Annotated in this window: 784 protein-coding genes, 9 tRNA genes and 1 riboswitch (1 of these 794 cut by a window edge); of the genes, 308 read left to right on the top strand and 485 right to left on the bottom strand. The window is 41.1% G+C overall.

Going from position 1 to position 922,746, the window contains the following annotated elements:
- The first annotated feature begins 160 nt into the window (after positions 1-160).
- Entirely contained in the window at positions 161-874 is a 714-nt protein-coding gene (locus tag ATK78_RS12335; protein WP_133576371.1) for a head GIN domain-containing protein, read from the top strand.
- A gap of 71 nt (positions 875-945) precedes the next feature.
- On the opposite strand, the gene ATK78_RS12330 is transcribed toward ATK78_RS12335, so the two are convergent.
- From ATK78_RS12330 to kbl, 7 genes are all read right to left on the bottom strand, one after another.
- Complete coding sequence (locus ATK78_RS12330; RefSeq protein WP_133576370.1) at positions 946-1,350, bottom strand: hypothetical protein; 405 nt, start codon at positions 1,348-1,350, stop codon at positions 946-948.
- Positions 1,351-1,352: 2 nt separating this feature from the next.
- Positions 1,353-2,879 (bottom strand): 23S rRNA (uracil(1939)-C(5))-methyltransferase RlmD, encoded by a 1,527-nt coding sequence (gene rlmD / locus ATK78_RS12325; RefSeq protein WP_133576369.1) that lies wholly within the window; start codon positions 2,877-2,879, stop codon positions 1,353-1,355.
- A 96-nt stretch (positions 2,880-2,975) separates the two neighbouring features.
- Positions 2,976-3,086: a phenylalanyl-tRNA synthetase subunit alpha gene (locus ATK78_RS22895; RefSeq protein ID WP_133576368.1), complete on the bottom strand. Its 111-nt coding sequence runs from the start codon at positions 3,084-3,086 to the stop codon at positions 2,976-2,978.
- 81 nt (positions 3,087-3,167) lie between these two features.
- A complete protein-coding gene (locus ATK78_RS12315) occupies positions 3,168-3,743 on the bottom strand; it encodes a TetR/AcrR family transcriptional regulator (RefSeq protein WP_133576367.1) in 576 nt (191 codons plus the stop codon).
- A complete protein-coding gene (locus tag ATK78_RS12310) occupies positions 3,743-4,159 on the bottom strand; it encodes a Rieske (2Fe-2S) protein (protein ID WP_133576366.1) in 417 nt (138 codons plus the stop codon). The genes ATK78_RS12315 and ATK78_RS12310 overlap by 1 nt, the downstream gene beginning before the upstream one ends.
- Positions 4,159-5,196: a phenylalanine--tRNA ligase subunit alpha gene (pheS, locus tag ATK78_RS12305; protein WP_133576365.1), complete on the bottom strand. Its 1,038-nt coding sequence runs from the start codon at positions 5,194-5,196 to the stop codon at positions 4,159-4,161. Before pheS ends, ATK78_RS12310 begins: the two co-directional genes overlap by 1 nt.
- A gap of 122 nt (positions 5,197-5,318) precedes the next feature.
- Positions 5,319-6,506 carry a glycine C-acetyltransferase gene (gene kbl, locus ATK78_RS12300; RefSeq protein WP_133576364.1) on the bottom strand — a complete coding sequence of 396 codons (1,188 nt, stop codon included), beginning with the start codon at positions 6,504-6,506 and terminating at the stop codon, positions 5,319-5,321.
- A 142-nt stretch (positions 6,507-6,648) separates the two neighbouring features.
- On the opposite strand from kbl, the gene ATK78_RS12295 reads away from it, so the two are divergent.
- The 3 genes from ATK78_RS12295 (at position 6,649) to ATK78_RS12285 (ending at position 10,499) form a co-directional block, all read left to right on the top strand.
- Entirely contained in the window at positions 6,649-9,096 is a 2,448-nt protein-coding gene (locus ATK78_RS12295) for a DUF5686 and carboxypeptidase regulatory-like domain-containing protein (RefSeq protein WP_133576363.1), read from the top strand.
- Between the two features lie 190 nt (positions 9,097-9,286).
- Positions 9,287-9,664 (top strand): VOC family protein, encoded by a 378-nt coding sequence (locus ATK78_RS12290; protein ID WP_133576362.1) that lies wholly within the window; start codon positions 9,287-9,289, stop codon positions 9,662-9,664.
- Between the two features lie 16 nt (positions 9,665-9,680).
- Complete coding sequence (locus ATK78_RS12285; protein WP_133576361.1) at positions 9,681-10,499, top strand: helix-turn-helix domain-containing protein; 819 nt, start codon at positions 9,681-9,683, stop codon at positions 10,497-10,499.
- A 36-nt stretch (positions 10,500-10,535) separates the two neighbouring features.
- Here the strand turns inward: ATK78_RS12285 and ATK78_RS12280 are convergent, their stop codons facing one another.
- Together ATK78_RS12280 and ATK78_RS12275 are read right to left on the bottom strand one after the other, a co-directional pair.
- Complete coding sequence (locus ATK78_RS12280) at positions 10,536-11,729, bottom strand: C1 family peptidase (protein ID WP_133576360.1); 1,194 nt, start codon at positions 11,727-11,729, stop codon at positions 10,536-10,538.
- A gap of 99 nt (positions 11,730-11,828) precedes the next feature.
- Positions 11,829-12,902 carry a cellulase family glycosylhydrolase gene (locus tag ATK78_RS12275; RefSeq protein ID WP_133576359.1) on the bottom strand — a complete coding sequence of 358 codons (1,074 nt, stop codon included), beginning with the start codon at positions 12,900-12,902 and terminating at the stop codon, positions 11,829-11,831.
- Between the two features lie 365 nt (positions 12,903-13,267).
- On the opposite strand from ATK78_RS12275, the gene trhO reads away from it, so the two are divergent.
- The 10 genes from trhO to ATK78_RS12225 all read left to right on the top strand — a co-directional run bounded on the left by trhO (position 13,268) and on the right by ATK78_RS12225 (position 29,975).
- Positions 13,268-14,200 carry an oxygen-dependent tRNA uridine(34) hydroxylase TrhO gene (trhO, locus tag ATK78_RS12270; RefSeq protein WP_133576460.1) on the top strand — a complete coding sequence of 311 codons (933 nt, stop codon included), beginning with the start codon at positions 13,268-13,270 and terminating at the stop codon, positions 14,198-14,200.
- A 16-nt stretch (positions 14,201-14,216) separates the two neighbouring features.
- On the top strand, positions 14,217-17,111 hold the full coding sequence (locus tag ATK78_RS12265; RefSeq protein WP_133576358.1) for a triple tyrosine motif-containing protein: 2,895 nt from the start codon (positions 14,217-14,219) through the stop codon (positions 17,109-17,111).
- Between the two features lie 245 nt (positions 17,112-17,356).
- Positions 17,357-20,386 (top strand): SusC/RagA family TonB-linked outer membrane protein, encoded by a 3,030-nt coding sequence (locus ATK78_RS12260; RefSeq protein WP_133576357.1) that lies wholly within the window; start codon positions 17,357-17,359, stop codon positions 20,384-20,386.
- 11 nt (positions 20,387-20,397) lie between these two features.
- Positions 20,398-21,888, top strand: a complete 1,491-nt coding sequence (locus ATK78_RS12255) for a RagB/SusD family nutrient uptake outer membrane protein (RefSeq protein ID WP_133576356.1) — start codon at positions 20,398-20,400, stop codon at positions 21,886-21,888.
- A 12-nt stretch (positions 21,889-21,900) separates the two neighbouring features.
- The gene (locus ATK78_RS12250; RefSeq protein ID WP_133576355.1) at positions 21,901-22,776 is read left to right on the top strand and encodes a LamG domain-containing protein; all 876 of its coding nucleotides are present in this window, start codon (positions 21,901-21,903) and stop codon (positions 22,774-22,776) included.
- A 25-nt stretch (positions 22,777-22,801) separates the two neighbouring features.
- Positions 22,802-24,487: a glucoamylase family protein gene (locus ATK78_RS12245; RefSeq protein WP_243732512.1), complete on the top strand. Its 1,686-nt coding sequence runs from the start codon at positions 22,802-22,804 to the stop codon at positions 24,485-24,487.
- 9 nt (positions 24,488-24,496) lie between these two features.
- A complete protein-coding gene (locus ATK78_RS12240) occupies positions 24,497-25,879 on the top strand; it encodes a glucoamylase family protein (protein ID WP_243732511.1) in 1,383 nt (460 codons plus the stop codon).
- A 27-nt stretch (positions 25,880-25,906) separates the two neighbouring features.
- Positions 25,907-26,560 carry a GDSL-type esterase/lipase family protein gene (locus tag ATK78_RS12235; protein ID WP_133576354.1) on the top strand — a complete coding sequence of 218 codons (654 nt, stop codon included), beginning with the start codon at positions 25,907-25,909 and terminating at the stop codon, positions 26,558-26,560.
- Positions 26,561-26,567: 7 nt separating this feature from the next.
- Entirely contained in the window at positions 26,568-28,868 is a 2,301-nt protein-coding gene (gene bglX / locus ATK78_RS12230; RefSeq protein ID WP_133576353.1) for a beta-glucosidase BglX, read from the top strand.
- Between the two features lie 324 nt (positions 28,869-29,192).
- On the top strand, positions 29,193-29,975 hold the full coding sequence (locus ATK78_RS12225) for a carboxylesterase family protein (protein WP_133576352.1): 783 nt from the start codon (positions 29,193-29,195) through the stop codon (positions 29,973-29,975).
- A 3-nt stretch (positions 29,976-29,978) separates the two neighbouring features.
- Here the strand turns inward: ATK78_RS12225 and ATK78_RS12220 are convergent, their stop codons facing one another.
- Together ATK78_RS12220 and ATK78_RS12215 are read right to left on the bottom strand one after the other, a co-directional pair.
- Entirely contained in the window at positions 29,979-30,704 is a 726-nt protein-coding gene (locus tag ATK78_RS12220) for a YebC/PmpR family DNA-binding transcriptional regulator (RefSeq protein WP_133576351.1), read from the bottom strand.
- Between the two features lie 20 nt (positions 30,705-30,724).
- Positions 30,725-31,672: an NAD-dependent epimerase/dehydratase family protein gene (locus ATK78_RS12215; protein ID WP_133576350.1), complete on the bottom strand. Its 948-nt coding sequence runs from the start codon at positions 31,670-31,672 to the stop codon at positions 30,725-30,727.
- Between the two features lie 617 nt (positions 31,673-32,289).
- Here ATK78_RS12215 and ATK78_RS12210 point away from each other — a divergent pair.
- The 15 genes from ATK78_RS12210 (at position 32,290) to ATK78_RS12140 (ending at position 50,203) form a co-directional block, all read left to right on the top strand.
- Positions 32,290-32,958, top strand: a complete 669-nt coding sequence (locus ATK78_RS12210; RefSeq protein ID WP_133576349.1) for a gluconate 2-dehydrogenase subunit 3 family protein — start codon at positions 32,290-32,292, stop codon at positions 32,956-32,958.
- Between the two features lie 18 nt (positions 32,959-32,976).
- Complete coding sequence (locus ATK78_RS12205; protein WP_133576348.1) at positions 32,977-34,683, top strand: GMC oxidoreductase; 1,707 nt, start codon at positions 32,977-32,979, stop codon at positions 34,681-34,683.
- 199 nt (positions 34,684-34,882) lie between these two features.
- Positions 34,883-36,040, top strand: coding sequence for a Gfo/Idh/MocA family protein (locus tag ATK78_RS12200; protein ID WP_133576347.1), 1,158 nt, complete (start codon positions 34,883-34,885; stop codon positions 36,038-36,040).
- A 5-nt stretch (positions 36,041-36,045) separates the two neighbouring features.
- On the top strand, positions 36,046-37,098 hold the full coding sequence (locus ATK78_RS12195) for a sugar phosphate isomerase/epimerase family protein (protein ID WP_133576346.1): 1,053 nt from the start codon (positions 36,046-36,048) through the stop codon (positions 37,096-37,098).
- Positions 37,099-37,161: 63 nt separating this feature from the next.
- A complete protein-coding gene (locus ATK78_RS12190) occupies positions 37,162-38,619 on the top strand; it encodes a Gfo/Idh/MocA family protein (RefSeq protein WP_133576345.1) in 1,458 nt (485 codons plus the stop codon).
- A gap of 30 nt (positions 38,620-38,649) precedes the next feature.
- The gene (locus ATK78_RS12185) at positions 38,650-39,348 is read left to right on the top strand and encodes a 3-keto-disaccharide hydrolase (protein ID WP_133576344.1); all 699 of its coding nucleotides are present in this window, start codon (positions 38,650-38,652) and stop codon (positions 39,346-39,348) included.
- Positions 39,349-39,377: 29 nt separating this feature from the next.
- Complete coding sequence (locus tag ATK78_RS12180) at positions 39,378-40,613, top strand: MFS transporter (protein ID WP_133576343.1); 1,236 nt, start codon at positions 39,378-39,380, stop codon at positions 40,611-40,613.
- Between the two features lie 2 nt (positions 40,614-40,615).
- Positions 40,616-41,497, top strand: a complete 882-nt coding sequence (locus ATK78_RS12175; RefSeq protein ID WP_133576342.1) for a hydroxypyruvate isomerase family protein — start codon at positions 40,616-40,618, stop codon at positions 41,495-41,497.
- A gap of 10 nt (positions 41,498-41,507) precedes the next feature.
- Positions 41,508-42,386: a sugar phosphate isomerase/epimerase family protein gene (locus ATK78_RS12170; protein WP_317126206.1), complete on the top strand. Its 879-nt coding sequence runs from the start codon at positions 41,508-41,510 to the stop codon at positions 42,384-42,386.
- A 157-nt stretch (positions 42,387-42,543) separates the two neighbouring features.
- On the top strand, positions 42,544-43,536 hold the full coding sequence (locus ATK78_RS12165) for an aspartate-semialdehyde dehydrogenase (RefSeq protein ID WP_133576341.1): 993 nt from the start codon (positions 42,544-42,546) through the stop codon (positions 43,534-43,536).
- Between the two features lie 77 nt (positions 43,537-43,613).
- On the top strand, positions 43,614-45,020 hold the full coding sequence (dacB, locus tag ATK78_RS12160) for a D-alanyl-D-alanine carboxypeptidase/D-alanyl-D-alanine endopeptidase (RefSeq protein ID WP_133576340.1): 1,407 nt from the start codon (positions 43,614-43,616) through the stop codon (positions 45,018-45,020).
- A 72-nt stretch (positions 45,021-45,092) separates the two neighbouring features.
- Positions 45,093-47,054, top strand: a complete 1,962-nt coding sequence (locus ATK78_RS12155; RefSeq protein WP_243732510.1) for a beta-N-acetylhexosaminidase — start codon at positions 45,093-45,095, stop codon at positions 47,052-47,054.
- The gene (locus tag ATK78_RS12150) at positions 47,055-47,864 is read left to right on the top strand and encodes a tRNA pseudouridine synthase A (RefSeq protein ID WP_133576339.1); all 810 of its coding nucleotides are present in this window, start codon (positions 47,055-47,057) and stop codon (positions 47,862-47,864) included.
- 85 nt (positions 47,865-47,949) lie between these two features.
- Positions 47,950-48,414 (top strand): DoxX family protein, encoded by a 465-nt coding sequence (locus ATK78_RS12145; RefSeq protein ID WP_133576338.1) that lies wholly within the window; start codon positions 47,950-47,952, stop codon positions 48,412-48,414.
- Between the two features lie 58 nt (positions 48,415-48,472).
- Complete coding sequence (locus tag ATK78_RS12140; RefSeq protein ID WP_133576337.1) at positions 48,473-50,203, top strand: M28 family peptidase; 1,731 nt, start codon at positions 48,473-48,475, stop codon at positions 50,201-50,203.
- Here the strand turns inward: ATK78_RS12140 and ATK78_RS12135 are convergent.
- The 4 genes from ATK78_RS12135 to ATK78_RS12120 are packed head-to-tail and all read right to left on the bottom strand — an operon-like array spanning position 50,195 to position 53,446.
- A complete protein-coding gene (locus tag ATK78_RS12135) occupies positions 50,195-50,692 on the bottom strand; it encodes a shikimate kinase (RefSeq protein WP_133576336.1) in 498 nt (165 codons plus the stop codon). The genes ATK78_RS12140 and ATK78_RS12135 overlap by 9 nt on opposite strands.
- Before the next feature lie 2 nt (positions 50,693-50,694).
- Entirely contained in the window at positions 50,695-51,750 is a 1,056-nt protein-coding gene (locus tag ATK78_RS12130; protein WP_133576335.1) for an ABC transporter permease, read from the bottom strand.
- Positions 51,751-51,752: 2 nt separating this feature from the next.
- A complete protein-coding gene (locus ATK78_RS12125) occupies positions 51,753-52,904 on the bottom strand; it encodes a BT_3928 family protein (RefSeq protein WP_208112348.1) in 1,152 nt (383 codons plus the stop codon).
- Entirely contained in the window at positions 52,904-53,446 is a 543-nt protein-coding gene (locus ATK78_RS12120; RefSeq protein ID WP_133576333.1) for a DUF1599 domain-containing protein, read from the bottom strand. The genes ATK78_RS12125 and ATK78_RS12120 overlap by 1 nt, the downstream gene beginning before the upstream one ends.
- A 94-nt stretch (positions 53,447-53,540) precedes the next feature.
- Between ATK78_RS12120 and folP the strand changes: the two genes are divergently transcribed.
- From folP to ATK78_RS12105, 3 genes are read left to right on the top strand one after another with little or no spacing between them, the layout of a single operon-like run.
- A complete protein-coding gene (folP, locus tag ATK78_RS12115; RefSeq protein WP_133576332.1) occupies positions 53,541-54,398 on the top strand; it encodes a dihydropteroate synthase in 858 nt (285 codons plus the stop codon).
- A gap of 23 nt (positions 54,399-54,421) precedes the next feature.
- The gene (cdaA, locus tag ATK78_RS12110) at positions 54,422-55,213 is read left to right on the top strand and encodes a diadenylate cyclase CdaA (protein WP_133576331.1); all 792 of its coding nucleotides are present in this window, start codon (positions 54,422-54,424) and stop codon (positions 55,211-55,213) included.
- Between the two features lie 10 nt (positions 55,214-55,223).
- On the top strand, positions 55,224-56,084 hold the full coding sequence (locus ATK78_RS12105; protein WP_208112347.1) for a hypothetical protein: 861 nt from the start codon (positions 55,224-55,226) through the stop codon (positions 56,082-56,084).
- A gap of 12 nt (positions 56,085-56,096) precedes the next feature.
- On the opposite strand, the gene ATK78_RS12100 is transcribed toward ATK78_RS12105, so the two are convergent.
- Together ATK78_RS12100 and ATK78_RS12095 are read right to left on the bottom strand one after the other, a co-directional pair.
- Positions 56,097-56,942 (bottom strand): transglutaminase-like domain-containing protein, encoded by an 846-nt coding sequence (locus ATK78_RS12100; RefSeq protein WP_133576330.1) that lies wholly within the window; start codon positions 56,940-56,942, stop codon positions 56,097-56,099.
- Positions 56,939-57,682, bottom strand: a complete 744-nt coding sequence (locus tag ATK78_RS12095; RefSeq protein ID WP_133576329.1) for a peptidase — start codon at positions 57,680-57,682, stop codon at positions 56,939-56,941. Before ATK78_RS12095 ends, ATK78_RS12100 begins: the two co-directional genes overlap by 4 nt.
- A gap of 85 nt (positions 57,683-57,767) precedes the next feature.
- Here ATK78_RS12095 and ATK78_RS12090 point away from each other — a divergent pair, with 85 nt between their 5' ends.
- Positions 57,768-59,006 (top strand): DUF4185 domain-containing protein, encoded by a 1,239-nt coding sequence (locus tag ATK78_RS12090; RefSeq protein ID WP_133576328.1) that lies wholly within the window; start codon positions 57,768-57,770, stop codon positions 59,004-59,006.
- Here ATK78_RS12090 and ATK78_RS12085 read toward each other — a convergent pair.
- Entirely contained in the window at positions 58,996-59,244 is a 249-nt protein-coding gene (locus ATK78_RS12085; protein WP_133576327.1) for a hypothetical protein, read from the bottom strand. The two genes, ATK78_RS12090 and ATK78_RS12085, sit on opposite strands and share 11 nt — an antisense overlap.
- 257 nt (positions 59,245-59,501) lie before the next feature.
- On the opposite strand from ATK78_RS12085, the gene ATK78_RS12080 reads away from it, so the two are divergent.
- Positions 59,502-60,062, top strand: coding sequence for a DUF922 domain-containing protein (locus ATK78_RS12080; RefSeq protein ID WP_133576326.1), 561 nt, complete (start codon positions 59,502-59,504; stop codon positions 60,060-60,062).
- Positions 60,063-60,129: 67 nt separating this feature from the next.
- Here ATK78_RS12080 and ATK78_RS12075 read toward each other — a convergent pair whose 3' ends face one another.
- The 7 genes from ATK78_RS12075 to ATK78_RS12045 form a co-directional block, all read right to left on the bottom strand.
- Positions 60,130-63,303 carry an efflux RND transporter permease subunit gene (locus tag ATK78_RS12075; RefSeq protein ID WP_133576325.1) on the bottom strand — a complete coding sequence of 1,058 codons (3,174 nt, stop codon included), beginning with the start codon at positions 63,301-63,303 and terminating at the stop codon, positions 60,130-60,132.
- A 24-nt stretch (positions 63,304-63,327) separates the two neighbouring features.
- A complete protein-coding gene (locus tag ATK78_RS12070) occupies positions 63,328-64,506 on the bottom strand; it encodes an efflux RND transporter periplasmic adaptor subunit (protein WP_133576324.1) in 1,179 nt (392 codons plus the stop codon).
- Positions 64,507-64,514: 8 nt separating this feature from the next.
- Positions 64,515-65,864 carry a TolC family protein gene (locus ATK78_RS12065; protein WP_133576323.1) on the bottom strand — a complete coding sequence of 450 codons (1,350 nt, stop codon included), beginning with the start codon at positions 65,862-65,864 and terminating at the stop codon, positions 64,515-64,517.
- A gap of 39 nt (positions 65,865-65,903) precedes the next feature.
- Positions 65,904-66,500 carry a TetR/AcrR family transcriptional regulator gene (locus tag ATK78_RS12060; RefSeq protein ID WP_133576322.1) on the bottom strand — a complete coding sequence of 199 codons (597 nt, stop codon included), beginning with the start codon at positions 66,498-66,500 and terminating at the stop codon, positions 65,904-65,906.
- An 89-nt stretch (positions 66,501-66,589) separates the two neighbouring features.
- Positions 66,590-68,134 carry a S10 family peptidase gene (locus tag ATK78_RS12055; RefSeq protein WP_133576321.1) on the bottom strand — a complete coding sequence of 515 codons (1,545 nt, stop codon included), beginning with the start codon at positions 68,132-68,134 and terminating at the stop codon, positions 66,590-66,592.
- 238 nt (positions 68,135-68,372) lie between these two features.
- A complete protein-coding gene (locus tag ATK78_RS12050; protein WP_133576320.1) occupies positions 68,373-68,783 on the bottom strand; it encodes a BrxA/BrxB family bacilliredoxin in 411 nt (136 codons plus the stop codon).
- Between the two features lie 386 nt (positions 68,784-69,169).
- Entirely contained in the window at positions 69,170-69,760 is a 591-nt protein-coding gene (locus tag ATK78_RS12045; RefSeq protein WP_133576319.1) for a hypothetical protein, read from the bottom strand.
- Positions 69,761-70,000: 240 nt separating this feature from the next.
- Between ATK78_RS12045 and ahcY the strand changes: the two genes are divergently transcribed.
- The 5 genes from ahcY (at position 70,001) to ATK78_RS12020 (ending at position 76,646) form a co-directional block, all read left to right on the top strand.
- Complete coding sequence (ahcY, locus tag ATK78_RS12040) at positions 70,001-71,317, top strand: adenosylhomocysteinase (RefSeq protein WP_133576318.1); 1,317 nt, start codon at positions 70,001-70,003, stop codon at positions 71,315-71,317.
- A gap of 395 nt (positions 71,318-71,712) precedes the next feature.
- Positions 71,713-72,432: a pyridoxine 5'-phosphate synthase gene (locus ATK78_RS12035; RefSeq protein WP_133576317.1), complete on the top strand. Its 720-nt coding sequence runs from the start codon at positions 71,713-71,715 to the stop codon at positions 72,430-72,432.
- Between the two features lie 129 nt (positions 72,433-72,561).
- A complete protein-coding gene (gcvP, locus tag ATK78_RS12030; protein ID WP_133576316.1) occupies positions 72,562-75,444 on the top strand; it encodes an aminomethyl-transferring glycine dehydrogenase in 2,883 nt (960 codons plus the stop codon).
- Between the two features lie 86 nt (positions 75,445-75,530).
- On the top strand, positions 75,531-76,115 hold the full coding sequence (locus ATK78_RS12025) for a YceI family protein (protein ID WP_133576315.1): 585 nt from the start codon (positions 75,531-75,533) through the stop codon (positions 76,113-76,115).
- A gap of 129 nt (positions 76,116-76,244) precedes the next feature.
- The gene (locus tag ATK78_RS12020) at positions 76,245-76,646 is read left to right on the top strand and encodes a response regulator (protein ID WP_133576314.1); all 402 of its coding nucleotides are present in this window, start codon (positions 76,245-76,247) and stop codon (positions 76,644-76,646) included.
- Here ATK78_RS12020 and ATK78_RS12015 read toward each other — a convergent pair.
- Positions 76,643-77,410, bottom strand: coding sequence for an MBL fold metallo-hydrolase (locus ATK78_RS12015; protein ID WP_133576455.1), 768 nt, complete (start codon positions 77,408-77,410; stop codon positions 76,643-76,645). The two genes, ATK78_RS12020 and ATK78_RS12015, sit on opposite strands and share 4 nt — an antisense overlap.
- Before the next feature lie 137 nt (positions 77,411-77,547).
- Between ATK78_RS12015 and recJ the strand changes: the two genes are divergently transcribed.
- The 6 genes from recJ to ATK78_RS11985 all read left to right on the top strand — a co-directional run bounded on the left by recJ (position 77,548) and on the right by ATK78_RS11985 (position 84,200).
- Entirely contained in the window at positions 77,548-79,254 is a 1,707-nt protein-coding gene (gene recJ / locus ATK78_RS12010; protein ID WP_133576313.1) for a single-stranded-DNA-specific exonuclease RecJ, read from the top strand.
- A 9-nt stretch (positions 79,255-79,263) separates the two neighbouring features.
- Positions 79,264-79,998, top strand: a complete 735-nt coding sequence (gene lptB, locus ATK78_RS12005) for an LPS export ABC transporter ATP-binding protein (RefSeq protein ID WP_133576312.1) — start codon at positions 79,264-79,266, stop codon at positions 79,996-79,998.
- A gap of 19 nt (positions 79,999-80,017) precedes the next feature.
- Complete coding sequence (locus ATK78_RS12000) at positions 80,018-81,538, top strand: GH3 auxin-responsive promoter family protein (RefSeq protein WP_133576311.1); 1,521 nt, start codon at positions 80,018-80,020, stop codon at positions 81,536-81,538.
- 83 nt (positions 81,539-81,621) lie between these two features.
- Positions 81,622-82,050, top strand: a complete 429-nt coding sequence (locus ATK78_RS11995; protein ID WP_133576310.1) for a CBS domain-containing protein — start codon at positions 81,622-81,624, stop codon at positions 82,048-82,050.
- 123 nt (positions 82,051-82,173) lie between these two features.
- Positions 82,174-83,295, top strand: a complete 1,122-nt coding sequence (locus ATK78_RS11990) for a metallophosphoesterase family protein (RefSeq protein ID WP_133576309.1) — start codon at positions 82,174-82,176, stop codon at positions 83,293-83,295.
- Between the two features lie 44 nt (positions 83,296-83,339).
- Positions 83,340-84,200 carry an alpha/beta hydrolase gene (locus ATK78_RS11985; RefSeq protein ID WP_133576308.1) on the top strand — a complete coding sequence of 287 codons (861 nt, stop codon included), beginning with the start codon at positions 83,340-83,342 and terminating at the stop codon, positions 84,198-84,200.
- 3 nt (positions 84,201-84,203) lie between these two features.
- On the opposite strand, the gene ATK78_RS11980 is transcribed toward ATK78_RS11985, so the two are convergent.
- From ATK78_RS11980 to ATK78_RS11965, 4 genes are all read right to left on the bottom strand, one after another.
- Positions 84,204-84,485 carry a GNAT family N-acetyltransferase gene (locus ATK78_RS11980; protein ID WP_133576307.1) on the bottom strand — a complete coding sequence of 94 codons (282 nt, stop codon included), beginning with the start codon at positions 84,483-84,485 and terminating at the stop codon, positions 84,204-84,206.
- Between the two features lie 5 nt (positions 84,486-84,490).
- Positions 84,491-85,384, bottom strand: a complete 894-nt coding sequence (locus ATK78_RS11975) for a pirin family protein (RefSeq protein ID WP_133576306.1) — start codon at positions 85,382-85,384, stop codon at positions 84,491-84,493.
- Positions 85,385-85,388: 4 nt separating this feature from the next.
- Entirely contained in the window at positions 85,389-85,898 is a 510-nt protein-coding gene (locus ATK78_RS11970) for a phosphoglycerate mutase family protein (RefSeq protein WP_133576305.1), read from the bottom strand.
- 160 nt (positions 85,899-86,058) lie between these two features.
- Positions 86,059-87,645, bottom strand: coding sequence for a carboxylesterase/lipase family protein (locus ATK78_RS11965; RefSeq protein ID WP_133576304.1), 1,587 nt, complete (start codon positions 87,643-87,645; stop codon positions 86,059-86,061).
- Positions 87,646-87,789: 144 nt separating this feature from the next.
- On the opposite strand from ATK78_RS11965, the gene ATK78_RS11960 reads away from it, so the two are divergent.
- On the top strand, positions 87,790-88,614 hold the full coding sequence (locus ATK78_RS11960; RefSeq protein WP_133576303.1) for an NUDIX hydrolase: 825 nt from the start codon (positions 87,790-87,792) through the stop codon (positions 88,612-88,614).
- Between the two features lie 45 nt (positions 88,615-88,659).
- Here the strand turns inward: ATK78_RS11960 and ATK78_RS11955 are convergent, their stop codons facing one another.
- From ATK78_RS11955 to ATK78_RS11930, 6 genes are all read right to left on the bottom strand, one after another.
- A complete protein-coding gene (locus ATK78_RS11955) occupies positions 88,660-88,896 on the bottom strand; it encodes a hypothetical protein (protein ID WP_133576302.1) in 237 nt (78 codons plus the stop codon).
- Entirely contained in the window at positions 88,893-90,383 is a 1,491-nt protein-coding gene (locus ATK78_RS11950) for a PepSY-associated TM helix domain-containing protein (protein WP_133576301.1), read from the bottom strand. Before ATK78_RS11950 ends, ATK78_RS11955 begins: the two co-directional genes overlap by 4 nt.
- A 12-nt stretch (positions 90,384-90,395) precedes the next feature.
- Positions 90,396-92,840: a TonB-dependent receptor gene (locus ATK78_RS11945; protein WP_133576300.1), complete on the bottom strand. Its 2,445-nt coding sequence runs from the start codon at positions 92,838-92,840 to the stop codon at positions 90,396-90,398.
- A 206-nt stretch (positions 92,841-93,046) separates the two neighbouring features.
- The gene (locus tag ATK78_RS11940) at positions 93,047-95,068 is read right to left on the bottom strand and encodes an ATP-binding protein (protein ID WP_133576299.1); all 2,022 of its coding nucleotides are present in this window, start codon (positions 95,066-95,068) and stop codon (positions 93,047-93,049) included.
- 125 nt (positions 95,069-95,193) lie between these two features.
- Positions 95,194-95,394: a helix-turn-helix transcriptional regulator gene (locus tag ATK78_RS11935; protein WP_133576298.1), complete on the bottom strand. Its 201-nt coding sequence runs from the start codon at positions 95,392-95,394 to the stop codon at positions 95,194-95,196.
- Between the two features lie 35 nt (positions 95,395-95,429).
- Positions 95,430-96,383, bottom strand: a complete 954-nt coding sequence (locus ATK78_RS11930) for a hypothetical protein (RefSeq protein WP_133576297.1) — start codon at positions 96,381-96,383, stop codon at positions 95,430-95,432.
- Positions 96,384-96,869: 486 nt separating this feature from the next.
- On the opposite strand from ATK78_RS11930, the gene ATK78_RS11925 reads away from it, so the two are divergent.
- The 6 genes from ATK78_RS11925 to ATK78_RS11900 all read left to right on the top strand — a co-directional run bounded on the left by ATK78_RS11925 (position 96,870) and on the right by ATK78_RS11900 (position 100,584).
- Entirely contained in the window at positions 96,870-97,475 is a 606-nt protein-coding gene (locus ATK78_RS11925) for a Crp/Fnr family transcriptional regulator (RefSeq protein WP_133576296.1), read from the top strand.
- A gap of 49 nt (positions 97,476-97,524) precedes the next feature.
- The gene (locus tag ATK78_RS11920) at positions 97,525-98,127 is read left to right on the top strand and encodes a Crp/Fnr family transcriptional regulator (RefSeq protein WP_133576295.1); all 603 of its coding nucleotides are present in this window, start codon (positions 97,525-97,527) and stop codon (positions 98,125-98,127) included.
- A 194-nt stretch (positions 98,128-98,321) separates the two neighbouring features.
- On the top strand, positions 98,322-98,804 hold the full coding sequence (locus tag ATK78_RS23110; protein WP_394346940.1) for a MauE/DoxX family redox-associated membrane protein: 483 nt from the start codon (positions 98,322-98,324) through the stop codon (positions 98,802-98,804).
- Between the two features lie 80 nt (positions 98,805-98,884).
- Positions 98,885-99,124 (top strand): hypothetical protein, encoded by a 240-nt coding sequence (locus tag ATK78_RS11910; protein ID WP_133576294.1) that lies wholly within the window; start codon positions 98,885-98,887, stop codon positions 99,122-99,124.
- A gap of 124 nt (positions 99,125-99,248) precedes the next feature.
- Positions 99,249-100,307: a hypothetical protein gene (locus tag ATK78_RS11905; protein ID WP_133576293.1), complete on the top strand. Its 1,059-nt coding sequence runs from the start codon at positions 99,249-99,251 to the stop codon at positions 100,305-100,307.
- Between the two features lie 37 nt (positions 100,308-100,344).
- Entirely contained in the window at positions 100,345-100,584 is a 240-nt protein-coding gene (locus tag ATK78_RS11900) for a hypothetical protein (RefSeq protein ID WP_133576292.1), read from the top strand.
- A gap of 66 nt (positions 100,585-100,650) precedes the next feature.
- Here the strand turns inward: ATK78_RS11900 and ATK78_RS11895 are convergent, their stop codons facing one another.
- From ATK78_RS11895 to ATK78_RS11875, 5 genes are all read right to left on the bottom strand, one after another.
- Entirely contained in the window at positions 100,651-102,141 is a 1,491-nt protein-coding gene (locus tag ATK78_RS11895; protein WP_166664864.1) for a TlpA family protein disulfide reductase, read from the bottom strand.
- 62 nt (positions 102,142-102,203) lie between these two features.
- Entirely contained in the window at positions 102,204-103,580 is a 1,377-nt protein-coding gene (locus ATK78_RS11890) for a RagB/SusD family nutrient uptake outer membrane protein (protein WP_133576290.1), read from the bottom strand.
- A 9-nt stretch (positions 103,581-103,589) separates the two neighbouring features.
- Positions 103,590-106,922 carry a SusC/RagA family TonB-linked outer membrane protein gene (locus ATK78_RS11885; protein WP_133576289.1) on the bottom strand — a complete coding sequence of 1,111 codons (3,333 nt, stop codon included), beginning with the start codon at positions 106,920-106,922 and terminating at the stop codon, positions 103,590-103,592.
- 429 nt (positions 106,923-107,351) lie between these two features.
- The gene (locus ATK78_RS11880; RefSeq protein WP_133576288.1) at positions 107,352-108,488 is read right to left on the bottom strand and encodes a FecR family protein; all 1,137 of its coding nucleotides are present in this window, start codon (positions 108,486-108,488) and stop codon (positions 107,352-107,354) included.
- A 166-nt stretch (positions 108,489-108,654) separates the two neighbouring features.
- Positions 108,655-109,239: an RNA polymerase sigma-70 factor gene (locus ATK78_RS11875; protein WP_133576287.1), complete on the bottom strand. Its 585-nt coding sequence runs from the start codon at positions 109,237-109,239 to the stop codon at positions 108,655-108,657.
- Between the two features lie 825 nt (positions 109,240-110,064).
- Here ATK78_RS11875 and ATK78_RS11870 point away from each other — a divergent pair.
- From ATK78_RS11870 to ATK78_RS11830, 9 genes are all read left to right on the top strand, one after another.
- Complete coding sequence (locus ATK78_RS11870; protein WP_133576286.1) at positions 110,065-112,758, top strand: alpha-L-rhamnosidase; 2,694 nt, start codon at positions 110,065-110,067, stop codon at positions 112,756-112,758.
- Positions 112,759-112,785: 27 nt separating this feature from the next.
- Entirely contained in the window at positions 112,786-116,043 is a 3,258-nt protein-coding gene (locus tag ATK78_RS11865) for a glycosyl hydrolase (protein ID WP_133576285.1), read from the top strand.
- A 338-nt stretch (positions 116,044-116,381) separates the two neighbouring features.
- Positions 116,382-116,966: an RNA polymerase sigma factor gene (locus ATK78_RS11860; RefSeq protein WP_133576284.1), complete on the top strand. Its 585-nt coding sequence runs from the start codon at positions 116,382-116,384 to the stop codon at positions 116,964-116,966.
- Between the two features lie 110 nt (positions 116,967-117,076).
- Positions 117,077-118,276, top strand: a complete 1,200-nt coding sequence (locus ATK78_RS11855) for a FecR family protein (protein WP_133576283.1) — start codon at positions 117,077-117,079, stop codon at positions 118,274-118,276.
- Between the two features lie 207 nt (positions 118,277-118,483).
- Positions 118,484-121,810, top strand: a complete 3,327-nt coding sequence (locus tag ATK78_RS11850) for a SusC/RagA family TonB-linked outer membrane protein (protein ID WP_133576282.1) — start codon at positions 118,484-118,486, stop codon at positions 121,808-121,810.
- A 17-nt stretch (positions 121,811-121,827) separates the two neighbouring features.
- Entirely contained in the window at positions 121,828-123,294 is a 1,467-nt protein-coding gene (locus ATK78_RS11845) for a RagB/SusD family nutrient uptake outer membrane protein (protein WP_133576281.1), read from the top strand.
- Positions 123,295-123,305: 11 nt separating this feature from the next.
- Complete coding sequence (locus ATK78_RS11840) at positions 123,306-124,157, top strand: DUF4843 domain-containing protein (RefSeq protein WP_133576280.1); 852 nt, start codon at positions 123,306-123,308, stop codon at positions 124,155-124,157.
- A 25-nt stretch (positions 124,158-124,182) separates the two neighbouring features.
- Positions 124,183-125,733: a PKD-like family lipoprotein gene (locus ATK78_RS11835; protein ID WP_166664863.1), complete on the top strand. Its 1,551-nt coding sequence runs from the start codon at positions 124,183-124,185 to the stop codon at positions 125,731-125,733.
- Between the two features lie 27 nt (positions 125,734-125,760).
- Positions 125,761-126,876 carry a TlpA disulfide reductase family protein gene (locus ATK78_RS11830; protein ID WP_133576278.1) on the top strand — a complete coding sequence of 372 codons (1,116 nt, stop codon included), beginning with the start codon at positions 125,761-125,763 and terminating at the stop codon, positions 126,874-126,876.
- A gap of 167 nt (positions 126,877-127,043) precedes the next feature.
- On the opposite strand, the gene ATK78_RS11825 is transcribed toward ATK78_RS11830, so the two are convergent.
- A tRNA-Asn gene (locus ATK78_RS11825) sits at positions 127,044-127,120 on the bottom strand.
- Between the two features lie 133 nt (positions 127,121-127,253).
- Between ATK78_RS11825 and ATK78_RS11820 the strand changes: the two genes are divergently transcribed.
- On the top strand, positions 127,254-128,174 hold the full coding sequence (locus ATK78_RS11820; RefSeq protein ID WP_133576277.1) for a PfkB family carbohydrate kinase: 921 nt from the start codon (positions 127,254-127,256) through the stop codon (positions 128,172-128,174).
- A gap of 165 nt (positions 128,175-128,339) precedes the next feature.
- Here ATK78_RS11820 and ATK78_RS11815 read toward each other — a convergent pair whose 3' ends face one another.
- Entirely contained in the window at positions 128,340-128,573 is a 234-nt protein-coding gene (locus ATK78_RS11815; protein WP_133576276.1) for a cytochrome b5 domain-containing protein, read from the bottom strand.
- Positions 128,573-129,250 (bottom strand): lycopene cyclase domain-containing protein, encoded by a 678-nt coding sequence (locus tag ATK78_RS11810; RefSeq protein ID WP_133576275.1) that lies wholly within the window; start codon positions 129,248-129,250, stop codon positions 128,573-128,575. Before ATK78_RS11810 ends, ATK78_RS11815 begins: the two co-directional genes overlap by 1 nt.
- A 140-nt stretch (positions 129,251-129,390) precedes the next feature.
- Between ATK78_RS11810 and ATK78_RS11805 the strand changes: the two genes are divergently transcribed.
- Positions 129,391-129,921 (top strand): SRPBCC family protein, encoded by a 531-nt coding sequence (locus ATK78_RS11805; protein ID WP_133576274.1) that lies wholly within the window; start codon positions 129,391-129,393, stop codon positions 129,919-129,921.
- 61 nt (positions 129,922-129,982) lie between these two features.
- On the opposite strand, the gene ATK78_RS11800 is transcribed toward ATK78_RS11805, so the two are convergent.
- Both ATK78_RS11800 and murB read right to left on the bottom strand, forming a co-directional pair.
- On the bottom strand, positions 129,983-130,513 hold the full coding sequence (locus ATK78_RS11800; protein WP_133576273.1) for an RNA polymerase sigma factor: 531 nt from the start codon (positions 130,511-130,513) through the stop codon (positions 129,983-129,985).
- A 180-nt stretch (positions 130,514-130,693) separates the two neighbouring features.
- Positions 130,694-131,710 (bottom strand): UDP-N-acetylmuramate dehydrogenase, encoded by a 1,017-nt coding sequence (gene murB / locus ATK78_RS11795; protein ID WP_133576453.1) that lies wholly within the window; start codon positions 131,708-131,710, stop codon positions 130,694-130,696.
- Positions 131,711-131,820: 110 nt separating this feature from the next.
- On the opposite strand from murB, the gene ATK78_RS11790 reads away from it, so the two are divergent.
- From ATK78_RS11790 to ATK78_RS11765, 6 genes are all read left to right on the top strand, one after another.
- Positions 131,821-132,438: a TetR/AcrR family transcriptional regulator gene (locus tag ATK78_RS11790; RefSeq protein WP_133576272.1), complete on the top strand. Its 618-nt coding sequence runs from the start codon at positions 131,821-131,823 to the stop codon at positions 132,436-132,438.
- A gap of 111 nt (positions 132,439-132,549) precedes the next feature.
- The gene (locus ATK78_RS11785; RefSeq protein ID WP_133576271.1) at positions 132,550-133,158 is read left to right on the top strand and encodes a TetR/AcrR family transcriptional regulator; all 609 of its coding nucleotides are present in this window, start codon (positions 132,550-132,552) and stop codon (positions 133,156-133,158) included.
- A 20-nt stretch (positions 133,159-133,178) separates the two neighbouring features.
- Positions 133,179-134,543, top strand: a complete 1,365-nt coding sequence (locus tag ATK78_RS11780) for a TolC family protein (protein ID WP_133576270.1) — start codon at positions 133,179-133,181, stop codon at positions 134,541-134,543.
- Positions 134,540-135,604 (top strand): efflux RND transporter periplasmic adaptor subunit, encoded by a 1,065-nt coding sequence (locus ATK78_RS11775; RefSeq protein ID WP_133576269.1) that lies wholly within the window; start codon positions 134,540-134,542, stop codon positions 135,602-135,604. The genes ATK78_RS11780 and ATK78_RS11775 overlap by 4 nt, the downstream gene beginning before the upstream one ends.
- 15 nt (positions 135,605-135,619) lie before the next feature.
- Positions 135,620-138,835 carry an efflux RND transporter permease subunit gene (locus ATK78_RS11770; RefSeq protein WP_133576268.1) on the top strand — a complete coding sequence of 1,072 codons (3,216 nt, stop codon included), beginning with the start codon at positions 135,620-135,622 and terminating at the stop codon, positions 138,833-138,835.
- Between the two features lie 320 nt (positions 138,836-139,155).
- Entirely contained in the window at positions 139,156-139,995 is an 840-nt protein-coding gene (locus ATK78_RS11765) for a hypothetical protein (protein ID WP_133576267.1), read from the top strand.
- A gap of 54 nt (positions 139,996-140,049) precedes the next feature.
- On the opposite strand, the gene lpdA is transcribed toward ATK78_RS11765, so the two are convergent.
- Positions 140,050-141,456 carry a dihydrolipoyl dehydrogenase gene (gene lpdA, locus ATK78_RS11760; protein ID WP_133576266.1) on the bottom strand — a complete coding sequence of 469 codons (1,407 nt, stop codon included), beginning with the start codon at positions 141,454-141,456 and terminating at the stop codon, positions 140,050-140,052.
- Positions 141,457-141,524: 68 nt separating this feature from the next.
- Entirely contained in the window at positions 141,525-143,186 is a 1,662-nt protein-coding gene (locus ATK78_RS11755; RefSeq protein WP_243732508.1) for an ArnT family glycosyltransferase, read from the bottom strand.
- A 157-nt stretch (positions 143,187-143,343) separates the two neighbouring features.
- Here ATK78_RS11755 and ATK78_RS11750 point away from each other — a divergent pair, with 157 nt between their 5' ends.
- Positions 143,344-145,215: a CocE/NonD family hydrolase gene (locus tag ATK78_RS11750; RefSeq protein ID WP_133576265.1), complete on the top strand. Its 1,872-nt coding sequence runs from the start codon at positions 143,344-143,346 to the stop codon at positions 145,213-145,215.
- A gap of 8 nt (positions 145,216-145,223) precedes the next feature.
- Positions 145,224-146,876 carry a M1 family metallopeptidase gene (locus ATK78_RS11745; RefSeq protein ID WP_133576264.1) on the top strand — a complete coding sequence of 551 codons (1,653 nt, stop codon included), beginning with the start codon at positions 145,224-145,226 and terminating at the stop codon, positions 146,874-146,876.
- Here the strand turns inward: ATK78_RS11745 and ATK78_RS11740 are convergent.
- The 5 genes from ATK78_RS11740 to ATK78_RS11720 all read right to left on the bottom strand — a co-directional run bounded on the left by ATK78_RS11740 (position 146,873) and on the right by ATK78_RS11720 (position 154,178).
- On the bottom strand, positions 146,873-147,580 hold the full coding sequence (locus ATK78_RS11740) for a DUF2490 domain-containing protein (RefSeq protein WP_133576263.1): 708 nt from the start codon (positions 147,578-147,580) through the stop codon (positions 146,873-146,875). The genes ATK78_RS11745 and ATK78_RS11740 overlap by 4 nt on opposite strands.
- A 117-nt stretch (positions 147,581-147,697) precedes the next feature.
- Positions 147,698-148,930: a 2-oxoglutarate dehydrogenase complex dihydrolipoyllysine-residue succinyltransferase gene (gene odhB / locus ATK78_RS11735; protein ID WP_133576262.1), complete on the bottom strand. Its 1,233-nt coding sequence runs from the start codon at positions 148,928-148,930 to the stop codon at positions 147,698-147,700.
- Between the two features lie 16 nt (positions 148,931-148,946).
- Positions 148,947-151,742 carry a 2-oxoglutarate dehydrogenase E1 component gene (locus ATK78_RS11730; RefSeq protein WP_133576261.1) on the bottom strand — a complete coding sequence of 932 codons (2,796 nt, stop codon included), beginning with the start codon at positions 151,740-151,742 and terminating at the stop codon, positions 148,947-148,949.
- Between the two features lie 63 nt (positions 151,743-151,805).
- A complete protein-coding gene (locus ATK78_RS11725; protein ID WP_243732507.1) occupies positions 151,806-152,684 on the bottom strand; it encodes a MerR family transcriptional regulator in 879 nt (292 codons plus the stop codon).
- Between the two features lie 147 nt (positions 152,685-152,831).
- Positions 152,832-154,178: a DASH family cryptochrome gene (locus tag ATK78_RS11720; protein ID WP_133576260.1), complete on the bottom strand. Its 1,347-nt coding sequence runs from the start codon at positions 154,176-154,178 to the stop codon at positions 152,832-152,834.
- Between the two features lie 156 nt (positions 154,179-154,334).
- Here ATK78_RS11720 and ATK78_RS11715 point away from each other — a divergent pair, with 156 nt between their 5' ends.
- Both ATK78_RS11715 and ATK78_RS11710 read left to right on the top strand, forming a co-directional pair.
- Positions 154,335-155,240 carry a TIGR01777 family oxidoreductase gene (locus tag ATK78_RS11715; RefSeq protein ID WP_133576259.1) on the top strand — a complete coding sequence of 302 codons (906 nt, stop codon included), beginning with the start codon at positions 154,335-154,337 and terminating at the stop codon, positions 155,238-155,240.
- Positions 155,237-156,541: a cryptochrome/photolyase family protein gene (locus ATK78_RS11710; protein WP_133576258.1), complete on the top strand. Its 1,305-nt coding sequence runs from the start codon at positions 155,237-155,239 to the stop codon at positions 156,539-156,541. The genes ATK78_RS11715 and ATK78_RS11710 overlap by 4 nt, the downstream gene beginning before the upstream one ends.
- 13 nt (positions 156,542-156,554) lie before the next feature.
- Here the strand turns inward: ATK78_RS11710 and ATK78_RS11705 are convergent, their stop codons facing one another.
- The 6 genes from ATK78_RS11705 to ATK78_RS11680 all read right to left on the bottom strand — a co-directional run bounded on the left by ATK78_RS11705 (position 156,555) and on the right by ATK78_RS11680 (position 163,911).
- Positions 156,555-157,460 carry an FKBP-type peptidyl-prolyl cis-trans isomerase gene (locus ATK78_RS11705; RefSeq protein ID WP_133576257.1) on the bottom strand — a complete coding sequence of 302 codons (906 nt, stop codon included), beginning with the start codon at positions 157,458-157,460 and terminating at the stop codon, positions 156,555-156,557.
- 6 nt (positions 157,461-157,466) lie between these two features.
- Complete coding sequence (locus tag ATK78_RS11700; protein WP_166664862.1) at positions 157,467-157,967, bottom strand: FKBP-type peptidyl-prolyl cis-trans isomerase; 501 nt, start codon at positions 157,965-157,967, stop codon at positions 157,467-157,469.
- Between the two features lie 141 nt (positions 157,968-158,108).
- Complete coding sequence (locus ATK78_RS11695; RefSeq protein WP_133576255.1) at positions 158,109-159,899, bottom strand: acyl-CoA dehydrogenase family protein; 1,791 nt, start codon at positions 159,897-159,899, stop codon at positions 158,109-158,111.
- A 10-nt stretch (positions 159,900-159,909) separates the two neighbouring features.
- On the bottom strand, positions 159,910-161,088 hold the full coding sequence (locus ATK78_RS11690) for an acetyl-CoA C-acyltransferase (protein WP_133576254.1): 1,179 nt from the start codon (positions 161,086-161,088) through the stop codon (positions 159,910-159,912).
- 23 nt (positions 161,089-161,111) lie between these two features.
- Positions 161,112-163,472 carry a 3-hydroxyacyl-CoA dehydrogenase/enoyl-CoA hydratase family protein gene (locus ATK78_RS11685; RefSeq protein WP_208112360.1) on the bottom strand — a complete coding sequence of 787 codons (2,361 nt, stop codon included), beginning with the start codon at positions 163,470-163,472 and terminating at the stop codon, positions 161,112-161,114.
- A complete protein-coding gene (locus ATK78_RS11680) occupies positions 163,453-163,911 on the bottom strand; it encodes a MarR family winged helix-turn-helix transcriptional regulator (RefSeq protein WP_133576252.1) in 459 nt (152 codons plus the stop codon). Before ATK78_RS11680 ends, ATK78_RS11685 begins: the two co-directional genes overlap by 20 nt.
- Before the next feature lie 711 nt (positions 163,912-164,622).
- Between ATK78_RS11680 and ATK78_RS11675 the strand changes: the two genes are divergently transcribed.
- From ATK78_RS11675 to ATK78_RS11600, 16 genes are all read left to right on the top strand, one after another.
- Positions 164,623-165,648, top strand: coding sequence for an SDR family NAD(P)-dependent oxidoreductase (locus tag ATK78_RS11675; protein WP_133576251.1), 1,026 nt, complete (start codon positions 164,623-164,625; stop codon positions 165,646-165,648).
- Between the two features lie 178 nt (positions 165,649-165,826).
- Positions 165,827-166,582, top strand: a complete 756-nt coding sequence (locus ATK78_RS11670; protein ID WP_133576250.1) for an SDR family NAD(P)-dependent oxidoreductase — start codon at positions 165,827-165,829, stop codon at positions 166,580-166,582.
- A 9-nt stretch (positions 166,583-166,591) separates the two neighbouring features.
- The gene (locus tag ATK78_RS11665; RefSeq protein WP_133576249.1) at positions 166,592-167,218 is read left to right on the top strand and encodes an NAD(P)-dependent oxidoreductase; all 627 of its coding nucleotides are present in this window, start codon (positions 166,592-166,594) and stop codon (positions 167,216-167,218) included.
- Between the two features lie 24 nt (positions 167,219-167,242).
- A complete protein-coding gene (locus ATK78_RS11660) occupies positions 167,243-167,605 on the top strand; it encodes a hypothetical protein (protein WP_133576248.1) in 363 nt (120 codons plus the stop codon).
- Positions 167,606-167,991: 386 nt separating this feature from the next.
- Entirely contained in the window at positions 167,992-168,810 is an 819-nt protein-coding gene (locus ATK78_RS11655) for a helix-turn-helix domain-containing protein (RefSeq protein WP_133576247.1), read from the top strand.
- A gap of 92 nt (positions 168,811-168,902) precedes the next feature.
- On the top strand, positions 168,903-169,970 hold the full coding sequence (locus tag ATK78_RS11650; protein WP_243732506.1) for an aldo/keto reductase: 1,068 nt from the start codon (positions 168,903-168,905) through the stop codon (positions 169,968-169,970).
- Positions 169,971-169,973: 3 nt separating this feature from the next.
- Positions 169,974-171,290 (top strand): MFS transporter, encoded by a 1,317-nt coding sequence (locus tag ATK78_RS11645; RefSeq protein ID WP_133576246.1) that lies wholly within the window; start codon positions 169,974-169,976, stop codon positions 171,288-171,290.
- 231 nt (positions 171,291-171,521) lie between these two features.
- Positions 171,522-172,445 carry a helix-turn-helix domain-containing protein gene (locus ATK78_RS11640; RefSeq protein ID WP_133576245.1) on the top strand — a complete coding sequence of 308 codons (924 nt, stop codon included), beginning with the start codon at positions 171,522-171,524 and terminating at the stop codon, positions 172,443-172,445.
- A 260-nt stretch (positions 172,446-172,705) separates the two neighbouring features.
- Positions 172,706-173,860, top strand: a complete 1,155-nt coding sequence (locus tag ATK78_RS11635) for an aldo/keto reductase (RefSeq protein WP_133576244.1) — start codon at positions 172,706-172,708, stop codon at positions 173,858-173,860.
- Positions 173,861-173,949: 89 nt separating this feature from the next.
- Positions 173,950-175,119 (top strand): SMP-30/gluconolactonase/LRE family protein, encoded by a 1,170-nt coding sequence (locus tag ATK78_RS11630; RefSeq protein ID WP_208112345.1) that lies wholly within the window; start codon positions 173,950-173,952, stop codon positions 175,117-175,119.
- A 79-nt stretch (positions 175,120-175,198) separates the two neighbouring features.
- Positions 175,199-176,230 (top strand): L-glyceraldehyde 3-phosphate reductase, encoded by a 1,032-nt coding sequence (gene mgrA, locus ATK78_RS11625; protein ID WP_133576243.1) that lies wholly within the window; start codon positions 175,199-175,201, stop codon positions 176,228-176,230.
- 215 nt (positions 176,231-176,445) lie between these two features.
- Positions 176,446-177,489: an SDR family oxidoreductase gene (locus ATK78_RS11620; protein WP_133576242.1), complete on the top strand. Its 1,044-nt coding sequence runs from the start codon at positions 176,446-176,448 to the stop codon at positions 177,487-177,489.
- The gene (locus ATK78_RS11615) at positions 177,489-178,142 is read left to right on the top strand and encodes an NAD-dependent epimerase/dehydratase family protein (RefSeq protein WP_133576241.1); all 654 of its coding nucleotides are present in this window, start codon (positions 177,489-177,491) and stop codon (positions 178,140-178,142) included. The genes ATK78_RS11620 and ATK78_RS11615 overlap by 1 nt, the downstream gene beginning before the upstream one ends.
- 83 nt (positions 178,143-178,225) lie before the next feature.
- Positions 178,226-179,269 (top strand): MBL fold metallo-hydrolase, encoded by a 1,044-nt coding sequence (locus ATK78_RS11610; protein WP_243732505.1) that lies wholly within the window; start codon positions 178,226-178,228, stop codon positions 179,267-179,269.
- 11 nt (positions 179,270-179,280) lie between these two features.
- Positions 179,281-180,075: a helix-turn-helix domain-containing protein gene (locus ATK78_RS11605; RefSeq protein ID WP_133576239.1), complete on the top strand. Its 795-nt coding sequence runs from the start codon at positions 179,281-179,283 to the stop codon at positions 180,073-180,075.
- 385 nt (positions 180,076-180,460) lie between these two features.
- Positions 180,461-181,024, top strand: a complete 564-nt coding sequence (locus ATK78_RS11600; protein ID WP_133576238.1) for a DUF2911 domain-containing protein — start codon at positions 180,461-180,463, stop codon at positions 181,022-181,024.
- A 105-nt stretch (positions 181,025-181,129) separates the two neighbouring features.
- Here ATK78_RS11600 and ATK78_RS11595 read toward each other — a convergent pair whose 3' ends face one another.
- On the bottom strand, positions 181,130-181,963 hold the full coding sequence (locus ATK78_RS11595) for an RteC domain-containing protein (RefSeq protein WP_133576237.1): 834 nt from the start codon (positions 181,961-181,963) through the stop codon (positions 181,130-181,132).
- Positions 181,964-182,343: 380 nt separating this feature from the next.
- Here ATK78_RS11595 and ATK78_RS11590 point away from each other — a divergent pair, with 380 nt between their 5' ends.
- Positions 182,344-183,189 (top strand): RteC domain-containing protein, encoded by an 846-nt coding sequence (locus ATK78_RS11590; protein ID WP_133576236.1) that lies wholly within the window; start codon positions 182,344-182,346, stop codon positions 183,187-183,189.
- On the opposite strand, the gene ATK78_RS11585 is transcribed toward ATK78_RS11590, so the two are convergent.
- The gene (locus ATK78_RS11585; RefSeq protein WP_133576235.1) at positions 183,168-183,353 is read right to left on the bottom strand and encodes a hypothetical protein; all 186 of its coding nucleotides are present in this window, start codon (positions 183,351-183,353) and stop codon (positions 183,168-183,170) included. The genes ATK78_RS11590 and ATK78_RS11585 overlap by 22 nt on opposite strands.
- Before the next feature lie 89 nt (positions 183,354-183,442).
- On the opposite strand from ATK78_RS11585, the gene ATK78_RS11580 reads away from it, so the two are divergent.
- From ATK78_RS11580 to ATK78_RS11560, 5 genes are all read left to right on the top strand, one after another.
- The gene (locus ATK78_RS11580; protein WP_133576234.1) at positions 183,443-183,796 is read left to right on the top strand and encodes a helix-turn-helix domain-containing protein; all 354 of its coding nucleotides are present in this window, start codon (positions 183,443-183,445) and stop codon (positions 183,794-183,796) included.
- 27 nt (positions 183,797-183,823) lie between these two features.
- The gene (locus ATK78_RS11575; RefSeq protein WP_133576233.1) at positions 183,824-184,132 is read left to right on the top strand and encodes a helix-turn-helix domain-containing protein; all 309 of its coding nucleotides are present in this window, start codon (positions 183,824-183,826) and stop codon (positions 184,130-184,132) included.
- Between the two features lie 84 nt (positions 184,133-184,216).
- A complete protein-coding gene (locus ATK78_RS11570; protein WP_133576232.1) occupies positions 184,217-185,680 on the top strand; it encodes a DUF3945 domain-containing protein in 1,464 nt (487 codons plus the stop codon).
- 20 nt (positions 185,681-185,700) lie between these two features.
- Positions 185,701-187,785: a type IA DNA topoisomerase gene (locus tag ATK78_RS11565; RefSeq protein ID WP_133576231.1), complete on the top strand. Its 2,085-nt coding sequence runs from the start codon at positions 185,701-185,703 to the stop codon at positions 187,783-187,785.
- Positions 187,785-188,666, top strand: coding sequence for an ORF6N domain-containing protein (locus tag ATK78_RS11560; RefSeq protein ID WP_133576230.1), 882 nt, complete (start codon positions 187,785-187,787; stop codon positions 188,664-188,666). Before ATK78_RS11565 ends, ATK78_RS11560 begins: the two co-directional genes overlap by 1 nt.
- A 6-nt stretch (positions 188,667-188,672) precedes the next feature.
- On the opposite strand, the gene ATK78_RS11555 is transcribed toward ATK78_RS11560, so the two are convergent.
- Entirely contained in the window at positions 188,673-190,010 is a 1,338-nt protein-coding gene (locus ATK78_RS11555) for a hypothetical protein (RefSeq protein WP_133576229.1), read from the bottom strand.
- Positions 190,011-190,206: 196 nt separating this feature from the next.
- Between ATK78_RS11555 and ATK78_RS11550 the strand changes: the two genes are divergently transcribed.
- Complete coding sequence (locus ATK78_RS11550) at positions 190,207-190,644, top strand: DUF1896 domain-containing protein (protein ID WP_133576228.1); 438 nt, start codon at positions 190,207-190,209, stop codon at positions 190,642-190,644.
- Positions 190,631-196,057: an N-6 DNA methylase gene (locus ATK78_RS11545; protein WP_133576227.1), complete on the top strand. Its 5,427-nt coding sequence runs from the start codon at positions 190,631-190,633 to the stop codon at positions 196,055-196,057. Before ATK78_RS11550 ends, ATK78_RS11545 begins: the two co-directional genes overlap by 14 nt.
- 72 nt (positions 196,058-196,129) lie before the next feature.
- Here ATK78_RS11545 and mobC read toward each other — a convergent pair whose 3' ends face one another.
- From mobC to mobA, 3 genes are all read right to left on the bottom strand, one after another.
- A complete protein-coding gene (gene mobC, locus ATK78_RS11540) occupies positions 196,130-198,130 on the bottom strand; it encodes a conjugal transfer protein MobC (protein ID WP_133576226.1) in 2,001 nt (666 codons plus the stop codon).
- Positions 198,131-198,230: 100 nt separating this feature from the next.
- Complete coding sequence (gene mobB / locus ATK78_RS11535) at positions 198,231-199,523, bottom strand: conjugal transfer protein MobB (protein ID WP_133576225.1); 1,293 nt, start codon at positions 199,521-199,523, stop codon at positions 198,231-198,233.
- Between the two features lie 8 nt (positions 199,524-199,531).
- Positions 199,532-199,963 carry a conjugal transfer protein MobA gene (mobA, locus tag ATK78_RS11530; protein ID WP_133576224.1) on the bottom strand — a complete coding sequence of 144 codons (432 nt, stop codon included), beginning with the start codon at positions 199,961-199,963 and terminating at the stop codon, positions 199,532-199,534.
- A 711-nt stretch (positions 199,964-200,674) separates the two neighbouring features.
- Between mobA and ATK78_RS11525 the strand changes: the two genes are divergently transcribed.
- The 22 genes from ATK78_RS11525 to ATK78_RS11420 all read left to right on the top strand — a co-directional run bounded on the left by ATK78_RS11525 (position 200,675) and on the right by ATK78_RS11420 (position 219,588).
- Positions 200,675-201,442: a ParA family protein gene (locus tag ATK78_RS11525; RefSeq protein ID WP_133576223.1), complete on the top strand. Its 768-nt coding sequence runs from the start codon at positions 200,675-200,677 to the stop codon at positions 201,440-201,442.
- A 4-nt stretch (positions 201,443-201,446) separates the two neighbouring features.
- Positions 201,447-201,887 carry a DUF3408 domain-containing protein gene (locus ATK78_RS11520; RefSeq protein ID WP_133576222.1) on the top strand — a complete coding sequence of 147 codons (441 nt, stop codon included), beginning with the start codon at positions 201,447-201,449 and terminating at the stop codon, positions 201,885-201,887.
- A gap of 3 nt (positions 201,888-201,890) precedes the next feature.
- Positions 201,891-202,526 (top strand): conjugal transfer protein TraD, encoded by a 636-nt coding sequence (locus tag ATK78_RS11515; protein WP_133576221.1) that lies wholly within the window; start codon positions 201,891-201,893, stop codon positions 202,524-202,526.
- Positions 202,527-202,656: 130 nt separating this feature from the next.
- Positions 202,657-202,860 carry a helix-turn-helix transcriptional regulator gene (locus tag ATK78_RS11510; RefSeq protein WP_133576220.1) on the top strand — a complete coding sequence of 68 codons (204 nt, stop codon included), beginning with the start codon at positions 202,657-202,659 and terminating at the stop codon, positions 202,858-202,860.
- Between the two features lie 77 nt (positions 202,861-202,937).
- On the top strand, positions 202,938-204,734 hold the full coding sequence (locus ATK78_RS11505) for a restriction endonuclease subunit S (RefSeq protein WP_133576219.1): 1,797 nt from the start codon (positions 202,938-202,940) through the stop codon (positions 204,732-204,734).
- Entirely contained in the window at positions 204,724-206,331 is a 1,608-nt protein-coding gene (locus tag ATK78_RS11500) for an AAA family ATPase (RefSeq protein WP_133576218.1), read from the top strand. Before ATK78_RS11505 ends, ATK78_RS11500 begins: the two co-directional genes overlap by 11 nt.
- Positions 206,328-207,224, top strand: a complete 897-nt coding sequence (locus tag ATK78_RS11495; RefSeq protein ID WP_133576217.1) for a hypothetical protein — start codon at positions 206,328-206,330, stop codon at positions 207,222-207,224. The genes ATK78_RS11500 and ATK78_RS11495 overlap by 4 nt, the downstream gene beginning before the upstream one ends.
- Positions 207,225-207,238: 14 nt before the next feature.
- Positions 207,239-208,690, top strand: coding sequence for a type I restriction-modification system subunit M (locus ATK78_RS11490; RefSeq protein ID WP_133576216.1), 1,452 nt, complete (start codon positions 207,239-207,241; stop codon positions 208,688-208,690).
- A gap of 203 nt (positions 208,691-208,893) precedes the next feature.
- The gene (locus ATK78_RS11485; protein ID WP_086949882.1) at positions 208,894-209,199 is read left to right on the top strand and encodes a DUF4134 domain-containing protein; all 306 of its coding nucleotides are present in this window, start codon (positions 208,894-208,896) and stop codon (positions 209,197-209,199) included.
- Positions 209,200-209,210: 11 nt separating this feature from the next.
- The gene (locus ATK78_RS11480; RefSeq protein ID WP_133576215.1) at positions 209,211-209,543 is read left to right on the top strand and encodes a DUF4133 domain-containing protein; all 333 of its coding nucleotides are present in this window, start codon (positions 209,211-209,213) and stop codon (positions 209,541-209,543) included.
- Complete coding sequence (locus tag ATK78_RS11475; RefSeq protein ID WP_133576214.1) at positions 209,540-212,050, top strand: TraG family conjugative transposon ATPase; 2,511 nt, start codon at positions 209,540-209,542, stop codon at positions 212,048-212,050. The genes ATK78_RS11480 and ATK78_RS11475 overlap by 4 nt, the downstream gene beginning before the upstream one ends.
- A 20-nt stretch (positions 212,051-212,070) precedes the next feature.
- Entirely contained in the window at positions 212,071-212,703 is a 633-nt protein-coding gene (locus ATK78_RS11470; protein ID WP_133576213.1) for a DUF4141 domain-containing protein, read from the top strand.
- 3 nt (positions 212,704-212,706) lie between these two features.
- Complete coding sequence (gene traJ, locus ATK78_RS11465; protein ID WP_133576212.1) at positions 212,707-213,702, top strand: conjugative transposon protein TraJ; 996 nt, start codon at positions 212,707-212,709, stop codon at positions 213,700-213,702.
- Between the two features lie 19 nt (positions 213,703-213,721).
- Complete coding sequence (traK, locus tag ATK78_RS11460; protein WP_133576211.1) at positions 213,722-214,345, top strand: conjugative transposon protein TraK; 624 nt, start codon at positions 213,722-213,724, stop codon at positions 214,343-214,345.
- Between the two features lie 11 nt (positions 214,346-214,356).
- Positions 214,357-214,785 (top strand): hypothetical protein, encoded by a 429-nt coding sequence (locus ATK78_RS11455; RefSeq protein ID WP_133576210.1) that lies wholly within the window; start codon positions 214,357-214,359, stop codon positions 214,783-214,785.
- Positions 214,786-214,804: 19 nt separating this feature from the next.
- The gene (locus ATK78_RS11450) at positions 214,805-215,092 is read left to right on the top strand and encodes a nitrogen regulatory IIA protein (RefSeq protein WP_133576209.1); all 288 of its coding nucleotides are present in this window, start codon (positions 214,805-214,807) and stop codon (positions 215,090-215,092) included.
- Positions 215,079-216,416, top strand: a complete 1,338-nt coding sequence (traM, locus tag ATK78_RS11445) for a conjugative transposon protein TraM (RefSeq protein WP_133576208.1) — start codon at positions 215,079-215,081, stop codon at positions 216,414-216,416. Before ATK78_RS11450 ends, traM begins: the two co-directional genes overlap by 14 nt.
- A gap of 24 nt (positions 216,417-216,440) precedes the next feature.
- On the top strand, positions 216,441-217,334 hold the full coding sequence (gene traN, locus ATK78_RS11440) for a conjugative transposon protein TraN (protein WP_133576207.1): 894 nt from the start codon (positions 216,441-216,443) through the stop codon (positions 217,332-217,334).
- 26 nt (positions 217,335-217,360) lie between these two features.
- Positions 217,361-217,921 carry a conjugal transfer protein TraO gene (locus tag ATK78_RS11435; RefSeq protein ID WP_133576206.1) on the top strand — a complete coding sequence of 187 codons (561 nt, stop codon included), beginning with the start codon at positions 217,361-217,363 and terminating at the stop codon, positions 217,919-217,921.
- A gap of 11 nt (positions 217,922-217,932) precedes the next feature.
- Positions 217,933-218,436: a DUF3872 domain-containing protein gene (locus tag ATK78_RS11430; RefSeq protein ID WP_243732504.1), complete on the top strand. Its 504-nt coding sequence runs from the start codon at positions 217,933-217,935 to the stop codon at positions 218,434-218,436.
- Between the two features lie 51 nt (positions 218,437-218,487).
- Positions 218,488-218,760: a molybdenum ABC transporter permease gene (locus ATK78_RS11425; protein WP_133576205.1), complete on the top strand. Its 273-nt coding sequence runs from the start codon at positions 218,488-218,490 to the stop codon at positions 218,758-218,760.
- A gap of 27 nt (positions 218,761-218,787) precedes the next feature.
- Positions 218,788-219,588 (top strand): TIGR02391 family protein, encoded by an 801-nt coding sequence (locus tag ATK78_RS11420; RefSeq protein WP_133576204.1) that lies wholly within the window; start codon positions 218,788-218,790, stop codon positions 219,586-219,588.
- Positions 219,589-219,631: 43 nt separating this feature from the next.
- Here the strand turns inward: ATK78_RS11420 and ATK78_RS11415 are convergent, their stop codons facing one another.
- Both ATK78_RS11415 and ATK78_RS11410 read right to left on the bottom strand, forming a co-directional pair.
- Positions 219,632-222,184, bottom strand: a complete 2,553-nt coding sequence (locus ATK78_RS11415) for a phospholipase D-like domain-containing protein (RefSeq protein ID WP_243732503.1) — start codon at positions 222,182-222,184, stop codon at positions 219,632-219,634.
- 98 nt (positions 222,185-222,282) lie between these two features.
- Positions 222,283-223,884 carry a hypothetical protein gene (locus ATK78_RS11410; protein WP_133576202.1) on the bottom strand — a complete coding sequence of 534 codons (1,602 nt, stop codon included), beginning with the start codon at positions 223,882-223,884 and terminating at the stop codon, positions 222,283-222,285.
- Positions 223,885-224,054: 170 nt separating this feature from the next.
- Between ATK78_RS11410 and ATK78_RS11405 the strand changes: the two genes are divergently transcribed.
- The 3 genes from ATK78_RS11405 (at position 224,055) to ATK78_RS11395 (ending at position 225,320) form a co-directional block, all read left to right on the top strand.
- A complete protein-coding gene (locus ATK78_RS11405; RefSeq protein WP_243732502.1) occupies positions 224,055-224,345 on the top strand; it encodes a helix-turn-helix domain-containing protein in 291 nt (96 codons plus the stop codon).
- 2 nt (positions 224,346-224,347) lie between these two features.
- On the top strand, positions 224,348-224,647 hold the full coding sequence (locus ATK78_RS11400; RefSeq protein ID WP_133576201.1) for a helix-turn-helix domain-containing protein: 300 nt from the start codon (positions 224,348-224,350) through the stop codon (positions 224,645-224,647).
- Between the two features lie 274 nt (positions 224,648-224,921).
- On the top strand, positions 224,922-225,320 hold the full coding sequence (locus tag ATK78_RS11395; RefSeq protein WP_133576200.1) for an ANTAR domain-containing protein: 399 nt from the start codon (positions 224,922-224,924) through the stop codon (positions 225,318-225,320).
- An 85-nt stretch (positions 225,321-225,405) separates the two neighbouring features.
- Here ATK78_RS11395 and ATK78_RS11390 read toward each other — a convergent pair whose 3' ends face one another.
- The 15 genes from ATK78_RS11390 to ATK78_RS11315 all read right to left on the bottom strand — a co-directional run bounded on the left by ATK78_RS11390 (position 225,406) and on the right by ATK78_RS11315 (position 243,652).
- Complete coding sequence (locus ATK78_RS11390; protein ID WP_133576199.1) at positions 225,406-228,741, bottom strand: sacsin N-terminal ATP-binding-like domain-containing protein; 3,336 nt, start codon at positions 228,739-228,741, stop codon at positions 225,406-225,408.
- A gap of 386 nt (positions 228,742-229,127) precedes the next feature.
- Complete coding sequence (locus ATK78_RS11385) at positions 229,128-229,934, bottom strand: PRTRC system ThiF family protein (protein ID WP_133576198.1); 807 nt, start codon at positions 229,932-229,934, stop codon at positions 229,128-229,130.
- Positions 229,934-230,653: a PRTRC system protein B gene (locus ATK78_RS11380; RefSeq protein ID WP_133576197.1), complete on the bottom strand. Its 720-nt coding sequence runs from the start codon at positions 230,651-230,653 to the stop codon at positions 229,934-229,936. The genes ATK78_RS11385 and ATK78_RS11380 overlap by 1 nt, the downstream gene beginning before the upstream one ends.
- The gene (locus tag ATK78_RS11375) at positions 230,650-231,816 is read right to left on the bottom strand and encodes a hypothetical protein (RefSeq protein ID WP_133576196.1); all 1,167 of its coding nucleotides are present in this window, start codon (positions 231,814-231,816) and stop codon (positions 230,650-230,652) included. Before ATK78_RS11375 ends, ATK78_RS11380 begins: the two co-directional genes overlap by 4 nt.
- A gap of 17 nt (positions 231,817-231,833) precedes the next feature.
- Entirely contained in the window at positions 231,834-232,052 is a 219-nt protein-coding gene (locus tag ATK78_RS11370) for a PRTRC system protein C (RefSeq protein WP_133576195.1), read from the bottom strand.
- A gap of 17 nt (positions 232,053-232,069) precedes the next feature.
- Positions 232,070-232,675, bottom strand: a complete 606-nt coding sequence (locus tag ATK78_RS11365) for a PRTRC system protein E (protein ID WP_133576194.1) — start codon at positions 232,673-232,675, stop codon at positions 232,070-232,072.
- Between the two features lie 210 nt (positions 232,676-232,885).
- Complete coding sequence (locus ATK78_RS11355) at positions 232,886-233,092, bottom strand: DNA-binding protein (protein WP_133576192.1); 207 nt, start codon at positions 233,090-233,092, stop codon at positions 232,886-232,888.
- Between the two features lie 54 nt (positions 233,093-233,146).
- Positions 233,147-234,220 carry a DUF932 domain-containing protein gene (locus tag ATK78_RS11350; RefSeq protein WP_133576191.1) on the bottom strand — a complete coding sequence of 358 codons (1,074 nt, stop codon included), beginning with the start codon at positions 234,218-234,220 and terminating at the stop codon, positions 233,147-233,149.
- A gap of 43 nt (positions 234,221-234,263) precedes the next feature.
- Positions 234,264-234,641 carry a single-stranded DNA-binding protein gene (locus ATK78_RS11345; protein ID WP_050378389.1) on the bottom strand — a complete coding sequence of 126 codons (378 nt, stop codon included), beginning with the start codon at positions 234,639-234,641 and terminating at the stop codon, positions 234,264-234,266.
- 676 nt (positions 234,642-235,317) lie between these two features.
- Entirely contained in the window at positions 235,318-236,331 is a 1,014-nt protein-coding gene (locus ATK78_RS11340; RefSeq protein ID WP_133576190.1) for a hypothetical protein, read from the bottom strand.
- Between the two features lie 122 nt (positions 236,332-236,453).
- Positions 236,454-237,719 (bottom strand): site-specific integrase, encoded by a 1,266-nt coding sequence (locus ATK78_RS11335; protein ID WP_133576189.1) that lies wholly within the window; start codon positions 237,717-237,719, stop codon positions 236,454-236,456.
- Between the two features lie 283 nt (positions 237,720-238,002).
- A complete protein-coding gene (locus ATK78_RS11330; protein WP_243732501.1) occupies positions 238,003-238,536 on the bottom strand; it encodes an ORF6N domain-containing protein in 534 nt (177 codons plus the stop codon).
- Between the two features lie 196 nt (positions 238,537-238,732).
- Positions 238,733-240,070 carry an OmpA family protein gene (locus ATK78_RS11325; protein ID WP_133576188.1) on the bottom strand — a complete coding sequence of 446 codons (1,338 nt, stop codon included), beginning with the start codon at positions 240,068-240,070 and terminating at the stop codon, positions 238,733-238,735.
- A gap of 116 nt (positions 240,071-240,186) precedes the next feature.
- Positions 240,187-241,902: a gamma-glutamyltransferase gene (gene ggt / locus ATK78_RS11320; RefSeq protein ID WP_133576187.1), complete on the bottom strand. Its 1,716-nt coding sequence runs from the start codon at positions 241,900-241,902 to the stop codon at positions 240,187-240,189.
- The gene (locus ATK78_RS11315; protein ID WP_133576186.1) at positions 241,880-243,652 is read right to left on the bottom strand and encodes an AMP-dependent synthetase/ligase; all 1,773 of its coding nucleotides are present in this window, start codon (positions 243,650-243,652) and stop codon (positions 241,880-241,882) included. Before ATK78_RS11315 ends, ggt begins: the two co-directional genes overlap by 23 nt.
- A 235-nt stretch (positions 243,653-243,887) precedes the next feature.
- Here ATK78_RS11315 and ATK78_RS11310 point away from each other — a divergent pair, with 235 nt between their 5' ends.
- Positions 243,888-244,355, top strand: a complete 468-nt coding sequence (locus tag ATK78_RS11310) for a hypothetical protein (protein WP_133576185.1) — start codon at positions 243,888-243,890, stop codon at positions 244,353-244,355.
- Between the two features lie 132 nt (positions 244,356-244,487).
- Here the strand turns inward: ATK78_RS11310 and ATK78_RS11305 are convergent, their stop codons facing one another.
- The gene (locus ATK78_RS11305) at positions 244,488-246,272 is read right to left on the bottom strand and encodes a M61 family metallopeptidase (protein WP_243732500.1); all 1,785 of its coding nucleotides are present in this window, start codon (positions 246,270-246,272) and stop codon (positions 244,488-244,490) included.
- Between the two features lie 169 nt (positions 246,273-246,441).
- Here ATK78_RS11305 and ATK78_RS11300 point away from each other — a divergent pair, with 169 nt between their 5' ends.
- Genes ATK78_RS11300 through ATK78_RS11285 form a run of 4 tightly spaced genes read left to right on the top strand, consistent with a single transcriptional unit; the run spans position 246,442 to position 252,843 of the window.
- Positions 246,442-247,521, top strand: a complete 1,080-nt coding sequence (locus ATK78_RS11300) for an efflux RND transporter periplasmic adaptor subunit (RefSeq protein WP_133576184.1) — start codon at positions 246,442-246,444, stop codon at positions 247,519-247,521.
- An 8-nt stretch (positions 247,522-247,529) separates the two neighbouring features.
- Positions 247,530-250,646, top strand: a complete 3,117-nt coding sequence (locus tag ATK78_RS11295; protein WP_133576183.1) for an efflux RND transporter permease subunit — start codon at positions 247,530-247,532, stop codon at positions 250,644-250,646.
- A 7-nt stretch (positions 250,647-250,653) separates the two neighbouring features.
- Entirely contained in the window at positions 250,654-251,970 is a 1,317-nt protein-coding gene (locus ATK78_RS11290; protein WP_133576182.1) for a TolC family protein, read from the top strand.
- 18 nt (positions 251,971-251,988) lie between these two features.
- Positions 251,989-252,843 (top strand): N-acetylglucosamine kinase, encoded by an 855-nt coding sequence (locus tag ATK78_RS11285; protein WP_166664861.1) that lies wholly within the window; start codon positions 251,989-251,991, stop codon positions 252,841-252,843.
- Here ATK78_RS11285 and ATK78_RS11280 read toward each other — a convergent pair.
- Positions 252,833-253,012, bottom strand: coding sequence for a PID-CTERM protein-sorting domain-containing protein (locus ATK78_RS11280; protein WP_133576181.1), 180 nt, complete (start codon positions 253,010-253,012; stop codon positions 252,833-252,835). The two genes, ATK78_RS11285 and ATK78_RS11280, sit on opposite strands and share 11 nt — an antisense overlap.
- Positions 253,013-253,139: 127 nt before the next feature.
- Between ATK78_RS11280 and ATK78_RS11275 the strand changes: the two genes are divergently transcribed.
- Complete coding sequence (locus ATK78_RS11275; protein ID WP_133576180.1) at positions 253,140-256,352, top strand: LamG-like jellyroll fold domain-containing protein; 3,213 nt, start codon at positions 253,140-253,142, stop codon at positions 256,350-256,352.
- 1 nt (position 256,353) lies between these two features.
- Here the strand turns inward: ATK78_RS11275 and ATK78_RS11270 are convergent, their stop codons facing one another.
- The 5 genes from ATK78_RS11270 to ATK78_RS11250 form a co-directional block, all read right to left on the bottom strand.
- Complete coding sequence (locus ATK78_RS11270) at positions 256,354-256,707, bottom strand: hypothetical protein (RefSeq protein WP_133576179.1); 354 nt, start codon at positions 256,705-256,707, stop codon at positions 256,354-256,356.
- A gap of 18 nt (positions 256,708-256,725) precedes the next feature.
- Positions 256,726-257,274 (bottom strand): GAF domain-containing protein, encoded by a 549-nt coding sequence (locus tag ATK78_RS11265; protein WP_133576178.1) that lies wholly within the window; start codon positions 257,272-257,274, stop codon positions 256,726-256,728.
- A 394-nt stretch (positions 257,275-257,668) separates the two neighbouring features.
- Entirely contained in the window at positions 257,669-259,666 is a 1,998-nt protein-coding gene (locus tag ATK78_RS11260) for an OmpA family protein (RefSeq protein WP_133576177.1), read from the bottom strand.
- 25 nt (positions 259,667-259,691) lie between these two features.
- Positions 259,692-260,687: a PorP/SprF family type IX secretion system membrane protein gene (locus ATK78_RS11255; protein WP_133576176.1), complete on the bottom strand. Its 996-nt coding sequence runs from the start codon at positions 260,685-260,687 to the stop codon at positions 259,692-259,694.
- A gap of 19 nt (positions 260,688-260,706) precedes the next feature.
- Positions 260,707-273,957, bottom strand: a complete 13,251-nt coding sequence (locus ATK78_RS11250) for an Ig-like domain-containing protein (protein ID WP_133576175.1) — start codon at positions 273,955-273,957, stop codon at positions 260,707-260,709.
- A gap of 308 nt (positions 273,958-274,265) precedes the next feature.
- Here ATK78_RS11250 and ATK78_RS11245 point away from each other — a divergent pair, with 308 nt between their 5' ends.
- Positions 274,266-276,767: an NACHT domain-containing protein gene (locus ATK78_RS11245; RefSeq protein WP_133576174.1), complete on the top strand. Its 2,502-nt coding sequence runs from the start codon at positions 274,266-274,268 to the stop codon at positions 276,765-276,767.
- 59 nt (positions 276,768-276,826) lie between these two features.
- On the opposite strand, the gene cobA is transcribed toward ATK78_RS11245, so the two are convergent.
- Both cobA and ATK78_RS11235 read right to left on the bottom strand, forming a co-directional pair.
- Complete coding sequence (gene cobA / locus ATK78_RS11240; protein ID WP_133576173.1) at positions 276,827-277,618, bottom strand: uroporphyrinogen-III C-methyltransferase; 792 nt, start codon at positions 277,616-277,618, stop codon at positions 276,827-276,829.
- Between the two features lie 89 nt (positions 277,619-277,707).
- The gene (locus ATK78_RS11235; protein ID WP_133576172.1) at positions 277,708-278,145 is read right to left on the bottom strand and encodes an RrF2 family transcriptional regulator; all 438 of its coding nucleotides are present in this window, start codon (positions 278,143-278,145) and stop codon (positions 277,708-277,710) included.
- Positions 278,146-278,416: 271 nt separating this feature from the next.
- Here ATK78_RS11235 and ATK78_RS11230 point away from each other — a divergent pair, with 271 nt between their 5' ends.
- On the top strand, positions 278,417-278,728 hold the full coding sequence (locus tag ATK78_RS11230; protein ID WP_133576171.1) for a hypothetical protein: 312 nt from the start codon (positions 278,417-278,419) through the stop codon (positions 278,726-278,728).
- 87 nt (positions 278,729-278,815) lie between these two features.
- A complete protein-coding gene (locus ATK78_RS11225) occupies positions 278,816-280,141 on the top strand; it encodes a sigma-54-dependent transcriptional regulator (RefSeq protein WP_133576170.1) in 1,326 nt (441 codons plus the stop codon).
- Here the strand turns inward: ATK78_RS11225 and ATK78_RS11220 are convergent.
- Together ATK78_RS11220 and ATK78_RS11215 are read right to left on the bottom strand one after the other, a co-directional pair.
- Positions 280,126-282,624, bottom strand: a complete 2,499-nt coding sequence (locus ATK78_RS11220; protein ID WP_133576169.1) for an ATP-binding protein — start codon at positions 282,622-282,624, stop codon at positions 280,126-280,128. The two genes, ATK78_RS11225 and ATK78_RS11220, sit on opposite strands and share 16 nt — an antisense overlap.
- Positions 282,625-282,695: 71 nt before the next feature.
- On the bottom strand, positions 282,696-283,073 hold the full coding sequence (locus tag ATK78_RS11215) for a response regulator (RefSeq protein ID WP_133576168.1): 378 nt from the start codon (positions 283,071-283,073) through the stop codon (positions 282,696-282,698).
- Between the two features lie 201 nt (positions 283,074-283,274).
- Here ATK78_RS11215 and ATK78_RS22755 point away from each other — a divergent pair, with 201 nt between their 5' ends.
- On the top strand, positions 283,275-283,448 hold the full coding sequence (locus ATK78_RS22755; RefSeq protein WP_166664860.1) for a hypothetical protein: 174 nt from the start codon (positions 283,275-283,277) through the stop codon (positions 283,446-283,448).
- On the opposite strand, the gene ATK78_RS11210 is transcribed toward ATK78_RS22755, so the two are convergent.
- Together ATK78_RS11210 and ATK78_RS11205 are read right to left on the bottom strand one after the other, a co-directional pair.
- Entirely contained in the window at positions 283,445-285,973 is a 2,529-nt protein-coding gene (locus ATK78_RS11210; RefSeq protein ID WP_208112343.1) for an ABC transporter permease, read from the bottom strand. The two genes, ATK78_RS22755 and ATK78_RS11210, sit on opposite strands and share 4 nt — an antisense overlap.
- A 10-nt stretch (positions 285,974-285,983) precedes the next feature.
- On the bottom strand, positions 285,984-286,670 hold the full coding sequence (locus ATK78_RS11205) for an ABC transporter ATP-binding protein (protein ID WP_133576167.1): 687 nt from the start codon (positions 286,668-286,670) through the stop codon (positions 285,984-285,986).
- Between the two features lie 132 nt (positions 286,671-286,802).
- Here ATK78_RS11205 and ATK78_RS11200 point away from each other — a divergent pair, with 132 nt between their 5' ends.
- Together ATK78_RS11200 and ATK78_RS11195 are read left to right on the top strand one after the other, a co-directional pair.
- Positions 286,803-287,501, top strand: a complete 699-nt coding sequence (locus ATK78_RS11200) for an arylesterase (RefSeq protein ID WP_133576166.1) — start codon at positions 286,803-286,805, stop codon at positions 287,499-287,501.
- Positions 287,502-287,557: 56 nt separating this feature from the next.
- Positions 287,558-288,877, top strand: a complete 1,320-nt coding sequence (locus ATK78_RS11195) for a PQQ-dependent sugar dehydrogenase (protein WP_133576165.1) — start codon at positions 287,558-287,560, stop codon at positions 288,875-288,877.
- On the opposite strand, the gene fabF (ATK78_RS11190) is transcribed toward ATK78_RS11195, so the two are convergent.
- Complete coding sequence (gene fabF, locus ATK78_RS11190; protein ID WP_133576444.1) at positions 288,870-290,114, bottom strand: beta-ketoacyl-ACP synthase II; 1,245 nt, start codon at positions 290,112-290,114, stop codon at positions 288,870-288,872. The genes ATK78_RS11195 and fabF (ATK78_RS11190) overlap by 8 nt on opposite strands.
- 133 nt (positions 290,115-290,247) lie before the next feature.
- On the opposite strand from fabF (ATK78_RS11190), the gene ATK78_RS11185 reads away from it, so the two are divergent.
- The gene (locus ATK78_RS11185; protein ID WP_243732499.1) at positions 290,248-291,792 is read left to right on the top strand and encodes a L,D-transpeptidase scaffold domain-containing protein; all 1,545 of its coding nucleotides are present in this window, start codon (positions 290,248-290,250) and stop codon (positions 291,790-291,792) included.
- 3 nt (positions 291,793-291,795) lie between these two features.
- On the opposite strand, the gene ATK78_RS11180 is transcribed toward ATK78_RS11185, so the two are convergent.
- Together ATK78_RS11180 and ATK78_RS11175 are read right to left on the bottom strand one after the other, a co-directional pair.
- Positions 291,796-292,578 (bottom strand): murein L,D-transpeptidase catalytic domain family protein, encoded by a 783-nt coding sequence (locus tag ATK78_RS11180; protein WP_133576164.1) that lies wholly within the window; start codon positions 292,576-292,578, stop codon positions 291,796-291,798.
- A 172-nt stretch (positions 292,579-292,750) separates the two neighbouring features.
- Entirely contained in the window at positions 292,751-294,010 is a 1,260-nt protein-coding gene (locus ATK78_RS11175) for a prephenate dehydrogenase (RefSeq protein ID WP_133576163.1), read from the bottom strand.
- Between the two features lie 239 nt (positions 294,011-294,249).
- Between ATK78_RS11175 and ATK78_RS11170 the strand changes: the two genes are divergently transcribed.
- Positions 294,250-294,894 (top strand): 2'-5' RNA ligase family protein, encoded by a 645-nt coding sequence (locus ATK78_RS11170; protein WP_133576162.1) that lies wholly within the window; start codon positions 294,250-294,252, stop codon positions 294,892-294,894.
- Positions 294,895-294,921: 27 nt separating this feature from the next.
- On the opposite strand, the gene ATK78_RS11165 is transcribed toward ATK78_RS11170, so the two are convergent.
- A complete protein-coding gene (locus tag ATK78_RS11165; protein WP_133576161.1) occupies positions 294,922-296,121 on the bottom strand; it encodes a glycosyltransferase WbsX family protein in 1,200 nt (399 codons plus the stop codon).
- A gap of 213 nt (positions 296,122-296,334) precedes the next feature.
- Between ATK78_RS11165 and ATK78_RS11160 the strand changes: the two genes are divergently transcribed.
- The 6 genes from ATK78_RS11160 to ATK78_RS11135 all read left to right on the top strand — a co-directional run bounded on the left by ATK78_RS11160 (position 296,335) and on the right by ATK78_RS11135 (position 303,982).
- On the top strand, positions 296,335-297,420 hold the full coding sequence (locus ATK78_RS11160; protein WP_317126201.1) for an efflux RND transporter periplasmic adaptor subunit: 1,086 nt from the start codon (positions 296,335-296,337) through the stop codon (positions 297,418-297,420).
- 24 nt (positions 297,421-297,444) lie between these two features.
- Entirely contained in the window at positions 297,445-300,612 is a 3,168-nt protein-coding gene (locus tag ATK78_RS11155) for an efflux RND transporter permease subunit (RefSeq protein ID WP_133576160.1), read from the top strand.
- Complete coding sequence (locus ATK78_RS11150; RefSeq protein ID WP_133576159.1) at positions 300,605-302,038, top strand: TolC family protein; 1,434 nt, start codon at positions 300,605-300,607, stop codon at positions 302,036-302,038. The genes ATK78_RS11155 and ATK78_RS11150 overlap by 8 nt, the downstream gene beginning before the upstream one ends.
- A 134-nt stretch (positions 302,039-302,172) precedes the next feature.
- Positions 302,173-302,865 carry a helix-turn-helix transcriptional regulator gene (locus ATK78_RS11145; RefSeq protein ID WP_133576158.1) on the top strand — a complete coding sequence of 231 codons (693 nt, stop codon included), beginning with the start codon at positions 302,173-302,175 and terminating at the stop codon, positions 302,863-302,865.
- A 77-nt stretch (positions 302,866-302,942) separates the two neighbouring features.
- The gene (locus ATK78_RS11140) at positions 302,943-303,395 is read left to right on the top strand and encodes a DUF1569 domain-containing protein (protein WP_133576157.1); all 453 of its coding nucleotides are present in this window, start codon (positions 302,943-302,945) and stop codon (positions 303,393-303,395) included.
- Positions 303,396-303,397: 2 nt separating this feature from the next.
- Complete coding sequence (locus ATK78_RS11135) at positions 303,398-303,982, top strand: YdeI/OmpD-associated family protein (protein ID WP_133576156.1); 585 nt, start codon at positions 303,398-303,400, stop codon at positions 303,980-303,982.
- Between the two features lie 875 nt (positions 303,983-304,857).
- Here the strand turns inward: ATK78_RS11135 and ATK78_RS11130 are convergent.
- Positions 304,858-305,316: an SRPBCC domain-containing protein gene (locus tag ATK78_RS11130; RefSeq protein ID WP_133576155.1), complete on the bottom strand. Its 459-nt coding sequence runs from the start codon at positions 305,314-305,316 to the stop codon at positions 304,858-304,860.
- 407 nt (positions 305,317-305,723) lie between these two features.
- Between ATK78_RS11130 and ATK78_RS11125 the strand changes: the two genes are divergently transcribed.
- From ATK78_RS11125 to ATK78_RS11115, 3 genes are all read left to right on the top strand, one after another.
- On the top strand, positions 305,724-306,473 hold the full coding sequence (locus ATK78_RS11125; RefSeq protein WP_133576154.1) for a glucose 1-dehydrogenase: 750 nt from the start codon (positions 305,724-305,726) through the stop codon (positions 306,471-306,473).
- A 65-nt stretch (positions 306,474-306,538) separates the two neighbouring features.
- A complete protein-coding gene (locus ATK78_RS11120) occupies positions 306,539-307,120 on the top strand; it encodes a TetR/AcrR family transcriptional regulator (protein ID WP_133576153.1) in 582 nt (193 codons plus the stop codon).
- A gap of 142 nt (positions 307,121-307,262) precedes the next feature.
- Entirely contained in the window at positions 307,263-307,676 is a 414-nt protein-coding gene (locus tag ATK78_RS11115; protein ID WP_133576152.1) for a VOC family protein, read from the top strand.
- A 171-nt stretch (positions 307,677-307,847) separates the two neighbouring features.
- On the opposite strand, the gene ATK78_RS11110 is transcribed toward ATK78_RS11115, so the two are convergent.
- The 5 genes from ATK78_RS11110 to ATK78_RS11090 all read right to left on the bottom strand — a co-directional run bounded on the left by ATK78_RS11110 (position 307,848) and on the right by ATK78_RS11090 (position 309,147).
- Complete coding sequence (locus ATK78_RS11110; protein WP_133576151.1) at positions 307,848-308,405, bottom strand: hypothetical protein; 558 nt, start codon at positions 308,403-308,405, stop codon at positions 307,848-307,850.
- Positions 308,406-308,689: 284 nt separating this feature from the next.
- Positions 308,690-308,761, bottom strand: a tRNA-Glu gene (locus ATK78_RS11105).
- 30 nt (positions 308,762-308,791) lie between these two features.
- Positions 308,792-308,867: transfer RNA gene (locus ATK78_RS11100), tRNA-Met, on the bottom strand.
- 91 nt (positions 308,868-308,958) lie between these two features.
- A tRNA-Glu gene (locus ATK78_RS11095) sits at positions 308,959-309,030 on the bottom strand.
- A gap of 41 nt (positions 309,031-309,071) precedes the next feature.
- Positions 309,072-309,147: transfer RNA gene (locus ATK78_RS11090), tRNA-Met, on the bottom strand.
- Positions 309,148-309,256: 109 nt separating this feature from the next.
- Here ATK78_RS11090 and era point away from each other — a divergent pair.
- Positions 309,257-310,135, top strand: a complete 879-nt coding sequence (era, locus tag ATK78_RS11085) for a GTPase Era (protein ID WP_133576150.1) — start codon at positions 309,257-309,259, stop codon at positions 310,133-310,135.
- A gap of 47 nt (positions 310,136-310,182) precedes the next feature.
- Entirely contained in the window at positions 310,183-311,484 is a 1,302-nt protein-coding gene (gene der / locus ATK78_RS11080; protein WP_133576149.1) for a ribosome biogenesis GTPase Der, read from the top strand.
- Between the two features lie 23 nt (positions 311,485-311,507).
- Here the strand turns inward: der and ATK78_RS11075 are convergent, their stop codons facing one another.
- The gene (locus ATK78_RS11075; protein WP_133576148.1) at positions 311,508-313,085 is read right to left on the bottom strand and encodes a S41 family peptidase; all 1,578 of its coding nucleotides are present in this window, start codon (positions 313,083-313,085) and stop codon (positions 311,508-311,510) included.
- A gap of 184 nt (positions 313,086-313,269) precedes the next feature.
- Here ATK78_RS11075 and murQ point away from each other — a divergent pair, with 184 nt between their 5' ends.
- From murQ to ATK78_RS11055, 4 genes are all read left to right on the top strand, one after another.
- Positions 313,270-314,094 (top strand): N-acetylmuramic acid 6-phosphate etherase, encoded by an 825-nt coding sequence (gene murQ, locus ATK78_RS11070; RefSeq protein WP_133576147.1) that lies wholly within the window; start codon positions 313,270-313,272, stop codon positions 314,092-314,094.
- Positions 314,095-314,105: 11 nt separating this feature from the next.
- Entirely contained in the window at positions 314,106-314,675 is a 570-nt protein-coding gene (locus tag ATK78_RS11065; protein WP_133576146.1) for a hypothetical protein, read from the top strand.
- A gap of 48 nt (positions 314,676-314,723) precedes the next feature.
- The gene (locus tag ATK78_RS11060) at positions 314,724-315,476 is read left to right on the top strand and encodes a Bax inhibitor-1/YccA family protein (protein ID WP_133576145.1); all 753 of its coding nucleotides are present in this window, start codon (positions 314,724-314,726) and stop codon (positions 315,474-315,476) included.
- 208 nt (positions 315,477-315,684) lie between these two features.
- Positions 315,685-315,981, top strand: a complete 297-nt coding sequence (locus ATK78_RS11055) for a DUF1016 N-terminal domain-containing protein (RefSeq protein ID WP_208112342.1) — start codon at positions 315,685-315,687, stop codon at positions 315,979-315,981.
- Here the strand turns inward: ATK78_RS11055 and ATK78_RS11050 are convergent.
- From ATK78_RS11050 to ATK78_RS11035, 4 genes are read right to left on the bottom strand one after another with little or no spacing between them, the layout of a single operon-like run.
- Entirely contained in the window at positions 315,962-316,669 is a 708-nt protein-coding gene (locus ATK78_RS11050; protein ID WP_133576143.1) for a LytR/AlgR family response regulator transcription factor, read from the bottom strand. The genes ATK78_RS11055 and ATK78_RS11050 overlap by 20 nt on opposite strands.
- Before the next feature lie 2 nt (positions 316,670-316,671).
- Complete coding sequence (locus ATK78_RS11045) at positions 316,672-317,709, bottom strand: sensor histidine kinase (protein ID WP_133576142.1); 1,038 nt, start codon at positions 317,707-317,709, stop codon at positions 316,672-316,674.
- An 11-nt stretch (positions 317,710-317,720) separates the two neighbouring features.
- The gene (locus tag ATK78_RS11040; RefSeq protein ID WP_133576141.1) at positions 317,721-318,536 is read right to left on the bottom strand and encodes a DUF4249 family protein; all 816 of its coding nucleotides are present in this window, start codon (positions 318,534-318,536) and stop codon (positions 317,721-317,723) included.
- On the bottom strand, positions 318,527-321,355 hold the full coding sequence (locus ATK78_RS11035) for a TonB-dependent receptor (RefSeq protein ID WP_133576140.1): 2,829 nt from the start codon (positions 321,353-321,355) through the stop codon (positions 318,527-318,529). The genes ATK78_RS11040 and ATK78_RS11035 overlap by 10 nt, the downstream gene beginning before the upstream one ends.
- A gap of 217 nt (positions 321,356-321,572) precedes the next feature.
- Positions 321,573-321,683, top strand: a riboswitch (SAM riboswitch).
- Positions 321,684-321,792: 109 nt separating this feature from the next.
- Here ATK78_RS11035 and metH point away from each other — a divergent pair.
- The 3 genes from metH (at position 321,793) to ATK78_RS11020 (ending at position 327,019) form a co-directional block, all read left to right on the top strand.
- The gene (metH, locus tag ATK78_RS11030) at positions 321,793-325,452 is read left to right on the top strand and encodes a methionine synthase (RefSeq protein ID WP_133576139.1); all 3,660 of its coding nucleotides are present in this window, start codon (positions 321,793-321,795) and stop codon (positions 325,450-325,452) included.
- A gap of 25 nt (positions 325,453-325,477) precedes the next feature.
- On the top strand, positions 325,478-326,434 hold the full coding sequence (gene metF / locus ATK78_RS11025; protein WP_133576138.1) for a methylenetetrahydrofolate reductase [NAD(P)H]: 957 nt from the start codon (positions 325,478-325,480) through the stop codon (positions 326,432-326,434).
- A 150-nt stretch (positions 326,435-326,584) separates the two neighbouring features.
- Positions 326,585-327,019 carry an META domain-containing protein gene (locus ATK78_RS11020; RefSeq protein WP_133576137.1) on the top strand — a complete coding sequence of 145 codons (435 nt, stop codon included), beginning with the start codon at positions 326,585-326,587 and terminating at the stop codon, positions 327,017-327,019.
- On the opposite strand, the gene thrC is transcribed toward ATK78_RS11020, so the two are convergent.
- From thrC to thrA, 3 genes are read right to left on the bottom strand one after another with little or no spacing between them, the layout of a single operon-like run.
- Positions 327,006-328,316 carry a threonine synthase gene (thrC, locus tag ATK78_RS11015; protein ID WP_133576136.1) on the bottom strand — a complete coding sequence of 437 codons (1,311 nt, stop codon included), beginning with the start codon at positions 328,314-328,316 and terminating at the stop codon, positions 327,006-327,008. The genes ATK78_RS11020 and thrC overlap by 14 nt on opposite strands.
- Before the next feature lie 7 nt (positions 328,317-328,323).
- Complete coding sequence (locus tag ATK78_RS11010) at positions 328,324-329,259, bottom strand: homoserine kinase (RefSeq protein WP_133576135.1); 936 nt, start codon at positions 329,257-329,259, stop codon at positions 328,324-328,326.
- Entirely contained in the window at positions 329,256-331,703 is a 2,448-nt protein-coding gene (gene thrA / locus ATK78_RS11005; RefSeq protein ID WP_133576134.1) for a bifunctional aspartate kinase/homoserine dehydrogenase I, read from the bottom strand. The genes ATK78_RS11010 and thrA overlap by 4 nt, the downstream gene beginning before the upstream one ends.
- Before the next feature lie 264 nt (positions 331,704-331,967).
- On the opposite strand from thrA, the gene rsgA reads away from it, so the two are divergent.
- The 3 genes from rsgA (at position 331,968) to ATK78_RS10990 (ending at position 333,881) form a co-directional block, all read left to right on the top strand.
- A complete protein-coding gene (gene rsgA, locus ATK78_RS11000) occupies positions 331,968-332,888 on the top strand; it encodes a ribosome small subunit-dependent GTPase A (protein WP_133576133.1) in 921 nt (306 codons plus the stop codon).
- 63 nt (positions 332,889-332,951) lie between these two features.
- Positions 332,952-333,404 carry a D-aminoacyl-tRNA deacylase gene (gene dtd, locus ATK78_RS10995; RefSeq protein ID WP_133576132.1) on the top strand — a complete coding sequence of 151 codons (453 nt, stop codon included), beginning with the start codon at positions 332,952-332,954 and terminating at the stop codon, positions 333,402-333,404.
- A 150-nt stretch (positions 333,405-333,554) separates the two neighbouring features.
- Positions 333,555-333,881 carry a nucleotide pyrophosphohydrolase gene (locus ATK78_RS10990; protein WP_133576131.1) on the top strand — a complete coding sequence of 109 codons (327 nt, stop codon included), beginning with the start codon at positions 333,555-333,557 and terminating at the stop codon, positions 333,879-333,881.
- 28 nt (positions 333,882-333,909) lie between these two features.
- Here the strand turns inward: ATK78_RS10990 and ATK78_RS10985 are convergent, their stop codons facing one another.
- From ATK78_RS10985 to rsmA, 4 genes are all read right to left on the bottom strand, one after another.
- Positions 333,910-334,311 (bottom strand): HIT family protein, encoded by a 402-nt coding sequence (locus ATK78_RS10985; protein WP_133576130.1) that lies wholly within the window; start codon positions 334,309-334,311, stop codon positions 333,910-333,912.
- A 3-nt stretch (positions 334,312-334,314) separates the two neighbouring features.
- Complete coding sequence (gene greA, locus ATK78_RS10980) at positions 334,315-334,788, bottom strand: transcription elongation factor GreA (protein ID WP_133576129.1); 474 nt, start codon at positions 334,786-334,788, stop codon at positions 334,315-334,317.
- A 151-nt stretch (positions 334,789-334,939) separates the two neighbouring features.
- Positions 334,940-335,866: a 2-hydroxyacid dehydrogenase gene (locus tag ATK78_RS10975; RefSeq protein WP_133576128.1), complete on the bottom strand. Its 927-nt coding sequence runs from the start codon at positions 335,864-335,866 to the stop codon at positions 334,940-334,942.
- Between the two features lie 7 nt (positions 335,867-335,873).
- Positions 335,874-336,656, bottom strand: coding sequence for a 16S rRNA (adenine(1518)-N(6)/adenine(1519)-N(6))-dimethyltransferase RsmA (gene rsmA / locus ATK78_RS10970; protein ID WP_133576127.1), 783 nt, complete (start codon positions 336,654-336,656; stop codon positions 335,874-335,876).
- Between the two features lie 100 nt (positions 336,657-336,756).
- Here rsmA and pdxA point away from each other — a divergent pair, with 100 nt between their 5' ends.
- The 13 genes from pdxA to ATK78_RS10905 all read left to right on the top strand — a co-directional run bounded on the left by pdxA (position 336,757) and on the right by ATK78_RS10905 (position 350,104).
- A complete protein-coding gene (pdxA, locus tag ATK78_RS10965) occupies positions 336,757-337,836 on the top strand; it encodes a 4-hydroxythreonine-4-phosphate dehydrogenase PdxA (RefSeq protein WP_133576126.1) in 1,080 nt (359 codons plus the stop codon).
- Positions 337,837-337,901: 65 nt separating this feature from the next.
- Entirely contained in the window at positions 337,902-338,435 is a 534-nt protein-coding gene (locus ATK78_RS10960) for a YceD family protein (RefSeq protein WP_133576125.1), read from the top strand.
- A gap of 18 nt (positions 338,436-338,453) precedes the next feature.
- Complete coding sequence (rpmF, locus tag ATK78_RS10955; protein WP_048903635.1) at positions 338,454-338,645, top strand: 50S ribosomal protein L32; 192 nt, start codon at positions 338,454-338,456, stop codon at positions 338,643-338,645.
- 99 nt (positions 338,646-338,744) lie between these two features.
- Positions 338,745-339,686, top strand: a complete 942-nt coding sequence (plsX, locus tag ATK78_RS10950; protein ID WP_133576124.1) for a phosphate acyltransferase PlsX — start codon at positions 338,745-338,747, stop codon at positions 339,684-339,686.
- Positions 339,687-339,694: 8 nt separating this feature from the next.
- Positions 339,695-340,684: a beta-ketoacyl-ACP synthase III gene (locus ATK78_RS10945; RefSeq protein WP_133576123.1), complete on the top strand. Its 990-nt coding sequence runs from the start codon at positions 339,695-339,697 to the stop codon at positions 340,682-340,684.
- 72 nt (positions 340,685-340,756) lie between these two features.
- Positions 340,757-341,227, top strand: a complete 471-nt coding sequence (accB, locus tag ATK78_RS10940; protein ID WP_133576122.1) for an acetyl-CoA carboxylase biotin carboxyl carrier protein — start codon at positions 340,757-340,759, stop codon at positions 341,225-341,227.
- A gap of 82 nt (positions 341,228-341,309) precedes the next feature.
- Positions 341,310-342,650, top strand: a complete 1,341-nt coding sequence (gene accC / locus ATK78_RS10935; RefSeq protein WP_133576121.1) for an acetyl-CoA carboxylase biotin carboxylase subunit — start codon at positions 341,310-341,312, stop codon at positions 342,648-342,650.
- Positions 342,651-342,731: 81 nt separating this feature from the next.
- Complete coding sequence (gene tatC / locus ATK78_RS10930) at positions 342,732-343,622, top strand: twin-arginine translocase subunit TatC (RefSeq protein WP_133576120.1); 891 nt, start codon at positions 342,732-342,734, stop codon at positions 343,620-343,622.
- A gap of 50 nt (positions 343,623-343,672) precedes the next feature.
- Positions 343,673-344,113, top strand: coding sequence for a ribose 5-phosphate isomerase B (gene rpiB / locus ATK78_RS10925; protein WP_133576119.1), 441 nt, complete (start codon positions 343,673-343,675; stop codon positions 344,111-344,113).
- Between the two features lie 37 nt (positions 344,114-344,150).
- Positions 344,151-345,746, top strand: coding sequence for a M28 family peptidase (locus ATK78_RS10920; RefSeq protein WP_133576118.1), 1,596 nt, complete (start codon positions 344,151-344,153; stop codon positions 345,744-345,746).
- Positions 345,747-345,873: 127 nt separating this feature from the next.
- Complete coding sequence (locus ATK78_RS10915) at positions 345,874-347,262, top strand: LutB/LldF family L-lactate oxidation iron-sulfur protein (RefSeq protein WP_133576117.1); 1,389 nt, start codon at positions 345,874-345,876, stop codon at positions 347,260-347,262.
- 6 nt (positions 347,263-347,268) lie between these two features.
- Positions 347,269-349,245 carry an alpha-ketoacid dehydrogenase subunit alpha/beta gene (locus ATK78_RS10910; protein WP_133576116.1) on the top strand — a complete coding sequence of 659 codons (1,977 nt, stop codon included), beginning with the start codon at positions 347,269-347,271 and terminating at the stop codon, positions 349,243-349,245.
- A gap of 46 nt (positions 349,246-349,291) precedes the next feature.
- A complete protein-coding gene (locus ATK78_RS10905; protein ID WP_133576115.1) occupies positions 349,292-350,104 on the top strand; it encodes a hypothetical protein in 813 nt (270 codons plus the stop codon).
- Here ATK78_RS10905 and ATK78_RS10900 read toward each other — a convergent pair.
- The 20 genes from ATK78_RS10900 to ATK78_RS10805 form a co-directional block, all read right to left on the bottom strand.
- On the bottom strand, positions 350,053-350,667 hold the full coding sequence (locus ATK78_RS10900; protein ID WP_243732498.1) for a SprT-like domain-containing protein: 615 nt from the start codon (positions 350,665-350,667) through the stop codon (positions 350,053-350,055). The two genes, ATK78_RS10905 and ATK78_RS10900, sit on opposite strands and share 52 nt — an antisense overlap.
- Before the next feature lie 19 nt (positions 350,668-350,686).
- On the bottom strand, positions 350,687-352,801 hold the full coding sequence (gene feoB, locus ATK78_RS10895; protein WP_133576114.1) for a ferrous iron transport protein B: 2,115 nt from the start codon (positions 352,799-352,801) through the stop codon (positions 350,687-350,689).
- Position 352,802: 1 nt separating this feature from the next.
- Positions 352,803-353,021 (bottom strand): FeoA family protein, encoded by a 219-nt coding sequence (locus ATK78_RS10890; RefSeq protein ID WP_133576113.1) that lies wholly within the window; start codon positions 353,019-353,021, stop codon positions 352,803-352,805.
- Positions 353,022-353,230: 209 nt separating this feature from the next.
- Positions 353,231-353,638: a VanZ family protein gene (locus tag ATK78_RS10885; protein ID WP_133576112.1), complete on the bottom strand. Its 408-nt coding sequence runs from the start codon at positions 353,636-353,638 to the stop codon at positions 353,231-353,233.
- A gap of 3 nt (positions 353,639-353,641) precedes the next feature.
- Positions 353,642-354,022 carry a glycine cleavage system protein GcvH gene (gene gcvH / locus ATK78_RS10880; protein WP_133576111.1) on the bottom strand — a complete coding sequence of 127 codons (381 nt, stop codon included), beginning with the start codon at positions 354,020-354,022 and terminating at the stop codon, positions 353,642-353,644.
- A gap of 95 nt (positions 354,023-354,117) precedes the next feature.
- Positions 354,118-361,278: a T9SS outer membrane translocon Sov/SprA gene (gene sov / locus ATK78_RS10875; RefSeq protein ID WP_133576110.1), complete on the bottom strand. Its 7,161-nt coding sequence runs from the start codon at positions 361,276-361,278 to the stop codon at positions 354,118-354,120.
- An 8-nt stretch (positions 361,279-361,286) separates the two neighbouring features.
- Positions 361,287-361,871, bottom strand: coding sequence for a Holliday junction branch migration protein RuvA (gene ruvA / locus ATK78_RS10870; RefSeq protein WP_133576109.1), 585 nt, complete (start codon positions 361,869-361,871; stop codon positions 361,287-361,289).
- A 6-nt stretch (positions 361,872-361,877) separates the two neighbouring features.
- A complete protein-coding gene (locus ATK78_RS10865; protein ID WP_133576108.1) occupies positions 361,878-364,190 on the bottom strand; it encodes an NADP-dependent malic enzyme in 2,313 nt (770 codons plus the stop codon).
- A 141-nt stretch (positions 364,191-364,331) separates the two neighbouring features.
- Positions 364,332-365,567 (bottom strand): lytic transglycosylase domain-containing protein, encoded by a 1,236-nt coding sequence (locus ATK78_RS10860; RefSeq protein WP_133576107.1) that lies wholly within the window; start codon positions 365,565-365,567, stop codon positions 364,332-364,334.
- 27 nt (positions 365,568-365,594) lie between these two features.
- Positions 365,595-367,022 carry an Asp-tRNA(Asn)/Glu-tRNA(Gln) amidotransferase subunit GatA gene (gene gatA / locus ATK78_RS10855; protein WP_133576106.1) on the bottom strand — a complete coding sequence of 476 codons (1,428 nt, stop codon included), beginning with the start codon at positions 367,020-367,022 and terminating at the stop codon, positions 365,595-365,597.
- Positions 367,023-367,063: 41 nt separating this feature from the next.
- A complete protein-coding gene (locus tag ATK78_RS10850; protein WP_133576105.1) occupies positions 367,064-367,270 on the bottom strand; it encodes a Sec-independent protein translocase subunit TatA/TatB in 207 nt (68 codons plus the stop codon).
- Between the two features lie 10 nt (positions 367,271-367,280).
- Positions 367,281-367,670 carry a twin-arginine translocase TatA/TatE family subunit gene (gene tatA, locus ATK78_RS10845; protein WP_133576104.1) on the bottom strand — a complete coding sequence of 130 codons (390 nt, stop codon included), beginning with the start codon at positions 367,668-367,670 and terminating at the stop codon, positions 367,281-367,283.
- Between the two features lie 52 nt (positions 367,671-367,722).
- Positions 367,723-368,994 carry a murein hydrolase activator EnvC family protein gene (locus ATK78_RS10840; RefSeq protein ID WP_133576103.1) on the bottom strand — a complete coding sequence of 424 codons (1,272 nt, stop codon included), beginning with the start codon at positions 368,992-368,994 and terminating at the stop codon, positions 367,723-367,725.
- A gap of 21 nt (positions 368,995-369,015) precedes the next feature.
- Complete coding sequence (locus tag ATK78_RS10835; RefSeq protein ID WP_133576102.1) at positions 369,016-369,804, bottom strand: DUF4292 domain-containing protein; 789 nt, start codon at positions 369,802-369,804, stop codon at positions 369,016-369,018.
- Complete coding sequence (locus ATK78_RS10830; RefSeq protein WP_133576101.1) at positions 369,782-371,155, bottom strand: tetratricopeptide repeat protein; 1,374 nt, start codon at positions 371,153-371,155, stop codon at positions 369,782-369,784. The genes ATK78_RS10835 and ATK78_RS10830 overlap by 23 nt, the downstream gene beginning before the upstream one ends.
- Before the next feature lie 5 nt (positions 371,156-371,160).
- Positions 371,161-371,592 carry a dUTP diphosphatase gene (gene dut / locus ATK78_RS10825; RefSeq protein ID WP_133576100.1) on the bottom strand — a complete coding sequence of 144 codons (432 nt, stop codon included), beginning with the start codon at positions 371,590-371,592 and terminating at the stop codon, positions 371,161-371,163.
- Positions 371,589-373,088 carry a lipopolysaccharide biosynthesis protein gene (locus ATK78_RS10820; RefSeq protein ID WP_133576099.1) on the bottom strand — a complete coding sequence of 500 codons (1,500 nt, stop codon included), beginning with the start codon at positions 373,086-373,088 and terminating at the stop codon, positions 371,589-371,591. The genes dut and ATK78_RS10820 overlap by 4 nt, the downstream gene beginning before the upstream one ends.
- A complete protein-coding gene (locus ATK78_RS10815; protein WP_317126199.1) occupies positions 373,089-373,367 on the bottom strand; it encodes an acylphosphatase in 279 nt (92 codons plus the stop codon).
- 22 nt (positions 373,368-373,389) lie between these two features.
- Complete coding sequence (locus ATK78_RS10810) at positions 373,390-374,334, bottom strand: NAD(P)H-dependent flavin oxidoreductase (RefSeq protein ID WP_133576098.1); 945 nt, start codon at positions 374,332-374,334, stop codon at positions 373,390-373,392.
- Between the two features lies 1 nt (position 374,335).
- Positions 374,336-375,514 (bottom strand): amidohydrolase family protein, encoded by a 1,179-nt coding sequence (locus ATK78_RS10805; RefSeq protein WP_133576097.1) that lies wholly within the window; start codon positions 375,512-375,514, stop codon positions 374,336-374,338.
- Positions 375,515-375,589: 75 nt separating this feature from the next.
- Here ATK78_RS10805 and ATK78_RS10800 point away from each other — a divergent pair, with 75 nt between their 5' ends.
- The 6 genes from ATK78_RS10800 (at position 375,590) to ATK78_RS10775 (ending at position 381,394) form a co-directional block, all read left to right on the top strand.
- Positions 375,590-376,279: a helix-turn-helix transcriptional regulator gene (locus ATK78_RS10800; protein ID WP_133576096.1), complete on the top strand. Its 690-nt coding sequence runs from the start codon at positions 375,590-375,592 to the stop codon at positions 376,277-376,279.
- A 74-nt stretch (positions 376,280-376,353) separates the two neighbouring features.
- The gene (locus ATK78_RS10795) at positions 376,354-376,851 is read left to right on the top strand and encodes a DinB family protein (protein WP_133576095.1); all 498 of its coding nucleotides are present in this window, start codon (positions 376,354-376,356) and stop codon (positions 376,849-376,851) included.
- A gap of 86 nt (positions 376,852-376,937) precedes the next feature.
- On the top strand, positions 376,938-377,993 hold the full coding sequence (gene rluF, locus ATK78_RS10790; RefSeq protein WP_133576094.1) for a 23S rRNA pseudouridine(2604) synthase RluF: 1,056 nt from the start codon (positions 376,938-376,940) through the stop codon (positions 377,991-377,993).
- A gap of 30 nt (positions 377,994-378,023) precedes the next feature.
- Positions 378,024-379,073: a 23S rRNA (adenine(2503)-C(2))-methyltransferase RlmN gene (gene rlmN, locus ATK78_RS10785; protein ID WP_133576093.1), complete on the top strand. Its 1,050-nt coding sequence runs from the start codon at positions 378,024-378,026 to the stop codon at positions 379,071-379,073.
- A 181-nt stretch (positions 379,074-379,254) separates the two neighbouring features.
- Positions 379,255-379,953 (top strand): ComF family protein, encoded by a 699-nt coding sequence (locus ATK78_RS10780; protein ID WP_133576092.1) that lies wholly within the window; start codon positions 379,255-379,257, stop codon positions 379,951-379,953.
- A gap of 28 nt (positions 379,954-379,981) precedes the next feature.
- Positions 379,982-381,394 (top strand): hypothetical protein, encoded by a 1,413-nt coding sequence (locus tag ATK78_RS10775; RefSeq protein ID WP_133576091.1) that lies wholly within the window; start codon positions 379,982-379,984, stop codon positions 381,392-381,394.
- Between the two features lie 326 nt (positions 381,395-381,720).
- Here ATK78_RS10775 and ATK78_RS10770 read toward each other — a convergent pair whose 3' ends face one another.
- Both ATK78_RS10770 and glyA read right to left on the bottom strand, forming a co-directional pair.
- Positions 381,721-384,489, bottom strand: coding sequence for a PAS domain S-box protein (locus ATK78_RS10770; protein ID WP_133576090.1), 2,769 nt, complete (start codon positions 384,487-384,489; stop codon positions 381,721-381,723).
- Positions 384,490-384,507: 18 nt separating this feature from the next.
- Positions 384,508-385,779 (bottom strand): serine hydroxymethyltransferase, encoded by a 1,272-nt coding sequence (gene glyA / locus ATK78_RS10765; RefSeq protein ID WP_133576089.1) that lies wholly within the window; start codon positions 385,777-385,779, stop codon positions 384,508-384,510.
- Between the two features lie 93 nt (positions 385,780-385,872).
- Between glyA and dxs the strand changes: the two genes are divergently transcribed.
- Positions 385,873-387,801 (top strand): 1-deoxy-D-xylulose-5-phosphate synthase, encoded by a 1,929-nt coding sequence (gene dxs, locus ATK78_RS10760; protein ID WP_133576088.1) that lies wholly within the window; start codon positions 385,873-385,875, stop codon positions 387,799-387,801.
- 105 nt (positions 387,802-387,906) lie between these two features.
- Here dxs and ATK78_RS10755 read toward each other — a convergent pair whose 3' ends face one another.
- The 5 genes from ATK78_RS10755 to ATK78_RS10735 form a co-directional block, all read right to left on the bottom strand.
- Complete coding sequence (locus ATK78_RS10755) at positions 387,907-388,866, bottom strand: basic secretory protein-like protein (protein WP_133576087.1); 960 nt, start codon at positions 388,864-388,866, stop codon at positions 387,907-387,909.
- A gap of 79 nt (positions 388,867-388,945) precedes the next feature.
- The gene (locus tag ATK78_RS10750) at positions 388,946-389,884 is read right to left on the bottom strand and encodes a hypothetical protein (protein ID WP_133576086.1); all 939 of its coding nucleotides are present in this window, start codon (positions 389,882-389,884) and stop codon (positions 388,946-388,948) included.
- 120 nt (positions 389,885-390,004) lie between these two features.
- Positions 390,005-391,834 (bottom strand): RagB/SusD family nutrient uptake outer membrane protein, encoded by a 1,830-nt coding sequence (locus ATK78_RS10745; RefSeq protein WP_133576085.1) that lies wholly within the window; start codon positions 391,832-391,834, stop codon positions 390,005-390,007.
- A gap of 5 nt (positions 391,835-391,839) precedes the next feature.
- Positions 391,840-394,962: a SusC/RagA family TonB-linked outer membrane protein gene (locus tag ATK78_RS10740; protein WP_243732497.1), complete on the bottom strand. Its 3,123-nt coding sequence runs from the start codon at positions 394,960-394,962 to the stop codon at positions 391,840-391,842.
- Between the two features lie 435 nt (positions 394,963-395,397).
- Complete coding sequence (locus tag ATK78_RS10735) at positions 395,398-396,747, bottom strand: sensor histidine kinase (protein WP_133576083.1); 1,350 nt, start codon at positions 396,745-396,747, stop codon at positions 395,398-395,400.
- Positions 396,748-396,948: 201 nt separating this feature from the next.
- On the opposite strand from ATK78_RS10735, the gene ATK78_RS10730 reads away from it, so the two are divergent.
- From ATK78_RS10730 to ATK78_RS10720, 3 genes are all read left to right on the top strand, one after another.
- Positions 396,949-398,241: a sensor histidine kinase gene (locus ATK78_RS10730; protein WP_133576082.1), complete on the top strand. Its 1,293-nt coding sequence runs from the start codon at positions 396,949-396,951 to the stop codon at positions 398,239-398,241.
- 500 nt (positions 398,242-398,741) lie between these two features.
- Entirely contained in the window at positions 398,742-401,762 is a 3,021-nt protein-coding gene (locus ATK78_RS10725; protein WP_133576081.1) for a SusC/RagA family TonB-linked outer membrane protein, read from the top strand.
- A gap of 11 nt (positions 401,763-401,773) precedes the next feature.
- A complete protein-coding gene (locus ATK78_RS10720; RefSeq protein ID WP_133576080.1) occupies positions 401,774-403,429 on the top strand; it encodes a RagB/SusD family nutrient uptake outer membrane protein in 1,656 nt (551 codons plus the stop codon).
- A 101-nt stretch (positions 403,430-403,530) separates the two neighbouring features.
- Here ATK78_RS10720 and ATK78_RS10715 read toward each other — a convergent pair whose 3' ends face one another.
- The 6 genes from ATK78_RS10715 to ATK78_RS10690 all read right to left on the bottom strand — a co-directional run bounded on the left by ATK78_RS10715 (position 403,531) and on the right by ATK78_RS10690 (position 407,591).
- Entirely contained in the window at positions 403,531-404,064 is a 534-nt protein-coding gene (locus tag ATK78_RS10715) for a hypothetical protein (protein WP_133576079.1), read from the bottom strand.
- Positions 404,061-404,567 (bottom strand): CHAP domain-containing protein, encoded by a 507-nt coding sequence (locus ATK78_RS10710; protein WP_133576078.1) that lies wholly within the window; start codon positions 404,565-404,567, stop codon positions 404,061-404,063. Before ATK78_RS10710 ends, ATK78_RS10715 begins: the two co-directional genes overlap by 4 nt.
- Positions 404,486-404,863 carry a hypothetical protein gene (locus ATK78_RS10705; RefSeq protein ID WP_133576077.1) on the bottom strand — a complete coding sequence of 126 codons (378 nt, stop codon included), beginning with the start codon at positions 404,861-404,863 and terminating at the stop codon, positions 404,486-404,488. Before ATK78_RS10705 ends, ATK78_RS10710 begins: the two co-directional genes overlap by 82 nt.
- A gap of 125 nt (positions 404,864-404,988) precedes the next feature.
- A complete protein-coding gene (locus ATK78_RS10700; protein ID WP_133576076.1) occupies positions 404,989-405,639 on the bottom strand; it encodes a DUF6266 family protein in 651 nt (216 codons plus the stop codon).
- Positions 405,640-405,864: 225 nt separating this feature from the next.
- Positions 405,865-406,581: a LytR/AlgR family response regulator transcription factor gene (locus ATK78_RS10695; RefSeq protein WP_133576075.1), complete on the bottom strand. Its 717-nt coding sequence runs from the start codon at positions 406,579-406,581 to the stop codon at positions 405,865-405,867.
- Positions 406,578-407,591, bottom strand: coding sequence for a sensor histidine kinase (locus ATK78_RS10690; protein ID WP_133576074.1), 1,014 nt, complete (start codon positions 407,589-407,591; stop codon positions 406,578-406,580). Before ATK78_RS10690 ends, ATK78_RS10695 begins: the two co-directional genes overlap by 4 nt.
- A gap of 205 nt (positions 407,592-407,796) precedes the next feature.
- Between ATK78_RS10690 and ATK78_RS10685 the strand changes: the two genes are divergently transcribed.
- Entirely contained in the window at positions 407,797-408,666 is an 870-nt protein-coding gene (locus tag ATK78_RS10685) for a DUF5694 domain-containing protein (protein WP_133576073.1), read from the top strand.
- On the top strand, positions 408,663-409,865 hold the full coding sequence (locus ATK78_RS10680; RefSeq protein WP_133576072.1) for a S41 family peptidase: 1,203 nt from the start codon (positions 408,663-408,665) through the stop codon (positions 409,863-409,865). Before ATK78_RS10685 ends, ATK78_RS10680 begins: the two co-directional genes overlap by 4 nt.
- A 62-nt stretch (positions 409,866-409,927) precedes the next feature.
- Here ATK78_RS10680 and ligD read toward each other — a convergent pair whose 3' ends face one another.
- On the bottom strand, positions 409,928-412,744 hold the full coding sequence (gene ligD / locus ATK78_RS10675; protein WP_133576071.1) for a DNA ligase D: 2,817 nt from the start codon (positions 412,742-412,744) through the stop codon (positions 409,928-409,930).
- 4 nt (positions 412,745-412,748) lie between these two features.
- Positions 412,749-412,934, bottom strand: coding sequence for a DUF3606 domain-containing protein (locus ATK78_RS10670; protein ID WP_133576070.1), 186 nt, complete (start codon positions 412,932-412,934; stop codon positions 412,749-412,751).
- A gap of 217 nt (positions 412,935-413,151) precedes the next feature.
- Here ATK78_RS10670 and ATK78_RS10665 point away from each other — a divergent pair, with 217 nt between their 5' ends.
- The 3 genes from ATK78_RS10665 to ATK78_RS10655 are packed head-to-tail and all read left to right on the top strand — an operon-like array spanning position 413,152 to position 415,130.
- Complete coding sequence (locus ATK78_RS10665; RefSeq protein ID WP_166664859.1) at positions 413,152-413,829, top strand: DUF4142 domain-containing protein; 678 nt, start codon at positions 413,152-413,154, stop codon at positions 413,827-413,829.
- A 24-nt stretch (positions 413,830-413,853) separates the two neighbouring features.
- On the top strand, positions 413,854-414,450 hold the full coding sequence (locus ATK78_RS10660; RefSeq protein WP_133576068.1) for an SDR family NAD(P)-dependent oxidoreductase: 597 nt from the start codon (positions 413,854-413,856) through the stop codon (positions 414,448-414,450).
- 50 nt (positions 414,451-414,500) lie between these two features.
- Positions 414,501-415,130: a hypothetical protein gene (locus ATK78_RS10655; protein WP_133576067.1), complete on the top strand. Its 630-nt coding sequence runs from the start codon at positions 414,501-414,503 to the stop codon at positions 415,128-415,130.
- A 16-nt stretch (positions 415,131-415,146) separates the two neighbouring features.
- Here the strand turns inward: ATK78_RS10655 and treY are convergent, their stop codons facing one another.
- The 5 genes from treY to ATK78_RS10635 are packed head-to-tail and all read right to left on the bottom strand — an operon-like array spanning position 415,147 to position 423,835.
- Positions 415,147-419,154 (bottom strand): malto-oligosyltrehalose synthase, encoded by a 4,008-nt coding sequence (gene treY / locus ATK78_RS10650; protein ID WP_133576066.1) that lies wholly within the window; start codon positions 419,152-419,154, stop codon positions 415,147-415,149.
- Positions 419,147-421,039: a malto-oligosyltrehalose trehalohydrolase gene (gene treZ, locus ATK78_RS10645; protein WP_133576065.1), complete on the bottom strand. Its 1,893-nt coding sequence runs from the start codon at positions 421,037-421,039 to the stop codon at positions 419,147-419,149. Before treZ ends, treY begins: the two co-directional genes overlap by 8 nt.
- A 2-nt stretch (positions 421,040-421,041) precedes the next feature.
- The gene (gene glgX, locus ATK78_RS10640) at positions 421,042-423,165 is read right to left on the bottom strand and encodes a glycogen debranching protein GlgX (RefSeq protein WP_133576064.1); all 2,124 of its coding nucleotides are present in this window, start codon (positions 423,163-423,165) and stop codon (positions 421,042-421,044) included.
- 11 nt (positions 423,166-423,176) lie between these two features.
- Positions 423,177-423,341, bottom strand: a complete 165-nt coding sequence (locus ATK78_RS22750; RefSeq protein WP_166664858.1) for a hypothetical protein — start codon at positions 423,339-423,341, stop codon at positions 423,177-423,179.
- A gap of 23 nt (positions 423,342-423,364) precedes the next feature.
- Positions 423,365-423,835: a ferritin-like domain-containing protein gene (locus ATK78_RS10635; protein ID WP_133576063.1), complete on the bottom strand. Its 471-nt coding sequence runs from the start codon at positions 423,833-423,835 to the stop codon at positions 423,365-423,367.
- Between the two features lie 297 nt (positions 423,836-424,132).
- Between ATK78_RS10635 and ATK78_RS10630 the strand changes: the two genes are divergently transcribed.
- From ATK78_RS10630 to ATK78_RS10620, 3 genes are all read left to right on the top strand, one after another.
- Positions 424,133-425,011, top strand: a complete 879-nt coding sequence (locus ATK78_RS10630; RefSeq protein WP_133576062.1) for an Rpn family recombination-promoting nuclease/putative transposase — start codon at positions 424,133-424,135, stop codon at positions 425,009-425,011.
- 69 nt (positions 425,012-425,080) lie between these two features.
- On the top strand, positions 425,081-425,320 hold the full coding sequence (locus ATK78_RS10625) for a hypothetical protein (RefSeq protein ID WP_133576061.1): 240 nt from the start codon (positions 425,081-425,083) through the stop codon (positions 425,318-425,320).
- Positions 425,321-425,387: 67 nt separating this feature from the next.
- Positions 425,388-425,579, top strand: a complete 192-nt coding sequence (locus ATK78_RS10620) for a hypothetical protein (protein WP_133576060.1) — start codon at positions 425,388-425,390, stop codon at positions 425,577-425,579.
- On the opposite strand, the gene ATK78_RS10615 is transcribed toward ATK78_RS10620, so the two are convergent.
- The 4 genes from ATK78_RS10615 to ATK78_RS10600 are packed head-to-tail and all read right to left on the bottom strand — an operon-like array spanning position 425,574 to position 429,971.
- Positions 425,574-426,707, bottom strand: coding sequence for a glycosyltransferase family 4 protein (locus ATK78_RS10615; protein WP_133576059.1), 1,134 nt, complete (start codon positions 426,705-426,707; stop codon positions 425,574-425,576). The genes ATK78_RS10620 and ATK78_RS10615 overlap by 6 nt on opposite strands.
- On the bottom strand, positions 426,682-427,698 hold the full coding sequence (locus ATK78_RS10610) for a lysylphosphatidylglycerol synthase transmembrane domain-containing protein (RefSeq protein ID WP_133576058.1): 1,017 nt from the start codon (positions 427,696-427,698) through the stop codon (positions 426,682-426,684). The genes ATK78_RS10615 and ATK78_RS10610 overlap by 26 nt, the downstream gene beginning before the upstream one ends.
- Positions 427,698-428,966, bottom strand: a complete 1,269-nt coding sequence (locus tag ATK78_RS10605; RefSeq protein ID WP_133576057.1) for a glycosyltransferase family 4 protein — start codon at positions 428,964-428,966, stop codon at positions 427,698-427,700. Before ATK78_RS10605 ends, ATK78_RS10610 begins: the two co-directional genes overlap by 1 nt.
- Positions 428,967-428,969: 3 nt before the next feature.
- Positions 428,970-429,971, bottom strand: coding sequence for an endonuclease/exonuclease/phosphatase family protein (locus tag ATK78_RS10600; protein WP_133576056.1), 1,002 nt, complete (start codon positions 429,969-429,971; stop codon positions 428,970-428,972).
- A 179-nt stretch (positions 429,972-430,150) separates the two neighbouring features.
- Between ATK78_RS10600 and ATK78_RS10595 the strand changes: the two genes are divergently transcribed.
- Positions 430,151-430,711: a histidine kinase dimerization/phospho-acceptor domain-containing protein gene (locus ATK78_RS10595; protein ID WP_133576055.1), complete on the top strand. Its 561-nt coding sequence runs from the start codon at positions 430,151-430,153 to the stop codon at positions 430,709-430,711.
- Between the two features lie 23 nt (positions 430,712-430,734).
- Here the strand turns inward: ATK78_RS10595 and ATK78_RS10590 are convergent, their stop codons facing one another.
- A complete protein-coding gene (locus tag ATK78_RS10590; RefSeq protein ID WP_133576054.1) occupies positions 430,735-431,022 on the bottom strand; it encodes a hypothetical protein in 288 nt (95 codons plus the stop codon).
- A gap of 170 nt (positions 431,023-431,192) precedes the next feature.
- On the opposite strand from ATK78_RS10590, the gene ATK78_RS10585 reads away from it, so the two are divergent.
- The gene (locus ATK78_RS10585) at positions 431,193-431,828 is read left to right on the top strand and encodes a DUF4142 domain-containing protein (RefSeq protein WP_133576053.1); all 636 of its coding nucleotides are present in this window, start codon (positions 431,193-431,195) and stop codon (positions 431,826-431,828) included.
- An 18-nt stretch (positions 431,829-431,846) separates the two neighbouring features.
- Positions 431,847-433,145 (top strand): hypothetical protein, encoded by a 1,299-nt coding sequence (locus ATK78_RS10580; RefSeq protein WP_133576052.1) that lies wholly within the window; start codon positions 431,847-431,849, stop codon positions 433,143-433,145.
- Here ATK78_RS10580 and ATK78_RS10575 read toward each other — a convergent pair.
- Together ATK78_RS10575 and ATK78_RS10570 are read right to left on the bottom strand one after the other, a co-directional pair.
- Positions 433,129-433,863, bottom strand: coding sequence for a DUF2931 family protein (locus tag ATK78_RS10575; RefSeq protein WP_133576051.1), 735 nt, complete (start codon positions 433,861-433,863; stop codon positions 433,129-433,131). The two genes, ATK78_RS10580 and ATK78_RS10575, sit on opposite strands and share 17 nt — an antisense overlap.
- Before the next feature lie 3 nt (positions 433,864-433,866).
- Complete coding sequence (locus tag ATK78_RS10570; protein ID WP_133576050.1) at positions 433,867-434,157, bottom strand: hypothetical protein; 291 nt, start codon at positions 434,155-434,157, stop codon at positions 433,867-433,869.
- Positions 434,158-434,778: 621 nt separating this feature from the next.
- Between ATK78_RS10570 and ATK78_RS10565 the strand changes: the two genes are divergently transcribed.
- Positions 434,779-436,200 carry an MBOAT family O-acyltransferase gene (locus tag ATK78_RS10565; protein WP_133576049.1) on the top strand — a complete coding sequence of 474 codons (1,422 nt, stop codon included), beginning with the start codon at positions 434,779-434,781 and terminating at the stop codon, positions 436,198-436,200.
- Positions 436,200-437,033: a hypothetical protein gene (locus tag ATK78_RS10560; protein WP_133576048.1), complete on the top strand. Its 834-nt coding sequence runs from the start codon at positions 436,200-436,202 to the stop codon at positions 437,031-437,033. Before ATK78_RS10565 ends, ATK78_RS10560 begins: the two co-directional genes overlap by 1 nt.
- 92 nt (positions 437,034-437,125) lie before the next feature.
- On the opposite strand, the gene ATK78_RS10555 is transcribed toward ATK78_RS10560, so the two are convergent.
- The 25 genes from ATK78_RS10555 to ATK78_RS10435 form a co-directional block, all read right to left on the bottom strand.
- Positions 437,126-438,145 (bottom strand): PorP/SprF family type IX secretion system membrane protein, encoded by a 1,020-nt coding sequence (locus ATK78_RS10555; protein ID WP_243732496.1) that lies wholly within the window; start codon positions 438,143-438,145, stop codon positions 437,126-437,128.
- Positions 438,146-438,154: 9 nt separating this feature from the next.
- Positions 438,155-442,744, bottom strand: a complete 4,590-nt coding sequence (locus ATK78_RS10550; protein WP_166664857.1) for a PKD domain-containing protein — start codon at positions 442,742-442,744, stop codon at positions 438,155-438,157.
- 630 nt (positions 442,745-443,374) lie between these two features.
- Positions 443,375-444,766 carry an undecaprenyl-phosphate glucose phosphotransferase gene (locus ATK78_RS10545; RefSeq protein WP_133576045.1) on the bottom strand — a complete coding sequence of 464 codons (1,392 nt, stop codon included), beginning with the start codon at positions 444,764-444,766 and terminating at the stop codon, positions 443,375-443,377.
- Positions 444,767-444,864: 98 nt separating this feature from the next.
- Positions 444,865-446,262 carry an undecaprenyl-phosphate glucose phosphotransferase gene (locus ATK78_RS10540; protein WP_243732495.1) on the bottom strand — a complete coding sequence of 466 codons (1,398 nt, stop codon included), beginning with the start codon at positions 446,260-446,262 and terminating at the stop codon, positions 444,865-444,867.
- 3 nt (positions 446,263-446,265) lie between these two features.
- Positions 446,266-447,375, bottom strand: a complete 1,110-nt coding sequence (locus tag ATK78_RS10535) for an acyltransferase family protein (RefSeq protein WP_133576044.1) — start codon at positions 447,373-447,375, stop codon at positions 446,266-446,268.
- Positions 447,376-447,383: 8 nt separating this feature from the next.
- A complete protein-coding gene (locus ATK78_RS10530; protein WP_133576043.1) occupies positions 447,384-448,952 on the bottom strand; it encodes a hypothetical protein in 1,569 nt (522 codons plus the stop codon).
- Between the two features lie 5 nt (positions 448,953-448,957).
- Positions 448,958-449,647, bottom strand: a complete 690-nt coding sequence (locus tag ATK78_RS10525) for a hypothetical protein (RefSeq protein ID WP_133576042.1) — start codon at positions 449,645-449,647, stop codon at positions 448,958-448,960.
- 365 nt (positions 449,648-450,012) lie between these two features.
- On the bottom strand, positions 450,013-451,287 hold the full coding sequence (locus ATK78_RS10520) for a WcaI family glycosyltransferase (protein WP_133576041.1): 1,275 nt from the start codon (positions 451,285-451,287) through the stop codon (positions 450,013-450,015).
- Positions 451,288-451,291: 4 nt separating this feature from the next.
- Positions 451,292-452,128: a glycosyltransferase family 2 protein gene (locus ATK78_RS10515; protein WP_133576040.1), complete on the bottom strand. Its 837-nt coding sequence runs from the start codon at positions 452,126-452,128 to the stop codon at positions 451,292-451,294.
- Between the two features lie 124 nt (positions 452,129-452,252).
- Positions 452,253-452,813, bottom strand: coding sequence for an LbetaH domain-containing protein (locus ATK78_RS10510; RefSeq protein WP_133576039.1), 561 nt, complete (start codon positions 452,811-452,813; stop codon positions 452,253-452,255).
- 1 nt (position 452,814) lies between these two features.
- On the bottom strand, positions 452,815-453,957 hold the full coding sequence (locus ATK78_RS10505) for an XrtY-associated glycosyltransferase XYAG1 (RefSeq protein WP_133576038.1): 1,143 nt from the start codon (positions 453,955-453,957) through the stop codon (positions 452,815-452,817).
- The gene (locus ATK78_RS10500; protein ID WP_133576037.1) at positions 453,954-455,132 is read right to left on the bottom strand and encodes a glycosyltransferase; all 1,179 of its coding nucleotides are present in this window, start codon (positions 455,130-455,132) and stop codon (positions 453,954-453,956) included. Before ATK78_RS10500 ends, ATK78_RS10505 begins: the two co-directional genes overlap by 4 nt.
- 6 nt (positions 455,133-455,138) lie before the next feature.
- Positions 455,139-456,455, bottom strand: a complete 1,317-nt coding sequence (locus ATK78_RS10495; protein ID WP_208112341.1) for a hypothetical protein — start codon at positions 456,453-456,455, stop codon at positions 455,139-455,141.
- 1 nt (position 456,456) lies between these two features.
- Entirely contained in the window at positions 456,457-457,545 is a 1,089-nt protein-coding gene (locus ATK78_RS10490) for an acyltransferase family protein (protein ID WP_133576036.1), read from the bottom strand.
- Entirely contained in the window at positions 457,542-458,792 is a 1,251-nt protein-coding gene (locus tag ATK78_RS10485) for a glycosyltransferase family 4 protein (protein WP_133576035.1), read from the bottom strand. The genes ATK78_RS10490 and ATK78_RS10485 overlap by 4 nt, the downstream gene beginning before the upstream one ends.
- A 19-nt stretch (positions 458,793-458,811) precedes the next feature.
- On the bottom strand, positions 458,812-459,876 hold the full coding sequence (locus tag ATK78_RS10480; RefSeq protein WP_133576034.1) for a glycosyltransferase family 4 protein: 1,065 nt from the start codon (positions 459,874-459,876) through the stop codon (positions 458,812-458,814).
- Entirely contained in the window at positions 459,873-460,883 is a 1,011-nt protein-coding gene (locus ATK78_RS10475; protein ID WP_133576033.1) for a polysaccharide pyruvyl transferase family protein, read from the bottom strand. Before ATK78_RS10475 ends, ATK78_RS10480 begins: the two co-directional genes overlap by 4 nt.
- A gap of 5 nt (positions 460,884-460,888) precedes the next feature.
- Entirely contained in the window at positions 460,889-461,986 is a 1,098-nt protein-coding gene (locus ATK78_RS10470; RefSeq protein WP_133576032.1) for a glycosyltransferase family protein, read from the bottom strand.
- Between the two features lie 5 nt (positions 461,987-461,991).
- Positions 461,992-462,564 carry an acyltransferase gene (locus ATK78_RS10465; RefSeq protein WP_133576031.1) on the bottom strand — a complete coding sequence of 191 codons (573 nt, stop codon included), beginning with the start codon at positions 462,562-462,564 and terminating at the stop codon, positions 461,992-461,994.
- Between the two features lie 14 nt (positions 462,565-462,578).
- Positions 462,579-463,505 carry a hypothetical protein gene (locus ATK78_RS10460; protein WP_133576030.1) on the bottom strand — a complete coding sequence of 309 codons (927 nt, stop codon included), beginning with the start codon at positions 463,503-463,505 and terminating at the stop codon, positions 462,579-462,581.
- Between the two features lie 8 nt (positions 463,506-463,513).
- Positions 463,514-464,110, bottom strand: coding sequence for an acyltransferase (locus tag ATK78_RS23010; protein WP_133576029.1), 597 nt, complete (start codon positions 464,108-464,110; stop codon positions 463,514-463,516).
- A 3-nt stretch (positions 464,111-464,113) separates the two neighbouring features.
- On the bottom strand, positions 464,114-465,400 hold the full coding sequence (locus ATK78_RS10450) for an MATE family efflux transporter (RefSeq protein ID WP_208112340.1): 1,287 nt from the start codon (positions 465,398-465,400) through the stop codon (positions 464,114-464,116).
- Between the two features lie 6 nt (positions 465,401-465,406).
- Positions 465,407-466,504: a polysaccharide pyruvyl transferase family protein gene (locus ATK78_RS10445; protein WP_166664856.1), complete on the bottom strand. Its 1,098-nt coding sequence runs from the start codon at positions 466,502-466,504 to the stop codon at positions 465,407-465,409.
- Positions 466,505-466,517: 13 nt separating this feature from the next.
- Positions 466,518-468,890, bottom strand: coding sequence for a GumC family protein (locus ATK78_RS10440; protein ID WP_133576027.1), 2,373 nt, complete (start codon positions 468,888-468,890; stop codon positions 466,518-466,520).
- A 13-nt stretch (positions 468,891-468,903) separates the two neighbouring features.
- Positions 468,904-469,584, bottom strand: a complete 681-nt coding sequence (locus tag ATK78_RS10435) for a polysaccharide biosynthesis/export family protein (protein WP_243732494.1) — start codon at positions 469,582-469,584, stop codon at positions 468,904-468,906.
- A 443-nt stretch (positions 469,585-470,027) separates the two neighbouring features.
- On the opposite strand from ATK78_RS10435, the gene ATK78_RS10430 reads away from it, so the two are divergent.
- Complete coding sequence (locus ATK78_RS10430) at positions 470,028-470,675, top strand: acyltransferase (protein ID WP_133576025.1); 648 nt, start codon at positions 470,028-470,030, stop codon at positions 470,673-470,675.
- Positions 470,676-470,702: 27 nt separating this feature from the next.
- Positions 470,703-471,590, top strand: coding sequence for a glycosyltransferase family 8 protein (locus ATK78_RS10425; RefSeq protein WP_133576024.1), 888 nt, complete (start codon positions 470,703-470,705; stop codon positions 471,588-471,590).
- Between the two features lie 146 nt (positions 471,591-471,736).
- Here the strand turns inward: ATK78_RS10425 and ATK78_RS10420 are convergent, their stop codons facing one another.
- The gene (locus ATK78_RS10420) at positions 471,737-472,939 is read right to left on the bottom strand and encodes a hypothetical protein (RefSeq protein WP_133576023.1); all 1,203 of its coding nucleotides are present in this window, start codon (positions 472,937-472,939) and stop codon (positions 471,737-471,739) included.
- Positions 472,936-473,607, bottom strand: a complete 672-nt coding sequence (locus ATK78_RS10415; RefSeq protein WP_133576022.1) for a DUF6266 family protein — start codon at positions 473,605-473,607, stop codon at positions 472,936-472,938. Before ATK78_RS10415 ends, ATK78_RS10420 begins: the two co-directional genes overlap by 4 nt.
- A gap of 585 nt (positions 473,608-474,192) precedes the next feature.
- On the opposite strand from ATK78_RS10415, the gene ATK78_RS10410 reads away from it, so the two are divergent.
- Entirely contained in the window at positions 474,193-474,393 is a 201-nt protein-coding gene (locus ATK78_RS10410; RefSeq protein WP_133576021.1) for a hypothetical protein, read from the top strand.
- Here the strand turns inward: ATK78_RS10410 and rfbD are convergent.
- The 28 genes from rfbD to ATK78_RS10270 all read right to left on the bottom strand — a co-directional run bounded on the left by rfbD (position 474,390) and on the right by ATK78_RS10270 (position 505,029).
- Positions 474,390-475,256: a dTDP-4-dehydrorhamnose reductase gene (gene rfbD / locus ATK78_RS10405; protein ID WP_133576020.1), complete on the bottom strand. Its 867-nt coding sequence runs from the start codon at positions 475,254-475,256 to the stop codon at positions 474,390-474,392. The two genes, ATK78_RS10410 and rfbD, sit on opposite strands and share 4 nt — an antisense overlap.
- A 10-nt stretch (positions 475,257-475,266) precedes the next feature.
- Positions 475,267-475,818, bottom strand: a complete 552-nt coding sequence (gene rfbC / locus ATK78_RS10400; protein WP_133576019.1) for a dTDP-4-dehydrorhamnose 3,5-epimerase — start codon at positions 475,816-475,818, stop codon at positions 475,267-475,269.
- A gap of 75 nt (positions 475,819-475,893) precedes the next feature.
- Positions 475,894-477,240: a sugar transferase gene (locus tag ATK78_RS10395; protein WP_133576018.1), complete on the bottom strand. Its 1,347-nt coding sequence runs from the start codon at positions 477,238-477,240 to the stop codon at positions 475,894-475,896.
- Between the two features lie 239 nt (positions 477,241-477,479).
- Entirely contained in the window at positions 477,480-478,451 is a 972-nt protein-coding gene (locus tag ATK78_RS10390) for an NAD-dependent epimerase/dehydratase family protein (RefSeq protein WP_133576017.1), read from the bottom strand.
- Between the two features lie 4 nt (positions 478,452-478,455).
- Entirely contained in the window at positions 478,456-479,391 is a 936-nt protein-coding gene (locus ATK78_RS10385) for a glycosyltransferase (RefSeq protein ID WP_133576016.1), read from the bottom strand.
- The gene (locus ATK78_RS10380) at positions 479,382-480,122 is read right to left on the bottom strand and encodes a glycosyltransferase family 2 protein (RefSeq protein ID WP_208112339.1); all 741 of its coding nucleotides are present in this window, start codon (positions 480,120-480,122) and stop codon (positions 479,382-479,384) included. Before ATK78_RS10380 ends, ATK78_RS10385 begins: the two co-directional genes overlap by 10 nt.
- Before the next feature lie 5 nt (positions 480,123-480,127).
- Complete coding sequence (locus ATK78_RS10375) at positions 480,128-481,162, bottom strand: acyltransferase family protein (protein WP_133576015.1); 1,035 nt, start codon at positions 481,160-481,162, stop codon at positions 480,128-480,130.
- A gap of 22 nt (positions 481,163-481,184) precedes the next feature.
- Positions 481,185-482,387: a hypothetical protein gene (locus ATK78_RS10370; protein WP_133576014.1), complete on the bottom strand. Its 1,203-nt coding sequence runs from the start codon at positions 482,385-482,387 to the stop codon at positions 481,185-481,187.
- A 1-nt stretch (position 482,388) separates the two neighbouring features.
- Positions 482,389-483,228, bottom strand: coding sequence for a glycosyltransferase (locus ATK78_RS10365; RefSeq protein ID WP_133576013.1), 840 nt, complete (start codon positions 483,226-483,228; stop codon positions 482,389-482,391).
- Positions 483,229-483,234: 6 nt separating this feature from the next.
- Positions 483,235-483,930, bottom strand: coding sequence for a glycosyltransferase (locus ATK78_RS10360; RefSeq protein WP_133576012.1), 696 nt, complete (start codon positions 483,928-483,930; stop codon positions 483,235-483,237).
- A 3-nt stretch (positions 483,931-483,933) separates the two neighbouring features.
- A complete protein-coding gene (locus tag ATK78_RS10355) occupies positions 483,934-484,929 on the bottom strand; it encodes a glycosyltransferase family 4 protein (protein ID WP_133576011.1) in 996 nt (331 codons plus the stop codon).
- The gene (locus ATK78_RS10350) at positions 484,926-486,128 is read right to left on the bottom strand and encodes a glycosyltransferase family protein (RefSeq protein ID WP_133576010.1); all 1,203 of its coding nucleotides are present in this window, start codon (positions 486,126-486,128) and stop codon (positions 484,926-484,928) included. Before ATK78_RS10350 ends, ATK78_RS10355 begins: the two co-directional genes overlap by 4 nt.
- Complete coding sequence (locus ATK78_RS10345) at positions 486,121-486,687, bottom strand: acyltransferase (RefSeq protein ID WP_133576009.1); 567 nt, start codon at positions 486,685-486,687, stop codon at positions 486,121-486,123. Before ATK78_RS10345 ends, ATK78_RS10350 begins: the two co-directional genes overlap by 8 nt.
- 45 nt (positions 486,688-486,732) lie before the next feature.
- The gene (locus ATK78_RS10340; RefSeq protein ID WP_133576008.1) at positions 486,733-487,713 is read right to left on the bottom strand and encodes a glycosyltransferase family 2 protein; all 981 of its coding nucleotides are present in this window, start codon (positions 487,711-487,713) and stop codon (positions 486,733-486,735) included.
- Positions 487,710-488,582: a glycosyltransferase gene (locus ATK78_RS10335; RefSeq protein ID WP_133576007.1), complete on the bottom strand. Its 873-nt coding sequence runs from the start codon at positions 488,580-488,582 to the stop codon at positions 487,710-487,712. The genes ATK78_RS10340 and ATK78_RS10335 overlap by 4 nt, the downstream gene beginning before the upstream one ends.
- A complete protein-coding gene (locus ATK78_RS10330; protein WP_133576006.1) occupies positions 488,582-489,973 on the bottom strand; it encodes an MATE family efflux transporter in 1,392 nt (463 codons plus the stop codon). The genes ATK78_RS10335 and ATK78_RS10330 overlap by 1 nt, the downstream gene beginning before the upstream one ends.
- Positions 489,955-490,974, bottom strand: a complete 1,020-nt coding sequence (locus ATK78_RS10325) for a GDP-mannose 4,6-dehydratase (protein WP_133576005.1) — start codon at positions 490,972-490,974, stop codon at positions 489,955-489,957. The genes ATK78_RS10330 and ATK78_RS10325 overlap by 19 nt, the downstream gene beginning before the upstream one ends.
- A gap of 5 nt (positions 490,975-490,979) precedes the next feature.
- Positions 490,980-492,257 carry a lipopolysaccharide biosynthesis protein RfbH gene (gene rfbH / locus ATK78_RS10320; protein WP_133576004.1) on the bottom strand — a complete coding sequence of 426 codons (1,278 nt, stop codon included), beginning with the start codon at positions 492,255-492,257 and terminating at the stop codon, positions 490,980-490,982.
- Positions 492,254-493,126, bottom strand: coding sequence for an NAD-dependent epimerase/dehydratase family protein (locus ATK78_RS10315; protein ID WP_133576003.1), 873 nt, complete (start codon positions 493,124-493,126; stop codon positions 492,254-492,256). Before ATK78_RS10315 ends, rfbH begins: the two co-directional genes overlap by 4 nt.
- Positions 493,123-494,268 (bottom strand): CDP-glucose 4,6-dehydratase, encoded by a 1,146-nt coding sequence (rfbG, locus tag ATK78_RS10310; protein ID WP_208112338.1) that lies wholly within the window; start codon positions 494,266-494,268, stop codon positions 493,123-493,125. Before rfbG ends, ATK78_RS10315 begins: the two co-directional genes overlap by 4 nt.
- On the bottom strand, positions 494,216-494,986 hold the full coding sequence (rfbF, locus tag ATK78_RS10305) for a glucose-1-phosphate cytidylyltransferase (protein ID WP_133576002.1): 771 nt from the start codon (positions 494,984-494,986) through the stop codon (positions 494,216-494,218). Before rfbF ends, rfbG begins: the two co-directional genes overlap by 53 nt.
- Before the next feature lie 17 nt (positions 494,987-495,003).
- Positions 495,004-496,035, bottom strand: a complete 1,032-nt coding sequence (locus tag ATK78_RS10300; RefSeq protein ID WP_133576001.1) for a ferredoxin--NADP reductase — start codon at positions 496,033-496,035, stop codon at positions 495,004-495,006.
- Between the two features lie 27 nt (positions 496,036-496,062).
- A complete protein-coding gene (gmd, locus tag ATK78_RS10295) occupies positions 496,063-497,175 on the bottom strand; it encodes a GDP-mannose 4,6-dehydratase (protein ID WP_133576000.1) in 1,113 nt (370 codons plus the stop codon).
- A 15-nt stretch (positions 497,176-497,190) separates the two neighbouring features.
- Entirely contained in the window at positions 497,191-499,548 is a 2,358-nt protein-coding gene (locus ATK78_RS10290; RefSeq protein ID WP_133575999.1) for a GumC family protein, read from the bottom strand.
- 23 nt (positions 499,549-499,571) lie between these two features.
- Positions 499,572-500,381: a polysaccharide biosynthesis/export family protein gene (locus tag ATK78_RS10285; protein ID WP_133575998.1), complete on the bottom strand. Its 810-nt coding sequence runs from the start codon at positions 500,379-500,381 to the stop codon at positions 499,572-499,574.
- 138 nt (positions 500,382-500,519) lie between these two features.
- A complete protein-coding gene (locus tag ATK78_RS10280) occupies positions 500,520-501,248 on the bottom strand; it encodes a tyrosine-protein phosphatase (protein ID WP_133575997.1) in 729 nt (242 codons plus the stop codon).
- Between the two features lie 10 nt (positions 501,249-501,258).
- Positions 501,259-503,007, bottom strand: a complete 1,749-nt coding sequence (locus ATK78_RS10275) for a capsule assembly Wzi family protein (protein ID WP_133575996.1) — start codon at positions 503,005-503,007, stop codon at positions 501,259-501,261.
- Between the two features lie 87 nt (positions 503,008-503,094).
- Positions 503,095-505,029, bottom strand: coding sequence for a nucleoside-diphosphate sugar epimerase/dehydratase (locus tag ATK78_RS10270; RefSeq protein WP_133575995.1), 1,935 nt, complete (start codon positions 505,027-505,029; stop codon positions 503,095-503,097).
- Between the two features lie 221 nt (positions 505,030-505,250).
- Between ATK78_RS10270 and ATK78_RS10265 the strand changes: the two genes are divergently transcribed.
- Genes ATK78_RS10265 through ATK78_RS10250 form a run of 4 tightly spaced genes read left to right on the top strand, consistent with a single transcriptional unit; the run spans position 505,251 to position 508,953 of the window.
- Entirely contained in the window at positions 505,251-506,561 is a 1,311-nt protein-coding gene (locus ATK78_RS10265) for a lipopolysaccharide biosynthesis protein (RefSeq protein ID WP_133575994.1), read from the top strand.
- Positions 506,562-506,566: 5 nt separating this feature from the next.
- On the top strand, positions 506,567-507,178 hold the full coding sequence (locus tag ATK78_RS10260; RefSeq protein ID WP_133575993.1) for an acyltransferase: 612 nt from the start codon (positions 506,567-506,569) through the stop codon (positions 507,176-507,178).
- Positions 507,175-508,059 (top strand): alpha-1,2-fucosyltransferase, encoded by an 885-nt coding sequence (locus tag ATK78_RS10255; protein ID WP_133575992.1) that lies wholly within the window; start codon positions 507,175-507,177, stop codon positions 508,057-508,059. The genes ATK78_RS10260 and ATK78_RS10255 overlap by 4 nt, the downstream gene beginning before the upstream one ends.
- A 12-nt stretch (positions 508,060-508,071) precedes the next feature.
- Complete coding sequence (locus tag ATK78_RS10250; RefSeq protein ID WP_133575991.1) at positions 508,072-508,953, top strand: glycosyltransferase family 2 protein; 882 nt, start codon at positions 508,072-508,074, stop codon at positions 508,951-508,953.
- Here ATK78_RS10250 and ATK78_RS10245 read toward each other — a convergent pair.
- The 4 genes from ATK78_RS10245 to ATK78_RS10230 are packed head-to-tail and all read right to left on the bottom strand — an operon-like array spanning position 508,934 to position 512,447.
- Positions 508,934-510,064 (bottom strand): aminotransferase class I/II-fold pyridoxal phosphate-dependent enzyme, encoded by a 1,131-nt coding sequence (locus ATK78_RS10245; RefSeq protein WP_133575990.1) that lies wholly within the window; start codon positions 510,062-510,064, stop codon positions 508,934-508,936. The two genes, ATK78_RS10250 and ATK78_RS10245, sit on opposite strands and share 20 nt — an antisense overlap.
- Positions 510,064-510,678 (bottom strand): acetyltransferase, encoded by a 615-nt coding sequence (locus ATK78_RS10240; RefSeq protein WP_243732493.1) that lies wholly within the window; start codon positions 510,676-510,678, stop codon positions 510,064-510,066. Before ATK78_RS10240 ends, ATK78_RS10245 begins: the two co-directional genes overlap by 1 nt.
- Positions 510,671-511,294 carry a sugar transferase gene (locus ATK78_RS10235; protein WP_133575989.1) on the bottom strand — a complete coding sequence of 208 codons (624 nt, stop codon included), beginning with the start codon at positions 511,292-511,294 and terminating at the stop codon, positions 510,671-510,673. The genes ATK78_RS10240 and ATK78_RS10235 overlap by 8 nt, the downstream gene beginning before the upstream one ends.
- A complete protein-coding gene (locus ATK78_RS10230; protein WP_133575988.1) occupies positions 511,287-512,447 on the bottom strand; it encodes a glycosyltransferase family 4 protein in 1,161 nt (386 codons plus the stop codon). Before ATK78_RS10230 ends, ATK78_RS10235 begins: the two co-directional genes overlap by 8 nt.
- A gap of 170 nt (positions 512,448-512,617) precedes the next feature.
- Between ATK78_RS10230 and ATK78_RS10225 the strand changes: the two genes are divergently transcribed.
- Complete coding sequence (locus ATK78_RS10225) at positions 512,618-513,340, top strand: copper homeostasis protein CutC (protein WP_133575987.1); 723 nt, start codon at positions 512,618-512,620, stop codon at positions 513,338-513,340.
- Here the strand turns inward: ATK78_RS10225 and ATK78_RS10220 are convergent.
- The 37 genes from ATK78_RS10220 to gmd (ATK78_RS10040) all read right to left on the bottom strand — a co-directional run bounded on the left by ATK78_RS10220 (position 513,337) and on the right by gmd (ATK78_RS10040) (position 556,937).
- Positions 513,337-514,311, bottom strand: a complete 975-nt coding sequence (locus ATK78_RS10220; RefSeq protein WP_133575986.1) for a polysaccharide deacetylase family protein — start codon at positions 514,309-514,311, stop codon at positions 513,337-513,339. The genes ATK78_RS10225 and ATK78_RS10220 overlap by 4 nt on opposite strands.
- On the bottom strand, positions 514,298-515,503 hold the full coding sequence (locus tag ATK78_RS10215) for a hypothetical protein (protein ID WP_133575985.1): 1,206 nt from the start codon (positions 515,501-515,503) through the stop codon (positions 514,298-514,300). Before ATK78_RS10215 ends, ATK78_RS10220 begins: the two co-directional genes overlap by 14 nt.
- A 14-nt stretch (positions 515,504-515,517) precedes the next feature.
- A complete protein-coding gene (locus tag ATK78_RS10210) occupies positions 515,518-516,465 on the bottom strand; it encodes a GNAT family N-acetyltransferase (RefSeq protein WP_133575984.1) in 948 nt (315 codons plus the stop codon).
- A gap of 7 nt (positions 516,466-516,472) precedes the next feature.
- A complete protein-coding gene (locus tag ATK78_RS10205; protein ID WP_133575983.1) occupies positions 516,473-517,585 on the bottom strand; it encodes a glycosyltransferase family 4 protein in 1,113 nt (370 codons plus the stop codon).
- Positions 517,578-518,672, bottom strand: a complete 1,095-nt coding sequence (locus ATK78_RS10200) for a glycosyltransferase family 4 protein (protein ID WP_133575982.1) — start codon at positions 518,670-518,672, stop codon at positions 517,578-517,580. Before ATK78_RS10200 ends, ATK78_RS10205 begins: the two co-directional genes overlap by 8 nt.
- The gene (locus tag ATK78_RS10195; RefSeq protein ID WP_133575981.1) at positions 518,669-519,904 is read right to left on the bottom strand and encodes a glycosyltransferase; all 1,236 of its coding nucleotides are present in this window, start codon (positions 519,902-519,904) and stop codon (positions 518,669-518,671) included. The genes ATK78_RS10200 and ATK78_RS10195 overlap by 4 nt, the downstream gene beginning before the upstream one ends.
- 9 nt (positions 519,905-519,913) lie before the next feature.
- Positions 519,914-520,651, bottom strand: a complete 738-nt coding sequence (locus ATK78_RS10190) for a glycosyltransferase family 29 protein (RefSeq protein WP_133575980.1) — start codon at positions 520,649-520,651, stop codon at positions 519,914-519,916.
- Entirely contained in the window at positions 520,648-521,295 is a 648-nt protein-coding gene (locus ATK78_RS10185; RefSeq protein ID WP_133575979.1) for an HAD family hydrolase, read from the bottom strand. Before ATK78_RS10185 ends, ATK78_RS10190 begins: the two co-directional genes overlap by 4 nt.
- Positions 521,273-521,971 carry an acylneuraminate cytidylyltransferase family protein gene (locus tag ATK78_RS10180; RefSeq protein ID WP_133575978.1) on the bottom strand — a complete coding sequence of 233 codons (699 nt, stop codon included), beginning with the start codon at positions 521,969-521,971 and terminating at the stop codon, positions 521,273-521,275. The genes ATK78_RS10185 and ATK78_RS10180 overlap by 23 nt, the downstream gene beginning before the upstream one ends.
- A gap of 1 nt (position 521,972) precedes the next feature.
- Complete coding sequence (locus tag ATK78_RS10175; RefSeq protein WP_133575977.1) at positions 521,973-523,514, bottom strand: aldolase catalytic domain-containing protein; 1,542 nt, start codon at positions 523,512-523,514, stop codon at positions 521,973-521,975.
- A gap of 1 nt (position 523,515) precedes the next feature.
- The gene (locus ATK78_RS10170; RefSeq protein ID WP_133575976.1) at positions 523,516-524,976 is read right to left on the bottom strand and encodes a capsular polysaccharide export protein, LipB/KpsS family; all 1,461 of its coding nucleotides are present in this window, start codon (positions 524,974-524,976) and stop codon (positions 523,516-523,518) included.
- A 1-nt stretch (position 524,977) separates the two neighbouring features.
- Entirely contained in the window at positions 524,978-526,345 is a 1,368-nt protein-coding gene (locus tag ATK78_RS10165) for a glycosyltransferase (RefSeq protein ID WP_133575975.1), read from the bottom strand.
- Positions 526,345-526,971, bottom strand: a complete 627-nt coding sequence (locus tag ATK78_RS23005) for an acyltransferase (RefSeq protein WP_133575974.1) — start codon at positions 526,969-526,971, stop codon at positions 526,345-526,347. Before ATK78_RS23005 ends, ATK78_RS10165 begins: the two co-directional genes overlap by 1 nt.
- A gap of 6 nt (positions 526,972-526,977) precedes the next feature.
- Complete coding sequence (locus tag ATK78_RS10155; RefSeq protein WP_133575973.1) at positions 526,978-527,994, bottom strand: N-acetylneuraminate synthase family protein; 1,017 nt, start codon at positions 527,992-527,994, stop codon at positions 526,978-526,980.
- Positions 527,978-528,682 (bottom strand): cytidylyltransferase domain-containing protein, encoded by a 705-nt coding sequence (locus tag ATK78_RS10150; RefSeq protein WP_133575972.1) that lies wholly within the window; start codon positions 528,680-528,682, stop codon positions 527,978-527,980. Before ATK78_RS10150 ends, ATK78_RS10155 begins: the two co-directional genes overlap by 17 nt.
- Positions 528,679-529,152 (bottom strand): acyltransferase, encoded by a 474-nt coding sequence (locus ATK78_RS10145; RefSeq protein WP_208112337.1) that lies wholly within the window; start codon positions 529,150-529,152, stop codon positions 528,679-528,681. Before ATK78_RS10145 ends, ATK78_RS10150 begins: the two co-directional genes overlap by 4 nt.
- Positions 529,153-529,223: 71 nt before the next feature.
- A complete protein-coding gene (locus tag ATK78_RS10140; RefSeq protein WP_133575970.1) occupies positions 529,224-530,288 on the bottom strand; it encodes a hypothetical protein in 1,065 nt (354 codons plus the stop codon).
- Position 530,289: 1 nt separating this feature from the next.
- Entirely contained in the window at positions 530,290-532,080 is a 1,791-nt protein-coding gene (locus ATK78_RS10135; protein WP_133575969.1) for an ABC transporter ATP-binding protein, read from the bottom strand.
- A gap of 27 nt (positions 532,081-532,107) precedes the next feature.
- Positions 532,108-533,115, bottom strand: a complete 1,008-nt coding sequence (locus ATK78_RS10130) for an SDR family oxidoreductase (RefSeq protein WP_243732492.1) — start codon at positions 533,113-533,115, stop codon at positions 532,108-532,110.
- Positions 533,102-534,412, bottom strand: a complete 1,311-nt coding sequence (locus tag ATK78_RS10125; protein WP_133575968.1) for a nucleotide sugar dehydrogenase — start codon at positions 534,410-534,412, stop codon at positions 533,102-533,104. The genes ATK78_RS10130 and ATK78_RS10125 overlap by 14 nt, the downstream gene beginning before the upstream one ends.
- A 3-nt stretch (positions 534,413-534,415) precedes the next feature.
- On the bottom strand, positions 534,416-536,824 hold the full coding sequence (locus ATK78_RS10120; RefSeq protein ID WP_133575967.1) for a GumC family protein: 2,409 nt from the start codon (positions 536,822-536,824) through the stop codon (positions 534,416-534,418).
- A 15-nt stretch (positions 536,825-536,839) separates the two neighbouring features.
- Entirely contained in the window at positions 536,840-537,616 is a 777-nt protein-coding gene (locus ATK78_RS10115) for a polysaccharide biosynthesis/export family protein (RefSeq protein WP_133575966.1), read from the bottom strand.
- Positions 537,617-537,664: 48 nt separating this feature from the next.
- Positions 537,665-539,287 carry a capsule assembly Wzi family protein gene (locus tag ATK78_RS10110; RefSeq protein WP_133575965.1) on the bottom strand — a complete coding sequence of 541 codons (1,623 nt, stop codon included), beginning with the start codon at positions 539,285-539,287 and terminating at the stop codon, positions 537,665-537,667.
- Between the two features lie 11 nt (positions 539,288-539,298).
- Entirely contained in the window at positions 539,299-540,936 is a 1,638-nt protein-coding gene (locus ATK78_RS10105) for a capsule assembly Wzi family protein (RefSeq protein WP_133575964.1), read from the bottom strand.
- Positions 540,937-540,999: 63 nt separating this feature from the next.
- A complete protein-coding gene (locus ATK78_RS10100) occupies positions 541,000-542,628 on the bottom strand; it encodes a hypothetical protein (RefSeq protein WP_133575963.1) in 1,629 nt (542 codons plus the stop codon).
- Positions 542,629-542,642: 14 nt separating this feature from the next.
- Complete coding sequence (locus tag ATK78_RS10095; protein ID WP_133575962.1) at positions 542,643-543,809, bottom strand: glycosyltransferase family 4 protein; 1,167 nt, start codon at positions 543,807-543,809, stop codon at positions 542,643-542,645.
- Positions 543,810-543,993: 184 nt separating this feature from the next.
- Positions 543,994-544,812: a glycosyltransferase family 2 protein gene (locus ATK78_RS10090; RefSeq protein ID WP_133575961.1), complete on the bottom strand. Its 819-nt coding sequence runs from the start codon at positions 544,810-544,812 to the stop codon at positions 543,994-543,996.
- A 4-nt stretch (positions 544,813-544,816) separates the two neighbouring features.
- Entirely contained in the window at positions 544,817-545,863 is a 1,047-nt protein-coding gene (locus tag ATK78_RS10085; protein ID WP_133575960.1) for a glycosyltransferase family 4 protein, read from the bottom strand.
- Entirely contained in the window at positions 545,860-546,921 is a 1,062-nt protein-coding gene (locus ATK78_RS10080; RefSeq protein ID WP_133575959.1) for an EpsG family protein, read from the bottom strand. Before ATK78_RS10080 ends, ATK78_RS10085 begins: the two co-directional genes overlap by 4 nt.
- Entirely contained in the window at positions 546,918-548,051 is a 1,134-nt protein-coding gene (locus tag ATK78_RS10075; protein ID WP_133575958.1) for a glycosyltransferase family 4 protein, read from the bottom strand. Before ATK78_RS10075 ends, ATK78_RS10080 begins: the two co-directional genes overlap by 4 nt.
- 1 nt (position 548,052) lies before the next feature.
- A complete protein-coding gene (locus ATK78_RS10070; protein WP_394346941.1) occupies positions 548,053-548,550 on the bottom strand; it encodes an acyltransferase in 498 nt (165 codons plus the stop codon).
- Positions 548,551-548,626: 76 nt separating this feature from the next.
- Entirely contained in the window at positions 548,627-549,526 is a 900-nt protein-coding gene (locus ATK78_RS10065) for a glycosyltransferase family 2 protein (protein WP_133575956.1), read from the bottom strand.
- On the bottom strand, positions 549,523-550,629 hold the full coding sequence (locus ATK78_RS10060; RefSeq protein WP_133575955.1) for a glycosyltransferase family 4 protein: 1,107 nt from the start codon (positions 550,627-550,629) through the stop codon (positions 549,523-549,525). Before ATK78_RS10060 ends, ATK78_RS10065 begins: the two co-directional genes overlap by 4 nt.
- A complete protein-coding gene (locus tag ATK78_RS10055; RefSeq protein WP_166664855.1) occupies positions 550,626-552,092 on the bottom strand; it encodes a lipid II flippase MurJ in 1,467 nt (488 codons plus the stop codon). Before ATK78_RS10055 ends, ATK78_RS10060 begins: the two co-directional genes overlap by 4 nt.
- 46 nt (positions 552,093-552,138) lie before the next feature.
- Positions 552,139-553,197 carry a GumC domain-containing protein gene (locus ATK78_RS10050; protein ID WP_133575953.1) on the bottom strand — a complete coding sequence of 353 codons (1,059 nt, stop codon included), beginning with the start codon at positions 553,195-553,197 and terminating at the stop codon, positions 552,139-552,141.
- A gap of 7 nt (positions 553,198-553,204) precedes the next feature.
- On the bottom strand, positions 553,205-555,769 hold the full coding sequence (locus ATK78_RS10045) for an SLBB domain-containing protein (protein ID WP_133575952.1): 2,565 nt from the start codon (positions 555,767-555,769) through the stop codon (positions 553,205-553,207).
- A gap of 31 nt (positions 555,770-555,800) precedes the next feature.
- Positions 555,801-556,937 (bottom strand): GDP-mannose 4,6-dehydratase, encoded by a 1,137-nt coding sequence (gene gmd / locus ATK78_RS10040; protein WP_133575951.1) that lies wholly within the window; start codon positions 556,935-556,937, stop codon positions 555,801-555,803.
- Positions 556,938-557,126: 189 nt separating this feature from the next.
- Here gmd (ATK78_RS10040) and ATK78_RS10035 point away from each other — a divergent pair, with 189 nt between their 5' ends.
- Positions 557,127-558,134 (top strand): hypothetical protein, encoded by a 1,008-nt coding sequence (locus ATK78_RS10035; protein ID WP_133575950.1) that lies wholly within the window; start codon positions 557,127-557,129, stop codon positions 558,132-558,134.
- On the opposite strand, the gene ATK78_RS10030 is transcribed toward ATK78_RS10035, so the two are convergent.
- On the bottom strand, positions 558,113-559,360 hold the full coding sequence (locus ATK78_RS10030; RefSeq protein WP_133575949.1) for a protoporphyrinogen/coproporphyrinogen oxidase: 1,248 nt from the start codon (positions 559,358-559,360) through the stop codon (positions 558,113-558,115). The two genes, ATK78_RS10035 and ATK78_RS10030, sit on opposite strands and share 22 nt — an antisense overlap.
- Before the next feature lie 66 nt (positions 559,361-559,426).
- Positions 559,427-560,113: a hypothetical protein gene (locus tag ATK78_RS10025; RefSeq protein WP_133575948.1), complete on the bottom strand. Its 687-nt coding sequence runs from the start codon at positions 560,111-560,113 to the stop codon at positions 559,427-559,429.
- Positions 560,114-560,684: 571 nt separating this feature from the next.
- On the opposite strand from ATK78_RS10025, the gene ATK78_RS10020 reads away from it, so the two are divergent.
- Complete coding sequence (locus tag ATK78_RS10020; RefSeq protein ID WP_133575947.1) at positions 560,685-561,392, top strand: class I SAM-dependent methyltransferase; 708 nt, start codon at positions 560,685-560,687, stop codon at positions 561,390-561,392.
- A 6-nt stretch (positions 561,393-561,398) separates the two neighbouring features.
- On the opposite strand, the gene ATK78_RS10015 is transcribed toward ATK78_RS10020, so the two are convergent.
- From ATK78_RS10015 to ATK78_RS22745, 9 genes are all read right to left on the bottom strand, one after another.
- A complete protein-coding gene (locus ATK78_RS10015; protein ID WP_133575946.1) occupies positions 561,399-563,111 on the bottom strand; it encodes a hypothetical protein in 1,713 nt (570 codons plus the stop codon).
- A gap of 4 nt (positions 563,112-563,115) precedes the next feature.
- A complete protein-coding gene (locus tag ATK78_RS10010) occupies positions 563,116-564,414 on the bottom strand; it encodes an MFS transporter (RefSeq protein ID WP_133575945.1) in 1,299 nt (432 codons plus the stop codon).
- Positions 564,386-565,471 (bottom strand): glycoside hydrolase family 130 protein, encoded by a 1,086-nt coding sequence (locus ATK78_RS10005; RefSeq protein ID WP_133575944.1) that lies wholly within the window; start codon positions 565,469-565,471, stop codon positions 564,386-564,388. The genes ATK78_RS10010 and ATK78_RS10005 overlap by 29 nt, the downstream gene beginning before the upstream one ends.
- Before the next feature lie 114 nt (positions 565,472-565,585).
- A complete protein-coding gene (locus ATK78_RS10000; protein ID WP_133575943.1) occupies positions 565,586-567,070 on the bottom strand; it encodes a RagB/SusD family nutrient uptake outer membrane protein in 1,485 nt (494 codons plus the stop codon).
- An 11-nt stretch (positions 567,071-567,081) separates the two neighbouring features.
- Positions 567,082-570,147, bottom strand: a complete 3,066-nt coding sequence (locus tag ATK78_RS09995; RefSeq protein WP_133575942.1) for a SusC/RagA family TonB-linked outer membrane protein — start codon at positions 570,145-570,147, stop codon at positions 567,082-567,084.
- A gap of 81 nt (positions 570,148-570,228) precedes the next feature.
- Positions 570,229-574,431, bottom strand: a complete 4,203-nt coding sequence (locus ATK78_RS09990; protein WP_133575941.1) for a hybrid sensor histidine kinase/response regulator transcription factor — start codon at positions 574,429-574,431, stop codon at positions 570,229-570,231.
- Positions 574,432-574,711: 280 nt separating this feature from the next.
- A complete protein-coding gene (locus ATK78_RS09985; RefSeq protein ID WP_133575940.1) occupies positions 574,712-575,782 on the bottom strand; it encodes a PAS domain-containing protein in 1,071 nt (356 codons plus the stop codon).
- Positions 575,776-576,588 carry an alpha/beta fold hydrolase gene (locus tag ATK78_RS09980; RefSeq protein WP_133575939.1) on the bottom strand — a complete coding sequence of 271 codons (813 nt, stop codon included), beginning with the start codon at positions 576,586-576,588 and terminating at the stop codon, positions 575,776-575,778. Before ATK78_RS09980 ends, ATK78_RS09985 begins: the two co-directional genes overlap by 7 nt.
- 91 nt (positions 576,589-576,679) lie before the next feature.
- The gene (locus tag ATK78_RS22745) at positions 576,680-576,853 is read right to left on the bottom strand and encodes a DUF6496 domain-containing protein (protein ID WP_166664854.1); all 174 of its coding nucleotides are present in this window, start codon (positions 576,851-576,853) and stop codon (positions 576,680-576,682) included.
- Between the two features lie 527 nt (positions 576,854-577,380).
- Between ATK78_RS22745 and ATK78_RS09975 the strand changes: the two genes are divergently transcribed.
- On the top strand, positions 577,381-577,857 hold the full coding sequence (locus tag ATK78_RS09975) for a hypothetical protein (RefSeq protein ID WP_133575938.1): 477 nt from the start codon (positions 577,381-577,383) through the stop codon (positions 577,855-577,857).
- Positions 577,858-577,894: 37 nt separating this feature from the next.
- The gene (locus tag ATK78_RS09970; protein ID WP_133575937.1) at positions 577,895-579,670 is read left to right on the top strand and encodes an aminopeptidase P family protein; all 1,776 of its coding nucleotides are present in this window, start codon (positions 577,895-577,897) and stop codon (positions 579,668-579,670) included.
- 142 nt (positions 579,671-579,812) lie between these two features.
- Here ATK78_RS09970 and ATK78_RS09965 read toward each other — a convergent pair whose 3' ends face one another.
- The 29 genes from ATK78_RS09965 to uvrB form a co-directional block, all read right to left on the bottom strand.
- Positions 579,813-580,595, bottom strand: coding sequence for an L-fucose dehydrogenase (locus ATK78_RS09965; protein WP_133575936.1), 783 nt, complete (start codon positions 580,593-580,595; stop codon positions 579,813-579,815).
- A 7-nt stretch (positions 580,596-580,602) separates the two neighbouring features.
- Positions 580,603-581,436, bottom strand: coding sequence for an amidohydrolase family protein (locus tag ATK78_RS09960; RefSeq protein WP_133575935.1), 834 nt, complete (start codon positions 581,434-581,436; stop codon positions 580,603-580,605).
- Entirely contained in the window at positions 581,423-582,280 is an 858-nt protein-coding gene (locus ATK78_RS09955) for a fumarylacetoacetate hydrolase family protein (RefSeq protein ID WP_133575934.1), read from the bottom strand. The genes ATK78_RS09960 and ATK78_RS09955 overlap by 14 nt, the downstream gene beginning before the upstream one ends.
- 193 nt (positions 582,281-582,473) lie before the next feature.
- A complete protein-coding gene (locus ATK78_RS09950) occupies positions 582,474-583,238 on the bottom strand; it encodes an SDR family NAD(P)-dependent oxidoreductase (protein WP_133575933.1) in 765 nt (254 codons plus the stop codon).
- Between the two features lie 39 nt (positions 583,239-583,277).
- Positions 583,278-584,936, bottom strand: coding sequence for a UxaA family hydrolase (locus ATK78_RS09945; protein WP_133575932.1), 1,659 nt, complete (start codon positions 584,934-584,936; stop codon positions 583,278-583,280).
- Entirely contained in the window at positions 584,936-585,271 is a 336-nt protein-coding gene (locus ATK78_RS09940; protein WP_133575931.1) for an L-rhamnose mutarotase, read from the bottom strand. The genes ATK78_RS09945 and ATK78_RS09940 overlap by 1 nt, the downstream gene beginning before the upstream one ends.
- Positions 585,272-585,408: 137 nt before the next feature.
- Complete coding sequence (gene fucP / locus ATK78_RS09935; protein WP_133575930.1) at positions 585,409-586,671, bottom strand: L-fucose:H+ symporter permease; 1,263 nt, start codon at positions 586,669-586,671, stop codon at positions 585,409-585,411.
- Between the two features lie 450 nt (positions 586,672-587,121).
- A complete protein-coding gene (locus ATK78_RS09930; RefSeq protein ID WP_133575929.1) occupies positions 587,122-589,263 on the bottom strand; it encodes an alpha-L-fucosidase in 2,142 nt (713 codons plus the stop codon).
- A gap of 452 nt (positions 589,264-589,715) precedes the next feature.
- Complete coding sequence (locus ATK78_RS09925) at positions 589,716-591,182, bottom strand: TlpA family protein disulfide reductase (protein WP_133575928.1); 1,467 nt, start codon at positions 591,180-591,182, stop codon at positions 589,716-589,718.
- 33 nt (positions 591,183-591,215) lie between these two features.
- A complete protein-coding gene (locus ATK78_RS09920; protein WP_133575927.1) occupies positions 591,216-591,743 on the bottom strand; it encodes a hypothetical protein in 528 nt (175 codons plus the stop codon).
- 6 nt (positions 591,744-591,749) lie between these two features.
- The gene (locus tag ATK78_RS09915) at positions 591,750-592,595 is read right to left on the bottom strand and encodes a GIN domain-containing protein (protein ID WP_133575926.1); all 846 of its coding nucleotides are present in this window, start codon (positions 592,593-592,595) and stop codon (positions 591,750-591,752) included.
- Between the two features lie 21 nt (positions 592,596-592,616).
- On the bottom strand, positions 592,617-592,994 hold the full coding sequence (locus ATK78_RS09910; protein WP_133575925.1) for a GntR family transcriptional regulator: 378 nt from the start codon (positions 592,992-592,994) through the stop codon (positions 592,617-592,619).
- Positions 592,995-593,004: 10 nt separating this feature from the next.
- Positions 593,005-593,811 carry a hypothetical protein gene (locus tag ATK78_RS09905; protein WP_133575924.1) on the bottom strand — a complete coding sequence of 269 codons (807 nt, stop codon included), beginning with the start codon at positions 593,809-593,811 and terminating at the stop codon, positions 593,005-593,007.
- Between the two features lie 6 nt (positions 593,812-593,817).
- Positions 593,818-594,645, bottom strand: a complete 828-nt coding sequence (locus tag ATK78_RS09900) for an ABC transporter ATP-binding protein (protein ID WP_133575923.1) — start codon at positions 594,643-594,645, stop codon at positions 593,818-593,820.
- Positions 594,646-594,911: 266 nt separating this feature from the next.
- On the bottom strand, positions 594,912-595,775 hold the full coding sequence (gene rfbA, locus ATK78_RS09895) for a glucose-1-phosphate thymidylyltransferase RfbA (protein ID WP_133575922.1): 864 nt from the start codon (positions 595,773-595,775) through the stop codon (positions 594,912-594,914).
- Positions 595,776-595,854: 79 nt separating this feature from the next.
- On the bottom strand, positions 595,855-596,418 hold the full coding sequence (locus ATK78_RS09890; protein ID WP_133575921.1) for a DUF3109 family protein: 564 nt from the start codon (positions 596,416-596,418) through the stop codon (positions 595,855-595,857).
- Position 596,419: 1 nt separating this feature from the next.
- Entirely contained in the window at positions 596,420-597,196 is a 777-nt protein-coding gene (locus ATK78_RS09885; RefSeq protein WP_133575920.1) for a DUF3108 domain-containing protein, read from the bottom strand.
- 29 nt (positions 597,197-597,225) lie between these two features.
- Positions 597,226-597,741 (bottom strand): DUF2480 family protein, encoded by a 516-nt coding sequence (locus tag ATK78_RS09880; RefSeq protein WP_133575919.1) that lies wholly within the window; start codon positions 597,739-597,741, stop codon positions 597,226-597,228.
- A 68-nt stretch (positions 597,742-597,809) separates the two neighbouring features.
- Positions 597,810-599,906, bottom strand: a complete 2,097-nt coding sequence (locus ATK78_RS09875) for a peptidylprolyl isomerase (RefSeq protein WP_133575918.1) — start codon at positions 599,904-599,906, stop codon at positions 597,810-597,812.
- 125 nt (positions 599,907-600,031) lie between these two features.
- Entirely contained in the window at positions 600,032-600,604 is a 573-nt protein-coding gene (lptC, locus tag ATK78_RS09870) for an LPS export ABC transporter periplasmic protein LptC (RefSeq protein ID WP_133575917.1), read from the bottom strand.
- Positions 600,604-601,926 carry a hypothetical protein gene (locus ATK78_RS09865; RefSeq protein ID WP_243732491.1) on the bottom strand — a complete coding sequence of 441 codons (1,323 nt, stop codon included), beginning with the start codon at positions 601,924-601,926 and terminating at the stop codon, positions 600,604-600,606. Before ATK78_RS09865 ends, lptC begins: the two co-directional genes overlap by 1 nt.
- Positions 601,889-602,644 carry a type III pantothenate kinase gene (locus ATK78_RS09860; RefSeq protein ID WP_133575916.1) on the bottom strand — a complete coding sequence of 252 codons (756 nt, stop codon included), beginning with the start codon at positions 602,642-602,644 and terminating at the stop codon, positions 601,889-601,891. The genes ATK78_RS09865 and ATK78_RS09860 overlap by 38 nt, the downstream gene beginning before the upstream one ends.
- Before the next feature lie 80 nt (positions 602,645-602,724).
- Positions 602,725-603,705, bottom strand: a complete 981-nt coding sequence (locus ATK78_RS09855; protein ID WP_133575915.1) for a DUF6427 family protein — start codon at positions 603,703-603,705, stop codon at positions 602,725-602,727.
- A 29-nt stretch (positions 603,706-603,734) separates the two neighbouring features.
- Positions 603,735-604,721 (bottom strand): glycosyltransferase family protein, encoded by a 987-nt coding sequence (locus tag ATK78_RS09850; RefSeq protein WP_133575914.1) that lies wholly within the window; start codon positions 604,719-604,721, stop codon positions 603,735-603,737.
- Positions 604,722-604,749: 28 nt separating this feature from the next.
- Positions 604,750-605,601 (bottom strand): UDP-2,3-diacylglucosamine diphosphatase, encoded by an 852-nt coding sequence (locus tag ATK78_RS09845; protein ID WP_133575913.1) that lies wholly within the window; start codon positions 605,599-605,601, stop codon positions 604,750-604,752.
- 237 nt (positions 605,602-605,838) lie between these two features.
- Complete coding sequence (locus ATK78_RS09840) at positions 605,839-608,304, bottom strand: glycosyltransferase family protein (RefSeq protein WP_133575912.1); 2,466 nt, start codon at positions 608,302-608,304, stop codon at positions 605,839-605,841.
- 87 nt (positions 608,305-608,391) lie between these two features.
- Positions 608,392-608,649: a DUF4834 family protein gene (locus tag ATK78_RS09835; protein WP_133575911.1), complete on the bottom strand. Its 258-nt coding sequence runs from the start codon at positions 608,647-608,649 to the stop codon at positions 608,392-608,394.
- 94 nt (positions 608,650-608,743) lie between these two features.
- Positions 608,744-608,944 (bottom strand): YwbE family protein, encoded by a 201-nt coding sequence (locus ATK78_RS09830; RefSeq protein ID WP_133575910.1) that lies wholly within the window; start codon positions 608,942-608,944, stop codon positions 608,744-608,746.
- On the bottom strand, positions 608,944-610,980 hold the full coding sequence (uvrB, locus tag ATK78_RS09825) for an excinuclease ABC subunit UvrB (protein WP_133575909.1): 2,037 nt from the start codon (positions 610,978-610,980) through the stop codon (positions 608,944-608,946). Before uvrB ends, ATK78_RS09830 begins: the two co-directional genes overlap by 1 nt.
- A 138-nt stretch (positions 610,981-611,118) precedes the next feature.
- Here uvrB and upp point away from each other — a divergent pair, with 138 nt between their 5' ends.
- From upp to ATK78_RS09780, 9 genes are all read left to right on the top strand, one after another.
- Positions 611,119-611,763: a uracil phosphoribosyltransferase gene (gene upp / locus ATK78_RS09820; RefSeq protein WP_133575908.1), complete on the top strand. Its 645-nt coding sequence runs from the start codon at positions 611,119-611,121 to the stop codon at positions 611,761-611,763.
- Positions 611,764-611,787: 24 nt separating this feature from the next.
- Positions 611,788-612,477, top strand: coding sequence for a YjjG family noncanonical pyrimidine nucleotidase (locus ATK78_RS09815; RefSeq protein ID WP_133575907.1), 690 nt, complete (start codon positions 611,788-611,790; stop codon positions 612,475-612,477).
- 9 nt (positions 612,478-612,486) lie between these two features.
- Positions 612,487-613,002: a DinB family protein gene (locus ATK78_RS09810; RefSeq protein WP_133575906.1), complete on the top strand. Its 516-nt coding sequence runs from the start codon at positions 612,487-612,489 to the stop codon at positions 613,000-613,002.
- 75 nt (positions 613,003-613,077) lie between these two features.
- Positions 613,078-613,488 (top strand): hypothetical protein, encoded by a 411-nt coding sequence (locus tag ATK78_RS09805; RefSeq protein WP_133575905.1) that lies wholly within the window; start codon positions 613,078-613,080, stop codon positions 613,486-613,488.
- Positions 613,489-613,502: 14 nt separating this feature from the next.
- Entirely contained in the window at positions 613,503-614,843 is a 1,341-nt protein-coding gene (locus tag ATK78_RS09800) for a flippase (RefSeq protein WP_133575904.1), read from the top strand.
- Between the two features lie 126 nt (positions 614,844-614,969).
- The gene (locus tag ATK78_RS09795) at positions 614,970-615,596 is read left to right on the top strand and encodes a class I SAM-dependent methyltransferase (protein WP_133575903.1); all 627 of its coding nucleotides are present in this window, start codon (positions 614,970-614,972) and stop codon (positions 615,594-615,596) included.
- A 5-nt stretch (positions 615,597-615,601) separates the two neighbouring features.
- On the top strand, positions 615,602-616,246 hold the full coding sequence (locus ATK78_RS09790) for a class I SAM-dependent methyltransferase (protein ID WP_133575902.1): 645 nt from the start codon (positions 615,602-615,604) through the stop codon (positions 616,244-616,246).
- A gap of 30 nt (positions 616,247-616,276) precedes the next feature.
- Positions 616,277-617,044: a class I SAM-dependent methyltransferase gene (locus ATK78_RS09785; RefSeq protein ID WP_133575901.1), complete on the top strand. Its 768-nt coding sequence runs from the start codon at positions 616,277-616,279 to the stop codon at positions 617,042-617,044.
- Positions 617,045-617,046: 2 nt separating this feature from the next.
- Entirely contained in the window at positions 617,047-617,946 is a 900-nt protein-coding gene (locus ATK78_RS09780; RefSeq protein ID WP_133575900.1) for a sugar transferase, read from the top strand.
- A 1-nt stretch (position 617,947) separates the two neighbouring features.
- On the opposite strand, the gene ATK78_RS09775 is transcribed toward ATK78_RS09780, so the two are convergent.
- The 3 genes from ATK78_RS09775 to ATK78_RS09765 are packed head-to-tail and all read right to left on the bottom strand — an operon-like array spanning position 617,948 to position 623,415.
- Positions 617,948-619,474: a rhomboid family intramembrane serine protease gene (locus ATK78_RS09775; RefSeq protein WP_133575899.1), complete on the bottom strand. Its 1,527-nt coding sequence runs from the start codon at positions 619,472-619,474 to the stop codon at positions 617,948-617,950.
- Position 619,475: 1 nt separating this feature from the next.
- On the bottom strand, positions 619,476-620,225 hold the full coding sequence (locus ATK78_RS09770; RefSeq protein ID WP_133575898.1) for a class I SAM-dependent methyltransferase: 750 nt from the start codon (positions 620,223-620,225) through the stop codon (positions 619,476-619,478).
- Position 620,226: 1 nt separating this feature from the next.
- A complete protein-coding gene (locus ATK78_RS09765) occupies positions 620,227-623,415 on the bottom strand; it encodes a S41 family peptidase (protein WP_133575897.1) in 3,189 nt (1,062 codons plus the stop codon).
- Between the two features lie 161 nt (positions 623,416-623,576).
- Here ATK78_RS09765 and ATK78_RS09760 point away from each other — a divergent pair, with 161 nt between their 5' ends.
- The 3 genes from ATK78_RS09760 to ATK78_RS09750 all read left to right on the top strand — a co-directional run bounded on the left by ATK78_RS09760 (position 623,577) and on the right by ATK78_RS09750 (position 626,288).
- Complete coding sequence (locus ATK78_RS09760; RefSeq protein WP_133575896.1) at positions 623,577-624,848, top strand: glycosyltransferase family 4 protein; 1,272 nt, start codon at positions 623,577-623,579, stop codon at positions 624,846-624,848.
- 10 nt (positions 624,849-624,858) lie between these two features.
- Entirely contained in the window at positions 624,859-625,608 is a 750-nt protein-coding gene (locus ATK78_RS09755; RefSeq protein WP_133575895.1) for a glycosyltransferase family 2 protein, read from the top strand.
- A gap of 116 nt (positions 625,609-625,724) precedes the next feature.
- Positions 625,725-626,288 (top strand): type 1 glutamine amidotransferase domain-containing protein, encoded by a 564-nt coding sequence (locus ATK78_RS09750; protein ID WP_133575894.1) that lies wholly within the window; start codon positions 625,725-625,727, stop codon positions 626,286-626,288.
- 83 nt (positions 626,289-626,371) lie between these two features.
- On the opposite strand, the gene ATK78_RS09745 is transcribed toward ATK78_RS09750, so the two are convergent.
- Together ATK78_RS09745 and typA are read right to left on the bottom strand one after the other, a co-directional pair.
- Positions 626,372-627,088 (bottom strand): 3-ketoacyl-ACP reductase, encoded by a 717-nt coding sequence (locus tag ATK78_RS09745; protein WP_133575893.1) that lies wholly within the window; start codon positions 627,086-627,088, stop codon positions 626,372-626,374.
- Between the two features lie 173 nt (positions 627,089-627,261).
- The gene (gene typA, locus ATK78_RS09740) at positions 627,262-629,070 is read right to left on the bottom strand and encodes a translational GTPase TypA (protein ID WP_133575892.1); all 1,809 of its coding nucleotides are present in this window, start codon (positions 629,068-629,070) and stop codon (positions 627,262-627,264) included.
- A gap of 176 nt (positions 629,071-629,246) precedes the next feature.
- Between typA and ATK78_RS09735 the strand changes: the two genes are divergently transcribed.
- From ATK78_RS09735 to ATK78_RS09725, 3 genes are read left to right on the top strand one after another with little or no spacing between them, the layout of a single operon-like run.
- Complete coding sequence (locus ATK78_RS09735; protein ID WP_133575891.1) at positions 629,247-629,459, top strand: hypothetical protein; 213 nt, start codon at positions 629,247-629,249, stop codon at positions 629,457-629,459.
- A 3-nt stretch (positions 629,460-629,462) separates the two neighbouring features.
- On the top strand, positions 629,463-629,720 hold the full coding sequence (locus ATK78_RS09730; protein ID WP_133575890.1) for a SemiSWEET transporter: 258 nt from the start codon (positions 629,463-629,465) through the stop codon (positions 629,718-629,720).
- Positions 629,721-629,759: 39 nt separating this feature from the next.
- Positions 629,760-630,416, top strand: a complete 657-nt coding sequence (locus ATK78_RS09725) for an oxidoreductase (protein ID WP_133575889.1) — start codon at positions 629,760-629,762, stop codon at positions 630,414-630,416.
- On the opposite strand, the gene ATK78_RS09720 is transcribed toward ATK78_RS09725, so the two are convergent.
- Complete coding sequence (locus tag ATK78_RS09720) at positions 630,409-631,221, bottom strand: alpha/beta hydrolase (RefSeq protein WP_133575888.1); 813 nt, start codon at positions 631,219-631,221, stop codon at positions 630,409-630,411. The two genes, ATK78_RS09725 and ATK78_RS09720, sit on opposite strands and share 8 nt — an antisense overlap.
- A gap of 139 nt (positions 631,222-631,360) precedes the next feature.
- Between ATK78_RS09720 and ATK78_RS09715 the strand changes: the two genes are divergently transcribed.
- The 9 genes from ATK78_RS09715 to ATK78_RS09675 all read left to right on the top strand — a co-directional run bounded on the left by ATK78_RS09715 (position 631,361) and on the right by ATK78_RS09675 (position 638,696).
- Complete coding sequence (locus tag ATK78_RS09715; protein ID WP_133575887.1) at positions 631,361-632,065, top strand: esterase family protein; 705 nt, start codon at positions 631,361-631,363, stop codon at positions 632,063-632,065.
- A 26-nt stretch (positions 632,066-632,091) separates the two neighbouring features.
- Positions 632,092-633,195, top strand: coding sequence for an ATP-grasp domain-containing protein (locus ATK78_RS09710; RefSeq protein WP_133575886.1), 1,104 nt, complete (start codon positions 632,092-632,094; stop codon positions 633,193-633,195).
- A 27-nt stretch (positions 633,196-633,222) separates the two neighbouring features.
- Positions 633,223-634,329: a carboxylate-amine ligase gene (locus ATK78_RS09705; RefSeq protein WP_133575885.1), complete on the top strand. Its 1,107-nt coding sequence runs from the start codon at positions 633,223-633,225 to the stop codon at positions 634,327-634,329.
- Positions 634,326-635,162 carry a type 1 glutamine amidotransferase gene (locus ATK78_RS09700; RefSeq protein WP_243732490.1) on the top strand — a complete coding sequence of 279 codons (837 nt, stop codon included), beginning with the start codon at positions 634,326-634,328 and terminating at the stop codon, positions 635,160-635,162. Before ATK78_RS09705 ends, ATK78_RS09700 begins: the two co-directional genes overlap by 4 nt.
- A complete protein-coding gene (locus tag ATK78_RS09695) occupies positions 635,159-636,346 on the top strand; it encodes a hypothetical protein (protein ID WP_133575884.1) in 1,188 nt (395 codons plus the stop codon). Before ATK78_RS09700 ends, ATK78_RS09695 begins: the two co-directional genes overlap by 4 nt.
- A 47-nt stretch (positions 636,347-636,393) precedes the next feature.
- The gene (locus ATK78_RS09690; RefSeq protein ID WP_317126197.1) at positions 636,394-636,555 is read left to right on the top strand and encodes a FeoB-associated Cys-rich membrane protein; all 162 of its coding nucleotides are present in this window, start codon (positions 636,394-636,396) and stop codon (positions 636,553-636,555) included.
- A gap of 18 nt (positions 636,556-636,573) precedes the next feature.
- Entirely contained in the window at positions 636,574-637,164 is a 591-nt protein-coding gene (locus ATK78_RS09685) for a Crp/Fnr family transcriptional regulator (RefSeq protein ID WP_133575883.1), read from the top strand.
- A gap of 88 nt (positions 637,165-637,252) precedes the next feature.
- On the top strand, positions 637,253-637,783 hold the full coding sequence (locus tag ATK78_RS09680) for a YceI family protein (protein WP_133575882.1): 531 nt from the start codon (positions 637,253-637,255) through the stop codon (positions 637,781-637,783).
- 37 nt (positions 637,784-637,820) lie between these two features.
- Positions 637,821-638,696: a pirin family protein gene (locus ATK78_RS09675; RefSeq protein WP_133575881.1), complete on the top strand. Its 876-nt coding sequence runs from the start codon at positions 637,821-637,823 to the stop codon at positions 638,694-638,696.
- Between the two features lie 54 nt (positions 638,697-638,750).
- Here the strand turns inward: ATK78_RS09675 and ispF are convergent, their stop codons facing one another.
- Positions 638,751-639,230: a 2-C-methyl-D-erythritol 2,4-cyclodiphosphate synthase gene (gene ispF / locus ATK78_RS09670; protein WP_133575880.1), complete on the bottom strand. Its 480-nt coding sequence runs from the start codon at positions 639,228-639,230 to the stop codon at positions 638,751-638,753.
- Positions 639,231-639,262: 32 nt separating this feature from the next.
- A complete protein-coding gene (gene porV / locus ATK78_RS09665) occupies positions 639,263-640,441 on the bottom strand; it encodes a type IX secretion system outer membrane channel protein PorV (protein WP_133575879.1) in 1,179 nt (392 codons plus the stop codon).
- A gap of 334 nt (positions 640,442-640,775) precedes the next feature.
- On the opposite strand from porV, the gene ATK78_RS09660 reads away from it, so the two are divergent.
- A complete protein-coding gene (locus ATK78_RS09660; RefSeq protein WP_133575878.1) occupies positions 640,776-642,407 on the top strand; it encodes an SUMF1/EgtB/PvdO family nonheme iron enzyme in 1,632 nt (543 codons plus the stop codon).
- An 89-nt stretch (positions 642,408-642,496) separates the two neighbouring features.
- Here ATK78_RS09660 and ATK78_RS09655 read toward each other — a convergent pair whose 3' ends face one another.
- From ATK78_RS09655 to ATK78_RS09510, 30 genes are all read right to left on the bottom strand, one after another.
- On the bottom strand, positions 642,497-642,994 hold the full coding sequence (locus tag ATK78_RS09655) for an acetyl-CoA carboxylase biotin carboxyl carrier protein subunit (protein WP_133575877.1): 498 nt from the start codon (positions 642,992-642,994) through the stop codon (positions 642,497-642,499).
- A gap of 2 nt (positions 642,995-642,996) precedes the next feature.
- Entirely contained in the window at positions 642,997-643,653 is a 657-nt protein-coding gene (locus ATK78_RS09650) for a DUF4159 domain-containing protein (RefSeq protein WP_133575876.1), read from the bottom strand.
- Entirely contained in the window at positions 643,650-644,354 is a 705-nt protein-coding gene (locus ATK78_RS09645) for a 16S rRNA (uracil(1498)-N(3))-methyltransferase (protein WP_133575875.1), read from the bottom strand. Before ATK78_RS09645 ends, ATK78_RS09650 begins: the two co-directional genes overlap by 4 nt.
- 11 nt (positions 644,355-644,365) lie before the next feature.
- Entirely contained in the window at positions 644,366-645,682 is a 1,317-nt protein-coding gene (locus ATK78_RS09640; protein ID WP_133575874.1) for a hemolysin family protein, read from the bottom strand.
- Positions 645,683-646,237 carry an inorganic diphosphatase gene (locus ATK78_RS09635; RefSeq protein WP_133575873.1) on the bottom strand — a complete coding sequence of 185 codons (555 nt, stop codon included), beginning with the start codon at positions 646,235-646,237 and terminating at the stop codon, positions 645,683-645,685.
- A gap of 1 nt (position 646,238) precedes the next feature.
- Positions 646,239-646,901, bottom strand: a complete 663-nt coding sequence (locus ATK78_RS09630; RefSeq protein ID WP_133575872.1) for a DedA family protein — start codon at positions 646,899-646,901, stop codon at positions 646,239-646,241.
- Positions 646,902-646,946: 45 nt separating this feature from the next.
- Positions 646,947-648,320, bottom strand: a complete 1,374-nt coding sequence (locus ATK78_RS09625; RefSeq protein WP_133575871.1) for an NADH-quinone oxidoreductase subunit N — start codon at positions 648,318-648,320, stop codon at positions 646,947-646,949.
- Positions 648,321-648,324: 4 nt separating this feature from the next.
- Positions 648,325-649,791, bottom strand: a complete 1,467-nt coding sequence (locus ATK78_RS09620; protein WP_133575870.1) for a complex I subunit 4 family protein — start codon at positions 649,789-649,791, stop codon at positions 648,325-648,327.
- Between the two features lie 21 nt (positions 649,792-649,812).
- Positions 649,813-651,705: an NADH-quinone oxidoreductase subunit L gene (gene nuoL, locus ATK78_RS09615; RefSeq protein WP_133576429.1), complete on the bottom strand. Its 1,893-nt coding sequence runs from the start codon at positions 651,703-651,705 to the stop codon at positions 649,813-649,815.
- A gap of 21 nt (positions 651,706-651,726) precedes the next feature.
- Positions 651,727-652,056, bottom strand: a complete 330-nt coding sequence (nuoK, locus tag ATK78_RS09610; protein ID WP_133575869.1) for an NADH-quinone oxidoreductase subunit NuoK — start codon at positions 652,054-652,056, stop codon at positions 651,727-651,729.
- Complete coding sequence (locus ATK78_RS09605) at positions 652,056-652,553, bottom strand: NADH-quinone oxidoreductase subunit J family protein (RefSeq protein ID WP_133575868.1); 498 nt, start codon at positions 652,551-652,553, stop codon at positions 652,056-652,058. The genes nuoK and ATK78_RS09605 overlap by 1 nt, the downstream gene beginning before the upstream one ends.
- A gap of 50 nt (positions 652,554-652,603) precedes the next feature.
- Positions 652,604-653,104, bottom strand: a complete 501-nt coding sequence (locus ATK78_RS09600; protein WP_133575867.1) for a NuoI/complex I 23 kDa subunit family protein — start codon at positions 653,102-653,104, stop codon at positions 652,604-652,606.
- Between the two features lie 34 nt (positions 653,105-653,138).
- Positions 653,139-654,176 (bottom strand): NADH-quinone oxidoreductase subunit NuoH, encoded by a 1,038-nt coding sequence (nuoH, locus tag ATK78_RS09595; protein ID WP_133575866.1) that lies wholly within the window; start codon positions 654,174-654,176, stop codon positions 653,139-653,141.
- The gene (locus ATK78_RS09590; protein WP_133575865.1) at positions 654,176-655,180 is read right to left on the bottom strand and encodes a 2Fe-2S iron-sulfur cluster-binding protein; all 1,005 of its coding nucleotides are present in this window, start codon (positions 655,178-655,180) and stop codon (positions 654,176-654,178) included. Before ATK78_RS09590 ends, nuoH begins: the two co-directional genes overlap by 1 nt.
- 5 nt (positions 655,181-655,185) lie before the next feature.
- Positions 655,186-656,553: an NADH-quinone oxidoreductase subunit NuoF gene (gene nuoF / locus ATK78_RS09585; protein ID WP_133575864.1), complete on the bottom strand. Its 1,368-nt coding sequence runs from the start codon at positions 656,551-656,553 to the stop codon at positions 655,186-655,188.
- Positions 656,553-657,065, bottom strand: coding sequence for an NADH-quinone oxidoreductase subunit NuoE family protein (locus tag ATK78_RS09580; RefSeq protein ID WP_133575863.1), 513 nt, complete (start codon positions 657,063-657,065; stop codon positions 656,553-656,555). Before ATK78_RS09580 ends, nuoF begins: the two co-directional genes overlap by 1 nt.
- Positions 657,058-658,272, bottom strand: coding sequence for an NADH-quinone oxidoreductase subunit D (locus ATK78_RS09575; protein WP_133575862.1), 1,215 nt, complete (start codon positions 658,270-658,272; stop codon positions 657,058-657,060). The genes ATK78_RS09580 and ATK78_RS09575 overlap by 8 nt, the downstream gene beginning before the upstream one ends.
- 6 nt (positions 658,273-658,278) lie before the next feature.
- Positions 658,279-658,782 carry an NADH-quinone oxidoreductase subunit C gene (locus ATK78_RS09570; protein ID WP_133575861.1) on the bottom strand — a complete coding sequence of 168 codons (504 nt, stop codon included), beginning with the start codon at positions 658,780-658,782 and terminating at the stop codon, positions 658,279-658,281.
- Positions 658,782-659,324, bottom strand: a complete 543-nt coding sequence (locus ATK78_RS09565; RefSeq protein WP_133575860.1) for an NADH-quinone oxidoreductase subunit B — start codon at positions 659,322-659,324, stop codon at positions 658,782-658,784. The genes ATK78_RS09570 and ATK78_RS09565 overlap by 1 nt, the downstream gene beginning before the upstream one ends.
- Positions 659,325-659,431: 107 nt before the next feature.
- Entirely contained in the window at positions 659,432-659,803 is a 372-nt protein-coding gene (locus tag ATK78_RS09560; protein ID WP_133575859.1) for an NADH-quinone oxidoreductase subunit A, read from the bottom strand.
- A 77-nt stretch (positions 659,804-659,880) separates the two neighbouring features.
- Positions 659,881-661,596 (bottom strand): tetratricopeptide repeat protein, encoded by a 1,716-nt coding sequence (locus ATK78_RS09555; protein WP_133575858.1) that lies wholly within the window; start codon positions 661,594-661,596, stop codon positions 659,881-659,883.
- A 148-nt stretch (positions 661,597-661,744) separates the two neighbouring features.
- A complete protein-coding gene (locus ATK78_RS09550) occupies positions 661,745-662,650 on the bottom strand; it encodes a PstS family phosphate ABC transporter substrate-binding protein (RefSeq protein ID WP_133575857.1) in 906 nt (301 codons plus the stop codon).
- A complete protein-coding gene (locus tag ATK78_RS09545) occupies positions 662,647-662,883 on the bottom strand; it encodes a hypothetical protein (RefSeq protein WP_133575856.1) in 237 nt (78 codons plus the stop codon). Before ATK78_RS09545 ends, ATK78_RS09550 begins: the two co-directional genes overlap by 4 nt.
- A 5-nt stretch (positions 662,884-662,888) precedes the next feature.
- Entirely contained in the window at positions 662,889-663,713 is an 825-nt protein-coding gene (locus tag ATK78_RS09540; protein WP_133575855.1) for an energy transducer TonB, read from the bottom strand.
- A gap of 25 nt (positions 663,714-663,738) precedes the next feature.
- Complete coding sequence (locus tag ATK78_RS09535; RefSeq protein ID WP_133575854.1) at positions 663,739-664,272, bottom strand: ExbD/TolR family protein; 534 nt, start codon at positions 664,270-664,272, stop codon at positions 663,739-663,741.
- A 6-nt stretch (positions 664,273-664,278) separates the two neighbouring features.
- On the bottom strand, positions 664,279-664,896 hold the full coding sequence (locus tag ATK78_RS09530) for an ExbD/TolR family protein (protein ID WP_133575853.1): 618 nt from the start codon (positions 664,894-664,896) through the stop codon (positions 664,279-664,281).
- Between the two features lie 86 nt (positions 664,897-664,982).
- Positions 664,983-665,825 carry a MotA/TolQ/ExbB proton channel family protein gene (locus tag ATK78_RS09525; protein WP_133575852.1) on the bottom strand — a complete coding sequence of 281 codons (843 nt, stop codon included), beginning with the start codon at positions 665,823-665,825 and terminating at the stop codon, positions 664,983-664,985.
- A gap of 287 nt (positions 665,826-666,112) precedes the next feature.
- Positions 666,113-667,717 carry a phosphoenolpyruvate carboxykinase (ATP) gene (pckA, locus tag ATK78_RS09520; RefSeq protein ID WP_133575851.1) on the bottom strand — a complete coding sequence of 535 codons (1,605 nt, stop codon included), beginning with the start codon at positions 667,715-667,717 and terminating at the stop codon, positions 666,113-666,115.
- A gap of 146 nt (positions 667,718-667,863) precedes the next feature.
- Positions 667,864-668,214, bottom strand: a complete 351-nt coding sequence (locus ATK78_RS09515; protein ID WP_133575850.1) for a translation initiation factor — start codon at positions 668,212-668,214, stop codon at positions 667,864-667,866.
- A 2-nt stretch (positions 668,215-668,216) separates the two neighbouring features.
- Positions 668,217-669,095 carry a diacylglycerol/lipid kinase family protein gene (locus ATK78_RS09510; RefSeq protein WP_133575849.1) on the bottom strand — a complete coding sequence of 293 codons (879 nt, stop codon included), beginning with the start codon at positions 669,093-669,095 and terminating at the stop codon, positions 668,217-668,219.
- A 231-nt stretch (positions 669,096-669,326) separates the two neighbouring features.
- Between ATK78_RS09510 and metK the strand changes: the two genes are divergently transcribed.
- Positions 669,327-670,577 carry a methionine adenosyltransferase gene (metK, locus tag ATK78_RS09505; protein ID WP_133575848.1) on the top strand — a complete coding sequence of 417 codons (1,251 nt, stop codon included), beginning with the start codon at positions 669,327-669,329 and terminating at the stop codon, positions 670,575-670,577.
- Between the two features lie 211 nt (positions 670,578-670,788).
- On the opposite strand, the gene ATK78_RS09500 is transcribed toward metK, so the two are convergent.
- Positions 670,789-671,322, bottom strand: a complete 534-nt coding sequence (locus ATK78_RS09500; protein ID WP_133575847.1) for an ExbD/TolR family protein — start codon at positions 671,320-671,322, stop codon at positions 670,789-670,791.
- A 201-nt stretch (positions 671,323-671,523) separates the two neighbouring features.
- Between ATK78_RS09500 and ATK78_RS09495 the strand changes: the two genes are divergently transcribed.
- Entirely contained in the window at positions 671,524-671,871 is a 348-nt protein-coding gene (locus tag ATK78_RS09495) for a hypothetical protein (RefSeq protein ID WP_133575846.1), read from the top strand.
- 119 nt (positions 671,872-671,990) lie between these two features.
- On the opposite strand, the gene ATK78_RS09490 is transcribed toward ATK78_RS09495, so the two are convergent.
- Positions 671,991-673,754 carry an arylsulfatase gene (locus ATK78_RS09490; protein ID WP_133575845.1) on the bottom strand — a complete coding sequence of 588 codons (1,764 nt, stop codon included), beginning with the start codon at positions 673,752-673,754 and terminating at the stop codon, positions 671,991-671,993.
- 59 nt (positions 673,755-673,813) lie between these two features.
- Entirely contained in the window at positions 673,814-674,173 is a 360-nt protein-coding gene (locus tag ATK78_RS09485; protein ID WP_133575844.1) for a hypothetical protein, read from the bottom strand.
- A gap of 851 nt (positions 674,174-675,024) precedes the next feature.
- On the opposite strand from ATK78_RS09485, the gene ATK78_RS09480 reads away from it, so the two are divergent.
- The gene (locus ATK78_RS09480; protein WP_133575843.1) at positions 675,025-677,583 is read left to right on the top strand and encodes an adenosylcobalamin-dependent ribonucleoside-diphosphate reductase; all 2,559 of its coding nucleotides are present in this window, start codon (positions 675,025-675,027) and stop codon (positions 677,581-677,583) included.
- An 88-nt stretch (positions 677,584-677,671) separates the two neighbouring features.
- Here ATK78_RS09480 and ATK78_RS09475 read toward each other — a convergent pair whose 3' ends face one another.
- From ATK78_RS09475 to ATK78_RS09440, 8 genes are all read right to left on the bottom strand, one after another.
- Positions 677,672-678,358, bottom strand: coding sequence for a LytR/AlgR family response regulator transcription factor (locus ATK78_RS09475; protein ID WP_133575842.1), 687 nt, complete (start codon positions 678,356-678,358; stop codon positions 677,672-677,674).
- Entirely contained in the window at positions 678,339-679,472 is a 1,134-nt protein-coding gene (locus tag ATK78_RS09470) for a sensor histidine kinase (RefSeq protein WP_133575841.1), read from the bottom strand. The genes ATK78_RS09475 and ATK78_RS09470 overlap by 20 nt, the downstream gene beginning before the upstream one ends.
- Positions 679,473-679,605: 133 nt before the next feature.
- Entirely contained in the window at positions 679,606-680,166 is a 561-nt protein-coding gene (locus ATK78_RS09465; RefSeq protein WP_133575840.1) for a biliverdin-producing heme oxygenase, read from the bottom strand.
- Positions 680,167-680,279: 113 nt separating this feature from the next.
- Positions 680,280-681,236: a hypothetical protein gene (locus tag ATK78_RS09460; RefSeq protein ID WP_133575839.1), complete on the bottom strand. Its 957-nt coding sequence runs from the start codon at positions 681,234-681,236 to the stop codon at positions 680,280-680,282.
- A gap of 2 nt (positions 681,237-681,238) precedes the next feature.
- Positions 681,239-682,198 carry a hypothetical protein gene (locus tag ATK78_RS09455; protein ID WP_133575838.1) on the bottom strand — a complete coding sequence of 320 codons (960 nt, stop codon included), beginning with the start codon at positions 682,196-682,198 and terminating at the stop codon, positions 681,239-681,241.
- 14 nt (positions 682,199-682,212) lie between these two features.
- Positions 682,213-682,980, bottom strand: a complete 768-nt coding sequence (locus ATK78_RS09450) for an HmuY family protein (RefSeq protein WP_133575837.1) — start codon at positions 682,978-682,980, stop codon at positions 682,213-682,215.
- Between the two features lie 16 nt (positions 682,981-682,996).
- Positions 682,997-683,728 carry an HmuY family protein gene (locus tag ATK78_RS09445; RefSeq protein ID WP_133575836.1) on the bottom strand — a complete coding sequence of 244 codons (732 nt, stop codon included), beginning with the start codon at positions 683,726-683,728 and terminating at the stop codon, positions 682,997-682,999.
- Between the two features lie 5 nt (positions 683,729-683,733).
- Positions 683,734-686,097, bottom strand: coding sequence for a TonB-dependent receptor (locus tag ATK78_RS09440; protein ID WP_133575835.1), 2,364 nt, complete (start codon positions 686,095-686,097; stop codon positions 683,734-683,736).
- A gap of 341 nt (positions 686,098-686,438) precedes the next feature.
- Between ATK78_RS09440 and ATK78_RS09435 the strand changes: the two genes are divergently transcribed.
- The 4 genes from ATK78_RS09435 to ATK78_RS09420 all read left to right on the top strand — a co-directional run bounded on the left by ATK78_RS09435 (position 686,439) and on the right by ATK78_RS09420 (position 690,212).
- The gene (locus ATK78_RS09435; RefSeq protein ID WP_133575834.1) at positions 686,439-687,308 is read left to right on the top strand and encodes a heme/hemin ABC transporter substrate-binding protein; all 870 of its coding nucleotides are present in this window, start codon (positions 686,439-686,441) and stop codon (positions 687,306-687,308) included.
- A gap of 10 nt (positions 687,309-687,318) precedes the next feature.
- On the top strand, positions 687,319-688,353 hold the full coding sequence (locus tag ATK78_RS09430) for a FecCD family ABC transporter permease (protein WP_133575833.1): 1,035 nt from the start codon (positions 687,319-687,321) through the stop codon (positions 688,351-688,353).
- Complete coding sequence (locus ATK78_RS09425) at positions 688,340-689,182, top strand: heme ABC transporter ATP-binding protein (RefSeq protein ID WP_133575832.1); 843 nt, start codon at positions 688,340-688,342, stop codon at positions 689,180-689,182. Before ATK78_RS09430 ends, ATK78_RS09425 begins: the two co-directional genes overlap by 14 nt.
- A gap of 64 nt (positions 689,183-689,246) precedes the next feature.
- On the top strand, positions 689,247-690,212 hold the full coding sequence (locus ATK78_RS09420; protein ID WP_133575831.1) for a helix-turn-helix transcriptional regulator: 966 nt from the start codon (positions 689,247-689,249) through the stop codon (positions 690,210-690,212).
- 61 nt (positions 690,213-690,273) lie between these two features.
- Here ATK78_RS09420 and nhaA read toward each other — a convergent pair whose 3' ends face one another.
- Entirely contained in the window at positions 690,274-691,584 is a 1,311-nt protein-coding gene (nhaA, locus tag ATK78_RS09415) for a Na+/H+ antiporter NhaA (protein ID WP_166664853.1), read from the bottom strand.
- 260 nt (positions 691,585-691,844) lie between these two features.
- Between nhaA and ATK78_RS09410 the strand changes: the two genes are divergently transcribed.
- From ATK78_RS09410 to ATK78_RS09400, 3 genes are read left to right on the top strand one after another with little or no spacing between them, the layout of a single operon-like run.
- Positions 691,845-693,368, top strand: coding sequence for an ankyrin repeat domain-containing protein (locus ATK78_RS09410; protein ID WP_133575830.1), 1,524 nt, complete (start codon positions 691,845-691,847; stop codon positions 693,366-693,368).
- Positions 693,368-693,859, top strand: a complete 492-nt coding sequence (locus ATK78_RS09405; protein WP_243732489.1) for a DUF2271 domain-containing protein — start codon at positions 693,368-693,370, stop codon at positions 693,857-693,859. Before ATK78_RS09410 ends, ATK78_RS09405 begins: the two co-directional genes overlap by 1 nt.
- 14 nt (positions 693,860-693,873) lie before the next feature.
- The gene (locus ATK78_RS09400; RefSeq protein WP_133575829.1) at positions 693,874-696,069 is read left to right on the top strand and encodes a PepSY domain-containing protein; all 2,196 of its coding nucleotides are present in this window, start codon (positions 693,874-693,876) and stop codon (positions 696,067-696,069) included.
- Between the two features lie 10 nt (positions 696,070-696,079).
- On the opposite strand, the gene ATK78_RS09395 is transcribed toward ATK78_RS09400, so the two are convergent.
- From ATK78_RS09395 to ATK78_RS09350, 10 genes are read right to left on the bottom strand one after another with little or no spacing between them, the layout of a single operon-like run.
- A complete protein-coding gene (locus ATK78_RS09395; protein WP_208112335.1) occupies positions 696,080-697,066 on the bottom strand; it encodes an FAD:protein FMN transferase in 987 nt (328 codons plus the stop codon).
- A gap of 3 nt (positions 697,067-697,069) precedes the next feature.
- Entirely contained in the window at positions 697,070-697,585 is a 516-nt protein-coding gene (locus tag ATK78_RS09390) for a hypothetical protein (protein ID WP_133575828.1), read from the bottom strand.
- A gap of 17 nt (positions 697,586-697,602) precedes the next feature.
- Positions 697,603-698,442 carry an SGNH/GDSL hydrolase family protein gene (locus ATK78_RS09385; RefSeq protein WP_243732488.1) on the bottom strand — a complete coding sequence of 280 codons (840 nt, stop codon included), beginning with the start codon at positions 698,440-698,442 and terminating at the stop codon, positions 697,603-697,605.
- Between the two features lie 49 nt (positions 698,443-698,491).
- Positions 698,492-699,805 carry a sensor histidine kinase gene (locus ATK78_RS09380; protein ID WP_133575827.1) on the bottom strand — a complete coding sequence of 438 codons (1,314 nt, stop codon included), beginning with the start codon at positions 699,803-699,805 and terminating at the stop codon, positions 698,492-698,494.
- A complete protein-coding gene (locus ATK78_RS09375) occupies positions 699,789-701,165 on the bottom strand; it encodes a sigma-54-dependent transcriptional regulator (protein ID WP_133575826.1) in 1,377 nt (458 codons plus the stop codon). Before ATK78_RS09375 ends, ATK78_RS09380 begins: the two co-directional genes overlap by 17 nt.
- Before the next feature lie 32 nt (positions 701,166-701,197).
- Positions 701,198-702,340 (bottom strand): ABC transporter permease, encoded by a 1,143-nt coding sequence (locus tag ATK78_RS09370; protein WP_133575825.1) that lies wholly within the window; start codon positions 702,338-702,340, stop codon positions 701,198-701,200.
- Positions 702,337-703,551 carry an ABC transporter permease gene (locus ATK78_RS09365; RefSeq protein ID WP_133575824.1) on the bottom strand — a complete coding sequence of 405 codons (1,215 nt, stop codon included), beginning with the start codon at positions 703,549-703,551 and terminating at the stop codon, positions 702,337-702,339. The genes ATK78_RS09370 and ATK78_RS09365 overlap by 4 nt, the downstream gene beginning before the upstream one ends.
- Before the next feature lie 5 nt (positions 703,552-703,556).
- Positions 703,557-704,225, bottom strand: a complete 669-nt coding sequence (locus ATK78_RS09360; RefSeq protein ID WP_133575823.1) for an ABC transporter ATP-binding protein — start codon at positions 704,223-704,225, stop codon at positions 703,557-703,559.
- Positions 704,226-704,231: 6 nt separating this feature from the next.
- Positions 704,232-705,719: a TolC family protein gene (locus ATK78_RS09355; protein WP_133575822.1), complete on the bottom strand. Its 1,488-nt coding sequence runs from the start codon at positions 705,717-705,719 to the stop codon at positions 704,232-704,234.
- A 7-nt stretch (positions 705,720-705,726) separates the two neighbouring features.
- Positions 705,727-706,977: an efflux RND transporter periplasmic adaptor subunit gene (locus ATK78_RS09350; RefSeq protein ID WP_133575821.1), complete on the bottom strand. Its 1,251-nt coding sequence runs from the start codon at positions 706,975-706,977 to the stop codon at positions 705,727-705,729.
- A 317-nt stretch (positions 706,978-707,294) separates the two neighbouring features.
- Here ATK78_RS09350 and ATK78_RS09345 point away from each other — a divergent pair, with 317 nt between their 5' ends.
- A complete protein-coding gene (locus ATK78_RS09345; protein ID WP_133575820.1) occupies positions 707,295-708,713 on the top strand; it encodes a TlpA family protein disulfide reductase in 1,419 nt (472 codons plus the stop codon).
- A gap of 170 nt (positions 708,714-708,883) precedes the next feature.
- Positions 708,884-709,435 carry a TlpA family protein disulfide reductase gene (locus ATK78_RS09340; RefSeq protein ID WP_133575819.1) on the top strand — a complete coding sequence of 184 codons (552 nt, stop codon included), beginning with the start codon at positions 708,884-708,886 and terminating at the stop codon, positions 709,433-709,435.
- A gap of 62 nt (positions 709,436-709,497) precedes the next feature.
- Here ATK78_RS09340 and ATK78_RS09335 read toward each other — a convergent pair whose 3' ends face one another.
- The 4 genes from ATK78_RS09335 to ATK78_RS09320 form a co-directional block, all read right to left on the bottom strand.
- Positions 709,498-710,280, bottom strand: a complete 783-nt coding sequence (locus ATK78_RS09335; protein ID WP_133575818.1) for an alpha/beta fold hydrolase — start codon at positions 710,278-710,280, stop codon at positions 709,498-709,500.
- A gap of 201 nt (positions 710,281-710,481) precedes the next feature.
- Positions 710,482-710,555, bottom strand: a tRNA-Asp gene (locus ATK78_RS09330).
- A gap of 82 nt (positions 710,556-710,637) precedes the next feature.
- Positions 710,638-711,711, bottom strand: a complete 1,074-nt coding sequence (gene prfA / locus ATK78_RS09325) for a peptide chain release factor 1 (RefSeq protein WP_133575817.1) — start codon at positions 711,709-711,711, stop codon at positions 710,638-710,640.
- Between the two features lie 109 nt (positions 711,712-711,820).
- A complete protein-coding gene (locus ATK78_RS09320) occupies positions 711,821-712,585 on the bottom strand; it encodes a UDP-2,3-diacylglucosamine diphosphatase (RefSeq protein WP_133575816.1) in 765 nt (254 codons plus the stop codon).
- Between the two features lie 130 nt (positions 712,586-712,715).
- Between ATK78_RS09320 and ATK78_RS09315 the strand changes: the two genes are divergently transcribed.
- Positions 712,716-713,726 (top strand): NAD(P)/FAD-dependent oxidoreductase, encoded by a 1,011-nt coding sequence (locus ATK78_RS09315; RefSeq protein ID WP_133575815.1) that lies wholly within the window; start codon positions 712,716-712,718, stop codon positions 713,724-713,726.
- A 3-nt stretch (positions 713,727-713,729) separates the two neighbouring features.
- The gene (locus tag ATK78_RS09310) at positions 713,730-714,059 is read left to right on the top strand and encodes a 2Fe-2S iron-sulfur cluster-binding protein (RefSeq protein WP_133575814.1); all 330 of its coding nucleotides are present in this window, start codon (positions 713,730-713,732) and stop codon (positions 714,057-714,059) included.
- Between the two features lie 70 nt (positions 714,060-714,129).
- Here the strand turns inward: ATK78_RS09310 and ATK78_RS09305 are convergent, their stop codons facing one another.
- The 8 genes from ATK78_RS09305 to ATK78_RS09270 form a co-directional block, all read right to left on the bottom strand.
- Positions 714,130-715,824, bottom strand: a complete 1,695-nt coding sequence (locus tag ATK78_RS09305) for a S41 family peptidase (protein WP_133575813.1) — start codon at positions 715,822-715,824, stop codon at positions 714,130-714,132.
- Positions 715,825-715,902: 78 nt separating this feature from the next.
- Positions 715,903-716,118, bottom strand: a complete 216-nt coding sequence (locus tag ATK78_RS09300; protein WP_133575812.1) for a hypothetical protein — start codon at positions 716,116-716,118, stop codon at positions 715,903-715,905.
- A 95-nt stretch (positions 716,119-716,213) separates the two neighbouring features.
- Positions 716,214-716,657, bottom strand: a complete 444-nt coding sequence (locus ATK78_RS09295) for a hypothetical protein (RefSeq protein ID WP_133575811.1) — start codon at positions 716,655-716,657, stop codon at positions 716,214-716,216.
- A gap of 15 nt (positions 716,658-716,672) precedes the next feature.
- Positions 716,673-718,166 (bottom strand): SusD/RagB family nutrient-binding outer membrane lipoprotein, encoded by a 1,494-nt coding sequence (locus tag ATK78_RS09290; RefSeq protein ID WP_133575810.1) that lies wholly within the window; start codon positions 718,164-718,166, stop codon positions 716,673-716,675.
- A gap of 13 nt (positions 718,167-718,179) precedes the next feature.
- Positions 718,180-721,248, bottom strand: coding sequence for a SusC/RagA family TonB-linked outer membrane protein (locus ATK78_RS09285; protein WP_133575809.1), 3,069 nt, complete (start codon positions 721,246-721,248; stop codon positions 718,180-718,182).
- A gap of 318 nt (positions 721,249-721,566) precedes the next feature.
- Entirely contained in the window at positions 721,567-722,343 is a 777-nt protein-coding gene (locus tag ATK78_RS09280; protein ID WP_133575808.1) for a DUF4397 domain-containing protein, read from the bottom strand.
- A 24-nt stretch (positions 722,344-722,367) separates the two neighbouring features.
- Positions 722,368-723,990 (bottom strand): SusD/RagB family nutrient-binding outer membrane lipoprotein, encoded by a 1,623-nt coding sequence (locus ATK78_RS09275; RefSeq protein ID WP_133575807.1) that lies wholly within the window; start codon positions 723,988-723,990, stop codon positions 722,368-722,370.
- A gap of 25 nt (positions 723,991-724,015) precedes the next feature.
- Entirely contained in the window at positions 724,016-727,117 is a 3,102-nt protein-coding gene (locus ATK78_RS09270; protein ID WP_133575806.1) for a SusC/RagA family TonB-linked outer membrane protein, read from the bottom strand.
- A 242-nt stretch (positions 727,118-727,359) separates the two neighbouring features.
- Here ATK78_RS09270 and ATK78_RS09265 point away from each other — a divergent pair, with 242 nt between their 5' ends.
- Positions 727,360-728,106 (top strand): DeoR/GlpR family DNA-binding transcription regulator, encoded by a 747-nt coding sequence (locus ATK78_RS09265; RefSeq protein ID WP_133575805.1) that lies wholly within the window; start codon positions 727,360-727,362, stop codon positions 728,104-728,106.
- On the opposite strand, the gene ATK78_RS09260 is transcribed toward ATK78_RS09265, so the two are convergent.
- Positions 728,103-729,302 (bottom strand): anhydro-N-acetylmuramic acid kinase, encoded by a 1,200-nt coding sequence (locus tag ATK78_RS09260; protein WP_133575804.1) that lies wholly within the window; start codon positions 729,300-729,302, stop codon positions 728,103-728,105. The two genes, ATK78_RS09265 and ATK78_RS09260, sit on opposite strands and share 4 nt — an antisense overlap.
- A gap of 135 nt (positions 729,303-729,437) precedes the next feature.
- Here ATK78_RS09260 and nagB point away from each other — a divergent pair, with 135 nt between their 5' ends.
- From nagB to ATK78_RS09245, 3 genes are all read left to right on the top strand, one after another.
- A complete protein-coding gene (gene nagB / locus ATK78_RS09255; protein WP_133575803.1) occupies positions 729,438-731,357 on the top strand; it encodes a glucosamine-6-phosphate deaminase in 1,920 nt (639 codons plus the stop codon).
- A 53-nt stretch (positions 731,358-731,410) separates the two neighbouring features.
- Positions 731,411-732,568: an acyltransferase family protein gene (locus tag ATK78_RS09250; RefSeq protein ID WP_133575802.1), complete on the top strand. Its 1,158-nt coding sequence runs from the start codon at positions 731,411-731,413 to the stop codon at positions 732,566-732,568.
- Between the two features lie 84 nt (positions 732,569-732,652).
- Entirely contained in the window at positions 732,653-735,520 is a 2,868-nt protein-coding gene (locus tag ATK78_RS09245; protein WP_133575801.1) for a M16 family metallopeptidase, read from the top strand.
- An 86-nt stretch (positions 735,521-735,606) separates the two neighbouring features.
- On the opposite strand, the gene ATK78_RS09240 is transcribed toward ATK78_RS09245, so the two are convergent.
- Positions 735,607-737,160, bottom strand: coding sequence for a glycoside hydrolase family 10 protein (locus ATK78_RS09240; protein ID WP_133575800.1), 1,554 nt, complete (start codon positions 737,158-737,160; stop codon positions 735,607-735,609).
- Positions 737,161-737,343: 183 nt separating this feature from the next.
- Between ATK78_RS09240 and ATK78_RS09235 the strand changes: the two genes are divergently transcribed.
- Entirely contained in the window at positions 737,344-738,252 is a 909-nt protein-coding gene (locus tag ATK78_RS09235; RefSeq protein WP_133575799.1) for a hypothetical protein, read from the top strand.
- A gap of 7 nt (positions 738,253-738,259) precedes the next feature.
- On the opposite strand, the gene ATK78_RS09230 is transcribed toward ATK78_RS09235, so the two are convergent.
- The 4 genes from ATK78_RS09230 to ATK78_RS09215 are packed head-to-tail and all read right to left on the bottom strand — an operon-like array spanning position 738,260 to position 743,974.
- Complete coding sequence (locus ATK78_RS09230; protein ID WP_243732487.1) at positions 738,260-741,985, bottom strand: HAMP domain-containing sensor histidine kinase; 3,726 nt, start codon at positions 741,983-741,985, stop codon at positions 738,260-738,262.
- A 41-nt stretch (positions 741,986-742,026) separates the two neighbouring features.
- Positions 742,027-742,908, bottom strand: a complete 882-nt coding sequence (gene fabD / locus ATK78_RS09225; RefSeq protein WP_133575798.1) for an ACP S-malonyltransferase — start codon at positions 742,906-742,908, stop codon at positions 742,027-742,029.
- 21 nt (positions 742,909-742,929) lie between these two features.
- On the bottom strand, positions 742,930-743,553 hold the full coding sequence (gene folE / locus ATK78_RS09220) for a GTP cyclohydrolase I FolE (protein ID WP_133575797.1): 624 nt from the start codon (positions 743,551-743,553) through the stop codon (positions 742,930-742,932).
- 10 nt (positions 743,554-743,563) lie between these two features.
- Positions 743,564-743,974 carry a 6-pyruvoyl trahydropterin synthase family protein gene (locus tag ATK78_RS09215; RefSeq protein ID WP_133575796.1) on the bottom strand — a complete coding sequence of 137 codons (411 nt, stop codon included), beginning with the start codon at positions 743,972-743,974 and terminating at the stop codon, positions 743,564-743,566.
- Positions 743,975-744,060: 86 nt separating this feature from the next.
- Between ATK78_RS09215 and mqnB the strand changes: the two genes are divergently transcribed.
- Positions 744,061-744,693 carry a futalosine hydrolase gene (gene mqnB / locus ATK78_RS09210; protein WP_133575795.1) on the top strand — a complete coding sequence of 211 codons (633 nt, stop codon included), beginning with the start codon at positions 744,061-744,063 and terminating at the stop codon, positions 744,691-744,693.
- A 34-nt stretch (positions 744,694-744,727) separates the two neighbouring features.
- Positions 744,728-745,573, top strand: coding sequence for a menaquinone biosynthesis family protein (locus ATK78_RS09205; RefSeq protein ID WP_133575794.1), 846 nt, complete (start codon positions 744,728-744,730; stop codon positions 745,571-745,573).
- Here ATK78_RS09205 and ATK78_RS09200 read toward each other — a convergent pair whose 3' ends face one another.
- From ATK78_RS09200 to ATK78_RS09170, 7 genes are all read right to left on the bottom strand, one after another.
- The gene (locus ATK78_RS09200; RefSeq protein ID WP_133575793.1) at positions 745,574-745,951 is read right to left on the bottom strand and encodes a hypothetical protein; all 378 of its coding nucleotides are present in this window, start codon (positions 745,949-745,951) and stop codon (positions 745,574-745,576) included.
- A 4-nt stretch (positions 745,952-745,955) separates the two neighbouring features.
- On the bottom strand, positions 745,956-747,188 hold the full coding sequence (locus ATK78_RS09195) for an ABC transporter permease (protein WP_133575792.1): 1,233 nt from the start codon (positions 747,186-747,188) through the stop codon (positions 745,956-745,958).
- A gap of 20 nt (positions 747,189-747,208) precedes the next feature.
- A complete protein-coding gene (locus ATK78_RS09190) occupies positions 747,209-747,847 on the bottom strand; it encodes an MBL fold metallo-hydrolase (RefSeq protein WP_133575791.1) in 639 nt (212 codons plus the stop codon).
- Positions 747,848-747,863: 16 nt separating this feature from the next.
- The gene (gldD, locus tag ATK78_RS09185) at positions 747,864-748,445 is read right to left on the bottom strand and encodes a gliding motility lipoprotein GldD (RefSeq protein WP_133575790.1); all 582 of its coding nucleotides are present in this window, start codon (positions 748,443-748,445) and stop codon (positions 747,864-747,866) included.
- Positions 748,446-749,189 carry a shikimate dehydrogenase family protein gene (locus ATK78_RS09180; protein ID WP_133575789.1) on the bottom strand — a complete coding sequence of 248 codons (744 nt, stop codon included), beginning with the start codon at positions 749,187-749,189 and terminating at the stop codon, positions 748,446-748,448.
- 18 nt (positions 749,190-749,207) lie between these two features.
- Positions 749,208-749,978, bottom strand: coding sequence for a phosphosulfolactate synthase (locus ATK78_RS09175; RefSeq protein ID WP_133575788.1), 771 nt, complete (start codon positions 749,976-749,978; stop codon positions 749,208-749,210).
- Positions 749,979-750,047: 69 nt separating this feature from the next.
- A complete protein-coding gene (locus ATK78_RS09170) occupies positions 750,048-751,451 on the bottom strand; it encodes a tetratricopeptide repeat protein (RefSeq protein WP_133575787.1) in 1,404 nt (467 codons plus the stop codon).
- 283 nt (positions 751,452-751,734) lie between these two features.
- On the opposite strand from ATK78_RS09170, the gene amaB reads away from it, so the two are divergent.
- Positions 751,735-753,267: an L-piperidine-6-carboxylate dehydrogenase gene (amaB, locus tag ATK78_RS09165; protein WP_133575786.1), complete on the top strand. Its 1,533-nt coding sequence runs from the start codon at positions 751,735-751,737 to the stop codon at positions 753,265-753,267.
- On the opposite strand, the gene ATK78_RS09160 is transcribed toward amaB, so the two are convergent.
- Positions 753,268-753,888 (bottom strand): GIN domain-containing protein, encoded by a 621-nt coding sequence (locus tag ATK78_RS09160; RefSeq protein ID WP_133575785.1) that lies wholly within the window; start codon positions 753,886-753,888, stop codon positions 753,268-753,270.
- Between the two features lie 242 nt (positions 753,889-754,130).
- Between ATK78_RS09160 and ATK78_RS09155 the strand changes: the two genes are divergently transcribed.
- The gene (locus ATK78_RS09155) at positions 754,131-757,025 is read left to right on the top strand and encodes a DEAD/DEAH box helicase (RefSeq protein WP_133575784.1); all 2,895 of its coding nucleotides are present in this window, start codon (positions 754,131-754,133) and stop codon (positions 757,023-757,025) included.
- Between the two features lie 108 nt (positions 757,026-757,133).
- On the opposite strand, the gene aat is transcribed toward ATK78_RS09155, so the two are convergent.
- Positions 757,134-757,766, bottom strand: coding sequence for a leucyl/phenylalanyl-tRNA--protein transferase (gene aat, locus ATK78_RS09150; protein ID WP_133575783.1), 633 nt, complete (start codon positions 757,764-757,766; stop codon positions 757,134-757,136).
- Positions 757,767-757,836: 70 nt separating this feature from the next.
- Between aat and ATK78_RS09145 the strand changes: the two genes are divergently transcribed.
- The gene (locus ATK78_RS09145; protein ID WP_133575782.1) at positions 757,837-758,205 is read left to right on the top strand and encodes a YccF domain-containing protein; all 369 of its coding nucleotides are present in this window, start codon (positions 757,837-757,839) and stop codon (positions 758,203-758,205) included.
- A gap of 18 nt (positions 758,206-758,223) precedes the next feature.
- Here the strand turns inward: ATK78_RS09145 and ATK78_RS09140 are convergent, their stop codons facing one another.
- Positions 758,224-759,201: an App1 family protein gene (locus ATK78_RS09140; protein ID WP_133575781.1), complete on the bottom strand. Its 978-nt coding sequence runs from the start codon at positions 759,199-759,201 to the stop codon at positions 758,224-758,226.
- 56 nt (positions 759,202-759,257) lie between these two features.
- Between ATK78_RS09140 and ATK78_RS09135 the strand changes: the two genes are divergently transcribed.
- A complete protein-coding gene (locus tag ATK78_RS09135) occupies positions 759,258-760,133 on the top strand; it encodes a diacylglycerol/lipid kinase family protein (protein WP_133575780.1) in 876 nt (291 codons plus the stop codon).
- Here the strand turns inward: ATK78_RS09135 and ATK78_RS09130 are convergent.
- From ATK78_RS09130 to ATK78_RS09090, 9 genes are all read right to left on the bottom strand, one after another.
- Positions 760,130-760,780, bottom strand: a complete 651-nt coding sequence (locus ATK78_RS09130) for a TonB family protein (RefSeq protein WP_133575779.1) — start codon at positions 760,778-760,780, stop codon at positions 760,130-760,132. The genes ATK78_RS09135 and ATK78_RS09130 overlap by 4 nt on opposite strands.
- A gap of 68 nt (positions 760,781-760,848) precedes the next feature.
- Positions 760,849-761,529: a peptidoglycan DD-metalloendopeptidase family protein gene (locus ATK78_RS09125; RefSeq protein ID WP_133575778.1), complete on the bottom strand. Its 681-nt coding sequence runs from the start codon at positions 761,527-761,529 to the stop codon at positions 760,849-760,851.
- Between the two features lie 21 nt (positions 761,530-761,550).
- Complete coding sequence (gene rbfA / locus ATK78_RS09120) at positions 761,551-761,928, bottom strand: 30S ribosome-binding factor RbfA (protein WP_133575777.1); 378 nt, start codon at positions 761,926-761,928, stop codon at positions 761,551-761,553.
- Between the two features lie 27 nt (positions 761,929-761,955).
- On the bottom strand, positions 761,956-763,146 hold the full coding sequence (gene hflX / locus ATK78_RS09115) for a GTPase HflX (protein WP_133575776.1): 1,191 nt from the start codon (positions 763,144-763,146) through the stop codon (positions 761,956-761,958).
- Positions 763,147-763,169: 23 nt separating this feature from the next.
- Positions 763,170-763,961 (bottom strand): indole-3-glycerol phosphate synthase TrpC, encoded by a 792-nt coding sequence (gene trpC, locus ATK78_RS09110; protein ID WP_133575775.1) that lies wholly within the window; start codon positions 763,959-763,961, stop codon positions 763,170-763,172.
- Position 763,962: 1 nt separating this feature from the next.
- Positions 763,963-764,535, bottom strand: a complete 573-nt coding sequence (locus ATK78_RS09105; RefSeq protein WP_133576423.1) for an anthranilate synthase component II — start codon at positions 764,533-764,535, stop codon at positions 763,963-763,965.
- A 20-nt stretch (positions 764,536-764,555) separates the two neighbouring features.
- Entirely contained in the window at positions 764,556-765,959 is a 1,404-nt protein-coding gene (locus tag ATK78_RS09100) for an anthranilate synthase component I family protein (protein ID WP_133575774.1), read from the bottom strand.
- Between the two features lie 203 nt (positions 765,960-766,162).
- Positions 766,163-766,606: a cytochrome B gene (locus ATK78_RS09095; RefSeq protein WP_133575773.1), complete on the bottom strand. Its 444-nt coding sequence runs from the start codon at positions 766,604-766,606 to the stop codon at positions 766,163-766,165.
- A gap of 84 nt (positions 766,607-766,690) precedes the next feature.
- Positions 766,691-767,113 (bottom strand): Dabb family protein, encoded by a 423-nt coding sequence (locus ATK78_RS09090; RefSeq protein WP_133575772.1) that lies wholly within the window; start codon positions 767,111-767,113, stop codon positions 766,691-766,693.
- Positions 767,114-767,408: 295 nt separating this feature from the next.
- Between ATK78_RS09090 and ATK78_RS09085 the strand changes: the two genes are divergently transcribed.
- The 3 genes from ATK78_RS09085 (at position 767,409) to ATK78_RS09075 (ending at position 772,708) form a co-directional block, all read left to right on the top strand.
- The gene (locus ATK78_RS09085; RefSeq protein WP_133575771.1) at positions 767,409-768,530 is read left to right on the top strand and encodes a TlpA disulfide reductase family protein; all 1,122 of its coding nucleotides are present in this window, start codon (positions 767,409-767,411) and stop codon (positions 768,528-768,530) included.
- A 106-nt stretch (positions 768,531-768,636) separates the two neighbouring features.
- A complete protein-coding gene (locus ATK78_RS09080; RefSeq protein ID WP_133575770.1) occupies positions 768,637-771,396 on the top strand; it encodes an amidohydrolase family protein in 2,760 nt (919 codons plus the stop codon).
- Positions 771,389-772,708 (top strand): amidohydrolase family protein, encoded by a 1,320-nt coding sequence (locus ATK78_RS09075; RefSeq protein WP_133575769.1) that lies wholly within the window; start codon positions 771,389-771,391, stop codon positions 772,706-772,708. Before ATK78_RS09080 ends, ATK78_RS09075 begins: the two co-directional genes overlap by 8 nt.
- A gap of 376 nt (positions 772,709-773,084) precedes the next feature.
- Here ATK78_RS09075 and ATK78_RS22740 read toward each other — a convergent pair.
- Positions 773,085-773,229, bottom strand: a tRNA-Asp gene (locus ATK78_RS22740).
- A gap of 52 nt (positions 773,230-773,281) precedes the next feature.
- Positions 773,282-773,392 (bottom strand) — tRNA-Asp (locus ATK78_RS22735).
- A gap of 152 nt (positions 773,393-773,544) precedes the next feature.
- Here ATK78_RS22735 and ATK78_RS09070 point away from each other — a divergent pair.
- Positions 773,545-774,018, top strand: a complete 474-nt coding sequence (locus ATK78_RS09070) for an Lrp/AsnC ligand binding domain-containing protein (protein ID WP_133575768.1) — start codon at positions 773,545-773,547, stop codon at positions 774,016-774,018.
- A gap of 615 nt (positions 774,019-774,633) precedes the next feature.
- Here ATK78_RS09070 and ATK78_RS09065 read toward each other — a convergent pair.
- From ATK78_RS09065 to ATK78_RS09045, 5 genes are all read right to left on the bottom strand, one after another.
- Entirely contained in the window at positions 774,634-776,673 is a 2,040-nt protein-coding gene (locus tag ATK78_RS09065; protein ID WP_208112334.1) for an outer membrane protein assembly factor BamB family protein, read from the bottom strand.
- A 337-nt stretch (positions 776,674-777,010) separates the two neighbouring features.
- Positions 777,011-779,326: a Tex family protein gene (locus ATK78_RS09060; RefSeq protein WP_133575766.1), complete on the bottom strand. Its 2,316-nt coding sequence runs from the start codon at positions 779,324-779,326 to the stop codon at positions 777,011-777,013.
- Between the two features lie 103 nt (positions 779,327-779,429).
- Entirely contained in the window at positions 779,430-780,416 is a 987-nt protein-coding gene (locus ATK78_RS09055) for a pyruvate dehydrogenase complex E1 component subunit beta (RefSeq protein WP_133575765.1), read from the bottom strand.
- A 114-nt stretch (positions 780,417-780,530) separates the two neighbouring features.
- Complete coding sequence (locus ATK78_RS09050) at positions 780,531-783,434, bottom strand: PD-(D/E)XK nuclease family protein (RefSeq protein WP_133575764.1); 2,904 nt, start codon at positions 783,432-783,434, stop codon at positions 780,531-780,533.
- A gap of 28 nt (positions 783,435-783,462) precedes the next feature.
- Complete coding sequence (locus ATK78_RS09045; protein WP_133575763.1) at positions 783,463-786,693, bottom strand: UvrD-helicase domain-containing protein; 3,231 nt, start codon at positions 786,691-786,693, stop codon at positions 783,463-783,465.
- A 128-nt stretch (positions 786,694-786,821) separates the two neighbouring features.
- Between ATK78_RS09045 and ATK78_RS09040 the strand changes: the two genes are divergently transcribed.
- Positions 786,822-787,358, top strand: a complete 537-nt coding sequence (locus ATK78_RS09040) for a thioredoxin family protein (protein ID WP_133575762.1) — start codon at positions 786,822-786,824, stop codon at positions 787,356-787,358.
- Here the strand turns inward: ATK78_RS09040 and ATK78_RS09035 are convergent.
- From ATK78_RS09035 to ATK78_RS09025, 4 genes are all read right to left on the bottom strand, one after another.
- Complete coding sequence (locus tag ATK78_RS09035; protein ID WP_133575761.1) at positions 787,337-789,118, bottom strand: glycoside hydrolase family 3 protein; 1,782 nt, start codon at positions 789,116-789,118, stop codon at positions 787,337-787,339. The genes ATK78_RS09040 and ATK78_RS09035 overlap by 22 nt on opposite strands.
- A gap of 137 nt (positions 789,119-789,255) precedes the next feature.
- The gene (locus ATK78_RS22730; RefSeq protein ID WP_166664852.1) at positions 789,256-789,432 is read right to left on the bottom strand and encodes a hypothetical protein; all 177 of its coding nucleotides are present in this window, start codon (positions 789,430-789,432) and stop codon (positions 789,256-789,258) included.
- Positions 789,433-789,648: 216 nt separating this feature from the next.
- The gene (locus tag ATK78_RS09030; protein WP_243732486.1) at positions 789,649-790,464 is read right to left on the bottom strand and encodes a porin family protein; all 816 of its coding nucleotides are present in this window, start codon (positions 790,462-790,464) and stop codon (positions 789,649-789,651) included.
- 28 nt (positions 790,465-790,492) lie between these two features.
- Positions 790,493-791,191 carry a LytR/AlgR family response regulator transcription factor gene (locus ATK78_RS09025; RefSeq protein WP_133575760.1) on the bottom strand — a complete coding sequence of 233 codons (699 nt, stop codon included), beginning with the start codon at positions 791,189-791,191 and terminating at the stop codon, positions 790,493-790,495.
- 173 nt (positions 791,192-791,364) lie between these two features.
- Between ATK78_RS09025 and ATK78_RS09020 the strand changes: the two genes are divergently transcribed.
- Together ATK78_RS09020 and ATK78_RS09015 are read left to right on the top strand one after the other, a co-directional pair.
- Positions 791,365-792,000 carry an insulinase family protein gene (locus ATK78_RS09020; protein WP_133575759.1) on the top strand — a complete coding sequence of 212 codons (636 nt, stop codon included), beginning with the start codon at positions 791,365-791,367 and terminating at the stop codon, positions 791,998-792,000.
- A gap of 143 nt (positions 792,001-792,143) precedes the next feature.
- Positions 792,144-792,620, top strand: a complete 477-nt coding sequence (locus ATK78_RS09015; RefSeq protein WP_133575758.1) for a hypothetical protein — start codon at positions 792,144-792,146, stop codon at positions 792,618-792,620.
- Positions 792,621-792,652: 32 nt separating this feature from the next.
- Here the strand turns inward: ATK78_RS09015 and ATK78_RS09010 are convergent, their stop codons facing one another.
- Positions 792,653-793,861 carry an ATP-binding protein gene (locus tag ATK78_RS09010; RefSeq protein WP_133575757.1) on the bottom strand — a complete coding sequence of 403 codons (1,209 nt, stop codon included), beginning with the start codon at positions 793,859-793,861 and terminating at the stop codon, positions 792,653-792,655.
- A gap of 381 nt (positions 793,862-794,242) precedes the next feature.
- Between ATK78_RS09010 and ATK78_RS09005 the strand changes: the two genes are divergently transcribed.
- Complete coding sequence (locus ATK78_RS09005) at positions 794,243-794,857, top strand: hypothetical protein (protein WP_133575756.1); 615 nt, start codon at positions 794,243-794,245, stop codon at positions 794,855-794,857.
- A gap of 99 nt (positions 794,858-794,956) precedes the next feature.
- Here ATK78_RS09005 and ATK78_RS09000 read toward each other — a convergent pair.
- The 3 genes from ATK78_RS09000 to ATK78_RS08990 all read right to left on the bottom strand — a co-directional run bounded on the left by ATK78_RS09000 (position 794,957) and on the right by ATK78_RS08990 (position 797,082).
- Positions 794,957-795,044, bottom strand: a tRNA-Ser gene (locus tag ATK78_RS09000).
- 49 nt (positions 795,045-795,093) lie between these two features.
- Positions 795,094-796,524, bottom strand: a complete 1,431-nt coding sequence (gene pyk / locus ATK78_RS08995) for a pyruvate kinase (protein ID WP_133575755.1) — start codon at positions 796,522-796,524, stop codon at positions 795,094-795,096.
- Between the two features lie 138 nt (positions 796,525-796,662).
- Positions 796,663-797,082: an IPExxxVDY family protein gene (locus ATK78_RS08990; protein WP_133575754.1), complete on the bottom strand. Its 420-nt coding sequence runs from the start codon at positions 797,080-797,082 to the stop codon at positions 796,663-796,665.
- Between the two features lie 158 nt (positions 797,083-797,240).
- On the opposite strand from ATK78_RS08990, the gene ATK78_RS08985 reads away from it, so the two are divergent.
- The 3 genes from ATK78_RS08985 to rnc are packed head-to-tail and all read left to right on the top strand — an operon-like array spanning position 797,241 to position 799,532.
- Complete coding sequence (locus ATK78_RS08985) at positions 797,241-797,477, top strand: acyl carrier protein (RefSeq protein ID WP_008508386.1); 237 nt, start codon at positions 797,241-797,243, stop codon at positions 797,475-797,477.
- A 27-nt stretch (positions 797,478-797,504) separates the two neighbouring features.
- Positions 797,505-798,758: a beta-ketoacyl-ACP synthase II gene (fabF, locus tag ATK78_RS08980; RefSeq protein WP_133575753.1), complete on the top strand. Its 1,254-nt coding sequence runs from the start codon at positions 797,505-797,507 to the stop codon at positions 798,756-798,758.
- A gap of 45 nt (positions 798,759-798,803) precedes the next feature.
- Positions 798,804-799,532: a ribonuclease III gene (gene rnc, locus ATK78_RS08975; protein ID WP_208112333.1), complete on the top strand. Its 729-nt coding sequence runs from the start codon at positions 798,804-798,806 to the stop codon at positions 799,530-799,532.
- Between the two features lie 194 nt (positions 799,533-799,726).
- On the opposite strand, the gene ATK78_RS08970 is transcribed toward rnc, so the two are convergent.
- Positions 799,727-800,434, bottom strand: a complete 708-nt coding sequence (locus tag ATK78_RS08970) for a hypothetical protein (protein WP_133575752.1) — start codon at positions 800,432-800,434, stop codon at positions 799,727-799,729.
- Between the two features lie 111 nt (positions 800,435-800,545).
- Here ATK78_RS08970 and ATK78_RS08965 point away from each other — a divergent pair, with 111 nt between their 5' ends.
- Genes ATK78_RS08965 through nadD form a run of 3 tightly spaced genes read left to right on the top strand, consistent with a single transcriptional unit; the run spans position 800,546 to position 802,587 of the window.
- Positions 800,546-801,409, top strand: a complete 864-nt coding sequence (locus ATK78_RS08965) for a YicC/YloC family endoribonuclease (protein WP_133576420.1) — start codon at positions 800,546-800,548, stop codon at positions 801,407-801,409.
- Between the two features lie 26 nt (positions 801,410-801,435).
- Positions 801,436-802,005 carry a guanylate kinase gene (gmk, locus tag ATK78_RS08960; RefSeq protein WP_133575751.1) on the top strand — a complete coding sequence of 190 codons (570 nt, stop codon included), beginning with the start codon at positions 801,436-801,438 and terminating at the stop codon, positions 802,003-802,005.
- Between the two features lie 9 nt (positions 802,006-802,014).
- Entirely contained in the window at positions 802,015-802,587 is a 573-nt protein-coding gene (nadD, locus tag ATK78_RS08955) for a nicotinate (nicotinamide) nucleotide adenylyltransferase (protein WP_133575750.1), read from the top strand.
- Here the strand turns inward: nadD and ATK78_RS08950 are convergent.
- A complete protein-coding gene (locus ATK78_RS08950; RefSeq protein ID WP_133575749.1) occupies positions 802,584-803,294 on the bottom strand; it encodes an SAM-dependent methyltransferase in 711 nt (236 codons plus the stop codon). The genes nadD and ATK78_RS08950 overlap by 4 nt on opposite strands.
- 298 nt (positions 803,295-803,592) lie before the next feature.
- Here ATK78_RS08950 and ATK78_RS08945 point away from each other — a divergent pair, with 298 nt between their 5' ends.
- The gene (locus ATK78_RS08945; protein ID WP_133575748.1) at positions 803,593-804,945 is read left to right on the top strand and encodes a DUF6600 domain-containing protein; all 1,353 of its coding nucleotides are present in this window, start codon (positions 803,593-803,595) and stop codon (positions 804,943-804,945) included.
- A gap of 108 nt (positions 804,946-805,053) precedes the next feature.
- Complete coding sequence (locus ATK78_RS08940) at positions 805,054-806,634, top strand: peptide chain release factor 3 (RefSeq protein ID WP_133575747.1); 1,581 nt, start codon at positions 805,054-805,056, stop codon at positions 806,632-806,634.
- 48 nt (positions 806,635-806,682) lie between these two features.
- Here the strand turns inward: ATK78_RS08940 and ATK78_RS08935 are convergent, their stop codons facing one another.
- On the bottom strand, positions 806,683-807,936 hold the full coding sequence (locus tag ATK78_RS08935; RefSeq protein WP_133575746.1) for a pyridoxal phosphate-dependent aminotransferase: 1,254 nt from the start codon (positions 807,934-807,936) through the stop codon (positions 806,683-806,685).
- A gap of 24 nt (positions 807,937-807,960) precedes the next feature.
- Positions 807,961-809,292, bottom strand: a complete 1,332-nt coding sequence (argH, locus tag ATK78_RS08930; RefSeq protein ID WP_133575745.1) for an argininosuccinate lyase — start codon at positions 809,290-809,292, stop codon at positions 807,961-807,963.
- A 169-nt stretch (positions 809,293-809,461) separates the two neighbouring features.
- Here argH and ATK78_RS08925 point away from each other — a divergent pair, with 169 nt between their 5' ends.
- Positions 809,462-812,353 carry an alpha/beta hydrolase family protein gene (locus tag ATK78_RS08925; protein WP_133575744.1) on the top strand — a complete coding sequence of 964 codons (2,892 nt, stop codon included), beginning with the start codon at positions 809,462-809,464 and terminating at the stop codon, positions 812,351-812,353.
- Between the two features lie 69 nt (positions 812,354-812,422).
- Here the strand turns inward: ATK78_RS08925 and ATK78_RS08920 are convergent, their stop codons facing one another.
- The 8 genes from ATK78_RS08920 to ATK78_RS08885 all read right to left on the bottom strand — a co-directional run bounded on the left by ATK78_RS08920 (position 812,423) and on the right by ATK78_RS08885 (position 820,217).
- Positions 812,423-813,490, bottom strand: coding sequence for a M20 family metallo-hydrolase (locus tag ATK78_RS08920; protein WP_133575743.1), 1,068 nt, complete (start codon positions 813,488-813,490; stop codon positions 812,423-812,425).
- Positions 813,491-813,496: 6 nt separating this feature from the next.
- Positions 813,497-814,312 carry a pyrroline-5-carboxylate reductase gene (gene proC, locus ATK78_RS08915; RefSeq protein ID WP_133575742.1) on the bottom strand — a complete coding sequence of 272 codons (816 nt, stop codon included), beginning with the start codon at positions 814,310-814,312 and terminating at the stop codon, positions 813,497-813,499.
- Between the two features lie 2 nt (positions 814,313-814,314).
- On the bottom strand, positions 814,315-815,103 hold the full coding sequence (argB, locus tag ATK78_RS08910) for an acetylglutamate kinase (protein WP_133575741.1): 789 nt from the start codon (positions 815,101-815,103) through the stop codon (positions 814,315-814,317).
- 67 nt (positions 815,104-815,170) lie between these two features.
- Entirely contained in the window at positions 815,171-816,136 is a 966-nt protein-coding gene (locus ATK78_RS08905; protein WP_133575740.1) for a Rossmann-fold NAD(P)-binding domain-containing protein, read from the bottom strand.
- A complete protein-coding gene (locus ATK78_RS08900) occupies positions 816,133-817,266 on the bottom strand; it encodes an aspartate aminotransferase family protein (RefSeq protein WP_133575739.1) in 1,134 nt (377 codons plus the stop codon). Before ATK78_RS08900 ends, ATK78_RS08905 begins: the two co-directional genes overlap by 4 nt.
- A 78-nt stretch (positions 817,267-817,344) precedes the next feature.
- Entirely contained in the window at positions 817,345-818,316 is a 972-nt protein-coding gene (gene argC / locus ATK78_RS08895) for an N-acetyl-gamma-glutamyl-phosphate reductase (RefSeq protein WP_133575738.1), read from the bottom strand.
- Complete coding sequence (gene argG, locus ATK78_RS08890; protein WP_133575737.1) at positions 818,306-819,499, bottom strand: argininosuccinate synthase; 1,194 nt, start codon at positions 819,497-819,499, stop codon at positions 818,306-818,308. The genes argC and argG overlap by 11 nt, the downstream gene beginning before the upstream one ends.
- 13 nt (positions 819,500-819,512) lie before the next feature.
- Entirely contained in the window at positions 819,513-820,217 is a 705-nt protein-coding gene (locus ATK78_RS08885) for a GNAT family N-acetyltransferase (protein ID WP_133575736.1), read from the bottom strand.
- A 483-nt stretch (positions 820,218-820,700) separates the two neighbouring features.
- Between ATK78_RS08885 and namA the strand changes: the two genes are divergently transcribed.
- The 4 genes from namA (at position 820,701) to ATK78_RS08865 (ending at position 826,008) form a co-directional block, all read left to right on the top strand.
- The gene (gene namA, locus ATK78_RS08880; protein ID WP_133575735.1) at positions 820,701-821,777 is read left to right on the top strand and encodes an NADPH dehydrogenase NamA; all 1,077 of its coding nucleotides are present in this window, start codon (positions 820,701-820,703) and stop codon (positions 821,775-821,777) included.
- 165 nt (positions 821,778-821,942) lie between these two features.
- A complete protein-coding gene (locus tag ATK78_RS08875; RefSeq protein ID WP_133575734.1) occupies positions 821,943-822,248 on the top strand; it encodes a YbaB/EbfC family nucleoid-associated protein in 306 nt (101 codons plus the stop codon).
- Positions 822,249-822,262: 14 nt separating this feature from the next.
- Positions 822,263-822,940: a metal-dependent hydrolase gene (locus ATK78_RS08870; RefSeq protein WP_133575733.1), complete on the top strand. Its 678-nt coding sequence runs from the start codon at positions 822,263-822,265 to the stop codon at positions 822,938-822,940.
- Positions 822,941-823,275: 335 nt separating this feature from the next.
- A complete protein-coding gene (locus ATK78_RS08865) occupies positions 823,276-826,008 on the top strand; it encodes an MGH1-like glycoside hydrolase domain-containing protein (protein WP_133575732.1) in 2,733 nt (910 codons plus the stop codon).
- Between the two features lie 89 nt (positions 826,009-826,097).
- Here ATK78_RS08865 and ATK78_RS08860 read toward each other — a convergent pair whose 3' ends face one another.
- The 5 genes from ATK78_RS08860 to polA form a co-directional block, all read right to left on the bottom strand.
- Complete coding sequence (locus ATK78_RS08860; RefSeq protein WP_133575731.1) at positions 826,098-827,951, bottom strand: RagB/SusD family nutrient uptake outer membrane protein; 1,854 nt, start codon at positions 827,949-827,951, stop codon at positions 826,098-826,100.
- A gap of 10 nt (positions 827,952-827,961) precedes the next feature.
- Entirely contained in the window at positions 827,962-831,327 is a 3,366-nt protein-coding gene (locus ATK78_RS08855; protein ID WP_133575730.1) for a SusC/RagA family TonB-linked outer membrane protein, read from the bottom strand.
- Positions 831,328-831,498: 171 nt separating this feature from the next.
- Positions 831,499-832,437: a FecR family protein gene (locus ATK78_RS08850; protein WP_133575729.1), complete on the bottom strand. Its 939-nt coding sequence runs from the start codon at positions 832,435-832,437 to the stop codon at positions 831,499-831,501.
- A gap of 78 nt (positions 832,438-832,515) precedes the next feature.
- Positions 832,516-833,106 carry an RNA polymerase sigma-70 factor gene (locus ATK78_RS08845; RefSeq protein ID WP_133575728.1) on the bottom strand — a complete coding sequence of 197 codons (591 nt, stop codon included), beginning with the start codon at positions 833,104-833,106 and terminating at the stop codon, positions 832,516-832,518.
- 329 nt (positions 833,107-833,435) lie between these two features.
- On the bottom strand, positions 833,436-836,246 hold the full coding sequence (gene polA / locus ATK78_RS08840) for a DNA polymerase I (RefSeq protein WP_133575727.1): 2,811 nt from the start codon (positions 836,244-836,246) through the stop codon (positions 833,436-833,438).
- A 120-nt stretch (positions 836,247-836,366) separates the two neighbouring features.
- Here polA and ATK78_RS08835 point away from each other — a divergent pair, with 120 nt between their 5' ends.
- The gene (locus tag ATK78_RS08835) at positions 836,367-837,056 is read left to right on the top strand and encodes a hypothetical protein (RefSeq protein WP_133575726.1); all 690 of its coding nucleotides are present in this window, start codon (positions 836,367-836,369) and stop codon (positions 837,054-837,056) included.
- A 2-nt stretch (positions 837,057-837,058) separates the two neighbouring features.
- Here ATK78_RS08835 and ATK78_RS08830 read toward each other — a convergent pair whose 3' ends face one another.
- Positions 837,059-837,385: an MGMT family protein gene (locus ATK78_RS08830; RefSeq protein ID WP_133575725.1), complete on the bottom strand. Its 327-nt coding sequence runs from the start codon at positions 837,383-837,385 to the stop codon at positions 837,059-837,061.
- The gene (gene trmB / locus ATK78_RS08825) at positions 837,385-838,032 is read right to left on the bottom strand and encodes a tRNA (guanosine(46)-N7)-methyltransferase TrmB (protein ID WP_133575724.1); all 648 of its coding nucleotides are present in this window, start codon (positions 838,030-838,032) and stop codon (positions 837,385-837,387) included. The genes ATK78_RS08830 and trmB overlap by 1 nt, the downstream gene beginning before the upstream one ends.
- Before the next feature lie 106 nt (positions 838,033-838,138).
- On the opposite strand from trmB, the gene fcl reads away from it, so the two are divergent.
- Positions 838,139-839,068, top strand: coding sequence for a GDP-L-fucose synthase (gene fcl / locus ATK78_RS08820; protein ID WP_133575723.1), 930 nt, complete (start codon positions 838,139-838,141; stop codon positions 839,066-839,068).
- 116 nt (positions 839,069-839,184) lie between these two features.
- The gene (locus tag ATK78_RS08815; RefSeq protein WP_133575722.1) at positions 839,185-840,117 is read left to right on the top strand and encodes a hydrogen peroxide-inducible genes activator; all 933 of its coding nucleotides are present in this window, start codon (positions 839,185-839,187) and stop codon (positions 840,115-840,117) included.
- Positions 840,118-840,252: 135 nt separating this feature from the next.
- Here the strand turns inward: ATK78_RS08815 and ATK78_RS08810 are convergent, their stop codons facing one another.
- The 3 genes from ATK78_RS08810 to ATK78_RS08800 all read right to left on the bottom strand — a co-directional run bounded on the left by ATK78_RS08810 (position 840,253) and on the right by ATK78_RS08800 (position 841,789).
- A complete protein-coding gene (locus ATK78_RS08810; protein ID WP_133575721.1) occupies positions 840,253-840,858 on the bottom strand; it encodes a superoxide dismutase in 606 nt (201 codons plus the stop codon).
- A gap of 98 nt (positions 840,859-840,956) precedes the next feature.
- Positions 840,957-841,430: a nucleoside deaminase gene (locus tag ATK78_RS08805; RefSeq protein ID WP_133575720.1), complete on the bottom strand. Its 474-nt coding sequence runs from the start codon at positions 841,428-841,430 to the stop codon at positions 840,957-840,959.
- Between the two features lie 23 nt (positions 841,431-841,453).
- On the bottom strand, positions 841,454-841,789 hold the full coding sequence (locus ATK78_RS08800; RefSeq protein WP_133575719.1) for a tRNA-binding protein: 336 nt from the start codon (positions 841,787-841,789) through the stop codon (positions 841,454-841,456).
- Between the two features lie 46 nt (positions 841,790-841,835).
- Between ATK78_RS08800 and ATK78_RS08795 the strand changes: the two genes are divergently transcribed.
- A complete protein-coding gene (locus tag ATK78_RS08795) occupies positions 841,836-843,020 on the top strand; it encodes a class I SAM-dependent rRNA methyltransferase (RefSeq protein ID WP_133575718.1) in 1,185 nt (394 codons plus the stop codon).
- Here the strand turns inward: ATK78_RS08795 and ATK78_RS08790 are convergent, their stop codons facing one another.
- Positions 843,021-843,263, bottom strand: a complete 243-nt coding sequence (locus ATK78_RS08790; protein ID WP_243732485.1) for a DUF6814 family protein — start codon at positions 843,261-843,263, stop codon at positions 843,021-843,023.
- 12 nt (positions 843,264-843,275) lie between these two features.
- Positions 843,276-844,811 (bottom strand): MFS transporter, encoded by a 1,536-nt coding sequence (locus tag ATK78_RS08785; RefSeq protein ID WP_133575717.1) that lies wholly within the window; start codon positions 844,809-844,811, stop codon positions 843,276-843,278.
- Between the two features lie 139 nt (positions 844,812-844,950).
- On the opposite strand from ATK78_RS08785, the gene ATK78_RS08780 reads away from it, so the two are divergent.
- Entirely contained in the window at positions 844,951-845,850 is a 900-nt protein-coding gene (locus tag ATK78_RS08780) for a bestrophin family protein (RefSeq protein WP_133575716.1), read from the top strand.
- A gap of 3 nt (positions 845,851-845,853) precedes the next feature.
- Here ATK78_RS08780 and ATK78_RS08775 read toward each other — a convergent pair whose 3' ends face one another.
- The 5 genes from ATK78_RS08775 to ATK78_RS08755 are packed head-to-tail and all read right to left on the bottom strand — an operon-like array spanning position 845,854 to position 850,125.
- The gene (locus ATK78_RS08775; protein WP_133575715.1) at positions 845,854-846,909 is read right to left on the bottom strand and encodes a nucleoid-associated protein; all 1,056 of its coding nucleotides are present in this window, start codon (positions 846,907-846,909) and stop codon (positions 845,854-845,856) included.
- An 8-nt stretch (positions 846,910-846,917) separates the two neighbouring features.
- A complete protein-coding gene (locus ATK78_RS08770; protein ID WP_133575714.1) occupies positions 846,918-847,712 on the bottom strand; it encodes a TerC family protein in 795 nt (264 codons plus the stop codon).
- A 39-nt stretch (positions 847,713-847,751) separates the two neighbouring features.
- Positions 847,752-849,053 (bottom strand): hypothetical protein, encoded by a 1,302-nt coding sequence (locus ATK78_RS08765; protein WP_133575713.1) that lies wholly within the window; start codon positions 849,051-849,053, stop codon positions 847,752-847,754.
- A complete protein-coding gene (locus tag ATK78_RS08760) occupies positions 849,050-849,580 on the bottom strand; it encodes a hypothetical protein (RefSeq protein WP_133575712.1) in 531 nt (176 codons plus the stop codon). The genes ATK78_RS08765 and ATK78_RS08760 overlap by 4 nt, the downstream gene beginning before the upstream one ends.
- Positions 849,577-850,125: an RNA polymerase sigma factor gene (locus ATK78_RS08755; RefSeq protein ID WP_133575711.1), complete on the bottom strand. Its 549-nt coding sequence runs from the start codon at positions 850,123-850,125 to the stop codon at positions 849,577-849,579. The genes ATK78_RS08760 and ATK78_RS08755 overlap by 4 nt, the downstream gene beginning before the upstream one ends.
- A 147-nt stretch (positions 850,126-850,272) precedes the next feature.
- Between ATK78_RS08755 and aspS the strand changes: the two genes are divergently transcribed.
- Positions 850,273-852,018 (top strand): aspartate--tRNA ligase, encoded by a 1,746-nt coding sequence (aspS, locus tag ATK78_RS08750; protein ID WP_133575710.1) that lies wholly within the window; start codon positions 850,273-850,275, stop codon positions 852,016-852,018.
- A gap of 36 nt (positions 852,019-852,054) precedes the next feature.
- On the opposite strand, the gene ATK78_RS08745 is transcribed toward aspS, so the two are convergent.
- The 9 genes from ATK78_RS08745 to ATK78_RS08705 form a co-directional block, all read right to left on the bottom strand.
- Positions 852,055-852,507 carry a basic helix-loop-helix domain-containing protein gene (locus ATK78_RS08745; protein WP_133575709.1) on the bottom strand — a complete coding sequence of 151 codons (453 nt, stop codon included), beginning with the start codon at positions 852,505-852,507 and terminating at the stop codon, positions 852,055-852,057.
- Positions 852,482-852,865 (bottom strand): phage holin family protein, encoded by a 384-nt coding sequence (locus tag ATK78_RS08740; RefSeq protein ID WP_133575708.1) that lies wholly within the window; start codon positions 852,863-852,865, stop codon positions 852,482-852,484. Before ATK78_RS08740 ends, ATK78_RS08745 begins: the two co-directional genes overlap by 26 nt.
- 28 nt (positions 852,866-852,893) lie before the next feature.
- Positions 852,894-853,160 (bottom strand): YtxH domain-containing protein, encoded by a 267-nt coding sequence (locus ATK78_RS08735; protein WP_133575707.1) that lies wholly within the window; start codon positions 853,158-853,160, stop codon positions 852,894-852,896.
- Positions 853,161-853,227: 67 nt separating this feature from the next.
- The gene (locus tag ATK78_RS08730; RefSeq protein ID WP_133575706.1) at positions 853,228-854,280 is read right to left on the bottom strand and encodes an AI-2E family transporter; all 1,053 of its coding nucleotides are present in this window, start codon (positions 854,278-854,280) and stop codon (positions 853,228-853,230) included.
- 10 nt (positions 854,281-854,290) lie between these two features.
- On the bottom strand, positions 854,291-855,748 hold the full coding sequence (locus ATK78_RS08725; RefSeq protein WP_133575705.1) for an ATP-binding response regulator: 1,458 nt from the start codon (positions 855,746-855,748) through the stop codon (positions 854,291-854,293).
- Positions 855,749-855,762: 14 nt separating this feature from the next.
- Complete coding sequence (locus tag ATK78_RS08720; RefSeq protein ID WP_133575704.1) at positions 855,763-857,394, bottom strand: sensor histidine kinase; 1,632 nt, start codon at positions 857,392-857,394, stop codon at positions 855,763-855,765.
- A complete protein-coding gene (locus ATK78_RS08715) occupies positions 857,395-858,798 on the bottom strand; it encodes a sigma-54-dependent transcriptional regulator (RefSeq protein ID WP_133575703.1) in 1,404 nt (467 codons plus the stop codon).
- A 168-nt stretch (positions 858,799-858,966) separates the two neighbouring features.
- Positions 858,967-859,749, bottom strand: a complete 783-nt coding sequence (locus ATK78_RS08710) for an enoyl-CoA hydratase/isomerase family protein (protein ID WP_133575702.1) — start codon at positions 859,747-859,749, stop codon at positions 858,967-858,969.
- A gap of 3 nt (positions 859,750-859,752) precedes the next feature.
- Positions 859,753-860,172 (bottom strand): cobalamin B12-binding domain-containing protein, encoded by a 420-nt coding sequence (locus ATK78_RS08705; protein ID WP_133575701.1) that lies wholly within the window; start codon positions 860,170-860,172, stop codon positions 859,753-859,755.
- A gap of 76 nt (positions 860,173-860,248) precedes the next feature.
- On the opposite strand from ATK78_RS08705, the gene ATK78_RS08700 reads away from it, so the two are divergent.
- Positions 860,249-861,910 carry a glutamine--tRNA ligase/YqeY domain fusion protein gene (locus ATK78_RS08700; RefSeq protein WP_133575700.1) on the top strand — a complete coding sequence of 554 codons (1,662 nt, stop codon included), beginning with the start codon at positions 860,249-860,251 and terminating at the stop codon, positions 861,908-861,910.
- Between the two features lie 41 nt (positions 861,911-861,951).
- Here ATK78_RS08700 and ATK78_RS08695 read toward each other — a convergent pair whose 3' ends face one another.
- On the bottom strand, positions 861,952-862,767 hold the full coding sequence (locus ATK78_RS08695) for an N-acetylmuramoyl-L-alanine amidase (RefSeq protein WP_133575699.1): 816 nt from the start codon (positions 862,765-862,767) through the stop codon (positions 861,952-861,954).
- Between the two features lie 114 nt (positions 862,768-862,881).
- Here ATK78_RS08695 and ATK78_RS08690 point away from each other — a divergent pair, with 114 nt between their 5' ends.
- Positions 862,882-864,561: a dipeptidyl-peptidase 3 family protein gene (locus tag ATK78_RS08690; protein WP_133575698.1), complete on the top strand. Its 1,680-nt coding sequence runs from the start codon at positions 862,882-862,884 to the stop codon at positions 864,559-864,561.
- A gap of 2 nt (positions 864,562-864,563) precedes the next feature.
- On the opposite strand, the gene ATK78_RS08685 is transcribed toward ATK78_RS08690, so the two are convergent.
- The 8 genes from ATK78_RS08685 to gltX all read right to left on the bottom strand — a co-directional run bounded on the left by ATK78_RS08685 (position 864,564) and on the right by gltX (position 873,996).
- Positions 864,564-864,932, bottom strand: coding sequence for a response regulator (locus tag ATK78_RS08685; RefSeq protein ID WP_133575697.1), 369 nt, complete (start codon positions 864,930-864,932; stop codon positions 864,564-864,566).
- A gap of 33 nt (positions 864,933-864,965) precedes the next feature.
- A complete protein-coding gene (locus ATK78_RS08680) occupies positions 864,966-865,535 on the bottom strand; it encodes a chemotaxis protein CheB (RefSeq protein ID WP_208112332.1) in 570 nt (189 codons plus the stop codon).
- On the bottom strand, positions 865,535-866,362 hold the full coding sequence (locus ATK78_RS08675) for a CheR family methyltransferase (RefSeq protein ID WP_133575695.1): 828 nt from the start codon (positions 866,360-866,362) through the stop codon (positions 865,535-865,537). Before ATK78_RS08675 ends, ATK78_RS08680 begins: the two co-directional genes overlap by 1 nt.
- Entirely contained in the window at positions 866,362-866,727 is a 366-nt protein-coding gene (locus ATK78_RS08670) for a response regulator (protein WP_133575694.1), read from the bottom strand. The genes ATK78_RS08675 and ATK78_RS08670 overlap by 1 nt, the downstream gene beginning before the upstream one ends.
- A 3-nt stretch (positions 866,728-866,730) precedes the next feature.
- Positions 866,731-870,309 carry a response regulator gene (locus ATK78_RS08665; protein ID WP_133575693.1) on the bottom strand — a complete coding sequence of 1,193 codons (3,579 nt, stop codon included), beginning with the start codon at positions 870,307-870,309 and terminating at the stop codon, positions 866,731-866,733.
- A gap of 16 nt (positions 870,310-870,325) precedes the next feature.
- Positions 870,326-871,450 carry a hybrid sensor histidine kinase/response regulator gene (locus tag ATK78_RS08660; RefSeq protein ID WP_133575692.1) on the bottom strand — a complete coding sequence of 375 codons (1,125 nt, stop codon included), beginning with the start codon at positions 871,448-871,450 and terminating at the stop codon, positions 870,326-870,328.
- A 129-nt stretch (positions 871,451-871,579) separates the two neighbouring features.
- On the bottom strand, positions 871,580-872,413 hold the full coding sequence (gene ypfJ, locus ATK78_RS08655) for a KPN_02809 family neutral zinc metallopeptidase (RefSeq protein ID WP_133575691.1): 834 nt from the start codon (positions 872,411-872,413) through the stop codon (positions 871,580-871,582).
- A 74-nt stretch (positions 872,414-872,487) separates the two neighbouring features.
- Positions 872,488-873,996 carry a glutamate--tRNA ligase gene (gene gltX / locus ATK78_RS08650; protein ID WP_133575690.1) on the bottom strand — a complete coding sequence of 503 codons (1,509 nt, stop codon included), beginning with the start codon at positions 873,994-873,996 and terminating at the stop codon, positions 872,488-872,490.
- An 88-nt stretch (positions 873,997-874,084) separates the two neighbouring features.
- On the opposite strand from gltX, the gene ATK78_RS08645 reads away from it, so the two are divergent.
- From ATK78_RS08645 to ATK78_RS08625, 5 genes are all read left to right on the top strand, one after another.
- Positions 874,085-875,299 carry a sensor histidine kinase gene (locus ATK78_RS08645; RefSeq protein ID WP_133575689.1) on the top strand — a complete coding sequence of 405 codons (1,215 nt, stop codon included), beginning with the start codon at positions 874,085-874,087 and terminating at the stop codon, positions 875,297-875,299.
- Complete coding sequence (locus ATK78_RS08640; protein WP_133575688.1) at positions 875,280-875,792, top strand: DinB family protein; 513 nt, start codon at positions 875,280-875,282, stop codon at positions 875,790-875,792. The genes ATK78_RS08645 and ATK78_RS08640 overlap by 20 nt, the downstream gene beginning before the upstream one ends.
- On the top strand, positions 875,789-876,211 hold the full coding sequence (locus tag ATK78_RS08635) for a hotdog fold thioesterase (RefSeq protein ID WP_133575687.1): 423 nt from the start codon (positions 875,789-875,791) through the stop codon (positions 876,209-876,211). The genes ATK78_RS08640 and ATK78_RS08635 overlap by 4 nt, the downstream gene beginning before the upstream one ends.
- A gap of 74 nt (positions 876,212-876,285) precedes the next feature.
- Positions 876,286-876,468, top strand: a complete 183-nt coding sequence (locus ATK78_RS08630; protein ID WP_133575686.1) for a hypothetical protein — start codon at positions 876,286-876,288, stop codon at positions 876,466-876,468.
- 36 nt (positions 876,469-876,504) lie between these two features.
- Positions 876,505-877,062, top strand: a complete 558-nt coding sequence (locus tag ATK78_RS08625; protein ID WP_133575685.1) for a DUF2911 domain-containing protein — start codon at positions 876,505-876,507, stop codon at positions 877,060-877,062.
- A gap of 2 nt (positions 877,063-877,064) precedes the next feature.
- On the opposite strand, the gene ATK78_RS08620 is transcribed toward ATK78_RS08625, so the two are convergent.
- The 3 genes from ATK78_RS08620 to ATK78_RS08610 are packed head-to-tail and all read right to left on the bottom strand — an operon-like array spanning position 877,065 to position 878,393.
- Complete coding sequence (locus ATK78_RS08620; protein WP_133575684.1) at positions 877,065-877,442, bottom strand: hypothetical protein; 378 nt, start codon at positions 877,440-877,442, stop codon at positions 877,065-877,067.
- Positions 877,439-878,020 (bottom strand): RNA polymerase sigma factor, encoded by a 582-nt coding sequence (locus tag ATK78_RS08615; protein ID WP_133575683.1) that lies wholly within the window; start codon positions 878,018-878,020, stop codon positions 877,439-877,441. The genes ATK78_RS08620 and ATK78_RS08615 overlap by 4 nt, the downstream gene beginning before the upstream one ends.
- A gap of 49 nt (positions 878,021-878,069) precedes the next feature.
- A complete protein-coding gene (locus ATK78_RS08610; protein WP_133575682.1) occupies positions 878,070-878,393 on the bottom strand; it encodes a DMT family transporter in 324 nt (107 codons plus the stop codon).
- A 201-nt stretch (positions 878,394-878,594) separates the two neighbouring features.
- Between ATK78_RS08610 and ATK78_RS08605 the strand changes: the two genes are divergently transcribed.
- The gene (locus ATK78_RS08605; RefSeq protein WP_133575681.1) at positions 878,595-878,978 is read left to right on the top strand and encodes a DUF6249 domain-containing protein; all 384 of its coding nucleotides are present in this window, start codon (positions 878,595-878,597) and stop codon (positions 878,976-878,978) included.
- A 245-nt stretch (positions 878,979-879,223) separates the two neighbouring features.
- On the opposite strand, the gene ATK78_RS08600 is transcribed toward ATK78_RS08605, so the two are convergent.
- Genes ATK78_RS08600 through ATK78_RS08595 form a run of 3 tightly spaced genes read right to left on the bottom strand, consistent with a single transcriptional unit; the run spans position 879,224 to position 881,186 of the window.
- Complete coding sequence (locus ATK78_RS08600) at positions 879,224-880,018, bottom strand: SDR family NAD(P)-dependent oxidoreductase (RefSeq protein ID WP_133575680.1); 795 nt, start codon at positions 880,016-880,018, stop codon at positions 879,224-879,226.
- Positions 880,019-880,029: 11 nt separating this feature from the next.
- Positions 880,030-880,320, bottom strand: coding sequence for an MDR/zinc-dependent alcohol dehydrogenase-like family protein (locus ATK78_RS23000; protein ID WP_243732484.1), 291 nt, complete (start codon positions 880,318-880,320; stop codon positions 880,030-880,032).
- A 32-nt stretch (positions 880,321-880,352) separates the two neighbouring features.
- Complete coding sequence (locus ATK78_RS08595; RefSeq protein ID WP_243732483.1) at positions 880,353-881,186, bottom strand: alcohol dehydrogenase catalytic domain-containing protein; 834 nt, start codon at positions 881,184-881,186, stop codon at positions 880,353-880,355.
- 148 nt (positions 881,187-881,334) lie between these two features.
- Between ATK78_RS08595 and ATK78_RS08590 the strand changes: the two genes are divergently transcribed.
- The 5 genes from ATK78_RS08590 to ATK78_RS08570 all read left to right on the top strand — a co-directional run bounded on the left by ATK78_RS08590 (position 881,335) and on the right by ATK78_RS08570 (position 888,711).
- Positions 881,335-881,970 carry a TetR/AcrR family transcriptional regulator gene (locus ATK78_RS08590; RefSeq protein ID WP_133575679.1) on the top strand — a complete coding sequence of 212 codons (636 nt, stop codon included), beginning with the start codon at positions 881,335-881,337 and terminating at the stop codon, positions 881,968-881,970.
- Positions 881,951-883,267, top strand: a complete 1,317-nt coding sequence (locus ATK78_RS08585) for a TolC family protein (RefSeq protein ID WP_133575678.1) — start codon at positions 881,951-881,953, stop codon at positions 883,265-883,267. Before ATK78_RS08590 ends, ATK78_RS08585 begins: the two co-directional genes overlap by 20 nt.
- Before the next feature lie 21 nt (positions 883,268-883,288).
- Entirely contained in the window at positions 883,289-884,332 is a 1,044-nt protein-coding gene (locus tag ATK78_RS08580; RefSeq protein WP_133575677.1) for an HlyD family secretion protein, read from the top strand.
- 4 nt (positions 884,333-884,336) lie between these two features.
- Entirely contained in the window at positions 884,337-885,884 is a 1,548-nt protein-coding gene (locus tag ATK78_RS08575; RefSeq protein ID WP_133575676.1) for a DHA2 family efflux MFS transporter permease subunit, read from the top strand.
- Between the two features lie 238 nt (positions 885,885-886,122).
- Positions 886,123-888,711 carry a phosphoenolpyruvate carboxylase gene (locus ATK78_RS08570; RefSeq protein WP_133575675.1) on the top strand — a complete coding sequence of 863 codons (2,589 nt, stop codon included), beginning with the start codon at positions 886,123-886,125 and terminating at the stop codon, positions 888,709-888,711.
- 126 nt (positions 888,712-888,837) lie between these two features.
- On the opposite strand, the gene ATK78_RS08565 is transcribed toward ATK78_RS08570, so the two are convergent.
- From ATK78_RS08565 to ATK78_RS08515, 11 genes are all read right to left on the bottom strand, one after another.
- Entirely contained in the window at positions 888,838-889,422 is a 585-nt protein-coding gene (locus ATK78_RS08565; protein WP_133575674.1) for a carboxymuconolactone decarboxylase family protein, read from the bottom strand.
- A 74-nt stretch (positions 889,423-889,496) separates the two neighbouring features.
- Positions 889,497-890,042: a peroxiredoxin gene (locus ATK78_RS08560; protein ID WP_133575673.1), complete on the bottom strand. Its 546-nt coding sequence runs from the start codon at positions 890,040-890,042 to the stop codon at positions 889,497-889,499.
- 137 nt (positions 890,043-890,179) lie between these two features.
- A complete protein-coding gene (locus ATK78_RS08555) occupies positions 890,180-892,570 on the bottom strand; it encodes a S9 family peptidase (RefSeq protein ID WP_133575672.1) in 2,391 nt (796 codons plus the stop codon).
- Between the two features lie 54 nt (positions 892,571-892,624).
- The gene (locus tag ATK78_RS08550; protein ID WP_133575671.1) at positions 892,625-894,358 is read right to left on the bottom strand and encodes a M14 family metallopeptidase; all 1,734 of its coding nucleotides are present in this window, start codon (positions 894,356-894,358) and stop codon (positions 892,625-892,627) included.
- Between the two features lie 13 nt (positions 894,359-894,371).
- A complete protein-coding gene (locus ATK78_RS08545; protein WP_133575670.1) occupies positions 894,372-896,015 on the bottom strand; it encodes a M14 family metallopeptidase in 1,644 nt (547 codons plus the stop codon).
- An 83-nt stretch (positions 896,016-896,098) separates the two neighbouring features.
- A complete protein-coding gene (locus ATK78_RS08540) occupies positions 896,099-897,322 on the bottom strand; it encodes a hypothetical protein (protein WP_133575669.1) in 1,224 nt (407 codons plus the stop codon).
- A 153-nt stretch (positions 897,323-897,475) separates the two neighbouring features.
- The gene (gene ygiD / locus ATK78_RS08535; protein WP_133575668.1) at positions 897,476-898,303 is read right to left on the bottom strand and encodes a 4,5-DOPA-extradiol-dioxygenase; all 828 of its coding nucleotides are present in this window, start codon (positions 898,301-898,303) and stop codon (positions 897,476-897,478) included.
- A gap of 92 nt (positions 898,304-898,395) precedes the next feature.
- Positions 898,396-898,968, bottom strand: a complete 573-nt coding sequence (locus tag ATK78_RS08530) for a YceI family protein (protein WP_133575667.1) — start codon at positions 898,966-898,968, stop codon at positions 898,396-898,398.
- An 80-nt stretch (positions 898,969-899,048) separates the two neighbouring features.
- Positions 899,049-899,855, bottom strand: coding sequence for a hypothetical protein (locus tag ATK78_RS08525; protein WP_133575666.1), 807 nt, complete (start codon positions 899,853-899,855; stop codon positions 899,049-899,051).
- A 6-nt stretch (positions 899,856-899,861) separates the two neighbouring features.
- Complete coding sequence (locus tag ATK78_RS08520) at positions 899,862-900,401, bottom strand: heavy-metal-associated domain-containing protein (RefSeq protein WP_166664851.1); 540 nt, start codon at positions 900,399-900,401, stop codon at positions 899,862-899,864.
- A gap of 81 nt (positions 900,402-900,482) precedes the next feature.
- Positions 900,483-900,881 (bottom strand): HYC_CC_PP family protein, encoded by a 399-nt coding sequence (locus ATK78_RS08515; RefSeq protein WP_133575664.1) that lies wholly within the window; start codon positions 900,879-900,881, stop codon positions 900,483-900,485.
- A 176-nt stretch (positions 900,882-901,057) separates the two neighbouring features.
- Between ATK78_RS08515 and ATK78_RS08510 the strand changes: the two genes are divergently transcribed.
- From ATK78_RS08510 to ATK78_RS08495, 4 genes are read left to right on the top strand one after another with little or no spacing between them, the layout of a single operon-like run.
- Positions 901,058-901,753 (top strand): peptidylprolyl isomerase, encoded by a 696-nt coding sequence (locus tag ATK78_RS08510; RefSeq protein WP_133575663.1) that lies wholly within the window; start codon positions 901,058-901,060, stop codon positions 901,751-901,753.
- Complete coding sequence (locus ATK78_RS08505) at positions 901,754-902,524, top strand: exodeoxyribonuclease III (RefSeq protein WP_133575662.1); 771 nt, start codon at positions 901,754-901,756, stop codon at positions 902,522-902,524.
- A 2-nt stretch (positions 902,525-902,526) separates the two neighbouring features.
- Positions 902,527-903,762, top strand: coding sequence for an imidazolonepropionase (gene hutI / locus ATK78_RS08500; RefSeq protein WP_133575661.1), 1,236 nt, complete (start codon positions 902,527-902,529; stop codon positions 903,760-903,762).
- A complete protein-coding gene (locus tag ATK78_RS08495; protein ID WP_133575660.1) occupies positions 903,762-904,760 on the top strand; it encodes a formimidoylglutamase in 999 nt (332 codons plus the stop codon). Before hutI ends, ATK78_RS08495 begins: the two co-directional genes overlap by 1 nt.
- Here ATK78_RS08495 and ATK78_RS08490 read toward each other — a convergent pair.
- From ATK78_RS08490 to ATK78_RS08460, 7 genes are all read right to left on the bottom strand, one after another.
- On the bottom strand, positions 904,738-905,316 hold the full coding sequence (locus ATK78_RS08490) for a 5-formyltetrahydrofolate cyclo-ligase (RefSeq protein WP_133575659.1): 579 nt from the start codon (positions 905,314-905,316) through the stop codon (positions 904,738-904,740). The two genes, ATK78_RS08495 and ATK78_RS08490, sit on opposite strands and share 23 nt — an antisense overlap.
- Positions 905,317-905,411: 95 nt before the next feature.
- Positions 905,412-905,972 (bottom strand): elongation factor P, encoded by a 561-nt coding sequence (efp, locus tag ATK78_RS08485; protein ID WP_133575658.1) that lies wholly within the window; start codon positions 905,970-905,972, stop codon positions 905,412-905,414.
- Between the two features lie 157 nt (positions 905,973-906,129).
- Positions 906,130-906,744 carry an ABC transporter ATP-binding protein gene (locus ATK78_RS08480; protein WP_133575657.1) on the bottom strand — a complete coding sequence of 205 codons (615 nt, stop codon included), beginning with the start codon at positions 906,742-906,744 and terminating at the stop codon, positions 906,130-906,132.
- Positions 906,745-906,754: 10 nt separating this feature from the next.
- On the bottom strand, positions 906,755-907,540 hold the full coding sequence (lpxA, locus tag ATK78_RS08475) for an acyl-ACP--UDP-N-acetylglucosamine O-acyltransferase (RefSeq protein WP_133575656.1): 786 nt from the start codon (positions 907,538-907,540) through the stop codon (positions 906,755-906,757).
- Positions 907,537-908,949: a bifunctional UDP-3-O-[3-hydroxymyristoyl] N-acetylglucosamine deacetylase/3-hydroxyacyl-ACP dehydratase gene (locus ATK78_RS08470; RefSeq protein ID WP_133575655.1), complete on the bottom strand. Its 1,413-nt coding sequence runs from the start codon at positions 908,947-908,949 to the stop codon at positions 907,537-907,539. Before ATK78_RS08470 ends, lpxA begins: the two co-directional genes overlap by 4 nt.
- Positions 908,950-908,960: 11 nt before the next feature.
- The gene (lpxD, locus tag ATK78_RS08465) at positions 908,961-910,025 is read right to left on the bottom strand and encodes a UDP-3-O-(3-hydroxymyristoyl)glucosamine N-acyltransferase (protein ID WP_133575654.1); all 1,065 of its coding nucleotides are present in this window, start codon (positions 910,023-910,025) and stop codon (positions 908,961-908,963) included.
- A gap of 118 nt (positions 910,026-910,143) precedes the next feature.
- The gene (locus ATK78_RS08460; protein WP_133575653.1) at positions 910,144-911,367 is read right to left on the bottom strand and encodes an HD domain-containing protein; all 1,224 of its coding nucleotides are present in this window, start codon (positions 911,365-911,367) and stop codon (positions 910,144-910,146) included.
- Positions 911,368-911,471: 104 nt separating this feature from the next.
- Here ATK78_RS08460 and porX point away from each other — a divergent pair, with 104 nt between their 5' ends.
- The 4 genes from porX to ATK78_RS08440 all read left to right on the top strand — a co-directional run bounded on the left by porX (position 911,472) and on the right by ATK78_RS08440 (position 915,425).
- Positions 911,472-913,025: a T9SS response regulator signal transducer PorX gene (gene porX / locus ATK78_RS08455; protein ID WP_133575652.1), complete on the top strand. Its 1,554-nt coding sequence runs from the start codon at positions 911,472-911,474 to the stop codon at positions 913,023-913,025.
- Positions 913,026-913,027: 2 nt separating this feature from the next.
- A complete protein-coding gene (gene tsaE / locus ATK78_RS08450) occupies positions 913,028-913,444 on the top strand; it encodes a tRNA (adenosine(37)-N6)-threonylcarbamoyltransferase complex ATPase subunit type 1 TsaE (RefSeq protein WP_133575651.1) in 417 nt (138 codons plus the stop codon).
- Positions 913,445-913,508: 64 nt separating this feature from the next.
- On the top strand, positions 913,509-914,735 hold the full coding sequence (locus tag ATK78_RS08445; RefSeq protein WP_133575650.1) for an alanine dehydrogenase: 1,227 nt from the start codon (positions 913,509-913,511) through the stop codon (positions 914,733-914,735).
- 3 nt (positions 914,736-914,738) lie between these two features.
- Positions 914,739-915,425, top strand: a complete 687-nt coding sequence (locus ATK78_RS08440; RefSeq protein ID WP_133575649.1) for a M15 family metallopeptidase — start codon at positions 914,739-914,741, stop codon at positions 915,423-915,425.
- Here the strand turns inward: ATK78_RS08440 and ATK78_RS08435 are convergent.
- On the bottom strand, positions 915,422-916,672 hold the full coding sequence (locus tag ATK78_RS08435) for a D-alanyl-D-alanine carboxypeptidase (protein ID WP_243732482.1): 1,251 nt from the start codon (positions 916,670-916,672) through the stop codon (positions 915,422-915,424). The two genes, ATK78_RS08440 and ATK78_RS08435, sit on opposite strands and share 4 nt — an antisense overlap.
- A gap of 104 nt (positions 916,673-916,776) precedes the next feature.
- Here ATK78_RS08435 and ATK78_RS08430 point away from each other — a divergent pair, with 104 nt between their 5' ends.
- The 4 genes from ATK78_RS08430 to ATK78_RS08415 all read left to right on the top strand — a co-directional run bounded on the left by ATK78_RS08430 (position 916,777) and on the right by ATK78_RS08415 (position 920,138).
- Positions 916,777-918,030, top strand: a complete 1,254-nt coding sequence (locus ATK78_RS08430) for an aspartyl protease family protein (RefSeq protein ID WP_133575647.1) — start codon at positions 916,777-916,779, stop codon at positions 918,028-918,030.
- A gap of 23 nt (positions 918,031-918,053) precedes the next feature.
- Positions 918,054-918,923 carry a phosphodiester glycosidase family protein gene (locus ATK78_RS08425; RefSeq protein WP_133575646.1) on the top strand — a complete coding sequence of 290 codons (870 nt, stop codon included), beginning with the start codon at positions 918,054-918,056 and terminating at the stop codon, positions 918,921-918,923.
- 1 nt (position 918,924) lies between these two features.
- Positions 918,925-919,857, top strand: a complete 933-nt coding sequence (locus ATK78_RS08420) for a hypothetical protein (RefSeq protein ID WP_133575645.1) — start codon at positions 918,925-918,927, stop codon at positions 919,855-919,857.
- 89 nt (positions 919,858-919,946) lie between these two features.
- Positions 919,947-920,138, top strand: coding sequence for a cold-shock protein (locus ATK78_RS08415; protein WP_037441187.1), 192 nt, complete (start codon positions 919,947-919,949; stop codon positions 920,136-920,138).
- A gap of 88 nt (positions 920,139-920,226) precedes the next feature.
- Here ATK78_RS08415 and ATK78_RS08410 read toward each other — a convergent pair whose 3' ends face one another.
- Entirely contained in the window at positions 920,227-921,021 is a 795-nt protein-coding gene (locus tag ATK78_RS08410) for a glycerophosphodiester phosphodiesterase (protein WP_133575644.1), read from the bottom strand.
- Positions 921,022-921,109: 88 nt separating this feature from the next.
- On the opposite strand from ATK78_RS08410, the gene ATK78_RS08405 reads away from it, so the two are divergent.
- Positions 921,110-922,746, top strand: the 5' portion of a protein-coding gene (locus tag ATK78_RS08405) for a DUF4175 family protein (protein ID WP_133575643.1). The gene runs 1,675 nt beyond the window's last position; 1,637 of the gene's 3,312 nt are visible here — the first part of the coding sequence; the start codon lies at positions 921,110-921,112; the stop codon falls past the right edge of the window.

The raw sequence follows: 922,746 nt of genomic DNA, 5'->3' as shown, positions 1-922,746 counted from the left end.
ATCAAACTTAGTACGCATTATTTTTTCAGTCCTTCTAAAATTGATGTAAAACAGGATTGTATTTATCTATTTACATACTTTTAAAAATATATTTAGAAATTAATGCAACTTTTGAAGATGTTCTGCGTCTAATATTTGAACACACCAATTAAACCTGCAAATGAGAAACCTATTTACCATTAAATCTGCAAGCCTGTTGCTTGTATTTTCAATAGCTGCGTTATCCCTAAAAGCGCAGGAAACCAAAGACTTCCAAATTAAAAACTTCACAGAAATATCAGTTGCAAGCGGAATAGATCTATATCTAACGCAGGGCAGCGCAGAACAGGTTAAGGTGGTTACCCATTCCGACCTGATGAAGAATTTGGTGATTATAAAAGAAGGAAATGCATTAAAGATCAGTTATAAGGATAACGTGAGCTGGAGCAGAATTGTAAAAGGTCAATCGATTAAGGTTTATGTGAGTTATAAAACCCTTCAGGCGCTTTCGGCAAGTGGAGGAAGTGATGTTTATACCCAAAACACACTAAAAACAGACCGTTTAGTGGTAAAGGGCTCAGGCGGATCAGACTTAAAATTAAATGTTGTTACTAAAGATATACAAATTCAAATTAGTGGAGGTTCTGATGTAGAGCTGAAAGGAACAGGCGTAAATATGGACGCAAAGGCTAGCGGCGGTAGTGATATCGATGCTTATGGCTTTGTTACAGAATATGCCAAGGTTACTGTCAGTGGCGGATCAGACGGAAATGTAAACGTAAGCAAGGCACTGGAAGCAAGTGCTACCGGAGGCAGCGATGTCAATTATAAAGGAAATCCATCCGTAAAAAAGACTTCTCTTAGCAAAAGCGGAGATGTTAACAAAATAGACTAAAATTTAGATAGTTTATTAGTTATTAGTTAGCCCTCTGTCATGGTGGATACCAACAGGGGGCTTTTTGTACCTCATCTTTTCGTTTTGTATGGGTAGTAAATAAAGTTTGCCCCTTCAGGAACAATCACAAATACGCACATAAAATCTTCCGGCCTTTTATAGCTCTTCAGGAACAGTTCCTTTTTATCCGGACTAATGATTCCTTTTTCCACAAACTCTTCAAAAGTTGAAACCTGGATGGTCCATTCGGTGTTCAGTTCTTTCCGGTCGAGGATCACTTCGCCAATGGTCACGGTATGCTGATGTGCCACAAAGATTGGATGAGCAGACAATCCTTCCACCCTGATCTCTATTGCAATTTCACGAATAGATTCTGCGTACAGTTCCAGGTCTTTCTCTAAACTAACCAGCGGACTCTTCGCTTTCTCTTCTTTATTTTCCTCAGGCTGCTGAGGCAACAACTCTTCAATATCCATAATTAATCTTCAGGCACGTGAACCGTGCGGCCAGCAAATTTTAACAACACCACATTTTCAACATGCTGTGTATGCGGAAACATATCAACAGGTTTAATGCGGACAACATCATATTTCTCTTTCAACAACGCCAGGTCTCTTGCTTGTGTCGCTGCGTTGCAGCTTACATAAACAATCTTTTCTGCTTCCATTTCCAGTAACCGCATAACTACATCTGCATGCATCCCTGCTCTTGGCGGATCCGTGATCACTACATCTGGTTTACCGTGCTCGGCTATAAATTCCCTGGTCAGAATGTCTTTCATGTCACCGGCATAGAAAATGGTGTTGTCAATTTTATTCAAAGCTGAATTAAATTTAGCATCTTCAATAGCGGTAGGCACATATTCAATCCCCACTACTTGCTTCACGCTCCCTGCAACAAAATTAGCAATGGTCCCTGCACCTGTATACAGATCATACACCAGCTCATCACCAGAAAAGCCTGCAAAATCTTTCGTGATCTTATACAGCTCATGTGCCTGGTCTGAGTTGGTCTGATAAAATGATTTAACACCAATCTTGAATTTAAGACCGTTCATTTCCTCAAAAATATGATCTCTTCCGGCGTAGGTTACCACATCCTGATCAAAGATCGTATCGTTCTTTTTCTGATTTTCAATATATAGTAAAGACGTGATCTCCGGGAAATTTAATTTTAGATGCTCCATTAATCCATTGATCTGTTCCTGTTCTGCATAAGCAAAAACAACGGCAACCATCACTTCTAAGGTTGAAGAAGTGCGGATGATCAAATTCCTTAAACTTCCTTCGTGATTGCGCAGGTCATAAAAGCTCAGCTGGTGCTCCAGGGCATAGGCACGAACACTATTGCGAATGGAATTGGAAGGTTCAGCCTGCAGGTAGCAATGCTGCACATCCAGAATTTTATCAAAACGCAAAGGAACGTGAAAACCCAGGGCATTCATTTCCAATTCCGGATTGATGTTGTTTTCCAAACGTGCTGAATGTTCTTCATGCGTTACACTTTCTGATCGCTCTCCACGTTCTCCGGAAAGATCATCAGCACGTGCAGGCATGTCCTGTTTATTCAGCCAGCGTTTATTAGAAAAAGTGTACTCTAGTTTATTCCGGTAATAGGTATTTTTAGCAGAACCCAATATCGGCTCCATGGAAGAAGTATCGATCTTTGCGAGGCGCTGTAAAGCGGCCTCTACGTTTTTATGTTTAAATGTTAACTGCGCACCGTATTGCATGTGCTGCCATTTACAGCCCCCGCAAACGCCAAAATGCTGGCAAAAGGGATCATCCCTTAATTCAGAAGCTTTGCTCAGGCTTTCAATAACGGCTTCTGCGAAATTCTTCTTTTTCTTTACTAAACGTACGTCAACTACGTCTCCCGGTACAGCTTTGTCAACAAAAATGACCAGTTCATCTGCTTTACCTACACCTTTACCCTCTTCAGCAATATCGATAATACTTAGATTGGGGATAATTGTTACGGTTCCGGATTTTCTATTTCTACTCATTATTTCGCAAATTTAGATAAAATTTAAGATTTTGGGCACAGAAATTTAGGTTAGGTGTGTGGAACGCCTATCAGGGAGAGATCAGGATATCAATTTTTACTTGCCAAAAATACTGAGGATAAAACCAAAAATGCCTTCAACTAAGTTAAACTTCATATCAAACTTCTCATCAACCATTACAGAAATTTCTAAAATCTCTTTACTCATGACCATATAAATGACTACGTAGCCAAATATACCTGTTTATATACCAAATACCAAAACGGTATAGATTAAAAAACCTAAGGATTACAAAGCAGCCTTTACGAGAAAGGGCAGCAGTTCTTTTTGAAAGCTGACGAAGTTCTTACGTACATCAGAATCACTTACCGAGGTAAAGGCGAATGAAAATACGATGCTCTTGCTGGCCTTTAACAGGAAAGCCAGTCCTTCTTTACGGGATGGATTATTTTTAAAATGGTCCAGCTCCAGGTAAGCAGAGAGCAGCAAAGATTCCAGCTGGTCAGACAGGTGTTTTAAAAACTCCTGCGAATTGGCATTTTCGCGAACAAAGTCCCATCCTATAAATTCATTACAAACGGTATAGGTGAGCCTGCAGGTCTTCATTACCAATGCTTTAAGATGCTCTTCTTCATCCGCAAACTGCGCCTTATTTTTCAGGATCTCATTGAGGTTCAGATCCAGGTAGTTCATCAGTATGGCGTCCAGGATCTGCTCCTTGCTCTCAAAATACTTATAGATAGTTGCTTTTGCTATCCTGGCTTTTTTTGCAATTTCGTTGACACTGGTCTTATGGTATCCATATTTCCTGAACAACTCTTTAGCGGCCCTAATTATACTCTCTTTGATCTTTTCTGGTTCCATTAATTAGTTACCTGTAATGAGTTTCCTGCTATAAATGTATTGTATCTCTTTAAAGATACTGCTGCAGGAGCTTTAGCAGGACTTCCATCCTCCAGCAGATATTTGGCACCCGAACATTTGTCGGTAGCGGTAAAACTTGGTTCGTCCAGATCTACAGCACATTTCTTTTCCGGGTTAACGGTACTGCAGCGGTCGTACGCCACATAGCCCCCGGATGTGGTGCGGTAGATGATGATACCAGCAACACCATGACCAGACAAGGCAACTGCCCCACCGGGACTGCTCAGCCTGATCAGTCTTGGATCTGTTAACGGCGCACTAAAATTAACAGGGACATTGGGAATCAGGTCGGTTTCTTTCCCACAGCCGGCAAGTGCCAGCAGCAACAACAGAACAACCCGGTTTCTCCTGCCCATTATATTAATGACGTTTTATATTGTTTTAAAAAGCGTGCGTCGTTTTCCGAGAACAAACGCAGATCTTTGATTTCATATTTAAGATTGGCGATGCGCTCAATTCCCATTCCAAATGCAAATCCGCTATATTTTTTACTGTCTATACCGCAGTTTTCCAATACATTCGGATCCACCATACCACAGCCTAAGATCTCTACCCATCCGCTATGCTTACACATGCCGCATCCTGCTCCTTTACAAATGGTACAGGAGATGTCCATCTCTGCAGAAGGCTCGGTAAATGGAAAATAAGATGGGCGGAAACGAACTTGTGTCCCTGCACCATATAATTCCTGTACAAAATAGAACAGGGTTTGTTTCAGGTCGGCAAAGGATACATTTTCATCCACGTACAGGCCTTCCACCTGGTGAAAGAAGCAGTGTGCCCTTGCGGAGATGGCTTCATTGCGATATACCCGGCCTGGCATGATTGCCCTGAAAGGCGGTTTCCCGGCTTCCATCATTCTTACCTGAACAGATGATGTATGTGTACGCAACGCAATATCACCGGTCTCACCACCTTTTTTAATAAAGAAGGTATCCTGCATATCACGGGCAGGGTGTTCTTCCGGAAAGTTCAATGCAGAGAAGTTATGCCAGTCGTCTTCAATTTCGGGGCCTTCGGCAACGATGAAACCTAGTTTACTAAAGATTTCCACCATTTCTCTGCGAACCAGTGCCAATGGATGACGGGCGCCGATCTCAAAACCTTCCCCTGGCAGGGTCAGGTCGGTATCTGAATCTTTGGAACTTTCAGCTTCGGTACTTCCATCCTTTAAAGTCTGGTATTTTGCTTCTGCCAACTGCTTAAACTCATTCAAAACCTTACCTAAGGTTCTTTTTTCTTCAGGAGAAACGGCTTTAAATTCGTCGAAAATATCTTTTATAATTCCTTTGGTACCCAGGAATTTGATGCGGAATTGTTCTAATTCATCTGCGTTTTGAGTGGTAAACGCATTAATCTCTGCTGTATATTGTGTTATCTTATCTTGTAACATGGGGTCAAATATACAGCTATTTATATAATATTTTTATAGTAGCTGAGTTCAAAAATCAACTTGAAGGGTATTTCCATGAAGAAAATGAACTCAGCTTAACAAAATTTATAAGGTAGCCGGCATTAGATTACGCCAAGTGCTTTACCTACTTTGGTAAATGCGGCAATTGCTTTGTCTAAATGGTGCTGTTCATGTGCTGCAGAGATCTGCACACGAATCCTCGCTTTACCTTGTCCCACTACCGGATAGTAAAACCCGATCACGTAAATTCCTTCTTCCAGCATTTTGGCAGCAAATTCTTGTGCCAGCTTAGCATCATAAAGCATTACCGGAACAATCGGGTGTACCCCTTCTTTGATATCAAAGCCTGCTTCAGTCATTTTCTGACGGAAATACATGGTACTGCTTTCCAGTTTATCTCTCAGGTCTGTGGTTTCACTTAAAAGATCCAGCACGGCTACAGAAGCACCGGTAATTGCAGGAGCCAATGTATTGGAGAACAGATACGGACGTGAGCGCTGGCGAAGCATGTCAATAATTTCTTTTTTACCAGAAGTAAAGCCACCGGAAGCGCCGCCTAATGCTTTACCTAAAGTACCGGTAATGATATCAATCCGGCCCATTACATTAAAGTGTTCGTGTGTACCTCTGCCTGTTCTACCCATAAAGCCGGTACAGTGCGATTCATCGATCATCACCAAAGCTTCGTATTTATCTGCCAGGTCGCAGATCTTATCTAAAGGAGCAACAACGCCGTCCATAGAGAATGCACCATCGGTTACAATAATCCGGTGTCTTGAATCTTTAGCTGCAATTAATTGTTGTTCCAGATCAGCCATATCGGCATTTTTATACCTGAAACGTTTGGCTTTACACAAACGCACGCCATCAATAATAGATGCATGGTTCAGTTCATCAGAAATAATGGCATCCTGATCGTTAAATAAAGGCTCAAAAACACCTCCATTGGCATCAAAAGCAGCGGCATATAAAATGGTGTCTTCAGTTCCAAGGAATGAAGAAAGCTTTGCTTCCAGTTCTTTGTGTACATCTTGTGTACCACAAATGAAACGTACAGAAGACATTCCATAACCATATTTATCGATTGCTTTTTTTGCAGCTTCGATAACTACAGGATGTGAAGAAAGGCCAAGGTAATTGTTTGCACAAAAGTTGATCACTTCCTGACCAGTACTGATTTTAATATCGGCACCTTGTGGGGTTACAATAATACGTTCGCGTTTAAATAAACCGTCTTTTTCTATTTGCTCTAATTCCTGTTGCAGAACCGGCTGTAATGTTTTGTACATATTTATAATAATTGATGCAACCAAAGTTATAAAAATATCATCTTCTATACGCAACCTATTATAAGGTTAGTTAACAAACTTTAACATAATAAATGTGTTTAGTCACATAACTTATCCGATATTTAGGTTCTTAATCTACGCTATGAAGTATATATACTCAACGATTTTCCTGGTAATCACCACACTTAGTTTGTCTGCACAACAGGTTAAACTTGGAGGTCTTATTAAAGACACCGAAGGTCAGCCTGTTCCTTTTGCATCGGTTTACATCAAAAACACGACTAAAGGAACCTCTGCTAATGTAGATGGGATCTATTCATTGTCAGTAGATAAAGGACAGGTAACTATTATTTACCGTGCCATTGGCTATAAAGCGTTAGAAAAAATCTTTACGATTGACGATAATACAACTCAAAATGTAACCCTAACACCAGAATCCTATTCGCTTGCAGGGGTCACGATTGCAGCCAATGCAGAAGATCCTGCTTATGAGATTATCCGGCAGGCCATTAAAAGACGAAAAGAACATTTAACAGAAGTTGATGCTTATACCGCCAATGTCTACATCAAAGGCGTGCAGAAGCTGGTTGGCGCACCAAAAAAATTCTTTGGACGGGACATCCAAAAGACACTTGACCTGGACACCAACAGAAAGGGCATCTTATATTTATCAGAATCTACATCTACGTTTGCATTTCAGCAGCCAGATCGTATTCATGAAGAAATGCTATCGTCAAAGACTGCCGGTAACAACAATGCATTCAGCTTTAACAAAGCATCAGACCTGATCATTAATTTTTACAACAATATCCTGCTGGAAAATACGCTAAGTACGCGTGGCTTTGTTTCTCCGATTTCTGACAATGCCATGCTCTATTACCGCTATAAATTATTGGGGACCACGAGCGAAAATGGGGAAACGATCAATAAGATCCAGGTTATTCCACGCAGAACGCACGACCCGGTATTTCGGGGAATTATTTACATCAAAGACGACAGCTTTCATTTGATCAATGCAGAAGTATTTTTAACCAAAGATGCTGGTATAAACCTGTTAGACACCCTAAATATTACGCAGCAATTTATTAAGATAGAAAACACCCACATGCCTTCCAACATCAATTTCCGGTTCAATGGAGATGTATTCGGGTTTAAATTTGAAGGTTATTATGTAGGTGTTTACAACAACTATAACATCCATCCTGAATTTCCAAAGAACTATTTTACCGGTGAGATTCTTAAAGTAACGAGGGCCGTTAACAAAAAAGATTCTTTATTCTGGTTAAATAACCGGCCCATTCCGCTTACCCGGGAAGAAAGCAGGGACTATGTGAGAAAAGACAGCATTGCAACTTTAAAAACATCAAAACACTATTTAGACTCCTTAGAAAAAAAGAACAATACCTTTAGCGTTGGAAAACTACTGTTAACCGGCTATACCATAAATAACAGGTATGAACGCAAGTCTTTCAGCTTCGATCCCATCCTGCCATCTATCTTTTATAATACCGTAGAGGGCTTTGCTGTAAAATATGGAATGAGCTATGTAAAACGTTTGGAGGACAGGAGTTATTACCGCATCTCTCCCAGTGCCAGGTATGGTTTCTCCAATAAGCTGTTTACCGGAAACCTGAGTGCCAATTATTACTACGATCCGGTTAAGCGCGCCAACATTTTCGGCAGCGTGGGTTCTGACATCATGGACCTTAACAATAATGGATCGATGACCTTACTGGGCAATACGATCAACTCCCTTCTTTTCGAAAGAAACTTTGCAAAGTTCTATAAAAAAGAGTTTGCAGATCTCGGCATCACGAGAGAGCTAGCCAATGGACTTCAGGGAACGATCAGTGCTGATTACTCCAGGAATACCAACCTGGTAAATACCAGTTCATTTAAGATCTCAGATAACAAAGAAAGAGAATTTACATCGAATAATCCGTTTTCACCATTAACGGAAACCCCATTATTCCCTAATTATACGTCCTTAAATGCGACGGCGTCGCTTACTTACACCATCGGTCAGAAGTACGTTACCCGGCCAGATGGGAAATTCTACGAACCCTCAAAATACCCAATTCTTACTTTAACATACAAGAAAGGGATCGAGGGGGCGCTTAACAGCGATGTAGATTATGATTACATTAGTTTGGGCATTCAGCAAAACAGGATCAGTGCCGGACTTTGGGGATATTCTTCCTTTTATCTGAGCGCCGGTAAGTTCCTGAATAACAAATCGCTTTATTTCCCGGAGTTTAAGCACTTCAGGGGTAACGTTACGTTACTTTCGAAACCAGACCCGAAGCGGTTCATGTTCCTTGACTTTTACTTGTTCAGCACAAACGATGAATATGCAGAAGCCCATTTCGAACATAATTTCTCTGGTTTGTTTACCAACAAGGTTCCATTGCTCCGCAAGTTAAAATTAGAAGAAGTTGTGGGTGTCAATTACTTGACACAGCCGATTAAAACAAACTATACTGAATTCTATTTTGGCTTGCAGCGGTTGATTTTCAGAGCCACTTATGGCTTTGCTTATGACGGCAATAAACGGGTAGAGCATGGGATTAGGCTTGCTTACGGCTTTTAAGCCGGATCTTATCGTGGGTAACAGTGGGTAAACACAGTAAAACAGTCACTTGCCTTTTCCGTTAAAATCAATCGCTTCGGTTGAATTTTTATCTGTTCAACAGGACTTCTCAACAAAGCAAAATAAGCCCTTAAAACAAAGCTACTGTGCATAAGTCGAACTATCTTTGAGTATACTAAAATTCAAAATTATGATTGATCACGTTATACTTACCGTAAGCAGTTTCGAGCGTTCAGTCGCTTTTTATACCCAGGCTTTCGGGCCACTTGGAATCACAATGGCCATGAATTTCGAGGGACAGGATGGCCATCCGGATCTTAAGGGTTTTGGAGATGGCAAGACCATATTCTTTTGGCTAAAAGAAGGTAAGTCTAACCCAGACGGAATGCATATTGGATTTGTAGCTGAAGACCATGGGCAAGTTGATGCATTTTACAAAGCTGCTTTGGAAGCCGGAGCCCAAATGATATATGAGCCAAGGATCTTCCCCGAATACTACCCAGGGTATTATGCCGCATGGGTTCTTGATCCTGACGGTTATGAGCTGGAACTTGTACATAAAAGCTAAGCTATCTTAAAGATCCATGGGCGGAAAAGAGCAAAACAGATATGCTGAAATCCTTTTGTCTTGTATAGAGGAGAAATATTTCAAGGACGAGATTGCCCTGGAGCACCATTCCTTTGCCAGGATCATTTCCGGGGAAATGAAGGTGGTACAGGCAGACCGCTCCTACCTGTTTGGACCTGGCGACACGATGTTGTTTCCTTGCAATCAATTGTCTACACTGATTAAAAACCCGAAAAACGGGCTACCCTACAAGGCTATCGTTATATTCTTCAGACCAGAAAGGCTGAAGGATTTTTACTCCAGAAATCCGCCTCAGTTTACACAAGTCGACAATTATCAGATCAAGACCTATAAGAAACACCCGCTCCTGGAAAGTTTCTTTGCTTCGCTGATCCCCTATTTTGACCTGGAAAGCGAACTTCCGGAAAAGATCATTTCGGTCAAGATTGAGGAAGCAATTACCATTCTTAGCGCCCTTGATCCAAACATAGATAACGTACTTGCAGATTTTTCCCAGGCCGAGAAGATCAATCTTGTCGATTTCATGGAGCGGAACTATATGTTCAACATGAATATGGAAAGATTTGGGCGCATGACCGGGCGAAGTCTGACCACATTTAAACGCGACTTCAAAAAGGCATTCAATAACACACCTCAAAAATGGCTCATCCAAAAAAGGCTGGAACTTGCCCATCACCAGTTGTCTAACGAGGGAAGAAAACCAATCGAGGTATATCTTGAAACCGGGTTTGAAAACCTTTCACATTTTTCCTTTGCATTTAAAAAGTACTTTGGGTACCCACCTACGTCGCAAAAAAAAGAGGCAGATCAATAATGAAGTGCCTCTTTTTATTAGAAATCTTTAATGCTACTAGATCTCTAATTTCTTTCTGATATCTGAAGGAATTCCTTTTTTATGCAGTAAAAATGCAGTGGTTTTAAACTTAACGAAGTTTTTGGTTACATATAAATAACCTTTATAGTCATTGCTGGCACCCCATGAATTTTTGACGATGTAATATTCTTTACCGTTCTGATCTTTGGCAACACCGGTAATCTGCATTCCGTGATCATCTGTAGTCTGGTATTCATCAAAAGCAGCCTGACGCAGATCTACTGTAATTTCTTTCTCCGGTTTCGGACCATTGAACATGCTTTTCTTCTCGTCATCTGTCATGGTTCCAAAATCTTTTGCAGGTACGTAAGCCACACCATTTTTCCAGCTAAAGCCTTTCTCACTAACATCGGTAGCCCATGCTACAGTATAGCCACCTTTAAGCGCGTTGTCAATAATCTTAGTGATATCGTCCATTTGCACATTGTACACCTGGTCGTATGACCAGTTATCAGGAACCATCAATACAGCCTTCTTATAATATGGAGAAGTATTGAAAGATGAAAGTTCTACATAATCTTCAGGATTGATTCCAACTACTTCAGAAGCAAATGTTTTTGGTGTATACTTTTTACCTTCATAGGTAAAGCTTTCCGGAACAGCACCCATACAAGAATCAATGGTACTTACATATTTTGCTTTCCAGTTTTTATCGAACTGACCGTCCGGAGCACCGATGGTTTTATCCAGAATGGCTTTGGTTACTTTGTTCATATTGTCTGACGACTTGCCATTTCCATAATCATTACCGGTGTATACATCCTGCGGCATTGCGCCGTATTTAGCAAACATATTGATTACATCGTGACAAGCACCACCATCACCAAGAGCAACGGATCCATGCATACGTACGTAGTTTACACCTTTTTCAACATACGCATTGCGTGCGGTGAACAGGTCAGCAAGATCTACAGGCTTTTTGCCCATACGGATCATTTCTGATTCTAAAAAGGAATTGGTGCTATAGCTCCAGCAGGTACCAGATGATTTCTGGTTTTTAACCGATGTTGCTTCCGCATTAATTACAGGCGTAAAAGTAAAGCCGCTTGTACTGTTTTCACTTTGATTGTTTTTAAGAGAATTTACAAGATTGTCTTGCGCAAAAACTGCGGTGGATCCAAGTAATAAGCCTGCTGCCAGCCACAATGATTTCAATGGTGTGTTAGTCATTTTTATTTTAGTATTAAATTTCAGTTGTGTTATGTTGATAACGCCGCAAACTTAATAATAATCTATTTAACACCACCGCATGACAGGAATGTTACAACCCTATTTGTTGGCCTGGCTTGTTAGTGATTTGATCAGCTCTGTTTCTTTCGGATCATAAGCAGTTCCATCTTTTCTAAAGATCTCGTGAAACCATAGCGGTGGCTCAGAACCATCTTTGATCGGTTCGTCCCAAGCATATTTGGTATTTGTCTTGCCATCAACCAGCCCCCAGTTAATCGCTCCGATCCTTTCCTTATACAAAATTGGAAGTATGGTTTGAAAGGTACTATTATTCCTTCTCGCCATATATTCGGTACAGATCAATGGTCTGCCTTTGGCTTTCAGTGAATCGATACGTTTTTGATGTGATGGGGCAGGATCATAATGGTGGTAGGTAATTACATCACTGTTTGCAAGCTGAAAGGCATCAAGTTCTTTTAAATTATCATGCCATATCCCGGCGGTTACCGGCTGTGAAGGGTTAATTTCCCTGGCCCAGCCAAATACGCTTTTAAGCAGGGGCATGCTCTTATTGCCATAACTTGAATTACCAGGCTCATTGTACAGGTCCCACAGTAAAATGCGTTTATCGTTACCAAAAGTCTTTAAGATATCCTGAACATATGCTTTTAAATAACCCCATTGTGCAGGGTCATCATGGGTTGATTTCAGCGGACTTCTCAGCCAGCCAGAATTATGAACACCGGGTTTAGGTGCAGGCTGAACGCCAATCTTTCCTTCTGCATTCCAGCAATCGTCAAAAAAGACAAACAAAGGCTTAATCTTATGCTTTTCCGCTATGGAGAGAAAGGTGTTGATATTCTTTTTAAATCCTTTGGCATCCTGTTTCCAGGCCAGATCATGAAGATACACACGCAATGTATTCATTCCTAACCCCTGTGCCCAGCCCAATTCTTTATCGATCACTGCCGGATCGAAGGTATCGTTTTGCCAAAATTCAAGCTGATTGATCGCATAAGCGGGCGTATAATTTGCACCAACCAACCAGGGCAGCTTAGCATACCAGGCATTAATTTTCTCTTCCGTCCATCGTTCCGCTTGCTTTTGTGCAGACAAACTGCCCGAAATAAAGAATAATACGACAACTGCAATCCGGATTTTATATTTGTTCATTTCAGTAAACTTTAGGATTCAAAATATAAATAAAATGAAATTTTTCGGCTATTTAAAAAATAAGTTGAAACAGATCATGCTTTTCTTAAACAATCTGTTATGTTGCCGATCCTCAGTTTCTATTTTCCGCTATCAGCAGTGCATCTCACTATTCCTGCTTAACTCTGATCTCTCTGGCTTAACAATATAGCTCTTAAATCGAATCTCATCCGGTTAACCATATAGCTTACTAACTCCCATCTTTCCTGTCAACCATGCAGTTCATTACTCCTGCTCTGCCCCTGCCTCTTACAATTAACAATTTGAATTATTTTTTTCTTAGCTTTGCGGCGCATTAAACGCCATTTGCAACGGTATCAATGAATATGAAAAAATTCCAGACTTTACTTTACTATTGCTATAGTTACATAGCAGACGCAGAACAATTTGCTGTCCAGCATCTTGCCTTCTGTAAATCCTTAAACCTTGTAGGCCGCATCATCGTGGCTGATGAAGGCCTTAACGGAACAGTTTCAGGTGCCAAAGAAGACTGCGAAGCCTATATGGCTGCCATCCATGCAGACGAACGCTTTGCAAAAACAGAATTCAAAATTGATGACGTAGAAGAACCTTCATTCATTAAAATGCACTGCCGCTATAAATCGGAAATTGTACATTCCGGATTAAGGGACCCCAACATCATCAATCCCAATGTACAGACCGGCAAACATTTAGAGCCTGCAGAATTTCAGAAGATGATCGGGCAGGAAGATGTGGTGATCCTTGATGTACGTTCCAACTATGAGCACAACCTGGGCAGGTTTAAAAATGCCGTTACCCTGGATATAGAGAACTTCAGGGATTTCCCGGAGAAGATCAATGAGCTTGCTAAATACAAAGACAAAAAGGTACTTACCTATTGTACTGGTGGTATAAAATGTGAAAAAGCCTCTGCCTTATTGCTGCACCATGGTTTTAATGATGTTTATCAGCTGCATGGCGGTATCATTAAATATGGTAAGGAAGCTGGTGGAGAAGATTTTGAAGGCAAATGTTATGTATTTGATAACCGGATCGCCGTTGATGTAAACACAGTAAATCCAACGGTTATATCTACCTGTTACAATTGCGGAAAGACTACGCCAAAAATGATCAACTGTGCCAATCCGGAGTGTAATGAACACATCACGCAATGTGACGACTGTGGCGAAACCCTACAGGGATGTTGTTCCATTGCCTGCACAACCAATCCGCGCAAACGGACATACGATGGCACCGGATATTATGTAAAGGTACCACAGCCCGTAGCTGTAAAATAAAACTAACCAACTATAAATGACCTGTATTAGGAAATGCTTTTTTCTGTATACGCTCTTTTTAATGTTCACCTTTAATGCCGCAGCGGATGACATCAAAAGCATCGGGGTTCCCTATGTTCAAAATTACCCGAAGTCAGTATACCTTTCCGGCAATCAAAACTGGTCGATAGCGAAAGACAAAAAAGGGGTCATGTATTTTGGCAATGCCCAGGGCCTGCTTACATATGATGGTAAGTACTGGCAGCAATATAAAATGCCAAACCGGCAAATTGTGCGGTCTGTAGCAACAGATGATCAGGGCATTATCTATACCGGAGGTTTTGGTGAGTTCGGGTACTGGTCTAATAAAAACCGGCGGCTAACGTATACCTCCCTAATTAATCTCATCCCAAAGCCGGGTACACTCAAAGATGAGATCTGGAAAATATATACCAGTAAAGACCGGGTAATCTTTCAATCTTTCTCTGCCATTTACATTTATGATCACAAAAAGATCAGCCTTGTTAAAGGAGAAAGTGCATTCCTTTTTCTGCACCAGGTGGGCAATAGATTTTATATTGAAACACTTGGCAAAGGCCTGTCTGAACTTTTGGGGAATAAACTGGTGCCCTTAAAAAATTCAGGAGCCATATCCCCTTCAGAAATACTATCCATTTTACCCTATAAGAACGGAAGTTTGCTCATTGGAACAAGTAAAAGCGGCCTCTTCATTTACAACGGACAGAGCTTTACGCCATTTAACACGCCTGCAAATGATTTTCTTAAAACATACCAGCTCAATAATGGCACCCGTGTGCTCAACAGGTACTATGCTTTTGGCAGCATCTTAAACGGGGTAATCATCATCGATGATGATGGGCGAATTGTGCAGCGGATCAACAAGTCGAGCGGCTTGCAGAACAATACGGTACTGAGTATCTATGCTGATGATGACCAGAACCTGTGGACTGGTCTCGACAATGGCATTGACCGTATAGAAATAAATTCCCCGCTCTATTTTTACTTCGACAAAAGCGGGCAGTTTGGAACCGTATATTCCAGCCTCATTTATAAAAACAACATTTACCTGGGTACAAACCAGGGGTTATTTTACAGCTCCTGGGCAAAAGGAAATGGAAATAACGCCTTCGGTTTTCAGCTAATTCCCGGCTCTCAGGGACAAGTGTGGGACCTGACCGAAATTGACGGGCAGTTACTTTGCGGACACAATGAGGGAACCTATCGGGTAAGCGGGAATACATTTGAGCGCATATCGACGGTAAAAGGCGGCTGGACCATTAAGAAGTTAAACTCCAATCCTGATTTCCTGATCCAGGGAACCTACACCGGATTGGTTCTTTACAAAAAGAATGCAGCCGGTCTCTGGACCTTTCACCATAAAATAGATGGCTTTTGGGAACCTTCAAGATACGTAGAACAAGATGAAAAGGGTAACATCTGGGTAAGCCATGCCTACAAGGGATTGTATAAGATCACTCTTAGTCCGGATTTAAAAAAGGCAAATACCGTTAAGGCCTATACGGAGAAGAACGGGCTTCCGGGCGACTATAACATCAACATATTTACCCTGGAAAACCGGTTGATCTTCTCTTCAGATCAGGGATTTTTATCCTATGATGAGATCAGCGACCGGTTTTCGAGTTACAAAACACTGAATGAAAAATCGGGCAGTTTTTCTACTTCAAATAAGATCATTGCAGCAGGTGCCCGAAAATACTGGTTCATCAACAACGGAAGAATGGGTCTTGCAGACCTGTCCATACCCGGAAAGATCCATATTGATTCCAACAGGTTCAGTATGCTGGATGGACGAATGGTGCAGTATTACGAAAATATCAGCCGCATCAGTGCCGGCATTTACCTGATCAGTGTTGATGATGGATTTGTGATCTATAATGCCATTAATGAACAAAATAAGTCCCAAAAGGTTAACCTTCCCAACGTACTCATCCGTAAAATTGAAGACGTTACAGATACATACAGCACCATTAGTGAGACAGGCAACAGCGGTTCTGAAATTGAAATACCTTTTAGCAGAAATAACATCCGCATCTCTTTTGCACTCCCCTATTACAGGCAGGCTAAGATCAGGTTCCAATATTACCTGGAAGGATATTCCAGGCAATGGTCAGACTGGAGCCCTGCATCACAAAAAGACTTTACCAATTTAAGCCGCGGCAGTTATGTATTTAAAGTACGGGCTAAGATCAATGAGGAACTGGTTAGTCAAATTACAGCATTTGAGTTTACCATATTACCCCCATTTTATGCGAGTAATTTCGCTTTTGTGATCTATTTCCTGCTGATCATTGCGCTATTGATTGCTTCCAAACGGCTGTATGAAAGGAGACTTGAAAAAGATCAGCAGGCCATTACAGATAAACTGCAGGAAGAAAAACAGGCATTTCTCAGTAAAGAAGCAGAAGCCACAGAAAAACAGATCATCAGGATCCAGACAGAAAAGCTGCAGGCAGAGCTGGCGGGTAAGAACAGGGAACTTGCAAACTCGGCCATGAGCCTGGTCTACAAAAATGAGCTCCTGCAGAAATTAAGTCAGGAGATGCTAAAACTAAAAGATTCCAGCGGGAAGCTTTTGGGAGAAGATCAATTGAGAAAGATCCAAAAGGTAATTGATGAAGGCATGAATGATGAACGGGACTGGAATCTTTTTGAGAGCAGTTTCAATGAGGCCCATGAAAGCTTCTTTAAAAAGTTAAAGACCAATCATCCCGACCTGGTACCGAATGACCTTAAGCTATGTGCTTACCTGCACATGAACATGAGCAGTAAAGAAATGGCTTCCCTGCTAAACATTTCGCTTAGGGGAGTAGAAATAAGACGGTACAGGCTCCGGAAAAAGTTAAACGTGCCGCATGATAAGAACCTTGTAGAGTTCTTAATGGTGCTGTAGCACTACATCATTACCTCTCATACCCCCAAAAACCAATACCACATTCCCCTTTTTACCCCCTGCATTTCTATGCCCTGCTTACCCGTCCTATGCAATAACAAAGGCGTTTTCTGAACCAATAACCATTTAGGTTTCCTTCTTTAAGCCAGTACACACTTCCCTATGTTGTATTAATGTAGAGGTACATTATTTGTTTTAGCCATTTAGTAGGCTGAGATTTACACCAACTAATATAAATAAACAGTATGAAACGAATCTTTACTAAATTTTCTGTTTTAACTTTCCTATGCTTTCTTTTAATCAATTCCGCATTCGCACAGAACATCACTGTTCGGGGTGTGGTTACGGACGATGATGACAAAACCTCTCTTCCAGGGGTGAGCATCCTGGTAAAAGGAACGCAAACAGGAACACAAACAGATGCCACAGGCAGCTATTCAATTAACGCACCAGCTAATGCTACACTGGTTTTTTCTTATATAGGCTACACTATAAAAGAAGTTGCAGTAAACAATCAAACCACCATTAATGTCGCCCTGGCGCCAAGCTCGCAAAGCCTGGAAGCAGTAGTTGTGGTCGGCTACGGAACACAGCGAAAGATCGATGTGACCGGTGCTGTTGCGAATGTAAAAGGAGAAGAGATCTCCAAACAAGCCTCTACAAATGCACTAAGCGCATTACAGGGGAAAGTAGCAGGCGTTCAGATCACCAATTCAGGATCACCAGGTTCATCACCACAGATCCGCATCCGTGGTGTCGGTTCTGTGTATGGCAGTGTAAACCCACTCTATGTAGTGGATGGTGTTTGGTATGATGACATCAGTTTCCTAAACCCAAATGATGTAGAAAGTATGTCTATCTTAAAAGATGCGTCTTCACAATCCATTTATGGCGTGCGCGCAGCAAATGGTGTGGTGCTGATCACTACCAAAAAAGGTAAAGGAAAAACAACCGTCAGCTATGATGGATATGTTGGCTACCAAAGAGCAACAAACCAGGTTGATATGGCCAATGGTACAGAATACGCCACACTGATCAACGAGCAGAACAGCGTTCAGCAAAAGCCGCTTTCTTTTTCAAATACTGCTCAATACGGTGAAGGCACCAACTGGCTGAATGTAATTTTAAGGGATGCTTTGCAAACCAATCACAACGTTACCGTTGGAGGCTCGGCAGAAAAATCCAGCTATAGCTTTTCTGCAGGTTATTTGAAACAGGAAGGGATCATTAAAACGAATGACTTTGAACGGTTTACCGGAAGGTTTACCGGAGATTTCACGCCTGTAGATTATATCAAATTGGGCTACAATGTAATCCTTCAATCGAACCAGTCGGCAGATCTGCCAGGTGGCATCGTTTACAAGGCCTATACCGCAGCCCCTGTTGTACCGCAATTCTATGCAGACGGAAGCTACGGCGATCCGAATGATTACCCGGTAGGATCACAGCCAAATAACCCAAGGGCACAACTCGACTTTTTTGACCAGAACTCTAAAAACTACCGCGTTACCGGTAATGTATTTGCTGAACTAAAGATCATCAAAGACCTAACCTTACGTACCAGCTTCGGTGGTGAATTTGGAAACGGAGAGGTAGTTGGCTATAACCCGGTCTATAAGGCCACACAGGTTCAGAGAAACGACAATAGCTTACTGAGCATTTCAAGAGCGGAGACCCGCAACTGGATCATTGAAAATACATTAACCTATAACAAGATCCTTGGTGATCACCGGTTTACCCTGCTTGCTGGTCAGACTGCACAGCGGTATAAATCATATGCCCTTACTGCTTCTGCCTATAATGTTCCGAACACCAGGGATGGCGACCGGTATTTAACATTAGGCACACCAAACGGACAGAATGCGCAGTTTCCAAGAAGCATTAACGATAGTGGCGACATGTCTACTGCAGCTTCTTATTTTGGAAGGGTAAACTACTCCTTTAAAAACCGGTATCTGTTAAATGCATCTTTGCGTGCAGATGGATCCTCTAAATTTACGGGAGATCAGCGATGGGGTTACTTCCCTTCAGTGGGTGCCGGATGGATCATCAGTGATGAAGATTTCATGAAAGACCAGAAGCTGTTCAACACCTTAAAATTCAGGGGTAGCTTTGGTATCGTCGGAAATTCAGGCGTACCTACCAACCTATCAACCATACTGGTAGATCAAAAAGGACAATTTACCGCCATTTATAACGGGCAGCCTGCACAAGGCGGAAGCATCACTTCTATTGTCCCTCCTGTTACCTACTGGGAAAAAGGACAGGGTATAGATTTGGCCGTCGAGGGTACCTCATTGAATAACCGGTTGAATTTTGAGCTGGACTTTTATGAGAAAAAGACCTTAAACGGTATTTTTGATATTCCGGTACTGGGTTCTATCGGTACTTCCGGAAGTTCCATCATTGGAAACCAGGCTTCCTTCCGCAACAGAGGGGTTGAATTAACCCTTGGCTGGAACGAAAAACTGGAGAATGGTTTCTCTTACGCACTAAATGGTAACTTCAGCATCAACAACAATACGGTATTGTCGACAGAGACCGGTGCAAACCCAATTTTTGCCGGTGGTAGTGCTGCTACCAGCGGATTGCTGAGCACACGTACCATTGTTGGACAGCCAATCGGGCAGTTCTTCGGCTTACTGGTTGATGGCATCTTCCAGAATACAGCAGAAATTGCCAATTCCGCACAAAGCGCCAGCGCCCGTCCGGGTGATTTCAAATATGCAGACATCAATGGTGACGGAATCATCAACCTGAAAGACCGGGTGTCTTTAGGCAATCCAAGCCCAAAATATACTTATGGCTTTAATACCTCATTCGCCTACAAAAACTTTGACCTGGCGGTAGACTTCCAGGGTGTTGCAGGTGTAAAAGTATACAATGCAAACAAAGGATTGAGATTTGGTGCGGAGAACTATTCAAAAGACTTCTTTGACAACCGCTGGCATGGAGAGGGTACTTCAAATTCCTACCCAAGTGCAGATATTGGCGGTGGACAAAATGCAAATCCAAACTCGTGGTACGTAGAAGATGGCAGCTACTTCAGGATCAGGAACATTCAGCTTGGGTATAATTTACCTGCCAGCTTAATGTCCAAATTAAAACTACAGCGGATCCGTGTATTTGCTGATGCACAAAATGCATTTAATTTCTTCAAATACACAGGCTTCTCGCCAGAGGTATCCGGAGGTAATCCTGTAAATGCGGGTATCGACAATAGCGTATATCCATTGTCTGCTACCTACCGTTTTGGTCTGAATGTAACTTTTTAATCCGCAGAATCATGAAATTTAATATAAAAAACAACTCCGTTTCTAAACGCCTTGCCTTCGCTGCATTAAGCGTACTGGTACTTTCGCAAGGATGTAAAAAGAGCTTTTTAGAAGTCGACCCCCAGGGGAAACCACAGGCTACAGAATTCTGGAAAAATCAGGAAGATGCATCTAAAGCTGTAAATGCGATGTATGCAAACCTACGCAGCTGGGAAAATACGGCATTTGCCCCAATTGCAATAGAGAGCATGGGATCTGATGAAGCAGAAAAAGGCAGTATTCCAAGTGATGCACCTTTCCACAATAACTTTGACAATTTTACAGCAACCTCCACAGAAGGACAATTGAAAGACTTCTGGAAAGGACAATATCAAAACATCAACCTGGCCAACCAGATCCTGGGCAATGTTCCAGGGATCAACATGGATGCCACTCTTAAAAGCAAATATCTTGCTGAGGCCAAATTTGTAAGGGCCTACTCTTACTTTAGGCTGGTAAGGGCATTTGGTGATGTCCCTTTGCGTTTAAGCCTGCCAAAAGATGCGAGCGAATACAATCTGCCGCGTACCCCTAAAGCACAGGTATGGGCAGCTATTGAAACTGATCTTTCAGAGGCCGCAGCAGTACTGCCTCCAACAAATGTAACGGCAGACATTGGCCGCATTACCAGGGGAGCGGCACTGGCCTTGCACGCCAAGGTATCGATGTACCAGCAAAAATGGGATCAGGTACTGGCACTTACCAATACCGTGATGGGTATGGGCTACAGCCTATTTCCAAGCTTTGAGGGTACGTTTAGAATTCCGAATGAAAACAACTCAGAGTCTGTATTCGAAATACAGGCCCAGCTGGTTCAGTCCATTGCCGATGCATCCAGCAGCCAGTACTCACAGGTTCAGGGTGTAGCTGGCGTTAACTGGGGCGGATGGGGTTTTAACATCCCAACACAAGCGCTTGTTGATGCGTTTGAGACCGATGACCCAAGAATGAATGCAACCATCATTTTCCGTGGAGAAACCACACCACAAGGCGATGTGATTCCAGCTACTGGTGCGAATCCGATGTACAACCAAAAATCATACGTGCCTTCCAGTTATTTCGTGAATGGATTTAACCAGGGTGCTGATCAGAATGTACGGGTAATCCGCTATGCAGAAGTCCTGCTGATGAATGCAGAGGCTGCCAATGAGCTGAATGATCCAGCAAAAGCCAAATTATCGTTAAATGCAGTCCGGTTACGCGCCAGACAAGGCAATCCGCTCATCCTGGCAGATGTAACGACAAGTGATAAAGTATTGCTTAGAACAGCCATCTGGCATGAAAGACAAGTAGAGCTGGCTATGGAATTTGACCGTTATTTTGATGTGATCCGTCAGGGACGTGCCTTAGCCATTTTCGGCCCTAAAGGCTGGAAAGCAAATAAGAATGAAGTATGGCCAATTCCTGCTGATGAGATTGATCTTAGTGCAGGAGTATTGACACAAAACCAAGGTTACAACTAAACCATCAACACCATGAAATTATTTAAAAACAACATAAGATTAACGCTGGGTAACCTGGCGTTAATCGCAACATGCTCTGTATTCTCCATCTTCGCTGGATGCCAGGAAGAGGCAAATGATTACGCCCCACAGCAGCCTGCTATCGATGGCTTCGTGTTTGCAGACGATGTAGCACCTGCTAATTTAGTGGCGCACTGGGATTTTGAGAATACCACCAAAGAGAAGAAAAGCGGAATGGAAGGCGTGGCTACAAACATCTCCTATGCCGAAGGAATTAAAGGAAATGCGTATAAAGGCAGCAGCAATGGATTTGTAACCTATGCAACTACGCCAGGCACCAACCTGAAAGACCTGAACAGCTTTACCACTACCTTATGGATCAAGACCGACCGGCATACCGGAGGTGCACAAGCTGTATTTATGCTGCCAAGAACAAGTGATTTTTGGGGCAACCTGTTCTTTACCATAGAAGGCAACAGCACTACAGATGACAAAATGCTGGTTAAAACACATTTTGGCGGTCAGTGGGCAGAATTTACAAATGACTTAAGGATCAATGGTATTTATGGAAAATGGACACATTTTGCCTTTTCGTACGATGCGGCAACCTCTAAATATACCATGTATGTAAACGGTACGGCATTAACGATCCCGGTAAGCATGTCTGACCGCAAGAACGGAACCGCTCCGCTTGGCAACATCACCATGACGGATGCATCCCGCTTTATCATTGGCGGTTTTCAGCAGCAGCTGGGTACCCCATGGGGTACTCCAGACTCCTGGATGCTCCCATATACCGGAATGCTGGATGAAATGCGTATTTACAATAAAGCCCTTGCCGCTACAGAAGTAGGTGCAATTTATAAACTGGAAGCAAAAGGCAGGTAGCCTTTTGCCCTAAACCCCATTCGTGATGATGATCCGTACCTATTGTTATGCTGCCTTTGCCGTCTTGCTGCTGCTGGTATCCTGTAAAAAAGATGAACAGGATACCGTAGTAGATCCGCCTGATCCAACTCCGGTATCATTCACTTTCACTGCATTAAAAGTAAATGAACTGAGTGCGGGTTTCAGTTACTATGGAATCATCCGCAATTCTGTATTCAAAATCTCCTTTTCTGAAGCAATCGATAAAACTACGATTGAAGGCTCAGAGGGCGGGATTACGCTGAAAGACAAGAACAATACGGCGGTGGCCCTGACTATTACGTATGCGGACGACAATAAAACCGTGATCATCACACCAAAAACACCATTACTGCCAGTAACCAAGTATTTTCTGGATGCAACAACACGGTTAAAATCGGCCAGAGGCGGCAGTCTGCTCAGCGGCATTACGGCGAATTTTGTTACCGAAGTAGATCCGGCTAATAAATTTCCGGAAATTTCTGATGAAGCCCTGCTTACGCTGGTACAGCAGCAAACCTTTAAATACTTCTGGGACTTCGGGCATCCGGTAAGCGGAATGGCCCGCGAAAGAAATACATCTGGAAATACGGTAACTACAGGCGGAACCGGATTTGGCCTGATGGCCATCATCACCGGCATCCACCGCAATTTCATCAGCAGGGCTGAAGGTTTGGCGAGGCTCCAAAAGATCATTGGCTTTCTAAAGACAGCGGATCGTTTTCATGGTGCCTATCCGCACTGGATAGACGGCAATACCGGAAAGGTCATTGCTTTCAGCACAAAGGATAACGGTGGTGATCTTGTAGAAACCTCTTTTCTGATGGAGGGACTACTTACCGTACGTCAGTATTTCAACGCTGCAGATGCTGCTGAATCTGCACTAAGAGCGGACATCAATGCACTATACGGTGCCGTAGAATGGGACTGGTACCGTAAAGACAACAGCAATACCTTATACTGGCACTGGAGCCCCAATTTTAATTGGGAAATGAATGTACCACTCCGGGGATGGAATGAAGCCCTGGTTACTTATGTTCTTGCCGCTTCGTCTACTACGCATTCCATACCTAAAGCAGTGTACGACAGCGGATGGGCCAATGGCGGTTCCATCAAAAACGGAAACAGTTATTACGGTGTACAGCTGCCCTTAGGGCCGGCAAGCGGAGGCCCCTTATTCTTTGCACACTATTCCTTTCTGGGCATCAACCCGATGGGCCTAACCGATGCCTATGCCAATTATGAAACTCAAAACAAGGCACACGCGTTGATCCATTATAATTACTCAAAAGCCAATCCTAAGAACTTTTTTGGCTATGGTGAAAATTGCTGGGGACTAACCGCCAGTGATGACATCAATGGTTACCTGGCGCATGAACCGGCGAATGACAATGGTGTCATCTCTCCTACTGCAGCCCTGGCTTCTTTTCCATATACCCCGGAAGAGTCCATGAAAGCACTGAAGTTCTTTTACTACAAGCTTGGTGACAAGATCTGGAATGAATACGGTTTTACCGATGCCTTCTCCTTACATGATACCTGGTTTGCCACCTCAACACTCGCAATAGATCAGGGACCTGTTATTGTGATGATCGAAAATCACCGCAGTGCATTGTTGTGGAACTTATTCATGAGCTGCCCTGAAGTAAAAACAGGAATGAAAAACCTTGGCTTTTCAAGTCCTAAATTATAATTTTAATAAATGACCATTGATATGAACCCGCAGCACTTCTCTTCTTTCCGAACGCAAATCTCTTTTCTTATTCTATTCCTTTTTAGTATGGGTGCATCTGCACAGAAAAAAGAAGCGGTTAAGATCCAGATCAAACCAGAACTAAAGATTCAGAAAGACCTGAGTGATGAGCAGCTGCTGGACCTGGTACAAAAGCAAACCTTCCGTTATTTCTGGGATTTTGCCCATCCGGTAAGCGGACTGGCCAGGGAAAGAAGCAATGTGGCCTTTGATTATGGGAATGAAGTGGTTACCACGGGCGGCACAGGCTTTGGCGTTATGGCTACCATTGTGGCTACAGAACGTAAATGGATTACGAGAGACAGTGCGTCCCGGTTTTTATTGAAAATGGTAAAATTCCTGTCCAAAGCAGATGCCTATCATGGTGTATTTCCGCATTGGTTAAACGGTGCTACCGGAAAAACCATTGCATTTAGCCGTAAAGATGATGGAGCGGACCTGGTAGAGTCGTCCTATCTTTTTCAGGGCCTGCTTACCGTTCGCCAATATTACAATGCCGATAACCCGGTTGAGAATGAGTTGAGAAACCGCATCAGCTGGCTTTGGGACGAGATTGAATGGGACTGGTTTACCCGGGGCGGCGAAGAGGTTCTTTACTGGCATTGGAGTCCGAATAATGGATGGGCAATGAACTTTCCCTTACGGGGCTACAATGAATGTCTGATCACTTATGTGCTGGCGGCATCTGCAAAACGTTATCCTGTACCAGCGTCGGTATATCACCGCGGCTGGGCACAAAGTAATTTCTTCCTCAACGGAAAAACCTTTTACGATCATAAACTCCCATTAGGCTTTAACTATGGAGGACCACTATTCTTTGCTCATTATTCGTTTCTGGGGCTTGATCCCCGCGGCCTTAAAGATCAATATGCCGATTACTGGGAACAGAATAAAAACCACACGCTGATCAACCGCGCCTATGTGCTGGAAAATCCTAAAAAATTTAAAGGATACGGGGCCAGTAGCTGGGGCCTAACGGCCAGCGACAGCTGGCAGGGCTATGCTGCCCATTCACCCTCAGAAGATCTGGGCGTGATTACACCAACAGCAGCCCTTTCATCATTCCCGTATACACCTGAATATTCGATGCAGGCACTGAAACATTTTTATTTCGACCTTGGCGATAAGATCTGGTCCGAGTATGGCTTTACCGATGCCTTTAGTGAAGAACACAATTGGTATGCAAAATCGCATTTGGCGATTGATCAGGGGCCTATTATCGTGATGATCGAAAACTACCGCAGCGGCTTGCTCTGGAAATTATTCATGAGTGATCCGGCCATCCAGAACGGATTACTAAAATTAGGTTTTAATACTTCTGCAATAAAATAGTATTTTGATGGCCTAATAAAAATAATCATGAAAAAGATCATTACCGCATTCGTTCTAGCCGTATTCGTTTCGCTGCAAACCACTGCACAAGACAAACCCTTTTGGAATGAGATCCAGAATTTTAAAAAGCAGGACAGCCTGTCCAGGCTTAAAAAGAACAGTATCGTTTTTATCGGCAGTTCTTCTTTCCGGATGTGGAATGATGCAGAGACCATCTTCAAAAAATACAACGTGATCAACCGCGGTTTTGGCGGCTCCGGCCTCAAAGATGCCAATGACTATATCAAAGAGCTGGTACTCGATTATAAACCGAAACAGGTTGTTATTTACAGCGGAGAAAATGACATTGCAAGTGGCGTAAGCGGAAAAGAAACTTTTGAACGCTTCAGTACTTTTTTCAACAACATCCGTACCCAGCTCCCAAAAACAAACATCGCTTACGTTTCCATGAAACTAAGCCCTTCGCGCATTCAGTTTGCCGAAGAACTTCTTAAAGCCAATGCGCTGATCGAAGAATATATAAAAACACAGAAAAACGCATCTTACATAGACATTACCAGCAAAATGCTGGACAGTGCAGGCAAATTGAGACCTGACTTATTTCTTAATGATATGCTTCACATGAACCCAAAAGGTTATGCCATCTGGCAGGAAGCCATCACACCTTACTTAATCAAATAAAAACACCATGAAACCAACCTGCTTATTTATCTTTTCGATCGTACTGAGCTGTACAGCTGCATTTGCACAACAGAAAAAAACTGTATCAGCGGCTGACCTTAAAATGAACACCTTCATTAGCGGACTGATGTCTAAAATGACACTTGATGAAAAGATAGGCCAGTTAAATTTACTGACGGGCGGCGAGGCCACTACCGGATCTGTAGTAAGCAGCGACGTGGAAAGTAAAATAAAAAAAGGTCAGGTTGGTGGAATGTTTAGTTTTACTACTCCGCAAAAGATCCGCAAGGCACAGGAAATTGCCGTTCAGCAAAGCCGGTTAAAGATCCCTATTATTTTTGGGCAGGATGTGATCCATGGTTACAAAACCACTTTCCCCATTCCATTGGCACTATCCTGCAGCTGGGATTTGGCATTAATAGAGAAAACTGCGCGGATAGCCGCTGTTGAAGCGAGTGCTGACGGGTTAAACTGGACCTTCTCTCCGATGGTTGACATTTCCAGGGACCCGCGCTGGGGAAGGATCTCTGAAGGATCAGGAGAAGATCCCTACCTGGGTTCTAAAATAGCACGCGCCATGGTAAAGGGATACCAGGGTGACGACCTTTCGAGATACAATACCATCATGGCCTGTGTAAAACACTTTGCGCTTTATGGAGCTGCAGAGGCCGGAAGGGATTACAATACAACAGACATGAGTTTGGACAGGATGTACAATGACTACCTCCCGCCCTATAAAGCAGCAATAGACGCAGGAGCAGGAAGCATCATGACTTCTTTTAACGATATTAATGGTGTACCGGCAACGGCCAACAAATGGCTGATGACAGATCTGTTACGCAAGCAGTGGGGCTTTAAAGGTTTTGTAGTTACCGATTACACGGCCGTAAATGAACTGATGGACCATGGCCTTGGTAATCTGCAAACGGTATCTGCACTTTCATTAAATGCAGGTGTGGATATGGATATGGTTGGCGAAGGATTTTTAACCACCCTAAAGAAATCCGTACAGGAAGGTAAGGTAAAGGCTGCACAGATAGACATTTCGTGCCGTCTGGTACTGGAAGCAAAATATAAACTGGGCTTATTTGCCGATCCGTTCCGCTATTGCGATGAGGAACGTGCAAAGACCGAGATCTTAAAACCGGAGCATCTGCAGTATGCCCGTCTGGCAGCAGGACAATCCTTTGTCTTATTAAAAAATGACAACCAGACCCTTCCGCTTAGAAAAACAGGAACAGTTGCCGTAATCGGTCCATTGGCAAACACAGGTACAAACATGCCGGGAACCTGGAGTGTAAACAGTGATCTTGCCAGTACTGCATCCTTAATTGACGGGATGAAAGCAACTTTGGGATCATCCGTTAAGATCCTGCACAGTGTGGGTGCCAACCTGGTTGCTGATGAGGCTTACCAGAAAAGGGCCACCATGTTTGGCCGTGATATCCCGAGGGACAACCGCCCTGAAGAAGAGATCATCAAAGAAGCGGTGGAAGTGGCTAAAAAGTCGGACGTGGTGGTTGCCGCGCTTGGCGAAGCCTCTGAAATGACCGGAGAAGCTTCCAGCCGTACCAATCTCGAAATACCAGATGTTCAAAAACGTTTGCTGCAGGCACTGCTTAAAACAGGAAAACCTGTTGTACTCGTATTGTTTACCGGTCGTCCGCTGGCCATAAAGTGGGAAGATGAAAATGTACCCGCCATCCTGAACGTTTGGTTTGGTGGTACAGAAGCCGCTGCTGCCATTACCGATGTCTTGTTTGGTGATGTAAATCCATCCGGAAAGCTAACCGCAACATTCCCTCAAAACGTAGGACAGGTGCCCTTGTATTACAGCCACAAAAATACAGGCCGCCCGTTACAAAACGGCCAGTGGTTTAGCAAGTTCAGATCCAATTACCTGGATGTAAGCAACGACCCTTTATATCCGTTTGGATATGGCCTCAGCTATACTTCTTTTGCCTATAGCCCCATTAAACTAAGCAATGAAAGCTTTAAAATGGGTGGTTCCATTACGGTAAGTGTTGCCGTAACCAATACAGGTCTAAGAGAAGGAAAAGAAGTGGTGCAGCTATATACTCAGGATCTGGTTGGCAGTTCCACCCGTCCGGTAAAAGAACTCAAGAACTTTCAGAAGATCAGCCTGTTTCCTGGCGAGACTAAAACCGTAACATTTACGATCAGCGCGGATGATTTAAAGTTCTACAATTCAAGCCTGAAATATGCCGCAGAGCCGGGCGACTTTAAAGTCTTTATCGGAACCAATTCCAGAGACGTTAAGGAAGCTAAATTTAAGCTCACACTTTAAGTTGCATTGTGCTTTAATTGTATTGTACTTTAATTGTATGGTGTTTTTAGTTGCATTGTGCTTTAATGGCATTGTACTTTAATTGTATGTTCTTCAAATCTCAAATGTTCTAAACGTTTATTATTCGGTATAACCAGAATTCAGGAATGTTGAAATATGGCAGCGATACAGGGCTCAAATCGCTCTTATCATTTTCAAATTCAGGAATATTTAATATCCTGAAATAAGTTCTGATGAGAACTGGCTCGGAAAAAGGAATTCAGGATAAATAACCATGGCGGATGAAGTTTGGTAAAAGATCAAAGAATTAACTAGATTAGTACAATGAAAACATTGAAATTAATTGCCTCAATCACATTTCTGTTTTACGGAATAGTTGTAAATGCACAAGATTTAAAGAAATATGACAGCGGGAATTACATTAATGGTAAAGACAGCATCTACTACCGGATCTTATTTCCGGAGAATTTTGATGCAAAGCAACAATATCCGATCCTTTTCTTCTTGCATGGCCGCGGGGAAAGCGGCACTGACAACCAGAAGCAACTTAACAACGGTGGTAAGTTATTCTTAGATCCGGCATTCCGCAAAAAGTTCCCAGCCATTGTGGTGTTCCCGCAATGCAGCAATCAAAGCTACTGGGCAAATGTGCAGATCAATACGCAGGGTGGTAAACGTGAGTTTAACTTCGTAAAGGGAGGTAAGCCAACGCCGCCGATGCATGCGGTATTGGGAATGATCGACAATTTTCTGGACAAGCCATTTATAGATAAAAAAAGGGTATATGTTGGCGGACTATCTATGGGAGGCATGGGAACTTATGAACTGTTAAGGCGTAAGCCTAAAACCTTTGCCGCTGCATTTGCCATCTGCGGAGGCGATCACATTGCCAATGTTCAGAAGTACAAGAAGGTGCCTTTATGGATTTTTCACGGAGAAAAAGATGATGTAGTGCCAGTCGTATTTTCAACAAAGATTGCCGATCAGCTTAAGGTATTGGGCAAAACGCCAAAGATTACGCTGTATCCAAATGCCAACCACAATAGCTGGGACTCTGCGTTTGCAGAGCCCGAACTAATGCCCTGGTTATTTGCACAGCACAACTAAAAATTAGTCGGCCATATTGTGATAAACGGCCTGAACATCATCGTCCTCTTCCAGTTTATCAATAAGTTTAAACACATCAACAGCCTGTTCTTCTGTGATTGGGGTAGTAGACAAGGAGATGCGCTCCAGCTTAGCACTTTTCATTTCAACACCCAGATCTTCCAGTGCTTTCTGCATTTTTCCAAAGTCTTCAAACGCAGTCTGTACAACCGCAATGTCATTACCTTCTTCGTCTGCTTCCAGATACAATTCTTCAAGTCCGGCGTCGATCAGTTCAAATTCCAGTTCTTCCAGGTCTTTCTCAGCCGGCAGGAACCTAAAAATAGATTTGCGGTTAAATATAAAATCAAGGGACCCGGTTTTGCCCAATGTTCCACCCGTTTTATTAAAATAGCTGCGTACATTGGCAACGGTTCTGTTGGTATTGTCAGTAGCAGTCTCAATCAGGATGGCCACACCATGCTGGGCGTATCCTTCATAAACGTGCTCTTCATATCCGTTCTCATCTTTGTTAGACGCTCTTTTAATGGCCGCATCTACGCGGTCCTTCGGCATATTTACGGCCTTGGAGTTTTGTATTGCGGTACGTAAACGGGAGTTGGTATCGGGATTCGGTCCATTGTCCTTCACCGCCATTACAATCTCCTTCCCTATCCGGGTAAATTGTACGGCCATTTTGGCCCAACGTTTAAATTTTCTTTCTTTTCGGAACTCAAATGCTCTTCCCATAAGGATATAATTTATAACACTTATTTATTTTGTAAATTCTTCAACATATCGTCAGTCATCTTCGCAAGATCAAACTCAGGTTTCCATCCCCAGTCCTTAACGGCATAACTATCGTCAATAGATCTTGGCCAGCTGTTGGCTATGGCCTGGCGCGGATCATTTTCTGTGTAAGTTAATTTAAATTCCGGAATATATTTACGGATCTCAGCGGCCAGGATCTCCGGGGTAAAGCTTACACCGGTAAAGTTATAGCTGGAACGGATAGAGATCTTACTGGCTTCAGCATCCATCAGTTCAATGGTTCCGCGAATGGCATCGTCCATATACATCATTGGCAATTCTGTAGCTGCATTTAAAAATGAAGCATAGCTGCCTGATTTTAAGGCTTCATGGAAAATGTGTATCGCATAATCCGTTGTTCCACCACCAGGGGCAGCTTTCCAGCTAATCAATCCCGGATAACGGATACTTCTAACATCCAATCCAAATTTCTGATTGTAGTACTCACACCAGCGTTCACCGGCAAGCTTACTGATTCCATAGACCGTATTCGGATCCATCACACAAAACTGAGGTGTATGGTCTTTCGGAGAATTTGGACCGAAAACGGCAATAGAGCTTGGCCAGTATACCTTTGCCGTTTTATAAGTAATAGCAAGATCAAGAATGTTCAGCAATCCGTTCATGTTCAGATCCCAGGCAAGTTTCGGGTTCTGCTCACCTGTTGCCGATAATAAAGCGGCAAGTAAATAAACCTGTGTTGGTTTATACTTCTGAAAGATAGCGTTTAAGATGTCTTTTTCAAGAACATTTACAAATTCAAAAGGGCCAGAGTTTTTGATATCATAATCAGGTCTGCGGATATCACAAGCGACAACATTGTCTTCGCCATAAGTTTTTCGTAAAGCTGTTACCAGTTCTGTGCCGATCTGACCATTTGAACCTAATACTATTATTTTTTCAGTCATGTATTTTTTGAATTTGCGCAAAGTTAAAAAAATGAAACAAACCTGTTAAAAAAGTTTTCAGCTATTGAGATCAAAAAAACACAGACTATATTATAGAAAAATACAGACCAATTATAAAAAAACCGGCAATGTGGGGCATTGCCGGTAAAACTTTAAAGTACACTAAAATCTATAGTGGCATTAGTATGTCCAATAAACCAGATCATTCATGAACAATAATTAAAGTTATGAAAAAAATTGTTTAATCCCGCGTTACCTGCTGCAAGTTGATGAATCTATTGATCAAAATTTAAATCCATCCCTAAAGACATAAAAAGGCCAGGACCGGATCACATGCCTCTGAGCAGGATGTGTTTAAAACCGGCCCGGATCCAGGCACTACCCAAAGTATGGATTATTAAAAAAAGCATAGATTATTTGAAAAAAGAACGTCTTTAGCCAGCAAACCCTCTGCTAAAGTGCCCCTGATTGTATTAGAACAGCACAAAGTAACAAAAGCATTATACTTTTACATTAATTGTGTAATCCAGACACTAACTATATATTTTTTCTTATTATTACAAATATCAAATATTAAACACACTTAGGACATTCCTAAAGAACCAAAACAGCCTAATATGGACAGAAGAGCAGCAGTGAAGAATATGGCCTTTTTAATGGGAGGCGCATTATCTGCAACTACGATCGGAGTATTCCTCGATAGTTGCAATTCACCATCTACACCAGCCAGCGGTAGCTTATTCACAGAAAATCAGCTTTTACTGATTACCGGGGTTGCAGACCTGATTATCCCAACTACAAGTACCCCTGGAGCAAAAGCCGCAGGAGTAGGACCTTTTATCGCGTTAATGATCAAAGATTGTTATCCTGCAGATGCACAAAAAGCCTTTGTAAAGGGATTGGAAGATCTGGAAAAGCAATCAAAGGATAAATTCAGCAAAGCTTTTCTTGAACTTTCCCCTGATCAGCACAAGCAGATCATGGATGAACTGCGGGAAAAAACCCTCGCTGATCTAAAAGTAGAGAATGATGACCTGGAACGCAAACGTGTAGAGCAGGAAAACGACATCAGCAAGAAATCTGAAAAAGACGGCCTTGCCAATTCCATGTCTCCAAAAGCACCGAAACAAACCCTTCCAAGGTTCTTTCCGATCATACGGGACTTAACCATCCTGGGGTACTTTACCTCAGAAATCGGTGCCACAAAAGCCATGGCTTTTGTGGAGATCCCAGGCCGTTACGACGGTTGCACAGACTTGAAACCAGGTCAAAAAGTTTGGTCATAAACCTTCTATTCAATTAAAATGAGCAATTTAAATACGAAAGCGGTAGCTAATAATACCTACGATGCTATTGTTGTAGGATCAGGAATAAGCGGCGGATGGGCTGCAAAAGAATTAACAGAAAAAGGACTCAAAGTTTTATTGCTTGAAAGAGGAAGAAACATTGAACATTTAAAAGATTATACCACGGCCATGAAAAAGCCATGGGAGTTTGAACACAGGGGCAAAATCACGGAAGCCCAGAAAGCAACCCACCCCGTTCAAATCAGGGACTATCCGTATACTGAATTTAACGAAAGCTTTTGGGTAGACGATAAAGAGTGCCCATATACCGAGGTAAAGCGTTTTGACTGGTACCGGGGTTTTCATGTAGGTGGTAAGTCACTCATGTGGGGCCGCCAGAGTTACCGGTTCAGCGACCTTAATTTTGAAGACAATGCAAAAGATGGCCATGGTGTAGACTGGCCAATTCGTTATAAGGACCTTTCAGCATGGTACGATTACGTAGAGAAGTTTGCCGGGATTAGCGGTCAGGCTGAAAACTGGCCGGCATTGCCAGACGGACAGTTCTTACCACCCATGGATATGAACTGTGTAGAGAAAGATGTTAAAAAGCGCATTGAGGATAAATGGAAAAAGGAACGGATCATGACCATTGGCCGCGTAGCCAATCTAACCGTTCCCCATGGTGGCAGGGGCCAGTGCCAATACCGGAACCTCTGCAGCAGAGGCTGTCCTTTTGGCGCCTATTTCAGTACGCAATCATCTACCCTTCCCGCTGCCGTGGCTACAGGAAACTTAACCCTTCGTCCGTATTCACTGGTTAATACGATCATTTATGATAAAGAGACCCAAAAAGCAAAAGGTGTAGTGGTGATTGATTCGGAGACTAAGGAAAGTATCGAGTACTATGCAAAGATCGTATTCGTAAACGGATCTACATTGGGTTCTACCTTCCTGTTGTTAAACTCTACATCGGAAGAATTTCCTGATGGATTGGGTAATGGAAGCGGTGAGCTGGGTCATAACCTGATGGACCACCATTTCCGTTGCGGTGCATCCGGAAGAGCAGAAGGTTTTGATGATAAATACACTTATGGTAAACGGGCCAATGGAATTTATGTTCCGAGGTACCAGAATATGGGCAACGATAAAAAACGTGATTATGTAAGGGGTTTCGGCTACCAGGGTGGTGCTAGTCGCGGTAACTGGCATTCTGAAGTTGCCGAGCTTGCTTTTGGCGGCGACTTTAAAGATCTGATGACTGTACCCGGCGCATGGACGATGGGTCTTGGAGGTTTCGGAGAATCCCTGCCATACCATGAAAACCGTGTCTATATTGATAAATCAAAGAAAGACAAATGGGGACAACCTGTACTGGCCATTGATTGTGAGTTTAAGGACAATGAACGGAAAATGCGTATAGATATGATGGATGATGCAGCAGAAATGCTGGAAGCATCAGGCATCAAAGATGTTAAAACGTACGATAACGGATCTATTCCGGGTATGGCAATCCATGAAATGGGAACTGCCCGTATGGGACTGGACCCTAAAACATCTGTACTGAACAAATGGAACCAGATGCATGAAGTTAAGAACGTTTTTGTTACAGACGGTTCCTGCATGACTTCTGCAGCCTGTCAAAATCCATCATTAACCTATATGGCTTTAACAGCCAGGGCATGTGACTTCGCTGTAAAGGAATTAAAAGCAGGTAATCTTTAGATCCAAAAAACTATAATGAGCTTATTAACTAAAAAACAATAGTTGATAAGCTCATTATAGTTTTATACATTTAAAACCTCGAAGGTTTTATGATATATAAAACCACGGAAATAAACGATTAACACACAAATAACAACAGACATCATGAGGATGCGGCAGTATTTTCTGCAGATCATGATGGGATTAAAAAATTTAAAGAATGACCAGAAAGATTAGAATGGGTATGATTGGTGGCGGTAAAGATGCATTTATCGGAGCCGTTCACCGGATTGCAGCAAATATCGACGGACAAGTAGAATTCTGCTGCGGTGCACTTAGCGTAAATCCTGAAGTAGCCAGGGAATCAGGCAAAATGCTGTTCCTTCCTGAAGACAGGACCTACGAAAATTATGAAGACATGATCCGTAAGGAAAGTGAATTGCCTGCTGATCAGCGCATCGACTTTATAACCATTGTTACCCCTAACTTTGCACACTTTGCCCCGGCAATGATGGCCCTTGATCATGGCTTTAACGTGGTCATAGAAAAACCAATCGCCTTGTCTCTTGATGAAGCCAAACAATTACAGCAAAAGGTAGAAGAAACCGGCCTGATCTTATGCTTAACACATACCTACTCCGGCTATCCGATGGTAAAACAAGCCAGGGAGATGGTCAAAGAAGGAAAATTCGGCGCCATTAGAAAGGTAATTGTCGAGTATCCGCAGGGATGGTTGAGCACCCTTACCGAGCGGGAAGGAAATGCTGGTGCTGCATGGCGCACAGATCCATCAAAAAGTGGCAAAAGCGGCTGCATGGGCGATATCGGTACACATGCTGCACAGCTGGCAGAGTACATATCCGGATTAAAGATCACTAAACTTTGTGCCGACCTGAATATTGTGGTTCCGGGAAGAGGATTGGATGACGACGGAAACGTGTTGCTGAAATTCGATAACGGTTCAAACGGTGTATTGATCGCCTCGCAGATTGCCGCAGGTGAAGAGAATGCCTTAAAAATTAAAATATACGGAGAAAAAGGCGGCTTGGAATGGCACCAGATGGAGCCAAATACCTTGCTGGTTAAATGGCTAGATGCCCCTGCACAGGTTTACCGTGCCGGACAGGCTTACCTATCCGACCTGGCAAAGCACAACACCCGTGTACCGGGAGGCCATCCGGAAGGATACCTTGAAGCATTTGCAAACATCTACCGTAACTTTACCTCCACAGTATCTGCTAAAATTGAAGGTACCACCCCTACCGAAGCCATGCTTGATTTTCCAAGAGTGGAAGATGGTGTTCGTGGAATGGCTTTTATTGAAAACGTAGTGGCTTCAAGCCAGTCGGATCAGAAATGGTTTGATTTTAACCTATAATCAGCATGACAACAATTAAAGGACCCGCAGTTTTTTTAGCCCAATTTATTGGAGACGAAGCCCCGTTTAATTCACTGGATGCCATTTGCGAATGGGCTGCAGGCCTGGGTTTCAAAGGAATCCAGATGCCTACATTAGACAACAGGTTCATTGACCTGCAAAAGGCTGCTGAAAGCAAGACCTATGCCGATGAGCTAACCGGAAAAGTGAGATCTTACGGATTAGAGATCACTGAATTGTCTACCCACTTACAAGGCCAGCTGGTTGCCGTTAACCCGGCATATGACCTGGCTTTTGACGCTTTTGCCCCGGATCAGTACAAGAACAATCCAAAGGCAAGAACAGAATGGGCCGTTCAGCAATTGAAATATGCCGCTAAGGCATCCCAGAACCTGGGCTTAAATGCACACGCTACATTTAGCGGATCATTATTATGGCACATGTTCCATCCCTGGCCGCAGCGTCCGGAGGGACTGGTAGACGCAGGCTTTACGGAACTTGCTAAACGGTGGATGCCGATATTGAATGAATTTGATGCCTGCGGCGTAGACGTTTGTTATGAGATCCATCCCGGCGAAGACCTGTTTGACGGCATCACTTATGAGATGTTCCTTGAAAAAGTGAACAACCATCCGCGTGCATGCTTATTATATGATCCATCACATTTTGTATTGCAGCAACTGGATTACATCCAGTATATTGATTTTTACCACGAACGCATCAAAGCCTTCCATGTTAAAGATTCAGAGTTTAACCCAACCGGCAGGCAGGGAACCTTTGGTGGTTACCAGAGCTGGGCAAACCGTGCCGGCAGATACCGTTCTCCGGGTGATGGCCAGGTAGATTTTAAGACCATTTTCAGCAAGCTTGCCCAATACGATTTTCAGGGATGGGCAGTAATGGAATGGGAATGCTGCATTAAGGATGCACAGGTTGGTGCCCGTGAAGGTGCAGAATTTATCAAAAAGAACATCATTGAAGTAACCTCAAAGGCATTTGATGACTTTGCCGCTTCTGGCGGAGATGACGACTTTAACAATAAGATCTTAGGATTATAATTAGAACCAGCAATATAACATACCGCTTAAAAAACAAACAATCACCTAACCACAAATTAAGCCATGGAAGAACTAAAAAAAGATCAGGATCCGACCTCAAGACGTAGTTTTTTAAAGACCACTGCCATTGCAGCCACTGCATTTATGATCGTTCCCCGGCATGTGCTGGGTGGTAAAGGATTTTTAGCCCCGAGTGACCGTCTGATCGTTGCCGGAATTGGCGCCGGCGGAAAAGGCCAGTCCGACATTAAGGCTTTTGCCGACTCCGGAAAAGCAGACATTGCCTATCTGTGCGATGTTCATGATTCCAGGGCAGCTGCCAGTGTAAAGGCATTCCCTAAAGCTAAATATTACAGGGACTGGCGTGAATTATTTGATAAAGAATCAAAGAATTTCGATGCGGTTTCCATTTCTACCCCGGATCATAACCATGCGGTACAGACCCTTGCGGCCATGCAGCTTGGCAAACACGTATACGTACAAAAGCCATTAACCCACGATATTTATGAAGCAAGGGCTTTAACAGCTGCTGCGAAAAAGTACAAGGTGGTTACCCAAATGGGAAACCAGGGTGCATCGAATGATGGGCCAAGACAGATGAAAGAATGGTACGATGCCGGATTGATTGGTGATGTACATACCGTTTATGCATGGACAGACCGTCCGGTATGGCCTCAGGGTATTCCATGGTCTGCCAATAAGGCCCAGGTTCCTGCTGATCTGGATTGGGACCTGTGGCTGGGTACTGCTCCATATAAGGACTATGTAAACAAACTGGTTCCATTTAACTGGCGCGGATGGTGGGATTATGGTACCGGCGCACTTGGCGATATGGGCTGTCACCTATTGGAGGCTCCGTTTAGTGTATTAAACTTAAAATATGCGTCAGAAGTACAGGCCAGCGTTGGCTCTGTCTATGTTGACGAATTTAAAAGAGGATACTTTCCGGACAGCTGTCCGCCATCAAGCCATGTAACCCTAAAATTCCCTAAAACCAATAAGACCAAGGGAGATGTAATCGTACACTGGATGGACGGTGGTATACAACCGGAGCGTCCGGAAGAGCTGGCTGCGAATGAAACCTTTGGCGACGGCGGAAACGGAACGCTGTTTATCGGCACCAAAGGTAAAATGATGGCCAGCACCTACAGTGCAAATCCCCGCTTATTGCCATTGAGCAAAAATAAAGACATCAAAGTACCTGAAAAATTTGCACGTGTACCGAAGGGTGCGGACGGACATTACAAACAATGGGTAGAAGCTGCAATTGCCGGTTACGGTAAACATGAGGTAAGCTCACCGTTTGAAATTGCAGGCCCGTTAACTGAAGCCCTTTTAATGGCCAACCTGGCCATCAGAGGTGTGGATGTACAGCGCAAGGCTGCAGATGGTAAGATCAGTTACCCTGGACGTAACCTGAAGTTACTATGGGATAATGACGCCATGAAAGTTACCAACCTTGATGAAGTAAACCAGTTCGTAAAACGTGAATACCGTAAAGGGTGGACATTAGGCGTATAACCTTAAAACAACACACATTAACACATAAACATGAAACAATACCTTTTCGCTGCGCTGATCGTAACCACAATTATGAGCTGCAGCAGCACAAAAAACCAGTCGGGCACTACTAAAGGCTTTACGAAATTATCTGACGGAAAAACAACAACCGGCTGGCACACTTACGGCAAAACTACTGCCGGTAATAAATGGAAAGTAGAAGATGGTGCCTTTCACCTGGACCCTACAGTAACCGGAGACGGCGGAGGCGACCTGGTAACGGATAAGGAATATACCAATTTTCATTTTAAGGCAGACTGGAAAGCATCTGCAAAGGCAAATAGCGGGATTATTTTCCTGGTACATGAAGATAAAGCTAAATATGGTGCAACATACAGCACTGGTTTAGAAATGCAGGTAATTGACAATGACGGGCACCCGGATGCTAAGTTCACCAAGCACAGAGCAGGTGATCTTTATGACATCATTAAAAGCAGTTCTGAAGTTGCAAAACCACTGGGCGAATGGAATACCGCAGAGATCATCGTAAAAAACGGCAACCTTGAATTGAAGCTAAACGGCGTTAGTATTGTAACCACCACCCTTTGGGATGAGAACTGGAAAAGCCTTTTAAACCAAAGCAAGTTTGCGAAATGGAATGGCTTTGCTACCTATAAAACTGGAAAGATTGCATTACAGGACCATGGCGATGAGGTTTGGTTCCGTAACATTATGATTAAAGAATTGTAATTATTAACTTTAAAATAAACCAACCAAATATGAATATAAATAACCGCATTAAACTCTCTGTCATGATGTTCCTGGAATTTTTTATCTGGGGATCATGGTTTGTAACACTGGGAACATTCCTGGATAAAAATCTTTCCGCAACAGGCTCTCAGTCTGCCGCCGTATTTTCCACCCAATCCTGGGGAGCAATCATTGCCCCTTTCATTATTGGTTTAATTGCAGACCGTTTCTTTAATGCAGAAAAGATCCTGGGTGTGCTGCACCTGATCGGTGCGCTTTTAATGTACCAAATGTATACCGCTACAGACGTATCTGTATTTTACCCATACGTGCTGGGCTATATGATTGTATTTATGCCAACACTTGCCCTGGTCAACTCGGTATCCTTTAACCAGATGAAAGATCCTGAAAAGGAATTCGCCAACATCCGGATCTTTGGAACAATCGGATGGATCGCTGCCGGCTTATTGATCAGTTATGTATTTATCTGGGATTCTCCGGAAGCGTTGTCATCAGGACTATTGAAAAACACGTTCTTAATGGGCGGTGCTGTTTCATTGGCTTTGGGCTTATTCAGTTTTACACTTCCTAAAACCCCGCCAAAAGGGGCAACAGGTGAAAAAGTTAAAATTGGTGAGATCCTGGGTCTGGATGCCTTAAAATTATTGAAGGACAAAAACTTTGCGGTATTCTTTGTATCAGCGATCCTGATCTGTATCCCGCTTGCTTTTTATTACCAAAACGCGCACCCTTTCCTATCCAGCATTGGTGTAGAAGAACCGACAGGTAAAATGGCCATCGGACAGGTATCTGAAGCATTGTTCCTGTTACTGATCCCGTTCTTCTTTAAGAAATACGGCTTCAAAAAAACCATCCTCGTGGGTATGCTTGCCTGGTCGGTAAGATACCTGCTGTTTGCATATGGCAACGCAGGTGAATTGAGCTTCATGATCATTATTGGTATCGCTTTACACGGGATCTGCTATGACTTCTTCTTTGTATCCGGACAAATTTATACCAACAGCAAAGCTGGTGATAAGTATAAGAGTGCGGCACAGGGCCTGATCACACTGGCTACCTATGGTGTGGGTATGCTAATTGGTTTTGAAGTTGCAGGATGGATTACAGATACCTATAAAACGGCAGACGGTGCCATAGACTGGAAAATGACCTGGATAATTCCTGCCTGCATTGCAGCAGTAGTATTCCTGATCTTTACCGTATTCTTTACAGACAAAAAAACTGAACAAGTAGATCCGGCATAACCATGGAAAAAGGACAAAGCAGAAGAACTGCACTGAAAAATATCGTTACCGGAACTGCCGCTTTAGGCGTTTCGGCAACCTTACCAGCCTTTGCATTATCAGATTATAAATCTGATGCATTGAAAGGCAACATCAACCATTCGGTTTGCCGCTGGTGTTTTGGAGGAGTAGACCTGGATACCCTGTGTATCGAGGCCAAGAAGATCGGGATCAAGGCGATTGACCTTGTTGGGCCTAACGACTGGCCTACTTTAAAAAAACATGGACTGGATTCTTCGCTTTGTAATGGCGCCGAGATCAATCTGGAAGATGGATGGAACGATACGAAGTTTCATGCCACGTTAATCAAGAACTACTCAGAGATGATCCCTAAAGTTGCAGCAGCAGGCTATAAGCAACTGATCTGCTTTAGCGGCAGTAAGCGTGGTAAAGACAATGAAACCGGCTGGAACAACTGTGTGGAAGGTTTGAAGCAAGTATTACCCATTGCAGAAAAACACAACGTAGTGCTGGTAATGGAGCTTTTAAACAGCAAAGTTAACCACAGGGATTACCAGTGCGACAATACCCCATGGGGCGTAGAATTGTGCAAAAGACTGGGTTCTGAGCACTTTAAACTGCTGTATGACATTTACCACATGCAAATTGATGAGGGTAATGTGATCAGCACCATTAAGAGCAGCTATAAATACATTTCCCATTACCACACCGCTGGTGTACCGGGAAGAGCCGAAATAGACGATACGCAGGAATTATACTACCCGGCTATCGTTAAGGCGATATTGGCTACCGGTTTTAAAGGATACCTTGCGCAGGAATTTATTCCGAAGCAGAAAGATGGTATGAAATCATTAAAAGAAGCGGTACTTATTTGTGACGTATAATAAAAACAGTATGATGAATTCAAGAAGAACATTTATAAAACAGGCCGGCTTAGCCGCTGCGGGAACAATGCTGATTCCATCTTTCGCCTGTACGCCTGCCACTGCTGCAAAAACAGTGGGTTTACAGTTGTATTCCCTTAGGGAACTGCTTCCTAAAGATGTAAAAGGAGTAATTGCACAAGTGGCAAAATCAGGATATAAAGAAGTAGAAACCTATGGATATTCTGCACAGGGCGGTTATTGGGGCCTGGACGCTAAATCTTTTCTAACACTTTTAAAAGATAACGGGCTCAAAGCACCAAGCGGACACTTCGGTATGGACGGATTTATCCGTTCTGGCAATGCCGATGAGATCAAGCCCCTTATTGAAGGAGCAGCAGCTGTGGGCATGGAATATTTTACCTGCCCTTACCTGGATGGTTCGTTAAGAAACAGCCTGGATGATTTCAAGAAGATCTCCGCACGGTTAAATGAAGCTTCGGAATTGTGTAAGAAATCAGGCTTACAACTGGCTTACCACAACCACGACTTCGAATTTAAAAAGTACGGTGAAACAACCGGATATGACATCATGCTTCAGGAGACAGACAAGAACAACGTGAAGTTTGAAATGGATATCTATTGGGTAGTGCGTTCCGGAAATGATCCGGTTGCGTTATTTGACAAACATCCCGGACGTTTTGAAATGTGGCATGTGAAAGACATGGACAAAGCAAACAACGGTCTGAACACTGAAATTGGCAGCGGAACGATCGATTATAAAAAGATCTATAAACACGCCAGGCAGGCCGGGCTTAAACATTTAATTGTTGAGCAGGAAAATTTTGCCATTGATCCTTATGTGAGCATTAAGCAAAGTTTTGACTACGTAAATCGCGAACTGGTTTAAGAAAAATAGATTCTTAACGATAGAGGGAAGTGGTTTACAAAGCCACTTCCCTTTTTTTGTATCCGTATTTCGTGAAATAATTCTCATATTTGAGGGCTTATTAAACATAAACCATTAATAATTAATTAAAAACAAGTAATAAAACAAGTAAAGAATCATGAAAATTGCAGTAGTAGGTGCCACCGGTCTGGTAGGTACCGTAATGTTAAAAGTATTAGAAGAGCGTAACTTCCCGTTGACTGAATTGATCCCTGTAGCCTCTGAAAAGAGTGTTGGTAAGGAAATCACTTTCAAGGGTAAGAAGTTTGCTGTTGTAAATATGGATACGGCAATTGGAATGAGACCCGATATTGCATTATTCTCAGCTGGCGGCAGTACCTCATTAGAAAATGCACCGCGTTTTGCAGAAGCAGGCACCACAGTAATCGACAATTCATCCGCATGGCGTATGGATCCTTCGAAAAAATTGGTTGTTCCTGAAGTAAATGCCCATGAACTATCTATTGACGATAAGATCATTGCCAACCCAAACTGTTCAACCATTCAAATGGTTGTCGCCTTAAAACCACTGCACGACAAATACAGAATTAAACGCGTGGTGGTATCTACGTACCAGTCTGTAACCGGAACTGGTGTTAAAGCCGTAGAGCAGATGATGAACGAGCGTAAAGGAATTATGGACGGCCCAATGGCATACGCCTACCCGATCGACTTAAATGTAATCCCTCAGATTGATGTATTCACTGAAAACGGATATACCAAAGAGGAAATGAAGATGATCCTGGAAACCCGTAAGATCATGGGCGATGACAGCATTAAAGTTACGGCTACAACCGTTCGGATCCCTGTAATGGGTGGTCACTCTGAGTCGGTAAACATTGAATTTGAAAGTGAATTTGATGTGGCTGAAGTGCGTGATATCCTGTCCAGGACACCCGGAATCATCGTTGTTGATGATATCGCAAACCTGAAATATCCAATGCCTATTGATGCTCATGAGAAAGATGAAGTGTTCGTTGGCCGCATCAGACGTGACGAATCCTTACCAAACACCCTGAATATGTGGATCGTAGCAGACAACCTTCGCAAAGGTGCTGCAACCAACGCTGTTCAGATCGCGGAATACCTGGTAAGAAATGAATTGATCTAAAATTTGTCAATTAATACACAAACGTGATGTAGGAATGGCTTTAACTGCTATTTTTACATCACGTTTTTTATTGATATATGGTAAAAAGACTTTCCCTGCTTGCATTACTGCTCATCCAGGGTGTTGTGTATGCACAAACACCGGTACAAAGACTTGAACAGGCCTATCAGGCCCTAATGGCAGATCCGCAAACTAAATATGCGATCACCTCTGTGTGTGTGCTCGATGCAAACACAGGCACCTTACTCTTTGGCAGAAACCAGAATGTTGGTCTTTCTACTGCATCTACGTTAAAGACCATCACCTCAGCTACCGCATTCAGCTTGCTGGGAAAGGATTTCAGATACGAAACTGCGCTTGCCTACACGGGCAATATCCAGGCGGACGGATTGCTTAAGGGAGACCTCGTCATTGTTGGCGGCGGCGACCCTACCCTGGGATCCTGGAGGTATGCACAAAGTAAAGAAGGAACGATACTGACCCAATGGGTTAAAGCAATTAAAGAGGCCGGGATCAGAAAGATTGAGGGTCACGTCATTGGTGATGATGGCCTTTGGGGTTCACAAACTACTCCAGATGGCTGGACCTGGCAGGATATGGGCAATTATTATGGGGCTGGTGCATCTGCATTGAGCTGGCGGGAAAACCAGTTTGACATTCATTTAAAGGCTTACCGTGCAGACAGTAAAGTAACCATCCTAAAAACGGTTCCTGAGATGCCCTACCTTACGCTGGTTAACGAGCTAAAACCCGGTGCCGCTGGAAGCGGCGATAATGTATATGCCTATCTGCCTGCACTTGGAACAACAGCTTACCTGAGAGGCACCTGGGCAACGGGCATTGCAAAATCAGGCATTTCAGCGGCACTCCCCGACCCTGCCTTTGATGCCGCATTCCGGTTACAGGATACCTTGCAGCACATTGGCATTCCCGTTTCTGAAGCGCCTGAAACTACCCGGCAGTTAACTGCCGGGCAAAGACCCCTGCCAAAAATAACACAGAAGATCAATACGATCAGCTCGCCATCCTTAACTGAGATCGTGTTCTGGTTTAATAAAAAAAGTGTGAACCTGTATGGGGAGCATCTTTTAAAAACATTGGCCTGGAAGGCAGGTAAAGATGCAACCACTAAAAATGGTGCTGCCACGGTAATCAATTACTGGGCATCCAAAGGGATGGATAAAGCGGCGCTGAACATCATTGATGGAAGCGGACTTTCCCCGGCAACACGCGTAACTACGTTTGCGATGGCCTCTATCCTGTTCCAGGCACAAAAAGAAAGCTGGTTTCCCGTCTTCTATGAATCCCTGCCTGAGAACAACGGTATGAAATTAAAGAGCGGCACCATCGCAGATGTTTCTGCCTATGCGGGTTATTATACCAGCAATGCCGGACAGAAATACATCATTGTGATCAACAGCAACAATTACTCCGGATCGGGGATCAGCAGGAAATTATTCCGGGTACTGGATGCTTTGAAATAAGCATTTCCACAGATATTGCTATATTTTTAATAAATTGCGGTCATATCCTATAGAGAACAACAACCGTATTTTATGAAAAGATTCTTTTCTTTGTTATGCCTTAGTATACTGTGCGCTCCCGTTTTTAGTCAGGAAATGGCGCCAGACAATTCCCCTGCTCCTGTAACTTCCGGAACGGTGAACCACACTTCGGAAATTGCGATCATTCCTGAACCGGTATCGGTAATTAAAGGTGAAGGCCATTTTGTGCTTCCTTCAAATGTAGTGATCCAGGCCCCGGCCAATATGGAGCTTACCCAAACCGTAGCCTTCCTCCAGGAAAGACTTTCTGTACCTACGGGCAGTTTTGTATCCAACGTAAGCACCACAACAGCCAGGGCTACGATAAAACTCATTCTAAATGATAAAGCAAATGCACTTTTAGGAAAGGAAGGATACCAGCTGTCCGTCAATCCAAATGCGATTACCATCCGTGCCAATAAGCCGGCTGGAATATTTTACGGTGTACAAAGCCTGATCCAGTTGTTTCCTAAAGAAATTGAAGGAAAGGAACTGATGGCCGATGTAGACTGGGAAGCACCCTGCGTAGAGATTACGGACTATCCGCGGGTAGGCTGGCGCGGACTGATGTTTGATGTTGCCCGCCATTTCTTTACCAAAGCGGAGATCAAACAATACATTGATGCCATGGTGCGCTATAAATACAACCTGCTGCACCTGCACCTTACCGATGATGAAGGATGGAGAATAGAGATCAAAGGCTTGCCGAAGCTTACAGAAGTAGGTGCCTGGCGGGTAAAAAAGGAGGGTGAATTTGGTAATTTCAGTGTACCTGGAGCCGACGAGCCACGTACCTATGGTGGATTTTATACCCAGGAAGATATTAAAGAGCTGATTGTTTATGCCAAAGAACGGTTTGTAGACATCATGCCGGAAATTGATGTACCCGGACACAGCTTAGCAGCCATTGTTTCCTATCCGGAACTTTCCTGCACACCAGGTGCAGAGAACTACCGTGTACGTTCCGGAGAGCGGATCATGGACTGGTCTAAAGGGGCGCCGCCTATTGCTTTGGTAGACAATACCCTGTGCCCTGCCAATGAAAAGGTATACACTTTTTTAGATACCGTCATTACCCAGGTTGCCAAATTATTCCCTTTTGAATACATTCACATGGGTGGTGATGAAGCACCCATCAACTACTGGATGAAAAATGACAGCATTAAAGCCCTGATGCAGCGCGAAGGACTTAAAACCATGCACCAGGTACAGGGCTATTTTGAAAAAAGGGTACAGAAGATCGTAGAATCCAAGGGCAAGAAATTTATGGGCTGGGACGAGATCCTGGACGGAGAAATGTCGCCAAGTGCAGCAGTGATGAACTGGAGAGGTACAAAATACGGCATTGATGCTACAAAAAAGAAGCATGAGGTGGTCATGAGTCCTTCTGCATATGCCTACCTGGATTACATGCAGGCCGACGTGATCACAGAACCTAAGGTATATGCATCGCTGCGGTTGAGTAAATCATATGAATTTGATCCGGTTCCCGCTGGTGCCGATCCGAAGTACATTAAAGGCGGGCAGGCCAACCTGTGGACCGAACAGGTATACAACATCCGCCAGGTAGAATATATGGTATGGCCCCGCGGTATGGCCATTGCAGAATCGGTCTGGTCGCCGGCAGAAAAGAAACACTGGCCAGGTTTCTTCAGCAAAGTGGAGCAGCATTTTAAAAGGCTGGACATTGCTGAAACCAGATATGCACCCAGTGTCTATGATCCTATATTCAAGGTAAGCAGGTCTGCAGACCGCCAGCTGATGATTGATCTGAGCACAGAAGTTGAAGGGCTGGACATCTATTACAGCTTCGATAACTCTTTCCCCGATCACTTCTATCCTAAATATACCGAAAAGATTACCCCGCCAAAAGACGCGGCCACACTTAAAGTCATTACTTATAGGGGTAAAACCCCGGTTGGCAGAATGATGGTCATGCCAATTGACGAGTTGAACAAGCGTGCAGGAAAATAAGTGAGATACTTTGTACACATAGGCTATAACGGATTGCATTACAAAGGCTGGCAGCGCCAGGCCGGTGTTTTTAATGTGCAGGGTGTTCTGGAACATGCCTTAACACAGATCCTTAAAACCCCGGTATCCATTATTGGATGCGGGCGTACCGATGCACATGTGCATGCCAGCCAGTTCTTTTTCCACATGGATATTGAAGAACCCTGGGATTTCGACCTCATGTTCCGCTTAAACAAACTCCTGCCGGGCAACATCGCTATTTTTGATATTTTACCGATGGATGCACAGCAGCATGCCCGTTTTGATGCTGTACTGCGTGCCTACGATTATTTTATACACACGTATAAAGATCCTTTCTTAAACGGACTTAGTTCCTATTACCTACTGGACGGACTAGATCTTGACCGTATGAAGCAGGCCGCCGCTTTACTACCGGACTATAAAAACTACCGCGCATTCTGTACCCACCCGGACAAATACGAGCATACCATTTGCAACGTCATGTCTGCATCGCTTTCTACAGATGCCAGCGGAGATAAATTAAGATTTCAGATCACTTCAAACCGCTTTCTGGGTAAAATGATCCGGATCATCATGGGGCAGCTGCTCAAAATTGGCAAAGGCATATTGAGCGTGGATGAATTTGAAAGTTATCTGATTGAGAACAGGACACCGCTATTGATCACGCCGGCACACCCACAGGGACTGTACCTGTCTAAAGTTACCTATCCATACTTAAACCTGCCCCCAAGAACAGAATTCTCTTCCATCCTGCAAAAGCAGGCAGACGAATACTGGAGCACACTATAAAATCCTGACTGGCAACATATTGCTATTGATAGTCATAATATATATCCGTAGCTTTAAGTAACCAATTATAAACAGGAGGTATAAAATGACCGTTATTCAAAAAATTGAGCATTGGGGCGATGTACACCATGCCAAATGGCTCGACATTATCCGCATCGTACTGGGCGTACTGATCTTTAGCAAAGGCATTGCTATTGTAAGCAACACAGCCGGACTTCAGGATCTTTTGCTGCAAAATAATGTATTTGGCTTTTCAGGAATGATGTCAAGCGTTGCCATCCACATCATTGGCTTTGTGCATTTAGTTGGGGGTATACTGATCACTATTGGCCTGGTAACCCGTTTTGCGGTAGTGATCCAGATTCCGATCGTATTATCAGCAGTACTCTTTGTGAACCTTTCCCGTGGATTTTCAGTCCTCAATTCAGAGCTTTGGCTGTCTGTGATCGTTTTACTGTTACTGGTTCTTTTCTGGATCGTTGGTTCCGGCCCCTACTCTGCCGATCAGGCCTTAAAGAAGAAATCTAAATTGAATTCGGGAGTTTCTTAGTATCTTGTTGCTAAATACCTGCTGACAGTTCCAGGCTGTCAGTATTTAATTTAAGCGAATGAGAAGACTACTTTTTGCAGGACTACTATTACTCTCCTGCCCTGCCTTTGCCCAGGATCCAACAGCTGATTATTTTAAGCTTACGCGGAAGGAATTTGACAAGAGCAACGCATTGAGCACCACTGCGTTTGTTGAGCAGCGCTGGAGGTTACCCGGAAATAAAGGGTTTAATGAAAGCATCTACTACGTAGAAGGTCTGCTTAAAAAAGCAGGGTATGTGCCGGAGCAGAAAGATGAAGCGGAAGCACCGCTAACTTACCGCATTGAAAAACGGCCGATGAAGGCCAATGCCTGGGACCCTATAAATGCATCGGTAACCATAGCTGGAGAAACAGTACCCTTGCTTGAATTTAAGACCAACCGCAATATGCTGGCCATTGGTTCCGTATCAACACCCTCTGGTGGTATAACGGCTGAAGTAGTCTATTTAAATGCAGCAGACATTGGCAAGCTAAATGATCAGGATCTTAAGGGTAAGATCTTATTTTCCGAAACCAGTTCTGCCAGGCTGTTTAACGTAGCCATCAATGCAGGTGCCATTGGCGTGTTGGGCTATGCCATGCCCGCATATACCAAACCCGAGATCCATCAAACTTCCATACAATTCTCTGGCATCAGCAACCGCGATCAGAAAGGCTGGGCAATCAACCTGTCCTACCAGGCCAAAGAACGCCTAAAAGCACTTTTGGGAAACCGCTCAAAAGAGGCCATTGAAAAAGAACCTGTTAAACTTCATATTGACATCTCTGTAAACAGCTATCCTTCAGAAGAGCTGACCATTGTGGCCAATGCCCGGGGAAACACAAAGCCCAGCGAGCGGTTTATATATAGTGCCCACGTTCAGGAACCTGGTGCAAATGACAATGCTACAGGCGTTGGCACCTTAGCCGAAATGGCCCGGGTTACTGCAGAACTGATCAAAGCAGGTAAGCTAAGCCCACAGCGCACACTCACCTTTTTATGGGGAGATGAAATCGTTTCAACGCAGCGGTACATTAAAGAAAACACTGAAAGGGCAAAGGGAATCATCTGCGGGATGAGCCTGGATATGGTTGGAGAGGACACGAAAAAAACAGGTGGTTCATTTCTGATCGAAAAGATGCCGGATCCTTCGGCCATATGGACCAGGGGCACGGACAAGCACTCCGAATGGGGTGCAGGAAATGTGACAGAGAAAGACCTGTTTCCGCATTACTACAACGATCTGGTGATGAACATTTGTAACAGCCAGGGTAAATATGCAAACTGGACGGTAAACTATAATCCGTTTGAAGGCGGAAGTGACCATACACCATTCCTTCAGAACAAGATACCGGGCTTACTGATGTGGCATTTTACCGATGTATTTTACCATACCGATAATGACCGGCTGGACAAGGTTTCTGCTGAAACAATGCAGAATGTCGGCATCAGTGCTTTAACAACTGCCTATACGCTCGTTAATGCCGATGAGAAAACCGCATTATGGACACTTAATGAAGTAAAGATTGCCGCCTTAAAAAGGTTAAAGACAGAGTTTGAACTGAGCAAAGCAGTTATTGCATCCGGTAAACCGGCAGATGAAGAAAAGAAGATCATCAGCACCTGGGGCAAGTATTATACCGAAGCACTGGCAACCACTTCGAAGATCCCGGTAAAGGCAGAGACTACCCGGGTAGGATCAGCAATTAAAGTGGCGGTGCTGGAAATAGAAAAACAGACCAACCTGTATTTGGAAGCTTTAAAATAATTGATTGAGCAGCTGCTCGGGGTTCAGATTAATACCGCTTACCGTTAAAAACGCACACTTGTAATATGGCTCCCGTTCTTCCAGCTTGCTCTTTATATAGCTGATCAGTTCTTTTTCATCCAGATCTTTGAGCAGCGGACGTTTATCTTTGCCATTCTCCAGTCTTTTGGCTAAAGCAGCAGGAGGAAGCTGAATATAGATGGTGATCCCCTTCCGGTTGATGAACTCCATGTTGTCATAATAACAGGGGGCACCACCTCCTGTGGCAACAATACAATTTTGAGGGTAATCAAACTCTTTGATCACTTTACTTTCCATCTTGCGGAAAGCATCTTCACCTTCAGCAGCGAAATAATTTCCAACAGAGGTACCAACTGCTTTTTCAAGCTGATGATCCAGATCAATAAAGGTATATCCAAGCTTTATGGCTAATTTCTTGCCCAATGTGCTTTTACCACACCCCATAAATCCAACTAAAAATATTTTCATGGTTACGCTAGTTTTACCCTTGGATCAACAAAGGCATATAATACATCTACTAAGATGTTGATAATTACAAAAACAAAGGCTATAAACAGAATAGAACCCATTACAACCGGAAAATCCGACATTTCCAATGCCGTTACCGTGGTACGTCCCAATCCATTATAGCCGAAAATATATTCTACAAAGAAAGAGCCTGCAAGTAAAGAAGCGAACCAGCCTGAGATGGCTGTAATTACAGGATTGAGCGCATTCCGTAACGCATGCTTGTAAATGATTGCATTTCGTCCCAATCCTTTCGCCCTTGCTGTGCGGATATAATCCTGGGCCAGCACATCCAGCATCGCACTTCTGGTCAGCTGAACAATGATGGCCAGCGGCCTTAACCCCAGGGTAACCATCGGCAGCCAAAGGTTTTTCCAGGTCATGATCTCTCCCTTAAAAGGATCATAACTATATAAACTGCCAGACATATTCAGCCCGGTATATTCACTCAGCACAAAGCCAAACAGCCAGGCAATGATAATACCTGCAAAAAAAGAAGGTGCAGAGATGCCAAGTATGGCAAATGCGTTTGCGGCCTTATCAATCCAGGTATCCTTATGCACAGCGGATAAAACCCCAAGAAAGACACCAATGAGGGTTGCAAAAATCATTGCGGTTAATGCCAGGATAAAGGTATTCGGCACAGTTTCCGTAAGGATGGTTGTTACATCCCGTTTTGTTTGATACGAGCGCCGCAGATATGGCCATTTAACAACCAGCACATCAGAATCAAAATGGATCAGTTTAAGGTAATGGTATTTTTCTTCAGCCTCCGGATTGTCTTCATGAAATCCAATTGGGGAAAGATCATTCAGGTATAAAAAAAACTGCACAGGTCTGGATCTGTCCAGCCCAAATTCTTTGCGTACGGCTTCCAGCGACTGCACATCGGAACGTTGGCCGAGGGTCATTCTTGCCGGATCACCGGGCAATACATTAAATAAGACGAATACAACGACCACCACACCTGCCATTACAGCAAATCCATAGATGAATTTTTTGATGGCGTAGCTGATCATGATTACTTTGCGAAGTATTTTTTAGACAATTCCCCGAAAGAAGGAACTGCATTGTAATGCCATTTATCAATGACCACCCCATTCTTCAAAAGCATTACGCCCGGATTTGCCCTGACCATACTTTTTAAAGGAACTGCATCCGCATAGAAAATCTCTGTAAACAACTTCATCTTTTTACTAAAGGCATCTGCATCCTGCGCAGAGTTTGAGGTTAATAATACAGACCTGATGTTAAACTGTTCCGTCGCATTCAATGCCAGGGCATTTATCTTAGCGATTGCATCTTCATCTGTATCATTTAAATTATATGCTACAATGATCAGGTTATAATAGGGGTTTTCGATTAGTTCTTTGGTGTAATCTGTTCCGGAAGCATCGCTAATCATCAGATCTTTGATCTTAGGCTGATAACCGGCCTTGATCAGTTTGCTTTCTGGTGTACCGACAATCTCCCAGTTCTCATCCTTCCAGATCTCTGTTTTCAGGTAATCCTTATCGCTCATCACCTTTTTCTCACCAGTGGCCTTATTGGTCAGGTTGTACATGATCTGGTATTCATCAGGTATGGCGCCTGCCGGGATCTTCATCAGTTCAGGCAAGTTGGCACCCACTTTATAGGGCAGGAAATCGAGAATAGGCAATCTGCTGTAGGTAAACTGGCTAAAGAGCAGAGAAAATGCAAGCACTGCAGAGAACAGGCCGCTTTGCCATCCCGGATGATTGGTTATCGGCTTAATGCTGTCCTTATTTTTAAAGAGAAAGACGATCAGGGCAAGTAAAATTAAGTCCTTAGAGAAGGATTGCCAGGGGGTAAGGGGAATGGCATCACCAAAACATCCGCAGGAAGTAACGACTTTAAATGCAGCAGAAACAAAGGTTAAAAACGTAAAGAAGATGATTACAACCAGCAGTCCGGTTGTAACCTGCTTGCGCCAAAAGCCAAACAAGAGCAGGGCCCCCAGTACAATTTCGAATACGCAGAGCAGGATGGCAATACCAGTAGCGATATCAGCTAAAAATGGAATATGAAATACTTCAAAGTATTCCTGCAGTTTATAGCCAAAGCCAAGGGGATCATTCGCTTTGATCAGTCCTGAAAATATAAAGAGGACGCCCACAAAGATCCGGGCGAAGTTTAGTGCTGTTTTTTTCATTATTGTACTCCTAATTTAATCAACGCAAATACGGCATAGTTCAGCATATCCTGATAATTTGCGCTTACCCCTTCAGAGGCCAGGGTATGGCCCAGGTTGTCTTCAATTTGTTTAACCCTAAAGATCTTCATTAAGATCAGATCAGTCAGCGAGCTGATGCGCATATCCCGCCAGGCTTCGCCATAGTCGTGATTCTTGGCAAACATCAGTTCTTTGGTTTCCGTTACTTTTTTATCAAAAAGCAGTTCTACGGTATTCAGTTCCAATTCATTGGGGGCATCAGCATCGAGGTCGAGCTGGATCATTGCAATGATGCAGTAATTGACAATGCCAATATATTCAGAGGTAATGTCCTCTCCTACTTTAGAAACCTTTTTTTCTTCCAGTGTGCGGATGCGCTGTGCTTTAATAAAGATCTGATCCGTAATGGAAGCAGGTCTGAGGATGCGCCATGCCGTACCATAATCATTCGTTTTCTTTAAAAAGAGCGATTTGCAGACCGCTATAACTGAATCGTATTCTTGCGAAGTATTTGTAGCCAAAACAATAAAAATATTTAGTTCAATGGGGTTTGGGTACGCTAAAATCACTTAGTAAAATAATCACACAATTTTATCTAAGTTTGTACCATTAACAATGGCTAAAGATACATTTTTATACCGAAAGACTACACTAAACCTGCAAGGTAAACTGTTCGATGCGGGTGTTCCCCGCGTAATGGGTATCCTGAATCTGACACCCGATTCATTTTATAAGAATAGCCGGAGCAGCTCTGTGGACGATGCATTGAAACGAACGGAAACCTTTCTGAATGCGGGTGCAGATTTTATTGATATCGGCGCCTACTCATCCAGACCGGGTGCTGCAGAAGTGAGCACTAATGAAGAGCTGCAGCGGATTGTACCGGTGGTAGAAGCAATTGCAAAAAACTTACCGGAAGCCATCCTGTCCATCGATACGTTCCGGGCAAAGGTAGCACAGGAAACCATCCATGCAGGCGCGCACATCATCAATGACATTGCCGCCGGAGGGATGGACGAAGCCATGTTTGACACCATCGCTCAATTGCAGGTACCTTACATCATCATGCACATGAAGGGTACGCCGGCAACCATGCAGCAATATGCCAGTTATACGGATATTGGTCTGGAAGTGGTTGATTATTTCTCAGAAAAGATCGCTGCATTGAGAAACCTGGGCGTTAAGGACATCATTATAGATCCTGGTTTTGGATTCTCTAAAACACTGGACCACAATTACCAGCTATTGCAGCAGCTGAATCATCTTGACCTGTTCAACCTGCCGGTACTGGTTGGCTTTTCCAGAAAATCAATGATCTATAAACTGCTCGACAGCAGTCCCTCAGAAGCACTAAACGGCACAACCGTGTTAAATACCATTGCGTTGTTAAAGGGCGCAAATATTTTACGCGTCCACGATGTTAAAGCCGCTGCCGAATGTATTGCTTTGGTTCAAAAGATGAAGCAACAATAAAATTTTCCTAACTTGGCTTTATAATGAAAGGTTTTGATTTTGATTTCTTAAAAATAACAGTAACCGATGTAGTAGACATTATTCTTGTCGCCCTGATCATCTATTACATTTATAACCTGATAAAAAATACGCTTGCCGTAAACCTGCTGCTTGGGATGCTGATCATTATGATCATGTGGTTTGCCGTTAAGCAGCTTCACATGAACCTGCTGACGACAATTATAGAGAAGTTTATGAGTGTGGGGATCATCGCCCTGATCGTGATCTTCCAGCCCGAGATCCGGCGATTCCTGCTGCTGATTGGAAAAAATACTTTTTTACAGCAGAATAAGGCCTGGTGGGGATATTTATTTGGCAGCAAGAGCATTGAGCGCGATAACCTGGTCCGCATTAAACCCATCATTGATGCGTGTAAAAGCATGAAGAAATCAAGAACAGGGGCTTTGATTGTTTTTGTTAAGTTCTACGACGACCAGTTGTTTGCAAACAGCTGTGAGATCATTGATTCAAAGATTTCGAAGCGTTTGCTGGAAAGCATCTTTCAAAAGTACAGTCCGCTGCACGATGGTGCAGTAGTCATTTCAGAGAACAAGATTAAAAGTGCCAGCTGCATCCTTCCGCTGACCGACAATGATAAACTTCCGCCACAGTTTGGTCTGCGCCACCGTGCAGGGATCGGGGTATCGGAAACTACAGATGCGGTAGCCGTTATTGTATCTGAAGAAACCGGAGAAATTGCCTACGCCAAACAAGGCCGTGTGCGCATGAATGTTTCTTTTGGAGAATTGGAAAAACTGCTGAACAAAGATTTCTAACTGCTTTTTAATGAGAAGATGCTGCGTCCTTATTATCCCATTTTTACTGGTTATAAAAATAGCACCTGCACAGGTCAATGCGGATTATTTGGGTCTGTATAAAGAGAACAAGGAATTATCCTATACGTCGCCCAAAGGTGAGATAGGCGCCCCTGTAAAATACATCTTAAATGGAAGGCTCACCACCAGTTATATGCTGCTGGCCACTGACCGGCTGCCTGTAGCTTTTGCACTAGTTCCCGACTTTACCGTTAAAGTGATTGATGAAAAATCTGCCGGTGTAAGAACACCCAGCTTAAAAATTGGTGGTGTTTTTTATGTGCGCCTAAATCAGGATGCCTCCCATTATCGATACGGAACACTCCGGTTTACGCACCATTCCAATGGGCAGGACAATCCGGCCATCAATGAAGACGGCAGCATCAATACCCGCACAGGAAATTTTAGCACCAATTACCTGACAGCCACCTATCACTTCGGAAAGAGAAGCACCATTAAAGAAAACAGTTACTCTTTAAATCATGATGCCGGACTGGAATGGCACAGGTGGTTTAGCTATGAAGAAGCCTTAGAAAATGATTACGGCTTTACCCGGCTGATCTATAACTTTTCCCTGCGCCGGATTAAGGACCAGAAAGAAAACTGGCGATTAAATGCCGGGTTAAATTATGCGGTAAACCAGATGTCTGCATACGACCTGGGTGCTATCCGGAAACGTCTAAATACAGAAGCTTCTTTTCACTACAGTTTTCCGTTTATGCAGAAAGCATTTATTATGGCGGCTGCCGGATATTACGGGGAAGATCCGTACAACATCTATTACCGCGACCGCTACAGTTATTTACGCTTTGGCGTATCATCAGCTTTGTAGCTGAATGACCCATTAATAATAGCTGTATCCCTGCATTAATGAACTGCCATCGGCATCTGTAAAATTCGGATCCAGTGAAACGGCATTGACTTCCATGCTCTGGAAATTTAAATTACCGAAGATACTGGCGAGTGCGGTATCAGTCGCATCAATCCCGGTAGCAATCTTTACCAGTCCGTTCAAGGGAACCAGTTTAGTAGCATCCACGATGACCCATCTGCCGCCTAAATACACTTCAAAGCAGGCATGAAAATCTGCTGGCTGCAATTTGTAGGCATAAGCGGTAAAATACCTTGCCGGGATGGTCAGGGCCCTGCACAAGGCAATTCCTAAATGTGCAAAATCCCTGCAAACGCCAATTTGCTCGGTAACGGTATCGTATGCGGAAGTCTGCGGTGTGCTGTAACCACCGCCATTGTATTCTACATTGTCATAAATCCAGTCGCGCACAGCCATCACCTTTTCATAGGCGCTATTAATTGCCCCAAATTTATGCAAGGCGAATTTATAGAACTTATCAGACTGGCAATACCGGCTTGGGTTCAGGTAATTGAGCACGTAGACCGGCATCAAACTAATGGGTACATCCTCCAGCAGGGCGGCTGACACTATTTCCAGCTGGTTCTCTACAATCCCTTTATAATTAATTTCGACCAATCCGGTTTTGGGAATTTCGATGACCTTAAATCTTTTCTCTCCGCTGCTATTGGTCCAGTCGTACATTTTGAGACCCAGGTTAGACACGAAGCTTTCTTCCACTACAAACTGTCCCCTGGATTTAAAGGGTTCGATGTTTAAGATCAGTGTAGAGGGCGAAAGGGCTTCGTAAGCTAATTTTGCGGAGACTTCAAATTTCATAGTACTTCGTGGTTAGGCAATGGTGCTTTATTAAATACTACTTCCATCCATTCTTCTGGAATTTTATCAAGGGCTGTTTTCAACTCTTCAGCCCATCTGTCGGAGATGTCCTCCAGGTCTTTTTTACCATACCGGTGTTCTATCATTCCAAAGCTGTTATTCCTGTACAGCACCACATCGATTGGAAAATCGACATCATTGGCACTTGCGCGTGTAGAATCGAAAGACAGAAAGCCGGTCTTCAGTGCCAGGTGCATATCAGAATCACTGGTTAACGTACGGTTCAGAATGGCTTTACCGTGTCCGGAATTGCCAATGACCACAAACGGTGCCCCTTCTCCAAGCTCCACCCAATTTCCTTCCGGGTACAACAGGAATAGCTTATGCTCTTCATCATCCTTTAACTGGCCGCCAATAATGGTGTGCAGGTTAAACTTGAGCCCGTTGCGCTCCAGGTCTTCTTTATCTTCATTGGCAACACGCTTTACCTGTGCTCCAAATGCATTTACAGCTTTATAGAGTTTGTTATGTGTTTCGCCTTCATCAATCAGTTCCTTAAAGTAAAGCACAGCCTTATCCCGTACTGAGCGCAAACCGCTGGTCATAATAAACAAAGAGTATTTATCCCGTTGTTCGATATATACTTTCTTTTTTTGTGTGGTATCAGAACCTGAAGTGATCCTTGTATCAGCAATCGCCACCAATCCCTCTTTCACCTTTATCGCTAAACAATACGTCATATTGGAGTTTTATAGACTCAAACTTAGATAAAACTGAGCAAGCATTTATAAAAAGAATTAAAAAAATAATACTGTAAATTTAAGCATGAATAAAACCGGAATATTTTTAGTGCTGCTGCTTAGTTTTATGCGGACGGAATTGATTGCGCAAGATCTTGAACATATTAAATTTACGGCAGAAAAGGCTACAGAATGGAACCAATTATTTACCAGGGATTCGGGATGGTACGGTGGGGACGGCATTTATTCGATTCCATTAAACGGCAAAGAACATGCAGCGACTACCAATGGCAAGACGCTGTTTATTTTTAGTGACAGTATGATTGGCAGGTTAAAGAATGGAGCGCGCGTCAAGATTCAGGATGGCAGTAAAATGATCCACAATGCGACTGCCTTGTTAACGGGGATAACTCCAGATTCATCAAAGCTGACCTTCCATTGGAACACCTCTGCTGCAGGGAATGCAGAAACTGTTTTTATCCCAAAAACCCCGATGACCGGACCCAGGGACTATTACTGGCTGGGCGATGGCTTTGTAAATCCGGAAAAGAACCATGCGATCTACCTTTTTGGCTACCGCATTAAACAAATAAGCGATGGCACCTTTGGTTTTTCAGAGATCGGAAATACCCTGATTAAAATAGAGGCAAAAGAAACACCGCCCTATAAAAATTATAAGCAGTTCGACACCCCTTTTTACATCAGCAAAGAAAGCACAAAGAACATAGAAAATGTAAAGGCCGGAGTGCAGGTTGAGAGCGGCGAAACTGGCTCATTCGGGGCAGGTATTTACGTGAATACCATACAATCGGGTGCAGCAAAGCCTGATGGTTTTATCTATGTATACGGGGTAAAAGGCAATGCAAAGAAGTTACTGGCTGCACGGGTGCGTCCAAAAGATTTTGAGGATTATACCAAGTGGAACTTTTGGAATGGCACACAATGGCAGGCGGATATGAAGCAGTCTGCAGCAATTACAGACCAGGTTTCAAATGAATTGAGTGTTACCGCACTTCCAGATGGCAGGTATGCTTTGATTTTTCAACAGGGAGGGATCGGAAGTCATGTAGGGATGCGGCTGGGGAAAACGCCTTACGGTCCGTTCGGACCGATAATAAAGATCTGGGATTGCACACCAGATCTTATTCAAAAAACTTATTTTGCCTACAATGCAAAGGCGCATCCAAGTTTGTCTCCAAAAGGAGAACTACTCATCAGCTATAACATCAATTCTTTTGATTTCCTAAAAGATCTTTCAAATGACCCTCAGTTGTACAGGCCAAGGTTCATTAGGATCAAATTTGAGGAGGCAATTAAGCAGTAACTTCAGCAACAGCTTCTGTCTGCTCTTCTTTAATTTGTGATTTACTGAACTTAATTTTCTGCGAAAGTTTCTTTGCAAGCTTAGCGGCCGACTTTTTAATTTCTTTTTTAACTGCCTTAGCCTGGTGATCAGGGCTGATGACCGCCTGGTCAATAGCAACCAACAAACTACTGTACAAATCTTTACGGGCTTCTTTTCTTGCAGCTTTAATTTTGGAACTCTTCTTCTTATTCTTCATGTATTGCGCTTGTATTTTATTTACAATTTAACATAAAATAATTGTTATTTTAATATTATCATTATGTTAATAAACGGATTACACTTAACATTAGATCTTATTTAATCAGCACACCGGAGACCTTATTTAATCTTGAACAAGTTAACCGCAAACGCTTAAAAACATCACCTTACAGACTGCCATTTTTCTGTTTAAATAAAAATTAATATTATTGTTTGAAGATGCTAAGAAGCTGATTCCGTTAACCAGATATTTTAATGAAAATAAATCCGCTGCCGCTCCTGTTGAGCATGCTGTTCCTAACACCTTTTTTAGCAAGCTCACAGCATTTAAGACCTCATGACATACCAAAGGTTACCCTGGCTGATTTTAAGGCTAGCGTTAAGCCAAATGCCCCGTATCCGGTTTACATCAATGTAAGGATCTATTACCGGATTGACTCTGTGGTTAAGCTTTCCGATCTGGCCTATAAATTAAAAGTGATCACCAAGGTTGAGCAAAATACCGGAGGCAGTTTCTTTGATCAGGTTAAAGTTCCAAGAAAAGAAGTAGACGCACTTTTAAACCATGAGCAGGGACATTTGCTTATTGGCTTTATCATTGGGAATAAAATTGAGAAGCTGATGTCTGAGTTTATTTATACAGCAGATTTTCAGGGAGAAGTCCGTTATAAATTTCAGGAGTATGAACGGCGGTTAAGCGAACTCCACAATGAATACGATACGGCAACAAATCACAGCACCTATAAAGATGCCCAGAAGGAATGGGATAAGAAACTGAAGCTGATGTTTGAACAAACCTGGCAGCCGGAAAAATAATATATATACAAAAAAAGCTGCCTTAAATGATTTTAAGACAGCTTTCTGTTTTTATTAACGGAGATGATTAATCTGCGTGTAGTGTATCTTTATGTTGTTCTGCATTGTAAGAAGCTTCCAGTTCTGCAAGTTTCTTTTTACCATAGGCCAGTTTAGTGATCAGTACAAACAGTACCGGAACAATAAATATCGCCAGAATGGTAGCAGAAAGCATCCCCGCAGCAACTGTCCATCCAATCGTTTGTCTGGAAACAGCACCTGCACCATGAGAGATGATCAATGGAATAACACCCAGGATAAAGGCCAGGGAAGTCATGACAATTGGTCTCAGACGCAGCTTAACCGCTTCAATGGTTGCAGCAATCAGCGGCATACCCCAGTCTACCCGTTCTTTAGCAAACTCAACGATCAGGATCGCATTCTTTGCAGACAGACCGATCAGCGTGATCAGACCTACCTGTGCATAAATGTTATTATCCAGCTTAGGCAGGAAAGTAAGGGCTAAAATAGCTCCAAACAACCCCAGAGGTACAGAAAGCAGGATGGAGAATGGAACCGACCAGCTTTCATATAGAGCGGCAAGTAACAGGAACACAAAAACAACGATCAGTGCGAAGATGAGCGTTGTACTGCTTCCGGCTTCTTTCTCTTCCAAACTTAATCCGGAGAAGTTATAACTGTAGTTGGCAGGTAAGGTCTGCGCAGCTACTTCTTCTAATGCGGTAAGGGCATCACCGGAACTGAATCCGGGTTTTGCTGATCCTGAAACCTCAATAGAGCGGAACAAGTCGAAGTGATTGATGATCGAAGCCTTCTCTACCATTTCATACGTAACGATAGAACTTAAAGGTACCGATGTACCTGATGCGTTCTTAACATACAGCTGTCGCAGGTTTTCAATTCCTTTTCTATAGCTGGTATCTGCCTGGGTAACCACGCGGAAGTTCCTGCCGTATTTGGTAAAGTCATTTACATAACTACTACCCATATAGGCGGAGATGGTACTGTAAACAGCACCTACGGAAACACCCATTTTCTTGGCTTGTTCACGGTCAACATGAACCTGGTAATTCGGTGTTCTTGCATTAAACAACGTATAGGCCATGGCAATTTCAGGGCGCTGGTTTGCAGCAGCAAGGAATTTACCCACGTTGGCTTCAAACATTTTAATATCGCCAGCTTGTTTTTCCTGGATCTGCAGTGCAAAACCACCACTAATACCAAGACCGGGAATTGGAGGCGGCGCCACCACAAGCACACTACCATCTTTATCGCCGGTAAACTCTTTCGTTACCTTGGCAATGGTTCCGGCAACATCACCCTCTCTGTCATCCCATCCTTTAAGCTGCACAAAGAATGTGGCGGCATTGGATTTAAATGATCTGTTCAGGATGTTGATACCACCGATAGACGTGATATTTTTAACCTCAGGATATTTCTCCTGAATGGTTTTTGTAATTCTTTCAATAAATGCATCGGTACGTGCAGCAGAAGCACCCTCAGGAAGCGTTACCCCCATCAGGAAGATCCCTGCATCCTCATTCGGAATAAACCCGCCTGGTTTTTTAACAAACAAACCAACGGTACCTACATAAAGGCATACCAGGATGATCATAACCAGCGGTGCTTTTTTCAACGCCCATTTTACACCATTTGAATATCTTGAAGTTACCTTAGCAAACCAAACGTTGAATTTAAAGAAGAACTTGTTTAAGCCTCTTGAATCTTTCGTTAAGTTCATGGGGGTTAGCAGCAATGAACATAAGGCAGGCGTAAGTGATAACGCAATAAATGCAGAGATCAATACAGAAACAGCAATGGTAATTGCGAACTGCTGATAGAGCTGCCCCACCATCCCGGGTATAAAACCAACCGGGATAAATACTGCGGCCAGGATCAGTGCAATTGCAATAACGGGAGCGGTAATGTCTTTCATCGCACGTCGTGTTGCATCGGGAGCAGAAAGTCCGTCATGATCCATATAATGCTGGACGGCCTCTACCACAACAATCGCATCATCCACCACGATACCAATGGCCAGTACAAAACCAAACATCGTTAACACGTTGATGGAGAAACCCAATAGCGTAAACAGGATAAAGGTACCGATGATAGATACCGGAATTGCGAGTACCGGGATCAGTGTTGCCCTCCAGCTTTGCAGGAAGAAGAACACCACGAGTGTAACCAGGATCAGTGCCTCCACAAGGGTGTGGATCACTTCACTGATGGAAACTTTTACAATGGAAACCGTTTCATAACCAACAGTATAATCCAGATCCTTAGGAAAGGATTTTTTCAATTCAGCCATGGTCTTATCAATACCATCGGCAGTTTCAACCGCATTACCTCCGGGAGTCTGGTTGATGGCCATCATAGATGACACCTTACCATTGATCTTGGACCGTGTGGAGTAACTGAACTCACCCAGTTCTACCCGTGCTATATCCTTTAAGTAAACTGAAGAACCATCTTCACCGGATTTTACAACAATATTCCTGAATTGTTCTTCAGTGTTCAAGTCACCATCCAAAACCACAGAGAACTCAAAGGTCTGGCTGTTGTCTTGCGGAGGTCCGCCAACGGTACCACCGGGAATACGTGAATTTTGTTCGGCAATGGCTGCAGAAACATCAGCCGGGGTTAAGTTTAACCGTGCCAGTTTATTTGCATCAAGCCAAACGCGCATACTAAAAGGCTGTCCGAATGCCTGAACATCCCCAACACCTTTAATCCTTAACAAGGCATCCTTTACGTATAAATTGACATAGTTGGAAATGAATTTCTGGTCGTACGTACCGTTTGGAGAATATAAGCCCAACACCATCAGGATGTCGTTATTTGCTTTTTTAGTGGTTACCCCTAAACGCCTAACGGCTTCGGGCAATGCAGGCTCAGCGATACCTACCCTGTTCTGAACGTCAAGGGCTGCGATATCAATGTTAGTACCTACATCAAAAGTAACGGTAATTGCAGAACGGCCATCGGAAGTACTGTTGGAGGAAAGGTATTTCATTCCGGGTGTACCATTGATCTGACTTTCTATAGGGGTAGTTACGGTTTGTTCAACGGTTTGAGCATCGGCACCGGTATAGGTACCACTTACAGTAACGGTTGGCGGCGCAATATTGGGATATTGACTGATGGGCAATGTGGTGATCACAATGGAACCGATCAGTACAATTAGGATAGAGATGACGATTGCCGTGACCGGTCTCTTTATAAATACTTCTGAGATCATATATCTGTCTGAGATTTTAAAAAACTATTTCTTAACTGGAGCTGCTGCGGGTTGTGCGGCACCTGGCTGACCAGCCGGGGCTGCTCCGGGAGCTGTAGCCTGAACTACAGAACCTGGTCTAACATTTTGTACACCGTCAACTACAATCACTTCGCCTGGTTTCAGGCCGGAACTAACTACTACGCTTTTATCAAATTGTTTGCCCAGCTTAATGATCCTGTTTTCTGCTTTACTGCTGTCGCCAACCACAAAAACATTAAACTCACCCAATTGCTCAGTTACGGCTTTAAACGGAATAACCAATTGGTGATCTTCAGCTTTGTTCAAAGCTTTTAAGTTCACAGTCATACCGGCAAACAGTCTGCCTCCTTCATTCGGATAGCTGATGCGGACCTTAATGGTCCCTGTCTGAGGATCTACAGCACGGTCAATCGCCACGATACGGCCCTGACGTTTGTAGATCGTTCCATCCTGCAGCTGAATGCTGAACAGTGAATCTTTTACCGCTGAAGTATTTTTTTGAAGCTGTGTAAATCTTGGGATCTCTGATTGGTTTACGGAAATGTCAACTGCAATCGGATCATTTGTAGAAACGGTGTTTAACAACGTTGTTCCGGGAGAAGCCAAAGCACCCAGTTTAACCTGGGAAATACCGATAGTTCCTGTTAATGGAGATACAATAATAGAGCGCTGAAGATCATTTGCAGAAGAAGACATGGCGGCTTCAGCTGCAGCAACTTGTGATTGTGCATTTGCAAGATCTGTTAATGCATAATCCACACGTTGTTTAGCCACAGCATCCTGCTCTGCCAAACGGGTATAGCGGTCTGCATCTTTCTTTGCCTTATCGCGGTTAGCCTTTGCTACAGCAACATCTGCCTTTGCAGCATTATAAGCGGCGATATATTTAGTGCGGTCAATCTCATACAGTTTCTGACCTTTAGTTACTTTCTGACCATCAGCTACATAAATAGCAGTGATGTACCCACCAACCTGCGGACGAAGTTCAACTTCATTTAAAGCCACAACAACACCAGGGTAGGTATCTGTAGTGGTTACTGATTCTTCAGCCACCGTATGTGTAGTAACCGGGGTAGCCGGAGGCGGACCTTGCTGCTGAGGGGCTTTATTGCCTCCGCAAGAAGCTAATGTGATGGAACCAAGTATAACGATGCCTAGTTTTATGTGATTAATAGTGTTCATTTGAGTGGTTATTGATTTACGGTAATTGTTCCTAATGCTTGTTGTACGTCCAGTTTCGATGAAAGCAGACTATATAATGAATTTAAGTAATTGAGTTGTGCAGTGCGCAGGTCAGTTTCTGAGGTCATCAGATCCAGGTACGTTTTAATTCCCTCATCGTATTGCAGTTTGATGGTATTATAAACCTGTCTGGAGATCTCTACATTTGAACGCGCCGTTTTCCAGTCGTTCAGATTGGCTTTATAAGTAGCCATAGACTGCTCATACTGCGTGTTGATCTGGTTTCTTGCATTTACAATATCCAGGTCGATCCTTCTTTCCTGAAGTTCCGATTTGCGGATCTCCTGGGTACGTTTGGTACCCTGAAAAATTGGAATACTCAATTTCAGCCCGATTACTGAACTTGGGAATGACTGATTGTACAGGTTACCGAAATCATTGTTCTGATAGTTCCATCCGTAATTGGCGAATCCGGAAACAGAAGGCAGGTAGCTCCATTTATTAAAGCTGGTATTTAAGTGCTGCAATTTTCTTTGGGTTTCCAGCAAGCGGTACTCGATCCGGTTCTGATAAACCTGCTGCTGGGTAGTATCCAATACAATACCCTGCTCCATATTGCTTGAACTTAGATTTAAGCTAAAGTCTCTTTCCACACCGTAGCCGATCAGCTCTTTAATATACGCATATTTATATTTAAGCAGTTCATCAGTCCTTTTTTTATCGGCCCTTGCATTGCTTAAGCTGATCTGTGCACGTTGAAAATCTGTTTTATCAACCAATCCGGCTTCATACTGGGCGCTGGCATCTTTCAGCTGCTTTTCCAGACGTGCAATATTCTCGCTAATGATGTTCAGCTGTTCTCTGCTGGTTAAGATATCGTAATAAGCTTTACTTACGTCAACAACAGTCGTAATTTTGGTATTCTCGGTACTTTGTTTGTACTGCTGTCTGTAAAACTTAGCGGCCTTAGAAGCCTGGATCAAACCTGCATTTAAAAACTGCTGATCTGCTTGTAAGGTAACTGCAGAAGTATGCTTGGTACCGAAAGTGATGAATGAAGTCTCACCATTTGTGGTTAACGCATTCACCTGCTGTTTTAAGTTGTGATTATAGGCGGCATTACCATTAACCTGGGGGAACCATCCGGAAAGGGCCGATTTGATGTCCCTTTCGCCGATCTCTTCATCGATCAGTGATTGTTTCACGCCCGGTCTGTTATTCAGTGCATAGTCAATCACTTCCTGAAGTGTAGCATTGTTAAGCGTCTTGTCGTTGCTGACCGTTTGCCCGGATACAGCCTGCGTTAATGCAAGTGGCAACCCGATTAGCAGCATTAAGATTAATTTGTATGGTTTCATATTTAAAAAAAGAAATTGCGGTGTTTACTGGGTTATTATTTATGGTGTGGTATTGTTATTTTTAATTGCATCCCAGATCATCTTCACAAGCTGGCTAATGTCTTCTTCAGAATACATCACATGCTGAGATATACGAAAATGAGCAGCAGCAACTAATGTGCCCCTTATGATCGGCCACATTAACCGGGGATCAATTTTTTTAAAGTACCCATTTTCCAAACCAAAATCAAAAAAAGGAATGATGTCTGTTTTGAAGATATCGGAGTCCTTTTCGGGATAATTTTTGGCAAATGGGGAGTTGATATATTGTTCTAAAAAAAACAGGGAAGATTCATTTTCAATGTAAAAATTGTACTGATTGGTCATATACTGAAAGAAACGCTCTTTATAAGGCCTGCTTTCATCATCTCCGGCCAGCATGGCTTTACCTAACCGGTGTTTGGTATACATATACAATTCTACCATCAGCGTTTCCTTAGAATCGAAATAGTGATATATGGTCCCTGCGGCTACATTCGCTGTTTTGGCAATCTGGCTCATGGGTGTACCATGGAACCCGTGCTCTTTAACAAGTTCCAGTGTACTGGTCAAAATTGCAGTACGTTTGCTACAGAAATCTTCTAATTGAATGTTCATTCGGTAGCAAAGGAAAGAATAAAAATCATGCTTAGTGTCAAGTATACACTTTATGACATAAACATGATTTTAGGATTTAGCGATTTTGTTTAAAACTTTGCGGGTACTCCTGCTGCTGGTAAGGATTTTAGGATGAAATCGCGGATGTCTGCATTACCTGTAGCCAGATCGTCCTTACGCAAGTACATCATGTGTCCGCTTTCGTATCCTTTAAAGCTCATCCTGCTTTTCAGCTTACCTCCCGGATCCATTTGCCACATGCTATATTTGGCATTAAAATAATCACAGGCACCGTCATAATATCCGGATTGCACCATCAGGTGCAGGTATGGATTTTGTGCCATGGCCTGACGAAGGTTCTCACCGGTGCGGTTCCCGGTATTGTCCCAGGGCGAAACCGAACCGAACATATTGTATTTCAAGTCTGTTTTATAGTTCAGTTCATTGCGGATGTACATATTGATGGCCGGGGTAAACGAATGCAGCCATGAGGTTAGCTCGGCATTATAATCGGGACTATCCCCAGCATCAGACCTGTCCAGACCGCGGTACCTGGAATCCAGTCGCCCAACGGTAAACCCTTTATCTCGCAACAGTTCTTTCCAGAAGAAATTAGTAGAGATGTCGAGGTTGTTTTGAAGGATCACCTTTTCGGAGATCCCCGAGTACCTGGCCATTTTAGCGGCAATGTCTTTACGCAGCTGGTCGCTGATCTCGCTGCCCATTGCAATGGCAGGCAGCAATTCTTTCATGGTAAATGCCTCTACTTCAGGAAGGAAATCCTGTAGTTTTTTTGCCTGCAGATCAGCTGCCAATGCTTTATGGTACCAGGCCGTGGCCGCGTAATATGGCCAGCGAAGCGCAAGCTCTACGGGACCACTGCGTTCAATGCCGAGTTCTGTTGGCGAAACCAGGATCACCCCATTCAGGTACATCCATTGGTTGCTTTGAAGCTCCAGTGCCAGTCCGGACACGCGGGTTGTACCATAGCTTTCGCCAATCAGGTATTTTGGTGATGCCCAGCGGTTGGTACGGGTTACGAATGTATTGATCCATTCAGCTAAATATTTAATATCGGCACGTACACCAAAGAACTTTGAATTCGGTACATCTTTACTGGTAGATCGGGAATATCCGGTATTTACCGGATCTATGTAAACGATATCGGCTACGTCAAGAATAGAGTTCGGATTGTCTTTATAGCCGTAAGGCTGAACGGGATAGCCCTCATCGTCAATTTTTAAAACCACCGGACCGGTATAGGCAATGTGCATCCAGACAGATGCAGAACCCGGACCTCCATTAAAAGAGATCACCAATGGCCTGCTTTCCTTATTTTGAATATCTGTACGTTCATAATAGGTATAGAATAGTCCGGCAATGGGTTTACCATCCTCATCCCAAACCGGCAACGTACCAGTTACCGCTTTATAGGGAACAGACTTGCCTTTGATGGTTACCTGGTGCTGGGTAACGACTTCACTTTCCGGAACAATAGTCCGTGATGGAGTGGCTCCTTTAACAGGTTCCGCTGATGTAGAAGGTGCTGAAGTTTGGGGTTGTGGTCTTTGCGCGTAAACGAAGTTTAAACTAAGGGCGACTGCAAATGCCAGAGCGGGTAATTTTTTAATCATGGTCATGGTTTGTTGGTGATCTAAATATCCAATTAAAACCAGTGATTCTGTATAATGCTTTAAGATTGTTACTTATGGGGGCGTATTGTCCATCATTGGGTTACGCCTTGTATGTGTTTGTGTTAACCAATATTCAGGCTATGATCCGGATTATCCCCTGCCTGATTGTTTCATAAAATTGCGGGCATAAAAAAAGGAGCTGCGGTATGGCAACTCCTTCTGTGTATTTTTTATCTGACTAGCAGTACTGGTCAAAAGCACCCATCAGGCTGTCGGCAATCATTTGTGCCGGGCGGCCTTCAATTTGATGGCGTTCGATCATGTGAACCAATTTACCATCTTTAAATAATGCCATTGAAGGAGATGACGGAGGGAAAGGCATCATATAACCTCTTGCCCTGTCTACTGCTTCTTTTTCCATACCAGCAAAAACAGTTACCAATTTATCAGGATGTTTTTCATTTGATGCAGCTAAACGTGCTGCCGGGCGTGCATTTGCTGCTGCGCAACCGCATACAGAATTTACCACTACAAATACAGTTCCTTCAGTGCTGATGGCCTGATCAACATCTTCTGCAGTTTTTAATTCTTCAAAACCTACTTTAGTAAGTTCTGCACGCATGGGTTCAACTAAATATTCTGGATACATATGCTTAAATTCTTTAATATTTCTTTTTTCAGTTTACAAATGTACAGCGTCAATAGATAGCATCAAAGCAATACAGTTGCAATGTGATAGTTTTGACCTTTAAATTACTTTGGTATCATATAGTTGGCAGTAGAATAATCTATTGATCCAAAGTGACCGATAAACTCCAATACAAGATGCCGGGTGTGAAGATACAGAATCAAATGTGCACAAAAAAAGCCCTAACGAAAGGGCTTAAGTAATATCTTTTGGTTGACCAAACTCAACTATTGAGTTTAGGAACTTATTTTACAATGATGTCCATAGTTTGGTTAATTTTTGTGTTCTTATGTTAAAGATATCATTTCTTATTTACTTATGCAACATAATTAAGTAAAATATGTTTGTTAAGGTTTTATTTCACAAGAGTTCCCGCTGTAGTAAGTGCCTGTTATGATATCGCTCACATGTTTATATTTCTTCGTGATTACTCTTGTAAATCCTGTCAACGAATGTTTAGCTAATATCTCCACTGTAATAAAATGCCCATTAGCGATCATGCCCCTAATGTCTTCAAAGGTAGAGAATTGCGCGGCATAATCCGTACGTCTTTCCAGCCTTTGATCTTTAGCTAAGAATTTTTGAAAAAAATGCCCGGCGTACAACCTGTGTATGACCCATTGAAACTGCTTCCTTATTTTTATGGGTTGATAGGAAACGTCATCTGCATTAACGGAGGGTTCTATTTTAGAAACCCAGGCACAAATGTGCAGGTCGTAAACTTTAAAAAACAAGGATTTGTTAATGACTTTAAATGAATAAAGGTGAGTTTGGCCTGCCGGGTCGTTTGGAAAAAGTTCCAAAGCTATTTTATTCCCGATCTTTAATCTCGGTTTAAGGAAGTAAAGCATTAATAAAAAAATCAATGATGTATATAGGCCGGGTATCAGGTTGTTTAAAAACTTAGATTGTTCCCACCATTCTGAAAGTTGTCGCATTAATATTTGTTTGTTGGTTCTGGTAAACTTAATTAAAATTTCACAAAACAACCATGACATCAATATTGCAGAATTTAGCCATTATAAAGACCGTCTTTTATTTCACTTTTGAATTTGGTTAAACTATTGCCTACTTTTGCAGAAGAAAATCAGAATGATTCAATGAATTGTGCCAATGGCGTAAAAGTCAATTTTAAAAGCACATAAGCAACTGAAAATAAACACTTAAAAAATAACAATATGTCATCAGTAGAGACAACTTACGTTCCTTACAAAGTTAAGGACATTTCACTGGCAGAATGGGGCCGCAAAGAGATTGGATTAGCTGAAGCAGAAATGCCGGGCTTAATGTCATTGCGTGAAGAATTCGGTCCTTCAAAACCATTAAAAGGTGCGCGTATTGCAGGCTGTCTGCATATGACCATCCAAACTGCAGTTTTAATTGAAACCTTAGTAGAGCTGGGTGCTGAAGTTACCTGGTCATCATGTAATATATTTTCAACCCAGGACCATGCTGCTGCTGCCATTGCTGCTGCAGGTATCCAGGTGTATGCCTGGAAAGGTTTAGACGAGGCTAGTTTCGACTGGTGTATTGAGCAAACTTTACACTTCGGTCCGGAGCAACAACCATTAAACATGATCCTTGATGATGGTGGTGATTTAACCAACATGGTTTTCGATAAATATCCTGAGCTGATTGCAGCGATCAAAGGTTTATCTGAAGAAACCACTACCGGTGTTCACCGTTTATATGAGCGCATGAAAAACGGCACCTTGCATTTACCTGCAATCAACGTAAACGACTCAGTTACCAAATCTAAATTTGACAACAAATACGGTTGCCGTGAATCGTTGGTTGATGCGATCCGTCGCGCTACCGACATCATGATGGCTGGTAAAGTTGCTGTTGTTGCCGGTTACGGTGATGTAGGTAAAGGCTCTGCTGAATCTTTAAGCTCACAAGGTGTACGTGTAATCGTTTCTGAAATTGATCCGATCTGTGCATTGCAGGCTGCAATGGAAGGTTATGAAGTAAAGAAATTTGCTACTGCCGTTAAAGAAGCAGATATCATTGTAACCACTACCGGTAACTGTGATATTGTTCGTGCAGAACACTTCAAATCTATGAAAGACAAAGCAATCGTTTGTAACATTGGTCACTTTGACAATGAGATCGACGTAGCCTGGTTAAATACAAACTACGGAGATACTAAAATAGAGATCAAACCTCAGGTAGATAAATATACCATTGACGGTAAAGACATCATCCTATTGGCTGAAGGCCGCCTGGTAAACTTAGGCTGTGCAACAGGACACCCAAGTTTTGTAATGTCGGCTTCTTTTACCAACCAAACTTTAGCTCAGTTAGAACTTTGGACCAACACCGATAAATACGAGAATAAAGTATATGTTCTTCCTAAATACCTGGATGAGAAAGTAGCCCGTTTACACTTAGCTAAAATTGGCGTAGAACTTGACGTTTTAGACAATCACCAGGCAGAATACATTGGTGTTCCTGTAGAAGGTCCGTTTAAACCGGAAGCCTACAGATACTAGAATAACCTACATGAGCTTTGATCATCAAGGCTTATAAATTTAAAATGAGGATATCCCCAAAGGACATCCTCATTTTTTTTGGCTTAGATCTTCTAATACCCGGCATACCAGCTCACAAACAGAAAACTACATGGCAAATTTACGGCAGGATCTTCAACCGGTTAATTACCTGTCAGTTAAATGCCTTTTAGCGCTCTATCACCGGTGGTTTAGCGGTCTATCAGAGGTCTATTTATGGTCTAAGACCACAATACCAGTGCGGAACCATCGCAGATCCATCTTCGGAAAATATCGTTTAAGTTAAGCACAAACCAGACGCGTTCCGATATAGTCCAATCATTTTTTAACACGATTTTTTGGAAAATACCGTTATAAAAAATAATTATCTTTGAGCCATGGCAAAACTTTCAGTAAACATCAATAAAATAGCGACCCTGCGCAACAGCCGTGGAGGCAACAATCCGGACCTGGTAAAAGTAGCTTTGGATTGCGAACGCTTTGGTGCGGAAGGGATCACGGTGCATCCGCGTCCCGATGAAAGGCATATCCGTTACCAGGATGTGTTTGACCTCAAAGCTATGATTGCTACAGAATTCAACATTGAAGGAAACTGCAGGGAACAGAAGTTTGTAGATCTCGTGCTTGCCAGCAAACCTGCGCAAGTTACCCTGGTACCTGATGCAGACGGGCAGATCACTTCCAACCATGGCTGGGATACCATTAAGCATAAAGATTACCTGAAAGAGATGGTAGCTCTTTTTCAGGCTGCCGGTATCCGTGTCTCTATATTTGTAGATCCCGTAGTTGAAATGGTAAAGGCCGCAGCAGAAAGCGGAACCGACCGCATAGAGCTTTATACCGAAGCTTATGCCCACAATTATTACGACAACAGGGAAAAGGCAATCGTTCCTTATGTGGCCGCAGCGCATAAAGCACATGAGATTGGACTGGGTATTAATGCAGGTCATGATCTGGACCTGCACAACCTGAAGTACTTCTCTGAAAGCATTCCGGGACTACTGGAAGTGAGCATTGGACATGCCCTGGTCAGCGATGCCCTTTACCTCGGACTCGAGAACACCATACAACGGTACCTGCACCAGTTAAAGCACTAAATAAGCGTCATAATTAGCTGAAAGATCAGCCGGTAAGATTTATTGAGGGCACTGCAAAAAACAGACGCTCCGGGGATACTAAATAAGTGTATTTTTATTACCTTTGCGCAACTTTTATACAAAGAATTCATGAGCTTAAACATTCATTACCAAGAAGACTTTAAAGACCGTCATATTGCGCCCAATACTGATGACACGAACGCGATGTTAACTACGCTTGGCGTTAGTTCTGTAGATGAGCTGATTGAACAGACTGTTCCTCAAAAGATCAGGTTAAAACAACCTTTAAACTTACCAAAGGCTAAATCTGAAACAGATTACCTGAGCAGCTTAAAACAAACTGCTTCTTTAAACAAAGTATTCAAATCTTATATCGGCCAGGGTTATTATGACACCATCACACCGGGAGTAATTCTGCGTAATGTAATGGAAAATCCAGGATGGTATACACAATATACGCCATACCAGGCAGAAATTGCCCAGGGCCGCTTACAAGCCCTGTTAAATTTCCAAACCATGGTCATTGACCTTACCGGTATGGAAATAGCAAATGCATCCCTTCTTGATGAAGGTACTGCTGCTGCTGAAGCCATGTTCATGCAGTTCAGCTTGCGCAAGAACCAGCAAGCTAAAAAATTCTTTGTATCGGAATTGCTGTTCCCGCAAACCATAGATATTTTAAAAACACGTGCAAATCCATTTGGTATTGAGCTTGTGATCGGTGACCACCAGTCGGCTGTTCTTACTGATGAGTTTTTCGGTGCCATCATCCAATACCCTGCCGGAACCGGAGAAGTATTTGATTATACCGGCTTCGCCAAAGAAGCACATGAGAAAAATGTTAAGGTAACTGTTGTTGCCGACCTGCTTAGCTTAACCTTATTAACTCCTCCGGGAGAATGGGGTGCTGACATTGTGGTGGGTACCACACAACGTTTTGGTGTTCCGATGGGATTTGGCGGGCCGCACGCAGCCTATTTTGCAACTAAAGACGAATACAAACGCTCTATTCCCGGACGGATCATTGGTGTAACCATAGACAGCAACAACAATTACGCCTTGCGTATGGCCTTGCAAACCAGGGAGCAGCACATCCGCAGGGATAAGGCAACTTCCAATATCTGTACAGCACAAGCCTTACTAGCTATTATGGCCGGTTTCTACGCCGTTTACCACGGACCGAAAGGATTAAAGTTAATTGCAGAACGTACACACGGTTTGGCGGTTACCCTTTCTAAATCTTTAGAAAAAGCAGGTTACACCCCATTGAACAGTGCATATTTTGATACCATCCGTGTAGATCTTGGCGACCTTGCCGATTCTATCCACAGGGAATGTATCGATAATGAGATTAACCTGAACTATTCAGGCAGCATAGTTACGATTGCATTAGATGAAACCACTTCATTCAATGACATTAAAACCTTAACCCGCATCTTCTCTAAAGTGAAAGCTATTGCTGCCGATGCGGTTGAACTGGCTGATGATAAAAATGTAGAAACTGTGATCCCTGCAGCATTGCAGCGTACCTCTGCTTATTTAACGCACCCGGTATTTAATGCGCACCATTCAGAGCATGAAATGCTGCGTTACATCAAATCACTGGAAGCAAAAGACCTTTCGCTTTGTCACTCAATGATTGCCCTGGGTTCATGTACCATGAAACTGAACGCAACTACAGAGATGATCCCGGTTACCTGGCCTGAGTTTGGAAAGGTACACCCCTTTGCCCCTGCTGATCAGGTTGCCGGTTACTATACCGTATTTAATGAGCTTGACCGCTGGTTGAGCGAGATCACTGGCTTTGCTGCCATGAGCTTACAGCCTAATGCTGGTGCCCAGGGTGAATATGCAGGCTTAATGGTGATCCGTGCATACCACCAGGACCGTGGCGACGATCACCGTAACATCGCTTTGATCCCTTCTTCTGCACATGGAACAAACCCTGCATCTGCTGCAATGGCAGGCATGAAGATCGTTGTGGTTAAATCATTGGAGAATGGAAATATTGATGTGGATGATTTGAAAGCTAAAGCTGAAGAACATGCAGCCAACCTTTCCTGCCTGATGGTAACCTACCCATCTACACACGGGGTATTTGAAGAAAGCATCATCGACATCTGTACCATCATTCATGAGAATGGCGGACAGGTTTATATGGATGGCGCAAACATGAACGCACAGGTTGGGTTAACCAGTCCGGCGAATATTGGTGCAGACGTTTGTCACCTTAACTTACACAAAACATTCTGTATCCCTCACGGCGGCGGTGGTCCTGGTATGGGTCCGATCGGTGTTGCCAAACACCTGGTTCCTTACCTTCCTGGTCACGCTGTGGTAGATATTAACAACGACAAGTCTATTCCTGCAGTATCTTCTGCACCATGGGGTTCTGCATCGATCCTGATCATTTCTCATGCGTACATCGCGATGATGGGTGCTGAAGGATTAACCAATGCAACCCGTTATGCGATCTTAAATGCCAATTACATGAAAGCCCGCCTGGAAGAACACTATCCTGTTCTCTATTCTGGAGTAAACGGACGCTGTGCACACGAAATGATCCTGGATTGCCGCAGCTTCAAAAACTTCGGAATTGAGGTGGTTGACATTGCCAAGCGTTTAATGGATTATGGCTTCCACGCACCTACGGTATCTTTCCCTGTTGCAGGAACCTTAATGGTTGAGCCAACGGAAAGTGAGCCTAAGCATGAGCTTGACCGTTTCTGTGATGCACTGATTGCGATTAAAAAGGAAATTACAGCCGTTGAAAATGGCGAGCTGGACAGAACAGATAACCCGTTAAAAAATGCACCGCACACGGCTGCAGTGGTTACGGGTGATGCCTGGGAACATGGATATAGCAGACAAACTGCTGCATTCCCGCTTCCTTATGTGGCTGCTTATAAATTCTGGCCATCGGTTGGAAGGGTTAATGATTCATTTGGCGACAGATCTTTGGTATGCGCCTGCCCTCCGATTGAAAGCTATATGGAAGAAGCCGTATCGTAATTATTTTTTTACTTAAACCTTTTGCTATATTTATCTTCTAAATACAGCAAAAGGTTAAATTACCGGCACTAAACAAACCACTAAAAATGAAATTAAAAATCACATCACTGGCCTTACTACTGATTGTAGCTGCCACTTCGGCTTTCAAGGCCAAACCGGTTTCTTACAAAGTAGATACTGAAAAATCAACATTAACCTGGGTAGGCAAAAAACTAACCGGAAGCCATAATGGAACGATCGACCTTCAATCCGGAGAATTGTTGTTTGATGGCAAAAAGTTAACAGGTGGCAACTTTGCCATCAACATGACTACAATCAAGGACGCTGATAAAAGCGCAAATCTGGAAAAACATTTAAAAGCTGACGATTTTTTTGGTGCTGATAAATTTGCAGCGTCTACTTTTGCAATCAGGAAAATTGTGAGCGGAAGCGGTAATATCGTAAATGTTACAGGCGATCTAACCATTAAAGGAGTAAGTAATCCAGTTACGTTCCCGGCAACAATTGTTTGGAATGCAGATGGTACAGTTACAGCAACAGCGGAAAAAGTAATCGTTGACCGTACAAAATACGGCATCAAATACAGATCTAAAGGCATGTTTCCTGATGTGGGCGACAAAATGATCTACGACGAGTTCGAATTGGCCATTAAGTTAGTAGCTAAGAAATAAATAATATTTTTATTGAGAAAGGCCATTATATTAAATAATGGCCTTTTTTTTGCACTTTATTAAACTGGGAGTTTAAACATTTATATATATTTTAATATCTTAGGCGTATAGAATATTCCTCGCTAAATTATGACAGATTCTAAAATCAACCTTCTTGTTATCGACGATGATGAAATTAACATTTTCATCATTAAAAAGATAGTAGAAAAAACTGGTTACCAGGTCAATATGATTTCTAAAAGTAATGGACAGCTTGCTGTAGATTACCTGAAACAGATTTCAGAGAACAATGAACTGTTTCCTCATCTGATGCTGATAGACATCAATATGCCTGTTCTTAATGGCTGGGAATTTTTAGAGGCCTATGATCAGCTAAATGTTACAAAGCATGCAGAGATGTATATGCTCTCTTCTTCTGTCTATGAAAATGATATAGAAAAAGCCAAAACCTTTAAAACCATTAAAGGCTTTATTTCAAAACCGCTTTCCATAGAACGGCTTTCAGAACTGCTTCGACTGATTAACGTTTAATCTGTTATTTTAAACTGTCCATCGTTTAAGGTAACGTGTCCCGTTGTTCTGCTTTTACCGTGGTAAAACAGGCAGTTCCAATTTTCGGCTGCGGCCTGCTGTCCGAATTTCTCTCTCAGTTCCATTGCTTTCCTGCCATCATAGTCGTACTTGGCAATGAACTTCTTAACCAGTTCTTCCGGTTCTGGCAAAACATCACCACCAAAGAAAATGGTATCCTTACCATCGCTCAGCAAAAATACCTGGTGAAACGGCGTGTGTGCTCCGGTCAGTTCATAGCTGATCTCAGTGGTCAGGCTGCCAGAATCTTCAATAAAACGCAGCTGCGCATTTCGCTGTAAAAAATCAAAGATCTCTGTCCGGTAAGAGGATGAGGTATTGGTGAACGCAGCTTCCCACTCTCCGCGCTGGATGACATAGGTAGCATTGGGGAAACTCAGGTCCATCTTACCATCCTGGTTGTGCACCATACCTCCTGAATGATCAAAATGTAAATGCGACATAAGTACCAGATCTACATCATCCGGATCAAACCCCGCTTTCCTTATATTTTCATGAAGGATCAGTTGCCCCTTTTCATTGCTGTACCCCAGTCCGGTATCAATCAGTACCAGCGAATCTTTTAGCTTTACCAGGAAGGGCTGAACATGAATGAATAACGATGCCGGACGGTCCTTTGGATTGTCCTTTGCGGGATCAAAAGGAACAAATTTCTTAGTGGCATCAACGGAATAGGAACCTTCAAATAATGTGAAAACTTGCAATGGCATAGTAATTAGGTGGAGAAAAAAATAATAAATGATATATTTACGATATCATTGCAAAGATATGGAACATGTGCCATATATGGAATGCGCTTTAACTCAGATCGCGTCATCAACGATAAAAACAACCAATAGAAATGAAAAAAAGATGGGTGCAGGCCGTAAAGGCAAGTGAAGAAACAGTGGGGTTGCTTGCACAACAACTAAATATAGACAACAGCCTGGCACAGATCCTGGTTCAAAGGGGCATTTCATCCTTTGACGGGGCAAAAGATTTTTTCCGCCCACAGATGACTAAGCTTCATGATCCTTTTTTAATGAAGGATATGGACAAGGCCATTGCACGGATAGAACGTGCATTAGAAAATAACGAACGGATCCTCATCTATGGCGACTATGATGTAGACGGCACCACTTCTGTGGCGCTGGTCTATAGTTTTTTTACTGAGCTGACTACAAATATAGAATACTATATTCCAGACCGGCACAAGGAAGGTTACGGAATTTCTACCGCTGGTATTGATTATGCAGGTTCTAATGGCTTTACCTTAATCATTGCACTGGATTGCGGCATTAAATCTGTCGACAAGATTGCCTATGCCAATGAGCTGGGTATTGATTTTATCATTTGCGACCACCATTTACCCGGAGAGGTACTGCCGGATGCGGTAGCCATCCTTGATCCAAAGCGTGCAGACTGCAGTTATCCGTTTAAAGAACTTGCCGGATGCGGAATTGGCTTTAAGCTGATCCAGGCATATAGCCTGACACACCAGCTGCCGGCCGAAAAATACCTGAAATACATTGACCTGGTTATGGTGAGCATTGCCGCAGATATTGTTCCTGTAGAAGATGAGAACCGCATTCTGGCCTATCATGGCCTGATTAAGCTGAATACAGATCCATGCATTGGCTTAAAAGCCCTGATGGATATTTCTGGGCGGCAGGCCAAAACGTATACCCTTACCGATGTGGTGTTCGTGCTGGCTCCCCGGATCAATGCTGCCGGACGGATGGATCACGCCAACCAGGCGGTAAAGATGCTGATCTGCACGGAAGACAACCTGGCGCAGGAACAAAGCCTATTCATCAACCTTCAAAATACGGACCGTAAGACCTCCGACCAGAACATTACCGCAGAAGCACTGGCATTAATTGATGACTGTGAAATCCTGATCAATAAGAAGACTACGGTCGTTTACCATGAAAGCTGGAATAAAGGCGTGATTGGCATTGTAGCGTCCAGACTGACAGAAAAATACTATCGGCCTACCATTGTGCTAACCGAATCCAATGGCTTGTTTACCGGCTCTGCACGTTCCGTTGCAGGCTTTGACCTGTATGAGGCTTTGCTGGGCTGTGAAGACCTGATGGTACAGTTTGGCGGCCATAAATTTGCTGCCGGCCTAACCATTAAGCCAGAGAACATAGCATTGTTCTCTGAACGTTTTGAGCACATTGTTGCGGCAACCATTACAGAAGACATGCTTTGTCCGGAGATCAAAATAGATGCTGAGATCGATTTTAACCAGATTGACGGTAAGTTTCAGCGGATCATTGCGCAGATGGCCCCATTTGGACCGCATAACGCTGCGCCCATTTTTGTAACCCATCGCGTATATTTAACAGGAACACCTTATATTGTAGGCGGAAAACATTTAAAATTAAACTTAAAGCAACAAAATTCCGTTAATTTTGAGTGCATCGGCTTTGGACTGGCAGAAGATGAAAATCTTTTACAACCAAACGGTCCCTTTTCTGTTTGTTATACAGTTGAGGAGAATGTTTGGAAAGACCAGCGTCGTTTGCAATTGAACATTAAAGCGATTAAACCTGATAATTAACAGACCTGAATGATATTAAGAGCTGAAAACCTGATTAAAAAATATAAACAGCGTACCGTAGTAAATGACGTTTCCTTTTCCGTTAGTCAGGGTGAGATTGTTGGTCTTTTAGGCCCAAATGGGGCCGGTAAAACTACTTCTTTTTATATGATCGTTGGTTTGATCAAACCTAACGAAGGCACGATCTTTTTAGATGATGAGGACATTACCAGTGACCCCATGTACCGCAGGGCAAAAAAGGGAATCGGATACCTGGCACAGGAGGCCTCAGTATTCCGCAAACTTTCTGTGGAAGACAACATCATGGCCATCCTGGAGATGACAACGATGAGTAAGGAAGAGCGGCATGAGAAACTGGAAGAACTGATCAGTGAATTCAGCTTGCATAAAGTACGCAAGAACCGCGGCGACCTGCTTTCGGGTGGTGAGCGCAGGAGAACGGAGATTGCACGGGCACTGGCGGCCAGCCCTAACTTCATTCTTTTGGATGAGCCTTTTGCCGGGGTAGACCCGATTGCAGTGGAAGAGATCCAGACGATTGTGGCTAAACTAAAACAAAAAAATATAGGTATCTTAATTACCGACCATAATGTTCAGGAAACTTTATCAATTACCGACCGTGCCTACCTTTTGTTTGAGGGAAAGATCCTTGAATCCGGAACTCCGGAAGTACTGGCCGCAAATGAAATGGTAAGAAGGGTATATCTTGGTTCTAACTTCGTGCTCCGCAGTAAAAACTTATAATCAACCTTTAGATTAACACATGGCAATTGTAAATTCAATTTTCACCTGGTATATGAAAAAGCGCGTTCACCAGATCGAGCTGTTCATGAAATATCCGCATGATGTACAGGAAGAATGGTTTCATAAACTCATTTCCAGTGCTGAAGATACAGAATGGGGAGAAAAATACGATTACAGGAGCATTGAAACCCCAAAGCAGTTTAAGGAGCGGGTTCCGATCCAAAATTATGATACCCTGAAGCCCTATATCGAGCGCATGCTTAAAGGGGAACAAAATATTCTCTGGCCATCAGAGATTAAGTGGTTTGCTAAATCATCCGGCACCACGAGCGACCGCAGTAAGTTTATTCCCGTTTCGGAAGAGTCTTTACAGGATTGCCATTTTAAAGGAGGTAAAGATCTTCTATCGATCTTTTGCAACAACCGGCCCGAAAATCAGATCATGACCGGAAAGGGATTGGTACTGGGCGGCAGTCACCAGATCAACCAACTGAATGAAGATTCTTTTTATGGCGATCTTTCTGCGGTACTGATCAAAAACCTGCCGATGTGGGCTGAATATTACCGGACGCCAAACATTTCCATTGCGCTGATGGACAATTACGAGGAAAAGATTGAACGGATGGCCGAGGCCACCATTAAAGAGAATGTGACGAGTATTGCAGGCGTACCTACCTGGACCATCGTTCTGGCCAAAAAAGTTTTGGAAATGACCGGAAAGGACAACCTGATTGAAGTTTGGCCTAACCTGGAACTGTATACCCATGGTGCGGTAAACTTTAAACCATACCGGGAGCAGTTCAAAGAACTGATTCCCTGTGACCAAATGTATTACCTGGAAACCTATAATGCTTCTGAAGGTTTTTTCGGAATTCAGGATGAGGTAAATTCTGATGAAATGCTGCTGATGCTGGATTACGGGATCTATTACGAATTCCTTCCGCTGGAACATGTGGAAGAAGAACATCCAAATACCCTGGGTCTTGATCAGGTTGAACTGAATAAGAACTATGCCATCATCATCTCTACCAATGGCGGGTTGTGGCGGTATATGATTGGAGATACCATCCAGTTTACAAGCTTATCTCCATACCGGATCAAAATTACCGGAAGAACCAAACATTTCATCAATGCATTTGGCGAAGAGGTGATCATTGACAATGCAGAGCAGGCCATTTGCAAGGCCTGTAATGAAACCGGCGCTGTATTTAAGGACTATACAGCTTGTCCGATCTATTTTAAAGGAGAGGAAGTTGGCGGTCATGAGTGGATCATTGAATTTGACCAGCAGCCGAATGATTTTGAGCGCTTTGTAGATGTGCTGGACGAAACGCTGAGGGCGGTAAATTCAGATTACGATGCCAAGCGGTTTAAAGACATGGCTTTACGGAGACCGAAAGTTCACAATGCCCCAAATAATACGTTTTACAACTGGCTCAAAGCGAAAGGCAAACTTGGTGGTCAGCATAAAGTTCCGAGGCTGGCAAACGACAGGAAGTATGTAGAAGAGATCCTGCCTTTACTTAGCGTTACTGCTTAAACAAAATAATCAGGTATTTATCTTTTGTTATTGCTGATTTGACTTTTTTTAGTTAAGTTTAACTACCTAAATATAAATCAGTTATGAATACCGTACAAAAAATACTGGATTCCAAGCCGCTTCAGGTCTTCGCGGTTGCCAAAAAATCATCTGTATTGGAAGCCTTACATTTAATGATGGAAGAGAATGTGAGTGCCTTATTAATCGTGGAGGACCATGCATTGCTGGGCATTTTCACAGAGCGGGATTATGCACGAAAGATCATTCTATACGGTAAATCTTCTGCAGATACCGTTATGGAAGAAGTGATGACGGCCGATCCGATCACGGTTACACCAAAAGACAGTATCGATCTTTGTATGCAGATCATGACCGATAAGCACATCCGGCATTTGCCTGTTGTAGTGCTGGACAGAGTTGTGGGAATGGTATCCATCGGCGATGTGGTTAAATACATCATTGCAGATCAGAAACAGACCATTTCACAACTGGAAAGTTATATCAACAGCTAAATACCCTGCTTTTTCTCCAAAAACGTTTGTTAAGTAAAGAATAAGGTTGTGTTAAAAGTTAATTATTAATGCTGAATTAATATTAGGAAGCTAATTTTAGAATAGTTAGTAAATCCGAAAATTATGATCAGTACAAAAATTCTTTACAATGCTGTATTTAAAACAGATGAGGTTAACGATATCCATAAATTTCAACCGCTTCCGCAGCCTTCCGGCAGTTATCCATACCGCCTTGAGCTTGCCAGGGAAGTTGCGCTAAAAAATCCGGAACGGATGGTTTTCCATATGGTAGGTGATACCGGTGGTTCCAAACCGGGAGACCTGCAGAGACAAGTTGCCGGAAAAATGGCAGCACAGTACCTATTGGCAACGGAAGAAAAGGACAGGCCTGCTTTTTTATACCATCTTGGAGATATTGTGTACCATTATGGAGAAGCAGAACAGTACAACGATCAATTTTTAAAACCTTTTGAAAGCTACCCCGGCCCTATTTTCGCCATTGCCGGAAATCACGATTCAGATGTTAATCCGGAGAGTGAGGCACATTACGAAAGTCTGGAAGCATTCTATACTGCATTTTGCAATACCTGTCCCAAAACAATTTATTTCGGACCGGACGGCGGCAGAAAAAGCCAGGTACAGCCACATGTATACTGGACAATGCAGGCACCATTGGCAACCGTAATTGGGTTGCATACCAATGTTCCAAAATATGGCCACATTAAAGAAGAACAGCGAAACTGGTTCATAAAAGAACTACAGCATGCAGCACGCTTTCATCCAGACAAGGCAATTATCGTTTGTATGCACCATGCCCCCTATTCAGCAGATGTAAATCATGGCTCGAGTTTACCCATGATTGAATTTTTAGATTCAGCCTATGAAGAAGCCGGCGTAAAACCGGATATCGTATTCAGCGGGCATGTACACAATTACCAGCGTTTTAACAAGCAGTACAATGACGGTAAGACTGTTCCTTATATTGTGGCCGGTGCCGGCGGATTTGATGAGCTGCATCAGCTCGCCAACCCTTATGATCCCATGTTTTGTATGGAAAGCAAATTGCTGAACCAGGTGCAGCTGGAGAACTATTGCGACAACCGTCACGGTTTTTTAAAGGTTGCTGTGGATAAAGATGCAGATGGTCTTAGAATTTCCGGAGAATATTATACGATCCCGCAGCAGAATACCATAGAGGGCCCTGTCCTGTTCGATCATTTTACTGTCAATCTAGCTGGCAGATAAGCCTGCAGATTAGGATTTTCATTCTTTAATTGTCACATTTGAGCATGAAGAACCTGAGGCAGATCGTTGAAAATATTAAGGGGCTAGGCGGAGAAAACCCGGAGGCGCTGCAGCCATTACTATGGAAGCTAATCTGTTATTCGCCAAAGATGCCCAGCCGTTTACACCAGCAGGATCTGCTGGATGCAGCGGAATATTCATCCTTTAAAGTTTACGATCAATATTTCAGCAAGTCCGAATTGCGGGTTAACTGCTTTAAATGGGGCAAGGGCCCGGTTAAAATTCTTCTTACCCATGGATGGGGCTCAAAAGCAATTGATTTCAGTGAACTGATCCATACCTTACTGCAGCATAAAGAGGTGCAGGTTATCGCATTTGATGCGCCGGGAAATGGAAGTTCTGAGGGTGCATTAAGCAACCTGATCCTGTATGTAGAATCCATCAAACAGATCCAGCTGATCCATGGCACCCCGGATGTGATGATTGGTCATTCTTTAGGCGGCATGGCGAATATCAGGGCCATTCAGCAGATGGATGAATATCCAAAGCTCCTGATCAGCATTGCCCCGCTGGTAAAGCTCAGGGAGAACTTTAAATCATCAATGGACAGCGTTTCTATTTCAGAAGAAGCCCAGCAAACCTTCTTCAGCGATTTTGAGGCTTTATATGGCATGAGTACCGATGAGTTTACGTTAGACCAGATGTTTAGCTATGAAGGCCGGGTTAGCCACCACCTGTTCTATGAAGCCAGCGATGCAATTTCTCCGGCAGCATACATTGAAAACTTTTTAGCGCAATATCCATCCACTACGGCTGTACGCTATACGGATACGACCCATGCCAGGATAATTATCGATGCACGGGTCATTTCAGAGATTGATTCTAAGGTAAAAACGCTGTTTTAATCTTTAAAACAGCACATCGTGGATGTCGGCATTTTTGTCGAATACACTTTTTGCAAATGGGCATAACGGCAGTATTTTGATCTTATGCTCCCTTGCATAGGCCACCGCTTTCATCACCAATTCCTTACCTACACCCTTACCTGAAAAGGAAGGATCAATTTCGGTGTGATCAATGATCATTTTACCGGGACCAGCCCAGACATAGGTCATCACACCGGCTTCAGCACCATTTTCAATGGCTTTAAATGCACCTTTTCGTTCGTCGTTAACTTGTTCAATATTCATAATCTTTATTTAAATTTTACACCAGGAACCTGGTTTGGAAGGGGTACAAATTCTGTTTCGCCGGGTACTTTTGGAAAGGATTGCTCCAGCCAGCGGCTCTTTGCCTCTTCGATCTTTTCTTTGCTGGAGGCTACAAAGTTCCAGTAAATGGTACGTTCTTCAGGAAAGGCCTCACCACCAAAAATATAAACAGTGGTGTTCTCCTGCATCACAAATTCACACAGCTTGCTGTCTTTGGCAACCAGGATCTGCTTAGGCCCGAAGACATGTTCTTCACTCTCAATGGCACCTTCGAGGATATACAATGCACTTTCACCAAACAGGTCTTTACCAATGGTAATGGTTTGCCGGCTTGTTGATTTGAGTTCGAGCAGATAAAGCGGACTATAGACAGGCACTGCTGATTTCTTTCCGAGCACTTCACCGGCAATCAGTTTAAAATGAACCCCATCTGCATTCCACACCGGCATTTCGTGTTCTTCAACATGAAAAAACTCGGGATCCATTTCTTCCAAAGCTTTCGGCAGGGCCACCCAGATCTGTAGTCCGTGGAGCATTTTATCGGAAGTACGCAGGTATTCCGGTGTCCGTTCAGAATGCACGATCCCTTTTCCTGCGGTCATCCAGTTTACCTGTCCGGGTTTAATTTCAATATCAGTACCGAGGCTGTCCTTATGCTGTATTGAACCTTCAAAAAGATAGGTTAATGTAGAAAGTCCGATGTGCGGATGTGGCGGAACATCCAGGTTTTCATGGTCGCTCAGGCGTACAGGCCCCATGTGGTCTATAAATGCAAAAGGGCCAACCATTCGTTTTTCACGAAACGGGAGTAATCTACCGACCATGAAGTTGCCTATGTTGTTTGGCCTTTCTTCAATAATAAGTTGAATATTCGACATATTTTTAAGGGTTAAGATCTAATTTCAGGGCCGTGCTTTTTGAGGGCGCTGCCGGATCATAGGTAATTATAAAGACTTTCCGGTATTCATCGTCGCCCAATTCTTTGATTGGATTATCCTTTATCAGGAGGTTATAAATGAGGTTCACCGTATTTGAATGTCCGGATATAACAATGGTTTTATTTCCGGATCTTTCAATTTCCCGGATCAGTTCATTACTTTTTGAGGGATCGTATGTCTTTACAGCAACCTGATTTTTAGCAGCTAACTGCGCAATGGTTTGGTTGGTACGTTTATAAGACGTTGAGTAGGCAGCATCAATCCTGACTTCAGCTAAGACGCTGGAGATCTTTTGCGCAAACTGTTTTCCCTTTTCGGAAAGAGCCGGATCTTTGGTCCCGTCATTTTCTTTTTCCGCATGGCGAAGTAAAATAATAGTCAGGGGTTTCTCCTGAGCATAGATTAAGCCAGACTGAACAACAAGGATCAGGAGGATCCCGAATAATTTTTTCATGCGTTCTAAGATTCGTATTCAAAGCAAAAGGTACAGAAAATTGTTCAAATCACAGCAAGGTGATTGTAAGGCCTCATAAATTAGACTACCAGTTAAAATTTTAAAATACCATCGAACTTGAACCTGGCCCAACGGGTAACGTTTTTTCTGGCAGGTATTCTTATTTTTTATACATCTGATCCAGAAAAAGATACCGTGCTCCATCCTTTTCTGCCTCCTGTGCAGTATTTATGCCGATATTCATCAGCTGAACGGTATTTGATAATGGCGACCACTCTGGAAGTGCAGATCCGTTGGGATTTCCTGTTTTAATGAAGTTTGCAAAATAGCTGAGCATGATGTCAGAGATCTTCCGGTCATCTGCTGTCCATGTATAGGTAGCATTGGTAGCCAGGTTTCCCATCGCATATTCGATCTCGAATGCATGAGGGGCACCGTCAAATTCAGCCGGCTGTGTGCCTGCCCCTTCTATAGGAACCACCTTTGGTCCGGGTTTAGACTTGGAAAACAGGTATCTGTATACCGGTTTTCCACTGGTTTTATGGTGTATATCGAGCCATTTCCAGGTGCTGTATACAATAAAGCGGTCGCTCGCCAATGCAGTGGCCGAAGCAATAACTTCTTCCTGTGTTTTACCCGGATATAATTTTAAAACCTGGTCTGTATGATCAGGATATAGTTGTTTAATCTTTTTGCTATAGTTTTCAGGTGTCGGTGCATCTCCCCACATCAAAGCCTGGAAAGGTACTTCAGCAGAGTTCCATCCCGCAAGAAGCGGAACCAAAGCCTGCTTGCCTTCCGTAAAGATCTCCAATGGTGTTTTAGGCAGGAAATATCCATCTACATTTGCCGCGGTACTGAACGCACCAGGCTTTGAGGCTTCTTCTAACAGCTGATCTGCCGGCAGGTTGCGTAGTGCTTCCAATGAAGCTGCACCTGCCTTACTACCAAAAGCAACCCCGTTCTTCTCGGCCTGTTCCAGCGGAATCGGGGCAAGTGTAGGATGAATCATGGCCCCGCTTTCGCCGATTGCACCGGCAATCAGATCTTTGGACAGCGGGGAAGCCATTTGGGCAGATACAGAAATGGAGCCGGCCGACTCTCCTGCGATCGTCACGCGTTTTGGGTCTCCGCCAAAACTGCTGATGTTCTCTTTTACCCATTTTAATGCGGCATTCTGATCCAGCAGGCCATAGTTTCCAGACGAATGCTGTGCAGACTCCTTACTCAGTTCCGGGTGGGCCATAAACCCGAAAACACCCAGCCGGTAATTTACGGTAAGTGTAACGATCCCCTTCTTTGCCATATTTTCTCCGTCATAACGTGCTTCAGAACCATCACCGGCAACAAAGCCTCCGCCATAAAAATAAACCAGAACTGGCAATTTCTCCTTTGCTGTTTTTGCCGGGGTCCATACGTTCAGGTACAAGCAATCTTCGCTCATCCCCGCTGAGCGGAATCCCATATCTCCAAACACCTTTTTCTGCATTGGGTTGTGCGCAAACTTGTCGGCTTTGCGGATACCCGTCCAGCTTGTTAAGGGTTGTGGCGCTTTCCACCTCAACGGGCCAACCGGTGGTTTTGCAAACGGGATGCCTTTAAAGCTTGTTATACCTGAAGCTTCAACTGTTCCTTCAATGAGACCGGCAGAGATCTTTAGCTGAGCTGGCTTTGATGCTGGATTTTGGGCAAACAGCCTGGCCGAAATGATACAGGCTATGAATACGAGTATTTGAATACGTTTCATACTATTTATATTTGGGTAAATAAAGCAATCTATGCTTACATTGCGTTTTACTGACGTAATGATAATTATATTTTTTTACATTGTGCCTTTTAGTTATAATTTTTTATTTTGGGTGTGTCCCAATCTTATTTCCTAAGTGTACCTATGAGTAACAGCCGTAACATTGAATTTAAAAAAGACATTGAGAATTATTTGCCTGCCATTTCTGTAGATCTGGTGATCTTTGGTTTTCATGATAATGACTTGAAGATTTTGCTGTTAGAGCTCAAGGATAAAGAGAACTGGGCCTTACCCGGCGGCTTTATATTTAAAGATGAATTTTTAGAAGATGCTGCCAAGCGCGTGCTGCAGGAGCGTACCGGCCTAACCGGAATTTTTTTAGAACAGTTCCACGTCTTCGGTGATCCGGAACGAACCCGCATGAACAACAGGGAGAAACAACTGGTTAAACAACTTGAGAACGTTGAGAACGTCGAGAGCGTTGAGAGCGTTGAGAATGTTGAAGATGACAAACTTTCTGCTGAAATCAGGCAGTGGCTGCTGGGCCGCTTTGTTACTGTCGGCTTTTACGCCCTGGTTGAATATACAGAAGTAAATCCCAAAAGTGATTTTTACTCGATCCAATGTACCTGGTGCGACATTAGTTCCCTCCCTCCCTTGGTTTCCGATCATCAAAAGATCATTGAAAAAGCACTGCAAACCCTACGGCTGCACCTCAACTTTCACCCTATCGGACTTAATCTATTGCCTAAAGAATTTACCATGCCGGAACTGCAGCGTTTGTATGAGACCATACTGGGTATTAAGCTCGATAGAAGGAACTTTCAGCGACGGATCATCAACTATAACATCCTTACCCGTTTGTCAAAAAAACGGACGGGCGGTGCATTTAAAGCGCCCTACTTGTATCAGTTTGATGAAGCATTATACCAGAAGGCTTTACAGAACGGACTTGATAGTCCCTGGTAATTAAGGTGTTAACGCATAAAATGCTGGTTGTTACAGATCCAATTGCTAAAGACAAATATTGCTAAGCAGAACAACCAGGTATGCACCTACTGATAAATAAATCAGGATCTTATTTTTTTTAACGATACTCCATGTCATAAAAACGGAGCAGATGGCTATCGGGATTACGAATGGTGTATAGCAATAAGCAGCCAGCAAATAAACCAGGTGGATTACACCTATATTGAGCATAAACAACGCCAGCGGGATCAGCTTATGCTGGATTAAGCGAAATTCTTTCATGCAGCCATGGGTTTTGATCTGTATTTCTTTAAAAAATACTGCAGTATAACATAAATGAGATAGCCTGTCAAAATTCCATTAACCAATATGGCGGCCAGCGTTGCGGCTTGTTTATAACCAATCAGCGTACTGATCAATGCAATAACCGTGAGCACAAGGATAATGATCAGGATATAGATGAAGGTAATCTTTAGCGGACTTAATTTGCGTTTCTCTTTTTTATCGGTCCGGTAAAAGTAAACGATGAAACCGCTGATGGACAGGAAACTCGTAATTAAGCCTAGCACGGTATAAAGTATTTTAACGGCCAAACCGCCAAAATCACCAAAGTGAAGTCCTTCCTGTACAAAATAGAATTGGTGACTAAATGGCTTCTCCCGGATGTCATACTTAAAAACTGGTTTTAAGGTAGTTTTAGACAACAGCAGGGTATTTATATTCCGTTCATAGATCAGTCCTTTGATGTTGCCGGTAATACTTATTGTCGCACTGCCATCATCAGAAGGAACGATACTGACAGGAATCAATTCCGGGAATTCACGCTTTACCGATTTAAGCACTTCAGGCCATGCTACCGCCATTTTTGCATCTGATTCCGGACTATAGATCACCTTAGGTGTAAAGTCATTTGGGTTCTCAATGTTAAACCATTTTTCGAGCTTAGGCTGTAAACCCAGCCAGGCACCGGTAGCTGCAATTACAAAATTAAAAGCAAGGGCACTAATTCCTAAGATCTTATGCCAGTCGCCCATTAAGATCCGCATTCCTTTCTTCTGCCTGATTTCCGGATACGGCTGTTTTTTCATGAAATCGGCATAAATAAAGAAGCCGGTAATGGTAACTACCAGCAGGGCAATACCGCCAATGCCCACCAGCTGCCGGCCCCAAAAGCCTTCATACAAGCGGACATGCATTTGTCTGAGGTAATTAGCTACAGAATTTAAAGGGTTCCTGCTGCCTTCCACACGATCGCGGCCAGCATCAATAAAATATGCAAAAGTTTTTTTACCGTCTTTAAAGTTAAAGACTGCCACTTGTCCGGGTTGACGAGGCAGGCTGATGGTCAGCCCGCTCATCTCCGGATATTTTTTTTGAAGTTCAGCCAAAGACCTGCTGAACTTGATATCATCAGATGGTGACGATGACAATGCTGAGGCCGTTGAGGAAGTTGGAATCGTTGAGAGCGTTGAGAGCGTTGAGGACGATGAAGCCGAATAATAGTGCTTCTGGATCAGAAAGTCAATTTCCGGAATAAATACGGCCATTGCACCTGTAAAGCAAAGTATGGCAATTAAGATCCCTGCATATAGACCTGCCAGATGGTGGATGGTCCACATCAGCTTTTTCTTTTTCTTATCTCCTGTTTCAGTGCGCTTAACGCTCTTGGCGCTCTTAACGCTCTTAAAGCTCTCAACGCTTTTGGCCTGCGCTAAGCTCACATCCGTTCCCGGCTCTCCCGGCGTTTTCAACGTTCTCAACGTTCTCATTGTTACTGGTTATTAAAAGGTATAACCCACACTCATCATAAAGTTTCTTGGTGCACCGGGATATAACCGGTTAAAGTCATAACCACCTACCCAATGCGTTTTGTTAAATACATTGTTCAGGTTGGCAGACAGTTTAAATTTATCTACGCTGTAATATAAGGCACCAGTAAACACCGTATATTCCGGCAGGGTAAGGATGGTACTTAAGGTATTGCGTTTACCGGTATAGTTGGCGCCGGCACCCAGGCCAATACCTTTCAATTCAGGAATCAGGAAGTTATACTTTGCCCACAGGCCGCCCTGAACCTTTGGTGCATTCGGCAATATTGAACCTTGCTCACCAGCAATGGTACTCTTGGTGATCTTTGCTTCGCTGTAGGAGAAGTTGGCGGTAATGCTCAGGTTGCTTAAAGCCATCCCGTTGATGTCTACTTCAATCCCTTTAGCGCGCTGTTGTCCGATCTGGCGAAGCAGATCCGGGTTAACCCCATCACCAGCATTGATCAGGGTATTGTTTTGCTCAATTCTATAGAAAGCAAGGTTTACGGACAAGCGTTTTTGAAAAAGCTCGGTCTTGGTACCCACTTCATACATGTTGCTGATCAGCGGATCAAACGGACCGCCATAAATTTCCGGGGCACCAACAGTAGTAGCACCCTGTGGCTGGTATCCTTCAGTATATGTTCCATACAAGCTCACTTCTTCCAGCGGAGAATAGACCACGCCAATCCTTGGGATCAGCGCACTTTGCTCTACCCTTTTTTCAGTTGCTTTCTTAAATGCAAGGATGTCGGTATAGTATTCCTGTCTCAACGCAAGCAGGGCTCTCCATTTTCCCCATTTAATCTGATCCTGTACATAGATGCCATTTACATAGTATTTAGCGGGTTCAGTCTGTGTGGAAACGTTGATGTATTTAGAGATCTCGGAGATGGAGTAATCCGGGTTTACAAGGTCAAAGTGCGGAACGTTAGGAACCGGCCGGCCGCCAACGATGGCATAGTTTGCCGATTTCAGCGGATCATATGAATTGATAGAACCGGTTCTGGCCGCGTTCAGGTAACCTCTTGCATTATAGCTGGAGTTACCAACCGGTGTTTGGTTCTGAAGATAATCATAGCCCGTTACGAGTTTATGTTCCAGCGGACCAGTTTTAAAGTCAGAAACCAGGTATAGGGAAATGTTATCGTTATAATTCTTTCCTTGCCTGCGGATGGTCTGCATTTCCATCAGGGTAGGAATTGATACCCCGGCCTGATCCACTGCATACCGGTTAGAAGTACGGTGTTCCAACAGATCCTCATCGTACATAAATTTCATGTAAGAAGCATTGAAGGTTACCTTATCACTGATTTTACGCTGAAAGGAGGTAGTCACATATAAGTTCAGTTCATTTAAAAAGTCATTTCTCTTACCAATGGCAAATGAGATTGGCGTAGAGAAGAGATCCGTTCCGGCGGTAGCGCCAAAGATGGGCTGTCCGCGGTCCAGGCGACTTTTTGATTTCGAATAAACCAGGTCGAAGTTAACCAAAGTCTTATCATCCGGAATAAAGGAAATGGATGGGGCGATCATAAAATCTTCGCCGCCTTGCAGTACGCGGAATGATTCTGCATTCTGATAGGCCAGGTTTAGGCGGTATAGCAAGGTTTTATTTTCATTCATCGGACCGGTAAAATCTGCACTCATGCGGTAGGTATTGAAACTTCCGGTACCAAAGCTGATGGCTTTACGGTTTTCGTCCAGCGGTTTCTTGGTCACTGTATTTACGGTACCACCCGGATCGGTATTGGCAAATAAGGCAGATGCAGGACCTTTGATCACTTCAACACGTTCAACGTTGGCCAATATTGGCTGACTCCAGCCCTCTGTTGAGGTTCTGAGGCCGTTAATTAAGGCTGTGCTGGTTCTGAAACCACGTAATGTAATGTCGTTGTTGTAGTATGAAAATGTAGATGCACCACTTACGTTTTTAATGATCTCACCAGCTCTGAAAGCCTGCTGATCATCAATTACCTCTTTGGTTACATAGCTGATCGACTGCGGAACGTATTTAAGCTGAGTCTCCGTTTTGGTACCGGAGAAAGATTTGGTGTTCTTGTAAGACTTTTCCTTACGACCAGTAATCTCTACGTCCTGCAATGCGTTTTGCTGTTCATGGAGAACTATGTTCAGTTTATTTTGAGTGCTGCTGAGGTTAAACTTCACATTCCTGGTTTCAAACCCAATGTAAGAAATGCTGAACGTATAACTTCCAGCTTTAAGATCGGCAAAACCGAAAGAGCCGTTTTGATCAGTGCTGACTGCGGTACCGGTTTCAATCAGTTTGATAGTTGCACCAGGAACCGGCTGGTTGTTGGAATCGGTAATTTTCCCGGAAAGGGATAATTGTGCAAATGCAGCTTGTGAAAAAAGGAAAAAGGCTGCAAACAAAAGAGAATTGTAGAATTTACCCATTGAATTTATTTAGATTAATTATCAATAAGGCGCAAATGTAGAAACTAAATCCAAATGAACAAGTAAAATATGGAGATATTAGAAAGAAATTAGCGTTTAAACATCTATTGGTTTAAATATGTGTTCAAAGAGTTAAAATAAGGGGATTAAAACAGGCGTTTGAATGGGAACTGATGTGATTAGCGCATGGACCCGTGCAAACCCTCTTAAAGCGGCAGCTGCAATTTGAATACCGTTCCTTTGACTTCTCCATGCTCAAACCAGATCTTGCCTTGATGGGCTTCAATGATGCGTCTGGAGATATAAAGTCCAAGGCCAAAAGTTTCTTCACCAGCAGTACCCATTCGCTGGGCTTCCGTAAAAGGTTCAAAGATCATATTCTTGATATCGTCAGGGATCCCGATTCCCTGATCGGCGACACTCACTTCAATGTAGTTCTGATATACGTCGAGGTTCACCGTTATCCTGGTTTGCTTCAAACTGAACTTAATTGCATTTACCAGCAGGTTATTGATCACCCTCCAGATCTGTTCACGATCTGCCAGAACCATTACAGGTCCCTTGTCATTCAGCAGAATGGTTTGATCTTTTTCTCCGGCTTTAAACCGCAGCAGGTTTACACTTTGCTTTAAAAGATCGTTCATATCCATCTCTTCTTTAGAGATGATCACAGCACCATCCGCATTTCTAACCAGCAGCACATCATCTATCATAGCGGTTAGGTTAATGGCAGATTCTTTGATCAGGCCAAGCATTTCCTTATCATCGTCTGTACGGTCATCATCATACAGCATGAGCAGTGCGATGGAGTTTATCGCATGAATTGGATTTTTAAGATCGTGTGCCAGGATGCTCGCCATCCTGGAGTGTTCCCGGTTGCTCTGCTCAAGGGCAAGCAGCGTAACCTGCTGATCCAGGCTGTGCTCTTTGATCTTTACGGTGTATCGCTTTGCAGTATTACTATTCCGGATGGTCAGGAAGATAATGACGATGGCCATCATCAGGAACAGGAAGAATAAGAACAGTACAATATTCTTTTGCTGGTCTTGCTTGGTTAGGGAGTTGATGTCGTACTCCTGTTGTAAAAGCTTAAATACGTCGCCCACATTAGAACCGATCAGCTTTCGCTTGTTCAATGCCTCCTGTTCCTCCAGTCTAATATACCGCTGCAGATCTGAATATGCTGCTTCAAAATTCTTTATGGCTTTGTTATAGGCTGCCCGGTTCTGATAAAAGCGGCGCAGGCTGGCTGGTTCTACCAATTCTTTGGAACTGCTCAATTCATCAAAGATCAATCCGGCTTCTTTGAGTTGTCCCCGTGCCACATGCAGGTGTGCCAATTTGAGCTGGCTAATCAGTGCATCCTGATTGTAGTATCCTTTTTGCGAGTTGATGCGGATCCCTTTCCGATAAAAAGAATCTGCCAGCAGGAAATTCTCTTTGATAAAATAGGCATCACCCATGTTTCCAAATACGACGCCTTTGGCCATGGTTATAAAATCGTGTCTATCAGAATAGTCTTTCTCTCCCCCGTTCAATAGCCGGATACATTGCGTGTAGTATTTCAATGTACTATCCGGTAAGCCCAGCTTGGTGTAGCTGAATGCGATATTGCTTAATGCGCCTTGCATTTCATAAAAGGTATCGAAGCTTTTTTTCGACAGGTGCAGGGATTGAATGGTGTTTTTATAATAATAGACGGCTTGTTTAAAGTTATCCTGTTTATAGTTGATGACTGCTAATCGGTTGTTGAACCTGGACTGAAACAAATAATTTTCCGGAGATTTGCCCTCGTATTCGGCTTTCTTTTTAGCGAGGTAATAGTATTGATAGGCATAGCTGTATAAGCCCTGATCAAACAAAATATCCCCCCTTAATAATGTGGCTTCGGCATATTTAAGGATATATCCGGTCTGTTCAGCATATGGCAGCAAAATGAATAAGGCACTGTCGGCATTGGTGGTTGCGTCTTTAAAATTTCGCTGTTCCCGGTAAAGGGTAGCTTTAAATAAATACCGTTTACAGCGGTCTGCCGGACCAGCATCCGGATATTGGGCATAGGTAGAATCCAGATATTGAATTGCTTTTCCAGGATTTTGTAACATTTTTAAATATTCTGCACGTTCGATAACCGTTCCAAAAAAAGCCTGATGATCTTTTTGAAGATTGATTTTTCCACAAGAAAAAAACAGGATGACCAGAAAGAGCGTTTTTACCCAATAATTCATAACTAAGCGTCAATGTTGCTAATTTATAAATTATTACTCAATATCCGGATGCTAAAGTTTTTATTTCCAATATCTTACACTTTTTTCAGCTAAAAAAACCTGTTATTTTTAATAATTTCAGTCATCTAATCCTCGTCTTCCAGTTCAAATATTTCTTCTACGGGTTTAGCAAATACCCTGGCAATCTTTAGCGCCAGTACGGTTGAGGGCACATATTTATTGCTTTCAATGGTGTTGATGGTCTGCCGGGATACGCCAATTAAATTAGCGAGATCGGCCTGGGTTATATTTTTAATTGCGCGTTGTATACGTATGTTATTTTTCATCTGTTTCCGTTCTTATGCTCTGTTTTAATTGTCTTTTAGTTGTTAGTGTGTTTTAACCCTATGGAAGGATCAGTTTCCAGTGCTCCGGAATCCGCAGCATCTTCAGGATATTGCTGGCGGGATAAACGAAACAGCCGGTACCGAAAGATGATGAGGAATATGAGCGGAATGGTACTGAGGTTAAAAACCTGTACAATTAAGAATTCGAAGTAAAAGAAGCTGAAGTTTGAGATGAGTAAAACGGCATAGTTTACATAAACGGCAATCTGCATGGCTTCTAAACGTAGCGAACTGATCAGTTCATCTTCAGCAGGTTCTTTCGAATAGGCCCACAATAAGAATAGAAATGGCATAAAGTAGTATAAAGAATAGAGATAATTCGCCCATTTGGGTTCATCATCAAAAAATGTATTAAATCCAAGTGTATATACGGCCATGATAACAGCGACGACTGTCCCGAGGATACATAATAAGCGAACGATTTTAGTAAAGGCCGAAATTTTTAATAAAGGCAATCTGGGTACCTCATTGCTTTGTTTATTCTTATAGAGCAGGTAATAGAACCGCAGGCAGAAGATAATTAAAGGTGTACATAAATTATATGATATAAAATCATGAACCTCTCCACCGTATGCATCCGGACTCACCATCATGCCTATGCCATCCATGATCAGGGACTTTCCATAAAACAAATAATTGATCAGTACAGCCCAGTATAATGCATTGAGGCGAAGATAAGCGGTGAGTTCATCTTCCCTTTTTACTTTAGAAAATGCGATGAATAAAAATCCAATTACGGCAAGTGTTAATGCAATTTCATTGGTGTAGTTGGCCAGCTTACCAAGCATGTGGTTTGAATCTGCACCGGAATCAAATCCTGGAATATTGTAACCATGAAATATAAACAGGTAGCCCAGAATGAGTCCGGGTATGGCTAACAGGATGCCAATTATTCTAAAATAAGGCGGGAACAAATACTTTGCTTTCATAATGTTAAGTTTATAAGACCAAATGTAAAATATACTTTACTAATTAACAAATATATTTTACATTTAAAATTAAAAACGTGCTTGATTTTGACAGGAATGTCCATTTCTTTTTCAAAAAAAAGTTCAGAACTTGTAAATTATTTGACGATAACCATTTTCATTACGAGTGCTGACCAGAATAATCCGGCAGATTTAACTTCACAAATAGCTCCTTGGCTATTTAAACAACCAGGCTTTAGCAAACGACTAAGCCCCCTATTATAAATGCGCTGCAAGGTTATTACTTGCGCTATCATCTTAACTTTATCGATTAAGATCTTAGCCCCCTTTTATTGTTATCTATCTGCTAAAGGAAGATGGGCTGCGATAAAATTTACCTTAACACTGCACGATAATTATCCGTACCCGGTTCATTACAGATGAAATTAACCGATTCATCATCTATCACTAGTCCTATAGTCGTGCTCTCAACTTTAAATCAACACTATGTTAAACGAACAAATTCTTTATGATTTTCTTTTTGCGTGCAAGAGCATTCCGGAAGAATTAAAAGACGAAAATGAACGCGAAAAATTGATCAGTTATTTTAATACCCAGGTATGCATTGCGGAATACAGCAACAACACGGTGCTCTTACAAGCCGATTATGTGCCAGACCATGTTTATTATGTACACAAAGGTATGGTTAAGGGATATACCATTGACCGGAAAAACAAGGAGAAAGTTGCGTTTCTCTGGCTTAAAAATTCGTTGGTAGCGGATGCAGAGAGCTTTATATCCCGCAGCAGAACAAATCTGAATTTACAAGTCACTGCTCCAGGAACCATACTGATTTCTATAACTTACAGAAAGCTGATCTCCTTGTTTGAACACTTCCCCTACACCCGGATATTTCTCGATGGCCTGGAGGAAAATAATTGTAAGCATTGCAATATTGATCTTTTGGAGAAATGCGTCACTGGACGGGAGCGTCTGGAAGAAATGCGCTGCATGTTTCCAAAGTTTGAGCAACATGTACCGAAAAAGCTGACCGCAGATTTTCTGCACATTACCAGACAGCGCCTAACACAGTTGTATAGCGATTACCGGTAATTATTAATGATGTAAAAAATTTTAGCGCCTCCACCTAAATTTTGAAATTATGATTAAGCAAAATGCATATCTGCATCTTTTTGGCGGCCACGTGCTTCCTATTGAGCTAAATGATCTAGCCGAGCGTGAAAAGCTTAATGATTATTTAGCTGATCAAATGAGCTATGTGAAATACGATAGCAAAATACGTCTATTCACTCCTAATGGAGTTCCCGATCGAATGTTCTTTGTGATCAAGGGTATTGTAACCGGATTCACTTTTGACATCCGCAAACAAAAGAATAAGGTCGTGTTCCTTTGGCTGGATGGCGCGATGGTTGCCGATGCCAAACATTTTATAGCGCAAACAGAATCACATCTATCTATAGAAGCCTATCCAGATACGGTCGTGGCCTCTCTATCTTTTAAACAAATTGAAGATCTGTTTGAACATTTCCCCTACACCCAGGTATTATTTAAAATTCTAAAAGAGGATAATCTATTATACAGTAACAAGGACCTTATTGCGCAAGAATTTGGCGCTCTGGAAAAGGTGGAAGAGATGAACCGAATTTATCCGGCGGAACTTTTAGAGGCCGTTCCAAAAACGTTAATTGCGGATTGGCTTCGGATGTCCATTCAGCATTATAACCGGTTATTAAAAAGCAGATGAAAAGTTCGCTGAAATATGAAATATGGCTTCAAACAGCTTCAGAGCGACAAACGCGCAATTATTAATCAAGGTTCTGAGTTTAACGAACATGTTTTCATTTTTTTTGCAAAGGAAATTCCAGTTTTTGGAAAAGGCAATTTTACAACTTTAAAGAATATTGACCTTACATTTGATTTAACAAAACGATAGAGATTATGAGTATGGTTTCGAATAGCAAAACAAATAATTTAAGATGGTATTATATAAGAAAGGAAACAATTGTATCTATTATCTCCAGCCTTTACATTTTGTTATTCTTATATGCGGCAACAAGTAAATTAGCAGATTATCAGAATTTTAAAATTCAAATTGCAAAAACTCCTATCATATCAGATTTTTCGATGGTTTTGCCTTGGCTTGTACCAACTGTAGAAATTATAATTAGCATTCTACTGATATTTTCAAGAACTGTATTAGTAGGATTATATGCTTCGTTAGCCTTGATGACAACATTCACTGTCTACATCTATTCGATCTTGCACTTTAGTGACGTAATACCCTGCAGTTGTGGAGGGGTATTACAAAAGATGAATTGGGATCAGCACCTAGTATTCAATATCTTTTTTATTCTACTAACGATAATTGGAATTTTATTACAACCCAGTACTAAACAAAATAAGGTAGTCCAAAATCCTTAATAAAATATTCATTGGCCAATTGATTCAGGGGAAACCGAAAACCTGTAATAGAGTAGGTACTTAAATCAAAATTAAATAATATGAAAAAATTAATTTTTGCCGCTGCATTAGCTATAGTAGCTGTAGGCGGAGCTCTTACTTCAGAAGCAACGGTTGTTTATCCATCTGGATCTAATACCCCTTATGATTGTGCAGCTGGTTCAACTCTTTGTTCAACAATAACTCCAACTCCACTTTACATTGTAAGCTTTGCCAGCGGAAATCAAGGTAAACCAAATACATTGGCTCCAGCAGGTACAGAAAATGCTTTATACGACTAGTATCAAAAAATTAAGGTTATCCTAAAGGATAACCTTAATTTTTTGATAAATCTTAAAATCAAAATCTATTTAAATTAGTAACTAAAACTCTTTATCAAAATTACTTATTTAACAATCATATGTTATGAAAAAACAAATATTGATTATTTTCTTTATTGTTACCGTCTGTCTAATTTCGTTTTTCATTTTCATGAAAATTAACGGGTATAAACCGAATAACGGTTTCACAAGAAAGTTGATAGATTTAAACATAGGAGAACCCAAAGCAATAGAACTGCCAGAGAGATTTTTTTATTTTGCAAAAAAACCAAATAGAGAAATAGACTTATACTCTCATCATCATCCATTAATAATTTATAAGATAGATGAGTCCAACAACCAAATTAAGTCAATACGTTTAAAAGCGGCTCCTACTTTTAATATCAAATCAAATTACATCATTATTCGATTTAGTCCATCAGAAAAATTATATTTAAGTAATTCAGAAGGGTCATTGGAAGTATTAGGTAGCAAACAGATAAGAAAATACAAAATTCCATTAATTTACACAGACAATTGTACACCAATATCAGATTCATCAGTAATAGTAAGATCAATTGAAGGTACAGGGCAAGATAAAAGTATGTCTTTAGTTAAAATTAGACTTTCGAACAAATCTATAGAAAATAAAAGATATACACTCCCTAAACATTTAGATGGATATTTTGGAAATGATGGTTTCCTTAGATATGATAAAGAAAATAGCAGATTTATATACTCTTACTTATATTCAGGAGAATTTTTATGCTTAGATACAAATTTGAATCTATTATATAAAAGCAAAACAATTGATACAGTTACCTTGCCAAAGCTTAAACTTGGTGTATTTAAAACTAAGTTGAAGAATGGTAAATATGCGAATAAAACAACGCAGATTTCACCTCCTAGCTTCATCAATTCCGATTTCGCAATTAATAACGGTTTTGTATATATTATTTCTCAATTAAAAGCAGATAATGAAAGTAGCGCTGAATTTAAGGAAAATCAACCAATAGATGTATATTCTATTAAGGATGGAAAATATCAATATTCATTTTATATACCTAAATACAATAGGTTTAAACTTAAGAGAATAGAGGTTACTTCTAATCAAATAATTGCTATTTTTGACAGATATCTTGTTAAATATAGTTATAAAAGCTAAAATTCATATTAACATTTGGATCAATAGATACAATCAAATGAAAAAGATATTTCAAAATACTCTACTAATAATAGCACCTATAATTGCATCTTTAAACAGTGATGCAATCACAGTGGTATATGGAACAAATTCACCTGGTCCAGCCCCTGTATACGAATGCGGAGGAGGAGCAGCGTTTTGTATATTTATTCAATTACCTATCTTCTCATCTCCATTGATTCAAGACGAAAGTACAATGGTCAATATACTTGAACTGGCATTTTTAAGATATGATTAGTATTAACAAAAAAATGGAGGTGAAAAATTATTTTTTAGACACTATTTCCTAATTTAACACAAATTACTACTTAATATTTTTTTCGTTAAGAGCAATATTTATAACATCAACGATTTCCTCAATTTTTTCTACTCCACTTAATTTGGTAATTAATCGACCCTCTTTATCTACTATTAACAATAAAGGCATTGCATTAGTATAATATTTAAAAAAAGGATGATTTATACCTAATTCACCAACACCAACATTTAAATACTCATTCGCACTAAATTTTCCGCTATTTAATCCCTCAATCCATCTTTCATGTGATTTATCTGCATTAATACTTAGAACTTTGAAATCAGGATTATTTTTGAAGAACGGGTGAATCCTACTCTCGAAAAGTTTATGAAATAGGGCACAGCCAGTGCAACCTACACTCCAAGCATCAATCAAGACAACTTTACCTTTCATCGACTCAATCTTAAAAGGTTTTCCGAGTAAGTCAGTAAATTCTGCATTTAAAACTTTGCTACCTTTTCTTGTTCTGCCCTTCTTTTCAATCAATTCCTTGTAATACGGATGAACCACTGAATTACTTGCGTCTACAATGATAGAATCATAAACATCTGGTTTATAAGACGTAATAAAACTCATATTTGAAGTACTAGTTAAGAACTCAACCATCAACCTTTCTCTAACAAGCCCCGTATAGTTCTCTTTTAGTCTTTTATAAAAAGATGCCAAATTGGTAGGTTCGTTATTTATCACCATTTTCACCTTCATTCTAAATAATAATCCCATGTACTGTACTGGAGCTAGAACACTTATTGAGTCAGGGGTATTAAACGAAAGTATCCCGTTGTTTAGAGCGTCTTTTACTATCTTTCTTGATGTCTCATTTGCATAATTTTTATCATACAAATAAAAATATAAAAGTATATTTGCCCAGTAAGTTTGATAGATATCAAATTCGTACCCTATTAACTTTTTCATACTTTTGTTTACACCATCATATTTGTTAATAAGACTTGATTGCTCATACATAAATCGCAAAGCCAACTTGGTATATTCATTAAGGTAAACTTGAAGATCTTTATTACTTTTAGGATTATTTAACTTTGATGTCAAATCTTTGAATTTGTTCTGCTGTTGTTTTACAGCATTAATTAAATTATACTTTTCACTTCCTTTTCCACTAAATACTAAGGAATCCCTCTCTGATACTTTAAAAAATCCAATCTTTATATCATCATCCATCTCCACATAATATTCTCCTGGAACCAGAATGTGTTTTCCAGATTTCATGAAGTTAATTTGAAGCAACTGTGGCTCTTTCAACTTATCCATTATACAGGAAAAATGATTTTTATTCTTTAAACTTACAATATAAGGTATTAACTCTCCCCACCATATATTTTCTTTCATAGTACGGAAATCAATTGCATCTAAAATTGTGTCAGTTGAATACGCAAATGTGCCTGAGAACTTGGGAGGTTTATTCTGTGCTTTCAGTTGGGTATGGAAAAAACAAGTTATGATTGTCAATGCAAAAAGCAATACTATTTTAGTCTTCATAATATATAAATATTTAGTAAAACCCATTTATAAACTGTATTGAGTAATTAAATTCATAAAATCTAATAACCAACATTTTGGGTGATATTTGAATTCAAGTCGATCTCGCGCTGAGGGATAGGATAAAAAACATCTGTAGCTTGCCACATAGGTTTTACTAAGCTTAGAACTGCAGTAGCATTTCCGCTTCTCTTGAGATCAAACCAACGATGTCCCCACTCTGAAAATAACTCAACCCTTCGCTCTTTTTGAATTAAAATCGACAAATCATTAGCACTTATGTTTGGATTTGTATTTTTAATTAGGGTAATTCCTGCACGATTCCTAATTTTATCAATATCATCAATAGCTCCACTTATATCTTTTTGTTGAACACGCGCTTCAGCCCTTATTAAAAACTGCTCAGCTAACCGCATTACCATATAATATTCAGTAACAGGACTAGCGGTTCGTGCCTTATACTTGAATGGATAATAATATGTACCAGTTGCATTTGTATAACTCCTAATCCAAGAATTTTTCCTTTCATCATTCGCTTCAAAACTATTAAGAGCAAAATCACTGTTCAATGAAAGGTTAGTTGGTGTACCCGTCAAAATTAGTAAAGTACCTTCATTAGTATTTCCACTAGCAGTCGTTGGCATTAGTTGCCAAATGGCCTCTTGGCTGTTTTTTAAAAATATCGCATCTACATTTACTAGATTATAAATGCTTGTTTTATTGATAACAAGAGTTGCATATTTCTCCGCGTTTTCCCAATCCTGAGTATACAAATATGTTCGGGCTAAAAGTGCTTGCACTGTAGATAAGTTAGGGCGAATACGTTCAGTTGTAATGTATGTATCTTTCAACAAATTTTCTGCGGTTTTTAGATCTGATATAATTTGTTTATAGATTTCTGTTACTGTTGTGCGGGATGCTATTCGTGTCACTCTATAATCTGATGTTATATGTAAAGGGACAGATCCGAACATATTTACAAGATAAAAATAAGCGAATGCTCTTATAAATAGTGCTTCTCCACGAAGTTGTGTTCTATTAGGTAATGTGATATTATTCTGCCCTTCTAAACCCTCCAGCAAAACATTTGTTGCATAAATAGTCTCATAAGGGGATGCATATAATGAACTTATATTGGTCGTAAGTGGGTTAAGCTCATTGTCATAAAACTCCTTCAACAATGTAGAATGACTACTAAATTCGTCGGCAGTAAGACCTGCCGATGAAGTAATACTCATATTATTACCGGATGCAAAACCATTATTGCTCATGCTTCGGTAGATTCCAGTCATAACAGATGTAGCTGCATCATTATTTTGAAAAATTGTTTCTTGTACCACGCTATCTTTTGGCACATCTATCTGAATTATTTTTTTGCAGGAAAACTGAAAAAAAATGATTATTAATATTAAGCTAATTTTAAATATGTTGTATTTCATATTGGTCGATTAAAAAGTAAGATTTAAACCTAAGGATAAGGCTCTTAAAGGAGGTAAGGACATCGTTCTGGTTTCTGGATCTAGTCCAACATAATTTGTTAAAGTAAAAATATTCTGTCCTTGAAGGCTTAGCTTGGCGTCAACTATTTTTAGTGATTCCAAAAATTTTCTAGGAAATTTATAAGAAAATGATAAGTTCTTCAATCTTATGTAAGATGCATCAGTGACAAATGTCCCTTGCGTATTCGCTAATGAACTATAGCTATTTAAAGAACTAACAGTTGTACTAAACTTCTGAGCACTAGTTTGATTACCAGGTTGCTGCCACCGTTCAAGAACTAAAACAGGCTGATTTACAGATGCATTAGTTGATGAATCAAAATAACCAGGATTTACTACTGAACTTTTGTAATCCAATCCAGTCTGTTTATTAAATGAAAATAAGAAATCTAATGTAAATTCTCTGTAGCGTAATGTATTTTGAAATCCACCATAATATTTTTGGCCCAAAAATTTAGCAACATAGCGATCACTTGCATTAAGTATCCCATTTCCATCAACATCTTGTATATCATATAAGCCTGTTTCTGGATTAACTCCTCTAATATTGTAAGTTATATTAATTGATAGTGGTTCACCAACTATATAAGTGCTTGCATAACCAGAATTTGCCAAGCCTCCAGGATAAGAAATCAATTTATTTTTGGGAATAGTCAAATTAATTCCTGATGTCCACTCCCACTCCGATGTGCCTAAAACCTTGAAGTTTGTGAAAAATTCCAAACCAGAATTCCGAACAGTCGCCGGTAGATTTGCTATAATAGAACCATTACCTGTACTTAAAGGTAAGGATTGAGGCACCAACTGGTTTGAAGAACGGTTCCAATAATATGAAGATTCTAAAGTGATTCGATTTTGAATAAAACCTAATTGCAGAGCTATTTCAGCCTTTTTATTTGTTTCCCAAGAAAAAGCCCGATTTGCAATCCTACTTGGCGAAAGTGTTGAAACTCCTTGATAGGAATCTTGAGAAGACCATAATTGCAAATATCCATAATCAGGAATTTGATCATTCCCAGTAATACCATAACTTACCCTTAATTTTCCCAAACTTAGAAAAGATAACCTCTGTTTAATTGTACTCTCTTCAGAAAATATCCAAGCGGCTCCAATTGCTCCAAAATTTGCAAATTGTTTACCATCCCCAAATCTGCTAGAGCCATCTCGTCTTGCTGTTAAATTTATGAGATATTTGCTCTGCAAATTGTAATTTAATCGTGCAAACACCGCCACGTAGCGATATTGTGCATAAGAAACACCATTTGCAGCTAGAGTGCTTGCAGATGCAATGTTCTCCATTAAGGCATCGCTCGTGAATCCTCTACCGCGAATATTGCTAATAGATCTATAATCTTCCTGAAAACTCCCACCAATTAAAGCATTTAATTCACCTAAGCCTAATTTCATACTATAAGTCAATTGAGGCTCTGCAATTAAAGAGCTAGTAAAGTTATTTGAGAAATCCGAAATCCTACTGTTAGCAGTTGGAGCAGTGCTTGGTGCGTAAGCAACTAACGGAATTTTTGCTAGTTCATTCCTTCTGACATTTGTATATCCTACTGACGCTTTAAAAACCAAATTATTAGCTATGCGATAATTTATATTTAGATTACCAATTATATTATCAGTTCCAGAATTATATGTTCTAAAAAGTAATGCAGCTGGATTTGTGTTAAAGGCTCCATTTGCCCAATTTACATTGCCATACTCATCAAAAAGATTGGGGGCATTTGGAGATAATAAAATTCTTCCAGTGAGATCATTACGCAATAGATTACTTTTTGTACGGCTGTAATTTGAGGTGAAACTGGCATAGAAACGATTGTTTGCAGATCCAAAGTTCAAATTAGAATGTACAGATACTCTGTTCAACCCAAAATTTCCGGGAAAAACAGTGCCTTCTCTGTAATAATTTACACCAATTATATAATTACTTTTTTGTGTGCCACCAGATATATTTAAAGTAGCATTCGAAGTATTAGCAGTTCCACCAATTATCTCCTTTTGCCAATCTGTATATTTAGTTGAATCCCATGTTCCATTAACGTCATAATCAAGGGCTCCTGGAACGAGTCCATCATTCTTAAAAGCTTCACGACGCATCTCCAAATATTGTTCTGTATTTAAAAGATCAAGGCGATGTCCTACTTTATTAAAACCTTGAGTTATGTCCATATTAATCCTTGTATCCCCACTTTTTCCTTTTTTCGTAGTAATTAAAATGACACCATTTGCTCCCCTTGAACCGTATATTGCTGTGGCATCAGCATCTTTAAGAATCTCAATACTCTCAATATCATAAGGATTGATGTTACTCAATGGATTTACTCCTATAGTATTTAAAAGGGCTGAAGATGCAGCAGGGGAAGAAATATTTGAGGAAGGATAGTTTACCCCATCAATAACGTATAATGGGTTGTTTCCAACTGCGGCAGCATTAATACTGCTTCTGCCTCGAATTTGGACATTAAAGCCACCTCCCGGAACACCTGTAGTTTGCTCAATCACAACGCCAGGAACTCTTCCTTGCAGTGCCTGTAGAGGATTGTTTATAGGTTGTTTAGCTATAGTCTCTGATGTAACTCTCGAGATGCTGCCTGTTCTTTCTCTATCGGTTACAGTGTAATAACCAGCATTAATCTCTATTTCTTTCAGATCTTCATTAACTTCGCTCAACTTCAAGTCACCCATATCTGCAGAACCAGCGATTTCAAGATTACCATATCCGATATAAGAAATTTGAAGTGTCGCTTTATCATCTACATTTGGAAGATAAAACTCTCCTTTATCATTGGTCTTCGTGCTTTTGTTCGTACCTTTAACGGTCACACTTGCACCAACCAAAGGTTCCCCCTTGTCATTTACAATTCTTCCTTTTACATCAATGGCTGCAATCCGGTCAATGATCCGGTCTATAAATGAAGGCTCTTTAACAACAATAGCGATCGTTTTAGCACCACTCATCTTGTATTCTAAAGGCAGTGATTTTAAGATAGAATTTAAGGCTGTTGAAATCGAAGCGTTATTGACACTCACATTGACCTTAACATCTTTAAGCTCATTGTAATCATATAGAAAAACAAAGCCACTTTGTTTCTTGACCTTTTCCAGGACTTCAATAATAGATTTATTATTCTCATTCAGGCTAATCTGGCTGAATGATTTGGCACTTACTTGTACCAATGAAATAATTAATATGAAAGTGGTTAGCTTCATAATTAATAATAGTTTTTTAGGCAGCCCATAAAACGGCATGCCTAGGTTAAAAGCATTTTTATACATACTTTTGGTTCGGTTTGAGTTGATAATCAATAGTTGTCCAAATTATTACCACGGTCAGATTTAAATCTGCGTGGGAGGTTAACTCAAGCTACTGCCGGATTGTGCGTCAACACTTTCCGGCTTATTTCTTTAAGCCACCTCTGCTGCTTTCAACTTATCTTTCGTAAATGTGATCCCATTTTGTTGCGATTTAGGTTTTGTTAGTTGATATATATTAATTCACGAATGATTCTCATCCCCACTGCAGGATATAATTCAGTCTTTTGGTGATCCGGTTACGATCCCAATTCCTGCAATGTTTTGCACTACTATTTTTTATTACTTTGCAGTTTAGAACTGCTTACTCCCTGCCCCTACAGGACAAATTGTACTTTACCATCATGGACGTCTAAGAGCGGTATCATCGAGGGATGATGATCAGACAGTAACCTATACTCCTTTTTTACCGATTACGGTAATTACTTTTCCTTCAATCTTAAAATTCACATTGAAGTAATTCAACAAGTTCAACGCTTGTGAAGCCGTTAGATCCCTGTAAATTTCTCCTGTAAATTCTTTCTTTGGAAGGTTGCCTTCAAAGACAACCTGCACATCGTACCAACGCGCAAGTTGTCTCATGACGGTCTTAATGTCTGCACGATAAAATTGAAAAAATCCATTTTTCCAGGCGACAATCTGTTCTGCATTTACTGCTACAGTTTTGAGAGATTGCTGATTTAATACGGACTGCTCACCAGGTTTAAGTAGTGCAGTTTTTTCTGTTTGAGAGCCGTCCAAAGCCAATACCTTAACGGATCCTTCCAGCAAAGTAGTTTTCGTATCTACTTCATCATCATACGCATTCACATCGAAATGTGTGCCCAAAACAGTCACCTCCTGGCTAGCGGTTACCACTACAAAAGGATGTGACTTGTCTTTAGTAACTTCAAAGTAGGCTTCGCCGCTCAGTTCAACTTTTCGCTGTTTTTGAGAAACATAAGTTGATGGGAGTTTTAGTGAGGAAGCGGCGTTGAGCCAAACTTTGGTGCCATCCGGCAAGACGATTTGAAATTGCCCTCCACGAGGGGTTTCAACAATATAATCTCCTGAACTTTCATCCAGGTTTGTGATTTGAAAGGTAAGCTGACCTGCATTGGTCTTAATGATCTGAACACCCGCCTGTACGGCCAGGTTTCCATTGCCTGCATTACTCAGGTTTATTTTTTTACCATTTGCCAGCGTAAGGATGGCCTGATCACTTCCCGGTTTAATGTCATTGGCATAGCTGTTGGTATCCAGGCTATGTGAATAATAAATGAACATACCCATTCCAAGCATCACCAGGATTGCCGCTGCAGCTATACTAGTGAAGCGATTGGGAAGCGCGATAATCTTTGCTTGTTTCTTAATGTGATCCAATACATTGTGATGAGATATAGCGGTATCTCTTTCTACAGTCTCTGCAGGAGTTTCATGAGTATATTTCGACAGTTCCGAATACCAGGATTCAACATACGCAACTTCCAGTGCTGTACACTGGTTATTTGCGTATCTCTCCAACAGTTCTTTTATATCGTTTGTGTTCATTTAAATAATTATAAGGGATTCATAAATACATGACGTCAAAGCCCCCCTGGCACACGCGAATAAAAATGAATTATTTTTTCGGAGGCTATTTTTATTTCAGGACTTACCTTTCAAATGAAGCAAAAAGAGTAGCGGGAACTGCAGTGCAGGTATACTGCGGATAGGTTTAATAAAATATGATAAAAATCAAATACTTGAAAAGTCCGAGGTTCTTTCTTAACATTTTCAATGCATTGGTAATGTGCCCCTCAACAGTTCTTTGCGAAATGTCAAGTTTCTCGGCAATCTCTTTATTTGACAGGTTCTGATTTCGGCTCATCTCAAATACTTGCCTCATCTTTTCCGGCATTGCCGAAAGTTCACGCTCTATGATCGACTGAAAGTTTTTAGCACGTATCAAATGATCTGTCTCTGCAACACCCGTCTTCATAAAATCCGGAAGGGTATTTAAGTACTTCACCTTCACTTTCTCATGCCGGATCAAATCAATGATCTTGTTCCGGATGCTGCTGTATAAGAACGATGCAAAATTTAAATTATAAGTAAGCACTTTATGATTGTCCCACACCCAAATGAACAACTCCTGGACAACATCCCTTGCCTGGTCTGTATCTCTTAAGATGTTGGTGGCATGATTATAAATTAACCGTTCATACCTCGTCATGAGCTCAGTAAAAGCAAGTGTATCAGATGTGCTTAACAATTCACATAACTCCGCATCGGACAAATTTTTATACTCGTTTACCTTCACAAATCTTAAGTTAGCTTTTGACGTTCCCAGCGCAATTATTTGGAAACTTACGGATTTATACTCCCTATGGTTTTATAAGTTTTTACCGCCAAAAAATAACTATAGGGTTATATTTGATAACGAAATAATCAATCAGCGAACATACATCCGTTATACATCTTTAATTTTTTAGATATTAACACAATAACATAAGCAAATTATTACAGTCATTTTAAGCCAGGTAAAAACAGCAATACTCAAGCATGTATTAATTTTTAGTTAACAAAAAAAGAGCTGTTCAATTTTACTGTATTTAGATCCCTGAAATATTGGTCATTAAATAATTACTGCGACACCTCCGTTTGATAAAAATTTATATAGGTGCCTATTTAGGCTGTGGTTTGACGGCACACGTCCCGAACATGCGTGTACATTGAATCCAAGTGTTATCCAAGTCGGTTCCATGTTGATTCCAAGTATTCCCGTAAATACTTGGAATTGACGTGGATTTAACCTATATTCTGGTTGGATCCAATGTAGCCCAATATCGAACACATATGCCTCCGATCTGCTGCCAAATAGCAATCGATATTGATGTCGCCATTTACGCTGGCCTGATCATTTCATCATTGATAAGTACTGCTTTTTTTTAAACAATAAATCGCATATTTAACTTTAAGTTTATCACAGAATTTTAGCAATTATTTGAGTATAAACGTCCATTTTAATCAATGGAAAATAGTAAGGCGATGGAATTTCAAACGGCTTTCCGGAAGCAGGACAGTTCATGATGCCAATTTGAAAATAACTACGCATATTAGGGGAATCCGAATATAACGTGCCATCATGAATAACCTAACCATCAAAAGTTTACTGCTAACTGTATTACTTGTTTCAAGCCTTACCGGCTTTACCCAGAAAATCAGCGTTAGCGACCTTAAAGTTGAACAGCTCAGCAATCCTTTGTCAGTAGATGCTCCGGCACCAAGATTAAGCTGGAAAATAAAATCGACCTTAAAGAACACCATACAAGCCAGCTATGACATCCGGGTTGGCACAAATAAAAATAACCTGGCATCCGGAAAAGGAATTGTATGGACAGGATCTGCAAAATCAGATCAGTCGGTGCTCATCCCCTATGCCGGACCAGAACTGCAGTCTAAAAAACGATACTTCTGGCAGGTAAAGGTTAAAGACAATCATGGCAATACTTCTGCATGGAGCGATGTTCAGTATTGGCAGACAGGCCTGAAAGCGGCAGACTGGACCGCTCAATGGATTTCCGTTAGTACTACCGATACCTCGGCCAGAAGCCCTTTGTTCCGGAAAGCTTTTATCCTCAAAAAGAAAATTAAATCGGCACTGGCCTACATGACCGTGAAAGGTTTGTACGAAGCGCATATCAACGGCCAGCGTGTAGGCGACAGCTACTTTGCCCCTGGATGGACCAGCTATCGGAAACATCTTCAATACCAGGTTTATGATGTTACCGCTTCTTTAAAAACCGGTACAAATGCCATCGGTGTAGTTGTAGGTGATGGCTGGTTTAAGGGAAGGATTGGTTTTGGACACCAGCGCAGGGTTTATGGCGATACCAGGGCTTTGCTGATGCAGCTGGAAATAGAATACACGGATGGAACTAAAGAATCTATCCATACCGATGAAAGCTGGAAAACTGCCTACGGGCCAATTATGGCTTCAGACATTTATGATGGTGAAACTTATGACGCCAGACAAGAGAAGTCAGGCTGGAATACAGCTGGATATACCGAAGATCAATCCTGGACAAATGTCCGCATTGTAGAAAAAGGAACAGAGCAGCTTGTAGGGATGAGCGGCCCCATGGTAAGTAAGCATGAACAATTTAAAGCCTTAAAAGTATTTAAAACGCCAAAAGGTGAAACGGTCGTTGACTTTGGACAGAACCTCGTTGGATGGGTCATGCTTAAGGCTAAAGGGCCGGCAGGTACGCGCATTACGCTGAGCCATGCCGAAGTGCTGACCAAAGCGGGCGACTTCTATACCGTAAACCTGAGAACTGCAAAAGCTCAAAATGTTTACATCCTTAAAGAAAATACGGAACAAGTGTTTGAACCTCACTTCACCTTCCAGGGATTCAGATATGTAAAGGTAGAAGGCTATCCTGGTGAACTAAAATCAGAAGACCTTACTGCCGTTGCCATTTACTCTGATATGGAAGTTACGGGTAAGTTCTCTACCTCCAACCCTTTACTTAACCAACTGCAGCACAATATTGAATGGGGACAAAAAGGAAACTTTGTCGATGTCCCTACCGATTGTCCGCAGCGTGACGAGAGATTGGGCTGGACTGGCGATGCACAGGCTTTTGCAAATACTGCGGCTTACAATATGGATGTAGCCGGCTTCTTTACCAAGTGGATGAAAGACGTACAGGCAGATCAGCAGCCCAGCGGACTGATCCCTCACGTGATCCCGAATGTGATTGGTGCCAATGACGGGGCTTCTGCCGGATGGGCGGATGTGTCTACCATCATTCCATGGGACATGTATGTGGCTTATGGCGACAAGCGCATCCTTGAGGTGCAGTATGAAAGCATGAAAAAATGGGTCGGCTATATGAGCGCAGCCGCTAAGAATAACCTTTGGAATACGGGTTCCCACTTTGGAGACTGGCTATTTTACCGTCCGGAAGATGACAATGATGGCAGAGCGGCAGTTACCGATAAATACCTGATTGCACAAACTTTCTATGCGCACTCTACTCAAATCATGATCAATGCCGCACAGGTACTGGGTAAAAAAGACGATGTAGAAAAGTATACCATATTGCTCCATGCCATTAAAGATGCCTTTATCAAAGAATACATGACAGGGAATGGCAGACTCGTATCGAGTACGCAGACGGCCTATGTTTTGGCCTTGCAATTTGACATGCTGCCCGAAGCGATGCGGAAATCGGCAGCAGACAGGCTGGTAAGAAATATACGTGACTATGGCAACCACCTCACTACCGGATTTTTAGGTACGCCATACCTGTGCCATGTGCTTACGCGCTTTGGCCATACCGATGTAGCCTACAACCTGCTGATGCAGGAAAGTTATCCTTCCTGGTTATATCCTGTAAAGATGGGTGCAACTACCATTTGGGAAAGATGGGACGGGATTAAACCCGATGGCAGCTTTCAAACGCCGGATATGAACTCATACAACCATTATGCCTACGGTGCCATTGGCGATTGGATGTACCGCAATATAGCTGGCATCAACTCTGATCCTACCGTTCCAGGCTACAAGAAGATTAGCATTAGCCCGAAACCAGGAGGCAAGCTAACCAGCGCTTCTGGCGAACTGAATACTCCTTACGGATGGGTTACTTCGACATGGAAGATAGAAAATGGCGTGTTTAAACTGGACGTGCAGGTTCCTGCAAACACCACCGCTTCGGTAACTTTGCCTGCTCCGATACTTATAGATGGCAGAGAAACCGTAAATAACACGGAAATTGGTTCTGGATCTTATCATTTTGAGTGCAATATGACATCGCCTGCGGCTAAATAAGGGCCAGACAAGGACTAACTGAACACCATGAAGCACTTACGAAATGCAGGTCTTTGTCTAATTTTATTTTGCTTCCTGGTAACCGGGGCAAAAAGTCAGCAGAAGATATCTGCCAGCGATGTACCTTATAAGTCTGAAGACTTTAAAGTCATTGAAACTGGCTTTATCACTGCTCCGGATTCGATTCAAACGAGTGTGTACTGGTATTGGTTGTCGGGGAATATTTCAAAAGCCGGCGTAATCAAGGATCTGGAAGCTATGAAAAAGGTTGGCATTAACCGGGCTTTTTTAGGTGATATCGGGTTGAATGACGTGCCAATTGGAAAAGTAAAATTCCGTTCTCCGGAATGGTGGGATATCCTGCATACCGCCCTTAAAACAGCAACGCGGTTAAACATCAGGATCGGCATATTTAATGGCCCGGGATGGAGCCAGTCTGGCGGGCCATGGGTAAAGCCAGAACAAGCCATGCGCTACCTGACATCTTCACAGACGTCTGTAAAAGGACCGCTGCGTTTTAATAGACAACTGGCTAAACCACAGGAAAATTTTCAGGATGTAAAGGTTATTGCCTACCCTGTTGCGGGCGACTATGGGATTGACATCAGTACGTTAAAGCCCGGGTTATCCTCGCAACCGGCTATGGATGGTTTAGAAAAGCTGATGGATAACAACGAGGAAACCAGCATTAGTTTTAACCGGGACCAGCGATTTTCGTTAGACATAAATACACAAAAACCATATACGGTACGCAGTGTAACCCTATCCATCGTACATCAGGCGGTTTACCTGGAAGGAGACATCCAGGCAAAAATAAACAATGCCTATGTTACGGTTAAGCATTTTACGATAGACCGCAGGGGGCCTGCACTAAACCACGGCTTTATACCCTGGGCAAAATCTGCGGTGTCGATCCCTGCTACTACATCAGACAGCTTCAGGCTGGTAATTACAAAGAGTTCTGAGCACTCTGGGATAACCGAATTAAAACTCTCCTCAACTGCTATGGTAGATAGCTATATGGAAAAGACGCTGACCAAAATGTGGCAGACGGAAGATCTGATCTGGAATGCTTATTTGTGGGAATCCCAAACTAACGAGCCTTCTGCATATGTCATTGACCCTGCAAAGGTGGTTGACATTTCAAAATTTATGACAGCAGATGGTACGTTGAACTGGAACGTGCCTGCCGGAAACTGGATCATTGAACGTACCGGCATGGTGCCTACAAACGTTCGAAATGTACCTGCAACACCAGAAGCTACGGGCCTGGAAACGGACAAGTTGAGCAAGGCGCACATCCGCGAACACTTTGACAACTATTTGGGAGAGATCATTAGACGGATTCCGGCAGAAGACCGTAAAACTTTCACGGTTGCGATAGCAGACAGCTATGAAACTGGCAGCCAGAACTGGACTGACTTATTTCTTACCGAATTTAAGAAGAAATATAAATATGATGCCCTATCTTATATTCCAGTATTACAGGGTAAAGTAGTGGGTAGTGCGGAGCATTCAGACCGCTTTCTTTGGGACTTACGGAGATTAATTGCAGATGATGTGGCTTATAATTACATCGGTGGTTTGCGGGAGATCAGTCACAAATACGGGCTGACCACCTGGCTGGAAAATTACGGGTATTTTGGATTTCCCGGGGAGTTTTTACAATACGGCGGGCAATCGGATGAGATTGCTGGCGAGTTTTGGGCCGAAGGGCATCTGGGCAGTGTAGAGAACAGGGCAGCTTCATCCGCCGCACATATTTACGGAAAGATCAAGGTGTCTTCTGAATCCTTTACTTCGGCAGGCAATCCATGGGGCCGGCATCCGGCCATGCTGAAACAACGTGCTGACCGGTTCTTTACCGACGGCGTAAACAACACCTTACTTCATGTATATATCCATCAGGCAGATGATGATCCTAAGCCCGGCTTAGGTGCCTGGTTTGGCACCGAATTTAACCGGGCGAATACCTGGTTCTTTGACATGGATGTATTCTTAAAATACATTAAACGGTGTAACCTGATGCTGCAGCAAGGACAATATGTGGCAGATGCTGCTTATTTTATTGGAGAAGATGCGCCAAAGATCATGGGCGTTACCGATCCTGAATTGCCAAAAGGCTATTCATTTGATTACATCAATGCTGAGGTGATCATGAATAGTTTGTCCGTAAAAAATGGTAAGCTTTGTTTACCCAATGGGATCAGCTATAGCATCCTGGTATTGCCTAAACTAAAAACCATGCGGCCGGAATTGTTATCAAAAATAAAAGAGCTGGTACGAAATGGTGCAGTAGTATCAGGACCAAAACCAGAAAGATCGCCAAGTTTGCAGGGCTATCCTGAATCGGATCAGCAGGTGAGATCTATGGCTGATGCATTATGGGGCAATGTTGATGGCGTTAAACATAAAGTCAACAATTATGGCAAGGGTTTGGTGATCAATGGCATGAATATGCAGGAGGCGCTGGATCTGATCAAAGTTGGGCCAGACTTTACAGCGTCACGCAATGACATCCTTTTTATTCACAGGCAACTGAAAAACGGATCAATTTATTTTGTTTCCAATCAGAAAGATGAACCCGTTTCTTTTGATGCGAAATTCCGCATTGGAGGTAAGAAGCCAGAGCTATGGGATGCGGTAACAGGAGCCATTCGCAATCTGCCTTCTTTTGTCCAAAGGGATGCTGTAACTTCAGTCCCTATGCAGCTTGCGGCTCATGGAAGTACGTTTATCGTTTTCAGAAACGATGGGACTGCTGGTGACATCACAAAACCGAATTATCCCCTGGCTATAGAAAGTATCGCGATAACAACTCCCTGGTCAGTAACTTTTGACAACCAAATGCGCGGGCCTGAAAAACCGGTGCAATTTAACACTTTAACCGACTGGTCAGTTCATCCCAGCGACAGTATCAAATACTATTCAGGCGCGGCACATTATTACAATTCCTTTAATATAAAAGAGGTACAGAATGGAATGAACTACATTATTGACCTTGGCATTGCCAAAGACATTGCAAAAGTAATGGTGAACGGTATCGAAGTAGGTGGTGTATGGACACCTCCATACCGCCTGGATATTACGAAAGTGCTTAAAACTGGTGAAAATAAGCTGGAGATTAAAGTAGTAAATACCTGGAAGAACAGATTAATGGGTGATGCGCTACTGCCGGAAAATCAACGTAAAACATCTAACCAGCTTCGTCCAGATCCAAGATCCGGACTAGAATCATCAGGATTGCTTGGTCCGGTTAAAATTGATCTGTTAAAGTACGAGTAGCTAAACTTTTTTATTTTTTATCAGCATAGTTTCTATGCCCCTCTGTGCTCACACAGATCCCGATCAACTCCCATTTACCAGAATTCTTTATAAAAGAGGCCTCCTCCACTATTCCCACCAGTACACGTATATTATAACTTCCTTAGTACTGGACTACTAAAGCATTTTTCTTTAGACCCAACTATTGAGATATCAACGTTAGGGGCATGGGATACAAACTGTTGGTCTAATAAATTCTTCTGATAATTCAATGAAATACTGGCTGTTCTGCCCGCCTACCAAAATACTGGCACATTGTCCGCTGATTTATTATATTTGACCTTCTGCATATTTCCCAAATGGCTATAAAACCCCTTCATAATGAAAAAGATCTGCTGCAAAGAATTGCAGATGGGGATGATCGTGCCTTTGCTGAATTATTCCGTGCATACCACGAGCCTCTTGCTAAATATATCTTTACCTTATTGGAATCGGTTCAAATGTGTGAAGAAATTGTGCAGGATGTTTTTGTAAAAATATGGGAAAACAGATTGGCATTGCCCATGCAAGACCGGTTTACTTCTTATATGTTCATTTTAACGAGAAATTATACCATCAACTGCATCCGAAAAATCATTAGGGACAGAAAACAAGGACAACTTTATATGGATGATGCGCTTCAGTATAACGAAGAGCAAGATGCCTTTAAATTGGATGATGAATATCAGGATGTCCTTAATCGTGCAGTTGCTCAATTGCCAACCTCGCAGCAAAAAGTATTAATGTTTAGGCAACAAGGCTTAAAAACAAGAGAGATTGCAGAAAAAATGGGAATTTCTACAGACTCCGTAAAAAAATATCAGCAATGGGCAGCCAGTTCCGTGGCTAAATTCATCAAATTACACACTACCTTAGGTGTTGTATTGATGTTTATTAAACATTAGACGGTTATTTTCATTTTTCTTCTAAAATCCATATCCCGATTTTAGACTTTCTGCGTCTTTATAATCAAAACCCATCTATATAATTTTCGTTTTCAACTAAACTTAATAAATTGAGCGACAGACTAAGCTATTTATTCGAAAAGCAACTGCTTCAGGAGAGTTCTGCAAAAGAGAAATTGGAATTGCTGACATTAATGGCTGATCAAGCCAATGAACAGCAAACAGAGAGTCTCTTAGCGGATCACTGGGATGCGTTTGACGCAGATCGTGATCAGAAAGAACCTGTATTCCAGCCTGGACAAGGTGAAGAAATATTAAACTCTATACTGACAGCACATATTTATCCCGCTCAGGCAACAGCGAAACCGGTTCGGCTCTGGCCGCGCATTTTTGTAGCCGCCGCAGTGATCCTCTTAATCTTCGGCGTATATTTTTATACGCATACCTCTTCAGTTAATGATGATTTAAAGAAAACAGCCTACACCAATGACATTGCCCCGGGAAAGAATGGTGCCACATTGACGCTGTCTAACGGGCAAAAGATCATCATTACTGATGCCCACGCCGGAAATATTGCAAAGCAATCCGGAGTTAAGATTTCTAAAACTGCAGATGGACGGATCATTTATGAACTGATTGATAAAAATTCCGGCTCTAATGAATTTAATACCCTTAGCTCAGCGCGGGGAGAACAGACACAGGTCCGTTTACCAGATGGTTCCATTGTATTTTTAAACGCAGAATCTTCTCTTAAATATCCGACAAGTTTTGCCAGATTGAAACAGAGAGCAGTTTTTTTAACCGGCGAAGGCTATTTTGAAGTAGCAAAGGATCAAGCACACCCTTTTATCGTGACCACGACAAATCAGAAAGTGGAAGTATTGGGAACTCACTTTAATATAAATGCCTATCCGGGACAAGCGTCAAGCAAAACGACCCTTATCGAAGGGAAAGTAACAGTTACCGGTAAACAAGATGTTGTGATCCTGACTCCCAACGAGCAGGCCGTTACCACTACAGGAAAAACACGTGTAAAACAGGTAAACACCAGCAATTATACCGCCTGGCTTGATGGCAAGTTTAGCTTTGATGATAAGACATTTGAAGAGACCATGAGCGAAATTGGCCGCTGGTACGATCTGGACATTGTGTATGAACATGGAATACCGGAAGAAGAACTTATAGGCGATGCCTTTCGCAATCAAAACATCAGTTTCGTTTTACGCCTGTTGGACGTAGCCGAAATTGATTACAAACTCGATGCTGCCCGTCGGAAATTAACGATTAATGGAAAAAAGAACAGAAAGTAACACCTAAACAAACTACGATATGATATAAAACTAACCAGCCTAAAAAGGACTGCTGTTAAATCAAAAAAGGAAAGGATGCCAGTCCCTTCCTTAACGGTTTGATTAGCTTCAGTCGACCAAAAAACGTACAAGCAGACATTGCACCAACCAAACCCAACGTCAAAATTAATGAATAAATTTTACTTATCACGAGTGATGAAAATCATCATGTTTTTACTTATAGCAGGATTTACGACAGTAAGTGCATCCAGCTATTCTCAACAGATTACACTCAAAGGGAAAAATATCCCCTTTTCGTCTGTGATCGATGCCATCAGAAAACAAAGCGGATATACCGTCTTTGGAACAAAAAAATTGCTTGAGTCAATCAGGCCAGTCACGGTCAATGTCAGGAATATGCCATTGACCCAGTTTCTGGAACAGGTTACCCAGGATCAACCCATAGAATATGCCATAGAAGACAAGACCATCTCGCTTTCCAGTCGCCAGCCTCCTGCCGGAACTGCTGTTGCAGCTGCCCCTGTTACCGTACAGCAGCAGGTAATTTCTGGTATAGTTCGCCATACAGAGACTAAACAACCTTTAATTGGCGTAACCGTTAAGCTAAAAGGCAGCACCTTAAGCACCATGACCAATGCCAAAGGACAATATCGCCTGACTATCCCCCTGTCTGAAAAAAAACAGGTCCTTGTATTCAGTTACGTGGGAATGAAAACACAGGAAGTTACCTACCAAAAGCAGGAAACTTTAGACCTGGAACTACAGGCAGGTGAAGAGTCCATGAATGAGATAGTGGTTACGGGAATCTATCAGCGTGACCGCAAAGATTTTACCGGTTCTTCTGCAAGGTATGAAGGTAAAGACCTGCAGATTGTGGGCAACCAGAATATCCTGCAAAGTTTGAAAACGCTGGACCCATCTTTTGCCATCAGGGACAACAACCTGTTCGGATCTGATCCCAACCGCTTGCCGGATATAGAAGTACGCGGAAAAAGCAGCGTGATCGGACTTACGGAAGAATTTAGCACCAACCCCAACCAGCCCTTGTTTATATTGGATGGTTTTGAAAGCACCCTTGCTATTATCAGCGACCTGAGCATGGACCGGGTGGAGAGCATTACGATATTAAAAGACGCATCCGCAACTGCCATTTACGGTTCAAAATCTGCCAATGGTGTAATCGTCATAGAAACTAAAAAGCCAACAGCCGGCAGCCTGCGTATTAATTATAACCTGAACTCTACCGTAAGCTTTGCTGATCTGACAGACTACAACCTCATGAATGCGGAAGAAAAACTGCAGTTTGAGTATTTGTCCGGTTTCTATGGCGCGATAAACTCAGAAGGAAATTTTACAATCAGTCCGGGTAACGAGGCTTCTCAAACCAATTATTACAACCGGCTCAAAGAAGTTAGGCGCGGTGTGGATACGTATTGGGCAAATGAACCTTTGCGCACGGCCATCACACAACGGCACACGCTTTTTGCCGAGGGCGGAGATGCCAATTTACGGTACAGTGCCTCCTTTAACTATGGGAATACCCAGGGGGTTATGGAAGGTTCGGACAGGCAAACAACCAATGGAAATGTTCGCTTAATGTACAGAAAAGGCAGTTTCTCTGTCAACAACTCCCTGAGTATAGATAACGTCCGCGCGGACCGTGAGACCCAGCCTTTCTCTAGTTTTTCCAGGGCTAACCCTTATTACCGGAAATATGACGAGTACGGCAACCCGAAGAAGGTTCTGGAAACTTATATCTACGCTGACCCCACATTTACACCCCGCACCATTACCGTGTATAGTCCGCTATTTGATCAGAGTAATTTGAACATCAACCAGGAAGCATCTCAGGGCTTTACAAATAACCTGGAAATGGACTGGCGCATTGTCGAATCGCTCAGAATACGCGGCAGATTCGGAATCCGCAGTGCAGTTACCCGCGTAGAGTTATTCCGGTCGCCCTTCAACACTGAATTCGAAGGCACCAACGTGCTGGAAAAAGGATCATATAATGAATCAAACGGCAAATCCGTAAATTACGATGGCGACCTGAGTTTAACCTATGGAAAACTGTTTGCGGAAAAGCACATGGTAAATGCAGTAGCTGGTATGCGGATGGAGCAAGCTACCAAACAAGACGGCACTTATGGAGTACGCGGATTTATTGATGATGAATTTGCAAATCCCAATTTCGCATTGGGATATCCTGCCGGACAACGGGCTGAATACGCAGAATCTGTACGTCGTGGTGCCAGTTTCTTTGTGAATATGGGCTATGCATACGATCAGCGCTTTTTAATGGATGCCACAATGCGTTCTGACGGATCTTCAGTATATGGATCTAAAAGACAATTCTCTACCATTTGGTCGGTCGGCCTGGGATGGAACATCCACAACGAAGCTTTCATTAAGGACAACGGCATTACCTGGATTGATCAGTTGCGGTTACGCGGATCTATCGGCAACCCCGGCAACCAGAATTTCAACGACTACATCTCCATGCGGATCTACCGTTACAACAACGAGAACCGGAATCCTTTTGGGGCAAGTACCATCATCAGCAACATGGGAAACAGCAACCTGAAGTGGCAAACTACACTGGACCGCAACATCGGTCTTGATTTTGTAACTTTTGACAACAGGCTGCGCATCAATGCTGATTATTTTGTAAAAAATACCGATCCCCTGCTGGTATTTGTAACGCTGCCTTCTTCAACAGGTGTATCACTGACCGCACAAAACATAGGCGAGCAGATTACACGCGGTTTTACACTCAGCGCAGATTACACCCTGATCCGAAAGAAGGACATCAATTGGCGGGTTAACCTAAACCTGCGTCAGTTAAAAGCCGAGTACGGTAAAATGGGCAATCAATTGGGCAATTTTAATGAAGCCAATAAGAAAAGCCGTAACCTGACCCGGTATTATGATGGCGGCAGTCCTTCAGACCTTTGGGCAGTACGTTCATTGGGTATAGACCCTGCAACCGGCCGTGAAGTGTTTCTGAACAAGAACAATGAGCAAACGTTTGTGTATAATTTCCAGGATGAAGTGGTGGTTGGAAACAGTGATCCCAACCTGGAAGGCGTTATTGGTACCAGCTTTTTGTACAAAGGATTTTTAGCTTCCGTAAATATGCGCTATCGCTTAGGCGGACAGGCCTTTATGCAGACCTTGTATCAAAAGGTAGAAAACATCAGTATTACGAACGTTACCCTAAACCAGGATAAACGCGCTTTATACGATCGATGGAAGAATCCCGGGGACGAGGCCCGGTTTAAATCGATTTCGAATAAGGATGAAACCCCGATCTCTTCACGTTTTGTAGAAGACAACAATATGCTGATTGGCGAATCTTTCTCCCTGGGCTACGAAACCAGCAGTGCAGGCTGGCTAAAATCCATCCGCGCGTCTTCAATTACTTTCAGGGCCTATATGAATGATATTTTCTACATCTCTACCATAAAAAATGAGCGCGGTATCGATTATCCTTTTGCGCGGTCGGTTTCATTCTCGGCAGCGGTTCGCTTTTAACTTTATAACTGTAAAACATGAAAACATTATATAAACTATTTCTCTTCATCTTTTTAAGCTCATTTATGCTCTCCTGCAGCAAATGGGTTGATGTGAAACCCACGGACAGGTTATCAGAAGACCAACTGTTTGTGAATAAGGAAGGCTATCTGAAAGCACTGAACGGCGTATATGTAGAAATGACGAACCGTGCACTATATGGGCAGGAAATGACGTCTGGAACGATAGACGTACTGGCTCAGTATTATTACATGACCGGAACTACCCATACCTATTTCGAAACAACAACCTTTGTATACACGACCGAACGCTCCAAAACGACGTTCGACAATGCCTGGCGTAAAAGCTATGAACTGGTTGCCAACTGCAATGTGATCATCGAGAAATGCGGCGATGCTCCAGGCGGTGTTTTACCTGAACCCTATTATGGACTCATTAAAGGTGAAGCCCTTGCCCTGCGTGCACTATTGCAGCTGGATATGCTTCGTTTGTTTGGACCCATATATTCAGAAGCCAATAAAACTAAACCCGCCATTCCTTATGTAACTAAAGCCAGCCTGGAGGTACAACCGATATTGACTTCTGAACAAGTCATGCAGCAGGTTACAGACGATTTGAAAATGGCCTTGTCATTGATGCAGGACACAGATCCAATCCGTACGGATGGCGTAAGGAACACGAGTAATACGCAAGGCCCAAATGATCTTTATTATCGCCAGTACAGGCTGAACTATTTTGCCACGAAAGCCCTTTTGGCACGTGCCTATTTGTGGCAGGGAAACAAGGCAGATGCCCTTATCCAGGCCGAGGCCTTGCTAAACGAAGTACAGGCACCAGCAAAAATTATATTCCCCGCTGTTACTGCTGCCAGTGCAACCAGCGCAGACAAACCTGACCGGATGTTCTCTACTGAAGTGATGTTTTCACTATATGACATCAACCGTGTGCAGATGTACAACCGGCTGTTCGATGTAAACCTTCTGCCAACATCCAAATTATCATTCAATGCCGGCAACGTAACCGAGACACGCGTGAATGAACTTTATACGGATGCCAATGACTATCGCCGCCGCATCTGGCAAAATGTATCTTCGGGCACTGTTACTGCACTAACCAACCTGAAGTATGCAGATGTGGTAGACGGGCCCGGCCGTTACATGATCCCACTGATCCGCCTTGGTGAAGTATTGCTGATTGCAGCCGAATGCAGCCCCGACCGTACCGTTGGTATCGCCTATTTAAATAAATTACGGACCAGCCGCAACTGCGTGAATGTAAATCCTGCGGATGAAGCGGCATTTAAAACGGCCATTGCCAATGAGTACAGAAGAGAACTGATTGGGGAAGGTCAGCAGTTTTTCCTTTACAAGAGGAATGCACAGCAGACTGTTCCAAACCATGCCGCATTTACCGGAACAAAGACCATGGTCATTACCAACTATACCGTTCCACTTCCAGATAGCGAAACTTCACAAAGAAATTAAAAAACAACGCCATGAACAAAAAATTACTCATCGCACTCCTCCCCCTGCTTGCCTTAGTATGGGGATGTGAAAAGGAAATTATGAAATATGAAGGTAATGAAGGCGTATACTTCGCTGTACAGCACGGCCAGCCTGCTCTAAGCATTAATTCCTGGCCATACCAGCCTTACAGCAATGTTGAGTTTGCCCGCCTCAGTCAGGATGAAGTGAGCTTTCCGGTCAAGGTGATGATTACCGGACCGGTTAAAGATTATGACCGCAACTTTCGCGTGGAAGTAAACCCGGACTCTACAACCGCTATTCTGGGTGTACATTACCTTGCTTTTCCAGAACTATGGACCATTCCTGCAAATGCGGTATCCACAACCATACAGATCCGGTTAAAGCGCAGCCCCGATTTACAGAATGTTGAAATGAAGCTGGGATTACGCCTTGTAGCCACGGAACATTTTGCCTTGTCTTTTCCGGAATGGGATGCCATTCCTTCTTTAACAGGAGGTACTGTGGTTCCTGAGTTTGATGCAAGCCTGCATACCTTACGGATCAATGATATCATGGTGAAGCCGGCTGTATGGCTCGGTTCATTACAACCCGTGAATAAGGAATCTGGGCTAATGGGCGTTTTTACCAGGAGAAAAATGGAATTTTTAACCCAGTACCTTGGCTTAAAATATGAAGACTTTGCCAGTGAGGCGACCATGCCTATGGCCCGTTCCATCCTGGTTGGCAGCGATGCAGCGGCCATTCTTATTGAACGGTATAACGCAAAAAACCCGGTACTGGAAGATGATGGCCGCCTGATGTTCATCGGTTCCGTACCCTGGACATCATACATTGGCGTACCGTACGTACCCGCTCCTTAATTGTCAACTCAAAATGAAGATCCACATGAAATTATATAAATATACTTTACTCCTGCTATCCCTTGCAGGATTGGGTTCCTGCAGCAAAGATCTGGGAAACTATGAGTACCACGACATCAATGAAGTAACCATAACTGGTGTAAACAAGACCTATACGTTGCGCCGTGGTTTTGATACCCTGCGTATTAATCCAACCATTTTAGGAACAATGGACGAGTCTGATCCATCCAGGTACCAATTCCGGTGGATCCTGCGAAATACCACCGGCTTTCTGGATACCATTGGCGAGGAGCGAAACCTGGTATATCCTATTGTATTAGAGCCCATTCCCCACGACCTTTATTACCGCGTAACGGACAAAAAAACCGGGGTAGAATGGCGGTCCAATTCTGTGCTTACGATCAGCACACCTTTTTCCCGCGGCTTACTGCTGATGGGCGAGGATGATCAGGGCTACGCTGAAGCAGAAATGCTTTCCATGTTAAGCGACACTCTGCACTTAAAGCACCTGTTATCAGAAAGCGGGCTTCCCCGCCTTCGTGAACCGGTCAGCTTTCTGCATACCGGCGGTAACCTTGACAGCTACCTGAAACTGTGGGCACTTACCAAAACAGGATCGTATTATCTGGATCGCATTACCATGAAGGCGACCACAAACAACAACTTCAGCAAGTCATTGTTTATGTCAGAACAGATAGATCCCGAAACATTACATCCCATTGCAGTTGCACCTCAAATCCGTACAGCTGCCGGTGCCATCAGCGCTACCTTTTACAGGGTCATGTTAACGAAGGCAGGGGATCTCTTTGCGTGTTTCCTGCTGATCAACGGCGGAGACTTTTACAACAATCCCATTAACAGGGTTGCCACTGCACAACAGGTAAGAATTCCGGCTGCGCCATACCTGCTGTATTCAACGGGCGATATGACTACCGTGATGTGGTACGACACGCAAAACCAGCGCTTTTTAAATTATAACGGATTCGGATCAGCAACCGCTTCTACCGTACTTGCAGATGTTGCAGGCAGTGCATTTCCATGGAACCAGGCACAATCAGGAAGAAGCCTGGTATATGCCGAAAATACACGCAATACCGATGGCGGATCTACCAATGGCAACTCTTTCGCCATTATGAAAGATGCCGGTAATGCGCATTATGTATACAAGTTCTATGCAAGCGGAGCTGCTCCTGCCAAACGGGCGGCTTATACCATATTGCCAATCGCTACCGACTTCGCTAAAGCTGATCACTATGCATTCTCATCTAACCGCAGCGTTATCTTTTATTCTGTTGGCGGCAAACTTTATGCCTATGATTATAATCCAGGAAATGAACGGTTCTATCAGTTTCCTGAAATAGGAGCCGATGAGATTACCATGCTCAAGTTCGATACACAAATTGACTATTTGGCAAACAGCTTATACATAGGAACCTATAACAGCACAACCAAGGGCACATTGCGACGCTTTACGCTGGGTACAAACCCCAATGTAGTCGACCTGCTGCCCGCAGCAAAAAGTACCTGGTCTGGCCTGGTTAAAATTAAAGACATCAACTGGCGTGCAGTTAACTAAACTTATCATTATTTAAAAAAGACATAGATGAATTTTAAACCTATCATTATACTGGGCTTGTCAATTATCCCCCTGGCAAGCTTTTCACAATCTGAAAATTTTGCCATAGCAGGCAACATCAACCGCAAATACGACGGTAAATTTATAAAGTTGTATTACAACCAGGCCCAGGTTAAAAAAGTAGATAGCACATTGGTTAAAAATGGTGCATTTAAATTGGCAGGCAATATAACCGCTCCAACTTCAGCAAAGCTGAGCATGGGCAATGAAGATAATGGCGACCGGATTGACCTCTTCTTATCTGAAGGAACCGTTCGCGTATCAGCCAAAGATTCTATTCACTATGCCAATATCAGCGGCACAAAACTGGCAGAAGAACATGAGCAGCTGGCAAAACAACTCAGACCCGCAGAGGATCAGTTATTCGGGAGTATAAACACTTTCAAGAATATGCCAGAGGGCGAAGAAAAGAAAGCTTACATTACCAAATTTCTGGCAGGGCTGGAGGAATATACCCTCCTGAAGCGGGGAATTATTCATCAATTTGTAACCAAATACCCATCCTCTTATATCTCGCTTTATTATTTAGACAAAAATGCTCCGGGAAGTCTCCTGAATTATGAAGCCACCTATCCTTTTTATGCGAAATTAAGTCCGGAATTGAAAGCTACAGTTCTTGGAAAGCAGCTGGAAGCCAGGTTACTTGCAGTAAAGGGCAAGATGACCGGCCTGGCCTACAAAGACTTTATTTCAACTACTCCGGATGGGAAAGAGCTCAGCTTGAAAGAGGTGATCAGTAAAAATAAATATACGCTGGTAGACTTCTGGGCCAGCTGGTGCGGCCCATGCAGGAAAGAAAATCCGAATGTAGTTAAAGCGTTCAATGCATTTAAAGACAAAGGATTTACCATATTGAGTGTCTCCCTTGACGAAGATGCTGCCAAATGGAAAGCAGCAATTGAAAAGGATGGAATGCCCTGGTATCATGTTTCGAGCCTGAAGGGCTGGAAGGAACCCGCTGCAGTACTTTATGAGATCCGCGCGATTCCACAAAATGTATTGGTAGACGGTCAGGGTAAAGTAGTTGCAACCAACCTTAGAGCAGAAACACTTTTCAATAAGATCAAAGAGCTTACCCAATAGTTGATCATTAAATTTTCCCCTTGTAATGTAACAAGGAATGGAAACCTCTCCAGGAAGCTGTCCCGAAACCGGGATGGCTTCTTTTTGGATCAGCCCCCCTGGGTTGGTTAAAAACCCCCTGAAAACAAGAAAACCTTACCGGACATGGTAAGGTTTTATCTTGAAATTGGCTCCCTCTGCTGGGCTCGAACCAGCGACCCTCTGATTAACAGTCAGATGCTCTAACCAGCTGAGCTAAGAAGGAGTGTACTCTGGTTACCAAAACGCCTTTCTGACTTCGTTAAGAACATAAAGTCTCGTTCGTTTTGGGAATGCAATATTAGGGCTTTTAAATTATTTATGCAATATTTGTAGCAAAAAAAATTAAAAAAATATTTATGAGCCTGATAATCATAGGAACTGTAGCGTTCGACGCTATAGAAACTCCCTTCGGAAAGACAGATAAAATAGTAGGCGGCGCGGCAACCTATGCAAGTTTAGCCGCTTCTTACTTCTATAATAAGGTAAAAATTGTTGGTGTTGTTGGTGATGACTTCCATAAAGAAGATATAGATACGTTTACCCGGCATGGTGTGGATACCGAAGGGCTTCAGATTAAAGAAGGGGAAAAATCGTTCTTCTGGTCTGGAAAGTACCACAATGACATGAATAGCCGCGATACTTTAGCAACTGAATTGAATGTTCTTGAAAATTTCGATCCCATTATCCCTGAGAGCTACCAGGACTGCGAATACCTGATGTTAGGTAACCTAACCCCAATTGTACAGCAGACTGTCATAAACCGCCTTAAAAACAGACCAAAACTAATCGTTCTGGATACCATGAACTTTTGGATGGACATTATGATGCCGGATTTGCTGGAAACCATTAAAATGGTTGATGTGCTAACCATCAATGATGCAGAAGCCCGTCAGCTTTCCGGTGAATATTCTTTAGTAAAAGCGGCTAAGAAAATTTTAACCATGGGCCCTAAATACCTGATCATAAAAAAAGGTGAGCATGGTGCCCTTTTATTCCATGAGGATAAGATCTTCTCTGCGCCAGCTTTACCTTTAGCTGATGTATTTGATCCAACTGGCGCCGGTGATACCTTTGCAGGTGGTTTTATTGGTTATATGGCCAAAGTAGGTACCATTAACTTTAACAACATGAAAAATGCAATCATTTACGGTTCTGCCCTTGCCTCGTTCTGCGTAGAGAAATTCGGAACAGAAAAGATCTTAAATCTTACGGAAGAAGAAGTTGCAGGCCGCGTTCAGGAGTTTGTAAGCCTGAGCTCATTTACCATTGAAGCTTAATTTATTATCGAACGATAATCGACAATTGAAGATTAATCAAGCTAAGCTCAATCCCGAAGTATAATCTGCGATCGAAACCCAATTGGAATCGAAGTTTAATAATACAAACAGCCCGGAAATCTCAAAGGTTCCGGGCTGTTTCCATAAGGATCAATAAGCACCTCCTTACTGCAGCCTTCCTATGGCAGTAAACTTTTCAAATACAGTTTCTGTATGCGGTGCATCTGACAGTTCATCGGTAAGGTCCTGCCCTGCCCAATGCTCGTAATGCTTACCGTTTCTCCACAACCTGCTGTCGGTAACGTCATAGATCAATCCATGGTAAGCCACCCAGATCTGGGGCTTATCCTGCCCGTTACGCAAGGCCAATTGCTGTTTGGTATAAACCGGCAGTTCCATTAGCTGTTGGCTTTACGCTGCACCCATTCAAATACATACACGGTAAGCAGCAGCATCCCCATGAAATAAAAATGAGTCTCAAATGGTATGGTCCCAATTTTTAACTTCATTAATCCAGCATCTGAATACGTAAGTACTGGCAGACTGGTCAACAGTCCGTAAACGACATAAAAAGGAATCAGGGCTACAACATATGCCCGGTAAAACCGATACATGAACCGAATCTTATTGAGATACTCAATGTACAGCAGCAGGATGAACAGCACCGAAAAAGTAACCACACTATACCACCGCGTATACGTAAAGAAAAGCATGGCCACGCAAATACCGAGGATCAGGTTACTGAGCGACAGGCTAAATTTGTCCAGCTCATTATTTGGGAAAACAACATTCAAATAGCGGTATACCGACAAGCCGGCTAAGGGTAACGTTACATAAAACAGTAGTTCTTCAACAGGCAGCTGTCCGAAGTAAATGCCCAATACCCGTTCCGGATTAAATTGCCAGATCCCGAATTGATTAAATACAAAAGAAAAGATAAAGAATAGTATGGCAGGCGCCAGTATTGCTGCTCCCGTAGCTAGCCCGCTACTGAACACAGAAACCCTGCGGTTTAAAGCCAGAAGCATTGGAATGACCAGCAATCCGAGGTTTATAAGTAAATAAGTATAGATCATGTGTAAAAATTCAGCCCAAAAATAGGCTTTTGGACCCGGTAATCAAGGTTCTTTTTTTATATGATCTATCGGATTACAACAATATCTATTTTTTGAATTAAAATTTTTTATATAATTTTAGGTAACCAAACCAAACAACTATGAAAGTACTTAAAATTTTAGGCGGCATACTCCTAACGCTGATCGTCCTGTTTTTTATCATTGGCTTTTTTCTGCCGAAATCTTACAGCGTAAGCAGAAGCATTGAGATTAATAAACCAGACAGTACGGTTTATCAAAAAGCATTAGACTTTAATGACTTTGCCAAATGGAACCCATGGATGGAAATGGAACCTTCAGCGAAGAAGACGGTAACCGGCGATGGTGTTTCTGTTGGCTCCGTCTTTAGCTGGGTTGGAAAAGAAGTGGGAACCGGGAGCATGACCATTGAAAAACTAAACCCCTACAAACAGATTGACGAACGGCTTAACTTTATTGAACCGTTTGAAAGCACAGCGCTAACGTCCTTCTATTTTGAACCCCTGCCAAACGGCAGTACCAAAGTAACCTGGGATTTTAGAGGGGAAAGCACTTCGATCATGGAAAGATGGATGTCGCTCACCTTTGAATCCATGCTTGGAAAAGATTATGAAAAGGGGCTATCTAATCTCAAAGCTCTTTCCGAAAAATAGGCAATAAAAAAGGGCACTTACGTGCCCTCTTCCTTGTTTTCAATAGGTATATTTAATATTTTTAAGCTACATCAGCTCCAAGAATTTCTTTTGAATACGTTTTCAAATATTTTTTCAGGATCTGGCGTGCTACGTGGATCCTGGTCTTAACGGTTCCAATTGGAATATTAAGCTCATCCGCAATTTCATGGTATTTAAACCCTTCAAAGTATTTAATGAAGGGAACATAATATTCTGGCTGCAGGGTAGACAATGCTTTATTGATATCGCCCAGTACAAACTTACTTTCACTGCTGTTTGTTGAAGCGCTATAATGTAAGTTGGCAGAAGAAATGTCATCTGATTTAGTGATCAGCGCATTGGTTTTTACCAACCGTCTGTAATTATTGATGAAGGTATTTTTCATAATGGTAAACAACCATCCCTTTAAATTTGTTCCTTCTTTAAATTTACTATAATAAGTCACTGCTTTCAGCATCGTATCCTGTACAAGATCGTTTGCGTCTTCAATGTCTTTAGTAAAATTTAAAGCGAATGACTGTAATGAAACCGAATGGTTGTGGAGCTGCAAGTTAAATTCGTTTTTTGTCATAGTGTTTTAAGTTTTAAAGGTTAAAAGGCAAACAAACCGTGTTTTTTATGAGTGGCGCTCATTAGTTTGTTTAATCTTATATACTTAAACGTACACAATAGGTGTACCAAAAAATGAATTCTTGTATTTTGAATTTAATTATTCATACAAATCGGCTTTTTTACCAGATAATGGGATTTGTCACAACATATTTACTTCTCTTTCGAGTTTAACGCCAAATTTGGCATCAACAGCATCAATTATCTGTTCTGAAAAACCATACACCTCCTGACCTGTTGCACCACCATGATTAACAAGTACCAGGGCCTGGTGCTTCCAGGTGCCGGTATGGCCGGAAACCATTCCTTTAAAACCACATTGCTCTATGAGCCATCCGGCGGCTAGCTTTACCTTATTATCTGGCGCAGGGTAATGTACCACATTGGGATGTTCTGAAATTACCCGGTCAAACTGTTCCTTATCGATAACCGGATTTTTAAAGAAGCTGCCGGCATTGCCGATGGTTGAAGGATCCGGGAGCTTACCCACCCGGATCTGCGAAACCACACTGGACACATCTGCCAGGGTCGGCTCCGCAATGCCCCTGTTCTTTAGCTCATCCTGTATGGCACCATACTGGGTATTTAACCGGGCCGACATACTCAATTTAAACGTTACAGAGGTGATGATGTACTTTCCTTTCAATTCATTTTTAAAAATACTGTCCCGGTAACCGAAGTGACAATCTTCATAGCTAAACGTCCGTTCTTTTGCCGTTTCAATTTCATAGGCGATGCAAGACTGAAATACATCTTTAAGCTCTGCACCATAAGCCCCTATATTTTGTATGGGTGATGCCCCTACCGTTCCCGGAATTAAACTTAAATTCTCTATACCCGCAAAGCCGCGTTCTACACAGTAATTAACGAGGTCGTTCCAAACCACACCCGCTCCTGCAGTAACCAAGATATCATCTCCCTGTACCGCTGAACGTATGCCGGGAATACTCAGTTTAATGACTAAGCCGTCAAAGTCTTTAGTGAATAGAACATTGCTTCCGCCACCAAGTACCAGCAGCTTTTGTTCCTTAACTAAATTGCCTTCCAGTAATTCAATTAAATCATCCCCGCTAAAGATCTCCGCAAAATAAGCTGCATCCACAGGAATCCCGAAAGTATTATAGGCTTTTAATGATTTATTTTGTTGAACGGTCAGCATATACATCTATATTAAGTTTACAAACTTAGATAAATTATAAAAACATTTTTATCTAAGTTTGCCTAAGATTAACGCCTGCGGGAGGGGCGTATGAACGGTACAACGTATTTATGGAAAACCAGGATAAAAAAAGAATTTTAATACTTGAAGCTGCTCTTAAAAGATTTGCTCATTATGGCCTGAATAAAACCACGATGACCGAAATTGCCAAAGACATCTCGTTCTCCAAAGCCTTACTCTATTATTACTTTCCCGATAAACTGAGCCTTTATGTAAGCACCATGGAATTCCTGATGCAAAAGGTAAGCAGGGACATCATTAAATCCATTGATAAAACATCCAGCTCTACTGAGGCTGTACTCAAATTACTGCAGAAACGTCAGGGCTACCTTCAAAAATATTACAACCTGTACGAATCAAACCAAATGATCGGTAATGACATCCCTGAAGACCTGTACCAGAAATTTAATAAAGCACGAACTTTCGAAAAGATCATCATCAGCTCCCTTTTCAGCCGGGGTGTAGCCAGCGGAGAACTGGTCATGGGAGATTCTAAATTGGTTGCAGAAATATTCATTGATGCGATATTTGGCTTACATTTTAATAAAATGTCCAGGGACAAAACCATTTTTCCTGATAAAGAACAGTTCAAAACCATCTTTATGAAAGAAAAGATCTTCGCCGACCTGTTCATGGCTGGCCTGAAAGCACCCGCAGCAACCCTCTAAAAGTCATCACTTTGTAACATTTTTATGATTTTAGCACTAAAATTCATAATCAGAAAAAAGGGCAGTACTTTTGACCATAGAAATAAAAAAGTCAGAAAGTAAAAAAGTAGAATGGTAGAAACAGATAAAAAAAGAGACGTTATTATTGAGGGTGCCGTCAAGCGCTTTATTCACTATGGAATTCAAAAAACCACAATGAATGAAATTGCTGAGGATCTTTCCGTATCCAAACCCTCTCTGTATTATTATTTCCCTGATAAGAGCAGCCTGATTGAAGGGGTCATTGAAAAGATATTTTCAGACTATTTTCATTTGGTTGAGAAAGACATTGATACGGACATCTCCTTTGAAGAACGGATGACCAACCTCGTAGAAATTGGACACCGCTTTTTTCAGAAATACTACATGCTCCATTTATCCGGAGGCAGTCCTGATCCTTCCTTCAACTCAGAGCAGCTGAAGGCGAAGTTCATGTTTATGAAACAGCGGCACACCAACTTTTTCTCAGATATCTTTAAACGGGCTGTGAAAGCTGGTGAAATATCCATTGTAGAAGACCCGGAGAAGATTGCAGAGCTTTACCTGGAAAGTCTGGCCGGCATTACTTCTCTATGCATCATGCATGGAAACCGGGAATTGTTTCCGAGCAAAAAAGAGTTGAGGGCCATTCTGGACAAACAGATCAGCCTGTCTAAAATATTTATTAAAGGACTAAAATAACAGACGATTAATAGCAATATATGAACACAATAATTAAACCGATAAGAACAATTTCATTGCTGTTGCTAGGCATTGCGTTTTCTGGCGGGGCCTATGCTCAACAAACACTGAGCTTAAAGGATGCGCTGAACTATGCAATCCAGAACAGTGTTACGGTACGTAAAGCAAAGCTTGATATTGACGGCGGGAAGTTTAAAACCCAGGAGATCAGAGCCCAGGCTTTACCCCAGATTACCGGCAACGCCAGTTTAACAGACAACCTGATCCTGCAAAGCATCGTATTGCCAGGCGAATTTCTCGGCAAACCCGGCGAAGTAGCCATCCTGCAGGCCGGCACCAAGTACAACGCCGGAGCTGGAGTCCAGTTAAACCAGCAACTCTTTAACCAAACCGTTTTTACCGGTTTGAAGGCTGCAAAATCCAGCGAACGCTATTATAGCCTGAATGCTGAGCTAACTGAAGAACAGATTATTGAGCAGGTTGCCAATAATTATTATTCGGTTTTGGTAAACAGACAGCAGCTGAACGTGTTAGATACCAACATAAAAAATGTAAAGGTGGTAGAGAACATCATTGCCAATCAATATCAAAATGGTTTGGCTAAGAAAATTGATGTAGACCGGATTAAGGTTAATTTAACCAACCTGCAAACCCAAAGGGAGCAAACGGTGAATGCCATTGTTCAGCTCGAAAACCAGCTTAAATTCTCTATGGGCATGCCTGTAGAAACGGCTATTGTGATTCCTGCTGATCAGCTGACCGAAGTACGGTCTCTTCCGGAAATGGCAAATGCCATAGACCTGGAAAACAGGACGGAATTAAAGCTGGCCAACGTTCAGAAAGACCTGTATACGCTGGATAGAAAAGCCAAGGTTTCTGAATATTACCCTACCCTTGCGTTAAACAGCAATTATAACTATACCGGGGTAAGTAATAAATTTGATCTGTTTAAAGGCGGCAACAATACCACTGCAAACTGGTACGATATGGCTGCAATTGGCATCACCTTAAAGATCCCGATCTTTGATGGTTTCGCAACCCGTTCAAGGGTGCGCCAGGCAGATGTTAACCTGAGAAAAGCTGATGAGGATATCCGTCAGACTAAAAACTCGTTAAACCTGGCCTATGAAAATGCGAAGATCGTTTTGAGAAACAACATGAACACGATCACTGCACAGCGTCAGAACGTGATCCTTGCACAGGAGATCTATCAAAGTACCCAGAACAATTACAACAATGGCCTTGCTGCGTTAACCGATCTTTTAGATACAGAGAACGCATTGACACAAGCACAAAACAGTTACAATCAGGCATTATTAAACTATAAGATTGCCGAAATACAATTAATCAAATCAAACGGAAATATAAAATCACTATTACAATGAAAAGAATAATCATAGCGGTCCTGGTAATTGCTGTTGTCGGTGGAGCCATTGCATGGGTATTAACCAACAATAAAAAGAAAAATGCCGAGAAAACTGCCGTTGTTGCAGAAGGAGGCGGCGCAGTAAGTGTGCGCGTAGCGACGATTAAGAAAGAACCTATTGATCTTGATTTTAGTACCAATGGCATCTTTACCCCAAATCAGGAGCTGAACTTCCTGTCTGAAAATGCTGGCCGCGTAAGCAAGATCTATGTTGACGAAGGCGACCGTGTAAGTAAAGGTCAGGTTTTGGCCCGTATTGATGCTGAAATTTTAAACACAGATAAAGAAACCGCTGAGGCAACCTTACAAAACGCAATCAGGGATGAAGAAAGATACAGCAGCTCTTTTAAAACGGGCGGTGTAACGCAGCAGCAGCTGGACCAGGCTAAACTTGCCGTTCAAAATGCACGTCTGCGCCTGCAAAGCTCTCAAAGAAGGGTTAGTGATGCAAACATCAAATCGCCAATTAATGGTATCGTCAATAAAAGATACATTGAAGTAGGTGCTTTTGTAACTGCACAGGGAACCCAGTTGTTTGAATTGGTTGACGTTTCTAAATTAAAGCTTCGTGTAAATGTAAATGAAGGACAGGTTGCCAATTTAAAAACAGGCGATGAGGTACAGATCAAATCTAATGTATTCCCTGCAGACAACTACTCCGGAAGAATTACTTTTATCGCTGCCAAAGCGGATAACTCGTTAAACTTCCCGGTTGACATTGAAGTAGCGAACAACAAGAAAAATGACATCAAAGCCGGTATGTACGGTACAGCTATCTTCAAATTCCCTAAACAAGCACCAGCTTTAACCATTCCACGCGGATCTTTTGTAGGCAGTGTAAGCAGCAACCAGATCTTTGTTTTGGAAGGCGGAAAAACTGCAAGGATACGTAAAGTAATTGCAGGCAGGATCCTTGGCGAGAATGTAGAAATTGTTGATGGATTAAAAGAAGGTGAAACAGTAATTACAAGCGGACAAATTAACCTGGTTGATGGCAGCGCCGTTGCTCCCATAAAATAACGAAAACCCATTCAAATGAAAATTACAGAAATTTCTATAAAGCGCCCTACCCTTGTTATCGTGGTTTTTACCGTGTTAACACTGATGGGACTGCTGAGCTATTTTGGATTGAGTTATGAGCTATTGCCCAAGTTCTCTCCAAACGTAGTTTCGATATCTACCATATACCCCGGAGCTTCTCCGGCGGAGGTTGAAAATACCGTAACTAAAAAGATAGAGGACGTCGTATCCTCTATGGAAAACATCAAGAAACTAAACGCTGTTTCTTATGAAAGTTTGTCGGTAGTAACCATCACCTTAACCGATCAGGCTGACATCGATCTTTCATTGAACGACGCCCAGCGGAAAGTAAATAGCGTTCTGGCTGATCTGCCGGAAGATGTTAAGGCACCATCATTAAGTAAGTTCTCCCTGGATGACTTACCGGTGATTACCATGTCTGCTTCTGCAAAAATGGATGATGCAACTTTTTTTGACCTGATTGATAAACGCGTCGCACCTATCCTTTCCAGGGTTTCTGGCGTTGCTCAGGTTAACCTTGTTGGCGGACAGGAACGTGAGATCGTAGTTGGCCTTGATGCCGATAAGATTCAGGGTTACGGACTTTCGCTGCCTCAAATTCAGCAAGCCATCTTAACTTCCAACCTGGATTTCCCTACCGGTAGTGTTAAAACAGAAAACCAGGACATTTTAATCCGACTTTCTGGAAAGTACAAGAACGTAGACGAGCTAAGAAACCTGGTAGTTGGTAACAGCAACGGCGGTGCACAAATTCGTTTGAGAGATGTGGCCGATGTTCAGGATGCTCAGAAAGATGTGGAGAAACTGGCACGGATTGACCGTAAAGGCGCCATTGCCATCCAGATCATTAAACAAACGGATGCCAATGCCGTTGAAGTGAGTAAGCAGATGCAGGCCGTTATTGCGAAACTCCAGGTAGATTATAAAGCCAACCAGTTAAACATTAAGATAGTAAATGACAGCTCTGTATTTACACTCGAGTCTGCCGATGCGGTAATCCACGATTTAATCCTGGCAATTATCCTTGTAGCCTTTGTGATGTTGTTCTTCCTGCACAGTATCAGGAATGCGGCCATTGTAATGGTATCGATCCCCGCGTCATTGATTGCTACCTTTATCGGAATCAGCTTGTTTGGCTATACGCTGAACCTAATGTCCTTATTGGGATTATCACTCGTAGTAGGTATCCTGGTGGATGATGCGATCGTGGTACTGGAAAACATTTACAGACACATGGAGATGGGCAAGAACCGCGTTCGTGCGGCTTACGATGCAACCAGTGAGATTGGTTTTACCGTAGTATCCATTACCCTGGTAATTGTAGTGGTGTTCTTCCCGATCACCATCAGTACCGGATTGGTATCGAATATATTAAGACAGTTCTGCGTGGTGGTGATCATTGCGACATTATTGTCGCTGGTAGCTTCATTTACCATTGTTCCGCTATTGTCTTCACGCTTTGGTAAATTAGAAAAGATTGAAGGTAAGAATGTATTTGGCCGTTTCATCCTATGGTTTGAGCGTCAGCTGCATAAATTCACCATCTGGATTACTGGTATCTTAACCTGGACCCTGCGTCATAAAGCAATCACACTGATTGGTGTATTTTTATTGCTGCTGAGTTCTTGCGGACTAACCTTCGGTGGATTTATCGGTATGGAGTTTTTCCCAAAAAGTGATAAGGGTGAATTCTTAGTGCAGATCGAACTGCCAAAAGATGCTTCTCTGGAAAAAACAAACCAGGTTACCCAACAGGCTGAAGCATTTTTACAATCAAAACCTGAAATTACACAATTGATCACTACAGTGGGACAATCAAGTGGTGACTTTGGTGGTACGCAGGCTACAGCTTACAAATCTGAGATCAATGTTAAATTGGTTGACCGTGATAAACGTACTGATGAGTCGAGTATCTACGCCACTAAAGTAAGTCGGGAACTGGCTAAACAGCTGGCGGGTGCTAAGGTTAAAACTGTTCCAATCAGTATTCTGGGTATTGCAGAAAATGCAAATATCGACATGGTAATCATGGCTTCAGATTTAGACAGCGCATTGGTTTATGCCGAACAAGCGATGAAAATATTGCAAGGTGTTCCGGGGGCTGCCGAAGTTAAGCTTTCAGTAGAGAAAGGAAGTCCGGAGATCAATGTTCAGGTAGACCGCGATAAGATGGCCGCATTGGGTCTTACCCTGCAAACGGTAGGGTTAACGATGCAAACGGCATTTAGTGGAAATACAGACGGTAAATTCCGTAAGGGTGAATACGAGTATGACATTAACATCCGCTACCAGTCCTTTAATCGTAAAAATATTGATGATGTTAGGAACCTGATCTTTGTAAATGCAAACGGACAGCAGATTAAACTGTCGCAATTTGCGGATATTAAAGAAGGTGCCGGTCCAAGTCAGCTGGAAAGAAGGGATAAAAGTACTTCTGTTTCCATCAAGGCCCAAACGATCGGAAGACCTACAGGTACAGTGGTTTCTGAGTTCCAGGCACAGCTTGATGAGCAGGAGAAAAATGGTAAACTGAGAAAACCGGTTGGCGTAAGCTACGTATGGGCTGGTGACCAGGAAAATCAAAGTGATGGTTTTGGTACTTTAGGTATCGCCCTGCTTTCATCCATTATATTGGTTTACCTGATCATGGTTGCGTTATATGATAGTTTTGTATATCCTTTTGTGGTGATGTTCTCTATCCCGCTTTCCATTATTGGCGCATTACTGGCACTGGCATTGGCTAACCAGTCGCTGGGAATCTTTACGATCCTCGGTCTGATCATGCTGATCGGGTTGGTGGCCAAGAATGCGATCATCCTGGTCGATTTTACGAACCAGATGAAGAAAGAAGGTAAAACAACCCACGATGCACTGATTCTTGCGAACCATGCACGTTTGCGTCCGATCCTGATGACAACCATTGCCATGGTTATTGGTATGATGCCAATTGCATTGGCAAGTGGTGCCGGTGCGGAATGGAAAAACGGACTTGCATGGGTAATCATTGGTGGTTTAACCAGTTCATTGTTCTTAACGCTGATCGTGGTTCCGGTAATGTACCAGGTATTTGACAGTCTCCTGAATCGTTTAGGATTTAACAAGCCTGGAAAAACGATGGAAGAACTGATGGTTGAACCCTATGACCATGTTGATGTAAAAGAATATAATGATGATGATGACCTGAAGCTTGATTCAAAAAGCGGTCATTAATTAATAAAAGGCTTTAGCTAAAAGCTGTCTGAGTTTATCTCTTCGTCATCCTGGTTGATTTCAGGATAAAATTGAGGCCTTTGCCTTAACGACGTTGAATATCTTCAGACAGCTTTTTTGCGTTAAAACAATTTGGGGCGATTTTCTGTAGTGTTTATACAAGGCATAAGGCTTTCGTTCTATGCCTGAATATTGTTTTTACAGCAGTTAGCGCTTTTAAAAGCCTTGTGATGATTTGTAGCATCTGAAGTATTTAAATTTGCCGATACCGCATATAGACTTGATGTACTGCATACATGAAAACCCATTTTTTACCACGTATGATCCCTGATTTAGCTGCATTAAAATACAAGCTTTTATTTTTGATGCTCTTTTCTTTCAGTATCCAGGTCTATGCCCAGCACCCTCCCGTCTTTGAGGGAATGACCATTGACACCACCTACATTGTATTGAATGACCTGCGTGTAAACTTAGTACGTTACGGATATGGAAAACCCAATATTAATTTCCTGGCTATTCATGACGATGAGGATACCGGCATTAAAGCTGCTTTTGAATACATCCGGTTTAATGGCGGAAAGGTCATTGATTCCCAGTATGGGGATGTCAGGAATTTTAAATTCAATTACTGGGAGAAAGAATACCAAACCGATCCAAACAGCATCTATACCCCTGCCGGGATCAAGATCGGACTGGAGAAATATGGCAACTTTAATGACGAAGTTTCCAAGCAGCTTGAAAGAGCTTCTAAGGTAATTTTAAATCTATATCATGCCCATAATAAGCCTGATTATATGTTTACGCTGCATAACAATGCAGATGGTGGCTTTGGCATATCTTCTTACCTGAAGGGATACGACCTGGAAAGTGCAGCGGATTCGGTATACATTAATTCTGAAATGGATGCAGATGATCTGGTACTGGTAACGGAGCTGGCCTTGTTTAATGGCCTTAAAGCAGAAAAGGTAAATGTGGTATTGCAGTCGCGGGAAGCACCCGATGACGGCTCACTTTCTATCTATGCCATGCACCAGAAGATTCCGTACATCAATGTAGAAGTTCAGCATGGGCACCAGGAAGAACATCTGCGGCTGATAGAGATCGCCGTAAAGGTGTTAAAAGAAACCTATCCGGATTTAAAAGGAAATGCCCCCAAATAATCTATTTGGAGGCTATTCACCACTTAGGGTCCCTTTTTAAAGGGAAGTTTCGTATTAGATGTGTATTGCTCTGTTTTCTGTTGCTGCCATTGCAGCTTCTTTTAGTGCTTCTGTATATGTTGGATGGGCATGGCAAATTCTTGCAATGTCTTCTGCAGAGGCACGGAATTCCATAGCAACTACTGCTTCTGCAATCATATCTGCTGCTCGGGGGCCGATCATATGTACCCCAAGGATCTCATCGGTACTGGCATCAGCCAATACTTTTACAAAGCCATCGGTATCCATACTTGCTTTAGCCCTGCCGCTTGCTTTAAATGGAAACGATCCTGCCTTATACTGCGTTCCTTTTTCTTTAAGCTGCTCTTCAGTGTATCCTACCGAAGCCACTTCTGGCCAGGTATACACCACACCAGGGATCAGGTTATAATTGATGTGCGGCTTTTGTCCGGCTATACGCTCTGCAACATAAACCCCTTCATCTTCTGCCTTATGGGCAAGCATTGCACCTTTAATTACATCGCCGATGGCAAAAACACCGGGAACACTGGTTTCCAGATGCTCATTAACCGGGATCTTGTTACCGCGTTCTTCGGTCGTAACGCCAATATTTTCAAGGCCTAAACCTGCAGTATAAGCAGTACGGCCAACGGCTACGATACAGTAGTCGGCCTCTAAGGTTACTTTTTCACCTTTTGCATTGTCTGCCGTTACGGTAACTTTTTTGCCTTTTGCAGTTGCACCAGTCACTTTATGACCCATGTAAAACTCCATGCCCAATGATTTTTTAAGCACACGCTGCAGTTCCTTTCCCAAACCTGCATCCATCGTTGCAATGATGGAAGGTAAGAACTCCACTACAGATACCTTAGTACCCAGACGGGCATAAACAGATCCCAGTTCAAGTCCGATTACCCCGCCGCCTATAACGATCATTTGTTTCGGGACTTCGGTAATATTTAAAGCTTCTGTTGAAGTGATGATGCGTTTTTTATCAACCGGAAGAAACGGCAATGCAGTCGGCTTAGAACCAGAAGCAATGATTACATTTTTTGCGGTAATGGTTTCAGTACTTCCATCTGCTTTGGTGATCTTGATGGTGTTTTTATCTACAAAAGATCCAACACCTTCAAAAGCATCAATTTTATTCTTTTTAAACAGGTACTGGATACCTGCAGTATTTTGATTGACAACGTCATTTTTACGCGCAATCATTTGCGGCATATCTACCTTTAAATCCTTCAGTTCAATACCATGGGTCTTGAATGTATGGGCTGCATTGTGAAAATGTTCTGAAGAGTCTAACAGTGCCTTTGATGGGATACATCCTACGTTTAAGCAGGTTCCGCCAAAGGTTTTATATTTTTCTATAACTGCTGTTTTTAAGCCTAATTGGGCGCATCTGATTGCTCCAACATAACCGCCCGGGCCCGAGCCAATTACAACTACATCGTATTGCATATAAAAGGATTTTTTTGTACAAAGTTAATAATCCCTGATACAAATAAGGTATTAGAATTCGCTTTATTCTATTTTATGAGGACAAGCTGACTTGCCCATAACACTTCTTTTCTTTTCTTATGGTTCAGGAACTTTCCATTTACCCGTGTGATCCTGAAACTATCAAAATTTCTGACGAGTTCTACCTTCACCCCTTTCTCCACCAGATGGTCTATGAACACCTTTTCGGCAAATAAAAGATAGGGCTTTGGCGGAAGCCGGTCTTCCTCTCCCTCCCGGTAATCGTGAACATCCTGATTGGAATAAAAATCTATTGCATAGAAATAGGTGTTGCAGGCTTTTACCAGCGGCAGCTGTTTTGGGTTATTGTGGTTGATCCAGAATGCAGCCTCACTATCTGCCTGGTACCGGATCAATTCCGGGTAATAGGCCAGGTTAAAATAAATATTGACGAAGAACACGACCACAACGGACATAAAAAATATACGGAACCTGTTGTTTGCCTGGTATCGGGTCAACATCCCCAAAATAAAGGTAAGTACAATACCGGCAACGGCAGCGAAGGAAAGCTGCGGACGGAAGAAATAATGGAGCACGCCAATGATCAGTGTCATCAGCACAATGATTACCCCCTGCATGATCCGGATGTTCCGGATCTCCTTTTCTGAGCTTAACTGCACGATGTACCGTGCCGTAAGGATGGCAAAAAATGGAAAGATAATGGTGAGGTAATGCGGCAGCTGGAATTTAGACGCCGAGAGCACCACGAACGTAAGTGCGGCAGCACAGATGCATAACCATTCTATTTCTGCTGCCTTTTTCTTGTTGCGGAAAAATTGGACCAGGCCAATGTAGAACAGAAATGACCAGGGTAAAAATGCCCAGAGACTGGTGTGCAGAAAGAACGATGGATCGCCGTTGGTCTTCTTGATCGGCCCGGTGTTAAAGAAGCGCCCAAACTGGCTGTCCCAGAAAAAGAATTTTAATCCGGATACGTTCGTTTGTCCGAATACTACCTTTTCCGGATGTGCATCGAACTGAACGTATAAGCTCCACAATTCAGGAACGATCAACAGGGCGACAAGAACTACCGCCAGCAACCATCTGAAGTTGAAGAGCATTTTCCAGTTTTTGGTAATGAGCAGCGTACCTGCAATGGCACCAAATACCGGGATCAACGCAAATATCCCTTTCGTCATTACCGCACAGGCGGCAAGCAGGGAACCAAAAAGCAGGTGCCAGAACCACTGTTGCTGCTGTGCCCTGTAAAAGTGGTACACGCTGCCTATAACAAGCCCCGTTAAGTAAGGCTCTGCACGAACATCAGTATTTGAAATGATAATATGCTGCGCAGTGAGCAAGATTAATGATGCCCACAATGCGGTCTCTTTGTTATAAAACAGGATGGCCAGCTTGTAGGTATATACAGCGGCCAGTACCACAAATAGAATGGCCGGTAGTTTATAGGCCCAGGTTGTAATGCCAAATAACTTAAAAGATAGTGCAGCCATCCAGAATGGAAAATGTGGTTTATCCAGCCAGTCTGTACCCTCTACAAAAAGCTCCATAAAATTATTTTTAACCGCCATCGTTTTTGCAATGGATGCGTAGAGCGCCCCATCTGGTCCAATAATGGTGACAAATAATCCGCTAAAATTAATTAAAACGGCCAGGCCCGTAAACAGGTACAGCCAGTTGATCCTTTGTTTGGAAAGCTGATCTTCCATCATATTGTATTCTTTTTAATAAAGGGTGCATCGATTACTGTCACCGCTATAAAAGTAAATAAAAAGCATTTACGGATGTAAATTTTTAAAGACATGGGCATTTCAACCGTTAAAGATTTTTTATTTTTTGTAGGTTTAAAGCTTAAATCATTATAGCATCATGGCCCGTTTTAAATTTCTATGGATAGCCGTACTCCTATGTACCGGACTTTCCTCTTTTTCTCAAACCACAGATTCAGCATTTGTACGCGAAAACTATACGAAGATTGAACGGAGCATCCCGATGCGTGATGGCGTTAAATTGTTTACCTCCATCTATATCCCTAAAGACCAAACTAAGAAATATCCGTTTTTAATAAACCGGACCCCCTATACCGTTGCCCCATATGGGGAGAACAACTTTAAGACCACGCTGGGCCCTTCCCCTTTTCTGCTTAGGGAAGGATTCATCTTTGTATACCAGGATGTGCGCGGAAGATGGATGAGTGAAGGTGAGTTTGTAGACATCCGCCCGCATGTGGACAATAAGAAAAGTAAAAAAGACATCGATGAAAGTTCAGACACCTATGATACCATAGACTGGCTGGTAAAGAACATTCCGAATAACAATGCAAAAGCAGGCATCTATGGCATTTCTTATCCTGGGTTCTATTCTACCACGTCATTACCAGGTGCCCACCCGGCATTGAAAGCTGTATCCCCACAAGCTCCGGTTACCGATTGGTTTGTTGGCGATGATTTTCACCACAATGGTGCGTTCTTTTTAGCGGATGCATTTAACTTTTTATCCAGCTTTGGTGTACCGAGACCTAAACCGATTACGCCAGATAAAGGGCCTAAACCTTTTAATTTCCCGATCACAGATAACTATCGTTTTTACCTGAGCATTGGGGCCTTAAAAAATGCCAATCTTAAATACTTTGGCGACAGCATCAAATTCTGGAATGACATGATGGCCCATGGCACAAATGATGATTTCTGGAAAGCACGCCTGATCCTTCCGCATTTAACGAACGTAAAACCTGCAGTTTTGGTTGTTGGTGGTTTCTTTGATGCAGAAGATGCGTATGGCACCTTTAAAACTTACCAGGCTATTGAAAAGCAAAATCCTGGTACAAATAACAAGCTCGTGATGGGCCCGTGGTTTCACGGCGGATGGGTTAGAAGTACAGGCGCCAGCTTTGGGGATATTGACTTTGGACAACCCAACAGCACCATTTACCAGAAAGACCTTGAGATGCCATTTTTTATGCATTACTTAAAAGATGGCCCTGACCCTAAACTTGCAGAAGCCAACATCTTCCTGACTGGAAGCAATGAGTGGAAAGGCTTTGAGACCTGGCCTCCGAAAAATACAGAAAACAAAACGTTATACTTTCAGCCAAATGGTAAGTTAAGCTTCGCGAAAGCGGCTGTTCCAGCAAGCTTTGATGAATACGAAAGCGACCCGAACAACCCGGTTCCTTACCAGGATGGTGTACAGGCCAAAAGAACCCGCGAATACATGATCGACGATCAGCGTTTTGCAGCCCGCAGGCCTGATGTTAAAGTGTACCAAACAGAAACATTAACGGAAGACATTACCCTAACGGGTCCGCTAACGGCAGATCTATTCGTGACCACCACGGGCACCGATGCCGATTATGTTGTTAAACTGATCGACGTATACCCGGAAGATGCGAAGGCCATGGAGCCTAATCCAAAAGGTATCATTATGGGTGGTTACCAGATGCTGGTACGTGGTGAGATTATGCGTGGTAAATTCAGAAACAGCATGGAAAAACCTGAACCTATTGAACCAGGAAGAGTAACGCAGGTAAAATATGAACTTCCTGATGTAGGCCACACGTTTAAAAAAGGACACAAGATCATGATCCAGGTTCAAAACTCCTGGTTCCCTTTGGCAGACCGAAACCCTCAGCAGTTTCTGGACATCTATAAGGCAAATGACAGTGATTTCCGTAAAGCAACGCACCGAATCTATCACGATCAAACCCATGCTTCTTCACTAACGGTAACGGTGTTGAAATAAATACGGTGATGAAAAGAATCTTATTCCTGCTGCTGGTTAGTATGTGCTTTGCCGGTTCATCAGAGGCACAGCTGTTAAGTGGCAAACATGTATTTTCAAAGGCTGATTCATTACGTGGCCTGCTTACACCACTTAGAACATGCTACGATATTAATTACTACCATCTGGATGTAAAGGTTGATATTGACCAGAAATTTATCAGCGGCAGTAATGAATTCCGGTTTACCGCAACCCAGAATTTCAGCAGGCTGCAGTTTGACCTGTTTAGCAACCTCAAAGTTGAAAAGGTAATGTATAATGGCGCAGAGCTTCCATTTTCAAGGGAGTTTAATGCGGTGTTTATTACGTTTCCTGCAGAGATTAAGAAAGGAAGCAAACAGAGCTTTACGGTATTCTATTCCGGCAACCCGGTCATTGCACGCAATGCACCCTGGGACGGGGGTTTTATATTTACCAAAGACAGATCTGGCAATCCATGGGTTTCTGTAGCCTGCCAGGGCTTTGGTGCCAGTTCCTGGTGGCCAACAAAAGATCACCAGAGTGATGAGGCAGACAGCATACTGATCAGTGTAAGTGTACCTAAAAATTTGCAGGAGATTTCAAATGGCCGCTTGCGCAGCATTGTTGAACGTGCCGATGGTTATGCCACGTACAATTGGTTTGTTTCCAATCCGATTAACAACTATAATGTAACCTTGTATATTGGCAAGTACGCCCATTGGGCTGACACTTACGCTGGAGAAAATGGCAAGCTGACCCTGGATTACTGGTCGTTAAAAGAAGACAGCACTGTGGCACGCCCCCATTGGGATGCCGATGTAAAGCCCATGTTAAAATCTTTTGAGCATTGGTTTGGACAGTACCCATTTTATGAAGACGGGTATAAGCTGGTACATGCACCATTTCTGGGCATGGAACACCAGAGTGCAGTGGCATACGGCAATAAGTTCAAAAAAGGATATTTAGGAAGGAGCTATACCGGATCAACCTGGGGCAATCAATTTGATTACATCACCATCCATGAAAGCGGGCATGAATGGTTCGGCAATAACATCACATCCAAAGACATTGCCGATATGTGGATCCATGAGGCTTTTACAAGTTATTCTGAAGTTTTATTTTGTGAATCCAATTATGAAAAAGAAGCCGGTTCGGATTACATCATCAGTTCCAGGAGAGCGCTGTTAAATAAAAGTCCGATCATTGGATACTACGATGTAAATACAGAAGGATCTTCGGATATGTATTACAAAGGAGCCAATATGATCCACACGATCCGCCAGCTCATAAATGACGATGAGAAATTCAGAAACCTGCTTAGGGGATTAAATAAAACCTATTACCATAAAACGGTGACCACCCGGGAGATTGAAAGCTATATTTCAAAAGTCAGCGGATTGAAACTGGATAAGTTTTTTGACCAGTACCTGCGCCATGCGAAAATTCCTGTGCTGGAATATAAAGTAGTGAATGGACTGTTGTCTTACCGGTGGATTACAGACGTAAAAGGTTTTGACATGCCCGTAAAAGTGACGGTAAAAGATGAAACCTATACCCTGATCTATCCAACCAACGACTGGAAAACCATAAAAACCAATATCAGGGAAGATGCTTTTAAGGCTGATCCCAACTTTTACATCGGTGTAAAAAAGGTGATTTAAAAGCGGGTATAAACCGCCAGCTGAATAATGTGGTTCGATGTATTGTTATTTGCCCCATTGACCGACTGGTTCATGTAACCGGCTTCCAGGTCCATCTTTTTACTAAAACGGTAGCCTCCCGCAAGGTAAACCCGGTTTTGATCAAACAGGCTGTTGTTTATTTTTTCTTTGTTCTGAACATTAAAGAAAGTTTCATTTTGAACAGCTGCGAATACACCTTCTGAGAAATTCTTTTTATCTCCGGTAAGCGGAACCAGGAAACGGATAAAGTACCTTAGTCGCTGAGAAAAGACCGGATCTGGTGCAGTGGTTTCCTGAAAGCGCTGTTCCAGCCTGAACCTGTGTGACACATTGATGCTTTTGATCTTATGGGTTAAAATATACTGCTCCCATATCCGGTGTTCAGTCCGGATATCGTCTGCCGCACCATCCAGGTGCAGATACGTATTGGTAAGCAGGTAACCGAGGGTTGCGTTTGTATTGGAACTGATGTAGTACGTTACTCCAGGACGAAACAGGAAACTGCCCACGTTTTCCCAATTGTCTCTGGATCGCAGCTGAACATCCAGGTGCATGCCCCATTTGTTGTTAAACTTAGTGCTGTTCAATAAGAACAGCCAGCCGGAATTTTGTGACACGGTCTGTGAAAAACCAGTTGAGCAAAAGATGCAGAGGGTAAAGAAAATTGCGGTTAGGTGCTTCATTGTTGTATTTGTGTTCAGCTAAAATATAAAAAGAATTACAAATGCGCATAAAAAAGGCTGCTTTCGGATTGAAAGCAGCCTGTATATTTTAAAGCCGGTTATTATGGCCCTTATTTTTTAAACGCCTAAAAGTAACCGTGCAGGATCTTCAAGCAACTGCTTAACGCGAACCAGGAAGCCTACAGATTCCCTGCCATCAATGATCCGGTGATCATAAGATAAAGCTACATACATCATCGGACGAATCACCACCTCACCTTTTTCTGCAATTGGACGCTCAATAATATTGTGCATTCCAAGAATTGCCGATTGTGGTGCGTTTATGATTGGAGTAGACATCATAGAACCAAAAACACCACCATTGGTAATGGTAAACGTTCCGCCTGTCATTTCTTCAATCGTTAATTTACTATCACGTGCTTTAGTAGCCAGTTCGATCACCGTTTTCTCAATTTGAGCAAGGCTCATGCTGTCAGCATTGCGTATAATTGGAACCACAAGACCTTTAGGTGCAGAAACGGCAATTGAAATGTCTGCAAAATCATTGTATACCACTTCTTCTCCATCAATACGTGCATTTACAGCCGGAAAGTCTTTTAAGGCCTCACATACTGCTTTGGTAAAGAAACTCATGAAGCCTAAGCCAACACCAAATTTCTCCTTAAACTGATCTTTATATTTACTACGCAGGTCCATGATCGGTTTCATGTTCACTTCGTTAAACGTAGTTAACATGGCCGTTTCATTCTTAACGGCAACCAGTCGTTTAGCAACGGTTTTACGTAACGGGGACATTTTCTGTCTGCGTTCATTTCTTGAACCAGGTACAATTGGTGCCGCAGCTGCTGGAGCCGCTTTTGCTGCAGGCGCTGCCGGAGCTTTCTCTGCTTTTAAGGCATCTTCTTTAGTAATACGTCCATCCACACCAGAACCTTTTACAGACCCTGCATCCACACCTTTCTCTGCCAATATTTTACCGGCAGAAGGTGACGGGGTACCTGTTGCATAGCTGTCGCCAGTTTTTTCAGCTACTGGTGCAGCCGATTTATCTTCAGCAACAACTGCTTTTTCTTCTTTTGGAGCAGCAGGTTCCTCTTTAGACTTAGGTGCAGCACCGCCATCTTCAATTTTACAAACTACAGCACCTATAGCAAGGGTATCCCCTTCTGCAGCTACTGTTTTTAAAGTTCCGGCCTGCTCTGCAGTCAGTTCAAAGGTTGCTTTATCAGATTCCAATTCGGCAATTACTTCATCCATTTCTACTGCATCACCATCATTTTTTACCCAACGGGATAAAACAACTTCGGTTATCGACTCGCCAACTGGCGGAACTTTTATTTCTATGCTCATAATAGTGTATTATTTTTTAATCTACATTATATACTTTACTCACTGATTTTTTAGCAATCTTTTGCTCTTTCTCAGTAACAGGCATCTCAAACGCCCTGGCCAAAATGTATGCCTGCTGATCTGCATGTTGTTTTGCAAATCCGGTAGCGGTACTGCTGCTTTCGTTCCTTGAGATAACCTCAATATCGTTAAAACTGGTTTTTCTAAGTCTGCGCAATAAATACGGCCAGGCACCCATATTTTCAGGCTCTTCCTGTACCCATACCGCTTCATTTGCATGCTTATATTTTTTATACACCGACTCCATTTGTTCTAATGGTGTTGGGTACAGCTGCTCCACACGAACAATGGCTACATCTTTGATCTGGTCCTTTTGTTGTTTTTCCAACAACTCATAATAGATCTTACCGCTGCAGAACAATACACGGGTTACGTCTGCTGCCTTTAAATTCGGATCGGCAATTACTTCCTGGAATTTACCATCGGTAAACTCTTCCAGCTTAGAAACGCACTGCGGATGGCGCAGCAGACTTTTGGGAGTAAATACCACCAAAGGCTTTCTAAAGTCGCGTTTAAATTGTCTGCGTAACGCATGGAAAAAGTTTGCAGGTGTAGTGCAATTGGTTACCTGCATGTTATAATCTGCACAAAGCTCCATAAAACGCTCAATCCGTGCAGAAGAGTGCTCAGGGCCTTGTCCTTCATAGCCGTGCGGCAATAATAGAACAAGTCCGTTTTCACGTTGCCATTTTGTTTCTGCACTGGCAATATATTGATCTACTACAATTTGTGCCCCATTGAAGAAATCTCCAAACTGAGCTTCCCAAATGGTTAATGCATTCGGGTTAGCCATGGCGTAGCCATATTCAAATCCAAGAACGCCATATTCTGACAGGTGCGAGTTGTAAATATCGAAAGGTGCCTGCTGATCAGAGATATTAGCCAATGGGATATATTCTTCTTCAGAATCTTCAAGGGTTAGAACCGCATGGCGGTGAGAGAACGTACCACGTTCAACATCTTGTCCGCTTAGGCGCACACGTTTACCTTCAGCAAGGATTGTTCCATAGGCCAGCTGCTCACCCATAGCCCAGTCAAACACATGTGTAGTGCTTGCCATTTTACTGCGTTCCTCAAAAAGCTTTTCAATCTTTTTAAAGAATTTTTTATCAGAAGGCAAGGTGCTGATTCTTTTAGCGATCTCCAGCAACGTGCTTTTCTTAACTGAAGTATCCGGTGAGTTTTCAAAGTCTTTAGGCGTGGCAATCCGCATATCTGCCCATGCACCGCCAAATTTCACATCCTGATAGGTAGATTTAATTTCTTTGGCTTCATTTAAGCGTTCCTGTAAAAGGCTGCGGAATTCTTTTTCCATTTCCTTGGCCAGGCTGGCTTCCATTTTACCTTCACCAATCAATTGCTGAATATAGATGTCACGTGGATTGGCGTGTTTTTCAATGCTTTTGTAAAGAAGCGGCTGGGTAAATTTAGGCTCATCGGCCTCATTGTGCCCAAACCTGCGGTAGCAAAGAATGTCAATGAACACATCATTTTTATATTTCTGACGGTATTCCATAGCCAGGTTAATGGCATATACCAATGCTTCAACGTCATCACCGTTTACGTGAAATACCGGCGAGAGGGTTACCTTTGCAATATCGGTACAATACGTACTCGAACGGGCATCTTTATAATTTGTGGTAAAACCGATCTGGTTATTGATCACCAGGTGGATCGTTCCCCCGGTTTTATAACCATCCAGGCTGGCCATCTGGATTACTTCATATACAATTCCCTGGCCAGCTACAGACGCATCACCATGAATTAGTATTGGTGCAATCCGGGCATTATCACCGCCATATTTAAAATCTATTTTAGAGCGCGTCATTCCTTCTACCACCCCATTTACGGTTTCGAGGTGAGAAGGATTGGGGCATAAGCTTAAGTGCACACTGTTACCGTTATTGGTGGTAACATCTGTAGAATATCCCAAGTGGTATTTAACATCACCACCAAAAGGAGATTCGGCACTATAACCTTTACCTTCAAATTCTGCAAAAATGTCTTTATAGGTCTTTTGCATGATATTGGCCAGAACATTTAAGCGTCCGCGGTGTGCCATACCAATTACAAACTCTTCAATTCCCTGTGCAGCGCCTTTTTCAATTACAGAGTCCAGTGCAGGGATCAAAGCTTCCGCACCTTCTAAGGAGAAGCGCTTCTGACCAAGAAATTTGGTACCCAGGAAATTCTCAAAGCTAACGGCTTCATTCAATTTCTTAAGGATCCTTCTTTTCTCATCGATGGAAAAGTTTGGTGTATTGCGTACGCTTTCCATCTTTCCTTCAATCCAGCGAAGTACTTCAGGAGTACGTACATATTTGTATTCTGCGCCAATAGAGCGGCAGTAAGTCTGCTTTAAAAAAGCAATGATATCACTAAGTTTAGCAGCACCGATTCCAATTTCAATTCCTGAATTGAAGATGGTATCCAGATCAGCTTTGGTTAAGCCAAAGTTTTCCAGGTCGAGGGTAGGCAAGTGTAAACGTCTTTCGCGCACAGGGTTAGTCTGCGTGAACAAATGGCCGCGCTGGCGATAACCGTTGATGAGGTTTAAAACGTTAATTTCTTTTAAAAAATGCTCAGGTGTTTCTGCACTCACTTCAGCGCCGGCAGCACCTCTTCCAAAGTCGAAGCCTTCAAAGAATTTCTGCCATCCAAATTCGACTGAATTTTGATCTTCTTTATATGACTGATATAAGGATTCTATGTATTCGGCATTTGCGCCATTGAGATAAGATAAATTATCCATTATGTTTAATTGCTATAAGTGTTGCAAAATTAGGATTTTACCTTATAAAACAGGTAAATTTCTTTATAATTCTTCAAGAAACTCAGTCATATCGCAAACATTTTTCAATGGCGTAAGCTGATCTTTTACGAGAATATCAAATTCAGAGATCAAACTTCCTGCCACCAGCAACGGAACATTCAGATTATCCATCACTTTGCCAATAACCTTATTGATATCTTTCCCCAAATTTAAGGAGGTAAGCACAATAAATGCATAATCAGGCTTGTATGATGCGACTACTTTGACCAGGTCGGGATATGGAATTTCAGATCCGAGATACAGTGTTTCATGTCCGCATTTCTTGAGTAAATAACGGGTAAACAATAGCCCGGTCTCATGCATTTCAGCTTCAGGTAAAAACAGGAGAAACCGTTTAGGATGTTTACGCTTTGGCTTTTCTACCCTATCAATCTCCACAATGATGCGGTCACGGATCAGGTTAGATGCAAAATGCTCGTGAGAGGGATCAATGGTTCCTGTTTGCCAAAGCATACCTATCTTTTTCATGAATGGAAACAGCACGAGATCCATGGTCTTTACCAGGCCCATTTCATCGATACAACCAGCGAGGGTTTCAGAAAAAACCTCTTCGTTATATTCCAGCGTTGCATTAGAAAGGTTAAGGATCTGTATAGAGTCGTTTTTCCAATCGGTTTTAAGTTGTATAACCAGGTCTGAGATTTGCTTTTGGCTCATCTTAGCAATTCTGCTAATCTTATAGCCGTTCTCATTTAAGGCAACAATATTTAAAAGGGACTTGAGATCTTCTTCCGTATAATAACGGATATTCGTAGGTGTTCGTTTTGGCGGTACAAGATTGTACCGAATTTCCCAGGCTCTAATGGTATGGGCTTTTATGCCGATTAAGGCCTCAATATCGCTAATGGAAAAATTCTTCACGTCTCTTAGTTACAACAAATGTTAAACAACTTTGTTTAAAAAACAATTTTTGTTTAGTATTTATTGCACGATTAAAATACCCGTCATAAAACAGGAATTAATATACTAAGTAATTTTTTGATTTACAATAAGTTATAAAAACAGAGATCAGGCATATGTTGGAGCGGCAGAAACGTCGACATCCAGAATTTTAATCTGTTTGTCCAAATCAAATACATTTTTAGATTTCAGGTCCAGACCGGCACCGGCTACATTTGCCCAGTTTCCCCAATTACTTGCAGGAGAATAATCCAATAGTTTCTCTTCAAAATAGGCGGCACCATAGATCCAGTGTACCCTTAAAACATGAACCAGATAAGTAGCAACAAGCAGTCTTGCTGCATGCGGAATAAATCCGGATTCATTCAGTTCTTTCATGTAGCGGTCTACCAGCACATGTCCGGTATCTGCAGATTTCCATTTCCGGATGGCCGCGTTATAGATCGTTTCTGGTTCGGCAACCCATTTTTCCAGTTCTGGTTCCTGAAAGAATTTAACACCATGCTTTTTAAACATAAAGCGGTAATAATCCCGCCAGAGCAGCCCTAAAAAGATTTGGTTAAAGTTGGTGTTGTTTCCGAATTTCCCTTCCGCAGATTTAACCATCCAGTATACTTTTCGCGGCGACAAACAACCGAGGGCCAGCCATGAGGATAGCCTTGAAGAGAATCCTGCTTTATCCGAATTGCCCTTTACGCTTTTCAGGTAAATATCAGAGCCTTCCTTAAGCAGGTGCTCCAGGTGCTCCAGTCCGGCAGCTTCTCCGCCTTTGGTATATAGATCTGGTGAGGTGTTAACTTCAAAACCTAATGCATCCAAAGTTGGCAGTTCACCCCATTCCTTGCTTTCAATGATCCCGGAATTTTGAATGCGCTCAAGGTTCTCAGCGTTCTTAACGTTCTCAATACCACCAACAAAGTTAATTACCGCAGGTTCTTCAAAGCAGGCTTTAACGATTGCATCGCGTTCGGTCTTCTTCTTAAACTGGGCAAAAATATCGGGAATGTCTTTTATAGGAAAGGGAAGATCTTCTTTATTGTAAAGCGTATGTCCGATAAAGTGCTTTAAGTTGATCTTATGTTTCCAGAGCAGATCTTCAACCTTAGCGGATACGGCAGTTTCTTCAGGCCCTACTTCACGGTGATGGTATACTTCAGAAATGTCGTATTTCTCAACGAGTTTTGCCATTTCATCTTCGGGTTTACCATTTACCAGAAGCAGGTTTCCACCTAATTTTTGAAAAGCGGCTCTTAAAGCAGAAATACTTTCCAGCAGAAATTGAACTTTGTTAATTCCTGATTTCGAAGTTTCAAAACGTGTTTCCTGAATCAGACTGGGATCAAAAAAATAAACCGGTAAAATATAGTCTGATTTGGCTATGGCCTCTACCAACATTTCATTATCATGTAAGCGGAGATCGTTCCTAAACCAAACCAATATTTTCTTAAACTTCATTAACTTGCTGATGAATTTTACATTATGGAATACAAAAATATACGATTTTATATCTAATTACGTATACATAAAGCAATATTTACATAAGCAAAACAAAAAATGGTGGACAAAACCCCATTTTGCTGAATTAAAGTACAAACATAAGGTGATTCAATTATGAAAAAACAAATCCTGATTACGGGAGCAACAGGAATGATCGGTAAAAAGCTGGTCCAGGCACTGCATAGTGCAGGGCATTCAATTGCTGTACTCTCGAGAAAATCAACCCCTATAAAAAATGCAAAAGTTTACACCTGGGATGTATATAAACAAGAAATAGATTTGAACTGCATGAATGGTGTAGATACCATTATTCACCTTGCAGGAGAGTCAGTTGCAGAAAAAAAGTGGACCAAAGAGCGCAAACAACAAATCATAGACAGCAGGGTATTGAGTACTCAATTGCTTTATAAGGCGATTAACGAAACCGCGGCACCGGTAAAAAACATGATCTCTGCATCAGCTGCCGGATACTATGGAGACCGGGAAGAAGAAATACTGATTGAAGAGGCTGCTGCCGGGACCGGCTTCCTTGCCCATTGCACTAAACTATGGGAAGAGGCTGTTGACCAGGGACGCTCAGTCGGCTTAAGGATCGTTAAGTTTAGAATTGGCTTTATTCTGGGCAAAGGAGAAGGTGCACTGGCATCACTTGATAAGCCCATCCGGTTCTTTGCAGGCGCTCCGTTAGGAAGCGGTAAGCAGTGGATTCCATGGGTACACATTGACGACATCATTGCGATGTTCCAGACTGCAGTCGAAAATCCGGTATATGAAGGCACTTATAATGCCTGCGCTCCTTTTCCGGTAACCAACAAGACATTGACCAAAGCAATAGCTGCCAGGTTAAGCCGTCCGGTATGGCCAATTCATGTGCCAGAAAAAGTACTCGAAATGATCCTTGGTAAGATGAGTGTGGTTACCCTGATGAGCACCAACACTTCGGCACAAAAACTATTGGATGCCGGCTTTACATTCAAATACACCCAACTGGATTCTGCCTTAACCGATATCTATAAATGAGCAAAGAAATAAGTGTTTGCTGGCTGAGAAGAGACCTGAGACTGGAAGATCATGCTGCATTATATGCTGCACTTAAAAGCCCCTATCCGGTTCTCCTGCTTTTTATCTTTGACAGAAACATCCTGGACCAGCTTTCTGACCGGGAAGATGCCAGGGTTACCTTTATCCACCAAACCCTGCAAAACATCCAGTCCAGGCTGACAACATATGGCTCATCTTTACTGATAAAGTACGGCACTCCGGAAACATGCTGGACAGAAGTACTGAACAGTTATACCGTTAAAGCCGTATTTACCAATCATGATTATGAGCCTTATGCTCAGGAAAGGGATGCGGCCTTAGCGGAGTATCTGGCTTCTGAGCAGATTGAATTCAAAACATTTAAAGATCAGGTTATATTTGAGAAAGCTGAAGTGGTAAAAGCAGACGGCAAGCCATATACGGTATTTACCCCTTATTTTAAGCAATGGAAACAAAAGCTTAAAGATTTTTATCTGAAGTCTTACCCTGTAGACAAGTACTTAAAAAACCTGTTCAAAACAGACCAGCTATCCTTCCCTTCACTAAAGGACATAGGCTTTAACGGATCTAAGCAGAAATTCCCGGCATTACAGCTTGAGAATAAGCTGGATGCCTATGAGGAGAAAAGGGATTTCCCAGCAGAAGATGCAACCACCCGCATCGGTGTCCATTTAAGGTTCGGAACCATCAGCATCAGAAGGGCTGCACGGCAGGCGCTGGAAGAAAATGCCGACAAATGGCTTTCAGAACTCGCATGGCGGGATTTTTACATGATGATTCTCTGGCATTTTCCACGTATCGTTACCACCGCATTTAAACCTGCTTATGACCGTATTAAATGGAGAAACGATGAAGCCGATTTTAAGGCCTGGTGTGCTGGTGCAACCGGGTATCCGCTGGTAGATGCCGGAATGCGGCAGCTAAATGAAACGGGTTATATGCACAACCGCGTTAGGATGGTCGTTGCGAGTTTTCTGACCAAGCATTTACTTATAGACTGGCGATGGGGCGAGGCCTACTTTGCAGAGAAGCTGCTGGACTATGAGATGGCAAGTAACGTTGGCGGCTGGCAGTGGTCCTGCGGATGCGGTAATGATGCTGCCCCTTACTTTAGGGTATTTAATCCGGAACTGCAGACAAAAAAGTTTGATCCGCATTATGCATACATCAATAAGTGGGTACCGGAGTATCAACAAAAAAAGCATGTCAAACCTATTGTTGATCATGCTTTTGCAAGAGAAAGAATCTTAAAAGTATTTAAGGCAGCATTAAACGAATAGTGCTGCCTTAATATTAATTTTCTACATCCAGAATATCAATTGTAAAATCCAGTGAAGCATTACCAGTGATCAAAACTGCCCCTGTGCTGGTATCTACGCGACCTGCATGGCCATAAGCCAAAACAGATGGCACAACGATGCGAACCTTCGCCCCTTTCTTAAAGTTCTTTAAAATACCCCAGCCTTCAATTAGTTGCGGCAATACATATTGTGCTTCATCTAAACTGGACTGAAACTCAACACCATCCAGCGTACGTCCGGAATAATTAAGGGTCAGTTCGGATTGAGAAGTGATCGGTTCTGTTCCGGTACCGGCTTCAAGAATCTGGTAATAAACACCGGACGGATCTTTTGTAGCTACCAATCCGGAAGTTGTTAAAAATGCAGTAATGTGCTGATCGTCAAGCACCGCTTGTTTCTCTGCATAGGTAGTAACCTTTAGTGCAATAATCTCATTAGAAGGAACATTGATCGCCTCTAAACCATTTTTACCAAAAGCCAGGTAAGATGGAAGGATGATCGTAGCTACGCCACCAGGTTTAAGTGCTTTAATGGTAGTTAGAATTGCAGGAATGGCCTTGCCGTTAAATGAAGTAGTATAACCAACCCTTGTACCTAAATTAAGATAAGATGGTGTCGAATAATATTCCGTTCCATTCAACAGGGAGCTCACCGTGATAGAATACCTTACAGAATCTGTGTTTGTATAAAGCGTGCCTGTTCCCGGAGTAGTTACCTGGTAATAAAATCCTGTTTTTTCAGGATCCTGAATGGCATTGGCCACGTTATTATTACTTAGGTATTGTTGTATTTTTTGATCGTCTATATTTTCAATGGATTCATATTCCTTCTTACAAGAATTTAAAAGAACTGCAAGACCCAGCAAAACAAAGGTATATGAAGATAATTTTTTTAACATGTTATTTTATTTAACTACTTTTTTTAAATCAATCGTAAAATCCAACACGGAGTTGGGTGGTACCCCAGTTACGGTGTAATCCTTGTAAGCAAGGGGCGATGGGATCAGTAACCGGATCTTTCCGCCTTGTTTAACCAAAGGCAATCCATACTGCCAGCCTGGCATTACATTTTTTAACCGGAACTTATAGGTTGCCGTATCTGTTGTTCTGCTAAAAGAAGAAGTGTCTGCGGTCAGACTTCCAAAACGAAGTAACCTGCCTGCGTACAAAACATTTAAACTGTCGTTTAATTCAATGGACTCAGTTCCTGTACCCGCGGCCAGGATCTGGTAATATACCCCATTATTATCCCTTAACATTGGGATCTTAGTAGAGTCTAACCATTTTTTGATCAGTTCTTCATCCTTAACAAACTGGCTGCTTTCATCATAGACTTCTGATTTTTGACACGCAGAGATCACTACGATGCTGAAAATCAGTCCCAGAAAAAGCCAACTTTTTAACATAATGCACAAAAATAGTCTTTTATTAGTCATAGAACAATTTTTAACCAATTTTAACATTATAGTCCCACAGCAAAATGTGGCAAATAAAAAACGCCCTTAACGAATTAAGGGCGCCCCAGTTTTAATTATGAATTGTTATGACTAGTAACAATATTTATTGGCAGCGATCAATTGCTGCGCTACTTTTTGACGGACATCTTTTACATTAAAAGCTTCCATCTTGGTAAATCTTCTTAAACCAACCATCATCATCTTTAATTCATCGCCATCAGCAAAAGCCCATAGTGCTTCTTTTCCGGCCTTTTGAACGCCGTCTACTGCTTCAACAAAATAAATACGCATCAAGTTAAGCTGACCTTCACATGCTTCAGCACCGCGAAGGCTTACTAATTTTTCCGTTCTTAACATTGCAGACTCCGCCACATAAACATAGCTGGCCATATTTGCAATATTCATCAGGATTTCCTGCTCTTTTGATAAGCTCATCATTAACTTTTGCACGGCAGAACCTGCGACCATTAATGTCGCTTTCTTCAAGTTCTTAATGATCTTTTTTTCCGCAGCAAACAGTGTATCATCTTCGTCACCGAAATCAGGAATGGACATCAGCTCTCCTGCTACTGCTGTAGCGGGGGTCATTAGATCCAGTTCGCCTTTCATGGCGCGTTTAAGCATCATGTCTACAGTAAGGAGCCTGTTGATCTCATTGGTACCTTCAAAGATCCGGTTGATCCGGGCATCACGGTACGCCCTGTCCATTGGTGCTTCGGCAGAGAAGCCCATACCACCATAGATCTGAACACCCTCATCCACCACATAATCCAGGGCTTCAGAACCCCAAACTTTCAGGATGGCGCATTCTACAGCAAATTGTTCAGTAGATTTTAATTTAGCTTTACTGGCTTCCATACCCTCAGCTACTAAAGCATCATAGGCATCGTCAATATTTTGTCCGGCGCGGTAGTTGGCAGAATCAACGGCATATACCTTAGCCGCCATCTCAGCAAGTTTAAACCGGATGGCACCGTATTTAGAGATCGGGCGGTCAAACTGGATCCGTTCATTGGAATAGTTAATAGCAGTATCGATCACTGATTTTGAGGCACCTATTGCTGCTGCAGCAAGCTTGATCCTTCCGATATTCAGAATATTTACAGCGATCTTAAAGCCATTCTGACGGTCAGAAAGCATATTCTCTACCGGAACATGGCAATCATTAAAGAAAACCTGACGGGTAGAAGACCCTTTAATTCCCATTTTATGCTCTTCAGGGTTCATGGTAATTCCACCAAACTCACGTTCCACAATGAAAGCAGTTAAATTGGCATCGTCATCAATCTTTGCAAATACAATGAAGACATCTGCAAAACCACCATTGGTAATCCACATTTTCTGACCATTGATCACATAATGCTTACCATCACCGGTTAATTTCGCCTTCGTTTTTCCGGAGTTTGCATCCGAGCCTGAGTTGGGTTCTGTTAAACAATAGGCAGCTTTCCACTCGCCAGTACCCAGCTTAGGAATATATTTATCTTTTTGTTCTTTATTTCCATAATATAAGATGGGCAGCGTACCAATCCCGGTATGTGCAGAAAGGGCAACGGCAAAAGAATGTCCGGCGCCAATTACATCAGCAACGAGCATGGAAGTATTGAAGTTCTTTCCAAAGCCACCGTATTCTTCAGGTATAGAAACACCTAAGATTCCAAGTTCACCGGCTTTATCCATTAGCGAAGGCATCAATCCTTCTTCCTGGGTATCAATCCGGTCCAGATGAGGGAATACTTCTGCTGCTAAGAAATCACGGCAGGTTTGCGCAATCATCTTTTGCTCTTCATCAAACTCTTCAGGAATAAATACATCCTGGTAATTGGTTTCTGTTATCAAAAACGCGCCACCTTTAATTGTTTTTTTGTCTGTAGTTTCCATATGTATAAGATTAAAGCATTTCAAAAATACCAGCTGCACCTTGTCCGCTACCTACGCACATGGTGACCATACCATATTTCTGATCTCTTCTTTTTAATTCATTAAATAACTGCACGGATAATTTAGCCCCGGTACAACCCAGCGGATGCCCCAATGCGATGGCACCACCATTTACATTCAATTTCTCTGTATTTAAACCGAGGGTCCTGATAATGGCCAGCGACTGAGAAGCAAATGCTTCATTCAGTTCAATCAAGTCTATATCTTCCAGTTTCATACCTGCCATCTGCAAGGCTTTAGGAATTGCGAATATTGGGCCTATCCCCATAATTCTTGGCGGCACACCTGCTACGCCATAGCTTACCAGGCGCGCAATGGGATCTACACCCAGTTCTTTCATTTTCTTTTCAGAAACTACCAGTACAAATGCAGCACCATCTGAAGTCTGCGATGAATTACCGGCAGTTACGCTCCCATCAGCCGCAAATACCGGTTTAAGTTTCGCCAACTTCTCTAAAGAAGTATCTGCTCTTGGCCCTTCATCGGTATCCACTACATAGGTTCTGGTATGTTTTTTCATTGCAGCATCCAGGTAGTTTTCATTCACGGTTATGGGCAGAACACCTGCTTTAAGATGACCATTTTTAATCGCTTCAACTGCTTTCATATTGGATTGAAATGCAAACTCATCCTGATCTTCCCTGCTCACTTTGTATTCATTGGCCACGGCCTCTGCTGTTAAGCCCATCCCCCAATACCAGTCTGGATTATTTTTAGCCACATCTGCATTCGGCACTACCTTCCAGCCACCAAAGGGCATTCCGGACATTACCTCTACACCACCGGCAATGATACAATCGGCCATTCCGCTTTTAATTTTAGCAACAGCCGTTGCGATGGTTTCCAATCCTGATGCACAATACCGGTTTACGGTAACACCGGGTACTTTATCCGTATCCAGTCCCATTAACGAGATCATGCGGCCAATGTTAAGGCCCTGCTCTGCTTCGGGGGTTGCATTCCCTACAATTACATCATCAATTTGTTCATTATCTAAGTTCGGAACAGATGCAACCAGGTGCCTGATTACTTCAGCGGCCAGATCATCGGCCCTTGTGAAACGAAATACACCACGCGGGGCCTTGCCCACTGCGGTACGATATCCTGCTATTATATATGCTTCCTGCATGTCAGTATCTTTTATTAGCCTAATTAATTTCTTAGAGGTTTACCTTTTGTTACAATGCTCTGGATGCGCTCCAAAGTTTTACGTTCGCCGCAAAGCGATAAAAATGCCTCCCTTTCCAGATCAAGTAAGTATTGTTCTGTCACTTCAGTTGGAGAAGAAAGGTCACCACCACACATTACCCAACCCAATTTCTCAGAGATCTTCTTATCATGCTCCGAAATATAATGACCGGAGTACATTGTATTTGCACCTGCATAAACAATTCCAAGGCCTTGTTTTCCAAGAACCCGGATATCCTTACGCGGAACAGGCCTGGTATAACCGGCTTCTGCCAGTTCAATGGCTTTAGCTTTGGCATCAGCAATTAGCCGGCTCCTGTTCATAGAAATGGAGTATTTATCTTTTTGCAGATAACCCAGTTCAAACGCCTCTACGGCAGATGTGGATACCTTAGCCATACCTATGGTTAGGAAACGGTCTTTTAATGCATTTTGAACAATCTGATCCTCTTTATATTCATCAGAGGCACGCAGTGCGAATTCTTTCGTTCCGCCACCGCCAGGAATTACCCCAACGCCAAACTCAACGAGTCCCATATAGGTTTCTGCATTCAGCTGAACATGGTCTGCATGTAAACTAAATTCACAACCACCGCCAAGGGTCAGGTTGTGAGGAGCCACAACAACCGGAATGGATGAATAGCGAATGCGCATAGACGTATTTTGGAACATCCGGATCGCCATATTCAATTCATCCCATTCTTGTTCAACAGCCATCATGAAGATCATTCCAACATTGGCACCGGCAGAAAAATTAGCACCATCATTTCCAATCACAACCCCTCTGTACTCTTTTTCTGCAAGATCAATTGCTTTATTGATTGCCTGTAAGGTATCGCCGCCAATGGTATTCATTTTAGAATGAAACTCAACGTTGATGATCCCGTCACCCAGATCAATAATAGAGGCACCAGAATTTTTCCAGATCACCTTATTGGTCCTTAGGTTATCCAGAATGATAAATTCTTCAGTTCCAGGAACGGCTTTATAAGTTTTAGAAGGAATGTCGTAATACTTTTTAGTACCATCTTCCACCTTATAGAAGGAAGTATGACCTGCTGCAAGCAGTTCATGAACCCATGGCGCGGCCTCATGTCCATATTGCTTCATTCCTTCTGCCGCATCGCTGATGCCAACGGCATCCCAAACCTCAAACGGCCCAAGGTCCCAGCCAAAACCGGCACGCATGGCATCATCAATCCGGTACAGTTCATCAGAGATCTCAGGAATCCGGTCAGAAACGTATTCGAACAAGCCATAGAATGAAGCTCTAAATAACTCACCTGCTTTATCTTTACCTGCTGCAAAAACCTTCATACGGTCTTTCACATTTTCAATAGATTTCGTCAGGTCCAGCGTAGCAGACTTTACTTTTTGCTGCGGACGGTATTCCAGTGTTTTCAGATCCAGTGTCAGGATCTCCGTTTTTCCATCAGCAGTTTTTGTCTTTTTATAGAATCCTTGTTTTGTTTTATCGCCAAGCCATTTATTGGCTTCCATTTTCTCTATATAATCCGGAAGTTTAAAAAGATCATGGGCCTTATCATCCGGGCAGTTGTCATACAAACCCTTAGAAACTTTAATCATGGTATCTAAACCCACTACATCTGTAGTCCGGAAGGTGGCTGACTTTGGCCGGCCAAGGGCAGGGCCTGTAAATTTATCAACCTCTTCAACGGTAAGATCCATCTTCTGTACCAGGTGCAGTAAAGCCATGATGGAATATACACCAATGCGGTTAGAGATAAATGCAGGCGTATCTTTACATAAAACCGTGGTTTTACCTAAAAACTTATCTCCATAATGCATTAAAAAATCAACGAGTTCCGGCTTAGTATGTGGCGTAGGAATAATTTCCAGCAGTCTTAAATAACGCGGCGGGTTAAAAAAGTGTGTTCCGCAGAAATTTGCTTTAAAATCATCACTTCTTCCTTCGGCCATCTTGTGGATCGGAATCCCGGATGTATTGGAGGTAACCAAAGTTCCGGGTTTGCGAAACTGCTCTACCTGCTCAAACACTTTTTTCTTGATGTCCAGGTTCTCTACCACAACCTCAATGATCCAGTCGTAACCGGCAATCTTAGGCATATCGTCTTCAAAATTACCGGTAGTAATTTTGCTCAGCACCTTTTTTGAATAAATTGGAGAAGGATTCGTTTTAACCGCCGTTTGTAATGCTGCATCAACAATTCCATTTTTTGCACCTTCCTTTGCAGCAATATCCAACAACAATACCTCTACTCCTATATTTGCAAAGTGACAGGCAATACGAGAACCCATAATTCCTGAGCCAAGTACGGTTACTTTATTTATCTTTTTGTTCATCATTTACATTCGTATTTGTATATGCTAAAGTGAGTTTATTCAATTTCTGCAGTGTTAACACCAGGTTATTTTTTTCCTGGCTGCTCAGATTTTCATTCAGATATTCATTAAAGGAAATCACTACTTCACGGGCCAGGTGCCGCTTTTCAACACCAAACTCTGTGAGGTAGACTTTAACCGAACGTTTATCGCCCGCAGAGGTTTCCCGGTAAATGAGACCAAGCTCTTCCATGTTATTGAGCATCCTCGATAAACTGGTTGCCTTTACACCCAGAAGACCGGCAAGCTTCGAAACGGCTGTTCCCTCTTTTTCGATATTAATGAGCACATAACCAATAGCCTGCGTTATTCCAAAGCCAGATGCAATCTGGTTATAGGTATTGGCCATGTTCTGCCAAACCACCTTTAAAAAATAATCTACGGTTTCCTGCTGTTTCATTAATTGCTATGCTTGCATAACAAAGCTATTGAATTAATTGTTTTATACCAAACAAATTTTTAACTTTTTTTATACGAAAAAAGGTTAGAAAAAGCTAAAGTAGCTTATAAAGAGTAGCTTACAAGATGAGAAGTCGTTTCCGGTAACGATTTGGTAATGGTGCTCATTGCATTCATATTTACTCAAATTCCTTGTAAATCAAGTACAAATATACAAAAACAGGAAAGATAAGCATTTTCTTTTTTCCTGTTTTTCTTATTTGTCGTTCATATTATTATGGTTACTTACCACAAGAATATATATAGATTGTCCACCAATGAAACGGTTGGAACACTGTTTCGAAATAAATTACAGTATATATCTTACTGCTTTTTACGGTCAAAAAAGGAACGAGCGTTAGGAATGCTAAAACACGAAAGAAATGCACCAGGATGGCAAGTCCGGGGAACTTTTCGGCACTTGCCATGTCTAAAGGAAGGGTAATGGTAAATGGACTGATTATGCTGGCGAATGATAATCCTGTTACTATGATATTGAATACCCGCCGGTAAATAATTCAATGCCTATATCATATCGAATGAAAACCAAAATCTTTTTTGTATTCGAAAAAAATATATCGATCATAGGTCTTTAAAACAAAGTAAAATAGGTCTTTAAAACAAAACAATAAAATCACCAGTGATTTAATTTTGTCCAATAAAATTTTTAAAAATGGAACATATTAATGAGCATTCAGTATTACAGAAACCGATAAATTCAGGTTTTAATGCAGCTTCCACATCAACAGAAGTGATTAAAGGAATTGATTTGACAGGAAAAATAGCTATTGTAACAGGCGGTTACGCAGGCTTGGGATTAGAAACGGTAAAGACATTTTCAGAAGCAGGAGCTACGGTTATCGTACCTGCAAGAGATACCGAAAAAGCAAAGAAGAATCTACAAGGAATTGCTAACGTAGAAATAAAGGAAATGGATTTAATCAATCCTGCTTCTGTTGATAATTTCGCAAGCGAATTTCTTGCAACCGAAAGACCACTTCACATTTTGGTTTTGAGTGCCGGAATTATGGCTTTGCCGGAATTGACATTGGATGACCGGGGCTACGAGTATCATTTTGCTACAAACCATTTGGGACATTTTCAATTATCCGTTCGTTTATGGGATGCATTGAAAAAAGCCAATGGAGCAAGGGTAGTTTCCGTATCAGCTTGGGCTCACCGTCAATCAGAAGTTATTTTTGATGACCCACATTTTACTAACCGCGAATATCAACCGATGTTGGGCTACGGTCAATCCAAAACAGCAAATATTCTCTTGTCAGTCGGCATTGATAAAAGAGGTAAATCAGATAATATTCGGGCATTCTCGTTACACCCCGGAAGTATTGTTTCTACTGAATTGGGACGTAATTTTTCAAAAGAACAATTACAGGCATTTGGCGTAATTGATGCGGAAGGGAATCCTGTTATCGACCCTTTTAAACAATTAAAAACCGTAGAACAAGGGGCTTCCACGCAAGTTTGGTGTGCAACAAATCCGAAGCTGAATGAAATTGGCGGTGTGTATTGCGAAAATACAGAAGTGGCAAACGTAGTAGACACCAGCAAAGGCATCAATTGGGCGAGCGATGATTCAACACGCCAGTTAGGCGTTATGCCCTACGCCATTGACCCACACAACGCTGATAGACTTTGGAATTTAAGTGAAGAACTCACAGGTGTGAAGTTTGATCTATAATAGATTTTCAAAATTATAAATCAATGAGGAATAATAAAATTGCAATCGTTCCAGAAACTTCAATAGATAAAGGTAAAGGATTGGCAAAACCTTTATTGCAACCCTAATTAAAACAACATTAACCCTAAAGAGCTTACGGTTTTTAATTATACCGTGAGCTTTTTTTTAAACTTTGAAAATGAGTACATTAAAATTAAACGAAAAAATAGCCGTGATTACGGGCGGTAGTAGCGGTATTGGATTTGCTATTGCGCAACGATTTGTCGATGAGGGAGCTTATGTTTTCATAACGGGCAGAAGTGCAAAGGATTTGGAAACTGCGAAATCTAAAATAGGGCGAAATGTAACAGCAGTTCAAGGCGACATTTCCAACCTTTCAGATCTTGACAAATTATATGAAATCATAAAACAAGAGAAAGGACACCTTGATATTATTGTCGCAAATGCTGCATTCATTGAAGAAATGACACTTGCAAATGCTACATCCGAACATTTTGACAAAACGTTCAACGTAAATGCAAAAGGTACATTTTTCACGGCTCAAAAGGCATTGCCGTTGTTGCGTGATAATGGTTCAATTGTTTTAATGAGTTCAGAAAATCGTATGATTGGTATTCCGTCATTTACAACGTATGCAGCAACAAAAGCGGCTATCCGTTCATTTGCCCGAACTTGGGGAGCAGAATTAAAAGACCGTAAAATTCGTGTAAATTCTATTACCCCTGGACCGATTGAAACGCCTGTCATAGTAGAAATGTCAGGTAGTGTTGAACGTGCTGAAGAATTGAAAAAAGCAGCAGTAACGTTAATCCCTCTCGCACGCATGGGACAACCTGAAGAGGTCGCTTCAGTTGCATTATTTCTTGCATCAGATGAAAGCAGTTACATTACAGGAAGCGATATTGTTGTGGACGGTGGACATACACAGATTTAATTGCAGGGTATGAAAAAAATAGCAGTAATAGGAGCAACGGGAAAATCAGGAAAATTGATTGTAGCAGAAGCCTTATCACGCAATTTAGATGTAACCGCTATTGTCCGAAATCCAGACCGTTTGACCACAGATATTCCTTACATTGAAAAAGATATTTTGGACATGAGCCGTGATGATATTGTACCATTTAATACGGTGGTAAATGCTTACGGTGTTCCCTTGGGAAGGGAACAAGAACATCGAAGTGTAGTTAATCATTTGGCTAAAATATTTTCCGGGTCTGGTACAAGATTAATTTGGATTGGTTCTGCGGGGCATTTTTATACGAATAATTCAAGAACCCAAAAAGTTTTTCAAACGGTGGATAGTAAATGGAATAAACCATCTCAAATATTGGAAGAAATACATCTTTCATTAAGCAAACTAAACGATGTGAATTGGACATATATAGCTCCCGCGCGTGATTATATACTCAACGGGAAAAGAACGGGCTTTTACCAATCGGGTACAGACACTATTTTATATGACAAAAATGGAGAGCCACAAATCAGTTATGCAGATTTTGCAATTGCGTTGGTAGATGAAATAGAAAACCCCCAATATATCCAACAAACATTTACAGTAGCCGCACTATAATGTGTAATTAAATCCATAAATAAAATGGAAAATATAAAACAGATAAATCAATCGGAAAAAATATCATTGATTTCGGCACTCATTTTTGTCGGTTCAATCCTCATCCAGATTATCGGAATTTCATTGTGGCCTCTTACCAATGGTTTTACATTAGTTCTACCGACAATCGCAGCCATAACAGCGCAGCTGATGGGGAATTTTATGCTATGCCGTTTGCTTTACAAAGGTGTAACATTAAGTTTCTTAATCCCGTTGAGTTCGGCTGCCATTCCACTTGTAATTAGTGCAATCGGATTTTTATACTACGGCGAAACAGTATCAACATTAAAAATTATATTGCTCATAGGTGCCTGTTCATTGATTGCACTTGCGGGACGAATGAAATAATCAAAAAACAGTTATTATGGAAAGTATATCATTGACAGTAATACTAATGTTTGTTGCCTCAATCATCATTCGGATAATCGGACAGTCATTGTGGCCTAGAACAGCAGGTTTCAGAAAACTAATTCCAACAGTAATCTCGTGTGCTTTGCAGGCAATTGGTCTAATGTTATTTGCCAGAGTACTCGTATCAGGGGTTCAGCTTAGTATGCTTGTCCCATTTGCAGGAGCAATATTCCCTTTGGTATTGGTCTTCATCGGAATTTTTATATATAGAGAAAAGGCGTCCGTTTTGAAAATAGCAATGTTGTTTGGAGCTTGTTTTTTGATTGGCGTTGCCAATTTTATGTGATTTTTTAGGGAACCAATTTTTATAAATTTTTAGCAATATGTTAAGACAGCGAGATAAAAATTCTGAAATAATGTTATCCTGCATAGAAGAAAAATATTACAAAGGAGAAGTAGTACTGGAACACCATTCTTTTGTGAGGATTATTTCAGGTGAAATGAAAATTATCCAATCTGATCAAAAAACTATAGTTGGAGTCGGTTCTACCTTGCTTATTCCTAGAAATCAATTGGCAACATTCATAAAATACCCAAAGGATGGCAAACCGTATAAATCCGTTGTTCTGACTTTTACAACTGAAAAATTGAAACATTACTATTCAAACCATTCATTTGAATTAACTAAACCGCAGCAGCATCGTTTAAAACTACTTCCTCCTCATCAACTTTTCGATAGTTATTTTGCTGCTTTTGAGTCTTATTTTGACGTAGAGGATGATTTGCCTTCTGATTTGATTGACCTAAAAATTGAAGAAGCTATGCTTATATTACGTTCAGTTGATAAGGATATTGACTATACACTTGCCGACTTTTCTGAACCAGGTAAAATAGATTTAGCTGAGTTTATGGAAAAGAACTTTATGTTCAATATGACTATGGAAAAATTCGGTTACCTCACAGGAAGAAGCCTGACGACTTTTAAAAGAGATTTTAAAAAATCTTTCAAGTCGACACCTCAACGCTGGCTGACTCAAAAACGATTGGAATTAGCGCATTATTATTTATCAAGTAAGGACAGGAAGCCTGTAGACATTTATTTGGAGGTTGGGTTTGAAAATTTATCTCACTTCTCATTTGTATTTAAAAAACAATTTGGATATGCGCCTACAGAAATAAAATTACGGGCGATTGATGAATGAAAAGGACTTTTCAGCATAGTAAAAAAGGACCCTACAGCAAAACCCTCTTAAGGATTTGCAGCTAAATTTGCTTCTATAAATTAAATAATATTATGGAAGTAAATAATCAATCAGAAATGCAGTACAAAACTTTAGGAAACACAGGACTTCTTGTTTCCAGGTTTTGTCTGGGCACGATGACCTTTCATGGAGGCAGTGCACGATTTCAGGTAATGGGACAGGTAGACCAGAATGGTGTTGACGAGCTTGTTAGCACCAGCATAGAGTCTGGGATTAACTTTTTTGATACTGCAGATGTCTATTCAGAAGGAGAAAGCGAAAGATCTTTAGGCCAATCGTTTAAAAATCTAAATGTCGCCAGAAAAGATGTTATTATAGCTACCAAAGCCTATTCAAGAATAGGAAAAGGAGTAAATGATATTGGTGCTTCAAGGTCACATATTTTAGATGCTGTTGATGGTAGTTTGAAACGATTGGGAACAGATTATATTGATCTGTATCAAATTCACGGAAATGATTCTGTTACGCCGATTGAGGAAACTTTACGGGCTTTAGATGATTTGGTTAGATCAGGAAAGGTTCGTTATATTGGGGTTTCTAACTGGCAGGCCTGGAAAATAGCTAAAGCTTTAACCATATCTGAGTTAAAGAATTACGAAAAATTTTCAACAGTACAAGCTTATTATTCTGTTGCAGGAAGAGACTTAGAACGCGAGATTGTTCCTCTTTTACAACAAGAAAAAACAGGTTTAATGGTATGGAGCCCGCTTGCGGGAGGTTTACTATCCGGCAAATTCAGTCGCAATAATCAGAAACCAGAGGGATCAAGACGTTCATCAATGGATTTGCCCTTAGTTGACAAAGAAAGAGCGTGGAATATTTTGGATGCTATTGAGCCTATGACCCAAAAATATAACTGCAGTGCCGCACAGATTTCACTTTCTTGGCTTTTATCTAAACCTGTGGTTACCTCGGTAATTATTGGCGCAAAGAAAACGGAGCAGTTGAAAGATAATATTGCTGCAATCGGGCTTAAATTAGAAGAAGAGGACCTGAATATTTTAAACGAGGTAAGCAAATTACCCGCAGAATACCCTAATTGGATTATTGAGTTTCAGGACAAAGAAAGATTGGGTAGTTTTCAGCGCCTTCAATATTAATCTATGGTACCATCGACAAAAGAAAAATCATCGATTAGCAACTTTAGGGCTTGGGCAGTTGTTTTTGTATTGCTTCTCTTAACAATAGTTGCATTTATTGATAGGGGAAGCATTTCACTGATGATTGACCCTATTAAAAAAGATCTGAATGTCAGTGATATTCAGATGAGCTGGTTGCAGGGTACTGCATTTGCTGTTTTCTTTTTACTGGGAAGCCTGCCTATGGGATGGATTGTCGATCGTTTTTCTAAACGATGGACGGTTTATATTGGCGTAACTGTCTGGTCAATAGCTACTATTGCCTGTGGCCTTTCCGGAAACTACATCGAATTGTTGATAGCACGTTGTATAGTTGGACTTGGAGAAGCAGTGTTGCAGCCAGCTGGCTGGAGTATGGTCGCGAAAATTTTTCCTAAAGAGCGGTTGTCTTCTGTTATCAGCATTCTTACTGCGGGAACACAAATTGGTGCTGCTATTTCTTTTTTGCTCGGTGGTTATCTAATATCTGAAGCCAGTCAGCTATCTGCTGAGTCAGGATCATTTCTACACAGGTTTGAACCTTGGCAATTGGTATTTTTTGCCTCTGGAATTCCTGGGGTCATTTTAGCATATTTAATTTTTTTCGCACCAAAAGAGAAAGTAAGCCTACAAAAAAAGGAAACGAATGCATCTAATGGAGGGGCATTGCAGTATCTGATAGAAAACAGAAGTTTTTTTATCTGTCATTTTCTAGGATATGGATTTTTATGTGCTATGGTTTATGGAGCTGCTTCGTGGTTACCGACTTATTTGATAAGAAGCCATCAGTTTGACGTTAAAAATGTTGGGTTGTTGATGGCAATTATGGCAGTACCTATCGGAATGTTTGGTGCTCTGGGAGCAGGCTGGTTTGTTGACCGAAGCTTTTCTAACGGGAAAAATGATGCCCACTTTTCTCATTTCGTCTATAGGACATTAATAATTGTATTTGTTGGAACTGTAGGTTTTTGTTTTAACCAGTCTGTTGCCGTAATTATCGTATGCTTTGCGATTATTCAGTTTTTACAACCTTTTGCCGGAGTAGCCGGAGCTTCTATTCAAATTGCTACACCAGAAGCATTTCGTGGCCGGATCTCAGCAATTTTTATCATGTTTTACAATGCTTTGGGAATGATCTTAGGCCCTAGTTTCGTGATTTTGGTAAATGATAACCTATTTAAATCACAGAATTTAGGAGTTTCAATCGGCCTGAATTATTTAGTACTTGGTGGTATCGCCGCTGTTTTTTTAGCAATCGGCAGAAAATATGCTGTTTTAATTGTGACAAAACAAAACTTTTAATGGAAGTAATTAGTGACTTACATAAAATAGGTTGCTTTTAACGCAAACATTTCAAAAGGTTTTTTTTTCGAGACAATATAATTCCCAGATATTCCTATCTGAAGATAAGCTGGTCTTTAAAAGGGCTGTTTCAAAAGTCATTTCTTTGGAGGCACATATAATAGCTATGAAATAATGCTCATTCGCAATAAAACGAATGAGCATTATTGTTTACCTAAACAATTATAAAAAATGGAGGACAAAAAAAAAATGAAAGGTCTGAAAATCAGATCCAATATTAGTTCCAATAAAGAGAATAGTATTCCCGAAACGTTCGCAATGTTCAAAGACAGTGATTATAATGGCATTATTTCGTCTTTTGCCAACGATCATATATATAAAATATGCCTGCTGAAGAGCGGAGAAGGAATAATTGCTTATGATGACAAGTCTATTTTGGTTAAGGGCAATAGCCTTGTTTTTACAAATCCCAGTACTGTTCATTCCTGGAAGCCACTTGATACTAATATAAAAGGGTTTACCTGCCTGTTTACGGAAGAATTTGTAAATCATCATTTAAGATCAAATAGCCTTTCAAGATCTCTTCTGTTTCAAGTGAACGGAAACCATGTTGTGACACTCGACCATAAATCCTTTGAACATATATATAGGATTCTTGAACAGATGTACAAAGAATGGCAATCCTCTTACTCCGCCAAATTTGAACTCTTAAGGAGTTATCTGCAGGTCATTATCCATGAATCCGTAAAGTTCTTGCCTATTCTTTCACATTCTCCACAAAACTATAAGGTTCGTTTAACCGACTTATTTATGGAACTTCTGGAAAATCAATTTCCTATTGATACGCCCCAACAGAGGTTAAAGCTTAAAAACGCTTATGAATTTGCCACCCGCTTAGCTATTCATACAAACCATCTTAACAGGGCTGTAAAAGAGCGAATGGGTAATACGACATCCCAAATCATATCAGAAAGGATTCTTAAAGAAGCTGAAAGTCTTTTACGTTGTACCGACTGGAATATTTCGGAAATAGCGCATGCTCTCGGATTTGGTCATACATCAAATTTTAATATATTCTTTAAAAAAAGAACAGGTCAAGCACCTACAGTTTTTCGTAAAATTGCCAATAATCCTTCATCATCTAATTATGGTTAAAGTAATCACCTAATTCAATGCGGTTGTTCAATATGTAAATTCATATCCATTTTGTGGTTTTTGGCTTAAAGACTATTGTGTAGTTTATGCGAAACAAACAAATGTTTATTAATTAGCGACATTTCGCTGTAGTAATTAAATATTTTCATTTAAGCGGTGTTATCATTTCATAGACGTGTTATCGTTAGAAGCTATTGCTAACAGTTATATCTTGCTTGCCGATAGCGCACGTAAGTAAATTTAATTTAACCTACATTATTATGAAAACAAGACGTGAATTTTTGGAAGCTGCCGGAAAAGGGGCTGTATTTGCGGGGCTGTCATCCGTATTACCCGTGATTGCTTTAGCGGAGGGTCAAACTTTAAACAATGAAACCGATATGGAAAAATCAATGAGTTATCACAAGGCCAACGACTTTATCTCTAATAAACTTCCCAGTTTTGGTATGGGTGGTGTTCCTTTAGGGAATGAATTTGTAGCAGCGACCGATGCGGACGCTTTGGAGACATTAACCGCAGCCTGGGACGCAGGTGTCAGATATTATGATGTAGCACCTTGGTATGGATTTGGACTGGCAGAACGCAGGTTCGGCTCTTTTTTACATCATCAGAAACGAGATGAATTTTTTATATCTACCAAAGTAGGGAAATTGCTAAAAGCATCAAAAAAGAACAGAGGTGCAGAGATTTTTCCAAAAGCAGGCTCTCCCAACAGCCCTGTATTTGATTATTCTGCTTCCGGTGTGAGAAGATCCATTGAGGACAGTCTGCAGCGGCTTGGAATTGATAGCATTGATATAGCTTTTGTCCATGACCTTTCACCTGATTTCAGGTATTTCGATAAAAGCTGGCTTGAACACTGGGCTATCGCCAAAAAAGGTGCTTTTCCTGAACTGAACAAAATGCGTGACGAAGGGCTGATAAAGGCGTGGGGTCTGGGTGTGAATCATCCCGAACCGATCCTGAAAGCTTTGCGTGAAACTACTCCTGATGTTTTCCTTATGGCTTCCCAATACTCCCTTATTGATCACGAAAATGCCCTTAACAATGTTTTTCCTGAAGTGCGGAAAAACAATGTTAAGCTGGTAATGGGGTCTAACCTTAATGCGGGCTTTATCTCTGGAAGCGACAGATACAATTATGATCCGACCAAACCGATCCCGGCGGATGTATTGGATAAAAGAGAAAAATTGCGTGTGGTTGCCAAAGCGCATAGTGTTGATCTACGGACAGCTGCCCTGCAATTTGCTTCTTTCCCTGACGTGGCGGTGTCCATTATACCTGGTGCCCGAACAGGTCAGCAGATCACTGAAGATGTTGAATCGATGAAGGTCCAGATACCTGCTGCGTTTTGGGAACAACTGAAAAGCGAGAAACTGATCGCTCAAAATGCCCCCGTAAAGCCTGCCAAATAGTTCACGCACGAGGAATATATTACTTCTGGCGTCGCCCGTTAGAAGGCTGTGGCTTATTGGCCGCAGCCTTTTCATTTAATTTCCTTACCATGAAGACAATATTAGTCCATAAATTCAATCACCATACATATTTGCTCATTTTGCTAGGGGTTATTGCGATGGGTTGCCGCAGTTCCCGAAATGTCCTCCAATTGGACGGCTACAGGGCAGGCCCGTTTATCTCTTTGCCGGTATCGTATAATACTATAGATGGAATGGCCATGTCACCGGACAGCACAATTATCCTTTCCGTCCCCAACTTCAATAATGAATACCTGCTACAAAAGGGAACGATCACCGCCCCTTCAGCGGCTTTTATGGCTGTGATCGGTAAAAGCGATTTGGTTAACCATTGGTACGATTTTAAGTCAGATGACCTCCATCCGGAAACAGGAAAGGTCGGGCCTATGGACTGCGACTTCGGGCCGGATGGAAATCTTTATGTTGCAGACCGGCAGTGGTTCTACAACAAAGATCATAAGTCGAGGATCGTGCGCATTAACGTCAAAGATGGCACAGCTATCAGTATGGATGTGGTCGTTGAGGGAATGGTTAGCTGCAACGGTATGTACTGGAAGGGCAATGTTCTTTTTGTTACTGAATCTGTTCTTGAAAAGAATGATTCAGCGCTTTACAGCGGGGTTTATGCTTTCAAGCTCAACGAAATGCAGCAAGGTTCTCCTTTAAAAGTACTTCCCTTTTCCAATGGCAACGGCGACAGTCATCTTTCGGTAACGTTCAGATCGTTCAACCACATGGGATCTGGAGCGGACGGGGTTACTTTTGATGGCCAGGGCAATCTCTACACAACGGTCATCGAAGAAGGGACAATATATAAATCCAAACTTGATGAAAATAATAAGGCGGTAGATACCAAAATTTTTGTAAAAGATAAGAATATCATTGGCCCCGATGGGCTCATCTATAGCTCTAAGTACAAGCTGTTCTTTCTGGCAGATTTCCTTGCCAATGCAGTACATGCCATTGACCTCAAGGGAAATGTAACAACACTACATAAAAACGGTGACACCAACGGTGTTGATGGTTCACTGGATCAGCCAGCTGAGGTCATCCTCCGGGGTGATGAGCTGCTCATCGTGAATATGGATATGGCTTGGGCCAGCAAGGAATATGGTGTTAATACTGAGGTAGACCTGGAAACCAATATCAGCCGTATCGTTTTGAAGAAAAGAAAAATTTTTGACAAACCTAAAGATTGAAAAGAAAAATAATTTAAATTAAACCGATCCTAAAAAACCAGTTTTAACGGTAAGCTATATAACATTAATAAGATTAAATATGACATGGACACCAAATCCTGATCGATATAAAAATATGGTCTATAACAAAGTTGGCAAAAGCGGACTTAAACTACCTGCAGTTTCACTAGGCTTATGGCATAACTTCGGCGATGACACGCCGCATCAAAGGAAACAAGAAATTTGTCGAACGGCCTTCGACCTGGGTATCAACCATTTCGATCTGGCCAATAATTATGGACCTCCTCCCGGGAGTGCCGAGATTGCTTTTGGACAGATATTAAAAGAGGATTTCGCTGGGCTAAGGGATGAACTTATCATTTCTTCGAAAGCAGGTTATGAGATGTGGCCCGGACCTTATGGAGAATGGGGAAGCCGGAAATATCTAATCGCAAGCTGTGACCAAAGCCTGAAAAGATTAGGCCTGGATTATGTGGATATATTTTATTCGCACCGTTTCGATCCAAATACGCCCTTGGAAGAGACAATGATGGCATTGGATCAGATCGTGCGTTCAGGGAAGGCACTGTATGTGGGACTTTCCTCTTACAATTCACAGCGAACGCTCGAAGCTGTGGCCATATTAAAAGAACTTGGAACTCCATGTCTTATCCACCAGCCCAGTTACTCGATGCTCAACAGATGGATTGAAAAAGATGGCCTACTCGATGTTTTGGATGAAATTGGAATGGGCTGCATCGTGTTTTCGCCTTTGGCGCAGGGAATGCTGACATCCAAATATTTAAAAGAGATTCCAGAGGACAGTCGGGCACGACAGCAGAAATCGATGGATATAAATTTCTTGAGTCCAGAGAATTTAGTTAACATAAAAGCGCTCAATGAAATCGCCTCGGGCCGAGGACAAACTTTAGCGCAGATGGCAATTGCCTGGACTTTGAGAAAAGGCAGGGTCTCGTCCGCCCTGATCGGTGCCAGCAGACCTGAACAGGTAATAGACTGTGTGGGCGCCATTCGAAATCTGGAGTTTTCCGAACTTGAACTAATTAAAATTGAAGATTATGCTAAAGACAGCGATATCAATCTTTGGGCTGAGTCCGCAGAACTCCCATAATGAAGTTCAATTGAACCCTGTTTTCTGGATTGGACATTGCAACGCACATTTCCACAGCGGTTTCTTTCGTTGCCATGTTTAACTTTTTTTGAAGCTGAAAGAAAAATGGTCGGCTGAATATCTAAACTGCGAACTTTTCAGCAAAGCGAAATAGAACCTTACAACAAAACACTGTATAGAGATTATATAGACATTTGTTAAAAAGATTTTATCAGATGTCTATATTAAATAAAACTGTATTGGTAACGGGTGGATCAGGTTTCGTTGCTATACACACGATAGTCCAATTATTGCAGATCGGTTACACTGTGAAGACAACCGTAAGGTCGTTAAAAAGCAAAGATAAAATTATTGCCATGCTTAAGGAAGCAGGTATCCAGGATTTTAGCAACATAGAATTGGTGGAAGCCGATCTTACCACCGATAATAACTGGACCGATGCGGTTAAAGACTGTTTGTACGTCCTGCATATTGCCTCTCCCATCTTTCTGCAATTGCCGAAAAATGAAGAAGACATGATCCGTCCTGCTGTTGATGGTACGCTCAGGGTGCTGAAAGCCGCTAAAAAAGCCGGTGTTAAACGTGTGGTGATGACTTCAAATTTTGGAGCCGTAGGCTACAGCCATAAAAATAAAGCATCTATTATTACCGAAGAAAGCTGGACAGATCCGAACGAAAAAGGACTTTCCCCATACAATAAGTCTAAAGTTCTCGCAGAGAAGACCGCATGGGATTTTATAGCGAAGGAAGGTGGCGGGATGGAATTTGCGACAGTTAACCCAATGGGTATTTTCGGACCTTCATTGGGACCGGAACTTTCCAGCGGTTTTGGTCTGTTGCAGAAAGTATTGGATGGTTCCATGAAGGCCATTCCGGATATCCGTTTGGGCATTGTGGACGTACGTGATGTAGCAGATTTGCATATCAGGGCAATGGAAAGCCCCGAAGCCAAAGGTCAGCGGTTTTTGGCTTTATCCGGAGGCACTATGTCCCTTTTGGAAATTGTCGAACTATTGAAAAAACAGATACCGGGCGTTACACGCAGAGCCACAACGACGCCTTTACCAACATGGCTATTACGTATAATAGCATTGTTTAACAAACAAGCTAAATCGCTCCTTCCTTTGTCAGGCATCTACCGCAATGCCAGTAATGAAAAAGCAATAAGAATTTTGGGATGGAAACCACGAAGTAATGAAGACGCTATTATTGCCACTGTGGAAAGCATGATAAAATGGGGCACCTTAAAAACGGAATAATGAAAGTAATTATAACGGGCGCGACAGGAATGGTTGGTGAAGGTGTACTGATGGAATGTATGGAGAACCCGAAAGTATCATCTATACTTCATGTCGGGAGAAAGCCGAGTGGAAAAATTCATTCAAAGCTTACAGAATATCAAATTGCCGATTTTTTTCATCTTAAAGAAGAAGTCCCAAAGTTATCGGGCTACGACGCCTGCTTTTATTGTGCGGGCACAAGCAGTGCTGGCATGAACGAAAAAGATTATGCATTCATCACATTGCATACGACCTTGCATTTTGCTGAAATAGTACTGGCACAAAATCCGGAGATAGTATTCGTTTTTATTTCTGGTGCACGTACGGATAGTTCAGGAAAAGGTAAAGTAATGTGGGCCCGTGTAAAAGGTAAGGCAGAAAATGCATTGATGTCTTTACCCTTTAAAGCACAATATAATTTCAGACCAGGGCTGATGAAACCAACCAAAAATCAGACGCAATTGAAAGGATTTAATAGATATGCATCCAGGCTTTATCCATTACTGAGTTTATTCTTAAAGGGATGTTCCATACAGAATATTGGCAGGGCAATGATCAATGCTGCTCTTACCGGGTACAATAAAAAAGTGCTCGAAGTTCCTGACATAATACTACTGGCAAATAGAAAATGATTAAACCAATTCGATATATAAAACGGGGAATGATTATCGTAGTGTCATTAATGTTGACCATTGCAATTTTCGTTGGTTGCTATATGCAAAAACCACAATTTGGCAAACTGCCATCAGGAAAAAGATTGGAACGGATTGAAAAGTCCCCCAATTATCATAATGGTAGGTTTCATAACAGGGTTGAAAAACCAACCATTACAGAAGGCTATAGCATGGCGGGAGAAATCTACAAGACCATATTCGGAAAAAAAACACGGCTAAAACCGGTAGACTCTTTGCCCTCAAAAAAAATAAACCTGAATAAACTAGACAGGAACGAAAATGTCTTGGTCTGGTTTGGCCACTCTTCTGTCTTCATTCAAATTGGCGGAAAGCGGTTGCTTGTCGATCCGGTCTTTAGCGGAAAAGCCTCTCCACTACCCTGGGGCATAAAAGCATATAAGGGAAGTGATGTTTATGAGATGGAAGACATTCCTGAGATAGACTATCTGTTGATCTCACATGACCATTATGACCACCTGGACTATGAAACCGTTCTTGCCTTGAAAAACAAGATAAAATACGTGGTTTGTGGATTGGGAGTTGGAGCCCACTTTGAGGATTGGGGATATGCACCGAATCAGATTTTGGAGAAAGACTGGTATGACAAAGTAGATGTTGCTGACGGTTTTATTATTCACACAGAAACTTCACAACACGATTCGGGAAGGGGTTTTAAAAGAGGTCGATCTTTGTGGTTGTCGTTCCTGATTGAAAGTCCAACGCTTAAAATCTATGTAAGCGGAGACGGAGGTTATGATCAGCGGTTTAAGGAAATTGGCAAAAAATATGGCCCGATAAATTGGGCTATTATGGAAAATGGACAATATAATAAAGCATGGCAATCGGTACATAATCTTTCTGAGCAGGTAGATAAGGCAAATCTCGAACTTAACGCGCAAAATCTCCTTACGGTACACCATTCCAAATTTACATTGGGCAGGCATCCATGGGATGAACCTTTAAGGCAAATATCTTTATTGTCTGAAAATAAACCATACCGGTTAGCGACTCCAATGATCGGCGAACTGGTGAACCTTGATAATCCCGATCAAAAATTTGAAAAATGGTGGGAGAAAATTAATTAAATTTGTTATATATGTTGACAAAGTTTGATACCATAAAATCATGTTACATCGGGCCACAGATATCACCTGAACAATTTGTTCGGGAGCATTTCTTTTTATATCTGCTCAAAGGAAATATTTCCGGTTTTGATGGACGCAAGAAATATCTGATGAGGGTTGGAGATTATTGCATCGTACGAAAAAATCATCTTGCAAAGTATAACAAGCAGAAAATTGACGGACAATTTGAAAAAGTTGTTGTCGTATTTGACGAGTTGTTTTTAGATGAATTTCAAAAAAAACACAAAATAGCTGTCACTCCACAAGATTCGTCCGATGCATTTATCATTTTGAAAAAAGAAAAGCGGGTTCCTGATTTTATAAACTCATTATTTTCTTACTACCAGGAATCAGGAGAAATTGATAACGATTTTTTAGATGTAAAGAGGGAAGAGCTATTGCTTATTTTATTGAAAAGCAATCCTCCGCTGTCTGATATTTTTTTTGACTTTGGAATACCTGAAAAAATTAACCTTGAAGAATTTATGAATCGAAATTATAAATTCAATATAAGTACTGAACGCTTCGCGTACCTGACAGGGAGAAGTATATCGGCATTTAAAAGAGATTTCAAAAAGATATTTAACGATACTCCAGGCCATTGGTTGATACAAAAACGCTTGGAAGAGGCCTATTTTCTTATTGAAAGAAAGGGCAAGAAATCTTCTGATATCTATATGGATCTTGGGTTTGAGGACCTCTCTCATTTTTCTTTTACATTCAAGAAAAAGTTTGGGTTAGTACCATCTGAGGTAAAACAGAGATAAAGTCACCACCACTTGTAGTTTGTTTTTAAAATGTCGTGTTTACCGTATCAGGTACGCTAAAGTATCATTATTTAAGAGAAATGGTTTTACAATAAGCCAATGATCAGCACCTCACATATACTATAATTGAGCACAGGTTTTCTATCCCAGAAAGGATAATGGCCTAATTAGCAAACAAAAAATAAACCTGTCAACAAAACGCGGTATCGGTTATATGTAGAAATTTGCAATAAACATATTGCAATAGAAATCGGGATGTATTATTAGGGATTTATCGAAAAGATTTATGGGATCTACATCTTTTCCTAATCTTTTTTAATGCGTGCTTTACAAAGTACCCTATTTTCAATTGCCTGGTATAGTTAGAAAAGCAAAAATTAAAGAAATGAAAAAAATTAATCTATTAGCGGTAACGGTTTTGTTTGCCATTGCTACAAAAGCACAGCAATTTAAGTTTAAACCGCTCGATGTTAGCCAAGCGGATTTTGCTTACTTCCCGGAAAGATCGGTTAAGGAATCTGTTGGGGATAAGGCCACCCCGTTAATTAAAATAGTTTATTCCAGACCATCTGCCAAAGGACGGAAGGTTTTTGGGAGTTTACAGCCTTTTGGTAAAGTTTGGCGCATTGGTGCTAATGAAAGCACAGAAATCAGATTCTTTAAAAATGTTATATTAGGTGGAAAAGAGATTCCAGCCGGCACTTACACTTTATTTGCAATTCCTGAAAAAGAAAAATGGGAAATGATCCTCAATCAGCAAACTGATACCTGGGGGCCGTATGGTTATGATGAAAGCAAAGACGTTATAAGGTTTAGCGTTCAGCCTAAGCAACTTGCAGAGTATGTTGAAACACTAAGCATTGTTTTTACGCCCCAAACTTCAGGTGCCAATTTGGTTATAGGCTGGGAAAATACCTATGTCGAGGTTCCAATAATAATAAGCAATTAGTTGAGTCTACGGGATACAGAAAAATCAAGCACAAATGGTTATCGGTAGACTTCGCAAGAATGTGCACTCTAGGGAAGTCTACCTTTATTTAATGATAAAGTTTGTTTATTGTTCATCCAGATCATCCATCTTTTTGATTAGAGAATCTCGTAAAGAATCTAAAAATTTGGTCCTATTATTCTTCCTGTTTCGGAGTTCAAGGTAAGTATGATAAAAATCGCCCAAGTCGATATCGAATAACGTTGCAAAAGCTTTTGTTATCACTTTGATATTGCTATTCCCATAATCAATAACTGCTTTTGAATGCAGGGCGTAGATTAATTCGATCAAAGCAGTCTTGCTCGCTGTCCAATTTATAACAGATGCCGATTTAGGGTTATTTCTTTTAGAGGAAAGATTTTTCTTCTGATCTTCTAGATAAAATTGGATTAAATCATTCGCTATGATTTTCGCAACTTTATAGTCATGAGAGGTTGAAAAACTGTGGTCTGATTCAAAGTAGTAAGTGTCCAGGCATAATTTGATATCATGTTTTCCCCTTACAAAATATTTGATATCAAGGTAAGTACTGTTTGTTCTGTAATATTTATAAAATTCCAGATTGCTTTCAAAAAATCTTTTCAGTTTCGATAATTCTTTGTTCAAGTATTTCTTTTTTAGTTTATCACAACCATGAGGCCTTTTGGTTTCTATTTTGTATATGGCATTATAATATATTAGTTTAGCGATAATATTTGGTTTGAGTTTTTTAAAGAAGTCTATCTCGTCTTCAATGCTAGCAAATCCTTCTTTTAAGACATGTAGTTTGAGTTTTGCAATTTCGTTTACTATAAATTCAATAAGTGACTCGGATAATAATAAAGGATTATCCAATTCAAAAGTGAGGTATGCAACATGCTGATCAATTTTTTGAATTAATTCATTATAATAAATATTCATAGTGTATCTTTCAATATTATTATGATTTAAATGACAATTTAAAACGCTAATTAAGTTTTAGACTTTTTGAGCATTAAATCATCTGGTTTTTCAAGTCTCCCACCTCGGCTTATCCATAAAGGCTAAAGTAAATGGATTTGACTTTAATTTGCTTTGTTTTGAGGTTCATTTTTGCTTTGCTGTAAGGACGCCTACTTGTAAATGATACCTACTGACCAAACAGTATTCATTAAGTCTTATGACTACTATTCGATTTTCTAATAAATCTTTCCAAAGTTGGGTTAACCTTTGGAAAATTATTCATGCGGAAATGCAAATTTTGTCATGTGCTAAAGCTTAAGGGCCAGACATAAATTTTCTTCTAACCAAAAATTACTGCTATGAAAGGTCAATTCAAGAACATAATTGTTGGAATTAAAAACAAAGAAGACAAAGTTTCAGCGACCACAGCCAATATGATCAATGAAGCCTCTGAAATGATCAGTTTTCTGCAAGAGTTGCTGATATCAGTTAAAAAGGATATTTTAGATGAAAGCTTCGACAGCAGTGCTGATGAAATTAATTTTTTCAAAAACATTAAGCCACATATACTTGGCAAACTGATTTATTATAACAAAATATACCGGATTGAAACAGCTTGTCCCGTGAGCAATGGTAAAATATACCGAACTTATTTTTTGAATCATTTACGTGAGCTGAAAGAAGAATATTGCCAGCATGTATGCAATTCCGACTTCTATAGATATTACCGTACTGGAAGAACCGACCGTGATGAAACATATTTCCAGTTGGGAAAAATTAACTATCTCGACGGCCTAAATAGTCTGGTCTTTGAGATAGACCCGCATTTTTCAACTTATTATGATTACAAGGTTGCCCGCATTTTAGCCAATGATCTGCTTTATATATATCTTCTTACCAAAATTAACGTTGAACAAAACCAGGATTTGAATCTGAAAAATTCAGAATCAAACAGGGATATTTTCTGGACGGATAGTAAAAATGCACTTGTAGAATTAATTTACGCCCTTTATGCTTCCGGAGCAATTTCTCACGGGAAGATTGGAATCAGAAAGATATGCCTGATCTTCCAGATACTATTCCGTATTCCACTGAACGATATTCATCACGCTTTCCATCGTATGAAAGAACGTACTGGATCCCGCACAGCATTTTTAGACCAACTCAAAGCTTCATTGGAGGATTACATGGATAAGAATTTATAAAACCATTGATAATTTTTTTGAGCAGTGTTTACCAACACTGCTTTTTTTTGCTCCTTGCCAAGTACTGCCCATTGGCAAAATCCTACTTCTATTAAGTCTTTTTTTGCTGCAATAAAGTAAATATCTGTTTTACAGCGAATTATCCTATTTGCTAAAATATTCAAAAAACTGCTTTTTCAATTGGTGGTACTTGGCGGACAATCTCTGCCATCATGCTCAATTTTGTACAGATAAAGATTAAAAGACTTGTGCGATGAATATAATAACAATTGAAGAAGAGGCTTGGAAGAAGTTGAGCAGCCGCATCAGTGCCATCAGTGAATACATAAAAAAAATGGAGGACACCAGCTATGACGACTTTTGGCTCAACAACCATGAGGTATGCCAATACCTCCACATCAGTGAAAAAACGCTTTGGCGAATGCGAAACAATGACGACTTGGCTTACTCCAAAATCTATGGACAATATTTCTATACCATAGGAGCCATTAAGGATATGCTGAATGCTAATGCGGTACAGACCAGTGATGAGTACGTGAAAGAGCTGATGGAAAAAGGCAAAAGCTATATAGAAAAAGGCAGAAGGCTAAAGTCCGATAAAAATTAGGTATGAACTCCGTAAAAGTATATCCGTATGAACATTGATCGAATGGAATTTATAGCGTGGATGGAGCGCATTATGGACCGCCTTGATATTCTTGGCGACCATATAGATGATTTGCAAAAGAAGCGTAACAGCATTGATGGTGAAGAATTATTGGACAACCAGGATTTGCTCCAAATGCTGAAAATAAGTAACCGATCCTTACAACGGTATCGTTCTATCGGCAAGCTACCTTACTATACTATCAGCGGCAAGCTGTACTATAAACTATCTGATGTTCACCAGTTCATAAGAGAGAGTTTTATTGCGCCCCTTCCCAAAACGAACGCCAACAATTGACAAATGCTGCCTTTGAACGCCAACTAAGGCAAAACGATGAATGCTTCTTTTACATTCGGCTTTGAATTATAAAATCTTCAGATTATGAGTGAACAAACTTTAGATAAACAGGAAACTCCCGACCAATTATCAGAAATATTATTGGTGCTTGATAAAGACAAAAAGAAAATTCAGGCAGTAAAAAGTATCGACGAAAACGGGAAAATGGAAACGGTTGATCCTACGAGGAAGAACCAGAACCAGTTTATGCGTGTGGATAAGGGTGGTGATTTCTTCTCCAATTTCTTTTCCAACTTTTTCAGCCAGTTGAAGAACCCTACCAATTTCTCCTTTTTCAAAGTACCCACACCATTAGCAATTGATACTGCAAATCAAATGCAGAAGCAGGTAAATACTCCAACTCCCGAAGGTGAGCAACTGATGAAAAAGCATGAAGTGAAAGCAGAACCACAACAGGATCAAAAACAAGTAAATCAAAATAATATGGAAACAACACAAACAAAGCCGGAAACCAGCGAATACCGCTACAAGCCGGAACAGATTGATTGGGAAACAATGAACAATCTTGGATTGAACAAAGAGAAACTCGAAAAACTGAACCTCCTTGATCCTTTACTGAAAGGCTATAAAACCAATGAACTTGTACCTGTGAGCCTTAATCTGGGAACTGCTGTTACGCGAATGGATGCCCGACTATCCCTGCAAGCCAACGATGACGGACAGGTAGTAGTTGCCATTCACGGTATCCGCAAAGAGCCTAACCTGAACTTCGAGTTTTTTGGACACAAGTTCAACCAGGAAGACAAGAACAACCTGCTCCAAACGGGCAACATGGGCCGTGTGGTAGATCTGACCAATCCAAAGACCGGTGAAACCATGCCGTCTATTATCAGCGTTGACAGACTTACCAACGAGCTGGTTGCACTACGTACCGACAGGATTAAAATTCCCGATGATATCAAAGGCGTAAAACTGGACGATGTACAAAAACAAACCTTGATAGAGGGAAAACCGCTTCGTTTGGAAGGTATGGTTTCAAAAAAGGGAACTGAGTTTGAGGCAACGGTACAGTTCAATGCAGATAAGCGTTACGTCGAGTTCCTTTTTGACAGAGGTAATTCTAATCAGCAAACGCAAAGCAACGGACAAAATAACCAGCAAAACCAGTCGCAAGAAGCTCCGAGAACATTCAGGGGAAAAGAACTGGACAATGACCAGTACAATAAATTCAAGGATGGTCAGACAGTTTATTTAAGCGGATTGGTAGATAAGAAAGGAAAAGAGTATAACGGCTATATCACGCTTAATAAGGAAACCAATAAAACAGACTTTTCATTTCAAAATCCAAACAAGCTCAAAGAGCAGGCAAAACCTACTGAAGCCCATAAAACGCAAACAGCGGTTAACTCAGAGGGCAAAACCAATGAGGCGACCAAGAATATCAAAGAGCCTTTAAAATCAGGACAAAAAAATCCCGATAGCAAAAAACAGCAGGAACAACAGGAGAAACCTCAAGCACCTGCCAAATCAAAAGGCAGAAAAATGTAATCATTAAAATAGTATGAATTATGAAAGTAGTGATTGCAGAAAAACCAAGCGTAGCAAGGGAAATAGCCAGTTTGTTGGGGGCTTCAGAGAAAAAGGATGGCTACCTGACAGGTAATGGCTATTTTGTTACGTGGGCATTCGGTCATTTAGTAGCATTGGGAATGCCCGAAGATTACGGGGTTGCGGGATTTGATAAAGCATCATTGCCAATACTCCCCAACCCCTTTTTACTGACCGTCAGGAAAGTAAAAAAAGACAAGGGCTACACCGCAGATACAGGAGCGCTAAAGCAACTGAAAGTTATTGAGCAGGTCTTTAACCGTTCGGATAGTATCATCGTGGCTACCGATGCCGGACGTGAGGGCGAACTGATCTTCCGTTACATTTATGAATACCTCAAATGTAAAAAGCCTTTTGAACGACTTTGGATCAGCTCGCTTACCGAAAAGGCAATCAAGCAAGGGTTTGATAATCTGAAACCCGGAAATGAATTTACCGGATTGTATCAGGCTGCACAAGGCAGAAGCCGTGCCGACTGGCTTGTGGGCATCAATGCTACACAGGCGTTGAGTATTGCCGCAGGAAATGGCATCTATTCGCTCGGAAGAGTGCAAACGCCTACACTGGCTTTGATATGCAGGCGTTATCTGGAAAACAAGAATTTCGCGGTACAGAAATACTGGCAGATAGAGTTGTTGCACAACAAAGAGTTCATCGACTTTAAAAGCCTTTCTAAAACCAAATGGAACGACCAAAAGGTGGCCGATGATACGCTGAAAGCCATTCAGCGAAGCGGAATGGCTACGGTTACATCCGTAGAAACAAAAAGCGTTACGGAACAACCACCTTTGCTGTTCGATCTTACCGGACTGCAAAAAGAAGCGAACAAAAAGCTAAACCTGTCTGCCGAAGAAACGTTGAACATTGCCCAAAGCCTGTACGAGAAGAAATTTATCACTTATCCCCGAACCGGAAGCAAGTATATACCCGAAGATGTATGGGCGGAAATTCCCAATCTCGTAAGAGCGTTGCAATACAGGAAAACCTGCAAGCAAGCCCTAACGAAAATGAAATGGGGACGTTTCAATAAACGCATTGTGAACGACCTCCGGGTTACGGATCATCACGGTCTGCTTATCACCGACAAAATTCCTTCAGCACTTCCAGCCAAGGAAAACGCGGTTTATGATATGATTGCGTTTCGATTACTGGAGGCCATCTCACAAGCCTGTATCAAGGAGGTAACGGATGTTGCTTTACAGACATTGCATTATGACTTTGCCCTGAAAGGCTGCAAGATTTTGGAACCAGGCTGGCGCTCCATCAAAGGCAGTTTCTCCGAAGATGATGCCGAACCCGTACAGGAGTTACCCGAACTGAAAAAGGGCGATGAACTCAAAATAAAAGAAGCCTCCGTTCTTGAAAAGAAAACCAAACCGCCACTGCTCTATACCGAAGCAGGACTTTTATCAGCAATGGAAACTGCCGGAAGGGAAATCGAAAATAACGACGAACGGAAAGCACTTCAAAACATCGGCATAGGCACTCCCGCTACAAGAGCTGCGATTATCGAAACGCTGTTTACCCGAAACTATATCCAACGGGAAAAGAAATCTTTAATTCCCACTGAAAAAGGATTGCAGGTATATGGATTGGTGAAAGACAGAAAAATTTCTGATGTGGCAATGACTGCCGAATGGGAACTCGCATTGCAGAAAATCGAAAACAACGAAGCTGATGCCGGAGCCTTTCAAAAGGAAATGGAAAGCTATGCAGTATCTATTACCACTGAACTGCTACAAACTTCCATTGCCCAAACCAACCTGCCAAAGCTTGCTTGTCCGAAATGTAAAAACCAACAATTGGTTATCAAGGATAAAATCGTGAAGTGCCCTGATGAGGCTTGCGATTGGGTACAGTTTCGTAATGTATGTGGCGTACAAATCAGTATAGCTGATATAGAAAGCCTGGTCAACAAAGGAAAAACAGCCCTTATTAAGGGGATGAAAAGCAAAGCCGCGAAGAAATTCGATGCCTATATCGTACTGGATGATAAAGCAAAAAGCTCCTTTGAATTTGAGAAAAATAAAAGCTATAAAAAATAATGGATAATAAAGCTGTCGTTAGTCCCAAAGAAATCAGAAACCTGATATATACCATCCGTGGCAAGCAAGTGATGATGGATAGCGAGCTCGCTTCCTTATATCAGGTGGAAACAAAACACCTCAACAAAGCCGTAAAAAGAAATATTGAAAGATTTCCTGTTTCTTTTTGCTTTCAACTGACCGAAGAGGAAGTTGAAAACTTGAGGTTCCAATTTGGAACCTCAAGTTTGAACTACGGCGGAAGACGTTATCTGCCGTACGTTTTTACTGAACAAGGGGTTGCAATGGCTTCTGCCATACTCCGTTCAGATATAGCGGTTAAAGCCAGTGTAGAAATTATGGAAGCCTTTGTAGCAATGCGAAGAATGCTTGTCAGCAATGCCTCACTATTTAATCGCCTGGACAAAATAGAACTAAAACAATTGAAAGCCGACCAGAAATTTGAAGAAATTTTTAAGGCGATGGAAAGCGATAAGATCCACAGTGAAAGAGGGGTTTTCTATGATGGGCAGATATTTGATGCCTATACCTTTGTTTCCGATATTATACGAAATGCACGACGATCAATTATCCTCATTGATAATTATGTGGATGATACGGTACTGACCCTGCTTGGGAAACGCGGACAGTCTGTGACTGCAACTATTTATACCAAAAGCATCAGCAGCCAATTACAGCTTGATCTGCAACGCTACAACAGCCAATATCCCTCTATTGATATCCACACATTCACCCAGGCACATGACCGTTTTCTCATCATTGACGGAACGGAATTGTATCATATCGGCGCATCATTGAAAGATCTGGGCAAGAAATGGTTTGCTTTTTCGAGAATGGATATTGAGGTTGGTAGGATGCTTCAATTTTTAAACGGTTTATAAATTCCTTTATTTATTATTCTCTTGTGGATTCTCTAAGGGATGGAAAGCCGTAACTCTACCATCTTCTAAAACATGCAAAGAATAATGATTGCCATTAAAATACAGTGATTTATCTCCGTAGATTCTGAAATCTTTTCCTTGGGATAGTCTATCGTTTATTTGTGGTAAGAGGTTCTCAATTGCAATTTTCAGAATACGCCTAATGTCTTTATAAGAATACTGAAATTTAGTTTTATTCTCAAAGTGGCCCTCTATGGATAATTCATCACAATGGCGTAAATATATATGAAGAAAACTCTCGTAGTCCCAGTAAATAGGTTTTACAACATTATGATACGCTAAAGTTTCATTGTCAAACTCGATCCTGGAAATTTCAAGAGCTTTATAAATTTCAGGGTATTCTTCTTGAAACTTTTCTAATGTTTTATTGGTTGAACGCTTAATTTCTTTCACGATAGCTTCAGACCGCACAGCTTTCCGTTCTTTTAAGAAGTCATTGAACTCTAATATTTCTTCAGCAGAAATATCTTTGGCGTATAATTTGGCTTCCAATTCAAAAAAACGTGATAAATAGGTTTTCTTTCCATCTTCCGCAAACCCCTTATTCTTTATAATATCGAAATTTACTGATTCAGGTTCTAGGTAAAACGATAATCCGCAAAACTTGGCCCATTCATCATCAGTTAACGGATATCCACTTTTAATCTTTTGTCCTAACAGCCAGTGATTTGAACGGTTGACATCAAATCCGGTGGGATCCATTTTTACCTCAATTGTATTTGGTATTTCTTTTTTACCGACTTGCCCAAAGGCTTTTTGGGTGGGAAAATTAGTGGCTAAAACCTCGTAAATATCACCGCTAATAAATCCTTCATTTTTAAGATACTCCTGTTGCTCCTTAGATAAGTTTTCATCTGTGGATTCAAATTTTACAAGCGCATTTGTTCTGGGTACATTCTCGGATTTAATGGCTTGTTCCAGAGATTCACGCTCTGCCTTTCCATACAGTATTGTGCCAGAAATATTACGACCATATTTCTGTGCAGATTCACTGAATTTATGAAACTCGATACTAATGAATTTTCTTTCGTATTGACCGTACATAGCATAAATTTCCTCAACAGAAAACTGAAACCGTTCCCTTTTCTGATCCTCAATTTCCTGTTTGAATTTTTCCAATTCGCCGCGGTATATCGAAATGGCATATTCCAGTTGAGCGATTTTTTCCTTATCCTCAGCCGGTGTAGCAGCTAACGCTTTTTCATATACATTCAACTGTTCCTCGACTATATCACTAAGTAGATATAGACCTGGATCATTTATCTTATGGTTTATTCCATACATATTTCTGCAATTTATTTGGTTATGGCTAAGCTTATTTGACCTAATGCTAAATACAAAAATAGACTTTAATTACGCATAGTAACTATGCGATATGTCAAACACTGCCTTTCAACGCCAAACCATTCCACTTCAATAAAGGCTTTTGCGACCTGCTCTAAATTTATGGTTCAGGCAAAAATTCTAAATAAAATTAAATATGGATACACAACAAAAAGACCTTTCGTATTTCAGACTACGACTGCAAGAATTACTGAATACCAGCTTCCCAGAAAAAGCACACGACCAAAAATTTATTGAACAACGTTCCTTGTGGGCTGCCAATGCTTATGAAGGTGCTTTTATGGCAGGAAACACTATTGAGCAATGCAGCGAAATAGCGAATTATATCCTGTTTGAAAACTTGCATTTCTCCAAATTCGACACCGTTTTTCAGGTAGTGTGCAATGAGTTTGATACCATAATGGCAGATGAGGAACTGCGACCATTTACCCATAAAATGTTTCCTGTTTGTGAGGCTGTTTTCTCTAGCTATGAACTAACCGATGACTTCGCATACGGTTATGAGTTTGACCTGCTCTATACCGAACTGACGGGAACGATAGCAATCTGGATAGAGGAAAATGGCCTTCAGTAAACGCCAACATCTCCAACGAAACATTGATGCCCTACGGATTGCTTTTAAACTTGAAAAGGAGAAACGGGAAGCCTCCGTGGGCGAAAGACTGCTAATGATGCAATACAGCGGATTTGGCGGTCTTAAATTCGTGTTGAACCCCATAACAAGCGAAATAGACATCAACCACTGGAGAAAGACCGAACATGAGCTTTTCCCACTTACAAAAGAACTCCACCAGCTACTGAAAGAGAATGCTGCCGATGAAAAGCAATACCGTAGCTATGTGGATAGCATGCGGAGTTCCGTTCTTACTGCCTTTTACACCCCACCTTTGGTAATAGATGCAGTTGCCAGAACACTCAAAGAAAAAGGTATTAATGTTCAGCGTTTCCTCGAACCCTCAGCTGGTATTGGTTCATTCATACACTCATTTGCCGATAAAGATGTACCACAGGTTACTGCTTATGAAAAGGACCTGCTTACCGGAAAGATTTTAAAGCACCTCTACCCAGAAAACAATATCCGCATCAGCGGTTTTGAGGAAATACCCGAAAAGGAACAAAAAACCTATGATGTTGTAGCCAGTAATATCCCTTTTGGCGATACGTCGGTTTTCGACCTTTCCTACTCCAGAAGTAAGGACACGGCAAAAATACAGGCTGCCCGAAGCATACACAATTACTTCTTCATGAAAGGGACCGACATGCTCCGTGAGGGTGGTGTGTTGGCATTTATTACCTCGCAAGGCATTCTCAACAGCCCGAAGAACGAGCCCATACGCAGGGCATTGATGCAGGATAATAATCTTGTTTCGGTTGTTCGGCTTCCAAACAATCTGTTTACCGATTATGCCGATACGGGGGTAGGAAGCGATCTGATCATTCTACAAAAGAATACCGCTAAGCAAAGCTTTACCGAAGCGGAAGGACTGTTTTGCCAAAGCAGGCTTACGGAGTTCAATACACCGGACAATGCCTTCTTCCAGGACAATAACCGCATTGTGCATACAGAGCGAAAATTAGATACCGATCCGTACGGACAACCGGCATTTATCTATACGCACAAGGACGGTGTGGAAGGCATTGCCAAAGATCTGAAACAAATGCTTTCAGAAGATTTTTCCAATCGCCTGGATGTGGGATTGTACAAAGGAGAACGGAATGATGAGCCTGTGATACAAATTCCGGTTGAACCAAAAGTTACGTCTCCGGTTATTGAACCAGTAATCATTCAGTCCGAAATAAACCCTTTATCCGTTCCGGTAATCAACGGGGAAAATCCAAAGGAATTAAAGCAATTGAGCATTTTCGACCTGTTTGAAAATGTGGATGAGCCTGTAGCGGTTCTTGCCCCGCCTAAAAGAGCAATACAAACTAAAAGGCAAAGCTTAAATAAAAGTAGAGGTGCAATTGTTCGCCAGCCCGACCTGTTCAGTAGTGCAATGCAGCAACCTTATACGCCTCCCATTACCAATAAAACTACTAACGGAAGCACATTAACTAGTGATAAAAAACAAGAAGTAATCGGCGACCTGTTTTCGGGTTTGGGAGGAAACGGCCAGGCTGAAATAGCTCCCGTAAGCAATACTATCCCCGAACCAGCTATTTACTCCAAAAAAGTACAGTCTTTTCACCGTAGCGATTGCCTTGCGATAGATAATGGCTGGGTGGGCTATCTCAAAGATTTTGACAGTGATAAGGGACAGGCAATGTTTCATCCCTTACAGTTGCCTCCGTTGCAAAAGGCAAGAGCCGAAGCCTATATTTCTGTACGTGACAACTATCTCGACCTTTACCGGAAAGAAGCGCAGCTACAAACCGAACACAAAGAAGAAAGAGAAAACCTCAATATGCTGTATAATGCCTTTGTAAAAAGGTATGGCAACCTGAACGGTGCGGATAATATCAAGCTCATCAAAACAGACAGCGGCGGAAAGGAAATTCCCTATCTGGAACGTGTTGTGGGAGGTGTAGTACATAAAGCGGATATATTCCACCGCCCTGTAAGTTTCTCTATTGCAACATTAGCTACCGATAATCCGGATGAAGCATTGGCAGCTTCACTGAACAAATATGGCAAGGTCAACCTGAGCTATATGTCTGAAATCAGCAGTATGGCTTCTGATGAATTGAAGAGTTCACTTCATGGACGGATTTTCTATAATCCGCTGGAAAAGGAATATGAAATAGCAGAACGTTGGATTGCCGGCAACGTAGTGGAGAAGGCCAAAGAAGTAAACACCTATCTCAAAAGCAATCCGAATGATGCTGAAGCCAAAGAAAGTCTTGCCGCCCTGGATGAGGCCCGGCCAAGACGTATTGAATTTGAAGAACTGGACTTTAACCTCGGTGAACGCTGGATACCCTCCGGCATTTATGCCCGCTTTGCTTCGCATATTTTCTATACGGATGTACGTGTTCATTATTCTGAAAACTCTGATGACTTTTCGCTGAAATGCGACCAAAAAAATGTGCATATCTGGGATAAATATGCTGTCAAGTCCGAAAGCCGGACGTTCGACGGTATTGCCCTGCTCAAACACGCACTCGTTAACACCACACCTGATATTACCAAGAAAATCAAGGTTGATGATAGGGAGGTCAAGGTACGCGATATGGAAGCCGTACAAATGGCGAACACCAAGATTGATGAAATCCGCACTGCCTTTATCGACTGGCTTCATGCTCAGAATGATGAATTTAAAAAACGGCTGACCGACCAGTACAACGACACTTTCAACTGTTTTGTACGGCCTCAATACGAAGGCGGCCATCAGGAATTTCCGGGACTGGATAGAAAAGGTTTGAAGATCGAAGACCTGTATTCCAGCCAAAAAGACACCGTTTGGATGATAAAGCTGAATAACGGGGCCATCTGCGACCACGAGGTCGGAGCCGGAAAAACACTGGTGATGTGTACGGCAGCACAGGAAATGAAACGTCTTGGCTTAGCCCACAAGCCAATGATTATCGGTTTGAAAAGTAACGTCCACGAAATTGCCGAAGCCTATCGCACCGCCTATCCACACGCCAAGATCCTTTACCCAGGAAAAGAGGATTTTACCCCTAAGAAACGCCTGCGCATTTTCGGGGATATTAAAAACAACGATTGGGATTGTATCATACTCACACATGACCAGTTCGGTATGATCCCTCAATCCCCCGAAATGCAGAAGGAAATCCTGCAAGTTGAACTGGACAGTGTAGAAAGAAACCTCGATGCGCTGCAGGCGCAAGGCAACGACGTTACAAGGGCAATGCTCAAAGGGGCAATTATTCAGAAAGAGAACCTGGAAGTAAGGCTTAAAACACTGGAGCATGATATTGAAAACCGAAAGGATGATGTAGTGGACTTTAAGATGATGGGCATTGACCATTTGTTTGTTGACGAAAGCCACCAATTCAAAAACCTGATGTTCAATACCCGCCATGACCGTGTTGCCGGATTGGGTAATATGGCGGGAAGCCTAAAGGCGATGAACCTGCTCTTTGCTATACGAACCATCCAGGATCGGATACAAAGCGATATGGGAGCTACTTTTCTTTCTGGAACAACCATCAGCAATTCACTTACCGAACTGTACCTGTTGTTCAAATACCTGCGCCCAAGGGCATTGGAGAAACAAGGTATCAACTGCTTTGATGCCTGGGCAGCTATCTATGCAAGGAAGACCACCGATTATGAATTTTCGGTAGCAAACAATATCGTGTCAAAAGAACGTTTCCGCTACTTTATAAAAGTGCCTGAGCTGGCACAGTTCTATTCGGAGATTACAGACTACCGTACCGCCAGGGATATTGGTATTGATCGCCCTGAGAAAAAGGAGGTTCTCTATAATATACCACCCACGCCGGATCAGGCAGTATTCATCCAAAAACTAATGGAGTTTGCCAAATCGGGTGATGCAACCTTGCTGGGACGACCGCCACTTACAGATCGGGAAGAAAAGGCTAAGATGCTAATCGCAACGGACTATGCCCGTAAGATGTCATTGGATATGCGAATGGTAAGCGGCAGGTATGATGACCATCCTGATAATAAGGCTTCACATTGTGCGGCAAATATTGCCAAATATTACAACCAATATAACGCACAGAGAGGAACCCAGTTTGTATTCTCAGATCTCGGCACATACAAGCCGGGTGAATGGAATGTTTACTCCGAAATCAAACGTAAGCTGGTAGAAGACCACGGCATCCCCTCAAACGAAGTCCGTTTTATACAGGAAGCAAAAAATGATAAGCAACGTAAGGAACTTATCAACGGCATGAACGAAGGAAAAATACGTGTGCTGTTCGGTTCTACCAGTATGTTAGGAACGGGTGTAAATGCACAGAAAAGAGCCGTTGCCGTTCACCATTTAGATACACCGTGGCGACCAAGCGACCTTGCCCAGCGAGATGGCCGGGCCGTCCGTAAGGGTAATGAAATTGCGAAGTTCTTTGCCGATAATAAAGTGGATGTGATCATCTATGCCGTAGAAAAATCATTGGACAGTTATAAGTTCAACCTGCTTTACAACAAACAGCTTTTTATTGACCAGCTGAAGAACAATAACCTCGGAAAACGCACCATTGATGAAGGAAGTATGGACGAGAAATCGGGAATGAACTTCTCTGAATACGTAGCCATCCTTTCGGGTAACACCGACCTGTTGGATAAAGCCAAAATTGAAAAGCAGATTGCCGGATTGGAAAGTGAAAAGCAGGCATTCAATCGTTCTAAATACAGTTCCAAATATAAGTTGGAAGATACTACAGCAATGCTGGAGGGTGCTCAATCCCGTCTGCAACGTATGAGCCTTGATTGGGGAAACTTACAACAACGTTTGCAAAAGCTTTCCGACGGAACTATTGCAAACCCTGTACAGCTTGACGGCTTATCAGCGAATGCCGAAGGAAAACAGATTGGCACTAAACTCAATGAGATTGCAGACAAAGCCCGCACCGGGAGCCAGTATGAGGAGATTGGCAGTTTGTACGGTTTTACCTTATTGGTCAAAACAGAAATGTCTGAAAAAGAAGGCGTGGATATAAGAGTAAACCGCTTCTTGGCACAGGGCGAAGGCAATATCAAATACACATACAATAACGGCTTAGTAGCTAAAGATCACGAAACGGCAGCTGTTAACTTTTTGAAAGCCCTGGAAAAACTGCCGGGTTATATTGACCAGGAACAAAAGAAAATTACCGAACTGCAAAAAGACCTGCCTGTTCTTCAGGAAGTGGTGAACGGTACATGGACAAAGGAAGGAAGATTGAGCGAGCTAAAAACTGAACTGGCTGCCGTTGACAGGAAGATACAATTGTCTATAACCCCCGAGCTTAGAGAAGAGCAAACCGAGCAGGTCGAAAAAAAGATCGCTCCTTCCAATAACGCCACACCAATAACGCCGGTAAAAGGTATTCATTTACCCAGAAGCGTATTGTAATTTTTTTCTATGATTGTGATAAAAGAAAAGAAGCTGGCAAATTGTAGCCAGCTTTTTTTTAAGCCTATTTAACTATCCCTGCTGTACCAAATGCTGTAAATCCGGATCATCCTTAATGCGCTCCAGCTCACTTTTAATAATATGGACAATATCCAACTTGATTTGTTTGTAATTGGCTTCTATTTCCTGTTTCATCCGGTCTTCGCCTTTTTCATCTACAAAAGATAAAATCTCCGGTATATTTTGATAAGCTTTGGTTTCGGCTGCTACCTTATCGTTATCCACTACAATTTCTGCGTGGAAGATTTTCTGCTCGATACGTTCGTCAAAATTGTCGGATACAGCACCAACAAACATGCCCTGTGTTAACGTGGAAATTTTGGAAGCTGGGATTAAGCTATCTAGTTGCGTGGATATGGAAGTAGATTTATCGTTACGGTTGATGGTAAGGCTTTGGCGTTTCTGCAACACCTTACCAAAGCGTTCGGAAAGGTTTTTGGCAGTTTCGCCAACTACTTGCCCACTGAAAATATTGCCTACCGTATTTTGTATTACTTTACTCTCTTTATCGCCATAATCACGTATTAACTGCGAGTAATCCTGGAAGCCCAAACATACTGCAACCTTATTGCTTCTGGCGGTTGCGATCAAATTATCAAGCCCCCTAAAATATATTGTGGGCAGCTCATCTATAATGACTGAACTCTTTAGTTGTCCTTTTTTATTGATGAGTTTTACAATCCTTGAATTGTATAACCCTAATGCTGCGGAATAGATATTTTGACGGTCGGGATTATTACCTACGCATAAAATCTTTGGTTCTTTGGGATTGTTGATGTCCAACGAAAAGTCATCGCCCGTCATTACCCAATAGAGCTGAGGAGAAATCATTCTTGATAGGGGAATTTTTGCGGAGGCTATTTGTCCCTGCAATTGATCTTGCGCTCCCCCTTGCCAGGCATCCATAAACGGTGAAAGATAATTCTCCAGCTCAGAATAAGAGGTCAATATTGTGAATACATCAGCATATTTTTTGTTCAGCAATTCAATAGCATGAGGAAACGTACAGTACTTACCGTTCTCGTAAATTTTGAGGAACCAGATGATAGCTGCTAAGAGAATGATTGGAGATTCTACAAAGAAATCGCCTTGTTTCTGAATCCAGCTTCTGTTAAGGTTCAGCATGATGGTATAGGCCGATTCATAGGCATCGGATATATCCGTCATAAAATCGGGGTTGATGGGATTGCATCGGTGGCTCCTACGTGGATCGTCGAAGTTGATAACATAGAACTTGGGCTTTACTTTGTACTTGTCCGTATGCTTCAACAAGTGATTATAGGCAATGGTAGAAAGATCGTCGAACTTGAAATCATAGATATACATCGAAAAACCTTTTTCAATGTGCTGTTTGATATAGTTGTTTACGACAGCATAGCTCTTGCCTGATCCAGGTGTACCCAACACAATCGTTGCCCTGAAGGGGTTAACGATATTGATCCAGCCGTTATGTTCTTTCTTGTTGTACCAGAATTTGGTGGGCAGGTTTACGGAATACTCATTTTCCATTAACGTGGTTTCCTGCATAAAGCTTTCGTTCTCGTTATTGAACACATCTTCCATCAGGTTGGTGCGGAGCAAACGACTGATCCATACACCGGCCATCATCAGGGCTACGTAACCTAATGAGGTCGTCAATATGTATAAAGAAGTGGCTAATCCAACAGAAAGTTTCAGTAAGAATGCGTTTAGAAAGAAAAGCACAAAACCGATAACCAGTGCTATGTTGATTTTTGTCCAGGTAATTTTTTCGTTCTTAACGCCCTTGGTGCCGAGGCAGCTTAGCGCCAACAGAACCAAGGCAAAAATCTTGGTATAGATAGTGTATGAAAACAGTCCAGCCGTACGATTGAAATTCCCTAATATCTTGTTGATTACCTCCAATGTCCAGCCACGATCTAAAAAGAACCCGTAGCAGAACCAGTAAAAGTGCATCAGTACCAAAAGGATACTTACTGCACGCATAAATGCCATAATCTTGGCCAGTCCTCTTAAATCGTCTTCTCCTTGCATTTTTAAATATTTAATGTTCGGGCGTGAATTTAAAAGCGGTAAAGACTGCCTTTGGAAAAGTGGCAGTCGATGGCGTTGAGTGGCGGTATTTGGCTATCGGTTACTTCTGACCTCTTTTGCGTTGCCTCTTCTTCTTCATCTTATTGGCAAAATCCTGTTCTTCGTAATCTTCTCCCTGAGCTTCGGGCAGCAGTCCACCTAATGCTTCAATTAAACCGTCTTCATGTTTTTCAGTAGTATTCAGGAAGTCGAACAAATGATGTGGTTCTTCCGCAGGTAAATACTCCGTATTGTTTGACTGTGATAGTTTGGGTTGTGGCTGGGTAGGTTCTTTGATGTCGGGCTTGATATTATTGTTCCAATAGTCATTAAAGGTATTGGCAGAAAGGTCCTTGCTTAAACGTGAACCGTTCCAGACCGTTTTAGAATTGTGGTCAATAAACGTCATTCCGTAAATACGCCCTGTATCATTTCTACGCACCACTACGTTAATACCCTGTTCGCCTAACTGTTTTTTAAAAGCCTGTTCATCACTTGTTGATTTCAGGGCAATGGTAACGGCAGCTTTAATGGTTGGCACTGTCGGGAGGTCTTTTAAAGCCTCTTTGCATTTCGCAAAATGCAATTCCAGAGCAGATAGCCCTGCACTCTTTCCGAATAAGGAAGCCTTGAACGGATGCCCGGCTCTTTCGCCTTTTTCATTTAACGGAATGTACAGTAACCCTTGCCGCATTTTCCCCTGTAATTCGCCCTCCACTTTTTCGGTGGTAACATTGAACAGGGAAAGCAAAGCATTGTATTCTCCCAAAGTTTGGTATTGATAATACTTCGGCAGGTGGCGGACTGCTGAAGCTATCTGACTTTTCACATCGCCTGCCTGATAATTTACCGGACGGAAAATCTTGTCGTTTTGCTTTTGCTCATTATCTGTTGCGGGTATCAAACCGTGTTTTCTTTCAAGTTCACGGCACACATTCATAGACCGCATTTTCTCGAACTTGTCCGAAATCTTTTTGCCCTCTTCGTCCACGCAAACCGACACAATATGGATATGGCTGCGGTCAATATCGGTATGCTTGAAGACTATAAAAGGCTGTTCGCCATAGCCCATTTCCCGCATATACTGTTCTGCCATTTCCCTGAATTTATCATCGCTCACCTTATCATTCGGATCGGGATTGAGCGAAATATGTAACGTATGTTTTTCGGTATTGCGGTTGGCTATCAGGTAAGGAGCAAAAGATTGGGCTAATTGTGCCACGGAATAATGACCGCTTGCGGTTTCAATCATCTTATTGGCAAACAAAATCTGTCCGTTTTCATGCTCCACTTTAAGTTGATTATAGGCTAATGCTCCGTATAAATTTCCACTTCTACCGATTTTTGCTATCATTTCAAACCCTATTTTTTCAGATACTTTGTTTCAAATTCTTCGGTTAGCTGTACAATCTTTTGGCATAATACCGCCATTTCAGCCGTCTGTTTTTCCAATTTGTATAGAAAAGCTGCTGCCTTTTTCTCGGAAAAGTGGCGGTACAACAGCTTTACAACCTGGTTATAGTTCACTCCAACTGAACGGAACTGGCTGTGAAAAGAGGTTAACCGCATATAAAAATCAACCGTCCCCTTATCTATTTTAACCGATTTCATCTCCTTACCAAACAGCAGGGATATAATAAATTTTGCCTTATTGCTCGATCCCGATGTTTCAAAAAGCGATAATAGTTTGGCATTTTCTTCGTCTGTCAAACGAAAAACGTGGCGGTGGACGCTCGGATCGCTCTTAGGTGTTCGTCCGCCCTTATTCTGTTTTTTGTTGCTGTCATCAGTCATCACAAATCCATTTATAATCCACACAAAAACCCTGACTTCGGAAGGTATTTTCAGCCCCCTGCAAAGGGCAAGTTGTTTTGAGGCACGAACTCGGTTTCGAGTGCCTAAAAACACAACTTGCCGTGTTCTGATGAACACAAAAATCCGCCCTGCGGGACGGATTAAATGTAATAGGGAAAAACGGCTCGATGCCGTTCCCGTTACCCTCCGATCTGTCAAAAGTCTTGTGCATAAATCCGTTAATAAAAATCATTTTACAAAGTAAAGCCCTGCCCGTAAGAGTATTGCAATGCAATACCCGGACAAACGCTGCCTTTGAACGCCAAACACTGCCACGGTAATAGATGCACCTATATATCTACATTTCTTTGTGCCTACAAACAGATAGATATAGGGGCATAGATAGGTATGCAGGTAACAATATAAGTACGCAATCAGCTATGTAAAAAAGTACCTATTGAGATATGTGATTGTGTAGTTAGGTACTGATATATTCAAGTACATACATCAACAGGTCTGTTGGTACTAACATACTTGCCTGCATACAGCTATAAGCATGTATGCAGGTAAATAGCTTGGTGCATCATTACCTGCCTAACTATCAAAGTACGTACAGAGGGACAAGCCTATATAGAGCAGTACACAGATAGGTAACTGCGGATATACGGACATAGGTAAATGGATATATAAATAATTAAAAATAGCAGCAATATGAATTCAAAACACAAAACAGTATTTATCGCCTTTTCATCTCAAAAAGGCGGTGTAGGCAAAAGCACTTTTACAACGCTTGTTGCAAGTACGATGCACTATCGATTGGGTTACAACGTAGCCGTATTTGATGCGGATTTTCCACAGCACAGTCTTATGAAAATGAAGACGAGGGACTTAGCAATGGTAATGGAAAACGAGGCTTTGAAAAAGCTGGCTTACAAACAATTTACCACCATCAACAAAAAAGCCTATCCTATTATGCAGTACAAAGCGGATAGCGTATTGGAAGCGGCTCACGAATTTGTAAACACTTCTTCCGTTCCGGTTGATGTGGTATTTTTTGACCTGCCCGGAACTGTGAATACGCCCGGCATTCTGAAAGCATTGGCAGGAATGCACCACATTTTTACGCCCATCACGGCAGACCGTGTGGTAATGGAAAGTACGCTCATCTTCACACAGCTTTTGCAGGACGTGATTATGAAAAAAGGGGAAACGTCCATAGAAACCATTAACCTGTTTTGGAACCAAGTGGATGGCAGGGAAAGCACACCTCTATATGGTGTGTATAACCAGCTTATTGCACAATTAGGGTTAAGCCTGATGGAAAGCCAAATCAAGAATAGCACCCGCTTCCGCAAAGAAAGCGAAACGGACAGCAAAACCGTTTTCCGTTCTACTATAATGCCACCTGATGAACGTTTGATGAAAGCCAGTCAGTTAGACCTGTTCATAGACGAATTTTTAAAAATCATTCAATTATAGCCCTATGGAGAAAGATAATAAAAAGAAAGTCACGCCTGATATTAACGAGGAACTAATGATGAACCTGATGGTGGACGGCGTGAAAAAAGAGGGTTTGCAGCTTCCACCTGAACCGCCTTCTGAAGAACCCGAAATAGAAGAGATTAAGCCTAAACAACTGGCACAGGAAAAACCTGCTGTTAAAGAAAAGAGCAGAACCAAAAGGGCAAATGAAGCAGACTACGAAAATATCTTTTTCAAAAAACCTGACACCAATGCCCGTGACGGGAAAACGGTTTATATCCGCCCGGATTTTCACGAAAAGATGTCACGCATTGTACAGGTTATAGGCGAAGACAAGATAACCATATACGGCTATTTGGATAATTTGTTGGATTACCATTTTCAGGAATTTGGCGAGCAGATTACCAAGAGTTTCAATGATAAATACAAACCCATTTTATAAGCTATGGAAACATTAATTGTGATATGCCTGCTCATAGTCATTGCCCTGCTGGTGCAGGACAAGATTGTCATTAAAAAAAGTTCGGAGCATAAGCAAATGCAGGAAAAAGTTAATCCTAACCTGCCCGATATTATGGGTCAGCCCAAGCCTGTAAGAAGACTATTAGTGCCAAACGCTGCCAATGAAAGCCAAATAGAGGAACAAGAGATAAACCCTGATAATTTAGACATTGAATACGACGAAAATGAAAACGTAGGTATTCAAATTCCGCAGGAAGAGCTGGACGAAATTTTCAGTAATATGCCTGATTTCGAAGAAGAGGAAGAAGAATGGAACAGGTACGGAATATCCGGTGGCGATGACAGTCTTGCCCAAGGGGTTACCTATGACGAACTAAGCTCCGTAGGGGCATTGCTCCAAAAAGAAAATTTGGAACAATCTCAAAAGGAAACAGCGGTTGCGATAGTTCAAAAATTGCAGGGAACTGAATTATTCAGCCTGCTGGAAAATTCCGTTGAGGGTGCTTCCCGAAAAATTGCCGAGCTTTTGGATAGTACTCTCTCATCTGAAACAGAAGCTGGCTCTTCCACCATGCGGAAAAGTGATTTTGGTGATTTTGACATTGGGGAGTTTGTGTGAGCAAACTCCCTTTTTTAATCTTCTCAATCTTACGACACTAAGCATCTAATTTTATAAATCTCCCCTATATACTTTGTTAATGTTATTAATAACATTAAATTCGCATAGAATGCGTATTAAATAGCGTGAAATGAAAATCAATCGACTGAAAAGTATATTAGTTGAGCAATCAAAAACAAGTAAATGGTTGGCAAAAGAATTGGGCAAAAGTGAAAGTACAGTATCTCGATGGTGTACTAATGAAATCCAGCCGTCTGTCGAAACATTAGCTCAAATAGCATTGCTTTTACAGGTGGATATTAAAGAGTTATTGAACTCCACCAAGCTAAATTAATTATTATCTCAAACAGATCTTTGAGGTATAATGCATTATGCGAATTTTAAAAGCAAATCTTTTGTAAAAGATTAAAAATGAAAGAAGAACAAGACATATATAATTTACCAAAGGGTTGGATATGGGTATCTCTAAGTGATATCGTAGTTAATTCAAAAGCAGATATCGTTGATGGTCCATTTGGTTCAAACTTAAAATCGTCTGATTATCAAGATAAAGGTATTCCTGTATTTAAAATTCAGAATATAAAAGCTGGACACTTTTTGGATAAAAATATACAATATGTTACCAGTGCAAAAAGTATCGAACTGGAAAGGCATTCTTTTAAAGAAGGTGATATTATTATTACGAAGTTAGGTGAGCCATTAGGATTAGCTTGTAAAGTACCCGCGAAATATCCTTTTGGGATTATTGTTGCCGATTTAATAAGATTGAGGCCAAGTAAAATCATCGATACAGATTACTTATTGTACCTAATCAATAGCGAGATTGTTCAGAATCAATTGAAGAATATAACGAAAGGAACTACCAGATCCAGAGTTAATTTGACCCAAGTTAGAAGTATCAAAATACCACTTACTGGCATGGGCGAACAAAAAGCAATCGTCTCGCAAATAAAATCCTTGTTCAGTAGACTTGATGAAGCTGAATCAATGCTAAACAAAGCAAGTGGACAATTAAAAATTTATAAGCAAAGCATATCAAAAAAAGCATTTGAAGGAAGGTTAACGGAGCATTGGCGGATGGAAACTAATCCAGAACCTGCAAAAAGAATTCTCGATGATATTGATGTAGAACGTCAAACAAAATTTGAGGTAGATTTAAGTGATTGGAAATCAGCAATTATAGACTGGGAAAAAGATTCAAAACAAAAAATACGTCCTTCTAGACCCAGTAAACCAATTGTGCCCGATAAGACCTCAGAAGAACATACATCTAAAATGTGGGCTATACCAAGTGGATGGGAATGGACTCAATTAGGCTTCATTACTTTTGTTACAAAGTTAGCAGGCTTTGAGTATACTAAATATGTAAAATATACCGAAAAGGGTGATCTTCCGGTAATAAAAGCAGAAAACGTTGGTGCAAAGGGATTTAAAAAGACAAAATATTCAAAGGTAGTAGCCGAATCTGTTTCGCATTTAAAAAGATCACAACTGTATGGTGGAGAACTAATAATTGTATTTGTAGGTGCTGGTACAGGAAATGTTGGAACTATTCCTCAAAATAATATTTTCTTCCTTGGACCCAACATTGGGATGGCTAGGCCATATGGCAATATAGATAGCAAATTTCTTGAATATTTTTATCAGTCTCCTCGCGGAAAAGAGCTGTTATTAGTTAGCGCAAAAGCAGTTGCTCAGCCCTCGTTATCTATGGGTAATATCCGTCAAACACCTTTTGCTATTCCGTCCAAACAAGAACAGTTAGCCATTGTACAGATGCTTGATTATCAATTTACTTTGGTTGAAAATTTAGAAAAATCAATCACAACTACTTTAGATAATATTATTATACTGAGGCACTCACTATTGAAAAGAGCATTTGAAGGAAGGATTGTTAATTACAACTCGAATGAATCTGTTTTGGATCTGCTAAAAATTCTAGATAAAGAAAGAATTGAACATTTAAAGATTCAAAAGCAAATACCTCGTGCAAAAACAAAACAAACAACACAAATGAAAGAAAAGAAATCTTTACTAGAAATATTGAAAGAATCAAAATCACCAATAACAGTTCAAGAACTTTGGGAGAATTCTTCGACTGAAGGTGATGTTGAAAGATTCTATAGTGAACTAAAAGAAATAGCTGATCAAATTGTGGAAATAAAATCAGAAACTGAATCCCTTTTATCTTTTAAAAATGAAAATTAATCAAGTTCATATTAAGGGGAGCTTCAAAAACCTTGAAAACTTTCATTTTGATTTTGGAGAAAAATCAATGGAAACGGTTCTGTTAGGTGCGAATGCTACTGGAAAATCAAATTTCATGGAAGCTATTGTAATTATTTTCCGGGATTTGGATTTAGAGAGGGCTCCCTTACTTTACAAACAAAGTCAACCTTTTGAATATAATATTAAATATACATGTAGAGAAAGGACAATTGAAGTGGACTTTTCGGTGACAGATGGATATACTTTTTTTATTGATGGAGAAAAATTGAAATCAAAGACACTTTTTTTTAAAAACAAAGATAAATATCTTCCAAGCCATGTTTTCGTTTACTACTCTGGCCTAAGTGAACGATTAAAATCTTTATATGCTGATCATAAGCTTTTGCAATTTAAAAAGATGATGAATTCAGAATCGAAATATGAAGACTTTAATGAAATGCCTCGCATTTTTTTGGTTGAGCCAATACATGCAAGTTTTGCCTTGATAGCTTTTTATCTTTTTGATGAAAGAGAGAAGGAAACCATAGATTTTTTACGTAATGAGCTGGATATTGTTGATTTTGGATCTGCCCTTTTTATGTTGAAACAACCGAATTGGTCAAAATCTAGAAAGGATTTAGATCGCTTTTGGAATGCCGATGGCCTTGTCCGAAGATTTATCGAAGATCTATGGAATTTCTCGATAGCGCCAATGTTCTACAAAGAAATTGTGAGAGGCTCCTTGAACAAAAGAGAAACCTTAAATAGACTTTTTCTTTTTCTAAAGGACAAAGAGGCCATTAGAGTATTTGTAGACATGAAGTATAAAAATAAGATAACTTTATTTAATGCTCTTTGCAGTTTGCATTACTCCGAATTAGTAGAGGATCAAGATGTTAGAATAAAGGTTCTTAAAGAACATGTACCCGGAGAACTCGCTATGGGTGAATTAAGTGAAGGGGAAAAGCAATTAATTACAGTTCTAGGACTTCTAAAATTCACAAAAGATGATGAAGCGCTTATTCTATTAGATGAGCCAGATACACATTTAAATCCATTATGGAAATGGAAATATCTTGAGTTTTTAGAAAATGTCGTGAGTAAATCTGCCAAAACTCAAATCGTTTTTTGTACGCATGACCCGTTAGTAATCGGCGGTATGGAAAAAGAACAAGTAAGAGTATTTAAAAGAGATGGGAATTATAACACTGAGGTAACAGAACCAGATATTAGTCCGAAAGGCTTGGGTGTGGCAGGGATATTAACCAGTCCTTTATTTGGCCTCCCAACTATATTGGATAAGAAGACTCAAGAAAAATTAAATCGTAAAAGATATTTGCAAGGCCGTTTAATGAGAGAGAAATTAAATGAAGTTGAATATGATGAGTATCAAAAATTAAAAGCCGAGTTAGAAGATTATGGTTTTTATGAAGAGGTTGAAGACAAGTCCTTCAAAGCTTATTTAGCTGAGATGTCAAAATTAGAAATCTTTGGCAAAACTGAATTAACAGAAACAGAAAAGCAGTTATTAGCCGAACAAAGCACTAAGGCCGCAGAACGTGTTTTAAAATTAATTCAAAAAGATGAATTAACATGAGAGTAATAAATTTATCTGATTTAAGAAATAAATTCGAGAGTCTTGATGGAAACCATCCTGGCAGCTTTGATGATTGGGTTCAACGCGCCGAACAATGTTTAAATGATATTCGTATAATGACCAAAAAGCAAAGAAGTGCCTATTGGTCTAGAAATAATATTTGGAGAGAGCTGTACCCTGCATTATCAGAATTATCTGGTCATAAATGCTGGTATTCTGAAGCTCCTGAAAGTTCTAGTGAATGGGAGATTGAACACTTCCGACCTAAAGCTGAATCTAAATCTGAAGATGGAGCTGTAATTCTTGAAGATGGTTATTGGTGGCTTTCATATAGTTGGACTAATTTTCGTTTCGCAGGTTCATTGGTTAACAAACTTAGAAAAGATAGATTTGATGCAGAAAATGAGGTTTATGGTAAAGGAAATTTCTTTCCACTAGATGGTGATGGCTTGGCTCAAACGGGAGATGAAGAATGCGATTGCGAAAGGCCTCTCCTTATTGATCCGGTAAAACCAAGAGATGTAACTTTAATATCGTTTGATCAAAATGGAGATCCTTATCCCACATATAATGAAGAAGATAATCCCTTGTATAATAAAAAAGCTACACTTTCTATAAAATTTTATGGTTTGGATCATACACCGCTACGTAGAGGAAGAAGTAAGATTTGGTCAAATTGTGAAATAGCAGTAAAAAAAGCACATAACTATATTAAAAACAATATTAATGATCCTGTAAGAAGAGATGAGAAAATAGACGAGTGTTTTCTTCTTCTTCACAACTATTCGAAATACACAGAACCATATTCAATGATTGTAAGAAACTTTGTGAAAGAAAAAATTAAAGATGACGAATATAGTTGGCTTAAAGATGTAGAACGAGTATTAGTATAATAAATTAAGAAAAAATGGCATCAACAAACATATTAGTAGCAAAAATCTGGTCATTTTGCGATACACTTCGTGATGACGGATTAGGTTATGGCGATTATCTGGAGCAGCTTACTTATTTGCTATTCCTCAAAATGGCGGATGAAAATAAAAGTCAATATCAAATTCCGGATGGTTGTGATTGGCAAGAATTAAAAGCTTCTAATCAAATAATAGAGACATACGAATCGATATTAAAAAAACTTTCCAATTCAGGCGGGATGCTTAGTAAAATATTCGCTGGAGCATTAAACAAAATACACGATTCCGTTAAGCTTAAAAGATTAATCAGTTTAATTGACGAAGAAGACTGGACGTCACAGGAAATAGACGTAAAAGGGGAAATTTACGAATCCTTATTACAAAAAAATGCAGAAAATAGCGGAGCCGGTCAATATTTTACACCTCGATCGGTAATTAACGCAATGGTTGAATGCATACAACCTAAACCAACGGAAAAAGTTGCAGATCCATCCTGTGGCACAGGTGGTTTCTTTTTGGGTGTTCTAAATCACTTAAAAAAAACTAAACTAACGAAAACACAACAAGAGTTTTTGAAATTCCATACATTCAAAGGTTGGGAAATCGAGAAAGCTACTGCTCGTCTATGTTTGATGAATCTCTTTCTTCATGGTGTAGGTGATTTAAAGGAAACTCCTGAAATAGAAGTTACGGATAGTTTAAAAAGGGCGATTGGAGAGGTATCCGAATCAGAAAAAGTTGACATAGTACTTGCAAACCCTCCGTTTGGAATAAGTAGTAGTGATGTACCAACTACGGATAAAAAACAAGCAGAAAAAGATGGTTACTTCTTAAGAAAAGATTTTTGGATAACCACAAGCAACAAACAACTTTCTTTTTTACAACATATAGTGACGATGTTGAAAGAACAAGGAAGAGCAGCTGTTGTCTTACCTGATAACGTATTATTTGAAGGAGGGGCAGGTGAAATAATCCGAAAAAAGCTCCTTGAATACACAAATTTACATACCATCCTGAGATTGCCTACCGGGATTTTTTATGCTCAAGGCGTAAAATCAAATGTCCTTTTCTTTCAAAAAAAGTCTAAATCAGATACTCCTGCAACCAAGGATGTTTGGATTTACGATTATCGAACAAACATTAGGCATACCCCCAAAAAGAATCCATTAAAACAAGAACATTTAAATGATTTTATAGAATGTTATAAAGCCGCTAATATCCCAGGAAGAATAGAAACCTGGAATGATGAAAATGAAACCGGTCGTTGGCGTAAATATTCATATGATGAAATTATCGAAAGGGATAAAACAAATCTTGATATATTTTGGCTTAAAGGTGATAATGTGGTTGACTTAGATAATCTACCCGATCCTGAAGTGCTAATTGATGACATTATTGAAAACATCGAAAGTGCTTTAGCAAATTTTAGAACGATTAGAGAATATTAGAACTTAATTTAAGTTTAATAAATCACAGTAAAAAAGAGGCTGTTTCTATTTTTAGAAACAGCCTCTTTTCGTTTTCACCGCCACTCAAAGCCAAACAATACCTCTGACTGCCACTTTGTTAGACCGCCTCACTTTCCATAACACCTTTGTCCCGAAAGCCTGCAAAGTGCGGGAAAACAGTAACAAATTAATGTGTTTCAATTATGGAAAAACAGAGAAAAAAAGTTTTGCTGGCAGCAATGGCAATGCTGTCAGGAATTGGTGCGTTCGCACAGGGAAACGGTTCGGCAGGTATCAACGAGGCTACCCAAATGGTAACAAGCTATTTCGACCCCGCAACCCAACTAATCTACGCCATCGGTGCGGTGGTTGGGCTCATCGGAGGCGTTAAGGTGTACAACAAATTCAGTTCAGGCGACCCCGACACATCGAAAACTGCGGCGAGCTGGTTCGGTGCGTGTATCTTCTTAATCGTGGCGGCTACCATCCTGCGTTCATTCTTCCTTTAATCCTTTGCTTTATGAACAGTTATAACATAAACAAAGGCATTGGAAGGACAGTAGAATTTAAAGGGTTGAAAGCACAATATCTGTTCATTTTCGCAGGTGGGCTGCTCGGTACGCTAATCCTCGTGATGATACTGTATATGGCAGGCGTAAACTCCTACATCTGCCTGTTCCTCGGAGCAGGCGGAGCTTCGCTCATTGTGTGGCAGACCTTTTCACTGAATAGGAAATATGGCGAACACGGATTGATGAAGATAGCTGCCAATAAACGGCATCCACGTTACATCATCTGTCGCAAGCCTGTACACCGCTATTTAAAATTCACTTCTAAACAGAATGCCGTATGAGAAATGTAGCAAAGACCACCACATTGGAAAGCAAGTTTCCTTTGCTGGCAGTAGAAAACAACTGCATTCTTTCCAAAGATGCAGACATTACCGCCTGTTTTGAAGTGCGTTTACCGGAACTATTTACGGTAGCTTCTGCGGAATATGAGGCCATTCATTCCGCCTGGCACAAAGCTATCAAGACTTTGCCGGATTTTACGATCATCCACAAACAGGATTGGTATATCAAAGAAAGTTACGCTCCTGATTTGGCAAAGGAAGACCAAAGTTTTTTAGCTAAGTCCTACCAACGCCATTTCAACGAGCGACCGTTCTTAAATCACTATTGCTACCTTTTCCTAACCAAGACTACTAAGGAAAGAATGCGTATGCAAAGCAACTTCAGCTCGCTTTGCAAAGGTTCATTGATACCAAAGGAAATCAGGAACAAGGAAACGATAAATCGCTTTATGGAAGCGGTAGCACAATTTGAGCGTATCGTAAACGATAGCGGTTTCATAACCCTGCAACGCCTTACCGAAGATGACATCATCGGAACAGAAGAAAAGCAGGGATTACTGGAACAGTACCTAACACTATCGAGGGATGCCGGAGCACCGATGCAGGACATCGCTCTCGGAACGGAAGAAGTCCGTATCGGGAACAAAAGGTTGAGCCTGCACACTTTGTCCGATACAGACGATTTACCCGGAACGGTATCGGCTGATACCCGTTTTGAAAAACTATCCACTGACCGAAGCGACTGCCGTTTGTCGTTCGCCGCACCTGTGGGTTTGCTGTTAAGCTGCAATCACATTTACAATCAGTATTTGTTTTTGGATAACAGCGAAGACAACCTGCAAAAGTTTGAAAAGTCCGCAAGGAATATGCACTCACTGGCAAGGTACAGCCGCGCCAACCAAATCAACAAAGAGTGGATAGAAAAGTATCTGAACGAAGCCCACAGCTTCGGGCTATCCTCCATCCGTGCGCACTTCAACATTATGGCGTGGTCGGAAGATCCAGCAGAACTGAAACAGCTTAAGAACGATTGCGGTAGTGCGTTGGCACTGATGGAATGCAAACCACGCCACAACACTACGGATGTAGCCACATTGTATTGGGCAGGAATGCCTGGCAATGCAGGCGATTTTCCGAGTGAGGAAAGTTTTTACACTTTTATTGAACCTGCTTTGTGTTTATTCACAGAAGAAACCAATTACCACAATTCGCCATCACCATTTGGCATCAAGATGGCCGACCGTTTGACCGGAAAGCCTATCCATTTAGATATTTCGGATTTACCGATGAAGCGTGGAATTATTACGAACAGGAACAAGTTCATACTTGGTCCATCGGGAAGTGGTAAATCGTTCTTCACAAACCATATGGTACGGCAGTATTACGAGCAGGGAGCTCACGTATTGCTTGTAGATACAGGTAATTCGTATCAAGGACTATGTGAACTCATAAAAGGAAAAACCAAAAGCGAAGACGGTGTTTACTTTACTTATACGGAAGACAACCCAATTGCCTTTAATCCATTTTATACTGATGATGGTGTGTTTGACATTGAAAAGAGAGAAAGTGTCAAGACTTTGATACTGACACTCTGGAAACGTGATGATGAACCGCCAACCCGTTCGGAAGAGGTTGCCCTTTCCAATGCCGTAAGCGGATATATCGAACGCATTAAAGCGGACGATGTTTATCCATCTTTCAACGGCTTCTATGAATATGTGAAGGGCGATTACCGCAAGGTACTCGAAGAAAAACAGGTAAGGGAAAAAGACTTTGACATCGCCAATTTCCTGAATGTTCTCGAACCCTACTACAAGGGTGGCGAATATGATTACCTGTTGAACTCCGATAAGCAATTAGACCTGCTTTCCAAACGCTTTATCGTGTTTGAAATTGATGCAATTAAAGACCATAAAATCCTCTTTCCCATAGTCACAATTATCATTATGGAGGTCTTCATTAACAAGATGCGGAGGCTCAAAGGTATCCGCAAACTCATCCTGATTGAAGAAGCGTGGAAAGCGATAGCGAAAGAGGGAATGGCAGAATACATTAAGTATTTGTTTAAGACCGTCCGCAAATTTTTCGGAGAAGCGATTGTCGTAACGCAAGAGGTCGATGATATTATCCAGTCACCCATTGTGAAAGAAAGTATCATCAACAATTCCGATTGTAAAATCCTATTAGACCAACGCAAGTATATGAACAAATTCGATGATATACAGGCGATGCTAGGGCTTACGGATAAAGAGAAAGGGCAAGTACTTTCTATCAATATGAACAACGATGCAAGCCGTCTGTACAAAGAGGTTTGGATTGGCTTAGGTGGTACGCACTCGGCAGTCTATGCCACCGAAGTTAGTTTGGAGGAATACCTCGCATATACGACTGAAGAAACCGAAAAAATGGAAGTAATGCAACTTGCTTCTGAATTGGACGGTAACGTTGAACTCGCCATAAAGCATATCGCAATGCAAAGGCGGGACAAAGCAATCAATAGTAATTAAAATTTTAAAATTTAAGAACAATGAAAAAAGTATTGTATCTGGTGTGTACGGCACTAATGCTCGCCGTTGCACCATCAGCGAAAGCACAATGGGTAGTAACCGACCCTACAAATCTGGCATCGGGTATTCTAAACAGTGCGAATGAAATTGTACAGACTTCCTCCACAGTATCCAATGTAATTAAAAATTTTAAGGAAGTGGAAAAGGTGTATAAACAAGGCAAGGAGTACTACGATAAGCTACAGGCCATAAACAACCTTGTGAAAGATGCCCGTAGGGTACAACAAACCGTACTGCTCGTTGGAGATGTTTCGGAAATGTATGTTACCAATTTCGGGAAGATGATGAATGACCCCAATTTTTCGCCACAGGAATTAGTCGCCATAGGTAATGGTTACTCGGCATTGCTCAATGAGAGTACAGAACTGCTGAAAGAATTGAAGCAGATTATAACTGCTTCCAGCCTTTCCCTGAACGACAAAGAACGTATGGATATTATTGACCGTGTGTACAAAGAGGTTAAGGACTACCACAGCCTTGTTCGCTACTACACCAATAAGAATATTTCTGTCAGCTACCTAAGAGCGAAAAAGAAAAACGATGCCAAAAGAGTGCTTGAACTCTACGGAACTGCTAACCAAAAATACTGGTAAACTATGGAATGGGATAATCTTCACGAACTCCTGCGTTCGCTTTACGACGATATGATGCCGCTTGCCGGAGATATGGCGGCAGTGGCTAAAGGTTTGGCGGGATTGGGTGCATTGTTCTATGTAGCATTAAAAGTTTGGCAGGCTTTAAGCCGTGCCGAACCTATTGATATGTTCCCGTTGCTTCGCCCGTTCGCCTTGGGGCTTTGCATTATGTTCTTTCCGACCATCGTTTTGGGAACAATCAATGCGGTATTGAGCCCTGTAGTGACCGGAACCCACCAAATGCTCGAAGACCAGGTACTTGACCTGAACAAGCTCCAACAGCAGAAAGACCAATTGGAATACGAGGCAATGGTACGAAATCCTGAAACCGCCTATATGGTATCTGACGAAGAGTTCGATAAGAAGCTGGACGAATTGGGCTGGTCGCCATCGGACGTTGGTACAATGGCGGGTATGTATATGGAGAGGCAAGCCTACAAGATAGAAAAAGCCATAAAGGATTGGTTTCGCAATTTGCTGGAAATACTTTTTCAGGCGGCGGCTTTGGTTATTGATACCATACGAACCTTTTTTCTAATCGTCTTGTCCATACTCGGGCCAATAGCCTTTGCGATAAGCGTGTGGGACGGTTTTCAATCCACGCTCACGCAATGGCTCACGAGGTATGTCAGCGTATATCTATGGCTTCCTGTTTCAGATTTATTCAGCTCAATGCTGGCAAGGATACAATCCCTCATATTGGAAAGGGATATAGCAATGTTGGCTGACCCGACCTACATACCTGATACCAGCAATACGGTATATATAATTTTTATGATTATCGGCATTATCGGATACTTCACAATACCGACAGTAACAGGCTGGGTAATCCAAGCCGGAGGTGCAGGAAACTTTACCCGTAACGTAAATCAAGCTGCAATGAAAACCGGAAACATTGCCGGAGCAGGTGCAGGTTCCACAGTTGGAAACATCGGCGGCAAACTGATGAATAAATAAACAATTAATCATTCAAAAAATGGAATTTAAAACGCTAAGAAATATAGAAAACAGCTTTCGGCAGATACGTTTGTATGCCATTGTGTTTGCCGTTCTCTGCATTGGCGTGGTAGGATATGCCGTATGGCATTCCTACCGCTTTGCAGAAGAACAACGCCAAAAAATCTATGTATTGGATAACGGCAAATCTTTGATGCTTGCCTTATCGCAAGATGCCAGCATCAATCGACCTGTGGAAGCAAGGGAACACGTCAGACGGTTTCACGAGCTTTTCTTTACCCTTGCTCCCGACAAGAATGCTATCGAAAGCAATATGAGCAGGGCATTCAACCTTGCCGACAAAAGTGCTTTTGATTATTACAAAGACTTGTCCGAAAAGGGTTATTACAGCAGGATCATTTCGGGAAACGTACAACAACGCATTGAGGTTGATAGTGTGGTGTGCAATTTCGACACCTATCCTTATGCGGTGCGTACCTACGCCAAACAGTTCATCATCCGTTCGAGCAATGTGACCAGGCGTAATCTGATTACCTCCTGCTATCTCGTAAACTCCGTTCGTTCCGATAACAATCCGCAGGGCTTCAATATTGAAAAATTTGCAGTGATTGAAAACAGGGATATAGAAGTCATCGAACGCTAAAAAACAATTTTATGGAAGCATTATCAGATTTAAACACGTTCGCAAAAATCCTTACCGACAAAGGATATAACGGCTATTTCCATACGCAGGGTGCGTATGCCGGAAAGTTGAAAGAAAGCATCGGGGAATACCTCGAAAACTGTCAAAAAGGTGCAGACAGTTTGCCTAAGCAGGACTTACTACTGACGGGCTACCTACAATGGTCGGGCGATGACAAGCCAAGTGTAGAATGCAGTATGTGGGTAAAGTACCTGAATGGCAAGTTCTCACTTAGCCGTATGGAAGTAGCGAAGAAAGATGGCTTTGGGCAATTACTCAAAAAATCGGAACTGACAAACCTGTCTGTAATATCCGCACCCAAAGCGTTAGAGGCAGTCGCTTTGGTCAATGATGAAGCGAAGCAAAAGGCGGTTAAAAGCCCTAAACGTTTCAAGCTATAACAATAGAAATAGTGAGGCTATGAAAAAATTAAGAGCAAATATGGACAGGTACTTTGACAAACTGGACGAACGTTGGCGGGCATTGCCCCTACAGAAACAGCACCGATATACGCTGTACTTCTTTGTGGGTTACCTGATGCTTACCGCAGGTGTCATTGGCAAAGTATGGTACGATACCTCAAAGTCCGATAACCATATGGTCATTGAGCATATAGAAAATCCTGTCCTCAAAAAAAGTGAAAGCCCTGCAAGATTGCAGGACACATTATCAACAATTCTAAAAAATCAGATTTATGAAAGAAAATGAGAACAAAAAATCGGTTGTTCGGGTGACAGAAGGTGTCCCGAACGAAACCACTGATGTACTGCAAGATGGTACACGTAATAAAACCGAAAAACTCAAAAAGCCACTCATATTTGTTTTGATGGGCGTTGTATTTCTCGGTTGTATGTATCTGATATTTAAACCGTCTTCCGATAAAAAGGAAATTGAAAATATCGGATTGAACGATGCAGTACCAGAGGCTACCGGAGCCGGAATGCCTGCCGACAAAGGCAAGGCGTATGAGCAGGAAATGCTCGAACGCAAAGAGCAGGAAAAACGCAGTGCTTTAACTACGCTTTCTGACTATTGGAATACCGAAGACAAAGAAGAATCGATTGATGAACAACTTCCTGAAGAAGGTCAAAGCAACAGTTATGGAGGTAGCAGAAGTTCGGGAAGAAACGGTAATCCTACATTGAACAGTTACCGCAATGCACAAAACACGTTAGGTTCATTTTATCAGGACAACAATTCGGAAACAACAGAACTCCGTAGGCAAATGGAAGAGATGAAAGAAAAGCTGGCTGACAAAGATGTACCTAAATCTGTAACCGTTGATGACCAGCTTGCTCTGATGGAGAAATCATACCAGATGGCGGCAAAGTATCTGCCAACGAATACAAATTCAGCGGAAGTTGCACCCGTTAAGGAGGCAAGTACGGCTACCACTGGTTCAACTCAAAAAGAACATTTTGTGGCTTTCACGCCGACAAGAAAGAACACCGTATCTGCGTTGTACCGTGAGCCTACCGATAGTGCTTTTTTAGCCAATTGGAGCGAAACAAGAAACCGAGGGTTTTATACGGCAGGTTCTACCGAGCAAGCGGTACAACCGAAAAATAGTATCAAAGCAAGTGTACACGAAACACAGACGATTATTGGCGAAACAGGTGTACGCTTGCGTTTATTAGAGCCAGCCAAAACACCTAACCGTACCATTCCGCAGGGGACGATTGTAACCGCTAATGCAAAGTTTCAGGGCGGGCGTTTGCAGCTAAAAATTATTTCCATAGAACTGGAGGGAAGCATTATTCCGGTGGATATAACCATTTATGATTTGGACGGACAGCAAGGTCTGTATGTTCCATACTCCCCGGAGATGAATGCCCTTACCGAAATGGCTGGTAATATGAGCCAGACTTCGGGAACAAGCATAATGCTTACGCAGTCTGCCGGACAGCAGGTAGCCGCAGACCTTAGCCGTGGTGCAGTACAGGGTATTTCGGGCTATTTCGCCAAAAAAATAAAAACGTCGAAGGTCTCACTCAAAGCGGGACATCAGGTCTTCCTTGTTTCCAAACAATAATATTGAACTCAAATAAATAGAACAATGAAAAATCATTTAAAAACCTTTTGGGCAATTGCCCTTATACTAGGCTTTGCCTTACAATCTTACGCACAGGACAGTGTGAGAACCAAACTTGCATTGGGCAAGATAGAACCGTATAAAATGGAAGTTACCTACGATAAAACTTCGCATCTGATTTTCCCTACCGCCATTCGTTATGTGGATTTGGGGAGTGAATACCTTATTGCCGGAAAAGCAGAAGATGCGGAAAACGTATTGCGTGTAAAAGCATCGGTAAGGGATTTTGAACCCGAAACCAATTTTTCAGTCATTACCAATGACGGGCGTTTTTATAGCTTCAATGTCTATTACAGTTCCTATCCGGAGGCAATGAGCTATGACCTGCTCACGATGCAAAAGGCAGTAGATAAAGCCAACGGTAACGATGTTCTTTTTGAAGAATTGGGCAACAATTCGCCGTCATTGGCTGGTTTGCTTTTAGAAACCATTTACAAAAAGGACAAGCGTATTGTAAAACATATTGGGGCTAAGAGTTTCGGTATTCAATTTATCCTCAAAGGTATTTACATACATAAAGACAAATACTATTTCCATACGGAATTGAGAAACCGTACCAATGTACCCTTCCAGATTGATTTTATCAATTTCAAAGTGGTAGATAAAAAAGTAGCCAAACGCACTGTGGTTCAGGAACGCCCGATGATACCACTTCGTGCTTATAAACCACTTACTGAAATTTCAGGACAAACCACCGAACAGGACGTGTTCCTGTTAGACCAGTTTACCATTGCTGATGACAAGGTACTGTTGATTGAAATTTTCGAGAAAAACGGAGGCAGGCATCAAACGCTTCAGGTTGAAAATTCGGATTTGATAAAAGCCCGATTGATTAACGATATGCACCTGAAATTTTAATAACCCTTTAAAATAATAGTAATAAAATGAAAAAGTATATATATACCGTGATACTCATATTGATAGGAATCACGACAAGCCAGGCACAACGGATGTTGCCTAAGCAAAAAGGATTGGAAGTAAATGTTGGTGCACTGTCTGATGATAAAATAGGTAATGATTATTACATCAATATCGGAATGACCGTAAACGGGAAAAATGGGAACTACCAGCTTTGGGCTTTGGAATATACACATCAATATCACGACTACAAAGACCTTCGCATTCCGCAGGAAACCTATACTGCCGAAGGCGGTTACAGCTTCTTTTTGTTGGGTGATGCCAGTAAGAACATTACGTTAAATGCCGCAATAACAGGTGTAGTTGGTTATGAAAGTATTAACCGTGGCGAAGCAATGTTGTATGACGGAGCAAGGATAGTGAGCGACGATAATTTCATCTATGGAGCTGGTGGACGACTCACATTTGAAACGTACTTGTCAGACCATTTTGTATTAGTCCTGCACGGACGTACAAAAGTCATTTGGGGTACGGACTTGAAGCAATTCCGTCCATCCGCAGGTATAGGATTAAGGTTTAATTTTTAAAACGTAAAAAGATGATAGCAATATTCAATAAATTCAGGATGGGATTACTGCCGATATATGTCTTGCTGGCAATCCTCACAGCTTCGGTAACTCTGGTATCTTGTAGCAAAGACGATGAACTCGAAGTACAGAACGATTTTCCATTCGAGGTAAACGTGATGCCAGTACCCAAAGATGTAGCCAACGGGCAAACGGTAGAAATACGCATTACCATACAGCGTACGGGTAATTACAGCAACACGCAGTATTTTCTCCGCTACTTTCAATTTGACGGACAGGGAACGCTGCGGTATTATGACGAAGCGCCGTACCTGCCGAATGATTTGTATTCATTACCAACTGAACAATTTAGGTTGTATTACACTTCAACATCTGCCGTATCACAATCTTTTGATGTTTGGATTTCAGACAGCTTCGGGAATGAAAAGCAAATAAGTTTCAGTTTAACAGTAATGATTAGTATAGTAGCAAAAAGAAGTCCTGCCGCAAAAGCAGGATTTCTTTTTTTGGAGTGATTGAAGCTAAATTTTTGTAAATTTAAAAGGTGAATTTAAAGTGTTTTTGTTATGATCGCATCATTGATAATAGGCATCATATTTTTGGTTGCAGGCTTGGGACTTCGCTACTGGATTAACCGGCGAAAGTTTTACAGGCGTGGTCCTATGGGAGCAGAAGGATTTTCATCTTATGAAAGTTCGGTTATCATTAAACTGCTTGAAAAATTTGGAAAGTGGGTAGCTTATGCACTGATTATTTTTGGGCTGTTATCGCTTTGGGGTTATTCTCGTGAAAAAAAAGATAAAGAAAAACAAAATGTGGAGATACAAAAACCAAAATAACTAATTTTAAAATAGAATAATTATTGAATGACAAAATCCTTTGATGACATAACCCTGCGAAATATATCTGATATAATTTCAAATATGCTGACCCATACCAAAATTACAGAACATTTATCTGGTGCTGGTATTTCTCAATCTCAATACGGTACAAACAAAACAGATAGACTGTTTTATGCGTTAAAAGAAAGACAAGTACAAGACAGGTGCGGAAATAATATATTGGCATTTGTTGTCAGGTTATTAAACCCAAAAAGATATAATTCAGAAGATGAATTTGAAAAAGATAGAACGACTATCAATGAGAAATTCCTTTATGAAGGGATAGAAATTGATAAAACTGGGCAAGCCCGACAAGTTGATAGGGCTAAAACCATTTCAGAAGCTAAAAGCAGGTCACTTAAAATCAAAGAAAAAGTACACGGTATTGGAATTAATTCAGAAATTTTGCCTTATTGTGAAGCTGAATGGTTAAAGGAAAATTATTTTCATGCTATACTTGAAATTACGAAAAGTGTAGCAGAAAGGCTTAGGCAAAAAAGCGGCTATACTTCAGACGGAGCAGATTTAGTTGATGATTGTTTTGCGTTGGGAAAAGACAGAAGACCTATGCTTGCTTTTAACACTCTGAATAATCAAAGCGAGGAAAGTGAACATAAGGGCTTTGGAAACTTCTGTAAAGGTTTTTTTTCTATGTACAGAAATCCAAAAGCACACAATCCAAAAATATTGGAAGATACCCAACTTTCACAAATGACAGAAGTTTTAGTTGTAGCAACAATAATCCATAATAAACTCGATAACACTTATAGGACAGGACTTAAGTAACCAAAAGGCAGATAGTCCAAAGGTAGTTCGATTTCTGCTAAACCTACAAATCAGTACATATAAAAGATGTAAGCTTTAGCGGTAAATAAATTTCGTCTGGGCTATGTTTTATGTAATCTTCCTTATAATCGTCCCACATAAACCCTGGTCTGATTAAACTGAAATCATTTGTTTTTGTTACGGTCTGAACGTAGCTATAGCCCCAAGGCGATTTGTAAATAATTTGCCCCTGAACTGCTGACGTATCGAAGTTTTTATCTTCAATCTGTTTAATTACTTTTATAAACGATGGACAAAGTTTTCTGTAAAATATCTCTAAGTTTTCTTCAAATCCTTTTGTCCTGTTTTTCAACTCAGAAATTCTAATATTAATCTTGGTTTTCAATTCCGCGAAGTTGTTATTGAAATCATTTACATTTTTGCAACCTAAATAATGAAGTGCATTTAAAACCATCGTAAAAAAGTAATGTAATTCATCATCTTTCCAGCGATTGTTTACCAAGCAAACAATTGTGCTTATGAGCGCCTCTTTTTTTAGTTCCTCAATTTTCTTTTTGGTATAGTCAAATTCATACGCTTTAAATCCGCTTCTAGCCAGCATCAAAAAGTCGCCAATTAAGTTTAAACAACAACCTTTTATATTGTTATTATCATAGTTATCTACAAAGGGCAAATAACTAAAAAAATGCTGTGCGTCTTGTTCGTCATACTTTGCAGATTTCCCCCCATATTCAGTTATCAACTCAAGGGCAATTAGATATTTAGTCAAATCTGTAAGTGTAGGCCTATATGTTTTTGGTCGATTATACCCATAAAGAATTTCTTGTTGGTAATTGTAAAGATTATTAAAGTAGTTCGTCAACTTTCTTTTTTCAGATTTAAGCATGACAAAAGAGAGGTTACGAACAGTTGCCACTTCTCCTTCCTCATTTCCATTTATGTTACCTAAATCGTCTTCTTGCTCATCAACACTTATATCTTCTTGCTTTTTCGTTGAAAGTCCATTTAAATTGATGAACTTCAAAACATCTAAAACACGTAGGGAAAGAGAAGAGAGTAGAAGGTTTTTTTCAAATCCAGAATTTTCTATTGTTTTATAGGAAGAGAGATCGTAAAGTTTTTCAGGTTCTTTGTCATCATTCAGCTTTGTAAACGTGCTTCTCCTACTATCTAAAAAGCTGACTCCTGTTTCATTTTCTGTTTCATCAAAGATTGCATAATGCAACAAGTCGAGAACTTTGCTCAGCTCTCCATTTTGGATTTCGCTATAAATTTTTTCAATTTCCTCTGTCTTTGGATTAGGATGCGTTTTTGCCAAGAGGAAATAATCTGAAATCAAAAGTTTATTAGAGATAATCTCGTCATTAATATTTGTCAATTGCACATATTGGAAAGTGCCTAATTCTAAATTGAGTTTTGTTTTTAGTTCTTTCTCATAATTTGAGAATGTTTTGGAATACAAAAATCGGTTTTGTTTATCGAAGAAGACAATCCTGAATTCATCGGTATAAGTACCACTGGAATGAAGTATAAATTCATCATAAATCAACTCTGCCGATAGCAGTTGCAGTTTGAATTGATTATTATCGACTATAGTTTCATAAATTGATTTACTTGTAGTCGTTGTAAATTCATCAAGGGTTTTACTATTGCTTATTTTCAGTTTTATGCCTAATTGATTTAACAATCCACCTTTTTCTGACTGAATAAGAAGTGAAACTTCTGCATTTGAATTTTTGCCCAATAATCCCAACCCTGCAGGTGTAATATTGGCACTGCCGAACAAGCAAAACTCTTTTCCATTTTTTGTCTTGAAATGAATGATCTTCCCGTGAAGTTTTGATTTTGAGTTTCCAGATTTTGCATATTGCACTTTGCTTACGCCGGCATCACACCAATCGTAAAATGTAAAAGCTTTGCTCACTTGCATTGTAGAAGGGATTAACCCACTTTCATCCAATATAACTTTTACTGTGGCTGAAGGAAAAAGAGAATTGAGTTCTTGTAATACTTTCCCATTCTTGTCATAATATGGAGAAATGGTAGTTATTTCTACTACTTTCTCATTGCTAAGATGTTTTAAAAGTTCGTTCCAAATAGAAGTTGTTTCAGTATTAAACAGGAAAGCAACCTTCTCTTTTTGCGACGTTTCGAAAAATTGAAATGGTTTTGTCTTTGGCAATTCATTCAGCCATTTAGAATGTTCAAGTATCCATTTTGTAGTTTTTTCATTCATCTGTCCCTTAACTGACGATGAAAGAGTTGATAGATAATCCCAAGCTGACGAAAAGATTGATGAATTTTCGGTTGAACGAATATCAAAATGAAATGCTCCCCAAATCTCATCATTGTTACCATTTCCAGAATTTGTAAGGTTTCCAGAACCAACAATAAGCAACCCTTCTTTTTCACCAAACAACATCCAAATTTTTGGATGGAATACTGACTTTTGGAAAACAGGATAAAGTGAATAACCGGCAGAAAGTTGCATTTCTTCTCCTGTAGCTTGTTGCATTAACTCTGAATAATAATGTCCGTCAATAAAAACGTTGATGTTTCTCACGCCACAAGAACGCAACCATTTCATTGCTTTCATTTCAAAAAAATAAAAGTCAAAGCTGAAAGTAGTAAGAATTGCAGAATGATATCTTCTGCTTCCTATCAATGTTAGTATGTTTTCTCTTTCTAGTATCATCAGTCAATCAAAAGTTTCTTATGTAATGGCGATAAAACCCTTTGGTCGTTGATTACCTGTAAATCAAACATTATGTTTTGCAAGGCGTTCATTCTTGGCGATGTGTTTCTTGGTGGAAATGTATCTATGAAACGGATGTATTGTTCCTCAATAAAAAATTTGTAGGTAGCCTGTGAGCCGTTGCCCATTTTTCTGAGTGCAACCATTGAGTGCCTGTAAATAATTTTGCGTAAAATAAATTGTTCAACAAAATCTTGAAGTGTATCATTTTCTGCTGTGTGAACTGTCAAGATGCCATCAACCATATTCCCATCCCTTTCTATCTTTTTTCTGCTCATAAATTCTTTCAATGGATGAAGTTGCTCTCTATTATTCTTGAATATTTGAAGCAAAAGCATAAAGCCATATTTTGCTGCCATAACAGGGTCGTTTGTTGCATCAATTTCCCTTTTGATGTTTTCTTCGTCTTCTGTATCAGTGATTAACACCAAAATTTCTGCAAGTGAACTTGTTGGCTCTATGGCTTGCTTTAGCTCTTTGCATATTTCATTTGTAATACTGCTTGAAAATTTCTTTACAAACAATGGCAGATATTGGTCTTGTTGAAAATTGTAAAGATGTTGTAATACAGCCCAAAATATTGTTCCGCAACTGTACTGCCAATACTCATTTAATTGATAGCAGTACCAACCAATATTAGTTTCCGTTTCAGGATAACTATTTGTTCCCAATTTCTTTCGGTAACTTTCCAATAGAAATCTATACCAGTCGTAATTATTTTCATTTTTAACAGCTGTATTTAAGAGTGATAAAATTGTTTCCCTTCTGTGAAAAGTAAAACGTTCTTCCATTTCTTGACTTGGTTCGTCTTTGTCCAAAAGCATTTCCACATATAGTTGCCATTCAGCATTTCCTGTTTCTATCGTCTCAATCGCAAAATATTTTATAAGTTCTGAAATATCAGATTGGTAAAGTTTTCCTTTTTTGATGTTACTGTAAAACAATTCTTTTATTTGTGGTGACAATGAAACTTCAAAAGCCTCGGCTAATTGTTTCCCAGAAACTTTTTGTCTTGGGTGTGGTTTACTAATGTTGTAAATAACATCACCATCATCATTTATTGCTGTAATAATTAAGGAAAGTGCCTGCATTGCTCCGTAATAATATTGTCCGAATGCACCAGACGGATATTTCCAATAAACATTTTTATCGGTGTTGTCTTTGTCTGCTCCTTCGGCTAAGTCAAAATAAGTTTCCTCAGCTGTATTTATTAGGTTTGAAGCAAAGTTACTTCCTGTTATCTGTTGAACTCCTTTACGCTCGCTTTGCATAATTATGGCAATCATCAATTCAGCTCTGCGGATAAAACGGTATTGTTGTTTTGAGTTTCCTTGCTTTTCATTTTTGAAATAAAAATCTAACAGCCAGCAATAAAAACCATAATAACGAAGTCGGTTTGTCAAATTAGAAATACCTGGCAACATAGTAGCATAGGTGGCCTCTGATGTTGTTTGAAGTCCTAACGGGTCAAGTCCAGTGATTAGATTTATTGATGCTCCCCAAAACGGATAATTTGAATTGCCTTTTTGTAACACTGCCATTTAAAAATTAATTTATCAGTAACCTATATTTTTCAAATTTACAAAATAAACTATCGTGAGATTTATATCGTGACGACAAATACTACCTCTCGAAGCCAAACTCTACAACAATCTCCAACACTGCATTAAGCGTCTTTAATTTAGACTTCCACAGAAAAATTGAGCAGATTATGGAAGTTATCGCAATACAAAAATCCGCATTGGACGGAATGAAAAATGAGTTGAAGGAACTTTTGGAAATGACCGAAAACGCAACGAAAAAATACACACCGATTTTCAAAGAAGAAAAGTGGCTCGATAACCAGGAAGTGTGCCTGATGATGAATATTACCAAACGGACTTTGCAGACCTATAAGGACAAAGAGCTTCTGCCATATTCCAAACTGAACCGCAAGAATTATTATAAACTTTCGGATGTGCAGGCTTTGCTCGAAGCCGGACAACCCTACAAATACCAATGACAATGGATTTACTGACGAATGAAGCTGAAGAATTAATAGAACAACAGCAAATGATAATGCAGTTGAGAAATCGAGTTGAAGAAATATTGAAAAACTATCGTCCTGTAATGAATGGAGAAATATACTTGTCGGGCGAAAATGTGTGTAGGCTGCTACATATCAGCAAAAGGACTTTACAGCAATATCGTGATGATAATATCCTGCCATTTATACAAATTGGGGGTAAGATAATTTATAAAGAAAGTGATATTCTAACCGTCTTGGAACAAAATTATGTGACTAATCATAGGCAATGCTTGTAATTAATTTTGTTTTGACTATGTTTCTATCGGAACGACTTTAGTATCTTTGCTATGTAAAATATAGAAATCTTAAAGTGTTTTTACTTTAAGTCCCACATTGAAAACTGGTAATTTTTAGACAACGGGACAATAAGGAAGAACGCTCATGCCATAGGCGTGGGCGCTCGCTTATTCGTTGTCGGGTATACCAGTACCTCAATGTGCGGTAAGTGTAGTTGCCTGCGCTTTCTTTTTTTGTGCAGGAAGCTCCATTAACTCAAAATCTGACAATATTATGGAAACTTGTACATCACAACAAAAAATCACTCTCGCATTTATCAACGATAAAAGCCCTATTTTAGATTTGATTTGCAATGACCTCATTGCTTCAGGAATTGAAGTGTTATCTCGTTTTGAAAGCATTGATGACGGACTATCGAAATTGTTTTCATTAAATGAACTTCCCGAAGCTTGCATCATTGACCTAGATTTTTACGATAACCATATCCTGAAGCAATTTCAAAAATTAAAAAGACAATATCCCACCATAAAACTGATTGCCCATAGTGATATTGATGACGAAAAAGTTGGGAAAGATCTTTTAGATATTGGTTTTTCGAGCTATTTATTGGTTGGTAGCGATGCGGATGATTTTAGAAAAGCCATTGACAAGGCTAAGGCTGCCAATGGCTGAAAAATATTTTAGTTTAAGAGCAGCAAATTCCTCATGGGTGTATATAACCAAACTCTACAGCAGGCAAGTTCTGTAAAGATTGTATTTAATTTGTTGTTCCCTTAAAAATAAGTTTAACAAAAGCTTCGATAGTGGTATGTTCTGATATCCATATTTCAGAATTGACATTAAACCGTATATTCTGATCTTCAATGTTGACCGAAATGCCATCTTTTCCACTATTGAGATTGCCTTTTCTTATTTCTACTTCATTATAGTCGGGATAAATTTTGTTTATCCTGTGGCCTATATTACTTATTACTTTGGCGTGTAGTCTTAGGTATTCAATATCGGGGTCAGTCCCATTAAGAGGAACTACGACCAATGCGTAGTTATCTTTTTCTTCTGTTGCTTTTTGTGCTTGTAAGGGTGTCATGGCTGCATGTTCTTTTCCGGTAGCTTTAAGTTCTATCAACCAATTATTGATTTTGAAACCTTCACGCTCTCTATTTGCATTGACAAGATCAGATGATTCCTCCGTAAGTATATAATCACTACCAAAAGGTCTTCGCTCTATATTTAGGGAAGCTCCCTTAGCCCGTAGATTATCTATGTACTCTTTAAAAAGTATTTCGATTAATTTGCCTATAGATTGGTTTCTACCGATGAGTTTTCTCTCATTCAGTCTTCTTTCATATTCTTTCTTTATTCCTGGATCACTAAAAATCTCCTGTACCAATTCTGGATCTGCATCACTTGTGATCATATTGGTTATGGCCTTATCCCAGCTTAATCGAAGTTCATCTGAAGGAAGAGTGTTGCGTATTAGATCAGATACACCGACACCCAATTTATTCAGAAAGCTCTGTTGTCTGGCACCACGTATAGTCTTTATCAATCCCTCATCATTCTTTAGAAGTTCGGAGAGATTTTTTGAAGAAGGGGTTTCACTGACAAATTTTGCTTCGCTTCCTTCACTTTGTGTCTTTACATTGATCCAGTTTAGATTTCGGGCACGGTATACCCAAAGACTTTGTCTCAAATAGATAGGATTCTCTAATCCTTCTAGTATGATTTCCTGTTTATCCTCATCAAACAGTCTGTCCTTGTCTACTGCTTCTGTCAGCATAAATTTAAGTCGTTCTAGACTTGACTTCTGTGTTGTGTTACGGCTATATATATGTCCATCAGATGCAGTTAGATAGGCGAAATCTAAAAAGGAAACTTCAAATTTGTATTTAAGCTGTCCGTCCGCATCCCTCAGTAAATTTAGGTCATTTTCATGGACAAGAAGATGCTCTAACAACTTAACCGTGGCATTCTCAGTTTTTATGACTATTGGAGTCAAATGTACAAACCCATTGTTGCTTAGATAAACATAATCGTGAGTTTCTAAAAAAGTATTGTATATCTCATTAAGACAATCTTTATCTCTGATGAGATTGGCATACAGTGGAAATTCGGCTTCAAAGTAAGCTTTGGGAGTCAACAAAAGATGGTCTGTCTTTGGGAAATGGTCATATCCAAAACTTTCCTCATTCTTTTTATTTGCTCCTGTCAATACTTTAAGGTCTTTAACAATATCTTTATTTTCTTTTACAATAAGCCATTTCAGGAATCTCGCACTTGCTTCTTGGTTTTTTACATGTGCTAAATCTGTTTCCGTCAAATCATTTAATTCTGATTTCAGCTCAGATATCGCATTCTGGATCGAAAATCGCTCTACACTACTGATGCTGAATTCAGTGATCTGTCTCGAAAATAAATGTCTCCCAAAGTTCAGTTCAATTAAATCAGAAATAGCAACAAGTTCGTCATCTTTAGATATATCCCAACTCATACCTTCGGCTTTTCTAAAAATATCTCTTTGGTTGAGTGATATATTGTTACCCAGTGGAAACTGTCCCTTTATTTTAACTACCAAAGGATAAAATCTGTTCAACCAAATGTGACCTTTTATATTCAACGAATCATCAAGTTCAGAAAGAGACTCTTTTTTTTCAATTGTCTCAATGAGTTCATTCATGCCCCAGACAAAATCGAGATCATAAGTATTCTCTACATTCTGCTTGATGATTGCAATTTTTTCAGCTACTCTAATCCAATCAAAAAGCTCCACGTGTAATGGAATTCGAAGGTCTTTGATTTCTGAAAGAAGGTTCCATAACTCTGTAATGTGTTCTTTTTTATCGGAGAAGGATATTGTCAGATCCTTCAGTCTGCTGTATTTTTCATCTACATCGTTATAACGTATAAACTCTTCAGACGCTAGAAGCTCGATAGCTTTGTCCTTGACAGCAGTGAACCATTCGTGATCTATCCACTTAAGGTCTTTGGAGAGATCAAAGCTGAATAACTCATATAAACCTTTTATGTTTTTGCTTTTGAAGAGATTGGCAAAGGATAGCATACTTTTGGTTAATGCTTTGTTTATGATTTCTTTATTGGAAGACTCACTTCCGTCTTCGGATATTTTTTTCAAGTAAATACCATCTCTTTCAACACGAGGGTCAAAATTAGTTGAATTGATAATGAGCGGTATTCCAATTTCTTCAGTTCCAATAAGTGGGAACGTGTAATATAATCGAGGGTAATTGGATGTTAGTGGAAAAATAAATTCTTTATTTTTCTGTAATTCTGTAATTATGCAGGCTTCAAATTTGTCATCTTTTTGAATGTACGCCTTTAAGCTGACACATTCAACACTATCCACAACAGTACTGATCTGCCATTCTACAATGCCTACTTCCTCGTGTGTATCGAGTAGAACTTTTGAGAAAGTTTTGATAGTTCCGCTCTCAATTACCGTAACAGATTCTATCTGTTCATTAAAGAGCTGTGTAATAGGGATAAGCTCATCAAGGCAAAGGAGGCCTATTTTTGCAGTTTCCTTTCCATTGGAATCTAGCTCATAAGTGAATAATGTCTGAAATTCGCCTGTGTCGAGATAGCTTTCTTCCCGGATTGAATCGTCGAACTCTTTATTTGATTCTAATTGTAATCTATAAAAATGATCGTTATCTGTAGCATCACGATTTAACAGAAAACTAAAACAACCCTGATTTTCCATAAGTTTTCCAGTGATGCGTACCCTTTTTGAGAGAAGATAAGTAGTCATAAAACCTGTTCCAAATCTACCAGTTTTACCTTCTTTATTACTCTTCGATGACCCTTGTATAATTAGACTCAGAATATCGTCAAGTTCGAATGGATTTCCAGTATGCGAAAAAGAAATCTGTTTATCAGTTATCTCTATCTTAACCCTGATACTTTGATTTTCTTCAATAGAATCTTTTGCATTTTGGAGTAGCTCCCAGAACCAGCGCTTTTCATATTCTTCTCTTTCTTCTTCCCTTGCCTGGATATCTCTATATACACTATCCGCATGTCTAATCTCTGCAATTTCTTTACGCCTTTGTTGTACAAATTCTTTTTCAATCATTTATAGTCTATTCTTAATTTGGATTATTATAATTCAGCTATTTTTTACCAATCATCAATGGCTCTTTTCGATGGATTTAAGATCGTTGACTGTTATCAAATTTAATAAAATAAAACCTTGCTTTAACAGATATTAAAACCATAACTAACAAGCGACGTTCTTTTGCTTCTTTTCTTTGGTCGCAGTCTGGAAAGAAAAGAAGTTGGTTTAAACAAAAAATGGGATAAAGAATATCCCACGCAATAATGTCGCAACCTGTTTGGTAAAATGTAAGGAAAGGGAATATGCGGGCGGTTCATTTTAGCAAAGTGGTTGCACCTTTCAAAAGCAAAAAGGCGTTTCCGACCGAAGTGAGGAATTGCATTTTTGCCCGCCGATTTCGATATTTAAGCGACTTTTATCGGTTGGGTGCGAAAATCTTTTAGATTGTGAAAAAATCCTTTGTATTCAGTCATTCCCCTGCGGAACAAGTTCCACAATAAGGAGCAACCCATTTGGGTCAATGATGAATTGATAAACAAATCCTGGTGTTCCAATGCTTCGGCAAGTGAGCAACTTGGCGTGTTGTCTTCTTGTTCGGATTGCTTCAGCAATTCGCCAAATTCATCGGTAACAAATGGCAGGCTTGCCACCGGTTCGTACTTTTCAGAATTGGGTTGCTTTATCTCTCCGATGGTTGAAAGTATCACTTGTCCTGTATCTTGGCTGTTGCCAAAGTCCAACCAATATTTTGGCTCATCTTGGTAGTGTCTGCGGTAGCTTATTTCTTTAAGGATTTCAGCAACGCCAAACCTCGCCTGTACATTATCCACGCACGTAATAGTAATGATTGCCCTTGCTTCTTCGGGCAATCTGCCGAACTTATCCTTTTCAAATTTTACTGTTTTGGCTTTCCAATTTGTACCTGCCCAACGGTTGCAACGATTGATCAAAGCAACGGATTTGTATAATCCTGTTTCACTTTCTGCAAAACGCTGTCTGCCCAAATTGGCACTCGTGATAACATCATCATCCCAAAGGCGGACTTGCAACCCTGCGTGTCCCAACGCTATCAAACTTTCGTTAATTTCCATTAAGGCAGTCAATACTTTTGAGCCTGTGCCACCTGCTCCGATAAGGTTTACCGAAATCGGATTGGTTGGATTGAGCAGATAATTATCGGTAAAATGAACTGCTGTTTTTGGTGTGTTCATCACAATAAATTTTTAAGGGTTTTGTTGTTCTTTTTTAATACTTCTTTCGGAAAGGGTTTATCCGTATTGATAAGGTCTTTCCAAAGGGTTACAATATTTTTTTTCGTTAAGTTTTCGCATAAGGAATGGCTGAAATAGGAATTGAAAAAATAATGTTCCCACGCCTGTATAAATTCCTCAACCGAAGCCGAATTTTTAATATCAATACTAACAGTACCCATACATACATTGCCTTTTTCGTAGATATTAAAGAAAGGTGCATAATGCAATGGCGTTTTCTCGGTGGGTCTTCTGTCACTTGCTAAAGCAAATACCGAAAGGCTGTTTTTATTGGCAAACCAAAGCATTGGCGGTACTTGTGCCTTGCCATTGGAAATACCTAAACTATCCACAAAATATAGCTGTCTTTGCTGTGCTTTGGTGTACCATAGTACCGTGCCTTTTTCGCTCGGATTGATATGCAGAATATTGGTTGGTAAAATCCCTTTTGGCTTTAAAAATGCTTTACTCTTTTCTTCATCGGTCTTTAAAGCCTTTGCCAATATATTGGCTTCTTTTACCGTCAATGGGTGGGCATTGATAGGTGTTCCGTTGCTGTCCATATCAAAATGCTCCACATACACATCAGTATTTGTGCCAATGGTTTCGTAAAAAACTAAAGCAGATTTCGGATGGTACAATGTGCCAAAATTTTCGGTGATGTCGTTTACGATGTTCATTTTTCTGTTGTTTTATAGTCGTCTAATATTGTGCAGAGGTCATCCAATAAGGTAAACAAGCGGTTCTCAAAATCAAGATTTGTTGTTGGTATTTCACTTACGTCAAATCGCTTGGAAATGGTTGGTTCTTCCATTGCTCCGTACTCGTTAAATTCATTGTTGATGGTATCGGAAAGGCTTCCGTATAACCAACCTTTGGTATCTGCAATAAATGAAATGTACTTTTCCATTCCGATTGCTTCGTTTTCGTAATCATCATCGTAAGGGTCTTCTTCGGATATTGGTGCGTTTCGGAAAATGCTTGCATTCGGATATTCAGTAAAAAGGGCAAATGCATTGCAAGACACCTTATGGCATTCCCTATCGAACATATCAGCACTTTTAAATCGGTTCAAACGCTGTTCAAATACCTTTAGATTGATACGGTTAAATAGCTTTTGTTCTATTTTATCGCCAATGTATTCAGCATTTCTCAACTCCCTTTTATAAGCTTCGGTTTCGTCAGTTTCCTCGTCCTGTTCTACCCAATCTTTGTGCATTTCATATTGCCAATACAGATAGCTGTCTTCTTGTCTGTAATACGGCACATCGGCAATATGGTACAGATAACTACATACTGATATTAAAAGCTGTGCAGTCCTTTTACGCTTCGGGTCTTTGAGCATTTTAAAAAGCGGTACAATAGGAATGTAATACAAGGTTGTACCTGTATTGTATCGTTCCTCACTTGTGAAGTAGGTTTTCTTACTGTCCTGTACCAATTTGAAACTATCCCAATTGATATTGGTACGTTTTACTTTGGTTTCCATATCCCACATAGCCAATGTTATATTGTATGGAAACTCAAAATCCTTGGTCTGCATTGGTTCAATGCTGTAATGCTCGGCAAGTTTGGAAAGGGACTTGTAAAAATCCCTCTCCGTTTTCTGACAAGCCTGTACGGATTGTGCTGTTTTCAGTTTTGGCAGAAACGTACACATTAGAATACCATTGGTAGCATTGCTATTGGTACGGATTTCTGCTTGTCTTTCTGCACTTGGTTTGCATCTTTTGGTCTTTGTAGCCAATTGGTGAACTCGTCCAACTGTCGGTGCAATTGCCGTTGTCGTTTCTGTTCGGGCAGTCTGATAGTTCCCGATAGGATGTTGCGTTGCATAATTCATCGTTTTATAATTTTGGTTTAACCTTTAGTGCCCATTACACTCTCAAATTTGTATTCTACTGCATTATCTTTAATTTGCGGTGCAGATGCTTTTGCTGTTGTCAAAATCGGGTACATATTGGCGTAAAAATTCATTACTGCTTCCACGCTCCAACGTGGTTCGGGGTCGGTCAGTCTGATGTCCTGTCCTTTATCTTTGAGTATAAACACTCGCTCTAATTGGGTTGCTAATAACATATTGCTCGTTTTAATTATTAATACTGTTCTTCTTCGTCCGCTTCATCAATAGGATAATCGCCAGTAACTGCTTCCTCTGGCGGTTCGGGTGTTGCTTCTTCCATTGCTCCGAAAAGGCTCGGTGTGGCAAACTTGTCGGATAATGATGTTTTGCGTTTGCGTATCTCGTCCGCTTTTTCGGGAAACTCCGTCATATCGGGTACTTTCATCCACGCTTCACGGAATTTGCCCTCTTTCTCCAACTCGTCAGCCTTTGCCATAGCATCTTTAAACTTCTTGTCTTTGGCTTCTTTTTCTTTTTTCTCTTTTTCGGTTTTTTCTTTCTCGATTGCGGACTGTTTTTTAACCTCTTCCAATTGCTTTAAGAATTTTTCCATATCCACCATTAAGCCCGATACTTTTTGTATAGGTGTTGTTATCTGTTCAAAAAATCCCTCGTCAAACTCTTGGGGGGTGGCGTTAAATGTCAATGGGGGAATACCGTTTTTGGCACTATCTCCGCATTGTTCGTTGTTAAGCAATACCGTTACAATTAGGTTGCTTTCTATTCCTTTTGAAATGTTCAGTTGTAATACTCCTGTAAAGTCCAACTGCTGTATTTGATTGAAAAAATTTGTGTTCATCGTTCTAAAATTTTAATTGTTGAAGATTGCTTTCTGATTACTGTCAGTTTCTTGTACATATCTAGCCAATAGGCTTTTTGTCTTTTGTCGAACTCCGAAAAACTTTTGTCTTCGTGGCTGTATTCTTTGTATTGCCTAGCCATTTTAATGGCTTCTTTAAGGTTTGTTATCTCAATAGGACAACCATTCAAATCTGTTACTTGCATAGCTTTATGAATGTGATTTTTCAGCGGTATAAACTCCATTTTCATAGTAACCAAATAGCTGTTCCCAAAGCCGTATCAAGCTATTTGTATCTATATAAAAAAATTCCGTTCTATTGCAGTAAATGATATATATAGCTTCGTCTTTGTATTTCGTTTCAAGGCTTTGTGATTTGGCTAAACTTTTCGCTTCCTCTATTGATTTTGCTTTCATATCTTTTGTTTTATAGTAGGCTACCACCGTTTAAGGCGATAGCCTATGGTTATTTCAATTAAAGTTTAGGATTTCCACACCGTCCAAAGCAAATGCAGTACACAATTCAAATGCTTTCTGTGATTTCAGTTGGGCAGTACCACCCAATACAATGCTCTGCAATTTGGCTTCGTCATCTTTGTAATTTCTTACGTTCTGATAGTAGCCTGTAACAGCGTTATATGCTCCGAACAACGTACCTTTGGTAGTGTCCATTTGCTGTGTATCACTTATCATAGCGTAGGCAAAAGCATCATCAACGGTGTTTTTGAACACGGTGGAAATTTCATCTTCCGCACCTTTTTTAATTAGGTCAAGCGTTTCTTTATTTGGACAAAGTGCCAACTGTATTAGCTTTCTTACCTCTCGATCTGTTACCTTTACTTTTGTCCATTCGTTAAAAATACCCTCTAACTGATTGCTTAATGTATTTGCCAATCCCATAATCTTGTGAGCGTTCTCAATACGTTGTTTTGCTCCCGAAGTGTGCTTGATGCGGACTACATTGGTCATACTCCTTAACGAAGCATTCAACGTGTTTTGACATACAATCCTGATAGGCGTAAATGCGGCTGTAATACTTCCGCTACCATCGTGCGAAGTGGTTAGGAAAATGTACTTTTCCGTAACATCATCGCCATTGCCTACACGGATATAGTCGGGCAATTTGGCTGTGATAAAAATGCGTTCTCCGTTACCTAATGCTCCTGCTGTTTCATAGAGAATGCCCTCACCACCGCCTACAATAGCATCAAAGAAATTAAATGCTTCACGGTTTTGTACTATGTGGTAATCCTTGCCGACTACTCCCAATACTGCATTGTTATCGCTACGGATATTGGCAAAATAGTTAGGTACTTCTAATTCGCTACTGCCTATCTCTATGCCATTAGCTGTTTCGATAATGCCCGAACCTTTGGTAAATAGTGGGGATTTTACGACTTCGTAATCTAACCCTGCGTGTTGAATTGCTTCCTCGCTTGTCGGGTATTGCTCCACGATTTGCCCCAAGTTGTGCCACGCTTTTTGCTGAACGCTAAAAAATGAATAACGTCCTGTTCTCTCGTTGAAATTGATATTATGTGCCATAATGCTTAAAAATTTGATATTAAAAATGATTGAATAGTTGTTGTTAAAATGGGAGGTCGTCTTCTGTTTTGTTATTTTTTGCACCTGTAGTAGCTTGTGCCGTTTCCGATTTTTTGCTACCTCCGTGTAATTTTATGTTTGATGTATGGAAATTTAGTCCTGCTCTTGCCTCTCCGTCATTGCCTGTCCACGCTCTTGTACTTACTCTTCCCGCTAGTTCCACCAATGTGCCTTTTGTAAGTAGCTTGGCTACATTCGGGGTTATCCAATAGGAGCAGTCGAAATAGGTTGTTTGCTCAATGCGTTCGCCTTGTTTGTTACGGTAGCTGTCGTTGGTCGCTACTGAAAAATTTACTACTTGTTTGTCCTGTGACGTTGTGCGTACTTCCGCATCTCTTGTCAGTCTTCCTGTAATGTTCATGATTTCTACTTTTTTGTGTTATTAATTTTGTTCTTGTTTTTTCCCTTGATTTATTCGGCAATGAGAGGAGGTGCTGAAGTTTCGTTTCACTCTTTTGCCATTTCCAATGCTGTATTTTTTCATTTCTGACATTTTTTTTATTCGTCTAAAGAGCCGGAGTATGCTTTGTTTCGTTTCACGAGCATAAAAAGGTTAGTGTTTAGCAGGAACAAGGTTTTGTCAAAAAATACGACCCGACTGGGTGGAGATTTTTTTGCAAACCAAGAGGGCACGACCTTGTTCCTGCGTTAAGAACACGGAAATACCTTTGCTCTTGAAATGGAACAAAACAGCATACCGGTTTTTGAATAAAAAATCATGTGGAAGCACGTGAAAAAGGCATTGAGGAAATGGCCTTGTGATTACAAAACCTGCAATTACATTTTGCAGAATTTATAAATATGGGTTTTTAGAATCTTAAAGTATTGTGGCTATTGTAGCCACGTAGACGATACTAAAAAATATTTGTTGAGGGATAAGATTGGGTAGTTTTTCTGGATGGTTTATTAAGACATCCTGCCAAAGCTTTTTATTGCGTTGGATTGCACTGGAGGAATAAATGTGCTTTGAAGATTAGTATAGGCTAAAAAAAACCGAGGATTATTTACCTCGGCTATCTGTATAATGATATGTGCAATTATTTGGTGACATTGAAAAGTTTAGCCATATAAGCTACGGTAAATTCAAAAACCTGCTGTTTTGAGTATTTAATTAAGTTATTGTCATCACCATTGATAAGACTCTGGATATACCTTTCTTTTTGTAGCACCGGAGCGTCGACACCAAATAGCTTTCTCCAGAACATATCAAACATATCTCGGTAGTATTGAATTGTTTTCTTAACCTTTTCATTGACGATTACCGTATTGAGAAAAACCTTTCTTTCTGCATTGTTAAATATTTTAAAAGCAAAAGATTCTTCGTTAATGTTTATAGCAGAGACAAAAGTTTCTTGTTCATTTAGTCCATGGAAAGGTAGAAATTTTATTGCTTCTTCATTCTCGTAAACCTGTATAACAAAATCATTCATGAAGACAATAAAAGGGTTTTTATCATCAGTAAATCCAATGTAGTTTTCTGTATATATCGCGTTTCCTCCAAGAGTTTGGAGATATGTCACCGAAAGGGGGATGGATGTGTCACCATTTTTTTGGAGGATACTGTGACGTAACTTCTCCTTAAACTCAGGTGAAAACGCCAAAATATCTTCACAGACTGCACTTCTGTACAACTGTATGTGAAAGAAGTTACGAATTGTAACAACATCAGCTTCGCTCACTATTTTGAGACCTGAAAGATCTGCTTGTCGGAAATGTGGTAGTATGTTTTGAATAAATGGTGTTTCAATATCTGTAAACAGGTTTTCGCAATCACTACAAAATACGTAATCCACTGAAAACGGAATGGATTTCGCATTTTCAATTTCTTCCTCCGTTGGTTTTCTTCCAATTGTAGTCTCGAGGGTCAGCTCATCAAGACGTTGGAAATTAAAGTCTATAAATGGATTGGTATTATCCAGAGCAAAATATAATCCTTTCTCGCGTTCATTACTACCTTCTAAGTTAAGACAGGTGCGGATAATTGCATCAGTAAGATAGTGAGTATTCTTTTTGTTTGCTTCGCGTTCAAGACACAGTTTACATAAAGACATAGTTTTTTTGTTTAAAGAATTGTTGTAAGTAAATTTAAAAAAAAGAATTTTATTAAAACTACCCAGCTTCTCGAAACAAACAAAGCAGGAAATCATCCTGCTTTGTTTAGTAAGCAATAATTCTAAACGAGAACTTCTTTCTCCATTTCTGCAAATGATGCTTCCATTCCAGCAAATTTATGCGATACCAAATCCATATCTTTACTTATTTTCTGGCTTGTAATTTTAGCATAAATCTGTGTGGTAGAAATATTTTTATGCCCCATCATTTTACTAAGGCTTTCAAGTGGTACGCCTTCAGTCAAAAACATTGTTCCAAATGTGTGTCTTGCGGTGTGAAAGGTTACTTTTTGTTCGGTAACAATCCCTAATTCCTGAATAAGTTTGTCTATATAACTGTTGCAAACTTTGTTAGTAGGAACGGGAAAAATAAAATCATTTCGGGTAGCACTTCTATATTTTTCAATGATTCTTTTAGGAATTTCCATCAGTCTTACATTAGAAGCAACATCAGATTTTTGTCTTCGGCTTATAATCCAGTCATGACCATCAAAAAAGGACTGTATGTTGGTGTTTTTAAGTTGTTTGATATCTATGTACGATAAGCCCGTAAAACAGCTAAATACAAAAAGATCCTTTACAAGTTCATAATAGTTTTTTGAAGGGCAATGCATTAAAAGAGCTTCGACATGTTCCTTTAGCAAGTAACTGCGATCATTTTCCTTCATGGAGATTTCATAATCTTCAAAAGGATTTTTCCTGATAAGACCGTTTTTGACAGCTATTTCCGCAACACGATAGAGTGGCATCGTATATACCCAAACAGTATTATGTGTGCACTTTTTGTCTATTCTAAGGAAGAAATCAAACTCTCTGATAAAATCACACGTCAATTCCCTGAACGCCATGTCATCACGATGATACCTGCTTTTGATAAATTCAGCAACGTGGTTATAGACAATTTTGTACTTGTAGTAGGTACTTTCGGAGCGTTCTCCTTGTATTACCATTTTCCCAAAATCGTCATTGTTCTTCTTAAAGACTTTCAGCAAGGAATCTTCCATAACACCAACACCGAGAAATGCAAGTTTCAGCTTTTGTGCCGTTACAAAACCCTCGTGTTTCAGCATATCTTCATAAAGGGTATCGATACGTGCCCGTATATTATCCAATTTTTGGTTAATACCTAGTGCTTTTGCACTCTTGCCTTCAACTCTTCCATACTTTAAATCCCAATTATTTGGGTTGATTTCTAACTTTGTTCCCAAAGTCTTAGGTGTTCCATCAATAGTAATACGTGCCATAATCGGGGCATTACCGTTCTTTTTCGGCTCGTTCTTTTTTAAGTAGAAAAGTAGCTTGAACGTGGATTTTTTTGTCTGCTCCATAACTCAAATGTTTAATGTTTAAAATTAAATTACATTGAGTTACAAGGGAATATGAAAAATAGCGCAAAACACTGAAATATAATCTGTTACATCTTTAATTACCTTTGCTAATCGGTAACGAATTAGTAACCTATCTTTGTATTTTTAAGACCAAAACCTATCGGACACCGAGTTCCAAACTAAGACTACTGTTTTATAAAGCATTGTATATAAACGGTTTTAACCATTTTGCTTATTTTTGCTTTCTACTAATCTTTTTAGTATAAAAAAAGACCTCCAACAATTATTTCCCTTTTCGCTTATACCCGATCTCCTCACGTGGTATATGCTCTTTTTCAATGAATTGCCGAAGGTGATTAAAGAGCTGTTCTATTTTCTGATCCTGGTTCATAAGCTGCTTTTCAACTTGCTCGACACGTATAAATACATCTTTATGGGCAATGAGCATTTCCCGGATCCTGGTATAGATCCGGATGATCTGAATGTTTACATGAATGGCCCTTTCGCTATTCAAAACACAAGACAGCATGGTGAGCCCCTGCTCGGTAAAGCAGAAAGGCTTATAACGCAATCCCTGTTTATCATTTTTGGAGGTCACATTCTGTGACCTCCAATCATTAAACTCTTCGCTACTCATCTCAAACATAAAATCTTCAGGAAAACGCAGACGGTTTCTTCTAACGGCCTGCTTCAGTACCTTCGTTTCAACGCCATATAATACGGCAAGATCTCTGTCTAACATTACCTTTTGATCACGGATCTTATAGATCTTGTTCATTACGATCTCATCCGGCACTGTAGTTTTTAATTGACTCATCGCTGTAAGTTTATTAAGATAATCATATACACTGGTGACTATTTATGTCTTTTTTTAAATAAACTTTAGTTCTGCTAATTATACAATTATAATTAACCAGGCAGGAAAGTAATTTCACCTTAGCATTTGGTCCCTACGCAAAGAAGCCTGCCTGTAAATAAATACAGGCAGGCTTCCAATATGAAATCCGTTTAGACTAGTATAAAGTAAATTCTACTCTTCTGTTTTTCTGACGGCCAACTGCAGTTTTGTTTGTAGCGATTGGCTGAGTTTCACCATAACCTGTTGCTTCGATACGTGAAGGATTTGCACCCTGAAAAACCAGGTATGCTTTTACAGATTCAGCTCTGTCTTTAGACAATCTCATATTCAATTCATCAGAACCGGTATCATCTGTATGACCTGCTAATTTAAGGCTGAAGTTTTTCTCTACTAAAAGCGCAGCAACACGGTTTAAAGACGCATTAGATTTAGCTCTGATGGTTGCTTTACCCAAATCAAATTCCAGGTTTTTAATCGCATCAGCAACAACTTTACGATCTGACTCTGTGATGATCACACTTTCTTTAATGATAGGAGCTGGAACCTTTAACGGACAACCTGCGCCATCTACAACAGTTCCTGCCGGAGTACCCGGGCATTTATCTAATTTATCAGCAACACCATCACCATCTGTATCTTTTAAAAGATCATTAAGTTCAGTTCTTAGTTTCGCATTATCCACTTTCTGTGCATCAAGATCACTTTGAAGTGCTTCGGCAGCGCGTTTAGCTGCTACAGCTTCATCATAGGTTAGCGCAACAGGATTATGCCATGCCAATTGTTTTTCTCCTTTACCCAAAGCGAATTCTAAACCAGCATAGCCGTAGGTATATTTATCGTTGCCATTGCGGTAAACACCATCCAGGTTATCACCATCAACAAAATTAACTGTTCCGCCAAGATCGAAGTTGATCTTATCAGAAAGTTTAAATTTAACACCTAAACCAACAGGGATGATTAATTCACTGATGCTTTTTCCGCCTGCATAATCTGTTAAAGCACCGCTTGTGCTTCCGGTTTCAACTTTATAGCCAGCTAAACCAGCACCAGCAGAGGCATAAAGCTGTACTGCATTCTCCTTTTTAAACATGTCAATATTAAACAGGTTCACTACCGCATTTAAGCTACCAGAATAAGTTAGTTGTGTTTCAAATGCATTAACCGGGCTCGATATTGTACTGCCACCATCAAACGGCTCTGAATTATCACCGCTTAGCTTACCGCCAACCGCATCTAAACGTAAGGAGAAATACGGGGTGATCTGTTTCTTGATATAAAAGCCATAACCTAAATTGGCTTTCCAGTTTGAAAAATCATTCTTACCGCCCAAAGGGGAAATTGGCGTAAGCACACCAGCATTAAGGCCAATAGACCATGTACTTAGTGAATTCGGGTTAGAGATTTTTACTGCAGTAGTGTCCTGAGCCTGAGCCGCAGCACCAACAAGAAGCGCCGCAGCAAGCGGCAGGCATTTCAATAAATTTTGTTTCATACAAATTTAAGTGTTAAAATAGAATATTCTAATTGCGTTTTCGAGAGTTGAGGCCAAATTACAGTATTTACCCTTCATCAATAATAACCGTAAACGGTTAATTTTGTTTTAAATAGTTACCAACCTAAAGCCTGATCATCGCCGCGCGGATCGGCACCGGCCTGATAATATCCCCACCTGGTTTTTAAGATCGCATCTACACGTCCAATGGACCCGCGAAATTCAACAGGATAACCTTTAGATCTTAATTTCAATACCGTCAGACTATCTATTGCCCCATCTTCTGCAAACACCACATCGGGCAGCCATTGGTGATGAAATTTCTTAGCGGTTACCGCAGCCTGCATACTCTTATCAAATTCAATGACATTTAACAGGGTTTGAAAAACAGAGGTGATGATGGTTGATCCTCCAGGTGTGCCCACAACCATAAATAGCTTACCCTCCTTTTCTACAATTGTTGGCGTCATGGAACTCAGCATTCTTTTACCAGGCACGATGGCATTCGCTTCACCACCCAACAGGCCATACATATTCGGTGATCCCGGTTTAACGGAGAAATCGTCCATTTCGTTATTCAGCAGAAACCCTGCACCCTTTACCACTACACCAGACCCATAAGAGCCGTTGAGCGTTGTGGTTAATGAAACGGCGTTGCCTGCGCGGTCAACAATAGAAAAATGAGTGGTTTCTTCATGCTCAGGTTGTAGCACTCCCTCCTTAATCCGGGCACTTGGCGTAGCTGACGCCCAGCTAAAGCTGCTCATTCTACCTTTTACATATTGGTCGTTCGTTAGCTTAGTAACCGGAACATTATAAAAATCCGGATCACCAAGATAAGCTGCCCGGTCCGCATAAACCCTCCGTTCAGCCTCTACAATTACCTGGATGGTAGAGTCGGAATTAAAGCCCCACCTTTTTAACGGAAAATCGGCTACAGATTTTAACAGCTGCAGCAGCGCAATGCCTCCGCCGGAGGGTGGCGGCATCGTAATAATATGGTATCCTTTATAATAGCCGGTAACCGGTTTACGCCAAATGGCCTGATAATCCTTTAGATCTTCTTTACTGACAATCCCTTTATGGTGTGCCATTTCTGCAACGATACGCTCTGCCACCCAGCCTTCATAAAAACCTGAGCGGCCGTTTTCTTTAATTGCTTCTAAAGTTTTAGCGAGTTCGTTCTGTACCAATAAATCTCCTGCTGCCCAGGTCTCCATTCTCAATAAAGCAGTACCCTCAGGGTTTTGTGCATTAAAGAGCGTTTTAAATTGGTTAAGCTCATCAGCCTGCCTGGCGGTAATTTTAAAACCGTTAGTCGCCAAATCAATTGCAGGCTTTAACAAATCCGCCCACTTTAAGTGTCCATATTTTTGGTGCGCTTCAGCCATCCCGGCAACAGAGCCTGGAATACCGGAAGCCAAACGGCCATATAAACTTTTATCGGTTATAGGGTTTCCTATAGAATCCAGGTACATATCACGGCTTGCCAGGGATGGTGCCTTTTCTCTAAAATCTAAGGTATTGACCTCGCCAGTGGCAGATCGATAAACCATAAAACCACCCCCACCAATATTACCGGCGTTGGGGTAAACTACCGCCAGTGCAAATTGAACAGCAACAGCTGCATCAACTGCATTACCTCCCTTTTTTAGGATCTCAAGACCTACTTTAGATGCAATTGGGCTTGCCGTAACGACCATTCCCTGACGAAATTCATTGCTGTTATTTTTACCAAGCTGCCCGCCAGCACAACCGGCTAGCATGGAACAGCCAATCATGCATACGAATAACGCTAAAGCTGACCAGTTATCCTTTATAGCTTTCGGCATCTGAATAGATTTTTTCAATAACTGCCGCATTCTTTTCGAGGATCACCTTACGTTTCAAACTTAGTTTTGGAGTAAGCTCTCCACCATCAATGCTCCATTGTTTAGGCAATAAAGCAAAGCGCTTTACCTGCTCCCATTTACCAAAATCCTTGCATGTATATTGAACGATCTGATCGAATTTTTCCAATACCTGTGGATCACTGATCATCTGATCATCCGTTGAATAACCAATCCCTTTTTTATGTGCCCAGGCTTTAAGGGCAACAAAGTTCGGAACAATCAGCGCAGCAGGGAATTTCCTGTTTTCACCAAGAACCATCACTTGTTCAACCAAAGTGGTTTCTTTGAATTTATTTTCTAAAATCTGAGGAGCTACGTATTTACCCCCAGCGGTTTTAAAGATCTCTTTCTTACGGTCGGTAATCTTCAAGAATTTTCCTTGTAAAATTTCACCAATATCACCGGTATGGAACCAACCATCCTGATCAATGGTTTCAGCAGTCAGGTCATCACGCAGATAATATCCCTTCATGATCGCATGTCCGCGTGCCAGTACCTCTCCGTCTTCCGCAATCTTAATCTCTACCCCTTCAATAGCTGTACCTACGGTCCCAAACATGGTATTTCCAAAATGGTTGACCGTAATTACCGGCGAGGTTTCTGTAAGGCCATAACCTTCAAAAACAGGCATTCCTGAAGCCCAGAATATTCTGGCCAGTCTCGGGTTGAGTGCAGCACCACCAGAGATGATCACTACAATATTTCCACCCAATGCCTCTTCCCATTTTTTGAATACCAGTTTCCTCGCAACCCCCAGTTTAAACTTATAGAACCATCCGCTTTCAATTTCAAACTTTTCGGCAAGTGCTACCGACCAGAAAAAGATGCCTCTTTTTATTCCGGTAAGGGCTTTGCCTTTTTCCATGATTTTCTCATATACCTTTTCCAGTAACCTTGGAACGGTTGAGAAAGCATTGGGTTTCACAAACTGAATATCGGCAACGATGGTATCAAGGCTCTCCGCATAGTATACCCCGGTATTACAATACATATATAAGTAAACCACCATCCGCTCAAAAATATGTGACAACGGTAAAAAGCTCAGTCCTTTACTGATCCCTTCCGGCAGCAGCACCGCTGAGTTCTCAAAATTCTTGACCAGGTTATCGTGCGTTAACATGACTCCTTTAGGTGTACCTGTAGTACCTGAAGTATAGATTAGTGTTAAAATATCTTCTTTACTTACTTTTTCCCGATATTCATTCAGGTTAATCTCCGGCTGTGCAGCTCCGGCCTGAACAAGTGTTTCCCAGTGATCAGCACCAGCCACTTCATTAAAAGTATAGATCTTCACACCCGGACGGTGTTCATCACAAACAGCTTTCAATTTCTTATAGATCGCTTCATCTGCGGCAAAGACTACAGTGATCTCCGCATTCTCCAGGATAAACTGAATATCATGTTCAGCAAGTGTTGGGTATAAAGGCACCTGGTAAGCACCCAGCTGCATGATTGCAAAATCTGAAATGTTCCATTCCGGCCTGTTGTGAGACATTACCGCAACTCTTGATCCTTTACCTACACCAATGGTAACCAATCCACGGCTTAGCGCATCAGCCGTATCGCAAATCTTTTGGGTACTGTATTTTTTCCATACCCCTTCAATTTTACCGCTTATAAATTCTTCTTTTGGAAAGTTCTCTAAATTGTATTGAAGTAAATCAAATACTCTTGTTATCGTAACAGCCATACTGTGAAGCTTATATTTAAGATTTGGTTAAACAGGCAATTACTTTAATTAAAGCTTTAGCTGCCCGTTTCTCAAACTTAAATAAAATTGTGATGATATGCAATTACACGATATGTCCTAAAATTAAATGTGTGAAAAGCCTTACAATTCTATACCAGACCAATGGCACAATAGTTGTTTGTAAGCATTTTGTAAGCCATTTGGCTTTTTTTACCCATTAAAAACAATAAACATTATGAAAAAACTACTATTTACTTTAATCGGATGTGCGGCATTATTAACAGGCTCAATCAGCACTGCCCAGGCTCAAAACTATAAGACCGCATTGGGTGTACGGATCGATGCCGGAGATGGCTCAACAGGTGTTGGATTTAACGTAAAACATTTCTTTACCCGGAATAATGCGATAGATGGTAACTTAATCTTTTTTGATGGAGATGTAGTTGGATTAGGTGCAGAATATCAGTACAATGCCCCGGTTCAAGGTGTTAGTGGTTTAGACTGGTATTTAGGTGTAGGCCCAAATTTCTTATTCCATGAACACTTTACACAAGTTCAGCTTAGACCCGTTGTTGGTTTAGACCTGAAGGTACCAAATGCACCTATCGACTTTGCTTTTGACTGGCGTCCGATGATCTCACTTAACCATGGTTCAGATGTTACTGCCGGCCGTTTTGGGATCTCTATACGTTATGCATTTTAATTAAACAGCATACAAGTCTGTGGTCTATACTGACAACAGCAGCAATAAAAACAGGGCATCAGGTTTAAACCTGATGCCCTGTTTTTATCATAAAGAATTGCTTTTATGTAAGTTTACACGATAAGGTGTCGGCTATTTTAGCCATTTATTGCGGACTTTTAACTCCGCCTCTGTAGCATCCTCTTTTAGCGTAGCCAATAATTTAATATTTGGATTCGCCTTTAATGCAATTTTAAAGTCTTTCACGATCCCATCTCTCAAAACACGCACAACTACAGATTCTCCAACTTTTTTACCCGTTACAGCTGGGTTACGTTCTAATGCAGAATCAATATAAATTTCATCAACACTCAATACCCGGTCGTTCACATTTAATCCGCCATCCCATGCCGCAGAATTTCTGGAAACGGAAGAAATCATTACTTTTCCTTCTGTAATTTTAGACGCAACACCCAGATAAGGAACACTCTTGCCTTCGTTTTCATTCTTAACCGTTACCCCGGCATAGCCGAAATATTTGGTATAGTCGATCGGGTCTGTTCCATTTACATACACTTTCCAAAACTCAGTAAAGCTGATCCCGCTGATCTTTTCAACCATGGTTTTAAATTCTGCATCTGTATAGCCTCTGCCTAGTTTCTTATAATATTCAGCATACATCGTTTTCATCACATCATCCAGGTTCTTTGCCCCTTTGGTTGCCTGAATAATTTCCAGGTCCATGAGCATGCCAACAATCTCTCCTTTACTGTAATAAGAAATGGTGGTATTGCTTGAATTCTCGTTAGGCCTGTAGCTTTTAATCCAGGCATCGTAACTGGCTTCTGCTACTGTCTGTATCTTAGCACCCGGGGTATTTACTACGCCTGCAACTGCGGTAGCCATAGACTGGATCGTTTGTGCCATCGTATTAAAGCCGGCACGGAACATCAGTTTATTCTCGAAATAGGAAGTAAATCCTTCTGCCACCCATAAATTGGTGGTATAATTTTCATTGTCATAATCAAACGGACCTAAAGCAATGGGACGTAACCGCTTTACATTCCAAAGGTGATGATACTCGTGTGCGACCAGCTCTAAAAAGCCTTTATAGGTTTTCTCATTGGTATAGCCTCTGCGGGATGCACCAAGCACTGTAGAATTCAGGTGTTCTAAACCACCGCCGCCAGTATTAAAGTTATGTACAATAAAGGTGTAGTGTTTATTTGGATTTTCACCGTAGATGGCTGTAGCTTGTTCAACTACCTTAGCCATATCAACTTTTAATCTTTCTTTATCGTAGTTGCCGCCGCCATACATGGCCACTTCATGCTTTACTCCCGATGCCATAAATTCAAAAACGTCCTGGTTGCCCACTTCAATTGGGCTGTCAAACAAGATGTCAAAGTTTGATGCCGTATAGGTGAATTTCTCTCCCGCTACCGGCTCTAAGCCAGTTGAAACCTTTCCCCATCCTTTAAATGGATTTACTTTGACCGTGCTTGGCAAATTTAGCAGACCATCCGGATACATAAAAATACCGGTACTTGATAAAAATGCATGAGACTCATCGATAAATGGCGTACGTACAGATACTTCAAAAGCATACACACGGTACCTGATCTTAATACTTTTTGCTTTGGCAGAATAAACCCGCCAGGTATTTTTTCTGATCTTTTCAACAGGTACTGTTTTGCCTCCGGCAGCAGCCGAAAACCCTTCAACACTTTTAGCAAATTCACGAACAAGATACGAACCCGGTGCCCATACCGGCATCTTTACATCTATATAATCCTTCACCAGCCCGGAGATGTTCATTTCCATCTCTGCATAATGTGCCTGCGGCTCTGTGAAACTCACTTCAAACCCTACTTTAACCTGTGATTTGGCTGATATACTCATAAATAGTATTAATAATCCTGCTGATATCCTTTTCATTCTCCTTCTATTTTAACCGCGGTAAACTTAGATAAAAAAGTTTTTACACAGAAATACCGTATGTACTTTTAACTGGCTAAAGCAGAATGAGCTGTAACATACTTAATACAACTACGCTTGGGCATCATAATTGAATATTTTTGCACGTTAACACTCATAACACAACTGTATGAAACTGAAATATATCATCTATATCCTCATCATTCTAGGGATTGCCTATTTAATTTATTATCGAATATCTGCCAATAAAAAATTGGAAAATGCTGGCGGCGGTGCCCCGAAAGGTGCTGCTGGCGGAGCCAAAGGAGGGCTTCAGGTTGACGGGATTGTAATTAAAGCCGCTGATTTTACGAACGGACTTGAAGTAACCGGAACCATTGAAGCCAATGAATCTGTTTCATTGCGTTCTGAAGTTTCCGGCCTGGTAACCAGCATTAATTTTAAGGAGGGTTCCAATGTTACCAAAGGAAGCTTACTGGTAAAGATCAACGACCGCGATATACAGGCACAGCTGCAGGATGCATTAACCCAGCAGCGTTTATCTGAGACGAATGAAAACCGTTCCAGGCAGCTGCTAGCGAAAGGTGCAATAAGCCAGGAAGAATACGATACTTCCCTGGCATCCTTCCAATCTCTAAAAGCACAGTCACAGCTGATTCGCGCACAGCTGGCCAGAACCTCTATCTATGCACCATTTAGCGGAAAAATTGGTCTTCGTTCAATCTCCGTTGGCGAATATTTAACACCGGCAACAATGATTGCCAATTTATCCAGTATCAATCCGCTGAAGCTCAGTTTCTCCGTTCCTGAAAGATATATAGGCCAGATAAAAATGGGTTCTGATATTACCTTTACTACAGATGGTTCTCCTAAAACATACAGCGGAAAAGTCTTTGCCCTTGAACCGGGTATCAATACCCAGACCCGCACCCTGCAGATCAAAGCACTGGTACCTAACCCCAATAGTGAATTACTTCCGGGCTCTTTTGCCAATATAAAACTCTCTCTAACCACGATGAAGGATGCGATATTGATCCCTAATGAAGCCATCATTCCTGTTTTGGAAGGAAAAACGGTATTCATTAGTAAAAATGGAAAAGCACAGCAAGTCCCCGTTGAAGCAGGCACACGTACAGATGCAAACATTGTAATCATCTCCGGTCTGAAAGCAGGTGATACCGTATTAACAACAGGAGCCATGTCATTAAAAAAAGATGCAGCCGTAAAAGTAACTGTGGTTAAAAACTAAACAGCATTATGAGTATTTCAACCACCAGTATAAAACGCCCTGTTCTGGCCATAGTTATGAACCTGATGATCCTGTTGTTTGGGGTTATCGGATACAACTTTCTGGGCGTAAGGGAGTTTCCGAACATTGACCCGACAGTAGTATCGGTCCGGACTTCTTATCCGGGTGCAAACTCGGACATCATAGAATCCCAGATTACCGAGCCTCTTGAAAAATCAATCAATGGAATAGACGGGATCAGAAACATATCTTCTTCCAGCAATCAGGGTACAAGTAACATTACCATTGAGTTTAACCTGGATAAGAACATTGACGATGCGGCAAATGATGTGCGCGATAAAGTATCGCAGGCAGCAAGGAGTTTACCGAAAGACATTGACGGGAATCCGGTTGTGAGTAAAGCCGATGCCAATTCTGATGCGGTAATTACAATGACCATACAAAGCGATAAACGCAATGTAATGGAGCTGAGTGATTATGCGGAAAATGTAATTGCAGAACGCCTTCAAACAATTTCAGGAGTGAGCAGCATCCAGATCCAGGGACAGCGTAAATATGCAATGCGCATCCGGATAGACCCGAACAAGATGGCCGCATATGGTTTAACGTCCCAGGATATTGTAACCGCCCTTGACCGGGAAAATGTGGAGCTTCCTTCAGGTAAAATTACCGGTGCCAATACAGAACTTATTGTTAAAACACTGGGAAAGCTAACCGATGCCACCCAATTTAACAACCTGATCCTTAAAACAGACTCTAACAATTTGGTTAGGCTGCGCGATGTTGGCTTTGCAGAACTCGGTTCGGAAAATGAAGAAACCGTTTTAAGAGAGTCCGGAAAACCCATGGTCGCTGTAGGGTTAATTCCACAACCCGGTGCAAATTACCTGGATATCTCCAAAGAGTTTGATGCGAGGTTTGAGCAGCTGCAAAAAGATATTCCGAAGGATATAAAATTAAACATATCCCTTGACACCACTAAGTTCATCAAATCATCAGTAACAGAAGTTGCAGAAACTATCATCTTATCGCTGATTCTGGTTATTTTGATCATTTACCTGTTCTTTAGAGATTGGGCAATTGCCATACGGCCATTAATTGATATTCCGGTATCGCTGATCTTTACCTTCTTTATCATGTATATTTTTGGGTTTTCCATTAATGTACTGTCGCTTTTAGCGATTGTTTTGGCCACTGGTTTAGTGGTAGATGATGGGATTGTAGTCACAGAGAATATCTTTAAAAAAGTAGAAGAAGGTTATTCTCCCTTTGAAGCCGCCATTAAAGGTTCTAATGAGATCTTTTTTGCAGTTATATCCATTTCCATCACACTGGCAGCCGTGTTTTTACCGGTAATCTTTCTCCAGGGATTTGTTGGGCGGCTCTTTAGGGAGTTTGGAATTGTAATTGGTGCAGCTGTATTGATTTCGGCATTTGTATCACTTACGTTAACACCGATGCTGAATGCCTATCTGATGAAGAAAACAGGGCACAAGAAATCAAAGTTCTACGAGATGACAGAACCTTATTTTGTTAAACTGAATGACAGCTATTCCGAAAGCCTCAATAAGTTTTTGACCAGAAAATGGCTCGCTTTTCCCATTATTGTGATCTGTATTGGCATCATCGCATTTTTCTGGACCATCATCCCGAAAGAAACGGCACCATATGACGATCGCAGTGCGATCAATATGAACGTAAGTACACCAGAAGGTTCTTCATTTGCGTATACCGACCGCTTCATTTTAAAGATCCAAAACCTCATTACAGATTCTATACCTGAAAAGAAGGTGAGCATTACCATTACCTCACCAGGTTTTGGAGGCGCGGGCTCAACGAACAGCGGCTTTGTTAGAATGGGACTAACCGATCCGGGTGACCGAGAAACCCCACAAGCAGATGTAGCAGCTAAGCTTACCAATTTAACCCGGAAATTTTCAGAAGGAAAAGTAACCGTTACCCAGCAACCTACTATATCTGTAGGCCGAAGGGGTGGATTACCGGTAAATTATATTATACAGGCTCAAAATTTCGATAAGCTAAGGGAGAAAGTTCCTTTGTTTATGGATGAAGTTGCGAAAGATCCTACGTTCACCGTGTCTGACGTGAACTTAAAATTTAACAAGCCCGAGATCAACCTGACGATAGACCGCGACAAAGCTAAAAACCTGGGCGTTTCTGCAGCAGATATTGGCTCTGCCCTGCAGCTCGGATTAAGCGGACAGCGCTTTTCTTATTTCTTTATGAATGGAAAACAATACCAGGTAATTGGACAATTTGAAGTGGCCGACCGTAAAGACCCGTTAGATTTAAGTTCCGTGTATGTTAGAAATGATAAGAACGAACTGATCCAGCTGGATAATCTGGTAACGGCAAAAGAACAAAGCAGTCCGCCTCAATTGTACAGGAACAACCGCTTTACCGCAGCAACTGTTTCTGCAGGCCTCGCACCTGGAAAAAGTATTGGAGAAGGTATTGATGCTATGGACAGGATTTCGGCCAAAGTATTGGATGAAACCTTCTCAACAGATCTTGGCGGTGAATCCAGGGACTTTAAAGAAAGTTCATCGAATACACTCTTTGCCTTTGGATTGGCTTTATTGCTGGTTTATTTAATCCTTTCTGCACAATTTGAAAGTTTCATTGATCCGATCATCATTATTATCACGGTACCAATGGCCGTTGCGGGTGCATTCCTTTCGCTATGGTTATTTGGACAAAGCTGGAATATATTTAGCCAGATCGGTACGATCATGCTGATCGGACTGGTAACCAAGAACGGGATTTTAATTGTTGAGTTTGCGAACCAGCTTAAGGAAAAGGGAGCAAACATCCACGATGCAATCCGCGAAGCTTCCGTATCCCGCCTAAGACCAATTTTAATGACCAGTCTGGCCATTGCCATCGGTGCGCTTCCAATTGCCATGGCTTTGGGTGCAGCAGCAAAAAGCAGAATGGGAATGGGTATTGTGATTGTAGGCGGAACAACATTTTCACTTATACTTACCCTGTTTGTAATTCCGGCGATCTATTCCTACTGGTCTAAAGAACATAAAGTAAATGAAGATCTGAATGAATCGTTAAAGACTGCTCTTGAGCATGAATCTAATGAAAACGCAAAATAAGCAGCACATGAAATTTAAAAAGATATTATTTTCATTGTTATTAATGTTGATCTTCCTCGCTCAGGAGTCCATAGCGCAGGGAAAATTAACCCTGCAGGAAGCTATTGCAGCAGCATTACAAAATAACTTTGATATCAAACTGGTCAATAACGATCTTCAGATTGCCAAAAATAATGCAAACCCCGGTAATGCCGGCTTTTTACCAAGCCTTGATGGTACCTTTACAGAAGGAGGCAGCCGTCAGAATACAACAAGAACGCAAAGTACCGGAGCCGAGCAAACCATAAATGGGGTACGCAATACAAACATGAGCTATGGTGTAGCACTGGACTGGACCATCTTTGATGGCCTGCAGATGTTTACAAATTACGAGCGGTTAAAAGAACTGCAGAAATTAGGAGAAGTAACGTCTAAAGCAACCATCCTAACTACCATCAGCAATGTAGTAAATGCCTATTATACGGTACTTAAACAACAGGAACTCGTAATTGCAAGAGATAGCGCTCTTGATGTTTCGCAGCTGCGCTTACGGATTGCCAACAATAAATTAGCTATTGGCCGCGGATCTAAGCTGGATGTACTTACAGCTACCGTTGATTACAATACAGACACTACGGCTTACCTGCAGGAGAAAAACCTGCTGAAAAATTCGATGGTTTCTCTAAACCAGGTCATGGCGCGGGACTTAAATCTTGAATTTACAGTAGAAGAAAAAATTGATATTGATACACAGCTAAACTATGCCACACTGGCCGGACAAATGGAGCAGTTAAATCCAGATCTGCAAAATGCGTTTATCAGTAAAAAGATAGCAGAATTAGAATTAAAGTCGGTTAAGGGACAACGTTACCCGGTAGTTGCGGTAAACGGTGGTTATGAATATCAAAGAAGCGCAAGTCCGACAGGCTTTAACACCCGGCAAAAGGCCAATGGCTTAACATATGGTTTAACAGCCAGCCTGAACCTCTTCAATGGTTTTTTACAGCGTCAAAATGAACGCAATGCAAAGGTAATGATCAACTCCTCTGAGCTGACACTGGAAAAAACCCGCCAGGATCTGCAGGCGCAACTGATCTCTGCCTATAAGAATTATACCACCAACCTGGACCTGTTAAAGATCGAGAATAACAATGTGGATGTTGCAAAGCAAAGCTTAGACATTACACTTGAAAAATATCGCCTTGGAAGTATCGCTCCACTGGAGCTGAGAGAGGCACAAAGAAATTCAATAGATGCAGTGGCCAGGTTTCTTGAAGCCCAATATCAGGCAAAACTTACAGAAATTATTCTAAAAGAGATCAGCGGTACTTTGAATGTTCAATAAGATCATTATTTTTATCAAATGATTCTAGTAGCAGACAGCGGTTCTTCTAAAACAGATTGGATGGGATATAGCCCCACTGAAACCATTAATTTCAGTACACAAGGCATAAATCCTTATTTCTTAAATGCACAGGATATTTTTAAGATCTTTTCAAAGAAGAAAGAACTGTCTGTATTTGCAGACCAGGTAAAAGAAATTTACTTCTTTGGTGCCGGATGTTCATCGCCGGATAAGGTAGAAGTGATCTCCAATGGAATCTCATCATTTTTCACCAATGCCTATGTTTCTGTAGAACATGATCTCATTGGATCTGCTTATGCTACATGCGGTGATCAGGAAGGACTGACCTGCATACTGGGTACAGGCTCTAACATATCGTATTATGACGGCAAGGAAGTAAGTGCCGGTATACATGGCCTGGGTTATATATTGGGAGATGAAGGATCGGGTACCTATTTTGGACGAAAGCTGATTACCAGCTATCTATACCATCAAATGCCAGCAGCGTTAAGTGCTGATTTTGAGGCTACGTATCAAACTGACAAAGAAACCGTAATTACCAATCTGTATCAGAAACCAGGTGCAAACATATACCTGGCTTCATTTAGCCGGTTTATGCTGAAACACCTGGAACACCCTTTTATTATCAATTTACTGGAAGAGGGCTTCCAGGAATTTATAGATACAAACATTAAGGATTATAAAAACTATAAAGATCTGGATTGTCACTTTGTAGGTTCAATAGCCTTTTATTACCAGGAGATCCTCAGGAGGACCTGCTTAAAAAACGAGGTCCGCGTTGGTAAGATCTATCAAAAACCAATTGAAGGCATCTATACCTACATCCTTAAAAAAGAAGGCCTCATGGCTTAATTTCCCTGATCTTTTTCACTCCATAGATCGCCCCTGCCAGTACCAGCAAGCCCAGGCCTCCATCGATGGGCACATCCGGATCAAGACCGGGAAATCCGGGATCATCAACTGGTTTAAGCAAAAAAATGCAGTCAAAAATACCTGCGGGGATCAGTATAAATTCTTTCATAATCCAAGATTTCTTTAATACTAAGCATTAAAGACGTGATAAACACGCCATTAACCGGATATATCCGGTTAATCTTTGGCTATTGAGCGATTTATAAAAGATTATTGTACGCACTGATCTTTAAACCATGAAAAATCCTACATCCAGCCTTCTATTTACACTCTTAATTTTCTTTTACCAGCCACAGGAAAGCAATGCCCAGGATTGGATGACTGGCTATAGTTTCCGGAAAAAGATAACGATCAATAAAAGTAAGATCACGCCACATGAATTACAGTCAGGTCCTTCAGATCTGGAAGACTTTCCAATACGGATTCAGATTGAAGATGTCAATCTGATTCATATACCCGGATCATTCAGCAACAAAATAACCAACCCACAGGGCCTGGACGTTTCCTTCGCCCTGACTACCGCAGCTAAGGTTCCAGTTAATTTTCAGCTTGAGCATTATGATCCTGCAAAAGGTATACTGATCTGCTGGATAAAGATTAAATCTCTTTCTGCCGATGGGACGCCGGCTGCCCCTACATCCTTATTTTTATATTATGGCTCTTTAATCCTTCATGATCCTGATGACCCTTCCGCTTTAAATACATGGAATGCAGGTTACTCCGCAATCTGGCACTTGAACAGGAATACCGGGCCTTTAATGAGTAAAAATGTGCGCAGCAATCTACAGGAACAAAATGCAATGGGGAACACAGGTATGAATGAACAGAATTATGCAGCAGCTAAACTGGGGGCTGGAATACACCTGAATGGCCAATCTGAATTCTTATATGCACATGCACCAGCCAGTAATGACTTCACCATCTCTGCCTGGATAAAACCAGACTCCATCGGTATGGAACAAATCATCATCTGTAATGATAGTGCACTAAACGGCGGGTACCAGTTAAAAATAATGAAAGACGGCAAGCTAGCCCTGCAAATCAGCAATGTGGGATCTGGTTCAATCCATTCGATCAGCAGCACCTCATCATTATCTGCAGGTACCTGGTATTTGGCTGCCATGACTTTAATGGGCACAGGCCTCTCCATCTTCATCAATGGAGAAATTGAAGCAGGTCGTAATAACATAAATTACCAGCCTGGCCCGGGAGGATCTATCCGCATTGGCTGCGGAAAACAAAATACCAGCTATTTTAAAGGAATTATAGATGAAGTGAGAGTCCAGAACATAGCCAGGGGCACTGAATGGATTAAAACGGAATATGTAAATCAAAACCTTCCTGCTGAGACTTTCAGTTCTGGTTTGGAAGAGTACAATGCACAGGAATTTTCCATATTTACCGGGTTAACCAGCAACTGGGATCTGAAATATAATTGGAAAGGTGATAAACTGCCTGTATCGGGTTCAAGTGTAATTATCTCATCGGGCAAAACAGTAAACTATACGGGAAGCAGTCTTATACTTAACCGGTTAATACTGGAACCTGGTGCTCATTTAATTTTAAAAAACAACCTGGAAGTAACCAATACGACAGAAATTGGAGAAAATGCATCGTTAAAACTGGATAATGCCATACAAATCAAATTTCATTCCGATGTACTCAATAATGGATCATTATCCTTAAATCAAACCACCGGAACCATCATTTTCTCCGGAAATAATATAACACAGCATCTATCCGGAACGGGTAAGGTAAAAGTACACCGTGTTGAGCTTATTCAATCCGCACCGGATCATGAACTTATTCTTAATTCCACACTTGAGATAACCGGCTTTCTTCAGCTGATCAAAGGAAGCTTAGTTACGAACAATCATTTAACTTTATTGGCTACAGCGACAACTTCAGCTGCACTACTGCCCATTGAGCATTTGTCTGAAGTGCATATAACCAGCAATATTAACGTACAAACTTACGTATCCGGAAATTACGGCAATCCGGCTCAGTCCAGGGGCTGGCGACTGATGGCATCTCCGGTATACCATACGTCTGGCGGAAATGAGTACAGCTATAACATCCTTTCATTAAAAAACAGTATGTTCATTACAGGATTGTCTGGTTTGGTCAACGGCTTTGATCGCTCTCCTAAAAATGGAGCAACAATCTATACCCACGATCAGTCATTACCAGGTACCTTGTCCGGTAAATATATTCCAATTGCCACTATCCATTCCAGCATACCCCTTGGAAAAGGGATCTACGTATTTTCAAGAGGCAGCCGATACGAAGACAATGCCTATTTAAACCAGATAGAATCTCCGTCGTCCCTAAATCCGCAAGGTTATACCATCACACATTCAGGCAGGGTTTACACCGGTAACCTAACCGTTGAATTAAGTAACCGAAATACAGCGGCTGATGGAGATGGGTTTAATTTGCTGGGCAATCCATATCCCTGCGCCCTGGAGTGGGGCAAACTGGACAAAGTAAATATAAGTCCTTTTATATGGCAGTATGACCCTTTAAATAAGGCCTACCGTGTAAGTGAAGGCACCGAAGTACTTATTCCTTCAGGATCCGCTTTTTTTGTTAAAGTAACAGGCGGTAATGCCAAAGGCACACTTACGTTTACGGAGCAATCCAAGTACACATCAGTCAACACGGCTATTAATCAGCTACTCTCGATCCCTTCAAAATCTGCATCCTCAAATATCCCGTACCAATTAGACCAGTACCCGGTAAGAGAAGCCTGGTTTAAATTAATCTTAAGCAGGAAGAATGTTAGTCAGGAATATAAGATCTTTTTTAAGCAAGGGGGATCAGATGAAATAACCGATCAGGATGCATTAAAGATAGGTGAAGGTTATGTCAGTATATCAGGCCTGCACAATACTAAAAAATTGGCGGTAGACGAGCGCGCTATGCTAACCGAAAAAAAAGAGGTCATATTTGAAATTAAAGGATGGGAAACCGGAACCTATACGCTTGAGCTGAACGGATTTGAAAACTTTAACCCCTGGGCTACCGTTCAATTGATTGATCATTATCTTAAGATCAGGAAAAGAATACAAGCTTCTGCAGACAGCTATACGTTTAAGATAGATACAAATCGTATTGAAAGTCAGGGAATCAGCCGTTTCTCTATACTTTTTGAACCGGTAAAAACAGAAGAAATTAAGCCTGAAATGAGTTCCGTTTTACTCTACCCAAATCCATTTAAAGATAAATTATACCTGGAGCGTACCTTGAAAACTTGGAGCGCAACTGGCAACACCATACTTGCAATCTACGACCTCAACGGAAGAATGCGTATACAACAATCCCTATCTCCGGAAATAAGTAAAGTAGAAATAAATGGGCATGAATTGGAAAAGGGGCTCTACCTGATCAGGATATTTAACAGCAAGACCCCCAAGACCTTTAAAAGTTTTAAAATGATAAAAGAATGAGCTAATTCTTTATCAACAGGATCTCGTACTCATTAATAACCAGGTAACCCATTTCATAACAGAAATAGCACCTGTTGAGTTTCTCATTTTCGAAGATACTGGTGAAATAGCCAAAATCAAATCCCTTTGCAAGCAATGATCCTTTTTCCACCTTAGTATCGGCTTCAATATCAAAAGATTTTAAAATACCCCTGTTCTTTTTTAAGGCACTATTGATATAACGTACCAGCGTGATCTCTTCAGCCCCGTTACGGAAATAATTGTAATTACTTCTGCAGCTATCGTCACAGAACTTCTTATCTGCCCGCCCTTTAATGATATCTCTACAATTTAAACAATGTTTCTCTGCATTCATGATATAAGTTTTGGAAACTTATATATTATCTTCCAGATCAACCAAACTATGCGCCATGTTTTTTTTTGTTAAACCTATTCTCTTGTTCATTTCTGTTCTGATCAGTGAAGCAACCCATTCCAGTTTTTTCTGCTCTTCTTCAGTAAATGTTCTTGAGGTTTTATCCACTACACAAACCACACCTACATTAAACCCTTCATTGGTGGTAATGGGTGCCGCAGCATAGAATTTAAATCCGCGTTCTCCGGCAATTAGCGGGTTTGAGATCAGGTGCATTTCTTTGCTAAGGTCTTCATAAACGGTTACCTTATCTTTTAAAATAGCCAAAGAGCACAGGCAAATGTCACGGTCCTGTTCAAAACCGGATTCACCGTTTTGATTTGCTTTAGTCCAAACCGTATACCTGTCAACAAAATTGATCATCGCAACCGGTGCATTTAACATCGTTGCCGCAATAGCTGCAATCTGGTCAAAAGCAGGTTCTGGCTTAGTATATAATATTTTATATTTCTTTAAATTCTCCACGCGCTCCTCCTCATTGAGAGGGATCATATCCATTCCAATCATAAAACTTAGTTTAATGTTACTATACTACTCCCTTAATTTCAGAATAGAATGTTCTGATAATCAAATAATATATTATGATGGAGACAATATTCATACCCCATTTCTGCATTTGTTTGCGATATTCCCAAAAGGGTTGTTAAAACATTAAGAACTACAAAAAAGATACAAAACAGCAGTTCCCTTCAAGCTGGATCTACCCAACATTCCACACAGTTGTAAGATTTTGATTGCTAGACAATTAGATAAAATCAGCTTATTGGGCAACGAGGGGCAAAGTTTTCTCAAAGTGTGAATTTTATTCTTATTTTAATTACTAAAACCATTTAATTGAATAAGCCTCCAGGAATTTAATCCTGAAGGCTTATATCAAAGAGTACTAAATTTAATCCAACCTTTATTTTTTTGTCACTTTGAATTCGGTTCTTCTGTTAAGTGCCCGGCCTTCAGGATTATCTTTTCCTTTAATCTCATTAGGGGCAATCGGTACACCTTCTCCATAACCCATACTGGTCATCCTTTCTTCAGGAATCCCTTTTGATACCAGGTAATCGACACATGATTTTGCCCTTCGGTTAGAAAGATCAAGGTTATAGATATCCACTCCTTTACTATCGGTATGGGCATTCAGCTGGATCTCGATATTCGGATTATCGATCATGATCGTATATAGATGATCAAGCTGCAGTTCAGAATCAGGCGTTAGTTCTGCACTGTTAAACTCGTAAAGGATATCTTTGAGCACAATTGGCTTATCGATCTCATAAGGAATCAGGCAAATATCGGGGCTAAACAACGTATCTTTTTTAGCCAGGTCATCGTAATTAAAACTGATCACTTTACTTAAATATTTATCCTTTTCGGCGGTGATGGTTATTTTTCGGTTTGAGCTTACTTTGAAATGGTAAGCACCAGACTGATCTGTGGTGATACTAAACTGTTCCAATGAATCTACCAGCAGAATGGTTGCATTGGTTAAGGGTTTCATTGTATTGCAATCAAACACGACACCCCTTACAGACAGGTACTCACGCTTTACATGGAACACCTCCAGACAACACAACGATTCGCGGTCAGAACTGATGTAACCTTCCGTGTCCAGGTCATCAACGGAACTAAAATAGATATCATCTTTTGAAGAGTTAAACGGATAACCCAGGTTTCTGGGTTCTGTCCAGGTTGTAAAATCTCCCTTGACCTCATAAAAATCAAACCCGCCCATACCTACTTTACCATTACTGCTGTACAGCAATTTTTCTGTTTTAGGATTATAGTACGGAGCCTGATCGTCTTCATCGGTATTGATGCTTTTACCCATATTTATGGCTTGCCCTACAGACCCATCGGTTCTTAGCGGACAATACCACAGATCATACTTACCGATACCGCCAGGTCTGTTTGAGGAGAAGATCAGGTACTTCCCGTCTTTACTCACAAAAGGCTGTATGGCGTTAAATCCTTTAACATTAACCTGGGCACCTAATTCTGCCGGCTCAGACCAGCTTTTACCCCCATCAACAGCATTGAGCCGATAGATCTTTTTATCGCCATTTGCGGTCCAGCTGGTGATGTACATCACCTGGCCATTTGGGTGGAAAGCAGGTGCAGCAGATTCTTTGCCCTTACCCCCGGTACCGATCCTTTTAACAGAGATACTTTCTGTTAGCGGGCTTCCAGACACTTCATATACGGCGTTTAAGTAAGGACTTTCTTTCTTGGTCACTTTTGTGGTTTTGTCGCGGTCAGAAAGCACTTCCTTTCTGCCTAAAGAGCTAACCGGTCTCGATGAAGTAAAGTAAAAGTCATCACCATTTAGCGTTGGGGTATAGTTAGATCCCTTATTGTTGATGTTATTCTGCAGCCTGCTCATCTTAAACAATCTCGGATATCGAAATTCATACAGCGCAAACTGGCACGAAGCAATCTCGATCTTTGCATTGGCCGCGTAGCTGTCATTTACCCTGTACTTATTCAGAAAATCATTAAATGCAGCAATCGCCTCCGGAAAACGCTGATTTGCACGCAGCGTTTCGGCATACCAGAATGAAGCTAAAATATACTTCGGATTTTTAAAATCCTTAGCCAGGTTATACCATTGCTCTGCATCGGTATAATTTTTATACAGTCTTAAGGATTCTGCCAGCTGAAATGTAGCATATTCCTGATCATCCTGATTGGGGCCTTCCTCCTTAATCTTATTTTCAAATCCGTAGGGCAATACAAACCCCGCACTATCCGGTGATATTTGTAAAGCTCTCTTATAATACTCTGCTGCTGCATAATATTCATTGTTCTGAAAGTATACATCAGCTACTTTTTTGTTGTTGCTTATAAACTGCGCATTGGCTGCAGCGCTGAACAAGCAAAGGATCAATACTAATTTAAGCCGTCTCATCTTTAAAGTTTTGTGTTTAGCGTTATTATAATCTTGGACAGAAGAAGTTCGGTCCTACTATTCCTTTTCTGCCGGTAAATGAAACAGACAGTTCCAATCCACCCTGACTGCGGGTTGCCCTGTTCAAACTGGAAGTATTTAAATCATAGCTCAGGCCGAAAACCATATTTTTCAAGTGCAAACCGAAGAAAGCGATTGCAGAATCATCAATTCTATAATTGCTGCCAAAAAGGAGATCTGCTTCCTGATTGATCATCAGCTGCGCGTAGGCACCAACGGCAATCTCCCGGGCATTCCCCTGTTTCATATACAATGCATTCGGCGTAATGTCTATGGCTTCGGCCACGCGGATCCTGGCCCCGCCATGTGCCAGGTAGCGAATTGGCATCCGGATGGTACTGCCTAAGAATTTATCTACCGGCCTGGTTAAGTGACCAGCCATTGCCCCCCCAAATACATTGATCAGCTGACCTGGATTTCCATCAAAGTACATGATCCCTGCATTCACATCGGGAACCAGGGTATTGGACGAGGAGAAGGCATCATTGATCCCAAATCCAGCATCATAACCGGTAACCGGGTTATACTGACTTCCAAGCGTAATCTTTGACGGGTCAAAGCTCTTGTTCAGAACCCCTGCCTGCAAACCAAAGTTTACCATGTTCAATCCTGCTTTACCAAAATGGATCCGGTATGCTCCGGATACCAGCGCACTCAGATGGTTATAGCTGATATCTCCGGAGTTTTGGTTTAGAACCATAGCACCGAAAGCCAGGTTTTTAACGGGGGCCATATCAAACGAAGCGCCCCCGGTTAGAAAAGAGTTAGAAACGGCGCCCCATTGTTGCTTCGCATTTAAGGATAACCGGTATTCTCCATCAATAACGCCGGTTAACGCTGGGTTTAACCAAAGCGGGTGGGCATAGTATTGAGAGAAGTGAGGATCGATCTGTGCGCTTAACCTTAAAGTACCCAAGCATAAAAATCCTCCAAGTGCTATTATTCTTATCAGTTTCTTCATAACAAATTTGTGTTTCTTTTTATCTTAATAGGGTTATTGTACCTTTTTTTGTCGTTTTGGAACCGTCATTGAATTCAACTTCCAAATAATACACATATACACCGTTTGGTTGAATTTCTCCTTTGAAGGTTCCATCCCATCCACTTTGAACGTTTAAAGATTCATAGATAAACTGACCCCATTGGTTATAAACCCGTAGTTTCATTTTAGCTATTGTGGTGGCGTATACATAGAATACATCGTTCTTACCATCATTATTCGGGGTAAAGGTGTTTGGAATAAATATGGTGTTGCCCAATGGGTTATCTGTCTTATCAGTAAGTGTAGAGGTATCGCTCAACTGGCAATCCAGCTGTCCGATAGCCCTTACCCTAATCGTTACACTTTGATCGGGTTTTAAACCGAGAATCAGATGTGTGGTTCCTGTAGCACCTGAACTTGGTGCAGTCCAGGTTAAGCCGTTATCAACAGACACTTCATAACCAGTTGCACCAGTTACCGGGTTCCATTGGAAAGTAATGCTTATGGCAGTTTTTGACTGAACGGAAACTACCGGAGCAACCAGCTTGTTTACAACTGTCACTACAACAGCAGTTCTGGAAGCACTGGTACATCCCGAAGCCTTATTCACACTTTCCACATAATAAGTAGTAGTGGCAGTTAAACCCGGTGTGGTAAAGGCTATGCCTTCAGCTACTGCGGTACCTCCAGACATGGCTGTATACCATTTGTAGGTTAACGACGCATCCGGATTATTTACGGTAAGTACCGTGGTAGATCCCGAGCATAATGGAACTGTAGAAACAGTTACTGAAAGCGGAGCTAAAGGTATTGCGGCCGGTGTAACCGTCACAGCTGCACGCGCAGTGCTGATGCAGGTTGCATTTGAAGCTTCTACATAGAAATTAGTCATGGTACTGATGGCTGGCGTGGTAAAATCTTCGCCCGTACCAACCAGCGTACCTCCTACAGCTGCGGTATACCATTTATAGGTTACACCAGTCTGCGGGTTGGAAACGCGCAGCACGGCAACACTTCCTGCACAAACCGTAACATTAGGCGATACTACGGTTGGCGTAAGTGGTTTCGGAGCCACCAGAACCGTAACCTTAACCCTGCCTGTTGAATTTCCGCAACCGGCAGCACTTACCGCTGCAACATAATAATCGGTATCGGCATTCAGCATACCAGTGGTAAACTGGGCACCTGTAAATATTGGATTACCTCCTGTTGCTGCGGTATACCATTGATAGAGAATACCTGGCTGTGCATTTTGAACTGTCAGCACAGTTTGCTCACCGCTACAGCTTACAGTGCCCCCATTCGCAATTACAGGAGCCTCTGGCAATGGGTTAACCGCTACAGTAACCACTCTAGCCGTACCGGCCTTGTTTTCACATTTATTTGTACCACGTACAGTAACATAATAGGTTATTGTTGAATTAATTGCCGTTATGGTTAATGTTTCACCTGTAAATACAGCATTTGTTAATGCAGCATCATCATACCAGGTAAACACTGGATTTTGTACCGTGGTCGTACTTGCTGTTAACGCTAGCATTGTGCCTGCGCAAACCGGACCGTTGGCACCCGATACGATAACATCGGATGCAATTGCCGGCGGATTAACGGTTATGGTTACCACCTCCGCGTCTCCAGCCAGGTTTTCACATTTGTTGGCACCTCTTACAGTTACATAATAAGTGGTAGTCCCTATCATTGCCGGGGTATTAAATACAGGACCGGTAAATACAGGATTGGTTAGTGCAGCATCACTGTACCAGGTAAATATAGGCCCGCTGACCGTTGTGCTGCTTGCAGTTAAACTGGCTATGCTTCCGGCACACAATGGTGCATTGGCGCCATCTACATTGATATCAGCAGCCGTTGCCGTTGGGTTAACAATTAAAGTAACCTCTTTAGCACTTCCCGGCGTATTCTCACACCTGTTGCTGCCTTTAACAGTTACGTAAAAGGTAGTGGTCTGGGTAAGTACAGGCGTCATAAATACAGGCCCGATAAATTCAACCTGGGTTAAAGAAGCATCCCTGTACCAGGTAAATACCGGGTTGGTTACCGTCATACTGCTGGCGTTTAAGTTTGCCCTGCTGCCCGCACAATAAGAGATGGCTGCACCGGCAATATTAATATCAGCAGCGATAGCAGGTGTATTGACCACTAAGGTTACAGATTTGGCAGTTGCCGATGTATTTTCACATTTGCCAGCACCACTTACAGTTACATAATAAATAGTGGTTGCGGTAAGCAATGGTGTTGTAAATACAGCACCGTTAGCTACCGGCTGTGTTAGTGCCGCATCAGCATACCAGGTAAATACCGGGTTTACAATTGATGTGGTAGCTGTTAATGTAGCTATAGCTCCGGTACAGAATGATACATCAGCACCAACAACACTGATATCAGAAGCAAGTGCTGGCGGGTTAACAACCAGCGTTACTGCACGTGCAGTTGCAGCCGTATTTTCGCATTTGTTACTTCCCCTAACGGTAACATAGTAGGTTCTTGTAGCCGTAAGAATTGGTGTGGTAAATACCGATCCGGTAAATACAGCATTGGTTAATGCCGCATCGGTATACCACGTAAATATTGGATTTTGAACGGTGGTACTGCTCGCATTAAGTATTGCTGCATTACCTGAACAGAAGTTCCCGTCTGCACCACTTACAATAATGTCTGATGCAATTGCAGGCGGATTAACCGTTAACGTAATGATTTTGGCATTGCCAACGGTATTCTCACACCTGTCAGAACTTCTCACCGTCACATAATAGATGGTTGTAGCAGTAAGTACCGCGGTATTAAATACAGGACCTGTAAAGACTGGATTTGTCAGTGCAGCATCAGTGTACCAGGTAAACACCGGGCTTGGCAATGTGCTGGTAGCCATCAATCTTGCAGCAGTGCCGGCACAGAATGGTGCTTCTGCACCAGTTACATTGATATCTGAGGCCAGTGCAGGTGGATTAACAACTACAGTAACAGCCTTTGCGGTTGATGGGGTATTTTCACATTTATTGGCACCCCTAACCGTAACGTAATACGTAGTGGTTGCAGTAAGCGGATCTGTATTGAATGCAGCCCCCACATACACAACCTGAAGCAATGCCGCATCGCTGTACCAGGTAAATACTGGATTGGTAACGGTAGCACTGCTGGCCGTTAACAAAGCCTGCGCACCGGTACAGAATGATCCTGCACCATTTACGTTGATATCGGCAGCAATGGCTGGGGGATTAACATTGATGGTTATTGATCTGGCGGTTGCCGGTGTATTTTCACATTTGTTGGCACCGCTTACGGTTACATAGTAGGTAGTAGGGCCTGTTAAAGGCGGAGTGGTAAAACCTGCCACCAGCGATACACGGTTTGTTAATGCCGCATCACTGTACCAGGTAAATACCGGATTGATTACCGTAGTGGTTGTTGCCGTTAAGGCAACAGTAGCGCCAATACATACCGGTGAGCCACCGCCAATGATGCTGATATCTGATGCCAGTGCAGGTGGATTTACAGTAATCGTAACCACTTCTGCATTGCCTGCCAGGTTCTCGCATTTATTACTTCCTTTAACAGTCACATAATAGGTAACTGGCCCGGTAAGCATCGGTGTTAAGAACACCGGACCTTCAAATGCTTTATCGGTTAAGGCCGCATTTCTGTACCAGCTAAATACCGGACTAAGAACGGTAGTACTCATTGCTGTCAATTCAGCCTTGGTACCAATACAATAGGCCATATCAGCACCGCTCACACTTAGATCAGCTGCTGTTGCAGGTGGATTGACCACAACAACTACAGCTTTGGCATCGGCAGCGATATTTTCACACCTGTTCGCGCCCCTTACCGTTACATAATACGTAGTGGTAGCAAGAACGGTTGGTTGATAGTTTGCACCCTGGAATACCGCATTAGTTAGGGCGGCATCACTATACCAGGTAAATACAGGCGCTGTGATCGTTGACGTTGAAGTCAGCGTTGCAGTTAAATTAGCTACAGAACCCGTACATAAGGATAGCGTGGCATTCGTTATATTAATGTCTGAGACAGACGCTGTAGGATTTACAGTGACCGTTATTTTGGTACGGGCAGCAGTGCTTCCGCATGAATTGCCATTTACAGCCGCTACATAATATTCATAGATTCCTGCAGTAAGATTGGCAGGAGTAGTATAAGTTGCTGTATTTGATGCCAGAAGCATTCCGCCTGTAGCTGCACTGTACCAGTTAAATGAAATTCCGGTAACCGGGGTTACACTTAAGGTAACTGGTGTATTTGGACAGGTAGTTATGTTTGCAGCAGTCGGAACCGGTGCATCTGGTGCAGCAAGTATGGTTACAGTTACTTTAGTTTTAGCACTTTCACAATAGCTGCCGGTAGCCGCAATCAAACGGTTTGCTGATACAAAGTAATCGTAGGTATTTGGCGTTAATGATGCACTTGTTTGAATGCTCGTACCATCCTGACCGGCTAAATAAGTACCGCCCAGGTACCATTTATAAACAAAACCGGCAACCGGATTTCTAACCGTTAATGTGGTTGAAGTACCCACGCAGGCTGTGGCATTTGCACTCAGTACAGATGGTGCCACAAGAATACGCTGTGCATAGTTAAAATCAAGCGTAGTTAAAACAGAAGCAACACCGGATCTTAAGCGTAACTCGACCCCATCAAATTGCTGCTGAGGCACGAACGTTAATATCGCACTGCTGTTATCACTCATTAATTCGAGTGTGATACCCGGGTTGCTGGCAACGATCATATCGTTGTTGCTAACCAGGCCTTTATAAGTTGTTAATTCTATAGAAGGGAAAACACCTAAAGAAAGTAATTTACCAGGTGAGCTGATGCGCACACGAACAGTATCTCCAATGGTAGAAAGGCCGTCAAAGCCAACAAGCTGGTGAACGGATGCACCAAGTAAGCCAACAGGCATCACGAAAGAAGATGCACTTTCTGAATTGTTATCCACAGCCAGCTGTGGATTAAACAGTCCGCTAAGGATACCTGCACCATCAACACCACCCCTAACCTGAACCGATGCAGCTTCGCATGGTACATCAGTACTTGTGCCATCAGGGATTACCGTAACCACAACAGAAGCGCGGCCTGAAGCAGGACATCCGCCAGGAACCACGGCTTCCACATAATAAGTAACCATTGCTGGCGTGCTGCCGGTATTGATCAATGGATCAGTTTGATACCTTGCCCCTGTAAACAGAATGGTTGGTGAACTTGCAGTAGCATACCAGTTAAACACGGCATTGGCACTGCTTGACGTTGCGGTAAGCACTGCCGGTGAGCCAGACCTGATGGTAACCGCTGCCGGTGTTACTACCGGAAGATCTATCGTACCCACATTAACAGTAGCCGTAGCCCTTGCAGAAGCAATACCGCATGAATTTACAGCTTCAACACGATAGGTTACCGGACCGGTAACATTGGTTACCGTAAATGCAATGCCATCTTGTCCGGCCTGGTAAACACCTGCTGCATTGTACCACTTGTAAGTGATCCCAATGAGCGGATTGCTGATCTGGATAATTACATCTGAATTTGCACAGGTATTTATAGTAGGTGAAACCAATACCGGAGTTTGTGGTGTTGGAGTAACCGTAACATTAACTGCAGTACGGTAACTGGTACAGCCCGATGCGGTATTTGCTTCTACAAAATAACGGGTACCTGCAGTAAGTGCCGGAGTGGTAAAAGTGGTACCGTCTTGTCCTGCCTGGTAAGTTCCTGCCGCATCGTACCATTTGTACGTAATTCCGGGATTTGGATTCAGAACCGTTAAAACGGCCTGCTGCGTTTCGCAAACGGAAACGTTGGCCGATGTTACCTGAGGTGCAACAACTACGCGCTGGGCATAGTTAACATCAACAGTGCTTAATGCATTTGCAACACCTGAATTTAACCGGATCTCTATTTGATTGAAAGGCTGCGTTGGTACGAACGTAACCAGGGCCTGAGTATTGTTGCTTAGTAATTCCAGGTTAACCAGCATATTGTTCAGGCTAACGCCATCATTATTACTGGTGTTGTTTACATAGGTACTTACCTGGATGTTTGACAAAAGTCCCAATGAAAGTAATTTCCCCGGGGCACTTAACAGTACCCTTACGGTATCACCCACATTAGACTGGGCTGAAAAGCCTAAGCGCTGGTACACAGATGCGCCAAGCAATCCAACCGGCATAACTAAAGAGGATGCCGTACGTGTATCGTTATCAATAGCAAGCTGAGCGTTAAATACGCCTGCAAGCAGGGCTACTCCGGTAACGCCATTGGCCTGGGTGGTTGGTGCTTCACACGGAACCGGGCTCGGGCTTCCATTTCCGTCTACAGTGATCGTTACCTGTACGCGGTTTGAAGCCGCGCAGCCTGTTGTATTTGATACCGCTTCTATATAATAAGTGGTGGTAACGGTAAGCGGAGGAGTTACATACGTTGCACCGGTGAATACAGGAGTTGTAGAAGCTGATGAAGTATACCAGTTAAATGTAATATTACTTTCTGTAGAAGTAGCCGTAAGTATTACGGTCTGGCCCGGGTTAACGGTTGAAGCCGAAGCCTGCACCTGAGGCAATACCGGAAGCGGGTTAACACCAACCGGCACCGCAGTACGTGTTGTACTGATGCAGCTTCCATTTGCCGCTTCTACATAATAAATAGTATTGGTTGTTAAGGCCGGCGTGGTAAATACTGCACCGGTAAATACTGGTGTGCCGCCTGTAGCTGTAGTATACCAGTTGTAGTCTGTTCCGGTAACAGGAGCTGTTACAGAAATTACGGCAGCAGAACCAGAACAAACCGGAGGTACAGCTGCAACAACTGGTGCGGCTGGCGCTGTAGTTACCGTAACGGTAACCGGAACGCGCTGTACATTGGCACAGCTTCCTTTACTTACTTCAATATAGTAGGTTGTAGTTGCGGTTAGAACTGGTGTGGTAAAGTTCTCACCGGTAAACAATAATGTTCCGCCGGTTGCAGCACTATACCATCTTAATGTGGTTCCGCCATTGGCTGCTGCAGAAAGCATCGTTGCATTTCCTGAACAGATAACCTGGCCATTGGCAGATACCGTTGGATTTGGATAAATAACTTCTGCACCATAAACACGAAGGTTAACGAGTACGGAAGCAAGTCCGTTTGCCCGTACCTCTACCCTGTCGTATGCTCCGGTAGCAGGTAAAGTAGCTATAAAGCGGTTTCCGCTAAGTAAACTTAAGTTTAGTAATGAATTTCCAAGCGTATAGGTAGCCACTATCGAGCTTCCGTTCATTATCCGTACCTGGATTCCACCAAGAAGGGTTACATCAGCCAAACCTCCAGGGGTTTCCAGATTTAAACGGATGCTGTCTGTACCCACACCAGCACCAGGGAAGATCAATCTTTGATAAACAGATCCGCCAATACCTACAGGTAATGAAAGTGTGGTAAAGTTGGTAAAGTTATTGTCAACCGAAGATCCTGGATTCTGTACAGAACACAATAAACAAATCCCGTCAATTCCGCTTTGCTGGCTATTGGCAGCATTACAATTTGGATTTGGGGTACCGCCAATTACGGTAACGGTTACCGGCACTCTTGCTGAACTAACACATCCGGATGCATTTACGGTTTCTACATAATACGTTGTAGTAGCAGTTAATGCAGCCGTTGTAAATGATGGACCGGTTGCCAGTATACTGCCGCCAGCAGGTGCTGCATACCAGTTGATGGTATTGCCGGCAGTTGCAGTAGCCATTAAGGTTGCCGTTTGTCCGGAGCTGATGGTTTCATTATTTGTAGTTACCACCGCCTGGTCAGGTACAGGGCTAACCGTTACCTGAACAGCAGTACGGCTTGTACTCACACAAGTTCCCGAAGCCGCTTCTACATAATAAGTTGTAGAGGCTGTAAGTGCAGGTGTAGAAAAACTGGTTCCTGTAGCTAAGGCTGTTCCGCCTGTAGCTGTTGAGTACCAGCTGTAAACTAAATCGGTTACCGGTGTATTAACAGAAAGAACGGCTGTTGAACCAGAACAGATTGGAGCTACAGTTGCAGCTACCGGTGCTGAAGGGATCGTGGTAACGGTTACAGTAACCGGAACACGGTCTGCATTGGCACAAGTACCTTTGCTTACTTCAATATAATAGGTTGTGGTAGTGGTCAATACCGGTGTATTGAATGTCTCTCCGCTAGCCAGTACCGTAGTACTTGTTGGAGAAGCAAACCATTTAAGAGTGGTACCTCCATTTGCTGCAGCACTTAAGGTAGTACTGCTGCCAGAACAAATTTGTTGTCCGCTTGCAGCAACAGTTGGATTTGGATAAATAACCGTTGCGCCATAAATATTTAATGAGCTAAGTGCCGCGACGACTGCGCCAAAACGAACTTCAACACGGTCATATGCACCGCCGGCAGCAACAGTGGCCCTAAATCTTCTGCCACTAAGCAGCTGAAGATCTATCAATGATGAATTAAGGGCATAAGTGCTTACTACTGTATTGCCATTCATTACCCTAACGGTGATACCCGAAAGTATTCCTAGGTCTGCAAGGCCGGTTGGAGTTTCAAGATCTAACCGGATGCTGTCTGTTGCTAATCCTGCATTGGCAAAGATCAAACGCTGGTAACCTGTTGCCCCAACGCCTACAGAAAGATTAATCGCTGTAAAATTGTTTAGATCTGCATCTGTTGAATTACCTGCTCCCTGAACATTACACAACAGGCAAATGCCGTCAATTCCAGTCTGCTGACTTACCGCAGCATTACAATTTGGATTTACCGGATTGTTGGTTACGGTTACCGTAACAGGAACTCTTGACGCACTCACGCAGCCAGAAGCATTTTCTGTTTCTACATAATAGGTTTTGGTAGCTGTTAAGACAGGCGTAGTAAAGCTGGCCCCGGTAAACACAGCAGTACCTCCTGAAGCAGTTTCATACCATTTAATGGTGCTTCCTGCTTCGGCACTAGCCTGAAGGGTTGCTGATTGTCCCGAACTTATAATTTCATTATTTGTAATGACCGTTGCCTGGGCTGGCATCGGGTTAATGGTTACGTTTACAGTGGTACGGCTGCTTACAGCTGTTCCGGACGAAGCTTCTACATAATAGGTGGTATTTGCTGTTAATGCCGGAGTGGTATAACTTGCTCCGGTAAAGACAGGCGTGGTTCCTGTTGATGGGTACCAGGTATAAACCACACCTGGTATCACATTAGAAACACTCAGTGTTGTTGCAGATCCGCTGCATATGGTAGCAGAAGCAACCATTGGCGCGCCAACATTTACAACAAGTGTATAATCTGTACTTGTGGATAAAGAGGAAGCATCTGTAGCCGTTAATTTTATAGTATAGGTACCACCGGTTGTTGGTGTACCTGAAAGCTGTCGGGTTGAAGTATTAAAATTTATTCCCGGAGGAAGACCAGTTACGGAATAGGTATAAGGCGAAGTTCCGCCAGTTACCGCTGGTAACGTCTGAGTGGTATAAACAGAGCCAACCAATCCATCCGCCAATACAGCAGATGGCAATGATAAAACACCATTTATCTTAAGTATATACGTTTGGCTGGCCGTAGCATTGCTTGCATCGGTTACCACCACATTGATATTAAATGTTCCGGATTGTGTTGGTGTACCGGTAATTTGGTTATTGGTGTCATTAAAAGATAACCCGGCAGGCAGGTTACTTGCTACGTAGCTATAAGGCGGAGTGCCGCCGGTTGCGGCAGGAATGGTCTGAGTAACATAAGGTGTACCTGCAGTACCATCAGCCAGAACTTTTGGCGCCAGCATTAACGGATCAATTACATTGATCGTATAATTTGTGGTAACCGTAGTGCCATCAGCATCGACAACTTTTACGGCAAAAGTATTTGCCCCTAAAACAGTTGGTGTACCTGCAATTTGGCGGGTTAAAGGATTAAAGGTTAACCCCATTTGAAGTCCGGTAGCACTATACGTATAAGGACCACTGCCACCAGTTGCCGCCGGAATGGTTTGTGTGGTATATACCTGGTTCAGGATACCTGTTGCTAAAACAGCACCAGGCAATACCAATGGATCTCTTACAACGAGTGTATAATCCCTGGAAATACTGTAGCCATTTGCATCAGTAGCAGTAAGTGGAATCGTATAGGTGCCAGACTGACTTGGTGTTCCGGAAATCTGACGGTTGGTATCGTTAAAGGTCAATCCCGGAGGGAGGCTAGATTGATTTACGGCATACGTAAATGGTGTTGTTCCACCGGTCGCTGCAGGTAACGTTTGAACGGTATAACTGGTATTTACAATACCGATTGGAAGCGCAGCAGCTGGAAGTGATAATGCAGGCGTTACGTTTAAAGTATAATTTGCAGTAGCCACACAGCCTTTACTGTCTGTAGCTAAAATTGAAAATGAAAAATTGCCGGCAACGGCAGGAGTACCACCGATGCTGCCAGACCCGGATAATGTTAATCCGGCTGGAAGTACACTGCCCGGGGCCAGGGTATAGGTAAATGCAGGGGTTCCGCCAGTGGCAGGAGTAATTTGTTTAGAATAAGCGGCAGCAACAGTCGCATTACTTAACGGGGCAGCTGTAAATACAATGGCCGGGTTTACAGTAACGGTAACCGGTATGCGCTGCACGTTTGCACAGCCGCCTTTACTTACTTCAATGTAATAGGTTGTGGTAGCTGTTAAGGCAGGTGTGGTAAATGTTTCTCCAGATCCAACTTCTGTACCACCAGCGGGTAATGAGAACCACTTTAAGGTAGTACCGCCATTGGCTGTGGCACTTAATGTAGTGGTACCGCCTGAGCAGATCTCCAGTCCGGTTGCAGCAACCGTTGGATTTGGATAGATGATCTCCGCACCGTAAATATTTAAACTGCTTAAAGCAGAAACCAACGCACCAAACCGGATCTCTACGCGATCATAAACACCCCCCGCAGGTACCGTTGCAACAAATCGGTTGCCGGTTAACAGCTGCAGATCTAAAAGCGGTGAGTTTAGCGGATACGTGCTAACCACTGTTGTTCCGTTCATGATCCGAACCGTAACTCCTGAAAGCACACTCAGGTCTGCAAGGCCAGTCGGCGTTTCAAGATCCAGACGAATACTATCTGTAGATGAACCAGGATTCGCAAAGATAAGACGCTGATAACCGGTTGCCCCTACTCCAACAGCGAGGTTAATCGCTGTAAATGTAGCCGGATTGGAATCTGTAGAATTACCAGCTCCGGTAATTCCGCACAATAAGCAAATGCCGTCAATCCCCGTTTGCTGACTTACAGCAGCATTACAGTTCGGATTTACCGGACCATTTACTACAGTTACAACCACTGGTACCCTGGTGGCACTGGTACAACCAGCAGCACTTAACGTCCCGGCATAATAAGTTGTAGTGGCAGATAAAGGAGGCGTGGTAAAATTGTTGCCCACAAAGATCGGGCTTCCGCCTGTAGCTGCAGCAAACCATTGTACCACATCGCCGGTACCGGCTGTTGCGCGAAGTGTTGCCGTCTGGCCGGAACTTATGGTTTCATTATTTGTAGTAACTACCGCCAGTGCAGGCAGCGGATTAACCGGAACAACAACCGCTGTTCGGGTTGCATTGACACATGTACCTGTAACTGCTTCCACATAAAAAGTAGTGGCAGCAGTTAAAGCACCCGTAGTAAAACTATTTCCAGTGCCTAGTATGGTTCCGCCTGTAGCTACTGAATACCAATTGTAGGTTACACCGGTAACTGGTGCACTTACCGACAAAGTGGCTGCAGAACCGGAGCAAACCGGAGTAACCGCAGCAATAACCGGTGCATCTGGTATTTGTGTAACCGTAACGGTTACAGGAACCCGCGCAGATTCTTCTGTACATGTTTTTCTTCTGGCAGCAACATAATATGTTTTGGTTGCAGATAGCGCAGGTGTGGTATACGCTTCATTGTACTGAACCGTTGCAACTGCTGTACCGCCTGTGATCGATTCGTACCAGATCAGCTCATTATCCGGAAGTGTAATTGCAGACAGGCTAGCTGTACTGCCGGCACAAATAGATACGGCATTGGGAATACTGGTAGAAAAAGCAGGCCTGCCAGCGGAACGGGTAACTGCATATAAATTAATGGTCTGGGTTAAACTTACGTTTAATAAGGAAGACAAAGTAATCTTTATCCGGTCAAACTGTGCACCGGGAGTAACAGGAATAGAAACAGGAACACTGGTATTTAGCAACCCCAAAAGGTCAAGGTTGATTAAGGAAGATAAACTTTGGGTAAAGGTCTGTGTTGTTCCATTGTATCCGGTAACTGAAATATTGTTTAGCACACCTGCATTAAGTAGTGCCGGGCTAAGCTGAAGCCTGATGTTGATATCATCACCAACACTGGATAAATTTTCAAAGTAGAAATTCTGACTGATTGAACCAGCTACCCCAAGAACACCCAGGCTCACCTCAGAGAAATTGGTTGTATTTGCATCAATTGCATTCTGTGCGTTGATCACACCAGCTTTTCCCAGACCCAACAGATCTACGGTTAAACCAGTTCCTTCAAACCCGGTAGCAAAAGCCTGTGCGCAGATATCAGCAGAGCCACTTGTATAGAAAGCGTTGTATACTTTCATACTATTGGTAGAACCCAGCAACAAGGCATCTGTATTGTCTCTTATATATATTCTATTATAAGCTTGCGTTGGAGTTAGCGCGATGTAAAAATTACCATTGGCATCTTTTATTAACCGGATGGCATCCGTAAGTGAATTAGAACTATTACCTGTTAAGACGGTAGTCGCATTATTTCTGGCTTCTACGGTAAATGAATGGTTACCCAGTACTAAACCGCCGGTAAGGTTTGCAAGTGCCCCACCCAGATTACCACCCAGGAGGGCATTGAGTACATCATCCTCAAAATCTATCCTGACGTAAGCTGTTTTACCAGCAGGGACGGTAGCTGCAAACTGCAGCTCTATGGCTCCGAAATAAGATCCCAATCCGAGGGCTGTACCGCCTGAAGATTTTAACGTTGCGAACGTAGCGGGATCAGCAGTCAGTGCATTTGCTGCATTTTCTACAGTAACTGTATTGTAACATGCCCCGAGTCCAAGAAAACCACAACCCGTTAACGAAGACATCCCGTTAGGGCTGGTAGAAACTACCTGATTTGCATAAGTTCTGGATTGCGCATACGATTTTGAATTTATAAGCGTTATGCCTAAGAGACATAATAACAAGAATAAAGGTTTTTTAACAATTCTTGTCCGGGTAGATGTCCACGTCATATAGTAGGTGATTTAGATTATACTAGTTTTACTTGGTACAATTTTAATCAATGAATAGAATGTAATCTTCGTTCGAATTGTTCATTTAAACCACCTGTATACCCCTCCACCATTCATTTTGTTCATTTTTATGGTTACTAACCTGTCTTTATGGTGTTACCGGAATGTAAAGTACTGTATTGTAGTATATTGCAAAATATTTAACCGCTACGTTCATTCCTTGCACTTAACAGATATGTTCTTTGTTCTTGGATAAAGTTTTATATTCGTTAAGTGCAAAAAATTAATGCTCACCATAACGTAGTATCATGGATGAAACAACGATATTGAATGAACTTAAAAGTTTAATTCTTTCCAAGACAGGTATCCGAACGATTACTCCAGCTGACTGTAAAAGAATTTCTATTGAGATAAGCCGAACATTAAATAAGAATGTTAGTGAGACAACCATTAAAAGGTTGTTTGGCTTTGCGGTAGTGAAACATAATTTCTCAAAATTTACGTTAACTACCTTATCTGAATATGTAAATGATGAATATAGCGGATCGGAGATCTTCGCAGGCAACTCCAATAAGCAGCATGTTATTCATAGCTGGAAGGAGATCCAGGAAAAAGCGACAAGGATAACCGACTTTACCCTTAAGGGAGTAAAGAACAGATCAGGTATGCCTTACGAACTTACCATCAGCAGGAAATTTGCTGAACATGATTTTGAAGATTTTTTTAAGAGCAATTATAGTTTTACCTCATTTATTTCACAACCGGGATATGGAAGAACCATAATCCTGGGACATCTGGCAGAAAGATTCTTAAGCAATGAACTTCCGGTATATAAAAACTCAACCCTTCTGTTCATTACGGCTTATACCCTGTTCAATAAAGAGCATGTTTCGGTAAACCTGGAAGACCAGCTTAAAGAACAGCTTGGAATTCATTCCAACGACAGCCTCATCAACCACATCAATAAAAACTATAATGCTTCAGGAGGCAAATTCATCATCTTTATGGATGGCTTTTCAGAACTTGTCCTTAAAAACGATCTCAAAAAACAACTATTCGATAGCATCATAGATTTTATATGCACCATAGAGGACAGCAATAGCATTAAATTGGTAATGAGCATGCGCTCTACTACATGGATCCGGTTTTATGACTGCATCAGACATTCGGCATTTCTCAAAACCAAATGGTTTCCCGGAAATTATTTCAACCTGAATGAAGTTTCCAATGTACCATCGCTTACAGAGAAAGAAGTAGATCTGATCATCTCAAAAATAAACAGGTATGATGTTCAGGCCATAAATCCTAAACTTAAAAATCAATTAAAATTCCCATTTCACATTCAGTTGTATTATCAACTGAAAGAAGAAGACCCGCATTTTAATTATTCAACGAACATCACATTTTATGAACTGATATCGCGGTTTATTCAGGATAAAATTTACCGCTCAAATTATTATACAGAAAAGATCCTTTTCTTAAAAAAGGTAGTTCAGTTAACGGAATATGGCAAAAACGGACATGCGGTTTCCAAAGATGATCTGATCAGTGAACTATCAGCATTTAAGAATGCCTATACGGAACTCCTATCCGATGGGATACTCATGGAAGAGAAAAGCCATGAAGAGTTTCATCCCCGTGAATTTGTTCGTTTCATTCATCCGCACATATTTGAATATTTCCTGTTTATTGAACTATTGGAGAAATTCCATTTAAAAGTAGACCGTTCCTTTTTTGAATACATCAGGAATGAATATGACAACAACCAGGCAAGGTTTCAACTGTTGCAGTGGACCATTAGATTTATTACCAGGATTGGGGATTTCAAATCGTTAACATTCTTATTTGACCTGGATCTCAATAACTATGAAAGAAATTATTTGATCTTGTTCATCGCTGAAAATCTGGAATACAAGTCGAAGTTTAATCCGGATACGATCAAAGCAATACAGGAACAGGGGCTTCATGAAGCGATAATCAAACAGATGATGAGTTTTGATTTTGCAGATTCCTGTTTTAAAGATGCGGTTCATGTATGGATACAAATTACAGATTCGGAGGCATACCTGTTGGTTTATCAATCCCTTTTGCTGCTATTTGATGTATTTAGCCTGGACCATAAACGGATTGGAAAAAGATCAGAAATACTATCACAATACAGCTCAAATACATGGCCGGCAGACCCCTACAAAATCTCTAAGGCTATATATGCAAAGGTGATGGATGTTTCATCAAAAAATGAATTTGATTTAGCTCATTTTGAAGCAATGATCTTAAACCAGGGAACCGAAGAATTGACCATTGAACAATCAATAACTTATCTTTTGATCATACAACTTCATTTTTTGTCAGGAGATATGGAAAAGACTTCCAAAATGATCAGGCTGATACTCAATCAGCATCCTTCAACCTTTTCAAGAAGAACCCCGCACTGTATATTTTTTATGAATATCTACGCATTGGTCAATTCTAAAATAAACCCGGGAAAGAATACAGATAAAATGGAAAAGATCCTTGTGATGCTGGACCGTAATAAAATGAAATTTAGGATCACCAAATTCTCAGAATCAATTCTGAGATTAATGCAGGCCAACCAAATGAAAAATAAAGAAGAATATATGGCTGCCTATGATCTTGCCCTAGAAAGCCTTCAGCTTTTTAAAAGGAATCAGCTTAATTTAAACTGTCTAATGGCTTATAATCTAATTATAGAAATATTTACAGCACTGAACGATCCGATCCGGGTTAATGAATATAAATATGACCGCTTATGCTTTATTGAAGACAATAACATTCCAGTAAATTGCTGACTGCTATTTAATCAGGTAATGAGCAGATTTTTTTGTTGGGATTAACCAGGATAATAAAATTACTCCTGGTCAATCAATTGATAAAAATCACGAATGCGGAAAAATGAAGGGTGCAGGGAAACCACGTCTCCAAAGATCAATAATGCAGGAGATTCTATCTTATGGTCCGAGATTAATTCAGCAATCGTATCAACCACACCAATTTTAATGGTTTCCTGCTGCGACGATCCATTTTCAATAACAGCAACCGGAAGCCGGTTCTTTCCCTCTGCCTGAAAAATGGCAGCAATCTCCTGTATCTTTTCTATCCCCATCAGCACTACGACAGTAGCATTGGATTTTGCGGCAACGTAAAGGTCGGAAGAAAGATCACCTTTTTGGTTGGTACCAGCAAGAACCCAGAAGCTTTCACTCAGGTTACTGTAGGTCATTGGAATTTTATGAAGTCCCGGTACACCAATAGCACTCGAAATGCCAGGGATGATCTCCGTTTCTATACTATATGACTCCGCAAAGTCTACCTCTTCAAAACCTCCTGCAAAAACAAACGGATCACCACTTTTTAAGCGAACCACATGACCGTAATTAAGCGCATAATCAATCATCAGCTTATTTACCGCATCCTGTGAAAAAGGTTCATTGTCAGATTTTCCGCCAACATAGATCTTTATTGCTTTTTCAGAAGCATAATTCAAAAGAGCGCCATTAACCTGGGCATCGTATAATACCACATCGGCATTACCAATGGCCTTCATTCCCTTTAAACTAATCAATTCAGGATCTCCAGGACCAGCACCTACCAGGGTGATTTTGGGTTCTTTTATGCGGCTTGTTGTTTTATTTAAAATCATCTCCCAACTACTTAAATGAATGGATACACTTGCTTTAGATAACAAATGTAACAAATTCTATGGAATTAGTAGTATTTATTTAAGATAATTTAATTGGTGACTACTTTATCCGTTTCACGGGCAATCACATCTGCTATAGAAGTTTCAGCAAGTACGTTAAGCGTGGCATTACGTACATCAATAAATGTTTTGCGGATCCCGCAGGTAACCTCGTCATGACATTCATCACATTTACGGTAAAACTTCAAACTGGCACATGGAACCATCGCTATAGGACCGTCGGTAATTCTAAGTATATCTGCCAGAAATATATCTTTCGGATCTTTATTCAGGCTGTATCCTCCCCCAGCACCCTTCTTACTGTACAAATATCCGGCATTGCGCATATCTAAAAGGATCTGCTCTAAAAACTTTCGTGGAATCATTTCCATTTCAGCCAGCTTTACAATTTGCATCGGTGGGTTTCCTGCATTCTTACCAAGAGCTACAAGTGCTTTTATCGCATATTTCGTTTTCTTAGACAGCATATTAACAAATCTAAGAAAAGATTTACGGAATCATATATGAATCCTACACGATTCATATATGATTTTTTTAGAATCGAATCCGGAAAATCAAATTGGGACACCTGTTTTTGCAAACATTAGCCACAAAGTGTGGAACAATGCTACATTTTAAAAAACCGGAAATAACCATTAAACACTGATTATCAGTTATATAAAAATTAATAAAGGCATTGGCACCATTATGAAGTATGTCTTTGTATAATTATTAAACGAACATTTTAAAACATATTTTATGAAAAAGATCATCTTATCAGCAGCATTTTTCGCAATCGCTGGATTAACGACAGTAAACGCTAACGAAATTAAGTCTAACCCAATCATAGTAGCTGTTCAGGACAGCACCACTAAAACTCCGGTCGAGTTAAAAGACCTTCCAGATCCGGTTAAAGCAACCCTGGCTTCTGAGAAATATAAAGTATGGACGCCAACTGCGGCGTTCCTGGTAACTAAAGCAGACAAAACCCAATACTATCATGTTGATGTTAAAAAAGAAGAAGAATTGTCTTCTTTGAAAATCACAAAAGATGGTACCGTTATCGAATAGTCCCCTCAATAATTATCATCAATATCTAATAAAAGCCGGATTTAGTCCGGCTTTTATATTTTTGTTAGTATTTTAGAGCGCAATCCTATGGCAAAAATACTAATCATTGAAGACGACCTAACGTTCTCCCAGATCCTGGAAGGCTTTCTAAAAAAGAATGGCCATGAAGTAACAGCAGTACACGATCTCAAGAAAAGTTTCCAGGTGCTGGCACAAGAAACCTTTGAGCTGCTGCTGGTTGATTATCGTTTGCCTGATGGTACCGGTTTAGATGTACTGACTTATCTTCGTGATAAAGGATCTATCCAGCCCATATTAATCATGACCAGTTTCAATGATGTCAAAACAGCTGTAAAATCCATTCAGCTGGGCGCTTTTGACTACATTACCAAACCCGTTAATCCAGATGAACTGCTGATGATCATCAGCAAGGCACTGGGCAAAAAAGAAACGGCCAATACGAATTCCATTGAATCGCCTGACACCATAAAAGGCAAAAGTGCGCTGGCCGATAAGCTTTACGAGCACATCAGCCTTGTGGCACCTACAGATATGTCTGTGATCATCCAGGGAGAAAGCGGAACAGGGAAAGAGTATGCCGCAAGAACACTGCACCTGCAGAGTAAGCGGAGCCATAAGCCATTTGTTGCCATAGATTGCGGCGCACTATCTAAAGACCTGGCTGCAAGTGAACTTTTCGGCCATGCTAAAGGATCGTTTACAGGCGCTTTAAATGATAAAAAAGGACAGTTTGAAGCTGCTCACGGGGGCACCTTATTTTTAGATGAAGTAGGTAACCTGAGTTATGAAGTGCAGGTTAAATTATTGCGGGCCATTCAGGAAAGGGTAATCCAGCCATTAGGCACAACAAAAAACATTAAAGTAGATGTACGGATCATTACGGCTACAAATGATGACCTTAAAACCAGTGTTACAAATGGTACATTTAGAGAAGATCTGTACCACCGGCTCAATGAATTTAAAATACAGCTTCCGGCATTGCGCGACCGTGGGAAAGATCTTGAATTGTTCATCAATCACTTTATCAAACAATCCAATGCTGAACTCCAAAGAAATGTAACGCAATTGTCTAAAGCAGTAGCAGAGATCTTGTTTCAATACGATTGGCCAGGAAACCTGCGTGAGCTTAAAAATGTGATCAAGCGGATGGTATTGCTCTCTACCACTGAGACGTTAGAAATCGAATCCCTGCCAGAAGAGATGATCGTTGCCATTAACCAATCTCCAAGACCGACAGGATCAGACCTAAAGGCCATTAATGAGGTTAATGAAAAGACCCTGATCATGGAAACCCTGCTTAAAGTAAAGTACAACAAATCAAAGGCGGCGAAATTGCTCAACATAGATCGCAAAACATTATACAGTAAAATGGAACGCTACGAAATCGAATAATAGGATTCCGTTTGCTTCTTTATTTTATCGGTTAAAACGGCTAACTTATCCAAAAGCATCCTGATATCTTTTAATTGAACATCAGAATAACCGTTTTTTCTCAATTCTAATTCCTTCACCCTGAATTCAGCAGCCAGCTCTTTAGCCCCAATCTGTGCTATCCTTCCGGCCAGACGATGGGTAAGCAGACAAAGTGTGTCGGTATCTCCAGCTGCTAATGCCTTTTTAAGTTCAGTACTATCGTTTACGCAATCTTCTATAAACCGTAAAAGAATACTGTTCAATTGTTTTTCATCTCCGTAGGTCATCTTTCTTAATCCATTAAGATCCAGATCAGCTGCCTGGTACGAATGATCAGGCTGTTGTTTTTCTTCATAAAGTGCAGCTAAAAGTTCACGCTCCCGAAAGGGTTTCATGACCAAACCGTCAAAGCCATTGGCCAACAGGTTTTCCTGCTCATCCGGCAAGACCTGGGCCGTAATGGCATAGATCTTAACATCCGCAGGAATACGGGAACGTAAGATCCTGCAAAGTTCAAAGCCATCCATTTCTGGCATCCGCATATCCATAAGCACATACCCTACAGAATCATCCCAGACCGTATTCAGGAGCTGGGCAGGTGAACTAAAACAAGTATAATCTATCTGATTCTTACTAAAGATAACGGCACAAAGATCCAGGATCAGCTGGTCATCATCAATTACCCATACTTTCTGCGTTGTAAGTGTTTTGCCCGCGTGCTGCAGAATCTCAGATACGGGTTCAGCCGCGATGGTAAATGTCAGGTAAACGGTAAATGTACTCCCCTTTCCTGCTTTACTTTTTAAATAGATCCTGCCGCCCTGGTTATCTACCAATGATTTGATGATGGACAGACCCAATCCGGCCCCGGTCCTGTTTACTGCTTCCTGTTCTGGAGAATTAACTTGTTCAAATTCATTGAAGATCAGTTTACTTTGCTCTTCTGCAATTCCAATCCCCGTATCTTTTACGGAAAATGTAAAATGCAGCTGATCGCCCTGTCTTTTATAAAATGCAGAAAGAATGATCTCTCCTTCATTGGTAAATTTGATGGCGTTTCCAAGCAGGTTATAGAGGATCTGCTTTAATCTAAACGGATCTCCGTTAATAAAATCAATTCCGTTAAGCGCAAATTCAGTACGCATATTTAGCTGTTTCAGCGTTGCCTGAGGACGCATTGCAGCAACAACTTCATCCAATAGACCGGAGATACGAAATGGAGTATTTGAAAAACTAAATTTGCCTGAAGTGATGCGGTTATAATCCAAAACCTCATTTACAATCTGCAGCAAATGCTCAGAAGAGTTGTATATGGCTTCAATATCTTTATGATCCGGATGTTCCTGCTGCTTAATGATCTCTGCATAACCAATAATTGATTGAAGCGGTGTTCTGATCTCATGGCTCATATTCGACAAAAAACGCTGTTTGGCTTTTCCGTGATATACAGCTTCATCTTTAGCCACTTCAAGCGCTTGCCGGTACTTTGCACTTCTTGTAATGTCTGTTAAGATCAAATAAAGCAGTAAACCTGTTAAAAGAAAGAACACCAGCATAATGATACTAATGGTATTGATCCCGGTATTTACTACCTGCTTAGCCTGAACACCATTCAACTCAATTTGACTGAGTACTTCACTTTCAACTTTCCTTAAAATATCAAGCATTTGATTAACGAGCAGGTTGTTTGAATTTGCCAGGGCTGCCTCCCTGCTCAAAAAGCTTGCATTTTTTTCCTGTTGTTTCTTTTCAATGTCGCGAATTGATTTCTCCAGGTTTTTAGCAATCTGTTCATCAGTGGAAAGTGCAATGGTATCTTTTTTAACCTTTTCTTCATTGACGATCTTAAATGAGTTATCTGCGTCATCCCGTTTTTTTCCAAACAGCTTATTGAAGAAGCTTCTGGGCTTTTCAGAATTGGGATAAATGGTAGTGGTTGATGTTTTTTCTTCTGTGGCGAGGATCGTACTGTCGCCTTTGCTTCCGCTTTTTGAGACGATATTACTCAGGTTTTGAACCTGATCTGAAAAAGACTTATTGTTGATCAGCCGCTCCCTTACTTTGAGATAATTAATAAATTGTCCATCTCTTTCACTCAAAAGCTTTTTGATGGCATAAATACGCAGTAATTGAACAGAATCATTGGTATAAAGGGCAGCCAGGGAATCCAGTACGTCACGCAACTGGCCGGATTCTTTAAAGAGTTTCCGGTAATTTCCAGGGTCATTCAGTGCTTGTCTTTTTTGGAGCTGGTCCAGACTGCCGATCTTACGTGAAATAACGTTTACCATACGCAGCCGTTCACTTGGTGCGGAGATACTTTCTACAGTAGTCAGCATCTCTTTAAATGCAACCTTACTAACACCCCAAGCCATAAACAACGCAAAGCAGGCTAAAAGTAACGCGATAATCACCTTACTTTTCATTGCCTTAATAAAACTACTGCGGGGGATTGTACTCATTTGACCTTTAAATAATAACGGAAAGATCAGAAATGTATTTTAAACTACAAATTTAATAGGTAAATAACCAGCTATCCGTAATAGGCATTTGAAATGCAGTGGCTGTTTATGATCATCTGAAATTGATAATTATGAAAAGGTTTAGGGATAAACTGGTTGCAATGGCTAACTGAGATTATCTGGTCTGATAACATCGTTTCTGAAGTGATCAGTACAGGGATGTTAGCAGTATGTGGATTAAGTTTAATACTTAAGCACAGTTCAGCGCCATTTTTTTCACCAGGAAGCGAATATTCTATGATAATAATATCGGGATGAAAGCTTTCTATGGAACTAAAAATATTATTCGGTGTTGAAGAAATACGGATTGAATAATCAGCAGAGAATAATTCAAATAAACTACCTGAATATGCTTCATCATCGTCGATAATTAACATCCTCTTTGCCATATCTAAATGTAGAGTTAAAGAAGCTCAACAAGAAGGTGTTATGTACGCATTCTTATAGGAAAAGTACCTGTTTTAAAACCTTTTTAACCAAACCACTGTTTTATAGGAGATTAATAAAGAAGATTTTACTAAATTTATTACTTAATATTCAATAAGATCCCGTATTTAATTCATCTGTACACTTAATCTAACCTTATCCTCATGAAACAGATTAAATCAAAAACAAAGATGGCTGGAGACAACAGAATAAAGCCAATTTTATCTTTCAGAAAAAAAGACTATTATTTTCATCCCGATGATGATTTTAGAGAAGATGACAACTGGGGCAAAGCAGCAACATTAAAAACGGATGACTTTAAAAGACTGGCTCTTTAAGCATTCAAAACTGTTAGCGGAGCGGTATTTAATACTTTACGGCTGCTTAATACCCCTGTAATCAAAACCAGGAAACATATAGTCAGAAATAACACTAAGATTGGAAGAAGTGGCGGAACAAAGCTTGCATTGAAGCTGAATATGGCCAATGCCCAGCTTCCGCCAATCGCCAGGATCATTCCTGCACCTGCAGAAATGGCTCCAAGAAATAAATATTCTAATGCTGTGATCATGACAATCTGTTTCCTGCTTGCTCCCAATGTACGTAACAGCGCAATTTCCTTTAACCTTTGGTTTTTACTGGTTAAAACGGCTGAGATCAGCACAATCCAACCTGTAGCCATGCTAAAAGCGGCCATAAATTGGATCACAAATCCAATCTTGGATAACAATTCATCCAGAACATCTAAAATAAGCTGCAGATCAATAACAGAAACATTAGGGAAATTGCGTACTACGGCACCCTGAAAATTGGCAGAAACCGTTCCGGATGTAACACGGGTCATGAGAACATGAAACTGAGGGGCATCTTCTAAAACGCCAGTTGGAAAGGTAACCCTGAAATTCGTCTGCATCCTGGCCCAGTTCACGCTCCTTAAACTGCCAACTACAGCAGGGATGAGCATTCCCTGTACATTAAAGACAATCTTATCACCAACGTCAACCTGGATCCGCTTTGCATAACCCTCTTCCAGAGAAACATATACGATCCCAGAAGGTGCTGTCTTACCCGTCCAGGTGCCTTTTACTATTTTTTCAGCCGCAGTAAGGGTATCCTGAAAGGTTACCCGCAATTCTCCGCGAAAAGCCCTTTCCGAGGTACCTTTACCTTTCTTACCATTGATCTCTTCTATCCTTACCGTCACAATAGGAACCTGGCTCATTACCGGAAGCTTAAAATCTTTTGTAAGCTTTGCAACGGCACCGTTCTGGTCATTCTGAATGTCAAATAATACCATATTGGCCTGATTTTCACCAGAAGACAGGGTTACACGGTCCATTAATATGCCCTGCACAAAAAATAAGGTGCAAATAAACGCTGTAGAAAGACCAATAGAAACGGTAAGCATGCTGGTTTGGTTATTTGGACGGTATAAGTTTGCAAAACCCTGCCGCCATAAATAGCTAAGGGACGCAGGCATTAACCTCCGGATCAAACCCATCAAAAGTTTAGACAACCCGTAAAGTAATAAAAATGCAATACCAATGCTTCCAGTAAATATAATTGCCTCTATCCAACCGCGCATCTGGAGCCAGGTAAATATCAAAACAAAAGAAAATATAAGTACATAAACCATCCATTTTAAGTAATCTACAGATTGATTAGACTTCTCAAAAGACAATCTTAAGGCATTTAAAGGGGATATCCTCCGAACAGAAAGAAGAGAAGGCAATGCGAACAATACAGAAATGATCATTCCGAGCATTACGCCCTGACCTATTGCACTCCAGGAGATCTGCATGGTAAGTTCTACCGGAATAAAATCTTTCAACACAACAGGGAGCACAAACTGGATCAATGTTCCAAGGATTGATCCGAGGATTGCACCGGTTAACCCAATGAAAACAATTTGAATGAGGTAGATCATAAAAGCTTCCCAGGCTTTTACGCCGAGGCACCTTAGGGTAGCAATTGAACCCAGTTTTTCGCCAATGTATACATGAACAGCACTACCAACACCAATACAGCCAAGCAGTAAGGCAATGAATCCGGATAGTGATAAAAATCTGGTAACATCGCGGAATGATCTTCCGGTTTCCTCTTTCTTTGAAGCAACGGTTTCTGCATCCAGCCCTTCCTTATCCAGAAGAGGCTGGATTTTCTTAAGTACTGCTTCTACCTTTTCGGGATTGCTGAATTTGTAATAATATTTGTACTGGATCCTGCTTCCTATTTTGGTAAGTCCGGTTTGTTCCAGATACCTGAGCGGGATGTAAACAATAGGGGCAACCGTAGAAGAGATGCCTGTTTGTCCGGGTGCTTTCTCCAGTATACCTTCAATGGCAAATGAAAGTGATCCAACCTTGATCGAATCTCCAACCTTTGCATTAAACTGGAGCATCACGGTTTTATCAACCAATGCACGTCTATCCTTTTTAAAACTATCTTCTGCAGTAAAAGGAATGGTTTCTATATGCCCATAGTAAGGATAATTTCCCTTCAGCGCGCGGATCTGAACAAGCCTGCTGCCATTATTCTTTAAAAAATAAACCATAGAAGCAAAGCTTCTTTCAGTTGCCTGTTCATCACCCAGTGTATCTAAAAGCACACTTGCCTTCTTACTTACAACTTTTCGCGAGTCTATGGTCAAGTCTGCACCAGCCAGGTTCTTAGCCTGATCTTCAATGTCACGCTGTAAATTATCTTTGAAGGAATATACCGCAACCAGGGCTGCAATACCTAAAATAATGGAAGAAATAAAAAGAAAAAGCCGCCCCCTGTTGCGACGGCTATCGCGCCAGGCCATTTTAAATAGCCAGCCAAAATTTACAGGTCTGCTGTATACGGATTTATTTTCGGGCATATCTGAAATTTTAGTTAGACTCATCAGAAATCAGCTGACCACCTTTAATTTTTATGATCCTGCTGGTACGCATAGCCAGATCCAGATCGTGGGTAACGATCACCAGGGTTGTTCCTGCATCCCTGTTCAATTCAAACATTAATTTCTCTACCTTTTCACTGGTTTCAGCATCCAGGTTACCCGTAGGCTCATCTGCAAAAAGCAAAGCTGGTTTATTTGAAAACGCACGGGCAAGAGAAACACGCTGCTGTTCGCCGCCGGAAAGCTGTACAGGATAGTGGTGTGAGCGTTCTGCCAGGCCAACTTTATCAAGCAGATCCAAAGCATGCGCCCGTATATTTTTAAGGCCCCTCAGTTCCATGGGTACCATCACATTTTCAAGCGCAGTAAGCGTAGGCATTAACTGGAAGTTTTGAAAAATAAAGCCGACATATTTATTCCTTACCGCAGCCCTTTCATCTTCGCTAAGTCCGTCCAACTGAACCCCATTAAGCCTCACGATGCCTGAGCTGGATCTGTCTAATCCTGCGCAAAGACCCAAAAGCGTGGTTTTTCCACTTCCGGAAGGACCGGTAATGGCTAAAGTTGAACCTGCAGTTACCGAGAAATTAATGGCATTTAATACCGTAAGCTCCTTCCCCGCACTTTTATAGACCTTACTTACGTTTTCAATACTCAGGATGTTTTCTGCAGACATAGTTAAATCGCTTTTTAATTTGAATGTATAATGTGCTAAATACTGGTATATTGTAAACTTAAAGCCACATCACCTGTTAAATATACAAGGTCAGGTTACTAAAGACTAATTTTAGATTTTTATATTACATATATGTTACGCAACACTTCAACCCTTATCATAACATTTCTTGCTATTTTTTTCTCATCGTGTGGAAACAGCTCAAAGAATGGAGACAAAGAAACAGCAAAGGTTTCTGATACTACAGCCACTTCAGCAGCTGCGGCCACAGCTGCTAACAAGAAGAAAATTCTTTTTTTTGGCACCAGTCTTACTGCCGGTCTTGGTCTTGAAGATCCTAATGAAGCATACCCTAACCTGATCCAGCAAAAAATAGACGCCATTAACCTGCCTTATCATGTAGTAAATGCCGGATTGAGCGGAGAAACATCTGCAGCAGGCAAAAGCAGGATCGGATGGGTACTTAAACAGCCTATATCCATATTTGTACTGGAACTGGGTGCAAATGATGGTCTGCGCGGCGTTTCCGTCTCAGAAACCACACGGAACTTACAATCGATCATTGACACTGTAAAAAACAAATACCCGGAGGCAAAGATGGTATTGGCAGGAATGCAGATACCTCCAAATATGGGTGAAAAATATGCCTCAGATTTCAAGGATATGTTCAAACAGCTGGCTGTAAAAAACAAGATGACCTTTGTTCCATTTTTACTGGAAGGTGTAGGCGGCATACCCGCATTAAACCAGAATGACGGAATTCATCCAACCGCTGAAGGACAAAAGATACTGGCTAAAAACGTATGGGTAAAACTAAAAGAGATTCTTTAATGTTATAAAACAGATGCTCAAAACGAGCTACTATAACATTTTAATAATCTAACTTTATGAAAAGACTGCTTTTTTTTGTTGCAGCCGCACCACTATTTGTGGCCTGTAATTCAACAACAAATAAAGAAAACACGGCTGGCGACAGCTTAGCAACAGTTTCAGACACAACGCAACAGGCTTCGCTTCCTGCGCCAGATACCAATGCGTCAAAAAACAAGTTTAGCAAGGTCATCGGCTGGCCGGATGGCAAAACACCTGTTGCCCCTGAAGGTTTTACCGTTACCCGTTTTGCAAGTAATTTTAAAAGTCCGAGAAACATCTATGTAGCACCCAATGGTGATATTTTTGTTGTGCTTTCCAATTCCGAACGCTCTTTAAAAGAAGCAGCAGCAAATTTAATTACAGGAAAAGCGAAAGCTGAAGTGGCCGGAGAAAGTGCAAATACCGTAGTTCTTTTAAGGGATAAAGATCAGGATGGCGTGCCAGAGCTGCAAACCAATTTCCTTGCAGGTCTTAATCAACCTTATGGCGTACTCATTATTGGAAACTCATTCTATGTAGCCAATACAGATGGCTTATGGAAATATCCGTACAAAGCCGGCGATACTAAAATTACCGCTAAAGGAACCAAAATTCTAAGCTTGCCAGCTGGCGGATATAACAACCACTGGACACGTAACCTGATTGCCAACTCAGATAATTCTAAAATCTATGTGTCTGTAGGATCAGGCAGTAATGCAGGAGAAAATGGAATGGAGAATGAAGTGCGGAGAGCAAACATTTTAGAGATCAATCCGGATGGAACCGGCGAACGGATCTATGCCGCAGGATTAAGAAATCCGGTTGGTATGAGTTGGGCACCAGGTACCGGTACCTTGTGGACAGCCGTAAATGAACGTGACGGACTGGGAGACAACCTTGTACCGGATTATATTACCAGTGTTAAAGAAGGTGGTTTTTACGGATGGCCTTACTCCTATTATGGACAGCATAAAGATCCCCGTTTAAAAGGACAGAAGCCCGATCTTGTGGCTAAAGCCCTTGTCCCTGATGTACAGGTAGGCGCACATACGGCATCATTGGGCCTTGCATTTTATACCGGCAGTAAATTTCCGGAAAAATACAAAAGCGGTGCATTTATTGGTCAGCATGGATCATGGAACAGATCTGCATTATCCGGATATAAGGTTGCTTTTGTTCCCTTTAAAAATGGAAAACCAAGCGGTCCGCTTCAAGACTTCCTGACCGGATTTATTGCCGATCAGGATAAAGGGGATGTTTATGGCAGACCAGTTGGTGTTGCTGTAGCACCCGATGGAGCGTTATTAGTTGCAGATGATGTAAGCAGTACGATCTGGAGAATTGCGGCTAAATAGATTTAAAAACTACCGTTGCGTTGTGGCCTCCGAAACCAAAAGTGTTGCTCATGGCCACCGCAACTTTTGCGCTTACGGCCTCTTTAAGCACGATATTTAAATTACCGGGAATAGCCGGATCAAGGTTAACCGTATTTATAGTAGGCGGTATAACCCCGTCACGCATCGCTAACAGGCAAATAATGGCCTCAATGGCGCCGGCAGCACCTAATAGATGTCCGGTTATTGATTTAGTAGCACTGATCTTTAAGTTCAGACGTTCCGTTCCTGTTAAATTGGTAACGGCCATAATCTCAGAAAGATCACCAACTGGTGTAGAAGTCGCATGGGTATTCAGATAGTCAACCTGCTGAATACCTATGTTTGCTTCTTTTAAGGCGAGTCTCATGGCCTGTGAAGCCCCTAAACCTTCAGGATGGGTAGATGTCATGTGATAGGCATCTGCAGTCATCGCAGCACCGGCAACTTCTCCATATATTGTAGCACCCCTGCTTACCGCATGTTCATATTCTTCCAGGACTAATGCACCTGCCCCCTCGCCCATTACAAAACCGTCGCGGTTTACATCAAAGGGTCTGGATGCACCTTCAGGATTATCATTTAAAGTGGACATGGCTTTCATCGATGAAAACCCGCCAATAGAAGCCGGAGAGATCGGAGATTCAGAACCACCTGCAACGATGATCTTGGCTTTGCCCCAGCGGATGTAATTAAAGGCATCCATTATGGCGGTATTACCTGTTGCACATGCAGAAACAGCACTGTAATTGATTCCCATATACCCATTTCTAAGAGATATTAGTCCGGAAGCCATATTAATCAGAAACTTAGGCACAAAAAATGGGCTAAACCTGGGTTGGCCATTCCCTTGTGCAAATTCCGTAACCTGCTGTTCAAAAGTATCCATACCACCCTGGGCCGAACCCCAGATCACACCGACATCAAAAGGATCCATCTTGTCGAATTCAAAACCAGAATCCCGAATGGCTTCATCCGATGCAATTAATGCATACTGTGTATACAGATCAGTTCTTTTCAGATCTGCCCGGTCCAGATAAGAGGAGGCATCAAAGTTTTTAAGTTCGCAGGCAAATTGGGTCTTAAATAATGAGGCATCAAAACGGGTGATCTTTGCTGCTCCGCTTTTTCCGGCAACCGCATTATCCCAAAAGGTTTTTACCTCATTCCCAATTGGCGTTAAAGCCCCAACACCAGTAACTACCACTCTTCTCTGCATCATCATGATCCTATTTTATTTGGCTGCGAATTTACATCCTCTTTTATAATTTGAGGGAACAAACCGTATTCTTTCTGTAAAAATTTACTGGAAAGAAACCTTATCGTGGCATAATTTTTAGTAATAGCTAACTATGCATAAATCTAACCGATCTAAAACAACACTGATCTTTCTTTTGGCAATTGCCTCCTTATCCATTATTTTACCGGCATGTAAAAAGAAAGTCAGATCCGACATATCAAAGGTATTATTCTCAGAAACCAGGAATAAGGTTTTTAAAGACCTGAATGCAGACACATTTGCTGTAATCATGAAAAGAACCCTCGAACAGGGGAAATCTAAAATGACCAATCCAAAGTTGATCACATCATTTTATGAATCTAAAGATTATGAGCCCATATTGATCCTGCAGCATTTACCTAAGGGACAATTGAAAAATATTCCTGAATATTTAAGTAAAACCGGAGAACATGGTTTAGATCCCAGGATCTTTAGCGCGGAGCAGATCAGCACCCTAACTGGTAAATTTTACGATAAAAAAGCCATAAAGACAAAAGAAGAAGCCTACCAGGATCTTGCAGATCTGGAATTAATGCTGGCAAATTCCTTTATCAACTACAGCAATGCGATGCAGTTTGGCATACTTAGCCCCAGAAAGATCTATGCCAATTATTATACAAAAACAAAGCGCCCGGACAGCATCAGTATGATCAGGATCTTTGCAGTCAAAGACCTTAAAAACTACCTGGATAGCATACAGCCTAAAATGCCGCAGTACCTGGCTTTACAAAAAGCTTTAAGTGAAGGCGTAGTAGGGCCACAAATAGATAAAGAAGAGACCAGCAGGATCCTTAAAGCCAACCTGGAAAGACTGAGATGGAAAAATAAACCATCAGAGAAAAAATATGTGCTGGTAAACATTGCAGATTTTAGCCTGGATGTAATTGACAACAACAAGTCTGTACTAACTATGAAGGTATGTGTTGGTGAGGGCAGAAATAAAGACCTTACGGCAGACTTAAAAGAGTATGATGAAACGGGCTTAAGTAAGGACAGGCCATTCTCCAGGGAAACACCTCAACTGAACAGCATGATCCACAGTGTACAGGTAAACCCGGTATGGAATATTCCGGAGAGCATTGCAACCAATGAGATTACCAAAGACGCTGCAAAGGACCGGTTTTACCTTTCCAATAAGAATATTGATGTTTATAAGGATGGTAAAATTGTAGAAGATCCGGAAACCATCGATTTTTCTGCTGCTGATGCAGGTAAAATCTATACATTTAAACAGCGCCCTGGCGATGACAACTCCCTCGGTAAGATCAAATTTCTTTTCCAGAATGACGAGAGTGTTTATCTTCATGATACCCCTGCTAAGGCAGCCTTTAACCTACCCATGCGCGCAGTAAGCCATGGTTGTGTACGCGTAGAAAAGCCGCTGGACCTGGCCCTTGCTCTATTTGGGGAAGGCACAAAATATCAAACCATTAAAAAGGAAATGCAAAGTGACAAACCTGAGGCTAAAGACATTGTACTTAGCCCACAGGTTGCAGTATACTTAACTTATATTACGGCATGGACTGACGGACAAAATGTCCTTCATTTCCGTAAGGATGTTTATGGTCTTGATATTGTACTGGACAGCTATCTGCAAAGGCTTAGCGCAGGCAAATAATACCTACTTGCTTGCAATAACTGATGAATCGGCTGTTGCTACGCCTGCAAGATCTGCAGCAATGTGATGATCCAGGAATCTTGAAGTATAGTGATCATCACTACCATTGATAAACAATACGGTTTTACCTTCAATGGTATTGATCACTTTATCTGCAAGCTCAGGAGCAACGGCAGGGCATCCCTGACTGCGTCCAAGCCTTCCTAAAGCATTTATAGTACCCTGGCCAACATAAGATGCCCCATGTACTACAATTGAGCGGCTGCGTGCGTTATCATTATAACCCTGGTCCATGCCATCCAGCTTAAGGGATTTACCATGTTTACCATTGTAGATCTCTCCGGTTACATAAAAGCCCAGGCTGCTTTGAAAAGAGTCATTTACATTAGAAAAGCGCGTAGCCATATCAGCACCACTTTGCTGCCCATGTGCAACCCAAGTGTTTAAAAGCAGTTTTTTATGGTCCAGATCAATGATCCATAACCGTTTGGCAGTGCTAGACTGATTCATATCGGCAATGCTGATCACAGATTTGGTGTTGGAAAGTTTACCGGTAATTTTAAGATTATAAAATCCGGTGATGGCTTTTTCAAAAACCGCCCTGTTTAATCCTGAAATCTCCAGTTTGGCCGAGTCGTAAAGATCTTTAACGTATTTGTTGTATAAAGAATCTTCAGCTACTGTACGGACAATAGGTTGGGTTTCAACTGGAGATTTCCAGCTCATTGTAAAAAGCGAAAGGGTGATTAATGCAATACCTGCTCCGCCTAAAATGTATTTTCTCATAGAATTGGTTTGGTGAACTCTGTGTGTGTATACTAATTAGGTAAGTTTTGCGTCAAATAGATTTTGTTTAATTGTTCGTGTGAATAACTATAACAAATATACAAAAATGTTACAAAACAAAAGCATCTATTTTAGTCTTTTACTATACTATGACTTTTCGTAAATGGGGTTGTTAAGTGTTAACTGCCAGCTTCCTGATCCATTCTGCACTTTCATTTCTGCCCTCGATCAGCCTTTCACCGAAGAACAATTTGACCTGCTCAAAATGCTGTTTATAGCCTTCCATATCGCCATATCCAATAATGGACGACCACTCGCGTACTGCAGAATGAAATTCAAGATCGTCTGCACGGATCTTTTTGTCAAACAACGCAGCTTCAATGGATTCTTCCAGCAGATCTTCATTTCTGAACAAATATTCTACGATACCCAACCTCAATTTAAAGGGCGGTGTCTGACAAATTAAATTATCATATGGATTTACGCCAAGGGTGTGCCAGGCATCAGCCATGCTCAGTAAACTCAGGTGGGAATTTGGTTTTCTAACTGCTGGTCCGCCAGATGGTGAAAACTCCTTCATCACATTGCCATTCAACAGCATGGGCTGCTCCTTATTTGCAAACATGAAATCCCTGGCCGTATAGATCCGTTTTCTAAACTCATGCTCTTTTTCCATGATCATCATTTTGAACAATGCGGATTCAGAGTTTGCATATTGCTTGACCTGTAAACGTGCATACGGATTTAAAATAGCCAGGCCAGCATAGATGTGTGCTTTATAGCTAAAGATGCGAAGTGTAGTTACTATTTTAACGTGGTCTATTCCTCCAATATACGATTCATTCTCCCAGGGAAAAAACCCTGACTCCTTCCATGCGGTACCCATGCTTTCAAAGCCCATGTGCGTAACAGCCTGTGTATCGGCAACAATCCTATCGTGTTCTTTATAGTCCATCTCAACCATATCAGATCCCAGTGAGGAAAGCAGGTCGATCATGCGTTTATAAGCTTCGTCTGTTGTCCGGTAAGGAATTACAACCAGCTTTTGGCCAGCAGGATCAAATGCCGGTCCGTGTAAAGAATGACAAGTAATGATATGGACATCTTTAGGCAGGTGCTTTTCAAAGGCGGCAATCTCAGGTTGTTTAACTGATGTCTGACCAGCCACAATTGCACCGTATTTGGTAGAACTTCCATATTGGCTTAATACTTCATTGATCTTCTCGGCTTCTACAGCATAAAAGATCACATCGGCCCTGCGGGAAACGGCATGACCATCATCCAGAACCTCAATCCCGGCCGGGGCCAGCTCTTCTCTTAGTTTCTCTATAGATGCCGGCAAATCTGAACCAAACACAGAATATCCTGCTTTAGCAAAACACAAAGCGTATAGCTTACCCATGTCACCAAGTCCAATAATACCGATCTCCATTGTTATAATTTAGGATGTAATTAAAAATAGTGATTTGGTATTAATGCTGCCCCTTCTCACCTATTTAAGTTACGAAAATACTACATTCCTAAAAAGAATGCCCATTTCTTTTGGAGAATGTAGTATTTTTTCATTTTGCTGCGTCAGTTAACCTAATATAAATCATCAATGATGTAAGTTTCAATCAGGCTTTAATTTTACTAAAATTATTAGTAATTTTAGTTTTCTAAAAATGGCTTATGGATTCATTACCGACAAATAAAGAAAACGATCTTCTTTATCAATACCTATTGGTTTTTTCTCCGGATGAGAAAGTTAATGCAGATATCTTAGCCATAAAAAAGGAATATAGAGATAAGTACGATTGTAAAAAATCAGCACATTTAAAACCGCATCTTACCCTGATTAATTTTCATCAATTCCAAAGCGTAGAGATTTATTTAATTAAAACCCTGGAAAAACTCTCAAGATCTATTTTTCCAATTCCGGTTAATTTATGCGGCTTCGGACAGTATCCACCACACACCATATATATTAAAGTAATAAATGGTGTTCAGATATCTGAATTGGTTAAAACGATGAGATCTAAACTTAAACCGATCATCACTACCATTGAAAAGAATAAGCCTGTATACATGAGCGATCCTCATTTAACCATAGCAAGGGGAATGTCAGAACAGCAGTTTAATCAGGCATGGCCGGAGTGGAAACAGCAGGAATTCAAAGCTTCTTTTAATGCCAGCGGAATGTTACTCATCAAACGACGAATCAATAAAACGGATGCCCAACCTCCCGAAAACTACCAGGTAGTGAAATATTTTCAATTTACCGGGACTGCTCATCATTTGGAACAACTAAACCTTTTTGAAGCAGCCCATGGATAATGATGGGATTATATCCAATGTCCGGTTTCAGTCATCAACAAATACCTTTTTAATGGCTTTTAGGTATCCATAACCATATACATTATCTGGTTGCAGGTAACTGGTTTCAGTCCATTCATTCCAGCTGTTAATGGTAATCAGCGGAACTTGTTTGGGATGTGCATCTGCAAACTCTTTGGCCATTCTTAAACCCTTTTCAAAGTTCTCCGGCGTATTGTTCTTTACTACAGCACTCCGCTGGGTCCGTGGGCTATTGTCCCAGCCAACACTAATGTGAGGGTAATAGGTAAAATCGAACGCCGTATCAATACGTGCCCATTCTTTTTTAACTCCATTCAGGATATTTAGATAATCATCATTTACGTTCGCAAAATGAGCGAACTGATAATGTGTAGCACTGGTAAAGCCTAATTTCTTTACAAATGCATTTTCAGGGTTTTTAGTTTTACTGCCATCGAAACCGCTGTGGTTTACATTGATTGACCACATGGTTAACTGAAGTTCCAATCCAGGAAAACCCGCCTTTTTAGTTTCCTCCTTAAACCACTTTAAGGCATCGGTAGCCTGGTCCACTCCGCCCAGCCCATCAATTAATTGCGGCATATCGTAGATCATAAATACGGGCTTGCCATCGATCTTATAATATTGAGGGAGTTTAAAATACTTTTCAATATTCCGCCTGCATATTTTTTCGAATTCAGCCCGGCTTACTTTACCCGTCCAGATTACATTATTTTCATTGTATCTATTTAAACGCGTGTCCCAGGTGTTGACCACATCATGATTTGCCCACATGAGATAAAACTTCATCTGATCGGCATTATCTGCTTTAAGAAATCCATTGTTAAGGGTAGTTTCCATAAATGGCCTTCCATCATACCAGTACCAGTCAAAGATGAAAACATTTACACCATGTTTTACGGCCTGGTTAATTTCCATGGACATGATTGCAGGGTCTGCCTCATTAACTGTTCCCCATAGCGGTATTCTATTCCAATAATGCCCTGGAAACCTGGTCTGCACTGAAGTAACCGTTTCCCATTCTCCAATACCGGAGGGCCAGAAAGGACGCAGCCTGGGATCATCACTGGCATATGCCGGATACAAAAACGCAGCGATGTCATATTTCTTTTTGCTGTTAGAAGTCTTCGCCTGTCCAAATACAAATTGACTGGTAATCAATACCACTATTAACAGCAGCAGCTGGAGGTTATTTGTTCTGTTCATATACCATTTGATTAGCCCCGTTAGTACAGGTAATCAAATCTAGTTAATTCGTGGAGTTAATGTATCCTGTACCGTCACGGTATTATGGTAAAATCTTAACGAGCACTCAACTTCATCTTTTCTTCATAATTGATTGATTACTTCGCCTCATTGAAAAAAAACAATATGCGAATAGCTCATTTTATAGATTTTTTATTCTTACCAACAAATTTTATGATGAAAAAACCTTTAATGCTCGTAGGCTTGTATGTCTTGTTATGCCAGACCGGCTGTACACAGAAAAAACAGGAAAAAGAAGAGGTTGAACACTACACTGTAACCAGTCCGCTAAAAATCGACACCTCCTTTACGAAAGAATATGTGTCGCAGATCCTCTCTGTGCGTAACATCGAAATCAGGGCCCGTGAGAAGGGTTATCTGCAGCAAATTTATGTAGACGAGGGTCAACCTGTAAAAGCTGGTCAGCTGCTGTTTAAGATGATGCCTAAAATGTATGAGGCAGAATTATTAAAAGCTCTGGCCGAACAAAAAGCATCAGAAATTGAAATGCAGAATACGAAAACGTTAACCGATAAAAACGTAGTTTCTAAAAATGAACTGGCCATGGCGGTTGCGAAACTCGATCAGTCCAGAGCAGAAGTTTCTCTGGCCAAACTTCACTTATCGCTTACAGAGATCAGGGCACCCTTTGACGGTATGATTGACCGCATCCCTAAAAAACTGGGCAGCGTAGTTGATGAAGGTGAACTATTAACCAGTTTATCTGACAATAGCCAAATGTTTGCTTATTTCAACGTTTCAGAACCAGAGTATTTAAATTATCAAACCCATGTAAAAGACCGCGGCAATACCAAGGTGAGCCTGGTGCTTGCCAATAATGAAATGCTGCAGGACAAAGGAAATATAGAAACCGTTGAGGGCGAATTTAATAATGAGACAGGGAGTATTGCCTTTAGGGCAAGATTTCCCAATACGAATAAATTGCTGAGAAATGGCGAGACCGGCAAGGTACTGATGACAATGCCATTGCGAAATGCGCTGATCATTCCGCAAAAGGCCACCTATGAAATTCAAGATAAAGTATATGTATTTGTTGTTGATAAAAAAGGCAAGGTCCGTTCAAGAAATATTATGCTTGCCGGGTCAATACCAGATCTTTATATCATAGCCAGCGGCATTGCGGAAGGTGATCAAATTCTGCTTGATGGCGTACAGAAGGTGAAAGAAAACGATCAAATCAAATATGCATTTGTATCTCCAAAAGAGGTGATCTCACATCTGCAATTGAAAGCTGAATAGCCTGTATCTAACTAAAGAAATCTTATGTTTAATAAATTCATACACAGGCCCGTCCTGTCTATTGTCATCTCACTGATCATCACTTTCCTCGGTGTATTGGCAATCACACAATTACCTGTAACGCAGTTCCCTTCCATTTCTCCGCCGAAGGTGAACATCACCGCAGAATACCCTGGTGCCAATGGAGAGCTGATGATTAAATCGGTAATCATACCCTTGGAACGTGCCATCAATGGTGTTCCAGGAATGAAATATATGGCCTCTGATGCTGGAAACGACGGAGAGGCAACCATCCAGGTGATCTTTAACCTGGGAACAGATCCAAACCAGGCTTCTGTAAATATCCAAAACCGGGTTGCATCAGTTATCAACAAGCTCCCTCCAATCGTGGTACGGGAAGGCGTAAAAATAACCAGGGAAGAATCAAATATGCTGATGTACATCAATCTTTACAGTAAAGACCCGAAGATGGATCAGAAATTCTTATTCAACTTTGCAGACATCAACGTACTGTCAGAATTGAAACGTGTGGATGGTGTTGGTGTGGCAGATATTCTTGGTAACCGCGAATACGCCATGCGGATCTGGCTAAAACCAGACCGGATGCTGGCACACAAAATCTCTGCAGACGAAGTATTGAAAGCACTGGATGAGCAAAGTCTAGAAGCCTCACCTGGTAAAACTGGAGAAAGCTCTGGTAAACGATCGCAGGCATTTGAGTACGTATTGAAATATCCCGGACGTTTTAGCACAAAAGAAGGTTATGAAAACGTAATCCTTAAATCTACTTCTAATGGGGAGGTGCTTCGCCTGAAAGATGTGGCAGATGTAGAATTCGGCAGCTCGTATTACGATTTATATTCAAACCTGAATGGTAAACCCTCTGCAGCGATTGTGGTAAAACAATCTTATGGAAGTAATGCGAGCCAGGTAATCAAAGACATTAAAACGAAATTAGCGGAGATCAAATCTTCTTCCTTTCCAAACGGATTAGATTATGAAATCAGTTATGACGTTTCGAAGTTCCTGGATGCCTCCATCGATAAGGTAATCCACACGCTACTGGAAGCATTTGTTCTGGTAGGCCTGGTAGTGTTCCTTTTTCTTGGAGATTGGCGATCGACACTCATTCCCGCCATTGCGGTTCCTGTGTCTTTAATCGGCACTTTCATGTTCATGCAGTATTTCGGCATTACACTAAACCTCATTACTTTATTTGCCCTGGTACTCGCTATTGGGATCGTGGTAGATAATGCGATTGTTGTGATTGAAGCCGTACACGCAAAAATGGAAGAAAAGGGGCTCTCCCCGCTTAAAGCTACCGAGGAAGCCATGCATGAGATTAGCGGTGCAATCATTGCCATAACATTTGTGATGGCAGCAGTATTTATTCCGGTTGCATTTATGTCTGGCCCGGTTGGGATCTTTTACAGACAATTCTCCATCACGATGGCTACAGCCATTATTTTATCCGGCGTGGTTGCCTTGACCCTTACACCGGCACTTTGTGCGGTCATGTTAAAGAACAACCATGGTAAAGCGAGGAAAAAAACAGTATTAAACCGAACATTAGACGGTTTTAACAATTGGTTTGGCCGTTTAACCGGTCGCTATCAAAAGGTACTTGGACTGATTGTAAACCGACGGATGATTACGCTTAGTATTTTCATTGCGTTTTGTGCAGGCATCTGGTTCATGAACAATACCCTTCCTTCCGGGTTCATCCCGAATGAAGATCAGGGAATGTTTTACGCAGTTATTCAAACGCCTCCGGGCTCTTCTTTGGAACGCACCAACCAGATTGCCGAAAAGCTGCAGAAAATTGCAGAAGGTATGGATGATGTAAAGTCTGTTTCGTCATTGGCAGGTTACGAGATCCTTACAGAAGGTACAGGAGCGAATTCAGGCACGTGTTTGATCAACTTAAAAAGCTGGGAAGAACGGAAGCATAATGTACAGGAAGTGATCACTGAGCTAGAAGAAAAATCTAAAGACATTGGTGGCGCCACCATCGAGTTTTTCCAGCCGCCAGCGGTACCGGGCTACGGCGCTGCAGGTGGATTTGAGTTACGTTTACTCGACAAAGGCGGATCTGGAGATTATAAAAAAATGGAAACGGTAAGCCGCGACTTTGTACGGGAGCTGAATAAACGACCAGAACTCTCCTCTGTATTTACTTTTTACAGTGCCAGCTTCCCTCAATACATGTTAAAAATAGACAATGATATTGCACAACAGAAAGGTGTAACCATTGAGAATGCAATGAATACGCTTTCTACGTTGGTAGGCAGTAATTACGAGACCAGTTTTATTAAGTACGACCGGCAATACAAGGTAATGGTGCAGGCTTTACCACAATACAGGGCATTGCCTGAGGATGTGTTGAAACTTTATGTTAAAAACAACCGCGACGAGATGGTTCCTTTTTCTGCCTTCATGCACATCGAAAAAGTTTATGGCTTATCTGAAATTACACGGCACAACATGTATAATGCTTCAGAAATCAGCGGGGCAGCTGCACCAGGATACAGCAGTGGTTCGGCGATTGAAGCAGTTACCGAGGTTGCTCAGAAAACCCTGCCACGGGGATTCGGGATCGACTGGGCAGGGATTTCAAAAGACGAAGTTGGCAAAGGCAATCAGGCCGTTTATATCTTCTTGATCTGCCTGGCCTTTGTATACTTGTTATTGGCCGCACAGTATGAAAGTTTCTTACTTCCCTTTGCTGTGATCCTGTCGTTACCAGCAGGAATTTTCGGAGCTTTTGTGCTGCTCAAATTGCTGGGTTTGGAAAACAACATCTATGCACAGGTAGCCATGGTAATGCTCATTGGATTGCTGGGTAAGAATGCCGTATTGATCGTTGAGTTTGCCGTTCAAAAACATAAGGCCGGCTACCCTGTGCTTCAGGCTGCTATTGAAGGTTCTGCAGTAAGGTTCCGTCCTATCCTAATGACTTCATTTGCTTTTATAGCAGGATTGATCCCCTTGGTTTTTGCATCTGGCCCCGGTTCAAATGGTAACCGGACAATCGGTTCGGCTGCAGCCGGAGGTATGCTATTTGGTACGCTTTTCGGCGTATTGATCATCCCCGGCCTTTATTATGTATTTGGCAAAATCGCTGAGAGACATACTTTAATTAAAAATGAAGAAGAAAATCCATTAACCGAAGAAATTGATCACAATGTTTAAATTCAAGCATTATCCAATAATAGGGTTGGCAGCAATTGCGTTAGCTATGGCCAGCTGTAAAGTCCCGGCAATTAACCAGACAGTAGAAAACAGGGCTGTACCCGCATCTTATGGCAATAGCCTGGATACAGCCAATAGCTCGGGCACACAATGGCGGGCTTTCTTTACCGACAAGAACTTGATCAGCCTGATCGATACCGCACTCAAAAACAATCAGGAAATGGAGGGCACCTTGCAGGAAATTGAAATTGCAAGAAGTGAGATCAGGTTAAGACAGGGACAACTCATGCCAACATTAGCAGCCCGGTTTGGTGCTGATGTTGAAAAAGTGGGCAGGTATACCAGTCAGGGTGCAGGCGATGCAAGTACAGAGATTGCGCCGGGAAAAGCGACACCAGACCCGCTAACAAATTATCTTTCCGGATTTTATGCCAACTGGGAAATTGACATTTGGAAAAAGCTTCACAACTCAAAAAAAGCAGCAATTACTCGTTATCTGGCCAGCGTTGAAGGTAAAAACTTCCTGTTTACAAATCTGATCTCGGAGGTTGCAAACTCTTATTATGAATTGCTGGCATTTGACAATCAGCTGGAGCTTGTTAAACAAAACATCGCGCTGCAAAATAATGCTTTGGAATTGGTAAAGGTGCAAAAAGAGGCAAGCCGTGTCACAGAACTGGCTGTGCAGAAATTTAGAGCAGAGGTATTAAATTCTCAAAGTTTGGAATTTGACCTGCAGCAAAGTATCAGGGAGACTGAAAATCGGATCAATCTATTGCTTGGTCGCTATCCACAAGAGATACCAAGAGATAAAAGCAGTTTTTTAACTGTGGCGCCGATATCGGTGCACGCGGGTATCCCATTACAATTGTTAGCCAACAGACCTGATATTAAGCAAGCAGAACTGGAACTGGCCGCTGCCAAACTGGATGTAAAAGTTGCGCGGGCTGAATTCTATCCTTCGCTTGGCATCTCTGCTGCGCTGGGCCTTCAAGCTTTTAAACCTTCATACATCGTAAAACTCCCGGAATCGGTGCTGTATTCAGTAGCTGGAGATCTGGTAGCTCCATTGGTGAACAGAAATGCCATTAAGGCTGAGTTTGCTTCTGCCAATGCCAGGCAGCTTCAGGCCATGTATAAATACGAGCGTACAATCTTGAATGCCTATCTTGAAGTAAGCAACCAGCTTTCTAAGGCCGATAACCTGGAGAAAAAGTATAGCCTAAAATCCAGGCAGGTGGATGTACTGACATCCTCGATTGACATTTCAAACGACTTATTTAAATCGGCAAGGGCAGATTATTTCGAGGTATTAATGACACAACGGGATGCGCTGGAATCAAAACTGGAACTGATCGAAACCAAAAAAGATCAGCTAACCACAGTAACCAACATCTATCGCAATTTGGGAGGCGGCTGGAAATAGGATTATCTAAAAGCTGGAAAAAGGAATCATTTAAAATGAATGATTGTTTTTGGTATTATTGCATACATTTATCATGTTACGCACCATTTTAGATAATCCCATCACAAAAAAAACACCTGTTGAAAATTTAAATCATGAACGGCAATGATACGAAACGACTTTCACGGCTAACGGCAATTTTAACCCAGCTGCAAACGAAACGACTTTTGACTGCGTCTGAATTGGCAAACAAGTTTTCCGTTAGCATCAGAACGATTTATCGGGACATCAGGGCATTAGAACAAGCTGGTGTTCCGATTTTGACAGAAGACGGAAAAGGCTATAAACTGATGGAAGGTTACAAGATTCCGCCTGTCATGTTTACCGAAAGTCAGGCCAATGCTTTAATCCTTGCAGAGCAGTTGGTGTTAAAAAATAAAGACACTTCATTTATTAAAGACTACATAGAAGCGATCGATAAAATTAAGGCAGTATTGGGGCATACGATAAAAGACAAAGCAAATCTGCTTGCCGAGCGAACCCGGTTCAGTCAAAATATGAACAGTGAGAGAAACAGCAATAACTTATCTGATTTACAATTTGCACTCACAAATTTTTGCCTCACAAGAATTGAATATACCAATGAAGCCAATTCGGCCACGGATAGATTGATTGAGCCTTTCGCATTGATAAGTACCCAGGAAAATTGGCTCCTGGTAGCCTGGTGCCGCTTAAGAAATGAATTTAGGTTTTTCCGTTTGGACAGGATTAAAAAACTGGAAATTCTTGAAGAGAAATTTAACCCGCACCAAATGACCCTGCAAGAATATTTTGACCGCTATCATTAATTTTTTTTTACCCCTGACATAGGGCTGTCGTTACACCAGCTTAGCTTTGCCCTGTAAACGTAAAAATTAATAAAAAAATGAACAATTTATTCAATCAATCCGATACAGCAGGTATCTTAGTAAGAATCGAAAAACTGTCACCAAATGCGCAAAGGCAATGGGGTAAAATGAATGTAAATCAAATGCTGGCACATTGCAACGCCTCTCTTGAAACCGCAATGGGATTAAGTTTCTCTAAAAGACTGGGATTTGTTGGCCGGTTGTTTGGTAAGTTATTGAAGCCTGCTTTTTTTGGTGAAAAACCATTCCCTAAGAACAGTGCTACAGATCAAAGTTATATCATTAAAGACAATCCGGACTTTGAAAAAGAAAAGGCGAAAGTTATAGAACAAATCACAATATTTTCTGATGGCGGGCCGGCGAAATGTGCCACTACTCCACATGCTTTTTTTGGGGAACTTACACCAGAACAATGGGCCATTATGCAGTGGAAACACTTTGACCATCACCTTAGACAATTTGGTGCTTAATTATGATTAAGAAGGAAAAAGAGATTGAATCTTTTTGTCCGGCAAGCCGGCAAGAGTGGCGGCTGTGGTTAAAGGAAAACCATGGTTTAAAGCAATCTGTCTGGCTTGTTTATTATAAAAAGAAGTCTAACCTTCCAACATTAACTTATAGTGATGCAGTTGACGAAGCCTTATGCTTTGGCTGGATAGACAGCACAAGAAAGACTCTTGACGAGGATACGTTTACACAGTTTTTCTGCAGGCGGAAACCAAACAGTGTTTGGTCAAAAGTAAACAAGGGTAAGATTAAGCAGCTCATTAACGAAGGACTCATGACCCAGGCAGGTTACGAAAGCATTGACACTGCAAAACAAAACGGTTCCTGGATAATTTTAGACGATGTTGAAGAATTAATGATACCGGAAGATCTGGAAAAAGAATTTAATACCAACCCGGGTTCAATGGATTTTTTTCTAAGTTTAAGTAAGTCTGTCAGAAAAAGTATGTTACAATGGTTGGTTCTTGCTAAGCGACCAGAGACTAGACAAAAAAGAATCAGCGAGATCGCAGAACTTGCGGCTCAAAAGCTAAAACCGAAACAGTTTTAGAAGAGTAGTTAGAACGCATTAAAAAGAGCCCGGACAGACACTTACTATAAAGAAAATATATTTCTCGCTATAAATGGAGTATCCGCGCACATTGAATGGGTTATTCCATACAATGTCCAAAGAATCTCCGAAGAATCTCCGGAAAAGAGCCAGTCATGAAAAATTACCTTACAAGCAATTTTCAGGTATACGTGTCCATCGTCTCACCCTTATAGTAACCTTATTAACCCGATAATTTATGGATTTGAAATCTGAATAAGCAAGTGGATTTGGAAAATCTATAGCCGGACCCGGGTTTCCGGCTATAAAGCTTCCTGTTTAAGATAAAGTGTGTGGACCCCAACTTACCGGCACAGAGGTCCTCAGAGACCCAAAACGAGATAAGTGGTGCCCACACACTCCATCCTACGCAAGAGTGCGGGCACTCATCACTTTATCGTCTCGCTTTATTGAAATTCTGAGGTTTCCATGCCGAGATTCTTAAGTGCTGAATGCTTCAATTTTTTTGAAGATTCTGCAAGTTATAACAATAGCTTTGTTTACATCATATTTTTTTAGTGTATACAAGCTTCTGCATTTTAGAATAGGAAACCAAATTTTGAAAAAACTATTTTCTGAGGGTTATAGAAGGCATTTGATCAATGTATAATTTAATTTACAACGAATAGGAAATATTATAAGTTACTGGCATACAGGAGCATTATCATCATCAAAAAATTGCACTTAAAAAATCTTTAAATAATTTTAAAGTTGCCAGATTAAATATTAAAATCTTTCCAGATCTGCCACCAGCAACCAGTAAGTATTACAAAACATTCAGCTTTTAAGCTGAGAAATAATATCCAGGATTTACTAAATCTGCTACCAGCAATCTATTAAGTTTTTGATTCACTGTATAGCTTTGAGAGGTATTTTTCAAGTCTTTCTATATTTTCTTTTTGTCCCTCATCAGCTTTATGTACTTTGACTATTGTATCATACATTGCAACCGTATCGAATAGCAAAGACCAATCTATTTGGGTTTCCTGGCCTTTAAGCTCAAAAGTAACTGTAGTTATGAAATGTGGATTAAAATGTTCAAATACGATTTTCTTAAACGGAATAATTTCCTTGAAAACACTTCTATTTGGAAAGTTTGTTCCATCTGGTCCGTGCAAGGTCAATTTCCACTCTCCACCTTCTTTAAAGTCCATCTTATGAATAGCTGAAGTAAATCCTTTTGGACCCCACCAGTTTGTAATGTGTTCGGGATTAGTCCAAACTTCCCACATAAATTCAATGGGAACCTTAAATGAACTTGCAATCCGGATCTTCCTGTTCTCCGCTTTTTCCATAGTCTTTGCCACTTGTTATGATGAAGATATATATTTTTTAAAGCTTTCCTTATAAGCATAACCAGATCACAGTTGTTTTTTATAAACTGATTTTGAACTAACTTTTCCTATTGCTACCTGGTTTGCATCAACTGGTTAGAATCATTCGTAAACTGCATTAACCTCAAATTGTGGTTTTTCGGCGCTGCTGCTTTGCTTACCCTACTCATATCACTTATTACCGTTTTCTTCCAGGCTTATAAAGCCGCCACAATAAGTCCTGAATCTTCTTTGAAATCAGAGTAGCTGTTTTCTAACCGATCTACATTTGTCATCATATCATCAATAATTCTTTTAACGGAACAATCATTCCGAATTAGATTTATATTTGCGGAACGATTATTCCAAAATATAAAAATAATTATAAAATGAAAAAATTAGCAAATAAAGTTGCCGTAGTAACCGGAGCCTCGAAAGGTATTGGTGCGGCTATAGCCAAAGGCCTTGCAGCTGCTGGCGCAAGTGTAGTAGTAAATTATGCATCGGCCAAAACCGGAGCAGATCAAGTTGTTGCAGAGATTACCGCTAACGGTGGTAAAGCAATTGCCATTCAGGGTAATGTAACCGATGAAACCCAAATTGCCCATTTATTTGAAGAAACAGCCAAAGCTTTCGGAGCAGTTGACATCCTGGTAAACAATGCCGGTGTTTATAAATTTGGTGCCATAGAAGAAATCAATGCGGAAGATTTTCACACGCAGTTTAATACCAATGTGCTGGGCTTATTGCTCACTACAAAGGGTGCCGTTAAGCATTTTAATGAACAAGGCGGAAGCATCATCAATATTGGTTCGGCAGTGAGTAACATCACACCAGTGGGAAGTTCTGTATACACAGCTACCAAAGCTTCAGTTGATGCGATTACGCACGTACTTGCCAAAGAACTGAGCGGAAAAAAGATTCGCGTAAACTCTATTAATCCAGGTATGGTAGAAACTGAAGGTACACATACTGCCGGATTTATTGGCAGCGATTTTGAAACAGAAATGGCACGTACAACTCCGCTGGGACGGATTGGTCAGCCTGATGACATTGCTGATGTGGCAACATTCCTTGCATCTGAGGATTCCCGTTGGTTAACTGGAGAGATACTGATCGTTAGTGGAGGGGTGAGATAATCCCTCCATCTGAATAATTAAATTAAAATGAATAGCTTTGCTTTATAGCAAGGCTATTTCTGGTTATGGCAAGAACAAAGGATTTTGATGAACAAATGGTGCTAACCAAAGCGATACAGCTTTTTTGGCACAAAGGTTACAATGGCACCTCTATGCAAGATCTTGTAGATGCTTTGGGAATCAGTCGCTCCAGTTTGTACGACACTTACACCGATAAACATACCTTGTTTTTAAAAGCCTTAGAAAGTTACCAGTTTGCCGGAAGCGCTAAAATTCAAGAAATCATTAACCAGACCGATTCGGCAAAGGAAACCATCAAAAAATTATTAAAACTGGTTACCTCCGAATTAATTGGTGATAAACAGCAGAAAGGGTGCTTTATGGTTAATGCCGAAGTAGAAGTAGCCCCACATGATCAGGAAGTAAACAACATCGTTTGCAAAAACGATCAACAGATGGAAGATGCTTTTTACCAGGTAATTAAAAAAGGACAGGATACTGGAGAAATTGAGAACAGTCAAGATGCAATGGCCCTGGCCAGATTTATTTTCAATGCGGTAAAAGGCATGCGTGTTACGGCAAAGTCAACACCAGATCAATCGCTTTTTGATGATATCGTTAAACTTACGGCAGCTGTGTTGGATTAGGGTAGAATGGTAAATGAGGTTCGTCCCAACTTTGGTTCTATATCATACAAGTCGCAATCACCCCCCTAATTTGTCATTTTTACACATTTGCACGTCCGTGACATTACTGTACCTTTAGATAAACTAAATCAGAAGAACACTTATGGCAACTCAAATTTTTGTGAACCTGGCGGTTAAAGACCTCAACAGATCTGTAGCGTTTTTCACTAAGCTTGGTTATACGTTTAACCCTAAATTTACTGACGAGAAAGCAACCTGCATGATCATCAGCGATACCATTTACATCATGCTGCTGACAGAAACATATTTTCAGACTTTTACCAAAAAGGAAATTGTAAATGCCCATAAAGCAGTAGAGTGTACCATTGCCTTATCTGCCGATAGTAAAGATGCCGTTAACGAAATGGTAGACAAAGCAGCAGCAGCAGGGGCAACAATACCTAATCCTGCCAGTGACTACGGCTTTATGTACCAGCATAGCTTTGAGGACCTTGATGGCCATCATTGGGAATTTGTATGGATGGATCCTAACGGTGCGCCTGAGCATCAGGGGTAATCAATGAAAAAGCCGCTTTACTTTTGCAGTGCCTCCAAAAAGTTAGACACTTTATGAGGCACTGCAGTGTGATTGATGTTTTTTTTGTAGCCCAAAAGGGAGATTCGTTGAACACTTGTTAGTGTTTAGGGCGGCATTAGCGCTAGTTTTAATGACTATTGCGGTTAATCCTCAGCAACCGTTATTTTTGCTAAAATCACGTTTAAAAAGTATCTTGTTATTTCGCTCAATATAGTCGCCCGATACAATCAAATATGGATGATTAGGCGAATACCCTGCGCTGCGGCTTCTTACAATTATTTTGTCGTTAACTTTCAGGTTATTTAACTGCTGAAAATCCTTCGGAATAAATTGCATCATGTATTCTTCGCCATCAATCCTAACTATAAGCCATTTTGGTCCTGATGATTTCGCGTTTGCGCGCTGAAAAGTAACAGAGGTTACCACAGCCTCCATATTGGTGAAAGCCTTTATGTACTTCCTTATTTTATCATGACTGGCATGCACTTTTTTACCTTCAGGAGAAACCTCCCATTCTTTATACTTTATACCGTCAGGAGAAGCCTCCCATTTTTTCCTGCTATCCAGGCTGGCTTTCCTTTCAGCGATGGATAACGGTTTTGGGGATCGACCAGTTTCATTTTTAATTTCACGATTAGCAAACACTAGCCCGCTCACCACAACCAGCGGTAAGATCAGCACATAGATGACATTTCTTGTATTTTTCATATCCTTTCAAATTGATTCAGCAAATCTACTTCGATATCTTTCGGGTCGAGCGGTTTGAATTGTAAATAAAAATGTAAACTTTGTAAATAAATTGTAATAGTGCGTTTGATAGCAGTCTCGGGGAGATCTGGAATGAAAATCAGGCTTTTCTTACCCGCCGTTGCTTAGCGCAATTTGTAGCTTTATCGCTTTGCCGATAGTAACAATTCGAGGCGGAGAGAAGGACTCACCAAAACAGTAAACATAAAAAAAGCATCAACCGTATCGATTGATGCTTTTTCCTGTAGCCCGCAGGGGAATCGAACCCCTATTTCCAGAATGAAAATCTGGCGTCCTAACCGGTAGACGAGCGGGCCATTAAATAAGAAGTGTCATTTCAACTTCTTTGGTAGCGGGGACCAGACTCGAACTGATGACCTTCGGGTTATGAGCCCGACGAGCTACCAACTGCTCCACCCCGCACTATATTTTTTTGGAACTCCGTTCCGCAAATGCCGACTATTCCTTACAGTCACAAAAAAACCGCTCAACTTTTTTGTAAAGCGGTTTCGAGTAGCCCGTAGGGGAATCGAACCCCTGTTTCCAGAATGAAAATCTGGCGTCCTCACCCCTAGACGAACGGGCCATTTTTGATTGCCTTAACTCCGAAAAGTTACGAACCATTTTTGGTAGCGGGGACCAGACTCGAACTGATGACCTTCGGGTTATGAGCCCGACGAGCTACCAACTGCTCCACCCCGCACTATATACAATTTTAGTCGCTTTGTTAAATCCTTAACTCTTCTTCCGAATTGGAATGCAAAGATATAATTCGTTTCTTTGCGGTGCAAATTTATTTTAAAAAATATTTCATGTCGCATAAAGCAGGTTTTGTAAGTATAATAGGTAAGCCCAATGCGGGCAAATCTACCCTAATGAATGCCCTGGTGGGCGAAAAGCTTTCGATCATCACGCCGAAAGCCCAAACAACCCGTCACCGTATTTTGGGGATTGTTAATGAAGAAAACTTTCAAATTGTATTTTCTGATACACCCGGCATCATAAAACCCCGCTATGAACTGCAAGATTCTATGATGAGTTCTGTAAAAGGTGCACTAACTGATGCCGATCTGATCTTGTTCATGACAGACATCAATGAGCAGTATGATGAGAATGATGTATTGGAAAAAATTATTGACACCACCATCCCTATGATCGTACTAATCAACAAGATTGACAATGCTACGCAAGAACAGGTGGATGAAAAAACTGCTTTCTGGCAGGAGAAATTAAACCCTAAACACATCTTCGCAATATCTGCCCTTCATAAATATAACCTGGATGGAATTATGACCATGGTACTGGATCACCTTCCTGAACATGCTCCTTTTTACGACAAAGAAGACCTTACAGACCGGAACCAACGGTTCTTTGTATCGGAAATTATCCGCGAAAAGATCTTTAATAACTACCAGAAAGAAATACCCTATAGCACAGAAGTAGTCATTACCGCCTTCAAGGAAGAAGAAAAAATTACCAGGATCAGTGCAGAGATCATCGTAGAAAGAGACTCGCAAAAGAACATCCTGATAGGCAAGGGAGGCGCTATGCTTAAAAAAGTAGGAACTGAAGCACGCAAGGATATTGAGAAATTCTTAGATCAAAAAGTGTTTCTGGAAACCTTCGTAAAGGTAATTCCTGACTGGAGAAGTAAAAAGAACTATTTAAAAAGTTTCGGGTACGAAAATTAAGCTTACCTTTGCAACCCCTTAATAATTAATACAATTCACAAACACACATGAGTAACATTATCGCAATTGTCGGAAGACCAAACGTAGGCAAATCTACCCTTTTTAACCGCTTAACCGAAAGTCGTAAAGCTATTGTTGATGATTTTAGCGGTGTAACCCGTGATCGTCACTATGGTTCTGCGGAGTGGACCGATAAACAATTTACCGTAATTGATACCGGTGGTTACGTTGCAAATTCAGAAGATGTATTTGAAGCAGCCATCCGTGAGCAGGTAGTTATCGCTATCGAAGAAGCTACCGTCCTATTGTTTATGGTCGATGTGACTACAGGCATTACCGATCTGGATGATGAAATTGCACAACTCCTTAGAAAAAGTAAAAAACCGGTTTTTACCGTTGTAAATAAAGTAGACAATACCCAATTACAAAATGAGGCCGCTGTCTTCTATGGCTTTGGTTTAGGCGAGATCTACCCGATCTCTTCCATGACTGGTTCTGGAACGGGTGATTTACTGGACGAAGTGATCGTCCATTTTGAAGATATTCCTGAAGAAGAGAACGCCCTGCCTAAAATTACCATTGTAGGCAGACCTAACGTTGGTAAATCTTCTTTGATCAATGCACTGATCGGTAAAGAAAGAAACATTGTAACACCTATTGCCGGTACCACCAGAGATTCTATTCACATTCATTACAACCAGTTTGGTCATGAATTTATGTTTATCGATACCGCCGGTCTTCGTAAAAAGACAAAGGTTAAAGAGAACATCGAATTTTACTCCGTTATGCGTACAATTAAGGCGCTGGAAGAAGCTGATGTGGTCATCTTAATGGTGGATGCGGTAGAAGGCCTGGAATCACAGGATGTAAACATATTCCACCTTGCTGAGAAAAATAAAAAAGGCATCGTTATCCTCGTAAATAAATGGGACTTAATCGAAAAAGATAATAAAACAGTTAAAGCATTTGAAGATCAGATTCGTCAGAAACTTCAGCCTTTTACCGATGTACCGATCGTCTTTACTTCAGTGATTAACAAACAACGGATCTTCCAGGCGATTGAAACTGCACTGGAGGTATTCAAAAATAGAGCGAAGAAAGTCCCTACATCAAAATTAAACGATGTAATGCTGCCAATTATAGAGAAATATCCGCCGCCAGCATTAAAAGGAAAATACATTAAAATAAAATACATTACACAGATCAATGCCACATCTCCAATGTTTGCGTTCTTCTGTAACTTACCGCAGTACATTAAAGAACCGTATAAACGTTTTGTAGAGAATAAGCTTCGTGAGCACTTCGACTTTACCGGAGTACCGATACAGATCTATTTCAGACAAAAATAAATCCTTTAAATAGAAACAGGCAATTACTGTAAACTGGTAATTGCTTGTTTTATCATTGCATCACTTAGGTTAAGCGCTTTATAATAGCCCGCATCACCTAAGTGATACTTGCATAAAAGAACTTTGATATCACTTAGAAGCACAGGTTTTGCTACGGCCAGCTGTTTAGGATCGACAACTACATTTCTGCCCTGGGCATACCGGATAAAATCTTTAAAATCAGCATCGTTAATTGAAAATGCCGCCATATTTTGTTCTATAAACGAAGCCGTGTACCTGCTCGCTAAAACATCATAAACAAAATCAAACAATACCTTTTTAGATACCAGTGTATAATATAATTTATTATAACCAGCGGTATCCATCTTAATGTATATATCTGGTTGTATACCACCGCCAATAAATGCTTTACTGTTTAAGCTATCTTTTTTACTGATCTTTCCTGAGGTCAGTTCACCATCGGTAAACCGCTCTTCAATTTCATTCTGATAGGCCTTGTAACCTTTTTTATAAGATTTCTGAATACTTCTTCCTGAAGGGGTATAATAACGTGCTATGGTCAGATTTAATGCAGATCCATCCCCAAAAGGAAATTGTTCCTGAACCAATCCTTTTCCAAAAGAACGGCGTCCAATGATGATCCCCCGGTTTAGATCCTGAACAGCACCCGCCAGGATCTCACTCGCTGATGCAGAATTTTCATTGATCAGCACCGCAAGCTTTCCATCTTCAAACTCCCCTCCGCCCGTAGCTACATAATCGGTTCGTGGTTCATGCTTTCCTTCTGTATATACAATGAGCTTATTCTCTTCCAAAATCTGATTGGCAAGTCCGGTAGCTGCCGTCAGATAGCCTCCGCCATTATCGCGAAGGTCCAGCACCAGCTTTTTCATTCCTTTAGCTTTAAGGCTCCGGATAGACTCTATAAAGTCCTTATCCGTTTCTGCACCAAACTTACTGATCCTTACATATCCGGTTTCTGCATTGAGCATATAAGACGCGTCTATACTGCTTACTTTAACCCTTTCCCGTTTGATATTCAGGACAACGGGCTGCTCTGCTCCGGGATGCATAACGATCAATCGTACCGGTGTACCTTCCCTGCCTTTAATTTTACCGATCATTTTTTCACGCGGCAGTGCTTTACCGCTTACAAAGACCGTATCAATCTTCAGGATCTTATCCCCTTGTTTAATGCCGGCTAAAAATGCAGGTCCATCCTTAAAAACATTAGTTACCAGTAACGTATCATTTAAAATATAATATTCAATTCCGATGCCTGCAAAATTCCCACCAAGTGTTTCGGCAAATTCATTGGCTTTAGCAGGGGGCAGATATATACTATGCGGATCTAATTGATGCAGCAAACTATCAATGGGTAAATGATTTAACGAATCTGCATTTACCTCATCTACATAATTTTTATTGATGATATGGATAATTTCATCCACCTTTTCAGCGTTATTATCGGCATAATGGGTAGTTCGCTGAAATTGGTATCCCTGGTCTTTTAGAAATTTATAGCCCATAAACATCCCACCTATCAAGGTTATTGAATAGGTAAGTGCAATTAATACGTTGTAACGGGTACTTTTCTTCATGGTTTAGACCCTGTAAAGTTATAAAATTACAGGGTCATTTAACTAATTAACCGCTTAGATTTTTAATTGTTTAACACAATTCACATTTAATTTACACCAGCCTTTCTTTTATAATTTTGAATTGATTACCGCTATTATTTCTAGTTTAAAAAGAAAATCACGAATTTTAACAAAAATTAAACGAATGATAAGAATAACCGAGCAAGAATCAAAGTACAATAACATTGATCAAATGTCTGTACTTGAAATTCTGACAGGCATAAATAACGAAGACAAAACGGTTCCTCTGGCAGTAGAAAAAGCTATTCCGCAAATAGAGAAGCTTGCTTCGGCTGTTGCAGAGCGAATGGCTAAGGGGGGAAGGTTATTTTATATCGGCGCAGGCACAAGCGGCAGATTAGGTGTTGTGGATGCCTCCGAATGCCCTCCTACTTTTGGCGTTCCCTTTGATCAGGTTGTTGGCATCATTGCCGGCGGCGATACTGCAATTAGAAGGGCTGTTGAAAATGCAGAAGATGATACCAAACAAGCATGGACAGACCTTCAGGAATATCAAATTAACTCAAAGGACTGTTTAATCGGACTGGCTGCTTCCGGAACAACCCCATATGTTGTTGGCGGATTAAACAGTGCCCGTAAAAATGGTATATTGACCGGATGTATTGTATGTAACGAAGGGGGCACCATTGCAAAAGAAAGTGATTTCCCGGTAGAAGTTGTAGTTGGCCCTGAGTTTTTAACAGGTTCAACTCGCATGAAGTCAGGAACAGCTCAAAAATTAGTACTGAATATGCTCAGTACTACAGTGATGATCCGGCTTGGAAAGATCAAAGGCAATAAAATGGTAGATATGCAATTGACCAATCACAAACTGGTAGACAGGGGTACTCAAATGATCATGGATGAATTAAACTTAGACCATGACCATGCTGCAGACCTGCTGATCCTTCATGGCAGTGTACGCAAAGCTATTGAAGCAAGTAAAGCCCTGGAGGGCAGCAATAAATAATCCCTTTACAGATGCATGAAATAGAACCTTATTATCTTTGGCGCGACGATTATATCGCAGCAGAAGATGAGCGTTCACCTTTTTTTAATACGGAATATTCAGAGTTTTATTTCGATAAACAACTCTATAATTTTCTAATCCATCCGCAATGGGATGATTTTGGCTCAAATACGCTTTACCTAAAGGTACTGTATGCCGATTATGACCGGAATTATGCCATTATAGAATTTATCGGAGAATGGAATGATGCCATCAACAATGACATTATGCTCATGAAACGTGAAATTCTTGAACTCATGATGGATGAAGGCATAAATAAATTTATACTGATCGGTGAAAACATATTAAATTTCCATTCTTCGGAAGACAGCTATTATGAAGAGTGGTTTCAGGAAGTTGAAGATGGCTGGATCACCGGAATAAATTTTCAGGAACATGTAATCAATGAATTCAGGCATAGCAACATAGATTATTACATAAACTTTGGCGGTCAGCTTGACGATTTGGCATGGAGAACCCTGAAACCACTTCAATTGTATAAAAAAGTTGAAGAAATCCTGACAAAAAGACTAGGGGCATAGCTTTTGCTTGATATAAAACAATTCATATCTTTAATAAAATTTAAACAAATGGACAATAATAATAATTTCGACTGGGTACAAAAAGATGTTTATGCACCGGATCAAACTGGTGTAGTTGCAAAGAGATTCTTTGCAAATGTATTTTTATGGATGTTTATTGCTTTAGGATTATCTACTGCATCAGCTTTATTCATTTCAACTTCTGAGGCTGCTTTAAGTCAATTAATTAATTTTGAAACCGGACAAAGAACAATTCTTGGTTATGTAGCCATGTTTGCTCCCCTTGCACTCGTGCTGGTAATGGGAACAGGATTTAGCCGTCTTTCTTACGGGGCTTTATTGGGTGTATTCGTGCTTTTCTCCATTCTTTTGGGCGTAAGCTTAAGCTTCATCCTTTTAATCTATACTGCTGGGTCTATTGTAGCTTGTTTTGCTGCTGCCGCCGGCATATTTGGTATTATGGCTTTCCTGGGCTATACTACAGATGTAGACTTAACGAAATTCGGACCGATCCTAATGGTGGGTGTTGCTGGGTTATTTATCGCTAGTTTAGTAAATCTATTCATTGGAAGTTCTACCCTTAGCTATGTAATGAGCTTCATTGGTGTTGCTGTATTTACAGCGTTAACTGCTTATGACGTACAGAAGTTAAAAAATATTGGAGCCGGTATAGAACAGAACGGAGACCAGATCGTAGCCGCTGATGCTAAGAAATTAGCCATCATGGGTGCTTTAAACCTATATCTGGATTTTATTAACATCTTCCTTTTCTTATTAAGAATTTTTGGCGGAAGAAAGTAATCACATTATTATACGTAAAAGGGCCTTATTCTTCAATTGAAGAGTAAGGCCTTTTTACGTTATATCTAACTGAAGTATATATCATAATCATGATTTTATTTCTTCTTTCCTTTAAATTTTGGTAAGTTTTTATAAAAAAACACCTATTTTTATACGTAAACCCAGAATCAAAACCTAAACAATAAAAATCATTACGCATTTAATATCAGTGCATTATAAATCTCGTACCATTGGTACGAGAAATTCAATACGCACCATTTTAAAAAAATGCAAAGACAATCAGCAGCGGGAGTTTTACATTAAAGCAACGAAGAAATTTGGCTGGACCAAAGATGTACTTATTCATCAAATAGAAAATGAGACATTTGAAAAATATCTGTTAAAACAAACCAATCCTGATCAGGTACTGCCTGAGCAACAAAAGAAATTAGCGCATTTAGCTATAAAAGATCATTATACTTTTGATTTCTTAAATATCAATAACCTTATAAGTTTTTATGGCTGATATAAGTCTGTAATGCAGTTCTGTATCCTTCACCAATAGGTATTTCTGCTCCATCAATAACCAGTTGGGTCTTCTGTATGGAATTGATCTTATGAAGTGATACAATATATGATTTATGAACGCGCATGAACCGACGGGGATCAAGCTTCTCTTCCATTGCCTTTAACCCCATTCGCGTAATGATTGGTTTTCCATTTTCGATATGAATCTTCACATAGTCCTTTAAACCCTCTATAAAGGTAATATCCTGTATACTTACCTTAACCAATGAATAGTTTGCATTGACAAATACATGATCATTTTCAGATGGGATAACCTTTGCTTTGGGCTGCCTGATCTCATATAGTTCCCTGGCCTTTTGTACTGCTTTTAAAAACCGGGCAAATGGAACCGGCTTGATCAGATAATCTACCACATCAAGGTTAAACCCGTCCAGCGCATGTTCTTCATACGCAGTAACCAGGATTACCATTGGCGGGTGTTTTAATGAGCGCAGCAAATCGAGACCATTGATCCCGGGCATATTTATGTCGAGAAAAATCAGATCAATCTGCTGGTCTTTGATGATATCCAGAGCGTGCATCGGATTTCGGCATGAAGCCACAATATTTAGATAAGGGACCTGTTTTACATTATCTTCCAGCAATTGAAGTGCAGGGTTTTCATCATCAATCAGTATACAATTCATCTTCATAAGTTAATTTGAAGTCCGGCAATAAATGTGCTGTCAATTTGTTGGACCGTAAAGGAATGGCGTCCCGGATAGAGTAACTCCAGCCTTCTTTTTACATTTGCCAGGCCAATACCTGATTCTTTAGAAGAAGGAGCTGCATAGATACCTGCCGGCGTCATCCCATTGATCACTTCCATTTTCAATATACGCTTTTCCGGATCTATCGCTAAGGAGATATCAATAATAGGCGCTTCAAGCGTACCAATACCATGTTTAAAAGCATTCTCTACAAATGGGATCAATAGCATGGGTTCTATTCTATAACTTTCAAAGGGGCCTGACAAGTATAAATTTAGCCTGACATCATCCCCAAACCGCAGCAGTTGTAAATTGATATAACTTTTAAGATACTCAATCTCATCTGCAAGGGTAATCTGGCTACCATTGCTTTCATATAACATATACCGCATCAATTGGGATAAACTGATTAAGGATGGCTCAATTAGCTCTGATTTTTTCCTGGCCAGAAACACCAAAGTATTCAGCACATTGAACATAAAATGCGGACTGATCTGTGAAGATAAGAATTCCAGTTCCGTCTTTAATTGCAGGTTCTCGAGTTCTTTGATCTGTTCTTCACGGCCAACCTTATCCATATAGATCCGATAACAGAAGCTGGCTACGATTACAAATGCGAAAGGCAGAAATCCCATTAACGGACTTGGGGGCGGCATGTCACCCCGGTTTGGAAAACGCGGCATTTCCGGATGTAAAAAGTGATTGCCGGTTAAAAAGACGATCAGGGTAACGAAAAGCACCAGACCATAAATAATCATCCCATTCTTTCTGGTCCTTAATGGATAGATCAGAAAGCTGTGCAGGTAAAAAATAACAATCAATAAAATATTGGATAAGAACATAGTCCTAAGCCATTCATTCCTGAATTCTGGCCGTGTATCTCCTATCCTTGAAAGAAAGGGCAAACTAAGTACCATCAGCCAAATCAATAATGGGGCTAAAACACTTAATAAACTCTTGTATCTTGATTTTTTCATGCCTATTTTATCTACTCATAAACGTGTAAAGATACCGTATCTGCCTGCATTGCCGTAAAGATACCCAATCCATTTACGATGTTGGTAGCTGGGGTGGTTAAATTCAATGAACTGCCCCCGTTATTATTTAAGGCATCCCGATATTCTTTGTTGACATGAAAAAGCAGCACCCTATAATTTCCCAGAAAATTAAATTGCATCCGTTGTGTTTCGTAAGTATTAACCTGTCCGAGCATAACCTCGGTGTCACGATACAAGATGCTAAACCGTCCTGAAATCTGTTGTGGGTATTTATCGATGTTTTTAAAAACCATTACAAAATAAGCCGACGAGGGGTTGTTCCAGTTAAAAGTAACCGGTACAAAAGTTTCAGGAGAATCTATTCTGAAATCGGGAAGGTACTGTTCAACAGCAGAAGATGAAAATCCATCCGGCTTATCCGGAACCGTTGTTTGTGCGCTTATCGTTTTATTATTGTATTCAAAGCTTAACGCATAACTCTTTTTATCTGCTACAAAAGCCGTGTCTTCAAAAACGTAATTTCCGGCCTTACTTTCTGTTAATTCCACTGATTTTGATCCATCAGAGATCTTCAGCTTTAATCCGGTGATGGGAAAGCCATAGGAGATCGTATCCTCAAGGTACTTTTGATAATAGACCTTTACCAAAACCGCCTTTCCCGGGATCAGATAAGCCTCTACCACCGGACGCTCGTAAGCTTCAGCAGAGTCGTTTCCTTTTTCACAGGCAAACAGGCAGCAGATGGAAAGGATGGCAAATAGCAGGTAGAAATAGCGCATGTGTGTATTTTCTTTATTTATTTCCATTTTAGAGTAAGTGTAATGTTTGGGGTTAAACCCAGGTAATTGACATCTGAAGTAACCACCTGGTTATTTACGATTGAATATTGCCTGTACCAGGTATTAGACCGGTTGTATACATTGAATAATGAGAAACCCAGGCTTCCTACTTTACGCCTGTCAATCTTAATCAGGTCATACGTGGCAGATACATCAAGGCGGTTATAGGAAGGCATTCGTTCCTGATTCTTTCCGCTTATGGTTAAAAACGTACGCCGGGTTCCACTAAGACCATCAATAGAGTAACTGGTAATTGGGGCGGTATATGGCTTGCCAGATGCATAGATCCATGTGGCCGCAAATGTCCATTTGCCATAATGGTACAGGTTAATGGATTTAAACTCATGACGGGTATCCTGACTTGCCGGAAACTCTCCATCATAAACTTCAAAGTTATTCACTGCTTTTCCAAGGGTGTAGCTGATCCACCCGGTATATTTGCCATGAGTTTTTTGAACTAAAAATTCGAGTCCTTTGGTATATCCTGTGCCGCTGTAAAAATATTCTTCCAGTGTACCACCGCTTCCCATCATACCCCTGCCACTTTGCCGTTGTGAATATTCTGAAAGGTTATCCAGCGTTTTATAATAGCCTTCCACATCAAATAAGAATTGATCTGTTTCGTAACTGAAACCGGCAATATAATGATTGGCTGAACTTACCGGAATAGTGCTGCCGTTGGACAGTACCCAGAAATCCCGGCTGCCAGACAAGATATCTTCCTTAATTACACGATTGGTGAACTGATAGAATTTTCCGGTTGATCCCTTAAGGGTTAACCGGTCTGTCAAAGTATAAGTTGCAGTCATCCTGGGCTCCAGGTAGACTTTGCCAGTTTGGTCATAAAAGGTACTCCGCAAACTGGGCTTAATCTGCAAATTCCTGGTGGGGTCCATTTCCAGTTCTGCATATCCACCGGCAGTTAGCGCCTTAACGTGCTGGCTAATCAGTGTACTGGTATCATTCAGGCTATTTTCATAGGAAACATCCTGACTGGATGCAAAGCCGCCAAACAAGAATTTAAATTTACTGGCTGTTTGCCACTCCCAATCGGACTTTAAACTAAAATCTTTCAGGCTATTTTTCTCCAGTGTTCCGGTTGCTACCTCCTGATCATCACCTCCGGCATTGTCCTCAATGGTCAGCGTATTGGTGTTATCCCTGTCGCTATGGTAGGTAGAATAACTAAGCAGCGTATTTGCATATAATTTCTGGCTCCAGCGTCTCGACCATTTTAAGCTGGATCCAAGATTGCCATAGGTTGTTTTATCAGTCATTTTAATTGTACCGGAATTGGACACAAATGACGGCAGCGTTATTTCCCTGCTATTATCCAGGTTGTCATTACCCTGGTACAAACTCCAGGAAAACCTGTTCCGGTCATCCGGTGCGTAAGTATATTTAGCGTTGAAATCATAAAAAGAGGAAGATGGGGTGCTTACTGAAGAAGCACCGCCAAAACCACCACCTCCCCCTCCTGGTGGACCACCACCGCCAGGACGTCCGCCGCCTCCGGAAGCAACAGACGTACTCGTATTAAATTGGTTAAAGATCTTATTGTACAACGGCCCCTGGTAAGAATGCCGGTAGGCAAGGAGCACGGTGGACTTGCTGCTGATCGGTTTTTCCAGAAAAACATTCGCACTTAGTAAGCTCAAATCGCTCGTTATACTTGTTTCCTTATTATTTCCCTCCTTACCAACAATGTCGGTAACGCTGGATAAGCGGCCTCCATACTTAGCAGAGAAACCTCCCTTATACAACGTAACATCTTTTACGGCGTTACTGTTAAAGGCACTAAAGAAACCGTATAGGTGATCTACCTGGTAAACCGTAAAACCATCAAACAAGACCAGGTTCTGATCCGGTGTTCCTCCTCTTACATAAGCTCCTGAAGAAGATTCATTACTGGCACTTATTCCGGGCATCAGCTGGAAAGCCCTTAAGATATCTTTCTCTCCGATGTTGGGCAATTCTTCCAGTTTAGAAGGCGAGATCTGCAGTACACTAACCCTACGTTTGTCTGTACTCATTAAACTTTCCTTTTTGCGATCTGCAATAACCACCTCATCCAATGATTTTACGGATGAGAACATGCTCACTAGAATTTCTTTTTTGATATTATCTGCATTTAAAGAATAAACGTCTGGCTGATACCCAATGTAATGAATGGTCAGTACACAAGTATCAGAAGGTACCTTCATCAGGGTAAAATATCCATCTGTATTGGTAGAGGTAACCAGGTTGGTATTTCTGACCCGGACTATTGCTGCTGGAAGCGACTCTCCGCTTACATGATCTATAACCCGGCCGGTTATGGTAAAGAAAGCCGTTTTAACAGGGCCAGGATTCGTTAGGGCTACGCTTGCGGCTTTAGGATCCGGAACCGATTTGGGACGGACATCCGGAACTTTGCCCGGCGTAGTATTCAATTCCCTAACTTCACTGACCATCTTTTTTAACCGGCTCACATCTTCCGTTTTACGGATGATATAAATACGCTGATCAGGATCTACCCAATAGTACAGCTTATTGTCCTTACACATTCTGGCAAGGGCATCCGCTACATTTTCATTAAAATAATGCTCAACAACAGAATATTCTTTAATCATTTCAGGATCATATATGATCCTGAGCTTGGTTTGAAAAATGATCGTGTCGAGCATCTTACTCATAGAAAGGGTATAAAAACCATCCAGAGTGGCCCGCGTTTTTAGCGGCCGTTGCGCCCATGCATTCATGCTAATGAGGCTAACCATACTTAATAACAGTAAATTTCTCTTCATAATTATAAAGCGAAGCTTATTATTTATGATGTTAAGAAATGTTAATTGCGACGAACAGGCACTAATACCTGTTAAAACTGATATTTTCTGCTACTTTACAGATCAGGCATTCAGAATTAAATTCCGATCACCGCTATCATTTACCGCTTCTCTGCAATTTTATTGGCATTAAGTTCTGTTTTTTTGGAAATGATTTTTCTTTGTTGCATTTTTGCACTGCTTATAGAGAAAGACGGAGGGATTAGAACCAGCGAAGTCTTGGCAACCTGTGCTTACAAGGTGCTACATTCTACGGGAACTATATTAAATAGCTCCTGAAAGATAAGTTAAAGTCGCCCTTAACTGACGAACTTTCCATAAGCCTTTTTGCAGGTACTGATTACAGCCCGGCTTTACTGCCTTGCCATTCAATGCCTGCCCATACTTTATACTTACGAATGGACATTAGAGCAGAGTTAGAAAAACGTATACTGATTATAGATGGTGCAATGGGCACCATGATACAACGTTATGTTTTAACCGAAGAGGATTTTAGGGGGGAGCGTTTCAAAAACCATCCTTGTGATGTAAAGGGAAATAATGACCTGTTAAACATTACACGTCCGGATATTATTAAGGCCATACATACTGAATACTTAAAAGCCGGTACCGATATCATTGAAACCAATACCTTTAGTACCCAGCGCATCTCTCTGGCAGATTACCAGATGGAAGAACTGGATTATGAGATGAGCTTTGAAGGTGCTAAAATTGCCAAAGAAGCCGTTAATGAATTTATGGCTGCCAATCCGGGCAGAAAATGTTTTGTTGCCGGTGCCGTAGGCCCAACAAACAGAACACTTTCCATATCTCCGGATGTGAATGACCCCGGTTACAGGGCCTTAACCTTTGATGAACTTGAAGATGCCTATTATCAGCAGGTTCGCGGATTGGTTGATGGTGGTGCCGACTTATTACTGATCGAAACCATTTTTGACACATTAAATGCAAAAGCGGCCATCTCATCCATCAAAAAATATGAGGCAATAGTTGGACGCAAGATAGAGATCATGATCTCCGGTACCATTACCGATGCATCCGGAAGAACGTTATCCGGGCAAACGGTTGAGGCTTTCCTCAATTCGGTGGTTCATGCTGAGCCTTTGAGCATCGGATTTAACTGTGCTTTGGGTGCTAAAGACATGAGACCGCACATTGAAGAATTATCTGCTAAAGCAGGATGTTATGTATCTGCGTATCCAAATGCCGGTTTACCCAATGAATTTGGTGCTTATGATGAAATGCCGCATGAAACTGCCCACCTGGTAGAAGACTTTATACAGCATGGCTTTGTAAACATTGTTGGCGGCTGCTGCGGAACTACTCCTGACCATATTGGCTGCATTGCCGAGAAAGCAAAAAATGTAGAACCACGCAAAATACCACAAATAGATACCAATCTCCGTTTAAGCGGATTAGAGCCTGTAACGATTACACCGGAAAGTATTTTCGTTAACATTGGTGAGCGCACCAACATTACCGGATCACCAAAATTCTCAAAGCTGATCTTAAGCGGTGATTTTGAAGCGGCACTAACTGTTGCCCGTCAGCAGGTAGAAGGCGGTGCCCAGGTAATTGACGTCAACATGGATGAAGGGATGATTGACTCTGAAGCCGCAATGACCAAGTTCCTGAATCTCATTGCCTCAGAACCCGATATTTCAAAGTTGCCCATCATGGTCGATTCGTCCAAATGGACCGTTATTGAAGCCGGATTAAAATGCCTACAAGGCAAGGGCATCGTAAACTCCATCTCCTTAAAAGAAGGCGAGGATAAGTTTAGGGAAAGTGCGCAGAAAATAATGACTTACGGTGCTGCCGTTGTCGTGATGGCTTTTGATGAACAGGGACAAGCGGATAACTTTGAAAGAAGAAAAGAGATCTGTAAAAGGTCATACGACATATTGGTAAATGAAATTGGCTTTCCCGCTGAAGACATTATTTTTGACCCCAACATCCTGACTGTTGCTACCGGGCTGGAAGAACACAATAACTATGCAGTAGATTTTATTAACGCGACACGATGGATCAAAGAAAACCTGCCGCATGCCAAGGTAAGTGGTGGTGTTTCTAATATATCTTTTTCTTTTAGAGGAAACAATACCGTTCGTGAAGCCATGCACTCCGCATTTCTATACCATGCCATTAAAGCAGGTATGGATATGGGCATTGTAAACGCAGGTATGCTGGAAGTTTACCAGGAGATTCCTCCGGCATTGCTGGAACGTGTGGAAGATGTTTTGCTGAACCGCAGGGATGATGCTACAGAGCGGCTGGTAGAATTTGCAGAAACGATCAAATCAAAAGGCAAGGAAATTGTGCGCGATGAAGAATGGCGTAAAAACCCTGTTGAGGAAAGACTTTCCCATTCACTGGTAAAAGGAATCATTGAATACCTGGATGCCGATGTGGAAGAAGCCAGGCAAAAATATGCCCGTCCGATCCAGGTTATTGAAGGCCCTTTGATGGATGGGATGAACATTGTAGGAGACCTGTTTGGTGCCGGAAAAATGTTTCTTCCACAGGTTGTAAAATCTGCGAGGGTAATGAAAAAAGCTGTGGCCTATTTATTGCCTTTTATTGAGCAGGAGAAATTAGATAATCCCGACCAGGATCAAAATTCATCTGCCGGAAGAATCCTGATGGCTACCGTTAAGGGTGACGTTCATGATATTGGGAAAAATATTGTAGGCGTTGTTCTTGCGTGTAATAACTTCGAGATCATAGATATGGGTGTGATGGTACCTGCACAGGAGATCATCAAAAAAGCAAAAGAGGTCAATGCAGATATCATCGGACTAAGCGGTTTAATTACCCCTTCACTGGATGAGATGGTTCACTTTGCCAAAGAGATGGAACGTGAAGGTTTCAGCATCCCATTGATTATTGGAGGGGCAACCACCTCCAGGATCCATGCTGCAGTTAAAGTAGCACCAAATTATTCTGGCCCTGCTATTCACGTTCTTGATGCTTCGAGAAGTGTTACCGTATGCAGCACATTAATGAACAAAGATACCCGCGGACAATACATACAGAATATTCGCGAGGAATACGATAAAGCACGTGAAGCGCATTTAAATAAACGTTCTGATAAGCGGTTCAAAACGCTTGAGGAGGCCAGGACCGATAACTTTAAAATTGATACAGACCTGGTAGCTCCTGCGCCATCCTTTACCGGAACAAAGGTTTTTGAAAACTATCCGCTGGAGGAACTCGTTCCTTATATTGACTGGACACCATTCTTTCAAACCTGGGAATTACGCGGAAGCTATCCGAGAATTCTGGAAGACAAAGTTGTTGGTGATGAAGCTAAGAAATTATTTAGCGACGCTAAAGCCCTGCTCAAAAGGATTGTAGATGAAAAACTGCTGACCGCAAAGGCGGTGATCGGATTTTGGCCGGCAAATGCTGTTGGAGATGACATCGTACTTGAAGCCGAAGGCGAAGAGGTAACTATTCACACCTTACGTCAGCAGGCAGAAAAAGTTGCAGGACAGCCTTACTATGCACTTTCAGACTTTATTGCGCAAAAAGAAACCGGAGTACCTGATTACTTTGGCGGATTTGCGTTAACTACCGGAATTGGCTGCGACGAACTGGTTGCTGAATTTGAGGCAAACTACGACGATTATAACAGCATCATGGCCAAAGCTTTGGCAGACAGGCTTGCGGAAGCGTTCGCTGAACGGATGCATGAGTTGGTACGTAAAGAATATTGGGGTTATGCAAAAAGCGAAAGCCTGAGTAACGAAGAACTCATTAAAGAAGAATATGCAGGCATTCGCCCTGCACCAGGATACCCTGCCTGTCCGGAACATACGGAAAAAGGCACCTTATTTCAATTACTGGATGCTGAAGCAAAGATTGGTTTGCATTTGACAGAAAACTATGCCATGCACCCAACTGCAGCGGTTAGCGGGTTTTATTTTGCCCATCCGCAATCCAGGTATTTTGGCCTTGGTAAGATCACAAAAGACCAGATCGAAGATTATTCGGTCCGTAAACAAATGCCAATCGAAGAAGTAGAAAGATGGCTGAGCCCTAACCTGGCTTATTAATTTAAAATATACGCAATCGCAATACATGAAGATCATAGACCACATCAACAACGCAAAGGGTAACACCTTATTCTCATTTGAGTTATTACCTCCCATTAAAGGGCAAAGCATTAAAGGCATCTTTGATGCGATAGACCCATTAATGGAGTTTAACCCGCCATTTATTGATGTGACCTATCTTCGTGAAGATTATATTTATAAGCAGCATGCCAATGGTTTACTGGAAAAGGTGGCTTACCGTAAGCGCCCGAGTACGGTTGCTACCTGTGCAGCAATCATGAATAAATATAAAGTGGATGCTGTTCCCCATTTAATTTGCGGCGGCTTTACTAAGGATGAAACCGAAAATGCATTGATCGACATGCAGTTTTTGGGTATCGACAATGTGCTGGTACTGCGCGGGGATGCACGGAAGAGTGACAACGCATTCATTCCAACTCCGGATGGCCATGCTTATGCCTCTGATCTGCTAAACCAGGTAACAGACATGAATAAGGGAAAGTATCTCCATGATGATATGGGAACATCAGAGCGTACCGATTTCTGTATTGGTGTAGCCGGATACCCGGAGAAGCATTTTGAATCTCCGAATCTTGATACTGATTTTAAATATTTAAAGCTAAAAGTAGATCTGGGTGCAGAATTTATCGTCACCCAAATGTTCTTTGACAATAAAAAGTATAAAGAATTTGTAGATAAATGCCGCGCCAATGGCATCAATGTCCCAATTATCCCCGGACTTAAACCGATCACCAACAGTAAGCAGCTCATGAGCCTGCCTAAAGTATTTCACCTGGATATCCCGATTGAATTAAGTGAGGCGATCCAGTCATGCAGCAATGAAAAAGATGTGAAATCTGTTGGTATTGAGTGGATGATCAATCAATGTAAAGAACTGAAAGAGATGGGGGCACCTGTGCTACACTTTTACACGATGGGAAATCCTGAACCCACTAAAAAGATTATACAAGGGGTATTTTAATCTTATCAATTGCCGGCCTTCGCCAAAATGAAGTATGCTTTATCTGGTTATTATCCAACAATTAAGTTTGAATAGACGAAATAGTTCCCGCATCTCCTTTTTTTGGAATACTCTTTGTACCTTTCAGAATTAACAAATGAAAGTAATACTATGAAAAGATTAATGATACTTGCAATAGTTATTACAAGCGCTCTTACTGCTTGTACTACGCTGAAACCCGGTACCATGGGTAACGGGGGGTTGTCTCAGCTAAGTGGTACATGGGAACTCGACTACATCTCCGGCCCAAGAATTGCGTTTAATGGTCTTTATCCCGCTAAAGCCCCCTTCATTAAATTTGAAATTTCAGAAAAAAGATTTAGCGGCAATACCAGCTGCAACTCATTTTCAGGCGTACTGGTTGCAGATGACACTACCGTTAATTTTACAGGCCCAATAATTCTTACAAAAATGGCTTGCCCGGGAGAAGGAGAACTTACATTTCTAAATACACTTAAGAAAGTAAGCAACTATTCCATTACCAGCGATACGACCCTAAATTTTATGATGGGCGATATTGCCATCATGCGCTTTAGTAAAAAGTAGTCAGGTAATTTTTAAATGCTTCATAATCCGGTTTCATCGCCGTAGCAGACTTTTCTTTCGCCAGTAAACTTTTTACCTGCTCCGGTATTTCGATCTTCATCCGAATGTTTTCCGGAAAAACATCAGGGAACTTACACGCATGGGCAGTAGATAAAAATACCCCGGTATACTTACCCGAATCTTCCTGACCGTACTTTTGAAAAGCCAGCCAGGCAATTGCGGTATGCGGACAAGCAACATAGCCGAATTGCTCATCAAGGGCTTTAATACCTACTAATGTTTCTTCATCTGTAAAACGATAACCCTTTAGGATGTTCAGAATTGCATCTCTGTCCTGATCAAACAGATCCATGATACGAACCCAGTTGCTTGGTGCACCAACATCCATTGCATTGGCATAAGTCTGTACAGAAGGCCTGGTTTCGTAAACACCCGTTTCCAGGTAACGCGGTACGCTATCATTTACATTGGTTGCTGCAATAAACTGTTTTACCGGCAAACCCATTTTATAAGCCAGCAGGCCGGCAGCAATATTGCCGAAATTTCCGGAGGGCACTGAAAACACTACATCACCGGCTTTACCCAATCTTTTTAATTCCGCGTAGGCATTGAAATAATAAAAGGTTTGAGGTATAAGCCTGGATATATTAATTGAATTTGCCGAGGTAAGTCTCAACCGGTCATTTAAAGCCTCATCAGCAAATGCTTCCTTAACCAATCGCTGGCAGTCATCAAAAGTTCCGTCAACTTCTATGGCATGAATATTCTGACCGTTTGTACACAGCTGGAGCTCTTGTATTTCACTTACTTTGCCTTTTGGATATAGAATGGTTACCCGGGTATTTGGAACGCCCAGAAAGCCTAGTGCAACGGCGCCTCCCGTATCGCCCGATGTGGCAACCAGTACATCCAGGATCTTTTGATTGTCTTTGAGAAAATAAGCCATGACCCTGCTCATAAACCGCGCACCAAAATCTTTGAAAGCAAGAGAGGGGCCATGGAATAATTCCAGCACGTACGTATTGGCTCCAATTGTTTTTAAAGGTGCTTCAAAGTTAATGGCTTCATCAATGATCTGCTTCAGATCATCTGCAGGCATTACCTCTGCCAGCAATGCTGATGCCACCTTAAATGCAATTTCTGGCAGCGTATGTTCATGGATCTGAGCAATAAATTCAGGGTCTAATGCTGGAATGTGTGCCGGCATAAACAGCCCCTTATCCAGGGGCATGCTGTTAAATACTGCGGTTTCAAAATCTACACTCAAACGGTGGTTATTGGTACTGTATAATTTCATTTCTCTGTTAGTCTAAAATTATCGGGCCTTTTTTATTTACCTCAGAAACAAATGAGAGGCTGTTGATTGCTATATCCTTTAAATGCTGCTGAAGGGATTTGGTTATTTTACCTGCAGTTTCGGCATCCTTTGTCAGCGCAAATACAGATGGGCCGGAGCCCGAAATACCGAAGCCAATGGCACCGGCATCCATGGCCAATTCACGTAGTTGATAAAAATCAGGGATCAGAATGGACCTTACAGGCTCTACAAGTATATCAGTCATGCTTCTGCCAATCAGTTCATAATCATTCATGAACAGGCCGCTAACCAAGCCTGCAACATTACCCCATTGGGTAACCGCATCTTTTAAAAGCACCTTGGAGCGGATCATTTGCCGGGCATCCTTGGTAGGAACATCAACCTCCGGATATACAATAGCCGCATGAAGGTTTTCTGGAAAAGGCAGGCTGATGATGTCTAAGGGCGTATAACTCCGGATCAGTACAAAGCCACCCATAAGTGCCGGGGCAACATTATCGGCATGTCCGTACCCACACGCCAGCTCCTCTCCTTTCATTGCAAAAGGAACAAGTTCTTTCGTGTTGAGCAGATTGTCTAAAAGCGTGTTCACAGCAAATAGTCCCGCAACCGTGCTGGCAGAGCTTGAGCCAAGTCCGCTGCCAATCGGCATTTTCTTATGAAGCTCAATATCTATCCCCAGATCTGGCTGACCAATATAATCCAGGTAATGCTTTACACTTGCACTAACAGTGTTCTTTTCAGGATCTAAAGGCAGTTTGCCATCATCACCGGTAATCTTAGACAGCGTAATCCCGGTACCACCGGTAAGTTTCATGATCACTTCATCACCCGGCGCATTTACGGCAAAGCCAAGCACGTCATACCCACAAACTACGTTTGCTACGGTTGCAGGGGCAAAAACTCTTACAGACTTTCTCATCGCTTACCTATGTTTATAATATCAGCAAATACACCAGCTGCAGTTACCTCTGCTCCTGCTCCGGGTCCTTTTACCACCAATGGCCGGTCTTTATACCGGTTGGTTGTAAAGGAAATGATGTTATCACTTCCGGACAGGGTAAAGAACGGATGTGATTCATCAACCATTTGAAGGGTGATGGCTACTTTTCCATCTTCAAGCTTTCCAATGTACCGAAGTACTTTATGCTCAGCCGCAGCTTGTTTTTTCAGACCCTCAAAGTAATCCGTATTATTCTTCAATTCTGCGTAAAAGTCGTCCACATCAACTGCGGCCATACAAGACGGTGGCAGCATGTTCTGCAGTTCAATATCTTTCTCTTCCAGCGCATAACCAGCATCCCTTGCCAGGATGAGCATTTTACGCATAAAGTCTTTCCCGTTTAAATCGTCACGCGGGTCAGGCTCAGTATACCCTTTATCCTGGGCCTCTTTCACTATTTCATGAAAAAGGATCTCTTCTTTGTAGTTATTAAAGATGTACGAGATCGTGCCGGATAGTATCGCTTCAATGCGTGCAACCTTATCGCCGCTCAGCATCAAATCTCTAAGGGTACGGATAATCGGTAAACCAGCACCAACATTGGTTTCATAGAAAAAGTCTACCCCATATGTTCTTGCAGCTTGCTTAAATGCGGCATATTGTTCATAATCTGCAGAATTCCCAATCTTGTTGCAGGTAACGACAGAGATGCTTGACTCCAATATATCGAGGTAATATTCAACCGGGTTTGGGCTTGCAGTATTGTCCACAAATACGCAGTTCGGAAGGTTCATTGCTTTCATTTTCTTAATAAAATCCGGCAGACTGGCCTTCATATTTGCCATGTCAAGTTCTTCTTCCCATTGCGTAAGATCAATCCCATTTGGATCCAGATGCATTTTACGGGTATTGCTGATCCCCATTACCTTTACCTGTAGATCGTTGTGGTCTGCAAGAAACTGCATCTGGCTCTGAAGCTGTGCAAACAATGTTTTCCCGATATTGCCTGTACCTAAACAGAATATATGAAGGGTTTTCTTCAGGTCAGAATAAAAAGCATCATGAACCGCATTAACAGCCTTTGAAAGATCTGATTTAGAAAGGATCACCGAAATGTTATACTCTGAAGATCCTTGTGCAATGGCCCGCACATTTACCCCGTTACGACCCAGCGCACTGAATAACTTGCCAGACATTCCAGGAGTACGTTTCATGTTCTCACCAACGATGGCCAATATAGAAAGTCCATTTTCTACTTCCGGATATTCCAGCTTTTTTGCCTGTAACTCCAGGTCAAATTCTTTATTGATCAGTGACAGTGCCTTTAAAGAATCTGATGGTTTTACTGCAAAGGTAATGCTGTGTTCTGATGAAGACTGCGTAATGAGTACCACATTAACCTGTTCTCTGGACAACATGGAGAATAACCTGCCGCTAAAACCAGCTTTACCAACCATGCCGCTACCGGAAAGATTCAATACACTGATCCCGTCTATGGAAGAGATCCCTTTAATCGGGAGGTTTGACGGACTTACACCATGCTTAATATAGGTTCCGGGAAAGTCCAGGTTAAACGTATTTTTTATTACAATAGGGATCTTCTTTAAAAATGCCGGGATCATTGTTGGCGGATAGATCACCTTTGCACCAAAGTAAGACAATTCCATTGCTTCAGTATAACTAAGCTCAGGCAAAGAAAATGCTTTCTTAACGATCCTTGGATCTGCGGTCAGCATGCCATCTACATCTGTCCAGATCTGAATCTCATCTGCATCTAAGGCCGAGCCCCATATGGCCGCAGTATAATCACTGCCACCACGTCCAAGCGTAGTGACACGGCCTTCATCATTGCTCGAGATAAATCCTGTTACAAAGATCAGCTTGTCTTTATTAGACCCATAAAAAGTACGGATCAGCATCTCTGTCAGGTTCACATTAACTTTAGCCTGTCCAAAATTACTATCGGTCTTAATCAGTTCAGATCCGTCTGCATAAAGCACATCCTTAAACTGCTGCTTTGCAATGTGGCTGATCATCTCTGTAGCGCAGCGTTCACCATAGCTTAGAATCAGGTCCCTGGTTTGGGGGCTGAGTTCGCGAAGGTTATATACGGACTGTAAAATATCTTCCAGTTCATTTAAATAGATCCTGATCCGGGTTAATACGGGATTTTGAGCCGCTGCAGGTAATAAGGTCCGGATTATGGTAAAGTGCCTTTCTTCCATCAGCTTTAAAGATTCGCTGTAGTCCTTTAAGTTTTTTGCACTTTCGGCCATTTCAAGAAGTGCATTGGTTATACCGCTCATGGCTGATAAAACAACAACGGGGTTTTCTGTGCCTTCGCGGGATTTCAGGATCTCCATTAAAGCAGTAATGCTTTCTATCGAACCGACTGATGTACCTCCAAATTTTAAAATATTCATAATGTTTGGTTAAAAAAAAAGCGCCTTCCCCGTTTAGAGGAAGGCGCTTTCTGTGGTTTTTATCTTTTTCAGTTACCCCACTAGCTTACCTCCCTCCGAGTAATCCCGGTGGTTGTAATAATGGTAATAATTGATGAACTTCTATACATTGTAATTTTTACACTTAGGTGCTGTGTTGTAAAGTAAAGTTATATTTTTCTATTTAGCAAGCAATTATAAAAATAATTTATTTGAGATTATGAATTCTTACCTTTACATCATTATATGCAAGGATTAGTTATAAAATCAACAGGAAGCTGGTATCAGGTACATGCAGAGGATGGGGTCGATTACGATTGCAGGATAAAAGGTAAGTTCAGAATTCAGGGAATCCAGACTACAAATCCCATAGCTGTTGGCGATTTGGTTGAGTTTGAGCTGGAGCCAAACTCTGACAATGGAGTAATCAATAAGCTCAATGACCGTAAGAATTACATCATCCGCAAGTCTATCAATTTATCCAAGCAGGCTCAAATTATTGCAGCAAACATGGACCAGGCATTTTTAGTGGTTACACTTGCTTCTCCGCGTACCTCCCTTGGATTTATAGACCGCTTTTTGGCTACTGCCGAAGCCTATAGCATTCCGGCCACACTCATATTCAACAAACTCGACCTCTTTCATGAAGAGGGTCTGACCATCCTCGATGAGTACAAAAGCATTTATGAAAATATAGGATACCCCTGCTATTCAGTATCCGCCCTTGAAGGCACAAATATGCCGGAGATTGAAGGGCTCTTAAAAGACAAGACCACTTTATTTTCCGGGCACTCCGGTGTTGGTAAATCCAGCTTGATCAATGCCCTGCTTCCGGGAAGAAGCATTAAAACCGGTGAAATTTCTGGAGCAAGTGATAAAGGACAACACACAACCACATTTGCAGAGATGCATACACTTCCGTTTGGCGGCTATTTAATAGATACACCCGGAATTCGTGAACTGGGGATCTTTGACATCAGACCGGAAGAACTTGGACACTACTTTAGGGAAATGCGGGATTTGATGAATATGTGCCGCTTTAACAACTGCAGGCATGTCAATGAACCCGGATGTGCAGTGATCAAAGCTGTAGAAGAAGGAGAAATAGAGTTGAGCCGCTATGAAAGTTACCTCAGCATTTATCACGGTAACGAAACACGCGCCTAAGAAGAACATTACAAAAACCTTGTAAAGAAATATACAGGAGACCATTTAATTAAGAAACACCAGATGAGAGCAGTTATTCAACGGGTAACACAAGCCAGCTGCACGGTAGACAACAAAACTACAGGTGCCATTGAACAGGGTTTTATGGTACTATTGGGTATTGAAGATGCAGATACTCGTGAAGACCTGGAGTGGCTGGCTCAAAAGATAACCGGCATGCGGATCTTTAGTGATGAAAACGGTTTAATGAACAAATCGCTTACTGATGTTGACGGCAACATCCTTTTAATTAGCCAGTTTACCCTATTTGCTGCTACAAAAAAGGGAAACCGGCCAGGCTTTACCAAAGCTGCCAGGCCAGATAAAGCAATCCCTTTATATGAAGCCATGATCAAACAGCTCGCTATACTGCTTAATAAGGATGTTCAAACGGGTATATTTGGTGCAGACATGAAAATTAGTCTAATCAATGATGGCCCGGTCACCATCCTGATCGACACCAGGAACAAAGAATAATACTGCAACTTTCTATATAGTTACAATCTGTCTTTTTAATGGAATAAAACAGAAATCCCAGGAAAAAAAATACCTTCAATAACTTATATAGCACAGAAAACTCTAAAATTAACAGGATTTAACCCTTAATAGATAAATTTCAAAAATAGCATGACCATATTAGAAGCACAGGAAACGGTTGATCAATGGATCACGACAACAGGAATCCGTTATTTTAACGAACTGACCAATACCGCGATACTCATGGAAGAAGTTGGCGAAGTAGCCCGGATCATGTCCAGAAAATATGGCGAACAGTCATTCAAGAAAAGCGATGAAGCGGTTGATCTTGGCGATGAAATGGCCGACGTGCTTTTTGTACTGATCTGTCTGGCCAACCAGACCGGTATAGATCTAACCGATGCATTGGAGAAAAACCTGGTTAAGAAAAGTATCAGGGATACTGAACGGCATAAGAATAATGAAAAACTAAAGTAAAAAATTGATCCGGATCAGACCGGATCTTTTAATCGAGTGTAAGCGCTGCTTTAATTCTTGCAGCGGCTTCTTCCAATTCTTCCTGGCTGGGTTTTAATTTTTCCCTGCTAAAGTTCATGTCATTCACAGCATTCATAGGGATCAGGTGAATGTGCACATGCGGCACTTCCAATCCAATCACAGCAATGCCTACCTTTTTACAGGGGAAAGCCTCTTTAAGTCCTGTAGCCACTATTTTAGCAAACAATGTTAATCCAAAATAACTTTCTTCATCCATATCAAAGATGTAATCGATCTCTTTTTTAGGGATCACAAGAACATGTCCCATCACCAATGGATTTACATCTAAGAAGGCTAAAAACTCGGTAGTTTCTGCAACTACATGAGCTGGAATTTCACCACTAACAATTTTTGAGAAAATACTTGCCATAATCTATCTGGTGATCTCTAATATTTCAAATTCTATTTTTCCGGCAGGAACCTGGATCTCCGTCTTATCGCCAACAGATTTACCAAGTAAACCTTGTGCAATAGGTGATTTTACAGATATCTTTCCTGTTTTCAGATCTGCTTCACTCTCGGCTACCAATTGATAAGACATGGTAGCGCCGTTATTCATATTTTTGATCTTTACAATAGAAAGTGCCAAAACCTTGGTCAGGTCAAGTTTAGACTCATCAATAAGTCTTGCACTGGCCAGTGTAGTTTTCAATTTTGATATTTTAGCCTCATGCAGGCCTTGTGCTTCTTTGGCGGCATCGTACTCGGCATTTTCAGAAAGGTCACCTTTATCCCTTGCTTCAGCTATAGCTTTGGAGATCAATTGTCTGCCCTTAGTGGTTAAGTAATGTACCTCTTCCTTTAGTTTGTCTAATCCTTCCTGAGTGTAGTATGTTACTTCTGTCATAGCTCAATTTATTAATTATATTTTGTTTAAAATACAAACAAGACTATACCGGCCATTAGCCCACATAGTCTTGCTGCAAATCTAAACGAAGATAATGGGGTATTATCACAAAACCAAATTATTCAACTAAAATGATTAGCCTGTGAATAAATTACAGTTCCTTAAGTTTTTCAGCAAGCACCTCAGAGATCTTACGGTACGATTCAAACGTCCATCCGCCAACATGAGGGCTTAAGATCACCTTAGGCGAACCAACCAGTTCTGCATACCAGCTTTGGTTTGCCAGTGCGGGAAATTTCTCCGTTTCCAGCACATCCAATCCGGCTGCAATGATCTTATTGCTGCTGATTGCATTGAGTATCGCCTTTGTATCTACCACATCTCCCCTGGAGGTATTGATGAAGAAGATGGGTTTACGAAAATGAAAAAGATATTCTTCATTGACCATTTGCCTGGTTTCTGAAGTAAGCGGAACATGCAGGCTCAGCACATCGCTAAATTTAACAATTTCTTCCATGCTGCATTCACGGGCATGAGCATCAGAGAACCCGGTTTTATATTTATCGTACGCCAGTACATTTACTTCAAAACCGGCAAGCTTTTTAGCAAAGCTTTTACCCATAAAACCATAACCAATAATGCCTACTGTTTTACCCTTTAACTCGTAACCACGGTTACCTTCCCGGTCCCAAATCCCATTTCTGATTTCCTGGTCACCCTTCCGCATATTGTTCATGAGCAACAGCAGCATCCCTACAGCATGCTCCCCAACTGCATCCCGGTTTCCTTCAGGAGCATTTAATAACTGTATACCTTTTTGATTGGCATACGCCTCGTCAATGTTATCTAATCCTGCACCTGCGCGGGCTACAAACTTCAACTGTACGGCCGCATCCATTAGTTCCCGGTCGATCAGGAATTTTGTACGCACTGCAATACCATCATAACCGGCAATAATAGCCATGGTTTCTGCCCTGGTAATCAGTGGCCGGTCGTCTACTTCGTACCCCATTGCTTCCGCATTTTCTTTAAATGCCGGGTGGAGATCATCAACTATTAAGATTTTTCCTTTACTCATGATCAATTTATTGGGCCAGATGCTGCAGATGCTGGGTAAGTGTAATGAAATTATCTACGCTGAGCTGCTCTGCCCGTTTATCAAAAAATGGATGATCATCCATCTTATCTTTTGGCACTACTCCAGACAATGCATTGCGCAGTGTCTTTCTTCTTTGGTTAAAACCAGCCTTTACCGTACGCCAAAATAACTTCTCATCACATGGCAATGTTTCTACTTCATTTCTGCTAAGCCGGATCACACCTGAATTCACTTTTGGTGGCGGATTAAAAGTACCAGGCTTTACACTGAACAAATATTCTATGTGGTAATAGGCCTGGATCAGCACACTTAAGATCCCGTAATCTTTAGTACCTTCTTTTGAAGCACAACGTTCTGCCACTTCCTTCTGAAACATACCAACCATCTCTACCACATGGTCACGGTTTTCCAGAATCTTGAACAGGATCTGTGATGAAATATTATAGGGAAAATTGCCAATGATGGCATACTTACCAGAAAAGATAGAAGCCAGATCAAGAGCAAGAAAGTCGCCATTTATAAGCCGGTCTCCCAACTGGGGATACTTTTCTTTAAGAAAGTGATACGACTCTACATCAATATCAATCAGGAAAGTTTCGAGTTCCTTGCGCTCCAGCAAAAGATCGGACAAAATGCCCATTCCCGGCCCTACTTCCAGCACTTGTGTGTACTGATCGTTATGGATAAGGCCATTAACAATCTTTGCGGCAATTTTTTTATCGGTTAAAAAGTGTTGCCCTAAATGTTTCTTTGCCCTAACCAAACTCATACATAATTGTCTTAAAAGCCGCAAATTAAGTAAAGTTTTACTAGTATCGGACTAACATTAAGGCGAAATTCAGTAATTTGCGCGAAATTTTTATTTGGACATGAGCGATAAAATCAAAATCGGGATAAGCATAGGCGATATAAATGGGATTGGACTAGAAGTAATTCTGAAAACTTTAGCCGAAACCCAGATCCTGGATTATTGTACACCAATAGTTTACGGACACACTAAAGTTGCTTCTTATCACCGTAAGGCTTTAGGCATTAGTGATTTTACATTTAATGTGATCAGTCATCCCGATGCGGCCAATCCAAAAAAAGCAAACCTGATCAATTGCTGGGAAGAAGATGTAAAAATTGATCTGGGCGTATCGAATGAAATTGGTGGCAAATATGCCTTGCTTTCATTGGAAAAAGCTACCGACGACCTGGTAAATGGCCACATTGATGCCCTGGTTACTGCACCCATAAATAAACACAACATACAATCAGAAACCTTTAATTTTCCCGGACACACGGAATACTTACAGGAACGCAGCGGAAGCAGTGATGTGCTTATGTTTTTGCTGAGTGAAGACATTCGTGTAGGGGTTGTAACCGGACACATTCCTGTTGCTGAAATACCTCAAAGCATCACCAAAGAAAAGATCGTTAAGAAATTACTGTTAATGAACGAAAGCTTAAAAAAGGATTTTTGGGTAGAAAAACCAAAGATTGCTGTTTTAGGCTTAAACCCCCATGCCGGCGACAATGGCCTGCTGGGCAAAGAGGAAGAAGAAATCATTATGCCTGCTATACAGGAAGCCTTTGATAAAGGGGTAATCTGTTTTGGACCATATCCTGCAGATGGCTTTTTTGGAAAAGGAAGCTACAAACAATTTGATGCCGTTTTGGCGATGTACCACGACCAGGGCCTAATTCCATTTAAAACCATCGCATTCAGTACAGGTGTTAATTTCAGTGCTGGTTTAAAGTTTGTGCGCACCTCTCCGGATCATGGAACAGGTTATGATATAGCCGGTAAGAACGCAGCAAACCCATCATCATTTATTGAAGCAGTTTTTAGTGCCGTACACATTGTAAAAAATAGAAGAGAACAAGCCAGTTTATTAAAAAATCAGTTAAAAGGCGGTGGTAAAATTGTTGAAACCGCATTCGACTTGAAAGATGATGCAAATTAGAAAAGAAAACTATTTGCAAGCATTAAATATTATTCCTACATTTGCGGGCTAAAATTTTGTTACAATTGAAACCATTAAAACAATTTTCAATCCCTTTTACCGGCTTAAAAATTGGCAAACATCTGTTTGATTTTGAGGTCGATAACAACTTTTTTGATGCTTTTGAATATTCTTTGGTAAAAAAAGGATCTTTAAACGTAGCGGTTGAACTGGATAAACAAGAAACAATGTTAATCTTACAGTTCCGGATAAATGGAACAATTGTATTGGATTGTGATAAATGTTTAGCTGAATTTAATGCACCACTTGAAGTACAGGAAAGGCAAATTGTAAAATTTGCTGAAGATGAGTTAGAAAGCGATGATCTGGAGATCATATCCTTAAGCAAAAAGGAAAGTGAGATCGATGTATCCGCGCTGATCTATGAATTCATTACCGTATCGGTGCCTTATATTAAAATATGTGAGCAAAATGGCGATGGCCAGAAATGCGACCAGGAGATGATTGCCAGACTGGAAAGTTTGGCTGTCGGATCACAAGAAGAAGAACAAGAACAAAGTGATGACCCGCGTTGGGCAGCATTGAAAAAATTAAAATAATAATTAAATAAATCAGTAATGGCACATCCAAAACGCAAGATTTCTAAAAGTAGAAGAGATAAAAGAAGAACACACTATAAAGCAGAAGCTCCTTCTTTAGCTACTTGTCAAACAACAGGTGCAATACACACACCTCACCGCGCTTATAACGTTGATGGTAATTTGTACTACAACGGTAAATTGGTTATTGAAAACACCTCAATAGGTTAATTTTCTGAAAAATAGTTTGTGTTTTAAGTCTTTGAAAGTTTAACTTAGAGACCACAAAACAAAGGGTATTTTGCCCCATACACAAACTGATTTTTTACTATGAAAATAGGTCTCGATATAATGGGCGGAGACTATGCTCCTAAAGCTAATGTTTTAGGAGCAATAGCAGCTCATCCATTGTTGTCTTCCGGCGAGCAAATTGTGCTCATTGGAGACACGCAGCAGATTAAGCCCCTACTCTCTGAAAACGGATTCAATCCGGATCACTTTGAATATGTTCATACCGAAGAAGTGATTGGTATGGGCGAACATCCCACTAAGGCTATTGTTCAAAAGCCGAATTCCAGCATTTCTATAGGATTTCAATTACTTAAAGAAGGTAAGATCGATTCATTTGCCAGCGCAGGAAACTCCGGGGCTATGCTTGTCGGTGCCGTCTTTAGTGTAAAAACCATTCCCGGCATTATCAGACCTTGCTTATCTACCTTCCTCCCAAAATTAAGCGGTGGCGTAGGTTTAATGGTTGATGTTGGTGCCAATGCAGACTGTAAACCAGATACCCTTCTTCAATTTGGTGTGCTTGGAAGCCTATATGCAGAAAATGTAATGGGTATCGCCAACCCTAAAGTGGGCCTCATCAATATTGGTGAAGAAGATGAAAAGGGAAATATGCTTAGTCTGGCCACATTTCCTTTGATGAAAGATACCATGCTGTTTAACTTTATCGGAAACGTAGAAGGCCGGGATCTCTTTAATGAAAAAGCAGATGTTATTGTTTGTGATGGATTTACAGGAAATATCATGTTAAAACTTGCCGAATCGTTTTATGTGCTTACTAAGAAAAGAGGATTAAAAGATGATTTCTTTGACCGCTTTAATTATGAGAACTATGGAGGCAGTCCGGTTTTAGGTGTAAATGCACCCGTTATTATCGGACATGGCATCTCCAGCCCTACTGCAGTAAAGAACATGATCCTGCAATCCAGAGATATGATCACCACCGGCTTGGTAGGTAAAATACAAGCTGCATTTAATAATTAAAATATAAAATGAGTAAAATTCACGCTGCAATTACTGCTGTTAACGGCTACGTTCCAGACTACGTGCTTACAAATAAAGAACTAGAATCTATTGTAGACACGACTGACGAATGGATCACGTCCAGAACAGGTATAAAAGAGCGAAGAATACTAAAAGGCGAAGGCCTTGGCACATCTGATATGGCTGTTCATGCCGTAAACGGATTATTGGAAAAACGTGGCATCAGTGCCCTGGATATCGAACTGATTATCTTTTGCACAACCACACCAGACCTTCCTTTTCCTGCATCAGCAAATATACTTGCGGATAAGATCGGCGCAAAAAATGCATGGGGCTATGACCTTCAGGCAGCATGCTCCGGTTTTATATATGGAATCTCTACTGCATCTCAATTTATTGAATCTGGAAAACATAAAAAGGTTTTGGTTGTTGGCGGTGATAAAATGTCATCGATCATCAATTACCAGGACCGTACTACCTGCATCATTTTTGGTGATGGCTGTGGTGCTGTTCTTCTGGAACCAAATGAAGAAGGTTTAGGTGTAATAGATTCGGTATTGAGAAGCGACGGTTCGGGCCGTCAGTTTCTTCATCAAAAAGCCGGCGGCTCTGCAAGACCTGCTACACATGAAACCATTGATAATAACGAACACGTCGTATACCAGGAAGGACAAGCCGTATTTAAATTTGCGGTAACCAATATGGCAGATGTTGCTGCTGAAATTATGGAACGCAACAACCTGACTTCTGAAGATGTAACCTGGCTGGTACCTCACCAGGCAAATAAACGCATTATTGATGCTACGGCTTCAAGAATGGGAATTGGCTCTGAGAAGGTAATGATCAACATACAGCGCTACGGCAATACAACCAACGGCACCATTCCGTTATGCTTATGGGAATGGGAAAGCCAGTTAAAAAAAGGTGACAACATTATACTTGCCGCTTTTGGTGGTGGTTTTACATGGGGTTCTGTTTACTTAAAATGGGCGTATTAATCTTTTATAATAAAAAATCATAACTTAGTCGATTCTTAAAACAACATTGTTTTCTTAAAATAACACCAAAAAATGGATATCAAACAAATTCAGGAACTTATTAAATTTGTTTCTCGTTCGGGCGTAAATGAAGTCGCTATTGAGCAAAAAGACTTCAAGATAACTATTAAAACTAACCAGACCCCTACCGTTGTTCATGCTACTGTTCCAGCTCCGGTTGCAACAGCAATACCAGCAGCAGCAGCACCTCAACCAGTTTCACCTACAGAAACCCAGGTTCCGGCAGCAGATGATACTTCTAAATACATCACTATAAAATCTCCAATGATCGGAACGTTCTATCGTTCTTCTACTCCGGATAAACCTTCATTTGTAAATGTGGGCGACGAAGTTTCAACGGGTAAAGTGGTTTGTATCATTGAAGCCATGAAATTATTTAATGAGATAGAAAGTGAAGTTTCTGGCAGAATCGTAAAAGTGCTGGTTGACAATGCATCACCGGTAGAATACGATCAACCTTTATTTTTAGTAGAACCAATTTAATCCGTCATGCCAGGTTTGTCCGGCATCTCCAATACTTTAACAGATCCTGAACTGATTTCAGGATGACGATAGAAAAAATTATATGTTTAAGAAAATATTAATTGCCAACAGGGGCGAGATCGCCTTGCGTATTATACGTACCTGTAAAGAGATGGGCATTAAAACGGTAGCCGTATATTCTACTGCCGACAGGGAAAGCCTGCATGTTCGCTTTGCAGATGAAGCTGTTTGTATTGGTCCGCCGCCTAGTAAAGATTCTTACCTAAGCATCCCAAATATTATTTCTGCTGCTGAGCTGACCAATGCCGATGCGATACACCCAGGCTACGGGTTCTTATCTGAAAATGCAAAGTTCTCTTCTGTTTGCCGCGACTATGGAATTAAGTTCATCGGTGCAACGCCTGAACAGATCAATTCAATGGGCGATAAAGCTTCTGCTAAAGAAACCATGAAACTGGCTGGTGTACCAACCATTCCCGGTTCTGAAGGACTACTGGAAAGCGTTAAAGAAGGTATAAAAATAGCCAACGATATGGGCTACCCCGTTATTCTAAAAGCAACTGCCGGTGGTGGCGGCCGCGGAATGCGCGTAGTTTGGAAAGATGAAGATTTTGAAAACGCATGGGACAGTGCCAGACAAGAATCAGGTGCTGCATTTGGTAACGACGGCTTGTACCTGGAAAAATATATAGAAGATCCACGCCACATTGAAATCCAGATCATTGGTGATCAATATGGTAAGGCCTGCCACTTATCTGAACGCGACTGCTCTATTCAGCGCCGTCACCAAAAACTGGTTGAAGAAGCACCATCTCCTTTCATGACTCCGGAACTGAGAGAGAAAATGGGTGAAGCAGCCATCAAAGGTGCCATCGCCGTACAATATGAAGGTGCAGGTACCATAGAATTTCTGGTAGATAAACACCGCAACTTCTATTTCATGGAAATGAACACACGGATCCAGGTTGAACACCCGGTTACCGAAGAAGTGATCAACTACGATTTAATTAAGGAACAAATTAAGGTAGCTTCCGGTGTTCCGATCTCGGGTAAAAACTATTTACCGGATATGCATGCCATTGAATGCCGCATCAATGCGGAAGACCCCTTCAATAACTTCAGGCCCTGCCCTGGAAAAATAACAAACTTCCACTCTCCGGGTGGTCACGGTGTACGCGTAGATACTCACGTATATGCGGGTTACCAGATCCCTTCCAATTACGATTCAATGATTGCCAAACTGATCTGTGTTGCACAAACGCGTGAAGAAGCCATCAGTACCATGGAACGTGCATTGAGCGAATTTGTTATTGAAGGTGTAAAAACTACGATACCTTTCCATTTAAAATTGATGAAAGATCCTAACTTTAGAGCTGGTAATTTTACTACCAAGTTTATGGAAACTTTCGAATTTTCAGAATAGCCTAAAAAACTATTTATAATTTAAAACGTAAGTACCATTCTCAATAAATAGAATGGTATTTTTGTTTTACAAATAACTTACATGAGTGATACTAAAAAGCGTGACCTGATTGGCGCGATTAAAGAAAAGGGTAAAACATTAGAAGCTGAGATGTCTTTCTTTGACCACATAGATGTGCTGAGAAAACATTTGTTACGTGCGTTATTAGTTATTGTAATCTTTACAGCCGGTGCATTCTGGTTCTCTGATTTCATTTTTAATGAACTCATTATGGGGCCTAAAAATCCAAACTTCTGGACGTATAGAATGATGTGTAAAATGGCCGCTGAATTTCCAACCCTCATAGGTTCGGATTTCTGCATTACACACATCGATGCAAAGATCATCAATACAGAAATGGCCGGACAGTTTACCCTGCAAATTAACTCTTGTGTGATGGTCGGCATCATCCTTGGAATTCCTTACCTTCTTTTTGAACTCTGGCTATTTGTTAAACCTGCATTGCATGAGAAAGAACGGAAGTCTGCCAGCAGCTTTGTTCTATTTGCTTCTTCCCTGTTTTTTGTGGGTATCTTGTTTGGATATTACCTGGTTTGCCCATTATCGGTAAACTTTCTGACCAACTTTACGGTAAGCCCTGAAATAGAAAACACCTTTACCATATCGTCTTATCTTTCTTCTGTTGCCACGCTAACCATTGGTTCTGGTATTATATTTCAGTTACCGGTAGTGATCTACATCTTGTCAAAATTCGGGATCATGACACCTGCATTTATGCGGTCAAGCAGAAGATACGCCTTTGTAATTATCCTGGTTATTGCAGCTATTGTAACCCCTACACCAGATATCATTACCATGCTTGTGGTTGCATTCCCACTGGTGATCTTATATGAGCTAAGTATTTTTATTTCTGCAAATATTGAACGCAAACGGAATAAGGAGTTAAACGCTACTTCCATCGTAAATACCTAACAAAAACTTTACGCGCATCTTTTTATTATTCTATATACTTTTGATAAACAATGTCTACAGCTACTAAAATTAAAATTGCAATTGGCGCAGATCATGCAGGTTTCGATTACAAGGAGATGCTAAAGCATTATCTAACAAACTACGAGGTTAAAGATTTCGGCACTTATTCAACCGCATCAGTTGATTACCCTGACTTTGCACACCCGGTAGCTTCGGCCGTTGAAAGTAAGGAATATACATTCGGGATCCTGGTTTGCGGAAGTGCAAATGGTGTTGCAATCACGGCAAATAAACATCAGGATATCCGGGCATCGATCTGCTGGCTTAATGAACTGGCAGCTTTGGCAAGACAGCATAACAACGCAAATATTTTATGCATTCCTGCCCGCTTTGTTTCTGTAGAACTGGCCCAGGAAATGGCTGCTACCTTCCTGAATACTCCATTTGAAGGTGGAAGGCATGCCGGAAGGGTGAATAAGATATCCTGCTAAACAATAAACTAAACAAAATAATATAATTAACTAAATAATGAAAAGACACTTTCTATACACAGGTTTTGTGTTATTTATGGGGTTTGGCGCCTTTGCCCAAAACCAAAACGCCATAAAATTCAGCAAAACCATAACAAAAGACAATGCCTACAAGCATTTATCGGTACTTGCATCTGATGAATATGAAGGTCGCGAAACTGGTAAAAAAGGTGCATGGATGGCTGCTGATTACATCAAGACCTTTTTTAAGAGCCTGGGCTTAAAAGGACCTGTCAATGGCGATTACTTTCAGCCTGTTGATCTCGTTACCAATAGCCTGACCCAGATCTTGACCATTGATGGACAGCCTGCTGAAGCGATTAAAGATTTCTATATTCCAGCACAGACGGTATCCTCAAAAGGATTCACTTTCAATACCAGCACCATTCTTTTTGCAGGTTACGGCCTAAATAAAGAAGGATACAATGATTTTGCCGGACAAAATGTGGCGGGCAAAGTCGTGCTGATCTTAAAATCAGGACAACCTGGAGAAGCTCCTGCTGCTGCCAATCCAAGAGCAGAGACCATCGCTTTAAATGCGAAGATCAAATTTCTTTCAGAAAGTAAAGCCTTAGCTGTTCTTGTTGTTGATCCAGGTGTTGATAATATGACTGCAAATCTGAAAAGCTACCTGACATCTGAGTCACTGACCATGAAAAGCAAAGAATCTATTGAAAAGATGAATGCACCTCAGGGCATGGTTACCATCAACATCAGTTCTGCTACCGCCAATAAAATATTAGCGGTTGCCGGAACAAGTATCGATGCGTTAAAAAAACAAATTGCAGATAGCGGCAAACCTGCTACCAAAGAACTGAAAGTAATGATTTCTGCGAGCGGAACCAAAGTGGAGAAAAAAGTACGCGGAGAAAATGTTCTAGGCTTCCTGGAAGGTTCTGATCCGAAACTGAAAAAAGAAGTATTGGTGGTAACCGGTCACTATGACCACATTGGTTTAACGACCAGCGGCGATGATAAAGTAAATAACGGCGCAGATGACGACGGTTCTGGCACTACCGGTGTATTAATGGTTGCTGAAGCTTTTGCTAAAGCAAAAAAAGCAGGCAAAGGCCCGAAAAGAAGCATCCTGTTCATGACTGTAGTTGGTGAAGAAAAAGGCCTTTGGGGCTCTGAATGGTATTCAGAAAACCCGGTATTTCCATTAGAAAACACCATTGCAGACTTAAATATTGACATGATCGGCCGTGGAGATAAAGATCACGCCACTGATAATAACTTCGTTTACATTATTGGTTCTGATATGCTTAGCTCTGATCTGGATAAGATCGGTAAAAAAGCCAATAAAGATTATGTAAACATCAACCTTGATGAGCGGTACAATAACAGAACAGACCCTAACCGTTTCTACTACCGTTCTGACCACTACAACTTCGCTAAACATGGTATCCCTGTTATATTCTATTTTAACGGTGTACACCCTGAATACCATATGCCTGGCGATGAGATCAGCAAAATTGACTTCCCTATGCTCGCCAAAAGAGCACAACTTGTTTATTTTACAGCATGGGAATTGGCAAATGGCCTTAAACGTCCGGCTGTAGATAAAAATGAAGACGGTACCCCAAAGAAATAAGTGAAAAAAAATAAGAAATAACCGTTAAATAAATAAGTGAAAAAAACCTGCCTCTTAAGGCAGGTTTTTTGTTTTATAACCGTTCATGTTGTATTGAATATAACCACAAATTTATCTAAGTTTGAAGATGATGAAGATTGCTGAAGATTTTTTAGTAAAGGCAGATGAGAAGGCTTTCGATTTAGGACATCGCAAAACGATAAACCATAACATCGGAAAGTATAATTATGCAGTAGAAAGGGGATTGTCTAAGTTTGAGAATTTAGAGAATTCGAAAAAGAAAGCACACGTGATCAAATGGCGTGTGATGGAAAATCTGGACAAATTCCTTCCTGAATTTGAATCCAATTTCCAGAAAAGAGGTGGTAAGGTGATCTGGGCAAATGATGCAGAAGAAGCTCAAAGGGAAATCCTGAACATCATCCGTAAAAATGGCGGCAAGACCGTGATCAAATCTAAATCCATGACCACTGAAGAGATTCATTTAAATGATTTTCTTAAGAAAAATGAGATTGAATCTTTAGAAAGCGACCTTGGTGAATTTATCGTTCAGCTACTGGACCAGCCTCCATATCATATTGTAACCCCGGCCATGCACCTCAGCAAAGAGGAAATTGCTAAACTATTTAATGAGAAGTTTGGTACACCGCTGGACTATACGCCCCAGCAGTTAACGCAAAAGGCAAGAGAACTGTTAAGAGAGAAGTATTTGAATGCCGATATCGGGATTAGCGGAGGTAATTTTTTAATCGCAGATACCGGAAGTATCGCACTGACAGAAAACGAGGGAAATGCCAGGTTATGTACCACCTTTCCAAAAATTCATATTGCAGTTGTCGGCATTGAAAAGGTTATTCCTTCCATGGCAGACCTTGACCTGTTCTGGCCGCTTCTGGCCAGCCACGGTACAGGTCAGAATTTAACCGTTTACAATACCATACTAAGCGGACCCAAACGCGGCGAAGAAACCGATGGACCGGAAGAAATGTATGTGATCCTGCTGGATAACGGACGAACCAACCTGCTGGCCCAGAAAGAACAACGTCAGGGTTTATACTGCATCCGCTGCGGAGCATGCTTAAATGCCTGCCCCGTGTATAAAAATATTGGGGGCCATACCTATAACACAACCTACAGCGGACCAATCGGCTCAATCATTACCCCACATCTAAAGGGAATGGCCGAGTTTAAGCACCTGAGTTATGCCTCCAGTCTATGCGGAAAATGCTCAGAAGTGTGCCCGGTTAAAATAGATATCCATAAAATGCTGCTGCTTAACCGAAGGGATGCTGCAGAACAGCATGAAAATACGAAAGCAGAAGAGATTGGCTGGAAGATCTGGAAAACAGGAATGTTGAAAAGATCAAGAATGGATCTGGTTGGCGGAAAGATCAAAAACTTCTTCCTTCAGAAATTATTTAAAAAAATGTGGGGCAAGTACCGCAATATGCCTGTGGTTGCACCAAAATCATTCGCCAAACAATACGAAGAGCGGAATAAGGAACCTAAAAACTAGACAATAATGGTCTTCGACAGAAAAGATAAGAGCAACGCTACCTTACTTGATCTTTATAAAAAACTGCTCTATCCAAGAATGGTTGAAGAAAAGATGCTGATCTTACTCCGTCAGGGCCGAATTGGGAAGTGGTTCTCTGGAATTGGCCAGGAAGCCATTGCTGTTGGCAGTACCCTGGCAATGAATGGTTCAGAATACATTCTGCCAATGCACAGGAACCTCGGTGTATTTACTACCCGCAACATTCCACTAAAAAAATTGATGGCCCAGTGGCAGGGTAAAGCTACCGGCTTTACAAAGGGCAGGGACCGCTCCTTTCACTTTGGCACACAAGAACACAAGATCATTGGAATGATCTCTCACCTGGGCCCGCAGATGGCTCTGGCAGATGGTATTGCACTAGCTGATCTTATTGCCGGCAGGGAAAAGGCAACATTGGTCTTTACCGGTGAGGGTGCTACCAGTGAAGGCGACTTCCATGAAGCCATAAACGTAGCTGCTGTATGGAACTTACCCGTCATCTTTTTAATAGAAAATAATGGATATGGTCTCTCCACACCCATTAATGAGCAATTTAAATGTGCACACCTGGTAGATAAAGCCATAGGTTATGGAATTGAAGGCATCCAGATCGATGGAAACAATATCCTCGAAGTTTATGATACCCTGGCTGTCATCTCAGAAAAAATGAGACTGGACCCCAAACCAGTTTTAGTAGAATGCTTAACCTTCCGGATGAGGGGCCATGAAGAAGCTTCAGGGACAAAATACGTTCCGCAGGAACTATTTGAAGCATGGGGAGAAAAAGATCCTGTTAAGAATTTTGAACAGTTTCTTTTTGAACTGCAGGTACTCAACGACGATCTCCTTCTGGAGATCAGATCAGAATTTAAGCATGAAATAGAAAAAGAGGTCGAAGCCGCATTTATGGATGCAGAACCCGAAGCTGATGTAAATACCGAACTGCAGGATATGTATTATCCTAATGCTGAAAACCCTGTTGAAGCAACTGGTCAGGCTACAGAGATCCGCTATATTGATGCGATAACGGATGGACTTAAAATGGCCATGAGAAAACATCAAAACCTGGTTTTAATGGGTCAGGATATTGCTGAATATGGTGGTGCTTTTAAAATAACAGACGGCTTTGCTGCTGAATTTGGCAAGCAAAGGGTTCGCAATACACCAATCTGTGAATCTGCGATCGTTGGGGCGGGCCTCGGTCTCTCCATCAACGGGTATAAGGCAGTTGTAGAAATGCAGTTTGCCGACTTTGTAACCTGCGGCTTTAACCAAATTGTGAACAACCTTGCTAAAACCCATTACAGATGGGGAGAAAAAGCAGATGTGGTGATCCGGATGCCGACAGGTGCTGGAAGCGGGGCCGGCCCTTTTCATTCTCAAAGCAACGAAGCCTGGTTTACAAAAACACCCGGATTAAAGGTAGTTTACCCGGCTTTTCCTTACGATGCAAAGGGACTGTTACTTGCCGCCATCGATGATCCAAATCCAGTCATGTACTTTGAGCACAAAAACCTGTACCGAAGCTTAACCGGACCAGTACCGGCAAGCTATTACACCCTCGAAATTGGAAAGGCCAATGTATTAAGAAAGGGTGAACAATTAAGCATCATTACCTACGGTGTAGGCGTTCACTGGGCCTTAACCTACTTAAATGAAAATCCGCAGATCTCTGCTACATTGGTAGATCTGTGCAGTTTACAACCCTGGGACAAGACAGCTGTTCTAAATGCGGTGAAAGATACAGGAAGAGTACTCATCCTGCATGAAGATACCCTTACCTCCGGGTTTGGTGCGGAACTGTCGGCATGGATTGCGGAGCATGCCTTTCAATACCTGGATGCACCAGTATTACGCTGTGCAAGCAGCGACACTGCAATTCCAATGAACAAAGCATTAGAAGAAAGCTTTTTAGCCAAAAGCAGGCTGGCTTCAACAATTGATCGCCTATTGGCCTACTAGACTTGGCACGATAATCGCCTGTCTTTTAGTCAATAAAAGAATATTTATGAAAGCCATCTGCCTGTTATCTTTATTAACAATTACATTATATAGCTGTAGTCAGGGACCTAAGCATCCTCAGGCAGATCTGATCAGCCAGCCTTCAGCTACTTCCATGACAGCGCAATCTATCGTTGCATTTTCAGATTCTGTTGATGCCGGATTAAGCAGCCAGGAAAAGCACACCAGCCTCATTTATTCAACCGGAGACAATCTATCCACCTATGTAGAAGAATATAGCAGCAATGGCTCTCCTGTACTTTTTAAAGAATATATTAACAACGAGACCATAAGCAATACCGTAAAGCAATACTATTTTAAAAACGACACCCTGGTGCTCATCAAAGAAAGCAGCAAGCGGAATAAAGACCGTGCCTGGATCTTTACAGACATCCGTACCTATTTGCGTAACAACATTACCTTTAAAAAAGAAAGCCGCAGCGCTCCTTCCTTTGCCGCGTTAAAATCTCAGCCCTATACAGAAGTTAAAGCTGATGCAAATGCCGTGCATGATGATCTCACAGAAAATATCCGGTCATTGAAAGATGCCGTAAATGGAAAGAATAAATATGAAATGATCTTCAATGAGATCATCTCTTCTCCGGATGAGCGTTACATTGTGCTTAAAGGAAATATGCAGAATGGATATAGCGCCAGTATACGTATTAAAGAAAAAGACCAGCTTATAGACAGTATTTTAAAAGACCCATCAGTATTTAAAGACGAGAAATTAGCCCTGAAATGGGAGATCGTGGACAATGAAGCCGTTTATGTACCCGTAGCCGCTAAGGTTACTTCAGCTAAGGGGTTAAAAAGGTAAGTATTGCCATTATCGAGGCAAACACAACGATAGCGTTTCCTCAATCTTTCTCCTTTTTTGAACTGACGGCCATCCTTAATAGTAAATACCGAATTTAGGGGCAGTTCTTCCAACCGGGATACATTCAACAGAACATCGTACTTTTTCAAGGCCCTTGACAATTTCAAGTCCGTACAGCTTGCTGCAGAAGGGTTATTCAAATAACTGACAATGGCTTTCTGAACATCTTCAGGAAAAATATGCTGGTCAATGAAGGGTACCATCATCCGTTTAAAGTTACGCTTCCATTCATCGCCATGCGGCTTTACTTTGTTCTTATGCTCGTTCCAGGTAAGCAGGTGTGCAAACTCGTGAACGGTAGTAACCAGGAATGAATAGGCATTTAAGTCGTTATTAACAGATATTTTATGCCCGGTTTCTTTATATGGATGCCTGTAATCACCAAGCTTGGTTGCCCGGTTCTTAGAGATCTTAAACTCGCACTGAAAATAATCGATCCAGCGCGCTATGATTGGAGCTGCGGCCGGGGGCATATATTGCGCTAAGACATTCTCCTTTTCCACAAGCACCAAGATAACTAAATTACTTTAACAATTGATAGGCAATTAAACTCGCAATATATGCCATAACGGTCATGTAAACCAATTGGATGACCGGCCATTTCCAGGACTTTGTTTCCCTGTAAACAATAGCCACTGTACTCATACACTGCATGGCAAATGCATAAAACAACATTAAAGAGAATGCAGTAGCAAACGTAAATACCGGCAAGCCCGTCTCTGAATTTCTCGCACTGCGCATTTTATTTCTAATGGTAGCAACTTCTTCATCGCTGTCTACACTATAGATCGTTGCCATTGTGCCAACAAAGGCTTCTCTGGCAGCGAAAGAAGTAATTAACGCAATTCCTATCTTCCAGTCAAATCCTAAGGGCTTAATGGCAGGCTCAATTACATGACCTAAAATACCAGCATAAGAATTTTCCAGCTTCTCTGCAGACCGGTCCCGCTCCAGCGTGCTGATCTGAGTACTGTCCTTTTGAGCTTCAATTGCAGCATATTTATCATCTATGGCTTTAAAACGTGAAGGCGGACCATAACTGGCCAGTACCCAAAGAATAATGGAAATGGCAATGATCACTTTACCGGCTTCAAATACAAAGGTTTTCGATTTCTCGTACATCGTGTACAACACGTTAGTCCACCGCGGCATCCTGTAAACCGGAAGTTCCATGATAAAATAAGACTTTTCTTTGGCCTTGATCAAAAACTTCATGATAAATGCCACAAATACTGCAGCAACAATACTGATCAGGTACATCCCCATCAGGGTAAGACCCTGCAGGTTTATAAAGCCCCATACCATCTTTTCTGGCACAACAAGAGAGATCAATAATGTATATACAGGTAACCGTGCAGAGCAGCTTACCAATGGTGCCACCATAATGGTGATGATCCGGTCTTTCCAGCTTTCTATATTCCGGGCACTCATGATTGACGGAACGGCACAGGCCAAACTTCCAATCATTGGCACTACAGATTTACCACTAAGCCCAAACTTACGCATGATCTTATCCATCATAAACGTAACTCTTGCCATATAACCACTATCCTCAAGAATAGAAATAAAGGCAAACAGGATTGCAATTTGTGGTATAAAGATCACTACACCGCCAAGTCCGGCCACAACACCATCCAATAGCAGATTAGTCAGGATCCCGTTGGGCAAGTATTTATGCCCCAGTTCAGTGAGGGTAACAAAAGCAGATTCGATCAGGTCCATCGGGTAGGACGACCACGAAAAGATCGAGTTAAAGACAAAGAATAAAATGGCAATAAAGATCAGGAAGCCCCAGAATTTATTGGTAAGTACAGCATCCAGTTTATCACTAAAAATGAACTTTCGCTCTGCACCGGTATCTTTAACAACCCCGGTCAGTACCGTTCCCAGGTAGCGGTACCGGGAGATGGTTTCTTCCGTTTGGATCCTGGAACTTTCAAAACCAGCAGATGCTTTTATTTGCTCAATACCCGCATGCTCCTCAACAGTGTACACATCCAGAAATTCATGCTGATGAAGGATCTGCAGTGCCAGATAATCATTGTCAATTTTTAGCAGGTGCTTAACCTGATCAATGGCACCCGGTGCCAGCACATTCATATCGGCACCATGAACTTGTGTAGCAATGGCAGTTGCGTTGCTCAATGCGTCTTTTAATGCAGCAAGTCCAAAGTTGCTCCTGGCAGAGATGGCAACAACCTGTATGCCCAAGCGCTCAGATAGCTTATTGACATCAACGTCAATTCCTTCCTTTTTAGCCATATCGGTCATATTAAGCGCCAATATAACCGGCAGGCCAAGGTCAGCTACCTGCGTATATACCAATAAATTTCTTCTAAGATTTGTTGCATCAGCCACTAAAACAACAACATCAGGATGGCTGGGGTTTTTCGGATCTGCAAGCACCTGGAATACAATCCGTTCATCCTTACTTTTAGGATACAGGCTATAGGTTCCCGGAAGGTCAACCACTTCAGCCTGGCGGCTATCTGCCAGGGTACAATAGCCTATTTTCTTATCTACTGTGATGCCTGGAAAGTTTCCTATCTTTTGATTTAAACCAGTAAGGAGGTTAAATAAGGTTGATTTACCGGTATTAGGATTTCCAACCAGCGCAATTTTTATATGTTTCGCCAAATCAGTATTGAATTATAATCACAGATGCCTCATTTTTACGTAAGCAAAGCTGATAACCTGCTACACGGATCGCAATAGGATCACCGAGCGGGGCAAAACGTTCTACTTCCACAATCTCTCCTGGCAGGCAGCCCATCTCCATCAGCTTAACAGACATTTCCAGATCTGTAAACTCAACTATGGTTCCCTTTTCACCCGGCTTTAACTCCGAAAGTCTCATCTGTATACGTGTTATGTGTCCGGCAATTTACCCTTAATTCATAATAATTCCAAATAAAGGTGTCTAACCAGCATCATAAAACGTGCTTTAAATACGCAAAACCTTATTTGCCCGGGTAACTTTTATAACTCACCTTTGGACATTTACAGCCCGGACTAAATATGCTGCAGCTGGTTAACGTACAAACCAGTGCAAATAAAAGTACCACCTTAACTCCTCTTTTCATTGTAATTGGATCTATGTAAAAGAATGTAACTAAAAACGCCCATAAAAACACCCAGCATATCACAGGTAAGGTCCCACAGATCACCAGAACGGTACGTAAATACATTTGCCTGTATAAGCTCAATTCCTGCACCCAGCAAACCTGTTAAGAACACAATCTTCAGGATCGTGATCATTCTAAAGCTATAACTTTGCTGCTGTCTGATCTTACCAAAAAATAACAGAATGGTAAGTACATAAAAGAACCCGAGATGGGCAAGTTTATCAAAGCCCTCAAAAAAAGTAATGCCTGAACCACTGGTGTCAGGCATTCTTATCGTACAGAATATGATAATGATAATGGTCCACAAAACAGACCATATCTGATATTTTAATCCTTTAAATATATTCATTAATTAAGCACCAACAAGGGCTTTGTAAGCATCAGCATCCAATAAACCATCAACATCAGCAGGGTTTGAAAGGGTAACTTTAACCATCCATCCTTGTCCATAAGGATCAGAGTTTACAAGCTCAGGGTTATCATTTAGTGCCGCGTTGGTTTCCAATACAGTAGCAGTTACCGGCATAAAAAGATCAGACACGGTTTTAACTGCTTCAACAGTTCCAAAAACATCATCCTTACCTACTTCATCTCCTACGGTATTGATGTCGATATAAACGATATCACCCAATTCACGTTGTGCAAAATCAGTAATGCCTATATAAGCTTCGTTACCTTCAATTTTAACCCATTCGTGGTCTTTAGTGTACTTTAATTCTGATGGAAAATTCATTTGTCTAAGTTTATGTTTTTTAGTTTATTTCTTTGCCGCCCAAGCTCTGGAGCTGAACGGCTCAAAGGTAATTATTCTGGGTCTTTATAACAATCCTAATTCAGCGTAATCCGCAAACTAAATCCAAAATTACTGAAAGAAGTATTAAAAGTTTGTGAGGTATAAGGTTTTGTAATGTTTGAATCGTAGAAAACACGAACATTAAACCGCTGGTTTAAAATGTAATCTACACTAGGTCTTAACGTTATGTTCTTTGCACCCGATGAAACTTCAGCTTCAGTAATGTCGGCGCGATAGATTACGGTTTTATTGTCCCGTATTGCCACATCCAGTTTAAAGTCCATATTATTATCCATTTTTACCTGTTTAAACAAGCCAAATGGAAACCTGAACTTATTGGTGCGGTATCCAAGTCCGAATACCATATTATTCTCTGTCAGCTGCGCCAGCTGACTGTTGGACAGACTTAAGCCCAATAGTCTGGATCTTCCCAGTTCAAAATTAGCAGTCATGTTATTTTTTAAACGGGTATCAACACCAATCAGTGGTGAAAATTGTTCTGCAATGGTAACCTGGCTATATTGATAAGCAGGCATAAAGTTTCCGCTCACATCCCTGCTGCTTACCTTCCCGTTTGTTTCCTGATACCGGATCAGCGAATTGAAATTATTAACGCTGTAAACAGACCGGTAAGAATGCCTGATCTCAACCGAATTAAATTTATCGGCAAGAAACGCAATACGGGTCAACCCCCTGTAATTGATCCGCCAGTTTGGTAAAGGGATCTTAGGAAAGGAGTTCAGGCTTGATTTAGATGCATCCTTGCCGGTATATGCCGCCAGGAATGAAGACACCAGTACATCCTGTGAATTCTTATCATAACCATCGGCAAAACCACCAACAATACCTGATGAGTTGGTATTCTGTGCCCCCAAACGCTGAGACACGATCTGCCTGTTGTTCATAAACTGGTTAAACAATTTGGACATCGTTCCCCCTGATTTTTCTGAAAAGGCAGTACCCAGTGAGATAAAGGAAACGCTGTAATCACCGGACGTAAATGGACTCAGGTTTTGGAAACTCCCGGCATTACTGTCGTACCTAAAATTTGTAGAATAGTTTAAGGTCCTGTTTTTATTAGCTGTTAAATTAATAGTAAGGTCTTTGATCGGTTCTACTAAACTGGTAAAACTCAGGTCTTCTCTCAGTGTATTGATATAAAGTTGTGATTGCAGTGTATCAGCAGTGATCCATCCATTGGCTAAAGCGATTTCCCGGATATCACGCTGGCTTCCTAAAACGAAGCCCAGGCCTGGTGCACCGGTAATATTGTCAAGACCCAGATAATTTGTTTTAGGCAGGTAGCCTGGTAAAAAGATCCCCTTAGTTTGTGTAAAGGCACCAGCCACATTTTTAACACTCGTCAGTAAACCAACCAGTAAGCCGGAACCCGACTGCTTTTCGCCGGTAGCGGCAGACTTTCTTACAAAGCCAAATTTATTGTACAGGCTGGTCAGGTTAAGGTTAGGATTTAACTGAACGATCCTGGAATTCTGGATCGTATTACCCATATCAATCAAAGGGTTTCTCAGGGTAGAAAGAGGCTCGGTCTGCCAGTTAAAATTGGTTCCATACCGTGTAGTAACCGTCATCCAGTCCAATCCCGGAATCTTGTTGATTGGCAGGTTATAGGTTACATTTAAATTGTGCGTGTAATCTGTTGTTCTCCCCAGGCGTTTTAAATTTTGCCATACCGTATCCCGCTTCATGCCCTCAATCTTTCCATCTGGCTCATCAATGATGGAATAATTGGTGGCATCAAAATCTACTTTCATAGAACGTGTCAAATTCCAGGAAATGCCATAGACACGTGTAACCAGGAAGTTTTTGTTAAACGTGGTGTTGATGGGGATGGCATTGTTTGGATCATTATTCCTCAGCGTATTTTCCGAATAATACCGATCCAGATCAATCCGGAAATTGATGGAACTAGGAAGCAGGCTAAAGTTAAATTCTTTTAGCAGAGCTAAGGTATTCGATTTGATCAGCTTACTAAAAGGTTCATAGCTTTTAGATTGTCCGGCATAATTATAGGCCAGTGATGCCCGATAGGTCTGCTGGATATTGCTCTGGTTAATAAAATCACGGTGTGCAAATTTGGTATAGGCATAACTGGCATTCAGGTTTTCTACATCCCAAACCTTTGGTGCTTTCTCCATATCCGTGCGTTCTTTACGTACGTTGGTAAAGCTAATGCTGTTGCGGGTAGTATAATCCTGTGCATAATTCAGGATCTCTTTCTTCTCTGCCTTAGTGGCTACATCCAGCGCAGTTTTCAACTCAATATCTGGCGTACGCGGATCATACTGAGGGGTACTTACCTGGCTGGAATAACTTACATACATCGGTATTTTAACGGCAGCCTTCTTAGGCAGGAACCTGCCAAGCTCCATACTGGATGAGATGTCAAAAAACACATTATCAGCCCGGTTTCTTTCACTCACTCTTTTCTCCAGTGATCCAAAACCAATGGTTGATTTGCTCGCCGATACATTAACATCTGCAAAATCAGCCAGCTGTGCATTCATTCTTGCCGTGGCGGCCCATCCGCCGCGTTCATCAAATTCTGTTAACCGCAGCTCATTAAACCAAACCTGTGCATTTTTATCAAGGCCATCATCATCCAGCGGATTGGCACCATTACGCAATAGATTTTTAACCCCCATCATATATACCCGAACCTTGCTCATATCCGGCTGTCCCTTTATGGTGATGGTCTTACCGTCAACAATAAAATTAAAAGGGACATTAATTGGCCATGGCTGTCCACTAAGCATGGCTGAATTTCTCGCAAGCTTGGCTTTCTGAAACAACTCCAGTTCTATATCCAGCTTATTCTGATCCGGCCATATCGCATACGGATCACTGGTTCCGGGATTAGTAACCTTTAGCGGTTGTGAATATTCATAGTAATTATCCTGATTGTCCGTACCGATTCTTAAAAAAGCACTCAGGTCATTGTCATTCAAGGTCGAATTGCCCAATGCCTCCAGGTGAATGTACATCTCTAAATGTTTATACGACCTGAAATCATTGATGGCTGTTTTGAACGCTGCCCTGCCATAACCATCCCTCAGGTTTCTTACAATAACCGATAAAGACTGTTCATTTTGTCTCGTATCACCACGGTAATTTGTGAAGTCGCGCTCACGCTCAATGCCTGGCGGAACAACATATGGTATTGGTGTCCGTTTACCATTCTCCTCAATATTTACGGTAGCGATCTCAATGGTTGAGTTATCAGCGCCTACAGGTTGGATTGCCGGATCAACGATAACCTGCGCCGCATCATTGTTCGCATTATATTGACGCCACTCGCCACGAACAAGCTGGATCTTACCAAACCTTAATACCGTAGTATCAGCAAAGTTGGTTAAGAACATGCGGATGAACCGGATAGACTTAAAGTCTTGAATATTTCCAACCTTTTGCTGGTACTGGGCCAAAGGTATGCGAATCTGGTACCAGGTAACAGGCTGTGTTTGCCCATTAGCGAGTTTAACCTGCGAAGTGATCTTGTCTGTAATAAAGTTCTGCCCAACCATCAGATCAGCCGGACGCATAGAAATTTTATATTGAAAATACTCGTCAGACTGGGTCATGTTATTGTCCCTGTTAATATCTTCCCCATCGGGTAAAGAAGTAGAGGCAGAATTCTCTACGCCAAAATCTTCCTGAGATTGCTGTGGTGTTTTTGAGTTACCCTCAGTACCATTGTAACGCTGATAACGTTTCAATATGCCCGCATTGGCCTGGTCAAGGGCACCACTCCGGTAATAGGAATAATCGTCTGATGAAGGGTCATTGTCAAGATCAGCGGCAGCATCAGGATTTAATTGTGCTTTAATCTGACTGATCAGTGCCGCAAATTTTGTCTTCTCATCGGCATTTGATAGTCCATCAAGGCCAACATCCTGAATTCTTCTTGCAGCAGGATCGTTGTCAAATGCCTGAACTACCGGCTGCAGCTTTGGCACCCTTCCCCAATTGGTCTCATCAAATTTAGACAGGTCACCATCAGCAGGCAAACCATTCTCTAATGATTTACGCCCGTCTCTTAAAATATCTTCAGAAATGTTTCCAATATTAAAATAAAGATCACCGCCAGCAGAGGTAGGTTTATAAATATTTGGGTCCATTACCCACAACTCTATAAACTCAATGTTCAGCGCTTCAAAATCGTTGGTTTCTATCCTTCTAAATAAACCACCCCATCTGGAACGTGGATTTGTTAACGTTCCATTCGCATTAAAGCCAGTAGTTGAATAGTTGTAAGGGCCCCTCAGGGTTGGATAAAATGCAACATCTAATGTAGGCAAGGTAACTGCCTGGCCGGTGCTGATCTCCTTAAATGGAAAAACCTCCTGCTCTATAATCTCACGAACATAATGATTAGACAATTCTGTACGGTTGTTTCTTAAGCTCGTTGGGATGTTGCTAACCCCTCTATTGTAAAAAGTAGGGTCAATATTATAAAATGCAATTTGTGCCCTGTTAAAACCATACCTTAAATCATCAATGTATTGAGATTCTGGAAACAACTGCGGCGTTCCGGACAATTGCCAGGCAACCGCACTTTTCAGATCAATGATCGACCTCGAGGCTTCAAAATCATCCAGGTAACTCACCCCTCCTTTTTTACCTGCAAAATCCAGCGCACTGGGATGTCCGGGAATCAATTGGGCAAACTCTCCCGAAAAGGTAAGATTAGAAGGCGCCTTGGTAGATATTAATGGCAGCTTATCCACCAATTTGGTTAAGAACCTCGAAGGAGAACTGTAGTTTACATCCATACCCCAAATGGTATTGGAGATGGGCTCTTCGCCAATGTTAACCTTAGGTGTCAATGGCTTCTCGGTAAGGTTCATGAAAGTACCTCCAAGATTTAGTTTGTTATTTACCTTATAATCCAGACGCGTACCAAATAACGAACGCTGCTGCAATCCAAAAAGCTCATTATTCTCGGTAGAGATCCGGATGGGCTGACCAGAAAGCAGTAAGGCTGTATTTAAAATCTTTACCCTTCCACCCTGGTAATCTACCGTAAAATCGATCCCCTCCTGTAGCGGAATTGTACCGGAGAATACTTTTACAGAACCTTCAGGAACATTTATGGCATTCAAGCTGAATTCTGATGAAATCTCCGACTGGTAATTTCCTTTAATAATATACCGGTTCTGCCTCGTAAACAACTGCTGTGCAATAACCTTGGTCGAGTCATAAAGCGCAGTGTAGGTATACTTATCTATAAACGCCTGTTCTGAAGGTAAAAACTGGTCTGCAAGATCTTTCCCAAACGGTTCTATCAATGGGAAAATAATGCGTCCGTTTAAAGGATCAATCGTAATGTATCCATTTTTAGTATTGGTGAGCAATACCGCAGTACTTCCGCCGGAAGAATTTGGGTTATTTGTACTCATATTGGAATTAAAGGGCTGGTTATCCGTTTCAAAATCGAATATCCCATCCTGCTTCAATTCATCCTGCTGATTTAAACGGTCTAGCCCGACTACCTGCAGCCACATTTTATCTCTCAGCGGACGGTTGGCAGCATCCAGCTTTTCACCTTCACTGATCACAGGCCGTTCAATTCCGGTCTGCTCATCTATGCGGTAAACATCCAGCTTAAAATTCTGCTGACTGATCTGATACCCTCCAATAGAGTAGATGTTTTTCATCATCAGGTCCCAGGTAGGTAAATTCGTTTTAGTGGTTTCATTCTTCAGGAGCTTAGCAAACAATACCCGCGGTGTAGCCTGGTCAAAGGCAACATCAGTAGAGAACTCACCAACCTGGTATTCAACCCCATTATAAGTGTACCGGTAGGCAACAGCAAGTACTTCATCTGTATTTAGCGCATTATTTAAAGAGATATATCCCAATTTAGGATGAAAGGTATACTCTCTGTCGGCAAGTTTCCTGGCATAGGTCAGTTTTGCAAAATTGTCTGTGCCGCCATTCGCCTGAAAATAAGAGATCACATCATTTGAATTGGTCTGACGGGCACCAACAGGCAAATTCTCCAAAAGGTTATTGGATTGTCTTGGAAATTGCGGGTTCGAAAAGCCCGATGGAAATGCGGAGTACCCGGCACCACTAACCTGCGCAGTATTGTACGGCCTGTTTTCACCAAGGTCAATAAACGCAAGTACATCCCTGGAGTCTTGTGTATTTCCAGTTTTATTGGTAATCCATACTTCAATCTTGGTAATATTTACACCAGAAGTAATGGTTGGTGGATTGGATAAGGTCTTGTTGTAATTATCTCTGAAGTACTGTGCTAAAAAGTAATGCTTATTGGCTTCGTAATTGTCACCACTAATGCGATACTCATTTTGCTGGGCACCATTACTGATCTGTATTTCCCTGGATTGTGACTTCTGCTGGGTAAATACGGTATTCACACTCAGCTTGCCAAATTGAAGCTGGGTTTTAACACCAAAAAGTGCTTGCGTACCATTGATCAGGGTTGTATTTAGCGGTAAGCTCACATTACCAGCCTCAATCTTTTTGATGATGTCATCTTCACCACCGGTATACTCCAGCTTTACCTGATTTTCAAAGTCAAACTGGGCTTCGGTATTGTAATTCATATTGATCTTCAGCTTAGAACCAATATTACCGATCACATCCATCTGGATGCGCTGGTTAAAATCAAAATTCCCCTGAACACGCTGGCGCTCATTAAACAATGGGTTTTCATTCTTATTGATCCTTCCAAGAAAAGTAAGTTCAGCTTCACCACGTGGCTGAATATCAATCGTTGTACCTCCAAAGATGCGCTCAAAGGCCTTACTGTTAACTTTTAAGCTGGGAATCAGTCCTGTTCTCCTTACATCTTCAATCTCCTGATTAGAAAGCATGCGCCAGTTGTCACGTTTAATCTCACTGCTGATCAGGCGCTGATATTCTTCGATGCTCAGGTATTGCGGAAGGGAGATCATCCGGTTGCCAAGCATTTGCTTAACCACATACCGTTTGTTTAGCGCATCGTATTCAACTTCAGTCTTGATGTTACCGGGCAACGGACTAAAAGGAGTAGACAAAGGCCTAATCCCTAATCGTTGTTTTTCTTTGATCCCAAATGTATTTTTTGAAGAGTCCGGTTTGGTTCTTGTCGGCACCACTTGTGAGAAAACCCGTATACTGCCAAAACAAGTGACAATAAAAAGGGCCAGCGTTAGTATTTTTTTCAAGGTAAGAGTTATAAATTCTTTAAAGCCAACTTTATCATTTGCTCCACAGACTGATCTGCGCCACCAGTTTTGACGGCATTTTCCAGTGCTTTTTCTGAAGCCGGCTTTGCAAAACCAAGCATCATTAAAGCAGATAATGCTTCTTCTTTAACCGTATTATTTAATGGTGCCGAGATCAGCGATCCCGAACCTTCTTTCTTTAATTTATCCTGCAGTTCTAACACGAGTCGTTGTGCAGATTTAACACCTATACCTTTGATCCGCTGGATCAGCGGAAGGTCGGCATTCACAATAGCCGACTGAATTTCATTTGGCGTAATGGACGAAAGCATCATCCGGCCAGTATTAGGCCCAATCCCGGAAACAGAGATCAGGTGTAAAAAAAGCCTCCGCTCGCCTTCATCTGCAAAACCATACAAAGTATGTGCATCCTCTTTAATCGAAAGCCATACGTAAACTTTACAGCGCTCGGCATCGGCTAAACTACTGTATGTATTTAAAGATATATTAATGTGATAACCAATTCCACCGGTTTCTACTACAATATATGCAGGGCATTTAAAGGCTAACTTACCATCAATATAGTCGTACATCTCTTATTATTTTGAAATTCTCTTTAACAGACCACCTCTTTTAGGATTTACATCCTGTTCTTTTCCCTGTACATCTAATACAGCAATGGTAATCATGTTTACAATTTCCCGAACAGAACTGCCCAATTGTACAATGTGTACCGGTTTCTTTAAACCCAATAAGATTGGTCCTACAGCTTCAGCTTCTCCAAGTTCCTGTAATAATTTATAGGCAATATTGCCAGACTCTAGGTTGGGGAAGATCAATGTATTTGCCGGCGCATCAACAAGGCTGCTAAATGGAAAGTTATCCTTTAACAACTCACTATTGATCGCAAAGTTACCTTGCATCTCGCCGTCAACAATAACATCAGGATGCTTTTCATGTAAGATCTTAACTGCTTTGCGCATCTTTTCCGGAATAATCCCTTCGTTAGAGCCAAAGTTAGAATAAGAAAGTAACGCTACTCTCGGTACAATGTTAAATTTGCGGACCGAACGCTCTAAAAGCAGGGTAAGGTCTACCAATTCTTCAACAGTAGGGTCTACATTGACAGTGGTATCACCAAAAAACACAGGACCTTTCTTGGTCATCATCATGTACATTCCCGCAACACGGTTTACCCCTGCCTCAGTTCCAATAACCTGCAATGCAGGCTTAATCGTAGAAGCATAGTTTTTTGTTAGCCCGGAAATCAGCGCATCAGCTTCACCAAATTCAACCATAGAAGAACCAAAATAGTTCCGGTCCCTCAATAATTTAGTTGCTTCAAATAGGGTGATCCCTTTCCTTTGCCTCTTTTGATACAAGGCATTGGCATATTTATCCATGCGTTCGGGCTCCTCAAAAGGATCCATAATGGCAACACCTTCAAGATCCAATGCATTCTCTTCAATAATCCTTTTGATGATCTCCCGGTTACCCAGCAAAATAGGGATCGCAATATTCTCATCCTTAACGATCTGGGCCGCTTTAAGGATCTTATAATTATCTGCCTCTGCAAAAACAACACGTTTAGGGTCAGACTTAGCCTTATTGGTAATTGCACGCATAATCGCGTCGTCACCACCAAGTCTTCGTTTTAACTCTTCCGTATAAGCATCCCAATCGGTAATAATTTTACGGGCCACACCAGAATCTATTGCGGCTTTCGCTACTGCGGCAGATACATTGGTCATTAGCCGCATATCCATTGGCTTAGGAATGATATATTCCTTACCAAATTTAATGTTCTTCTCATTATAGGCCATGTTAACAGCCTCAGGAACAGATTTTTTTGCAAGTTCAGCAATGGCCTTTACCGCAGCAATCTTCATCTCTTCATTGATGCTGGTTGCCCTTACATCCAGGGCACCTCTAAAAATATAGGGGAAACCCAAAACATTATTCACCTGGTTTGGATAATCAGAACGTCCGGTAGCCATAATCAGGTCCTTGCGGGAATTGATGGCAAGTTCATAAGCAATTTCAGGATCAGGATTTGCCATAGCAAATACGATCGGATTCTTTGCCATTGATTTCAGCATATCTGACGTCACACAGTTGGCAGAAGAAAGACCAATAAAAACATCGCAGTCCTTCATGGCTTCTTCCAGGGTATTCAGGTTCCTCGACGTAGCAAATTCAGCCTTAATCGCATCCAGATTTGACCGGGTATCACGGATCACACCGGTACGGTCGCACATTACAATATTTTCCTTTTTGGCACCTAACGAAACGTAAAGACGTGAACAGGAAATAGCAGCAGCGCCGGCACCGTTTACTACAATCTTAATCTTATCAATTTTCTTCTTCTGTAATTCGCAGGCATTGATCAGCGCGGCAGCAGAAATTATTGCCGTACCATGCTGGTCATCATGCATCACAGGAATGTTCATTTCTTCCTTTAACCTGCGCTCTATCTCAAAGCATTCAGGAGCCTTAATGTCTTCTAAGTTAACCCCGCCAAAAGTGGGTTCAAGGGCTTTTACGATCTTAACAAAGTCATCAACATTTTTAGTATCAAGTTCCAGATCGAAAACATCAATATCAGCAAAGATCTTAAACAGCAAGCCTTTACCTTCCATAACAGGCTTACCCGCTTCCGGACCTATATCACCCAATCCTAAAACCGCGGTACCATTACTGATTACAGCTACTAAATTACCTTTTGCCGTATATTTATAAACATCATCCTTGTTTTCAGCTATCCTTAAACAAGGTTCTGCTACACCAGGAGAATAGGCAAGGGCTAAGTCTCTTTGAGAGTTGGTCGGCTTGGTTGGAATAACCTGTATTTTCCCCGGGCGTCCCTGCGAGTGGTAGTCTAAAGCGTCTTGCTTCCTGTTAATTTTACTCATAAAATCATCGATTGTAAAGCATCAAAGTTACAATTCTTTTATTTAGCCTTAAAATAAAAAAAGGGCATCACAATAACCAATATAAATTCGAAAAACGTGAAAATGAACAGAATGAATAGCCAAAAAAGGGCATTGGGAACATTAACCTTTCAGCGGTCTTTCCACAGATTTGTCGAGCGCAGCATTGTAAACCTTCAGCTTCTGGCCGATCACAATCGTAGTTCCCTTCAACTTGTTCCAGACCTTTAGATCCTGCACTTCAACATGATATTTGTTGGCAATTGCACCCAGGTTCTGGCCGGATATTACTTTATGATAAAAGAATAAAGCTTTTGGTTTTGGCAGTGCTTTTTTTATCAGTCTCCTGTCGTCATTAGAAGCCAGTACAATTTTCATATCCGCAGCTACATCCGTATTTAACAGATCATAAAGCTGTGCAAAGTTTGCCAGGCTAACCTTAGGCAGAATGATGCGCTTTGGCAGCAGTGCTGTGCCGTTTATAATCTTTTTCTTATACGAAGGATTTAAACCGGATAGCACATCTTCTTCTATATCAAGTGCTTTAGCGAGGTCAGGAATGGAAACAAACCGGGTTACCTGGATGGTATCGGTATTCTTTAAGAATGGCGCTTTCTGTAAGGTGATCTGATGCTTATCAGAACAGTTCATTACATATACCGCAGCAATGAATGCAGGTACATAGTTTCGTGTTTCATTGGGTAAAAATCTTCTGATCACCCAGAAATCACGGGAATCAGCCTTTTCCATGGCACGCTTAACATTACCCATACCGCAATTATAAGCCGCAATGGCCAAAAGCCAGTCGCCAAGTTCTTCATAGGCATCCCTAAAGTAAGCAGCAGCAGCATAGCTGGCCTGTATCGGATCTTTTCTTTCGTCTACAAAATTATCCATGTTCAGACCATAGCCTTTTGCAGTTCCAAACATAAACTGCCATAAGCCGGTAGCTCCAACCCTGGAAACCGCATGTGGATTCATAGACGATTCAATGATAGGCAGATATTTAATCTCTTCAGGAATATTATAACTTTTAAGGGCCTTTTCAAAAATGGGAAAGTAATAATCAGATAATCCGAGCATTTTACCCATCATGTCCTTACGGGTACTGTAAATGTCAATGTATTTCTGTACAAATTCATTATAGCTCAGGGAAACAGTCTTTTGAATCGAATCCAGCCTGTTCTTATAAGCAAAATTGTACGTGCTGAATAAGGGAATTTCAGTCAGCAGTGGCACGGATGTTGTATCAGTAAGAATAAGCTCTTTTTGCTGAGCCAGAGTTTTAGAGAAGCTAAGTGTAGATAAGCTAATGAATGTTAGTATGCAATACGATAAAAAGTGTACTCTTATTTTCATAGGCAATTACTAGTATAAGGTCTTTATTTAGTTTTCATTCAAAAAGGCTCCGGAGATTTGCAATAGCGCTTCTTCTCCAAAGTGTCTGGTCATCAATTGAATACTTAACGGCAAACCTTCATTATTATTGCCCAATGGAATAGCTATGGCCGGAATACCGGTCAGGGATGCCAGGACAGTAAAAATATCAGCCATATACATCACCAGCGGATCAGATAGATTTTCACCAATTTTAAATGCAGGCGTAGGCGTTACCGGAGTTAAGATCAGATCATAGTCTTTAAGAAGCGCTTCCATCTTTTCCCGGATGAGTCTCCGTACCTGCTGCGCCTTTTGATAATACGCATCATAATAACCCGCACTAAGTACGAATGTGCCCAATAAGATCCTTGTTTTTACCTCATCACCAAAACCTTCAGCCCTGGATTGTTTATATAGATCATTTAAATTGGCGGCTTCCAGATTACGGTGACCGTAATGCACCCCATCGTAACGTGACAGATTTGATGAGGCCTCTGCGGTAGTCAGCACATAATAAGCAGGCACTAAATAGTCAAGCAGATCAAAAGAAACAAAATCAACAGTATGCCCCTGGGCCTTAAATGTTTCAATAGCTTTTAAGATAGACGCTTTTATAGCTGGATCAAGTGCTTCACTATCCAGGGTCTCCTTTAAAACAGCCATTCTTTTTTTCCCAACAGGCCTGCCTAAAGAAGCAGTATATCGAGGAACATCAGCTCTGGAAACCGTGCTGTCATATTCATCCGCACCGGCAAGAACTTCCAGCAGCAGCGCAGCGTCGCTAACGGAAGAAGTAATGGTCCCTACCTGGTCAAATGACGAAGCATAGGCAATTACGCCGTATCTTGAAATCCGTCCATAAGTTGGCTTTAATCCTATACAGCCACAAAATGCAGCAGGCTGCCTGACAGAGCCACCAGTATCCGTACCCAGCGCAGAAAGACAAAGATCAGCTTGTACAGCAACCGCAGAACCACCAGATGATCCTCCGGCAACACGCTCAGGATCGGCCGCATTCTTTACCGGGCCATAGTAAGAGGTTTCATTAGAGCCGCCCATGGCAAACTCATCACAATTTAAACGACCAATGATCACGGCATCCTCAGCAATCAGCCTTTCAATTACTGTTGCAGAATATGGAGAAATGAAACCTTCCAGCATTTTTGAAGAAGCCGTAACTTCATGATCTTTATAAGAAATGTTATCCTTAATACCGATCACCATCCCTGCAAGCTTCCCTGCAGATCCGTTTTCTATTTTTTGCTGTACCAGTTTAGCCTGCTCGGCCGCAGAATAAAAAAACACCTCATTGAATGCATTGAGGTGTTTGTGAATTTCTATTTGCTGAAAATAATGATCAAGCAACTCTGGTAAGCTAAGCTTTTTTTGATCAATAAGGGATTGTATCTCTGTTAAGGAGCTATACTTCTTCAAACCAGGAAAACGTTAAAAATTAAAAAATTGAATGATAAAACCTATAGCGGTTTGTTGGTGTTGGTTTGCTTAGGCTCTACAGGAGCATCATCAGCACCATCTTTTCCATCCTTAAATTCTTTAATTCCTTTACCAAGGCCGCGCATCAGTTCAGGAATCTTTCTACCTCCAAAAAGTAATAATACAATAACAAGAATGATTGCAATTTCTGGTCCGCCTAGAAAGGCTGATATCGTTGTGTTTAACATAATGATTTAGTTAAAGTTGTGTTTTATCTGTTTCAATTCTACTGTTTCCTTCAGTGTTACTTTCAGTAACAGCATCTTTTTTATCGAAATCTATCGTGCTTTTTACGCTATTCGGATACATTTGCTCCTCCAAAGTAGCATCTGAAGAATGATTAAAGTCTTTTCGTGTATCGTTAATTACCGATTCGACATCATCAACGATACCTACGGAATTAATGTTACGGTGGATTTCCCGCTTAACACCTTCGGATGCATCCTTAAAATCACGGATTCCCTTTCCAAGTCCCCTTGCCAGTTCCGGTAATTTTTTACCTCCAAATAACAAAAGTACTACGGCTAAAATGAGCATGATCTCACCGCCACCCATGTTTAAGAATTCTATAATAGTCCCTCTATACATCTTCTTCTCTGTTTTTACTAATTATATACAAATATAACGATTTTACAAGCAATTATCGATTTGAAATCCATGACTCCGGATTTTGAGCGGCAGCACCCCTGAATATCTGGAACTGCATTTGTGGCGTATCCTCTGAATTAGCAACCACGCCAATTGCCTGTTTTGTAGTCACATTATCTCCTACAGATACACTGGCAGATTTTAAATTCTGATAAACGGTATAATACTGACCATGGTTAATTAAGATAACAACGCGGTTATAGCTATTGATCACACGGGTAACCTTACCATTGAAAACTGCACGGACAGTTGCGTTTTCTGTAGTTTCTATCGTAACCCCGTCATTCGTGTACTTCGCTTGTCCAACCGTATGTACACCAAAACGCTCGGTAATATTACCTGCCGCAACCGGCCACGGTAAACTGCCCCTATTGCCTTCAAATCCGGAAGACAGCTTTGCAGATTCCGGCGTTGGGGCAATATAATTGCCGCTGCTCGGCACTTTAGCCACAGGTATTGGTTTATTTTCAGCCTTGGCCTTTGCAGCTGCCGCACGCTGTTCGTCTTCAGCTTTCTTCTTCGCTATGGCCAAATCACGCGCAATATCCCGCGCAATTGCAGCACGGATCTCCCGGTCCAGCTGTGCCTGTCTCTTTCTGCTTACCTCAAGATCCTGGCGATACGTACGCTCTTCCTTACTAAACTTATTCAGCACCTGGGATTGCGCAGACTTATCCTTACCCAATTTATTTTTTACATCTTCCTGCTCGTGCAGTAAATTACTCTTCTCTTTAAGGTTTTTATCCAGAACAACGATCTTGTAGTTCAGGTCCTTTTGCTTGCCAGAAATATAATCTGCTTGTTTTTTACGATACTGCCCAAATTGCTGCAGGTACTTGATCCGTTTATAAGCCTGGTTAAAATCGCTTGACGCAAAAATGAACATCATCTTATCGTAAGACCCCCTGTTTCGCTGTGCAAAGCGGATCATATTGGCATACTCCTTTTTCAACTGACCCAGCTGTCCTTTTAACGTATGTACGGTATTGGTATTTTCATGGATCTGAACATCCAGGTTCTTAATTTCTGAGTTGATTACAGAGATCTTACTCTGCATCAAACCAATCTTTGTATTGATCGACCGGATCTGCGTTAGGGTAAGCTTTTTGTTATTTGCAGCTTTAGCGGCATTTTTTTGAAGCAAATCAATTTTACGCTGTAAAGCTTCCTTTTGTCTTTTGAGTTCAGCACTGCTGCTTTGAGCAAATACAGCAGATCCAAAGAATACGAATAATACGAGTAAAAGTAATTTATTTAGCTTCATTGCCTCAAAAGTATTAAAAAATTAGTTAACCAGTTCATACTTGCCCGGAACATTAAACGGGAATTCAAGGGTAACATTGCGCTCAATATTCGTAAAATCAAGATTTATGTTGATCTTTTGGGTACCTGCCATCGAGTTGACCCGCATATTTGAAGGAAATAAAAAATCGCTTACCTTTTGATAATTATCATAAACCGCAGTCAAAGCCTGACCAGAACGCACATCACTTAAATTGCTCTCTTTAACTTTTAACAAGGTATTAAACAAAACATGATACAGCAGATCCTGCTTTTGACCCTTTATTTGCCAAACCCCATTCACTTGCGCTACATCAGATTCTTCTACCAGCAGGTCAGTAATGGTATTTCCCGAAAAGAGCGCTTGCACCATCTGGAAGTTCACGGGTTTACCCGTAAACCGGTGTACGTAACTAAATGGCTTTTTCAAATAAGTGCTTTGTAAATTATTCCTTACCTTAATGCTGTCAGGTGTAATCAGGGCCCTGGCAACTTCAATACCAGCAAAAGCAGTAATGCTCACCCAAATTCTTTTACCCTTTTCCATCCGGATATTCATAGACACATTATTGGTGTTGCCATTAATATCAAGGTTCGCCTTTGCTTTAAGTGATAGTGTAGTAAACAACAGGTCCTTACTTTTTAACAACAAGATATTGTCTGCCTTACGGCTATCAACAGCAACAGGCTCGGTTTTAACCGGGGCAGTAACTATTGCTTTTTTTGTTTTACAGGCCATCGCCAAAGTAGCCAGTAAAATAAAGAACAGCTTATTTAATGTATTTCTTTTCATTGATCTTTCGGTTTAACTTATCAGATGTACTCCCGGCAGCTTTTGCTTTTTTCCACTGTACTACCGCTCCGGACTGATCGCCAGTAAGAAATAGCAGATCCCCATAGTACTCCATATAAACGGCATTCTCCCCATCTAATTGCAGGGCAGATTGAATCGTTTTTAAAGCCTCCTTATTTAACTGCTCGCCTTCCTGTGCCACGGCAAGATAAAAATACAGGACCCCCTGGTTTGGAAAGATCGAAAGTGCCTGGTCTGCAGTCTTTATCGCATCTTTAAAAGAACTTTGATGAATTTGTATGTTCAGTACTTGCTCCCAAACCTTAAAACGGTCATCCGTTAGCTTTAAAACACTAAGAAGTTGATCCAATGCTTCAGTCAGCTTTTCTTGCTGAACGAGTATACTGCCATATAACGAAAGCAGGTCCGGATCATTCGGATGAGATTTTACAGCAAGCTGTGCCAGCTCAGCGGCATCATTGATCCGCTGTGGATTTTTAGCACCTGCAAACAGCATCATGATGATTTTGGCTTTCTGATCTGCCGGCATTAACGGGTTATTGAATGCAGACCGCAACGAAGCATGGGCTTCAGCATTGTTTTTCAAACCCTTGTATACATCAGCAAGCTCCAGATCAATTTCAAAATCAGCCGCATCTATCTCTTTGGCTTTTTTTAACAAGGGTAAGGCGTCTGCATATTGTCCTTTTTCTATCAGCGTTGTACTGGTGCCTAAAAGTCCTTTAATGTCCGTTGTTTCTTTAGCAAGCAACTGATCAACAACCTCCTTGCTTACCACTTTCTGCTCAGCACCACCAGCCCGCTGCCGGGCTTGAACCAAAGCCTCTGAAGAACCAAACTTGCGCTCAATCTCATTGTAACTTGTTAAAGCTTCTTCCGTTTTACCGGCAAGCATCAAGGCATTAGAACGGTCAAAATAGAAAGAGTCATTCTCCGGATCCAGCCGGATCATTTGATTAAAAACTAAAACCAAAGCATCCATATCACTTTTACGCTTATAAAGCTCTGAAGTCAGTCTCCAATACCACAGGTTATCTGCATTTAGGGCTGTCGCCTTTTTTATAGCCATCTCAGCTTCGGGCAGCTTATTCTGCCGGTAATAAAGCCCGGCGAGTTCATAATATGCAGGAGCATGATCCGGATCAAGCATCAGGATCTTTGTAAAGCTTTCTGCTGCTTTTGGGTAGTTCTCGGTAAGTTTATCTCTTAATCCAGCAAAAAAAAGTGTTTTTATGGCATTACTGTCAACAACCCCAATAACAGGTTGCTGTGCAGCAGCAGGCAAGCCTGCTGTCAATAAAAACAATAAAAACCACTTACTTTTTGTCATCTTGTTTATTTTCCTGTATGTCCGTAACCACCAGCACCACGGGCAGTATCGCTTAGTTCTTCTACGGCAGACCAGCTGATGGTTTCGTGCCTCGCAATAACCATCTGTGCAATCCTGTCGCCATTATTCACTACAAAATCAGTATCAGAAAGATTAACCAATAGCACTTTAATCTCTCCGCGGTAATCGGCATCGATCGTTCCTGGTGAATTTACAATGCTGATCCCGTGCTTATAAGCCAATCCGCTGCGCGGACGGATCTGGGCTTCATATCCTACCGGCAGTTCAATGTGTAAACCAGTTGGAATCAAAACCCGCTGTAAAGGTTTAATGGTGATTTCAGTTTCTGTAAAAGCGCGCATATCCATACCGGCAGCATGTGCGGTTTCGTACTGAGGCAATGGGTGTCCGGAGTTGTTGATGATGTTTATGTTCATTTTTTAAATAATAAAGTTTTCAATTCGTCCTTTTCAAAGTAAAATACCCCGGCAAGGAAAGCAATCAGCAAGGCATTGCCAATATAAATATTTCTGTTAAACACCCAAAAGGAAAGAACAACAAGTATAACAGAAACAAGCAAATAAGCAACAATCCGTTTCAGGTTATAGGGTATCGGATAGTATTTTTGTCCCAAAACGTAAGAGATCACCATCATCACAAAATAAGCCAGCATAGAAACCCATGCAGAACCCATATAGCTGTACTTTGGAATCAAAATAAAATTTAAGGAGATCGTGATCAAAGCACCAGCAACAGAAATGTACAAGCCAAAACGGGTTTGATCAGAAAGCCTGTACCAGATGGAAAGGTTCATATAGATCCCCAGGCAGACATAACCAAACAGCAGGTACGGAACAGCAGGCAGACCAACCCAATACTCAGCAAGATGCGCCTCGTCCCTGCTGATGAAAGATTTCAATATTTCAATATTTGCAATCAGGGCAACAAACAATAAAGCCAGTGCAATTACAAAATAATGAAGGATAGTAGCATATGTCTTTTTTGCATCCGCCTGCTTTGCATAGCTGAAAAAGAAAGGTTCAGCGCCCAGCCGGAAAGCCGTAATAAAGATGCTCATGAATATAGCGATCTTACAAACCGCCCCATAGATCCCTACAGCCTCATCAGAAATACCATCAGGCAACAAGTCGCCCAGCACGATCTTATCCAGGTTTTCGTTCACAATAAAAGAAAGATTTGCTACCAAGATTGGCCAGGAATAGGAGAACATCTTTCCAAACAGTTCGCGGTCAAATTTAAGCTGCAATTTTAAAAATTCAGGAAGCAGAAGGACAAGCGTAACCAAACTCGCAATCAGGTTGGATATAAACACATAACCCACCCATTTACCCTGATACCAGGAAGCAATCCAGCCAGACATTGGCCAATCGTGCTTAATGATCAAAGGTACCACGAAAAGGAAAAACAAGTTAAGGCCAACAAAGCAGCCAATATTTATAAACTTCAACAGACTATATTTAAACGCCTTGTTTGCAGCCCTTAAACCTGCAAAAGGGATCACACAGATCGCATCAACAAATAAGATCCAGATAAAGAATTGCACATACTGCCTGTAATCAGCAAGCTGCTCGGCATTTGAAGACAAATAAACGGAGATCGGGCCAACAAATATCAGCCCGGTAACCAGAAAGAGTATCGCAATAAACGCAATGCACAAAAAAGAATTGTTATAAACCTCCTGCTTCTTATCTTCATGCTTGTTCAGGTACCTGAAATAGGTACTCTCCATGCCAAAAGCCAGAATGGCATTAATAAGTGATGCCCAGGCATACATCTTCGTAAAGATGCCATAAACCCCCGAAGCAAATTCACGGGTAAAAACCGGGGTTAATATAAAATTAAAGAGCCTGGAAAATACAGTACTAATACCATATACAGCAGTCTGGCCTAAAAACTTTTTTATTACAGACATTTACTTTTTAATAATTTCAAAATTACGATAGTTCTTCAATTCTCCGGGTGTAACTTCAACCAATTCAATTTTTGAACGGTCGGGACCTTCATGGCACCACTCCACAAACATCTCCAGTAACGTATCGTCACCTTCAGCTTCCAGGTACAGGCTTCCGTCTTTCTGATTCCGTGCAATGCCGCGAACACCCATCTGATCGGCAACCGCCTTAGTAGTCTGCCGGAAAGAAACGCCCTGTACCTTCCCTGTTATTTTTATATCGATGTGTCTTATTTCCATATTGGATAATTGGATCTCTCCATTAAAACTTTAGTAAACTTAACTTTTCTTTTTCTGACAAGAACTCATTCCAGATACTGCTCAGTATATCTGCTGCAGGTTTTATGCCGGTAAGCATGGCAGAAACCTGTCCAATCTCCAGCTCTCCCTGTTCCATATCGCCTTCAAACATACCTAATTTTGCTCTTGAACGGCCTAAAAGCTGCATCAGTTTTTCAATTCCTGCCCCTTCAGCTTCTGCCTGGGCTACCTGATCGGCAAACTCATTTTTAAGCAGCCGTACCGGAACCAATTTCTTCATCCGCAAACGGGTATCCCCCTCTGCAGCAGCAACAACCCGGTTCTTAAAATTAATATGGGCAGAAGATTCTTCAGCAACCGCAAAAGCAGAACCTACCTGAACCCCGTCTGCGCCCAAAGCAACAGCAGCAAGCATTGTTTTTCCGCTGCCAATTCCGCCCGCGGCAATTACAGGGATCTTAACGGCCTCCTTAACTAAAGGAATTAAACACAAGGTAGTGGTTTCTTCCCTCCCATTATGCCCGCCAGCTTCAAAACCTTCAGCAACAATGGCATCAGCACCACATGCTTCAGCCTTAAGTGCAAACTTAGTATTTGCCACCACATGTACTACAGTTATTCCGCGTTCCTTTAAGTGGCCCGTCCAGGTTGACGGGTTTCCGGCAGAAGTAAAGACAATCTTTACCTGCTCTTCTACGAGGATCTGGATAATTTCAGACACATTGGGATATAATAAAGGAACATTAACCGCAAACGGTTTTGAGGTTGCAGCTTTACATTTTTGAATGTGGATCCGTAAAACATCCGGATACATAGAGCCCGCACCAATAATGCCTAGCCCGCCGGCATTAGACACTGCTGCCGCTAACTTCCAGCCGCTGCACCAAACCATACCGGCCTGGATAATCGGGAATTCAATATCAAAAAGTGTCCTGATCCTATTCATCTTAAAATAAACGTTTCATCCAGTCGCCCAAAACCAGCATGCCATTTGTTTCTGTAAACCCGATTAAGTTGATCCCTGGCCGTTTACCAATGGCCAAACTGCCATATCGTTCAGTTATCCCCAAAAACGCCGCGCCATTTATCGTAGCCCAGCGGATCAATTCATCTAAAGGTACAGCAAAATGTTTCGATAAGGTCTGCATCTCGGCAAAGATACTGAGCCTGCTGTTACTGGCCAGGCTATCCGTACCTAAAGTGATCCGGAGTCCGGCTTCCCGAAGCATATTTACGTCAGGCAGCCTGTTCTCTATGTATAGATTCGCATTTGGACACAAACACCAGTATAACTGATCATGCGTGCTTTCTGCAATGCAAACATCTTCTTTAGTTGTAAACGTATTATGAACCAGCAAGGTCTTTTGCCTGGGAGATAAAAAAGGCAAGATGCTTTGTAAAGAAGTTTTGCCAGATGGCTGATAAAACCCGATATCTAAACCTAAAAATTCATAGAGACCCAGAAAAGCTCCTTCCTTATGCTCAAAGAACAGGTTTTCATCAGCAGTCTCCTGGTTATGAATGCTAACCAGCGCATCCGTTTCTTCCGCTATGCGCTTAATTTCCTGAAAAAGTTCTGCAGAAACAGAATAAGGGGCATGCGGAGCAATAGAAACCGGCTGGTCATTAAACTGGTCTCTAAACTCAATAGCCCTGCCAATGGATGCTTTAGCCGTGGCCGGATTAAAACCCATCGTTTCTATAAACGTATGATAATAAGTAGGGCTTCCGGTCTTCGCACTTTTTGATACCAGTTGATTGGAAATATCAGCAACAGCTACAATTCCATTCTCAAACATTTCGATATCTGCACGGAGCATTGCCAGATCTATCGCATATTCATCCGAGGTACGCATTTTCATCACGGTCTGCACAAACTGCGGAAGCCCGGTATGCTGTGCAATGCTGCCCCGAAGGTGTGATAACTCTAAATGACAATGCGTATTTACAAAGCCTGGAACCAATATACCTTCATATTGCTTAATTTCAGCTATTTGTTGGTCTCTCGCCTCATCTGCTGTCAATACCGCATCAATAGTTCCGTCTGGAAGAAGCCCAAGTACGCCATTTTTTAACGGCGGACCGTTTAACATATGGACATAAGAAGCAGAAATATAAGATACCATAAATGCAAAGAAAAGGATTTTTCACAAGCATCAATAAATAATTATGTTTGTAAAGCGTAACCTCAATAAACAGATATGAACCGGATCGACAGGCTTTTTGGAATACTTACTCTCCTTCAGTCAAAAAAATATGTGACTGCAGACAAAATTGCTGAACAATTTGACATCAGTATCCGTACCGTTTACAGGGATGTGAAAGCCCTTTCAGAACAAGGCATCCCCATTAGCTTTGAACAACCAAAGGGATATTTCATTGTACAGGGATATTTTCTGCCGCCAGTATCCTTTAACTCAGAAGAAGCCAACGCGCTATTGATTATGGAACGGCTGGTAGAGGGTTTTGCCGATAAATCCATCCTCAGCCATTACAGAAGTGCTTTAAACAAGGTAAAAGCAGTACTTAAAGGATCACAGAAAGAAAAACTGGAGCACCTTAACCACAACATTAAACTGCAGCTGCCAGAATGGGTAAAAAATGAATCCGAGCATCTTTCCAGCCTCCAAAATGCAATTACTTCCAAATGCATCATTGAAATCGAATACAAGAACAACAGTAGCGAAAGCAGTAACAGAGAGGTAGAAGCCATTGGTTTAATATTCTACGCCTACAACTGGCATTTAATTGCCTGGTGCCATTTAAGAAATGAATACCGCGACTTTAGGGTTTCCAGGATAGTTAAAGTTAAACACCTGGATATTCCATTTCGAAAAATAGAACACATGCCGCTGAGTGACTATATGAAAATACTTCCGGTTAACTATTAATTTAGCACCAGAAAACAGACTGCCATAGGGTTGTCAGTAAAGCCCGGTTTATTTGTAGTACAAAACAAATAATCATGAGCTTAATAAAAATGTACTTCAAAGAGTTATCAGCAGAATCGATAACCACCCGCAAAATGTTAGAACGTGTACCTACAGAACTTTTCGGCTGGCAGCCACACGAAAAAAGCATGACCGTTAAAAGACTGGCCACACACCTGGCCGAACTTCCCGGATGGATCAGCATGGCCATCAGTACGGATGAACTGGACTTCTCAAATAATATGTACCAGCCAAAAGAGCTCAATACATCTGAAGAATTACTCGATTATTTTGAAGAAAGCCTCGTTGATGGCGCAAGTAGTCTGCAGGAAGAGTATGAACTCATTTTAGAAAAACCGTGGACCATGAGAAATGGTGAAGAGATCTACTCCACACGATCCAAATCAGAAGTGATCAGAATGAGCCTGAATCAAATTGTTCACCACAGGGCTCAACTAGGTGTCTATTTACGCTTGCTAAATATTCCAATTCCTGGCAGCTATGGTCCAAGCGCAGATGAGATGAGCTTCTAAAAGCCACAGCTTTATCATATTTTGATAGTATATATGGGTATTAATTGATTTCTTTGTAAAAATATTCAATTAATACCCATAACCACATGTCTGATTCTACCACCCGATTAAATAAATACATTAGTGAAAGCGGCCTTTGTTCCAGAAGAGCTGCAGACAGATATATAGAGCAGGGCAATGTATATATTAACGGCAAGAAAGCTAAGGTAGGCGACAAAGTGTTTTTTGGGGATATGGTAACCGTAAATGGTCAAACCATAGAACCACAGGCGGTAGACAATTCGATTCTTATTGCCTATAATAAACCAGCTGGCATTACCAGTACCACAGAAGCCGGCGTTAAAAGTAATATTGTTGATCATGTAAACCATAGCGAACGGGTTTTTCCGATCGGACGTTTAGATAAAGATTCACAGGGCCTCATCTTTTTAACAAACAATGGTGATCTTGTCAATAAGATCCTTCGCGCAGGTAACAACCATGAGAAAGAGTATATCGTTACCGTTAGCAAACCATTAACCGAAGCCTTTTTAAGCGGTATGGCTAAAGGAGTTCCTGTTCTTGGCGTAATGACCAAGAAATGTAAGGTGGTTAAAGAAAGTCCATTTGTATTTAAGATTACGTTAATTCAAGGCTTAAACCGCCAGATTAGAAGAATGTGTGAGCATTTTGGATTTGAAGTAACCAAACTGGAGCGCGTAAGGATCATGAATATTGGATTAAAAGGCATTCCCCTGGGCGAATGGCGCGAGCTAACGCCAGAAGAACTTACGGATATCTTTAACATGGTGGCCAAATCAAGTTCTTTGGAAAGTGCATCAGCACCAAAAAGAGTAACCAAAAAACCAAAAGCAAAACCAGAAGAAGAAGATATTTCAGAAAATGTAACCCCGAAACGCAGATCTGCAGCGCCAAGAAAAGCATATGGTAAATCTGCTGCATCCGTAACCCGGGCAGACAGACCTGCAGGCGGCAAAGGCAAATCTGCACCAAAATCGGCAGCTAAACCTTCAGGCAGTTTTAAAGCAGCAGCGAGTTCAACCGACTGGAATAAAACCAACGGCCCAAGTAAAAGGCCGGTAAAGCCATCAAAAGGCAGATCTGGAACCCCAGCAGCAAAAACGAGAAGCCCAAAGCGTTAATCAAGCATTTTTACTTAACTTTGTAGCCAAATGACTCCTACAAAGAAAATAGACATCCGTTCTCTTGATCTGCCTCAGCTGCAATCGCACTTTATTGCAATGCAGGAGCCTTCTTATAGGGCCAAACAAGTTTATCAATGGCTCTGGGAAAAGTCTGCCCGCAGTTTTTCAGAAATGAGCAACCTGTCTAAAGACCTTAGAAGCAAACTGGATGAAAATTATGCCATCAATGTTGTAGAAGTCAATAACTCCCAGTTCAGCAACGATCACACCATCAAAAATACATTCAGACTGTACGACGGAAATATTGTTGAAGGGGTACTGATCCCAATGGATGAGCGCATGACGGCCTGTGTAAGTTCACAAGTAGGCTGCAGCCTTACCTGTAAATTCTGTGCAACAGGCTATATGGACCGTAAAAGGAACCTCAATGCCGATGAAATTTATGATCAGGTGGTATTGATCGATGAACAGGCCAGGAAAAATTACAATGCCCCATTAACCAATATCGTATATATGGGAATGGGCGAGCCGCTGCTCAACTATGCCAATGTCATGAAATCTATTGAAAGGATTACGGCGCCAGACGGGCTTAATATGTCTTACAAACGCATTACCGTTTCAACAGCCGGAATCTCAAAAATGATTAAGAAACTGGGTGATGACGGTGCTAAATTTAATCTTGCCCTATCCCTTCACGCAGCCAATGACAAAAAGAGAAATGAAATTATGCCCATCAATGAGCACAATTCATTAAAGGCATTGGAAGAATCATTGAAATACTATTTCTCAAAAACCAAGAACCCGGTAACCTACGAGTATATCGTTTTCAATAACTTTAATGACGAGATTGCAGATGCCATGGAACTCGCTAAATTCTGCAAACATGTACCCTGCAAAGTAAACCTGATCGAATATAACCCGATACAGTTTGCCGACTTTATCAATGCCGAAGGAGACAAGATCGATGCCTTCTCCAATTACCTCAAAAGCCAGGGTGTAACTACAAATATCAGAAGAAGCCGGGGCAAGGACATTGATGCCGCATGCGGACAACTGGCAGTTAAAGAGCAGAACTAAAATCACGTCTTCCGGCCTGCATGCTCCGGCCTGACACACAATGAACTTAAGGCGATTTGTTCTCACGTTCTCACGTTCTCCGGTTTATGGCTTATGGTTTACAGCGTTGCGAAACCAGGTTTCTTTTAAATACTGCTGATTTAAATCACCAGTGAAGCAATAAAAATAATTAAACTAGCCAATGGGCATAGCTAATTATTTATTACAGGACATCATCAGCCTCTTATTTCCAAATCTGTGCAGCGGCTGCAACAGGCAGATGTATCATGGCGAATCATACATTTGCAGTAAGTGCCTGCATCAAATTCCATTTACAGATCATCATCAGCATGCAGACAATGCAGTAGCCAGGCAATTTTGGGGCAAGTTTCCTTTCCATGCAGCAATGGCCATGCTCTATTTTAGAAAGGGGGCCAGGGTGCAAAATATAATCCATCAATTAAAATATGGAAATCAGCCCAAACTAGGTGTCAAATTAGGAGCACTGATTGCCGAAAGATTACAGTTATCACCATTTTATGAACAGATAGACCTGATCGTTCCGGTCCCCATGCACAAAAAGAAAGAAAGACAGCGTGGATACAATCAAAGTCTTTGCATTGCCCAGGGCATCTCTGCAGTTTTAAAAGTCCCGGTAAACACAACGGGTCTGATCAAAAAGAACAAAACCGAAACACAGACCAGCAAAGGCAGATATCAACGGTATGAAAACATGAAAGCCGTATTTACTGTGGCAGATCCTATTATATTTACAGACAAACATATCTTATTGGTCGATGATGTGATCACTACCGGTGCAACTATCGAAGCCTGTGCACTTGAACTGATCAAAATTCCCGTTAAAAAATTAAGTATTGCAGGTGCGGCCTTTGCAGAATAAGTAAATTTTGCATCTTTGTTTAATGTGCTTGTCTTATTCGATTTCAAAACAGTTTGTTGTTGCATTAAAGGCAATTACAATACCTGCAATGCTCATGATGGTGGGCATGATCAGTTCCTGCAATAAGGCCGAAGAAATTACAACAGACAAAAGCATCAAACTGGCATTCTCATCAGACACCGTACTGTTCGACACTGTATTTACAACGGTAGGTTCCGTAAATAAAAGGATTAAGGTGTACAATACCAGCCAGAAAACCATCAACATCAGTAACATCCAGCTAAGCGGAGGATCAAGCTCCTACTTTAGCTTAATCATCAATGGCTTCCCGGTAAACCAAAAGACCAACACAGAAGTTGCAGGAAAAGACTCTATCAATGTTTACATCAAAGTAACCATCAATCCCAATAACCAGAACCAGCCATTCATTGTACAAGACTCCATCTTGTTTAGCATCAATGGAAATAAGCAATCTGTACCCTTAATTGCATACGGCCAGAATGCTGTATTTATCAACGATCAGGTGATCAACAAAAATACGAACTGGACCAATACCCTGCCCTATATCATTTACAAATCGGTAACGATAGCTGAAAACACAACCCTAACCATACAGCCCGGTGTAAAAGTACTGTTCCACGGCAATTCGGGCATGCTGGTTAAAGGATCTTTACGCGCATCAGGAAATGTATCAAACCCCATTTTATTTTCCAGCGACCGCCTGGAAAGCGAGTATGAAGAACTATCCGGACAATGGAACGGCATTCATTTTTACAACAGCAGCACAAACTCCGCCATCGGCTATTCGCTGATTAAAAATGCAGTAATCGGGATCACCTCAGATTCATTGTCAATAAATAGCAGTCCAAAACTGATCCTTTATAACAGCATCATCAAGAATATGGAAATAGCTGGCTTTATAGGTTATAAAACGGAACTGGATGCATTCAATAACCTGTTTCACAATACAGGTCAGTATCTCCTGTACGGCGTTGGCGGCGGACGGTATAACCTCAAACAGAATACCTTTGCAGGCTATAATTTTAATTTCCCACGCCAAACACCAGCATTGTATTTTTCAGACCAAAATGGCAGTGTCTCTTCCACGCTCAACCTCGAAATCGTAAATAACATCATCTGGGGAACCCTGACAGAAGAATTTTTAATCGAAAAAAAGACAAGTTTAATACCTGAACCAATCCTTCAAAATAACCTCATCAAAACCAACCTGCAAACCTATGCCGGAAATGGGAATTTGCTCAACACAGATCCTGGCTTTTTTGATTTTAGCAGAAACAACTTTACCCTTCAGGTAAACAGCAATGCAGTTCGTAAAGGAAAAGACCTGAGCAATGATCCTTATTTCAACAGCATGCTCAGTAAAGATCTCAATAACTTAACCAGATCATTCCCTTCAAGCCTTGGATGTTACGAACATTAATGAAAAAAAATCACAGTAATGATAACAAATCGCATATGCACTCGTTAATATTGATGAGAGCGTTAATTTAGATGGTAAGGGTCGATATTTTCTTCATAGAGATATCGGCCCTTTACTTTTTGAAAAAAAGTATTTTTAACACATTGCTAAAAGAACCTGCTAAATCGTATTAACAAAATAATCTTTCTCAAATCCAAAAAAATAATACATTTTACTTTGGTAGTTCAAAAATATTTTGTTCCTTTGTCTTGAGAGCGTTAATTTAAGGGTCGATAATTCCATTCCCATGGAACATCGGCCCTTTATTTTTTTAAGGAAATTTGAACTTATTTAGAAAAATACGAATGGATTACTTCCCTGATCTCTTCCGGCTTAAAAGGCTTTAAAATGTGCCCGTTCATCCCAGACGCTTTAAATTTAAGTTCCTCATCCTGAAGTGTCGAAGCAGTCAAAGCAATGATTGGAACAGACTTAAAATAATCGCCGTCTAAATCTCTAATGAGAACAGCAGTTTCAAAACCATCAATCCCGGGCATCTTGATATCCATAAAGATCAGATCGTAAACTTTTTTCATAACCATGTCTATTGCCTCCTGCCCATTAGATGCAAAATCAAGATTAAATCCCCATTTACTGAGAATCCGGCTGGCAATCAAAATATTGATCTCATTGTCGTCAACGACCAGAATATGCTTATCCTCAAATGAGACCTGATTTTTTGAAAGGTCAACCTTTTTTGAATCAGCCATTAGCTTTTTAAAACAGATTGAAAAAGAAAATGTAGTTCCAGCGTGTTCTTTACTCGTAACCACAATATCCGAAAGGTACAGCTTCAGCAGCTTTTTCGTAATGGCCAGACCAAGTCCTGTACCCCCGTATTTTCGGGAAATATCGGTTTTGGCCTGCGTAAAGGTCTCAAAAATGTAAGAGAGCTTATCTTCAGGAATCCCGATCCCGGTATCACTAACTTCAAAATCAATATTTATATCGTCTGCGCTCTCCATGCCAGCGCTGATTGACAACGCTACTTTACCGTAACCGGTAAATTTAATCGCATTGCCCAGCAAATTCATCAGGATCTGATAAAGCCTGGTTTGATCGCCCAGAACAAGCTCAGGAATTCGTTCATCCACATAAAGATCCAGAACATTCCCCTTAGCGGCCGCATTAACCTGCAGCGAATTGACACTGTCAATAGCCAGGGTTTTGATGTTAAAGGGAACAGATTCCAGTTGCAGGTTTCCGGTTTCGATCTTCGTAAAATCTAAAATATCGTTAATAATATGAAGCAAATTCTCAGAAGAGAACTTCAGGATATTCAGGTCAGCGATCTGCGATTCCTTAGGATCGTTGTCAATCAGCAGATGCGTCATCCCAATAACGGCATTAAGCGGTGTTCTGATCTCATGGCTCATCACCGATAGAAACATTTCTTTAGCCTCACTCAACTGAAGCGCCTGTTCTTTTGATTCCACCAGCTCTTTCTCAATCTGCTTGCGTTGGGTAATGTCTGTGATCAGGTCAATCTGACGCTCAACTTTTCCCTTATCATTAATGATCGGTGTATTCGATACCGATAACCAAACCGGTTCTCCAGCCTTTGTCGTTGCCTTAACCTCAATAGCATACGACTCCCTGTTCTTTGTCTTATCCCTTGATGATTCAATCAGGTCCCGCTGCGTCTCATCTTTAGAAATTACATTACCAAGCTGATTACCCTGCAACTCATCCAGCGTATAACCAATTAGCCGCTCTAAAGATTGGTTTACCCAGGTCGTATGGCCATATTCATCAGAAATGTTAACACCGGTATTCGTTTTGCTGGCAACCAATGAAAGGATTTGAAGTTCTTCCTCAGCCTTTTTCTTATCAGTGATATCCAGGATGATCTCTACTTCAATATCTACCTCACCGTCATCATTAAGTACCACAGTATTATAAATAGACAACCAGATGGGCTGTTTATCTTTTCTATACGACAACAGGTCAACCGTAAAGGATTGATTCTGCTTCGTTAGTTCCCTGGCTCTTTCAAGCAGATCTAAATCCGTTTTAGGTCCGGCAATCAGGTCGCCCAGGCGCTTGCCCTTTAAATCCTCCAGGGTAAAGCCTGTTATCTTTTCAAATGCCGCATTAACCCAGGTTACATGGTTGTTCGCATCATTGATTACAATCGCATTGTTTACCTTACTGGCAACAAAAGAAAGCTGCATCAGCTCATTTTCTACCCGTTTACTTTCCGTAACATCACGTCCGTAGGTATACCAGCGCCCCTCCTTAGCAACCATATTCCAGCTTAACCAGCGTACAATACCGGTTTTACTGACAATACGAAAATCGACATTGAAATTCTTGACCTTATTTGCCAGCCCATCCTCAACAACCCGGATTACCCGTTCAATATCCTCACGCTCACAAAATCCCCACATGCTTAAACCTACAGCTTCTTCTACACTGTATTCCAGTATATTCGTTACCGCATCGTTAATGAACAGGATCTTTCCGCTATAATCAAGGATACAATGAATTTCAGGAGAAACAGTCGATAAATTGAGCATCTCCTCAAAGCGTTTGGACTTCGCTTCCAGGTCGGCCGTTTTCTTCTTTAAGGTCAGGTGGGTAATGATCTCTTTAGATAAGGTATCCAGTCCCCTTCTCTGCTCATTGGTAAGTACCTTCGGCACCACATCACACACATAGATCATACCCAATTTAAAGCCCTGCTCATCCAGTAAAGGAGTTCCGGCAAAAAAACGGATATTCGGATCAGAAGTCACACTCGGATGCAGCTTAAACCGGTCATCCTTAAATGTATCACTCACCTCCAGAAGACCATCCCCCTGGATCACATAATTGCTGAAAGAATTTTCACGGGATACAGATCTGAGGTTCGTTCCGATGACAGACTTTAAAAAAAGCAATTGTTCATCAACCAGTACAATTCCCGCAATGGGCACATTACAGATCAGGGCAGCAAGCTGCGTAATATTATCGAACTCATCCTCATTGGGCGTGTCCAAAATATTATACCGATGCAAGGCGCTTATACGGTCATCTTCATTGGTTGATGAATTTCTATTGCTCTCTGATAACATTTATAACTTTAAACCTGTTTATTTATACAGCGGGAACTTACCGGCCAGATCAGCCACTTGTTTTTTAACCTGCTTCAGATTTTCTTCATCTTCGGCATTCGTAATCACCTGGTCAATTAGATCAACAATCAGTTCCATTTCAGTTTCTTTAAGACCTCTTGTCGTAATCGCTGCAGTTCCAACACGGATACCAGAGGTTACAAAAGGAGACTTATCATCAAAAGGAACCATATTCTTATTTACGGTAATATCTGCTTTTTCCAGCGCATTTTCAGCAACCTTACCCGTAATATTTTTATTTCTCAGATCAATCAGCATGAGATGGTTGTCCGTTCCGCCAGAAATGATCCCATAGCCCTTAGCCACAAATGCTTTAGCCATCGCTTGTGCATTCACTTTAACCTGGGTAATGTACGTCAGGTATTCATCACTAAGTGCCTCACCAAAAGCGATGGCCTTAGCTGCAATGATATGCTCTAGCGGTCCGCCCTGAGTTCCTGGAAAAACGGCCATATCCAATACTGACGACATCATTCTGACCTCTCCTTTAGGGGTTTTCAGTCCAAAAGGGTTTTCAAAATCCTTACCCATCATGATCATACCACCACGTGGTCCGCGAAGGGTTTTATGTGTAGTTGTCGTTACAATATGACAATGCGGAAGCGGATCAGCAAGTAAACCGCGTGCAATCATCCCTGCAGGATGAGAGATATCTGCAAGTACCAAAGCACCGATCTGATCTGCAACCCTACGGATAAATGCATAATCCCATTCCCTGGAATAGGCAGAAGCACCACAAATAATAAGCTTCGGGCGCTCCGCTAATGCAAGTGCTTCCAGCTTCGCATAATCAATTAATCCATCTTCTTTTTTAACGCCATAAAATAAAGGATGATACAATTTTCCTGAAAAATTAACCGGAGAACCGTGTGTTAAATGGCCGCCATGAGAAAGGTCAAAACCTAAGATCTTATCTCCCGGCTGGATCACTGCCAGCATCACTGCGGCATTTGCCTGTGCACCGGAATGCGGCTGCACATTTACCCATTCTGCACCAAATAATTTTTTAGCACGCTCAATAGCAAGGGTTTCCACCTCGTCTACTACCTGGCAACCCCCATAATACCGTTTGCCCGGAAGGCCTTCGGCATATTTGTTGGTTAAACAAGAACCTGCTGCTTCCATTACCTGCTTGCTTACAAAATTTTCTGAAGCTATCAGTTCAAGTCCATTTTCCTGACGGTCCAATTCCCTGTCAATCAAATCAAAAATTAAAGTATCTCTAGTCATTTATTGAAGTATATTTTTGTAAAATTAATGATTTTCCTTCTTAGTTTGAGAACAAAATACCTTACTTTGTACTTTCTACTCTTTAATTACTACATGGAAGATACTAGGGGTCCATTACTACCAACCATAAATTATCCTGCTGATCTAAAGCAGTATAAAGAACAAGATCTGGAACAGATTAGTCAGGAATTACGTCAGTACATTATTGATGTAGTGAGTGTTAATGGTGGCCATTTTGGGGCAAGTCTTGGTGTAGTGGAACTTACAGTAGCTTTACATTATGCATTAAACACACCGTACGACAAGCTCGTGTGGGATGTGGGCCACCAGGCATACGGACATAAGATCCTTACCGGTCGCAAATCTGTATTCCACACCAACCGGATCATCAATGGAATCAGTGGCTTCCCGAAGATCTCTGAAAGTGAGTACGATACGTTTGGGGTAGGCCATTCTTCTACCTCCATCTCTGCAGCACTGGGTATGGCAGTAGCCTCACAGTATAAGGGCGAAACAGACCGGCAGCATGTTGCCGTAATTGGCGATGGCGCGATGACCGCCGGACTTGCTTTTGAAGGCTTAAACCATGCCGGAATTGAGAACTCAAACCTTTTAGTGGTGCTCAATGACAATTGCATGTCCATAGATCCAAATGTAGGCGCATTAAAAGAATATTTAACCAGCATCACCACCTCAAAATCATACAACCGCTTTCGCGATGACATTTCCAATGTGCTCATCAAGCTCTCAGAGCTTGGCCCAAACGCACATAAGTTTGTTAAGAAAATAGAAAAAAGCATCAAAGGTACATTGCTCAAACAAAGCAATTTATTTGAAGCCTTAAACTTCAGGTATTTTGGCCCGGTAGACGGGCATGATGTGGTGCGCCTTGCGCAGATCATCAAAGACCTGAAAGACATTCCCGGACCAAAACTATTACATTGTGTAACCGTAAAAGGCAAGGGTTTTGCACTCGCAGAAAAAGACCAGACCAAATGGCACGCTCCGGGTCTCTTTGATAAAATTACCGGCGAAATAAAAAAATCTGTGGTGGATAAACCACAACCACCAAAATATCAGGACGTATTTGGACATACCTTGGTAGAGCTTGCAGAAGCCAATGCTAAAATTGTAGGCATCACCCCCGCCATGCCCTCAGGATCATCCATGAACATCATGATGAAAGCCATGCCGAACCGTGCGTTCGATGTGGGTATTGCAGAACAGCATGCCGTAACTTTCTCCGCAGGATTGGCAACACAGGGACTGGTACCATTTTGCAACATCTACTCCAGCTTTATGCAGCGGGCATACGATCAGGTAATCCATGATGTAGCCATACAAAATCTAAACGTAGTATTCTGTTTAGACCGCGCAGGTCTGGCCGGCGCAGACGGCGCCACCCACCATGGGGCATACGATCTCGCTTACATGCGCAGCATTCCCAATATGACGGTTGCAGCACCAATGAATGAAGAAGAACTCCGCAACCTGATGTACACCGCACAGCAGGAAAATATGGGCCCGTTCTCTATCCGTTATCCAAGAGGAAATGGCATGCTGGCAGACTGGAAACGCCCGTTTAAAGCCATTGAAGTTGGTAAAGGCCGAAAAATATGCGATGGAGAAGATGTAGCCATCCTAACCCTGGGCCATGTAGGTAACTTTGCCGTTGAAGCCTGTAACGAATTGAACAGTGAAGGCATCCATCCTGCGCATTATGACATGCGTTTTGTTAAACCACTGGATGAAAATATGCTGCACGATATATTTAGCCGTTACCAAAATGTAATCACCATCGAAGATGGTTGCTTACAGGGAGGAATGGGCAGTGCAGTGCTGGAATTCATGGCGGACCATAAATACAATAGCCAGGTAACCAGGCTCGGAATTCCAGATGAATTCATCGAACATGGAGAACAACCCGAATTGTGGGCACTCTGCGGATATGACACCAATTCAATCATCAGTACCGTTAAAAAGGTAGCCGTAAGCAGGACTACAAAAACAATAGCTTCTTAATTAAAGCAAACCTGTAGCCACGTTCAATGATGGCGAATAAGTATACTACACAAGAAAGGCTCCCGAAAAATATCGGGAGCCTTTCTGTTAAAAAGTATTCAAGGATTAAATCACCGGGTTAGCAGCATAAGCGGCCCATAATTCATCAATGGTTTTACCCGTAAGTGCTTTCCAGCTGCCATCATTATACGTATGCGCCCTTAAGCTTTTGTCCAGTTCGTCAACAATGCCTGCCTTTTGAGTTTTATCGATCCACTCAAAAAACCTTGCCGTAATCCGGTAACTGTTGGTATAATGTTGTTTGTCGCTAAACGCAGGCAAACTCCATTTAGAACCTACGTTATCCACACCATATTTAAACCTGACATAATCAGCAATACCTTCAGTCAACCATACCGGACCGGCACTATAACCGTAACCTTGTACAATATGCATGGTTTCATGCGTAACTACATCAATATCCGTAGGGTGAGCCTTCATATAACCGGCACTGAACAATACCCGGCCGCCACTTGCCTCAGCAACCGCTTTATACGCCGTATCCACAACAAAAAGAACATCCCTGGTAGATTTGTCATTGAACTTAGCTACCAGCACTGGGTAGATCTTAAAATACGTATCGATCAGGTTTTTTTTAACGTTAAGATCAAGATTTGGATCTTTGCTGATGAAAACCAGGCTATATCCGTCTTTCTTAATCGTATCAGCAGAAACCCAATTGCGTGACAATTGATATTGCAATACACTTTCAAGATGCTTAGGATTCTTTTTTAACCATTTACGATTAATCTGAATGGTACCTGCGGAGGCAGAAACAGTACCTTTATAATCATTGGAAATTTCCATATTCACCTCGCGCTTGGTACGGTAACCGTCCGCACGTGCAAATGCAGGATAAGCATTAAAAAAAGCATCTGTAAGATCCTTTTTAAGGTCGTCCTTCAGCTGATCATTCTTATTAATGATGTTTAGCGTGTAACGGTCCTTTTTAACAGTTTCGAGATCCTGGGCAGAAGCATTGATGATGCAGCCCAGCATACCGATCAGAAGAAGTGATTTTTTCATTCGTTTGATTGTTGTTTATTTGTGTGTATGTTGATTTTGAGATTATATTAGAAATTAGACTAACAAATCTGCTGTAGGTTTAATATTTTACTTTAGGAAAATCAGTCTTTGCCTTCGCATATTCCCTTTCCCATTGATCATTCCATCCAAAAGCAATTGTAGCCTGTGCTTTCATATCAAATTTAGCAGCACCGCTGGAGAAATGGATAAACTCACCCCAATTTAGTTTCCTGGTATAATTATTAGTTGCATTCTTCGGAAAGTTCTCGGATATCAACTTAAAGAAGTCGACAAGCACCTGAGTTTTACCATGCTCATTATACCATGGAAAAAGCCAGTTTTTATACCATAAAGAACCCGGAGCCGGAAAGGTAGTCGTTTGGTTAAGTACATTATCATGCCATCTCTTAGCCTCATCCGGCATATTTAAGCCCAGGTATACATCGTACTGAAAAATTTCGGCAAATTTACTATCACCCCAAATTCCATTCGGATAGTTACCAAAGCCAACAGAACCCTTGGTATCAAAGGTAGCAGATTCAACAATATGAAATATTTCATGGGTAGGCAGGTCAATGTTCCCAGATTGTGTTAGCCATGGGCCTGGTCCACAATCGATAACATTCCGGTAATCATGAGACGCGCTAAAATAATAATCCGGATGTCCTCCACTGTATTTGTTGGTATGAAAAATAGCATACAATATCGGATCAGGTCCATGTCCGCCATAGGTTTTTTTGGTATAACGCCAAACATCGCCAATAAACTTAAATGGCCATAAGATCGTTCTGTCTACATCGCCATCATAATAAACAGCAAGATCGGCATCATAATACACACGGCTTACCGTTTGAATATGATCAAACCAATGTTCTTTCCAGGTTCTTGGAGGTGTTCCTGCAGGTTCCGGGACAATCACAACAGGGGTAACAACGGGAGCGTCAGTTGATTTCTTTTTACAGGCGGCCAGGCTGGTCAGTGCAATGGCCACACATAGTAAGAGGGAAAAGTTCTTCATTATAGATTTATTTAGTTGATTATCAGTTGATTTATAGAAATAGGATCGGCTTATTATAAGAATAGGTTTTTTGCCATTGGCAAAAAACCTATTCTTATGTAATGTTAAACTATAAGGATATTACCATCCTGGGTTTTGAACCAACAAAGGAACTTTCTGGATCTCACCGTTTGGTATAGGCCATAAGTAATGTTTCGCATCAAATACCCTTGATTCTTGCTGAACAATGTTATAAAATCCAGTAGCCGCATTTTTTGTAATGTCAAGGCCATTGATGAATTTATCTGTTGTCGCTGCAATTTTCCATCTTCTGGTATCGAAATAACGGTGAGATTCGAAAGCAAGTTCAACTTGTCTCTCTAGTCTGATCGCCGCACGAAGATCCGCTGGAACCGGAAGTGCATTTGCACCAGTACCATACTGAGGAATACCAGCACGTTCTCTGATCAGGTTTAAGTAAACCAAAACATCAGGATCTGAAGGGTTAGCTTCATAAGCCGCCTCAACATAGTCCAGATAGATCTCAGACAAACGGATAAAGATGTTTGTTCTTCCACCGGTAGACCATCCGCTTAAACCTAAGTTTTTACGTTGGGTATATCCTGTAGATGAATAATCATCATTACCAATGGAACTTTTACCTGCGTTACCGTTAAATTCAAAACTGGTTACAAGCGTTGTATTCGGATTGATCCATTTACGGTTAGTATAGGTAATACCAGCATAAAAACGAGCTTCTCTGCCTACATACATATTTTGTACCGATCTAATGATGTTATCATCAGGAGCTTTATAATCTGTAAATCCAGTTCTGGTAAATCCAGAAGTATTATCAGTAGTTGGTTTACCATTAGCCATGAAATAAGCTTCAACCAATTGCTGAGATGCAGAAAGGAAAGATCCGCCTTTATCACCACCGCTACCATTGTTATGGTTTGGACTCATGTTGTAACCAAGATTGGTAATATCCGCATTTGGTTTAGCAAAAATAACCTCAGAATTCCAGTCCGTTAACATCACATCGCGAACAGCAAGGAATGCGTTATAAAGAGTCTGGTCTACACCTGCCGGAGCAGTACCTGTTTTTTTGAATAAACTATAGTTTGGATACGTAGTAATGAACGATTTTGCCGCTGCAGCAGCTCTTGTCCATTTTGCAGTACTCACAGTTTGGCTAACCAATTGTGTTCCATCCGCATTTTTGAAGTCTGCATAAGCAGTATTTCCATTAAACAACGGACTTGCAGCAGTTAACAATACCTGGATTTTGTAAGCATGAAGTACCGCTTTGTTTACGTGACCATAATCGCTGTCACCCTGAGGCAATGCAGGCAGGCCTTCAGCAGCACCGTCTAATTCAGCAACAATATAATCAACACACTCGTCAAAAGTACTGCGTGGTTTACTGATCGCAGAAATTGGCGCATCAGCAGCAATTGGATCATTTCCTAATAAAACAAGTGGTCCGTATTGACGAAGCAGGTAGTAATAATAGATCGCACGAATCCCTTTGGCTTCAGCTCTGTAACGGGATACTAAATCAACACCGTTATTGTTACAGTCGGTACATTTACCAACATTGGCCATAAAGTTACTTGAAGCCTGGATACCTCTGTAGTATAATTGCCACATGGTATTCACCTGACCTGTTGTAGCATCCCAGTTACCACTGTTGATGTTGTTAGAGAAACTACTCGGTAAAGTATAGTTAGCTTCATCAGAAGCACCAGTCCATGCGCCGGCAGTATTTCCATTGGCAGGAAAACGCTGCTGCATTTCATCAGGTAAAGTAGAGTAAACGTTTGCCAATAATTGTTCAACGGTAGATCTTGTTGCAAAAGATTCATCAAAAGTCAGACGGTCATTGGGAACCTGCTCAAGAAATTTTTTGCAGCCATAGTTCCCTGTAACAAACAGGGCTGCTATCGCATATATATATATTTTCTTCATAATAATTAAAAGTTAGCTGTTAAACCAAGTGAGTACGTAGAGATCAATGGGTATCTGGTACCATTATTAGATGCTAATTCTGGATCCCAGATTTTAAAGTCACTAATTGTAAACACATTATATCCAATAGCGTAAATTCTTAGTTTTTTAATGCCAACTTGTTTAACTCCTTTACTAAAAGTATAACCAAACTGAACGTCTTTCAAACGGATATAACTGATATCACGTAACCAGAATGTACTCGTTTGGAAGTTGTTGTTATTAACACCATAAGATAACCTTGGGAAAAATGCATCCTGACGAGGATTATCAACAGTCCAGCGGTCATTAGCAATAGAGTGTAAGTTACTCTGACCACCAGAACCAGTAAATGGAGTCATTGCTTCACCACCTAAGGCAATCTCAGCATTGTGTTGTCCCTGGAAAAATGCAGACAGTTCAAAACCTTTATATCTGCTGGCAAAACCAAATCCATAAATAGAAGCAGGTACATCTCCACGTCCGATGATCGTACGGTCAAATGCATCAATTACACCATCACCATTTAAATCCTTGTATTTAATATCACCTGGCAATAAAGTACCAAATTGTTTTGCACTCGCATCAATCTGCGCCTGATCAACAAATAGACCGTCTGCAATATATCCTGTACGTGCAAGGATGTTATGTCCTCTTAGCTCCATCCATGGAAATTTGGTTGGTGCCTGGTCATTTTCAATGATTTTATCTTTGTTGTAAGTATAGTTCGCTCTGAAGGTAATGTCAAAATCAGAAGAAAATTTAGCACTGTATTCTACAGTACCATCAATACCTTTATTCTCTGTTTCACCTAAGTTACCTGATGGAGTAGAAACCAAACCGATGTAGTTAGGAACCAAACCTCTACCTAAGAAGATACCAGTTCTGTGTTCTTTAAATACATCAACAATAAGTGATAGGTTGCTGTTTAAAGTTTTCAATTCAAAACCTAAATCTTGTTTACGACTTTCTGCCCATGAAACGTCAACACCATAAGCGGTAACATTCAAACCAGCAACACCAGCTCTGCTTAAACCAAATGAGTAACCGTTTGCACTACCAACTTTAGTTAAATAGTAAAAACGATCTCCCTCAGCACCAGCATAGCCTGATGAACTACCACCACTACCAACTTTACCATCAGAATATCTGAATTTAACCAATTGGAAAGTGTTTTTTAGGTTCTCAAAGAATTTCTCGTTGGATAGGATATAACCTAAACCGAATGCAGGGAATGTACCGTAACGTCTGTCCGGAGCAAAGTTCTCAGAACCATTGTAACCTACACTAAACTCAGCAAAGTAACGGTTGTCATAACCGTAGCTTGCACGGGCAGCAACACCATGCATTCTGTAAGGAATAGACAAGGTAAAGTTACCACCAAAAGCATTGATGTTATCATTTTGGTTGTAGATCAACAAACCAGATACCGAGTGCTTACCAAAATCTCTCTGGTAATTTAAAGCGATCTCTCCATAAAGTTTTTTATCACCACTGTTTCCCAACGCATAACCTAAGAAGTTCTGACCAGTAAAAGTCTGAAGGTATTTGTAACTTCCATCAGCATTATATGGATCATTTGGACTGATATAAAACGTACTCTCTCTCTTATTACGGTTAATCGCATTAGAGTTAGTCGCATCGAAAGAGAACATAGCTGTCGCGCTCAACCCTTGAGTTAAGAACTTCAAATCCTGCGTTAAACGTAAGTTAGAGAAAACCTGGTTCGTATAATTGGTACGATACCCTCTTCTTGTTAAATCCGCATATGGATTCCGTTGATCACCTTGTCCGGAGATTCCTGGAATGGTTCCGTTTGGATAAACAACCGGGAAAGAAACCGGGTTAATTTGGAAAGCCTGGTTAAAAAGACCCGAAGCAGTTTCTGTACCCGGGTTATTTCCCTGTTGTAAAACACCTCTGATACCTAAAGCCAATTTAGTAGTACCCGTAAGGTCCCAGTCTAAATTTGTACTCACATTGTATCTTGAGAATTTCTGAGTCGAGTTAAAAGATTGACTATCATCAGTTTTTAACAAACCAGTTTCATCATAGTATCCCAAAGACACGTAGTAACGTGCATTTTGAACACCACCAGAAAGATTCGCATTTGCGGTACGGTTCTGTCCGAAGTCTTTAAAGATCTCGTCTAACCAGTTTACATTTGGATAAAGAATTGGATCTACACCAGATGCAGTTTTATTAATGATATCCTGAGAATATCTTGGTGTAAAAGTTCCTGTGTTTTTAGTACGGATAAACTCAGTCATACTAGCTTCATTCGCTAAGTTCATGTAGTCAACACCGTCAATTAGCTCAGGTTTTTTAGTAAACGTAGTCAAACCCTGGTAATAATCTACCGTAATTTGAGGAGTTCCTACTTTACCTTGTTTAGTAATTACAAGGATTACACCGTTTGCACCACGAATACCATAAACGGCAGTAGCAGCAGCATCCTTTAGAATAGTGAATGACTCAATGTCCTGAGGAGCTAATCCGTTGATCGGACGGTTAGGCACACCATCAACCACGATAAGCGGGTTACGGTCACCACCAATGTTAGAAATACCACGGATCCAGATATCAGCCTGGTCAGAACCTGGCTCACCGTTACGGGTTACCGCAACAAGTCCTGGAATTCTACCCGCAAGCATAGAACTGATGTTCGCAACCGGTTGTCTAAGCTCAGAAGCTTTAACAGAAGATTGCGCACCAACTAAGCTTTCTTTCTTTTGTGTACCGAAGGCCACAACAGCAACCTCTTCAAGGTTGTTACCCGTAGGCTTCAATTGAACAGTAATTGCAGTTTGAGTTCCAACAGTCACCTCTAATGGATCGTATCCAACATAAGAGATCACAAGAATGGCTTGTTGATTTGGCACCGTAATTTGGAAGGCACCATTTACGTCTGCCGAAGCGGTGGTAGACATCCCTTTTACTTTAACACCAGCACCTGGTAAAGGAGAACCTGTTTCATCCTTAATAATACCACGTACAACAATGTCCGCTTTAATCTTCACTGAAACAGTCGCTTTTGAATTGCCCGAATTTACATTCAATGCAGCAGCCTGTCCTTCTAATGTCAAACCGACAGCCAGGGTACATGCCATAATTTTGAAAGCATTTCCCCGCTTGGTAAGACTTAGGCTAATAAGTCTAGTAAACTTTTTGTTCATGTTTGTTTGTTTGTTAATAAAACGATTTAGTTAATTATGGTTGGTTTTCTCGTAGAGCCAGTTTTGGTGGTGTAAAACAGCGTTAAATAAAATTTAATAAGGGCATGTCTGAAAAACCAGTATTAAATTCCATTAAACCGCATATTTTCGGTTTAAATACAAACATAACATCTTCAGCGTGAGGGGATAATTTGGTTAGTGGTGTAGAAGTTTTGGTCATGTTGTAGCTTTTTAGGTGAACTAAAACGTTTTTTCAAAAACAATTATAAATATAAATTACGTGTTAACCCAATGTTTTTTACAAAACAAGTTTATGTATCTTAAATGTTACGAAACAGAAATACCATGGCATTGTTCTTGTATTCTATCCTAACCTTGTAGTTTTTGATCTGAATACGCCTCATCTTCAGGATCAGCCGGATTTACCTGCAGATCAGCTACCGGAAAACTCAAATAAAATACAGTCCCCACACCTTCCTTGCTTTCAAAAGAAATCTTACCACCCTGAACCTCCATATACTCTTTGCACAATAACAACCCAAGTCCAACTCCCTTCTCATGTTTGGTACCATAGGTAGACGTAATGTCCAGTGAAAAAACATAGGGTTGTTTCGCCGCAGAAATACCAATACCATTATCGGCAATGATCAATACGTGATAATCAACATCCGCTCTGCTGCTTAAAACAATTTCTCCGCCAGACCGTGTAAACTTGATGGCATTATTAACTACGTTTCTAAATACCAGCTTCAGCATATCCGCATCTGCAAACAAGAACAGTCCGGGGTCTATTTCATTCCTGATGCTGATTAACTTTTCAAGGGCAGCAGTCTGCTGGATATCAATTGTAACCTTTAAGGTCTCAAAGCCATTCAGTTCAAAACGGTTCACCTTAAGGCCTGTCTCCATTTGTGACTTAGTCCAGGACAACAAATTCACCAGCATCGTTTGGGTATTTTTAGTTTCATTGAGCAAACTGGCCGTAATGGACTTCTTCTCATCCTCATTCAAATCGTAATCGATCAATACCTCCAGAAAACTCTGGATAGAATTTAAGGGCGATCTCATATCGTGGGACAAAATAGAAAGTAGTTTCGTCTTTGACTCATTAGCCTGCTCCAAAGCAATCGATTTCTTTAAGGAATTATTTTTTTCAGCCTCATAGCTCTTCCGGATATAGGTAAGGATAATAGAGATGATCGTCATGATCACCAAATAAGAAAACCCGGTATCCACAAAATATCCGCTCCGGCTGGCATACGAATTCTTTACCAGTTCAGGAAAATAATATTCTACCGTTAATAAGGAAGCAACGACAAATCCATTCAATGCTACCCAAAAACGGTATTCCTTATTGGGCATTACCGATGTAGTAAAAAAGAACGCAAGCATAAAAATCAGTAACGTTGGCCCATTTATTCCAGAATTCAAAAAGAAATTAAAGATCAGCATCAGGTTACCCAATATGGTAAAAAGGATCACACTGGTTTTAGAATTCCCCCAGTACCTCGAATTCACAAATAAGAATGTCATGAGCACCGCACTGCTGAACATCACTGCAGAAACAAATGGAATGCGGACAAATAAGTTTACGCCAACAAAAAAAACAAGTGAAACTATCGCAACAATACAGACTTCATGAAAGATCCTGGCTTCCATAGTGATCGCTAACGGATCACCAATAAGTTTCCTGTGTATCCTCCTAAAAATTTCAATCATTCCAGCCAGCCATATATCAACCGCCAATTTAACAAAAACATAGCGCTTCCTATAATCCAATATACAGTATATAAAGAACAGGATCTAATAGACTTAAAAAGCACGAATTGTCTTATTAATAAAATTATACGATATTATATTAATTTCAATTATCTTTCTTTTCTTTGTGATATACCAAACCTAAATTAGCACGCCTCGTCAATGAAGGAATATTTTCGTCATATCCGTAAATTCTGGAACGTTGTCCTCGGAGATCATAATGAATTCTCATTAGAGAGCCGGATCTTTCATACCATATCTGCAGTAGCCCTGATCACACTTCTTATTCAAGGTACCTTATATCTATATAATGCATTGTACCCGATGGGTATCATTACGTTATTCATTTTAGTGCTGCAATCCGGCCTTTACTATTTAAGCCGCTTTAAAAACAAACTTACCCTTGCAATCTCTATCTCCGCCATAGAGATCAACATTACAACAGCAATCGGCTATTTCTTTAATTCAGGCATTACCGGCGGTAGCCTGCTGTTATTCTCAGTCTCTTTATTCCTGGTAATCCTGGTCGTTCCAAAAAAACAATGGCTGCTTTGGTTCCTGGTAAACTTCGGTACTGTATGCACAATTGTTGCCTGCGAATACCTGCAGCCTCAGATCATACAAAATCATCATACCAGCAGACAAGCCTTATTCCTGGATATGATGCTGTGTTATTGTGTTGTGGTCAGCCTCTTATATGTATGTACCATACAAATCAGAAAAAGCTTTTATAAACAAAAGCTGATCATCGACGATAAAGCACTTAGGCTTCAATTGCTTAATGACGAAAAAGATAAACTATTCTCCATCATCTCGCATGACCTCACCTCACCCCTGGCCGCTGTAAAACAATACCTAAACCTGCTTGGCCAGGTTTCGCTGGATCCTGATGAACGCTCAATGATCGAGCAGGACCTGATCAAATCTGTTGACAATGCACAAGATCTGCTGAGTAACTTATTACAATGGGCAAAGAGTCAAATGCAGAACGCAAATTTATCCATAACTGACCTGAACCTAAAAGAGCAGCTTATTTCAACGGTTGAAATGTTCCGGCAAATTGCGCTAAACAAAGCGATTGAACTCGATGTAAGCATAGACAACAACATCATCGTTACTGCAGATAAAAACATGCTTCAGCTGGTTATCCGCAATTTGCTGAACAATGCCATAAAGTTTACCCACAAAAATGGCCGTATTGAACTTCGCGCCATCCTCAAGAACAAAGAATGCATCATCTCCATAAAAGACAATGGAATAGGCATCCCATTAGAGCGGCAAAGCAAGATCTTCTCTTTAAACGTGGAGTCAACATACGGAACCATAAACGAAAAAGGAACCGGATTGGGACTTAACATGAGTAAAGAATATACACAGTTACAAGGAGGGAACATTTGGTTTACCAGTCAAAACAAGAAAGGAAGCACCTTTTATCTATCACTTCCCGCTAAATAATTACACTACACCAAACAGGAATTAATCTCCAGCTTATTTTTACTAAGAAACAATTTATTGAAACGTAAAAGTTACAAAGTAACATGAAGTAAAAACAATTTTTATAACTTCAATAGAAAATATTTTAATGAATTTTATTTTATTGATCTTACAATAAAAAAATAAAAAGTAAATTTTAATGTCTCAAAAGTTTACTCTGAACTCTTACTCAACCTCCAGTAAAAGAATGTATTATTCTTATTATATCAAATTCTTACATTTGATATACCATTTATAAATTTTGTATCCGAACCTTTTCGTAAACGCGTAATTCCCATAAAGTTTTTTTAAGATAACATTGCTAAATCGATTTTAATCCATTAGAAATATTAGCCGTAAAAACCAAAAAGATGCACAAATCCCTCTAATAGATTAGCTTTCAGCACACCTTCGATTTTAATGTTAGTCAACAGCAATTTCATGCTATGCAATTACTAACCACTCACATAAACTAATCGCTAATGAAAATTAATTTACTTAAAATCATGGGGTACTCTGCAATAATTTTGCTCAGTTCCCCTGCCCTTTCCATGAACTCAGACCTGTTAGCCCAGAATGAGTTCAGCAACAAAAGCATCCCATGGCGCCCCGCTACAGTGCAAAGGATCATGACAGGAATCATACGGGATGACACAGGAATTCCCCTGCCCGGTGTAGGTATAAAAAACACTACAACTGGAAAAAGCACCGTAACGGATGCCTCAGGAAGATACAGCATTGAAGTGACCTCAGAAAATGACCTGATCCAATTTTCTTATATCGGCTATACAACACAAACTGTTAAAGCCGGTACACAAACAACCTTCAACGCCAGGCTCCTGCCTGCGGAAGGAAGCAAGCTGGATGAAGTCGTGGTAATTGGTTATGGCTCCATTAATCAAAGGGAAATTACCTCTGCCATTACCAAGGTAGACTCTTCTCAATTCCGCCAAAGCGGATCTAGAAACCCTTTAGATCTTCTTATCGGTAAAGTAGCCGGCCTCCAGGTTACCCGCACCTCAGGAACCAACCCGAACTCTGGCGTTGGCATCCAGCTCAGGGGTGTTACCTCTTTGGTCGGCAGCCAAAGCCCGCTGATCGTTATCGACGGAATCCCTGGCGGAAACCTCGATCTGATCCAGCAAGATGATGTAGAATCCATAACCGTACTTAAAGACGGATCAAGCGCCGCCGTTTACGGAACCCGGGCCAATGCCGGGGTAATCCTCATCACCACAAAGAAAGGTAAAACCGGACCTTCTGTATTCGATTATAATGCTTATGCACGTACAGAGCGGCTTGCCAGGAAACCAGACTTCATGAACGCTGCAGAACTTAGGTCAAGAATTGCAAGCGGCGAGTATGTGGTAACCGATTTTGGAGGCGACTTTGACTACTTTGAAGACCTGATCAACAAAGACAATGTGTCTATGAACCATAATCTTGCCGTTTCAGGAGGTAGTACCAATGCAACATACAGGGCCAGTTTGAATTATCGTGACTTGCAGGGCTTTGCAAAAGAAAACGCAAGGAAAGAATACAGCATCCGGCTAAGCCTGGCACAAACAGGCTTAAAAGACAAGTTAACTTCGCAATTTAACATTGCTACAAACTTCAACAGGGCTAACCTGCTCGGAGGAGGAGGCTGGGAAAACGTGCTGACCAAAAACCCTACTGAATCGTTCTTTAACCCCGATGGCTCCTTCCTGTTTACCCGGAACATTACCAATGAAGTAGCCAGACTGCAGCAGGAAAAAAACAGGCTGCAGCAGCAAACCAGTTCGGTAGACGGAAAAATGACCCTGGAGATCATTCCCGGATTAAAAGGCTCTGTATTCGGTGCAGTTCAGCGAAACGCAACCATCGGAAGTGAATACCGGGACCGCGCAAGCCAGAACTCTGTAGAAAACAGCAACGCGCCAAATGGAGGATACGCGGCCAGAACAACGGCATTAGAACAAAATTTCAACGTAGAACCTACCATAGAATACACCAGAAAAATAGGCACCAATCATAATCTGACTGCCATAGCGGTATATAGCTATCGCTATGAGGTAAATGAGGGCTTTAATGCAAACAACAGGGGTTATGTAAATGATGTTTTTGAAGACAACAACCTCGGAAGTGTACCCGTTGCATTGAACCGGATCGGAATAGGAAGTTACAAGAACGACAATACGTTAATTGCATTCCTTGGAAGGATCAATTATTCCTTCGGCTCTAAATATTTTGCCCAGGCCTCCTTAAGAAGAGAAGGTTCATCCAGATTTGGGGTAAATAACAAATGGGCAAGCTTCCCGGCCGTATCAGCAGGATGGAACGTTACCGAAGAAGACTTTATGGATGATGTCTCTTTTGTAGGCAACCTAAAACTAAGGGCCGGTTATGGTGAAACCGGAAACTCCGGCTTTGCCAACTACGCATCTTTGGTTACACTCGGAGGAGGAGGTATCTACAGGTTCCCAACAAACGAATACCTGCAGACTTACGGACCAAACAGAAATCCAAATCCCAACTTAAAATGGGAGAAAAAACAAGAAACCAATATAGGTATTGATTTTACCGTATTGAACAATAAACTATCCGGTTCAATTGATGTATACAATAGAAAAACTAAAGATCTTTTGGATACCTACACCTCCCCTCAACCACCATTTATCCAGTCTTCCATCTATACCAATGTCGGCACCATATCTGCAAAAGGTATAGAGCTGGCCCTAAGTTACGATGCAATCAATACAGGTAAGTTCAGGTGGAACATCGACTTTGTAGGCAGCACCACCAAAAATAAACTGGATAGCTATTCAGATGATGAATACAAGAGGGATTTGAAAACATTTGGCGACATTGGTGGCTTTGGAGCACTTGGACAAGCAATCCGTACCTATGAAGGCCGGAACCTGGGTGAATTCTGGGGCAAACGCTTTGCAGGCTTCACACCTGATGGAAAATGGACGTTCTATAACAGGAACAATGAAATTGTTTCCAATGCACAAATAAATACTTCAGCCTTTAGAGATCAGACAGATTTCGCTGTAATCGGGAACGCAATTCCAAAGTATTACCTCTCATTAACCAATACGTTCAAATACCAGGGATTTGACCTGAGGGTGTTTTTAAGAAGTAAATTAGATTACGACATCCTGAATACCATGGCCATCTCGTATGGAAACAAAAATGGAACGTCAACCAACCTGTTAAACAGTGCCTTTACAAAATATGCAGAGATCAAGGATACCTACATGTATTCAGACTACTACATCGAAAGCGGAAGTTTCCTTAAAATAGATGAGGTAACACTTGGATACACGTTTAAGATGAAAAATGATTATGTCAGGAACCTAAGGGCCTATGTAACCGGCCAAAATCTCGTGACCTTTACCAAATACTCAGGAAATGATCCGGACTTTGTTAGTGATACCGGCTTAGGTCCGGGTATAGACAGCCGTGGCCCATACCCAAGTACACGACAATTTTTGTTTGGAGTTAGTTTCGGATTTTAATATTGAAGAAAATGAAAAATTATAAAAAGATACTATTAACCGCACTAATGGCATCCCCGCTGCTCTTTAACGGATGCACTAAATTAGATGAAAACGTTTACGATCAGCTGGTAACTGACAATTTCTACAACAATAAGAATGAAGTTCTCTCAGCAGTCTTAAGACCGTATACCCACGCAAACGCCTGGGTTACCCCATCCGGACAAGACGGCTGGTGGCGGCCCGCTGAACTTTCCGGAGACCAGCTGGCCTGGCCCACCAAAGGCAGACATGGTGAAGATGGCGGAAAATGGAAAAGACTGCACTACCATACCTGGTTAAGTGACGACGGCCCGCTAAACAATGCCTGGTCACTCATGTACTGGGGAATGGGCCTGTGTAATGACCCTATTGAAAACCTTGAAAAACGAAGCCTTTCCCAAATGGGAATTACACAGACCGAGAAAGATGAATACATTGCAGAACTTAAATTATTCCGCGCTTTTCATTACCTTAAACTGATGGATCTGTTTGGTAACATTCCTGTAGTTACACAGGTAGGCATCCCGGCAAAACCGGCAACCTTAAAAAGAGCAGAAGTTTTTGCCTTCATTGAAAAGGAAATCAAAGAGAATATTGATAAAGCACCTCCGCTATCCAGAAATATGATTGGAAGGATGACACAGGCGGGAGCATACGCCATGCTCGTAGAACTCTACTTAAACGCAGAAGTATGGACCGGAACTGCCCGCTGGGACGATTGTATTGCAGCAGCAGATAAGCTGATCAGCAATGCAGGAGGTGGTCAAAATGGAGCTATGGCACTGGATCCGAATATCATAGATCAGTTTAAACCAGACAACGACCTTTCCAAAGAGGTGATCTTCTCCATTGCATACGAATTCCGGCTGGCTGTATTTGAACCATCCTGGACTGGCGAATTCTACCATTTCCAGCAGGATCAGATTTACGGTGGCGCAAGGAATGGAAATGATGGGATTGTATTAATTCCCGGCGTGTTTACCAAATACGAAAATGCCGATTTAAGAAAAAGAGGATGGCTGCTGGAAGGCCCAATGATTCGTTTTGACAATGGCCAGCCCGCACTGGCAAAAGGAGGGAACGAATATAGTGAGCAGCAAATTGTGTTTGTAGATAACATCCGCAAGAACAAAACAGGATCAACCGTTTCCAACATGAGCGAAGGAGAAGAAAATAGCGGTGTCCGCTTTAACAAATACAAACTGGGAAACCAGCTTCCCGGAATCGTAAATGGTGTTCCGGTACCAGCTAATGTTAACTATAATTGCACAGACTGGAATATCTACCGCCTAACCTGGGTCTATTTCGCAAAAGCAGAAGCACTGATGCGTAAAAATAGCGGAACAGCAACTACAGAAGCCGTAAATCTGATCAATGCCACAAAAAGCAGGGCCTTCTCAACTGCCGACTGGGCAACACGTGCTTATACAACGGCCACGCTAACACTGGATGAACTTCTGGAAGAGCGCGGAAGAGAATTTATCTTTGAGGGATTCAGAAGAGATGACCTTATCCGCTTTGGGAAATTCCATACCGGAACCTGGTGGGACCACCAGCCATCCGCAGCATTCCGTACACTGTACCCAATTCCACAGGTACAACGAACGCTTAATATAAACCTGGACCAAAACGACGGATATAATTAAGATAACCTGAGAGACCAGTAAACTACAAAGGGGGTGCATCCAAACCGGAGCACCCCTTTTTTCGGTCTTCAAATCTACCGAAATGGCTAAATTGCACGTTCCTAATGCCATAGCTTCCGGACAATTCCTTTTAAATAAGTTCCAAAGCTTAGAAATATACCCATCCGGTAACAGACCCAAATGACCAGGACAATTCCTGCGTAAAAAAGCCAGTTAAAGGAAGGCACTGAAACCCGGTGTTCCTCACGTATTTTCTTTTCCTGCTCCTTCAGCGCTACGGTTTTCAGCGCTCCTTGTTTCAGCACCTTTTCTTTCTTAAGCATATCCTGAGAAACAACCCCTGTTCTTAAAAAAGCTCCTTCAAGATCCAGGCTATCAGCAACACCGGAAAAGCCATGCACTAAAGAAAAAGAGAATGGCCCTTTAGGCCAGATCCGCAGCTTGAGATCTGTCTTTGACGAATCCCTGGAAACCGATATAACTTTATCTTCCCGGTTCACTTTTAACTCCTCAGACTGCTCCCTTACACTTTGCTGTTTCAAATGGTCACTCCGCGCTACAACATCTTTCGTTGTTCGTTTAAAGATTCCGCATCCCAAACTAAGCAGTATAGACAAAATCAATATTGTTTTCATAAGTTATCAGATTTAGAATAATCCGCCACTTTACAGATCGTCCGCACATGCCGGGTCCGCCTGTAAACACCATCACCTTCCCTCCCGCCAGAAACATTGGTATTGCCTTCAATTGTGCCTATCCAATCTCCTTTAACCTGCGTTACAAAACCACAATGCCCGATCCTTTTTAATTCAGGAAAATAAATCCCAAATACGCAGCCGGGTACCGGCTTTTTAACCACAAGCCGGTCAGGGAACAAAGCTGGCGACCAGCCCGTACGTGGCTTTGCATATCCGCATTGCTTAAAAACCCAGGACACAAACGCAGCACACCAGGGCTCGGGCTTTTTCAAGCCAACGGCAGCCAGGTAAGTTTCTACCCGGGCACCAGCGTTGTTGCCGCCAACCTCATGAACCCCAAGCTCCGCAGTCGCTACGCCTAGCAAATTGCTGCCAGGCACATTACCAGCGCCAGCAACAACAAAGCAAATGATAACCAGAAAAAACCTAACTGATGCCATAGTTTCATATCTTTAAAGCGTAAAACCATTATTTCCAGGGCAGGCAAAGCCATCACCATCCAGAAACGTCTCAACAGCCACCAGCATAAGCCAACACTGCCTAAAAAAGTAATGATAGACAATAAGATCAGCAGCCAAATGTTTGGATCAACATAACCAGCCGTCAGATCCGAATGCTGTATAAATCGCTGCAGCAAATGCCAGCTTAAAAAACCGGCAACCAGCAGCCCGACGGTCTCAACCAGAATGAGCACCGTTCTTCCCGGACCTCCCGATCCTGAATCTAAATCTTTCATATTTTGTGTTTTTAAGAATGAACAATACCATTCCGGTGAAGAGATGCTATTTTTTGCGCTATACGTTGTTTGTCCGCCTGTATAGGATCCACTTATTCCGAAACGGTATTGATTAAATTAAACGGTTAATTAAGCACCACCATCTGCCCCATGTAAATCGTACTGGAAACCAGGTCTTTCCTGACCGTACTTTTAAAGCTCAGGTAACAATGCACGGTATCCCCGGCAAATGCGACAGGCAGCTGCAGGTTAAGCTCCTGTTCAGACCTTGTGGCAGCATTTACCAGCCGCACAAACCTGTCTTTTTCAGGATTATACACCAGTACGGTGACCAGATCGGTAGCAGACATGAACTCATAGTCCTCCCCCTCGTGCTTCCAGGTAAAAGCAAGGCTCGCATTTGGGGCAGTAGCTACTGAATACTCAAGCGGCCAATCCAGTTTCCCACGGCTGTACATCAGCTTTCCGTAGTTCAGTTCATAATTTGGGTACACACCGGTAACCGCATTTTTCAAGTGATAGGCAACAGCGACGTTCATCTCTGTTTCTACCCCGCTCAATGAACGATAACCAACCGCTACCAAATTGCTGATCCAGCTTAAAAAGCCTGTAACCAATCCGAATTTGGCCTGCTGCTCCAATTGTGACTGAGTAGGTGCTTTACCGCTTAATTTTGGTAAGCCCTTAATCACGTCAAGCGTTCGCCAGCTTGATCCGATTACAGATCCTGTCTTGTTTCGGAACCCTCCAAGGATTCCCCCTCTGATAATGCCCATAGGCCAAAAGTTTAAGTGAATTATTCTGTTAATTTGCATTGTTGTAATGGTGATTGCGTCTTGTATAGCTTCCCGCTTTCACAAACATTACGATACAAATAGAAGAATTCGGAAAGAGGCATGGCAGTTCCGCGCATACGGAACCCCCTCCCCTTTAGCGGGGTAAAACCAGCTTAGCAGACAACAGAATAACTTATTTTTTTAATGAAAAATAGACAGGTCCGGTTATTCCCGGATCATTTTAAAGAAAGAATCCCTATAGGTTTCACCAATTGGGATCACATGCTCCGCGATGAAAACCGCGTTGCCATCAATCATTTTAATCTTCTCAATGGATAGAATATACGATTTATGCACCCTATAAAATGGCGGACAGGGCAATATCGTTTCCAGATCCCGAAGTGTCTGGTAGGTAATGATCCGCTGAGAAGCCGTATAAATGGAAACATAATTCTTAAGGCCCTCCACAAACAGGATGTCTTTAAAATCAATTTTGATAAACTTATTCTTGGCGTCACCCTTAATGAAGATAAAATCATTAGACGAACCCGGATCAGCAACAGGTAAACCTGGTGCCTCATGAAGTACAGGCATCAGCTGCTGTACCTTGGAAACGGCCTGATAAAAGCGCTCATAAGAAACAGGCTTCAGCAAATAATCAACAACATCCAGATCAAATCCATCCAGTGCATATTCCGGATAGGCCGTGGTTAAGATCACCTTACACTTACCACCGCAGATCTTCAGAAACTGGATCCCCGTTAGCTCAGGCATCTGGATATCCAGAAACACCAGGTCAACCTTCCCGTCCTGAACCATACTTAACGCAGCAAAAGGATCTGTCGTTGTACCAACCAATTCCAGAAAAGGCGTTTTGCGAATGTAAGTCGCAATAATTTCCGAAGCATAAGCTTCATCATCAACAGCAAGGCAACGGATCATTTTAAATCTATATTAAGTGTGGTTTTATAGGTATTTCCATCATTTAAAATCAAAAGCTCATAAGCACCCGGATAGATCAGGTCCAGCCTTCGCTGAATATTAACCAAACCAATTCCACTGGAGTGATCTTTCAGCGCCCGGCTAATCCGGTTGCTCAACTCAAATTTAAGCCTTTTATCCTGAACCTTTATCTCAATCCGGACCGGATCGGAATCAACGTTCACCACGCCATGTTTAAACGCATTTTCAACAAAAGGAATTAGCATTAAAGAAGCGATCTTTTGAGTGTCATCAATTCCTTCAGTGGTAAACACTACATAAAAATTAGGTTCAAACCGCATCTTAAAAAGTTCAATATAACTCTTCAGGTATTCCACTTCCTTAACCAGGCTTACTTTACCATCGGCACTATCGGTCAGTGTATACCGCATCAAGTCCGAAAGGCGCAAAATTGCATTGGCCAGCTGATCACTAACCGGCATAGCCAAAGAATACACGTAGTTTAGGGTATTGTATAAAAAATGAGGGTTTATTTGTGATTTTAAGAACGCCAGCTCGGCTTTAAGCACCTCATCCTTAAGCTTCCTGTTCATCCGTTCTGTTTCAAAATTTCGCTGAACACTCCATACGCCAGCAGAAATTGCAATAAAGGAACTACCGAAATAGACATTATCTATAAGGTAATAGCTGAGCGATACATTCTTGCTATAATTGTGAATACCCCACAATTCTAAATAAATGACTTCCTCTATTAAATACCGTAAAACAATAAAAACAAGCAGGGAAATCAGGACCCCGCCAATCAGCTGAGGGATCTTTCCCCGTTTCAGATAATTAGGATATACCCATAAAAAACAAATATAAAACTGGATAACCTGGATCAGGCTAATTGAAATGCCAAAAGCGATATATCTAAAGTCTACATTCTTCAGCAGATAGCCGCCATATATATAACCTAAAATAACGATCCAGCAAATCACATGGATAAAAACAGTCCGGGTTAACTTCATGCTATAAAACTATCAAAAGGATTTCCATCTGCATACTTTCTTATTTCAAATACCCAAAATATTATCCCAACCTGCCTAAATCGATGATCATCACGAATAGCAACCTAAAAACCAGTTGGGATAATAATTTGAGGTGTTCAGATCATTTAATTGAACTTTAAAGCGCATCGCTCCATCTTTGAAACAACAAATCAAAGCACAAACCATGAATACTAAATTAGTCATCTTCTTCGTCCTCCTTACCGGATTACAATACGGTTCCAAAGCCCAAAGCAGCAACAAACCGATGCCACTTAAAAAAGAGATCCTGCTAATCGGTACCTTCCACTTTAACAACCCAAATGCAGATGCCGTAAAAACGGTAGATTTTGATATAACCACACCAGCATCACAAAAAGAACTGGAAATGATCAGCACAAAAATTAAAGCATTTAATCCGGATAAGATCTTTGTAGAATGGGAATACAACGACCAGCAGCAGCTGGATTCCCTATACCAGCTTTACCTGAATGATCAATACGAAAAACACATAGATCAAACCTACAAAAACAAACGAAACTACCGCTTCTACGCACAGAACGAGATCTTTCAGCTGGCATTCAGAGCCGGAAAAAAGGCAGGGCTCACTCAAATAAATGGGGTCGATTATCCGCTGGATCTACCGGTAGACACCGTCATGAAAGCCATACAGGAAGCCGGGCAGGACCAACTGATGCAAACCATCCAAAACACAACCTCGGCCATGGAAAAAGAAGCCAATCAAAAAAGGAGAACCATGAACCTAACCCAGCTGATATTAGACGCCAACACCACAGCATTCAGAAGATCAAATTATGGATTTTACGTCAGCACCTTAAACCGGGCCGGCAAAGACGACAATTTCGCAGGGGCATTATCGGTATCAGAATGGTATAGAAGAAACTTGTATATGTATGCGTTAGTTCAAAAATTAACCAAAGCTACAGACCAAAAAATAGTATTGCTGCTCGGAGCAGGCCACATCTCCATGATCAGGCAGTTCATCGATGGAGACGACCAGTTTAAAATTACCGAACTTAAAGAAATCATCAAATGATCAACAGACTTAAAATTACCCTTATCGTATCGCTGTGCATCATCAATAGTGCTACAGCACAACAGCAGAACATCTATCAGCAAGACCTGCAAAAGCTGTATCAGGCCCTTCAAAAAACACCATCCTTTAAACAGCAGATCACCGGAAAGAAAAAGACCAAATACCAGCAGCTCTACCAAATACTGAATCAAACGGCACTTAAGCCATCCGCTTTCGATACACTTGGAAAATTAGCAGAATTACTCATACCCCTGAAAGACAACCACCTGTCCCTCTATCATACACCCGGACAGGATCCAGCCTTACGCCACTATATTGAGCCAAAGATCAATCTGGATTCCCTCGAAAAAGCATTGAACGCAAAGCCGCTTAACAGTCCCGAAGGGATCTACAGACAAGGCACCCAATTTACGGTTGGCATTTATTACAATACGGCAAAAAAGGACAGCCTGACCGGTGTCATCTTATCGGGCTCAACCCTTTGGGAAAGAGGAGAACAGGCACTGGAACTGTACGCTTATGAAACCGGAAAATTTCGGGGCATCTATGCAAACCTAACAACCAAAGCACTTTACTTTGTAAAACATGACCGTTTTAAAGACGGAAGACTATTAAAATTTGGAAGAAAAAAAGACAGTCCGCCCAACTACGCATACACCTTTAAAAACAACTACATTTTCGAATTGAGCACCCTTGACCCGCAAATTCAATACCTGCGTTTGGGCAGCTTTGCAAGTTCAGACAAAGCCATCCTGGAATCATCCCTGTTTTATAACCGCATACAGGATTCATTACACGCAAAAGATCTGGTGGTCGACCTTAGAAATAATCCGGGCGGCGGATTCAAAGCATCCGAAAAATTCCTTTCCCTGCTAAAAAAACAGGCAAAAAAAAGTAAGATCTATGTCATGATCAACAGCAGTACAGCCAGCAACGCAGAGCAATTCTTAATCCGGTTAAAAAAAGCAGCATCGATCGTTATCATGGGAGAAACCACACACGGCACCGTAACCTATGGCAATAATTATGGCCGCTCAGAAATCCTGCCCAGCGGCAAATACACGCTTTATCCGTCAGACATGAAAGATAGCGGAAATTACCTCCCCTATGAAGAAATCGGCATCCAGCCTGATGTGCAGCTAGACTACCAAAAAGACTGGCTCAAACAAGTGAAGGATTATATACACGCGAAGCCTTAAATTCAGGATTTGATTCTCCCTAACCAATGCTCCCCAAAGTTAGACTGTTAGAAGCACTTCAATTATCCAAAGATGCTCCTGGCTTTTTTAATGGTTTTCTCCAGGTCAATACCTTTACCCAGCACACCCTTAAATAAATCACCTTCTGTTTTCAACCGGTCCAATGCATTAAAGATCGTAAAATCCTTCATCGCCAGTCCAGGCTTAACTTCATCCCAATGCAGCGGCATAGAAACCGTAGCGCCGGGCTTAGGCCTTAGTGAATAAGGGCCAGCAATGGTAGCGCCCGGCCTGTTTTGTAAAAAATCAAGATACATCTTGCCCTTACGGTTCGCAATCATCCGTTCCAGGCTGGTAAACTTAGGGATTTGCTTATGCACAATATCAACAACAATACGTGCAAAAAGCTGGCTTTGATCGTATGAATATTTTGCGGCCATAGGGATATAAATATGCATCCCCGTAGAGCCCGACGTCTTGCAGTAAGAAGGAACATCGATCTCATCCAGAATCTTTTTAACAACCAGTGCAGCCTCAACCACCTGGTCGAACGTGTTTTTATCCGGATCCAAATCAATGACACAATAATCCGGATTATCCGGCGACTGTATCCTGCTAAACCAGGGGTTCATCTCAATACAGCCTAAAGAAGCCATCCACAATAGTGTGGCCTGGTCATCTCCAACCAGGTATTCTTTTTCCTCCCCATCACCGGTAGAATACGGAAATGTTTTTGCCCATTCGGGTGCAGAGTCCTTTACATTTTTCTGGTAAAAACCTTTCCCATGGATCCCTCCCGGAAACCGGTTTAAAGACATCGGCCGATCTTTCAGATACGGCAATATATAATCCGACACCTGGTAGTAATAATTAAACAGATCGCGCTTGCTTACGCCATCCTCCGGCCAGTATAATTTACTTAAATGCGTAAACTTCAACTCATGACCGCCAACTTTCCTAACCTGCGTTTCATCCTTTGGGTTGAGCAGCGTTTTAGGTTCCTTACCCTTTGGGGGCTTAACCACATCCGCATGCTGATCCGCTTGTTCCTCTTTAACCTTTTCTTCAATATCTTCAATTACAGTATCAGTAGCAGCCGCCGTCTCCCGGGTTACATCCCTTGCATTCTTATCGATGCGCATGCCCTGAAAAGAAGGGTGCCGAAAGACACCATCAGCTGTTACTTCGGTAAACGCAACTTCACAAACCAGCTTAGGCTTTAACCAGGTGGCCTTGGCTTTAGGTGGATTTGGCCTGAACCTGGATGGTTTGTTCACATCAGGGATCTCATCAAAAGGACTTTCATCGGTAATGATCGGCTTAAACTGCGTCATCATTTCCTTTTGCACTTTATCAGAGAACCCGGTCCCCACTTTACCCACATACTGCAACCCGCCATCTTCATAAACACCCAGTAAGAGCGAACTGAATTGCTTAGACGTATCCGCGTTCTTTGTGTATCCGGCAATGATCACTTCCTGGCGCTTATGCACCTTAACTTTAACCCATTCCTTAGATCTATAATTGGCCGCATAAACACTGTCTTTTCTTTTGGCAATAATCCCCTCCAGGCCAATCTTTTCCGCAGCATTAAAGAAATCAATGCCGCTGGTATCAAAAACCTTACTCAGACGAATGCTGTCGTCATCAACAGGTAAAACCTGTTCTAAAATCGCCTGCCTGTCCGTAATCGGTAACCCCATCAGGTTCTTCCCTTCATACCAAAGCAGGTCAAACACATAAAAAACAAGTGCTCCATCGGCTTCGCTTCTCCAGTTTTGAAGATCGCCAAAATTAGAGATCCCCTTATCGTTCAGCACCAGTATCTCCCCGTCAAGGACAGCATTCATCTTCCATTCCTTTATCTTTTCATAGATCGGATAGAACTTATCATTAAAAGATTTATTGTTCCTGGACAGCAGTTCAGCCTCACCCTTATTTAAAAACGCAAGGGCGCGATAACCATCCCATTTTACTTCAAACTGCCAATCGGAATCGTCAAAAGGTGCATCAACCAGCGTAGCCAGCATGGGCTTCATCCCTGAAGGGATTTTGGATTTAGGTGCTTTTTTTAATAAAGATTCAACAGATGCAGCCTCATTTTTAATGGTATTTTTTGTCTTTGTTCCGGCTGTTTTAGTCGCAGTTGTTTTAGCGCCGGGCTTTACAGATTTAGATGTCTTTTTAGTACCGGATGCCGCAGCCTCTGTTTTTGCACCCTTAGTTTTGGGTTTACCGCCATGCTCAGCATCGGCATCCTCCCGTAAATGATCCGTTTGCGTACTGTGCCAAACCTGATCGGTCGTTTTTTCAACCTGTGCAATGGTCTGATCAGACAGTATAGATTTGTCCAATTTGGTAATATCTTTTACAGATGCATAATCATCCTTATGTTTGATCAGCAGCCAGCTGTTCTCGGCCATACCATGGGTTTTTACCAAAGCAAACTCCCCATTGAGCTTTTTCCCATGCAGCTTAATCTTTAAAGAACCGCTTTTCAACTGTTTCAATAAATGCTTCTCCTGAGCCTTCTTGCCTTTAATTTCCTCAATCGGTTCATAAGTGCCGGCATCCCAAACAATCACTGTACCGCCGCCATATTCACCTTTCGGGATAATGCCTTCAAAGTTGCGGTAATCGTACGGATGATCTTCTACCATCATAGCCAGCCGTTTAGTCTTCGGATCCGTAGAAGGCCCTTTAGGTACAGCCCAGCTTTTTAAAACGCCCTCCATCTCCAGCCTGAAATCATAATGTAAGCGGGAAGCATCATGTTTTTGGATTACAAACATGAGTTTATCCTTGTCCTTACTTTTTCCAGATTTGGGTTCAGCGGTCTTGTTAAAATCCCGCTTGGCGTTATATTTCTCCAGGCTCATAATTTCAGGTATTTAATTTGTTCAGGTACTTTTTTACCGCATCCGCAGATGTACCGGCAGACTCCACTGCAGCCCTTAATCTCTCAGGTGAAACCTCAAATTTCTTTGCCCAGTATTCCACTTCATAATACTCCGTTACATCCACCATAGTATGCTCCGGACTTCCCAATCTTTCCTTCTTATACATCATATCATTTTATATAGGTTATTTCCCTCAACAATTACGGGCACCAATGGTTTTAAAATTATAAGTACCGCATAACCTGAAATTGCAAGCCGTATAGCCCCGGACCCCTTGAAGGTTAACGAAAAATATGCACAGAAACTTAAACCTGGTAAAACGTATAAAAACCCAGAACCACTTATCATTAAAATTGTTATAACTACATAACGATTAAATGAACCCTATGAAAACATTAAAAATTTACTTCATCACCATCGCAATTAGTGCTTCGCTATGTGCATGTCAAAACACCAGCAACCCAAGTTCAGAAATGAAAGATTCTTCGGCAGTGAGTACAACAGGAGACAACGCTTCCGCGGATAGTGCAGTTGGAGCCAACACAGCTGGAAATGGCAGCACAAACACGGTGACAGGCGTTAAAGAACAAAATGCTGGTTCCGACCTTAAAAACGAAACGAATGAATCAAATATTGACGACGATGGAGCAGCCTTTATTAAAGAAGCCGGACTCGGAGGAATGATGGAAGTGGAACTCGGTAAACTCGCCCAATCAAAAGCCTCCAGTTCAAAAGTTAAAGAATTCGCAGCTAAAATGGTTACCGATCATACCAGGGCAAACAATGAATTAAAGGCAATTGCAGAAAAACAGGCCATCCTGGTTCCAACAGAATACCCTGCAGACCAAAAAGCCCATATTACCGCCATGAAAACATTAAAGGGTGCAGAATTTGATAAACATTATATGGACATGATGGTAAATGACCATGTTAAAACATTAGCGCTTTTTAAATCGGCAATGACTTTAAGAGATGATAAAGTAAAAGACTTTGCAGCTAAAACGTTGCCCATACTTGAAGGGCACCATAAGCTGGCCGTACAAATTAAGTCAGGAATGAAATAAGATCAACCTCTATATTATTTAGCTATGAACAACCTGATCAACCATTTACCAGAAAAAATTACCGGCAAAAAGATCTTGATTTCCGGCGGCACCTCGAACGATGGCCAGTCGACAGCTTTGATGCTTGCCGCATTGGGTGCGAAAATCCTTATTATCGGCCAAAATCAGGATATCCTGAATGAGACCATGCAGAAGCTGAGAACACTCAACCGGGAATCCAATTGCTATGGCATGGTCGGAAATCCAGCAAATCCGGAAGATCTTAAAACCATATTTACGGTGATAGACCGCCATTTCAGGGGACTAGATATTCTCATCAATAATGACATGTTATCTTATCAAAACCTGGGGATAGACGATCCTAAAACCTGGGAAGATGCCCTGCGCGTAAATTTAAACGGACAGATTAACTGTACACGGGAAGCAATTAAAAGAATGCGTAAAAAAGAGTATGGACAGATCATCAACATCAACTCCATCACCTCAGATCTGCGTAAAAAATACAATACACTTTATGAAGCCGCGCAATCCGGAATCCGGAAATTTAATGAACGCATCTTAAAAGAAGTAAAGGGATCAGGAATCGAGTTTTGCGGTATCAATGCTCAGCAATTTCATTAAGCTGTCAGGAAGTATCCATCAACGGCATTATAATTGAACAATAATATAAAATGAAAAGGCTCCCCATTACTTGTGCCCAAAACGGCATCCTTAGAACAATCAGCTGTCTTATTTTTTTGATCATTTTAAATGCACCAGCATTTTCTCAAAACGGCACCTATGAGAAAAAAGGGCCAGCAGGTTCTTATTGCGTCATCTCGGTTGAAAACAATAATAACCACATAAAGGCCGCCGTATTCGCCTGGTGGAATACGCACAATGGTCAAATGGGCTTCTATGAAGGAACCGGAACAATGAAAAACAACAGTTGTGTTTTGCAGAGCGCAGACAGCGACCCGGAATGTAAAGTGACACTGAACGTTGTACAAGGCAAGCTTAAGGCATCCTTTGAGCATTGCATGACCGATCACCTGACTGACGATTTTAACGGCGTTTATACCAAGATTACGGATGCCGTAGCTGGCGACTATATCGTAACCGTTCCAAAGGCCTACTTTTACAAAACGCCCGGCGCCGGCTCCGTACTAAAAACCTATGTGCTCAAAGGGGACAAGGTCACACTGGATATGGATAGAATTGCAGCAAGTAAGCAAACCTGGTTATATGTGTACTATACCAATAAGGCGGGTAAAGAAACAGCCGGATACATTTCCATGTCAGCATTAAAAAGAATAAAATAATCTGTTTCCAGGTTTCTTACCTCCCATACCTGATCACCATCTCCTTCAACACCGCAGCATATTTTGCACCCAGCTCCGCTGGCTTTAATCTCCATGTCCAGTTAGACTTTACCGTAGCCGGTGTATTCATCCTGGAGCTTAATCCTTTACCAAGCACATCCTGCAATGGGATCATTGCTGTTTTAGCAATGGAAGAATAAGCAAGACGAATCATCGTAAGATCAATATTTCCTTTAGAAATGGGATGCCCGGTATATTGTTCAATCCTGGCCTTAGTATCACGGTCAGCTTCCTGTTTATACCAGCCAAGCGTCGTATTGTTGTCGTGCGTACCCGTATAAACAAAACAATTGTCGTTCAGAAAATTATGGGGCGCATGGATAGAGTCAGCCAGGTCATCTGCAAAAGCGAACTGGAGTACTTTCATCCCCGGAAGGTTAAACTGATCTCTCAGTGCATAAACATCATCACTAATCTCACCAAGATCTTCCGCCAATAAGGGTAAATGACCAAAATGAGCTTCCATCACTTCGAAAAATGGAACCCCAGGTCCTTTTTTCCAGCTTCCTTCCTTAGCAGAAGCGGCAGATGCCGGAACCTCCCAATATTCAGAAAAAGCACGGAAATGATCCAGCCTGATCTGGTCGTACATCTCCAGGTTACTGGCCATTCTTAAGATCCACCAGTTGTATCCCTTCTTGCTCATGGCATTCCAATTGTAAACCGGCATCCCCCAAAGCTGCCCCTCAGCATTAAAATAGTCCGGCGGCACACCAGCAACACCCTTAATCTGTCCCGCTGCATCAATGCTGAAAAGCTCCCGGTTTGCCCAAACATCTGCAGAATCCAGCGCGGCATAAAAGGGAAGATCACCAATCATCTGTATGTTTAACGCATTAGCCATTTTCTTCAATTTGGCCCATTGCTTAAAGAATACAAACTGCTGCCATTTGATCTCCGTTAACAGATCTTGCTTACGCAATTCGAAATCACTGATCACCGTTTTATCTCTAAGCCTTGCAGGCATCGGCCATTCATACCATGGCTTTCCGTTATACTCCCTTTTAAACGCAGAAAATAACGCGTAGTCATCCAGCCAATACCTTTCCCGCTCACAAAAACTGACAAAATCAGGATCAGGCTTTAATGCCGTAAAATTACCGCAATAGCGAATATACGCATACTTTAAAGCCAGTAACTTTACCTTTTCAACAGCCGCATAATCAACCTTTTTACGGCCCTTCAAAACCAGCTTCTTCAGTTCAGCGTCCGTCAGCAGCCCCTCCTGGCAAAGTAATTCCGGACTGATCATTAAGATATTTCCAGCCATTACAGAACTGGAGCTATATGGGGAATAAGACTGGTCAATACCAACCGGGTTCATCGGTAAAACCTGCCAGTATTTTTGCCGGGCAGACACCAGAAATTGGAGAAACTCATGCGCAGAATTCCCCAGATCACCAATTCCATAGTCAGAAGGTAAGGAAGAAATGTGCATCAGAATGCCCGCACCTCTTTTATGTTCCTGTTCCTGAAAATGAAAGATCCCAATTGGCAGCCCGGTCATTAAATCAGACAGCATCAGTTCATCTTTCACTTCAGTCTTAGTTTCTCTCAGCACATCTTTAAATGAAGAAGGGATACCCTCAGGCAAAACAATCCGTGTATCCTGCCAGTCTGAATGATTGATCTTTTGCGGATCGGCACCCGTCAGCTCAACTGCATTCAAAGGAAGTACAAACAACAGCCATTCCCCTTTATGCCTGCGGACAAAAGCAATCACCGAATCAGAGAATTTTCCCTTAACCTTTAACGGCAGATAGAGCCCATCAGAAAAAAGCAATGGATATTGTTTCCGAATGCCGAGCACTAGCTGGATAAAGAATAACTTCACCGCACCATTCCCGGCCTGCTCCCAAAGCAGATCCGGGCTATATTCCCCTTTTCGTATTCCAGTCAGGAATTTCTCCCTCAGCGCATAATTAACCGGCCTCCTGTTATCAGGGTCAACCATGCTCAGATCCCAGAATTCAGCACCCTGATAGGTATCCGGCACACCCGGACAGCCAAATTTAAGCACCACAGAAGAAAGCGAATAGATCTTTCCAAACTGGCTTACCTTTTTATGAAAGGTAACAAATCGGCTCCAAAACTCACGTTCCGGGTTAAGCATGGCGGTAACAAAGTCCCTGGCAGAATCTTCGTAGTCCACTTCTGGTTCATCCCAGTTGGAATTCCGTTTAGATTCCCGCAATGCTTTCTCAATATAGGCTAAAAACCGTTCGGGATACGCCCCGGTGTCCGGCCCCTCATCCGGATACGTTGCAATCAGGTTTTGATAGATCAGATATTCATCATTGGTATCCGGGGTATCACCAGATTTAAGATCGGCATTCAGTTCCTTCCAAAGCTTTACTTCATCCAGCCATTCCTTTTTCAAATCGGTCAGCACATGCAGTCTGGCCCGGGCATCTTCCCCCCTTTTGGTATCGTGTGTACTCGTCGCATTCATCGCAAGCGGCCAGTGATCCTTTCTACTGATCATGGCCTGATGAAAATCATCAACCGTAATTCCAAAAACATCCGGAGAATCGCCCACTTCATTACTGCCAATAAAACGATTATAGGTATACATCAAAGTATCCTCAACCCCTTTAGCCATTAACGGACCGGTAAACTGCATCAGCCGCTGATAAAATTGCAAAACCCGTTGCCCGTAATCAGTTTCTCCAGTGGTATTGCCAAATAAGATCCGCTTAAGAATAGCCAGGGCATCCCGATATTCAGCAGCCTTTTCCAGATCTGAGAAAATAGGTTCCAGTGCCTGTACCTCAGATGTCGGCAGCGGGTATTGATTACCATAGAACCGGTACACCGGGCACCGCACTAAAATTTCAGCAATCAGCTTTTTGAAGATCAGCGGATCATTCAATGTCTTTTCTTTCGAATTAACCAGCTTTAAAGACCTAAACAGATCAAAAAGATTATCCAGCTCACCAGACATGTGATTGGCTAAGAAGGATTTCTTTTTAGTCCGGATCTCGGTCTGCACAGAAAGTGTATAATCACTTAAATTCTTATAAAATTCATCAAATTTCTTTTCCGACTTTTCATTGGTAAAAAGCTGGTTCAGCAGACCCAGGTAGTCATAACCAGTAGTTCCCTGAACCGGCCACCCCACAGGCAGCTCTTCACCGGGTTCCAGGATCTTTTCAATGACGATGTAACAATCCGGTCCGCAAAGTTCGCGCAATTGCTGCAAATACGCCTCAGGGTCATACAGCCCATCTGCATGATCAATCCGCAATCCCTGAAAAATACCTTCGTCCAGCAATTCTTTGGTAAAACGATGGTAGGAATTAAAAACATCCTCAAACTGCATATTTAAGCAGATCAGGCTATTCACGGTAAAGAACCGGCGATAGTTAATCCGTTCATTGCTTTCCTTATAGCTGCAAAGCCGGTAAAATTGTTGTCCAGCAATCGACTTTATTGGCTTATCCAGATCAGTACCCACTTTTAACGGCCAGCAGCTGTCAAAATAAGCCAAAAACCATTCCTCCCCCTTCTGAGTAAGCTTCAGATCTCCTGATTCAATAACCTCATCAAGACTGGAACCTAAAAACGGAACCATCAGCGGTTCAACGGCCAGATCTTTAGAAATGATGTCAAAATAATTCCGGTAAGGAGAATCCTCCCCATTTTTCAAAACATCCATTAACCATTTGTTGTGCGGATGGAAGCCCATATGATTGGGTACAATATCCTGGATCCATTGCATACCCAATGATTTCAGTCGTTCAGAAATTCTTTTAAGTTCATCTAAAGATCCGATTTCAGGATTAATGCGTTCCGGATTTACCCCGTCATAACCATGGGTACTTCCAGGCACCGCATCAAAAATGGGCGAAGCATAAATGGTCTGAATTCCCAAATGATTCAGATAGGGAATAATTTTATTAAAATCAGCAAAAGTAAAATCGCTGTTAAACTGAATACGATAAGTGGAGATCGGATCAAACATAAGATGCGGAATAAGCAATAAAGGATTCGGGTTGGAGGAGAAGTTTTTCAGTTTTGTCTTGCATTTCCGGAATAACGTCTGCATTATCCGAACAGGAAATGGAGCGATCCGGGTCAGCAATAACTGCAGCTGTACCAGTACCAAGCCATTCCGGTGCAGCAGAATCTATTAATTTTAGATGGATTTTTAGATGCGGCGGAATAACCAAAGATTGCGGCTGTTTCGAAAAATTCATTCCGCAGAGCACCAGGTCCAGATCACCAGATGTTCCCCGTTCAAGCAGTAAAGCATGCTGCTTAGCAAGAAGATGAACATGAGTTCCCTCCCGGTCACCATTGCCAAGCACCGTATTTTTACGAAGGGCAATCAGCTTTTTATAAAATTGAAATAAAATACGATGATCCGGTTCAGATAGCCGTGACCAGTTTAATTTAGAAGCCAAAAATGTCGATTCATCCTGTGGATCTGGCGCTTCACCGGCACCATGCATTTCTGTAAACTCAGCCTTTCTTCCCTTTCTAACCAGTTCAACCAGTTCAAGATCGGTATGGCTTACAAAATACAGGAAAGGATTGGTTTCTCCCCACTCCTCACCCATAAACAGCATGGGTAAAAAAGGAGCACTGAGCACCGCAGCAGCCATAAGTTTCTGCATTTCAAAGCTAAACAAAGTACTGCTGCGTTCACCAAGCATCCGGTTTCCAACCTGGTCATGATTTTGAGAAAATACAATAAACTGCTGACCCGGATGACCGGCCGCAGTTTTTCCAAACGTTTTTTTCCGTTCAGCAGAATACGTTCCCGTGTATACATACGCATCACAGTAAGATTTTGCCAGGTGGTCAATACCCGAAAAATCAGCATAATAACCTTTAGCCGGTTCACCGGCCGTAACCCGCAGGGCATGATGAAACTCGTCTACCCATTGCGCATCCATACCCAAACCATGGTCTGCCACAGGCGATATATATTTAGGATCATTCAGATCAGACTCCGCAATCAGGTAATGTTTGCGGCCGGTATGTTCCATTAGTTCATCCGTCTTTTCCCGGATAAGCTGAAGCAGGTGCACTGCAGAAAAATCCTTTATGGCATGTACCGCATCCAAACGCAGGGCATCAATGTGAAAATCCCTGAACCACATCAGCACATTTTCGACCATAAAATCCCGAACACCATCGCAATTCTGGTCGTCATAATTTATCGCATTGCCCCAGGGGGTATGGTATTTATCCGTAAAATATGGTCCAAATTCAGACAAGTAATTTCCTTCCGGACCCAAATGGTTATACACCACATCAAGTATTACAGCCAAACCCTTTTCGTGACAGACGTTCACCAAATGTTGCAAGCCTTCAGGCCCGCCGTAACTTTGCTGCACAGCAAAAAGGAATACACCATCATACCCCCAGTTTCTACTACCTGGAAATGACGCTATAGGCATCAACTCAATTGCGGTGACACCAAGTTCCACCAAATGATCCAGACGCGCTTCAATCCCCTTAAAATCGCCCGAAGCAGAAAATGTTCCGGTATGCAGTTCATAAAGAATATAATGCTCTAACGGAATGTTCTTCCAGGATTCATCAGTCCAGGAGAAATTTAAAGAGATCGCTTCTGAGGCTTCATGAACACCCTCCCGCTGTGCCAGCGAAGCAGGATCCGGCAGTTCTTTTCCATCAATAACAAACACATACCTGTCACCGATTTTAATTTCAGCGCTTACCAGGTTCCAATATCCTCTTTCACCGGAATTTAGTTCAAGAATAAGCCCTGTATGTATTACTTTTACTGCAACAGAATCTGCATTTGGGGCCCAAACACAAATCACAGCGTTGTTTTGGGCATCAAAATTCAGCCCTATATTTCTTTTCAGTAGATTCATGATCAATGCCCGTTTAAATTGGTCAGCACAATAACAGACCGGCCATCAGCCACCAGCTTTTGTCCGGGCAGGATCTTTGTGTGCTTCGTATCAAAATCCGGATCGGCAGTGTCCAGTACCTTAGACCATTCTTTACCATATCGTTCATCTGGCAGACTAAACATTACCGCATCATGATGGGCATTAAAAATGAGGTAAAAATTATCATCAACAATTTTCTCACCCTTGCTGTTCCTGCTTTTAATTCCATCTCCATTTAAAAAAACAGCCAGAGAGCGTGCGTAATCCTCATTCCAATTGTGTTCCTGCATCTCAGTACCTTCCGGAAGAAACCAGGCTACATCTTCCACACCAGACCCATGGATCAGTTCACCATGAAACCAGGTACGCTTGCAAAAAACAGGATGCGCTTTTCTAAGCCGGATAACCTCCCTGGTAAACTCCAGAAGATCCCTATCGGCCTCCTGCCAGTTAATCCATGAGATCTCATTATCCTGGCAATAGGCATTATTATTTCCACGCTGAGTTCTGCCCAGTTCATCACCCGCAACCAGCATAGGTACACCCTGGGATAATAACAAGGTGGTCAGCAGATTACGTACCTGCCTTTTACGGATGGTATTGATACGGATATCATCAGTCTCCCCTTCAATACCATAGTTACAGGACCGGTTATGGTCTTCACCATCTTTGTTATCCTCACCATTGGCTTCATTGTGCTTATCGTTGTAAGTCACTAAGTCCCGCAAAGTAAAACCATCATGGGCCGTAATAAAATTAATGCTTGCAGTAGGTCTGCGGTTATCATCTTTATACAAATCCGGGCTTCCGCTAAACCGCAGTGCAAATTCACGGAGCATGCTGTCTTCAGCCCTCCAGTAATCACGGATACAGTCGCGGTATTTACCATTCCATTCGGTCCATCCCGGCGGAAAGTTCCCAACCTGGTAACCGCCCTTGCCAATATCCCAGGGTTCGGCAATCAGCTTAACCTGAGAGATCACAGGATCCTGATGAATGATACTGAAAAATGCCCCTAGCATATTTACTTCATCCAAACCCCTGGCCAGGGTAGAGGCAAGATCAAAACGAAAACCGTCTACATGCATGTCCAGGATCCAGTATCTCAAACTATCCATCATCAGTCTAAGTACACTTGGAAAATTGGCATTTAGCGTGTTTCCAGTACCCGTATAATCCATATAGTAGCGTTTATCCTCGGTAAGCCGGTAATATTCCACATTATCTATTCCCTTAAAAGAAAGGGTCGGACCTTGATGGTTACCTTCCGCAGTATGGTTATAAACCACGTCCAGGATCACTTCAATGCCGGCCTTATGCAGGGCCTTAACCATATCTTTAAATTCCCTGACTTGTTCACCATTATTTCCGCTCGAAGAATATTTAGTGTCCGGCGCAAAAAAACCAATCGTATTGTAACCCCAGTAATTGGTAAGACCCTGTTCTACCAGGTGCCGGTCGTTAATAAACTGGTGGACAGGCATCAGCTCGATGGCCGTAATGCCCAAAGATTTTAAATGATCAATAATTACAGGATGGCCAATCGCAGCATAAGTACCGCGGATCTGCTCCGGAATATCAGGATGCTGTATCGTTAAACCACGTACATGGGCTTCGTAAATTACACTTTGCAGGTAGCTGAGACCGGATGATTTCACACCTTCCCAATCATAGCTTTCATCAATCACAACGCTTTTGGGAATATAAGGAGCACTGTCAGATTCACTTATGACCAGGTCATCCTTGCCAACCTCATAACCAAAAAGGGAATCGTGCCAGTCAACGGCTCCGGAAATCGCTTTTGCGTACGGGTCAATCAGTAATTTATTGGGGTTATACCGCTCCCCATGCTTGGGGTTATAAGGGCCGTGTACGCGGTAGCCATAGCATTGTCCGGGTTGAATATCCGGAACATATACATGCCATACTTCACTGGTCCGCTCAAGTAATTTAATCCTGGCAATTTCCTCATTACAATTGGACTTAAACAAGCAGAGTTCAACGTCTGTAGCATGTCCGGCAAACAGTGCAAAGTTTACACCGCTGCCGTCCCATGTTGCTCCAAGCGGATACGGATTACCAGGATACACAATCATATCCGCCATATAGATCTAAATTATAATAACCGCAACAAGTAGTTCGGTCTTTGTACCTTTTCTTTAGGATCAGATTTACGTTTTTGCGTATGCGCGCCAGATCTTCTGTTACTGTTCTCCGCATTTTCAGTTTTTGGATCCATTGGTCCATTAACCTTTTCGATGTTTTTTTCTATAGTTATCATAGCTAATTAATTAACCGCTATCGCTATAAATTGTTTGGACTATCTGCATTATTTGTTCTGAGCGAACTGATTTCATAAAGCGCTTCAGAGATCCCATCTCTTTGGCGGGTTAGCAGATCGATATGATCCGCGTGACTCGCATAATCTTTCAGGCATTTATCGTATTTCTCAATAGCCGCCATTTCACCCGTTTCAATAGCAGAAAGTATTGCTTCATCTTCCTTACTGCTTAAGGCCTGCTTAATGTCAATCCAGGTACGGTGCAATACACCAAGAATCCCGCCTTCTTCATTGTCAGATGTACCACCATGCTCATTAATATGCGCTTTCAATTCCATTGCATAACCGGCACGCTGTGCAGAATATTTAAGGAACAGCCCTTTCAGTTCAATTTTTTCAGTCGCCTCAGCGGCAGATTCATATCCTTCTTTTCCATCGTTAAGAATCGAAACAAGGCCTTTTAAATCATCAATAATTTCAGCATTACTTTCCATAGGTATAGGTTTTTACCATATAACCAACGCAGATTTAAAAGGTTCTGGAAATCGAAAAATTAAATACTCCATTTACAGGCTCACCTATCCATTAGCCCTTAAGAGCTTCGGAAAACGTCTGAAAGCATGAGCGCATTGGAGAACGTTGGAGAACGTTGGAGAACGCTGAGACCGTCGAGAAAATGTTAGCACTCGAGCGCCACGAAATATGGAGATTATGAACATAAGACACGAATTCTTTTCTGAAAACTTGGTATTATCAGCAAATAGCATTAAGGTCGCTTATATAAATAAGATATGGCTAAAAAGCATCAGGAATACCAGTTTATAGATCCGTTCTCAGATTTTGCATTCAAAAGGCTTTTTGGCTCCGAGAATAGCAAGCCGATCCTGAAATCCTTTTTAAATGAATTATTTTCGGGCAAGCGGATTATTCAGGAAATTGAATATGATCAAAATGAATATCCCGGAGAGATCAGGGAAGAAGGCGGAATCATACTTGATGTCGTTTGTACGGACGACAAGGGTTCTAAGTTCCTCATAGAGATACAACGGGCACGGGCAGAAAACTTCAAAGACAGAACCATCTTATACGCGTCGCGAATGATTAGTGAGCAATGTCCAAAAGGCGACCGGAAGGTTTGGAACTACAAGCTCAAAGAAGTTTACCTCATAGCGCTGCTTGAAAACTTCACGATCTCGCACCATCAAAATCTTGATTATTTACACAATATTAACCTGATTAACAGGAAGACAGGAGAAATTTTTTATGAAAAACTTAGCTATACTTACATTGAATTGAGTAAATTTGTGAAGACAGCAGACGAATTGACAACGGGGCTTGACAAATGGCTTTATGCGTTAAAAAATCTAACCACATTTCAGGAACGCCCAAAAATACTGGATTCAGCAGAATTTGAACATCTGTTCAATCTTGCACAGTATACAAATTTATCAAAGGAGGAAAGGAATATGTACAGACACAGACAAGAAGGCTTATGGACACGTCAAAATTTGATGAGTTATGCCAGGAAAGAGGGAAAAACTGAAGGGAAACTTGAAGGGAAACTTGAAGGGAAACTTGAAGTTGTAAAAAAACTTAAAACCAAAAATTTCACTGTTCAGCAAATTTCAGAATTAACTGATCTTTCCATTGAAGAAATCGAAAAATTATAATTTCCAGTTTTCACATACATAGAAAGCTTCATAACATTTATCTAACATAAATCAAAGGAGGAAAGGAATATGTACAGACACAGACAAGAAGGTTTATGGACACATCAAAATTTGGTGAGTTATGCTAAGAAAGAGGGAAAAACCGAAGGGCTAATCAAAGGCGAATTGAAAGGATTGGTTAAAGGTGAATTGAAAGGACTAGCCAAGGGAAAAACTGAAGTTGCAAAAAAACTTAAAACCGAAAATTTCACTGCTCAGCAAATTTCAGAATTAACTGATCTTTCCATTGAAGAAATAGAAAAATTATAATTTCCAGTTTTCACATACATAGAAAGCTTCATAGCATTTATCTAACAAATCAAAGGAGGAAAGGAATATGTACAGACACAGACAAGAAGGCATATGGACACATCAAAATTTGCTGAGTTATGCCAGGAAAGAGGGAAAAACTGAAGGAAAACTTGAAGGGAAACTTGAAGTTGTAAAAAAACTTAAAACCAAAAATTTCACTGCTCAGCAAATTTCAGAATTAACTGATCTTTCCATTGAAGAAATCGAAAAATTATAACGACAAAAACAACTGGTAATACGATTCCACCATTTTTTCCCAACTGTAATTCTCGACAGTATATTTTGAGAAATCGTTACTGTATTTCTTGTACTCGCCCGGATTTTCAATCAGGTGATTTAATTTTTTCCCCCAAACATCAGGACGCTCTGAAGCCACCAAAAAACCATTTTTCTGATGCTGGATCGCATCCGGAATCCCATCAATGTCGGATGCAAAAACAACTGCTCCCAATACCGCAGCCTCCAAACATACCAACCCAAATCCCTCCATATCCCCATCCACTTTAATATTGGGCATTAGAAAAACATCTGAAGCAGCCAATATTTCCTGTACCTCATCCAAAGGTAAACGGCCCAGATGTTTAATGGAATCCTTATATTTTGGATCTTTTAGCAATTTCCTGATTGTGCCCTGATCAGATGGATAACCCAGGAACAGCATGATCTTATTTCTGATCCGCTTCGGTAAGGTAGAAAGCAGAGATTCAGTAACAGACTGCTTATGATCAAAAGGACCAATGATCAGCACTAAAAAATTCCCTTCTAAAAAAGGAAGTACCTGGCTGATAAACCAGGAGATCCCCTTACGGATCACCGGCCTTCCCATCATGACCAAGATCCGTTTTCCGCCCGCATCCATATTTTCCCTTTTTAAAATGGGCTTCTGCATATGGGTATCCACACCATTTTTTATGACCTCAACCCTTTCTCTTCGGATCCCAAGATCAATTATTTTCTCTGCAGTAGCCTGACTTACAGCAATCAGCTTGTTAAAGCGGCTAAACCTGGGCAAAATATATCGGTGGTAGATCTTACTCGGAAATACCACATCCAGGCCATGAAGGGTTACCGTTCGTTTCAAGCCAGGATAGCCTTTATGCCATAGGCAAAATGCGGCAAGCAGCCCATCATTGAAATGGATAATCTCAATTCCGGGGTTCTCCCTGCACAGGTTAACAATTCGTTTTTGAAGTGAGCCAAAGAAACGCAACACGCTGCCCTGGCCATCATAGACGATCAGATGGACTTTACAGTACTTAGCCATCCCCATGATCAGCTCATAGCTTTGCTTTTCCATCCCGCCGGTTGCTGGCGGAAATTTATGGCTCACAAATAAAACTTCCATTTGATTTTAATTTAAACTGCCTTCTTTTATAGATCAGCAGATAGAACAGACCCCCAGTCAGGATCCAGAATAACAACCTCGCCCGGCGCAGAATAGAAACGGATAACCACAGAGAGGCACTGCCAACACCAATCAGGCCAAGAACCATTTTATTTCCAACCTCCTCTATCCCCAATTGTCCGGGTATAAAGGCACCTGCAGATTTGATCACAATCACCCCCATATCCATGATCAAACCTTCCATTACAGAAATGTGGTATCCCAAAAAATAGAGAATGATGCAGAACTCCATAGACCCAACGACCCAATGCATGGAGAAAAATAAAAAAGCACCTAAAAAGGCTTTCGGTTTACGCCGGTAAAAGTCAATAAAGCTGTTGTAGTAATTCCTGACTGCAGCAGTTAAAAGATTCATCTTTCCTATAACATGGGACTCAGAACTTTTAAAAGAGCAGATCCGCAGAATACCATAGAAAGCCAATGCCGCAGCACCTGCAAAAACCAACAGGTATAAAACATAATGTATTGGAATACCAGTCTTATTTACATCACTAAAAAACAACCAAACGAATGCGGTTAATAATAAAAAAACCTGTGTTATGATCATCATAATCCTGGAAATTACAACCGAGTTGATCACTGTCTCCTGCTGATCGATGTAGGGTTTTAGTAAGAATACCTTAAGGAGGTCGCCGCCAATGATACTGGCTGGATTGAAGATGCTCACAGTTTCACAAACCGTACGGATCATAAAAAGCTGCCCAATAGAAACCTTACGCCGGTCATCACCCATGCAGTACTGCCAGCCAATCGTACCCAGCCAATAGGCCAGGGAGGTAATCCCTACGATCCATAAAAAACCAAAGCCAACACCGGTTAAGGTAGATGCAGTTTCGCTAAAATTTGTTGCCCTTATAAAAAAGAAAAGTGAAACCAGGATCAGACCGGCAAAACCGATCTTTATAATTTTAATATAGGGCAGGCTGCTCATTAAATTACATTAATGTGCTCAATGTTCTTCTCAACGCGCTCAAAGTTCTCAGTGTTCTCAACGTTCTCAACGTTCTCAAGGGCATTTTTGTGAAGATCATGAATGGTATGCAGTCCGGTTAATCCGGTCAGATCTTTGAAATAAGTATCAGCCAGCGCAGTCCAGTCGTAAGACCGGCAGAATTGCAGGCCATTTGCAGAAAGTTCAGCGCGAAGGTGCGGATCGTTAATAACAAGTTTGATCTTATCCAGAAACACATAAGCGCTATCTAACGTGCTCACGCTGCATTTAAAACCATTGATGCCATTCGTAATAAAATCCTTGCTGCCACCAGCATCTGCAATTACACAAGGCGTACCAGACGCCATGGCCTCCAATACCACATTCCCAAAAGTTTCGGTATTAGAAGGAAAAACGAAAACAGAAGCAGACGCATACAGAACAGACAGATCGGAATGACTGAGATTACCGGTAAAGACCGCATTGGGCATTCGTTGCTGACAAGCTTTCCGGGCATCGCCATCACCAGCAATAATGAGGTTAAAAGGCAATTTCTGTTGCTCCATAAGCGCATAGATCCCAATCAGCAGTTCCAGGTTCTTTTCCCAAACCAAGCGGCTCGCAAAAAGAACAGAAGGCATCCGGTTCCCAGTCAGCCGCTCCATATAGTCCGTGTCTTTTTTCAATGGAGAAAAGAGACTGGTATTGATTCCACGCTTCCAGATCACAAGGCGGTTGCCGTCAATACCAGAAGCCATCAGCTCAGAAGCAATGCTGGTTGATGGAACATAAACCTTATCACATTCATTGTAAAACTTATTCTGAACTGCGGTGATGTTCTGCTTGATGGGCTTAATCAGGAAAGGAAGGTGCTTAAAATAATAGTCAATATAACTCACAAAATGAGTATGGTAAATGGTGATGACAGGAATGGAATGGAGCTTTGCATATTTCAGTCCGAAATGTCCCAGCATGGAAGGCGTCGCAATGTGGATTACATGCGGATTAAAGTCCTTCAGCTGACTGCTGATGTGTTTTTTAGAGAATCCGGGAAGCGCAATCTTGTATTTTTTATTGACTGGTGTAGAAACAGCTGGTACTTTCAGGCATTTAAAATCTCCAAGCTGATCCGGACCAGTTCCGCAGATGAACAAAAAATCAAATGAATTTGAACAGATGCGGTCAATCAGCTGGAACATGGTACGCGAAGCACCATCGAAATCCTCAATCAAAATTTCTGCAAAAAAGGCAACTCTAATCCGATCCATGATTTAATTTTTTTTAGCTATATAATTCGGTTGAATGCGCCATGCAAAAGATAAACTAACGGGACAATGGTCAGACAGGGGCTTCCCATGCACATCAGTAAACAGGCTCTTTTCTATTTTAAAATCCTTTGGCAATAATTCGATCTCGCTGCTGCTCCGAAAAAGCACCTTATCAATAGACTCACAAGTATCTGTAAGCTTCAGGATTGCATCATTGGGCAACCGGATCTCCGGCTTAGGAAACTTTCCGTTCCTATACAATAAGATCCAGGCATCCAGTAGCCCGTTATCTTTAAGCAAATGGTCTACATTATCATATGTATAGCTGTAATGCGCATTTAGATCTCCCATAATAATTACAGCCCTCCCGGCAGAATGGGTTTTCACATAATCCGAAAACTGCAGCATATTTTTACGGCGGGCGGCAGCAGCTTCAGGGTGATTGGCCGCATTTGCATGGATGTTGTAAAAATCAATAGAAGTTCCGGCAGTGATCTCGATCCTGCTGTAACTGAACCCTTTCAGGGTAAAACAATCTGCATCGGTACAATCCGTCCATGGAATTCTGCGAAATTCAGTAATTGGAAATCTGGATAGCGTATTTAAGCCATCACTATATGGGATCATCCCTTTGGCAGAAGTCCGGTAGGGATGGTTGTTCCCGGAATTATATAATTCATCATTGTAATTAAAATCCTCCTGAACATGGGCTACAGCATAGGCATTCAGCTTTCTTCCAATCGCCGCGATGCTTTCAGACCTTGGCGTTTCAGCACTGGAGATCAGTTCAGGCAAACCGGCAACGTTATAGCTGATGGCAGAAAATTCACCTTCATATACTGGTGTGGATCCTGCTGTTTTACTTGTAAAGGATGGATAAAAAACGACCTGGTGCCGGTGAAAATTTACCACACCAAAAGACAGGGAAACAAAGCAGGTGAGCAGTGATAAGGTAATTAACAAATACCACTTCTTTTTAGAGGTCCTTTTAAAGACAGCGATCATACAGGTAAAATTAGTATGACCCAAAAATACCCGCCACAAGTAAAATTAAATGTGCTTAAATATTAAGATTTCATTATTTATGGGAGGAGAATTGTCCATAAACTTACCCGTATTCTTAACCTTTTGGCTAGAATATTGTTAACAGAAGATTATCTTAAAACCGTATTTACAGATGGCGCATGCAAAATTTTAAAGAAATACAGAAGCTCCTTAATAACTCAAGCATCTACTATTTGATCTCAGTAGACATGGACAGCAGGTATTCATATCTCAATGAAAGGTACCACAAAGCGTTCGATGGGATTCACGGTAACCTGGTTGGTCAGCATTATGCAGTTACCATTCATCCGGACGATCTTAAGATTTGTATAGAAGCCGCTGAAAAGTGCTTTAAAAATCCAGCTGGGATCTATCCCGCAGTGCTGCGCAAGCATGATGGAAAAGGAGGGTATATCATCACAGAATGGGAATACAAAGGCATGTTCAATGCCGACGGCTCTCCCGCAGGCATCTTTTGCCTGGGCCATGACATCACAGAATTAAACGAAACCAAATTGACCTTATCCGACCTCGTTTATCAGCAGTCGCATGTCATCAGAAAGCCAATAGCCAACCTGGTCGGACTAACTGAACTTTTAGAAAATATGGAAATTGACCCATCCGTAAAAGAGGTAATTGCGAGGATCAGTGAAAGTGCAACAGAGCTGGATCAAATTATCCGGAATATGGCAGAGAAATAATGGTCTGCAGCATAATTCATACCCTATTTTGTACGGTCAATGTAAATCAGGGAGGCTACCGGCAGCGCAAAGCTACCTGCTGTTACCACACCGTTTTCAGCAATTAACCCACTGCTCTGCACGGTAATCGACCCTTCGTTAACAAGACTTGCGCGTGTAGCGCCTATCCATTCAGCCACCGAAGTTTCTGAAGATAGTACATATAGCTGTTTATTGCCTTCGTCTTTACTGCATGCCGATAAAAGCACAGCAGCAGACACCACAATAACAGCACTTAATTTTTTAATATATCGGATAATACCAATGATCATCTGAGGGTATAGATAAGGGTATGCGCTATAGGATGAAAGGCTAAAATACAAAACTCAATAATAAGGAATACCTGTAAAAAGAAAAACTACCCTTACGGGTAGTTTTCAAATTTAAAACCAATTGGAGATGTCGTTGTTTTAAAAGTTACAACACCATTACCAATCCCATTATGAAAAGCAAGCATACTTATATAGCCGCACTATTTGCGGTGAGCGCAATGATCCAAAGCTGTTCAACAGCAAGAAATACCGCAGGAACGCCAGGTTCAAATCTACCTCCGGGTCCCATTAGCCCAACACAGGTTGTTGGCCCACAGGGCACAGTAGGCACAGTCAGCGCAAGCAATGTATCTAACACGCCAATACCGGAACCCATCAAGATCGATACCTCTTTAAAGATCAATGGAGATGTATCTTTTGTTCAGCAAACCATTTTGAATAATTCAAGGGAAATATATCTTGCAGGCCTTGCTGCAAAAAATTCACAGGATTCTGATGTTAAGGCTTACGGGACAATGGTAGCAAAAGACCACAATGCCGCAAACACCGAATTACTCAAAATAGCAAAATCAAAAAACATCCTGATACCAGAACAAAATCAACCTGCTGCTGACGCGCTAAGCAACCTAACAGGAGCTGAATTTGACAAAGTATTCTTACAAACGATGGTTGATGAACACAAGAAAGCCGTTAACCTGCTTGAAATGGGTGCGAAATCGGCCGATCCAGAATTAAAAGCCTATGCAAAAATGTACCTGCCTACTGTTAAAGAGCATATTAAACAGATCAAATCTTTGAAAAAGTAGTCGAATAATTGAATATTGATGGCTAAGGAAATTAAAGCAGTACAATGCCCCAAATGCTCAAGTACACATAAAATTGAGCTCAGAACAAATTATTACGAATGTAAAAACTGCGGAACAACATATTTCCTGGATAATAATGACATTAACATCAATCACAATTATAACCATTCAACTCATAAAACCAATCCCCTATCATCAGATTCGGGCAGAAAATCGAAAATGCTGGGGATTGGCCTACTGCTATTTTTAATGCTAACGTTCGTATTTATCTGGGTAATCAATTCAGATTCTTCGCCGGAAAAGCAAGCCGAAACAAAAAAAATCACATTTACCTGGCGGAATGAACAAAGGCTTCCTTTTATTAACCCCGCACAGCAGCCAGTTATAGTAGCTGTAGGTGAACGCAGGTATTCGGATGATCCTGCGTTAGACAGGGATGGGTCTTACGTGACATTTTATGATGTACTTTCGTCCAAAGAGCTAGGTAGTCAGCAGATATTAAACATTCCGGAAAAATTACTCCACACCTATTCCTTAAAGGAATTTAAAAATGGTAAAATTTACCTTATTGTAGACAAATCACTATTATTTGAGGTTGACAAGTCAAATTACACGATCAGGGATGTGACCAAAACAGCATTTAGCAGTCAGCCGAGATTGGTAAGCGGCATCGCTAATGTTGAATTTACCTTTGACAATTATGGCGATGGTCTAACATTATTAACAAATGACGGCAACAGTCTTTACTACTATCCTGTAGCAGATAAAATATACAGTGAAAAAGATCTGTATGAAGCCAGAACGGGTATGAAATCAGTGCTATCCGGATCCGGAGTTAAAACAACCTTTACATTTTCAACACCGGGTACGGACTACCCGGATGAGAAAATACAACTTATTAAATATACGTATAAAGATAACAAAGGCGGCCCTGAAACTAAGGCGGAGTTTCAATGGAAAGAAAGCCTAACCCAGAACGGAACAGAAAAGACTTTCACCAACCCAGACCTGTACCGGCTGTTGTCGTACGCAGATTTTTCACCAGGCAGGTTATACTTCAACCCACGCCTGTTATATCGCGATAAGGAATTATTATTGATCAGTATCACTGCAACGGCCTCAGAAGATGCGCCTACCTCCGTTCAATGCCTGAACGCAAATTCCGGTGCTATTTTATTTACAATGTCATTCAATAAAGGCGAGTGGTTGTATGAATGTGTCAGGTATAAAAATGGATTTGTCTTAAAAGGCAATTTGGAGAGTTTCGTTTTAGGTATAGATGGCAAAATAATTAAAAAGTTTACTTTGGATCATTGACGCCGGCTTTCCAGAACCTTTCATTATCCCGGATATAATGGGTTGGGGTGTCGATGTAATTAGCACCGGCATCAAAACCATTTTTGAATACTGTTTTTAAACTATCATTCAAATCTTCAAAAGCGGTTGTTAAATACTGTTTTTTAGTGACCCTTCCTCCATTAATATAAGTGTCGTCAGCAGTAGGCTCACGAGCAGCGAGCCTGGCTTTCAGAATTACTTTCTCCAGATTTTTACCACGAAGCCATAAAATGAACTGTCCGTCATTGGCCAGCCCGGCTAAAAAGGTAAGTCCGTGTTTATTGTCGTATAGTTCTACTTCCTGATCTTTTTTAGGAGCTGCCCTAAATGTTTCCAGTAGTAGCTGCTGATCCAGATCAAGCGTGTCATTATAAAACTTCTGCTCACGATACGAGGCATAATTCACAACAAGCTTTAAAGGCAGCCGGTCCTTTTCATAGGCTTCAGGGAAATAATGTTCCTTACCCCATTCAGACATAAATGATTTTACATCATCATCATTAAAAGAAGCCATTTCCTTTCCTGGTAAAATGAAATAGAGTTCACGGATATAAACCGGATACGAGCCTGGTGCACAAACACTGGATGCATAATAAAATCTTTCCCAGCCTTTATAGTTCAAAACCCTGATCAGGGTTGCAATAACCAGTAACACGCCTAAGGCCATGTAGGCTTTATTTATAAAATTCAATTTCATGATCTAGTGTTGAAAAGCTGCGCCCAATCCAAGCATATAAATAAAAACTGCGATCACATAAGTGCTTAGCAACAGTACAATGGCAAAGATCCATTTACCAGCCCGATACCCTTTCCCATGGTAACTAAAGGCATAACCACCGGTTAAAATGGTCAAACCAACTGCTGCAATTACCTGATTGGCCAGCTGATCATTTTCAGAATTAAATGTGCAGTTTAAAAAAATGATTAGCAGTATAAAATTTACTACAATGAGCAGTACAGAAAGACTGCTGTTCTTTGCTTTTTCATCCATATGGAAGCATTTAATGTTGTTCCCGGAACTGGGAATGGTAAATTAACAAACACAATAATGATTTAAGGTCTTGGAAGTGTAAAGGAAAACCATCGGGTTAAGATGTCGCCAATAACACATTTGGTTGTTTAATTCATTGTTACTCATAGACATTGACAAAAGGTATCCAGTTAATCCAGAACAACGTAAATTACACAATTTTTAGCTAAGTTCAACTAAGTACCATGATAATGAATGCCGGCACATCATTAATAAAACATTATTCTATAATTATTTATACAAATAAAATAAAAATTCGAATATTCACAAACAATAGAAATATTATTACTACATTTACTTCGAGAGCGTTAATAAAGGGGGTCAGCCGTAAGGTCGGCTCCCTTCTTTTTATCTGGTATTTTAGAATATTAGCTGTTGCTCTATCCGGGAATATTTATCCTCATACATAAGTTATTTCATCTTATTTCATCGAAATCAATTATTTAACTGCAAAATATTTATATCTTGTTCAAGATTTTATTAAATCGCCGGGAGATTTTATTATTAACAATACTTTAGCTGCGTTTGGACAAGCGTATATTAGGCTAAAATTAAATATAGGTCAACAAATTAATTTAAAACATGCTTTTTAACAGTTACATCTTTATCATTCTCTTATTTGTTACCTTTGTTACCTATTATATTCCCAGATTAAGAAAATTTCAAATCCCCATCTTAATTATTTCCAGTTTTATTTTCTATTCCTGGTATAAACCCATCCTGTTAATTCTTTTTGTAACCTCCATACTGTTAAATACAAGCGCAAGCTTCTATGTGCTTAAAAGTAACATCATAAAAAAAAGAAAACTTGTTGCCGGAATAGCAATTGCTGCCAACCTGCTCATTCTTGCTTTCTTTAAATATACTCCTTTAGTATCTGAAGCAATTTATAACGAACTGAATTTAACCAATTCATGGCGCGATTTCTTCTTTACCATACCCCTTCCCATCGGGATATCCTTTTATACATTTGAAGGAATCAGCTTATTGGTTGATGTATTAAGAAATAACAATTCTATCAAAGAGAAAAACGTAAGTTTTACCAAGCACCTGATCAACACCAGTTTTTTCATTTCCTTTTTCCCACACCTTATTGCAGGACCTATCTTAAAAGCGCACGACTTTTATCCGCAAATGAAAGAAAAGTGGTTTGCTGACATCGACTGGCAAAAAGTGGTGAAATGCCTGATTATCGGTTACTTCTTAAAGATGGTGGTAGCTGACAATTTAAATGAACTCACTGCACCCATAACCTACCCATTCTTCCTGGGGTATTCATCAGCCAATCTTTTACTCTTGCTTTTTGGTTATTCCATGCAGATATTTGCAGATTTTGCAGGTTATTCATCGATTGCTATCGGACTAGGCTACCTGTTCGGCTACCGTCTGCCGCTAAACTTTAATTTCCCATACATTTCTAAATCATTTTCAGAGTTCTGGACCCGCTGGCACATTTCGTTATCTACCTGGCTAAAAGAATATTTATATTTTCCCCTTGGCGGTAATCGTAAGGGACAAGTAAGAACATATTTTAACCTGTTTATCGTGATGGTACTTGGCGGGTTTTGGCATGGATCAGGATGGAGTTACGCCCTGTGGGGAATAGGTCATGGGACAGTCCTTGCAATTGAAAGGCTTTTCAAAGATAAGATTAAGATCAAAGAAACGCTGATTACCCAAATTCTAAGTACAGCATTGGTATTTGTTGTGGTAACCCTCTTATGGCTGCTTTTTAAATTACCAAATTTCACACAGGTCATCGAATTTTTAGGTGCTATTGTCGACAACAGGAGCATGCGGTTCTCCATTACGTCTAAAGAAGTCAATTTAGTGCTGCTATCCGCCTTTGTTATTTTTTATCACGCCTATTATCTATTAACCAGGGCCAATAAAATTTCAAGAACAGTTAACAATAACATTCAGGTTGCAGCATATGGAATACTTCTTTTCCTGATCCTCGTGAATAGCGGAAACCAAAGTGCTTTTATTTATTTTCAATTCTAATGGTAAAGAAAATCATCATCATAGGTTTAGTTCTGTTTGCAGCATTTAATATCTTTCTTTATCTGATACCTAAGGATAAGGGGGTGATTTATACAGATATCGAAAAAACAGAACTCTTTTTGTATTCCGGACACAAGTACAAAGTAGTTACTGCCGGATCCTCTTTAATCGGCCGTTTTACCCTAAAGGCTAAAACGAATAAAAATTACTTCAACCTTTCTCTGCCTCCAAGTGGGGGGTGTAGTGGGGTAAAAATAATTAAACTTTCAAATAAGATTCCAGATACACTTTATTTGGAAACTAATTATATATCAAGGGGATACAATAAACCCTTGATAGCGCATACATTTGAACCCACCTCACATTATCCTAAATCTTATTTTCCGGCATTGCAGGAAAAAAATAAGTTCTTTCCATTTTTCATTAATTATTTAAAACCCGGCAATATGGATTTGCCAAGCAAGAAGAGACCACAGGGTAAATTGTTTGACAAGTTATTTGCCAAGACTAAAGAAGAATATAGTAAAGCGCTAAACCCTAAAGAATGGAATGCCATTTTAAAAGAACTTAAAGAAGATCTGAATTACCTGACTGCCAAAGGTTGTGTGGTTGTATTTTTTGAAGTTCCATTAGAAAAGGAGTTTAGAAATGCTCCGAAATTTACTTTCGAGCGAAAATCACTCAAAGCATTTTTTAACGATAGCAAATACAAATGGATGCCGCCTGATACCACACAGACATACTATACCGGGGATGGAAAACATTTGCTTCAGGAGAGTTTTATCCAGTTTGATGAATACTTCAGCCACCAGGCATCAATGTTAAAGCAGTAATCACTAAATATTCTATAAATCATTTAACTTCATCATTCATATTTGAGCAGAATATGAATGATGATTTGAAGCGACAGATTTATTTTGTTGTCCTAATAGAAATCATAACACCTTAACCCATTAAACTTGTTGTATCCGGAACTATTCTGAAAGTATTTCTCATAACCTATACTTGCTTCAGTACTTCCGCTGGTATTGGTATAGTTAATCTTCGAAGTAGTCGCATCATGGCTAATGCCCAGGCGTAATTTCTCACCATTCCTGCTTCCCTTAAAAATATCAAAGATAAAGGACACCACAATTGCATCCTTATCCCCCTGCGAATTGCTCCTGTACCACAATCCGGTATTTAATCCCCTCCACTTAAATTGTGCCCCCATACTTAACGAACTCGCTGCAGCCTGCTTATAATACACCACAGAAGGGATCAAAAAAGGACCGTCTTCAGATCCATAGGTATCACTTGCAATCAGGTTGATCCGGTAACTCGCATTCCCAATAAACCGCATCGGCAATTTTGCCTGTACACCGGTAAAGGATTCATCCGGTTTGTTCACATGGGCCACGGTACCGCCAACCATCAGGTTCTTATAAACCACGTTGATACCGGTACCTGCATCAAAATAAAACCTGTTCGACTGCTCAGGGGCCGGAGCTGAAGATATGCTGCCCGGAATATACCCCAGGTTCATATCAATCTGATCAGAAAATACCAGTTTACTCCAGTCAATCGTCCGGTTGGCCACTCCGGCCTGGATCCCAAAGGAAACAACCAGATCTTCCCCGCCAACACTATAAGCATAATTTGCAGAGATATTGTTCTTCGTTAAATAAGCCGTCCCCTCACTACTCCGCGTAAACATCAGTCCAACCCCTCCGCCAAAATTCGGAATATTCACATCCGCCGAAGCGCTGATATACGAAAGGTCGCCACTTAAGGCCGACCACTGGTTCCGGTAAATCAGGTTCATGCGGATATCACCCTCAAACTGACCTGTCAATGCAGGGTTCAGATAGATCGGCGCATTAAAAAACTGGGAATATACATGATCCTGCCCCATCGCTGTAAAGCCCGGAAACAACAATACGATCCATAAAATTCTATTCCACATACGCATATCTTATCGAATTAAATGAATGACACCGGTACGCCTGGGAGCCGATGAGTTGTAGGTCATCCCTTTCCAGGCTATTCCATTATTAAACTCCACACTTATTTTCCAGTAATAAACCCCTTGCGGCATGGCCGTTCCCTTGAATGTTCCATCCCATCCTTCTACGGGCTTGCCATCATCCAGTTTAGTAGTCTCCCAAAGCAACTCGCCCCATTTATCAAAAACACCCATCCTCCAGGCCTTAATACCAATGCCCTTCGCTTTAAATTCACGTAAAGCCGGATTGTCACTTCCCGGGGTAAATGCATTCGGAACAAATACTGTTCCGGGCTCCGGAACAATAACAATCGTCTTAACTACGGTCCTGGTACAATTGTTCAGATTGGTGACTGTAAGAGATACCCGGTAAGAACCTTCAGCCAAATAGCGGTGAGCGGGATTCTCCAATGTTGAGGTCGTACCATCACCAAAATCCCATACATACGAAGAGCCATTTTCAGTAAGGTTTGTAAAGTCAATATTCAAACCGGGCCAGGCAACCTCAGGATTATAGCTAAAGTCTGGCTCCGGCTGTGCCAGTACCGTAATGGTCTCTGTCGTTACCGAAGTAAAGCAGTCGTTAGTTGCAGTCAATGTTACCGTATAAACACCAGGGGTAGTAAAAGTATGGTTGACCACTTCAGGAGCAGTAATGGTGGTCATGGTCGTGCCATCACCAAAATCATATACAAACCGGGTTGCTCCATTGGTATTGTTATAGAAAGGAACCGTATGCGGAGCGCATCCCCGGTCATCCGGACTGTTCACCACCAGCTCGGCAACAATGTTATTTGGAGAGATCCTGACTGTATACTGCGACATGCTTTCCCCGCAGGCACTTCTTGCGGTCATCTTCACCACATAGGTGCGGGTCATTCCAACCGCAGCAAAGCTATGGGAAACCGAAGATCGGTCGTTCTTCACTTCCAGCGGAGATCCGTCGCCAAAATCAAAGGTATAAGTCGTGTTGCTTGCCTCCGGAGAGGTGTTGGTAAAAACGATGGCAGATCCTGCACAGGTAGCCGTAACATTCGGAGAGAATACCGAAAGCGGCTTAGCCCTGACCAGTACAGTAGTTGAAAATGGAGCAGATACGCCGCAAGCAGATGTTGCAGTCAGCGTAATGGTATATATCTTATCTTTCCCGGTCGGATCCTCATCAAAGATTACGGGAGCCGGGTTAACTTCAGAAGAGGTCTGTCCGTTTCCAAAATCCCATAGAAAGGTGACATTGGTTAAAAAGGTTGATGTATTTGTAAAATTCACAGTTAAAGGCCCGCAACCTTCTGTTTTATCCTGTGTATAAGCGGTGATTAGATTCTGCCGGGTCACAAAAGTATGCTCCGTTTCTGCCTGGGTACAGCCCAGACTGCTGGTCACCACCAGTTTAATGACCACCTGCTCATTGTCGTTTCTAATCGTATAACCCGGAAAAGTAATACCCGTTCCAAAAGCTACCCCGTTCGCATACCAGGTATAAGTTCCGTTCCTGTCCGCATAAGGAACCGCTTTTATATTATTGGCATCAATGGTAAACGGAACACATCCGGCATCAGACACGAAGGTAAATTCAGCCACCGCATTCGGGTTAACGGTGATAGAAATGATGTTGCTTATATTTTGCTGCGAACCGGAACAAGCCAGGTTGCTGATGATGCGGCGGTAGGAAGTGCCGGCAGTTAGTACCGGAGCATAAAATCCGGGGCTGTTAGCTCCGGCAATGTCGAGCCAGGTATTGCCATTGTCAACACTATTTTGCCATTGATAAGTGTAAGGGCCATCTCCACCGGCCGAAGGATCATTTCCTGAAAAGGCAACCGGAGCCGTACCTGTACAAATGGTCTGGTCAGCGGAAATTACATTCCTTGCCAGTGGCTTAACCCTGATAACTACCAGAACAGCCGTTCCCGGACAACCAGTTGCAGAAACCGGGGTAATGGTATAGGTCACCGTTCCTGAAGTAGTGCCATTGTTGAACAGGATATCATTGATCTGCGTGACCGCGGCTGGAGTTACGCTGTTCTCTGTATTTCCGGTTATGGAAGGATCAGAGGTTGCAGAGGTCCACAGGTACCGGGTGCCAGGCAAATTTGACGATAGCGTAATTCCCGCGCCAACGCTGCTGCAGATCTCAGCATTTGCAACAGCTGCAGTAACCACAGGATTGGGTGCAATGGTAACTACCAAATCAAAAGGCTCACCGGTACAACCGTCAAAAGAAGGCGTAATGCGGTAAGTAACGGTAGCATTTGCCACAGCATCCGTATTGGTAAGCAGGTCATTGATCAGGGCACCGGATCCGGTAACGGTGAAGCCGGCTGCATTCGCAGAACCGGTAGCCGTCCAGGAAAAAGTGCTTCCTTCCACTGACGATGCTATGGTATATCCCAGGTTATTTCCGGAACAGATCGCTTTAGTTGCAGCACTGATCACATTTATCCTGGCTTTGATCTGAATAGATGCAAAGCCATCAATTTGATTACACGGAGCCGCTAAGGCAGTCATCGCCCTTAGGGTAAGATCAACCTGGCCGCTACTTCTCTCCGCTGCCGAAGGCGTATATACCGCGTTCAAAGCCGAACGGCTGGGCGCAAAAGTTCCACCACCACCCACCCAGGCAGCAGAAGTTACAGTCCCTGTAATTACACCATTCAATTGGATCGTTTCATTGAAACAAACCGGCGCATAGGTTCCGGCATTTACCACAGGAGATTCCCGGAACGTAAGGACCTGCGAGTCGCTTACCGTACCGCAGTCATTGGTGTGCGTAACCGTAATCGTATAAGCTGCATATTCTTTGAAATTAATCGTTGGGTATTGTGAATTATCCGCAGTCCCGTCTATAAATTCAAAATTACCGCCTGTCACCGTCCATTTGTAGGTGGAAGGCAGGGTTTCCTGGGTACCGGTCACTAAAGTTCGTGTTGGCCCTGGCGTAGTATCGTTAAATGGATAGGCGGAAAGGTTACAAAGGGTCGCGTCAGCAGAGAGCACAGCTGTTGGCGTTGCATTGACCACCACAATCTCTTCCTCACTTGGAATTGTTCCGCATCCTGAGGTAATGATGTTCAGACGAATCCTGTAAATTCCCGGCGCAATAAACCTAAACTCAGGTTCCGGACTGCTGGCTGAGGTCCCGTTCTCATAATTAACTGTACCTCCTGTAACTACCCAGCTATAGGCGTTCGTACCACAGCCTGCATCTACAAAAGATGTATTTACAGGCTTAACCGTCGTATTGTTATTGCAAATGGTAACGGTGTTGCTGCCATTCAGGGTAAAAGATGGTCTGGCAGGCTCCTGAATACAGACAGTCATTTCAAACGGATCAGCAGGGCAGGCAGCATTGCTTGTAGATTCTAAACGGACCGTATGAATACCAGCAGTAGTAAACTGATAATTAAAAACAAAGGAGATGGGTTTATTCGTTTCCCGGATCACCCCATCAACAATCCAGGTATAGGTAACTGCATTTGTACCGCAACCCGGAGAATTTGTATTTGGGTCCTGTCCCGGAATAGACGTATTGGTAAATGCTACCGGTCCGTTTAAACATTTTAAAGCACCTGTTACAAATTCATTTTTAGGCTTGTTAATTACTTTGGCCGTTGTAGAGATCTGGGTACCAATTCTTCCGCAGAAACTATTTTCCACATTAATGTTGATGCCATAGGCATTATAGATCCTTGAGTTACCAGAGATGATGGAATTACCGCAGGAGGTACGGGTATACGTATGACGAACCCGTTCCCCTTCGCTGATAATGTCACAAAGGGTATATTCATTTTCAATACCATCACCCCAATTGACACGGTAGGTATTTCCGGGATAATTGTTAATAATTCCATCATTTCCGGCAACAATTACGTTATATTCAAGCACGGCATTCGGCAGGCAGACCACATTATTTCCCTGCGTACCAAATGCATTCAGCATCCGGTTATTGATAATGAGATATGTTTTGGTAGCCACGGAACCATCAGCAGCAACTGCTTTAACAAAAATGCTGTAATGGGCGAGCCCGGCAGTAAAGGATTTGATCCGGGTATCAAAGTCAATCGTAACCGGCGTACCGGGAGTCATCAGGTTGGAGATCGTTGCAGTAACTGTAGTTCCAGCAGTGGATTGATTTTCCAATGCAAAGGCCAGCTGATCCCGGGTATTGCAAATTCCAAAAACCTCATCCGATATCCCGCTAAGCAGGGTCGAACTGAGCTTAGCTTCTATAGCAGATCCTGCTTTAATTTCAAAGGAGGCAGATTCTGTACTTACTAATGCTGGAGCAGTTGATTTAATGCGTATCCTATATCCTGTGCCTGCCGGCGTTCCTGCAGGAATAACTCCATTTACAAAAGGGGTATAAAATCCCGCATATCTTCCAATCCTGGTTTCAGCAGCGAAACTGCCGGAAGCATTTGACAGATAAAGTTCATAGGTATTTGATGGCCTTAAACAACTGCTGCTTCCAATATCAAGCAGTGCGGTAATTGATGAACCTGCCGTGTATGGTCCCGGATCAACATTGGTAACGGTCAGCTGTGCAAAAACAGCGGGCATGTTTAAAGACAACAGAACTATTAAAGCAATTGATAATCGTTTAAACATACAGATCGATAGGGAATGTTAAATTACAACAACTAAAAGGTGTAAAGGTTTTGGCACAAAATTCAAAATCCTGTATAAATTACTGGAAATGAAATTCTTAATCCAAAAGTAGATCAACTAAGGCACAGAAACGAAAAAAGAGCTGTTAAGAATGCTTTTCTTTTAGATGGCAAACAATAATGCCCTGGTTTTGTTAGTTGAGCACCAGGTATAAACTTAAATATTGAACAAATCTCAAAGTCAGGAAAAATATCCAAACAAGAATATTAATATCACAATAATTAATTTATTGTTTTATTTGTATTGCTGAAAAAATATTCTACTTTTAACGCGGGACTTATAGTATTTATTGAGGTCATATCTGGCTATCAAATCAATAAATCAAGTGGATAATAGATACTAAATTGTTAAAATGAGTGTGCGATCGACAAAACGGCATGTGGCAAAGATTTGCCCCAGATGTCACAGTTACGACCTGGAACGAATTCCAAGGAGTAAATTTATAAAAGTAGTGATGCCATGGCTTAGCGTCATGCGTTTCGTGTGTTACAGTTGCAACCACAAGTTTTATCGCTTCTAAGATCAGTAGGCATTTTCATTCCCTCCAATGACATGCCATACGGTTAAGAATACAATCTTTAAATCCAGAAATACGGACCAGTTTTCCATATACCAGATATCAGCCTTGATCCGTTCTTCCATAGTGCCTTCTTCATTGGTTTCACCACGGTGCCCGTTAACCTGGGCCCATCCGGTAATACCGGGTAAAAGGAAGTGCCTTACCATAAACTGATCAATGATGGCCGAGTATTGCTCCGTGTGCTGCAGCATGTGCGGTCTGGGGCCAACCACAGACATTTCACCCAACAGTACGTTGAAGAACTGGGGCAGTTCATCAATACTTGTTTTGCGTATAAATGCACCAAATCTAGTCATTCGCTGATCATTTCTACTGGCTTGTTTCTGGTCTGAATCCGCATTCAATTGCATGCTTCTAAATTTTAAACAATAGAAGGGCTTATTGTTTTTTCCAGATCTCAGCTGCTTAAAAAAAACAGGTCCCCTGGATTCAAACTTAATTATAAGGGCAATAAATGGCAATGTCCAGCTCAATAAAAATAAGATTACACTTAGGGAGAACAGTACATCAAAAATCCGCTTAAAGAATTTGTTGTTTACATTTTCCAGCGGCTCCACCCGTGCACTGATCACCGGGAAATGACCAAGCATCCGCACATTGACGTCTTTTCTAAAATAATCCTTTACATCCGGAACGAGCTTAAAACGGATCATCTCTTTATCCGCTTCACGCATCAGTTCATTAATCGTATCAATAGCCCGGTCTGGCAATGCACAAAAGATCTCTTTAATATGATACCGCTTTACATAGGCCATGCAGTCATTGATATTTCCTAAAATAGTAATGCCATTCTTTCTCAATGCCGACTGATCATCAAAAAATCCTTCAACCTTGTAGCCCATGCTCCGGTGTCCCTGAATAATGTTATTCAACTCCATACCTACAGGCCCGGCACCAACGATAACAACCCTGGTAAAATCCATCAGGCGATACCTGTGCGCTCTTCTCATTAGTAAAAAACAGATTTTTCCAATAAGCAATAAAGGAGAGAAACAGATCACCATAAAAAATATCAATTTTCTGGAGACATAAAAATCAGGTACAAAAAAGCCAAGCAGGCTAAGAAGCATTGCAAACAGCAGCAAGCAGGATAACGACTGATGAATGGTAGGAATAGCGTCCTTTGCAAAAACATCCCGGTACAGGCCGGTAATCTGCGAAACATTGAACCAAATAAAATTAATTAATAAAATCTGAAGAACACCAATTCCGGATGTATAGTTGAGCCTGGGCCAAAAAATCAGAATATGGGCCAGATAACCGGAAAGGTTTAACAAAACAAGGTCTGCCAGAACGCCGATCATCCGGTAGTAACTACCGTATTTCTCCTTCATTTAAAGTTAGTTATATTTGGTTTATAACAAATATAACTCAATAACTAACAAAAAATAACAATAACGATAAGTTTTATATTTAATTTTTTTGCTGCGAATTAAAAAGCATTCTCTTCACCCCTAACCGCATTGATCACGGTCATAAAGACGATTTTTACATCCAGCATTCCGGTCCAGTTCTCTAAATAATAAATATCGCATTTCACCCGGTTCTCCATATCCGCTTTTTCCTTAGTCTCACCACGGTACCCATTTACCTGGGCCCAGCCAGTGATACCTGGTTTAAGGAAGTGACGCACCATGAAATGGCTGATGATCTCCTTATACTGTTCTGTGTGCTTTAACATGTGCGGCCTTGGTCCAACAACACTCATACTGCCAAAAAAAACATTAAAGAACTGGGGCATTTCATCCAGACTTGTTCTTCTTAAGAAACGACCAACCGGTGTAATCCGGTCATCATACTTCGTGGCCTGCTTTTCATTACTTTCGTTGTTCAATTTCATACTGCGGAACTTATAACACCAGAATGGTTCATCATTCCTGCCGCTTCGCTGCTGCTTAAACAAAACAGGGCCTTTACTTTGGATTTTGATCAGAATTGCAATGATCGGGTATAACCAGCTTAATACGAAAAGGATGACAATACCACTGAACAGCACATCAAAAGCTCTTTTTTTGAACCGGTTGCCCATCATCTCCAGGGGTTCATTCCTTAAGGTAATGATCGGGAACTCCCCTCCCAAATAATCAATGGTATAGGGAGAACCAAGTGTACCGCCAAGATCAGGTATAAATTTAAGTCGCAGACACTGGCGGTCAGCTTCAGCAATCAGCGCTTTCACATCGGCCATCCGCTGTGGAGCAATAGCCACATAAACATCCTGAACGCCGTACTCTATAGCCTCTACAAAACGCTGGGTAACGACCTCAGAAACGACGCCGCCATTTTCAGAATAAATACTTTCATCGTCACCAATAAATCCATAAAAATTGAGGTTCCTTTGTTTCTGCAGATAATTGGAAATGCGTACAGCAGTATGGTTAGATCCCATAACCGCAACCTTTTTAGTTGCATTAAATTTATTCAGCAGCACATATTGAAAAGAAGTACCTACAAAACGGTTCAGGATAAATGAAAAAGACAGGGCAACATAAAAGATAACCAGGAAGGTCCTGGAAAAGTCGTTGTTCCTGGAAAATAGCAGGTATAAGGTAAAAAACAAAAAGTGAAGCACCACGCTCCTCCAGGTTGCCCGGTAAATCCGCTCCAGCTTCCTTGCGCCATACGAAGAATACAGACCAAAAATTGCAGAACAGATTAACCAGATCAAATTACAGGTTACAATGTAATTCTGGTCCATTTCAGATGAAACCAGCTTCCCAAAATCTGCAGTGATGTAAAAGCAGGCAATATAAACGACATTCAGCATGGCCAGATCAACCACGGGAAGAATGTATTTTAAAAGATAAATATAACGTGTTTGTATAGCCATATACTATTGCATGATCACGGGCTTTTTATAATTCAATAATTTATCGATCCCTGTTACCATTGGACGCTCTACGATCTGATAAAATACAATACTAATACCAATACATACCGGCACGATCGTAATCAGGTATAAGGTGGGACCTAGTGATAAATATTTAAAAACAGACGCAACGATAGGATAAATCATGCCATGGATTAAATAACAGGAATAAGATGCATCACCCGACAGGATCAAAACCACAGGAACATCTTTTTTGAAAGACCGTTCCAGAAATATGACGCCCAGCATAAAGATTGCAGCGGGAAGACCCCAAACCACAACCCGGTAAAAAGCGATAAAATTATCGTCAGTAATCACATTGGGGTGATAAAATTTGTACGTTGAATTTAAGAAGATACTGCCCAGCATCAAGATCAACCCGGTTCCTGTCAGTACAATCGAAATCATTTTCTTTCTTCCAACTTCCATATCCGTCGTGTTAAACCATTTATAGAGCATACCGCATAAAATACCAAATCCAAATTCAAGCAGCATAGGACTGGTTAAGAACTTCAACAGCGGCCCTGCATCGTTTAGTAATAATCCGGTTCCGCTAAGTATAACCAGGATCACCAGGAGCACCTCGTTGATGCGCTTCTTAAGCAGCAGGACTATACCGATCAGTGCATAAAAGTAAACCTCAAACGACAATGACCAGCCAACACTGATTAAGGGCGTAACAAAATGCCCCTGATCAAAAACCGGAATGAAAATCAATGTTTTAATGGCAACTTCAAAGCTAATATGTTTATGCTGCAGGTAAACCGTCAACAACGCATCAATTCCGGATAACAAATAATAAAGCGGAACAATACGGATAATCCGCTTCGCAAAGAATTTCTTCCATCCGCCTGGCTTGGTATAGGCTGGCGCAACAATTGTCATGATAAATCCGCTGATTGCAAAAAACAGATCTACACCGATAGCACCCCAATTGTTAAAATTGTAAAACAAGTTACCATAATCAAAATCAGTGAGTTTGGAAACCCCTACATTAATCGCATGAACAAATATAACAAGACCTACAGCTACAGCCCTTAGCAGCTGCAGGGAGTTAATTTTACCTTGAGACATAGAAAATTTTACAAATTATCTTGACATGCCTGCGTTAAAAGATCCAGGTTACTCTCTGGGTTTTTGCCCAGATCAAGTCCCTCACCAACTGTTGTTTCATTATCTGCCTTAACCGTTTTATTCGGTACGATCTTCGTATATTGGTTCCATGTAGCTTTGAAGTTATACACTTTTGACGGACTTAAAGCTGTGGTACTCAAGTAACCTTTCGTCACAATTCCCAATAAAATATAATTTGAAGGATCTGTGCTTTCACTATAATACAGGAAGAACGTTGGGATCACTTCTATATTTGTTGTAGTGCCCGGACACTGCACATACAGACGCATCGTCACCTTTGTCGATGCAGGGAATGTCACAGGAACAGCAGTTACATTTTGGCATGAGGTCGTTCCCGCAGCCGCAGAACCCAGCAATACACCCGCACCATTAAAGAACCGTACAGAGGTTCCTGCGGTAGCAGGGAAGTTAGAAATGACTATCGTACGGTTTTCTGAGTTTACGATCGCAATGCTTTTCATAATGACATCTCCGGACGCAGACATCACATCTATCGTAACCGGATAATCAACCCCGGTCACATAATTTCCATTAAGCGTAAAGCCTGCTTCAGAGCACAATCCACCTGTAATCCGTGTAAAGATAACCGCAGCAAAAGCCGTTAAGTGGGTTGTTGTAAAGCTAACCCGTCCATTCACAACCGGAACATCCGTTTCATATTGCCATTGCCCTTCTTTAACATCGTAACTATAAATGGACAATGTACCACCAGTAGCCGTTACCGGCATATCAATTTCAACAGGCTTACTAAATGTCTTTACCGCAACACCGCCAGCATTGAGTTCCACAAATGCAAGTCCGGAAGGATTAAATACACCCGATACAATTTGATTATTTTCATCAAGCACATTGTTTGAAGCCATAGATCCCCCGGGAAACAACTCCATTGCAGTTGCATCATTTGGGTTTAGCGTAACTAAAACCGAGTTTAATTTTGTTGCCCCAATAATAACACCAGTTTCATCTCTCATTACAGTACCCGCCGGAATCTCCACCTGAGTAGTTGTACCAATAGAAACATCAGTTGTTGTTGTTCCATTCGTTACAGGAACCTCAGGCTTTTGAAATGCAATAGGCGGAAAACCAGTCGAAGGAGTTGACAAGTTCGCCAGGTTCAATACTTCTACAGGCAATACCTTGGCATGCTGATTACTTGTAATCGTCACTGGAATGTTAACGTCCAGCATATTTGGACTTGTGATCAACACATTGAACTGCAGCGTTTGATTGGCGTCAATATTTACTTTTGGATTTACAGCCAGTGAAACCAGACCGCTATTTACTGCATATTGTTTGGTACCATCGGAACTGTAAATGGCTTCGGCATCAGGACCTAAGATCGTTACTGTCATATTTGCCGGAAGCTGCGCTCCACGAACTTCAGAAATTTGTACCTGAACCTGGTATTTAAAGATATTTGGCTCAATTTGTATCGTAAAATCTTCCGTAGGGTCCTTGCACGTATAAGAGAATACGCTTAGTAATAGAAGGCTATATAAATAGTATAATTTTTTCATGGCGATTAATTAAATTTATAACTGAAAGTAACTTGTAGATTAGGCAGCCATTTATAGCTTTTTAAATTATCCTTTAAAATTTCCGCATTCCGCTCATTCCCGGCAAGCCAGTTTGTAGAAGTCAGTCCAGTTTCAGGGCGTCCCAGATAGTACACACCAAGATTGGTTCCAAAGTTAATGGTATTGCTTATCGGAACACCAGTGAAGCCCAAACCTGCATAAACTGCAGGGCCTTTCCAGTCTGCCGTAGCACGGATCTCACCTACTTCTTCCGGTGTAAAAACCAGGTCTCCATAAACATAATTATCAGCGAGCATTGCTGTTCCTGTCGTTTTACCATTCACAAAGTAAGCGGCACCTCCACTGAAGTATAACTTACTCTTAAAACCGCGTTCGTAATAGAATAGCTGGTAATCCATGATCAGACTTACATTGGTTAAGTTTAACTTCGCATCCAAATTATAGTTATAATTACTGCTAAAACTCTTTTGAGTCTTATAACTTAAAGGAAGCAAATTTGCTGTCAGCCTCAAGTTTGTCCGCGTACCCAGATAATGGGCAAACTCAAGGCCGATTCCCTGAGAACCAACCTGAACACCAATTGAACGATTAAAAAGATAATCATCACCGTACTGAGCCTTAGCCGTACTAATTAGAAGGATGCCGGAAAAAATTAGCAATACAATTCTTTTCATAGGAATTTATTAAGTTCTATTATTACCCGCATTAATTAATATGTAGTTTATATTTGGCTTTAGTTTATCCAGGTATTACAGAATCTTCCGGAGGAAATTGTGAAGAACCTGTAACACAGCTAAATGATAATGTAAATATATCAATATATTGCTGTTTTCCTAGAAAAAATTTATAATTTAATATAAATATCATATTGATTATTTACTTTCCTATAATTTTAATTACCAAAACAAGATTAAAAACATGCAGGTTGTACAAAATAAGGAACTATAATTAAAAAGAAAAATTAATCTTTTTATTCTGGAAAAAAACCAGGAATAACCGAACGATTAACTTTTGTTTATTCTAAATTTGCAACTACAACCTATATTAATGACACAGATAAGTGGTATCCCGAAGTTTTAGGTGGCGTTGCAAATGCCATCAAACTGGTTAATATCGCATCCTTGTTCAGGTTATTTTCCGCATATTTCCTGGCATTTATCCGATGCTCTGAGAATCCATGATCACAACAACGCACAATAGCCTCTCTTAAAAGGGTTTCATCCTCCGGCATAATGACCACGCCCATCTGATATTTACTGACCACTTCATTAAGTGTAGTTAACGGACGCGCAGTAACCAGGGCCAGTCCGCCTACAGAAAGTATGGTTGTTAATTTTGAAGGCATCACCAAATCACTGGCATCCCCCTTTTGAAGCACCAGGTGTACATCAGCCATATTTAAAAATTCATTAAATACCTGGTTATCCTGCAAAGGAAAGAAGAAGACATTTTTCAGATCCAGATCCACAGCCATTTTTACGAGATCATCTTTAAATGGCCCGGTACCGCAAATGACAAACTTTATGGTTTTATTATTCTTCAACTGAGCAGCAATCCGGATCAGGCTATCCAGTCCCTGTTTTTCACCAATACTTCCTGAGTATAAAACTACCCGGTCCTCAGGCGAGAAATTCCACTTTTCCTTTAAAAGGTCACGGTTTGGTATCGGGAAATAATTAGTGGTGTCTACCCAATTTGGAAAGAGTGTAACGGGTCTGGCCGTTTTTTCCATTACTTTCTTCTTCATTCCGTCGGAGATGGTTGTGATCTTATCCACGCGGTTTAAGATAAACCTTTCCATAGCAAACAGCAGATTGAACATCCAGTCATATTTCAACACCTTTAATTTCTTGGCGGCATCGATCTGCAAGTCCTGTATGTGATAAAGAACCGGTGATTTCTTGAAGAAGCGATAAATAAGTGCCAGAAACCCCAAATGAAAGGGTGGGGACACACAAATAACCAGGTCGGCGCGTTTCTTAAAAAGAAGTGCAAATACGACAAAGAAGGCTGACAGAAAGAATGAGGCTTCATGGATAATCCTTTTCAAGCCGGAAGGTCTTCCCGGCACATACAAAGGACACCGGTAAATGATCTGCTTCCCATCAAAATTGACTTCTTTTTTATAAAAATTCCCGGAATAGGGTGCCTGTACTTTCCAGTCGGGATAATAGGGAAATGCGGTGACCATCGTAATCTCGTTACCTTGCCCAACCATCCAGTCCAGCATTTCACCGGTATATTTACCGATACCCGTGAGTTCCGGCAGGCTATTGATTCCGAGCACTAATATCCGTTTGTTTCCAGTATCCATCTAACTATTTATTGATCTTTAATTCCTGAATCATACAATACACCTGATTGAAATAGGACATCTTCATAATTGCAAATGAAAGTCCTCTTTTTCCATCCCTAAAGCCCCCTAAAAGGATATAGCTACCAAAAAAATAAACAGGCCCTATAAATACACTCCTCATTAACCGATATTTAATTTTTTGCTTCCAGGTCCATGATTCCCTTACAACAGGATCATTCACTGCAGTCATGTATCTTTTAGCTTCCCAGGATGCATATTCGTTATGTTTAATCACATAATGGGATATGCCCCTAAAGTCCATATGATCAATCTTATTTTTAAATTTACCAGTCTCTCCATTTAAAACCGGGTGTTCATGGATCTCCATATCCAGCTTGCTCCACTGGTCTTCATCAATCCGCTCATATTCACCGGCACCTACTTTGAACAAGGCCAGTTTATATAAAGGGTATCCGCCTTTCAGGTTTTTACCCATAAAAAATATAGTATATTTTAACCAGTAGCCCGCAATACCGTCGCTCCCATTGGTCAAAGCATCCCTTAACTCTTGTTTAAAATCAAGGGTCAGGTGTTCATCAGCATCTAAAAAAAGGATCCATTTGGTTAGCGGGGCATGATTCTGAAGGAACCAGTTTCTTTTTTTGGGATATCTTCCATCCCATTTAAAGTCAACAACTTCTGCTCCGTAAGTTTCTGCTATAGCCCTGGTACGATCGGTACTTCCAGAATCTATAACTATTATTTTTTTTGCTAAATCAGGGCCAATAGCATCCAGGCACCCTTTTAAGCTATTTTCTTCATTCTTTACCGGAATTGCTATAGTAAGATCAAGCAGCATTATTTATATTAAAGAATATTTTGTGGCACTATAACCCTTTCCCCCTCAAATATAGGAAATTTCAGATAATGACCTAGTATTTTTAGAAACAATTGGTGTATATTTTTTCTAAAAAATCAATATGTTAAGTAAAGTTTACCCTAATTTTAAGTTTTACTGCAGGATTTCCACCATAAATTGTCCATTCTTCCATATTTTTGGATAAAACAGCACCCGCAGCAAGCACACTACCCGTTTTACAATGAATACCAGGCAATACAATTGCCTTTGCACAGATCCAGGCATAGGCTTCCACCCTGATTTCCCGTTTGATATAGGTAAAATTTGCAGAGTCATAGTCATGGGTAGCCCCGCAAAGGTAAGAATCCTGAGAAAGTATGGCATGTTTACCTAAATACACTCCACCCGGATTATATACTTCTGCACCAGGACCTATAGCCGCATGGTCATCAGTCTCCAATAACCAGGGTGCCCAGATTTTGCAGCTTGGATAAATGTGGTTCTTCTTTCCCAGCCTTGCACCGAAAAGTCTTAAAATGAAGTTGCGCCAAAAATAAAGCGGAGCTGGTGTGTACCGGCAAAGAACCAGCCAGGTTATTTGCCAGATCAACCGTTTAATCTTATCTCCCGTCGTAAAAACAGGTTGTACATACGCGTTCTTTACTTCTAATTCCGGATCAGTCATCTTATTTTTTATTATTTATTACTTCTTCATAGGCACTAACATAGTCGCCAATTACCTTAACAACAGAAAAGTGCTCCCGGATCAGGTTCTGACTGTTGTTATTAATCTCAGCAGACTTGTCCCGGTCATTAATTGCCTGCGTTAGCTTTTCGGTCACATCCTCAACAGCCAGCGTAGTTACCCATCCCTGGTCATACTGTTTTACAAATGCAGACAAAGCCACATCTTCAGAAAGAAAAACCGGTGTGCCCACATGTAATGCCTCGACAACAACATTAGCAAAATTTTCGTTTAGAGACACCAGAACAAAAAGATCTGCGCTCATCAGCTGCTTAAACTTGTTCTCCCGGTCTACCCAGCCAAGCCATTCGATACACGCTGCAATACCGAGATCCTGAGCTGCTGCTTTTAATTGTTTGATATATTCTTCATCACCAGTTCCGGCAATCTTTAAGCGGACACGCACTTTCAGGCGGCTTATCGCATCAAACAAGATCTCTATTCCCTTTTTCGGATGGATCCTGGACATAAATATGAGCGTGAAAACCTCATTCTTAACTTTCGTAACCGCGAGATCAGGAAGCGTCAGCAAGTTTGGCGCTATAAAACCCTTCCAACCCGGAATTACACCCTGACATTCCTCATACTCGGACGGTGCAGTTGCATGAAAGGTACATTTTGACAAGGCCCATCTGCCTACCGTTTGATGGATCATCTTCTTTGCTGCAGCCTTGCCTGAATTAAATATATATGCGGCAAGCATTCCCCTTGGAGAAATTACAACTTTGACTTTTTTAGAATGACAGATTACCGCAGCGCCAATAACCAGCAAATTCCACCAGGATTGAATGTGTACCAGGTCATATTGATCTGCACTTTTAATCAATTGTTTCCAGAGCGCAATGGAAATGTTATTTGGATCTCCGGTGTTCCGTTTAAAGTAGGTAACATTTACCCCATCTACATGGATTGGAATTCCAGCTTCAACGGGCAGGTCTGTCTCTCCATTTGCGGTCGTTGTAAAAACATCAACGGTGTGCCCCTGGGCCGCAAGGCCTTCACATAATTTTGAAACAGATTCAATAGGCCCTCCATAAATATATGCAGGTTTATAAGATGGTACAATGTGCAGGATTCTCATCATGTAGCTTTTAAATCATCAGTAAGTACAGCTTTATAAATTTGTTCAATTCGATCCAGCGCATCTTCCAGGTTAAACCTTTGCACATTAGCAAATCCACGTTCAATACTCCTGTTCTTTTCCGGCTCTTCCAAACCAATGGCCTCCTGCAGTACCACAGCAGCTCTTCTGGCCCAATACGCCTGGTCAGCTGCCGCCGCAGGCTTTCGTTCAATGCGAAAGCCTGCAGCTCCGGCTACCTCCAGCATCGGATCTTCATTAGTGGTAACTACCTGTGTTCCTGATGCCATTGCCTCAGCAATTGGCCAGCCAAATCCTTCTGCTAAAGAAGGGAAAAGAAATGCCGAAGCACCTGAATAGGCCTGCGCCACTGCATCATCCGCAATACCTGACAAAAAATGAATGTCTTTTTTATAAGGAGAACCCTCATGTTTAGCCAGTAAGGATGCTGTAGGTTTAGGGCCGATCATGATCAGCGGCAAATGAGCTGGGTACATCACCCTCCATTCGTTATAGATTTCAATCACACCGGTTCTGTTTTTATACCATTGGTTTCCGCCAACATGCAGGATATAACCATCCATCAGGCTGATATGAAACTGCCTGGACAATATTTTCCTGGCTTCAGCCGGCGGAAATGGTTTAAAAAGCGGGTTCAGTCCATTATATACGACCTCAGAACGCAATGGTTTTATAGTAAGGAACTCCTCAAGATCGGCTTTGGTCTTATGTGATACCGATATAAAGTTCTTCCCGGCGGCATATCCGGCATGAATAAACTGCTGATATCTACGGCCTGTAAAAGAAGTTAAATTTTCAATGATCTCTCCTTTTGCGGAACGCTGGGCAAGAAAATCGTGACAATGTATCACATGTGGCCTGTCTTTCACCAAAGGTACCCAGGGTCCAAGTGCATGATCCGTAAAAACAAACAGGGTATCTTTACTGCAGGCTCTGAGTTTTTTTCTGACGTCTCCGGGGAAAATAAGATACTGATCCACATAGCCCAGCCACTTTTTAAATTTTTGAAGCGGCCGTATTTCATAAAATACCGGCGCTGCAGTCCAGATTTCCACCTGATGTCCTTTGGCACGCATTCCATCCACAATCATTGCTGCAAAGCGCGGCATACTTTGCGACGGAAGAAATTCTGGATGGGTAAAAACAACAATGTTCATTTTAATCTAGTTAGTTTCAATTTCAGGTTCAGGCTCCTTTGCTCTTTCCCGGAGCGAAGCGATCAGCAGACCAGTTACCAGGGTACTAAAGCCCAAAGAAGTAGGCTGTGCCCAATTTCCCTGAGGGAAAATCAAAAGACAGGAACTTAAAAGCAGCCAGGGAAGAAGATCTCCTCTTTTGAGCCTGGAAAAGCCGGCTAAAGCGACTTTTATACTGAATGATATTCTCAAAAAAACCAATAGAAGCCCCAGGATCGGACCAAGTTCTGCAATTGTCCTTCCCCACTCTCCCTCAGCCATTCCTCCAAAAGTCCTTCCGGAAAGTAACATAGAACCTACATTAGAGATCGAACCTTGCCCATATCCGAAAAATGGTATTCCCGACTTAAAGTTTAAGGCATTAACAAGACCGCCTAAGTAACGATCAACCAATACACCCTCCAACCCGCCTTCGCTTTCATTAGCTCCGTTAAAACGTGCACTAAATACTTCAACACCGGTTTGAAAAAATGGAAACTGATTGGCGATAACAACAATTAAAACAATCCCTATTGCTGCCAAAACCATTCTTACCAGGTTTTCAGAACTTCTTAACGATCCAGCCAGGACAAATACAAAAGTTACCAGGATAGAGAAAAGTAAGCTTCTGCTAATTGACAATGGAATGACCAGTAACATCATAGCGGTAGCAGCAATCAGCACGATCTTATTAATGTTCTTCATATTAAGCCAATAATAAAAAACAAAAACAGAAATTAAACTGTACAGATAGGTATTTCCCGTACTAAAGGAGAATGTACCAGCAGGTCTCATATACCCCATAGCTCCGGAAAAACCAGAGCCCTCAACATCTCCCCCTAAACCGCGGTTTACCCAGGCAGACTGGGGGCTGTAAAATTGCAGGGCGATCAGAACACCTATCGGGATAGAAATGAATAGCGTCACCTTCCCCATTTCAAGAACATCTTCCTGGTCAAATACAGTTCCAATCACAAAGATCAATGGAAGATGAAGCATTAGGATCCTTGCACCAAAAATAGCTACTGGCAGACTTCCATGTCCAAAGATAACCGCCGTAAAAATACCTACCGCCCCTATTGTAAATGCGCTGCTTAAATAAATATTTGATAATAAAAGTCCCCGGCCATTTGCAATCACGAGAATCCACAGGGCCAACGGATCCCTGATTACCAATAAAGGCGTGGCTAAGCCTGGCAGAAACCATTTTCTTAAAGCCCCTTCAAAAATCAGTAAAATAAAATAAATCCATATCCCTTTTTTAAGGTCGGCATTGGAGAATATGGGTTTGCTTTCGTTCATCATATTACAATTTCCCGGGTCTGATCTCCCGGGGCCTTTTATGTGTAAATGGCAATTCAAAATACTTAAAGATAACCGCAGACACTACAAAAGTAATCACTAATCCAATCACTTTTGAACCTGTATTGACATAGAAATCAGACCTGGACTTACCCATTAAACTATAAACGGCAAACATCACAGGAATATGACTGAGGTATAGAGAGTAGGTCCAATGGCTTACCTTCTCAACAGCAGCAGAAAAATACTTGAATATTCCGGCAGGCCTGGGCATCAGACTAATTACAGGCAGCATTAATGAAAATCCTAAAGAGACACTTACCAGTAAGTACCGGCTCTCCTTAATTTCGTCATAGGTCTGCCCGGAGAAATAAACAGTTACGAAGGAAATGATAAATAGTACGGTACCAGCACAGAAGGCCGCCCATCTCTTTATGGGCGTAATCTTTGTGGTGGAAAGCCAAAACGCAACTAAAACCCCGCATCCAATTGCATCAAGCCTGGCCATTGTAATGCCACGAAGTGAATGCCCAACGTGCTGACGAATCAAAACCTCCCTAACAATGGCACAAAATACGAAAACGATAATTAATGAAAGGATAAATGCCGTTTTAGGTCTGGCTTTAAGTTTACTAATCAGAAATAATACGGTTGGGAATATAAGATAAAACCACTCCTCAATACATAAACTCCAGGCTACCCCAAAAAAACCACCATTTCTGGCCAAAAAATTCTGACCAAACCAAAGATGCTTAATGAACAGAGATACCGAAGGAAGCTGATCGTAAGAATAATGAAAGATCAGCATGATCACTAAAAACAGGTAATAATTGGGAACGGTACGCCACCACCGGCGTGACCAAAAATTGAGAAGATATTTAAATGACCAATCTTCTGTTTCTGAAAAACTCCGCCAAAGGATCTGTCCGATTAAAAATCCACTCAACCCAAAGAACAATTCCACTCCCCAAAAACCGAAGTGCTCAAGCTGTTTCACAAAATGTGCAATAAGGACCAAAGTGATTGCAAATGCTCTTGTTAAGTCTAAGCCAAAACTCCTGTTGACGACAGGAGCTATCATTGTGTCTTTCATATTTTCGTCTTCAAATTATTTTTAATTGCGTCTGCAAGTTCCTCACCATATACATTCCAGGGCCTTAATCGTGCCGTTTCAATGGCCAGATAGCCTGCTTTAGAAACGTGCTCAGGATTGTTGACCAGATTAGTTATTGCTTGCCTGAGCTGATTTACATTGCCAGCTTCTACAAGCCATCCGTTCTGCCCGTCTACAATCAGGTCCGGACCGGCAGTCCGTTCTGTTGTAATTACTGGTGTTCCTTGCGACATCGCTTCTGTAATCACCAGTCCAAAACCCTCAAATAATGAAGGGAACACCAGTACATCATGTTCTCCCATAAGCTTTAAAACCTCAGCATGTGGTAAGCTTGGTATCCATTGATGTTTTGATAATGCAGTATTCAGTGCTTCGCAATGATCAACAGACTTTCTTCCCACTACAGTTAGTTCAACATCGGAAGAAAGTTCTTCTACAGCAGCAAAAAGATCTGCAATCCCTTTACGCTGTGACAAACCACCTACAAAAAGTAACTTCAGCTTTCTTTTTCGGGTATGATAGGTATATGTTCTTGCACTAACCGGCTTCGGAAATCCATATGGAATTACTTTTATTTCTGCAAGCGGCCCCTCAAAATCTTTAAGGGTGCTGGCAGTAAATGAACTTGCGACAAAAATGAAGTCTGCAAGTATCAATTCATTATCTTTCCGCTGTAGCTTACGCGCTGAATCCAATAACCCACCCATGGTCATACTCCATTCCGGCCAGCGCTCCTTTTCCTTCTCCATTAATTTCCTGGCTGTTTTCCAATAGCCAATCGGCAGATCATAAAAGCAAGTAATCCCTTTTTCTTTAGCAGCCTGAAAAGAATATTCAGCTCCATCTTCATAGGCATAAACAGCTTCCAGATTTTTCGGTACCGAAGAACGTACAATAGCGGCCGTATTCCGGTCGTGATGGAGGTAAACAGAAAAAGTAGAAAAAATACCCGTTTGATGATCGGTCAGTTTTCTAAAACCAAATTTCGACGCGCATAACCGTGCCAGTTCCCACCAGGGCCACATCCTGGTGATTCCGGATAGTTTAGGATCAAAGCTTCTTCTTCCAATCTCAGCCAGTGGGCCTATACCACTCAGTTTATCCAGAAAATTGCCGGGATAAGAAGCTATTGAAGTATGGAATTCCTTCAATAATCCCGCATCGTTCAATCCCGATGCCGCTGCACGAACATTCGCATTACCTGTTGGATGAGTTAGTATAATCACTTGTTCTATTACTTATATTTTAATTTAAATTGAATGCCTTTTTCCATCTTAAGACCAGGGCTGTTGCGGAAAACTTATCCTGGTACAATTGCATCTGGATTTCCTTAGAAACTTTACCCAGCAGCAGGTCTTCTTTAAATTCCAGTACCGCCTTTTTAATTTGTTCAAAACTTGAATCAGCAGCCATCATACGGGTCGAAATGGGGTCGCACACAATATCTGCTATTCCACCACGATCGGTAGCCAGCCAGGGTAAACCGGCACTCATGGCTTCCAGCAAACAAATTGGCAGACCTTCCGGGTGAGACGTCAGCAAAAGAAAAGCATCAAGAGAAGAGATCACTTCAGATAGTTCAGCTTCACCTTTAAAAGTTCCATGATATTTCAAATTTGGGAATTGTTTAAAGAATACAGCCGGGTAGGCACTTCCCTCGCCCCAAATCTGGAATTTAACCTCTTTCAAATCCGGGTCTTCACTTAACCTGCAGATCAGATCAATTCCTTTCTCAGGAATAAGACGGCCATAATAACCCATTCTGACTAATCCATCAACGGGCTTTCCGGCCTTATTTTTTATTTCCCTGGAAAAGCAAGGGATCGTATCAATTGATCTGCCCAGTGCCGCTTCCATATCTATAGCATTGCGTCTGGAGCAGGCTATGATCAGCGGGGCACTTTTGAGCGTTTTTCTGTAGCCCTCAGTCCAGGTTTCCTGATCTTTTAAATCACCGGAAGTGTGATGATGGTGGGTCCATTTTGTTTTACGTCCGATCATCGTCATTAAATATCCGATACTGTCACCCTGCCCATTGGTATAGATGGCATCATATGTTATTGCCCTGCAAATTAGTGAAGTACGGATAAGCCAAAATAAACGAAAATAAGAACGCCCATATTTTCCGAGGAAAACCCTGCGGCAAATGGTTTTATAAAACTCCTCTGTAGCGGAAGAGGCGGTAGAATTCAAAACTACCAAATCAATTTCTATCCCGGAATTTGTCATTTGAATACAAAATTCCCGGATATGGCTTTCTATTCCACCGGTTTCATTGAGCTGGGTTGAAAAAACCAGGAGCCGTTTCATAATCCGGATCCGTAAACACGTTTTAATTTTTTCCTTGCAATCCCTAAACGATATGCTGTCACCACACCTGCGCGGTATATTTTTGCCATTAATTCACTTTTCCGTTTTAATCTTTTAAATGAAGGATCTGTAGGTTCCCTTAATGCACTATAGCCAAGCGCAGTTGATTCTCTACAAAGTTTGGTTAAAAAATCTCTCCGTTTATTAAACGTTTCTGTCTTCACTTCAGGAACTTGAATTGTATTTGCACCAAGCACCTCATCGTATGACAGGATATGGATAAACTCAGCCAAAGGGGCAAGCCTTCCTTCATCAGGAACCGGATGTACCATAATCACTTTAACACCCATACCCAAACACGGCAATGCACAATGGATCTTTGTGGTTACGATCATTGACGCTTTACAATACCGTTCCAGCAACTCGTTCATATGAGCTTCAGCTTTAATCGTATAGTTTAAAAAATCACCTTCCGGATTCGGCGGATCATGTGAGATGCTGACCAGTGGTTTACCCAATAAGGCTTCCAGTTTTTCTTTCACTTCAGCCGGAACCGGATGATCTACATTATCAACGAGCAGGATTTCTCCTTCAGCAGATGTATTTACAGCTGCTCTGGCCTTTGTTGTTGTGGTTAAGCAGCTTGAATAATAAGCTGGAATACCCCAGCCAAGAAAAATATTTAATGTTTTAATATCCCTGCATCCAATAGGTGCATGTGCTTTAAAATGATCCCGGACTTTTTTTTCTGCCAGAAGCTGTGAATTGGCTACATGAATAGATACATATAATGGATGTACATTTTCCGGAGGTGGAAAATTTTCGAAAGAATGCATATACCAGCCATTTGCAATTAAAAATGCAGGTTCTTCTTTATCAAGAAGCGCAAGACTTTCACGGTCGGCAGCCAACGCATTCTCAGGAAGAAAAGCTTTCGCAACCATTCCTTGTAAAACATCACCGATGTTATTTCTTTTGTCACCTTCAATTTGATAATAATAATTCATCGTATTTAATTAATCATTTTATAATACAGCGTACTCACTTCTTTGATCAGGGAGCCTGGTACATCCTTTGTCCATTTTTCCGGTGGCTCATCGTTAAAAAACACCAGCCTTTCTTTAAAAGAAATGGGCAGATATTCTTGTCCTGCAGGTCTTCCCCCTCTTAAAAGCAGGGGCAAGCCATGTTCAAGCATGGCAATCGCGGAACCACTTTTGCCTAAAAGAACAGGATCTGCCCTGGAGATGCCCAGGTCAGAGGTCAACAAATGTATCGATACCAATGCTTCTGTTAATCTTCCTAAATCCTGTACCTGTTCATCACCTAAAATCTCTTTTGCAATTGACATTGCTTTTTCTTTATGTACCCCTCCACTTCCTGCGACCTTTAAGAAAGGAATCTTATTTACCTTTTTCGCAGCTTTAGACAGAAAATGAATTTGTCTTTCAAAATCATGAATCTCAGAACTAAACGTACCAAAGTGTATCGCTGTAAACCGGTTATTATCATACACCAATCCAGACTCGCTATCCATAACCTGAATAGCAATATTGCCGAACAGCGGTAGAAGGTTAACGTTATAGGTGCTTAGATTTCTTCGGTAGATTTCAATCGTTGTCGTTATAAGATCAGGTTTAAGCCTCTTTAGTAATCCCAGTATACTCAGCTTCTGCACTTTTCCAAGCAGCCTTTGCTTAGTACTGAACTTGCCATAAACCCCGATCCATAATTCATGAAACATAACATGTAATTTCCTCCCATCGCTTAAGGAAAGAAAACGCTTAGCGAGGCCAAACATTAATCCCTTATGGTGAAATGAGAATGGAACAAATTGCAAACTTATCCATTTTGGGTTAAAATTGTTTACAAATGTTTTGGAAAGCAAAAACCTCTGGTCAATTTTTAAATGAGCAGGTAATCTCAAGGTAGACATTCCATGATCTGACTTTAATAGATTTTCAGTGACTGTAGATATGTGATGATCGTTTATTGCAGCTATAGCAACTTCGTGACCACTGGAGATTAATGCTATACTTAAATGCCTTATATAGTCTCCTACCCCATCATGGCCAGGCTCAATAGATCCACAAATAAACAATATCTTCATGATGACTAAGCTCTAACTCCTATTTTCTTTGCAGGTACACCACCCCATATTTCATTTTCAGGAATTGACCTGACCACGACTGCGCCTGCAGCAACAATTGCGCCCTGCCCAATTTCTACACCCTTAAGCACAATTACATTGGCCCCGAGCCAGACATTTTGATGTAATTGTATTGGTCCTTCTTCACCATGCTGATCACGAATCAGCATTCCAAGTGCTGTTCCATGATCATGATCAATGAACCTGCAGCCTGAAGCGATCAAACAATCATCACCAATGGAAATTTCCTTACGAATGTTAAATTCACAATTTGATCCAATAAACACCCTGTTCTTTATACGAATAGAAGGACCTTTTTTCCATATGCCATCGAACTTAAAATAAATAGAATCCTCTAACTTGCAATCCTCCCCTAAAGATACCTGGTGCGGCCAGGTAATGACCAGTGAAGGAACCGCCGTATTTTTACCGATCTGCATTCCAAATGTTCTCAGCCATGCTTTCCTAAAAAAACTTGAAAACCGTCTTAAGTAACGTTTCCGTAAGACAAAACCAGATTGTTGAAGGATATATTTCATGGTACTAAGGGTTTTTACTTTCTGCCATAGAATCGGGTTAAAAACCTGACCAGCTTAATTACTAATTTTTTTCTTTGAATAAAACCTTTAGAATAAGGTCTCAGTTCTCCAGTTCCTAAAACTTCCCAAAACATGACATCCGCTGATCTGACAGGAATACCCATTAAAAATTCTTTAAAAAATTTCCTGGTCCATGGTTTAGGCCCCAAAGGGTGCAGCATCAGCTTAAGGCCAAAATGAAATCCCATGGCTGCAGGCCCGATTACTGACAGGGGACATTTTGTAACCATTGCAGCCATATTTAAAGAATCCTGGTTGGTGCTCAAAACAACCTTTGTACGGTCATTGACTCTAAATTTCTTCATATCGCCACTAATTTTTGCCATGATCATGGAACATTCATCCCAGTCTACCACAAAATCCGATGTTTCTTTAGTCCATCCCAAAAATCCGCTGTTAATGTACCGGCTTAGTTGATTTGTAACATTTTTTTCATTCTGCTGACAGAGTTCAACCCATTGTTTACGAATTGGATGAGTTAGCCCCATGTCATAGTTTACATCCTCACAAAGTGCGACTCCCTGCTTAACCCATTCACCAAAAAAGCTCATCCTATTAATGATCAGTATGTCTGAATCAAAGAAAAAATATTCATCTGAGCCTGGTTCCAGAACTTCCGTTAAATAGCGAAACCATTTTGGCTTCTCATGCACCATATGAAGAGAACCGATTACCGGCACAAATTCAACTTCAAAATTATTGCTAAGCATAAATGACTGGCCGTTTCGGGAAGGACTCAGTGATGGAAGCCACTTAGGCAGATCACCCCGGTAACCAACAATCATTTTATCGCCATACGTACCATGTTTAACCATTGAGTTAATCAAAGCCGCTACTCCTAAAAAGTAGTCATTTTCTGCCAGAGTTGTAAAAACTATCATAAATATTATTAATTCCTAGATTTAATTTTTTTTGCAGGAACTCCCCCCCATATTTCGTAATCAGGAATACTTTTATTCACTACAGCACCCGCGGCAACAATAGCGCCCGTACCAATCGTCACCCCACCGAGTATTACGCTTCCTGAGCCTATCCAAACATTATCCTTAATTTCAATATTGGTATAGATGCAAGGCTGTTGATTGATTGGCTTATGAAGATCATCAAAAGTATGATGGGCATCGCTAAACAAGCATAAAGGAGCAATCATACAATCATTACCCATTTTAAAATGCCCACCCACATTGATCTGCGTAGAATGTCCAATAAAATTATTCTCTCCAATTTCAATTAAAGCCTGTTTCCAGGCACCGCCACACCGCAGTCTTACATAGTCTTCCAGTACACACCGGCTACCTATTTTCACCTGCTCTGGCAGTGGGACAAGAATTCTTCCTATATCACTGTTCCTGCCAATCTGGATACCCAATAATTTCAACCAGAATACCCTTCTCCTTTTTGAAAATCTATTCCATAAAGTATTCCATCTAAATAGAACTTTAGTGATTATCCTTCTTTTAGAAGTCAGATCAGACGTATTGCTCATATACTATTTCCTAAATATTTTATAATAAAAATTGAGACTATGAATTATAACAGGATATGTACTTATAAATATATTAAACCACAGTGCGCCCCTTAAAGAAGTTAGATCAAACAACAGGATGCCAGCAGCAACCGACAGCACGTTTCCCGTAATCAGGATTGCCGGATGGGTTGGCCATCCCCTGGAAGAGGATAAACCAAAAAAAACCCCACTCATTAAGCTTAATGAGCTTGATACCACACTCAATGTTAACTCAACATGCAGGCCACTGAACTTATTACCCAATAACCAAAGTGCTGGTTGGGGAAATAAATAGATCAAACCACAAAAAAGTGTACACAGAAAAATCAGCAATATCTGAATGGTCGCAAATTTTTTCAGTAAAGAAATTTTATCTTCCTGCATTCTTGCAAAACGGGGTGTTACCAACGTTCCAAATAAGACGGTGAATACACTTAGCAACATTGAAAACCTACCTAATGCACCTACTTTGGCAATGGAATCTGTAGAGCCCAAAAAGGAAATCAGCCAGATTGTAATCTGTCCCGAAATGCAATAATATATTGCACCCGGCATCATTTTTTTAACTATTCTTAATATATTTTGTCTATACTCTAATGTCGGCTTTGAATTGCTTTCAGAAAATTTAGAAGCAATTTTCTTCATTTGAAGATTGCCGTATATTCTTGGTATGCCGCTAGCCAATAAAGCAATAAACGTAAAGGGAAAAACCCATACGAAACACGCAGAAAGTATAAGCCGGAAAACGCCAACCTTCACCTGATTATATTGCAACGGCTTAATATCCTGATGCAGCTTTGAGACTATCCCTAAAATTGAATCTGATAATGCAGCGAAGAATGCCGGAATTAAAGTGAGAACAATCAGGACGATCATCCAAATATCAGCACCTTGACGCCACAACAGAAACGTTAATATAGGAATGGTAATCAGTAAACTTCCGATCGCAAATTTTCTCCGGAGATCCAGTCCTGTTGCTAAAACCTTACCTAACTCATCCTTATCTTTCCATACCTTACCGCCCTGGGCCATCACCCCGGAACTTATTCCGCCATCAGCCAAAACGGTCATGGTACCTAACATTGTATTTGCGATGGTATAGAAAGCATATTCCTTCACCGGTAGCAGCCGAATAATCAAAATACCGCATAATAAACCACTTGCCTGAACTAAAATCTGAGCGGCACCCGTGATTGACAGTGCTTTCCCCCATTCAAACATGCGCACGTATCGCGGATGACTAAGAATATGTCGATGAATATAATTCATAAAAGATTAGCCAAGGACTTTTAAAGCAGCAATTGATTCATTGATTGCTGCCTGGCTGGTCATTTCGTAATTTCCTATTTTTTCCGGGTCTACAGTTACCGGTTCTGTCATCAGATCTAATCCATTTGCTAAATCTCCGGTAGATAAGAAAGCTGCCCTATTGACCCCTAATTCTTGTAAAAGCAACTCATTCTTAACTGCATAAGCAACTGGAAATAATGGAATTCCCAATTTCAATGCAAATATCGTAGCATGATACCTTGTGGCAAGGACCATACTGGCACCAGACATGTGTTTAATCATTTTATAAGGATCAGATTGATAATCCAGGTGTCTCACTTCAGCAAGTCCTTCCAGGATCAGCCTGGCATATTCTCCATCCTGAGGTGTAAAGGAAATTGTTTCGACTTCAAAACCTTCAGAAGCTGCCTTGATCACAATATCCCGAACTAACTTTTTATAGGAGGCATGCATTTTTTCAAAAGATGCATACAGCTCAGGTCTTTCAGAACGGTATTGTTCGGAAGGAACAATGTTCCCATTCTCCATTTTCCCATATAGAGGAACTACATTTACCATTAATTTCTTTCCGGTTTTTTGCGTTCTTTTTTCTCTGTTCTTCAGGCAAAAATCCCTGTATAAAGAAAATGCAATATCCGGATGATATTTTATATCGGTCCTGCCCGAGATCAAAGTTAACCTTTCGGCTTGTTCCTGGCTTCTTCCACTTACATAAGCTGCATTTCTGATCAGATCAATACATTCATCAGAATAATTTTTTTCATTAAAATCTACACCAAGCAATGCTACTTTTTCAAAATTGCCCTTATAACGATGGGCTACCTTAGTTAATGAATCGATATAACCCACAGCTCCTCCGCCAACGATAGCAAACTTTGATTGAGGCCATTTACTTATATTATAGATGGTTTGAAGTCCAGAGCTGATTTTTTTTTCCTGCAGCGCGTAAATCACAGACGCACCAAGCGCCATATCACCCAGATTACCTCCATGATACCCTCCTATTACACCTACAGTAACCGGTAAGATTCGCTGCTGAATATTTCTAAGCCTGTGTTTAACCTGTGTTTTTGAAATAAGCATACCACTTATGTTTTTAATTAAATTTTGAGAATATTTTATGAAAGAAGCCTCTTTTTTTTGAAGGATGATCAGCATCATACTGACCATAACCGTAGCCGTATCCATAACCATAGCCATAGCCATATCTTGCACTGCTTTTCACGTCGTTAAAAAGTATAGCTATCTTTTTCACTTTTTTATTGGAATGGATTTCCTGTGGAATACTTAGCTGGTCTTTATAAGTATAGTCCTGGCGGACTACATATAATGTCAGGTCCGCATACTTACTAAGCAATTGCGCATCTGTTACCATTCCAATTGGAGGAGCATCAATAATAATGTGATCAAAATTTTCCTTCAGGTAATCCATCAGCTGATCGGTACGCTTATTTAAAATAATCTCAGTAGGATTTGGTGGGATATTCCCTGAACTTACTATAAATACATTTTCATGAACGCCGGAAGGGATGATGATACTTTGACAACTTATCTCAGGCTTAACGACATAGTTGGTAAAACCAATCTCCTGGGTTAGATTCAGGTTTTTTATGATCTTCGGCTTTCTAAGATCCATTTCCATCACCACAACCTTCTTCCCTAAAATAGCCAATACAGCCGCCAGATTCAGTGAAATAAAGGATTTACCTTCTCCAGACATACTCGATGTTAGCAAAATGGCCTTTTCATGTTCCTGAAGAAAAAATGACAGATTTGTCCTTAATCCTCTGAATTGTTCAGAAATCGTTGTTCGCGATCCTTCTCCAACAACCATGGCCTGCACATCAGAATTGCTGTTTCCTATCTCTGCAATAACAGGCACATCGGTATGACTGACAATATCCTGTCTAAATGCAACTTTATTATTAAATTTATCTTTTAAAAGAATGATACCCAGTGGAATAAATATCCCTAAAATAAACCCATACCCGAATACGTTACTTCGGTTTGGACTGATCGGGCCAAAAGAAGCCGGTGGTTCAATTACTTTACAATTTGAACTGTTTGAGGTCTTGGAAATCGCCGTTTCTTCTTTCTTCTGTAGTAAAAATACATACAATTCCTGTTTAATCTGCTGTTGACGGGTGAGGTCTAAAAAGGCACGTTCTAATGCAGGAATGTCACGAACCTGACCAGCAATAGTTCCGGAACGGGATAGGAGGTTGTCCCTTGATATTGATAAATTACTTCTTAAGCTTTTTAGTCCGGTTAGCATATTTGCCCGGGCACGGCCAATCTGAACATTCAAATTTTCCATATATGGGTTTTCTTCCATCTGACTCAGGCTGCTTTTCTCTTTCTCCAGAACGATCCTGTTATAAGTATTCACCAGTTCATTAAAATTCGGATCATTCAACAGCGCGCCGCTTGGAACTACTTTTTGACTGGTATTGGAATTTTTTAAATACTGCTCAATTGAATTTAAAATATTAAGCTGAGTTTCTACTGTGGCAAGTTGTTGTACGTTTTCGCTTGAAGCAGACATTAACATACCGGATTGCGCGGTAATATCAGTGATTTTGTGGTCTTGTCTAAAGGCCTGGACCTCTTCCTCGATTGTACTTAACTCTTTACCAACAAATTTTAACCGGCTTTCAATAAAGGAAATCGTACTGTCAGCGATCTGATTTTTATCAGTTAATTTCCCTTTGATATATACTTCGATTAGTTTATTCAAAATATCTTCAGACTTAGCAGGCACTTCATAGGTGAAATTCAAGGACAGGATATTAACCTGCTTAACCGGCATCAGAATTTGCAGCTTAGAAACAAACAATCCGGCAGTCTGCCTAATACTCGATACATTAATCGTATAGACCGAATTCGGATCTGCGTCTCCTGCACCCCTTTCAAATTTCACGGTTCCTATACCCGGAATCTCAAAAGTCTGGTTAAAACCAACTTCTTTTTTATATCTTTCATTAGATAATGTCAGCTTATTTTTTTTTACACGCACATCAAAAGACCCACCCCTAATGCTGTCAGGTGAACTTAATATGTTCAGATGAAATGGTGCATCTTTGTATAAATCAACAGAACGAAGCTGCCCATTGTGATAATAGGTGATATACGACTTCAATTCACGAACTACACTTCCCATTAAATCTTTAGTCTTCAGAATCTGGATTTCCGACTCAATGGTACTGGAAATTGCCGGCAAACCACCCAATGCCCTGGCAAGTTCATCTTGTCCTGCTCCTGTTTTTTCATCGGCAGTGATCAATATATCAGCCGTTGTTTTATAGATAGGTGTAGTATATCTTAAATATAGAAATGAAAGACTCAGGCAAAGGATTATTGATAGCAGAAACCAATACCAATTGTCTAATATTTTATACGCCAGGTATTTAACATTTAAATTATTTTGCTTTTTAAAAAGTTCCTCCTGGATATTTTTTCCGTTACTCATTCCTTAATACTAACTAAAATCTGCTTAAAATCGTAATTACCACTGCAACAATGGACAAGGTCATTGTAATTAACTGCCGCGTTGGAGCAGAGTTTACAGCAATCCTTGCTTTGTTTGGCTCTACATAGATCACATCATTTTGCTTTAAATTAAAGTAAGGTGAACTGATTAGATCAGAGGAATTCAGGTTAATCCGTATGACATCTTTTTTGTCACCATTATCCCGGATCAATAGTATGTTATCTCTTTTTCCATATATGGTTAAGTCGCCTGCAAATGCAATAGCATCAAGGACTGTTACCTTTTCGTTAGGCATCGTATATGAAGCAGGCTTATTTACTTCACCAAGTACGGTTATTTTAAAATTAGAGAAACGAACCTGAACAGTAGGATTTTTATAATATCTGGCGGCTATTGAACGAATCACGCCCCTTGCCTTTGTAGTCGTCATTCCTGATAACTTAACTACACCCAATACGGGTACTTCAACATTTCCGTCTTCATCAACCAGGAATCCATTGATTGCTGATATCCCATCACTTGCTCCTGATGAAGCAGCTGCAGGTGTTTGATTGACTACCGTTGTTGCCGCAGGATCCACAGTTTGTATGGTAATGTTTAAAATGTCATCGGGCTGGATTAACTGGCCATTAAAAGCAGCGGCATTTAACTGCCTCACTTTGCTTGAATCCAAATCAGAAAAATATACCGTTTTCTGGGTTTTACCGCAAGAAGACGATAAAACTATACTAAAAAATAAAATTACAAGAACCCCTAATCGTTTGAACATAGAGTCATAAATATAGAATTATTATTTCTGAAATCACTCCAATGACCTCATATTATTTAATTTTCCTCAAAAATAGTTATAAAACCAGTAAACATAAAACCTACAAGAGTAAATATACTTTTAATTTGCCTTATGATTAGTAAAGAACATTCATTATTTCCTTCACAGAAACAAGAAATGTTCTTTATTTAATATTGATTTAATAATAAAACCTTATTAAATTACCTGTTATACATAGATTTTATTCCTGATATTCCTGGTGAATGACCTAACATTAGTGAGATCCTTTAAAAATCATTACTATTGTTATATATTTATAGTCATTATATTAAAAACCCTAAATCTTTATGAAAACTTTGAGGTACGTTTATAAGCGCTGTAAGCAGACAAAAAGTTCCTTCGTACTCTTATTATTTAGTTATATAAAATATAAAGTATTCTATAAGAAAACTTTTTTTGTGCATCATGGTGCAAAATTATATGGTGTTAACCAGATTAACACAAACCACCAGCTTACCATCGGCATTAACAATACCGGCCACAGTCATCCATCCGATAAAACCGTGGTCAATGTAGAGGGAAAATTAAACCTAACCGGTAAATATTCTATTGGAAGGGGCTGCAGAATTTATATCCGTAAAAATGCAGTGGTTCATATTGGTAAGAATGGATACATGAATAATGACACTCAAATCAACATCAGTCATGGGCTAACCATTGGTGATGACACCATCATTGCCTGGAACTGTCAGTTTTTAGATAGTGATATTCACCACATATCTTATCCTGACAAGAAAGAAACAGACAATACGATCCATATCGGCAATAATGTATGGATCGGCTGTAATGTCCATATTTATAAAGGAACTACCATCCCTGACAATTCTATCATTGCTGCGGATTCTGTTGTACGGGGTATTTTTACAACATCCAATTCTTTAATTGGTGGGAATCCGGCAAAAGTATTGAGATCAGACGTGACCTGGCGCTTGTAGGTGCCTATATAAACAAAACCATCATCAATGAATATTGCATTTTGTATTAATCGCTTAGCCCTGGCCGGTTTAGGGCCAACACTTTCTTCTGTCATCCGTAATTGTACAAAATCAAGCCGTCTGACCATCTGGCTCTTATGTGCCGGTTTTGAGCAAAAAGATAAAGATGCAATCGCCAGGTTATTGATAGAAGAGGATTTTAAGGGAGCATACCATATTATAGATTTTGATCCGGTAAAGGAATTTGGAGGATTTGCCTCCCTTCATGGTGACTGGACTGCCTATGGCCGTTTGCTGCTTCCCGAACTTTTACAGACTGAAGCACGTGTATTATATCTGGATGCCGACCTGATCATTGAATTGGATGTTCTTGAACTGACAGATTTTGACCTCCAAAATAAGGCTGTAGCAGTTGTTTCCGGATCAACGCTGAGACATGCTTTAGATCACCCATTCCTGGTTAACAAACTCGGCTTATCACTGGATTCAAATTATTTCAATTCCGGCGTGCTCTTATTTGATCTTGAGCTCTGGAGAAAGAACAAGTATAAAGAACAGTGCTTATCCATTGCCAAAAAGTATCCCAATGACTTGGTGTCACACGATCAAACCTTACTGAATGCCGTCTTTAATAATGAATTTGCTTATTTGCCCAAGAACTATAACTGTCCATGGTATGCAGGTAAGTCAAGGCCAAATGTTTCCGATCGCATGATCATTCACTATTTGGGATCTCCTAAACCATGGGATATTGGCGGTCGCTTTTTACACAATGGCTATTCACTTTGGAAAACCTATTTGAATGCCCAATGGGCCAAATCTTATACCAGCATCAGCAGTGGCGACCTAAAAAGGGCATGGAAGATCCGCCGTTCTTATTTACGATTATTAAAAAGTAAGATTAAGGGTCATTAACCGGTACTTTAATGTTACCGGCCTAATTCCTAACCGGTTTTATATTTAATAAAAACGGGTAAATCCCGTGGCCTATACCCCGGGATCTTCGATAGTCGACCTCTCTTTTCAACTATCGGCAACATTCGGATTTATGAACCTCCGATTCACCGCTCCAATGGAAATTCCGTATCCAGAATGTGCAGCATTCTTTTTAATGCGGCACGTATCTGGTTTGCGGTAGACTGCACTACCTGCTTATATTTAACCCCCAGGCTGGTTGGGGAGATGCCATTGCTTCCTATCCCGGGAGTCTGTACGCATCCTGCAATAAAGCTCAGCAATTCTGTCCGCACACCAGACTCGATGACCTTAGCCTGGATCATTAATCTGATCAGGTAAGCCAATGCATCCACAGAAAGCGAGAACCGGATCTTATAGCTGCTTCCCGGGCGCGGACTGTAAGCCACCGGATTTACGACTACCGGCATGGTTACCGGATCCGGGTGCAGGATACTTTCCCTTTTCTGCAGATAGCTCAGCTCGGCACGTACAAATAAAATCAGGATCTCTCTTGCCTTCTTGCGTGATCTGTCAAAAGCCAGCTTGTATTTACGCATCGGATGACTATCCAGCATTTTTTCCTCGAGATATAAATAATTAAATTGCTCCTTTAACTCATAGATCTCTGACAGTTCCCGGGTAATCCGGCTCCGATAGTATTTGACAAAGGCATCGGGGTTATAGTTTAGCGTCAATAACAGTTCACACAGATCATTATTGATCTCGTGGTTCGAAGCCCTGTTACAAAGGGAGATTAACGAATACTGCAGGCTTTTAACATACCTGACCCGATAATTTTCTACCTGAATGGCTTTGGCCACGTCAGTTATACTTTCGAGGATAATTGCCTGAAGCTTTGGATCGGCACCATGCTTTTTAAATCCTGCACTAACCATAGCAATATCCGACTGGATCTCAGCCTGGATACCCCGCAGGTAAATTAGCGGCATGCGTATGTCCAGATTCAGGTAAGTCTCAAAATCAGTATCCAGCTTCTGAGAGATTTCATCCAGGCACTTCATAACTGCCGTCTTTAAGGGCTGCATGAGTTCCGGCAAATTGGTATACCTATCGAGTGCATTGATCAGGCCGGCACATTCCGTTTGAATTTGATGGATCTGCCGTCGCACCATCTCCCGATTAAAAATACTCCTGCGAAAGAAATCCAGGATTTTAAACATTTCTTCCTGGATTACCGGCAAGGTTTGACAATGCAGCCCGATCTCTTCCGGGGTCATGGTGTGTTTTTCTACGTTCATCTCATTCACAATAAGATCCCGCAATGTAGTGGTAGTAGGTGTTCTCATAATAGTTGATGATTAAGTGGATTAGGAATATTTAAATAAAAGCTATTTGCTATTTTTTTACGGTTTAATGAAATCAGACCGACATACACATGGAGGATCTTGCCTTCAAACTTTCTTTTAAAGCTAAAGCTGCATTTCTGCATAGCCCGGGTAGTGCCTCCAATAAACCCATCGGTGTCATGCAGTTCCGGACAATAGATGGCAACTATTAGCTGATCGTCAAAACTGGCTCCAAAATCATAAGACATGGTCCAGTTCAATGAGAGGATACGCTGATCTACAAGCATACCGGACAAATCCTGTAGTGGCGCCAGCTTACCTTTGCTGATCTGCACTTTCGAATAATCTATGCTCAGGTCTGGATGAACGCCCAATACGGCATCATGAAAAGTCGCTGCATGAGCCAGATTGATCTCTGTCTGCTCGTTAGACAGATTCAAATACCCGGTATTGATGAACCGGTGAAAAGGGACAAGGAATTGAGAAACGAACCTAAACTTCTCCTGATTCGCAATCTGAGCCAGGCTCATCGGTTTCTTCTTCTTCTGTTTTTTGGTTTTCTTTTTAGGTGCACCTCTGATTGTAGCAATGCTTTTCCACATCGAACCTACAACTGAACCTATTTTGCCAGAGATCGCGCCAAAAATTCCATTTCTAATGATTGCCATAGTTGTTGTTTTTAAAGGTTATGATTGATAGTTGATTTATGATGGGGTAAAAAAGTGGTAGATCCGGTACTACTGCCGGCTGTTCTAAATTTTCCATCAGATATGGGTCTGAACCGTGTCTCACACCCCAATAGCAGAACAAGACCCGAAGCAGACCCGAAGCAGACCGCAAGCGGAGTGCAAGAAGAGTGCAAGCCGACCCGAAGCGGACCCGAAGCGAAGTCGAACCCAGACTAATCTTTTTTTGCTCTAAATGATTTTTTTTCATTGATTTTGATTTGAACATTAAACAGCTGTAAATAACCATTAAAAATAGATAACTAACTGATTTTCAAATCAAACGTATAAAAAATAATAGAGATAATTTTTTGTGTTTGGCGCTTTAATACCGATTTGGCGCTTTTAGCCATTTTTGGCGTTTTTTGCTTAAAAAATTCAATTTTGGCGCATTAAATGACAAATAAATGACGAAACGATTTATTCAAATTGCCTTAAAACGACATCTTATCTATAAGAAAGTAAGGGTTATTAATCTGAATTTCATTTCTATTCCCAATAATCGCTATTGTTAATTAAATCAAAAACATGAAAAAAGAAAGGGCGTTTGTGATCGCAGACGATGTCAAGCTGGTAATGAGCCATCAAAGTAACAGGTCTTGCCAGCGATACCTAAATAATTTAAGAAAATTCCTAAATAAGGGGAAACACCAGGCCATTACCAAACAGGAACTGGCAGACTATGCAGGCGTACCTGTAGATTCCTTCTATTTGCCCCGGTTACGTTAAGATTGCAGACCGGCTTCTAATTGACGCAAACATTCTTTTAAACTATCTCTCCAATACGGGATTTCCAAACCAAAGGTAGTTTTGATCTTCGTTTTATCCATAACAGAGAACTTCGGACGGGTTGCTTTGGTCGGGTATTGTGAAGTAGGAATTGGATTTGCTTTCACCCTGGTTTGACTGAGTTCAAAAATAGCTTTGGCAAAGTCAAACCAGGAGATTGCACCTTCATTGCTATAGTGATATACGCCATATTCGGCTTTGCCCGAATCAATGACGTCAAAGATTGCGCCTGCAAGATCTATAGCATAGGTAGGCGTTCCGATCTGATCGGCGATGATATTTAACTCATCCCGGTCTGCACCGAGCTTAAGCATGGTCTTTACAAAGTTATTTGCGAATTCCGAATACAGCCAGCTGGTACGCAGGATATAATGTTCTGGAAGAACGCGGATAATTTCCTGTTCTCCCTCCAGTTTGGTTAAGCCGTAAATGCTGATGGGATCTGTTGGGTCATTTTCTGTTAACAGTTCAGAACGGTCTCCCTTAAAAACGAAATCCGTGGAGATGTGGATGAGTACCGCACCAAATTCTTTACATAGAACCGCAACATTCATCGCACCGGTTTTATTGACAGCCCTGCAGGATTCGATCTCGTCTTCTGCTCGGTCAACAGCGGTGTAAGCCGCACAATTGATTACATATTGAGGTTTCTTTGCTTCAAATAACAGTCTGAGCTTTTCAAGATCAATGATATTACCTGTTCCTTCTTCAGGAAAATCCAGTTGATCGATATTTCTTTTTACGGCTACGGCTTTCAGGCATTGACCCAACTGGCCGGATGCACCCAATACTAGTATTTTCAATTGCTTATAATTACAGGCTTGTTCTTTTCAGATTAAAAAAATCAAGTTCCAAGTCTTTTTCTGACAAACTCATCTTTTCTGCAGGAATTCCCCAGTCAATTCCAAGATCCGGATCATTATAGCGAATGCCCGCTTCACTTTGCTTATTGTATACATTATCACATTTATACGCAAAGACGGCAGTTTCTGATAATACAGAAAATCCATGAGCCATTCCGCGGGGAATGTACAGCTGCAGGTTATTTTCTGCTGTCAGTTCTACAGAAATCCATTGACCATAGGTCTCAGACCCATATCGCAGATCTACCGCAATATCCAGCACTGAACCTTCTAATACACGAACCAGTTTAGCCTGGGCGTATTTTCCAGCCTGATAGTGCAGACCACGAACAACTCCATAAGTAGAGGCGCTTTGGTTGTCCTGAACAAAATTGCCAGACTGACCGGTTAATTCTTCAAACTTAGGCTGATTAAAGCTTTCAAAAAAATAACCCCTGCTATCTTTGAACACGGTCGGCTCAATAATAAAACAACCTTTCAGTTTAGTTTCTTCTACTTTCATTTAATATATGGGTATAAGGATACAGCGGCGAATTTAAGATAAAAAACCAATATCTTAATGATTGATTTACAAGAGCTATTTTCCTTTGCCTGCAACCATGACGCGAACAGTATCCAAAATCACATTGACATCCGTTCTGAGCTTTAATTTACCCAAATAAACCAGATCAAATTCCATCCGTTCTACCATTTGATCAACATTTTCTGCATAACCATATTTAATCTGGCCGATAGAGGTGATTCCTGGCTTGATCGAAAGCAATTTATAGTACTGGGGGGCTTTTTCAAGAATTTGCTCAATGAAATGCTGACGCTCAGGTCTTGGACCTACAACAGACATGTGCCCAAGAAACACATTATAGAACTGAGGCAGTTCATCCAAACGTGTTTTACGCATGATCATGCCCCAGGTAGTGATCCTTGGATCATTATCTTTGGATAGCTGCGGACCGAATTTTTCGGCATCCACATGCATGCTCCTGAACTTGTAGATAAAGAAAGGCTTTCCATTACGGCCAATTCGCTGCTGCCGGTAAAAAACAGGCCCTGCCGATGTTGCTTTTGTAACCAGGCTGATCAAAAGAAATACAGGCATACCGCAGAGCATCACAACAGATGAAAAACCAAGGTCAAACCCTCTTTTCAATAAGCGGATCTTCAGGCTCTGGGCCGTGTGCGGCAATAACCGAAAGACAGGGAAATCATTATAATGAACCAGTTCTGCCTGATTCATGTCAATCTGCAGATCAGAAACCAGTTTAATCACTGACCGGTTTGCATGAAAGAAATCCTGAATGTCGCCAGAAGCATTGAATACATCTACATTACACACGTAAAGTTCATCAATGCGTCTCATTTTAACCATATTCATCAATTGTTCCGCATTGTATCCTTTCAGACCTTTCTCGGAAATGAATCCACAAATGTCATATCCATATTCCGGGTGTCTGCCAAAGGAAAGCTTAAGCCGCTGAGCAATATTCTTATTCCCTATAATCAGTACACGTCTGTGGTTAAACCCCTTCTTCCGGATATAATCTAAAATAAAGAAGATCACAGAACGCTGTACAACACTTAGGACAAAGAATAAGGTGAGATGGGACAGTAATACTTCCCTGGATATTTCAAAGCTACGGGACAAGTATAAAAAACAGAACAACAACGCCACATAGTAAGTAATGGTCATTGTATATTTATTGATATTGTTGGACAATACCAAAGGTCTGTGAATCTTATAATTTTTTGTCAGCAGGGATAGCCCGATCCAGGTAACATTTGATACCAGGAACAACAAATACTCTGTTGAATTGATCCATTCCCCGTCAAAATGAAAGATACTGGGTATTAATATAGATATATTTAAAAGGAGAAGATCACTGATGTAAACGATTAAGGAAAGATATTTTGAGTACCGGTGCGGCATAGGCGTTATCAATTGTTGTTATTCAAATAATAGAAGAAGTTTATTACCAAGCAGTCAACAAATGTCATGCCTGTTTGGTTCTTGCTAATTAAATAATCATTAATATTTTTATAATACTATAAATTATCTTAAAATATTTTGAACAAATGTACACAAAAATGATTTGCTAGCTTAAAAAAAGGGCACTTATATCACATTATACCCGTTTTCGGGTATTTTTAAGCATGAAATAGCCATATTCAAAAAAGATCTTTATGTTCACAATCGTCAAACCAATCTGCTATTGCTTCTTTTAATGTAAATTGTAAACGGTATTCAGATTGACTCAATTTCAGCCCTGAAATATTTGTAGAAATCATTAATTTCTTAACCCTTTCCGGATGAATCCCATTTATTTTCTTTCCGAACATGGTACTTCCAAAGTAAACTGTTCCGGCTACATGTTTAAGGACTCTGGCAGGAATAAGAAACCGGGGGACACTCAAGCCGGTTGCGTCACCTATATTCTCGCAGATCTCTTCAATTGTAGGCGCCGGATAGTAGGTAAGGTTAAGCAGGATAATCCCTGGTGATTCCTTTTTTGATGCTTTATACAAGATTCTCGCTACATCTTTTACATATATTGAGGCTTTAATGGTATCTCTCCTGCCTGGATAGAAAAAAAAACCGCTCTTTATAGCATGATATAGCCTTGTAAAATTGCCATTTTCGTATTTTCCAAAGACTACTCCCGGTCTGACAATAATCAACCTGCGAATGTGGGGTTCTTCTGCCTGCCAGATCTTATGAATATATTCAGCTGTTAATTTCGAAATCCCATACGGTGTATTTGGCATCGGCAGCGAGTCTTCTGTCTTTAAATCTTCAGAAACGCCATATGGTGCTATTGAGCTTGTAAATACAATGGTTTGAATATGATTATCCCTTGCAAAATTACAAATGTTTTCAGCTCCATATATGTTGGTTTCAAAATATGAATGGTCTGGATGACCTGGTGTAGTATGTATAGCAGCAAGATTATAGATCACCGCATCAGAATTTGAAATTTTAAGATCTATAGGATTACGTACATCTGTTAAAATAGATTCGTTTCCTGCATGGCTACAGATATCATAGCTATAAACTGTGTCACCATTTATTTGTAAGCTATCAATATACATCTTAAGATGCGTACCAATAAAACCAGCTCCGCCAAATATTAAATGATCCATGGTCCTATATATTTTTATCCCAATATCTTTTATGCATGGAGAACTGCTTTCTCTGCTTTGATGAAAGTGACCGGTGCATCATGCCTAATTTGTATCCTAAAAATTTTGCGGCTATTGAAGCCATCATCTTCGGTAAGACAAACAAATTATTTCTTAACACATATTTCAGTTCAGATTTCAAATATTTCAGGCCTTCACCATCTGCCTTGCCAAATTCATCCAATAGCCATTGGTTGGTTGAATGGTATACTCCAATATCAAAATACCGCTTAAATTCTTCTAAGACTGTATAATCATGTGAATGAAAAACTTCGGAATCAGCCACATAGGCTATTTTCCAGCCCTTGATCAGCATCTGTCCGCCAACAATAACATCTTCAGCAAATATTGTATGACAAGGGAAGCCCCCTACGTCCATCAATGCTGTTTTACGATAGGCTGCGAATGAATTGGAACACGAGGCTGTTTTAATTCCCAGCCTATGCTTATCTTCTAACTTTTTCACCACAGACGCAGGCGGGTAGTTAAATAAACGGGCATGCGTTTCCAGCACTTTAGCACCTTTATGCGGCAATTGCCTTCCATAGGCCAATCCCACAGTAACCTCATCAAATGCTCTAACCAGCCTGCTTATAGAATCAACTGAACTTAAAATGCTATCCTGTGTCAGGTAAACTAAAATTTCACATTCTTCTACAAATTGTGCTAAAAGCTGCCGGGCATAGCCATGGTCAAAGTCTGACTTATTAATCGTTTGAACCTCAAAACCATGTTCTTTTGCCAAAATAACGGTATCGTCATCTGATCCTGAATCTAAAATTATTTTTCTGGTGATTTGTGCCGATTGCTGGTCCACACTTTTCAGGAATTGCTCCCAATTTATACCTGCGTTTAATGTAGGTATTAACAGTGCAATCTTATGATCGTTATTTATCTCCATTTTTTAAAAAACCGTAGTTTAATCAGATTTGTTAATAGTACCAGTCTATTTTTAAACTGTTCTGCCAGGGGTAATGTTTTAACCAGTGTATTTGATGCATTTTCTGTATGTCTTATATAATACATTAACGGTTCATTTAGAAAATAAATACGTCCCTTAATTTCTGCAACCAGACCGATCCACCAGTCGTGCATATGAATTTGGTTTGGAAACGGCAACGCGGATTTCAGCAATTCCTTTTTAAAAGACATACAGCAACCGATATAGGAGTTGCGTATTAAATTTGGAAGTATTCCTTTTCCGGATTTTCTTTCTTTAAAAAAAGAATCAAATAGTACCGCATTAAATTCATCCGTTACAATGGCATCTGAAACAACAAGATCGTACTCTTTATGCATTTCCATGTGTTTCTCAATTTTATCTGAAAACCAGATATCATCCTGATCACATAAAAAGATGACCTCTCCATTTGCTTTTTGAAGTGAATTCTCAAAATTTCCAACCGGACCTTTTTTCTTCCCGTTGTTAAATATTTTTATTCTTTCATCATGAAAAGACCTTAATACTTCCAATGTATGATCGGTCGAATGGTCATCACTAATTACAATTTCGTCCGCTTCATCAAGTTGCGGAAGAATGGTGTCTATTTGTTTTTTCAAATGTGCCGCTCCATTATAGGTTGCCAGGCAAATCGAAATAGGATATCGCTTATATTTTGTTTGCTGCTCCACTATACTTATTTCTTATTTGGTAAGGCTTTGGATAGAATGAATTTTTTTTCAATAAAATTCCAGGAAAAAAAACCCAGACCTAAGACCAGTCCTAATAATGTAAAGAAACTTAGCCATTTGTTTTGATCAAAGTCAAAAAATCCGAAATGTATAAACAGTTGTATTAAAGGAAAGTGAAAGATGTAGATGCCGTATGAAAAATCTCCGAATCTACCGAAATTATTAAAGCATTTTAATTTTGTACTATATCCCAGATAAAATAGGATCAGGCTTAGGGTTATAGGAAGCAGGTATTGATATCCCATACTATATTCTACTATAAAAATAGGCAATGCAATTAAGAAAAGGGTTGTTTTATGTTTCATTATCCAATCAAAATAGAAATGAAGGAACATTCCTGAGATAAAGTAGGTCATCAATGCGGGCAACTGGTGACTTAGTGTAAAATATAGATTGAAGTTTTTAGGCATAATATATTTCTGCAGTAAATAATTATGGATTAAAACAATGATATAGACCAATGCCAGAAAGACGATCGGTTTTTTTATTTTTCTTATCAAATAAACCAGTAAAGGAATAATCAGGTAAAGGCTTACCTCAACTTTAAGTGTCCATAATGATCCATTAACTGCACACATATAGTTCTGGTCAAATACACCCGGCAAGCAGGGCTGAAGAAAGTTAAGAAAAGTTAAATTGCTGATTAGATATTTAAAGAATCCAGAATTGGCAAAATAATCTCCTGCGCTCCATGTACTGATAAAAGCAAAAGAAAATGCACAGACCAGAATAATCAATATATAAACAGGAAGTATCCTTCTTGCTCTTTTTATATAATAATCCTTTAGTGACTTTGTGCGCTCATAGCTTCTAACAATTAAAAAGCCGCTTAAGATAAAAAAGCCGCAAACAGGTAAATGAGAATCAATATGACCGAGATAGGGTATCGTATTCCGGCCTTGTGTAAGCACACCAATATGAGCAAGCACAACCATGAATGAGAATATGAATCTTAAAAGATCAAAATTATTCTTATGCATTATTTATAGTTTATAATGGCCATTAACTGGTTATATTCTTTCCGAATTTCAATGAAAAAATGAATGGATACAACAATTGAAAACTAAGCGGTGTAAATGAGATCATGTTATCAAATAAATTAAAGAGCATGATCGTATTTAATACCGCCAGCCCCACCGTATAATATGGGTTCGATGGCTTTATAACGGCGACGTATATAAATGCGATCAGCATCAGGGAACAAAAAGTTAAGGTCATCCCCAGCCATCCCAAATCCGTATATGCCCCGGAATAGATCGTACCTACAGTTAGATAAGGTGCAATTAAATTATTAAACGGCCTTTTAATCTCAAAAAGTTCTCCGATTCTTTTTGAGATGGAATCAAATATAATTTCATAATTAAAATATCTGAAAGCACTTTTAAAGTTGTATTCAACACGATAGGTATTGATATTATACTGCAAATTAGCTAATGGAGAAGACATATATATGTAAGACCAAAAGAATTCAGGTGGAATAGCCGTATTGGTAAATGCTGGTTTTGCCTGTCCAAGTTCCAGCATGATCTTTCTCGCTGTTGAAGAATCTTCTTTAGACATTTGATTATTAGACCTTAAGTTTCCGGCATAACCAAACACCAGCAGCAATAGCACCAAAAACACACCTAACCGTGCATATACTTTCAACCGGTTTGTTTTTATTGAAAATAAATATACAAATAACATCGTAGACAAGTTTAGCAAAACTGTTCCCCGGCTAAATATGAGTATCGGAAATATAAAGAGATACAGACTTGCAAATAAATATTTTTTGTCCCTGGTCACTATATAATAATAGAAAAAATAGGAAGTCATGAAACTGCCTAATGTTGAAATTAAAACGCCAAAGGTAGGCAGGCCAAAACTTCCATACTTCTCAATAGTTACCAGGTTTATAATTGCAAATAATGGGATCTGACCTTCATATATAAAGTTCATTATATTACCAATTGTTATCGCGATTAAGATATTTATAAGGTTTAATTTCTTTACAGTCCCCATATATCTCAATGCTCTTTTTCTATTTACATATACTCCAATTACAATGCTGATCAGAAAAGTAACGCCTAAAAAGCCAATTAATGACGCCGATAACTTAGGATATAAATATGACCAGTCGAGCAGATATAAAAGAATAGGCACCGAAAAACAAACCACATATATAAAGAAAGGGTTACAGTCAATTACAATTCTTCTTTTGTCCATATCAGGAAACTATATATTTAAAATATTTTTTTATAAAATAGGTACTTTTATGCAGTACACTAAGTTTTGCAGCTCTTAAAAGATTATTGCTTTTTAAAAAAAAGAAACTGGAAAAGTTAAACTGGAAATATCTGGAACCTTCGAGATAATAATCGAATCTTGTCTTATCACTTTCAAAGGTGTTACTTGTATCTGTTGAAAGCTGGTGCATAACCTTTAACTCAACGAGGACAAAGGAATCTGTAACATGAACAGAGAATCGTCTTATAAAATCATGGTCACTATAATCTAACTTAATCCGTTCATTATAGCCGTTATTTTTGGAGAATGCATGCGTTGCAATACAGAGGCCTGAATTGATCAAAGACCGGCCTTTTAAACTATTGATACCATATGTATAGTTTTTAGCATAGCTGCCTCTCATGAATTTAAAATCACAAGGTGAAATAATTTTTTGATCAGGTGTAAGCATCAATGGGGCAAATAATACCTGATTGCTGTTTTCTGCTATCGCTTTAGTATATTTCGTAAATGCATCAACAGGCAAATCGGTATCCTGATCCAATAGGATCATCCATTTTTTCTTCTTTTCTACAGCTATAGTATAACCAACATTATAGGCTTTACTAACACCAGAATTCTGCAGATCTGAAACATAAGTAATAGAAAGCCCCGGATAAAAATCTTCTTTAACTTCCTGGTAGTTCGGACTGTTATCGTATATAACTACATCTAATTTACTTGTCGTACTTTTTAAAGCAGTCCTTAAAGAATTTAATGTGGTACATCGATCTAAAGCGGTTTTATACAGAACAATGACAGCTATAAAATCATCCATCATCAATTTTTACAGTTTTTTGTAAATGTAATACAATTTGGCTAATAAATAATGGGCTGTACCAAAGTTAGCCTTTACAATCTCTAAAGGCTCTTTATTATTGAATTCATAACTAATGCCACCTTCCAGCGCATAAGATCTGAACGAATTATCTTTTATGAACCTTACTTTTTTGAGTAATAGTTTTTGATTGAAATTAAAATCAGAGTAGATCTTATATTTTAATGAAAAAGGGGGATCAGTATGAATTTTCTTTCTTACAAACTCTGCCTGATGATGGATGGTATTCCCCAGCCGGAGCATAAAATTAAATTTCGATTTAAAAAGGTATTTATTCCCAATCTCAACATCTCCAAAGATGACATCAGCGTTGTAAAAATTTTCCTTATCCGGCATATTCAGAATCTTATCCCCAGCACCTAAATAAAGTATAAAGCTTTCGGGATCTGCCAGGCCCCAGCCTTTATTCATGGCATCATAGATACCCTGATCCGGTTCACTGATGTATGCTTTTAATCTTGATGCATATTTATGAATCAGATTAAGGCTGCCATCCGTAGAACCACCGTCAATGATAATATAATCTAATTCAGGATCAGTTAGTTCCAATACATTTAATATCGTATCTTCCAAATCTGATCCCGAATTATAACAGACGGTAATGATCGTGATTTTTGGATTGGGTTTCGGTTTCACTATGATCATTTGTTATAAACCTTCGTATAATTTTTTATATGCGGCGGCAGTATTCGTTTCATGGCAGTCCATTAGTTTTGTTTCGTCCAGAAGATAATTGCCCGGATCACGGACCAATTGCTTTATGCCATCAGAGACTGAGCCCAATGATGCCGGGTTTACTAAACAGGCATTCCTGAAAATCTCCTGTTTAGCGTAAGTACAATTGCCAAGTAAAACAGGTTTCCCCAATATCCCGGCCTCTAATGCTGATAAGGGTTGTTGTTCAACTGAACTGGGCAAAACCAAACCTATAGCATTCTTATAATAATTGATTAATTCATTGGAGTTCTCCGTTAAGCCATATATCCATCTTAAATTTGCATGATGGTCTACCAGCTTTTTAAGTCTTTGCCCGTAAACTTCTTCACCATCCATTATTTTGCCAACAATCAACAGGTTAACCGCATTTTTTATACAAGCTTCTGCCAGCATCAGCTGATTTTTACGCGAACAGACATTACCTACTACAATCAGATAGTCCATAAATTCTGAATTCGCCGGGATGGATTCCATTCGGGCATTGAAGTACCCGGAATCAACTACGTTGGGAATGATATGAATTTTATGTTCAGGAACCCTGTACAGGGAATTACACGTTTCTGCCTGGATTTCATTGACTACAGAAACGGCGTCGACTTTAGCAAGCATTTGCAAAAGATACCTTTGGATCCCGATATAACTGGAGAGCTTAAATTTAATTTTAGAAAGCAGGGTGTCGTAGTCATAAAGAAGCAGTGACAATACTACTTTTTTATTTGCTTTTTTTCCCCACATGATGCTGTCATAATTTGGCAATCCCAACCCCCAGCAATGCAATACTTCAAAATCCCGGGATCGGTCCCAAATGTCCAATTTAGATACGTCCAGTCCAATTTTTTCATTGGCTTTCAAATTATTCTGGATTTGGATCTCAAACCCGCCAAAAGCGAAGCAATTCGGTTGAAGAGGCAAAAATTTTATTTTCATTTGTCTAATTGTTCGTTTAGCCGTTGAAATACTTTAACGATAGCTGCTGCTGAAAGATTATTCTCATATGCCTCCAAATACGTTCTAACATCAAAATATCCTTCTGATATGTTTTTTATGGCTATACTTAATGCTTCAACAGATTTCTCATTACAAATATAACTCAGTCCGTTCAGCTTAAAGAATCCGTTAACAGAACTATAATCTGGTCCAAAAACCAGGATCTTTCTGCCGTACTGAATAATTTCAGCAATTTTTTGAGGAAAGGAAGTGACTACAATTCCTAAATCCTCTTCTGCAAAGGAATAGGGAACCAGGAAGCATTCACATTGCTCATATACTTTAATCAATTCCGACCTATTTTCATTTGTTGAATATACTACATGAGCCAATGGGAAATTAAGTTCATTAAATACCGCCTTATCTGAATATGTTTGTATCACGAGTTTGTAAGTGAACTGATATCCACCGGAATCGTTCATTCGATCAATAACGGATGCAAAGAAACGTAATGAATCATTGTAAAGCAGGTTTAAGCCCCCGGTATACAAAAATTTAAATTCTTTTTTAGATTCTTTAGGATCCAGCTGTGCTCTTTTGGCAAAGTGCGGAGGCAGCACGATACTATCCTTATTGTATTTATCAAGGTATAATTCCTTTAGTCCCTGGCTAATGTTTATCAGCAAGTCAGATTTTTGTATGGTCCGCTTCAGGAATATCCCAATTAAAAAAAGCTCAAACCTATTACCTTGCTTTTGGTTCAGTAATTCCAGATCATCAACGATATACAGACCATGTTTGGCTCTTCCAGCCAATTTCATCAGGATCATAGCCTTGCAAACCGGCATGATACTCGCTCCAACAACTGTGATGAATACATTATCCGACCGGTTGTATCTTCTTAAAATTTTAGGTATTGAAAGGATAAACGACACCCATTTAGCAGTTCGTTGAAGTATCCCAAATCTCAGCATGGGATAGAATTTCTCTAAGCTGCGATCTGCAACAAGAATATCAACCTTGTCATTTTCATTGACAATCTCAGCCGCACTTGCTCCCGCAGCCTGGCAAAAGGTAATTAAATTTAATTTATAACTTTGATCTAAAGCACACAATATATTATAAAGAAGAACAGATATCCCTGACCCTTTATGTTTTAAGGGAGGATTATCGCTTAGAAAAGTAATTGATCTACTCATATTCAGGAGTGTAATAACCAAATGGACTGAGCACCTTTGAAGAAGGTACCCTTTCTTTAATGACTTTTGCAGGTACACCTGCCGCAATGGTATATGCAGGAATATCCCGTGTTACTACAGCACCCGCAGCGATTATTGCTCCCCTGCCAATAGTTACCCCACTAATTATAGTTACATTAGCCCCAATCCAGTTTTCACCTTCAAGTATAACCTGCTGTCCTTCATGTAATGGTTCATAGGAATCTGTCTGATGAGATCCCGATACAATGGTTAGGCCTATTGCCGTTTGAACATAGTCGCCGATAACAATTGGGCTAAAGGCCCATAGTCTATTGTAATGGCCAAAGGAGCAAGACTTTCCTATACTGATATTTTTAGGATTATAGGCCCTAAATCCGGAATCTATAAATGATGGTGAACCGATCTTTATTCCAAGAAACCTTAATGCTATAATTTTAAAGCCGCCAATTTTATAGCTGCCGGGAAAAGTAAATATATCCAGTAGGGCAATACAGTTCTGAACAAGATATACCTTTAAATGTCTCAAAAATTCAATCATATCTGCTGTTCTATATTGTTAAATATTAGATTCAGTTCTTCGCTATTATCTTCCAAGTATCTTTTTTAAGATGCCTTTTATGTTCTCTTTGCCCACTGTAAATCTGTCATACCCACTATCTTTAAAGTTATGCAATTGCGATATATCACAGATACCATATCCATTGTTTCGGTTGGCAAGCAACATCCTTTTCAGAATTGTATTGTATATCTTCCTTTCATGTTTTGAAAAAAGTTCAGAATTTTCATTCAGAAATTTTGATTTCACAATGTGATAAATCAGATCCAGTTTATTTGAAGACAATGTGGAGATGGATTCCGTGTGGCTTCTGAAATAAACCAATACCTCATCCACATAGGCGAACCTGGGAAGATCAATGGCGGTAAGCAGAAACATCAAAAGGTCATTTCCGATCGCTTCTTTGGAAAAATTAATATTAAAATCATTCTCTATATCAATAACGGTATTTTTCTTCAACAGCTCCGTTTTAAATAGCGCACATGCCGGTGAATATGGATAACTTGTTTCAAAAGTTCCGACCTTAAAAATTCCTTTTATAAAATCCAATGAGGAATAAACACCGCTTTCCTTATGAAGGTTAAATAATACACCGGATGCTGATCCGTCCTCAATCTGATCTGAACTTGTAAATACCTTTGCTTTTCCGTAAGCAAACCCTGCATCTGTATGTGCTTCTAAATAAGGTACTGTATGTTCTAAAAATTTAACATGCATCAAATCATCAGACCAAAGGATCTTTGAGTATTTGCCTTCTGCACGGCTTATTGCTGTTTCCCAATTTCTAACAGGCCCGATATTGGTTTCATTCCTATAGATCTTTAAGCGGTCATCTTTTGATGCCATTTCGATCAGTATATTCCAGGTGTTGTCTGTACTGCAGTTATCTGTTACAATCACCTCAATATTTTGATAAGTCTGATTTAATGCAGATCCGACACAGTCCTGAATATACTTTTCTCTGTTGTATGCTGGAATTACAATACTGACCAGGGGTTCATTCTTCATTTTTTTACTGTTAATGAGATTTTTGAGAGATGGTAAACCAATCTATATTTTAAGGGCAGCTGACCAACTGTACGGCTGTAGTTTGTATTGTTCAGAAGACCATTTTTCAATAACTGCCTGAAGAATCTCCAGTTAAAGGTACTTTTTACAAAAAACTTCAGAACCTGCTGCCCTGTTTTGTTTAATTGCTCCGGCAGCAGGCCAAACCACAACGGTATAGACACAAAATGTATTTCTACTGTACTCTGTTTCCAACTTTTATCAATGACTCCCAATTGGATAACCTTCTCCTGTATATTGATCATTTTATTGCTGCTGTGATCACTGCATAAAATCTCCCAAACGACTGCTGAATAGGCATGATAAGTACCGATGTATTTTTCGAGTTCCTGCTTGATCAAACGCGCCTTTTGGACGTTAATGATCAAGGTTCCAAATGGCATTTTATTCCAGATTTTCTCAAAGAGCGATGCTTTTTCCCGATTGGTGTCTATTGGGATTACACCTGTTGACAGGGATGTATTATTGAGCAGAAGGAAGTCGGCATCGTTTTCGATATGTTCAAAGATGAGGGCAAATTTCTCTGTTAGTACATCATCGTCTCCCAGCAGCAAGCAATACTTTGTTTCACATAAGGGAATAAAATTTAGCATATTTCTATCCAGGCCAATATTTACCTGATTTCTATGATATTTTATATTGGCGTACTGACTTATGAAGTCCTGTATTTCATTGGAAAGGTTAATATCTTCATTATTATCTGAGATAATAACCTGGATATCCTGAATGCCCCTGGTCGATCTGATCGTTTCAAATAAGGCCTCGTTCCTTTTGTAGGTAGGAATAAAAATCGAAAGATCACTTTTCATCAACTTAGTAATTTATCTAAAAACTTGGACTTCCTTTCCATATATATGAAATAATAGACCTGCAATGGGCTAATCAGGGCGGTAACAGAAAGACAAATAATGGTGCTGATTAATACACCGCCGCTTCCCAGATCAGTATGCTTTGCAAAGTATATGGCTAAAGGAATATTAATTGATGCTGTAAATACGGTAACTATCGCTCCTAACCTAATTTTATTTATTCCTCCTAAAACAAATCCGTAGATATTATTCCAAATGGAAAGTATTGCAAATATACCGCCTAATGCTGGCAAATAAGCTGGAATATTTACGGGCGTATCTATCCACAAGTTTAAGATTGGCTGAAAAAGAAAAGTAAGCAGGGCTATTATGGCCACCAGGACTATCATCAATTTATTTTGTAATTTAATTCTCGACTTTATCCAGCTGAATTCTTTTTTGACATAGGCTTCTGTATAAGCAGACCAAAACGGAGCCATAATGAGTCCAAAGAACATCACAAATGCATTATATACTTTAAGCGTAACATTATAACCTGAAACTTCAGCAGGTCCGAGCGTCTGGGCAATTATGAAATTATCTGTAGTAAAAATTATCACTCCGGCAATTTGGATGATAAAGAATTTGACTCCTACATTTAGAATATCTTTAACTACCGACTTGTCGTAATATTTAAACCTGGGTATTAGTTCTGCATATTCTTTAAATAAGAATACGGAGATAAATCCAATTGAAAACAATAAGGTTACGCTGTATATTATAGCCATCAGTTCGATATTATTCTTTAGCTGATGGCTAAAGATAAACAGCGCAGCGAGCATGAGCAGGTTTGCAATTATGGTTGACAATGTGGTTAAGGAATTTCGCTGCAGTGCATTGATAATCTGATTGGCCAGAGAGAGCACAAAATTTAATGCAATCGCAATAAAGACAATCATTACTGTGTATTTCAGATCGATTTCAGCAATTGCAGTCGAGTTAAATATTTTTTGCCAGTCCAGCAGGTATATTAAAACTATAGCCAGGAGGATCAATACTGCAATAATCCCAGATAAAATAATATATGCTGTTGAAACAAGTCTTTTTGAATTTTCCTTATTATTTACGGCAAAAGATTCGGAGAGTTTATTCCTTAATCCATTCCCGATCCCAATATCCATCATGGCGATCCATGATGTTATGGATAGCAAGGTTACCCATACGCCAAATCTTTCTTCGCCCAACGCCTTCAGCATCAATGGCAGCAACAAGAAATTAAGTCCTATGGATAGGAATTTCAAAAATGTAGCTACCGTAAATTGCCTGTATATATTTTTATTCCTGGACTTTGCATCAGAATTATGGATTTGTAATTTATTATAACTGAATATATTTAACTTTCCGAGACCCATTCTATCATTTTCTTCAGGCCGGCGTCTGATGTAATTAATGGCGACCAATTAAAAACTTCTTTTGCTTTATTAATATCTGCAATAAAAACCCGCTGATCACTTTGTCGTACCGGTAGTCTGTTATAATTCATTTCAACACCAAGGGTGTTTTCAAGAGATCTGAACAACTCAATTAGTGACAAGCTATTGCTTACTCCCCCACCTATGTTAAAAGCTTTACCTTTTGTTTTTTCAATACTCTTAACTGCAGAGAAATAACAGCTGATCAAATCATCTGCAAATAATACATCCCTAACTTGTTTACCTGTCCCTGAAATTGTAAAAGGTTCTTTCAGCACTCCGCTTTTAGTATCCAGTGCTTGTTTAACGAACCAACCGATCCAGCCCTGATCTGACGTTGCATATTGTCTGCCACCGAATATGGATGAATGGCGAAACACGATTGTATTCAGGTCAAACATCTTTGCATAATCCAGCATGTACTGGTCAGTTGCTCCTTTAGAGCATCCGTAAGGTGATTGAAAATTTAAAGGTACCTTTTCATCAAAGCCGTTTTCATAGCCTTTTGCTATAAATCTGGTATCTGTTTCCAGGTAGTCAATCCATTCGAGATCGCCATATACTTTATTTGTGGAGCTATAGGTAACTATTGCTGCGGGTGCATATTTTCGAACCGCTTCCAGCACGTTATTGCCGCCCATGACATTCACTTCGAAGTCAAACCTTGGATTATCAACAGAAGTTGTCATGGCTACCTGGCCCGCCAGATGAAATACGACATCCGGCCTTGCATCTTTTACCGCATATTCTACATCATTGTATGCACGTATATCGGAATGGTAAAATTTAAATTTCCCCAAACTCTTAAGCCACTCAAGGTTTTGCTCAGTTCCAGTTCTGTAGAGATTATCAAATACAAAAAGTTCATCCCCATCTTTTAAGATCTTTGCACCTAAGTTGGATCCTAAGAAACCACATCCCCCTGTTATTAAATACCTCATTTGATCTAATTGTTTAAATAGTCTCTTATTACACCTGCAATATAATCATAATGAGTTTCATCAAGGCCGGGCCATACGCCCAACCAGAAAGACTGGTTCATAATGATATCGGTGTTGGTTAAATCACCAACTACACGATGTTCTACATTTGCATAGGCCGGTTGTCTTAGTAAATTTCCTGCAAATAATAATCTTGTTCCTATTTTCTTTTCTTCGAGATGCTGTACCAGCATGTGTCTGTCATTGGAGTCGCCTTCTCTCAGCGTCATCAGAAAACCAAACCAGGAAGGGTCAGAATCAGGTGTTGGTTCCGGCAGAATGAATACTTCTTCAAATTCTTTCATCCTTTCATATAATGCGGCATAATTTTCACGTCTTTTTTGGACAAAACGATCGATTTTACGCATTTGGGATACTCCTAAAGCGGCTTGCATATCGGTAACCTTTAAATTAAAGCCGATATGAGAATAAGTATATTTATGATCATATCCGTAAGGAAGTGTACCTAGCTGCTGGCCAAAACGACATCCGCAGGTATTGTCTTTTCCAGGCTCACAATAGCAATCCCTTCCCCAGTCCCTGAAACTTTCTGCAAGTTTAGATAGTTCCGGATTGTTAATGACTACTGCTCCGCCTTCTCCCATTGTAATGTGATGTGCAGGATAAAATGAGAATGTTGATATATCGCCGAATGTACCTGTCTTTTTTCCTTTATAGGTAGCTCCCAAAGAATCACAATCGTCTTCAATAACCCATAAATTGTATTTTTTTGCTACCCGCATCACTTCATCCAGATCGAATGGGTTACCCAATGAGTGTGCAATCATGATCGCTTTGGTTTTAGGGGAAACTGCGGCTTCTACCTGATCGGCTTTAACGTTATGGGTGGCAATGTCTACATCTATAAATACTGGTATTGCACCGAATTGTACAATTGGATTAACTGTAGTTGGGAAACCTGCCGCTACCGTGATTACTTCATCGCCTGGTTTTATTGCTCTGTCCCCGAGTTTAGGAGAGGTCAGGGCATAAAAGGCTACCAAATTAGCTGATGAACCTGAATTTACCAATAGTGCTTTAGCGGCTCCAAAATATTTTGCAAATTCTGATTCAAATTCATTTGCAAACCTACCTGCGGTTAACCATCCATCAGCAACAGATTCCATACATAAAAGCAAGTCGTCTTCTTCGATCACTTTGCCTGTAACCGGTATATAATCCACTCCGGGAACCGACTTCTTAAATGTTTTTAATGATAATTCTTTATTGTTGATCTGTATCATAACTGGTTATTTTCAATATTTATTGTTTTTTGTATTCCCTCCTTAAAAGTGTATTCGGGTTTCCAGCCCTTACTTTCAAGGAAGTCTGTGTTTGCACAGGAGTGCATGATTTCGTTTTCACGCATGGGTAAAGCTCCAAAATTGAGTTTAACCTCTATCTGCCCTGTAGCCTCCTGAATTTGCTGAATGATGTCCTTTAACATGATTGCGGTTCCTGATCCTACTTCTACAGTTGTCAATCCTTCGAAATTTTCAAGTTCAGACAAAAGTAAGAGATAGGCGCGTACCACATCATCTATATATATAAAATCCCTGTAAGGGGTAGCTGCCGTAAAGTCTATATGGTCTTTACCGGAGATCAATTCTTTTAGCACATAGGTAACAAACTTGGAATGATCATCATTTGGCCCGTAAAAGTATTCCAGCTGTAAGTTCAACACCTTAATTTCAGCCGAACATACCTCCAGCCATTCTAAAAATTGCTTTTTAGACCGGGAGTACCAATTTAATGCTTTGGGTAATGACGTATCGGTGTTGATAAAATACCTTACGTCATTTTTAATTGCCTGTTCAAGGATCATTAACGGGAATCCAAGATTTGCATGAATAACGGTTTCTAATGCTTCTCCTTTACGGCCATAATTTGCCGCGGTATGGATCACGGTATCTATTTGGTTTTCTGAAAAGATGTCCCGAAGCGGTGTAATACCTATGGTATAGATTTTCAGTTCAGCTGCTAAAGCGGTGATGTATCTTACATCTGAACTTTCCCTAACCAAAGCAATGACCTCATGGCCTTCTTTCAACAAACCTTTGAGCAGGTTTTTTCCAAGGTATCCGGTAGCACCTGTCAAAAGAATTTTTTTCATTGTGCCCAATTTATTCCTTTTTCAATTGCTTTAAGACTATATTCCTTAATTTGCTCTACCCGGCTATTATAGGTAGTTCCATTTTGCTGAATATCCTGCTGATAACCTTTCCATGTAAAATGAACAGTTTCTTTAAAGCTAAGCAAGGGTTTCCATTTCAAAAAATTAACGGCCTTGGAGATATCCAGTTTCAGCAATACTGCTTCATGCAGTTTATCAATACCTTCGGGGATGTGATATCCTCCTCTTGGATCAATTAGCAAGATCTGATCGATCAATTCCTTAACTGAATAATTTGAAGTGTCTTCAGGGCCAAAGTTCCAACCGCCGCTAAATATTTTCCCTTTCAGAAAAAGTTCTGCTCCCAGATTCAGATAACCACTCAAAGGTTCAAGAACATGCTGCCATGGCCTTGTCGCATAAGGGTTACGTATTTCCAGTTTTGAGTCTGCTTTAACGGCTCTGAAATAATCAGGGATGATACGGTCTGCGGCCCAATCTCCACCGCCTATCACATTTCCTGCACGTGCAGATGCGATATTACAGGTACCTTCTTTCTTAAAGAAGGATTCCTGATAGGAACCGGTTATTAGCTCTGAGCATCCTTTAGATGCGCTATATGGATCTTTACCCCCCATTGGATCGTTTTCTCTGTATCCCCAAACCCATTCCTTATTATCGTAACACTTATCTGTTGTTACATTAACCGCGGCCTTAACGGATGGCGTTGCACGGACAGCCTCAAAAAAATTAACTGTCCCCATGAGGTTGGTTTCAAAGGTTCCAATGGGATCCTGGTAGGAAAGCAGTACCAGCGGCTGAGCGGCCAGATGAAATGCAAAGTCAGGCTTTATTTTGTGGAAGTAGTTTTTAAGTTTTTCCCCATCGCGTACATCACCTTCCATATGATGGATCTCATCCGACAACCTGCAGGTTACAAAGTTATCCATTTCAGAATATGGTGCCAGTGCATAGCCATAAACATCAGCGCCTAATTCTTTCAGCCATATGGCAAGCCAAGAGCCTTTAAAGCCAGTGTGGCCGGTTATTAATACTTTCTTTCCACGGTATATATTAAAAAAACTCATATTACCAGATTTTCCATTTTGCTTTATCGTTTGCCCAATCCTCTTCCAATTCATGTTTATCCCTTAAGGTATCCATTGGTTTCCAGAATCCGGAGTGGTTAAAAGCTTTCATCTCCCCATCTGCGGCAATTTTCTCCATGGGTTCTTTTTCAAAAACTGTTGAATCTCCATCAATGTATTTAAAGATCTCAGGCTGGCAAACAAAAAAACCGCCATTGATCCATGCTCCATCTCCTTTAGGTTTTTCAAGGAAAGATTGTACAGTGTGGTCTTCTGTAAGGTTAAGTGCCCCAAATCTTCCAGAAGGCTGAACCGAAGTTACGGTACAGATCTTTCCATGGGACTTATGAAATTTTACCAGTTCAGCAATATTTACATCGCTGACGCCATCTCCATAGGTCAGCAAAAATGGTTCATCTCCTACATGGGTTTGAATTCTCTTGATCCTCCCACCTGTCATGGATTCATTACCGGTATCTACCAGGGTAATCTTCCAGGGTTCTGCCTGAGAATCATGCACCTTTATAGAATTATCGGTCATATCAATGGTAACATCTGATTTATGAAGGAAATAATTTGCAAAATATTCTTTTACCACGTATCCTTTATATCCCAGACAAACTATAAAATCATTAAAACCATGTGCTGAATAAATTTTCATGATGTGCCAAAGGATCGGCATACCGCCAATCTCGACCATTGGCTTAGGTTTAAGCACTGTTTCTTCTGATAATCGCGTGCCGAGGCCGCCTGCAAGTAATACTACTTTCATATTTTTATATTTCTCAATTATACCTGTATTTGTACATTTCCTGTTAGAGGATATGTGCAACATAATAAATATTCATTTATATCCAGATCATTCCGTTCTTTACTTAAGCCGATCATACTGGTTTCTCCGGTGATCAGCTTTCCTTTGCAGGTGCTGCAATTTCCTGTCTGACAAGAGTAAGGCAACTCTATATCTGCATCCAAGGCAGCTTCCAAAATACTTTTACCCTTGATCACTTCCAAATTGTAGATCTGCTCTTTAAAGTTAAGCGCCACGGTTTGCGTGTGGATACTTTCAAAGTCCTTTGGATCTTTAATGAGCTCAAAATCTTCTGAGTAAATGTGATCCGGAGCTACTTTTTTTGACAGAAGTGCAGTCTTTACAGATTCCTTTAATCCTGATGGACCGCAAATAAAGTGCCCGCTATTTTCGATTTGATCATTCTGCCCAATAATACTCGTAGCCTTAACCAGATCGATCCTGCCTTGAATTACAAAAGGATTCTCTTCTTTTATAACCAATTTAGTATAAAATTGAATGATATGAAACTTGTTGCTATATTTTTCCTGCAATTGCACGAGCTGATCCAGAAAAATTGTGGCTTCATGGGTTCTATTTCCATAAACCAGATATACCTTAATATTAAGGTCTGAGTTTAGCAGGTATTTTGCGATAGAAATGAGGGGTGTAATCCCACTTCCCACACCCCATAGGTAAACGCTTTCGAATCTTTTTTCAGACTCATAAGTAAAGTCACCCATCGGCGGCATCACTTCAATGGCATCACCTTCTTTAACGCGGTCATGAATATGGTTTGAGACCATGCCGCCTGGTACACGTTTGATGGTTATTTCTAAAAATTCATCAACACCCGGGCAAGATGAAAATGAATATGGGCGAATATAACGCCGGCCATTAATCCTAAATATCAATGTCAGGTACTGACCAGGCAGATATTTTATTTTTTTTAATCCCGGTTGTTTAAAGCAAATGGTAATCGTGTCATCTGTCTCCTGTCTAATTCTAATTACCTTAAGCGTATAATTCATAGTCTAATTTATGAATACATTTATAAATTATTCGTATTGATTCTTAATCGTATAGCCGTTTAATTTCAATAAGTTTTCTTTTTTAAAATAATCAACATCTGCGGCTACCATTTCCGTAACCAATGCTGCAAGATCATATTTAGGCTGCCATCCCAATTTTGTTTTTGATTTTGTTGGATCACCAATTAAAAGATCTACTTCTGTTGGTCTGAAATATGCGGAATCTACCCCAACAATTTCTTTTCCTATTTCCAGCTGGTATTCGGGATTAGAACACGCAGTAATGTACCCTTTTTCATCAACACCTGTTCCTTTGAATTCAATGGTTATGCCCACTTCTGCAAACGCCATACGTACAAACTCACGCACCTTTGTGGTTACGCCCGTAGCGATCACGAAATCTTCCGGAGTATCCTGCTGCAGGATCAAATACATCGCTTCCACATAATCTTTAGCATGTCCCCAATCGCGTTCTGCATCCAGGTTACCAAGGAAAAGCTTAGACTGAAGCCCGTGTGCAATTTTAGCAACTGCACGTGTAATTTTACGGGTAACAAAGGTCTCACCTCTTAGTGGGCTCTCATGATTAAATAAGATTCCATTGCAGGCAAACATGCCATAAGCTTCTCTATAATTCACAGTAATCCAATAGGCATACATTTTAGCGACAGCATAAGGAGATCTGGGATAAAAAGGTGTTGTTTCAGACTGTGGCACCTCCTGTACCAGCCCATACAGTTCGGACGTTGAAGCCTGATAGATCTTAGTTTTCTTTTCAAGACCTAAAATACGCATGGCTTCCAACAACCGGAGTGTTCCGATACCATCCGCATTTGCGGTATACTCAGGCGTATCAAAGCTAACTTTAACGTGGCTCATTGCGCCAAGGTTATAAATTTCGTCGGGTTGAACTTCCTGAATAATCCGAATCAGATTTGTTGAATCAGAAAGATCACCGTAATGCAGTTTAAACTTTACATTTTCTTCATGCGGATCCTGGTATAAATGATCAATTCTGTCTGTATTGAACAAAGAACTTCTTCTTTTAATCCCATGAACCATGTATCCCTTTTCAAGAAGCAACTCTGCAAGATAAGCGCCATCCTGACCTGTAATACCCGTGATTAATGCTATTTTCATGTTTAAACTGTGTTATTATCCTTTTTTAAATTTCTTCTTTAGTCTGTCTATGAATCCCGTTTCAGCTTCTTGTCCATAATTACCATATCCGCCATATCCGTAGCCGTCGTAATTACCAGATACGTCATTAACCACAATTCCCAGATTTTTCATTTTATCTGACCGGTACAAGTCCTCCACGATAGAAATCTGTGCTTTACGGGTAATTTTCTGGCGCACCATATAAATGGATACATCCGCATATTGAGCAAGCAGCTGGGCATCTGTAATGATTCCTACAGGCGGCGCATCAATGATGATGTAATCAAATTGTTGTTTTAACTGCTCCATTAATCCTGCTGTATGCTCACTCATTAATGTTTCTGCAGGATTTGGCGGAAGCGGTCCTGATGATACGATAAACATATTTGGATTAATGGATAATGGCTTAATGATATCTGCCACCTTTAGATCAGGGTTAATTGTATAATTACTAAAACCCGTATGATTAGAGATTCCCAGTTTGGCAGAAAGGCCTGGCTTGCGAAGATCAAGTTCCATCAGCAGCACTCTTTTCCCTGTTAATGCCATAATATTACCAAGGTTGATGGCCGTAAATGATTTCCCCTCTCCAGACATACTGGACGTTAACAGGATTATCTTTTCGTTTTGATTTTTAAGGTAGAAAGACAGGTTTGTACGCAGTGCCCTAAATTGTTCGGAGATCATAGACCTACCCTGATTTGCGACTATAAGATTGTCTGAGCTTTGATTGTGGCTAATTTCCCCGATGATGGGTACACTAGTTAAGCTGGTAATGTCTGTTTTTGACAATATGGTTGTATTTGTAAAGCTATACACCAGTATAAAGACCAGCGGAATGAACAATCCGGCTATCATGCCGAATACATAAATTACATTTTTCTTAGGGCTGATCGGACTAATGGAAGCTTTCGGAGGGTCTATTACTTTTGCAATGGAAATGTTAGCCGACTTTGAAATGGCTGTTTCTTCAGCCTTTTGCATTAAGAAGATATATAATTCCTGCTTAATCTGCTGATTTCTAGCTATTTTTAAGTAATTTTTCTCTATTTGCGGCACATCTCCTATCCTGGTTTCCACCTGATTCAATTGTGACCTTAACTTATCTCTGTTCGCAATAAAGGACTTTTTTGTACTCTGGATATTTCCAAGTATGCCGCGTCTTATTCCCGCAATCTGGTTATCTATATTTTTAATGAAGGGACTTTCTTCCGTCACACTTAACAATTGCCTGTCACGCTCTATTAACAGGGAATTATATTGGTTCATCATTTCACTAAATACCATGTCTGAAGGAAGCAATGAAGTAGGGAAAATACGTTTATTTTTATTTTCATCTTTCAGATAATCTTCCAGATCCTGCACTATGGTTACCTGTGTTTCAGATTTAGCAAGTTCATTCCTGTAAGAGGCCGTATTTTGTACCAGCAGTTTACTTTGCTCCGACATATCTGCCAGTTGATTGGTTTGTTTAAACTGTTCCTGTTTATTTTCCACATCGCCAAGTTCTCCTGCGATCAAACTTAACCTGTTTTGAATAAATTTTGTTGTGCTATCAGCAATGATATTCTTATCGAGCAAATTTGATGTGATATACTGGTCAATAATGGCTTTCAAAATATCTTCCCCTTTCTTTTGCAGAGGATATGAAAGGTTAAGATCAATAATAGATACTTGCTTATTGGTAACCTCTACCGCCAATAATGACATTAATGTTGCTACCCTACCGTCAATAGAACTTATTTCTGCATAATATGTGCCATCAAAAGGTTCGGTATTAAGAGCTGGAACGATCTGTAGTGTACCGATGCCTTTTATTTGAAAAGACTCGTTCCACTTAATTTCCTTTTCAAAATCATCTGTGGATACTTTCAGCAGGCTTCCGGATAATTTTTCAATTTCCAATTTTGTATACTGCAAAGTATCAACACCTTTTATGATATCGACTGTAAATGGAGAAGCATAAATTTCCCGCGTCCCTAATCTTACCTGTTTACTGTAAACAATATTTAGTTTCATTTTTCTAACCACCTGTTCCATTAGGAAACGGGTTTTTAGAACCTCGGCTTCATTGTCAACTGAATTGGCGGACCCCATTAAACCACCGAGGTCCATTAATGCTCCTGCATCTGCTCCTCCACCTTTTTGTTTTTCATTGATCAATACTTTTGAATTGATAAAGTAAACCGGGGCGGTATATTTAGCGTATAGATAAGCTGCTAATAAGCATATAAAAATGCTTAATAAGAACCAATACCATTGGGCAAGCAGTTTGTTCATTATCTTTACCAGATCTATACTATTTTCTTCTTTTTCGAAGTGGTTATTTTGAACTTCGTTGATCTTATGCATATTTTAAAGTAAAGTATAGTTAACTATCTAAAAGAAGTAATTGCTAAAATAAGCACTGATAATACTGACGTAACGATGCTGATCGTCTGGATCTGTCCGGCATTATTGGCGGATGCCTTGGCTTTATTTGGCTCAACATAGACCAAATCATTTTGCTTTAAATAATAGAACGGGCTATTAAATATTTCTGATGAGTTTAAATTTAAGCGTGCAAATTCTTTTTTTCCATTATTATCCCTTACGATCAAAATGTTATCTCTTTTGCCATAGATCGTTAGATCGCCGGCAAGGCTTAATGCATCCAAAATAGAGACTTTTTCATTTGGGAGTGTATAGGTGGAGGGGGCATTGACCTCACCCATCACGCTTACTTTAAAATTTGCGAGTCTCAACTGTACATTTGGATCAATAAAGCCTACTCCTTTTACTTTTCCACGAATGAGCTCTCTTGCTTCATAAGTAGTTAATCCAGCAACTTTTACCTTTCCGACGAGAGCAATCTCAATATCGCCATTTTTGTCTACCAGAAAACCAGTATTTTGTGTTGAAAGGCTACTATTTGTACTTCCACCGAGTGCCGGTGTAGTGGCGGCCTGATTTAAAACAGAACCTGTTTTTTGATCAAGTGTAAAAATATTCAGGCTTAAAATATCATCAGTCTGAATAATAGGCTCAGTAAATGCTGCTGCATTTTCTAATTTAGCTTGATTAAGTGATTGGATATCTTTAAAATAAGTGATATTTTTATTGCTTACACAGGATGAAAAACATACCATGAGCAGCAATAAAACAGGAAACGTTAATTTTCCGTATTGATTATTTTTTTTGTTCATTAGTTAGATCGGGGGTTAGAACGTGCCTTTTGAAAGATCAAGAGCAGTTGAGAAATAATTGGCAGTTATTCTACAGGTAATTTTTTTCTTCATTTGCGGTATATTTTAAACAGGTCAACAAATATAGAATAAAGATCCTTATCCAAAAAGCTGTTTATTCTTAAATTCATAGTCACCAACCATATTGTAAAGGTCACCGCTCCGTACATGCTTACGAAGGGCATTTAAATGCTTTTCATGATGCATGTCTGTACCTGCTAAATCATACAATTTTTGCTTAAGCAGATATTCAGCAGTGGTTTTAACATCTTTACCATAATACCCCCCAACGGAAAGCAGGTTCATTTGAAACAATACCCCCATATCCTTTAGGCGCTGGTACCTGGCCCTGTTATTATGATAAAAATTATAGCGTTCAGGATGCGCCAGAATGACGTGATATCCTTTAAGCTGCAAGTCAAAAATTGCCTGTTCTACATTTGGATATTCTGATAAGTAGGACATTTCTACGAGGATATGCTCATTTTCCAGGCACATCATATTTTTATCGATGGTAAAGGTCTCATCCATCATATGTTCTGCTGCTGCGTAAATCTCAACATTCATCCCTGCCTGATGAAGTGCTGACTTTGCAAGTTCCAATGCGGGTATGATTGTTTCTCTGCTATTTGGGTATAGTTCAGTAAATATGTGAGGTGTACAATAGAATTTTGAAAAGCCAATATCCTGAAGGCCTTTTACTAAACGAACAGATGTTTCGGGATCCGGGGATCCGTCGTCAATTCCAGGCAGCAAATGTGAATGTACGTCTATGCCCAGCCATTCTATATGATCAACAATATTCTTTTTCTTAAAAAATGAAAACATGCCTAAATAATTAAAAATTATACATCAATCCCATTTTCACATGAATGTTATTCTGAACAAATTCACCACGATCCTGAGTTTTTGGAAAAGCTTGCAGCTGGTACTGATAATTATCTGATCTTATATAAGTAGCTTCTCCATTTAATATTATTTTGTTCCAGTTCCATGCAAATTTCCCTGTTAACGATAAATCTATCCATCGTCTTTTTATGTATTGCGTGTCTCCAGCATATGCAATAGTTAGAGATTCAAATAAGTCATTGTTGTTAGCCAGGCGCTCCAGCTGGAGTCCAATTCTTTTAAGTCCTTTTACCCAGCTTATATCCAGCGACTGCAAATTGCTTCCACTGCCAATGCCTGCACCTAGAATTTGACCTCTTTGTGTGTACCCTGCATGTACCTGGCCGTGAATATACCATGGTGGCTGAGCCCTGCTTATTTTACTCCGGGGGCCTTCCAACTGGGTCATTTCAGCACCAATCTGAATAAATTCATCTGATTTTTTCATCGTTATAAGCTTCCTGAAACCGATGGTATAGGCTAGAGATTGTTCTGGTTCTACTAATCCATCTCTCAAATCAAAGGAGTGGTCATTTCGTCCGATCTCAAAATACATTTCTGCATGGGTTTCTGGCAAAACCCACCTGGCATAAGCAGAGAGTAGCTGATCTCTTTCTTTGGCATCTTCAGGGCTTACAGCATTGGGATCATTTGGATCAGCAAGGGCAGATTTTTCTAAAGCAGAGAAGAATGGAAAATAATCACCAAAACTTTTACCCAGGTTCTCACTTTCTAAAACAAAAACACGGCTAAAGCCGAGGAATAGGTTAGGTATTATTTTAGGCTGATAGGTTATTATGACACCCGAAATATATCTCCAGTCGTCATTTTTAGGTACAAACAAAAATGTATTTGCAGCCTTAACACCTGACGGATCCAGCCGTCCGGCAATAACTTGTGCCTCAAAAGCACCAATTGGTGAATTTATTGGCCTGGTTGTATTTAAGGTAAGGTGTTTAAATCCAGGTGCATTATTACTCATCAATAAAGAATTCCTTACTCCAGGGCCCCACCATAAATTTTCATTACTTAGTCCTACTGACACCGGATCTAAAGTTAGACGTATACTGCTTTGTCCCCAGCTCAACCTGTTATAGCTATGATTCTGCCCCATTCTTTCAGGCTGGTCGATGTAATTATTATAATAAACGTTATAAAAAGAGGTAAACCTGGAATACGGATCAGGATCTACTTCATGCATCTCGCGAAAATCTGCATTATAGGCATATACATACTCCGGACGCAGTTGAATGCTCAAGGGGCCTATTTTTGCGTAGGCACCTCCAGAGAATTGATTTTGATATCCTTTTGCAGACACCATAGAACCATCATTTATACCGTAAGGATGATGACTGTTATATTGTTGCTGGGTAGTAAACGGGAGCAGGTAGATCTCTGTTGCCAGTTTTTTGTTTTCATAGATCTTAGTACGGAAGCTGGACAGCGATAATGAAGCGGCCTGATCGAGAAGCAGATCATTACGATCTGACATAAACAACGGCCGGATCATATACGAAGAACGAGATGAATCATTCCCTAAAAGCTGTTGTCTGCGATAAGCATCTTCCACATTTTCAAGAATGCCTACCGGTAAGGTTTGAGCGAAACCATTTGTGGTATTAAGAAGAAGGATCAGGAAGATAACTATTCCGGTTTTCACCAAAGTAGCGTACCTATTTAAGTAATGTGTATTTATCATAGATCATGCTGTAATTGAGCAGTAGGCTTGACAAATATATAAAGATTACCATTAAGAAGGTCAAGTATTTCTCGCAGCCATGCTGTGCTAATGTACCTGGTCCAGTTTTTCGAATACAGAATTTTTGCTTTTAAACTCGGGCACGATCATTTTCATCTGGGTTACCAGTTTGGTATTGTCATTGGTAATGGCGAGATCCAGCAATTCATAGATCTGAGATTGGATGTCATTAAAAACATATTCCCTTACCCTTCCGATCATGATCTTTTCATGATGGGTAGGCATGGTATTCTCGTGGTCATTTAAAAGCTCTTCAAATAATTTCTCTCCTGGTCTAAGTCCGGTATAGGTAATTTTTATGTCTTCATTAGGAACCAATCCGGCTAACAGGATCATTCTTTTTGCGAGTTCGATGATCTTCACCGACTTGCCCATATCGAATACATACACTTCTCCGCCCTTGCCCATGCAGCCTGCTTCAAGAACCAAACGGCAGGCTTCCGGAATGGTCATGAAGAACCTTGTAATTTCCGGATGGGTAACGGTTATTGGTCCGCCTTTTTCAATCTGCTGTTTAAATCTTGGGATTACAGATCCATTGGAGCCCAAAACATTTCCAAAGCGGGTAGTAATGAATTTGGTGATTGGTTTTACTCCTGGTTCATTCAGGTAACTTAAACCATTTGAAAAGATCAGGTTTGGATTGTTCAGGGAGTTGTTAAGTGACTGCACATAAATTTCTGCAATCCGTTTAGAAGCCCCCATAATATTGGTTGGATTTACGGCTTTGTCGGTAGATATCATGACAAATTTGCTCACGCCATGCTTTATAGACAGATCAGCTATGGTTTTAGTGCCCAGCACGTTGGTTTTAATGGCTTCTGCCGGGTTATCTTCCATCATCGGCACATGTTTGTATGCTGCTGCATGATAGACATAATGGGGCTTAAAAGTATCAAACAAGAAGTTCATCCTTTTTTGATCTTTTACATCACCAATAAATGCATGGAAGTTGGTTTCCTGATGTGTTTCTTCCATTTCCAGGTAAAGCTCATGCAGGGCCGTTTCATTCTGATCGCACATGATGATGAGGCCGGTTTCAAACTTCATTAGCTGGCGAACGATCTCACTTCCTATGGAACCTGCTGCGCCAGTGATCAGGATCCGCTTCTCCTTCAGCTGATTTTGGATGCCATCGGTATCAATGACGATAGACTTCCGGTCCAGGAGGTCTTCGATATTGATATTTTGAATTTGTGCGGTACTTATATCTCCACGTGCCCAGATTTCAGGCGGCGGGATGTTTAATATTTTAACTTTATTCTCGAGGCAGATATCAACCACGAGATTTTTACGTTCAACTGGAATGGTGTAACTGGCAAAGATCAGTTCATCGATTGCATGTTTTTTGATGAGGGCTTCGAGATTTCCTGCATACAGGATCTTTACACCATCAATGGTCTTTCCTACTTTACGTAAATCATCATCTACAAACGCAAAAATGGTCTTATTTACCTGTTTATCATGATCAAAGGTTCTTTTAGTTGCCACACCTGCTTCACCTGCGCCATAAATGATGATGCCGATCTTATTCAGTTTTGCATTCTTAATGTACATGAAGAAATACTTCACCAGAATCCGGTAAGTGATCAAAAAGAGGAAACTGAACAGGGAATAGATAACAATCGTTACATTGCTCAGCACAGATATACTTCCAAAAACAATCAGGAGTGCATTTGAAAAGAAGATGATCAGTGAGCTTAATGCAATGGCAAATAAGATCCGGAATGAGTCTTGAGCACTTGTGTAACGCACAATTCCGGCAAATGTCTTTACATTGAAGAATACCAGGACATTTACTATGGCTACTAAAATAACGGATCTGTATAGGGCTATTCCATTAATATCCTCCACAATAAAATTGTGTTTTACAATTTTAGCAAGCAGAAGAGAAAATACGCAAAGACATATATCTATTGTGAATATGATCCAGCGTGGAACTATTTCTATTTTAGAAAACATTATAAAACTATATTATCCAAGAGCAAACATAAACAATATATTGCTGAATATGATACAGATTGAACGGCCTATTTGTTTTTAATATCAGAGCTTCTGAGAATAAGCATACTAATTATCAGGCAAAAACGTTTCTGCTGCCCCTAAGAAAAAGAACTACTTAAAAAAAAGAATACCTTTATAAAATTATATTTTGTCCCATTTACAAACATGCATAACTCTTTATGAGGTTATTGAACAAAAGTTCGATTTGGGCGCCGGTATTAAAAGCAGGTGCAGCAGGTGCTATTAACCGGTTTGCAGGTACTGGAATACGTCTCTTTAGCACTCCGTTAATCATTAATTACCTGGGTATAGAAAAATATGGCTTTTGGATCACCATTTCATCAATAGCAGGCTATATATTACTTTTAGATTTGGGTATCAGTTCAGCCATGCTAAATAAACTGACCAAATTTTATACCGAGGAAGATTACGAGTCTGCGGATAGATACATCTTTTCCAACCTTCTATTTTTTACAGTGATCTCATTGCTGATTTTTGTAATTGCGTTTATTCTTATACCTAATCTGGACTGGGTAAATCTTCTTAAACTTAAAGTTATCACCAATTCGCATGAAATTCATACTTTATTGATTGTCTGCATCGTAATATTCCTAATCAAATTATCTACTACTATTATTTTAAAGATCCCATTTGCAATGCAGAATGGCTCACTTTCAGAGATGTACCTTCTGACTGGAAATTTGATGTCCTTCTTAGGTATATTGATTAGCATCCAATTGGATCTTGGTCTGTTAAGCATTGTTATCTTTCTAACTTCTGGAAATCTAATTGCTTCGATCCTGATCACCATTCATCTTTTTTTCACACGTAAAATTAAATTTTATAGAATTCGCATGACTGACGTCCTGTTGGTAATCAAAGATCTGCAAAGAACCGGGTATAATTTTATCATTATACAGTTGACCGGGATATTAATTGTAAGTTCTCAATTTAGCTTACTGGCTCATTACCAGGGCGCAGAGCGTGTTGCCGGGTTTGGAATTATGTTCCAGGTTATGCTGGCCATACAGATCCCCATCCTGGTGCTCCAGCAACCTTTATGGTCAAAATTTGCACAATTGAATTTGCAGAATGATACCCTTACCATAAAATCTGCATTAAAAAAATACATCCGCTATTCTATATTTTACTCTGGGTTTATTGCCCTGGTGCTGATTGTATTCATCCCTTACCTGTTGCCATTAGTTATTCATGAGCATCTTGATATCCCTTTAAATTTGCGCATTGGGTTTTCTATCTATTCTGCTTTTGTTTTAATCTTTGGAGGGTTTACAGTCGGTTTATTTGCTATGAACCTTACCCGGCAGATGGCAATTGTTAGTATCATTCAATGCGTTGTATTTTTTATAGGTGCAAATTTAGCAGTACCTTCATTTGGTGGATCCGGAATGATTGCAGTCCTGATTTTGATGCATGTGGTTACCATTCCAATACTCTTAAATGTTTTTAAACAAAAAGTCTTTAATTAGCAGAGATGAACAGCGAAAGAGCAGCAGCAATCAGACGGAGACTAAAAGAAAATCCGGATTATAAATTTCATCTTTTAGAAAAAGGCATCCGTAAGGGGGTTTATTTGATTTATAATCTTCTTTTGTTTCCTTTAAGATATTGCGTATTGGGCAAAGTTTCATGGAGCACCAGAATTTGCTTTGACAGCAGTTTTAGAAATTTAAGAAAAATCCGTTTATCAAAGAATGCGGAAATAAATAAGGGTGTGATTTTGTGGGCAGGGCTGGATCATGGGATTGAAATTGGTGACTACAGTCAGCTGAATCCATACACCACCGTATATGGAAATGTAAAAATAGGAAAGTATGTGATGATTGCCCCAAACGTAATGCTGGCTGGCGGAGGACACGGTTTTAAAGATATCTCGAAACCTATGCTGCTTCAGAACTCCGTTTCAAAAGGTGGCATCTTCATTGAAGATGATGTATGGATTGGAGCCAATGCCGTGATTACTGATGGCGTTAGGATTGCTAAAGGAGCAATTGTTGCAGCTGGATCTGTAGTGGTTAAAGACGTTGCAGCATACGCCATTGTGGCTGGTAATCCTGCTGTAAAAATAAAAAGCAGGGTGATATGATCATTGTAAAGATCTGGGGCGGATTAGGCAATCAATTATTTCAATATTCTTTTGGAAAATGTCTATCTTTGAAATATAATACACCATTAAAATTAGATTTACAATTCAATAATCAATCTACGAAAAAAACTAAAAGAGATTTTGGATTAAAAAATTTTAATCTTGATTTAAAAATAGCCACGATATCTGAAATTCATACTTTTAAGTATTTTAATAGTGGTATATTATCAAGAATTGAAAGAAAAGCAGTTCAACAGATGCCGGCACTAAATAAAAATATGATCATTGAAAAGCCGTTTGTCCATATTGACCCTAAAAACCTTAAAAATAATTGTTACTATGACGGATATTGGCAATCAGAAAAATATTTCAAACCCATTGCAGGTATTCTGCGTAAAGAATTGAATTTGGATTTAGATCTTGATCTTAAAAACCAACAATTTATGCGGCATATTGATTCTTGTGAGTCGGTAAGCCTGCATATACGCCGTGGGGATTACGTTTCCAAGATCCCAGGTCAAAACACCTATAAGATATGCGGGATGGATTATTATCAACAGGCCATCCAATATTTCAAGGAGAAACTCACAGATGCTGTATTTTATGTATTTTCTGATGATATGGAATGGGCAAGAGCCAATTTTACCGGCGACCAGTTCATTATGGTAGACCATAACCCTGATCAACCTCATATTGATCTGCAGCTGATGAGCAGCTGCAAGCACCATATTATTGCCAATAGTTCATTTAGCTGGTGGGCAGCCTGGCTAAATGATTTTAAGGATAAAAAGGTAATCAGTCCAAAGAGTTGGTTTAATAACCCAAACACGGATCTGCTTGCTACAAATATGCTAATACCAAAAGCATGGATTAAATTATAAACTAATCAATTAATGCCAGTTAAACTAACTATAGGGTTGCCCTTTTACAACAATGAAAAAACCTTAAAAAAAGCGATCCATTCCATCTTGCTGCAGACCTATGATCTTTGGGAGTTAATTCTTATAGATGATGGCTCCACTGATCATTCTCTTTCTATCGCAAAATCTATTGCTGAGCATGATTCCCGTATCACATTAATCAGTGATGGTAAAAATCGCGGCCTTGTTAACCGCTTAAATCAAATCATTGATCTGGCAAGAGGGGAATACATTGCAAGGATGGATTCTGATGATATCATGATGCCTGATCGGTTGGAGAAGCAAATGTTGTTACTGACTTCAGATCCTGAAATTGATGTTACGGACAGCTGTATTTACATCATCGATGATGAGGACAATCCCTACGGAAAGCGCTGTAAGAAATTAAACGGATCCAGCAGCAAAAAAACAGCTCTGAAAGGTTCTATATTATACCATCCCACGGTTATTGCTAAGGCCAGCTGGTATAAAAATAATAAATATGCAGAAGGATTTCTCCGTTCAGAAGATTATGAACTGTGGTGCCGGGCGTTTCAGCATACCAAATTTATCCGGATAGATGAACCTTTGCTTTTATACCGGGAGGGAATGATTGATATTGGAAATTATAACCAAAGTATGAGGTCTGCCCGTAAGATATTAAAAGCTTACGGGCCAGGAACGATTTCAACTTTTGAAATGGCTGTAGAAATTTCAAAAACCTATTTTAAGTATGCTGCTTACAACTTTATGGGAATGTTTGGAAAACAAAATTTGTTATCTGCAACCCGGAACTCATCTATTACTGAAGATCAAAAAAGGATGATCAGAGCGGTAATCCATCGTATTACGGATTTTAAGCAAATAACTTCTTAATCCCATTTGCTACCCTACTTAAATCATTCTGTGTTAAATTAGATCCTGAAGGAAGGCACAATCCATTTTTAAATAATTCTTCGGCCACGCCATTACCATAAAAAGGACTATTTTCAAATACCGGCTGTAAATGCATCGGTTTCCATAGCGGTCTTGTCTCGATGTTATCTTTTTCCAGCCCCAGGCGGATGTCTTCCCGAGTAATACCCGATGTCAATTCAGGATCTACAAGGATGGTGCTCAGCCAGCGGTTCGACCTGTAACCTTCCGGCTCTTCCAGGAAGCTAACTCCACTGATCCCGGCAAATGCGCTTTTATAAAAGTTAAAGTTCGCTCTTCTGTTCTCAATATGCTGATCCAATACTTCCATTTGTCCCCGGCCAATGGCGGCACAGACATTACTCATCCTGTAATTATAGCCTATTTCGGTATGCTGGTAATGAGGAGCTGCATCCCGTGCCTGTGTAGCAAGGAACCTGGACTTTTTAATATGATCTTCATTTTCGGAGATTAAAGCACCTCCCCCTGATGTGGTAATGATCTTATTTCCATTGAAAGACAATACGCCCAGGATCCCGAAGCTTCCCATAGCCCTGCCATTGATACTTGACCCCAGTGCTTCAGCGGCATCTTCGATTACCGGAATATCGTATTCTTTGGCTACTTCCAAAATCCTGTCCATTTGAGCGGGCATTCCATATAAATGTACGGGAATAATAGCTTTAGGCTTCTTTCCAGTGGCAAACCTTGCCTTTATGGCTTCGCGAAGCAAATCCGGACACATGTTCCAGGTTTCTCTTTCACTGTCCACAAATACCGGTACGGCACCTAAGTAGGCGATGGGATTGGCACTTGCAGAGAAGGTCATCGACTGGCAGATCACTTCATCGCCAGCCTTTACACCAAGCATGATCAACGCCAAATGTAATGCTGCTGTACCTGAACTGAGTGCCGCAGCATGTTTAGTTTTTGTATAGGCTGCCAAATCCTGTTCAAATCCATCGACATGCGGGCCCAATGGTGCAATCCAATTGGTATCAAATGCTTCATTTACATATTTTTGTTCTGCACCGCCCATATGTGGAGATGACAACCAGATCTTATCGTTCATTATTTGTTGTATTTTATTATTCTTCCCGGATTCCCTACCACTACGGCATAGTCCGGAACATCGTTTATAATTACTGTACCGGCACCTATAGTTGCCCACTTACCTATTTTTATACCCTGAATTATAGAGGCACCTATTCCGATATGTGTTCCCTCACCCACTTCTACATTCCCGGCTAATGCTGCATTGGGAGAAATATGTGCATAATCACCAATGATGCAATCATGATCGATCACACAGTTTGTATTTAAAATTGCATGTTTACCAATCCGAGCATCTACATTGACTGTTACTCCTGCCATGACCACTGTTCCTTCCTGCATTTTTGCATAATGGGAAACTATAGCCTTTGTATGAACTGCCTTAGTAAATGTTAGTACGTGATTTGTGTCAGCAATACGCTTTCGAACCTGGTTGTTTCCTATGGCAATCAGGTAAGGACTGTCTACCGGCCACTCTCCTTGCAAAGGCTGTGGCTGTACTGGTATGTGCAGCATCCACTCTTTACCCGGATCCTGATCAAATACACCAAGAACAGTATGTTTTTGTGAGATCAGAATATCTGCGATTACTTTTGCGTGGCCACTGGCTCCAATCAGGTAAATACTATGCATCTTCAAGTTTGCTGATGGTTCCTTTAAATTTTTTCATGGTTGCCTGCCCCTCCTGGCTAATTCCTTCAGTTTTAAACACTTTTTGAACGGTTAACAGCAAAATCTTCAGATCTAATGCCAAAGAGATCTGATCGACATACCAGACGTCATATTCAAATTTCTTTTCCCAGCTTATGGCATTCCGGCCATTTACCTGTGCCCAACCTGTAATACCAGGACGAACATCGTGTCTTCTCATTTGATGCGCATTGTATAAAGGTAAGTATTCTGGTAACAGCGGACGGGGACCGATCAAACTCATATCTCCTTTGATTACGTTGATTAGCTGCGGGATCTCGTCCAGAGACGTTTTCCTCACAAATTTACCGACGCTGGTTAACCTCATCGAATCTGGCAATAGATGACCATTGGCATCCTTTCTATCGTTCATTGTTTTAAACTTGATCACCTTAAACAACTGACCGTTCTTACCCGGACGCAGCTGGAAGAATAAAGGCTTACCATCATTAGCGATCAGGAGTAAAAGCAGCAGGACAGCGAATATGGGGAAGATCACGATCAAGCCCGCTAAAGCAACTATAAAATCAATAACCCGTTTAAAAAAATCCTTATACATTCTTATTCTCCAATGCTCTATATTCTGCCAGTATTGCATCCCAAACGGCTTTTTGTCCGTAGAGGTCAACGATGGTATTTCTGATGTCTGGTTTTAATTTGTCAACCTCTGCCTTATTGTTTACAAATTTAATCATTGCATCTAATAAAGCGGACATATTCTTTGGAGGGACGATCCAGCCATTTTTGTTTTCCACTATAATTTCATTACATCCGTTGATATCAGAAACTATGGATGGTAAACCCATCGCACCGGCCTGCATGACCACGTTTGGAAAGCCTTCCCTGTAACTTGGAAAGGCCAGTACATCACTAATTGCAAAGTATGGCCGTACGTCAGCCTGGTAACCAACAGAAATTATATCTGGATTGTTTTTGATCTCTTCCATACTGTCTGGAAACAGCGGGTCTAATTCCTGTTCCTGATCGCCAACCAATAGCAGCTTGCTATCCGGAAGATCCTTATTCAAGATCTTAAAGGCCGCTACCAGTTCATTAATTCCTTTATCGCCCACTAATCTGCCTACAAAAATAAAGACCTGATCTTCATCTTTAATATTCAGTTCCATTTTTAGGCTTTGTCTTTCAGAAACCGTGAAGTGTTCCGGATTAAAATAATCTGTATTGATCCCATTCGTACTTCCTTTACCGATTACCTTTAGCTTGTTTGCTGTACAAAAATTCTCTTTTATAATGATTTCCTTTAAGCCAAATGAATTTGGATACACTCTCGTAGCACAGGCATAGGTTACTTTCTCTACCAAGTTCAGGAGTTGTCTCTTTTTACCTGTGACTTCCATTAACGGTAGTCCGGCAACGGTGTGTAAGCGATGAGGAACGCCGGCTAACTTAGCGGCAAGCATTCCTATAGTTCCTGCTTTTGGCGTGTGACTGTGTACAATTAAGGGTTTTTCTTTTTTCAGAAAACGATATAATTTAAATAAGGCTTTAAGATCTGCCACTGGTGTGATCTGCCTGGTCAATTCAACTGAGAATACATCCACCCCTTCTTTTTTTCCTACTTCTTTTAATCTTGGTTCATCAGCTGAAACTGCAGTTACCTGATAATGCTGCTGCATAAATTTCAGTTGATGCTCTAATAATTTCTCCAGGGAAAGCGGAACTGTTGTAATTCTTATCAGTTTATTTTTCATATATAAATAGCGCAATTAAATTGCCCGTATCATGAATTCAGTTTAGGATACAAATCTAATCATTGGACTGAGCTTACAAACATAGTTTAGCTAAATACGGGCACATTTAATTGCACATGGCCACATTTCAAATTATTACTTTAAATTAGCCGCATCATTAAACAGGTTTTATGTTAGTAGAAGTGGTTGCCTTTAATCTTCATTCCGCTCTTGTGGCTGCAACTGCGGGCGCTGACCGTATTGAAATTTGCGACAATATACATGAAGGCGGAACTACACCATCTTATGGCTGTGTACGTGTTTTAAAACAGAAGCTTTCTATACCTGTATTCCCAATGATCAGGCCACGTGGCGGAGACTTTTTATATACCAATGAAGAAACCGATGCTATGCTTGCAGATATAGAACTATTTAAAAACATTGGATGCGAAGGCATTGTTGTTGGCTGCCTTCTACAGAACGGCACCGTTGATAAAGAAAAGCTAACCTCTTTTGTAAAAGCAGCACATCCGATGTCTGTCACGTTCCACCGGGCATTTGACAGGTGTGAAAATGCCTTTAAAGCTCTTGAAGATATTATTGAATGTGGCTGCAGCCGAATACTCACCAGCGGCCAAATGCCTTTTGCACATGAAGGTATTCCTTTGATAAGGGAATTAATTTTAAAAGCAGCGAACCGGATCTTAATTATCCCCGGCGGGGGAATTACCAGCGATATCATAATGGATCTCGTGGAAGAAACGAAAGCAACAGAATATCATACCCCGGTAAAAGCAGTGGTTTCTTCCAGGATGAACTATTGCCAGGAGAAGATGCAGGAAACGCTGGAAACGATTAGCGTCAATGTCAACGAGTTACATTTGATTAAGCAGTTAATTCAACGTAAAGCCTAAAACAGATTCCTTACGGTTTCAGTCATATTCAGGCTTTCCATTCCATACTTGGAATTTAGCGCTTTATATCTTTTCAATATCACCTCTAATCCTTCTAAACTTTGCTTAGGATAGTTTCCAAAATTGTGGGGATGCCACCACAAATGATATACTTGATTTTTTTTTGCTGCATATTCCATTTCATTTAAGATTCGATTAAGCCTTAAATTGTTTAGTGTATTTTTTGACGAATATGGTCTTAAGAATCTACTTGCAGGTATTTGAACGACATCATTCTTGTTTAGATTTACAGATGACAGGTTATAGGACTTTGTAACTCCCATTGGAAGAAAAGCGTCCCCAGTTCTAAATACCTTTTTCATGAGTGTTTCATTTCCAGTATCTTTCCAGAACCAATCTGATGGGTTTGACCGCACGGATTGTATCCCCTGCTGATAACAAGCCTGAAGATAATCCTCACGAATTTGATTTCTAGGAAAAACTAATGACGTTATAGCAGTTCCAAATTGTTTACCCAACTGTACTGCGACTTTAATATCTGCTTCAAAACTATTCAGGTTCTGCCCAGCCTCCTGACAAAAATAGTGTGAGTAGGTATGCGTACCAAGTTCCTGATTTTCAAAGCTTACAATTTCACGGACTAGGTTAGGTGCAAAGAAGCAATATTCCAGTTCCTTTTTATGTCCATATATTTCTTTAAGCCTATATGGGTTTATGGCCTCATTTATATACTCAGGTTTGTAAGCTGGCTTTAATTCTTCCCATTCTTCCCAATTTTCTGCGAAAAGCATCCCTACTGCCGCCCAGGTCACGTGAATTCCATACTGATCAAAAAGACGAAGCATCTTTGGAATCGTTGCACGTGTATTGGAAAAATAGGTTAACCGATCATTTAAATCAATTTTATCAAAGATTCCCCAATACAATTCAAAATCTAACGAAATAGTAAACACTCCTTTATTTGATTGCATATTCTCTCTTTTTCAATATTAATGCCTTACGTTTAATTACTCTCGCTCTGCGCTCTTGCTCTTTACCTGACAGAAATGACAATACCACAAAGAATAAGAAATACATCACCATACTTTTCTGACGGGTTGCTATTCCTAAATTAGCCATTACAAAAGAAAGTGCGATTGAAGATGTGATGAATATAACTGCACTCATTTTAACCATAGAGGATGCTTTTGCTAAATATCCTATAAATTTTTTATCAAAAAGTTTGAAGAATAATAATACATAAACTAAGTTTTCAAAGGAAACGAAGATCCCTAATGCACCTGGAGCATCAATGAATAAAGGTCTGAACCAAAATGTGAACAGCTTTAAGATTAAAGGGTAATTATTTATATTAACACCTGAGCCAGATGAAGACAGACCATCGGACCTGGTAGATGCGAATTCTTCAAAGCTAGAGACGACGTCGGCCTCATTTAAGTTTGCCACAGCAAGTATCTGCCCATAGAACATAAATATTGCACCTGCAAAAACAAGGGATACAAACAACTTCTGAAATAGGGAAACTTTTTCACTAGAGGTAAGATATCCAATTACGGCACCTACACCTGCAAAAAGAAAAACATGCGGCCGGACGTTAAATATAAGGAAACTTCCAAAGATCAATGTAATAAAGCGCTTCTGCGGCTCTTTCATGGCATAGGCAAACATGCCTAAACCAAAAAAGATCAGCGATCCTTTTCCTAATGATGCTGTCCAGAAATGCATATTTGGGAGGAACAATAAAATGGTTATTAAATCATATCCAAAAAAATTTACCCTGATACGATTATTCTCCTTAAAAAAGATATAAAAATAAACAAACCCTATAAAGCCAAACCATGCAAATATTTGCATCATCATTTCATAATTAAACCCAAGGTAATTTACGAATGGATAGGCTGAAAAATCAATAAACCGGGTTCCTGTATGATAAAGACTAAACCAGGATTCCGCAGAACTATTTTCTGCTCTATCAAAATAGGCTATTGAATCTGACCGGTTAAAACGGGTGTAGGTATAATATATCAACCAAAACACTAAATGATAGCCATATAGTTTATTTAGTAAACCAACATCAATAAATGAATGTCTCTTTTTGAGAAAAGATAACCAGGGTTGTTGAATCCCAAAAAGTATAATTGCTAAAATTAATGCGCCTATCATTTTTTATTATTAGGTTAAAACAACTCTAAATCTCCTAAACTATATGCCCATTGTTCTGGCATTATTAATTGATCAAATGCTTCTGATTCCAATTGTATATTTCTAAATGTAACTATGGGACCTTTATTTACAATAGGAAAGATGCTGAAGAAAGGATAATAGTTCTGCATAATTTTATAATTATTACCTGATACGCTGATCAGAGCAACTTTTTTAGAACGGCTGTTCAACGCTTTACCCAATTGTTTTTTTTGAACACGCCCAAAGTTTTTTTTGTTGATCAATAAATCTGTAATCCTCAACTCTGCACCAAAGCTATGTTCTTTATATCGATATGCCAAGAAATAACTGCTATTATCTGTTAGGTAATGATAATTAAAAATAGGATTTTCGGCATATCGCCATGTTAAATAGGCTTGACTATATTGCGTATGCATTCCTTGATTTTGGATATGAAAGAAATCATCTGCTAAGCGCAGATCACTCCAGTTCGTCGTCTCTACAGGCATTTTACCTTTATATCCGAATGGGTTAATGTTGAACTTCAAGGGCATCCTTCCTTGTTCTTTCCATCCCATTTTTAAATAACCTGGTTTGCTTTTTTGATTTGGTGTATTGTAAACAAAGCTTACGCCCAAAGATTTCACTTCATCCAGTCCCTGCAAAGTAAGTTTTTTAAAGATCCCTTTCCCCTGGTGATCCGGGTGTGTTGCCGTGTCAACTGCACGAACGGCACGATATATTTTACCTTGCAATTGCCATTGCCAATTCATAAATGCCCGTAATCCAATTAGCTGTCCATCCTGTTCTGCAAGCAGTACCATTGAGGCGCCGAAAGGATTGTCTATATGTTTCCATCTCCAAAACTTTTCAGACTTAGGTATTAAGGATTCGCCTAATGACAATCTTAATAATTCAATTATCCCCGGGATATCTTTTTCTGTTGCTGTTCTTATTTGCATCTCCGTATTATTCAAGCATCTCCAAATAAGTTTCTTCCAACTCCTTCACCATCTTATCCAGGCTGAAGCTACTCTGTACTCTCTGTCTGGCATTTAAGGCTAATTCTAAACGTTTTGGCTCATCTTTGATCAGTTTTGTTAGTTCAGAACCTAGAAGCTTCCAATCATCAGCCGGGACCATTAAACCATCTTCTCCGTTTCTGATCACTTCTTTGATACCTCCTGCGTCTGTAGTTACGATGGCACATGACATGCTCATGGCTTCCAATAATGCAATTGGCAGACCTTCAAAAACAGAACTCATCATATAGATATCCATGGTTGACAACCAGGGTTTAACATCTGTTTCGAGTCCGGGCATTAAAATTTTCTTTTCAAGGCCTAATGCTTTCCTCTTGTCTACAATTTCCTGCTTTAGGGGACCATCACCAACAATTATTCCAAATACCTGATCATTTTCTGCACAGATGCCAGCCATTACTTCCATCCATTCTAAAAGTCTTTTTTGAAATCTAAACACGGCTATTGTACCGATTACGATTGCTTTTTCCGGCAGGTTCCATTGCTTACGTACCGCAATCCCATCTTCGATGTTACGTTGAAATGCTACCGTATTGACTCCATTCAGGATTACTTTTACAGGTATCTGAGGTTTAATATTTTTCTGAATAGATTCTGAAACGTCTGCTGATACTGCTATCGCTTTATTCTGGCTATTAAATGTCCACTTATTTAAACGGAATGTTATATTATGATATCGTTCTTGTTTATTGTGCTCTGTATAGACTAATGGGATGCCTGTATTTCTATGTACCAGTCTTCCTAAAAATCCGGCCCAGGGCAGGTGACAATGGACAAGTACAATTTCATGCTGTTTGATATATTGCTGCACTTTCTTCCATTGCATCATCAGCTGTATATTATTTTTCGCCGGGAAACAAGTTACAAAGCCTCCGGCATCTTTTATTACATCTTCCAGTTGATTTTTCCAGGGCAGGAAATAAATATAGTGAAACTCATAGCGCTGATGATCATGTAATTTTAATGTTTCAGGCAATAACATCTCTGCTCCCCCCCGACCCAATGATTTAATAATGTGGAGCACTTTTATCTTATTCATTATTAAAATTTTTATAAATGTCCCTAAATCTTCCGGCAATACCAACATTCATAAATTCTTCAGATACCATCTGAAAGGCATTTCCTGTTATATGATCAGTATATTCTTTTTTTTCAAGCACCTCATTAACAGCAGCGACGAAGTTCTTTTCATCATTTTTTTCTATGAGCCAGCCTGTTTTTCCTGCTTTAACGATTTCAGCTATCCCACCTACATGATAAGCAACTACTGGCGTTTTATGATACATTGATTCAAGTAGTACTGCAGGGAGCCCTTCGATGAGGCTTGGTAAAACAAATACATCAGCTAATTTAATAATTTCAAGTACATCTGTTCTTCGTCCCAGAAATTTGACATGATCTTTAAATCCTTCTTTCTCAATGATGGATTTTATTTCCGCTTCTAATCTTCCTTCTCCAATCAGGATCAACTGTGCATCGGGGAATTTCTTAATTAAATTACTAAAGATCCGGACCAGTCCGGCATGATTTTTCTCAGGCACGAACCCTGCGACATTCACCAATATTGGATAATGACTCCTGATGCCGGTTAGATCGTCAGGAATACTTCCAGGTTTTTGCGGTTCTACCCCTACCTGAACGGTAGCTATTTTTTGGACTGGAAATTGAAAGGTATTTATAAAATCAATTTCACACTCATGACTTACCGAGATGACGAAAGCAGTTTGACTGACTAAAAAACGGTTCAGGAACATCTGAAATTTTGACTTAATAAAATCACCCATTTTATTCGCATTGCGATATATAATTGGGGTATTCCATCCAAATATAAGCTTGGAAAAAACAGCAAACTTCAAGGTATCTGCTGCATTGGCCTGAATAACTTGAGGTTGCTTTTCTTTTATTAAAGCGGCGAGTTGTTTCCAACCCTTTAAATCAAAAAAACGCTTTCCTATGGGCCTATTGAGTTCAATCTTTTCTCCTTCAAACGGAAGCTTTGCCATACCTGGAAACAAACTGATCAGGCAGACCTCATCTCCTGTCAATTCCAGGTTAGCGGAGAGCTGGGAGGCGAACATTTCTGCACCCCTTAACTGTGGTTTTTGGATAAGCTGGAAAATCTTCATAATGTATTGGCTTCCAGTTTTGCGATTACTTTTTTTAACTCATGCAGCCAGGTTGAAGATGAGGTTACAAATTCATTCGCATTTCGGCCCAATGCGTTTCTAAATGGCACATCGTTAATCAGCAATTGGAGCCGGCTTTCCAAATGCTCTTCATTACCGGCTTCATAAAACAAGACCTGCTCTCCTTCGGTGAACTGAAGCGGCAAATCTCCTGCCAATGGCGCAATGGCCGCTTTCCCTGCAGCCATGTATTCCCGGAGTTTAATTGGAGAATAATGAAATCCTTCGGCTGTCTTTGCACTTACTAATGCAATATCAAAACAGGCCACATAATCCGGGATCTCTGCAAAAGGCTTGCGGCCTGGGAACAGTACTACATGCTGCAGCTCCATTTTATGCACGAGGCGCTCAATGTGTTCTTTTTCAGAACCATCTCCAACCAATATAAGCACGGTATCCGGATGGTTCTTATGTATTTTTAAAAAAGCCTTTACAACAGTATCTAAACCATGGAAAGACCTAAAGCTACCTGTCCAGCCGATCACGGTCTTATGCTCAATTTTTAGTTCCTTTTTTAGGTGCTGTACATCTTTTCCCGGATAAAACAGTTTATTATCCACGCTCATGGGACTTACTAAGGTCTTATGTTCCTGAACTCCCATGTCAATCAATTTCTGCCTAACCTCTTCCGTTACACAAGCAACGAGGTCTGCTCTTTTTAATGAGGCGGCTTCTATATTTTTCTCGAGCCAATTGCCCCATACCGGTCTCTTTACCCCCCATTTTGAGGCTTCCCAAACCGCAGGACCATGCACATATAGTACAAATGGAACCTTTAGTTTTTTTGCGATCTTATAACCAGGTCCCGGAAATAAATCGTGTTGTTCCCAAACCATTTTAACGGTCTCATCTTTCCAGGGCCCATCTTTTTCTATTGCCCATTCTTTAGGTTGTGAGCGCTTCAACAGGATATCTTTAAGCAACGTTTTAAATACCATTGGCAACCAGGGGTATTTACCTTTCTTATCGGTATTGACAACAGTTGTACTTCCTAAGGGATAGTGCAAAACATCTTCGGCTTTAGCTACGGTGTCTGAAGTACCAATCCACGAACTGCCGTAGTGTTGTTCTGCAGCACCTGCCCATCCTGCTGCTGTAACCCAAAGGGCTTCAGCACCCCGCCAAGCCCTGCTGTTCCGCGGCATTAATACATATACTGTTTTTTTTTGCATGGATTAAATTTAATTTTGCTTAACGATCTGCTGAAGGGCTTCATCAAGCAGGATATTCTTATTTAATAATTTTGCACGTTCCAGGATTTTTTTAAACGTTTCCAGTTCCAAATCTATATTGTGCTGCTTTTCCTTATCAATAAAAGCTTTATTCTTATCCACATCAATTAGTTCGTCTCTATATCCTTCTCCGTATGGTGTTTTAAAAAAGGTAAATCCGGTAATAAATAATTCAGCGAATGACTGATCCATCAGGAAACATAAAGCAGAGAGGCCGGTTGTTGGCCTGAATGGTTCTAAATTCATTTTAACGTCTGTATAGTAATTTTTAGGAAGGATATATACCGGCCGTTTTTTAAGATATTTTTTATAAAAGTTAAAGATCCCGCGCCAGCCAAAATAGGTTGGAATGGGATTAATAACATATTGAATTCCCAGGTGATCAAAAAGTTCGAAATCCAGCGGTCCGCCGCCCTTAAAATCATTTTCGAAAAAGCAATGGAACAGGATATCTGTTTTAGCGCCAATATCTTTTGCAAACGATCCGTCTTGTATGATCTTTGGCGCTTTATTAATCCTGACCACATAATCATACGCATCGATTTCGCTGCCTTTATTTGTGTTGTAGGCGGAGTTGGCTGGTCCTACGACTACGATCCTCTTATTTATTAGTAGTGCCGGGCTAAAACGATGGGTATATCTGATCGTTAACAGTAACCCATACAATAGTTTATATAATCTGATCACCTGTTTGTTTTTTTTTGTAAATCTTTAAAAAGCGTTATATAATTATTTGAAAAGGTTAACAATGATGGATTATTATATCCTGCAAACTGTATTTCGTTTGCCACTGCTGCGTCGTAGTCGTTTACAGCGTCTCCAATTAGTATAGTTTCTTCCGGAGCATATTTATATTTATTTAACAGTTCTTTTACTAAAATCTTTTTAGGGGTAGGACTTCCTGAAATACTTACAAAATACTGGTCGATTTTAAGCTGACCGCAGATATGACGCAATTCATTCCCATCTGAGCCGGAGACAATATGCATTGGCACTTCTTTATGGTATTTAATCACAAATTCTAAACTGTCATTTATCAATAGACTTTGATTGATAAGGAGCTGCAGCATGATGCCGGAAAAATCATTAGCCAGCGTTAAAACCTGGTCTTCAGATATCTTCTCTTTACGGATGTTTTCGAAAAAATAACGAAACTTAACGTATCTGCTAAGTCCTCCGTTTGCCCGATGGTAGGCCATTAATTCATCTACCTGCTCCTTAGGATACTGTTTTAAGACTTCGGTGAAACCTTTATCCCTTATGGGCATGCTATCCATTAACACACCGTCAAAATCCCAAAGTATGGCTTTATAGTTTAGTAAGTCTTTCATATACGGCTTCAGCAATTAAAAAATCGTCTTCCCAATCTACATCCAATGAGTGTAATTTATCCATTTCAAAAAGAAAAGGATGGCTGCCTACCCTATCGTTTAGATCCAGATAGATATTTTTTCCTGCAATGAACATGACGTGATTGATTTCGTAGAGCGGTAAAAGGTCTTGTGTTCTAGGCCAGCGTATTCCTGCAATATTTTTATTGATCACCTCAGCGGACTGGTTGAGCAGGAAATTCTGAAATGGCATTACACTGATTAATGAATCATATCCTGCAAGCAAGCTATCAAAGTATGCCCTGATTCCGCTGTCATAATCTGCACCATCTGCAATTGGTGTGGTTACATGACCCCAAATAATATGCTCATGACTAACTACTGTGGGTACATAAGCGATAAGATCAGTAAGTTTGGTGCTGCTTTCACATAAATGCTGGGGTCTGTAATCAATTTTAATTCTGCTATCCTTATTCAGGAATTTTTTGGCTACATCAATGCATACTTCATCGTTTGTTGACAGTACGATTTCATCAATTAACTTTGAACCTATTAATTGCTGTAGCTTTAGCGCAAGAATACCACCTTCTATGCCTGCAAATCTTTTCGTATTTTTATTGATCACTCTTTCACTACCTTTTCTTAGCGGCAAAAAGAAGCTTAGGGGTTCATGCATGTTACACTAAATATTGATAAACTGAAGTTACCGGTAATGTTTTATAATTTGTAGGTGTTATTGCTTCAATTTTAATCTCAGGGTGATGATTTTGAAAAGCGGTAAACAGGTATTCATTTTCTTCACTTAAACTACGTTCTTGCTGAGAAAGTGATGAATCCTGATAACCATCATACCCTACGATCATTATATTCTTTGCATTTAGCTGGAGTGACGTTTTCAATGCCAATGCGGTGTGTGTGTCTGCTAATTTCGATGTAAAGTCTATTGCATCCAATTCAAAGGTGTTGTCCCTGATTGTTGCCGGTATATATGTTCCCATCTTTCTTGGAAAAGGGGGCAATACACATTTACCATTGAAGCCTCCTAAATCTGTAAAGATTTTTTCCAGCCTGTGACCTTCATTACCTACCAGACAAAAGAACTGAGGTACATTTGCTGACTTATAATAGCTGGCATTTTTTGAGCTGGCATGAATGATGCAGGAGTCTGGATTTTTTTCGAGATAAGCCAACACGCCTGTGGCGTGCTGTACACCATTTGGTCCGCCGCCTATCACTATTGCATTTGTGAATTTTTCGGACGGTTCAAATAAGGGCAATTGTTCATTATCCTTAATGCCTTTTTTTTGATTCTGTAAGGCCCTGATGATGCTGTTAAATGAATAGAATCTTCTCGACACCCATTCCATTACATCTTTCTGAGGCAATGAATTTGCTCCTGAAACCATATACGGTAAATTGCTGCCCCAGGAATATTGTTTTTGTAGCTTTTCAAATGAATCAACCAAAATACTTAGTGTATTAAAATCCACTTCCAAACCTTCTTTTGCATTTAGTGCTGTTAGGAGCAGTTCTGTTTTCAGATTACCTGCGCCCCTTCCCATACCAGTAATGGTGACATCTATTATTTCTGCACCATGTTCAATTGCTGTTAATGAATTGATCAGGCCCAGTTCCATATTGTTATGACCGTGAAATCCAATTGGACACGTTGTTCTTTCTTTGACCATCTTTATGGTTTCAATTACATCCCCTGGATATACTCCTCCATAAGAATCAACCATATAAAAATAATCTGCGACTTCATCTACGTATTTAATTTCATCCAGAAAACCTCCATAGTTTTTCCACTTGCTCATATACATAATATTAAAGCCGACTTCGAAATTTAACTTCTTAATTTCAGCCGCCAGTTTAAGTGCACGTCCTAAGTACTGTGGATCCAGTGCAATTCTAACCATATCGATCAGACCAATACATGGACTTAACAATGCAGAAACATGCTCTGGTCTTACGTCTTTTTCATTTAATATGATAACCAGCTTCTTTTTAGAAAGCGATCGGATTTCTTCAAGCAGATAGACCGGACAATAAAAATACTCTCCAAGATACTCATTCATAGGATTACTTCTGTACCCTATTTCCAGATAATCAGCGGGCAAATCATTAAAAGATTTCAGGTAATTATTTACCAATTCTTTACTAAAATCCCAATTTGTATAATATCCTCCATCACGGAGCGTACAGTCCAGTATTTTCATTTTATTTCATTTTGGATTTAATCGAATCAATCAGCTTACCGGAGTAAATGTGTAACTTCTGATAAGGTTTAAATTTAGATAAATTTCTATTTTTAAAATATACTTCTGTAAACACCCCTTTTTGAAAATAATAGCTGGCCTTAACTCCTCCTTTGGTATAATAATATCCAAATATCAGGGAATTGACTTTATCTTTTACTTTAAGCGGCGAACTGATTAAGGATTTTATATGTGCTACATTATCGGGCACATAAGCGACATCAGAATAGTAATACCTTCCTTTTCCCAGTAAGATAACTGGTTTACCCCAATAGGTACCTTCGAGGCCAACTGTTGAACCAAATGTTATAATTTTTTCTGATATATCTATTAATGCATAGGTATCAACCTTGTCATCCGGACCTATGACAAAGATATTCTCAAACTTTCGGTCAAGCTCCAGCACCGAGGTTGTATAATCATGCTTGACATTTGAAAGATTAGGATGCATCCGGATAATCAGATTATAATTTCTAAGTTCTGTTCCAAACAAGTTTACCAGATATAAAATGCCCTCATTTTGATTTTCCCAATATGAATTTTTATACTCATCTCCAACAGCAGCGTGTTCATCATCAGAACTATTAAATAAAACGATATTCGGTTTACCGTTTCTAATCTCTGCAGGAAGATAATTCTTTTCCTGACTTTTTGTATATACACGTGTGATGGTTTCTAACCCACCTCTTTTCTTTTCAAAAAATTCTGAGGCTATATCTTCTTTCACCTGGATTGAGTCTGGCGATTCATTCCAAAAATCATCAATTAACTTCTTTTTTGCCAGGATACTAAATGGAAGTGCATTCTCGTAAAATTCTATGAATCCTCCTGGTCTCGCTCTTTCCACATTTAAGCATTTCACCCCCATGGACTGGGCCGCTCTAAAGACCGCTCTAAGGTAATCTTGTCTGCCATTAAAGTTATATATCAATTCAATTGCATTATTTTTTATAAATCTTTTTATCGACAAATAGGTTATTAAACAATTGTATGCAATTTTAGCTACATATGAGTTTTGATCTATAAAATTTAATTCCTTGTCCCTGGTTAGTGAGATATATGTGGAAAGCGTTGCTTCTCCTAAATCATAATTTTCAAAAAACAATCCTTTAGAAATGGCCGGGTTATCCTGAAAAAACTCCGTTGCTGTTTTAATGTCTTCCTCTGCTGCAATATCAGAGATTTTTAAATTTGTAAAATCTCCATCAATTAATTCTAATGTATTTTGAATGGAGTAACGGCATGAGTCACACCGGTGCATTTCTTTATCTTTATTGAAGTAACAGGTATCAAAGGATTTGGAACAGCTTACATAGAAATAGTTATTTGAATTTTTCTTATCCAGCTCCGTTTGAAGGACCTCTGCCATTATTCCTTTTGAATAGGATCCTACTCCATATATAGAGACTATAAGAACATTCATATTAAACTAAGTTTTTGATCAGGTTCAATTCATATTCACTCCATACGCCAAATGCGGTATGCTGGTCTACAACAATGTGACCAACTTTGCCACCAATCATCCTCTGTCTCCTTTTATAATTTTTGATGGTAGAAATTACCACGCCCCCTGCTCCTTTATATAGTGCCTCACGCTCCAATTTAGTAAATTTATCCTGGTCTAATATAGGAACCATTCCATGACCAATGTGCTGGTAATACATTCTATTATCCGGGCGCAGGCTTAGTAATGAATCTCCTTTAAAAATAGTTAATGTATTGATTGCATCGTCAATTACGTCACTTTTCAAAAAAGGATATTCTATGGAGATTGACATCATCGCTTCCGGCCTGATGTTCTTATATTCGAGTTGATCTAATACCAAATCAAATGTCTTATTTAATGATTCATTGATCCTTGCAAAGGATTCCGGTCGCGGTATGATGAAAAGCTTCGGATGCTTTACATTTTTAGTTTCTATAAAATTTAAAACTTCCTCATCAGATGTGGTTACAACAACCCAATCCACATTTTCAGCATTACAAGCTGTCTCAATTGCAGACTCAATAACTGTTTTGCCATTCGACTCAAAAAGAGGCCAGTTTACCTGCCCCATCTTTGTTTTACGGACAGGTATAACGGCGAGGGTTTTTGGCACATTAAGCTGGTGTGACGTTATATAATGTGCCTTTATTTTTTGGCGGGTAGTTAAGATCCGCTCTTCATTTGTTGTCAGATTACTTCCATGCCTTCTGTAAGAGAATAATGGCTGATTGATATTATTTACCTTATGGTTTAAAATAAATTTAATCCAAAGGTCATATCCATCCTGACAGGTAAATTCTTCATTGTATCCGCCCAGATCTCTAAGGAATTGAAGCCTGATCATTGTACAGGCACCATGGGCAGGCTGATCGTATAAAGAAACGTCCTTTTCGAAATCATGTCTTTGCTCTTTTCCTGTTATTTCACCATTTGCATCGACGTAATAATAGTCTGGAAATACCAATCCCAGCTCTAAATCACTTTCCAGCACGCTGCTCATAACCTCCAGTGCGTTTGACTCTAAAAAATCATCCGCATCTAACCGCATGAAGTATTTTCCTGAGGAAGCATTCATTGCGACATTATTCGTTCTGTTTAACCCTTTGTTTTGCTGGTATATAATTTCAATTTTGGGGTTGCTTCTATATTCTTCAATAATACTTTTACTATTATCTGTTGACCCATCGTCGATGATAAAAAGTTCGAAATCTGATAGCGTTTGATTTAAAACACTTTCTATAGATTTCCGAATATACTTTTCATAATTATAGTTTGTTATATAAATGCTTACCAAAGGTTGATTCATTATTTTCTGTCTTTTAAAGGTTTTGCCGGAATCCCTGCTACAACCTGATATTGTTCTATATTTTTTGTTACTACTGCGTTACTGCCAACGACGCTGCCTTTTCCTATAGTAATACCAGGCAACACTACAACATGCGTGCCTAGCCATACATCTTCTTCCAATACCACAGGGGCATGGTCATATCCCTGGTCCTGAACGGCCTGGTCCTTTGATGCATACCCGTGCATACTTGTTTGTAAGTAAACAAATCCGGAAACGAGTGCTTTATTTCCAATTGTAATGGAATCTCCGCCGTTTAATACGGAATAAAGGCCAATACGTACGCCATCTTTAATGTCAATTTTCGCTGAATTGGCGGCAAGCAGTCTGACGCCTCTATCAATACGTGTCTTATTACCAATAAAAATTTGGGCGGTTCCGTGAACCCTGATTTCCACGCTCCTTCTAAACTCTACATGATCACCAATGTGCAGCTGACAAGCGGGATCAATAATTATTTTAGGAATGCTATCCGTTCTAAAATTTTCACCTATAGTTACATTGGATCCGAAATAAACGAATCTGGTAATCCAGGAGTTTAGGAGCGGACGAAAACTCCTCAGGAAATATTGGGTAAGTTTTAACATCGGTCGTTATAAAAAATCGTCCCAGCTTAATTTTTGATGCATTTTTAGGTCATGTTTAACTGTTTTGCCTATAACATTGTCATATTCACGTGCATCAATACCATGATTTGGCCTCAAAACTGTTAGATTATCTTCGGTAAGAATTTCTCCTGATTTCAAATCCTTTGACGGATAAACTGCTCTTCTAAAAGATACCTCATGGTTATTATCCAGTTCAATAGGTAACGGCTGTTTTATTGGATTTCCCTGAAGCGTTTTTATGAGTTTGATCTCCTCAATCAGATCTGCGATTTCGGCAGGTGTCAATGATACTTTATGATCCCGGAAGGCTTTACCTTCCCGGCTATCGGTAAAATGAAACTCTAATACTTCTGCTCCCATCGCCACTGCGTATTTAAGTGCTTTAGATCCTTCGGTATGATCAGAATACCCAATAGTAAGGCCAGAAAGGTCTTTAAGCCTACCCATTACATTCAGGTGTGCATCTCCCTGCTGAATGGGATACATACTTGTACACTGTAAAATGGCAAGCATTTCTTTTGATTTGTATTCAGCATTTACGGATTGAATATAGCTAATTGTATCCAGGACTTCCTGTTCCGTTGACAGACCTGTGGAAACAATCATTGGCTTTCCTTTTTCCGCCGTCTTTTTAAGCACAGAATAAGCGGTTAAATCGCCACTTCCAATCTTATATAGCGAAATGTATTGATCCAGCCATTCCATCGCTTCTATGTCCCACACAGAGCTTGTGTAAAGGATTCCTGCCTCCTTCACCATCTCTGCTAAATAGATATGCTGATCTTTAGATAATTCGAATTTCTTAAAGTGTTTATTTCGGTCGGGGCTTTCTTCTTTTGAAACCAGGGAGTCACCGGTATAGATTTGAAATTTAACATAATCAACATCGGTATCAATAGCCATCTGGGCAAGCTTTTTAGCATACTCAAAATCTCCTTCATGATTTCCTCCGATCTCTGCGATAAGTAACGGACCGTGCTTTCCTTTAAATATTTGATTCATTTTCTATATGCCTCCAAATTTTATAAATTTCTTTCATATTATAATTCCAATGTTCCTGCGTAAAATAACTCATGATTTTTTTTGTACGCTCCAAATCTTCCATCGTATCCAGTGCCATTTGTAATCCGGAAGCTTCCGGCAGTATTTCATTGATATAATAAAAATGTGTGCTGGAATCGTTATCATACAGATAAAGGGTTACATGTTCCCGGTAAAGATCGGATTGAGTAATTTTGCTTAGTTTTGATGCGTAGTAATCCAATCTGACGATTTCCACACTCATACCTTTAGGAAAGGTTCTTCCTTTTACATTTGATACAAGATCATATTGATTTGTGTTGGCAATATGGATCATGTCTTTTAAAATACCGGTATCAACAAAAATATTATCTCCATTGATTCTAACCGCGTAATCCCAATTTTTTGATTTTCCAGCTAAATAAAAGCGTTCTGCGACATGATCTAAAGATCCTCTAAAACAGCTTATGCCTTTTTGTTCTGCAAATTCAGCAATGGGATTATCAGAATCGATATTTGAGGTGGCAATTACAATTTCATCCAGACTTAGCACCTGCAATAAACGTTCTATAATGTATTCCAGGACTTTTTTTTCGCCGATCTCCATTAAAGCTTTACCTGGAAGCCTTGATGAATTATACCTGGATAATATAACTGCGCCTAACTTCATTTTCTTTCTCCAATTTTTTTTGCAGGGCTCCCACCCCAAATTTCGTAAGCAGGTACAGATTGATTAAGTACTGAATTGGCTGCGATTACTGCACCGGTTGCAATCGTTACTCCTTTAAGGATGGTAACATTACTTGCAATCCACACATCGTCTTCAATTCTTATGGGAGCTGTTTCATTTGGCTGCTGGTTAATCTTAATTTCCCTGGCAATTTGATGGTTACTATCTACAATATATACAAATGGTGCGATCATGCAATCATTTCCAATCTCAATTTTCTCAGATGCAAAGATAAATGTGTTATAGCCTACGGTTGTTCTTTCCCCGATCCTCACAATCGCAGTTGAATTACAGCTGCAAATTTTAGCACCTTCTTTGATCACCACATCATCTTTTATGAAGATATTCTTAGGAAACCTTAACAATTCAATTGATTTATCCAGAAAAACCCGTTTTCCAAGATGTCCCAATCTTGTTTTTTGGATTAATGCCCTAAACCGATTAATCCAACTGAACTTTAAATGTTTTCTTAGCTGAGACATTAGACTGATTCTATAAAATTAAAATTACTACCTTTTTTTTCATTTTTAAAATAGTTAAAAATAAACCGCTCATTCTTATTTATAACGGCATCAGGCAATTTAAAAATAGTAAAATTGCATGAATGACTGAATAAAGAGTAAATGGTATGGAGGCTGGTAGAAGTAAACCCACCGATATGAGCGGGCACTTGTTTTAGGTTCATCAAGTAGATTTCTATTGGCGTACTTATATTTAAGATTTCAATGTCCAATGCACTTAACTCATCTTTTAAGATCGCTGAATCCTCCCTTGGGTGCGGAATATATTTAATTTTAGCGGAAGCGTTTAAATTTTTAAATGACTTAATGATATCAATATATGTATTCAATGCGATTCTTCCCTTGTTTACATATGGAGTACCTACAAAATAGGATTCATTCGTTTTAACCGTATTTTCTATTAACTTCTTAAAATAATTATATTCATTCGTTATAATCTGAGTTTTATCTGTACTGTCTAATTTATATTCTGTAAAGAAATGCACACGACCACGGACATCCCCCGTCTTTAATTTGAAGATCATGTCTTTAAGACGCGAGGTAAACAGGTATTTTAAAGAATAAAACATTGACTTTTTCAATGTTCCTGTTGCGTTTTTCTCCCTGCTTTGATATAAATGCAAGGTACCAATACCTTCATCCAGAAAGAATACTTCCACATTTAACCGAATCAGTTTATTTGCTAAATTCCTCATCGATTCATTTCCATAATTCCCAAAGATAACCTTTCCAACTTTTGGATAACTATGAAATATCTCTAAGCATTTCTTCTCATAATCGAGGGCATTTGTGATTCTTTTAAAGAACGAATTTGATTTTCGGGATCCTAAAAAAAAAATGTTATTCCAATCTACTATCTTTAGAATTTCCGGTTTAGATCTGGGGCTGGTTCTTAATGTACTGGTATGATTTTCCGTTAATCTCAATACCAGGGTACAATCATCAGGTTCAATTTGGTATTGAAACATCAGTTCCCTTGCCAGGTAAATTTGATAAACAGAATTATTTAAAAAGAATAAATTCATTTTAATACGTTTGCAGATCTACTATTCTTTTAAATCTTTCAGATTTAGTTTTTAGTTCCTCAAATGTCCCAACATCAAGGATTTCTCCTTTTTCCAGAAATATAATTTTATCTGCATTTTTAATGGTGGACAGTCTATGTGCAGAGATGATGATTGTTAAACTGCCAAATAACGAATTAAGGTTATCCTGAATTATCTTTTCAGTTTCTGAATCCAATGCAGATGTTGCCTCATCCATCACTAAAATCTCGATATCTTTGAATAACTCTCTCGCTATTGAGATCCTTTGTTTCTGACCTCCGCTGATCATCACTCCATTGTCACCCAACATCGCTTTTTCTTTGTCGGGAAGGTTCATCACAAAATCATAGATAGAGGCTCTCTTCATCGCTTCTTCAAATTTTGCCAGATTCTCAGCTGTAGGTTCAGACCAAAACGTAATATTGTTATATAGGTTATCGTTAAATATTACCGGATCCTGGGTGATATACCCAATTTTACTTTGAAAAGTGCGAACATCAAAATCGTTGATATCTTTTCCATCAATAAAGAACATGTTCTTTTCAATTTCCAGCAGACCGACCAAAATATTCATGGTTGTTGTTTTACCTGATCCACTTTCACCTACCAAGGCCACGGTTTGATTTTTTTTGATCTCAAAAGAAATATTTTTCAGGGTGTTTTCTTTTCCATAGGCGAAGCTCATTTCCCTTAACTCCAATTTTTCTGTGAATGAGCGGTATGGTGACTTCCCGTATACGACCTGATTTTTTGATAGTTCATCTATGAATTCAGTCATATTTTCCAATGAGCCTGATACGGTTAAAAAGTTATTCCAATAGGTTTGAACAGACATCAGGAAGCTCAATGAACGATAAAAAAAGAACAAGCTCAATACGATCAGTCCCAATGGCTGCTGGAATACATTAACCTGAACCAATATAACGGAGACGATTACTAACATCACCAGTGGTTCACGGATCATAGTTAACCAGTTGGTAAGGAGTCCGATTTTCTTTTGTATTTCCTGGGTTTTATTGATTGAATTTTTTAAGTTTTCGGCGAAACTATAAATTAGTCCTGTCGACTTCAGATATTTAAAGTTCCCTATTATCTGCATTAGCAATCCCTGAAAACCATGCAGTTCCCTGGTGAGTTTTTTAGAACTGTCTTTAGTAAACCGATAGAAACGTTTAAATACAAAGTTAGCTAACCCTCCTCCAACCAGCACCAGCAAGGAAAACTGAGGGTTCACGGTGAATGCCATAAAAATATAAACGAAGACCAGTACCCCATATTGAAACGCTGCAAAATAGGATTGATAGGCTTTTAATACCCGTTCTACTTCACCACTAAATGTATTTTGTATTCTTCCTGAATCACTGGTAACGAAGGTGCTGTATTTAAATCCTGAGAGCAGATTAACATTTGAGAATCTGATTTGCTTAATGAAAGACAGTTGTAAAATTAACCGGTAATATCCTTCGATAAAGCGAGCAATGCCTTTGAGGACAAAGAACGCCAGCATAATCAGCAAAACTGTTGTCAGATTCAGATTTAATCCTATCGCTTTTATTCCGTTTACTAAGAAGCCCATATTCCCCATTTGTTCTGGGTTAATATCGCCTTTATTTCCATCGACCATTTGCATTAAAGGCAAGAACATAGCCAGACCAAATCCGTCCAGCGTTCCTACTACAAGGCTTAGTCCAATTGAGATAAATATTTTATATCTCAGGTAAGAATAGAAGTATACAAAGCTTCCAAAATGTTTTCTTATAAATTTTTTCAAGGTTACGAACTTTAAAAGTCTTTCAACTTACTTATCTATATTGTTGACATACCAATCGATCGAGATCTTTAATCCGTCAAATACTGAAAAATGAGGATGATAACCGATCAATTTTCCGGCTTTAGAAATATCTGCCAAACTGTGCTTTACATCACCTTTCCTTTCTTCTCTATATTCCTGTTTTAAGTCAATTCCGCGAAGTGCTGTAATTCTTTCCCACAATTGATTTAATGTAGTTCGTTCCCCAAATGCGATATTGATCACTTCCTGGGTACTCATGTTTTCGATTAACATGGATTTTACATTGGCCTGAACTGCATTCTCTACAAATGTAAAATCCCGGCTGGTTTCACCATCTCCATTTATGTATGGGCTATTTCCTTTCAGGGCTGATTCTATGAATAATGGAATAACGGCAGCATATGGTCCTCTTGGATTTTGCCTGGGACCAAAAACATTAAAATACCTTAACCCAATTGTATGGAAGTCGTAGGTTTTTGAAAATACTTGTGCGTATAATTCATTAACGTATTTTGTTACTGCATAGGGGGATAGCGGATTTCCAATTTGTTCTTCCACTTTTGGCAGGCCCGGATGATCTCCATAGGTACTTGAACTTGCGGCATAAACAAAATTCTTAACTCCTTCATCTCTTGATGCAACAAGCATATTTAGAAATCCACCTATGTTTACGTCGTTTGTGGTAATCGGATCATTTATGGATCTGGGAACTGAACCCAGAGCGGCCTGATGTGATACATAATCTATGTCTTTAACTGCCTTTTGACAGTCTTCCAGTTTTCTAATGTCTCCCTCGACTAATTCGAATGCAGGGTTACTTTTAAAGATTTCAATATTAGCATGTGATCCTGTTGAGAAATTATCAAGTATCCGAACTTTTTTTGCGTTGTATTTCAATAGATATTCAACCAGGTTAGAACCAATGAATCCTGCACCTCCTGTGATCAGGAAGGATTTATCGCTTAAATCCTGTTCATGATATATCTTCTCGTACATGGCTTTATAATCTGGCATCGACTAATTCTTTATTTAAAAATCCTTTTACATCATAAATTATACAGTTGTCACATTTAATATCTGACAGATTTATTTCATTAAATTCATCATGACTAACGGTGAGGATTACTGCGTCGTATTTTTGTCCTTTAATTTCATTGAAATCATTGGATGTTTCCAACTTGTATTCGTGCAAAACTTCTGCTGGCTTAGCCCAGGGATCATATATTGTTATATTTGTATTGTACGTTTTTAGTTCATTGACAATATCAATTACTTTTGTATTACGTACATCGGGACAGTTCTCTTTAAATGTGAACCCCAAGACTAAAATATTTGCATTTTTAACTGCAATATCTTTCTTGATCATCAGTTTAATCACTTCCTGTGCAACATAAGCCCCCATGTCATCATTTAAGCGACGACCAGCCAGAATGATCTCCGGATGATACCCCAGTTCCTGTGCTTTTTGTGCCAGGTAGTAAGGATCTACGCCTATACAATGACCACCTACCAAGCCTGGTTTGAACTTCAAAAAGTTCCATTTGGTTCCGGCTGCTTCCAAAACTTCATGGGTATCTATACCCATTCTGTTAAAAATCTTACTCAGTTCATTTACAAAAGCAATGTTGATATCTCTTTGCGAGTTTTCAATTACCTTTGCTGCTTCGGCAACTTTTATACTGCTGGCCTTGTGTGTTCCGGCAATGATTATTGATCGATATAACTGATCTACATATTCTGCAGCTTCTGGTGTTGATCCTGAAGTTACTTTAAGTATTTTAGTTACGGTATGTTCTTTATCTCCCGGGTTTATCCTTTCAGGAGAATATCCTGCATAAAAATCAACATTATATTTTAACCCGCTGATCTTTTCCAGAACAGGAATACATTCATCTTCAGTTACCCCAGGATACACGGTAGATTCATAAATTACGGTGTCACCTGGCTTTAGGACTTTAGCAACGGTTTCACTTGCCCGGTATAAAGGAGTTAAATCCGGTCGGTTATTTTTATCTGTAGGCGTAGGAACCGTTACGATATATACATTACAATCCTTCAATTTTTCAAGATCATCAGTGCAATATAAACCAATACGGCTTGGTTCTTCCAGTGTTACGGATAACAATTCTTCAGTATTGATCTCTAACGTCCGATCTATCCCTTTTCTTAATTCTTCAATTCTCAACACATTTACGTCAAATCCTATAACTGGGTATTTCCTGGCAAATGCAGCGGCTAATGGTAAGCCAACGTAGCCCAAACCAATAACTGCTAACCGTGAGGCAGAAACTGATTGCTCAATATTTTCCATTAATTATGATTTTTTAAATATTCTTTTTATAATAGACTGTATCTTATTTTCTTTCTGAGTATCATTATCATCTTCATCATCGTAATAACCGTGACCATAGCCATAGCCATAACCGTAGCCATAACCACCATATTGACCATAACCTTTCTCGGCCTCAATACCATTGATTACTAATGACAATTTAGGTAGTTTTTCACCCTTATACAGATCGTTTACCAGTCTCAGTGACGAGCGAAGTGAATAGTTTGGCCTGATTACAAATAATGAGATATCTGATAACTTCGCTAAGCTTAATGAATCTGCAACTAGTCCAACCGGAGGTGAATCCAGAATCACATAATCAAAATTCTCACGAAGGTAGTTCACCAATTCAGCCATTCTTGGATGAATGATCAGCTCACCTGGATTTGGAGGAATGGGACCCGAACTTAACAGAAATAGATTTGGGTAATCTATTAAAGGCTGAATGATTTCCCCGGGATTCATATCCGGGCTAATAATGAAATTAGAAATCCCCAATGTATTCTGAACACCCAATTTTTTAGAAAGCATGGGTTTACGTAAATCCAATTCGAGAATAGCCACTTTTTTATTCCCTATGGCCATACTATTTCCCAAATTCAGACTTACAAAGCTCTTACCTTCTCCACTCATAGACGAGGTAACGACATATACTTTTTGAGCCTCATTAGCGCCGATGAAGGATAGGTTAGTCCGGATTGCGCGTAGCTGTTCTGCAATGGCAGATCTGTTATTTGCAGAGATTACAATCGGATTCATAGATGGGCTTAGACTAAGTTCTCCAAGAATCGGAACAGACGTTCCACGTTCTATTTCCTTTTTTGTTTCTATTTTTTGATTTAGCAAGACCATTCCAAGAATGATTAAGCATGGAATTGCTAATCCAACGCCAAATGCCTCAGCTAAGATACGTGATCGAACAGGGGATACAATTCCTCCATTTAGAACATCATCTGCTATTCTTGATATATCACCATCTGATGACACCAGCTGAATTTCAGTCTCTTCCTTTTTTTGAAGTAAGAATGTATATTGAGTTTCTTTTATGGACAATTTGCGATTTAATTCTACAAATTGCTTTTCCTTTTCCGGAAGGAGCTGGAACCGGCCAGAGAACTTATTTTCTTGTACAGACACATATTTATTACCAGCTGCAAATTGCTTCCTGATATTACCGATATTCTTTAGAATACTATTTCTAATCTCCTTTAACTGATCATTTACGCCAGTTAGTCTGGGATCGGCTTCGGTACCTAAGTTTGATATGGATTGCTTACGGAATACCAATTCATTATATTGCATTACCTGAGCGTTCAAAATAGGATCCTGAAGGCTATTGGCTGATGCTACGATTTCTTCTTTACCAGACGATCTGCTAATACTTGATTGTACGAGGTCTAGTAGTTCTTTCTGGTAATCATTCTGACTTTTCTGAGCATCTAACGTTTGTAAATTGCTCAATAGCTCATTTGCTGTGGCTGAAATATCATACAGCTGATTTTTAATTTTAAAATCCCTTACCTGATTTTCCTGCTGATCTAACTCTGAACTTACCGTTTCAAGTCTTTGACCTAAAAACTTAATTGCTCTGTTGATGGCCTGGTTCTTATAAACCAGATAAGAGGCATTATAGGCTGATATTAAAACTTTAATATATTGCTCGGCCTGTGCTGGCAACTCATCGATTACAGAAAGTCTCAATAAGCCTGTACCACCATTCTTCGCCGGTTCGATCGTTAACCTGGCTATGTATTTTTTAATTGCACTTGTTCTCTTTATAAATTGCAAGGTATAAACCTTATCTTTAATTATTTCACCTGGTTTTACCTTAAGCAGTATCGTATCCGAATGAACAATTATGGATTGACCATAATTCCCTCTGTATTGTTTATTTTTATCTTCAAGAACAAAATGACCGGCACTTAATTTTAGCTTGTATAATGCACTTCCTTTATTTGGTGAACTTTTATGAACCTGGATGGAGAAAGGCAAAGAATCCTTAAGGACAGGCTGTTTTGTAAATCGTCCCAAACTGGTAACTAAAATATCAAGATGTAAAGAGTCGACTACATCTCCATTAATTTTATGGGATTTTAAAATAAAGATTTCATTATTTATTGCTGATGATTTGTTATTAGAACCATCTAAAATTCCTGCATTGCTTAGAATATTATCTGCACCACTTTCAAGTACTGCCCCACCAACTAATATATATCCTGAAACCTGATATTTAGGTGTGGTATATCTTAAATACACAAATGCTCCTGAGATAAACAGCGCTAAGGAGAATAAGATCCAAAGGTAGTTTAATAATAGCTTGGATGCGTAGTGTTTTATGTCAAACGAGATGCCATCCGACTGCTGTATCTCATCCTCAAGAAGATCTTCCATTAAAAATATATTAAATTAAAACCTGGTAAAAATGGCTATTAAACCAACTGCCAGAGTGACGAAGGAAGCATAAAATCGTGTTTCCTCGCTAAATCGGCGGCTATCTCTAGGTTGTACATAGATGACATCATTATGTCTGACCTGAAACAATTCTGAATCGTAAAGGATATCCTTTTTTCGTAAATCTACTTTAAAGATAGTACGCTTTCCGTTGTAATCCCTGTAAATCTGGATATCGAATCTTTTGGCAGTAATCGGCAGATCACCTGCTGCCCCTAAAGCATCTAAAAAAGTTGTTCTTTGCAAAGGCAACGTATAGGTGCCCGGGCTTCTAACTTCTCCGAGAACTGTAAATTTAATTTGAAAAAACCTTACACTTACCATAACGCCTTTTAAATATTTTGAAAGGCGCGCAGTAAGGCTATCTTTAAACTGGGTTGCTGTTAGTCCTGAAGCGGGTGTTTTACCAATATAAGGCAATTCAATGGTGCCATCGGCTGCAACCAGATAACCCACTATTTCTGATTCTCCACCTCTGGCTCCTGATGCGCCTCCACCTGACGCGGAAACACCGCCATAATTATTAAATAATGCAGCAGCTTCCGGATCTTCGGCCCCTATCGTAATTGACAGCCTATCTCCATCCTGAATACTCCGTTCCACCTGAGCCATATGAGGTAACTCAATTCTAGCTGAATCAGGAAGATCATTAAAATATCTTAATTGTTTAGTAGATGTACAAGAACTGATGATTAACGGAATAACAATTAACCAATAATAAGTATTTTTCATAGGAAAGAAGATGCAATTTTTTTAATGTAGCAAATATACTATAATTTATTACCAGCGGTATAAGATTCCCACTCTTAATTGCAGATTATTAGCGTTTTCATTACCGTTTTCAGGCAGAACCCATTGGTAATTATTAGATTTGATATAGGTGAGTTGCGCATTAAATAAGAACTTTTCATATGCTTTATCGTAATTTGCAGTAAGCCCGAAATCAGACCAGGGATTTCTTTGCGCTTTCGTACTGGCCAGATCGGCATCATATAACGAGTAATTATTTTCATAATGTTCTGCGCGTATTCCAATCCTATTCCAGCCTTTTACCCAGTTAATCTCCAGTGTTTGCAAATTGCTTCCAGGACCAATACCTGCACCAAGAACCTGACCTTGCTGTGTATATCCATCCCTCACCTGGCTGTGACGGTACCAATAACCTTGCCTTCTAAGGGGTTGATTAGATGCACTCTCCATTTTGGTCAACTCAAACCCTACTTGTATATACTCATCCTCCCTGACTAATTTAATCAATTTTCTGAATCCGGCGATGTATGCCCTGGTATGTTCAGGTTCCGTAATTACATCTCTTAAGTTTTTAGAATGGTCTTCCCTTCCATATTGAAAATAAACCTCAGCACCGGTCTCAGGCAGCACATACCTTGCAAAAAGGGAAATTCTCTGATCACGTGTCTTTGTATCTTCTTCATCAGGACCTCCACCTTCCACGTTGAAACTATTTTTGGTAATTCCTGAAAAAACCGGAAAATAGTCGTCAAAGCCATTCCCCATCTGAAACCTGTATATAATAAAACTCCGGTCGAATCCAAGGAAAAGTCCAGGGATCCATTTTGGCTGGTAGGTTGCCACAATTCCGGAGATATAACGCCAACCGACCGGTTTAGGGCGGTATCCTGTAAATTCAGGATCAATACCGGATGCCTCCAGTTTACCTCCTATTAACTGTGCTTCAAAAGATCCCAAAAGTGTTTTGACCGGTCTTGCTGTATTCAGCGTAAAGTGCTTAAAACCGGAGGCGTTGTTGGTCATTAACAGGGAGTTTCTTGTTCCCGGGCCCCACCATAAATTTTCATTTGAAAGACCAGCTGAGACCGGGCCTGCATTTAAGCGAATGCTGCTTTGTCCTAAATTTAATTTCGAATAGCTTTGGTTTCCAAAACGTTCCGGAAGGTCAATGGTATTTATCAGTGCTCTGTTCAGCTCTTTAATATTTGAACTATTGGGTGCTTCCAGTATGGTCCTAAAATCTTTATTCTCTGCATAAACATATTCTGGTCTGAACTGAATGGTTAGCGGGCCAATTTTAGCTGCTATCCCTGCAGAGAACAAGGTCTGGTATCCCCTTGCCTGAATCATGGCACCATCGTTCATTCCATACGGATGATCGGTATTGTATTGCTGCTGCAGCAGTACGGGTAGTGCATACAGGACAATCTTTTTATTGGCATTGCTCCAGACTTCTTTATTTAAACCTGTTCCTGCGGCATTCGTTATGGGCCTGATCATAAAAGACGAACTATCCTTTCCTAAAAGCTGCTGCCGGCGAAAGTAATCGTCTGAATTGTCCAATAAGCCAACCGGAACCGTCTGTGCCTTTGCAGGGGCAAAGAACATGAATAAACAAAGCGGAACCAGATATGCTGATATTTTAATGGTCATTTTCTGGTTGCTTAAAAACGGTACATGATACCCAATTTAACATCGAGGTTTCCTACGTCCTGTTTATCCCAATCCCAAAACTCAGTATACTGAGGTGTAGGGCGTTCAAACGTCCACTGGTAGTTTAATGAACGCTGGTAAGTAAACTGACTGTTAAACACAAAGTTCTTATAATCCCAGTCTATCCTTGCCCCCATTAGAATATCGACCCAATGCCTTCTCATATCTGCTGTATAAGGGTTCATGGTATAGAACATATCGTTATTATGCACCATACGGTCTATCTGCAGGCCAATCCGTTTAAATCCTTTTACCCAGGCTACGTCAATGCTCTGCATATTACCGCCTGGTCCGACTACTGCACCGAGCAACTGTCCTTTATTGGTATAACCTTGTGTGATCTGGAAATTGTTATACCAGGTTGGTGCCGGCCATAGACTTCTTGGATTTTTATTACCCATTTCTGTAATTTCTAGCCCAACACGGATAAATTGATCCTGGCCCCAGTTAAGTGCTACCAATTTTGAAAATCCCGCAACATATGCCCTTAAGAAATCTGATCCCGGAATGGCCGGATCTTCAGCATTTTTACCTGGAAGTTCAAACGTATACTTCTTAACCCCATATTGCACATAGATCTCTGCCCTGGATTCTGGCATTACCCAGCGGATATAATAAGAGGTATAATTGTCACGGTGTGTACCAATATCCAGGTTGGCATTATACCTGCCTGCAGGAGGTCTTGCCAGTGTGGTATCTGTTTTATAATCTGATGAAGTACGGTCAAACCCGACATACAATCCCGGGGCCCATTTGGGCTGATAGGTTAAAGCGATGCCGCTGATGTTGCGGTCTATATCTGGTTTGGGTTCGAGGCCCAGACTTGCGGGAATCTCTACACCTGATGATTTTAAGGTTCCATGAATCAGCTGTGTTTCAAAACTTCCGATATAGGTTTGTAATGGTTTAACGGTATTGAAGGTATAATGTAAAAAGCCCGGTGCGTTATTGCTCATCACTAAAGAATTACGCATTCCCGGTCCCCACCACAGATTTTCATTGGACAGACCTATGGAGAAGCCTGCTGCATTTAAGCGTACACTGCTTTGACCCAGGTTAAACTTTTTATAAGATCCTTCTCCAAAACGCTCCGGAAGGTCTATACTTCTTCTGAATTCGCGGTATGAGCTGGTAAAATCCGGGGCATTATTGGTTTCCAGTAATGTTCTATAGTCTTTATTTTCTGCATATACATATTCTGGCCTTACCTGAACGGATAAGGGACCTATGCTTGCAAAGAAACCAGCACTTACAAGGCTTTGAAAACCTCTTGATGCGATCATTGCTCCATCGTTCATGCTGGATGGCAGATTGGTTTGCTGCATCTGCAGTGCGATCGGCAGCAGGTATATTTTCGCCTTTAGTTTATCGGAGCTAAACAACAGCTTTCTTAAAGAATAGGGATTACCATCATGAATGTATAATGGGCGGATCATAAAAGAGCTCTTCAAGGAATCGAGCCCCAGAAGCTGGTCCTTACGGTACACATCTTCCAGACCGCCAAGCATGCCTACTGGCATTGTTTGCGCAGATACAACGCTTTTTAAACAGATTAAGAGGAAGAACAGGCAAAGTACCTTTATTTTCATATCAGGGGTATTTTTTTCAACACTTATACTGCGCTAAGTTAAATAAAATATAGTTGGCCGTACTTAAAAATCTGAATACAGGTTCCTGAATGAGGCCTTTAAACCGATGTTAACGATTTGCTGGGTATCATTTTTCAAGCTGTTCTTTTCATTGCGATGGGCATAACCCAGCTCAATACGGAGGTTGTTTTTAGGATTTAAGATGTAGGCCAGCTTTACATCTGCAAACAACAGGTTGGTTTTTAAGCCCTGACCAATGAAATTGCCTTCATCGGATACCCTGGTGTCATATGGAAGATAAATATTTTTTCCATAATTTAACCCGTTAACATCTAAGCCATAGGTTGCAGCTGTAAGCTGGACCCGGAGGTCGAAATTATGGTAACGGTAACCGGCGATTGCCAGGTATTCCTTAAAGTTAGCCCCATAGGGATGTGCCAATGGCTGGTTATAATGCCCATAATTTTTAAAGTGTTCCAGCGCTGAATACGTATACGGCCTTACCCGGTTCATTTCCAGCTGTGCATTTAAACCGCTTACCTTAAAAATATCAAAACCCTTTATACCTCCCTGCATTCCATATTTATTTTTCCAGCTGCCATTACCTGCAAACAGATCTGACACGCTAAACTCATTCAGGATAAACTGCCCGTAAGCAACATACCTATCGGCAATCTTATAGCTTCCGTTTAATCCCATCACCACCTTGTCTGGTGATCCGTTTGCAAATTCTGTTGGACGGGAAAATACCAGGGGCGGGATGTAACCAAATTCAAATACCCTGCGGTACCACATTACATTCTCATAAAAACCAAGACTTAACCGCCTGGTTGCGTTCCAGCTGAGGTAATGGAAAATTCCATACTTTTTTGGGTAGGGTGAATCCAGACCCAGCTCTTCATGACCACGGTCTTCGTAGATGTCCATAAACTGGGCATACATTGCCATAAAACGTACCTGGCCAAGTGTTGCGGTTACTTTTACAAAAGGGTAGTTAAATGCATTGTCTGACAACAGCAATGAGCGGTACCCATCTCCAATAAAATTCTTATCGTATCCAAGCTGGAAGTTCACATACTTTGATGGCGTATAGGAGATTGATCCTCCGGAATAATTATAATCTAATCCTGTATCTCCATACGCCCTAACCCTGCCCTGTCCGGGTACTACGCGATTGGTAAAACTATATGCTGTATAATAATCTGCAAATTGACCCTGATTTTCATAAAAATAGCTGGTAAATGCAAACTGCTTTCCTATGGTTCCGCTTAGCTCTATTCCCCGTGTATTTAACCAGAGGTTGTTGTCTCCTTGTTTACCGATCTGAAAGTCTGGTATAAAATCAAGATTAAAGGTATAATCCGGATTTACCACTTCAATCAGGTGCTCTGTAAACAATTTTCTGAAGATCCAGTTCTTACGCTGCCAGGCTTTTCGTTCCGGATACAAAGATTTGAGTAAACTGTCCTGACTTAAACTGTCAGATCCTATTTCTGATGTAAAATAACTTTGTAATGAGGCATGATTTCTTCTTAAACTATCGAAATAGATGCTTCTTCCAAGTTTTAGCTGCAGATCTTTTCCTAAGGGAAAAAGCTGAGACTGGGTATACCCCTGACTGGTGCTGATAATTACCAGTAAAACGAGAAGTTTAAGATATAGAGCGGGTTTGCCTTTAAGCAGTAAAACCATTTGGTGTGTTCCTATTAATTTTCTGTGATCTTATTGAGCACTTCCTGCGCAAAACGTTCTTTATTGAATGCAGGCTCTATATGTTCTTTATTAAGTACAGGTAATGTTGGTATGGTTTCTCTGGATAGCAACGATTTCTTATACCTATCAATATGAAGGGATAATAAACCATTCATGGTTAACACCGTCAATGCCATTAAACTGATCAGCTGTGTTCCATCCATATCCTGGAGCGATAAGGCCATGATAATGAACATCACGTTTACTACTGACAATACCAATGTGGCCTGGATATGACTCATGCCTAAAAACAGCAACCGATGGTGCAGGTGATTGCTATCTGCCTTAAATGGTGAGGTCTTTCTGATGATCCTTAATGTAAATACCCTTAGCGTATCAAATATTGGAATGATGAGCACAGAAAATATCAGTGCAATTCCATTAGGGATATGTATGGCACTTACCTTAACATCGTGTAATGAACTTACTTCTATAAATTTAATACTCAATACTGCTGCTACAAAGCCCAATAAAAGTGAGCCTGAATCACCCATAAAGATCTTTGCGGGTGTAAAGTTAAAGAACAGAAACCCTATTAATGCACCTGTTAATGCAATGGATAAGTAAGACCAGCCCAGTTCGCCTGCATTGTAGAACAATACCGCATAAAATAAGCTAAAAATGATCCCCAGAGAACCTGCAAGGCCATCTATACCATCAATAAGATTAAAAGCGTTTACTACTCCAACAATAAATATAGCCGTTAGCGAAATACTTGCGTAATAAGGCATATCGTAGATTCCAAGAATACCATGAAGATCTGAGATCCTGATGTTGGCAACCATAGCAATGATCAATGCGGATAAAAACTGTGCAGCAAACTTCATCCCGGGATTTACGCCGATCAGATCGTCCTTTAAACCAATCATAAACAGGATAAGGCCACCAGCCATTAAGATATTTGCTTCAGGAAGTAAATGTGCAGGAATAAAAAGAGAGCAGGAGAACAGAAAACCGGTAAATATGGCAATGCCTCCAAAATTGGGAACAATTCTTTTATGAACTTTTCTGCTCTCTGAAGGATCGTCAAATAACCGCTTGCGGAATGATACCGTTATAATGGACGGAATAGCGAACAACACCACCAACAGGCTGATAAGAAAGATAAATATAAAGGGCATGTAGAATTATTTAATCATATTTCCGTGTTAAAGCAAGAATAAAGCCAAAACTACAAATTTTTAACTGCATGTTATTCATAGTTCACCGGATTATGTTTAAATACCCATTAACAACTAATTTAAAATGTTATTTTGATTTAAAGCGGTAAAAACAGGGTAGTTAACTGTTTAAAATTTAAGACATTTATTTCCTTTTAATTTTTTCCAGCACCTTTTTATTAAATGCAGTTCTTTCTGAATCAATTAACCAGCCCCATTTATTAAAATATTTAATGGCCGACCGGATGTGAATCTTTAGCAGGGTTCCGTTCTTATAGGATTCCTGTGCATGTCCGTGGATAATGGATACCCCCGGATAAAATACGGTTCTGGATACTTTGTGGATGCGCCGGGTAAGGTCGTAATCTTCCAGGTACATAAAATAACGCGGATCGAAGATCCCTGATTTTTTTAATACTTCTGTTCGAATGAACATGAAACAGCCTGACAGGCTTGGGGTATCCAGGATTTGTGTATAGCTAAAGTTATGCAGTTCATATTCTTCATTTTTCCTTTTTGCCAATGCTGAATTTCCGATGAAGCGCCGGCCAATCAGGTTTAGCGGTGTTGGCAGCAATTTACAAAGACGCTGAATACTGCCATCTTCATAATACACCTTTGGCATCAGGCTCCCGATACTTTTATTTTCTTCCATGAATGCATAGATCTTTTCAAGCGTACCTTCCTGAAAGTTAATATCCGGATTCATCACCAAATGGTAAGGGATTTCTTCGGATAAACTTTTTTTAATGGCTATATTGTGTGCTGCACCGTACCCAATATTTGCGTTGTTAAAGGTATATTGGATGCGTTCATCTGCCGCGAGGTATTTCAATACATCTGTTTTTGAGTTATCAATCAGATAGAGCCGAAGGTTAATCTTTGCATTTAATACAGACCGGATGGTTTTCTCTACCTCCCTATCGTTTTCATATAATACAATGGATATACTTAACACGTCCATACGATTAGTTTGTGGATTGATAAAGCTGAATGTAATGTGCTGCCATTCCAGCTACATTATATTCTTTAAGATAACGTGCATATGCATTTTGTTCCAGGGCAGCTTTATTTGCTAACCCATAGGTACAGGCTGCCTGCAGGGAAGCGGTGCTGTCCAAATGAAAAAAAGAAACCTCGGTATCCCTGAAGATCTCCTTAAAGACCGGGATGTCACTGCAGACAGCAGCCGTTTTTAATGCTGCTGCTTCCAATAAAGCCAGGGGCATTCCTTCTGAACGGGATGGGATCAGGAAAAGATCAAATAGCGGAATGTACCTGAACCCCTGTGGCCTTCGCCCCAGCATGAGGAGGCGGTTGGCTACGCCATAATCTTCTGCTAATTTTTCGAGGTTTTGGCGTTCTATTCCATCCCCAACAACGAGGAATGCATATGCTGGATTATCCCTTAATACCAGGAGCACCTGCTCAAGACCTTTTCTTTTGTCAACTATGGATACCGTGCCCAATAAGGTATAGCCGGACCTGAATTTAAGGATCGTATCCAAATCGCTTTGCGGAACTGCTTCATAGCTTTCCGGCACATTACGGCCATTGTTAATGATTGCCAGCTTGTCTGTCAATCCTATTTTATTATAGTTATCTTTTGCTACCTGGCTCAAAACGACTATGGTATCCATCTTTTTCCAGGCCCTCTTCCAAATATAGGGTGCTACAACTCCCTTTAAGAAACCATATGCGGATCTCAGATCCCGGAAGATGTCGGTATGGACGGTCGTAATCAATCTTGTACCCGGGCCTATTGCAGACCTATGAAATGCACAGTATACATCTGGCCTGAACAGGTGGGAATGGATGATATCATAATGATTAAAGCTGATCTTTTTAAAGAAAGAAATCCTTTCAACCGGGCATGGGAAATGTAACTCCGTCTCCTTATCAAAATAATAAACCTTACAGGAATGGCCATTTTTAAGGAGTTCTTCTATAAGATCCTTAGCCACCAAAATGGGTCCATGGTTTAATAATGATGGTAGTATGAATGCAATGTTCATTTTAAAAATATATAGCTTAGATCTGCGAATGTACTGAACTTGCTTGCAAACATAACGATGCAGTACAACACTACAATTCCCCAGAGCAGGAATTTATTGATCTTTGTAAAAAACAATGCAGGGAGCAAAATATGTTCCACATTTGAAAGATAGGTAGCTACCCTTGCCGCCAGGATTGCAAAATTATTAAACGTGCTCAACCAGAATATACCTATAGCAAGACTTAATAAGTATACCTGAAAATGCGGGACGTGTTCTGCAATGACGTCTTTATAGTAGATCAGAAAGAGGATGAGGATGACATTTTTTAGCAATACGATATTGAGCAGACCCAGGGACGCAAAGTACTCCGGTTCTGCCAGGTACAGCACCAATGCAGGAACGTTAAAAACATTGGTGATCAGGTATTCCAGTAAACTGGCCTTCAATATCAAACCGGCTAGAAATCCTGTAATCACCAGAATTTTAATCACTAAAGGATGTCTGATGCTATATGGATAGGCTACATAAACGAGTATCATGACCAGTACTGCCCCATGGAAGGATGCTGCCAGCAAAATGATGATGATAAATGGCCAGAAACGTCGCTTTTCAACATATGTCAATGCGTATAAGGAAATTGAAGCGGCCAATCCTGCCCTGATCTGCACCATGTCGCGAAGCAGGAATACATGAGAAAAATAGATCAGCAATGCGATTAAAAAGTAGGGGGTATATTTTCTAAAGAAGTTAAGGCTAAGGCCAACACTGCAAAATGCCATAAAAAGAAATACACCGGTAACGCCTATACCCATCGTCTTAAAAATCCGGTTGAGCATCAGGTATCCCGGTTCACCATGAACAAGTGCCGCATCAAAGTCAACAAATAGTTTAGCTACCAGATCATAGATCTCGATATAATTCAGGTAATCCCTGTCGCCATAACGTAAGCCGGCCGTCAGTACCAGGATTAATCCTGAAAAAATTAACAGGAGAACCCTTAGATTTACAGGGCATTTAACCACATCCAGTATGGAAATGACTGTTAAGAACAGAAATATGAAGGTTAGTATGATCATTTATCTGTATAAATTTCTTCTAACTGCTGCTGCAGAATTTTCGGATCATAAAAAGAGTGCCCTTCCTTAACCGTTGTTGCGATTTTCTGATATAGTTCCTGTTCTGTATAGATCTTTAAAATCTGTGAGGCCATTGCTTTTACATCTCCCATTGGAAATAAGAACCCGGTTTTGTCAGGTTTAACGGTTTCTTTAAGTGCACTTATCCCTGAGGCTATTACTGGCAGACCGTAATGGTACGCCAATGAAGTTACCGCGGATTGTGTGGCTGACCGGTAAGGCATTACAAACGCCGCAGCTTTACCAAACAGGTCATTCATTTCATGGTCTGCGATATATCTATTGATAAAAATAATATGGTCTTCATGGAGTGGTTCTCTGTTAAAATAAATATCCCCCTTGCCGGCTATTACCAGTTTTATATTTTTCAATTCGGGAATGCTGACAAAGGCCTGATATAAAAGATCCAATCCCTTATACCATTCAATTTTCCCGAAGAATAAGATATATTGACTGACCGAATCCAGTTCTTTTATCGTTTTTGTTCCGGCGCGGATTGCCGGGGTAATAAGTCCGGGCATTGCGTGCAGGTAAACTTTTTTATTTGGATATCGTTCTTTTAATGCTTCCCATTGGTGTGTGCTATTGGTGACCAGGCGACTAATGGTCTTCATTAGATTTCGATCCTTTCTTATCCTGAAATACCAGTGCTTTAACTTTTGCAGCTTGCTTAATTTCACTTCATGCGGATGAAGGTCATGAACAGTGTAGTATAAGCTGAAGTTCTTAAATTTATGGAGATACCCCCATAGTATCACATCCTGACTGATAAAATGAATTTTTCTAATTCCATTTCTTGTTGCAAATGCCGCTACCTGATTTAGATAGCTGCCGGAAGATAAAATCCTTTTGACCTTATTTGCAGGCAGCTGTAGAAACAGGATCTTATGTGCTGTTGCACTTTGAATACTGTAATCTAAGATCAGCTGTGCTTTTGTACGCTGATCTGATGCGTTAAGGAAGACGCAAACATACAGATCAATCACTTTACTGCTAAAGGCTGCTGAGATTAACCCAATGCTGTAAGATTCTAATCCTGGTGCGGTGCATACATACAATATCTTTTCCATATTAATCGTAAGGGAAAAACCAGGAGGCTGAATAGTTTAATGTCTTACTGCGTTCTCCGATTTTTTTTGCCGGAACCCCGCCAACGATGGAATACGGTTCTACATCTTTGGTGACTATTGCTCCCGCACAAACCACGGCACCTGTTCCGATCGTTACGTTGGGCAGGATCATTGCCCTTGTACCCAGCCAGGCATAATCATGGATTACTATTGGGGCTGACCGGTATCTAAAATCCGGGCTGTTTACTTCGTGATCGCCGGTGATGAGCACGCACTCCGGAGAGATCGATACGTTGTCGCCAATGCTGATCTTGCCACGGCTATCTAAATGGCATTTTCTATTGACGGTTGTATTTTTTCCAATGACTAGTTTTTTATCATAGAAAAAAGCTCCCTTATGGATACTGCTTCCTTTTCCTATTTTAATTCCAAGAATTAGTTTATAATATCCGTGCCTGATCCAATAAGATGGGATATGCGCAATGATGCTGTTGGGCATAAAATGAAACGGCAATTGTTTCAAATGCATGTATACGCTAAATACCAGGTCTCTAAGTATTTTTTTCATGGCCATTTTATGACTGGATATATATTTTAGCCGTTCTAAGATATCCTTTTTTTCCTTTTGCTATAAAAAATATAATTGCTTGCAAGGCGTAAATATACTGAACAAGTTTGGCGCTAAACCACCCATTACATAATTTAAAATACAGTTTTCTGCTGGCTGCATAAATTGCAATCTTCCGGTAATTAAACGGGTCCGGATTCGAATCAGAACCTCCTTCCAGGTGTACAATCTTTGCTTCTGGCAACAATACGGATGAATAACCTGCCTTTTTCATCCGGTATGACAATTCCGTTTCTTCAAAATACAAAAAGAAGCCCGGATTGAATGACCCTATTTCATGGAGAACAGACTTTCTTAGGAAAAGATCTGCACCGCACAGGTAATCGACCGTTTTGATTTTTGAATCCTTGTTGGTTACCCCACTACTCAGGTGTTCATTAAAATAGCGGGGAAATAATTTATAAAAGCCAAGCAGTGCAATTGCTTCTGCCAGGGATGGGAAGTTGCCATAGGCTACTTGTGGGTTACCTTCTGGAGTAAACAGATCTGCGCCGCAACATCCGACCTTTTCATTACCCGGCGCTTCCATGAACTGGTAGAACTGATCTATTGCATCATTGATTAACCAGGTATCCGAGTTGATCAACAGGATGTATTTACCGCTGGCGATTTCTATTCCCGAATTGTTGGCCTTTCCAAAACCCACATTCTCCTGCTGTGCAATGAAGATTAATCCTGGAAAGTCTACAGCGACTTGTTCAATGGTTCGATCCCGGGATGCATTGTCTACTACGATAAGTTCATGGGAGATCTTAGTTAAGGCCTGAACTGAACGGATACAGGCATAGGTCAATGCAGTGGTATTGTAATTGACGATAATGATGGTTACTGCTGGTGAGGTGCTCATTTTACCTGTATTAATTGATCTAATTTACGGCATATTTCAGACCAGTAAAATCGTTCATATCCATAATTTTGTATGGCTTCTGCGAGCCCTTCAAATTTTTGATGCTGCACCGTATCTGTCAACTGTTTTGATAGCGCAATATAGTCATCAATTGGAAATATAGCGCCGTATTTATTCCTGCCAATGATGTCACTGGCTGCGGGCACATCACTGGAGATGATATAGCAGCCAAACTTTAGCGCTTCTAAAAATACCAGTGGAAAACCTTCACTTCTGGATGTGAGCGCAAAGATCTTTGCCGTCTTATAATAGTCTTCAAGTTGTTTCCTGTCCTGTATTGCCCCTGTAAATGTTACCCTGCCTTTTAATCCTGGATTCTCATCAAAATAGGTATTTATAAAGGACTTGAATTCTTCTTCTATAGGCCCTACCACTTGCAATTCCCAAATGGCATTGTTCTCTGCAAAAATCTTAAAGGCCTGACAGAGGATCTCTGTTGCCTTCTGATAGCTGCCAATCCGGCCTACTGTAAGTATTTTATTCTCTTTTTGATCTGATCTGATAGAGTCTCTGGTTCCGCCATCATCAAAGCCATTTGGGATATATATAACTGGCCTGCCCAGGATGTTCCCGGCATTCAGATACTCGAAAAATTCCATGGTTTCTACGGATATCAAATCGATGCGGGAAAGCAGGAACGCCACGAACTTCCCGGTGATGCCTGACATTTTAAACCGATAGATGCTATCTCCTGTATCCAATTTCAAATGAGTCTTACCCTTGCCAAAGCGAAGTAACCGGAATACGTAACACCAGATTAGCTGGGCCCTCATTAAATGATATACCTGCATAACATCATATTTCCGGGCGTTCCATAACAGAAAGATCAGTACATCCAGAAATGGATTGTTAAAGATCTTTTTGATATATACTATTTTTAAACCGTTTACCTCTTTGTTAAGGTAGCTATACTGATCATTTTTATAACATGCCAGCGTTGATGCATAGCCAAACTCCCGATGCAGTATATATGGGACCATACCTACATCTTTAATCAAATGCACATTTTCTGCGGACGGAAATACGGTTAGGAACCTTTTCATTTCTGTGGAACGAGGAACTTATTGTACAATTTAACGAGGATTTCCCGTTCATCCAATTTAAAGGTAAAGAGCATACTTACCAATATCACAGTGAATAGAAAGCCATTAAAAATCAGCGTAACGTATGGTGAACTGAATGATATCACATTTATATTTAACAGGTACATGTTTGCGACTACAGCAATTAAGATCAGCAGGTACTTTAAGGTGGTCCTGCTTAGCAGCCGTTTGCCATAGGGTAGTTTACGGAACATGAGCCAGGCCGAAAGGGCATGGGCAAGGAATAAAGAAAGCGGAAAAATATAGACACCAGCAAACCTGTAAAGGGCCAGATTAACCCCAATCATGATGAGTTGTGCTGTAACTCCGTAAAAGGCGTAGTATTTTCCCTTTTGGGCAGAGATCAGGCTCATACCAATGATCAAATATAGAAAGATGGAAACGGCAGACCAGCTATAAAACATGGTCAGGTTACTGATTTGCAGCAATGCCGCTTCTGAGATCGTACCTTGCTGGTATAATATTGCTATAAAAGCCCCTGGACATGCTGTAAATATTGCAGCAATGGCAGTAACGATTAAAAAGGCAAGCTGGTAGATCTGACGAAACTCAAATACAAAGCCTTCCTGATCTTTTTGGACAAATTTCAAACTGAGAACCGGCAGCAGCATGGTTGTAAAGACGCTGGACAATACCCCCAATAGTATATCAGAAAACTTACGGGAATAATCTATTGCGGAGATAATTCCCGTTCCGAGTGTACTGGCGATTGATTTCTCAATAATCCCTGCAATCTGACCTACAAAATAAGGAAAGAAAAAAGGCAAGGCAAAAAGCAGGAACGGTTTGGTATCGGATAGCTTAATGTGATGTAAATTTTTAACTAAAGCGATCTTTTTAACATACACCTGGAGGATGAGCAAGAGCAGCAGCAGGATCAAGCCTGAATAATAAGAATAGGCCAGCGCTATAATCCCGATTTGAGGAGCCAGAAAAATGATGAGCAGCAGACTAATGATGCTTGATATGAAACCGGCGATTTCGGGAATATAGATCGAATTATAGGCATTTAGAATACTGATAAATATCTGGGTAAGCTGATTGAATAAAAAGCTGGGTGCAACAACACGAATCATAAACAACAGCAAAGTAAGCTTTTGACCTTCATAACCTGGTGCGATGACCGCAGCAATGGTTTCGGGTTTCCACAGGATGAATGCGACCAGGATGATGGTAATGATATTGGTAAATATGAGCAGTGAATTGGTACGCCTAAGTGCTTCATCTTCGCCAAACTCTTCTTTAAAGAAGATAAATTTAGCTCTAAAGGTTTCATTAAATGGCCCCCAAATGGCCAGATCCAAAATAATTATGCAATTTAGGGCAAGTACCCATACGTCCTTTTCAAGAGATACCCCGAAATATTTTGCCGACAGGGATAACGTAAAGATCGTAATCCCCATTTTTAGTATCCGCAGCAAAAACAGTATGAATGCCCTGGACTGCATATTACTGCATAAGCTGTTTGTATACGTATTTTATACTCAGGAATCCGATGATCAGCAGGCCGGCTAATACTCCCCCAATGATTCCGCCTGTTTTTTTGCCTACTGCTTTTTTCTCAAGCGGAAAAACAGGCTCATCAATAACCTGAATTAAAGGGGTTTCTTTCTGCATGCTGATCTTTGCGAGTTCGAGATTTTTCAGCAATTCACCAAGGATCTCTTTATTTGCTTCTGCGTTGTATTGCGCTTTTTGTGCTGAAACACGTAAAATTTGCCGGGTAGGGTTTAGGTTTGGTGTAGCATCCATGGTTGATGCGCTGGAGAATATTGCGCCGTTCATTACGGCTCTTACCGAGTCTGTCTGGCGTTGAAAGATTTTTATATTGTCTTTAGATTTCTTTGTTTTGGTTAAGGTATAAAAGTCATTTACATTTTTTACAATTTCATTATTAAATGCTTTTGCAAACTGTTCATCTGTTGAGGATACCTGTACACTGATGATATTTAACTTTTTATCCAGCTTACTTACTGTCAGGTTGTTCTTGTTAATATTTGCAGAGATTGCAGTAATGATGCTGTCCTGAATCCGGCTTAATGTTTTACTGCCGGCTGAATCAAAAGTAAGACTTTTCATTTCTGGTTTGTCTTCCCAGTTTTTACGCCAGCCCTGCATTTCAATATAACGGTCTATGATCAGTTGATTTTTCCCATTAAAATTTACGGGACTTAGCAGGGTTTTCAGGATCATTGTTCTGGAGCGATAGAGTTCCATGATGTTATCTCCCTGAAATATACCACCAGCACCTCCGCCAAGATCAACGCCAACCATCGATGCCAGGCCTGCATATTGACCCAACCCTCCTCCGGAAGACTCCCCTTCTTCCAGCACAAAGGATGTTGAGGCGATATATTCAGGCTTTTTAGTCCATGCATAGGTGATGCCTATTGCCGCACCAAAAATGATAACCACAGCAATGATCAACCCACTTTTCTTCAGGTCATTTTTCCAATCGCGGATGTAATGGACCATCTCCTTTAGAGAAACCTTTTCTGTAGCTGGCATATTTATTTTATCTAAATAACGACAATACGATAGCAGCGAGTGATGCAATACCGGTAGTTATACCCACTATTGCCTGGGTGGTCATTCCTTCGCGTTCTGCACGTTTAGGTACAAATATCTCTGCTCCTGGTTTTACCTGGGGATAGTTGTTAAAGAACAGGAATTTCTTTGCTGCGGCAACGGATCCATTTGAATACACAATATTGGCTCCTTTTTTATACGCATTATAACTAAAGCCCCCTGCCCCGTCAATATAGTTCCTAAAACTTTTCCCTTTGAGGTATACAATACTATTTGGTTTTAACACCTCTCCTGTAACCCTAACGGTCTGTAATTCTTTAGGTACGCGGATAACATCACCATCCTCTACGATCAAATCCTGTCTTGACAGCGGCTTTTTTAGGATCCGCACCAAATCTATTCCGACGAGGTCACTTCGTAATATTTGAATATCTTGTTCTATGCTTGTGGTATCTTTCGCTCCAGACTGTTTTAAACGGCGCAGGTTCACTAATTTTTCACGCTCTTCCTGGGCTTTCTCTAAACTATCAGCAACTTTTGCAGCCCTGCCACCTGTTCGTTTCAGGGAAGCCCCGTCTGCATAGGCTAAAGGGCTTAACCCACCTGCCCTTACAATGATATCAGAGATCCTTTCATCTTTTTTTGTGATGGTGTAAGTTCCGGGGTAAAGTACTTCTCCTTCTACTTTTATTTGTCTTTGTACCTGGTAGGTCTCTGAGCTGCGAATGGAAACGATATCAAATGGCTTTAATACAAATCCGGATTGCAGGATCCGCAGTTCCTGGTCTACTTTAACCGTGAATACTTCTGCCGTTAATGCAGATGCCGAAGTGGCATCGCTGTTCTTAATCCTTCTGGATATTTCTATCCGGCTTGGGGTTGCCCCTTCTTTGAACCCCCCTGCGATTTGGATTAAAGCTTCCAGGTTCATATTATCTGCGTACTCAAATGTACCAGGATACCGAACCTCGCCCTGAATGGTTACTTTATATTCATCTCTCAGGTCAAAGATCGACGATATTGTAATTTTATCTTCCCGCTGCAGGATGATATCCGGTTCTGTTCCGGCAATAATCTTCGCTACATCAAATGAAAGCATGGCCGGACTGTTATCTGCATTTAACCTGGAAATGTATGCTCTATTCAAGAATGCATCTTCGGTAAGCCCCTCTGCTTTTGTAATTAGCTGTTTTAAGGTAAGCCCTTTATCGAGTTCATACTGACCGGGACGAAATACGGCACCGGTGATTTCAACGCGATTCTCAAAACGGTCAAGGATTGGCTCTATCACATATTTATCACCGTTTGCCGGTGTAAATTTTGAATAATCTGCAGCGAATACATCGGTGATCTTACGCTCTTTCCCGGTATTCTGCAACACCTTTACCTGCGCTGAATACGCGCTGTTGGTAAATCCTCCGGCAAACCTGACGAGGTCTGAAAAATTTTCTGTGCTCAGGACTTCAAACAATGCAGGTCTTTTGACTTCACCGCTCATTTCTACCCTGGATTCGTATACGGGAACATTGATCACATCCTGATCGCGCAGACCAATATTATTTTTCTGAATGCCATTTAACAGAAAATCGTAGATATCTAATGTAGAGACTATTTTGTTATTACGGATAACCTGGATCTTACGGTATGATCCATTTTTATTGGGGCCACCGGATTCATCCATCACATTGAATACGGTGTATAAGGATGGTACGGTATAGGTTCCTGGTTTTACAACCTCTCCAACAACGATGATCTTAATGCTCCTGATATTACCAAGGGTTACTGATAGATCATTCCTGCCGTTTTTTAGTCCGGGATAGGTACGCGACATGATATTTTTGATCTTTGCTGTCGCATTTTCTATGGTTAAACCACTTACGGCGATCAGACCTACATATTCTACCCTGATGTTTCCGTCCGGACTAACTTTAGCCTTGTATTCTCCTTCATTATCTCCGGTCAGATCAATCAGCAATTCATCATCCGGACCTATCACATAGCTTTTTGGAGTTGCCATCCGAAAATTGGGTTCGAAGGTCATATTTTCTTTTTTGAAGAGATCTTCTCCAAATATTTTTGGTTTGATCCCTTCAAAGATTCTTTCAATTTCTTTCTTCTTTTCTTCCTCGAGTGCTTTTTTATCCGGATCCAGGTTTTGATTATTTGTTCTCCTGGTTGTATCCTGCTGCTGGTCCCTTCCGGTATATCCCCTGCTTCGGTCCTGCTCTACGGCTGTTGTACGGGTATTTTGGCTGGCACTCCCGGTTTTACTGTTGTCCTTTGAGGTACCATCCTGCTTACGGATCTTTTCTACCCGTTGTCTCAATTTCAATACTTCCGCTGCTTTCATACCCTGAGCTGCGGCCAACTGCTCTAACTGCGCATCACTATAACCAATAGACTCTGCACGATCCATCATTTGCCTGATCTGGGCATCTGTCAGATCATCTACTTTTGCATCTGCATAATTGGTATTCTGTGCGTATGCAGTGCCACAGATAATCATACTGATCAGGAATGAACAAACAGCAATTATTCTTTTATAATTCATAGGAAAGAAAAGGTATTTCTATTATTTGGTATTATTCAAAATAGTTCAATGTTTTAAATCCACCTTTTTTCAAGTATTCATCTTTTTTCATTAGGTTAAGATCTGAAAGAACCATCTCTTTAACCAGCATCGGCAGGTCATATTTAGGTGTCCATCCCAGCTGCGTATTGGCTTTGGTTGGATCTCCCAGCAAAAGGTCTACTTCTGTAGGGCGGAAATATTTCTCATCAACCTGTACAACGACAGTTCCGGGCTTTAAGTATGCTTCATTTAACCCAAGTTCTGCAACCAGCTGCTGATCTATATCGATAATTACGCCGCGTTCATTTTCATCTTTTCCACTAAATTCCACTTCTATACCTAATTCTGCGAACGTCATTTTCACGAAATCCCTCACCGTTGTTGTAATTCCGGTTGCAATTACATAATCTTCCGCTTTATCCTGCTGCAGGATTAACCACATCGCTTCGATATAATCTTTGGCATGCCCCCAGTCGCGTTGTGCAGACAAATTACCCAGGTACAGACAATTTTGCAAGCCAAGGGCAATTTTTGTAGCTGCCCTTGTAATTTTACGGGTCACAAATGTTTCTCCTCTTAATGGACTTTCGTGATTAAACAGGATTCCGTTGCAGGCATACATCTGATAGGCTTCCCTATAATTTACGGTGATCCAATATCCGTACATTTTAGCTACGGCATATGGTGAGCGGGGGTAAAATGGAGTGGTTTCACTTTGAGGAACTGCCTGTACCAGTCCATAAAGTTCTGAAGTTGATGCCTGGTAGATCCGGGTTTTCTTTTCCAGTCCAAGAATACGGATCGCTTCAAGCAATCGGAGTGTTCCGATTCCATCTGCATTTGCAGTATATTCAGGCATTTCAAAGCTCACATGTACATGGCTCATTGCAGCCAGGTTATAGATTTCATCCGGTTGTGTTTCCTGAATGATTCGGATTAAGTTTGTAGAATCTGTTAAGTCACCAAAATGCAATTTAAAATTTACGCCTTGTTCGTGCTGATCCTGATATAAATGATCTATACGTTCTGTATTAAACAGAGAGGAGCGTCTTTTAAGTCCATGTACAAAATATCCTTTTTTCAATAAAAATTCAGCCAGGTAGGCTCCATCTTGTCCTGTAACTCCGGTAATTAAGGCAACTTTCATGTGGTTTCGTAAATTAGATTGGTGATTGTCTATTAAAGCCAGCAAACATACGGAAATATTTGATTTGGAAGCAAGATACAACAATTGAGTTAGCAATAAAAATGCTTTTAAAAACATTCTTATCAAGGTATTTTGGCTATGATTCTTAAAGAATTATCCAAATTAAGCTACCTTGGCCTTTTAATGTCTATGAAAAATCTAAAAATCCTATCCAAGCGTTATTTTCAGAACTGGCCGAGCTGGCACCTGATCTATGAATGGGAAGATGATTTTTCAAGCATTCTGGACATACCGGTTATTAATGCTGAAACTAAGGAACATATTTATGAAAATACCTGGGTAAGGCGTTTTTTCACTTTGACGCCAACCCGATGGGTTGCGCAGTTTGTTAACTCTGTTTTCGCATCAAAGGACAAGTACATTGCTTTCGAGCTAACCGTAAAAAAGAATTTTTCTTATAGTAACGGGATCAATTCGATCCCTATTGTAGTAGATTTTTTTACCCGGGATGCAGGCAGCTTCCATGCGGCGTATAAAAACAGTACTTTAATCTGTATCACAAGCTTAGAGGCTTTCAACTTTTTAAAAGACAATCATTGTAATTTAAATATCAGGCATCTGCCACTTTCCTTGTCAGACAGATATATGATTGACAGGCATACTACTTTTACTAAGAAATATGATATTATTTTAGCTGGGAGGAAGAACAAGATATTGTGGGACTTTTTACTGGAATATGAAAAGAAGTTTCCTGATATTGAATATTTATACCAGGAAGAAATTAACGGGCAGCTATTCTATTCGTCCAACAAGTCTGGGATTTTAGGTAGTTTTCATACCCGGCAGGAATATACAGATTTGCTCAAACAGTGCCGGATTGGTTTTTATTCTACTGCTGGAATTGACGGGGGCGAGATCAGAACTGGCGGCTTTAATCCGGTTACGCCCAGATACCTGGAGCTGATTGCTTCGGGATGCCTGCTGCTGGGAAGATATCCTGATACAGATGAGACCAGGTCGTATGAACTTCAGAGATATTGCCCCAATGTTGATTCGTACCTGGAATTTGAAACCCTTTTATCGTCTTATTTATCGGGTTCCGGACCTGATCTTGATGCCTATGTAAGCTTTTTAAAAAAACATTACACCTCCAATGTTGCCCTTCAATTAAAGGATTATGTTGAAGCTGGTTTATAGTATTTTTCTTTAATCTTTTTAGCGGTTTCCAGGCTGCTTTTTATACATATATCCATATTATAGTATTGCCATTCGCCGAATCTGCCAAGGGTATACAATTCAATCTGCTGAAGGTAGTCTTTAACATTTTTAGTAGCGGTGTCGTAATTTTCATCAAATACGACATAGGCGTGGCCGGAGACGTTATAATCTACGGGCCTGATCAGGAAAGGATCCTTCTTTCCATTCTCAACCATTTCTTCATAAGTTCGCTCGCCTACAACTTCTGTTATGGAATAATTTTTCGATGGATTAAAGAAACTTCCAATATGGATATACCGGTGAAACAGGTTTTCAGGATCAGGAACATAGGTCCAGGTGCGGGTTGTAGGCTTTGTTTCCCACAGCATGGTGCTGACTTTGTTGTATTTTAATTTTGAGGCTTCAATTTTGATTTTTTCCGGTGTTCCCTGAATCAGGCCGGGGATGATATTTAAAGGTAGTGTACTGATCAATATATCGTATGTCTTACCGGCATTAATCTCCCATTGGGAATTCTTGAATTCAATTTTATCCACTTTATAATTCAAGGAGATATTTAATCCTTCTGCGAGACTGTCGATAAAGGTTTTCTGGTCATTTGTATTGGGATAATAAAATGAGGCGTGGGGCATTTTATCCTGCTCATTGCTAATCAACCCTTTAAAGAAAGATTCTTTATCCGGAATTGGCAGTTTACCTTCTACCCATGCGGGGCTCATTTCATTGGGCTCCTTATTCCAGATCTTCCGGTTATAGGGCAAAAAATAAACATCAGCAAGGGTATCTCCAAACTTTTTTCTGAACCAGTCTTCAAGGTTAGTATAATCCCCATTATCTTTTGCACTTAAAAAATCCCTGGTGATGTGAATGGCCAGCTGGGGATCGAATTGGTGGATCTGGCCAATTGCATATTCAATGGGATAGGATACTTCCTGACCTTTTAATTTAATTACGGCATCTCTGTGGATGACATGCCATTCTTCTTTTCTTAGAATATGTTCAAATACAAAATCAAGAACTTCCGGGTACTTTGAGTTGAAGCAATGTCCGCCTATCTTGTGATAAGCTACTCCTTCGACTTGTTTCGTTTTAGCAATACCTCCATATTCTGATGCACACTCCAGGATTTCTACATCAAAACTATCATTTAGCATCCTGGCTATACTTAATCCCGAGATTCCTGCGCCTAATATTCCTACCTTCATTTATTTTATTTTGTCATTGCGATGATCGCTGTCATTTTTGGATGATTGCTGTCATACTGATGATCATTATTTATTATGTCCCAAATGGATTTGAATTCCTATGGAGATTGGATTTAGTAAATATTCTGTTTTATTAAACTTACTGAGGAGCCTGGTATTGTCTGCATCCTGCAGAATGCGTTCTTGTCTTTCGTAGGAATAAAAGAAGTCTAGTGTACCTTCTGCGAAGAAAGAGACCTGATCGATTGGATTAATTTTAAAACCAATTACCGGTGACAGCATAAATCCTGTTTTTGTGGCCTCAACTTTTGTCTGCTGCATTGCCTTTGAACTAATCTCATTGCGGTTTTCCAGATTTCCATCAAATTCGTTAGAACGATAACCGATATCGAAGCCGAAATATGGCTGTACACGGGAATAGTTAAAGTTTTTTTCAAAGCCTATTTTAAAGGTGTAATCGATTACCCTTCCTGCTGCAAACTCACAACTTTCACAATTGTTATAGAATTCTTTCGCCCTGTTGTAATATGTGCCCTGAATTCTATAGCTGATCTGATTGTCATTAAATTTAACCATCGCCCCATTAAAAGGGGAATTAACTAATGTATAGGAATCTGACTCATCTAAGATCTTAGGCATTTGCATGATGGTATAACCACGAAGGCCAAGACTGTAGTTGTAGTTACCACTCATTTGAGAAAAAGCTGTATAATTGGAGAGCATTATTAAAACAAACAGTAAAGGTTTCTTCATCTATCTTAACGTTATTAACAATGTACAATGTCATTATCCCAAATGACATAAGTTACTAAGATAAGATTTAGAATGTTTAGATCATTAACTATTCTTTTTTTTATCGATCCAAACATACCTATTGGTTGTGCATTTAGGACACCAGTAAATACGGATTGGCAAGAACCCCAGCATATTTTTTAGAATAAATCCCCGCGGCACCTGGTAATGAAAATCTGTATTGCATTTTTTACACTTGTAATCTAAGTAACTCATTTCAATAATTGGAGAGATGTAATTTATTAATGTGGCTAAAATAAGTAAAAACTCAATATTTTCTGCTTTTTTGGCCATAAAGATTAATTTACAACAAAAATTAAGCCATTTAACAGAGTTATTCCTATAGGCACTAACGAATATGTAACTTAATTTATAGTTTATTCCCGGTTGAAAAACATATTTTTCAACCTGTAACTGTTTAACTTAAACAGGTGCTCAATTGAAGCGCGATTCCATTTATAAATCAGCAATCCTTAACTAAATACAAGTTATTTTAACTTTATTTGTTTATTCATACCTATCATAGTTAATCATGCAGCACATCGCGATAAAAGAAAAGCATAAGTGTAATCTTTGTGGAGGGTTTGTTATTAAACTACCGGAAATCTTATTTAAAGAAAGAGCAAATGGCCCCTTTGCTTACCGTTGTATTTCTTGTCGTTCTACTTTTATACATTGGGCACTAGCTGAAGTTTTTGCTTCACTTCATTTGCCGAAAAATCCGGTTATTTATGAATTGTCTTCACATGGCGCTTTTTATAATTATTTAAAACGCAATTTTGACCATTTAACGACTTCTGATTATATGGATGGTATTACCAGCGGGACGATGTATAAAGGCAGAACGATGCAAAATGTCGAACATCTTACTTATTTTTCAGATACTTTTGATGTCGTCACCTCTACCGAGGTTTTTGAGCATGTTATAAATGACCATCAAGGCTTCACTGAAGTACTCCGGGTATTAAAGCCCGGAGGTATATTTTGCTTTACCGTTCCGCTTGATCTTAAATCCGGGCAAACTACTGAGCGTGCATATGTTGACGACAGCGGTCAAATTGTTCATATCCTGGAGCCAGAATACCATGGTGATTATATGAAAAATGGAATTCTGGCATTTCGGAATTACGGTACCGACATATTGGACAAGCTTAAAGCCGCAGGATTTAGCACTGCAGAGATTTTTGTAGTGGCCAATAAATTTAACTTCAGCAAGGAGGTGATCGTATGCCGGAAATAACAGTAATTACTTCATCTTATAATCCACTGTTATTCCATCGATACTCATTTTATTGCCTTCAATGGTTACCTTTTTACCGGATGGAATGCAGACCAGCACCACAGATTGCAGCGATGGGATAGTTACCTTCGTTTTCGAACTGATATTTTTTGCAATGAATTTTTGGGAAACCAAATCATACAGGTCTGATTTTTCCGGCACTTTGTAATTAATTGTCTTTGCTGATGGGTATGGATTATAATACAGATCAGTAGGATATGCCTTTTCATGGTAAAAATCTGTTGCCAGAAGATCCAGTTTTAAGATCCCTTTTATTTCAGTTTCTTTAACGATACCTCCAAAAATACCGACGTGTGCACTTCCATATACGCTAAACTGGGAAACTTCCGGATTTTGTCCGGGCACCCATTTTGGTCCGTCCCCTTGTGCTACCGGTGCTTTCAGGCTTTTATACAGGGTATCAAATGTGGAGGCTTTTGAAAAGCCTTCATAAGCGATCACACCTTTGGTTACGGATGCCAGTTGCGGAATGGTCTGGTGTTCTTTGGGCATATACTGCGGATAGAAGAAACGGGATGCATTAACGGCATTGAGCATCCACTTGCCAATGGCATTGGCATATTGCGGCTGATAGCGCACTATTGGAACCAATGGCCAGGCGGCATCAAAGGTATTCATCAAAAATGCATACCCGCCATGATCTACTGTACTGCCTACGGTGCCTGATATATCTATGCCATTCCAGTTGCCGACTAAAAACCCCCAACCTTCCCGGCAGACTGCTGTTCCGTCAAAGGTCCAGTCCAGCATTTTTGGAATATCGAATGTCGTTCCCTGCTCTGCATTCATCCGGGCGGCAAGGTATGCACCAAACGGCATCAGCAACTCGTACGTTGGATTGATCTTTTGACTTTCCAATGCTTTCATGGCTGATATGGCTCCTTTAAGATACCGGGGATCTCCAAACTTTTTATAGGCGTTATATAGTACATAGGCATGACCCGCAGCGGCATCTGGCTGTGTGCAGATCTGGTTGGTCATGGGTTTCATTTTGCCGTAATCGAAATAGGAGTAGTTGTAATTGCCGTTTAAGATTGAATCTGCTTTATAGAACTGGTTGGCGATCTGTCTGGCAATGCTTTCAAATTCCGGCTCGGACGGATACTGATCGTATATGGCATAGAACATCACGTTTGGATATACATCGTACCACCAGTCGCGGCCATAACCTCCTCCTAATAAAGCGACTTCCGGAGCGGTATTGTTCATCATGATGTCCCATCCGGTATCTTTATTGAAATAATTTTTAAGCATTGCTGCGTAATTGGATCCGTTCTGGTCACTTTTATTGAGGCCTACGAGGCTTGCTCCCAATACGGAACCCATATTGGCCATGGCTTCATGGAACATTCCTTTATTGTGCTGCCTGCCCTGCCTTACATCTCCTACGGCGGTGTACATGCCCATTACAGGCTGTTTATAGTTTTTACCGGTACTATCCATCCAGACCATTGGCCAGTAATCGCCTTTGGCATCAAAATCATAAATGGTTCGATCGAACTTCAATGCCATTGCTTTCCAGTCGATGATCTGAAGCGGCTTTGGCAGATCTGCCATTCCATTAACCCGATTGATGTTTATTTGTTTAACCTGGGCCTGGCAAAGTGCTATGGTAAATAAAGAAAGTAGTGTAAAGGCGGAGGTGAGTTTTAGTTTCATAATATTAGGGTTGGATGGCCAGTGCTGCTGCTTCTGCAGTGATGGTTGAAGGTTCTGTAACGGCAAGTTCTTTACTCATGACTTTTCCTTTTTTAATGATGTCTTTTGCTACCCAGAATGAACTAAGCTGCAAAATAGCAACAATAATGATGGCATATCGTAAAGCAACCTCGTTGGAGATATAATATCCCAACAGGAGAAACGTTCCTGCACCCATCAGGCGGCCGGCATACAATCCTGCTTCATGGTTGAGGATGTATGCGAACTCACTGCGCTTTTCTTTTTTGGTGAGGATATCGATCACACTGAACTGGATTGGAAAATAGGCCAGATCGAGTAATGGTTTTGCAAGCAACAGGAAGAGCATGAACAGGATTACCCCGGTTTCATTAAACAGGATCCCATTGATCAATGCGGCTATGGCGAATAATACCAGTCCGGCCCCGAATACATAGATGCGGTGCTGCGGCCCGGTGTTACGGCCTATGATGTACATTAATATGGCGGCGAACACGGCTCCTACGGATTGTGCTGTTCCTAAGGCTCCTTCTTTTCCAAGGAGCAGCATGATGAGCATTGCTGGCGCTGTAACGAGAAAACCTTGCACCAAGCCTTTTAATACTGCCAGGAACATGAGCTTGTTCCAATATGGATCAAACTTAAAGTAGATGAATTTTTTATTGACGGGATTGACAAATTTGCCTGTAAAACACATGAATGATGCGGCAATGGTGATGGCGAAGACTACCCCGGTTACTATTTTATAGGCGAGCTTGGCATCACCGGCTGCTGCCGAGAACTCGATAAACCAGCCGATCAATACAGGTATTACAATGGCTATTATGGTGTAAAAGAAGGTTTCCAGTCCGTAATAATAATTCCGGTTGCTGTCATTGGTGGTTGCCAGTGCCAGAAAGTCGCGGTTTGCCCAGTAAAAGCCGAAGGACATCCCCATCACGATCCCGGCGATCCCGATCCCGGTTACATCCAGGGTTTTTAAGGACATCATGATCATCATGGAGATTCCGCTCAATACCATTCCGAAGGAGTACAATACCTTGATCGGAAAGCGGTTCAGCAGCCATCCATTGATTAAAAATGTAAGCGGAATTCCGGTATAAATGGTTAACTGGTAGACCACTACCTTCATTGGATCATTGGAGCTACGCATGACATACGCGGCTACGAAAATATCGATAACCGGCAATACGATGCTATAGATCAGGTTGGTTAAGGTTAATACCTTAAAATTATGGGACTGGTCTTTGAAATGTTTAATTTCTGACGTGAGTTTCTTCAGCATGGTTGTAGGTTAAGGCCGATAGTATTGCGGCAATAGAAAATTTGGCACCACAGACAAATTCATCTGCTGCCCCATAATAAATGGTCAGTTCATCTCCTTTTACAGTGTGGCCATTGGTAAACACCACTTCTCCAAAAAAGCCGCTCAGCTCATACGTTTCTGCCGGTTTCATGATCGGGTCTTCTGTTCTGGCGATTACTTTGGATGGATCATTGAGATCCATCAGGAACGCCCCCAGACAGTATTGATGGGCTGGATTTGCACCATGATAAATTTCCAGCCATCCTTTTTCCGTTTTTATTGGTGCTGCTCCTGCGCCTACCCGTTTGCTGTCCCAATGATTGTCCCGCGTTCTTATGATGCATTTATGATTGCCCCAGTGGATGCCATCCGGTGACTCTGCGATCCAGATGAAGTTACCCCCCAGATCTACACTGCTTGGACGGTGCAGCGCATAATATTTTCCATTTATTTTTTCTTCAAACAGGGCACAATCCTTATTGTGTGGTGGGATGACCATTCCGTGCGACTGAAATGTTTTCCAGTCTTTGGTGGTACGCATCCCTACACCAACACCCATTTCTGACACGGCTGTATAGGTTAAGTAATACGTATCTTCTATGAGGGCAACGCGGCAGTCTTCTATTCCAAACCCCTCCTGCGGATTTTCTCCCTGCATTAGCGGGTATCCCTCTGGTTCTGTAAAGTTTATACCGTCTTCTGAACTGAGCAGGCGAAGGTGGGAAAGGGTAGTTAAATAATCCAGTCCTTTATAATTGATTACCCGCGCGTCTGTTGCATCCAACTCCGGATGATTGCTTTCAATCTCCATGATCTGGATCCCTTTTCCGGTTAGCACCGGAAATGAGATGATCCCTTCCTGCTGTTGCGGACGTTCTGCTACCCGAACCAGGATCCAGGTCTTGTTCTGGAACGTGAAAACCCCTGGATTAAGGAGACAGGCTATTTCCAATCCTTCCACACTGGGTTTAAGATCTTTAGGGCTTAGTAATGGATTTTCAGAAAAACGGGCTGCGAGGTCAGTCTGTATGTTCATAGTTTCTTGCTGGGGTTACCGATGCCCGTGAATGGTACGGGCGCCGGTTATCATTTGTTGAGTATTCAGGATTTATTAATACGATAGGCGATCACTAAGGAGTTAATGAATGGCCTAGTAATTGTTTTGGGTGATGGTTCCTGCTGATTTATCGATCTCTCCTTGTGGGATTGGATATAGATAATGTTTATCCTGAAAGCTTTTACCCATTGCTGTTAGTACGGCTTTGGCTGTTTTCCACCTTCTAAGATCACTAAAACGGTGTGATTCCATTCCAAGCTCTACCCTTCGTTCCTGCATGAGCCAGGTTTTGATCTGAGCTTTGTCTGTAGATGCCGGGCGGTCTGGCAGTGTGCCTGCCGGTGCTGGCGTACCGGAAATGGTTACTGTATTTCTTGCACGGGCACGCACCTGGTTGATGAGCGCTAGTGCTGCCGGGTAATCTGCTTTTTCATTCAGTGCTTCTGCTTTCCACAACAACACATCCGCCCAGCGGATAAAGATCCGGTTGCTTGGTGCATCGTCATTGCCTTTATTGGCTGATGTGGTGTTGCCTAGCAATTTATATACGGACTGATCGGCTACATTTACGGTATAATTAAGGCGCGGATCATTGGCTTCGAACGCAGCCACAAAGTTTGGTGATGGTGCCAGAAATCCCCAGCCCAGCAATGCCGTAAGTCCATTACCACGTCTTGGTTGTTGTGATGGTACATGATCGTAGGCAAAGATGACCTCATTGTCTGCAAACTCTTTGGTGATGTCAAAATTATCAAAATAATTCTGATCCAACTGGTAATAGTTTAACGTTTGCAGTTCATTTACCTTGTCGATTACGCCTTGCCAGTTTTCATTATATAGTGCTGATTTGGCCTGCATAGCGATGGCTGCTCCTTTTGACACTCTCCATTTTTCGGTTGCACTGGAGTACTTGCTGTTGGGCAATAGCTCTGCTGCTTTTTGAAGATCGGCGTTGATCTGTTCCATCACGGTTGCTTTTGGTGCACGCGTTGCCGCTGCATAGGCATCTGAAAAGTCTTTTAATGGTTTTAGCAGCAGCGGTACATCTCCAAAGTTATTAACGAGGTCAAAATAGAAATACGCACGAAGGAAAAGGGCTTCGCCCAATAAACGATTCTTTGTTGCTGCATCCATTCCTACTTTTTGCATGATGGCATCGTCTTCGAGCTGACTGATGGGTTGATTTACCCGGGAAATCCCTTCATAATTGTATGTCCAGATTCCGCTAAATGCTCCATTATCCGGTGTAAATGTAAATTTCGCAACATCATCCATCCAGGCCTGGTCGCCATCGGGGTTCCATTTCTTATTGGCATCGCCGGAGGCTATGTCCTGAAGGACAAAATCTCCCCTTAAAACCAATCCGCCGGTCCAGTTCCAGCTACCCAGCAGGTTTAGCGTATTTGACAGGATCGGATAGGTATTGTTTACTGATCCTGCAATTGAATTGGCGGTTGGATCGGTTAACACCTGATCTTCCCTAAACATTCCGATTGGTTCTTTATCCAGGTATTTTTTACAGCCTGCGGATAGCACAATTGCTAAGAAGGCTGCTGATACTATTTGATATGATTTCATCTTGGTAGCTATTAAAATGTAACGTTTAGACCGAACAATATGGCACGTGATTGCGGATAGGTTCCATAATCCATCTGATCTGAGATCTCCGGATCTAATCCGCTATAGTTTGTTGAGGTCCATAGGTTTTGACCGGATACATACAAGCGGATATTCTGTACGCCCAGTTTTGTTTTCTTCAGGATAGAACTGAAGGAGTACCCCAGTTCCACATTTTTAAGGCGCAGATAGGATGCGTCTTCTATAAATATGCTGGACACCCTGCTGCTTCCGTTATCGGTAAAGCTGATCCTTGGTATGGTATTGCTTGTTCCTTCTCCATGCCAGCTGTTTAATACATTGGTGGTATGGTTAAACGGGCGGGTATCGTAATCGAGGATCTTTTTGCTTTCGTTATAGCGGTCTACACCATCAACTCCCTGTAAAAGAACGGACAGATCGAACCCTTTATAATCTGTAGAGAATGAAAAACCATAGGTTAGCTTTGGTATTGACGAGCCCATATAGGTGCGGTCAAGGTCATTGATCAGGCCATCATTATTCAAGTCTTTAAACTTAATGTCTCCGGGTACGGATGATGGATTTGCAGTTCCTGACTGGTGGCTGGTTATTTCTGCTGTATTTTGGTAAATGCCGTCAAAGATGTATCCGTAATACACATCAAGCGGCTGGCCTGGTACTGCGCGGGTTGTAGCGCCGATGATGCTTGGCACATTTGGATGCAGTTTTTCCACATTATTTTTTAATGTTGCCATATTGGCGCTGATGTTGTATCCAAAGCCCCCTGCTGTTCTGTCTTTATAACTTACTGCGAGTTCGAAGCCTTTATTGGTTACTTCGCCGGCATTGACAATGGTTGCATCCACATTTCCGACCAGTGCAGGAAGGGTTACGCCCAATAAGATATCACTGGTGGTTTTGATAAAGTAATCTGCAGACAGGTAAAATTTATTTTTAAAGATCCCCAGATCTGCACCAAAGTTTTGTTGTGAGGTAGATTCCCATTTTAGATCGGGGTTACCATAACGGATGATCTTTCCTTCTGCATTGTATTTTTTAAGGTAGGAATAGTTTGGAATTCCGCTCTGGTTACCCAAGGTTCCGGTACTCGCCCGTAAACGCAGATATGACATCCAGGATGCATCTTTCATAAAATCCTCTTCGCTCAGTACCCATCCGGCAGATACCGACGGGAAGTATCCCCATTTATTGTTTTCACCAAAACGGGAAGATGCATCTGCCCGCATATTGGCCGTGATCATGTATTTGTTATTGTATACATAAGTGGCTGTTGCGAACAGGGAGAATAATGAATATTCGGATGCATACCCTCCATTCCAAAGGTCTGTTGCTGATGAGCCCAGATCCAGGTAGCGGAATGCCGGGTAATCAAATTCAAAACGGCGGCGTGATGCATTGATGGATGAGCTGGTATTGTTGATAAATTCTGACCCGATCAATCCGCTTACGGCATGTTTTCCGAAGGTATTGGTATAGTTTAATGTATTGTTCCAGGTTAGCGTATAATCGTCTCCGCGATCTTCATTTAAACCATTTGGCCTGTTTTGACGTCCTGTTCCCTGATCTAATGGGCCTGCATTGCCGTCATTATCGCCAAAGTTTTCAAAGAATGCTTTGTTGTGGTTGAAATTGATCTCCATACCTACATTGCTTTTAAATTTCAGCGATTTATCTTTCAGGACATTGAATTCTGCAAATGCATTTCCAAAGGTCTTAAACTGGTTTAGCGTATTGTCTGTAAAGTAGGCCAGTGCGACCGGGTTTTGGGTCCACTCGTACAAGCTGCTCTGAAATGTTCCATTTGACTGGTAAAATGGCAAGTCTGTGAACGGGTCTTCCAGGGAATAGGTTGGATCTGAGGGGTCTTTGAAGACACCCAGTACCGGCGGACGCAGCAGCGCATGCCTGATGATCCCTGGTGCATCACCCCTTGAGGATAGCTGGTCTCTTTTTTCCTGTGACATTTGCAGGTTGGCCCCGATGGTTAAGCGATCGGTCATGTTGGCATTGATATTTGTACGAAAGTTGATCCTGCGGTATTTATCATTGTCATAAACCACTACCCCATCCTGGTTGTAGTACCCGCCGGAGAACATGTAGCTTACTTTTTCTGATCCGCCGCTTGCGGTTACCTGCAAACTTTGAGAATGTCCATTTTCAAATAACTCGTCGAGCCAGTCTGTATTGGCCAGGTCTGTACGGCTTTTTTGGCTGGTATATGGATTTGTTCCGGTATAGCCGGAATTGTTCCAGGCTTCTTCTACTTTAGCCAGGTATTGCTGTGTATTTAGCATGGTTGGCAGATTGGCTACTTTTTGGATGCCGTTAAAATAGTTGACCTCGAACGCAGGTTTATCCCTTGACCCTTTTTTTGTGGTGATGATGATGACCCCTGCTGCGGCCCTTGATCCATAGATGGCTGCTGCCGATGCATCTTTTAGCACACTCATCGATTCTATGTCCTGGGTGTTTACAAAAGATGAATTGGTGGTTGGCACTCCATCTATTACAAAGAGCGGGCTGTTGTTACCGATACTTGCTCCACGGATCCGGATATCTATCGGATCTCCGGGTGCCCCTGTGCTTTGGGTGATCTGTACACCTGCTACCTGACCCTGCAGCATCTGAGCTACATCTGCAACCCGGCGCTTTTGGGCTTCGCCTACATTTACGCTGGTTAGGGCCCCGGTAATGGTTCCCCGGCGCTGCGTGGTATAGCCGACTACAACTACTTCATCCAAACTGGAATTGCTGGGCTGCAGGCTTGCATTTAATGTTGTTGAAGTTGCCGTAAATGGTAAAGTAATGGCCGTATACCCCACATAGTTAAACTGGAGTGACTTACCGCCATCTGCAGTTAATGTGATGGTATACTCGCCATTGGCGTTGGTGGAAACTTTATTCTGTGTATTGAACTGCTGCACAATGACACCTGGAAAAGGCTGATTATTCTCATCGGTTACCTTTCCGCTTAACTTTTGCTGGGCCAGGGCTGAAAATCCTGAAAGTACTAACAGTAGTACCAACCCCAGAGAACCTTGTAGACTTGTTTTCATCTGTGATATATTTGGTATAGCAAATTTATACGGGGGGATGATCAATGTGGTGTACTATGATCACATTTTAGTTCACTATAGTTACAAAATGGGCGTATTTTCTTCGTATTGCTGCTGCCTGTACTCATTTGGCGCACAATGGTAAATTTTTTTAAATTCCCTGAAAAAGTATGACTTGTTGTTAAAGCCTGTGCGGTAGAAAATTTCAGATACCGTATACTGAGACGCAATGAGCATGTCTGCGGCATGTTTTAGCCGAATCCTTTTGATAAACTCTGCCGGTGTCATTCCGGCCAGTGACTTCAGCTTACGGTACAGCTGCATCTTACTGATGGAAAGTGCCTCTTCCAGTACAGCGGCATTTAATTCGGGTTCATTGAGATTTTCTTCTATTGCCCTGAGCAATGCTTCCAGGAATTTCTTATCTGTATCGGCTATATCGGCATCCATAAACTGGGTAGTGATGTGCTGATCTTTGATCAGGTCCTGCATCCTGGACTGGTAATCGAGCAGCTTACGGATGCGAACGTGCAGGTAATTGATTTGAAACGGTTTTGGGATATAGGCATCTGCTCCTACTTCATATCCCTCGGCCTTGTTCTCTTCTGTTCCTCTTGCGGAAAGGATTACAAATGGGATCTGTGCAGTTGCGGGGGTTTGTTTGACCTTGCGGCAGAGTTCCAATCCGTTCATATCCGGCATCATCACGTCACTGATGATCAGATTTGGGATTGTTTTATTTAAAAAGGCCAGGGCTTCTGTTCCATTTCCGGCTTCATAAACGACATATTGTTCTTTGAGCACATTGCGGATTAAGAAGCGAAGTTCTGGTTCATCTTCTACGACTAAGATACTTTGCCTGTTCTTTTGCTGCAGTTCATCGATGAGGGTGTTTTTGTTCTCTTCTTCTGCTGAGGGCAGTTCTGGCTGTTCGTGTATTTTGACGAGCGATTCATATAATGACGATGGTGCTGATGTGATTACCTTTACTTCCTGTCCTGCTGTTGCTGCTGCCTGAAGCGGAATGGTTACTGTAAACCGGATCCAGCCATTTTGCAGTGTAACGGCTATGGAAGCGCCCATTAGGATGACGAGTTCATTGGTAAAGGCCAGGCCGATCCCGGTGCTGAACTTTTCGCCCGATTGTTCATTGCTTACATAGAATTTATTGAAGATCTGCTTAAGATCCTGCTGGTCCAGGCGGCATCCTGAATTGGAGACTTCTACCTGCAGCCTATTTCCAGGCTGCATTTCGGCATTGAAGCGGATGTTTTCATTTTTGCCGGAATGTTTAAATGCATTGGACAGCAGGTTATACAGGATCTTTTCGAATTTATCTTTATCGATAAAGCCGGCCATTCCGGGTTCGATCTGCCGGGTGAATTGCTGGTTGTTTTTTTCGCTGCCAGGTACAAACAGCTCTGAAAGGCTGTCCAGCATTTTGCTGATGTCTACATAGTCGGTGTTCTTTTTCAGGAAGCCTGCCTCTGCCTTTCTGAATTCCAATAGCTGTTGCACGAGGTACGTTAAACGTGCTGTATGCTGGTGTACAATAGATATAAAGTAATTGCTTTCTTTATTTTTAAGGAGCTCTGATTTTTTATTCTGCAGAAAATGTTCTACAGACCCCATGATGAGGGTTAAGGGCGTTTGAATTTCATGGGCTATATTGGTAAAGAAGTTTAAGCGCTTTTGATGTTCCTGTTCGTCTTTTTGACGAAGCAGGTGTTCCATCTGCAGCTTATATTTCATTTGCAGTTTATTTTTGCGGTAGGTATAAAACGCATAAACGGAGATGACGATCAGTATAAAATAGAGCAAAAGCGCCGGATAGGTAAGCCAGAAGTATTGTTCTATATGCAGCTTAAATACGTGGGTGCCTTCTGTCCACATTCCTTCGCCATTGCTCCATTTTACCTGCATGGTATAATTTCCTGGCGGGATGTTATTGTATATGATGTTTCCTATTGGCCCTGAATAATTCCAGCCTTTATCCAGTCCTTCGAGTTTATAAGCGAATTCATTTTTAGCTTCATTGAGAAAGCTCATGGGTTTAAGGCTTAGCTGGAAAAAGTTGCTTTTACGTTCCAGGGTATATTCGGGTACTGCAGCATTGTCGATTTTCAATACCTGGATCCTGTTTTCATCCAGATTTTTTCCGCCCAGCTGGATGCCGGAGACCAGCAGGTTGGGCTGGATCTTATTGCCCATGATGCGATTGGGCATGAAGTAGCTAAAGCCATAGATGCCGCCAAAATAGATTACCCCGTCTGCAGACTTCCATACGGCGCCATCACTAAACTCATTACTTTGTAAACCATCGCTTTCGCGGAAGCTGGCTATGGTTTTGCGTTCGGGATCTAACCGGGCGATCCCTTTATTGGTGCTTACCCAGATACTGCCGTTATTGGTTCCCGCTATGGCATGAATGGTATTGTTTGGCAATCCGTCATTCATACTAAATTTTTCAAATGCGGGCTGTTCTTTGTACGATTCTTCTTCGCTTAGTTTATTTAAGCCATAGCTGGTTCCGATCCACAATTGCTTACGATTGTCGTGGTAGAGGGAGAGTACATCGTTATTCGATAATCCATTTGTGTAGCCGGATGCCCGGAAGGTTTTAAATTTGCCGGTTTTCTTATCCAAAACACTTAGTCCGCCATATCTGCAGGCGATCCACAATCGATTATCTCCGGAATTGCTGAGTGCATAAATGATATCATTTGCCGGACCTCTTTCATTTCCGGAAAGGTATTGTTTGAACTGCTGTACACTTATTTTTCCGTTTGCTGCTGCTTTTAGTTTGAGGTGGATCAATCCACTGCCACTGGTGCCGAGCCAAAGTGAGCTGTCCCTATCCTGGTGAATGGCATATACGGATCCGAATGCCGGAAGACCAGATGTACCATTTACTGAAATCCATGGGATGCTGCGTTTGCCTTTGAGGTCATAGATGCCAAGTCCTTTTGCATCAGTCCCAATATAAATGTATGGTTCCAATCCTTTTTTTATTGCATAGACCGCATTGTTTTCTAATCCGTTGCTGGTATTAAGTACTTCCCGCTGGTACTGTGCGGGCAGTGTTTTGAAATCTTTCAGGATCAGCAGTCCTTTTCCCTTTGTTCCTATCCAGAGATTACCTTCTACCTCTTCAAATGCGCGTACGGGTTTATTCAACTCTGCCAGGTTATCTTTATTGACGAGTCCGAAGTGGTTTACTTTCGGATAGATCTTGATGAGTCCGTTTCCATCGGTACCCATCCATAGCACGCCATCTTTTCCAGCCGTTAACGAGATGACTTTTGTTGCTGCGAGTTGTTTTACTTCCTGCCGCAGTATTGCTGATGGTTTGAAATTTTGATCGAAGACTGCTATTCCCTGCGAGTCCCAGGCGATGATGTAACCGTTTTGGTAAGCAGTGATGGTTTTGATATCCGGGTGTATATTTTTCCCTGCTGTATTTAACAGTCCTGCGGCTTTCATGCTGAAATCGGCTTCAACGTGATATATTTCATTTTGCTTATCGGCAATGAATACGCCGGATCCGGCCAGGTACAGGTTGCTGATGCCTTTGTTGTGCAGCAATCGTTTTACTTGTTTTAATGCCGGAATCTGTTTTTTTGATGCTGGGGCTTGTTGTTCTGATGAAGCGGATAACGGACCTGGCGTTGTTTCTTTACAAGCGATAAGGATACCATCAGTCTGCAGGATCCAGATGTATCCATTTTTACCGGCCTCTATTTTCAGAATATCTTTTTGCGGCTGAAATTTAGCTGGTTTAAATTCATTAAGGGTGGGATCGTATTGGTTTAGTCCGTACGTTTTACTGCTGCAGTAGACTGTTCCTTTATCTGAGATAACCAGTTGATATTCTTTTTCTGCGATGCTTCGTTTTGTGGTGCGGTTGTAAAAATACCGGTAAAATTTCCCGCTGCTTTTTTCAAAGCGTGTGATCCCTCCTATGGTACTGATCCAAATGTTACCTTTTCCATCTTCTTTGATATCCTGCACTACATTATTACCGATGCTGCCTGTACTGTTTTCGCTGTTGTAATTGAATACCCTAAAGTCTGTTCCGTCGTACATATTGAGGCCATCCCAGGTACCGATCCAAAGGAGCTGATCGCGATCCTGAAATACTACATTTACGGCACTATTGGATAAGCCATTGCGGTTATCCAATTGCTGAAAATAAAATTGTTTTGGATTAACCGGCTGTGCGGCCAATCCGGAATATAAAAACAAGGAGATTGTTATGAAGTAAAATTTGACAAAGTCCTTCATTCGGGAGTATGTTTGGTTAATGGGGTACAATTTAAGCATTCTGCAAACACTACGGGAATGTTTTTTGCTTTTACACCATTACGTTACATACTGGTTACAGGAGATAATTACTTTTGTTTTTTATTCGGGATCAGACCAAAGCCCGTGTTTAACTACTTTAATGACAGGGCATATTTTGTATGCTGGTCTGCTTAATTTTCGACGCCTATCCTGATCCCATTTATGAGTTACCAGGCAGGTTGATTTTCATGAACTTTATTTTCGCAGAGATCTGTTAGATTTAAATCTGGTTAGATACCTCTTTGATCATGGTATCTAATTCTGTTGCACTATGTTCCAGAAGTTTAAACAGGCTGCTACATTCCGGCGACATGGATTCTAGTTTTAATAAATTGATTAAGCCCAGCATATTTGCCAATGGCTTACGGATCATATGTGATTGATTTTCTGCGATACTCTCCAGTGTTTCTGTATTTTCATCAATGGTTTTATGGGCCGTTGTTAAGCTCTCGCTTAATGCAGAGTAGTTGGCCAGCTGTAAAGATTTTTGTTTATGGATGTTTGTAGACGATCCAAACCAAAGTTCAATTTCACCTTGTTCATTGTAGAAGGGCTGAGCGGTTACAAGAAACCATTCCGGATATTGCTGTGTTCCCTGCAGACGGATTTCCTTTTCAAATTTCTTTCCGGTCTGCAGACAGCTTTTCCAGGCTTCAATGGTCTTTTCCTTGTCTTCCTCATACACCGATAAGGCACCTCCTAATTGAGCTGGGTCATTTATATTAAAGTAATCTTTAACCCGCTGGTTGATGAATGCCAGTTGGCCATCTGGACTGGCAGTCCAGATTTGGTTTGGAACCGTATTGGACAGGAATTCAAACTTACTCTTTTGCTCTTCTTCCAGGCGCTTTTGGTATAGCAATTCTGCTTCGTATTTTTTCCGGTATGTTATTTTCTGTACCGATGCATTGACGAGCATTAAATTTCCCTGGTCGTTTGTATAGCTTACGGCATTGAACAGCGCATCAAAACTTCCTGTAGCGGTTTTAAAACTCAGGCTTATCTCATTTACATGGGGCTGTAAGTTCAACAGCGGCTCTATTACCAAAGTATAATAAACGGCACAGGCCTTTGTAAGTATAGATTTAAAATTTTCTTTAACGGTATTATCGTTTGGCATTTCTAACCAACTTAAAAAGGTTTGATTGATGCGGATGATGCTGCCATCAGGCCGGAATGATATAAATCCGGTTGGCAGCTGATCATATAGAAAGTTATCGCTGGTGAGAACGCTGAGAACGTTGAGACCATTGAGACCGTTGAGAACTTCGGGAAGTGGCATATTTAACATGTTATAAAAGATTTTATGGCCCCTATTACACCTTCCGGATCACTTAGATGCGGGCAGTGTCCGCTTGTATCCAACAATACAACCTGATTTTTAGGCATGTGTTGCTGAATATATCCGGCTATGGACTTTGATGTAAGAAAATCATCTTCACATTGGATGGTTAAACTTGGGACGGTTACGCTGGAAAGATCTTTCCTGTTATCTGACAGAAAAGTGACACGGGCAAACTTTTTAGCGATTTCCGGATCTGCAGCACAAAAATTTTGGGTAAGACTTTCCGCAAGATGAGGACGATCTGAGTTACCCATTATGGATGGGGCCATCATTTTTGACCAACCCAGGTAATTCTGGTCCATGACATCCAGCAGTTCTTCTAAATCTTTCCGGTCTAGTCCGCCTATATATTCCTGGTCGTTGATGTATCGTGGCGATGGACCGATAAGGATCAACTTTTTAAAGAATGCAGGTTCCTGCAGTGAAGCCAATACGCCAATCATACTGCTTACTGAATGCCCGATAAAGATTACATCCCTGAGTTCAAACTCCCTGCAGATCTCAATTACATCGAGTGCATATCCATCAAGTGTGCTGTAACGATCGTCATGATAGGCGGTCAGATCTGAATTCCCTGATCCTACATAGTCAAATAAAACCAGTTTATATTCGTGTTCAAATGCGGGTATAATTGAACGCCATGTATTTTGGTCGCAGCCAAAACCATGTGCGAACATTACCGTTACCGGTCCGTTTCCTATTATATTGACATTATTCCTTTTCGAAATTATTTCCCGCAGCTCAGCACTCATATGATATCTCCCTGGTCATTCTATCGGAAAGCTAATGCGCTTAAAAAGAATGATATCCGGTATGGGTATGCAATTACTGTTCCGAAACAGGTTACTTTTTCTTTGGAACTTTAGCCCCTTCTTTACGGGCCTCTGAAAGGCCTATGGCTACGGCTTGTTTTTTTGAGGTTACTTTTTTACCACTTCCGGTCTTTAGCTTGCCTTCTTTCATTTCGTGCATGGTTTCTGCTACTTTATCTCCAGCTTTTTCTGAATACTTTGCCATTATCGTTATGTTTTAGTTATCAATTCATTGTATAATGAATTAATAACCTAAGACCATAAAAAGTTTTATTGTCTGCCTAAAATCTTAAAAACACGTATTAATTACACGTAAAAATACCTAGAAACGGTTATTGCAGCAGATGATTAAGTTGCGGATTTTAGCGATTTGGTTAAACAGGCTGGCTACGTATGCTATTGAGGTGTGGTAGTAACGTAGCCAGTTATTGTTTATTCTAAAGTATACCAATTAAAAATTAGGTTTCTAATTAAATTGGGAATCTTATCTTAGATATGTTACATAACTATAAAAATTACATTGGGCGGTTCAATTAACGGTTAATTCCACTTGCCGATATTACAGTAAGACTGTAATGTTGTATCCCTATTTAAAAAAAGCAGATTTATGAGGGAATTTGCAAAATAGCACCAGGATAGGAGCACCTTTTAAGTAACACAAATGAAGTTATTTAGGAAAGGAAAATTTAGATTTTTGATACCCTAAATAAAAAGAAGTGTGATATTTGATTTATGAAAGCATTTCTTAATCTCCTTCTGGTATTATTTACTATTTCATTATTTGGATGCCGCAATGAATGCCAGTATATTGAACCTGCTTCGGTTGGAAATGGCTGGATCGCGCTTGATCTTAAAGATAAAGCAACCGGTGATTACCTGATTGGAAAAGCTCCTTCAAAACACTTACCAGCTGACGTTTTTGTTACTGGTATTAACGGCCTGCCAGCAGATTTCGATTATTCAGAGATCGCAGCTTCCAAGGGTCATTATCAATTAAATCTTAAAGACTTTCATTCCGAGGTTGTCATAGGTCAGGATATTTGCAAACGGTTTTTCATCGATCTTAAAAATGATGCAGACACACTGGATCTTTATTTTAAAGTGAAGTCGGTTAAGTGCGGCGGCACTACCTATGAATATTTTACAGCTAAATTTAATGGCCTGCCTTTAGAAAATACGGGTTATAACTCCTATGTAATTCATAAATAATTAGATTTGCGTTTACCGTACAGATTAAAATGCAATTATGACTTATCCGGAAAAACTGAGTGCCATACGTAAACAGATGAAGGCCGACAATGTATCGGCTTATATTATCCCCTCTGCTGATCCACACATTAGTGAGTATCTTCCTAAACATTATAAATGCATTCCATTTGCTTCTGGCTTTAGAGGCTCTGCGGGTACTTTGGTTATTACCGATGACTTTGCAGGCTTATGGACTGATTTCAGATATTTTGAACAAGCTGCCGAGCAATTGGAGAACAGCGGTTTTGAACTGGTGAAACAAAAGGTACAGCATGCTCCTGAATACATTCAATGGTTAATTGAAAAGCTGGACAAGGGTGCTGTTGTAGCTAGCAATGAACGTTTGCTTTCTATCCTTTTAGGTGAACTGATGAGCCAGCAATTTGCTGACAAGGGTATTAACCTAACTGACAAAGATTACTTAAGCCCAATTTGGGAGAACAGGCCGGAGCTTCCTGCCGAACCTGCTTTTTTAATTGCTGATGAACATGCCGGGCAGTCTGTAAGCAGTAAGCTTGCCGGCGTTAGAACCGAGATGCAAAAGCTGGGTGCTGACCATCACTTGATCTCTTCTTTGGATGATCTTGCCTGGTTGTTTAATGTGCGCGGTAAGGATGTGAACTATAATCCCGTTGTTTTGGGTTTTGCCCTGATCAATCAAGATCATGCCAAGCTTTATATCAATCCGGAGAAGCTAAGCATTGAAGATAAAGAAACGCTTTTGAAAAGCGGTGTTGAGATCTTCCCTTATGGAGAGATTGAAGCTGCGCTTAGCTTGCTTCCCAAGCACAGTATTGTTTTGATTGACCCTAAACGGAACTGCTTTGCTTATCTAAAGCTGCTTCCTGTTTCTGCACGGATTATAAAGGATACCAATCCTTCTACTTATTTTAAAACCATTAAGAACGATATTGAACTGGCTAATACCCGCACGGCGATGCTGAAGGATGGTGTTGCAATTACCCGTTTTCTGAAATGGCTTTCTGAGGCGATTGGGACTACCATGATCACTGAACTTTCTGCCGCTGCAGTGCTTCGTAAATTCAGGGCGGAACAGGATGGTTTTATCGGTGATAGCTTTAATACCATCAGTGCATACCGTGCCCACGGTGCTTTACCGCATTATGGTGCCTCTGAAGAAAGCAATGCTGAGGTTAAGGCTGAGGGCCTTTTCCTGGTTGATTCTGGCGGCCAGTATTTTTATGGCACTACCGATATTACGCGTACCATTCCTATGGGAAATAATACGGATGAAGAAAAAACGGACTATACGCTGGTTTTAAAGGGTATGATTGAAGGCTGCAAGGTCCGTTTCCCTAAAGGGACCTGCGGATACCAGATTGATGCGATTACGCGTAAGCCTTTATGGGATTATGCGTTAAACTACGGTCACGGTACCGGCCATGGTGTTGGGTATTTTTTAAATGTTCATGAGGGGCCGCAGGTTTTTAATCCTACTGCTACTCCTGTAGCTATTGAGCTGGGTATGATCACTTCTGTTGAACCTGGCATCTATCGTCCGGGAAAACATGGGATCCGGATAGAAAACCTGGTTAATACCATTCCTGATGTGATTAATGAGTTTAATGAATTTTACGCGTTTGAATGCTTAACCATTGCTCCTATCAGTACGCGTATTGTAGTTAAGGAATTACTGTCTCCTGCTCAAATTGACTGGTTAAACAGGTATAACGCTTTGGTTTTTGAACGGTTAAGTCCGCTTTTGACTACCGAAGAGACTGAGTGGCTGCAGAAAGAGACCAAGGCCATTTAGAAGTAAGGATTTTTCATTAAAAAGAGAAGTTGTGAGCGGGCATAGGATTCATTCCGATTCTTCATCGGGATTATTCCAGCCAGCGAATAATTTTCTCTTTTTAACTTGAGAACGTTATTTAGAGCACGTTAACTTGAGAACGTTAACTTAATGAACGATCAAGATGCACGTATCCGCCATCTACATAGATCAGTTGGCCAGTTGTATGGCTGGAAACTTCTGAAAGCAGGAAAGCTACTGAGCTGGCTATTTCTTCTGCTGTTGTCATCCGCTTGCCAAGTGGGATCTTTGCTTTTATTGCTTCCAGTTTTTGTACGGAATCTGGAATGGAATTGATCCAGGTTTGATAAAGCGGGGTATAACATTCTGCAACGATCACTGAATTTACGCGGATACCATGCGGTAGTAGCTCAACCGCCCATTCACGGGTCAGTGCATTTCTGGCTCCATTGGAGGCTGCATAAGCTGAGGTGCCGCCCTGGCCGGTATCTGCTACTTTAGATCCTATATTTACGATTGCCCCCTTTGTTTTTATTAATGCCGGAAGTGCATGGTGCGCCATGAGATAATAGTGGATCACATTCTTATGAAGGCTTTCTACAAACTGTTCATAATTTCCGTTTGCCAATCCTACTCCATCATTTACCCCGGCATTATTTACCAGGCCATGAATTGTTCCAAACTTTTGCAGCACGTTGTTTATTACCTTTTCAGGATCTTCCGGCCGGGTTAATTCTGCGGGAAACTGAAATGCGTTATTACCTGTAGCCAGGATTTCCTTAACCAGTTTTAAGTTATCGGCTTCATTACGGCCAATGATTACCGGGATTGCTCCTTCATTTGCCAAAAGTCTGACTATGCCTTCGCCTATGCCTTTTGCTCCTCCTGTTACGATGATGACTTTATCTTTTAACTGCAGATCCATAAAGTGGTTATTTTAAATTGTAAAATTCTGCGGCATTACCTCCCCAGAATAACTGTTGTTCATTTTTGCTGAGCCTGGTTACATACGCTTGCAGCATGTTCAACTGCTGTGCGTATTTTGCGGCCAGGAGACTGACTGGCCAGTCTGACCCATACATTATTCTTTTGGATCCGAAGGCCTCAAAGACCACATCCAGATAGGGTATAAGATCTTCCGGCTTCCAGCTTTTCCAATCTGCTTCTGTGAGCATCCCTGATATTTTGCAACAGGTATTTTCTCGTTTTGCAAGTTCCCTGATCTCCGTTTTCCACTGACTGATGCTTTTGTTTTTAACATCAGGCTTTGCCATATGATCTAATACAAAGGGCTGGTTTGGAAATTTAGCAGTTAGCTCTGCGGCATAGGTCAGCTGATCCCGGAGAATCAGGATGTCATAAGTAAAGCCGTATTGGTTTAACTGGCTGACCCCATTCATAAATGCAGGCTTCAACATCAGCGACCGGTCTGCTTCTGACTGCAGGATGTGCCTGAAGCCTTTCAGTTTTTCATACTGATGCAATTCTTCCAGTTGTTCTGTAATATTTACCGCCTGCAGATCTACCCAGCCGACAACGGCTTTTATGAATGCGTGTTTACCGGCATTTTCCAGCTGAAAGGCATTCTCTTCCGGCGATTGGTCTGATTGTACGGCTATGCAGCCATCAAAGTTAAATTCCCTAAGTATAGGCTCCAGTTGCTGCGGAAGGAAATCATTGCGCAACATTGACATATCATCGGTGATCCAACTGTCCCTTAGGGCATTATATTTCCAGAAGTGCTGGTGTGAATCAATTCTTAACATAGTTTTTAACCTGCTGCCTTGAAGTGCCTAATCCATCAACACCCAACTCTACCACATCTCCTTCTTTTAAATAGATGGGTGGCTTAAATCCTAGCCCAACACCTGCAGGTGTTCCTGTTGAGATGACATCGCCAGGAAGTAAGGTCATGAACTGGCTTACATAGGCTACTACAAACGGGATGTTGAAGATAAAATTGGCCGTAGTTCCATCCTGCATCATTTTTCCATTTACGGTTAACCAGAGACGAAGATTATTTACATCACTGATCTCATCGGGTGTAGCCAGGAATGGCCCGAGCGGGGCAAACGTATCGCAGCCCTTTCCTTTATCCCAGGTTCCGTTCCGCTCCATCTGAAACTCGCGTTCTGATACATCGTTGTGTAATACATATCCTGCTACGTAGTCCAGTGCTTCTGTCTCTTCTATATAGGATGCCTTTTTACCTATAACTATGGCCAGTTCTACTTCCCAATCTGTTTTGACTGAATTTTTAGGAATTACAATATCGTCGAAGGGACCTGCCATTGCAGTTGTTGACTTCATAAAGATGACCGGTTCTGGTGGCATAGGCGCATTGGTTTCTTTCGCATGATCGGCATAGTTAAGCCCTATACATACTATTTTTGATGGGCGTGCTATGGGTGAACCCAGCCTGGATCCGGCAGGGATTTCTATTAACCTACCCTGATTTGCTTTAACAAATTCTTCTAAACGGACCAATCCGTTATTGTTAAAGAATTGCTCATTATAATCACCGCCGAAGGCCGATGTATCGTAAGAAATATCGTCAATGATCACTCCTGTTTTTTCCTGATCCGCAGATCCCCATCTGATTAATTTCATTCTTATATATATTGTTTGTATTTATTATAGTTTAATATATCAATAGCTTTTGCATGATCTTGAGGCTATTTATCTAACCTCTGCTAAAAGTAAATGTTCAATGATATTTATTTAATTTAAGCATTACCTGTTGTCGCTCGTGGTTTGCTATCCTCAACTTATATTAAGGACAATCCAATTGGAACGATCTAAGTTAATTATTCAGTTTTATAAACCCTCCATCGAGGGGATAGTCATTACCGGTGATAAATCCTGCTTCATCGGAACACAGATATAGCGCTAATGCGGCTACTTCTTCTGGTTTTCCCATTCTTCCTACCGGCTGACTTTTAGATAATTTCTCAAAAATTTCTTTTTCTTTACCTGCATAGTTCTTGGCAATAAACCCATCAACAAACGGTGTATGTACCCGCGCTGGTGAAATGCTGTTGCAACGGATTCCATCGGCCATATAATCCCGTGCGACTGAAAGTGTCATTGCATAGATGGCTCCTTTGCTCATTGAATAGGCAAAGCGGTCTGTAATGCCAACTATTGCTGCAATTGATGCCATATTCAGGATTACTCCCTTTCCACTTTTTATCAATAGAGGGATGGCTGCATACAAACAATTATAGGCTCCTTTTACATTTACGTTATAGACTTTATCAAAATCTTCTTCTGTGGTTGTTCCCGCTTTTCCAACATGGGCGATTCCCGCATTATTTACCAAAACATCTATTGCTCCGATGGCATTAAAAACTTCAATGACCTGTACTTGCTTACTTACGTCGCAGCTGTAGGCTTTTGCCTGCCCCCCGGACTGTTCTATTTTGCTGATGGTTTCTGATGCTGCATCCTGATTGAGTTCAAGTATGTGCACATACGCACCTTGCTTTGCAAACAGCATGGAGATTGCCCGTCCAATTCCGCTTCCTCCACCTGTTACCACTGCTGATTTTCCGTTTAAACTGAACATATTTAGTTATGTTTGATTTGGGTTTAGTTTAAAAATTATTTATAAGGAGACTCCTCTTTTCCAGGGGATAAAATCGTCCTGATTTAACTGTACTGCTTTGGGTATCAGCTCTCCACTGGCTGCTTTGATACAATATTCCAGAATCTCTGTTCCCATCTCTTCTATTGTTTTTTCTCCGCGTATAATTGCCCCGGTATCGATGTCGATAATGTCGCTCATTCTTGTTGCCAGTGCCGTGTTTGTGGCTATTTTAATTACCGGACATACCGGGTTTCCTGTTGGCGTTCCTAAGCCTGTTGTGAACAGGATCAGCGTTGCTCCGCTTGCTGCTTTTCCTGTTGTTGCTTCTACATCATTACCTGGCGTACATACCAGATTCAGTCCTGGCCTGGTTGCTGGTTCGGTATAGTCCAATACATCTACCACGGGTGATGTTCCTCCTTTTTTTGCTGCACCTGTGCTTTTTATGGCATCTGTGATAAGTCCGTCTTTTATGTTTCCTGGCGATGGGTTCATGTGAAATCCCGATCCCACTGCATGTGCCTGTGCGTCATATTCGCGCATGAGCTTAATGAATTTTTCTGCCGTCTGACGGTCTGTACACCGGTCTATCAGGTTCTGTTCTGCACCGCACAGTTCCGGAAATTCTGCCAGCAGCACTTTTGCTCCAAGAGCCACCAGAAGGTCTGATGTATATCCAACTGCCGGATTTGCGGAGATGCCGCTAAAGCCATCACTACCTCCGCACTTTACCCCAACACAAAGTTTGCTTAATGGTGCCGGTGCCCGTTCTATTTTATTGATCTCTGTTAATCCTTCAAAGGTCCGCAGGATCGCCTCCCTGATCAGCTGATCTTCACTCTGGCTTTGCTGCTGTTCAAATATGAGCACCTTTTTATTAAAGCCCGGATTCCGTTTCTGGATATCTGCAAGCAAGTCTTGTGTTTGCAAATGCTGACAGCCCAAACTTAATATGGTGATACCGGCTACATTTGGGTGATCTGCGTATGCTGCCAATAAATTGCCAAGCAAAGAAGCATCTTGCCTGGTGCCTCCGCAGCCTCCCTGGTGATTCAGGAATTTTATTCCATCTACGTTCTTAAATACCCGGTTCTTAACCGGATGTGATGCAACGATCGTTTCTGTACTGAATGTTTCTATTGATCTGCCTTCCTGGTACGCCTGCAGCAGCTGCGTAGTAAAGTCTTTATATTTATCGGTTACATTGTAGCCTAATGTATTGTATAATGCTTCCCTGATGACATCCAGGTTTCTGTTTTCGCAAAAAACAGTTGGTATAAAGAGCCAATAATTTGCGGTGCCTACTTTTCCATCCGGGCGATGATAGCCATTGAATGTACGGCTCTCAAAACCGGATACATCTGGTGATTGCCAGCTGCAATCTATTTCCCGGTATGCATAATCCTGAGATGCATGGTATACATTTTCTGTGGTCATCAATCCGCCTTCGGAAATTGCAACCATTGCTTTACCAACCAGCACCCCATACATGATCACTTCTTCACCTGGCTTAAGTTCATCAATAAAGAACTTATGTTTAGCCCTTACGGCATCCTGCAATATGATAATCCGGTTATCCCAATTTATAACCTCCCCAATTGGAAGGTCTTTTAAGGCTACCAATACATTATCCTTTGGATGGATCTGTAAGAAACTGTTAGTTGTACTTGCTGACATTAGGCTTTCAATTCAAATATGCGATTCATCATAACCCATTTCTCTCCTGGCTTTGCTCCGGGAACTGCCTGCTGGTATTTCCACATGAGTGTTTCCCATTGCTGTACTTTATCGTTTGCCACATCCATTTCTGTTTTTTTATCAAAGCTGAATGTTTCACCAACCTCCATAATCATGAACAGCCTGTTGCTATATCTATAGATCTGCATCGCATTAATTCCGGCAGAAAGAATACTTTCCTGGATTTCCGGCCATACTTCCTGATGTATTTCCTCGTAGGCTTTGATCAGTGCAGGATCATCAATCAGATCCAGGGTTAGGCAGTATGTTCTCATTTTATGTATGCTGTTAATTCTTATTTTATTAATTAGACACTTATTATTACTTATGCTTATAATCAATATGTCTATTTATCACTTAGACATTTATAATATTTACTATTCCCTATTTGATAAATACCAACCTATTCCTGCTATGCTGCAACACGGTTCGGAATTACCTTGTGTCCTTTTACTGCAAACATAAACACGACTACAAAACAAACCAATGGCACTACGTAGCCTATTTGTATGTCTGTTCTATCCGCAATATATGCCATTATTGGCGGCAGGACTGCCCCTCCCGCAATTGACATGATGATGAGGCTGCTTCCAAATTTGGTGTCCCTACCCAGATCTTTTATGCCTAGCGAAAAGATGGTTGGGAACATGATCGACATAAAGAAGGCTATTCCTATTACTGCGTATAATGCGACTGTTCCTGCTGATGTTATGGCAACTACAGAAAGGAATATACAGATCACTGAATATATTGCGAGCAGCTTTTCTGCTTTGATAAAACGCATTAGAAATGTTCCTGCAAAGCGCCCGATCATAAATGCCAGTCCAATGCCATAGCCTGAATATTTTGCCGCCGTCTGCTGATCAATCCCCGCCGCTTTGGTGGCATACAAGATAAACAGGCTAAATACACAAACCTGCGCACCTACGTAGAAGAACTGGCTTACTATTGCCCAGTTTAAGTGCCTGTATGTAAACGCACGAAGGAACGAGCTTATCCAACTTTCTTTTTGATCTTCTTCTTCTGTTTCCACAATTTCAGGAAGCTTTAAAAAGCTAAAAATGACCGCGATTACCAAGATCACTATTCCCAAGATCAAATATGGCATTTTTACTGTTGATGCTTCCGATGCCAGTGCGATCTTCCTGGCAGACTCTGTCATGCTTTGCAGCTGCTTTTCTGATACTCCTTTTACGAGGATGATCTTTGCTCCTATAATGGGTGCCAATGTAGCTGCTAGTCCGTTGAATGATTGGGCAAAGTTTAGCCTAAAGGTTGCACTTTCCGGTGCTCCCAGTAATGATGCATACGGATTTGCTGCTGTCTCTAATATCGTTAATCCACAGGCAATGATAAACAATGCTCCTAAAAAGAAGGCATACATTTGTGTATTTGCTGCCGGAATGAATAAAAAAGAGCCTATTGCAAACAAGCCCAGTCCAATAATGATCCCCATTTTATATCCATATTTTTTCATAATGAAGCCCGCAGGGAGCGCCATCAGAAAATAAGCTATAAACAATGCGGAGTCTACCAGTGACGCTTCTAACGTACTCAGGCTAAATGATCGTTTTAAATGTGGTATCAACACCGGGTCCAGATTGTGCACAAACCCCCACATAAAAAATAAGGAGGTGATCATTATAAATGGAAACAGGTAACGGTTCTTTGTCATACACTATATTTGGTTCATCAAAGTAAGCGTTTTTTGATGCCGATTATTTTATCATTTTGACTAAGTGTTAAGCGATTTTACCAAATTTAAAAGGTAAAATAAGAGGCAAAATAAGCATTCTCACTCTGAGGCTGCATTATTCCGATGAAATGGTAAAACAAGCGTTCTCACTCTGAGGCTGCATTATTCCGATGAAGAATCGGAAGAACGCTATGCCTCTTCGGAGAAGCTAATTTTACTTCTTATAATTTTGGAAGGATGAATCTGTTAAGGAAGAGAATTATCTAGTCAATTTTTGAGATCATTTTGAAGAATCGGAAGAACGCCAGGCCTTTTTGGAGAATTTAGCCCGATTTTTCATCGGGCCAAAATCATGCAGTCCTGAAGAGAATGCTATTTTATATTCAGATCAGTACCTTTATTTCAGGCTATTACCTTTATTTCAGGTTATTACTTTCTTAATTCCAAACTCAGGTTTGGCAGCCCCAGTGTTGTATGCGGAGAGAATGGCTTGTGCAGCTGCCAGCTAACCGGATAATACTTTCCTTTCTCTACTGAGATTGGTTTAAGTGCTTTATGATACATAACTTGTTCTACATCATTTGCAATTCCTATTACACTGCTTTTTTGGAAGCCATTGTAATACTTAACCACCAATTTATTGATTCCTTTTTTTAATGGGAGCAAAACCACATCTTTTAATGATCTTTCTTTAAATGGATTGTTATGCTCTGCCAATATGATCCCGTTTAGAGATACCGTTACCCCATCACCACTGGTTATACCTACTAAACAGGACTGATCACTTTCTGAACTAATTTCCTGAAGCAGGTAGGTAGCGCTATTTTTATCTGCATTTACTTCATAGGTTTCATTGTTTTTCCAGTCTGTTTTTTTCTCCCATAATGGTGATTTAGCGTTAGGCCATGGTTTGTCTATTGAGATCTGCGACAGATTACCGTGTACTCCTCCTACTCCTGAGTAAAATGAACCGGATTGATACAACGGGCCCCAGGTAATTGCAGCGGGATCGTTCTTTAGCTTTTCTGCATCGCCTCCGGTTAATGATAAGGCCGTTACTTTCCTATTTATTTCTAAATCTATCGTTTTGCCTTTCTCTTCGTTTGTGTAGGCAATTACAGGTGTTAATGTTCCGGTTTGCGTTGGGTTGATTGTCCAGGATTCTTTAACTGTACTTTGATACCGGTTGCCATAATCGATCCCCGAGTTACTATAATGTTTGAATGCATTGTGACCGTTTAGCACTACCGCATTTGTACCTGCCTGGATAATATTTGCGGGTGGTACCTGAAACCCATTTACAAATTCAATGGCGACTACCTTAAACTCATTTTCGATGTTTAACCCTGCGGGAACTGTAATTGTTACTCCTGCTGCATTCTGTGAATATTTTACCTTTTTATTCTCTGCAAGTACAGACACTGACTTTATTTTTCCTGTAAGTCCGGGTAAGGTGATCACATCACCTTCTGGTCTTTTTAACAGGTGAAGATAGATTTTATTTGGTCTGCTGGTTAAGCTGCCCCATTTGAATGAGATGTGAAACGGATCCGGATCTGTGCTGTAAATGGCTTCCTTATTTCTCTCAAGCCACTTACCTATCGTTGTTAATACGCTGGTTTCAAAATCTACTACTGTTCCATCACCTTTAGGGCCTATATTTAGCAGGAAGTTACCACCGCGGCTTACTACCTGAATGAGGCTGGTTAGTTTTTCGCGGACTTTATCTTCTTCCTTTCCTCTTTTTTGAAAGGAACGATAGCCCCATGTTTCATCAAAGAAGGAGGCTGGCGACTGCCAAGGCACACCTATTACATAATCTGGTTCCTGGTTATCACCCATGACATTGAAATCACCCATGTCATTACCGATGCGGCTTCCGATCATACAATTTGGCTGCAGCTTATGTACCAGGTCTCTCAGTTCTTCACTTTCCTTTGAACTTTGGGATCCCATATCGAACCACAGTTCTGATACCGGGCCGTAATTGGTTAACAGTTCAGTGATCTGTTTTTTGTTGTACGCTACATGCTCGGGGGTAATGTAGTCGGAATTGCTTCCTGATATTGGTGATGCTTGCGGATAGTGCCAGTCGATTAGCGAGAAGTAGAGCCCAAAGCGCAATCCACCACGCTTGCAGGCTTCTGAGAGTTCCTTCAGCAAATCTCTTTTGTATGGGCTGAAATCAACTACGTTGAAATCTGTTGTATTTGTTTTAAACATACAAAAGCCATCATGATGTTTAGAGGTAATCACGATGGATCTCATTCCCGCCTTTTTTGCCAGGGAAACGATAGAATCTGGATTCCATTTCTCCGGATTAAAAGTCTTTGCTATTCTTTCATATTCATCGGTGTAGATACCTGCGTGTGCCTGTATCTGCTCGCTTACATTTCTTGTTGCTGGTTTGCCATTCCATACGCCACCGAGCACTGAATATACCCCGAAATGGATGAACATAGAATATTTTTGTTCCTGCCATTCTTTTAATGCTTTTGGATCATGCTGACCGAAAGCAAAGGTATTTGTTAGCAATACGAGCAGCAGTAGAATACCGTGTTTTTGTTTCATTATGTATGTATTATCTGGGTTATTGACACTAAAGCTATTGATTCCTCAATCCCGATCAATTTAATGATTTCAGGGAATTCAAAGAAAGTGAATTAGGATGATTATAATTCTAAATTATTGCCAAATGATTAAGGGATATTGGCATGTAAAATAAGCGTTCTCGCTCTGAGGCTGCATTAATCCGATGAAGGATCGGAAGAACGCTAAGGCCTCTTCGGAGAAACTAATTTTACTTCTCATAATTTTGGAAGGATAATCTATTAGGTAAATAAATTTTGTTGTCAATTTCGGCTGCGCCTCCTCCGGGTAGTAATTTTACAATATAAAATAGCTTCTCTGTAAGGGCATAGCGTTCTTTAGTCCGATTTTTCATCGGACATAAATAATGCAGCCCTGAAGAGAACGCTATTTTATATTGGAGGTTTTAATCAGATAAAAGGTAGTTGTTTTGATTACTCTGCCAGTAATTTAGCGAGGTCGATGGTTTTGGGGCCATCAGCTCTTGGGTCCATGATTTTACCTTCTTTATCAATAAGAATGTATGTTGGCGCAGAATTGGTTTTATACTTAGTTGAAAAGCCTTCGGGGTCGAACATTAATGAGATTCCAACTGAGCCCTGGATTTTGTATTTTTCTACCCATGGCTTCCAGATGTTTTCTCCGGTATCAAAACAGACAGACACAAAGGCAATATCCTGGCGGCCTTTAAACTGATCTACCAGTTTATTCCAGTACGGATATACTTCAGCACAAGGTGTACAGCCAGTAAACCAGGCATCTATATAAATGTATTTTCCTTTCAGGCTACTTAGTTCTATTTTGTTCCCATTTAAATCCTTGTATTGAAATGAGGGGGCCATTTTACCCTTTTTTAAACCATCCAGAAAGTGCATGGCCTTATTTAAGTGCTTTTCCAGTTGTACAAGGGTTGGACGCATGCCTTCCTTTTGACCAGCCGTTTTCATGAACCCAACGATACTTTGGGCATAGTTGGACTTTTCAACGGAACTGAGATCTGTGACGGAATCAAAGCTGGCATTGATCAGCGCAATCTTTAAGATATGGTTACAAAGTATATTCTTTGAATATGCATCGACAACGCGGTTAATTAAGGGGATAAAATTTGCTATGGATGGTTCTATTTCTGTCTGACTTCCAATTAGGGCTGAAAAGCAATCGGCTACAAAATCTAAATAGGAAGCATTTAGCAGCAACTGTGGGTTATTAAAATCTATCTCCTCTGAATATTTAAAGGTTTGGGATGTTGGTTTTCCGGCTTCCTGAAAGTATTTATATTTCCGATGATCAAATTCAAAGTATACCTTTTTTTGAAGGTTTTTGAATACGAAGTTCCATCGCTGCTGCTTTAAGAATTCCTTTTCGGAGATGCTTTTCGTGTTGACGAAATATTTTTCAAGGGCTGTGATCTGATCTGTTGTTACGGAGTCCATTCCTGCAAAATCTTTCGAGCCTGTGATAAAGGAATTGTAGTTGGGATTTCTTTTGGAATAATATTGGTTCAGCTGTTTCCCATTTTCATCGGCAAACGCTAAATACTCCTGTATCCTGGCAAGGTCTCCTTTAAATGCGGTTTTGTTATCAGCGGACGTATAATTCAGGATCAGTTTTTTATTTGGAAAGCCATAGATCATTATGATTTTGGCATCGCTGACTTTAAGTTCTGCGCTGGATGAATATTTATCCAGGTTATACTTGTGCGTAAATGATCCGTCTCTTTTTAAGGTGATCGTATCATGCTCATTAAAAATGTTGTAGCGGTCTTTGTGAGAAAGGATCACAAAATCCTTTGCTGCTCCGGTTATCTTACCTGATATGGTAAAGATCTGTTGTGCGGATCCGGAAAAAACAGGAACTATATTTAAGAGGGCTACGGCAAGGAATGTTATTTTTTTGAGCATAATAATTGAGATTTACCGGTTACGTGTATATTTTTATTCGTCTTTGAGAACTTCCCATTTATCAACTGCCATTGCAAAGCCTTTTTCATTTCCTTCTTCATCTAGTGCAGAGATGGTGCATTTCCCGCTATTAACTTTAATCAGGATTGCCGCAAAGGTTTTTGTGCCATCCGCCTGCGTGATATAACCTTTATATAAGGCCTGACCTCCATCCATTTTTTGGGTTAGGGAGCATTCCGTACTTTCCAGGACTGTATTAAAAGTTACCGGATCACGTTCTGGCATTTTAGCGGCCACATTAATGATCTTCTTTGATGGATACACGATCACTTCCATATCTATTGGTATTTCTTGTCCGTCGGGATTCTTAACCTTGGCGATGTAATATTTGATGTTAGTTTTACACTGATCTGCATTTAGCACTACCTGATTACTTTCCTTATAAGGACTACTCTGGCCTTTTAGCAAGGTGAAGCTTGCAAGTAAAATAAGGGCTGTTCCAATTGTGAGCACGAGCAGGTTTTTAGTTCTGTTTTGAGGCAGGTCATACTTGTTTTCCATGGTCCATTATTTTTTGGATATCATCTGATTTAGATAAGATGCCGGCATATTTACGCTCGTATTGTCTGAAAATTTACCGGAAAAGGCACCTACTTTAATATTTTTGATCAGCAATTGGGTATCGCCTAAGGTATTGATCTCCAACTTACCAATATTAAAATCATTTGGCTGACCGTCTGTTTTAATATCAATATTTGATTTACCGGAAGCATTAATGACCAACCCACTAACGGAGTTTGAATCAAAAAAGAACTGGGAATTCTCTAGTTTAACATTTAAAAAATCAAAGCTGTCATCTCTGTCCACCTGGACTGCCATCACATTATTTGCTGTTAAATTTAGGTTCTTGATTTTTGCATGATCTCCATTAAAAGACAGGGTTCCTGACTTCTCTGCATGAATTTCCAGGGAATCGAGATCTGCTTTAACGACTAAGGCATCTGTATTGGCAACGTTTAATGTTTTTAAGCTTTTCGAATAAACAATGATGCTATACCTTAAATCGTCTCCCTGATCATCGAAGGTAATTTGCAGCTTACCAGCCGGATCCACATTAAATGAGACTTTATCCTGAATATTCCCTGGCATTTTTATTCCGGATTCTTCTCCTTCAACCAGGCGGAGTTCTATAAATTTATTACTTAGTCCGTTGTTTAATATTACCCCATTGAAAGGCTTCTCTATGGCCTTACTTATATAACCTGTAGTTTTAACATTAAGTTTCGACGTATTTGTCCACTCATCACTAGTGATTCTGGGGCTGTCTGTGTTGATGCTAATGGCTATGGTTACGATGGGTACAATGAACATTACTACCGCGAAGGCAATCAATATTTTATTACTTGTTTTCATCTTTAATCGATTTATTTTAAGTTAGGGATTAGTAAATGTCTCTTTAACAAAACTCTGGTAACGGTTTTGCAATTCTTCAAAGCCGATCTCCAGCAGGTAAAGGCTTCTGAAGAACACGGGTAATTCTTCATCCATAAATTGCACCTTACGGTAGTTTTTTACATTTTTTACTGCTTGTTCAGCTATAAAAAAGCCAATGCCCCTTTTATTACTGAGTATATCTTTGTTTTGCAGCAGCTCATAGGTGCGCATTACGGTATTGGGATTAACCTCCAGTTCAACTGCAAGTTCCCGTACTGAGGGAACCTTTTCATCGGCTTTCCATTTACCGAGCAGAATGTGCTCGCACACGTATTCTGCTATTTGAAGGTATATTGCCTTATTATCTCTAAATTCCATACCGTTTTAATTATGCCTCTTTTTCTTTTAAACGAAAATAGGTGGTGATCCAAAAAATCAATGTGATGAGTATGCTGCCAATTAAGATGTACGTTAGTGCATTATTTTTTGAAGCATGATACCCTCCTCCTGTCACAGGATAAAGCTCATGGATCCAGCTTCCAACTTTATAGGTAAAATAGCTAAGCACAGATATGAATACCATGACAGAAATGGCTGTTTTAATGTAATGAAAAGTGTTAAAATAGATAGAACCCAGGAGGAAAACGCTGGTAACCAAAAACGGCACTGCATAAAAGTACGGGAAGACATTGTCTTTTGAAATTTCAGTATAGAAAGACACAATAGACGCTGATTTAAATGTTCCCATAACCGGATCGTTAAAATGAGGAAAGGTCAGTGTTTTCTCCATATAATTCATAAACATGATATCTGTTACAGAGAATATCAGAATGAAGCAAAATATGGTAAGCACTCCTGTGAACAGCACTCCGGCAAGAAATTTCTCAAAGGTTGATGCAGGTGTCATCAATTCTATGATTGACCTTGCCTTTTGGCCCAATACCGCATAATAGCCGCTTGATACGATGCTGATAAATAAAAAGCCAAGGATAATAAACAATGGCAGCCTGAACTGAAGTCTTAGCCGGCCATTATCAAACATTGGAAGGTTCTCGTTTGATGGAATATTAAATGCATAAAATGCAACAAGTAATCCGGCAACGACGAATAAGCTAATCAGGTAGATCTTTCCAAACTCAACCCATTGCCTCTTTAGCAACAGACCAAAGCGGCCGATATTAAATATATTGTTCATAGCTATTTAATTAAAAATGGGTTTTAGTTTTTCCTTATCTGTGATTACGGCATTGAATAGTAACTCTATGTCCAGTCTGCTGTCTTCCTGGTGGTAGTTTGGGAGCAGTGCATTGTATCCGGATAATGAGGGTTCTGAGTAAATCACTGTTTCGTCTAAGTTCCTGATGTTCTTAAAACATAGTTTATCGGTAATCTGGTCTATTGATGCATGCAAAGCCACCTTACTATCATCGAGTATGATTATCGTATCAATCAGGTTGTCCAGATCTCTTACCTGGTGGGTAGATATGATGATGACGCGTTCCTCTGTTAACGCCGATGCCATAATTTTACGGAACTGTGCTTTTGAAGGAATATCAAGTCCGTTTGTTGGCTCATCCATGATGATGAATTTGGCTTGTGTGGCCAAACCAAATGCGATTACAAACTTTTTCTTTTGTCCGTAAGACATATTAACCAGCTTATTATTTGCGGGGATGTCGAATTCAGCCAACAGTGTGCTTAAGTAAGCATGATCGAAGTCCTTATAAAATGGTGCGTTTGCTTTTACGTACGAATCGATCTTTACTGATGGCAGATATAATTCTTCAGGAATAAAGCAGATCTGTGCGAGCAATCCGGGTTGTCTTTTGGCAGGATCAAACCCCATTACACTTAAGGATCCGCTTTGCGCGTAGACCAGGCCCGCCATATTTTTCAGTAAGCTGGATTTTCCTGCACCATTCTTTCCGAGCAAACCATAGATATGTCCGGGGCTAAGCTTCATGCTCATGTTATTAAATAGCAGCTTATCCTTTTTGTAACCAAAATTTAGATTGTCAATTTGTATCATACACTACTGTATTAGTTAAATAATACACTAATGTATCAGATATTTATATACTGTGCAAATTATTTTTGATTTATTTTTTACAAGCAAGATCAATTGAATAATTAATAGGCTTATTTATAGCTAATTACGATGATCATTAAATAAGAAAACCCAACCGGTAATTCGGTCGGGTTCTTCAAAATAAAATCAGCATTCCCGTTCTGAGACTGCATTAATTCTGATGAAGAATCAGAAAGAACGCTTAGCCCTATTCGGAGAAGCTATTTTTATTTTTTAATAATTTTCAATAAATAGGCTCCATACCCACTTTTTACCAGGGGTGTTGCAATTTCTTTTAGTTGTTCTGTGTTGATGAAGCCCATGCGGTAAGCTACTTCTTCAATACATCCTATTTTTAGGCCCTGACGTTCTTCAATAACCTGAACGAATTGTCCGGCCTGCATGAGAGATGCGAAGGTTCCTGTGTCCAGCCAGGCTGTTCCGCGGCTCAATACACCTACTTTTAGCTTGCCTTGTTCCAGGTATACTTTATTGACGTCTGTGATCTCGTATTCTCCACGAGGTGAAGGTTGAATATTCTTAGCGATCTCTACCACAGAGTTGTCGTAGAAATACAATCCTGGTACTGCATAATCGGACTTTGGTGCTACAGGTTTCTCTTCTATAGAGACTGCTGTATTGTGTTCATCAAATTCAACTACGCCATAGCGTTCCGGATCGGATACACGATAGGCAAACACAACACCACCTTCAGGATCTGAGCTGGACTGCAATAGCTTAGCCATACCATCTCCATAAAATATATTATCTCCCAATACGAGGGCTACTTTATCATCACCAATAAAATCAGCACCAATTACAAATGCCTGGGCTAAACCGTTTGGCTGTTCCTGTACGGCATAAGAAAATTTACAGCCTAACCGGCTTCCGTCACCCAATAATTTTTCAAAATTCGGAAGATCATGGGGTGTTGATATGATGAGGATTTCTTTGATACCTGCAAGCATAAGCGTAGATAATGGATAATAGATCATCGGTTTATCATATACCGGCATCATTTGCTTACTCATAACCAGGGTTAAAGGATGCAACCTGGTGCCACTTCCTCCTGCTAAAATTATTCCTTTCAAAATTGTATTGGTTTAAGATTTAAAGTTTATTTTTTTATGGCCCCAGGTTTTTCCGGCACCTTTTTGGTTTTAAGTAATTTTATAGCTCAGCTACGGTTTCTTCCAGGTCTTTGAACCAATCTTCACCGTATTTTCTGATGAGCGGTCCTTTTAAAAACTGATAAACAGGCACTTTCAATTCTCTGCCGAAGGTGCAGGCATCGTGGCAGATGTGCCATCTGTCATAATTGAGTACTTCAAATTCCGGGTATTGCGTAACCCGGATGGGGTATAGATGGCAAGAAATTGGTTTTTGCCAATCGATCAATCCTTGTTCGTATCCTTTTTCTATTCCGCACTTGGTGATGCCATTTTCAAAAGTAACATATGCACATTCCTTATTCCCGCCTACGCAGGGTGTGGTCAGATCTCCATCTGAATCTACTACAGAAGTGCCGTATTCTTCAATTGCGGCAATACCTTTTGGTTCTAAGAGGTGCTGTATTTTTGGATAAATATCTTTTAATATGGCTGTTTCGGCTACATTAAGCGGCGCTCCGGCATCTCCCTCTACACAGCAAATACCTTTACACTTGTTTAGGTTGCATACAAAACTTTCTGTGATGAGGTCTTCATGTACTAATGTATTCTGTACTTCTATCATTTTATTTAACAATTGCCAATGGATATTTTAATCCTTCGGCCGATTTAATTTCCATTACTACTGACCCTACCAGAATCTCAACCTGTGCCTTTACAGGCACCCTGTTGCCATCATCGGTAATCCAGAGATATAATTTACTGTCTTTACGAAAGATTCTCCCTGGTTTTATAGACGGGCTAAATTTCAAACATCTGATCTTCCCTATTTTTGTTTTGATGACTTCTTTACCTACATATTGGATTTCGAGCTGGCTTACTTCATCACTTAAGAAATAGTTCAACTTAACCATGTCACCGATCTTCATTTTTGAGACATCAAGACTTCGGGCAAAATAATAGGAGGATACCAGATCGAATGTTTGGCTTGTTGGGGTTTTAAAGGTTCCCTTTGTAGCCACAACTTTCTGATCGTCCTGGCTAAAGCGCGCCTTATCCGTTCTTCTGTAACTTCCTTCACGAATATTCTCCTGATAGAAATAGGGTTTCAGGTCTTGTTTATCGATATAAGAATCGTAATGATCCCGTATTTTATAGAACACATCAAATGTACCTGATGTTTCACCATCCACACTTAGCCTGTAAGTTGGTTTACCATCAAACTTAAGGTCGGAGTTAAGCACTTTCAGCGTACCTTCTGCAGCGGTTATAAAGCCATATTTCAATTTATACTTTAAAACTTCGCCAGGCTGGAATACCGGTTCTTTTACGAATGGAAGTTCTTGTGCCAAGCTTTTAAAGCTTAGAAATGCGATAAAAATAAACACAAATGATTTTCTCATACCTAAGCTAAACAAAAAACTCTTCAAAATTAATCTTTACGCTTATAGATGGGCACAGTTGAGCAGGGTTCTCCATACATTATACTCTTTACTACAGGCGTAAGCAAGTTAGTAATTTCTACGTAAGCTGCAACAGGAACTTCTATATCTGCACACCCTTTAATCACTACGCGCTCTCCTGCGAACTTATCCAGGTCGATTTTAGACAATGCTTTGGTAAATAATACTGCTTCCAGGATCTCCAGACTGCCAAATACAACTTCATTGGCAAAGGGTTTCATCTTGTTGGCCAGAAGCATATATGCCCAGGTGGGTACAATGGCATCTGCACTGCAAATGACCGCTACATTTTTACCGGTATAAATTGCCCAGTCGTGTGTTTTTATAAATTCGCGAAAATCCTTTTCGCGCAGCATCAGTCCATGAAAAAGGTTATCCTTTATATCATAAATCAATCTTTCGCCCTGGTCAAAGTATTCTTCAAGGTTAAAAGTTATTAGACCACTGGCTGCTACCTTATTGACAAAATTTTCCTGAATATCCATTGCAAATCCATTTATAATAAAAAACCGGAAGTGAGACACTTCCGGTTGCAAAATTACGTAAAATAAGATTAATAGAATTTCACCCTATTGTCTTTTATCTTGCTTTTATCTTGTAGCGCCTGGAATGCGGCACCTAAAGCACGCTGAGCAGTTGTCTGCATCATGGTTTCTTTTTGTTTATAGGTATTTGCTAATGGTGCCGGGTTACCAAATCCATCTACAACGAATGCGTATACACCTGCATCGCCTTCAATTGATTTTGATAATTTTCCTGGCTGAGATCCAAAAACAGTACCTACTAATTTATTTTCCTGAGATGCTCCCGGAACGATCGGACTGGCGAATACAATGTTTTGTACCGGCATTACTGGTTTACCCAATTTCTGAGCTACCTGATTAATGTTTGCCGCACCTTGTAATGCCTGATCCATTTTCTCTTTCAGCATTCTGGATTTTACTGCATTGCGAACCATTGGTTCAATGTCTTTTTTAACAGCTTCTAATGGAAGGGTACCTTTTGGTCTGATCGCTGTTACACGGGCAATAACAAACGCATTATCCATTTGGTACACCTGATCAAGAACATCGCCCTGATCTGCATTATAGGCATCACGAATTAGCTGACGCGGATTATCTAATCCAGGAGCAAAACCTTGTGTTGGTGTGATCTTATCTGCTACCGCTACTGTATATCCTTTTTTCTGTGCCAGTTCAGCAAAATTTCCGTCCTTAACTTCAGAAAGGAAGGTACTTGCTTTTTTATAAGCAGCATCTTTCGTTTTATTGCTGGATTCTAAATTTTTCTCTATGTAAGCCAGTTTAGCCACTTTAGATGACCCGATTTGTTTTTCAATTTTCATTAAGTGCACTCCAAACTGAGAAGTCACTACTTTAAGATCACCTACACTGCCATCAAAGGCTGCATTTTCAAATTCAGGCACCATTTGTCCGCGGGCAAATGCAGGCATTTCGCCTCCTTTATCTTTAGAACCATCTACACTGTATTGTAAAGCTAAAGCGGCAAAGCTAGCTCCTTTTTGAACCAGTGTTTTTAATGAATCTGCCATTTTACGGGCCACATCTACGCCACCCATTTTACTTGCATCTAACAGGATGTGGCTTGCTTTTACTGAATCTGGTGAGAAGCGTGTGCTTACTACCTTTACCAGCTTGTATGAGGTACCAGAAAATGCAGGGCCATAGAAGCTGCCTGCAGGCAGATTAAATACGGCTGAATCTACTGCGGGATCCAGTTTTCCTTTATTGATGTATACAAAAGGAACTTTAACGTCAGAATTTACTGCAGCGAACAAAGAGTCATTTGCTGCTGTTCTGAAGTCAACTGCTAATTTTTCAATTTGTGCTTTAACTGCTGCAGAATCTTCTTTAGTTGGGTTTACACTGAATGAAACGTATTCAAATGTGCGTGTCTCTGTAGGATTCTCGAAACGTTTTTTGTTTTTGTCGTAAAAATCTGAGTAATCTGCATCTGTAAGTTTAACGCTTGCATCTGGAACCGATGCGAAATCAAGACCTACATATTTAAAGTTTGCTACTTTATTACGGCCTACATATTCGTCATTCGCTTCTAATGAAGTTACATAAACGGAGTTACGAATCAGGTTGGTATACTTGATCTGAAGTGTTTGTTTAATGATCTCTGCTTCGATTGCCAATAACTGAGGTTTCATTTTAGGATCTTTAAGACCTTCTTTGAAAACTTTGATTACCTGATTACGGTCAAACTCACCTGTTTGTGGGTTACCGAAGTACTGAACAATCAGCGGGCTTGGTTTAGGGCCCTGAACGAGGTCAAAAGATTCCTGTGCGGAAACCGTTAAACCCAAACGGGTATATTCTTTTCCTAAAAGGACATTGGCTACTTCTCCCTGCCATACGTTATCTACGGCCATAGCCTGCATCTGAGCATTGCCTGAACCGCCATATTGTTGTTTAAACTGAGCTAAGCTTTGATCAACCTTAGGTCCAAACTGATCGATATTTATTTCTTCACCGTCAATTGATCCTACAACTTTTTGAGATTCGGCCCAAAATGGCTTACCCACGTTAATTGCATCACCAACTAAAAATGCAACAATTGCAAAACCAATGGCTCCTATAAGGATATAGCCTGCACGATTCCGCAAAAATGTCATTAATCCCATAATATTCTTATTTATAATTTTTTTTAAGAGGGCGCAAGATACAACTTTTGCGAAAAAAAGAAAACATTAAATGTGATTTGAATAAGTATTTAAAAATTAGGGATTAAGGGCGCTGGATTACCTGCCTATTGTCCGAAATTTTCAGGCACATATATTTCTCCGGAAGCGTTCTCATAGGTGATGGTACTAAAGTCTTCTGTAGCGGTAAACTTGACCGCATTAAGCACAGTTCCATCTGGCCTGGTTACGATTCCCTTTGGAGAAAAGAACATTTTTTTATTCTGGTCCCAAATCAGTTCTTCGGTATTAAAGGTCATAGATTCATTCACTACAACCACATTTCTTCTGAATGTTGCTGTTTTTTCCAGATCACGCATAATGGCGTAATCTGAGGTGATAGAGCCCTTGATGGTTAGCGAATCACTGTAAAAGTTAATCTTAACCCCCTTTGGCATCTCCTGATATCCTGCGCTTCCATTTAAAGGTGTAACCTTATCGAGTATTGGAGCAAAGCCCTGTGCTTTTACTTTAGCAGAGTCACTATAAATGATATCAACCTTTAAGGTACGGTCTGTATTTAAGCTGACCGTATCTGACAGTTTAGGTGCATTTTTAAGGTCATCTTCTCCGCATGAGCTTAAACAAACCTGCAGAAAGCAAAGTATAATACTACTATATATTATACCACGGAGTCTCATTAGTTGAACTTATATCTTCTAAACCAGGTATCGTTAAGTGTAAAGCCCAAATGGATATTGAAATAACTTTCCTGAACCAGTGAGTTGCTCAACGTTCCCCTTCTGCCCAATTCTGCTGTAAGGTTCATTTTATATGCTGAGGTTCTGGAAGTAACATTCGGTGCCAATGGGAGACCTAATCCAAATGTAAATGCCCTTTGGTTGATATCCTGATCCTGAAGCATGATGTAGGTCTTATCGTATTGGAATCCTATGCGGTATTCTATACGTTTAAAATAGTTATTTATAGATGTGAAATCTGGTGTGATCTGTGCACCCAATGAGTAGCCCCAGCTATCCTGCAATACATCGTTGTCTCCCGGAATGATCAGATTTGACCATTTTCCGGTTCTATAATCAGCACCAACCATCCACTTGTTATCTTTCTGGTAGGTAAAGCCAAAGTTATGTGTAATTGGCAATCTAAGTTTAGATTTAGCACCCTGTATGTTGGATACGGTATCAAGGGCTGTGCTTTCTTCCCCGAGTGCATCTGTAAGATATCGGGTTGCTATATACGTCCTTTCAGAGTTGATTGAAGAGGATGATGAGCCAGAATAACCTAATGTTATACTTTTTCTTCTCCCCAATGGAATTGAATACTGGGCACCATAGGAGTAAGAAATACCCCCAACGCTATTTTTGTTTTGTACCCTCGAATTTATTGAGGGTGCAAATTGTGGTTCAAAGGAACGGCTCTCTAACAGATTACCAAAAATATACTCCACATTTCCCCCTACTCTGAAATGATCACCAATTTGCTGACCAAAACCGATATATGCTTTGGTTAATCCACCTTCTCCTGAGTTCAGATACTTATAGGTATTTCCATCGGCAAGGGTTTCTGATTCTGTATATGAGTAGCCCAGCTGTGTGTATGGGAGGATCCCGAAACTAACTGCTGATTTACCGCTTACAACCGGGAAGGCAATTGCAAGATGGCCCAGGGTAGAGTTAAAGCTTTTTTCAGTGGCACTATTGGTTTTTAATTCTGTAAAACCACCAGAAAGGCCCATGTCAAGGGTAGTATGTGTGATACCAGGATAAGAAGCCGGATTCTGCATATTGATATTGCTGTATCCGTTAGGCGTGAACACTCCTGAAGAGATTCCGCCCATTGCCCTTAACTGCGGTAGCAGCGATCCTCTTACGTTTCCAAGTCCATATCTTGAATATGGTGACTGTGTGGTAACCTGCGCGTTAACAGAGATACTGGTAAGTACTATTAATACTGCCGTTATATAATTAATTCTTTTGTACATATTCAAATGCAATGACTTCATTTAATCCTTTTAATACTAAATAGGGATCGTGTATAATTTGAGGCGCAAAGATGCTGTTTTTTAATTGCTCTGACAAAAAAGCTGCATCTCCTCCCGTAATTAATACGACCAGTTCTTTATTTTTTTTATTTTGATGGGCTATAAAGCCTTCAATTTCATTTCTAATTCCAAACAGCACTCCACTTTTTATGGCAGAGATGGTGTCTGTTCCTACTTCTGCTCCATCCTCACTTTTATCCCATTGAATGTGGGGTAACCTGCGCGTAAAGTGGTTTAATGCATCAAAACGCATATGTATTCCCAAGCTTATACTACCACCTTCATACTCACTTTCTGCCCTGAGCAGATCATAAGTGATACATGTTCCTGCATCAATTATAAAACAATTCCTTTTTGGGTAATAAAAATGGGAGGCAATAACTTTTGCCCATCTATCTAACCCTAATGTTGCCGGTGTTTTGTAATTATTCTTTATTCCTTTGCCGATTGAAGTAGAAAACGGAACGTAATTGGTGGTTGTCCTTAAGATCTCCACGGTTTCATCCAGTGCTTCACCAACACTTGAACTGGTTGAATTAACGATGTGATACTCCTTAATCAGATCATCAAGTACGGCTGGTGTAATTTGCTTATGACTTTGGTAGTTGACCAGCGTTCTTCCATTAAAGACTGCCAGTTTGCTATTTGTATTACCTATATCTATAACAAGATTATGCATTCCTTACAGCTACTCCAAACTTCATGTCACAAAGCTATTAATCTTTAGCAAGTTTCAAGGCGTCAAATTGTTAAAAAAAGTTAAACAAACAAAAAGTACTGAATGGTAACCACAAAGATTAAGAAGAGACTCTCATAAAACCATCTTTTTGTGGCGTTACTGAAGTAATAGGCCAGCAATACTGCCCCTGGCGGAACGCATAACAGGAAGTGGTGCAGTCTAAAATCCGGCTTGGTATAAAAGCTGACCAGCCCAACCAGGAACATAAAGAACAGCATCTGAAATGCTTTTCTTGTGCTGATAAAACTTCTGAAAAAGTTTTCACGCAGCTGCAGGGAAGCCAATATCAGCATCACTAATACAGGCACCAGCACCAGGTAATCGTCATAATTAATTTTAAAGACCGAAGGAAATTTATTACCCAGCGGAAGCCAGATCTTGTAGAACATGGAGATGCTATCGTTCCAGTAATAATATACGGCTAAAAAGAAGAATATCGTTAAAAATCCAACGAGGCCGGATAACCATTCTCTGAGATCAAAAGAGCGGTAAAGCAGCAGTGTTAACCAGATCATGACCAGCATCACAATGAATGGAAAATAAATCAGGGTCCCAATGGCTATGATCATCCCAATATCGAACATGGGCATAATTGCGGTGGTTGATTTTCCTATTTTCAGGAATTTATCCATGATCCAGATGAGCAGAAAATTGCAGATCAGGGTTGGACTAAGTACCAGGAACGGCATAAAAAGACTGGCTGATGTGATGTATAGCAATGCGGGTAAATAACCGGGCTTGGTTAACAGCACGTGGTTATTGATCACCCGGTTGAAAAGTATGGCCTGAACATAGATAATGATAGCGGCAAAAAAAACATTTGTTGCCGGGGACAATACTTCTCCGATAGGAATATGAATCAGGAATTTTGCATAAGGTTCCAAAAATTCGAATTGCAATGCGGACGGGAGTTCAGCAAATATTGCCATTCGCATAAAAAAGGTATATGCAAATAACAGGAGCAGGTTTATGGGATTTAAATTTCTGAATTGATTGATCATGCCTGTATACTAAGGCAAAGTAAAGCAAATTATCTGGCAAACTGCTTTACAACTTTATCAATTATCGAAGCGGTTTCATCGGGGAAATGAAACTGATGTTCTTGTGGATTGCTTACCCAGCTTTTTATAATTGGCAACCAATTTTTGTTGCTGCCCCAAATTACAGGCAGTCCAAATTGTTTTAGTGCAAAGGCATTGCATTGCTGTTCATATTGGAATTTCATGGGCATTACCAGCAGTTTTTTGCCCATGTGTAATGCTTCTGCAGGGCCTTCAAATCCACCACCGGTAAATAAACCGGCACATGATGCAAGGCTTTCATTAAACAGTTCGTTGTTAACAGGTGATACCTGAACATTGCCGTCTGTATAACTCAGTTTTGTATGTTTTGAAAACACCTGCCATTTTATTAGCGGAAGCTGTTTCAGCACCGGAACAAGGTCTTTGTCATCTATGGCGGGCAGGTATACGGTATAATGACCGAGGTTGGTTACGATCTGATTTCGAATCTCTGCGCGGATAACGGGTGTATAAATAAAATCATCATACCGGTCAAAATGAAAGCCTACGTAATGTGTTGCAGGGGCATAGTACTTCATAACCAGTTGTGCCCAATCTACACTTTTGGGCTTGGGTACCAGTTTTGACTGAAAGGATGCCTGGTGACTTAGACCAACACTTTGTACACGCTGCTGTTTACACGCCCATGCGGTTACCGGTTCAAAATCATTAAGGATCAGATTGTATGTTTTTAGCGGGAGGCTGCGCATGTCTTTAACAAACCGGGGAAGGTTCATGGTTTTCATGGTTTCGTAGTGATTAACGCCTCCTTTTTTACCAAAAATAAAGCTAAAGCCATGCAACTGATATTTAACATCCTGTGTTAATTTGACATCAGCCTGTGTACCACTAATGAGCAGGTCTACTTCCCCGTGCTGCTGCAGCAAAGGTACGATCTCCCTTGCCCGGCTGACGTGACCATTGCCTGTTCCCTGAATCGCATATAAGATTTTCATCTGCCCCGAATATCAGTAATTTTTATCGTTAGGCAATTTCTAATTTAATCTTTTGAAGGAGTGTATTGATGTCCAGTTTACTGTGCAGATCTTCACTGTCAGATAAAATACCTTCCTCTACTTCGTCCTTCTGGAAATCTTTCTGATCATATCGGAACACGCTCCATGCTTTTTGATGATATTCCAAAGCGGTTAGATTTTCTACCCAGTCGCCACTATTCAAATAGGTAACTTCCCCTTCTTCCGTTTTAATATTCCGAAAATCGGGCTGGTGAATGTGTCCGCAAACCACATACTGGTATCCTTTTTCAACGGCCAGTTCGGCTGCGGTTTGTTCAAATTTATTAATAAACTTAACGGCATCTTTAAATTTGGCCTTAATCTTTTTGGAGAAGCTCATTTTTTCCCTTCCTACCAATCCGAGTGCCCAGTTTACAAAGCTATTGATGAGGATCAGGGTATCATACCCTACTGCACCCATCTTTGCCAGCCATTTAGAGTGCTGCATGGTTACGTCAAAAACATCTCCATGGAAGAACCATGCTTTTTTTCCATCAAGTTCCAGGATCAGTTTATTTTGAAGATGGAAAGCTCCAAGATGCATATCTGCAAATTTGCGAAGCAGCTCATCGTGATTTCCAGTCAGGTAATAAACGGGTACGCCTTCGGTAACAAACTTCATGAGTTTGCGTACTACTTTCATATGAGATTCTGGCCAGTACCTTTTACTAAACTGCCAGATATCTATGATATCGCCATTTAAGATGATCATTTTAGGCTTGATGCTTTTCAGATATTTTAACAGTTCTTTAGCGTGACAACCGTAGGTACCCAGGTGCACATCAGAGATTACTACAATTTCTACTTCTCGTTTAGACATCGTCATCTTCCATAGTTAGTTCAAAAGGGCCAAAGAAGAATACCGCGATTGCAATGAGGCAGACAATTAAAAACAATTCCGGCATAGGTATTAGTTTATTCTACAAAAATGCAAAAGGTAGATTAACAAGGTGTTAACAAACTATTATTAATTAAATAGGGCCGATGTATTGTACACCGGCCCTATTTAATTATTTCATGCCTTTGATTGCCTTCTGAACCTGTTCAGAAGACCCCGTTAAACCGCCAGCTTTTTCTTTTTGTTCTCGCTGTAAACGGCAAATGCTAAAGCTGCAATCAGCAAAACTGATCCTACCAGGGAGATCTTTTCTCCGAGATAGTAAGAAACGGGTTCGAATTTAAATTCTACTTTATGATTTCCTGCTTCGAGCTGTGCGGCACGAAGCACATAATCAGCCCTGAAATACGGTTTCTTAACGTTATCTACATACATGTTCCATCCTTTATCATAATAGATTTCGGAGAACACAACAATGATATCCCTTGGTGCGCTATAAGAATATACCAGATGATCGGGGTGATAGCTATCCAGTTTAATGGATGCTGTTGGATCGGCTCCAACATTCTTGGTATCGATCAACTTTTCATATTGCTGATCAACGATTGCTTCTTTTTTAGGATCAAAGCTGCTTATGGCCTGCATTTCCTGATCGGCATCTTTAACGATCTGTACGCTTGGCACAATCCAGGCATGGCCTGCTGCTGTAGGATTACGGGTCATTTTAACCGATTGTGTTTGCGGATCCTGGGTAATGATATATTTGGTATTCAGCATATCCAAAGCATCCTGGTTGATACTTTTTGTAAATTGATTATCAATTAGTTCCTGGAAGCGTTTTAGTTTAGCCGCATGGTAACCACCAATTGTTTTGTGGAATGCGGATGCACTTGCATCCTGAAACGTAGAGATACTTAAATCAAGCACTCTAAAATCAGGGTCGGTATCTGCCGAAATGAAACTATCAACCTCCCTTGGTTTAAAATAATCTTTAAGGTCGCTTTTGGTTGCGAAGTTGTCATTGTTCAAATACCGGCGATCTATTTGCCACATATCGATCAGTATTGCTGCTCCCAATAAAATAACAGCCACATGAACGGTCATTTTCTTAGTTAAGAATGCCCAGATCAACGCATAAGCAATGGCAATAAAAAGAAGGGTACGCAATGCATCTGTGCGTGCAAGATCTGCACGGTCTTTAATTAATGCATCGATGATGCTTTGTGCTAATCCGTTGTTGTTTTGAAAAGCCTGTGTTAAGCCTTCCAAAAGTTGCTGGTTACCAGAGTTTGTGAAACTAAATAATGCGGTTGGCATTAAAGCGACCAGCAATGTAAAGCCACCAGTAATTGCGGCCGACCAGGTTAAGCGCTTAATGAGGTATTTTTGGTCCAACCCGGCAGTGTATGCTTCTTTAACTGCAATTATTGCCAGGATTGGAACCATGAGCCCAACCATTGCCAGAATAGACTCTACGGCCCGGAATTTATTGTATAACGGGAAATACTCGAAGAACAGATCAGAGATTAACGGGAAGTTTTTCCCGAATGAAAGGAGCATAAACAGGATGGTTACGCTAAGTATCCACCATTTAAAGCGACTTTTTACAATGAACAATCCAAATACAAATAAGAAACAGATGATGGCACCGAAATAATACGGACCTGAGGTTATTGATTTCTCACCCCAGTATACCGGCATCTGTTGTGTTAGCCCTAATGCCTGATCTGGTGCTAATCCTATTCCAGAAGCTGCTTTGAATACATTTGATTTATCGTCTAAACGGGTACCGGAGCTTCCACCATACAGGTTGGGAATTAAGAAAGTGAAACTTTCTCCAACACCCTGGCTCCAGCCATAGGCATATTCTTTAGATAGTCCATTTTTTTCTTCGGCGGCATCTGTAGTCAGATTGGACTTACCCCGGTTTGATTCCTGACCATATTCGTAGGTAGTCCACAGTTTACTTGCATTTACCATAAAAGAGAGCATCATGGCTACAGCAAGGAAGGCTATTGCCCGCCCAAAACCAGCCAGTTTCTTGTCTTTGTAGGCGTGATAAACCTCTATGCCAATAAAAATCAGCAGGGCGATCATCAGGTAGTACGTCATCTGAATGTGGTTTGACCGGATCTCAACAGCGAGGAACAGTGCTGTTAAGCTGGCGCCCAACCAATATCTGCCCCGGAGTGTGAGTATGACACCTGCAATTATAGGCGGGCAAAAAGCAATTGCCAGTGCTTTATTGCTATGACCGGGGGCTAAGATAATGAAGTTATAGGATGTAAATGCAAAGGCTATGGCACCCGCGGCGGCAAGCCAGGGGTTAACTTTAAGTACACAGAACAGTAAGTACGCACCTAAAAGGTATAATAATACGGCATCAACCGGATCCGGAAGCACTGCTTTTATAAAATTAATCACATAAGTGGCTACATTTAATGGATGTTGTACCCAAATCTGGTAGGTTGGCATACCGCCAAACATTTGATTGGTCCACAGTGGACCTTTTCCATCTTTCTCTTTGTACTGCATGATTTCTGTAGCAGTAGCTTTTGCCTGCAGCACATCACTTTGTGCAGGAGCTTTACCTTGTAAAACAGGGCTGAAATAGACAAAACAGATGATTATAAAAAATCCAATAATGGCAAGATGTATGCCATTTGCTTTTAACCAATTATTCATTAAGGTTTGTTTAAGATTAAACTAATCCCAAAAATATAAAATTGATACAGATTAGAAAGGAATTTTATTGATTACCGTCAAATTCCTTTATTTTATCTCTTCATAATCTACAAAATCGCCTAGTTTATCTGCATTTCCCGATTTGGGTTGTGGCGGCATGTAGTCGATAGAGATTGATCCGTCAGGCTCTGAATTCTGACGTTTGGTCTGCTGGGCATTGTTTGCTGCTTGTTGCTGAACTTTACTGAACATGTTTTTGATCACTATTGGAAATACCACACGCAGGATTACACGAATGATATAAAGGATCAATAATATAATTAAGAAATATTTTATAAATGCCATTTTAATTCTTTTAATAGTTACAAATATGACGGAACTGCAAATTATTTATTACAATGCCGTCCTGTTTATTGCAGAACAATTACAATGCCGCGACCTATTCTTCTTCTGGAACAGACGCTACCCTGCCTACTTGTCCATCTTCCAGACGAACTTTGATACCTCTTGAATGGTATGGTGCCGAGGTAAGCAGATTGGCTACAATACCACGGGTAAGATTGCCATTCCGCTGGTCTTTTTTAAGGATAATTTCTACTTCCAATCCGGGGTAGATGTCTTTTCTATTTTTTCCGTCCATTATTTATTAAATCTTTCTTCAAATACTTTTTCCATTGCAAACATCTCATCGCGTAATCTAGCTGCCATCAGGAAGTCCATGTCTTTGGCGGCCTTTGCCATTTCTTTACGTGTCTTGTCAATAGATTTCTGCATTTCTGGCTTGGTCATATATTGAACAATAGGGTCTGCAGCCATACTTACTTCATCAACCTCCACATATGCTTTGGCACGGGTTGCGTTTCCGGAGAAGTCAAGCATTGCGCTTTGTTCCATAATTGCCTCTCTGCTTTTGCTTACTGTTTTTGGGGTAATGCCATGTTCCAGGTTGTAGGCAATCTGTCTCTCCCGTCTGCGGTTGGTTTCATCCATGGTTTTTTCCATAGAATCTGTTATTTTATCGGCGTACATGATTACGCGGCCCCTGTCATTACGTGCTGCTCTGCCAATGGTTTGTATGAGCGAGCGCTCTGAACGAAGAAATCCTTCTTTATCGGCATCAAGAATTGCTACAAGGGACACTTCGGGAAGATCCAGTCCTTCTCTTAGCAGGTTAATTCCAATGAGCACATCAAATTCGCCCAGCCTAAGTCCTCTTAGGATCTCTACCCTTTCCAGGGTTTTTACTTCCGAGTGGATATAGCGGCATTTGATATTTAAGCGGTCCATATACTTGGTAAGTTCTTCGGCCATTCTTTTGGTTAGGGTGGTAACCAGGATCCTATCTCCCAGTTTAATGGTTTCATGGATCTGTTCCAGCAAATCATCAACCTGGTTTATTGCAGGCCTTACCTCAATGAGCGGATCCAATAACCCTGTGGGTCTGATGACCTGTTCAATTACAATTCCTTCTGATTTTTGGAGCTCATAATCTGCCGGGGTTGCGCTTACATAAATGGTTTGCGGTGCAAGGCGTTCAAACTCATCAAAATTAAGCGGCCTGTTGTCCAGTGCAGATGGCAGGCGGAATCCATATTCTACGAGTGACATTTTACGTGACCTGTCACCACCATACATGGCCCTGATCTGGGGCACGGTTACGTGACTTTCATCGATGACCATTAAATAATCATCAGGAAAATAATCCAGTAAGCAGAATGGGCGCATTCCAGGAGAACGTCCGTCAAAAAAGCGGGAGTAGTTCTCAATACCGGAACAGTAGCCCAGCTCTTTCATCATTTCAATATCGAAATTTACCCGTTCTTCCAGGCGTTTGGCTTCCAGGAGCTGCCTGTCACCAATCAGCTGATTTTTACGGATCTCCAGTTCTTCCTGGATCCCCCAGATGGAGGAATTAAACCTGTCTTTAGGGGTAACAAAAAGATTGGCCGGATAAATGGCCATGTCTTCGAGTTTCTCCAGTGTTTTTCCGGTTACGGGATCTATTACACTGAGTTCTTCCACATCATCACCAAAGAAAGAAACGCGGTAGGCAGTATCCAGATAGGCAGGAAAAATATCAACGGTATCTCCCTTTACCCTAAATGTTCCTCTCTTAAAGTCATTGGTTGTGCGTGCGTACAGAATTTCTACCAGACTGTGCAGAAATGAATTTCTGGATATGCGGGTACCTACAGCGAACCGGAATACGGATCTTGAAAAATCTTCCGGATTACCCATACCATAAATGCAGGAGATGGAAGAAACGACAATTACATCTCTCCGGCCAGACATCAGTGCAGACGTGGTTCTTAAACGTAGTTTCTCTATTTCTTCATTGATGCTCAGATCTTTTTCTATATAGGTATTTGTACTGGGCATAAATGCCTCTGGCTGATAATAATCGTAATAAGAGACAAAATAGTTGACTGCATTTTCCGGGAAGAACTGCTTAAATTCTCCATAGAGCTGTGCGGCCAATGTCTTATTGTGGCTTAATATTAAGGTTGGCTTTTGAGTTTGTTCGATTACATTGGCTACGGTAAATGTTTTACCGGAACCGGTAACCCCCAAAAGTGTCTGATAATGTTCTTCGGCATTTACACCAGAAACCAATTGTGCAATGGCGTTAGGCTGATCGCCTGTAGGTTTATAATCTGAAACAATTTTAAACTTCATATATTCAAATTTACACAAAAACCATGCAGAATAAAAATGGCAGACTAAGAGGGCTGCATTCCGGCAAAATTAAATTATCGAAAACAATTCTATAGTTTTTGATCTTAAACCATTATATATTTAACTTATCTTAGATAGATGATATTTGACCTCAGTAAAACCAATTCACTTGCCAACGTTTTTATTGCAGAGCTACGCGATGAGCAGCTGCAAAAAGATGCGATGCGTTTTCGCAGGAACATGGAACGTATTGGTGAATTTTTTGCTTATGAGATCAGTAAAACCCTTGAATATACCACTACAGAAACACAAACCCCACTAGGTATTGCCCCTACGGTAAAGCTGACACAGCAACCGGTTTTGGCAACAATCTTACGTGCGGGATTACCTTTGCACCAGGGATTATTGACTGTTTTTGACCAGGCACAATGTGCATTTATTGCAGCTTACCGCACGGCACATAAGAGTGGTCGTTTTGATATCAAGCTTGAATATACGGCCAGCCCCGATCTTACCGATCAGGTTGTAATTATGGCCGACCCGATGCTGGCAACAGGTGCCAGCATGGTGCTTTGTTGCAAGGAACTTTTACGGAAGTATAAAATCAAAGAATTACATATTGTTTCTGTGATTGCCAGTACAGAAGGGGTTCGGCATGTTCGCGCAAATTTACCTAAAGCGAAGTTGTGGCTGGGTGCTATTGATGAAGAGATGACCAGTAAGGCGTATATTGTGCCGGGATTGGGGGATGCCGGAGATCTGGCCTACGGCCTTAAAATCTAGGCGTACAACCCTGAAATAAAACACATGATCAAACATATTTTTTTTGATTTAGACCATACCATTTGGGATTTTGACCGCAATGCGCAGGAGACCCTGAATGAACTGTTCCATTTTTACGAACTTGAGAAGATTGGATTAAACTCTGCTGCCGAGTTTATCGACATTTACACGGCGAACAACCATGCACTATGGGCAGAGTACCATCTTGGAAACATCACGAAGGAAACGCTAAGGTCTGAACGCTTTAGTAAAACATTTATTCAGATGGGTGTACATCCGGAAAAGGTGCCGCATCAGTTTGAAGAAGATTATGTACGAATTAGTCCGACGAAGACCAACCTTTTCTTAGGTTCTGAAAAGGTACTGGCCTACCTGCAAAAGAAATATACACTGCATATCATTTCTAACGGCTTTAAGGAAACTACACTGACCAAAATGGATCTCTCTGGCCTGAACCCCTATTTTACGAACGTCATTATTTCTGAAGATGTTGGCGTCAACAAGCCGAACAAAGCTATTTTTGAATATGCCTTAAACAAAGCTGCTGCGCAGAAGCATGAGAGCATTATGATTGGCGATAGCATTGAAGCGGATATCAGGGGTGCCCAGCAATTTGGAATTAAAGCCATTTATTTTAATCCGCTGGCAAAGGAGAAACCTGAAGATGTAGAATGGCAGATCAGCAGTCTGGAAGAACTACTACTCCATTTTTAAACTGGCAAGATGGGTATAGCCAGGGATTTTAAGCATATTGTTGAGGTAGTAACGGACTATAAGGAAAGGTTAAACACCATCAATGATGCCGTTTTTGAACTTAGCCCTCCAACTGGAGGATGGAGTTTTAGTGAGGTGTATTTTCATATTTTAGATGCGAGTGTGCTGACCTTAGATGAAATTAAAGTTTGCACAAACGGCAATGGCAAGAGGAAAGATACCGCATTTATTGTAAAGCTGATCCTTTTTTTGGGAAGCTTACCACCGGGGAAAAAATATGAGGCTCCTAATAACCTGGCCGAGCGGTTAAAAAAGATCAATAAGACTGAAGCGATGGAACTGGCAGATCATTTTCTTTTTTTGCTAACTGAAGAATATCCCAATATCAGGCATGCAGACCAGGGAGTGAAAACCCGGCATCCAACAATGGGGTATTTAAATGCAGCACAATGGCTCCGGTTTATGAGGATCCATTTGGAACATCATGTTAAACAATTGGACCGGATTAAAGAAAGCCTCAAATAATTTACATCTTTGTGTTTATAATTTCGTCAACTATTGCGTTATTTATCCCTTATACGGTTTAATCAGACAATCTATATGAGAAAGTTCCTTTACATCTGCCTTTTTGCTTCGGTTTTTACCGCTTGCCAGTCCGGCACTGCTAAAAACGAAATGGTTATTATACCGACACCTAACGGTGTACCTTCTGCATCTTCTATGCCGGTTCAAAATACTGCTGCCCCGGTTCAGAATGCAGCTGCGGATGGAGAGAAACCTGTAAACAATCCTGCACATGGACAACCATATCATGACTGCACCATTGCGGTGGGTGCTCCGCTGGCTTCTGTTCAAGGCACACCAGTACAAACATCAGCTCCTGTTCCTGCTGTAACGGCTAGCCCGGTACAGGCACAACCTGCATCTGCAGCACCTGGCGTAAAGCTCAATCCTGCACATGGAGAACCCGGACATAGCTGCAAAATTGCGGTGGGCGCACCATTAACCTAACCGGTATTTTATAGATGAAGATCCCAAAGATCCAGGGTTTTGACCAGGATGCTCTTGAAAAATATGTAAAAAATACCGGCTGGCTAATGATTGCGAGGGTGGGTAGTCTGGGTATTAAAATATTAGTTGGCTTTGCACTTGCGAATTACCTTGGTGCTTCCCAACTGGGTATCCTGACTTACCCCACGTCCTTTGTTACTTTTTTTGTTGCCGCAGCAGCTCTTGGTGTTGATGGTTTTGTAACGCGTGAGCTACTTCGTTTTCCTGAAAAGAAGAACGAGCTAATGGGTACAGCTTTCGTTTTGAAAGTTACTGGCGGATTGACTATTATTCCTTTAATTTACTTTGCCTATTTAGTTTACAGCAGCGTTAAGCCGCTTGAAACTCCATTTTCTTATATCCTGATTCTGAGTTTTACTGGAATTTTACAAGCTTTTAATATCATTGACAGTTATTTTCAGTCGAGAACACAGGGAAAGTATATCATGACAGTGCAAATTGCGGGAAACCTAATTTCTGCTGCTACGAAATTGCTGCTGATCATTTTGGGTGCAGGTTTAACCTGGTTTGTATTTGCGCTTCTATTTGATGTTTTATTGCTTGCCGCTGGCTATTTATACATTTATCAACGTAACGGCGGTTCTATTCTGAACTGGAAATTTGAAGGCACAATTGCGAAGTTTCTTTTAAGAAATTCATGGCCGCTTGCATTCTCTGCGGTTTTGGTTTCCATATATATGAGTATTGACAAGCTGATGGTTGAGTATTACCTGGGAAAGGCAGAACTGGGAATATATGGTACGGTGGTAAGTCTCGCTGAGTCCTGGTATTTTATTCCGGTAGCGATTGTGACTTCTGTTTTTCCGGCAATTATGAATGCCCGAAGGGATGACCTGGTCCGCTACCAGCGCCGGATGCAGAATATGTATGACCTGATGGTGTGGATTAGTCTGAGTCTCGCTATATTTATGACTTTTGCCGCTTCGCTGATCTATCGTATTTTTCTGCCTAAATTTCTTAGCGGCGCTCCTGTTCTTTCCATACATATATGGGCTGGTATTTTTGTATTCTTAGGCAGTGCCAGCGGCCAGTTTCTTATTGCAGAAGGCTATATCAAGCTTTCTATGATGCGTACGGCCATGGGTGCAGTGGTTAACATTGTGCTGAACATTTTCTGGATTCCTAAATATGGAATAGCCGGTGCAGCCTATGCCACCCTGATTGCCTATTTTGTTTCTACCTTCTGGATCTTACTTATTCCTCAAACCAGGCAGCAGGGTATCATGATGTTGAGATCCTTATTTCTAATTACGCTTTTCCAAAAAATCTCTGCCCGGAACAGTCTGCAGGAGTAACCACAACTTTCAATATTTACAGCTATATATTAGCTTTTTTCGTTTAACCTTTTAACTTTGATGCTGAATTGATGCATACATATAGATTTGCAGCGTTCATCATACCGCTAAAACCATTAAACATAGATGAAATCCTTAAGACAGGTAGTTAGATCAATTGTATTTAAGCCTAAAAATATACTGGATACCATCCGGTTAAAATCCAGGATCAAGAACAGTACCGGTAAGATACAGATTATTATAGGTTCAGAAAAAACTGCTTATGCCAACTGGCTGCCTACTAACATTGAAAGTTTAAATTTACTGGAGATCAGTTCTTTTGAGAATCTGTTGGGCGATAAAAAAGTGAGCCGGTTTCTAGCTGAACATGTTTTTGAACACATTACGTATGCTGATGCTTTAATTGCATTAAAAAACTGCAGCAGGTTTATGGAAAAAGGTGGCACCGTAAGGATTGCTGTTCCTGATGGCTTTCATCCAAACCCGGATTACATCGAGATGGTAAAACCAGGTGGTTTTGGAGAAGGCGCACATGATCATAAATTATTATACGATTATAAGAAACTTGGTAAAGTTTTTGAAGAGGCTGGCTTTAAGGTTAACCTTTTAGAATATTACGATGAACAGGGTTCTTTTCATTTTAACGAATGGAACAGCGAAGACGGACATGTTATCCGGTCTAAACGATACGACAAGCGTTTTAATGAACCGCTGGGCTATTCTTCTCTCATTGTTGACGGCATAAAAGATTAAATAAATTGAAGAATAAATTATCACCCCTCACATTGCTTGACCCAGGCAAACTAAAAGTACTTTTATCTCTTGGCTTTAAAGGATACCTGGCAGAAAAAGGCTGGTTTGGCGCGTATAAAACCAAATCTGCTATTGATGAAAATGGCAATGCCATACCCTGGGTTACTTATTCCTTTATTGATCTTGTAAAAGGACGCATTCATAAACAGCACGATATATTTGAATTTGGCTCTGGCAACTCTACTATATTTTATGCACAGCTTGCGGGTTCTGTATATTCTGTAGAACACGACAAGGATTGGTATGAAAGAAGCGCAAAGATTAATATGGCTAATGTGAAAATGATCCAGTGCGACCTTGTTCCTGACGGCGATTATTGCAGGAGTGCTGTTGCCACTGGTAAAAAGTTTCACCTCGTTATTGTAGACGGTCGTGACCGGGTTAACTGCTGTAAACAGGCTGTTGGGTCTTTAACTGACGACGGCATCCTGGTTCTTGATGATTCTGAAAGATCCGAGTATTTAGAAGCGCATCGTTTTATGAAAGCCAATGGATTCAAAAACCTTCCTTTTTCCGGAATGGCGCCTGGTGTTATTGTTTCAAAATGTACTACTGTATTTTATAAATCCAATAATTGTTTAGGTATTTAACCGCTTACGCTTAATCGTTAACCACACAAAATGGCAGTTGGAACAAATAACATCATTGAGGCCTATAATGACTTCTATACCGGTAGCGATACCGAATGGAGAATGATGGGTGCAAGATCTAAAGCACGAAACCTGGTTGAGGTTTGCCGGGACATTAAGCCTTCTAAGGTGCTTGAAGTTGGTGCCGGAGATGGAAGTATTTTACATTATCTTAATGAATGGAACTTTGGAGAGGAACTCTATGCGCTTGAAATTGCAGACAGTGGTATTTCATTAATCCAGAACAGAAATCTATCCAGGCTTAAAGAAGTAAAGAGTTTTGACGGGTATACCATTCCTTATGCTGACAATACCTTTGATGTTGTTATTTTGGCGCATGTACTGGAGCATGTGGAGCATGAGCGGTTATTGATTAGGGAATTGAAACGTGTTGCACGTTATATTGCCGTTGAAGTTCCGCTGGATTACCGGTTTGGTGTAGACCGCAGAATGAAGCATTTTCTGGATTACGGACATATCAATATGTATACGCCTACCCTGATCCGTTTCCTGCTGCAAAGTGAAGGTTTGGCTATCATGGCAGAGAAGACTTCACTTACACCTGTTGATACGGTAAAGTTTTGTGAGTTTAATGTGCTGAAAAAACCAAAAACGTTTGTTAAAACGATAAAGATTGAGCTTGAATTTGGTATCAAAAAATGGCTGGGTTTTCTGTTGGGTAAAAATAAAACGGAACAATTTGGCAATGCCTATACCGTTCTAACTGAAAAGTCGACACAAACACTGCAAATATTTTAAGCATGCAAACCTTTGCCCCTATCGCATTATTTGTTTATAACCGTCCGCAGCATACCGCGAGAACACTTAAATTCTTACAGCAGAATGAGCTGGCGGCTGAAAGCCGCTTATTCATCTTTTCTGATGGTGCGAAAGGCAAATCTGATGAAGATGGTGTATTAGAAGTACGGGAAATCATTAAAAATGTTGAGGGCTTTAAATCTGTTGAGATTATAGAACGTGATGTGAATATGGGTCTTGCAGAATCTGTTATTGCAGGGGTTAGCAAGCTGGTAGAAATGTATAAGCAAGTGATTGTTTTTGAAGACGACCTGATCAGCTCTCCATATACCTTAATGTACTTTAACGAAGCTTTAAAGAAATATGCTGCCGAAGATCAGGTGATGCATATTGGGGCTTACATGTATAATTTAAAGGGTACTGAATTGCCTGAAACATTCTTTTACAGGGCAGCCACCAGCTGGGGATGGGCAACCTGGGAAAGGGCCTGGCAACATTTTGAACCAAATATTGACACCTTAATGAGTCAGTTTGATCCTGCCAAAAAAAGTGCATTCTCTATAGAGCATACTATGAACTTCTGGAAGCAGATGCAGGATTTTAAAAGTGGAAGAAATAATTCATGGGCCATTCGCTGGTATGCTTCCATCTTTTTAAAAGGAGGCTTAACGCTTAACCCTTCGCAATCACTGGTTAATAACATTGGGCATGATGGCACCGGGATCCACTCCGGGATCAATGACATTTATAATGTGATCATCAATCCAAAACCAATCAGCCAATATCCGACTGAGATTATTGAAGATCAAGCTGCATATCGTGCCATTAAGGGCTTTTTAGCAAACCGGAAGGGTAGTTTATGGCAACGCATTAAACGATATGTTACTGAGCGCTTAAAATAGCCTAATCCATCTTTCTTAAAATCTCTGCCAATTCCATTTTCATTTTGTTGACTTCATTCATCTTCTTAGCGATCATGACCTGGTTTTGAGGATTTCCACTTTTGTAATCCTGATACAGCATTAACGAAACATGGTAGGCTTTCTGGGCGATTCTAGTTCTGTATTTACAGTCTATCTGATCTCTTTCTGTAAGTACCATCTTACTCATATTAGCTGTAACCGTTAAATTTCTTTGCCAAACGTCCAGTCCGTATTTTTTGATCCTGGATAACTTTTCATCCAATGGCAGATTCCTTTGAATGTAATAGATGTTACCAAACTCCAGATCATTTTTATTGAACTCATATTTCAATTTCGCATATTCTTCAATCTGGTACCGGTTTGAAAAGGTAAAAACAGCAAGACCAAAGATCAGGACAATTATCCCTGCCGTGAAGGATCTTTTAAGATCAGAGAACGCTTTATTTGCTATCGTTGTATTAAACAGCAGGTAACCGATCAGAAATCCGGAGAGCAGACCACCCAGGTGAGCCGCATTGTCTACCCGCTTGCTCATCGCACCATTGATGAGCATATAGGCAGTTAAAATCACGGTACTGATCAATAGTGCTTTATTTGCATTTTTTTCAAATGCATTGCTGATCAGTAATGCCAGGAAAGCACCAAACATCCCCATAATTGATCCGGAAGCACCTGCCATTAATCCCACTTCGTGAAAGCATATGCTAAGCAGGCCTCCGCATATTCCGCTCAGCAGGTATAGGCCAAGTGTTTTTAAGGATCCCAGTTTATTTTCAACCATCAGGCCGATATAGATCAGGGCATACATATTAAAAAATAAGTGGGAAAAAGATAAGTGGATAAACTGGTACGTGATCAACCGCCAAATTTCTCCAGAAAGCGCAAGCATTCTTGAGTTCGCTCCTAATGCCAGGTATACCTTTGTTAATATCTCTCCTGCATCTGCATCCCCGCCTTTTGCCTGTACTGCTCCTGCAAGGTATCCGATCAGCACAAACCCATACAAGATATTCAGATTAACAAGTATTGGTGTAATGAGGTAGCCTTTTTGCGGATAAAACAGGTAAAAGGCATTTTTAATCCTATCCTTGGCCCTTAATGGAGCCAGTTCAAAATAACTATCGTCATGGCTGGCAATGTGTTCCTGAAAACTTTCTATTCGTTCCTGCCAGATATCCTTTAAATGAAATTCAACGTATTCAAACTCATCAAAAAACTTTTGCAGGTTCTTATCGTTCTTTCCATAATCGGTAAATAAAAGCTGTACACCGATGCATTCACTTTTAAAGACTGCGAAATTAGAGGTAATGCGAATGGAGATCTCTTCACTATATGACTCCAGTGAGATCTTGGTATATGCAATAATTCCTGAGGCTGACAGATGGCTCAGCTTCCAGCCGAGATTTTCAATGGCCTGCTGAGCAATGATCAAATACCTGTCTGCCGGAAAATTACCCAGAGGGATATACTTTTCTACCTTTGGCGAATAGCCCCAGCGAATGGACATGTCAGGCTTTGCGTGCTTCTAAAATAATATAAGGAGACAATTGCCTGGAGTTAAACGGGAAAATCCTGGTGAACAGCTTTCCTGCAAGCCAAACCGTTTTTTTGAATGCACGTACACCTGCGGGCTTTTGTTTTTCATTTTCAAGCCAAATGCTAAAGTGTCCAAAATAGCGGGACTGGATCACATCTAATCCGGCTTCTTTACAGATGGATGCCAGCAGTTCAGGATCCATGCAGCTGATGTTGTGCTTATCGTAATTTTCCCGATCAAAAGACCTTTGAAACCAACCATTGAGCGCCTTAAAGTTTGGCAGGGTAATGAATAGCGTTCCTCCGGGTTTAACAAATGCAATGTGCCTGTTGATGATATCAGCAGTGTCGTTAAAATGTTCGATCAGCCCGCAAGAAAGCACGAGGTCAAATTGTGTTTCAGGCGTATAATTAAACAAATCTGTCTCCACGATATGGATATCGCTTTCCTTTAAATGATTTGCGCTGAGTAATGAATTGGTAACTGGCTGATGGACAAAATAATCCAGCAGGGTAACATCAAGCTTAAAATACTTTTTTAGAAAAACCGCATAATAGCCTGGAAAACCACCCAGTTCAATTGCTGTTTTTACATGCTGACCATTTATAATTTCTGCAAGCTGCTGATGAAACAGGTAGTTTGCAGGAATATTAACCGACAAACCGGTCTTGCTTTCCCAATAATTCACCCAAAATTGTCTGTCGGTTAACAGGTTATCCATATTATTTTTTTAAGTCTTTTAATATTTCTGAAACGGCGCGCTCTATCTGTGGATCTTTGTCTTCCAGTCTGTCTGCGAAAGAGGTTTTAACATAAATATCCGGAGCTACCCCTTCTTTTTCCAGGTCTTTACCAGACAGCGTGTAACATCCCCATGAAGGAAGGCGGTAAGAAGATCCATCTACCAGTCCTTTTGCGGAAGTAAAGATGATCCAGCGGTATGTTTCAGTTCCAATGATCTTACCTAGTTTTAGTTCTTTGAAACCTGCGGCGGTCATCTCTGCATCACTAAGTGACTGCTCATTGATCAGTAGTACAATTGGTTTGGCTGCCGGGGCAAAATTACTTTGAGGAGAAAGTTTACCGCCACGATACTTCCACTGCAAATATGGTCTTTGAGAAAGGAACTTCAGCACTTCATCGTGCACGTTACCACCGGTATTGTAACGCAGATCCAGGATTACGGCTTCTTTATTATTTTCCTGGGCCACCATATCCAGCAGGAAGCTTTCCAACTGGCCGCCACTCATGTTTTTCATGTAAGAATAGGCAATTCTATCGTTACCGAGTTGTTTTACACGTTCCCTGTTTTTGGCGATCCATTCGTCGTACAGATTACCACGAAGTGCACCGGAACTTTGAGGATGAATCTTTGCCGTTACCGATTTACCATCACGGGTTAGGGTAAGCAGAGTTTCCTGATCAATAGATGGCTTTGTAAAGTAATAATCACGATCTGTATTTTCATCAACACGAATTCCGTTAATGGCCGTTATTACGTCGCCAGGCCTTACGTTTACGTCTTTATGTCTGCCATTGCTTTTATCAACAACACGTGCCACCTTGAACGGATTGTCATCGGAAAAGATAATTCCGGTTTCATTGGTTACGTAGTTTAATGTTTTACGTTCTTCTGCTCCGGCACTGTTAAAGCCAAGGTGTGAAGAATTTAATTCGCCGAGCATATCATTTAAAAGGATCCTCAGATCTGTCCGGTTATTTACATAGGGCAGGTAGGCGGCATAGCGCTGCTGCATTTTTAACCAATCCAGACCATGGAAGTTTTCATCGTAGAAGTTTTCTTCCAGTCCGGCCCAGGTCTCATAGAACATTTGATTAAACTCTTTGCTCAGGTTGCGGTTAAACTTATAGCTCATTTCCAGGCGGTCCAGTTTATTCATGTCAATGTTGTATTTATTGATCACACCACGTACCAGTGCATAAAATTTACCGCCGGCTTCTACCATAGCCGCATCACCACCGTCGGATACTTTTTCTGTTTTATTATTTTCAAACGGTTCGATAATGATCCGGTAGATTGACGGAGCACCGCCTTCGTGATTTGAGCCAAAGAAAACATAGGTTTTATCTCCTTTAACAAAGATCTCTGAACCTTGCTGGGTACCAAATGCCGGACTGATCAGCTCAACACGGTCCATAATGTTTTGCGTATTGATCTCAATGGCATCTGAGGCTTTCGCTGTTTTAACCTCAGTTTTAGGCGCAGGGCTGGCCTTTTTTTCTGTTTTACTGATCTCAGGAGCGTCTTTTTTCTTGTCTTCAAAAAGTTCATCGAACTTATCACTGCGGTATGGCTGATCGTACTCATCCAAAGCCATTCTATAAACATGGCCATTTTCCATTCCAAAAGGATAAGAAGGTTTGGTACGCAGACTGGTAAAGAAAATATATTTTCCATCCGGAGACCATGCAGGGGCAGCTTCTGTTACGCCTGTATTGGTTAAATTAAGCGTTGTATTATTTTTAATGTGGTGGACAAAAATATCCTGTTCAAAATTACGGATGGCCGTAAACAATACATATTCACCATTAGGTGAAAATGATGGAGATGAATTCTGGAATGCCCAGATCTCATCTTTTACAACGGTCTTACTTTCGAGTGATTTTAGGTCCAATAGCCTCACTTCATCCCTGCCGCTTAAATAAACGGCTTGTGTACGTGCTTTATTAAATGAGATGTCCCTGTTGTTGCTGTTATCTTTAGTAAGCTGTTTACTGCTTCCTTTCCCATCTGCAGCAATACTGAACCAGTTTTGGTAGCCTTTATAGGTTTGGTTAAACAATAAGGTACGGTTATCTGAAAGCCATTTCACTTCCATTGCGCGCTCTGAAGGTGCATTTTGATCAGAAGCCCGTTCAATCCTGCTGATAAACTTTCCTTCTGCATCGCTAACAAAAAGTTCACCTCTGGAAATAAAGGCCAGCTTTTTTCCATCGGGAGACAGATCGAATGCCGTTATTGTTCCCCTGATATCAAATTCCTGTTCTTTTTCCAGGATGCTATTGCGTAGAATGCCGATGTTTATCTTTTCGCTTTTCTTAGAAGCTACATCATATAGATAAAGTTGATAATCTTTTTCAAATACTATTCTATTTCCTGATGCCGCAACGACAGGACGTTTTACTGATGTCTCAAAGTTTGTTAAACGCGTCTTTTTACCTGCGGTGAAGGTATACAGGTTAAATTCATCATTACCTTCATCAGAAGCAAAGAAGATATTTCCACTTTTATCTATACTTGCCCAAAAGTCTTTTCCTTTATAATCGGTGTATTGTTTATATGCTTTAGTTTTCGGATTATAAGATTGAATGTCCGGATTAAAGGCTCCTTTATATCGCTTACGTGCTGCGAAATTCTTGCTCTCCCAGGTATCATTAAAGAAGAGTTCCCCATTAGGTGCTTCTGCAATATTATGAGCGGTATTGAAGTAGTTTTCGAACAGACGGACTGCTGTGCCCCCATTTACTCCCACTTTATAAGCACTGTACATATTATAGCGCCCTGAAGTAAAGTAGATCGTTTTAGAATCCCAGCTCCAGTTGTCAACTTCATCTGCTGCATCGTTAAATGTTAACTGGCGAACTGTACCACCTGCTAAGGGTAAAATGTAGACATCATAGTTACCAAACTGGTTGGAAGAAAAGGCAAGCCACTTTCCGTCTGGTGAAACTTTGGGATTGATCTCGTCGCCCGGCATCGCTGTGATCCGGTTTGCTTCACCCCCTTTTGCAGGAACTTTCCACAAGTCTCCTTCAAAACTAAATACTACAGTCTGCCCATCTGGCGTTAATGCTGGGTAGGCGGCAAAATAAGTTTCATTTTGAGCGAATGTCACTGTTGAGCTAAGTAACAGTGCTGCAGTGATTGCATAAAATACTTTTTTCATCATGTGGTGGTTAATGGTAAGCGGTTTTAGCTGTTGCTGGTTTGATGAAAGCGAAAATACACAAGACTTTTAATAAAGGTTAAAATATTATGTAATTTTCGCCTGTTAATCCGTTAAAAAATTGGAAGAAGCCTGTAACGATTATTTTATCTAAGTTTGATCTGTTGAAAATTGTACACTTAAATACATACGAAGGTAATGGTGGTGCCGGAAGGGCTTGTTTACGGCTAAACGATGCATTAAATGCAAACGGAGCAGATTCCAGTGTGATGGTATACTTTCAGTTTAAGGAAAGCAGTAAAACCGGAACTTTCAGTAAAAATCCCTTTCAAAAAGCCAGGGCCATTATTCATATTTTAGCAGAACGCTATTTATCCAAAGCTGCGTCAAAGGCTGTTAAAACCCCTTTTTCATTGCAATGGTTTGGCAGTTCGGTGGTTAACCATCCTGCATTGAAGGATGCAGATGTAATCCACCTGCACTGGATTAACCATGGGTTTCTTTCTCCAAAATTTCTTGCCGAGCTGGATGAGCTGGAAAAACCAATTGTCTGGACCTTTCATGACAGCAATGCTTTTACCGGAGGTTGCCATGTCAGGTATTCTTGTGAAAACTACCATAAGGAATGCGGGTTTTGCCCTTTGTTAAAGCTTAGCGGCAAGGATGACATTTCTCATCAAACCTGGCTGAGGAAAAAGAAGGCGTACAATGAACTGAACTGTCACATTGTAGCACCGAGCAGATGGATGGCTTCTTCTGTAAAGCTGAGCAGCCTGATGGGCTTTAGAGAAGTAACTGTAATCCCGAATACGATAGAAACAGAGATCTTTAAACCGTATGTAAAGTCAGAGGCCAAGAAGATCTTAAAGATCAATCCGGATAAATTTGTATTAATGAGTGGCTTTATGCCCTCTAAAAATGACAAGCATAAAGGAACCTCTTACCTGATCGAGGCCTTAAATGACCTGGCTGCAAGACCTGGAATTGTGAAGGAAAATATTGAACTGGTTATTTTTGGGAACAAAGACAATACAGAGATGCCCGAGTTTCCATTTAAGACCACCTTTCTAGGTACGGTCAATAATGATGAGCATCTGGCCAAATGCTACTCTGCAGCAGACGTATTTATAACGCCCTCGCTGGAAGATAATCTTCCAAACACAGTGATGGAGAGCTTGTCCTGTGCCACGCCCGTAGTGGCCTTTAAAACAGGTGGGATTCCTGATATGGTGAAGCATCTGGAGAATGGGTACCTGGCAGAATATGAATCGTCTGAGGATCTTGCTACTGGAATAGAATGGCTATACCATGAAGAAAATGGCCCGGAGATTCAAAAAGAAGCGAGAAGGACCATATTAACTCAATTCTCTGAACGCGTTATTGCAGAAAAACACTTATTATTGTATCAATCACTGATTGATTTACAACCCCGCTGATCAAAACCCTATGCAGCCAAAGTTAAGTGTCATCACTATTGTTTACAATAACGTTAAGGATATTGAGCGCACTATGCTTTCTGTTCTGGGCCAAAGCTATCCGAATTTGGAGTATATCATTATTGATGGCGCCTCAAAAGACGGAACTTTAGAGCGGATTGAACTTTACAGGGGGAAATTTGCAAAGCTTGTTTCTGAGCCTGACAAAGGAATTTATGATGCCATGAACAAGGGGCTTGCATTGGCGACAGGTGAATATGTGTTGTTTATGAATTCTGGCGATGAATTGTATGACGCGGAAACGGTAAGTGATGTATTTGACACGGCAAATTCGGCAGATATTTACTATGGTGAGACGGAGATGTTTGATTCGGAATGGAAAAGCCTTGGGCAGCGGAGACATTGTGCTCCGGAAATCTTTAACTGGAGAAGTTTTAGATATGGGATGAACATCAGTCACCAGGCCATCTATGTAAAGCGCAGCCTTGCTAAACCTTTCGACATCAGCTACAAATACAGTGCTGATATTGACTGGATCATTAAAATTGCCAAAACTGCATCAAGCATTGTAAATACACACCGATATGTAGCTAAATACCTGGTTGGCGGCATTTCAAAGAAAAAACAACTGGCATCTTTAAAAGAGCGGTTCCGCATTTTTACAAAATATTATGGGCTGGTCCCCAACCTGATCAATCACGTCTTTATTGCCATAAACCTGGCACAATATTTCATCCGGCACCGGAGAACAAATGATTAGGTTATCAGGCTATTTTTACAAATTTTTCTAAACAATATTTCCCCAGGGATGTAGTAATTCATGTGCATCATCCATGCACAGCATATATTATTGGTTAAATCCTAAATTTTAATCTTATGGGACAATTAAATAACCGCAGCATTGCGGTATTATCAGAGAGTGGTTTTGAAGAGTCAGAGTTAACAAGCCCTGTTCAAAGATTATTGGAAGAAGGCGCTATTGTTCATATTATATCTTCAAAGGCAGGAAAGATCCAGGCTATGAAAGGAGATCATGAATGGACTATAACTGTAGATGTAGACAAAACACTGAATGAAGCGAATGCAGATGATTATAATGGCCTGCTGATACCCGGAGGCGTTCTGAATCCGGATGCATTAAGAAAAAATGAGGATGCCATTGCCTTTGTAAAAGCTTTCTTTGAAGCTGGAAAGCCTGTGGCTGCAATTTGCCATGGGCCGCAGGTTTTGATCACCGCTGAAGTGGTTGAAGGAAGAACGATGACCTCTACCAAAACGATAAAGATTGACCTGGTTAATGCAGGTGTAAACTGGGTAGATGAAGAAGTGGTTGTAGACCAGGGTCTGGTAACGAGCCGCAGTCCGGATGACCTTCCGGCATTTAACGACAAAATTGTTGAAGAATTTGCCGAAGGTGTTCATGATGGGCAGCATGCCTGATCATGAAGAACATTAATTTACGTCATCCTGAATCCATTCAGAAGTATTTCTTTAAAGAAGTTGGGATGACGTAAATTTATCTCTTATGGATTAGTAGACCAAAGGCCTGCTTCTTTAAGAAACACCCGTCGGTTTAACTTTAATTGAGCAACGATCAGTTCGGCAAAATCTTCTGGCTGCATAACCCGGTCCGGGTTGCCATCTGTTAACTTTAAATCTTTCGCCATATCTGTTCCAACTGTACTTGGCAACAAGGTACTCACCCGAATGTTGTGTTTGCGCACTTCCTGCATCAATGATTCAGACATTCCAATCAGTGCAAATTTAGATGCGCTATAAGCGCTGGTTACTGCTGCACCATTTTTGCCTGCGGTTGAAGAGATATTAATGATGTCTCCGGTTTTGCGTTCGATCATTTCCGGAAGTACCGCACGGGTTACGTAATAGGCACCAAACAGGTTAACTTTAACAATTTCTTCCCATCTTGATGGATCAAGTTCCATAAATGAACCAAAAGAAGCTATTCCAGCATTGTTAATTAGAATATCTATTGTTCCGAGTGAGGACTTTACCTGTTCAACGGCAGCATTTACGGCATTGATGTCAGATACATCAACGGCAGCAATAACTGTTTTAACGCCATATTGTTTTAACTCTTCAGTAACGTTCTGAAGGTCTGAAGCTGTTCTGGCCAGCAAACCAATGTTTACACCTTCTTGTGCAAGCGCAATGGCTATGGCACGTCCAATTCCTTTTCCAGCCCCTGTTATGATTGCAGTTTTTCCTTGTATTGATTCCATTTGTATTCCGATTAAACCCAAAGCTAAGAAAAAAAGGATGCCGGTTAAGATCCCCCATAAGTTATGACGTACAAATAGAAAAAGGCCTGCAAACTAAGTTTACAGGCCTTTTCATATAGGCGTTCTTTAAAGAATGCATTCAAAAGCTTTCTTAAAGATAAATAATGCGAAGATTATTGACCTCCGGATTTACCTTTAATTCTACGTTCTGCTTCTGTTAAATAGATTTTACGTAAACGCATGCTTAGCGGTGTAATTTCGATGTACTCATCAGCCTGGATGTATTCCATAGCCTCTTCCAGTGAAAATTTAATAGCAGGAGCGATACGGTTACTATCATCTGTACCAGATGCACGCATATTCGTTAATGCTTTTCCTTTTACAATGTTTACGACTAAATCGTTATCACGAATGTGCTCACCCATGATCTGACCTTCATAAACATCGACACCAGGATCAACAAAGAAGCGACCACGATCTTGCAGCTTATCGATTGAATATGCGGTTGTACTTCCTTTTTCCATAGAAACCAAAACTCCGTTTAACCTTCCAGGGATGGTACCTTTCCAAGGCTCGTAAGCTTTGAAACGGTGTGCCATAATGGCCTCTCCTGCTGTTGCAGTTAACACGTTATTTCTTAGTCCGATGATACCGCGGGCTGGAATTTCAAACTCCAGATGCTGAAGATCACCTTTAGGCTCCATAATTAACAATTCACCTTTACGCTGAGTTACCAATTCAATTACTTTACCTGCCACTTCACCCGGTACATCTACGATCAATGTTTCAATTGGCTCACATTTTTTACCGTCAATTTCTTTAACGATAACCTGTGGCTGACCTACCTGGATCTCGTATCCTTCACGACGCATGGTCTCGATCAATACGGATAAATGCAGAATACCCCTTCCATATACCAAATACGCATCAGGAGATTCGGTCTCAACCACTTTAAGGGCTAAGTTTTTCTCCATCTCTTTATATAAACGCTCTTTAATACGCTGAGAAGTAACAAATTTACCTTCTTTACCAAAGAAAGGTGAGTTGTTAATGGTGAAAAGCATGTTCATGGTAGGCTCATCAATTTTGATTACCGGCAGTTGTTCCGGAGCATCAAAATCAGCAATGGTATCACCAATATCAAATCCATCAATACCAACTACGGCACAGATATCACCTGATTTTACTTCTGTGGTACGGATCTTTCCTAAACCTTCGAAAGTATATAATTCTTTTACTCTTGATTTAACCATTTTACCGTCACGTTTGATCAAAGTAACCGGTTGGTTTTCTTTGATGCTGCCACGGTGAACACGTCCAACTGCAATACGGCCTACAAAAGACGAATAATCCAATGAAGTGATCTGCATTTGCAGTGTACCATCATTTACAGGAGCTGGAGGAATGTTGGCAACAACAGCATCTAACAATGCGAAGATATCAGTTGTTGGAACTTTCCAGTCTGTACTCATCCACCCTTGTTTAGATGAACCATAAATAACCGGGAAGTCTAACTGGTCTTCCGTTGCTTCAAGATTGAAGAACAATTCGAAGATCTGCTCATAAACCTCTTCCGGGCGACAGTTTTCTTTATCCACTTTATTTACTACCACGATTGGTTTAAGACCCAATGCAAGTGCTTTTTGTGTTACGAAACGGGTTTGAGGCATAGCACCTTCAAAAGCATCGCACAATAACAGTACACCATCGGCCATTTTCAATACGCGTTCTACCTCACCACCAAAATCCGCGTGACCAGGAGTATCAATAATGTTGATCTTAACATCTTTATACTGTACTGAAACGTTTTTTGATACGATGGTAATACCACGCTCACGCTCCAGGTCATTATTATCAAGTATTAAATCACCTGTTTGCTCGTTATCACGGAAGATAGAACAAGAGTGTAATATTTTGTCAACCAGCGTTGTTTTACCGTGGTCAACGTGTGCTATAATAGCTATGTTTCTTATTTTTTGCATAAAATGCGTGTAAATTTTGGCGCGAAGATAAGGTTTATTATCGAGATATCAGCGCTTTAGTCAAATATGTCTGTACAGAAAACGCTCTTTTTTTACAGTATTTCAATAATCAGTACCAAAGATTTAATAAACAATATTACTTAAAGCATGTTCTATTACTACATAAACCACCGCTCATGAATACTCAAAACATTGACCCGGAACAAAATAAGAAGGCAGGAACAGATATTCGATCTATCCCTGAGCACCAGCCTAAAACAGGTTTGGACAATTGGAATGAAAGGCTGGATGAAAACCTGGAACCTGAAAACCGTGCCGATCCTAATGCGGACGAACACGCAAAGGACTATTCTGATGCGCATGGAAGTGGCGACCAGTCTGACGAGTAGACCATGCAAACCGAGCTTATATTTGGACTTTCTGCAGGCATACTCACATCAGCCTCAACCATTCCGCAAGTAATAAAAACCATTAAAGAGAAGGATGTTGAACACGTATCTCCATTGATGTTTATTATTCTGTTGTGTGGAAACGGACTTTGGGTATATTATGGTTTACTCAAATCGGATCTTCCTATTACCATAACCAACAGCTTTTCGGTTCTTATGGATCTTACCATGCTATTCTTAAAATTTAGATATAAGAAATAAAACTCATTAAATATTGGCTAATCGTGATTAAATTGCAAAATGGATAAGAAAGCGATTTTACTTGGCGCAAGTGGATTAATTGGAGGCAGCTTATTAAAACAGCTGCTGGAGTGTCCGGATTATAGCGGGGTATTGGTTTTGGTAAGAAAAAAGTTAGATGTTGAGCACCCAAAACTGAAACAGTTAGTATTAGACTTTGACAACCTCAGCGCCCATGCGTCAGAGATTAAAGGCGATGTGGTTTTTTGCTGCCTGGGTACTACTAAAAGTAAGACTCCGGATGCCGCCCAATACCGGAAAATCGATTATCAATACCCACTGGATGTTGCAGCTATAGCACAGGCTAACGGTGCAGAGCACTATCATCTTGTGTCTTCTATGGGAGCTAATGCAGATTCCAGTATATTTTATACCAGAACTAAAGGCGAAGCAGAACGCGACCTTAAAGCCATTCCTTTTAAAAGCATTTATATCTATCGGCCCTCATTGCTGGATGGAGAACGAAAGGAAAGCCGCTTTGCCGAGAAGGTCATGATCTCTGTGATGCGTTTTATTAACCCGATCTTAACCGGGAAGCTAAAGAAATACAGGAGCATTAAGATTGAAAAGGTTGCTGCTGCGATGCTCAAAGAATCACTTACCAACAAGGAAGGCGTATTTATTCATCTTTCTGACCAGATAGAAGCACTTACTTAATACTGAAGGTCCAGGCCAGAAAAGCGGGAAAGGCTTTAGCCCAGGATGCTACATTATGCTGACCGCCTACCATCTCATAATAGAAAACATCATCTGGTCTTGTATACCCTTTATGCAGCAGTTCTTTTATAATATCTATGGTATCGTCTATGGAATCTATAATAAAATTACGGTTTCTATCGGCAGTTTCATCCTCCGTACCCGTCATTAACCAAAACTTAAGTGCCGGTTTACCTGAAGTTTCACGAATCACCTGGTGCATGATGCGGTCATTATCGGTATATGCATCTTTGAGGTCTTTTTTACGCCACCAGAAAGACCCTGAAAACACACCTACCGTATCAAAAGCATGTTCATTATTCCAGGCAATATCAAATGCACTCAGTCCGCCCAATGATGAACCTGCTAAAGCACGCTTACTATTAAACGGGATTTTTATAGTTTTATTTACAAAAGGAAGAAGTTCTTCCATCATAAAACGGGTGTATTCTGCAGCTTTTGAACCCCTGCCCAAAAAATCAGGTTCTCCTGCAACACCGTATTCCTGCAACCGATTCGCTCCAGACTTAACGGCAACTACCACAACCGGCCCAGTTTTGCCCTTTGCATAGAGTAGATTTAAAGTTTCTTCAACCTGCAGCTCAATCACATCCTGACCATCGTTTAATACCAACAATCCAACTTCTTCATTGCCAAGCAAGCCCGCGGGTGTAAGAATTTCCAATTCAACATCCCTCTTCAGGTAAATAGATTTAATCGTGTATTGATCTTTAACAACTTCGGGCACAAACATAGCGGTATACATAATTCAGCAATTTCTCTCTCACAAATTTGCTGCAAAGGTAGTATTCTACACTTAAAGTTCAGATTTACAACAACAATTAGCCTGTTCTTTGTGTTTAACCAGGTAATTCATTACCTTAAAAGCACCTAAACGTTATACCATGAAAGAAGAATATAAAAAGTGGTACAGTCCAAACCTGAACGGGGATTTTGAACTTTTAGCTTTTGGACATAGCGGACATCCTGTACTTCTCTTTCCAACCAGTATGGGCAGGTATTTTGAAAATAAAGATTTCAAAATGATCGAATCCATTCAATGGTTTATAGATGAGGGTAAGATCAAAGTGTATTGTGTAGACAGTATTGATAAACAAAGCTGGTACAATAAAGGCATTCATCCGGCAGACCGTGTAAAGAACCACATCTGGTATGATAAGCTTTTACTGGAAGAAGTAGTACCGATGGTTAGGCATGAAACGGGCCATTCGAGGATCATTACTGCAGGCTGCAGCTTTGGAGGTTACCATGCAGCAAATTTTGCATTCAGGCATCCCTGGCTGGTTAGCCATCTGTTTAGCTTAAGTGGTGCTTTTGATATGCGCTCACAGCTGGACGGATTTTACAGTGACGATGTTTACTTTAACAATCCGGTTGATTATTTACCAAATGACAGCAACCCGGAACTTTGGAATATGAAAATCATTCTGGGTACTTCAGACCGTGATATCTGTAAAGGTGAAAATGAGCGCCTTTCACAAATCCTCCGCAATAAAGGCATTGATCATTGGCTGGATATTCGGCAAAACGCAGACCATGACTGGCCAATCTGGCGAAAAATGCTTCCGGAATACTTATCAAAAGTGTAATATAAATAAATACAAAAGCTATAACTATGAAAAAAATTGGAATCTTATTTGGTAAGGAAAGATCATTTCCGGAAGCATTTGTAAAGCGTGTTAATGAAATTGCAGGCGATGAAATCCGTGCTGAATTTGTTAGTATCGATAAAATTTTCCAGGCAGAGCCATTGGATTATGCAGTGATCATAGACCGGATCTCTCAGGATGTTCCATTTTACCGTGCTGCCCTTAAAAATGCAGCTATAACGGGAACTGCTGTGATCAATAATCCTTTTTGGTGGAGTGCTGATGAGAAATTCTTTAACAATGCCCTTGCCGTTAAGCTTGGTGTTCCGGTGCCTAAAACAGCTTTGATCCCTTCGTATGATCAACCTGACGATACTTCAGACGCCTCATTCAGCAACCTGGCATTCCCTATGGATTGGGAAACCATTTTTGAATATACCGGTTTTCCTGCCTATATGAAACCGTTTGATGGCGGCGGCTGGAAAGAGGTTTATAAATTACATGATAAAGAAGATTTTTTTGATAAGCATAGCCAAACCAAACAAACCGTAATGATGCTTCAGGAAGAGATTGTTTTTGATGAATATTACCGGTGTTACTGTATTGGCGGCAAGTACGTGAAAATTATGCAGTATGAACCACGTAATCCATTTCATTTGCGGTACCACGTAGATACTCCTCCATCCAGTGAGAAACTACTAAAGACCATTCATGATCATGTGCTAAAACTGAACAAGTATTTGGGCTATGACTTTAATACTGTTGAATTTGCCGTTCGCGATGGTATACCGTATGCGATTGATTTCTGCAACCCTGCACCTGATGCTGAAGTTACCAGCGTTGGGCTGGAAAACTTTGAATGGGTTGTTGAAACGGCCGCTCAATATGCTATTGAACGGGCGAAAGCACATGTTGATGGCCAGGACAATTTAACCTGGGGCGAATATGTTAAAACAGCTGCTTCCGGATTGCCGCTAACGGCAAAACCTATTGCTAAAACAGCAACTAAACCTGCCAAAGCTTTTTTAGCTGAAACTGCCGCACCTGCAAAGAAAGTTACAACCGCAAAGAAAGCCGCACCTGTAAAAAAGGCTGCACCCGTTAAGAAAGCTGCTCCTGTAAAGAAATAATGGTATAAATACCAAAAAACAACCGAGATGATAAATAAATTTACGCTTGGCATAGAGGAAGAATACATGGTCATTGACCCTGTTACCCGGGAGCTAACCTCTCATGACCAAAAGATAGTTGAGGCTGCGCAAAAAATACATAAGGACCAGGTTAAAGCAGAGATGCACCAGGCTGTTGTAGAAGTGGGCACAGGCATTTGCAAGAATACTGACCAGGCGCGTGCAGAGATCTCCCAATTGCGGTATACCGTTTCTCAGCTTGCCGGAGAACAGGGACTCCGCATTGGTGCTGCCGGCACCCATCCCTTTTCACATTGGGAAAAACAGCTGATCACGGAGCATCCGCGGTATAGTGAGATTGTAAATGAACTACAAGAGGCTGCCCGTTCTAACCTGATCTTTGGATTACATGTGCATGTAGGCTTCCAATCGCGTGAACTTGCTATTCATATCGCCAACCAGGTGAGATACTTTTTGCCGCATGTTTTTGCACTTTCTACCAATTCTCCTTTTTGGGAAAGCAGAAATACAGGCTATAAATCTTTCCGGACCAAAGTATTTGATAAGTTTCCAAGAACAGGGATTCCTGATATCTTTAACAGCATTGAAGATTACGACAATTATGTTAAGCTATTAATTAAAACCAATAGCATTGACAATGCAAAGAAAATATGGTGGGACATCCGGGTACATCCATTTTTTGAGACCATAGAGTTCAGAATTTGTGATTGTCCAATGTTAATTGATGAAACGATGGCTTTTGTAGCCCTTTTTCAGTGTCTTTGTGCCAAGCTGTATAAACTCCGCCTGCAAAACATGAAATTTATCAGCTATTCCAGGGCACTCATCAATGAAAACAAATGGCGTGCTGCCCGTTATGGCATAGATGGCAACTTAATTGACTTTGGAAAAGAAATGGAAGTGAACTGCAGAAACCTGATCCTGGAGCTTCTTGATTTTATTGACGATGTTGTTGATGGCCTGGGCTGCAGAAATGAGATCAACTATGTTTTGAAGATCCTTGAAAATGGAACTGGTGCAGACAGGCAATTGGCGGTTTACGCACAAAGTGGTAACTTTGAATCGGTTGTAGATTACATTACCAGTCAGACATTAATCGGAGCAAAGATTTGAGCATAACAGAAAGAACCATTCGGACCGCCGTAATTGACATGAATAACGGAACACCCAACCAGGGTATGCGTGGAATTCTGGAAATCCTTTCCCGTTACCGGGATGACACGGGTATTGATCTGCGTTATGATATTTTTGATTTAAGGCAAAAGGCTGAAATACCAGATGATGGTTATGATGTCTATATTTCGAGTGGCGGCCCTGGAAGCCCCTATGACGGTGAAGGCCAGCAATGGGAAGCAGACTTCTTTAATTTACTGGATAAAATTGAAGCCCATAATGTGGTTAACGAACAGAAAAAATTTGTATTTCTGATCTGTCATTCCTTCCAGATGGGCTGTAGAAAATACCAGGTTGGCCAGGTGATCCGAAGAAAATCAACTGCTTTTGGCATCTTTCCTGTTTTTTTAACAGAAGAAGGTGAAGATGAAATTGTTTTCAATGGTTTACCAAATCCTTTTTATACGGTTGACAGCCGGGACTGGCAGGTAGTAAATCCAGACGATGTTCCATTTTCCAATCCTGAATCAAAAGTCCTGGCGCTTGAAAAAGAACGCCCCCATGTCGATTTGGAACGCTGTGTTATGTCTGTACGCTTTACCGATGAGATCATTGGCACTCAATTTCATCCGGAGGCTGATCCTGAAGGAATGAAAATGTACTTATTGCAGGAAGATAAAAAGAAGGTTATTATTGAAAACCACGGTGAACAAAAATATATGGATATGCTGTTAAGCCTCGACAATCCTGACCACATTAAGCTTACACAACAGATTATTTTACCGAATTTTTTAAACGAGGCTGTTAATGCCTTGCAGGATGCATCCTTATGATCAGCAAATACAGGGATTTCTTTAACAACAGCTTTTCTGAAGAGAAGTATTCGGACTTTTTAAAAAGCCTGAACGCCGGGTTCCCGCCAATTCCTTTTCGTGTTGCCGAAACCCCGGTATTTATACCGGCAGATTTAAAACAAAAACTGGTTGATGCAGGCTCCGAGATCATAAAGCTCATCAAGAGACCTGATTTTAAACAGCTGACCGATGGTTCTGTACCTGCTGAATGGAATGTACCAAATGAAAATGACCATCCGCACTTTTTAACCTTCGATTTTGGGGTGTGTAAAGATCCGAATGGGCACCTGGTGCCTAAACTCATAGAAATGCAGGGCTTTCCATCGCTATATGGGTTTCAGCTGCACCTGGCACAAGAATACAAAAAATGCTTTAATCTTCCAGACAATTTATCCCCTCTATTTGATGGAGTTAACGGGCCTTATTATATCGAGCTGCTCAAAAAAGTTATATTGGGAAATTGTGAGCCTTATGAAGTTGCGTTGATGGATGTAGATGCGCCCGATCAAAAAACTTCGATAGACTTTTTCATTACACAAAAATACCTTGGCATTAAAATCTTAAGCCTTACTGATATTTTTAAGGAGGGAAAATCACTGTTTTACCAGGATGGCGATAGAAAAGTAAGGCTGAAGCGGATCTACAACCGGTTGATCTTTGATGAGGTAACTGACAGAACGGATGTATTTAAATCCTGTTTTGACCCAAGAGAAGAACTGGACATAGAATGGGTTACACATCCAAATTGGTTTTACAGGATCAGCAAGTATACCATGCCCTTTTTAAAAAGTGAGTTTGTTCCGGAATCACTTTTCCTAAAAGACTTAAAAGTTATACCTTCTGATTTGGAAAACTACGTGTTAAAACCACTCTTTTCATTTGCCGGACTGGGTGTAATTATTGATGTAAAAAAAGAAGACATTGATCAGGTGAAAGATCCGGAGAACTGGATATTGCAGCGAAAAGTGAATTATGAACCTGCAGTTAAAGCTTTAAGTGATGGTGTAAAAGCAGAGATCCGCTTAATGTACTTATGGCCTGATGAAGGAGAACCTATATTGTGCATTAATTTAGCCCGCCTGAGCAGGGGAAAAATGATTGGTGTAAGGTACAATAAAGATTTTGACTGGGTGGGCGGTACTGTTGGATTAATGGAACAGTAAATTGACATTTGAAAGACCTGCATGCTGCGGGCTTTAATTATTTTTGTATGATGGACATTCAAATCCTTTTAGTTGTTTTATTATTCATTGCAGCCCTGTTCTATATCGGCCGCATGATCTATCGCGCTGCATCACCTAAAAGCGGCGGCTGTGCTTCTAATTGTAAATGCGGTGTTGACTTTTCAACAATCAATCCTGATAAAAAATAGATTTTATCTATAACCGCTATGCTCGAAGTCTTTAAGAACTATTTACAAAAGAAGGTTTCTATAACTGATGAACAGTTTAACCTGATCTCCGGCCGGTTGAGAGTGAAAAATTTCGACAAAAATGAGATGATCGTGATGAAGGGGGAAACTGCGGCACAGACCTTTTTTGTTTTAAGCGGGCTGCTGCGCAGCTATTCTATAGACAGCAAAGGTAAAACACACATTATCCAGTTTGCACCTGAGCAATGGTGGATCAGTGAGCGAAACGGTCTTTTTTTTAACGAAGCCTCTGATTTCTTCCTGGATGCAATTGAGCCTACGCAGGCGATTTTAGTCCCCAAAGACTTCTTTAATGAATCTGCTAAGCATGTTCCCTGCATCAACGACCTCAACAACACGATGCTGAACAACTCTATCCGGTTTATGCAGAAGCGCATTAACATGCTGCTGAGTGCCACAGCTGAAGAACGCTATCTCAATTTCATTTTATTATATCCTAATTTAACATTAAGGGTTCCTCAATGGATGATTGCTTCCTACTTAGGTATTACACCTGAATCACTTAGCCGGGTCCGTAAAGATTTGGCCCATAAGCACTTTAAACCTTAGCATTTTTCTTACCATAGGTCAATGCCAGTTCTATAATGTTGCTGTACTTTTGTGTTACAATAAAAGAACAACTTAAAAAAACAATATTATGGCAACTACAAAATGGACATTAGATCCAACACACAGCGAGTTACAATTTAAAGTAAAACACTTAATGATCACTACTGTAACTGGTAGCTTAAGTATTTTCAATGCATCGTTAACCACTGAATCAGATGATTTCGAAAACGCATCAGTTTCTTTTGAAGCGGAAACCAACTCTATTGAAACCGGAAACACAGACCGCGATAACCACTTAAAGAGCGGTGATTTCTTTGATGCAGAAACTTTTCCAAAGATCAGCTTTGAATCTACTTCATTAACCAAAGACGGTGATGATTATAAATTAGAAGGAAGCCTAACGGTTAAAGGAAACACGAAACCTGTAAAATTAAATGTAGAGTTTGGCGGTATTGCAACAGATCCATGGGGAAATACAAAAGCTGGTTTTACATTAAGCGGTAAAATAAACAGGGCTGAGTTTGGTTTAACCTGGAATGCAGCATTAGAAACAGGCGGTGTTATGGTTAGTGAGGATGTAAAGATTGCTGGTGAATTACAATTCGTAAAACAAGCGTAAGCAAATACACAAGCATCCAGTCAAAATAGGAGACAAAATGGAAGCGAATAATAAATCTGTGTCGGCCGTTTTAAACGCGCCGGCACCTCATATGGTTGGCGACGGGTTTAGGGTACATAATTTTTTCCCAAGCGGGTATAGAATAAAAATGAGCCCTTTCTTTATGCTTGACTATAACTCTAAAATTGAGTTTTCTGCAAGGAATGAACCTCGTGGCGTTGGCGTACATCCGCACCGCGGGTTTGAAACCGTTACCATAGCCTACCATGGGGCGGTAGCACACCATGACAGTGCAGGAAACAGTGGAATTATTTATCCCGGAGATGTGCAATGGATGACTGCAGCCAGCGGAATTCTGCATAAAGAATATCACGAAGAAGAATTTAGTAAAAAGGGCGGTGCTTTTCAGATGGTTCAGTTGTGGATCAACTTACCGGCGAAATATAAAATGAGTACTCCAAAGTACCAGGATATCCAGCATTCCAGGATGGCGAAATACCAATTACCGGACAATGCCGGGATCATTGAGGTCATTGCTGGTGAGTATCATGGATTAGCAGGTTCTGCGAGTACATTTTCAGCACTTCATTTATTTAATGCGAAGCTGAATAAAGGCGGAAAAGCAACATTCAGTTTCCCTTCCAGCTACAATACTGGATTTTTGATCATTGAAGGAGGAATAAAAATTAATGGAAAAGAGACCGCCGCTACAGATCAGTTTGTACATTTTACCAATAGCGGTTCCGAAATTGAAATTGAAGCCTTAGAAAACAGTGTAATATTGGTGCTAAGCGGTGAGCCGATCGACGAGCCGATTGCACAATACGGGCCTTTTTTAATGAATACTGCTGAAGAGATACAACAGGCACTCAGTGATTATAACCAGGGTAAATTCGGTTATTTAGAAGAATAATACCATGTTGATTTTTAAGTAAGCCGGATAAAAGCAATTGCTTTCCCGGCTTTTTTAGTTTTTCTCGATCAGGCATACGGCATAGGCCACAACACCTTCTTCCCTACCTATAAAGCCCATCATTTCATTGGTGGTCGCTTTTATTGAAATATCATCAACCGGGATGCCAATTGCTTCAGAAATATTCTGCTGCATGGCAGGAATGTGTGGATTGATCTTTGGTGCTTCTAAACAAAGCATGGCATCGATGTTGCCAATTTCCCACCCTTTGTTACGTATTAGCTTTACTGTTTCCTGAAGGAGAATGATGCTGCTGATCCCTTTCCACTGCGGATCTGTATTTTTAAAATGAAAGCCAATATCCCTTAAGTTGGCAGCACCTAAAAGTGCATCACAAATGGCATGCAAGAGTACGTCTGCATCAGAATGGCCAAATGCACCCTTATGATGTTCTAAATTTACACCACCTATAAAAAAGGGATGATTGTCTTTTAACTGGTGTACATCAAACCCAAAACCTACCTTGATCTTCATCTATTTTTATATTACTAAATTATATTATCATCCTATTTATTATCGCCCATATTGAACAGCAAGGTAAACCTGATGGTATTTGCAAGCGGGCTGCTTTGCGTATTTGCCAGCAAATATGAAAAATCTATATTGAATACATTGTACTTTAACCCTGCGCCTACGGTAAAATATCTTCGGTCGCCTTTAATGGGATTTTCATAAAAATAACCTGCGCGGAATGCAAATTGCTGGTTGTACCAGTATTCAATTGCAGCGGCTATATTAACTTCCTTAAGTTCTTCCTTAAATCCGCCAGGAGCATCTGTAAACGATCCGAATATCCCGGCTGGTACAGAGCGATCAGGATCCTTACCTGCAATTATTTGTCCGCTTTGGTCATAAACAGGCTGTGTTGGCACCAGGAGTTTATTAAAGTCCAGCGCAAAAGTAAACTGATTATAATCATCGATGAGAAAGGTTGATGCCCCACCTATTTTGAGGTTTGTTGGAAGAAAGTTCTTTATCCCCCCATCAGTATAGCTAATCTTTGTTCCGATATTAGAGATGTTTGTTCCTGCAGATAGTATAGCATCTTTACCTAAAAAGATGGTATTCTTTTTATAATACGCAGAAATATCTACAGCCACGGCAGAGCCGGGACGCGTCTGCTGCCCCATGGAGACTTGTCCGGAAGAAAGGTTTGAATAAATATAACGCATAGATGTTCCCAATGAAAAAGAATCGCCGAATCTTCTGGCATACGTAAAATCAAGTGCAAGCTCATTTGGACTATAAACACCCATGTCATTCTTATTGACATCTACAAATTGTATCTCACCCAGGGAAAAAAAGCGGAGTGAAGTTCCGATTGTACTCACTTCATCCAGCCGGTAAAAACCGCTTAAGTAAGCCAGGTTAATATCCGGAACCAGGCTTTTTAACCAGGGGCTGTAAGACAGGGCAAAACCAGATTGCTTATCTAAGAAAGCGAGCTTAGCCGGATTTATGCTCATGGCGTTGGCATCCGGCTGCACGGCAACACCTGCATCACCCATACTTCCTGCCCGCGCATCAGGGGCAATTAATAAAAAGGGGACGGCAGTAATGATGTTATTGGATTCACTGCCATTGGTTTGAGTACCTGCTGGCACAACCTGAGCGAATAATTCAGCAGAAACCGGTAGTAAACATAAAATACACAATACCAATCTTACTAAATTCCTCAAACTCATTTTCCTCAAAAAATTAACTACTTATCGTTGCAAGTTAACATAGTGTTTATAAAATTCAAAGTATTCAGGTAATTCCAGGCAAAAGTTTACATTTAGGCTAATTTAAACTTGAAAAACTGACACTCCTCCAGGTGATTTATGTTTATCAGGGGTTAATTCTATTTATTAAAAAGATTATTTGCAGGATAATTATTTTTTTATGTACTTTTAACACGTATAGAAATAGATAAAACTTACCGATGAAGTTATATGTTCTTTGATTAAGATAATCTGATGAAAATCATTGAGATATAACATATACAAATAATAGAATCTCATAAAAATTATGATACTGATGGAAAAAAAATACTTATACTCACTCTCGTCCCTGGTGATTATAGCATTCTTTAGCTCGTGTGCCCCTAAATCCGGAACATCAGATAAAACAGGATTAGCTTATAATAAAAAGGAAACTGGCGGCTTTACGGTAAATAACAGATTTAAACGCGGCCCTGGACCAGGACTGGTTGAAATTGAAGGTGGTGTTTTTGTTATGAGCGGCAGCGCGATTAATACGCCAGGCCAGGAATTGAGCAATTACAATCATAAAAGAGAAACTACCGTTTCTTCATTTTACATGGATGAAACCGAGGTTTCAAACACCAACTGGTTAGAGTACCTGAACTGGATCAGAACAAACTTCCCAACTGATTATGAATATTATTATAATGAGCTTCCGGATACACTAGTTTGGAGGAAACCGCTTTCTTATAATGAACCTTATGTTGACAATTACCTCAGACACCCTGCCTATCAGGACTATCCGGTTGTGGGTGTTACCTGGGAACAAGCCGCAAGATACTGCACATGGAGAACTGACCGGGTTAACGAGTCATTACTTCGTAATCAGGGGTATATGAAAAGCTTCCAGGAAGTTAATGGTGGTGGTAAAGGCAGAAAATCCGGGAGGGGTAGCGCAGCTGCTGGTACTGGTGCAGCTGCAGGTACTACTGGTACTGCGTCAACGGCCGGTACTACGGCAGAAGGACCTTTTAATACTGACCTTTATATAAATGGCCAGATTGATGATAAAGGTAAAAGAGCGATGCCAGACCTAAATCCATCTGCCACAGCAGCTGCTGCCAGTAAAAAGGGAGCTACAAGAAATGTAAGGCTTGAAGATGGTATCCTGAAACAACCTTACCGTTTGCCAACAGAAGCAGAATGGGAATATGCTGCATTAGGTTTAATTGGAAATACTCAATATGAAAATATTTCTGAGAATAAGATCTATCCATGGAACGGGCTGGGTTTAAGCTCCGCTAAAAAGAGCACAAGAGGCTTAATGCTTGCCAACTTTAAAAGAACTAAAGGAGATTATATGGGCGTAGGCGGATCCTTAAATGATAAAGGAAGCTTAACTGTTGATGTTAAATCATATACACCGAATGACTTTGGTTTGTACAACATGGCAGGAAATGTGAATGAATGGGTTGCTGATGTTTATCGTGCCAACACATTCGAAGCAGCAGATGCATTTAATCCATACCGCGGCAACTTTTACCAGGATAAGGAAATTGCAGATGCAGCTACCGGAAAACTTGCTAAAGATAAATACAACAGGCCAGTGCTGATTGCTGCAGTAGCAGCCAAGAAACAAACCTGGGCTGAAAAACAGGCCGCTGCAGCTAAACCTGCAGATTCTGTTACTCAGAACAGCTATGCAGATCAACGAGGATATCGTGACCCTGCAAATGATCTTTATGGCGAAATTACCCTGGTTACGAATAAGTCGAGAGTATATAAAGGCGGATCATGGGATGACCAGGCCATCTGGCTTAATCCGGCAACACGCAGGTTCCTATCACAGGATGAAGCTACCGCAGATATAGGATTCAGATGTGCCATGACCATGCTTGGTGCACCAGAGATCAGATCAGCAGGTAAACCACAGTTTAAACAAACTGCAAGATCATCACGCAGATAATCAAGATACATTGTTTTAAAATAAAAAAGGGAGCAGTTGATGCTCCCTTTTTTGTTGATTCTATTTTCTTAATTATCGAATTTTCTCTGTTATACGAACTGAATTAACAACTCGTTCTTCTCTACTTTATCTCCTTTACTGATCCCGATCTTTTTAATGGTCCCACTCGTTGGCGACTTAATAATGTTCTCCATTTTCATAGCTTCCAGCACCAATAGATTATCTCCCTGATTTACTTCATCTCCTTCACTAACAAGTACACCAATTACCAGGCCGGGCATGGGTGCTTTAATCTCTTTAATTTTATTACTCTTTATGTTGTCCAATCCAAGCTGCTTTAGCAGTAAATCGTATTGATCTTCAATAACGATGGTATAGGCGTTACCATTTACCTTAATCACACTGGTCTTTTCATCCCTGTTTTCTGAAACCAATTCTATATTATAAGACTTATGATTATAAATCACATGGGTATGGCCATTAGGCAGATCACGGGAGTCAAGGGCAATGACCGAATCATTTACCTTGATTCCATTGGTATCGACATCCAGTTCAAAAACATAGGTTTCATTTACTTTGACCTTCATCACTATTGTGTTAATGCATACTGAATTAAATTTGCGCCCATTTTAAGCGCGTTTAACCTCTTTTCAGGAGTATCTTCAGGGTAAGTGCCTAAATCCTCCCAGCCATTTCCTAAATCGCATTCAAAGGTATAATAGCACACCATTCTTCCCTCCCACATCAGTGCCAAACCTTGCGGGCGTTTTCCATCGTGTTCATGGATCTTGGGCAAACCGTTAGGAAACTTAAATTTTTGGTTATACAGGGTATGATTTGCTGGTAATTCTACAAAGCTAAGTTCTGGAAATACCTTTTTCATTTCTGTACGGATAAACTTATCCAATCCATAATTATCATCAATGTGGAGAAAACCACCACCCATTAAATATTTACGGAGGTTGATTGCTTCCGCGCTGCTGAATACAACATTTCCGTGGCCGGTTAAGTAAGCAACAGGATAATTAAACAGTTCGGCACTGCCAACTTCAACGGTAGCTTCCTGAGCGGCAAAATTTGTACGGATATTTTTATTACAAAACTCGATCAGGTTTGGGAGTGCGGTTCTGTTTGCATACCAATCACCACCCCCATTATATTTAAGCTTCGCCATTTTATAGGTAGGTGCCTTAAAACCAAAATGGAGCAGGATTAACCCGGCGAACAAAAAGATTCTTAATTTCATCTGTTTAAGTAATTCACTTCAAAACAAGCAGCAAGGGCAGCAGTCTCGGTCCTTAGTCGTGTATTACCTAAAGTTAAGGGTTTATAGCCACATTGCAAAGCCAATTTAATCTCTTCCGGCGTAAAGTCACCTTCAGGGCCAATTAATATGGTATATGTCTGATGTGGACTGGCTAGATCTGAAATGAATTGTCTTGGCTGATCATCGATACAATGGGCGATCATTTTATTGGAGCTATTGCTGAGTTTAAGAAAATCAGCCAGATTGATCTGCGGGTTAATAACCGGATGATAGGCTTGTAAAGATTGTTTAACTGCAGCCGTGATCACTTTATTTAACCGCTCGTCTTTAACAACCCTTCGTTCAGAACGGTCACAAATAACCGGGGTAATTTCTTCTATTCCAATTTCCGTTGCCTTTTCAAGAAACCATTCCAAACGGTCGATGTTCTTGGTAGGCGCCACAGCAATATGAAGCGAGTGGTTTCTTTTTTGATATTCATGCGTGGCTTTGATTACTTTCAGGCCTACATTTTTTTTGTTCTCGGCAACGATCTCGGCTTCATAGAGTCCGCCTCTGCCATCAATCAGATGAACGCGGGCACCGGTACCAAGTCTTAAAACCCGGATGCAATGCTTACTTTCTTCTTCATTTAAGACATAATCATTTGAATTGATGTCCGGAGTATAAAAAACATGCATTGCACGGCGAATTAGTGATTATCTACCATATCACTTTTCGCAATAACCAGCTCAAGCTTAATGGTTTCAATATTTTGTTCTGTTTTCTTTAAGATGGTAAATAGATAGCCATAGCATTCTTCACTGTCACCTACCTCAGGTATCTTACCAAAAGCGTGGGAAACCAGTCCGCCAACTGTATCAAAATCTTCATCTTCCGGCAAGTCGTGCGGTAGATGCTCATTTACATCGTAAACGGTAGCATAGGCATTAATGATAAATTCTGTTTCAGAGATCTTTTCGACCGTTGGTTTCTCTTCATCGTACTCATCCTGGATCTCACCAACAATCTCTTCTACGATATCTTCCAGTGTAACCATTCCGGCAGTACCGCCAAATTCATCAATCACGATTGCAATCTGAATGCGTTTCTGTTGAAGTTCGCTAAGCAGATCGTTGATCTTCTTTGTTTCAGGAACGAAATAAGGCTTTCTGATGATGTCAGTTAGTGCCCACTCCTTTTCACCCGCCAATAATGGCAGAATGTCTTTAGCGTGAACAATACCGATGATCTTGTCAATAATATCATCATATACCGGCAATCTGGAATATCCTTCACCAATGATGATATCGATCACTTCTTTTTTTGGAGTAGACAACTCAATTCCCGAGATCTTAGTCCGGGGAACCATGATATTTTTAACTACACGCTCATTAAAGTCGAAAACGTTTTTAATCAGCTCATGTTCATTTGTATCCAATGCGCCACTTTCCTTACCCTGATCTAACAGGTAATACAACTCTTCTGTACTGTGAACTGATTCATGGCCGCCAATTGTAGAGATTCCAAAAAGTTTTAGGATCACATTGGCAAATCCGTTAAGAACCCAGATGAATGGTCTGAATACCAAATAGAAACCTTGTAAAGGGATTGCAATAAATAATGTAGTTGCTACCGGTCTTTGTATGGCTACAGATTTAGGGGCCAATTCACCAAAAACAATGTGCATTACGGTAATGAACAGAAATGCGATGATGGTAGAGATGGAAGTGATATAACTTTCAGGAAGGTTGAAGTTAATCAGCAGATCATGGACCAGGGTATGCATGACCGATTCACCTACCCAACCCAAGCCCAGTGAAGCAAGTGTAATACCCAGCTGCGTTGCAGCCAGGTATCCATCAAGATGCTGTGTAATGTATTTTGCAATATTAGCAACCCTACTTCCGGATTTCGCTTTAATTTCAATTTGCGAGGCTCTAACCTTTACAATTGCAAATTCTGCTGCTACGAAAAATCCGTTCAGCGCTACTAAGAAGAATGTTAAAAATATCTTAAAGCCTTCCATTTAAGAGTTATTATTTCTAAACTTTTGATCATAAAGAAGCATCGCCTCCTCAATTACTTTATGCGCATAACGTACACCTAATAAATGTTCAATCGTCACTTGTTTTTCTTCAAGGGCTTTATAGTCCTGGAAAAACTTAACAATTTCCTTCATGGTATGCGGAGGCAGTTCTGCGAGGTCGTTGATGTAATTAACAGACATATCATTTTTGGCAACTGCAATAATTTTGTCGTCCTGTTCACCATTATCTACCATATGCATTACACCAATAACTTTGGCTTCAATGATGGAGAGCGGGTAAACATCTACAGAACACAGTACCAGGATATCAAGAGGGTCATTATCATCACAATAAGTTTGTGGGATAAAGCCATAATTTGCCGGGTACATAACTGAAGAAAAAAGGACCCTGTCCAGTTTAATAAGATTTGAATCTTTGTCTATTTCGTATTTCGCTTTTGAACCTTTTGGGATCTCTATTATGGCATTAACGATTTCAGGAAGATTGTCGCCTGGTGAAACGCTGTGCCATGGGTGATGTTCGTATTTACTCATTTTATCTTTCAATGTTTGTTATATCTTCTTCACTATTCTTAACTACCCTTTTCTTTACAAATGTGATGGCTAAAGGGATCGAGGTCACTATAATAAACCCAATAATTATATATAATAAATAGTCGTTAATTTCCTTTTCAAATCTTTTACCGAGAAAATAGCCCAGCAAAGTTAAAGAAGCAATCCATAATAATGCGCCAACAACATTATAAAATGCAAATCTTTTGAAACTTAATTTTACTACACCAGCAAAAATCGGTGCAAAAGTCCGAACGATCGGCACAAATCTCCCCATAATTAATGCAAAAGCACCTTGTTTGTTATAATACTCCTCAGCGGCCTTCAAATAACGCTTTTTAAAAAAGAAGGAATCCTTTCGGTGGTATAATACAGGCCCCGTTTTACGCCCAAACCAATAGCCGGTAAAATTACCGCATATTGCTGAAAGGCAAAGGCCTAAGATCAGTACATATATGTTTACATCCAGTTTACCGGTGGCAACGAACATTCCTGCAAGAAACAGCAGATAATCTCCTGGCAAGAAAAACCCAAAGAATAACCCGGTCTCCGCAAAAATAACGAACATTACAACATAAAAACCACCTTCTTTAAGTAATTTTTCAGGGTCAATGAAGTGCTGTATTGATGTCCAGAAATCTTGCATATTTCAATTATTCGTAAAACTACAAATAATTATCAATAGAAATGATTATATCAAATTTAAAATTACCGCTGGGTATATACCCAGAAATAATGTGATAATCACAGATAAAACCAAAACTACTTTGTACTGTAAAGGCGTCTCTAAAACAACCTCATTGCCTTCTTTAAAATACATGGCAACAATCACTTTAAAGTAATAGTAAAAGCCAACCAATGCATTTAAAATAGCAAAACCTACCAGGTAGATCTGGTATTCCCACATCACATTCATGAACATCAGGTATTTACCAATAAAGCCTGCAGTTAAAGGAATCCCTGCCAGGGATAGCATTGCGATGGTTAATGCCAGGGCAGCTAAAGGATTACGTTTGGCCAATCCATTAAAACTATCAAAATGGTCGCTTCCTGTTTTTTGCTTAACCAGGATCAGCACTGCAAAAGCAATGATTGTCGCAAAGGTGTATGCTGCTGCATATACCAGCACATTACTTGATGAATGATCGGTTAGGGTAACCAGCGAAAATAACAGGTAACCAGCATGTGAGATACTTGAATAGGCAAGCATTCTCTTAAAATGTTTTTGGAACAAAGCAGTCACGTTACCGATGAACAGGGTTAAACAAACAATAACCATCAGCGGCGGTAACCAGAAATCGTGTGCGGCAGCAAATGTACCTGCAAATAAACGTAGAAATGCAGCAAAACCGGCTGTTTTAACAACGGTAGACATAAATGTGGTGATCAGCGTAGGTGATCCTTCATATACATCCGGTGTCCAGAAATGAAATGGTGCAGCACCAATTTTAAAACTCAAACCAATCATAACCAGGATAATCCCTGGATAAAGTAATGGGGAAACGGTCTGAAAATTATTAACCAAATAAGAATTAATCACGCCCAGATCAAAGGATCCTGTTGCGCCGTAAATCAGCGTAATACCAAATAAAAGGAATCCGGTAGAGAAAGCACCCATCAGGAAATATTTTAATGAGGCTTCATTGGACGCAAAGTCACTTTTACGAATTCCTGCCAGGATATATAAACTTACGGACATGATCTCCAGGCCTACAAACAACATAGACATATTTTGGTAAGAGACCATGATCACAATACCAGAAAGAGCAAATAAGATCAGCGTAAAGTATTCAGCAATATTGTCACTTTCTTTAGAAAAATAGTTTTGGGTAAGCAAAAAAATAAATAAAGTTCCTAAGATGGTAATTCCAGAAAATGCAAGGGCAAAGTTATCCATCTGCATCATTCCGTAATAACTCTGGTTAGTACCCCATGAGGTAACAACAAAGGCTAAGGAGGTAAGCAGACCGATAAGAGTAATGGGCAATAATGCTTTTTTTGCCTTAAACAAACCTGCATAAAGCACCACTAAAGCTGTAACAGTAATAGTTATAATGATATTCATTTGCTTAGTTTACCGAAGTTAATTTTTGTGTTACTTGTTCTATTAAATGTTGTACCGATGCTTCAGACAATTGAAGTATTGGCTTAGGATAAACACCCAGTGCAATGATCAATGCACAAATGGCATAAAGGACAACTTTTTCTGAGCCCTTAATATCTGTGAAGCCAATGGTGAGTTCATTCGTTTTACCCAGCATGATGTTTTGGTACATTCTAAACATATATACTGCACCAAATATGATGGTTAAGCCCGCAAAAACAGCAACCCATACATTATATTGGTATACACCCATTAATAACAGGAACTCTCCTATAAACCCATTTGTACCTGGCAGGGCTACCGTTCCCAACACAATGATCAGAAAAACGATGGCAAGCTTTGGGGCTTGTTTGGCAATACCGCCAAGTTCAGAGATCCGGTTGGTTTTTAGCCGGCTTGAGATAATATCAAGCACAAAGAACAAGCCTACCACATTGATACCGTGGCTCAGCATTTGAACCATAGCGCCCTGCATCCCTTGTGTATTCAAAGCAAAGATCCCTGCGCTGATCAATCCAACGTGGGCAATTGATGAATAGGCTACCAGGCGTTTGGCATCCTTTTGGGTAAATGCAATTAAAGAGGCATATACAATTCCGATCACCGAAAGTATAATTGCAGTATTTCCCCATTCCTGTACACCAAAAGGAACAATGGGTAATAACCAGCGGATTACCCCATAGATACCCATTTTAAGCATAATGCCTGAAAGCAGCATTGTACCTGGAGCAGGCGCTTCAGTATACGTATCTGGTTGCCAGGTATGGAACGGAAATATTGGCATTTTTATCGCAAATGCGATGAAGAAAGACCAGAAGATCCAGGTTTGTTGTGACGAATCCAGTGTTAGGTTATACAGGGCCTGGATCTCAAAATTCTTAGCAGGATTTTGAAGATACAGGTAAATAATGCCTAAAAGCATAAATAAAGATCCGGCAATGGTATACACAAAGAACTTCATGTTTACTTTAATGCGGTCTTTCCCTCCCCATATGGCACAAATAAAATAAATAGGGATCAATGCCGCTTCCCATCCAATATAGAATAAGAACGCATCCATTGCAGTAAATACAACTAATAGTCCGCACTGCATGAATAAGATCAATGCAAAAAAAGCATTCGGGCTTTTATAACCATGCTGATAAGCGGCGAGTATGATCAACGGAACCAATACATTGGTTAGCAATATGGTGATCATGCTAATTCCATCAACACCTGCATGGAAATTGACGCCAAGCTGCTGGATCCATGGATAACTAACCGCAAACTGCGTACTGGCATCCGGCGTGAAATTACAGACCATCACTAGTGCTAGTGCCAGAGAAACCATTGCCGAAATTAAAGCAACGTGTTTGGCTGCATTTCCTGAAAATGCAGTAACCAGGGCGCCAACCAATGGTAGAAATATAAGAAGTAGTAAAAGTTGTTCCATTATCTTTTCTTGAACGATCTTTTATAGAGATAAATAAGTATACAATAACAATGAGATGATCCCTGCCACCATCATAAAAATATAAAATCCAACATTACCGGATTGCAGTAAACGCAATCCCTTACTGGATTCTGAAGTACCCCAGCCTATGCCATTAACAATACCATCTACAATCTTTTTATCTACAATCCTGTAGAAGAACACAGAAATGGCATCAAGGGGTTTTCTGATTAGTGTATCGTAGATCTCATCAAAGTAAAACTTGTTGTAAGACAAGTTTGCGATGACAGACCGCTTTGCTTCATCAGGTACGGGTACATGACTTTGCTTCACATATTTAACATAGGCAATGGCGATAGCGATCAAAACACCAACTACAGAAACGGCCATCAAAATATACTCTGTGGCATGATCCGGACTCTCGGCCGTATGTTTGATTACTGGAGAAAGCCAATGAGAAAGCCAATGGTTACCGCCCAATACCTCTGGTATACCTATAATACCACCCACCGCAGATAATACAGCAAGCACAATTAAAGGAATAGTCATTGATTTTGGAGATTCATGAATTTTCTCTTCTGCATGGTGTGTTCCGCGATATTTACCCGAAAAGGTAAGAAATAGCATTCTGAACATATAAAATGCAGTTAAGAAAGCGCCAAATACGGCAATACCCCACATTACTTTATCGTGCAGGTATACATGAGCCAAAATCTCATCCTTAGAAAAGAAACCAGAAAATGGAGGTAAACCAGCAATAGCGATGGTACCAATTAACATGGTTATGAAAGTTACAGGTAATTTTTTACGTAAACCACCCATGTGTCTCATATCCTGTTCATGATGTAACGCATGGATCACCGATCCTGCACACAGGAACAATAAGGCCTTAAAGAATGCGTGGGTAATTACGTGGAAGAAAGCGCCATTGTAAGCACCAACCCCAAGACCTAAGAACATATAGCCCAGCTGAGATACCGTTGAATAAGCCAATACCTTTTTAATATCTGTTTGTGTCAATGCAATAATTGCGGCAACAATTGCAGTAGCCAGGCCAACGATTGCAATGATGTGCTGGATCATGGGAGCCAGGTCGAACAACAGGTTTGATCGTGCAATCATATATATCCCAGCCGTTACCATCGTTGCTGCGTGGATCAGTGCAGAAACCGGTGTTGGTCCGGCCATCGCATCAGGCAGCCAGGTAAATAAAGGAAGCTGTGCAGATTTACCGCAGGCGCCTATAAACAACAGCAATGCGATCAATGCAATAGTACCATCACCAGGCAGCATGTTTGCGGCCTGAGGAAATATTTTAGAGAACTCAACACTACCAAAAGTTGTAAAGATGAAGAACACACCCAACAGGAAGCCCAAATCACCAATACGGTTCATGACAAAAGCCTTTTTCGCTGCAGCAGCATAGCTGCTGTTGGTATACCAAAACCCGATCAGTAAATAAGAGCATAACCCTACACCTTCCCATCCAATGAACATCACAATATAATTGGAACCAAGAACAAGAAGCAGCATGAAAAAGATAAACAGGTTCAGGTAGCTGAAGAACTTACCAAAGCCCTCATCGCTGTGCATGTAACCAATTGAATAAATATGGATCAGGAAACCGACCCCGGTAATGATCAGCAGCATGATTGCACTTAATGGATCTACCAGGAAGGAAAGCGGGATATGTAAAGACCCGGCACTAATCCAGTCAAACAAAAATACCTCATGAGATTTATTGACATCGGCACCAAGTGCTAAAAAGATACCAATGCTAATTGCAAACGAAATGAATATGACACTGCTTCCTATAAAACCGATCAGGCCTTTTGAGAATGTGTTTCTTCCCAATCCATTGATTATAAAACCGATCAGGGGAATTAACGGAACCAGCCAAACTAAATCTATTATCATCTTATAAATTATACTTAATTACCACTTAAGGCGATTCAACACATTAATATCTGTAGACTGCGTATTTCTGTAAACCATTACAATAATACTTAAGCCTACGGCTACCTCAGCAGCAGCCAATGCCATTATAAAAAATACGAACACTTGTCCGGATGGATCGTTATTGTGTACAGAAAACGCCGTTAACAATAAGTTTACCGCATTTAGCATCAACTCCACCGACATGAAGATCACAATCGCATTTCTACGTGTTAAAACACCAACAACACCGATAGTGAAAATAATAGCACTTAACCAGATGTAGTGATTAAGCGGTACCCCTTGTAGTTCATGAGTAAGGTTGCCCATTATACTTTTTCTTTTTTAGTTAACAATACGGCTCCTACCATTGCAGTAAGCAGCAAAATAGACGACAACTCAAATGGCAGCATGAACGGTCCGAATAACTCTTTACCTAAGTTTTTTAACAGACCAAGATTTGGGTTGGTTAAAACCACAGGGTCTGAAACAGACGTTGCCTTTAATGAACCCATGATGGTTACAATCAGACAGCACCCGGCTATTACCCCTACTATCTTTACCAGATTAGACTTCAATGGCTCATTCTCTTTATTCAGGTTGAGCAGCATCAGCACGAAGAGAAACAATACCATGATTGCCCCCATGTAAACGATAAAGTTTACAACGGCTAAAAACTGGGCGTTCAAAAGAATGTAATGAACTGTAAAAGTAAAGAAGGTAACAATAAGGTAAAGCACACTGTGCACCGGGTTCTTTGAAAAGATAACCATCAGTGAAAAGAATACGCTTAATGCTGCTACAAAATAGAATACCGATGTACCCATTTATTTATGTTTAAACTGTTTATATTAAGGCCTTGCAGCCATTGTACTAATTATTTATTTACCAATGGCTGTTCAACCAATTTATCCTTACCGTAGATAAAGTCTTTACGAAGGTAATCTGAAGGTACAATAGGGCCATCCAGATAGATGGCTTCTTTTGGACAGGCTTCTTCGCACAGACCACAAAAGATGCAGCGCAGCATGTTAATTTCATACACAGCAGCATATTTTTCTTCACGATACAACGCTTTCTCTTCAGTTTTGCGTTCGGCAGCGATCATGGTGATTGCCTCGGCAGGACAAGACAGGGCACACAGACCGCATGCGGTACAGCGCTCTCTGCCTTCTTCATCTCTTTTAAGAGAGTGCATCCCTCTAAAATTAGTAGAAAACTCCCGTTGCTCTTCCGGGTATCTTATGGTTGCCTCTTTTTTAAATAAGTGGCTTATTGTAATAGACAGGCCCTTGGCAATAGCAGGCAGGTACATGCGCTCTGCAAATGTAAGTGGCTTTTGTTCTAATACTTTCTTTTTACTGGTTAATGGTTCCATTAAACCTCCTTATATAAACCGCAAATGCGGATGATTAAAATTTCTCAATAATTGCAATCACAATACCTGTGATGATAATATTCGCTATGGCCAGCGGGATTAAACCTTTCCAGCCCAAATGCATCAACTGATCATAACGGAAACGTGGAATGGTCCAGCGTACCCACATGAAGAAGAATATAAATGTAAATATCTTCATAAAGAACACCACCGTTCCAATTAATGGACCTATAACCGGACCGGCATGTACAAGTACCCAATCCATTCCCGGATAGTTATAACCACCAAAGTATAAGGTTGCCATTACTGCAGAAGAAACAAACATGTTGATGTATTCTGCAAACAGGTAAAAACCAAGTTTCATGGAAGAGTATTCTGTATGATAACCACCAATAAGCTCAGTTTCACACTCCGGAAGATCAAATGGTGCACGGTTCGTTTCAGCAAAAGAGCAAACAATAAAGATAATGAAGCCAAGCGGCTGATAAAGCACATTCCAGTGCCAGCCATGCTGCTGCTCTACAATCTCTTTCAGGCTCATGGTATTGGTTACCAGCAATAAAGCAATGATAGATAAGCCCATTGCAATTTCATAGCTGATATTTTGTGATGCCGCACGAATAGCACTTAATAAGGAATACTTATTGTTTGATGCCCATCCACCGATCATTACACCATAAACACCAAGAGAAACCACCCCAAAAATATAAAGGATCCCAACGTTGATATCGGCAACCTGTAAGGGGACGATACGGTCGCCAATGGTAATGGCACTACCCCATGGAATCACTGCAGTACCAATACATGCGGTAAGCATGGCCAGGCCAGGTCCAACCATAAACAGCCATTTGCTGGAATTGGTAGGAATGATCTCTTCTTTCATGAACATCTTTAAACCATCAGCCAATGGCTGAAGCATACCAAAAGGGCCTGCACGGTCTGGTCCAAGCCTGTCTTGTAAAAAAGCAGCAACTTTACGCTCTGCATAAGTAGAATACATCGCAATCACTAAGCTAATGGCGAAGATGATGGTTACGAGTATAAATTTTTCTATTACAAACGTTATATCCATTAGAATTTAGCTGTTTTTTCTAGTTCAACCTGATTGGCCTGCTGCAATTTCTGGTTGTTTTGAATAACCGGCAGCGGCATTAGGGTTTCGTAATGGTTAGAAGCAATTACAGAAGCATCGCTGATGTGTGTAGGATGCTCAATGGTCCAGTCGGCAGTTTTTTTCTTATCAAAGCGACAAGTATTGCAGATAAACTCTTCTACTTCACCATAAATATCTTTACGGGCAGTAACACGTAAAACATCTTCACCTTTATACCATAGCGTTACCTTACCACTGCAGGTTGGGCAATCACGGTGGGCATCAATTGGTTTGGTAAACCATACCCGGTTTCTAAACCTGAATGTTCTATCGGTTAACGCACCAACCGGACAAACGTCAATTACGTTTCCAGAAAAGTCATTGTCAACTGCGGTTTGGATATAGGTAGAAATTTCCGAATGATCTCCGCGGTTTAGTATTCCGTGAACACGTTTATTGGTGATCTGATCGGCAGTAAATACACAACGGTAGCACAAAATGCACCTGTTCATATGTAACTGGATCTTATCGCCTATATCAATACGTTCAAACGTTCTGCGTTCAAACTCATATCTTGTTTTTTGAAGGCCATGTTCATACCCAAGGTTTTGAAGATCGCATTCACCAGCCTGGTCACATACCGGACAATCCAGCGGATGGTTGATCAGCAGCATTTCTACAACGCCGCTGCGTGCTTCAATTACTTCAGGGGAAGTAATGTTCTGAACTTCCATCCCATCCATCACCGTGGTACGGCAAGACGCCACCAGCTTAGGCATTGGACGCGGATCTTTTTCAGAGCCCTTACTTACCTTAACGATGCAGGTACGGCATTTTCCGCCACTGCCTTCTAATTTAGAATAATAGCACATTGCAGGAGGCACAATATCGCCGCCTATCTGCCTTGCGGCATTTAGAATGCTTGTACCGGGTTCTACTTCTACTGTTATCCCGTCTATGGTTACCTTAACTTTATCACTCATGATTGTTAATTTCCTGTCGTAACTTCTGCTTTAGCAATCGGTTCAGCATAATTAGCCAAACCATAATTTGTATCTAAACTTTTAACCGGCTCTTTAACATGCCACTCAAATTCATCTCTAAAATGGCGTATAGCACTTGCAACCGGCCATGCCGCAGCATCGCCCAGCGGACAAATGGTATTTCCTTCAATTTTTTTAGAAACATCAACCAATAAGTCGATATCACTCATTTTACCGTGGCCATATTCCAGTCTGTGCAATACTTTTTCCATCCATCCTGTTCCTTCACGACATGGAGAACACTGACCACAGCTTTCATGGTGATAAAAACGGGCAAAGTTCCAGGTATTGCGAACAATACACTGGTCTTCATCAAACGCAATGAAACCACCAGATCCCATCATCGTTCCGGTAGCAAAGCCACCTTCAGATAAAGATTCATAACTCATCAAGCGAGGCTCGCCATTGGCAAGCTTCAAGGTTAGATTTGCTGGCAATACGGGAACAGAAGATCCGCCGGCTACGGTAGCCTTTAACCTTTTACCATTCGCAATACCACCACAATATTCATCAGAATAGATAAATTCTTCAACAGGCAGACCCAGTTCAATTTCATAAACCCCTGGTCTGACTAAATTACCAGAAGCTGAGATCAGCTTGGTTCCGGTACTGCGCCCAATCCCAACTTTTGCATATTCATCTCCGCCATCGTTAATAATTGGAACAACAGCTGCAATAGACTCTACATTATTTACTACAGTTGGACAGCCATATAAACCAGCAATAGCTGGAAAAGGAGGTTTGATCCGCGGATTACCACGTTTACCTTCCAGTGATTCCAATAGCGCAGTTTCTTCACCGCAGATATAAGCACCACCACCTGGTTGTACATATAGTTCCAGGTCATAACCTGAACCTAAAATATTTTTTCCAAGAAAACCGGCATTTTTTGCTTCGGCAATGGCGCGTTCCAGAATACGGATCTGCGGCATCATCTCCCCTCTCACATAAATGTAAGAGGTATTTGCACCGAGGGCAAAGCTGGCAACGATCATTCCTTCAATCAGCGCATGGGGAATATGCGTCATCAGGTAACGGTCTTTAAATGTACCCGGCTCAGATTCATCCGCATTGCATACCAGGTAACGTGCTACGCCCTCTGGTTTTGCAAGAAAGCTCCATTTCATCCCCGTAGGGAATCCTGCACCACCACGGCCGCGTAATCCGGACTTTTTAACTTCCTCAACCACTTCATCAGGACTTAGGGTTTTTAAAGCCTTTTCCACAGCGCGGTACCCGCCTTTTTGGCGATAGACATCCAGTGTATGGATCCCGGGTACGTTTATATGTTCTAATAAGAGTTTACGGGCCATTATTTCTTGCGTAAGTCTTGAATCAATTCGTCAACCTTTTGTGCATCAAGGTTTTCGTAAAATGTATATTCCGGGCCAATTTGAAGCACCGGACCATAACCACAAGCAGCAAGGCACTCTACACCTCTCCAGCTAAATAAGCCATCAGGTGTAACTTCACCTTCTTTAACCCCAAGGCTTTGCTCAATGTGGTTCATAATTTTTTCTGCGCCTACCAAACAACAAGGTCCGGTTCTGCAAACTTCCAGAACGTATTTACCCTGAGGTCTTAAAAAGTACATGCTGTAAAAGGAAGCCACCTCATATACCTCAATTGGCAATATGTCTAAATGTGCAGCAACCTTATCCATTGCTGAAGTGCTTAACCAGCCCAGTTCCGCCTGCGTTTCATGAAGCATCGGTAATAAGGCAGATTTATGTTTACCCTGAGGGTATCTGCTAATTATTTCATCAAACTTTTCAATTAAAGCTGCTGAAAATTCTACAGGTTGTTGTTCTTCTACTTTAAGCATCTAACTCTCCCGCAATAATGTTCATGCTGCTCATGTTAATAATGGCATCTGACAGCAGCATACCTTTACTCATCGGCGCGAACATCTGGTAATTAATAAAACTAGGTCTTCTAAAATGCAAACGATATGGTGTTCTTCCCCCATCATTGATCAGGTAAAAACCAAGCTCTCCGTTACCACCCTCAACCGCGTGATACACTTCAGCTTTAGGGGCATCAATTTCACCCATCACAATTTTAAAGTGATAGATCAATGCTTCCATATTGTTATAAACTTCTTCTTTAGCAGGCAAATAAAAATCAGGAACATCGGCATGGAAAATTCCTGCAGGCTCCAGCTTTATTTTCTCTAAAGCTTGTTCAATAATACTTATACTCTGCCACATTTCTTCGTTACGAACCAGGTAGCGATCGTAAATGTCACCACTGGTACCAACAGGCACTTCAAAATCAAAGTCCTCATAAGAAGAATAGGGCTCACTTACACGAACATCATAATCAACTCCGGTTGAACGCAGCAAAGGGCCAGTCCAGCCGTAATCCAATGCTTGTTCTGCAGTTACTTCCGCTACCTTTGCCGTACGGTCAATAAAGATCCGGTTCCGGTTAAGCAAGCTTTCAAATTCTCTTAAAGCTACCGGGAATTCTTCTAAGAACTTATTGATCTTTGCAAATGCGATCTCATTGAAATCTCTTTCAAAGCCGCCAATACGGCCAATATTAGTTGTTAGCCTGGCACCGCAAATTTCTTCATAGATCTCATAAATATGTTCCCTAAACTGGAAAAGATATAAGAAAGTAGTGGTAGCGCCTGTATCCTGGGCAATGATCGTATTGCAAATGATGTGATCAGAGATCCTGGCCAGCTCCATAATCACCACCCTTAAATAATCAACGCGCTTAGGCATCTTAATATTCAGCAGTTTTTCTACGGTCATGTGCCAGCCCATATTATTGATTGGCGATGAGCAGTAGTTTAAACGATCTGTTAAAGGGGTGATCTGATAAAATGGGCGATGTTCTGCAATTTTTTCAAATGCACGGTGAATGTATCCGATCGTTGAAACACCGCTAACAATGCGTTCGCCGTCCAGCTGGATTACGTTCTGAAAAACTCCATGTGTGGCAGGGTGAGTTGGTCCTAAATTAAGGGTTACCAATTCATTCTGCGGGTCATTATCTGTATATACCGGTTGATTGTGATTCATTTGTTCTTATCTACCAAAGTATTCGTCTTTTTTATCTACTCTATTTGGATCCTCCAGCGGATATTGCTTCAACATGGGATGAACACCAAGATCATCCATATTTAATATCCTTCTCAGATCCGGGTGGCCCTCAAACTTTACCCCGAAAAAATCATAGGTTTCGCGTTCCATCCAGTTTGCCGCATTCCAAAGTGTCGTTGCGGTAGGAATTTCAGGATGGTGTTCATCTATAAATACTTTAACACGTACCCTGATCTTTTTTACCATGCTGTGCAAGTGATAAACAACGGCAATGCCCTGTTTTTTTCCTGGATAATGTACCGCGGTGATATCGGTCAGAAAATTGAAGGAAGCAAGTTCATTTTGTTTTAAGAAGGCTAAAACAGCAATGATTACATCTTTATGCGTTTCGAAGGTTAGCAAACCATAAGGTTCATTAACACCCATAATTTTTTCACCAAACTTTTCAGTGAGTGCCTGGATCAGATCGTGGTTTGTTACTTCTGCCATTATAGTATTCCGTATGAAGCCAACATTTCTTTATACTGATCAGAATCCCGTCTTCTTCCGGATTCGTTTCTAACCAGCTCCTGGATCTTCCCAAAGCCATCTAAAATAGCTTCAGGCCTTGGAGGGCATCCCGGAACATAAACATCAACAGGAATGATCTCATCGATCCCCTGAAGAACAGAATATGTATCAAATATACCACCGCTTGATGCACAGGCACCAACAGCGATCACCCAGCGGGGCTCGGCCATTTGCAAATAAACTTGTTTTAAAACGGGGCTCATTTTTTTTGCGATCGTTCCCATAACCATCAAAAGATCTGCCTGACGGGGAGAAAAGCTCAAACGTTCAGAACCAAAACGACCAAAGTCATAATGAGAACCCATGGTTGCCATAAATTCAATTCCGCAGCAGGAAGTTGCAAATGGCAAAGGCCATAATGAATGTGAACGGGCTAAACCAATAACCTTATCTAAGGAGGTAGCAAAAAACCCAGACCCTTCAATGCCTGGAGGCGCGTCTACTATATTGATGTCACTCATGATACAAAAACAAAAAAGGCTCATTCCTATAAAGAATGAACCACAAATTTACAATTTTTAGAAGCAAATTGACTAAGCCAACTGCATTTAGAAACGATCTAAATAATTTAATCCCAGTCTAAAGCTTTCTTTTTCAGTACATAGATAAAACCCAGTAATAAGGTGCCCATAAAGATGAACATCTCTATCATTCCATTCATTCCAAGTTCTCTGAAATTTACGGCCCAGGGGTACATAAAGATCACTTCCACATCGAATAAAACAAAGAGAATAGCTACAAGAAAATATTTAATAGAGAAAGGCTGGCGGGCATTTCCAACTACTTTAACTCCAGCTTCAAACGTTGACAATTTATCTGCCGTTTTACGCTTAGGCCCTAAAAAGTGGGTAGCAATTAAGGTAACTACAACAAAACCTAAGGCAACAACTATTTGAAAAATAATTGGTAAAAAATCTACTGGTACACTTTGCGTTTCCATTTGAATTTATTTATGGGACAAAAATAACAGAAAAAGGCAGGATATCAACCCTGCCTTTTCTTTTATTTGATATTTTACTACTTCTTACCTGCAGCTCTCGCTGGAGCAGCGGTTAAAGATTTAATTCCTTCTAATGCATTAGCACTGTTTGGATCAATCGCTAAAGCTTTATCCCAAAACAACTTTGCTTTTACTTTATCGTTTTTAGAGAATGCAAAACCTGCTATTGAGTTATAAGCCTCAACCATATTCTTTTTTATAGCGGCGGTTTGTTTCTCTGCCGGGTATACCGAAGCTGAGTCTGCATATTGTTGATAAAATGGAACAGCTAATCCTTGAGGATCGGTATCACTATCTTTAAAATAATTGATCCTTGCTCTCCACAAATAGGCATCAATTGTACTAGGAGATAATTGAGCTAATTTTGCAAAAGCTGAATCTGCCTTTACTAAAATATCTTTAGACGGATTCAATTTCGCATTATATGCTTTACCGTAATAAAAATATGAGGCCGTTCCATAGTAGTAATAGTTATATAAGGATCCTTTACCTGCCGGGTTAATACGGTTAACAATTTCATAAGTTGAAATCGCTTTAGGGTAGTCTTTTGCCTCGAAGTAAGATTTAGCAATATCAGCTAAAGCTTCAACATTGGTAGAATCCATTTCAACAGATTTTATAACGTTTTTCAACGCAGAACTATCTTGTGCCTGAAGCTGAGCTCTACCTAAATATAAATAATCTGCCGCTTGAATACGGGAAGTGTCTTTTACTTTCGCAAAGAAATCTTTCATGTATTGTAAGCTTTGAGGATAGTTCTTGTTCTCATAGGCTGAATAACCACGTAATCTCAAAACTACCAGGTTTTTCGGATCATTAGGGTTAATTGTTGCCAACTCAGACGTTTCTTGCTCCAGCCCTTTAAAATCACGTGCATAAAACAAGAATTGTGCATAACGAAGTCTTGAATCGTAGGATTTATCAGTCAGGTCAAGATATTTTTTGTAGTTCGTTAATGCATCTGCAGCTTTTGCATCAAAATTCTGTGGTTCCTGATTTGCCCATTGCATATAAAGCTCAGCTAACTCACGGTAAGCAGGTCCATAGTTAGGATCAGCAGCAACTACTGGTTTTAATTCAGCCTCTGCATCAGTAAAAGCTCTTGATTCCTTATACATTCTACCAATTTGAACGGTAGAGCGATATAAAGCAGAGTTGATACTTAAAGCCCTCATGTAATTTTGAAGTGCTTCAGAATTCTTTTTCTGCAATGCATAATAATCACCTAAAGCTACAAATGTTTCAGGCTCTTTGTCATTGGCATCAAGCTCTTCTGCTTTTTGCAGGTTTGGCAGTGCAGCAGCAAAATCTGGTTTATCTGTAGAGAGATAAGCTTTACCAATGTATAGGTAAGGTGTAAAATCTTTACGAGAAGCAACTTCAATAGCTTTATCAAAATTAGTTTTAGCAGAAGCTGCGTTGTTACTGATCAGATCTGCCTGACCTAGTCCTACATAATTCAATGCATTTTTTGGATCAGCAGTAATACCTTGCGTAAAGGCAGCCCTTGCAGAATCTAAATAATCTCTTCTTAAATAAACATCGCCTAAACTAAAGTAATTTTCACCTTTACTGGCTTGTGATTTTACCAATGCTTTAAGCATGGTAGTCGCTTTCTGGTACTGTTCGGCATCTATAGCCTTCTTTGCATCTGCTAGACTTTGAGCAAAAGAGGCAGAACCCATCACTACTAAACCTAAACTTAAGGTTATTGCTTTCTTTGTCATTTTCATGGTTCTTCTATTTTAATTTTAATTGTAATGAAGCTTGCGCAGCAGCTATCATGGTTCGTTGTTTTTAAGTTGTATGAAGTTAATAGCTATTTTTCAAACTAATATCATAGTAATGTAAGTGTTTTCTCCCGATATTCAAATATAAAATTTAGTTTGGCTTTTTTATATTAAATTCTCTTGGAGCAATTTGATGCGGTCCTAATCCGGATCTAAGAACGATTAACTGTCCGCGAGGACTCATTAACCAGTTTGCAAAACCCGTGCCTAAACCGTCCCGGCCTTCACAATTGATGATATAAACGTTCCTTAGAAATGGATAAATACCACTAATTAAATTGGTTTGATCGGGCTTATAGAATGCGTCATCTCCCTTTTTACCTTTTAAATTCTTTACGCCCATCATTTTAACCTTAGAAAGGCTTTCTAATCCAGACTTATTATTTTGCAGCAACCAGTTCACGCCCACTATACCTATAGAATTCTCGTTCTCAGAAACGTATTTAATCACTTCATTATTATCTTTCATGGAATAAACACCTTGTTTAGGGAAATCTTTAACTCCTGCAGAGTCTTTAAAATATCTTACGGTGCTGGAATAAGCATTGTCAAATACCAATGATCTGCTTGTGCTCTCGCCCTTTAAGATGTCGAAGATCTCCTGAGCTGTAATTACAGAATCCGGATTGTTCTTACCCGTTATTAATGCGATCCCGTCAATGGCAAAACGGGATGTTTTAGGAACGATGCTTCTTTTTCTGTAAATGGTATCTTCATCAGCAGTCAGCATTCTGGATAAAATGATTACCCGGATGCTGTCGTTTAAAAACGTAGGCATGATCTTATTCTCATTACCATAAGTAACCGTAAACCCGGCATCTTTATAATCGCTTTTAAAAACTTCGATCTGGTCATCAATGATAGCAGAAAAAGATTCATCTACAAGGATCTTTACCGTGCCGGATGTGCGCGTTTCTACCGGAGCATCTCCTTTTTTCCCTCCGCCATTACAAGCGGCAAGAACCAAAAGGATAAGTATAAAACTGAGATTTTTCATTCGGTATAATTATCTTCTTGTTTGATTACGCGGTAAAATCTGAAGGTTGCATAAACGAGCAGCAGCACACCTAGCATAATTCTATACTTTCGCGCTAACATACCAGCTGGCATGTCTTTCCAAAGGATCAGTGCAGCACCTATAGCCAGGTACAATACAAATATGATCAGGCCGTAAATAAACAGAAATCGCTGTTTGGGCGATTTCTGTTTAAAAGTATTTAGATTAAACATCAATATTATTGACCGGTTAAGCTGAAACTAATTGGAATGTTAAATTTAACACGAACCTTTTTTCCATTCTGGATACCTGGAATCCACTTCGGACTTCTTTTCAGAACCCTTACTGCTTCTTCATCAGTACCACCACCCAATTTTCTATCTACTTTAATATCGGTTAAGCTACCATCTTTCTCTACAACGAAAGATAAATATACTTTACCCTGGATATTAGCTTCCTGAGCCATAGCAGGATATTTTACCGTATTCTTAAGGAAAGTATAAAACTTCTCTATACCACCTGGAAAAGAAGGCTGAGACTCAAGGCTAACAAAGTCATACACTTTAGTATCCTCAACAACAGCTGCCTGCTTAGGGCCATCTCCTACGGGACCTGTAACCACAAAGTCTGCCTCAGGATCACCTGCCATTGTTTTCTGACCAGGATCTGCTTTTTTCAAATCTTCGATCTGAACAGGCTCCTGTTCTTGAACCAACTCATCCGGCTTAACAATTGGAGGCGGGAATTTAACCTGATCCTGTTTTGGCGGCGGTGGCTCGATTGGAGGCGGTGGCGGTGTCTCCGGGTTTACTGGAGGTGGTGACTGCATCACAACTTCCACTTGTTTTTCTTCCTTTTCCTCAGGTATAGCACCTTTGAAAAGCTGAATAATTTTTGGGGACAGGAACAACAGTACGAATACTGTTGAAGCGATCAATAATGCCCTGGTTGTATTTGAAGCACTCTGCTGACGAAGCTCGTAAGCCCCGTAACTTTTGTTCTTACCTGCAAATACAACATCAAGCCAATCCCTCTTTAGTAAATCTATTTTAGAACCAAACATAGCTTAATATTTTATATTTAATTAATTATAATATTCCACCTGTTCTCATAAATGCTTTCTCACCATCAGTGATGTATTTGTCGTCAATTGCAGGAGCAGTTTTGATCCCGGCAATATTCAACTCATCCATAATGTCAACAAAGTTCTTATACTTTGAGGCTTCAGTTGGCTTAATGATAATAATAAGCTGTCTGCCTCTTGATTTCATCAGGTCATTCTTATTTTTTAAGATTGACTTTCTGATCTCTGAAAAACTTTCAATAGTAGGCTGGGCTTTTATCGCTTCACCCATATACCAGGCTATTTTATTATCCTTACCCAATAAGATGGTCATGGCTTCTGAAGCGCGAACTTCAGTTTTCACTTCCGGATCTTTATCATCGGGTTTTGCAATATCCATTGCAATTGGTTTCGACAGGGAAGTGGTTAGCATAAAGAAGGTAATCAACAAGAAGGCCAAATCCACCATGGCAGTTAAATCTACCTTGGTATTTGCTTTCTTACTTCTTACTTTGCCTTTCTTGCCACCGCCCCCGCTGGAGGTATCTAATTCTGCCATTGTCTTTTATTTAGCACTGCCTTCAGCAGATGTGATTAAACTAAATTTGTTAATAGTCTGCTTCTGCATAATATCAATGACCTTTTTAACCATTGGATATTCCTGATCAGCATCACCTTTGATACTGAAACGCATGATCGCAGCATGAAGCTCACCTACAGACTCACGTGATTTCAAAAGCCAGTTTGCCAATTCATTGTTTGTAGAGTCAGCAGGAATACCAACACTTTGTTTGGCAAATTTCTCTCTGTCCTCACTACCCATCATGATGAATTGTTTTAAGTTACCCATTGGAACTCCAAATGCGCCTAAAACTCCAAAACGTTCTCTTTCTTCAGGTGTGAATTTAATCTTGTAGGTTTCACCCATTTTATCAAGCGTCGCCATCTTGATATCCTTTCCTATGATCTCATAGAAAACTTTTTCCTTTCCGATAGATAAAATACCCATATCTGTATCGGGTACTTTGATCTTATAGGTCGAAGATGGAATTTTTACTTCCAAAGGATCTGGCTGACGTGAAGTTGCTGTTAATATAAAGAAAGTAAGCAGTAGGAAGGATACATCGCACATGGCGGTCATATCGATCGAAGTACTCTTTCTTTGAACCTTTGCTCTTGCCATAATTTTTAAAAATTAATAATCTTTTTACTAATGATGCTAATTCTTCCGGTTTTCCATAAAGCCGGGTAAAAAAAATTTATTATTTTTTATTTATGGGTACTAGCGTAAGTCTGGATGATGCTAAAACCTGCTTCATCAATTGCATAAGTCAGTTTATCAATTTTAGAAGTAAGGATGTTGTACATGATAATAGCAAAGGTAGAAGTACCGATACCAGTAGCAGTATTGATTAGGGCCTCAGAGATACCAGTTGCAAGTGCAGCCTGATCCGGAGCACCAGAGTTAGCCAAACCACCGAATGCCTTGATCATACCTGTTACTGTACCTAACAGACCTGTTAATGTACCTACAGATACCAAAGTAGCAATTACGGTTAAGTTTTGCTCAAGCATTGGCATTTCTAATGTTGTAGCTTCTTCGATATCCTTCTGGATAGCTAAACATTTTTGATCTGTATCCATGTTTGCTTCAACTTCCATTTCACGGTATTTTTTCAATCCCGATTTAATCACGTTAGCAACAGAACCTTGTTGTTTATCACATTCAGCTACAGCAGCTTCAATGTTGTTTGAATTTAAGAATCCCTGGATTTTTTTAACGAATGTATCAAGACCACTTTTACCTGTTGCTTTGCTGATTACGATAAAACGCTCAATAGAGAATACGATTACCATTAAGAACATACCCAATAGAACTGGTACAATGAAACCACCTTTATAAGCCATACCCATGTAAGCGCCTGGTTTTGGAAGTGTTTCGTGCAAATCCGGATCAGCGCCATCGATGAAATTACTTCTGTCGCCAAAGATAAATTTGAAAATAAGTATTCCAATAATGATACAGATTGGAATGGTAAGTGTTGCGAATAGGTTTGAAGCCGAAGAAGAGCTTTCTTTTTGAACTGTTACTGGTTTTGGTGCGTTTGCCATTTTTTTTTAGTTTTTTAGTTTTTAGTACTTTGTTTTTAAAAATTTTAGATTTATTATTCCGTAATACACACAACGTCTATCCCGAAGAATTGTTGCAGTAACAAATTTATAACTTTGATTTAAATTCCAAATTAAATAATCGTTATGTAGCGAATTCGTTTCGTTGTGTAATTTCCCCCGTTCGTATTACTGTATAATTAAAAAAGATTGTCTCGTTGCGAAGACAATCTTCCGCAATTAAAACTAAAAAAAAACTCAAATGCAAATTTTTGGGTAAAAAAAATACTTTAAACCGTATTTTCAACCACTTTCGGGAATGATGAGATCATTTCTTCATTTGCGAACTGTTCAAACTGTTTAAAATTATTTATAAATGCCAAAGAAAGCGCATTCGCTTTTGCATCATATTTCCTTTTATCAGACCAGGTATTTCTCGGATCTAAAATTTCTGATGGAACACCCGGACAACTTTGAGGCATAGCCAATCCAAATACCGGATCCTTTTTAAACTCAACTTTCTCCAGTTCTCCATTTAACGCAGCAGAGATCATGGCCCGGGTATAGGCTAATTTCATCCGTGTACCGGTTCCATAAGCCCCTCCGCTCCATCCTGTATTTACCAACCATACATTTACCTCCTGCTTTTGCATCTTTTCGCCCAAAAGTTCCGCATAACGGGTGGGGTGTAACGGTAAAAAAGCCTTACCAAAGCACGCAGAGAAGGTTAATTGTGGTTCAGTTACACCTGTTTCTGTTCCGGCAACTTTAGCCGTATAGCCAGATATAAAGTGGAACATGGCTTGTCCGGCATTTAATTTAGAGATTGGAGGTAAAACCCCGAATGCGTCTGCTGTTAAGAAAAATATATTCTTTGGCTCTGCTCCAATTGAGGGGATCATCGCATGATCAATGTATTCTATCGGATAAGCAACACGGGTATTCTCTGTCTTTTCGATATTACTAAAGTCTACTTTACGTGTTCCTGCATAGAAATTGATGTTTTCAAGCAAGGCACCAGACCGGATCGCCTTAAAGATCTGCGGCTCTTTCTCTGCAGTAAGGTCTACACATTTGGCATAGCAACCACCTTCAAAATTAAAAACACTCCCATTTCCCCAACCGTGTTCATCATCACCGATCAGATTACGATCCGGATCTGCAGAAAGTGTTGTCTTGCCAGTTCCCGATAAACCGAAGAAGATTGCAGAATCACCATCCTTACCCACATTTGCAGAACAATGCATAGATAAGGTATTTCGCTGTTGCGGCAAAATAAAGTTCAGCACAGAGAAGATCCCTTTCTTAATTTCGCCGGTATATCCGGACCCACCAATCAGGATCATCTTTTTAGAAAAATTAATGATTGTAAAATTAGGCTGCCGCGTTCCATCCGTTTCAGGATCTGCTAAAAAAGAAGGGGCAGCAATGATGGTCCATTCCGGAACATCCGGAATCTCACTTTCAGAAAGTCTTAAAAAGAGATGATTTGCGAACAGGCTTTGATAAGCAGTTTCTGTAATTACACGGATTGTAATTTTGTAAGCTTCGTCTGCGCATGCTGCAGCATCCCTTACGTAAAAATTCTTCTGGTTGATGTGTTTGGTAAGCCTGTGGAGCAAAGCATCAAACTTTTCAGGTTCAAACTTAAAGTTTACATCACCCCACCAAACGGTATCGCGTGTTACTTCATCACAAACAATAAACCGGTCTTTAGGAGAGCGGCCGGTAAATGTTCCGGTATCAATGGCGAGTGCGCCGCTATCGGCAAGAGTGCCTTCGTCATTGTTTAAGGCTTCATCAACCAATTGTGTAACATTAAGCTGATATAATGCCCGGTCTGAATCCAGGTTTAAATACCCCAGATCAGGCTTCAGCAATAGTGCTTTGCTCATAAAAATAATAAGTTAGTGAGGCAAAGTTAGGCAGATAAAAAGGTAAAAAGTATGCGTTTTGGCTAAAAAATTTACTTATTGTTTGATGTACACTAGGGCATAAAGCGGGTTAAAATGGCAACTAAATCGGTTTTGTTTACCCCAATTTAACCTCCTGATTTTTTTACTTTATATCCTTCTTTTTGGAGCAAAAGCATCACTTTATCCCTAAAATCTCCCTGAATAATTATTTCTCCATCTTTAGAATTCCCCCCTACCCCGCATTTTGTTTTCAGCATTTTTGCCAGCACTTCCAGTTCCTGATCAGAAGCCCGGAATCCAGTGATCAGCGTAACCGCCTTTCCGCCCCTGTTCTTTCTATCAAGCATTACTCTCAGATCCTGCTGGTTATTCGGTATTACAGTCCCGGTATTTTCATTTTCTTCATAAACAAATGAAGGATCTGTAGAGTACATGATCCCGCCAAGATCGCTAAGTGATTTATTTTTAGGTTTCATCGTTAAGGAGTAATAATGTTTAAGGATAACGGTAAAATAGCAATATCTATTTCTTTACCCATAAAAAAGGGTTCTCCATCAATGTGGATGGCATCATTTTGCGATCTTACTATTTTAATCGAACTGCCTTTTATAATCTCTACCAGGTCAGACTGGTCTGTAGTTGCATTTAACATTTGATAGGCAAGGACAGGTAATTTATACATTGGAAATTTTTTAATGATACAAACATCCAGCAAACCATCGGTGATGGATGCGGCGGGTGCAATGTGTGCATTATTTCCATATTGAGAAGAATTGGCAATACTAATCACAAAAGCATTCCGGGTGTATTCCTTTCCATCTATAATAAGATCATAATCCTGAGACCTGTAACTAAGCACTTCTTTCATCCCCAGTTTTAGATACCCGGCTAAACCTCTTGATTTATTACCGGCAAACACTGCGCTGATGTACGCATCAAACCCCATACCCGCCATATTAAAAAAGCGCTTTTCATTAAATGTTGCCGTATCTATTACTTTCACATCGAACTTATTGATCACTTTAATCGCTTCTGCAGTTTTAATTGGGATCTTTAAAAACCTGGCCAGGCCGTTTCCAGAACCAAACGGAATAATACCCAATATTTTATCGTATTGCATAACTTTAGCGGCCACTTCGTTAATGGTTCCATCGCCGCCAACGGCAACAATGACATCAAAGTTCTTATTCGCCGCCTCTTCAGCAATTTCAGACGCATGACCAATGTATTCAGTGAAGCTAAAGTTTGGGTTAAACTTTGAGCGGTCAATGTTCGCATCGATCAATGCGGGTATCTTTAATTTATCCTTCCCCCCAGAAATGGGATTGATAATGAATAAAATATTTGATTTTGACAAATGCTTCAGATTAATTACGCTGCAAAATAATTGATATTTTTTGACTATTTAAATATATATAGTAATTTAGCGCCATCAAAAGTGGACTGATTTGCGATGCTATCTAACAATAGCGGGATTGCAACCACGTAAAAAAAAGTGCTAACCTCTAATACACTTCATTTTACAGCCTGTTCTATCAGGGTCTGGTTCCATTTTTATAATATTGCTTATAAAAATTAATTATTTAGAATGTCATATTTATTTACGTCCGAATCAGTTTCTGAAGGTCACCCTGATAAAATAGCAGATCAAATCTCAGATGCACTTATTGATAATTTTTTAGCTTTTGATGCAGAATCAAAGGTTGCCTGCGAAACATTAGTTACTACGGGGCAGGTCATATTAGCTGGTGAAGTCAAATCACAAACTTATCTTGACGTACAACAAATTGCACGTGATGTAATCCGTAAAATAGGATACACCAAAAGCGAATATATGTTTGAGGCCAACTCTTGCGGAATACTTTCGGCAATACATGAGCAATCTCAGGATATTAATCAGGGTGTTGACCGGAGCAGTAAGGAAGAACAAGGTGCTGGAGACCAGGGAATGATGTTTGGTTACGCAACTAACGAGACTGAAGACTACATGCCTCTAGCCCTTGACCTTTCTCACAAGCTGCTTCAGGAACTTGCTGCACTAAGAAGAGAAAACGATGTCATCACCTATTTGCGTCCGGATGCAAAATCGCAGGTTACTTTAGAATATAATGACAACAATAAGCCTGTTCGTATTGATGCGATTGTGATCTCTACCCAGCATGATGATTTTGACGAAGAAGCTGTAATGCTGGCTAAGATCAAAAAAGATCTTGTTGAAATTCTTATTCCAAGAATCATCAGGAACAATCCGCAATACGCACATTTGTTTAATGACAAGATCGAATATCACATTAACCCAACCGGTAAATTTGTTATTGGTGGCCCGCATGGCGATACCGGTTTAACAGGCCGTAAGATTATTGTAGATACCTATGGTGGTAAAGGTGCTCACGGTGGTGGTGCTTTTTCTGGAAAGGATCCAAGTAAAGTAGATCGGAGTGCTGCATACGCTACACGTCACATCGCTAAAAACCTGGTTGCTGCTGGTGTTGCAGAAGAGATCCTGGTACAGGTTAGTTATGCAATAGGTGTTGCAAAACCAATGGGAATTTATATCAACACGTACGGAACCAGTAAAGTAAGCCAAACAGACGGAGAGATCGCTAAGATTGTTGAAGGTCTTTTTGATATGCGTCCTTACTTCATTGAACAACGCTTAAAATTAAGAAATCCAATATACAGCGAAACTGCAGCTTATGGCCATATGGGTCGTAAATCTGAAACGGTTACTAAAACTTTCAAAAGCCCTAACGGTGAGGAGAAAACGGTAACGGTTGAATTGTTTACCTGGGAGAAACTAGATTTCGTAGATCAGGTTAAAGCTGCTTTTTCTTTATAGGCTGAAGAATCCTTAAAAATGGCCGTATCTTAAATAGATACGGCCATTTTTTTTGTACCACATAGACGCCTACTAGAGAGCAAATAAATTTCGTGCTATAAATGGAGTATCTGCGCATGTTGTATGCCATTTTGCGGACAATCTCCGAAGATTCTCCAAAAAAAAGCCCCTTATATATAATTGCCTTATAGGAAACTTATCGGCAACCTGACTACATTTGGTTCTTTATTAAATAGGAATGCTCCAGATCCAATAGTCCTTTATCATCGATCATGTGGGACTTAACATCAGCTATTTTCATTTCATCCAGCACATCAACAAAGTTCTTATAATTTGACTGTTCTGTTGGCTTAATAATCACGATCATAAACTTTGCAGGATCATTTTTATATATCCCGGCAATCTGTTTTTTATTTTGGTTCAGGACGCTGCCAATCTGTTTAAAACTGGTTTGTTGTGGCACTGTTTTCTCCAGTTCACCTTTATACCATAAGATGTGATTGTCTTTCCCTAAGATCAATGTTACAGTACGTGAGGCTGGATACGGCTGATCAGGAATATCGATTACCGGCTTTGCTACATCCATTGCCTGGTACTTGGACAATGATGTAGTAAGCATAAAAAAGGTGATCAGCAAAAAGGCGAGATCAACCATTGCAGTTAAATCAACAGCAGGTACTGGTTTCCTGGTACGGGCTTGTCCTTTTGCGGCCTGGCCGCTTTGAGAAATGTTTAGAGTTGCCATAGTTTAAGTTTATAGTTTTAATCAGGATGTCTGGAAACCCTACAATTCCATAAATAATTAAAATATAAATGATCCGAAGCATAAACACCCTTAATTACAGTCAACAGCAAAGAAACTGCATCAAATTGTTTTACGCTGACAATTAATATAAAAAACCATTTTAACCTGTAATTGTTAATTGCTTATATAAATCCTATTATTATGGAACGTCCAGCAGATATGAATACACTTAGCCAGATTTTGGAAAAATTAAGGCTTAAAGGTTTAGATAATGAAATAAAGATGACTGACCATGGCAAAATGCAAGGTGTTGGTTTTAATAAAATATATAATCCAGATGACCTGACCATCATTAAAACCTATAGGTTTGAGGGTGACTCTGATCCGGGAGATAATTCTGTGCTTTATCTTTTAGAGGATAAGGATCATACCATAGGCTATATTCTGGATGCTTACGGCATGTATAGTTCACAGGAGAATGCCGGCTTTGATGAGTTTTTAAGAAAAATACCAACGGCAGACCGTGACCTTCAGGAACTTTTAAGTTAAACAGAAGAACGGCAGTAATTGTCTGTTCTAAACCATCATTCTTTAACCGGAATGATGGTTTTTTATTTTAAGCATTTATAAAATTTATACCACAGCAATTGGATGACCAGGATAATAGATCAAGGTTTAGGAAGTACATTGTGCTTTATTGCCCAATCGTCCCATAAGGCACGCATTTGCACCACCTTATCCGGATAAGTTCCTGAAAGATCTTTTAACTCAGAACGGTCTGTTTTCAGATCATATAGTTTCCAATTTTTATCCGTTCCGGCAACAACAAGTTTCCAGTTATTAAGTCTTACATATTTACTGCCTTCATGCTCATTAAACAAAGGGCGGTTTTCATCCAGATGCTTCCCATTAAAAACAGGAACAAAACTACGTCCTTCCAAGGGTGTAATTGTATTGCCATGGTATTCTTTTGGATATATAGCTCCCGAAACCTCTATAAATGTTGCCATAAAGTCCATAACATGCCCAACTTCATCTGTCCTTGATCCTTGCTTTTTTATTCCTTTAGGCCAGGAAACGATCATGGGGGTGTGTACACCGCCTTCTAAGGATTGATATTTCCACAAGCGAAAAGGTGTATTAACCACGTTGGCCCAATCTGGGCCTATAGAGAAAAAAGTAGTTTGTGGCCCCGGCATCACACTTTTATCGGTTGCATAAGAAATGATCCTGCCATCCCTGGTTTGTCCGGGTCTGTCAAAGCCAGGCCCATATTTATCACTTAGCTCTGCACTGGCGCCATTATCACTTAAAAAAACTATGATGGTATTATCTATCTCGCCTGTTTCTTCAAGGGCCGTTAAGATCTTACCAATTCCCTGATCCATCCTATCAATCATGGCCGCATGAACAGCCATCGCATGTGCATCCCATTCTTTGGTTGGGTTGTTTTCCCAGCTCTTTTGTCCGGGATACCTTGGAGATAGCTTTGTTGTTGCGGAATCGATCAGACCCAGACGGATCATTTTCTCATAACGGCTCTTACGAATTACATCCCATCCTGCTTTATACGTATCCTTATATTTTTCAATGTCTTCCGGTAAGGCCTGAATTGGCCAATGCGGTGCATTGTGTGCTACATAAAGAAAAAATGGCTGATCCGATTTACTAAATTCACGAACATAGCCTTCTGCCTTTTCATTGATCGCATCAGTATGGTAATATCCCTTAGGCACATTGGATACAGGCTTTGTACCTTCTACCAGGCTAAATGGATCATAAAAATCAACTACACCCCAAATGGTACCATAATATTTTTCAAATCCGCGGTTTGTAGGGTACTGATCTATCGGGGAGAACAGTGGATGTTCAGTCTGGTGATTAACCCACTTCAATTGATTTTCCTGATTGTTCTGGGTTATGGTGTTCGAAACGTGCCACTTTCCAGCCATCGCAGTATGGTACCCGGCCTGTTTTAATACTTCTGCAATAGTTACTGTATTTTTACCCAGGTATCCCCTGTATCCGGAGTCATTCTGGTGCGTGGTCATATCTCCGATGCCAGCATCATGATTATATAAACCGGTTAGCAGCGATGCCCGTGTTGGGCAGCATCTTGAAACATTATAAAACTGCTTAAACTGCATCCCTTTTTTTGCGATGCGGTCCAGGTTTGGTGTTTGAATTTCTCCCCCATAACATCCAAGATCTGAATAGCCAAGATCATCAGCCATGATCAGAACAATGTTTGGTCTTTTATCTGCTTTCGGTTTTTGCTGTACAGCAAAAGTCTCCAAAGAAGGGCCCAGAGTTAAAAAAGAAAGTGCGAGAACAGACTTTAAAAATATAGTGCACGCAGAAAACGCGGAGTGTGTAAAGCACGCAGAACGCTTAGAAAACAGGAATGAATTTCGCCTTATAAACAGTTTCATGATCTTATATATTTCGTTCAATATACAAGATTCTAATTTATTACGGCACACAGGATACATTATTCTTCAACACTATACTTTACAATCATAGCAGGCTGAAGCTCATAAACGCCCATTCCCGAAGTTTTAGTACCATATAAAAACGCCTTGAAACTCGACCTAATTAATTTCTGCCTGGCTATTACCGGTACATAAGAACGTTCTTCGGGCTTTGCAGGACTCTGACCATAAACTATATTGCTTTTTAATACCGGGAGCAAAACCACGTAAAGACCATCTTTGGTTATAGGCACACGATAATCAGCCAGATCAATGGTATACCAACTTGGTTTTGAGGCTTCAAAAACAAGTTTTTCATTCAATACATCCTGAAGTTCTGAAGTGGCAAATGCAGTAAAGTTTTTATAAGTCTTCTCCATCCTGAATATCCGCAAAGTAAAAGCACCTTTATAACCCGCTTCTTCTTCGGATAGATCTGTATGGAATTTAAAACGCCATTCTTTTTCTCTTTGTATTTAACAAAGACACTGCTTCCATTGATTAAAGTTCCACCAGACCCGCGACCCCGAAAAGGCTCATTTTTATCACCGATTGTTTTTAAGATATCCCGCTTAGCAGATATCACTACATCAGACAATTGAATAGATACTGGTCTAAGCTTGATGATATGATAGAGAGGTTTTTGTCAGATCAAGAATTATCAGCGTATCAGCAAACCTCAGGGAGGATAAATATAATTTTATATTTGCTGGCCTGGACTTAAAGGAAAATGAAAACTCAACTTTTTCATTGGTGCTGGAAGAAACCTTTTCATCTGTTGAAAGGTCTTGTACGGTACAATAGCTAACCAGAGCATCACCAGAAGTACTGATCACTTTTCCTTTAACTACATCTTATGAATAAGAAAATCCGGGCCTAAGAAATAGAAAACAAAATACCAGGAACAGCTTATACATGGCTGCGAATTTAATGCATAATCATAAAAATCCCTAACCCATACCATATAAATTATGTGTGGGCCAGGGCTGCTTGTTGCATACGATAAATAAATTTGTTTAAAATGCAAAACTCTTCCTGAATTTCACTTCCATTTCATGAAATATATAATTTCAAAATTTGTAAACTTTTTGTCATATCAAAAACATCAACATTTTAAAAATCAATTGATTACTAATTATTTTTGAAAACATTGCATTTTAAATTCTCTATTAAGTTTTCAAATAATTAGTTTTGAATCATTATAAATAATTGAATCCAATCCCCACCTACTATGAAAGTTGCAGACCCATCAAAAACCCAAAATACCTACACTTCTGACGAAGCCTATCAAAAGTCACTTGACTATTTCAATGGAGATGATCTGGCGGCACGTGTTTGGGTAAATAAATATGCACTGAAAGATTCTTATGGAACCATCTATGAGGGAACACCCGACGATATGCACCATAGAATTGCCGCTGAAATTGCGCGCATTGAGCAACGTTATCCAAATCCCTTATCTGAGAATGAGGTTTTTGACCTGATCAAAAATTTCAAATATATTATTCCACAAGGAAGTCCGATGACCGGAATTGGCAATCCCTATCAAATTGCATCGCTTTCTAATTGTTTTGTAATTGGGAACGATGGAGATTCTGATTCTTACGGCGGCATCATGAAAATTGACCAGGAACAGGTTCAGCTTATGAAAAGACGTGGTGGCGTTGGCCATGATCTATCACATATCCGTCCAAAAGGTTCCCCCGTTAAAAATTCTGCATTAACTTCAACAGGTATTGTTCCTTTTATGGAACGCTATTCTAATTCTACACGCGAAGTTGCGCAAGATGGAAGACGAGGAGCCTTAATGCTTTCTGTTGCCATCAAACATCCTGATTCAGAAGATTTCATAGATGCAAAGATGGAACAAGGAAAGGTAACCGGAGCAAATGTTTCTGTTCGGATAGACGATGAGTTCATGAAAGCAGTAGAATCCGGCAAATCTTACCAGCAGCAATATCCGGTGGATAGTAAGTCTCCGGTTTACGAAAAAGAAATTGACCCTACAGTGCTGTGGAAAAAGATCGTGTACAATGCCTGGCGCTCTGCTGAGCCAGGAATCCTATTCTGGGATACGATCATTCGTGAATCGGTACCGGATTGCTATGCAGACCTTGGCTACAAAACGGTTTCAACGAATCCTTGCGGAGAAATCCCGCTTTGTCCATATGACTCGTGCCGCTTACTCGCCATTAACCTATTTTCCTACGTAGAGAAAGCTTTTACAAAGGAAGCTTACTTTAACTGGGAACTTTTTAAAAAGCATATTCACGCTGCTCAACGTATAATGGATGACATCATTGACCTGGAACTGGAAAAGATAGATGCCATTCTTCAAAAAATTGCTGATGATACTGAAAATGAAGAATTAAAACGCACAGAGAAGAACCTTTGGATAAACATCCAAACCAAAGCAAACGAAGGTAGAAGGACTGGAATTGGCATTACAGCTGAAGGTGATATGCTTGCAGCAATGGGCTTGAGATACGGCAGTGATGAAGGATCAGAATTTGCAGTGGAAATTCATAAGACCATTGCTCTTGAAGCCTACAGGGCTTCTGTAACCGCAGCTAAAGAAAGAGGGGCTTTTACCATCTTTGATGCCGATAGAGAAAAAAATAACCCCTTCATCCTTCGATTAAAAGAAGCGGATGCCCAGCTATATTATGAAATGCTGGAGCATGGAAGACGGAACATTGCATTACTGACCATCGCGCCGACCGGCACGACCAGCTTAATGTCGCAAACCAGTTCGGGAATTGAACCGGTGTTTATGCCAGTTTACAAAAGAAGAAGAAAAGTAAACCCTAATGATAAGGATGCACGTGTAGATTTTATCGACGAAGTGGGTGACTCCTGGGAAGAATATGTTGTCTTTCACCATCGATTTAAACAATGGATGGAAGTGAATGGCCATGATCTAACCAAAAATTATGCTCAGGAAGAACTGGATAAACTGGTTGAACAGTCTCCATATTATAAATCTACCTCCAACGATGTAGATTATATTAAAAAAGTACAGATGCAGGGCAGCATCCAAAAATGGATAGACCACTCCATTAGCGTTACTATAAATATGCCTGCAGATGTAACCGAAGAGGTAGTTGGTGAACTATACTTAGAGGCATGGAGATCCGGATGTAAAGGTGTAACTGTATACCGCGATGGGTCCCGGTCTGGTGTATTGATCTCAAACACTGAAACCAAGGCAGAACCTGAACAGACTGAAAACCCTGCCCTTCCATTTCCAACAACAAGACCAACCGTTCTGGAGGCTGAAATTGTACGCTTCCAAAACAGCAAAGACAAGTGGATTGCCTTTATTGGGCTGGTTGAAGGGAAACCTTATGAGATATTTACCGGTTTTGCTGATGATGAAGATGGCATCCTGATCCCAAGATGGGTTAATGATGGTTTGATCATCAAGAACCGTGAAGCCGATGGCGGCTCAAGGTATGACTTTCAGTATAAAAATAAACGTGGTCATAAAACAACCATCGAGGGACTGTCCTATAAGTTCAATCCGGAATACTGGAATTATGCCAAATTAATTTCAAGTACACTCAGACATGGGATGCCAATTGAAAAGGTAGTTGACCTGATCAATAGCCTTCAGCTTGATGAAGCGATAAATACCTGGAAAAATGGGGTTGCCCGTGCCTTAAAAAGATATGTTCCGGATGGCACTGAAGCTAAAAAGCAGCAATGTCAGAATTGCAATTCAACAAACCTGCATTACCAGGAAGGTTGTTTGACCTGTAACGATTGTGGTTCCTCTAAATGCGGCTAAACCATATTGATCTTATACCTGATTGTTTACGCGATCCCGGAATTGATCCGGGATCGTCGTTTAAATGACCCATTTATTGAAAAAAGAATTAACGATTGCGATCAAAAGATCTTTTAAATCCTTCTCTGTATGTTCTTCCAATAGGAATTGTTTCCTGGTTTATTTTTAACTGGTGCATACCTGCCACATCAATGTGCAGGAGAGAGACAATAAATGACTTGTGTACCCTGCAGAACATCGAAGCAGGAAGAGATTGTTCTACTTCAGCTAGCGTGGTCATCGATATAATTTTACGCTGCTGCGTGACAAAGGTGATATAATTACCCGATGCCTCTATATAAAGGATATCGTTCAAATTAACCTGATATGTCTCCGGCCCGCTTTTTACCTGGTACAAGCGGTCTGGTAAGGACGGATCCCTTTGCTGGAAAACTGCATTTGCCTTATTCACTGCCTTTAGAAACCTTGGAAACTCAATGGGTTTCAGCAAATAATCTATAGCCTCAAATTCATAGCTCTGAACGGCATATTCTGCATAAGCGGTGGTAAAGATGACCAGCGGACGTTGCGGCAACGACTGCAAAAACTCAATCCCGGTAAGGTCAGGCATGCTAATATCCAAAAAGATCAGGTCTGCTTTTTCGTGCATCAGGAAATCTATGGCATCCAGTCCACTTCGAAAAGTGGTTAGTTTGCTAATTGCAGCTATACGCGCTGCATGAAGTCTAATGATCTGTAATGCCCTGGGCTCATCGTCAATTGCGATACACTTCATTTGTACTGGTTATTACCGTTAATACCACTTTAAATATATCCTTTTCTTCGCGAATCTCAAGCTTGTGCTTTCCAGGATATTGCAAATTCAGTAGTTTCCTTACATGATTTAACCCGAAACCTGCATACTTAACATCAGCACTGCCCATCCCGTGGTGAATCGAGTTTTCAATCTCAAAATGAATCTCATTATCTATTGAATGCATCCGGATATGAATGAAAGAATCTGCTTTAAGGCTAATGCCATGCTTAAATGCATTCTCTACAAAACCAATCAGAAGCATAGGTGCAATGGGTAAATTTAAATTGACATGCTGATCATCAAACCCGATACTGATCTTATCCTCTTTCGTAAAACGCAGCGATTGTAGTTTAATATAATCGTGAACATAAGCAATTTCTGTTTCCAGCGGGATATAAGCCACATTACTTTCATAGATGGTATACCTCATGAGGTGGGTGAGCTGCGCAATGCCGTCTGCCAGTTCGGTTGCATCCTTCTCTACAGCCATAGCATAGAAATTATTAAGTGTATTGAATAGAAAATGAGGATTTACCTGGTTCTTGAGCAATGCGAGTTCGGCAGTTATTTTTTCCAGTCTCTTTCCTCTATTCAAAACATAATGACGAATTAGCGCGTAAAGAATGGCTAAAAGAAATATATAACCAAACCAGATCCCGAGTGTCTCTAAATTCTCAGAATCAAAATAATTATCCAGCCCAAATGAGATTAGATCCCCACTGCTTTCAACAGCCATAAACACCGCATATTCAGCGATCAGGCAAAGTATAAGGTTTAGCAGCACCTTTAGGATCAGGGAAATCCATTTTTTACGGTTAAACGAAGGAAAAATTAAATATACGTTTATATAGAAAAAAAGCGCTTTAAAAGCAATCACAGTCAAGGGAAAAATAATGGATCCCGGATCTGCATGTTCTTTTTTCCAGGCCATGTATTGAATGGCATTCCAATCTCCTTTAAATTCAGATTTGTACAGATCTACCCAATAGCTTTCTACGCCATTATAAATTGCAGAAAGCAATAATCCCCATAAAATAATATGGATAAGGATTTCAAAATAGGCACTAAGTTTGTTTCTGCCAGTCCAACTCATTGCACTAAAGTAATCATTCTCCAAACGCAGTGAAAAAATGATTGACCAACACCCTGATTTTTTATGTAAACGACAAAAAAAGCCACTCTGAGGGGAGCGGCCTTTGAGGCGGGATTGTAAAAAGGGTATGTGGTTAAGCCACCTCTACTTCTCCAAAAACGTCAGAAAACTGCTGAAAGGTATCATTAGCAGAAAGAACGGCTATCGTTTCATCATCTTCTGTTTTAGCTTCATTATTCATTACGGCAACAAATTTGCCCCACATCATTCCGGTTGCTTCTCCATATCCGGAAAAGAAAGAAACACCGGTAGTAACACCATATTTCGCCAACATCTGAACAATGATCGGACCGCCCATAATAGAACCTTCCATTACATACATTGCACCTAGTGCCTGTAAAGTATTGGTAATTTCCGGTACGTTAACCGCAGGCAGTTCACTGACAGAAGCACCTAACTCTTCAATATCTTCTTTCAGATATTCAGAATTACGGCGTTCTGCATGATCCGGCAATAACTCATTCGTAATGTAGGGTGCTATGGCCTTTTCAACCGCATTGAAATAGGCATAGAAATGTTTAAGGAGGTCTGCATAATCAGCATTGCTCCGGATGGCCTTAAGTTTTAGCACTACCTTTTTTTCCAGGCCCTGGTGTGCTGCTTTAGTTGCTTCTTTGATGTTTGTACTTAGCATGTGTTTATAATTTTGTGTTACTGTTACTGGTTCATTTCCTGATCATTCAGCTGAGACGCTTATGGGACAACAACAATCTGTCCATAAATCAGCATTAGAATGCCGGCTGGTACTTACTGGGTTACTGTAATGGGAAAATTGGTAAAGGTTAAATTTGTAAAAGTTGCCGTATAATACTCACCAGGAGGATGATAGTACCGGATCCTGTTGTAGTTAGCCAAAGGCAGATCGGCAGGGATCTCTAAGGTAATACTATTCGGTGCTGCAGTTTTAAGCGTTACCGGTATATACGCAAGCGTAGTTGCATTGAACAGCTGAACTGAGGTTATTTTATCAAGGTTAACACCGCCAGTAATGGTTAGCTGTCCGCCTCTTTTTACGGTAACAGCTTCTTTAAATGAAGTTAGCGGTATAACCGGTTTTGTTTCCTGGATAACATCAAAATCATAAAAGAATTCAGTTGCTTTTCCACTGCTAACCACCTTTATCCTGTTATATGTACCTGCTGGTACTTCGGCGACACTGGAAACAACGATTGGCGTTACATTGCTTACTTTTGCTTCTGCCACCTCATTACTGGAATTGATATAGAACACTTTAACCTGGCCCGCAGCAGTATTGAAAAAATCACCGGCAATCTCTACAGCCTGTGTAGTAGTGGCGTAATTACGGCCATTTAATACGCGCGTACCGTATACCCTGGTAATTAACGGGTTTATTGGATTAATAACCGGCTTCAGGGTATAAGTTGATGTACTGCCATCTTCTGCCGTAACCGTATAGATACTTGTTTCATTAAAAGCAATAGCGGTGCCCGATGCAGGCTGCACAGTAGCCTTATCAGAAATGACAAATACCGGCGTAATTTGCTGAGGCATAGCTTGGTCCTGTGGCCAGTAAATCAAGATCTGATTATTTTCAACAACTCCTTTTAAAGGCGCTCCATTTGCATCCTCGATAGAAAAGCTTAGAATTTCATGGTAAGGCAAATCTGGGTAAACTTTCTTGCACCCATTCAAAGCAAATAAAAGGATTAGAAGCGTATAGGTATATTTTATGTTGGATCTCATGGTTATTTAGCAATAATGGTTAGTGGCCAGTTGGCGGTGATCTGTGGAAATCCGTCAAATAACAGATATGGATAATAGGTACCGGGGGTCATAGTATCCGGAACCCGGATGGTTGCATGTGTACGCGTGTAGCTAACAATAGGAAATTCTACCTTAACTCCATTAACAGGAACACTGAAGGTTTTAAAATTATGAAATACAGGTCCGGTCGTATGGATCACAAAGGTATCACCTTGTTTAGCGGTTATAGACTCATAATCAATCTGCGGCAGCACGTAATTTAGCGTAACCGGATACTTTAGATCTGTAGTGAGCGACTGCACCTTAACCCGAACCTTGTATCTACCGGGATCTAGTGTTTGCGGTACCCCGATATATCCCAGAGTATAGATCTTGCCCTCTGTTCCCATTTGCGGCACCACCGTTGCATTACCATAGCCGGTTACATGAGTCATTTCTGCTTCTTTCTCATTCGCATCAACCAGGAATACCCGTACCTTATTGGCATCATTGGTATTAAAATTACCTCTAATGTTTAGCATATAGAACCCGATTCCCCACGATGCCGTCGTGGTTTCCGTAGAAACCTCACTAACCACCAGTGGACCCATTTGCTGCATTTTAATGATCAGTTTGTACGTTGTTGTACTTTTATCAGCTCCTGTTACAGTATAGGTAGCCTTATCGTTCAGTACATCTACCGGCAATATTTCTTCGCTCAGTTTGGCACCTTCAGAAAGCCTGATCACCGGATCAATTACATCCAGCTGGTAGAAAAAAGGTATGTATACGGTTATCGTCTTATCTGTTTCGTCAATGGCACCACTGATCATTCCATCAGAAACCGGCACTTTAAATTCAAGGATCTTACTATTTGGCTGCTCAGGCAGGCTCATATTTTTTTTACAGGAAGCAAAGCTGATCAGGGCCAGCAATGCGCATATTAAAAAGTTTGGTTTCATGTATTGGATGGAGATTATTTAATTTCAAATTTTGTGCTTCCTTTTGGAACAATTACATATTCAAAGGTGAAAAACATATGCGGCGTGGTTCTAAACCATTGATCAGGTGTAAGCGCATTTTTATAGCAACTGATCATTTTTACTTTAGCATAGTTACCCTTAGCCGTACGTATTACAATGGTTCTTGCTGTAAGCTTTTTACCGTCGGTCATGGTCAGGGGTTCGCTTAATGCATAGGCCACGTGCTGTTTATCATAACGCTGATCAGACATCAGCCCTCCGCCAAAATCATAAAGATACCAGCCGGTACCCTCACCAAAGTCTCCATTAGCATCAGTACCAATAATGGTTCCTTTTAATTTAAAGCTTGCATCAGATGGAATATCGACCACCTCATTAAAAGGCTTCTCTATGATTGCAATGCCCCCGGTTCCCGGACCACCATAACCCAGGTTAGACGGGTCTACCCCACTATTTCCAGATAGAAAACTATTATATAAGCCATTAAAGCCAATATCCCACCTGGCCGTCTTTGCATAAGAAAGTGGTGTTTCTTTTTTGGTCTCCAGGCTGAAGTACGCTGCACCTTTAGGCACAGTTGGATTGGCATCGTCGGTTTCTACTGCAAAATTCTCTACCCGCTGCAGTTTGTAAAAAGGAACCGCACTGCCTTCAGGCTCCTCAGTCTCAGGAGTCGGATCATCAGATTTGGAACAGGACGTGAACAGCAATAAGGCCAGGGCAATAGTTGCTATTTGTGATGGGAGTTGTTTGAGGTTCATGTGATATAGTTGTTTATTAATTCGCTGTATTTAAGTTTTTACTGCCGTCTTGCTGTACAAAATACCTGAAGGTAAAGTACGGCGCAGGCCAGTTCAGATCAGTCACGGCCGGTGGATTGCCTTTATAGGCGTTTACCAGTTGCAGCTTGGCATACTTTCCGTCTGGCAGCCGGATAGCATAGGTACGATCAGGAATGGCCTGCATGATATGGGTATTCAGGCTGTAAAAGAACCACCCATTAGAGCTTACTGAAGATGCCCATCCAATTTTGTTTGCTTCACTGGCATTGAAATCTGCATCTGAAGGAGCCTGATTTACGGTGTTGTAAGCCTGTTCAAGCATCAGCACCATGCCTTCAGCTTCACCCTGATAACCCGGATTAAATGAATAATTTTTGTTGTTCACAAATACTTCACTATTGTAAGGGCCTGTAAATGCAAGATCCCAATCCTTAGTTTTAAGCCATTGTGCAGAGTCAGCAGCATTACGAATCCAGATTTGCTTCTGGTCTCTAAATCGGAACAGAAAAATATAGAACGGACGGTTTTCCTTACCCGGAGTGTTACCGCCCATAGATGCCTGGGTATCTCCTGCTAAATCCTTAATCACTGTGCTTTTTCCATCTTCAAGCGTTGAATACGGGTCTATTTCATCCTTTTTACAGGAAATCACAAGTATTGGAAACAGAAGTAAAAGCACAATCGCAGATTGCCTTTTTAACAACAGGTGTAATGATTTTATCTTCATAGGTATTAGTCTTTATAAAAACGGTAAGTAAGTCCAGCCAGTAAAATCCTGCCCGGCTGACCAGGCATGAGCGGATCAATATAATCTGCAAGATTATCAGCAGTAAGCCTGATGCTGAGGTGCTGGTTCATCAGCTTCTTCTCAACTGCCGCATTGATTAAGAAATAACCATCCACAAACGTATCGTAGCGGTCAATAAAATTGTTCCCATTGCGATCACCAAAAGGATATTTACCCCGATAGTTTACGCGGGCATTGATGCTGATATCCCATGGGCGATATACATAAAATGCCCTTAAATTGATCATGTGCCTGGATCGGTTTTCAATACCCCAGTAATCTGAAGGCTTTGGTGCGTAAGAGTTGCCGGTAGCAGGATCATGGATATTCTGACCATATGGCCAGTTTCCTTTACGGATGCTATCTTCCACACTCCGGTCTTTGGCAATCAGGTATTGATATCCGCCGCTGATCTCTAAATCCTTGAGCGGATTAATGACCACAGATGCATCTATCCCTTTATTCACTGCCTTTGGCAGATTCTGATAGGTATAAATTACCCGGTTATTCGTTCCTGTAGCAATTTGTATACTATTGATCTGATTTCTCAGATCATGATAAAAGACCCCGCCTTCTATCTTAACTGTTTGTCTGGGTTTCCACACAAAACCAGCATTTAAAGAGGTACTGCGTTCGGCCTGTAAATTTTGATCCAGTTGATTGAGCAGGTATTGCCTGATCTCACTGATTTGACCTTGCTGCTGAAGCTGATCCAGTGTTTCACGCAGCACGTCATTTCCAACAACAAGATAATTTGCTGTGGGGTTATAAAATACCAGGTACCTGGTTTTGAAATCAGGGGTTTTAAATCCCGTGCCTGCTCCTGCTTTTAGTGTCAGATTTGGACGTATGTGATATTGTAAACCGAAACTTGGATTGAGCTTGCCACCATAGTTATTGGTATGGTCATAACGCAGTCCCCCAACAGCCTCCAGTTTCTTGGTAATTCCCCAATCGCCCTGCAAATAACCAAATGCGTTACTTAATGTCCCGGCATCTGTAAGCGCGTCGTCATTCATGTTTTCCAAACTTCCGCCAAGACCAGAGGTGACTTTAATCCCATTAGAGAATGCATAAGCAAACTGTTGTTCAAAGCGATGCAGGGTTTGCGTAAATACCTCATTACTTACCTGAGAACCACTTCCCTGCCACGCAACGCTCATATCTGAAGAGTAGGTGGTTAAATAATACCGGCTCATGCTTCTTAAGCCTGATTCAAAATTATGATCAAATGTGGCGGATAGGTTCAAATCGGTTTCATCCTGCCTGTCCCCTGAAATATTCCCGAGACCAAAGTCCTTAGGCATGAAGGATTGACGGAGGGCATATCTGCCGCTTAAACCAACGGTACTCGTTTTGCTCAACCGGTACCGGCTGCGCCCTTGCAGCGCATAATTATCATAAGGAGGCGATGTTGTTCCAGATTGGATGTACTTTGGATTGGTATTGAAACCATCACTGCGGTAATAGTTTGCAGACAGGTTTACGGATCCGCGTTGTGCCGCGAAAGGGGTTTCTGCCTCAAGCGTAGCATCTGCTATATTCAGGCTCCCATAATTTATAGAAGCAAGTGCCTGCTGTTGTATGGCACCATGACGGGTAATGATGTTAATGGCACCACCTAGTGCTTCGCTACCAAATAAACAGGATGAAGCCCCCTTAATAATTTCAATACGTTCAATATTAGATACACTGATCCTTGACAAGTCAAAGTTTCCGCTATTACGGCCAGTCATCGGTTGCCCGTCAATCAGAACCATTACATATTCACTTCCAAATCCCTGGATCTGCACCCCTACAGCGCGGGCACCACCGCCTATATTATTTACAATAGCAATACCGGTTTGCTCTTTTAGTACCTCATCCAGTCTGCGGCTTCCCATAAGTTCAATGGTCCGGCGTGTAATGATGGTTACGGGCATCGCACTTCTCTTGCTTTTCAGCAAGTTATCAGCTGCTTCAAAACTTCCGGACACCTCTACCTCTTCGAGTTCGCTTTCGCCGGTTTCCAGAATGATGGCCAGAGCAGCCGCCTTACCCTCGTCAATAACAGCCTTTCCGGTAAAGGTTTTAAAGCCTACCATAGTTACCTTAACCTGGTACGAGCCTTTGTAAAGGTCTTTAAATAAGAACTTTCCCTGCTTATCAGTTTGCGTTAAATGCCGGTCTGGCTCCAGTAAAATGGTTGCCCCCGAAAGTGGCTTACCATTTTGGTCTGATATACTGCCGTGTAAGCTTCCTAATGACTGTGCAAAGGCATGCGTGCATATTAAAAACAGAAATAAAAGAAGCAGTTTACATCGTATCATTGCGGACTATTGGGTAGACGGCTTATTATTTTTAATCATTCTAAATAAACCCAGTGCAAATGTTTGAATACTTTTGATAATTTGGTGTATGCAATCCGCTTTATCACGTATGCAATCCGTTTTATTTTGTATGCAAAGTGGTCAGAAATGATCAGAACGCAAGGCTGGATACAACGGACAGGAGCGAAAAAACAACAAATAAGTAATTGATAAACAATAGATTAAACTAAAGACTCTTATTTAGAATAGAACAGAATTATATAATGCGGATTGCATATTTGATAATGGTCCTATTTGCGGAGCGTAAATTTTAATGCTTGTTTTGCAGCAGAATTTATAAAATGAACAAAATTTATTGCCTGTTGTTCCTGCTCCTGCTTACGGATTATCATGCAGGGGCTAACCTCAATATGCCTCTCCCTAAAGCTGACGCAGCACCCTTGCGGATCATTACCCTGGGTGCTGCAATCAGTGAAACAGTCTACGCCCTGGGCTATGGCAGCCGGATCGTAGCAACAGATGTAACCAGCTTATATCCACAACCTGTAAAGCAATTGCCAAAAGTTAGCCGCAACCGCATCTTGTCTGCAGAAGCACTATTATCATTCAGGCCAGATCTGGTATTGGCACCCGATGCAGACATCTCTAAAGAGATACGCTATCAGCTTAAAATGGCAGGCATAAAGCTCATTACATTTAAACAGCAGTTCAATACCAAAGGTGCCCTTGAGTTTATCCGGCAAGTATCCATGGCAGTTGGAAACCCTGCTAAAGGTGAAGAGTTGGTTAAACGAACTGAAAGCGCATTACTAGCAGCAATAAACCAGGTAAAAACCAATGCTAAGCGACCTAAAAAAGTGCTGTTCATCTATGCCAGGGGAGCTGGCACCATGACCGTTGCCGGTAAAGGCAGCAATATGGATGCAATCATCTCATTAAGCGGCGGTATCAATGCAGTTAAAGAATTTGCAGAGTTTAAACCGTACAGCACAGAAATGATGGTAAAAACCAATCCGGATGTAATCCTTCTTTTTGATTTTGGGCTCAACAGCCTTGGCGGAACAAAAGCTGTCCTCGAAATGCCCGGGGTATCTGGTACCAATGCAGGTAGAAACAAGAACATTGTGCAGGTAGACGGGCCATTAATGGTCAACTTCAGCACACGGCTCCCCGAAGCTATAAAAGTGCTGAACGAGAGAATATATCCCTAACTGCTGCTGAATGAAAAGAAAATTCATCTATATCTTTCTAATCCTTTCATTATTGGTATCCATTTGCTTTTCTCTGGCTATGGGAGCTATGGAGATTCCCATTAAAGAAGTCTTATTGATCCTTGGAACCAAACTGGGAATTTGCAGCCAGGTTTCTGAACCGCAGTATGAGACTGTACTGAACCTTGTTCGTTTACCACGCGTTGCACTGGGATTGTTAGTTGGTGCCGCATTGGGCATTTCAGGCGCTGCCATACAGGGTATTTTCCGTAATCCGCTTGCAGAACCCGGATTGATCGGTATTTCTGCCGGTGCCTCTTTAATGGCCGTGTTGGTAATTGTACTGGAGGTTACGGTCTTATCTACGCTTTCCAGTATAGTGGGGTACTATCTGGTTGCCATGGGTGCCTTTTTAGGTGCTGCAGTTTCAGCCGCCCTGGTTTACCATTTGTCAAAAAGCGAGGGGCGGCCAAATGTGGCCACGATGCTCCTTGCCGGCATAGCCATCAATGCACTATGCGGCGCACTTACCGGTCTGATTACCGCAAATGCGGATGAACAGCAGCTCCGTACCATTACCTTTTGGATGCTTGGCAGTTTAGCCGGGGCTACCTGGCAAACGCTCTTCTCCGTTCTGCCATTCATTTTAATTCCTTTGGCTCTTTTACCGGGACAGGGTAGAAAACTCAATGCGTTTGTGCTGGGCGAGAAGCAAGCCGATCAACTTGGAATGCGCACATCCAGGGTAAAGCTTAGGGTTGTAATCCTGTGTACAATGGCAGTAGGCGCTTCAGTAGCCGTATCTGGTATTATTGGCTTTGTTGGCCTTCTTGTACCGCATATGGTCAGATTACTCGGAGGGGTAGATAACCGGTATGTATTGCCTGCATCCGCATTAATGGGTGCTTTAGTGCTTTGCCTTTCAGACCTGCTGGCGCGGATGCTCACTGCGCCTATGGAACAGCCAATAGGTGTAATTACAGCATTAATAGGCAGCCCTGTATTTCTTTATATCCTCATAAAAGATAAAAATGCTAAAAGTTGAATCCCTGAGCTATAAAATTGGGAACCGTACAATTATAAACGGGGTAACCATTTCTTTAAGAAGAGGAGAGCTGCTGGCCATTACCGGTGCCAATGGTGCTGGAAAATCTACATTGATCAGTTTGTTAAATGGTGAAAAAACGGCCGCTTCAGGAAAGATCATGCTGGATGGAAAGTCAGTTCAGGATTATGAGCCGGAAGAATTGGCCAGAAAAAGGGCGACCTTAAGTCAGCATAATGCAGTAAATATGGCTTTTAGCGTAGAAGAAATCGTGATGATGGGGCGCTATCCTTATTTTACAGGAAAAGCCCGCGAAGCGGATCAAATTGCCGTAAGCGAGGCAATCAGTGTATGCGGATTAACTACTTTTGCAGAACGGTCTTATTTGAAACTCTCTGGTGGTGAACAACAGCGCGTTCAACTGGCCCGCATCCTTGCTCAGCTATGGGACCAGCCAGGCGGCTTGCTTTTACTGGATGAGCCAATAGCTGGTTTAGACCTCCTGTACCAGCAGCAAACATTAGCCATAGCCAAAGCACTTACCCGTAAAGGCTTTATGGTTATAGCTGTTTTACATGAGTTAAACCTCGCCGCACAGTATGCAGACCGGATTCTCATGTTAAAGGACGGACGCAGATGGAAAGATGGCAGTCCGGCAGAAGTACTTACCGCATTAGACATCTATAGCGTATTCGGGCTGGAAACAGAAGTAGTGATGAGTACAAAAACATTAACACCTTATATCATCGCTAAAGAAATAAGATTAGCCGCAGACGAGTTTAATTCGATGATCGTAAAAGAAATACCTGTTAAATCACAAGTTATTTAGAAAGATTATAAATAATATAGATATATTTGAGAAACTTAATCTGAATTATTCTTAACCCACAGAAATGATTGTAAAAAGCAAGATAGAAGGATTAAATGAATGGCTCTTTATTGAGGACATTCCCGATGCTTTTGCGCCAGGCAATACAATCAGTGAAAAGAAAGTAACCATTGAGCGCGCTCCCATTAAAATGGTGAATTACCAGTTGAGCAGCGGCGGACTCTTCCTGATGTATTCTGAAATGAAGTTTACGGAGCCCATCCGCATTTATACCGCGGTAGAAGGTGAAACCATCACCAGTCAATTCATTTTTTATTATCCGGCATCAGCCAGAAAAATGAATCCACATGGTGGCAGCAGGCACAATATCCGTTTTATCCCTTCCTCAAGTGCTACTTATGAGCTAAAGGCCGGTGTGGATTATACCTATTTTATGATGGTGATATCCAAAGAATACTATTATAAATTAATTGACCGTCATTCTTCATTGCACGAAGAATTTGTGCAGGAGATAGAGAAGGGACTATCCGCATCTTATGCAGCTCAGGATATGTTGGTAACAGCAGAAATGCAGCGGATTATCTTTGAACTGCGCGAAGATAAAAAGACCGGTGAGTTGAAACGGCTGCATACTGAGGCCAAAGTACTCGAACTTTTAATTTACCAGATCGAACAGTTAAATAATGAGCAGCCAGAAGGGGGCAAACTGCTGAGAGAGGCCGATATTGAAAAGCTGGAACATGCCCGCGCTATATTGGAAATGCGCTTTGCAGATCCACCTACCCAGCGTGAACTGGCCATGGAAGTGATGCTCAACGAATCTAAGCTTAGAAGGGGCTTTAAAGAATATTTTGCGACTACGATCTACGATTATATTACCCGCCTGAGGATGGAACTGGCAAAGACCTTACTCCTTGAAGAACGCAAGACCATTTATGAAGTAGCCTTAATTACGGGGTTTAGGCACCAGGCTAATTTTAGTATTGCTTTCAAGAAATATTTTGGAATCTCTCCCAGTGATGTTGGCTAATTATTTAATGGCACCGGTCGCTTTCAACCGAAACGATTTCTATGGTCAAGCCAATTGATTCTTAATTTTGTGGTTTAGAAATCTTTTTTAAAACCAATGTGCCAAGCACGCCGGCAGTAACAGAGGCTACCAGAATCCCATATTTAGCCTGATCAATGAACACCGGATTTTTAAAAGCCAGGCCGCTGATGAACAGCGACATTGTAAATCCAATACCTGCCAGTAAAGCCACTCCTGCTACATGTTTCCAGTTTGCCTGTTCTGGAAGACTCGCCAGGTTAAGCTTTACCATTATCCAACAGAAAGAAAGTATTCCAAAGAATTTCCCAAATATCAGTCCTGCCGCAACCCCGATTGATACGGGATTGATAACAGAGGAGAAAAAATCTGCACCAATCACGATACCTGCGTTTGCTAAAGCGAAAAGTGGCATTATTCCAAAAGCGACCCAAGGATGAAGGGCATGTTCGATGGTCTGCAATGGCGTTTCTGCGGCCATGCTAAGACTTTTAACTTTCTGGATGGTTTTGTTCTGTTCGGGAGTGATCAGACTTCCACGTTCTGGTATATCAGTTTCAAAATCGTAGGACAATTTCCTTAGATTGTCCGAATAGATCTGCTCATTGATCTTAGTAACAGCGGGTATGGTGAAAGCTACCAACACCCCCGCAATGGTTGCATGGACGCCTGAAAGCAGGAATCCTATCCATACGCCAATACCGACAATAAGATAGAAGAGACTGCTTCGGATGCCTATTACATTCCCGATGATCAATATGGCCAGAAACCCTCCACCAAAAGCAAGTGCTGTAAAATCAATTTTAGCAGTATAGAAAAAAGCAATTACAAAAACCGCTCCGAGATCATCAGCTACCGCGAGGGCCGATAAGAACACCTTTACCGAAACTGGTATGTGCTTACTTGCCATAGACAACAATGCGAGTGCGAAAGCAATATCTGTCGCCATTGGAATTCCCCAACCGTGATCGGCCTCGGTTCCCTTATTTATGAAGAAATAAATTAAGGCTGGCACAAGCATGCCCCCCAAGGCAGCAGTCATTGGCAAAGAAGCTTTTTTCAAACTTGAAAGTTCGCCTTCCATAAATTCACGTTTGAGCTCCAGCCCGATGACAAAGAAAAAAATTGCCATAAGCCCATCATTAATCCAAATGTGCAGTGGATGGTTCAATAAGTAGGTATCAAATCCTACAGAAAAATTGATCTCCCAGATATGATGATAGCTCCCATAAGAAAAATTCGCCCAGATGATTGCTGCGATAACTGCAACCAATAAGACAATTCCGCTGGTATATTCCAAATGGATAAACCTGCTCACAGGAGCCATTATCTTCTCTATAGTTGTTTTTTGCATATCTATTGTGCCGGTGGCTAAAATTAATGTTTTAACCCCGAACGGCCTAATCTATTACCGATGAGCAACCCTACAACAATGCCATTGCGGCCATGTGGGATAGATAAGCTAAATAAGAATCATGGCTAAAACAACTTGGGCTGCTTATATTTTATTATTTTCCAGCTTTGGTTTTTATTTAGAACTATTCTTATTAAATTCGCAAACTACCTCTGATATAGAGAACTCGAAATAAAACAAAGCTATTAACTGTGTTTAAAATGAAAAAACTACTTACCGCAATTTTCGCCTTATCTTCCCTGATTGCAAGTGCGCAGCAAAATACACTTTTGGATGCGTCCTTTTGGCAAGGGAAACCTGACATGAGCCAGATCAAAACCGAAGTTGAAAAAGGAAACAATCCGTCACAGTTCAATAGCTCGAGCTTCGATCCTGTTGTTCTGGCCATCAATGCAGGGGCATCAACAGAAGCGGTTAAGTACCTGTTATCGCAACCAGGAAATGACATTGCCAAACTTACCCACGACAGCCGCATCTATTTGCATTGGGCTGCTTCAAAAGGCAATGTAGAACTTGTAGAATACTTATTGAGCAAAGGCTCAAAAACCAATGCTGTAGACAGTCATGGATCAACTCCCCTTCTTTTCGCTGCAAGCGGCGGTCAGCAGAATACGAAGATCTATGATCTTTTCATCGCCCATGGTGCGGACCTGAAAAAAGACCTTAGTCAGGATGGAGCAAATGTATTACTACTTGCCATTCCGAATGACAAAGACTTTGTCCTAACCAATTATTTCATTTCAAAAGGGCTAGACATCAACAGCAGCGATGCCTCAGGTAACAATTCATTTAGTTACGCAGCAAGATCCGGGAATATTGAACTGTTAAAAACGCTTTTGCAAAAAGGTGTTAAAGCCAATCCAAATGCGATGCTGATGGCTGCTCAGGGTTCACGCCGCGGAGCCAATACCATCGAAGTCTATCAATACCTGGAAAGCCTGAATATAAAACCGAACTCCATTGGTAAAAATGGCGAAAATGCCTTACATGCAATTGTACGTAAGCCAAAGCAAGAAGACATCATTCAATATTTCCTTTCAAAAGGAGCAGATGTAAATCAGGTTGATGAAGAAGGCAACACCGTAATCATGAACGCTGCAGCTGCCAACCGTGATACTGCGGTAATTGGCATGCTGATTAGCCGGGTAAAAAATATCAATCAGGCCAATCAAAAAGGTGAAACTGCATTGACTATGGCTGTGCGCAGCAGCTCTCCAGAGGTAGTAAGCTACCTGATCAGCAAAGGTGCCTCTGCTAAGGCTTTAGATAAAAAAGGCAATAACCTGGCCTATTATGTGGTAGACTCCTATCGGCCGCAAAGCGCACAAGGTGCTAATCCACAAGCTGCACGCCCGGCACCAAATGGTCCAAAACCAGAAGATCTTGATACAAAAATTAAAATCCTTCAGAATGCAGGACTGAATGTTACTGCTGCTCAGGCAGACGGAAATACGCTATATCATATTGCAGTAGCAAAAAATGATGTATCGCTTATAAAACGTCTGCAGCCTTTGAATATTGATATCAATGCTAAAAATAAAGATGGCCTTACTGCGTTACATAAAGCAGCGTTGGTATCTAAAGACGATGTGTTGCTGAAATATCTTTTATCTATCGGAGCTAAGAAAGACGCAGTAACTAACTTCAAAGAAACCGCGTTTGACCTGGCCAGTGAGAATGAATCGCTAACTAAAAATAATGTATCCGTTAACTTCCTTAAATAATGATGTCGAATCTATATAAAACAGCGTTTCTTTTACTGGTACTTACATTTGCTAAACCTGCTGCATCGATTGCTCAAAGCACCAACAAGTACAAATGCATGATCCAGATGACAAACTATATGGGCGAAGGCGCATACATTGTAATTTCACTGGTCAATAACAGGGGTGCCTATGAAAAAACCCTTTACGTACTGGGAGCTAACAAAAAATGGTATAATACAGTAAAGGAGTGGTACAAATACCACACCCAAAAATCGGAGAAGATCAGCGCCGTTACCGGTGCATCTGCAGCGGGTGGAGACCGTAGTGTTAATGTGATTGAAATTGATAAATCAAAGATCAATGCAGGCTACAAATTACGCTTTGAAAGTGCCGTAGAGGATAAAGAGTATCATATGAAAGACCTGGAGATTCCTTTAACGACAGAAACCCTTTCAGCAAAGAACGATGGAACCGGATATATCCGCTACGTTCGTTTCAGCGCAAACTAAAGTCATCCATACATATGACCATTTCCATATGGAGATATAGCCACTTAGCTTTGGCTATATCTTCTTTTCTTTTACTCACGCTGGCATCAATAACCGGCATCATACTGGCTTTCGAACCTGTATCTGAAAAAATTCAACCGTATCGCGTAAATAACTTCGACGGGATTACGCTTGCTCAGGCACTTCCCGTGCTTAGAAAAACATATCCGGACATTAGCGAACTTAAGGTAAATGCCAGTCAGTTTGTACAGATCAATGGCAGCGATGCCAATGGAGAAAAACTGCTGGCCTATGTTGATCCGCTTACCGGAAAAATTTTAGGAAGTCCAAAAGAACAGAACGAATTCTTCAAGTGGATAACCGCACTGCACCGCTCCTTGTTTTTACATGAGACAGGCCGTTTTTTCATCGGCCTAACCGCGTTCTTACTCCTGCTGATCACCGTTTCCGGAACGATGCTGATCATTCAGCGCCAGCGCGGACTGAAGCGTTTTTTTACACGGATAGCCAGAGACAACTTTGCCCAGTATTACCATGTGGTACTTGGACGCTGGTCTCTGGTCCCAATTGTGATCATTGCATTGACTGGAACTTACCTGTCACTGGTTAGGTTTGAGTTGATTGGCACCCCAAAAGAGTCCGCTAAGGTCGATTTTGATGCCATTCGTTCTGAGCCGGCTAAGAATCCGGCCGACATGGATATCTTTAAGAACACCAAATTTTCTGACGTAGAATCCATTGAATTTCCCTTTTCAGAGGATGCAGAAGATTATTACACCTTTAAACTCAAGACCAGGGAAATCGCTGTCAATCAAATTACCGGCGACATTCTCAGTGAAGTAAAATATCCTACCCAGGTATTGCTCACCAACCTGAGTTTGAATTTGCACACCGGTCGGGCCAGTGCCTTATGGGCCATCATACTGGCGGTCGCTTCGGCAAACATTTTATTCTTCATCTATTCCGGTTTTGCCATTACCTGGAAGCGCTTGTCTAACCGCACAAAAAATAAATACAGCGCTGATGAAAGTAAATACATCATCCTGGTTGGATCAGAGAACGGAAGCACCTTTGGCTTTGCGCAAGCCATTCACCAGCAGCTGATCAAAGCAGGCGAAAAATCATTCCTATCCCAACTGAACAATTATACTGTTTTTCCGAAAGCGGAAAACCTGATTGTACTAACTGCCACTTACGGACTAGGCGATGCCCCTACAAATGCGGGCAAATTTGCTGCACTGCTTGAAAAGCATCAGCAGCCCCAGCCTGTTCATTACTCGGTCCTGGGTTTCGGATCACACGCCTATCCAGATTTCTGTAAGTTTGCTTACGAAGTCAACAATTTGCTTTCCAGGCAAACCTGGGCTGTACCGTTAACCGATGTCCACACGGTAAACGATAAGTCACCAGACGATTTCAGCTTATGGGCCGAAGCCTGGTCACAACAGATTCAAATCCCGCTTACGATATTGCCAGAACTTCAAAGTGCCGCATCAAAGCGTTTAGAAACACTTACCGTTAATACAGCTGCAACCGAATCACTTAAAAACGGCACGTTTGCCATAAGTTTCCAGACCAGAAAAAGACTGCGTGTTAAATCAGGGGATTTGCTGGCTATATATCCTGAGAACGATTATCGTGAGCGGCTTTATTCTATTGGAATTGTAGATAAAGAGATTCGGCTAAGCGTCAGGCTGCATCCAGGAGGATTGGGATCATCCTATTTACACCGTTTAACTACCGGAGAAAAGATCCGTGCAAAGGTTATTAAAAATGAACATTTCCATTTTCCCGAAAAAGCACCTGAGGTTGTAATGATCTCAAATGGTACAGGTATTGCGCCATTCCTGGGTATGGTTGGCGAGAACAAGGACAAGGTACCATGTCACCTGTACTGCGGTTTCCGGGAACAATCTTCTTATGAAATGTATCAAAGCTTGCTGGAAACAAACCAGGCGGCCGGAAAACTTGTAAACATCAATACGGCCTTTTCGAGAGCAGGGGAAAAGCAGTACGTCAGCGATCTGATTGCAAAAGATGCAGATCTGATTGGCAATATCCTCAATAAAGGTGGGGTGCTGATGATCTGTGGTTCCCTTTCCATGCAGAAAGATGTAATTGAACTGCTGGAAACCATCTGTCAGTCAAAAACAGGCAACAGTATAAGCTTTTATCAATCACACAATCAAATACGCACAGACTGCTATTAAGAATTAATCGCTATAATTTATGCTTTTTGAAATTTAGTTGAGGAGAAGATGTAATTTGCCCTTGATCTGTAATCAGTATGTAGCTATAGGCAGGAAAATTTTTGATGAAATTAACAGCAGCATCCTTTCCTAAAACCATCATTGAGGTGCTGAAACCATTGGCAGTTTCCGCACTTGGCCCAAAAACCGTTACACTGCACAGTCCGGTTGCAGGGTAACCGGTTGCAGGATTGATAATGTGCGAATAGCGCTTTCCGTTAAAGATGACAAATTTCTCATAACTGCCGGAAGTAACCACAGCACCTTCTTTCAGCGGAACTACAGCAATCAGCACATCTTCACGCATTGGATTTGTAATCCCAATTGCCCAGTCGCTCCCGTCAGGTTGCTTTCCCCAGGTACTCATATCGCCTGAACCATTAACGATCCCGGATTTAATCCCTCTGGCCAGCATCATCTCCCGGCATTTATCAGCAGCATAACCTTCTCCCAATGCGCCAAACCCGATTTTCATTCCGTTCAGCTTTAAAAATATAGTAGAGTTTATGCTGTCAAGGATGATATTTTTATAACCAACCTTCTCTACCGATTTTTTAATGAGTTGAGGAGACGGCATTACGGTCATAGAGCCATCAAATTTCCAAATCCGATCCATAGCAGCAAAACTGATATCAAATGCGCCATTGGTCATCTTACAGAGCTTCAGTGCCCGCTGAGTAAGTTCAAATACCTCTCTATCTACCTTAACCGGCCTAATACCGGCATTGCTGTTTACTTGTGACACCTGCGATTCCGGTTTCCAGTCTGAGATCAGGTTTTCTATCCGGGTTACTTCAGCAATAACCGTGTCGATGTTTCTCAATGCAGAAGCAGTATCTTTATCTACCAGGGTGATATCCCATCGGCTGCCCATCAGCGTTACCGCCTTTTTTTTTAATACTTGTGAATAGCCGTTTAAGCCTGTCAGAATAAGAAATGTAAATAGCGCTTGTTTCATATTCTATTGGCCACTGTGATAAACCGGCGGAGTGCTTTTGATGATTACTAAATTCTTATTTAATGCCGGAAACATCTTTTTCAATCTTTCAGGCTCTATATTTCCTGCCGATACAAACGTCCATGTTTTACCTTCATCCTGGCTCACAGCAAGCATACTGGTTGTAAATGATAAATATCCGTCTTTGTATTTCATCTCCATGTATTGCGGCACAACGCTATGTAATTCTTTTCCAGAACGGTAAACTTCACCTGGCTCTCCATTAGACGCTGATTTGAAACCCTGACCATCCTTTTCAAGATCTTCCATTGTTTTTTTAAGCAACGCAATCATCGCTTGCTTTCCGCCGCCCATTTTAACTGCCGGGGGATACATACAATTAATAGCCGTAGTATAATCTCCCTCAATCGTGGCTTTTGCGACAACATCTGCTGCCTTTTTTATTTTGGCAGTATATTGTGATTGAGCAGTCAGACCAACTGAAAGAATAAATAAGGTAACTAAGAGATTTTTCACCATGCAGCTAATTTAATTAATTATTTTTTAAATAGCTTCACCAACTGCTTTGAGATAATAGCGTTCCCTTTGTTTGAAGGATGTAAACCATCATAAGTCATGGCCATTGCATCCGGAGGGTAGGGATACTCATCTTTTGTAGGATTAAACGGAATTGATGCTGATTCTGGGAATTTATAATTTTTGTATTCACCAGTTACGGGGTTTTTCAGCCTTTTATATTTTACCAGTTTATCAAGCCTCAACTCCTTGTTATGATAAAGATCAATCGATTCAAATTTCTCCTGTTTACTAATGGCAGCAATGGCATTTGCAAAGCCTTCCAGGCTTTGCCCGTTCTTCTCCTTGTAAGAGCCGAAAGCATTATTTTGCGCATTGGCGATATAAACAAAATCATTACGCTGCATTGGTGTAATCAGTATAATTCTTGCTTCATGATTAAGGCTTCGTATTTTATTAATGATTTTCCGGTAAGACCCGCAGGTTGTACCAGTACCTGTATCATTTAAATAATCATCCAGGGTTCCAATAGGAATACCAGACCACCAATCGTTTGTGCCAATAAAAACGGTATAAATATCCGCTTTGACGATTCCAAGCTTTTCAATTTCTTTGGCAATTCCGGAAGTTGTCCATCCATTATGACCTTGATTGATATAATGCAGATCAGCAACCGCTTCCTGTACCATTGTTAAGTAGCCTTTGCTTGTCCTATTGCCAGTCTCATCAGGATGGTCATTAAGATAAGTTATAGAGTCGCCTATTGCTACCCAGGTAATTTCTTTTGCCTTACTGAAGGAGAGCATAAGAAAAACAACAGGAATATACAAGATTAGTCTTTTCAATGATTTTCTTCTCATAACAATAGTATTTGATTTTAAATGTACGATCATATTCGCAATTACATCCTCAACTGGCATGAAAATTAAAACTACCGATCTTAAATTCTGTCCAGTTGTCTATAGTCTTCAATGAAAAACTGCAATGGTGGTTTAACAGGATTTCCCTGCTCAAAGTGAGTCCTATACCCTGTCCATTCTTTTTACTGCTAAAAAAAGGTGTAAAAAGTTGTTGACTGACCTCAGCCGGAATCCCTTTTCCATTATCCGATATGCATAACATAGCAGGATTCCGGCTACTCTCCAATTTAATTGTTCCATTGAATTCTACCGATTCCAGTGCATTTTTCACAACATTGATCAATACCTGCTCTATCTGTGCAGAGTCGATCGTTGCCAGCAATTCACCTGAGCAAAGCTCAAGAACCCAGTTCACCTGTTTCTTTCTTCCCTCCGCCTCCATGAGTATGTGCACTGTTTTGAGAAGCTGGTTTAGATCATGGCTTTCCAACAGCGGTTCCGGGATCTTTACCACCTGTGCAAAATTAGATATCACATTGCTCAATGCTTTATTTCTGTTGATCGCAACATTTAAGGCATCCTCATAATCCTCACGGTTTGCCTGATGCAATTGATCTTTGAAGTTAATCACAGTAGACAAAATAGAGTTGATGGCACCGATGGAATTGTTAGTTTCGTGCGACATGATGCGAATCACCTTCTCATAAGCAGTTTTTTCCTTTTTATAGATCTCATCATTCAGCTGCTCAATCAGAATGAAGTAGTGAGAATACCCTAAATCTACGAAATGGGCTTTCTGACATTTATAGATCGATGCCCCATTGATGGTTATGATCGAAGCTTCACCATTTCCAATTTTGGCAATTTCAAGGGGAAGTTGACCCGGAATATCTGATAATGTCATTCCCTTAGCATTCGTACTACCGAGCTGCAGCATTTGCACAGCAGCATTATTGATGGCACTGATAAGGTCATTCTCTTCCAGCAAGATGATACCAGAAGGAGAAGCTCCGATCAGCTTGTCCAGAACATGGTTTTTTTCGCTCTGTTTAATGCGTTCTTCCCGAAGCTGATCAATCATCTGGTTATAAACATGAATAAGATCATCCATTTCAGAATGATTCGTTTTTACAAGCCTGGTATTAAAGTCTTTGTCTTTAATGGCTTCTATACCGGAAGAGATCAATTTTGAAGGCTGCCGGATTCCGTTGTAAAGCCAAAAAGAGCAGATCACAGACAGTAGAATTAAAACCTCCCCGGCAACAAAGAGAAATAGCTTTTTTTCTGGCAGGTTTAAGAGCAGAAATATAAAAACCAGGTGCATGAGCACCGCAAAAAGGAGAAATTTATTTCTGAGCTTCATACGGGATGTTGTATTTTTCCAGCTTGCGATATAATGTACCCCTGCTCAATCCGAGCGACCGCGCAACTTTACTGATGTTTTGCTGATGATGATCCATCGCCTTGATGATCATCGAAAGCTCTACCTCATCAATCGTCATACTGCCTACCGCTGGTAAATCCTTGTAATCAGCCTGCTTGCCAACAGACTCAATCTGGTATTCAAAGTCTTTAATCTCCAGTGTATCTTTCTCTGATACCAGCACTGTTCGCTCTACAATGTTTTTTAACTCCCTGATATTTCCTGAAAGGTAAAGATCCTTAAGCCAGGAAAGTGCGGCTGAACTGATCTTCAGGCCCGAACGGTTATACAATACCTTGAGGTTGTTTAAAAAGTAGTTGGCCAGCAAAGGAATATCAGCCGCACGTTGCCTGAGCGGGGGCAGGTTAATCAGAATCAGATTGATGCGGTAATACAGATCTTCCCTGAATTTCTTCTCAGCAACCATTTCCTTTAAATTTCTGTTTGTCGCACAGATCACACGTACGTCCACCGTCCGCGTCCGGCTGTCGCCCAATACTTCATAGGTTCTATCCTGTAAAACGCGAAGCAGTTTTACCTGGCTGTTCAAATCCAGGTCGCCAATCTCGTCCAGAAAAATGGTGCCTTTATGCGCCATTTCAAACCTGCCAGTTCTGTCGTTCCTGGCATCGGTAAAAGCACCCCGCTTGTGTCCGAACATCTCACTTTCAAACAATGAAGAAGAGATGCCACCCAGGTTTACTTTGATAAAAGGCTTATTCTTCCTGGAACTATTTTGATGTATGGCTTCAGCGATCAGTTCTTTCCCTGTGCCGCTTTCCCCTATAATCAGCACAGAAGCTTCGGTACCGCTAATCCTGCCGATGGTCTTTAAAACAGCCTGTAACTCCAGGTCATCCCCAATTATATTTTCAAACCCGTATTTTTCGTTGAGCTGCATTCTGCTGACGGATCCGGCAGATACGTCCTGAGCAGAAAGTTTAACGGCGGTCCTCAGAGACTCCAGCAGGTTCTGGTTCTCCCACGGCTTGTTGATAAAATCAGCTGCACCTATTTTCATACCTTCAACAGCGATAGGGATGGAGGCCCATCCCGTCATTAAGATAACGGGCAGTTCTGGTTTTAGCTGCTTTATATTCCGCAGAGCAGCCAACCCTTCAACTCCGGATGTCTCCATGGAAAAGTTCATATCCAGCAATACCGCCTGCAGCTCATTTTCCCGAATAATGGCATAACCTTCTTCAGGATCTGATGCGGTTAAAGCAGACCATCCCTCATGTTTCAGGAAAATCCTTAATGAAGTACGTACGGCGATATCATCATCTATAATCAGGATCATTTCTTCTAAATAATAGGCTAAATTAACATAATTTACTCATCATGTAACGCATCTGCAGGATGTATTTTAGCAGCCAGATATGCTGGATAAAGTGCACAAAGTGTAACCAGCAGGTATATAAATAAAGCAGCAACTACCATGGATATCACATAATCTGCAGGTTCCCCTTGCAGGGTATTGAATAAAAGAAACTGATACCCGACAGCAACACCAAATATCAGTGCAAACGTAGTAAGGCACAATACTTCAAATATAATTTGCTTATATATCGCACCAGAAGTAGCACCTGCAGCTCTGCGGATACCTATTTCAGACTTTCTTCTATTTATAGTTTGATAGAGTATGCTATATAGCCCCAACACAATATTCACAATTAAAAAACTGGAAATGAGAAGAATGAAACTAAAAAATGATGAATTCTGTTTTTCGCGGGATTCCCGATATTGAGCTATAGAAATGATCTCTGAATATTCATAACTACCTCCATATTCCTTTTGCTTTCTTTGCAATTGCTTATAGATCTTTTCGTTAAGAGGAACTTTAAGTTTCACCAATAAATGAGCATAACTTACCTTAGGACTAAATTCATAAAAGGACCCGTTAACTGTAGTGCTTTTTCCGGCATCGTCATTTAAGTCTTCGATTACCCCGATAATGAGGTATTTGTCTAGTGATGTGGTTAACGTTTTGCCAACGGCATTCCCATTGGGGAAAAACTTTTCCTGTAATATACCATTGATCACTATTAGTTTTTTTGAGGCATTAATGCTTGTGTTATCAAACCACTTACCTTCCCTCAGCTTTAAGGAGACTAAATCTTTCAGGTACTCGTCAGAAAAACTTCGATAAATTTCTATATTTTTTCCATTCCATATCACATCGACAGCGTCGAAATATCCTATAGAGGGGCCGGTATTGCTAAAACTGGCACCACTAACCTCAGTCATCTGCATCACACTTTCTCTTAATAGCTTTATTGTCGAATCGGCCTGATAAGGAATCTGTATGTCAACAACATTATCAATATTAAAATTTTTAGGGCCTGAAGCTAATTTAGAAGATATTGAAATAAAAACCAGGAAGCTGATTGCCAGAAAAAAGAAGAACAATTCAATAATCAAAAATATATGCTGCTTTCTTTTATTCCAGGTGAGTATAAAAATATGTTTGATCATGATGCGGAGCCTCCTTTCAGTGCTTTGATGGCATGTAATCTTGACATTCGCCAGGCTGGTATAACTCCTGAAACAAGACCAAAAAACAAGGCTGATAAAATAGAATATAAGACAGATTTCCAGCTGATCAGCGCAGAATATACACCATCTGCTGATTCAGGAGAATTATAGAAAATCATTCTGACCAAAGCGGATGAAACCACAAAGGTAAGTATGACGCCAAGGATTCCACCGATAAAGGTAATGATGATATTTTCTATGATAAACTGCCCAGCAAGTACGGATGAAGACGCACCGAATGCTTTACGGATGCCAATTTCAGAACTTCTTTCAGAAATTCTATTGACATTTAAGCCTATCAGGTTCAGCGCCGGAATCACTACTATAAAGAACAGAAATATACTTAAACCCAGTATAGCGTATCCGAAGTCCCTCATCTCAAAAACAGTTCCTCCACTCAATCTAATTCTGATATCTTTCAAAGACTTGTATTGATCAATCCGCTTAGTCATTCTAACTAATTCGTCTTTTATGTCCGGTATCACTTTGTTGCTCTTTGCGAGAATGATTGCCGGATTACTGCTGGCATAGCTGGTAGTAGAAATGCTATAAGGAATTAATATATTAGCCACTTCAGGCCCATTTGCATATAATATCACCTTATTTTTTACAACACCAATGATTTGAAACTTCTTCTCGTCGCCAATATACTTGCCTATTGCACTACCGTTCCCAAAGTAGTACTTTTTGGTGGATTCAGAGATGACTGCATAGCGCTTACCTGTTATAATATCACGTTTATTATAAGGTCTTCCTTCCAAAAAAGTATAATTATAAATATGCCATAGCTCCTCATCAGTATAGGAAACATTAAATATAATTACTTTACCATTTTTGAATGACCGGATATTTCCTGCCTTATAAATGCAAATATTTTCTACATCCCTGGAATCTCTCAGCTTCTTATAAAAATCATCACCTATATTCACACGAGCGTATGGAACCGTTGGGCTTTCCATACTTATTCCATCCAAATATAACGTGCGACTTCTGTTTACTGCCGGAGCATTGTCTCCATAGCCCAAGTCAAATATGACAGTTGTTATGGAAAAGATCATGATCGTAAAACTGATCCCGAAAAGGCTAACACCAGTAAAGAACTTTTGTCGCAGCATCACCTTAAAGGCAATTTTGATATAATTTCTTAACATCGGGTTTAGTTTACTTGTCTACCATCAAAAAACCGGATCAGCCTTTCTGTTTTACCCGCCATATATTCATCATGGGTAACCATCACTATGGTGGTGCCTTCAGTCTTGTTCAGATTGAGCATGATGTTCATGATCTCTTCGCCCATTACACTGTCCAGGTTTCCGGTTGGTTCATCTGCCAGTAAAACTTCAGGATTGCCCACTATCGCACGCGCAATGGCTACCCTTTGCCTTTGCCCACCAGATAGCTGATTTGGAAAATGCTTTGTCCGGCTATTTAACCCTACTTTCTCTAAAGCTTCCAGGGCCAGCTTTCTCCGCACTGAGCCGGAAACCCCTTTACGGTAAAGCAAAGGAATTTCCACATTGTCCAGCACAGAGAGGTCACTAATCAGGTGATAGCTTTGAAAGATGAAACCGAGTTTCTCATTCCGCAAATACGCCAGCTTCTTATCTGCATATCCGGTAATCGGTGTATCTGCAATCTCTATAGTTCCCGAAGTCGGTTCATCCAGTAATCCAATAATATTTAAGAGTGTGCTTTTGCCACAGCCAGAAGGACCCATTACAGATACAAATTCCCCTTTTTGAATATTGATATTTACCTTATTGAGGGCTACCGTTTCAATACTGCTGGTGCGGTAAATCTTTTCTACGTTTATTAATTTAATCATCTATTGTTAGTTTAAATTGTCATATCCTATTTTAATTCCTTTTTCAAAATCATAAAGCGTCAGTATCCGGATGTTATAATAGGCATCCCAAAAGTTCTTCAGCGCCAAAATATAATCCCTTTTAGCCTGATCCTTTTCCTGCAATGCAATATTCAGGTCCGTAATGCTGAGGTCACCCAGCATATACCGTTGCCTGGCAATTCCGTAACGTTCCTGTGCTGTACTATCGGCCAGGATATTTGTTTTCATCTGCTCCCGGATCATGTTAAACTGTTTAACCTGGGTAAAGATCTCCTGGTCAAAATTAGTTTCTTGTAAGGCTACACTATATTCCACCAGTTTTCTATTGGCTTGTGCAGTCTTGATCCTGGCAGACGATCTTCCCCAATCTACAATTGGGATTTGAAAGCCAATCTGCAGGGTTTGCTGATCTACAGGATGCCTGTAAATGCCAGGAATATCTGCAGCGCGGTTTGTCAGTCCAAAAGTGGCAAATAAATTTGCATTCAAACCATTCTCACCATGTGCCCGGGCAACTTCTTTTTTTGCCTCCAGTAAGGTTCTTCGAAATTCTACCGTTTGATATTTATTGGTTCTCGCTTCATTTACAGCAGTTTTGAGATCGATATCAAATACAGCAAGCTCCTCTGGAAGTACAAGCTCTATCGCTGAGTTTTCCTTGTCACCAATAAAGTAATTGAGGCGCAACATCGAACTTTCAACATACAGGCTTGCCTGTGCCACAGCCTTACCCGCATTTAAGGCTGCCAGCTTCAACTGTAGTAATTCGTCTCTGGACAGCTTTCCCATCGTAGACTTTGCTTCGCCAATCTTGAACAGCATATCGTTGTTCTCTTTATTCTTCAGGGCAATTTCATGATTGATTTGGGCAATCAGCAGATCGAAGAACATCGTAGTCGCATTGCGGCTAACCTCCTCCAGGTCTTCCACATATTTCTTCTTAGATTCTTCATAGCGCAAGGGTTCGATCTTATTGTCCCAGGAAAGTGCATTAAATGCAAACAACGGCTGGCTGAACCCGATCACAAGCGGATTGCCGGAAAAACGGGTTTGTTTACGGTCAAAATCAGTGAATTTTAGCAGGTTTGAATTGAGAAATACCTGCCCGCCGGTAGCACTGATGTTTTGTGAAATCCCCAGGTTTAACCGCGAATTGTCATTGGCAATTGGCTGGAACTGAATGGTACCATCTGGCTGTGTAACGGCTATATTGTCCCGTGTAAAGTCAGGTAATGTACCATCCAGGTTCAATTGTGGTAAATAATTAGACCGGAAGTTTTTATACTGCCAGTATCTGTTTTCTTTTAAGGTGGCAGCCTGCAAGGATGCCGTAGAGTTTTCCCTGGCCAGCCTGGTAATCTCATTTAAACTGAGGCGGGCAGGGAGGGGTTGTGATTGCTGTGCAGACATCTTCACTGATCCAAAAAATAACGATAGATAAAAGCACATTCGAAGTAAAGTTTTAGTTTCCATGCTGTTCTTATTTATCTTTGATCGCCACCTTTTTGAAACTCTGCAGGTCTTTCAGTTCGGTGATGATTACTTTTTCACCAGGACGCAGTCCAGTAAGAATCTCCGTATAATTGAAATTGCTAAGTCCGGTATTGATCGTTCTTGATACTGCTTCATCTCCCTGTACTACAAAGATCTGCTGCTGCTCGGCTCCGGTAAATACAGATCCATTTTTAACACGCAATACATTACGCCTTACCGATGTAACCAGTTGCAATTCCACTTTCAGATTAGCCCGGAGCAGGTTATGGTTATTTTTATTCAGGCTAACAAAGAAAATAACCATGCCCGCATCAACTTCCGGCTGAATATTGGTTATGGTTCCACGCAGATCCTGGTCTTCAATTTTCACAATTACCTCCATACCTTTCTTAAGCTGTGAAGCATAAGCATCAGATATTTTCCCTTCCACTTTATAGCTGCTCAGGTCGGCTACCCTCGCCAGATCGGAACCCACGTTTACCTCGGCCCCTATTTTATTACTTACCCAGGTAACGATTCCTTTTGCTGGCGATTGTACTATTGCTCCGCTTAATTTTTTCCCATATGTAGCTATATTTTTTTGTTGCATACTAATTTGATAACCCAGGCCTTTTCTTTCCGACAGGATCGTTTTTTCCTGATTTTTTACTTGTCTTTTTAGCTGCAGCAGTTCAAGGCGCGAAATTTCAAGGTTTAGCCCAGCCTGCTTTAATTTCTCATCCGTGCTTCCGCCAATCTTTAGTAAAGCACGCTCATGATCAAGTGCTGTCTCAAGACTTTCAATATTCATCTGTTTGATGGTATATTGTGTGTTTAACTCATTAAGAATTCTTTCGAGGTTTAATCCAAGCTGCTCTTCTCTGTTGTGGTTAACCGCCTGTTCGTCCAGCAATTTATTATAATCGTTCAGCGTCGCGTCTTTATTCAGTTGTAGAATAGATTCGCCCGCTTGTACAGCCTCCCCGGAATTACGGAATACCTGTTCTAATTTTGCCTGAATGGGGCTTGTAATCAGAAACTCGTATTCAGGAACCACCAGGCCAGTGGCTTCCAGAGTTGCTTCAACCGTACCTTTGCCAACAACAGAGACGTTTATTTTTGAGCGTTCTATAGTTGGCTCCATATTAGCACGAATGATGTAGAAAGCGACAACTACGAGTATAACAGTCAGGCTTGCCAGGCTTACTGTTTTAATGAGACGCCTTTTTTTAAATGATGAGGATAATTCCCTGTCCATATATTATGAATTTGGATAGGCCAGAATTCAATGATGATGCCACACTTAAACATTTAATAATCAATGTATTAATAAAATATTAGTTCGTATAAATTGTTCCAAACCGGACACGTTGGTTTATTCTGGACAGGCAATATCTGATGGCCCGCGTACAAAGGCACGTACTCAGTGGTAAAGGCAACATCAAGCTGCTTGCGAGTGAATTTTTTACAAGTCCTGGCCCAATTGGCACCTTTGCCGTAAGAATGCCTTAAAGAAGTCGCAGGGAAAATATAGGCGTTTACTATAAGTTTGCTGCCAACAAATTATAGATTAAAATGAAAAGATTAATTATCCTATTCTTATTATTAGGAACCATCCCGGCAGTATCATTCGGGCAAAACGACAGTACCTATTTTTTACAGGGAAACATAAGAAATTACGATCAAAGCTCATTTAACCTGGTTAACGAAGGCTTTTTTGAATGGAAAGACTACAACATTCTGGTAGATAATAAAGGTAACTTCTCCAAAAAAATCCGAACAGAGGGTATTCAGAATTTTATCCTACGGCTAAATAATGAGACCATTACGTTGTTTGCGGTACCAGGCGACACGATAACCCTGAAATGGGACAATAAGAACATTGCAAAAACCCTGACAGTACGGGGCAAATCTAAAGAGCGGACAATGGAACTGCAAACGAAGATTGAACTTTTCTACCTGGCCCAAAAAATCAGCGATGGTCCAGATCAAAAGACAAGTGACACTGCAAAATATAGGGCTATAAATAACGCATTCAATCAAGAGATAATGTACATTCATGGCGTTCCGCATACGGAGAACTTTGATAAAATAGCCTACGATATTTATTACAAATACATGAACATGCTGTTGTCTGCACGGCTTCATGACAAGTTTAAACTAACGATTACCGATAACCTGGTTAGAGACGCGATCAATAAAAAAATCCCAACCGTTCTTTTAGACTATAAATTAATAAATGAATTTGCCTTTAATAAATCGGCGTTGTATCGCAAGTTTATCTATGACTGGGTAAGATTGTACCGCATTTTTGATGGGGCAGTCGCAATAAACTCCATTAAATCCAACCATGTGAAAACCCATTATCTGCTGGGGCAGGCAGTTATCGACATACAGCGCATCAAAGACTGGTATGCTGCAGTGCTGATTAAAGACGGTTTTGAAAGCAGTGAATTTAGCAATACCGTTGAGATCTATAACCAATACCTGCAAGAAGGCAAAACACCGGAATTTAAGGTGCAGCTAACAAAATATTATACCAACCTCAAAAATCTAAGCCCGGGACAATCCGCACCAGGCTTCTCGCTGAAAGACATGGATGGCAATACCGTTTCATTAAATGATTTTCTGGGAAAACTGGTATACATAGATTTCTGGGGTGTGCACTGTGGCCCGTGTAGAAAAGATATTCTGGACAATGGCTTTGCTGTACATGAAAAGTATAAGGATAAAGAAGTGGTATTTGTAAATATCTGTACCGATGAGACGGAAAAACCGTGGAAGAAAGCTACCGGCAGTTTAAATTTGAAAGGCGTTAATCTGATTGTCGAAAAGCCGAATGATTCAGCAGTTTCAAAGGACTATAATGTCAATTCCATACCCAGATATGTTTTGGTTGGAAAAGATGGCAAGATCATTTTATCGACCGCACCTGGTCTGTGGGAACTGGCTCGGGAAACCGAAAATATTCTTGATGTATCTCTAAAAAATTAAAGGATTGGTATGATAGCGCTGATTCTACTATTGGAATGTCTTGTTTACGCATGATACTGGCAATTAAAAACCTAATTTACTTTTTTATTCAATCTTTCTAAAATAATTCCTAGTAATTTAGTAGTATTTTATTTATTTTTGAAATAACGTAAACCAACAGTAACTGCATCATGAAAAGAACAATCCTATTTCTACTTATCAGTTTATCTGTTTTCGCCGTATATGCACAGACTACGGAAAAAACCAATGCTGATGACCGTGGCTATATTGTTAAAGTGGGAGATTTGGCACCAGATAATTTTTCACTCGAGCTGACAAATGGTAAAAAGACAACACTAAAAGCATTACGAGGGAAAATTGTAGTCCTGCAGTTTACTGCAAGCTGGTGTAGTGTATGCCGGAAAGAGATGCCGTATCTGGAACGTGATGTTTGGCTTCCCAATAAAGACAAAGATCTTGTATTGATTGGTGTTGACCGGGACGAGCCTTTGGAAATCGTAAAGAAATTTCATCAGGATATGAAGATCACCTATCCATTGGCACTTGACCCCGGAGCAGATATTTTTGGGCAGTTTGCAGATAAAAAGAGTGGAGTTACGAGAAATGTGGTCATTGACCGCAACGGCCGTATTGCCTTCCTGACCCGCTTGTACGATCCTGAAGAATTCGCTACTATGAAAAAAGTAATTGGCAACCTTCTGACCAATACTTCAGCAAAGTAATTGCTGCTATCATCTCTGCGGTTTTTTTATTATCTGCGTATTTATATGATTTACACGTAGATTCAACTGCCTGCCTCATCAAGGAACTGTAGAGCTGTTGAGGTAAATGGAACCTTGGAATCATAAATTGGAACATGGTCTCCTCCAGGAATAATCCACAAGGCGGCATTCGGAATAGAGCGGTAGATGCTTACAGGAATTTCTACAGGAAAAAAGTTGTCCCGATCACCATGCACTATAAGTGTTCGGGCTGTAATGGTTGATAGACTTTGTGCGTTGAAATTCATATCGTTATAGTTTTCATGCAACGCGTTGAAAAGTCTAATGAGTTGTTGAATCTGTTCATCACCACGTTTTGCACATTCCCGATACATTTCTTTCACTTCGTAAGGCATTGTGCCGAACGAGGCTCTGCGCATAATGGTCCGAGCCTGATCGGGGAAATAGGAAGTTGCGCTGATTAATACCATTGAGTGGATGCGGTTGGGTTGCATCGTCGCCATGTGCAGTAGCACCATCCCTCCAGAACTCATTCCCATAGCCGAGAAGCGATCAATTCCCAACTTTTCAAGCAAAAGGAATACATCACTGGCCGCTTCCAGATGTGTGAACTTATGATCAGGATTTGTTGAATAACCATGGCCACGCAGATCTACAACGATCAGTCGATGGCGCTCAGAGAGCTCTGTAATAAAAGGATACCAATTCTGTACACAACCGCCAAACCCATGCAGTAAAACCAATGGGTTTCCGGCACCATATTCTTCGTAGTATATCTCAATGTTGCTGATTTGAACAGAATGCCCCTGAGTGCTTTTCTGTTTGGGAGCATATGTCTTTGTCATGGAGTGCCCTCTCTTATTAAATATATTGGCTACGGCAATAGCTGTTGTTTATCTAATACAAACTTATCATTTAATAGAAAAATGAGACAGGAAAAATTAAAATAACCACAGCTTCCCAACATTTGGTATTGCTCTTCGATTAGGGGTGGAATATGAGGTTCGAACTCAAAACAAAAAAGCCACTCGATGGAGTGGCTTTTGCGGACCGGACGGGACTCGAACCCGCGACCTCCGCCGTGACAGGGCGGCATTCTAACCAGCTGAACTACCGGTCCGTTTTTCCCGTTCGTTTCGGGATTGCAAATATAGGCTCTTTATTTAAATTTACAACATTTATTTTAAAATAAATGCAACTAGCTATATTACAGAGCCTTCTTTCATCTTCTCAGCATTCTCTGCAAACTGCAGCGCATCGATCAATTCCTGCACTCCGCCATCCATTACACCGCCCAGGTTATAAAGTGTTAAACCGATACGGTGATCGGTAACCCTTCCCTGCGGATAGTTGTAAGTTCTGATCTTCGCAGAACGGTCTCCGGTCGAAACCATCGTCTTACGTCTTGCCGCAATATCACCGTTCTTTTTCTGTAATTCAATATCATATAACTTACTCCTCAGCATCTCCATCGCAATAACCCGGTTACCAAGTTGCGAACGTTCCTGCTGGCAAACTACAACGAGCCCGGAAGGCCTGTGCGTCAATTGTACCTTAGTCTCTACCTTATTTACATTCTGTCCACCAGCACCACCAGAACGTGAAGTCTGAAGGTCAATATCAGCAGGGTTGATAAAAAGATCAATCTCTTCCGCTTCCGGTAAAACAGCTACAGATGCAGCAGAGGTATGTACACGACCCTGTGTCTCCGTATCCGGAACACGCTGAACCCGATGTACACCAGACTCGTATTTAAGCTGTCCGTATACATCTTCACCGCTAACTTTCAGAATTACCTCCTTATAACCACCGGCAGTTCCTTCAGTAAAATCAACCGTCTCCACTTTCCAGCCTTTCTGCTCAAAATAGCGGCTGTACATCCGGTAAAGATCTCCTGCAAATAAAGCAGCCTCATCACCACCAGTACCACCTCTGATCTCAAATACGGCATTCTTAGCATCTTCAGGATCAACAGGGATCAGCATCAGGCGGACTTTTTCTTCAATCTCTTCCTGCTGAACCAACAGCATGTCCAACTCTTCTTTAGCCATCTCACGCATCTCCTGGTCTTTCTCAATACTCAGGATCTCTTTATTCGCGTCAATATTGCTCATCACATTCTTGTAGATCTTATATTCCTCTACAATCTTGCCTAAATCTTTATATTCTTTATTTAAAGCCGCAAAACGCTTCATATCCTGCATCGTATCAGGATTACTCAACTGCTCTTCTACATCTTCCCAACGCAGCTTGATTGCTTCTAATTTCTCTAACATATTATTTTTTCAGAAACTTTTTAATTCATTATCAACCCAAATCAGGTAGTTATTCGGGCAGTAAAAATACGTCTTTTTCAGTTAATGGCAGTAAAAATTTACTGCCTTATCAAACCAAAACTACCTGCTCGCCCTTTTCAAAATATTTAAGGCTTAACTCATTGCCATCAAATACAGCATAGGAGTTGAAATTTATCCATTCACCAATGTTAACATACCGGCTTCCTTTGCCAAGATCCAGATCCAGCGGCAAATGACGGTGACCAAAAATAAAATAGTCATAATGTGCATTCATCAATTGCTCTTTCGCATAAACAGCCAGCCATTCATGATCAATACCATAAAAAACCTCGTCCGTATTACTGGCCAAACGGCTTCGGCCAGACCAGGCACTACCTATTCCCAATCCAATTCTTGGCGGAACCATAGAAAATAACCATTGGCAAAACGGGCTTCTAAAGATCTTGCGCAACATTTTATATTTTGAATCTCCCGGACCCAAACCGTCACCATGATGTAAAAAGAACCGTTTTCCACCGCGCTCAATCACCAGTTCATCGCTCACAATCTCTATACCTATCTCCTTGATGAAATAGTCATTAACCCACATATCATGGTTGCCCTTAAAGAAATAGATCTTAATTCCGGCATCACTCATCTCTGCCAGTTTACCCTGCAAACGGATAAAACCTTTAGGAACAACCAGCTTATATTCATACCAGAAATCAAAGACATCGCCCATTAAAAACAGTTCGCTACACGTTGGCGCTATGGAATTTAGCCAGCGTACAATACGATCCTCACGTTTACGGCTCTGCTCAAAATTTGGAACACCCAAATGGAAATCTGAAGCGAAATATATGTTCTTACTCATCAATAGTACAAAGATAAGGAAAAATATCAGCGCCTTAAACCAGTCATAAGTTCTAGGGGCTATGTAGAATATTTATAAATAACCTAATAATTAAAACAAAAGTTCGTAAATTCGCACAAATTTTAAATACATGATTTCTACTGATATAGCCATTATTGGCGCCGGACCCGTAGGTTTATTCGCAATTTTTGAAGCAGGGTTATTAAAAATGCGCTGTCATTTAGTTGATTATTTACCACAAGTGGGCGGACAGTTATCTGAAATATATCCTAAAAAACCTATATATGATATCCCCGGCTACCCTACCGTTCTGGCTCAGGAGCTGATCGATAATTTAATGGAGCAAGGCAAACCTTTTCATCCTGGCTTTACCCTCGGTGAACGGATCGAAGGTTTGGAGAAACGTGCTGAAGGTGATTTCGTATTAACAACCAATATGGGTACCGTGATCGAATCTAAAGTTGTTGTTATTGCTGGCGGATTAGGCTGCTTTGAGCCTCGTAAACCTGCTGTTACCGGTTTAGAGCAGTTCGAGAACGGAAGAGGTGTAAACTATATGATCCTTGACCCGGAACAATACCGCGGACAAAAAATGGTGATCGCCGGTGGTGGTGACTCTGCCCTGGACTGGACCATTTTCCTTGCAGACATTGTTGAAGAATTAACATTGGTTCACCGCAGCGAAAGCTTCCGCGGAGCACCAGATTCTGTAAATAAAGTAATGGCCCTTGCAGAAAGCGGAAAGATCAACCTCATACTAAACAGCAACCTGAATTCCGTATCCGGAACAGGCAAACTGGAGAATGTAGAGATCATCCACAATAAAACACTGGAAGTTTCAAATGTTGAAGCAGACCACTTAATTCCTTTGTTCGGATTAAGCCCTAAATTAGGTCCTATTGAGCAATGGAACCTGAACATCAACAAAAGCGCGATTGAAGTAAATACAGACGATTATTCTACCAATATTCCCGGTATCTACGCAATTGGTGATATCAATACTTACACCAACAAATTAAAACTGATCCTTTGTGGTTTCCATGAAGCAGCTTTAATGAGCCACAGTGCTTACCAATACATGAACCCCGGCATTAAATATACCATGAAGTACACCACGGTAAATGGTGTATCAGAATTCTAAAACATGGAAGAAAATAACATTACCCTGCACATTCAGAATGCAGACGGAAGCTTAACCTCCCTTGAAGCCCCGGTGGATATGGGGTTAAGCCTAATGGAATACTTAAAAGCCTGCGAATACGATATCCTTGCCACTTGCGGCGGAATGGCCCTGTGTGCCACCTGCTGTGTAGATGTTTTAGAAGGCGAAGACAAGCTGAACGAAATGACAGACGATGAGTATGCCATGCTGGATACCCTGCCAGATGTATTGCCAAATTCCAGACTGGCCTGCCAGCTGCAATTGAACCCGGCAATGGACGGCCTTGTTGTTAAGCTGCACCATACCGACTAACAAAGAGACCGGAGAACGGAGAACCTAAGAGTGGAGAACAGGACCATTAGGAAGCATAGGCAACAATTGCTTAATTCTCAGCAGAAGCAATCGCTTTAACAGGACTTCCTATCGTTTTATATTCACCTTCTCCCTTTAATATAGCCAGTACCCTGGTTGAATTATTTAACAGTGATTTTGCTGCAGTCAGTTCCTTATCATACTGAAACGCCTGTTGGATCTTTCCTTTTTCGTAATAATAACGACTTACAATCTGTGTTTCCAGAATTCGCTTGATCTCTGCCTTATAAGTAACCAGGTCCGTTTTCCTGGCACCAAGCATCTTCTCCTTCAAATCTTCCAGGTCTGCTTTTACCGCAGCCAGTTTATTCTCTTTTTCGGCTTCTGCACGCAGGTCAGACAACAAGCGCTCCGTACTTGATGTATAAGAATAATCTTTTCCTGCCATCGAAGAAACAAACTGGTTGTAATCTGCATCAGTTAGCTGAAAGCTTGCCGCAGGCGCAATCGCCTTGTTGTTCTTTTTATACGCATTGGCAAAATCAAAGAACAGGTTTTTAGTGACGATGGAAACCGTGATTGGGCTGGGTTTGGCATTTGTTACAAATACATCCGGATAAACCCCGTTGCCATCAAAAACATTCCGGCCCATTTTAGTATTAAACTTAGTCATCACCGAATCTGCGAATTTATGCGTAGTGCCATCTGCGTCTTTATGCGCATAATCAAGCGCCTGGATGCATCTTCCGGATGGGGTGTAGTATTTGGCTACAGTAACCTTAACCAGGCTGTTATAAGGCAGATTAAACGTTTGCTGAACCAAACCCTTACCATAACTTCTTTGCCCTACAATAATAGCTCTGTCCAGATCCTGCAAAGAGCCTGCAACAATCTCAGAGGCCGATGCAGATGAACCGCCAACCAGAACCACAAGCGGCATCTGGGGCAACAACGGCTCGCTATACGTTTTATAGGTAATTGTTTTTTGAGGATTCCTGCCCTTTTGCGTTACTACAAGCACATCCTTATTCACAAAAAGATTAACAATCTTTACGGCCTCCTGTAAAATACCACCACCATTATATCTTAGATCGAGGATCATCCCCTTTGGCTGCTGCTTGCTCAACGCCACAGCAGCATCTTTAACCTCCTGGGCAGAGTTCTCTAAAAACTTATCCAGCCGGATGTAGGCAAAATGATCATCTGTCATTCCCGAATAAGAAACATTAGGCTGTTTAATTTCATCACGGATCAGTTTCTTAGTCAGAACAGCACCATCCCGGATGATGACCAGGTCAACAGAAGAACCACGTGGTCCGCGAAGCAGCTGGCTAACCTGTGCCCTGTCTTTGCCTTTCACTTCATTCTCATTTATCTTTACCAGCTGATCACCAGGTTTTATACCCTGTTTATCGGCAGGATAACCTTCGCTTACCTCATTTACATACAGCTTACCTTCCAAAAAAAGAGTAGTTGCACCAATACCACCGTACTGGGTACTTACATATTTGAGTTTGTAATCTTCAATTTCAGATTCGGGAATGTATTCGGTATAAGGATCCAGGTTCCCCAGCATGGCATCAATACCATTCCGCATCATTTCTGACGGGTTTGTATCCTCCACATAGTTAATGCTAACCTCTTTGTATAGAGAAGCGAATATATCCATGTTCTTAGATACCTGGAAAAGATCTTCTTTGAAAGACCAGGTTAAAGTAGTAAAAGCGATTAGTAAAAAAGCGGCACCCAGTTTATATCTTTTCATCGTTCACGAATCTGTTGAAAAGTAAACTTAAAAAAAATTGCGTTTAAAAGCAATTAAACAAGGTCTCAGTTTTATTACTTATAACCTGTTGCCATCAGCGTCAGCAAGTGCTTTTTTGATCGTAAATTCAACGTAATCGCGGTCTCTTTTTACCAATCCCATAAGTTGTTCTACCAACTGGTCTTCCTGACCGGGCGCAAAAGAAAGATTCACCTGTGCAAGGTCGCGGTATTTCCTAAGAAATTTGATTTTAACCTTTTGCCAGGTTTCAGGAGTAAGAGTAAAACTTGCCATGAATGTATGCTTTGCTTGCAAAAGTAGGAAAAATGCGAATATAAAACAGCTTAAAGGCATCTTAATCTTTTAAGACGCCTTTAAGCACTGCACCATCACTTAATCAGATAAGTAAAAGTCCTGTCTTTTGTTAGCCCGTTCACATTCACAACCCTTCCCCTAAAAACAACAGACGTTCCGGAAGCAGGGGCAGAAGGCACTATATAATTGTAGATCAGCGTATCGCAGCCCTTCGATGCAGAGAAAGCAGGTGCATAATCCGACTTTGAGATCAGCACAGAATCTGCCGTCCCAAGCTTCTCATAGAACTGGATCTCTTTAATGGGATCAGTCTTCACAAAATTAAACTCAATCTTTAATGCAGTTCCCTTAACGAAACCCCCTGTTGGAACAGAGGGGGTCACAAAATTGGTGTTCGCAAAGATGACTGGGAAACGATTGTCAGAAAGCTTCTCGTAAATTGGATCTTCAGTACGGTCGCAAGCACAAAGCACACTTGCAAACAACAATACCAGGTATAAAACGGTTATCTTTTTCATAGCAATTCGAATTAGTTAAGGTTGGTTCCACCATAGTGGTTTAAGTAAATAATCAGGTGCATTGGCACCTTGTTTTTCAACTTCTGCAGGGTTCAGCTGGATCTCTGTCAGCGGATATAACGTTCGCCTTGGATACAGGTTCTTTGCATTTGGATTCGCCCCTACCGGATAGTAAAACCCAGTATAGATAGTTGGATCATAATCCAGTTTCCGCATATCTGCCCAACTCTCCGGATTCATAAACAAGGCAATGTATTTCTGCTCCATGATATTTTTAAGCGTTAAGGCAGCCGCACTTTGTGCAACAGCTGGCGAAGCAATATACAGGTCTCTGGCTGCGGCAGCTACACCAATCTTATCCATATGTGCCCTGATCCCGGCAATATAAGCGGCATAGGCCCGATCCCTTGTCGCCGCACCGGCCCTAAAGGCAGCCTCCGCTTCAATAAACCGCACTTCGGCGTTAGTCAACACCGGCAAAACACCCAAATCCAGACCATACCAGCTGGTATAAAAATCAGAAACGATCCCAGTTCCAAGTGCCTGTGCATTATTTGCTCCAGGTTGTGTACCGGTACTTCCGGCAGCGGCCATAATAGGAAACCTCGGATCATCGGGTAACGCCTCATTACCAAGCAGGTTTTTTCCATTCAGCATCTCAATAAAATAACGCCCGTAGGTTAAGGCAGACATATTATTACGAGTAGGCCCTAAAACATTGGTAGAGTTTAACACCGTACTGGTAACCGCCTGGTATTGCAACTGTGCATCTTCCGTGTTAGATGTTATTCCCTTATCAATTAAGGTCAGGATCGCATTGCCATCGTACGATGCTTTTTTAGTCAGGTGATTGGCTTGCCTCGCCTTAATAGAATAGGCCAGTTTGATCCAGCTGGCCGTAACCCCTTTGTATAGAATGTCACCGCTTATACTGGGCGTTGTGATATAAAAGGCCCGGCTGTTACTGCTTGCAGGTTTTTGAAGTTCAACAACACCCTCGTCTAAAAGCTGGTTGACCGCTTTATAAATATCCTCCTGACTATCATACTTCGGAGAAATGGTCAGTGCAGGCTGAAAGGCCTCAGAATATGGAATATCACCCAGCAAATCAGTGGCATGGGCCAGGATCATGGCATACATGATTTTTCCGGCACCTACATAATACGGAGAACCTTCTTGCTGTGCAATACTGATCATCGGACCGATGTTGGCTCCAACAATCTGATAGGTATCCTGGAAAGGACGCACATTGGCAGCCAGAAAATATTGTTCTACCCCACTGTTAGGCGCAGCCCGCCTTCCTATATTCTGCGTTAGCAGACCGGTAAGCTGGTAAGACTCATAACCCTGCATGGCCAGACCATTGGCGATGATGCTCGGCAGTAAAAAATTAGGCGTAGTTTCTGTCGGGTTGTTTGGATCGGTATTTACATCCAAAAAACCCTTTTCACAGGATGAGATCCCTAAAAGTGAAATAACAGCTGCTGTATATATTATAAATTTCTTCATGATCTTCTATTAACTAAAATCCAACTTTTAAACCCAAATCAAAACCTCTGCGACTAGGCACACCACCATAATCCAAACCGGCAGATCCGCCACCGCGAACACCTGCACCAGAAACACCAACCTCAGGATCAATTCCGGAATAGTTGGTAAACAGAACCAGGTTACGGCCAGTTATAAACAGGTTTACATTGGAAAATACCTTCGGCAAATACTTTTTATTCAGCGTATAATTAAGCGTGACCGTGCGCAGACGGATCCAGGAACCATCTTCAATAAAAGCAGTACCTACTGCAGCAAGGTTATTTTCATAATATCCCTGGGTAAGCTCCACCGCTTTTGTATTTGTGCTAAAGCTTCCGTCAGCATTTTGAACAACCCCTTCAAACACAACTTGTTTACCGCGTTCTTCAGTTTGCTTGCTTAAACCGCTCCGAACCAATTCCCATTCATTGCCATTGATCACATCACCACCCTTACGGATATCAATCAGGAAACTCAATTCGGCATTCTTATACCGGAAGGAATTGTTCAATCCCAGGGTGAATTTTGGTGCGCGGTCGCCGCCATAAGAAAATAAGGTATTAAAAGTAGGGTAACCATTCGCATCAATAATGATCCTGCCCTGCGGATCCCGGATGTAATCCGTTGCACTGATCGAGGTTAACGACTTGCCCGGATAAGAAGCGCCCTCCGCAACATTGATGATCGAAGCATCCGAATTTCTTAAAATGGTTAAAGGGAATGGCAGTGCCAGTACCTCATTTAAATTCCGGGCAAAGTTAAAGTTCACATCCCAGGTAAAATCTTTGGTCTGAACAGGGGTTCCGGATAACATCAGCTCAATACCTTTGTTCTGAACAGATCCGCCATTGATATATTGAAGGATAAATCCGGTAGCCTGGCTAACCCGCGGTGCAATGATCTGGTCAATGGTCTTATCACTGTACAGGGTAGCATCCAGCCGGATCCTGTTTTTTAAGAACTGTAAATCTAAGCCAACTTCATAAGATCTCCTGGTTTCAGGCATCAGTTCCGGATTATTGCCAAAAAAGCCATAACGGAAACCTCCCCCAATAAATGTATTGGCCTGCAAAGGAGATTCAATTCGGTATGGAGCAGTATCCTTACCCACATCGGCATAAGAAAGCCGGATCTTTCCATAGGTCAGCCAGCTATCACTCTCCAGTTTAAGCGTCTTTGTAAATTCATAACCTATACTAACAGATGGATAAAAGAAGGACCTGTTCTTGGTTGGTAGCGTAGACGACCAGTCATTACGTCCAGTAATGTTCAAAAATATGGTCTTTTTCCAGTCGGCATTGAAACTTCCAAAAGCACCAATGATCCTTTTGGTAGAATTACGCTGAACAAGACTTCGGTTAACAGTATTGTTGATACTGATAAAATCAGGATTCTGAAAGATCAGGCCCAGATAATCTACCGTAGAGAATTTAGTTTGATCAATTGCATTACCCAATATTAAAGACGTGCTGAAATCACCAAAGGTTTTTTCAGCGGTAAGGATCAGATTGGAGGTAATACTCTGAAAAGAGTTCACCGTATGGCCTATTCCACCATTCTGGTTATTGGGCAGAGAAGTACCAACCGCACGAACACTTTGGTTCCGCTCCGTATAAAAGTCAGTCCCCAGGGTATAATTAAGCCTCAACCAGTCCAATGGCTTATACTCTGCACCTGCAGTTCCCAAAAAACGGTCGTTCGAATCTGTTTGCGGATTCCGGTCTATCGTAAAATAAGGGTTGTCAATATCACCGGTTACACTGGCCAGCAGTCTTCTCCGGTTACCATCCGGACTTAAGTAGTCCTTCATGTTGTCATTTTTAGGCCAGTTGAAGATACTCACCAGGAATCCTCCCGTACCGCCAAATAAACCAGGGCCCTGTAATGGCCGTCTTCCGGTGCTCCTTAAGTAATTGGCAGATCCGGTAACCGAGAATTTATCACTTGCTATGGCACTACCAGCCAGCCGCACAGATGTTTTGCCATATTCCGTTTTAGGAACAACCCCCGTTTGGTCTGCATGAGAAGCAGAAAAACGAAAGGTATACTTTTCCGATCCGCCAGAAACACTTAGGTTATGCGTTTGCGATTTACCGGTAATAAAGAAGTCGCCTAAGTTGTCATAGATCGTTTCACCAGGCAGAAACTGAGAACCGTAAGAGTCCCTGCTTGTTGCTGCAAAAATACCAGCCGTACCTTGTTTATAGGTCGATTGGGTTTCAGGCAGCCGCATTACATTGTCCCAGGAAAACAAGTTGTTATATACCACGCTGGTAGATCCGGTCTTCCCTTTTTTAGTGGTAATGATGATTGCACCATTACCTGCCTTAACGCCATATAAAGCTGCAGCAGCCGGACCTTTTAAAACAGTGACACTTTCTATATCTTCGGGGTTAATGTCAGATGCCCGGTTAGCGGTACCTAAACTCCTTCCCAAGACCCCGTTAAAAGCACTCCCTGCACCAGGCGAGGTCGACTCCACAAAAGAACTGTTATCCAGCGCAACGCCATCCACAACAAACAACGGCTGATTGTCGCCATCCAATGATGTTCCCCCTCTTAGTATAATACTGGCACCCTCTCCCGGTCCGCCACCAGAACTGGTAATCACAGCCCCTGCAATCTTTCCCTGCAAGGCATTCACAATATTCTGCTGCCTGGATTCTTCAATATCCTTTGATTTAACATTTTGAAAAGCATAGTTGATGGATTTCCGGTCCTGAGCAATATTAAACGCGGTGACCACAACCTCATTAAGTGACTTATTATCAGCAATCAGGGAAACATTAATTGCAGTTGATGCAGCAACCGCTTTCTCTTGTGGAAGATAACCGATGTAACTAAAGATTAACACTGCTCCGGGATTTACCTGGATGGAATAACCCCCATCAGCCCTGGTTTGGACGACCGTTGTTGTGCCTTTTATTTTTATGGAAACCCCTGGAAGTGGCCCTCCGTCATCGGAGGCCGTTACCCTTCCGGTAACCGTGGTTTGTTGGGCTATGGCTTGGATTGCCAGGAGAAAAATGCCCAAAAAAAGAGTAAGTAGTCTTTTTTTCATAAATACAAAAATTTGATTAGAACTAAAGTTTATTCTTTTTATACCCGATTTAAACACGCAAATCCATGCAAAAAATCATCGTACTAGTAAATATAATAAATGAAATCTACTAATTATTCAAAATTATAAACTATTTATTTGTTATAACACCAATTAATGTTGCACAAAACAGCATAAAACCGAAATAGTTTAACTATTAGTTTTTCGCTTTATTAACCAAAAGCCGTCAATAAAAACAGATATAAAAAACTGCAGATATAAAAAATCCCCGGCCTAACAGCCGGGGATCAACGAAACAAACATTGGGGAATTTAGTATTTAGCGGATCAAAAAGAATCCGAGATAAGGTTTTCGAACGGCATCAGTCCTACCAGAATAGCCGGTAGCAAAGACCGTATAAGAACGCTTGTTCAATATCGTGCTCGCACTTGTATAGGTAGCCACAGCAGTGGATGTTGGAGCTGAACCAGCTAACCTTACACTCCACACATTTACCGTAGGTGCTTTATTTGCAAGGATAAAATAATCACTTGCATTTAAATAGCTAATATTTGCCTGCACTAAAGTGGGTCCGTTATATAGATCCAATGCACCTACATTAGGCATCAAATGAACAAATCTGTATTTCGCGGTTGCAGTATCCGGCAGGGTAAAGTCATCAGTAGTCAACAGGCTTTTAGTATTCGCAGCCGTATCGGTAACATGCAGGGTATAGTTCTTACCCGCCTCCGCAGCAACACTGGTTTTAAAAAGCTCAACAGAATCTATACCCGTTCCCTTTTTAGGGATTACGATAGAAACAGTCAGGTTACCTGGATTCACCGTCAGGTAATCTGCTCTTGAATCACCCAGGGTTCCATATCCGCCGCCCGGATAAGGATAACGGGTTTGAATCAATGTGCTTACCCGTTCCCCATTGATTTTTATATGCACACCCGGATTTGCCGTCAATGCAATATTATAATTTACCTTGATCAGCGATTGATCACCGGCAACTTTAGTAAACACGCCATAATTGATCTCATTCTTATCACATCCCGAGAAACTAAGAATAATAAGAAGAGAAAGGATAGAAATTGCTGAAAATATTTTCATAATCTTTTTAGTTAAACGTAATTGTTAAGGTAAGGTAAACCAGGTTTCAATCGTATGGTAATTATCTGCTATGCCACCCCACTTTAATAGCTCTTCATAGTTCCATATATATTCAGAATTATATCTAGGTCTTATTCTATACGCGTAATGTGCACCGCCATTTCTAACGTAAAAGTCGCCAGTCTCCAGTTGCTTATAGGTTTTAAACACAGTAGCATCATAATGGTACTTACGAAGATCACACCACTGCTCTGATTGTGCCCATCCCCATTGTGCAATATACTTTTGCTGCATAATATCAGCAATCGTTAAACTACCTGCATTTTGTGCAACCTCGGCAGAAGCCATATAAGCTGTAATTTCTGCAGCAGATATCGCTGTTGAAGCCGGAGTACCATTTCTACCATATAAATTTACAAATTCCATATGTCCGGTAATTCCATTTTTATAAGCGGTATAGGCGTCAGCCAGGTTTCCTTTTATAAATAAAGCTTCTGCTTTAGCAAATTGGATCTGTGCGTAGCTCATAATTGGATACCTCGCTGCATTGGCAAAAATATACTTACCAGGAAACGGAGCCGCAGCAGTACCTGCAACGGAACCAAGCACATGAGGTATCGTTTTTATGGTTGGGTTGTCTCCCAATAAAACAGTTACACCTTTATAGATTCCGGTTGTCGCTATTGGATTGATCATCCGGCTAAGCCTTGGGTCAACAGAAGTTTTAGGATCAACAGCAGGAGTTCCCCTAACACCACCAGTCAGAAGATCAACTACAGGCTGACCGATCCGGCCATAACTCGTGCTGGTGATCTGACCGAAATTTTGGCTTAAAGGATTTGAGTCGCCAGTATTGGTTGCGCTTACATAAGCCGTATTTCCACCATACATAATCGTTGCATCATCGGCCGAAGCTGAAAATGAAAGATCAGAATACTTAACTACGCTATCCGCATAAGAGCCTGCAAACTCTTGTTTATTAATTAAATGGCTATACTGCTGTGCCAATAATCCATACACAAATTTTTTCCATTTAGCACGGTCTCCCCTATAGATCAAATCTCCGGAGGCGCCAGAAAGAATAGAAGAATAATCTGCGCCATCAGGTGTATTTAAACACACAATAGCCTTTTGACACCATTCTCTTACCCGGGCATATACTTCAGGCTGGTCCTGGTATTTAAAAGTCAGCTTATTCGGCGTAAAAGCCTCGTCAAGAATAACAGGCCCGTGCTGATCTGTTAACAACTGAAAGCCCCAGGCTTTAATTGCATAACCAATACCCGCATAAGTCCACTTATTATCTCTTTCTGCATCTTTGATCATATTTTCCAGGTTGGTACCTGAACTGATGTAAACCATTCTCCATAAGTTCCCGCCAACATCACTTGCAGAAGCATAGCCATGACGCTCCCACAACAAGGCGCCATCGGTAACGGCTTGTGCCATCATGTTTTGATTGTATTTAGCAACAACATAACCATCCGTCGCTGTATTGATTCCCATCTGGCTAATTATCGGCGATAAAAAGAGTTCCGCTTTGGCAACCTGAGGGGTTGCGGGATCCGTATTTACATCCAGCCATTTTTTACACCCACCTGCAATAAACAATATTGCAATGAGGAAAGTGATTTTAATATATTTCATAATTAAAACTTTATATTTTAATAATTTACAACTTAATACGAAGTCCCATGTTCACACCCAGAGGTCGTCCCATATTCCCAAAATCAATACCATAACCACCGTAACCGCCCACACTAGGGTTATTACCGTTTACATCAGGATCCATACCAGAGTAATTGGTAATCAGGAAAACATCCGTTAGCGTAACATATAAACCAAACCCGGAAATGAATTTCGTTTTGCTGGTTAGCCTGGCAGGAAAATCATAAGCAACTGTAATATCTCTTAAGCGCAGGGATTTAATATTGTGTTCAACAAACATTTCCGGTGCAATACCTGCAGTAGTTGAGCTGTAATAGTTACTGTTTACAGCAGGCGTTACGGCAATGGTATTCCGCGTTGGATTGGCTGTATTTTCCAAACCATCCCTAAGTACACCAGTGATTACTCTCGGTACATCGCGATCTAATGTTTTAATACTTAAGCCTCTTCTATAAAGTTCATATTGGGTCTGGTTATACACATCACCCCCAACTCTCAAATCGAACAGGAAAGAAAGCGTTAATGTTTTATAATTTAAACTATTGGAGAAGCCCAATGTAAATTTAGGCATCCGGTCTCCAATCAAATAAAAATCCTGATCGCTGGCCAGGGACGGAAGTCCGGTAGCAGGATTAATCAACAGGTCTCCATTATTATTTCTCAAGTTTTTCCAGCCACCAATTGCCCCGGTACTTGAACCCGGATAAACTGCACTGCGGATACCATCACCAATCCATGAATCAGATTCATAGTATTCAGGAAGGTCGTCTGCAATTGCATTAACCTTTGATTTGTTATGTGTAAAATTAAAGATCATGTCCCAGTTTAAATTTTCAGACCGCAGCGGCGATCCCCTTAGCTGAAACTCTACGCCCTTGTTCTCTACATCACCGCCATTCATAATCCTGACTACAGACCCTGTTCCATAACTGATCCTCGGTGTGATGATTTGCTTATGGCTATTTAGTTTGTAAAAAGTAAAATCTATTCCAATCCGGTCTTTAAAAAAGCTGGCCTCCAAACCGGTCTCAAAATTCCGGGTTTGTTCCGGAACAAGATCCGGATTACCGCCATTGGCCAGGTCATAGGTAAACCCACCACCTGTACTTGTTGTAGTTACTAAACGTGTACCCAAAGAATACACTTTAAATGGCTCCTTGCCGGTTATACCATAAGAGGCCCTTAACTTACCATTACTTAACCAGGACAAGTCCTTCAGCGCATTCAGTTTAGTATAATTAAAAGCATAACTCACCGAAGGATAGGCAAAATAAGGATCATTTGGCAGCAAGCGCGATGCCGCATCAACCCTTCCGGAAAGCGTCAGGTACATCAAAGATTTATAACCCAAAATAGCCTGCGCAAATACACCTGCATTTCTATAACGCTCAATATAAAGGCGGGCAGATTGTGTAGACGGAAGCGTATTGTTGATACTGTTGAAATCGGGATCAAACATATTTTGTCCCCTTGCAGAATTTTGGTTGTTATTCACATCAGAGAAGTTACCACCAATGATATAGGTATTATTGAACTGACCAAACTTATGTGTAGCAGATGCCGTTAATGATCCATCAAACCTTCTATTCAGCTTCTGATAGGTATTTACGACTCCACCACGGGGTACTGCAGCAGTACCTGATCCTGAATATGACTGGGTATGATATACATACATCCCATCTGTATGGGAAATATTCGTACCTAAAATGGCATTGATATTTAACCACTTTGTAGGTTTAATATTAATCGTAGAGTTTCCTAAGAGACTGTTGGTGCGGTCATCAGACACATTTTTATTCACATCCCAAAATGGATTATCCACCTCACTGTATATCGTACCGGTCGTTAGCAGACGATTACCAAGCGGATCTATCCAATTGTTCACATCATACCTGCTTGGAAAACGCAAAAGTCCCATTAGGTAACCTGATCCCCCTTTATTTGCTTTTTTATTATAAGCGTTGGTATAGCTAAAGCGTGTGGTTACTTTAACTGCATTAGAAACAGCTGCCGTTCCAACCAGTGAAGTCACAAACCTTTTATACTGTGTAGTGGGTATCGTTCCCTTATTATTCACAAACTCATTCGACCAGCGATAGGTAAAGGACTCTTTACCGCCCTCTAAAACCAAATTGTTCTTTTGTGCAGTTCCGGTTTCAAAGAAACTGGCTACATTATCATAGATCTTTTGTCCTTCAGGATATTTAGGCCCAAAATAATTGGTAGATCCACCATTAAAAACGCCGTTAGCATCACCCTGACTATAAACGGTTTGTACTTCAGGGGCGTTATTGACGCTTTCAACCCGAAGAGATCCATTATAACTCACAGAAGCTTTGCCGGCCTTCGCTTTTTTAGTAGTAATCACAATCGCACCACTGGCACCAAGGTTACCGTACAATGCAGTCGCTTCAGGGCCTTTCAGGATCGTATAACTTTCAATATCTGCAGGATTAATGTCAGCAGCCCTGTTGGTATAATCCTGGCTCCTGTTGTTACCCGTTAAACTGGCTGTATTTGTCTGACTCATTACCGAGTTATCAATCGGAATACCATCAACAACCATTAACGGTGTATTGTCACCGCTTATTGATACAATGCCTCTTAATATGATCTGAGAAGAGGCACCCGGATCTCCGGAAGTAGGATTTACAGACAGACCTGCAACCCGGCCCGCTAAACCATTCAGAAAATTTTCTCTTCCCGTTGCTGTTACTTCATCACCCTTAATAGTAGGCGCTGAGTAACCCAAACTTTCTTTGCTCCGGTCAATACCATAAGCCGTAACAATCACTTCATCCAACGAACTGGCATCAGATTTTAGCACAATATTGATTACCGCATCTGTTCCAACTGTACGTTCCTGTGTCACCATTCCAACATAGCTGAATACCAATACATCACCCGAATTGGCCTTAATCGAATAGGTTCCGATTACATTGGTCTGAACTGCATTCGTAGTTCCCTTAATTTTAATCGAAGCACCCGGAATCGTAGATCCATCATCAGATGAGGTTACTTTTCCTGTAATCGTTTTCTGCTGGGCAAATGCATGCGCACTAAGCAAAAAACATACTACAATAAATAAGTGTAGTTTTTTTTTCATAAACGACAGTTTGGTTAATAATTTAAGTTTTGTTTGATGGTTGATAGTCAGACTCCCTGCATAAACACGCAATTACACGCAAAAAATCAACGGTTTAGTAAATATCATAAATGTTTTTGACTTATTTATAAAATAAAGCAGTATTTTATTCTTGTTACACAAACTAATATTGCACAAACCTGCAAAAAACCGCATTACTTAGTTCGATTATTTTTATTTATTTTAGCCCAAACCGAAAACAGATGCTAAAAAAAGAAAGACATGACTTTGTAATGCGCCAGATTAATCTTCACAATCGTGTGCTTACATCAGATCTTGTTCAATTACTGAACGTTTCTGAAGATACCATCAGACGCGACCTACAAGAACTTGCAGAAGATAAGCAGCTGTATAAAGTTCATGGCGGTGCCCTGTCCAGATCTTACCAGTCTTCCTTTGATGACAGTACCGTTTATGCAAAAGATGCGAAAATAGAAATCGCCAAAAAAGCGATCCCGCTGATCAAAGACGGAATGGTTATCCTTACCGGCGGGGGAACGACCATCATCGAATTGGCCAAGCAGTTACCCGAAACATTGCATGCTACATTTTTTACGGTAAGCCCCTTTGTAGCCATAGAGCTTGCCAAGTATTCGAAAATAGAAGTGATCCTTATTGGAGGGCTGTTTTCAAAAAACTCACAGGTAACGTATGGCGGACATGTAATTACCCAGATCTCTGAAATTACCCCAGACCTCTGCCTCCTCGGAACCAGTGCCTTGCATCCAACAGACGGATTAACGGATACCGACTGGGAAATCAATCAATTGAAAAAGACAATGTTCAGCGCATCCAGAAGAACAGCCGTACTCTGCATCTCAGAAAAATTAGGGATCTCACTGCGGTTAAAGGTAGCTGCGCTGCAAAATATCCAGTACCTCGTTACAGAGCTTCCTGCTAATGATGCCGTACTAGACCCTTACCGGGTTAAAGACATTCAGATCCTTTAATAAGGTAAACAAATTTTGCCCATACATACCGCAGGTACGCCCTGGCGGTCGCCAAAATTAACGACATCACCAACCAGCGTCTCATTCGCCAGCACGGCAAAAAGCACAGCCTCCTTTGCATCGGGATCAATTCCAAGTGACGCAGTGGTGTAAAAAGCAACCCCGGGTAAAGCCTCGTTTAGCCTCCTTACCAATTCAGGATTGTGCATCCCGCCACCGCTCATATACATAGAAAAGGTATTATCTACCCCAAAACAACGCTCAACAGCACGAACAATTACCCTGGCCGTAAAGTTGCATAGCGTAGCCATTACATCAGCAGTACTCAGATCAGTAGTGGCCGACTGCTTTTGAGCTTTTTCGAGATAACTTAAGTTAAACAATTCCGGACCCGTAGTTTTAGGAAACCCGGCATCCAGAAAATCTTCCTTCATGAGTGCATCCAACAGCAGTCCGTTTGAAGTTCCAGATGCAGAAATTGATCCGTCTTTATCAAAATATAATCCCGGATAGTTTTTTTGAACATATTGATCCATGATCGTATTGCCCGGCCCAAGGTCCGTAGAGAATACCTTTGAGGCATCCCCGTTACCTGGCAAATAGGTAAAATTTGCAATACCACCAATATTTAGCATGATGCGGTCTTCTCCAGGTTTAGAAAACAACAGATAATCACCATAAACAGCTAAGGGTGCTCCCTCTCCACCGGCAGCTAAATGCTTTTGTCTAAAATCAGCGATGGTCACAATTCCGGTTTTCACGGCAATGTGATCACCATCCCCAATCTGCAAAGTCGCATTCGGATAGCCTTCCAGTCCATGTAAGGACTGAGGCGCATGAAAGATCGTCTGCCCGTGGCTCGCAATCACATCTACATCATCAGGCTTCAGGCCCCAGGAAGCAATCGCCTCTAAAATCATCCCGCCATGCACAAGTCCGATCTGCGCATTCATCAGGCTGATCATTTGCAGATCTGCATCCCTTTTGGAGAAAATAGATTTAATGTCTTTCTTAAAACCATCGGTATAAGGCACCGTCTTAAATTCAAGAATACGCACAGAAGTATCTGAACCTTTTCCCTTAACCGCACATAGCGCAATATCCAGCCCATCCAGTGAAGTACCAGACATCAGGCCGATAATCCTCCGCTCCGGTTTATTAATGATCTGAAAAACTTTATCCCAATTTGCATTCATAAGGTGATGAAATTTAGGCCAAGATAACAAAATCGTCCCCTTTTTCTGTTGACCATGTACCAATTAAATAAAGTTTGATAAAGCCGTTAGAGTCCCTATATTTACTGCTCCGTACAAAATTTAACAAACAATTAGATGGCAAGATTAAATCTTCTGGAAGAAACGCGCTTTGAAAAATTGCCCGTTTCTGTCTTTGAAAACCCTCAAAAAGCATCTCTTAGTGTCGCTCAGCGTATTGGGAACCTCATTAAAGAAAAACAAAAAAACAATGACATTGCCGTTTTAGGTCTGGCAACCGGTGCTACCCCTGTAGCCGTTTATGCAGAACTCGTAAGAATGCATAAAGAAGAAGGTTTAAGTTTTAAAAATGTGGTTACGTTTAACCTGGACGAGTATTACCCGATGCAGCCTGATGCCGCCCAGAGTTATGTTTCTTTTATGAACGATCATTTGTTCGATCACATTGACATCGACAAAAACAACATCAATATTCCTGACGGCACCTTGAACCTGGAAGACATTCCTGCCTTTTGCCTGGAATACGAGAAAAAGATTGGTGATGTTGGCGGTCTGGATATTCAGATCTTGGGGATCGGACGTACCGGTCACATCGGTTTTAACGAACCGGGCTCTGCACCCAATTCCGGAACCCGGCTGGTTACCCTTGATGATTTAACCAGACGTGATGCAGCAAGAGATTTTGGAGGTAAATCTTTTGTGCCTACAAAAGCCATCACCATGGGTATCGGAACCATATTTAAAGCCCGTGAAATTATATTGATGGCATGGAACCGTAAAAAGGCATCCATCATTAAAAAAGCCGTAGAAGGAGAGATCTCCAGTGAAGTACCGGCAACCTATCTGCAGTTATCAGAACATGTAGAATTCATCTTAGATGAAGATGCCGCTTCTTTACTAACCCGCTTTGATACCCCATGGCTGGTTAAAGATTGCATTTGGGAAGAAACCATTAGCCGAAAAGCAGTGATCTGGCTTGCAAACTTTTTGAAGAAACCTGTTCTAAAACTTACCGAAGACGATTATAACAACAACGGTATGGCACAGCTGGCTTTGGATAAAGGACCAGTTTATAACATCAACATCCATATATTTAATAAATTACAGCATACCATTACCGGATGGCCGGGTGGAAAACCCAATGCAGATGACTCTCAAAGACCAGAAAGAGCAGAACCATCTAAAAAGAGATCCATCATCTTTTCTCCGCATCCGGATGACGATGTAATTTCTATGGGCGGCACATTTATCCGTCTCGTAGATCAGCAGCATGAGGTACATGTCGCCTATCAAACTTCTGGAAATACCGCAGTATGGGATGATGATGTGCTTCGCTTCGTAGAGTTCAGCATCGACTTTTCTGAAAAGATGGGTGCAAGCAAACCCGAACTGAATACGCTGTACCAGGATATGCGTTCTTTCATGGAAAAGAAACAACCCAACCAGGTTGATACCCCAGAAATACAAACTGTAAAAGGGCTGATTAGAAAAGGTGAGGCCATTGCAGGTGCCCGCTTCTGTGGTTTGGAAGACGACCACATTCACTTTATGGCATTGCCTTTCTATGAAAGCGGAAAAAATCAGAAAAATCCCGTTACAGAACTCGATGTTCAGTTAACGATGGACCTTCTTCAAAAAGTAAAACCACAGCAGGTATTCGCTGCCGGTGATTTTGAAGACCCGCATGGAACACATATTGTATGCTTTAACATCATTATAGAAGCATTAAAGCGACTCAAAAAAACAGAAAGTTGGGTAGCCGATTGCTGGGTATGGATGTACCGCGGAGCCTGGAAAGAATTTGAAACCTACGAGATCGAAATGGCCGTACCACTTAGTCCGCAGGAAGTAGAGAAAAAGAAATTCGCCATATTTAAACACCAGTCGCAAAAGGACAGGGCCGTTTTTCCCGGCGATGATGCCCGTGAATTCTGGCAAAGGGCAGAAGACCGGAACAGAGATACTGCCCAGGCTTATGATGATTTAGGCCTGGCTGAGTACGAAGCTATGGAAGCCTTTGTTCGATATAAATTTTAACTATATTTATGATCGCTATTACCACCCGGTAGTAGCGATTAATAGGTATAATAATGACAAAAAGCCAAACCGTAAACCCCAACTCTGCAAGATTACTGTCACTGGATTTTTTTAGAGGCGCTACCGTTGCTGCAATGATCCTGGTAAACAACCCGGGAAGCTGGGGGCATATCTATGCCCCGCTGGAACATGCCGAATGGAATGGATGTACCCCAACAGACCTTGTCTTCCCATTCTTCCTATTCATTGTGGGCGTTTCCATCGCCTATGCCATGGGCAGTAAAAAAGAAGATCCGGCAATCCATTCAAAAATTATCTTAAAAGCATTCAAAAGAGCCCTGATCTTATTTGGCCTCGGGCTATTCCTATCCCTGTTCCCAAAAGTATTCACAGACCCTGTTGATGCCTTTCAGCACGTTCGCATTCCAGGAGTACTGCAGCGAATCGCAGTTGTCTTTTTCATCGCTTCAATCCTATTCCTTAAAAACTCAGAAAAGAACATTTTCAGGATCCTGATCCTGATCCTTGCCGTATACTGGGCTTTGATGACCTTTGTGCCGGTTCCCGGAACAGGTTATGCAAACCTCGAAAAAGAAACAAATTTAGGTGCCTGGTTAGACCGCAGCCTGTTAACAGAAGCCCATTTGTGGAAATCAGCCAAAACCTGGGATCCTGAGGGCATACTCAGCACATTACCTGCAATAGCAACCGGATTATTCGGAGTATTGGTGGGCGCATACCTCAGGCGGAAAGACCGTGATGCGGCAACCAAAGTAACCTGGTTATTCTGTGCAGGCACTGCGGCTATATTTTTAGGCTTATTGTGGGATCTTCAATTTCCGATCAACAAGGCCTTGTGGACAAGCTCCTATGTTTTATATACCGGTGGACTGGCTACGATGATCCTGGCATTGTGTTACTGGATCATTGATGTGCAGCAGTACAATAAATTTACCAGGCCATTTGTGGTGTATGGTGTAAATGCAATCACGGTTTTCTTTCTGTCCGGCCTCATACCAAGGATTTTGAACATGATCAAATTAAATCGGGCCGACGGCTCAGAAATAAGCCTGCAAACCTGGTTATATGCGCCTTACACAGAATACTTCTCTCCAATAAATGCATCCCTGGCCTGGGCCATCTCCTTTGTTCTATTTTGGCTGATCATTCTTTGGATCATGTACAACCGAAAAATCATTATAAAAGTTTAATTTTATCCCACTAACTTATTTACAGATGAAATGCGGATCAACATCCTGATCGCTTCATCACAGATAAAAACAAATTATAAACAGATGAAAAAAATTAACATCCTCGCAATTGGATTTTTAGCATATCTGGCTATAGACGGCCCGGCTTACGCACAGAAAAAACCAGTTGCAACCAAAAAACCTGCTGCCACAACAGCAAAGAAAACAAATGGTACGTTGATCCCGAACGATCCAAATGTAAAAATTGGCAAACTAGCCAATGGGTTAACCTATTATATCCGCAAGAATAGTGAGCCAAAGAACAGGGCAGAGCTGTATCTGGCCACACGGATCGGTTCTTTAATGGAAGAAGACAACCAGCAGGGGCTGGCGCACTTTACAGAGCACATGGCCTTTAACGGTACCAAAGACTTTCCTAAAAATGAAATGATCAATTACCTTCAAAAAGCAGGTGTTCGTTTCGGTGCCGATTTAAATGCATATACCGGATTCGATCAAACGGTCTACCAGCTGCCAATCCCTACAGATAGTGCTGAACTGTTTAAAACAGGCTTTAAAATACTGGCCAACTGGGCTGGAAAGGTGATCATGGAAGGTGACGAGATTGACAAAGAGCGTGGAGTGATCATTGAAGAAGATCGTCAGCGTGGAAAAAATGCACAGGAGCGCATCAGTAAACAATTGCTGCCCCTGCTGTTAAAAGGATCCCGTTATGAAAACCGCCTGCCTATTGGTAAAATAGACATTTTACAATCTTTTACGCACGATAAGATCAAAAGTTTCTACAAAGACTGGTACAGACCTAATTTGCAAAGCGTAATTGCAGTTGGTGATTTTGATGTAAATGAGGTGGAACAACTGATAAAAGCTAATTTCTCTGACCTTACAAATCCTGCAAGTCCAAGACCACGTTTAAAATATGACCTTCCGGATAACAAAGAACCGCTTGTAAAGATCATCACCGATCCGGAGCAGCCATATAACGTAGCCATGATGATGTACAAACAACGTGGCAGCACCGCAACTTCAACCACAGCAGATTATAAAAAACAACTGATGTACTCAATGATCAACAGCATGATCGGTGCGCGTTTTCAAGAAATCCTTCAAAAAGGAACAGCACCCTTCCTATTTGCACAAAGCACCTATGGACCATACCAGGGAGGTTTAGTAAGCGGGATAAACGCATTTCAAACTGTAGTAGCTGCAAAATCCGGAGCTGAACTTGAAAAGTCATTTACCGCTGCACTTGCAGAAAATGAGCGCATCAGCAAATTTGGCTTCGTCCAATCCGAAGTAGATGTAACCAAAAAGAACATTTTGGCAGGTAATGAGAAGCAGTTTAAGGAGAAAGATAAAACACCATCTTCCAGCTTCGTTCAGCAATACTTAAACAACTTCTTAACCGGAAGCAGCATCCCCTCTATTGACTTTAAATATGCAGAGACGCAGAAAGCAGTTGCAAGCATTACGCTTCAGGAGATCAACGCACTTGCAAAAACACTGATCACCAGAGAAAATCAAATCATTGTAGTGCAGGCCCCGGAAAAAGACAAGGCAACCTTACCAACAGAAGCCCAGCTAGTCATCGCATTGAAAAATGCAAGCAATGGAGTAACAGCATATGTAGACAATTCGGTAAATAAACCATTGCTGGAAACAAAACCAGTAGCTGGAAAAATCGTTTCAGAAACAAAGATAGCGGCAATAGGTGTAACTGAACTTACCCTCAGTAACGGCATAAAGGTATTGCTGAAACCAACGGACTTTAAAAACGATCAGATCATTTTCAGTTCCTTTTCTAAAGGCGGACTTTCCCTGGCTGCAGATGCAGATTACGAATCTGCCCAGATGGTTAGTATCATACCAGAAAGTGGTGTAGGTGCATTTAACCCAACACAGTTAAACAAACTTCTGGCAGGAAATACAGGAAGGGCCGGCGCGTATGTGAGCGATCTTTACCAGGGATTTAGCGGAAGTGCGTCTCCAAAAGATCTGGAAACTGCATTTCAAATGGTCTATGCCTATGCAACCAACCCCAGAAAGGATACAGAGATCTTCAATAAGAACATTAGTGATTATAAAGTGATCCTGGAGAATAAGGATGCAAACCCAAGTAGTGTATTTGCCGATACAGTACAGGCCGTTCTGTCTTCGTACCACAAACGCGGAATGCCAATAAAAGCAGCAGATCTGAATAACGTCTCGTTAGACAAGGCCTACGCATTTTACAAAGACCGCTTTGCAGATGCCTCAGAGCAAACATTTGTAATCGTAGGTGCATTTGATGTCACCACGATCAAACCATTCATTGAAACCTATCTGGCGAGTTTGCCGGCGGCGGCTAAAAAACAAAACTATGCTGACAATGGAGTAAGACCACCTAACGGAAAAATAAGCAAAACGGTTTATAAGGGGCTTGAGGATAAAGCAGCTGTAGAATTGTATATCCATGGCGATTACATTTTCAACGCAGAAAACAACATACAGCTGGATGCATTGAAGGCGGCCCTGGAAATTAAGATCCTGGAGCGCCTGCGTGAAAAAGAAAGCGGAGTTTATAGCCCGCAGGTAGGTCTTAGCGTTGAGAAATATCCAAATGCACATTACTACTTTAACATCTCATTTAGTTGTGCTACAGCAAACGTAGATAAATTGGTTGCAGCCGCATTAGATGAGATCAGCAAGATCAAAACCAACGGAGCTACTGCAGACGATATCAGTAAGTTTAAATCAGAAGAACAGCGCCAGCATGAGTTGAGTCTGCGCAATAACAATTACTGGTTAAGCTATCTAACCAACCGCTTGCAAAACGGCGATAGTCTGGATCAGCTCTTAACAGATAAACAGAGATTGGATGCCATATCTGTTGAGTCTACCAAAGCAAGCGCACAGAAATATTTAACGGAAGACAACTATATCCGTTTGGTGCTTATGCCGCAAAAGAAATAAGAATATAAGTCAAAGTTATACCGTTTACTAAAGAAGGCCGCTAAATTTAGCGGCCTTCTTTAGTAATTCTTAATTTTAGCTGATCCTTATTTTTCAGGAGAGGAGATCTCCCTGACCTGAACCCCTACCGGCCCGCTGGGCTCACTCTCGTTCTTTAACCGGTCTAGTGCAGTAACCAGGTAATTGTATCGTTTTCCCTTTTCTACATCGGTATCAATAAAAGAAGTAAATTCTTCAAAGCTGATCCTTAAAATATGCTTAGGATTTAAGACCTCTATCTTCTCTCCTTCTTCAAACCGGTAAATTACATAACCGGAAGCCGTTTCCCCGTCTTTGGCCCGCAATGGCTTTAACCACTTTAGGTGAACCCCATCATTCATCGCATCAGCAACAAACTGCAAAGGCGGATTTGGTATAATGTCGTCCAGCCAGGGCATTTGAGGAGGCAGAGAAGGGTATTTATACAGGTCATTTTTCAAGGAATCACCGGCAGCACGTGCAATGGTAGAAAATGACTTGGAGCTAAAGTATATACTTCCCTGCACCCGGGTATTGTTCCGGATGTACCTTACCTGGTCCGGAATCTGGTTAGGCAGGCTCCAGGCTGCTTCCATCTTCTGGTTCATCAGGTACGCAGCCTGACCAATATAAAGGTGCCTTCCAAACGCATTGTTGCTCCACCAGTTTACCAAAGTATCAAATTGCGCTGCTTTACGCGTAAAGCTAAAGTAAACCTGTGGATTGATATAGTCTACCCAGCCCTCTTTAACCCATTTCCTGGAATCAGCATACAACTCGCTATAATTCGATAAGCCATTGGTTGCAGAGCCCAGGACATCTTCAGACCTATTTCTCCAAATCCCGAAAGGACTGATTCCGAACTTAACATATTTCTTATAGTGGTGGATGCTGTCATCCAGCTGTTCAATCAGTAAGTCAACATTATTTCTCCGCCAGTCGTTCAGATTGGTAAAACCGTTCGGATATTTACTGAAGGTATTCGCATCGTTGATCTTTTGTCCGGAAACAGGATATGGATAAAAATAATCATCAAAATGGATCCCATCTACGTCATACCCTTTAACAACATCGAGGATAACCTGTACAATATATTCCCTAACTTCAGGCAAACCGGGGTCAAACTGCTTCTTACCAGCGTAAGTAAAAAACAGATCAGGACGTTTTTTAAACATATGTCCTTCATCCAGAACCGCATTAGCACTATTGGTAGCCCTATAGGGATTAAACCACGCATGAAGCTCCATACCTCTAAAATGGGCCTCTTTAATTGCAAACTCCAAAGGGTCATAACCCGGAGCTGGAGCCAGTCCCTGCTTACCCATCAGCCACTGGCTCCACGGTTCTCTTGATTTCGCATAGAAAGCATCTGCAGCAGGCCTAACCTGCAGCATGATCGCATTCATCCCATTTGCTTTATGCTGTTCCAACAGCCCAATAAGTTCCTGCTTCTGTCTGTCAACACTAAGGCCAGGCTTCGATGGCCAGTCGATATTGGCTACAGTAGCTACCCAAACACCTCTAAATTCTCTTTTTGGAGCAATTTTTGATGTATTTTGCGAAAATGAGGCAATAGGCAGTATTAAGGCTATTAATAGGGTATAAAGAGTTTGTTTAAGCATTCTTTTTAATTTGGGATAAAATAAAATTTGGTTTCTTGTGTGTGTTTCAGTGAACAATCAGGTCTCTGATACTAGCAAATAAACGATTTTTTTCAAAGTGTGATACAAATTGAATGTTTTTTTTACCAATTGTCATATTTTTATTTATGTTCGCCCTTTAACTTAAAGATAAGATTTAGAATAATGTCCGTACAAAATAATTTAGTAAACAAAGGAGACCGCAATAAGATTTATTTCCTGGTTGTTGTAATTGCTGCATTATTAGGTACAAATGCCTATCTTTTTTTTAAGGATAAACACGAAACAAAGCGATTTGTTAGTGTAAGCACAGAAAAAGACCGGTTACAGCTCGAAGTAGAAAAAATTGAAGTTGAGCTGGATAACGTAAATAACCTCAATGTTTCTTTAAGCGAAAAGCTGCTCGCAGAACAAAATCAGGCACGGGAGAAGATATCCCAGTTAAAAATAGCCTTACAGCAAGGTGTATTAACCAAGGAACAGCTTGAAGATGCAAAAAAAGAGATCCGGGTACTTAAAGAATTTGTTAAAAGCTACAGTGAAAAGATCCTGAAGCTGGAAGGAGAAAATTCCGATCTGAAAACAGAGGTAGATAGCCTTCAGGCTTACGTGAATAATGCTGGCCGCAATACAGAGGAGCTTACAAAAAAAAATGCTGAACTGAATGAAAAAGTAAAGACAGGCTCCGCATTAAAAGCATCAAATGTTGGTATTACCGCTTATAAAGTAAAGAACAGCGGAAAAAATATAGTAGTTACCAAGGCTGGAACAGCAAAAAAGCTGATAGTAAGCTTTGACATCGTTCCAAATCAGCTGGCTAAAAAAGATTACCATAAAATTTATCTGCGTGTATTTGATCCCGCCGGAAACCTGATCGCTGACAGCGACAATATGTTTCAGGCAGACGGACAGGAGATGCAATACAGCTCATCTACATCCATTTCATTCAACGACGATAATACATCCTATTCGATGGACTGGATAAATCCAAACAAGTTTATAAAGGGGCAGTATTCGATCATACTCTATGCGGACGGCTTTACCATGGGTAGGGCCGAAATTATTTTAAAATAGTCCGGATTTAAGATAGCGGGAAACTAATGTAAAATGTGGTCCCGACATTAATAAGGGATTCGAACGCTACTGTACCACCGGCATTCTCTACCGCTTGTTTCACAAATGCCAGGCCCAATCCCGTACCAGAAGATTTTGTAGTAAAATTAGGAACAAAGATCTTTTGCTGCAATGCCGTGTCAATTCCTTTTCCATTATCATCTACTTCAATGTATACGCGTTCATCATCGTTGAAGATCTTGATCTTGATCAGGCATTTATCGGTTTCACTTGCAGCCTCTATCGCATTCTTTAGCAGATTATTAAAGGTTCTTAACAGCTGGTCTTTATCACCCATAATTAAAACCTCAACGGTCGCCTTATTAAGAATATAGATCTCTACCTCCTCTGAATTGGTAAACACATTCCTGGCCTGCTCAATAATAGGAACCAGATCCAGTTTTTCCAGCTTCGTATCCGGCATTTTAGCAAAATTGGAGAATTCGGATGCAATCGTCGACAAGCTATCGATCTGTTCAATAAATGACTTATTAAAGCGCTCAAACTTCTGCTCAAAATTAGGATCTTTTTCCTTCCAGGATTTCTCCAGCAGCTGAACACCAAGCTTTAAAGGCGTCAATGGGTTCTTGATCTCATGAGCAACCTGTTTGGCCATCTCTCTCCATGCACTTTCACGTTCAGATCTGGCCAGCTTAACGGCACTGTCGTCAAGGGCAGCAATCATCTTGTTGTATTCTTTAATGAGCGAGCCGATCTCATCATGTCTGGACCAAAGTATGGGTTGGTTCTTTTGCCCTAATTTGGTCTTACGGATGCTGTCCTGGATAAAAGTAAGCGGACTGGTAATCTGGTTGGCCAGAAATACAGCCAAAATACCTATTCCAACAAATACCAGGGCGTAGATATTGATCAAAGTATTGATAAATACCCCTATTTTACTTTGATAATCTGCTTCGTTCGCATAATAAGGAACACCAATGTAAGCAACAGTCTCATTTTGGGAATCCCGGATCGGAGCATACGCAGAGGAGTAAACAAAGCGGTTATTGATCTTCTCCTGCGTATTTATAAATTCCGACCGCTGTAATTTGTTTAAGTTGATATATGCTTTAGAGCCCATCCTGCGCGTTAAGATCCCTGCATCATACATTTTAGGCAGAGACGTAAAGATCAAAACCCCACTGGTATCAAAAAGATTGAGATAGGCAGAATTGATATCGGCAAACTGGTTAAAGTCATTGATAGATTTATCATTCGGAAGCGGGATTCCTGTTCTCGCAATTTGCTTTTCATACGATTGCTGCACTTTCCGCAGCTTTTCTTTGATCAAATCTTCCTGCTGCCCACGGTACTCCTTACGGATGTAGAAATAGGTAGTCCAGCCAACAATAAGCAGGGTGGCCACAACAGAAAGTACAATAGAAAACTGGATCCTGGTTTTATACAGGATCTTGTTCGCGTTGATCATTAATGAACGGTTGATATTAAACCATCCGCCCCAGCTCTCATCAATATTTTTTAAGACCCAGATCAGGGTATAAATAGTTACGGAGAAAATGATAAATACCAGGAAGAAGAACGAAAGTGTAGCCAGGCGGATCACATAAGAAACATCCTCCTTACTGATTATAATTACTTTTGACGGTTCCGGAGAATAGATCAGGTGTGTATAATCCAGGTTCCGCTCCTTAATAAAAGTATGCGCACGAACCGGAAGGAATTTCATGCCCGCGGTGGTTAGTTTATACGTGTATTTACCCGTTTGGCTTTCTAGGCGCCCGTCTTTATAAAATGCAATTGAATAACTGGAATAGTCTGCATCGTTCTTAATGGTTTTATCAACCAGTATTTCAGGAAGCTGACCTTTGTAATTGTAAGGTTGTGATTTAAGAACAATGACCAGGGTTCCCATGATCCGGATGTTGTCGAATATAGGGATAATCGCAAAATAATTCTGATAGCCAAACGTATCGTTCAGGCGATAAAAGAAATTGGAATCATAAGCCTTAACAGAACCGGATTTTACCAGGTTCTTAAAATATGCTAAGGGCAGACCATCATGCCCGGCAATCGAAGAATCTACATTATTGTATTCATAAATGTTGTATTCAAACTTAGGCAGGTAATTTTCCAGGTATTGCTTCTCAATGTTCTTCTTAAGTTCAACTACACTGCTTAAAGCCGGCTGCTTGAAATAATTAATTACAAAATTATTGGATAAGATATCGGCTTCCAGGTTGTCAATGGCCGTAATTAGTTTCACGTCATCTGCAGATAGCCGCTGTGCAATAGTCAGGCGGTTACCCCGCTCCTTTTCATCAATAAAGCGCAGGTATTTGATCGAAGAGATAAAGGCGAGACAAAATAACAACGATGCAAAAATACCTATAGAAAATTTGTTCCTCCGCACGTAGAAGTCCCATCCAAGAATAAAAATAAACAGAGCATACGCAATAAAAAAGATGCTGAACCCAACTTCCAGCCGATACACAAAATAACCAATAACCGCCGCTGAGAATAAGATCAGCCGCTCTCTGTTGGTTACATTCAGCTGCAGCGTTTGCTGCATAAAAATACTTGCAATGATGTAAACATTAAACCAGGCAAGACATAAGACCACAATACTGATCCAGCTGATCCAACCCAGATTGATGATGTTGGTAATGTCAAAATCGATCTTGGAATTGATGATCAGGCCAAAAAAGATCTGGTCAAATAAGATGGCAATTCCACCAAACGTGATCAGAAGAATAATCTGGAAAATTAATCCGCCTGTCTTACTTCTGGTTAGCCAGCCAGGTAGTTTATATTGATCATTGTGCGTGTAAACAAACAACATTACCCAGGTAATCGCAATCACATTCAGCAGCAGGTCGCCAAGAGAAGGCAGAAAAAAGCTTTCTGCATAAACACTAGGATTAAATAACGACAGGTCAAACTGTCTGTTAAACCAGCCATACATCAGATCTGTGATCCGGATGGTTACAAAGAAAACAGTGATCAGTAAGGTGGCCGCATTTAAGTGTCCCTTTTTAACCAGCCAGGCACAAATAGAATTAAAGAACAAGCAGATACTAAAGATCCCAATTGCCCAAAGCCATATTTCTATAGTAGAATAAATACTCTTTGAATACCCCTGCTTAAGCTTAACCTCAAACAGCGGTTTCCCATTCAGGTCATGAATGTTATAGATCTCCGGATCAGAGAAAGAAGCCAGATCAAGCGCATTGGTTTGAGAGATATATCTGGAGATCTCATTCCCGAGAAATTTGTTCTCAATGCTGTACTGGGTTTTAACGTCAATTAAAAACACCAGGGTATATATTCCTGATGTTTTTTTAATCACCTCATACCGCCCGTTGGACAGCTGCAGAAAAGAAGAACCTTCCTTAAGCAGTTCGGGATTAGAAGGAATTGCCTTGATGGTACTCCAAAACTTTAATTCCCCATCCTGATAGGTTAAAATATTTATGCCTTTATCCCTGTAAAACTCAATGAAGTTAAGGCCATATTCTTCGTTTTTATGAAACTGTCTGGCCTTTTCAATCTCATTCTTATTAGCTAAAAAGTTATAAACCAGGCGTTCGTTGGCGGCAAGGTTTTTCTGAAGCTTCTCCGCTTCATAACTCAGCAATTCCTTTTTTGTGATCGAATGCTTTAGTGAAATTGCCGTAGCAATACAACAAATACCCAATATCAATAAAAGGAACCTGATTTTACCCCCTATACTCACGCCAAACAGTTTTTAATAAAGGTTATTAATAGTTGTTGTAATTACATCGAAGATGCCGAAATTGTTTTGAGGGTACGGTCTACTTTCTTTACCAAACCTTGCAAAACATTTCCAGGGCCAACCTCAATAAATTCAGAGGCACCATCAGCAATCATCCGTTCAATAGTTTGCGTCCATCTAACGGCTCCGGTCAGCTGTGTGATCAGATTTTCTTTGATCAGCTGGGGATCAGTATTCGGAGCAGGGTCAACATTCTGATAGATCGGACAAACAGGAGGCAGTATCGTTACATTTTCAATGGCTTCCTGTAATTCAACACGTGCAGGTTCCATTAGCGGAGAATGAAAAGCCCCACCCACATTTAGTTTTAAAGCTCTCTTGGCACCCGCATCTGTCAGTTTCTGACAGGCGATGTCAACGCCTTCAACACTTCCGGAGATTACGATCTGTCCCGGACAGTTGTAATTTGCGGCTACCACAACCTCATCAATTTCTAAACAAACCTTTTCAACCACTTCATCTGCAAGGCCAAGAATAGCCGCCATAGCAGAAGGCTGCAGCTCACAAGCTTTCTGCATTGCATTTGCCCGCGCAATAACCAGTCTTAAACCGTCTTCAAAAGACAATGCCGATGCGGCAACAAGGGCAGAAAACTCGCCCAGGGAATGTCCGGCAACCATATCCGGTTTAAAATCTGCACCCAGGGTTTTCGCCAGGATCACGGAATGTAAAAATATAGCCGGCTGGGTAACTTTAGTCTGCTTTAGCTCATCATCAGAACCAGAGAACATGATATCACTGATCCGGAAGCCAATAATTTCATTCGCCCGCTCAAACAAAGCTTTAGCTTGCTCATTTTCGTATAAGTCTTTACCCATGCCAGAGAATTGAGCCCCCTGTCCGGGAAATATATATGCTTTCATAACGTATTTTAATGGAATTGATTAATGTAAGTTGGCAGTGATCAGCCTTAAAAACTCCGCCCTCGTTTTATCTTTTGCAAATTCACCGGTAAACGCAGAGGTGGTGGTTACAGAATTTTGCTTCTGTATGCCGCGCATGGCCATACATAAATGCCTGCACTCTATAACTACGGCAACGCCAACAGGATTCAGGGTTTCCTGAATACAGTCCCTGATCTCGTTAGTTAGCCGCTCCTGTACCTGCAAACGACGCGCAAATGCATCTACAACCCTTGGTATTTTACTTAAACCGACGATATGCCCGTTTGGGATATATGCAATATGCGCTTTCCCAAAAAATGGAAGCATGTGATGCTCACACATCGAATAAACTTCAATGTCCTTCACAACCACCATTTGGCTGTAATCCTCTTTAAACATCGCACTGCGCAATATCTCTGAGGGATTAAGGTCATACCCATGAGTAAGGTACTGCAGGGCCTTAGCCACGCGCTCCGGAGTCTTTAAGAGTCCCTCACGCTCAGGGTCTTCACCCAGCTGACCCAGAATATCTTTATAATGATTGGCTACAGAAGCTATTTTACTGTCGTTATAACGGTCTATTTTAGTGTAGCTAATTTCTTCTTCGTCTAAATGATCATTCATATCTAAGGTATTAACCGAAATATTCTACAAAGTTATTCTCGGTTTCGTAAATTTTAATACAGTGTAATGCTGCGCCGGATTCGGCGATCAGATTGTGCAGCTCATCCCAGATCGCAATGGCAAGATTCTCTGTTGAAGCCAGCTTACCCTGCATAAAATCCACATCCAGATTTAAGTTGCGGTGATCAATCTTATCTACAACATAGGTATTGGTAATGTCTTTTAACCATTTAAGATCTACCAGGAAGCCAGTTTCCGGGTTAACCTCACCCTTAACGGTTACATATAGCTGGTAATTATGGCCATGCCAGTTCGGATTAGCACATTTTCCATAAACTGCCGTATTTTCGTCTTCCGTCCAATCAGGTCTGGAGAGTTTATGCGCCGCATTAAATGATGCTTTTCTAGTTATAAAAATCATTTATATTAGGTTATCGTTTGTGATATAACGAACAAATATACGTAGAAAGGTTTAAGTAGAAAGGTAAATAACTAACTTAGATCCCTATGAAACTTCTTATCGTTGCAGCAACACGGCCAGAAATCGAATTCCTGTACGAACAATTTAACCTGCCCAAAGTGGATTTTGTAAGAACGGATGAATTTGATGTGCTGATCACCGGCGTTGGGATGACGGCAACCGCATTCGCACTCGGGCAGCATTTAAATACCAGCTACAACCTGGTTCTAAACCTGGGCATTGCCGGCAGCTTCGACCGTACCATTCCATTGGGTAGTGTACTGAACATCATTTCTGATGAATTTGCTGAACTTGGTGCAGAAGATAAAGATGCGTTTCTTACCCTGGATGCCCTTGGCTTCGGACAAACTAAATATACCGCACATCACAACCTCTTAAACGACTATATCAAACGCCTTAAAAAGGTAAATGGAATAACAGTTAACTGTGTTCATGGAAATGAAGGCAGCATACGCTCCATAATTCAAAGGCTGGCACCCGTAACAGAAAGTATGGAGGGCGCAGCTGTGCTGTATGCCTGTACAAAAATTTCCATTCCCTGCGTCCAGGTTCGCAGCATTTCGAACTATGTAGAACCCCGAAACCGTGAAAACTGGCAAATTGGACTTGCCATAAAGAACCTGAACACCTGGGCAATTGGCTTTTTGACAAATACATAACCGAGCGGTTTTCAATAGTCCCTATATTTACCGCATGAAACTTAGTCTAGGCTTTTCTCCCTGCCCAAATGATACCTTTATATTCGATGCACTGATCCATCATAAAATTGATACGGAAGGCCTGGAATTCGAAGTATGCTTTGATGATGTAGAAACACTGAACCATAAAGCATTTAATGCGGAACTGGACATTACCAAGCTGAGCTTCCATGCCTTTGCACATTGTTATGAGAAATATGCGCTGCTGGATTCCGGAAGTGCACTCGGCTTTGGTGTAGGCCCGCTGCTGATCTGTAAGGACGAAACACACGTTCAGAACAGTACACATTTAGATGCCTCCTTAAAAGTGGGTATCCCAGGTAAATTTACAACTGCCAATTTCCTGCTTGGAATTGCATTTCCACACCTGACAAACAAACAAGAACTTGTCTTCTCTGACATAGAATCGTCATTGCTGGAAGAAAAGACAGACCTCGGACTGATCATCCATGAGAACAGGTTCACCTATTCGGAAAAAGGATTACACAAGATCGTTGATCTGGGCAGTTACTGGGAAAAACTAACCGGCTGCGCCATCCCGCTGGGCGGAATCGTGATCAACAGGAAGCTGGAAAGAAGCGTGCAGGAAAAAGTAAACCGGCTTATTCAAAAATCGGTAGAATATGCATTCAATGATCCAAAATCAGGCCTTGAATTTATTAAGCAGCATGCACAGGAGATGAGTGAAGAGGTGATGTATAAGCACATCGAACTGTACGTAAATCAATACAGTGTTCAACTTGGTACTGAAGGCAGAAAGGCAATCGATGTGCTTTTCAATATGGCACAGGAAAAAGGGCTGATTGAGCCTTTAAAACACAGTATTTACCTGATCGGTTAATTAATTACAGGGACCGTCAGGAATCTCTTTAGTGATCTTAAGTACCTTGGTTACCACCATAGTAGAATCAAAATCAGCAGATACGATTAGGCTATCTGATTTAATCAGGTGACATTCTACCTCGATATATACCGGCTCATATGGCTTTTCAAAATTAAAGTTACTGTAAGAAAGCTCAAGCGTCTTGGCACTATCGGCAACCCAGTATTCCCGGCCCTCTTCACAATCGGTAAAAGACTTGATCTCAGGACCATAACTATACAAACCTTTTAGAATTTTTACAGTACCCTTTTCATCCGCTGCATCTTTTTGATTACAGGCAATAATCACTACGGAAAGTGCCAGGATTAAAAATAAAGATTTATTAAATAGCTTCATAGGATTACAGATCTTGATTCAAATGGTTTATTTTCTTAACGCTCAAATTAGCTGACAAAGCTGATGCCACAAAAGAAAATATACTTACGGTTAAGAAGACCAGTAAGAAATCTGTCCATTTAAATGCGACTGGGTACGCATTTGGAATCAGCAAATTCTCTTGCGACATTTTAACCAGACCAAATTCACGCTGCACTAAACAAAAGATAAATCCAATCAGAAGGCCGAATAGGCAGCCCGTCATGGTAATCATCATTCCTTCGAATAAAAATATCCGTTTAATGAGCTTCTTTCCAGCTCCCAGACTACTCAAAATCGCAATATCTTTTAGTTTATCAATCACCAGCATGGTCAATGATCCGATGATGTTAAAAATAGCAATAATTAAAATAAAAGTGAGGATAATATATACCGCCCATTTCTCACTCCCCAGGATATTATAAAGAACCTTATTCTGCTGGATCCGGTCCTTTACTTCAAAATTGGCACCGATGCGCTGTTCAATCTCCTCCTTAAATTTATCGACATTGATCCCTGGTTTTAAATTAATCTCTATGGCAGAGATCTTTTCCGGTTCGCCCAGCAGCTTCCGCGCAAAGCTCAACGGAACAATTGCCAGGTTATCAAAGTCCTGCTGAACCTCAAAAACACCCGCTGTGGGAATGGATAAAATGGTAAAATCATCAGCGGGATTAACCGAACTAACTTTGGTTCCCTTTTTAGGAGAAAAGATCTGCAGCTGGTCAAAGGGATTGGCCACATTAACCATCAGGTAAGTCTGAATGGCAGAACCGATCACGGCACAATCTCCGGCACTGTTGTTCAGCAGAAACTTTCCTTCCAGGGTAATGCTGTCTAAGCTTTTATTTTTTAAGTAATCTGCACTTACACCTTTAACCAGGGCAACGGATTGCTTGTCATTATACCGGAGCAATGCATTTTCAGACAAGACCTCAGTATAAGAGTAAATATCCTTATTTCTTTTTAGCGCATTAAAATACGCAGATCCGGGAGAGAAGGTCTTTCCAGCTGCCGGTGAGATCACAATTTCAGGAGTAATGGTATTAAACATCTTCAAAACCACTTCACCAAAGCCATTGAATACCGATAAAATAGTGATCAAAGCAGCACTTCCTACAAATACACCCACTACAGAAATTGTAGAAATGATATTTATAGCATTGGTAGATTTTTTAGCAAAAAGATACCTGCGGGCTATGAAAAATGGTGTATTCAATATGTACTGCTTAACGGTTATTATTGTAAAAATGGATTGGTAAGTTTCTCATATCCAATAGTTGTCGGTTGTCCGTGACCAGGATAAACTTCGCAATTATCGGGCAATTTAAACAAGTTATTCTTTATACTGCTAATTAACTGCGCATGATTACCTCCCGGCAGGTCAGTACGGCCAATGCTATTGTAAAACAAAACATCGCCACCAATCAAAAAGTTGTCTTCCGCAGCATAAAAACATAAATGTGCCGGAGAATGTCCAGGTGCAAAGATCAGTTCAAGCGTACTGTTTCCAAAGGTAACTGTTCCCGTTTCTTCCAGAAAAACCTCAGGCTCCGGAGACAGCTCATAACGAAGTCCCATTTGTGGAAGGTAACCCGGAATGGCCTGCAGTACAAACAGCTCACCACGGTGAAACTGTGGCTTTAAACCCCAGTTATCGTAAACAAACTTGTTTCCGAAAACATGATCGTAATGACAGTGTGTATTTAGTAAAAGAACAGGCTTCAGTTCCTTTTCTTTGATAAAGCGGACCAGGATATTTTGTTCTTCCCCATCGTACATGCCCGGATCGATGATGACACATTCACCCGTTTCATCAAATAATATATAGGTGTTTTCCCGAACCGGGTTAAAGGTAAATCTCTGAATGCTGATCATTTTATTATAGTAAATGCTAATTTTTCCATTTAAAGGTACTGATCATCCGGTCGATATCTTTTTTAATAAAATTAACAACCGGCTGGATCGAATCGTACTGCGGACGCTCATTAAAATATAAAGCGCCCCTGAAATAATGCTTCACGCTGTCTGTTAAAAAAAATTGTACCGAAGAAGCCGTATTGCCTTCTATCGCATAATAGATGCCATAAACCTTTTTCTCCGGATAATTGATCAGTCTCTGATCAATTGCATTTGCCTTCACTGTATGTTTAAATGCAAATGTCCGCGCATCTTCAACCAGCTCTGCATATTCTTTTTGGGATAAGACATCGTAATATGTTAAATGAAGATTTCCATTGAAACGGGGAAAAGAAAGGTTATACCAGCATGAATTTGTGTTGCCGGCCCCATCATGGGTCATTTCCGTATAAACAGGATAGTCAAACGTAAAAGGACAGCCGGTATCAAATTTTCTATATTCCTTTTTTGGGAATTCGATATGAAAATAACCTCTCGGTTTTGGAGAATAGCTGTTTCCGGTACATGCAGCAAGTACCATCGCAATTAAAAAGGAAAGGATCAGGAGCTTTTTCATCTATTTGTTCCAAATATACCAGGAATGTTCAGCTTGCAGGTAAAGCATTTCAAGACCATTCTTGATCTCCGCACCATGTTCACGCGCTTTTTGCAAAAACACGGTATCTTCCGGATTGTAAACCAGGTCATAAGCCAGGTGTATTTCAGATAAGGAAGCATATGGAATCTCCGGGCAGCTATCTATATTTGGAGACATACCCAGAGGGGTTGTATTGATCAGCAGCGTATATTCCTGAAGTAATTCAGGAGTAACTTCAGCATAGCTGACCGAATCTGCACCGGGCTTCCGGCTAACGACAAGAAAAGAAATATTAAGGGTCTTTAGTACATACTTTACTGCTTTAGCAGCACCGCCATCACCAAAGACCAGCGCTTTTTTATGGTGATCCTTTAACAGAGGCTCCAGGGATGTGCGAAAGCCAAAGGCATCCGTATTGTAACCTTTTAACCAGCGTTTACCGTCATTATTCAAAATTGAAATACAATTTACAGCACCAATCTGCAATGCGGCATCATCAACTTCATCCAGAAAACGGATCACATTTAATTTATGGGGTATCGTTACATTTAGACCCCGCAATTCGGTATGATCTGCCAGCAGTGCCGGCAGAAGTTCAATATCTTCAATGGGAAACAGATCATACTCACAGTCAGCAATCTGCTCCGTCTCAAACTTGTGGGTAAAGAACTTCTTTGAGAATGAATGTGATAACGGGAAACCTATTAATCCAAATTTTCTCATGGTCTGGTAACTCCCGGATTACAGGTTAGCAAGATCCAGGAAATGATCAAAAGTGTCGCCTCTTAAACCAAGTCTGATGGTTTCCAATGGAATCACTTCAGCAGGTGCAATATTCCCTAAGTTCACATTTGTACCCAGTAATTTGATGAACCAAACCTGTTGTTCCTTTTGGGGGGCTTCCCAAATGATCGCCTCTTCAGGAATTTGCGTAAGGATCTCATCTACCAGGCCTTCCCTAACCTCACCAGAACCCCTGTAAATGCCAACATTACCACCTTCTCGTGCTTCCGCAATAACTTTCCATGAACCCGCATCAAGCTCAGCCTGCATCAGCTTAATCCATTTGTAAGGCGCAAATATTTTAGCAGCGTCTTTAGAGCCAACTTCAGAAATTACAGTAACCTGTTTAGACAGCTTTTGGATATATTCACATTTCAGATCGTGATCAATGGTGATCGAACCGTCAGAAACTTCAACATATTCCATGTTAAACTGATCCAGCACACGTCTGTAATCGTCAAATTGATTCCGGATAATAAAAGCCTCGAAAAGTGTTCCCCCAAAATAAGTGGGGATACCTGCCGATTTATAGATCGCTAACTTCTCCTTTAAATTAGGGGTAACAAAAGAAGTAGCCCAGCCTAACTTTACAATATCACTATGTATGCCGGCAACGTCAATAAAATCTTCTGTTTGTCTTAAGCTTAGTCCTTTATCCATGACCATTGTAATTCCTTTGTTGCGTGGTTTTACAGGCCTTTCTGGTATATTATTAAGTGGGTAATTCATATTGATGACAAAGGTGAAAAAAAATCGGACAGTTTTTATCAGTAATATCTAATAAAAACCATCCGGTTTTTATTTTATAAAACGGCTGATCACTTCAAGTATAGAGCCGTTCTGTTGTAATTGGGGCAAATATTCAAATAAAATGTGGTGCTTCTCCGGATCCGTTGCCAATGCAGTTTCCAGATAGATCAACGCTTCGTTCTTCTCACCAAGGGCAAAAAGATACGCAACCATACGATAATATAGTTCAGCCGCATCCGGGTTGTTCTTGATGGCCTCAGAGATGGTCTCAGAAGCTTCCAGCAACTTACCCTGCTCGTATAACACGGTTGAATAATCAAGCCATGCTTCTACATCAACAGGATTATATTCCAATACCTTAGAATACGCCTCTACAGACAGTTCGATCTGCCCAAGTTTATAATACGCATCCGCCATGGCAAACCAGAAATCTGCATTTTCATCATCCAGTTCAATGGCTTTTTTATAGAAATGAAGGGACTCAAAGAAGCGCTCTTCAAAATTAAGCGTCACACCAATTCCAAACCAGGCATCAGCCATCTTGGGATCCATCTTTACAGACTTTTTATAGTATGACCGCGCTTCATCCATAAGCTCCAGCTTTTCATAGCATTCGCCAATCGCACAATACGTATCTGCATTGGGCTTTTCGTACTCAAAGGTTTGTTTATAAACTTCAATCGCCTCAGAAAAACGGTCCAGCTGAACCAAAGCATTGCCTTTATTGTAGTATGCAGAAGCAAAGTTATCTTTAATTAAGATCGCATAATCGTACGCATCAATTGCCTTTTCAAACAGATCAAGCTTATGGTACGAATTGGCCAGGTTATACCAGGCCGCGTATGAATAAGGGTCTTTATCAATATACTCCTTATAAAATTGTATGCTTTCTTCCTGCTTATCCAGAATATCGTAACAAAAAGCAAGCTCATACAGGCCGTCCTTGTTTTCCATATTCTGCTCTAAACTCTGCTTAATGTATACAATGGCGTGCTCGTAATCAAGCATATTCTGATATACATACGCAATCTGAAGCAAAATCTCGTCTGTGGTTTCCGAAAACTCCAATGCCTTCTGGAAATTATCCAGTGACTCCGAATAACGCTCCAGGCTATTGTAAATGTTACCTCTTAAAATGTAGATCTCCGGCTCGGAAGCTTCCAGCATCTCTGCTTTCTGAAGCGCAAGAAAAGAACGGTCAATCTGATCGGTAACAAAAAACAACTGGGCTTGTTTAACCAGAAAAACCGCAGCATAAGGATGCTGGTTCAAAGCGTACTCAATAACCTGAAGTGCTTTTACAGGATCGCTCTTTTCGATGTAGTAATCGATAATATTTTCAAAAGCCTGGGCGTCAAAAAAATATTGATCCTGATTACGTATCATCTCTTCGTAGCGTTCTACAGAACGCTGTGCATCATCACTAAAATCAAAATAAAATTCCTCTTCCATATATCGACTGATTAAGAACAGATCCCTGCGTTAAATATACTTTATAAGTTTACAATATTATTCACACAAAACGGCAAATAATTTTCAACATACACACACCCTTTAACCTAAACTACTGATAATAATAGGGGTTACCCCGCCCCTTTTTTAGAAGATTTAACAAATCAGTATAGGTGGTAAGGGATTAGGATCTGATTATTTTACAAAATAACGTAACTTTATTTTAGAGATCGTAATATTCAGGTCTTTTTTTGTTGCTTTGTATATCAACTATAAACTAGTTATGGAGCAAAATATCACCAAAGTTTTAAAAAACTTAAATATTCTGGATCTAAACCCGGCGTATTGCACTGGAAGCCAATGGGCTTCAATAACGGATAGAAAAACACTGGACAGCTATTCTCCGGCAGATGGAAACAAGATTGCAGGCATTCAGACAGCTACAGAAGCAGATTACGAAGAGGTATTGAAAAAAGCAGAACAGGCATTTCTTTACTGGCGCAGCTTACCTGCTCCGAAACGCGGGGAGATCGTACGCCAGTTTGGCGATGCACTCCGCGAAAATAAGGAAGACCTCGGAACCCTCGTTTCTTATGAAATGGGTAAAAGCCTGCAGGAAGGGCTTGGAGAAGTTCAGGAGATGATCGACATCTGCGACTTTGCTGTCGGCCTTTCCAGACAACTGTATGGTTTAACCATGCACTCGGAAAGACCAAACCACCGCATGTATGAACAGTGGCACCCCATGGGCATTGTAGGGATCATCTCCGCATTTAACTTCCCCGTTGCCGTGTGGAGCTGGAATACCGCACTGGCCCTGGTTTGCGGAAATGTATGCGTCTGGAAACCCTCCTCAAAAACACCATTATGCGCAGTTGCATGTCAGCATATCATAGCCAAAGTACTTCAGGCAAATGACCTTCCCGAAGGGATCTGCAGCCTCATTATCGGAAATGCCGTTGGCGATCTGATGAACAACGATAAAAGGATTCCCTTAATTTCATTTACAGGATCAACCCGTATTGGCCGGATCGTATCAAGTGCCGTTGCCGGAAGGTTTGGACAGACCATCCTGGAACTTGGCGGCAACAACGCCATTATCATCTCTAAAGATGCCGACCTTGACATGTCCATTATAGGAGCCGTATTTGGTGCCGTAGGTACTGCCGGACAGCGCTGTACTTCTACCAGGAGGCTGATCATCCAGGAAGATATTTATGATGATTTTAAAGAAAAATTAGTCAAAGCATATGGACAGCTTCGTATTGGCAATCCACTGGATCAGCACAACCATGTAGGTCCGCTTATTGATACCGCAGCAGTGGACATGTACAACCTGGCCATCCAAAAAGGAATCTCAGAAGGTGCTAAATTTGTTGTAGAAGGTGGTGTGATCACCAATGAACCCTCCGGATGCTATGTAAAGCCTTGCGTAGCAGAGGTCGAAAATCGTTATGAGATCGTTCAGGAAGAAACCTTTGCACCAATCCTGTACCTGATCAAATATAAAACGCTGGAAGAAGCTATTGAACTACAGAATGGTGTTCCGCAGGGACTATCATCGGCAATCATGACGTTAAACCTTCGTGAAGCAGAACTGTTCCTTTCAGCGGCAGGATCAGATTGCGGTATTGCCAATGTAAACATCGGAACATCCGGTGCTGAGATTGGCGGGGCATTTGGCGGAGAGAAAGAAACCGGTGGTGGCAGGGAAAGCGGATCAGATGCCTGGAAAGGATATATGCGCAGGCAAACCAATACCATAAATTATTCAAATACCCTGCCGTTAGCGCAGGGTATTAAATTCGATCTTTAATTATTTCTTCTGATCCATAATGGATTTCGGAAGGTGCATTGCAGCCAGTGACTCGGAAGTAAAACGCTCCATGTTCTTACATTTAAACCGGCCCAGGTCTGCATTTGCAGATTCTTTAGCAATAAGCGTGTGCTGATCAGCAGCACCGCTTAATTTTAAGCTCGCATTGCCCTTAATGATCGTATACAAACTGCCGGTTACTGCATTTACATTAGCGGTAGCATAATCTTTCAGAAAGATCTGAAGGTATTTTACATTGAACCTTCCGCTGGTTACCACTGCTGAATTTTCTGATGCATCAATCCGCTGCAGATCATTCACAGAAACCGTAACCATCACCTGGTCTACTTCTGTTGAACTGATCATCAATATCAATCCTTTTTTCTGGATCCTAGTCTTCTCCGGATTAAAATGTGTATCCACCTCAACACCCGGTGTTGTAGATTGTACCAGCACAACCTTTACATTTCCAGAAACAAGGATCTTGTTGAATGGAAGCCCTGCAGTAATAGCAGAGGTTGCGTCTTTGTTGTTGTCAACTGCAAGCGCAGGAACTGTTGCTGAAACCATCACCCCTGCAATCAGAACCAATGAGAAAAATGTTTTTGTTAGAGTTTTCATATCTTGAATCATTTGAGATTTTTAAGCTGTTTTGGTAATAAGACGCTGATAGAAGAAAAACGTTGCACCCACCTTCACTTCATTATACAAGGCTTTGATAATTCCCGACGAACTGCCCATTTTTTTCGACCAACACGAACAAAAAATCAGATAATGAAACGCGTACTTTGAAAGGACATCAATTTGATGTATGTTTAGAGATTTTTAATGCTTTAACTTTCTTTCTTTTTAATCTTTAGCCGATGTTACGCGTAGATAGTTCCAAACCTTGCAAAATTGTATATTCACTATGTAAGCATGCGTATTTGGGTTATCTGATAGAGCCTCACATCGTCCAGCTGAATCCACAGGGCGATTTTTCATTGACCTACCAGCGTATCTTTTCACATACAGCACAGGAATTCACTAAGCACCTCTCAGAACAGGACCTTAAACTGATCCGGATGCTGGATGAAACCGAGCAGGATACCATCATCAAAAAATACCATAAAAAAGCCATCCGTGCAGTAGAGTTCTTCAGCAAATTCTTTGACGATAAGTTTTATGAAAATGTACGCCCTAAAATAGAAAAGAAACTGTCCGAAGTACTCGAGATCATTAAGGCCGGCGGATCACTCTACCTAATGGATAATGACGGCTGGCCGGCAGAACGTAAAATAGAAATCGCTGAAGAGGCCTCCACCGTCCTGTTTCACTTCAGACGAAATGAACTCGAAACACGCTACTTCCCAACCATTAAATACCAGGGACAACGGATCGACTTCATGTTTAAAGATGCACAGGTGGTAAGCAACCAGCCCGCATGGCTGCTGCTTAATGACATCCTTTACTTTTTTGAACAGGACATAGAAGGAAAGAAACTGCTTCCTTTTTTAAACAAACGCTATATTACCATCCCAAAAGCAACAGAAGAAACTTATTTCGAGAAATTTGTAAGTCCCCTGATCGAGAAATACCACGTATACGCAGAAGGATTTGATATCAAAACCGTTAAGCATGAACCCACCCCTGTAATCAAAGTGATCTATGTAGACGGAGGAATTTCACAACTTCAGCTATATTTTAATTACGGTGAGTATGCATTTGCGATGGGGAATGATAAAAAAGTAACCGTCCGCCTGGCCAAAGAAGAAGACAATTATGTGTTTACCCGGATTAAACGGGACATTGTCTATGAACTGGAAAAGTTCAATACCCTGGTGCGCATGGGGCTAAAAAAAACAAGTGCTCTTTTCCACAATCTGGAAGTTGCCAATAACCAGGAAGAAGGTCTCTCTTATGCGGTCATCAATTGGGTAAATGAGCATATTGAGACCCTAAGATCCTGCGGGTTCGAAATTGAGCAGCAAAATGGGGTAAAGAAATTCTTACTGGCCGCCAATAAAATTGATTTTGAGATCAAGGAAGATAACGATTGGTTTGACATCAACGCCATTGTTTATTTCGGGGAGCATCCCATTCCGTTCATGTCTTTAAAGCAGCATATTCTCCATAAAAGACGGGAATTTACATTGCCCGATGGCGCAATCGCAATCATTCCGGAGAAATGGTTTACACAGTACAGCAGTCTGTTCAGCCTGGCTGATGGCAGTAAATCGTTACGGCTTAAAAAACACCATCTGGGCCTCATCAATGAACTTGCAGAAGACAGCATTACCAATGTAACTTTAAGCAGGAAGCTGGAACGCCTGAACAATTTTGAGAATATAGAAGATGTACAAATGCCTGTTCATTTCAAAGGCGACCTGCGCAGTTACCAGAAGGCCGGCTATAACTGGTTCAGCTTTTTAAGGGAATATAACTTTGGCGGATGCCTTGCCGATGATATGGGTTTGGGTAAAACTATTCAGACGCTGGCTATGCTCCAGAAACTCAAAGAAGAAGATGAGGAAAAGGCAACCCACAGCACCTCATTGATCATTATGCCGACCTCATTGATCTATAACTGGCTCAATGAAGCAAAAAAGTTTACACCTAAGCTAAAGATCCACTCCCATACCGGTACCACAAGAGATAAGGACATCAGCATCTTTGCCGCATACGACATTGTGATCACCACCTATGGTATAACACGGGTTGATGCAGAATTGCTCCGCGATTTTTACTTTAATTACATCATCCTTGATGAGAGTCAAAACATAAAAAATCCGTCCTCAAAATCATTTAAGTCAGTACGCTCCCTGAAATCTAAAAATAAACTGATCCTGAGTGGTACACCAGTAGAAAATTCGGTTAGTGATCTGTGGACACAACTTACCTTTCTGAATCCCGGAATGCTGGGTACCCAATCCTTTTTTAATGAAGAGTATGTCCAGGCCATTGAGAAACGAAAGGATGAAGAAAAGGCCCGTAAACTACAGGCCATCATCAAACCCTTTGTACTGCGGAGGACAAAAGAACAGGTAGCCGCAGAGCTGCCTTCAAAAACAGAGCAGATCTTTTACTGCACCATGAGCGAAGACCAGGCAGAGCGTTATGAAAAAACAAAGTCTGCTTACCGGAATGATCTCCTGAGCAGTATGGATGATGGTACATATGCTAAGAAACAGGTACAGCTATTACAAGGCTTAACGGCACTGCGTCAGCTGGCCAACCACCCGGTTATGATAGACGATACGTACGCATCCGATTCAGGAAAGTTTGAGAATGTGGTGCATACGTTAGACAATGTACTTAAAGGCGGCCATAAGGTGCTGATCTTTTCACAATTTGTCAAACACTTAAATATCTTTAAAAGCTATTTTGAAAAGGAATCCATTGCATTTGCATACCTGGATGGATCAACAAAGAACAGGGGTGAGATCGTTGCGGATTTCCAGCAAAACACAGACCTGAAAGTATTCCTGATCTCCATCAAAGCAGGTGGTGTCGGCCTAAACTTAACCCAGGCTGATTATGTATTCATACTTGACCCCTGGTGGAACCCTGCCGTTGAACAGCAGGCCATTGACCGGACGCACCGGATCGGACAGGAAAAGAAAGTATTCATCTACAAGTTCATAGCCAAAGACACGGTAGAAGAGAAAATCCTAGCTTTACAAAACCGCAAGAAAAGGCTGGCCAGTTCATTAATTACTACCGAAGAAAGCTTCTTTAAATCACTAAGTAAAGACGATATCCGGGAAATTCTCAATTAGACAAACCGGGTATTATTGAATTACACGAGTTAAAGATCTTTCAATCACACACCCTGCAAATCTTTCAACCAGTGTGGAGGAATGCTGGATCAGTCGCGCCAACCGCATTTAATTGCCAAGCACGGCATCATATTGCTCACGCGAAATCATTACCGCGCCCAGGCTCAGCAAATGGTCATTGGGAAGCTGGCAGTCAATCAGTTCAAAGTCCTTATTCTGGCACAGCCAGATCAATGCTGTTTTTGATGCATTGCTCTCCAGGCTGAACATACTTTCACCACAAAAAACGTGATCAGTCAATACACCATACAACCCGCCTGCCAATACTCCATTATGCCATACCTCTACACTCGAAGCATACCCGTGTTCATGCAGGTTGATATAAGCATCCTGCATCTCTTTGGTAATCCAGGTTCCGGGCTGATCTTTCCTTCCAATCTTAGCACAGTTCAGGATTACATCAGTGAAAGCCTGGTTATAGGTAACCTTAAAAACATCAGAGCGGATCAGTTTAGCCATGCTCTTACTCACCTTGATCTGATCCGGATAAATGACACAGCGCTCATGAGGAGAATACCAGCAAATGGGATCATCCTCACTAAACCACGGAAAGATGCCGTTCTGATAGGCCAGTAATAACCTCGGCAAACTCAGATCGCCGCCAACAGCAAGCATCCCATCGGGATCCGCAAGAGAGGGATCAGGAAAAACAAGTTCATCGTCGGGTAATCTAAAAACCATTTACAATGATAAACAATACTTATTAATGTAACTAAATCCGTTATTTTTGATCTCATCAAAAAGCAGAAAAATGAATTTTATCGGCAACTTGATCTGGATTATTTTTGGCGGCATCTTTATATTCTTCGAATACATCATCGGCGGTTTAATATTATGCCTTACCATCGTAGGTATTCCTTTTGGAATCCAATGCTTTAAATTTGCAATCGTCGGCCTCGCACCATTCGGCGTTAAAATAACAGATACCTCCTCCAATACCGGATGCCTGTCTACCATTATGAATATCATCTGGCTGCTGTTTGGTGGGTTCTGGATTGCGTTAACGCACTTGTTTTTCGGGTTGCTGTTCTGTATCACCATTATCGGGATCCCTTTTGGCAGGCAGCATTTTAAGCTGATGAACCTGGCCTTTACCCCCTTTGGAAAATCAATAAGTTAAAAGCTGCTTATTAATCGTCTAAACAACAATTAATCCAATCCGCTTAGAATGTGCAATGGCATCTTCACTATCCTCAAATAAACAGGTGCTGATATTTTTATCATCAGCCTTTTTTAAGAGTTCCAATGTTGCCACTTCCATTTCCTTGCGCACATTGCGGATATATATCGCTTCAATGTTCTTTGGGTATTTCTCTGCAATGGTGGTATAGATTGCCGGATCTTTTTGAGAGTTATCACCAAAGAAAACAAACTTCTGGTTTGGAAATGCATCCAGGATCCGCATTACACGTATTAATTTACCTTCGTGACCGGTCTTTCCGGTTTTTATGAGGTCTTTCCACCGCTTGATCTGATTGAGCAGAAAAGCACCTTCAGGCAGTTTATTGAACCTAAAGGTCTCTAACAAGTAATCATACAAATTCCACTCACTGCTGGATACATAGAAAAATGGATTGGGCTGGTCCGCATTTGTATGTGAAAGGGACAGCGCAGTATAGTGGGTATAGGTATCTTTAAACGTTTTCCTTGTTCTTGGATTTTTGATGAACAATTCCCTCAGTCTCCGCCCAATCGTGGCTGAATGAGAGATCATAATGGTATCATCAATATCAGAAATAAAGGCATATTGCGTAATGTGAGGTACATATACTTTTCCCTGGCCAACTGCCAAAACAATACCCGCATCGTCCAGAGCCTCTACCTTAACGCCGTGCCACCCCGCCTTAACAGAATTTGCAGCAGCCCACTCAAATTTAAAAAAGCCATCATACTCGGTTTTCTGATACACTTCCTGCCCGTTAAAGGTAAGCCTGACCTGAACAAAAGGATAAGGTTTTAAAATGAAGAGCTTAAGCAAATGAACGATATTTACAAACAGGTTATTGCTAAACAACTGCTTTGTTTTCGCCTTAAACCTGAACACGTGCCCATACACCACCAGGTTCTTTTCATGTCCATAACCATGATATACTTTTACACTTACCGATTTATTCATTATTAAATAAAACAGAGTATCTCTCAAGTTGTTTTAACGATTAGACAATACATCAGATGGAAGACAACGCTTTATCACTAAAATTACTCTTTATCATTAATCCGGGTTCCGGAAGTGACGAAGTCAATTACAGTGAAGAGATTACTGCTTATTTTAAAACTTCCAGTCACCAGGCGGAGATTTATGAACTGCCAAAAGATTGTGCTTTAGCAACACTTAAAGAAACCATCACCAATTCAAAGGCAGACCGGATCGTTGCCGTTGGCGGAGATGGCACCGTTAAACTGGTTGCAGAATGTTTGCTCGAAACGGATACGCCAATCGGAATAATTCCAGCAGGTTCAGCAAACGGAATGGCTAAAGAGCTTAACATCCCGTTAACCATTCCTGAAGCAATTGATACCGCTGTAAATGGAACACCTAAAAAGATCCATGCCGTAACTGTAAACGACGAACTGTGCATCCACCTGGCAGACATTGGGTTCAATGCATATTTGGTTAAAAAGTTTGATCACCTGGCACAACGGGGCATGTGGGGATATACCAAAGCCGCATGGCAAGCCCTGTGGAGCCACAACAAAATGGAAGTAGAGTTTAAGATCGGCGATCAGATGATCCGTTCAGAAGCAGCAATGGTGGTCATTGCAAATGCAACAATGTATGGTACCGGTGTAAAGATCAACCCGGAAGGCCGCCTGGACGATGAAGTATTTGAAGTAGTTCTGGTAAAGAAATATTCTGTGATGGAAATCCTTAAGCTCAAGTTCACCAATATGGCACTAAATCCAGCCAACATAGAGCTTTTTCAAACGACCGCATTGACCATAAAAACCAAACATAAAGCACATTTCCAGGTAGACGGAGAATATATCGGCAAGGTAAACAGCATTAAAGCAAGCATTATTCTAAATGCCATCCATGTAATTGTTTAATTGCAGTATTTGGCCAGCATTTCATCAGCCAGGTTAGAACCCATATTCTTAACAAACCTAAAATCTTCACAAGCCCCCTGCTGGTCCTTTTGCTGGATCTTTTTCAGGCCATCTTCAATCCGTTCCTTAAAGTATGCCTCATCATAACCAAGGCTTTGCTTTAGGGCAAGGATCCTCAGTTCTTCTGCGCGCGTATAGGTAGCCGTTCCCTTATTCCTGTAGAAATTTAAAACCGCATCTGTAGAACCTTTATTGGCGCGATAGCTTTCAATAGCAAGGTTGATCTCCTGCCTGCTTTTACCCTGGCAGTCCTGCCCGGAAATGGTAAATTTTATAGGCGCAATAATCACAGTTGCCGTATCGTGGTCTTCAGGAACAATCCATTGACCACTGCTCATCCGAACCAGTCTTAACGCTTCATCATCCAGATCGGTACCCACGCCGCTTCTGATCACGGAGAAATAGACCTTCCCATTTTTATTCAGCTTAAAGCCGATCGTAACGGTACCATCAATGCAGTTCCTTAAAGAATATTGCGGATAAATTTTATTGGCATTAATGAATGATTCAAGTCCGCCCTTAAGCTCAGGCTCGGCTTTCAGGACAAATCCGGATAAAAGAAAAATCAGGGTAAGGATCTTTGACATATCCTAATTTACGCATTTTTAATGCCAATAAATCAATTCTTTAAAATTATGACCTGTAATTAAGGGAGTTATTTAAATGTATGCTTTAAGATCAGTTCCGGATCCGGACAGTTTTTAAGGTAACCAGCTCTTTTAGAAAACCGGCATACTCCCGGATAATCCCCTGCTAAACCCTGCAGATCCAAGATCAGTTGAAAATGAAGATGCGGAGGCCAGTGACCGTTCTCTTCAGCAATACCAAAAGCTGCAAATTGAGACCCTGAGGGGATCAGCTGCCCTTCTTCCAGCCCATCTAATGAAGCCAGACTTAAATGCCCGTAGAGGGCATGAAAAACAAGATCACCGATCTCATACTTTAAGATGATAGTAGCTCCATAATCACCAAAATGATCATTGAACTTAAAACTATGTACTGTAGCCTCGTAAAAGTTGTAAACAGGAGTTAATGCTGGGCCCCAGATGTCAACACCCAAATGTAGTCTGCGGGGTTCTTCATGTGTATCAAAATGAGCACTCCGGGCGTAAATGGTGCGGTGTTCATTGTATCCCCCAATTCCATACCGGCAATTTGCGCTGCTGAGCTTGTGAGATATCCAATCACTAAAAAGCCGCGTATCGGATAAAATTTCATCGCTTAGCTCAGTATTCGCTGCCGTAAAATCAAACGGATACAGCTGATCTGCTGCAGCATTAAAATCAACCACTTTTCCAATGATCAGATCTGGCTTGCCTAAATAGCTATCCATCATTTACACTGCTTATTAGTTTTTTTAATCGGCTTGTTCGTCTGTTTCTTTACGTTCTCTGGAGATCTTATCGAATAATTTATCCATATGCTCCACGTATTCATTGGTATCATCCAAAAAGAAGGTAAGCGAAGGTACTACCCTGGCCTGGTTACGAATGCGGACACCTAATTTATACCGGATCTCGCTGGCGTGAGCGTTTACTTCAGCCACAGATAAAGTCGTATTGTTCGTATTTAAAAAGCTCAAATAAACCTTTGCCACAGCAAGATCCGGAGAAACACGAACCTTTGTAATGGTAACCAATGTATTTGGGATGTAGGATGATCCTTCTCTTTGAAAGATGTTCGCTAGTTCTTCCTGCAATACACCGGCAAATTTCTGTTGACGTTTACTTTCCATGATTTTCTATCTTTAAAACGGAATTGATTAATATAAAAGCTTATCATAAGGATAACGCTCGGTATGTAAAGCGACAACTTTATCGTATAATAGCTGCTTAAATTCTTCTACATTTTCTTTTTGGGTGGCAGATATAAAGATTGCAGGAGCATTGTTCGTAGCCATCCAGCTGCGTTTAAAATCTTCCAGGGTAAGGGTTGTCCGCTCTCCGTTCTCATTATCAGTTTCCGGACTTACATAAGCATCCATTTTATTGAAAACAACAATGGTTTCCTTATCCCGCGCACCCAATTCTTTTAAGGTCTCATTAACCACATGGATCTGGTCTTCAAAGTGTGTATGAGAAACATCCACTACGTGGACCAGGATGTCGGCTTCACGAACTTCGTCCAGTGTAGATTTAAAACACTCTACCAAATGATGCGGAAGTTTCCGGATAAAACCAACAGTATCAGAAAGCAGGAACGGAAGATTTTCAATTACCACTTTTCTTACCGTCGTATCCAGCGTAGCAAATAACTTGTTCTCTGCAAACACTTCAGATTTAGAGATCATGTTCATGATGGTCGATTTACCAACGTTGGTATAACCAACAAGGGCAACCCTGATCAGCTGAGTACGGTTTTTACGCTGTGTCTCATTCTGTTTATCAATAAGTTTCAGGCGGCCTTTTAAAAGAGAGATCTTTTCAAGGATCATCCTTCTATCACTTTCAATCTGGGTTTCACCGGGACCTCTCATCCCGATACCGCCCTTTTGACGTTCAAGGTGGGTCCATAAACGGGTTAACCGCGGTAAAAGGTATTGCAGCTGGGCGAGTTCAACCTGTGTCTTCGCCTGGGCCGTTTGGGCCCTTCCGGCAAAAATGTCAAGGATCAGATTACTCCGGTCCAATACTTTAACCTGCAGCTCACGTTCAATATTTTTAAGTTGTGATGGTGACAATTCGTCATCAAAAACAACCATATCTATTTCTTCAGACTTTACATAAGCCCCTATTTCTTCTAATTTTCCCGTACCCACAAAAGTCCCGCGGTCTGGCTTAAGCATTTTTTGAGTAAATTCATGCTCCACCACACCACCGGCTGTGTCTACTAAAAAAGCAAGCTCATCCAAATATTCCCGGGTCTCTTCAGGCTTTTCACCAGGCCTGATCACCCCAACAAGTATCGCACGTTCCTGCTTAAGCGCCGTATCGTAAGTTTTCTGTTTTCCCATTGTAAAGTACAAAGATACAAAAGTTATACCGAGATCAGTTCACTGACAAATGCAGACATGGCTGCACCCGGGTTTTCGGTCTTCATAAAATTCTCTCCTATCAGGAAGCCGTTAAATCCGGCAAGCTTTAATTTCTTAATCGTTTCCGTATCAGAGATTGCACTTTCAGAGATTTTCATAAAGTCTGAAGGGATCTGATCAACCAGGTCAAAAGAAGTCTGGATATTTACCGTAAAATCTGCCAGGTTTCGGTTATTTACCCCAATCGCATCCAGATCCGGACAAATACTGCGCTCCAGTTCTTCCTGGTTATGTACTTCCAGCAGCACATTTAAGCCCAAACCTTTTGCCGTGCCGGCAAGGGCAGCAATTTCCTGAGGTGTCAGGATGGCTGCAATCAACAAAATAATGTCAGCACCCAAAGCCTTTGCCTCAATTACCTGGTATTCATCAATCATAAAGTCCTTTCGCAGGATCGGGATTTGGTTCGCTGCCCTGGCTTCCAGCAAATCCTTTGTATGTCCGCCAAAGAAGTCCGTATCCGTCAAAACAGACAATGCAGAAGCACCCGCTGCTGCATAACCAGTTGTCACATCAGCAACCGTTACTTTATCATTTATAATCCCCTTTGATGGCGATCTCCGCTTAAATTCGGCAATGATACCTGTACGTCCAGGATCTGTTAAGAACGATTTAAACGAATGAGGGTTGCGGTTAAAGTGCAGCCCCGATTCCAGCTGCCTTACAGAAACAAGTTGTTTAGCCTGGGCCACTTCTTCCTTTTTGCGCAGTACAATTTTATCTAAAATAGTCATCTTATTTTTCCAGCCAGTTTTGCATCATTTGTTTACCATGTTCAGTAAGCACACTTTCCGGGTGAAACTGAACGCCGCGTACATCAAGCTCTTTATGTCTTAAAGCCATAATTTCATGACTTACATCAGTAGCCGTTATTTGAAGGCAATCCGGCAATCCTTCGTTATTAACTACCCAGGAGTGGTAGCGCCCAACATTGATCGTTTGCGGACAATCTTTAAACAGCAACTCTTCAGCATCCAATACGGTTATAGGCGTTGCAATACCATGCATCGGCCTCCCGAGGTTCAGCAAAGTTCCGCCAAAAGCCTCAGCAATGGCCTGCTGACCTAAACATACGCCAAAAATACTTTTCGTTGGCGCATAGGTCTTAATTACATCCAGCAATAAGCCGGCTTCTTCCGGAATTCCCGGGCCTGGAGAAAGCAGGATCTGATCAAACTGATCTACATCAGCCAGTTCAAACTTATCATTCCGCCATACCTCAACTTCACGGCCCAGCTCATTAACCAGGTGTACCAGGTTATAGGTAAATGAGTCGTAATTATCGATTACCAAAACTTTCTTTTGCATTCCTTTATTATTTTCCATCGTTAAATGTGTGCTGCCATTTCAATTGCCCGGCGTAACGCTGCAATTTTATTATTTACTTCATTCAGTTCATTTTCAGGCACAGAATCGGCAACAATACCTGCTCCAGCCCTATAATGCAGCTGATTATTCTTACTCATAAAGGTGCGGATCATGATGCAGTGGTTAAACTCATCATTAAAGCCCATGTAACCAAGCGCCCCCGCATAAAAATTACGGCCCAAACCTTCATACTCATCAATAAGCTGCATTGCTTTATATTTCGGTGCACCACTCAGCGTACCTGCCGGATACGTATCAGCAACAACTTTAAAAGCAGGCACATTGTCCTGCAGGTTTCCGCTTACTTTAGAAACCAGGTGGATCAGGTGCGAATAATACTGCACTTCCTTAAATGATTTAACCTGTACCCCATTACAATGTCTGCTCAGGTCATTTCTGGCCAAATCAACCAGCATCACATGCTCTGCGCTTTCTTTCGGGTCCTGCTCCAGCTTTCTGGCTTGTTCCGCATCCTCCTCGTCATTACCCGTCCGCTTAAAAGTACCGGCAATGGGAAAAATATTAGCCACATTATCTTTAATGGTAATCTGTGCTTCCGGCGAAGAGCCGAAAAGCTTAAAGCTGCCATAATCAAAATAAAACAGGTATGGCGACGGGTTAATAGACCTTAAACAGCGGTAAACATTAAATTCATCGCCTAAGAACGCTTGATTGTATGCCCTGGAAGGCACAATCTGGAATACATCACCCCGAAGAATGTGTTTTTTAAGCTTATCAACCATCTCCAGAAAGTCTTCATTGCTCAGGTTAGACTGCTCTTCCCCGTTAGTTTTGAAGCTGTATTCCGGATAGTTCTTATTCTGAATGATGTATTCGATCTTTCCAAGATCATTGTCATCATCTTCGTTAAATGTATTTTTAAACAGGGTGATCTCATTTCTAAAGTGATCAATAGCGATGATGTACCTGTAAATATGGTATTGCATCAATGGAATTTCCTGACCTTCGGGAGATTTTGAAGAAAAGGTAATGTCCTCAAAATACTGAACCGCATTCCAGGTAAAATAACCAAACAGTCCGCTGGAAATGTATCTTTTATCTTCCACCACATCCGGATTAAACATAGCTTTAAACGCATCGATCTCTTCGGTAAGTACAAAATCCGTTTTCTCTTCTTTTCTGCCATCCGGGAAATAGGAAGACAGCACGCCATCTTTCAGTATAATGCCGGCAACAGGCTCCGCACATACGTAGCTTACCGAGTTTTCACGGCTATGGTAATCCGAACTCTCTAACAGGATCGTATTTGGAAAAACGTCTCTCAACCGCAAATAGATACTTACAGGAGTCGTGGTATCTGCCAGCCTCTTCTTGTACGTTGTTTTAATGTGGTAACTATTCATAAAATCATTTAAAATAAAAAAACCCGACGTGTGGTCTACGTCGGGTTTCAATGTGGTTGGTTTAGGTTGATAAACTATAAGGTACACAAGGCTGCGACGAAACTCTTTTCAGAATCACTACGCCATTGCCAGGTATGTATATTGTTAATCATGTGCAACAAAAATATAAATAAATCTTACAAAGCAAAATTAAATTATGAAAATTATGAAATTCCGAATGCAGTTCGTGATGGATCGGCCTTTACCATGGCAATAATTGCCGCTATAATAAGGATCAGGGCCAGTCCGAAATAAAGCGCGATACTACGGTGCTTCACCAGCGCATCATCACCACGTTTAGAACGTGCATTCCCTACAGTGATCAGAATAATGGCAAAAACCATCATACCTACGTGCTCCATTTTCCAGTAACGACCTAAAGCAACAGAACTGTCTGCTTTATACCAACCACTCATAAAATATAGAATTAAGCCCATCAGCAATTGGATATGTGCGGAGATCAGGGTAAAAACGTTGAATTTACGGTTACCTTCTGTATAGGGTTTTTTGCCAAGCCATCCGGAGATTGCCTGTACAACTGCCAATACCAATAAAATTAAAACAACATAACGCCAGCCTGAGTGTGCGCTCTTTAAGATACTATACATAATGGTTTTTATTTCAAAAATAAGTAATTACTCGCGCTTAAATACGAAACGCAACTACTAATTGAAATTTAAAATGATTATTGATTAGGCATCAACGGCATCATAAACAACAACTTTACTCCATAAAGGACTGCAGTTTTTGATAAATGCCAGGTGAATGGGATGCGTTTGATAAACAGCCTGACCGGCCAGATCGCTAAAAAAGATCAGTTCAGATACAGCCCAGCTGGTATCCACAACATCCCGCTTTTCTGTTGCAGCTACCACACCTACATGCAGTTCACGAACGGTTTCAATTTTCTTTAATGTCTTCAATCCTGCTACCAGCTGATCACGGTCGGCTTTAGAATCCGGATTCTTTAACCAAAAAAATACGTGATGTACAATAGGGTATTTATTTTCCATAGTTGTAGGTATAGCTGTTAATGGCGTTGCTGCAGCAACTGCTGTACCAGCAGCAAGTACTGCTGCTGTTCCAATAAACTTTCTTCTGTTGGTCTTACTCATAGTACGTAAAGCTAGGGAAAATATAATTTACAAGGAACAGCACAGGCTACTATTAACACGTTTTTAACGGGATGATCATCTTAGCCGGCCGGTCTGTACTCTTAAATAAATTCAGCCATCTTTAGAAGTCTATAGCGAAAATTAAACCCAATTGGCTAAATTTTAGTTTAATTATTAAGATCAGCTCAGTTATAAAATTAATAAGAATGCTGTTTTAACTATAAAACAAATTATGTAAATTCACGACTTAAACCAACCAACCATTCAAACTTTATCTCCTTGTAAATCAAATGCTATGAAAAAAACAGGACTTTTTATATTTTTATTGGCCTTTAGCCAGGCTGTCCTTGCACAGCAGTATGAGATTAAGGCGACTATAACCGGGTTTAGCAACGGAACTAAGTTTTACCTGGAAGATACTGATGTGAGCACGAACATTGACAGCGCCATCATTCAGGACAATAAGTTTGTAATGAAAGGCAAACTGAACCCAGCACCACAAAGCTTATGGCTTCATACTACTTTCAATAAAAAATTCTATTATGTAACCCTGCTGATCGGAAATGATAAAGTAACCATAACGGGCAATAGTAAAGATATGCCTTTCGACTTAACCATTACCGGTTCAAAACCCCAAAACGATCGAAATGCATTGAATCTTTTAATCAAAGAAGGCTATAAAAAACGGAATCAGCTTGTTAACGAGTATTTTGCATTAACAGGTGACAGTGCTGAAATAAAAGGCAAAGCAATCTGGAAAGTTATTGGAAAACTGGATAGCGCTGATGATCAGATTAAGAAAAGCTACATTACTAAAAACCTCAACTCCTATGAATCATTAAGTCAGCTCTTTTATTTAAAGGGAAAATTCAAGAAGGATACGCTGCAGCGGATGTATGATTCGTTAAAACCTGAATTTAAGGCCAGTACATTTGCACAGCGGATTGGTAATTATTTAAAAATCGGCGAAATTTTAAAGGAAAAGGATCAAATGGCCGATTTTGAGGCTCAGGATAAAGATGGCAAACTGCACCGTTTGTCAGATATCAAGGGTAAATATATTCTGCTTGACTTCTCTGCCACCTACTGCGGACCATGTATAGAATCTATAGGTGACCTGGAAAAGGTATCAACCAAATACGCGGATCAGCTGGAAGTTGTCACTTTTTCGGGAGATGGTGGTAAAGAAACCTGGTTAAAAGGCGTTAACCGCGATAAGCCAGGCTGGCTAAGCTTATGGGATGGCAAAGGGAATTATGGAGAAACCATCCAAAAATATGGCGTATCCGGCTATCCAACCTTTATCCTGATAAATCCGCAAGGTATTATCGTATCCAAATGGTCTGGATTTGGAAAAGAAAAAGACAAAAAGGGATCATTAGAAACTAAAGTTGATGATCTGATGGCAAAAAAATAGCTTTTTTAATAAAAAAACCATTAATTATTAGCCTTGTCGTAAAAAATACGTTATAAACGAATGCTATCATTATTTTATGATAGCTTTAAGCTCTTAACTAAATTTTATGAAGAAAATTTTACTCAGTCTCGTTCTGGTATTTTCTGCTACACTCCTGTTTGCACAGCAAACCTATCCTGTTAATGGTTCTTATGACATTAAACCGGGTCTGTATGCGTTTACAAATGCCAGCATTGTAGTAAATGCCAACCAAACCATTAATAATGGAACCCTATTAATTAAAGGTCAAACCATACAAGCCGTTGGTACCGGTATTACAGTTCCTAAAGGCTATATTGTTGTAGACCTTAAAGGTAAATTCATCTACCCTTCGCTAATAGATCCCTTTACCTCATACGGAATTGTGGAAGCTGCAAGAACCGCTGGCGGCGGAATGGGTGGTGGAGGTGGTGGCGGTCGTCAATCGATCTTCACCTCAACAAAAAAAGGAGCTTATGGATGGAATGAGGCGATCAGACCTGAAACCCATGTCAATGCCCTTTTTACTGCAGACAGCAAAAAGGCTGATGACTTGCGTAAGGCAGGTTTTGGCAGCGTTAACGTAATCAACCGGGACGGCATTGCACGCGGAACCTCTGCAGCAGTAACCCTAAGTGATGAACGCGAAAACAGTACCATGCTGAATACTCAAACTGCAGCAAACTACTCTTTCAATAAAGGAACCTCACAAAATGATTATCCAACTTCATTGATGGGTTCCATTGCGTTAATCCGTCAAACCTATTACGATGCGTTATGGTATGCAAAACAGAAAGAAGAATATAATATCTCTTTAGAAGAGTTTAACAAACAACAAACGATCCCACAGATCTTTGAAGCCGATGGATGGCAAAACATTCTTCGCGCAGACAAGATCGGTAAAGAGTTTGGAAAGCAATTCATCATCAAATCAAATGGTGATGAATACCAAAGAATTGATGCGGTTAAAGCAACGGGAGCAAGCCTGATCATTCCGATCAACTTCGTTAAAGCGTATGAAGTTGAAGATTCCGTGGAAGCAAGAAGCATTACCCTGGCACAAATGAAAGCCTGGGAATTTGCACCTACAAATCCGGGAGTACTGGAAAAAGCAGGTGTTAAGTTCTCTCTTACTGCCTTTGGACTGGATAACGTAAAAGACTTCTGGACCAATATCCAGTCGGCCATAGAAAACGGCCTTTCACAAAAACAAGCACTAATGGCTGTAACCGAAATTCCAGCAGGAATGATCGGGATTGCTGATAAAGTAGGTACACTTGAAAAAGGAAAGCTGGCTAACTTTATCATCACCTCAGACAGTCTTTTCAAGAAAACGAATATCATTGAAGAAAACTGGGTTCAGGGAAAACGCTTTATCGTTACTGCAAAAAAAGATGGCCCTGTGGCAAAAGACAGTGTAAACAATGCCCTTGCTAAAAAGCCTGAAGTTAAAAAAACACAACCTAACGGCAGCCTGATCTATCCATTTAGTGCTTTCGGTACTGCCGAGCCATTAAAGCAGGAAGCTGTTCTGTTAAAAAATGCAACAGTTTGGACCAATGAAAAAGAAGGGATCCTGCAAAATGCAGATGTCCTTTTGGAGAATGGAAAAATTAAAGCCGTTGGTAAAAACCTAAGTGCAGGAAGCGCGAAAGTGATCGATGCAACAGGCAAGCACATTACTGCAGGCCTTATTGATGAACATTCTCATATTGCAGGCACAGGTGGTATTAACGAGGGCGCACAGTCGTCATCTGCAGAAGTACGGATTGCAGACATCATTAACTCTGAAGATGTAAACATTTACCGTCAGCTTGCTGGTGGGGTAACCACTTCACACATCTTACACGGTTCCGCAAACCCGGTTGGCGGACAAGCACAGCTGATTAAGTTAAGATGGGGTAAATTACCGGAAGAACTGAAATTTGCAGGCAGCGATGGCTTCATTAAGTTTGCATTGGGAGAAAACGTAAAACAAAGTAACTTCGGTACAGGTGCCCGTTTCCCGGTAACGCGGATGGGTGTTGAACAATCGTTTGTGGATGAGTTTACACGCGCTAAAGAATATAAATCAGCAATGGCTGTTAAAGGAAATACGGTACGCCGCGACCTTGAACTGGACGCCATTGTAGAAATTCTGGATAATAAACGTTTCATTACCTGTCACTCGTACGTTCAATCGGAGATTAACATGCTGATGAATGTAGCCGATAGCCTTGGCTTTAAGATCAATACGTTTACACACATTTTGGAAGGTTATAAAATGGCCGATAAAATGAAAGCACGCGGCATCAGTGCCTCTACGTTCTCAGATTGGTGGGCCTATAAAATGGAGGTTGCTGAGGCGATTCCTTATAATGGTAAGATCATGCACAATGTGGGTATTACTACCGCCTTTAACTCAGATGATGCTGAGATGGCACGCCGCTTAAACCAGGAAGCTGGTAAAGCCGTTCTTTACGGCGGTGTTCCGGAAGAAGATGCATTGAAATTTGTCACGTTAAATCCGGCAAAAATGCTCCATGTAGATAGCAAAGTAGGCAGTTTGAAAGCAGGCAAAGATGCAGATGTAGTCGTTTGGTCTGATAACCCGCTATCGATCTATGCAAAAGCTGAAAAGACTTTTGTTGACGGAATAGCCTATTGGGATATGGAACGAGATGTACAGGTTAGAAAAGATCAGCAGGCAGAGCGTAAACGCCTGATCCAAAAAATGCTGGACAGCAAAAAAACCGGTGGCAGAACCCAGCGTCCGCAAGCTATGGCTCCGCGTTTATATAACTGCGAATCCCTGGAAGACTATTCTCTTGAACTTACTGAACTAGAAAGGAATCATTCTCATGAATAAATATATTTTAACCGGATTAATGGCCGGGTTTGGACTAAGCACCTTTGCACAAGCCAACATCTCTCCTGCAAAACCCCAGGACAAGAAAACCATTATCATGGGTGCCAAGATCCATGTAGGTAATGGCACTGTGATTGAAAATGGCTACCTGATCTTTGATAAAGGAAAGATCCTGGGCGTTGGCGATGCTACCGTTGCCAAGTTTGACCTAACCGGATCTACAGTGATCACTGCGAATGGTAAACACGTATACCCGGGTTTTATTGCACCCATTACCAATCTAGGTTTAACGGAATATGAATCTGTAAAAGCAACGTTAGACTTTTCTGAAATAGGCACATACAATCCGCACATCAGAGCTTTAGTGGCTTACAATACCGATTCAAAGGTTCCAGCTACATTGAGGAGCAATGGTGTGCTCATGGCTCAGATTACACCTCAGGGAGGTGTAATTTCAGGAAGTTCATCTGTAGTACAACTGGATGCCTGGAACTGGGAAGATGCGGCATTGAGAAAAGACGATGCGCAGCACATGACCTGGCCGGTAGTACCAAGGTTTAGAGGTGGTTTTGGCGGCGGCGGCCGGATGGGAATGACCTCACCTGACGCATTAAAGGAACGTACACAAGCCCAGATCAATGAATTAGACCAGCTATTTACAGAAGCAAAAGCCTATACAGAGACCGATAAACCTACAGTGACCAATGCGCGTCTTGCTGCAATGAAACACATGTTTGACGGACAGGAGAAATTATTCATTACTGTTGATGGTCAGAAAGACATTATTGCAGCGGTAAATTTTGCTAAAAAACATGGCGTTACCCCAGTTATTGTAGGTGGTGACGAAGCTTATCTGATTACCGCTTTCTTAAAGGACAACAACATCTCCGTTGTGGTTAAGCAACCGCATGCATTACCAAATAATCTGGATGATGATGTAAATATGCCGTACAAGAACGCAGGTATCCTGGCTAATGCCGGAGTTAATGTGGTATTGAGCATTGATGGTTACTGGCAGCAAAGAAACCTGCCTTTTATGGCTGGAACTGTTGCAGCATGGGGACTGGATAAAGAAAAGGCATTACAGACCATTACCTTAAATACAGCAAAGATCTTAGGTCTTGATAAAACCGTTGGAAGTTTAGAAACCGGTAAAGATGCTACTTTCTTAATTTCTGCCGGTGATGCACTGGACATGAAATCAAACACGGTTGAAAAAGCATTCATCCAGGGAAGAGATATCAATCTGGATAATCTTCATAAACAACTGGATAGAAAGTTCAGCGAAAAATACAACGCAGAAAAGAAATAGTGTTTCAATATTTTTGAAAGGCAGCCTTATGACAAAATCATGCGGCTGCCTTTTTTAAGTTATTTTCAACCCAATTTTATGAGGCTGCAAAACCCAGCAGGATGTAGCAGTAACAACTGCAGGTTCTGAAACTGCCTAGTGAGGGCTTACTTATTCTCCGTATTTTGTATTGCTTTTGTTTGGGTATTGTATTGCTCTGCTATTGCTTTAGCAATAGAAAACACGTATTATAGCCATATTTCATACAAATAACATCGATTTTTATATATATGCCATGTGCCCCCCTCTCCGGTCACTGTAAGAGCAGATCGCAAAAAAAAGAGTGACCCTATCCGGGGTCACTCGATTTTAACTAACTTATTATTCATAAAAAAACTGGCTGTTGGGGAAGGAGTCGAACCTTCAAGGGGTAGTTAGCTACAGTTCAAAAATTAATTTGTGGTCAACCCATAAACTGCGTTTATCCATGAATCCCCGCCACCGAGACAAGAAGGCGTGTCTGCCAATTTCACCACCCAACATTATTTAAAGTACGGTCTTTCTAAATATCCAGGTATTAGCCCGTTTATTTAATGGCTGTAGGGGAAGGAGTCGAACCTTCAAGGAGTGGTTAGCCTTTACAGGTTTTCCAATTTCTCCACCACCGAGACAAGGAGGTGCGTCTGCCAATTTCACCACCCTACAGAGTATAAACAAGTTTTAAAGAACTATTTTTTGCTACTTGCTTGATACAAATGTAACAACAACCTAAATACGTTGCAAATATTTTAAACATTTAATTTTATTTTTATAATATTTATAATTATCTTAGATATTCATTACCAAATATTAAACCGATGCTTAAAAAAGAAAACCAAAATTTAGAAATTGATAACCTGGATATTGACATCCTCAAGCAGTTGATGCAGGATGCCACCAAGCCTTACACTGAAATTGCCAAAGATCTCATTGTTTCCGGTGGAACAATCCACGTAAGAATGAAGAAACTGCATGAAATGGGAATCATTAAGGGTTCCCATTTGATCATAGACCCACAAAAAGCAGGATATGACATTTGTGCTTTTTTAGGCATATACCTCGAAAAAGGAATTCAGTACAAGGATGCGGTTGCACAGCTGAGTAAAATTAAAGAAGTTGTTGAATTACATTATACAACTGGTTCCTATAGCATGTTTGCTAAGATCATCTGCAGAGACACCAACCATTTGAGGCATGTACTTAATGAAGAGATCCAGGCTGTTGAAGGAATTCAACGCACCGAAACGCTGATCTCTCTCGAAGAAAGTATCAGAAGACAGATTGAATTATAATTCAATCTGTCTTCTGATACTTCAAAATATAAATATAATTGTACCTTTGCTTCAATTCCTTACTATTCATTGTTTTAACAAATAGGAATCATGACAGAACGTATTCACATATCGCCCCTTTCGCAAGCTTCCTGATCTAAGGCAGCCGCAATTCTGTTTTCCTTTATTTTTATTGAAATCATTACTGGTGTAAACACACCCTGATCCAGAATTACTTCTGCCACTACACCATTTTGGTTAACTGCATCCTGAAAGGGTATATCCTTTACTTAAGGACGAATTTTGAGATTTCAACATCATCAAGAACTTCAAGAAACCATTAAAATGGACATTGATCAAATGTCATTTGATCTAATGCAGGTTAAATTAAGATCTGCAAGACAAAAAAAGAGATTACAAAAAAAAGATTTAGAGAAGCAGGTCATTCAAATCATCAGGGAAAAAAAGAGACTTTTTCATCAGAGATTGAATTTACCCTGGGTTTTACTGGAAACCTGATCAGGTTGGTTGATTGATCTCCAAGTCTTAAAAAATCGCATTGCAGCAAATTGAGGATGCACGCGAACATCAAAGACAAGAAAAATTTTAAACGCCATGAGCATTAAGTAGAAATTACTAAAGAGAAAATGCCATGTAGCTGTCTCCTTTTTTTGTTCCCAGCTTCGTTCCGCCACAGGCGATAACGATGTACTGTTTTCCATTGATCTGATAAGTACTCGGCGTAGCAAAGCCTGCAGCGGGCAATTCCGTTTCCCAGAGCAGTTTTCCTGTCTTTTTATCAAAAGCCCGGAACATCCCATCCTTTGTAGCAGCAATGAACAGCAGCCCGCCTGCGGTTACAATCGGCCCTCCATAGTTCTCTGTTCCAGTTGGAGAAATTCCTTTTGCGCTCAATTCCTTAAACTCACCAAGTGTCTTTTGCCACAAATGCTTACCTGTGTTTAAATCAATCGCGGTCAATGTGCCCCAGGGCGGCGTTATAGCGGGATAACCATTATTATCCAAAAATTTATTGTATCCATCAAACTTATAAGGTCCAGCAAATTCAGGAACAGCGTTCTTTGTCTTACCTGAAGGCGCCTCAATTTTTTCTTCATGAAACAGGAAATCGATGATGGATTGTTTTTGGGCAGTACTCATATTACTGAATCCAGGCATCATTCCCCTTCCGCTGGTAATTAAATTGGAGATCACTTTACGGCCCACCCGCTCCTTAATGTTAACCAGTGATGGATAACCACTTGCAGGATTTCCTTTAAGTGATGCCCCATGGCAAGTGATACATGTATTATTGTAAAGCAGGTTTCCTGCTGTTAAATTCGATTGCTGTGCTACCGAAACCGTTTTGCTCAGACTAAAGAGCCAGGGCATCTCATTCGAATTTACATATAGGATTCCGTCAGGATCTGCTGCTGCACCTCCCCATTCTGCACCACCATCTGCACCGGGAAGAACCACCGTTGGCATAAAGCCAAGTGGCTGATACATTCCTTTTTTAGCTTTCTTAAAAGATGCAAGGAGTTCGCTGCGATTTTCAGCAAAGGTACTGATGTCGCCCTCATTAAGCTGCTGCCTTGCAAAAGGCTTTGGTATCGCTGGAACAGGCTGCGTATTTGATACCACCTCCCCCGGCATGTCCGATTTAGGGAAATTCTTCTCCTCAATTGGAAAAAGTGGTTTGCCATTTTCGCGGTCAAAGAGAAACACAAATCCATTTTTGGTAACCTGAGCAACCGCATCGATTTTTTCTCCGTGGTGTGTAACCGTTAATAAATTTGGCGGTGCAGGAAGATCCCTGTCCCAAACATCATGGTGAACCATTTGATAGTGCCAGATATATTTTCCCGTACGTACATTTAATGCCAGCAAACAATTGGCGTAAAGATTGTCTCCCAATCTGTTGCCGCCATAAAAGTCAAACGCAGGCGAACCTGTAGGTATATAAATGATTTCCCGCTCCCGGTCTACGGCCATACCTGCCCAGTTATTTACACCTCCAACATCCCCGTTACTTTTAATATATGAAGGCCATGTTGATGCCCCTTTTTCTCCTGCATCCGGTATGGTTTTAAATATCCATGCCAACTTTCCCGTTTTTACATTAAAGGCCTGAATGTATCCAATGGCTGCACCTTCGCCTTCTCCCACACGCAGGGGCATGATGATGAGATCATTGAATAACGTTCCTGGCGTGGTTGAGCCGACAAAGCGTTCTTTGGCATTGGGTTCCAATCCGGCAGACAAACTTACCTTTCCGTTGTCTCCAAAAGATTTTACCGGTTGTCCTGTTTCTGCATTTAACGCACATAAAAAGGAGCTATAGGCGTATAGAATTCTTTTATCTCCATCCGCTTCCCAATAGGTAACCCCGCGGTTTACGTTAGATGTTCCCTCGCCTGGCTGGGTGTACTTCCATTTTTCATTACCTGTTGCTGCATCTAACGCAAATACCTGGTTTGATGCCGTTACACCGAAGAGTACGCCGTTTACAATAATCGGGTTACATTGGACCTGGCCAGAGTCGCCAGATCTATATTCCCAGGCTATTTGAAGTTTAGCCACATTGGAAACATTAATCTGAGCTAATGATGAGTAGTGATTCCTTTCCGGGCCACCTAAGTACTCTGCCCATTGTGTATGATCTGAGCTATTCATGCGGCTAGGTTTACAACTCAACAACAACACCGGAACGACAAACACAAGAAATATCTTAGTATAAATTTTCATAACGGGACCATTAAAAGATATTAACATAGCGGAGGCTCCTGAATTGATATATTTGGAAAGAATAAGCAATTGATCTCAGAACTACCTTTTTAGCAGGTAGCCTTCAGACCGAAAGCACCAATTTATAAAAATTAGGTAACAATAGGAGTTAGATTGAAGATATAATCTATAAAAATATATGGCTGAATAACCATTGCATCTGCAAATTAATTATTCAGCCATATAGGATTACACAATGACCTTAAGAAAGTCTATGGTGATATACTTATTTAAACCTGTTTTTAAGCGCTTCAAGCTTTAACTGCAAGTCTCCGTCAGGAAGTGGTTTTTGTTTAACCTGGGCAGGCTTACCGGGCTTATGCGGCGCATTAGCTGCAGGCTTAACTGGCTTCTCTGTAGGCCTTGATCTATTAGCAGGTTTTCCTGCAGAAGGCTTTCCTCCATTGGGCTTGGCAGATCCCAGTTTCATCGATAGTGAAATCCGTTTTCTTACTGCGTCAACCTCAACAACCGTAACTTCTACCTTTTGATGTACCTTAACTACATCATTGGCATTGGTTACAAATTTATCAGACAACTGGCTGGTGTGGACCAAGCCATCCTGATGCACGCCAATATCAACAAAAGCACCGAAATTGGTGATGTTGGTAACAATACCAGGCAGCTTCATACCAACCTTAAGGTCTGCTATTGCATTTACACCATCCGTAAAACTAAATACTTCGAACTGCTCGCGCGGATCCCTGCCTGGTTTAGCAAGTTCATTCATGATGTCATTAAGTGTCGGTAATCCAATCTCATCGCTTACATACTGCTGCAATTTAATTTGCTTGCGCAGGTCATTGTCCCGCATAAGCTGTGAAACCGTACAATTCAGATCCCTTGCCATTTTATTAACCAGCGCATAACGCTCCGGGTGAACCGCACTGGAATCCAGTATATGCTCGGCATTTCTGATCCGTAAAAAACCTGCGGCCTGCTCAAAAGCTTTATCCCCTAGCCGCGGCACCTTCTTTAAACTCTCGCGGTTCTTAAATGCACCGTTCTCATTCCGGTAAGTGACAATATTTTGTGCCAGTTGCGGACCTAACCCGGATACATAGGCAAGCACTTGCTTAGAGGCGGTATTCAATTCAACACCAACCGCATTTACGCAGCTCATTACCGTATCATCCAGCGATGCTTGTAATTTATTCTGATCTACATCATGCTGGTACTGTCCTACCCCAATTGATTTGGGATCGATCTTAACGAGCTCTGCTAACGGGTCCATCAACCTGCGGCCAATCGAAACTGCTCCGCGAACTGTAATGTCATGCTTAGGGAATTCTTCTCTCGCTACTTCTGATGCAGAATAGATGGATGCTCCATTCTCATTGACCATAACGATCAGAACGTCTGAAAGCTGCAGTCCGCGAATAAACACCTCTGTTTCCCGTCCTGCTGTACCATTACCTATGGCAATGGCTTCAACTGAATATTTAGCACACAGCTTTTTAATCGTTTCTGCACCATCTGCTGCACCCCGCTGGCCGTTGTGCGGATAGATGGCTGTATTTTCAAGGAGTTTGCCCTGCTGATCCAGGCAAACCACTTTGCATCCGGTACGGAAGCCGGGATCTATGGCCAATACATTTTTTTCGCCCATAGGCGCTGCCAATAGTAGCTGCCTTGCGTTTTCAGCAAATACACGGATGGCTTCTTCGTCTGCCTTTTCTTTGGACAGGCTGCGGACTTCCGTTTCCATTGCTGGTCCTAAAAGGCGTTTATAACTATCCTGAATAGCCAGTTTTACCTGAGATGCGCTGGAGTTGTTGGCTTTGATAAATTGTTTTTCAAGAATATCAATGGCACCTTCTTCGGCAGGCATGCTTTCCAGCTTAAGAATATTTTCATTCTCTCCCCTGCGCATGGCCAGGATACGGTGTGATGGTGCTGCTTTTAATGGCTCATCCCATTCAAAATAATCCTTATACTTAATTCCTTCTTCTTCCTTACCTTTAATGACAGTCGCTTTAAATACCGCATTTTGCAGGAAATATTTCCGCATCGATGTTCTTACCTCGATGTGCTCATTGATGATTTCGGCAATAATATCCCGTGCCCCTGCCAGCGCTTCGTCAATGGAGTTAACGCCCAGCTCTTCATTTAAAAATGGAACGGCTTCTGTTTCAGGATCGGATTTCCGCTGTTCCAGAATTAGCAGCGCCAGAGGCTCCAGTCCTTTTTTACGTGCTTCTGATGCGCGGGTTTTACGTTTTGGTTTATAGGGAAGATAAATGTCTTCTATAGTTGCAATGTTGGTAGCTGCATTGATCTGGCGCTCCAATTCTGGTGTTAACTTGTCCAGTGCCGAAAGGGCTTTTAGTATCGCTTCCCTGCGCTTATCAAGTTCCCGCAGCTGCTGAAACCTATCTCGGACTGCGGCAACCTGTACCTCGTCCAAACTTCCGGTCATTTCTTTCCGGTAACGGGAGATGAAGGGAACTGTTGCCCCTTCGTCCAATAGTTCAATAGTTGCTTTTACTTGCTGTTGGTTTATTGCTAACTCCGCAGCAATTAGTGTAGCGTGATTGCTCATTTTAATCTCTGTTTGGTCTTTTTAAGTACAATGGCGGCAAAATTAAAAAAAAATCCCGCAGCGGTTTAGCCTGCGGGATTATATTTTTTTTAATTAATTGGTACTATTTTGCTACGTACAATACTTCTTTTACTGCTTTAATTACCTTTTCTGCATTTGGCAAACTCGCCGCAATCAGTGTAGGTGCATACGGGAGTGGTACATCTGCACAAGTGATCCTTAATACTGGTGCATCTAAATAATCAAACGCATTTTTCTGGATGTTGAATGCAATCTCTGAAGAGATTGAAGCCAGTGGCCATGCTTCTTCTACAATGACCAAACGATTTGTTTTCTTCACAGATTCGATGATGGTTGCATAATCAATAGGACGTACCGTACGTAAATCGATTACTTCAACACTAACACCGTCTTTAGTTAATTCTTCAACAGCAGGGTTTACGACGCGGGTAAGCATTTTACCGAAAGTTACGATGGTTACATCTGTACCTTCTTTTACCACGTTAGCTTTACCTATTGGAAGGTAATATTCTTCTTCAGGAACTTCTCCTTTATCACCATACATCACCTCAGATTCCATAAAGATAACCGGATCCGGATCTATGATCGCTTGTTTAAGCAATCCTTTTGCTTCGTATGGCGTAGATGGAACAACTACTTTTAATCCCGGACAGTTGGCATACCAGTTCTCGAAATTCTGAGAGTGTTGTGCGCCCAGCTGACCTGCATTACCTGTTGGGCCACGGAATACGATCGGTACAGAAAACTGACCACCGCTCATAGACAACATTTTTGCTGCTGCGTTAATGATCTGATCTATAGCAACCAAAGAGAAGTTGAATGTCATGAACTCTATGATTGGAACCAATCCATTCATTGCTGCACCAATACCAATACCGGTAAAGCCTAATTCAGCAATTGGAGTATCTATGATCCTTTTGTCGCCAAATTCATCTAACATTCCCTGGCTAACCTTATAAGCACCATTGTATTGTGCAACTTCCTCGCCCATCAAAAAAATGTTCTCGTTTTTACGCATTTCTTCGCTTAAGGCTTCACGTAAAGCTTCTCTAAATTGAATCTCTCTCATTGTATATAGAAATATTAACTTCGGCAAACTTAGATAAAATTGTCTTTAAATGCAATTTTATCCTTGTCAGGGCGACGGTAGTAAACAATAGTGTTACACAGCATTTATGATTGTCTATACTCCGCATAGGGTTTGATATGGCGAATACATAAATCCGGCTTCGTTTTGAGTAGGTATAAATGGGATGTTCTCATCAAATAGCTCTTCCAGCTTAGCCTGAACAAACGTGATAAATTCTTCCTTAATTCCCTGCAGTTTTTCTCCGCTTAACTTCAGCTTGTCACGTCCCTCCATAAAATAAGTACCTTCTTTGCGCATATTTCGCGTACTGTACAGATTGGGTTCCACAAACTGCACCGCATTGGCCTGTTCAAATACATAGGTATAAAAAAGTGTTTGTACCAGCGCTTTATTTTGCTTGCTGCCGTTGGTATCAAAAACATCAACCAGGTTACTGTATCTTAAAATATCATTACCCGTTTTATAATCAACAATCCGTGTGATGCCATTTTTACGGTCTATCCGATCGATTATGCCATGCAGCGTAATGCTTTTCTCTATGCCGTTTACGCTAAACTTAAAGTTAGTCCGGTCCTTTTTTTCCAGGGCCAGGATCTCAAATGGTGCTTCTTGCTCATCGTAATCTAAAATTACACCTGCATATTCCTCTACGATTGCCATCACCACTTTTTGCATCCCATTGAGCTGAACCTGGTAATCGGCATTGTTGTACATCACCATAGCGAATGCCTTAACGGCGAGCTGTGGGATTTCTTTGCGGTGGGCAGTGATCCGTTCTTTAGTAATAAGCGCATCTTCGGTCATCAGCTGGTTATAGAATGTTTCGAGCACATAATGCAGCATAGATCCAATGTTATTGGCTTCCAGGTTCTCTACAATCTCTTTGGGCTCTTCAATCTTCGCCACATAGCGGTAAAAGAACTGTAGCGGACAATTGATATAGGTAGTTAATCCGGATGCGGATAGTGCCGTAGTGCCATTCAAATAACCGTTTAATACCTCCATCACCTTTTTATCTTTTTTTACGGTTACCAAAGGTCTTTTTTCAGTACTGATGTGCTGTTTATGTTCCAGGTAATTGAAGGTATAGCCACTTTCATATTCCAGCTGCCTTAAGAAACGGGTAGGCTCTCCGGTATTCGTATCGTCTGCCTGTGCATTATACACCAGGCTTACCTTTTCTGATCGCTGCAGCAACCGGTAAAACATATAGGCTGAAATGGCATCCTGATTTTCGATAACCGGCAACCCGTATGCCCTGCGGATGCTGTCAGGAATAAAGCTTGGCGAAACGCTCGTTTGAGGCAGAAGCCCTTCATTAACACCTAAGATATATACCTTTTCAAAATCGAGGCTCCTGCTTTCCAGCAGCCCCATAACCTGGATTCCCTGAAGTGGCTCTCCCGTTAGCGGCACAGAAATTCCCTTTACCGCCTTCTGAATTAAAGAAAGTACAAAAGACAGTTCTTTGGACTTGGTTAGGCCAGGAAGGTATTCACTAAGGGCATCGTGCAGGCGGTTCAGTTCTTTTATCGTAGCTACGAAAAGGTCTGCTTCTGTCTGTCTTAGCGTTTGATCTGCAAGCTGCTGTTCCAGGATCCATTTAAAAATATCCTGTAATGCCCCTGCTGCATCTTTGCTGCTCTTTATTTTTGTGAAGAACAGCTGGATCAGTCCCTTTTGACTTTGCAGCCTTGATATTGGAACTTCCGCAAGTTGTTCTTTTAGCATTACCTGCTGGATCTTACTGCGCATCTTTTCTGATACCCCCGTTAGGGGATGCGACAGGAAAGCGGCCACATCTTTATGGCTTACCGTTTCCCTGGTCTCGTTAACCAATGCCGACTGTACGCATAGCCAAAGATCTGCCAGTCCAAAAATGGATGATGAAGCCAGTGGATAACCCATGGTTACGTTAATGTTGACCGGATAATGCTGCTCTGCTTCGGTGTAGTGGGTAGGAATGGTTTGCAAAATGGGTAGCAGCAGACTCTCATCAGCAAGGATGAGGGCTATCTTTCCGGCATTATCCTGGCTCCTCAACAACGGATAATCTTCTTTTAATGCAGTATGCAGGATCTTTGCCTGTGCAACCTGTCCCTGTGTCTTATAGACGTCCACATGCTTAGGGTTGGCACGGATCAGTGATCTTTCCCCTTCCAATGCATTTATTAATCCTGTTTTTTGCAGGTTCTTTCTCAGGAAGAGTCCTGCTTCCTGCATGGGATCATTCAAATAATAGCTGTCTGTATCAAAATAGAACACAGCTTTACCCTCATTTTGCCAGCGTTTAAACACAACCTCTTCAGCCCTGCTCAATGCATTAAAACCGACAAAGATCAGTTTGCCTCTACTAAATTCATCTATAAACCCGGGCAGTTCTGCCCGGTCTTCTGCCAGCTGGCGATACACGTGACCCATGGTAGTTAATCCCATTTCTTTGAGTGCAGCGCGATATCCATCATACAGTTGTGGCATCCGATGCCACATTTTAATGAACTGAGCTTGTTGGTTTTTCTGTTTACCCTCAGAATAGGAAGTCCAGAAGCCTCTTAAAAACTCCTGCTGCTCTTCGGTCAGGTAATCAAACTGATAATCAATCTCGGCAAAGTCTTCCATTTGCTGGAACAGGTTCTTCGCGTTGACCAGGTCGTTATCTATTTGCGCAAAATCACTTAAAATGATCCTGGCAATGGGATAAAATTTAGCTGGTTCAATTGGGGTTCCCCCTTCCAGAACAATCAGTTCGTTGTATTTTTTGTACAGGATAAAAAACTGGCTAAAGGTATCTGCAATCTTCAATTTTGAAGACAGGGCAAAGAATTCCTGTATGGTAAAAAAAGATGGGCTCCAGAATGGCTTGTTGATTACAGCTGCCAAATGATTTTGCAGGTAAGGAACAGGGCGCTTGTTATTAAAAATGATGGCCGAGTGCTGCAGGTTGTTGCCAAGTGTTGCAACCAGCTTTTCTGCTACTTCTTTTAAAAATGGCTTCATGAATTGTTGTTCTTTAATTCCCTAATCATTACACTAATTTTAACTGTCCGGTACTGGCATAGAACAAGTAGGTTTTTACACCAGTATAACCCATTGCCAGCAACAGGCTTCTATAATGTTCTACCTGCTCAATGTGTTTATTGCTTTCCTGCTGGGTAAACTTATAATCGATTACGGTAACTTCGGTGCCGTTTACCAATACCTTGTCCGGACGATAGCTTTTTCCTTCGGCATCAATGATGCTCCGCTCATTTAAACTTCGCTCGCTTTTGCCCAGGATTTCCTGCAGGCCGGTATGTTGTAAAACGGCTATGGCCTGTACCTTCAGATCAGGTAATTCTTCCTGTTTAAAGATACCTTCCAGCAGCAGGTTTTGAAGTACTTCATCCACCTCGTCAACGGCATTTGCTGCTGCCAGTACTTCATGCAGGATAGATCCGGTCCTGCCGGCACTTTCGCCAGTGAGCAGGTCAATGTCCCTGCGCTTTAACCCCGCATCAAACACCTGACTTAACCGGTTGGATACTGGGTAAAATTCGAGTTCTATTTCATTGCTGTCTGCTATTTTCTCAGGCTTCGCCAGTACTTCATCATCCACTATATAATTACCGGTTTCATCAAGGTCATACTCAAAAACCTTACTCAGCAGATTACCAATATTGGTAATCGTATCTGCTTTTTTACCCATCGTACTGATGTACAGGTATTCTTTGGAACGCGTTGTGGCTACATACAGCATGTTTAGTGCGTCCATATTGTTGTATAGCAGTTCTTCAAAATAGGGCTTGGCAACGGTAGACTGGCTAAGGTCTTTATTGTATTTTAAGGGAATGCTGTGTAAATGATGGTATGGTGTTCCTGCTGCAGGAACCCAGAAAATACCATTGGTCTTACCATTAACATCCCAATTGCAAAAAGGAAGCATTACTGCCCTAAAGGCCAATCCTTTTGATTTATGTACAGTAATCACCTGCACGGCATCTGTATTTTCTGATGACGGCAGTGTTCTCCTTAACCCTTCTTCTTCCCAGTAAGACAGGAAAGCGGCTATTCCCTTTTCTCCGTGCTGGGCAAAGCTTCCCATCAAATCGCGTAATGCAAAAAGATATGGCAAGTGCGGCACTTTTTCTTTTTCATTTAAACCATAGGCCTCAATGATCTTCTCCAGCAATGCCGGAAGGGGCTGCTGGATCCAGGTTTGCCAGTTGAGGCACAGATCTGCAGGCAGGAGACCTTTCAGTTCTTCCAGTGTCTTGAATTTTAAACCAAACAAATGCGCTGGTTCAATCTCCTTGTTTAGCATCCTTGAATAGAGGCTAATGCAGTTTGCCTTATATAAGGCTGTATTTTCTGACCATCCGCCAATTACCTGAAATGTATTTAAAATGAGCTTTATAGCACTGTTATTGATCAGCAGCAGTGCTTCTCCTGAAATTACATCAATTCCATTATCCATTAAGGTTTCTACAGCAGCTACGGCTTCGGCATTTGAGCGAACGAGCACACAGATCTCTCCCGGTTTATAGTTTTTAACGGTAAGCAGTGTGTTCAGGGCTTCGACCATTTTAGCGAGAGCCAGGCTTCTGAATGTTGTTTTGGTCAGGGCGGCACCTTCCAGATCCTCTTTTAAAACATGGAGATCAATGGTACCACCGTCCAGCGTAAAAGGGGTAAGCTTTTGGGTGGCTTCGGCATACACATCGGTTACAATGTGGTCAAATCCTCTTTTCTGCCACCATGCTACAATGTCTGACTGGCCCTCTTGTTCTGCTAGAGCTGCATTCAGGTTGTCCTGCATTAACCCGGGCAGCTTTTTATATAGATTATTATTGAATTCGATGATATTCTTTGTACTCCGGTAATTTTCTTCCAGGCTTTCTTCGAGTACGTTGTGAACGAGTACATCCAGCTTTGCCTGCTGGTGCAGGATATTCCAGTCGCCATTACGCCACCGGTAAATCGACTGCTTGGTATCCCCTACTATTAAATGATCCGTGAGTTTGCCGCTTGGCGAGGCGATGGCATTGCTCAGCAGTGATTTGAAACTCCCCCATTGGCTTGATGAGGTATCCTGAAACTCATCAAAAAGAAAGTTCCGGTAGCGGTTTCCGATCTTTTCCCAAATGAATGATGGATTATCATTGGCATCGTCTGTGATTCCTCTTAACAGCGTTTGCGCATCACTGATGAGCAGGTTTGGGTTCTCATTTCTATAATCCTTTAACAGGGATGCCATTTCCTGCATCAGGCGCAGATAATACAGATTTTTATTAAATGCGTTTGCAAGTAAATAGCCTGGCAACCCTTCCTGATAGCTGTTTAATAATTTTTTAAGAATGGGATTAACTTCTTCGTATAAATTGGTTTCCTTTCCTTTTTGAAACCACTCTTCCGGCTGATCAACCAGCTTAGCGAGGCTATTGATCTTACTGAGATCTCCTTCTTTGATCTTTAGCAGGTTATTTAGCGGCGATCTCGATTTTCCTTTTAGGGTTGCAACATCTACATCTTCTACCTGAAGGATCTCGAATCCCTGTGCTGCAAGGTCTGAAATGGAACTTTCAAAGGCTTCAATACTTAACCGGGTTACTTTATTGTAATCTTTAAACAGGGCATCAAGGTCGGCCGTTTCCCCAAGTTCTTTTACTGCATTTTCAAAAGGCTGATAGCGTTCTTTAAAGATCTCATTGGTGAGATCGATCAGCTCTCTCCGATAATTCCAGCCCAGGTTGTTGTTGATGCGGTCTAATGCGAGGTCAATGATCCACTGCAACAATGCCGGGTTTTGGTCTAATGCTTTATCGAGTCGACCGGCAAGTTCATTCTTAACCTTATCGTAGTTCATTTCGAGCCCGTATCCTGCATCCAGTCCGAGTTCAAATGCAAAGCCACGAATTACTTTCTGTACAAATCCATCAATGGTGCTTACGGAGAATCTGCTATAATCGTGTAATATTTTGCGGTATATTATTTTTGACTTCTGTTTTAAGCTTTCCGGATCAAGATCGGAATGTGCCTTTAAAACGATGGTCCGGTAATCGTCTATTTTTTTTGACGGGTCACCTTCAGCAAAACCCTTAAGGACATCCATGATCCGGGTTTTCATCTCTTCAGTAGCCTTATTAGTAAAGGTTACTGCCAGGATCTCCCTGTACTTCGTTTCTCCGGATAAAAGCAGCGTGAGGTAATGCGCTGTCAAGCTGAATGTTTTACCTGATCCTGCTGATGCTTGTAGTATTTTTAGAGGCTGTTGAGGCATATAGGTAAAGCTATGACTTATTTATAAAAGTTTATGATAAATAAATTCTACTGATTTGCTAGATTTTATATCCAGATTACATTTTTTATCAGCTAAACCATTATTTTTGTTTTTATAAATTGTTAATCATGAAAAGAATAGTTCTGCTATGGGTTGCTTTCTCCATCATTACCGGTGCGGCTGTTGCACAGGAAAAAAAGGAAGCTGTTAAGCTATATAATCCGGCGGCAAATGCCAGGGCTGATATTGATGCTGCTGTTGCCCGCGCAAAAAAAGCAGGTAAGCATGTTTTTGTGCAGGTGGGCGGCAACTGGTGCGGCTGGTGTATTGCATTTCATAACCTGGTAGACACTACTGCTGCTTTAAAGAAAGCGTTAAATGATAATTACGAAACAGTATTGGTAAACTATAGTCCGGAGAATAAGAACGAAGCTGTTCTGGCCACGCTCAATTACCCGCAGCGGTTTGGTTTCCCGGTATTCGTGATCCTTGATGGAAACGGAAAAGTACTGCACACGCAAAATTCAGCGTATCTGGAAACAGATGATGTAAATGCCAGCGGCAAGAAGAAAACCGGGCACGACATTAAAGTGGTGACCAACTTTTTAAAAGGCTGGACAGTTGCTGCTGTTAATCCGGATACTTATGGCAAGGGCACTAAGTAATCTGTAGAGATCCCATCACCATATTTAAAGAACTTGTTTACAGTAACGGGCAGCTTCCCAGTCGGGATCAATTGATTTTTAATGACTGAGGCAGCTGCCTTTTGCATGAAGTCTTCTTTTTGATAGGCAACTATTAAGCCGTTGCAACTCTCTAAGCCTGGTAAAGCGGACAGGTTGTACGGGTTTGCGAAGAACGCGAACACGGCATTTGTTTTTGCACGGTCGCTGATGAACATTCTAAGATCCGGACTTAATACCATTCCATTTCCCGGACGGGTTCTTGAATCGTGGATGCCGATGATTACCTGCTCAAATGCAGCAAGGTCTTTCAATACTTTTGCTATAGCGTTTGCATTTGCATTTTTATCCAGCGAATAGAATACTGAATTTTTATAATGTGTTCCAAGTTCCTGCTGAAAGGTTGTTGCGCCTGGAGTACCGATAGAGATTACAGCCGTTCTTTTATCGGCCGTTAACTGCTGAATGTTTTCTTTTCCTCTTAACAGCGTTACCGATGCATCTGCCAGCTGCTGTAGCAGTACATAACTTTCTGGCCTGGTTACACCAGCAAGTACGTTTTGTTCGTTCAGCGTATCTTTGACATTTAATCCTGCCCAATATTTTGCGGTAAGAATCTTCTTCACACTTTCATCGATGCGATCCATGCTGATCCGTTCCTGACGAACTGCCTTGCGAACCAGCTTAATGGCCCTTGCGCTGTTCTCTGAAAGCTCAAGAATATCATTTCCTGCAATGATGCCCATTACATCGGCCTCGCCATCTTTAAAGAATTTTATCACACCTTTCATTTCCATGGCATCTGAAACGATCAGGCCCTTAAAGCCAAGCTCTTCTTTTAGGATGCCCGTAACGATAGGTTTTGACAAGGTAGATGGCATATTCGGAGTAGGGTCTAATGCCGGTATGTTCATATGGGCAATCATTACGCCGGCAACACCGGCTTTAACCAATTCCCTAAACGGATAGATCTCTAAACTATCCAAACGCGCTTTTGTAAATGTTAGCTGGGGAAGATCGTAATGAGAATCTACATCAGTATCTCCATGGCCTGGAAAATGTTTGATGCTCACTAACAGTCCACCGTCCTGCATTCCATTCATATAAGCACTAACCTTATCGGTTACGTTGTATTTATTGTCTCCAAAAGAGCGGTAGTTGATTACCGGATTTTTTGGATTGTTATTGATGTCGGCAACAGGTGCAAGGTTCATGTGCATCCCGATGCGTTTATAATCCTTTGCAACTTCCAGTCCCATTTTATGGATCAGTTCTTTATTCTGCACAGCACCCAGGGTCATTTGATAAGGGTAAGAAATGGTACTGTCTAAGCGCATGCCTAAACCCCATTCGCCATCAGAAGTGATGAGCAAAGGTACTTTTGCCAGTGACTGGTATTTATTGGTTAGAATGGTCTGGCGACCGGGGCCACCCTGGAAGAATACCAATCCGCCTACTTGTTCCTTTTTAATTACCGTGCCTACTGAATCTTCATAGGCTTTACCCAAATTGGTATGTGCCCTTACAAAGAACATTTGAGCGATCTTTTGCTTTTTGCTCAACTTATTAAATACAGAGTCTACCCATTCGTTCTGTTCTGATAGCGTTTGCAGATAAGTCTTTTTTTGTGCCTGGGCAGAAACGGACAGGATTAAAGATAAGACAGCTGACAAGAAAAGAGATTGGGATAGTATTGACTTAAAGCGCGTAGATAATGAGCAAAGAGAAGATTTAAAGTTCATTAGGTGTTCGTTGGTTAAATTTCAAAGTTAAGTAAAAAGAGTGAAGTTAGTATTTGGTATTGTCAAGTAAAAGGGGCAAAATAAAACCGCCCTATAATTGATTACAAGGCGGTTTAAAATTGGGGCAACTCCCCTTATTAATTTTTTTCGCGCTTTCGCTCGTTATCTTTATTGGAGGTCTGATCAGAACGCTGACCACCCCCATTGGTAATTCCCTGTTGTTTCTTATCGTCTTTTACGCTGTGATAGCTCCGGTCTGATGTAGGTTTTCCCTGCTCGTTACCGGTGTGTTTCAGATCTTGATTGTTTTTCATAACTGACAAAATTTAGTTTAACTTATTTAATCTTTAGATCGCGCTATTTAAATGGTGAGGTCTAAACTTGTTACCGCCATTTATTTTGGTGAACATTGAAGACCTGAATGAAGAACATCTTGTTTCAGGATTTGTTTTTAAAAGAACGTCTTCCAAAAAGGAAAGGGCATAAAAAAAGCCGCTGATTAGGCGGCTCTTTTTGAGTATGATAGGGTATTAGAATTTATAGCCAAAACCAACTGAAAATACCTGGTTTTTAAATTCAGGCGTTTGTGTTGTACCATCTTCATTATTTTTTTGGAAATCCAGCGCATAACGTCCGTGAAGGTCAACTTTATCATTGATGTCGTATCTGAAACCGATCAAACCACCTAAAAGGCTTTTCTTGAATTTATCAGAATCTTCATCAAATTGTTGTTCTACAGTACCGAATCCATTGTCAAATTTATTTTTTGTTGAGGTTAAAAAGGAAACCTGCGGACCAACAACTAAATTTAATCCAGAACCACCAAGATTAATGGTTGCTAAAATTGGAATATCAATAAAATGAGTTGTTTGTGTAAATTCTCCAAATGAGGTTTCTGCTTTATATCCTTTAGTAGCATACAATAGCTCTGGAGTAAATGCCAATCCTTTGATCAAACCGATATCTAAAGTAATACCTGCGTTAAATCCTGGATTTAATTTGGTGTCAAAATTATTATTACCATCGTCTTTAATAATGTTTGGCAAGTTTACCCCTGCTTTAATACCAAATCTGATTGGTTCCTGTGCGTTAGCAGCTGTTGCTGCGAAAAGCCCTAAGGCTAGAATAATTATCTTTTTCATAAGAGTAAATAGTTTGTGTTTCTTTTCTAATTGATAGTGGATAAGAAAGAAATGTGCCAGTTTATGGATCTTAAATTCTTCACTCTTTAGAAAAAGGATATAAATGTGCGTCAAAACACAACCAAGAGCTCTTTTTATGTGATTAAAAGCACTAAACAGAATGAAATAAGCATGCCTTAAAAATGTATCGAATTTGATACACAAGAGCCATCACTAGTATTTTAAAGTCTAATTAAAGGATCAGCATCCGCTTATTCAGTGCTGCGCGATAGGCATCAGATACAGGAACCAGGTTATGATTAATGATCAGTGTTCCGCCTTCTATGGTATCGATTTTACTTAAATTAATTATAAAGGAACGGTGAACCCTTAAAAAGATGGTTGCCGATATTTTTTGTTCTACGGCCTTCAGGCTGGAGTGGATCGTATAATTTGCGGTAAGGCTGTAGATCTTCACATAATCACCCATTGCCTCCAGGTACAGAATATCTTTCAGCCTGATTCTCCGGATGATATTTGAGTCGCGTATAAATATAAATTCTTCTTCTCTGTTCGCTGCCACGTATAAGCTTTTCATCTTTTTAAGTTCTTTTGCTTTTTCTACGGCCTGGAAAAACCGGCCGGGTACGATGGGCTTGGTAATAAAGTCAACCACATTTAAGTCGAACGCTTCTGCTGCATAAACAATATCGGATGTGGTGAAGATGATCATTGGCCGTTTTCCTTCCAGGCTTTTGACCAACTCAATCCCGCTCATTTCCGGCATTTCGATGTCTAAAAAAATAAGATCTACGTGATGAACCAATAACAACCTATGGGCCTCTGCCGCATCCCCGCATTCTCCAACAAGCGTTAAAGAAGGATCCATGCTGATCATTTGCCTCAAAGTTGTTAATGCAATTTTATTGTCATCAACAATTAAGCAGTTCATTATTGTTTGGTTTGGTTTATTATCCTACTAATATATAGAAAGTTAAATTCGCAAATAAATTCAAAGGGCCAATTTCGCCGTTCATCTTGTTCATTTGCCTTTCTACCTATTCCCCATTTCAGGGAACTTACGTAAAATGTAGATTCGCAGATCAATAATTTAAAACATACTATATGAAAACAAGAAGATTAATCATATTGGTACTTAGTATAATTACGGTACAATATGCGAGTGCACAGACGGCAATTTTTAAGGAGCCGGTAAGCTTTAAGCTAAAGAACGGAATGAACATCATTGTTGCAGAGAACCTGGGAACGTCAAAAGTATACTCCAGTTTCACCATTGATGGCGATGCGGTAAGTGAAGGTAATAAGCCTGGTATTGAAAATTTGCTGAATGCGATGCTAAACGAAGATGTTGCCCAGTCGGGAACCGGAATCAGCTTTAATGAGAAAGGCGGAAACCTGGCTTCAAATACTGTTAATTTCGACCTGGCGTTGTCTACGCTTTCAAGGTCAGTTCGTCAGCCGGCATTAACCGATCCTGCTTTTGCGAAACTTAAATCTGATTTAATTGCGAGCTTTAATGCGCATGACCGTTATTATCCGGAGTCTGTAACACTTGCTGCGCTGGAAGACTTGACATTAGAAGATGTAAAAAGCTTCTGCAGCAAACACATCACCCCTTCAAGAGCTTCTCTTACCATTGCTGGTAACATCAGCACTGCCCAGGCAAAGATCCTTGTAAAGAAAGCATTTGGTGATTGGGAAGAAGTTGCTTCAATTGCTAAGCACGAGATTACTGAGTAATTCATTATATAACATACCTGATGAGGTCCGGCTAACCACCGGACCTTTTTTGTTTCCGTTATTTTGAAGTTATATGATTAAATTCATTTAACCCAGCGATTTAATAATGGTAAACGTATTACTATATAATTAGATCAAACTTTATGAAGAGAACCGCTTTTTATTTCTGCTTAGTCCTGGGGATTTCTATTTCGATATTTGCATGCAAAAAGAAGACTGTGACACCAGATGATGAACCGACTTTAGTAATCCACACACTGGAAGGACAATGGGAAGAAACCCCTATCCAGACTTACAGACGGAGAATAATTTTCTCCAGAGACGGCAAATTTATAATGACTACTTTGTTTATGAAGACCGCCACAAATGACGTTAGCTATTCATTGGCTATGGAGGGTAATTATATGGTAACTGGTAACAGCCTTAAGGTGACTGTTGTTCAGGAGATAACAAAGGAAGGTACAGCACCAGCTATTGTGACAGACGTAAACAGAGAAATTTTCGAAAAGGCTACCTTCAGTATTGAAGGTAATGTGCTTACGTTAAAATACATTTCGTACCCTGCAGATGCCCCTGTAGAAACTGAGCTTAAGTTTATTTATAAGGTGATGCCGGGATAGGGGCCATTACGATATTGAAGTTGAAACATCTACTACTTTAATAAATATTCATGAGCAGGAATGACATGAATAATTTTGCCGTTTTTTTCGAATCGGTCTTTTTGCGAAATAGTGACTAAAGTTCCCTCCTCCATGTTAAATAATTCCAGAGCTTCAATCATCCCATTTATTTCTCTATCTAAGTTATCAGGATTTAATTCATAACATACCTGAATGGCTTGATGAAAAGCCCCATTTTTGAATGCAATAAAGTCACATTCTCCTTTTTCTGAAAAATAGTAAATCTCTTTGTAAGTTCTCCGAAGATGCAAAAAGATAAGGTTTTCGAATTTTCGACCATTGTCTTCACTAAAAGATCCTGAATTAACATTTACCAGGCCTGTATCAATTGCATATACTTTCCTTGGATTTGCAATCTGCTTTTTTAAAGAATAACTGAACTTCGGTACAAAATGCAATAAATAGGAATATTCCATGTGTGATAAATATTCCAGCACAGTGCTGGTAGCCCCAACTTCAAAGATGCTTTTGAGCTTGTTGCCTGACACAGGTTTTCCAACATTTGAGATTAAATACTGGGCTAACCGCTGTAATGTCCTTACATCTTTGATGCTATAACGAACAGCAATGTCACGGATCAGTATATCTTCAAAAAGATGGTTTAGAATATCATCTGTTCTTTCTTTAATATATTCCGGAAAGCCTCCTATCGCTAAATATTTAAGTAAAGATTCTGCTGAAGGCTTTAATTTCTGGTGAGAGATGAATTCATGAAAGGAGAATGGAAATAGCTCTTTCGTAATATGCCTTCCAGTAAGTTTAGTTCCTAATTCCCTACTCAATAGTGAGGCATTTGAGCCTGTGACAACGATCTTATAACCTTCGTCTAATTTTTGCCGTACATATCTTTCCCATTCGGGAATAATCTGGATTTCATCAAACATCAATACAGAGAAACTCTGTTCCTGGATTAACACATCTAACCTTAAGAAATCCTTATTTTCAAATTCATACAACCTTGGGTCTTCAAAATTGAGGTATAATGCCCCAGGATACCTGCTACTTAACAATTGGAATAGTAATGTACTTTTTCCACATCTTCTTATTCCTGATACAATGAGGGCATGTGAAGCTAAATTCGGCAATAGTGGTAACGCATCTCTCTTTAACCCTATATCCTTATTGGCTATATTTTGGCGTTGTGCCTGAATGATCTGATTAAGGATATCTTGAGGAATCATAGGAAAGTGTTTAATGCAAAAATACAATAGTTTTGTTTCGCAAACAAAACTATTGTATTTTTATATCAAGTTATTTGATAACCCATATTTTTAAACTTGTTGTTCGGCTTAGAAACGAATTATTCCTTACAGGACAGTACAGGTTGCTCTGTTAGCTTAATAAAAGTAATTTAGTAATGTTATTAAGATACTATACGACTACAATTTACGCTCCATGAGACAGGATTATCCTTGATTCATTGAATTGATGCTCTACACCTTTCAGCGCGGCCGTGTCACGAACAAGTTGGCACAATATCGATTGTCCCAACTAACCTGAACTGATTTAACTTGTATTAAGTATAATAAACAAACCTATTAATCACTAACTATAATATTGTTATGAACAAAATCTTTAGTTGCATAATCATCCTATTTCTTAGCAGTAATATTAAGGCTCAACAATTTACTGCGGTCATAGAAAATAAAGAGAAAACAACTACATTATTTGACTACGGACAACCACTGAACACAACTGAATCTAATTTTAAGAATTTGTTTGAGAATTTCCCGCTATTTGTATCAAATTCTGGTGAGGATCTAAAACTAATATCTTATAAATACATTACAGCGATTAAAAATGAAAAACAAATAAAGTTGTATGTAAAGAAGAACACTGAAGTTTATGACTGCGATGGAGGTATAATGTCTGTACTTGCTAGTAATGATATTGAAAATAACAGGATTAAATTAGAATTTCCATATGAAAATCAAACTAACAAAAAGATTGACAAGTTTTTTTTGAAAGAGACCCATGATAACATGGAAAAAATGACTAAAAATATTAATCCTGGTGACGAGGTATATGTTGTCAAATTTATCGCTAATGGTATAAAGTATGATTTCTATATATTTGTTAATCCTAAAACAAAAATAGTACTTAAAGAAGGGAATTTTTTAGGATTTAGTATACCGCTTTACTACGCAGATTTCTACAGCAAAAGAAAAACTGATTAAGACTGTTGGGTTATTTGCATTTATCTGTATGACAGCAATAAAAAAGCCTGCAATCATGTGATTTGCAGGCTTTTTAGTAGTTCTTGAATCCTAATTAAGCGGAGAGTGAGAGATTCGAACTCTCGATACCCTTTTGAGGTATACACACTTTCCAGGCGTGCTCCTTAAACCACTCGGACAACTCTCCTGTTTTGAAGGATTGCAAAAGTAGGAATTTTTTTGACTTCTAAGGAATATTAATCAATAACCGTAACTTTTAACATATTGGTCTTGCCTTTTTGTTCCATTGGAATTGCAGCAGTATTGATGATGATATCACCTTTTTTAACCAATTTATGTTTCTTCAATAAATCATTTACGTCCTGAATAGTCTCATCAGTACTTTCAAATTTATCGTAGTAAAAGCCCTGAACTCCCCATAGCAAACTTAAGCTGTTTAACAGGCTTATATTACTGGTAAAGATATAAGTTAAAGCTTTCGGTCTGTGGCTTGAAATCTCAAATGCAGTATAACCGCTCAATGTCATAGAAACAATCCCTACAGCATTGGTTTGCTTAGCTAAGAAGCAAGCTGAATCACACACGGCATCACTTAAGAAGCTTTCTGCTTTTGGCTTGAGGAACTTCTCTGGGTGGAATGGATAATTGTTCTGCTCAATGTTCTGAATGATCTTCTGCATGGTTTCAATAACGATCAGTGGAAATTCACCTACTGAGGTCTCACCACTAAGCATTACGGCATCAGCACCATCAAGTACAGAGTTGGCAACATCATTTACCTCAGCACGTGTTGGCCTTGGCGTAGTGATCATACTTTCTAACATTTGTGTAGCAACAATAACCGGTTTAGAGGCCGCTCTGCATTTTTGAACGATCATTTTTTGCAGCAATGGAACTTCTTCCATTGGCATTTCCACTCCAAGATCTCCACGGGCAACCATGATCCCGTCAGAAACAGCGATGATCTCATCGATATTTGCAATCGCTTCTGGTTTTTCAATCTTCGCAATTACACGTGCAGTTTTACCTCTTTGTTTGATGATCTCTTTTAATTCAATGATGTCTTCCGCATTTCTTACAAAAGATAAACCGATCCATTCTACATCGTTTTCTAAAACGAATTCCAGGTTTTTACGGTCTTCAATAGTAAGTGAAGGAATAGATACTTTAGTATTTGGTAAGTTCACACCTTTCCTGGAAGTCAGGATTCCACCGTGAACTATTTCGCAAACTACTTCATCTTCCAGGTTGGTTTCAATAACCCGCATTTGAAGTTTTCCATCATCTAAAAGGATGATCTCGCCTGCTTTAACATCTTTTGGAAATGTATCATAAGTGATATAGATCCGCTCTTCATTTCCGATGCATTCTTTTGTTGTGATGATGGTACGGGCTCCGTTAACCAGATGTATACCGCCATCTTTAACCATTCCAATTCTGATCTTAGGCCCTTGTAAATCGGCAAGGATGCCTACATTGTAGTTATATTTTTTATTGATATCACGAATCGTATTCAATACTTCCTGGTGATCTGCTTGTGATCCGTGAGAGAAATTTAAACGGCAAACATCTAATCCCGCATTAAACATGCTGTATAAAACTTCAGGTTTGGCCGATGCAGGACCGAGAGTGGCTACGATTTTTGTTCTGGAATGAAATGGTTTCATTAGTTACTTAATTTTTATTGATGACCTACACGATGTGGTTTTAGCTAGTAAAATCCGCTGTTGGCCTGGTTATTAATGTTATTTGTCTGATAATCTGAAATCAAATATAGTGTATTTAATACACCTTCAATATAAAATTTACATTACCAAATTTTCTTTGGACTTTAATTTAAGCGGATTTATCTGCGCAGCAACCTGAATATCAGTCAGTTTATTCAATCCGGTAAGGATATAATTTAGATCTTCTTTATCAATGTATTGATGGATGATCATAAAAAAATCTACTTTATTCATTTCAGGAATTAAAAACCCTTCTGCATTTCGGTTGTTAAGGATATAATATTCAATTTCACCTTGTTCTACAAAAAAATAGTACTTTGAAAATGCCAGTGGTTCTTCGTCGATATTAAAGTAAACTTCATGATCATCAACCTTTTCAAAATTAAAACTGAGACTTGTATTGACCTTATGGCAAAGCACATAATCCTTTAAAGACGCAGTAATGGCTATTAATACAAAATCCAGATCTAATGAAAGTTTTAAATAAGTTTTGTTCAAAACACAATATTTTACGGGAATACGAAATTATAAAACTAATTTTACATTAATGTTCGAAATAAAAACATTAAAATTGATAGAGAAATAAAAACATTTGAAATGTGTCAGAATTTATTTTTCTTTGCACTGAATTATTTAACCATTAAATTATAATTATTATGTCTGATATTGCTTCAAGAGTTAAGGCTATTATCGTTGAAAAATTAGGTGTGGATGAAAGCGAAGTTACCCCAGAGGCTTCTTTCACTAACGATTTAGGTGCGGATTCTTTAGATACAGTAGAACTTATTATGGAGTTTGAAAAAGAATTCAATGTAGCGATCCCTGATGATCAGGCTGAGACCATTGGTACAGTTGGTCAAGCAATTGCTTACTTAGAGAAAAACGTTAAGTAAAATACGGTCTCCGTATAATCCGTATAAATGGAATTAAAAAGAGTAGTAGTTACTGGGTTAGGTGCGCTCACTCCTATTGGCAATACTGTCCCGGAATTCTGGGATAGCTTGTTAAAAGGTGTGAGCGGCGCTGGCCCTATTACGGGCTTTGACACTTCAAAGTTTAAGACAAAATTTGCATGCGAACTGAAAGACTTTAAACCAGAAGAATTTCTGGACAGAAAGGAAGTACGCAAATTAGATCCATTTGTTCAATACGCATTAGTATCTACCGAAGAAGCTGTAAAGGATGGTAATTTCGATTTTTCAACACTCGATACCAACCGTATAGGCGTAATCTGGGGCTCTGGTATTGGCGGATTTAAAACGTTTCAGGATGAAATGAAGAACTTCTTTTTAGGTGATGGCACGCCGCGCATAAATCCGTTCTTTATTCCTAAAGTAATCATTGACATTGTTCCCGGCCATCTTTCGATTAAATATGGCCTCCGCGGACCAAATTTTGCTACAGTTTCTGCATGCGCTTCTTCTACCAATGCCATGATCGATGCATTCAACTATATCCGCCTGGATATGTGTGACATCATCATCAGCGGTGGTTCTGAAGCCATCATCAATGAAGCTGGTATTGGCGGATTTAACGCCATGCATGCCTTGTCTACCAGAAATGATGATCCACTAACCGCTTCACGCCCCTTTGATAAAGACCGTGATGGTTTTGTTGCCGGTGAAGGTGCCGGAACTATTATCCTGGAAGAACTGGAACATGCAAAAAAACGCGGTGCTAAGATCTATGCCGAAATTATTGGCGGCGGAATGAGTGCAGATGCCAATCACATTACAGCCCCGCATCCGCAAGGACTTGGTGCCAGGATGGTGATGACCAATGCCTTAAGAGATGCCAAATTAACCACTGCCGATATTGATTATATCAATGTTCACGGCACATCAACCCCTCTAGGTGATATTTCTGAAAGCAAAGCCATAGTTGATCTATTTGGTGAAGATGCATATAAGCTAAATATCAGCTCTACAAAATCTATGACAGGCCATTTATTGGGTGCTGCCGGTGCTGTAGAGGCGATAACTTGTATTCTTTCTGTGCAGAATGATATCGTACCTCCTACAATTAATCACTTTACTGATGACCCTGAGTTTGATTCGAAATTAAATTTCACATTTAACTCGGCTCAAAAAAGACCAATCCGTGCCGCACTTAGCAACACCTTTGGTTTTGGTGGTCACAATGCTTCGGTGATTTTCAAAAAGTACGAAGAATAAAATTATTACTGAGGTAGTACCCTCGCCCTAATTCTTGCTCCCTAAATGGCATTATTTGACCTGTATAAGCTTTATCTGTCATCAGATAAGGACTTTATAAAAAAGCTGAACAATATTTTAGGTTTCGTACCTGGAAATACCGTTTTGTATAAAATGGCGTTCAGACACAGGTCTGTAGCAAAAGTTTTAAAGAACGGCAGCAGAAGCAGTAATGAACGCCTGGAATTTCTCGGCGATGCCATCCTGGGTTCCGTAATTGCCGAACTGCTCTTTAAAAGCTATCCTTATAAAGAGGAAGGTTTCTTAACAGAGATGCGTTCTAAGATTGTTAACCGTGCAAACTTAAACCAACTGGCCAGAAAGATGGGTTTTGATCAGCTGATCATTTTTGACCACAAAACGGTTAACGTTCAAACCAAACACCATTCTATGCTTGGTGATGCTTTTGAAGCACTCATCGGTGCCATATACCTGGATAAAGGATATAATTTTACCAAAGACTTCCTGATTCGGAGAATTGTAAAACCTTATATCGATATCCACACCCTGGAATTGACCGAAACCAACTTCAAAAGTAAACTCATCGAATGGTGCCAGCGCCACGGAAAGGATATTTCTTTCGATATGATCCAGAATGGTGATGGTGAAAGCACAAAACTATTTACAATCCAAGCCGTTATTGAAGGCGAAAGTCATGGTACCGGCAGAGATTACAACAAGAAGAATGCAGAGAAGCTTGCTGCTGAAAAAGCCTGCGAAGCACTTTCTATTTAATAAGGCATTTGTTAAAATGTTCCCAATTTAGACATTCTCTATTTAAACGTGCTCATTTTAAACGCGCTCCATTTAATCTGCTCTATATTTAAAGCATCTCCCCTATTAAACTGTTTCTAACATTCTCTTTATACCTGCTGCTTTAAATCTTGCATAATCCAGCCCCAGAGCTTCCCTAAACAGGAACTAAACCTTTACTTTTTTAAGGTTTCTTTATATTTCTTATAAGAATCTTTAATGTGCTTGATGGCATCGTATTGACCCCAGTTCACTGCTTTCTCATATTCCGGGCGGTAATCCTGCATGAATTTCTCCAGTTCATCCCCTTTCAGATCTGTATTTTCCTGGATAATGGTTTCGTTAAAAAAACCATCGATCAGTGTTTGCTGCAGCTCAGTTTCATAATATCGTGCAAACCGCCTCGCATTTTTAGGTGTACGCCCAAACAGCTCGTATAAAGCGGTAAGAGGTTTAAAAAAGAACGATAAAACTGGCGGTTTTCCCTGGTAAAAAGAGCCCTTTGCCTGATATTCTTTCTTCATGCTGGTTAGCTCCTGCTTTTTAGTCTGCCCGTTGATATTAACCTCCCTAAGCATCGTTCCGCGGTCTAAATAGACCACCAGATCCTTGTTTGATGATACGGGCACCTCCTGGTCGTTGAATTCAGTTCTAATGATCAACAATGTATCTCCTACACGTGCTTTAATCTCGAATAGCCCGAAATTATTACTGAAAGCATATATACCTGTTCTTTTAACCTGGATATGCGCAGTTTCTATCCTCTTTTTAGTCCCTTTTTCCATCACTACCCCTTTGAGTATAAAGTCCTGGGCAAAAGCATCCGGCAGAACCGCAAGGATGAACAATGCAAGGGTAAATATTTTTAGAGGGATCTGTTTCATGGGTATAGAGTATGTGGTAAAAATAACCAATGTTTATGAATGATATAAGTTAAAAAAAGTTAAATAGGTTTGAAAACGCAATAAATTATATCTTTGCACATGATAAAATCAATGACAGGGTATGGCCTGGCCTCTGCTGATCACGAAAATGTAAAGTTTGTTGTAGAGATAAAATCGCTCAATAGTAAATTTTTGGAGCTTAACTTAAAGCTGCCACGCGCCTTTTCAGACAAAGAATTGCCGCTCCGTACAATTTGCAGCAAGGAAATTGAGAGAGGAAAGGTCAATGTTTCCATAAATATTGAGCGCGGTGAAGAAAACCTGAAGGGTGCAACCATCAATGCAGCCCTGTTGAGCAAATATTACAGGGAACTTGAAGCGATTAACCAGAGTTTGGGCGCAAATTCCAACAACCTGCTCCAGGCTGTCCTGAATTTTCCGGAAGTAATCAGCTACGTGGATGACGAGGTAAATGAAAATGACTGGGATATTTTAAACACCACCTTCAACACCGCCTTAAAGAACTTTAACCAGTTCCGTCTGGATGAGGGTAATGTATTAAAGACTGACCTTGAACTGAGAATTAAAAATATCCTGCAGTTCTTTTCTGAAATTGAAGTTTTGGAGCCACTTCGCATCCCGCAAATAAAAGCGCGTTTAAACCAGTTTCTGGAAGATAATGTAGGAAAGATCAATATCGACCAAAACCGTTTAGAGCAGGAACTGATCTACTACATTGATAAACTTGATATCACTGAAGAGAAGATCCGCCTGAGAAGTCACTGTGATTATTTTACCGAAACCTTGAAAAGCAAGGATGCCAATGGTAAGAAACTTGGATTCATCTCTCAGGAGATTGGACGGGAGATCAATACCATGGGTGCCAAAGCGAATGATGCCCAGATCCAGCAGCTTGTTGTAGGCATGAAGGAGGAACTTGAAAAAATTAAAGAACAATTATTAAATGTTTTATAGGCCTTTGCCGGAAAACAATACCATACATGAAACAAGGCAAACTTATCATATTCTCCGCGCCTTCCGGTGCTGGAAAAACAACGATAGTAAAACACTTACTGAAGAAATTTCCGTCTCTGAATTTTTCCATTTCTGCTACTACAAGACCTTCACGTGGTGATGAAGTCCACGAAAAGGACTATTACTTTATTTCTAATGAAGACTTTTTACATAAGGTTGCCCATCAGGAATTTGTAGAGTTTGAAGAGGTATATAACGGCACATTCTATGGCACATTGAGGTCTGAGATCCAGCGCATCTGGAATGAAGGCAAACATGTAATTTTTGATATTGATGTAGAAGGCGGCTTACGCTTGAAGCGCAAGTATGAAAACGATGCCCTGGCCATATTTGTTCAGCCGCCTTCTCTTGAGATTTTAAAGGAACGCTTAAGCGGCAGGGGTACAGATAGCCAGGAGAAGCTCCAGGAACGCTTTATAAAAGCAGAGAAAGAGCTTAATTATGCGGATAAGTTTGATGTGATCCTTAAAAACTATGACCTGCAAACTGCTTGCGCCGAAGCAGAAGAACTGGTAGGGAACTTTATTGGCCTTTAAATGTCTAAGATGAAGACTGGATTATTTTTTGGTTCTTTTAATCCGATACATACCGGGCACCTGGTCATTGCGAACTATATGGCCAGCTTTACCGGCCTGGATGAAGTTTGGCTCGTGGTTTCCCCACACAACCCCCTAAAAAATAAAAGCAGCCTCGGTAATATGTACGACAGGCTGGAAATGGCCAAACTGGCCACAGAAAATACGCCGCACATTAAGGTGAGCGATATTGAATTTGGGCTGCCCCAGCCGTCTTATACCATTGATACCTTAACCTATTTACAGGAAAAGTATCCCGGTAAACAATTTGTGCTCATTATGGGTGCAGACAACCTCTCTTCTTTTAAGAAATGGAAAAACTTTGAGGTGATCCTGAAGAATTACCAAATCTATGTATATCCCAGACCTGGGATCGACTTAAGTGAATGGAAGGATCATCCGGCTATTGTGATTACGGAGACCCCTCAAATGGACATTTCATCAACCTTTATCCGTAAAGGAATTAAAGAACGCAGGAACGTGCAGTTCTTTGTACCGGATAAAGTGCTTGATTTTATCGACAGCAAAAATATGTACCGTTAATTGCGGTGCAGTAAGAAGATGGTCGGCTTTTTATGCAGGTCTATTCTTTCTTGTCTCCACTGACCAACTGACATCGTTTTTATAAATTCGTCTTCGGCTGTGATGTTACAGGCCACGCAAAGCATAGTTTGTGCTGCGGTATTTTTCAGAATGTCTTCAAATAAATGGTTGTTGCGAAAAGGCGTTTCAATAAATAACTGGGTCTGCTTTTTCTTCTCGGCAATCTGCTCCAGCTCTTTAATGGTTTTTACGCGTTCAGTCTTGTCGATTGGCAGGTATCCCACAAAGGTAAAGCTTTGTCCGTTGAAACCGGAAGCCATTAAGGCCAGCAGTATAGAACTTGGCCCAACCAAAGGAACGACCTTAATTCCGCGTTTGTGCGCTTCTGAAACGATCTCTGCTCCCGGATCTGCAATCCCCGGACATCCTGCTTCGCTCATCAGTCCGACATCCTTACCCGTCATCAGCTCCTTAAAATAGGGAACCATAGAGTCATTTCGTTTATGCTTGCCATAATCATGGATCACCAGTTCATTCTGCGGGATCTTAATGCCTGCTTCCTTTAAAAATTTACGCCCTGTCTTTTCGTTTTCAACGATATAGGTGCCGATGGAGTTGATGGTATCTCCAAGATAAGCAGTAAAAGATTTGTAAGCTGCATTTTCCGCCAATGGAACTGGAATTAGATATAAGGTGCCTTTTTGCATAAGTTCAATTTAGTTTACAAAAGAAGAAAATTAATTAGTGGAAAGCGCATCTCAGCCATAATTATTATGTACGGCGTGTAATTTTAGCTGATAAAATTGATGATCCTGATTATTTTTTTGTAAATTGTATGATAGTTAATTCCGATTATATATTGGCACAGCGGACACTTAAACCAATATAATTACGTTATATGCCGTAATCATAATGTAATATTTCTTAGACAGTTAAACTTTTGAGCCAATTTGGAACTCATATTGATACATAAAGAGCGTTAGGTAAATTTAAAACACACACAAAATGAAAAACATGATCAAATTACCGGCTATTGTGCTGGGGCTCATGCTCCTTCTAACCGGAACCACTCAACGGGTTATGGCACAAGACGAGGATATTTCCTTGCAGTCATTTTACGATGAACTTTCCCCTTACGGAACCTGGATTCAGGATCCGCAGTACGGATACGTTTGGCGACCAGATGTTGAACAATCAGATTTTAGGCCATATTACTCTAATGGCCGCTGGGCAATGACCGAATACGGAAATACCTGGGTATCAAATTACGACTGGGGATGGGCTCCTTTCCACTATGGAAGATGGGTTTATAACCGTTACAACCAGTGGGTATGGATTCCGGACACCGTTTGGGGACCTGCATGGGTTAGCTGGAGAAGTGGTGGCGGATATTATGGATGGGCACCTATGGGCCCGGGTATGAATATCAACGTCAACATTAATATTCCAAACCTATGGTGGGTATTTGTTCCGCACAGAAACATCTATTATAATAACTTCCCGCGTTATTATTCACGCAGAAACGTAGTGTATATTAACAACACGACCATCATCAACAATACTTATGTCCGGAATAGCCGTTCTTATTATACCGGTCCGCGTATTGATGACATCAGAAGAGACACCAGGCAGAATGTTCCTGTTTATTCTGTAAACAGAACCGGAAGACCAGGCAGAACTTCAGTAAATGGAAACCGTTTAGACATCTATACCCCACCCCGCAGCACAAGGTCTAACAGCAATGTTGCTGCCGCACCAAGAACTGTAGTTCGTGGTGAAGGGTATGCTTCTGCAAGACCAGAACGCGCAGGTACCGACAGCAGAAACCCGAATGGTACAGCTTCAAGAGAAGGAGTACGGGGTTCTTCTGATGCGGTTAGAAGCGGAGAACGTATAGAGCGTATGGACCGCGGAACCGTTGGCGGAAGAAATGAAAATGGTACCCGTCCGGAAAGAACTGGAGATATGCAGCAAGGCCAGCCTCAGCGTGGTACGCAAAGCCGTTCCGATGTTCAGCGTTCTGAAACGATGCAGAGACCAGAAGGTCAGCAAAGACAAGAACAGAGCAGACCAGATCAAGGCAGATCCCAACAACAGGCTCAGCCAAGACAGGAACAACCTCAGCGTATGGAAAGAAGACCTGAACCGCAGCAACAAGCGGAGCAGCCTCAGAGACAACAAGCTCAGCCGCAAAGACAGGAACAACCACAGCCTCAAAGGCAACAGCAAGCTCAACCACAAAGGCAGGAACAGCCTCAGAGACAGCAACAGGCTCAACCGCAAAGGCAGGAACGTTCTTCTGAAGGCAGAAGCAGCCAGGGTTCGTCCTCATCAAGACCTGCAAGGGGAAGAGGATAATCTGAAGCACATCATAATGAAAAGAACCGGCCATTTGAGCCGGTTTTTTTCATTATATATTATATCCTATCTTTGCAGCCTCATCAGCAAAACACGCTGAACCATTTTATGATTAACCCAGAAATAGAAAAACGCAAAACATTTGCTATTATCAGTCACCCCGATGCCGGAAAAACGACCCTAACGGAGAAGTTTCTACTTTTTGGCGGTGCAATTAATACAGCCGGTGCCGTTAAGCGGAATAAAGCCAATCAAAGCAGCACCTCTGACTTTATGGAGATTGAGAAACAGCGTGGAATATCCGTGGCTACCTCTGTGATGGGCTTTGAATACAGCAACAAACGAATCAATATATTAGATACTCCCGGTCACAAGGATTTCGCAGAGGATACCTACCGTACCTTATCTGCAGTAGATAGTGTGATCCTGGTTGTGGATTGTGTTAAGGGTGTTGAGGAACAAACTGAAAAGTTAATGGCCGTTTGCCGCATGCGGAATACCCCGGTAATCATTTTTATCAATAAAATGGACCGTGAAGGTAAAGATGCGTTTGACCTGCTTGATGAAATCGAAAATAAGCTGAACATCAGCCTTTGTCCGCTATCCTGGCCAATTGGACAGGGTCATACCTTTAAAGGCGTATACAGCATCTACAATAAGCACCTCAACCTTTTTGAACCGGATAAATCAAAGATTGCCGATCCTGTTATTGAGGTGAACAACTTAAATGACGAGAACCTCACCAACTTTTTAAAACCTAAAGAGCTGGAAGGTCTAAAGAGCGACCTGGAACTGGTTGAAGGTGTATATGGACAACTGGATAAAAGCATGTACATTGAAGGACTGCTTGCCCCTGTTTTTTTTGGCAGTGCCATTAACAACTTCGGGATTAAAGAATTGCTCGATACTTTCATCCAGATTGCCCCAAGTCCGAAGAGCAGGGAAGCCGAGCAGCGCGAGGTTCTGGTGGATGAAAAGAACTTCAGCGGGTTTGTTTTTAAGATCCATGCAAACCTGGATCCTAAACACCGTGACCGGATTGCGTTTTTAAGGATATGCTCTGGTAAGTTTGAACGGAATAAATTCTACTTCCATACCCGGCAGGGAAAGAAACTGAAGTTCTCTAACCCAATGGACTTTATGGCCAACGAAAAGAGCATTGTTGAAGAGGCCTGGCCCGGTGATGTTGTTGGTTTATATGATAGTGGTAACTTTAAAATCGGAGACACCCTTACAGAAGGAGAGCAACTTCAATTTAAAGGCATTCCTAGCTTCTCTCCTGAGATATTTAAGGAAGTAGAGAACAGAGACCCGCTTAGAACCAAACAGCTGGAGAAAGGCATCCAGCAGCTTACTGAAGAAGGCGTGGCACAGCTGTTTACCCAACAGCCTGGTAACCGGAAGATCATTGGTGCTGTAGGTGAATTACAGTTTGAGGTAATTGCATTCCGCTTAGAGCATGAATATGGTGCTAAGGCACATTTCAGGATGTTGAGTTACAGCAGGTCCAACTGGGTAACTTCCAAAGACAAAAAGAAGCTTGAAGAGTTTTTAAAACGCAAGCAGCAGCACATTGGAGAAGATAAAGACGGAAACCCTGTGTTTCTTGCTGATAATGACTTTATGATCAACATGACCATGAGAGACTATCCGGACATTGAGTTCCACAAAACATCTGAATTTAAATAAGCGTATTAAGTGCATAAAAAAAGCGACCCCTTCGGATCGCCTTTTTTGTTATTTCAAATTGCTGAGTGCTGTTTTTATTCGTGGCACCATGTCTTTAATATCCTGCAAAGAACATCCGCCTACCGATGCCCTGAACCAGGGCATAGCCGTGTCATTACCAAATGCAGAGAATGGAACCAATGCCGTTTGTGCTTCTTTGATCAGGTAGAAGTTTACATCTGCACTGTTCTTTAACAGATCTCCGGACGGCGTGGTCTTACCGATATAATCAATTTTAAGGGTTAAATAGATCGCCCCCATTGGGTTAACTGCCTCTACATTAAATCCTTCTTCCTTTAAGGTCTGAAATCCATTGTAAAGCTCATTAAGACTCAACTGGATCTGTGCTTTAAATGAGCTTAGGAAGCTGTCTACCAAAGTATCATCTTTAAAATATTTAGCTACGGCAACCTGCTCTGCCTTCGGTGCCCAGGCACCAACATGGCCAACAAGTGATTTCATCTTACTGATGATCTTCTCCGGACCAAAACCCCAGCCCACCCGTACGCCGGTTGCTGCAAGGCATTTTGAGATCCCGTCAATATAGATCACATAATCCCTTAGCTCCGGACGGATGCTTACCGGGTTAACATGTGTCTTACCAAATGTTAGCAGTGAATAGATCTGATCATACATGATGTATAATGGCTTCTCATCTGCTCCCCTGCTTTCATTTTCTGCAATCACTACATCACAGATCTCTTCCAGCTGCTCATGTGTAAACATGGTTCCTGTCGGATTTAATGGTGAGCAAAGTGCAAGTAAGGTTGCGCCTTTTAAATGTGGTTTCAGCTGTGCGGCTGTGGGCATGAAATTATTCTCCACGGTTGTTTCTACAACAATACCCTGTGCTGAAGATAAATGGCAATAATGGTTGTTATTCCATGATGGTGCCGGAAAGATCACCTTATCTCCCGGATCTACCAATGCCAGGTAGGCCGAATAGATCAGCGGTCTTGATCCGCCTGCAATTAAAACCTCTGAAGTGGAATAATTCAGATCGTACCTGCTCTTTAGAATATCCACAACCGTTTCGCGAAGCGGCAAGATACCTTCTGCCGGTGGATAATTGGTTTGGTTATCCTGATAGGCTTCAACAATCCCTGTCTTAAGCGCTTCCGGAATAGGAAAAATTGAAGGATCAAAATCTCCGATGGTCAGGTTGGCAATTTTTGCTCCTTTGCGCTTCAGGTCATTTACTTCGTTTCCAATTTTAATGATCTCCGAGCCGATGAGCGTGCTTGCTAATACCGATACATTCATTTTTTTTATATGTGGTTAGATAATTCAGGCCAATAATTGCTGTAGGGCCTCTTTTGTTTTTTCAAATTTAAACTGGTTGAGTACGTCGGCCATCATGCCTTCAATTTCTGCATTGCACAGATTGCCAATGCTTCCTTCATGGGTATGATGTACGGCGATGCCTGGTGCAAAGGTACCGTTCTCTATCGTTTCGCCAACAATCTTATAGGCTTCTCTAAAAGGCACGCCCTGAAGCGCCAGTTCATTTACGACCTCAACGCTGAACAGATAGGCATATTTTTTATCCTCCAGGATATGGTCTTTAATGCGGATGTGCTGCAGCATAAAGGTGGTCATCTCCAGGCATTCATTCAATGAGGTGATGGCCGGGAACAGGTTTTCTTTTAACAATTGCAGATCGCGGTGATAACCGGAAGGCAGGTTTGTTGTCATCATGGCAATTTCATTGGGCAGAGCCTGGATCTTATTGCACCTGGAGCGGATCAGTTCAAAAACATCCGGGTTCTTTTTATGCGGCATGATGCTTGATCCTGTCGTCAGCTCATCCGGAAAGCTGATAAAGCTAAAGTTCTGGTTGATGAAAAGGCAAACGTCCATCGCCATTTTTGCAAGGGTTGCCGCAACGGATGACATCGCCTGCGCCAGGATGCGTTCGGTCTTTCCCCTCCCCATTTGCGCATAGACTACGTTATAGTTCAGGCTTTCAAATCCGAGCAGCCGGGTAGTCATGGTGCGGTTTAATGGAAAGGATGATCCGTAACCTGCTGCAGATCCCAATGGGTTCTTATTGCATATTTTCCAGGCGGCAAGCATCATTTCCATATCGTCTACCAGGCTTTCTGCATAGGCACCAAACCACAAGCCGAATGAGGACGGCATGGCGATCTGTAAATGGGTATAACCTGGAAGTAATTTATCTTTGTGGGTATTACTTAGTTCAATCAGCTGACCAAACAATACGGAGGTGTTGCCAACCATCTCTTCGATACGGTCCCTGAAAAACAATTTTAAGTCTACCAGTACCTGGTCATTGCGGGAACGTCCGCTGTGGATCTTTTTCCCGGCATCGCCGATGCGTTGCGTAAGCAGCCATTCCACTTGTGAGTGTACATCTTCAACGGTATCTTCAATGGTAAAATTACCCGCTTCAATTTCAGTATAGATCTGCTTTAGGGCAACCTGGATCTCTGCAAGTTCATCAGCGGTAAGCAAGCCGATACTTTCCAGCATTTCTACATGTGCCAGTGAACCCAGCACATCAAAAGCAGCCATCTGTAAGTCCAGTTCCCGGTCCTTACCTACGGTAAATGTCTCAATATCTTTGTTTACGCTTACGTTCTTTTGCCAGATCTTCATGTGTACGCTTTTATCAAATTGCCCGTTTTTAACGGATTATAAATCTTTCTGCAAACTTAGATAAAATTACAGTAATTAATAAATGCAACGTTATGGCATAATTTTATTGCTATATATCAGAATATCTGGAAGTAAAGTAATATTTTAGCATAAATTTACTCTAATCTTCATGAAAAGAAACAAGATATCTATCTTGCTGCTGCTCTTGCCATTCTCCTTCGGCGTATATGCACAGCAAAAGCCGGCATTGAGCTGGAAGGACGTTTCCAAATGGAACTCCATCAGAAGTTTTACCAATTCCATGTCTCCAAACGGACAATGGTTGTCCTGGACAAGCGGACCCACGGAGGGCGATCTGAAATTATTTATCCGTAAAACTTCGGATACCACTTCGTTCAGTTATCCAATTGGTGCAACTGCCGGCGGTGCAACTTTCAGCAAAGATTCTAAGTATGCGGCCTTTAAAGTTTCTGCGACCGATGCAGAAGTTAAAGCGGCAAAAAAAACCATGAAACCTACGTATGATAAATTGACCATCGTTTCTTTGCCTGGGAACGAGAAGGTAACTTTTGACCGGGTAAAAGCTTCCAGCTTTTCCGGTGATTCTCCGGAATGGATCGCCATTCATTTTGCAGCCTTAGAAACGGCTCCTAAAGATAAGGATGCGGCCAAAGGAACCGACCTGGTCATCTATCACCTGGCTTCTAAAAAAAGCTATAACCTGGGTAGTGTATCTGAGTTTGCGTTTAATAAAGCAGGAACACAGCTGGCCTATACCATTGATGCCAACGGGCAGAACGGGAACGGGGTATTTTTAAGAGATATGGCTACTGGCATCAGTACCGCCCTGGAAAATGATAAAGCGGTTTACAAAAGCATAAACTGGAATGAGAAAGGCGATGCTTTTGCCCTTTTAAAATCCAATAAGAACGAAAAATATAAAGAAGATGTATTTACGGTGATCGGGATCAGCAAGATTGCCGGCGATAAGACCAGTAAGGTTTCTTATTCTGGAATTGACAAAGCTTCTTTCCCTAAAAAAATGGGAATCAGCGGCAACGGTACGCCATATTGGTCTGAAGATCAAACCACCTTGTTCTTTGGCATCAGCCCTGTTGAGCTTAAAGACGATAAGAAAGCAGATTCTGCTAAAAGTAAGACAGATGCGGTAGCCAAAGCGAAAACTGACACGGCAAAAACGGCGGTTAAACCTGCCATTGCTGAAGTTAAGAAACCCAATCCTGCAGACATTGAAAAACCGGATATGATTATCTGGAACTGGCAGGATAAGCGCCTTCAATCTGCACAGCAGACCCAGGAAATGCGTGATAAGAATTATAGCTTTATCAGTTCTTACCGCGTAGCGGATCAGAAATTTTCCCAGATTGCAGACAGCACGTTAAGAAATGTAATTATTGCTCCAAAACAGCTTTATGCCATTGCGTATGACAACTCAAACTATGAGCTGATGGGTAACCTGGATGGCCAAAGTTATATTGACATTTATACAATCGACCTTAAAACCGGTGCCAAGACCCGTTTATTCGAAAAATTCTATGCTTCTGGCAGCGGTACGATGTCTGTAGCGCCAAATGGAACCTGGGCCAGCTATTATGTGGATGGTGCGTTTTACAGTATCAACCTGGCTAACGGGCAAAAATACAACCTTACCGGATCCATTAAATCATCTTTTGTGGATGCGCTGGATGATCACAATGTCTCTAAGCCTTCTACTTCTAATTTAGGCTGGTCTGCAGATTCAAAATACGCGCTGATCATGGACAACAATGACCTTTGGCGCATCAGTGCTGACGGTAAAAGTGCCGTTTCATTATCTGGAGATCTTAAAAGCAAGAAACAAGCCGTACTGGGCAGATCCAGAATTTACCAGGATGAAAAAGGTACAGACCTGAGCAAAGACCAGTATTTTGGTTTATTTGATAACGAAACCAAACAAACTGGCTTAGGCCTATTGCCTGCCGGTAAAAGCAAGATCAACTTATTGTTTATGGACAACAATGTATACAATGGTCTGGCCAAGGCAACTGATGGCAATGTATTTGCCTATTCCAAACAGAACAACCTGCAATCTCCCGAAGTATATGTAAGTACAGTGCCCACACTCGCAGCGGCCAAACAGATCACCAAAAACACACCAGATCAGGAAAAATATGCCTGGACGTCCGGTGCTAAGCTGATTAAATATTTAAGCGCGAATGGCGATAGCCTGCAGGCTGCAATTTACCTGCCTGCAAATTACGAAGCCGGAAAAAGCTATCCGACCATTACCTATATCTATGAGCGTTTAACTGACAATTTAAATGCATACACGATGCCTGCTTTCCCTGGCGGCGGCTTTAATCTTTCTATGTATACCAGTAATGGCTATGCAGTATTGATGCCGGATATTAAATACAAACTGAACGATCCGGGAATGTCTGCGGTTGCCTGTGTGGTGCCTGCAGTAAAAGCAGCGGTTGCAACAGGAATTGTAGATGAAAAACGCGTAGCGATCCATGGTCACTCCTGGGGTGGTTACCAAACTTCGTTCCTGATCACGCAGACCAACATCTTTAAAGCAGCAGCAGCTGGTGCCCCGTTAACGAATATGATCAGTATGTACAGTTTGATCTACTGGAACAGCGGCGGCACGAACCAGGCTATTTTCGAAGCCAGTCAGGGCAGGTTAACTCCCGGATACTGGGACAACTGGGATGCCTTTGCACGCAACTCCCCGGTTTACCACATCAAGAAAGTTCAAACGCCATTGCTGTTATTGCACAACGATAAAGATGGTGCGGTAGATTATACCCAGGGTATTGAATACTACAATGGCTTAAGAAGATTAAACAAACCCGTGGTTATGATTACCTACCGCGGCGAAAATCATGGTATCGCCAAGTTGCCAAACCGTAAAGATTATGCGGTGCGCATGATGGAGTACTTTGATTATATGCTGAAGGATAAACCAGCTCCGGAATGGTGGAGCAAAGGTGTAAACCGTTTAGATATGGAGAAACACCTTGAAACACGGGCTTTTGAGGAAGAAGAAGCCAATTAAATTTGGTACTTCAGCAAAATGGCCCCGGGAAATATCCCGGGGCCATTTTGCTTTAAAAGCTATGGTTACTTATTTGCCGTTGATCACAGGTTTCAGCATTTCTATATAAAGATCTATGCCTTCTGCAATTTCATCCACAAACACATATTCATCTGCCATGTGTGAGCGTGCTGAATCGCCGGGGCCAACCTTTACAGAAGGGATGCTCAGTAAAGCCTGGTCTGATGTTGTTGGCGATCCATAGGTTGTTCTGCCCAACGCAATACCCGATTGTACCAGTGGGTGTTCTTTATCAATAGATGATGGCTTTAAACGGATGGAACGTGGTTTAACATCACAATCAACATTGGTACGGATAATTTTCAGTACCTCTTCGTTGGTATAGGCATCGGTTACGCGGACATCCACCGTAAACGTACAGGTAGCCGGTACCACATTGTGCTGCGAACCGGCGTTAATGATGGTAACGGTCATTTTTAACGGGCCGAATACCTCAGAAACTTTAGAGAACCGGTAATTCCGGAACCATTCAATGTCTTTAAGTGCCTTATATATCGCATTGTCTCCTTCTTCTCGTGCTGCATGACCCGCTTTTCCTGTTGATGTACAATCCAGCACCAGCAATCCGCGCTCCGCAATGGCCAGGTTCATTTGAGTAGGCTCACCAACAATCGCAAATTCCAGTTCACCCAGATCGGGCAGAACACATTCCAGGCCATCGTTACCAGAGATCTCTTCCTCTGCCGTAGTGGCGAGGCAAATGTTATAGCTCAATGCTTCCTGATCATAAAAGTACAGAAAGGTTGCTATAAGCGATACCAGACATCCTCCGGCATCATTACTGCCCAGGCCATACAATTTACCGTCTTCCACTTCTGCATCGTAAGGATTGCGCGTATAGCCTGAATTTGGCTTAACGGTATCGTGGTGGGAATTTAAAAGTAGGGTTGGCTTTGCGGCATCAAAATGTTTATTATACGCCCAGATGTTATTGAGCTTACGGTAAGTTTTAATATCGCGCTGCTGCAAAAACTGTTCAATGGCATCTCCGGTCTTATCTTCTTCTTTACTAAACGACTGGATACTGATCAATTGTTTTAACAATGCTAAACTGTCTTTGTGCAGTTGTTCTATCATATAAAATTATTCTTTTGTATATAAAGCCCCGGCTTTTGCGGCCGACAGCTTAATTCCCTTAATTAATGAAGAGCTGAAACCATTGTGTTCCATTTCATTTAATCCGGCTATCGTACAGCCTTTAGGTGAAGTTACTTTATCTATTTCCTGTTCCGGGTGTGACTGCATCTGCAACAGCAGGTCTGCAGCACCTTTAGCCGTTTGCACGGCCATCTTTAGTGCCTCATCGGCGTGAAAGCCAATTTCTACCCCACCTTGTGAAGCCGCACGGATGGCACGCAGAAAGAATGCAATGCCACAGGCACATAAGGCCGTTGCCGAGGTCATCAGATCTTCATTGATCTTTACTACAGCACCAACCGTTTCGAACATCCGGATCACTTCCTGGATATTCTCCGGATCGGCCTGATCGGTAGCTACGCAGGTCATGGACTGGCCAATCGCAATCGCGGTATTGGGCATGGCCCGGATAACCTGAACGGTTTCTCCAAGCTTGGTCCTGATATCCGCACAGCTAACGCCGGAAACCACAGAAATGAATAGCTGGTTCGGCTTAATTACCGGCAAGATCTGTTCTAAAAGCTGGTTAAGCTGCTGCGGCAACACGGCCAGCACGACGATGTCTGCTATTGAAACAACCGCAGCATTGTCTGCACTCACTACAAATCCTTGTTCAGCGAGCGCATTCAGGTTCGTAATATTGCGCCTGGTCAGACTGATCTGACCGGGTAGTGCATAATTCGCTTTGATCAGCCCTTTGGCCAATGATATACCAATATTTCCACTTCCAAGGATGGCGATGCTGCCTTTAAACGGATTCATAATTATTTGATTAATCGGGTTCCAAAATTCTGCTGGTCAATTTGCGCCAGTTCATCAGCCTTACCGATGTATACTGCTGCAACGCCGCTTTTTATTGCTTCAAAGGCATTGTGAAGTTTAGGGATCATTCCACCAGAAACAACACCTTCCTCCTTTAACTGATCAAACTCATGCATTCTGATCTCAGATACCAGTGAGGTATCATCATCCACATCCAGCATAACCCCGCGTTTCTCAAAACAATAGACCAATGAGGTCTCATACGAGGATGACATGGCTACGGCCACTGCCGATGCAATGGTATCTGCATTCGTATTTAATAACTGTGAATCCCCATCGTGGGTGATGGCACACAATACCGGAACCATTCCTGCTTTTAACAGGCTGTCCAGCGTGGCCGAAGAAACTGAACTGGCATCAAGATCTCCTACAAAACCGTAATCTATATCTTTTACCGGGCGTTTAACGGCTTTGATGATGTTTCCGTCTGCTCCGGTTAACCCGATTGCATTACAGCCTTTGGCCTGGAGCTGCGCCACCATGTTCTTATTGATCAACCCGGCATATACCATGGTTACGATCCTAAGGGTTTCAATATCGGTGATCCGCCGGCCATCAACCATTTTAGCGGTTACGCCCAATGAATCGCCGAGTTCGGTAGCAATCTTTCCTCCCCCATGAATTAAGATCTTATCTCCGGGAAGCGCAGTAAAGTCCAGCAGGAACTGATGCAGTTTCGCTGAGTTGTCAATTACATTGCCTCCAATCTTAATTACGCTGAGTTTGTTCATTATGTTTCATTTTGGTAGCGATCTTAGCTAAGATCACCAGTTATATTCCGGTCACGTGCTTACAAATTTACGATAATCCGGTTAAGATTTGCTTCAATACTGCCTGGGCAGCCCATAACCGGTTTCCGGCCTCATGAATAACCAGTGAATTGGGTCCGTCAAGAATCTCTGACGACAATTCCAGGTCTCTTCTTACCGGCAGGCAATGCATGACCTTAGCATCATTGGTTCCTTTTAACTTATCGTTATTCAGCATCCAGCCTTCAGGATACGTCAATACTTTACCGTATTCTTTATAGCTCGACCAGTTTTTAACATAAATATAATCGGCTCCGCTTAATGCTTCGTCTAAATTATGTGTAATGTTGGCTCCAGGTGTAAAATCTTCATTCAGTTCGTATCCTTTCGGCTGTGCGATCGTAAAATCGAGCATTCCTTCCTGCTGTGCCTTGCACATCCATTCAGAGAATGAGTTCGGTACTGCCTGCGGCAATGCCTTAATGTGCGGTGCCCAGGCCAATACCACTTTTGGTTTTCCGGTTCCTTTCCAGGTTTCTGTAATGGTAACCAGGTCGGCCAAACTTTGTAACGGGTGGCGGGTAGCACTTTCCAGGCTCACAACAGGTACACCACAGTACTTGATAAATTTATTGAAAAAATCTTCGTTATAATCTTCTTCGCGGTTTACCAGTTTAGGGAATGAGCGCAGCCCAAGAATATCACAATACTGGCCCATCACTGCGGCTGCTTCACGGATATGCTCTACGGTAGTACCATTCATAACCACACCGTCTTGTGTTTCCAATGCCCAGCCTTCTTTATCCATATTCATGACCATAACATTCATACCCAGGTTAAGCGCTGCTTTTTGGGTACTTAAACGGGTACGCAAACTTGGATTCAGGAAAACAAGTCCGATGGTCTTGTTTTTTCCAAGATGCTGTAAAGAATAGGGATCATCCTTTAATGCCAGGGCATCATTAAGCAACTGTTTGATGTCTTGCACATCATTTACTGAGGTAAACTGGTTCATCCTTTTAACGCAATTTTAAACTTTTCCAAAAACTGATCTGCATGATCTTTAGTTAAATTAAGGGCAGGTAATAACCTGATCACATTGGGTTTGGCTTCTCCTGTAAAGATGTGGTGCTTAAACAGCAGTTCTTTTTTTACATGAGCAAGGCTTTCGGGCAAGTCGATCCCGATCATGAGTCCTCTGCCGCGCACTTCAAGTACACCTTCTATCTTTTTTAGCTCCGCAATGAGGTAACTACCTACTTCTTCGGCATTCTTCATCAATTGGTCTTGCTCCATGACCTCAAGAACGGCCAGGGCTGCTGCACAAGCCAGGTGATTACCGCCAAAAGTAGTCCCAAGCATGCCATACCAGGGTTTAAACTTTGGTGCAATAGAGATCCCTGCAACCGGAAATCCGTTGCCCATTCCTTTTGCCATTGTATATACATCGGCATCTACGCCTGCATAATCGTGGGAATAGAAGATCCCTGTTCTGCCGTATCCGCATTGAACGCTATCAGCAATATAAACAGCGTTGTACTGGTTACACAGAGAACGGATCTGCTGAAGAAACGCAACTGATGCTTCTTTGATACCGCCTACTCCCTGAATTCCTTCAATGATCACTGCTGCAATCTCATTACCATATTCAGTAAATGCAGCGTTTAACGCCGCTATATCATTATGTAGAAGGAAGATAATATTGTCCGTTTCATTTACCGGGGCAATGATCTTTGGGTTATCTGTTGCTGCAACTGCCAGTGAAGTTCTGCCATGAAAAGCGCCTTTAAAAGCGATCACTTTCTTTCTGCCATTGTAGAAAGAAGCAAGCTTAAGTGCATTTTCATTGGCTTCTGCTCCTGAGTTGCACAAGAAAAGCTGGTAATCCGTTTTTCCGGAAACCTGGCCTAATTTCTCTGCAAGCTGCTGCTGAAGCGGGATCTTTACTGAGTTTGAGTAAAAACCAACCTTATTTAGCTGATCCGTTAAGCGGGATACATAATGCGGATGGGTATGGCCGATAGAAATTACGGCATGGCCTCCATACAGATCCAGGTATTCCTGGCCTTCAGCATCCCAAACGGTGCTTCCGGCAGCTTTAACAATTTCTATATCATTTAATGGGTATACGTCGAATAAGTTCATTTTAAAAAGTTTGTGCCTCGGTTTTTTACGTTGGCGTTGAATACATTGGATAATTGGTGCAGAATTGGGGCGTTAAACTTAAAAGTTTGATGCCTTTAGCCGGAGTCCGGCATTTTCATCCAATCCAAAGATCAAATTCATATTCTGAACCGCCTGTCCGCTTGCTCCTTTTAACAAATTATCGATTATACTGACAATAAACAGCTTTGTTCCATGCTTCTCTACATGCACTATTCCTTTATTGGTATTTACCACCTGCTTTAGGTCAATGTTCTTTTTACTCACATGGGTAAAAGGATGACCGGCATAGTAATCTTCATAGATATGCTGAGCTTCTTCTGCAGAAAGATCACTTTCCAGGTACATGGAAGCAAGGATCCCCCTGGTAAAATCACCACGCTGCGGAATAAAGTTTAAGTCTTCGCTAAAGTCTGGCGACAACTGTTTTAAGCTTTCACCAATCTCATTCAAGTGCTGGTGTTCAAATACTTTATATACCGAAAGGTTATTGTTACGCCAGCTAAAGTGCGACGTGGTAGAAAGGCTTTGTCCTGCCCCGGTTGATCCGGTAGTTGCATTGATATGCACCTCACTGTTCAATAATCCTTTAGCGGCTAACGGAAGCAGCCCCAGTTGGATACAAGTGGCAAAGCATCCCGGATTGGCAATATAGCTTGCTTGCTTTATTTTTTCCCTGTTCAATTCAGGCAGTCCGTAAACCCAGTCGGCACCGGCGTTGCCCTTTAGTCTGAAGTCCTGGCTCAGATCGATGATCTTAATTTCTTTTGCAATTTTATTGGCATCCAGAAATTTCCTGGCATCACCATGTCCAACGCAAAGGAACAATACATCGATATCATCAGACAGCTGGCCGGTAAAACGCAGAGTCGTATCACCCAACAAATCGGTATGCACATCAGAGATCAGGTTTCCGGCGTTGCTGTTGCTGTTAACAAATACAATATCCACCGAAGGATGATTGATGAGCAAACGCAGCATCTCGCCTCCGGTATATCCCGCACCACCAACAATACCTGCCTTAATCTTCATTGCTGTTCACTTTATGCCAGATCATCACCTGGTTACCAAAAATCTTAGAGAATCCTTTAACATCCTCACCGCTCCAGGCGTTGTTCATTTCGCCGTAGCTGCCAAACTTATTGCTCATGAGATCATGCGCAGATTCAATTCCAATGATGTTAAAACGATGCGGCAATAATTCTACGAAGACTTTACCGCTTACCGTTTTTTGGGTATCGGTTAAAAATGCTTCAATATTACGCATGACCGGATCGTGAAACTGACCTTCATGAAGCCAGTTGCCATAGAAAGAAGACAATTGCTCTTTCCATGAAAGCTGCCATTTGGTCAAGGTATGTTTTTCAAGGGTATGGTGTGCCTTAATGATCACCATTGGTGCTGCAGCTTCAAAACCTACACGGCCTTTGATGCCAATGATGGTATCACCCACATGAATGTCCCTGCCAATACCATAAGGCTGTGCAATGGCCTGTAATTTTTGAATGGCCCTAACCGGCTCAAAAGTTTCTCCGTCTATCGCTACCAGCTCTCCTTTTTCAAAGGTTAGCTCCAGCTTACGCGCTTCGGTTTCAGAAATTTGTGTTGGCCATGCCTCTTCCGGTAAGGTCTCATTGGAGGTAAGGGTTTCTTTACCACCTACAGATGTTCCCCATAAGCCCTTATTGATCGAGTACCTTGCTTTTTCTGCACTGTAATGAACGCCATGGGCACTTAAATATTCAATTTCTGCTTCACGCGAAAGTTTAAGGTCTCTAATCGGGGTAATGATCTCCACATTTGGAATGATGATGTTAAAGATCATGTCAAAACGAACCTGGTCATTACCAGCACCGGTACTTCCATGAGCTACGTAATCAGCGCCTATATTTTTTACATAGTTTGCAATTGCTGTTGCCTGACTAACGCGCTCGGCACTAACAGAAAGCGGGTATGTTGAATTTTTTAACACATTCCCGTAAATAAGGTATTTAATACAGCTATCGTAATAATTTGTAGTTTCATCAACTACAGCATGAGAAACTACACCCAAGGCGTAAGCACGCTTTTCTATTTCCTGTAATTCTTCATCAGAAAAGCCACCAGTATTTACAATTACCGAATGCACTTCCAATCCTCGGTCCTGGGCGAGGTAAATACAACAAAATGAGGTATCTAAACCTCCGCTAAAAGCTAAAACAACTTTTTTCTTCATCTTAATATAACAGCTATTTAAATAAAACGGTAAACATTAAAAACAGGGATTTTAATCCCCCTTTATTTTCTGGTTTTGGTTTAAGCACTAAACTTTGTTTGATCCGCATAAAACGTTCATACAATTTTGGCTTTTTATGCAGTTCTTCTGCAAACTTCTTGGCTACATCGTGCTTTTGCTCTACAGGATCGTACAGCATCGCGGTGCACATGCAGTTCTTACGTTCCTTCATCTTTAAGATCTCGAAGTTTACGCAGCTTTGGCATCCTTTCCAAAAGTCTTCATCCTGGGTAAGCTCAGAATAGGTTACAGGTTCGTAGCCCAGGTCTGAATTTATTTTCATGACCGCAAGTCCGGTTGTTAACCCGAATATTTTGGCTTTAGGATATTTTTGTCTGGAGAGTTCAAATATTTTGTGCTTGATGGCGTTTGCCAATCCTGCTTTTCTAAACTTCGGACTAACAATGAGGCCTGAATTGGCCACAAATTGGCCGTGCGACCAGGTTTCGATATAGCAAAATCCTGCCCATGTTCCATCCTTATGAAAAGCAATGACTGATTTTCCATCGGAGATTTTCCCTGCAACATACTCTGGCGAGCGTTTAGCGATACCCGTACCACGGGCTTTTGCTGATTCTGCCATTTCTTCACAAATTTCTTCTGCAAAGACACGATGTTCAGGAAGTGCAACCTGCACTATAAAATCGTTTATATTCATTAATAGGTTAACGAAAAAAAATAAATATTCTGATTAATTGTTTTTTGAGAGGCAATCCTCTGTGGAGACGGCTGGAGCGTACTCAGCGATTTACTCAAATGCGTGGCGTATAATTTTGCCGGTTCGTGGATACAGAAAATATGGGTCGCAACCTTTCAATAAACAAACTTACGGAAGCAATATGCTTTGCTTCTGTACCTGAAAGTTTATGTATCGGATGCTTAATCATTTTCTGTCGCTAATAATTCTTTAAATGAGTTGAGGCGCAAAGGTTTAAATAAATATTGAGTTGTGCAATACGTTTCGTGTTTTTTTACATTATTATAATGAAAATAGGGGCTTAATTTAACGTTCAAACTTGAAAATCAGACAAAACCCTGCTCTTAATGTTACAACCTTCTTGTCATACTTTTGTTTTGATTATCTGCCGATAGGAACAAATTCAGTTCAGTCTTGTTAATTTGTGTAAAACAAGAAACCCATATGTCTCTATTATTCTCCCCGCTCCGTATAAAAAATATTGATCTCAAAAACAGGATCGTTGTTTCTCCAATGTGCCAGTATTCTGCCGATGAAGGCTATGCCAATGACTGGCATTTGGTGCACTTAGGGAGCAGGGCTGTTGGTGGCGCCGGACTCATTCTGCTTGAGGCAACAGCGGTATCGCCAGAAGGCCGCATCTCCGCTGAAGACCTTGGCATCTGGTCTGACGATCACATCCCGGTGCTAAAAAGAATCACAGCCTTTCTTCATGCCAATGGTTCCGTTGCCGGAATCCAGCTCGGCCATGCCGGCAGAAAAGGAAGCTCCGGATCTCCATGGAAAGGCGGAAAGAAGGTCAGCGAGGCGAATGGCGGATGGAAAACGGTTGCTCCAAGTGCCGTTCCGTTTCAGGAAAGCGATGAAGCTCCTGCCGCACTTACTGCTGAGGGTATTGAGAAAGTCCGCACAGATTTTAAGGCGGCAGCAAGAAGGGCGCTGGACGCAGGCTTTAAAGTGATAGAGATCCATGCTGCACATGGTTATTTGCTGCACCAGTTCTTATCACCCCTGAGCAACCAGCGCAGCGACGCTTATGGCGGAAGTTTTGAAAACCGCATCAGGCTGGTGCTTGAAGTGGTCGATGATATAAAAGAAGTTTGGCCTGAAGAAAATCCATTATTCGTTCGGATCTCTGCTTCAGACTGGGCGGATGGCGGATGGACAGCTGATGAGTCAATTGCACTTTCCAGCATCCTGAAAGATAAAGGGGTAGATTTGATCGATTGTTCTTCCGGCGGACTGGCGGCACACCAGCAAATCCCAATCTTTCCGGGATACCAGGTTCAGTTTTCGGAGGACATTAAAAAACAAGCGGGCATTTTAACCGGTGCCGTTGGCCTGATCACTGATGCGGAACAGGCAGAAAGCATCCTGACCGAAGGAAAAGCAGACCTGATATTTTTAGCCCGCGAACTGTTAAGAGACCCTTATTTTCCTTTGCATGCTGCTCAAATTTTAAATGAAGACATTAAATGGCCGGATCAATATGACCGTGCCAAGCCTAGAAAAAGTAAATAGCAACAACTAAAATCCGGTGGTTGGATTGCTGCGTAAGTATGAACATCTAACCCAGGAAAAATATAATATTTAAAAGCGGTCTGCAAAAACAGATCGCTTTTTTATTTTATTCCCATAGTTTAAACCAAATTCCCTTAATTTCGTTTCTATATAAAAGCAAAGACTATGTTTGATAAATTAATGGCAGCTCAGCAAAAAGCTGACGAAATAAAAAAACGCCTGGATACGATCTCCGTTTATGGCGAGGTTGAAGGTGGTGCAATCCGCATTACTGCAACCGCAAATAAAGCGATCACTGCAATTGAAATCAATGAAGATTTTTTTAAACAGGCAGACAGGGAAGAGATTGAAGAACTACTGTTAACTGCTGTAAATAAAGCACTGGCACAAGCAGATCAGGTAAGTGCTACAGAAATGCAGTCGGCCACAAAAGATATGCTTGGCGGCTTAGGCGGACTATTTGGTCAATAACCCAACCCCATAAAATGAAATATACATACTATGGCCAATCCTGCTTCTTATTAGAGGCCGATGGCAAAAAGTTTCTTTTTGATCCTTTCATTACCCACAATCCGCTCGCAAAGCACATTGACATTAAAACCATAGAAGCCGATTATATTTTAGTTAGCCATGGACATGGAGATCATGTTGCCGACCTGGTACAGCTTGCTGAACAAACCGGAGCGCAAGTAATTGCTATGGTTGAAGTGGCAGCATGGGCAGAAAAGCAAGGCGTAAAAAATATCACTGCCATGAACTTTGGTAAAGCCAGGTTTGATTTTGGATCTTTAAGAATGGTTTGGGCCACGCACACCAGCGGAAATCCTGATGGCAGTTATGGTGGAAACCCGGCAGGGTTTGTACTGGAATTGGCTGGTAAAACCATTTATTATGCCGGGGATACTGCGTTAACGCTGGAAATGAAGATCCTATCGGATCTGTACAAATTAGACTATTCCATCTTACCTATCGGCGGTCACTATACCATGGATGTTGACGATGCGATCGTTGCGACCAAATATTTGAACTGCGATAAGGTGATTGGAGTCCATTACAATACGTTTCCGCCAATTCAGATTGATACGGAAGACGCAGTGGCTAAATTTAAAAGAGAGCATAAAGTGTTGTTGCTGCCAGGTATTGGTGAAACCATTGAGCTTTAATTATCATTAGAAATCTTCTCTTTACAAAAAGAGATATATGGTTCGACTCCTCAAATCTTTGACCCTGAAAAAGGGTAAACATTTGCATGTCGTCTTACCACATATCTCTTTTTGTTTTTAAGATAATTTTTATCCGGAAGACGTTAATGCGAATTTTAAAACATGGTGACTATTAAGTTGAATTAAAACGGCAATTCTTAGGGCATACTTAGGGTATACAGCACCTTTTAGAAATTTGATTACTAAGCTAAATTAAAAACATCCATTGTTTTTCGTCCGTTAATTAAACGGTAATTGATTCTACAGGAGTTAATAAGTTTAATTATTTTAGCAAGATGAAGAGACGCATCATTCTGGCAGCGATAGCCTTAGCCCTGTTTGGAGAATCCGGTTATGCACAAGTTCCTGGCATCAGTGCATCTGCGCTAAAAGCACTTGAAAATTCGCACGATGTGCAGATTGGTGACTGGGGGCCATATTCCAAACAGTATGCAGGTATTTCGCACATTCCGGATATGCCTTCGGGTATGCGGTTTGACTTTTCTGTAATGCCTGGTTATTATCGCAATAAGGTATTGATTCCAAATGTATTGTTTGAGTCGGGTTATTTTCCATGGGATGCTGATCCGCAAGCCAAAATTTATGGTTACCGTTATGAGCTGGAATGGAAGGATCGGGTGTATGTTGATGTCACCTACAAGGTGGTTGACAAGCATAGTGTTATTGCCACGGTCAAATGTGTGAACAATACCGAACTGCCGCAAAACCTAGTGCTCAACCTGATGAGCTGGATCGCCTATCCAGAAATTTGGCCGCAACAAAGATTACTAAAACCTTCCGGCAGTACCTGGATCAATGCGGTAGACTATATATCGTTAAAATCTGCCGCAGCCCAGCCAAAGGACAACCTGGTTACAGATGGCCTTATGAAAGGAGAAGTTCGTGGTGCTGAATATCTTGACGGTTCTGCATTGGGCAAATTTGGCCGGTCAGCGGGTGAGGAGGTCAGTTATGCACTTGCGCCTGCGATGAAAAAAGGTTATGTGACCCTGTTTTACCGCTCATCCGAAAATGCAGCGACCAGGTTTAAACTTTCCGGCGCCATAAACCAGGAAATTACGCTTAAAGGCATGGGCAAGCTGGCTACACTGGAAGTACCATTTGATGCAAAAAGCAGTTCTATCCTTAATTTGCGTTCAATTGGCGGAGATGCAGTTGAGCTGAATGGCTTGTTGTTAAGTACGAACAAGGTTGAAAAAATAACCCTGCAGGAAAATAGTAGAAAACCACAACCAGAAATTATTGGCAACCCGAAAAAACGACAGTTGCTGCTTAAATACCGCGATGCACCCGGCTATTATGGAATGACCTGGGATGATGCCTTATTTAAGATCCGCGAAGTCAGAAATGATGAGCTGGATGTTTATTTCAGAAAAATGGTACACAACCATGTCGACAGTATCCTGAACGGAAATGGCAAAGGTCATTTTGAAAACGTCTTCATCAGGCCAGTCGAGTTGCCTGCGGGAAGTGAAAAAGTATTACAATGCTTGATTACCCATGGGGATGATGCTGCCCGGGTAAATGCGACATTACAAAGCTTTGAGCAGTTAAAACAAGGTGTTATCAAGGCTACGCCATCAGATCTGATATTACCTTCAGGTGCAGCCTACCAGTTTAGCCAGCAAAGGCTGAAAGCAGCATTACTGGAAAATGTCGTTTACCCGATATACACACAGCGGAATTACATCCGGCATTTTACTCCAGGCAAATGGTGGAATAGCCTGTATACCTGGGATTCGGGATTTATTGCTTTAGGGCTCAATGAAACCGACATCAATCGCGCCATTGAATGCATCAATGCCTATACTACGGCTCCAGGTAGTCAATCGGCTTTTATCCACCATGGTTCACCAGTACCAGTACAGATATATGCCTTCCTGGATCTTTGGAACAAAACCCAATCAAAAGCGGTGCTCGACTATTTCTATCCGCGTCTTAAACAGTATTACAGTTTCCTTTCTGGCAGATTGGGTAGCTCGTCGACACGAACTATGTCCTCTAACCTGCTTAAAACCTGGGACTACTTTTATAATTCCGGAGGCTGGGACGATTACCCGGCTCAATCGGGGGTGCATCAGCAAAGGCTGGAATCATCCGTTACGCCTGTAATCACCACTGCACAATGTATCCGTTTTGCCAAAATCCTGCGTATGGTAGCCCAACAGACAGATAAACGCAGCGATGTGGCCGCCTATGATAAAGACATCGCTTTATTTACAGAGGCCCTGCAAAAATATTCGTGGAACTCCAAAAGCGGATATTTCAGCTATGTACGCCATGATGCTGCCGGAATGCCTGCCGGTCCTTTTACCTATGCTGATGGCAGTGACTACAATATGGGGCTCGATGGTGCTTATCCCCTCCTCTCCGGCATTTGTACTCCAGAACAGCAAGCCTCGCTTTTAAAGAAGATCTTTTCGGCTGAACACATGTGGACACCAAGCGGAATAGGCGTAGTAGACCAGGCGGCACCTTACTACCGCAAGGATGGATATTGGAATGGTTCAGTATGGATGCCGCACCAATGGTTCATGTGGAAAACCATGCTGGACCTGGGTAAACCGGAACTGGCCATGCAAATTGCGCAAAAGGGATTGGAAGTGTTTGAAAAGGAAACCAGTAACTCCTATTATACATTTGAGCATTTTCTATCTGAAAGTGGCCGCGGTGCAGGATGGCATCAATTCTCTGGCCTATCTACACCAGTTTTAAGCTGGTTTAATGCAGGCTATAAATCAGGAACCCTGACAACTGGTTTTGAGATCTTTCAACAACGGGGCAAATTTAGCGCAGACCTATCGGGTTATGAAGGAGACCTGAGCTTTGATCAGGCCACAGCAGCGCATCCCAGGAGTCTGATGATCTGCCTCAAACCTGAACATAGCTATGAAGCATCTTTTGCCGGTAAACCTGTAGCCATTACACAGCCCTACCCGGGACTTGTTTGTATTACACTGCCCGCTACAAACCAAAGCGGGAAACTGCTGCTTAAAGCTAAAATCTAATTTCCAGCATTTATTTATGTCACAAAAAATCCCCTGACCAATATCAGGCCAGGGGAATCTCACATTTATATTAACCAAACAAAGCTGGTTTACCAGCCATAATTCTGAACCAAATTCGGATCCTTGTCAATTTCCGTTTGCGGAATTGGCATTAGGTAATGCTTATCGGTAAAGACCCTTGTCTGAATGACAGTGGCTTTATACAACACGGCAACTCCCGCAGCCTCACTCGTCACATTCAGGCCTGTAGCAGTAAGCTCAGCAACTGAAGGCCGCGCATTCAGCACATTTACCGCTGCATTGTCAACTGACTTAGCAATCAGCCATCTTCTCACATCCCAAAAACGGCTGCCCTCAAATGCCAGCTCTACACGTTTTTCATTCTGTATCCGTTTACGCATACCATCCTGCGTATTGTCTGACGCAAGAACAGGCAGCGCAGGCATAGATACGCGGTTTCTCACCAGGTTGATGTATTGATAAACACTTGCATCAGGTTGTGCGCGGTATTCATTCATGGCTTCCGCATAGTCCAGGTAGATCTCGGCCAACCTGAATATTGGAAAGTTCCGTCTTCCTGTTCCTGTATTTGCATTCCTGTCATAATCAGGGCTCAGGAATTTGCGGATATTATGCCCCCATGGGTTTGTTCCTCCCTTGCTGGTTGCCCAACCGTCCGTTTGTCCGTTACCTGCACCCCACCAGGCCAGTTTAACTGGTCGCTTCATCGCATCAAAACGCCATACCGAATACTGGAAGAATACCGAGGCATAAAATCTCGGATCGCGGTTTTTATACATGTTCGAAATGTTCGATACGTTTTGAAACTTCAGACCGTCCCAAAGCTGACCAGCCCAGGTTCCTTCTGGTATGTATCCAGACCCGCTTTCGCCAATTGGATAGCCATTGTTCATTTCATAAGCATTCACAAATTCTAACAGCGGGGTAAACTTGCCGCTTCCTTTAAAGGGTGGCCCATTCGGAAGGATGGAACCGTCATAGCCTGTACCGTTAACAATAATCTTTGGCAGGATGGTTTCCGTGTAGTCCCTGGTATAAAACTGGGCGGCATAGTTTTGCACCGGGTTAGCCGGAAAGGGATTGTAAAGTGTGTAAATTCCCAAATCAATCACCTCTTTGGCTGCGTCTGCAGCTTTTTTCCATTTCTCTTTATCGTATACCGCACTAAACAGTGCTTTGCCATCCGAGTTTTTGATCCCTGCATACAATGGGTTTCCATTAAAGAGCGGACTTGCTGCATAAAGTAAGGTTCTGGACTTCAGTGCCAGTGCAGCACCTTTGGTGATCCTGCCAATCTGAGCATCTTCATGGTTCAACGGAAGTTCGGCTGCGATGGCATTACATTCAGAGACGATAAAATCAACTACTTCATCCACCGAATTGCGGTAAACCAACGTATTTTCAATATCTGCCGGATCAATATCAGCACTGGTAGTGATCAGCGGCACCGCACCGTACCTTTTGAACAGTTCAAAATAATATTGTGCTCTTAAAAAACGGGCTTCTGCTTTATAACGCGGTTTCCAAATGGCATAATAGTCGGCCCGGTCCAACGGTATTGGCACAGCATCAATGTGTGCAATAAAGATATTGGCACGTCTGATGTCCTGGTATTTTCCAGACCAGTTACCCAGCGGATTATCCGTATTACTCCAGCTCCCCAGGTTATATTTATAGGCATCTGTAGCTTCACCAGAGTCAAACCAATGGTGGTAACTTTCATCCGTATAGGCGGTGATGTTAGCGCCCAGGTCATTCGGCAGCGCATTGTATAAACGCGCTAATGCCTGTTCAGCTAAATTTATATTGTTAAAGACATCTTCTTCTGTGATATATTCAGAGGGCACAACGTCGAGGTATTTTTTACAGGAGACCGTAATGATTAACAGTCCCGACAGCAGTAATATTTTTATCGCTTTCATATTTATTTCTTTACATAGCTACTCTTAAACCAAAATTGATTACCCGTTGCTGCGGATAATTTCCAAAGCTGTCGGAAGTCTCCGGATCAAAGATCTTGAGTTTGTCCCAGGTATACAGGTTCAGGCCATTGGCAAATGCCCTGACATTACTTAGCCTGACCCTTTTTATCAATTGTGTTGGCAGGGTATAGCCTATTTCTACATTCTTCAGCCTTAAATAATTAGATGAGCGCAGCCAGTAGGTAGATCTTCTGTTGTTGTTTACATTATTGGAAGAAGTCAATTTTGGATAACTGGCATTTGGATTGGGATTCGCATCTGTATAACGGTTTACCAAATAGTCTGACAGAATTGAACTGTTTGATGCGAAAGCCCAGGCAGAAGTACCCTCAAGCCACCTGGTACCACCATAAGCGCCCTGGAACAGTACGTTTAAATCAAACTGTCTGAAGGTAAAGGCAGCGGTAAGTCCGACTATTGATTTAGGCCTTGCAATTTCTCCCAAATATCCTTCATCCTGGGTATTGACCACTCCATCGCCATTGCGGTCTAAATATTTGATATCTCCGGGCCGTACGGCACCAAATTGCTGCACCGGGCTGCTGGCAATATCTGCCTGATCCTTAAAGAGCCCCAGGGCAGTTAAACCCTGTACTTCAAAGATCTGCGTACCTTTCATTCCCCGGTAAGCAAGTTTATAATTGGGCTCGGCAGCATAATCTATTCTATTGGTTGCATAAGAATAAGATCCGCGCAGCATGGCCGAACTCCTTCCAAAGACCTTACGCCAGGTCAGTTCTGTTTCAAAACCTTTATTACTTACAATACCGGCATTGATGGCAGGGAGGCTCTGGATCCCTGAAACGTCAGGAATGATCTTCGCTTCGGTCAGGATCTGTGTACGTCTTTCCTGGAACACATCAGTAGTAAATACAATGGTTTGTTTGAATAGTTCCACATCTAAACCAATATTTGTTTTCCTTGCCCTTTCCCAGGTCAGGAATTCATTACCAGAGGCACTTTCCTGTGCACTGCTGTAGCTATTGCCATCAGCATCCTTTCCAAAGCGGTAGCCGCTGCCGCCGCCAGTTGCCCAGGTACTCAGGTAGGCAAACCTGCCCACGCTGTTGTCTACGCCGACAGTACCGAAAGATGCCCTTAATTTAAGCAGGTTGAAGACATTTGAATTTTCTAAAAAGGATTCATTAGATACTATCCATGAAGCCGAAACTGCGGGAAAAAAGCCCATTCTCCGTCCTCCTTTAAAATTTTCAGAACCATTGTAACCCGCATCAAAACCCAGCACGTAGCGACGGTCATAGGCGTAGTTGACCCTTCCTACCAGGCCGAGCTGTTTGTAAGGCAATGCCCCGATTGGATCACCTGCATTTGTAAATCTTTGGGTTTGGTTGTACCGGATCATACTCGTCACGGCATGTTTTGAGGCGAAGGTACGATCGTAATTCAGATAGGCCTCATAGGTAGACTTGCGGCTGGCATTGGATGAAACTGCAAAGTTGAGCAATCCATCACCTGTACTCATCTCTTCATATACACCCTTACTCAAATCCGTTTGATTCTCATCAATGGTAAACCTATAGGTAGAGTAATTACGCTGACGTGTAATGTCGCGGTAACTTTGTGCATCAAAAGCAAAACGGGTCCTAAAGCTCAAACCTTCCGTTACAAAAGGAAGCTGCAAGTTGAAACCGCCAATAGCGGCAAGTGTATTTTCAAACAACCGGCGGTAACCAAATTGCGTGAGTCGTCCGTATGGACTTGGAGGTAAATCCTTTTTTGCAGGTATAGAGCCGTTAGGATTGGATACCGGATACAGATAAGATGGTGTATTTCTCAATTCTGACCAAAATGTATTGGTGTCCTCATTTGGATAATTCCGCTCGCGAACCACATTGGCCAGGTTGATCTCCAGGCTCAAATGTTTTGTAATGTTAATATCAACGTTGCTTCTGAAATTATATTTATTCATATAAGCATTGATATTGTAGTCGTTCAGATCGTCATACTTATACAAACCATCCTGCCCAAGGTAAGACATGGACACAAAATACCTGGCCGTGGCAGAACCTCCGCTTACGTTTAAGTTGGTCTGGTTCATCAGGGAATTGGGTTTCAGCAATTCTTCATGCCAGTCTACATTCGGATACAGGTACTGGTAGGTTGGGTTGCTGCGGTCACGAAACTTCGAGATATATTCATCAGTATACAGATTGGCATTCAGATTATCATTGTTCAGTGCCTCACGGAATAAGGTAAGCGCATCATAGGAATCCAGGTATTCAGGAAGCCGCACCGGAGACTGTACAGATACCTGGGATGTTAAGGATACTACAGGTTTTCCGGCCTGACCTCTTTTGGTGGTCACCAGCAATACGCCGTTTGCCCCTTTCATTCCAAATACCGCCGTGGCCGCTGCATCCTTTAAAAGACTAATAGATTCAACTTCATTGGCATCTATACGGTCTATAGAATTCTCAATACCATCAACCAGTACCAATGGATCTTTACCCTGATACGTACCAAAGCCGCGAATGTTAAGCACCGATCCATCGTCACCAGGATTTCCGCTGTTCTGCACGGTGGTCAGCCCCGGAAGCCGGCCTGCCAGACTATTGGTTAAACTGGCTGTTGGCGTACGGAGCAGATCTGCGGTGCCCACTGAGACTACAGACCCTGTCACGTTGGCCTTTTTCTGGGTACCATAAGCCACAACAACAACCTCAGATAAGTCTGCCTTAACTTCTTTCAGGATGACATTGAGCGTAGATCTCGATCCTACAGAAACTTCCTGGGTTACGAATCCAACAAAGCTGAAAACCAAAGTAGGGGAATCATCCGGGATATTGATCAGATATTTACCATCCACATCGGTAGTGGTTCCGATATTACGCCTGTTTTTAACAAGGATAGATACTCCAGGCAAAGGTATACCTGCAGAATCTACCACCATTCCCTGAATGATCTTGTTCACAAATTTACTTTGAACTGATCTTTTCAAGATCACCACATTGTCAACTACGGAAAAGTTAATGTCATTGGGAAAAAGCAATCTTTCCAGCACCTTGCCAAGCTTAACCTTGTCAAAATCCTGGTTAATGATTATAGATTGATCTATGATCCCGTCACCATAGGCAATTTTAGCCCCGGCTTCTGCGGCGATCTGATCCAGTGCCTTCTTTAAGTTTACTTTCTTCAGGCTAAGGCTTACCTGGTTATCTAATATTTTCTGTCCGTAAGTGTGAGTTGCGGTAGCAACAGTGAAAAAACCGCAAAGTATCATGATGACAGCAATGGTATATTTCATAAATGATAAAACACGTTGAATTACTCTATGCTTGTATAGAGATTTTTCCATAATTTAGTTGGATTAATTGTAAGAAAATTGCCCTATTTGCTGTAAGATTTCGACGTCGCAGGCAAATTTGGTTTTGGGCTTACTTAATATACCCTGTCCTTTCTTAGGACGGGGTTTTTCTTTCAGGTAGGTTTTTAGGTCATATGGTGGCTCGTTTGGTGAATATTTAGATTACTCTGGTTGTGTGTTTTTACGTAAAATAAAGCCTTCTTTGGTTTCTATTATTTTGGCCCCTGTTACCTCAGACAAGATGACCATTACCTTTTTAATACTTTCATTATTGAGATCAACGGTAACCCTGCGCTTTTCGAGTGCCGGACTGATGCCAATCTTTATGGAATATTTCCGCTGCAGATCTGCTACGATCGTACCAAGCGGTTCTTCATCATATTGAAGATCTCCTGTTCTCCAGGAAATCAGGTTTTCTGTCCTTGTCATTTTTTCCACGCTCATGTGCTGATTTTCCTTATTATAGGTAATCCGTTCATTCGGCATCAGGAGTTTAGTTTCTGAACGTTGTCCTTCAGATGCAAGATGCGTTACCCCTACCTTGCCTGTTAACACGGCAACCTGGATCTCGCGGTCTTCCTGGTAAGCCTTAATGTTAAAACTTGTACCAAGCACCCTGGTCGTTAACCGGCTGGTATGAATCAGAAAAGGCTTTTTTGGATTGTGGGTTACCTGGAAGTAGGCTTCTCCATCGAGCGTAACCTCACGGGTATGGTTACTGAAGGACGTTGGATAGGTCAATTTAGTACCTGAGTTGAGCCAGATCACGGTACCATCCATCAGGGTGAGTTGTATTACACGGCCTTTAAGGGCAACTGCAGTACGCATCGTAACTTGATTTTCTATAGGTTTTGACGGACTTAACTGATGATAGCCAGTAATGAGCAGCGCAAACATGACCACTGCGGCACATGCAGCTGCAAAGATTTTCCTGAACCGGTATTTGGCTTTTTCCCGATGCGCAATGCCCTGCATAATACGCTCATATACCAGTTCCTCCTGAAGGTCTGACGACATTTCAGGGCTGATTTTTCCGGCGTTCATTTCCAGGTCCTCGTAGTATTTACAGATTTGATCTGCAATCTTTTTGGTTAGATTCATATTTGGCTATTAACTGTATGATGCAGAAAAGAGGCGCTACCCCCAACCAGAATCTAATTTTTTTTAATAAAACTTAGATTAAAAGAAATATTTGATCATCCATGGGCAGATGGCAATCACGAGCAGGTAATATTTTAAGGAGTGCCGAAGCTTTTGAAGGGCCCTGGTGATTTGATTTTCGACTGTTTTAACGGAGATATTCATCAATTCAGCGATTTCACGGTTGGAGAGCTGCTGCTTCCTGCTGAGGATAAAAATTTCCCTGCACTTTTCAGGCAGGCTCAGGATCGCATTGTCAATTTCTCTGTTGAGCTGTTTCTCTCTGATCAGGCTATCTGATGAATAATTAGATTCCAGGAATTCCAGGGCATCGTTGTCGAGCGCTATTTTCTTCGTTCGTAATCCCATAAGCACCCTGTTTCTGGTTGCCATATACAGATAGGAATTCAGGTTCTTGATCTCCAGTTCATGTCGTTTAATCCAAAGCTGGATAAATAGTTCCTGTACAATTTCCTCGCAGGCGACCGGGTCACGCAGCAGATTATAGGCGGAGGCGTACAGTTTGGAAACGTACTTACGGTAAATGCGCTGAAAAGCCGCTTCATCATCCTGCTTAAGCAGGTCGATCAATTGCTCGTCCGTCCACAATGAAACCTGTTTAGCCTGCATAAAAAAAGTTCATTTGGTATATTTGGTTAAGGCTCCGTTAAACAAATATATAAATTTTAACACAAAGCAATAGGAGAACGCATTCAAAATAAATGATCTCCGGCAACATAAATAATCTACTGTCAACAAAAGAAAAATGGTGAATTGCGGTTACTTGCATTGGCAGCGATCCCTGGACTATAATTACCAGATACCTACTTTACAAAAAGAGATATGCTGTGAGACGACATGCAAATTTTTGCCCTTTTTCAGGACCAAAGATTTGAGGAGGCGAACAATATATCTCTTTTTGCAGAAATGATTTTTTTAACAGGATCACTTTTTGCCAATTAATGTGCTGCCAGCCAGTTATCACCTTCACCAATCTCTACTTCAATGGGTACTGTTGTTGGAATGGCTGTTTTCATGCGGTGAGCAATGATCTTCTTCATGGCATCCACTTCCGATCTCAACACATCAAAGACCAGCTCATCATGCACCTGCATGGTCATTTTGGATTGTAAATTCTGATCCTGAATGTCTTTATGAATGTTGATCATGGCTACTTTGATCATGTCTGCTGCTGAACCTTGTATTGGTGCATTGATTGCATTTCGCTCTGCAAATCCACGAACGGTCTGATTGGCAGAATTGATGTCACGGAGATACCTTCTGCGACCAAGGATGGTTTCAACAAAGCCATTTTCACGTGCAAAGTTCATGGTATCGGTCATGTATCTTTTGATGCCCGGATACTGGGCAAAGTACTGTTCTATGATTTCTGCGGCTTCTTTTCTTGGGATGCCTAAGTTTTGGGATAATCCAAATGCCGACTGTCCGTAAATGATCCCAAAGTTTACTGCTTTTGCATTGCGTCTTTGGGTACTGTCTACCTCTTCAATCGTTATTCCGTATACTTTGGCTGCTGTAGCGGTATGGATATCAATTCCTTTATTAAACGCATCCAGCATATTTTCTTCCTTACTGATATCGGCAATGATGCGGAGTTCAATTTGGGAATAATCCGCAGATAACAGTATGTGGTTCTCATCTCTCGCGATAAATGCTTTTCTTACCTCTCTTCCGCGTGCGGTACGGATCGGAATATTCTGCAGGTTTGGATTGTTAGAGCTCAACCGGCCTGTTGCAGCAACGGCCTGGTTATAGCTGGTATGTACCCGGCCCGTTTTAGGATTTACCAGTAATGGCAATGCATCCACATAGGTAGATTTTAACTTCTGAAGCTGGCGGAAGTCTAAAATATCCTGAACAATATCACTTTTATGGGCCAGGGCCAGCAAAACATCTTCCCCGGTTTGGTATTGACCAGTCTTGGTTTTTTTTGCTTTAGGATCCAGCTGCAGCTTATCGAATAAGACTTCTCCAAGCTGTTTTGGTGAAGCCAGGTTGAATTTAATTCCGCATTTATCGTACACATTCTGCTCAAATTTCCGGATATCCAGTTCCAGCTCTTTAGAATAGGCCACGAGGGTATCCATATCAATCCGGACACCTTCCTTTTCTATATCTGCAAGCACGTAGATCAATGGGTTTTCTACGTCCATAGCGAGCTTTTCGGCATTTAAATCTTTGAGCATCGGCCTGAACACATTGGCAAGCTGCAAGGTTACATCTGCATCTTCTGCTGCGTAATCAATGACCTTTTCTACAGGAACATCGCGCATGTTTCCCTGGCCTTTTCCTTTAGCTCCAATCAGCGCAGTAATCGAGATGGGCGAATAATTTAAATAGTTCTCTGACAGCACGTCCATATTGTGGCGTGTATCCGGATCAATTAAATAATGGGCAAGCATGGTATCAAATAAGATCCCTTTAACAGAGATTCCATACCACTTTAATATAAGCATATCGTACTTGATGTTCTGTCCGATCTTGGCTATCTTTTCATGCTCCAGTACGCCCCTAAACTCTTCTAAAATAAGTAAGGCCCCATCGCGGTCTGCCGGAACCGGAATATAATATCCTTCTCCCGGCTTGATGCTGAAAGACAGGCCGACCAGCTCTGCAAGGTTTGCATCCGTTCCGGTGGTTTCCGTATCAAAGGAGATGCTTTCCTGCTGCATTAAAAGATCAGCTAAGTTCTTGCGCAGTTCAGGTGTATCTGCCAGTTTATAATCATGGGGGGTATTCTCTATCGTTTTTGCCTGTGGCTGTTCGAATAATGAAGGCGGTGCAACAAACGTTTTAGACCTGTTTTCCGGCTCGTTTACGGCATTTCCAAAAAGATCAATTTGCTGAGAGCCATTTGATTTGGAATCGTTCACACTGAAACCATCACCAAAAACCCGTTTTCCTATGGTTCTGAATTCGAGTTCAGCAAACAGGGGTTCTAACAATTCCCTGCTTGGTTCTTCAAGTATGAGGGTGCTTTCATCAAATTCTACAGGTACATTCAGGATAATTGTGGCGAGTTTTTTAGAAACCATGGCTTGCTGCGCATAGGTCTCCACATTCTCCCGTTGTTTGCCTTTTAGTTCATGGGCATTTTCTATGATGCGCTCAATAGAGCCGTATTGTTTGATTAAAAGCTTGGCTGTCTTTTCTCCAATTCCAGGAATTCCAGGGATGTTATCTACCGCATCGCCCCAAAGTCCTAAAATATCAATTACCTGCAGTACATTTTCAATCTCCCATTTGGCAAGGACTTCAGGCACGCCCATTATTTCCATTTCATTCCCCATACGAGCGGGTTTATAAATGAAGATATTTTCAGAAACGAGTTGTGCAAAATCCTTATCCGGGGTCATACAAAACACGGTAAAGCCTTGTTTTTCAGCTTCTTTTGCCAGTGTCCCAATGATGTCATCCGCCTCAAAGCCATCTTTTGTGATGACCGGGATCTTAAATCCTTCGATCAGCTTAAAAATATATGGAAGTGCCGCAGATAAGTCTTCCGGCATTGCCTGACGGTGTGCCTTATAGGCTTCAAAATCGATGTGCCGCTCTGTAGGGGCATCGGTATCAAAAACCACCGCTATATGTGTAGGATTTTCCTTTTTCAATACTTCCATTAGGGTATTTGCAAACCCCATTACTGCTGATGTATTGATACCCGTGGAGGTAAATCTTGGGTTTTTACTTAATGCAAAGTGCGCTCTGTAAATCAGCGCCATACCATCAAGAAGGAAGAGTTTTTTCATATCTGTTCAATGTTACTCCGATAAAGGTAGCAATACTCCGCTGATCACATCAAATAATGCTTAAATAATTGTATACACTATCCATAACAAATAGCTAATATTTTACGTTATTTGATTCTTATGAGATCAATAAAAGCATACTTATTCTTCGGTCTATTTTTTATTGCAGCACTGGCCGCAAATGCACAGGATATTATAGTCATTTCGGAGGGTAACTTTATCCGCGGAACCATTCAGGGCACAGATTTCTCTAATGTTGCACTCAAGAATGAAGACGAAACCATTTCATTGTATAAAGCCAAAGACATCAAAGAATTTGTATGGAATGGCCAGACTTATGTAAGCAAACCCGTTTTGGTTAAGAAAAAGATGGAGCTTCGTTTCTTTAAGCTGATCGAACAGGGAACGGTAAATTTATATGCATTTGGCGGAGCCACCGGAGTGGAAGAAGTTCAGCCTAAACGTGCCAGGATCAGACCATCTATAGGCATTGGAGGCGGATCTGGAGGTTTTGGCGGTGTTGGTGTTGGCGGAGGGATTACCTTTGGCGGCAACAGGAACGGCAGTGCAGAACCTGTTAAACGGGTTGTACCTGAAACTTATTTTATTGAGAAATTTGGCACAGGGCCGATGCTGGAGATCCCTGCTGACGGCGGAAACTCTGCCGGAAAGAACCAGCAGATCAAATCTATCCTGCTTCAAAAGTTAAATAACGATGAGGATCTTGCTGAGCGGATCAATGCGACAGAGACCTTTGATGCAAAGTTGGTCAGGGCCTTTGTATCTGCCTATAATGCCATGAAGAAATAGAATTAAAGTTCGGTAAGGGGATCCCAGAAAAGTGCTTTAAAATTCTGGATCTTATCTTCTTTAACTGTTATTCCTTCCTGCTCCAACAACTCCTGCATCAGTTCTGGTGGCGTAAAGTGAAACTTACCGGTTAACAGACCGCTGCTGTTTACTACCCGGTGCGCGGGAACCGGAGGGTGTGCCGTTCCGGCTGCATTCATTGCATAGCCAACCATACGCGCAGAACCTGCAGAGCCCAAACTCCTGGCAATAGCCCCATAAGAGGTTACCCTGCCCTTTGGAATCAGCCTGGCTACCTCAAATACCTGGTCGTAGAATGTTTGTTCCATTATAAAGAGAACTGAATATAGTTAATGTTCTTATCGTGTTTTAAATAGATCCTTTCATAATGCGTTTTAATAGAAAGCACAGCATCATAAAATTCAGAAGTATAAAGCTGATCTGTTTTTTTATAACAGTTTAACCCGAGTTCTTCCACTTTTTCAACGGTATAAAGATACAGACCGTCGTTGTCCGTTTTTAAATTTATTTTACCTCCGGGCTTCAGAAATGTTTTGTACTTATTTAAAAACCCAGGGAATGTTAACCGCTTTTTCTCCCGGCTGTCCTGAGGCTGCGGATCTGGAAAAGTGATCCAAATCTCTTCTACCTCATTTTCCCCGAAGTATTCAACAATATCCTCGATCTGGATCCTTAAAAAAGCAAGGTTGGCAATCCCTTCATCTACACCGGTACGTGCCCCTCTCCAAATGCGGTTCCCTTTTAGATCAATTCCAATAAAGTTTTTTTCCGGGAACATTTTGGCTAGCCCAACAGAATACTCCCCTTTACCGCAAGCCAGCTCTAAAACAATTGGATTGTCATTCTTAAAATGTCCTGAAGCCCAGTTCCCTTTCAATTCTTTACCAGCTTCTAACTGGTAAACATTGGGAAATGTGTCTATTTCTGAAAACTTTCTTAACTTATCTTTACCCACAACTACTATTTTTATGCAAATTTAGATAAAATCAGCAACTTAAAATTCATTCACAAACACTGTAGTTGATTCTATTTACTATTTTTGTATAAACTATTAACAGACATTGGAAAAAAACGCAAAAATATACGTAGCTGGACACCGCGGAATGGTTGGTTCTGCAATTTATCGTAAACTTATTAAAGAAGGTTTTAGTAACATCATTACCCGCACATCGGCAGAGCTTGATTTACGCGACCAGCAGTCTGTTAAAGACTTCTTTGAAGCGGAGAAACCTGAGTATGTTTTTTTAGCTGCAGCTAAAGTTGGTGGTATAGTTGCGAACAATACCTACAGGGCAGATTTTTTATATGAAAATCTTTGTATCCAAAACAATGTGATCCACCAGGCTTATCAAAATTCGGTAACAAAATTAATGTTCCTGGGTTCCAGCTGTATTTACCCTAAACTTGCTCCGCAACCGTTAAAAGAAGAATATCTGCTTACCGGTTTGCTGGAAGAAACGAACGAGCCTTATGCCATTGCAAAGATTGCAGGCATCAAAATGGCCGATGCATACCGTGACCAATATGCATGTAACTTTATTTCCGTTATGCCAACTAACTTATACGGATATAATGACAATTACCATCCTCAAAACTCTCATGTTTTACCGGCACTGATCCGCAAATTCCATGAGGCAAAAGTTAATGGCACTCCTGAAGTAACCATTTGGGGTTCGGGATCACCTATGCGTGAATTTCTTTTTGCTGATGATCTTGCCGAAGCCTGTTATTTCCTGATGCAGAACTACAACGATGCAGGTTTTGTTAATGTTGGTACCGGAACAGACCTAACCATTAAGGACCTTGCTTTGCTGATCAAACGTATTATTGGGTTTGAAGGTACGTTAACATTTGACAGCAGCAAACCAGACGGTACCCCGCGCAAATTAATGGACGTATCTAAATTGCATGAGCTGGGCTGGAAACATCAGATTGAACTGGAAGAAGGCATTAAACTGGCTTATCAGGATTTTTTAGAGAAACACGTTTAACGGATTCTATTTATTCTCATTCCAATTATCGGTGATCCCTGTATCATTTGTTTAACAATAGCCGGATCAAATAGCTAAAATTGATATATTTGCTAAAGAAAATAAACTTTAGCTATATGACTTTAGTACAACTGGAATATATCGTAGCAGTGGATACATACAGAAGTTTTGTTGGGGCGGCTGAAAAATGTTTTGTAACACAGCCGACCCTAAGCATGCAGGTGCAAAAACTCGAAGAAACGCTGAACGTTAAGATCTTTGACCGCAGCAAACAGCCGGTGATCCCTACCGAAATCGGTGCGCAGCTGATTGAACAGGCCCGCATCGTATTGCAGGAAAGCCAGAAGATCAAAGAGATCATCAGCAGCCAGCAAATGGACGTGGTTGGAGAGCTTAAAGTAGGTATTATCCCTACAATAGCGCCTTATCTTTTGCCCAAGGTAATTGCAGCAATGATGGAGAAGTATCCTGATCTGAATTTACTGATTTGGGAATATACCACAGAAGACATCATTCATCACCTGAAGACCGGTGTATTGGATTGCGGAATTCTGGCGACGCCGCTTGCAGATAATGCCATCACTGAAACTCCCCTTTATTACGAGAATTTTGTAACGTATATTTCGAAGAACAGTAAGCTGTATAAGAAAAAAACGATAGATGCGGACGACCTGGAGGATGAGAATATCTGGTTGCTCAATGAGGGGCATTGTATGCGCTCACAGGTACTGAACATCTGCCGGTCTACCAAACAGAACAGGCTTCAGGGTCTCACCTACAATACGGGCAGTGTAGAAACGCTGATAAGGATGGTTGACATCAATAACGGCGCTACCTTATTACCAGAACTCGCCTTAGAAGAACTCAGCAACAAACAGCTGAGCAAGGTGCGCTATTTTAAATCGCCAGAGCCGGTTCGCGAGATTAGCCTGGTTACCCATAAGAACTTCATTAAGAAAAGAACGCTAAATGCGTTGAAAGAAGAGATCCTGGAAGTAATTCCAAAGACGATGAAGCAAAAAAAGAAAAAGGATGTGATTGGGATCTGATTCCAGTTTCGCTGAACCTGTGGGACTGAAGAAGCTGCCACTGGTCTGAAGGTTTTATATGTCAGAATTATTTTATACAAAAGAAGCCTGTGAATAATGCATTCACAGGCTTCTTTTGTATGTATATTAAAATAGTTATGCTTTTTTGAAACGTTCAGCTACAGCATCCCAGTTTACTACATTCCAGAATGCAGCAATATAATCCGGGCGTTTGTTTTGATATTTCAAATAGTAAGCATGTTCCCAAACGTCCATTCCTAAGATTGGTGTTCCTTTTACTTCAGCGATATCCATCAATGGATTATCTTGATTTGGAGTGGAAGAAACGACTAATTTTTTATCAGCACCAACGCTTAACCAAGCCCATCCAGAACCGAAACGGGTTGCACCAGCTTCAGCAAATTTAGTTTTGAAATCAGCAAATGATCCAAAAGCAGCATTAATTGCAGCTAAAAGATCACCTTTAGGCTCTCCGCCTTTATTTGGGGCTATAACTTCCCAGAACAAGGAGTGGTTAAAATGACCACCACCGTTGTTACGAACTGCAGGCGGGAATTTTGAGATGTTCTTAACGATCTCTTCAATACTCTGACCAGCTTCTGGTTTGCCTTCTAAAGCTTTATTTAAATTGGTTACGTAAGCCTGGTGATGTTTGCCATGGTGAATTTCCATGGTCAGTTTATCGATATGCGGTTCTAGTGCGTCTGTTGCGTAAGGTAACGCAGGTAATTCAAAAGCCATATTGTTTATAATTTATGTTTATAAAATTTAATTTGAGGAGCGTAAGCTGAGCAAATATAACAAACGCGGGTTAAGTTTTGTTCAATTGTTTGTCAAGTTTAACCTCTTTTATTTTCAAAGAACCTGCGCATCAGGTTTCCGCAGTCTGCGGATAATACATTCCCCTTTAAAATCGTTTTGGGGTGAAGCAGGGCTGCATCTTTTGTGGTAAACCCTCTTTTAGGTTCCGGAGCACCATAAACCAATCTGCCAATCTGTGTCCAGTAACTCGCGCCGGCACACATTACACAGGGCTCTATGGTTACGTATAAGGTACATTCTTTTAAGTATTTGCCGCCAAGTGTTTGCGAGGCTGCAGTAAAGGCCTGCATCTCTGCATGAGCAGTTACATCATTCAGCTGTTCGGTTAAATTGTGCCCGCGCCCAACAATCCGTCCGTTGCTGACAATTATGGCCCCGATCGGGATCTCTTCTAAATCGTATGCTTTTTGTGCCTCCTGCAATGCCAAACGCATGTAATGCTCGTCTTCGGCATTTGGGTTTTCTTGTTCTGAAAAATTATAAAAGGTCATGCACCAAAGGTAAGATTATAAATTTATACCATTTTGCTTCCATTTGGAACTTTACCTTTCAGCGTGGTGAGTATAATGTCTCCATTTTCATCTGCAAAGCCCGTTACCAGAAATTCAGACATAAACTTACCGATCTGCTTCTTTGGAAAATTGATTACCCCTACAATCTGCTGCCCGATTAATTCTTCCTTCGTATACTGTGCCGTAATTTGGGCAGAACTCATTTTAATACCGAATTCACCAAAGTCTGCCTTAACTTTATAAGCCGGTCGTCTCGCTTCAGGGAAGTCCAGCACCTCCAGAATTGTTCCGGCATGCAGCGCTACCTTTTCGAAATCATCCCAATTAATTTCTTCCATTTTATATTCGTAAACGCTAAAGTTACATTTTCTTTATCTTTGCCCCATGATCGATGTAATACTTAAAAAAGGTAAAGAGAAAGCTGCACTGCAAAGGCATCCATGGATTTTTTCAGGGGCCATTGAAAACGTTAAGGGGAAACCGGAAAATGGTGAGGTGGTACAAGTGCTTGCGGCCGATAAATCTTTTCTGGCTTATGGCTATTATAACGATCAGTCGCGCGTTGCAGTACGCCTGTTAGAATGGGAAAAAGACCAGTTAATCAATGCCGCCTGGTATCACCAAAAACTTAAAAGCGCCATTGCATCGCGTTCGCATGTGTTAAACGAGCAGACCAATACCTGTCGTTTGGTTTTTAGTGAGTCTGATTTTTTACCCGGACTGATTGTAGATAAATATGCAGATTTTCTTTCCCTGCAAATTTTAAGTGCAGGAATGGAACTTGTAAAAAACGATCTTATTGACATTTTAAAACAAGAACTGGATCCGAAAGGAATATTTGACAAGAGTGATGCTTCTGCGCGTAAGCATGAGAACCTTGAAGCAGAGCAGGGATTGTTATGGGGAGAAACCCCTCCTGAATTTATTGAGGTTAAGGAGAATGGCATTGTTTATCACATTAACATCGCCGATGGACAGAAATCCGGATTCTATTGCGATCAAAGGGACAACAGAATGATCTTAGCCGAATACACCAAAGGCAAATCGGTGCTGGATTGCTTTTGCTATAGCGGAGGCTTTACCCTGAACAGCTTAAAGCAAGGTGCATCACAGGTGACCAGTGTAGACAGCTCTGCCCTGGCCATTGAAACTTTACAGCACAACCTTGGGTTGAATGGGTTTAGTGCTGATCTTCAAACCAGCATCCAGTCTGACGTAAACAAGCAATTGCGCATCTTCAAAGATGAAAACCGCAAGTTTGATGTGATTGTATTAGACCCCCCTAAGTATGCACCCTCCCGTTCAGCCTTAGACAGGGCTGCAAGAGCTTATAAGGATTTGAACAGGCTTGGCATGCTTTTACTGGAAAGCGGCGGTATAATGGCTACATTCTCCTGCTCCGGGGCGGTAGATATGGAAACCTTTAAACAGATCATCGCCTGGGCGGCGTTAGATGCGGGTAAAGAAGTGCAGATCATCAAGCAATTTAACCAGCCGGAAGACCACCCGGTACGGATCTCTTTTCCGGAAGGTGAGTATCTTAAAGGGTTGCTGATCCGGGTGTTGTAGCTAGTCTTCGGGGAGCTTATCGTACTCCCCTTTAAACGCATAATATCCGAATATAACCAGTCCCGCAGCGATCGGTATAAAAATAAACAGGATAATACCCCATTGCAGGGCCGTATTCGTTTTTGCTACGCCCGCTTCGGCAAGGCCTACTTTTTCAAATGCCTGCATAAACAGGAACAGTATACATGCCGGACCAAGTACGATCCAAAATAACCCCATTGCTTTTTTTAATGCATTCATCATTTCTTTTTTATGTTAATGATCACTTTCTCCATGATCAGGTTTTTTATTGGATAAATAGATTGTTCCGATAACCAGGCTTAATGCAGCAATCCCTATCGGGTACCATAAGCCAGACAATGGTGTAGCGCCTGAGAAGCTTGCAATTAATGTTGCAATGAAAGGGACCAGGCCTCCAAACACTCCGTTACCCACATGATAAGGCAGGGACATGGATGTGTATCTGATCTTTGTTGGAAAGAGCTCAACCAGGAATGCTGCAATTGGCCCATACACCATTGTAACCAGCAGGATCTGAAAAAAGATCAGCCCTACAAACTTCCAGAACACTGGCGCAGATAGTTTTTTATCCTTAAATGTATCGGGATGTCTTTGATCTGTTTTTTCCCGTTCAGCAAAGCGGGTATAGGTTTCTACCCTGGTATAGGATGCGCCATTTAGCAGTGTTACGGCGGATGTTCTGGTGATTAGACTATCCAAAGATTTAGGCACAGCTGTTCTGGTCACTACCGGCACCGTGCTTTCTTTAATATCCTGCTGGCTGACCCTGGAAACGTCTGTATCATCTAAAAAAACCTGATAAATTGGACGATAAAAGACAATACCCAAAAGCATTCCGGTAAGCATGATCCATTTACGGCCTACCTTATCGCTCCAGGCCCCAAAGATAACAAAGAAGGGTGTTGCAAATGCGATTCCCCACAAGAGGATGTACCTGGAATCATTAAAATCAACTTTACAGGTATTCTCCAAAAATGACTGGGCGTAGAACTGCCCGGTATACCAGATTACCCCCTGACCCATCGTGGCCCCAAATAAAGCCAGTAACACCATCTTAAAATTCGTTTTATTACTAAAACTTTCTTTCAATGGGTTTTTAGATACCTTTCCTTCTGATTTTAATTTGGTAAACATTGGCGACTCATGCATTTTCATGCGGATATAAATAGAGACGCCAACCAGCAGTATAGACAACAGGAAGGGAATTCGCCATCCCCATGCGGCAAAATCTTCCGCTCCGATCAGGTTCTTCGTCAGCACAATGATCCCTAAAGAAAGAAAAAGGCCTCCGGTTGCCGTAGTTTGGATCCAGCTGGTAAAAAAACCTCTCCGGTTGGCAGGTGCATGTTCTGCAACATAGGTTGCTGCCCCTCCATATTCGCCACCCAATGCCAGTCCTTGTATTAAGCGTAAAATTAAGACCAGGATGGGTGCGGCATAGCCAATGCTGGAATAAGAAGGAATTAGTCCGATCAGAAAGGTAGAGCCACCCATCAATACCAGCGTAAGCAGGAAGGTATATTTCCTTCCGATAAGATCTCCCAAACGGCCGAATACCAGTGCGCCAAAAGGCCTGACGATAAAGCCGGCTGCAAATATAGCGAGTGTATTGATCAGCGCAGAAGCACCCGCATCTGCCGGGAACAACTGTGCACCAATAATGGTGGCTAAGCTTCCGAAAATATAAAAATCATACCATTCAATGAGTGTTCCTAAAGAGGACGCTCCAATTACTTTAAAAATACTATTCTTTTGGGATTCAATACGCATACCGGATTCATATTTGGCTTTAATAAAGCTACAATTTATTCCCAATTATCAGTATCCTTAGCCATAAATATTATAAATACCGCAAATCCTCAAACATTACCGGCTTTTGTTTGTAGATTAATCTTTTAAAAGACCTAAAATGCTAATTACACAAAACATCAGGCTCAGCAGAATACTGATCAACACCTGGAAGGTAGATCTGATCATGATCTTCTCCTGCACCGTTACCTTTTTTGCCCGTGAATTTCTGATTGCTCATCATATCAATATCCCAACCATCATCCCTAGTGTTCTGGGAACGGCTATTGCATTCTTTATTGGATTTAACAACAACCAGGCTTATGACAGGTGGTGGGAGGCCAGGAAGATCTGGGGCGCACTGGTCAATGATTCCCGTTCATGGGCCAGAAACCTGATCTCTTATGTGGATCATACCGGCGATGCACAGGAAACCGTAAAAAGAATGGTATGCAGGCACATCGCCTTCCTCTATACTTTGAAAGGCGCACTCCGTAATTACGATGACAATTTTTACATCAAATATTTAAGTATCCAAGAAGTAGAAACCATCAAAAAACACAGAAACCTACACAATGCCATCCTCTCGCTTCAAGCTGATGACTTACAATTGCTTTCAAAAAGCGGATACATTGACGGGTTCAGGTTTATGCAGATGAATGAACTGCTTACCAACTTCTCCCACCATATGGGTGGCTGCGAGCGCATTAAAAACACGGTATTTCCAACTACTTACTCCTATTTCACCAAAGTATTTGTCTGGCTGTTTGTGATATCCATTACGCTGGTGATCAGTGCTTATTTAAGTTACTGGTCTATATTTATCGGCTGGCTGGTTGGCTTTGTCTTTGTATCTACCCAGATCAATGGGATGAGCCTGATCAATCCGTTTGAAAACAACTCAGCCGCCCTGCCATTGAACCAGATTACGCGGACCATTGAGATCAACCTGCTTGAAATGCTTGGAGAAACCAATGTTCCCGAGCCGGTGAAACCAATTAATGATGAATATATCCTTTAGGCGTTACTCCTCTTCTCTGAAGTAAACCTTATAGTAGTTCATCGATTTATCATCATCAAAGCCTTTTTCAATCAGCTCCTTATCACCATGAATATAGATGTGGAAATTCTTGTCCAGCTTTAATACGCTTTTGTAAACCCGGGCCTGCTTTTTTACTGCTGCACCAGAAATGTCAAAGCTATCCGGAATGGGGGCATCAAACTCTTCTTCATAGCTTTTCTTGTAGTTCTTAAAAGATTCGATCCCTTCGGCATTGCCGATAACTTCGTTTGAAAACTCGTCAAGATCGAAGCTTTCTTTCTCTTTAAAGTACTTCATAGACTTGTTTAACAAGTCTATCTTATCTGCTTTGGAGATGTCGAAATCCTGATCCAGCTTCTCGGTTACAAAGTTCTTATAAACGCCAAGTACGTTATTGGTTTGATTAAAGTTATCGTTCCTGATCTTCAGCTTCAAAAATTCATCTTTCCAATATACCGCTTCGGCACTTCTATTTGTCTGGTCTATTACTGCAACCCGAAAGCCCTGATCTTTATCGGTATTAAAGATCAAACATCCTTTATCCAGTTTATTAATGTTGATGGCTTCTTCTTCATAGCTGAGTCCAAAGCCTTCATTTTCAGGGTAAACCTTCAAATACGTCTCTTTAGTTTCTGACTTAAAGATCCCTATAGCATCATGAAGCTCTCCTTCAATCTGCACATTCTCAAAATAAGCGAGATAAAGCTCTCCTGACTTAATTTTTGGGTGTCCGGAAACATCATATAAGTATTTAGCCAGTTCTTTACTGTTCTCGTGAAAGGTCTCACCATTTTCAAATATTGCGGCAGCAAAGTGGTATACTTCATTTAAGTTCAGGTCTGCATTTGGATGAAAGAAACGGTATACTTCGTTTACTTTTTCAAATGAACTTAAAAAGTATTGTTGCAACAGGTTGCTTAGCATGTTGTCTTTGATCACTACAGACTGTTCAGACAACACATAAAATTCATCCTGAGACTTATTTCCAATCCTGTGGATGGAAAGTTCTGCCAGGGAGGCTTCAAAAAAAGAAATCATTAAGGGAATTATTTAGTTTGCTCTTGCTCTTCCTGAGGGGTGTTTCTAAGTGCCAATGGTTTCTTTGAATTCTTTTTCATTTTTAAATTCAACATCTCTACCAGAATAGAGAATGCCATAGCGAAATAGATGTAGCCTTTAGGAATGTGCTGTTCAAAGCCTTCTGCCAATAGGGAAACACCAATTAACAACAAGAAAGACAAGGCGAGCATTTTTACGGTTGGGTGGTTATTTACGAAATTACTGATGGCAGAGGCGGAGATCATCATGATGATCACGGCAATTACAACTGCGGCAATCATGATCTCTACATGTTCTGCCATACCTACTGCGGTAATTACAGAATCCAGTGAGAAAACGATATCGAGTAACAGAATCTGAACAATAACGCCGCTAAATGAATATACTTTTCCTGCAACCTCTTTTTCTTCTTCACTTTCCAGTTTATCATGGATTTCGTGGGTACTTTTATAGATTAAGAACAGACCCCCTACGATCAGGATCAGGTCTCTTCCGGATATTTCCAATTTATGCAGCCATTCAACATCTGTTATGTTGAATATGCCGCCAATGCTAAATAATGGTGCCGTTAAGGTCATTACCCAGGTAAGGGAAAGCAGTAGCAGAATCCTGGTGATCATAGCAAGGCCTAATCCTACCTGTCTGCCTTTTTTCTGTTGTTCTTTAGGCAGTTTGCCCGATAATATAGAGATGAAGATAATGTTGTCAATCCCCAGAACAATTTCTAAAAGGGTTAGCGTTAAAAGAGATATCCAGGCCTCCGGGCTGCTTAAAAATTCCATAGAATAAGTGCTTGTGGGGGCTAAGATAAAAAAAACCTTTTACTTAAAGGTTACTGAACCATATTCAGATTTTATTTTAACTGTTGCCGAACTTCCACTACCTATTTTCCCGATATAATACTTTTTAGAGGAATATTCTTTATCGTCATTATTGATCTGTCTGGCTGCAACACCACTTCCATATTTAAATGACGCATAATTGGTTTGAACATCGAAATCTGCATCGTAGCCTTCGCTAAAGCCAGTTGAAATACCTACATATTCACCATCTATATTTAAAACCTTACAGCCTTTTGTAATTTCTCCAATGATCAGCTTATTGTATTCCATATTAAATTTACCATCTCCTCTAAGCACGCCTACATTCACTGTTGTATATTGAGTACTCAGGTCCAGTTTACCTACTGACCCAATGGTTATACTGTTATATTGCTGATCAACCTTTGCGTTTCCTTTGATGGTATTAATTTTAGCGCTGGCGTATTGAATATTAAGATCCAGGTTATCTACCGAACCAAGGGCTAAGCCGCCGCCATATTGCTGCTTAATCAATGCGTTTCCATTAACGGTAGTTACATTTACAGAACTGTACTGGGCATCAAGATCGAGGGTATTTACTGTTCCAATAACTAATCCGGAGCCATATTGCTGTCTAATTTTGGCTACATTTACGCTTTGGATATTTGTTTTTCCGTATTGAACAGAGATGTAGTTGTTTGAATTTTTTAAGTTTTGTGCGGTAAAATCCGCAAACTGCACTTTTGCATAAAGCGGGCCCGAGAAATCTCCGATAGTTACTCCGCTTCCATAGATCTGAGATAAGGTTAATGAGTTGGATGCCGGCATGTAGACCACATAATTGATCTTCACCTCTCTTCTCCATTTCTTACCATTCCTGGTTCCATTGCCCCAGTTTTTATTTTCGCGGTCCAGTTTGGTTCTAAATGCAATTTCATCTCCGGTTTTGCCTGATTCTATACTTACTGCATCTATAAGCTCCTGTGCCTCTGAATCACTGTTTGCATAGGCTTTGATGTCGATATCGACTTTAATTTCTCTTTTATCCCATACTTTGATCTGTATAGAACCAAAAGAATTGCTCAACACCAATTTATCCGAATTACCTGCAGAAAAAGATTTGCTAACAGACTTGTTCCGCATTGGGCCATCATCCTGTATTGTGCTTTTTACACGAACATCGGTATCGTTAACCACTACTGATACTCTATTTTCTACACGAACCCTGGTTTCACGCGGTTCCTGGACCGGGCCTGGTGTTTGTGCATAAGCAAGGTTTACTATGAAAACCAACCCCGCCATTCCAACTGTTAACTTTTTCATATTTTGTTCTCCTTATTCGATTGACTCACTTCGTAAATGATTGACAATTGTTGATTAATTACCTGTAGCTGCAGTTCCAGGTTCTTACTCATCGCTTTAACAACAAGTCTTTGATTTGGACTATTCTGCAATTCCTTTTTTAGGCGTTCATAATCTTCACCCAGTTTTCCAAGGTCTGAGCTAAACTGTTTATACAGGTCTGGATTATCTTTGGCATAAACTTCCAGGCTATCTTTTTTCTCTTCAATGAGACTGGCAAATCTCATTTCTTTTCTTGCAAAGCCTGGATTTACATCGGCAATGGTATTCTCCGCTTCCGGACTACGATAGGTATATATAAAAGTAATCGCCATCATAACGATAAGGGATGCAGCTATACCTAACCAATACGGCACCCTTGAGGGCTTTTTTATTTTTTCCTGGTCTAATTGCTGTTCAATCCTCGTCCACAGCTTATCCGATGAAAATCCTCCGGTATCAAAATCTTTTTTATGCGCTCTTATGTACTCTTCTAATTTCTTACTCATTTTAAACTCCTCTCTTTTAATAAGCTGTTTAGCTTAACCTTGGCCCTCATATATTGTGAACGGGATGTGTTTTCTGATATTTTAAGGATGTGTGCAATTTCCTCATGATCATATCCCTCAAATAAATACAGCGAGAGCACTACCCTGTATCCATCCGGAAGCTTTTCCATCGCTTCTTTTATTTCATTTACTTTAAACTCCAGATCCTCTTCATCATTGTCCAGTTCATCAGCAAGATCAATGCCGTCTATGCTTACCAGTTCTGCTTTACGCTTTCTGAGCAGGTTGATGGATTTATTGATCACGATCTGCTTTAACCATAACCCAAATGTAGTTTCTTCCCTAAATGTATCTATCCTGCTAAAGGCATCCAGAAAAGCTTCCTGTAAAACATCTTCTGCTTCTGCTTCATGGTTTACAACCCGCAGTGCTATCGCATACATAGCTTTTGCATACAGTTTGTAAATCTCAAACTGCGCCTTTCGGTCGCCTTGCTTACACGCATTAACCAGGGTAACGTGTTTATCGATATATACTGTTTCCAATGTTTCTCTTATTCAGGTTAAGTGACGCCGTTTTTTTTTAAACGTTGCATCTTTACTGAAAATTTTTTCAATATACCAAGTAAAATCGCCTGCGGTTGAAATATATGGTTCAAAATGAATATTTTTGCGGCTTAATTAGGATTAATAATGTTAAGAACAACTACTTGCGGAGCTTTAACTATTGAGAACTTAGGGGAAAATGTGATCTTGTGCGGTTGGGTACAGAAATCCAGGGATCTGGGAGGAATGACTTTTATTGACATTCGTGACCGATATGGAATTACCCAATTGGTTTTCAATATGGACGATAACCGCGAACTGTGTGAGGCTGCCCGCAGCCTGGGAAGGGAATTTGTAATTAAAGCAAGCGGTCTTGTTGTAGAGCGCTCGAACAAAAATCTTAAAATGCCAACCGGAGCAGTTGAAATTAAAATAACAGCGCTTGAAGTTATGAACGCCGCAAAGCTTCCTCCTTTTTTAATTGAGGATGAAACAGATGGCGGTGATGACCTGCGCATGAAATACAGGTATCTTGACTTGCGCAGAAACCCGGTACGCAATAACATGATCCTTCGCCATAAAATGGCGCAGGCTGTTCGCCGGTATCTGGATGGGCTCGACTTTATTGAAGTAGAGACCCCGGTTTTGATCAAATCAACTCCTGAAGGAGCGCGGGACTTTGTCGTTCCAAGCCGCATGAACGCTGGTGAATTTTATGCATTGCCGCAATCTCCACAAACGTTTAAGCAATTGCTGATGGTTTCCGGATTTGACCGGTATTTCCAGATTGTAAAATGCTTTAGAGATGAAGATCTGCGTGCAGACAGGCAGCCCGAATTTACACAAATAGACTGTGAAATGTCTTTTATTGAACAGGAAGACATTTTAAATACCTTTGAAGGACTGATCCGCACCTTGTTCAAAGACATCAGGGGCTTTGACCTGCCGGAAGTTCCAAGAATGCAGTATGCCGATGCCATGCGCCTCTATGGATCTGACAAACCGGATACCCGTTTTGACATGGCCTTTGTTGAATTGACAGCACTGGTTAAAGGAAAAGATTTTCCGGTATTTGACAACGCAGAACTGGTTATTGGAATCAATGCCAAAGGATGCGCTGGTTATACCCGTAAACAAGTTGACGAGCTTACAGACTTCATTAAACGCCCTCAGATTGGTGCCACAGGGTTAATTTACCTGAGACATAATGAGGACGGTTCATTAAAATCGTCGGTAGACAAGTTTTATGATGAAGATGAGTTAAAAAAATGGTCTGCTGCATTGAATACGGTACCTGGAGACCTGGTATTGATCATGGCAGGAGGAACTGACAGGGTACGCAAGCAATTAAGTGAACTCCGCCTGGAAATGGGAAACCGTTTGGGCTTACGTGATAAAAATAAGTTTAGCGCACTGTGGGTATTGGATTTCCCGCTCTTAGAATGGGACGAAGAGTCTGGCCGTTATCATGCCATGCACCATCCGTTCACTTCTCCAAAGCCAGAGGATATCGCTATGCTGGATACCAATCCGGGAGCCGTGCGTGCAAACGCCTATGACATGGTTGTAAATGGTACTGAAATTGGCGGTGGTTCTATCCGGATTCACGACAGGACATTACAGGCCTTGATGTTTAAGCATTTAGGGTTTTCTAATGAAGAGGCCCAAAAGCAATTTGGCTTTTTGATGGATGCCTTTGAGTTCGGCGCTCCCCCACATGGTGGAATTGCATTTGGTTTTGATCGTTTATGCTCAATTTTCGCTGGTTTGGACAGTATTAGAGACGTTATTGCGTTCCCTAAAAATAATTCAGGCAGAGATGTGATGATTGATAGCCCATCAACCATTGATGAAAAACAACTGAAAGAATTGAAAATACAAACAACCGTATAACGGCAATAAAAAAGGGAGCTAAGCTCCCTTTTTTATTTAATAAGTTTCGCTATCCGGCGGAATCCCATAATCTACAGCATATCCTTCCTTCGGCTTTTTCTTCTTAGAACCCGTAAACAATGATTTTACTGAGTTAAATATGCCAGAAAGGTGTTCTGCATCCAAAGACTTTCCAACCTTACCTGAGGCAAGGCCTACAAGTGCTTTGGTGATTAACCCGGAACCTCTGAAAATTGTACTGTTCATAACCAATGGCAGTACCAAAGACATTACACTGCTGCTAATATTTAACTTCTCATCAACCTTAAGAAATGCAGAAGGCGTAGCATACCGTTTAATGATATTACCCAGGCTAAACTGTTTAACGTAAACCTTGGTATCGCTGATCAGTGCTTCTTTTTTAAGATTGCCCTCATCTTTTAAACTACATACCATTTTATGGAGTTCATCCAGGTTGTTGATATTATATCTTCTGCTCTTCGTCTTCATCCTTGTCGGCCAATTTATTAAAGTAATTTCTGATCGTAAAGTTAATTATAGCTTTCTCAATGTACTTATCCTTAGTATAATATACAATTAATGCTAACAGTATATAAATCAAAGCAACACAGCCAAAGCCCTTGGTATATGTTCCAAGAACATCTGATAAAAATAGGGCAAGCGTGAACGTACCAAATAGGAAAGCCAGTACAAAGCAGAAGATCACAGCTGCATTCGTTACCATATCGGCAAATATCTTAGATATTTTTTCAACCAGGTAAAGACGCGTGTATTCAACCTTCGTATCTAAATAGCTCTTGGCATCTTCGTATAGGTCATCAAGTCCCTTTTCTTTATTCTCCTGCATTATTTTTGATTTTAAGCTTTATTATCGTTTAGGCGTGTTCAACATCATCAGCAAACTCTTCTTCAGTTTGGCGGAGTTTATTTTTTACGGAACTTACTACTTTATCTTTTAAACCAGCAAGGTTATTAATTTCATCTGCCGCTTTGTCTTTAATAGAATCTCCAAGATCTTTTAATGACTGGCTTAATTTATCTCTGGTTTCACTTCCTTTTTCAGGAGCAAATAACAAACCTAGTGCTGCACCTGCAGCTAAACCGGCTAAAAGCCCAACTAATACTTTTGAATTATCATTCATGATACTTTAATTTATGTTAATGTTTAATTTTACGTGCTTAAGTTTTACGCTGCCTTAACTGGTAATATTATAACGCGTCCTGTTCGGAAATTGTTTTAATTCTTTCTAATCTGTCAGTCGCCATGGCGCTCGTTTCATAGATCTTGATCAATAATACAAAATAAGATATTAATAAGGGTCCGAATACGAGTCCTAATATTCCAAATAGTGGTATACCAATAACTACGCCAATTACAGTAATGACCGGATGTATATTCCCAACTCTTTTTGCAATCATAAACCGAAGAACATTATCGATATTGATCACCACAACGAATCCAAAGATCAGCATGGCCCATCCCGCAAAGTTATTGCCATTGGCAATTTGCATGAGTGCAGCCGGAACAAAAACAACTGGAGGCCCCAATATTGGTACAAAGGAGATGAACGTGGTGATTACCCCCCAGAATACGGGATCTGAATAGCCCAGGAAATAAAAGGCCAGGCCGACCAGAGATCCCTGAACCAGTGCTATAAATCCCTGTCCCAAAACATTGGCATAGGTCATATTGCGCATTTCTTCTGCAAAGCGCTGCGCATTCTGTTCCCTGAAAGGCGCATATTTTACCAGTGCAGACTCGAACTTTTCCTTTTCTACCAGCATAAAATAAAGCAGGAAATACATTAAGAGCAATCCCAGCACGATGTTAAATGCACCGGATATAATAGAAGGAAATAACCCGGTTGCCCATGTTCCTGCTTTGTTAAGCCCGTCTTCTATAAATTTCTGATTGTTGCCTCCAGCAGGCACCAGGTGCTTTAGTTTATAAAGCATATTTTTGAAATAGCCCGGATCGTTCTGCAGTTCCGCAATTTTATCAATGACCATACTGCTCAGCGTGTAAAAAGGAAGAATGAGTACGATGAAAGAAACAAAGAGCAGCAGCACCGCAGAGAAGCTTCTGTTCATCAGCTTTACATCAACCATGTAATTGTATGCCGGCCTTAAAATGGTATATAAGACCAGTGTACTTAAAATGGAACCAAAAATTCCTTGTAAAGAGTATACAATTAGACATCCTAAGGCGATAATAATGCCCAGATTGATATAATTCCTCTGTTTGTAAGTAAATATTGACATATGCGTTTATTTAAAGCCAAAGCTCTTCTTCATAATACAAAGGGATGTGCAGCAAAAATAAACTGCCTTCAGGAAGTGATTCATATTCAATGTTCCCCTTATGCGTGGTTAATACCCGCTGTGCATGGGTCAGACCCAACCCGTTTGCCCGTTTCTTTGTTGTAAAAAAAGGTTCAAAAATATAATCGCGGTTCTCTATACTCACCCCGCAGCCATTGTCTTTAATCCCAATCTCATACCTGTCGCGGTCTGCTGTTCCCCTGATCAGGATGGTCTTTGGAAAACTAGTCATTGCCTCGACAGCATTTTTAATCACGCTGGTAATCGCGTGTTTTATTTTTGGCTTATCAAGCAATACCTTTTGCTCCGTTTCCTCGAGCTTCATCGTTAGCCTGATATTTTCTCCGGAAATAAGATCGTCCATTTCCGACACGGCCTCTTCAATGATTTCTACAATGCTGTGTCTTTGCAGGTTCAGCGTTTTTGTTTCTGTGCTGGAAATAAAGTCATGCATCAGCATGTTCAGCTTGTCGCAGTTATTTTTAATGATCTCAATATAAGACTGCACCGTTTCATTTGCCAGCAGATTTTCATCAGCGGCCAGTTCATCTAAGGCAAAGTTTATGGTGGTCAGCGGATCCCGCACCTCTTCTGCCAGTCCCCTGGCTATATGTTCTGAGATTGACATCTTCCCAATTTTTACAGATTTCTCCTCAATATCCTTTCTGTAACTTAAATCCCGGATAATGGTGTGGTATACTTCAGAGACCCGGATCATATCAATTTGGATTACGGATGACAGGCTGCAATAAAAAGCAGTGCCGTCTTTAGCAAGCAGTTCACATTCAAAATCGATCAATGCTCCTTTTTTCTCTAAAAGATTTCTGAATTTCTCTCCGTCAATGGTATTCTTAAACAGCACATCATCAGTCAGGTTAATAATTTCTGAATGCGCATAGCCAAAGAAACTTAACCCGCCGGCATTCATATCATGGATCCTGCCTGAATAATCAGAAACCAGGATTGGATCTTTAGCCTTTTCAAAGATGGTCCTATATTTAATCTCGCTATCCTTTAATGCTTTCAAGATGCTGGTCTGCTTGATGGAATAGCGGATACTGCGATCCAGTAAAGAAGCATCTATTTCATCTTTGACCAGGTAATCTGCGGCTCCGATATTCTTGGCCTGCTCATCAATGAGTAGATCGTTATTACCAGTAAGCATAATAATTGGCTGTTCGCAGCCAGAGTTGATTGCTTCATTGAGCAGATCGATTCCCGTTCCGTTTCCGAGCCGGTAATCCACCAGATAAACATCAAACTCCTTTTTTAGTACGGCTGCAATTCCATTTTCGTAATTGTTAACCCAGGCCAAAACATAGCGATCTGAAATTTGGTCAAATATTTCTTTAGTTAGGACATAATCGTCTTCATCATCGTCAATTAATAAAACCCTGATCTGTTCCATCTTTCCCGTTAATTCTATTTAATTTGTTTTTGAGGTAAAACCAGTGTAAAAGAAGCTCCTTTACCAGGATCACTATTCGCATAGATAAAACCAAAATGATTCTCAGCTATCCTTCTGCAAATGGCTAATCCAATTCCTGTGCCATCATACGCCGTACGGGCATGCAGGCGATAGAATATATCGAATATCTTTTCCGCATTTTCTTCATCAAAGCCAATCCCCTTATCCCTAACTTCAATCACGGCATAGTGTTGTTCCTGATCAATCCCTTCCATCTTAATCTCTGCGCCAGATCTGGTTTGTGCTGTAATTTCAATGTGCGGCCGTTGTCCCGGCTTTGTAAATTTCATCGAATTGCTGATCAGATTCTGAAACAACTGAACCAATTGGGTCTCAATACCTTCTATTTCCAGGTTGGCATCCAATTCAATCTCCGCTTTGCTGGTCTCTATACTATGGTCCAGGATCCTGATGCTTTTTTCTATAACCGAAGCCATATTCAGTCTGAGGTAGTTTTTTTGATCACGGGCTGCCTTTGAGAAATTCAACAGGTCATCAATCAAGATCCGCATCCGGGAGGCTGCATTTCTCATGCGTCCCAGATAATCCAGGCCTTCCTCAGTCAGCACTTCGGAAAACTTATCATTTAAACGATTTCCAAACGACTGGATCTTCCGTAATGGCTCCTGTAAGTCATGGGATGCGATATATGCAAACTGCTCCAGATCCTGGTTTGAACGCTTAAGTTCAACCATTTTTTCTTCCAGCAGGACTTGTGCTTCACGAAGCTGGGTTACATCCTGTGTATTTCCAATATAGGCGTAATTCTCATTCAAACTGATCTTTTTGTATTCTGCTGTAGAAAGTACATGTCTGATCTCTCCAGAGGGCCATACGATCCGGTAGTTGATCTTAAATTTAGCTTTGTTCTGGTACGCTACAGAAATTTCATCCATCACTTTCTGAACATCGTCTTTATGGATCAGTTTTTTATAGAAGGATAAATTAATAAAAACAGAATGCGGCAGGTACCCATGCAGATTGTACATTTCATCGGAGCAAAGGACAAACTCCTTTCCTTCAATCCACTCCCAGCTGCCGCTATGCGAGACGATCTCGGCTTCCCTAAATAAAGATTCGTTGATCTTAAGTTTAAGAACGGCTTCTTTTAACTCGGTAATGTCCTGAAGGGTTCCGACAATTTTATGCTCCTTTTCTACATAAAATCCTTGCGACAATACATATTTCCGGATTCCGGACGGCTGTATGATCTGGTATTCTATGGCAAAAGGGCTTTTATTTTTAATGGCATTGTCGATTTCCTTTTTGACTTTTACCCGGTACTCGGGTGCCACCATTTGTTCATTTATGGCAAGATCGGGACGAAAATCCTTTTTCTGAAATCCATAGATAGCATACAGCTCATCAGACCAGCCTATTATGCCATCGCCAATTGAGATCTGCCAGGTTCCGAGGCGGGAGATCTGCTCGGCAAGGGACAGCAGTTCTGTTTTTTCAGACAGCTGGTTATTTTCATTTTGCAATACAGTCAGACTATCCTTTAAATGTTTGACAACAGCCCTGCATTTAATTCCAAAATACAGCAGTACTAAAAATCCGATGCCGATAACTGCTGCTGCTAACACCTATGTATCCAGGTTAATGGCCCTCATTTTATTGTATAATGTTTTCCGGTCTATATTTAGGATCCTGGCGGCTTTGGTCTTATTAAAGTTCACTTCTCTAAGCACCTTTAAAATCGCATCATATTCTGCTTCCAGGGCTGCATTTTTTAAGTCCCTTGGTTTTTCTGCCCGTGCAATTGAGGTTTCAATCGCCGTAGCCTTTGCATAGGTAGAGATTTCCAGGGGAAGTGCCTTTAACTGGATTTCCTGCATTTCTGTAAGCAATGCTGCACGCTTTACCACATTTTTCAGCTCCCTGACATTTCCAGGCCAGTTATAGGTTAAAAAGCACTCTTCCACTTCTTCGGAAAAGCCCTGTACATTTTTATCCAGTTCCCGGTTTGCAAAGCCTAAGAATGTATTTGCAAATACCATAATGTCTTTTCCCCTTTGGCTTAATGGAGGAAGGCTAATTGAAAACTCATTAAACCGATGGTATAGATCTTCTCTGAATCTTCCTTTTTGAATCGCATTGGCCAGGTTCTCATTGGTAGCCACAATAATCCGCACATCGAGGTCTATTTCCTTGGTACTTCCAATGCGTTTAATTTTTCGTTCCTGAACGGTCCTTAAAAGAGCGGCCTGAATTTCATAGGATAAGTTCCCTACCTCATCCAAAAATAAGGTGCCGCCATTTGCCATTTCGAAATGTCCTATTTTGGTATATAAAGCCCCGGTAAATGATCCTTTTTCATGACCAAAAAACTCGCTTCCAGCCAATTCCTTTGTCAGGGATCCACAATCCATCGCGATAAACGGATTATTTTTTCTCGGACTGTTCATGTGGATCGCATGGGCTACAGATTCCTTGCCTGTTCCGCTTTCTCCAGTTAAAATCACACTGTAAGAAGTTGGGGCAACCAGCTGGATCTGTTTCAGCAGTTCTTTGGAAGCCGGGCTTTGTCCGGCTACAAAATTCTCATCCTGACTATACGGCTGCTTGGTGTTCTTTTGCTTGGGTGTATTGTTTGATGAATCATCGGATTCACTTGAATTCAATGCAATTTGAGTCTCAATGGCCTTATTGATTGTATTTAAGATCTCATCCGGATATAGTGGTTTGGTAATATAATCGTATGCCCCTAATTTGATCAGTTCTACAGCCAGTTTGATATCAGAATATCCTGTGATTATAATGACCCCGGTACCCGGACAAGTTTCTTTTATTTTAATGAGCATTTCTTTACCGTCGGTATCTTCCAGCCTGTAATCACACAGTACAAGGTCATATACTTCTCTGGATAGTAACTCCATTGCAGCAACTCCGCTAGAGGCGGTGGACACGCTGAATGAATTCCTGGTTAAGAATTTAGACAACAACAATCCAATGTTTACTTCATCATCAACAATTAATACTTTTCTCATATAGCAAAAGAGGGTTAGTGCTTAATAAAGATAAATATAGCTAGTTTTTTTATACTGGGAAATATTTTCTACACTTTCCTAAAGATCTGCCCCATAAGAAATGGGCTCAAAATACAGTAAAAAATGATTATTTTACTCATTATCAAATGATTAAAATTAATCATAGGTTTATTTGCCCGAAAACACGGCTTTTCTTTTTTCTAAAAAAGCAGTAGTACCTTCTTTGAAATCTGAAGTATTAAAGCACTTTCCGAATTCTTCAATTTCTATCTCAAAGCCATCCTCATCTTTGTGCAAATTCGCATTTACTGCCCGAATGGCACTTGCGACTGCCAATGGTGCTCTTTGTTTAATTTTATTTAAGATCTCTTCAGCCTTTGCAATCAGCTCCGTTTGCGGAACAACATAATTTACAAGACCCATTTTCTCTGCCATTTCTGCAGTGATCATATCCGCAGTGGTAATCATTTCAATGGCTTTACCTTTCCCTACCAGCTGGGTTAAACGCTGGGTACCCCCATAACCTGGAATAAGGCCCAGGGTTACTTCTGGTAAGCCCAGCTTTGCATGATCTGAGGCCACCCGAATATGACAGGCCATGGCCAATTCCAGACCTCCGCCCAATGCAAATCCGTTAATGGCAGCCACAATAGGTTTTGGGCAATTCTCAATCGCATTAAAAACATGGGTATGTCCATTTCTTGCCAGGGCCTCACCTTGTTCGGTTGTATATGCTGAGAACTCCGAAATATCTGCACCGGCAACGAAAGCCTTTTCACCGGAACCTGTTAAAAGCACTCCCCTAACCTCATTGCTGTTCCCTGCAAATGCAATGGCATCTGCAAGTTCTTCCAGTGTCTGCTTATTGAGGGCATTCATCTTGCTCTCGCGGTTAATGGTAATGTAAAGGATCTGTTCTTTTAATTCTGATACTATAGTATGGTAAATCATGATCTAAAAATTTCTGTTTGTACTCACCCAGTCCCTAATATAATCTACAATGGTAACCATGGTGGTGCCGGGTGCAAATAATTCACCGACCCCCATTTCTTTTAGTTTTTTTATATCGCCATCAGGAATGATCCCTCCGCCAGTAAGTAATACGTCATTTACCTGCTTTTGTTTCATGATCTCGATTATTTTCGGAAATACAGTCATATGGGCACCAGATAAGATAGAAATGCCAATGGCATCAACATCTTCCTGCAATGCGGCATTAACAACCATCTCAGGGGTTTGGCGCAGACCGGTATAAATTACTTCCATTCCTGCATCCCTTAAAGAAGTTGCAATAATTTTAGCCCCCCGGTCGTGACCATCTAATCCAACTTTAGCCACTAAAACGCGGATGGGCCTGTTTAATGTCTTGTTCATAATTTATACTTAGTAGGTGGTAAATGTAAGTAAATTAGCGGTTTTATATTAACTTTGACAGTAAATTACAGTTTTTATGAGTGAGGAAAGATCATTGAACTTTATTGAAGAGATCATTGAAAACGATTTAAATAGCGGAAAATACGAGACCTTAATTACACGTTTTCCACCAGAACCGAATGGATATTTGCACATTGGCCACGCCAAAGCAATTTGTCTGAACTTTGGTCTGACAAAAAAATATGGTGGTTACACCAACCTAAGGTTTGATGACACCAACCCGGTTACTGAAAAAACAGAATATGTAGACAGTCAGCAAGCGGATATTAAATGGCTTGGTTTTCAATGGAAAAACGAGCTTTACACTTCTGATTATTTCGATACCTTATATGATTTTGCCGTAACGCTGATTGAAAAGGGCCTTGCCTATGTAGATCATGGCAGTGCCGAAGAAATTGCGGAATTAAAGGGAACACCAACTGAACCCGGAAAAGACAGTCCTTACAGGCTGCGCAGCATCCAGGAGAACCTGGATCTTTTTAGCCAGATGAAAAACGGGGATTTTGAGGATGGTGCCTGCATCCTGCGTGCTAAAATTGATATGGCCAGTGTAAATATGCTGATGCGTGATCCTATAATTTACCGGATCAAGCATGCAGAACACCACCGTACCGGTAATAAATGGTGTATCTATCCAATGTATGATTTTGCACATGGACAAAGCGATAGCATCGAAACCATTACCCATTCCATCTGTACCTTAGAATACGTTGCCCACCGTGAACTTTACGACTGGTTTATTGAGAAACTGGAGATTTTTCCTTCCAAACAATATGAATTTGCCCGTCTTAATCTATCCTATACCGTGATGAGTAAACGCAAGCTGCTTCAACTGGTAAATGAAGGTATTGTAAGTGGCTGGGACGATCCGAGGATGCCTACCATCAGCGGATTAAGAAGACGTGGTTATACTCCTGAAAGTATTCGTGAATTTTGCGAGCGCATCGGAATTGCCAAAAGAGAAAACCTGATTGAGCTTAGCTTGCTGGAGTTTTGTGTTCGTGAGCACCTGAACAAAACGGCTACCCGTGTAATGGCAGTATTAGACCCGATCAAATTGGTCATTACCAATTATCCTGAAGGTAAGGACGAGATCCTTATTGGTGAGAATAATCCGGAAGCAGAAGATAAAGGCGGAACCCGTGAGATCCCGTTCAGCAATGAGCTGTGGATTGAACGCGAAGACTTTATGGAAGAGCCCGCAAAGAAATGGTTTAGATTGGCGCCGGGAGCAACGGTACGGCTGAAACATGCCTACATTGTAAAATGTGAAGACTTTAAAAAGGATGCGGATGGCCAGGTTACCGAGATCTATTGCACTTATATCCCTGAATCCAAAAGCGGAGAAGATACCAGTGGTATAAACGTGAAGGGAACCATTCACTGGGTAAGCAGCAAGCATGCAAAAAGTGCAGAAATCCGTACGTACGACCGGTTATTTACCGTAGAATCCCCGGATTCTGAAGAAGGCGATTTTAAAGATTACATCAATGCAGAAAGCATGAATGTGATTGAGAAAGCATATATAGAGCCATATCTTGTAAATGCAGATAAGGACTCCAGGTACCAGTTCATTAGAAAAGGGTATTACTGTGTGGATAAGGATGCTACTCCGGACCACCTGGTATTTAACCGAACGGTTTCTTTAAAGGATGCCTGGGCAAAAAGTAATAAGTAGATAAAAAGGAAGCCGGATCAATGAGATCCGGCTTCCTTTTTTTACATGTATTTCTTGTATAAATTAAACAGGATCAGTTTATCTGCAGGTGTCAATACCTGTGTAATATCCGTCTGTACAAAGTGGATCTTAAATGCTTCAATAGCGGCAGGAAGATTCTTAACGTCATAGCCAATAATTCTAAGTGCGGCTACAGCATCAAAATCCGGCGGCGGTAACAGCAGCACATCATCATACCACAAGCCGAAACCCTTTTTAGCAAATACTTTCCAGGGGAAATTCCTGGGATCGTTTTTCCTTCCGGGAGCAACATCGGCATGGCCGATAAAGTTTGCTGCCGGAATGTTATACCGTTTCTTTAATGTAGCCAAAAGCGTCATTAAACTTTTTAGCTGAACGGCTGAGTAGGGTTCTTTACCGTTATTGTCAATTTCAATCCCTATGGATGAAGAATTCAGGTCCTTATCATTACCCCATTTCCCGATCCCCGCATGGTGTGCCCTCAGGTAGTCATTAACCATTTGAACCACTTCACCTTTTCTGCCGACTACATAATGAGAACTGACTTCAGACCTGCCCTTTACGATAAAAGTATTGATGGTTTGCTGCAGGGAATCCTGTGCGGTATGGTGTATTACCACATAATTTGGTTTCCTGATTCCGAAGTTGATTGATCCAACCCAGGATTGCTGGTCTGGTGATAAAGAATCTATGGCCTGGTTAACAGGCGGAAAGGATCTAATGGTTTCTGCGTAGCCCGCAGCCTGCTTTTTATAGATCTTATTTGTGGCTGTATATTTGTTAACAGAACAAGAAGCTAAAAGAACCAGACAGGCCAGGTAAGGGTAAATTTTCATAAAGGAAGTATAAAGATGTGAAATTACTATTTTTTACTATTTTAGTCGCAATTATATGAGACTAAAACTGCTGATCATTAAGCTGCGGCACTCATACTTATAAAACCAAGGAATATGAAAACCATTACCAAGGCAAGCCTTTTTATTGCCGGCTGCTCCATAATTACCGCGATTGCATCCTGCACCAGTCCCGCTGGAAATACAAAAACCACTCAAAAAAAGACATCTGCAGAAGATAGTTTAAAAAAATATGTAGATGCCCGCTTAGATATTTATACCAAAGTTAAACTCACCTCAAACCTCAATAACCTTACGGTTAATGAACGAAAGATCCTTCCTTTATTGATCCAGGCGGCTAAAATAATGGATGACCTGTTCTGGAAGCAAGCCTATCCGCAGCGCGACAGTCTTTTGAACACCATAAAGGACGAAAAAACAAAATCCTTTGTACTGATCAACTACGGTCCCTGGGACAGGCTTAACGGCGACAAGCCTTTTGTTACCGGCGTAGGTCCAAAACCGGATGCTTCCAGCTTTTACCCTGCCGGAATGACTAAAGCGGATCTTGAAAAATCTGACGTGAAAGATAAACACGGACTCTATTCGGTGATCAGGAAGGATAGCACCGGAAAATTAAGCTCAATTCCATACCATGTCTTATTTGCTGCTGAATTACAGCAGGCTTCTAACCTGCTCAAGCAGGCTGCAATCCTTGCAGAAGATGCCGGCTTTAAGAAATACCTTAATTTACGCGCAGATGCCCTGGTAACGGATAATTATACGGCCAGTGATTATGCCTGGCTGGATATGAAAACCAATAGTCTCGACATCATCATTGGGCCAATTGAAAATTACGAGGATAAGCTTTTTAATGCACGTGCGTCCTATGAATCTTATGTTTTGATCAAAGATAAAGTATGGAGCAAGCGTTTGGCTAAATACGTTTCTATGCTTCCGGAATTACAAAGAGGCTTACCGGTTGCAGAAAAATATAAAAAGGAAAAGCCTGGTACAGATTCAGAACTCAATGCGTATGATGTAGTGTATTACGCTGGTGACTGTAATGCCGGATCAAAAACCATTGCTGTTAACCTGCCTAATGATGAAGTTATTCAGCAAAAGAAAGGAACCAGACGCTCCCAGTTAAAAAATGCCATGAAGTCTAAGTTCGATAAGATCTTAATTCCGATTGCCAATGAGCTGATCGATAAAGAGCAGCTGCAATACATCAATTTTGATGCTTTTTTTGCAAACGTCATGTTTCATGAAGTGGCGCACGGATTAGGTATCAAGAAAACGATTACCGGAAAAGGATTTGTTAAAGAAGCTTTACAGGAACAATATTCCTGGCTGGAAGAGGGCAAAGCTGATGTTTTAGGCCTTTACATGGTTACCGGACTACTTAAAAAAGGAGCGTTATCTGGCGACATTAAACAGTTCTATACCACCTACATGGCTGGAATTTTGCGCTCTGTAAGATTTGGGGCTGCAAGTGCTCACGGCAAAGCAAACATGCAATGCTTTAACTTTTTTAAGGAAAACGGTGCATTTATCAGAAGTGCGAACGGAACTTATAAAGTGGATTATGTAAAGTTTGAAGCTGCCATGAACAAGCTAAGTCAGGTAATCATTACCCTGCAGGGAAATGGAGATAAGGCCGCCGTAGCGCAAACACAAAAAGAGATGGCAATAATCTCTCCAGAGCTTCAATCCGATCTTGACCGTTTAACTAAAAAGGGGATTCCTGTTGATATCTTATTTGAACAGGGTTTTGATGTGCTGGGTGTAAAATAGACCTATGCTGAAAGATGGAGACTGATAATATCTTCCAGTTCCTGTATATCAAACGGCTTTGATAAGTAACCATCTGCACCAGCTTGTTCTGCCAGGGCCTTTACGTCGTTATTAGCAGAGAAATAAATGACTGGAATACATTTCAGCGTTTCATGTCCTTTAAGCGCTCTGGTGGCATCTATACCCCCTACATCAGGAAGCCAGTTATCCATAAAGATAATATCAGGAGTATACGACAAGACCTGGTCTATGATATTATTTGATGTGGCCGATGTTTTAATCTCGTAACCGGCATCTTCCAGGATGATGGTACACAATTCTAAGATATCTGTGTTATCGTCGAATACAAATACTTTTTTATTCTTACTCATTTATAATTGCATTTATAATTCAGGTTGACAAACTTAGATAAAATTAAGGGAATTTATAAATTCTGCAACATCTTCAATACGCAAAACCCGGTCTATTTTAACCAGCAGTTTTGCCTGAGCGGGCATGTAGGCCACCTGAGCGGTTTCCGGGTCTTGTATTGTAGCCAGACCATTCCAAAATTTAACCATCTTTAATCCGTTTACACCATCAGAATTAGAACCGGAAAGCAGTAAGCAGACCAGTTTATCCTTATATACTTCTGCTGCGGTTTGAAATGTAGCATCTATTGACGGTCTGGAATAGTTGATCTTTTCTGAATAATCCAGGGAAAAGGTATGGTCCTGCTCTATTAACAAATGATAGTCGGATGGGGCTATGTAAATCGTACCAGCTGCTAAAACCTCTTTTTCATCTACTTCCTTTACACGGAGCGTAGTACGGCTGGATAACAGATCAGGAAGCAGGGAGTCTGTTCCATGCTTACGGTGGATCACAATGACAATAGGAAAGGTTATAGCAGGGTCTATTAGCGGCAATACTTTTAAAAGTACCTCTAAGCTGCCGGCAGAACCTCCGATTATAAATGCCTCACACTTTTTCATTATGTTGTTTTACGCCAAATTTTATTCCCTTGTAATCTTTTATATTTCTTAGAAATCCCGGAAAAGTCGACCGTCTCCTTAGTTCCTAATGCCAGGTATCCCAAATCTTCCAGGCTTTCGTCAAAAAGATCAAGGACCTGATGCTGAAGCTCCCGATCAAAATAGATCAGTACGTTTCTGCATAAAATTAACTGAAATTCATTAAAAGAGTGGTCTGAGACTAAATTATGTGTAGAAAAAATGATCTTACTTTTAAGTTCGGAGTCAAATTTTGCCAACGAATAGTTTGCCGTATAGTAACTGGAGAAGTCTTTAATGCCTCCGGATAAAATATAGTTCTCAGAATACTGCTTCATCTGGCTCATGGCAAACATGCTTAACCCTGCTTTTTCCAAAACAGCTGGATTTAAATCTGTGGCGTAGATCAGCGATTTATGCAGCAGGTTTAATTCTTTTAAGATGATGGAGATGGAATAGGCCTCTTCACCGGTGGAGCAGCCAGCAATCCAAATCCGGATGAGCGGGTAAGTACCCAGTTTAGGTAAAATCTCATCCCGAAGGGTTTTAAAGAACTGAGGGTCCCTGAACATCTCCGTCACATTGACGGTTATTTGTTCTACAAACCGTTTAAAATAGGCACTATCGTTGTTTACCTTATATCTGAATTCGGCAAAGCTGAGTGCTTTATCCAAAGAATACAGCCGCGTTATCCTGCGTTTCAAGGATGCTCTGGAATATCCTGTAAAGTCATATCCATATTGTTCCAATAAGTCGGAAAGCAAAATCTCAACCTGTTCATCACTGATTACTGGTGCGTCTAAATTCATTACATGTAAATTGCAAGTAACCGGGTCAACTCTTCTACGTTTATCGGCTTGGAAACATAGCCCACAGCTCCAGCGTTTATACACCGCTCTTTGTCCCCAACCATAGCCTGGGCAGTCACAGCGATCACAGGGATCTCTTTAAGATCAGGGGTCTCACTCATTTTTGCCATGGCCTGGTATCCATCCATTCCAGGCATCATCATATCCATCAGTACAACGGCAATTTCTTTATTCTGCTTCAGCAAGGTTATGGCTTCCTCACCACCGATTGCAGACAGGCATTGGTATCCTTTTGCTCTTAAAACCGCTGTTAAAGCAAAGATGTTCCTGTTGTCGTCATCAACTATTAATATTTTATTTACCATATATTAAACCTTATCATAAAGCCAAACACGAAGCAATGAGATCAGCTGATCAATATCAACTGGTTTAGAAATGTAATCTGATGCTCCCGCAGCAATACATTTTTCGCGGTCTCCCATCATTGCCTTGGCTGTAACAGCTAAAACAGGCAAATGTTTGTATGCAGGCATCTTTCTAATTTCTTTGGTACTTTCATAACCGTCCATTTCCGGCATCATCATATCCATTAAAACAATATCAATTAATGGGTTTTCTTTTAAAATCTGAAGGGCTTCTTTACCATCTGTTGCAGCCAGCACTTTCATTTTATGCTGCTCCAGGGCTTTGGTTAGCGAGAAGATATTACGCACATCATCATCAGCGATCAATACGGTTTTACCATTGAGCACTTCATATAAGCCACCAATTCGTTCCGATGTTTTTTTAGTTTTAGCAACTGTTTTTTCTTCTACCAGGTGCAGGAATAATCCGGCCTCATCCAATATCCGCTGATAAGAATGGGCTGTTTTAACCACAATCGAATCTGCATATTGCTTGATCCGGCTTTCTTCACCTTTAGATAGGTTCTTACCTGTAAAGATGATGATCGGAAGATTCTCTAATCCTTCACTTTTCTTAATGGTCTCCAGTGTCTCATAGGCATTCTTATCCGGGATGCCCATATCCAGGATCACGCAGTCTACTTCTCTTTTTTGAAGGGCATCAATGCTCTCGTTCACATTACCGGCTACTTCAGTCGTGATGTTGTAATTACTTAAAAAGTAGCTTAGCGCTTCGGCATGTTGTTTATTTTCTTCAACGATCAGTACTTTTTTAGGGTGTCTGCTCAATGCATGCTCCAGCTTTTGGAAAATCTGCTGCATGTGTTCAAGGGCAAATGGTTTGTTAATGAAATCTACAGCCCCTTTTAATAAGCTTTCCTTCTTAACTTCCATTGACGACATGATATGTACCGGGATTGGCCGGGTATCCGGATTAGATTTTAGCTCTTCCATAACCTGCCATCCATCTTTAACCGGCAGCTGGATATCCAGTAAAATAGCCAATGGTTTAAAGTGATTGGCGAGCTCTATACCAACATCTCCCCTAACTGCAACGATTCCTTTATAATTTCTGTTCCTTGTAAATTTCAACAGGGTTTTTGCAAATGAGGTATCGTCTTCTATGATCAGAATGATCTTATCGCCAGGCTGAATATGATCACGGTCGTCTTCTACTTCTTGCGGAATATGACTTACTGTAAAGCGCTGGGGAATGATGACCTCTGCAGGTGCTTCGTAATAATGGTTTCCAGAGCCTTCTTCAAGTACCAGCTTATCTTCAGGAGTCCTTTCTAAAGGTAGAGAGAATGTGAACTCACTTCCTACGTTTTCTTTACTGGTCAGCTCAATTTCACCACCAAGCAGCTTTGCCAGTTCCCTGCTGATAGAAAGCCCTAATCCTGTACCGCCAAACTTACGGCGGGTAGATCCATCTGCCTGCTGAAATGCTTCAAAGATGAGTCCTTGCTTATCCGCTGGAATACCGATTCCGGTATCTGTCACTTTAAATAATACGGCTTTATTTACCTCGTCTTTTTTAATGGTTAAGGAAACTTTTCCTGCTGATGTAAACTTAATTGCGTTGGATAGCAGGTTCTTAATGATCTGCTCCAACCGCATTTTATCGGTATTAATGGTTTTTACGGTTTCTTCAACGTCTATGACCAATTCCAGATTTTTATTCTTAGCCAGTGGATTGAATAAAGAGCGCATATCGGTTGAGATTTCCGTGATGTTAATGTCGGCAAATTCAAGCTTCATCTTCCCTGCTTCAATTTTTGAAAGATCGAGAATCTCATCAATTAAACCGAGTAATCCTTGTCCTGAACTTTGAATAACTTCTGCATATTCAATGTATTCTTCATCCAGGTCTTTATTTTCAGACATCAGTTTTGACAGCAATAAAATAGAGTTTAGAGGTGTCCGCAGTTCATGGGACATATTCGCTAAAAATTCCGATTTATATTTAGTGCTCAATTCCAACTGTTCCGCTTTTTGCTGGATATCCAGGTTTCGTTCCTGGATCAACTGGTTCTTTTCTTCCAGCAAGCTGGTTCTTTCTTCAAGTTCCTGGTTACTTTGCAGCAGTTCTTCCTGCTGTACCCTTAATTCTTCTTCTGAAGTTTGAATTTTCTGGGTTTGGGCTTCCAGCTCTGCATTTAGCCCTTCCAGCTCACTATGCTGTGCTTGCAATTCTTCGGTTTGCGCTTGCGTTTCTTCCAGAAGCTCCTGTAGTTTTTTACGGTTTTGAGCGGTGTAAACAGAAATACCGATATTATTAGAAACGGTATTGAGGAATTCCAGTTGTAAAGGCGCGTATGCCGTTAAACTGCCAAACTCCATTACCCCCATCAGGATCTCGTTTCTATAGATCGGCACAGCAACTACGTTTCTTGGTTTTGTATTTCCAGAAGCATAGCTGATGGTCAATTCATCATCCGGAATATCGTTCAGTAAGATTGGCTTTCCAGATTTAACAACCTGTCCGGCTATTCCTTCTCCAACTTTAAGGGTTTCTTTCTTTTGTCCGGACACCAATGAATAACTTCCTGACAAATATAATACATGATGGTCCGTTAAGGCATAGAATGCAGCAACAACACTATTTGTACGTTCAACGATGTTTTCCAGAACATCATTTGCCAGTGCTTCTACACTCTTTTCGCCAACCATTTTGTCGTTTAAGCTGGCAATACCAGACTGGAGCCATTCTTTATCGGCTAAAAGAGAAAAGGAATACTGCAGGGATTCGGCCATTGCGTTTAAAGAGCCGGCCAGGCTTCCCAGTCCATCTTTTTGTGCTTCATCAAGCCTGATGTTATAATCCCCGTTGGATATTTGTCCGGCTATGCCCTGAATTACTTCTATCCGCTTATCAATCTCTTCATTTTTATCCTGAAGTTCTTTCTGAAGTTTCATTCGTGTAGAAAAATCAGAGGACACTTTTAAATAGAAAAATACGGTGATCAGAATAGCGAGAGCGGCGGCAATTAGAATTAATACAGGTGTATAACCAGCAACTTTGTTCAGTTCATCTGTTCTTTTAAACAGGAGCCTTTTCTCTTCTGCCTGCATCTTTTTAATTAACGCACGGGCATCATCCATATAGACCTTACCCCTTAACAATTCTGAAATACTGATGTTTCCGCCCCGGTTTTTAACCACCACGGTTTCTTCTATGATATTTAATCTCCCTTCAACGATTTCCTGTAGTTTTTTTATGTTTTGCTGCTGAAACGGGTTATCGACGGTTTCTAATGCAACCTGACCGGCAAGATCTACTACCCGGTCCTTTGCTCCGTTATACGGCTCAAGAAAGACCTTATCGCCGGTTAACAGGTAGCCCCGCTGACCCGTCTCCGCATCCTTTAAGGTAGAAATTATACCATCAAGGTTAGACATGACCTGGTTACTATGCGATACAAGGTCTGAACTTTTGATGAGGTTATTGATGCTGGTATAAGAGGCAAATGAGGTAATAAAAAGTATCAGTAAGGATAGCCCTAAGCCAATGCGAAGGTTATTTTTTAAAGATGTATTCATATACGATGTAATAATATTAATCTGTTTCTTTTTCCTGGTTTAACGGTAAGGTGAAATAGAATTCTGAACCTTCACCTAAAATGCTCTTAACACCGACTTCTCCGCCATGTCTCTGGATGATTTCGGCAGAAATGTATAGTCCGATCCCGAGTCCCTGAAAGTGTATGGCGGTTTCTTCTACCCGGTAAAATTTATCGAACACATGTTTCTGCTGCGCCTCGTTGATACCGATCCCAAAATCACGAACGCCCAGGTAAATCTGGTCATTATCTGCACTCAATTTAATATGAACTTCGCTGGTTCCGGGAGAATATTTAATGGCATTGGTTAAGAAATTGATGACTACCTGTTCAATACGCATTTCATCGGCATAAATTTCAAGCTCTGCCTTACCTTCCCGGATGATCTTAAATTCAGGATTAGACTGGTTGATGATCTCTATGACGCTATCGAGCATGGCGTCCATCACAAAATGTTTTTTATTGAATTTGAGTTTTCCGCTTTCGATCTTGGATATATCCAAAAGATCTGCGATGAGTTCATTTAGTTTTTCTAACTGTACCTGTGCCTTGCCCAGGTGTTTTTTAACTGTTTCAATATCCCCTTTATCGATGTTCCTTTCCAGCAGTTGAATATATCCCTTAACACTGGTTAACGGGGTTTTTAATTCATGGCTTGCAATACTGATAAATTCGTCCTTTTTGCGCTCGGCCTGTTTCCGGAATTCGATCTCATCGAGCAGTGCATTTTGAATCTCTATGAGCTTCCTGCTTTGTTCGTAGATCCGGTAAAAGGTTTTGACCTTTAAAAGCAGGATATCCATATCCACAGGCTTTGTAATGTAATCCAAACCACCTGAAGAATATCCCTTTGTAATAAATTTAAGTTCTGTATTTACAGCAGATAAGAAGATGATCGCTGTCTCTTTTGCTTTGCTGTATCCTGATATGGCCTCAGCAACTTCAAATCCATCCATCCCTGGCATCTGTACATCCAGAATAATAAGAACGTATTCATTTTTAAGAACTTTCTTTAATGCTTCTTCGCCAGATGCTGCCGTATCTACTTCAAAATTGTGTCTTTCCAGAACCTTTTTAAGAGAAATCAGGTTCTCTGGAGTATCATCTACTATTAGTATCATTAGCAAGAATAAGTAAGCTTGTGGTTGTCATTTGTTTGGGTCTATATTGTAGTTGAGGGTTAAAGTTATACAACTATAAAGAATATTAACAGTTAAATTTTAATAATATCAGTTGCAACATACATTTGATCACAATTCATTGGAATTAAATGTATCTCCTTGCTTAAAGTCGCCGGTGTCAAAGCCTTTTTTAAACCAGTACATCCGTTGTGCCGATGTACCATGCGTAAAGGCATCGGGAACAATTTCTCCCTGCGCCTGCTTTTGGAGCTTATCATCGCCAATTGCATTTGCTGCGGTCAGCGCTTCTTCAATATCTCCGGCTTCTAACCTGAAATTATCTAAGTTTTGTGCGTGGTGCGCCCAAAGGCCCGCAAAAAAATCAGCCTGCAGCTCGAGTTTCACAGACAGCCGGTTGTATTCTGTTTCAGACAGCTGGCCTCTTGCCTGCTGCATTTTATCGGAGATACCCAACAGGTTTTGAACATGGTGGCCAACTTCATGTGCGATGACATAGGCCTGTGCAAAATCACCGGCAGCGCCAAAGCGATCACTTAATTCTTTATAAAAGGACAGGTCAATGTAAACGTGGCGATCGCCGGGGCAATAAAAAGGTCCTACTGCAGCACTCGCACTTCCGCAAGCAGATTCCGCATGGTCATCAAAAATGGATAGCACGGGTTGTTCGTATTCCGATCCCATTTCTTTAAACTGGGCAATCCAAACCGAATCTGTAGATTCCAGCACACCTGCAACAAATTTTCCTGCGGGGTCTGTGGGCACACCTCTTTTACCTTCTGTCGCCGCTCCTTCAATAGGAAGCTGGCTTACCAGTCCCGTAAGATCAGTACCGAAAATTAATCCAAGAATGACAACAATAATTCCAAGGCCGCCACCTATAGCACCGCCACTCATGCCGCGCCTATCGTCAATATTACCGCTTCCCTTACCGAACCATTGCATATAATTTTTCCCTAATTTGATATAACAAAAGCTTTGCGACAATTGTTATACCAAATTCATGAAAACGTTAGCGATTAATTAAATGCGGCAATTGCGTTTGCAATTCTTTCTTTAGTTTCTTCAGCGCCCAGGGCAACAGCAATATCAAATACCCCCGGGCCAAATTTACCGCCTACCAGCATGATCCGTAATGGAAGCATTAACTCTCCGGGTTTGAAATTGTGCGTTACAGCGAGTTCTTTAAACTTTTCTTCCAATTCTGCTGCAGAAAACCCATCACTGATCAGTTGGGTATACGCTTTAAAAAACAGGGCTTTTTCTTCGCTCCATTTTGGTTTTACGGCAGCACTATCGTACTCCGATGGAGCAACAAAAAAATAAATACCTTGTGTAAAAAAATCAGTGATCAGGTTACACCGGTCTTTAATCAGGTCAATTATTTTAGAAAGGTGTACATCATCATTAATTGCGACTCCCTGATCTGCAAAAACAGCTTTTACTGCGGGCAGCAACTTTTCTGCTGCTGCTGTTTTAATCCATTCATGGTTGTACCATTTTGCTTTTTCAAAATCAAACTTGGCCCCTGCCTTACTGACTCTTTCTATACTGAACTTTTCTACCAGTTCTTCTAATGAAAATATTTCCTGATCTGTTCCGTCATTCCATCCCAGCATAGCCAATAAGTTAACAAATGCTTCAGGCATAAAACCCAGTTCTTTAAATCCTTTGGTCAGATCGCCGGTTTTAGGATCAGTCCAGTTTTGCGCATATACCGGAAACCCTAAACGGTCGCCATCCCTTTTGCTCAGCTTCCCGTTTCCATCCGGCTTTAAGATTAGTGGTAAATGAACCCACTGCGGCATTTGATCTTCCCAACCCAGGTATCTCCATAATAAAATATGAATTGGGGCTGAGGGAAGCCATTCTTCTCCTCTAAATATATGACTGATCTCCATGGCCTTATCATCAGCAACTACCGCTAAATGATAGGTAGGCATGCCGTCTGCCTTAAGCAAGACCTTATCATCAACCAGATTGGTATCAAAACTTACAAAGCCACGGATCAGGTCGTTAAAAGAAACCAGTTCATCCTTTGGCATTTTGATCCTTACCACATAGGGCGTATTAGCAGCCAATAGCTCAGATACGGCTGTTTCTGATAAGGTTAATGAATTACGCATACCATCACGCGTGGAAAGTCCGTAGGTAAAGTTAGGAATCTCTTTACGTTTGGCATCCAGCTCTTCCGGGGTGTCAAAAGCATAATAGGCATAACCATCTGTGATTAGCTGATCTGCATATTGCTTATAGGTAGCTTTACGCTCACTCTGACGGTAAGGTGCAAAGGGGCCTCCAATGGCTGGACTTTCATCGGGAGAAATACCGCACCATTGCAGGCATGAAGTGATATATTCTTCCGCTCCTTCTACAAAGCGGGTTTGATCTGTGTCTTCCACACGGAGTATAAAAGTTCCATTGTGTTTCTTAGCAAACAAATAGTTGAACAAGGCGGTACGTACACCACCTAAATGCAGTCCGCCGGTGGGACTTGGAGCAAATCTTACTCTTACTTTCTTTTCCATAATACGATTTGCAAAGATATATTTTTTACCGCGTTACCGTTCTATTGATACATTTTTGAATGCTATTTTGTAATTTGCCTTCAGATTTATGAATCCATACGAAAAAAAACGCCGCTGGAAATTCTTTTTACTGGTATTTGCCATCATTATAGGTACAGCCTCTGTGTTTTACAGCGATTCATTCGTTAAAAAGATGGAGCGTGAAGAACAGGTCCAGTTCCAGCTTTATGTTCGGGTTACAGAGCAGTCCTTTATCATGTATGACGACGATAATTATACCGGATTAATAGACCTGATCCGAACCAATAACAAGCTTCCCGTAATCATGACAGACTCTGGCGGGGTTATACTCAGCTATCAAGGCCTGGATACCACAAAGACCAATTATGATGTTGAAAAAAAGGTCAATGTAAATTACGATCCGGAATACTTTGCTAAAGAATTACGAAAAATGAAAAAGCAGCATCCGCCTACGCCGATCATTGGCCTGAATGGAACACGCTGGAACATTTACTATAAAGATTCGCCGACATTAACGCAGCTCCGGTACTTTCCATACATTCAGCTTGGCGTAATTGCATTATTCCTGTTAACGGCCTATGTTGCTTTCAGTTCTGCACGTAAGGCTGAGCAAGACCAGGTATGGGTTGGTATGGCCAAAGAAACCGCCCACCAGCTGGGTACTCCAATATCTTCACTCATGGCCTGGGTAGAACTGATGAAATCGCGCTTTGATGCCGAAGATGATCCGCTGATTGCAGAGATGGAAAATGACATTAAACGCCTGGAAGTCATTACTGACCGTTTTTCTAAAATAGGGTCTAAACCGATCTTAGAAGATCATGTGGTATATACCGTGATCTCAGACTTTATTGATTACTTTAAACTGCGCACTTCTGACAAGGTAATTTTTACCATTACCGGTGACGACCAGGTACGTGCATTGCTCAATGTGCCTTTATTTGACTGGGTTACAGAGAATCTGCTTAAAAATGCAGCAAATGCGATTGAAAATGAAGGTAGTATTACCGTAAATATTATTGAGAACCTAACCAAAGAAGAAGTTTTTATTGATGTTTCTGATACCGGTAAAGGAATTGCACGCTCTAAGTTCGATGCTGTTTTCCAACCTGGCTATACGACCCGTAAGCGGGGATGGGGACTTGGATTGTCCTTAACCAAACGGATCATCGAAAATTACCATAGCGGACAGATCTTTGTTAAAGATTCAGAACTTGGTAAAGGAACTACATTTCGTATCATCTTAAAAAGCAGCATTACTTATGAACCGACCTCAAACTAATGAATATCCTGCATGGGGAGAAACGTACATTAAGCTCATTGACCTTATTGACGGGGACATTCTTGATCTGCTGGAACGGCAGGCCACTGAATTTGCTGAGTTTATAAACAGTTTAACAGAAAAGGGGGATTATGCGTATGCTCCCGGTAAATGGACCCTCAAAGAGTTAATTGGCCATATCATCGATACGGAACGAATTCTGGTATACCGGCTTACCTGTTTTGCCCGTGCTGAAGAACAAGAGCTTCCCGGTTTTGAAGAAGACGATTATGTTGCTGCGGCACATTTCTCTGAACGCAGTATGTATAGTTTCTCTGAAGAGTTTGCGCTATTAAGAAAAGCCAACTTGTACCTGTTCAGATCCCTAAAAGAGGAAGAACTCGATAGAAGCGGCATTGCATCCGGAAGGAAAATATCCGTTAGGGCCCTGGTATTTGTTATTGCCGGACATCTGATCCACCACACTCAAATCATTAAAGAAAGATATTTATGACCTGGTTTTCTGTTTTTACAGCGGAGATGCTCAATGACCGCCCCAAAAACCATCTTGGTGCATTGCTTGACATCCAATTTACTGAGGTTGGAACAGATTCTTTAACGGCAACCATGCCGGTTGATGAACGGACACACCAGCCTGCCGGGATTTTGCATGGCGGAGCTTCTGTCGTTTTAGCGGAAACCCTTGGAAGCGTTGCGTCTTATATGTGTATTGACCCTGAAAAGTATGTTGCTGTTGGGCTTGAAGTAAATGCAAATCATTTACGACCAGTAAAAGGCGGCCGGGTTACAGGTATTTGCAAGCCGCTGCATATTGGTGCAAAAACCCATGTTTGGGAAATTAAGATCTATACCGATGCTGGTAAGCTAAATTGCATCAGCAGGTTAACTGTAGCGGTTATAAATAAGCCTTAGGGCTATAATTTGTACGATCAACAATTGGGGATAAATAAAATAAATCAATATCTTTGGCGCAAAGTATAATTACAATGACTACACAAGAAAACAAAAACAGCTTTGACTGGGTATATTATGTTTTAGGCCTGTTCTTTGGCGCTTTAACGGCAGCAGTTATCTCCGGAAGTTTTGGCTGGTCGATTTTAGGCGGAATCCTTGGATTTATTTTTGGAGCGATCTTCTTAAATTCAATCGTAAAAGGCCGTCAGTACTAAACTGGGGCTTTCTTTTTTCACCTCTTACAATACGCTATGAAAAGATTGGTAGTATGTGCTTTGTTTGCAACATTTTCTATTGTTGCAAATGCCCAGGATGCAAAATTTGCTGCCCCGGACTCCAGTCCCGCAGACATTGTTTATTACCCTTTAAATGCAGCAAAAGCGAAGGACGATTCTTCTCCATTAATTAAAGTGGTATACTCCCGTCCGGCTAAAAAGGGCCGTGAGGTATTTGGTGTACTGGAGCAATTTGGAAAAGTCTGGCGTGTTGGTGCAAACGAATCTACTGAAATAAAGTTCTTTAAGCCGGTAGTTATTGGTGGGAAAAGTATTAAAGCAGGCACTTACAGCCTGTTTGCGATCCCAAATAAAGACACCTGGAGCCTGATCATCAACAAACAGACCGACAGATGGGGTGCTTATACCTATAATGAAGCTAAAGATGTTGTGCGGGTTGATGTTCCGGTAAAAACGATGGCTAAGCCTGTTGAGTTTTTATCCATCACATTTACTGCCCCTCAGGAAAAAACAGCTAACCTGGTCATTGCCTGGGATCTTACGGCGGTTGAACTTCCGGTTACGATTAAGTAATATTAAGCTTTTTCAGTTTTTTTTCTTCTTAAAAAACTATCCAGATAGATTAATGCAATTACAAGGTCGACAAACAAGAACGCCTTCAAAGCTGTTGATGTTAGTATCTTTTCGGTTTGGATATTTACCTGCAGATCCATTTTTGGTAAGGCATAGTTGAAGTCGGCATTTGCCAGGGCATAAATAAAAATGCCAATAATTGCAGTCAGAAATACTGCAGCAATACCGTAGATAACTTTGTAATCAACCTTTGTCTTTAATGAAACCGGAGGTATTTCTAATTTTACCTGCTCCATGATATTGCGGGTGAAGGACATAGAAGGCTCTTCAAGTTCCATTCCCTTTAACAGCTGCGTTAATTCATCGTCTGTAATTTTCATAATAGCTCCTTTACTTCATCTTTTAACAAAAATACCAATTTCTCTTTGAGGCGTAACCTGGACCGGTGCAGCTTAACTTTAACCGTATTGGCCTCCATATTTAATACCTGCGCAATTTCTTCCAGGCTTTGCTCTCCCATATAGAACAATGCTATAATTGTTGCATCATCCGGTAAAAGCATCGCGATTGCCTGATTAAGGTAAGCATTTGTGGATCTCTTTTCAGCCAGATCTGCATTTAAAGGAGAGATTTGACTTTCCAGATGAATACCATTCTCTTCATCATTTAAAGATAAGGTATCCAATCGGTTTTTACGCAAGAAGGACATTGATGTAGTATAAACAATGGTATACAACCAGGTAGAGAATTTTGAGGTTTGCTTAAATGTACCCAATGCGCGGTATGCTTTCACAAAACAATCCTGTGCAATTTCTTCTGCATCTTCCCTATTTTTTGCAAAACGAAGGGCCAAAGTAAATACAAAGCGCTGGTGGCGTTTTACCAGCTCGGCATAAGCCGTGGTATTACCCTCCAGAATTTGTATGATCAGGTCTTGATCCGTTTGCCTTTGCTGCATATGATGTTATGACGTACGTTCTATCCTGCAGGTTACAGCATGCTACAAATTAATGCTCACCTGCAAAGAATTTTAGTCCGAGGATGGATCCGATCAGGGTTACAATAAAAAAGATCCTCCAGAAGTTTGCCGGTTCATCAAAATACAGGATTCCAACAATTACGGTACCTACGGCTCCAATTCCTGTCCAGACTGCATAGGCTGTGCCCATTGGTAAGGTTTGCGTAGCCTTATTTAAAAAGTAAAAGCTTAATCCAATACAAACCGCAAAACCTAAAGTCCACTTTAGGTTAGAGAAATTATTGGAAAGCTTTAAACAGGTTGTAAAACCTACCTCAAACATCCCGGCGATAATTAAAATGATCCAGCTCATAATCTTTGGTTTTATGCAAAAGTAATCCTTATCGTGTCTTATTCAGATTTTACTTTACAAGTTTGTCCGTTACTCAAGACTGGATATAGAAAAGAATGTTGATTATTTACGATTGCCTGTAACCTGATTAAACGGGATGTCGTCATAGCCTACAGAACACCAGTTCTATAATTGTTAATTAGAAATTTAAAATTAAATAAAATGGAAGCCCCACTAATATTAATCTCATTCTTTATCTGTACAGCTGCATTGGTTTTTGGCATCAGGTATATGTCAAACAAAGAAAAAATGGCAATGATTGAACGCGGAATAGACCCCGGGATCAGAAAAGTATTGCCAAGTGCACCCAAACCTTTTTTAAGTTTAAAGTTTGGTCTTTTGCTGGTTGGAATAGGCCTGGGTTTGATCATTGCATTATTCACAGATATGATCGTAGAAAATAGCCTGGATCTGTCAAACAGACATCATTCCTTTAGACACGGTGAAAGCACTGCGATCTATTTTGGATTCATTGGGATCTTTGGTGGAATCGGTCTGATCCTCTCTTATGTCATTGAGCGAAAATGGTTAGAAAACCAGAAGTAATTCTGTAATAAGACACCCTGTAAAGCGAATTCAGGAAAAAGGCGCGGCAAGGGTTGCGTAGTGATAGTGTTAAGGCTGAGAAGCGGTCTCATTCACGTCTCCTTCACACCTTGTTCACATTTAGTTCACAAAAAGGTACCTTTTTGTGAAGAAGGAGTGAATGAGACGTGTATTGTGTGAGGAGATGACCTTAACGCTATCCGGACGCTTACCTTATTCTACCGGTAGAAAATCTGTACATAGACCTATTCTTCTTTCGGCTTTTGCTGCTCATACATCGTATGGGCCACTGTGCTGTCTGGCATTAAATTACTCATGCCTACCTGAACTTTGTTTTTAAATCCGGAGATCACTTTATCCTTTCCTGCCATTAGCGCATCATATCCATCCTTTGCTACATGAGCCGGATCAGCCATCGCATCCTTATCCTGTACAGCCTTACTATCCAGCATATCTGCTTTATTGAAAAAGTCGGTATCTGTAACTCCAGGCATAAGGGCTGTGATGGTGATGTCATAATCTTTTAGTTCCTCGCGGATCGCTTCTGTAAAGGAAAGCACGAATGCCTTAGTGCCATGATAAACAGATTGCCATGGACCCGGAGCTTTGCTGGCTATAGAGGCCAGGTTTAATATTTTACCTGAGTTTCTGGCTATCATATCATTTAAAAAGCTCTTGGTTAAGATCACCAATGAAGAAATGTTGAGATCAATTATTGCCAGTTCCCGATCAATATCTGTATCCTTAAATTCACCATATACTCCCTGACCTGCATCATTTACAAGTACATCGATTGTAATTCCCAAATCTTTAACTTCGTCGTATAATGAAAAAGCTTCATCTCTTTCAAACAGGTCCTTTGCAATTGATATTACTTCTATTCCGTTTTCTTTGAACTCTTCCGCTTTGCTATCCAGTTCCCGCTGGTTGCGTGCAACAATAACCAGGTTATATCCATCCCGTGCAAAGAGTTTTGCCAGTTCATAACCAATTCCGCTGGTTGCGCCGGTTATGAGCGCATATTTCTTAGAATTTTCCATATCAATAATTATTATGGTTTTAAAACAACTTTAACACAATCATCTTCTTTTTCGTCAAAGATCTTGTAGGCGTGACTTACTTCGCTAAGCGGCAAGCTGTGCGTAATGATATCATCAAGAACAACCTTTTCCGTTTTAACCAGTTCAATCAGGTGATCGATATAATTCAATACAGGGGCTTGTCCCTGTTTTATCGTTATTCCCTTATCAAAGATCCGGAACAGCGGGAAATTATCGTATGGGCTGCCATATACACCCAATATAGATACCGTTCCGCTTCTTCTAACTGCTTCAAAGCACATTTCAAGAACCTTTATACTTCCCTTTTCAAAATTTATGGTTGCTTAACCTTATCCATAAAATTACGCTCGGGCTCAAATCCGACAGCATCCACGCATACATCTGCACCTCTTCCTCCAGTCATTTCCCGGATTGCCTCCACGACATCTACCTTATGAGGATTCAACGTATCCACATTATTTACGGCACGTGCTTTTTCTAAGCGGTAATCGAGCGGATCAATCGCGATCACCCGGCTTGCTCCATTGATCCATGCCGCCTTTTGAGCCATCAGGCCAACTGGACCTGATCCAAAAATGGCAACCACTTCACCTCCTTTAAGCTGTGCCCAATCTATGCCCGACCATCCTGTTGGAAATATATCGGTTAAAAAAAGGGCCTGTTCATCGGTTAGGTTATCCGGAATAATCCTCGGGCTAATGTCAGCATAGGGTACTCTAACGTACTCAGCTTGTCCACCGGAATAACCTCCATATAAATCTGTATATCCAAATAATGCGGCCCCTTTTTGATCCATCATATCCCCATTGGGACCGTAGTGCTTGTAATTAGAGTTTTCACAGCTTGGAGATGCACCGTGATTACAGAAAAAACACTGCCCGCATGCTATTGGAAACGGAACAATAACACGGTCTCCTCTTTTAAGATTCTTTACCTCAGCGCCAACCTCCTCAACAATCCCCATAAATTCATGTCCCATGATCATGTCAGTGGTTTGCGGAACAGCTCCGCTGAGAATGTGAAGGTCTGATCCGCAGATTGCGGTTGAGGTAACCCGTAAGATAACATCTCCAGGTTGTTCAATACGGGGGTCAGCTACGGTATCATAACTAATATCCCCTGGTTTGTGAAATACTGCTGCTTTCATAATTGTTGTTTTTATAAGTAGATAAAAACTGAACAGGAATGAATAAAAAAGGTTTATCCAAAAGTCAGAATTTAGTCAATTATTAGAGAACTTTATTAAAATGTCTGAATTAATCAATCGATTGATTAATTTTGGGCACTCTAAAGAAATGGAAAAGACAGATAAAAGATCGAGTATCCTGGAAGCCGCAGAAAAACTTTTCTGTGAATTGGGCTATGAGGGTACCTCTACCCGTCAAATTGCAAAAGAAGCGGGTGCAAATATGGCAATGATCAATTACTACTTTGGCTCTAAGGAAGGTGTATTCATGGAAGTTATGGACGGAAGGATTGAGGGCTTTAAAGAACAATTAACCAGCATTAGCAACGATAATTTATCGGGAATGGAAAAGCTGCTTAAGGTTGTTGAAGACTACACCGGGAGGATTCTTGAAAATCATGCGTTTCATAAAATGATGCACAGAGAGCTGTCGTTGACACAACGGCCAGAAATGTTTGTCAGGATAAAGAATTCTATGGCCGAAAACAGATTGGTTATTGAACAAATCATTAATGATGGTATTAAAGATGGCAGCTTTAGACAAGTTGATGTAAGAATGCTTATTGCAACCTTAATGGGAACCATTAGCTATGTGGCTATATCGCCTTCAAAAATTACATCAGGCACTAATCTGGACATTAACAATACGGAGGACAGGAAAATCATTACAGATCGACTGATCAAACACTTAAAAGATCTGATTACAATTTATTTAACACCCAAAAATGATACAAAAACCAATTAAATTAAGTTTTTTGGCCTTACTGCTTCCGGGAATGCTGTATGCCCAAAATGTTAGAAAAATAAGTTTACAGGAGGCTTTAGATTTGGGCATCGCAAATAGCAAGAACCTCAAACTTTCACAAAATAAGATCGACGAAGCTGTTCAGCAGCTGGCCATTGTTAAAGACAATGCGCTGCCAACTGCCAGCGCCTCTTTTTTATATAACCATGCCCAGATCCCAACCAATAAATTAACCATTGGCGGCGCTGATCCAATTAACCTGCCTAAGCGTGCAAATGCCTTTGTAGGTACTGCTGCTGTTGAAGAGCTGGTATATGGTGGCGGCAAACTCAAGTATGCAGAAGAATCAACCCGTTTATTAACGGAGGTTGCCCGCCTTGACGCAGACAAAAGCAAAGAGGAAATAAGTTACGCTGTAATCAGCACTTACTATAATCTTTTTAAAGTTCTGCAAAGCAAGAAGGTTGTTGCGCAAAATCTGGAATCAATTGCCGGACAATTAAAACAATCTCAACGTTTCTTTGACCAGGGAGTGGTTACCAAAAATGATGTATTGAGATTTCAGTTACAGCAGGCCAATATATCCTTAACAGAAATGGAAATTGAAAGCAACCGGAAGATCATCAATTATAACCTGGACATTTTACTGGGGCTTGATGAAAATACCGAGATTGAAATTACGGACCCTTCGAATGATTTAAAACCAGCTGCCCCGCTAAACAGCTATATTGAAATGGCCTTTGGCAACCGCCAGGAACTGAGACAGCTTGATCTTCAAAATAAGGTGGCCGATGTAAATATTAAATCTATACAGGCTAACACCCGGCCAACCGTTGGTGTAGGTGCCAACCTGTATTATATTAATCCCAGCGGTAAATTTATACCCCCGGCCGAACAATACATTGTTCCGATGACCCTGGGCGCCAACATATCCTGGAACATTGGTACTTTATGGACCAATAAAAATAAGGTAACCGATGCCCGCATTCAGCAAAAAAATGTGGTGATCCAGAAAGATATCTTCTCTGATCAGGTTAAAACAGAGATCAACAAAAACTACCAGGATTACCAGCTGGCAACCAGCAAGATCAGGATACTGGAAACATCTATTGCCCAGGCCACTGAAAACGACAACCTTTTAGCTTCAAAATATAAAAACAATGTGGCTTCTGCAATTGATAGGATTGATGCAGAAACGTTATTGTACCAGGCCAAAATTAACTTAGAGCTTGCAAAAGCCGATGCCGGACTGGCTTATTATACCTTATTAAAATCAACTGGAAAAATATCCCAATAAAACACCATAACAACTACAGTAATGACAACCGAAAAGAAAAACAAAAATAAAGTTATACCGATCATACTAGGGGTATTGATCGTACTAGGAGCCATATTTGGTACTAAAGAATACATCTATTATACTAAACATGTTGATACAGATGATGCACAGATTGATGGCGACATTAGCCCGGTTGTTGCCCGTGTTGGCGGTTATGTTCAAGAGATTGGATTTGAGGAGAACACAAAAGTTAACGAAGGGGATATCCTGGTGAAACTGGATGACAGCGATTACAAGGTGAAACTGGAACAAGCAATGGCCGGACAAAAAGGTGCCAGTGCCGGCGTTGGTGTTTCTGAATCGCAGATTGCAGCTACATCAGCCAATACCAGTACAGCCAAAGCAAATATTGAAGCGGCAAGGGTGCAATTAAACCTTGCCCAGAAAGATTACGAACGCTATGCAAACCTGGTAAAGGACGGCTCCATTACCCAGCAGCAATTTGATCAGGCTAAAGCACAAAAAGAATCTGCCCAGGCCGCTTTTACTGCTGCCAACGATCAATATGTAGCTGCAGTTAAACAGGTAGGCACCTCACAGTCTCAGCTGGCTGTAAGCAACAATGGCGTATCACAGCGCCAGTCTGACGTAGATTTCGCTAAACTTCAGCTTTCTTATACAAATATCAAAGCCCCTGCAGCAGGCATCGTTTCCAAAAAGAATGTCCAAAAGGGTCAGCTGGTACAGGCTGGTCAGTCTCTTTTCTCTGTTGTAAATGAAAACAGCATTTATGTAACTGCGAACTTTAAAGAAACCCAGCTGGAAGAGATCAATCCCGGTTTAAAGGTGAAGATTGAAGTAGATGCGTATCCTGATGCGGACATTGAGGGAGCCGTTTACAATTTTGCACCTATAACCGGCGCAAAAGGATCATTGCTGCCACCTGATAACGCAACCGGTAACTTTGTTAAGGTTATTCAGCGGGTTCCCGTTAAAATAAAAATTACTAAAGCACCTATAGATATCCTGGCAAAATTACGCCCCGGAATGAGTGTTAAAGTTTCTGTTTCTATAAAAGACTAAAAAAATGGCCGAGAAAGGTTTAAAAAAGTGGGTAATCACGTTTACAGTGATCACAGCTTCTTTACTGGAGTTGATTGATACCACGATTGTAAACGTTGCCATACCCCAGATACAAGGTAACTTAGGTGCAACCCTGGAGGATGTGGCCTGGCTATCTACCGGTTATGCGGTTGCCAATGTGATCATCCTGCCCATGTCTGGCTGGCTGGGGAGTCGTTTTGGACGAAAAAACTATTTTCTCTTCTCTATCGTTCTGTTTACCATTGCCTCTTTTTTATGTGGTAATGCAACCAATTTGGAAGAACTGATCGCATTCAGGATTCTGCAGGGATTGGCCGGTGGCGGATTGATCTCAACGGCACAGGCCATCTTAATAGAAACCTGGCCACGTGAAGATGTAGGTATTGCCACCGCTTTGTTTGGCCTGGGTGCTGTAGTTGGCCCCACGGTTGGACCAACAATTGGCGGTTATCTGCTGGAGATCAGTTCATGGCCTTTGATATTCTATGTGAATATTCCCGTCGGGATCCTCGCGGCCTACTGTACGTATATGTTTGTTAAGGAGACGCCAAAAGATGGAAAAGGGATGCCGGTAGACTGGTGGGGTATTGCTTTACTGGCGATCGCTGTTGGAAGTTTGCAGACCTTACTGGAAAAAGGAGAAAGCGAAGACTGGTTTGCTACACCTTACATCACTGCTTTGGCAGTAGCATCTGTTCTGGGTTTGCTGTTATTTATCTGGAGAGAAATGAGTACAGACCATCCCATCGTAAACTTTAAGATCATGAGACACCGGAGTTTTTCTGTCGGTATGTTCACTTCGTTTATTTTAGGATTTGGTTTGTATGGTTCTGTATTCGTATTCCCTATATTTTGTCAGAACCTGCTTGGATTTTCAGCGCTTCAAACGGGGGAACTCTTGTTTCCGGGAGGATTATGTACCATTGTGATGATGCCATTTATAGGGATTATGCTGAAGAAAAATATTCCTGCCCAGTTTATGGCAACCATAGGCATGTTCTTATTCTTTGTGTTTTGTACCATGTTGAGCAACTCAACACTACAATCCGGAAGAGATGATTTCTTCATGCCATTGATGATTAGAGGAGTTGGTATGGCTTTATTGTTTGTTCCGCTAACCACACTGGCCATTCAAGACTTAAAAGGTGCTGAGATTGGCCAGGGTTCTGGCTTAAACAATATGATGCGTCAGCTGGGCGGATCATTTGGTATTGCGGCCTTAACCACGCTGATCCATGTTCGTCAGGGTTTTCACCGCAGCAGCCTGCTGGTAAACATCAACGAGTACAATCCGGCATTTACGGAACGCTTTAATGCATTTATCAAGAATTTCATGTCTAAAGGCTACTCCTACCTGGATGCAAAGATATTGGCGACCAAAGCCATTGAAGGAACGGTGACCAAACAATCGTTATTGTTAACCTACAGTGATGCTTACTGGGTAGCAGGACTGATCCTGTTGTGCTCCATCCCATTACTATATCTTCAAAAATTTAAGAAGAATGTTCAGGTCCCGGCGGACCTGCATTAAACAAAAAAGCCGGTTAGAATTCTAACCGGCTTTTTCGTCCCAAAAAATTAACAATTAATTGCCTGATTTATTGCGTTTCCGCACTCAAATCCGCACATAAGTTTAAAAGGATTTGTTTAACCTCTATGGAACTAAGATAGAATTTTTTTGTAAAAAAATCAAAAAAATTAATAAAAGACGGGTGTCTTTTTTTTAAATCCTTTTTGGTAGCTTAAGCGCGAAAAAATACCCTTTAAATATGATGCAGAAACTACGCGCAAAAGGACAGAGAGAATCCATATTTAATAACGAGGTGGTCTCAAGATTTGAGCTGTATAACAGTCTTTTTCTTACCCTCCCTTTTTATAAAATAAAGGACACTGGTACACTATTGCCATTATTTATTAAGTACTGTGAGGATGGTGTACACAATCAGGATACACCCAACCACATCATTAATGCCTTTTTTAAGAAATACACCCAAAACAATTCGAATAAGGACATCATCGATCTTCTTTTTAGATTTATTCAATATATTGAGCGCCAGGTGGTTTTGTTTGATGCTGTTGAGGATGCTTCTTTCAATAAATTAAACGCTGCTGATGAACACAATGCGTTGTTGTCTTATCTTAAAAAAGGGGTCGATAATCCGGAGTTGAATACAAAGATCGAAAAACTGATCGAAGACTTTTCACTGCGTTTGGTACTTACCGCCCACCCTACCCAGTTTTATCCCGGCAGTGTTTTGTCGATCATTACAGACCTGACCGCAGCGATCCGGATCAATGATATTTCTACCATCCATTTGCTGCTTCAGCAATTGGGGAAAACGCCATTTTTTAACAAGAAATCGCCAACGCCTGTTGATGAAGCGCTAAGTTTAGCCTGGTATCTTGAAAATGTATTTTACTTTGCTGCTGCAAACATCCAGTCTGAGGTTGACAGAAGCTTAAATGACTACAACCTGGAATCCAGAAAGATCATTGAACTTGGCTTTTGGCCGGGTGGTGACCGTGACGGGAATCCAAATGTACATGCGGAATCTACCATCCAGGTTTCCAAGATGCTGCGTCAGATCCTGTTCAGGTGTTATTACAGAGATTTTAGGAACCTTAAACGCCGGATTACATTTAGAGGGGTTGAAGATCCAATTGCGATTGTACAGGATGTGCTTTACAAAAATGCTTTTGACCCGAACATTGAAATGGAAAATATCTGCGAGGCACTGGTTGAGCAGCTCAACACCATAAAAAAGACGCTGATTGACAATCACGACGGTTTGTTTTCTGACCTTGCGTCTGACCTGATCCGGAAGATAAACCTTTATGGCTGTCATTTTGCTTCGCTGGACATCAGACAAGACAGCCGTGTATTAAGAGATGTTCATGCGTACTGCAGACAGAGTAAACCGATCATTTCTTTATTTCCTGAGAATTATGAAGACTTGTCTGAGGAAGAAAAGATCAATACCCTATCTTTCAAAAGTGCCAAAGTAATTTACAGTGATCCTGCTGACCCGCTAACGGAAGATACGCTGCAAACCATTGCCGAGATTAAACAGATGCAGCAAAGCAATGGTGAACTGGCCTGTCACCGTTTCATTATCAGCAATTGCCAGCAGGCTAGTGATATTCTTCAGCTGATTGAACTTTTCTTATGGAACGGCTGGGAGGAAGATAACCTTTCTATCGATTTTGTTCCGTTGTTTGAAACGGTACATGATCTTGCCGGCGCTTCTAAGATCATGGATACGCTTTACAATCATCCTTTTTATAAAAAGCACCTGGAAAGCCGTGGCAATAAACAAGACATCATGCTTGGTTTCTCAGACAGCACTAAAGATGGCGGCTATTTAATGGCGAACTGGTCTATCTTTAATGCGAAGGTTGCGTTAACTGAAACCTCTGATGCGCACAACATTCAGCTCGCCTTTTTTGATGGACGTGGTGGCCCGCCTTCAAGGGGCGGTGGTAAGACACATCGTTTTTACGCTTCTATGGGTAAGGAAATTGCCAATAAGAATATCCAGCTAACCATTCAGGGACAAACGATAAGTTCTCAGTATGGATCGATTGACAGTGCTGAATTTAATATTGAGCAATTGATCAATGCAGGGATCTCTGCCGGTATTAAAGAAAAACACAACATTTTGCTTGATCCGGTCCACAAAAATATTCTGGATTTGATGGCCGAAGAAAGCTACAATTCTTTTGTTGCCCTTAGAAAACATCCGCTGTTTTTAAGTTATTTAGAGAAGTTTTCTCCGCTTACCCTGCTTTCTAAAATTACCATCAGCAGCAGGCCGGTTAAAAGAAATTCCGGAGAAGCTTTAAAATTAGAAGATCTGAGAGCAATTAGCTTTGTAACGGCCTGGAGTCAGCTGAAACAAAATATCCCCGGCTTTTACGGCGTTGGAACGGCCCTGAACACCCAGGACAAGAACGGCAACTGGGATAAGGTGGTTAAAACCTACCAGGAATCCGGGTATTTCAAAACGATCATAGATAACTGCATGATGTCTATGAGCAAAGCTGATTTCGCAGTTACCGCGCATTTCATCAACGATCAGGAATACGGGCAGTTCTGGAAGATCTTATATGATGAATTTGAACTTTCTAAGAAAATGCTGTTAAAGCTGGCAGGCCATGAGACCTTAATGGAGAATTATCCTGTAGAAAAGCGCTCAATTGCCGTTAGAGAGAAGATCGTATTGCCTTTGGTACTGATCCAGCATTATGCATTAGAACAGCTTCAGAACGAAATTACGGATGAAGAGAAACAATCGTACGAAAAACTCGCGATAAGAACGGTCTATGGCATTGTGAACGCCGGCCGGAACTTAGCTTAGTTAAACGGTTGCGATTGACTATCAACAGAAAGAGCCTGATCATTATGATGCAGGCTCTTTCTGTTGATTTATATCCTTAAGGAATAACGAATTCCAAAGTTTATAGGGTTCTGCAGTGACGGAATATTAGTAAATCACTTTTCCTGCGGAGGTCACGATTGATGCAATGCGTACTGCATCAAAAATACGCTCTTCTGTAGCTCCAAGACCCAGGATAGAATTCTCATGTGCATTTACGCACATTTCGCATCCGTTTACGGCCGATACAGCGATGCTCATCAACTCAAAGAACTCTTTTGATGTTACAGGGCTGCTCATGATCTGCATGCGTACACGGGCAGGGATTTGAGTGTATTTCTCTTTTCCTGTAAAATGACGGAACCTGTAAAATACATTGTTAAGTGCAAGCAGTGATGCGCAGCCAACTGCTTCTGCAATTTCTGAAGCGGTTGCTTCCTTAGATAAGGCCAGCTTTTCGAAGAATTCGATCAGCACTTTATTGCTGTTGTTTACGGCAATGCTCAAAGCAACCAGCGCACATTCTTTTTCCGTTAAATGAGACGAGGTAAATGTACTGGTAAAGTTTAGTTTAAGGTCACGTACGTATCTGGAGTTTCCTTTTTCCAGCAAATATAAACTCTCATTTCTATAATCTGCATCAAGGCCAACTGTTGCCAGTAATTCTTGAATTGTTTCTGTAATTTCGCTCATGATATCTTTTTTTGGGGTATAAAAAATCCCTGCAAAAATGCATTTACAGGGATTATATAATTAAAACAGTAAAATTATACCGTTAAAGTTGCTTCACCTTTTTCCCAGTTACAAGGACAAAGTTCATCTGTTTGTAAAGCATCAAGTACTCTTAAAACTTCTTTAACGTTACGGCCTACACTTAGATCGTTAACACTTGCCCAGCGAACGATTCCCTGAGGATCGATGATGAAAGTAGCACGGTAAGCGATTTTTTCGTTTGGCTCTAAAATGTCAAGTTCTTCTGCTAAGGATTTAGACGTATCTGCAAGCATTGGAAATTTTAAACCACGTAAATCATCGTGATTGTGTCTCCACGCCAGGTGAACGTTTTCTGAATCTGTAGAAGCACCGATTAAAGTAGTATCACGGTCACGGAACTCGCTATAATTGCTGTTGAATTCTGCAATCTCAGTTGGGCATACAAAAGTAAAATCTTTTGGCCACCAGAACATGCAGGTCCATTGGTTGTTATCGTTAATTAAAGAATCTGAAGTTAAAGTTTCGAATTCTTTACCTTTTTCAATGCTTACAACAGCTGTTTTCGTAAATGATGGAAATTGTTGACCTATGTTTATCATATAATTATTTTTTCGTTGCGCAAAGATAAAGCTATAGTGCTTTAAAAGCAACCAAATTCAGGATATACAGCATACTTAATATTGATAGACCTATAGATAAAAACTATACATCTTTTGATATAATTAGTTTTTATCTATTATTTTTTCAGTGTGGTTTCAAACAGTTTATAGATCCGCTTATACTCATCGGTCCAGCTGGATGGCTCAACAAAACCATGGTCTTCAACCGGATAAACAGCAAGCTCCCAATTGTTCTTTCCGAGTTCAATAAAGCGTTGTGACAAGCGGACAATATCCTGAAAATGGACATTCACATCTATCATTCCATGGCACATGAGTAAATTGCCTTTCAAGCCGTCCGCAAAATAAATTGGGGAGCTGCGCTTATAGGCGATCTCATCATTATAGGGTTCATTTAAAATGTTGGCTGTATATCCATGATTGTAGTGTGCCCAATCTGTTACCGACCGGAGTGCTGCACCACTGGCAAATACATCCGGCTCATTAAACAAGGCCATCAGGGTTATAAAGCCACCGTATGACCCGCCATACAGGCCTACATGTTTTGGATCTACATTGTACTTCTCTACCAGCATTTTCACGCCATCAACCTGATCGGTCAGATCTTTCCCTCCCATATGCCTGTAAATACCTGTACGGTGGTTCCTGCCGTAACCTGAGCTGGCCGTGTAATCAATATCTATCACCGTATAACCATTGTCTGCAAGGAGGTTATTGAACATGTATTCTCTTGAATACTGGCTCCACCAATAGTGAACATTCTGCAGGTAACCTGCTCCATGTACAAATACAACTGCCGGACGGTTGGGATGTGGCTTAGCTGCCGGATAAACCCGCGCATAGACATCTGCTCCATACCGGTTCTTAAAAGAAACCAGATCCGGCTGACGCCATTTGTAGGAATTAAATTCTGCACTTGTCGAATTGGTAACCTGTACGGCCTTAGCGCCCGGTTTATTGGCCTGGATATACAGTTCCCAGGGTTTATCCATATAGGAATGATTAATGGCCAGCCATTTTTCATCCGGAGAAAGCGTGATCTCGTTTCCGCCTTTCATGGATGTAATTTGCTGAAGTGTTCCTCCGTTTACAGGAAGGGAATAAAAATGGGTTATACCCGGATGTTCCTTATTGGCGGTAATATAAAACGTCTTTTTATCTTTTGACAGCTGCAGCCGCTGTACTTCCCAGTTTCCGGATGTTAATTGCTTTTTAATACCAGTGGCTAAGTTCAGGGTATACAGGTGGGAATATCCGGTGGCCTCGCTTTGAAAATAGATCTGGTTATTATCTAACCAGCCAAAGCTCCTTCCGCCTATACCCGGACCACCGATCCAGGCTTCATCCCGTTGGCGGTCTGCCAGGGTCAAATTTCCAGTTGCAGCATCCAGCTTTAGTATCCACAGATCTTTATTGTCTGCTGCATCAACAAAGACAACAGCAGATGTACCTGTCTGGTTCCAATAGGGGCCGGATACATTTACGGATCTGTCTTCATTCTTTTTCTTACGTTCTTCCAGTTGTTTTGGGTAGTCTTTTACATAGTCTGGCAGATCTTTAATTCCAGGAATTTGTTCTGTATGGATTTTATATACTGAATCTTTTAAATTGTCATACACATAGCTTTCTGACACCGACATGGGTTCTCCTACTTTTGCGCGTCCCGGGATATCTTCTGTATAGCCTGAAGCCGTTACATAACTGGGAACGATGGTGTTTTGTCCGCCAGCAGCCGATGTGGTCAGTTTATAAGTGATAAACCGTGCATCCGGGCTAACGACTAAAGCACTTAGAAATTTATCATCCAGGTAGATTGCTTTTATGGTCTTTTCTGGCGGGCCGGCATTGAAGCGGTTAAAACGCATTGAGCCACCGCCCTGTCCGCCGCCTTGACCACCACCCTGCCTGGCCCTTTTCTTAAGGACATCGAACATCTGCATCTGATCATTCTTTAACCAGGTATTTTGTTCTGATACTTTCGGTCTTTCTGGTGCAGCACCTGCTCTTTTTCCTTTAACAAAATTGGTAAGCTGCTTTGTTTCATTTGTTTTCAGATCAATTAGAAAAAGGTTATCTCCACGCTGGTATGAAACATTTCCATTGCTTAAAAATTGTGCATTACTTTCCCGTTCAACGGTATTGGTTAGGCGCTGTTCTTTCTTCGTCTTTATGTAATACAGATAAATATCACCGGATCTTTCTGACAGACCTACCGTACCATCATTTGTATAGGTATAGGTAGTTCCCATTGCCTTTTCAAGCGATTTATCATCGGTCTTTTCTGGCTTAACGGCATCGACTGTAATCTTATAAAGCTGGTCCTTTTCACTATTTTCAGGATTCCAGTTAAAAAACAGTGTTTTATTATCAATTCCCCATCTGTAATTGGAAGGGGCTACACCGATCCATTTCTGATCACGCATGATCTTTTCAACCGTAAGGGGCATTATTTGCTGTGCATTTGCGGCACCAGCAAATAATAAAGAGATTAATATATATTTTTTCATTTTGATATAGTTTGTTTGGTAAAGATGATGGATCTATTAAGTTGAATGGTATGTCTAATTGGTTTTAGTTGCTGTTCCCCCTTTTTTACTGCTCACATTGACCGTAAATTTAGTTCCTCCTTTTACCAGCCAGCGAACCGTTACATATCCATTTCCAGGGATATTATTGATCCGGATGCGTGCAGGATCCAGTTTTTGCTCTGTGGTAAAGTTCATATCCCGGTTGGTTACGATCATACCTGCAACAACGGTCCCACCGGTTAACGAAATAAGATCTGGTGTTTCGATGTTATTCTTTACGTCCTGGCTGGAATGCGTAGGGATCATCCGGTCATTGGTTACTATTGCTGTGACTTGTGATAGCCCGCCACCAATATCTTTTACTTCAATCTCGGTAACGTTTAGCTTAGGTGTATTATATGCATGATAAATACTAAATGCCATATTTCGGTGTGCATCGCTTTCCAGCAAAAAGCCGGGATGCAGGCGGGTATAGGTCTTTTTAAATCCACCGATCTCAATATCCCCATACATGGGATGTTTGTAAGGGTGCCAGTCTATAAAGGCATCCTTCATCAGCAGGTCTTTATCGAACGTATACAACTGATTTTGGCTGTCTTCGCCATCTGTTTTATTATACATGGAATAGCCGGTCCACAGCTCGTTTGAAAATGTATAAATTCCACGTCCTCCATAAAACCAATCCAGTTCACCGCCAAAAACAGAATACAGGTCTTTATAAACCACCAGGTATTTGTATCCGGGCAGCATCTCTTCTCCTTTTTTTCCCAGGGCATCGTATACCCTTACGTCCAGTGCATTATAAGTATCTACATCTTCCAGTGCTCCCGGCCCCCTTAAGATCATCCCTCCATTATTATGGTAAGACTGTGCTGCAGCAATGTTAGGATGTTTCATCACAAAATCGACAATAGCCCGGTTCTCCGGCAGAGAAAAAGGATATTTATAGGCTCCGTTTTGAATATAGTTTGGCTGCCAGTTCCAGCCCCAATCCCGGTTGGGATCATAAGCGCCTTCTCCATCTTCATTCACAAAACCATCACCATCATTATCTATACCTTCAGAGCCAAGCAATTCATATTCCCCTTTTTCTTCATTGCTGATCATGATCATTCTCCGTGGATCTGCCGGATCTGCCTTATAACGGCCGTTTACATTTTTACGGCGCATCATCACAATATGACCGTCTCCATCAAGATCATCGAAACCATCTTCATTTGTTGACCCGTCCCTGTCATTGTCTATTGGGATGAGGCCGGTTCGTGGAGAGTGTGCCGTATTTGCAGCATGGATAAAATTATCCCGTGCATCCGGGTTTATTGTTGGTGCGATATAAAATGTTTTTTCGCCCAGTAATGATTGTATGGCTTTGTTACCGGAAGCATACATTTCTGCCAGGTACCATGCGGTATACAATGCAAATTCACTTCCCTGGATCTCATTGGAGTGAATGTTACCATCTATGTACATGGCTGGTTTTTTATCAGCAAGACCAACTTTAGTATCGGTGATGGTCATTACCCAAAGGTCTTTTCCCTGAAAGGATTTACCCATTGACTCTATTTTAACCAGGTCTGGATGTGCTGCTGCAATTTTTTTACAGATGTCTGTAATGGCAGCATAGTCATTATAACGGTTCCAGCTTACCTGGACTTTAGGGTTTGGCGGCGTACCTACTGCTGCCAGAATATTTTCCGGCTTTTGTGCTTTTAAGACTCCGGCACATAAAATCGCCGCAGCCAGAAGAATGGTATTTTTGATTCTCATTGTCATGTTCTGATTAAAGTGTTACCGAAATAGATTTACTGCCTGTTGTTGGACTTCCTGCTTCAAGGGTGACCTTGCCGCTTCCTTTGATTAGCCAGGTAAACTCTTTAAAATCCTTACCCTGAATACTCTCTATGGTCTGCGTTTTACGTCCGCTTACTACCGTCTGACTGGCATTGGTATTTACTTTTAAAGTTATTTTCTTTAAGAAATAACTGCGGTCGCCAACATTGGTATAGGTTGACAAGTCTCCTCCATTTAATATTTTTACGGTAACCCTGGTCAGCCCATCTGAGACTTTTTCTGTTTGAAGATTAATAAAGTCAAGCTTAGGGGCCATATCTGCAAGTGCAACCAGGAAATCGGTATGTTTTGCAACAATAGCATCCACCATTTTATAAGGAGGGTTTATTAAAACAAATGGATCTATACCCCCAACTTCTACCGTTTGACCGGGAAAGTCGGGATGAGCAACTGCTTTCCATGGCGTAAACGTATTGGTGATGCCCTGTCCTTCTGCCCATCTCAAATAATTAGGGATTGGATCTTCATTGGTAAACTTTTTTTGTTTACGTGCAGAATCCGGCATTGTTTTAGGCACCCACCATCCTGGCGTACTGAAACTCAAACGGCCGTAATGAAAATAGGCCCATTGAGAAAAATCACCATTTTCTGCTTGTGTCTTTGGAGCATCTTTGGTTTTTGTTATTTTATTATAGCGTTCAGACACCAATGCGTTTGTTTTTGCATCAGCATCATACCAGCTTGTTATGATCCGCTTGGCTATTCCTGACGGATTGAACTGTACCGGGGCAGAAAGATTATTTACCGGACCAAAAGTAACCACGGCATAGACGTTAAACGCGTCAAAAAGAAAATCAAACAGCGCCCTGTTCTCTTTCTCAGAAACAGCATATTCTCCTGCTCCGGGAATAAAGGCCTTAAAATTATAACTTGAGTTTTTGTTGAAATGTACCCCTCCTGCGCCATCTTCATTGAATGTGCCGTCTTTATCGTTATCTATACCTTCTGGCAACAGACGGTACGTACCACTTTCTGCTTTTGCTGCATCAGCTGTTAATAACGACCTTGGGTCATCCGGATTAAGTTTGTATTTACCTGTTGGGTCCAAAATCCGCATCCAGGTGATCTTTCCATTGCCATCCAGATCATCTGCATCGTCTTCATCAAGGCTGCCATCGCGGTCATCATCTGTTTTTATGGCGTTACCGCTGCGTTCATTTTTAACCTTAGCAAAGTATTGTTCTGTGGCATCGGGACTCATGTTTGGAAAAACATAATACGTTTGTTGGGTAAGCAATGTTTTTATACTGTCTGTTGCTATACCCGACATCAATTTCTCAGCAAAGCCAATTGCCATTTCCACGCCTAAGAGGTGCTTGCCTTCCACACCACCAACCACAGCAATGGCAGGCTTTGTCTCTGTTTTACCGGAGCCGATGGTAAGCATCCAAATTTCTTTTCCGCCTGCCGTTTGTGTTAAAGATTTGGATTTAACCCATTGCGGGTATTTTTCTGAGAGGGCCTTAACTCTTTGGGCCAGAATTGCATTTGTGCTATAATCCTGCTGGCCCTGTGCAAAAGACCTGCATACAAAGAGCAGAAAAAAGAGGTTAAAAAAGTAGAATTTCTTCATTATGTTTAGGTTATGGTGCAATTTATAGAAAAAAGCACGTACCTAAACCACAGGAACTGTAGGTGTTATAAATGTTACAGAGCCTATCTGAGCACTCTTCCCCGGTTGTCTATGTTCACATTAAACGGTTTCAAATATTCATTAACCAATACAGAAAACTCCCTTCTGCTGATGCTTCTTTTCTCGTCGAAAGCAGTTTTGAAGTGATACACAGTACCCCACTTTTTAATCACTTCGTTCCTGGTGTTTTCCAGTGATTTATTTCCAACAAAACAAATGAGGCCCAGTGTAGCACCAATTGTCATATCTGACTGCTTATAGTCATCAAACCAAATCTGGGCTTTATAGTAATATTCTTTTACTGTTGGTGCAATCTCCGCTGCCGAAACGAGTTTATCGGGTCCAAATATCGCTGTAGCCTGTCCGTTATTTTCTGTGCTCTTAATGCTCTTAACGCTCTCACCGCGATCAGCACTTGAAAGGTCTGCCTTTAAAAACCCGGATAGTCCAATGAACTGGATGGATTTCCAGTTACTATCCAGGCTACTAACATCTGTAAATGGCATTACCGAAAGCTTATAATTGATGAGTTCTCCCTGAATGGTCTTTAAATTGGATTTCGATGTTTTAGCCTTAAAGAATACAGCATAGGCTGCCGTTGCGCCTGCTGCCTGACCGGCTGTAATGCTTTGGCTTTCGGTATTTAATACAATCAGGTTTTCCTGATCGGGCAGAAACAGCTGATATAAGGAAAGAATAGTTGTACCTGTTCCATTTGACCCTGTTCCCGCAGCGATGCTGGTTCTGTAGGTATTGGTTTCATAATTTAGTGTTTCCCATTGTTGCTGTACCTTTTGAAGCTGTAACGCCGCATCTACTGATCCGGATCTGTCGGCATGGATCAATACTTGTGCTTTAATGCTCTTTCCATTGCTTAACTGAACACTCCAGCCACTTCCTGATCTTTTTAGTTTTGTAAAGGGCGTATTCTTAATTACGGTTAAGTTTTTAAGGCTGTCTGTCCAGATTTTCAATACGTCATTGATGTTGGATGAAGGGGATGCTTGCTTTCTTTTTAAAAGGTCGGCAGCCAAACCTGACACCTGTCCGTTTGAGAAAGGAGGGCTCTCAAAACCTGCTTCTTTCATTAGTATGACCGTTTTAACGCCTGAAACTGAAGACTGGATTGCTGCCCCAACGGCGCTGTTACCATTTCCAATGACCAAAACCCCGGTTTTTATAGTTTGGGCACTCCCCACTTGTGCCAATAGTATTCCTGCTGCAACGAGTAAAAATCCCCTTTTCATTTTGTACATTTATTTATAGATGCAATATCCACAATTGGATTTCAATTAAATACGAAATCTGTTAAGAATAAATTTGTTTAACTTATTTTAACATATAAAAGCAAGTAATAATCAGTTTATAATGTATAAAAAGATGCGGTTTTAAAGTGAAACTTAACCGACGCGTACCGATGTCATGGTTAATGAACCTCCAATTGCCTTATCGTTAAACAAAGACACGTGTTCATGCGCTCCTTTTAAGCCCAGTGTATACATCAATGGCAGATAGTGTTCTGGTGTTGGAATGGCCAGTAAGGCTTCTTTTCCAAGTGTTTGATAGGACATTAGCGGTTTATGATCGTTATTTAAGATCAGGCTCTTGAAGGTATCGTTTATTTGTAACGCCCAGTCATAGCCACCGCCGTGGATCATTTCCCAATTCATGATGCGAAGATTGTGTACCATATTTCCGCTGCCAAGGATCAGCACTCCTTTTCTGCGCAGCTGATAGATCTCTTTGGCTAACTCATAATGATATTCGGCATCTTTGGTATAATCAATGCTCAATTGCAGTACTGGAATATTTGCCTGCGGATACATATGACGTACTACGGTCCAGGCTCCATGATCCAGGCCCCAATCGTGATCTAAACCCAGGGTGGTTGTATGGATCAGGCTGGCTGTTTCTGCGGCAAGATCCGGACTTCCGGGTGCCGGATATACGACATCGAAAAGTTCTTTAGGAAAACCTCCAAAATCATGAATGGTCTGGGGGAAATCCATAGACGTGATGTGCGTGCCCCTGGTAAACCAGTGGGCAGAGACGACAAGCACCGCTGTTGGTGTTGGAATATCCTGAGCCATTTTAGCCCAGGTTGCACTAAACTCATTGTCTTCAATTCCATTCATAGGAGAGCCATGGCCAATAAACAATACAGGCATGAGGTTTTCCTGAACCGGAAGATTTCCCGTAAATGTTTTAAATTGAGACAGGTTTGACATATGGGTTGGAATTATGGATTTGGTAATAAAGGCGGCAATTAATTAAAATGATAAAGATCCGGAAACTGAATCCCGGACCTTCGAAATTTTATTTATTTTGCTTGTGCAAATTCCAGGTTCAAGGTGATCTTTACATCTTTAGCTACGCCCATTCCTGTTGGATCGTATTTAATGTTGTAATCTAACCTGTTGATGGTTGTTGTTGCTGCAAATCCGGCTTTTGAATTTCCTTGCTGATCTTTAGCTGTTCCACCAAATACTACGCTGAACTTAACGTCTTTAGTTACGTCACGAATGGTTAATTTTCCATTTAGTTCATAAGTATCGCCTTTTAATTTTTTGAAAGAAGTACTTTCAAATTTCATGGTTGGGTAAGCTTCAGCATTGAAAAAATCATCTGTTTTTAAATGCTTGTCGCGTGGCTCAACACTGGTACTGATGCTGTTTACATCCACCGTGAAGCTAATTGCTGCATCTGTTAAATCAGGTTTTGCTGCTGTAACCGTTCCATCAAATTTTTTGAATGAACCATCTACAAAAGAAATTCCCATATGTTTTACGGAGAAGTTCACAAAAGAGTGCATTGGATCTACAGTCCATTTAGTTTGAGCGAATGACGCTGCACTGATTGAAACGGCAACCAGGAATAAAAATAATCTTTTCATATTTTTTGAGTTTTGATTTACAAATATAGAACGAATAAAAAGCGTGTTCATTGATGTATGATAAGAAATGAATGGCTGTATTATTTCAAAACATTAAAAAAATTAAACTCTACACGCGCCAGGTACATATTTCTGGTATACCGGTGTGCCATATTTCCTGCAACCTCAAACCGGTATCCAAGATCAATCCGGGTCCTGCTATTCAACACCACTTGTACTGCCGGGGCAAGATCTACATACGATCTTCCATTGACCGGGTTTGTTTTTCCAAGCACCTCAAAATAAAGATTAAGGTTTGGCTGTCCATAGTCCTTATATACAAACGGTAAAAGCAAATACCCGGATGATACACTGTAGCCAAGCATTTGATCGGGCTGAGGCATTTCTGCGATTTGCTTTTCGCGATCTTCAAATGCTTTTGCATAACTCAGGGTTCCTGACAAGGCAAGCTTATGCAGCAATTGGGTAACGATTAAGCCGGTTTGAAAGCCACTGTTGTCTCCCTCCAGGTTGATATCTTCCGTGTATGTTGGCCGGCTGCTGCTGCTGACCCTTGCAAAAAGGGCTGCCCGAAAATGGCTTTTTAAATTATCTATTGAAAGCACGCGGTATTTGGCATACAGGCTTCCTCCCTCCAGTTTGTAACGGCCATCCATGTCTGAGAAAAAGCCCTGTGCATGCCCCATCAGGTTTTTATTAAAACCAAACATCACCTCTGGTATGGTCCTGCTGTTATATCCCGAACTGAACATGCCTTCGTTCGTTAGTCTGACCCCGATGGATTTAGCGGGCATATTGCTTGCAGGCTCTGTAAAGATATACAGCTCCTGCGATTTAGCTGCACTGGTTCCTATAACCAATGCAGCTAAAAAATATAAAAACTTCATTAGCCGCTAAATGGTTAAATGGTAGATCCTGGTCTTTTTACCATTTACTGTTCCAAATCCTGTTGCATAGCTATCTTCCTTAAACTGATTTGATTTTTGCTTAAAGGCTGATCCTGAAATGAAGTTCTTATCGACCACATTTACTTTTACCTCTCCGTTTAGGGTCTTGCTCTTCGCATTCAGCACTTTGTAAACGGCATTTCCAACCATTGCCTGTCCGTTGTTATCTACTTTAAGGTTGTCAAAATTAAATACAGCGCTGAGGTTTCCAATAGAAAAGCCTGCATCCTGAACCTTTTTCCGGATCAAATCCATATTTACCGTTTTACCCTTTTTGAAGCTGATTGCAAAAAGGTTCTTATTGAGGTCTGGTTTAATAGATTCAATAAAGTCTAATGTTCTCAATGATTTTTCGGTTGCCTGTGAGCACATGGAACATGTTAAGCCGGTTACCTGTAATTCTGCTGAAGATATTTGCTGAGCGGAGGCTGCTTTTGTAATTAAAAGTATGATAAATATACTTAGATATTTGAAGATGGTTTTCATCTGTAAAATTTTAAATCGTGAATAAAATAATGCCATTACAAGACTATATCCCGTAATTGTTCGCTAAAATTATTACTGATCTTAATTTCTGAAAACGCAATTGTAAACGTGAAGGGAAATAATTGATGAAAGGGGGGGCGCTTTATTTTCTGCTTTACTGAATAGATTTGGCAGCAGATCTTTAAATAATTCAAAGACAAAGGGGGCTATAAATAATTCAATACTAAAGTTAAACGGAAGCCTGATCTTAGATCCAGGTTCATGACTGTCTTTAACCTTTGCATCAATTTCAGTAGTTTTACAGCAATCGTGGGTTCCTTTGACTGTTTTCTCTGATTTACAGGCGGCACACTTAGCGGTTTCTGTAAAGCGGACCGAAGAAAGTTTCCCGCTGCAATAGTGCATATTCATAGCAATCCCGATCACGCTGATCAGGTAAAAAGCACACAGGCTTAATGCTATCTTTTGCTGTAGTTTCATCTGGTTTAACTATTCTTTATGCTAAAGTACCTGGTAAAAAGTACGTTACCCAGATACAAAGATATGAAACAATCAACAGAAAATACCATAGGCACCTTTGAGTGGCAAATAATTGATCTTTTTTACGTTCTATTCAGGTAGATTTAACTTAACTTAGTCCTAAATAGTACGAATTTATGAAGACCCTGTTTACCTTGATCCTCTGCATTTTCTTTACTTCGGTATTTGCTGCAAAACCAAAGCATCAGTACGTTAGGATAAAAACAGATATGGGTGAGTGTATCGTTAAGCTATATAATGAAACACCCCTGCATCGTGATAACTTTTTAAAACTTGCGAAAGCCCATGTTTATGACGGAACGCTTTTTCACCGGGTGATCAAAGATTTTATGATCCAGGGCGGAGATCCTGACTCCAGAAAACCTGACCCTAAACTGAAAGCGGGTAAAGATTCGGTCAACTATACGGTACCTGCAGAATTCCGCGACAGCCTTTTCCATAAAAAGGGGGTTCTGGCAGCGGCAAGGGACAACAACCCGGAAAAGGCCTCCAGTGGAAGTCAGTTTTATCTGGTCCAGGGAAAGACCTTCACTGATGAGCAGCTGGATGATGTGGAAATTAAAAGACTTAAGTTTAAGATTCCAAAATCACAGCGGGAAGTATATAAATCCATTGGTGGTACGCCGCACCTGGACCGGAATTATACGGTTTATGGGGAAGTTGTTAAAGGATTAGAAATGGTTGATAAAATTGCTTCGGTTGTTACAGCCCAGGATAAACCAGTTACCGATGTGGTGATGACCGTTACGATCCTTAAAAAGCGCGAGTCAAAAAAACTGGAAAAAGAACTGAATACACAAACTAAATTATAAATGAAAATCATTTCTTATAACGTTAACGGAATCCGTTCCGCTTCGACGAAGAATTTTTTTGGATGGCTGCAAGCAACTGATGCCGATATGATCTGTCTGCAGGAGGTTAAAGCATTGCCTTCTCAAATCCCAGAAATTATTGTACTTATTGAGCAGCTTGGATACCATCATTACTGGTTTCCGGCAGAGAAAAAAGGATATAGCGGGGTGGCTATTTTAACACGGATAAAACCAAACCATGTTGAGTATGGCTGTGGTGAGGAATGGATAGATAAGGAAGGCCGTATTTTAAGAGCAGATTTTGACACGTTTTCTTTGATGAGCCTCTATATGCCATCCGGATCAAGCGGGGACGAGAGACAGCTTAAAAAGTATGATTTTATGCGTTTCTTTGACACGTATATTGCTGATCTAAAAATCGATTATCCCAATCTGATCATTTCTGGTGATTATAACATTTGTCACACCGCGATAGACATTCACAATCCTAAATCCAATGCAAATTCATCGGGCTTCCTTCCTGAAGAACGGGAATGGATGGAATTGTTCTTAACCAATGGATTTATCGACACGTTCAGGCATTTCAATAAAGACCCGCATCATTATACCTGGTGGAGTTTCAGGGCAAATTCAAGGGCAAAGAACCTGGGCTGGCGTATTGATTACCACCTGGCTACACAGCCTTTACTGGAGCGGCTTAAAAAAGTAACCATTTTACCTGATGCAATCCACTCGGATCATTGCCCGGTATTGCTGGAATTAACGCCTTAGGTATGCCTGCGCTTTTGATCACTGATATTGGTACACTGGTTGGTTTACACCCTAAAACAACTTCAGTTATCAGCGGCAAAAACATGGCTGACCTGCCTGTGCTTACCAATGCATGGATATTATGCCGGAATGGACTAATTGCTGATTTCGGAACGGCAGATTGCCTGCCGTCCGGATCATTTGATGTATGCTCGGCTAAGGGCGGGTACGTATTCCCTTCATGGTGTGATTCGCATACCCATGCTGTTTTCGCTGCCCCCCGTGAAGAAGAGTTTGTGATGAAGATTAAGGGCAAAAGCTATGAAGAGATTACTGCGGCCGGAGGGGGCATCCTGAATTCTGCGGCTAAACTGGAGAACTGCCCGGAACCGGAGTTGTTTGAAAATGCGGAACTGAGGATACACGAGCTAATTAAACAGGGTACCGGTGCTTTGGAAATAAAGAGTGGTTATGGTTTAACCGTTGAAAACGAGCTGAAGATGCTCCGTGTGATCCGCAAACTAAAAGAGGTACTTCCTATTCCTGTTAAAGCATCCTTTTTAGCTGCTCATACGTATCCGCAAGCTTATAGAACGAATCATGCCGGATACATTGACCTGATCATCCACAAAATGCTGCCTGAAATAGCTGATGAAGGACTGGCAGATTATATGGATGTTTTTTGTGAACAGGGATTTTTTTCTGCTGATGAAACGGAATTGCTGCTGGAAGCTGGCGCTAAGTACGGCTTGCCGCCAAAGATCCATGCCAACCAATTCACGCTTTCTGGAGGGGTACAGGCTGGTGTTAAACACCATGCGATTTCTGTTGACCACCTGGAGGTTACGGACGAAGATGTAGTTAAACACCTGGCCGCAAGTACTACGATTGCCACCTTATTACCCGGCTGTTCTTTTTACCTGGGCATTCCGTTTGCAAATGCCAGGGCCTTGATCGATGCAAATGTTGCGGTTGCACTTGCCTCTGATCTTAATCCTGGTTCTGCCCCGTCTGGCAATATGAATTTTGTGGTCTCTCTTGGCTGCATTAAACTTAAAATGCTTCCGGAAGAAGCCATCAACGCAGCTACGATCAATGGTGCCGCAGCGATGCAGCTGTCTGACCAGACCGGCAGTATTTCGATTGGAAAAAGGGCTAATTTTTTCATTACCAAGCCTATGCCGTCATTGGCGTATCTGCCCTATAGCTTTGGTGAGGCACTTGTAAACCTGGTGATCTTAAATGGGGAGGTGTATTGATGGTCAGCCTGGATCTTTATACTTCTGAGTACCTGCTTAGCCTGGTTAAACAACGGGAAGGAGAAACTAAGCTGGGTGAATGCGTACAAACCATATCCAGCCTGGATCATTTAACGGACGCTACCGCAGCTTTTGTACTGGTTGGAATTTCGGAAGATATCGGCGTTCGGGCAAATTACGGCACACCAGGTACATCTACCGCCTGGGAACCCGCTTTAAAAACATTATTAAATGTTCAGAGTAACCGCTTTTTATCCGGAAAAGAGTTGCTGGTTTTGGGTCATATTGGTTGTTCTAATCTTCCTGAACCTACGATTGGTTCACTACAGCAAGAAATAGAAGATCTCGATCATCTTGTTAATGGCGTAATTGCAAAAATTGCTGAAGCGGGAAAAATCCCGATCGTTATAGGCGGCGGACACAATAATGCCTATCCTATTATCCGTGGAATTGCTGAAGCCCGGAAGAACGCGATCCATACATTGAATATAGATGCTCATGCCGATCTAAGAGTGCCTTTGGGAAGGAATAGCGGCAATGCCTTTAGTTACGCCCTTAGAGATGGGCTTTTGAGCAAATACGGCGTTTTTGGTCTGCAGCAGAACTATAACAATGAGCGGATGCTCGAATTAATGGATCAGATGCCTGAGATCAGCGCGGTTTTTTTTGATGACCTGCTTACCGGAAGTGCTTCGATCCTGGATACCTGGACTTCTTTTATTGCTCCTTTTGAATTTCCTGGTTTAGAAATTGATCTGGATAGTGTTGCCGGTGTACTTTCAAGCGGCGGCGGCCCTTCAGGCTTTACGCTTAACGAGATCAGAAAGATCATTCTAAATTCAACCAAGTCATTTTCATACCTGCATCTTTGTGAAGGTGCTGTTAAACTTGTTGACGGCAGGGAGGATGTAAACACGGCTAAGGTGATTGCATACTTAATTACAGATTTCCTGAAAAGTCAAAATAACCAGGGTATTAATCCTGTGTTTCCATTGTAAAATGATAGATCTTATCTGGCGTAATGCATGCATCGAGCCGGATATCGCGTTCATGAACATCTTCAATTTCATCTACAGGTTTAAAGAAGGATATTCCAATTTTACGGGTTTTGAGGTGTTCCAGAAAACGGTCATAGAATCCTTTCCCATAGCCTACTCTATAGCCTCTTTTATCAAATGACAGTAATGGGATAAAGACAAGGTCTACTTCTCCATTGTGGATCAATGATTTTTGAGGTTCCAGAATATTGTAAATATTTTTCCGGAGATCTGCTCTGCCGATATACTCATGATTGGTCATCAGTGCAGTATCGAAATCTGATTTGGGTACAATTATTTTAATTGCCGGATGCATTTGTGTAAGCCAGTCTATGATCAAAAAAGTATTGGGCTCATTTTTTTCTTCAATTGGTAAGAACAGATGGAGGATGCTGACGTTAGAAAAATCAATCTGTTTAACCTGATCTAATATCTTATTGCTGAGTTTCTGTATTTCGGCTTCCGATAGGGAGCTGCGCATTTGAAGGGCTGATTTTCTGATCTCGTTTTTCTTCATGATGGAATTGGATGGACCAAATATAAAAAAAATGGCTTCGGGAACCACTCCGAAGCCACAATCAACCTAAACCTAAAACTAAACTATGAAAATTCTTATTTTACTCTTTCTATATAATCACCTGTACGTGTATCGACCTTGATCTTATCTCCCTGATTGATAAACATGGGAACTTTTATTTCTACACCAGTTTCAACAGTTGCGTATTTCAACGCGTTTGTAGAGGTATCTCCTTTAACGGCTGGTTCTGTGTAGGTAATTTCCAACTCTACATGTGAAGGTGTTTGCGCCATGATCGGCTCTTCACTTTCAAATGCAATGATCACATTCATTCCTTCTGTAAGAAATTTAACAGACTCTCCGAACAATGTTCTTGGAATGTTAAACTGCTCAAATGACACAATATCCATCACAACCATAAAATCTCCATCTTCATACAGATATTGATAATCACTGGTTTCTACACGACAAATCGTTACCTCTTCATCTGTGCGGAACCGATACTCTACCAGTTTCCCGGTTTTGATATTGCGCATTTTGGCTTGATAAAAAGCACGTAAGTTACCTGGTGTACGGTGAAGAAACTCTTCTACCTGTACCAATTCTCCATTGAAACGAAGAATATTGCCACTTTTTACTTCTGATGCTTTTGCCATTTTTTATTGAAATTTTGCGCCTACTTAAGCATCTCCATTTCGTGCCGCAAAGGTATAAACTATTTTTTAATTACACAATAGTGATTTTAAAATTTATTTTTATTCCTGTCTATCTCTCTTTAATACCCGTTTTAGACTGAAGCAAATATAATTCTACTTACTTATAATCGGTAACGTGGATCAAATGATTACAAAAGGAATACTCAATTTCCTGATTTGAGCAGACTATTACGAGCCGGTTGGCCGTAAATTTCTCAATGAGTTCATGATACCAGCCTACTCCCTGCTTGTCCAGATTGGATGTTGGCTCATCCAATAATAAGAGTGGGGTGTCTGTACAACAGGCCAGCGCTAATTTTGTACGCTGTTTCATCCCGGAAGAAAAATATTTTAATGCTTTGTCCTGCGACCTGGTTAGTCCAAGCAAAGCCAATACAGCGGATTTATCTAATCCTGGCTGCAGGCTTTTAAATTTAAAATGAAAGTCGATGGTTTCCTGAAGTGTAAATTCTTCGATCAGATCCAGGTATGGTGCTGCAAAGCTCAATTGCTGGTATATATTTTCCACTGGAATGATTTCTGCGGATCTGTACTCAATTTTACCCTCTGAAGCAGATAAATTACCCAGTATAACGCTTAAAAGGGTTGATTTACCAGAGCCATTAGGACCCAGAATGGCGTACTTTTCTCCAGGACTGAACTTTTGATCTACTTTTCTAAAGATCCATTCCTGGTTAAACCTTCTGCCAACATTATCTAGGGTAATGGTCATTTATCGCATTTTAGCTCCCCGAACCAAAGCCTTTCATAACCCCTCTGTTTGAGTTTCGGATAAAGTCTACAATCTCATCACGGATCTCTGTAGGCTTAAATTCTGCTTCTATCATATCCAGGGCTTTGGTTACATTGTTGTGCTTAACAAATAACACCCGGTAGATCTCCTGAATTTCATTGATCTTTTCTGATGAAAAGCCTCTTCTTCTTAATCCAACGGAATTGATCCCTGCATATGAAAGCGGCTCTCTTGCTGCCTTTACATATGGTGGTACGTCTTTACGAACCAGTGAGCCTCCTGTTACGAACGCATGTGCCCCAACTTTTACAAATTGATGTATGGCTACCAATCCTGCCAAAACCACATAGTTACCAATGGTAATGTGACCTGCCAACGTGGTGCTGTTTGAAAATATACAATAATCACCAACTTCACAATCGTGTGCAATATGAGAATAGGCCTGGATTAAACAGTTGCTTCCAATAACCGTTTTCCATTTGTCTTTGGTTCCCCTGTTAATGGTTACACATTCCCTTATGGTTGTATTGTCCCCAATTTCTGCGGTGGTTACTTCGCCTGCAAACTTCAGATCCTGCGGAACGCCTGAGATCACTGATCCCGGAAAAACCCTGCAGTTCTTTCCGATCCTTGCTCCATCCATGATCACTACATTGGATCCGATCCAGGTACCCTCTCCGATTACGACATCTTTATGAATAACCGCAAATGGTTCTATAACTACATTATCTGCAATTTGTGCCTGGGGGTGTATATACGCTAAGGGTTGTATCATGCTACGGGTTCGCTATCTTTTACTTTTACTATTTGTGCCATCATTTCTGCTTCAACAACGACTTTTCCTCCTACCATTCCTACACCTTTCATTTGTGCGATTCCGCGTCTGATTGGCTCCATTAGATCACATCTGAAAACAATGGTATCACCCGGAGAAACCTGAGCTCTAAAACGGACGTTATCAATCTTTAGAAACAAGGTAAGATAATTTCTTGGATCAGGAACTGTACTCAGTACCAAAATACCTCCGGTCTGCGCCATTGCCTCTATTTGGATAACCCCTGGAAATACCGGGGCTCCGGGAAAGTGTCCTTTAAAAAACTCTTCGTTCATGGTTACGTTCTTAACGCCAACTACGTGCGTTTTAGAAAGTTCCAGGATTTTGTCGATGAATAAAAATGGCTGCCTGTGCGGCAAAATATCCATGATCTGAACCACATCGTAAAGCGGCTTTACGGATGGGTCATATACATGCTGGTTCTTTTTGTTCTTTTCTTTTTTTATCACCGCTTTGATCTTTTTGGCAAATGCAACATTCGCGGCATGGCCAGGTCTTGCGGCCATGATGTGGCCTTTTAAGTGTACGCCAACCAATGCCAGATCGCCAATCATATCTAACAATTTATGCCTGGCCGGTTCGTTCTGATACCTTAACTCCATATTGTTCAGGATTCCCTGCGGAGCAACATCAATCGCGCTTCGGTTAAAGATCTTGGCCAGATGGTCTAATTCATCCCTGGTTACTTCTTTATCAACAATTACAATCGCATTGTTTAAGTCTCCGCCTTTGATCAGGTTATTTTGAAGCTGATATTCCAGCTCATGCAAGAAGCAGAATGTTCTGCAGGAAGCGATCTCTTTTTTGAATTCGGCAATACTTGAGATTCCGGCGTGCTGACTTCCAAGTACAGGCGAGTTATAATCAATCATACAGGTAAAACGGTAATCATCAAGCGGCATGGCTACGATTTCCACTTTACGGTCTGGTTCTGTATAGGTGATGTTGTGCGGAATCTGAAAATATTCCCTATCGATATCTTGCTGAAGAACGCCTACACTTTCCAGTGCCTCTAAAAATTGAACTGCGCTTCCATCCATGATCGGGGTTTCTGGCCCGTCAAGCTTCATAAGCACATTATCCAGGTCCATTCCAACCAGCGATGCCATTACATGCTCAACAGTGCTTATACTAGCCCCATTCTGAGAAATGGTGGTTCCCCTGGCTGTATCAGTCACGTTATCACAGTCTGCATCAACAATCGGGCTTCCTGGCAAATCTATTCTTTGAAATTTAAAACCGTGATTTTCTGGTGCCGGACAAAAGGTCAGCGTAACATTCGCGCCTGTATGCAGGCCAACACCTTGAACTGAAACTTCGGTCTTTATCGTTTTTTGCTTAACGTTCATTTTTTTGTAATCTACTTACTGGTTTGTTCTAGCAATGCTTTTAGATCTGAAATTGTCTTTTCCAGTACTGCTATTCTCTTTTCCACTGCCGGTAACTGTTTAAAGATCACCGACGCCCTCATCCAGTCTCTTAACGGCTGAGCCGGGCTGCCGTGCCATTGTTTATTTTCTTCTGTGGTACTAAAATTAATTCCGGCCTGGGCTCCAATTTGAGTTCCCTTTGCTAAAGAAAGGTGCCCGGCAATGCCTACCTGACCGGCTATTGTTGACTTTTCTCCGAGCTTTGTACTTCCGGAAATACCAGTTTGCGCAGCAACTACGCTGTGTTCTCCTACATCCACATTGTGTGCGATCTGTATCAGATTATCCAGCTTTACTCCTTTCCTGATAAACGTTGAGCCCATTGTTGCCCGGTCTATTGTTGTATTAGAGCCAATTTCAACGTCATCTTCTATTACTACATTTCCAATCTGCGCAATTTTTGAATAGGTACCATCTGGTTGTGGGGCAAATCCGAATCCATCGCTTCCAATTACAGAATTGGAATGGATTAAAACACGGTCTCCAATAACGGTCCTGTTATAAATTTTTACGCCTGGATTAATTGTACATTCTGTTCCGATCTTTGAATCCGGGCCTACATAAACCTGGGCCATGATCCTGCTGTGATCACCGATCTCAACGTTTTCGGCGATATAGCTGAATGCTGCAATAAATACATTATTTCCGATTTTAGCGGATGGGTGAATGAAACAAGGCTGTTCTATCCCTGCTTTATTATTGGTCTGGTTAATGACCTCATTATACTTTTCCAAAAGGATAGAAAATGCACTATATGGATCGGCTACTTTTACCAAAGTACTCTTTACGGGCTGTGAAGGCACAAAATCCTCACTAACAATGACGATAGAAGCATTAGTGGAATATAAGTAATTTTCATACTTAGGATTGGATAAAAAACATAAAGAACCGGGCTTGCCGTCTTCTATTTTAGAAAGTTCCCCGACTTGTGCATTTTCATCGCCATCTATGGTACCCGTTATAAATTCGCTTATCTGCTTGGCAGTAAATTGCATCTTACAAAGTTATATGTTAAATTGATATGAACAAATACTCATATTCAGGTATTATTTATGTTATATTACTAGCAAAGTAAAAAACGGTATTAAAAATCAATTATTTTGTTAAAAAATGCTAAATAATCCTGGGATAGCATAGTATGTGTTTCTGAACCGTTTTATCTAAGGATTCTAAGTTAGATAAATCTGACGCTTTTGCAATATCTATCGTACTATTGTTTTTTAATAGAATGTTAATATTGCTGTTTCCGGCATTATAGGCCCTGTTTCTAATGATATCTGTAAATACAAAGTAGGACACCTCTTCTTCGTTTAATTTGAGCAGTTCTGCCGCATTTTGTTTAAGCATAGCAAGCCTGTTCTCATCCGGCGGGTCATTGCTGATCTCCACTTTGTACAAGTTCCGGTTGGTTAACATTTTACAAAGCTCTGATAATATCCGGTCGGGAGATTCGCGCCATACTTTTATTGAAGCGAAGATATCCTGATCATCCAGCATTGAAAAATGCTGCAGATGGATCTCAGAGCTAAAGAAATCACTTTCTGAGACATCATTTTTAAGAAAGTGCTGCAAGGCCGGGGTAGCAAAAAGTGTTTCTCCATTAGCGGACAACTCTTTAGCCCTCTTTAGGATCTTTACCAATACCTGCTCACCGCTTACTACGGTCTTGTGCAAATAAACCTGCCAGTACATCAATCGCCTGGCAATTAAAAAGTTCTCAATAGAATAGATCCCTTTTTCTTCTATAACCAGGTTATCGTCCAGTACATTGAACATTTTAATAATCCTGTCGAAGCTGATTACCCCTTCACTTACGCCTGTAAAAAAACTATCTCTGTTTAAATAGTCCATCCGGTCCAGATCCAACTGTCCGGAGACTAACTGGGCAAGGAATTTTTTATGGTAATTTCCTTTAAATATGCGGATGGCTGCTGTTAACCGCCCATCAAACTCCTCATTAAGCTTCTCCATAATAAGCATGGAGATATCCTCATGCTTAACCCCGTTTACCAGCGAATGCTCCAGGGCGTGTGAAAATGGCCCGTGACCTATATCGTGCAGTAGTATCGCAATAGTTGCTGCTTCTTCTTCTTCTTTGCTGATTGCGTGCCCTTTACTTTTGAGCACTTCAATGGCAAGCCCCATCAGGTGCATAGCACCCAGGGCATGATGAAAACGGGTGTGCAGTGCACCGGGATATACCAGGTGGGTCATCCCCAATTGTTTTATATATCTTAATCTTTGAAAATATGGATGTGAGATGAGATCAAATACTATTTCCGAAGGGATATTTATGAAGCCATAAACCGGATCATTTATTATTTTCTTTTTGTTCAATACTTAAAAATAAATTATACGGTACAAAAATTGCTATTTTTATCGATAGTAAGAAAGGTGAATCATCTTTTTGAAAAATTAATTTACATAATATAAATATAAGAATGCAGGAAACCAAGATTCTATGGGCCGATGATGAGATCAACTTATTAAAACCACATATATTACTATTAAATGAAAAAGGATACCATGTAACCACCTATACCAATGGGAATGATGCGCTGGAAGCCTTTGGGAAAGAACATTTTGATCTTGTGTTTTTAGATGAGAACATGCCGGGAATGAGCGGTTTGGAAACACTTACTGCCATTAAAAATATCCGTGGAGATGTTCCTGTTGTGCTGATCACAAAGAGTGAGGAAGAGAATTTAATGGAGGATGCGATTGGTTCTAAAATAGATGATTACCTGATTAAACCTGTTAATCCGAAACAAGTGTTGTTAACGATAAAAAAGATCATTGACAATAAGCGCCTGGTTAGTGAAAAAACTTCTATGGCCTATCAGCAGGACTTTAGGCGTTTGGGAATGACGCTAAATGATAAGCTTAGCTATGAGGAATGGGTTGATGTTTATAAAAAACTCGTTTTTTGGGAACTTGAACTGGAGAAACTGGATGATCCGCAAATGCATGAGATCCTGACCATGCAGAAATCTGAAGCGAACATGCAGTTTTGTAAGTTTATTGAGGACAACTACCTGGGTTGGGTTAATGGCAAGGAAAAAGCACCTTTGTTATCTAATGAGCTGTTAAAGAAAAAGGTATTTCCTTTAATTAACAGCAATACCACCGTATTCTTTATTCTGATCGATAACTTAAGGTATGATCAGTGGAGGATCATTAACCCGTTAATTACAGAACACTTCAGGCTTGATGAAGAAGATACTTATTCGAGTATCCTGCCTACGGCAACACAGTATGCGAGGAATGCAATCTTTTCCGGGCTGATGCCTTTAGAAATGGAGAAACGCTTTCCGGGACTGTGGCAAAATGACGATGATGAAGGCGGTAAAAACATGCATGAAGGTACTTTTTTAGGGGAACAGATTAAACGTAGTCTTCGTAAGGACTGTAAGTACAGTTACAACAAGATATTAACCTACGATGATGGTAAGGCTTTGAATGAACAATTCAATAACCTGATGCAAAATGAGTTCAATGCAATTGTGTATAATTTTGTGGATATGCTTTCGCATGCGCGCACAGACATGCAAATGATCCGTGAACTGGCGAATGACGATGCGGCATACCGATCTTTGACCTTATCCTGGTTTGAGCATTCTCCATTAATGGAACTTTTGAAGAAATTATCCCAGAAAAACGTAAAAGTTGTGATCACTACTGATCATGGTACGATCCGGGTGAAACATCCTAGTAAGGTAATTGGCGACAGGAATACAAATACCAACCTTCGCTATAAGCAAGGAAGAAACTTAAACTATAATGCAAAGGAGGTTTTCCTGATAAAAAATCCTCATGAAGCCCAATTGCCAAAGATAAATATCAGCTCAAATTATATCTTTGCTAAGGAAGACCGCTATTTTGTATACCAGAATAACTATAACCAGTTTGTGAATTATTACAATGAAACGTTTCAGCATGGTGGAATCTCATTGGAAGAAATGATCATCCCAATTGCCATATATAGTCCAAAATAGGAATGAAAATTAAGTTAAACGGGCTTCATGACCTGGATGAAGCCACATCCACTATTTTAAATTTTGCAGGTCAGGGCACTTTTTTCGTATTTGAAGGGGATATGGGCGCTGGAAAAACGACGCTCATAAAGGCCCTTTCCAAGGCACTTGGCGTAAAAGAATTGGTATCGAGCCCTACTTTTTCTATCGTAAATGAATACGATGCAAACGGCAGTACAATCTATCATTTTGACTTTTATCGTATAAAATCATTGCAGGAAGCCTATGACATTGGATATGAAGAGTATTTTTATTCGGGTCATATTTGCTTTATCGAATGGCCTGAAAGGGTATTGGAACTTCTTCCTGATCAGTATATAAAGATTGAACTTTCTACATTAAGCGAGAATGAACGGATGATTACACTCTCAAAAATATAAACATCTATTTATATAGTTTTAGTTTTATTTATTCTTAAATTCAGGCAAAATATTTTTAACGAAAATGGCTACAGGATTACGTGAAGGCATGGCCCATATTGCTCAAAAAGGTTTATTACAACCAAAAGAGACAATGTCAGAAGTAAATCAGAAAAACAATAGCTTGTTTATAGGTATCCCCAAAGAAATCTCATTCCAGGAAAACAGAATTGCATTGACACCGCTGTCGGTTGCCTTGCTGGTTAACAATGGCCATAAGGTAGTTATAGAAACCGGAGCGGGCACAGGGGCAAACTTTTCTGATAAAGATTACAGTGAACAGGGTGCGCAGATCTCTTTTGATAAAAAGGAAGTTTTTGATGCAGATGTGATTGTAAAAATTGCCCCTCCTACTTTTGACGAAATTGCACTGATGCATAAAGGACAGACGCTGATCTCTGCCCTTCAGATGGGTGCATTAAAAGAAGAATATCTAAAAGCCCTTTTAGAAAAGAAGATCAATGCCATCTGTTTTGAGAACCTGAGGGATGAAGGCAATATTTTAAGTGTGGTACGTGCAATGAGCGAAATTGTTGGGGCCACTTCGATTTTCATTGCTGCAGAATACCTGAGCAATGTAACCGGCGGTAAGGGACTTATGCTGGGTGGCTTTACCGGTGTACCTCCTACCGAGATCGTGATCCTTGGCGCGGGGACTGTTGGCGAGTATGCGGCCCGTACTGCGTTATCCTTGGGCGCAGAGGTAAAGGTATTCGACAGCTCTATTTATCGCCTTAGACGCCTCCAAAACAACCTGGGGAGCCGGGTATTTACGTCTGTGATGCAACCCATTGTTTTAGAGAAAGCAATTACTACATGTGATGTTGTTATTGGTGCCATCCGGGCCTCTCATGGAAGGAGTCCTTGTATTGTTATGGAAGAAACGGTTAGCAAGATGAAACCCAATTCTGTTGTTATTGATGTGAGTATTGACCAGGGGGGGTGTTTTGAAACATCTGATGTAACCAATCATAAAGATCCTGTTTTCAGAAAACACGATGTGATCCATTATTGTGTGCCTAATATAGCATCAAGGGTTCCAAGAACAGCCTCTTATGCATTGACCAACATATTTACGCCAATCTTACTGGATATTGGTGACATGGGCGGACTGATGAACATGGTGTGGAACAGGGCCGGTATCCGGGAAGCTCTATATATTTATCAGGGTCACCTGACGAGTAAAGATCTGGCCGACAGATTTAATCTTCCGTTTAAGGACATTGAACTTCTTGTGGTTGCCAACCAGTAATTTATGAAAAAGGCATTATTCTTCTTATTTCTGTCTTTTCATATTGTTGCCCAAGCCCAAAGTATAAACAATAACCCCTATGGGTTAACTGTGATCAGTTCTTATCCGGAATACCTGTCTATCTGTAAAAAAGACCCGAATAATTGCCTTGTTGAATTGAAAAAGGAGATCCCAAACCTGGTATTGGACATTCGTTATGCAACCCGGAATAACTTTATGAAGCGGGTAATGTACAAGCAGGCCAGAGCATTTGCCAGAAAGCCTGTTGTACTTCAGTTAAAGAAGATCCAATCCATCCTCAATAAAAAAGGCTATGGGTTAAAGATCTTTGATGCCTATCGTCCCTATGCCATTACGATTGCTTTTTATGAACAGGCGAGTGATAAAAATTTTGTTGCCAACCCAAACAAAGGGTCTAAGCACAACCGGGGCTGTGCCGTAGATCTTACATTAATTGATTTAAAAACCGGCAAGGACATTCCTATGCCTACCCCTTATGATAGTTTTTCAGAAAAAGCATCTCCCTCTTATTCCAATCTGCCGGCTGATATTATCCGAAACCGGGATTTTTTGATTGCTACGATGGAGTCTTACGGATTCACGGTCATTGCAAATGAATGGTGGCATTTTGATTTTACCGGCTGGGTTAATTATCCGCTAATGGATATTCCTTTCGAAAAACTACATTAAAAATTTTCATGAATATAGGTTATGATCCTCACCATTTCGGTCCTTACGGCTGCAGTAGGTAGTACATAGTTGTTGTTCATAAAAGAAAACAGGTATATTTTTCCCTTTTTTGTTCTCACATAGCCGCTTTGGTTATGATTATTAGATACCGTACCGGTCTTTCCAAACACAAATGGGTCATTCGTTCTCGGGTATGCATTTTTCAGCGTTCCGGTCATTCCTCCTGCAGGAAGCATGCTGAATAACTTTTTAGGATCATTAACTTCATCATAAATCAACTCTAAAAGTCTGATCAGGTCCCTTGGTGTAACGAGGTTATATCTTGACAGCCCGGATCCATCCACCCATTTAGGTTTATCCGGCAAAGATGCCAGGTAATTCTTTTCGATATAGTCGATCACTTTTTCTGCATTCATCTCTAAATCCGCCTGGTTGGCATAAACCAGGAGCAGTTGCTCGGCTATAAAATTATCGCTTGGAAGCATCATTTCCTTAAGTACGGAATCCCTTTTTAAATTATAAACCGTTTCTGCATTTGATGGCATTTTCATGGACAGAAATCCTACTTCTTTTCCTAAGGTATCTGCCAGCAGGGCAATTGTTGCTGTTGTGCTTACTTTATAAGGCAATTGCTGTGTAAATGACGCTGGAATTGCGGTAAGCGGATATTTAAACACATTTTCATTGAAATGTCTGGTTACAGAAAATGTTTTTCCCTGATCCGCTGAATCTACCGAGAAACAATCCTCAAATAGCTTAGGGATAACCTGAATTCCATTCCCTTTACTTTTAACCTGAATTAAGTTATCTAAAATTGGCAGTTCATTAATCTCTGCCTGGTAATAATCGTTGTAATCGTCCCACTGCCATCCTTTACCATAAAAATCTCCGGTATATCTTCCCGCAGCATAGTATAATTTTTTTGCAGATATCTTTAAAAAATCAAAGGCCTTTGTTCCTTTTAAATTACTTTGCAGGAATGAAGGGTCTCCGGTTCCCCAGAAAATCAGGGAATCCCCGCGTTCGATAAACCGAAGGGATGGAATAGAATCTGGCAGTATCTTTAACCCGGCATAGAAGGTAAACAGTTTCGTATTTGATGCCGGAGTGAAATATTTTTCAGCATCCTTTTCGAATATCATATTTTTTGTTTCCCGGTTGTAAAGCGCAAAACCAATATGGTGCTGCTTAAATACTTTAGTGTCTTTAAATTGCCGGTTTACCTTACGGGCGATCTTTCGATCCATTGAACAACCTGACAAAAGTGCCCCTAAGACCCAAATAAGCACTAGTCCAATACTTTTAATTGTAGATCTATCCATTCTGCTTACTAATTTATTAAATTAGTTCAATGAAATCTATAATTGACATCGTTAAATGTAGCTTTATAAAGTTCTTTTTACTTTTGACGTGCTTTTATATTTGTAAGATCAGCCTTTCCAAGGCTCAGGAATTCCAATTTTCCGGGAACAGGAACAGCCAGGGAATTAACTTCAGTTTGATCCGGAACCTGGTAATTATACCTGTCTATTTAAATGAGAAAGGACCTTTCAATTTCATACTGGATACCGGTGTTGGCCCGATGGTACTTACGGACACTTCACTGATCAGCCTGTTAATGCTCAAAGAATTGCGGACGATAAAGATTAGCGGAATGGGCAAGGGTGCTGAAATATCTGCCTACGTTGCTCCGGGCATCTCTGCTAAAGTTGGCAATGCGCATATAAAGGAGATCCCTACCGTGATGCTTAAAGATGACATCTTTAAACTTTCCAATTACCTGGGCATCCGTATCCACGGTTTACTTGGCTATTACTTTTTTAAAAGTTTTGTTGTAAAGATCAATTACTCGAACAAAAGGCTTGGGTTTTATACACATCAGGTACGAAAAAGGATTCTGGGAGAAAAGGTACCGATTGAACTGATCAACAATAAGCCGTACATAAAAATTAATATTTCCAATAAAGAGTTTGGTGAAGTTAAGGCCAAAGTGGTGGTTGATAATGGTGCCAGCCACAGTCTTTCATTGGAAACACTGCATAATGATCCGTTCCCTTTGCCTGAACTAACCATTCCTGCAAACCTTGGAATTGGATTAAGCGGACCGATCAGCGGTTCTGTTGGCCGCATTTCTACCTTAAAGATAGGCACTGCTTCATTTAAAAACGTCATTACTTCTTATCCGGCTTATGATGAGGTTGCCGTAAAAACAGTGTACCTAAATCGCAATGGAAATTTAGGTGCTGAAATATTAAGCAGGTTTAATGTTACGTTTGATTATGCCGGCACAGCAATGTACTTAAATCCAAACAGGCATTTTAACCGGCCATTTGAACATGACATGTCTGGAATGGAGGTCTATACAGAAGAAACCGGCATTAAGCGGTTCTTTATCAGCAGAATTGAGCCGGGCTCTCCAGCAGAAATCTCTGGTGTTCAGATCGATGACGAGATCATTTCCATCAATTCACAAATGGCTTCGGAACTCGATTTGGGAAGCATTATTAAGACATTGAAAGCCAGGACTGGTGGATATGTCTTTTTAATCCTATCCAGAAAGGGCAAGTTTCTTTTTAAAAGAATGCTGTTGAAGAAGCGGATATGATTTTTTAATTTTACCTTTCCGGTATGCTTAGAAAAATTCATATTCTACTTGTAATCAGCTTGTGTAATTGTGCTGCTTTTTCTCAAAATGCAGATTCTGTTACTTTTGTAAATACCAAATGGAACAAAGCTCGCATTGCAAAGAAGGTCCGGTTAATGACCCATCATTTCAGTACGAAAAACTTATTCAATGACAACCAGAACATCAGTTATGTTGAAATAAAAAACACAGGTAATTATCCGGCATTCGATATTGCAAATGAAGTTAAAGAACTAAAAACAACAAGCGCTTTTGGTAAGCAACATAATGCTATTTTAGCTTTAAACGGAACCTTTTTTGATGTAAAAAATGGTGGTTCTGTAGACTTTGTTAAAGTTAATGGTACCATTGAGGCGTTAAATAGAACGGAGAAAAATAAGATTAGGGCAAGGCACCAGAAAGCTGCAATTGTAATCAATAGGGGAAAGCTTGCGTTAAAAAAGTGGGATGGAACAGATAACTGGGAATCGAATTTAACAGATGAAAGTATACTGGTTACTGGCCCTCTCCTGAGCCTTGAGCGCGTTGAAGAGCGGCTGGACTCTTCTGCATTTAATACCGACAGACATCCGAGAACTGCAATTGGCATAAAGCCTGATGGCAAAATAATCCTCCTTACGGTAGACGGCAGAAATGCGAATTCTGCAGGAATGAGCTTAGCCGAGTTAACTAAAACTATGAAGTGGCTGGGCTGCTCCAGCTCTATTAACCTGGACGGTGGAGGCTCTACAACGCTTTGGGTACAGGGATTTCCTGACAATGGTATAATCAATTACCCTACTGACAATAAACTCTGGGATCATTCCGGAGAAAGAAAAGTTGCTAACGTAATCATCCTAACAAAGAAACCTTAATATGGTTAAATTACCTTCCCTGATCCTATTTTTAAGTTTAGTAATCCTCTACGGCTGTTCAAATCATTCTGAAAAAGATACGAAAAAACCTACTCCTGACCGCATATCCTTTGATGCGGTAAAAGGTATCAGGTATTATGAAGTAAAACGCAGGTTTAGTACGGGTCTTTCATTTAATGAGATCGGTTTTCAGCAGGAACCTTCCTGGATCATTGAATTCAAGTCTAATGACACGGTACTTGCATATAGCCCACAAAAGAAAGTGATGCAGCCTTTCTATCTTCAATTTGACCACGGCAATGTTTACAATTTTGCAAAAGAATGGTTCAGAATAAAAAAGGTAACCAAGGATAGCCTGACCATACAGCGCCTAAATCTTGTAAAAAAAGAAATATCCAAAGACATTCGCTCAGATGTGAACAGCACTTATTATTCGAAAGAATATATAGAGAAAACATTAAAAACGACTCCTGAAGCACTTCAAAAACCAACAAAGGCAGATACGCTTTATATAAAAAAATTAACAGCAGCATCTAATGCCGATCCTGGAAATCCTAAAATTGCATTTGCGGGAAGACAACCGGTCCGGTTTACGTCATTGAGTGATATGATCCGTGTTGAGAAAATATCAACTGTAGATGTTTTAGTTGGCAGAACTGTATCCTACGATTACCTGTTTCCAAATTATAAGATCTATATCAACCGCGCTTATCGCGATTTTGCTTATGAATTTTCTGTAGTTGTGGACGCTGAAAAAAAAATACACCTGACCACGTTCGGGAATGCAGAAGATGCGGCAGGCAGGAAAAAAACGCTGGAAGCAATCATCAGTGTTTATCTTCAAAATCTGCTGAAAATTACACCTGGAACAACACTGGATATCCCGCATTCCAGTGAAATTAAGCTTATTGTTGTAGGTAGAAAAAACGGCTAAAATTTTTATATTCATCAAAAAATGAAGCATTTGCATTTAATAAAGAAATAATATGTACATTGCACACTTAATTTATAATAAATAATACAATGCAAGAAGGAACAGTAAAATTTTTTAATGTAACTAAGGGTTTCGGATTTATCGTACCAGCAAATGGAGATAGCGAAATTTTTGTACATTCAACAGGCCTTATCGATGAAATTCGTGAAAACGACAAAGTTGAATACGATGTTGAAAGCGGTAAAAAAGGGTTGAATGCGATTAATGTTAAAGTAATCTAGATTATTAAAAACATAAATTGTACAGCATCGCAGATAACCTGCGATGCTTTTTTATTTTAGAACTTTTGTAATCCCATTGAGTGGGCGCTTAATGCGTTGGATTTAAGCTTAAGAGTAACTCTGGTTCATTTGTAGTAATGAAGTCCACTTGATTTTCAAGCATCATTAGCATTTCGGACCGATCATTTACCGTCCAGACATTTATTTTGAGTCCAAGATCTTTAAATCTATTGATAGCCATCCCTTTATCATTAAGATATACGTTATAATGGTAATCCGGGCCATAAAACCCGTCTTCCTTAAGCTTTTCTGGCGCAATGTCTCCTTTTAAATAGGAAACTTTAGCTTTTGCATCCAGCACCCTTACTTTTTTAAGAATGTCATAGCTAAAGCTAATGTAATCGACCCAGGACTTAGCCTTCAATTTCTTTACCATCTCCACTGACTTTTGGGTCATTTTTAAATCCCAGTCCAATCCGAGGCTGGAAGGTTTTATTTCTAAAATAAGTTTTGTGCCTTGTTGCTTAATCCCTTCTTTTAGGTAATCTTCTAATGTGGGTATGCTTTCTCCATTCGTATGTTTCTTCGTCAAAAGCTCTTTATAAGTACTTTTTGAGATCGTTAAACCTAAAAAATCGGCGTCATGGTTGATTACCAAGATCCCGTCGGCAGTCATATGAACATCAAATTCTGTTCCGTAGCACCCCAAGCGTATGGCTTCTTTTAGCGACGCTATTGAGTTTTCTGGTAAACCGGCTTTTTTCCAGGCTCCGCGGTGTGCAATTACTTTATTCTTATTCCAGGTTTCTTCCTGTGTTGTTTTAACGGCGTTTGGCACTGAAACAATTAAAGTTAGGATACTTGCTATTAATGCAGATTTCATGGTATTCTTTTTACAAAATTACTCGTTTAAAAAGATATCCATATTTATTTAAAGTTATTTTTTAACTTTAGTCATTTCCAACACGTTGATGAATTCAAATTACGACCTTTTAATTTCTAAGATTAACGAGTTTACGCAAAAGTTTTATCTCAATAAACTTTTACGGGGGAGCATCTATGCTTCTGCCCTTTTATTGGTTTTGTACCTTTTTATTTTTCTCTTTGTTTACTTTACCAATCCGGGAGTACATACGAAAACTGGTATTTTCTTTTCTTCTATTGCCATTTCTATAGGCTTGATTATTTTTTTTATCATTAAGCCCGCTCTTTTATACTTTAAACTTCAGAAAAATCTAAGCATTGAACAGGCTGCAACGTTAATTGGTGATCATTTTTTCAATGTTAAAGACAAATTATTAAATACACTACAACTTAAAGCCCTTGCAGACCAAAGCCCAAATAATAATCTTTTAATTCTTGCAGGTATCGACCAAAAGATCCTGGATTTAAAACCTGTTCCTTTTACCAGTGCGATACGCCTTAATGATAACCGTAAATATATCAAGTACTTTTTAATACCGCTTTCGATTATCATTCTGATTGGAATTATTGCTCCTTCAATTTTAAGGGAAGGAACAAGCAGTTTTGTTCAGTACAATAAGGAGATCTTACCTAAAGCTCCTTTTAATTTTGTTTTGCTGAACAATAAACTGATCCTTTCACAAGGAGATGATATTAAAATCCATTTAAAATTAACGGGAAATGAGATCCCTCAGGATGTCTATGTTTCTGATGGAATGAATACCTATAAGCTGGAAAAAGAAAACAATACCCACTTTAATTACTTCTTTAAAAATCTTCAAAAAAACAAGAAAATCTCTTTCTCTGCTGCTGGATTTAATTCTGAACCCTATCTAATTGAGGTTAAGCCAAGGCCTTCTATTTTAAATGTTTCCGCGAAGATTAAATATCCGCAATATCTGAATAAAGCAGAAGAAACCATTCAGAATGCCGGCGACCTGCTATTGCCTGAAGGCGCTAGAATTACCTGGTTACTGAACACTGAAAACAGTTCTGAAGTTACTTTTAGACTGGGAAATACCATTCGTGATCTGGTATCAGAAACGAACCGTTTCAGTTTTAGCGCGGTTATTAAGGAGAGTGCCCGCTATCAGATCAGTCCAAAAAATAACTTTATAATTAGTAAGGATTCCCTTTTACATGAAATAACAGTTATTAAAGATGAGTTTCCGGGCATATCTGTTGTAGAAACCCCCGATTCTGTTAGCAGTAAGGTCCTCTATTTTTCAGGCAACGTTTCTGATGATCATGGTTTTAGTGCCTTAAAATTTAATTACCTGATTAAGGAAGACGGGGTTTTGAAAACTAAGGTTTCTAAATCTATTTCTGTACAAAAACAGCAGCAGGAACATGCTTTCTTCTATTTATGGAATTTAAGTGATGCGTTAATTAAGCCAGGGCAGATCCTGGAATATTATTTTGAGGTTGCTGATAATGATGGCGTAAATGGTGCTAAGACCACTAAGTCTGAAATTAAAACGCTTGAGGTGCCTACCTCTCAACAGGTTTCAGAGAAAATAAATCAGGGCAGCGCGGCCCTTAAGCAGAAAATGGAGAAGGCCATTAAGCTTGCTGCTGCAGTAGAAAATGAGAGTAAAAAACTTGGTGAAAACCTGCTGGATAAAAAACAGATTTCTTTTGATGA

This window comes from Pedobacter metabolipauper, assembly GCF_004362715.1.
GTDB classification, from domain to species: domain Bacteria; phylum Bacteroidota; class Bacteroidia; order Sphingobacteriales; family Sphingobacteriaceae; genus Pedobacter; species Pedobacter metabolipauper.
The sequence above is the reverse complement of the archived record's forward strand: the minus strand, read 5'-3'. Positions and strand labels throughout refer to the sequence as shown.

Bases quoted from the DNA above. Each gene is read 5' to 3' on its own strand.
- ATK78_RS12335 (WP_133576371.1), top strand. From the start codon at position 161: ATGAGAAACCTATTTACCATTAAATCTGCAAGCCTGTTGCTTGTATTT.
- ATK78_RS12330 (WP_133576370.1), bottom strand. From the start codon at position 1,350: ATGGATATTGAAGAGTTGTTGCCTCAGCAGCCTGAGGAAAATAAAGAA.
- rlmD (WP_133576369.1), bottom strand. From the start codon at position 2,879: ATGAGTAGAAATAGAAAATCCGGAACCGTAACAATTATCCCCAATCTA.
- ATK78_RS22895 (WP_133576368.1), bottom strand. From the start codon at position 3,086: ATGAGTAAAGAGATTTTAGAAATTTCTGTAATGGTTGATGAGAAGTTT.
- ATK78_RS12315 (WP_133576367.1), bottom strand. From the start codon at position 3,743: ATGGAACCAGAAAAGATCAAAGAGAGTATAATTAGGGCCGCTAAAGAG.
- ATK78_RS12310 (WP_133576366.1), bottom strand. From the start codon at position 4,159: ATGGGCAGGAGAAACCGGGTTGTTCTGTTGTTGCTGCTGGCACTTGCC.
- pheS (WP_133576365.1), bottom strand. From the start codon at position 5,196: ATGTTACAAGATAAGATAACACAATATACAGCAGAGATTAATGCGTTT.
- kbl (WP_133576364.1), bottom strand. From the start codon at position 6,506: ATGTACAAAACATTACAGCCGGTTCTGCAACAGGAATTAGAGCAAATA.
- ATK78_RS12295 (WP_133576363.1), top strand. From the start codon at position 6,649: ATGAAGTATATATACTCAACGATTTTCCTGGTAATCACCACACTTAGT.
- ATK78_RS12290 (WP_133576362.1), top strand. From the start codon at position 9,287: ATGATTGATCACGTTATACTTACCGTAAGCAGTTTCGAGCGTTCAGTC.
- ATK78_RS12285 (WP_133576361.1), top strand. From the start codon at position 9,681: ATGGGCGGAAAAGAGCAAAACAGATATGCTGAAATCCTTTTGTCTTGT.
- ATK78_RS12280 (WP_133576360.1), bottom strand. From the start codon at position 11,729: ATGACTAACACACCATTGAAATCATTGTGGCTGGCAGCAGGCTTATTA.
- ATK78_RS12275 (WP_133576359.1), bottom strand. From the start codon at position 12,902: ATGAACAAATATAAAATCCGGATTGCAGTTGTCGTATTATTCTTTATT.
- trhO (WP_133576460.1), top strand. From the start codon at position 13,268: ATGAAAAAATTCCAGACTTTACTTTACTATTGCTATAGTTACATAGCA.
- ATK78_RS12265 (WP_133576358.1), top strand. From the start codon at position 14,217: ATGACCTGTATTAGGAAATGCTTTTTTCTGTATACGCTCTTTTTAATG.
- ATK78_RS12260 (WP_133576357.1), top strand. From the start codon at position 17,357: ATGAAACGAATCTTTACTAAATTTTCTGTTTTAACTTTCCTATGCTTT.
- ATK78_RS12255 (WP_133576356.1), top strand. From the start codon at position 20,398: ATGAAATTTAATATAAAAAACAACTCCGTTTCTAAACGCCTTGCCTTC.
- ATK78_RS12250 (WP_133576355.1), top strand. From the start codon at position 21,901: ATGAAATTATTTAAAAACAACATAAGATTAACGCTGGGTAACCTGGCG.
- ATK78_RS12245 (WP_243732512.1), top strand. From the start codon at position 22,802: ATGATGATCCGTACCTATTGTTATGCTGCCTTTGCCGTCTTGCTGCTG.
- ATK78_RS12240 (WP_243732511.1), top strand. From the start codon at position 24,497: ATGACCATTGATATGAACCCGCAGCACTTCTCTTCTTTCCGAACGCAA.
- ATK78_RS12235 (WP_133576354.1), top strand. From the start codon at position 25,907: ATGAAAAAGATCATTACCGCATTCGTTCTAGCCGTATTCGTTTCGCTG.
- bglX (WP_133576353.1), top strand. From the start codon at position 26,568: ATGAAACCAACCTGCTTATTTATCTTTTCGATCGTACTGAGCTGTACA.
- ATK78_RS12225 (WP_133576352.1), top strand. From the start codon at position 29,193: ATGAAAACATTGAAATTAATTGCCTCAATCACATTTCTGTTTTACGGA.
- ATK78_RS12220 (WP_133576351.1), bottom strand. From the start codon at position 30,704: ATGGGAAGAGCATTTGAGTTCCGAAAAGAAAGAAAATTTAAACGTTGG.
- ATK78_RS12215 (WP_133576350.1), bottom strand. From the start codon at position 31,672: ATGACTGAAAAAATAATAGTATTAGGTTCAAATGGTCAGATCGGCACA.
- ATK78_RS12210 (WP_133576349.1), top strand. From the start codon at position 32,290: ATGGACAGAAGAGCAGCAGTGAAGAATATGGCCTTTTTAATGGGAGGC.
- ATK78_RS12205 (WP_133576348.1), top strand. From the start codon at position 32,977: ATGAGCAATTTAAATACGAAAGCGGTAGCTAATAATACCTACGATGCT.
- ATK78_RS12200 (WP_133576347.1), top strand. From the start codon at position 34,883: ATGACCAGAAAGATTAGAATGGGTATGATTGGTGGCGGTAAAGATGCA.
- ATK78_RS12195 (WP_133576346.1), top strand. From the start codon at position 36,046: ATGACAACAATTAAAGGACCCGCAGTTTTTTTAGCCCAATTTATTGGA.
- ATK78_RS12190 (WP_133576345.1), top strand. From the start codon at position 37,162: ATGGAAGAACTAAAAAAAGATCAGGATCCGACCTCAAGACGTAGTTTT.
- ATK78_RS12185 (WP_133576344.1), top strand. From the start codon at position 38,650: ATGAAACAATACCTTTTCGCTGCGCTGATCGTAACCACAATTATGAGC.
- ATK78_RS12180 (WP_133576343.1), top strand. From the start codon at position 39,378: ATGAATATAAATAACCGCATTAAACTCTCTGTCATGATGTTCCTGGAA.
- ATK78_RS12175 (WP_133576342.1), top strand. From the start codon at position 40,616: ATGGAAAAAGGACAAAGCAGAAGAACTGCACTGAAAAATATCGTTACC.
- ATK78_RS12170 (WP_317126206.1), top strand. From the start codon at position 41,508: ATGATGAATTCAAGAAGAACATTTATAAAACAGGCCGGCTTAGCCGCT.
- ATK78_RS12165 (WP_133576341.1), top strand. From the start codon at position 42,544: ATGAAAATTGCAGTAGTAGGTGCCACCGGTCTGGTAGGTACCGTAATG.
- dacB (WP_133576340.1), top strand. From the start codon at position 43,614: ATGGTAAAAAGACTTTCCCTGCTTGCATTACTGCTCATCCAGGGTGTT.
- ATK78_RS12155 (WP_243732510.1), top strand. From the start codon at position 45,093: ATGAAAAGATTCTTTTCTTTGTTATGCCTTAGTATACTGTGCGCTCCC.
- ATK78_RS12145 (WP_133576338.1), top strand. From the start codon at position 47,950: ATGACCGTTATTCAAAAAATTGAGCATTGGGGCGATGTACACCATGCC.
- ATK78_RS12140 (WP_133576337.1), top strand. From the start codon at position 48,473: ATGAGAAGACTACTTTTTGCAGGACTACTATTACTCTCCTGCCCTGCC.
- ATK78_RS12135 (WP_133576336.1), bottom strand. From the start codon at position 50,692: ATGAAAATATTTTTAGTTGGATTTATGGGGTGTGGTAAAAGCACATTG.
- ATK78_RS12130 (WP_133576335.1), bottom strand. From the start codon at position 51,750: ATGATCAGCTACGCCATCAAAAAATTCATCTATGGATTTGCTGTAATG.
- ATK78_RS12125 (WP_208112348.1), bottom strand. From the start codon at position 52,904: ATGAAAAAAACAGCACTAAACTTCGCCCGGATCTTTGTGGGCGTCCTC.
- folP (WP_133576332.1), top strand. From the start codon at position 53,541: ATGGCTAAAGATACATTTTTATACCGAAAGACTACACTAAACCTGCAA.
- cdaA (WP_133576331.1), top strand. From the start codon at position 54,422: ATGAAAGGTTTTGATTTTGATTTCTTAAAAATAACAGTAACCGATGTA.
- ATK78_RS12105 (WP_208112347.1), top strand. From the start codon at position 55,224: ATGAGAAGATGCTGCGTCCTTATTATCCCATTTTTACTGGTTATAAAA.
- ATK78_RS12100 (WP_133576330.1), bottom strand. From the start codon at position 56,942: ATGAAATTTGAAGTCTCCGCAAAATTAGCTTACGAAGCCCTTTCGCCC.
- ATK78_RS12095 (WP_133576329.1), bottom strand. From the start codon at position 57,682: ATGACGTATTGTTTAGCGATAAAGGTGAAAGAGGGATTGGTGGCGATT.
- ATK78_RS12090 (WP_133576328.1), top strand. From the start codon at position 57,768: ATGAATAAAACCGGAATATTTTTAGTGCTGCTGCTTAGTTTTATGCGG.
- ATK78_RS12085 (WP_133576327.1), bottom strand. From the start codon at position 59,244: ATGAAGAATAAGAAGAAGAGTTCCAAAATTAAAGCTGCAAGAAAAGAA.
- ATK78_RS12080 (WP_133576326.1), top strand. From the start codon at position 59,502: ATGAAAATAAATCCGCTGCCGCTCCTGTTGAGCATGCTGTTCCTAACA.
- ATK78_RS12075 (WP_133576325.1), bottom strand. From the start codon at position 63,303: ATGATCTCAGAAGTATTTATAAAGAGACCGGTCACGGCAATCGTCATC.
- ATK78_RS12070 (WP_133576324.1), bottom strand. From the start codon at position 64,506: ATGAACACTATTAATCACATAAAACTAGGCATCGTTATACTTGGTTCC.
- ATK78_RS12065 (WP_133576323.1), bottom strand. From the start codon at position 65,864: ATGAAACCATACAAATTAATCTTAATGCTGCTAATCGGGTTGCCACTT.
- ATK78_RS12060 (WP_133576322.1), bottom strand. From the start codon at position 66,500: ATGAACATTCAATTAGAAGATTTCTGTAGCAAACGTACTGCAATTTTG.
- ATK78_RS12055 (WP_133576321.1), bottom strand. From the start codon at position 68,134: ATGATTAAAAAATTACCCGCTCTGGCATTTGCAGTCGCCCTTAGTTTA.
- ATK78_RS12050 (WP_133576320.1), bottom strand. From the start codon at position 68,783: ATGTATCCAGAATATTTAGTTGAACCCATGCGTGCAGAACTTACTAAA.
- ATK78_RS12045 (WP_133576319.1), bottom strand. From the start codon at position 69,760: ATGCGACAACTTTCAGAATGGTGGGAACAATCTAAGTTTTTAAACAAC.
- ahcY (WP_133576318.1), top strand. From the start codon at position 70,001: ATGTCATCAGTAGAGACAACTTACGTTCCTTACAAAGTTAAGGACATT.
- ATK78_RS12035 (WP_133576317.1), top strand. From the start codon at position 71,713: ATGGCAAAACTTTCAGTAAACATCAATAAAATAGCGACCCTGCGCAAC.
- gcvP (WP_133576316.1), top strand. From the start codon at position 72,562: ATGAGCTTAAACATTCATTACCAAGAAGACTTTAAAGACCGTCATATT.
- ATK78_RS12025 (WP_133576315.1), top strand. From the start codon at position 75,531: ATGAAATTAAAAATCACATCACTGGCCTTACTACTGATTGTAGCTGCC.
- ATK78_RS12020 (WP_133576314.1), top strand. From the start codon at position 76,245: ATGACAGATTCTAAAATCAACCTTCTTGTTATCGACGATGATGAAATT.
- recJ (WP_133576313.1), top strand. From the start codon at position 77,548: ATGAAAAAAAGATGGGTGCAGGCCGTAAAGGCAAGTGAAGAAACAGTG.
- lptB (WP_133576312.1), top strand. From the start codon at position 79,264: ATGATATTAAGAGCTGAAAACCTGATTAAAAAATATAAACAGCGTACC.
- ATK78_RS12000 (WP_133576311.1), top strand. From the start codon at position 80,018: ATGGCAATTGTAAATTCAATTTTCACCTGGTATATGAAAAAGCGCGTT.
- ATK78_RS11995 (WP_133576310.1), top strand. From the start codon at position 81,622: ATGAATACCGTACAAAAAATACTGGATTCCAAGCCGCTTCAGGTCTTC.
- ATK78_RS11990 (WP_133576309.1), top strand. From the start codon at position 82,174: ATGATCAGTACAAAAATTCTTTACAATGCTGTATTTAAAACAGATGAG.
- ATK78_RS11985 (WP_133576308.1), top strand. From the start codon at position 83,340: ATGAAGAACCTGAGGCAGATCGTTGAAAATATTAAGGGGCTAGGCGGA.
- ATK78_RS11980 (WP_133576307.1), bottom strand. From the start codon at position 84,485: ATGAATATTGAACAAGTTAACGACGAACGAAAAGGTGCATTTAAAGCC.
- ATK78_RS11975 (WP_133576306.1), bottom strand. From the start codon at position 85,384: ATGTCGAATATTCAACTTATTATTGAAGAAAGGCCAAACAACATAGGC.
- ATK78_RS11970 (WP_133576305.1), bottom strand. From the start codon at position 85,898: ATGAAAAAATTATTCGGGATCCTCCTGATCCTTGTTGTTCAGTCTGGC.
- ATK78_RS11965 (WP_133576304.1), bottom strand. From the start codon at position 87,645: ATGAAACGTATTCAAATACTCGTATTCATAGCCTGTATCATTTCGGCC.
- ATK78_RS11960 (WP_133576303.1), top strand. From the start codon at position 87,790: ATGAGTAACAGCCGTAACATTGAATTTAAAAAAGACATTGAGAATTAT.
- ATK78_RS11955 (WP_133576302.1), bottom strand. From the start codon at position 88,896: ATGAAAGAATTTCGCTTAATCCAGCATAAGCTGATCCCGCTGGCGTTG.
- ATK78_RS11950 (WP_133576301.1), bottom strand. From the start codon at position 90,383: ATGAGAACGTTGAGAACGTTGAAAACGCCGGGAGAGCCGGGAACGGAT.
- ATK78_RS11945 (WP_133576300.1), bottom strand. From the start codon at position 92,840: ATGGGTAAATTCTACAATTCTCTTTTGTTTGCAGCCTTTTTCCTTTTT.
- ATK78_RS11940 (WP_133576299.1), bottom strand. From the start codon at position 95,068: ATGAATTATTGGGTAAAAACGCTCTTTCTGGTCATCCTGTTTTTTTCT.
- ATK78_RS11935 (WP_133576298.1), bottom strand. From the start codon at position 95,394: ATGAAAAATAACATACGTATACAACGCGCAATTAAAAATATAACCCAG.
- ATK78_RS11930 (WP_133576297.1), bottom strand. From the start codon at position 96,383: ATGAAAGCAAAGTATTTGTTCCCGCCTTATTTTAGAATAATTGGCATC.
- ATK78_RS11925 (WP_133576296.1), top strand. From the start codon at position 96,870: ATGTTAAACGAACAAATTCTTTATGATTTTCTTTTTGCGTGCAAGAGC.
- ATK78_RS11920 (WP_133576295.1), top strand. From the start codon at position 97,525: ATGATTAAGCAAAATGCATATCTGCATCTTTTTGGCGGCCACGTGCTT.
- ATK78_RS23110 (WP_394346940.1), top strand. From the start codon at position 98,322: ATGAGTATGGTTTCGAATAGCAAAACAAATAATTTAAGATGGTATTAT.
- ATK78_RS11910 (WP_133576294.1), top strand. From the start codon at position 98,885: ATGAAAAAATTAATTTTTGCCGCTGCATTAGCTATAGTAGCTGTAGGC.
- ATK78_RS11905 (WP_133576293.1), top strand. From the start codon at position 99,249: ATGAAAAAACAAATATTGATTATTTTCTTTATTGTTACCGTCTGTCTA.
- ATK78_RS11900 (WP_133576292.1), top strand. From the start codon at position 100,345: ATGAAAAAGATATTTCAAAATACTCTACTAATAATAGCACCTATAATT.
- ATK78_RS11895 (WP_166664864.1), bottom strand. From the start codon at position 102,141: ATGAAGACTAAAATAGTATTGCTTTTTGCATTGACAATCATAACTTGT.
- ATK78_RS11890 (WP_133576290.1), bottom strand. From the start codon at position 103,580: ATGAAATACAACATATTTAAAATTAGCTTAATATTAATAATCATTTTT.
- ATK78_RS11885 (WP_133576289.1), bottom strand. From the start codon at position 106,922: ATGTATAAAAATGCTTTTAACCTAGGCATGCCGTTTTATGGGCTGCCT.
- ATK78_RS11880 (WP_133576288.1), bottom strand. From the start codon at position 108,488: ATGAACACAAACGATATAAAAGAACTGTTGGAGAGATACGCAAATAAC.
- ATK78_RS11870 (WP_133576286.1), top strand. From the start codon at position 110,065: ATGAATAACCTAACCATCAAAAGTTTACTGCTAACTGTATTACTTGTT.
- ATK78_RS11865 (WP_133576285.1), top strand. From the start codon at position 112,786: ATGAAGCACTTACGAAATGCAGGTCTTTGTCTAATTTTATTTTGCTTC.
- ATK78_RS11860 (WP_133576284.1), top strand. From the start codon at position 116,382: ATGGCTATAAAACCCCTTCATAATGAAAAAGATCTGCTGCAAAGAATT.
- ATK78_RS11850 (WP_133576282.1), top strand. From the start codon at position 118,484: ATGTTTTTACTTATAGCAGGATTTACGACAGTAAGTGCATCCAGCTAT.
- ATK78_RS11845 (WP_133576281.1), top strand. From the start codon at position 121,828: ATGAAAACATTATATAAACTATTTCTCTTCATCTTTTTAAGCTCATTT.
- ATK78_RS11840 (WP_133576280.1), top strand. From the start codon at position 123,306: ATGAACAAAAAATTACTCATCGCACTCCTCCCCCTGCTTGCCTTAGTA.
- ATK78_RS11835 (WP_166664863.1), top strand. From the start codon at position 124,183: ATGAAATTATATAAATATACTTTACTCCTGCTATCCCTTGCAGGATTG.
- ATK78_RS11830 (WP_133576278.1), top strand. From the start codon at position 125,761: ATGAATTTTAAACCTATCATTATACTGGGCTTGTCAATTATCCCCCTG.
- ATK78_RS11820 (WP_133576277.1), top strand. From the start codon at position 127,254: ATGAGCCTGATAATCATAGGAACTGTAGCGTTCGACGCTATAGAAACT.
- ATK78_RS11815 (WP_133576276.1), bottom strand. From the start codon at position 128,573: ATGGAACTGCCGGTTTATACCAAACAGCAATTGGCCTTGCGTAACGGG.
- ATK78_RS11810 (WP_133576275.1), bottom strand. From the start codon at position 129,250: ATGATCTATACTTATTTACTTATAAACCTCGGATTGCTGGTCATTCCA.
- ATK78_RS11805 (WP_133576274.1), top strand. From the start codon at position 129,391: ATGAAAGTACTTAAAATTTTAGGCGGCATACTCCTAACGCTGATCGTC.
- ATK78_RS11800 (WP_133576273.1), bottom strand. From the start codon at position 130,513: ATGACAAAAAACGAATTTAACTTGCAGCTCCACAACCATTCGGTTTCA.
- murB (WP_133576453.1), bottom strand. From the start codon at position 131,710: ATGCTGACCGTTCAACAAAATAAATCATTAAAAGCCTATAATACTTTC.
- ATK78_RS11790 (WP_133576272.1), top strand. From the start codon at position 131,821: ATGGAAAACCAGGATAAAAAAAGAATTTTAATACTTGAAGCTGCTCTT.
- ATK78_RS11785 (WP_133576271.1), top strand. From the start codon at position 132,550: ATGGTAGAAACAGATAAAAAAAGAGACGTTATTATTGAGGGTGCCGTC.
- ATK78_RS11780 (WP_133576270.1), top strand. From the start codon at position 133,179: ATGAACACAATAATTAAACCGATAAGAACAATTTCATTGCTGTTGCTA.
- ATK78_RS11775 (WP_133576269.1), top strand. From the start codon at position 134,540: ATGAAAAGAATAATCATAGCGGTCCTGGTAATTGCTGTTGTCGGTGGA.
- ATK78_RS11770 (WP_133576268.1), top strand. From the start codon at position 135,620: ATGAAAATTACAGAAATTTCTATAAAGCGCCCTACCCTTGTTATCGTG.
- ATK78_RS11765 (WP_133576267.1), top strand. From the start codon at position 139,156: ATGATCCCTGATTTAGCTGCATTAAAATACAAGCTTTTATTTTTGATG.
- lpdA (WP_133576266.1), bottom strand. From the start codon at position 141,456: ATGCAATACGATGTAGTTGTAATTGGCTCGGGCCCGGGCGGTTATGTT.
- ATK78_RS11755 (WP_243732508.1), bottom strand. From the start codon at position 143,186: ATGATGGAAGATCAGCTTTCCAAACAAAGGATCAACTGGCTGTACCTG.
- ATK78_RS11750 (WP_133576265.1), top strand. From the start codon at position 143,344: ATGGCCCGTTTTAAATTTCTATGGATAGCCGTACTCCTATGTACCGGA.
- ATK78_RS11745 (WP_133576264.1), top strand. From the start codon at position 145,224: ATGAAAAGAATCTTATTCCTGCTGCTGGTTAGTATGTGCTTTGCCGGT.
- ATK78_RS11740 (WP_133576263.1), bottom strand. From the start codon at position 147,580: ATGAAGCACCTAACCGCAATTTTCTTTACCCTCTGCATCTTTTGCTCA.
- odhB (WP_133576262.1), bottom strand. From the start codon at position 148,930: ATGAGCATAGAAATAAAAGTTCCGCCAGTTGGCGAGTCGATAACCGAA.
- ATK78_RS11730 (WP_133576261.1), bottom strand. From the start codon at position 151,742: ATGGATAATTTATCTTATCTCAATGGCGCAAATGCCGAATACATAGAA.
- ATK78_RS11720 (WP_133576260.1), bottom strand. From the start codon at position 154,178: ATGAAGTTTAAGAAAATATTGGTTTGGTTTAGGAACGATCTCCGCTTA.
- ATK78_RS11715 (WP_133576259.1), top strand. From the start codon at position 154,335: ATGAAAAAACAAATCCTGATTACGGGAGCAACAGGAATGATCGGTAAA.
- ATK78_RS11710 (WP_133576258.1), top strand. From the start codon at position 155,237: ATGAGCAAAGAAATAAGTGTTTGCTGGCTGAGAAGAGACCTGAGACTG.
- ATK78_RS11705 (WP_133576257.1), bottom strand. From the start codon at position 157,460: ATGTTAAAAAAATTATCTTCATATACCTTTGTTTTGCTGGGTCTTGCA.
- ATK78_RS11700 (WP_166664862.1), bottom strand. From the start codon at position 157,967: ATGTTAAAAAGTTGGCTTTTTCTGGGACTGATTTTCAGCATCGTAGTG.
- ATK78_RS11695 (WP_133576255.1), bottom strand. From the start codon at position 159,899: ATGGAAACTACAGACAAAAAAACAATTAAAGGTGGCGCGTTTTTGATA.
- ATK78_RS11690 (WP_133576254.1), bottom strand. From the start codon at position 161,088: ATGCAGGAAGCATATATAATAGCAGGATATCGTACCGCAGTGGGCAAG.
- ATK78_RS11685 (WP_208112360.1), bottom strand. From the start codon at position 163,472: ATGAACAAAAAGATAAATAAAGTAACCGTACTTGGCTCAGGAATTATG.
- ATK78_RS11680 (WP_133576252.1), bottom strand. From the start codon at position 163,911: ATGAAACAGCAGGAAACCGTAGATTATTTTTTAAAGGTGGTTTGGCAG.
- ATK78_RS11675 (WP_133576251.1), top strand. From the start codon at position 164,623: ATGGAACATATTAATGAGCATTCAGTATTACAGAAACCGATAAATTCA.
- ATK78_RS11670 (WP_133576250.1), top strand. From the start codon at position 165,827: ATGAGTACATTAAAATTAAACGAAAAAATAGCCGTGATTACGGGCGGT.
- ATK78_RS11665 (WP_133576249.1), top strand. From the start codon at position 166,592: ATGAAAAAAATAGCAGTAATAGGAGCAACGGGAAAATCAGGAAAATTG.
- ATK78_RS11660 (WP_133576248.1), top strand. From the start codon at position 167,243: ATGGAAAATATAAAACAGATAAATCAATCGGAAAAAATATCATTGATT.
- ATK78_RS11655 (WP_133576247.1), top strand. From the start codon at position 167,992: ATGTTAAGACAGCGAGATAAAAATTCTGAAATAATGTTATCCTGCATA.
- ATK78_RS11650 (WP_243732506.1), top strand. From the start codon at position 168,903: ATGGAAGTAAATAATCAATCAGAAATGCAGTACAAAACTTTAGGAAAC.
- ATK78_RS11645 (WP_133576246.1), top strand. From the start codon at position 169,974: ATGGTACCATCGACAAAAGAAAAATCATCGATTAGCAACTTTAGGGCT.
- ATK78_RS11640 (WP_133576245.1), top strand. From the start codon at position 171,522: ATGGAGGACAAAAAAAAAATGAAAGGTCTGAAAATCAGATCCAATATT.
- ATK78_RS11635 (WP_133576244.1), top strand. From the start codon at position 172,706: ATGAAAACAAGACGTGAATTTTTGGAAGCTGCCGGAAAAGGGGCTGTA.
- ATK78_RS11630 (WP_208112345.1), top strand. From the start codon at position 173,950: ATGAAGACAATATTAGTCCATAAATTCAATCACCATACATATTTGCTC.
- mgrA (WP_133576243.1), top strand. From the start codon at position 175,199: ATGACATGGACACCAAATCCTGATCGATATAAAAATATGGTCTATAAC.
- ATK78_RS11620 (WP_133576242.1), top strand. From the start codon at position 176,446: ATGTCTATATTAAATAAAACTGTATTGGTAACGGGTGGATCAGGTTTC.
- ATK78_RS11615 (WP_133576241.1), top strand. From the start codon at position 177,489: ATGAAAGTAATTATAACGGGCGCGACAGGAATGGTTGGTGAAGGTGTA.
- ATK78_RS11610 (WP_243732505.1), top strand. From the start codon at position 178,226: ATGCAAAAACCACAATTTGGCAAACTGCCATCAGGAAAAAGATTGGAA.
- ATK78_RS11605 (WP_133576239.1), top strand. From the start codon at position 179,281: ATGTTGACAAAGTTTGATACCATAAAATCATGTTACATCGGGCCACAG.
- ATK78_RS11600 (WP_133576238.1), top strand. From the start codon at position 180,461: ATGAAAAAAATTAATCTATTAGCGGTAACGGTTTTGTTTGCCATTGCT.
- ATK78_RS11595 (WP_133576237.1), bottom strand. From the start codon at position 181,963: ATGAATATTTATTATAATGAATTAATTCAAAAAATTGATCAGCATGTT.
- ATK78_RS11590 (WP_133576236.1), top strand. From the start codon at position 182,344: ATGAAAGGTCAATTCAAGAACATAATTGTTGGAATTAAAAACAAAGAA.
- ATK78_RS11580 (WP_133576234.1), top strand. From the start codon at position 183,443: ATGAATATAATAACAATTGAAGAAGAGGCTTGGAAGAAGTTGAGCAGC.
- ATK78_RS11575 (WP_133576233.1), top strand. From the start codon at position 183,824: ATGAACATTGATCGAATGGAATTTATAGCGTGGATGGAGCGCATTATG.
- ATK78_RS11570 (WP_133576232.1), top strand. From the start codon at position 184,217: ATGAGTGAACAAACTTTAGATAAACAGGAAACTCCCGACCAATTATCA.
- ATK78_RS11565 (WP_133576231.1), top strand. From the start codon at position 185,701: ATGAAAGTAGTGATTGCAGAAAAACCAAGCGTAGCAAGGGAAATAGCC.
- ATK78_RS11560 (WP_133576230.1), top strand. From the start codon at position 187,785: ATGGATAATAAAGCTGTCGTTAGTCCCAAAGAAATCAGAAACCTGATA.
- ATK78_RS11555 (WP_133576229.1), bottom strand. From the start codon at position 190,010: ATGTATGGAATAAACCATAAGATAAATGATCCAGGTCTATATCTACTT.
- ATK78_RS11550 (WP_133576228.1), top strand. From the start codon at position 190,207: ATGGATACACAACAAAAAGACCTTTCGTATTTCAGACTACGACTGCAA.
- ATK78_RS11545 (WP_133576227.1), top strand. From the start codon at position 190,631: ATGGCCTTCAGTAAACGCCAACATCTCCAACGAAACATTGATGCCCTA.
- mobC (WP_133576226.1), bottom strand. From the start codon at position 198,130: ATGCAAGGAGAAGACGATTTAAGAGGACTGGCCAAGATTATGGCATTT.
- mobB (WP_133576225.1), bottom strand. From the start codon at position 199,523: ATGATAGCAAAAATCGGTAGAAGTGGAAATTTATACGGAGCATTAGCC.
- mobA (WP_133576224.1), bottom strand. From the start codon at position 199,963: ATGACTGATGACAGCAACAAAAAACAGAATAAGGGCGGACGAACACCT.
- ATK78_RS11525 (WP_133576223.1), top strand. From the start codon at position 200,675: ATGAATTCAAAACACAAAACAGTATTTATCGCCTTTTCATCTCAAAAA.
- ATK78_RS11520 (WP_133576222.1), top strand. From the start codon at position 201,447: ATGGAGAAAGATAATAAAAAGAAAGTCACGCCTGATATTAACGAGGAA.
- ATK78_RS11515 (WP_133576221.1), top strand. From the start codon at position 201,891: ATGGAAACATTAATTGTGATATGCCTGCTCATAGTCATTGCCCTGCTG.
- ATK78_RS11510 (WP_133576220.1), top strand. From the start codon at position 202,657: ATGAAAATCAATCGACTGAAAAGTATATTAGTTGAGCAATCAAAAACA.
- ATK78_RS11505 (WP_133576219.1), top strand. From the start codon at position 202,938: ATGAAAGAAGAACAAGACATATATAATTTACCAAAGGGTTGGATATGG.
- ATK78_RS11500 (WP_133576218.1), top strand. From the start codon at position 204,724: ATGAAAATTAATCAAGTTCATATTAAGGGGAGCTTCAAAAACCTTGAA.
- ATK78_RS11495 (WP_133576217.1), top strand. From the start codon at position 206,328: ATGAGAGTAATAAATTTATCTGATTTAAGAAATAAATTCGAGAGTCTT.
- ATK78_RS11490 (WP_133576216.1), top strand. From the start codon at position 207,239: ATGGCATCAACAAACATATTAGTAGCAAAAATCTGGTCATTTTGCGAT.
- ATK78_RS11485 (WP_086949882.1), top strand. From the start codon at position 208,894: ATGGAAAAACAGAGAAAAAAAGTTTTGCTGGCAGCAATGGCAATGCTG.
- ATK78_RS11480 (WP_133576215.1), top strand. From the start codon at position 209,211: ATGAACAGTTATAACATAAACAAAGGCATTGGAAGGACAGTAGAATTT.
- ATK78_RS11475 (WP_133576214.1), top strand. From the start codon at position 209,540: ATGAGAAATGTAGCAAAGACCACCACATTGGAAAGCAAGTTTCCTTTG.
- ATK78_RS11470 (WP_133576213.1), top strand. From the start codon at position 212,071: ATGAAAAAAGTATTGTATCTGGTGTGTACGGCACTAATGCTCGCCGTT.
- traJ (WP_133576212.1), top strand. From the start codon at position 212,707: ATGGAATGGGATAATCTTCACGAACTCCTGCGTTCGCTTTACGACGAT.
- traK (WP_133576211.1), top strand. From the start codon at position 213,722: ATGGAATTTAAAACGCTAAGAAATATAGAAAACAGCTTTCGGCAGATA.
- ATK78_RS11455 (WP_133576210.1), top strand. From the start codon at position 214,357: ATGGAAGCATTATCAGATTTAAACACGTTCGCAAAAATCCTTACCGAC.
- ATK78_RS11450 (WP_133576209.1), top strand. From the start codon at position 214,805: ATGAAAAAATTAAGAGCAAATATGGACAGGTACTTTGACAAACTGGAC.
- traM (WP_133576208.1), top strand. From the start codon at position 215,079: ATGAAAGAAAATGAGAACAAAAAATCGGTTGTTCGGGTGACAGAAGGT.
- traN (WP_133576207.1), top strand. From the start codon at position 216,441: ATGAAAAATCATTTAAAAACCTTTTGGGCAATTGCCCTTATACTAGGC.
- ATK78_RS11435 (WP_133576206.1), top strand. From the start codon at position 217,361: ATGAAAAAGTATATATATACCGTGATACTCATATTGATAGGAATCACG.
- ATK78_RS11430 (WP_243732504.1), top strand. From the start codon at position 217,933: ATGATAGCAATATTCAATAAATTCAGGATGGGATTACTGCCGATATAT.
- ATK78_RS11425 (WP_133576205.1), top strand. From the start codon at position 218,488: ATGATCGCATCATTGATAATAGGCATCATATTTTTGGTTGCAGGCTTG.
- ATK78_RS11420 (WP_133576204.1), top strand. From the start codon at position 218,788: ATGACAAAATCCTTTGATGACATAACCCTGCGAAATATATCTGATATA.
- ATK78_RS11415 (WP_243732503.1), bottom strand. From the start codon at position 222,184: ATGAAAGCAATGAAATGGTTGCGTTCTTGTGGCGTGAGAAACATCAAC.
- ATK78_RS11410 (WP_133576202.1), bottom strand. From the start codon at position 223,884: ATGGCAGTGTTACAAAAAGGCAATTCAAATTATCCGTTTTGGGGAGCA.
- ATK78_RS11405 (WP_243732502.1), top strand. From the start codon at position 224,055: ATGGAAGTTATCGCAATACAAAAATCCGCATTGGACGGAATGAAAAAT.
- ATK78_RS11400 (WP_133576201.1), top strand. From the start codon at position 224,348: ATGGATTTACTGACGAATGAAGCTGAAGAATTAATAGAACAACAGCAA.
- ATK78_RS11395 (WP_133576200.1), top strand. From the start codon at position 224,922: ATGGAAACTTGTACATCACAACAAAAAATCACTCTCGCATTTATCAAC.
- ATK78_RS11390 (WP_133576199.1), bottom strand. From the start codon at position 228,741: ATGATTGAAAAAGAATTTGTACAACAAAGGCGTAAAGAAATTGCAGAG.
- ATK78_RS11385 (WP_133576198.1), bottom strand. From the start codon at position 229,934: ATGAACACACCAAAAACAGCAGTTCATTTTACCGATAATTATCTGCTC.
- ATK78_RS11380 (WP_133576197.1), bottom strand. From the start codon at position 230,653: ATGAACATCGTAAACGACATCACCGAAAATTTTGGCACATTGTACCAT.
- ATK78_RS11375 (WP_133576196.1), bottom strand. From the start codon at position 231,816: ATGAATTATGCAACGCAACATCCTATCGGGAACTATCAGACTGCCCGA.
- ATK78_RS11370 (WP_133576195.1), bottom strand. From the start codon at position 232,052: ATGTTATTAGCAACCCAATTAGAGCGAGTGTTTATACTCAAAGATAAA.
- ATK78_RS11365 (WP_133576194.1), bottom strand. From the start codon at position 232,675: ATGAACACAAATTTTTTCAATCAAATACAGCAGTTGGACTTTACAGGA.
- ATK78_RS11355 (WP_133576192.1), bottom strand. From the start codon at position 233,092: ATGAAAGCAAAATCAATAGAGGAAGCGAAAAGTTTAGCCAAATCACAA.
- ATK78_RS11350 (WP_133576191.1), bottom strand. From the start codon at position 234,220: ATGGCACATAATATCAATTTCAACGAGAGAACAGGACGTTATTCATTT.
- ATK78_RS11345 (WP_050378389.1), bottom strand. From the start codon at position 234,641: ATGAACATTACAGGAAGACTGACAAGAGATGCGGAAGTACGCACAACG.
- ATK78_RS11340 (WP_133576190.1), bottom strand. From the start codon at position 236,331: ATGTCTTTATGTAAACTGTGTCTTGAACGCGAAGCAAACAAAAAGAAT.
- ATK78_RS11335 (WP_133576189.1), bottom strand. From the start codon at position 237,719: ATGGAGCAGACAAAAAAATCCACGTTCAAGCTACTTTTCTACTTAAAA.
- ATK78_RS11330 (WP_243732501.1), bottom strand. From the start codon at position 238,536: ATGAGTCAATTAAAAACTACAGTGCCGGATGAGATCGTAATGAACAAG.
- ATK78_RS11325 (WP_133576188.1), bottom strand. From the start codon at position 240,070: ATGAAACAAAATTTATTGAAATGCCTGCCGCTTGCTGCGGCGCTTCTT.
- ggt (WP_133576187.1), bottom strand. From the start codon at position 241,902: ATGCCGAAAGCTATAAAGGATAACTGGTCAGCTTTAGCGTTATTCGTA.
- ATK78_RS11315 (WP_133576186.1), bottom strand. From the start codon at position 243,652: ATGGCTGTTACGATAACAAGAGTATTTGATTTACTTCAATACAATTTA.
- ATK78_RS11310 (WP_133576185.1), top strand. From the start codon at position 243,888: ATGAAAAAACTACTATTTACTTTAATCGGATGTGCGGCATTATTAACA.
- ATK78_RS11305 (WP_243732500.1), bottom strand. From the start codon at position 246,272: ATGAAAAGGATATCAGCAGGATTATTAATACTATTTATGAGTATATCA.
- ATK78_RS11300 (WP_133576184.1), top strand. From the start codon at position 246,442: ATGAAACTGAAATATATCATCTATATCCTCATCATTCTAGGGATTGCC.
- ATK78_RS11295 (WP_133576183.1), top strand. From the start codon at position 247,530: ATGAGTATTTCAACCACCAGTATAAAACGCCCTGTTCTGGCCATAGTT.
- ATK78_RS11290 (WP_133576182.1), top strand. From the start codon at position 250,654: ATGAAATTTAAAAAGATATTATTTTCATTGTTATTAATGTTGATCTTC.
- ATK78_RS11285 (WP_166664861.1), top strand. From the start codon at position 251,989: ATGATTCTAGTAGCAGACAGCGGTTCTTCTAAAACAGATTGGATGGGA.
- ATK78_RS11280 (WP_133576181.1), bottom strand. From the start codon at position 253,012: ATGAAAGAATTTATACTGATCCCCGCAGGTATTTTTGACTGCATTTTT.
- ATK78_RS11275 (WP_133576180.1), top strand. From the start codon at position 253,140: ATGAAAAATCCTACATCCAGCCTTCTATTTACACTCTTAATTTTCTTT.
- ATK78_RS11270 (WP_133576179.1), bottom strand. From the start codon at position 256,707: ATGAATGCAGAGAAACATTGTTTAAATTGTAGAGATATCATTAAAGGG.
- ATK78_RS11265 (WP_133576178.1), bottom strand. From the start codon at position 257,274: ATGATTGGAATGGATATGATCCCTCTCAATGAGGAGGAGCGCGTGGAG.
- ATK78_RS11260 (WP_133576177.1), bottom strand. From the start codon at position 259,666: ATGAGACGGCTTAAATTAGTATTGATCCTTTGCTTGTTCAGCGCTGCA.
- ATK78_RS11255 (WP_133576176.1), bottom strand. From the start codon at position 260,687: ATGAAGAAACTGATAAGAATAATAGCACTTGGAGGATTTTTATGCTTG.
- ATK78_RS11250 (WP_133576175.1), bottom strand. From the start codon at position 273,957: ATGACGTGGACATCTACCCGGACAAGAATTGTTAAAAAACCTTTATTC.
- ATK78_RS11245 (WP_133576174.1), top strand. From the start codon at position 274,266: ATGGATGAAACAACGATATTGAATGAACTTAAAAGTTTAATTCTTTCC.
- cobA (WP_133576173.1), bottom strand. From the start codon at position 277,618: ATGATTTTAAATAAAACAACAAGCCGCATAAAAGAACCCAAAATCACC.
- ATK78_RS11235 (WP_133576172.1), bottom strand. From the start codon at position 278,145: ATGCTGTCTAAGAAAACGAAATATGCGATAAAAGCACTTGTAGCTCTT.
- ATK78_RS11230 (WP_133576171.1), top strand. From the start codon at position 278,417: ATGAAAAAGATCATCTTATCAGCAGCATTTTTCGCAATCGCTGGATTA.
- ATK78_RS11225 (WP_133576170.1), top strand. From the start codon at position 278,816: ATGGCAAAAATACTAATCATTGAAGACGACCTAACGTTCTCCCAGATC.
- ATK78_RS11220 (WP_133576169.1), bottom strand. From the start codon at position 282,624: ATGAGTACAATCCCCCGCAGTAGTTTTATTAAGGCAATGAAAAGTAAG.
- ATK78_RS11215 (WP_133576168.1), bottom strand. From the start codon at position 283,073: ATGGCAAAGAGGATGTTAATTATCGACGATGATGAAGCATATTCAGGT.
- ATK78_RS22755 (WP_166664860.1), top strand. From the start codon at position 283,275: ATGAAACAGATTAAATCAAAAACAAAGATGGCTGGAGACAACAGAATA.
- ATK78_RS11210 (WP_208112343.1), bottom strand. From the start codon at position 285,973: ATGCCCGAAAATAAATCCGTATACAGCAGACCTGTAAATTTTGGCTGG.
- ATK78_RS11205 (WP_133576167.1), bottom strand. From the start codon at position 286,670: ATGTCTGCAGAAAACATCCTGAGTATTGAAAACGTAAGTAAGGTCTAT.
- ATK78_RS11200 (WP_133576166.1), top strand. From the start codon at position 286,803: ATGTTACGCAACACTTCAACCCTTATCATAACATTTCTTGCTATTTTT.
- ATK78_RS11195 (WP_133576165.1), top strand. From the start codon at position 287,558: ATGAAAAGACTGCTTTTTTTTGTTGCAGCCGCACCACTATTTGTGGCC.
- fabF (WP_133576444.1), bottom strand. From the start codon at position 290,114: ATGCAGAGAAGAGTGGTAGTTACTGGTGTTGGGGCTTTAACGCCAATT.
- ATK78_RS11185 (WP_243732499.1), top strand. From the start codon at position 290,248: ATGCATAAATCTAACCGATCTAAAACAACACTGATCTTTCTTTTGGCA.
- ATK78_RS11180 (WP_133576164.1), bottom strand. From the start codon at position 292,578: ATGAGAAAATACATTTTAGGCGGAGCAGGTATTGCATTAATCACCCTT.
- ATK78_RS11175 (WP_133576163.1), bottom strand. From the start codon at position 294,010: ATGGAGATCGGTATTATTGGACTTGGTGACATGGGTAAGCTATACGCT.
- ATK78_RS11170 (WP_133576162.1), top strand. From the start codon at position 294,250: ATGGATTCATTACCGACAAATAAAGAAAACGATCTTCTTTATCAATAC.
- ATK78_RS11165 (WP_133576161.1), bottom strand. From the start codon at position 296,121: ATGAACAGAACAAATAACCTCCAGCTGCTGCTGTTAATAGTGGTATTG.
- ATK78_RS11160 (WP_317126201.1), top strand. From the start codon at position 296,335: ATGATGAAAAAACCTTTAATGCTCGTAGGCTTGTATGTCTTGTTATGC.
- ATK78_RS11155 (WP_133576160.1), top strand. From the start codon at position 297,445: ATGTTTAATAAATTCATACACAGGCCCGTCCTGTCTATTGTCATCTCA.
- ATK78_RS11150 (WP_133576159.1), top strand. From the start codon at position 300,605: ATGTTTAAATTCAAGCATTATCCAATAATAGGGTTGGCAGCAATTGCG.
- ATK78_RS11145 (WP_133576158.1), top strand. From the start codon at position 302,173: ATGAACGGCAATGATACGAAACGACTTTCACGGCTAACGGCAATTTTA.
- ATK78_RS11140 (WP_133576157.1), top strand. From the start codon at position 302,943: ATGAACAATTTATTCAATCAATCCGATACAGCAGGTATCTTAGTAAGA.
- ATK78_RS11135 (WP_133576156.1), top strand. From the start codon at position 303,398: ATGATTAAGAAGGAAAAAGAGATTGAATCTTTTTGTCCGGCAAGCCGG.
- ATK78_RS11130 (WP_133576155.1), bottom strand. From the start codon at position 305,316: ATGGAAAAAGCGGAGAACAGGAAGATCCGGATTGCAAGTTCATTTAAG.
- ATK78_RS11125 (WP_133576154.1), top strand. From the start codon at position 305,724: ATGAAAAAATTAGCAAATAAAGTTGCCGTAGTAACCGGAGCCTCGAAA.
- ATK78_RS11120 (WP_133576153.1), top strand. From the start codon at position 306,539: ATGGCAAGAACAAAGGATTTTGATGAACAAATGGTGCTAACCAAAGCG.
- ATK78_RS11115 (WP_133576152.1), top strand. From the start codon at position 307,263: ATGGCAACTCAAATTTTTGTGAACCTGGCGGTTAAAGACCTCAACAGA.
- ATK78_RS11110 (WP_133576151.1), bottom strand. From the start codon at position 308,405: ATGAAAAATACAAGAAATGTCATCTATGTGCTGATCTTACCGCTGGTT.
- era (WP_133576150.1), top strand. From the start codon at position 309,257: ATGTCGCATAAAGCAGGTTTTGTAAGTATAATAGGTAAGCCCAATGCG.
- der (WP_133576149.1), top strand. From the start codon at position 310,183: ATGAGTAACATTATCGCAATTGTCGGAAGACCAAACGTAGGCAAATCT.
- ATK78_RS11075 (WP_133576148.1), bottom strand. From the start codon at position 313,085: ATGAAGAAAAGTACCCGTTACAACGTATTAATTGCACTTACCTATTCA.
- murQ (WP_133576147.1), top strand. From the start codon at position 313,270: ATGATAAGAATAACCGAGCAAGAATCAAAGTACAATAACATTGATCAA.
- ATK78_RS11065 (WP_133576146.1), top strand. From the start codon at position 314,106: ATGCATGAAATAGAACCTTATTATCTTTGGCGCGACGATTATATCGCA.
- ATK78_RS11060 (WP_133576145.1), top strand. From the start codon at position 314,724: ATGGACAATAATAATAATTTCGACTGGGTACAAAAAGATGTTTATGCA.
- ATK78_RS11050 (WP_133576143.1), bottom strand. From the start codon at position 316,669: ATGAATTGTATACTGATTGATGATGAAAACCCTGCACTTCAATTGCTG.
- ATK78_RS11045 (WP_133576142.1), bottom strand. From the start codon at position 317,709: ATGAAAAAATCAAGATACAAGAGTTTATTAAGTGTTTTAGCCCCATTA.
- ATK78_RS11040 (WP_133576141.1), bottom strand. From the start codon at position 318,536: ATGGAAATAAATAAAGAAAATACACACATGCGCTATTTCTACCTGCTA.
- ATK78_RS11035 (WP_133576140.1), bottom strand. From the start codon at position 321,355: ATGAAGAGAAATTTACTGTTATTAAGTATGGTTAGCCTCATTAGCATG.
- metH (WP_133576139.1), top strand. From the start codon at position 321,793: ATGGACATTAGAGCAGAGTTAGAAAAACGTATACTGATTATAGATGGT.
- metF (WP_133576138.1), top strand. From the start codon at position 325,478: ATGAAGATCATAGACCACATCAACAACGCAAAGGGTAACACCTTATTC.
- ATK78_RS11020 (WP_133576137.1), top strand. From the start codon at position 326,585: ATGAAAAGATTAATGATACTTGCAATAGTTATTACAAGCGCTCTTACT.
- thrC (WP_133576136.1), bottom strand. From the start codon at position 328,316: ATGAAATTATACAGTACCAATAACCACCGTTTGAGTGTAGATTTTGAA.
- ATK78_RS11010 (WP_133576135.1), bottom strand. From the start codon at position 329,259: ATGAGAAAGTCTGTAAGAGTTTTTGCCCCTGCAACCGTAGCAAACGTA.
- thrA (WP_133576134.1), bottom strand. From the start codon at position 331,703: ATGAATATTTTAAAATTTGGAGGTACATCAGTCGGTTCGATAGAAAGC.
- rsgA (WP_133576133.1), top strand. From the start codon at position 331,968: ATGCAAGGATTAGTTATAAAATCAACAGGAAGCTGGTATCAGGTACAT.
- dtd (WP_133576132.1), top strand. From the start codon at position 332,952: ATGAGAGCAGTTATTCAACGGGTAACACAAGCCAGCTGCACGGTAGAC.
- ATK78_RS10990 (WP_133576131.1), top strand. From the start codon at position 333,555: ATGACCATATTAGAAGCACAGGAAACGGTTGATCAATGGATCACGACA.
- ATK78_RS10985 (WP_133576130.1), bottom strand. From the start codon at position 334,311: ATGGCAAGTATTTTCTCAAAAATTGTTAGTGGTGAAATTCCAGCTCAT.
- greA (WP_133576129.1), bottom strand. From the start codon at position 334,788: ATGACAGAAGTAACATACTACACTCAGGAAGGATTAGACAAACTAAAG.
- ATK78_RS10975 (WP_133576128.1), bottom strand. From the start codon at position 335,866: ATGAGTAAAGGAAAAATCTTAATAGTTGATGATCTCCACCCGGCATTT.
- rsmA (WP_133576127.1), bottom strand. From the start codon at position 336,656: ATGAGTTTGGTTAGGGCAAAGAAACATTTAGGGCAACACTTTTTAACC.
- pdxA (WP_133576126.1), top strand. From the start codon at position 336,757: ATGAGCGATAAAATCAAAATCGGGATAAGCATAGGCGATATAAATGGG.
- rpmF (WP_048903635.1), top strand. From the start codon at position 338,454: ATGGCACATCCAAAACGCAAGATTTCTAAAAGTAGAAGAGATAAAAGA.
- plsX (WP_133576124.1), top strand. From the start codon at position 338,745: ATGAAAATAGGTCTCGATATAATGGGCGGAGACTATGCTCCTAAAGCT.
- ATK78_RS10945 (WP_133576123.1), top strand. From the start codon at position 339,695: ATGAGTAAAATTCACGCTGCAATTACTGCTGTTAACGGCTACGTTCCA.
- accB (WP_133576122.1), top strand. From the start codon at position 340,757: ATGGATATCAAACAAATTCAGGAACTTATTAAATTTGTTTCTCGTTCG.
- accC (WP_133576121.1), top strand. From the start codon at position 341,310: ATGTTTAAGAAAATATTAATTGCCAACAGGGGCGAGATCGCCTTGCGT.
- tatC (WP_133576120.1), top strand. From the start codon at position 342,732: ATGAGTGATACTAAAAAGCGTGACCTGATTGGCGCGATTAAAGAAAAG.
- rpiB (WP_133576119.1), top strand. From the start codon at position 343,673: ATGTCTACAGCTACTAAAATTAAAATTGCAATTGGCGCAGATCATGCA.
- ATK78_RS10920 (WP_133576118.1), top strand. From the start codon at position 344,151: ATGAAAAGACACTTTCTATACACAGGTTTTGTGTTATTTATGGGGTTT.
- ATK78_RS10915 (WP_133576117.1), top strand. From the start codon at position 345,874: ATGATGAAGATTGCTGAAGATTTTTTAGTAAAGGCAGATGAGAAGGCT.
- ATK78_RS10910 (WP_133576116.1), top strand. From the start codon at position 347,269: ATGGTCTTCGACAGAAAAGATAAGAGCAACGCTACCTTACTTGATCTT.
- ATK78_RS10905 (WP_133576115.1), top strand. From the start codon at position 349,292: ATGAAAGCCATCTGCCTGTTATCTTTATTAACAATTACATTATATAGC.
- ATK78_RS10890 (WP_133576113.1), bottom strand. From the start codon at position 353,021: ATGAGACTTTCGGAGTTAAAGCCGGGTGAAAAGGGAACCATAGTTGAG.
- ATK78_RS10885 (WP_133576112.1), bottom strand. From the start codon at position 353,638: ATGAATATATTTAAAGGATTAAAATATCAGATATGGTCTGTTTTGTGG.
- gcvH (WP_133576111.1), bottom strand. From the start codon at position 354,022: ATGAATTTTCCATCAGAATTAAAGTACACTAAAGACCACGAATGGGTT.
- ruvA (WP_133576109.1), bottom strand. From the start codon at position 361,871: ATGTACGACTATATTGATGGTAAGTTAGCCTTTAAATGCCCTGCATAT.
- ATK78_RS10865 (WP_133576108.1), bottom strand. From the start codon at position 364,190: ATGAGTAAAATTAACAGGAAGCAAGACGCTTTAGACTACCACTCGCAG.
- ATK78_RS10860 (WP_133576107.1), bottom strand. From the start codon at position 365,567: ATGAAAATAAGAGTACACTTTTTATCGTATTGCATACTAACATTCATT.
- ATK78_RS10850 (WP_133576105.1), bottom strand. From the start codon at position 367,270: ATGTTAAACACAACGATATCAGCCTTTCTAGGCGGACCAGAAATTGCA.
- tatA (WP_133576104.1), bottom strand. From the start codon at position 367,670: ATGTATAGAGGGACTATTATAGAATTCTTAAACATGGGTGGCGGTGAG.
- ATK78_RS10840 (WP_133576103.1), bottom strand. From the start codon at position 368,994: ATGAAGCTAAATAAATTACTTTTACTCGTATTATTCGTATTCTTTGGA.
- ATK78_RS10835 (WP_133576102.1), bottom strand. From the start codon at position 369,804: ATGAAAAGAAATACATTAAATAAGCTGTTCTTTATTTTACTGGCTACT.
- ATK78_RS10830 (WP_133576101.1), bottom strand. From the start codon at position 371,155: ATGACAAAAAGTAAGTGGTTTTTATTGTTTTTATTGACAGCAGGCTTG.
- dut (WP_133576100.1), bottom strand. From the start codon at position 371,592: ATGAACATAAACATCATCAACAACTCCGGACACCCATTGCCTCAGTAC.
- ATK78_RS10820 (WP_133576099.1), bottom strand. From the start codon at position 373,088: ATGTCTGTAATAAAAAAGTTTTTAGGCCAGACTGCTGTATATGGTATT.
- ATK78_RS10815 (WP_317126199.1), bottom strand. From the start codon at position 373,367: ATGGAAATAAGACACATCGATATAAAAATAACAGGGAAGGTACAGGGC.
- ATK78_RS10810 (WP_133576098.1), bottom strand. From the start codon at position 374,334: ATGAATAGGATCAGGACACTTTTTGATATTGAATTCCCGATTATCCAG.
- ATK78_RS10805 (WP_133576097.1), bottom strand. From the start codon at position 375,514: ATGGTATCTTATATTTCTGCTTCTTATGTCCATATGTTAAACGGTCCG.
- ATK78_RS10800 (WP_133576096.1), top strand. From the start codon at position 375,590: ATGAACCGGATCGACAGGCTTTTTGGAATACTTACTCTCCTTCAGTCA.
- ATK78_RS10795 (WP_133576095.1), top strand. From the start codon at position 376,354: ATGAGCTTAATAAAAATGTACTTCAAAGAGTTATCAGCAGAATCGATA.
- rluF (WP_133576094.1), top strand. From the start codon at position 376,938: ATGTCTGATTCTACCACCCGATTAAATAAATACATTAGTGAAAGCGGC.
- rlmN (WP_133576093.1), top strand. From the start codon at position 378,024: ATGACTCCTACAAAGAAAATAGACATCCGTTCTCTTGATCTGCCTCAG.
- ATK78_RS10780 (WP_133576092.1), top strand. From the start codon at position 379,255: ATGGGCATAGCTAATTATTTATTACAGGACATCATCAGCCTCTTATTT.
- ATK78_RS10770 (WP_133576090.1), bottom strand. From the start codon at position 384,489: ATGTTATCAGAGAGCAATAGAAATTCATCAACCAATGAAGATGACCGT.
- glyA (WP_133576089.1), bottom strand. From the start codon at position 385,779: ATGACTAGAGATACTTTAATTTTTGATTTGATTGACAGGGAATTGGAC.
- dxs (WP_133576088.1), top strand. From the start codon at position 385,873: ATGGAAGATACTAGGGGTCCATTACTACCAACCATAAATTATCCTGCT.
- ATK78_RS10755 (WP_133576087.1), bottom strand. From the start codon at position 388,866: ATGAAAAAATCACTTCTTCTGATCGGTATGCTGGGCTGCATCATCAAT.
- ATK78_RS10750 (WP_133576086.1), bottom strand. From the start codon at position 389,884: ATGAAGAACTTTTCCCTCTTACTATGTGTGGCCATTGCACTGACCAGC.
- ATK78_RS10745 (WP_133576085.1), bottom strand. From the start codon at position 391,834: ATGAAGAAAATATATATATATGCGATAGCAGCCCTGTTTGTTACAGGG.
- ATK78_RS10740 (WP_243732497.1), bottom strand. From the start codon at position 394,962: ATGGCATGTACCCTGGCTGTCGGTTTGACATTAGAAGGACAGGCTGCT.
- ATK78_RS10735 (WP_133576083.1), bottom strand. From the start codon at position 396,747: ATGATTGAAATTTTTAGGAGGATACACAGGAAACTTATTGGTGATCCG.
- ATK78_RS10730 (WP_133576082.1), top strand. From the start codon at position 396,949: ATGAAGGAATATTTTCGTCATATCCGTAAATTCTGGAACGTTGTCCTC.
- ATK78_RS10725 (WP_133576081.1), top strand. From the start codon at position 398,742: ATGAAAATTAATTTACTTAAAATCATGGGGTACTCTGCAATAATTTTG.
- ATK78_RS10720 (WP_133576080.1), top strand. From the start codon at position 401,774: ATGAAAAATTATAAAAAGATACTATTAACCGCACTAATGGCATCCCCG.
- ATK78_RS10715 (WP_133576079.1), bottom strand. From the start codon at position 404,064: ATGAAAACAATATTGATTTTGTCTATACTGCTTAGTTTGGGATGCGGA.
- ATK78_RS10710 (WP_133576078.1), bottom strand. From the start codon at position 404,567: ATGGCATCAGTTAGGTTTTTTCTGGTTATCATTTGCTTTGTTGTTGCT.
- ATK78_RS10705 (WP_133576077.1), bottom strand. From the start codon at position 404,863: ATGAAAGATTTAGATTCAGGATCGGGAGGTCCGGGAAGAACGGTGCTC.
- ATK78_RS10700 (WP_133576076.1), bottom strand. From the start codon at position 405,639: ATGGGCATTATCAGAGGGGGAATCCTTGGAGGGTTCCGAAACAAGACA.
- ATK78_RS10695 (WP_133576075.1), bottom strand. From the start codon at position 406,581: ATGATCCGTTGCCTTGCTGTTGATGATGAAGCTTATGCTTCGGAAATT.
- ATK78_RS10690 (WP_133576074.1), bottom strand. From the start codon at position 407,591: ATGAAGTTAACCCGGACTGTTTTTATCCATGTGATTTGCTGGATCGTT.
- ATK78_RS10685 (WP_133576073.1), top strand. From the start codon at position 407,797: ATGAATACTAAATTAGTCATCTTCTTCGTCCTCCTTACCGGATTACAA.
- ATK78_RS10680 (WP_133576072.1), top strand. From the start codon at position 408,663: ATGATCAACAGACTTAAAATTACCCTTATCGTATCGCTGTGCATCATC.
- ligD (WP_133576071.1), bottom strand. From the start codon at position 412,744: ATGAGCCTGGAGAAATATAACGCCAAGCGGGATTTTAACAAGACCGCT.
- ATK78_RS10670 (WP_133576070.1), bottom strand. From the start codon at position 412,934: ATGATGTATAAGAAGGAAAGATTGGGAAGTCCGGAGCATACTATGGTG.
- ATK78_RS10665 (WP_166664859.1), top strand. From the start codon at position 413,152: ATGAAAACATTAAAAATTTACTTCATCACCATCGCAATTAGTGCTTCG.
- ATK78_RS10660 (WP_133576068.1), top strand. From the start codon at position 413,854: ATGAACAACCTGATCAACCATTTACCAGAAAAAATTACCGGCAAAAAG.
- ATK78_RS10655 (WP_133576067.1), top strand. From the start codon at position 414,501: ATGAAAAGGCTCCCCATTACTTGTGCCCAAAACGGCATCCTTAGAACA.
- treY (WP_133576066.1), bottom strand. From the start codon at position 419,154: ATGTTTGATCCGATCTCCACTTATCGTATTCAGTTTAACAGCGATTTT.
- treZ (WP_133576065.1), bottom strand. From the start codon at position 421,039: ATGAATCTACTGAAAAGAAATATAGGGCTGAATTTTGATGCCCAAAAC.
- glgX (WP_133576064.1), bottom strand. From the start codon at position 423,165: ATGGCGGATATGATTGTGTATCCTGGTAATCCGTATCCGCTTGGAGCA.
- ATK78_RS22750 (WP_166664858.1), bottom strand. From the start codon at position 423,341: ATGATAACTATAGAAAAAAACATCGAAAAGGTTAATGGACCAATGGAT.
- ATK78_RS10635 (WP_133576063.1), bottom strand. From the start codon at position 423,835: ATGGAAAGTAATGCTGAAATTATTGATGATTTAAAAGGCCTTGTTTCG.
- ATK78_RS10630 (WP_133576062.1), top strand. From the start codon at position 424,133: ATGGCTAAAAAGCATCAGGAATACCAGTTTATAGATCCGTTCTCAGAT.
- ATK78_RS10625 (WP_133576061.1), top strand. From the start codon at position 425,081: ATGTACAGACACAGACAAGAAGGTTTATGGACACATCAAAATTTGGTG.
- ATK78_RS10620 (WP_133576060.1), top strand. From the start codon at position 425,388: ATGTACAGACACAGACAAGAAGGCATATGGACACATCAAAATTTGCTG.
- ATK78_RS10615 (WP_133576059.1), bottom strand. From the start codon at position 426,707: ATGGAAGTTTTATTTGTGAGCCATAAATTTCCGCCAGCAACCGGCGGG.
- ATK78_RS10610 (WP_133576058.1), bottom strand. From the start codon at position 427,698: ATGAGCAGCCTGCCCTATATTAAAATTATAAAGATCGGTTTTGCCGGT.
- ATK78_RS10605 (WP_133576057.1), bottom strand. From the start codon at position 428,966: ATGGATCGGATTAGAGTTGCCTTTTTTGCAGAAATTTTGATTGAGGAT.
- ATK78_RS10600 (WP_133576056.1), bottom strand. From the start codon at position 429,971: ATGATCGCTGTCTTTAAAAGGACCTCTAAAAAGAAGTGGTATTTGTTA.
- ATK78_RS10595 (WP_133576055.1), top strand. From the start codon at position 430,151: ATGCAAAATTTTAAAGAAATACAGAAGCTCCTTAATAACTCAAGCATC.
- ATK78_RS10590 (WP_133576054.1), bottom strand. From the start codon at position 431,022: ATGATCATTGGTATTATCCGATATATTAAAAAATTAAGTGCTGTTATT.
- ATK78_RS10585 (WP_133576053.1), top strand. From the start codon at position 431,193: ATGAAAAGCAAGCATACTTATATAGCCGCACTATTTGCGGTGAGCGCA.
- ATK78_RS10580 (WP_133576052.1), top strand. From the start codon at position 431,847: ATGGCTAAGGAAATTAAAGCAGTACAATGCCCCAAATGCTCAAGTACA.
- ATK78_RS10575 (WP_133576051.1), bottom strand. From the start codon at position 433,863: ATGAAATTGAATTTTATAAATAAAGCCTACATGGCCTTAGGCGTGTTA.
- ATK78_RS10570 (WP_133576050.1), bottom strand. From the start codon at position 434,157: ATGGATGAAAAAGCAAAGAACAGCAGTCTTTCTGTACTGCTCATTGTA.
- ATK78_RS10565 (WP_133576049.1), top strand. From the start codon at position 434,779: ATGCTTTTTAACAGTTACATCTTTATCATTCTCTTATTTGTTACCTTT.
- ATK78_RS10560 (WP_133576048.1), top strand. From the start codon at position 436,200: ATGGTAAAGAAAATCATCATCATAGGTTTAGTTCTGTTTGCAGCATTT.
- ATK78_RS10555 (WP_243732496.1), bottom strand. From the start codon at position 438,145: ATGTGGAATAGAATTTTATGGATCGTATTGTTGTTTCCGGGCTTTACA.
- ATK78_RS10550 (WP_166664857.1), bottom strand. From the start codon at position 442,744: ATGCCCGCTGTTTTTGCACAGCTGACCGTTACCAATGTTGATCCGGGA.
- ATK78_RS10545 (WP_133576045.1), bottom strand. From the start codon at position 444,766: ATGAAGGAGAAATACGGTAGTTACTACCGGATGATCGGCGTTCTGGCA.
- ATK78_RS10540 (WP_243732495.1), bottom strand. From the start codon at position 446,262: ATGGCTATACAAACACGTTATATTTATCTTTTAAAATACATTCTTCCC.
- ATK78_RS10535 (WP_133576044.1), bottom strand. From the start codon at position 447,375: ATGTCTCAAGGTAAAATTAACTCCCTGCAGCTGCTAAGGGCTGTAGCT.
- ATK78_RS10530 (WP_133576043.1), bottom strand. From the start codon at position 448,952: ATGAAAAAATTATACTATTTATATAGCCTTCTATTACTAAGCGTATTC.
- ATK78_RS10525 (WP_133576042.1), bottom strand. From the start codon at position 449,647: ATGAAAAGAATTGTATTGCTAATTTTTTCCGGCATCCTTCTAATTAGT.
- ATK78_RS10520 (WP_133576041.1), bottom strand. From the start codon at position 451,287: ATGGATACTGGAAACAAACGGATATTAGTGCTCGGAATCAATAGCCTG.
- ATK78_RS10515 (WP_133576040.1), bottom strand. From the start codon at position 452,128: ATGCTGCTTGATCTTACTATAGCAATTCCGGTAAAGAATGAAGAAAAT.
- ATK78_RS10510 (WP_133576039.1), bottom strand. From the start codon at position 452,813: ATGACTGATCCGGAATTAGAAGTAAAGAACGCGTATGTACAACCTGTT.
- ATK78_RS10505 (WP_133576038.1), bottom strand. From the start codon at position 453,957: ATGATGAGAATCCTGCACATTGTACCATCTTATAAACCTGCATATATT.
- ATK78_RS10500 (WP_133576037.1), bottom strand. From the start codon at position 455,132: ATGAACATTGTTGTTTTTACCCATCCAGAATTTCTTCCGTCGCAAAGT.
- ATK78_RS10495 (WP_208112341.1), bottom strand. From the start codon at position 456,455: ATGATGAACGAAAGCAAACCCATATTCTCCAATGCCGACCTTAAAAAA.
- ATK78_RS10490 (WP_133576036.1), bottom strand. From the start codon at position 457,545: ATGAAAGACACAATGATAGCTCCTGTCGTCAACAGGAGTTTTGGCTTA.
- ATK78_RS10480 (WP_133576034.1), bottom strand. From the start codon at position 459,876: ATGAAACGGCTCCTGGTTTTTTCAACCCAGCTCAATGAAACCGGTGGA.
- ATK78_RS10475 (WP_133576033.1), bottom strand. From the start codon at position 460,883: ATGAATTATTATTATCAAATTGAAGGTGACAAAAGAAATAACATCGGT.
- ATK78_RS10470 (WP_133576032.1), bottom strand. From the start codon at position 461,986: ATGAAGATATTGTTTATTTGTGGATCTATTGAGCCTGGCCATGATGGG.
- ATK78_RS10465 (WP_133576031.1), bottom strand. From the start codon at position 462,564: ATGAAATATATCCTTCAACAATCTGGTTTTGTCTTACGGAAACGTTAC.
- ATK78_RS10460 (WP_133576030.1), bottom strand. From the start codon at position 463,505: ATGATAGTTTTTACAACTCTGGCAGAAAATGACTACTTTTTAGGAGTA.
- ATK78_RS23010 (WP_133576029.1), bottom strand. From the start codon at position 464,110: ATGAGCAATACGTCTGATCTGACTTCTAAAAGAAGGATAATCACTAAA.
- ATK78_RS10450 (WP_208112340.1), bottom strand. From the start codon at position 465,400: ATGAATTATATTCATCGACATATTCTTAGTCATCCGCGATACGTGCGC.
- ATK78_RS10445 (WP_166664856.1), bottom strand. From the start codon at position 466,504: ATGCTTATTTCAAAAACACAGGTTAAACACAGGCTTAGAAATATTCAG.
- ATK78_RS10440 (WP_133576027.1), bottom strand. From the start codon at position 468,890: ATGAGTAACGGAAAAAATATCCAGGAGGAACTTTTTAAAAAGCAAAAT.
- ATK78_RS10430 (WP_133576025.1), top strand. From the start codon at position 470,028: ATGAAAACTTTGAGGTACGTTTATAAGCGCTGTAAGCAGACAAAAAGT.
- ATK78_RS10425 (WP_133576024.1), top strand. From the start codon at position 470,703: ATGAATATTGCATTTTGTATTAATCGCTTAGCCCTGGCCGGTTTAGGG.
- ATK78_RS10420 (WP_133576023.1), bottom strand. From the start codon at position 472,939: ATGAGAACACCTACTACCACTACATTGCGGGATCTTATTGTGAATGAG.
- ATK78_RS10415 (WP_133576022.1), bottom strand. From the start codon at position 473,607: ATGGCAATCATTAGAAATGGAATTTTTGGCGCGATCTCTGGCAAAATA.
- ATK78_RS10410 (WP_133576021.1), top strand. From the start codon at position 474,193: ATGAAAAAAGAAAGGGCGTTTGTGATCGCAGACGATGTCAAGCTGGTA.
- rfbC (WP_133576019.1), bottom strand. From the start codon at position 475,818: ATGAAAGTAGAAGAAACTAAACTGAAAGGTTGTTTTATTATTGAGCCG.
- ATK78_RS10395 (WP_133576018.1), bottom strand. From the start codon at position 477,240: ATGCCGCACCGGTACTCAAAATATCTTTCCTTAATCGTTTACATCAGT.
- ATK78_RS10390 (WP_133576017.1), bottom strand. From the start codon at position 478,451: ATGGATCATTTAATATTTGGCGGAGCTGGTTTTATTGGTACGCATCTT.
- ATK78_RS10385 (WP_133576016.1), bottom strand. From the start codon at position 479,391: ATGGAGATAAATAACGATCATAAGATTGCACTGTTAATACCTACATTA.
- ATK78_RS10375 (WP_133576015.1), bottom strand. From the start codon at position 481,162: ATGCATAAGAATAATTTTGATCTTTTAAGATTCATATTCTCATTCATG.
- ATK78_RS10370 (WP_133576014.1), bottom strand. From the start codon at position 482,387: ATGGACAAAAGAAGAATTGTAATTGACTGTAACCCTTTCTTTATATAT.
- ATK78_RS10365 (WP_133576013.1), bottom strand. From the start codon at position 483,228: ATGATGGATGATTTTATAGCTGTCATTGTTCTGTATAAAACCGCTTTA.
- ATK78_RS10360 (WP_133576012.1), bottom strand. From the start codon at position 483,930: ATGATCATAGTGAAACCGAAACCCAATCCAAAAATCACGATCATTACC.
- ATK78_RS10355 (WP_133576011.1), bottom strand. From the start codon at position 484,929: ATGAAAATAAAATTTTTGCCTCTTCAACCGAATTGCTTCGCTTTTGGC.
- ATK78_RS10350 (WP_133576010.1), bottom strand. From the start codon at position 486,128: ATGAGTAGATCAATTACTTTTCTAAGCGATAATCCTCCCTTAAAACAT.
- ATK78_RS10345 (WP_133576009.1), bottom strand. From the start codon at position 486,687: ATGATTGAATTTTTGAGACATTTAAAGGTATATCTTGTTCAGAACTGT.
- ATK78_RS10340 (WP_133576008.1), bottom strand. From the start codon at position 487,713: ATGAAGAATGAACCCCTGGTCAGTATTGTAATTCCAGCATACAACAGA.
- ATK78_RS10335 (WP_133576007.1), bottom strand. From the start codon at position 488,582: ATGAAAAGTGATCTTTCGATTTTTATTCCTACCTACAAAAGGAACGAG.
- ATK78_RS10330 (WP_133576006.1), bottom strand. From the start codon at position 489,973: ATGGGTCTCGGAAAGTTAAATATATTCAGTTATAATAAATTACAAATC.
- ATK78_RS10325 (WP_133576005.1), bottom strand. From the start codon at position 490,974: ATGAGGTATTTAATAACAGGGGGATGTGGTTTCTTAGGATCCAACTTA.
- rfbH (WP_133576004.1), bottom strand. From the start codon at position 492,257: ATGATACAGATCAACAATAAAGAATTATCATTAAAAACATTTAAGAAG.
- ATK78_RS10315 (WP_133576003.1), bottom strand. From the start codon at position 493,126: ATGAAAAAAATTCTTTTGACAGGTGCTACCGGATACCTTGGAAAAAAC.
- rfbG (WP_208112338.1), bottom strand. From the start codon at position 494,268: ATGAATTGGAAGAGGATTGGGCAAACGATAAAGCAAAATGGAAAATCT.
- rfbF (WP_133576002.1), bottom strand. From the start codon at position 494,986: ATGAAAGTAGTATTACTTGCAGGCGGCCTCGGCACGCGATTATCAGAA.
- ATK78_RS10300 (WP_133576001.1), bottom strand. From the start codon at position 496,035: ATGAATTATACGCTTAAGGTAATTAGAATTAGACAGGAGACAGATGAC.
- gmd (WP_133576000.1), bottom strand. From the start codon at position 497,175: ATGAAAATAGCATTAATCACGGGTATTACAGGTCAGGATGGCGCTTAT.
- ATK78_RS10290 (WP_133575999.1), bottom strand. From the start codon at position 499,548: ATGCATAAGATCAACGAAGTTCAAAATAACCACTTCGAAAAAGAAGAA.
- ATK78_RS10285 (WP_133575998.1), bottom strand. From the start codon at position 500,381: ATGAACAAAAAAAATAATCAATACGGAAAATTAACGTTTCCTGTTTTA.
- ATK78_RS10280 (WP_133575997.1), bottom strand. From the start codon at position 501,248: ATGTTTTCATTTTTTAAGAAAAAGAATATTGTTGATCATATAGAATGG.
- ATK78_RS10275 (WP_133575996.1), bottom strand. From the start codon at position 503,007: ATGATAAATACACATTACTTAAATAGGTACGCTACTTTGGTGAAAACC.
- ATK78_RS10270 (WP_133575995.1), bottom strand. From the start codon at position 505,029: ATGTTTTCTAAAATAGAAATAGTTCCACGCTGGATCATATTCACAATA.
- ATK78_RS10265 (WP_133575994.1), top strand. From the start codon at position 505,251: ATGAGGTTATTGAACAAAAGTTCGATTTGGGCGCCGGTATTAAAAGCA.
- ATK78_RS10260 (WP_133575993.1), top strand. From the start codon at position 506,567: ATGAACAGCGAAAGAGCAGCAGCAATCAGACGGAGACTAAAAGAAAAT.
- ATK78_RS10255 (WP_133575992.1), top strand. From the start codon at position 507,175: ATGATCATTGTAAAGATCTGGGGCGGATTAGGCAATCAATTATTTCAA.
- ATK78_RS10250 (WP_133575991.1), top strand. From the start codon at position 508,072: ATGCCAGTTAAACTAACTATAGGGTTGCCCTTTTACAACAATGAAAAA.
- ATK78_RS10245 (WP_133575990.1), bottom strand. From the start codon at position 510,064: ATGAACGATAAGATCTGGTTGTCATCTCCACATATGGGCGGTGCAGAA.
- ATK78_RS10240 (WP_243732493.1), bottom strand. From the start codon at position 510,678: ATGCATAGTATTTACCTGATTGGAGCCAGTGGCCACGCAAAAGTAATC.
- ATK78_RS10235 (WP_133575989.1), bottom strand. From the start codon at position 511,294: ATGTATAAGGATTTTTTTAAACGGGTTATTGATTTTATAGTTGCTTTA.
- ATK78_RS10230 (WP_133575988.1), bottom strand. From the start codon at position 512,447: ATGAAAAATAAACTGATAAGAATTACAACAGTTCCGCTTTCCCTGGAG.
- ATK78_RS10225 (WP_133575987.1), top strand. From the start codon at position 512,618: ATGTTAGTAGAAGTGGTTGCCTTTAATCTTCATTCCGCTCTTGTGGCT.
- ATK78_RS10220 (WP_133575986.1), bottom strand. From the start codon at position 514,311: ATGCAATCAAATAAAGGAGTGTTTACTATTTCGTTAGATTTTGAATTG.
- ATK78_RS10215 (WP_133575985.1), bottom strand. From the start codon at position 515,503: ATGATAGGCGCATTAATTTTAGCAATTATACTTTTTGGGATTCAACAA.
- ATK78_RS10210 (WP_133575984.1), bottom strand. From the start codon at position 516,465: ATGCAAATAAGAACAGCAACAGAAAAAGATATCCCGGGGATAATTGAA.
- ATK78_RS10205 (WP_133575983.1), bottom strand. From the start codon at position 517,585: ATGAATAAGATAAAAGTGCTCCACATTATTAAATCATTGGGTCGGGGG.
- ATK78_RS10200 (WP_133575982.1), bottom strand. From the start codon at position 518,672: ATGAAGATTTTCCAGCTTATCCAAAAACCACAGTTAAGGGGTGCAGAA.
- ATK78_RS10195 (WP_133575981.1), bottom strand. From the start codon at position 519,904: ATGCAAAAAAAAACAGTATATGTATTAATGCCGCGGAACAGCAGGGCT.
- ATK78_RS10185 (WP_133575979.1), bottom strand. From the start codon at position 521,295: ATGAAAGACTTACTAAACTATAAAGCCATACTTTGGGATTTTGACGGT.
- ATK78_RS10180 (WP_133575978.1), bottom strand. From the start codon at position 521,971: ATGCATGAACCCCTAAGCTTCTTTTTGCCGCTAAGAAAAGGTAGTGAA.
- ATK78_RS10175 (WP_133575977.1), bottom strand. From the start codon at position 523,514: ATGAAAATACTGGACTGTACGCTCCGTGATGGAGGATATTATACAAAT.
- ATK78_RS10170 (WP_133575976.1), bottom strand. From the start codon at position 524,976: ATGAATGTTCTTATAGTCTCTATATATGGAGTAGGATCCTATTCAAAA.
- ATK78_RS10165 (WP_133575975.1), bottom strand. From the start codon at position 526,345: ATGAATCAACCTTTGGTAAGCATTTATATAACAAACTATAATTATGAA.
- ATK78_RS23005 (WP_133575974.1), bottom strand. From the start codon at position 526,971: ATGTTAAAACTTACCCAATATTTCCTGAGGAGTTTTCGTCCGCTCCTA.
- ATK78_RS10155 (WP_133575973.1), bottom strand. From the start codon at position 527,994: ATGAATCAAATATTTAAAGGAAAGCACGGTCCGTTACTTATCGCAGAG.
- ATK78_RS10150 (WP_133575972.1), bottom strand. From the start codon at position 528,682: ATGAAGTTAGGCGCAGTTATATTATCCAGGTATAATTCATCAAGGCTT.
- ATK78_RS10140 (WP_133575970.1), bottom strand. From the start codon at position 530,288: ATGAATTTATTCTTTTTAAATAATTCTGTTTATCAAATTTACCTGGCA.
- ATK78_RS10130 (WP_243732492.1), bottom strand. From the start codon at position 533,115: ATGCCAGATTATAAAGCCATGTACGAGAAGATATATCATGAACAGGAT.
- ATK78_RS10125 (WP_133575968.1), bottom strand. From the start codon at position 534,412: ATGGAAAATATTGAGCAATCAGTTTCTGCCTCACGGTTAGCAGTTATT.
- ATK78_RS10120 (WP_133575967.1), bottom strand. From the start codon at position 536,824: ATGGAAGATCTTCTTGAGGATGAGATACAGCAGTCGGATGGCATCTCG.
- ATK78_RS10115 (WP_133575966.1), bottom strand. From the start codon at position 537,616: ATGAAAAATACTTATTATTGGTTAATTGTTATTCCGTTAATCATCAGT.
- ATK78_RS10110 (WP_133575965.1), bottom strand. From the start codon at position 539,287: ATGACCATTAAAATATCAGCATATCTGGTTCCGCTTTGTTTATTCATG.
- ATK78_RS10105 (WP_133575964.1), bottom strand. From the start codon at position 540,936: ATGAAAATAAAGGTACTTTGCCTGTTCTTCCTCTTAATCTGTTTAAAA.
- ATK78_RS10100 (WP_133575963.1), bottom strand. From the start codon at position 542,628: ATGGTTTTACTGCTTAAAGGCAAACCCGCTCTATATCTTAAACTTCTC.
- ATK78_RS10095 (WP_133575962.1), bottom strand. From the start codon at position 543,809: ATGCCCTTTATATTTATCTTTCTTATCAGCCTGTTGGTGGTGTTGTTC.
- ATK78_RS10090 (WP_133575961.1), bottom strand. From the start codon at position 544,812: ATGGACGTGTTAAGTATATCCATTGTATTATATGAAAACGATAGGGAG.
- ATK78_RS10085 (WP_133575960.1), bottom strand. From the start codon at position 545,863: ATGAACATTGCATTCATACTACCATCATTATTAAACCATGGACCCATT.
- ATK78_RS10080 (WP_133575959.1), bottom strand. From the start codon at position 546,921: ATGATCATACTAACCTTCATATTTCTGTTCTTAACAGTCATTTCCATA.
- ATK78_RS10075 (WP_133575958.1), bottom strand. From the start codon at position 548,051: ATGGAAAAGATATTGTATGTATGCACCGCACCAGGATTAGAATCTTAC.
- ATK78_RS10070 (WP_394346941.1), bottom strand. From the start codon at position 548,550: ATGCCCAACAGCATCATTGCGCATATCCCATCTTATTGGATCAGGCAC.
- ATK78_RS10065 (WP_133575956.1), bottom strand. From the start codon at position 549,526: ATGAGCACCTCACCAGCAGTAACCATCATTATCGTCAATTACAATACC.
- ATK78_RS10060 (WP_133575955.1), bottom strand. From the start codon at position 550,629: ATGAAAAGGTTCCTAACCGTATTTCCGTCCGCAGAAAATGTGCATTTG.
- ATK78_RS10055 (WP_166664855.1), bottom strand. From the start codon at position 552,092: ATGGGGATTACGATCTTTACGTTATCCCTGTCGGCAAAATATTTCGGG.
- ATK78_RS10050 (WP_133575953.1), bottom strand. From the start codon at position 553,197: ATGCCAGCTACAGAAAAGGTTTCTCTAAAGGAGATGGTCCATTACATC.
- ATK78_RS10045 (WP_133575952.1), bottom strand. From the start codon at position 555,769: ATGAATTATAAAAGAATAATTGCTGTTTGTTCATTCCTGATCAGTATG.
- gmd (WP_133575951.1), bottom strand. From the start codon at position 556,937: ATGAAAGTTGCCTTAATTACCGGAGTTACAGGACAAGATGGAGCCTAC.
- ATK78_RS10035 (WP_133575950.1), top strand. From the start codon at position 557,127: ATGAAAAATCTAAAAATCCTATCCAAGCGTTATTTTCAGAACTGGCCG.
- ATK78_RS10030 (WP_133575949.1), bottom strand. From the start codon at position 559,360: ATGAAGGTAGGAATATTAGGCGCAGGAATCTCGGGATTAAGTATAGCC.
- ATK78_RS10025 (WP_133575948.1), bottom strand. From the start codon at position 560,113: ATGAAGAAACCTTTACTGTTTGTTTTAATAATGCTCTCCAATTATACA.
- ATK78_RS10020 (WP_133575947.1), top strand. From the start codon at position 560,685: ATGCAGCACATCGCGATAAAAGAAAAGCATAAGTGTAATCTTTGTGGA.
- ATK78_RS10015 (WP_133575946.1), bottom strand. From the start codon at position 563,111: ATGAAACTAAAACTCACCTCCGCCTTTACACTACTTTCTTTATTTACC.
- ATK78_RS10010 (WP_133575945.1), bottom strand. From the start codon at position 564,414: ATGCTGAAGAAACTCACGTCAGAAATTAAACATTTCAAAGACCAGTCC.
- ATK78_RS10005 (WP_133575944.1), bottom strand. From the start codon at position 565,471: ATGAACATACAGACTGACCTCGCAGCCCGTTTTTCTGAAAATCCATTA.
- ATK78_RS10000 (WP_133575943.1), bottom strand. From the start codon at position 567,070: ATGAAATCATATCAAATAGTATCAGCAGCCTTCTTAGCAATTGTGCTA.
- ATK78_RS09995 (WP_133575942.1), bottom strand. From the start codon at position 570,147: ATGAAAACAAGTCTACAAGGTTCTCTGGGGTTGGTACTACTGTTAGTA.
- ATK78_RS09990 (WP_133575941.1), bottom strand. From the start codon at position 574,431: ATGAAGGACTTTGTCAAATTTTACTTCATAACAATCTCCTTGTTTTTA.
- ATK78_RS09985 (WP_133575940.1), bottom strand. From the start codon at position 575,782: ATGTTAAATATGCCACTTCCCGAAGTTCTCAACGGTCTCAATGGTCTC.
- ATK78_RS09980 (WP_133575939.1), bottom strand. From the start codon at position 576,588: ATGAGTGCTGAGCTGCGGGAAATAATTTCGAAAAGGAATAATGTCAAT.
- ATK78_RS22745 (WP_166664854.1), bottom strand. From the start codon at position 576,853: ATGGCAAAGTATTCAGAAAAAGCTGGAGATAAAGTAGCAGAAACCATG.
- ATK78_RS09975 (WP_133575938.1), top strand. From the start codon at position 577,381: ATGAAAGCATTTCTTAATCTCCTTCTGGTATTATTTACTATTTCATTA.
- ATK78_RS09970 (WP_133575937.1), top strand. From the start codon at position 577,895: ATGACTTATCCGGAAAAACTGAGTGCCATACGTAAACAGATGAAGGCC.
- ATK78_RS09965 (WP_133575936.1), bottom strand. From the start codon at position 580,595: ATGGATCTGCAGTTAAAAGATAAAGTCATCATCGTAACAGGAGGAGCA.
- ATK78_RS09960 (WP_133575935.1), bottom strand. From the start codon at position 581,436: ATGTTAAGAATTGATTCACACCAGCACTTCTGGAAATATAATGCCCTA.
- ATK78_RS09955 (WP_133575934.1), bottom strand. From the start codon at position 582,280: ATGAAATTAATCAGATGGGGATCTGCGGATCAGGAAAAAACAGGAGTG.
- ATK78_RS09950 (WP_133575933.1), bottom strand. From the start codon at position 583,238: ATGTTCAGTTTAAACGGAAAATCAGCAGTGGTAACAGGTGGAGGAAGC.
- ATK78_RS09945 (WP_133575932.1), bottom strand. From the start codon at position 584,936: ATGTCAGCAAGTACAACTAACAGTTTCTTACAGATCCATCCAAAGGAT.
- ATK78_RS09940 (WP_133575931.1), bottom strand. From the start codon at position 585,271: ATGAGAACATACTGCCTAACCCTGGATCTGATTGATGATCCTGCACTG.
- fucP (WP_133575930.1), bottom strand. From the start codon at position 586,671: ATGACAAAGAACCGTTACCTGTTTCCATTTATAATGATCACCTCCTTA.
- ATK78_RS09930 (WP_133575929.1), bottom strand. From the start codon at position 589,263: ATGAAACAAAAACACGGTATTCTACTGCTGCTCGTATTGCTAACAAAT.
- ATK78_RS09925 (WP_133575928.1), bottom strand. From the start codon at position 591,182: ATGCTCAAAAAAATAACATTCCTTGCCGTAGCCCTCTTAAATATAGTT.
- ATK78_RS09920 (WP_133575927.1), bottom strand. From the start codon at position 591,743: ATGGAAAACAAGTATGACCTGCCTCAAAACAGAACTAAAAACCTGCTC.
- ATK78_RS09915 (WP_133575926.1), bottom strand. From the start codon at position 592,595: ATGAAAACAAGTAATAAAATATTGATTGCCTTCGCGGTAGTAATGTTC.
- ATK78_RS09910 (WP_133575925.1), bottom strand. From the start codon at position 592,994: ATGGAATTTAGAGATAATAAGGCAATATACCTTCAAATAGCAGAATAC.
- ATK78_RS09905 (WP_133575924.1), bottom strand. From the start codon at position 593,811: ATGAACAATATATTTAATATCGGCCGCTTTGGTCTGTTGCTAAAGAGG.
- ATK78_RS09900 (WP_133575923.1), bottom strand. From the start codon at position 594,645: ATGATACAAATTGACAATCTAAATTTTGGTTACAAAAAGGATAAGCTG.
- ATK78_RS09890 (WP_133575921.1), bottom strand. From the start codon at position 596,418: ATGATAGAAGTACAGAATACATTAGTACATGAAGACCTCATCACAGAA.
- ATK78_RS09885 (WP_133575920.1), bottom strand. From the start codon at position 597,196: ATGAGAAAATCATTTGTGTTTATTTTTATCGCATTTCTAAGCTTTAAA.
- ATK78_RS09880 (WP_133575919.1), bottom strand. From the start codon at position 597,741: ATGGATATTCAGGAAAATTTTGTCAATAAGGTAGCAGCCAGTGGTCTA.
- ATK78_RS09875 (WP_133575918.1), bottom strand. From the start codon at position 599,906: ATGGGATTAATGACATTTTTGCGGAATCGTGCAGGCTATATCCTTATA.
- lptC (WP_133575917.1), bottom strand. From the start codon at position 600,604: ATGAGACTCCGTGGTATAATATATAGTAGTATTATACTTTGCTTTCTG.
- ATK78_RS09865 (WP_243732491.1), bottom strand. From the start codon at position 601,926: ATGAAGTCATTGCATTTGAATATGTACAAAAGAATTAATTATATAACG.
- ATK78_RS09860 (WP_133575916.1), bottom strand. From the start codon at position 602,644: ATGCATAATCTTGTTATAGATATAGGTAATACAAATAGCAAACTGGCA.
- ATK78_RS09855 (WP_133575915.1), bottom strand. From the start codon at position 603,705: ATGATCAATCAATTCAGAAATTTAAATCCCATAAACCTGCTCCTGTTA.
- ATK78_RS09850 (WP_133575914.1), bottom strand. From the start codon at position 604,721: ATGAAAATCTTATATGCGATTCAGGGAACAGGCAATGGTCACGTCAGC.
- ATK78_RS09845 (WP_133575913.1), bottom strand. From the start codon at position 605,601: ATGTCTAAACGAGAAGTAGAAATTGTAGTAATCTCTGATGTGCACCTG.
- ATK78_RS09840 (WP_133575912.1), bottom strand. From the start codon at position 608,304: ATGAATAATTGGTTAAAAGCAAATGGCATACATCTTGCCATTATTGGA.
- ATK78_RS09835 (WP_133575911.1), bottom strand. From the start codon at position 608,649: ATGGCATTTATAAAATATTTCTTAATTATATTATTGATCCTTTATATC.
- ATK78_RS09830 (WP_133575910.1), bottom strand. From the start codon at position 608,944: ATGGACGGAAAAAATAGAAAAGACATCTACCCCGGATTGGAAGTAGAA.
- uvrB (WP_133575909.1), bottom strand. From the start codon at position 610,980: ATGAAGTTTAAAATTGTTTCAGATTATAAACCTACAGGCGATCAGCCT.
- upp (WP_133575908.1), top strand. From the start codon at position 611,119: ATGATATTTGACCTCAGTAAAACCAATTCACTTGCCAACGTTTTTATT.
- ATK78_RS09815 (WP_133575907.1), top strand. From the start codon at position 611,788: ATGATCAAACATATTTTTTTTGATTTAGACCATACCATTTGGGATTTT.
- ATK78_RS09810 (WP_133575906.1), top strand. From the start codon at position 612,487: ATGGGTATAGCCAGGGATTTTAAGCATATTGTTGAGGTAGTAACGGAC.
- ATK78_RS09805 (WP_133575905.1), top strand. From the start codon at position 613,078: ATGAGAAAGTTCCTTTACATCTGCCTTTTTGCTTCGGTTTTTACCGCT.
- ATK78_RS09800 (WP_133575904.1), top strand. From the start codon at position 613,503: ATGAAGATCCCAAAGATCCAGGGTTTTGACCAGGATGCTCTTGAAAAA.
- ATK78_RS09795 (WP_133575903.1), top strand. From the start codon at position 614,970: ATGAAATCCTTAAGACAGGTAGTTAGATCAATTGTATTTAAGCCTAAA.
- ATK78_RS09785 (WP_133575901.1), top strand. From the start codon at position 616,277: ATGGCAGTTGGAACAAATAACATCATTGAGGCCTATAATGACTTCTAT.
- ATK78_RS09780 (WP_133575900.1), top strand. From the start codon at position 617,047: ATGCAAACCTTTGCCCCTATCGCATTATTTGTTTATAACCGTCCGCAG.
- ATK78_RS09775 (WP_133575899.1), bottom strand. From the start codon at position 619,474: ATGTCCATTCGCTGGGGCTATTCGCCAAAGGTAGAAAAGTATATCCCT.
- ATK78_RS09770 (WP_133575898.1), bottom strand. From the start codon at position 620,225: ATGGATAACCTGTTAACCGACAGACAATTTTGGGTGAATTATTGGGAA.
- ATK78_RS09765 (WP_133575897.1), bottom strand. From the start codon at position 623,415: ATGATGAAAAAAGTATTTTATGCAATCACTGCAGCACTGTTACTTAGC.
- ATK78_RS09755 (WP_133575895.1), top strand. From the start codon at position 624,859: ATGCAGCCAAAGTTAAGTGTCATCACTATTGTTTACAATAACGTTAAG.
- ATK78_RS09750 (WP_133575894.1), top strand. From the start codon at position 625,725: ATGGGACAATTAAATAACCGCAGCATTGCGGTATTATCAGAGAGTGGT.
- ATK78_RS09745 (WP_133575893.1), bottom strand. From the start codon at position 627,088: ATGGAATCAATACAAGGAAAAACTGCAATCATAACAGGGGCTGGAAAA.
- typA (WP_133575892.1), bottom strand. From the start codon at position 629,070: ATGCAAAAAATAAGAAACATAGCTATTATAGCACACGTTGACCACGGT.
- ATK78_RS09735 (WP_133575891.1), top strand. From the start codon at position 629,247: ATGAATACTCAAAACATTGACCCGGAACAAAATAAGAAGGCAGGAACA.
- ATK78_RS09730 (WP_133575890.1), top strand. From the start codon at position 629,463: ATGCAAACCGAGCTTATATTTGGACTTTCTGCAGGCATACTCACATCA.
- ATK78_RS09725 (WP_133575889.1), top strand. From the start codon at position 629,760: ATGGATAAGAAAGCGATTTTACTTGGCGCAAGTGGATTAATTGGAGGC.
- ATK78_RS09720 (WP_133575888.1), bottom strand. From the start codon at position 631,221: ATGTATACCGCTATGTTTGTGCCCGAAGTTGTTAAAGATCAATACACG.
- ATK78_RS09715 (WP_133575887.1), top strand. From the start codon at position 631,361: ATGAAAGAAGAATATAAAAAGTGGTACAGTCCAAACCTGAACGGGGAT.
- ATK78_RS09710 (WP_133575886.1), top strand. From the start codon at position 632,092: ATGAAAAAAATTGGAATCTTATTTGGTAAGGAAAGATCATTTCCGGAA.
- ATK78_RS09705 (WP_133575885.1), top strand. From the start codon at position 633,223: ATGATAAATAAATTTACGCTTGGCATAGAGGAAGAATACATGGTCATT.
- ATK78_RS09695 (WP_133575884.1), top strand. From the start codon at position 635,159: ATGATCAGCAAATACAGGGATTTCTTTAACAACAGCTTTTCTGAAGAG.
- ATK78_RS09690 (WP_317126197.1), top strand. From the start codon at position 636,394: ATGATGGACATTCAAATCCTTTTAGTTGTTTTATTATTCATTGCAGCC.
- ATK78_RS09685 (WP_133575883.1), top strand. From the start codon at position 636,574: ATGCTCGAAGTCTTTAAGAACTATTTACAAAAGAAGGTTTCTATAACT.
- ATK78_RS09680 (WP_133575882.1), top strand. From the start codon at position 637,253: ATGGCAACTACAAAATGGACATTAGATCCAACACACAGCGAGTTACAA.
- ATK78_RS09675 (WP_133575881.1), top strand. From the start codon at position 637,821: ATGGAAGCGAATAATAAATCTGTGTCGGCCGTTTTAAACGCGCCGGCA.
- ispF (WP_133575880.1), bottom strand. From the start codon at position 639,230: ATGAAGATCAAGGTAGGTTTTGGGTTTGATGTACACCAGTTAAAAGAC.
- porV (WP_133575879.1), bottom strand. From the start codon at position 640,441: ATGAGTTTGAGGAATTTAGTAAGATTGGTATTGTGTATTTTATGTTTA.
- ATK78_RS09660 (WP_133575878.1), top strand. From the start codon at position 640,776: ATGGAAAAAAAATACTTATACTCACTCTCGTCCCTGGTGATTATAGCA.
- ATK78_RS09655 (WP_133575877.1), bottom strand. From the start codon at position 642,994: ATGAAGGTCAAAGTAAATGAAACCTATGTTTTTGAACTGGATGTCGAT.
- ATK78_RS09650 (WP_133575876.1), bottom strand. From the start codon at position 643,653: ATGAAATTAAGAATCTTTTTGTTCGCCGGGTTAATCCTGCTCCATTTT.
- ATK78_RS09645 (WP_133575875.1), bottom strand. From the start codon at position 644,354: ATGCATGTTTTTTATACTCCGGACATCAATTCAAATGATTATGTCTTA.
- ATK78_RS09640 (WP_133575874.1), bottom strand. From the start codon at position 645,682: ATGGAAGGCTTTAAGATATTTTTAACATTCTTCTTAGTAGCGCTGAAC.
- ATK78_RS09635 (WP_133575873.1), bottom strand. From the start codon at position 646,237: ATGAGTAAATACGAACATCACCCATGGCACAGCGTTTCACCAGGCGAC.
- ATK78_RS09630 (WP_133575872.1), bottom strand. From the start codon at position 646,901: ATGCAAGATTTCTGGACATCAATACAGCACTTCATTGACCCTGAAAAA.
- ATK78_RS09625 (WP_133575871.1), bottom strand. From the start codon at position 648,320: ATGAATATCATTATAACTATTACTGTTACAGCTTTAGTGGTGCTTTAT.
- ATK78_RS09620 (WP_133575870.1), bottom strand. From the start codon at position 649,791: ATGGAACAACTTTTACTACTTCTTATATTTCTACCATTGGTTGGCGCC.
- nuoK (WP_133575869.1), bottom strand. From the start codon at position 652,056: ATGGGCAACCTTACTCATGAACTACAAGGGGTACCGCTTAATCACTAC.
- ATK78_RS09605 (WP_133575868.1), bottom strand. From the start codon at position 652,553: ATGGGTACATCGGTATTCTATTTTGTAGCAGCATTAAGCGTATTCTTT.
- ATK78_RS09600 (WP_133575867.1), bottom strand. From the start codon at position 653,104: ATGGAACCATTAACCAGTAAAAAGAAAGTATTAGAACAAAAGCCACTT.
- nuoH (WP_133575866.1), bottom strand. From the start codon at position 654,176: ATGGATATAACGTTTGTAATAGAAAAATTTATACTCGTAACCATCATC.
- ATK78_RS09590 (WP_133575865.1), bottom strand. From the start codon at position 655,180: ATGAGTGATAAAGTTAAGGTAACCATAGACGGGATAACAGTAGAAGTA.
- nuoF (WP_133575864.1), bottom strand. From the start codon at position 656,553: ATGGCCCGTAAACTCTTATTAGAACATATAAACGTACCCGGGATCCAT.
- ATK78_RS09580 (WP_133575863.1), bottom strand. From the start codon at position 657,065: ATGCTTAAAGTAGAAGAACAACAACCTGTAGAATTTTCAGCAGCTTTA.
- ATK78_RS09575 (WP_133575862.1), bottom strand. From the start codon at position 658,272: ATGAATCACAATCAACCGGTATATACAGATAATGACCCGCAGAATGAA.
- ATK78_RS09570 (WP_133575861.1), bottom strand. From the start codon at position 658,782: ATGGCAGAAGTAACAAACCACGATCTGATCCAGGCACTCACTGAAAAG.
- ATK78_RS09565 (WP_133575860.1), bottom strand. From the start codon at position 659,324: ATGAGTGACATCAATATAGTAGACGCGCCTCCAGGCATTGAAGGGTCT.
- ATK78_RS09560 (WP_133575859.1), bottom strand. From the start codon at position 659,803: ATGGAAACGCAAAGTGTACCAGTAGATTTTTTACCAATTATTTTTCAA.
- ATK78_RS09555 (WP_133575858.1), bottom strand. From the start codon at position 661,596: ATGAAAATGACAAAGAAAGCAATAACCTTAAGTTTAGGTTTAGTAGTG.
- ATK78_RS09550 (WP_133575857.1), bottom strand. From the start codon at position 662,650: ATGAAAAATCTCAGTTTTATACTTATCCTTTTGGTTCTTGCCGCTTGT.
- ATK78_RS09545 (WP_133575856.1), bottom strand. From the start codon at position 662,883: ATGTTTAATCTAAATACTTTTAAACAGAAATCGCCCAAACAGCGATTT.
- ATK78_RS09540 (WP_133575855.1), bottom strand. From the start codon at position 663,713: ATGTTTGGTTCTAAAATAGATTTACTAAAGAGGGATTGGCTTGATGTT.
- ATK78_RS09535 (WP_133575854.1), bottom strand. From the start codon at position 664,272: ATGGCAGAATTAGATACCTCCAGCGGGGGCGGTGGCAAGAAAGGCAAA.
- ATK78_RS09530 (WP_133575853.1), bottom strand. From the start codon at position 664,896: ATGGCAAGAGCAAAGGTTCAAAGAAAGAGTACTTCGATCGATATGACC.
- ATK78_RS09525 (WP_133575852.1), bottom strand. From the start codon at position 665,825: ATGGCAAACGCACCAAAACCAGTAACAGTTCAAAAAGAAAGCTCTTCT.
- pckA (WP_133575851.1), bottom strand. From the start codon at position 667,717: ATGAGCAAAGCACTATTGCTGAAGCCTGATCTGGGGTATTTAAACCTG.
- ATK78_RS09515 (WP_133575850.1), bottom strand. From the start codon at position 668,214: ATGAAACCTAAAAATAAATCACTTAGCGATCTTGGCGGGATCATGTAC.
- metK (WP_133575848.1), top strand. From the start codon at position 669,327: ATGTCATATTTATTTACGTCCGAATCAGTTTCTGAAGGTCACCCTGAT.
- ATK78_RS09500 (WP_133575847.1), bottom strand. From the start codon at position 671,322: ATGGCAACTCTAAACATTTCTCAAAGCGGCCAGGCCGCAAAAGGACAA.
- ATK78_RS09495 (WP_133575846.1), top strand. From the start codon at position 671,524: ATGGAACGTCCAGCAGATATGAATACACTTAGCCAGATTTTGGAAAAA.
- ATK78_RS09490 (WP_133575845.1), bottom strand. From the start codon at position 673,754: ATGAAACTGTTTATAAGGCGAAATTCATTCCTGTTTTCTAAGCGTTCT.
- ATK78_RS09485 (WP_133575844.1), bottom strand. From the start codon at position 674,173: ATGGAGAAGACTTATAAAAACTTTACTGCATTTGCCACTTCAGAACTT.
- ATK78_RS09480 (WP_133575843.1), top strand. From the start codon at position 675,025: ATGAAAGTTGCAGACCCATCAAAAACCCAAAATACCTACACTTCTGAC.
- ATK78_RS09475 (WP_133575842.1), bottom strand. From the start codon at position 678,358: ATGAAGTGTATCGCAATTGACGATGAGCCCAGGGCATTACAGATCATT.
- ATK78_RS09470 (WP_133575841.1), bottom strand. From the start codon at position 679,472: ATGAGTTGGACTGGCAGAAACAAACTTAGTGCCTATTTTGAAATCCTT.
- ATK78_RS09465 (WP_133575840.1), bottom strand. From the start codon at position 680,166: ATGCTAAGTACAAACATCAAAGAAGCAACTAAAGCAGCACACCAGGGC.
- ATK78_RS09460 (WP_133575839.1), bottom strand. From the start codon at position 681,236: ATGAGATCCAACATAAAATATACCTATACGCTTCTAATCCTTTTATTT.
- ATK78_RS09455 (WP_133575838.1), bottom strand. From the start codon at position 682,198: ATGAAACCAAACTTTTTAATATGCGCATTGCTGGCCCTGATCAGCTTT.
- ATK78_RS09450 (WP_133575837.1), bottom strand. From the start codon at position 682,980: ATGAACCTCAAACAACTCCCATCACAAATAGCAACTATTGCCCTGGCC.
- ATK78_RS09445 (WP_133575836.1), bottom strand. From the start codon at position 683,728: ATGAAGATAAAATCATTACACCTGTTGTTAAAAAGGCAATCTGCGATT.
- ATK78_RS09440 (WP_133575835.1), bottom strand. From the start codon at position 686,097: ATGATACGATGTAAACTGCTTCTTTTATTTCTGTTTTTAATATGCACG.
- ATK78_RS09435 (WP_133575834.1), top strand. From the start codon at position 686,439: ATGAACAAAATTTATTGCCTGTTGTTCCTGCTCCTGCTTACGGATTAT.
- ATK78_RS09430 (WP_133575833.1), top strand. From the start codon at position 687,319: ATGAAAAGAAAATTCATCTATATCTTTCTAATCCTTTCATTATTGGTA.
- ATK78_RS09425 (WP_133575832.1), top strand. From the start codon at position 688,340: ATGCTAAAAGTTGAATCCCTGAGCTATAAAATTGGGAACCGTACAATT.
- ATK78_RS09420 (WP_133575831.1), top strand. From the start codon at position 689,247: ATGATTGTAAAAAGCAAGATAGAAGGATTAAATGAATGGCTCTTTATT.
- nhaA (WP_166664853.1), bottom strand. From the start codon at position 691,584: ATGCAAAAAACAACTATAGAGAAGATAATGGCTCCTGTGAGCAGGTTT.
- ATK78_RS09410 (WP_133575830.1), top strand. From the start codon at position 691,845: ATGAAAAAACTACTTACCGCAATTTTCGCCTTATCTTCCCTGATTGCA.
- ATK78_RS09405 (WP_243732489.1), top strand. From the start codon at position 693,368: ATGATGTCGAATCTATATAAAACAGCGTTTCTTTTACTGGTACTTACA.
- ATK78_RS09400 (WP_133575829.1), top strand. From the start codon at position 693,874: ATGACCATTTCCATATGGAGATATAGCCACTTAGCTTTGGCTATATCT.
- ATK78_RS09395 (WP_208112335.1), bottom strand. From the start codon at position 697,066: ATGAAACAAGCGCTATTTACATTTCTTATTCTGACAGGCTTAAACGGC.
- ATK78_RS09390 (WP_133575828.1), bottom strand. From the start codon at position 697,585: ATGGTGAAAAATCTCTTAGTTACCTTATTTATTCTTTCAGTTGGTCTG.
- ATK78_RS09385 (WP_243732488.1), bottom strand. From the start codon at position 698,442: ATGAGAAGAAAATCATTGAAAAGACTAATCTTGTATATTCCTGTTGTT.
- ATK78_RS09380 (WP_133575827.1), bottom strand. From the start codon at position 699,805: ATGAAGCTCAGAAATAAATTTCTCCTTTTTGCGGTGCTCATGCACCTG.
- ATK78_RS09375 (WP_133575826.1), bottom strand. From the start codon at position 701,165: ATGATCCTGATTATAGATGATGATATCGCCGTACGTACTTCATTAAGG.
- ATK78_RS09370 (WP_133575825.1), bottom strand. From the start codon at position 702,340: ATGATCAAACATATTTTTATACTCACCTGGAATAAAAGAAAGCAGCAT.
- ATK78_RS09365 (WP_133575824.1), bottom strand. From the start codon at position 703,551: ATGTTAAGAAATTATATCAAAATTGCCTTTAAGGTGATGCTGCGACAA.
- ATK78_RS09360 (WP_133575823.1), bottom strand. From the start codon at position 704,225: ATGATTAAATTAATAAACGTAGAAAAGATTTACCGCACCAGCAGTATT.
- ATK78_RS09355 (WP_133575822.1), bottom strand. From the start codon at position 705,719: ATGGAAACTAAAACTTTACTTCGAATGTGCTTTTATCTATCGTTATTT.
- ATK78_RS09350 (WP_133575821.1), bottom strand. From the start codon at position 706,977: ATGGACAGGGAATTATCCTCATCATTTAAAAAAAGGCGTCTCATTAAA.
- ATK78_RS09345 (WP_133575820.1), top strand. From the start codon at position 707,295: ATGAAAAGATTAATTATCCTATTCTTATTATTAGGAACCATCCCGGCA.
- ATK78_RS09340 (WP_133575819.1), top strand. From the start codon at position 708,884: ATGAAAAGAACAATCCTATTTCTACTTATCAGTTTATCTGTTTTCGCC.
- ATK78_RS09335 (WP_133575818.1), bottom strand. From the start codon at position 710,280: ATGACAAAGACATATGCTCCCAAACAGAAAAGCACTCAGGGGCATTCT.
- prfA (WP_133575817.1), bottom strand. From the start codon at position 711,711: ATGTTAGAGAAATTAGAAGCAATCAAGCTGCGTTGGGAAGATGTAGAA.
- ATK78_RS09320 (WP_133575816.1), bottom strand. From the start codon at position 712,585: ATGAGTAAGAACATATATTTCGCTTCAGATTTCCATTTGGGTGTTCCA.
- ATK78_RS09315 (WP_133575815.1), top strand. From the start codon at position 712,716: ATGATTTCTACTGATATAGCCATTATTGGCGCCGGACCCGTAGGTTTA.
- ATK78_RS09310 (WP_133575814.1), top strand. From the start codon at position 713,730: ATGGAAGAAAATAACATTACCCTGCACATTCAGAATGCAGACGGAAGC.
- ATK78_RS09305 (WP_133575813.1), bottom strand. From the start codon at position 715,824: ATGAAAAGATATAAACTGGGTGCCGCTTTTTTACTAATCGCTTTTACT.
- ATK78_RS09300 (WP_133575812.1), bottom strand. From the start codon at position 716,118: ATGGCAAGTTTTACTCTTACTCCTGAAACCTGGCAAAAGGTTAAAATC.
- ATK78_RS09295 (WP_133575811.1), bottom strand. From the start codon at position 716,657: ATGAAAAAGATAACCGTTTTATACCTGGTATTGTTGTTTGCAAGTGTG.
- ATK78_RS09290 (WP_133575810.1), bottom strand. From the start codon at position 718,166: ATGAAGAAATTTATAATATATACAGCAGCTGTTATTTCACTTTTAGGG.
- ATK78_RS09285 (WP_133575809.1), bottom strand. From the start codon at position 721,248: ATGAAAAAAAGACTACTTACTCTTTTTTTGGGCATTTTTCTCCTGGCA.
- ATK78_RS09280 (WP_133575808.1), bottom strand. From the start codon at position 722,343: ATGAAAATATTTTCAGCAATTTCTATCCTTTCTCTTCTTATTATTCTT.
- ATK78_RS09275 (WP_133575807.1), bottom strand. From the start codon at position 723,990: ATGAAATATATTAAAATCACTTTCCTCATTGCAATATTGTTTATTGCA.
- ATK78_RS09270 (WP_133575806.1), bottom strand. From the start codon at position 727,117: ATGAAAAAAAAACTACACTTATTTATTGTAGTATGTTTTTTGCTTAGT.
- ATK78_RS09265 (WP_133575805.1), top strand. From the start codon at position 727,360: ATGCTAAAAAAAGAAAGACATGACTTTGTAATGCGCCAGATTAATCTT.
- ATK78_RS09260 (WP_133575804.1), bottom strand. From the start codon at position 729,302: ATGAATGCAAATTGGGATAAAGTTTTTCAGATCATTAATAAACCGGAG.
- nagB (WP_133575803.1), top strand. From the start codon at position 729,438: ATGGCAAGATTAAATCTTCTGGAAGAAACGCGCTTTGAAAAATTGCCC.
- ATK78_RS09250 (WP_133575802.1), top strand. From the start codon at position 731,411: ATGACAAAAAGCCAAACCGTAAACCCCAACTCTGCAAGATTACTGTCA.
- ATK78_RS09245 (WP_133575801.1), top strand. From the start codon at position 732,653: ATGAAAAAAATTAACATCCTCGCAATTGGATTTTTAGCATATCTGGCT.
- ATK78_RS09240 (WP_133575800.1), bottom strand. From the start codon at position 737,160: ATGCTTAAACAAACTCTTTATACCCTATTAATAGCCTTAATACTGCCT.
- ATK78_RS09235 (WP_133575799.1), top strand. From the start codon at position 737,344: ATGTCCGTACAAAATAATTTAGTAAACAAAGGAGACCGCAATAAGATT.
- fabD (WP_133575798.1), bottom strand. From the start codon at position 742,908: ATGAAAGCATATATATTTCCCGGACAGGGGGCTCAATTCTCTGGCATG.
- folE (WP_133575797.1), bottom strand. From the start codon at position 743,553: ATGAATGATCATTTAGACGAAGAAGAAATTAGCTACACTAAAATAGAC.
- ATK78_RS09215 (WP_133575796.1), bottom strand. From the start codon at position 743,974: ATGATTTTTATAACTAGAAAAGCATCATTTAATGCGGCGCATAAACTC.
- mqnB (WP_133575795.1), top strand. From the start codon at position 744,061: ATGAAACTTCTTATCGTTGCAGCAACACGGCCAGAAATCGAATTCCTG.
- ATK78_RS09205 (WP_133575794.1), top strand. From the start codon at position 744,728: ATGAAACTTAGTCTAGGCTTTTCTCCCTGCCCAAATGATACCTTTATA.
- ATK78_RS09200 (WP_133575793.1), bottom strand. From the start codon at position 745,951: ATGAAGCTATTTAATAAATCTTTATTTTTAATCCTGGCACTTTCCGTA.
- ATK78_RS09190 (WP_133575791.1), bottom strand. From the start codon at position 747,847: ATGATCAGCATTCAGAGATTTACCTTTAACCCGGTTCGGGAAAACACC.
- gldD (WP_133575790.1), bottom strand. From the start codon at position 748,445: ATGAAAAAGCTCCTGATCCTTTCCTTTTTAATTGCGATGGTACTTGCT.
- ATK78_RS09180 (WP_133575789.1), bottom strand. From the start codon at position 749,189: ATGAGAAAATTTGGATTAATAGGTTTCCCGTTATCACATTCATTCTCA.
- ATK78_RS09175 (WP_133575788.1), bottom strand. From the start codon at position 749,978: ATGAATTACCCACTTAATAATATACCAGAAAGGCCTGTAAAACCACGC.
- ATK78_RS09170 (WP_133575787.1), bottom strand. From the start codon at position 751,451: ATGGAAGAGGAATTTTATTTTGATTTTAGTGATGATGCACAGCGTTCT.
- amaB (WP_133575786.1), top strand. From the start codon at position 751,735: ATGGAGCAAAATATCACCAAAGTTTTAAAAAACTTAAATATTCTGGAT.
- ATK78_RS09160 (WP_133575785.1), bottom strand. From the start codon at position 753,888: ATGAAAACTCTAACAAAAACATTTTTCTCATTGGTTCTGATTGCAGGG.
- ATK78_RS09155 (WP_133575784.1), top strand. From the start codon at position 754,131: ATGTTACGCGTAGATAGTTCCAAACCTTGCAAAATTGTATATTCACTA.
- aat (WP_133575783.1), bottom strand. From the start codon at position 757,766: ATGGTTTTTAGATTACCCGACGATGAACTTGTTTTTCCTGATCCCTCT.
- ATK78_RS09145 (WP_133575782.1), top strand. From the start codon at position 757,837: ATGAATTTTATCGGCAACTTGATCTGGATTATTTTTGGCGGCATCTTT.
- ATK78_RS09140 (WP_133575781.1), bottom strand. From the start codon at position 759,201: ATGAATAAATCGGTAAGTGTAAAAGTATATCATGGTTATGGACATGAA.
- ATK78_RS09135 (WP_133575780.1), top strand. From the start codon at position 759,258: ATGGAAGACAACGCTTTATCACTAAAATTACTCTTTATCATTAATCCG.
- ATK78_RS09130 (WP_133575779.1), bottom strand. From the start codon at position 760,780: ATGTCAAAGATCCTTACCCTGATTTTTCTTTTATCCGGATTTGTCCTG.
- ATK78_RS09125 (WP_133575778.1), bottom strand. From the start codon at position 761,529: ATGATGGATAGCTATTTAGGCAAGCCAGATCTGATCATTGGAAAAGTG.
- rbfA (WP_133575777.1), bottom strand. From the start codon at position 761,928: ATGGAAAGTAAACGTCAACAGAAATTTGCCGGTGTATTGCAGGAAGAA.
- hflX (WP_133575776.1), bottom strand. From the start codon at position 763,146: ATGGGAAAACAGAAAACTTACGATACGGCGCTTAAGCAGGAACGTGCG.
- trpC (WP_133575775.1), bottom strand. From the start codon at position 763,961: ATGACTATTTTAGATAAAATTGTACTGCGCAAAAAGGAAGAAGTGGCC.
- ATK78_RS09105 (WP_133576423.1), bottom strand. From the start codon at position 764,535: ATGCAAAAGAAAGTTTTGGTAATCGATAATTACGACTCATTTACCTAT.
- ATK78_RS09100 (WP_133575774.1), bottom strand. From the start codon at position 765,959: ATGAATAGTTACCACATTAAAACAACGTACAAGAAGAGGCTGGCAGAT.
- ATK78_RS09095 (WP_133575773.1), bottom strand. From the start codon at position 766,606: ATGTATAGTATCTTAAAGAGCGCACACTCAGGCTGGCGTTATGTTGTT.
- ATK78_RS09090 (WP_133575772.1), bottom strand. From the start codon at position 767,113: ATGAGTAAGACCAACAGAAGAAAGTTTATTGGAACAGCAGCAGTACTT.
- ATK78_RS09085 (WP_133575771.1), top strand. From the start codon at position 767,409: ATGAAAAAAACAGGACTTTTTATATTTTTATTGGCCTTTAGCCAGGCT.
- ATK78_RS09080 (WP_133575770.1), top strand. From the start codon at position 768,637: ATGAAGAAAATTTTACTCAGTCTCGTTCTGGTATTTTCTGCTACACTC.
- ATK78_RS09075 (WP_133575769.1), top strand. From the start codon at position 771,389: ATGAATAAATATATTTTAACCGGATTAATGGCCGGGTTTGGACTAAGC.
- ATK78_RS09070 (WP_133575768.1), top strand. From the start codon at position 773,545: ATGCTTAAAAAAGAAAACCAAAATTTAGAAATTGATAACCTGGATATT.
- ATK78_RS09065 (WP_208112334.1), bottom strand. From the start codon at position 776,673: ATGAATAGCTCAGATCATACACAATGGGCAGAGTACTTAGGTGGCCCG.
- ATK78_RS09060 (WP_133575766.1), bottom strand. From the start codon at position 779,326: ATGAGCAATCACGCTACACTAATTGCTGCGGAGTTAGCAATAAACCAA.
- ATK78_RS09055 (WP_133575765.1), bottom strand. From the start codon at position 780,416: ATGAGAGAGATTCAATTTAGAGAAGCTTTACGTGAAGCCTTAAGCGAA.
- ATK78_RS09050 (WP_133575764.1), bottom strand. From the start codon at position 783,434: ATGAAGCCATTTTTAAAAGAAGTAGCAGAAAAGCTGGTTGCAACACTT.
- ATK78_RS09045 (WP_133575763.1), bottom strand. From the start codon at position 786,693: ATGCCTCAACAGCCTCTAAAAATACTACAAGCATCAGCAGGATCAGGT.
- ATK78_RS09040 (WP_133575762.1), top strand. From the start codon at position 786,822: ATGAAAAGAATAGTTCTGCTATGGGTTGCTTTCTCCATCATTACCGGT.
- ATK78_RS09035 (WP_133575761.1), bottom strand. From the start codon at position 789,118: ATGAACTTTAAATCTTCTCTTTGCTCATTATCTACGCGCTTTAAGTCA.
- ATK78_RS22730 (WP_166664852.1), bottom strand. From the start codon at position 789,432: ATGAAAAACAATCAAGATCTGAAACACACCGGTAACGAGCAGGGAAAA.
- ATK78_RS09025 (WP_133575760.1), bottom strand. From the start codon at position 791,191: ATGAACTGCTTAATTGTTGATGACAATAAAATTGCATTAACAACTTTG.
- ATK78_RS09020 (WP_133575759.1), top strand. From the start codon at position 791,365: ATGAAAACAAGAAGATTAATCATATTGGTACTTAGTATAATTACGGTA.
- ATK78_RS09015 (WP_133575758.1), top strand. From the start codon at position 792,144: ATGAAGAGAACCGCTTTTTATTTCTGCTTAGTCCTGGGGATTTCTATT.
- ATK78_RS09010 (WP_133575757.1), bottom strand. From the start codon at position 793,861: ATGATTCCTCAAGATATCCTTAATCAGATCATTCAGGCACAACGCCAA.
- ATK78_RS09005 (WP_133575756.1), top strand. From the start codon at position 794,243: ATGAACAAAATCTTTAGTTGCATAATCATCCTATTTCTTAGCAGTAAT.
- pyk (WP_133575755.1), bottom strand. From the start codon at position 796,524: ATGAAACCATTTCATTCCAGAACAAAAATCGTAGCCACTCTCGGTCCT.
- ATK78_RS08985 (WP_008508386.1), top strand. From the start codon at position 797,241: ATGTCTGATATTGCTTCAAGAGTTAAGGCTATTATCGTTGAAAAATTA.
- fabF (WP_133575753.1), top strand. From the start codon at position 797,505: ATGGAATTAAAAAGAGTAGTAGTTACTGGGTTAGGTGCGCTCACTCCT.
- rnc (WP_208112333.1), top strand. From the start codon at position 798,804: ATGGCATTATTTGACCTGTATAAGCTTTATCTGTCATCAGATAAGGAC.
- ATK78_RS08970 (WP_133575752.1), bottom strand. From the start codon at position 800,434: ATGAAACAGATCCCTCTAAAAATATTTACCCTTGCATTGTTCATCCTT.
- ATK78_RS08965 (WP_133576420.1), top strand. From the start codon at position 800,546: ATGACAGGGTATGGCCTGGCCTCTGCTGATCACGAAAATGTAAAGTTT.
- gmk (WP_133575751.1), top strand. From the start codon at position 801,436: ATGAAACAAGGCAAACTTATCATATTCTCCGCGCCTTCCGGTGCTGGA.
- nadD (WP_133575750.1), top strand. From the start codon at position 802,015: ATGAAGACTGGATTATTTTTTGGTTCTTTTAATCCGATACATACCGGG.
- ATK78_RS08950 (WP_133575749.1), bottom strand. From the start codon at position 803,294: ATGCAAAAAGGCACCTTATATCTAATTCCAGTTCCATTGGCGGAAAAT.
- ATK78_RS08945 (WP_133575748.1), top strand. From the start codon at position 803,593: ATGAAAAACATGATCAAATTACCGGCTATTGTGCTGGGGCTCATGCTC.
- ATK78_RS08940 (WP_133575747.1), top strand. From the start codon at position 805,054: ATGATTAACCCAGAAATAGAAAAACGCAAAACATTTGCTATTATCAGT.
- ATK78_RS08935 (WP_133575746.1), bottom strand. From the start codon at position 807,936: ATGAATGTATCGGTATTAGCAAGCACGCTCATCGGCTCGGAGATCATT.
- argH (WP_133575745.1), bottom strand. From the start codon at position 809,292: ATGAAGATCTGGCAAAAGAACGTAAGCGTAAACAAAGATATTGAGACA.
- ATK78_RS08925 (WP_133575744.1), top strand. From the start codon at position 809,462: ATGAAAAGAAACAAGATATCTATCTTGCTGCTGCTCTTGCCATTCTCC.
- ATK78_RS08920 (WP_133575743.1), bottom strand. From the start codon at position 813,490: ATGATAGAACAACTGCACAAAGACAGTTTAGCATTGTTAAAACAATTG.
- proC (WP_133575742.1), bottom strand. From the start codon at position 814,312: ATGAATCCGTTTAAAGGCAGCATCGCCATCCTTGGAAGTGGAAATATT.
- argB (WP_133575741.1), bottom strand. From the start codon at position 815,103: ATGAACAAACTCAGCGTAATTAAGATTGGAGGCAATGTAATTGACAAC.
- ATK78_RS08905 (WP_133575740.1), bottom strand. From the start codon at position 816,136: ATGAACCAGTTTACCTCAGTAAATGATGTGCAAGACATCAAACAGTTG.
- ATK78_RS08900 (WP_133575739.1), bottom strand. From the start codon at position 817,266: ATGAACTTATTCGACGTATACCCATTAAATGATATAGAAATTGTTAAA.
- argC (WP_133575738.1), bottom strand. From the start codon at position 818,316: ATGAAGATTAAGGCAGGTATTGTTGGTGGTGCGGGATATACCGGAGGC.
- argG (WP_133575737.1), bottom strand. From the start codon at position 819,499: ATGAAGAAAAAAGTTGTTTTAGCTTTTAGCGGAGGTTTAGATACCTCA.
- ATK78_RS08885 (WP_133575736.1), bottom strand. From the start codon at position 820,217: ATGAATATAAACGATTTTATAGTGCAGGTTGCACTTCCTGAACATCGT.
- namA (WP_133575735.1), top strand. From the start codon at position 820,701: ATGTCTCTATTATTCTCCCCGCTCCGTATAAAAAATATTGATCTCAAA.
- ATK78_RS08875 (WP_133575734.1), top strand. From the start codon at position 821,943: ATGTTTGATAAATTAATGGCAGCTCAGCAAAAAGCTGACGAAATAAAA.
- ATK78_RS08870 (WP_133575733.1), top strand. From the start codon at position 822,263: ATGAAATATACATACTATGGCCAATCCTGCTTCTTATTAGAGGCCGAT.
- ATK78_RS08865 (WP_133575732.1), top strand. From the start codon at position 823,276: ATGAAGAGACGCATCATTCTGGCAGCGATAGCCTTAGCCCTGTTTGGA.
- ATK78_RS08860 (WP_133575731.1), bottom strand. From the start codon at position 827,951: ATGAAAGCGATAAAAATATTACTGCTGTCGGGACTGTTAATCATTACG.
- ATK78_RS08855 (WP_133575730.1), bottom strand. From the start codon at position 831,327: ATGGAAAAATCTCTATACAAGCATAGAGTAATTCAACGTGTTTTATCA.
- ATK78_RS08850 (WP_133575729.1), bottom strand. From the start codon at position 832,437: ATGAATCTAACCAAAAAGATTGCAGATCAAATCTGTAAATACTACGAG.
- ATK78_RS08845 (WP_133575728.1), bottom strand. From the start codon at position 833,106: ATGCAGGCTAAACAGGTTTCATTGTGGACGGACGAGCAATTGATCGAC.
- polA (WP_133575727.1), bottom strand. From the start codon at position 836,246: ATGAAAAAACTCTTCCTTCTTGATGGTATGGCGCTGATTTACAGAGCG.
- ATK78_RS08835 (WP_133575726.1), top strand. From the start codon at position 836,367: ATGAGATCAATAAAAGCATACTTATTCTTCGGTCTATTTTTTATTGCA.
- ATK78_RS08830 (WP_133575725.1), bottom strand. From the start codon at position 837,385: ATGGAACAAACATTCTACGACCAGGTATTTGAGGTAGCCAGGCTGATT.
- ATK78_RS08815 (WP_133575722.1), top strand. From the start codon at position 839,185: ATGACTTTAGTACAACTGGAATATATCGTAGCAGTGGATACATACAGA.
- ATK78_RS08810 (WP_133575721.1), bottom strand. From the start codon at position 840,858: ATGGCTTTTGAATTACCTGCGTTACCTTACGCAACAGACGCACTAGAA.
- ATK78_RS08805 (WP_133575720.1), bottom strand. From the start codon at position 841,430: ATGACCTTTTATAATTTTTCAGAACAAGAAAACCCAAATGCCGAAGAC.
- ATK78_RS08800 (WP_133575719.1), bottom strand. From the start codon at position 841,789: ATGGAAGAAATTAATTGGGATGATTTCGAAAAGGTAGCGCTGCATGCC.
- ATK78_RS08795 (WP_133575718.1), top strand. From the start codon at position 841,836: ATGATCGATGTAATACTTAAAAAAGGTAAAGAGAAAGCTGCACTGCAA.
- ATK78_RS08790 (WP_243732485.1), bottom strand. From the start codon at position 843,263: ATGATGAATGCATTAAAAAAAGCAATGGGGTTATTTTGGATCGTACTT.
- ATK78_RS08785 (WP_133575717.1), bottom strand. From the start codon at position 844,811: ATGCGTATTGAATCCCAAAAGAATAGTATTTTTAAAGTAATTGGAGCG.
- ATK78_RS08780 (WP_133575716.1), top strand. From the start codon at position 844,951: ATGCTAATTACACAAAACATCAGGCTCAGCAGAATACTGATCAACACC.
- ATK78_RS08775 (WP_133575715.1), bottom strand. From the start codon at position 846,909: ATGATTTCTTTTTTTGAAGCCTCCCTGGCAGAACTTTCCATCCACAGG.
- ATK78_RS08770 (WP_133575714.1), bottom strand. From the start codon at position 847,712: ATGGAATTTTTAAGCAGCCCGGAGGCCTGGATATCTCTTTTAACGCTA.
- ATK78_RS08765 (WP_133575713.1), bottom strand. From the start codon at position 849,053: ATGAAAAAGTTAACAGTTGGAATGGCGGGGTTGGTTTTCATAGTAAAC.
- ATK78_RS08760 (WP_133575712.1), bottom strand. From the start codon at position 849,580: ATGAGTAAGAAATTAGAAGAGTACATAAGAGCGCATAAAAAAGATTTT.
- aspS (WP_133575710.1), top strand. From the start codon at position 850,273: ATGTTAAGAACAACTACTTGCGGAGCTTTAACTATTGAGAACTTAGGG.
- ATK78_RS08745 (WP_133575709.1), bottom strand. From the start codon at position 852,507: ATGAAGACGAAGAGCAGAAGATATAATATCAACAACCTGGATGAACTC.
- ATK78_RS08740 (WP_133575708.1), bottom strand. From the start codon at position 852,865: ATGCAGGAGAATAAAGAAAAGGGACTTGATGACCTATACGAAGATGCC.
- ATK78_RS08735 (WP_133575707.1), bottom strand. From the start codon at position 853,160: ATGAATGATAATTCAAAAGTATTAGTTGGGCTTTTAGCCGGTTTAGCT.
- ATK78_RS08730 (WP_133575706.1), bottom strand. From the start codon at position 854,280: ATGTCAATATTTACTTACAAACAGAGGAATTATATCAATCTGGGCATT.
- ATK78_RS08725 (WP_133575705.1), bottom strand. From the start codon at position 855,748: ATGGAACAGATCAGGGTTTTATTAATTGACGATGATGAAGACGATTAT.
- ATK78_RS08715 (WP_133575703.1), bottom strand. From the start codon at position 858,798: ATGAGAAAAGTATTAATTGTTGATGATGAAGTAAACATTGGATTGTTG.
- ATK78_RS08710 (WP_133575702.1), bottom strand. From the start codon at position 859,749: ATGATTTACCATACTATAGTATCAGAATTAAAAGAACAGATCCTTTAC.
- ATK78_RS08705 (WP_133575701.1), bottom strand. From the start codon at position 860,172: ATGAACAAGACATTAAACAGGCCCATCCGCGTTTTAGTGGCTAAAGTT.
- ATK78_RS08700 (WP_133575700.1), top strand. From the start codon at position 860,249: ATGAGTGAGGAAAGATCATTGAACTTTATTGAAGAGATCATTGAAAAC.
- ATK78_RS08695 (WP_133575699.1), bottom strand. From the start codon at position 862,767: ATGAAAATTTACCCTTACCTGGCCTGTCTGGTTCTTTTAGCTTCTTGT.
- ATK78_RS08690 (WP_133575698.1), top strand. From the start codon at position 862,882: ATGAAAACCATTACCAAGGCAAGCCTTTTTATTGCCGGCTGCTCCATA.
- ATK78_RS08685 (WP_133575697.1), bottom strand. From the start codon at position 864,932: ATGAGTAAGAATAAAAAAGTATTTGTATTCGACGATAACACAGATATC.
- ATK78_RS08680 (WP_208112332.1), bottom strand. From the start codon at position 865,535: ATGAAAAAGTGTGAGGCATTTATAATCGGAGGTTCTGCCGGCAGCTTA.
- ATK78_RS08675 (WP_133575695.1), bottom strand. From the start codon at position 866,362: ATGAATTTAGACGCACCAGTAATCAGTGATGAACAGGTTGAGATTTTG.
- ATK78_RS08670 (WP_133575694.1), bottom strand. From the start codon at position 866,727: ATGGTAAATAAAATATTAATAGTTGATGACGACAACAGGAACATCTTT.
- ATK78_RS08665 (WP_133575693.1), bottom strand. From the start codon at position 870,309: ATGAATACATCTTTAAAAAATAACCTTCGCATTGGCTTAGGGCTATCC.
- ATK78_RS08660 (WP_133575692.1), bottom strand. From the start codon at position 871,450: ATGATACTAATAGTAGATGATACTCCAGAGAACCTGATTTCTCTTAAA.
- ypfJ (WP_133575691.1), bottom strand. From the start codon at position 872,413: ATGCAATGGTTCGGTAAGGGAAGCGGTAATATTGACGATAGGCGCGGC.
- gltX (WP_133575690.1), bottom strand. From the start codon at position 873,996: ATGGAAAAGAAAGTAAGAGTAAGATTTGCTCCAAGTCCCACCGGCGGA.
- ATK78_RS08645 (WP_133575689.1), top strand. From the start codon at position 874,085: ATGAATCCATACGAAAAAAAACGCCGCTGGAAATTCTTTTTACTGGTA.
- ATK78_RS08640 (WP_133575688.1), top strand. From the start codon at position 875,280: ATGAACCGACCTCAAACTAATGAATATCCTGCATGGGGAGAAACGTAC.
- ATK78_RS08635 (WP_133575687.1), top strand. From the start codon at position 875,789: ATGACCTGGTTTTCTGTTTTTACAGCGGAGATGCTCAATGACCGCCCC.
- ATK78_RS08630 (WP_133575686.1), top strand. From the start codon at position 876,286: ATGACTACACAAGAAAACAAAAACAGCTTTGACTGGGTATATTATGTT.
- ATK78_RS08625 (WP_133575685.1), top strand. From the start codon at position 876,505: ATGAAAAGATTGGTAGTATGTGCTTTGTTTGCAACATTTTCTATTGTT.
- ATK78_RS08620 (WP_133575684.1), bottom strand. From the start codon at position 877,442: ATGAAAATTACAGACGATGAATTAACGCAGCTGTTAAAGGGAATGGAA.
- ATK78_RS08615 (WP_133575683.1), bottom strand. From the start codon at position 878,020: ATGCAGCAAAGGCAAACGGATCAAGACCTGATCATACAAATTCTGGAG.
- ATK78_RS08610 (WP_133575682.1), bottom strand. From the start codon at position 878,393: ATGAGCTGGATCATTTTAATTATCGCCGGGATGTTTGAGGTAGGTTTT.
- ATK78_RS08605 (WP_133575681.1), top strand. From the start codon at position 878,595: ATGGAAGCCCCACTAATATTAATCTCATTCTTTATCTGTACAGCTGCA.
- ATK78_RS08600 (WP_133575680.1), bottom strand. From the start codon at position 880,018: ATGGAAAATTCTAAGAAATATGCGCTCATAACCGGCGCAACCAGCGGA.
- ATK78_RS23000 (WP_243732484.1), bottom strand. From the start codon at position 880,320: ATGTGCTTTGAAGCAGTTAGAAGAAGCGGAACGGTATCTATATTGGGT.
- ATK78_RS08595 (WP_243732483.1), bottom strand. From the start codon at position 881,186: ATGAAAGCAGCAGTATTTCACAAACCAGGGGATATTAGTTATGATACC.
- ATK78_RS08590 (WP_133575679.1), top strand. From the start codon at position 881,335: ATGGAAAAGACAGATAAAAGATCGAGTATCCTGGAAGCCGCAGAAAAA.
- ATK78_RS08585 (WP_133575678.1), top strand. From the start codon at position 881,951: ATGATACAAAAACCAATTAAATTAAGTTTTTTGGCCTTACTGCTTCCG.
- ATK78_RS08580 (WP_133575677.1), top strand. From the start codon at position 883,289: ATGACAACCGAAAAGAAAAACAAAAATAAAGTTATACCGATCATACTA.
- ATK78_RS08575 (WP_133575676.1), top strand. From the start codon at position 884,337: ATGGCCGAGAAAGGTTTAAAAAAGTGGGTAATCACGTTTACAGTGATC.
- ATK78_RS08570 (WP_133575675.1), top strand. From the start codon at position 886,123: ATGATGCAGAAACTACGCGCAAAAGGACAGAGAGAATCCATATTTAAT.
- ATK78_RS08565 (WP_133575674.1), bottom strand. From the start codon at position 889,422: ATGAGCGAAATTACAGAAACAATTCAAGAATTACTGGCAACAGTTGGC.
- ATK78_RS08560 (WP_133575673.1), bottom strand. From the start codon at position 890,042: ATGATAAACATAGGTCAACAATTTCCATCATTTACGAAAACAGCTGTT.
- ATK78_RS08555 (WP_133575672.1), bottom strand. From the start codon at position 892,570: ATGAAAAAATATATATTAATCTCTTTATTATTTGCTGGTGCCGCAAAT.
- ATK78_RS08550 (WP_133575671.1), bottom strand. From the start codon at position 894,358: ATGAGAATCAAAAATACCATTCTTCTGGCTGCGGCGATTTTATGTGCC.
- ATK78_RS08545 (WP_133575670.1), bottom strand. From the start codon at position 896,015: ATGAAGAAATTCTACTTTTTTAACCTCTTTTTTCTGCTCTTTGTATGC.
- ATK78_RS08540 (WP_133575669.1), bottom strand. From the start codon at position 897,322: ATGAAAAGGGGATTTTTACTCGTTGCAGCAGGAATACTATTGGCACAA.
- ygiD (WP_133575668.1), bottom strand. From the start codon at position 898,303: ATGTCAAACCTGTCTCAATTTAAAACATTTACGGGAAATCTTCCGGTT.
- ATK78_RS08530 (WP_133575667.1), bottom strand. From the start codon at position 898,968: ATGAAAAGATTATTTTTATTCCTGGTTGCCGTTTCAATCAGTGCAGCG.
- ATK78_RS08525 (WP_133575666.1), bottom strand. From the start codon at position 899,855: ATGAAGTTTTTATATTTTTTAGCTGCATTGGTTATAGGAACCAGTGCA.
- ATK78_RS08520 (WP_166664851.1), bottom strand. From the start codon at position 900,401: ATGAAAACCATCTTCAAATATCTAAGTATATTTATCATACTTTTAATT.
- ATK78_RS08515 (WP_133575664.1), bottom strand. From the start codon at position 900,881: ATGAAACTACAGCAAAAGATAGCATTAAGCCTGTGTGCTTTTTACCTG.
- ATK78_RS08510 (WP_133575663.1), top strand. From the start codon at position 901,058: ATGAAGACCCTGTTTACCTTGATCCTCTGCATTTTCTTTACTTCGGTA.
- ATK78_RS08505 (WP_133575662.1), top strand. From the start codon at position 901,754: ATGAAAATCATTTCTTATAACGTTAACGGAATCCGTTCCGCTTCGACG.
- hutI (WP_133575661.1), top strand. From the start codon at position 902,527: ATGCCTGCGCTTTTGATCACTGATATTGGTACACTGGTTGGTTTACAC.
- ATK78_RS08495 (WP_133575660.1), top strand. From the start codon at position 903,762: ATGGTCAGCCTGGATCTTTATACTTCTGAGTACCTGCTTAGCCTGGTT.
- ATK78_RS08490 (WP_133575659.1), bottom strand. From the start codon at position 905,316: ATGAAGAAAAACGAGATCAGAAAATCAGCCCTTCAAATGCGCAGCTCC.
- efp (WP_133575658.1), bottom strand. From the start codon at position 905,972: ATGGCAAAAGCATCAGAAGTAAAAAGTGGCAATATTCTTCGTTTCAAT.
- ATK78_RS08480 (WP_133575657.1), bottom strand. From the start codon at position 906,744: ATGACCATTACCCTAGATAATGTTGGCAGAAGGTTTAACCAGGAATGG.
- lpxA (WP_133575656.1), bottom strand. From the start codon at position 907,540: ATGATACAACCCTTAGCGTATATACACCCCCAGGCACAAATTGCAGAT.
- ATK78_RS08470 (WP_133575655.1), bottom strand. From the start codon at position 908,949: ATGAACGTTAAGCAAAAAACGATAAAGACCGAAGTTTCAGTTCAAGGT.
- lpxD (WP_133575654.1), bottom strand. From the start codon at position 910,025: ATGCAATTTACTGCCAAGCAGATAAGCGAATTTATAACGGGTACCATA.
- porX (WP_133575652.1), top strand. From the start codon at position 911,472: ATGCAGGAAACCAAGATTCTATGGGCCGATGATGAGATCAACTTATTA.
- tsaE (WP_133575651.1), top strand. From the start codon at position 913,028: ATGAAAATTAAGTTAAACGGGCTTCATGACCTGGATGAAGCCACATCC.
- ATK78_RS08445 (WP_133575650.1), top strand. From the start codon at position 913,509: ATGGCTACAGGATTACGTGAAGGCATGGCCCATATTGCTCAAAAAGGT.
- ATK78_RS08440 (WP_133575649.1), top strand. From the start codon at position 914,739: ATGAAAAAGGCATTATTCTTCTTATTTCTGTCTTTTCATATTGTTGCC.
- ATK78_RS08435 (WP_243732482.1), bottom strand. From the start codon at position 916,672: ATGGATCGAAAGATCGCCCGTAAGGTAAACCGGCAATTTAAAGACACT.
- ATK78_RS08430 (WP_133575647.1), top strand. From the start codon at position 916,777: ATGAAATCTATAATTGACATCGTTAAATGTAGCTTTATAAAGTTCTTT.
- ATK78_RS08425 (WP_133575646.1), top strand. From the start codon at position 918,054: ATGCTTAGAAAAATTCATATTCTACTTGTAATCAGCTTGTGTAATTGT.
- ATK78_RS08420 (WP_133575645.1), top strand. From the start codon at position 918,925: ATGGTTAAATTACCTTCCCTGATCCTATTTTTAAGTTTAGTAATCCTC.
- ATK78_RS08415 (WP_037441187.1), top strand. From the start codon at position 919,947: ATGCAAGAAGGAACAGTAAAATTTTTTAATGTAACTAAGGGTTTCGGA.
- ATK78_RS08410 (WP_133575644.1), bottom strand. From the start codon at position 921,021: ATGAAATCTGCATTAATAGCAAGTATCCTAACTTTAATTGTTTCAGTG.